This is a genomic window from Microbacterium sp. NPDC089696 (genome assembly GCF_044749125.1).
Classification (GTDB): domain Bacteria; phylum Actinomycetota; class Actinomycetes; order Actinomycetales; family Microbacteriaceae; genus Microbacterium.
The window spans coordinates 111,741-1,004,614 of sequence record NZ_JBIVHF010000001.1 but is presented as its reverse complement, the minus strand read 5'-3'; the positions used below and the strand labels follow the sequence as shown (position 1 = coordinate 1,004,614).

Genomic DNA, 892,874 nt, shown 5'->3' with positions numbered 1-892,874 from the left:
TTCACTCGGCCGAGGTTCGACACCGCGTAGCGATCGAGGCCGGGGATGAGTCGCCACTCCTCCCTCTCGTCAGGCATGGTTGTTCTCTCCTTCGGGGATGCGCCGGAACGGCACGATCGGTTTCAGGGTGAAGTCCCCGATGCCGCGCCCCGGGATCACCTCGACTTCGGGGCTGTGCTCGCGCCTGTCGTGTCACGACACTCGGCTGCGCCGCTCGTGTCGCTGTGCGGCGCGCGAGTATCTCCTCCAGCGTCGGGATCGCCGGCGGCTCGGGTGGCGGCATGAGCACATCCCGCGTCCGAGCGCCCTCGGCGGGTCCGACGACGCCGCGCACCTCGAGCGCCGCCATGACCCGTCCGGCCTCGGAGAGCCCGATCTTCATCTTGCGTTGCAGCATCGACGTGGAGCCGAACTGCGCGGAGCGGACGAGCTCTTCCGCTTCGTCCACGCGGTCGTCGAATGTCGTCATCGTTTCTCTCGTCCTTCGCTGTCGAGTGGGATCGCTGATCCTCCCCATCCGATGGGGCGATCGTCGATCAGGGCGTTGCATGCCGGGCACCGCCATGTCGAGCAGTCGGCGTACCGCTGCACGACGGTGACCTTGCCGCCGTCGTGGACATGTCCGCACCGAGTGCACTTCACGGGCCAGAACATGCCGGTCACGTCGTGGCGCGGGTTCCACAGGTCGTCGGAGGTGACCGCTCGGACGCCCCAACAGTGGTGGTACATCTGCCGGGGTTCCTGCTCCTCCCACGAGTGGCTCCCGTGGATGCGCCCGTCAGCGCACTGCTTCTCGTCAGCCATCGGCGGTGTCTCCCTTCTCCACGGCGATGCGTGTCTGGTAGCAGAGCGAGCACTGCTCGAGGTCATCCCGGCCGCGGCGCCATTCGTGTTCGTGCTCAGCGGCGACGACATCTCGGCCTTGCAGGAACCGGCCGACGAGGAGACCCCAGCACGGGTCGCACAGTGGCCTCGTCTCGTCGACGGTGATCACCCGCTCGTCCTTCTCGGTGCGGGTGTACTGGGTGCAGGCGACGCGAAGCTGCTTCCGCACTCGCGTCGCGGTGGTGCGCTGGATCAGTCCCCAGAACGTCGTGCCACGGATGTTGTCGATGGTCTCGGCTCGTTCGCCGCAACGCGCGCACTTCTTCTCGTTCACGTCTCGTCTCCCTGCTTTACCGGACCCCATGCCGATTCGGGGTGCCCGAGCTTCACCCGCCGCTGGTGCGTGGCGTAGTTCTTCCCGCGGGGCTCGACCATGAAGACCCCGATGTCGAGCAGGTGCCCGTACTGTATGTAGTCCTCGGCCCATTCCGGCTCCTCGGTTACGACGGATGCCCGCACCTCGGCATCATGAGCAGCCAGCCACTCGTAGAACTGCTTTCGCCGCTTCGCACGCACTCGATAGACATCGCTGCTGAACGTCTCGTCGTCGTCCCCGCACTCGAAGACGTTCGCGATTTCCTCGGTGGTCGGTGTGTACTCAGCCATCAGTAGCTCCTGAGAATCTCGGTGTTGTGGACGGTGAGGATCTTCCCGTCGCGAAGGACGCGGACGGTGACGTGCGCCTGCTCGCGGTGTGGCTTTGTGAGCGGCTCGACCTGGCGGAGCGCCCCGTCGACTCGGATGAAGTACGTGACGGCCGTGGGGACGGGTGCAGTGTCCGTCTGCCGGTAGCAGTTCGGACTGCAGGCGACGTCGGCGGGGTGGTCGTGGAACCACACCTCGTTCTCCGGGTGGATGAGAGTGCCGGCGCTCATCGCTCGTCCCTCCCGGAGATCTGTTCGCCCATGGGGCGTTCGAAAACGACCCCGTTGTCTTCGACTCGCCATGTCGCGCCCTCGACGCCCTGGTAGGCGTAGGCGGCGGTGATGAGTTCGGCGATCGCGCCGCCGTGCACGCGGGTGCCCTCGGAGAAGACTTCCCGGCTGAAGTGGCTGACGCTCATCCCGCTACCGCCTCTCCCGGGTTGGGGTTCTGCACTTCCAGCCACCACTCGTCGTCCCACTCGATGCGCACGGGATAGGTGCCGAGCGCGAGGCCATCGAATGTCTCGATGTCGGTGCGGTACTCGAAGACGTAGCTGAGTGCGCAGTCGTCGGTGTTGTGGACGATCCACTCGCGGTTGTCCCAGTTCCACCAGTGCTCAAGGCCGTGGCGGGTGCGCTCGGTCTCGTACTCGTGGTTCATGGTCTGGCACGCCCACCTCTCACACCGCTTCCCGACCATGCAGTCGGCCCCGTGCGTGCCTCCGAACTCGTACTCGTAGTCGTCGCTCTCCGCGTCGGGGAGGCGGGTGATCGTGACGGTGTGGCTCATCGGTTCTCTCCTGCAGTGGCGGGGCGACGCTTCACGGTGAGCACCTGCGTGCCGTTCCCGTACGCCTGCACGCCGTCGATGTAGCGGTCGCCCGCACAGATGACCATGAAGTCGTTGTCGACGATCCGTGATTCGAGTTCCTCACCCGTCTCCGGGTCGCTCACTGTGACGTTCACCGGCTCAGCCATTGGTTCTCTCCCTGCTCGTTGGTGGCGGCACTCAGGACAGCGCGGGCGATACCGGCGTACAACTGCTCCCACCATCCATCTGAGAAGTTCGCGTATGTGCGGAGCAGCGTGAGTCCATTGACTCGGCTGACCGCTTCCATCCCTGCCAGCACCTGCGCATCACTCGGCTGGGGGCGGGGCTTGTACTCGACGCTGCAGTTTCCGTCCCGGAGGGCACCAGCATGAGGTGCCCGATCACCGTGAGAGCACACCCACGGCGTCGGATCTGTATTCGTGTTCGGTGTGCTCTCACTCATGGCGGTTCTGTTCCTCTCGGTTCTCTCCCGGGGTGGCGGCGGGATAGAGTCCCACCTCGCGGTTGAACGTCTGACGGGCGTTGATGCGCTTCCACACGTCCGCGGTCCGGTTCAGGCATCCGGCACCGATCACGATGGAGATCGCCGGGTCGTCGAAGATGTGGAAGCGCTCCGGGTCTGTGAAGTTCGCGTCGTTGGTGCGCCAGCGTTCGAGCCACTCGACCTCGGCGGGCGTCGCCGCTCCGCCGACGCGCTCCATGAACTGAGCGACGTTCAGGTTCCCCATGCGTAGGTTCATCGGTTCTCTCCCGAGCTGGCGGGGGGCTGATTCGTCCAGGGCAGCACGAGCCCATCTCCCGGTCTGCGCGGCACGTAGTGGACGTGCAGGTGCGGGACGGTCTGAGAGGCGTCGGAGCCAGCGTTCACGATGAGGTTGAAGTCTTCGCCTCGCTCGGCCGCCCAGTACGCCGCCCACTCGAACACCGCCCCTGTCGCAGACGGAGCCTCCGCGGCGTGCTCGTAGTGGAACGCCGGAATGAACAGGCGATGTCCGGGCGTGACCGGGTTCAAGGGTTCGAAATGGTAGACCCCGGAAGCGCCGATCTGTTCGATTCCTTCGCCGCCGAGGACGACGTGCATGACCATCTTGCAGAACGGGCATCCCGCTTCGGCTGCATCGAGTGTGGAGTTCATCGGTTCTTCTCCTAGTTCTCTCCCTGTACGGCGCGGCGGAGGCGTGCGATGATGCGACGCCACAGACTCGGATGGTCTCGGACGGGTTCGCCACAGATGCGGCATCGCCAGTCCCAGTAGTCAGGGCCGCGCCACGGTGCATGCCACAGATCAGCCATGGTTCTCTCCCTGTACGGCGGATGCAGCACGCAGAGCGGCGTCCAGGGCGACACCCGCGAGGACGTTCGCGATCTCCTGGCCGTAGATCATCCGGTGCACGTCGAGCCCGTTTCGGGCCATCTCGGCGCGCACTGCGTTTCCCGCGGCGAACTGCTGCGCAGGCTTCGGGTAGATCGCATCTCGGAGGCGACGGAGGAGCCCCGCCGTGTACATGCGGTCGCTTGTGTCCGTCAGCGCGTGGGGTCCGTGAGATGCAACCGACGACAGGAGCATGTTCACCTCGTGCACGAGCCGCTTCGGCGCGTCGGACGGTTCGCCCTGCGGCTCCGGGTGTTCGTCGTGCAGCGTCGCCGTCGCGCTCTCGCAATCCGGGATGTCATCGAGAGCAGATGAGATCTCGCTGTAGGCGTGCTCATCCATCCGGTCGGAGACCTGATCGAGAACCTCACGTACGGCTTGGATCGCAGGTGCCTGCATCAGCCGCTCGGCGCTCGGCTCCGGTACCTCGGAAAGGGCGGTCGACTGCGCAGCTGCGACACCCATCGTGAACCCGGCGCTGAACAGCGTCGGGGTCGCTACCTCCGGATGGCTCGTGATCGCGCGGTACCTCATCCACGCTTCCTGCGTCTCATCGCGCCGTCGGGAGAAGCCCCACTGCTGCACTGCCCCGTCGTCGGTTGGGGTGATCCTCCCGATAATGACTGCGTTCCACGCCTTGTCTCGCCAGTCGGTTTGCCTGTTGTCGGTTGGATTGGTCGGGGTGTGCGCCTTCTCGAACACGGCCAGAGCAGCACGAGCGATGTGCCGCCACACGGGCTGACCTGGACCCGCGTGGTACATCGGCGGCTCCTCGGGGTATCGCGCAACGTAGTCGGCGTAGATCGCCTTCGCGGCTTCCTCGATCAGTCGTTCATCGGTCATCGTCTTGTCCGTTCTGTGGTTGTGTTCTTTCATGGGGATTCCTTCGGTGGCGCTCAGCGCTCAGGTGGACGGTGAGCCGCAGGGCTGGTGGACGAGCTGGTGGGACTGGTCGTCATTTGGTCCCGACGCGCTAATCGGTATCGGGACCGGTCTGATCGTCGCGATGATCGTGCTCGGGACAGAGAGGCGCTTCGCGAAGCGCGCTCGTGGCCTCGAGGTGTCGAACGCCGAAGCCGCGGTAGTCGCGAAGGCTCGGGTCGCTCTTCGACACCCGATCGCATGGGGCAGCGCGATTCACGACCTCAACCCAGATCGGACTCAACTGGATCGTCTTGTCCCTGTCGTGGGCGCGGTGCCAACTGGCGAGCCATCGCAGCGATTCCCCGGCGTGATTCACGCCCATCGCGCGGTGCAGTTGCTCGACGAGGTTGAGTCATCGGCAGATGCCGTGTTCGCGCAACAGGCCAAACACGAGACGCCGCACGATCTGCTCGCAGTCTCCGACGCTGTTCTCCACAACATCGATCGGCTTCTGCGAGAGCCGGGCGACCTGATGTGGTTGTGGGAGTGGCCCGAACCCGGCGGCTGGGCACGCCTGTCGCCGAAGATGAAGCGCGACGTCGAAGACGACCTCGACCTGCGTCAGTACATGGACGAATACGTCCGCAACCGTCGTCTGCTTGAGGCGCACCGAGAGGCCTTCATCCTGGTCGACGGAGCGTGGCGCGCCGACGAGTGGACCGCGACGGTTCTCAAGACTCGCGACGCACCCCGATCCTTCTGGAAGAGATGGCGCCGCTCGTTCGCCTACCGCCGTTCGGTGCGCGAGGCGATGGATGGAGCCGAGATGCTCGGGTACGAGATCGTGTCAGCCGTCGACAACATGGCCTACTGATCTGTGCTGTTGGCGATCGCTAACAGCACGTCGGCATGGCAGGGTTCGCCGTCGAGAGGGCACCAACAAGCGAGGTCTTTCCCGCGCAGGGGGTCGAGTAGGTGGGGGTCGTCGCCGAGCTTCCACCGGATCATCTGCTCGTAACGGCGGACGGCTTCGTGGCGTCCGAACTCTTCGACGGTGAACGGGTTTCCCCACCGGGACGGTCGTGCGACGACGACCGCCCCCTCGGGCTTCCGGTATCCGCGCCGGCGCGAGAGCTGCAGACGCTCAGGCATCAGTGACCGCCTTCCGTTTCGGAGTCATGAGCCAGTTCCCGAGCTGGTGGTAGAGCTTCAGCGCGGCGGCGTCGGTGAGTACCACGTCGGAGTCTTCGACCCTGAGCCGGAGGTACTCGGCGACGTCGGTGGAGTCCTCCGCTTCGGCGTGGCCGGGGACGCACCACGCGGGGATGCTCGCGAGCTCGATGTCCGTACTGAGGTCGGCGGGGTCCGGGAACTTCGTCGAGCTGCCGTAGACGAGAACCGTGCCGTCGGCTTCCTCGTTCTCGTCGGCGCCGATTAGCGGCCGCGACGAGTAGATGCTCATGACCCCAGCTCCGCAATGAGCGCCTCGGCCTTCACGACAGCGACAGCGTCCTCATCGCCGGCGGCGACAAGAGCGTCCCACCCGCGAGACCCTCCCCACTCCCCCTCGATCTGCACGATGTCAGACCTCGCTTGCTCGAGCACGGGGACGCACGCGGCGATGGCCGCACGGGCCGTCCGGAGCTCGCTGACGAGCGCGAGGATGACGGCCGGGTGTGCCGCGGCGATGTACTCGGCATTCGGACCGTGCCCATCCTCCGATGTCGCAACGACCTCGTGGCTGCCCGACTCATTCGGCTCCGCGGTCCCAATGAAGCGATGCGCCCAGTAGTTGATCTCCGGCTCGTCTTCGCCCATGCCGTCGAGCATCCACGGACCAGGCGTTGCGGCTTTGGCCTTGGCCTCGAGCGGGTCGAGGTCGATGCGTTCAGGCATCCGTCTTCTCCTTCCGTGCTGCCGCCTTCTCGCGGCGTTTCATGTCTGTCTCGATCGCCGCGAACGCGGGCGCGTACTGCTTCACCCAGGCCGTCCACGCGATGACGTATCCGCACCCTTCGGAGCCGCAAACGACGCGCAGCTCGTCACCGAAGTGGTCGGGCGCGGACCGCCATAGGTGCGTGTACCCGCAGTTCGGGCACTGCAGATACGGGATGGGTCGGAACTGCGCCTCGGAGTCCGGCCACCGTTTCAGGGCGACGCCCATGCGTTTCAGCATCACGACGGCCTGCGTGGCACCCGCCTCGGTTGACACCCACTCGTCGACGTCGAGCGCGACGGCGTCGTGCGCAAGCTGTATCGCTTCGTCGATCGTCGCCGTCGACCGGATCTGCCGGGCACCGAGCGACACCATGAGCTCGTCGGCCGCGATCCACGGGTCGGGCATGAGGATCGACTTCTCCATGGACGTGTCGACCCGCTCCCCAACCGCCTGAGCCGCCTTCTCGATCGACCGGAGGTGGGAGATCAGCCACGCGAGGCGGCCGAGCGCGTCGACCACGCGCCGGTAGCAGACGCCGCAGAGGTAGCCGTGCTGCGCCGACCGCGGCACACACCCTCGGCATTCGGCGTTCTCGCACGTAGCGTAGTGGGCCACGGGAACGCGCGTGCCGTCCGGGGTGATGCCCCGCCGCCGGCATGGGAAGGGGCGATCCGCTCTGTGGATCGCCCCCATGACATCGGTGTGCGTGGTGATGCACATGGTCTGGTCGTCAGCCATCGGTGGCCCTTCGTCGGAACGTCATCGACACCGCACTCAGGTACTCGTGCCCGGCGAAGTTCGACGCCTCCTGCCGGTCCGCGCCCATGAAGCGCGCGTCCTCGGGAAGCTCCGAGAGTGCGGCGATCATCGCCGCCGGGCTGTCCGGCGAGGTGACGGTGAGGATCTCGTGCTTGGTGACGGTCACCAGACCCCCTCCCTTTCGTCTTCGTCGTGGATGCCGAACCGTTCGACCTCGGCGCGCTCGTGCTCGGACAGCTCGGGGGCGGCCGGGTGCATGGGATTCAGTTCGTCCCGGATGGTGTACTCCCCGATGGGACGAAACCGGAGGCCCGCGGTCAGCGGACGGGACCAGAATGGGTCGTTGACTGCGGCCAACAGGTTCGATGGCTGGACCGTGAACGGTGCCTCGCGCGTGAACATCTCGACGTCGACGGCCTTCGGGATGTTGATGATGGTGCGATTCGGACCCTCATCGACGATGATCGTGATCCCCGCGTACTCGGCGCTCACTCGTCGACCTCCGCGCTGATCGTGACCTCGGCAGGGGTGAGCTCGTCGCCGGGCTGGAAGGTGATCTCGACGTACGGGAGCGCTTCGTCGAAGAAGTCCCCGGGGACGGTGATCTTCGCCTTGACGATGACGACGCAGGGTTCGACCTGCGCGTCGCGGCTCTTCGCGACCTTCGCGACGGTGAGGTCGGTGCTGTACTGGCCGGGCTTGAGGTGGAGGTAGACCACCTGCGAGCGTGCGGGCTTGGGGAAGCTCATGACTTTCCTTTCAGAATCCGGGTCAGGCCGGTCGTATGGTTCTTCGGGAGCTCGACGATCGGGTGACCCTCGAGGATGGATGCGCCGATCGCCGCCCAGACGGCGTCGGCTTCGTTGTCGTTCGACACGGCCGCCTCTGGGATGCGGCGTTCGGTCGCGAGGAGCACGTCGGACTTGTTCGCGTTGCCGCGTCCCGTGGCGAGCTTCTTCAGCGACGACGGGGCGAACACCCACGGTGCTTCGTGATGCTCGGTGAGGTCGTTCGCGGTGAGCCACCAGCCGCCGAACATGCGGTCCAGAGCCGAGCTCTTCGCTCCGAGCGACGGCCCCTCGATGGCCCAGATGTCGCCCTCCGCGGGGTCCGCCCAGGAGACGATCTGCGCGGCGATCCCGTGGACCCGGTCGAGGTAACCGTCGATGGTGCCGTCGTCGGGCTTCGTGGAGATCGTGCACCGATCCCACTCGCCATCCACGTACGCGGCGACGCCGCAGCCTGTGAGCGACCAGTCGATGCCGATAAATGCGGTCATGCTGATGTCCTTTCGAGCGGCCTCATGCCGCGAGTCCGTATCTGATCGGCGGGACGCCGGGGCGCGCGAGCATCTCGCGGAGTGCCCATGCGGCCTGCAGTGTGACGACGCCGTTCCCGCAGGCTTTGAGCTGCTCGGCCGCCATGCCGAGACCGTGCACGCCAGCGAACAGTTCACCTGATCGCAAACCGGTCATGCAGCACCGCCTTCCCAGCCGCCGAGTAGCGACGTCTGCAGCGGCTTCCGCACCCGAGCCAGGATCAGCGGCAGGTGTGCGGCTTCGAGCTCGATCAGGTCGACTTCCATGCCCTCAAGCAGCGCCGCCTCGCCGGTCGTGCCGGACCCGGCGAACAGGTCCAGGACGCGGCCGCCGGGACGGGTGACGAGGCGAACCAGCCACCGCATCAGGTCGAGTGGTTTCACCGTGGCGTGTGCGACGCCGTCGACCGTGGGGCGCTCAGAACCGGGCGCCTTCGCCTCGTACTTGAACGTGGGGAAGAACCGCGACGCACCACCTCGATCGCCGTAGAACGCCGGATCGCCGACGAGCCCGCGACGCGCACCGAATGCGACTCCCGCTCCGGTCGGTTCGCGCAGCGACGGCCCGGATGCCTTGCCCGCACCTCCGGTGTCCGGCGCCTGACGATCCAGCTCGGCCGCCTGCGACTGGTCGAGCAGCACGTTCGACGGGAACCTACCCTTAGAGCCGTCGTACTCGGTACGGTCCATGTCGCCGGCCATAGCGGAGCGCTTGCCGCCGTCCTTCGCACGTGGCGTCGAGCCTGGGCCATCGCTGAACGTCTGCACACGTGTCGCGTCGATGTTGATGGCCCCGGTGCCGTGCGCGAGCACGTTCGCTGCGACCGTGCCGGCGAACGGCTTCCGGGCGACGATGATCGGTTCGAACGCCGGCTTGAGTGCCGTGCCCCACCCCTGCCATGTCCGCGCGTCGTCGGTGACTGGGTCACCGGTTTCGGCGGCGAGCTTCGTGCCCTTCTCTGCAGAGAATCCGGCACGCCCACTCGCGTATCTCTCGTTGCGCATGTGCGACACCCGATCCCGGGCAGGGGCGCCCGGTTCACGAGTCGCGCCGGCGAGCTTGTCGATCTGCTTCGAGACGTCGAGCGACTTCGGGAATCCGGAGCCGTAGAGCCATGCGATCGAGTCGCGGATCTCGAACCCGGCATCCTCGATCGCGGTCGCGATGCGATGCCAGGTGCGGGTGCCGCCGAACGACAGCAGGTAACCTCCGGGCTTGAGCACCCGGAAGCACTCCCGCCACACCTCGACGTCGTAGGCGATGCCGGTCGAGTCCCAACCCTTCCCCATGAAGCCGAGCTCGTAGGGCGGGTCGGTGACGATCGAGTCGTACGACGCGTCGGGCAGGGTCGGGAGGATGTCGCGGTTCGAGCCGTGGAACAGTCGGAGGCCGGCGTCCTCGTAGTGCAGGGTCATCGTTCTCCTAGGACGAAGAAACCCCCGCGGTGGCGGGGGTTCGTCGGGTTCTGTTGGCTGGGAGCTTGAGGTAGTTCCGTGTCGAGGAGACCTGCCCTCGTGTCTTCCCGAGGCGGTCTGCGATCTGCGCGTCCGTGAGCCCCTGGTCGACGAGATCCTTGATCGCCTGCTGGTTCGGGTTGTTCGCGACGCCGGGCACGCGGCGTGCGTAGACACGGTTCGCGTTCCGCTTCACGATGGGTCGTGCCGCGGCTTCCGCGGCCCGCTCGGCCTCGACGATCTGCTCGGGCGTCATGCCGGCGTCGATCTGACGGCGGAACGTGAAGTCGCCGGCGTATCTGGTGTGCACGGTCCGGCAGGACACCTCGGCGGGGCAGTGGCCCCCACGGCATCCGTTCTTGAACCCTTCGGGTGTGCCGTGCGGGTAGTTCGCATCGGTGATGATGTCGGCGTTCATGCGACCTTCTTTCCGCCGCCACCGCGGCCCTGATTGTTCGCCGCGAGCCCCGCATCGCGGCGGTACTGTGCGACCTTCCAGTTCGGCACGTCGAGTCGTTGCGCGATTCGCGCGTCCGACAGTCCGGCCCGCACGAGGTGCTCGACGCGGTCTGCGGTTGTCTCACGCCAGGGCATGAGCTCGAGCGTCGCGGCGAAGATCAGTTCGGGCACCTTGACGCCCATGCCTTCGGCGACGTTCACGAGCCGCCCGTAGTCCCTGTCGGGAATGTCGATGACAACCCTCATGGCTGCCCCTCTCAATGGAAAAGCCCACTCACCCGTTCTGCTGGGTCAGTGGCCTGTGGATAGTGGTTGGTCTACGCGGTGGCTTTCCTCGCCGTGCAGTGCATGCACGTTCCGCCGGGGAGCCACCGGTGTTCACCGGTGCACTCGATCTGGTGCGATCCGTACTTCGCGGGGATCTGCGTCGGCTTGCTCTTCGCATCGGCCTCGGCTTTCTCGTACCGCTTCCGCGCTGTGCCGCACGCCCGGCACGGGTCGTCAGTGCCCTGGGGATGCTTTGAGCAGAAGGGGGAGAGTGGCGCGTCAGCGCCCTCCTCTCCGTTCCCTTCCTTTCCCCTCCCCTCCCCTCCTGGCGTGAGATCACCCAAACTCGCGTGAGTTTCGGTGAGTCCCACAGAGTCGAGGTGAGCGCAGACGGGGCACCGAGAGTTCCACCGGGTGTCGACGCGCTGATGATCGTTGAACCTCGGGATCACGAGATACCGCCTCCCACCGGGGAGTTCGATGCGCTCGACTCGTCCCGATGCGATGAGCATGTCGACGAGCGCGGCGCCGTCGACCGGGTCGGCCGGGAGCACCTTGAGCTTCAACCCCATCGGGTCATCCGACATGTGCCCTCGGTCGCACGAGTGGTTCCACATTCCGATGTAGAACAGGCGTGCTTCGAACGGCAGCGCGATCATGGCTCCGTCAGTCCAGAACTCCGGCTTGATCGTCCGGATTCTTGCCACGGCTGTGCCACCTCCTGTTCTGCATCTTGTTGTGGAGCGGATCGAGGTTGCGAATGCACCACGTCTCCCAAGCGCGTGAGTCGCGCGAGTCCCGCCCTTGGTGAAGGTCGAAGTACCGCACCTGCGGCCACCACGGCTGCGTCCGACGGTGTCGCGTCCATCTCGCGTAGGGATTCCACGTGACGCCCACGTAGAGCAATCGCATCTCGGCGTCGTAGAACCTGTAGATGAACTCACCGCCGGGGGACGAGGTTCCGAGCTTCGCCCACTCGGCGGTATCCGAAGGCAGGATGCCGCGAGTGATGAACACGGGCACTGTGCGAGCCATCACGACTCCCTTCTCAGTCGTCGTCGCATCGGCACGGCTTCACCAGCCAGCAGTCGGGGCAGACGACCTCTCGTGGTCCGAGGGTGGTCGGGTCCGGCTTCGGGACGCAGTCGACGTGGCGGAACTTCCCGTCCGTGTCGCGCTCGATCTCGTCGCCCTCGTGGATGCGGTATCCGCATGCCGCGGCACACGTGCCGTTGTACTGCGCAGGGAACGACATCAGCCGTGCTTCGCGATGATCGTGTTGTTGATGATCGTGGACGCGTTTTCTGCCGCTGGTGTCGACCATCCGCGCTCTTCGAGGCCGACCTTCAGACGGTCGAGCATGTCCGCTACGTCGTTCGAGGCTTCGATCTGCTTCACGAACTGCTCGGCGGTCACGATGTGGCTCCGATCTGTCGGTTGATATCGAGGACGACCTCGGGGCTGCGCACCGCGAGGTTCCGGAGGCCGAGGGCACCCGTGTACGGGATCGGCTCGTCGAGCGCCCGAGGGTTCTCGAACACGAGATGCTGATACCAGCCCTCGGGGGCTGGACCCATCGCCCACGGCGAGCAGTGGTGGCGGCATCCGTTCGGGTGCTCGTCGCAGTCGTGCTGTATCCGCCCGCACCCGCCGATCACAGATGCGCTGTGCACATCGACGAGATCGACGACGCCGATGATGTGGCCCATGAGGCTCCACTGTTCGCGGGGGTCGGGCGCGTCCAGATCCCAGAGATACCCGTGGGAGAACACCTCAGCGCCGAGAGCGACCGCCGCGCGATCTTGCGCGTCCCTCAGCGTCTGCGAACGCTCGTGTGAGTCCTTGTCGTACGTGAGGCCCGCGTGGATGGCGACGGGGCCGCGGTAGCTGCCCGCGATGTTCCGAGGTCGGTTCTCGACGTCCTTGCCGCCATGGATGATCGCCCATGCCCATGGCTGGCGAACGGTGAGTATCCGCATCACGTGTCCTTCCGGTTGCGGTGGTCCGCGAGGCTGATGACGCCCGCGAGGTTCTCTGCTGGTGGTTCGGGGACAGTGGCGCCCCGGGAGTAGGCCTTGTCAGCCCATGCGTAGAGCTCGACCATGTTCCCCTGGAAGTAGCGGAGCAGCCGGCCGCCGCTGTTGGGCTTCGGCTTCGGCGATCCGTTCGCTTCCCATGCCCGTTGAGCGGCGCGCAGGATCTCGTCGGCCTGCTGTTCGTGTCGGAGGTTGGCGCACGATCCGGCCTGCGTCCCCTCCCCGGTGATCGGGTTCACGAGAGTCGACCGGAGGCTCAGTGCTCGGTGCTTGCAAGGGGCTCCCGCTGGCCGGAGCATCGTGCCCAGACACGGTGGGGTGCGCGTGAAGTCCATCCGGTACTTCGGGACGTCGTCATAGATCAGGCTTCGGAGGCCCGGGGTGAGCTCCTCGACGGTGCCGGTGCGGCCCATGAGTCGCAGCGCGCGGTACGCCCAGCTCTCACGCCGGAATTCCTTCACAACCTGCCGATCGGGTGCCGTCTCCCACAGGTGAATACCGGCGAGTGTGAACAGCCGCAGTGTCTCCGGGAGGTCCGGGTCGCTGAACACCGCCTCGCGGAGCTCTTTCGCCTGCAGGGTGCGCTTGATGTCGACCATGGATGCCCTTCTCCGGGGCATCCCCGGTCAGTCTTCGAGGAAGATGAGTCCCCAGTGGTGGAGGAACATCTCCTTGGTGGGGTCGCTCAGTCCTGATGAGAGCGACCATCCCTGCGGTGGGTTCGGTCCGTGGGCGAGACCGTGGCACCCGGTGTGGTTCCCCCACCCGCACAGCGCGACGATGTTCGCCGCTGTGTGCTTTCCGCCACGGGACCGGTACTTCCGGTGATGTAGCTCGAGGGGTGCGGCCTTGCCGCACCCCTCGCACCTGCCGGCGGCGCGCTCGTGCACGGCGGCGCGCACCTTCGGTGGGATCGCGCTCATGCCGGATCGGACGCGATGACCAGACCGGCGGCGTCGTAGGCTTCACGCCACGTCGCATACCCGCTCTCGCTCGTGCCCGGCAGGACGACGCCGCTCAGTCGGCGAGTCTCGACCCACCAGCGGCCGGTGACGGAGCCTCGGAAGACGGACGGCTTCACGAGTCGCCCCTGTATCCGACGAGCTCGGTGAGCGCGGTGATCTCTTCGTTCCGCAGCTCTCGGTGCCCGTTCTCGACCTTCGAGACGACACCTTGCGACCACTCGTGGCCGCGTTCGCCCATGGCCTTCCCGAGATCGCGCTGGCTCATGTTCGCGGCCTTTCGGGCGATCGCGAGCGGATGCTGCGACCGGGTGTCGTACGACCTCTCCGGGGCCGGCGGTTCGGGCTGATTCCCGTTCGGGAGGATGCCGAGGTTGCGAAGCGCACGCGAGATCGCGGACGTCTCTGCAGTTTCCTGCGGGAACTGGCGGGTGATCTCGTCTTCGTCGTTCTCGCCGCGGGTCGCGTGAGCGACGGAGTCGGGCTGTTCCGACTGCGCGTCTTTCCGGATGAACGCACGCACCGTGTAGACGTTGTACGGGATCGCCTCACCGTTGTCGACGATGACTCTGTCGATCTCGGGAAGGATGCTCCCGTTCGGGTACTTCTCCCAGAACGCCGCGATCCTGTCCCCAGCGGTGGCGACATCGTCAGGCGCCTCCGAGCGCGGCGGCCGGTTGATTCGCGACTTCCGCTCGTCGGCCGGGAACTCGATCTCGGGCAGATTGGTGTCGGTGGTCATGCATGTGCTCCTTCGAACTCGTCGATGTACTGGTTGACGTTCCAGACCGGGGCGCGGAGGATTCCGATCGGCCCGCCGGAGCGTGTCTTGTATCCGGGCCACTCCCCGGACTCGATGCCGCGCGCGTACCGCTCCCGGGCTTCCTTCGCCCGGCGACGAGCCATGAGCAGCTCGTCCTCCCCGAGCCGATGAACGCCGGTCAGGTAGGGGGCGTTGGACTCGACGACGACCCACAGGTACGGGATCGTCTCGCCGGTGATGAGGTGGTAGATGTGCTCGTAGTGCGCGAGCTGCACGTCATACCCGAGGCGGAAGACGGTCTTGGCGAACGCTTCCTCGGACGCGTCGTCGGATGTCGTCTTGAGGTCGAGGGCCATCCGCCCGAGCCAGTCCAGCCGGCCGCGCTCGTAGACCCCTGTGGCGGGGTCGGTCGCGAACATCGACACCTCGGGGGCGCCGGACTCGAGCAGTCGACGTGCGGTCGGGTCGGCGAGCACCGACTCGGCCATGAGGTTCACGACCCGGCCCTTCTCCCTCTTCACGGGGATCAACCCCTCGGCGCGCTTCTCGACCTCGAACGCCTTCGCCGCTTTCGTGCTGACCGCGCCATTCGACGCGAGCACGTTGTCGAGCTCCTTCCCCTCGAACTCGAACACCTCGTCGCCCGTCCCGTCGGGATAGATTGCGATGTCAGCGCCGACGCCGAGTACCTTCGTGTGCACCGCCGACCCCTGGTCGAATTCGGGCTTGGGTTCCTGCGGCTGGGAGATGTAGTGGTGGAAGTGCGCGGGCGACCGGAGGATCTTCTTCGCCCCGGTCGAGCTCAGTCCGGGGAGCGAGTGGTACAGCGGTTCGTCGAGGTCATAGACGATTCCGTCGTAAGCGACGTCAGTCACGTGAGTCCCAGCGCTTCCTTGATCTCGTCCCTGGTCGAGAGCTTCTTCTCTCCCCACTCCGGTGCTTCGATCTCGTAGATCGAGTCGAGAGCGTCCGTCGGCGTGATCCGGTTCTCCGATTCGATGCGGAGTAGGGCGAGCACATTCGCGATGCGCTGCTGCTCGACGAGCGCGAGCTGCGCCTCAAGCCTCGCTTCGTCGAGCAGGATCACCGCGGCCATGTACGGGGCGAACGCGGTCGGGTTGTCGGTGACGATCCCGCGTGCCGTCTCCTGCAGTCTGCGAGCTTCGGCGACGTGGTCGATTCGTTCGGGCATCAGCCCCTCACTTTCGCGATGATGCCGCCGACCAGGAGACCGACGGCGATGATGACGAGCACGGTGATGACGACCGGATCTCCGCCGGTGTCGCCGAGCGTGCAGGCGGCCTTGTCGGCGAACCCGCAATAGCCGTTCACGACGCGTCCTGCGGGAAGACCTTGCGACCGCCGGTGATGACGGATGCGTTCAGGCCGAGCTTCGGAGCTCTGAGATCGTTGACCGGTAGAAGGAAGACGACTTCCCCCTCGCCCGAGGCACCCATGATCGCGGCGTATCGCCGTTCCTTGCCCTCGGAGACCACGTCCCAGAGTTCCCCAGGCTGCGCGTCGCGCCAGGGCTTCCGCTCCGGATGAACTTCGAAGTAGGCGCGCGCGACGATCTCGGAGTCCGCCACCTGCGGATGCTCGAGGCATGCTTCCACGTCCTCGCGGCGGTGCGTGGTCGATGATCCGTTCCGCTCGCTCATGACGTTGATGACGTCGCGCCCGTAGGCGTAGACGACGTACTGGGGGTCCATCGGATACCGCCACCGCCCGAGCGCTGCATCGTTCTGCGCGACGAGGTTGTCGACGTACTCGCCGAGCGCCTGGCCGACCATCCCTCCGCCGGTGATCTTGGTCCCGCCCTTGCCGCGGATGATGACCTCACCGTTGTCGGCTCGAGAGATGCTGTATCCCTCGGAGGTTCGGAATGGCCCCGTGACGGTCATGATGCTTCCTTCCAGTAGATGTGGGGGCAGACCATCGACACCGTCGGGTTCGAGGTCAGGTTGACGATGTCTGCGCCGTGGCAGAGGGTGCATGGGGCGTCTGGAACGCGGACCATCTGTCGGCCTCCTCTCGGGTGAGTGCGGCGTGCTCGTCACGTTCCACGCGGTCGGCGACGGCCTGCATCTGCGCGCGTTGGCGCTCGACGGTCTCGTCGACCGCTTCGGTCGTGATGAGGGTCATGTGTGCGAACAGCGCCGTGCGCAGCGCGAGCGGATCGAGATGCGACTCGAGCACCCTGTACAGGTCGTCGGTGATCTTGAGCCGGTCGTCGCGAACCGCGCGCACCTCAGAATCGGTTAGCGCGGTGAGCAATTCCTGCCGCTCAGTCTTCGTACTGATCCGTCGGCCGGTCACGGCGCGCCCGCCAGGAGGTAGGTCGCGAGCATTGCGAGGGCCGCGAAGGGCACGAAGACGGCGAAGTTCGCGATCAGGTGCGATCGGGGTTCCGGTGCGACTGTCAGATCCGTCGAGTCTGCCGGCACGGAACGAGCGGAGACGGGAGGAGCAGGCGGCTCGGTGACGTCGTCGATCACGACGCACCCCCGGAACGATTGCCCTTCCCGACCGTCCTCCGGATGACGGTGACGATGAGGTAAATGCCGATCGAGACGGCGAGGACGGCGGCCACGGCGATGACCGCGGCGATGGCCCAGAGGATGAAGTCGAGAGGTGTCATTGTTCTTCCCAGGTGATGTGCGCGCCGGTGGGCACGGTGATGATGAGCTCGCTGGCGAGCAGGTAGGTGGTGACGTCGTTGCCGTGCCCGATGCGTGTGATGCGCTCCGGATGCTGGAGCGTCACTGACATGTCGCGCGAGACGACGGCGCGGAGGCGGTCCCCCACAACGGGTTGGGAGGCTGACCGCTCCCCCACCGATCCGATGCGAACCGGACGCTCACGGAACCGGTGCGCGGCGGGCTTCCGCGGCGGACTCACTCCCCGCCGCCCTGCATGTGCGCCGTGATCTGCGCGTGGGCCTGCAACTCCTCGGTCGCGAGGTCGACGCGCTCGGCGCCGCCCCACCGGATGCCCGTGCCTTTCAGCACGCCGATGTGCTTCTTCATCTGCGACACCCGCTTGTGGATGCTGTAGAACGCGACCAACGGCCAGCCCTGCACCGCGGCGCGCGACCGGTAGACGTGCTCGAGCTCGGCGGGCGTCTGCGGCCCGAGCTCGATAAGCAGGTCGACGACGACGTGCATGATCTTCTCGGTGTTCGTGCCCGACAGGCTGATCGCCGCGGTGTGCGACACGTCGGGATCGCCTGCGTGGGCGAGTGCTTCGAACTTCATGGCTTCTCTCCTTCGGCTTGCTGTTCGCCGGTGCCGCGGCAGTCGAGGCACGTGGCTTCGCGGTCGGGGTCTTTCGAGATGGAGTAGAACCCCCACCCGCGGCATGCCGGGCAGGGGCTCGTGGCGTGGGGGTTGACCCGTCGACTCACGATCGGAACGACCTGAGCGGGGGACGGCGGCCGAGCTTGACGATGTCCGCTTCGACGGTCGCGATCTCGTCGAGAGCACCTCGCGCGGGGTATCCGGACGACTTCGCGTCTCGGATCTCGTCGCACAGCGTGCGGTGACGAGCCTCGAGGCGGGCGTACTTCGCGGAGACCGAGTCGACTCGCACTTCGGCGGGGACGTGCCGGCCGCCCGTGGGCTGGTGACGGTATCGACCGGCGGCAGGACGCTCGAGCTTGACGCCGAGCATCCTCGCGAGGTCGTGCTTCGCCTTCCGGGTGTTCGTGTCTGCGGGCGACGCCGACGTCGTGTACACCTCCCCGTTCGGGAGCTCGATCTTCGCGTGACCGGATGCTGCGATGCCGCGGTAGATGCATCCGTGCCGAGACGCCCACTTCATGAGGTCTGCGATGGCCTTCGACGGGTAGTTCATGTGTTTCCTCTCGATGGATGGGAAAGGCCCGGGCGGTTTCACCTCGCCCGGGCCTGACTCCCCTTCGGTTGAGTGCGCGCACTCGGTGGCTCCGCAGAGCCGGTTCGACACCCCAGATGTCGATGTGGCGGCATCCCCATGCCGCCACGGTTCCCACATCCCCAGATGCGGGAGGTATCAGGATCGGGACGTGACCGCGAGCCGGTACCGACGCGCGTAGACGGCGCTGGCGGTGCGACCAGTCAGTCGCGCCGCTTCGGCCGGTGAGCTTGTTCGCAGGATCGCGTCCTCTTCGGACGTCCAACGCGGCTCGATGATCGGTCCACGATTCGCCTCGTAGTAGACGAGGTTCTTTGACGCGCCAGCGGCGCAACACGCGTCGCAGCGGCACGCCCACTGGCTGTAAGCGCTATACGTCCCGTGACGCGTGTCATCAGGCGCGAGCCCGGTCTCGCGCATCCGCTGGACGGCAGTGGCGTGACTCTCTCGATTCGCTCGGGTGCAGTCGACGCACCGGCAGCCACGCAGGTACGCGGAATGCGTTCCGCACGGCGCGAGAGCTGGCTTGTAGTGAGACTCGATGTTGAGCTCGTCCCGCCATCGAGAGATAGTGCGAGAAGAGACGTCGTAGAGCTCTGCGAGTTGTCGATCGCTCATCCCGCTCTCCGCTTCGACCCGGAACCGGTCGTGGTCGAGATCTCTGAACCGCATACGATCGCCTCTCTCTAAGTGCCCGTGCGCCGATCTGCGAGCGCACGCACGGGCCGTGTCCTACTGAAGTTGGACTGCCGCGATGACGATGGCAGTCACGATGATCGCGGTCACGATGAGCGTGAAGATCGCGACGCCGGGTGTGGGCGGCGTGCGCGGTTTGCCGATCTGACTCACGAGAGCGAGAGCGCCGAACGTCAGCCATGCGGCCGAGACCCAGAGCACGATCTGCAGGAGGAGCATGTCAGCCTCCCGTCGCGATCTGAACGATGCTGATGATCTGAAGGACCACCTGCACCGCACCGAACACGAACCACGCGGCCGCGGCGAGGAAGCCGACGACTGCGCCGAGGGGAGCGATCCAGAGCTTCTCGGTTGCGATGGCGAGAGCGCCGAGGCCGAGCGCGAACAGCGCGTAGATGAGCCAGGTGAGGCCGAACGTGACGATGAGCCAGATGACGCCCCAGACGATCGCTTCGGTCATCGTGCGATCCCTCCCGACTTGATGAACTTCTCGACGCGCTTCGGGGAGCGAGGCGCGAGGAGCGACTTGAACCCGGCGGGGATCGCGTCGCCGGCCGCGCGGCGCACCGGAGCGGTGACGAAAGAGCGCTCGGCGACGGGCGTACCGACCTTCGGCGGCTTCGGCTCGAACTTGATGCCCGCGCGCTTGCGGGCCTTGCGTGCTGCAGTGGACATGGGATCTCCTCGTGTTGTTTTGGTGGTGGAGTGCCCGCCGTGGACTGGCCCACGGTGTACTGCCTGGTTCGGGCGCCGGCGATATCTCGTCGCCGTTCGGAAATCTGTGGGCTTCCCTTCGATGAGTCACCCGCGACTGTCCAGTACCAGATGTGCGTCACGCCGCCGCGGTGAGCAGCTCGCCAGCGTGCACGGCGCGCGCCTCGATCCACAGGTCTCGCAGGATCTCTTTCGACACGCGTCGCAGGGCTCGTGCGTGCTGGTGCCCGGCAGACAAAGGCGTTCCAGCGAGCGCGGGCTTACCCGCGGGGCCGCAACGAACGCAGTCGACTGGGTGAACCGCGTCGACATACTGTTCCCGGGCGGCGTCGTAAACCTCGCGGTAGTGACCGCCGACAGCCTTCACGCAGGACTGGGCCATGAGGAACGCTCGCGACTTCGCCTTGTCGTTCCAGTTCGACTTCACGCCCTTGTGGCGGCGCTGCGCTGTCCCACCGATCACCGAGTAGCCGGCGTACGCCCACAGTTCCGAGACGGTGCGGGGTCGATCGTGCAGGTCGTTCCAGTACGGATTTCCGATGACCGCGAGAAGGCGTGCCGCCTGCTTCTCACCAATGCCACGCGAGCGCTTCACCCATCCGTAGAGCGGAGACTTGCGAACCTCCCGCTGCAAAGCCTTCGTGGCCTCGTGCTCGAGCGACTTCATCGTGTCGAGCATCGCCATAGCCGTCGCGACCTCCGGGGACCGGGCGTCAAGTCCGAGCCCACGGATCTCACCGTCACGGTCCGCTTCGTTGCGGGTGAGCGCGCGTACCCGGTTCTCCGTCGCAATCCTCAGCGACTCGATGTCGTCGAGAGAGTCGCTGAGGAGGCAGAGGTACCCGGAGTAGAGAAGGTGCCCCGTCGCGCTTTCCAACTGGTTATGCGGCTCTGGCATGGCGGCGGGGTGGTCGATGATCGTCATGAAACGAGTCCTTCCAAGAGGATCGGTGCGTGCGAGATTTGGGGTCAGGCAGGGATATGGCACCGAGGGTGTAAGTGCCCGCCGCGCGAGCCGAATGGGGGTCGATCACGTGCTGGCGGCGGGCAAGAGGTTCCCCGCCGCGACCCATGAATGGGTTTCGCTGGGACAATGGCGGCGGGGTGGCTCGTCAGGCGGCGATGGCTTTCTCGCCAATGTGCGGGTCGAGGCGTCCGAGCGTTCGCGCTCCGGATTTCCTCATGAGTTCCGCGAGTGCTTCGAACTGCTGAGCCTTGCCCAGCAGGTCGTTGGCCTGCGAGCGGCGTATCCTCGCGATGAAGATCAGATCGTCTGTCGTCGCATCCGCGAGCGCCTTGTAACCGGTCGGGAGCGCGATTTTCTGGGCCAGGAATCTCGGCCAGTACTCATCCCGGATGAGGCGCTGCTTCGTCGACAGGTTCTTCGCGGACGGTGTCACCTTCGATCGGAGGTACCCAGCCTCGGAAGCGACCCTGGACGAGATCAGCTCGTGCAGGTAGGTGGCGTACATGTCCGCCGGGATGCGTTCGATTACCTTCGCCGCGATATCGTCCGACTGGAACTCAGCCGGCGTCTCTTCGATGACGGCCCGGATGATCGAGCCAATGCTGTCCTGCTCCATGGTGGCGCTCCTTTCCAAGAGGTTCCCCGCCGCGTGTGTTGGTTGGGTGGTCGCCGACACTGTGGCGGCGGAGAGCCGTGAGGTCACGCGGTGGAGTTGTGGTTCTCGAACGAGAGATGGCGTGACCCTGGCGCGCAGCCGGGATTCGAACCCGGGCAACCCCTGACGGCTCTGCGCTTCTCGGTCCGTTCCTAACGAGTCGTCGGCGCACCTCTATGCGCCTCGTCGTCGTGTAGCGACAGGCACCACTTCCGTGATGAGGAATGCCTGCCCCCGTAGCTCCCGAGGATGTTGTGCACACCCACATGGGTGTGTCTTCCCTTCGATCCGCTTCTCGGCTCCTCGCCTTCGCGGTCTCCCCCAGCCACTGCGATCGGTACACGTGAACCACCACGTCACCGCGAACAGAACCCTGCTGGGATTCGTCTCTATTGAGTTCGCCCCGCTCATTTCTGCCGGTGGTCGACCGGGATATGCGGGGATGAAGTTGTGTACCGCGCACCCGTTTCCGGGTACGCCGAGTAGCGCTACCCCCAGCGACGGGAGTAGAGCCGGATCGGTTATCGGGGATCAGCCGTGCGTGTAGGAACCCGTCATCTCGAGTTCGTCCAGCGGTGTCCGATCGTCGGGGTCGGGGTTGTCTGCTCCGAAAGCCCAGAGGAAGAACCGGAAGACGGGGATGAGGATCGCGACCCAGCCGACGATCGCCGGCGGGAGCCAGAACCAGAGAGGCAGAGTGTCGGTCATGATGCGACAACCCTGTTCACTGGAGTGAGACGTTCCTTGTTCCACTCGTCCAGATCTGCTTCGAAGAACGCGTTGCGGCGTCCCTGCTTGAAGTACTTCGGTCCGTTGCCCTGGCTGATGAGGTTGTAGAGCGACTGAGCGCTCGCAAGCCCGCAGTAAGCGGCGGCGGCCTTGGTGTTGAGGACTGGGGAGCTCATGCCGCGTCCTCGCTCACCGTGACGATGTCGTCCAGGGACCAGCCGCTGCAGAGCTTGAGCTTGCTGAGCAGCGTCACGCCGACGGCACCTGTGTCGTAGGCGCGCGTGACGGTGGACACTGAGACCTTGAGCTGCTGGGCCATGGCGGTGGCGTTGAGCGTTCCTGCGAGGCGCCCCGACGTGTGCATCCATCCCCGCTCAGCCGCGATCTGGCTGAGCACCTGTGGCTCGATTCGCAACATTGCGCCTCCTTCATGGGGTTTGGTTTGAGGTGTTGCGTTCACGATACACACGATGTCTGGTGCGCGCAACAGAGACTTTGTTGACTTTTCGTTGCGCGCACGCAACAATGAAGGAATGACCGAGACGGATCAGGCTGCCCAGTGGGGCGAGTGGCTTCACCAGATGCTCGATGAGCGAGGTTGGCGTCAGGCAGATCTCGTGCGTGAGTCCAATGGGCTCATCAAGCGTGACCGTGCGAGCAAATGGGTAAACGGCAACGAGCGCCCTAGCCACCGTCTCGCGATTGTGGCTGCGAACACTCTTGGTGTCACTCAGGAGTCGGCGTTGACTGCGGCCGGCTACTCCCCGACCGTGGAGTCTCTGGTCGCAGATCGCGAGGCGCTGGTCGCAGAGTATGAAGTCCGGATGCGCCGTCTGCGCGAACTCGATCAGAAGGTGGACCTGAGTTCGGTCTCTTCGGCTGACCTGCTCGGCGAGCTCGCGCGACGTCTAAACGTTGCAGAGGAGCCAGATGTCCCCGCTCTCGACGAGAATGCGTCTCAGTGGGCGCTGGTGGCGCGTCCGCGCTCGAAGGACAGGGGAGAGGATCTGACGTGATTGAGAAGCTGTTCGATATGGCGGATGCGCTGGGCGTACGCATCGAGTACGCCGATCTCGCGCACCTTGACCGCGACGGCGACTACAACCCGATCACGAAGGTGATGCGCCTACAGCGCGGAATGTCTCGTCGACTCCTGCAGTGCACTCTGGCGCACGAGCTTTGTCATGCGATCTTCGGAGACCGCCCGTCGAAGTTCGGACCGGTCAATGCGAAGCAAGAGCGTCGCGCTGACGAATGGGCAGCTCTTCGCCTGATCGATCGCGACGCCTATCGCGATGCTGAGCGGATGCACGACGGGAACGTGACCCTGATGTGCCAGACGCTCGACGTCATTGAGGACATCCTGATCGCGTATCAGCGAGTGCTTCTACGAGTCGGTGACACCGTCTACGTTGCCCCGAAGATGGGCGCCGGACAGTGGCACCAGAAAGTCGACGTGCCAAATGCCTAGGCCTCCTCTGCCGCTCGAGACGTACGGGAAGATCAACCGGACGACTCACAACGGGAAGCCCGCCGCGCGCGCGTACTACCGCGACAGCGACGGCATCACACGCAAGATGCTGCGCACAGGGAAGACGCCGGCGGCCGCGGAGAACGCCTTGAAGGAAGCTCTCCGTGATCGCCTCGCGCCCGCGGGCGACGTCATCACCAGGGACTCGACGCTCGCCGAACTCGCTGCGGCCTGGAAGTCGGAGATGCTCGTCGACGAGAAGCTCTCAGACGGCACGAAGCGCACCTACCAGGACGCGCTGACGACCATCCTCCGCGGGCTCTCGGGGGTACGCATCGTCGAGGCGACGCCGGCGAAGCTGCACCGCTACATTCAGGCGGTCGCTCAGAAGACGCCAGGTGCGGCGCGCACGGCGCGCATTGTGTTGAAGCACATGATGGCGCACGCGGTGTACGCGGGGGCGCTGACATCGAACCCTGTCGAGGAGACAAAGGCGGTCACGCCGAGGGCGCCGAACGTGAAGGCGCTCCGTGCGGACGACATTGCGACGATCAGGGATCTGCTTGAGGCTTGGGACTCCGGCGTCGACAAGTACAAGCGTCCGCGGAACGGGAGCGTGCGCGACACGATGGACATGTACGCCGCCACCGGCGCCCGCACCTCCGAGGTGCTCGCACTCCGCTGGCCAGATTTCAGCTTCGCTACCGAGCCGCCGACGGTGACCCTGAACGGGACTGTCGTGCGCGGGTTGGACGGGAAGCTCGTTATCCAGACCCGGATGAAGACCGACAAGTCTCACCGCGAGCTCGAACTCCCGCCGTTCGTGATCCCGATGCTCACGGAGCGTGCGAAGACGGCCTACAGCGATCTCGTCTTTCCCTCCGCCGTGGGGACGCCGCGGTGGCCTGACAACCTTCGACGCGACTGGCGCGCGGCGCTCGACGGCAGCGCGTACGCGCGTGTGACGCCGGGTGCGTTTCGAAAGGCGGTCGCGACGCTGCTGTCCGAAGAAATGGGCGCCGAGGCGGCGCGGGATCAGCTCGGTCACACCGGGTTCGGGAACCTCAAGAACTACGTCGAGCGGGCATCGCGCGGACCGGCGTCGGCGAGTGCCGTGCAGAAGCTGGTGAGTAAGTAGCCACTAAACGGCCACGGACGCAAAAAAGCGCCCCGCCTGTCCGAGGACGGGTGGGGCGCTGTTCGTTGACCTGATGCGGCTGATCCGGTGGTGGCGAGTGAGGGATTCGAACCCCCGAATGCAGTGCAGTCTGATTTACAGTCAGATCCCTTTGGCCGCTTGGGTAACTCGCCAATGCGCGCCCGTCCGACTTCTTCAGCCAACCGGGGGCACGAGTCATAATCATACCCGCATGCGGCGGGCCGGAGAAATCGAGGCCTCAGCTGCCGTGCACGCCCTTCTCGGACTCCCGCAGCGACTCCGGCGTCCGCAGCAGTCCCCCCTCGGCACGCACGGTCGCGGCGGCCACGTCCATCGCCCGATCCAGCAGCTCCTGCCAGCCGTGTGCGGCGTCGGGCGTCCCGTCGACGAGTGCGGCCGACACGGCGGCGAGAGTCGCATCGCCGGCGCCGACGGTGTCGACGATCCGACCGGGCAGCGTCGAGATGGGTGCGCGCACGGTGCCGTCGTCCGTCTCGAGGATCGCGCCGTCCGGCCCGGCAGTGGCCAGCACGGCGCGTACCCCCAGACCGCGCAGGCGTGTGCGCAGGGCGTCGAGGTCTCCGTCGTAGAGCAGGGCCGCGTCGTCGGCGCCGACCTTCACGATGGCGGTGTCGGCGGCGAGACGTTCGAAGCCTCGGACGAACTCCGTCCGGTCGCCGAGCATTCCGGAGCGGGGGTTGGGGTCGATCGCCAGGCGCGCTCCCCTCACGGCGACGGCGAGGGCGTCGACCTCCGCCGGCACGTCGAACGGGAAGCAGCTGATGGCGACGAGCGACGCCTGTGCGATCGCCGTACGCGCCTCGTCGGAGTACCGGATGCTGCGCCGTTGCGCCGCCTCGTTGAAGAGGTACACGGGTTCGCCGTCGGCTCCGCGCTGCACGATGGCGCGTGACGACCCGCGTGGAGCCGGGGTCTCGATCAGACGCACCCCATGGTCGACGAGGTACTCCCGGATGTGATCGCCCGCCTCGTCGTCGCCGACCATCGCGATGAGCGCGGTGTCGACGCCCAGGCGGCGCAGACCGACCGCGACGTTGAGGGCCGCGCCGCCGACGAGTTCCCGGACGCCGGCAGCATCACGGATCTCGTCGATCAGGGCATCGCCGATGACGACCGCTGCGGGGGAATCAGTGCTCATTCAGCCGAGAGTACCGGTCCTCGGCATCTCCCCGCGGCGAATGACGCCTCGCAGCGGACTCGGCCTGTACGGTGGGGCCATGAACGGTCGTCTCGCCGCCGGAGCTGCGGCCCTCCTGCTGGTCGCCGTGCTCGCCGGCTGCGGGCAGGGCTCATCCGAGACCGGCGAGCCCCGCACGTCCCCCGATCCGTCGGCGACCTCCCCCTCGGAGGCGACGCCCTCCCCCACGCCGAGCCCGACGTCCGCGCAGACCGCGCTGCCGACGGACTGTCGCGCGATCCTCTCCGACGACGTCCTCGCCCAGCTCGACGGCATCCCGCTCAACGACGCGGCCTTCGGGCCGTCCGGCGTGGGCGACGACGGCACGCTCACCTGCATCTGGGGCGATCCGCGCGCCGACACGACCAACCTCGTCACCACGATCTCGCACGAGGACCGCGGACCGGCCCTCGACATGCTCAACGCTCTAGTCACGAACGAGGGCTTCACCTGCTTCACCCCCGACGGCGGCACGCGGTGCGAGAAGACGTTCCCGAATCCGCAGTACCCCGTCACCGACGGCCGCACCCTCTTCTGGCGCGACGACGTGCTCATCGACACGCGCTACTCGAACCTCGCGCCCACGGGCTACACCGCGAGCATCGTCGCGCACCTGTTCGACTGACCCCGTCCGGCCCGGACACCGCCCACCCGGGCACAACTGCGGATGCCGCGCGCGACGCGCCGCCCCGGGCATCCGATCCGCCGGCGTGTCGCCGTTCGCCTCCGAAGCTGTGCTCACGCAAGCCTCGCACGCCGTACACGCGCCTCGCACACGAAGAAGGCCCCGGGCTGATGCCCGGGGCCTTCTTACTCACTCAGCACGTGATCAGTTGTACGTGCCAGGCGTGATGTCGTCCGTCGAGAACGCGTCGAAGTCGACGTAGCCGAAGTCGCCGTCGGCGTACGCCCCGTCGGATGCGAAGATCCGGTTCGGGTAGCGCTCGCTCTTGGCCTCCTCGGTGGCCTCGACCGTGACGTCGCGGTACTTCGAGAGCCCGGTCCCCGCGGGGATGAGCTTTCCGATGATGACGTTCTCCTTGAGACCGACCAGCGGGTCGCGCTTGCCCTCCATGGCGGCCTGCGTGAGCACGCGGGTCGTCTCCTGGAAGGAAGCGGCCGACAGCCACGACTCCGTCGCGAGCGACGCCTTCGTGATACCCATCAGCTCCGGACGACCCGACGCGGGGCGCTTGCCCTCGGCCACGGCCTCGCGGTTGATCGACTGGTAGCGCTTGAGGTCGACCATCTCACCCGGCAGCAGGGTCGTGTCGGCGTGGTCGACGACGGTGACCTTGCGAAGCATCTGGCGGACGATGACCTCGATGTGCTTGTCGTGGATCGGCACACCCTGCGAGCGGTAGACGCCCTGGACGCCGCCGACGAGGTAACGCTGCACCTCGCGGGCACCCATGACGCGCATGACCTCCTTGGGGTCGAGCGTGCCGACCTGCAGGGGCTGACCGACGGTGACGTGCTGGCCGTCCTCGACGAGAAGCGTCGCACGCTTCAGCACCGGGTAGACGACGGGCTCGTCGCCGTTGTCGGGCGTGAGGATGACCTTCTTGGCCTTGTCCGTCTCATCGATCGTGATGCGACCGTCGGCCTCCGCGATGGGCGACGCACCCTTGGGGGTACGAGCCTCGAAGAGCTCCTGGACACGGGGCAGACCCTGGGTGATGTCATCCGCCGATGCCGAACCACCGGTGTGGAACGTACGCATCGTCAGCTGGGTACCGGGCTCACCGATCGACTGCGCGGCGATGATGCCGACGGCCTCGCCGATGTCCACCGTCTTGCCGGTGGCCAGCGAACGGCCGTAGCACTGCGCGCAGACACCGACGGCGGAGTCGCAGGTCAGCACCGAGCGCACCTTGATGGTCTCGACACCCGCCTCGACCAGCTTGTCGATGAGCACGTCGCCCACGTCGTCACCGGCAGCGGCGAGGACCTCGCCCTTGCTGTCGACGACGTCGGACGCCAGCGTACGAGCGAACACCGAGTTCTCGACGTTCGCGTCGCGCACGAGCTCACCCTGCGAGTTCGGAGCGGCGATCGGGAGCTCGAGGCCCTTCGACGTGCCGCAGTCCTCTTCGCGGATGATGACGTCCTGCGAGACGTCCACCAGACGACGGGTCAGGTAACCCGAGTCGGCGGTACGCAGAGCGGTGTCGGCGAGACCCTTACGGGTACCGTGCGTGGCGATGAAGTACTCCGCCACCGACAGACCCTCGCGGTACGAGGAGATGATCGGACGCGGGATGATCTCACCCTTGGGGTTGTTCACCAGGCCTCGCATACCCGCGATGTTGCGGATCTGCAGCCAGTTACCACGGGCGCCCGAGGACACCATGCGGTTGATGGTGTTGTCCTGCGGGAAGTGCGCCTTCATCGCGGCCTGCACCTCGTCGGTCGCCTCGGTCCAGATCTTGATGAGCTCCTGACGACGCTCGGCGTCGGTCGTGAGGCCCTTCTCGTACTGCGACTGGACCTTCGCGGCCTGCTTCTCGTAGCCGGCGACGATCTCCGCCTTGTTCGGCGGGGTGAGGATGTCGCTCAGGGCGACGGTCACACCTGAGCGCGTGGCCCAGTAGAAACCGGCGTCCTTGATGCGGTCCAGCGACGCAGCCGTCTCGACCTTGGGGTACTCCTCGGCCAGCTTGTTGACGATCTGCGACAGCTTGCCCTTGTCGGCGACCTCACGGACGAACGGGTAGCCCTTGGGCAGCGTGTCGTTGAAGATCGCCTGACCCAGCGAGGCGTCGACGAGGCCGTGGCGCTCGTAGCCCTCGGGGGCCTCGCCCTCGAGGAACGTGAGACCCGGGATGCGGATGCGGACCTTGGCCTGCAGGTCGAGGGTGCCCTCGTCCTTCGCCAGGATCGCCTCGCCGACCGAGCCGAACGCGCGACCCTCACCGGCTGCACCCTCCTTGACCGTGGTCAGGTGGTGCAGACCGATGATCATGTCCTGCGAAGGCAGGGTGACCGGACGGCCGTCGGACGGCTTGAGGATGTTGTTCGAGGCGAGCATCAGCACGCGGGCCTCGGCCTGCGCCTCGACCGACAGCGGCAGGTGCACGGCCATCTGGTCGCCGTCGAAGTCGGCGTTGAACGCCGCGCAGACGAGCGGGTGCAGCTGGATGGCCTTGCCCTCGACGAGCTGGGGCTCGAACGCCTGGATGCCGAGACGGTGCAGCGTGGGCGCACGGTTCAGCAGCACGGGACGCTCGCGGATGATCTCCTCGAGCACGTCCCAGACCTCGGGACGCGTGCGCTCGACGGCCCGCTTCGCGGCCTTGATGTTCTGCGAGTGACCGAGGTCGATCAGGCGCTTGATCACGAACGGCTTGAAGAGCTCGAGCGCCATCTGCTTGGGCAGACCGCACTGGTGCAGCTGGAGCTGCGGTCCGACGATGATGACCGAACGGCCCGAGTAGTCGACGCGCTTGCCGAGCAGGTTCTGGCGGAAACGACCCTGCTTTCCCTTCAGCATGTCGCTGAGGGACTTCAGGGCGCGGTTGCCGGTACCCGTGACGGGACGACCGCGGCGGCCGTTGTCGAACAGGGCGTCGACGGCCTCCTGCAGCATCCGCTTCTCATTGTTGACGATGATCTCGGGGGCGCCGAGGTCGATCAGACGACGAAGACGGTTGTTGCGGTTGATCACACGACGGTAGAGGTCGTTGAGGTCGGAGGTCGCGAAGCGGCCACCGTCGAGCTGCACCATCGGGCGGAGCTCCGGCGGGATCACCGGGACGACGTCGAGGACCATGGCGGCCGGGCTCATGCCGGTCTCCAGGAACGAGTTGACGACCTTGAGGCGCTTGATCGCACGGATCTTGCGCTGGCCCTTGCCCTCCGAGATCTGCAGGTGCAGGCTCTCGGCCTCGGCGGCCAGGTCGAACGACGCCAGACGACGCTGGATCGACTCGGCGCCCATGTAGGCCTCGAAGTACTGACCGAAGCGGTCCTGCAGCTCGTGGAAGACGTCGTCCTCCGGACGCAGTGCGCCGACCTCGAGCGTGCGGAAGTCCTCCCACACGCGCTCGAGCTTGGCGATCGCCTCGTCGGCACCCTTGCGGATGAGCGACATCTCCTTCTCGGCGGCGTCCTTGACCTTCTTCTTGGCGTCGGCCTTGGCACCCTCGGCCTCGAGAGCGGCGAGCTCCTCCTCCAGCTTCGCCAGGCGCTCCGCGATCTTCGAGTCGCGGCGGTCGCCGAGCGTCTTCAGCTCGAGACGGATGTTGTTCTCCTGCGTGCCGAGGTCGCGGTGACGAGCATCCTCGTCGACCGAGATGACCATGTAGGCCGCGAAGTAGATGACCTTCTCGAGGTCCTTCGGCGCCATGTCGAGCAGGTAGCCGAGACGCGAGGGCACACCCTTGAAGTACCAGATGTGGGTGACGGGAGCGGCGAGCTCGATGTGACCCATGCGCTCACGACGGACCGAGGACTTGGTGACCTCGACGCCGCAGCGCTCGCAGACGATGCCCTTGAAGCGGACGCGCTTGTACTTGCCGCAGGCACACTCCCAGTCGCGGGACGGGCCAAAGATCTGCTCTCCGAAGAGACCGTCCTTCTCCGGCTTGAGGGTGCGGTAGTTGATGGTTTCGGGCTTCTTGACCTCGCCGTAGGACCACGCGCGGATGTGGTCTGCGGTCGCCAGGCCGATGCGAAGCTCATCGAAAGTTGTGGACTCGAGCACTAGTTCTCCTGTGTCGGAATTCTGTTGAGAAATCGGGCTTCGGCGGGCTCAGCGGCGATGTGCGGCGCTGAGCCCGTCGAGGCGTTTAGATCTCGTCGATCGAGGCGGCCTCGAAGCGGCTGGAGATGTTGATTCCGAGCTCTTCCGCTGCGCGGAAGGCCTCGTCGTCGGTGTCACGCAGGTTGACAGCCGTGCCGTCGGCCGAGAGGACCTCGACGTTCAGGCAGAGGGACTGCATCTCCTTCATGAGCACCTTGAAGGACTCGGGGATGCCGGGCTCCTGGATGTTCTCGCCCTTGACGATGGCCTCGTACACCTTGACGCGGCCGAGGATGTCGTCGGACTTGATCGTGAGGAGCTCCTGGAGCGCGTATGCCGCACCGTAGGCCTCGAGGGCCCACACCTCCATCTCACCGAAGCGCTGTCCACCGAACTGCGCCTTACCACCGAGCGGCTGCTGGGTGATCATCGAGTACGGACCCGTCGAACGCGCGTGGATCTTGTCATCGACCAAGTGGTGGAGCTTCAGGATGTACATGTAGCCCACGGAGATCGGCGCCGGGAACGGCTCGCCGGAACGACCGTCGAACAGCTGCGTCTTGCCGCTGGAGTCGATCAGGCGCACGCCGTCGCGGGTCGGGGTCGTGGCGTCGAGGAGACCGGAGATCTCCTCCTCGCTCGCGCCGTCGAACACCGGGGTGGCGACCTTCGTGCCGGGGGCGGCCTCGAACGCGTCCTTCGGGAGCTTCGCAGCCCACTCCGGAGTGCCCTCGACCTTCCAGCCCTGCTTCGCGATCCACCCGAGGTGGGTCTCGAGCACCTGGCCGAAGTTCATTCGACCGGGGATGCCCAGCGGGTTCAGGACGATGTCGACCGGGGTGCCGTCCGCGAGGAACGGCATGTCCTCGATCGGGAGGATCTTCGCGATGACGCCCTTGTTGCCGTGACGACCGGCGAGCTTGTCACCCTCGGTGATCTTGCGCTTCTGGGCGATGTAGACCACGACGCGGCGGTTGACGCCCGAGCCGAGCTCGTCGTCGCCGTCCTCGGCGTTGAACTCCTTGACCGCGATGATCGTGCCCTGCTCGCCGTGGGGCACCTTCAGGGACGTGTCGCGGACCTCGCGGCTCTTCTCGTTGAAGATCGCGCGGAGCAGACGCTCCTCGGCCGACAGCTCGGTCTCGCCCTTCGGCGTGACCTTGCCGACGAGGATGTCGCCGGGGCGGACCTCGGCGCCGATGCGGATGATGCCGCGCTCGTCGAGGTCCTTCAGGAGCTCGGGGCTGACGTTGGGGAGGTCGCGCGTGATCTCCTCCTTGCCGAGCTTCGTGTCGCGGGCGTCGACCTCGTACTCCTCGATGTGGATCGAGGAGAGGGTGTCGTCCTTCACCAGGTCCTGGCTGAGGATGATGGCGTCCTCGAAGTTGTAGCCCTCCCACGTCATGAACGCGACGAGGAGGTTCTTCCCGAGTGCCAGCTCGCCGTTCTCGGTGGCGGGGCCATCGGCGATGACCTCTCCGACCTCGACGCGCTCACCGGCGCTGACGACGACCTTCTGGTTGTACGACGTGCCCTGGTTCGAGCGGTCGAACTTGCGCAGGTGGTACTCCTGCGTCCCGCCCTCGTCGAGCATGACGATGACGCGGTCGGCGGAGACCTCGGACACGACACCGGCCTTCTCGGCGGTGAGCACGTCACCTGCGTCGATGGCGGTGTAGCCCTCCATACCGGTTCCGACGAGCGGCGAGTCGCTGCGGAGCAGCGGCACGGCCTGACGCTGCATGTTGGCGCCCATGAGCGCGCGCTGCGCGTCGTCGTGCTCGAGGAACGGCACGAGCGAGGTCGCGACGGACACCATCTGGCGCGGCGAGACGTCGATGTAGCCGATCTCCTCCGGCAGGAAGAGGTCCACCTCACCGCTTCCGCCCTTCGGGCGAGCGAGGACGTGGCTCTCCTTGAAGCGACCCTTCGCATCGAGCGGCGCGTTGGCCTGCGCGATGTTGAAGTCGACCTCCTCGGATGCCGTCAGGTAGTCGATGTGCTCGGTGACGACGCCACCCTCGACCTTGCGGTACGGGGTCTCGATGAAACCGAACGAGTTGATGCGCGCGAACGTCGCGAGAGCACCGATCAGACCGATGTTCGGGCCTTCAGGCGTCTCGATCGGGCACATGCGGCCGTAGTGCGAGGGGTGGACGTCACGGACCTCGACGCCGGCGCGGTCACGGCTCAGACCACCCGGGCCGAGGGCCGAGAGGCGGCGCTTGTTGGTCAGACCCGCGAGCGGGTTGTTCTGGTCCATGAACTGCGACAGCTGCGACGTTCCGAAGAACTCCTTGATCGCGGCGACGACGGGGCGCACGTTGATCAGGGTCTGCGGCGTGATCGCCTCGATGTCCTGCGTGGTCATGCGCTCGCGGACGACGCGCTCCATGCGGGACAGACCGGTGCGGACCTGGTTCTGGATCAGCTCGCCGACCGCGCGGATGCGACGGTTGCCGAAGTTGTCGATGTCGTCGGTCGCGATGCGGATCTCGGACTGCTTGCCGCCGCGGATGCCGTCGAACGACTCGACACCGGCGTGGATGCGGACCAGGTACTTGATCGTGGCGACGATGTCGGCCACGGTGAGCACCGAGTCGGACAGCGGCGAGTCGAGACCGAGCTTGTGGTTGATCTTGTACCGGCCGACCTTCGCGAGGTCGTAGCGCTTCGGGTTGAAGTAGAAGTTGTCGAGGAGGGCGCGCGCGGCCTCGGCGGCCACCTGCTCGCCCGGGCGGAGCTTGCGGTAGATGTCGCGGAGCGCGTCTTCCTTGGTGACGATGGTGTCCTTCGCCAGCGTCTCCTCGATCGAGGGGAAGCCGGCGAACTCGGCGAGGATCTCCTCGCTGGTCATGCCGAGGGCCTTGAGGAACACGGTCACCGACTGCTTGCGCTTGCGGTCGATGCGGACGCCGACCTGGTCGCGCTTGTCGATCTCGAACTCGAGCCAGGCACCGCGGCTCGGGATGACGCGCGCCGACACGATGTCCTTGTCGGACGTCTTGTCGGGGGTCTTGTCGAAGTAGACACCCGGGGAGCGGACGAGCTGCGACACGACGACGCGCTCGGAGCCGTTGATGATGAACGTGCCCTTGTCGGTCTGGAGCGGGAAGTCGCCCATGAAGACCGTCTGGGTCTTGATCTCACCCGTGAGGTGGTTCATGAACTCGGCCTCGACGTACAGCGGGGCGGCGTACGTCTTGCCGCGCTCCTTGCACTCCTCGATCGAGTACTTCTCGGGCTCGAGGTAGGGGTTCGTGAACGAGAGCTGCATCGTCTCGCCGAGGTCCTCGATCGGGGAGATCTCCTCGAAGATCTCGCCGAGGCCGGAGACCTCGTTGACGTCGGTGCGACCGGCCTGCTTGGCCTCCTCGACACGCGCCTTCCAGGCGTCGTTGCCGACGAGCCAACCGAAGGACTCGGTCTGCAGGGCGAGAAGGTCGGGGACCGTCAGCGTGTCGGAGATCTTGGCGAACGAGAGGCGGGATGCTCCGCGTCCGTTCTTGGTGGTGGTGGATGTGGATGCGTTGCGAGCAGCAGCCAAGGGAATAACCTCCGTGAGCCCCGCAGGGCTTCTCGATTCCTTTGTCGTCAGGTGGAGTGCGCGCCCGAATGCTCAACGAGATGCCGACCACCATATGAGGGCACGGAGAAGCGAGCGCAACTACCAACTATAGACGCGATTGTGCGACATGGCAAGCTCAATCCTTGACCAATTCCGGAAGCTGCGGTAAAAGCGTCCGGGAGCAGTGCCGCGGGGCCGTCAGGCCCAGGTCCAGGTCACCAGGACGGACTCCGCGAGGCGCACGCGCTCGTCGGCGGGCACGGTGTCGCTGAAGGAGAACGTGACGACGAACGTCTGCTCGGCATCGCTCACGTAGTACTGCTCGACCGCGTAGGTCGTGCCGCTGTTCGACAGCTGGGCCGACAGGTGCGCCGACTCGGAGCCGGCGACCGTGACGCGGTCGTTCACCGTGACGTCCGTGGCGCCGACCGACTCGAGCTCGTCGACGCCGGCGCTCTCCACGACCTCGGGGGTCACGACGCCCGCGGGCGACTTCAGGGTGTTGAGGTTGTCGGCGAAGCCGTCGGTGTCCTGCAGGTTCGCGACCAGGGTGTCCGGGCTGAAGCCGGGAACCGACTCGGTCGGGACTCCCCATCCCTCGGGGGCGACGTACGTGTAGCCGCTGCCCGTGATGGTCTCTCCGGCCGCGGGCTCGACGTCGAGACCCGTCGACGGCGCGTCCGAGGGCTCGGAGCCCTGGGACTCCGAGGAGGTCGACGGCTCCGGGATCGCGGACGAGCATCCGGCGAGGAGCAGCGAGGCGACGACGGCGACGCCGGCGAGGGCGGGGAGAGGGGTGCGCATGGCCACAGCATATCGACATGCCGCGGCCATGCGACCGGCGGCCTCAGGACGCGATGTTCAACTCGTTGCCCGGGATCGAGGCGAGCAGACGCCGCGTGTACGGGTCGCGCGGATTCGTGAAGATCTCCTCCGACGACGCCGCCTCGACGAGGGAGCCGTCCTTCATCACGCACACGTAGTCGCTGATCAGTCGTACGACCGCGAGGTCGTGCGAGATGAACAGGTAACTGAGCCCGTACTCGCGCTGCAGGTCGCCGAGCAGCGTGAGGATCTGATCCTGCACGAGCACGTCCAGCGCCGACACCGGCTCGTCGCACACGATCAGGTCCGGCGAGAGCGCCAGTGCCCGGGCGATCGCCACGCGCTGACGCTGGCCTCCGGACAGCTCGGACGGATAGCGGCGCAGCATCGACTGCGGCAGCGCCACGTCCTCCAGGAGCTGGCGCACCCGCTTGCGTCGATCCGCTCCGCTCCCCCGGCGATAGAACTCCAGCGGCTCGGAGATCAGCCTCTCGATCGTGAACATCGGATTCAGGCTCGAGTACGGGTCCTGGAAGATCGGCTGCACCCGCTGGCGGAAATCCTTGGTCTCCGCGCGGCTCAGCGACGAGACGTCCTTGCCCTCGAAGCGGATCAGTCCGCTCGTCGGCTCGATCACCTTCAGCAGCATCCGTGCCGTCGTCGTCTTGCCCGAGCCGGACTCGCCCACGATCGCGACCGTCTCGCCGCGCGGGATCGCGAGCGACACGTCGTCCACCGCGACGAAGTCCTCCTTCTGTCCGCGCACCGGGTACACCTTCGTGAGGTTCTCGATCTCCACGATGTTGTCGGCGGCCGGCGCGGCCGTCGCGCCCTCGGCGACCGCATCCGTCGTGGGACGCTCCGCGACGAACGCCTCCGGGCGCAGCCGCGCGGCCGCGACCGACGGCGCCGCCTTCACGAGCGACTGCGTGTACGGATGCTGCGGAGCCTCGAGGATCTGCCGCGCGGGCCCCTGCTCCACGACCTTGCCACGGTGCATCACGACCACGCGCTCCGCACGCTCCGCCGCGAGGCCGAGGTCGTGCGTGATGAGCAGCACCGCGGTGCCGAGCTCCCGGGTCATGGCGCCGATCTGGTCGAGGATCGTCTGCTGCACCGTGACGTCGAGCGCACTCGTGGGTTCGTCCGCGATCAGCAGCCGCGGCTTGCACGCCAGGCCGATCGCGATCAGCGCACGCTGGCGCATGCCGCCGGAGAACTCGTGAGGGTACTGCTTGGCACGACGCCCGGGATCGGGGAGACCGGCCGCGGTGAGCGCCTCGACCACCTTCTCCCCCACGTTCTGCCGCGTGGCCAGTCCGTGCGCGAGCAGCGTCTCGGCGACCTGGGTGCCGATCTTCGCGACCGGGTTGAGGTTCGACATCGGGTCCTGCGGGACGAGCCCGATGTCACGTCCGCGAATCGTGCGCAGCTCGTTCTCCGGCGCGTGGGCGATCTCACGACCGTCGAGGCGGATGCTCCCCGAGGCGACGCGGCCGCCGCCCGCGAGGAGCCCGATGATCGCCATCGCCGTGGTCGACTTGCCCGAGCCGGACTCGCCGACGATCGCGACCGTCTCACCCTCCGCGATCTCGAGATCGACTCCCTCCACCGCGTGGACGACGCCGTCCATGGTGGCGAAGTCGACGGCGAGGCCCTCGACCGACAGCAGCGGTGCGCTCGGCATCCGGTTCTCCTTGTTCTCGTCCCTGACGCTGTCGACGTTCATCGCGCCCTCGTCCGGGGATCCATGGCTTCGCGCAGGGCCTCGCCGAACAGCGTGAAGCCGAGCGCGGTGACCGCGATGCAGATGCCGGGGAAGAACGCCAGCCAGGGCGCGATCGCCAGCTCGTTCTGCGCGTAGGTCAGCATGCGGCCCCACTCCGCGGTCTCGGGGCGTCCGCCGCCGAGTCCGAGGAACGACAGCGCCGCCGCATCGATCACGGCCGTCGCGAGCGTCAGCGTGCCCTGCACGATGACGGGGCCGATCGCGTTCGGCAGCACGTGCGACATCGTGATGCGTCCGCGCCCGAGGCCGAGCGTCTGCGCCGAGAGCACGTAGTCGCTCGAACGCTGCTGGAGCATCGACGCCCGCAGGAGCCGTGCGAAGATCGGCACCTGCGAGGCGCCGATCGCGATCATGACCGCGAACGGCGTCTGGCCGAGGATCGCCGCGATCGAGACCGCGAGCAGCAGGTTCGGCACCGACAGGATGATGTCGACCACGCGCATGATGATCGTGTCGACCCAGCCGCCGAACGTGCCGGCGACGAGGCCGAGCAGCATGCCGCCCACGAGGCCGAGCGCGGTGGAGATGATGCCGACGAGCAGCGAAGCCTGCGCGCCCCAGATCAGCTTCGACAGCACATCGCCGCCGAAGCGGTCGAGGCCGAGCGGGAACTCGGGCAGCTCCCCCGGTCCGGGGATGTGCGTCGGGGTGATCGACTTCGCTCCGGGGAGCGCGGTCTCGGGATACGGCGCGAGGATCGGAGCGAGGACGGCCACCAGCAGGAACGCGAGCACGATGCCGGCGCCGATCCACGCGGTCGGGTTGCGACGGAGCCGGCGGAACACGTCGCGCCAGAAACCGCCCGGTCCTGCCGTGAGGCCGGCCTGGGCGATCGAGACCGTGTCGACGAGCTCGCCGCCTGCGGCGGACGGGCCCTGTGCCGGGGGGAGCGAGACGCTCATGACGTCGCCTCCTTCTCAATGACGAGCGGGGACATCACTGCACCCTCACTCTCGGATCGATCACGCTGTACGACACGTCGACCGCCAGGTTGATGAGCGCGTACGCGATCGCGATGAAGATGATGAACCCCTGGAGCACGGGGAAGTCCCTCGTGAAGATCGCCCTCGCGAGGAAGGACCCGATGCCGGGGAATGCGAACACGGTCTCGGTGAGCACGGCGCCGGAGATCAGCAGACCGGTCTGCAGTCCGATGGTCGTGATCACGGGCAGCATCGCGTTGCGGAGGATGAACCTGTTGCGCAGGGTCGTCGCGCCGACGCCCTTCGCCCGACCCGTGCGCACGTAGTCGGCGTTCTGCACCTCGAGCACGCTGGCCCTGGTGATGCGCACGATGATCGCGAGCGGGATCGTCCCGAGTGCGAGCGCCGGCAGCACCAGGTGGAGGATCGCGTCCCAGGAGGCGTCGAACTCGCCCGTTATCAACCCGTCCCACACGTAGAACCCGGTGGGATGGGTCGCGTCTATGCGCGGGTTCTGCCGTCCGTCCGAGGGCAGCCAGCCGAGCTGCACCGCGAACACGTACTTGAGGATGAACGCCAGGAAGAACACCGGGATCGTGATGCCGATGAGACTCAGGACGACCGAGGCGTGGTCGCTGAACTTCCCGTGGCGCCGCGCGGCCCAGTAGCCGAGCGGGATGCCGACCCCCACCGCGAAGATGAGCGCCATGACGCTCAGCTCGATCGTCGCGGGGAAGCGTCGGAAGAACTCCTCCACCACGGGACGGTTCGTCTGGATCGACGTCCCGAAGTCGCCCTGGAGGAGGCGACCGACCCAGATGAAGTACTGCTCCAGGATCGGTCTGTCGAATCCGTAGAGCTCGTTGACCCTGGCGATGGCCTCCGGCGTCGCCTTCTCACCGAGAAGGGCGACGGCGGGACCGCCGGGCAGGGCCCTGACCCAGGCGAACAGCAGGATGCTGAGGCCGATCAGGGTGGGGATGAGGAACAGCAGTCGCCTGCCGATGGTGCGCAGCAAAGAGGTCTCCTAACCGACGGTCGTTGAGCGAGCGGAGCGAGACGAAACGCAGGTTCCGCAAGAATCCCTGCGTTTCGTCTCGTCGCTTCGCTCCTCGCTCAACGACCGATTGGCGGCGTCAGCCTGTTACTTGGTGAGGACGATGTCCGTGAAGACCTCGTCGTTCACCGGGCTGGCCGGGTAGCTCTTCACCCGCGGGTCGAACGCGAGGGTCGGCGCCGGGTGCGCGAGCGGCACGCCCGGGATGAACTGCGCGACCATCTCGTTGATGTCCTCGTACAGCGCGGTCTGGTCGTCCAGGTTCGAGACGCCGCGCGCCTCGGTCAGCTTCTGGAACAGCTCCGGGTTGTCGAAGCCCCACTCGGAGCTCTGCTGGCCGAAGAACACGCCGACGAAGTTGTCGGTGTCGTTGTAGTCGCCGGTCCAGCCGAGCAGGTGGATGCCGTGGTCCGAGGTGCCCGTGGTGCGGTCGAGGTACTCGACCCACTCCTCCGACACCGGCGTGGTCTGCACGCCGACCTCGGACAGCTGCGACGACAGCACCGTGAAGATCTGCTCGGGGTCCGGCATGTACGGACGCGAGACGTTGACCGGGTAGTTGAAGTCGAGCGCCAGCGGGTTGGCTTCGGTGTAGCCGGCCTCCGCGAGCAGCGCCTTCGCCTTCTCGGGGTCGTAGTCGTACGTCGTGACGTCGGGGTTGTAGCCGTTGACGACCTCGGGCACGAACTCGATGGCCTTCTGCGTGCCCTCCGGCAGCACCTGGCTGATCAGCGCGTCCTTGTCGATCGCGTACGAGAGCGCCTCACGGACCTTGGGGTCCTGCAGCGCGGGCACCGCCTGGTTGAAGGCGAGGTACAGGATCGTGAACGGCGGACGCGACACCATCGTGAAGCCGTCGTCCTCGAGCGCCTTGGTGTCGGCGGGACCGACGAGGTCGTAGCCGTCGATGGAGCCGGACTCGAGCGCCTGGCGACGGGCCGTCGGGTCGTCGATCGTGCGGAAGATGATCTCGTCGACCTGACCCGCATCGCCCCAGTAGTCGCCGTAGGCCTTGAGCGTGACCTGCTCGCCCGGCGCCCACTCCTCGAACTGGTAGGGGCCGGTGCCGACCGGGTGCCCCATGGCGTACTCGGAGAGCACGGGCGCCTCGGCGGAGCCGCTGACGTCGTCGGCCCCGAACTCGGCCATGGCCGAGGGGCTCTGCATGCCGAAGGCCGGGAGCGACAGCGAGGCGACGAAGCCGGCGAACGGCTTGTTGAGCTCGATCGTCACCGAGGTGTCGCCGTCGGGAGTGCAGGACTTGTACACGGCGTTGGCGGGGTCGGAGGCGTAGCCCTTGAAGAGCTTGTTGTAGTAGTAGCCGAACGCCTCGGACGCGGCGAGGCCGGTCCAGTTGTACCAGCGGTCGAAGTTCGCGCAGACGGCCTCGGCGTTGAACGGGGTGCCGTCGTGGAAGGTCACGCCCTCCTTGAGGGTGAAGGTGTGGCTCATGCCGTCCTCGGACGACTCCCACTTCTCGGCGAGGAGCGGCGCGGGGTCGGCCGTGCCGGGCTCGGTGCCGACCAGGCCCTCGAAGATCTGGCGGGAGACGCGGAACGTCTCGCCGTCCTGGGCGAAGGCGGGGTCGAGGCTCGCGGGGTCGGACGAGGCGGCGAACACGAAGGTGCCGTCGACGTCGCCGGACGCTCCGCCGTCGCCGTCGCCGCGCTCGCTGGCGACGCATCCGGACAGGACCAGCGCGGCCAGCGCTGTTCCGGTGACGGCGATGAGACCTCGCCGACGCGTGATCGAGTGGTGCATGTGTATGACCTTCCCTGTGGGGCGCTTCCTTGCGCGATCCGGGGCCTCTTCGCCGCCGGACACGGTGATCCCTCGACGCTACCCAGGTGATCCACAGATGCCAAATAGCGGCAGGTTGCAATCCGGTATCGACCGTCCTCGGCCCGCTGATGCCGTGCGCTCGCCGCATCCTACGTTCCGGTATTTCAGCCCCGTCGGCGATCCGGTAATGTCCACAACGTGCCCGACACGTCTCCCCTCGCCGTCTGCGTCGGCGAAGGCCTGGTCTCCCTCGTCCCCGCGACCGCCGCTCCACTGGAGGACAATCGCACGTTCCACCGCTCCCTCGCCGGCGCCGAGTGGAACACCGCGATCGCCCTGGCGTCGGCGGGTATCCGCAGCGCCGTGGTGTCGCGGGTCGGCGACGACGGCTTCGGGCGTTTCCTCACTGCCGAGCTGCGCCGCCTCGAGGTCGACGCGAGCGCGGTCGAGGTCGACGCCCTCGCCCCGACCGGACTGTACGTGAAGGAGCTGTCGACCGGGCCAGACGGCTCGATCGACGGCACGATGCACTACTACCGCACGGACTCCGCCGGCGCGGGCCTCTCGCCCGCCACGCTCACGGCGCCCGCGGCCTCCGCCCTCCTCGCCGAGGCCGCGCTCGTGCACACCTCCGGCATCACGCCCGCGCTCTCCGCCTCGGCGCGCGCCGCGCAGGACGCCCTGTTCGCGGACAGGACGGAGGGCCGGATGCGCAGCTTCGACGTCAACTGGCGCTCGGTGCTCTGGCGCGGCCAGGAGGACGAGGGCCGCCGTGTGCTCACGGGATACGCGCGCGGCGCCGACGTCGTGTTCTGCACGCGCCCCGATGCCGCGGCCGTGTTCGGGACCGATGACCCCGACCGTCTGCGGGCTCTGCTCCCCGAACCGCGCTTCCTGCTCGTCACCCATCCGCTGGGAGCCGTCGCCTTCGACGGCGAGGAGCGCCAGCAGAGCGACGCCCTGGACGTCCCCGTGGTGGAATCCATCGGCGCGGGCGACGCGTTCGCCGCCGGATTCCTCGCGGGCGTCCTCACCGGCCTGTCCCTGAGCGGCAGCCTCGCCCGAGCTCACCGGATCGCCACGAGGGCGCTGTCGAGCACCCGCGACCACATCGACTGAGCGTCAGCGGCGCGGGGCGCGGCGGCGAGCGGCCGCCGCGTCGTGCGTGAGCTGGAGCGGGATCGCCACGGGCTCGCCCCGCAGTTGCACGACGCGCACGAACAGGATGTCGACCAGCGCGAGCTGCGCGATCCTGCTCGACATCGCGGCCATGCGGAACGGCGACTCCTGCGCGTACGTCAGCAGCACGACGTCGGCCGCGAGGGCGAGCGACGAGTCCGGCACGCTGGTGACGGCCACGGCCAGAGCGCCGGCGTCTCGCGCGACCTCGGCCGCACGCACGACCTCCTGCGTCTCCCCGCCGTGCGAGAACGCGATCGCGACGTCCTCGCGGGTCCGCAGCGACGCCGCGGTGAGCGCGAGATGCGGGTCGGGGGAATGGGACACCGAGCAGCCGATCCGCGACAGCTTCTGCTGCAGGTCCTGCGCCGTGAGCGACGACGACGCCTGCCCGAACACGTCGACGTGTCTGGCCGCGACCACCGCGTGGGCGACTCTGTCGAGCGCGGCCGCGTCGAGCCCGAGCGCGGTCTTCTCGATCGCATCGATCTCCTGCGCCGCGAGCTTCGCCGCGATGGCCGGCGGCTCGTCCCCGGGGTCGATCGCCGTCGTGTCGAGGCTGAATCGGGCCTGCTGCGCCTGGGCGAGCGTGACCGTGCGGGCCACGGCCACGCGCAGCTCCCGGTAGCCGCTGAAGCCGAGGGACTGCGCGAAGCGCGCAACCGTCGACAGCGAGGTGTTGCACAGCCGGGCGAGGTCGTTGATGGCGAGGTCGACGACGAGCGTGGGGTCGCCGAGGATCGTCTCCGCGACCCGTGCCTCAGCGGCAGTCAGGCGGGGGATCGATCGGCGTACCAGCGCGAGAACGTCAGCGTCCACGGTGCCATCCTGCCTCAGTCGGCCCGACCTGCGCCCGTCGGTGGCGAAACGGATGCTCCGCGCAGACGTTCGCCCGCGATCTCGGCGCCGATGCGACTGGCCGCTCCGACCTGGACGACCGGCAGCGGAAGCTCGTGCTCCGGGGCCAGCCCGACGTTCACGACGACCGCCTCCGGATCCCGCAGAGCCGCCCTGCGCACGAGGTCGCGCTGCGCGGCGTCCGCATCGGGACGGTCGACGAGGATCACGGTCAGGCCCTCCGCCGACACGGCGGCGTCGAGCACGGCGTCCTGCTCCGCGACGGTGGCGCGCGCGACGTCGAGGCGCTCCCGGTGGTCGCCTCGTGCGAGCGCCTCCGCGACGTAGGCCGCGGCGCTGTCGACCGCGAGAGTGGAGCGCCGGCGGGCGTCGACGACCGCGAGGGCCGAGGCCTCCGCGACCGCGCCCGTGACGGCTCCGCCCACGATGGCGCGGGCGTCGAACTCCGCGGCCGCCGGCGAACCGGCGCCCCGCGCTCGCAGCGTCGCCGCCAGGGCCGCAACACGGGCGGCCGCCTCCTCGACGCGCTCCCGCGCGAGAGAGCCGTCCCGGAGCGCCGCGACGATGCCGTCGCGTGCCGCCCGGAAGTCCCGCTCGTCCTGGTCGGCGAGTGCGGCCTCGCCGGGGTTGGTGGGGTTCCCGATGCAGAGCAGGTCCGCGCCGGCCGCGAGGGCCAGAGCGGCTCCCCCGCCGATTCCGACGGTCTCGCGGATCGCGGCCATGTCGAGCGCGTCCGTGATGATCACGCCGTCGAAGCCCCACTCGCGCAGCATCCCGAGCACGGCCGGGTTCAGCGTCGCGGGCGCCTCGCCCCACGCGGGGACGACGATGTGCGCGGTCATGATCGAGTCGACCCCGGCGGCGATCGCGGCGCGGAACGGTGCGAGGTGCACGCGTTCGAACTCCTCGATGTCGAGGGAGATCTCCGGCAGCGAGTGGTGCGAGTCGAGGTGCGTGTCGCCGTGGCCGGGGAAGTGCTTGACGCACGCGGCGACACCGCGGCCCTGGATGCCGGCGACCTCGGCGACCGTGTGGCGTGAGACCAGAGCCTCGTCGCTGCCGAAGGAGCGCACGCCGATCACCGGGTTGCGCGGATCCGTGTTCACGTCGGCGACGGGGCCGAGCACGACGTTCCCGCCGATCGCCGCCACACGTCGCGCGAGCTCCGCGCCGGTCGCCCGCGTGGCGTCCGCGTCGTCGAGGCGACCGAGCTGCGCCGCTCCGGGGAGCGTGGAGCCGGTCGCGGACTCGAGCCGCGTGACGCTGCCGCCCTCCTCGTCGATGCCGATCAGGGCATCGGGGTTCGCGGCGAGGATCGCGTCGCTCAGCGCGGCGAGTCCGTCGCCGATGTTCTGACCGAAGTACACGACTCCGGCCAGCCCGTCGCGGAGCTCGGCGAGCAGCCAGTCGGGCGCCTCGGTGCCGAAGAACCCGGGCCAGAGGACGCGATTCGCGAGCAGCTCGAGGTCGTCGCTCATCCCTTCACCGCTCCCGCCACCATGCCGGCCGAGAGACGGCGCTGCACGATCACGAAGAAGATCATGACCGGGACCGTGATGATCGTCGACGCGGCCATGATGCTGCCCCAGTCGTTCGCGTACAGGCCGAAGAACGACTTCAGTCCGATCGAGACCGTGTACTGGTCGGTCTGCGCGCCGAGGATCGTCATCGCGAAGATGAACTCGTTCCACGCCGTGATGAAGCTGAAGATGCTCGTCGCGACCAGACCGGGCATCACGAGCGGCAGCAGGATCGAGCGGAACATGCGCCACCAGCTCGCGCCGTCGATGTACGCGGCCTCCTCGAGCTCGACGGGCACCGCCGCGACGAACCCGCGCAGCATCCAGATGCCGAAGGCGAGCGACAGCGCCACGTACACGACCATGAGTCCGAGGATGCTGTTGAGCAGCCCGAGGCTCTTGACCTGCAGGAAGAGCGGGATCACGAGCGCCTCGAGGGGCACCATCTGCACGACGAGGATCATCATGAGGATCGTCGTGCGGAACTTGAACCGGAAGCGCGCGACGGCCACGGCCGCGAGAAGGCAGACGAGGGCGCTGACGAGCACGGTCACGAGCGCCACGATCGCGGAGTTCCGCAGATACGTGCCGAACCCTCCCTCGGTGAGCACGAACGCGAAGTTGTCGAAGCTGAACTCCTGCGGGAGCAGCGACTGCCCGCCCGACGACGCCTTCTTGTCGAGGGCGCTGGAGACCATCCAGTAGACGGGGAACAGGGTGAAGATCAGGACGGCGGCGACGCCGATCCCGACCCCGATGCGCGAGCGGAGCCTGGGGCGCGGGTTCACAGCTCGTCCTCCTTCATGAGGGATCGGATGTAGACGATCGTGATGCCGATCAGGAGCAGCGTGAGCAGCACGGCGAGCGCCGCGCCGAAGCCGTAGCGGTTCTGCCCGAAGGACTCCACGTACGACCACACGCCGAGGTTGAGCACCTGCCTGTTGCCGCCGCTGCCGCCGGGCATCAGGTAGACCTGCGCGAAGACCTTGAAGTCCCAGATCGTCGACAGGATGATCACGACCGAGAAGACGGGCTTGAGAGTCGGGAAGATGATCTTCCAGAATCGGCGCCACGCGCCGGCGCCGTCGAGCGCCGCGGCCTCGAGCATCTCCTTGGAGACGCCCAGCAGGCCCGCGAGCACCGTGATCGCCACGAACGGGAAGCCGTGGTGGACGACGTTGAGGAGCACGATGCCGTAGAACGACCACTGGTTCGTGAACCAGTTCACGGCGCCGTCGATCAGGCCGAGGTTCTGCAGCATCGTGTTGAAGATGCCGCGGTCGGCATCGAAGATGAACGTCCAGACGTAGGTGCCGGTCACGGCGGGCATCGCCCAGGCGACCATGATGCAGCTGGAGACGATGGTGCGCCACACCGGGCCGAGCCGCGCGAGCAGCAGGGCCACGAGCGTGCCGAGGGCGACGGTCGCGAACACCGCGACGGCGGCGAAGCCCACCGTGTTCGGCAGGACGACCGTCCAGAGCGTCGGGTTGGTGAGCGCCTCGACGTAGTTCTCGAGGCCGATCCAGTTGCTCTCCCCCGTGTTGATCTCACGCAGACCGTAGTCCTGCAGGGAGTAGATGACCACCTGGACGAGCGGCCACAGCATGAGCACCGCGAGGATGATCAGCCCGGGGGCGAGGAGGAGCCAGGGGCGGGCCGTGATCAGCGAGAGGCCTCGCTTGCGCGGCCGGCCGCCGGCCACGGAGGCGGAGGTGGACTCCGCCTTCGTGGCCGGCAGTGGCGCTTGCACCATCGACATGAGGTGATATTGCCTATCTGTCTTACTGGTTGAGCAGCTCGGTCATCTCGGCGGCGGCGTCCTTCGTCGCGGTCGCGACGTCCTTCTGCCCGCTGAGGATGGCCTGGATCATCGCGTTGGTCGTCTTCTTGGCCTGGACGGCTCCGAAGTTCGGGGTCACCGGCACGGATGCGCCGCCCTCGACCATCTGCTCCGCGAACGGCGCGACGAGCGGGTCGGTCGAGGCGAGCGCCTCTTCCATCGCCGACTGGACGCCGGGGAAGTAGCCGGTCTCGTCGGCCCACTTCTCGGCGAACTCGCCCGTGGTCATGAGCTGCACGAACTTCCACGCGAGGTCGGCGTTCTTCGTGGTGTTGAACACCGACAGGTGCGATCCGCCGAGCACGGACGGAGCGATGCCGCCGTCCTCGCCGGGGATGACCGCGGCGCCGATCTTGCCCTCGAGGTCGGGGTTCGCCTCGATGAGCGCCTTCGGGGTCCACGAGCCCGAAAGCATCATGGCGACGTTGCCCTGGGTGAACGCGTCACGCAGGTCGGTCTCCTTCCAGGTGGTCGCCCCCGCGGAGGAGAAGCCGTGCTCGGTCGCGAGTCCGGTGTAGAACTCGATGCCGGCCTGCGACTCGGTGCTGTCGAGCTCGCTGGTCCACTCGCCGCCCTTCTGCGTGGCGACCTCGCCACCGGCGCCCCAGACCCAGGGGTAGACCTGGAACTCGGCGTCGCCCGGGACCGGGAACGGCAGCATGTCGGGCTTGGCGGCCTTGATGGCGTCGCCCGCGGCGACGATGTCGTCCCACGTCTTCGGGGCGTCGAGGCCGAGCTCGTCGAACACGTCGGTGCGGTAGACGATCGAGCGGACGCCGGCGTACCACGGCATGCCGTAGAGCTCGTCGTCGTACGTGCCGGCGACCGCGAGGCCCTCGACGAGGTCGTCGCGGAGGCCCTTCTCGGCGTCGACGTAGGAGTCGAGCGGCTCGAGCGCGCCGGCGTCGGCGAACTCGGCGGTCCAGGTGGTGCCCGTCTCGGCCACGTCGGGCGTCGTCCCGCCCGCGATGGAGGTGACGAACCGGTCGTGGGCGTCGGCCCACTGGATCTCCTCGATCTTGACCGTGGCGCCGGTCTCCTTCTCGAACGCGTCCGAGACCTCGTCGTAGAAGGCGCTGGAGTCGGGGTTGGTGCCCTTCATGATCCAGACGGTGAGCTCCTGGCCCTCGCCGTCGACGGCACCGCCGTTGTCGCCGGCGCCACCGCCGGCACAGGCCGCCAGGCCCAGGGTGGCCGCGGCGCCGAGCGCCACGACCGGAAGAATGCGCTTGTGCATCAGGGATCTCCTCTTTGAACGTCCTGGCGGCATCGGGGTGCCTACCACGTAGGAAAAAGTATTCACGACTAACAAATTTCCTGCAAGTTATTCTCAGAAACGTCACGCAGCCGTAACATCAGGCGTCGTCAGGGTTCCCGGGTAGGCTCTGCCGCATGTCAGGCGCCCTCGACGATCAGAGACGATCCACCGTCGCGCGTCACGCGACTCTCCCGACACCCACAGCCTTCTCATCATTCCTCAAGATCCTGGGCATCTCTCTCAGCGTGCTTCTGGTCTCGGCGGTCGCTGTCGCCGGCTTCGTCGTGAGCGACCTCCTGACCCGCGTCGGCGACGGCGCCGTCACGCTCGAGGACTCCGTGGACGTCGCCCCTCCCTCCCTCGGCGCGTACCCGGCGGACAAGGCGTTCAGCATCCTCATCGTCGGCACCGACGAATGCGGCGACATCTCCACGCAACTCCTCGGCGAACGCTGCGAGGATCAGGACGGGGGCGTCCGCAACGACGTCAACCTGCTCGTGCACGTGTCGGCGGCGCCCCGCAACGTCACGGTGGTGTCCTTCCCCCGCGACCTGATGGTCGCCGTGCCCGAGTGCACGCGGGAGGACGGATCGACGGCCTCCTCGATGTCGAAGGCACCGCTCAACTCGGTCTTCGAGCACGCGGGCATCTCCTGCGTCGCGAAGACCGTGACCGACCTGAGCGACATCCCGATCGAGTTCGCCGCCAAGATCAGCTTCGACGGCGTGATCGCGATCACCGACGCGATCGGCGGCGTCGAGGTGTGCGTCGCGGGCGACGGCATCCGCGACTCGCAGGCCGGGATCGATCTCCCGGTGGGGACGCACACCGTGTCGGGCGCCTCCGCGCTCGCGTTCATCCGCACGCGACACGGCGTGGGAGACGAAAGCGATCTCGCGCGCATCTCGAACCAGCAGCAGTACATGTCGCGCCTGGCGAAGAAGATCCTCAGCGCCGAGACCCTCAGCGATCCGGCCGCGGTGCTGCGGCTCGCCGACACGGTGGCCGACAACATCGTCCCCAGCGACAAGCTGAGCAACCCGTTGACGCTCGGACAGCTCGCGCTCGCGCTCAAGGACGTCCGCTTCTCGGACTTCGTGTTCGTGCAGTACCCCAACCTCGACGACCCGGACAACCCGGGCGTCAAGGTCGTGCCGGACGAGCAGACGGCGGAGGCGCTGTGGTCGGCGCTCGCGGCGGGAGAGGCGATCTCGCTCTCCGGCGACGTCGCGACGCACGACGGCGTGGAGCTCACGACGCCCGCGCCCGACGACGTCGCCGCGACTCCGGACGCCACGGCGGCTCCGCGTGCCACGCTGCCCCCGGAGATCTCCGGTCAGAGCGTCGACCAGGAGACCTGCTCGGTGGGCAACCAGAGGCGCTGAGACGACCGGACGAGCGCGTAGTCTCGGAGCATGGGCAGGACGCGCGCGCGGGACACGGAGCAGCCGCAGGCTCGACTCGATCACGGCGGGATCGCCCGCATCGTCCCGTCCGAGTTCACGAGCGGCTTCGAGCTCATCGTCGACGACACCCCGCAGTCGCACGTCGACCTCGACGACCCGACGCACCTGCACTTCGAGTACATCGTGCGGATGGGCGCCGTGATCGACCAGCTCCCCGACGGTCCGCTCACGGCCGTGCATCTGGGAGCGGGCGCGCTGACGATCCCGCGCTACGTCGAGGCGACCCGTCCCGGCTCGCGCCAGCAGGTCATCGAGCTCGAGGCGCCTCTCGCCGCGCTCGTCCGCGAGCATCTGCCGCTCCCCCGCGGCGCCGCGATCCGGGTGCGCATCGGAGACGCGCGCGACGGGGTGGGTCGCCTGCCGGCTGCGCTGCACGGCAGCTGCGACCTGGTCGTGTCCGACGTCTACTCCGGAGCGCAGACGCCCGCACACCTGACGAGCGTCGAGTTCTACCGAGAGCTGCGCGAACTGCTCCGCCCCGACGGCGTGCTTCTCGTGAACGTCGCCGACGGTCCGGGACTGGCGTTCGCCCGCCGTCAGGTCGCGACGATCGCCGAGGTGCTGCCCGAGATCGGCGTGCTCGCCGACACCCAGGTGCTGAAGGGCCGACGCTTCGGGAACCTCGTGATCGCCGCGTCCGCCGCACCGCTGCCGACCGAGTGGCTCCCGCGGATGCTTGCGGCCGGCCCGCATCCCGCGAAGATCGCGCAGGGCACCGAGGTCGCCGCGTTCCTCCAGGGGGCGCGGGTCGTGACCGATGCGGATGCCGTCGCCTCGCCCCGTCCCGACGCGTCGCTGTTCCTGCGCTGACCCGGCCGACGGATCCGGATGTGCGGGTCCGGGGCGTGCCGCCCCGACGGCTCGACCCATCGAGGGCACACTTGTCGGGGGATGCTGCGGAAGGAGAGCAATGAATTTCATCCGAGGGTACGACCAGGAGAGCCTTCGCGAACTGGTCGATCTCGATGAATGCGCGGCACGCCTCGACGAGATCTCGCCTCAGCGCAGCCTGCCCGCGCTCCTGGAGCGGGTCTGGCTGTTGAAGGTCCTCGACCGCCTGGACGAGGCACTCGCCCTGGCCGACGACACCGTGCGCCAGGCGCGCATGGCGGGGACCCGCAAGGACGTGCTCCGCGCACGCGTGCTGCACGCCACCGTGCTGCAGCATCGTCGCGCTCACGCCGCCGCCGAGCAGGAGCTCGCGACCTGCGCCTCCGAGGCCGAGGGCCAGCGCTGGGTGTCGATCGCGGCGTTCGCGCATCATCACCACGGCCGGAACGCGTACGAGTCGGGCGACTACGACACGGCCCGCGAGAGCTTCAAGCAGTCGCTGTTCCTGCGCCGCGAGGCGGGAGCCGACGACCGCGAGCTGGAGACCGTGCTCCTCGCGATCGAGGCCGCAGAGCGCCGTCGCTCCTCGGAGCTGCTCGCGGGCTGAGTCGCGCGGATGTCGCCTGCGCCCCGATGTCGGCGGCATGGCTTAGCCTGAGCGCATGGCGGAACTGGAGCGAGTGCGCGTCTGGGGCGAGGCACTCATCACGATGCACCTCGACGACAGCTGGTCGTTCGGGTTCGACCATGCGAAGCGACGCGCGGGTCAGTGCGACTACTCGAAGAAGCGCATCACGGTGTCGCGGTACCTCGCCGCGCGCTTCGAGGACGACGAGATCCATCAGGTGCTGCTGCACGAGGTCGCGCACGCGCTGGCCGGCCATGCCGCCGCGCACGGCTCGACCTGGAAGCGCGTGGCCCGCGACCTGGGCTACGTCGGCGGCACCACGCACCGCGGAGAGACCGCGGTCGAGCTCGCACCGTGGGTCGGCACCTGCCCGGCGGGTCACGTCACGTACCGGCACCGCCGTCCGTCGAGGGCGACGTCGTGCGCGCGCTGCTCGCGCAGCTTCGACGCTCGATACGTGTTCGCCTGGGCGCGGCGGGAGATCAGCGCGGACGTGCGGCTCGCGGCGCAGATGTCGCGCTGACGGTCGAGCTCAGGAGCGGCGCTCGTCCGCGTCCGCGTCGTCGACGCGCTCGGACTCGACCGGTGCGGACTCGACCGGTGCGGACTCGACCGGTGCGGGATCGACCGGTGCGGGATCGCTCTCCGCGGGTCGTGCAGCGCGTCGGCGCAGAAGCGCGGCGACCGCCCGCCAGCCCACGAGCAGTAGACCCAGGGTGAGCGTCGCGACGATCACGAAGGCGACCTGTGCCGTGTCGCCCGACACGAGACGCAGCAGGATGCCGCCCACGACCGTCACCACCCAGACCACGACGCCCCACAGCAGCGACCAGGGTCGACGCGGACGCGCGGGCAGGAGTGCGGCCACCGCGTGTCCGAGCAGCAGCGCGACGAGGAACGGCCAGGCGGTGATGAGGAAGCCGCCGGCGTCTTCCTGGTGCGAGGCGCGGCCGATCACGGCGAACACGAGCACGAAGACGGCGTCGAGGATGAGAGCGGGGACGTATCTCATGCCCCGACCCTACGACGCGGCCGGGACTTCGCCCGCAGGACTCACCCGAAGGCGGTCGACACCTCAGTCGAAGGCGACGAACTCCCCGTCGCGCAGCACCGGGACCACGTCGATCGCGTCGAGCACCGCCGCGTCCGCAGCCGTGGTGGGCACGAGCCCTGCGGCGGACATGCGATCCGTCGCGGGCACTCCCTCCGCGATCTCGCGCGCCGACCCGCTGGCGCTGACCATGTGACGCAGAGCGCGACGCAGCGCGCGGAACCCTTCGGCCGCGACCGCGGCATCCGGGGCGGTGTGGTCGATGCCGCGGGTCGTGAGCGCGTCGATCACGGCGCCGGCTCCCAGCTGGTCCTCGACCGCGAACCGCAGCACCCCGGCGGAGTCGGCCTCCCCCGCGGCGATGACGGCGACCGAGGTGCGGGCCTGACGGCGCTCCTGCAGCGTCGTGACGGCAGCGGCGACGGCCGTCGCGTTGCGGAGTCCACCCACGAGCACGACCGCGTCCCGCGCGGCGGCGGCCACGGCCGCGCCGTTCCGCGACCATCCCTGCGCGTCGTCGAGGGCCACCGAGGAGCCGGATGCCACGGCGTCCGCGACCGTCGAGGAGAACCGCAGCACGTCGACGACCACGACGATGTCGGCGGGTGCCAGGCGGGCGAGTCCGTCGACTCCCCACTCGAGGCGCACCTGATACGTGGACTGATCGAAGGGAGTCGGCATCCGTCCAGCCTAGGACGCGACGGCACCCCCGCCCTCCGGAGAGGACGAGGGTGTCGAAAGATGACGGTCAGTCCGCGGCGAGCGCCTCCACCGGGGCGACGCGCGTGGCGAGCCGGGTCGGCGCGGCGGCGGCCACGAGCGTGAGCACGGCGGTCGCGGCGACGATGATCACCACGGGCAACCACGGCACGTGCGGGGCGACGAGTCCCGCGGGCTCGAAGTCGGGCAGCGTGGGGGTCGATCCGAGCAGCGACTGCGCCGCGATCCACCCGTACACGACCCCGAGGACGAGCCCGGTGAGCGTGGCCGCGACCGTGATGTGCGTCGCCTCGAGCAGCACCATGCGGCGGATCTGGGCGTTCGACAGCCCGATCGAGCGCAGCAGCCCCAGTTCACGACGCCGCTGCACGACGCCGATCGTGAGGAGGTTCACGAGACCGACGGCGGCGATCACGGCCGAGACCGCGACGAGGACCATCATGACTCCCGCGAAGGCGTCGAACGGCGTGAAGAACTCGTCGGGGATCGATCCTTCGGACTGCCCGATGAGCATCTGCTTGACCGACTCCAGGGCCACGGCGAACATCGTCACGAGCGTCACACCCATGACCACGCCGATCGCCATGCGCGACGAGCGCTCGGGGTAGCGCAAGGCGTTCTCGGCCGCGAGCCTCGCGGTGGCGCTCGAGCCGAACATCCGTCCCACGAGACGCAGCACCGGCGGCATGAACAGCACGGACCCGAGGGCGAGCCCCGTGAACGAGAGCAGACCGCCCACGAACGCGACGGCCACGCCGATCGGATGCATCAGCCCCACGGCGACACCGGCCGCGAGGAGCAGTGTGCCCGTCACGAGGAGGATCCACGAGCCGATATGCCGGCTCGTGCGCGACACCTCGTCGTGGGTGCGCTCGACCGACCCTCCGATGGCCTGCAGAGGCGTGACGGTGAGGACGCGGCGGGATCCGGCCCACGCCGCCGCCCACGTCGTCAGCGCGACGCCGACCGCCGGGAGCAGCACGAACGGCTGCGCGAGCGTGAAGTCGCCGGGCACGTTCGCGATCAGCGACGTCCCGATCTGCACGCCGATGGCCGCGATGCCGATGCCCGCGAGCAGCCCGAGCGCGGCGCCGATCACGCCGACGACGAGGCCCTGGCGTCCGACCTCCGCCCGCTGCGAGCGCGCCGTGGCCCCGATCAGGCGCATGAGCGCGATCTGCCTCGTGCGACCGGCGATGATCGTCGAGAAGGTGTTGGCCGTGACGATCGCCGCGACGTACATCGCCACGGCGGTCAGCAGAACCGACAGCAGGCCGACGACGACCGCGAGGGTGCCGCTGTCTCCGATGTAGGGATCGGCCTGCAGCACCGCGCCGAGGAACGCGGTGGTCTCGACCAGCACCACGCCGAACGCCGCCGACAGCGCGGCGACGAGCAGACTGGCACCCATGCCGCGGTCGCGCAGCCACGCGAGACGCGGGGCCGTGGCCACGCTCTCCGGCACGATCGTGCGCGTGAGCGGCTCGACGACGGCGCTCACGCCGCCACCTCCGCCGCGAGCATGTACGCCGAGATCTCCTCGGCGCTCTGCCGCGGGTGGTCGGCGACGATACGGCCGTCGCCGAGGAACAGGACGCGGTCGGCGTGACTCGCGGCGATCGCGTCGTGCGTGACCATCGCGATCGACTGGCCGTGCTCCCGACTCGCGGTCGCGAGGAGCTGCAGGACCTCGCGGCCGGTCTTCGAGTCGAGGTTCCCCGTGGGCTCGTCGGCGAACACGAGATCCGGCGCCGTGGCGAGCGCGCGGGCGATCGCGACACGCTGCTGCTGGCCGCCGGACAGCTGGTGCGGGCGGTGCTGCAGGCGCGCGCCGAGACCGAGGGTGTCGATCAGGCCGTCGATCCGCGCCTTCTCCAGGGCGCTGGGACGCCGACCGTCGAGCTCGAACGGCAGCATGATGTTGCCGAGCGCGGTGAGGGTGGGCACGAGATTGAACGCCTGGAAGATGAAGCCGACGCGGCGGCGGCGCAGGATCGTGAGGTCGAGGTCGCCGAGGCCGGTGATCTCGGTGTCGCCGATCCAGGCGCGGCCCCCGGTGGGGGTGTCGAGCCCGGCCATGATGTGCATGAGCGTGGACTTGCCGGACCCGGACGGGCCCATGATGGCGGTGAACTGCCCACGACGGATGCCGACGCTGATGTCGTCGAGCGCGTGGACCGTGCCCTCGCCGGAGCCGTAGGTCTTAGTGAGGTGCTGGACGCGGGCGGCGAGCCCGAGGTCGGTGGTCGTGATCTCCATGTCATCGACGCTATTTCCGCGGCGTGGTGCGGCGCGTCGGCCGCTCGACGCATCCGCGTACATCTCCAGGATGATCCGGAGGCGTCGGAGGAACGGTCAGGCGAGCCCGTGCTCGAACGCGAACACCACGAGCTGCACGCGGTCACGCAGGGACAGCTTGGTGAGGATACGACTGATGTGGGTCTTCACGGTGGCCTCGCTCAGGTACTCCCGTGCCGCGATCTCGGAGTTCGAGAGCCCGCGGGCGGCCAGGGCGAAGATCTCCTGCTCCCGGTCCGTGAGCGACGAGAACTGCGGGGGAACGGGCTTCGGAGTCTCGGCGAAGTGCTCGAACAGCTCGCGGGTCGCTGAAGCGGCGATCACGCTCGATCCGGAGTGCACCGTGCGGATGGCGGCGAGGAGGAACTCGGGATCGGCGTCCTTGAGCAGGAAACCGCTCGCCCCCTGCCGGATCGCCCGCGCGGCCGCCTCGTCGAGATCGAACGTCGTGAGCATCACGATGCGCGGTGGCTCGGGCTGCAGGAGGATCTCCGCGGTCGCGGTGAGGCCGTCCATCACCGGCATCCGGATGTCCATGAGCACGACGTCGGGCCGAACGGCACGGACGAGGTCGATCGCCTCGCGTCCGTCCCCCGCCTCGCCCACGACGTCGAGGTCGGGCTGCGAGGCGATGAGCATGCGGATGCCGGCGCGGAACAGCGCCTGGTCATCCACGAGTACGACCCTGATCATGCACTCTCTCCGATCGGGAGCGTCGCGCGCACGACGAACTGCGCACCCTGACGCTCCGCCTGAAGGCTACCGCCCACGAGCTGCGCCCGCTCTCGCATGCCGATCAGTCCGTGCCCGCCGACCGCGGCCGTCTGCTCCCGCGCCACCGTGTTGCGCACCTGGATGTCGACACGGTCGGGAAGCCACGCGAGGTGCACGTCGACCGCGCCGTCGCCGTGCCTGATCGCGTTCGTGAGCGCCTCCTGCAGGATGCGGTACACGGCGAGCTGGATCGCTCCCGGCGGTTCTCCGGGCGGGGTCGGGTCGATCGTGATGCGTGGCTCGATACCGGCCTGCCGCACCTGGGCGAACAGCGCCTCCAAGTCGGCGAGCGTCGGCTGCGGGCCGTCTCCCTGGCGATGGCGCAGCTGGGTGAGCAGCAGCCGCACATCGCTCAGTGCACCGCGGGCGGTCTGGGCGATCGTGCCGAGCGCCTCCGTCGCCACCTCCGGTTTCGCGGCGGCGGCGTACCGTGCGCCGTCGGCCTGGGCGATCACGACCGCGAGGGAGTGCGCGACGATGTCATGCATGTCGCGCGCGATGCGCACCCGCTCCTGCTCCTCGGCCGCCAGCGACTCCGCCTGCAGCTGGGCGGCTCTCGTGCGGCGCGAGCGCAGGATGACGCGCCACAGCAGGCCGCACACCCACGCGAACCCGAGCGCGAGCAGGGAGAGGACGAGCAGCAATGTGCCCGCGGTGATCTTGTCCCATCCGCTGCCGGTGCCGAAGGCCACGCCGTTCACGATGACCATGTAGGTCGCCGCGACGAATCCGCCGCCGATGGCGGAACCGAAACCCCACCACAGCACACGTCGGCTGCCCCAGGCTGCCGTCGCATACAGCACCATGAGGATCGCGACGTCGATCGGCAGTGGGCCGAATCCGGCGAGCATCTGCAGCACCGCGCCGACCCAAGCGGCGATCAGCGCGAGTCTGGGGGCCAGGCGGCCGATCGCCACGCCGCCGAACATGAGCAGGCTCGCGATCACGACGGCCGCAGCGGAGGGCCCGGAGATGTCGGTGTTGCCCGTCCCCGGCCCGTAGAACACGATCGACATCGGCGTGAAGACGATGAAGAGCAGCGACGCCCCGACGATGTCGAGGACGAGCGCGGTGCGGGAGAGCGGGCGGATCACTCCCCCACGCTACGCGGGGCCGAGGTCGGCTCGCATCCGCCGGAGGATGTATCCGAGCGGGCGGCGATCACGCACGAGCGATGATCTCGCCATGCGGCACGAGGAACCAGCCGTCGCCGTCGTCGGCCCAGAGCCTCCACGCCTCGCTGATCGCCCGCAGATCGGACGACGAGGCCATCCCGCCGTCGAGCAGCTGACGCGCGAGCGCGGATTCGAGGATGCGGTCGGCCCACATCCCGCCCCACCACGCGCGGTCCTCGGGGGTCGCGTAGCACCAGGTGGACGCCGTCGCCGTGACGTCCGCGAAGCCCGCGGCGCGCGCCCACGACAGAAGTCGGCGCCCCGCATCGGGCTCGCCGCCGTTCGCGCGGGCCGCCCGGCGGTAGAGGTCCAGCCACGCGTCGAGCTCGGGCAGCATCGGGAACCAGTGGAATGCGGCGTAGTCGGCGTCGCGCGCCGCGACCACGCCGCCCGGCACCGCGACGCGCCGCATCTCGCGCAGCGCCTGCACCGGGTCGCCGACGTGCTGCAGCACCTGGTGGGCGTGCACGACGTCGAAGGAGTCGTCGGCGAAGCTCAGCGCGTGGACGTCCTCGACGGAGAATGCGAGGTTCGTGAGGCCGAGCCCTGCGGCGAGATCACGCGAGAGCGAGAGCGCGGTGTCGTCGATCTCGGTCGCCGTCACCTGCGCGACGACGCCGGCGAAGTCGACCGTGATGCTGCCGGGACCGGCGCCCACATCGAGGAGTCGCGTGTCGGCCCGGAGGTGCGGGCGCAGGTACGCGGCGGAGTTCGCGATATCGCGGACACTGTGCGAACGGAGGACGGATTCGTGATGCCCGTGCGTGTAGGTGGCCATGCTCCACAGTGTGTCAGGAACGTGTCGTGCTCCGACTCCACGGGCCGTCGGCGGCGAGCGCCGCCCGCACGGCATCCGCCGAGGCGTCCGCCTCGAGTCCCGAGGTGTCGACCACCAGGGCCTCCGGCGCCGCCCCCACCCCGGCTCCGCTCGCCGCGAGCAGTTCCTCGAGTTCGACATCCGACGATCCCGCCACGTCATCACCCGCGAGGAGCGGACCTCCGCCCGCTCGGCGCTGCTCCGAGCGCGCACGCCTCGACGCCTCGTCGGCGTCCAGGCGCACCACGGCGACGTCGGCGTGCGGAAAGGCCGCCGTGACCTCGGCGGGCGCGATCGTGGCCGGCGCGACGACCACCAGCGCCTCGGCGCCGACCTCCGCGAACGACTCGTGCAGGGCGACGACACCGGCGAGCGCGAGACCCGGTGCGTCGGGCGCGAACGCGAGCTGTGCGGCATCCGCGAATCCGGTGCGCAGGCCTGCCGCCCAGCGCTCCGACGCGATGCGCCATCCGACGGTCGAGGCGCCCACGAGCCGCGGGCCGGTGATCCAGAGGACGCTGCCGCTCGCGCGGGAGACGCCGGTCAGCTCATGCTCCGCCGCTTGATCGGGGTCGTCAGAGCCCTCCACCTCGGCGATCACCCGGTCCGCGACCTCGTCGGCTGTGAGGTCGTCGGTCGGCACGCGTCGCCAATCCGTGTGCGCGTCCGCGGACTCCGCGGTGCCGGCGGCGAGCGCTCCGGTCACCTGCTCCTCGGCCCAGTCCCGCACAGCCAGACGCGACCGGCGCACGGACTCCGCCGCATCCAGCCACACCGAGGTCGCCGGGTAGCCGTGCGCGGGCGGCTCGAAGCGGGTCTCCGCGACGCCCGAGACCACCAGGGTCGCTGCTCCCGTCGCCGCGAAGCCCCGCGCCACGCGCGCCAGCACGCGCTCCTTCAGAGCCCAGCGATCGGGGTCCCCCTCAGGAGCCGGATAGCACATGCCGAGCTGGTCGATGTCGACGTACCCGGCGCGGATGCCGTCGGAGCGCAGACGCTGCGCGATGATCCAGGCGACGGCGCTCTTGCCGACGCCGGGGCCGCCCGCGAGCCTCAGGATCTCCACGTGCACACCGTACGGGGTCGGCGCGCTCAGCGCAGGTCGGCGACCGCGCGCCGGATGGACTCGCGGTCCGGCTTGCCCGAGGCGAGCACGTCGAGCTCGTCGACGAGGACCATCCGCGCGGGACGCGCGTGCTTGCCGAGCTCCTCGGCGACCGCGTCGCGCGCCTGCACGAGCTGGTCGGACTCGCTGCGGCGCAGAGCCTCCCCCCGCACGGCGACGATGACCGAGGCCTCGCCCCACCGCTCGTCGTCGACTCCGACCACCACCGCGCCGCTGAGACCGGGGATGCGCCGCACGATCCTCTCGACGCGATCCAGGGACACGTTGATCCCGCCCGAGACGATCACGTTGTCGGCGCGGCCGTGCACGCGCACGACCCCGTCCTCGACGAGACCGAGGTCGCCCGTGCGATACCAGCGGATGCCGTGCTCGTCGTGCGTGAAGTTCCGGGCGGTGAGCTCGCCGTCACCGAGATACCCGTCGGCCAGCATGGGCCCGGCGATCCGCAGCTCGCCGTCGACCGTCCGCACGGCCACGGATTCCAGCGGAACGCCGTCGTACACGCATCCGCCGCTCGTCTCGGTGGAGCCGTACGTGCGCACGAGCCGCACCCCGAGATCGGCCGCGCGCTCGCGCAGCGGCTCCGGCAGCGCCTGACCTCCGACGAGGATCGCCCGGTACGCCTGCAGCGCCGCGAGCACCGGAGCATCGCCGGCGGCGTCGAGCAGCGTCGACAGCTGTGCGGGCACGAGCGAGGTGTACAGCTCGGGGAGGCCGTCGCCCGGCATCGGCCGCAGCATCGACAGCGTCGCCTCGGCGAAGGACTCGGGAGAGAAGCGGCCGTCGAGGGCGACGGGGTCCGTGCCGGCGAGGATCGAGCGGACGACGACCTGAAGACCCGCGACGTACCCGCCGGGGAGCGCGAGCAGCCAGCGTCCCGAGCCGATGCGCTGCGCCGTCGCCTCGGCGCTCGCGCGCAGCGCCTCCCCGCTCAGCGCGACCCTCTTGGGGATGCCGCTGGAGCCCGAGGTCGCGATCACGACCGCGGTGCCGCGCGGAACCCAGTCCGGGGCGTCGCCGAGCATCCCGAAGCCCAGCGCAGGACCGCCCTCCAGCGCGCGGGCGAGGGCGTCGCGCAGCAGCGCGGGGTCGTCGGCGTCCATCGCGATCAGTCCGACCATGACCGCTCCGTCCTCTGCTCGTCCGTCCGAGGTTCCGGTGATTCCGGACTCAGTAGTGCCAGGGGAACGACGACCAGTCGGGGTCGCGCTTCTCGAGGAAGGAGTCGCGGCCCTCGACGGCCTCGTCCGTGCCGTAAGCCAGGCGCGTGGCCTCGCCCGCGAAGACCTGCTGTCCGACCAGACCGTCGTCCACGGCGTTGAACGCGAACTTCAGCATGCGGATCGCGGTCGGCGACTTGGTGAGCACCGTGCGCGCCATCGACAGGGCCTCGCGCTCGAGCTCGGCGTGCGGGACGACGCGGTTCACGGCACCGGCCTCGTAGGCGCGCTGCGCCGAGTACTCCTCGGCGAGGAAGAACACCTCCCGCGCGAACTTCTGCCCGGTCTGGCGCGCCATGTACGCGGAGCCGTATCCCGCGTCGAAGCTTCCGACGTCGGCATCCGTCTGCTTGAAGCGGGCCTCTTCCGCCGAGGCGATCGTGAGGTCGCACACGACGTGCAGGGAGTGCCCGCCCCCCGCGGCCCACCCGGGGACGACCGCGATCACGACCTTCGGCATGAACCGGATCAGGCGCTGCACCTCGAGGATGTGCAGTCGGCCGGCGCGCGCGTGCGTTTCGTCTCGCTCCGCTCGCTCAACGACCGAATCTTCGTCGTCGGAGTACTTGTAGCCATCGCGTCCGCGGATGCGCTGGTCGCCGCCCGAGCAGAAGGCCCAGCCGCCGTCCTTGGGGCTCGGCCCGTTGCCGGTGAGCAGCACGGCGCCGATGCGCGGGTCCTGACGCGCGATGTCGAGCGCGCGGTAGAGCTCGTCGACCGTGTGCGGGCGGAACGCGTTGCGCACCTCGGGGCGGTCGAACGCGATGCGGGCGACGCCGCCGTCGTGCGTGACGTGCGCCGTGATGTCGGTGTACTCCTCGGCGCCGGGCGCGAGCGTCCACTCGTCGGGGTCGAACAGGTCGGAGACGAATGCGCTGGTCACGGCATCCAGCCTATTCCCGCAGGCCCGACGGTCACGAGCGGGACGCTCGCGCCGTCTTGATCCACCCGTCGACGATGTCCCAGAGAGGGAACGCGACGAGGCAGAAACCCGTGATGATGGCGAGGATATTGAGCACGTCGGGTTCGACGACGTCGCCGCGGGCAGTGAACTCGAGGAACGCCGGGTTCACGAGTTCACCGCGGACCAGCAGCACCAGCGCCCACGCCGAGAAGGCCAAGGCGAGCACTGTATTGACGACCGCGAGCCCGACCGTCCAGCGCCCGCGGGCGTAGACGGCGATCGTCAGCAGCGTCTCGGCCGCGATGAGCGCGAACAGCACGGTGATGCCCCACGGCCACAGACCGGGGTGCAGCAACGGTATCGGCGCTCCTCCGGTCGGGAAGAACCCGAGCAGCGCGTCCCAGAACACCGCACCGACGCCGAGCACGAGGAACACGATCGAGGCGATCGCATCCGCGCGGCCGGCGCCGTTCTCGCTCGGCTCGGGCAACTGGTCAACGTCCCAGTCCGCAATCGTGGTCTCGCTGTTCGAGCGCTCCAGGATGACGAACACCAGGGTGGTCCAGAAGGCGATGTGCACGACGGCCCCGAGCGTCGCGACCACGGCGGAGCCGATCACCTCCCCGGTGTCAGCACCCGAGAGTACATGCCCGAGCGCGACGGCCACGAGCACGCAGGCAGGCACGATCCAGAGCAGCAGCTTCAGCAGCCGCCACCAGGTCAGGTAGTACCTCGGCCCGATGAGGTGCAGCGGACGATCGGCGTATCCGGCCGCCAGCAGCCCCGGGTCGCCGAGCTCGGTGAGGACCGCGCGCTCGGCGGACTCCGGGGTCTCGCCATGCTCGAGGCGGGCCTCGATCGCATCGGCGATGGAGGCCTCGAGCTCGGCGCGCACGTCGCCCTGCGCCTCGGGGCGCAGGCTGCGGATCGTCGCGCCGATGTAGCGCTCGGTGAGGGTGGCTGTGGTGGGCATGTCAGTTCTCCTCGGAGGTGAGGGAGGTGATGGCCGTCGTGAGGGCGCGCCATTCGTCGGTGAGGGTGTCGGCGAGCCGGATGCCGGCCTCCGATGTGCGATAGAACTTGCGGGGCCTGGCCTCGTCGGTGTTCCACTCGCTCGTGAGGTACTCCTGCTTCTCGAGTCGACGAAGCAACGGGTACAGCGTGTTGGCGTCGGTCGAGAACCCGCGCGCCTCGAGCTGCTCGAGCAGTCCGTAGCCGTATCCGGCGGTGCGCAGCAGCTGCAGGCAGGCCAGCACCACGGTGCCGCGGCGCAGTTCCTGCAGGTGCGTGTCGAGCGTCTCGTTCATGTCCGTCACATTACTGTGCGTCACACACTATCGTCAATGGCACAGATATGGATGACGCACTCTCGGGCGGTTGGACCGGGATCGATAGCGTGGACGCATGCCTCTCGACCTCCACCGCCTCGATCCGTTCGACGACGACGCCGTCGACGCCTGGTGGGAGGCGTACGCCGCCGCCGAGCGGGCAGACCGCGGCGCCGGAGCCACCGTCTGGACCCGCGACGAGACGCGCAGCGAGCTGCAGCAGGAGTCCGCTGTCGTCGACAGACGGGCCTACCTGATCCGAGACGCGGGCGCGGTCCTCGGATCCGCCAGCCTCGCCCTCCCCCTCAAGGACAACACCGGCATCGCCCACCTGGGCCTGAGCGTGCCTCCGGCGCACCGACGGCGCGGCGTCGGCACTCGCGCGCTCGCACTGCTGGAGCACGAGGCGCGGAGCGCCGGACGGACCACGACGCAGGCGTCGACGTCGTGGCCCCACGACCTCGGACCCGACGGGACGGGGTCACCCGGCCGCGAGTTCGCCCGCCGCCACGGCTACGCCCTCGCCCTGGGCGACGTGATGAGCCGCCTCGACCTCCCCGTCGACGAGAGTGCGCTTCGGGGGCACGAGGCGGCGGCTGCGGCATCCGGCCGCGCATACGAGATGAGATCCTGGGTCGGAGGCGTTCCCGACGAGGTGATCGAGCAGTGGGCGATCCTCGACGCGTCGCTCGAGACCGAGGCGCCGACCGGCGAGAAGGAGATCGAGGCGCAGACGCCCGACGTCGACAGCATCCGCGAGAGCGACGCCCTGATCGCACGGCAGCGGCGGCTCTCGTTCGGCACGATCGCCCTCGCTCCCGACGGCACGGCGGCCGCGTACTCTCAGCTCGTCGTGTCGACCGACGGCAACGCCTACCAGTGGGGCACGCTCGTGCGGACCGCGGATCGCGGTCACCGCCTCGGGCTGGCCGTCAAGATCGCCAATCTGCGGATGCTGCAGAGCACCGCACCCGAGGTTCGATCGGCGTACACGCACAATGCGGAGTCGAACTCCCACATGCTCGCCGTGAACGCCCTGCTCGGGTTCCGTCCGGTCGAACGACTGGGCGAGCTGCAGAAGCACCTGGACTGATCCTGCGGCACACGAGCACGCGTCCCGTGCCCGCCGCCCGCACAGAGCACAATGGGCACATGCTCCCGCCGCTCGCAGATCTGCTCGACTCGGCCAGGGTCGTCTCGCTCCCGATGCACATGCGCTTCCGGGGGGTGGACACCCGCGAGGCCCTGCTCTTGGAAGGACCCGAGGGATGGGCCGAGTTCTCTCCCTTCCTCGAGTACGAGGATGCCGAGGCGTCGACCTGGCTCGCCGCCGCGATCGACTTCGCCTGGCGCCCCCAGCCCGCACCCGTGCGAGATGTCGTCCGCGTCAACGCGACGGTCCCCGCCGTGGACGCGGCGCGCGTGCCGGAGGTGCTGTCGCGGTTCGCGGGATGCCGGACGGCGAAGGTCAAGGTCGCCGAGCCCGGTCAGTCCCTCGTCGACGACGTCGCCCGCGTCCGCGCCGTGCGCGAGGTCCTGGGACCGGAGGGGCGCATCCGGGTCGACGCGAACGGCCTGTGGAACGTCGACGAGGCCGAGCACGCCGTGCACGCGCTCGCGGAGTTCGACCTCGAGTACATCGAGCAACCGTGCGCCACCGTGCCGGAGCTCGCCGAACTGCGCACCCGCGTGAAGTACATGGGCATCCCGGTCGCGGCCGACGAGAGCGTGCGCAAGTCGTCCGATCCGCTCGCGGTCGCCCGTGCGAAGGCCGCCGACCTGCTCGTGATCAAGGCGCAGCCGCTGGGCGGCGTGACCCACGCCCTGCAGATCGTGACGGCCGCGGGCCTCCCCGTGGTGGTGTCCAGCGCGCTCGACACCGCGATCGGCCTCTCGCAGGGCGCCGCCCTCGCCGCGGCGCTGCCGACCCTGGAGTTCGACTGCGGCCTCGGCACGGCATCCCTGTTCCTCGACGACGTCGCCGATCGCCGTCCGGCCGACGGGGCGATCCCAGCCGAGCGCGCGGTACCGGACGCCGCGGCGCTCGACCGCCTCGCGGCGTCCCCCGACCGTCGCGACTGGTGGCTCGCCCGTCTCGAGCGCTGCCACGCGGTGCTCGCCGCGGGCTAGTCGCCGTCGGGAGCCCCGCTCACCTGCAGGCCGGAATCACGGATGCAGGCCGTGTGGCGTCAAGCCGGCATGCATCCGATGTCTCGGCATGCATCTGAGCGCGGCTCAGCGACCGTCGTTCAGACAAGCAGGAGCTGCACGAGGCGCCCGAGCTCCTCGCTGCCGGAGTGGCGGAGCCGGTCCGAGTCGTGGCCGGCCATCGCTCCGCGCACGGTCATGCCCTCCCAGATGATCATGAGCATGCGTGCGGCCGCGTCCGCGGGGATGCGGAGTTCGAGCGGGCTCACCTCGACGATGTCGGAGATGATCGTCGCGATGCTCGTGACCATCTCGCGCTCCTGGGCGAGGTAGGCGGCGCCGAACTGCGCGTCGCGCAGCGCGCGGATGCGGATCTCGCTCATCAGCATCACGCCGAGGCGGTCGTCGCTGCCGGCATCCATGATCTGCTGCACGAGCTCGATCGGGTCGCAGTCCTGGGCGAGCCCCCCGTCGGCGGCGATCTCGTCGACGCGGTCGCGCACGGCGTTGACCCGTTGCTCGGCCACGCTCCCGGCCAGCATGAGGAACAACTCGTCCTTGGACTCGAAGTTCGAGTAGAAGGCTCCTCGGGTGAAGCCTGCTCGGTCGCAGACCGCTTCGACCGAGGCGCCGTCGAGGCCGACCTCGGCGAAGACCTGGGCGGCGGCGTCGAGCAGGCGCGCTCGGGTGTTCTCTCGGCTGCGGGTTGCGGGCGTCGTCATCGAATCCTCCTGACCCTTCATTCTCACACCCCGTACACAGACTTCCGCGGGTGGATGACCCTACGATACAGATATGTATTGGATACACCTGTGTATCCAACCCGGATCTCCCAGAGGAGCCTCGTGTCCACTCTCCTGTCCTCCCTCGGCCGCTGGTCGTACCGGCACCCGTGGCGCGTGCTCGTCTCCTGGCTGCTCGCACTCGGACTCGCCGGCGCCGGCGCGCTCGTGCTCGGCGCGGGCACGGACAACTCCTTCTCCATTCCCGGCACCGAGTCGCAGGCAGGTCTCGAGCAGCTGAACCGCTCGTTCCCGCAGGTCAGCGGCACCAGCGCGCAGATCATCGTGGTCGCCGCGGACGGCGACTCGATCGCGGACGAGCCGTACCGCCAGGACATCGAGAAGACCGTGGACGGGCTCGCCGACCTCGACGACTCCGTCCTCTCGGCGACCTCCCCCTACGACGAGAACGTCAGCGGCATGATCAACGACGACGAGACCGCGGGCATCATCCGCCTGCAGTTCGACGGACAGTCGACCGACGTGTCCGCCGAGACGCAGGACGATCTGCGTGCGGTGGTCGCCGACCTGTCCGACGAACTGCCCGCGGGATCGCAGACCGCGCTCGGGGGCGACCTGTTCGCGACCTCGATCCCCGGCGTCACGCTCACCGAGGCGGTCGGCCTCCTCATCGCACTGCTCGTGCTCATCGTGACGTTCCGCTCGTTCGTCGTGGCCGGGCTCCCCCTTCTCACGGCCGTGCTCGGCGTCGGCATCTCGATGGCCGGCATCTTCGCCGCGACGGCGTTCGCAACCGTCTCGTCGACCACCCCGCTGCTCGCCCTCATGCTGGGCCTCGCGGTGGGCATCGACTATGCGCTGTTCATCATGGCGAGGCATCAGGACCAGGTCCGCGACGGCGTCCCGCCCGAGGAGTCCACGGCCCGTGCGGTCGGCACCGCCGGCTCGGCCGTCGTCTTCGCCGGCGTCACGGTGCTCATCGCCCTGATCGGCCTCGGCTTCGCCGGCATCCCGTTCCTCACGACCATGGGCGTGGCCGCGTCGGCCGCCGTGGCGGTCGCCGTCGCGATCGCCGTGACCCTCACCCCCGCCCTGCTCGGCTTCATGAAGGGACGTGTGGTCGGCCGCCCACGCCGCGAACGGAAGGCGAAGAAGGATGCTCCGGCTCCCGCGCCCCGTCGTCGGTTCAGCGACCGCTGGGTCAGCGGGGTCACGAAGCGCCCGATCCTCGTGTCGCTGGCCGTCGTGATCGGCCTCGGCATCGTCGCGGTCCCCGCGCTGAGCCTCAACCTCGCCCTGCCGAACGCCGGCGTGCTCCCCAAGGACAACGAAGCGCGGCAGAGCTACGACCTCGTCGCGGAGAAGTTCGGCGCCGGCTTCAACGGCCCCCTCATCCTCACCGGCACGATCGTCACGTCGACCGATCCGCTCACCCTCATGCAGGATCTCGGCGACGAGGTCGCGACCATCGACGGCGTCAAGGAGGTCGCGCTCTCGACCCCGAACGAGACGGCCGACACCGGCATCGTGCAGATCATCCCCGAGACGGCACCGGACGACCCCGCCACGGCCGATCTCGTGCGGGAGCTGCGCTCGCATCACGCCGAGTGGCTCGACGAGTACGGCATCGACCTCAAGGTCACGGGTTTCACCGCCGTCGGCATCGACATCTCCGACCAGCTCGGCCACGCGCTGCTCCCGTTCGGTATCTTCGTGATCGGCCTGTCGCTCATCCTCCTCACGATCGTGTTCCGCTCGCTCTGGGTGCCGGTCACGGCCGCGGCCGGATACCTGTTGTCGATCGTCGCCGGGTTCGGCATCGTCGGCGCGGTCTTCGAGTGGGGCTGGTTCGCCGACCTCCTGCACGTCGCGAAGGTCGGGCCGATCATCAGCTTCATGCCGATCATCCTCATGGGCGTGCTGTTCGGGCTCGCGATGGACTACCAGGTGTTCCTCGTCTCGCGCATGCGCGAGGACTTCGTGCACGACCCCGATGCCAAGAGCCCCGACCGGATGACCCGCCGCGGTGCCGCGCTCCGGGCCGTGCGCAGCGGCTTCACGGGATCGGCCAAGGTCGTGACCGCGGCCGGACTGATCATGTTCGCGGTGTTCGTCGCGTTCGTCCCCGAGGGCGACTCCTCGCTCAAGCCGATCGCCCTCGGGCTCGCGGCCGGCATCGCCATCGACGCGTTCCTCGTGCGCATGACGCTGATCCCGGCGCTCATGGCGATCCTCGGCGAACGCGCCTGGCAGATCCCCGCGTGGCTCGAGAGGATCCTCCCGAGCGTCGACATCGAGGGCGAGGCCGTGGAGCGCGAACGCCACCTCGCGGACTGGCCCGGCGACGATTCCGTCGTGGCGGCCGATGACCTCGCGATCGCGGATGCCGGAGTCGAGGGCGTCCACCTGCGGGTCGCACCCTCGGGTACGGCGGTGGTCACGGGGTCGTCCTCCGGGGCGCTGCGCGTGCTCGCCCTCGCGATCGCCGGACGCGTCACGCCGGACGACGGACGCCTGCGCGTCGCCGGCCATCTGCTCCCCGGACGCGCCGCCTGGGTGCGCGCCCACGTGGGTGCGGTCCTCGCGACGGATGCGGCGCCCCTCGCATCACAGCTGTCCGAGGCGCTGCGCGGCCGCCCGGCCGTCGTCGTGCTCGATGCGGTCGACCGGCTGAGCCGCGCCGAACGCGATCAGCTCGCCGCACGTCTGCGCGACGCCGATCCGTCGATCGCGCTCGTCGCGACCGCCGTCTCGCCGCAGCCCGCGCTCGACCTGTTCGAGTCCGCCGGACGCCCCGCTCCTGCCCTCATCGACATCGACACGCTCGCGGTCGCCCAGACCGCATCCACGACCACCGAGGTGAACGCATGACCCTCCCCATCGAGCGCGCCCGGTCGCGCAAGCCCATCACCTGGCTGACGATCCTCGGCATCCTGCTGCTGCCTGCGGCGGTCGGCGGCATCCTCGTCGCCGCGTTGCAGAACCCCACGGAGCGCCTCGACTCCATGACCGCGGCGATCGTCAACCTCGACGAGCCCGTCACGATCGACGGTCAGCTCACGCCTCTCGGCCGCCAGCTCGCCGCAGGTCTGGTCGACGGCTCCGACGACCTCGACTCGAACCTCACCTGGGTGATCTCCAACGAGGAGGATGCCGCCGACGGCCTCGCCGACGGCTCGTACCAGGCCGTCGTCACGATCCCCGAGGACTTCTCGGCCGCGGCGACCTCCGCGGGGCAGGCGATCTCCGACGGCGGCGGCGAGGCCGAGCAGGCCACGGTCCGCGTCACCACCCCCGACGACGGACTCGTCGCCGACGACCTCATCACGAGCCAGATCGCCGACGTCGCGGCCTCCAGCACCGGCACCATGCTGTCGGAGGCGACCATGAAGAACGTGCTCGTCGGATTCACGACCATCGGCGACCAGATCGGCGACGCCGCGGACGGTGCGACCCAGCTCGCCTCGGGAGCGCGGGATGCCGCGACCGGTGCCGCCGCGATCCCCGACGGCGCCACGCAACTGGCCTCCGGTGCGACGCAGCTCAGCTCGGGAGCGTCGTCGCTCGCCTCGGGCCTCGACACGCTCACCGCGAAGACACGCGAGGCCGCGGGCGGTGCGGCGACGATCGGGCAGGGACTGACGGCGGGAGCGCAGCAGCTGCAGGCGCAGGGGGTCATCCCCGCACAGGTGAGCGGCGGCGCGGCGGCTGTGGCGACGAGTGCCCGCGACCTCGCGAACCAGTGCCAGCCGCTGCTCTCCGGCGCGGAGTTCTGCAAGAAGCTCGAGACCCTCGCGCAGCAGGCGGAGGGCGCTTCCGCCGGGCTCACGCAGGTCAACACCCAGGTCACGTCGACCATCGCCGGCCAGCTCTCCCAGGCCGGCGCCGGGACCTCGCAACTGGCCGGCGGCCTCACGCAGCTCGCAGACGAGGGCCTCGTGCAGTCCGCGGCCGGCGCCCGTTCGCTCGCCTCCGGCGCCGACCAGCTCTCCTCCGGGGCGACCGAACTCGCGACCGGCGCGACCGACCTCACGACGGGACTCGACACCCTGGCCACCGGGACGAGCGATCTCGCCGGCGGCCTGCACACGGCATCCGAGTCCCTCCCCTCGTTCAGCGACGGGGAATCGACGTCGCTCGCTTCGGTGATCGCCGACCCGGTCGCGGCGAAGGGTTCCGGGAACACGATCTTCGGCCCCACCGCGATCCCGCTGCTCGCCGCCGTGGTGCTGTGGTTCGGTGCGATGGCGTCGTTCCTCGTGCTGCGCGCGCACACGACCCGCACGCTCACCTCGCGGCGCTCGTCGGCAGGGCTCGCACTGCGCTCGTTCGCCCCCGCCGCGGCGATCGGCGCAGCGCAGGGAGTGCTCGTGTCACTGATCGTCCAGATCGTCGCCGGCTACGACGCCGGAACCTGGTGGGCGTTCGCCGGCATGGCGGTGCTCGCGGGGGTCGCCTTCGCGGCCGTCAACCAGGCGCTGGTGGCCGTGTTCGGCGGGACCGGCCGATGGATCAGCGCGCTCGTGGGCGTGCTCGCGATCGCGACGGGACTCGTGTCCACCGTGCCAGGCTGGCTCGCCGATCTCGGGGCGGCCCTGCCGACGGCATCCGCGTTCTCCGGCCTCATCTCCGCGAGCGGCGGCGCGGCCGCGGCGCTCGTCGTGTGGGGCGTGCTGTCGCTCGTGGCGACGACCGTGGCCGTGACGCTGCGCCGCACGACATCTCCGAAGGCGGCCATCGCGACCGCCTGACCCGGCTGCCCCGAGCACGGTTTCGGAGCCGCAGCCCGACACGCCGCGTATCCCCGGGATGCGCGGCGTGTCTCGTGTGGGCTCCGAATCCGTGCCCGGATGTGACGCCCGCGGCGGGCTTCATGACGGGAGGATGCGGTGGCGGGTCCGTACGATCGGGGCATGCGCCGACCGTTCATGGACACGCCCGAGCAGCTCGCCTCCCTCGACGGGCAGCAGTACCTCGTGCTGCGCCCCACGACGGCCGTGGCCGAGGTGTACGAGCAGGCGCAGGATGCCGCGCTCCGACTCGCCCGCATCCCGCATCCGCACGCGGGGCACGTGACGCTTCGCGGCTTCTACGAACCGGAGCGGCGGAGAGAGCTGCGTGACCTGATCCGCGACTGGGCCGACCAGCAGCCACCGGTCGAGGTCGAGGTCGAGGCGGTCGACGCCTTCCCGACGCCCTGGCAGATCGTGATCCTGCGCCTCGCGCGCAGCGCCTCGCTCGTCGCCGCCTACTCGAGCCTCACCACGGCGCTGGACCGCACGGACTTCCGGCGCCTCGGCGAGCTGAGCCTGGAGGACTGGACGTTCCACCTGTCGGTCGTCTACGGCAAGACGCTGTCCACCGACGAGTGGGAGTCCTTCGCCCGAGCATCCGTCCGCGATCTGGACGACCGCCCGCTGGAGACCCTCACGGAGGCCGAGCTGGTCTGGTACGAGGACGGCGTCGAGCACGCCGAGGTCATTCCCCTCGGCGGCTGACCCGACAGGATCAGCTCAGGCCGGAGTAGGCGTGCAGCCCCTTGAAGAAGACGTTCACGATCGTGAAGTTGAAGATCACGGCCGAGAAGCCGACGATCGACAGCCACGCCGAGGGGTTGCCCCGCCAGCCGCGGGTGGCACGGGCGTGGATGTACCCGGCGTACAGGACCCAGATCACGAAGGTCCAGGTCTCCTTGACGTCGAAGCCCCAGAAACGGCTCCACGCGTAGTAGGCCCAGATCGATCCGGCGATGAGCGTGAAGGTCCAGAGGATGAAGCCGATGATCGTGAAGCGGTACGCCATGCTCTCGAGGCGGTCCGCGCCGGGGAACGTGCGCAGGAAGCCCGGGCCCGTCTTCTCAGCCCCTTCGGCGATCAGACGCTCGCGCCGCGCCTGCATGAGCTGAATGACCGACAGTGAGAACGCGAGCGCGAAGAACGCCGTGCCCAGCGAGGCGACGAAGACGTGGATCACGAGCCACACGCTCTTGAGCGGGTCCATGAGCGGCGAGACCTCGACGTAGAAGTTCGTCGCGGCGAGGCCCAGCAGGATCACGACCAGACCCGTGATGAACGTGCCGAGGAAGCGCAGGTCGAGCTTGACGAGCACGGCCAGGAACACGGCGACGATCAGCAGCGTGCCCATCATCGCGAACTCGTACAGGTTGGCCCACGGCACGCGGCCCGCGGCGAAACCTCGCGTCAGGGTGGCGGCGAGGTGGAACAGGAAAGCGAGAACCGTGAGCGACGTTCCGATACGCGCCATCACGAAGCGCTTCGGGGCGGCGCCGGATGCCGTCGCAGCAGCGCCCTTCGCCTCGGCACCGCCGACCGTGCCGCCGGACGCGCCCGCGCCGACGAGCTCGAACTCCCGCACGCTCGCCGCGTCGGCCGTGAGCTGCGAGCGCCGCGCGAGGTCGAAGGCGTAGGCCACGAAGGCCGCCGCATAGATCGCGATCGCCGTCCACAGCAGGACCGGCGAGATCACTTCGAGTTCGAACATGGTGTCAGTCTACTTTCGGGGTGTCGGATGCGGGGGCGTCGGGTCCGCCCTCGGATGCGGGCTCGACCGCGGCCGTGACGCCGGCCGCGTCGAGCAGACGGGCGTGACCGGCGACGAGGTCGTCGACCGCGAGCGCGAGGGTCGGGTCCTCGCCGCGTGCGAGTCCCGCGTACTCCAGCGCGACGGATGCCTCGCCGGGCGTGGCCTTGACCCACACGCGGCGGCGGGGCACGAACAGCGCGAGCATGAGGCCGCCCAGGGCGAGCAGTGCGAAGCCGAGCACCCACGGCCCGGAGGCGTCGCGGTGGATCTGCAGCGACGCGAAGCGCTTGACCGACTGCGAGGCGTCGGTCGCTCCCTCCGGCGACTCGTCCTCGAAGGTGACGGTGCCGAGTCCGTTCGGCAGGTCGGCGGTCTCTCCGGGGGCGAGCTCGATCGACTCGAGGTCGGTGCCGCGACCGGTGACCTTCGTCATCCCGTCGGTGTCGAGCACGTACACGGAGCGCGGCACCCCGTCGTCGATGCCGAGGTCGCCCGAGTACACGTCGAGCGTCAGCGTCGGGTTCGTCAGATCCGGGTAGGCGGAGAAGAACGCCCCGCTGGCGAGCACGCCCGTGGTCGGGTAGAAGAACCCGACCAGTCCGATCTGCTCGGCCAGCCCGTCGGGGATCTTGATCACGCCGAGGGAGGTCATGTTGTTGTCCTGGGGCAGGAACGGCGTGCTGTTCGTGAACACGACGTCGCCGTCGGCATCGCGCACCGTGATGGTCGGGGCGTAGCCGTTGCCGAGCAGGAAGACGTTGTCGTCGGCGACGCCGAGCGGCTCGTTCACCTTGACGGCGCCGGTGCGCTCCTCGCCGTGCTCGTTCACCGTGACGTTGGCGGAGAAGTTCCCGGCCTGCCCGGATCCCGCCTCGCCGAACGGCTGGTAGGTGACGTCGAACGTGTCGAGGCGCATCGAGTACGGAGCGAGGGCGTCGTCACCGACGAAGCGTCCGCGGTTCATGGAGTCGTAGTCGAGCAGGGTGTTCGCGAACGTCTCCCCCTCGACCAGCACGCGCTGACCCGTGTAGGCGAAGCCGCCGCCCACGCCGATCGTGACGAGCACGCCCACGAGAGCCAGGTGGAACAGCAGGTTGCCGGTCTCGCGCCAGTACCCGCGCTCGGCCGACACCGACGAGGACCGCTTGTCGTCGTAGCGCTCGACGCGGTATCCCAGCGCCTTGAGCTGCTTCTGCGCGATGTCGATCGTCGAGGCGGCGTCGGCGGCGGCATCCGTCGAGGTGCGCTCGACCGCTCGATGGTCCGCGAGCCTCTTGAGGCGCGCGGGAGTGCGCGGCGGCAGGGCGCGCAGCGCCTTGGCATGGTGCTTGATGCGCGGGATCACGCAGCCGACGAGCGAGGTGAACAGCAGCAGGTAGATCGCCGAGAACCACGGCGACAGGTACACGTCGAACATCTTCAGGCCGTCGAGCACGGGGAAGAGATCGGGGTTGTCGCGCTGCCACTGCGTCACGCCGTTCGGGTCGGCCATGCGCTGCGGGAAGATCGAGCCCGGGATCGCCGCGATCGCGAGCACGAGCAGCAGGATCAGCGCGGTGCGCATCGAGGTCAGTTGACGCCAGCCCCAACGCAGCCAGCCCACGAACCCGAGACGCGGCTGCGTGATCGAGTCGTCGCTGCCGTCGACGTGGTCGGACGGGCGGAGCGGGTCGCTGCTGGTGTCGCGGGTCGTGGTCTTCACGGAACGAGGGGTCCTCCGGTCGGGCGTCTCATCGTCAGAGCGGGGTCGTGACATTGCTCATCACCGCCGTCAGGCGCGACATGATGTCGGTCCACAGACCGGACACCATGAGGACGCCGAGGACGATCAGCAGTACGCCGCCGATGATGTTGACGATGCGGATGTGGCGGCGCAGGAACCCGACCGTCCGGCTGGCCCACCCGAAGCCGAGCGCCACCAGCAGGAACGGGATGCCGAGGCCCAGCGAGTACGCGAGACCGAGGAACCCTGCGCGCACCGGGTCGCCCGCGTTGAACGACAGGGCGATGATCGCGGCGAGCGTCGGACCCATGCACGGCGCCCAGCCGAGGCCGAGGGCGATGCCGAGCAGCGGAGCGCCGATCATGCCGTACTTCGAGTCGACGTGGAAGCGGAGCTCGCGCTGCGCGAAGCCGAAGATCCCGAGGAACACGAGGCCCATGAGGATGATGACGACGCCGAGTATCCGCGTGATGAGGTCGCCCCACACGAGGAAGAACACCCCGGCGGTGCCTCCGAGCACCGTGAAGGCGATGAACACGATGCTGAAGCCGAGGATGAAGAGCAGGACGCCGAGCAGCAGCCGACCGCGGGCCGGCGACGCGGCATCCGTCGTCGTGGTCGCGGCGCCCCGGGGAGCGACCGCTCCCCCGAGGAACCCGAGGTAGCCGGGCACGAGCGGCAGCACGCACGGCGAGAGGAACGAGACGAGACCCGCGAGCATGGCGACGGGGACTGCGAGCCACAGAGCGCCCGAGCCGATGATGGCTTCGGGGTTCACGGCGCCCCCGCCGGGCTCACGAGTCCTCCGCCAGCGCGTCCTTGACGAGCGTCGAGAGGATGGAGGTGCCGTCGATCGGGCCGATGATGCGCGCCGCGACGCGACCCTGCTTGTCGAGCACGAGCGTGGTGGGCGTCGCCTGGATCGGCACGGCCGACGCGAACGCGAGCTTCGCCTCGGCGGTGTCGACGTCGATGAGGCTCGGGTACGTGACGCCGAACTCGGCGGAGAACGCCTTCGCCGTGTCGGGCTGGTCGCGGGTGTTGATGCCGACGAACGCGACGTCGTCTCCGCCCTGCTCCTGCCAGACGGTCTCGAGGTCCTTGGCCTCGAGACGGCACGGCGCGCAGCCGGCGTACCAGAAGTTCACGACCGCGACCTTGCCGGCGATGTCCGCGCTGTCGAAGTCCTCCCCGTCCTCGGTGACGCCGCCGAAGACCACGGGCTCGCCGCGGTCGGCCACGGGGATCTCGACGATCGCGCCGTCGGCCGCCACGTAGCCGGTGTTGTCGCCGCTCAAGAACGAGTCGCTGACGGCGTCGGGGGCGCAGGCGCTCAAGCCGATGGCGAGCACCGCGGCGAGCGCGACACCGACCGCACGGCGAGAGCGCCGGATGCGGCAGGGGCGGCCGCTGCGGATCGGACTGTCCGTCGAGGCGAGTGGCACGATTCCCAGTTTACGCGCGGGTTCCTATGCATGGGCCGGACGGGAGCGGGCCGCGACTCCTCTAGAACCGGGCGAGCACGTCGTCGACCCCGGCGCGGAACCGCGGGCACGTCGCGATGTCGTGCGACCGGCAGTTCATCGCGTGCTCGGTCATCTCGCGTGAGCGCCGCATCTCCTCCATGCGCCGGTCGATGTCGTCGAGGTGCTGCTGCAACACCACATGACGGCCCCGAGCGCTGTCGTCCAGCAGCACCGCGATCTGCTCGAGCGTCATCCCGGCGGCCTTGCTGCGCTGGATCACGGCGATCCGCACGACCTCGTCCTCGCCGTAGCGACGCCGACCGCCGGTGTCGCGCGGCGGCGTCAGCAGACCGACGGACTCCCAATGACGAAGCACGTTGGTGGGCAGATCGAAGCGTTCGGCGACGTCGCCGACGGACCACGGATGCTCGGCGTTTGACTTCATGTCAACATGAAGTCACACACTGGTCGGGAACGCAACTCCCCGAGAGGAAACCCATGTACGACGCGATCGTGATCGGCGGCGGCCCCGCCGGACTCCAGGCGGCCCTGACGCTGGGCCGGATGCACCGGACGACCCTGCTGCTCGACTCCGGCCAGTACCGCAACGGCACCGTGCAGCACATGCACAACGTCATCACGAACGACGGCACCCCGCCCGCGGATTTCCGCGCCCGGGCTCGCGCCGAGCTCGCCGCCTATGCCGATGTCGAGATCCGCGACGTCGCCGCGCAGGCCGTCGCCGGTATCGAAGGCGACTTCGTGGTGTCGCTGCCGGGAGGCGCCTCGGCCTCCGCGCGCACCGTGATCCTCGCGACCGGGGTCGCCGACGACCTGCCCCCGGTCGACGGACTCTCGGAGCTGTGGGGCGTCGGCGCGTTCTCCTGCCCCTTCTGCGACGGGCACGAGCACGCCGGCAAGCCGATCGCCGTGCTCGGCGCCGCCGCCAGGGCCGAGCACCTCATCGCGATGCTCGGGCGCTTCGTCGGCGAGATCAGCGCCGTTCCCGTGGGCGAGCCGTACACCGAGGAGGAGATCGCCTCGCTCGAGGCCCGAGGAGCGCGAGCGAGCCGCGCGGTCGTCGACGCCGTGGCACGCGCGGGCGACGGCGTCGTGGTGCGCACCGCGGATGCCGAGCACGCGGTCGCCGGGATCTTCGTCGCATCGGGCACCATGCGTCAGCGCGCGTCATTCATCCCACAGCTCGGTCTGGGGATGCTCGACTCCGGCGCGATCGAGATCGACGACTTCGGACGGACGTCCGTGCCCGGGATCTACGCTGCGGGCGACCTCGCCCACCGGGCGTCTCTGCCCGGCCCGATGGCCGCCGTGATGATGGCGGCGACCGCCGGGCAGCTCGCGGCCGTCGGCGTCATCCAGGCCCTCATGGCCGCGGAGCACTGACGCGTTTCGTCTCGTCGCTGCGCTCCTCGCTCAACGACCGGTGACCCCGCGAGCGTCAGACCGCGCCGACGTCGACCGCGCCGCCGGTCGACGCCGGCTCGGCGTAGTCGACCTCACGCCACACGTCGCCCACGCGCTCGAACGAGGTGACGCTCGACAGCGCGCAGCGTCGTGTCCGGGGGTCGTGCCGCAGCGGCAGTCCGGCGACCCGCAGGTGCGTGATCCAGATCGGCGCCTGGTGCGACACCATCACCATGTCGCCCCCGTCTGCGGCATCCCAGGCCTCGCCCATGATTCCGAGCATGCGCTCCGCGATCGATGTGTACGGCTCACCCCAGCTCGGCACCGACGGCTGACGCAGATGCCACCAGTTCAGCGGGTTGAGCAGGGAGCGCCGCATCTGCGTGCCCTCGAAGACGTTGGCCGGTTCGATCAGCCGCACGTCGAGCTCGGGCGCCATGCCGAAGCGCTCCGTGAACGGCTCGGCCGACTCCTGCGTGCGCTCGAGAGGCGAGGCGTACAGCGCCGTGACCGGGCGGTCGAGCCCCGCGATGTGCTCCGCCGCGGCGGAGGCCATCTTCCGGCCCGCACGACTCAGGTGGTAGTCGGGAAGCCGCCCGTACAGCACCCGCGCGGGATTGTGCACCTCGCCGTGGCGCACGAGGTGCAGTCGAGATGCAGGCACGTCAGACCTTGCTGTAGCGCGACTCGCCGAAGCCGAGGATCAGGTAGCCGATGTACGGGAAGACGAACAGCAGGAAGAACGAGAACAGCCCGCCCTTGCCGAAGCGCTCGCCCAGCTTGATCGCGACGACGATCCCGAGGATCCACCCCACCACCGGAATGAGGTACAGCAGCGCCCACCAGCCGGACATCCCTGCGATCTTCACGAGGAACACGACGTTCACGATCGGGATGATCGCGAGGATTCCGGGGTACCCGGCCTTCGTGAACACCTTCCAGAGGCCGATCACGACGATCACGTAGAAGACGAGGGCGATGAGCCCGGTGGTGCCCGAGAAGATCGAGGCGTAGAGGTCGGAGATGCCGTTGGAGTCCATGGGAGCGCCCTTTCCGTCGAGCCGATCATACTGAGCGCGCGATCCCGCGCCGGGGAGGCGGCGCCCACCCCCGTAGAATGGGCGGGTTCACCATCTCCCAGATCAGGAGGAATCCTCCGTGCTTCGCACTCACTCCGCCGGCTCCCTGCGAGCCGAGCACATCGGTCAGACCGTCACCCTCACGGGGTGGGTGGATCGCCGTCGTGATCACGGAGGAGTCGCGTTCATCGATCTGCGGGATGCGTCGGGCATCGCCCAGGTCGTGATCCGCGACGAAGAGGTGGCCCACCCGCTGCGCAACGAGTTCGTGCTCCAGGTCACGGGCGAGGTCTCGCGCCGCCCGGAGGGCAACGCGAACCCGAACCTGCCCACGGGCGAGATCGAACTCATCGCGTCGGATGTCGTCGTGCTCAACGAGTCCGCTCCCCTGCCGTTCCAGGTGTCGACCGCGCTGGCCGAGACCGAGACCATCGGCGAGGAGGCGCGCCTCAAGTACCGCTACCTCGACCTTCGCCGTCCGCAGGCGGCCTCCGCCCTGCGTCTGCGGTCCGACGTGTACAAGTCGATCCGCGACGTGCTGCACACCGAGGACTTCACCGAGGTCGAGACGCCGACCCTCACCCGGTCGACCCCCGAGGGCGCCCGCGACTTCGTCGTGCCCGCACGCCTGCACCCGGGCAGCTGGTACGCCCTGCCGCAGTCGCCCCAGCTGTTCAAGCAGCTGCTCATGGTCGGCGGTGTGGAGAAGTACTTCCAGATCGCGCGCTGCTACCGCGACGAGGACTTCCGCGCCGACCGTCAGCCGGAGTTCACCCAGCTCGACATCGAGATGAGCTTCGTCGACCAGGAGGACGTCATCGCGCTCATGGAGCGCCTCGTCGTCGCGATGTGGAAGACGATCGGCGTCGAGGTGCAGACCCCGCTGCCGCGCATGACCTACGCCGAGGCGATGGCCAAGTACGGCTCCGACAAGCCCGACCTGCGCTTCGGCCTCGAGCTCGTCGAGGCCACCGAGTACTTCGCCGAGACCCCGTTCCGAGTCTTCCAGGCCGAATACGTCGGCGCGGTGCGGATGCCGGGCGGCGCGAGCCAGCCGCGCAAGCAGCTCGACGCGTGGCAGGACTGGGCCAAGCAGCGCGGCGCTCGCGGTCTCGCGTACGTCCTGTTCAACGAGGACGGCACACTGGGCGGCCCTGCCGCCAAGAACCTGTCCGAAGCCGAGCAGGCGGGCCTCGCCGAGCTCGTGGGCGCCGAGGCCGGCGACTGCGTGTTCTTCGCCGCGGGCTCCACGAAGGAGAGCCGAGCTCTGCTGGGCGCCGCGCGCGTCGAGATCGGCCGCCGCCTGGGCTACCTGAACCCCGATGAGTTCGCGTTCACGTGGGTCGTCGACGCCCCGATGTTCGAGCCGGCGGCGGACGCCGTGGCCTCGGGCGACGTCGCGGTCGGCGCCGGCGCGTGGACGGCCGTGCATCACGCGTTCACCGGCCCGAAGCCCGAGTTCGAGGCGACGTTCGACACCGACCCCGGCTCCGCCCTCGCCTACGCGTACGACATCGTATGCAACGGCTCGGAGCTCGGCGGCGGCTCGATCCGCATCCACCGCGAGGACATCCAGAAGCGCGTCTTCGAGGTCATGGGCATCAGCGACGAGGTCGCCGACGAGCAGTTCGGCTTCCTCCTCGAGGCGTTCAAGTTCGGCGCCCCGCCGCACGGCGGCATCGCACTCGGCATGGACCGCGTGCTGCAGCACCTGTCGAAGACGGAGTCGATCCGCGAGGTCATCGCATTCCCGAAGTCCGGCAACGGCTTCGACCCGCTGACCGCCGCGCCCGCGCCCATCACGGCCGCGCAGCGCGCCGAGGCCGGCGTCGACTTCGAGCCCGAGGACGACGAGGCCTGACGCGCGTCGCGGATTCGCACTCGGGTCGCAGAGGATTCTCGGATTCCTGCGACCCGAGTGCTTTTCTCCGACGTCAGCGCAGCGCGGCCATCGCAGGCACGATGTTCTCGTTCCACACGTCGACGCCGAGCTTCGCGATGAGCGCGACGACGACGAGCAGGAACACCACGCGGATGAACGTCGCCCCGCGCGAGATCGCCATGCGCGACCCGAGGTAGCTGCCCGCGACGTTCGCGACCGCGAGGATGCCGCCGAGCAGCCACAGCACGGCCCCGTGCGGGATGAACAGCAGCAGCGCACCCGTGTTCGTCGCGAGATTGACGATCTTGGCCTTGGCGCTCGCCTGCAGGAAGTCGTAGCCCAGTAGCGCGACGAGGGAGATCACGAGGAACGTCCCCGTCCCCGGGCCGATCAGGCCGTCGTAGAAGCCGATCACGAGTCCGGCGACCCCAGCGGTGATGTAGTGCTTGTGGCCTGAGAACCGCAGACGTGTCGCGGCGCCCATCTGCGGCCGGAAGGCCGTGAACAGCGCGACCGCGAGCAGCGCGACGACGATGATCGGCTTGAACGCGGCGGCGGGGAGCACGGTGGCGACCGCGGCCCCGCCGAAGGATCCGGCGAGGGCGACCCCCGCCATGGGGAGCGCGGTGCGGATGTCGGGTTTCGCCCGACGGTAGTACGTCACGCTGCTCGTGGCCGTGCCGAAGACCGACGCGAGCTTGTTCGTGGCGAGCGCCTGGATCGGCGAGATGCCGGGGATCAGCAGGAGCGCGGGGAGCTGCAGCAGTCCCCCGCCGCCCACGACCGCGTCGATCCAGCCGGCGGCGAACGCCGCGACGACGACGAGGATCAGCGTGCCCCAGGTGAGCTGCTCGAGCCCGAGCACACTGCCGATGTCCATCCCTCCAGGATGTCAGACCCCGTGACTCGGATCGGCCGGCCACCGGTGCGAGACTGGCCGCATGCTCGATGCCCTCCCCCTCCCGCACTCGTTCGACTCCCGCGTCGGCCCCGCACAGCTGCGCCGAGCCACGGAGGCGGATGCCGACGCCGTGATCGCGCTGCTCGCCGACGACCCGATCAGCGCCGCGCGCGGCGACCGGGCCTCCGAGACCGATGCTCCCGCCTACCGGGCCGCCCTCGGCGAGATCCTCGCCGAGCCGTCCAACGATCTGCTCGTCGTGGAGCTCGACGGCGCAGTCGTGGGCACGCTGCAGCTCACCTCGATCCCGGGCATGGCCCGGCGCGGCGCACGTCGTCTGCTCGTCGAAGCGGTTCGGGTCAGCAGCGCGCTGCGATCCTCGGGTATCGGTTCCGCGGTCATGACGTGGGTCGCCGACGACGCCGCCCCTGCGCTCGGCGCCGCGATGGTGCAGCTCACCTCGGACGCCGCCCGCGTCGACGCGCACCGCTTCTACGAGCGTCTCGGCTACGCCGGATCGCACGTCGGGTTCAAGCTCAGGGTCCCGCGCGAGGGTCGCTGACCGTTCACGACCGCGCGCCCGGTCAGACGGATGCCGCGAATCCTGCATCCCTGTGCGCAGTTGTCCTGGTGCCGCGCCCTGTCGCACCGGATCGGCCACGATCCGGACACCGTCCGTTCACCCACCCCCGCACGATCGGCAACTTCGGAGTCGTAGTTTCCTCTCGCAACCCGAATACCGGCACACAGCGCCGGACACCGAGAGGACACCCATGTCTCGCATCACCCGCCGCGCGCGCATCGGCGCCGTCATCGCCCTGGTCACCACGGCCGCCTTCGCCCTGACCGCGTGCTCCGGCGCGGCCGACGCCTCGGGCTCCGGCTCGAGCGACGGTTCCGTCGACGCCGCCACCGCCACTTCCGTCGAGGACTTCGGCACGTTCGCCGACCTCGAGGCCGCCGCCAAGGCCGAGGGCCAGCTCAACGTCATCGCCCTCCCGCGCGACTGGGCCAACTACGGCGAGATCATCGATCTCTTCATGGAGAAGTACCCGGAGATCACGGTCAACGAGGCGTCGCCTGACGTCTCCAGCGCCGAGGAGATCCAGGCCGCCGAGACCAACAAGGGTCTCGACACCGCCCCCGACGTGTTCGACCTCGGCCTGACCGTGGCGCTGCAGAACACCGACCACTTCGCCCCGTACCAGGTGCAGACGTGGGACGACATCCCCGACGCCCTCAAGGAGCCCACCGGCCTCTTCGTCGGCGACTACGGCGGGTACATGTCGATCGGCTACGACTCCTCGAAGTTCCCGGCCCCCGAATCGCTGCAGGACCTCCTCGGCGCCGACTACAAGGGCGCGGTCGCGATCAACGGCGACCCGACGCAGGCCGGTGCGGCCTTCGCCGCCGTGGGTCTCGCGACCGTCCAGTCCGACGGCACGCTCGACGACTACCAGCCCGGCATCGACTTCTTCTCGGAGCTCCAGAAGGCGGGCAACCTCCTCAAGGTCGACGTCACCACCGCGACGATCGCGAGCGGCGAGACGCCCGTCGTCTTCGACTGGGACTACCTCAACGCCACGCACGTCGCCGACAACAAGGACTGGAAGGTCGTCGTGTTCGACGGCACCGGTTACGCCGGCTACTACAACCAGGCCGTGAACGTCGACGCACCGCACCCGGCCGCCGCCCGCCTGTGGCAGGAGTTCCTCTACAGCGACGAGGTCCAGAACCTCTGGCTGGCCGGCGGCGCCCGTCCGGCCCGCATGGACGCCATGACCGAGGCCGGCACGATCGACGCCGACCTCGCCGCGGCTCTGCCCGAGGTCCCGGCCGAGACGGTCGTCCCGACCGAGGAGCAGTCGACGAACGCCGGCACCCTGCTCGGCGAGAAGTGGGCAGCGGCGGTCCAGTGACCACTGCCACCGCAGCGGGGGCGGATGCTTCGGCATCCGCCCCCGTCCCCTCCGCTCCGCACAGCGCGGGGCCCGTGACACCGTCTCGGGCCTCGCGCTCGGCGCCGTCCGCCGCCTGGCTGGGACTCGTCCCCTTCGCCGCGTACGTGCTGCTGTTCCTCGCCGTCCCGACCGTCCTCGCGATCGGATCCGGGTTCTTCACCAAGGACGGCGACTTCACCTGGACGAACGTGTCGGCGCTCGCCGACCCCGTCGTCCTCACGACCTTCGCCAACTCCGCGTGGCTCTCCCTCCTCACCGCCGTGGTGGGTGCCGTCGTCGGCGCCCTCGTCTGCTACGCGCTGCTCGGCATGAACCCCGAGGGCGCCGTGCGCTCGACCGTGGACGCCGCGGCCGGCGTGCTCGCGCAGTTCGGCGGCGTCATGCTCGCCTTCGCGTTCATCGCCACGATCGGCATCCAGGGCGTTCTGAAGCTCTTCCTGCAGGACACCTTCGGGATCAACATCTACGAGAACGGCACGTGGCTCTATGAGCTGCCCGGTCTGATCCTGCCGTACATCTACTTCCAGATCCCGCTCATGGTGATCACCTTCATGCCCGCGCTCGCCGCGCTCAAGCCGCAGTGGGCCGAGGCCAACCTCACCCTCGGCGGCACGCGCTCGAGCTTCTGGCTGCGCATCGGCATCCCCGTGCTCGCGCCGTCGTTCCTCGCGAGTCTGCTGCTGCTGTTCGCGAACGCGTTCTCGTCGTATGCGACCGCTGCCGCGCTCGCGAGCCAGGGATCGCAGATCGTCCCGCTGCAGATTCGCACCTCGCTCACGAGTGAGACCGTGCTCGGCCGCGAGAACCTCGCCGGTGCGCTCGCACTCGGCATGATCGTCATCGTCGGAGTCGTCATGGCCCTCTACTCCCTCATCCAGCGCCGGGCAGCGAGGTGGCAGTCGTGAACCGTCTCGCCCCCTCCGCGGTCACCCGCTGGGTCATCGGCGTCGTCGTCGGGGCGTTCGTCGCGATCCCGCTGATCTCGACGTTCCTCTACACGCTGCGTCAGACCGACGGCACGCTCGGCTTCGAGCGCTGGGCGTCCCTGTTCGACCCGGAGAAGTCCGCGGCGATCCGACCGATCTGGATGGGTCTCGGCAACTCGCTCGTGCTCGCGGTCGTGACCGTGGCGATCGTGCTGCTGCTCCTCGCGCCGACCATGATCCTGGTGAACCTCCGCTTCGGCAAGCTCAAGCCGGCGTTCGAGTTCGCGGTGCTGCTGCCGATCTCGATCCCCGCGATCGTGCTCGTGGTCGGGCTCGCGCCGATCTACCTGCAGATCGGGCGCTCGCTCGGCACCGGCACGTGGACCCTCGCCTTCGCCTACGGCATCACGGTGCTGCCGTTCGCCTACCGGTCGATCCAGGCGTCGATCGACGCCGCCGACCTGCGCACCCTCGCGGAGGCCGCGCGCTCGCTGGGTTCGAGCTGGCCGACCGTGGTGCTCAAGGTGCTGGCCCCGAACCTGCGTCAGGGCCTGCTGGCGGCGTCGCTCATCTCGATCGCCGTCGTGCTCGGCGAGTTCACGATCGCCTCGCTCCTGAACCGCCAGGTGTTCCAGACGGCCATGGTCGTCGTGCAGAAGCAGGACCCGTACGCGCCGGCGATCTTCACGCTGCTGGCCCTCGTGTTCGTCTTCGTCCTGCTCCTCCTCATCGGCCGCGTCGCGCGCGGCACCGGAAAGGCCCGCTCATGACCCTCCCCCAGACCGCCGACAACATCCTGCTCGCCGAGGCCGGCGAGGGGACCCGCGTCCAGCTGCAGAGCATCGTCAAGAGCTATGGCAGCAACACGGTGCTCCACGGTGTCGACCTCGACATCGCCCCGGGCGAGTTCGTCTCGCTGCTCGGCCCCTCGGGCTGCGGGAAGACGACTCTGCTCCGGGTGCTCGCGGGGCTCGAAGGCCTCGACAGCGGAGCCGTGCTCCTCGACGGCGGCGACGTGTCCCGCGTCCCCACCAACAAGCGCGACATCGGCATGGTGTTCCAGTCGTACTCCCTGTTCCCGCATCTGCGCGTGGTCGACAACACGGCGTTCGGTCTGCGGCGCCGAGGCGTCGGCAAGGCGGAGTCCACCAAGCGCGCCCTCGACGCCCTGGCGCTCGTCGGACTCGGCGACTTCGCCGACCGCTTCCCGCACCAGCTCTCGGGCGGTCAGCAGCAGCGTGTGGCTCTCGCCCGCGCTCTCGTGACCGAGCCCAAGGTGCTGCTGCTCGACGAGCCGCTCTCCGCCCTCGACGCCAAGGTCCGCGTGCAGCTGCGCGACGAGATCCGCCGCATCCAGCTGCGCCTCGGCATCACCACGGTGTTCGTGACGCACGACCAGGAGGAGGCCCTCGCGGTGTCCGACCGGATCGCGGTCATGAACTCCGGCCGCATCGAGCAGATCGGCACTCCGGAGGAGCTCTACACCACGCCGTCGACGGCCGGTGTCGCGGCTTTCGTCGGTCTGTCGAGCGTCGTCTCCGGCGTCGCCGACGGGGACCACGTGGTGGTGTGGGGCCAGCGTCTGCCGCTGCAGTCCCCGGCCGACGGTCCCGTCGACGTGTACCTGCGTCCGGAGAACGTGCACTTCGCGTCCGAGGCGGATGCCGCGACCGACGCGCTCGTGCAGGAGAGCACGTTCCTCGGCAGCATGCGACGCACGCTCGTGCGCACCGAGTCGGGCGAGCTCGTGCGTCTGCAGCACTCCCCCGGCATCCACCCTGCGTTCGGCGACCGTGTGCGCATCGCGGTCGCGCCGGAGCCCGTCGCGGTGCATCCGCGCGGCTGAGGTCCGCTCTATCCCTGAGCCAGTACTCCGGGATACCGTGATCCCCGAGGGGCGCCGCTCCCTCGAACCGAGAGAGAAAGGACGCCTCATGGCAGGCAAGTTCGAGCTGTACACCGACCGCTCCGGCGGGTACCGGTTCCGCCTCAAGGCCGGCAACGGCGAGGTCATCGCGACGAGCGAGAGCTACACCTCCAAGTCCGGCGCCCTGAACGGCATCGACTCGGTGCGCCGCAACGCCGCCGACGCGGAGGTCGTCGAGGTCGACTGACCCGACGCCGGTCCGGCATCGCCCCGAATCGACACCGAGGCCCACCGGCAACGCCGAAACCCACCAGTGCTGACGTCAGCACTGGTGGGTTTCGAGGTTCGTGGTGGGCCTCGACGACGAGATCGAGGGTCCCCGAGTTCAGAGCACGCGCGAGAGGAAGTCCTTCGTGCGCTGGTGCTGCGGGTTCGCGAGCACCTCCCGCGGGTCGCCCTCCTCGACGATGTGGCCGCCGTCCATGAAGATCAGGCGCGAGCCGACCTCGCGTGCGAAACCCATCTCGTGCGTCACGACGAGCATCGTCATGCCCTCGTCCGCGAGCGAGCGCATGACCTGCAGCACCTCGCCCACGAGTTCGGGGTCGAGCGCCGAGGTCGGCTCGTCGAACAGCATCATGTCGGGGTTCATGCAGAGCGCCCGCGCGATGGCCACGCGCTGCTGCTGGCCGCCCGAGAGGTGCCCCGGGAACGCGTCCGCCTTCTCGGCGAGTCCGACGCGGCCGAGCATCTCGTGCGCGATGCGCTCGGACTCCGCCTTGTTGCGCTTCTTCACGCGTCGCTGCGCGATCGTGAGGTTGTCGAGCACGCTGAGGTGCGGGAAGAGGTTGAAGCTCTGGAACACCATCCCGATGCGGGTGCGCACGCGGTCGATGTCGACGTCGGGGTCGGTGATATCGATCCCCTCGATCAGCACCTTGCCGTCGGTGGGCTCCTCGAGCAGGTTCACCGAGCGCAGCAGCGTCGACTTGCCGGATCCGGAGGGGCCGATCACGCAGACGACCTCGCCGGCGGTGACCGTGAGGTCGATGCCCTTGAGCACCTCGTTGTCGCCGAAGGACTTGACGAGCCGCTGCACGTCGATCACGGGCGCGTGGACGTCGATCAGGTCGGTGGTCATCGTGCACGTCCCATCCGACGCTCCAGCCACGCGCTGAAACGCGTGAGCGGGATCGTCACGATCAGGTAGAGGATCGCCGCCATGATGAGCGGCGTGCCGTTCGCGTTCTGCGTCGCCGCGTCACGCGCGAAGTTCGTGAGCTCCTTCGACCAGATGAACGTGCCGGCGACGAAGAGCAGCGAGGTGTCCTTCAGCAGCAGCACGAACTCGTTGGTGAGCGGCGGGATGATGATGCGGAAGCCCTGCGGCACCACGATCCAGAACGTCGTCTTCATGGGCGACATGCCGAGCGAGCGCGCGGCCTCGGTCTGCCCCTTCGGAACCGCCTGGATGCCGGCGCGGATGGTCTCCGCCATGTACGCCGAGGCGACGAGGATCAGACCGATGAGTCCCAGGACGACCGGCCCGCCGAGGCGGGTGCCCGGAACCCCGAGCGCGATCGGCAGGATGAACGCGATCGCGAAGATCGTGAGGATCGCGGGCAGCCCGCGGAACAGCTCGATCCACGCGGTCGCGATCCATCGGAACGGACCGATCTCCGACAGCTTCATCAGCGCGAGGAGCACGCCGAGGAGCAGTCCCCCGAGGAACGCCACGGCCGTGAACCACAGCGTGTTGACGAGTGCCGTGGTGAGGATGCCCGGAAGCATCTTCACCGCGACCTCGGGGTTGAAGAAGAGTTGGCCGATCCTCGTCCAGTCCGTGCTGATCGCGGCCCAGACAGCGATCGCGATCAGCACGACGTAGACGGTGTACCGATAGATCCTGCTCTTGGTGGTGCGCCTCAACGCCATTGTCAAGGTCCTCCCGATCCCTTGCCTGCTCCCGGATCAGTTCGCGGTGAAGTAGGTGTCGTAGATCTTCTGGTAGTCGCCGCTGTCGCGCAGCTCGGTGAGCGCACCGTTGACCGCCTTGAGCAGCTCGGTCTTCTCACCCTTCGCGAAGGCGAAGCCGTAGGACTCGTCGGTGTTGTACTCCTCGACGATCTTGTACGCGCTGTCGGCCTTCTCGTGCTCGAGGTTCACCGGCTGGTCCTGAAGGATCGCGTCGATCTGACCGGCCTGCATCGCGGGCCACAGCTCGCCGTCCGAGGGGTACTGCACGATCTCGGCGCCGGTCGCGTTGGCATTCGCGTAGGCCTCGCCCGTGGTTCCCTGCTGCACGCCGACGTTCTTGCCGCTGAGGTCGTCGATCGACTCGATGCCGGAGTCGGTGCGGACGAGCAGCGACTGCAGCGAGTCGTAGTAGGGGTCCGAGAAGTCGATGTTCGCCTTGCGCTCGTCGGTGATCGTCATGGCCGAGGCGCCGATGTCGCACGTGCCGGCGGCGAGCGTCGTGCCGGACTGCAGCGCGTCGAAGCCGACGTCCTGCACCGAGAGCTTGAGGTCGAGCTTCTTGGCGATCGCGTCGAGCATGTCGATGTCGAAGCCCGTGTACCCGGTGCCGTTGTCACCGCCCTCGAACTCGAACGGCGGGTAGGGGATGTCGGAGCAGACCGTCAGCGTCCCCGGCTCGACCAGGCCGTAGGGGTCTTCCGCCGCGCCGTCGCCGCCGCCGGATCCACCGGTGCTGCCCGCACAGCCTGCGAGGGCGAGGGTGGCGGTCGCCGCGAGGGCGATCCCGGCGATGATGTTGCGACGCTGCATGTCAGCTCCTGAGGGGACGAGGGCCTGGCGCCCACGGACGGGTAGGAGAACATCTAAACACGCGCCACCCGGCTGATCGGAACGATGAGGGGTCTCCGGCGGTTACGTTTGTGTTGCGAACCGTGACAGGTCGCCGCGCTCAGATCTCGACGTCGACCGCGACGCGGCCCGACACCACGGAGCGGACGTACGCGACGACCTCCTCGTGCGCGGGGTGCACCTGATACTGCTCGAGCTCCTCGATCGAGGCGAAGTCGGCGACGAGCGTCACATCCCAGTTGCTGTCGGGATAGGCGTCGTTCGCGCCCGCCCAGATCGACCGGATCTGCGGCACCACGCCGTCGAGGGCGTTCAGCCGGCGCGCGACCTCGGCAGCCTGCTCGGCCCGGACCACGGGGTCTTCCGCGGCGATCTTCCACGACACGACATGACGGATGCTCACTCGGACACAGCCTCCTCGAGGGCCTGACGCAGCCGATCGGGCGAGACGCGCCAGTGCGCGTGCAGCTCGCCGTCGATCAGCACCACGGGGATCTTCTCCCACCACCGTTCGTACAGCGCGGGGTCGTCCTGGATGGACGCCTCGACGATCTCGATGCGCTCGGCCGCGGCGTCCGGCAGTTCGGCGACGACGGCGTCGACGATCTCCGACGCGACGTCGCAGAGGTGGCAGTCGGGCTTGCCGATCAGCGTGAGGGTGGTCACGCCGACGGCACCTCGACCTCGCGCCCCTGCGCGATCCACTCGCCCGTGCCGCCCTCGACGTTCGTGGCGTCGTAGCCGCGGGCCTCGAGCGCCTCGACGACGCGCGCCGAGCGGCCTCCGGCCTGGCAGATCACGTCGAACGACTCGGCCGGGAGCTCCTCCAGGCGGTTGCCGATCTCGGACATCGGGATGTTCACGGCGCCGGGGACGTGCCCGGCCGCGAACTCGTGCGCCTCGCGCACATCGATGAGCGGCGTGTTCGCGCGCTCGGCGAGCTCGGTGACGGTGATCGACTTCATGGAATGCTCCTCGACGACGGGGAAGACCGGGGGCAGAGACACGAAGCGCCCGTCCGGAGACAGGCGCTCAGTGTCGGGCCGCTTACTTCTTGTTGCGGCGCTGGTGGCGAGTCTTACGAAGCAGCTTGCGGTGCTTCTTCTTCGCCATGCGCTTGCGGCGCTTCTTGATGACAGAACCCACGGAAACCTCACTAAGTCAGGGGCTGGGCGTCGCACGGTGACGGACACCCGGGTACGGGCACGGAAAAATGCCTCGGATCAGTCTAGCAAACCGAACGGCCCGTCCTGTCACCTCGACGCGGACCGCCCGGAGACGGCGTCACCCCACGTCGGAGACCGGACGCTGCAGCGCGTCGGCCACAGCGGACTCCGGCACGCGGAAACTCCGTCCGAAGCGGATGGCTGGCAGCTCCCCAGCGTGCACCATCCGATACACGGTCATCTTGGACACGCGCATCAACTCGGCGACCTCGGCCACCGTCAGGAACCGGACATCAGGAACCTCGGGCATCCCACGTACCCCTTTCTACGATGTGCACACTCTATGTGCTTGCTGGGACGCGTGTAAACCCGTGTGACTCGTGTGATCTCAGCGACGCGTCCGGGCGAGGCGCTCCCCCGCATCGCGCAGTGCCTGCCGTTCGACCTTGCGCGCGTCGCGCAGCGCCTTCTCCGCTTCGCGGACGGCCTTCTGCGCGTCCCTGAGCCGCCGGTCGCCCGCGACCTCGGCCGGATCGAGCTCGATCCACTCGGTGGTCTGCTCGTGCACGGCACCGCGGTCGAGCCCGGCCATGTACGAGGTGACCCCGTCGAGCACGCGCTCGATCGCGAAACGGAACGGATCGGCGGGCGAGGTGAAGACCCCGTGGTCGATCGCGCTGCGGAGCGCGGGGAACTCCTCCGGGGTGATCACGCGGTCGTACAGCTCGGCCTCCCGGACGGCGACCTGGTCGGGCGAGAGACCGCTGCCGCGCGACTGCTCGGTGTAGCCGGCCTGGACAATGCCGCACCAGCGCGCCGACCCCGTGACGGCGAGGGCGACGGCGACGCGCTCCTCCGCCGTGAGCGGGGTGCCGTCGAGGGCCTCGAGTGCGGCGTCGAGCCAGGCCGAGCTGTTCGGGGTGATCGGGGAGCCGGTGATCGGCAGCGACAGCATCCACGGATGCCGTTGATACAGCAGCACCTGTTCGGTGTACAGCGCGAGGAGCTTCGCCCGCCACCCCTCGAGCACGCGCGTCGACTCGGGCGGGACACCCGTGGCGTGCTCCTGCATGAGGAGCAGCAGATCGTCCTTCGCACTCACGTAGCGGTACAGCGACATGGGGGTGAATCCCAGAGCGGAGGCGACCGCCGCCATGGAGACCGCGCCGATCCCCTCGGCGTCGGCGAGATCGACCGCCGCCTCGACGATCCGCTCGACGCTCATCTCGCGCTTGGGTCCGCGCTGCGGGTTCGCCGCCACCCCCCAGGCGAGCGCGATGCCGCGGGGCAGCTCCGGAGGCTCGTTCTCGATCATCTCCTCATTCTACTTCTGCGTATTAGATAAACAGTGTGTTATGGTCATACACAATTGCGTTGGACATACACAGTTTACGTCGCACACACATCGGCACCAGGAGAGGAACGAGCCCATGACCACAGCCGTCGAAGTGCGCGGCCTGCACAAGACGTTCGGCACGAGGGCCGTCGTCGCCGGACTCGACTTCGAGGTCGAGCGCGGCGAGGTCTTCGCCCTGCTCGGCCCGAACGGCGCGGGCAAGACGACCACGATCAACGTCCTGACCACTCTGCTCGACGCCGACTCCGGCACCGCGCGGGTGGCAGGGTTCGACACCCGCACCCAGCGCGTCGAGGTGCAGCGGCGCATCAGCCTCACAGGCCAGGCGGCCGCGGTCGACGACGCGCTCACGGCGATCGAGAACGTGGTGATGTTCGCGCGACTCGCGGGCCTCGGCCGCGCCGCCGCCGCGCATCGGGCGACCGAGCTCCTCACCCGGTTCGACCTGACGGATGCCGCGAACCGCCCCGTCCGCACGTACTCGGGCGGCATGCGGCGCCGACTCGACCTCGCATTGAGCTTCGTCGTCGCGCCCGAGGTGCTCTTCCTCGACGAGCCGACGACCGGCCTCGACACCCGCAGCCGTCGTGACCTCTGGGACATCATCCGCTCGCTCGCCGCCGCGGGCACGACGGTGTTCCTCACGACGCAGTACCTCGAGGAAGCGGACCAGCTCGCCGATCGCATCGCCGTGCTGCACGACGGGCGCATCGCCGCGATCGGGTCCCCCGCGGAGCTGAAGGCGCGGATCGGCGGCGACACCGTCGAACTGCACGATGCCCGCGGGGACCTCGTGCGGGAGATCGCCACGGACGGCAGCATCGCGGGGCTCCGGCGAGCACTCGAACGACTCGCCGAGCACGAGCATCCCGACGCGGTCGTCACGCTGCGCCGACCCACCCTCGACGACGTCTTCCTCGCGGTCACCGACACGACACCCCTCAAGGAGCACGCATGAACGCCGCGCTCACGGCATCCGTCCCGTCCCCCGTCGCCGCCCGCCCGCGTCTGCGGGGGTTCAGCGCCGAGGCGGTCTTCGTCGGCCGCAGCCTTCGCCGTTCGCTGCGCGACGGCGAATCGCTGCTCATGGCGATCCTGCTGCCGGTCATGCTCATGCTCATGTTCACGTGGGTGTTCGGCGGAGCGATCGATCCGTCGGGCGGCTACGTCGACTACGTCGTCCCGGGGATCATCCTCACGTGCGCCGGCTTCGGGGCGTCGTCGACGGCGCTGTACGTCGCGAGCGACATGCAGAACGGCATCATCGACCGCTTCCGCACCATGCCCATCCGGGCGAGTGCGGTGCTCACGGGCCACGTCGTGGCGAGCCTCGTGCGCAACCTCGTCGCGACGACGATCGTCATCGGGGTCGGAGTGCTCGTCGGCTTCCGCCCCGAGGCATCGATCGGCGGGTGGATCGCGCTGGCCGGTCTCATCGCGCTGTACATCCTCGCGATCACCTACCTCTTCGCGGCGATCGGCCTTGCGGCCGGCAGCCCCGAGGGAGCGAACGGATACGGGTTCATCCTGCTGTTCCTCCCCTACCTGTCGAGCGCCTTCGTTCCGGTCGCGAGCATGCCCGGGTGGTTGCAGCCGGTCGCCGCGCACCAGCCGATCACGCCGATCGTCGACACCATCCGCGGCCTGCTCGCCGGCACCGCGCTCGACGCGCAGCCCTGGTGGGCCATCGGGTGGTGCCTGGTGATCCTCGTCATCGCCGTGGCGTGGGGCTCCTGGCTGTTCCGTCGCAAGGCCGCCCGGCGCTGACGCCGCGCGTCAGGCCGCTCGGCCGCATTCCGATTCAGCGGAGCCATAGGAGTCGCGCCGGATCCGCTCAGGCTCCTCTGCCAGGGTCGGAGGACGACTCGGCACGGCACCGTTCGAGTCCACGCGGATCTGGGGATCCGCGCGATCGCCCCCGACGACATGCCCCCCGTTCGTCGGGGGCGATGTCGTGCGGCGTCAGCCGCCGAGACGCTTGAGCGCCGAGGTCACCACATGACGGGCGGATGCCGCGGCCCGGCCGACGACCTCAGCCGCGTGCGCCGCGCCGTCGGGCAGCGGCTGACCCGAGAAGTCGACGTGGGGCGCGGAGTCCCCGTAGGCGTCGACGAGGAACGGCACCAGCCAGTCGTCCACGACCTCGAGCGGCTCGACCGCGAGGCTGTAGAAGCGACGCTGACCGTCTTCCCGCACACTGACCAGTTCGGCCTCGCGCAGCACCTTGAGGTGCTTCGACACGGTCGGCTGACTGATGCCCAGGTCGGCCACGATCTGGCTCACGCTCGTGCCGGCTTCGCCGTCCGCGGTGCGACGCAGGAGGAGCTGGAGGATGTCGCGCCTCGTGCCGTCCGCGATCACGTCGAAGATGTCGGTCATGAGTTCAGGGTAGTCGCCCCCCGCACGGAGTACCATGACGAAGGCTCGGCGAACGGCGTCGTGCGGCCGCGGGGCGCGGTCGAGGAACGAAGGGGGACGTGATGTCGGGCATCGTTTCGGCGTCGTCTCCCCGCCAGCGCCTCGAGGGCGCGGCATCCTGGGGCAAGCACATCATCACCTCGTCGCCGTCGCGCTTCGCGATCGTGATCTTCGCTCTGCTCATCCTCGTCTTCACGGTGCTGCTCTCCCTGCCGATCTCGTCGGCGTCGCACACCGTCACCCCTCTCGCCGACGCCCTCTTCACGGCGGTGTCGACGATCTGCGTGACCGGGCTCTCGACGGTCGACATGGCCACCTACTGGTCGCCGTTCGGCCACGTGCTGATCTTCGTCGGCGTCAACATCGGCGCGCTCGGCGTGCTCACCCTCGCCTCGCTCATGGGGATGCTGATCTCGAAGCGCCTCGGCCTGCGGGCGAAGCTCATGGCCGCGGGCGACACGAACCCGTTGCGCGCACACGGCGGCGTGGTGAACGAGAGCCAGACCGTGCGCCTCGGCGAGGTCGGTCAGCTGCTGACGACCGTCGCGGTCTCGGCGCTCATCATCGAGGGCGCGCTCGCCGTGCTCCTCTACCCGGCGCTCGTGATGGCCGGGGTCAACCCGATCGCCGCCCTCTGGGAGGCGCCGTACTTCGCGGCCATGGCCTTCACGAACACGGGTTTCGCCCCCAATGCGGGCGGCGTGGCGGTGTTCGCCGACGACTACCTCGTGCTGAGTCTGCTCATGGTCGGCGTGTTCCTCGGAAGCATCGGCTTCCCCGTGATCTACACGCTCGCGAAGCACGTGTGGCACGTCAAGAAGTGGTCGCTGCACACCAAGCTCACGCTCGTCACGACCGTGCTCCTCTTCGTGATCGGCGCCGCGGTCTTCCTGATCCTCGAGTACGACAACCCGAAGACCTTCGGGTCGATGGATGCCGCCGACACGACGTTCCAGGCGTTCTTCCTCTCCGCCATGACCCGCTCGGGCGGGTTCAGCGTGATCGAGATCGACGACATGAACGGGTCGTCGCTGCTCGCGGCGAGCATGCTCATGTTCGTGGGCGGCGGATCGGCGTCGACGGCCGGCGGCATCAAGGTGACGACCCTCGCGGTGCTCGCGATCGCGGTGTGGTCGGAGGCGAAGGGGCGCCAGTCGGTCGAGGCGTTCGGCCGCCGCATCCCCAGCGACGTGCAGCGCGTCGCGCTCAGCGTCGTCGCGTGGGGCGCGACCATCGTGGCGCTGTCGACGATCATCATCGCCCAGATCACGAAGGACGACATCAGCCATGTGCTGTTCGACGTGATCTCCGCGTTCGCCACCGTGGGCCTCTCGTCCGGCCTCACGGCGGAGCTCCCCGACGCGGGGGCGTACGTGCTCGCGGCCACCATCTTCATGGGGCGCGTTGGTACAGTGACTCTCGCCGCGGCCGTCGCGGCGACATCGCGAACGCAGTACTACTCACTGCCCGTGGAAAGGCCGATCGTTGGTTGAAGTCCTCCGGGGCGACGCTCCCGTCCTCGTCATCGGTCTCGGCCGGTTCGGCGCCGCCTGCGCCGGCGAGCTCGACCGCCTCGATCGCGAGGTCCTCGCGATCGACGACAACCTCGAGCTCGTGCAGAAGTGGTCCGACCGAGTGACGCACACGGTCCAGGCCGATGCGAAGAACATCGACGCGCTGCGCCAGATCGGCGCTCAGGACTTCCAGGTCGCGGTCGTGGCCGTCGGGTCCTCGATCGAGGCGTCCGTGTTGATCACCGCCAACCTCGTCGACCTCAAGGTGCCGCAGATCTGGGCCAAGGCCGTGTCGCAGTCGCACGGCAAGATCCTCGCCCGGGTCGGCGCGAACCACGTCATCTACCCCGAGCGCGAGGCCGGAGAGCGCGTCGCGCACCTGGTGTCGGGGCGGATGCTCGACTTCATCCGCTTCGACGACGACTTCGTGCTGGCCAAGATGTATCCGCCGAAGTTCATCCGCGGCGTCGGCCTCAACGAGTCGGGCGTGCGCAGCAAGTACAAGGTCACGGTCGTCGGCGTGAAGAGCCCGGGCAAGCCGTTCCGCTACGCCGAGGCGAACACGATCGTCACGAACCACGACCTCATCATCGTCTCGGGCACCAACAGCGACATCGAGCGCTTCGCCTCGCTCGACCGCTGATCCTCGACGCGCCCGCGGGCGGTCAGGCGTCGATGTCGAGGACGATCTCGACGGTGTCGTCGACCCCGACGCCCTCGCGATCCTGCAGGGCCTTCTTGATCGGCACGATGTACCCGCCGTCCTTGGGCCACAGCGCCGTGGTCACGGTCGTGGAGCCGATCGTGACGGATGCCGGGATCATCCCCCAGCCGTAGGTGACGAGAGACGAGACCTCGTGGATCATGCGGGCCTCCGCCTCGGGCACGGTCACGAAATGGAACGGCGCGGGACCGCGCCAGTACCAGATCTCACCCGAGACGCTCAGCCGCATGCGTCACTTCCCCGCCGCGAGTTCCCTGTTGCGGGCGAGCGCGGCGGCCGACGCCTCGGCGAACGTGTCGGCCAGGTGCGCGTCCTGCAGCACGGCGATCGCCCGCTCCGTCGTGCCCTTCGGGCTGGTCACGCGTCGCCGCATCTCGGCCGGCGTCTCGCCCGAGGCCTCGAGCAGCGCCGTCGATCCGATGAAGGTCTGCTCCGCCATGACGCGGGCGTCCGTCTCGCTGAACCCCAGCGAGACGCCGACCTTCGTCCACTCCTCGATCAGCAGGAAGACGTAGGCGGGCCCGGATCCCGAGATGGTCGACAGCGCGTCGATCTGCGACTCAGGCACCTCGATCACGACGCCGACGGTCTCGAACAGGCGACGGACGAGCGCGAGGTCCTCCGGGCTCGACGCAGCTCCCGCCGCGAGCCCGGTGACGCCCTTGCGGATCGTCGACGGGGTGTTCGGCATCGACCGGATCACGCGGGCCTCGGCACCGAGCCCGTCGGCGAAGGTCGCGAGCGTGACGCCGGCGGCGAGGCTCACCACGATCGCGTCCTCGGCGAGCACCGGGGCGATCTCGCGCAGCAGATCGGGGACCATGGCGGGCTTCACGCCGACGAGCACGATGCGCGCGCCGCGGGCGGCCTCGAGGTTGCCCTCCGGGCGCTCGGACAGGGCGATGCTCGTGACACCGTCGAGGTCGGCGAACGTCTCGGCCTTCTCCGGTGTGCGGTTCGTCGCGGTGATCCCGCCGTCGACGCGGATGCCGGACGCGACGACCCCGCGGAGGATCGCTCCTCCCATCGAACCGGCACCGAGGAACGCGAGGGCGGGAAGAGAGTCAGCCATGTCGTCATCCTACGGCGGGCGCACCCCGGTTCCCCGGAGAGGCCGTCCTAGACTCGACCCATGAGTGCATCAGGCGGCAGCAAGGCGATCATCGCGGCGTTCCTGGCGAACCTGGGGATCGCCCTGGCGAAGTTCCTGGCGTGGGCGCTCTCGGGGTCCGCGTCGATGCTCGCGGAGGCCATCCACTCGGTCGCCGACTCCGGCAACCAGCTGCTCCTCATGCTCGGGGGACGCAAGGCGCGGCGCGAGGCCGACCGCGCGCACCCCTTCGGCTACGGTCGCGAGCGCTACGTGTACGCCTTCGTCGTGTCGATCATCCTCTTCTCGCTCGGCGGCCTGTTCGCGATCTACGAGGGCATCGAGAAGCTCACGCACCCTCACGAGCTCGACAAGACCTGGTGGTGGCTGCCCGTGGTCGTGCTCGTCTTCGCGATCGGTCTCGAGTCGTTCTCGCTGCGCACGGCCGTGAAGGAGAGCAACCGCGTCCGGGACAAGGGGCAGTCCTGGGTCTCGTTCGTGCGCCGTGCGAAGGCCCCGGAGCTCCCCGTGGTGCTGCTCGAGGACGTGGGGGCCCTGACCGGTCTGACGTTCGCCCTGCTCGGCGTCGGGCTCACGATCATCACCGGCAACCCGGTGTTCGATGCCCTCGGCACGCTGATGATCGGCATCCTGCTCGTGATCATCGCGATCGTGCTCGGCGTCGAGACCAAGAGTCTGCTCGTGGGCGAGGGCGCGACCGCCGCCGACCACGACCGCATCGTCGACGCGATCAACGCGGGCGACGAGATCGAGAAGATCATCCACATGAAGACCCTGTACCTCGGGCCGGATGAGCTCATGGTCGCGGCGAAGATCGCACTCAGCGCCGACAAGCCGCTGCGCGAGGCGGCCGACGACATCGACGCGATCGAGGCCCGCATCCGCGAGGCCCTGCCGATCGCCCGCGTGATCTACATCGAGCCCGACGTCTACCGTCCCTCGATCGATCCGGAGCCGTCGACCGACGTCTTCGTCCTGAAGTCCTCCGACTGACCCCGACACTTTCTGCGGCCATGGAGAACTTCTGCGGCCCCTGACCGGACGCGCGGCCGCAGAAGTTCGACGGCACCGCCGAAGTCGGCTCGGATGCGTGTCAGCGGCGCTGCTCGAAGAAGCTGCGGAGCAGAGCCGTCGACGCGTCCGCCTCGACTCCCCCGACGACCTCGGCCCGATAGGGCAGACGCCGGTCGCGGAGCACGTCGTACATCGACCCCGCGGCACCGGCCTTGTCGTCCCAGGCGCCGAAGACGACCCGGGCGATCCGCGCCTGCAGGATGGCCCCCGCGCACATGATGCACGGTTCGAGGGTCACCACGAGAGTGTGCCCCTCGAGGTTCCACGACCCGAGGGATGCGGCGGCACGGCGCAGCGCCTCGATCTCGGCGTGACCCGTCGGGTCGTGCGTCTCCTCACGGGTGTTGCGCCCCTCGGCGACGACACGACCGTCGGCGTCGAGCACGACCGCTCCGACGGGGATCTCGTCGACCCGTGCCGCCTCTGCCGCGAGCTCGAGCGCGCGGCGCATGGCGGAGCGGTCGGAGGTGGGCATGCGATGAGCCTACGACAGCACCGCCTCCGCGCTTCCGATGTCGTGCGCAGGCGCGCGGCGCATTAGCCTGTATCCATGCGTGTCCACGTCGCCGACCACCCTCTCGTCACCCACAAGCTCTCCGTGCTGCGCGACCATCGCACGCCGTCGCCGGTGTTCCGACAGCTGACCGAGGAGCTCGTGACGCTGCTCGCGTACGAGGCGACGCGCACCGTGAAGGTCAGCCCGATCGAGATCACGACCCCGGTCACGACGACCATGGGCGTGAAGATCTCCGAGCCGCGGCCCATCGTCGTGCCCATCCTGCGCGCCGGTCTGGGCATGCTCGAAGGTCTCGTGAAGCTGCTTCCGACCGCCGAGGTCGGGTTCCTCGGCATGGTCCGCGACGAGGAGACCTTCGAGCCGACGACCTACGCCGAGCGTCTCCCCGAGGATCTCAGCGACCGCCAGTGCTTCGCGATCGACCCGATGCTCGCCACCGGCGGCTCCCTCGCCGCCGCGATTCAGTTCCTGTTCGACCGCGGAGCCAAGGACGTCACGGCGATCTGCCTGCTCGGCACTCCCGAGGGCGTCGCCGCGATCGAAGCCATGGTCGGCGACCGCGACGTCACCCTCGTGCTCGGCGCGCTGGACGAGCGTCTGAACGAGAAGGGGTACATCGTGCCCGGTCTCGGCGACGCCGGCGACCGGTTGTACGGCACGGTCTGACGCGGCACGCTTCACACGGTGAGGCGGTACGCTCGCTCGTCGCCGTAGTGCACGAACCCCGCACGGCGGAGGATCGGAGCCGACGTCGTCACGCGGCCTTTCACGAGCGCCGTGGTCGCGCCCCTCTCGGCGCTCGCGCGAAGGCGCTCGGCCAGCACGGCGCGATACGCCCCTCGACCGCGTGCGTGCGCCAGCGTCGCCGCGCCCCAGAGTCGGGCGAAACCGTCGACGATCGTGCAGCCGCCGGTGCCGACGGGCTCGCAGTCGATCCTGGCGAGCACACGGAGCCCTCCTCCGGCGTCGAGGGCGGCCGTGACCTCGTCGAGTTCGGTGCGCAGTCCCTCGTCGTCGAGGGCGGTCTGCTCCCACACCGGTACGTTCACGCTGTCGACCTCACGCACCTGTTCGAGGGTGCGCACGATCTCGGCGGTGACCCCGGGCGGCACCTCGATGGCCGGGTGGTCGACCGCTCGCGCGAACACCGCGACCGTGTCGATGTGGTCGGCGCCGCGGCGTCGGAGTTCGTCCTCGAGGTCCGGGGAATCGGAGGCGTTGGTCCAGAACGTGAACCGGCTCTCGCCCCACGCCCGCGTCCGCTCCAGCGCGTGGTCGATGATCGCGCCCGGGTCGGAGCTCGAGTCCACCTGCGACCCGCGGACGCCGCCGCCGAAGCGTGCGGGATAGCGGACGAGCTGCAGATGCTTCTTCTGATGCTCGCTGCCCCGTGGGAACCACGCCCACGCGGCCGAGGCCCGCAGGATCTCCGCGCGGGTGTGTGCGATCTCGTCCATTCCGGCGGTCACTCCTCGGCCGCGCCCACGAGTCGCGCGAACGCACTCAACCGCGAGACGCCCTCGGGGGTGCGCGGCAGGTCGTCGAGCAGCGCAGGAGAGTGGATGAGGTAGGCGGCGACCTGGGCGCGCGAGATGGCCACGTTGAGACGGTTCTGCATGAGCAGGAACTCGGGCCCCCGCGGGGCGTCACGCCCGCTCGACGCGGCGAGCGAGGTGATCGACACCACCGCCTCCTTGCCCTGGAAGTTGTCGACCGTGCCGACCGGGACCTCCGGGTACCCGGCCTGCGCGAGAGCATCGAGCACGAGCTGCCTCTGGGCGTTGTACGGCGTGACGACGATGATGTCGGTCTGCTCCAGCGGCCTCGTCGTCGCGGCATCGTCGTTGTCGACGAAGGTCCGTCCGAGGAGGTCGCGCACGAGGTCCACGACCTGCTGCGCCTCCTCCGGCGATTGCGTGGCGTTGCCGCGGTGACGGAGGGGCACGACGTGGAGGCCGGGGTCGACGCCCTCCAGTGCGCGCTTCTCGGTGCCTGGGGCCGAGGCGAGACGCCCCGCGTAGGAGAGCGCGGACACCGACGCGGCGACCGCGGGATGCATCCGCCAGGACTTCTCGAGGAAGTACCCGTACTCGGGACGCACGACGGCGTCGCCGTCCATGACCCACCCGAGCGCCGACGTGTCGACGGGTTCCGGATGCGCGCCCTGACTCACCTGGGGCAACTGCTGCGGGTCTCCCAGCAGGAGGAGGCGCTGCGCTCCGGCCGCCACCGCGATGGTCGACGCGAGCGAGAACTGTCCTGCCTCGTCCACCACGAGGAGGTCGAGTCCCGCCCGATCCACGCGCGCCGTGTTGCTGAAGTCCCACGCCGTGCCTCCGACGACGACGCCGCGCCCCTCGTTCTCGGACAGGAAAGCCGCCATGCCGCTCTTCGGGATGACCGTGTACGACGGCTCGGAGGATGAATCCTTGGGCGCCTTGCCGACCTGTCCCGCCGGGACTCCGTCGGCCACCACACGGTCGAGGAGGTGCTCGATGATCGCGTGCGACTGCGCGACGACGCCGACCCGGAATCCGTGCTCGTTCACGAGCCGCGCGATGACCTGCGAGCCTGTGTAGGTCTTGCCCGTGCCGGGAGGCCCCTGCACGGCGACGTAGCTGCGGTCGAGATCGAGGATCCCGCGAACGATCGCGTCGATCGTGTCGACGCCCTGCTCCGGCAGCGGTGCTCCCGAGACCGTGCGCGGTGGCAGCCGGCGGAGGATGTCCGTGGCGGCGTCGCGCGGGTGGGACGGGGCCGCGGCGTGGACGGCGTCGGCCCACTCGTCGATCGCTCCCTGCAGCGACACGACCCGCGGTGGCGCGGCCGGTGTGAGCGCGAGCGGCAGCTCGTCCCAGGTCTGGCCCTGGATCGCCGTCTCCGTGAGGAGGTACCCGTCGTCGAGCACCCCGGTGATCGTCACGGTGTGCGGCACGTGCACGGCTCGCGACGGGATCTCGGTGTCGAACGGAGCCGGCACCTCGTACAGGGCGAACGGCTGCGCCCCCTCTCCGAGGGTCGTGCCGGGCGACACCTCGCCGCGGATCTCGATGTCCCTGGACTGCACGCGACGCCCCTCGGCCACGCTCCAGTCGCGCACGACCGTCGACGAGGAGCGATCGACCTTGACGACATCGCGTGTGCTGTCCCACATCGTCACGGGTTCACGCAGACGCTGGAAATGCGCCACCCAGAAGCTCTTCGCCTCGCGCGGGAAGTAATCGATCGCCGCGGCGGCGATACGGAAGAGCTGCCCGTCGCCGCCGTCGGCCACGTCGCGCTCGGCGTCCGCCAGCAGAGCGACCGAGCGCGGGGACGGCTCGTAGATGACCTCGTCCGGCTCGTCCGGCGGCGCGGGATACACCCCTTCACGACGGGCGATCTCGATGAGCCAGTCCCTCAGCCGACGCGTCGAGACGCAGTCGTAGCGGTTGTAGTCCGCGAGGTCGGCGAGCACCGCATCCGCCTCGACCTGCTCCCCCGCCGCGGCCAGTTCGCGCGCGGCGACGTACTGCACGATCGAGTCGTCGCCCTTCTGCACGTCGCTCGTGCGCACCTCGTCGCCCATGTACAGCGGCTCGAGCTTCTTGATGGAGTACGAGCGCGACCCCACGCGCACCGTCCGGAGGACGAGCGGATACAGGTCGACGAACACGCCTTCGCGCAGCAGCCGGTCGACCTCCCCCTCACGCACACCGTACCTCGCGGCCATCGCCACGAGATGCGACGTCTCGTAGGGCGCGTAGTGGTAGATGTGCATTCCGGGGTGCGCGGATCGGCGTACCCCGACGAAGTCGAGGAAGCGCTCGAACGCCTCTTTCTCGGCGGAGAAGTCGTGCGCCCAGAGCGCGGAGTACTGATCGCCGTTGTCGACCCACCCGAACAGGTAGTCGAGTCCCCACTGCGCCTGCCCGTCGGGCGCGGCCTCGGTGTACAGCGGGTCGCCTTCGAAGTCGAAGAAGATGTCGCCCAGACTCGGCACCGGAAGCGTGTGGATCGCGGCGGCGTAGTGCACATCGAACGTCGGCACGCCCTCGGCGTCGGCGCGCAGCTGCAGCCGCGCCTGGTCTCGGAGGGTCTCGAAGGTGTCGACGTTCATGCCCTCGGGCGGCGTGGTCGCCTGGGCGAGGGCGTCGATCGTCTCGATGCCGGCACTGCGCAGCCGGGCACGCTGCACCGGTCGCATCCGCGCGACCATGAGGAGATCGCGATGCGCGATGACCTGTTCCTCGCACGTCGCGCATCGCCCGCACGCGACGACCTCGAGATCGCCGCGGTCGTCGCCCCACGCGAGCGCCGCGCCGGGATCGGGGTCGTCGATACGGCGGTCGGCGATCAGTGCCCGCAGCCTCGCCCGACGCACCCGGAACAGCGGCAGCAGATCGTCGACGCGATGCGTGCTGAGTGTGCCGTCGCCCAGGATCAGGTCGACCTCGTCGGATCGCGCGATGCCGAGCCGATCGAGCTGGTCGACGTAGGCCGCGAGCTGCATGAGCGCGGTCACGCGGGCGGTGCGCGCGAGCTTCGAGTCCTGGACCCGCCAGCGGTCGTCGTCGTCGCGGGCGAGGAAGTCCGCGAATCCGACGAACTCCTCGGTGGAGAACGCCGCCTGGAACAGGATCCGCGCGTCGGATCCGAGCGCGCGGACCGTCTCGTCGACCGCGGCGGCGAGCGCTTCGGCATCCACCGACGACACCTTCTCGACCCGGTGCACCGCGCCGTCGCCGAACTCCTCGATGTAGCGCTCGAGCACGTTCTGCTCGTGCACGTCGCCGAGTCGCGCCGCACGAGCGAGCGTCGCATCCTCCGGCTCCTCGACCGCGGGCACCCGACCCAGCTTCGCGTCGATCGCCCGACACCACGCGAACTCGCATTCGGCGGCCGCCTTGAGGTCGCTGGCGCTCCAGATGACGCGCTGCGCCTGGGTGTCGATCCGCACGATTCTCCCGTTCCTTCGGATGCTTCGACCCTAGCCGCGGCATCCGACACGGGCGTCGGATCAGGGGTGGCGTGTCAGCGCCACCAGGTGTCGTCGGGGGTCACCGGGAGGTTGCGCTTGTGCTGGGTCGCGAGGTACCTCGACTCGATGCGACCGGCGACGTCGGGATCGACGGGGCGCCCCTCGAGGAAGTCGTCGATCTCCTCGTACGTGAGGCCGAGCTCGTCCTCGTCCGCTCGCCCAGGCTGACCGTCGAGCAGATCCGCCGTGGGCACCTTGAAGGCGAGCCGATCCGGTGCATCGAGGTGCAGCAGCAACGAACGCCCCTGACGCTTGCTGAGTCCCGAGAGAGGGAGGATGTCGGCGGCGCCGTCGCCGAACTTCGTGTAGAAGCCGGTCACTGCTTCGGCCGCGTGGTCCGTGCCGATCACGAGCAGGCCGTCGTGGCCCGCGAGCGCGTACTGCGTCACCATGCGCACGCGCGCCTTGATGTTGCCGCGATTGAAGTCGCTGATGTCGCTCGTGACGGCGAACTCGATGTCCTCCTCCACGCCGTCGACGCCGTTCTGGATGTTCACCTCGACGGACGAGTCCGGGGCGATGAACGTCAGCGCCTGCTCGGCGTCCGCGGCGTCGTGCTGCACGCGGTAGGGCAGGCGGACCGCGAGGAACGACGCCTCACCGCCCTCGGCGCGCACGCGCTCGACGGCGAGCTGGGCGAGACGCCCCGCGAGCGTGGAGTCCTGTCCGCCCGAGATGCCCAGCACGAAGCCCTTCGCCCCCGTGGTGCGCAGATAGTCGACGAGGAACTGCACGCGGCGCTCCACCTCGGCCGCCGGGTCGATCTCGGGCTTCACGCCGAGAGCGTCAGAGATCTGGTTCTGCAGGGACACGTGATCCTCCGGTCTACTCGCTCCTCAGTATCCTCCCCCAGTGTTACATCGGGATGACGCGGACCGCGTGCTGCCCGACCGGTCGCGGATGCGAGGATGGACGGGTGAGACTTCTCGTCGCCGCCATGGCATCCGAACTCGAGGCATTCCCCGACCACCTGGACGGGTTCGATCAGCTCGTCACCGGCGAGGGGAAGATGCAGGCGACCTACGCGCTGACCCGTGCGCTGTCCGCGACGGCGTACGACGAGGTGGTGGTGGTCGGCACGGCCGGCGGCATCGACCCGACGCTCGACGCGGTCGTGCACGAGATCGGGAGTGCGCTGCAGCACGATGTGTTCGACCTCGACGGCGTCCCCGGGCAGCATGTGTCCCTTCCGGCGCGTGTGTCGACGGGGCGCGAGGGCGTGCTGATCGCCACGGGTGACAGCTTCGTCGGGGATGCCGGGATCACGGCGGTCATCCGCCCCTCCGGCGCGGGTCTGGTCGACATGGAGACGTACGCGTACATCTGGGTCGCGCAGCAGTTCGGCGTGCCGATCCGCGCCTTCCGTGCGATCTCCGACCGTGCCGAGGACGGCGCCCTGGTCGACTTCCGCGCGGCGATCGCGCGGTGCAGCGTGCTCCTGCGTGAGACCGTCCGCCGGGAGTACGGCGTCTGACGCTCCGGCTGTCGCCGATCCGCGTCAGCGCGTCTCGATGACGCTCGGCCCGTTCGGCGTGGCCCGGACGGAGAGCTGGGCGGGGATCTGCTCCTGCATCGCCTCGACGTGACTGATCACGCCGACCGTGCGTCCGCCCTGGCGCAGCTCGTCGAGCGTGCGCATCGCGATGTCGAGCGTGTCGCCGTCGAGGGATCCGAACCCCTCGTCGATGAACAGCGTGTCGAGACGGATGCCGCCGGCCCGCGCCGTCACGACCTCGGCGAGTCCGAGAGCCAGGGCGAGAGAGCTGAGGAACGTCTCCCCGCCCGAGAGCGACTGCGCGGGGCGCGTCTGCCCCGTGTAGGCGTCGAACACCACGATCCCGAGACCCGAGGCCGCGCCGCGGGCGGCGAGCGCATCGGAGTGCCGCAACTGGTAGCGCCCGGAGGACATGTCGCCGAGCCGACGATTCGCCGCCTCCACGATCTCCTCGAGCTCGGCGGCGAGCACGAAGGTCTCGAGCGTCATCTTGCGCGTGTTCGCTCCTCGTCCCGCGATGGCGTCGGCGAGGCCGCGCAGCACCTCGAAGTCCGCCGCGCCCGCGGCCGAGCGCGCATGAGCGGCGCGGGCGTCGGCGAGGAGCCCGCTCAGTCGCTCGGCCGTTCCGGCGGCCCGCTCCGCCGCGGTCACGGCCTCGGCCCACCGGGTGCGCGCCTCGACGGATCGCGCCTCGACCGGTGCGAGGTCGATCGCCTCCTCGGGCAGCGTTCGCAGTTCGAGAGGCAGCAGGATCGCGCGCTCCGTCTCCCGCTGCACCGCATGCTGCGCGATGCGCTCGTCGAGTGCGTCCTGCACCGCCGTCGAGCGCAGCGCACGGTCGGCGGCGCCGGCATCGGGGAACGACGATGCGGCGAGCGCAGCCTCCTGCTCGGCCCCGGCCACGGTCGCCGTCTCGCTCCGCCGCAGGAGATCGGCGCTCGCGTCCAGGAGGCGCCTCGCGGCGGCGACCTCGGCGTCCGCGCGCGCGAGGCGCTCGGCGACGGAGACGTGGTCGCCTCGCGCCTCCGCGACGGCTCTCCGCGCCTCGCCCACGCGCTGGGCGAGCAGCGCCTCGGCCTCGCGGACGTCCGCGAGCGCGGCCGAGGCGGAGTCGCGGTCGGTCTGCAGCTGCTCGCTCCGGGTACGGAGCTCCGTCAGGTCGCCCTCGAGCGCACGGACGCGCTCGAGGGCGGTCACGGCGAGTGCGTGCGCCTGGGCGCTCTGCTCCTGTTCGACGGTCGCGGCGTCGACGTCGCGACCGTCGGCCCGCGTGCGCGCGGCGACGAGTTCGGCGTGCACGGCGGCGACGACCTCGGCGGCCTCGCGCTCGGCCGCCGTCTGCACGTCTCGACGCTCCTCCGCCTCGGCGACGTCGTCTGCTGACACGGGGTCGGCGTGCAGGGCCGGAGCAGGATGCTCCCGCGCCCCGCAGACCGGGCAGGCCTCGCCGTCCTGCAGTCCCGAGGCGAGCTCGCCCGCGAATCCGTCCAGGCGACGCCTCCGCAACGCCGCGAGCGCCGACTGCCGTTCGGCCAGGGTCGCGCTCGCCTCCGCGAGACGTCGCGCGGCCGTCTGCTCCTCGGCCTCGAGGCGCACGACCTCGGTCGCGGCGACGAGCCGGGCCGTCGCCGCAGCGGCCTCGGACGCCCGGACCTCGACGAGATCCGCCGTGCGTCGTTCCCTGTCGCGTTCACGGGTGAGCTCGTCCTGTCGCGCGGGCAGGCCGTCTCGTTCGACCTCGATCGCCGCGAGGCGGGCGGTCACGTCCGCGACGGCCTCCCCCGCCCGGACGAGCTCGCTCTCGACGGCCGGAAGTGCGCGTTCCAGCTCCTCAGCGCGCCGCCAGACGCCGGTCTCGCGGGTGCGTTCGCCGACCCAGTCGCCGACGTCCTCGGTCTCGATGCCCAGCGATTCCCAGGCTCGTCGCGCCTCGGCCTCTGCGTCGCGTGCGCTGTCGAGCGCTGCGGATGCGCGCGACGCCGCGGCGATGACCGTGCGGAGGCTCTCGGCCTGCCGCGCCTGCGCCAGCTCCTCCCTCGCCAGGGAGATGTCCGCCTCGACGGCGTCGAGGGCTGCGAGCGCGCTGCGAGCGCGATCCCTCTCCTGCTGGTCCCGTCGTTCCTGCTTGGCCTCGGCGAGTGCGGCGTCGGCCGCCGCGGACCGCTCCTCCGCCTCGGACTTCTCCGCGGATCGGCGCTCCGCCTGATACTCGGCGCGCGCACGGGACCGGTCGAGCACCTCCAGTCGCTCCTCGCTCGTGCGCGACGCATCGCCGATCGGCGCGGCCACCACCTCCGCGCCGTCCTGGGCGTCGTCTGTCGCGCCCTCGGGAGTGGTCGCGGCGACCAGCCGCTCGGCCTCGTCTAGCCGCGCCGAGACGGCGGCGAGTCCGGCGCTGAGGTCCTGTTCCGCGGCGCGACGTCGCTCGTCGAATCGCGCCTGCACGTCTTCGAACCGCTCGGTTCCGAACAGACGTCGCAGCAGAGCCTGGCGGTCACGGCTGCCGGCGAGCAGGAACTCGGAGAAGCGGTTCTGCGCCAGGAGGATCACCTGCAGGAACTGCTCGCGACTCAGCTGCAGGATCTCGTCGAGCTCGTACGCCGCTTCGCGCTCCTTCGCAGCCAGTCCGATCCACTCGCCGCCGATCATCGTGTCGAGCTGCACGGCGGACGCCTGGGTCGTCATGCCGCCGCCGCGACGCTTGGGCCGTTCGTATTCGGGAGAGCGTCGCACGCGGTAGCGTCCGGCCGGCGTGCTGAACTCCACCACGACCTCGGTCACGTCGTCGGGCTCGCAGTGGTCGCTGCGCAGACGCTTGTCCCCGCCCTCGTACCGCGGCACGCCGCCGTAGAGCCCGAAGCACACGGCGTCGAGGATGCTGGACTTGCCCGCGCCCGTGCGTCCCTCGATCAGGAAGATGCCGTCGTCCGCGAAGGCGTCGAAGTCGACGGTCTGGCGGGCGCGGAAGGGGCCGAAGCCCTCGACCTCGAGCCGGTGCAGCTGCATCAGATCAGCGCATCCGCGCGCACGCGGTCGTCGAGCACCTCGCGGATGAGCTCGCTCTCGCGCTCGCTCGGCCCGTGGCCGGAGCGCACGTGCTCGAGGAACGCCTCGATCCGCTCGGTGTCGGTGACCGCGCCCCGGAGACGATCGACGTAGGAGCGCTCGACCGCTCGTTCGGAGATCTCGGGCTGGTGCTGCACCATCGCGCAGAAGGGGTAGCTCTCCCGCAGGCGACGCATCGGCTCCGTCTGAGCGAGCGCGTCGGTGTACACCGCGCAGACCCAGTCGTCCGCGTGCGCGGCCACGTTCTCGACGGAGAGGATCTCGTCGAGAGTGCCCGTCAGCGTGACGAGACGGCGCGGCACAGGCAGCTCGAGCCACCGCACGTCCGCGAGGCCGTCGGCGTCGAGGTCGACGAGCCAGGAGCCGCGGGGCTTGCTCTGCTCGCCGAAGCTGTAGTGCAGGGGTGCACCCGAGTACCTCACTCGCTCACTCACCTGCTGGCGCCCGTGGATGTGACCGAGCGCGACGTAGTCCGGGCCGTCGAACACCGCGAGGGGCACGACGTCGAGTCCGCCCTGGCGCACCTCGCGCTCGAGACCGAGCGTGGCGTCGACTCCTGCGGCGAAGCAGTGCGCGATCGCGACCGAACGGCCGGGGTGCTCCGCCATGCCCGCGCGCACCAGGTCCATCGCGTGCGACAGGGTCTGCGCCTGCGTGCGCAGCTCGACGCCGCTCCAGTGCTGGCGGACGATCGCCGGCTCGAGGTACGGGATGCCGAAGAACCGCACCGGGCCGTGCTCGTCCTCGATCGTCACGGGGGCGCCGACCGCGAGCGGGTCGGTGAGCACATGGATGCCGTCGCGCAGCAGCCGCGCCTGGAAACCCAGCCGGGCGGCCGAGTCGTGGTTGCCGCTCGTGACGACGACCCGCGCTCCGGCGTCGCTCACGGAGACGAGCGCGTCGCTCAGCAGCGTGTACGCGGGTCCGGCCGGCGTCGCCGAGTCGAACACGTCTCCGGCGAGGATGACGACGTCGACCCCGTGCTCGCGCACCTGCGCCGTGAGCGCGTCGAGCACCTCGGCCAGCGCATCCATGGTCGAGTGACCGTGGAATGTGCGACCGATGTGCCAGTCGGAGGTGTGCAGGATCCGCATACTCACACGGTACGAACGACCACCGACATTCGTTCAGAGGCGTGCCGCCGAGCCGCGAGAGAGTCCGGGCGGCGACCGGGTCGGCCCGGGAGAGCGGGAGGTCCCCTGACCCACCCTCGTCACGACGGTCGGCACGCGGTGATGCGTGGTGCGCGGTGCGCGATCACCGGTGCGGCGTGCGGGGCTGCGCGATGCGTGTCCGGGCTGCCCTCCGCCCCACAGGTGCCGGACTTGCCCCTCCGGCTGGGGGTGTGCCCGCCCCGTCGTGACTACCGACTCCCGCTCTCCCCCTCCAGATCGTTCGTCCAGTTCGCCTGCTGGATCCGGTTGTCGAGCTCGCGGAGCTCGCGCGCGGTCTCGTCCGCCCGGGCCCTCAGCGACCCGACGGGCAGCGCGGTGAGCTGTCGCAGCTCGGAGCGCATCTGCCGGAAGCCCGGCACTCCGCCCCCGGACGCTGCTGCGGCGGCATCGGCCAGGAGCGAGTGCTGCAGCCGCAGCACGTCCCGCGCCGCGAGTGCATCGGTCATGGTGCCGTCGGCGCCGAGATCGAGGCGCGCGTTCGTGGCGTTGATGCGGCGGATCAGATCGCGCAGCTCCGCGAGAGCCTCCTCGGCCTCGACGAGCAGCGCCGAGGCGTCCTCGGCGGGCTCCTCACCCTCCTGGTACCGCGCGTTGGCGGTGATGCGGGCGCGCAGCTGCTCGATGCGGCGCTGCAGGTCGGCACGGGCGGTGAGGGCCTCGGCGAGTCTCATGCGCTCATCCTCGCAGGGAGTCCGCGTGTAACACAGCGTCACACGGTCGACGCGTCAGCGCGAGCGCAGCAGGGACGCGTGCTCGGGGTGCGCCGTGAACCAGTCGGCGACGTACCAGCACACCGCGTCGACCTTGCGATCCCCCCGGGACTCGATGTCGGCCACCGCCCCCTCCACGACGACGCCCGCGTAGCCGTGACCCCGGAAAGTCGGGATCGTGAAGGCGCGGGTGAGAGCGATGGTGGCGCCGTCGTCGCGGTAGTCGAGCACGCTCACGAGCTGTCCGTCGCGCATCAGCGTGTACCGCGACGCGTCCTTCTCGTCGGTCAGGAGGAATCCGGAGGCGAGGGTAGAAGAGGTCACCACTCCACGGTACGCCCGCTCTCGCGGAGGGTCGTCGTTTTGACACGCCCGGACTTCTTCGGTAATAATCCCCCCATGACTACCAACGCAAGCCCTCTGTCCGCCCAGGAGGCGAACGGGACTGCCGGGATGATGATGCCCGGTCGCGTTGGCATGTGTTGCCGAATGTGTCGCTGAACGAACAGCCACTCCGCCTGACCTGACCTGTCGCGATCTGCGAGGTCCGGGTCACCGAGCATCCACCCTTGCTCGCTTCTCCGGCTCGCCCGGTCATTCATGCAACGCATCCGAGCCCCTTCGGCTCACGTCCTGAGGACTTCATCATCATGTCGAACACCGCACTTCTCGAGCGTCCCTCCACCGCCGTCGCCGCGCCGACCGCCGCCGCTCCGCTCGCCGCCGATCTTCCCGCCGTCCGCTCGCCGCGCGGCTTCGCCCTCTACGTGGGCCTCGACGAGATCAAGGCCGCCGAAGCCGGCGTGAGCCTGCCGCTCCTCGTCGACGCGCTCCGCCGCACCCTCGCCGAGCTCGCGCCCGGGGCCGAGACGCACGCGACCGTCGCTCTCGCCCCGCACGGCTCGGGCGGACGCGACCTCGACGTCGTCCGCCTCGCCCTGCACGAGCCCGGAGCGATCGCCCGCACCAAGGCCGCGGCCGAGGAGGAGACCAACGACGAGGAGGGCGGCGTCGTCGTCGACATCTCCCGCAAGCGCGTCCTCATCGACGGCGAGTCCGCCGCGTTCACGTACAAGGAGTTCGAGCTGCTGCAGTACCTCGTGCTCCGCGAGGGCCGCACGATCGAGCGCAGTGAGCTCGTGTCCGCGCTGTGGCAGGCTCAGGACGACGAGACCCCCGGCGAGCGCACGATCGACGTGCACGTCCGTCGACTCCGCGCCAAGCTCGGCCGCTACGAGGACATCGTCCGCACCGTGCGCGGCATCGGCTACCGCTTCGACCGGCACGCCGACGTCGTGATCCGCTATGGTCACGGCACCCCCTCCCCCGACCGCTTCTGATCGTCGGACGCTCCGACCCGAGTGTCGGAAGCGCCACGTAGGGTGGGCGCATGACCCTCGCGCAGGATGCCGCCGCTGCTGAGGCGCGCGCGCACCCGCGTCTCGAGTCCGTGTACCGGCCGAGGCACGCCCTCGATCTCCGCCGCACTGTCGGGATGCTGCGGCGCGGCCCCGGCGATCCGACCATGGTGTTCGACGGGCCGGTGATCTGGCGCGCCGTGCGCACCGAACGGGGCCCCGCCACGCTCGCGCTCCGCGTCGTCGGAGACGAGGTCCGCATCAGCGCCTGGGGAGACGGCGCCGCCGAGGCCGTCGACCTCGTGCCCGCGCTGTGCGGTGCCGACGATGACGCCTCCGGATTCGACCCCTCGCTGCATCCGCTCATCGCCGAGGCCGCCCGGCGCGCACCGGGTGTGCGTCTCGCGCGCACCGGCGAGGTGTTCGACGCGCTCGCCTGCGCGATCCTCGAGCAGAAGGTCACGGGCCTCGAGGCCTTCCGCGCGTGGCGACTGCTGGTCACGAAGCACGGCCGCCGGGCTCCCGGACCGACACCTCGACCCATGTCCGTCGCCCCGACGGTCGACGAGTGGCGACGCATCCCCTCGTGGGAGTGGCATCGCGCCGGAGTGCAGCCCCCGCAGTCGAAGACGATCGTCAGGGTGGCCGCACGCGGTGAAGGCCTCACACGCGCCCTCCTCGCGGCGCCGACCGGGGACGACCGCGACCGCGTTCTCACGAGCCTGCCCGGTGTCGGGCTGTGGACCTCGGCCGAGACGCGCCTCCGCGCCCTGGGCGACCCCGACGCCGTGAGCGTGGGCGACTACCATCTGGCGCACGAGGTGGGCTACGCGCTCACCGGTCATCGCACCGACGACGCCGGGATGCTGCGGCTCCTGGCCCCGTGGGCGGGGCACCGCCAACGCGTGATCCGCCTGATCTTCGCGAGCGGCGTCAGCGAGCCGCGTCGTGGTCCGCGCCTCACACCGGCCGATCACCGCCGCCACTGACCATCGGCGACCGACGGAACGGCCCTAGGCTGGGGCCATGTCCCGCACCGCGCTCCGTCTCTCCGTCACGCTCGGCCTGCTCGTGATCGGCGTCGTGATCGGCCTGATCTTCCAGAACGTGTGGCTCGGTCTCCTGCTCGCGGCGATCGTGTGGCTCGGCTGGTTCCTCGGTTACGAGTCGCGGCGCGGCCGCAACGCCGGCGTGAACGACGAAGACCACGGCATCGAGCTGTAGTCCGACCTGCCGCCTCAGTAGTACACGGCAAGAGGCCCCGACGGCCCGTCCACCACCGTCACCGGGGTGTCGAAGACGCGGGTGAGCACGTCCTCGGTCATGATCTCCGCTGGGGTCCCGAACTCCACCACCTTCCCGTCCTTCATCGCGCAGATGCGGTCGGCGTAGTGCCCCGCGAAGTTGATGTCGTGCAGCACGATGACGATCGTCCGTCCGAGCTCCTCCGCCGCCCGGCGCAGGTGCTTCATCATCTGCACGGCGTGCTTCATGTCGAGGTTGTTGAGCGGCTCGTCGAGCAGCACGAACTCGGTGTCCTGCGCGAGCACCATCGCGACGTAGGCCCGCTGCCGCTGCCCACCGGAGAGCTCGTCGAGGAAGCGCTGCTCGAGCGCGGTCAGCCCGAGGAAGTCGATGGCCTCGGAGATCCTGTCCTCGTCGACCTGTGTGAGGCGACCTCCCGAATGGGGGTAGCGCCCGAAGCCGACGAGCTGGCGCACCGTGAGCCGCGTCACGAAGTGGTTCTCCTGTCGCAGGATCGAGACGATCCTCGCGACCTGCTTCGACGGCGCCCGGTGCACGTCGACCCCGGCCACCTCGACGGACCCCTCGTCCGGGGCGAGGAGACGGCCGATCATCGTCAGCAGGGTCGACTTGCCGGCACCGTTCGGTCCGATCAGCGCCACGACGCCCCCCGCCGGGAGATCGAGCGAGACGGGACCGATCGCGGTGTCGCTGCTGTACCGGTGGACGAGATCGCGGATGCGGATCACAGTCGCCCCTTTCGGAGGATGACGATGAGGAACACGACTCCACCGATGAGCTCGACGATGATCGTGACGGCGCTGACCAGGGTGAACACGTGCTTGAGGAGGAAGTAGGCCAGACCGAGCGCCACGTACCCCAGCAGGCAGGCGATCGGGAGCAGGAGCCGGTGGTCGTAGGTGTCGGCGATCGCGTATGCGAGGGTCGCGACGAGGAATCCGAGGAACGTCATCGGACCGAACAGGGAGGTGCTCATGGCCGAGAGCACCGCGACGAGCGTGAGCGTGAGCATCACCTGGCGCTTGTGGTTCAGACCGAGATTCGTGCTGATGTCGCGTCCGAGCGCGAGGAGGTCGAGACGCGTCGAGAGCATCCAGATCGCTCCTCCGGCGGCGGCGCACACCGGGATGACGAACCACAGGAAATCGGTGTTCGCGTTCGTGATGCTGCCGAACAGCCGCGCGGCGAGCACGTCGAACTCGTTGGGGTCGAGCATCTGCTGCAGGAAGGTCGACAGGGCTCCCATCCCGGTTCCGAGGATGATGCCGATCAACAGCATCACGTGGAGGTTGCCGAACCTCCCGGACAGCAGCCAGGAGTAGAGGAGCACGGCGAACAGCACCATGAGCGCCGACTGCAGCAGGAAGCGTGTGAACGGGTCGAGGCCCGAGAGGCCCGCGACGCCGAAGAAGAACACGATCGCGGTCTGGATCAGCACGTACAGCGACTCGAACCCCATGATCGACGGCGTGATGATGCGGTTGTTCGTGGTCGTCTGGAACGCGATTGTCGCGAACGCCTGGCAGAAGGTGACGACGGCGATCACCAGGACGCCGGAGACGCGCATGCGCGAGATCCGCAGCCACCGCTCGCTGAACGGCACATAGGGGTTGTCCCAGCAGAGCAGGAGCGCCGTGACGACGAGAGCGCCCAGGACCAGTCCCGCCAGCACGAGACGGTACCGCCGGCGGTGCGCCGGATCGGCGAAGGGCCCGGCGCGCCTGACCGTGGCGTGGATGGCGGGATCAGCGGACACGGGGCCTCCTCGTGCGCAGGAGCATGACGATGAACACAGCGGATCCCACGACGCCGAGCACCAAGGAGATGGGCACTTCGAACGGCATGATGATCGTGCGGCCGATGAGGTCGCAGACCGTCACGATCCAGATGCCGGTGAGGAACACCCACGGCAGGTTCGCGCGCAGATCGTCGCCCCGCACCATGGCGACGAGATTGGGGACGATGAGTCCGAGGAACGGCAGGGCCCCGATGATCACCGTGACGACGCCGGTCGTCATCGCCACGAGTCCCACCCCGAGCAGCACGACGCGCTCGTAGTGGAGGCCGACGTTCGTCGCGATGTCGCGACCCAGGCCCGCGACGGTGAAGCGGTCGGCGGCGATCCACACGACGATCGAGACGCCCAGCACGATCCAGAGCGGTTCGTAGCGGCCGACCTCGATGCCCGTGAAGCGCCCCAGGAACCAGCCGCCTATCACCTGCAGGAGGTTGAAGCGCAGCGCGAGGAACGTCGAGACGGCGCCGACCACCGCGCCGAACATGATGCCGACGATGGGCACGATCAGCGAGGATTTCAGTGTCACACGCCGCAGGAATGCGAAGAACACGAGAGTGCCGGCGAAGGCGAAGACGATCGCGATCACCATCTTCGCGACGATGCCGGACTCCGGCAGCAGGATGTAGGTGACGAGGAGCCCCAGGCCCGCCCATTCCGTCGTGCCCACCGTGGTCGGCTCGACGAACCTGTTCTGCGTCATGAGCTGCATCACGAGCCCGGCCATGGCCATGCTCGCCCCCGCCAGCACGAGCGAGGCGGTGCGCGGCACGCGCGTGATCCAGAGGAACTCGCCCCCGTCGCCGATCCCCGCCGTGATGTCGGCCACCCCCGTGAACAGAGACACGGCGATGAGGCCGACGGTGAGGACCCCGGCGAGGATCAGAGGCCAGGTGCGCGCCCATCGGGAACGCGGATGCGGCCGTGTCGCGACGCTCGCGAGAGCGTCGATGTTCGTGATGCGTCGGGACGGCGGCTCGGCGGGAGTCGTCGAAGTCACAGGTCTCTCCGGACAGGACGGTCGCCGCTGCCGCGTCCGGTCGGACGGGCAGCGGCGCGCGGGTGGCGTCAGCGGGTCAGGCGGACTCGAACAGCTCGGTGAGCCCGTTCAGGACCGCGATGTACGCGAACACGTCCTCCGTCAGGTAGTAGTCGGCCGGCATCACGGTGATGGCCTCGTTCTGCACGGCAGGGACGTTCGCGAGGGCCGCGGAGCCGGTGATGAGCTCGAGAGCGGGAATCACCGTCTGTCCCTCCTCCGACACCGCCGCGTCGCGGTCGAGCACGAGGAGGTAGTCGGCGTTCGCCTGGGCGAGCGCCTCGAGCGAGACGTTGTCGCCCGTGTGGTCGGACGAGCCCTCGGCGTCGAGCGCCGGGGTCATCCCGACCAGGTCGAAGAAGATGCTCGACCCACGGCCATCGGTCGGGTTGGAGTAGTTGATCTCTCCGCCCGAGGTGACGAGGCCCATGACGGTCTTCTCGGAGTCGTAGGCGCTCTTCGCCTCGTCGCGGGCAGCGTGGAACTCCTCCACGAGCGCCTCGGCCTCGTCCTTGCGGTTGAACACCTCGCCCATGAGCGTGACGCTCTCGACGACGAACTCGTCGGCGGACTGGTCCTCGGGACCCGTCATGTCGAGGAACGCGGCGTCAGGAGCAGCGTCCCGCACGCCCTTCGCGTTCTCCTCGCTGCTGAAGCGGTAGCCGTTGACGACGAGGTCGGGGTCGGCGGCGACGATCTGCTCGAAATCGGGCTCGGTGTGCAGGCCGATGTTGAGGATGTCCGACGAGTCCTTGAGGGGGTTCTCGGGGCTGAACAGATCCAGCGGAGCGACCGTGACGGGAAGGTCCCAGTCGGCCGCGAGCTGGAAGAAGCGGTTGTCGGTGATGGCCACGCTGTCGGCGCTCTCGATCGTCACCTCGTTGCCCGCCATGTCGGTCACCGTGACCGGGTAGTAGTCCTCGGATGCGGCGGGCCGCTCGGTCTCGGCCGGGTCGGACGTTGCGGCACAGCCGCCGAGGGCGAGGATGCCGACGAGGCCGATCCCGGTGGCGGCGACGGTTCTGGGCATGGACATGGAGAGACTCCTGTTCTGCGAAGCGGGTGCGCCTGCTCGGCGCGGAGAGACGGACTTAGGCATGCCTAAGACACGCGTTAAGTAGGTTAGCCTTACCTTATGAGGGAAATGAAATCGGGATTCTCGATCGAACGCCGTGGACTTGACCTGCGCTTCCGCACCGTGACGCTCGTCGAGCGGGAATGGCTCGCGCCGGACTTCGTGCGGGTGCGCCTGCGGGGCGACGACCTCCGGGGCTTCGACTCCCCCGGCGCCGACGACCACATGCGCCTGTTCTTCCCGACCGGACCGGTGTCGTCGATCGAGCAGATGCGGGAGGCGCCCAGCCGCGAGTACACGCCCCTCGCCTGGGGCGATGACTGGCTCGACGTCGAGTTCGCCGTGCATGGTGGCTCCGGGGTCGCCGCGCCGTGGGCGGCGACGGCGCCGTTCGGCTCGTCTATCGGCGTGGGCGGACCGCGCGGCTCGGCCGTCATCAGTGGAACACCCGGATCATGGCTCCTGGTCGGAGACGAGACCGCCATCCCCGCGATCCGGCGCTTCGCCGCGCTCGTCCCGGTCGGAGCCCCGGCCCGCATCGTGATCGAGACCGTCTCCGCCGGTCGGGAAGTCGACATCGACGCACCCGTGGACGTCGAGTGGCTGCACCGCGGCGACGCGCGGTCCGGCTCCGCGCTCATCGCCTTCCTGGAGGGTCTGCGCGAGGCGGATGCCGTGGGCGACGACCCCTTCGTCTTCATCGGCGCCGAGCAATCTGTCGTCAAGCCGGGCCGTGCTCTCCTCGACCGATGGAACGTCGACGCGGCGAAGGCCGTCGTCAAGGGCTACTGGAAGCGCGGTGAGGCGGAGTATCACGCACCGCACTGACGTGCCGGCAGCTCGCCTGGCAGACTGGCCGCATGGCGCTTCTCGATCACCTGGGCATCACCGTCGACGACCTCGAGCGCGGACGGAGCCAGTTCCACCCGATCCTCACGGCCCTCGGCTACGTCCCCGGAGGTGAGGACGACCACTCGATCTCGTGGAACAACGGCGACGAGACCGAGATCATCCTCTACACGTGGGACGAGGACTCCGCGCCGCATCGACACGGCCGCATCGGCTGGCAGCACATGGCCTTCGCCGTACCCTCGCGCGAGGAGGTCGAGCGCCTGCACGGCGTCGCGACGGATGCCGGGTGGACCGTGGTCCGCGAGCCGAAGGAGTACCCGCGCTACTCCGAGCGCTACTACGCCTCGTTCGTGGAGGACGCCGACGGGATTCGCATCGAGTTCATGTACAACCCGCCGCGAGAGAACTGAGGGAGCGGCTGGTCCTCCACATCCGGCCGCACGGAGGGGTTATCCCGGTTCGTGGAATCCCGGAATTCGCTACGGGAGGAGCGTGTCAGACTCCTCGGATCGGTGCGACGATCGGGGGATGGGGTTCATGAACGATGCGCAGACCTGGACGGTGATCGGTGTCATCAGCACCGCCCTGTTCAGCATGATCGGCATCGTGTCGATCCTCTTCGTACGGATCCTCCGCGCCGAGATCGGCAGCGTCCGCTTCGAGCTCAGCGGAGACATCAACAGCCTCCGAAGTGAAGTCCGCGGCGAGATCGGCGGCCTTCGCGGCGAGATGAACGGCCTGCGCGGCGAGATGAACGCCCGCTTCGACGCCGTCAACAGCCGCATCGACGCGATGGGCACCCGCATCGACGGACTCGATCGCGACGTGCAGGCGCTCGTCAAGCGCACCTTCGGGCTCGACCGCGAGTGAGCCGACTCGAACGGAGGCTTTCTTGACGCCCGGGCGTGTCGTGCCCTACTGTGACAAAGCTGTGCCGATCGGCGCAGCACACCAGCCGAGGAGACGACGGATGACCGCCCTGCGGAATCTTCCCAACGCAACGGTGTCGATGCTTCAGCAGAAGCACGATGACCGCAACGAGTCGTACCCTCCGGCGCGCGCCGTGTGACAGCATCCGCTCTCGCAACGCCCCGCACCGTCAGGTCCGGGGCGTTTTCCGTATGGGAGGACCCCTGACCTGTGGCTGGACATCACCACAAGGAAAGGAATCATGGAGAGGCTCTCCGCACGGCTGCTGTCGTGGGCATCGCTGATCGACGAGAGGACGCTCGATCAGGCGCACACCACGGCCCGCATGCCGTTCATCCACCCGCACCTGGCGCTCATGCCGGATGCGCACCTCGGCAATGGGGCGACGGTCGGCTCGGTCATCCCGACGCTCGGCGCGATCATTCCCGCGGCCGTCGGCGTCGACATCGGCTGCGGCATGATCGCCGTCCGCACGCAGTTCACGAGGGGTGACCTCGACGGTCGCGCACTCGGCGAGCTGCGGGAGCAGATCGAGCGCGCCATCCCGCTGTCGGCCGGTCGGTACAACCGCAAGGTCGTCGCGACGGCGGAGCCACGGATCGCCGCGCTCGAGCAGCTCGCCGAGAAGAACGGCTTCGACCCCGCGTCCTACGCCGGGAACTGGCGTCTGCAGCTGGGCACGCTCGGCTCGGGCAACCACTTCATCGAGGTGTCGGTCGACGAGCTCGACCGCGTGTGGCTGTTCCTGCACTCGGGGTCTCGAGGCGTGGGCAACAAGATCGCCGGCCACCACATCGGTGTCGCCCAGCGGCTTGCGAAGCAGTGGTGGATCGAGCTGCCGGACCCCGACCTGGCGTACCTCGTCGAGGGCACTCCGGAGTTCACCCGGTACATCCGGGAGCTGCGGTGGGCCCAGCACTTCGCCCTGCTGAACAGGGAGGAGATGATGGACCGCGTCATCCGGCAGGTGTCCGAGTTCCTCGGCACTCCGGTCGACGAGCGGGAGCGGATCAACTGCCACCACAACTTCACCGAATCGGAGAAGTACTACGGGAAGCAGGTGTGGGTGTCCCGTAAGGGAGCCATCCAGGCGGACGCCGGCCGGCCGGGTCTGATCCCCGGATCGATGGGCACCGCGTCGTACGTGGTGGAGGGCCTCGGCGACCCGCAGTCGCTGAACTCCTCACCGCACGGAGCGGGCCGGGAGTACTCGCGGTCGGCGGCTCGACGGACCTTCTCGCACGAGCAGCTGCGGGAAGCGATGACAGGCATCGAGTTCCGTGACACCGATGCGTTCATCGACGAGATCCCGCAGGCGTACAAGCCGATCGATCAGGTGATGGCGGATGCCGCGAGCCTCGTCTCGATCCGGCACACGCTGCGGCAGCTCGTCAACGTGAAGGGCGACTGAACGGAGGGGTGGGTGACGACTCGTCACCCACCCCTCCTCCCCACCCGTGGCCCGCTCGGAAGTTCTCCCCAGTTCGTGGAATCCCGGAATTCGCTACGGGAGGAGCGTGTCAGACTCCTCGGATCGGTGCGACGATCGGGGGATGGGGTTCATGAACGATGCGCAGACCTGGACGGTGATCGGTGTCATCAGCACCGCCCTGTTCAGCATGATCGGCATCGTGTCGATCCTGTTCGTACGGATCCTCCGTGCCGAGATCGGCGGCCTCCGCGGTGAGATGAACGCTCGGTTCGAGGCCGTGGACAGCAAGTTCGACGCCGTGAACAGCAGGTTCGACGCGGTCAACAGCAAGTTCGACGCCGTGAACAGCCGTATCGACGCGATCAGCACTCGCATCGACGGCCTCGACCGCGACGTGCAGGCGCTCGTCAAGCGCACTTTCGGACTCGACCGCGAGTGACCTCGCGCCGAGCACTCAGAGCACGGGCTCGACGGCGGCCTCGGCATCCGTCCGATCGGTGAACGCCGTCTTCGGCACGAACAGGAGCACCGCGGCGGCGACCAGCGCGGTGACGCCGCACACGACCCACACCGTCACGTAGCCCGCGAACGACCCCGCGGTGCCCTCGACCGCGCCGGTCGCACCGCCGAGCAGAGCGATGCCGAACACGCAGGAGGCGATCGCTCCACCGACGGTCTTGACCGAGTTCGTGAGGCCCGTCGCGACGCCGGTCTGCGTGGCCGGAGCCGCGGAGGCCGCCGCCGCCGGCAGGGCCGCGACCAGCGCTCCCGACCCGAGCCCGACCACCACCATGTTCACGATGACCTGCAGATACGTCGCGTGGAACGGCAGGAACATCAGGAAGCCGACGCCGACGAGCAGCGAGGCCCCCAGGAGCGTCAGGCGGGGCGTGAGGGCCCGCGCGATCACCGGGAACAGCAGCGCGCCCGCGATCATCGCGACGAGGTAGACCCCGATGATGAGCGACGTCGCGAACCCGGTGGTGCCCAGCCCGTAGCCGTACACACCGGGGTCGGTGCGGGCGAACGTCGATAGCGGCGCCTGCGCTCCCAGCACGCTCACGCCGAAGAGACCGGCCGTGAGGAACACCGGGCCGAGTGCGGGCGAGCGGAACATCCGCACGTCGATCAGCGGGTCGTCGCAGCGCAGCTCCCACAGCACGAACGGGATCACGAGCAGGATGCCGAGCGCCACGACCGCCCACGACCACGGGTTGACGAGTCCGCCCTCGAGGCGCAACAGGCTGAGACCGCCCGTGAAGCAGATGAGCGCGAGCGAGATGAGGATCACGCCGACCGTGTCGAACACGCCGCCGACCGGGTCGGGCGACTCCTTCACCCCGAACAGGATGACGAAGAAGCACACCACGATGAGCACGGCGGGGACGAGCAGAACGACCGTGAGCGGCAGCACGTCGATGAGCGCCCCGCCCGCGAGAGCCCCGATGATCGCCCCGGCCTCGAGCGCTGCGACGAGCAGTCCCGCGGCTTTCGCGGTGATCGTGGCACGCCCCTCCATGCGGCGGGATCGCGACCAGATGAGGGCGATCTCCAACGGCAGCCAGACGACGTAGAACCCCATGAGCGTCCACGCCACGAGGAAGACCCCGAACGAGTCGGTGAAGGGGAGCACGAGGGCGGCCGCGGCGGTGAGAGCCGTCGAGATCAGCAGCATCCGCTTGTGCCCGACCATGTCGCCCAGCTTCGCGAACGCGGGGACGACCAGCGCCGAGAGCATGAGCTGGGTGCCCTCGAGCCAGTTGACGTCGGCGTCGTGGATGCCGAGGTGGCGCGCGATGTCGCTGAGCATCGGCGTGTAGTACCCCTGCAGCACACCGCTCGTGAACTCGACGAAGGCGAGGAAGCCGACGACGGCGGCCAGGGTTCCCAGGGTTCGGGTGCGCGTCATCGCGGCTCCTCGGTGACAAGGCGGGCCCGGACGCGAACGCGTCCGGACAGGGGTGAGATCACCCTAGCCGTTCGAGGAGCGCCCGATGGAACCGCTCTCCCCTTTCGAGCGCAGCGATCTCGACGTTCTCGTCGACGCCGTGGATCGACGCCCGCTGCTCGTTCGACATGTCGAGCGGCGCGAAGCGGTACACGGCGGGCGAGAACCGGTGGAAGTGGCGCGAGTCGGTCGCGGCCATCATCACATAGGGCACGGCCGGGACCCCGGGGTGCGACACCGCCAGCGCATCGGCCAGGAGGGCGAACTGCTCGTTGTCGACCGGGGACTCCGGGGACGGCGCGCTCGCCTCGATCACCGTGACGGTCACGCGCGGATCTCGGATGCGGCGCCGCACCCGCAGCACGGTCTGCTGCGTCGTCTCGCCCAGCGCGATGCGGAGGTTCACGGTGGCCGACGCCTGGGAGGGGAGCACGTTGGCCGCGGTGCCGCCCGACTGCATGGTCGGAGCGACCGTGGTGCGAACGAGCGCCGCGGGCTCCCCGCCCAGCAGCGCGAACACCTGTCCGGTGAGCCACGGCGCCGCGCCGAGCGCACGCAGCAGGTGCCTGGCCGGGCCGGGGGTCCGTTCGGCGAGACGGGTCAGCATCCGGGCGATCGCGGTCGACGGGCGGGGACGGAACGTCGCGGGGCCGAGCCGGTCGACGGCCCGCGCGACCCGACGCACCGCCGTCAGCGCGGGTGGCGCCGAGGCGTGCCCGCCCTCGCCGCGCGCCGTGAGCGTGAGGGTCATGACGCCCTTCTCCCCCACGCCGATCATGGCGGCCCGCCCGGGGACGAACGGCAGCGGGGCGTCGACGACTGCGCCGCCCTCGTCCACCACCAGCCACGGCACGATGCCGCGCTCACGCAGCACCCGGGCGATCTCCTCCGCGGCACGGCCGTAGGTCTCCTCGTTGCCGCCGAACGACAGGTAGACATCACGCGCGGGCACGAAGCCGTCGGCGAGGAGGTTCTCCACCGCTTCGAGCACCACGATGAGCGGCCCCTTGTCGTCGAGCGCACCGCGCCCGTAGACGATGCCGTCGGCGATCACCCCGGCGAAGGGCGGGTGGGTCCAGGCGTCGGTCTCGTCGACCGGCACCACGTCGTAGTGCGCCATGAGGACCACCGGCGCGTCGGAGGCGGAACGCCCGCGCCAGTGGAACAGCAGCCCGAGATCCGTGTGGCGCTCGAGCTGCAGGTCGGCGTGCACGCGCGGGTAGAGCTCGGCGATCAGGGAGACGAAGTCCTCGAACGGTCCGGGGCCCCGCTGCTCCCGCTCGGCCGACACCGTGGGCAGCTGGATCATCCGGGAGAGCCGGTCGGCGATGCCGGGGCGGGGATCTGTCACGCGGCCATCGTATCGTCGGGAGTGCGCGCCGCGACGCGAGAGAATCGAGGGGTGAGCCGGTTCGCCCTGTCCCCGTCGCGCGGACCGCGATGGCCCGTCGCGACGCAGGCCGCAGTCGGCATAGCGGTGCCGATCGCTCTGATGACGATGCTGGGCCAGGCGCCGCTCGGCTACGTCGCGGCCTCCGGCGCGTTCACCGTGCTGTTCGCGGGCTCGGCCCCCGCCGTCGACCGCGTGCGTCTGCTTCCGTTCATCGCCGCGGGCCTGATCGCGGCCGGCGCGCTCGGGGTCGCCGTCGCGGGGTACCCCTGGCTGGTGAGCATCGGCGTCGTCGTCGTCTCGACCGTCAGCGCCGCGCTGTGCTTCGGCTTCCGCCTGGGGCCGCCGGGTCCGCTGTTCTTCGTGCTCGTCTTCGGCCTGTCGGCACACGTGGTCGCCGACTCGCCGATCGAGCCGCTCGCGTACCTCGCCGCGCTCGCGGGCGGATGCGTGTTCTCCCTGGCCGTGGCGGCCGCCCCGCTCGCGCTTCCGCGGGTCCGGGCCCGCGGACGTCGCCCGTTCGCCGACCTCTTCCCCGGTCCGGCGCTGAACGCCGATACGCGGATGCTGCTCCTCCGCGTCGCACTCGTCGCCGTCCTCGGCGTACTGCTGGGACTCGTGATCGACCCCACGCGCACGTACTGGATCGTGGGATCGGCGGTCGCGGTGATCGGCGTCGCCGCCGCGCGTCGGGCGGCCGTCGAGCGAGGCCTGCACCGCATGCTCGGCACCGTCGTGGGCGCCGGTGCCTACGCGCTGCTCGCCCTCCTGCATCCTGTCGGGCTGTGGCTCGCGGTCCTGCTGGGGGCGCTGCAGTTCACGATCGAGCTCGTGGTCGTGCGGCACTACGCCCTCGCGCTCGTGTTCATCACCCCGCTCGTGCTGCTCCTCACGGGCGCGGCGACGGGTGACATCGGCTCGCTGGACGTCGCACTCGAGCGGATCGTCGACACCGTGGTCGGCGCGGCGCTGGGCGCGGCATCCGGTCTGCTCCACCCGCGCGCGATGGCGAAGCGCTGACCCACGGGAACAGCGTGCGGGTCCCGACGGTTCTCCTCTGCGGAGGAAGGAGCGCCATGGAGCTGACCCTGGTCTCGTCGTCGTTCTGCGGCGCGTGCGCGCGCACGCGTGCCGTGCTCCGCGATGCGACGCGCTATCTGCCCGACGCCAGCCTGACCGAGATCGACGTCGCCGCCGACCCGGAGGCCGCCGAAGCGCTCGACATCCGCTTCACGCCGACCGTGATCATCCGCGACGGCTCCGGCGCCGAGGTGTTCCGCGCGGAGGGTGTGCCCACGGTGCCGCAGGTGCTCACCGCGGCGGTGAAGGCGCTGCCGGCCTGACCCTCTTGTGAGATGTCGGACCCCGGCGCACAATGAGCGTGCGACGGAGCGGACGGCGCTCCACATCACACACTCCGGGGGCATGACATGGCGAATCTGAATCCGTATCTCTCGTTCCGCACGGACGCGCGGCAGGCGATGGAGTTCTATCAGGGCGTCCTCGGCGGCGACCTCGAGATCAACGTCTTCGGGGAGTTCCCCGAGATGGTGCAGAGCCCTGACCAGAGCGACCTGGTCATGCACGCGCAGCTGACCACCCCCGACGGCCTCGTGCTCATGGCTTCGGACACGCCGGACGGGATGCCGTACGAGCGGCCCGCCGGCATCTCGGTCTCCTTGAGCGGCAACACCCAGGCGCGCACGCAGGAGGTCTGGGACCGGCTCGCCGACGGCGCGAGCATCACGATGCCGCTCGACACCCCGCCGTGGGGCGGGACCTTCGGCATGCTCGTCGATCGCTTCGGCATCGCCTGGATGCTGCACGGCGACCCCGAATGAGCCGAACCCGTCCGAGGGAGAACCCGACGACGACGTAGGGAAACCCCTCGACGGCCGTCGGGCTTCCTCGGTTCCGGGCGATGGTCGCGCGTTCGTACAGTGCGGGAGGCGGTGCTTCTCCGCGCCACCTCCCCACGAACCGAGGTCACCATGAAGGCTCTCCCCGCGCGCACGGGTTCCGCGCGCTCCACCACCGTCGACGTCGTCTGCTTCTTCACGATCGCGGTGGCACTGTGCTTCGCGTTCTCGGCGCCGATGGTGTTCCGGCTCGTGCCGTCGGAGTTCGACAACCTCATCACCCCGATCATGCAGACCACCCCGCTGATCGCCGCGATCATCCTGTGGCTCGTGCGTCGGCCGGGTACGTTCCGGCAGACCTTCGCGACGACCTGGCGGGGTCAGGTCCCCTGGATCCTCGCGGGCATGGGGATCATCACGGCGGTCGCCGCGGCGCAGACCGCGGTCGCGCTGGCGACGGGCATCGCGACGCTCAACCCGGTCGACCAGATCTTCGCGGCGAGCATCTGGATCCTCCCGGTGCTCGCGATGCAGTCGGTCCTCGCGATCGGCGAGGAGTTCGGCTGGCGCGGCTGGCTCGCCACGCGGGCCCGGTCGTGGGGCTTCTGGCCGCTCGCGGCCGTGAGCGGTCTCGTCTGGATCGTCTGGCACCTGCCGGTGCTCGCGGTGATCGGCGATCGCCCCCTGTTCGACATCATCGTCTACTTCGCGGGCATGCTCCCCTGGGCACCGCTCCTGCTCGCGCTGCGGTGGCGTTCGGGGAGCGTGTGGCCGGCCGTGCTCGCCCACGGCGCGATCAACAGCATCCGGGTGTACCTGCTCCAGTCCGTGCCGAGCGGCACCGACCACCTTCTCATCGAGGTGATCGGCTGGATCCTGACGCTCACAGCCGCGATCTGGCTCATGCGTCCGTCGCGCGCGAGTGCGCCGGCGCTCAGCGCAGAGCGTGCTCTTCGATGAAAGCGCGCAGCGTCTGCTCGTCCTCCGCCATCTCGGTGACGTGCTGCGGGGCGTCGAGCATCTCGCGCAGATCCGCGGCGTAGTCCAGCTCGACGCCGATCGCCTCGTGGATCGTCTCGGCGAACTTCTCGGGCTTGGCGGTCTCGAGCACCAGCATCGGGACGCCGGGCTCGAGATACTCGCGCGCGACCTTGACGCCGTCGGCGGTGTGCGGGTCGATCACCTCGCCCGAGGTCTCGTACACGGAGCGGATCGTCGCGAGCCGGTCGGCGTGCGTCGAGGTGCCGCTCACGATGCCGAACTCGTCGACGAAGCGGGCGAGGTCGTCCGTGAAGTCGAAGGACCCCTCGGTGTCGAGGTCGTTCCACGCCTGCACGACACGCGCCGCGTCGCGGCCGACGAGCTCGAAGATGAAGCGCTCCAGGTTCGAGGCCTTCGAGATGTCCATCGAGGGGCTCGACGTCGCCAGCGTCTGGGCAGCGCTCCGGGGACGGTAGACGCCCGTGCGGAAGAACTCGTCGAGGACGTTGTTCTCGTTCGCGGCGAGCACGAGCCGACGGATCGGCAGGCCCATCTCCTTGGCGAAGAACCCGGAGAGGATGTTGCCGAAGTTGCCCGACGGGACCGTGAAAGAGACCTCTGTCCAGCCTCCGGCGTCCGTGGCACGAAGCCACGCCCAGAAGTAGTAGACGACCTGGGCCGTGATGCGGGCGAGGTTGATGGAGTTGACCGCGCCCAGATGCTGCGCGCGCTTGAAGTCGAGGTCTCCCGCGAGCGCCTTCACGAGATTCTGGCAGTCGTCGAAGACGCCGTCGATCGCGATGTTGTGGATGTTGTCGTCGTCGAGGGAGAACATCTGCGCCCGCTGGAACGCGCTCATGCGGCCCTGCGGCGACAGCATGAAGACCGAGATGCGCTCCTTGCCGCGCAGCGCGTGCTCGGCGGCGGATCCGGTGTCGCCCGACGTGGCACCGACGATGTTGAGCACGGAGCCCTTGCGCTCGAGGGCGTACTCGACGACCTGGCCGAGGAACTGCATCGCCATGTCCTTGAACGCGAGCGTCGGGCCCTCGGAGAGGCCGACGAGCGTGAGCCCGCCGTCGATGTCGCGGAGCGGGACGACCGCGCCGGGGAACGGCTCGTAGGCGGCCGCGGTCATGCGGGCGAGGTCCTCGCGCGGGATGTCGGTCGCGAACAGGCCGAGCACCTCGGTCGCGAGCTGCGGGTAGGTCAGGGCGCGCCACCGTTCGAGCGTCTCGCCGTCGACGGTCGGCATGACCTCGGGCACAGCGAGGCCGCCGTCGGGGGCGAGGCCTTCCAGCAGCGTGTCGCAGTACGGCAGCGGCTGCATGCCGCCTCGGGTGGAGATGTACTGCACGGTCGCTCCTCGGATCGGAATCGGCGGGACCTCCATTCTCGCAGGTGTGCGGAGCGTGGTTTCACGGGCGCGATCTGCGCCCGAGACGATGCCAGAGGATCGCCCACTCCTCAGGGCGGAGATCGCGCGGAAGCCGTCGCGCCGGGGCCCCCGCGTCGCCGAGAGCGGCTCGTGCCCGGGGCGCCGTCGTCCGTGCGGCGACGGCGAGCATCGTCGCGAGGCTCGTGCCGCGCGCGCTGAACACCGCCCGCACGAACTCCTCGTAGGCCTTCCGGTCCCGCAGCGGTACGAGCGGCGCGGCACGCCGTGTGATCGAGAGCAGACCGCCGTCCACGCTCGGCTGCGGCACGAACGCCCACGCCGGAACGCGTCCGCACAGCTCCACCGTGAACCACGGCGCCGACTGGGCCGTCATCATGGTGCTGCCGCCGACGCCCGCGCGTTTCCGCGCCACCTCCCACTGCGTCAGGAGCACGGCGTGCCTCCAGTCCGACGTCGACAGCAGGCGACGCAGGATCGGCGTGGTGACGTGGAACGGGATGTTGCCGACGATCACGTCGGCATCGAGCGGATGACGCAGGGCGTCGGCAGCGATCACGCGGACGTGCGGGAGCGCCGCGTCGAGACGACGGGCCCGATGCTCGTCGATCTCGAGAGCGGTGAGCCGACGGCCGAGCCCGGCGAGAGCTCGCGTGAGAGCGCCGTCGCCCGCGCCGAGCTCGAGGATCGAACCGGGGGCGCGGTGGACGAGGGAGACGATCCGGTCGATCGTCGGGCGATGGGTGAGGAAGTTCTGGCCGAGTTCGTGGCGGCCGCCATGATGCGAGCGAGGCATGAGTGCGCTCCGGAGGAAGGATTCGGAGCACCTCGACGGAGGCGGGACGCGCGGAGGCGTCGAAAGGCCCGTCCGAGGTGCGATGAGATCTCGGAGGACGGCGCGCGGTGGCGTGCGGAGAGGCGAGCGCGCCGTCAGGCGCGGCGGTCGCGGAACACGAGGGTGCGCCCCATCACGGCGGGCGCGCTGATTATCATGCGGCCAGCCTACCGGGAGGGGCCGCCGCAGGAAATGCCGGTATAGCGCGTGAACGGCTCCCCGGCAATGGGATATCGCGCCTCGCACGGACGTTCTAACGTCGAGGCCACACAACAGAATCGGGAGGAATCATGGCTGCGAACACCCCCACCGCACATGACGAACAGAGCACCGGCGCTCACGAGGTCTCACCTCGGAACGCCGCCGCATCGGCGCCCGCTCCCGAGCCGCTCTACGAGCGCGTGGACCTCGACCGCTACGTCGTCCTGCACGACGGAGCCGTGGGATTCATCGAACACGTCCCACCGGTCTTCGTCTGCTACGTGGGCGAGTACTACCCGAACGCCGAGGAAGTGGCGCAGGTGCACGATTTCCATGATGCGATGAAGACGGTGCTGCACCGCGCTGCGGCGACTCGGCGCGCTCTGTGACCCGCGAGATCTGGCCGGGTTCGGCGTATCCCCTCGGCGCGACCTTCGACGGCCAGGGGACCAACTTCGCGCTGTTCAGCGAAGGGGCCGAGAAGGTCGAGCTCTGCCTCTTCGACGACGACGGCCAGGAGGAGCGGATCCCGCTCGACGAGGTGGACGCGTTCGTCTGGCACGCCTTCCTGCCCACGGTGCACCCCGGTCAGCTGTACGGCTACCGCGTGCACGGCCCGCACGACCCGGCCCAGGGACAGCGCTTCAACGCGAACAAGCTCGTCCTCGACCCCTACGCGAAGGCGGTGTCCGGCCGGCTCGACTGGGGCCAGTCGCTGTTCGGCTACGACTTCGGCGAGCCCGATTCGCGCAACGACGACGACTCCGCCGAGGCCATGGTCAAGGGCGTCGTCATCAACCCCTTCTTCGAATGGGCCGGCGACCGCCTCCCGAAGACGCCCTACGCGCAGAGCATCATCTATGAGGCGCACGTGAAGGGACTCACCGAGCAGCATCCCGAGATCCCCGAGGACCTGCGCGGCACCTACGCCGGCATCGCGCACCCCGCCGTCATCGACCACCTGACGCGGCTCGGCGTCACCGCGATCGAGCTCATGCCCGTGCACCAGTTCGTGCACGACTCGACCCTCGAGGAGAAGGGGCTGTCGAACTACTGGGGCTACAACACCCTGGCGTTCCTCGCTCCGCACAACGAGTACTCCTCGAGCGGCCAGCACGGGGAGCAGGTGCAGGAGTTCAAGGCCATGGTGCGGGCGCTGCACGCGGCCGGCATCGAGGTGATCCTCGATGTGGTCTACAACCACACGGCGGAGGGCAATCACCTCGGCCCGACGCTGTCCATGCGCGGCATCGACAACGAGGCGTACTACCGACTGGAGGAGGACCGGCGGTACTACACCGACTACACGGGCACCGGGAACAGTCTGAACGCCGGCAACCCGCACTCGCTGCAGCTCATCATGGACTCGCTGCGCTACTGGGTCACGGAGATGCACGTCGACGGATTCCGTTTCGACCTCGCCTCGACGCTCGCGCGGGAGTTCTACGACGTCGACCGACTCGCGGCGTTCTTCGAACTCGTGCAGCAGGATCCGGTGGTCTCGCAGGTGAAGCTCATCGCCGAGCCCTGGGACGTCGGCCCCGGCGGCTACCAGGTGGGCAACTTCCCGCCCCAGTGGACGGAATGGAACGGCAAGTACCGCGACACCGTGCGCGATTTCTGGCGCGGCGAGCCGCAGGCCCTCGGCGAGTTCGCCTCGCGTCTCACGGGTTCGGCCGACCTGTACGAGCATTCGGGCCGACGCCCCGTCGCGTCGATCAACTTCGTCACGGCGCACGACGGCTTCACCCTGCGCGATCTCGTCTCCTACGACGAGAAGCACAACGAGGACAACGGCGAGGACAACAACGACGGCGAATCGCACAACCGGTCCGCGAACAACGGCGTGGAAGGGCCGACGGACGACGAGGACGTGAACCGCGTGCGCGCTCGTCAGCAGCGGAACTTCCTCGCGACGCTGCTGCTCTCGCAGGGCGTGCCGATGATCTCGCACGGCGACGAGCTGGGTCGCACGCAGGGCGGCAACAACAACGGCTACGCGCAGGACAACGAGATCACCTGGGTGGACTGGGAGTCCGCGGACCAGCCGCTGATCGAGTTCACGGCGGCGGTCGCACGACTGCGGCGATCGCATCCGACGTTCCGGCGCAGCCGCTTCTTCGACGGCCGACCCGTGCGGTCGGAGGACGGCGAGCGGGTGCCCGACGTGGTGTGGCTGCGGCCCGACGGCGCGCGGATGGAGCCGGAGGACTGGGACAACGGCTTCGGCCTGGCCGTCGGGATGTTCCTGAACGGCCAGGGCATCCGCGAGAAGGACCGTCGAGGCCAGCCGGTGAGCGACGAGAACTTCCTCGTGTACTTCCACAGCGGCGCGGATGCCGTCGACGCGGTCATTCCGGACGCGAGGCACGGCGCCGCGTGGGACGTGGTGGTCGACACCTTCGGGGAACGCGCCGGCGAGCACGCCCTCCAGGCCGGGTCTCCCGTCAGGCTGGAGCCGACGTCCCTGCTCGTGCTGCGCGCCGCCGCCGAGGCCGAGGCGCCGGCGGACGTCTCGGTCGAGGCCTCGCTGCGCATGCAGACGCAACACACCGATCCCGCGCCGGCCCCGTCACCGGAGGTCCGCCGGTGACGCGTCGACCGCTCTCGACCTACCGACTGCAGATCCGAGCGGGCTTCACACTCGACGACGCCGCCGGGGTCAGCGGCTACCTCGCGGAACTCGGCGCATCCTGGGCCTACCTCTCGCCGTTGCTGGCCGCGACACCCGGATCGGACCACGGCTACGACGTCGTCGACCACTCGCACGTCGACGAGTCGCGCGGCGGCCGCGCGGGACTCGAGCGGTTCGCCGCCGCCGCGCGCGAGGCCGGACTCGGCATCCTCGTGGACATCGTGCCGAACCACGTCGGCGTCGGCAGCCCGCGGGACAATCCGTGGTGGTGGGATGTGCTGCGCCTCGGCCGCGCGTCGCGGCACGCGGTGGCCTTCGATGTCGACCGGCGTCTCGGCGACGGGCGCCTCCGGCTGCCGATCCTCGGCGCGGCGCTCTCGGAGGTACTGGCCGCGGGCGACATCGTCGTCGAGACCGCGGCCGCCGATGACGCACCCGACGGCACCCTGAGCTACTTCGAGCACGTGCTGCCGCTCGCTCCGGGCACGGGCGATCTCGCCCACGACCTGCCCGCGCTGCTCGAGGCCCAGCACTACGAGCTGCGGTTCTGGGAGGACCAGAACGCCGAGCTGAACTACCGCCGCTTCTTCGCCGTGCCCGAGCTCGCCGGCATCCGGGTGGAGCTCCCCGACGTGTTCGAGGAGTCGCACCGCGAGATCGTGCGATGGATCACCGAGGGTCTCGCCGACGGCCTGCGCGTGGATCACCCGGACGGTCTCGTCGATCCCGCGGGGTACCTCGAGGACCTCGCGGATGCCACGGGCGCCGCGTACACGCTGGTCGAGAAGATCCTGGAACCGGGCGAGGAACTGCCCTCGTGGTGGCGCACCGACGGCACGACCGGGTACGACGCCCTCGCCGAGATCGACCGCGTCCTCGTCGACGGCGCCGGTGTCGCGCAGCTCGATGACCTCGACGCACGCCTGCGGGAGGAGTCCGACCTGCCCGCCCTCGAGGCGTGGCACGACCTCACCGTCTCCACGAAGCGGATGGTCGCCGAGACGATCCTCCAGTCCGAGGTGCACCGCCTCGTGCGGTCGCTGCCGCACGGCGTGGTGGCGGCCAAGTACGCGCTGGTCGAGATCATCGCCGGATTCCCGGTGTACCGCTCCTATCTCCCCGCCGGGAGCGAGCACCTGCAGCAGGCCATCGAGGCGGCGGCCGCCCGCAGACCCGACCTCGCCGCAGCGATCGGAGAACTGACCCCCCTGCTGCTCGACACCGAGCTCGAGGTGTCGGAGCGCTTCCCGCAGGTGAGCGGCGCGGTCATGGCGAAGGGAGTCGAGGACACCGCGTTCTACCGCTTCACCCGGCTGGGGACGCTGACCGAGGTCGGCGCCGATCCGTCGATCGCCTCGCTGACGGTCGACGAGTTCCACGACGCGCAGCGCACCCGGCTCGCGTCATGGCCGCACTCGATGACCACTCTGTCGACGCACGACACCAAGCGCTCGGAGGACGTCAGGGCGCGCCTGTCGGTGCTCGCCGAGATGCCGGAGCGCTGGGCGGAGGTGCTGACCGAGCTGCGCGCTGTCGCGTCGACCGGCCACGGCCCGCTCGACGCCCTGCTCTGGCAGGCCGCGGTCGGCGCGTGGCCGATCTCGACCGAGCGACTGCGCGACTACGGTCTGAAGGCGGCGCGGGAAGCGGCGGAGCGCACCACCTGGCAGCATCCCGACGCGGAGTTCGAGAAGGGCGTCACCGCTGTCGCCGAGGCGGCGAACGGCGCTGGTCGCGGCATCGTGGAAGGCTTCGTGGGCGAGATCGTCGCCCACGGACGGAGCAACTCCCTCTCCGCGAAGCTGCTGCAGCTCGCGGCGCCCGGTGTGCCGGACGTCTATCAGGGCACCGAGCTGTGGGACCACTCGCTCGTCGATCCCGACAACCGTCGACCCGTCGACTTCGAGCAACGGATGCGGATGCTGCGTGCGCTCGACGCGGATGCAGCGCGCGGCGCGCTCCCTCCCATCGACGATTCGGGGCGGGCGAAGCTGCTCGTGGTCTCGCGCACGCTGCGCCTGCGTCGGGATCACCCCGAACTCTTCGAGCGGTATCGCGCGGGAGTGGCAGCGGGTGCGGCATCCGAGCATGCGATCGCGATGGACCGGGGCGGGGTGACGGCCGTGGCGACACGGCTCCCCGTGGGACTGGAGCGATCGGGAGGCTGGGGAGACACCGTGCTGCTGAGGTCCGAGCTGCCCGCGACCGACGTGTTCACGGGGCGGCGGATCCCGTCAGGTGCCGTCCGCCTGGCCGAGCTGCTGGACACGTACCCGGTCGCCCTGCTGGTGGACGAGCGATGATCGATGTCTGGGCTCCGCTCGCCGAGCGCGTGCGACTGCGGCGCCTCGCACCCGGCGGCGCGATGATCGGCGAGGAGGATCTCGCCCGCGACGGCGATCGCGGCGGATGGTGGGCGCTCGACGAGACGCTCGTGGAGGGCGAGCGGTACGGCTTCCTCCTCGATGACAGCGACGACCTGCGTCCCGACCCCCGCTCGCGGCGCCAGCCGGGCGGCGTGCACGGGCCGTCCGCCGTCTTCGACACCGACATGTTCGAGTGGGCCGACGAGTCCTGGACAGGACGTCAGCTCGCCGGCGCCGTGATCTACGAACTGCACGTCGGGACCTTCACGCCGGAGGGCACGCTCGACGCACTGATCGGCCGCCTCGACCACCTGGTCGATCTCGGCGTCACGCACGTCGAACTGCTCCCCGTGAACTCCTTCAACGGCCGGTACAACTGGGGATACGACGGCGTGCTGTGGTACGCCGTGCACGAGGCCTACGGCGGACCCGCGGCCTATCAGCGGTTCGTGGAGGCCGCCCACGGGCACGGCCTCGCCGTGGTGCAGGACGTCGTCTACAACCACCTCGGACCGAGCGGCAACTACCTGCCGGAGTTCGGGCCGTACCTGCGCGACGGCCGGGGCAACACGTGGGGCGCCTCGGTGAACCTCGACGAGCGCGCGGTGCGCGACCACATCGTCGACAACGCTCTGATGTGGCTGCGCGACTTCCACGTCGACGGCCTGCGCCTCGACGCCGTGCACGCCCTCCATGACGATGGACCGGTGCACATCCTGCAGGAGCTGTCCGAGCGGGTCGACGCGCTCTCGGCGCACCTCGGCCGCCCGCTGACCCTGATCGCGGAATCGGACCTGAACGACCCGACGCTGATCCTCCCCCGTGAGGCGGGCGGATACGGCCTCGCGGCCCAGTGGTCGGACGACTGGCATCACGCGGTGCACGTCGCGCTGACCGGCGAGACCGCCGGATACTACGAGGACTTCGCCGCCGCGGATGCCGTCGCGAAGGTCTCGCAGAGCGGCTTCTTCCACGACGGCACGTACTCGTCGTTCCGGGAGCGCACGCACGGGGCGCCGATCCCGCCGGCCGTTCCCGCGTGGCGCCTCGTGACCTTCGCGCAGGACCACGACCAGATCGGCAACCGCGCCGCCGGCGACCGGCTGTCGCAGACTCTCTCCCCCGGACGCCTGGCCGTGGCGGCCGTGCTGACCCTCACCGCACCCGGCACGCCGATGCTGTTCATGGGCGAGGAGTGGGGCGCGTCGACGCCCTGGCAGTTCTTCACCTCGCATCCCGAACCCGAGCTCGGCCGCGCGACCGCCGAGGGGCGCATCGGGGAGTTCGCCAAGATGGGCTGGGATCCGGCGCGGGTTCCCGATCCGCAGGATCCCGGGACGTTCGAGCGCTCGCACCTGCGCTGGAGCGAGCTCGAGGAACCGGCCCACGCTCGCCTCCTGTCGCTGTATCGGCGTCTGACCGCCCTCCGGCGGGATCGACCGGAACTCACGGACCCCGACATGACGCACACGGTCGCCGCCGTCGAGCACGCGGATGCCGCGCCGGAGGCTCGCGCGTTCCGCATCGATCGCGGTTCGGTGGCGGTGCTGGTGAATCTCACTGCCGAGGAGATCGAGTTCGACGTACGAGCGGAAGACCGCGTGCTGCTCGAGACCACGTCCGCGCGCGTGCACGACACCCGGATCGCCGTCGCACCCGAGTCGGCGGTGGTCGTCGGTCCACCGCGGTGAGCACGAGAATCAAGGATTTCGTTAATTCAGGGATTTCTGTACTGTTAAGCGCGTGACCCTCACCGCCTCCCTCACGCACACCGCCGCCGTCGCCCGACTCGGACACGCGCTGTCCGACCCGACGAGGGCCGCGATCCTCCTCGCCCTGCGCGACGACAGCGCTTATCCGTCGGACCTCGCCGACGACCTCGGCGTCTCGCGGCAGGTCATGTCGAACCACCTCGCATGCCTGCGCGGATGCGGCTTCGTCGAGAGCGTGCCCGACGGTCGCCGCAGCCGCTACCGACTCGCCGATCCGCACCTCGCGCCCGCTCTCGAGGAGCTTCTCCGCGTGACGCTGATCGTCGAACCGGACTGCTGCGCGGGCGAGGGGTGCTCCTGCCGATGACCGTGGTCACCGAAGCACGGCGCGCGACCCTGCACCGCCGCATCCGTCTGATCGTCGCCGTCACGATCGGCTACAACGTGGTCGAGGCCGTCATCGCGATCGCCGCCGGCTCGGTGGCCTCCTCCACCGCGCTGATCGGGTTCGGCCTCGATTCGACCATCGAGGTGCTCTCGGCCGCGGCGGTCGCCTGGCAGTTCACGCGCCGCGACCCCGAGCGCTGGGAGAAGCCCGCACTGCGCGTGATCGCTGTCGCGTTCTTCGCGTTGGCCGCATACGTCACCGCATCCTCGTCGCTCTCGCTGATGGGCGGCGAGCGCCCGGAGCACAGCAGCGTCGGGATCGTGCTCACCGCGATCAGTGTGGTCGTCATGCCGTTCCTGTCGCTCGCCGAGCGACGAGCAGGGCGCGAGATCGGATCCGCGACCGCCGTCGCCGACTCGAAGCAGACGCTGATCTGCACCTACCTGTCGGCCGCGGTCCTCGCCGGACTCGTCCTCAACAGCCTGCTCGGCTGGTGGTGGGCCGATGCGGTCGCCGGACTCGTGATCGCCGTCTTCGCGGTGCGCGAGGGCATCGAGGCCTGGAAGGGCGACGCGTGCGCGACGTCGGTCGGCATGATCTTCGAGGACGACCACGACCACGACCACGACCGCGACCACGACCACGACCACGACCACGACCGACGCTAGATCCAGCCGCGTTCCTCCGCGAGCAGCACCGCCTGCTGCCGGGTGGCGACCGACAGCTTCGTCAGCACGGCCGAGACGTGGTTGCGCACCGTGCCCGGTGCCAGCGACAGCGTGCGCGCGATCTGTCCGGTCGTCTCGCCGCGGCGTCCCGCCCGCAGCACGTCGAGCTCACGGTCGGTGAGCGGGGAGCGCTCGTCGCTCAGGGCGTCGGCCGCGATCTCCGGATCGACGTAGCGACCACCGGCGGCCACGCGGCGGATCACGTCGGCGACCTCGTCGGCGCCCCGCGACTTGGGCAGGAACCCCGAGACCCCCGACGCGAGCGCCCGACGCAGCACGCCGGGCCGAGCATGCCGCGTGACCACCACGCAGCGCGTCGCGATCACCCGATGCAGCCGCTGCGCGACCTCGACGCCGTCGAGTCCGGGCATCTCCAGGTCGAGCAGGCACACGTCCGGCTCCAGGCGCAGCGCCTCCGCGACCGCCTGCTCGCCGTCCTCGCACTCGGCGACGACCTCGATGTCGCCCTCGAGCCGCAGCAGCGCGGCCAGCGCCGAGCGGATCATGCCTTCGTCGTCGGCGAGCAGTACGCGGATCATCGGGGGTCCTCCGCCGGCACCGTCACGATCACCGCGAAGTCCTCTCCCTCGTCCTGCACCTCGATCGTGCCTCCGGCCTCGGCGATACGTCGCCGCACTCCGTCGAGCCCCGATCCGACGGCCTCGCGCTCCGCATCCGGATCGACGTCGTTCCACACCTCGTAGCGCCAGGCGCCGGCTTCCCTCTTCAGTGCGAGACGGGCCCGGACTCCGGCGCCGTGCCGCAGCACGTTCGTCGTGGTCTCGCGGATCACCGGCCCCAGGGCGGATGCCGGTGCCTCATCGGCATCCGGGGCGATGTCGGCCTCGACCTGGAGACCCGCCGCGCTCAGCAGGTCGCGCGCGTTGGCGACCTCGTCTCCGAGCGGCACGGATCGGAACCGGGTCGCGAGGTCGCGGGTGCCCTGACGCGCCTCATCGACGCTGCCGCGCGCGGCGCGCAGCTGCTCGAGTCCGGCGTCCGGATCCCGCGTCATCAGTCGCTCGGCGAGCTCGAGCTGGAGCGCGATGACCTGAAGGTGATGCCCCTGCAGATCGTGCACGTCGGTCGCCACCCGCAGCCGTTCCTGGGTCGCCGCGAGCCGCGCCTCCGAGGCACGCGCCCGATCGAGGGTCACCAGCACGTCCCACCACCACAGCGACGACACCGACATCGCGGGGATGAGGATCGCGTACAGCGAGGGCAGCCAGTCGGGGAAGCCGCCGGCCATCGCGCCGCGCGCGCCGTCGATGAACGCGAAGCCGACCATCACCAGAGTGACGAGCCCGACGACGCGCACCCGAACGCCCCGCTGCCAGTTGAGCAGCACCACCGATTGGGCTAGGGGCATCACCCCGAAGAGCCAGCTGTTCGCCGCGAGTCCGGCAGCGACGCCGTAGGCGACGGCGACGAGCAGCGGCACGGCGATGCGCGCCCACGGGAAGCCGGGTCCGTTCTCGACGCGGTGCCGGTAGGCCGACAGCAGCACCGTGGTCGACAGCAGCCAGATGATGCCGCCGATGCCGACCACGAGCATCGCGACCGGATCGACGGGGGTCGCGAGCGCACGGAGAGCCCACGCGAAGACCAGGAACACCTCGATGAAGACGACCGCCGACACCGTGTACCACCAGGTGGCTGTGATGCCGCGGGCGAGCGCACGCGCTCCGGGCGGCGGATCGCCGAGGGGACCGCCGACGGCGGAGGGGCTGCTCATTCCTCCCACGATAGGGGCGTGACACATGTCACGGGTGCGGCGGGTGAAGCGCCCGACAACCGGTGACGTCCCGACACTGCCGCGTGCCGGGCATCCGCAATGGACTGAGGTCATCGGGGCGGAGAGTCCGCTCCCCCACCCGTCAGGAGACAGTCCCATGAACCTCGTCGAGACGTTCCAGAACCTCGTCGCGCAGGTCCCCGAGCTCGTGCAGCCGCTCATCGTCGCCCTCGCCGGCGCGATCCCCTTCATCGAGGGCGAGGGCGCGGCGGCCATCGGCATCATCGGCGGCATCCACCCGGTCGTCGCGGCCATCGCCGCGATGGCGGGCAACTTCCTCTGCGTGGCGATCCTCGTGATCGCCGGTGCCGGCGCCCGCAAGGCGATCGTCGACCGCACGCGCAGCCGCGAGGCGGTCGCGGCCGGAGGCGGCTCGCTCGCAGACACGGATGTCGAGACCGACCGCGGCTCCGCACGCCGGGCGAAGTTCCAGCGCGCGTTCGAGCGATACGGCGTACCGGGAGTGAGCCTGCTCGGCCCGCTGCTCCTCCCGACGCACTTCACCGCGACCATGCTCGCCGCCTCGGGCGTCGGCAAGGGCCGCGTGCTCATCTGGCAGGCCGCCGCGATCGTCCTCTGGACGACGGCGATCACTCTGATCATCAGCGGCGCGGTGTCGGTCATCCACTGACCCCGCACCGCAGCCGTTCCCGTCGCAGTTGGTGCCGTCGGACTCCTTTTCCGACGGCACCGACTGCGACCAGAACTCATGGGGCGCAACCGTCCCCGGCACGAACTGCGATCCGAGCGTCCGGAGCGGACCTCAGCGTGCGGTGCGGGGCGCGAGCGTCGACAGGAGCTGCAGCTTCTCGTGGCTCTCGGTGCCCGGCACGGCCGTGTAGACGAGCAGCAGGTGGGACTGCACCGGGTCGACGAGCGTCTGGCAGGCGAGCTCGATCTCGCCGAGGTCCGGATGCAGGAAGCGCTTCGCCTCTCGGGGGCGGACGCCGACCTCCTGCCGCTCCCACACGGCCCGGAACTGCGTGCTCCGCTCGAGCAAGATCCGGCAGTAGTCGGCTGCCCGCGACCGCGGGCCGCGCAGCGAGACGAGTTCGCGTAGTCCCGAGGCCCAAAGCCGCTCGAGGAAGTCGTGATCGTCGGGGTGATACAGCGCCCGTGTGCCGGCATCCGTGAACCAACGGAACCCGAGACTGCGCTCCGGTCCCGTGATCGAGACGGTGTCTCCCGTGAGCGCGGCACCGAGCGGCGTCTGCCGCAGCGTCTCCCCCAACTCGGTCACGATCTCGGCGGGAGTGTCCTCGAGCCTGTCGAGGATCCGCAGCATGCCCGGGCTGATGTGCTCGGTGCCCGCTCCGCCCTGCGGCACTCGGTGCCCGGCGAGACGGAACAGGTGATCGCGCTCCTGGAGAGAGAGGTGCAGCCCCTGCGCGATCGACGACAGCATCTGCTCGGACGGCTGCGGCCCACTGCCCCTCTCGAGCCGGGCGAGATAGTCCGGCGACATGTGGCTGAGCGCCGCCACCTCCTCGCGACGGAGCCCGACCGTGCGGCGACGGCTGCCTCGAGGCAGCCCCACATCCTCCGGCTGCAGCACCTCGCGGCGGTGGCGCAGGAACTCGGCGAGTCCGTCGCGGTCGATCGGCATGTGTCCCCCTGGAGCGTCTGCTCGATCCTGACACGGCGCGGCGACGGCATCCACTGATCGTCATGTCCTGGATACCGCGGCGCCGCGGCGCGAGAGTGGACGACGACACCGAGGAGCACACCATGGCACGCCGCACCATCGACATCGACATCCCCTCCCTCGCCGGTCGCCGCGCGATCGTGACCGGTGGGAGCGACGGCATCGGGCTGCGCATCGCCGCGCGACTCGCTCGCGCCGGGGCGGAGGTGATCCTGCCGGTCCGGAATCCTGCCAAGGGGGATGCCGCGGCGCAGTCGATCCGCGCCGAGGCTCCGGCTGCGGCCGTCCGCACGCTGCCCATGGACCTCTCGTCGCTCGACTCGATCGCCGCCTTCGGCGACGCGTTGAGCTCGGAGGGGGCGCCGGTGCATCTCCTGATCAACAACGCCGGGGTCATGACGCCGCCGGAGCGTCAGACCACCGCCGACGGGTTCGAGCTGCAGTTCGGCACCAACCACCTGGGGCACTTCGCCCTCGTCGGGCATCTGCTTCCGGTGCTGCGCGACGGACGCGCACGTGTCGTCTCCCAGGTCAGCGTCGCCGCGAACGAGCGGTCGATCCGCTGGGACGACCTGAACGCCGAGCGGTCCTACCGCGCGATGGACTCGTACAGCCAGTCGAAGATCGCGTTCGGCCTGTTCGGGCTCGAGCTGGACCGCCGCAGCGCCGCCCTCGGCTGGGGGATCACGAGCATGCTCTCGCATCCGGGCGTGGCACCCACGAGCCTGCTGGCCGCGCGACCCGAGCTCGGGCGTGCGCAGGACACGCTCGGTGTCCGGTTCATCCGCTGGGGGTCGGCCCGGGGACTGCTGTTCGGCACCCCGGACACCGCTGCGCTGCCGGCACTGTACGCCGCGACCTCTCCGGCATCGCGACGCGGCGGTTTCTACGGACCGGGGGGCCCGGGCCACCTCGGCGGCGCGCCGGCCGAGCAGCGCCTGTACTCGCGGCTGCGGAGCGAGCAGGAGGCGCATCGTGTGTGGGAGATCTCGGAGCAGCTCACCGGGGTCGTGTACCCGCGCGGCTGAGGCGCGGGGATCAGGCGTCGACGAGAGGTGCGGTCGAGACCGGCCGGCGCCTGCGGGTCACGCCCATCCGCTCGAGCCTGGTGACGAGACGGGCCGACAGGAACGCCCCCGCCCACGATGCGACGACGCGGGCGAGCAGTGTCGCGCCGACGATCGCGGGTCCGAGGTGGTCGAGCGACATCACGGGCAGCGATACCGCGAACAGCGCGGCTCCGACGACGGCACCCGCCACCAGGCTGTCGGTACGGGGCGACCAGACTCGACGCTCCGCGACGGCCATCGCCAGGTCGAACAACGTCCCGGCCGCCAGCAGGGGCACCGCGAGGAGCCAGCCGATCGCCGTGAACGGACCGCACACGAGGGCCGTGAGCCCTGCCGTGAGCGTCGCGCCCCACCGGATGCCGGTGAAGCGGCGCGCCGTGAAGATCAGGAGCGTCTGAAGGGAGGCGACGAGAGCGTATGCGGGCGGGAACCACGCGGCGACGTGCGGGGTGAAGGGCGCGAGGCCGATCACGATCACGCCCTGCACGGCGGCGAAGGCCGCGACCTGCAGGTACGCCGTGGTGGTGGATGCTCCGTGACGGGGAGAGGCCGCGTCCGCGGAGTGGGTCATGTACCGATATTACGGTTCGTCGCGGCCCGCCTCCGCACGCAGGAGGCCCCCGAGGTCATCGGGGGCCTCCTGTCGTCAGGACCGGTTCCGGGTCAGCCCTGATGCTGCCGACGGCGGCGCATCACCAGCAGCAGTCCGCCGGCGCCCAGCAGACCGACTGCGAGGACTGCCAGACCCCACGCGATCGTGCCGCCCGTGACCGCCAGGTCCGGGCCTTCGGTGTCGGCGACGTCGGCGATCCGCGCGGTCGACGGTGCGGACGCCACCACGGAGCCGTCCGGCGCGGTGCTGCGCGCGCTCGCGGTGTTCACCAGTGCGTCACCGGTCAGATCGGCCGCCACGACCGTGTAGGTGGCCGCGCACACCGTGACCTGCCCTGGGAGCAGCGACTCGATCGACGGGCAGTCGACCACGAGGTCGGACCCGTGACCCGAGAACGCGTCCTCGCTCACCGTCACGTCGCGTGCCGTCGTGTTGCCGGTGTTGGTGATCGTGAAGGTGTAGCCGACGAGCTGCCCGACCGCGCCGACCTTCGTCACATCGGTCGTCTTCGTCAGCGTGAGCGCCGGATTCGCGGGTGCCGGGAGAGCCGCCGTCGACGCCGGCGACACGGGTGCGTCCGTTCCGAGCGGGCCCAGACCGGTCGCGGTCGCGGTGTTCGAGAGCTCGCCGGCGTCCACGTCCTCCTGTGTCACCGAGTACTCGAGCACGCAGATCAGCTGCGCCTGCGGAGCGAGCGGGTCGTCGTTCTCGCAGGAGACCTCCCCCAGGGTGCCGGTCCCGGTGAAGTCGCCTTCGACGACCGCCGGGTCGGTGACCGTGACGTTGCCCGTGTTCGTGATCACGAACGAGTAGGTGATCACGTCCCCGGCGACGATGTCCTCGGGATCGGCGGCGTCCGCCGACTTCACGAGAGCCAGCGCGGGCTGCCGGTCCACGGTCACGAGTGCGACCGAGTCCGCGGACGACACCGGGGTGCTTCCGACGGATGCCGTCGCGACGGCCGTGTTCGAGATCTCACCGGCATCCACATCGGCCTGCGTCAGCACGTACGAGACCTCGCAATCGACCTCGTCGCCCGGCGCGAGCGTCAGGCCGCAGTCCGGGGCGATGAGCGCCCCGGTGCCGGTGAACGCCGTCTCGGCGATCTCGAGCCCGGTGAGCGTGACGTTGCCCGCGTTGACGACGTGGAACGAGTAGACGATCTCGGCGCCCGCCTCGTCGGCCTCGTCCGGGGTCGCGGTCTTCTCGAGCTCGAGCACCGGGGCCTGCACGGCCGCGATGGTCACGGTCGACGGCGTCGCGAGCACGGTCGCATCCGCCGGGGACTCGCCCGTGGCGGCACCCGTGTTGGCGATGCTGCCGCGATCGAGGTCGGCCTGTGTGACCACGTACGTGGCGGTGCACGTGATCTGCGCCGCGGGAGCCAGCTCGTCGGCGGGGCAGTCGATCGCGCTGATCGGTCCGCTTCCGGTGAACAGGCGCTCGGTGGCCGTCACTCCGGTGAGGGTCACGTTGCCCGTGTTGGCCACGAGGAAGGAGTACTCCACCTCGTCGCCGACCGCGGCGTACGACTCGGCGTCGGCGGTCTTCACCACCGAGAGACCCGGCGCGGCAGTGGCCGTGACGGTCGCGGTCGACTCGGACGACTCGACGTCCGCGTCCGCGGTGTCGAGCGCCGTGGCCTGCGCGGTGTTGTCGAAGCCGCCGTTGTCCATGTCGGCCTGCGTCACGGTGTAGTCCGCCGTGCAGAGCACCTGCTGACCGGGCGCGAGAGTCGTGGTCGAGCAGTCGGCGACCGGCGCGGCGCCGGTGCCCTCGAACCCGGTCTCGACGATCGCGACGTCGTGCACGGTGACGTTGCCGAGATTCCGCACCGCGAACGTGTAGGTCACGGTCTCTCCCGCGGCGTTCACGAACGACGTGCTCGCCGTCTTCGTGAGCGTGAGGTTCGAGGCCGCGATCTGCGGCGTGCGCACCGACGACTCCTCCGAGGCGACGGGTCCGGCCGGGCCGGTGCCGTTCGCGACGGCGGTGTTCGTCAGGGAGGCGGCGTCGACGTCGGCCTGGGTGAGCGTGTACGTCGCCGTGCAGGTGAACTGTGCAGCGGGTGCCAGCTCGTCGGTCGGGCAGTCGATCGCCGACAGCGGGTCGGAACCCGTGAAGGAGACCTCGTCGACACTGATGCCCGTCACCGGGACGTTGCCGGTGTTCGTCACGACGAACGAATACGTGATCAGCTGACCGGCGTTGTAGGCCGTTGCTCCCGAGGGCGTCGCGGACTTGACGAGGTCGAGCGCGGCGATCTGGTCGACGTCCACCGTGGCGGTGGAGGCCGCCGAGGTCACCGGTGCGTTCGCGGGCGTGACCGCGGACGCGGTCGCGGTGTTCGACACCGAGCCGGCGGTGAGGTCGGCCTGCGTCACCGGGTAGGTCGCGGTGCACTCCGCGGATGCCCCGGGGGCGAGTGCGCCCGTCGGGCAGGTGATCGCCGAGAGCGACCCTGACCCCGAGAACGCGGTCTCCGCGATCGACAGGGTGCGCAGGGTCACGTTGCCCGTGTTCGTCACCGTGAACGTGTAGTCGATCACGTCGCCCACGGAGTCCACGGTCGTCGGAGCGGCCTCCTTCGCCAGCGCGAGAGCGCCGTTCTGCGTGGCCGTGACCGTCACGATGCCGGTGCTGTTGCTGAGCGCGGGACCGGTCGGCGGCGTCGCGGTGGCGGTCGCCTGGTCGGACACCGAGCCGTGGTCGAGATCGGCCTGGGTCGTGGTGTACGACGCGGTGAAGGTCGCCGACTGGCCGGCCGCGAGCGTGGTGGACCCTCCCGAGCAGGCGGCCGCCGGAGTCGATCGCGCGACGCACACCGGTGTCGGTGCGACGCTGGACGCCGCCGAGTTCACGAGGGCGTCGGCGACGCGGACGTTCGTCAGCGCGACCGCCGTGTTGTTGGTCACGGTGAACGTGTAGTTCACGATCTGCCCCACGGCATCCACCGTGGTGCGGTCGGCGGTCTTCGTGATCGCCGGCTGCGCACTCTGCGCCTGCAGACCCGTCAGCGAGGACTCGGCTGCGGACATGAGGGTGTCACCTGCGGTGACGCTCGTGCCGATGCTGTTCCATGCCGTGCCGCCCGCTGCGGTCGCGGGGGTCGAGACCGCGTACGTGGCGGCGAAGGATGCCGCGGGCGCGATGCTCCCGGTGTAGACGAACTTCAGCGCGGTGACCGTCGCGAGCGAGGCGGGAGCGGTCGTGGACCAGTCGTTCACGCAGCCGGCGTTGGACGCGAGGACCTCCGGGCGGCAGGGGTTGAGCGCTCGGGAGTACGCGAGGGTCACGTTCGCCGGAAGAGCCGCGACGCTCGTGAGCGCGACGGCGTAGGCGGAGTTGCGCGGTGCGGTCGACGAGGCACGCGTGTCGCCGACACGGGGCAGCAGGTCGTACATCACCGGGTTCTTCAGCACGCTCTGGCCGTTGTTCTTGAAGGTGACCACGTACGTCGCCGCACCGCCGTCCGCGCTCACGTGACCGGTGCCGCCGCCGCCGATCGCGGTGGGATCGAGATTCCCCTGCACGGTCTTGTCGACCACGAAGGCCGCGGTGTCGTTCACGACGGTCCGGCTGCTCGACCACCCGCAGTAGTTGTTCGCGACGGGGCTGCCGTTGTCACGCAGTCCGGCGGTCCCGAAGGGCTGGAGGGGCGGGTTCGACACGATGGTCGTGCTCGTCACACCGGTGGCGGAGTAGCACTTGGAGATCGGGGTGCCGAGACCGATCGTGATGTCGGCGGTGTACGTGCCGACGCAACCGGCTTCATAGGTCAGCACGGCCAGGGCGGACGCGGTCCGCACCGTGTACAGTCCTTCGGACTGCACGACGCCCGCGGGGATGACCCAGCGCACGAGCGTGCGTCCGGTGCCGTTGTAGTCCTGGATCGTGGTCGGGGTCACGACCGGTGAGGTGTAGGACGGGAGTGCGGCACCGGTCGTGTTCGTCGGGGTGAAGAGGAACGCCGAGGTCGCCGGGGCGACGGAGGCCGTGCCCGCGGGTGCGAGGTAGTCGATGTACACCGCGCCCGCAGGGGCCGTGGCGAACTCGATGCGCGTCTGGGTGTTGCCGCTGACGAGCCACGTGTTCGCCACGCACATGCTCGGACCCGAGGTGGTCGCAAGGGCGGGGAGGACGATGTTCCCGCCGTTCGCCGGGGGCAGCTCGACCTGGAGGCGGGCTGCGGGCTGCGTCGGAGCGGAGATGGGCGTCGTGAGATCGCTGGAGAGGTAGGGCGTGACGCTCGCGCGGTTGGTGAGCACGGCGGGGGCCGGGACTCCTTCTGCGGCGTACCCGGCGACCTTGAGCCGTACCGTCACGCTCGGGCTGTTCGATCCCTGGGCGGCGACCGGCTGCGTGCGGATCTCGGCCACGGCGCGCGTCGTCGGGACGACCCAGCCCCTGTTGGCCGTGTACGGCACGGTCGCGGTGGTCCCGTCGGTGTAGACCAGCGTCAGCAGCTCGGCGGACGTGGGCGTCCACCCCGTCGTCGTGACGAGGGTGGGGATGAAACCGGGGTTCTGGCAGTACGTGCCGACGGCGTTCGATGTGAAGTTGTTGTTCGAGCCGTTGTCCAGGCACGGCATCGGGTCGGTGAAAGCGTATGAGAGTCCGGCGTTCGCGGTCTGCGTGGGCGACGTGTACGCCAGGATCTCGTAGGAGGCCGTGCTGCCGGATCCGTCCCAGTCGCCCGCGTACACGTAGGCCGGCGCGCGCGCTCCGCCGTCGGCTGCCGCGTACTGGCCGACGTTGCTGAGCGTGGAGGAGCTGACCGCGGCCTTCGAGCTGGCGGTGGTGACGTCGATCACGCGAGCGCAGGCCGGCGTCGTCGTGCCCGATCCTGCGACTCCGTCGAGGTAGGTCCAGGATGCCGAGTAGGAGTTGCAGACCTGCGTGCCGGCGGGACTGGGGACGCCGTTCGTCGCCGCCGTGCCGGTGACCACGATGCTGAACGTGTTCGCCGGGTTGCCGGACACGAGGCCGGCGCAGGAGCCGCCGGTCGGGTCGGAGTAGGTGAGCCGGCGCGTCGCCTCGTCGTACGCGACGGTTCCGGTGACGGCCCGGTTGATCGAGTGCGACTGGTACTCGAAGCCGGCCGGAAGGGTCGACGTCATGCTGATCGCCGACGTTCCGACGCTGCCCGTGCTGCCGCCGCACAGGAACTGCATCGTGTACGTGAAGGGCTGACCGACGATGACCGTCGCCTGCGCCTGGTTCGTGACGCTCGCGCTGCGGCTGGCCGTGACGGTGTAGGTGACCGGCGCGGCTGAGCTCGTGTCGGAGTTCGAGCTCGTGAGAGTCGCGGTGAGCGTCGCCACGGTGTTGTCCGCCAGTTTGTAGTTCGGCGGGGTGACCGGGAACGTGCACTGACGCGACCCGGTGGGGAGGGTGCTCGTGAAGCTGTAGACGACCTGACCGGCGCTCACGCTGCGCGTGAGGTCGGGGCACGTGCTCGTGCCGAACCACGAGCCCACGTCCGTGACGCCGGGGGTCCCGGTGACCGCGGTCGTGGGGATCGTCACCTTCGCATCGGTGCAGCCGCCGTCGGTGCTGCAGCTGATGCCGACCGTGAACGTCGTGGCCGCGCCCGATGCCGCGGTCACGGTGCCCGGGGTCAGGGTGATGCTCGTCTCCGCCGCCATCGCGGGGGTCGCCGTGAGCGTCGAGGCCGCGACGAGCAGAACGGCGAGCATCCCCACCCAGCCGGTGCGGCGACGGATGCCGTCGACGGACAGATCGCGTGCCGTGCGTCGCTGCCGCCGGACGCGGCTGATACCTGATGCGGCCACGGCCGTATCCCCTCTCGATGCTGCCTGGAGACGCGGATGCGCGGCCTCCCCCGGCGAAACACTATCGACGGCAGAACATCGGGATATCGGTTTTCACCCCGGGTTCACCCTGAGAGGTTTCGGCTCGATAACGAGGAGATTCTTCAGTTCAACGAGATGGCGCGTCCGCCGGCTCTCACTCTGCGATCACCCCGCGGCGTCCTCGACGGCCGCCGCCAGCAGGTGCAGCTCGATCGTGACGGCGATCGCGTCCTCGCGGCTCGACACCCCGAGCTTGCGGTAGATGCTGCGGATCTGCGACTTCACCGTGTTCGACGACACGACGAGCACGGCGGCGATCTCCGCGATCGACCCCGTGCGCTGCAGCTGTTCGAGCACCGCGAGCTCTCGGCGGCTGAGCAGACCGCCCGGCTCGACATCGCGCAGGAGCGAGCGTATCGGCACGTCCTCGACGACGTGCACGAAGCCGCCCTCTTCCAGTGCGGCCACGACGCGGTCGAGGTCGGACGGCGGCAGCAGAGCCAGAGCGAGACGCTGCCCCGAGCGGTCGAGCAGCGAGCCCAGTCGCTGTACCACTCCGTCGCGCCGCGGCGTCGGCGACAGACGGAGCAGCACGGCCGCGTCGATCGCCGCCGCCTCGGCCGTCTGCCTGGTCGACGGATGCAGGGCGTCGACCGCCCGCAATTCGCTCAGCGCCGTGCCGGTCTGGCCGAGGGAGAGGGCGATGCGCGCCCGCTCGATGTGGGCGGTGACGGCCTCGGGAGCATCCCGCGCCAGCACCGCGCTCGCGCCGTCGGGGTTGCCGAGGGCCAGCTGCAGCAGGCTGCGGATGCGCGCGAGTCGCGCGCGGGCGCGCTGCGACCCCTCTCCCCCACGCAGCGCGACCATGTCGTCGATCACGGCGAGACCCCGGCCGGGATGCCCCGCCATGATCTCGATGAGAGCCTGCGTCTCGACGATCGTCGTCCAGTGCTCGTTCGAATGCCGGCCGACCGTCATCGCCCAGAGCTGCTCGATCTGCTCTCGCGCCGCATCCGGATCGAAGCGCTCGAGCGCGACGATCGCCTCCGCCACCCGATAGAAGACGCCCGAGTACCCGTTTCGCTGCCGATCCGTCCACGGCCCGGAGCGGGCGTACTCGAGGTGCTCACGGGCGGTCGGAAGGTCTCCGCGCAGGGTGTGCACGCCGCACAGCAGGGCGAGAGGACTCATGCCGCTCGAGGGCGGGGTCGGCGACGCCTCGGCGAGTCCCAGTTCGGCCGCGTGCACCGCCTCATCGGGATGCCCTCCGTAGTGGAACGACATTCCGAGCACGGCGAAGATGCGCGGCAGTTCCGTGATCTCGGCACGGTCGTCGTCGTCGAGGGCATGCGCCAGCTCCATCGCGCCCCGAGCCGCGCTCACCGAGAGTCCCGTGCGCCCGAGCAGCCGCAACGCGGCGGACTCGGACGCGCGGATGAGGAAGCGGTCGGCGAGCCGCAGATCGGTGCTCCGCGACGAGCGCGCGGCTCGCACGGCCATCACGAAGTAGCGCAGCGCCCGCAGGCGCTGGAACCGCGTCTGGTTGAGCAGGATGCCGAACTCCATCGCGAGCAGGGGCTCACGGCGCATCGCGGCAGCGGGGACGCGGTCCAGAAGCGCATGCGTACGATCGCGCACTTCGGGCGTCACGAGCTCGAACCACCCCGCGCGCACCGCATCCGTGGCCGCCGCCCAGTCCTGGGCCGCGACGGCGCGGTCGAGAGCGTCGAGCGACGGAGCGCTCACGGGAACGGCGGGCGCATCGCTCATGAGGCCTCCACGGCAGCGATCGAGAGGGACGTCAGGACTCGCGCGATGCTCCCCGGCCCGCCTCCGACCTGCATCCGCAGTGCGGTGACGGCGGACAATCCACATCCTAGAGCCGTGCGGTGGTGTCTCCGCGCGCCCGTCGATTCCTTCCGGGTCGGCACGGAGCGCTCAGCGCACGGCGCCGGCCGTCAGCCCTCCGACGAGCCACCGCTGGAAGAACACCGCCGCGGCGAACACGGGGATGACGCCGAGGAACGACGCGGCGGCGATCTTTCCGAAGTGCGGCGTGCGGTCCCCGTAGAAGAGCGAGAGCGCGACCGGGAACGTCTGCGAGTCGACGCTCTGCGTGAGGAACGTCGCCAGGAGGAACTCGTTGTAGTTGAGGATCGCCACGATGATCCCGATCGCCACGAGACTCGGCAGCAGCAGCGGCACGACGACCGACCACAGCATCCGGACCGATCCCGCGCCGTCGATCCTCGCGGCCTCCTCGATCTCGACCGGCAGTCGGCGGATGAACCCCTCGAGCAGCCAGACCGCCACCGGCACGTTCACGAGCGCGTACACGAGCGTGAGCCCGACGAGCGTGTTGTTGAGGCCGACGACTCGGAGCAGGGTGAGCAGCGGGACGACCGCGACGATCGGCGGAAGCAGCCAGGGACTCATGAGGGTCGCCGACAGCGTGCGACCTCCCGTCCGGTGGCGCACGATCGCCCAGGCCCCAGGCACGGCGAGCGCCAGGGAGAGCACCGCCCCGCCGACGGCAGCCAGCATCGAGTTGAGGATCGAGCGCGGGATGTCGGTCGCGATGACGTCGCCCCAGTTCGACCAGTGCGGGTCGGCGCTCCAGAGCACGCCGGCGACCGTCTCGTCGCGCCCCATGAGCGACACGGAGAACAGGTACGCGAGCGGCACGAGCGTGACGGCGAGCGCGACGAGCAGCGCCGTGCTCGCGACGGGCCGGGCGCGGACGCGACGCTCACTCATGACGGGCCTTCCGGGCGAGGGCGGCCACCACGAGGGTCACCGCCGTGACGATGAGGGCGAAGACGATGGTGATGGCCGAGGCGCGGCCGATGTCGAACTCCTTCAACGCCACCTGCTGGATGAGGTAGGTCGTGGTGGTGGAGGACTGCCCCGGGCCGCCAGAGGTCATCACGAACACGAGGTCGAACACCTTGAGCGCGATCACGAGACGGATGAAGAACGCCGCGACCACGGTGCCGGCGATCGCGGGCCACGTGATGTGCCGGAACAGCCCGATCCCGTGCGCGCCGTCGAGGGCCGCGGCTTCGCGGACGGCCGGGTCCTGCGTGAGCAGCGCGGCGTAGACGAGGATCACGATGAGCGGCGTCCACTGCCACACGTCCGCCAGGCCGATCGCCGGGAGTGCCCACGCCGTCGTCGACAGCGGGGCGAGGGAGACTCCGGGCAGCAGCGTCGCCAGCAGCCCGCCGCCGGGGTTGAACACGAGCTTCCACAGCGTGCCGACCACGACGGGCGGCGTGATGAGCGGCAGGAGGAGCAGGGTCCGGACGACCGCGCCCGAGCGCGTCGCCCTCTCCAGAGCCGCCGCGATCGCCACACCGAGGATCGTGCTCGCGACCGCGACGCCGAGCGCGTAGAACACGGTGCGGGCGAACGACGCCACGACGTCGCCGTCGGCGAGCACGCTCTCGAGGTTCGCGGTGCCGACCCACTCCTGGAACGGGCGTCCGAGCGTCGAGTCCGTGAAGGCCGCCGTGAGGATGAACAGCAGCGGGTAGACCCCGAGCACGATGATCGACAGGATCGTCGGCACCGTGAAGACCCGCGCCGCCGGCGACGCGCGCCGACCCGCCCGTCGCGGCACGGAGCCGGACGGGCGGGCGAGGCGGATGCGCGCGGCTGAGGCGTCAGCCAAGGATGTCTTCCCATTCGGCTTGCACGCGGTCGAGAGTCTCCTGTGCCGTGCCGCCGTCTCCTGCGATGAGCTTGGCCAACTCGTCGGTGAGGATCTGCGCGGCCTGGGAGGCGTTCTCGCCGGTCGGCCAGGCGAGGGAGCCGCTCAGCGTCGTGCGGTTGACGCGCTGCAGATCCGGGTAGGTCTCGCCGTAGGCGGTGCTCTCGAGCGACGACTCGCGGTTCGGGTCGATGCCGGTCTGCGGGTCGGCGACGATGAGCTCGGAGTTCACGTCGCTCGACGCGGCGTACTCGATGAAGGCCTTGGCGAGGTCGGTCTTCTGGGTGTTCGCGGCGATGACCCAGGTGAAGCCCGCGACGAGCGATGCCCGCGCTTCGGTGTTGTCGCCGCCGACCGGCAGCGTCGTCACGCCCCACTTGCCCGCGACCTTCGAGTCGGGGTTGGTCTCGGACCCGACGCCGAGGTCGGTCCAGTTCTCGATGAAGCCGACCTTGCCGTCGTACCAGGCGCCGTTGCCGACGCCGAAGTCGGTCTCGGCCGGGGTCGGGAAGGCGTAGGGCACGGCATCCACCAGCGCCTGTGCGGCGGCGACCGCTTCGGGCGAGTTGATGGTGGGCTTCCCGTCCTCGTCCACGAACTCGCCGCCGAAGCCGGCGAGGCGGTTCGCGAAGGCCGCGCCGAGGATGAGCGGCGACTTCTGTCCGAAGATCGCCGAGCCGTAGACGCCCTGGTCGCCCTCGTTCTCGGTGATCGTCTTCACGTCGGCGAGGTACTCGTCCCACGTGGCGGGCGGCTCGGTGATGCCGTTCCGCTCGAGGATCTCGGTGTTGTAGAACAGCACGTGCGTGTCGCCGTCGAACGGCAGCCCGTAGCGGCGGTCGCCCACGAGCGTGTACGGGTCGTTGATCGAGGGGATGAAGTCGTCGGTCTCGAGAGAGGGGGTCTCGTCGATCCAGTCCGTGAGGTCCTGGATCGAGCCTCCCTCGGCGAGATCGCCGATCGACACGTACCAGGGCGCCGCGACGTCGAACGTGTTCGCGCCGGACTGCTGGTCGAGCGCGAGCGTCGAGCCGATCTCGTCGTACGGCACGATCGTGAGGTTCACCTCGGCGCCGGTCTCCTCCTCGAAGTGCTCCTTGAGCCAGTTCCCTGCCCCCTCGTGCGAGGTGATGAGGAGCGCGTTGAGCGTCTGACCCGAGAAGTCGCCGTCCTCGCCGGACGCTCCGGACTGCGGGGCCTGGGCCGCGCAGCCGGCGATGGCGATCGACGCCGCCGTCACACCGGCGGCGCCGAGCAGGATGCGGCGAACGCGGCGGCTCGGAAGAAGGGACATGGATGCTCCTCAGGAGTCGGGTGGGGAAGCGGATCGGCGCTCACGCTAGGAGCCGGATGCGCTCCGTCGCGCGCCACGCGTAACAGTTCGACGCACCGCGACCGAATGCGTCATCGACCCGGTGGCGCGGTGGCTCCGATGGCTAGGGTCGCCGCGAGTCCACCCGTCAGAGGAGCACCGTGCCCGACCGCATCATCCTGAACGCCTTCGACATGACGTGCGTCACGCACCAGGCCCCCGGGCTCTGGCGGCATCCCGACAACCAGGCGGATCGCTACCACGACCTCGACTACTGGGTCGATCTCGCGAAGACCCTCGAGCGCGGACGGTTCGACGCCGTCTTCATCGCCGATGTGCTGGGCACCTACGACGTGTACCGCGACTCGGCCGCAGCCGCGCTCGGCGACGCCGCGCAGGTGCCGCTGGGCGACCCGGTCGTGCAGATCTCGGCCATGGCCCACGCGACCGAGCACCTCGGCTTCGGCGTCACCGTCGCGACCACGTACGAGCAGCCCTACGCGCTCGCGCGCCGCTTCTCGACCCTCGATCATTTCACGCGCGGCCGCGTCGGCTGGAACGTCGTCACGAGCTACCTCGACTCCGCGGCCCGCAACCTCGGGCTCGACGCCCAGATCGGCCACGACGACCGCTACGAGATCGCCGAGGAGTTCCTCGACGTGACGTACAAGCTGTGGGAGGGGTCGTGGGAGGACGACGCCGTGCGGCGCGATCGTGAGTCCGGGGTCTTCACCGATCCGGCGCGCGTGCACCCGATCGGCCACGAGGGGCGGCACTACCGCGTCCCCGGCATCCATCTGGCAGAGCCGAGCCCGCAGCGCACCCCCGTGATGTTCCAGGCCGGAGCGTCGCCGCGCGGCCGCCAGTTCGCCGCGACGCACGGCGAGGCGATCTTCATCAACGGGCTGCGTCCGGAGATCACGCGTCCGCTCACGGACGACATCCGAGACCGTGCTGAAGCGCTCGGCCGCCCCCGCGACTCGGTGCGGATCCTCACGCTCGTCACGGTCGTCGTCGCGCCGACCGACGAGGAGGCGCAGGCCAAGCTCGACGACTACCGGCGCCACGTCTCGCTCGAGGGCGCGCTCGCGCTGTACGGCGGCTGGTCGGGACTCGATCTCTCCCAGTTCGATCCCGACGTGCCCCTCGAGTACGTCGACACGGATGCCGCGCGGTCCGCGCTCTCGATCTTCACGAAGGCGGATCCCGAGCGGAAGTGGACGCCGCGCGACATCGCCCACTACGTCGGGATCGGCGGCATCGGCCCCGTGATCGTGGGCAGCCCCGAGACCGTCGCCGACGAGCTGGAGCGCTGGGTCGAGGTCGGCGGTGTCGACGGCTTCAACATCGCCTATGTCGTGACCCCTGGATCCTTCGAGGACATCGTGGAGCATCTCATCCCGGAGCTCCAGCGCCGCGGGCGGGTCTGGGACGAATACCCCGAGGGGACGCTGCGGGGTCGCCTCACGGGCGACGGCTCCCCCGTGATCGCCGACTGGCATCCCGCCCACCGGTACCGCGGCGCCTACGTCGGCGGACCCAGCGCCCTCGACGGCACGCTCGGGGGCCCGCTGGCGGATTCCGACCCCGACGCCGAGCTCGACGCACTCACCGACATCACGACCGACATCACCGAGAAGGAGGGCGCCCGATGAGCGTCACCGCAGACACCACGACGCGCAGCCGCTGGAGCGGAACGGCCGACGCGGCGGAGCGCGCGCACTGGCGCGCCGTCGCCGAGCGCGTGGCCGAGGAGCTCGGCCGCGACGCGCTGCAGCGCGACCGGGCGAACCAGGATCCGACGACCGAGCTCGACCTGCTGCGGGACACCGGGCTCGTGAACCTCCTGCAGCCGGCCGAGCTCGGGGGCGGAGGCGCGCACTGGGAGACCGCCTTCCTCGTCATCCGCATCCTGTCGCGCACCGACGCGTCGATCGCGCAGGTGCTGGCGTACCACTACATCAACTCCGGCAACATCGGCTTCGCCGCGGATCCGTCCGTGCAGGACGACTGGCACCGCCGCACGATCCAGGGTCGCTGGGTCTGGGGTGACTCCGTGAATCCGACCGACCCCGACCTCGAGCTCACGGCGGACGGCGACGGGTACCGGCTCACCGGCCTCAAGCGCTTCTCGACCGGGGCGTCGGCGGGCGACGTCGTTCTGGCGGCCGCGGCGGTGCGCGGCGGAGACCTCGACGGCACGGCGCAGCTCGTCGTGCTCGACCACGACCGCGAGGGCATCCGCTACCTCGGCGACTGGGATGCACTCGGGCAGCGCCTCTCGGCGAGCGGATCCGTCCGGTTCGAGAACGTGCGGGTCGAGGCGTCCGACGTGCTCGGCGAACTCGGCGACGAGCCGTACTCGACGCTCATCACCCCGGGCATCCAGCTCGCGTTCGGCAACCTCTACCTCGGCATCGCGGAGGGCGCTCTCGCCCGAGGTCTCGACATCACCCGGGCGCGACCGCGCGCCTGGTTCCTCAGCCAGGCCGACTCCTACCGCAACGACCCGTTCGTGCAGCGCGTCGTCGGCGAGTTCGCGTCGCGCATCGCCGCCGTCGAAGCCCTGGCGGACCGCGCCGGCCGGTTCTTCGACGAGGTCGTCGACGAGGGCGGCACCCTGACCGCCGAGCACCGCGGCGAGCTGGCGATCGAGATCGCGAAGCTCAAGGTCGTGTCGACAGAGGTGGGCATCGAGGTCGCCGATCGCATCTTCGAGGTGACCGGCTCCAGCTCGGCGAAGTCGGACGTCGGCCTCGACCTGTTCTGGCGCAACGTGCGCACGCACACGCTGCACGATCCGGTCGACTACAAAAAGCTCGAGGTCGGCGCGTGGACGCTGAACGGCGAGCTGCAGCCGATCTCGCTATACACCTGAGAGGCGTCGACATGTCAGACACGCAGAAGGAACGCCTGGCCCTCGCGCGCGAGCGCCTGCGTCCGCTGTTCGCGGAGATCGGCGAGGGGACGGTCGCGCGCGAGCAGAGCCGCTCGCTGCCGTTCGCCGAGGTCGAGGCTCTGCGCGCCGCGGGCTTCGGTCGGCTCCGCCTCCCCGTGGAGCACGGCGGCGACGGCCTCGAGTGGCCGTCGTTCGCCGAGCTGCTGATCGAGCTCGCCGCCGCGGACTCCAACCTGCCGCAGATCTTCCGCGGGCACATCGCCTACGTCGAGCACGTGCTCGCCTCTCCCCCGGGTGACCGTCGTTCTCTCTGGCTGCGTCGTCTCGCGGACGGCGAGCTCGTCGGCAACGCCTGGTCGGAGAACGGCGCGGCCGCCGTAGGAACCAATGCCACCCGGGTGTCGCGCCGAGCCGACGGCACCTGGCGCGTCGACGGCCGCAAGTTCTACACGACGGGGAGCATCTTCGCGGAGTGGATCGACGCGACCGTCGACCTCGACGGCACGACCGTCACGGCACTGATCCGCCGGAGCCAGGACGGCGTCTCCGTGTCGGACGACTGGGACGGCTTCGGGCAGCCCCTCACCGGAACGGGTACGGCCGTGTTCGACGACGCCTCGGTCGAGGAGCACGACGTCGAGCCCTTCACGGCGCGCTTCCCGTTCCAGACCGCGGTGTACCAGCTCACGCTGTTGTCGGTGCTCGCCGGCATCGCCGCGGCCATCGAGCGCGACACCGCCGCGCAGGTGCGCGCGCGGACCCGCGCGTACAGCCACGGCAGCGCCGACCGCGTCGCCGACGACCCGCAGGTCCTGCAGATCGTCGGAGAGCTCACGGCGACCAGCGCGACCGCCCGGGCTCTCGTGCTCGACGTGGCACGCGAGGTGCAGCACGCGGCCGACTCCCTCGGCACGCCGGAGGCGCAGAATGCCGTCGTCGCGGCGGAACTGCGCTCGGCCCACGCCCAGATCGTGCTGACCGATCTCGTCCCCCGCGCCGCCTCGCGCCTGTTCGACACGCTCGGCGCCTCGGCGGTGCGCTCCGGCACCGCGCTCGACCGGCACTGGCGCAACGCCCGCACGGTGTCGTCGCACAACCCGTGGATCTTCAAGGCCCGCCAGCTCGGCGACCACGCCGTCAACGGCCGCACCCCCGACTTCGTGTGGGCGGTCGGGGCGGCGAAGCCGGAGCCGGTCCCCTCGACGTGACGCCCCGCCTCAGTTCGCGAGAGACAGGGATGCCGAGAAGGCCAGCAGCGCGGAGGCCGTGAAGTCGATCGCCGGTTCGACGGTCTGCCAGGCGCCGACCTCGTCGAGGTACCGCGAGCCCTGACCGTCGAAGTCGGTCCACTCCGCCCCTCCGGGTGGCGCGGCAGCGCACGGGACCATGTCGTCGAAGCCGTTGAGCTCCTCCAGCTGCTCGGCGGCGTTCGGGCCGTTCACGACGGCCCCGCGCAGGGCCCCGGCGTCCGCGAGGTTGGCGACCTGGTGCTCCGGGCACTGCGGGTACGTCGACCCGACGCCGATCATGAAGCTCGTGCCCCAGGGGTTCGCCCCGAACAGCCAGCCCCTCTGCCGGTCGGCGAACGCCCGATAGTCGTCGTCACCCGTCGCCCGCTCGTAATACGCTGCCGTGGCGACGAGGCCGAAGGCGAACGGAACCGCGTCGAACTCGGTCTGGCTCACTCCCGCGCCGAACGGGTCATCCGCGGCGAGCACTGCGGCATCGTCGAGCGGACGGCGCAGGTCCGCGATGAGGGAGTCCGGGTCCGGAGCGCCCGCCGCGAGGAGGTCGCTGTGCGCCACGGCGCTGACGTCGCCGACGCCGAGCGTTCCCTTCACGTCCGACGCGATGTAGGCCGCCGCCCAGTCGCCGGCATCCGTCGCCCAGGCTTCCGCTCGATCGTCCCCGAGGGCGCGGCCCGCGAGAGCGAGCTCCACCGCGGCGAGCTCGAGGTCGTCCTGCCAGGAGTCCTCGGGATAGAACTCAGCCGGCAGCGCCGTCGCATTCTGCGCGGGATCCCGATCGGCGAGGTCGTACACGCGCGCGGCCTTCGTCAACCATGCCCGCGCCGTCTCGGCGTCGCCGTCCACCGCGGCTCGCTGCGCGGCGAGCGCGAAGGCCGCGGAGACCCGGCCCGCGACGGACGGCGCGATCGGCTCCCCCGGTCCACCCGCGAGGAAAACGGGCCGGTGGGAGATGAACCAGTCGGGATCGTCGGACGACTCGGGGGCTGAGACGTCGTCCTCCTCCGGCAGCCGCCACACGTCATGGTCGGAGCGCACGGACTCGTTGCCGCTGCCGATCCCGACCTGCAGGGCGAGGGTCTCGGTCGCCGGATCCCACATGCGGTCGAGCCAGTCGAGACCGAATCCGATCTCCGCCGACAGGTCCTCCGACGAGACCGCACCCTCCCGGTCGGCGACCATCATCGTGATCGCGGCGTACGCGGTCGTACCGGTGAACTTCAGAAAGTCACCCGCATCGAACCACCCGCCGCTGACATCGCGGGGCGGATCCCCGGACGGGACCAGGTCGCCCACCAGCAGGGCGCCCCCGTCTTCGAACGTCGGGGTCTCGTACACGCTCGCCTCCGTGTCGAGCAGATGCGACGGGTTGCGGTCCATGACCGCGGGGTCCACGTCGGCGCCGTCGCGCTGCGCGCGGAAGAACTCGAGGGTCATGGACGCCGGAGGACCGAGCACGTTCTCCACAGCGTCGGCGGCGAACTCGGGGGATTCGCCGCGAACTCCCCCGGTGAGCTCGATCCGGTAGGTCCCCGGCTCGTCGATCTCGCCCAGGTCGATCGGACGCACTCCGTCGAAGCGGTCGTTCCAGGCACCTCGATCGTCGCCGAGATCGCCTTCCGCGACTGTGGCGCCGTCCTGGTCGACCACCCGGAATCCGGCGTCGCCGAGCGAGCCGGCATCGCCCATCGCGAACGCGACGTTCTCCGCGCCGAGCACGTACCCGTTCTGATCGACCCGCACGAGGGCGGAGGGAGTGTCCTGCGGTGCGGTGGTCGCCGAGCATCCGGCGAGCGCTGCGAGGAGCGCTGCCGTCGTCAACGCAGGGATCGCGCGGGAGTGACGTAAACGTGGTCGCATCGCCATACGACGATTCTCCCCCGGCGACCGCGCTCGGAAGGTCATCGGGGCGGCTGCGCCCGGCCGCGCATCACACGGCGGCGCGCCCCGAGAGGATCGCCTCCTCGTCGAGACCCTCGCCACCGCGGAAGCGCGCGGCGGGATGCGTGTCGGCGACGCGCGGGCCGACGCCGTGCACGCGCTCACGCAGCGTCTCCCCCGTTACGTAGGCGTCGCGCAGGCGACCTCGGCGACGCAGCTCGGGCACCGCGTACTCGATGAAGTCCCGGGCCGTGTCGTAGGAGTGGTACTGCACGAGGTTGATGCCGTCGATGTCGTGCTCGTCGAGCCACGACTCGATCTCGTCGGCGACCTCGGCGGGCGAGCCGACCGCCATGAACGGCTTGCGGTGGAACCCGGAGAAGGTGGCCAGGAACTCGGCGATCGTCTGCTCCTGCGGCAGGAACGCTGCCGTGAGGTCGTCGCCGCGCCCCTCCCGGCGCAGGGCTTCACCGACCGTGATGTCACCCGGGTGCGCGGTCGGGTCGAACGGCAGGCTCGCGTGGGCGAGCACCCCGTCGATGCTCGCGTACCGGTCGTACTCGGCGAGCTTGGCCTCGGCCTCCTCGCGGGTGGGGGCGACGATCACCGTCGCACCCACGACGAACTTGATGTCGTCGCGCGCCCGTCCCTGCCGCTCGAGCTCATCGCGGATCTTCGCGATCGTGCCGCTCACCTGCTCGAACGAGCGCCCGCCGGTGAAGATCAGCTCGGCGTGACGGCCGGCGAACTCGATGCCGCGCGACGACTGCGTGGCCTGGATGAGGAAAGGCGTGCGCTGTCGCGACGGCGACGACAGGTGGGGACCCGCCACGGAGTACCGCGGCCCGCGGTGGTTGATGTACCGGATCTTCTCGGGGTCGGCGTACACGCCGCCCTCGCGATCCTCGACGATCGCGTCGTCGTCCCACGAGCCCTCCCACAGTTTGTAGAGCACCTCGAGGTATTCGTCGGCGATCTCGTAGCGGGTGTCGTGGTCGACCTCGCCCTCGAGACCGAAATTGCGGGCGGCGTTCGGCAGGTACGAGGTGACGATGTTCCAGCCCACCCGCCCCTTCGTGAGGTGGTCGAGGGTCGACATCCGCCGCGCGAACGAGAACGGCGGCTCGTAGGTGGTGGAGAACGTGATGCCGAAGCCCAGGTGCTGCGTGACCGCTGCCATCGCCGGCACCACGAGCATGGGGTCGTTGCTGGGGATCTGCAGGCCCTCGCGGATCGCGGTCTCCGGTCCGCCGCGGAAGACGTCGTAGGCGCCGATCACGTCGGCGAGGAACACCGCGTCGAACCCGCCGGCCTCGAGCAGCTGCGCGAGCTCGGTCCAGTACTCGATGTCGGTGAACGCGGTGCGCCGGTTGCCGGGGAGCCGCCACAGGCCGTGCGTGATGTGGCTCACGCAGTTCATCTCGAAGAGGTTGAGGATCAGTCTCTTGGGATCCGTCATGGCTGGGGCTCCTTCCGCGGCACGGGCGCGCCATCGCCGATCCTCCCGTGCACCGCCGCCCTCGCGGCATCCGATGACGCTGCATGAGGCGGGATGACGCCGTGTGACGTCGCACTGCTCCCCGTGACGCGCGGCGTGTGAACCGTGCTCCTGCTCGGAAGGATCTCATCCCATGCGGCCACCGTGCGCCGCGAGACCTCCCGACGAAAGGCACCCGAGCCCCATGAACGCATCCAGGACCCGTCGAGCGCTGACGGCGACCGCCGCCGCGGCCGTCGTCGCCCTCGCGCTGTCCGCCTGCAGCGGCGGCGCCGTCGCGCAGCCGGCCGCCGACGCCGAGCGCGTCGACGGCGGCACGATCGTCTACGCGCACCAGCAGGAGCCTCAGTGCCTGTTCGGCGGCTGGATCGAGCAGGCGTACATCTCCTACCAGTTCCTCGACAACCTGTTCTCCCTCACCGAGGACGGCGAGGTCGTGCCGTGGCTCGCCGAGGACTGGGCCGTGAGCGATGACGGCCGCACCTACACGCTGACTCTCAAGGACGGCGTCGAGTTCACCGACGGCACCCCGGTGGATGCCGAGGCCGTGGCCTACAACTTCGATTACTGGGTCGCCGGCGGCAACAGCACCGCGGCCGTGTGGCTCGGCGGCTACTACGAGTCGGCCGAGGCGGTCGACGACCTCACCGTCGCGGTGCACCTGGCGCGTCCCTATGCGCGCTTCGTCGAGAATCTCACGCAGGGGTACTTCGGCATCCAGTCGCAGGAGGCGCTCGAGACCCGCACCGACGAGGAGAACTGCGAGCAGCCCATCGGCTCGGGGGCGTTCGTCGTCGAGAAGTGGAACCGCGGCGAGAACGTCATCCTCACGCGCAACGACGACTACACGTCGTGGCCCGAGAACGCGAAGCACACCGGTCCCGCATACGTCGAGAAGGTCGACTGGCGCTTCGTCGCCGACGGCGTCACGCGCGTGTCGGCACTGCGCTCGGGCGAGGCCGACGCGATCTACGACATCCCGGCGATCGAATGGGACGGACTCGAGGGCGAGCAGTACGACCTGCAGAAGTACGTGACGCCCGGGCGTCCGCAGCAGGTGTCGTTCAACACGACGCGCGAGCCGTTCTCGGACGAGAACCTCCGCAAGGCCTTCGTCTACAGCCTCGACCGCGAGAGCATCGTCGAGACAATCGGGCACGGCGTGATCCCCTACGAGGGCAACGGCGGCGTGAGCCGAGCGACGCCGGGGTACAGCGAGAAGGCGGCCGACTGGTACGCCTACGACGCCGACGAGGCGAACCGTCTGCTCGACGAGGCCGGCTGGACCGAGCGCGACGACGACGGATACCGCACCAAGGACGGCAAGACCCTCGAGGTCGTGTTCCCGTACAACGCGGGCACGATCATCAACGCCGACGGCGCGTCGATCTTCCAGGCCGTGCAGGAGCAGGCGAAGGCCACCGGATTCAAGGTCGACCTGATCCCGGTGCCGCCGTCCGAGACCTGGGCGGGGACCTACGCCGGGCGCGACGCCTACGACATCTCGGCGGGCTACTGGACGTCGGTGAACGCCGGCATCCTCTACATCAACTGGCGCCCGAGCACCGAGGACGATCCGAACTTCTCGAACAGCGCCTTCTACGACGATCCCGCACTCGAGGCGATCATCCTCGCCGCGAACTCCGAGTCGGACGTCGACGCGCAGAACGCGCTGTACGGGCAGGCCCAGGAGTACATCGCCGACCACGCGCTCGCCTTCGGTCTGTACGACCGGCTGAGCACGCTCGGTGTGAACCCGCGACTGCGCGACGTCTGGCAGGAGCACGCACAGGGAGGACCGACGTTCTATGACGCCTACTTCGTCGAGTGAGGCGCTCGCGGTAGACCGGATCGGCTCCGGTCGACCGGAGGCCTCGCGACGCACGCTCCGACGTCTGCGCCGGGTGGCGTCGAGCGTCGGCGGCGCGCTGGTGGTGCTGTGGGGTGCCGCCACGGCCGCATTCCTGGCGCAGACCGCGCTCCCGGGCGATCGGGCGACCGCGATCCTCAACATCCGCACGGGTCAGGCCCAGGAGCGCACCCCGGCCGAGCTCGCCCCGATCGTCGACGCCTACGGACTCGACCACCCGCTGCTCGTGCAGTACCTGAACTACATCGGCGGGCTGCTGCGCGGCGATCTCGGCACCTCGTATCAGCAGTTCCGTCCGGTGTGGGATCTGATCGGCGAGCAGCTCGGATCGACGCTCGTGCTCACGGTCACCGGCATCCTGCTCGCCTGGGTGCTCATGGTCCTGTGGGTGACGCTCACGGCCGGACGCGGGCCTCGCGTGCGGGCTCTCGGCTCGGCCGTCGACACCGTGACGTCCGCACTGCCGCCGTACTGGCTCGGCATCCTCCTGCTCCTGGTCTTCGCCCTCACGCTGCGCTGGTTCCCGGTCATGGGCGGCAGCGGCGTGAACGGCATCGTGCTCCCCGCTCTCACCCTCGCGATCCCGCTCGCCGGGTTCATGGGCCAGTCGGTGCGGGCCGAATACGAGCGCGCACTCGATCAGCCGTTCGTGCTCAGCGCACGGATGCGGGGCATGGGCGATCTCGGCATCCGCCTGCGTCACGTGCTGCGGCACGGGTCGATTCCCGCCGTCACCCTCACCGGCTGGGCGCTCGGTGCGACCGTCTCCGGGGCCGTGATCGTCGAGCAGATCTACTCGCGGCCGGGCATCGGCAAGACCCTCGTGGCGGCGGTCGGAGCGCAGGACCTCCCCGTCGTGACCGGCATCGTCGTGTTCGTCGCGGTCCTCTACGTCGTCGCCAACCTGCTGGTCGACGTCGTCTACACACTGATCGACCCGAGGTTGAGGACGTCATGACCATCGCATCCGCCCCGTCCCTCGCCCCTGCTCCCGCGCAGCCGCGCGCTCGTCGCCGCGTACGGGTGAGCTGGTCGCTGGCCGTCTCGATCGTGCTCGCGGTGCTCTTCGCGATCGCCGCCGTCGCGCCGACCGTGCTGGCGACGCACAGTCCCACGGCGCAGGGCTTCGCCGACGCTCTGCAGGGGCCGTCGCTCGCCCACTGGTTCGGCACCGACGAGGCCGGGCGCGACCTGTACAGCCGCGTCGTGCACGGCACCAGGGAGTCCCTGCTCATCGGCATCGGCGCGGCCGGGATCGCCCTCGTCGCGGCGCTCGTGCTCGGCTCCCTCGCGGCGCTCGGCGACCGCGTGACGGCGACGATCGTGAACCGCGCGATCGAGGTCGTCTTCGCATTCCCGAACCTGCTGCTGGCCCTGCTGCTCGTCTCGATCCTCGGTCCGTCGCCGTGGACGCAGGTCGTCGCCGTCGGGGTGAGCACCGCGCCGGGGTACGCCCGGATGGTGCGCGGCCAGATCCTCTCGGCCAAGGACGCGGGGTACGTCGAGGCCGCCCGCGCGCTGGGCCACGGATGGTGGCGCATCCTCGGACGCCACATCCTGCCGAATGCGATCCGCCCCCTCGTCGCCGTGTTCACGATGGCGATCGGGCAGTCCATCGTCTGGGCCTCCGGGCTCTCGTTCCTCGGACTCGGCGTCGCGCCGCCCTCGTCGGAGTGGGGTGCGCTGCTGGATGCCGGACGCGTGAACATCCTGCAGGCGCCGTGGCTCACCTTCATCCCCGGCCTCGTCATCCTCGTGCTCGCGCTGACGGCCACGACGATCGGCAAGAGCATCCAGAACAGTCTCGAGAAGGGACGCTGACATGAGCGTCGCAGAACTGACCGCACCGTCTTCACCTCCGACCGGCTCCGATGAGCCGCGACTGACCGTGCGCGACCTGAACGTCGGCTTCGCGCGTGACGGCGAGACCCGCCGCGTCGTCCGCGACGTGTCGTTCACGCTCGCCGCCGGCCGCTGCGTCGCGATCGTCGGCGAGTCCGGATCGGGCAAGAGCGTCACGGCACGCACGCTCGCAGGGCTCACCGGTCAGGGCGCGGTCGTGGATGCCGAAGAGATCTCGCTCCACGGCGTCGACCTCACCGCGCAGACCGACCGCTCGTGGCGCCGCATCCGCGGACGGCGCATCGGCTTCATCCAGCAGGACGCCCTCGTGTCGCTCGACCCGCTGCGCCCCGTCGGGAAGGAGATCGAGGAGGCACTGCGGCTGCACGGCTGGCGCGACCGCACGGCACGGCGCCGGAAGGCGGTCGAGCTGCTCGCGAGCGTCGACGTGCCGCAGCCCGGGCTCCGCGCCCGGCAGCGACCGGGCGAGCTGTCTGGTGGCCTGCGCCAGCGTGCGCTCATCGCCTCGGCGATCGCCCTCGACCCCGAGGTGATCATCGCCGACGAGCCCACCACCGCGCTCGACGTCACGGTGCAGGCGCAGGTGCTGTCGTTGCTGGAGGACGCGAAGGTCCGCGGGGCGTCGATCATCCTCATCAGCCACGACCTGTCGGTGGTGGCGCAGCTCGCCGACGACATCCTCGTGATGCGCGGGGGCGAGGTCGTCGAGCAGGGATCCGCGGCGCAGGTGCTCCGCGATCCGCAGCATCCGTACACGCAGAGTCTCGTCGACGCCGTGCCGAGCGGGCACACCCGCGGCGAGCGCCTCGCTCCGCAGGAGAGCACGGTGCCGAACCTGCACCTCGCCCGGGAGAGCTCCGGAGAGCGCGGCGAACCCGTGCTCGAGGCTCGCGACCTCGTGAAGCGCTTCGTCTCTCCCGACGGGCGCCACAGCACCGCGGTGGACCACGTGTCGTTCACGCTGCACCGCGGCGAGACGCTCGGCATCGTCGGGGAGTCCGGGTCGGGCAAGAGCACGACCGCCCGCATCGCCCTCGCGCTGGAGCACGCCGACGAGGGCGAGGTGCGACTGCTGGGCCAGCCCTGGTCCGACGTCTCCGAGGCCAAGCGCCGCCCGCTGCGTCGCCGCATCGGCGTCGTCTACCAGGACCCGCTGAGCTCGTTCGACCCGCGCTGGAACACCGAGCGGATCCTGCTCGATGCGATCCCCGCCGATGCCGGGCTCACGAAGAGGGAGCGCGAGCAGCGCGTCGTCGACCTCCTCGCGCAGGTCGCGCTGCCCGCCTCCGTGCGCGAGCGCTTCCCGCTGCGGCTCTCGGGAGGACAGCGGCAGCGCATCGCGATCGCCCGGGCCCTCGCCACCTCTCCCGAGATCCTCGTGCTCGACGAGGCCGTGTCGGCGCTCGACGTGTCGGTGCAGGCGCAGGTGCTCGACCTGCTCGTCGACCTGCAGGACGAATACGGCCTCAGTTACCTCTTCATCTCGCACGACCTCGGCGTGATCCACCACCTCAGCGACCGCGTGCTCGTCATGAAGGACGGCGTCGTCGTCGAAGAGGGCGACGCCGAGCGGATCTTCCGCGACCCCGAGCACCCGTACACGCAGGAGCTGCTGCAGTCGCTGCCGAGGCTCGACGTCGGCGCGGGAGGCGAGGCCGGGGCGCAGCGCTGAGTACGGGTCGGAACATCCGTGCGCACCACCGCGTTCCGGGTCACATGAGCATGAGCGAACGAGCACCCCAGGCACTGACCGAGAAGATCGCGATCATCACGGGCGGTGGAAAGGGGATCGGACGCGGGATCGTCGATCGGTTCCTGGCCGCGGGGGCGCGTGTCGCCATCGCACAGCGCTCGCCGCTGGACGACCACCTGGCCGCGCACGACGACGTGCTCGCGATCGCCGCCGACCTCGCCGACCCGGACGTGCTGCCCGAGGTGGTGGCCCGCACGGTCGAGCGATTCGGCGGACTCGACGTCGTCGTCAACAACGCCGGCATCATGTTCGAGCGCGACCTCGACGACCTGACCCTCGATGACTGGCAGCGCATGATGGCGTTGAACGTCACGACCCCGGTTTTCCTCGCGAAGGCCGCACTTCCTCATCTCCGCGCGCGCGGAGGGGGCGCGATCGTCAACATCGGCTCGACCGAGGGCCTCTTCTCCAATCCGGGCCACATCGCGTACTCCGCCTCCAAGGGCGCGATCCACGGACTCACGCGCGCGATGGCCGTGGACCTCGGGGCGGACGGCATTCGCATCAACGCGATCGCCCCCGGATGGATCTCCTCCGACCTCAGCGACACCTATCTCGAGTCGTTCGGCGACGTCGAAACTGCGAACGCCCGTCTTCTGAACCTGCATCCTGCGGGACGCATCGGCCGACCGACCGACGTCGGAGACCTCGCGGTGTTCCTGGCCGGGGACGGCGCGGGGTTCCTGACGGGCGAGACCATCGTGCTCGACGGCGGCCGCACAGTGAAGCTCTCCTCTCCGGCGTAGGCGGGACCGTTCTCGATCCCGCGCCATCCGAACCGTGAGAGCGCTCGCGTCATCCGTGACCAATCAACGATGAAGTAGTCCGTGATCAAACCGTTGCATTCGTTACCTCGCCGTTATAGAGTGATCGCACGGTGAATGTTTGCTGTGGCATCCACCTCATGTGATTGCAGGACAACTCTTGGTGCAAGGGACAAGGGCCGGTCGGGAGCCTCTCCGACCGGCCCTTACTTGTTGCCGTACTCTTTTCCCATGACCGATCGCAAGCTCGCCCTCGAGGCCTGGGAGAGCCTGTTCCGCGCGCAGCACGAGCTGTTCACCGAGATGAACACCGACTTCGATCACTCCGACCTCGGACAGGCCGAGTACGACGTGCTCCTCACGGTCACCCGCTCCCCCGACATGTCGGCCCGTCTGCGCGACGTCACGGCCAACATGCTCATCAGTCAGCCGAGCGTCTCGCGCCTCGTCGACCGCATGGTCACCCGCGGCCTCGTGTCGAAGTGCCCCGACCCCGACGACGGACGCGGTGCGCTGATCCGGGCGACGGATGCCGGGGCGCGGGCGTTCCGCAGCGTCGCGACCGTGCACGGCCGTTCGATCGCCGCACGGATGTCGCGCCTCGACGACGAGGAGCTGCGCACGCTGCGCGATCTCGCGCAGAAGCTCCGCGACCGCTGACGCGACCGCATCCCGGTCTCCCGCATCCCCGCCTCGCCGCCCCGCTGCCCCGTCTGGCGGAGTTCTCCCCGTCGGGCGGAGTCACGCGCGGGAGCTCTCCGCCTGATAGGGAGTTCTCCGCCCGACCCCTCACCGACCACGAACCCTCCCCAGGGGAATCCTCCCCGCGACGGCATCCTCGGGTTTCTGGCAGGGTGGAACCGAGTCCCGGCATATCGCGCCGTGACCGCAGACCACCCCCTCGGGGGGAACCAGGGAGGTCATCCATGGAGATCGCCGGAATCGTCGGCATCTTGATCATCGTCGGCATCGCCGCTGTAGCCGTCATCGTCCTGCTGCTGATCCTGCTGCTCTTCGCGCGCAGCTGGATCAAGGTCGCCCGAGCCGACGAGGCCCTCGTCATCTCGGGTCGCAAGCAGAAGGTCGCTCGCGCCGTCATCGGCGCCGACGGCACGACCCGCGACGAGATGTCGGAGTCGCCCGTCACCGTGATCGTGAACGGCAAGTCGCTCGTCAACCCGATCACGCAGCGTCACGAGATCATCTCGCTGCGTTCGCGTCAGGTGTCGCTCAACGCGGAGGCCCAGTCGCTCGACAGCGTGACGCTGAACGTCGACGGCGTCGCGATCGTCAAGATCGGCTCCGACCCGATCCTCGTGCGCCGCGCCGCCGAGCGCTTCGCCTCGCAGGACAAGGCCATCGAGCAGTTCACCACCGAGCAGCTCGAGGGTGCGCTCCGCGGCATCGTGGCCACCCTCTCGGTCGTCGAGCTCATGCGCGAGCGCAAGAAGTTCTCCGACCAGATCGCCGCCGACGTCTCGCAGGAGCTCGCCGAGCAGGGCCTGATCCTCGACTCCTTCCAGATCAAGGGCATCACCGACAAGGTCGGCTACATCCAGTCGCTCGGTGCTCCGGAGATCCAGGCGAAGCGTCAGTCCGCGGAGATCTCGCAGACCAACGCCGACCGTGCGATCAACCAGAAGAACATCGCCAACCAGGAAGCCAACCTGGTCGAGCAGACCGCTCTCGACACGAACACCGCCAACGCCAACGCCGGCATCGGTCGTGCGCGCGCCGAGGCCGAGCAGGCCGAACAGCTCGCGCGTGCCCAGGCCGAGCAGGCCGTTCTGCAGCAGCAGGCCGAGAACCGGCAGGCTCAGCTCGACGCCGACGTCAAGCGCGTCGCCGACGCACAGCGGTACGAGGCCGAGACCCGCGCCCAGGCCGAGCTGTACACGCGTGAGCGCGCCGCAGAGGCCGCCGCGATCGAGCAGGTCAAGCAGGCCGAGGCCCGCACCCGCATCGCCGAGCAGCAGGCCCAGGCCGACAAGGCGAAGGCCGACGGTGAAGCCGCCGCGGCGATCGCCCGTGCCACCGGTGAGGCCGATGCGCTGCGCGCCCAGGCCGAGGCCGAGTCCGAGGCCCGCCGCCTGCGCGCCAACGCCGAGGCCGACGCTATCCGCGCCGAGGGAGAGGCCCGCGCCGCGGCCGTCGAGGCCGAGGCGAAGGCCATCGCGTCGAACCAGGACGCGTTCCTGTCGCAGCGCGTGCTGGAGACGCTGCCGTCGATCATGGCCGAGTTCGCGAAGGGCTACTCGACGATCGGCAGCGTGTCGATCATCGGCGGTTCCGGCGACGGAGCCTCCGACCTCGTCGGCGCCGACAGCGCCAAGGCTCTGAAGTCGGTGTTCGACAGCGTGAGCTCCGCCACGGGACTCGACCTGGCGTCGATCATCCAGGGCCAGGCCGTCGGCCGCGGCATCGGCGAGGGTGTCGCCGCGGCATCCGCTCCCGCCGCGAAGCGCCAGCCGAAGCCGACCACGCCTCCGCCGCCCGCCCCGCCGGCGGCTGCCGCGGAGTAGGCACGACAGCACAGCGGATGCCGCGGCCCGACCGGGTCGCGGCATCCGCTGTTCCGTGCTCGGGCCCGTGGCGCTCTTGGGGCCGACGCCGTCGGCGGACGAGACCCGGCAGACTGGAGGGATGACGTCCGTCGCCTTCGACCTCACCCGGATCGGCGCCGGCCTGTCGTTCGCGGCGGCGCTTCCGGAGGTGTCCACGGCGCTCGACTCCCGCACGTCCCTCGTCGTGAGCGCTCCGCCCGGGACGGGAAAGACGACGCTCGTTCCGCCGTTGCTCGCCGCACGGTCGACCGGCCGGGTGATCGTGACCCAGCCGCGGCGCGTCGCCGCCCGTGCCGCCGCGCGGCGCCTCGCCCAGCTCGATGGCTCGTCGCTCGGCGATCGAGTGGGGTTCACGGTCCGCGGCGAGCGCGCGGTCGGTCCGACGACCCGGGTCGAGTTCGTCACGGCGGGGGTGCTGCTCCGGCGGATGCTCGACGACCCCGGCCTCGACGGCGTGGATGCCGTGATCATCGACGAGGTTCACGAGCGCGCGCTGGAGACCGACCTTCTGATCGGCCTCCTCTCGGAGGTGCGGGAGCTGCGCGATGACCTCGTGCTCGTGGCGATGTCCGCGACGCTCGACGCCGCGCGGATCGCAGCCGTCCTCGGCGACGATGACGCCCCCGCGCCGATCGTCGACCACGAGGTCCCGGCGTTCCCGCTGACGGAGCGCTGGGCTCCGGGCGATGCGCCGCGCCTCGACGAACGCGGCGTGACGCGGGACTTCCTCGACCACGTCGCCCGTACCGCCGCCTCCGCCGCTCGTGATCTGACGCGGGATGACGCCGCAGCGGACGCGCTGGTCTTCGCCCCCGGTGCCCGCGAGGTCGCGGAGATCGCCCGACGCCTTCGGACCCTCGACACGTCGTTCGACGTCCGCGAGCTGCACGGCCAGCTTTCCGCGGCCGAGCAGGATGCCGTCATCCGCGGTCGTCGCCCGACCGACCCGCCGCGCATCATCGTGACGACGTCGCTCGCGGAGTCCTCGCTCACGGTCCCGGGGGTGCGACTCGTCGTGGACTCCTGTCTCTCCCGGCATCCGCAACGCGATGCGGCCCGCGGGATGTCCGGTCTCGTCACGACCGCAGCGCCCCGCTCCTCGTGCGTGCAACGCGCCGGACGCGCGACGCGTCAGGGTCCGGGCACGGTGATCCGCTGCGTCGACGAGCGCACGTTTGCGGCCGCTCCCGCGCGTCCGGCCCCCGAAATCGCGGTGGCGGACCTCACGGATGCCGCGCTGCTGCTCGCCTGCTGGGGCGCGCCGGGCGGTGCGGGGCTGCGGCTGATCGACCGCCCTCCCGCCGACAGTCTGGCCGAGGCGCTCACGGTGCTCCGCGGTCTCGGCGCGATCGACGACGAGAACCGCGCCACCGCCGAGGGGCGGGCGCTCTCCCGCATCCCGGCCGATCCGCGTCTCGCCCGCGCGCTCCGCGACGGCGCCCCGCTCGTGGGTGCGCGCCTCGCCGCCGAGGTCGTCGCGCTGCTGGGCGGAGACGTCCGGATCGCCGAGGCGGATGCGGCGCGAGCCCTCGTCGCCCTGCGCGACGGACGGACGCCGGAAGCACGGCGCTGGCGGTCGGATGCCGAACGCCTCGAGCGTCTGGTGGACGCGACGCCCGGCATCCGCTCCGACCTCGACGGCGTCGGCCTCGTCATCGCGCTGGCCTTCCCCGAACGGATCGCCCAGCGCGTCGAGCGCACGGCCGAGGGCGCGACGTTCCTGCTCGCCTCCGGCACGCGCGCGGGGATGCGCGGACCACTGGCGGCGACGGAGTGGATCGCGGTCGCCGACGTCACGCGGGCCTCGGGGCGCGCGGCCGCAGGTTCCGGAGCCGTGATCCGCGCCGCCGCCGCGCTCACCGAGACGCAGATGGAGCGCGCCGCGAACCACCTGCGGACCGACCGCGTCGAGGCGGAGTTCACCGCCGGGCGCGTGCAGGCGCGACGGGAGCGGCGGATCGGAGCGATCCTGTCGTCGTCCGCGCCGGTGCGCGCCTCGGTGGACGAGGGCCGGGATGCCGTGCTCCGGGCGCTCCGGCGCGACGGCCTCGGCGTGTTCACCTGGTCGGACTCCGCGGACGCCCTGCGGCGTCGACTCGCGCTGCTGCGGCGCGAGCTCGGGTCGCCGTGGCCGGACGTGTCGGAGGCCGGACTTCTCGATGCCCTCGACGCGTGGCTCGCGCCCGAGCTCGACGCCCTGGCGTCGGGCACCCCTGCGGCCCGGATCGACCTGACCTCCGCACTGCGGCGCCTGCTGCCGTGGCCGGAGGCCGCCCGCCTCGACGAGCTCGTACCCGAGCGGCTCGAGGTGCCGAGCGGGTCGCGCGTCCGCATCGACTACCCTGCAGTCGACGACGCCGCCCGCCCCGTGGTGGCCGTCAAGCTGCAGGAGTGCTTCGGCTGGGCAGAGACGCCGCGCCTGGTCGACGGGCGCGTGCCGGTGCTGTTCCATCTGCTGTCCCCCGCCGGTCGGCCGCTCGCCGTGACCGACGACCTCGCCTCCTTCTGGTCGGGCCCGTATGCGCAGGTGAGGGCGGAGATGCGCGGGCGCTACCCCAAGCATCCGTGGCCGGAGGATCCGTGGACCGCAGCACCGACCCGGCATACGAAGAACCGGGCGGGACGCTGATCCCACCCGGCGCACCCCCGCTCAGGCCGTGCGGCGGCGGAGGGTGAGCGACGCCAGCACGAGCGCGCCGACGCCGAACGCCGCGACGACGAGCAGCGGGCGGTAGACGTCCCATCCGTCGTCGCCGGCGGTCACCGCGTTGATCGTGTCGATCGCGTAACTGAGCGGCAGCCAGTCGGAGATCGCGTGCAGGACGTCGGGCATCTGGTCGCGCGGCATGAACAGTCCGCCGAGGATGATCTGCGGGAACACGAGCAGCGGCATGAACTGAACCGCCTGGAACTCGGTCTGCGCGAAGGCGCTCGCGAGCAGGCCGAGCGCCGTGCCGAGCAGCGCGTCGACGACGGCGACGAGGCCGAGCTGCCACAGCTCCCCGTCCACGGTCAGACCGCACACCCCGACCGCGAACGACACGGTGATCACGGCCTGCAGCAGCGCCATGAGTCCGAACGCGAGCGCGTATCCCAGGATGAAGTCGGCCTTGCCGAGCGGCGTCGTCATGAGTCGCTCCAGCGTGCCGGAGCGCCGTTCGCGCAGGGTCGTGATCGAGGTGATGAGGAACATGACGATGAACGGGAACAGGGCGAGGATGGCGCCGCCGTAGCGATCGAACACTCCGTCCTGATCGCTGAACAGCCACGCGAACAGGCCGACCAGCAGGCTCGGCGCGACGAGCATGAGCGCGATCGACCGTGGGTCGTGTCGCAGCTGACCGAGCACGCGTGCGGCCGTCGCGAACATCCGCCGGCCGTTCATCGTCCGGTCTCCCGGCGTGATCGCCGTGTCGTCGGGGGAGCCGTCGCCGCCTGCTCCGAGGCGTCGCGGTCGATCAGGGCGAGGAAGGCGGCATCCGGCTCGGTCGTCCCGGTGTCGTGCAGGAGATCGGTCGGCGTCGTGTCGGCGATGATCCGACCGGCGCGCATGAGCAGCAGGCGGTCGCAGCGCAGGGCCTCATCCATGACGTGACTCGAGACGATCATGGTCACGCCGCGTTCGGCGAGCCCGCGGAACAGATCCCACAGCTCCACGCGCAGCACCGGGTCGAGGCCCACGGTCGGCTCGTCGAGCACGATCAGCTCCGGCGACCCGACGAGCGCCGCGCCGAGCGAGATGCGCGTCTTCTGCCCGCCGCTCAGCGAGTCCACGAGCTGTCCCGCCTGACCACGCAACCCGACCTCGTCGATCACCCGGTCGACGTCGCCCTTCGGCGCCTTCAGCACCGAGGCGAAGTACGCGAGGTTCTGCCGCACCGTGAGATCGCCGTACACCGCCGCGCCCTGCGTTCCGTACGCGACGCGGTGTCTCAGTCCCGGTGATCCGCCCGGTTCGCCGAGCACCGTCACCGTGCCGCCGGTGATGCGTTGAACGCCCACGATCGACCTCATGAGCGTCGTCTTGCCGCACCCTGAGGGACCGAGCAGCCCGGTGATCTGGCCGCGCGGGATCGTGAGGTCGAGCCCGTCGAACACGGCGGTCCTGCCCCGCCGTACCCGCAGCCCGGCGACCTCCACCGCCGACGCACTCGTCATGCGACGACTATCCTCCCGACGCCGTCATTCGGTCAACAGGACGCGCGGTCAGTCCAGGAGGTGTCGGAGGTAGCGGGGCGGATCCTGCAGGAACGACCGCCAGTGGTTCACGAGCTCGAGATCCTGCCAGTCGGCCGGGCGGATGCCCCACTCGCCGACCTCGAGGATCTTCGCTCCCGGCAGCGCGGCGAGCACGGGCGAGTGCGTCGCGCACAGCACCTGACCGCCCTCGTCGACGATGCGCTGCAGCACGGCGATGAGCGCGAGCGTCGACTGGAACGACAGTGCCGCCTCGGGCTCGTCGAGGCAGTAGAACCCCGGCTCGTCGAAGCGGCTCTCGAGCAGGGCGAGGAAGGACTCCCCGTGGCTCATCTCGTGGAACGGCACGTCGGGCCCGCTCGTCGAGGGGTTGTCCTCGAGATACGTGTAGAACGAGTGCATGGTCTCGGCGCGCAGGAAGAACCCCCACCGGTTCGCGCCGATGCCGCGTTGCAGCCGCAGCCACTCCGAGAGCGGCGACTCCGTGGGCCGCGTACTGTGCCGCGCATTGCGCGACCCTCCCTCGGGCGACAGGCCGTAGGCACCCGCGATGCCCTCGACGATCGTGGACTTGCCGCTCCCGTTCTCCCCCACCAGGAACGTCACGCCCGGGGCGAGGTCGATCCCCTCCCGGAGAACCTGCGCGACCGCCGGGATGCTGGTCGGCCAGCGCCGCCCCGGTTCCGGCGCGTCCACGCTCGCCCGCACCGACACGATGGGCTGCTCGCGCTTGCGTCTGCTGCCCGGCGTCCAGATCGACTCCATGCCCTCGACGCTAGACGCCCGCTCCGACATCCGCCCGACACCGCTCACCTGCATGCCCGAGTCGCGCCTGCAGCGGACTCAGCACTCGATGACGTTGACCGCGAGACCGCCCTCGCTGGTCTCCTTGTACTTGGTCGACATGTCCATGCCCGTCTGGCGCATGGTCTCGACAACCGCGTCCAGGGACACGTAGTGACTGCCGTCGCCGCGGAGCGCGAGCCGTGCGGCCGTGACGGCGGTGGATGCGGCGATCGCGTTGCGCTCGATGCACGGGATCTGCACGAGACCGCCGATCGGGTCGCACGTGAGACCCAGGTGGTGCTCCATCGCGATCTCGGCCGCGTTCTCGATCTGTCGATTCGTGCCGCCCATCACCGCGGTCAGCCCGCCGGCGGCCATGGCGCATGCCGACCCGACCTCGGCCTGGCATCCGCCCTCGGCGCCCGAGATCGACGCGTTCGCCTTGAACAGCGACCCCAGCGCGGTGGCGGTGAGCAGGAAGCGCCGGATGCCGCGGCGACGGTTCGCCTCGGCGACCGCGTCGGGGTCCTCGATCGCGCCGACCGCGACGAGCGAGGCCTCGGCGCCGAAGCCGAGCAGGGCGCTCCCGACGAGTTCGCCGTAGGGCGTGACCGCGTTGCCCGCGCCGAGGCCCGAGTCGGCGAGGAAGCGCCACCAGTACATCGCGACCGCCGGGAGGATGCCGGCCGCACCGTTCGTCGGAGCGGTGACGACGCGTCCGCCGGCCGCGTTCTCCTCGTTCACGGCGAGCGCGAAAGCGCCCAGCCACTCCCCCGGGAGCTCCCGGTGGCCGTCGGCCTCCGTCTCCTCGAGTTGACCGCGGATCACGCTCGCACGGCGCTTCACCTTCAGGATCCCGGGGAGCACGCCGTCGGAGTGCAGCCCCGCGTCGACGCAGCCGGACATCGCGTCCCAGATGGCATCGAGTCCGGCCGCGACCTCGCCCTCCGGGCGCATCGCCGTCTCGTTGAGGCGCGCCAGCTCGGCGATCGACAGACCGTGCTCGTCGCACAGCGCGAGCAGCGAGGCCGCGTCCGCGTAGGAGTACGGGAGCGCCGCGGTCGCGAGCCTCGCGTCCTCGCCGTCGCGCCGGATGAACCCCCCACCCACCGAGTAGTAGGTCTCCTCCGCGACGACCGCTCCCTCGGCATCCGTCGCCGTGACGGTCATGGCGTTCGGATGGCCGGGCAGTCGCGTGCGCGGCGCGAAGACGATGTCGTCCTTCGTGAAGGGCACGTCGTGCGTACCGTCGATGCGCAGCGGGGCGCCCACCGGGTAGTCGGTCCACGCCGCGCGCACGTCGGCGGGATCGCAGGTCTCGGGTTCGAGTCCACGGAGTCCCGCGACCACGGCATCCGGTGTCCCGTGGCCGATGCCGGTCGCGCCGAGCGAGCCGTAGAGCGTGCACGAGACGCGGGCGACGCGATCGAGGACGCCTGTCGCGGTGAGGCGCCGAGCGAACTCGAGAGCCGCGCGCATCGGCCCGACCGTATGGGAGCTCGAGGGTCCCACTCCGATGGAGAAGAGGTCGAAAGCCGAGACGTACGCTGTCACCCGTCAAGCGTACGTCGTCGGCGGGCCCCCGTCGTCAAGCCCCTTCCCGACGGCGTGCCCGGGCGGGATCCTGAAGGCTCCACGACGCGAGAGGGATCATCATGTCGACCAACGCATCCGACCAGCAGCCCGCCCCCGACGCCGAGGCGCAGGCGCCCACGCCGACACCCTCGTCCGGAGACGCCGGCGAGGTCACCGCGAGTTCACCGGACACCGATGACGCCACGGCGGACACCGCCGACACCCCGGAGCAGGCGGAGTCTCCCGAGGGCGCCGACCCGTCGGAGGTGCCGAGCACCGAGCAGCTCGAGGAGCCCAGCACCGAGAAGGCTCCCGGGGAGGAACCCAAGGCCCCGACGCGCGATGACCCCGAGCCCGACCATCAGGCGGTCGGGATCGGGGTCATCGACGGTCCGCAGACGGACCAGGACGACTGAGGCGGCTCCTACCCCACCCCGTCGTCCACGCTCCGGTCGCAGGTCGTGCCGCTCCGAGGGCGCGGCGACGGCACGGACTGCGACCGGAACGGGTTCGGGCGGCTACTCGACGAGCTTGCCGGCGGTGTCGACCTCGCGCATGAGCTCGGCGATCTCCTCGGGCACGGGCGGGATCTCCTCGCGGGTCACACCCGTGAGCGGGCTCCATACGAGGTTCACGCGCAAGGTCGGGTCGGTGTCGGGGAAGTCGCTGCGGTTGTGGCACCCGCGGGTCTCGCGACGCTCCAGCGCGGCCTCCATCGTCGCGCGCGCCGCGATCACGGACGCCTTGAGGTCGAAGGCGTGCGCGAGATCCTGGAACCCCGCGATGTCGGGATGGATGCCGATGTCCTCCAGGCGTCCCTCGATCATGTCGAGGTCCGCGAGACCCGCGCGCAGGCCCTCCTCCGAGCGCACGACACCCGCGTGCTCGGTCATGGTGTTGCGGATCGCGCGCTGCAGGGCGCGGACGTTCTCGTGGCCGTCGGCCGCGAGCAGATCGTCGATCTCGGCGCGCGCCTGCGCGACGGCATCCGCCGAGCGGCGCTGGGCGTCGAGGCCGGCCGCGTGCGCCATGGCCGCCTGTCCGACGATGCGTCCGTAGACGAGCAGCTCGATGAGGGAGTTGCCGCCGAGACGGTTGGCGCCGTGTAGTCCGCTCGACGCCTCGCCGATCGCGTACAGGCCGTCGACGTCGGTCTGGTGGTCCTCCGGGCGCACCCATACGCCGCCCATCGAGTAGTGCGCCGTGGGGGCGATCTCGATGGGATCGGTCGTGATGTCGAGCATCTGCAGCTCCATCATCGTCTGGTAGACGCGCGGCAGGCGGGTCATGATCGTCTCGCGCGGCAGGTGCGAGACGTCGAGCCAGACGCCGCCGTTCGCAGTGCCTCGCCCCTCGGCGATCTCCGTGTATGCGGCGAGCGCGACGCGGTCCCGGGTCGACAGCTCCATGCGCTCGGGGTCGTACTTGTCCATGAACCGCTCGCCGAGCGCGTTGCGCAGGATGCCGCCCTCGCCGCGCGCCGCCTCGGAGATCAGCGTGCCCGCGGCGTTCTCGGGCTCGATGATGCCCGACGGGTGGAACTGGACGAGCTCGGGGTCGCGCAGCCGCGCCCCGGCCTCGACCGCGAGACGGAACGAGTCGCCCGTGTTCTCGTCACGCCGCGAGGAGGTGCGTCGCCAGATGCGGTTGTGGCCGCCGGCGGCGAGGATCACCGCGTCGGCGTGGATCAGGTAGCGGGTGCCGTCGGCCTGGTCGAAGCCGTACGCGCCGAACACGACGTTGTCGCGCACGAGGAGACGCGTGATGTAGACGTTGTCGAGGATCGGGACCTCGAGCTGCTCGGCTTTGGCGACGAGCGTGCGCTGGATCTCGAGGCCGGTGTAGTCGCCGGCGAAGGCCGTGCGGCGGAACGTGTGCGCGCCGAAGAACCGCTGCGAGATGCGGCCGTCGTCCTCGCGGGCGAACTCCATGCCCCAGCGCTCGAGATCACGGATGCCGCGCTCCGCGCCCTGCGTCACGATCTCGACCGTGTGCGGGTTGGCGAGGAGGTAGCTCTCCTTGATGGTGTCGGCGGCGTGCTGCTGCCAGCTGTCCTCGGCGTCCATGGTGCCGAGGGCGGCGTTGATGCCGCCGGCGGCGAGCGAGGTGTGGGCATCCTGTCGGGGGCGCTTGCCGACGGCGAGGACGTCGATGCCGTGCTCGGCCACCTCGATCGCGGCCCGGAGGCCCGATCCGCCGGTCCCGATGACGAGGACCGTGGTGGAGATCTGACGTTCGCGTGTACTCATGCCCTCCACGCTAGTTAGGTGATCCTTATAGCGTCCAATGCATAGTTTCACTGGTTTCGATAGACTGCGAGCATGAACCTGGAGCAGCTGCGCAGCTTCGTCGAGGTGGCCCGACTGGGCCACTTCACACGAGCCTCGGAGCACCTCCATCTCGCCCAGCCCTCGTTGAGCCGGCAGATCTCCACGCTCGAGCGCGAGGTCGGCGTCGAGCTCTTCCATCGCGCCCGCGGACACATCGCCCTCACGGCCGCCGGCGAGGCGATGCTCCCCCGTGCACAGCGGATGCTCGCCGAGGCCGAGGCGATCCGCGAGGAGATGGGCGAACTCGCCGGACTCCGCCGGGGCCGCGTACGCCTCGGTGCCCCGCCGACGCTGTGCACCAGCCTCGTCGCGGAGGCTCTCAGCACGTTCCACTCCGCGCACCCGGGAGTCGACCTGCACCTCATCGAGAGCGGATCGCGACTCCTCGTCGACCAGCTCGGCGTCGGCGCGGTCGACATCGCGCTCATCACCGAGTCCGACGGCCCTCCCCCGTCAGGCTTCAGCCTGACCCGGATGCCGCTGCTCACGGAGGAGCTCGTGGTCGTCTCCGCCGCGTCCCGGCCGCCGATCGCGGTCACGCCGTCGATCGGTCTCGCGCACCTCGCCACGCTGCCGCTCATCGCGCTCGACGAGACCTACGAGCTGCGCGCCGCCACGGACGCCGCGTTCCGCGCCGCGGGCCTCACGCCGAACCACGTGCTGGAGGGGGCGGAGATGGACGCCCTCCTCCGCTTCGTCGAACGCGGCGTCGGCGTTGCCGTCGTCCCCGCGATGGTGCTGCTCGACCAGCCCGCGTTGCGGTCGGTGCGGCTGACCCACCCGACGCTGACCCGCGTGGTGAGCCTCGCGCACCGGGCCGACGTCAGCCCAGCCACCGCGGTGGCCGCCATGCGTGACGTGATCGTCGCGACGGCGGCCGAGGTCGCCCGACGCGACCCCGCCATCACGAGCCTCCTGGACTGAGGTCCGGTCTCAGTTCGCGAGCTCCTCCCGGAGCAGCGCTGCGCCCGCGCTCAGCGCACTGAGCTTCGCCAGGGCGGCGTCGCGGGGCAGCGGAGCCATGCCGCAGTTGGTGCTCGGCACGAGCTTGTCGGCATCCACGAACTCCAGCGCCTCACGCAGGACGTCGGCGACCTGCTCCGGAGTCTCGACCGTGTCGCTCGCGACGTCGATCGCCCCGAGCATGACCTTCTTGCCGCGGATCACCTCGATGAGGTCGAGCGGGACGTGGGAGTGCGCACGCTCGAGCGACACCGTGTCGATGATGGACTTCTGCAGCAGCGGGAACGACTCCTCGTACTGACGCCACTCCGGCCCGAGCGTCGCCTTCCAGTCGGTGTTCGCCTTGATGCCGTAGCCGTAGCAGATGTGCACGACGGTCTCGGCGCGCAGCCCCTCGGCCGCCCGCTCGAGCGTCGCGACCCCCCAGTCCTTGAGCTCGTCGAAGAAGACGTTGAACGCCGGCTCATCGAACTGGATGACGTCGACGCCCGCGGCCTCGAGCTCCCGCGCCTCCTGATTGAGGATCGTCGCGAACTCCCACGCCAGCTTCTCGCGGCTGCGGTAATGCCGGTCGGACAGAGTGTCGATCATGGTCATCGGCCCGGGCAGCGCCCACTTGATCGGCCGGTCGGTCTGCCGGCGGAGGAACTTCGCATCATCGACGAACACGGACTTCTCGCGGCTCACGGCCCCGACCACGGTCGGCACGCTCGCGTCGTACCGGTCGCGGATCCGCACCGTCTCGCGCTGATCGAAGTCCACGCCGCTGAGGTGCTCGATGAACGTCGTGACGAAGTGCTGACGGGTCTGCTCGCCGTCGCTGATGACGTCGATGCCGCGGCGGGTCTGCTCCTGGACGGCGCTGCGCAGAGCATCCTGCTTGCCCTCAGCCAGAGCGTCGCCCTCGAGCTTCCAAGGGGACCAGAGCGTCTCGGGCTGCGCGAGCCAGGAGGGCTTCGGGAGGCTGCCGACGATCGACGTGGGAAGGATCGTGTTCACGGTCGACGCGCTCACGCGGCCGCGACCGGGTAGGAGGCGGCCCACTGCGCCAGCACGTCGCGGTGCGGCTCGATGAAGTGCTCCGCCGTGTGCTTGCCCTGCGCGAGCGCGAGCTGGCTGCGCTCGACGCGGTCGTACCCGATCTCGGTCGTCGAGTAGTCGCTCTGATCGAGCGTCGGACGATAGACGCTCGCGGCGGCGGAGTTGGCGTTGTAGATCTCCGGGCGGTAGATCTTCTGGAACGTCTCCATCGTGCTGATGGTGCCGATGAGCTGCAGGTTCGAGTAGTCGCCCAGCAGATCGCCCTCGAAGTAGAACGCGAGCGGCGCGACGCTCCCCGGGGGCATGAAGTAGCGCACCTTCAGGCCCATCTTCCCGAAGTACGCGTCGGTGAGGGAGCCGTCGTCGTCCTGCACGTACTCGACGCCGAGGATCGGGTGATGGTTCTCGGTGCGGCGGTACTCCTTGCTCGTCGACACGCTGATGCAGATCACGGGCGACATCGTGAAGCGCTCGCGGTACGCCTCGGAGGCGAGGAAGTGGCGGAACAGCTTGCCGTGCAGTGAACCGAAGTCCTCGGGGAGCGTGAACCTCCCGGCGGCCTCGGTGGCGGCGGGCAGCAGCACGCTGAAATCGAAGTCGCGGACGTAGGACGAGAAGTTGTTACCCACGATGCCGTGGTGTCGCGCGCCCGTCGCGCGGTCGACGATCTGGATGTCGAGGACCTCGAGCAGCGGGAACCGCTTGTCCTCGCCGTCGGCGGTGAACTCGACGCCGGCCGAGATGATGTCGAGCTCGAGCGTGTAGCGGTCGCGGGTCGGGTTGTCCCAGTGCGCGAGGTCGTTGAAACGACGGTCGATCATCGTGAGGGCGTTGCGGAGGTTCTGCTGACGGTGCTCTCCGCGGGCGAGATTGGCGAAGTTCGTGGTGATGCGCGAGTCGTCGGACGGCGAGTAGTCCTCGTCGAAACGCGTGGTGGTGATGTGGAACGTGAAGTCGTTCGCCATGAGGGGCCCATCTGCTGGAAGTCGGTGATTCCATGGTGCGCGTCCCGCGCGCATATCGGGTAACTACCCCGAGCTATGCATGGATATAGCCTGTAGCTATGGCTCGGACATCCAGCGGCATCACGCTGCAGCAGCTGCACTACTTCGTCGAGGTCGCCGCGGAAGGGTCGATCAGCGCGGCCGCCGACCTGTTGTACGTGTCACAGCCCACGATGTCCGCCGCCATGAAGGACCTCGAGTCCCGCGCGGGGCGCACCCTCCTCCTCCGTTCGGCCCGTGGCGTCACTCTCACCGCCGACGGCGCGGAGTTCCTCGGATACGCGCGTCAGGTGACCGAGCAGGTCGAGCTCCTCGAACAGCGCTACCTCGGCCGACCGCCCTCGCGTCGTCTGCTCGGGGTCTCGGCGCAGCACTACTCGTTCGTGATCGACGCGTTCGTGCGGATGGTGAAGGCGAGCGGCGCCGCGGAGTACGAGTTCTCCCTGCGGGAGACCCGCACCTGGGACATCATCGAGGACGTCCGGACGCTGCGCAGCGAACTCGGCATCCTGTACCGCAACGACTTCAACCGCAGCGTCATCGACAAACTGCTCCGCGACTCGGGTCTCTCGTTCCGCCCGCTGTTCCTCGCCGATCCGCACATCTTCGTGTCGCGCACGAACCCCCTCGCCGTCCGCGATCGCGTGACCCTCGACGATCTCGCGGGCTTTCCCCGGCTCACGTTCGACCAGGGCGCGAACAACTCGTTCTACTTCGCCGAGGAGATCCTCTCCACCCTGTCGAGCGCGCAGGAGATCCGCGTCAGCGACCGCGCGACCATCTTCAACCTCATGATCGGCCTCCACGGCTACACGATCTCCACCGGCATCATCAGCGACGACCTCGACCCCGAGATCGTCGCGATCCCCCTCGACGTCGACGAGCGCATCGAGATCGGATGGATCGGGCACTCCGCCATCCCGCTCACCGAGCAGGCGCAGCGCTACCTCGAGGAGCTCCGAGCCGTCGTCGCCGGCTTCGGAGTGACGCTCCTCGGCTAGCCGCGCGCGAGGCGTCCGCCGCGCCACCGCAGCCGCACCGCCGCAGAGAGATTCCCTCAACGCGGCGTCACGCGTCGACAGCTTCCTTCTCCGACACCTTCGCCTGGGTCCGAGCCACGATGCGGCCGCGGATGGCGAGCGCCAGCACCACGGCCAGCAGCGCGTACAGCGTGATGGCGATCGGCCCCTGCACGAGCACGGCGAAGTCGCCGTTCGCACTCATGGCGGCATCGCGCAGGCTGGCTCGGCGAGCGCCCCGAGCACCATGCCGATGATGAGCTGGAAGAGTACGCCGCGCGACGGAGCGCGCGAGACGGCCAGCAGCACGATCGCCCGCTCGCGCAGGGCGAAGTCGACCGCCTGCTCGCCACCGGAACCATCCGACTGGGGGAACGCGGGACCGAACGGGCGACGACGTCGATGGACCGACCGGACGGCCTGCCGAAGGGGCTCGCCGACGTCACGCTGGCGCGCGTGATCGCCGCGCTCGATCCGGTCACCTCGCTGTCGGCATCCGAAGTGGCGGGGGCCTGCTCGCTCTCGCGCGCCACCACTCGCCGCTACCTCGACCACCTCGTCGCGACCGGCGTGATCGATCTGGCTCATCGCTACGGCAAGCGCGGACGACCGCAGGTCCTGTACCGTCTCGCACCCTCGCCCGACGCCTGACCGCCCACACCCTCACCCCCGCAGTTGAGAGATGGAGAACGTCTCGGAATGTGCCGCGTCCGCGGCGATCTCGATCTCTCGACGACACGTACCCGGGATGCAGAAATCCCCGCCGCAGATGCGACGGGGACTTCCGGTGATGTGCGCCCGAAGGGACTCGAACCCCTAACCTTCTGATCCGTAGTCAGATGCTCTATCCATTGAGCTACGGGCGCTCCTGGACCGCTCAGCGGGCCGTGGAACAGCTTATAACAGTCCTCAGGCGATTGCGAATCGAGGGCTCAGGAGGCGCGCTCGGCGGCCTTCTCCTGCTTCTTGCGGCGCTTGGCCTTGGCCCGCTGCAGCGACGACAGCGCCTGCAGGTCGACGAGGCGGAGAGCCTGCATGCGGGCGTCACGCATCCGCTCGTAGTCGGGGTCCTGGTCGGGGCGCATGCCCTCGACGCGCAGGCGGCGATCGAGGTTGTGACGCACGTCGGACCATGCGGCGCCGCGGGCCTCCTCCACGATCGACTTCAGCGCCTCGTCGTCCTGCATCATCTCGCGCAGCTTCGTCGCGACGCCGTGCGACTGCTTGGCGCGGCGGCGGAGGTTGCGCACGTCGCGGTCGCGGTAGTCGTGCGTGCCCGAGGGATCGGAGTGCCGACCCCGGGCGCGCTTGCGCAGCGCCGTGAGGTTCTCCTCGGCCTCCTCGGACTCCTCGGCCATGGCGCGCAGGGCCTCGCGCGCGTCGTCCATGTACTTCTGCATGTCGAACACGCCGCCCTCGGCGATCGTGCCGATGAGGATGTGATTCTTCACCGCGAGGCGCGCCGCAGCGGTCGCGATCGCGACGCCTTCCGCGATGGCCTCCGCCGTTCGTCCCACCGCTACCTCCTCCCTTCGAGCGTACCGGTTTCGCCCCCGGAAGCGGTCGGTCAGAATGGAGCGGATGCGGGTCGCGAGGACTCGTCCGGGGATCGGTGCCGCTCCCGATCAGCGGCCGGAGGAGCAACCATGACGCGTCTCGCGCTGACCGGGAGCACGACCGTGATCACGGGGGCCGCGAGCGGCATGGGCGCCGAGATCGCACGGCTCCTCGCCCCGCGCGGCGTGCATCTGGCGCTGCTGGATCACAACGCGGAGGCGCTTGCCGCCCTGGCGGCCGAGCTCGACGGGACCGTGACGACCCACGTCGTGGATCTCCGCGACGACGAGGCGGTGCTCGCGACCGCCCGCCTCGTGCAGGAGTCGCACCCGCGCATCAACGCTCTCCTCACGTGCGCGGGCTCCTCGATGCTCGGCACGCTCGATCAGCTGACCATGGAGGAGATGCGCTGGCTCGTCGACGTGAACCTCTGGGGCACGGTGTCCATCACCAAGGCACTGCTGCCCGCGCTCCGTGCCGCTCCCGCCGCGCACATCACCCACTTCGCGAGCGTGTACGCGATGGCCGCGCCGGCGGGCCGCATCCCGTACTCGATGAGCAAGTTCGCGGTGCGCGGGTTCTCGGAGGCGCTGCGGCACGAGCTCGAGGACTCCTCCGTCACGGTGGGTGCCGTGTACCCCGCCGGTGTGCGCACGGGGATCATCCTGCACGGACGGTACGCCGCCGCTCTCGACCCGGCGGTGGCCGCGCGGGCGGCGAAGGCGCAGGCAGCGATGTACCACACGGAACCGGCGGACGCCGCGGCGCAGATCATCCGGGCGACCGAGAGGCGTCGCGCGCGGACCATGGTCGGCCGCGAGGCGCGCCTGATCGACGTGCTCGTGCGGCTCAGCCCGTCGGGGTACTGGCGGGCGATGCGCCGGCCGCTGCGCGAGGCCGTCGACACGACCACGCCGCTCCGCTGACGCGCTCGGCCGGCGTGGGTCTCAGCGCACCGCGCCGACCCAGATGCCCGAGGCCCAGGCCTGCTGATCGGCGTTGCAGCCCACCGAGCCGGGGTAGCCGCGCACGACCGCCATGCAGTTCGCCAGGAACTCCGGGTCGCCGCCGAACAGCGAGTGGTAGGCGCCCGCCGAGGTCAGCGATCCCCACACCTGGAACTGGTAGATGTGCGCGAGCTCGTGCGCCATGGCCCACTCCAGCCGCTCGGAGCTCCAGCCGGCGATGTCGGCGCGGTACTTGATGTAGCCGTTGCTGTTGGCGCACGCCGGGGCGGTGCCGCCCGCGCACGACGACGACTCGTAGAGACCCACCCCCGCACCTCCGACCGTGTCGAGCGCGGCGCGTACCCGTGCGTAGCCCTCCGGTCCGCCGGACGACCAGCGCGGCCCGCCCGGCCCCGCGGACTGCTCGGCCTGCCACGCCGCCACGTCCTCCCCGATCTTCTGGGTCAGGGCCTGCACGGTGGCGGTCGCGGCGACCACGACAGCGGGATCGGCGTGCTCGGCGAGCACGGTCTGCTGCGCGGAGAGCGCGGAGGCGAGGGGCGCCGAGGTGTCGACCGCGTCGCCCGCGCCGCTGACCACCGCGCCGAAGGCGGTGATCTGGTCGAGGAACGCCGGGCGCACCTCGAGGACGGCGGCGCGGTCGGCGGTGTCGTGCTCGGCGACCTCGATCATCCCCTCGAGGTGATCGACGCGCATCTGCGTGCGGTTGACGGACTGCGTGAGCGTCTGCAGCTCGGCGATCACATCGGCGCGCTGGTGCTCGAGGGCGGCGGCCCGGGCGACGACGCCGACGCCCATCATGAGAGCGCCCACGACGACGACCGAGACGACGCGACGGATCACCATCGGCGACTCACGGCAGGAAACCCGTCGCGTCGGCGATCTGCGCGTCCTGTTCGGCGATGGTCGAGCGCAGCGCGGTGAGCTGGCCGGCGAGGAGATCGGCGCGGTCCTGAGCCTCGTCGAGACGCTCCTGCGCGCGGACGACCGCGGTCTCGGCCTCGGCCAGCGCATCGACCCGCTGCTGGTCCGCGACCACGACGAGAACGCCTCCGCCGACCACGAGCAGCCCTCCGGCGATCACCGCGATGACCCGCATATCGCTCCCCAGAACATGAACGTGCGTCCGGAACGATTCCGTAGGGCCAAATATAGCCAGGTGCCGGGGGCGCTACCAGCTCATGCGCGGGGCGCGGCGCTGCGGAACCTGCGCAGCCGCAGGCTGTTCACCACGACGAACACGCTGGAGAAGGCCATGGCCGCGCCGGCGAGCATCGGGTTGAGCAGTCCCAGTGCCGCGAGCGGGATCGCCGCGACGTTGTACGCGAGCGCCCAGAACAGGTTGCCCCGGATGGTGGCGAGGGTGCGTCGGGCGAGGCGGATCGCATCGACCGCTCCCCACAGATCGCCGCGTACGAGCGTCAGGTCGGAGGCCTCGATCGCGGCGTCCGTTCCCGTGCCCATGGCGATACCGAGATCGGACTGCGCCAGCGCGGCGGCGTCGTTGACCCCGTCGCCCACCATCGCGACGACGCGACGATCCTGCTGCAGCGCGACGACCTCCGTGGCCTTCTGCTCGGGGAGGACCCCGGCGCGCACGTGCTCCACGCCGATCTCGGCCGCGACGGTCAGGGCCGCGCGTTCGTTGTCGCCCGTCAGCAGCACCGGGGTCAGCCCGAGGCCGCGAAGAGCGGCGATCGCCGCGGGGCTGCTCGGCTTGATGCGATCGGCCACCACGAGGATGCCTCGCACGCGACCGTCCCAGGCCACCGCGACCGCCGTCCGCGCCTGCTCCTCGGCCGTCGCGAAGTCCGCGGCGAGCCGATCGTCGAGCGAGAGACCCCAGTCGCCGAGGAACGACGGCCGACCGACGACCACCCCTCGCCCCTCGACGACGCCCGACACGCCCCGGCCCTGCACGCTCTGGAAGTCCACGACGGGCAGGACGTCGCCGAACCGCTCGGTGGCGGCGCGCACCACGGCCTGCGCGATCGGATGCTCGGACGCGTCTTCGAGCGCCGCGGCGACGCGCAGCACCGCATCCTCGTCCTCGCCCTCGGCGGCGATCACGTCCACGAGCGTCATGCGCCCCGTGGTGACCGTGCCGGTCTTGTCGAGCACGATCGTGTCGACGCGGCGCGTGGACTCCAGCACCTCCGGCCCCTTGATGAGGACGCCGAGCTGCGCGCCGCGCCCCGTCCCGACGAGAAGGGCCATGGGCGTCGCAAGACCCAGCGCGCACGGGCACGCGATGATGAGCACCGCCACCGCCGCTGTGAAGGCCGCCGCCGCTCCGCCGCCGCTCAGCAGCCAGATCGTGAGCGTGAGCGCCGAGATCGCGAACACGATCGGCACGAACACCGCCGACAGCCGGTCGGCGAGACGCTGGGCCTCGGCCTTGCCCGACTGCGCCTCCTCCACGAGCTGCGCCATCCGCGCGAGCTGCGTGTCCGCACCGACGCGCGTGGCCCGCACGAGCAGCCGACCGCCGACGTTGACGGTCGCGCCCGTGACGGCGTCGCCCGGGCGCACCTCGACCGGAATCGACTCTCCCGTGAGCATGGAGGCGTCCACGGCGGACGCCCCCTCGACCACGACGCCGTCGGTCGCGACCTTCTCACCCGGGCGCACCGAGAACACGTCGCCGACGTCGAGCCGGGTGAGCGGCATCCGCTCCTCCACGCCGTCGCGCACGACGGACACGTCCTTGGCGCCGAGCTCGCCGAGAGCGCGCAGCGCGGCTCCGGCCCGGCGCTTGGAGCGCTGCTCGAGGAACCGTCCGAGCAGCAGGAACAGGGTGACGCCGGCCGCGACCTCGAGGTAGATGCTGCCGAGACCGTCGCCTCGTTCGATCGTGAAGCGGAACGGATGGGTCATGCCCCACATGCCCGCCGTCCCGAAGACCAGCGCGTACAGCGACCACAGGTACGCAGCCGTGACGCCGACGGAGATCAGCGTGTCCATCGTGACGGTGCGATGCCGCGCGTTGAGCACGGCTGCGCGGTGGAAGGGCCAGGCAGCCCAGACGACGACCGGCGTGGCGAGGGCCAGCGACGCCCACTGCCATCCCGGGAACTGGAGCGGCTCGATCATGGCGAGGAGGATGACCGGCACCGCGAGCACGCCGGCGACGACCAGGCGTCGCCGCAGCATCCGATAGGCGGGGTCCGGTGCATCGGATTCGACGTCTCGCGGCAGGGCGGCCGTGTATCCGCTGCGCACGACCTCGGAGATGAGGTCATCGGCGTCGACACCGGGGGCGACCTCGACGTGCGCCTTCTCGGTCGCGTAGTTCACCGAGGCCGACACGCCGTCCATCCCGTTGAGACGCTTCTCGATGCGCGCGGCGCACGACGCGCACGTCATCCCGCCGATCTCGAGGTCGTAGACCGCTCCGCTGGTCATGACCGGGGTCAGTCGCGCGTGGCGCGGTAGCCGGCCTCGTCGACCGCCGCCAGCACGGCGGCGTCGTCGGGGGCTCCGTCCGAGGTGACGACGAGGGCGCCGGAGGCGGCGCTCACGTCGATCGCGGTCACGCCGTCGATCTTCGAGACCTCGCTGCGCACGGATCCCTCGCAATGCCCGCAGGTCATCCCGGCCACGGTGTACGTCGTGATGGTCATGGCTGTTCCTTCCGTCGGCGACAGGTCCACTATACCCCCCTAGGGTATCCGGTGGGGCGCGAGTGAAGGATTCGGACCGGGCGGCCCGATCGGCGCCGAGTGGATCAGCCCGTCACGGCGCCGCCGCCGGAGGGGCGTCGACACCCAGCCGCCGAGCAGCGGATGCGACCGCGTTCATGGTGTGCTGCGGGATCAGAGCGCGCAGCGCCACGGCATCCTGCGCCTCGACGGCCTCGAGGATGATCCGATGCTCCTCGGCGGTCTCGATCAGGTCGTCGTGCTGGCCGAAGAGCCACCGCAGCCGCGTCGCGAACACGCTCACGAACTCGAAGATCGTGTCGTTCGCCGCCAGATGCGCAGCGACCTCGTGGAACAGGCTGGCCGCGATCCGCGCCTCCTCGACCTGACCCGCGTGCGCCGCCGCGAACTCCTGCTCGTAGACATCCCGGAGCCGGTCGAGGCCCTCGGGCGTGCGCCGCTGCGCCGCGAAGACGAAGATCGTCGTCTCGATCGCCTCGCGCACCTCGCCGAAGTCCTGGAGCTCCTTCAGGGTGAACTCGCGCACCACGGCCCACGTGCGCGGGCGCGCGATGACGACTCCCTCGGCGACCAGTGCGCGGATCGCCTCACGGACGGGAAGACGTGAGACGTCGAGCTCCGCCGCGATGTCCCGTTCGACGAGTCGGGAGCCGGGGGCACGCCGCCCCAGGACGATGTCGTCGCGCAGGATGCGCGTCACTCTCGCCGACTCGAGTTCGCCGGCCGCCCCCGCCTCCGCCATAACGGGATTGTCTCATCCCGGAACTCCGCGGGACAACTTTGGTATCCCAACGCCCGCAGCGATCCGGATCAGGGCAGTCGGTTCGCGATCGCGAGGTTGGCCCGCAGTTCGTCGGCGTTCTGACGCACGACGTACGCCGGACGGTCGCGCTCGACACGCCACGACTCGCTCAGCGGCCCGACGTTCACGGTGTCGAACCCCGCCGCGTCGTAGAGGCGCATGACGAAGTCCACGGCCTCCGCGTCGTCGCCCGCCGTCGCCAGGGCACGGCGGTCCGGCGTCCCGGCGGGAGAACCCGTGGTGGTGATGTCCGGAGCACCGATGTGGTTGAAGGCCTTCACGACGCGCGAGGTGGGCAGCGTGCGCTGCAGCAGCTCGGAGGTCGTCGTCTCGCCGCGATCGAGCTCGTCGATGTGCCCGTCGCGCTCGAAGTAGTAGTTGTTCGTGTCCAGGACGATCTTCCCCGCGAGCTCGTCCACCGGCAGATCGTCGATGCGTCCGAGCGGGATGGTCACGACGGCGACGTCCGCCGCGGCCGCCGCGTCGGAGGCTGTCGCCGCGCGGGCCCTCGGACCGAGGTCCTCGATGAGACCGGCGAGCGTCTCCGGACCGCGCGAGTTCGCGATCACGACGTCGTACCCGTCGGCGATCGCGACGCGCGCGATCTGACTGCCGATGTGTCCTGCTCCGATGATTCCGAGAGTGCTCATGAGGGTGCCAACACGGATGCCGCGCGGCTATTCCCCCGGCGGCGTCACGGCGTCACACGGAGCGCAGGAACCGCTGTTCGACCCGGCGATAGCCGAGACTCTCGTACAGCGCGATCGCCCCGGCATTGAACCCGAACACGTGCAGGCCGATCGACTCCGCGCCGACCTGTCGCGCCGCCTGCTCGGCGGCGAGCATGATCTCCCGCCCGTGTCCGCGCCGACGGTGCCCCTCGGCCACCTCGATGTCGAGCACGAAGACGTGGGGCCGTACGTCGCGCGTGCGCTCACCGAGCCACAGGATGCCGACCTCATCGCCGTCCGCATGCGCCGTGAACAGCATCTGACCGGACGAGTCCACGCCGTCCGGGAGCTCGAGCGTCATCTGCCGATGCGACTCCGTCGCCGCAGCCTCGGCGGAGTAGCGCCCGGATGCGACGAGATCGTCGGCGAACGCCGCCTCGGAGTAGGCCGCGAAGGTGCGGAAGCGCTCCGGCGTCATGCGTCGCAGTTGCACCCGCGGCGCCACGTCGCGGCCGGGCAGCGGCTCCAGCAGCATCTGCATCGACGCGAGCTCGAAGCCGCGCCCCTGCAGGAAGGCGTGACCGTCGGCATCCGTCGCGTAGAGCGCCATGCTCAGGCGGTGCACGCCCTGCCGGGTGACGAGTGCGGTCAGGGCGTCGAAGAGCTCGTCGCGCTGCCCCTCGTCGGGAGCGGTCGAGAACGCGAGGTCGACCACGAAGAGGATGCCGTCGTTCGCCGCGAGCCAGACCGTGCCGATCTCCCCGGGCGCCTCGGTGCCGTCGTCGACGATCGTGAGGATCAGAGAGGTCTCGGTCGCCGACCCGTCCGGAAGCAGTTCGGCGAGGAACGCGTCGGCGTGCGCGACGGCGTCGTCGCCGAGCAGCATCCGCGACCCCTGGCGCAGCCGGATGAGACGCTCCCTCGTGGCGATCAACCAGGCGTCGAAACGGCTCTCGTCGAGGGGTATCAGCTGCACAGGCATGACTCCATCCTGCACCCCGGCCTCGACACGACGCTCAGGACTTGTGCAGGGCGTCCTCCACCGCGACCCACGCGAGCATCGCGCACTTCACGCGTGCCACGTACCGGGAGACGCCGCCGAGCGCCGCGGCGTCTCCGAGCAGCTCCTCGTCCGGTTCGATCTTCCCGCGGGACCGCATCGCCTCACGGAATGCCGCGATCCGCACCTCGAGGTCCTCCACCGTCAGCCCTTCCGCGAGCTCGGCGAGCAGCGAGGCCGAGGCCTGCGAGATCGCGCAGCCGTGGCCCTCCCATGCGATCGCCTCGACGCTGCCGTCGGCGGCGCGGTGCACCTGCAGCGTGACCTCGTCGCCGCACGTCGGATTGACCTGGTGCGACTGCGCCGCGATCTCCTCGCGCAGGCCGAAGCCGTGCGGGGTGCGCGAGTGGTCGAGGATGAGCTCCTGGTACAGGTTCTGCAGGTCGCTCATGCGCCCCTCCCGAAGAATCGGATGGCTCCGGCGACGCCGTCGATCACGGCCTCCACCTCGGCCTCGGTCGTGTACACGTATGTGCTGGCCCTGGTCGACGAGGTGATGCCGAGTCGTCGGTGCAGCGGCTGCGCGCAGTGATGGCCGACCCGCACGGCGATGCCGAGATCGTCGAGGTACTGACCCACGTCGTGCGAGTGGATGCCGGCGACGTCGAAGCTGGCGAGTCCGACGCGCGGCAGGTCGATGTCCGCACCGAGCACCTGCACCCCGTCGATGGCGCCGAGCCCCTCGACGAGGCGACGGCCGAAGGCGGCCTCGTGCGCGGCGATGCGGTCCACGCCCACCGCGCCCAGGTAGTCGATCGCCGCGGCGAGCGCGACCGCCTGCGAGACGCGCTGCGTGCCCGCTTCGAAGCGCTGAGGCGGCGGCAGGTACTCGGCCTCGGTCGTCGTCACGGTCGTGATCATCGAGCCGCCGGTGAGGAACGGCGGCATGGCCTCGAGCAGGGCCCGGCGACCGTAGAGCGCCCCGATGCCCGTCGGTCCGAGCATCTTGTGTCCGGAGATCACCGCGAAGTCGACGTCGAGCGCATGGACGTCGAGCGGCAGGTGGGGCGCCGACTGGCAGGCGTCGAGAAGCACGAGCGACCCCGCGGCTCGGGCCATCCCGACGAGCTGGTCCACCGGGTTCACGACGCCGAGCACGTTGGACACGTGGGTGAATGCCACGAGCCGGGTGCGCTCGCCGATCAGCTCGGCGGCGACGTCGAGGCGCAGCGCGCCGTGGTCGTCGAGCGGGATCACCCGCAGGGTGGCGCCGGTGCGCGCCGCGAGCTCCTGCCACGGGATGAGGTTCGCGTGATGCTCCATCTCGGTCGTGACGATCTCGTCGCCCGGTCCGATCCGCAGCCCCGCGGCGGCATCCCCGCCGCGCCCGAGCGACGCGTTGGAGATCGAGTAGGCCACGAGGTTGATCGCCTCGGTCGCGTTGGAGGTCCAGACGATCTCGCTCTCGTCGGCCCCGATGAAGCGCGCGACCGTCGCCCGCGCCTCCTCGAAGACCTCTGTGGCCTCGGCGGCGAGGGTGTGCGCGCCGCGGTGCACGGCGGCGTTCAGCGTGGTCGCGAACTCACGCTCGGCATCGAGCACCGACAGCGGACGCTGGGAGGTGGCGCCCGAATCGAGGTACGACAGCGGATGACCGTTGACCTCGGCCTGGAGGATCGGGAAGTCCTCGCGGAGCCGCCGCACGTCGGCATCCGTCAGCGGCTCGAACACGTCGGCAGGGCGGAGAGGGCTCATCCTTCTAGCTTCTCATCCGGCGCACGTGTCGGGGTCGCGGGTCCAGCGGGTCTAGGCTCGCACCATGATCAGCGGCGACACCCTCGCGACGTTCGTCGTCGCGGCGTTCATCATGGTCGTGATCCCCGGCCCGACGGTGCTGTTCACGATCGGACGCGCGATGGCCCTCGGAAGGCTCGGCGGCTTCCTCAGCATCCTCGGCACGGCCCTCGGCTCCCTCGTGCTCGTGGCCGGCGTGGCGCTCGGGGTCGGCACGGTGATCGCGCAGTCGGCCGTGCTGTTCACGATCGTCAAGGTGCTCGGCGCCGGGTACCTCGTGTTCCTGGGCATCCAGGCGATCCGTCACCGGAAGGATGCCGCGGCGGTCGTCACCGGCTCCCCGCAGCGCCGTTCGGGAGCGCGCCTGCTCGGCGAGGGCTTCGTGGTCGGCATGACGAACCCCAAGTCGATCGCGTTCTTCCTCGCGATCCTCCCGCAGTTCGTCGACCTGCGGGCCGGGGCGGTGCCGATGCAGCTTCTGCTGCTGGGCGTGATCGTCGTGGCGATCGGCGTCTCGTGCGATGCGATCTGGGTGCTGCTCGCGAGCGCCGCCCGGCAGTGGTTCGGTCGCTCGCCGCGGCGGATCGAGGCGATGGGCGCGACCGGAGGCGGGCTCATGATCGCTCTCGGCGCGTTCCTGCTGTTCTGGAGCGAGAAGCCCGCGACCGCCTGAGCGTCACATCTGACGAAGGTGCTCGCGCAGACCAGGCAGGGCGAAGTCGAGTCGCCCGCGACCCGCGGGCTGCACGAGCCCCGCATCTATGAGTCGGGCCCGGTAGTTGCTGATGGTGTTTTTCCTGTCGCCGAGCCGACGACCGATGTCCGCCGACATCGAAGGCCCGTCGTCCTCGGACATGGCGCGGAGGAAGTCACGGTCCTTCGGCGAGGTGTGTACTCCTGTGTACTCAGTGTACTTGAGTGGTCTCATGCCGAGTTCGGCCTGTGGACGACGGCGTCATCACATGCGGGCGTAGCGGGCGCGGGCGATCGAGAAGATCCCGTACACCGCGAGTCCGGCTCCGACGAGCCAGAGGATCACGCGTCCGTACGGCAGGTCGGCGAGGCTGCGCAGTGCGGCATCCAACCCGCCGGACTTGTCGGGATCATGGGTCCACGCGGCGATCACGAACAGCACACCCGTGACGGAGACGGCGACGCCCTTCGCGAGATAGCCGGTGACTCCCAGCGCGACGATCGGCATCCGCCCTTTCCCCGAGGGCAGATCGAGCAGCTTCTCGAAACCGCGCGTGAATCCGCTGACGATGAACCCGATGCCCACCCCGACCACGGTCAGGCCGATCGCGATGAGCAGGATCACCCCTCCCGGCGCGGACAGGAGCACGGCGCTGAGCGTCTGCGAGGACTCCTCCGACTCGGCGTTCCCGCCGAAGGCGTAGACGGTCGCGAGTCCGGCGATCACGAGATAGGCGACCGCGATGCCGAGGAGCTTGATGCGCTGCCCCCACTTCTTGACCTCACCGCCCGTCGCGACGAAGGCGCTGACGATGTTCCACACGGCCAGGGCGATGAGCGCCGCGGCGATCACGGCCAGCACGAGACCGCCGACGGGAGTGGAGCGGATCTGCTCCATGGCGCCGTCCTGATCGGCGTCCCCGCCGGCACCCGAGGCGATCGAGACGGCGAGGGCTCCGATGATGATGTGCACCAGGCCCACCACCACGAAACCGGCACGGGCGATGCGGCGGAAGGCGTCGGATCCCCGGGCTTCGCGCGCGGCGGACTTCGCTGTCGTCATCCGTGCAGGATATCTCCGTGCGGCGATCCGCTGGAGGGCCTTGATTCCCGCGCCGTCATCGGTCCGCCTCCGTCGCGGGAACCGGGACGGCGACCGGGGCGATCCGGTCGTCGAGCTCGGCGTCGTAGAGGTCCTGCGCGGCGAGCACCTCCTCGACGTGCGACTCCGCCCACACCTGCAGCGCCCGCAGCGGTTCGTGCAGCGTTCGTCCGAGGGGCGTGAGGTCGTAACGCGCGTGACCGTCGGCGTGCGCCGCACGCACGACCATCCCGTCGCGCTCGAGCGCTCGGAGGGTGTCGGCGAGCACCTTCTTCGTCACGCCGTCGACCTCGCGGTGCAGCTCCCCGAACCGTCGGGGCTGCTCGTGCAGGAGCACCACGACCATCGCCGTCCACTTGTTCGCGATGCGCGCGAGGGAGGCCCGCGAGGGGCAGCTCGCGGAGAACACCGTCCACTCGCCGCTCATGCGGGTGCTCCTCCGGTGACGTTGAAGTAACCAGGCCCCGATCGGGACGCTGGACCATCAGGGTACCGATCGATCGACCGGTACCGGGCCAACGAAAGGGAGAGACATGTCGGCGATCGACGTCGTGGGACGATACGGAGCGGCCATGGCCGCGGGAGACATGGAGGCGCTCGCGGCGACCTTCGACGAGGATGCCGTGTGGCATCAGCCGGGCGCCAACGTGGTGTCGGGGGATCATCGCGGGCCGGCCGCGATCGTCGCCCACCTCGGACGGTTCATGCAGCTCAGCGGGGGCACCTTCGTGCTCGAGCCCGACACGGTCACGGCCAGCGGCGACCTCGTCGTCATGACCGTGCGGTTCCGTGCGCAGCGCTCGGGTCGCACCGACCTCGCTCAGCACGGCGTCGACGTCTTCCGCGTGGTGGGCGAGCGCATCGCCGAGGTGTGGCTCCTCAGCGAGGATCAGGCCGCCGAGGACGCCTTCTGGGGCACCGCCTGACCGTTCACACCCGCTCGACCGGCTGACGCAGGATCGTGCGCAGCCGGTCGGGCTCGACGCGACGCGGATCGCCGAGGTAGATCTCGTGGTGACGCCCCGTCATGCGCAGGCCGTTGTCGGGGACGAACCGTTCGTGCAGTTCGGCGAGCACCGGGGCCTCGTCGTCGTACGACCCGACATGCAGCGTCTGCACACTGAGTCCCTCGTCGAGCGTCGCGAGTCGCACCGACCGCAGTGCGGCGGGAGCCGGCTCGCGCTTCTTCGCGGCCTTCGCCTCGACGGCGTCGACGGCGTCCGCGAACATCTGCGTCGTGATGTGCTCGGGAACCATGATCATCATGGTCCAGAGCCACGCGGACTTGTCGCGCCGCGACGTGAACGACGCCATGTCCGGCGCGTGCCACAGGCCCTCGAGGGGCATCACCACCGTGTCGATGCCGAGCTGAGCCCGTGCGGCGAACTTCAGCGTGTAGGCGAGCGGGAACAGCGAGGACACGGCATCCGCGTACTCGGGTGCGATGTTCGGATCGCCCGCTCCGTCGACCATGAGGTACTGCAACGGCGGCACCTCGAGCACCCGGAACTGCCCGCGCTTCGCGCGGTACGAGTCGAACGTCTTCTTCGGGTCGATCGGCATGGCGGCTCCTCGGCGTCAGCGGGCCCGGTGCGCCCAGTGTCGCACGAGCCGGCGACACGGACCGGGGACCCGGGCGGGCGGAGAGATTCCGCCCGCCCGGACGATCAGGCCGGCTCGACCGCCATCCACAGCTCACACGTCGCGCGTGTGCCGGTGAACTCGAGATAGCGCAGGATCGACGGCCCGGGGCGCAGTCGCCACGGGTTCGACGGGAACCACTCGGTCGCGGTCGCGGCCCAGAGGTTCTGCAGCGTCTCGGGGAACGGCCCGCTCGACGCGAACACGGCCCAGGATCCCGCCTCGACCCGTATCGCGTCGAGGTCGGCCGGCGGCTCGGCATCCGGTCGGATCGAGACCCCGTGCAAGTAGGTGAGCATCGTGCCCTCAGGCGCATCCGGTGCGATGTCGCCGGTGACGGCGAGGATTCCTCGCGGCTCGGCGTCGTTGAGCGACTTCAGGCGGACGTTCTCCTCCGGGACGATCGAGGCGACGTGCGCCTGGATGTGCGGGTTGACGCCCTCGTGGAGGAGCGGCACCTCGACGGCATGGCCGATGAGGACGAGCTCGGGTGCGGTGATGATGGTGACGTCCATCGGGTTTCTTCCTTCGACGCTCAGGTGGAACCGGAGCGTCGCCTGTGTGCGGAGAGGGCCCCCATCTCGGCGCGCGTCGGCGACGCTGATGCCGTGCACGGCACGGAAGGCGCGGCCGAACGCCTCGACCGATCCGTATCCGTGGCGCACCGCGACGTCCAGGACGCTCGGCACCCCCGACACGAGCTCCGCGCCCGCGAGGGTCATGCGACGCCGACGGATGTATTCCGACAGCGGCATGCCCGCGAGCGCGGAGAACATCCGGCGCAGGTGATACTCGGTCGTGCCCTGACGTCGTGCGAAGTCGGCGACGTCGAACTCCTCGCCCGAGGCGGCCTCGATGCGGTCGATCAGGGCGTTCAGCGTTCCGATCATGAGGTCCTCCTTTCCCCACTATCGTGCGCCCCGCGCGGTGTCTCGCACCCGATCATCCGGGCCGGATGCGATCGGGGTGTCAGCCGTGCTCCGCAGGGTCGGCGAGCAGCGCGGCGAACGCGAACTCGGCGGCACCGATCAGCAGACGGTCCGCGCCGAGAGCCGCCGGGCGCAGCTCGAGTCCCCCGGCGCTCTCGGCCATCGCGAGCCCGGCCACGTCATCGACCAGTGCTTCTCCACGCAGCCCGGCGAGCGTCGCCAGGAAGCCGCCGAGCACCACGGCCCCGGGGTTGAGGACGTTCACCGCGTTCGCGAGCGCACTCACGAGCACGCGGGTCTGACGCGCGACCTCCTCGATCACCGCCGGCGACTCCGAGGCGGTGAGCTCGGCGTCGAGGGTGTCGTCATCGGCGTCCGTCAGACCCACGGCGTCGAGGAGCAGCCGTCGGCTCACCTCCGACTCCAGAACGCCGTCGTCGGTGCGGCGGTCGGCGTCGTCGGATATTCGCGGCCGGTTCTGACCGAACTCCCCCGCGTAGCCGCCGGCGCCCGTGACGGGGATGCCGTGGATGATGAGTCCGCCGCCGATGCCGGAGGCACCGCCGTTGAGGTACACGACGTCGTCGATGCCGCTCCCGGCGCCGTAGCGGTGCTCGGCGATGGCGCCGAGGGTGGCGTCGTTGTCGACGAACACCGGCAGTCCGGTCGCGCTGCGCACGCGCTCCGCCAGCGGCACGTCCGTCCAGTGCAGGTGCGGGGCGTTGCGCACGACGCCGTCGCTCGCCCGCACGAGGCCGGGAACCGCGATCCCCACCGATTCGACGCGCGCGTCGGTGAGGGCGCCCTCGCGCCACGCGGAGAGCCGTTCGACGATCACGGCGACGACGTCGTCGGGAGTCGGCACGGCGTCGTGCGCGATCCGCTCGCGCAGCAGGATGCTGCGATCGAGGCCGACCGCGGCGATCTCGGTCGCATCGATCTCGGGGTTGACCGCGATCGCGACGACGCGGGATGACGCCGTGACGACGGGCGAGGGACGACCGACACGTCCGGGGATGTCCGGCACGCTCTCCTCGACGAGACCACGGCGCACCAGCTCGGCGACGAGGTCGGCGATGGTCGAGCGGTTCAGCCCGGTGGTCTCGGTGAGCTCGGCGCGGGACTGCGCTCCGAGCTCATGGACGAGCCGCAGGAGGCGCGCGAGGTTGTGCGGGCGGGTGCCCGTGGCGGGACTCGTCGATGACGGCATCCCCTCACTGTAAAGGGTGGACGCCGCCGCTGTCATGAGATATGTTGTCTCACGCAACTTATTCGATGACCTGCGCAGGAGCGACGATGCCCACCCCCACCCGTGACGACAAGTTCTCCTTCGGTCTCTGGACCATCGGCTACAACGGAGCCGATCCGTTCGGCGGCCCGACCCGTCCGGCGCTCGACGTCGTGCACGCGGTCGAGAAGCTCGCCGAGCTCGGCGCCTACGGTCTGACGTTCCACGACGACGACCTGTTCGCGTTCGGATCCACCGACGCCGAACGTCAGCGGCAGATCGACCGTCTCACGGGCGCCCTCGCCGACACCGGCATCGTCGTGCCGATGGTCACGACCAACCTCTTCAGCGCCCCCGTGTTCAAGGACGGCGGCTTCACGTCGAACGACCGCGCCGTTCGTCGCTACGCCCTGCGCAAGGTGTTCCGCCAGCTCGACCTCGGTGCCGAGCTCGGAGCGAAGACCTTCGTCATGTGGGGCGGCCGCGAGGGCGCCGAGTACGACTCCGCCAAGGACGTCCGCGCCGCGCTCGAGCGTTACCGCGAGGGCGTGAACCTGCTCGGCGACTACGTGACCGACAAGGGCTACGACATCCGCTTCGCGATCGAGCCGAAGCCCAACGAGCCCCGTGGCGACATCCTTCTCCCCACGCTCGGCCACGCGATCGCGTTCATCGACTCGCTCGAGCGCCCCGAGCTCGTGGGCGTCAACCCCGAGGTCGGGCACGAGCAGATGGCCGGACTCAACTTCACCGCCGGCATCGCGCAGGCGCTGTTCCACGGCAAGCTCTTCCACATCGACCTGAACGGTCAGCGCGGGATCAAGTACGACCAGGACCTCGTGTTCGGGCACGGCGACCTGCACAACGCGTTCTCGCTCGTCGACCTGCTCGAGAACGGCGGCCCGGGCGGCGTCCCCGCCTACGACGGCCCCCGCCACTTCGACTACAAGCCGAGCCGCACCGAGGACGAGACCGGCGTCTGGGAGTCGGCCGCCGCGAACATGCGCACCTACCTGCTGCTCAAGGAGCGCGCGGCCGCCTTCCGCGCCGACCCCGAGGTGCAGGAGGCCCTGGCCGCCGCTCGTGTCGACGAGCTGTCGACGCCGACCTTCGCCCCGGGCGAGACCTACGACGACTTCCTCGCCGACCGGTCGGCCTACGAGGACTTCGACCCGAACGCCTACTTCGGCGGCAAGGGATCCGGGTTCGTCCGCCTGCAGCAGCTCGCGACCGAGCACCTGCTCGGCGCCCGCTGATCGTCATGCCCCTGGTGCTCGGGGTCGACTCGTCGACCCAGTCCTGCAAGGCGGTCGTCGTCGACACCGCGACCGGTGCGGTCGTCCGCTCCGGCCGCGGGGCTCACCCGGACGGGACGTCGGTCGACCCCGAGGCCTGGTGGCATGCGCTCGAGACCGCGATCGCGGAGGCCGGCTCCCTCGACGACGTCGCCGCGTGGTCGATCGGGGGCCAGCAGCACGGGCTCGTCGCGCTCGACGCGCAGGGCCGCGTGATCCGCGACGCGCTGCTCTGGAACGACACGCGCTCGGCGGGTGCGGCCGCCGACCTGATCGCGGAGTTCGGAGCCGAGGAGCTGTCGGCGCGCACGGGCCTCGTACCGGTCGCCTCGTTCACGATCACGAAGCTCCGGTGGCTGCGCGACCACGAACCCGAGAACGCCGCCCGGGTCGCCGCCGTCGCTCTGCCGCACGACTGGCTGACCTGGCGGCTGCGCGGCTTCGGCCCCGACAACCCCGTGCTCGACGAGCTCGTGACCGACCGGTCCGATGCCTCGGGCACCGGGTACTGGGATCCCGCGACGGGTGACTACGATCGCGAGCTGCTCGTCGCCGCCCTCGGTCACGACGCGGTGCTGCCGCGCGTGCTCGGACCGGAGGCCTGGGTGACGGATGCCGCGGGCCGGCGCGTCGGCGGCGGTGCCGGCGACAATGCGGGCGCGGCGCTCGGTCTCGGCGCCGAGCCGGGCGACGTCGTGGTGTCGATCGGCACCTCCGGCACGGTGTGCGCCATCAGCCGCGAGGCCGTGCACGACCCGTCCGGCACGGTCGCCGGCTTCGCCGACGCGTCCGGACACTTCCTCCCGCTGGTCGCGACGCTCAACGCAGCACGCGTGGTCGACGTCACGGCCGCGCTGCTCGGCGTCACGCACGAGGAGTTCAGCGCTCTCGCACTCGCGGCGGTTCCGGGTGCGGCAGGCCTCACGCTCCTGCCGTACTTCGAGGGCGAGCGCACCCCGAACCTCCCCGACGCGACGGCGACGCTGTCGGGCATGACGCTGGCCTCCACGACCCGAGAGAACCTCGCACGGGCCGCGGTCGAGGGGATGCTGCGCGGGCTCGGCGCCGGACTCGACGCTCTGCGGCGTCTCGGCATCCCGCTCGACCGCGCGCTGCTCATCGGCGGCGGCGCGCAGTCCGAGGCGGTCCGCCGCATCGCCCCCGAGGTGCTCGGTCTGCCCGTCGAGGTGCCGGAGCCGGGCGAGTACGTCGCGCTCGGCGCCGCGCGTCAGGCGTCCGCGATCCTGGACTGACGTTCCTCGCTCAACGACCGGTGCGTCGCCGGTCGTTGAGCGAGCGGAGCGAGACGAAACCCGTCGCAACGCCGAGCGTCAGCCGGCGAGCACCCGGGCGTCGCGCTGCGCGATGATGCTGAGCTCCGCCGCCATGAAGGCGTGGTCCTGGGTCATGGCGTGCTCCGTGCGGTCGAGGCAGTCGCGGATCAGCCGTCCGAAGAACGGGAAGCCCGTCCTCCCGGTGGCGTCGAACCGGTGCTGTCCCTCGTGGTTCACGAGCAGCACCTGTCCCCCGCCGTTGTCGGTCGTGATGTCGATGTACTTGCGCAGCTCGATGTACCCGTCGGTTCCGAGCAGTACGGTCCGGCCGTCGCCGAACACGTCGATGCCGTCGGGCGTGAACCAGTCGACACGCACGTAGCCGGTCGTCCCGTTGTCGAGCACGACGTGGGCGTCGCCGAAGTCCTGCAGGCCCGGGGTCTCCCGGTGCGCGTAGTTCGCCACGGTCGCGCTGACGATCTGACCGGAGCGGGCGCCGGTGTAGAACAGCATCTGCTCGAAGTTGTGGCTGCCGATGTCGCACAGGATGCCGCCGTACTGCTCGGGGTCGTAGAACCAGTCCGGACGGCTCTCGCCGATGCGGTGCGGGCCGAACGACACGACCTGCAGCACCTCGCCGATCGCCCCCTGCGCGATGAGCTGTCCCGCGAGGATCGCGGCCTCGGAGTGCACGCGCTCCCCGTAGTAGACGGCGAACTTCCCGCCCGTGCGGGCCACCGCGTGGCGGGCCGCAGCGAGGTCGTCGAGCGTCGTGAGGGCGGGCTTGTCGGCGAAGAAGTCCTTGCCCGCTTCGAGCACCCGCACTCCGAGCGGTCCGCGCAGGCCGGCGATCGACGCACTCGCCACGAGCCGCACCGCAGGATCGTCGAGCACCTCGTTCTCGCTCGCGGCCGCCCGGGACCCCGGATGCTTCGCGACGAAGTCCGCGAGTCGCTGCGGGTCCTCGTCCCAGACGAGCGACAGCGTCGCCCCCGCCGCGACGAGCTGCTCGACCATGCCGTGGATGTGCCCGTGGTCGAGCCCCACGGCGGCGAACACGAACTCGCCGGGTCCGACGACGGGCTCCGGCAGAGGGTCGAAGACGAACTCGCCGCTCATCGGGCGCTCCCCTCGATGGGACGGTCGATCGTGTCGCGGTCGGCGACGTCGTAGGCGCGCAGGCGTCCGCACATGCCGAACGCTCGCTCCCCGGTCGACGGCACGGCCTCGTGCACCCGCGCCTCCGAGAGGTGAGCGATCTGTCCGCGCGCGACGGCCGCCGTCAGCGCGAGCGACCGCTCCGCCTGGGCCAAGGGGCGTTCGCGCACGAGGTCGCCCCATGCCTGCGCGCGATCGCGCACGAGTGCTCCGGCCGCCGCGTGGAACGCCTCGAGCGGGGCACGGTCGCCGCGCTCCGCCGCATCCCGCAGCAGCTCGAAGCCCGCGACGGCGAGGTCGCGACGACGGGTGGCCCGTGCCGCCCGCCCGTCCTCCTCCCCGAGCGCAGCGGCATCGGCATAGGCCTCCGGATCCGCGACGATGTCGGCGGGGAAGGTCATCACCGCATCCCCGGCCTCGGGCAGCCCGGCGTTGCTCATGAGCACGACGACCTTCAGGTCGCCGCGATTCACGGCGCGGTGGATCGTGCCGGGCGTGAACCAGACCACCGACCCGGCCGACAGCGGCGTCTCACGGAAGCCGTCGGCGTCGATCGTCTGCAACGCGCCCTCCCCGGAGACCACGACGTACGCCTCGGTCGAGACGAGGTGCATGTGGGGGCTGCCGCCGCAGATGCCGTCGGGGGCGGCGTCGGTGTATATGTCGAGGTGCGACAGCGACGTGCCTCCGGGGAACGACGACGCGCTCACGATGCCGCCTCGATCAGCGAGGCCTTCTTCTCGAAGAAGTGCGGGGCATCGGCGACGAGCTGTCCCGCACGGTAGTACGGGTCGGAGGCCGCGATCGGCAGCGGCACGAACTCCCTCTCGAACCCCGCCTTGTAGATCGCGGTGACGACCTCGACCGCGTTGCGTCCGTCCTGGCCCGTGGAGCTGGGGGCGCGGCCGTCTCGGATGGCGGCGAGCACGTCGCCGATCTGTCCCTCGTGACCGAGATGCGCGAGCGGGGTGCGCTCCGCGACGAGCCTCGTGATGCGCTCGACCAGCTCGGCGTCGCCGCCCTCCGCGGGGAACCCGCTGGGCGCCGACAGCTCGGCCGAGACGCTGAACGGCTGCGACACCCGGGCGTGCGCTCCCTGGATCACGATCGCCTGCTCCTCGCCGTGGTGGACGACCGAGCTCGTCAGCTGCGCGAGTCCGCGCTCGTACCGGAAGATCGCGACCGAGAGGTCCTCGACCTCGGCGTTGTCGTGCTGGGCGTTCGCGAGCATCGCGGTGATCTCGCTCGGGCTCCCGAGCAGCCACAGCAGGAGGTCGATGTGGTGGATGGCGTGGTTGAGCGTGCAGCCGCCGCCCTCCTTCTCCCAGGTTCCGCGCCACCACAGGTCGTAGTACGGCAGGCCCCGCCACCACGCGGAGTCGACGCGCACGTGCGAGATCGAGCCGAGCAGTCCCGAGTCGACGATCCCCTTGAGGGTCGCGAGGTCGTCGCGGAAGCGGTTCTGCGCCACGACCGACAGCATCCGCCCGGACCGCTCCTGCGCGGCGAGCATCGCGTCGCACTCCTCCAGCGAGGGCGCCATGGGCTTCTCGACCAGCACGTGGACGCCGGCGTCGAGCGCGGCGATCGCGAGAGCGGCGTGCGTCGAGGGCGGCGTGGCGATGCTGACGATGTCGAGGCCGGCCGCGGCGATCATGGCGAGCGGGTCGTCGAACGCCTGCACCGTGTCGAGCGCGAAGGCCTCCGCCTTCTGCGCGGCCTTGCCGGGGATCACGTCCGCGAGGGCCACGATCTCGCACTCGTCGGGGAACGCGAGGTAGCCCCTGATGTGCGCGTCGGCGATGCCGCCCGTGCCGATGATTCCGATCCTGAGCATTCCGCTGCCTCCTCGATGAGGGAATTACTACGTATTACTAAGACGTAGTAGCTACTATCGGGGAGAACGGTCCACGCGTCAACCCCGACCATCGGTCCGCCGAGAGGATGCCATGGAGAAGCGCACCACGAGCCACGACGTCGCGCACCTCGCCGGGGTGTCGCAGTCGACCGTGTCGTTCGTGCTCACCGGGCGTCCCGGCATCTCGGAGGCCACGCGCGACAGGGTGCTGCGCGCGGCCGCCGAGCTGAACTACCGCCCCAACCTCGCGGCACGATCCATGCGCACCCGGCGCAGCGGCCGCCTCGCCGTGGTCGTGCCCATCGCCACCCTGCATCCGCTCACACTGCTGTCGGGGGCGATCGCGGCCGCGCGGGACGAGGGGTACGCCGTCGAGGTCGTGAGCCTCCCGGACGATCCGTCCGAGCGCGACGAGCGACTGGCCGAGCTCGTCGACGCCGGGGCGTACGAGGGCATCCTGTCGTTCAGTCCGCTGCCGCTGGTGACCGAGGACGCCGGGGCGGTCGTGCTCGCGGCGGGCGAGATGGACGACGAGATGCACATGAGCGGCGTTCTCGCCGACGCCCAGCCGATCGTCGAGATGATCGAGCACCTCGCCGCTCACGGACACCGGCGCTTCCTGCATGTCGCCGGCCCGCAGGACTTCCCCTCGGCGCGCGCCCGGCAGACGGCGTACCTGCAGACCGTCGACCGCCTCGGGGTCGAATCGCTCGGCGTCACCGGCGGCGCGTGGAGCGGGGAGGCCGGGGAGGATGCCGTCGCCGCGCTGCCCGACGACGCCACGCCGCTCGCCGTGATCGCCGCGAACGACGTCATCGCGGCCGGGGTGATCCGCGCCGCCACGCTCCGCGGATGGCGGATGCCCGAGGATCTCTCCGTGACCGGCTGGGACGACCTGCACCAGAGCGCCTTCCTCGTCCCCGCGCTCACGACCGTCGCGCAGGATCGGGAGCGTCTCGGCGGCTACGCGATGCTCCGGCTGATCGCCGCCGTGCGGGGCACGGATGCGCCCGCGCGACCGACCGATCTCCTCTCCGTCGTCTGGCGCGAATCGACCGCGTGATCGGCGGGCACTCGATACGGTGGAGTCCGGAGGCGACATGAAGATCCTGATCCCCGACACCATCGACCTGACGCTCACGGGCGACGTGGAGGCCGTGGTGTACGACGTGCGCTCCGAGATCCCCGTCGAGCACCGTGACGCCGAGGTGCTCGTCGTCTGGCACAACTCGGGCGCGCAGCTCGAGCAGGCGGCGCGCGACCTGCCCCGCCTCCGGCTCGTGCAGGCGCTCGCCTCGGGCGCCGACGTCGTGCTGCGCTCCGGCTTCGCCGAGACGGTGCGGATCTGCTCCGGGCGCTCGCTGCACGACGGCCCCGTCGCGGAGCACGCGCTCACCCTGATCCTCGCCGCGGTCCGTCGCCTCGACGTGCTGCGCGACGCCCAGGGCGACCACCGCTGGGATGACGGGTTCAACGTGGCCCAGACCGCCTCCGCCACGCGCGCGGACTACACGCTGGCGGGCGCCCGGGTCACGATCTGGGGCTTCGGTTCGATCGCGACGACGCTCGCCCCCGTGCTGCGGACGCTGGGCGCCGACGTCCAGGGCATCGCGCGCAGCGCCGGCGACCGTGCAGGGTTCCCCGTGCACGCGGATGCCGACGTCGCGGCCGTCCTCGCCGACACCGACGTGCTCGTGTCCCTGATCCCCGCGACGCCCGATACCGCCGACCTCTTCGACGCCCGGGTGTTCGACGCGCTGCGTCCCGGCGCCGCGTTCGTGAACGTGGGACGCGGAGCCACCGTCGACGAGGCTGCGCTGATCGCGGCCCTCGAGTCCGGGCGCCTGCGGGCGGCGGCGATCGACGTCGCGAAGGCGGAACCGCTGCCCTCCGACGACCCCCTGTGGGAGGCCCCGAATCTCCTCATCACGCCGCACGTCGCCGGGAACCGCCCGGTCGGAGCGAGTGCGCTGATCGACGACAACGTCGCGCGTCTCGCGGCGGGTGACGACCTGGTCAACCAGGTGCGTCCCTGACCCTCGGGTCTCGACCTCGCAACAGAACCTCCGAACGGAGGTTTTAGACGTCGATGCTCGCTATCATCGGAGCATGACCACTCCCTCGGCCGACGAACCCCGGAGCCCGGGGCGGTACGCGAAAGGGATAGCGCGTCGCCAGGAGATCCTCGACAAGGCGATCGAGGTCTTCGCGACGCGCGGATCGAAGCGCACCAGCCTGCGGGCGATCGCGCAGGAGGTCGGCGTGACCCATGCCGCACTCACGCACTACTTCGGCTCGCTCGAGGAGCTGCTCGTCGCGGTGTACCGCGAGTCCGAGCGCCGGTCCGACGTCGAGAAGCCGGAGCCGCCGGGCCTCAGCCCCGCGCGCATGATGCGGGTGTCGGCTGAGGAGAACCGGAACATCCCCGGCCTCGTGCAGCTCTACTCCACGCTCGTCGCCTCCGCGCTGGAGGAGGGCCACTCGGCGGCGAACGAGTTCGCGACGCAGCGCTTCTCCCGCCTCCGCATCGAGCTCGCCGGTCGCGTGCGCGAACTCCAGTCGACCGGCGACCTCCGCGCCGACCTGGACCCCGAGCTCGTGTCGGCGCTCGTGATCGCCGCCTCCGACGGCCTGCAGACGCAGTGGCTCCTCGACCCCTCGGTGGATCACGGCGCAGCGCTCGAGCTCCTCGACGACCTGCTCGCCGGCGCGGGCGCTTCCGCCTGAGCATCCGACGCAGAACGCGGGCCCGTCGACGTGATGTCGAAGGGCCCGCGGTTCTGAGGGGGTCGCGCGTCAGAGCGTCGCGACGAAGGGGTCGAAGCCCTCGGGCAGCAGCGGCACCGGTGCGACGGTGCTCTCCACCGTGACCGTCGCGCCGGACGCGGCAGACTCCTGCGCCGAGAGCAGGATGTCGAGCACGTGGAAGCCGAGCTCGCCGGAGGCGACGTGCGGACGCCCCTCGGCGATCGCCCGCACCATGTCGAGGGCGCCGAGGCCGCGGCCGACCTCGAGGTCGGCGTGCGCGATCTCGATCCACTCCTGCTCGAACGACATGCCATCGCGGATGACTCCGAGCGGCTTGACGTAGGCGATCCGACCGGTGAACGCGTTCGGATCGGGAAGCACGATCGTGCCCTCGGTGCCGTGGATCTCGACGATGCCGTGACGCTCCAGCGCCGAGTCGAAGCTCAGCAGGCTCTGCGCCTGAGCGCCCGCCTCGAACGCCGTGACGATCTGGATCGTCGACGGGACCTCGACGGGGAACGTCGTCCCCGCGTTCGGCCCCGTGTGGATCTCGCGCTCCTCGCGCGCCTTCGAGCCGACGGCCGCGACGTGGTCGACAGGGCCGAGGAGGCTCACGAGGGCCGAGAAGTAGTACGGCCCCATGTCGAGCAGCGGGCCGGCGCCCTCCGCGAAGAGGAACGCGGGGCTCGGGTGCCACAGGTCGGGGCCCTGCGTCTGGAAGACCGTCTGCGCGAACAGCGGGCGTCCGATGACACCGCTCTCGATCGCGCGGCGCGCGGCCTGGAACCCCGGGCCGAGCAGCGTGTCCGGAGCCGAGCCGACACGCAGGCCGGCGGCGTCCGCCTCGCGGAGCAGCTCCGCCGCGCCCGCGCGGTCGAGTCCGAGCGGCTTCTCGGTCCACACGTGCTTGCCTGCGGCGATCGCTGCGCGCGAGACCTCGATGTGCGCGGCCGGGATCGTGAGGTTCACGACCAGGTCCACGCCGGGGTGCGCGAGCACGTCCTCCGCGGAGCCGAACGCCGGCACGCCGTACTTCTCGGCCTGCGCCTGGGCGCGGTCGAGCAGCAGGTCGCCCACGATGAGCACCTCGGTGTCGGGGAACGACGTGAGGTTCTGCAGGTAGGTGTCGCTGATGACGCCGACGCCGATGATGCCGATGCCGACCGCGCTCATCGGGCGAAACCGCCCTCGACGAGGAACGCGTAGCTCGCGGCGATGTCGGCGAAGACGTCACCGGGGGCGTTGTCGTACTCGATGATCGCGTACTTCAGGGCGGATGCCGCGCGCAGCGAGTCGGCGAGGGGCACGTCGCCCGTGCCGGCGTGCCGCTGGTCGAGGCTGTCCGAACCGAACTCCGGCGCGCCGGGAGCGAAGGGGTTGCTCGCGGGAGCGACGCCGTCCTTGACGTGCGCGGCGACGAGGCGGTCTCCGAGACGCGACACGAGAGCCGTGACGTCCTGTCCGCCGACGAGGGCCCAGTAGAGGTCGAGCTCGACGACGACGCGCTCGTCGGTCAGCGCGACGAAGCGCTCGAACGCCGTCTGGTCGTCGAAGCTCTCCACGAACTCCTGCGCGTGGTTGTGATAGCCGACCTCGAGGCCGAAGCCGGCGGCGGTCTCGACCAGCGCGTTGAGGCGATCGGCGATGTCGGTGACGCCCTCGAGCGTGAACCACCGCTCGGGCGCGACGAACGGGTCGATGACGGTCTTCATCCCGACCTTCGCCGCCGCCTCGAAGACGACCTCGGGCGCGGGGGTGGGGATCGACCCGTCCGGGGTCCACAGCTCGTCCGAGAGCAGGGGGGCGTGTCCCGTCGGCGAGGCGAGCCCCGAGGCGTCGAGTGCGGCGCGGATCTCGTCGGGACGGCGGACGAAGTCGAACGCCTCCACATTGCGCAGGCCGATGGCGGCGAGCTTGTCGAGCGAGCCTCCCATGTCGGCGGAGAACTCCGCCGCGAGCGTGTACAGCTGGACCGATGCTTCTGGCAGGGCCACGGTGACCTTCCTTCGTATTCCTTCGGGGGGTGGGCAGCGCATTCTGCCCGCGGTCAGACTAGCAGAAACCTCCACGCGGAAGTTATGGTTTCCCCGGTCTTTCTCAGGTCGCTCATCGGTGCGCGGAACCGGTGGACAGCAGGGCACGCGAAGAGCATGCTGAACCCATGACGGCATTCCAGAGCACCCACGCGTTCAGCGGCTTCAGCGTCGACGACATCGACGCCGCCCGCACCTTCTACGGCGACGTGCTCGGCATGGACGTGAGGACCAACGCCATGGGCTTCCTCGACATCCGGCTGAGCGATGGAGCATCCATCCTCGTCTACGCCAAGCCGAATCACACGCCTGCGAGCTTCACGATCCTGAACTTCCCCGTCGAGGACGTCGACGCCGCGGTCGACGAGCTCAACGCGCGCGGCGTCGTCACGAAGATCTACGACGATCCGCAGCTCGGCACCGACGCCAAGGGCATCTCGCACGGGACGCCGGGACAGGGACCCGACATCGCGTGGTTCAAGGACCCCGCGGGCAACGTCCTCGCCGTGCTCGCCGAGGTCTAGCGCGCGGGTCTACGCGAGAAGCCGGTCGAATAGCGCATTCATCGCGGGGTCGACGCGCTGCAGCTCGGGGTGCGCGTCATGCCAGTCGATGATCTCGCGCGCGGAGGTGTGCAGCCCGATCGTCGGCGCGAAGTCGGGCACGAGCCGACGGATCTTCGTGTTGTCGAACACCACCGAGTGGGCCATGTCGCCCGTGAGCTGCCCGGCGCGCTCCGGCGCCTCCGCCTCGATCGCGGCGCTCGTGGCGTACCGGATCCGGGGTTCGGCACCCGCGGCGCGCCCCAGCATCCCGTAGATCTCGTTCCACGTGTAGACGAAGTCGCTCGTGATCTGGAAGGTGTCGCCGTACGCCAGCGGGTTGCCGAGCAGTCCGACGAAGCCGACCGCGAAGTCGCGGGAGTGCGTGAGCGTCCAGAGCGACGTGCCGTCGCCGTGCACGACGATCTCCTCGCCGCGGCGGATGCGATCGATCGCCGTCCACCCGCCGAAGGCCGGGATCGTCCACTCGTCGTAGGTGTGCGAGGGTCGTAGCACCGTCGCCGGGAAGCCGCGGTCGCGATACGCCGCCGCCAGCAGATCCTCACAGGCGATCTTGTCGCGCGAGTACTGCCAGAACGGGTTGCGCAGCGGCGTCGACTCCGTGATCGGCAGGTGCGCGACCGGCTTCTGGTAGGCGGACGCCGAGCTGATGAAGACGTACTGTCCCGTGCGCCCCTCGAACCGGTCGATGTCGCGCTGCACCTGTTCGGGCGTGAAGGCGATCATGTCGACCACGACGTCGAACTCGCGTCCGGCGAGCGCGGCGTCGACCGCGGCGGCATCCGCGGCGTCAGCGGTGAGGACCTCGATCCCCTCCGCGGGTTCCCGGTGCGAGCGCCCGCGGTTGAGCATCGTCACCTCCATGCCCCGTCGGGCCGCGAGCGCACTCGCCGCCGAGGAGATGATCCCCGTCCCTCCGATGAACAGCACACTGATCGCAGACATGTCGCGACTCTATCCCCGGTCGCCGACACCCCCGTACCATCGCGACTCGAGCAGCGCGGCGCCGATGGCCCCGCCGAAGTCCCCCGCCCGCGAGAACCTGATCTCCGGGTCAGCGGCGTACGTCTCGATCGACGCGAAGGCACGCCGGGTCGACCCACGCAGCAGATCGTCGAACTGCGCGACGCTGCCGCCCACCACGATGACGCTCGCGCGGAAGACCGTCTGGAGATCGGCGAGACCCTCACCGAGGCGTGCGCCGAACGAGTCGAAGACCGACAGCGCTCTCGGGTCTCCCCCCGCGCGCGCGGGTCACGAGGTCACCGAGCGCATCGGACGCGCCGGGCTCCCGCGCCTCCTCCGCGGCCGCCTGCAGAGCCGTACGAGACCCGCCTGTTCCCAGCACGCCGACCGACCGCAGTAACAACACTTGTGTTTGCCCAGTATCGAAAGCGAGCGCGAAGGTGAGAGTCCAGTCCATGTTTTGCGCGATCCGGACGTGGCTGTGACTCGCGCTCAGCACTTGAATTGACGGCATCGAATCCCCCGAGACCCGAGGAGTAGGGATGAACGTCGTCGTACAGACCAGCGCCTGCGTCGGAGCAGGACAATGCGCACTCGTGGCGCCCGAGGTGTTCGATCAGGACGACGACGGGATCGTCCTCCTCCTCGAGGCCGAGCCGCACGGTGCCGACGCCGAGGCGGCGACCCGCGCCGCACGGCTCTGCCCCGCCCGTGCGATCTCGCTGACCTGACGATCGTGTCCGGTACGAGCGAGCGGATCGTCATCGTCGGGACCTCGATCGGAGGCCTCACGACGGCGGAGACGCTGCGCCAGGAAGGATACGAGGGCGAGATCGTCGTGCTCGGCGAGGAGCAGCACCTCCCCTACACGCGCCCCCCGCTGTCGAAGCAGATCCTGTCCGGCGAATGGGACCCGGACGACGCCCGCATCCGCACCGCGCAGGAGCTCGCCGAACACCGCATCGACGTCCGCACGGGAACCTCCGCCATCGGTCTCGACGTCGCGGCACGCGTGCTGCACACCGATTCCGGGCCGCTCGCGTTCGACGAGCTGGTCATCGCGACCGGGACCGGCCCTCGCCCGCATCCGACCCTTCCGCACGCGCTGACGCTGCGCACCATGGACGACGCGCTCGAGCTGCGTGCACGTCTGGGCCGCGCGCGTCGCGTCGCGATCCTGGGATCAGGCATCCTCGGATCCGAGATCGCGAGCGCCGCACGCAAGAACGACGCGGACACGCTGCTGATCGGACGCTCCGGCACCCTGGGTTTCGGCGGTGTCGGCACACTCCTCACCGAAGGACTCGCGGCACTGCACCGGTCCAACGGCGTGGGCCTCGCCCTGCGCGCCGGCGTCATCGGCGCAGAGATCCGGGAGGAGACCACCCGGATCCACTTCGACGACGGCAGCCGCCACGACGCCGACCTCGTGGTCGCGATGATCGGCGGCACACCCCGCACGCAGTGGCTGCGCTCCTCAGTCCTCGATGTCGACGACGGCGTCGCGTGCGACAGCGAGGGGATCGCGGCGCCTGGCGTCTCGGCGGTCGGCGACGTCGCCGCGTGGGCGGACCCGGTGACCGGACGCCGGTCCCGCGTCGAGCACCAGAGCCATGCGATCGAGCAGGCCATCGCGGTCGGAACGCGACTCGCGCACGGCGGCGCCAGTCCGCATCCGGTCCCCCTGTTCTGGTCCGAGATCCACGGCACCCGCATCCACGCGTACGGCTGGTTCGATCCGCGGCGAGCACTGGAGGACGCGACTCCGCCCGAGGAGAGTCGCGGGCGTGTGCTCGCCCACCGCGACGCGCACGGCGACGTCCGCGGGATCGTCGGCTGGGACGCGACCCCGCGCTCGTTCCGCGCCGCCCGGTCCACCGTCGTCACCACCCCCGCCACCCACGTCCCGAGCCACTGAAGGAGGCCGATCGATGTCGATCCCCGCCGAATGCCCGTTCCACTCCCGTTCCCTGCCCGGCGACGGAACACCGCTGACCCCGTCGCCGCGTGTGGCCGAGTGGCGCGAGGAGGGCGCGTTCACTCCCCTCGACTTCCAGGACGGCCATCGCGGTCTGGTCGCCACCCGCTACGAGGAGGTCGTCGCGGTCCTGCAGGACCCGCGGTTCAGCATGCGCCCCAGCCGGATGCCGGTCGGCCCCGACTCCGAGGGCCACGCCGCCGCGCACGGCGAGGTCGCGGACGCCGAAGCCGTGCCGCTCGAGCTGCCCGGCGATCTCGACGAGGCCGGTCGGGCCTCCGACGCGCTGAACCTGCTCAACCTCGACGGCGACGAGCACTCGAAGTTGCGCCGCGCCGTGATGCCCCGGTTCTCGGTGCGGCAGGCGCGCGGACGCGAGCCCTGGATCCACGAGATGGTCGCGGAGCAGATCGCGCACCTGCGGGAGATCGGACCGGAGGTCGACCTCTGGCGCGACTACGGCATGCACATCTCGGCGCGTACCCACTGCCATGTGATCGGAATCCCCGACCACCACTACCCGACATTCGTCGCGCTGTTCGTCGAGGCCTCGACCGCGCAGCAGAAGTACGACTTCATCCGGATGCTTCTCGCGGAGCGGGCCGACTCCCCCGGCGACGACGTCATCACCGACCTGCTGGGAAACCCCGATCTCGACCGCATCGAGGTCGAGGCGCTGCTTCGGCTGCTGATGGGAGCCGGGCGCGACTCGGTCGCGTACCTCATCGCGACCGCATCCGTCGCCCTCCTGACCCACCCCGAGCAGCTCGCGATCCTGCGCTCCGACCCCGAGCTCGTGCGCCCGGCCGTCGAGGAGTTCATGCGCGCGGGCGCCATGTTCCTCACCCTCTTCGCGCGCACCGCGACCGAAGACGTCGAGATCGGCGGCACCGCGATCCCCGCCGGCACCTCCGTGTCTGTCTCGCCGGTCGGCGCGAACCGCGACCCCCGCCACTGGGGCGATGATGGTCCGGACGCCTTCGACGTCACGCGCGACGCGTTCGGTCATATCGGCTTCGGCTACGGCATCCACGGATGCATCGGGCAGCAGGTCGCGCGGGTCGAGATCCGTGAGGCGATCACCGCCCTGATCAGGGAGTTCCCGGCCATCGCGCTCGTGCACGCCGACCAGTCGACGCCACAGCCGTTCGCGCACCCGGTGGCCGTGTACGAGGCCGGCGGTGTGCTCGTGCGCCTCGACGGCGCCGTCTCCGGCACCCGCCGGACCGCGGACCACTAGTCTCGTCGCATGACCACCGACGGCGCCGGCGACGATCCCGTCGTCGTCGGCGCGAACTGGTATCGGTTCTCGTCGGGCGAGCACATCGTGAACACCCCGGTGATGAGCGTGTCCTTCGTGTGGATCGTGAGCGGCAGCGGCGAGATCCGCGTGAACGGCATGCCTTTCGTCGTCGAGGCGCAGCACGTCCTCCGCCTCCCCTGGCGCCACCACGTCGAGTACCGGGCGAGCGCGCGCACGCCGTTCCACATCGGCACCCTGCACGTCGTTCCGCGTCACGACCGTGACGCTCCCGTGGTCCCCCGCGTCGCCTTCCAGGTCGGCGACCCCCTGCTCGATGACCCGGCGCGTCACGGCGATCCCGGAGGGTTCCGCCCCTCGGCCTCCACGATCCGCAACGCGGTGGCCCGGAGGATCACGGAGTTCGGCACGATCGCGATCGAGCGCCTCGGCGAGGGCGGGTTCGCCGAGGACTACTTCCGAGCGCTGGCCCGTCTCGTGCTCGCCGAGAACGCCGCCTGGTCGGATGCGCACCCGCACGAGACGGTCCTGCCCGGATCGCTCGAGCTCATGATGACCTTCATCCGCCACCACATCGCCGAGCCGCTGACGGTCGCACGCGTCGCCGAGGCCGCACGCTGCAGCGAGACCACGGCACAGCGCCTCTTCGCGCGGCACCTCGGAGAGCCCATGCAGGCCTGGATCCGACGGCTGCGGCTGCACGAGGCGGCGACGCTGCTCCGCACGACCGGCCTGCGAGTGAGCGAGGTGTCGCAGCTCGTCGGCTATGAGGATCCGCTGTACTTCTCGCGCGCGTTCCGTCGCACGTTCGGCGTCGCCCCCAGCCGCTTCGCGAGCTCGACGCTGCGGCCCTGAGCGGCCGCCCCGCGATCGGGGGCACGGCTGATCGTCGCGTCCATGTTTCCGCGCTTTCTTGCCGGGCGCCGACGACCTCCCCCTCCGTAGATTCAGCCGAGACCGCGCGGCTGCGGAGCCGCGCCCGAGCGTGAGGGAGCGCAGCAGCATATGACCGTTCATCGACGCCCGTTCGGACGAACCGGATGGGACATCAGCGAGGTCGCCTTCGGCGCCTGGCAGCTCGGCGGCCAGTGGGGGCCCGTCGACGACGACGCCTCGATCCGCACCCTGCACGACGCGTTCGAGAGCGGCGTGAACTTCGTCGACACCGCCGAGATGTACGGCTCGGGTCACAGCGAGCAGGTCGTCGGCGAGGCGCTGCGGCGGTGGCGCGGCGAGCGCATCCGCGTCGCGACCAAAGCGCAGCCGCCCGAGTGGCCGCGCCCCTCAGTCGACGACCCCGACATCGCGGCGGCGTACCGCCCCGAGTACCTGCGCGCCCAAGCGGAGCAGTCGCTGCGGCGGCTCGGCGTCGAGCGCATCGACCTGTACCAGCTGCACTGCTGGATGCCGTCGGGGATGCACAACCGCGAATGGCTCGAGACCCTGCACGTGCTCCGCGACGAGGGGAAGATCGACCGGATCGGCGTCTCGTTGCGCGACTACCGCCCGGACGAGGGAGTGGAGCTCGCCGAGTCCGGCCTGGTCGACTCGATCCAGGTGATCCACAACGTCTTCGAACAACAGCCCGAGGACGCGCTCTATCCGGCGGCGGAGGCATCCGGCACGGCGATCATCGCCCGGGTCGTCCTGGACTCAGGGTCGCTCAGCGGCACGTGGACGCCGGATACCTACCAGGGCTGGGCTGAGGGCTCGGTGCTCAAGACGATGTTCCGCGACGATCGCTTCGCCGAGACGCTCGAGCGGGTTGCGGCGGTGCGCGAGATCACCGACCCGTTCTACGACGGTCTCGACGAGGCGGCTGTGCGGTTCGTCCTCGACAGTCCGGCGGTGAGTACCGCGATCGTCGGGATGAGCACCGCGCGACGGCTGGAGCGGAACCTGTCGTTCGCCGACGGCCGCGGGCTCGCCCCCGGGCTCCATGACGCCCTGGCCGGATCAGAGTGGCGGAGGAACTTCTACGTATGAGCACTGTCGGTACCGCCGCCGTCGAGCGGCTGAGCCCCGCCCAGATCGAGGAGCGCCTCGCCGCGGCATCCGTCGCTTACCTGCCTCTGGGATCGCTGGAGTTCCACGGCCCGCACCTGCCGATCGGACTCGACGCGCTCACCGCACAGGGCGTCTGCCTCGAAGCCGCGCGCCTGCAGGGCGGCATCGTGCTGCCCCCGTACTACCAGGCGGTCGGCGGCGAGCACTCCCGCTACCCGTGGACGCTCATGAGCGAGGCCCCCGACGCGATCGAAGTCCTGCTGGGCGAGACCCTGACCCGGTTGCAGGAGCTCGGCGTGCGGCGAGCGGTGATCCTCAGCGGACACTTCGCCGACGAGCAGCGCGACCTCGTGACGCGCGTCACCCACCGCTGGAACGCGGCAGAGCCGGAGATGACGGTCGTCGGGCGCACGCTCGGCCAGGCTCCGGAACCGCCGATCGCCCCGGATCACGCCGGCCGGTTCGAGTCGCTGCTGCTGTACGCGATCTCGCCCGAGCTGGTGCACGTCGAGACGCTCCCCGATCCCGAGCGTTTTCCCGCACCGACCGGCGAGGACCCGTACGGCCAGGACCGGCACCGCGACACGCATCCCCTGCACGGCGTGTTCGGCGCCGACCCTCGACGGCTCGACACCGAGAGCGCCGCAGGGCTCCTGGAGCACCTCGCGCGCTGGACGGCCTCGCTCGCCGGGTGACGGTATCCCGATCCACAGAGAGGAGCGCCCCGGTCGATCCGACCGGGGCGCTCCTCTCGTGTCAGCGGATCAGAAGTCGAAGTCGCCGATGTTGTCCTTGTCGAACACGTACGGGTCGCCGAGCAGCACCGTGGCGTCCGCGCCGACCGTGAACTCGCCGAGCTTGCCGGCCTCGAAGGTGTCGCCCTCCGCGCCCGTGATGTCACCCGAGATGAGTGCCGCCGACGCGTACGCGGCCAGGTAGCCGAGGTCCTCCGGGTTCCACAGCGCGAACGCCGTGACCGTGCCGTCCTCGACGTACTCGCGCATCTGGTTCGGCGTGCCGAGACCGGTCAGCGCGACCTTGCCCTTGTAGTCCGACGTCGACAGGTAGCGCGCCGCCGCCGAGATGCCGATCGTCGTGGGCGAGATGATGCCCTTGAGGTTCGGGTGGCTCTGCAGCAGGGCCGCGGTCTTGTCGAACGAGATCTGCTCGTCGTCATCGCCGTAGACGACATCGACCAGCTGGATGTTCGGGTGGTCGGACGCCAGCAGCTCCTTCATGATGTCGATCCAGGCGTTCTGGTTCGTGGCGTTGGCCGTCGCCGACACGATCGCGATCTCGCCGGCATCGCCGATCTGCTCGGCGATCAGGTCGATCTGCGCCTTGGCGATGCCCTCGGCGGTCGCCTGGTTCACGAACAGGTCGCGGCACTCGGGGTTCGTGTCGGAGTCGAACGTGACGACCTTGACCCCGGCGTCCCGCGCCTCGTCGAGGGCGTCGCAGATCGCCTTGGGGTCGTTGGCCGAGACGACGAGCGCGCCTACGCCCTGCTGGGTCGCGGTGTTGATGTAGCTCACCTGGGCGTCGGGCGTCGACTCCGCGGGACCGACCTCGGCGAACGTGCCGCCGAGCTCGTCGACCGCGGCCTTGCCACCCGCGCTCGACGTGTCGAAGTACGGGTTGCCGAGGCTCTTGGGCAGGAACGTGATGGCGAGGTTGTCGCTGCCACCGCCGTCACCGCCGCCGGACTCGCCACCCGAGCCACCCGTGTCCGCGCACCCCGCGAGGGCGAGCGTCGTGACGAGGACGGCCGCTGCCACGGCGGCCACACGCTTGCGTGCAAACTTCATTGTTCTTCCTTTCGTGCGGACGACCGAGACGGATGCCGTCGGCCGGGGACTCAGCTTCGTCATGAGGCTGTGGATGCTGAGACGCGAGGGGGACGGCCGGGACGCCGTCGGGCTCTTTGGAGCCAGGTGAGGATGCTGGCGCCGACCACCGACACGACGAGCAGGACGCCGGTGATGACGTTGATGACGTCGGACGTGGCGTTCGCGAGGCGCAGGGCGCTCGAGAGCACGCCGATCAGGAGCACCGCGGCGACAACTCCGTAGATCTGGCCGCGACCGCCGAACACCGAGACCCCGCCGAGGACGACGGCCGCGATGACCTGCAGTTCGAGCCCGGTGGCGTTGTCGCCGCGGGCGCTGCCGAATCGCAGGGTGAAGTAGATGCCGGCGAACGCCGAGACGAGTCCCGACAGTACGAACAGCAGGAACTTCGTGCGCTCGACGTGGATGCCGGAGAACCGCGCCGCGTCCTTCGACAGTCCGACCGCGTACACGCCGCGGCCGAACGGGGTGAAGTGCAGCAGGATCACGAACACGACGAGCAGGATCAGGAACGGCACCATGATGTAGGGAATCGTCGTGCCCGCGATCTTCGCCTTGGCGAGCGCCGTCCAGGTCTCCGGGAAGTCGGTCACAGCGGTGGTGCCGAGCACGCCGACCGCGAGCCCGCGGAACAGCGCGAGGGTGCCGATCGTCACCGCGAGCGACGGCAGCCCCACGGTGGTCACGAGGAAGCCGTTGAACGCGCCCCCGATCACGCCGACGAGGAGGGCGAGCAGCGCGGCGATCTCGAACGGGATGCCGGCCTGCACGCTCGCGCCGGTCACGACGCTCGCGAGACCCACCATGCTGCCGACCGACAGGTCGATCTCGCCCGTGATCATCACGAGCGTCATCGGCAGCGCGATCAGCAGGATCGGGGCGACGTCGAGGAGCAGGTAGTTGAGCGTGATGGGCTGCCCGAACCCGCGGACCGTCGTCATCGCGTAGAGGGTGACGATCACGAGGAGGGCGACGATCGCCATCTCCCGGCTGACGAGCACGCGCCGCCACAGCGGCTTGTCGAAGTCGCGCGAGACGCGGTTCGTGGAGGTCGTGGTCGCGGTGGTCATGACTGGTCCCTCGCTTCGATGAGTCGCTGCTTCTGTCTGACCGCGAGCCAGCGATCCAGCACGATCGCGCCGATGATGAGCACACCGACGACGGCGCGCTGCCAGAAGTCGGGGATGCCGAGGATCGGCAGCGCCCGGTTGATGGTCATCAGGAGCATGGCGCCGATCGCCGCGCCCCAGAGGGTGCCGACGCCGCCCGTGATGGCGACGCCGCCGATCACGGCCGCACCGACGGCATCCAGCTCCCACCCCGCACCCGCCTGCGAGCTGACGGTGCCGTAGCGCGCGACGTAGAAGACGCCGGCGAGACCCGCGAGCGCACCCGACAGGGTGAACGCGGTGAGGATGCGGCGGGTGACGCGCAGGCCGTAGAGCTCGGCGGCTGCGGGGTCGGAGCCGATCGCGTAGTACTCGCGGCCGCCGCGGGTGTTGCGCATGTACCAGGCGATCGCGACGAGCAGCACGATCGCGACGATCGCGAGCAGCGGGATGGTCAGGAGCTGCCCTGTGCCGATCCCGAGGAATTCCTTCGGGATGTCCGAGGCGTTCACCCGTGTCGACCCCGCCCACATGACGTTGATGCCGCGGTAGGCGTACAGGGTGCCGAGCGTGATCACCATCGCGGGCACCCGGGCGTAGGCCACCAGCACGCCGTTCACGAGCCCGAGCAGTGCGCCGAAGCCGACGGCGAGCAGCACGACCACCGGGATGGGCAGCGCGGGGACGTCGATGAACAGCCGTCCGGTCAGGTAGGCCGTGAGCCCCATCACCGACCCGACCGACAGGTCGACGTTGCGAGTGATGATGACGATGGCCTGGCCGATCGCCACGAGCGCGAGGATCGACGGGGTCAGCAGCAGGTCGCGCCACCCGTCGGCGGAGAAGAGGAAGCTCGGGTTCTTCGCGGTCGCGGCCGTGACGACGAGCGCGAGGGCGATGAGGATGCCGAACTCGCGGGCCTTGCCGAGGGCGCCGATGCGCTTGGTGACCCCGGAGACGGGGATGCGCGTAGTGGATGTGACGCTCACGAGTGCTGCTCCGATGCGTGGGTGGCGGCGAACATGACGTTCTCGCTGGTGGCTTCGGCCCGGTCGATCTCGGCCGTGATGCGGCCCTCGCGCATGACGAGCACGCGATCGGCCATCCCGAGGACCTCGGGGAGCTCGGAGGAGATCATGAGGATCCCCATGCCCTGCCCGGCGAGCTCGGAGAGGAGGCGATGGACCTCGGACTTCGTGCCGACGTCGATGCCCCGCGTGGGTTCGTCGATGATGAGGATGTCGGGACGCGTGGCGAGCCACTTCGCCAGCACGACCTTCTGCTGGTTGCCTCCGGAGAGGGTCGCCGCCACGGTGTCGAGCGCGTGCGACTTGACCTCGAGCCGGCTCGCCCACTCGCGGGCGGCCCGGTTCTCGGCGGCGCTCGTGATGAGCCCGAAGCGCGAGAGCTGTCGGCGGATCGCCATGGTGACGTTGCGCCCGACGCCCGACTCGATCACGAGCCCCTGCTTGCGCCGGTCCTCGGGGACTAGCGCGATCCCGGCCCGCATCGCCTCGGTCGGGCGACCTCGGCGGATCGGCGCGCCCTTCATGGTGACGCTGCCCTCCTGGTAGTCGTCGACGCCGAAGACGGCGCGGGCGACCTCGCTGCGACCGGCGCCGACGAGGCCGGCGAGCCCGACGATCTCACCGGACCGCACCGTGAAGCTGATGTCGTGGAAGACGCCAGGGCTCGTGAGTCCCTGCACCTCGAGCACCGGCTCCCCGATCGCGACCTCCTGCTTCGGGAAGAGCTCCGTGACGTCGCGGCCGACCATCTGCCGCACGAGTTCCGCGGGCGTGGTGTCGGCGATCGGCGTGGTGGAGATGTAGGAGCCGTCGCGCATGACGGTGACGGTGTCGCACAGCGCGAAGACCTCGTCGAAGCGGTGCGAGATGAAGATCAGACCTCGACCCTCGTCGCGCAGGCTGCGCGCGATCGTGAAGAGCCGCTCCACCTCGACGCCGGAGAGGGCAGCCGTCGGCTCGTCCATGATGAGGACCTTGGCGTCGAGCGACACCGCCTTAGCGATCTCGATGACCTGCTGGTCGGCGATCGACAGCCCCTCGGCGGGGCGGTCGGGGTCGATGGTCACTCCGAGACGGGTGAAGAGGCGCTCGACCTCGTGGCGCATGGCCTTGCGGTCGATGCGTCCGAAGCGTCCGGTGACCTGGCGCCCCATGAAGATGTTCTCGGTGACCGAGAGATCGGGGAAGAGCGTCGGCTCCTGGTAGATGACCGCGATCCCCGCGGCCTTCGACTGCGCGGTCGAGGTGAAGTCGACCTCCTCGCCGTCGAGGCGGAGGTCGCCTCCGTCGCGCCGGTAGAGACCGGCGACGATCTTCACGAGAGTCGACTTTCCCGCGCCGTTCTCGCCGATCAGGGCGTGGATGGAGCCTGACCGCAGACGCAGGCTGCCCGAGCGCAAGGCCACGACGGCGCCGAAGGCCTTGACGACTTTCGACAGCTCGAGCACGACGGGGGCGTCGTCCGGTGCAGTGGGAGCACTGTTCGCCACTCGTTCCTCCTCGTTGAGGTCGGGTATATGATCTGAATCGATTCAGGTTCGATTCATGGCTACTGTAGGCATCGAACACAATCGGGTCAAGTCACGGATCGAACACGACGAGACGTGAGCACGGGAGGATGCTGCGACGAGGCAGCAGGGAGGAATGACGAGCACATGCCGGTGAGCATCAAGGACGTCGCGGATGCCGCGGGCGTGTCCGTCGGCACGGTGTCCAACGTCCTCAACCGGCCCGAGACGGTCTCGATGGAATCGGCGCAGCGCGTGCAGCGGGCGATCGACGAACTCGGGTACGTGCGCAACGAGGCTGCACGGAAACTGCGCGGCGGCGTCTCGCACACGGTCGGCTTCGTGGTGCTCAACGGCCAGAACCCGTTCTTCAACGACGTCGTGCGGGGCGCGGAGGACGAGGCCTCCAAGCACGGCATCGCGATCCTCTACGGCAACACCGACGAGGACACCGCGCGCGAACGGCAGTACCTCGATCTGTTCGAGGAGCAGCAGGTGCGCGGCGTGCTCATCTCGCCGTACGGCGACATCCATCCGCGCCTCGAGCACCTCCGCGCCCGTGGCATCCGCGCCGTTCTCGTCGATCGCTTCGGCGGCGCGAGCCGGTTCAGTTCGGTGTCCGTCGACTCGGTCGCGGGAGGGCGCCTCGCCGTCGAGCATCTGATCGAGACCGGACGCCGCCGCATCGCGTTCGTGGGCGGCCCCATGGACATGCGGCAGGTCACCGACCGGATCGCCGGGGCGCGAGTCGCGATCGACAACGCCGGGCAGACGATCGACTTCGAGGTGGTGTCGACCTCGGCCATGACCGTCGACGAAGGGGCTGCCGTGGGCGCTCGACTGCTCCAGCGCCCACGGCGGGAATGGCCGGATGCGCTCTTCGCGGCCAACGACCTCGTCGCGCTGGGACTGCTGCAGTCGCTGATCGTCGACGGCCGCATGCTCGTCCCCGACGAGATCGCGCTGATCGGGTTCGACGACATCTCCTTCGCGTCGGCCGCCGCGGTGCCCATCTCCTCGATCCGCCAGCCCAGCGCCATGATCGGACGCACCGCGTTGCGCATCCTGCTCGAGGAGAGCGACGACGCCGAGCTCATCCCCCGCCAGACCGTCTTCCAGCCCGAACTCGTCGTGCGCCGTTCGACCGCGACGCACTGAGACCCACGACCGCCCGAGGAGAGAAATGACGCGCATCGCCTTCACCCTGCAGGTCCGTCCCGAGATGCTCGACGCGTACATCGAGCGGCACACCCCGGTCTGGCCGGAGATGCTCGCGGAGATCGCCGCCGCCGGGCGCAGGAACTACTCGATCTTCGTCGACCGCGAGAACGCGCGGCTGTTCGGCTATTACGAGACCGACGACGATGAGGCCGCTCGTGAGTACCTCGCCGCCTCTCCCGTGGCGGCGAGATGGGAGGCGTCGATGGCCGAGTTCTTCGTCGGCCTCGAGGGACGCGCCGACCAGGCCGCGACGACCCTCGTCGAAGTCTTCAACCTGGCGGGGCAACTCGCGGATGCGTCGCCGGAGAGCTCGACCGCCGACTGAACGAAGGTGCAATCAGCCTATAGACCTTCGTCTAGTAGGAAATGGACACACGTCTTAAGGCCCGAACGGTCGACGCTTGGTGATCGCGCACAAAGTCTGCGCAACCCCATGCGAGCGCATGCGAAGGTGAGATGTCTCCAACGACGGAGCGAATGCTTCCGGCCGCTCTGGGGATCGGCGATGCGGGATGGGGATCCGGCATCAGGACAGCGTCCGCTCGCCCCCCCATACGCAGCGAGATAACGCATCCCCCTCACGGCCCGAACCGTGAGGGGGATCGCTGTGTTCGGGGGCTATCACGGCGCAGCCCCCGAGAACAAGGAAATCCCCCGCCGGAGCGGGGGATCTTTCTGCGGAGACGAGGGGATTTGAACCCCTGGTCCCCGTGAGGGGACTCCACCTTAGCAGGGTGGTGCACTCGGCCGGACTATGCGACGTCTCCAGGCATCTGGCCCGTGAAGACCGGATGCACCTAGCCATCGTAACGGATCGCGGACCATGTCACGAACCGACCGAACGATCCGCGCTCAGGCGTCGAGAAGTCAGGCGTCGAGCAGCCGCGCGGTGGCCGTCGACATGTGCACGGCCATGGCGGAGGCCGCGGCATCCGCATCCCCGGCGCGCACTGCCGCGAGGACGGCCTCGTGCTCGGCGAGAGCCTGTTCGGCCTGTCCGCTGTCGTGCACCGCTCGGTCGGCGTAGACCTGCAGCAGCGAGCGCACGACGTGCACGTGATCGGTGAGGGTCTCGTTGCCGGCGGCTTCGGCGAGCACGTGGTGGAAGTCGAGGTCGGCCTTCGCGAAGGACGCGAGGTCGTCGGTGCTCTCGCGCATGCGGACGGCGCTCTGCTCGAGACGTGCGACGGTGGCGTCGTCGGCCCGGGCTGCGGCGAGTCGCGCGACGAAGATCTCCAGTCCCTCACGGAGTTCGAGGAGCTGCGCGGTGTTGCGCTCGCCGATCAGCAGACCCCAGCGCAGCGTCTGTGGAAGCAGCTCGCTCGCCGCTCCGCGCAGGTAGGTCCCGGACCCGGGGCGCACGTCCACGATCCCGAGGATCTCGAGCGCCGCAAGGGCTTCGCGCACGGCCGAGCGCCCGACACCGAGGGTCGCGGAGAGCTGACGCTCCGGAGGAAGTCGTGTCCCCGGAGGGAGAGAGCCACTCGTGAACAGGTCGAGCAGACGGCGCGCCACCTCCGACACGGGCGATCCGGCGGGCACCGCGGTGAGCGCGGCCGCGATGTCGTCGACCGGTTCACCGGGAAAAGCGGGCATGACTCACAACATACCGTCACGACGTCGGACGCCGACTTGAAATTGGTCAACCGGTTAGGCAATATAGAGGGCGCACTCACCCGAGCGCAGGAATCACCGTCGATTGAGGAGTCATCGTGGACACCCTGCACAACGAATCACCCGTCGCGAAGTCGGCGATCCGCAAGGTCGCCGTCAGACTCGTGCCGTTCGTGGCCCTGATGTTCTTCATCAACTACCTGGACCGCACCGCCATCGGCTTCGCCTCGCCCAACGGCATGAACGACGACCTCGCCCTGAGCGCGGCCCAGTTCGGCTTCGCCTCCGGCGTCTTCTTCATCGGCTACATCATTCTCGAAGTGCCGTCGAACCTCGCCCTGCACAAGTTCGGCGCCCGCCGCTGGCTCGCGCGCATCATGGTCACCTGGGGCATCGTCGCGCTGCTCTTCACGTGGGTGCAGAACTTCGAGCAGCTCGTCGCCCTGCGCTTCTTCCTCGGCGTCGCCGAGGCCGGCTTCTTCCCCGGCGCCATCCTCTTCCTCAGCCTGTGGGTGCCCTCGCAGTACCGCGGCCGCATCCTCATGCTCTTCTACCTGGCCCAGCCGCTCACCACGGTGATCGGGGCTCCGCTCGCCGGCGCGCTGATCCAGCAGCACGGCACGTTCTTCGGACTCGAGGGCTGGCGCTTCATGTTCATGGGCGTCGCGATCCCCGCGATCGTCGTCGGCATCATCGCCTGGTTCTACCTCAAGGACAAGCCGTCCGACGCCAAGTGGCTGACGCTCGAGGAGCAGACCTGGCTCACGAACGCGCTCGAGGCCGAGCGCAAGACCACCGCAGGCGGTCAGAAGCACGTCTCAGCGAAGTTCGCGTTCCGCAGCGGCCGGGTGTGGATGCTGTCGTTCATCTACTTCGGCTTCATCTACGGGCTGTACGCGCTGGGCTTTTTCCTCCCCACCATCATCGAGGGATTCCAGGAGCAGACCGGCGTCACCTACGACGTGCTGCAGAAGGGCCTCATCACGGCCATCCCGTACCTGCCTGCCGCAGTCGTCATGTACTTCTGGTCGCGGGATGCCGGCAAGCGCGGCCTCAAGACGTGGCACATCGCCGTCCCCGCCCTGGCGGGCGCCGTCTCGATCCCGCTCGCGCTGTACGCGGGGTCGCCGGCCGCGACGATCGCCGTCATCACGATCACGGCCTGCGCGATCTTCGCCGCCCTCCCGAACTTCTGGACGCTGCCGACGCAGTTCCTCACGGGCGTGGCCGCGGCGGCCGGCGTCGCGCTGATCAACACGATCGGCAACCTGGCCGGCTTCAGCGCCCCCTACATCACGGGCGCCGTGCACGACTGGACCGGCGGCTACCAGATCCCGATGATCATCGTCGGCGCGTTCATGCTTCTGTCGGCCGTCCTGATGATCGTCCTGGCTCGGCGAGGAGCGACGACCCCCGCCGCAGCGACCGCGAACCCCACCGAGGCCGTGAACTCATGACCCGTCTCTGGAACGAGCCGGCGGACTTCGCCGACGAGATGATCGACGGCTTCGTCGCCGCGAACGCCCGCTCTGTCCGTCGGGTGACCGGGGGCGTCGTGCGCAGCACCGTCGTCCCCGAGGGGCAGGTCGCTGTCGTCGTCGGCGGCGGCTCCGGCCACTATCCCGCGTTCGGCGGCCTGGTCGGTCAGGGACTCGCGCACGGCGCGGCGATGGGCAACCTGTTCGCGTCGCCCTCGACCCAGCAGGTGTACGCGATCGCGAAGACGGTCGACCGGGGCGCGGGGGTGTTCCTCTCCTACGGCAACTACGCCGGCGACGTGCTGAACTTCGACGCCGCGCAGGACCGCCTGAACGCCGAGGGCATCCGCACGCAGACCGTCACCGTGACGGACGACGTCGCCTCGGCGTCTCTCGCGGAGAAGCACAAGCGACGCGGGATCGCGGGTGACCTCACGGTGTTCCGCACCGCGGCCGCCGCAGCCGAGGCCGGCTACGACCTCGACGAGGTCACCCGGGTCGCGGCCCTCGCGAACGAGCGCACCCGCTCGTTCGGCGTCGCGTTCACCGGCTGCACCCTCCCCGGTGCCCCGGCGCCGCTGTTCACGGTCCCGGCCGGACGCATGGCGATCGGTCTCGGCATCCACGGGGAGCCGGGCATCGACGAGACCGACATCCCCACGGCAGACGGTCTGGCCGAACTTCTCGTCGACCGCCTGCTCGCCGAGATACCGGACGGCGTCGACGTCGCCGGCGCCCGGGTGGTGCCGATCCTCAACGGACTCGGAGCGCTGAAGTACGAGGAGATGTTCGTCGTCTACCGGCGCATCGCCCAGCTCCTCGAGGCCGCGGGGCTCGTGCTCGTCGACCCGCACGTGGGCGAGTACTGCACGAGCTTCGACATGGCCGGCACCTCGCTGACGCTGTTCTGGCTCGACGACGAACTCGAGCGACTGTGGGAGACCCCGGTCGACGCCCCCGCCTATCGCCGCGGATCCGTCGTCCCGGCCGCCCAGGCCGACGTCGTCGAGGTCGCGGCCGAGACCGACACCGAGATCACCCCCGGCGACGCGGCGTCGCAGGGGGTCGCGCAGACGGTGCGACAGGCGCTGCAGGTGCTCGTCGACACGGTCGACACCCACGTCGACGAGCTCGGACGCATCGACGCCATCGCCGGCGACGGCGACCACGGCATCGGCATGCAGCGCGGCTCCCATGCGGCACTGGATGCCGGCATCCGCGCGGTCGACGCCGGTGCCGGTGCGCAGACGGCGCTCGCCCGGGCGGCCGACGCCTGGTCCGACAGGGCCGGCGGCACCTCAGGGGCCCTCTGGGGCGTCATCCTCCGCGCGGTCGCCGCACGCCTCGGCGATGCCGGACGACCGGATGCTGCGGCGGTCGCCGCCGGCGTCGATGCCGCGGTGCGCGGTGTGCAGTCCTACGGCAAGGCCGAGGTCGGCGACAAGACCATGGTCGACGCCCTCGTACCGTTCACGACGACGCTGACCGACGCCGTCGACGGAGGAGCGACGCTCGTCGCCGCCTGGACGACCGCGGCCGACGCCGCGACCCGCGCGGCCGCCGCGACCGCCGACCTGCTGCCGAAGATGGGCCGTGCCCGCACCCACGGCGAGCACGCGGTGGGCACCCCCGACCCCGGCGCGACCTCCTTCGCGCTGATCGTCACCGCGCTCGGCGAACTCCTCGCCGACACCTCGAACGACAAGGACAACTCATGACCGACCAGCTCCGTCTCGTGATCGGCTGCGATGACGCCGGATACGACTACAAGGAGATCCTGAAGAAGGACCTCGAGAACAACCCCGGCGTCGCCTCCGTCGTGGACGTGGGCGTGGATGCCGACGGGCACACCGCCTACCCGCGCGTCGCGATCGCCGCGGCCGAGCTCGTCGCGAAAGGCGAGGCCGACCGGGCGCTGCTGATCTGCGGCACGGGTCTGGGTGTCGCGATCGCCGCGAACAAGGTCGCCGGCATCCGCGCCGTGACCGCGCACGACTCGTTCTCGGTCGAGCGGGCAGTGCTCTCGAACAACGCGCAGGTCCTCACCATGGGCCAGCGCGTGGTGGGCATCGAGCTCGCCCGACGCCTCGTGCGCGAGTGGCTCGGCTACCGCTTCGACACCACGAGCGCGTCCGCGGAGAAGGTCGCCGTGATCGACGAGTACGAGACCACCGGTCAGTGCTGAACGCAGGGCAGCGCTGATGAACACGGGGAGAAGCTGATGTCGCAGGTCACGGTCGGGGTGAGCCTGAAGACGTACTTCGGGCATGAGCGGGCGTCCGCCTGGTTCGACGAGGTCGCGACGCGCGTGCGCGCCCACGACGCCGTCTCCCGCGGCGCGGTCACCCTGTTCGTCACCCCGACCTACCTGCAGATCCTCCCCGCGCTCACCGCGTTCTCCGGGACCCCGGTGCGCGTCGGCGGACAGGACGTGTCGGGCGAGCCTGCCGGCGCGTTCACCGGCGAGGTGACCGCGGCCGAGCTCGCCGAGGTCGGCGCGACGATCGCCGAGATCGGGCACGCCGAACGCCGCCGCCTGTTCGGAGAGGACGAGGCGGAGACCGCGGCGAAGACCCGCGCCGCCCTCGCCGCCGGCCTCACTCCGCTGCTGTGCATCGGCGAGACCGAGCGTCAGGACCCGCGTGATGCCGCCGGCGTCGCGGTCGCCCAGCTGCGCTCCGCCCTCGACGACGCGCCCGCCGACGCCGTGATCGTCGCCTACGAGCCCGTGTGGGCGATCGGCGCTCCCGAGCCCGCCGGCCACGACCACATCCGCACCGTGGCCGCCGCCCTCCGAGACGCGATCGACGCCGACACCGCCCGCGCCGGGTCGACGATCATCTACGGCGGCGCCGCCGGCCCCGGCCTGCTCACCGCCCTCGGCGATGCGGTCGACGGTGTCTTCCTCGGCCGGTTCGCCCACGACGCCGACGCCCTCGTCACCGTGCTCGACGAAGCCGCCGCCCTGGCCGCGCACCGTGCAGGAGCGAGCGCATGATCGGGCTCGGCACCTACGCCTACTTCTGGCAGCACTCCGAGCGCGCCCCGGACCCCCTCAGCCTGATCGGCGCGTTCGAGGACACCGCCGCGCAGGGCGTCGGGCTCTTCCAGATCTGCGACTACGTGCCCCTCGACACCATGAGCGACGCCGAGCTGCGCGATGCCGCCTCCGCCGCCCGCGACCTCGGCCTCACGATCGAGCTCGGCACCAAGGGCATCCAGCCCGAGCACCTCTCCCGCTTCCTCGCCCTCGCCGAGATCTTCGACGCGCGGCTCGTGCGCAGCATGGTCTACAGCCCCGACTCCCGCCCCACGCTCGCCGAGGCCGAGACGTGGCTGCGCAGCAGCATCCGCTCCTTCGAGGACGCCGGGGTCACTCTCGCGCTCGAGACGTACGAGCAGCTCGCCACGGCCGAACTCACCGGGCTCGTCGAACGCGTCGGCAGCCGCCATCTCGGCATCTGCCTCGACCCCGCCAACGTCGTCGCCCGGCTCGAGCAGCCCGCCGCATGCGTGCTGCTGAGCGCCCCGCTCGTCGCGAACGTGCACGTCAAGGACTTCGCGTTCTCACGCCAGGACGGCTGGGTCGGATTCACCTACTCCGGCACCGCCATGGGCACGGGCCTGCACGACTACCCCCAGCTGCTCGCCGCCGTGCGCCCCCGCGAGCGCGGCATCAACGAGATCGTCGAGCACTGGCTGCCCTGGCAGGGCGACCCCGAGACCACCATCCGCACCGAGCGGGACTGGACCCGCACCACACTCGAATATCTGAGGAGCACATCATGAGCGACACTTCGACAAGCTCTGCGACCTACAAGATCGCCGTCATCGGCGCAGGCGGCAAGATGGGCATGCGCGTGTCCAACAACCTGGTGAAGACCGACCACACCGTCTGGTACGTCGAGAACTCCCCCGCCGGCCAGCAGCGCACGATCGAGGCCGGCCGCGAGCTGACCGACGCCGCGACCGCGGTCGCCGACGCCGACATCGTCGTGCTCGCCGTCCCCGACCTCGCCCTCGGCCCGGTCACCGCCGACCTCGTCCCGCAGCTGCGCGCCGGCGCGATCGTGCTGACGCTCGACCCGGCCGCCGCGTACGCGGGCCTGCTCACGACGCGCGACGACGTGATCCAGGCCGTCGCGCACCCGTGCCACCCGTCGATCTTCCTGCAGCGCGAGACGCCCGAGCAGTGGGCCGACACGTTCGGCGGCATCGCCGCCCCGCAGGACGCGATCGCCGCGATCGAGAGCGACGACGACGCCAAGAAGGCCATCGTCGAGGCCACCGTCCGCGCGATCTACGCACCGGTCATCGACGTGCACTGGGTCACGATCAAGCAGCTCGCGCAGCTCGAGCCGACCCTCGTCGAGACCGTCGCCTGCATGATCGGCGACCTCCTCAACGAGGCGCTGCAGGAGACCGTGAACACCATGGGCGTGCCCGAGGCCGCGGCCCGCAGCATCCTGTACGGGCACACCCAGGTCGCGCTCGCGAACGGCCTGCGCGGGGACAACCCGTTCTCGGACGCCTGCCTCATCGCCATGGACTACGGCCGTGAGAGCATCATCAAGGACGACTGGAAGAAGATCTTCCGCGACGACGAGCTCGACAAGAACCTCGCGCGCATGCTGCACCTCGACCACATCGAGCGCTGAGAGCACGGACCTCCGGAAGGACGAGGATGACCTGGAGCCGGATCGAGCGCGACGACCGCGCGCTCGGCGGGTGGACGTTCGAGCGCCGCGACGACGAGATCGCCGACCTGCGCCGCCACGGCCGCCGGGTGCTGAGGAGCATCCGCGCGGTCGTGCGCGACGCGGACTGGAACACGATCCCGCTCGTCGTGGAGGACGTGACCGCCGCCGACCGTTCGCTCACGCTCGCTCTGCGCACATCCTCGCCCTCGCTCTTCCGGGGGTCGCTTCGTCTCGACCTCGATGGCGACAACCTCGTCGCGACCGTCGATCTCGAGGCGCTCGCGGACATCGACACGAACCGCACCGGTCTCATCGTCCTGCAACCCCCGCAGGTCGCCGGGGCGGAGCTCCGCGTCGGCCATCCCGACGGCTCGATCGAGGAGTCCCGGTTCCCCGCGCGGATCAGCGCGCACCAGCCGGTGATCGACATCGTCGCGCTCGACTGGTCCGACGAGGATGCCGCGATCGGCCTCATCTTCGAGGGCGATGTCTTCGAGATGGAGGACCAGCGCAACTGGACCGACGCCTCCTACAAGACGTACAGCCGGCCCCTGTCGCTGCCCTTCCCCTACCGGATCGCCGCGGGCGAGCACGTGATCCAGCGACTCCGCGTCCGCGCCACGACGGGCGACGCGGATGCCGCGATCCTGGCGGATCCGGTCGAGATCGTCCTCGCCCCCGCCGGCGCCCTCCCGTCGTTCGGCGTCGCCGCCTCGACGGCCCCCGACCCCGCACCGACCGTCGAGCATGTCGGTGACGCCCTGATCGTGGAGGCCGACCTCGCGGGCGTCGACTGGCGCGCCGGGCTCGAACGCGCCGCAGCCTCCGGTCGGCCGCTGGACGTGCGCTTCGTCCTCGACCCGGACGCGCCGTCGAAGCTCGATGCGGCCGTCGCCGCCCTCGACCGCGTCGAGATCGTGCGGGTGACGGCCTTCCACCAGGTGAGCGACGCCCGACACGTGTCCGACCACGAGTCGATCGGTCTCCTCCGCAGCGCCCTCGACGCGCATGGACGCACCCCTCAGGTCATCGGCGGCAGCCGCTCGCACTTCACGGAGCTCAACCGCGAACTGCACCGGCTGCCCGACGATCTCGACGGTCTGACCGTCACCGTCACTCCCCTGTTCCACTCGGTCGACACCGAGCAGATCGTCGAATCCGTCGCGATCCAGCGCCTCGTCGCGCACGAGACCGTCGAGCGGGCGGCCGGCCGGCCCGTGCACATCGGTCCGATCGCCCTGCGCCCCCGCTTCAACGACGTCGCCACGACCCCGCAGCCGCTCTCGCCGCACGCTGACCTGCGCGACGGCTACGGCGCACAGTTCACGAGCATCGACGACCCGCGACAGGCCGCGCCCGAGCTCGCCGCGTGGACGATCGCGAGCGCCGCCGCGCTCGCCGTGCCCGGCGTGAGCTCGATCGCCTGGTTCGAGGAGTGGGGGCCTCGCGGCATCCGCTCCTCCGAGGGCGTCGCCCTCCCCGTCGCCGATGCCCTGCGATCCCTCACCGCCCTCGGCTCGCCCGATGCCGATCTCCTCAGCGGCGACAGCCCCGACGGGCTCATATGGGCGATCGGCGCCCGCACCGTCGACGGCATCCGCGTCCTCGTCGCGAGCATCGACGGCGAGCCCCGCACGGTCGACGTCGTGACGCCGCACGGCCGCGCGACCGTCGATCTCGCCCCCTTCACGTTCCTCGCCCTCCCGTTCACCGCCGAACCCAAGGAATCACCCGCATGATCGACCTCTGGAAAGACGCCCTCCGCACCTACGTCACCGAGCACGCGACGCAGATGACCCGAGAGCCCGAGGGCGTGCTCGAGCACCCCTACACGGTGCCGAGCTCTCCGGACTCCCCGTACTACTCGAATGCGCTGTGGGACTGGGACTCGTGGTTCATCAGCGTCGTGATGGGCCAGGTCGAGTTGGAGACGGAGGATGCCGGACGCTTCGGAGCGTACGAGGAGGGCACGATCCGCAACTTCCTCGACCACACCGACGAGGACGGCGTGATGCCTCTGCTGCTCAAGCCCGGCGGGCCGCTGCTGCACGGCGATCCCGGACGCGCCGCCGGGTTCTCGCAGAACATGCACAAGCCGATCATCGCCCAGCAAGCCGCCCTGCTCAGCCGCCGTCGCGGCAGCGCCGCGTGGATCGAGGACGGCATCCCGGTGATCCAGTCGTTCATCGAGCGCTACCTCGAGAGCCACATCCACGCCGAGACGGGCCTCGCCTACTGGCAGACCGACTTCGCGATCGGCGTCGACAACGACCCCTCGGTCTATTACCGACCCGACCGCAGCACCGCGTCGATCTACCTGAACTCGCTGCTGTACCGCGAGCTCCTCGCGTTCGGCTCGCTGCTCGAAGACCTCGACCGCCTGCCCGAGGCGAATCGCTGGCGCGGACGGGCGCAGGACCTTGCTGACGCCGTCAACACGCACCTGTGGGACGAGCGCGATGGCACCTACTACAGCGCCGACCTCCTCTTCCGGGAAGTCGACGCCGACGACTGGCTGCACGCGGGCGCTCCACGCTCCTGGTCGTCGCTGCTGCTGCGCGTCGACAACTGGTCGAGCTTCCTCCCCATGTGGGCGGGCATCGCCTCGCAAGAGCAGGCCGAGCGCATGCGCGAGCGTCTGCAGGACCGCCGCACGTTCCGCGCCACGTACGGCGTGCGCACGCTGTCGCGCCTCGAGAAGCCGTACAACCTGCGTGCGTCGAACAACCCCTCGAACTGGCTCGGACCGATCTGGGGCATCAGCAACTACCTGGTGTTCCGCGGCCTCGAGAAGTACGGCTTCGCCGAGGACGCCCGCGAGCTCGCGGAGCAGACCGTGGAGCTGTTCGGCCGCGACCTCGCCGCGACCGGATGCCTGCACGAGTTCTACAACCCCGACACCGGCGAGGCCATCATGACGAGGAACTTCCAGAACTGGAACTTCCTCGTGCTCAACATGATCGCCTACCTCGACGGGCGCCCCGTGGTCTCGGAGTTCTGACGGCCTGTCAGGCGGTGGAGTCTCGGGCGACGAGCTCCGGCTGGAACACGATGTGCTCGGCCGTGCGCCGAGGGTCGTCGCTGTGCTCCAGCAGCAGGCGCATGGCCGTCTCGCCCATGACGCCGCTCGGCTGACGGATCGATGAGAGCGGCACGGCGGCCGCCGCCGCGAAGTCGATGTCGTCGAAGCCGATCAGGGCGACGTCCTGAGGAACGCGGATGCCGTGGGTCAGGAGTCCCTGGAGCACGCCGAGCGCGACGAGGTCGTTGGCGCAGAACACCGCATCGGGCCGGGCCTCGGCCGCCATGACCGCGATCCGGTCGCCCGCGCCGCGGCCCGCATCCACGGTGGACGCCGGCGACGGCAGCACGTCGAGCACGGCATCCGCCACCTCGGCGACGGCACGTCGCGCGCCGCTGAGACGCTCGTCGACCTGCGTCATGTCGAGCGGACCGCCCACGAAGAGGATCCGGCGTCGACCCGTCTCGAGCAGATGACGAGCCGCGAGGTACCCGCCCATCTCGTCATCGACCGAGACGCTGCTGAAGGAGTCGTCGGCGCCCCGACGGTCGACGAGCACCGCAGGGATGCCGTGCTGCCGCATGACCCGCAGCCGCGGACCGGCCTCCTGGTACGGCGAGAGCAGGATGCCGCGGACGCGCTGCTGCTCGAACAGGTCGAGGTGCCGCGCCTCCTGCTCGCTGTCCTCGTCGCTGTTGGCGAGCACGACCGACAGCCCGTGCCGGGCGGCCTCGCGCTCCGCGCCGCGCGCGATCTCGGTGAAGAAGGGGTTGCGCACGTCGAGCACGACGAGGCCCACCATGAGGCTCCGCCCTGCTCTCAGTTGCCGGGCCGCGTCGTTGCGCACGTAGCCGAGCTCCGCGATCGCCTCGTGCACGCGTCGGACCGACTCGGCTTTGACGCGGTCGACGTGATTGAGCACGTTCGACACCGTGCCGACCGACACTCCCGCCCTGTCGGCGACGTCCCGGATGCTCGCAGCCACGACTACGCCCTCTGCGTGCTGGAGCGGATGACGAGCTGCGGTTCGAACATGCGGTGCGGCTCGGTGATCGACTGTCCGCCGATCGCGTCGAAGAGCAGATCCACGACCGAGACGCCGAAGTCCTCGTGGCGTCCCATGACGCTCGTGAGCGGGATCAGTGAGGCCTCGGCGAACTCGATGTCGTCGTAGCCGACGATCGCCGTCCGCCCCGGCACGTCGACGCCGCCGGCGACGAGCGCGTTCATGATGCCGAGCGCGAGGAGGTCGTTCGCGGCGAAGATGCCGTCCGGCATCATCTCCGCGGGGCGCGCGAGCAGTGCGGCGCCGATGCGTTTGCCACCGCGCACCGTGCGGTCGGGTTCGTCCATGACCTCGAGCGTTGCGGCGCCGAACTCGCGCACGACCTCGCCGGCCCCGGCGAGACGCCCCGATACCTGGGGGATGTCGAGCGGACCGCCCACGAACAGCAGCCGCCGTGACCCGACCTCGAGGAGGTGCGTCATGGCCTGTCGTCCGCCGGAGACCTCGTCGAGGGAGACGGAGGGCTGCTCGTCGGACTGGCCGCGCTGGCCGACGAGCACCGACGGGGTGCCGCGCCGCCGCACCTGGGCGAGGCGGTCCTCGACGGGCAGGTGCGACGACATGAGCAGACCCTGCACGCGGTACTGCTCGAAGGTCTCGATGTACGCGTTCTCGCGGTCGCGGTCGCGGTGCGAGTTCGCGAGGAACACGGTGAAGCCGAGTTCGCTCGCCCGCCGCTCCACGCTCTCGGCGATCTCAGCGAAGTACGGGTTGCTGACGTCGGGGGCGATGTACCCGATCGCGCTGCTCACCCCGAGGCGCAGCTGTCGTCCGGCGTTGCTGGGCACGAAGCCCAGCGAGTCGATCGCCGAGCGGATGCGCGCGGCCTTGTCGTCGGAGACGCGGTCGGGATGGTTCAGGTAGTTCGAGACCGTGCCGACCGCGACGTCCGCCAGCACGGCGACCTCGCGGATGCCGACTCGGGCCATGCGCGGCCTCCTCCGGCTCGGTGCTCGTCCCGTCACTTTACCGGCCGCGGGGTCGTCTCCCCGGAGCGGCGCACGGTCAGCCACGACGCTCCCACACCGGCTCGTCGGCGATCCGGTCGATCCGACGCACCTCGCCGGTCACGTCGATCGGGACCGTGAGTCCCTCGTCCGCCGCATCGGCCGCGACGCGCAGCAGCACTCGCCCCGGCTCGACGATGCGGTGCCCGGCGACACCCGTGAACGCGAGCGCCCCGACCGGGATGCGCACGGTCCACGTCTGCGCCTCTCCCGCGGCGAGCGCGACACGACGGAACGCGACGAGCTGCCGCAGCGGGCGCACGACCTGCGCATGCTCGTCGGTCGCGTACACCTGCAGCACTTCGGCGCCGTCGCGGTCGCCGGTGTTGCGCACCGTGACCTCGCACTCGAGGACCCCGTCGACCGGCACCTCCGTATGCGCAGCGCGGAACGCCTCGCGCGCGAACGTCGTATACCCGAGCCCGTGTCCGAACGGATGCCGGGGCGTGGGGTCTGCGCTGCTGACGCCCGTGAGCGCCCCGAGCCGCGGCGCGAGGTAACTGCCGGGCTGCGGCGTCTCCGGACGCGGCATCTGCACGGGGAGGCGACCCGCGGGCGAGGTGACGCCCGTCAACGCGTCGGCGAGTGCGGGCCCGCCCTCCTGCCCGGGGAAGAACGCCTGCACGACGGCGGCGCAGCGATCGGCCGTGTCGCCTAGCGCGTAGGGGCGGCCTGTGAGGAGCACGAGCACGACGGGGCGTCCGGTGTCGACGAGCGCCTGCAGCAGCTGCTCCTGCGCCCCGGGGAGGCCGAGGTCGTCGCGGTCGCAGCCCTCGCCCGAGGTACCGCGTCCGAACATGCCCGAGTCGTCGCCCAGCACCGCGACGACCACGTCCGACGCGAGCGCCGCGGCCACGGCCTCTGCGATCCCCGTCGTGTCGTCGTCGGCGACCCTGCAGCCCTCGGCGACGGCTATGTCGCCGCGCCACCGCTCGAGGAGGGCCTCGGCCACGGTCGGCGCGGAGAGGATCGGGTCGACCTCCGGATGCCGTGGCAGCACGTGCTTGACGAAGGAGTAGCAGCCGAACATCGCACCGAAGCGGTCGGCGTTGGGCCCGACGAGAGCGAGGCGCGGGGTCGTGTCGGCCGTGAGCGGGAGGGTGCCGTCGTTGCTCAGCAGCACGATCGAGGCATCGGCGATCTCCCGCGCGAGGGCCCTGTTCTCGGCGGAGTCGAGGTCGACCGCGGGGTCGCCTTCCTGTTCTGCGGGTCCGAGGAGTCCGAGCGCGTGCTTCTGCCGCAGCACCCGGCGCAGGGCGCGGTCGACGAGAGCCTCGTCGACCCGCCCGTCCTCGACCGCCGACACGAGCGGGTCGAGATAGTCGGTGCCCGTCGGCAGCTCGACGTCGATGCCGGCGCGCAGCGCGAGGGCCGCCGCCTCGCCCGCGTCGGCGGCGACGCCGTGCATGGTCTCGAGGAACCGGATCGCGAAGTAGTCGGCGACCACCGTTCCGTCGAAGCCCCAGCGGTCGCGCAGGATGCCGGTGAGGAGCTCGACCGACGCTCCTGCGGGCACACCGTCGAGGTCGGTGTAGGCGTTCATGACCGAGCGCGCACCGGCGCGGATCGCCTGCTCGAACGGCGGCAGGTACACGTCGGCGAGTTCGCGTGGGCCGACCGGGACGGGCGCGTGGTTGCGGCCGGCGCGCGATCCGGAGTAACCGGCGAAGTGCTTGAGGGTCGCCACGACGCCCGCCGACTCGAGCCCGCGCACGTAGGCGCTGCCGATGGCCCCGACCGTCACCGGATCCTCGGCGATGCACTCCTCGACACGGCCCCACCGCGCGTCGCGCACCACGTCGAGCACGGGACCGAGCCCCTGGTGCACGCCGAGCGCGCGCAGGTCCTCACCGATGCGACGTCCGAGCCGCTCCACGAGCTGAGGGTCGAACGCGGCGCCCCACGCGAGCGGGGTCGGGTAGACGGTCGCGCCCCACGCGAGCACGCCCGTCAGGCATTCCTCGTGGACGAGGGCACGGATGCCGACACGCTCCCCCAGCCGGTCCTGTCGGCGACGCAACTCGGCGACGCCCGAGGGCACGTCGATCGGGGTCGTCCCCCAATGGCGCGTGAACTGGCCGAGGCCGTCTGCCGCGTAGGCGTCGACGTGGAGGCCGTCGGCGATGAGCTGGTCCTGCATCGGGGCGGCGTTGTCGTCGCGGCGCGCCCCTGCCCAGAGGCCGACGAGCTGCACGACCTTCTGCCTGAGCGGCAGGTCGCGGATCAGGCCCTCGACGACGTCGTCGGGATCGATCACGGATTGTGACGTTTCAAAGAGCATGCGACCATCCTGACGCATCCTCCACGGATATGCTGCTTCAGGGCCGCATAACCCCCTACGAATTTCGTTTGACAGGCAACAAATCTCGCCCTAGCATTGCTTTTGAAACGTCTCAATAACGAGAGTTCACTTTCAAGGAGGAAATGTGTTCACAGCAGAACGGCGGCGCCTTCGCAAGCCGCTCCTCAGCGTTGCCGCTCTGGCCAGCGCCGGGGTACTCGTCCTTTCCGGTTGCGCGGGCGACGGCGGATCGGCATCCGGCGGCACCTTCGAGTTCCTGAAGAACGCCGAGAACACCACCACGCAGCCCGTGCTCGACGCCCTCGCAGCCGGCGCGTGCGAGGCCGAGAATGAGGCCATGCCGCTCGAGTTCAACTCGGCACCGCAGGCGGACCTCGACGCGCAGGTACAGCTCCTCGCGACGCAGGAGGATCTGCCCCCGATCTTCTCCGCCGGCGGCAACCCGTCCGAAGGCGCGAAGCTCGCCAAGGGCGGCTACCTCGTCGACTTCGACGAGAAGCTCACCGAGCTCGGCGTGCGCGACAAGATCGCCGAGGGAGCGGTCTCCACGATCAAGAAGCTGTACGGCGGCGAGTTCTCGTTCCTGCCGTTCCAGTACAACATCGAGGGCATCTGGTACAACAAGCAGATCTTCGCCGAGCAGGGCTGGGACGTCCCCGAGACCTGGGACGACCTCACCACGATCGCCGCCGAGGCGAAGACCGCCGGCTACACGCCCTTCACGGCATCCGGCGAGCAGGGCTGGCCCATCACCCGACTCATCAGCACCTACCTGTTCCGTTCGGTCGGCGACGACGCTCTCGAGAAGGTCGCCTCGGGTGACGCCAAGCTCACCGACCCCGAGTACGTGGCCGCCGCACAGGCGATCGCCGACCTCGGCGCCGCCGGCTACTTCGACAACAACGTCACCTCGCTCGACATCGACAGCTCCTACAACGAGTTCCTCACCGGCAAGGCCGCGATGATCTACATGGGCAGCTGGATCCTCGGCAACATCAACGGCGACGGCAACCAGATCGGCGCCGACAACGTCGGGTTCTTCAACTTCCCGGCCGTCGAGGGCGGCAAGGGCTCGCCCGACGCCTACCCGTCCAACGTCGGCCTCCCGGCGACCATGAGCGCAGCCGCCTACAACGACGGCACCGCGGACTGGCTCGGCTGCATCGCCGAGAACTACGGCAACGAAGCCCTGTCGCAGGGACAGATCACCGGCTTCATCGCCGACGAGGAGGCGGAGCTCCCCGCGATCTCGCAGACCGTCGCCGACGAGATCTCCACGAGCACCGACAGCGTGCTGTGGTTCGAGGCGCTGTTCAACGCGAAGGCCAGCCAGGCCTCGTCGACCAACGCCGCGCTGCTCGTCACGGGCGAGCTCTCGGCCGAGGAGTTCATGACCCTCGTCCAGGACGCGCTCGACAACGGCTGATCCCCGCACCGGCCCCGCGCTCTCACGCCGAGAGCGCGGGGCCGGCACTCTCTCGTCTCGCCCCCTCCACCCGAAAGGCCGCCACGCATGAAGTCCGTCCTCGGCGACCGGAAGACGATCCTGCTGCTGCTCCTGCCGGCGCTGATCATCTACACGCTCATCACCATCGTCCCCGTGCTCTGGTCGTTCGGCCTGACCTTCTTCACCGGCAGCATCCTGGAGGGATTCGAGTTCACCGGCATCGACAACTTCAGCCGGCTCTTCACCGACAAGTACGTCGCCGACGCGTTCTGGTTCACGATCCGCTACGCGCTCCTGACCACGCTGTTCCAGGTCGTGCTGGGCTTCGGCCTCGCACTGCTCTACCACTTCATCCTGCGCCGATCCTCGGTCATCGTCCGCACGCTCGTGTTCTTCCCGGTCGTGCTGCCCACGGTCGCGATCGGCATCCTGTACCAGAAGCTCTTCCAGTCGGCCCCGAACGACGGGCTCGTGAACGAGCTCCTCGTGAACGTCGGCCTCGCGAACGTCGATTGGCTGGGCGACGGCACGACCGCGTTCATCGTCATCGTGATCATGGACGTGTGGCGCTCGGCCGGCTTCTACGGCATCCTCGTGTTCTCCGGCCTTCTCGACATCCCCGACGAGATCATCGAGTCCGCGCGCCTCGACGGCGCGAAGCGGTTCAGCCTCTTCCGGTACATCATCCTGCCGATGTCGCTGCCGATCCTGTTCGCGTCGATGATCTTCAGCATCAACGGCACGATCAAGGTCTTCGACTCGGTGTTCGCCCTCACGAGCGGCGGCCCGGGCAACGCGACCACTCCGCTCACCATGTACATGTACCGCACGGCGTTCCAGTACAGCGACTTCGGCTACGGCTCGACGATCGCCCTCGTGCTCACGATCATGTGCCTCCTGATCACGCTCGTCATCTTCCGCTCGTCGCGCCGCGACAACACCGTCTGAGGAGCGCCCCATGACCACCACACTCGACACGACGGCCGTCCCCAGCGCCAAGGCGTTCGTCCCGCACCGGCGCAGCCCCGGCGCCGTCGCCCTAGGCATCCTGCGCAAGGTCCCGACCTGGCTGACGATCGCCGTCCTCATCATCGTGACCGCCTATCCGCTCATCTGGATGTTCGTGAACTCGTTGAAGTCGAACAGCGACTTCCTCAACAACCCCTCGTACTCACTGCCGGAGACCTGGCGCTGGGACAACTACGTCACGGCGTGGGAGACCGGCAACCTCGCCACCACGATCACGAACTCCCTGATCGTCACCGTCCCGTCGCTCGTGTTCATCGTGCTGCTCGGCACGGCCGCGGGGTACGCGCTCGAGATCATGGTGTTCAAGGGACGGGCCTCGGTGCTCCTGCTGTTCCTCGCGGGCATCATGATCCCGGGGCAGATGATCATCCTCCCGCTGTTCAACGCGTTCTCGAAGCTCGGGGTGAGCGGCTCCTACCTGCCGATGATCCTCATCTACATCGCCGGCGGACTCCCGCTGACGGTCTTCATGATGGCGACGTACTTCCGCGCCATCCCGCGGGAGATCTTCGAGGCCGCGACGATCGACGGCGCCTCCATGCTGCGCTCGTTCTTCGCGGTCGGCCTGCCCATGATGAAGAACGCGATCTTCACGGTGGCGATCGTGCAGTTCTTCCTCATCTGGAACGACCTGCTCATCGCGCTCGTGTTCGGCGGCAAGAAGAGCCTTAACACGATCCAGGTCGGGCTCCTGAACTTCTCGGGAGAGTACGGCGCTATCAACTACGGCCCCCTGTTCGCGGCGATCTGCGTGACCGTGATCGGCATCCTGATCCTGTACCTGTTCCTGAACCAGCGCATCATGAAGGGCCTCGCGGCCGGCGCGGTCAAGGGCTGAACCGGGGGCTGGGGAAAGAGAAGGGCGGTGGATGCCGAGCATCCACCGCCCTTCTTCCGTGCGGGACGGTTCCGCGCTCAGCGCCAGTCGTGCTCGGCGCGGAAGCCGAGCTCGTCGCGGATGCGGGTCGTCGAGAGCAGAGAGTCGAAGCCGTCGAGATCGTCGGCGATCGGCGCTCCCGGGAACCACCGCGCGGCGACCTCACGGGTGGGCGCGGCATTGCCGGATTCCGGGGCGGCGACGTTGTAGACCCGGAATCCCGGGGTCGCGGCGGCGAGCGCGCGTTCGACGGCCTGCGCTCCGTCGCGCGCGTCGACCCAGGAGCCGAGGAGGTCGCGTCGGTAGTCGGGCTCCCCCGCCGACTCGAACGTCGCGTAGGCATCGGGCGCCACGACGTTGGTGAAGCGGAGCGCCGTGATCGAGGCCTCGGGGTGCCAGCCGACGAGCTGCGCGGCCATCGCCTCCTCCACGACTTTGCCGAGTCCGTAGGTGTTGAACGCCCGGGTGTAGGTCTCGTCGACGGGGAGCGACGGCGGTGGCACCTCGAACGGGAAGCCCATCGCTGTGATGCTCGATGCCAGCACGACGGTGCGGATGCCGGCGCGCTGCGCCGCGAGGAGCACGTGAGAGGACACGAGCATGTTGTTCTCGAAGGTCGCAGCGTCGGGGATGAGCCCGTTGACGGGGATCGCCGCGAGGTGCACGAGCGCGTCGATGCCCGCGTGCCGCGCGGTCACGCCGAGGAGCGCGTCCAGAGTCTGCCCGTAATCGGTGAGGTCGACGCGCGTGAAGCCGGGACCGGCGTGGCCGGCGAGGTCGAAGCCGATCACCTCGGCGCCGTTCTCGCGGAGCCGCTCGACGGTCGCCCGACCGAGCGTTCCACTGCTTCCTGTCACTGCGATCACCATGGGAACCTCCGCGTCCGAGTCTGGCACGAGCATCGACCTCGTCGACGTTCATGCCCTAGTATTGAAACGTCACAATCTTACCGTTGATCGCTATGACAGCGAGTGCGATGCGACTCTGAAACGTTTCGAACACTTGGGAGTGTCCAATGCCGGTCACCGTATCCGCACCGCGCTTCGAGCATCATCGCGAACCGCTCGGCATCGGCGAGTCCGCTCCCCGGCTGTCGTGGTTCGTCGAGGCAGCCCCGACGGAATGGGTCCAGGTCGCGTACCGCATCGAGGTCGACTCCGACGGCGACGTGCGGTCCTTCGACGTCGAGTCGGCCGACCAGGTGCTCGTCCCCTGGCCCGCCGCCCCGCTGAGCTCGCGCGCCCGTGCGTCGGTGCGCGTGCGGGTGCGCGGCGTCGACGGCGAGTGGAGCGCCCCCGGCCCCGCGGCCGACGTTGAGGCCGGCCTGCTGCACCCCGAGGACTGGTCCGCCGGCCCGGTGGGTGCGCTCTGGAACGAGAACCCGATGCGGGACGACCGCCGCGCATCCCTCGTTCGTCGAGACTTCGCCGTGCGCCCCGGACTCGTGCGCGCCCGGCTGTACGCGACCGCGCACGGCCTGTATCAGGCGGAGATCAACGGCGAGCGCGTGGGCGACGACGTGCTCTCCCCCGGGTGGACGGTCTACCGCGACCGTCTGCGCTACTACACCTACGACGTCACGGACCTGCTCGTCGAGGGCGAGAACGCGATCGGCGCCTGGCTCGGCGACGGCTGGTACCGCGGGCGCCTCGGGTGGCGCGGCGGCTTCCGCAACGTGTTCGGCGACGACCTGTCGTTCCTCGGCCAGCTCGAGCTGGTCTACACCGACGGATCGACGCAGACCGTCGCGACCGACACCCGCTGGAAGGCCGCGCCGAGTCCCATCCTGCGCTCCGGCATCTACGACGGAGAGACCTACGACGCCCGCGAGGAGCTACCGGGGTGGAGCAGCGCCGGCTACGACGACACCGCCTGGGGACGCGTGCAGCTGCGCCGCCGCGACCTCGGCACGCTCGTCGCCCCCACCGGCCCTCCGGTCCGCGTGACGGAGGAGGTAGCCCCCGTCGCCGTGCTGCGCACGCCCTCCGGCCGCCGCGTGCTCGACTTCGGACAGAACCTCGTGGGAGTCGTGCGCCTTCGCGCGACCGCCCCGGCCGGCGCCACCGTCACGTTGCGCACCGCCGAGGTCATGCAGGACGGCGAGATCTACACGCGCCCCCTGCGCGACGCCGCCTCGACCGACGTCTACACGTTCGCCGGTCGCGACGGCGGCGAGGAGTGGGAGCCGCGCTTCACGTTCCACGGCTTCCGCTACGTCGAGGTCGACGGGTGGCCGACGGATATCGACGCGGATGCCGCAGCCGGGGCTCTCATCGCCCGCGTGCAGCACACCGACATGGAGCGCACGGGGTGGTTCTCGTCGTCGAACCCGCAGCTCGACCGCCTGCACGAGAACGTCGTGTGGGGCATGCGCGGCAACTTCGTCGACCTTCCCACGGACTGCCCCCAGCGCGACGAGCGCCTCGGCTGGACCGGCGACATCCAGGTCTTCGCCCCCGCCGCCTCCTTCCTGTACGACTCCTCCGGCATGCTCGCGGGCTGGCTGCGCGACCTCGCGGCCGAACAGCTCCCCGACGGCACCGTGCCCTGGTACGTCCCCGTGATCCCCGCCGACACCATGTGGACCCCGCAACGGCCCGGTGCCGCCTGGGGCGACGCCGCGACGATCGTGCCGTGGACCCTGCATCGCCGCTTCGGCGACGCGGGCGTGCTGCGCGCGCAGTTCGACAGCGCTCGCGCCTGGGTCGACCTGCAGGCCGACATCGCCGGCCCCACGCGCCTCTGGGACACGGGCTACCAGCTCGGCGACTGGCTCGACCCGGCCGCGCCTCCGCAGGACCCGGCCGACGCGCTGACCGACCGCTACCTCGTCGCCTCGGCGTACTTCGCCCGCTCGGCTCGATTGGTCGCCGACATGGCGGAGACGCTCGGCGAGACGGCCGACGCCGCGCACTACACGACCGTCGCCGACGAGGCGAGGGCCGCGTTCATCGGCGCCTACGTGGGTGCGGACGGCGTCATGACGTCCGACGCGCAGACCGCCTACGCCCTCGCGCTCGAGTTCGATCTGCTGCCCGAGGAGCTGCGCCCGGCGGCCGCTGCACGGCTCGCGGAGCTCGTGCGCGCGGGCGGCAACCGCATCGCGACCGGCTTCGTCGGCACGCCTCTCGTGACCGACGCCCTGAGCGCGAACGGGCAGCTGGATGCCGCATACGCGCTGCTCCTCGAGGAGGAGTGCCCGTCATGGCTCTACCAGGTCGGCATGGGCGCCACCACGGTCTGGGAGCGCTGGGACTCGATGCGCCCCGACGGCTCCGTCAACCCCGGCAGCATGACCTCGTTCAACCACTACGCGCTCGGTGCAGTGGTCGACTGGATGCACCGCGTCGTCGCCGGCCTCGCACCCGCCGCGCCGGGATACCGGCGACTGAGCGTCGCCCCGCGACCCGGCGGCGGCCTGACCTCGGCCTCCGCTCGGCACCGCACACCGTTCGGCATCGCGGCCGTGTCGTGGGAGATCGTCGACGGCGTGCTGGAGGTCACCGCCGAGGTGCCCGTCGGAGTCACGGCGGTCCTCGACCTGCCCGGCCTCGCTCCTGAGGAGGTCGGCCACGGCACGCATCGTCGAACGGTCGTCCTCGCGGCGGAGGTCGCGGCATGACCCGCATCGCCTTCGTGCACACGGGCGCCGTCGTGATCGCACCGGTGGTCGAGCAGGCGCGACGCGCCCTGCCCGGCGCCACGTTCGTGAACTACCTCGACGACCGGATCGTCGCCGACCTCGGCGACGCCGCGCGCTCGGCATCCGTCCCCGACCGCCTCGGACACCTCGTGGAGGCCGCGCGCGACGGAGGGGCCGACATCGTGATGCTCACCTGTTCGTCGATCTCGGCGCACGCCGCGCCGCTCGCCGCACGCGCCGGGATCCCGGTGCTGCGGATCGATGAGGCGATGGCGGACCGTGCGGTCGCAACCGGCCGACGCATCGCGGTGATCGCGACGCTGCCCACGACCCTCGCCCCGACCGTCGCGCTCCTCCGGGAACGGGCCGGTCTCGCGGGCTCCGAGCCGGAGATCGTCGACGAGGTCGTGGACGGGGCGTTCGCCGCCGTCTCGACGGGCGACCGAGCCGCGCACGACCGTCTCGTGTCCGCCGCGATCGAACGCCTGGCCGCCGATGCAGACATCGTGGTGCTCGCGCAGGCGTCCATGGCCTCCGCCGCCGAGCGCGCCGACGTCGACGTGCCGGTGCTGACGAGCATCGCCTCGGGGATCGAGCGACTCGGCGAGGTCGTCGCCGCGCATGAAGGAGCTGACCGATGACCACCACCCGCCCCCGCATCCTCACCCCGCTGACCGCCGACTCCGCGCGATGGGCCGACGGGTTCTGGGGCGGCGTGCAGCAGCGCACGGCCTCGACGACCGTGCCGACCATGTGGCAGTCGCTGAGCGACCCGGCCGTGAGCGCCGGGCTCCGCAACTTCCGGATCGCCGCCGGACTCGAGGAGGGCACGCACGAAGGGCCGCCGTTCATGGACGGCGACGTCTACAAGTGGATGGAGGCGGGGATCGCCCAGCTCGAGATCGCGCCGGAGCCGTGGCTCGCCGACACGATCGAGGAGCTCGCGCAGCTCATCGCGCGTGTGCAGCGCGATGACGGCTACCTGCACACCCCGACCCTGATCGCGGCACGCGGCCCGGTCGCCGCGAGCGACCTCGCCGACCGGTTCCATTTCGAGACGTACAACCTCGGCCACCTCATCACGATGTGCGTGCGACACCACGCGGTCACCGAATCGACGCTGCTGCTCGACGTCGCCATCCGCACGGCCGGCTACCTCGAAGGGCTCGCGGCGAATCAGCCGCTCGAGCTGGCGCGCAGCGCGATCTGCCCCTCGCATTACATGGCGGTCGTGGAGCTCTACCGCGCGACCGACGACCGCCGATGGCTCGCCCTGGCGCAGGCGTTCCTCCGGGTGCGTGACGAGTTCGAGGGAGGGGACGACAACCAGGACCGTCTGCCCGTGCACGAGCAGGCGGTGGTGGCGGGTCACGCCGTGCGCGCGAACTACCTGTACGCGGGACTCGCCGACCTCGCGCTGGAGACCGGCGACGCGGACCTCGTCGCCGTGCTGACGCGGCTGTGGGACGACGTGGTCGACACCAAGCTCTACGTCACGGGCGGATGCGGCGCGCTTTACGACGGCGCCTCACCCGACGGGCACCCCTGGCAGGAGCAGATCAGCCGCGTGCACCAGGCCTACGGCCGCGCCTACCAGTTGCCGCACACGACGGCGCACGCCGAGTCCTGCGCGAACATCGGCATGATCCTGTGGGCCGAGCGGATGCTCGCGCTCACGGGCGAGGCGCGCTTCGCCGACGTGATCGAACAGGTCGCCGTGAACGCCCTTCTGGCGGGCATCAGCCTCGACGGGACGTCGTACTTCTACACGAATCCGCTGCGTCAGGTGCGCGATCTGCCGTTCGAGCTCCGTCGCGCGGGGGACACGGGCCTCCACCCCGTGCCCGTGCCGCCGAAGTCCGACGAGCGTCTGCGTGAGCGGTACCTGAGCTGCTTCTGCTGCCCGCCGAACACGGCCCGCACGCTGTCGCGACTGCACGAGCGTGCGGCGTCCGTCTCCGACGACGGTCTGTTCGTGCACCTGTACGGCGGCAGCGAGCTGCGGGGCGCCCTCGACGACGGACGGATGCTCGCGCTCCGCGAGCAGAGCGACTACCCGTGGAGCGGTCGCATCGTGCTCACCGTGACGGATGCCGCAGACGGCGGGCTACCTCTGCATCTGCGCGTCCCCGGCTGGTCGGCGGGCGCGACCCTGACGGTGAACGGCGAGGCGCATGAGGTCGGGGCGCCCGGAACGCACACGACCATCGCCCGTCCGTTGTCGGCCGGCGACGTGATCGCACTCGACCTGCCGATGCCCGTGCGCGTTCTGCGGGCGCATCGTCTGGCCGAAGAGGCGGCGAACCAGGTGGCGGTGCAGCGCGGCCCCGTCGTGTACTGCGTCGAGGAGGCGGACCTTCCCGACGACGTGCTGCTCGAGCAGGCGGCGCTGCGACGCGGCACGACGTTCGGCACCGAGGAGATCGAGATCGACGGGCAGCGCCTGCTCGCGCTGACGACGACCCTCGCGGTCATCCCCGGCACGAGCGACGACGCGCTGTACGCCGATATCGACGCCACCCCGCTCACCGACGTTCCGGCTCGCCTGGTGCCGTACTTCGCCTGGGGCAACCGCGGTCCCGGCGAGATGTCGGTCTGGCTCCCGATCGTGTGGTGACCCGATGAGCGATCACGTCACCGCCACCTACGTCATCGAGACGTCGCTGCCTCTCATGCAGGCGGCCGAGACCCTGGCCGGCGAGCAGTCGACCGGCACGTTCGTGCGGGTGGAGCGCGAGTCCGACGACCTCCGGGCGCGCTTCGCGGCACAGGTCGTCGAGCTCGAAGAGCTGCCGCTCACGGGCGACAGCGCCCTGCCCGGCACGGTCGGCGATCCCGCGCACCGGCGACGCGCACGCCTGCGGCTGCGGTTCCCGCTCGACAACTTCGGCCCGTCGATCCCGAACCTGCAGGCGGCGGTCGCGGGCAACCTCTTCGAGATCAAGGAGCTCGCGGCGGTGAAGCTCGTCGACCTCGACCTGCCCGCGGCGTTCGGCGAGCGCTACGGCGGACCCCGCTTCGGTCTCGTCGGCACTCGCGACCTCATGACACGTCCGGACGGCGCGCTGATCGGCACGATCGTCAAGCCCAGCATCGGCCTGTCCCCGTCGGACCTCGCCGAGGTGGTGGGCGAACTCGCCGCCGCCGGCGTCGACTTCATCAAGGACGACGAGCTGCAGGGCAACGGCCCCTCCGCCCCGCTCGCGGAGCGGGTCGCCGCCGTCATGCCGGTGCTGCGCCGTCACGCCGACCGCACGGGGCGCCTGCCCATGTACGCGTTCAACATCACCGACGACATCCACCTGCTCGAGAAGAACCACGACCTGGTCGTCGCGGCCGGAGGCTCGTGCGTGATGGTCTGCATCAACATGGTCGGGCTCGCCGGGCTCGCGCACGTGCGACGCTTCACCCAGGTCCCGATCCACGGTCATCGGGCCATGTTCGGCGCGATCAGCCGTTCGCCGCAGGTGGGCTTCTCGTTCGGCGCCTGGCAGAAGCTCGCGCGCCTGAGCGGCGCCGACCATCTGCACACGAACGGCATCTCGAACAAGTTCTACGAATCGGATGACGAGGTGCTGGCGTCGATCGCCGCGGTCCGCGCCCCGCTCGACGGCATCGGCGACACCGTCCCGGTGCTCTCGTCCGGGCAGTGGGGCGGCCTCGCGCACGCGACCTACCGCGCCGTCGGGTCGTCCGATCTGCTGGTGCTCGCCGGCGGCGGCATCCACGGGCATCCCGACGGCGCGCGAGCCGGCGTCGAGAGCATGCGCGCGGCGTGGGCCTCCGCCGAACGCGGCGAGAGCGTCGCACAGGCCCTGGTCGCCTCGCCCGAGCTGAGGCGCGCGACCGAGAGGTTCGGCGATGTCCGGCCCTGACCTCCTGGTCGGATACTACGGCGACGACGTCACCGGCAGCGTCGACGTGCTGCTGCAGTTCGCGCGCCGGGGGATGCGGGGATGCCTGTTCATCGGTCTGCCGTGCGTCGAGGAACTGCGCGATGCCGCGCGCACCCACGACGTCGTGGGGATCGCGGGTATCGCCCGCTCGCTCGCGCCGGAGCCGCTCGATGCCGAGGTGCGCCCGGCCCTGGAGGCGCTCCGCGCGCTCGCGCCACGGGTCGTGCAGTACAAGGCCTGCTCGACCGCCGACTCGTCCCCCGAGATCGGCAGCCTCGGTCGGGTGATCGAGATCGCGCGCGACGTCTTCGGGGTGGCACCCGTCCCGGTGCTGTTCGCGCAGCCGGACTTCGGCCGTTACACGGTGTTCGGCCACCATTTCGCGGCGGAAGGCGGGGTCGTGCACCGCCTCGACCGCCAACCGACGATGTCACGGCATCCGTCCACCCCGATGGGCGACTCCGACCTCGTCGCGCACCTCTCGCGGCAGACGCCGCTGCCGATCGCGAGCCTCCCGTGGACGCGGTACGCGTCGGCCGCCGCGGTGTCGCACGCGCTGGGCGATGAAGAGGCGGCGGCCGTCGTGCTGGATGCGCTCGACGACGCGCACCTGACTCTGCTCGGCGAGGCGCTGCTCGTGCGCGCCGACGGCCGGCATCCGCTCTTCGTGCTCGGATCCGGAGGGCTCAGCCGCGCGCTCGCCCTCGCAGGCCCGGCATCCGCACTCGCCGACGCCCCGGGCTCCCCCGGCCCGGTGATCGCGGTCTCGGGCAGCCGCTCCCCGCAGACGCGACGGCAGGTGGACGCCGCCCGTCGAGCCGGCTGGGCCGTGATGTCCCTGTCGGCGGACGATGCGACCAGGTCGGAGGCATTCGGGCTGCTGCGGGGCGGACGCAGCGTCGTGCTCACCTCCGACCGCGCGCCCGTCGTCGACGACGCGGCCGATCCGCTGGTGGCGATCGCGGAAACAGCGACCGCCGTGCTCGCCGATGCGCTGACCTCCGGTGCCACCGCGCGCGTGCTGATCTGCGGCGGCGACACCTCGAGCCGCGTCGTGCGTGGGCTCGGCGTGCGGCGCCTGTCGATCGTCGCGAACCCGCAGGACAACGTCGTGGTGCTGCGGGCCGGAGGCGAGGCGCCGTCTCTCGACGGCGTCGAGATGCTGCTGAAGGGCGGGCAGGTCGGCGACGACCACCTGTTCGAGACCTTCCGGCGGGGGCGGATCGCCTCCGATGGTTGACGCGCACCGCACTCGTGTCGTAAATTATGAAACGATTCATCCGTACAGAAAGCGAGTGACAATGTCCGTCCTCACCCCTGACCACCTCGCCGCGCTCGAGAAGCAGGGCATCGAGCTTCCCAGCTGGGCTTTCGGTAACTCCGGCACGCGCTTCAAGGTGTTCGGCACTCCCGGGACTCCCCGTGATCCGTGGGAGAAGATCGCGGATGCCGCGCAGGTCCACAAGCACACCGCGCTCGCCCCCTCCGTGGCGCTGCACATCCCGTGGGATCTCGTCGACTCGTTCTCCGACCTCCGTAAGCACGCCGAAGACCACGGTGTCGAGCTCGGCACGGTGAACTCCAACACGTTCCAGGACGACGACTACAAGTTCGGCGCGCTCACGCACGAGGACGCGGCGATCCGCCGCAAGGCGATCGACCACCACCTCGCCTGCATCGACGTCATGGACGCGACCGGCAGCCGCGACCTGAAGATCTGGCTCGCCGAGGGCTCGAACTACCCGGGCCAGGCCGACATGCGCGGCCGCCAGGACCGACTGCAGGCGTCCCTGCAGGAGATCTACGCGCGTCTCGGCGACGACCAGCGCCTCGTGCTCGAGTACAAGTTCTTCGAGCCGGCGTTTTACCACACCGACGTGCCGGACTGGGGAACGTCGTACGCACAGGTGGTGTCGCTCGGCGACAAGGCGTCGGTCTGCCTCGACACCGGCCACCACGCCCCCGGCACCAACATCGAGTTCATCGTCATGCAGCTGCTGCGCCTCGGCAAGCTCGGCTCCTTCGACTTCAACTCGCGCTTCTACGCCGACGACGACCTCATCGTGGGGGCAGCCGACCCGTTCCAGCTGTTCCGCATCCTGTTCGAGGTCGTGCGCGGCGGTGGCCTCAACAACCCCGACGTGGCGTTCATGCTCGATCAGTGCCACAACGTCGAGGACAAGATCCCCGGCCAGATCCGCTCGGTGCTCAACGTGCAGGAGATGACGGCGCGCGCGCTGCTCGTCGACCGCGACGCCCTCACCGCGGCGCAGAAGTCGGGCGACGTGCTCGCCGCCAACGCGGTCTTCATGGATGCGTTCTACACCGATGTGCGCCCCGCCCTCGCCGACTGGCGGGAGTCGCGCGGCCTCGCCGCCGACCCGATGAAGGCCTACGCCGAGTCGGGGTACCAGCAGAAGATCGCCGCCGAGCGCGTCGGCGGCGTCCAGGCCGGCTGGGGCGCCTGACCCCTCGATCCTCGAGACCCGTCGGGATGCGGGAGCCGATCCCCGCATCCCGACGACCCACCCCTCACCTCGCCGCTCGGAAAGGACGGATACCGTGGACGACCACGTGATCGACGGACCGCACGGTGCGCTCCGCGTGCGCACCTACGTCCCCGAGGCGCCCGCAGGCCCCGGCCTCGTCTGGGCGCACGGCGGCGGTTTCGCCGCCGGCGATCTGGACATGCCGGAAGCGGACTGGGTGGCCCGCGAACTGGCCGACCGCGGCATCGTCGTGGTCTCGGTCGACTACGCGCTCGCGCCCGTCCCTGGCTCATGGGCGCTGACTCCGGATGCGCGCGAACGCGCTGGCGCGCACTACCCGATCGCGTCGGACGAGGTGGAGGCCGCCTTCCGGTGGGCTGTGACCTCCGGTCTCGCGACCGGACCGTGGTCGATCGGCGGAGCGAGCGCCGGGGCGAACCTCGCCACGGGCGCGGCACTCCGTCTGAGCCACGGCACCGGCCCGGTGCCGGCACTCGCCGTGCTCGCCTATCCGACGCTGCACGCGGTACAGGGCGCTCCGAATGCCGCACTCCGCGCGGCGCTCGATGCGGACCCCGAGGCCGACAGGTCCGGTCCCGACCCGGTGCGCGCGATGTACGAGAACTACCTCGGCGGCTCTGTCGAGACCGCCGATTTGTACGCGGTTCCGGGGCTCGCAGCCTCCGACGTGCTCTCACGGTTCCCCGCGACGATCATGATCAACGGCGATGTCGACGAGCTGCGTGTCTCGGGCGAGACCTTCTCCGCCGCGCTGCGCGACGCGGGCGTCGCCACAGACATCTCCACCGAGCCCGGCGTACGCCACGGCCACCTCAATCAGCCCGACCTCCCCGGCGCGATCGCCTCCATCGAGCGTTTCGCCGCCCGCATCCTCTCCCTCTGAGGTCGCCGCCGCTTCGCTCGGGTCGCAGTTCGTGTCGCTGCACGCGGCACGAAGCGGCACCGACTGCGACCGGAACCGACGCGGTCAGCTCACGGCGACGAGCTCCTCGAAACGGACGCGGGCGGCGGCGTAGGCCTCGTGCGTGCGGGGGTCGGGCTGGAACTCCGCCTCGATCGACGCCGACGTTCCGCGCAGGGACTCGAACGACGAGATGCGCCCGGTCGCGATGCCCGCCAGCATCGCCGCGCCCTGCGCCGCGCCGTGTCCGCTCGTCGGCCGGAACACGGGGATGCCGAGGACGTCGGCCTTGATCTGCAGCCACGCGTCCGACGAGGCGCCGCCGCCCGTGCTGATGAGGCGATCGATCGTGAAGCCCGCCGAGCGCATGGCGTCGACGTCCCGCGCGAGCGCGAGCGCATTGCCCTCCATCGCCGCCAGCATGAGGTCGGTGCCGTCGGTCGTCAGGTCGATGCCCGCAAGGACGCCGCGGGCCGAGGCGTTCCAGGTCGGCGTGCGCTCCCCCGCGAGACTCGGCACCATGGTCACGCGACCGGGGCGAGGACGGGCGAGGATGCGGTCGGCCGAGCGGAGGTCGTGCGCGGAGTCGAGGCCGTTGACCCAGTCGATCGTCGCGCCGGCGGTGACCTGGGCCGTGATCAGCAGATCGACCTCGGGCACGCAGTGCCGGGAGTGGATGAAACCGGCGACCGCCGCGCCGCGCGGCACCGCGAGCATCGTCACGCTGGAGAACCCGGTCATGTCGACGAGCGGGTCGCCGGGGGCCAGCACTCCTGCTTCGAGCGCCGAGCCGATCGCGTCGATGCCTCCTGCGATCACCGGCGTCCCGACCGGGAGTCCTGTCTCCGCAGAGACCGCGGACGTCACCTCGCCGACCACGTCGCCAGGACGCACGAGCGCCGGCAGCAGCGAGAGTGCGGGGACTGCGGCGCGCAGCGCGGCGGGGAAGTCGCCCGCCTCCTCGTCGAAGCCCTGCATGAGAGAGGCGGTGGTCTCGTCGAGCACGGATGCTCCAGACAGCCGCCGCACGAGGAAGCCGTTGGTGGACAGCACCGCCTCGGCTCTGTCGAGCGAGTCCGCGCGATGCTCGGCCAGCCACAGCAGCTTCGCGGTGCCGAAGAACGGGTCGGCGCCGTTGCGCGAATCGGGCACGATCGCCGCGATCTCGGACGCCTCGTGCGCAGCACGGCGGTCGAGCCAGGTGAGCGCGGGCCCCGTCGGACGCCCGGCGGCATCCACCGCGACGAACGTCGGCGCCTGCGAGGTCACGGCCACCGCGAGCACGTCGAGATCGGACACGACTGCGGCGAGCGCGGTGCGCAACGCCTCCCACCACAGATTCGCGTCCTGTTCCGCACCCGCGCCATCTGTCTTCGTCGGATACGCCACCGAGCAGTCGGCGATGCGGTGCCCCTCGAGGTCGATCGCGACGACCTTGACCGAGCTCGTGCCCGCGTCGATGCCCAGGAGCGCTGGTCTCACAGCAGCGCCGCTCTGACGCCGTCGGTGAGCGGGTGCATCACCGGCTCACCGTGCAGGAATCGGCGCAGCTCGTCGGCGACACCACGCGCCGCGCGTACAGCCGTCTCCTGGCTGGCGCCCGCGATGTGCGGGGTGACGACGACGTCACGGCCGTCCTTCGCCAGGCGGAACAGGGCGTGGTCGAAGTCGACCGGTTCCTCCGGATAGACGTCGAAGGCTGCTCCGCCGAGCCCACCCGTCTCGATCGAGTCGGCGACGGCGTCGTAGTCGACCAGCCCGCCGCGGGCGGCATTGACGAGGAGGGCGCCCGGTTTCATGAGTGCGAGCGTATCGGCATTCACCATGCGGGCGGTCTCGGGGGTCAACCGGGCATGCACGGACACGAGGTCGCTGCGGCGGAAGACCTCGTCGGCGGTCGTCACCTGCTCGATGCCCGCGTCGAGTCGCCCGGCGGGAAGATAGGGATCGAAGACCAGCACGTGCGCGCCCATCGCCGCGAAGGTCCTCGCGACGTGTGAGCCGACGGCGCCCGCTCCGAGCAGCCCGATCACGGAGCCCGCGACCTCGCGGCCGACAGCATCCGACCTGTAGAGGTCGCCACGCCAGGTCGACGCCATCATGCTCGCCTGCGCCAGCGGGATGCGACGCATCAGGGCGAGCGCGAGCCCGATCGTCATCTCGGCGGTGGCGACGCCGTTGCGTCCGGGCACGTTCGCGACCTGGATGCCGCGCTGCCGCGCCGCCTCCACGTTGACGTTCGTGGGACCTCCGCGCGAGACCCCGATGAAACGCAGATCCGGCGCGGCATCCATCACCCGTTCGGTGAGCGGCGCGAGCTGGGTGACGATCGCGGTCGCCCCCTGCAGGGCGTCGATGAGCTCCTCCTCCGTGCCCGAGGCCTCGTCGACCTCACCCACGCGACCGAACGGGACGTCGGGCCAGCCGAATTCGGTCTCGACCACGGCGATGCCATCGGGCAGCGCCCTCTCGAGCTCCGCGCGGAACAGGGAGGAGCGGATGAAGCGGTCACCTGCGGCGAGCACTCGGATCATGATGAAGCAGGTCCTTTTCCGTCGCGGTCGTCGCCGCGGCATTGGTGAGGGCTACGGGGTGGCCACCCGCTGATGCGGATGGCCACCGGCGGGCGTCAGCCGCCGTAGATCTCGTCGTAGTAGTCCTGGGCGTTGGAGCTGTCGATGACCTCGATCGGCATGTACTGGTCCTTCTCGACGTCTTCACCCGCGAGCAGGTCGAGCGTGATGTCGATCAGGGCACGGCCATGGGCCTTGCCGCCGCCGAGGCTGATCGACGTCTTCTGCGGATCGCCGTTGATGATGTTCTGGATCTCGTTCTCGGTCGCGTCGATGCCGAACAGACCGAACGAGTCGAAGTCGGTGATGCCGGCGGACTTGACGCCCTCATTGCCGCCGACTGCGCCGCCGCCGCCGATCGTGGCGATGACCTTGAGTTCGGGGTTGGCCTGCAGGAAGTTCTCGGCGTTCGCGACGCCGTCCTCCGCTGTCAGCGCCGGAGCCGTGGCGACGAGCTCGGCGTTGGGGGCGAGCTCGGCGATGGCTTCCTTGATGCCGTTCGCACGATCGATGATCTCGGGGAAGCGCGGCAGATCCATCAGCGCCCACTGCACGGTCTCATCCGAGTCGAAGTTGTCGTTGATCCACGCGGCGGCCGCCTCGCCGTTGGCGTACCCGGTGTTGTACGCGTCGACGAGGTACTGGGCGTCGTAGTTCTCGAGCACCTGCGTGTAGCCGACGACCTTGATTCCGGCATCCTGAGCCTTCTTGGTGACGTCGACGAGCGCGTTCGCGTCGACCGCGCAGATGATGATCGTCGAGACACCCTGCTGGATGAAGTTCTCGATCTGGGTCACCTGGGCCGCGGCATCGTTGCGGGCGTCCACATAGGTGACGCTGAGACCTTCTTCTGCCCCGTACGACTCCGCCTCCTGCACGAGCTCGGCCCACACGGGGTTGCTCAGGTCGGAGAACGTGATGCCGACGCTCTGGTCGCCGCCATCGACCGCGGCGTCGCCGCCACCGCCTGGTTCGCTCGGGGAGACGGTCGTGCAGCCGGAGAGCAGCAGTGCCGCGACGACGCCGGCAGCTGCGGCGATGGTGCCGAACTTCTTCATGATGATTCCTTACTGTGTCGGGTGCGGTCGCCCGTCTTTGGAACGACCGCCGGAGGGAAGTGCTAGGACTTGACCGAGGCCACGGCCGGAGCCGTCAGGGAGACGCCGCCGATCTGCTTGCGCCGCCCGGAGGAGTTCTTCGACATCGCGTCGTAGATGACGGCCACGAGGAGGATGGCGCCCTTGATGAGCAGCTGCACGTATTCGCTCACGTTGATGAGGACGAGTCCGTTGTCCAGGACGCCGACGATCAGGACGCCGACGAACGCGCCGAACAGTCGGCCTCGCCCGCCCATCACGCTGATGCCGCCGAGCACGCAGGCGGTGAGCACGCTGAACTCGAACCCGGCACCGGTGGCCGACTGCGCCGAGTTGAGGCGCGAGAGCAGCAGGATCGCACCGATCGCGGTGAAGAAGCCGCACAGCGCGTAGACGAGGATCAGCGTGCGGCGGGTGTTGACGCCCGAGAGCCGCGCCGCCTCGACGTTGTTGCCGATCGCGTAGAAGTAGCGGCCGATGTACGTCTTGTTGAGGATGAAGAGGCCCACGCCCCAGACCGCGATGAGGAAGAACAGCGAGACGGGGATGATGCCGAACACCGCGCCCTGGCCGAGCAGCGAGAATTCCGCGGGGAAGCCGAAGATCGGCAGACCCTTGGAGATGAGGTAGCTGAGGCCGTTGAGCATCATCATCATCGACAGCGTCACGATGAGCGGTGCGACGCCGGTGAGGGTGATGATGAGGCCGTTGACGACACCGATCAGGGTGCCGAGGGCGAGCGCCGCGAGGCAGGCGAGGTACCACGGGAGCCCGACCTGGGCCATGAGCATGCCGGTGACGACCACGTTGAGGGAGATCTGGTAGCCGACCGACAGGTCGATGCCGCCGGTGATCAGCACGAATGAGAAGCCCACCGCGACGATGCCGAGAGTCGCGACCTGCCGCGCGATGTTGAAGATGTTGCTCGGGTCCAGGAAGTTCGGGGTCATCAGGCTGAACGCGATGATGAGGACGACGAGCACCAGGACGATGCCGATGTCCTTGATGCGTGGCAGTGCGATTTTCATTCGGGTTCTCCTTGCGCGGCCAGGGCCATGACGGTCTCCTGGGTGATCTCGTTCTTGTGGAGGATCCCCTCCTGGGTGCCTTCGCGGAGCACGACGACGCGGTCCGACATCCCGATCAGCTCCTCCATGTCGGACGAGATCATCAGGATCGTCTTGCCCGCCGCGGCGAGCCGGTTCATGATCAGGTAGATCTCGGCCCTGGCTCCGACGTCGATCCCGCGGGTCGGCTCGTCGAAGATCAGCACCTCCGGGTCGGTCGCGAGCCATTTCGCGAGCACGACCTTCTGCTGATTGCCGCCACTGAGGTTGCCGACGATCTCGGCTCCACTCGGGGCTTTGATGCGCAGGTCGGTCATGTACTCGGCCGTGAGGTCACGTTCGGCCTTCGGGGAGATGACCGTGCCCCGCGACAGCTTCTTCGTCAGCAGCGGCAGCGTGATGTTCTCCGCGATGCTGAACGGCAGCACCAGGCCGTGGCGCTTGCGGTCCTCCGGCACCAGTGCGATGCGGTTGCCGATCGCCTGGATCGGCGAGCGAGAGACGACGGAGCGCCCGTGCAGCGTCACCTCGCCCTCTTCGATGCGCTTCGCCCCGAACAGCAGTTCCATGAGCTCGGTGCGACCGGCGCCGATGAGTCCTGCGAATCCGAGGATCTCCCCCGCTCTCGCCTCGAATCGGATGCCGCGCACACCGTTGCCCGAGACGCCGTCGACGCGCAGCGTGACCTCGCCCGGCTCGAAGCCCCTGGCGGGGTATCCCTCGGTGAGCTCGCGGCCGACCATGAGGCTGATGAGTTCGCGCCGGGTGGTCTCGGAGGTCTGCTTTGTGGCGATGTGACGGCCGTCGCGCAGCACGGACACCCGGTCGGAGAGCCGGAAGATCTCCTCCATACGGTGCGAGATGTAGACGATTGTCATGCCCTCGGCGCGCAGCGCGTCGACGACCCTGTACATCGCTTCGACCTCGGCGGCCGTGAGCGGCGCGGAGGGCTCGTCCATGATGAGCAGTCGCGCGTTGCGCGACAGTGCCTTCGCGATCTCGACGATCTGCTGGTAGCCGGTGGTGAGATCGCCGACCAGTTCACGCGGATCGATGTGCACCCCGAGTCGGGCGAACAGCTGCTCGGCCTTGGCATACATGCGCTTGCGGTCGAGCACGGGGCCGCGCAGCAGGTAGTGCCCGAGGAACACGTTCTCGGCCGCGTTGAGCGTGGGCACGAGCGTGAACTCCTGGTAGATCACGGCGATGCCGAGGTCCTGCGCTAGTGCGGGGGTCAGCTTGTCGTACGACTCGCCGTCGACCACGATCGAGCCGGCGCTGGGCTCGACGGCACCCGCGAGCACCTTGATGAGCGTGGACTTGCCCGCACCGTTCTCGCCGACGATCGCGTGCACCTCTCCGGCATGGAGGTCGAGCGATACGCCACCGAGCGCGGTGACTCCGGGGTAGAGCTTCGTGATGTCCGACAGCGTGACGTCGATCGACGAGGTCTCGGGGAGGGCGTCCTCGATGACGCTCATCGGGCGACCACGGTGTGGGTCGGATTCGGGCTCCGCGTGGCCATGTGAACACTCCTTCGTGCCGATCGGTTCGGATCAAGAATGTTCGATCAAGTTAGATCATGTCAAGTCGCGTGCGAAAAAAGTCACACGAAAGAACATCGACGTCACGGCGGTCGGAGACGACGCCGCTCAGAGGACGGTCGGGACCGCGTGCTCGTACGGTGCGAGCTCTGGAGAGTCGGCATCCAGCTCGGTCGCGAGGACCGCGACCCTGGCGAGGGGGACGGATGCTGCCGTCGCCGTGCCGTCCAGCTTCTCGGCGTGCACCCCGATCACGATGTGCGCCGACGAGCGGGCGAACGCGCGCTTGAGCTCGGCCTCCTCCAGGGTGTCCTCATAGCAGGCGCGGTCGTCCACCGCCGCCGCCGAGGCGAAGAAGCTGGAGAACCGCATGCTCTCGAGGAACGCCGTGGCGACAGGGCCGATGAGTGAATCGGAGCGCCGGTCCGCCGCTCCTCCGGTCAGGATCGCCGTCACTCCAGGCTTGTCCTGCAGCACCTGGAAAGTCGAGAGCCCATTGGTCACGATCGTGAGGTCGTCGGTGCCGACGATCTCCTGGGCCAGTCGGTTCATGGTGGTCGAGGAGTCCATCGCGATGACGCCGCTCGACGGCACGAGCGGGAGCAGCTTCGCCGCGATCAGCGACTTCTCCTCCGCGTGCGAGCGCTCACGGCCGTGGAAGCTCACCGGCCCGCTGTAGACGGCGCCGCCCCTGACTCGGCGCGCGATCCCGCGCTCCTCCATCGCAGTGAAGTCGCGGCGCACGGTCATCTCGCTGACGCCGAGCGACTGCGCGGCATCCGTGAGGGAGATCGCCTTCGATTCCCTGAGGCGCGCCAGAAGCCAGTTCCACCGCTCCTCGGCCGCCAGTGACTTCACACGATCAGTATAGGGAGAACGCCATATCTCACACGTTCTCACATCGGCGGGTTCTGCGCTCCGGATAGATTTCCTCTCATGGGTCTCACGGGCAACCTCGACGCGCAGCGTCGTCGCGAAGAACTGGTCGAACTCGCGGGCGCGCCCGAAGGCGTGATGATCGAGGCGGCCGCCGAGCAGTTCGGCGTCTCGAGCATGACCATCCGCCGCGACCTGCTCGAGCTCGAAGCCGAAGGCCTCATCCGTCGCGTGCGGGGCGGCGCCACGGCGTCCCCCCGCGCCCGACCGTTCGACGCCCGGCGCGCGATCCGCGCTTCGGCCAAACGCACGATCGCCGAGAAGGCCCTGCGTCTCGTGCCCCCGTCCGGCACGATCGCGCTGGACGCCTCCACCACGATCAGCATGCTCGCCTCGATGATCGGTCCCCGAGACGGTCTCGCCATCTACACGAACTCCTTCGAGACGTTCCAGATCCTGCACCCGGTCGACGGGGTGACCGCCGTACTCTCCGGTGGATCCGCCGAGCCGACCACCGGCAGCTTCGTCGGCCCGATCGCACGGCGCAGTCTCGGGTCGATCTACTTCGACCTGTTTTTCGCTTCGGCGGACGGACTGGATGCCGCGGACGGCACGTCCGAGGTGTCGCCGGAGGAGGCAGACCCGAAGCTCGCGATGGCCACGAACGCCACCACCGTCGTGGTGTGCGCGGACTCGAGCAAGCTGGGGCGCCGATCCGTGGCGCGGGCGCTCGAGTCCGCCGACTACTCGATCCTGATCACCGAGCTCGATCCGGACGACGAGGCGCTCGACCCGTTCCGCCGCGCGGGCCGACAGATCCACTGATGCCTCTTCCGCTCTTCGTCATCTGATGTTATATTTCACATGAAATCACATCACGGCATCCGGCCGTCTGTGCTGCGTCACGTCAGGGAGACTCCATGACCAACCCCACCGCCGCCGCCCTCATCGAGCGGTCGAACCGCCTCGGCGCCGACCCGAAGAACACGAACTACGCCGGCGGCAACACGTCGGCGAAGGGCACCGAGACCGACCCCGTGACGGGTCAGCCGGTCGAGCTGCTGTGGGTCAAGGGCTCCGGTGGAGACCTCGGCACACTGAAGGAGCAGGGCCTCGCAGTGCTGCGCCTGGACCGCATGCGCGCGCTCGTCGACGTGTACCCGGGTGTCGAGCGGGAGGACGAGATGGTCGCGGCGTTCGACTACTGCCTACACGGCAAGGGCGGTGCGGCCCCGTCGATCGACACCGCGATGCACGGACTCGTGGATGCCGCGCACGTCGACCACCTGCACCCCGACTCCGGCATCGCGATCGCGACGGCTGCCGACGGCGAGGCGCTCACCGCGACGATCTTCGGCGACAGGGTCGTGTGGGTGCCGTGGCGCCGCCCCGGCTTCCAGCTCGGCCTCGACATCGCGGCGATCAAGGAGCAGAACCCGGCCGCGATCGGCTGCATCCTCGGCGGTCACGGCATCACAGCGTGGGGCGACACCTCCGAGGAGGCCGAGGCGAACTCGTTGTGGATCATCGACACCGCGGCGGAGTACATCGCGTCGCACGGCAAGGCCGATCCGTTCGGCGGTGTGCGCTCGGGCTTCGAAGCGCTGCCCGCGGCGGAGCGCCGCGACCGTGCAGCCGTCCTCGCCGGAACGATCCGCGGGATCGCCTCGACCGACAAGCCGATGGTCGGCCACTTCACCGACGCCGACGTGGTCCTCGACTTCCTCGCCTCGGAGCGGGCACCCGAGCTCGCCGCGCTCGGCACGAGCTGCCCCGACCACTTCCTGCGCACCAAGGTCAAGCCGCTCATCCTCGACCTTCCGGCCACGGCATCCGTCGACGAGCAGATCGCGCGCCTGCACGACCTGCACGCCGAGTACCGTGCCGACTACCAGGCCTACTACGACGCGCACGCGACCGCCGAGTCGCCTGCGATCCGCGGCGCCGACCCGCTGATCGTGCTCGTGCCCGGCGTGGGCATGTTCTCCTACGGTGCGAACAAGCAGACCGCCCGCGTCGCCGGCGAGTTCTACGTCAACGCCATCAACGTCATGCGCGGCGCCGAAGCGCTGTCGACGTACTCCCCCATCTCCGACGCCGAGAAGTTCCGCATCGAGTACTGGGCGCTGGAGGAGGCCAAGCTGCAGCGGATGCCGAAGCCCAAGACCCACCAGGGGCGCATCGCGTTCGTCACGGGCGCCGCCTCCGGCATCGGCAAGGCCATCGCCACCCGCCTCGCCGCCGAAGGAGCATGCGTCGTGATCGCCGACCTCGACCTCGAGAAGGCGCGGGCCGCTGCCGCCGAGCTCGGCAGCACCGACGTCGCCATCGGCGTCGCCGCGAACGTTTCCGACGCCGACGAGATCCAGGCCGCGCTGAACGAGGCGGTGCTCGCGTTCGGCGGCGTCGACCTCGTCGTCAACAACGCCGGCCTCTCGCTGTCGAAGCCGCTGCTGGAGACGACCGAGAAGGACTGGGACCTGCAGCACGACGTCATGGCCAAGGGCTCGTTCCTCGTGTCGAAGGCGGCGGCTCGGGTGCTGATCGACCAGAAGCTCGGCGGCGACATCATCTACATCTCGTCGAAGAACTCGGTGTTCGCGGGCCCGAACAACATCGCCTACTCCGCGACCAAGGCCGACCAGGCGCACCAGGTGCGGCTGCTCGCGGTCGAGCTCGGCGAGTTCGGCATCCGCGTGAACGGCATCAACCCCGACGGCGTCGTGCGCGGCTCCGGGATCTTCGCCTCGGGCTGGGGCGCGAACCGCGCCGCGACCTACGGCGTCGCCGAGGAGGACCTGGGCCAGTTCTACGCGAACCGCACGATCCTCAAGCGGGAGGTCGTGCCCGAGAACGTCGCGGACGCCGTGTTCGTGCTCACCGGCCCCGAGCTCAGCCGCACGACCGGTCTGCACATCCCGGTCGATTCCGGCGTCGCGGCGGCGTTCCTCCGATGACCGTGCGCGCGGTCGCGGCGGTCGACCTCGGCGCGACGAGCGGCCGCGTCATGATCGGCCGCATCGGCGAGGGGCGCCTCGACCTCGAGCTCGTCTCGCGCTTCCCCAACGGGCCGGTCGAGCGCGAGGACGGCCTGCACTGGGACTTCGGGGCCCTGTACGAGCACGTGGTCGCGGGTCTCGCCGAGGCCGTCCGCCGAGAGCCGGGGATCGAGAGCATCGGCATCGACTCCTGGGCCGTCGACTACGGCCTCGTGCGCGATCGCGTGCTGCTCGCCGAGCCGTTCCACTACCGCGACTCCCGCACGGAGCGGGGAGTCGACGAGGTGCACGCGATCGCGCCCTTCGCCGAGCTGTATCGTCGCAACGGTCTGCAGTTCCTGCCATTCAACACCCTCTACCAGTACCGGGTCGACGGCCGTCTCGCCGATGCGGACACCGCCCTCCTGATCCCCGACCTGATCGCCTTCCTCCTCACCGGAACCGCGGTCGCCGAGCGCACGAACGCCTCGACCACGGGGCTGCTCGGCGTCGAAGCCGGCGAATGGGACGACGACCTCGCCGAGCGCCTCGGCATCCCCTCCCGCGTGCTGCCGCCCCTCGTGGACCCCGGTACCGTGATCGGCGCTCTGCGACCCGAGGTCGCCGAGCGCGTCGGCGCCCCGCTGCCCGTCGTCGCCGTGGGATCGCACGACACCGCCTCGGCCGTGGCCGCCGTGCCGCTCACCAGCCCGACGGCGGCGTACATCTCGTGCGGCACCTGGGGTCTCGTCGGCGTCGAACTGACGGAGCCGGTGCTGACGGATGCCGCGCGCGCGGCGAACTTCACGCACGAGCTCGGCGTCGACGGACGCTTCCGCTTCCTGCACAACGTCACCGGACTGTGGCTGCTGAGCGAGTCGGTGCGCGCGTGGGAGGCCGAGGATGGGGCTGCGATCGACCTGCCAGAGCTTCTCACGGCCGCGTCCGCCGTCGCCGACGATGTGCCGCTGTTCGATGCGAACGACCCGTCGCTCAGCGCGCCCGGCGACATGCCGGCGCGGATCGAGGCGCTGCTCGGCGAGGCCGCGCCGACCTCTCGGGCGGCCTTCGCCCGTTCGATCGTCGAGTCGATCGCCGCCGCGTTCGCCGAGGCCGTGCGCACGGCCGCCGAGCTGACGGGGCGCGAGATCGACGCGGTCCATCTCGTCGGCGGAGGATCCCTCAACCGGGTGCTGTGTCAGGCGACTTCCGACCGCTCCGGCCTGCCGGTGCTGGCGGGTCCGGTCGAGGCGACGGCGCTGGGCAACGTACTCGTGCAGGCGCGGGCTCTCGGCGCGGTGCCTGCCCCGCTCGAGGAGTTGCGCACGCTCGTCGCGACGACGCATCCCCCCGTGCGCTTCGACCCGCGCTGACCGCCAGGCTCCCCGGTCGCCTCAGAGGTCGGTAAACGCTTACCCGATACACTGGCCCCATGATCCACGACGTGCTGCTCGTCGGCGCCCGCGGCTACGGCGCGGTGCATCTGCAGAACCTCGAACGCCTCCGCGACCGCATCCGTCTCCTCGCGATCGTCGACCCCTCGGGTGGACCGATCGAGGGTTACGGCTCCGACATCCCCTCGCACGCCGATCTGCCCGCGGCGCTCGCGTCCGGCATCCGTCCCGACGTCGTCGTGATCGCCACCCCCACCGGCACGCACAGCAGGCTGGCGACCCAGGCGCTGGATGCCGGAGCAGACGTCTATCTCGAGAAGCCGCCGGTCGCGAGCATGGCGCAGTTCACGCAGCTGCTCGACGCGCAGGCGCGCACCGGACGGGCGGTGCAGGTCGGTTTCCAGAGTTTCGGCTCGCACGCGCTCGCCGAGATCGCTGCGCTCGGCGAGGTGCAGTCGGTCGCGGCCTGGGGTGCGTGGCGGAGGGATGCCGCCTACTGGCGCCGTTCGCCGTGGGCCGGCCGCCGCACGCTCGACGGCGCTCCGGTCGTCGACGGCGTGCTCACGAACGCGCTGTCGCATGCCGTCGCGACGGCGCTGCGGATCGCCGGCGCTCGACGCAGGGAGGACGTCGAGCGCGTCGACCTGGACCTGTACCGGGCGAACGACATCGAGGCCGACGATACCTCCGCCGTGCGCATCGCGCTCAGCGACGGACGGACCCTGACCGCGGCACTCACGCTCGCCGCCGCCGAGGACCAGGACCCGCTCATCGAAGTGCGGACGGCCACGGGGACCGCGACACTCTCCTACACGCGCGACGAGCTCACGATCCCGGACGGCACGACCGTCACGACCGGGCGCATCGACCTCTTCGAGGAGCTGCTCGATCATCGCGAGGACGGCACCGCGCTCTCGTCGCCCCTGATCGAGTCCGGCGCGTTCATGGCCGTGCTCGAGGCCGTGCGCACCGCCCCCGCACCCACGCCGATCGCCGCGTCCCGCCTTCAGGTCGACGCCGCGGGCGCCGTGTCCGTCGCCGGCATCGCCGAGGCGGTCGAGCGCACCGCGCGCGCCGGAGCGCTGTTCGGCGAGCTGGACACCCCGTTCCTCACCGACGCACCGCACCCCTGAACGCCGGCAGGCGGGGAGTCAGCCCTGCGGGACGGCCCCCGCGTTCGCTCCGGCGAGCAGCTGCTCGATCTGCTCGTGCGTGACGTCGACCCCGGGGAAGCCGATCAGGCGCCCGATGGGGAACGACGCCATCATCTTCTGCATCGCCTCGTCGTTCGGCATCATCGACGCCGCCGAGGAGTCCGCCTCGGTGAGCCCGCTCATCAGACCCCCGAGCGCCTGCATGACGATCGGGCCGGCGACGGGGTGCGCGACGACGTCGCCGATGGACGAGCTCAACGTCAGCGGGAGCGAGACGACGTCGCCGTCGATCGCCACGACGGCGGACGACCGGATGTCGCGACTGGAGGCCGCCGCCTCGACCGTGTACTCGCCGCCCTCGACGACCCAGCGGTCGACGCGCACATCCCAGTAGGCGAGGTCCTCGCGGCGGATCACGAGCTCGACCGTGCGGGTCTCCCCCGCGGCGAGCTCGACAGACGAGAAGGCCTTGAGCTCGCGCGGCGCGCGCTGCACGGCGGAACGCGCGGGGGCGGCGTACACCTGCACGAGCTCGCGTCCGTCGCGGTCGCCCGTGTTCGTCACGTCGACGTGCACGATCACATCGCCGCCTTCGCCGACGGTCGCGGTGACCTCGCCGTAGGAGAAGGTCGTGTACGACAGGCCGTGACCGAACGGGAAGGTCACGTCGAGACCCTTGGCGTCGTACCAGCGGTATCCGACGAGGATCCCCTCGCCGTAGCGCACGTGTCCGAACTCCCCGGGGAAGTTGCCGAACGAGGGGTTGTCCTCCAGGCGCACCGGCACCGTCTCGGTGAGCTTGCCCGAGGGGTTCACGGCGCCGTACAGCACGTCGGCGACCGCACCGCCGCCGGCCTGGCCGAGCAGCCACGTCTCCACGATCGCGGGCACCCTGTCGGCGAACGGCAGTGCCACGACGCCGCCGTTCGAGAGCACGACCACGGTCTTCGGGTTCACGGCGACGACGGCGTCGAGGAGCTCGAGCTGCGCCGCGGGGAGGTCGATGTGGTCGCGGTCGAAGCCCTCGGACTCCTCCGCGGCCGGCAGGCCCAGGAACACGACGGCGACCTCGGCGGCTGTCGCCGCGGCGACGGCCTCGGCGCGCAGGTCGTCGGCGGAACGACCGGATGCCGCGACGGCGCCGCCCTCCACCGCGAATCCGGCGGCGTACGACACGTTGTCACCGCCGACGGCGGAGATCTCGTCGAAGGCGGCGTCGACCCTGGTCGGGTTGATGAGCGAGGAGCCGGCGCCCTGGAAGCGCGGCTCGGTCGCGAAGGCCCCGATGACGGCCACGCGCTGGGCTGGCGACAGGGGCAGCACTCCGTCGTTCTTCAGGAGCACGATCGACCGGCCGGCGGCCTCACGGGCGAGGGCGTGGTGCGCGTCGACGTCGAGCGGTCCCGCGACGGCCGATCGCTCGCCGGCCTTGCGGACGAGATCGATCACCCGGTCAGCCGCGACGTCGAGCACGCTCTCGGCGAGGTTTCCCGCGTGCACGGCGGCGACCAGCTGCGCATCCGTCCGACCGCCCGAGCTGGGCATCTCGAGGTCGAGACCCGCGGCCACACCGGAGACCCGGTCGTTGACGGCACCCCAGTCCGAGACGACGAGGCCGTCGAAGCCCCAGTCGTCGCGGAGCACCTGGGTGAGCAGCCACGGATCCTCGGAGGCGTAGACGCCGTTGATGCGGTTGTACGAGCACATGACCGTCCACGGCTGGGCGTCCTTCACGACGCGCTCGAACCCGCGGAGATAGATCTCGTGCAGGGGGCGCGGGTCGACGTCGGAGCTCGCGCGCATGCGGTCGAATTCCTGGTTGTTCGCCGCGAAGTGCTTGAGCGAGGTGCCGACGCCCTGCGACTGCACGCCGCGCACCGCGGCCGCGCCGAGCACGCCCGAGACCAGCGGGTCCTCGGAGAAGTACTCGAAGTTGCGCCCGCACAGCGGCGAGCGCTTGATGTTGATGCCGGGTCCGAGCACGACGGCGACGTCCTCGATCGCGGCCTCGACGCCGATCGCAGCGCCCACACGCTCGAGGAGCTCGGGGTCGAACGACGAGCCGATGCCGACGGCGGGAGGGAAGCAGGTCGCCGGCACGCTGCTCGCGAGCCCCAGGTGATCGGTGCCGCCGGCCTGCTTGCGGAGGCCGTGGGGACCGTCGGTCATCATGATCGACGGCAGCCCCACGCGGTCGAGGGCCTTGGTGGTCCAGAAGTCGGCGCCGCTGGTGAGCGAGGCCTTCTCCTCGAGGGTGAGATCGGATGCCGTGATGTCGGTCATGAGGGTCCTTTCGCGGGCGACGACGATGTCCTTGCGAAAACCATACGTGAGTCAGTATTGGAATTCAAACAGTGTTCAGGTTTATGGTCGAGGGCATGGCACGACGAGGTTCATACGCGAAAGGCGTCGCCCGGCGCGAGGAGATCCTCCAGAGCGCGCTCGAGGTCATCGGCCGCTCCGGCTACCGGAACGCCTCGCTCAAGCAGATCGCCGAGGGGGTCGGTGTGACTCCCGCCGCGCTCCTGCACTACTTCGGCTCCAAGGAGGAGCTGTTCACCGCCGTGCTGCGCGCCCGCGACGAACGCGACGAGCTCAGCCCACGCCTGCGTGATCCGCTCCACGCGAAGACGGCGTTCCTCGACGTGGTCCGACACAACACCGAGGTGCCGGGGGTGGTCGAGCTCTTCTCCCGCCTCTCGGTCGACGCCGGCGACCCCGAGCACCCCGCGCACGCCTACTTCCTGGAGCGCAGCGAACGCCTCCGCGGCAGCGTCGCGGAGGCGTTCGACGGCGACGCCGAACGGCGGGCCGTCCTCGATCCCGACACCATGGGTCGGGTGATCCAGGCCGTCGCCGACGGGTTGCAGCTGCAGTGGATGATCGACCCCGAGGTCGATATGCCGGGCATCATCGAAGCGCTGCTGGACGTCCTCTACCCGCCCGCCTCCGACTCCGGCGCCTGACCCTCAGCCCTTCACGGCGCCGCCGAGTCCCGCCGACCGCAGGAACACCGACTGGAACAGCAGGAACATCGCGATCGGGATGAGCGTCGCGATCGCGAGCGCTGCGAGGAACACGTCGAGCTCGGTCTGCGACTGCACCGCGGGGAGGCGCACTGAGAGCGGCTGCACCGCGGGATCGGGCAGCACCAGCATGGGCCAGAGGTAGTCCTTCCACGCCGCGATGATCGCGAACACCGACACGACCCCGAGGATGGGCTTCGACATCGGCAGCACGATCGACCAGAACAGCCGGAAGGGCCCGGCGCCGTCCGTGCGCGCGGCCTCGAAGACCTCGCGGGGCAGTCCGTCGAAGAACCTCTTGACCAGCAGGATGTTGAACGCGTTCGCCCCCATCGGCAACCACACCGCGAGATAGGTGTTCAGCAGGCTCACGTCGCCTGGCAGCGGCGGGTTCACGATCGTGAGGTACAGCGGCACGAGCAGCACGATCCCCGGGATGAACAGCGTCGCGAGCACGAGCGCGTTCAGCAGCGGGGCGTACGCCGGGCGCAGCACCGACAGCGCGTAGCCCGCCGTGGTCGCGACGAGCAGCTGCACGAACCACGCCCCGACAGCGATCACGACGGTGTTGAGGAAGTACTGATCGATGTGGATGTCGTTCCACGCCGTCGACAGGTTCTCCCAGTCGATGCCGTTCGGCCACAGCGCGAACGGCTGCTGCAGCGTGTCCTGCGTCGGGGTGACCGCCGACTTCGCGAGCCAGAGGATCGGCCCGAGCCCCGCGACCACCAGTCCCACGGTGAGGAACACGTGGGTGAACGACATCCCGAGGCGGATGCCGGGACGGCGCCGCTCCGCGTCGGAGACCACGGTGCGGTCGCCGGCGCTGTCCGCGGCGCGCTCCGCCCTCCGCTCGGCGGCGGCCGTCGAGAGACGTGTCGAGAGGCTCATGTCGTGCTCCAGCGCTTGGTCAGGGTGAAGTACAGCCACGACAGCACGGCCAAAACGATCGCGAGCAGCACGGAGACGGCCGTCGCCTCTCCGTAGTCGCCGCCCAGGCTGTTGCGGAACGCCTTGTCGTAGATGTAGAGCAGCACGGTCTTCGTCGCGCCCGCGGGACCGCCGCCCGTGAACAGGAACGGTTCGAGGAACACCTGCGCCGTCGCGATGATCTGGAGGATCAGCATGATGAAGAGGATCCCCCGCAGCTGCGGCAGCGTGACGTGCCAGATCTTCTTCGCGATGCCCGCCCCGTCGACCTCGGCCGCGTCGTACAGCTCGGGCGGGACGCCGAGCAGGGCCGCGAGGTAGATGATGATCGACCCGCCGGCACCGGCCCAGGTCGCCTCGAGCACGAGCGACGGCATGGCCTGCACCGCGTCCTGGATCCAGGGCTGCGGCGGGATGCCGACCCATCCGAGCACCGTGTTGAACACGCCGGAGGGATCGGCGCTGTAGAAGAACTTCCACAGGAGCACCGCGACGACCGGGGGGATGACGACCGGAAGGTACGCGAGTGCGGAGTAGACGCCCTTGCCCCGACGGACCTCGCTCATGAGCACCGCCATGAGCAGCGGCAGCGGGAACCCGAAGAGCAGCGCGAGGACCGCGAACCACAGCGTGTTCAGCACGGCCCGTCCGAGCTCGGGATCGCCGATCACGGCGGCGTAGTTGTCGAAGCCCACCCACTCCGACACGATCAGGTTCGTCTTCTGGAGACTCATGAGCACGGACTGCACGATCGGCGACCAGGAGAAGAACACGAACACGAACAGCATCGGCAGCAGGAACAGCAGGTTGGCGAGCCCGCCGCCGCGGTACCACGTGAGCGGCGTTCGGCGGCGGGCACGGCGCACAGCGGGCGGCGGAGAGGTCTCCACCGCCGCCCGCTGCTCAGGAAGCGTCACCGTCATGGATCACTCGTCGAGCTTCGCCTGCGCGTCGGTCTGCGCCTGGGCGAGCAGTGCGTCGATGTCGGCGTTCTGATCGGTCAGCACCGTCTGGACGACGGAGTCGAGCAGCGCGTACACCTCCTGTGTCTTCACCTTCGGCTCGCCGACCGGCGTCTGGTCCCAGATGCGGTCGCTGAACGGCTTCATCTGCTCGACGGGCACGTTGATGTAGTCGGCGATCCAGGCCTGGGACTCGTCGTACAGCTCGCGGCTCAGCACCGGCAGCAGCGGCGTGCCGACGGCCTGCCCGGACTCGTCGAGGGTCTTCGCGTCGAGCACGGCGGCGTCCTCGTCCATGAGCTTCTGCATGTAGTACCAGTCGATCCACTCGACGCCGGCCGCCTTGGTCTTCTCGTCGATCGTCGGGCTCATCACCGCGATGTCGCCGCCGCCGAGCGTGCCCGGATCGTCGCCCTCCATCGGCACGACCGTCATGCCGTAGATCGAGGAGTCCATGCCGAAGTCGCGCACGAGCGCCGTGTAGATGTCCGATCCGGACGTGTACATGCCGATGTTCCCGGCGGCGAACTCCTGGTTGATCGAGCCCCAGTCGAGGTCGACCTTGGAGCCGAACGAGCCGTCCTCCCACTTCACGTCGTGGAGGAACTGCAGCGCCGTCTTCGTGGCGTCGTTGTCGATGGTGGACTCGGCCGTGCCGTCGCCGTTGTCGGTCTGCGTGCGGCCGCCGCGCGCGACGGTCTGCGAGGTGAGCTGCCAGCCGCCCGTGTTGTTGATCGCCATCTGCGCGTAGCCGGCCTTGCCCGTGGCATCCGTGATCGCCTTCGCCGCCTCGCGGATCTCGTCCCACGTCTCGGGCGGGCTGTCGGGGTCGAGGCCGGCCTGCGTGAAGAGGTCGCGGTTGTAGTGCAGCGCCGCCGCATAGGCCTGACGCGGGAAGCCGTAGATCCTCCCGTCGTCGCCGGTCACGCCGTCGAGGATGATCGGGTTGAACTTGTCGGTGTAGCCGAGCTCGTCGATCGCGTCGGTCACGTCCATGAGCTGACCGTTCTCGAGCAGCGTCTTCGAGTCGGTGAACGGCACGGTGAAGACGTCGGGAAGGCCGCCGCCGGCGAGCTGCACGGCGAACGTCGGCCCCTCCCACTCGTACTCGACGCCGACGACGTCGATGTCGGGATGCTCCTTCTCGAACTGCTTCTCCTGGGCGGCGAACGCCTCGTAGGCCGCGGCGTCCGCTCCGGGCGGGAAGGTCGCGACGCGCAGCTCGGTGCGGCCGTCGGCGCTCCCCTCCCCGCCGCTCGCGGTGCATCCGGCGAGTGCGGCGACCGTGGTGATCGCGGCGACGCCGGCGATCAGGACTCTCTGGGGTGACTTCATCGTCTGTCCTTCGTATCGGTGGTGCGTGTGTGGTGCGGGTTCGTGCGGGACGGATTCGTGTGGTGCGGGATGCCGGAGCTCGGCGTCACAGCGTGAGCCAGGCCGTGCTGTCGGGCGGGAGCACCCCGCGCAGCGGCGCGCTCGCGAGGAGCACGTCCCGGTGCGCGGGCAGAGGCACCTCGGCGGACCCGAGGTTCGTGACGCTGACGACGCCGTCGCCGCGGCGGAAGGCGAGGACGTCGGCGCCGAGCTCGAGCCACTCCAGTGCTCCGTCGACGAGGTCGGGGACGGTCCGGCGCAGCGCGATCGACGCCCGGTAGAGGTTCAGCGTCGAATCGGGGTCGCGCTCCTGCGCCTCGACCGTGAGCGTCGACCAGTCCGTCGGCTGCGGGAGCCAGGGGCGTCCGCCGAAGCCGTAGGGGCTGGCCTCACCGCGCCAGGGCAGCGGCACGCGGCATCCGTCCCGTCCCGGGTCGACGCCGTCGGAGCGGAAGTGCATGGGGTCCTCGATGACCTCGCGCGGCAGCTCGACCTCGGGAAGCCCGAGCTCGTCGCCCTGGTACACGTACAGACTCCCCGGGAGGGCGGCGACGAGCAGCGCGGCGGCGCGGGCACGGCGGAGTCCGCGCTCCGGGTCGGTCGGAGTGCCGAAGCGCTTGCGGTCGAACGCGAACGCGGAGTCCGCCCGGCCGTAGCGGGTGACCGGACGCGTCACGTCGTGGTTCGACAGCACCCAGGTCGCGGGTGCGCCGACGGGAGCGTGCTCGGCGAGGGTACGGGTGATCGAGGCGCGCATGGCGGCAGCGCTCCACGGCTGCGTCATGAAGCCGAAGTTGAAGGCGGTGTGCATCTCGCCCGGTCGCAGGTAGCGGGCGAAGCGCTCCGCGTCGTCGAGCCACACCTCGCCGACCAGCACCCGCTCGCCCTCGTACTCGTCGGCGACCGCACGCCAGTCGCGGTAGATGTCGTGCAGCTCGTCGCGGTCGATGTGCGGGTGGTCGGCGGCAGCAGGTGCCGGTCCAACGGGGAGGTCGGGGAGCGCGGGGTCCTTGACGGGCAGCGCGGCCGAATCGATGCGCACGCCGGCGACGCCGCGGTCGAACCAGAAGCGGAGGACGTCCTCGTGCTCGCGTCGCACGTCGGGATGCGTCCAGTTGAGATCGGGTTGCTGCGGCGTGAAGAGGTGCAGGTACCACTCGCCGGGGTCGCCGGCAGCGTCCTCCGTGCGCGTCCACGTCTGCCCCTGGAAGCTCGACACCCAGTCCGTGGGGACGCCCTCGCCGTGCACGCCGCGACCGGGATGGAACCAGAAGCGCTCGCGAGCGGCACTCCCCGGCCCGGCCGCCAGTGCCTCCTGGAACCACGGATGCCGATCGGACACGTGGTTCGGCACGATGTCGACGATCGTGCGGATGCCGTGCGCGAGCGCTTCCTCGATGAGCAGCTCCGCCTCGGCGAGCGTCCCGAAGCGCGGGTCGATCTCGCGGTAGTCCTCGACGTCGTATCCCCCGTCGGCCAGCGGGCTGCGATACCAGGGCGTGAACCAGATGGCGTCGACGCCGAGTGCGCGCAGGTAGGGCAGCCTCGATCGCACACCGGCGAGGTCGCCGATCCCGTCGCCGTTGCCGTCGGCGAAGCTGCGCACGTAGACCTGGTAGATCACGGCGGTGCGCCACCACCCCTCGTCGGCCGGCAGGCGGACGGAGCGTGCGGGGGCTGTACGGCGCAGGACCTCGGTGTCCACGGTTCTCCTCATCGTCGAAGGGATGAGTTGAATGTAGCTTTATTGAACTATTAACGCAAGAACTAAACGAGATGTTGGAATTTTCCGATTTCTCGAGACCGACGAAATCCACTCCTCACGGATGCGACGGATCAGACCGCGGGACCGGTGGACGAGCGGAGCACGAGCTCCGGCTCGAACAGGAGCTCGTCTCCGACGGGGGTCGTCCCGGCGATCTGCGAGAGCAGGAGCTCGATCACGGCACGTCCCATGGACTCGATCGGCTGACGAACGGTCGTGAGGGGCGGCTCCACGCAGCTCATGAGGGCCGAGTCGTCGAAGCCCACGACGCTGATGTCGGCGGGGACGGCGAGGCCCGCCCGTCGTGCCGCGCGCACCGCGCCCAGAGCCATCGGATCGCTCGCGCACACGATCGCCGTCGCGCCGGCGGCGATCAGTCGGGTCGCACCCGCCTGGCCCGATTCCAGGGAGTACATGCCGCGGACGACGAGATCCGGGCGCAACGGGTCCCCGAGGCGTTCCAGCAGGCGCTGCGCGGCGTCGAGCTTGCGCTGCGACGGGACGTGATCATTCGGACCGAGCAGCAGTCCGATCCGCCGATGCCCCAGCTGGTGCACGTGCAGCACCGCCTGCTCGGCTGCCGCCGCGTCGTCGGTGGACACCGTCGCGAAGCGGAGCTGCGGCACCCGGGCGTTCACCAGCACCGTCGGCAGGTTCACCTGGCGGAGCCGCTCGTAGTGCGCATGCGCGGCATCGCCCTGCGTGTAGTTGCCTCCGAGGAAGATCACGCCGGACACCTGCTGCGCGAGGAGGAGCTCGACGTAGTCCGACTCGGTGACGCCACCCGCGTTCTGCGTGCAGAGCAGCGGGGTGTATCCGTTCTGGGTGAGAGCTCCGCCGACGATCTCGGCGAAGGCCGGGAAGATCGGGTTCTGCAGTTCGGGGAGCACCAGCCCGACGAGGCGAGCGCGCTCGCCCCGGAGCTTGGTGGGCCGTTCGTAGCCGAGCACGTCGAGCGCGGTGAGGACGGCCTGGCGCGTCGCGTCCGAGACCCCCGGCTTCCCGTTGAGCACACGGCTGACGGTCGCCTCACTGACCCCGACCTTGCGGGCCACCTCCGCCAGACGCTTCGACATGGAGGAAAGTGTACGCAAGTTCTTGCGTGATCGTGTCGCAATCGAACGCAAGAGCCGCCCTCCTGAGGGGAGAGCGGCTCTTCGCGATGGCGGATCAGCGCACGTTGCCGTTGGAGCAGGTCTGCTGCGCGGCGGAGTTGCCCTTGATCGAGTCGGGCAGCGCCACGACGTTGGTCGGCTCGGTGGCGGTCGGGTCGGGCACCGTGCCGTCCGTGGCGGGCACGGGGTCGGTGACCACGACGCCGTCGTTCGAGCCGTTCTGGTGCGTGACCTGCAACTGCGCGTTCTGGTTGATGGCGTCCCACATCGCCTGAGCGGCGGACTTGTTCGCGACGACCTTGTTCGCGTTGTCCGAGTCGGTCACCGTCGGGTACTGCAGGAAGACGATGTCCTCGAAGGGCACCGACTTCACCGCCAGCGCGATCTGGACGATCTTCATCGGATCGGCGAGCGAGGTGCTGGCCTCGACGTTGCTGAGACCCGTGTTGGCGAGCTTCAGCATGACGGGGACGTTGCCGAGCGTCTCGCCGCTGATGAGCTTGCGCACGAGGCTCGACATGTACTGCTGCTGGTTGCCGATGCGTCCCAGGTCGCTGCCGTCGCCGACACCATGGCGCGTGCGCAGGAACTGCAGCGCCTCGAGGCCCTGGACCGTGTGCGTGCCCGCCTGCATGTCGAGTCCGGTGTACCGGTCCTTGATCGGGGTCGCGAGGCAGACGTCGACGCCGCCGATCGCGTTCGTGATCTCGATCACGCCGCCGAAGGTCACCGAGGCGGCGAACTGGATCTCCTGATCGGTCAGCTTCGAGATCGTCTTGGCGACGCAGTTGAGGCCGCCGTCCGTGTAGGAGGTGTTGAGCGGCTGCTTGCTCATGGCCGAGTGCACGTTGCCCTCGGCGTCCTCGCACTCGGGGATCGGGAGCATGAGGTCGCGCGGGAAGCTGACGACCGTGATGCGGCGCGGCTCCTCCGAGACGTGAACGAGGAGGTTGACGTCGTTGAGCGTGCCCTCGGAGTCGGCTCCCGTGCACCGGGCGCCGAAGTACCCCGCATAGGCCTCCTCGCACGTGTCCACGCCGGTGAGGAGGAGGTTGAAGCCGCCCTTGTACTCGCCGATGTCCGGCGGCAGCTCCTCCGTGCCCTCGAGCTCCACCGCGTTCGCCGTCACCGTGCTCGACAGGTCGTACACCACGTACGCCGCGACGCCGAAACCGCTCACGAGGACGACCGCGAGGCCGATAGCGATGAACTTGAGCAGTTGGCTGACGGCGCCGGGGGTGCGCTGCTGACCGTGGCGCGCGATGGTGCGACGGCGGCGGGTGTTCTGACTCACTCGGGGCCTTTCGGTTCAGCGATGCGGTGCGGGGACACCGTGCTCAGAAGCGGAGGGTGTGGGATTCGAACCCACGAGACATCTCTGCCCACTGGTTTTCAAGACCAGCTCCATCGGCCACTCGGACAACCCTCCCGACGGACGCATCCGTCGACAAGCCGTGAGTCTAGCCGAGTTCTATTCTCCCGCGCTGACCTGGGCGGCCGCTGGAAGCGTGTTCAGCGCGTCGGCGAGTCCGCCGTCCACCACGTCGCCCGTGATCTCCCCCGCCGCGCTCTTCACCTCGGCCGGGGCCTGCCCCATCGCCACGGCGCGTCCGCCGAGACCGCGCGCCCACTCGAACATGCCGACGTCGTTGCGCCCGTCACCGGCGACGAGCACCTCCGGGCCCGCGAACCCGAGCTCCGAGCGCACCCTCTCGAGCGCCGTGCCCTTGTCGACGCCCTGCGGCGCGATGTCGAGCCAGGCCGTCCAGCCGATCGCGTACGAGACCTCGTTGAGCCCGGCGTCGGCCACGAGGCGGTGGAAGTCCTCCTCGTCGTGACCCGGCGACACCACGACCACGCGCGACACGGGCTCCGCGACGAGCTCCTCGAAGCCGACCTGCCGGCCGCCGTCGAGGGTCCAGTCGTCGAGGTGCTCGGTGTAGAGGCGCTGACCGGAGGCGAGCTCCACCATGTACCGGGCCTCGGGGAGGCGGGCACGCAACAGCGCCAGCACCGGGGCCGCGTCGAAGGTCTCGATGTGCCAGCGCTCCCAGCCGTCGTCCGTCCGGCGCATCGTGACGGCCCCGTTCGAGCACACGACGTAGCGGGCGGTGAGCTCCAGCAGCTCCACGTAGCGCTGCGTCGCCGACCAGCTGCGTCCCGTCGCGATGGTCACCTCGTGACCGGCATCCCGAAGCCGCGCGACGGCCTCGGGCACACCCGGGCTCATCGACTCGTCCTGCAGGATGATCGTGCCGTCGACGTCGAGGCCGACGAGCCAGGAGGTCATGCCGTCGGCTCCAGCACCTCGAGGCCGCCGAGGTACGGACGCAGCACCTCGGGCACGCGGACGGAGCCGTCGGCCTGCTGGTGCGTCTCGAGCAGGGCCACGATCCATCGCGTCGTGGCGAGCGTGCCGTTGAGGGTCGCCACCGGCTGCGTCTTCGCCGTCTGTCCGTCGCCCGCCTCGGGGCGGTGTCGCACGTCGAGCCTGCGCGCCTGGTACGTCGTGCAGTTCGAGGTCGAGGTGAGCTCGCGGAACGCGCCCTGCGTCGGCACCCAGGCCTCGATGTCGTACTTGCGTGCGGCGCTCGATCCGAGGTCTCCCGCAGCGACATCGATCACCCGGTAGGACAGACCGAGCGCCGTGAGCATCTCCTCCTGCAGCGCGACGAGGCGCAGGTGCTCGGCCTCCGCGTCCTCGGGAGTCGTGTACACGAACATCTCGAGCTTGTTGAACTGGTGGACGCGGATGATGCCGCGGGTGTCCTTGCCGTGCGAACCGGCCTCGCGGCGGTAGCACGTCGACCAGCCCGCGTAGCGCAGCGCACCGGTGCCCAGGTCGAGGATCTCGTCCTTGTGGTACCCCGCGAGCGCGACCTCGCTGGTGCCGACGAGGTAGAGGTCGTCGTCCTTGTCGAGGTGGTAGACCTCGTCGGCGTGCTCGCCGAGGAAGCCGGTGCCCTGCATGATCTCCGGGCGCACGAGCGTCGGGGTGATGAGCGGCACGAAGCCGTTCTGGAGAGCCTTGTCCAGCGCGAGGTTCATGAGGGCGATCTCGAGACGAGCGCCGATCCCGCGGAGGAAGTAGAACCGGGCACCGGAGACCTTCGCTCCGCGCTCCATGTCGATCGCGCCGAGGATCTCGCCGATCTCGAGGTGGTCGCGCGGTTCGAAGTCGAAGGCCGGCACCTCCCCCACGCGACGGAGCTCGACGAAGTCCGCCTCCCCGCCGGCCGGGACACCGTCGATCACGACGTTCTCGATACGGGCGAGGGCGACGGCGGCCTGCTCGGACGCCTCGTTCGACACCTGCTGGGCCTGCTTGACGCGATCGGCGAGGTCCTTCGCCTGGGCGACGAGCGCGGCCTTCTCCTCCTTGGGCGCCTTCGCGACCTGCTTGCCGAACGCGTTCTGCTCGGCCCGCAGCTCCTCGAACGCGGCGAGCGCTGCGCGTCGCGATCGGTCCGCCTCGATCGCGACGTCGACGGTGCCCTGGTCGTTGCCACGGGCAGCCTGTGAACGGCGGACGATCTCCGGGTTGTCGCGGAGGAGTGCGAGGTCGATCATCCACCAAGTCTATGCGTCGCGCTCTCCCGCACAGCGCGGGGGACGGCGCGGTGAGCGGGGTTAGAGTAGCGCCATGACGAAGAGCCCCTCCGCCCGACGCCAGGCGGCTCTCGTCTACAACCCCATCAAGGTCGACGAGAAGGACCTCCGTGCGCGCGTGCGCGCGCTGTCGAAGGAGGCCGGCTGGGAGCACCCGGCGTTCTACACGACGACGATCGAGGATGCAGGGCAGCGGGCGACCGCTCAGGCTCTCGAGCGCGGTGTCGACGTCGTGCTCGTGGCCGGCGGCGACGGCACCGTCCGCGCGGTCTCGGAGGCGATCGCGAACACGGGCGTCCCCCTCGCGATCCTGCCCAGCGGCACCGGGAACCTCCTCGCGCGCAACCTGGGTCTTCCGCTCGCGGGCCCCGACGCGATGATCCGTGCGGCGCTCGGCGACTTCCGCCACGCGATCGACATCGGCTGGGCACGACTCACCCGCGAGGACGGCGACGATGTCGAGGAGCACGCGTTCGTCGTGCTCGCGGGCATCGGGCTCGACGCGGACATGATCGCGAACACGCGCCCCGACCTCAAGCGCTCGGTGGGATGGATCGCCTACGTCGACGGAGCGGCGCGCTCGCTGGTGACGGCAGAGCCCTTCCGCGCCGTGTTCCAGGTCGACGACGGACGTCTGCACACGACCAAGGTGCACAGCATCCTGTTCGCGAACTGCGGGACGCTGCCGGCGGGCATCGCCCTGATCCCGGATGCGTCGATCACCGACGCGACGCTCGACGTCGCGGTGATCCAGCCGACCGGGGTGCTCGGGTGGCTCGGAGTGTGGCGCAAGATCTGGTGGGACAACTCGGTGCTGCGGCGCTTCCGCGCGGGCCGTCGCGTGCTCGACCGGCGCGGCAAGGACGCCTCCGTGCACTACTTCCGCGGGCTCGCCGCCGAGGCCGCGGCCACCAAGCCCATACCGATCGAGCTCGACGGCGACGAGTTCGGGACGGCCGTGCGGATCACGTGCCGCGTCGACCCGTCGGCGCTCCTGCTGGCGCTGCCGTCGGGGCACCCCGTCTCGTCGCTCTGACGCCCGGCGACCCGACGATCAGCCGCGGACGGCGACCGTGCCGTCGAGTCCGCCCCCGACCAGCGTGAGCGTGGCGTCGTCGTCGCCCGCGTCGTCGCCGAACGCGAGGAGCGTGGCGCGCGGAGCCATGTCCATCGTGCACGCCTTCGCGTCGTCGGTCGTGAAGGTGACCGTGAGCGTCGCGGCGTCGATGCTCTCCACGATCGGCGGGCAGCCGGACGACCCCCAGGTGAGGAGCACGAGCGTGCCGTCGTCAACCCATCCGGCCGACGGCAGGTACTCGGTGGGTGATCCCGGCGTCCCCGTGGCCGCGGCGTCGCCGTCGAGCTCGACGTCGTCCGAGGCGTCGCCGTAGGTGACCTGGAGCGTGATGTCCTGGGTCGGATCGACGCCGTCGGGGAGGGCGCCGATGCTGGCGCGCTGCTGCATGTCGGCGGTGCACACGGCATCCGCATCGACGTCGACGAGTGTGACCGTGACGGTCTGCCCGTCGGCCGTCGCCTCGTCCACCTGCGGGATGCAGGTCGACGACCCCCACGTGACGACGGCGAACATGCGTCCGTCGTCGAGCAGTGCTCCGTCCATGCCGTCGAAGTCGTCGGAGCCGTCCGAGGCGCCGGCCGACGAGTCCGGTGAGTTCGTGGGCGTCGTGCTTCCCGGACCCGCGGCGCACCCGGCGAACAGGAGGGCCGCGGCGAGGACCGCGAGGGCGCCGACGGCGCGGGACGAGGAGGTCATGTCCCCAGGGTAGCGGCCGCGATATTCCGGTGCGAGGGTGTTCGCTGGGAGTCCGCCTACTGCAGGGCGGACGTCAGCCGGGCGAGGTTGTCGAGCACGGTCGAGCGCAACGGCTGCCGCATCCACTCCTCGAGGGTGAGCTCACGACTCAGCGACCGGTACTCGTCCTCGACGACACGCATCTCGGCGACGAACTCCTCGCCGCGCACGAGCATCGACACCTCGAGGTTGAGGCCGAACGAGCGCATGTCCATGTTGCTCGAGCCGATCACCGCGACCTGATCGTCGATCGTGAGGCTCTTGGTGTGCAGGATGAACGGCTTGCGGTACATCCAGATGCGCACGCCCGCCTTGAGCAGCACCTCGTAGTAGCTGCGCTGAGCGTGGTAGACCATGGCCTGATCGCCCTCCTCCGAGACGAACAGCTCCACCTGCACACCCCGGTCGACCGCAGCCGTGACCGCGAGCAGCAGGGCCTCGTCCGGCACGAAGTAGGGGCTGACGATCATGATCCTGTGCTTGGCCGCGTAGAGCAGCCCGAGGAAGAGGCGCAGGTTGTTCTCGACCTCGAACCCCGGACCGGACGGCACCACCTGGCAGTCGAGGTCTCCGGATCCGGCCTCGGCGTGCGAGATGTCGATCTCCTGCAGCACCTCGTCGGTCTCGCTGTACCAGTCGCTGAGGAAGATGGCGTTGACGCTGAGCACGACCGGACCGTCGATGCGCACCATGAGGTCGACCCAGTGCAGACCGCGCTTGATGTTCTTCGGCAGGTTGTACGTCGAGTCGGTGATGTTCTGCGAGCCGAGGAACGCGACGCTCCCGTCGACCACGAGCAGCTTGCGGTGGTTCCGGAGGTCGGGGCGCTGCATCCGCCCCTTGAGCGGCTGCACCGGGAGCATGAGGTGCCAGTCGGCGCCCATGCGGTCGAGCCGGGCGATCGTCGCCCGATAGCGCGGCTTCCACCGGTTGGCCCAGTGGTCGAGGAGCACCCGCACGTGCACGCCGCGCGCGGCGACCTCTTCGAGAGCCCGGAAGAAGTTGTCGGTGGACACGTCGGACTGCAGGATGTAGAACTCGACGTGCACGTAGTCCTGCGCGGTGCGGATGGCCTCGGCCATCTCGTCGAGCGACTCCTGATAGCCGCTGATCAGGTGCGCGCCGTTGTCGCCCGAGATCGGCAGCGCGCCGAGGCGATGGTTCATCTCGACCAGGGGCGGGAACCAGCTGGGCGCGTTCGGGCGGAGCGTGCCGAAGTGCAGGTGCTCGCTCGTCTCGGCGATGTACTCGTTGATCTGGTCCTGCTTGCGACGCCGTGCGCGCGGCAGACGCGGATTCCCGATCAGCAGGAACAGGAACACGCCGACGAACGGGATGAAGAACACCGCGAGAAGCCAGGCCATGGCCGCGGTGGGCTTGCGGTTCCGCGGGATCACGATGATGGCCGTGATGCGGATCGAGAGGTCGAGCAGCAGGAGGAACCCGGTGATCCACCAGCCCCAGGTCTCCGTCGTCATCGCGTCCCTCTCCGCCCGCAGCGGTGATCACCGGGCATCGGCGTCCGCCCCGGCAGCTTGGCTACACAGTAGCCGATGGCACCGACGTCGCTCAGGAGCGCGGCGGCAGGCCGCGCGCGGCGCGCTCTTCGGCCTCGATGCGAGCGTGGACCTTGCGCTCCGTGCGGTCGAATCGCAGGATGCTGCGGATCACGAAGAAGAACACGACGCTCACGCCGATGGTCGGAAGGATCGACCAGGCGGCGGCGAGCCAGAAGTTCTCCATGTCTCCATGGTACGCGAGCGACTCCCCCTCCACATTCGCGTGCGCTCAGGGATCCACGGAGCGGGGTGTGGAAACGGCGAGACGGCCGGCCCCGGGCGACCACACTCGCGGGATGACCACTGTTCTCCGCGCCTCCGGCTCCGCCGAGTTCCTCGGCATCGTCCCCTCCCTCGTCGGCTTCACGCCGGTCGAGAGCCTCGTGCTGATCCCCTTCCACGCATCGCGGGCCTCCGGCGCGATGCGCCTCGACCTCCCGCGCGACGAGATCGACCTCGCCGAGTACGCCGACACGGCGACCGCCCTCGTCGCCCGCGTGGAGCGGACGGATGCCGTCGCCGTCGTCGTCTACACCGACGACGACGTCGTGCGCACCCCCGACGGCCTCGTGCTCCCCTTCGCCGTCGAAGTGGAGGCGATCATCGGATGCGCCCTCGACGCGGGTCTGCGCCTCGTCGACGCGCTGTGCGTCACGCCGTCCGGATGGGCCGGATACCTCGACGACGCTCCCCTCCTGGGCGATCTCGGAGATCTCGACCCGGGCGACCGTGAGATCCCCGGCGTCGGCGACGTCTCGGGCGATCAGACCTCGGGCGCCGACCTCCCGCATGCCGATCTCGCCCGGACCGAGAGGGTCGGTCGGGCGCTGGATCACATCGCGACTCTGATCGACCGAGGCGGCGAGCCGCCGACCCCGCACGACGACCCGCAGGCGCTCGCGGCGCTCGTGCTCCTGGAGGACATCCCCGCGTTCTTCGAATCCGTCCTCGCGGCCCCCGACGATCTTCCCGCCTACGCCGTCGCCGCACTTCTGTGGTGCCTCGACAGACCGCTCTTCCGCGATGTCGCGCTGGCCCAATGGGGGTCGGACCTGCGCGGCGGCATCCGCACGCTCAACGCGCAGCTCGCCTTCGCGGACACCGGTGCACCGATCTCCGCCGACATCGGCGACGTCTTCCTCGGGCGAGGCCCCACACCGGATCCCGATCGTCTGCGCCGTGCCCTGGCGGTCTCCCGAACGGCCGCGGCCGCCGCACCGCGCGCCTCTCGCGCCGCACCGCTCACCGCCGCAGCGTGGCTGTCCTGGGCACTGGGTCGCTCGAGTCATGCCGCTCGGTACCTCGAGCTCGTCCGCGACATCGACCCGCACTACGGTCTCGCCGGCCTCCTCGACACCATGATCGGCGTCGCGGTGCTCCCGGAGTGGGCGTTCCGCCGCTCGACTACTTGACCAGCGGGAAGAGGATCGTCTCGCGGATGCCGAGCCCCGTGATCGCCATGAGCAGGCGGTCGATGCCCATGCCCATGCCTCCGGACGGCGGCATGCCGTGCTCGAGCGCGCGCAGGAACTCCTCGTCGACGGGCATCGCCTCGACGTCGCCACGCGCCGCGAGCTTGGCCTGCTCGACGAACCGCTCGCGCTGGATCACGGGGTCGACGAGCTCGGAGTATCCGGTCGCGAGCTCGAAGCCGCGGATGTACAGGTCCCACTTCTCGACCACGCCCGCGATCGAGCGGTGCTCGCGCACGAGGGGCGAGGTGTCGAGCGGGAAGTCCATCACGAAGGTCGGACGCACCAGGTCGGGCTTCACGAAGTGCTCCCACAGCTCTTCGACGAGCTTTCCATGGGTGGCCTGCGCCGGGAGGTCGACGCCGTTCGCCTCCGCGAAGGCGATGAGGTCCTCGACCGAGTCCTCCGGCGTGACCGTCCGACCGGACGCCGCCGACAGCGACTCGTACATCGAGACGCGATCCCACTCGCCGCCGAGGTCGTACTCCGTGCCGTCGGCCCACGTGACCGTGGTCGATCCGGCGACCGCGATCGCGGCCTGCTGCACGAGCTCCTGCGTCAGCTCCGCCATCTGGTTGTAGTCGCCGTAGGCCTGGTACGCCTCGAGCATCGCGAACTCGGGACTGTGCGTCGAGTCCGCGCCCTCGTTGCGGAAGTTGCGGTTGATCTCGAACACGCGCTCGATGCCGCCGACGACCGCGCGCTTGAGGTACAGCTCCGGGGCGATGCGCAGGTACAGCTCGGTGTCGAAGGCGTTGGAGTGCGTCACGAACGGTCGGGCCGAGGCTCCACCGTGCTGCACCTGCAGCATCGGCGTCTCGACCTCGAGGTAGTCGTGACCGCCGAACGTGGCCCGCAGGCTCGCGTTGACCGCGGCGCGGGCGCGCACCGTGGTGCGGGCCTGCTCGCGCACGATGAGGTCGAGGTAGCGGCTGCGGACGCGTCCCTCCTCGCTGAGCTCCGAGTAGGCGTTGGGGAGCGGCAGGATCGCCTTCGCCGCGATGGCCCAGTCGTCGGCCATGATCGACAGCTCGCCACGACGGCTCGAGATGACCTCGCCGTGCACGAAGACATGGTCGCCGAGGTCGACGTACTCCTTCCAGGCGGCGAGGGACTCCTCGCCGACGTTCGCGAGCGAGATCATCGCCTGGATGCGCGAGCCGTCGCCCGCCTGCAACGTCGCGAAGCACAGCTTGCCCGTGTTGCGGCTGAAGACCACGCGCCCGGCCACGCCGACCACGACCCCGGTCTCGGCCCCGGCCTCGAGGTCGCCGTGCTCGGCGCGCACGGCGGGGATGCTGTGCGTCACCGGCACCGCGACCGGGAACGCCCCGCCACCGGCATCCGCACGCTGGGCGATCAGACGCTCGCGCTTCGCGAGGCGCACGGCCTTCTGCTCGTGGACGTCCTCATCGGCGACGTCGGTGGGCTGCTCGGGCGCGGCGGACGCGTCAGTCATTCGGGGCTCCTTGGAAAAGTCGCCTCCAGTCTACCGAGCGCAGGGGATGCACCCCGCGGCGGACCGGTCTCCCGGAGCCCGGGACGGTCACTCGATAGCCTCGAGGCATGGCAGCCTCACGTCTCGCCCGTGCACTCGCGTCGACCGGCCTCGTCCTCGCCGTCGCCACCGCTCTCGCGATCGCGGGATCCCCCGCGGCCGCGAGCGCGGTCGCCGCCGACTCCGACTCCGAGGTGAACGACTTCTCCTACGCGTCGTGGGACGCGCGCTACGAGGTGGGCCTCGACGACGAGGGGCGGTCGCACATGCTCGTGACCGAGACCCTGACCGCGCGCTTCCCGGAGACCGACCAGAATCGCGGGATCGTCCGCGGTGTGCCGACGAGCTACGAGAACGCCTGGATCGACCCCCGTGTCCTCTCGGTCACCGACCAGGACGGCGCCCCCGTCCCCTATGAGACCGACGAGGACGATGGCCTCCTCTACGTGCTCACGGGCGACGACGAGTACGTGCACGGGCTCACGACCTACGTGATCGAGTACGAGATGCGGGATGTGATGCTCGCCGCCGACACCGGCGTGGACGAGTTCTACTGGGACCTGCTGCCCCTCGACAGCACGCAGTCGATCGAGTCGTTCCGAGCCGACATCGCGTTCGACGAGCGCCTGACCGGTCACCTGACCGGAGACGCCCGGTGCTACGCGGGGGTGTCCGGGGCGACCGACGACTGCACGCTGTCGACCTCGGCCGATGGGACGAGCTTCACGGTCGAGAAGGGCGACCTGTCCCCGGGCGAGGGCGTCACCGTCGCGATCGGCTTCGACGGCGGTACGGTGACGCAGCCCACCGCACGCCGGCCCGACCCCGTGACGGACACGGTGCCGGCGATCGCGGCGATCGGGGCCGCGGCGCTCTCCGTGGGCAGCTGGTTCGGGGTCTGGTCGTTCCGCCGAGCGCGTCGACGGGCGAGCGGGATCGTCGTCGCGCAGTACGACGTCCCCGACTCGATGCCCCCGCTGCTCGCCGCGGCGATCGTCCCGGGCGCCCGCACGCCGGTGCCCGCGGAGATCGTCCACCTCGCCGTGCGGGGGACTCTGCGCATCGAGGAGGGCACCGATGACGAGCAGCCCCGGCTCCGACGCCTACCCGGCGCGAGGATCCCCGATCAGCTCGACGCCGACGCGCTCGACGCGCTGTTCGCCGGAGCCGATGCCGACGGCGTCGCCGAGATCCCCGCGACCAGCGAGACGTTCGCCGCCCGCATGTCCGCCCTGTCCACCGGCGGCGTCACCGCCGCTGCCGCGCGCGGCCTCACGACCACCGCTCGGAGCGGCCTGGCGATCGCGCTGCAGTGGTGCGCCATCGCGGTCGCGGTCGCCGGATTCGGCATCGGGCTGTTCGGCGTCATCGCCGGACGGGTCACCGCGATCCCCGCATTCGTCGCCATCGCCTTCGCCCTCTTCCTGGTGCTGCTGTCGAGCTTCTACGGCTTCTCGAAGCACACGGTCCTCAGCGCGGAGGGGGCGCGCGAGCTCGAGTACCTCCTCGGCGTGAAGGAGTTCATCCGCGTGGCCGACGCCGACCGGCTGCGGATGCTGCAGTCGTACACAGGCGCCGAACGACGCCAGGACGGCAGCGCGAACGTGATCGTCGTGTACGAGCGGCTCCTCCCCTACGCGATGCTCTTCGGCATGGAGGACGAGTGGGGCGCCGTGCTGGAGCGCGCCTACGCGAGCGAGCGGCGCGGCGCGACCTGGATCGGCGATCCCACGGCGCCGTTCGTCTACGGCCACCTCGCCGCGTTCGCCGCCACGTCGAACTCCTCGGCCACGTACGCGGCGCCGAGCGCGAGCACGTCGTCGAGCGCCGGCGGATCGTTCGGCGGCGGCTTCTCCGGCGGTGGAGGCGGGGGCGGGTTCTCCGGCGGCCGCTGAGCCGCGACGGCGCTCACCCCTCCGACACACCTGCAGGACCCGGACGCGGATGCAGGACCATCCGCGCCATCCCGTCCTGCAGACGGGCATCGGGCCTGCAGACGGGCGGGCTACGCGGCGGTCACAGCAACGGGGGCGGAACCGAGGCCTCGCGCAGAGCCCGCTCGACCGTGGACTGCACGAGCGCGGAGAGGAAGCCGCCCGCGTTCTCGACCCCGATCTCCGACAGACGCGCCGTCGACTGCGCGATGATCGAGCGCGAGAACTCGGTGGCCGTCTGGATCGCGTCCGCGTACGCGGCACGGTCGGCCTCGGCGACGACGACCGGCTCGCAGCCCATCTCGACGGCGAGGGCCTGCGCGATCGGCAGCACGGCTGCGGGGGCGGTGACCGCCGCGTACCCCGCCTGCAGCTGGCGGAGGTCGATCGAGGTGCCCGTGAACGTGATCGCCGGATGCACCGCGAGCGGGATCGCGCCCCGCTCGGCTGCGGGGCGCAGCACCTCGATGCCGTGCCCCGGGTCGGTGTGCAGCACGAGCTGACCGATCTGCCAGCCACCGACCTCGGCGATGCCGGCCACGAGGCCGGGCAGCTGCTCGTGCGGCACGGCGAGCACGACCAGCTCGCTGCGACGCACGATCTCCCGCGATTCCAGGATCGGGACATCCGGCAGCACCGCCGACGCACGGTCGTCGTCGGAGCCGCTCGTGATCCCCGTGACGGCGTGCCCGGCGCCCGCGAGGGCGGCGCCGATCACGGGACCCACGCGTCCGGCGCCGATGATGCCGACGCCGAGACGTCCGTCCCGCGCCGACGGATCAGTCACGCGGCGTGTCCGACCACGCGGGCGGGGCCGTCGGAGGCGTGGGCGACGCCGGAGGCGCAGCGGACCAGGCGGGAGGCGAAGGCGGCGCGGCGCTCTCGCCGCCGGCATCCGTCGCCGCGCTCGCCGAGTACTGCCCCCAGCGGTGCGAGTGATCGGCCTCGGCCGCCGCCGCGGCCGCCGCGGTGACGCCGTCGATGAGGAAACGCGCGTCCGGCAGCTCGAGGCCGGCCAGGTACCCGGTGATGATGCCCTGGACCGAGTGGATCTGGGCGCCCGCGACACGCTGCGCCCGGTCGATCGGTCCCTGGGAGAGCGACACGCCCTGCAGTCGCGCGAGGGGGAAGATGGCGAGTTTGCGCCACACGACGCCACGGCGCAGCACCAGGCCGAAGTCGGTCAGGTAGTAGCCCTGGCGCTTCCACGACAGCGGTCGACGCCACCACGCACGACGCGGCATCCGCACATAGGGATCACCGTCGACCGGTCCGAGGATCCCGTGGTCCCACACGACGGGGAGGTCGGTCGCCGGCGCGTCGGGGAGGATCAGACCGAGCACGCGCTCGACGTCCGCGCGCTTGCCCACGGGGAGCACGACGTTGAACTGCTGCGCGGAGCCGGACTGCTGCTGAGCGGCGCTCTTGCCGCTCATCCGGTTGATGCGGACCGTCCACCATCCGAAGGGACGCCAGAGCAGCGACTGCGACACCTCGACCGCGAAGATGCGGCCGGGAGGCAGCGTCTCGGTCACGGTGGTGAGCAGGCCGTAGGTGATGCGCACGCCGTCCGGCGTCGGGGCGATCGAGTAGCGCAGCGACTTCGATATCTGAGCCCAGGTGATACCGATCACGGCGATCACCAGGGGGATGCCCATGCCGAGCCCGAGTCCGAGCCCGATGACGCCGTCGAGAGGTTCGCCGTCGAGCAGCGATCCGATCAGGATGCCGCCGATCGTGACGAGGAAGATCAGGCCGAAGAACACGATCCACAGCACGCTCGAGATGAGCTGCGAACCGACCAGGCGGCCGGCCGGGATCTTGACGACGCTCTCGGGCTCGACGTCGGCGAGGTCGACGCCCCCGATCAGATCGTTGACCCCGTCGTTCATGGTGCCGACGAGCTGGGCTCGTGCGGAACCCGGTGCCGTGGGCGCCGGGGCCCCGGCGACGGTCGACGCCACGGGGGCGCCGCCGGTCGCGGACCTGCGGGCGGCACGTGCACCCGACGCGAGGCGCAGGATGTCGGCGCGCACGGACTCCGCCCGCGACGTCGCGAGATACTCCAGCTCGACGTTCGAGTCGTTCCCCGCGCCGACGACCTCGAGCTTCGCGAGGCCGATCAGGCGTGCGGGGAACGGCCGCGTGAGGTTGACGCCCTGCACGCGGTCGAGCGGCGCGCGGCGGTGCGATCGGAAGACGATCCCCTTGCGCACCTCGACGTGGTCGCCCGTGATGCGGAACTGCTGGAAGCGCCACACGAACCAGAAGATCCCGACGAGCACGACGGCCAGCGCGAGCACGCCCAGCAGCACCACGAGGATCAGGTTGTTCGCGAGCACCCACTCGACGGGGTCGCCGCCGTACTGGTCGTAGTGCGCCTCCTCGGGCGTGAACAGGTCGACGAACCAGGCGATGAGACGGTCGCGCAGGTTCGCGATCGCGATGCCGGCGACGATGATGAGCGCCAGCCCGCCCTTGAAGAGCGGAGTGAGCGGATGCATCCGGTGCCAGTCGCCGTCCGCGAGGCTCGACGAGTCGCTCGACGGGCGCGGCGCGGGGGCCGTGGCCTCGGGAGGCGGCAGCTGCGGCTCGCTCACAGGCCGGTCCGGCGCGTCTCGGCGACCTCGATCAGGGTGTCGCGCAGCGTCTCCGCCGCGCCCTGCGTGAGACCGGGGATCTGCACGCCGGTGGTCGCCGCGGCCGTGACCATCTTGAGCTGGGTGACGCCGAACGCGCGATCGAGCGGGCCCTGGGTGATGTCGACCAGCTGCATGCGGCCGTAGGGCACGGCGATCATGCGCTGCCAGAGGATGCCCTTGCGGAACACGATGTCGTCCGCGCGCAGCATGTAGCCGATCGCGCGCGCCTGGCGCGGCAGGATCACGAGGGTGATGAGCACGACCACGGCGATCGCCCCGGCCGGGATCCACGCCCAGGTCTGGTGCAGCACGATCGCGAGCACGACGGCGACGGCGGCCACGAACGCGAGGAAGAGCAGGTTCTGCACGATCTGCGACACCACGTAGCGGGGCGAGATCTGGTGCCAGGTGCCGTCGAGCTCGAGGCGTGCCTCGCTGCGCGCGGTGCGGAGCTGCGTGTACGTGCCCTGGTCGAGGGCGCCGAGGTCAGTGACCTCCGCCGAGCTCAGCGGGGCCGGTGTCGTCGGCTCGGTCTCTGGGTTCTGAGTCATCAGGATCCTTCGGCAGTGTGCAGAACTGTTCGGCGATGAGCGCGGCGACCGCGAGCACGACCGAACTCCCGATCAGAGCCAGCATCGCCACAGTCGACCCTACCGGGGGATCGATGGGCCGGGACAGGAGGAACACCAGCAGGCCGGCGCCGAAGCCCGCCATGATCGCGCCCACGAGACTCGCGGCGCGGGCGAGCGTGACGGCGCGGGTCGCCCGGAACGGGTCGATGCGGATGCCGGAGCGCAGGCTCGCGCGCACCGGCCACGCGACCGAGAACGAGGCGGCGGCGATCAGCAGCAGGAGCAGCGGCAGCAGCAGCGACGGCGTGAACGTGGCGCGGCCCGTCGCGGTCAGCACGTGGTCGAGCAGGTAGCCCGCTCCCCCGGCGAGCAGCGCCAGGACGAGGAGGAGCCCGACCGAGGTGCGGCGCATCACACGCTCCGGTCGTCGGGGTCTCGTCCGTCCCGCAACCGCGCCGCGAGGTCCGCGACGCGACCGTGCCCGGGCAGCACTGCGTCGGGGTCGAGATCGAGCCAGGGGTCGAGCACGAACAGCCGCTCGGCCGCGCGAGGATGCGGGAGCAGCATCCGCTCGTCGTCGGAGGTCTCGTCGCCGTACGCGATGAGGTCGAGGTCGAGGGTGCGGTCGCCCCAGCGCACATGACGCTCGCGACCGTGCTCGTCCTCGATCGCGTGCAGCATCCCGAGCAGCACCGACGGAGCGAGTCGCGTCGTCACGAGGGCCACGGCGTTGACGTATCCGGGGGCGTCCGGGTCGGGACCGTCGAGCGTGAGGGCCACGGTCTCGTGCAGCGGAGACAGCCGCACCTCCGACACGAGCGGCAGACGGGCGATGCGCGCCGCGGCGTCGCGGATGGTCTCCTCCCGCGCGCCGAGGTTGGCTCCGAGCGCGACGACGGCCCGGGCGTCCGCACGTCCCGGTCGGGGTCCGGGGAGCGACGGCGGCTGGGCGAGGTTGCGACTCATGAGGAGGACTCCACGGCGGTGTACGGCTGCGCGCGGTGCACCGTGACCGCGACGTCCGAGAAGGTGAGCGCGATCGGGGCGTGCGGCTTGTGCACCGTCACCGTGACGGCGTGCACGCGCTGATCGTCGAGGGCGACGTCCGCGATGCGCTCGGCGAGGGTCTCGATGAGGTTCACCGGCTCCCCCGCGACCACCGCGGCCACCTTCTCGGCGAGCTCTCCGTAGTGCACGGTGTCGACCACGTCGTCGGATGCCGCGGCGTCGTGCACCGGCATCCGCAGCGTCAGATCGATCGTGAACTCCTGCCCGTTCTCGCGTTCGTGGTCGTACACGCCGTGCCGGCCGAACACCGTGAGCCCGGTCAGCACGATCTCGTCGAGGACATCCATGGTCATCCCTCCCAGGCGTGGGCGACGGCGAGAGCATCGCGCGTCGCGGCGACGTGGTGCACGCGCACGGCCCAGACCCCGGCTCGCGCCGCCAGGGCGCTGGTGACGGCGGTCGCGAGGTCGCGGCGATCCTCGGTGACCCGGGCGGGGTCGGCGTCGAGGGTCTCCGCGATGAACCTCTTGCGGGAGGTGCCGATCAGCACGCGCGGGCCGAGCGCCAGGATCTCGTCGAGCCCGCGGAGGACGTCCCAGTTCTGGACGCCGGCCTTCGCGAACCCGATGCCCGGGTCGACGATCAGCCGTGACGGCGCGATACCGGCGGCCGCGGCCTCGCCCATGCGCTCCTTCAGCTCGCCGGCCACCTCGCGTGCGGGGCGGCGGTACTCGGCGCGCGCGTACATGTCGTCGGAGAAGCCCCGCCAGTGGCCGATCGCGTAATCGGCGCCCGAGGCGGCGACGACCGCGCGCATCTCCGGATCGGCGAGGCCGCCCGACACGTCGTTGACGATGCGTGCGCCCGCCTGCACGGCGGCGGCGGCGGTGGACGCGTCGAGCGTGTCGATGCTCACGGGCACGCCGGCCGCGACGAGCTGCTCGATCACGGGGAGGACGCGCTGCTGCTCGACGTCGGCCCCGACGCGCTCCGCCCCCGGCCGGGTGGACTCGCCGCCCACGTCGAGCACCGTGGCACCCTGCTCGCGCAGGCGCAGGCCGTGGGCCACGGCCCGATCGACGTCGAGGTAGCGGCCTCCGTCGCTGAAAGAGTCAGGCGTGACGTTGACGATCCCCCAGATCCCCGTCATGCGTGGACGCTCCCCGTCGAGGAGCCGATCAGGGCGATGAGCTCGGCGCGCGCGGCGGTGTCGGTGTACTCGCCCCGCGCCGCGATCGTCAGCGTCGACGCCTCGGGCTGGCGTCCGCCGCGCATCGTGACGCAGCCGTGACTCGCGTCGAGCACGACGAGCACCCCTCGGGTGTCGAGGCTCTCGGCGATCGTGTCGGCGATCTGCTCACCCAGGCGCTCCTGCACCTGGGGACGCGTGGCGAGGGTCTCGACGACCCGCACGAGGGCGCCGAGTCCCACGACCTGCTCTCCCGGGAGGTAGGCGATGTGCGCCCGCCCGGCGAAGGGCAGCAGGTGGTGCTCGCACACCGAGCGGAAGCGGATGTCGCGCAGCAGCACCGCCCCGGAGGGCAGCGTGTCGGGCGCGGGGCCCCGCGAGACGCTGATCGTGTGCGCGAGGGGCGCCGCGGCATCCTCCCCCACACCCGCGAAGAACTCCGAGTACAGGTCGGCCATCCGGGTCGGGGTCTGTCGCAGCCCCGGGCGGTCCGGATCCTCGCCGATCGCCTCGAGCAGCTCGCGCGTGAGTCGTTCGACGCGCGTGCGGTCGACCGTCACGATCAGGCCGTCGCGGGTCGTGCCTGACCGGCTCCCGCCGCGCCGGGCTGCGGGCGCGGAGCGGCCTGCGGCTCCTCGACGGAGGCCGCCACCGGGATGACCTTCTTCGGGACCTCGATCGGCGGCACCTCCGACACCGGGCGCTCGTCGCTCGACAGCCAGAGCGGACGCTCGGGCAGCTTCCTGACCTCGGAGAAGATCTCGGCGATCTGGTTGTGATCGAGGGTCTCCTCCTCGAGCAGGGCGAGCGCGAGCCTGTCGAGGATCTCGCGGTTGTCGCTGATGACCTCGTAGGCCTCGTTGTGGGCCTGCTCGATCAGGGCGCGCACCTCCGTGTCGACGCGCTCGGCGATCGTCTCGGAGTACTCGCGTCCGCGGCCCATGTCGCGGCCGGCGAACGGCTCACCGCCCTCGGTGCCGAGCTTGACCGGGCCGAGTTCTGTCGTCATGCCGTACTCGAGCACCATCTTGCGGGCGATCGAGGTCGCCTTCTCGATGTCGTTCGACGCACCGGTCGTGGGGTCGTGGAACACGATCTCCTCGGCCACGCGGCCGCCCATCGCGTAGGTGAGCTGGTCCTGGAGCTCGTTGCGCGTGACGGAGTACTTGTCGTCGAGCGGCAGCACCATCGTGTAGCCGAGCGCCTTGCCTCGCGGCAGGATCGTGATCTTCGTGACGGGGTCGGTGTAGTTCATCGCCGCCGCCGCGAGTGCGTGACCGCCCTCGTGGTACGCGGTGATGAGCTTCTCGCGGTCCTTCATGACGCGCGTGCGGCGCTGCGGGCCCGCGATCACGCGGTCGATCGCCTCGTCCAGCGCGCGGTTGTCGACGAGCTGGGCGTTGGAGCGTGCCGTGAGCAGCGCGGCCTCGTTCAGCACGTTCGCGAGATCGGCGCCCGTGAAGCCCGGCGTCTTGCGGGCGACGACCTCGAGATCGACGCTCTTCGACAGGGGCTTGCCCTTGCTGTGCACCTCGAGGATCTTCTGACGGCCCTTGAGGTCGGGGGCGTCCACGCCGATCTGGCGGTCGAAGCGACCGGGGCGCAGCAGCGCGGGGTCGAGGATGTCCGGACGGTTGGTCGCCGCGATCACGATGACGTTCGCGTTCGGGTCGAAGCCGTCCATCTCGACGAGCATCTGGTTGAGAGTCTGCTCGCGCTCGTCGTTGCCGCCGCCCATGCCGGCGCCGCGGTGACGACCGACCGCGTCGATCTCGTCGATGAAGATGATCGCAGGGGCGTTCTCCTTGGCCTGCGTGAACAGGTCGCGCACGCGCGAGGCGCCGACGCCGACGAACATCTCGACGAAGTCCGATCCGGAGATCGAGTAGAAGGGCGCCCCGGCCTCGCCGGCGACCGCGCGGGCGAGGAGCGTCTTGCCGGTCCCGGGAGGGCCGTACAGCAGCACACCCTTCGGGATCCGGGCGCCGATGGCCTGGAACTTGGCCGGATCCTGCAGGAACTCCTTGATCTCGTGGAGCTCCTCGATGGCCTCGTCGGCCCCCGCGACGTCGGCGAACGTGACGGTCGGCGTCTCCTTGTTGACGAGCTTGGCCTTCGACTTGCCGAACTGCATGACCTTGCCGCCGCCGCCCTGCATCGACGACAGGAGCCACCAGAACAGGAGGCCGAGCAGCACGAGCGGGAGGAGCAGAGAGAGGATGCCGTCGAACCACGACGCCCGCGGGACGCTGTCGTTGAAGCCGTCCTTGGGGTCGGCGGCGTTGATCGCCGTGACGACCTCGTCGGCGCGGGCGTCGACGTAGTAGAACTGGACGTTCTCCGAGCCCTCGAAGGGCTTCGACAACGTCATGTCGACGCGCTGGTCGCCGTCGGTCGTCACGACCTCGGTCACCGTCTCGCCCGCGAGGAGTTTGAGGCCCTCCTGGGTCGTGATCTGCTTCGGCGCACCGAGATTCGAGATCAGCAGGAATCCGCCGAACAGCAGCAGACCGATCAGGGCGACGTAGATCAGCGGGTTCCGCGTGAGCTTCTTGACATCCATGGTCGGATCAGCGTATCGCGCACGGGCTAGGGGACCGCTGTGCGTTCACCCACGGCGTACGCATCCCCCGGCCGCCGAGCGGGCGCGGCGAGACGAAACGCCGGGAGCTTCCTCAGGAGTAGACGTGCGGTGCGAGCACCGCGACGTCGCGCAGGTTGCGGTAGCGCTCGGCGTAGTCGAGTCCGTAGCCGACGACGAACTCCACGGGGATGTCGAAGCCGACGTACTTGCAGTCGATCTCGACCTTCGCTGCCTCGGGCTTGCGCAGCAGCGCCAGGACCTCGATCGACTCGGCGCCGCGCGACTCGAAGTTCTCGAGCAGCCAGCTGAGGGTGAGACCGGAGTCGATGATGTCCTCGACGATCAGCACGTGCTTGCCGTGCAGGTCGGTGTCGAGGTCCTTGCGGATCTGCACGACACCGCTCGACTTCGTGCTGGCGCCGTAGCTCGACACCGCCATCCAGTCCATCGGCGCGTGGAACGGCAGCGCGCGGGCGAAGTCGGCCATGACCATGACCGCGCCCTTGAGGACGCCGACCAAGACCAGGTCCTTCCCTGCGTAGTCCTCCGCCACCTGAGCGGCGAGTTCGTCGAGCTTCGCGACGATCTCCTCCTCTGTGACGAGGATCTGTGCAAGGTCGTCCTGGATCTCCGCGGCGCGCATGGATCGATTTTAGGCGACGCGATCGGGTGCGGCCTCCATGCCTCCGACGACAGGCTCCCCACGGCATCCCCTCCCGCACTACTGTGAGCGGTGAGACGGGCGCTCACGCCCCTGACGGAAGGAATCCCATGGCTCTCGACGACATCCTGAAGCAGGTCCCGATCGACGACATCGCCGCCAAGCTGGGCGTCTCGACGGACGAGGCCCGAGCGGCGGTGGAGCAGGGCGGTGCGGTGCTGCTCGGCGGACTCGCGAAGAACGCCTCGACCTCCGAGGGTTCGTCCGCGATCGAGAATGCGCTGAAGCGTCACGAGGGCAAGGGCGGCGCCGCGACGGTCGACGACATCGACCAGGCCGACGGCGGCAAGATCGTCTCCCACATCCTCGGCGCCGACGAGAAGAAGGTCACCCAGAAGCTCACGGAGTCGAAGGAGACCGCCGGCATCGACTTCGGCAAGCTCCTCCCGATCCTCGCTCCGATCGTCATGGGCCTCATCGCGAACGCCAACAAGGGCAAGCAGTCGGACGCCGGTCAGGCGCAGTCCGGCGGCGGCATCGGCGACGTGATCGGCGGGCTCCTCGGCGGCGGCAGCTCCTCGGGCGGCTCGGGCGGAGGCATCGGCGATCTGCTGGGCGGGATCCTCGGGGGCGGCTCGAACTCCGGCGGAGGCGGCGGCATCGGCGACCTGCTCGGAGGCCTCTTCGGCGGCAAGAAGTAGCGCGCCGCCGCAGAACCTCAGCGCGCGGTGAGGACGATGCGTCCGCCGACGCGTGCGGCGGAGCATCCGGGGAGGTCGATCGGCCCCTGCCCCGCCCAGTCGGTCGCGAGGCGGGCGACCTCGAGCGTCTGCACCCTCGTGAGGCTCGCGCCGAACTCGCTGTCGACCACGAGGCGGATGATGCGGTTGCGGAGTGCAGCGGGGTTCGCGGCCAGCGCCGCGGCGCTCACCGAGATCCCCGCCTCGGCGTGCTCCACGATGTCCTCGATCGTCTCGTGGATCATCTCGTCGAACGCGGCGGCATCCTCGCGCAACTGTTCGGCCGTGCGCGCGAGCGCCTCGGCGATCCCGGGGCCGAGCTCGGTCTCGAGCACGGGCAGCACGCGCTCACGGACGCGGACGCGCGAGAAGCGGTCGTCGAGGTTGTGCGGGTCGTCCCACACCTCGAGAGCGGATGCCGCGCAGAACGCCCGCGTGGTCGCGCGGCGCACCGTCAGCAGCGGCCGGAGCCAGCGGAGCCCGTCGTCGTCGACGCGCACGGGAGCCATGCCCTGCAGGCTCGTCGCCCCCGAGCCCCGCGCGAGTCCGAGCAGGACCGTCTCCGCCTGATCGTCGAGCGTGTGTCCGAGAAGAACGGCGGAAGAGCCCTCGGCCGCCTGGCGCAGAGCGCGATAGCGCGCCGTGCGAGCAGCGGCCTCGGGGCCGTCGACGCCGCCGACCTCGACCGGCACGACGTGCGCCGTCAGACCGAGGTCGGCCGCGATCGTTGCGGCGCGCCGAGCGGCGGCATCCGACCCGGGCTGCAGCCCGTGATCGATCGTCACCGTCTCGACGCGCAGGCCGAGTTTCGATCCTTCGAAGGCCGCGGCCGCCGCCAGTGCGAGGGAGTCCGCGCCCCCGGACAGCGCGACCACGACGGTCGACGCGGCTGGCAGGTCGACGAGCGCGGTGCGCACGGCGAGGCGGATCTCGGCGATGGCGGGGGCGAGGGAGGGCACGACCCCACGGTAGATCACGCGGCATGCCTCTCGCGCGACGACGCTCTGTCGCTCTACTCTGGCGCCGTGGCAGAAGACTCCCGGTTTCGACCCGAACGCTTCAAGGCGTTCGTCGACGCGGTCGTCGCGATCGCGATGACGCTCCTGATCCTGCCCCTCATGGAGGCGGTGTCGGAGGCGGCGAAGGGCGAGATCACGACGGCCGAGTTCCTGTCGGAGCACTCGGGGCAGTTGCTGAGCTTCGCACTGAGCTTCGTGCTGATCGCGACCTTCTGGATCGGCCATCACAACCAGTACCGCGACGTCGAGTGGATGACCGGCCCGCTGCTGTGGATCAACATCGCCTGGATGGTGACGATCGTGTGGCTGCCCGTGCCGACGGCGATGATCGGGCAGATGACGACCGACGCCCTGCAGACCGTCGTCTACATCGGGACGCTGATCCTCACGCAGGTCACCACCCTCGCCGCCTGGGTCTACCTCCAGCGGAACCCGGCTCTCACGACCGCGTCGCCGTCGACGCTGCGGGCGGGCGTGATCGGCGATCTCTCGGCGATCATCCTCTTCGCGATCGCGCTCGGGATCGCGCTGCTCCTGCCCGATCACAGCTACGCGGGCATGTTCCTGCTGCTCGCCACCGGGACCGTCACGCGCGTGCTCAACCGGGTCGCCCGACGGCGGGACGTCGCTCGCGGGTAGGCTGGTGCGCGGCATCCAACCGTCTTTTCCAAGGAGCACACGCATGGGCGCACACGACGCCGTCATCGAGATCCCGCGCGGCAGCCGCGTGAAGTACGAGGTCGACCACGAGACCGGACGAGTCCACCTCGACCGCGTGCTCTACACGACCTTCGGGTACCCGGCCGACTACGGCTACTTCGACAACACGCTCGGCGAGGACGGCGACCCGCTCGACGTGCTCGTGCTCCTCGACCACGCCATCTACCCGGGCGTCGTCGTCAAGGTGCGCCCCGTGGCCGTGCTCAAGATGAGCGACGAGGCCGGCGGCGACGACAAGCTCGTGGCCGTGCTGTCGAAGGATCCGCGCTGGGCGCACATCCAGGACATCGACGACATCGCCGAGTACACGAAGAAGGAGATCGCGCACTTCTTCGAGCACTACAAGGATCTCGAGCCCAACAAGTGGGTCAAGGTCGACGAGTGGGGGAACGCCGCCGAGGCGCAGCGAATCCTCGACGAGGCGATCGTCCGCTTCGGCGAGCAGGGTCACTGACCGCACGCCGTCGCCGCAGACGCAGAAGACCCCCGGATCCGCTCGGCGGCCGGGGGTCTTCTGCGTGCGCGACGCGCGATCAGACGGAGATGCCGCGATCGGCGAGGAAGTTGATCGGGTTCGTGTAGGCGCCGTTGATGTACACCTCGAAGTGCAGGTGGCATCCGACCGAGGCGCCGGTGTTGCCGGCGTAGGCGATGACCTGACCCGAGTTGACCCACTGGCCGCTGCGGACCGCGAAGCCGCCGTTGCGGATGTGCGCGTATCCGCTGGCGACGCCGCCGCCGTGCTGGATGCGGATGTAATTGCCGTAGTTGCCCTTGGGGCCGGCGTAGTCGACCGTGCCGGACTGCGCGGCGTAGATCGCCGCCCCGCACCCGTTCGCGAGGTCGACGCCGTAGTGCCACCCCGAGCAGGCGGCGCAGGGCTTGGGGCGCGGTCCGTAGCCGGCGCTGCGGTGCCCGCCGTGCGGACGCACCCAGCCGCCGGTGCCGGGCGTCCCGCCTCCGCCGCTGTTCCCTCCGGCGTTCGCGGCCGCCTCCTCGGCTTCGCGCCGACGGCGCTCCTCCTCGGCGACGCGCACGCCCTCCTGGTAGGCGGCGACCGTCGTGGCCGTCTGGTCCTTGAGCGCGGCGAGCTGCGCCTGCATGGTCGCGAGGTTCGCCGACTGCTCGTCGAGAGCGGCCTGCGCGGCGACGGCGGCCTCCTGTGCGGCGATCATCTTCTGCTCGGCGATCTGCTGCAGACGGTCGCGCTCGTCACGGGCGACGACGGCCTGGTCACTCAGGGACTGCGCGGAGTTGCGTGCCGCCACGGCGTTGTCGTGCACCGTCTGGTTGTACTGGTAGACCTTGTCCATCGTGCCGAGGCGCGAGAGCAGCTCGTCGGCGTTGTCGGAGGACCCGGAGAAGAAGAGCTCGAGGGCGGTGTCGTCGCCGCCGTTGCGGTAGAGCTGCGCGGCGAGCTGGGCGGCCTTGCGCGTGGCGTCGTCGGCCACGACGGCCTGCGCGTCCGCCTGAGCCTGCAGCGCCTCGGCCGTGGCGATCGCGTCGAAGTACGCCTGCTGCGCCGCGTCGAACTCGGCGCCGGCGGCCTCGGCGGCCGCCTGGGTGTCGGCGACCTTCTGCGTGAGGGCGGCGATGAGCCCCTCGATGCGGGTGACCTCTGCGGCCTTCGCGGCCTGGTTGTTCATGGCACGCTGCACGTCGTCCCAGCTGGGGTACGTGGCGGCGTAGGCGGCGGTGGTCGTCGCCCCGATGCCGAAGGCGCTGAGCGCGACGACTCCGAGCGCGCCGAGCCCGAGGCCGAGAGCGCCGCGGCGGCTCAGCGGACCGGGTGACCACAGAGTGCGACGCTCGGCCGGCGTGGGCGCGCAACCGCAATCGTCGGACGCCGCGAGGGCAGCATCCTTCGTGGAGAGCTTGTCGTTCACTCGGCCCCTTCCGCCGGTTTCACACATGTCACAGTAACAACAACCTTCACATCCGCAACAGTGCAGGAGGGCGCCGATCTCGCGCGCGACCCTCCTCATCCTGCCCCCGAACACGCCCGGGAGTCGGGCAGGCGCGCCCTCGATTCGCAATTTGCCTGACGCATCCCTTATGCTTGAGCGTCGGCAAGGAAGTCCCCCGGGACGGACCTTCGGCCCCATCGTTTAGCGGCCTAGGACGCCGCCCTTTCACGGCGGTAGCACGGGTTCGAATCCCGTTGGGGTCACTCCATCCGATACAATTGAAGACAAGTATGGCCCTGTAGCGCAGTTGGTTAGCGTGCCGCCCTGTCACGGCGGAGGTCGCGGGTTCAAGTCCCGTCAGGGTCGCTCTGTGCGATTGGTCCTTTTCTCGAAGAGGGCCTTTCGTCTAGATGCGACAGGTTCGCCGGTCGCACGGCTCTGTAGCTCAGTTGGTAGAGCGCACGACTGAAAATCGTGAGGTCACGGGATCGACGCCCGTCGGAGCCACACGGACCATCATTACAATGGCCCCAGAAACCCTCGCCTAGCTTCTACATGGCGGGGGTTTTGCTTTGCCCTGGTGAGGGTGGGTTTTCGAGGCCAGCCATCCGAATCCCCGAGGCCGTCGAAGGGCCCGGTTCCTGAACGAGAGCAGCGAGACGAAGGACGTCAGGCATGGGTTCCCGGAGACGTTGTGCCGGTTTTGTGCCGGTGTCGAGGTCGCGAACGCTGTCGGAGACGCACTGTAGCCTCGAGTTGACGGCGGGCAGTAGCCCTCGGGGCCGGCAGTCTTCCGGACGGTACGACGAGCCAGCCCACGTCGCCTCAAAGCCGTGCGAGACGAAGGCGAAGCTCGATCACCATGAGAATCAGCAGATTCGCGATTACCAACTACCGCGGCATCCGGAGCGCGCGTCTCGACAGCCTCGAGCACTCGCCCCTCATTCTGCTCACCGGACGAAACGGCACCGGGAAGAGCCTGGTGCTCGAAGCTCTGACAGCGGCATGGAGCGGCAACATCAATATGCCGGACCTCGTCGGCCCGTATGGAGACTCCCTCTCAGTCGAGATCGATGTACAGCTCACGTCCAGTGAGTACGAGACAGTCAACCGCTGGCGGCTCGAACGCGGGATGTGGGAGATCCAAGCCGAAGATCACCACACCCTCGAAGCAACGTCAACAAAACGTGAGATGACAGGGCGTTACTCGCAGCGAGACGAGCTGCTTGATACTCTCCAGAACCCGCTCTTCGCCGAGACTTACCCATTCGCGAGCATCGACCTTCTCTCTGCCCGCCGACAATCATCTATGGACACATCGACTGCCGTCGACCTGAGCATTCTGGACCGGACCAGTGCCGCGAACCAGCGTCGCGCCCTATACGAGCAAGAGATCCGTTGGAAGCAAGGCATGCAGATGCCTGACATCGGCAGTTACCTCTCATCCCTCGACTACCGCAACTACGTTGCGCAGCGGGACGGTCTTCAGCCAACGGACGAGTACGAGCGCATTCAATCGATATTCTTCGAGGCAACTGGCAAGTCGATAAAGCTACCAAGCTACGACCCGGAGACCACGAAATCCTCAATTGATGTCGAACTACCAAGCGGCGCTCGCCATCGCCTTGCGGACCTGTCGAACGGCGAGCGAGAGCTACTCGGGATGCTGTACTACGTTAGCCAACTCAATGCGCAAGGTGGTGTGCTCCTCTTGGACGAGCCCGAGAAGCACCTGCACCCAACCCTACAACTCGCGGCGCTTCGTGCGATGACAGCCATAGCAGATCGCGGTCAGCTATTCGTGGTTACGCATTCCCCAGGCATCATCTCATCATCACCCGCTGAGCAGGTGGTTGTCGTGGAACCCGCCTGGCTCGCAGATGCTAACCAGCTACAGCCAGTATCAGATGTCGACGGCCAAGCGGATTTGCTCTCGGCACTTGGTCTCGCAAGTAGAGACCTGCTCCAGACCAACTATCTATTGATAGTTGAGGGGCCCGACGACGAGAAACGCCTCCGAATGCTGCTCCCCACAGAGCTCGCCGGCGCCAAGATCGTCACAGCCGGCGGCGTAGAGAGAGCACTGTCGATGGCGGCCTCACTGCGTGGGCTCGACATTGGCGTTCCCTGGCTTTGCGTGATCGACCGAGACTTCATGACACCAGACGAGATCACGCGCATCAACGCGGACGGCCAGGTCTTTGTATGGCAAGCGCGAATGCTCGAGAATATTCTGCTCGAGAGCGAAATGTTGCCTGGTCTTCTTTCAATAGCCGGAGGTAGCACCGACACCGCACAGGCGCAGATCATGTCAGCGATCGAAGCCGGGCGCGACCAAAGCATGAGGCAGTTCATAGATACGCGCATCAATCGCGCGATGCCCGCAGACCCGTCACGCCCGAATACGGATGATCGGACGTTGCGCGATCTATTGGAGCAACGCGACCTATGGAACTACCGAGTTGAGCAGTACGACCGACTCCGTGGGGATGTCACGGCTGAGTTCGACTCGGGCTGGTCCGCGAACTGGGCACTGTTTGTCGACGGGAAGCGCGTATTCTCCGAGCTCCAGCGGAGCAGTCAGATCTTTAAGAACACTGCTACTCTCGTGGACTCACTGATGGTGCGGATGCGTGAAGAACCCGAACGGCTGCCCCAAGGTGTCCTCGATCTCAAGTCAAGGCTCGCGGAGTTTTCGCGGCCGCAACACACCATCACGCCTTTTGCGCCCTCCGCCAGCGTGGGGCAGACGCCCGATCTCATCGAACCGGATCCGACGCTTAACGCATCAACTGAGCAATTTTACGGCGGGTGCTAGAGATCCTGTCGAAGAGTCCGACTCCTGAGCGAACGTAGCGGGACGATGATACCCTGAAGCGGCCATCAGAGACTTTGTACGCGTAACCTGCCCCGTGCACCGCTAACGCCGTCAGCGACGCACGGTAGTTTCGAGTCGACGGCGGGCAGTAGCCCTCGGATCCGTATCCGATCACTCGAGGCCGCAGACACCGTGTTTGTCGACGGTATGCCGACCATGAGCGTCGAGCGAACGATCGCAGATCTTGTCGCATCGCGGGAAGACGTCTCCCTAGACCTCCTATGCCGTCGCGCAGGCGATTCAACGAGGGATTCTGCTGCGTCCGAATCGACTGCAGGAGATGCTCGACCCGCAGGCCCGCCGGTACCGAGGCATGGGAACGCGCTCCCCCGGACGTACGCATCGTGGTCCACCGGAATCCCTGACTGAAGTGCCATGACTAGTTCCCCTCAGTTAGTGAGCTTTCCGCTCACTGCCTAAGCTCGACGCTACGACTTCAACACGTCAACCTTTTTTTCATCCACGGTGGCTATCGCTCAGTCGCGCAGCTTTAGGCGGGGACAGTAAGCTTTAGGAATGGATGTGGAGGCATGAGTTCGCCAACCTGGGGCATCGTCGCGGAGCCGGTACGCCGCGTCCTCCAACGCCTCCACGACCTCAACGTCGAAGCTGCCGACGCAACGGATACCGCATCAGTCGCGGGTGACATGCCCCAGAATCACGATGCAGCGTTCAATCTCATGTCGGCCGCATCCGAGACGGCCGACCGCGCAACTCGTGATTACCGAAGCATCTTCAACGCATACACCCACAAGTTCCACCAGCCGAAGCCGCCGATCAGTGAACTCGCCGCGCGTCAGGGCGTGATCATCCAATCGTTCGCTAAGCGCTACACACCGAAAACCATCGCCGCAATCGACGCGCTACTCTCCAACAACCCCGACCTCGCCGCTATCCGCGCGGGCATTCGCAGTCTCGGGTTCGAGGACCTCTGGGGCATCTCCGACGCACTCGATCGTGTGCTGACCGAGGCTCAGGCGAAGCCAGGTTTCGTCCCGTGGGGACGTATAGACGACACGATCGACGCGGTCCAGCGAGAACTGGTCAAAAAGGGAGCGAGTCGATCCCCATCAATACCCGTCAAGACGGGATTCGAGGACATGCGTCTTCCAGGCGCTGCCGATGAAAACGCCTCAGCTCAACGGTTGCACCTGTGAGAACTTTCTTTACTCATTCAAGGCCGGCCTTTGGCTGGCGGGAGTTGCGGCCCGCGTGCGGTGCGGGCGGTCCTCGCTCCGCTGCGGTCCGTCCGCTTCTCCGCGACCCGCAACTCCGCTAGCCCGCGCCCCCGCCAGTCCACTCCCTCCAGCCCTACCCCAAGGAATCTTGTGCAGAATCACCTACTTACCCTCCTTTCCGAAGCAATCGAGCAGGGCGCTACTGGGCACGGCACGCGATTCTTCACAGAAGAGCGTCTTCAGCAACTCAAGCTTCGCGAGAACGCCGGAGTGCTTCAGATTCTCTGCCTCAAGCGTCAGCGATGGCTTCGCGCCAAGCCAGAGGAAGTCGTTCGGCAGCTGTACCTGCTGAGCGTGGTGAACGATCTCGGTTACGGACTCAACCGGATCGCCGTCGAGTGGCCCATCCAGATGGGTTCGGACGCAGAGAAGCAGCGTGCTGACATCGTCGTATTCAGCGACGATGCCCAGACAGACCCCTACATCATCGTTGAGGTGAAGCGCCCAAAGGTCGGCGACGGCGTGGAACAGCTCCGAAGCTACTTGCGGTGGACGGGTTGCTTTTTTGGGGCTTGGTCAAACGGCAATGATTCGGTCGCCGTACTCCGAGAAGAGGATGCCGCGAGCAAGAAGGGCCCTTACACCTTCCGAGACATCCCCCGGCTTCCACGCAACGGGGAGTCGCTGGATGAAGTTCTCAAGCCGCTCACGCCAAACGACCTCCGCCCGATCCAGGATCTGCGGTCACTCATTGAACGCCTCGAGGACGACGCCCTCTCCAATGCGGGAGTCGCAGCCTTCGACGAACTCCTGAAACTCTTCTTCGCTAAGCTTCACGACGAGATTCGACCCGCCAGCAAGCTGGACAAGCCATGCCAGTTCAGAGTCGCCGCGTCCACTGATGAGCAGCTGTACGAGAAGATCGACGGCTTGTTCCAGGCTGCAAAGGCGAAACCAAACGCCGGCGACTTGTTCGATGCCGGAGAGCACCTCAAGCTAACTGGCGATGCTCTTCGCCTATGCGCGTCTGCTATTGAGCCGTTGTCGCTTTCGCACTCGGATCTCGAGGTCATGGATGCGGCTTTCGAGTATCTCGTGAACCCCGAGCAGAAGGGGCAAAAGGGCCAGTACTTCACACCTCGCCCTGTGGTGCGAATGGCCGTACGCATGCTCGACCCGGAAGACGGCGAACGTGTAATCGACCCGGCATGCGGGTCTGGGGGCTTCCTCATTCATTCGCTCCTTCACGTCCGCTCCGCCAATAAGTGGAGCAGCACCGAGACTTACAGATACGCAAATGAAAACCTGTTCGGGGTCGATTTCGACGACAAGCTCGTTCGCGTTGCGAAGATGAGCATGATCGTTGCCGGCGACGGCAAAACGAACATCATACGAACGAACTCGCTCGACGTGCGAGCATGGCAGAACTCGAGCGCTGCGACCAAGATCGGCACCTTCTCGCGCGAGACACGTGATGGAACGTTCGACCTAGTGCTGACCAACCCGCCGTTCTCGGGGAAGGTGAGCGGCAAGACTCAGCTAAACGCATATGACCTTTACGACATGGCGACCCGCGGGCTCCTCGCGACTGGCGACGAGACCGACGAAGGCGACGATCAAGATCAGGAAACACCAGACACACCCAACAAGACACGACGGGTGACGTCAATGAAGCGCGACATCCTCTTCCTTGAGCGATCCCTCGACCTGCTCAAGCCAGGAGGTCGCATGGCGATCGTCCTCCCTCAGGGGAATCTCAACAACGTCGGTCTTGGTGGGCTACGTGACTACATGCTGTCTCGGGCTCGGCTTCTTGGTGTCGTTGGCCTGCACTTCTTCACCTTCCGTCCATTTGCAAGCATCAAGACGAGCGTCGTCTTCTTGCAGAAGTGGGGTGGTGTCGCTGGCGACCCACAGGCCGACTATCCCGTGTTTATGGCCGTGAGCCGTAAGCCAGGCAAGGACAACCGCGGCAAGTACATTTACGCAACGGACGAAGAAGGTCGCGTGCTCGATGTGGACGGTGTGCCTGTCGTGCAGTCCCAGAAGCCCGGTGCCGTTGATAGCGATCTCGAGCAAATCGCGTCCGAGTTCAATGCCTGGAGACTTCAGAACGGGGTTCGGTTCCAGTGAGCACCTCTTGGTCTGCCAGCAGCACCTCCATCGCCGGCGCCCGACGCCTGGACCCCGAGTTCTTCGACCCCCGCGGAACCGAGGTCGCAGATGCGGTTGCCATGCTGAATTCACACCCTCTCAGCGACTATGCGAGATGGGCATCGCGTGGGGCCTCACCTAAGTACACAACCGACGGAGAGCTGCGAGTCATCAAGACCGCGCACGTCCGCCGTGCCGAGCTCCTGAACACACCCGAGGAGTTCGTTGATCGTGTTGGTCCTTCGAATGAGCTCACGCCCACAGTTCCTCGACGATCGCTACTTGTCACTTCGACCGGAGTCGGGTCTGCCGGACGCGTTTTCCTTCACCTCGATGACACTGAGATCACCGCCGATGGTCACGTAACAGTGATTCCGCTGACGGAGCCTCCCCTTAAAGCCGCCTACATCTGCGCCTACCTCCAATCGCCAGCAGGCCGTCAGCAAATCCTCCGTCTACACCGCGGGTCATCCCGCCAGATCGAGATCTATCCGGACGACCTCCTGACTCTTGAAATCCCGTCGCTGGACACTGCTCAAGAACGGGAGATCGGTGCAAGATGGCTCTCCGCAGTCCGTTCCGTGCGCGACGCACGAAGTGCGGTGCGTGATGCCGAGCTAATGATCCAGGAAGTGCTGGGTGTCTCCGAGGCCGACTTGGAAGGTGAGCCCACCGTCTGGTCCCAAGGGGTCCGCCTTGTGGGCACGAGCAATCGCTTGGACCCGCAGTTCACTGCCCCGAGGACGCGACGCTTGCGCGATGCAATCTCTACCCAGCGCTTCTGGCGCTTGTCCGACCTCGTTGCCAAAGTCCGGACGGGCTACCAACCGCCCTACTATGACGAAGGCGGGGATGTAAGGATCGTCAAGACGAAGGATGTCATGTTTCCGAGAGTTTCCCTCGCTGGGTGCGCCAGGACTGACGACCAGGGTTGGACTGACGCACTAGCTCCTGGGGACCTCCTCCTGAACATGACCGGTGAAGGCACGCTCGGACGGGCAGGTGTCGCACCCGCCGACGTAGCTGATGAAGCAACCTTCGCTGCCATCGACGTTGCGGCAGCGACGTTGCATCCTGGCATGCTCCCCACGACCTACGTTGCTCTATTCATGAACTCTTGGATGGGGCGGGAGCAGACCCTGGCCGCGCAGACTGGTTCGTCCGGGCAGCAGCACATCTACGAAACTCATTTCCGCTCGATCCTCGTTCCCGTTGCCAGCACTCCGGCGGGATCAGTAGACCGAGACTGGTTGGACGCCATCGTGCGGCTGGCAGAACGCCGCGCGTCCGCTGCTACGACAGCAGCCGCAACCTTCGAGGCACTCGATCAGGTATTCATACAAGGTCTGGGCGTTGTACCCGACCTGTCTACAATCCCTGCATAGTTAGTTCGTGCCGGTTGCGTGCCGGCATCTCAGCTGAAACCGATCTCAACCAGCACGACCAACCCCGACGACGCCCGCGGAACCACGGGTGAACGGCGACCAGGGCTGCGAAAGGCAATCCTATGGCCCGAAAGCTATACAAGTATCTAGGCAGCGAGCTTGCAGACGTCGCACTCTCACATGATGGAGCAACCCTGAAGTTCTCCCTGCCGAGAGAGTTCAATGACCCTTTCGAGCTGTTTCTCACCGTGGATCACAACTCTCCCGCGGCAACCCTCGCTTTCTACGAGGAAGCGATGGGGGAGATACTACATATGCCCACAACATGCTTCTCGAGTAACCCCGATGTGGTGCCGATGTGGGCCCACTACGGCCAGAATGGTCGGGGGTTTGTCATCGAGGTGGATGAAGACATTCTGCGTACTGAGCTCGGCGAGGACGGGGTCATTCAGGACGTAATGTACCGCGACACTATCCGCGATGAACTCGGAGAATCACTCGCGCGGGCCCAGTATCGCCAGAAGCCCAGAGACATCTACTTTCTCCGCAGTAGCGTGTATAACGCCGCCTACTTCACAAAGGCTACGTGCTGGTCTTACGAGAAGGAGAGGCGTCTCGTCCTCAACGATGCGACCAAGCTCCTCCAAAAGGGTGGGGCTTCGATCCTTCCGATCTCGCGCCAGTGCGTGACCGCGGTTATCCTTGGCTCGAATTTGAATGCTGACACCGAGTCGAAACTGCGCTCTTTCGCAGCGGAGATTGGTTGCGAAGTGTACAAATGCAGGATCGGACGGACAAGCATCACCCCCTACTTCACGGATTCGGGTGGTTCGGCTTGTGTCTATGTGGGCGGCGCAATCTCGAAAGCTGTGAACTCCTGCCGGTCCTGCGGTGAACCTCTCGGAGAGGGGGATCGCTGCTCATGGTGCAGAATCCAGGACGAGGACCGGCGCGTTGCGGCAGCGAGTAACCCTTGGCGACTGCTTGATGCAACAGGACTCCTACAGGATTACATCAGTTCGATGGACTCCATCGGCAAGAGCTAGTCGCTCTCGAGTATGGGACCTGTGCGCGTCAGGTCGTCGGGAATTGCCAACCTCGACAAAGTTGACGCTGCTCTCAACGGGCTCGATGCGTAACGACGCACCGTTTCCTCACGACTCGCCCTCGAGCTCTTCCACCAGATCTTTGGTTGAGCAAGCTCGCGCATCGATCTATGAACTGAATGTCCTGCTTCAGTAGCCTCTGTGCCGGTTCCGTGCCGGTAGCTCCGTTGAAATCACCCTCCACCAACCGCGACCAACCACGACGACTCCCGCGGAATCACGCGGCAGACGGCGACCAATGAGCACTCGCTACCCCGGCGCATCCAACTGAAAATCGTGAGGTCACGGGATCGACGCCCGTCGGAGCCACACGGACCATCATTACAATGGCCCCAGAAACCCTCGCCTAGCTTCTACATGGCGGGGGTTTTGCTTTGCCCTCGTGAGCCTCACCCCGCGTCGAGGACCTCGCGCAGCCGGGCCGCGAACGCCTCCGGCTGCCCCGCGTATCCGAACTCCCCGCCCATGAAGCCCCCGTGGTGGCTGGGGAAGACCGTCGCCTCCTGCCCCAGTCTCTCCGCGAGCGCGAGAGCGGTGCGCCCGGTGTAGACCTTCACCGACTCCTCTCCCACCGCCATCACGATCCGCGTCGGAGACGCCCGCAGCGCGTCGAGGTCGGGCACGTACAGCGGCACCGCCCACGACCTCTCCGACAGCAGCGGATCGTCGCGGGTGCCGTCGTCGTCGGCCGGCATCCCGAAAGCGGCCGGATCGGGCAGCGGACGGGCGAGGAACTCCTGGGTCACCTCTCCCTCCCACGACGTCATCGCCACGAAGGCCGCCATCCCCGCACCCCGGCCGCGCTCCTGATAGGCACGCGTGTACGCGATGCGGGCACGATGCACGGCCTCGGCGTCCGGCAGCACTCCGTCGATCGGCGGCTCATGGGCCACCAGCGTCGACACGTCGTACGGATGGGCGGTCACGAGAGCGAGAGCGGTGACTGCGCCGCCGCTGCTCGCGAGCATGTCGACCGGCCCCGCGCCGAGCGCGTCGATGACGGCGTGCACGTCCTCGGCCTGAGTCGCCGGATCGTTCACGACCTCGCCGTCGGTGCGCACGCTGCGCCCGAGACCGCGCGGGTCGTAGGTCACGACGGTGCGGTCGGGGAACAGCGCCACCTGCGCCTGGAACCCGCTGGCGTCCATCGGCTGGCCGATCATGACCAGCGGAGGCCTTCCGTCCGCGGTCGGCAGAGGTCCGTGGACGTCGTACCCGAGATCCACGTCCGGCAGATCGAGGGTGTACTGGGTCATGATCGCCTCCTCCGTCGCGAGCGCTCCCGTGGATCGTACGACGTCGGGCGCGGCGGCACCCGAGGAGGCGACGGTCAGTGGATGAGCCGGTGCACGAACCAGCCGTTGCCGACCTTGAGCCGGTTCCCGAAGGACGATCCGAGCCACGGATACAGCCAGAGGTCGCCGACCGCGTCGCGCGCGATCACGTCGGCGTTCCCGTCGGAGGAGTAGTCCGATCCGCCGGTGATCGCCGACATCGCATTCCAGCCGTTGCCGACCTGCGCCGTCGTCGGATCGATGCCCGCGCCGTTGCCGGGGAACAGGAACAGCCGTCCCGCGGTATCCCGCGCGAGCAGGTCGCCGCGTCCGTCGATCGCGAAGTCCCCGGCGAGGATGAAGTCGATACCGCCCCAGCCCTGACTGATCTGCAGAGCGCTGTCGAACCCGCCCGCGCCGTTGCCCGCATACAGGTACAGCTTGTTGTCGGTGCCGACGGCGATGATGTCCGCTCGACGATCGCCGTTGTAGTCGGCGCCGCCCGACACCAGTCGGAGAGCACCCCATCCCCACCCGACCTGCTTCGCGTCGAACACGTAACCACCGCGGTTGCGGTAGAACCACAGCGAGCCGTCGGTGCGGATCGCCAGGATGTCCCCGCGCCCGTCGCCGTCGAAGTCGCCGCGGATCAGCGAGCGCGTCGTCTGCCAGCCCGTCCCGAACGGCACCGTCCCCCAGCCGCCGCGCCCGTTCCCCGTGTACAGGAACATCTGGCCCGCGGTCGAGACGGCGAGCAGGTCGGAGAGGTTGTCGCCGTTGATGTCGGCGTTGACCGGGTACGAGCGCGGGTTCAGGGGGGTCAACGCGGTCGCGTTCCCCTGGCCGCAGGCGAAGTACGAGTTCGTGACGTTCACGCTGCCGCGGTAGATCTCGAAGTGCAGGTGCGGACCCGTGCTCTGACCGGTGCTGCCGACGAGACCGAGCGCCGTCCCCTGCGGCACCACCGTGCCGACCGGGATGGTCACCGTGCCGAAGACCATATGCGCGTAGCGCGTGGTGTAGCCCTCCGCGTGCGCGATGACGATCTGGCTCCCGTAGCCGGTCGTGGCGTTCGAGTTCACGGCCGTCGTGACGGTGCCGCCCGCGGCGGCGTAGATCACCGCGTTCGCGTTCTGGTTGACGTCGACGCCCTGGTGCGTGGGCCGGGAGCCCGCAGGACACCCGCCCACCACGTCCGCCACGCGCCCGTTCACCGGGTTGACGAACGAGACCGCCGCCTCCGCGGACGAGGTGGGCACGAGCGCACCGCCGACGACCGCGAGAGCCGCCACTATCGCGGCGAACGCCCGCGCGGAGGCACGGGCAGAGGGCCGCGAGCGGCGGTTCGACTGATTCATGAGTCTAAAAGTACGGAAAGACTGGTGTTCTGGCGGTGCGCCGCGCCTCGATACGCTCGATGCATGCTCGAGACCCTCACCGGATTCGCCGTCGTGGGGGTCGCGATCGCCGTGGGATACCTCATCGGACGCATCGATCTGCTCGGACCGCACGCCCGCCATGTGCTCGGTCGGCTGATCTTCTTCGTCCTCTCGCCCTTCCTCCTGTTCACGGTTCTCGCCCACGCGGACGCGAAGATGCTGTTCTCCTCGCTGCTCCCCGTCTCGGCGATCGCCGCGCTGGCGGTGATCGCCGTCTACGCGCTGATCGCGAAGCTGTGGTGGAGGCGCCCGGCGGGCGAGACCGTGATCGGCGCACTCGCCGCCGGCCAGGTGAACTCCAACAACATCGGCATCCCGCTCTCGCTCTACCTGCTCGGCAGCGCCGCGTACCCGGCTCCGGTCGTTCTGATGCAGCTGCTCGTGTTCACACCCGTGTCGCTCTCGATCCTCGACGCCGTGACCAGCGACTCCGTGTCACTGGCGCGGACGCTTCGACGCACGGCGACGAACCCGGTCATCATCGGATCCCTGCTCGGCACCCTCGTCCCGGTGTTCGGCATCGCCCTCCCGCCGATCGTGATGGACCCCGCCCAGCTGATCGCGGATGCCGCGGTTCCCGTGCTCCTCATCAGCTTCGGCATCTCGCTGCAAGGTCAGCGCGTGCTCGGCGCACGGGGACACCGTCGCGACGTCATCCTCGCGACTGCGCTCAAGCTCGTCGCGATGCCGGTGATCGCGTGGCTCGTCGCCGAGTTCGTGTTCGGGCTCGCGCCGACCGAGGTGCTGATCGTGGTGATCCTCGCGGCGCTCCCCACCGCGCAGAACGTCTTCAACTACTCGCAGCGCTACGACGTGGGCGAGTCGATCTCGCGCGACACGGTGTTCCTCACGACGCTGGGCTGCCTGCCGGTCCTGGTCCTCGTCATGGTGCTGCTCGGCTGACTCGGCGCTCGCGACGGACGACGTAGGTTGGGGAGGTGGACAACCCGCTCGTCATCGGCGCCCTGATCGTGGTCATCATCGTGGCGGCCATGCTCGCGCCCCGCTGGATCCGCCGATCGTCGGGCTCGACCGGACGTCGGGCGGGCCGCCGCTTCGAAGAGGACCGCCTGCTCGAGATCCTCGACGATCTCGGGGCGACGCTCGTGCTGCACACCTCCCCCGACGCCGCACGCTCGATCGTCGACGGCGTCGTGCGCCGCGACCCTCGACGGTTCACCGCCCTCGGCGACGGCGTCTACGGCATCCGCTTCCTCGAGCCCGACGACGCGGTCGCGCGGCTCGTCCCCGTGCCCGACGGCATGCGCCTGCAGATGGAGCGGTTCGGGGAGCATCTGGGCCGTCCGAACACGAGCGGCTTCTGGAACGACTTGCGCGCCCGGGTCCTCGAGGAGGCCGCAGGGCAGGGCGTCGCCGCCACCGTCCCGGAGGCTCCGCAGCGGTTCGACCGTCTCGACGGAGACCCGCCCACCTGGGTGCTCGTCACCCCGCCTGACTGACGCCCCCTGCCCCACGGCAGCCCTCCGCACATCGGGTGGGCGGATCAGGCCCGACGCAACTAGGCTGTGCAGTGTCGTCGGTGCGCCGTTCGCGCCCGTCGACGTCACGGCACCACGCCTCATCACAGTTCTCCCTCCCTGTGACACGCGCCGGAAAGGCTGACCATGAGTGAAACTCCCCCCAACGACCGCACCCCGGACTTCTTCGACAAGCTGATCGAGGACGCCCCGCGCGAGCAGCCGCAGCAGCAGCAGAGCGGGTTCACCGCCTCGTTCCGCGGCTACGACAAGGCCGAGGTCGACGCCGCCCTCAGCACTCTGCGCAACCAGCTGCAGCAGGCCAAGGCCGATCTCGCCGATGCCGAAGCGCGGCACGAGGACGCCGTCGAGTCGGTGCGCGACGAGGAGCGCAGCGCGCGAGAGGCGCTGGAGGCCGAGCTGACCGCCGCCAAGGCCCAGGCCGACGCCGCCGAGCAGCAGGTGACGACCCTCACGAACGAGCTCGTCGACGCCCCGCGCGCCGAGGGCAAGGACGCCCCGTCGCGCGAGCAGTTCGAGACGATCCTCCGCGTCGCCGAGGAGCAGGCCAACGTCCTGATCCAGAACGCCGCGGTGCAGGCCGACCGCCTCATGGCGGCCGCCCGTGAGGAGGTCACCGCGCAGCGCGCCGAGGCCGACGCCGACGTCACGCGCATCCTCGCGCAGGCGCAGCACGACGCCGACCAGGTGCGCCTCAAGATCGACACCGAGTACACGGCGCACGAGGCGACCATCGAGCGCGAGGCCGCGCACGCCGCCGAGAAGGTGCACCAGGCCTCGCAGGAGGCCACCGCGATCCGCACCGAGGCCGAGAAGGGCGCCGCCGCGCTCCGTTCGCTCGTGACCCGCGAGACCACGCAGCTGCGCGCGGACGCGGAGCGCGAGGTGCGCGAGATGAACGCCCGCGTCCTGGAGTTCGAGGAGACGCTCACGCGCCGCCAGGACGACGCGCAGCAGGAGTTCCTCGTGCTGCACAACCAGGCCGTCGCCCACGCCGAGCGCATCACGACGGACGCGAACGAGCAGGTCGCCGCCTCGCTCGACCATGCCCAGCGCATCTCGGCCAAGGCCGACGACTACGAGCGTCTGATGCGCTCGCAGGCGCAGACGATCGAGGCCGACGCGCAGGTGCGCGCCCGTGACGCCCTGGACCGCGCCCGCGTGAAGTCGCAGAAGATCGTCGACTCCGTCACCCAGCACACCTCCACGGTGCTGCGCGACGCCGAGGACCACGCGCGTCAGCTCCGCTGGCAGCAGCAGCAGCTCGCCAGCTTCATGGCCGAGGTGCGCGAGCTCATCCGCCCGGACGGCGTCTTCAGCGACGACCCGTCCGCGATCGCCGTGCCGCGCACGGACGACGAGATCGCCGAGGACGAGGCCGTCGACGCCGGGCTCCTCGACGAGGCGTCCGAGTCCGGCGACGAGGAGTTCCTCGGCGATGAGGCGCTCGACGACGAGGACACCGAGACGATCGACGGCAAGATCACGATCGAGGTCGTCGACGCCGACGAGAAGGCCTCGCGCTGAGCATCCGGCTCCGGTGATCCCGGGGGCGCGGACGGTTCCTCCGTCCGCGCCCCCGATCCGTTCCGGCGCACCTCCCCCGATCGGTGGATGCCGGGATCCGTCGCTCCACGGCTACCGCGACGGCGCCCGCAGGGGCACGCTGGAGTCATGACAGACAGCAGCGTGATCGAGGTCCGCGACCTCCGCAAGTCGTACGGCGGTTTCACCGCGGTCGACGGCATCACCTTCGACATCCGGCGCGGCGAGACCTTCGCCCTGCTGGGGCCGAACGGCGCCGGCAAGTCCACGACGATCGAGATCCTCGAGGGCTACCGCCACCGCACGTCCGGCGAGGTCACGGTGCTCGGCGTCGACCCGCAGCACGGCAGGCTCGACTGGAAGGCGCGACTCGGCATCGTGCTGCAGTCCACCGGAGAGGCCGGCAGCTTCACGGTGCGCGAGCTCCTGACCGAGTTCGCCGGCTACTACCCGCGTCCGCGCGACGTCGACGAGGTCATCGCGGCCGTCGGCCTGGAGCAGAAGCAGCGCGTCCGAGCCGGGCGCCTCTCCGGAGGTCAGCAGCGGCGCCTCGACGTCGCGCTCGGGATCATCGGGCACCCCGAGCTGCTGTTCCTCGACGAGCCGACCACGGGGTTCGACCCCGAGGCGCGGCGCCAGTTCTGGGACCTCATCCGCTCGCTCAAGGCGGAGGGCACGAGCATCCTCCTCACGACCCACTATCTCGACGAGGCCGCGCAGCTCGGCGACCGGGCCGCGGTGATCGTCGGCGGACGACTCGCCGCGATCGGGGAGATCGACGAGATCGGCGGTGCGGCCGCCCGGACGCCGATGGTGCGGTGGCGGGATGCCGCAGGAGTCCTGCGGCAGGAGCGCACGACCGCACCGGGCGCCCTGGTCGCGGACCTGCACCGCGACGGCGGCGAGCCGCGCGACCTCGAAGTCATCCGCCCCACGCTCGAGGACGTGTACCTCGAGCTCATCCGCGAGCACGGCGCCGCCGACGAACGGCCGCTCGCCGAGGCGAAGGAGACGTCATGAGCACCGCGACCCCGACCGCCGCGACGTTCGGCCCCGCGCGCACCGTCCGCCTCGGCATCCGACGCATCGGGTTCGAGCTGCGCCAGTACTTCCGCGCCGGCGACCAGGTGTTCTTCACCTTCCTGTTCCCCACCGTGATGTATCTGATCTTCGCCACGATCTTCACGGGCGACATCGGCCAGGGACCGGACGCCGTCAGCATGGCGACCTACTACCTGCCCGGACTCGTCGCCGGCGGCATCCTGCTGTCCGGCGTGCAGGGGCTGTCGATCGAGATCGCCGTGGAGAAGAGCGACGGCACGCTGAAGCGCCTCGGCAGTACGCCGATCTCGCCCGTCACGTACTTCCTCGGCAAGATCGGCCAGGTGTTCGTGACCGCGATCCTGCAGATCGGGCTCCTCATGGCGGTCGCGGTGATCGTGTACCGGGTCGACCTGCCGAGCGACGCGGAGGCGTGGGCGCGGTTCGCATGGGTGTTCGTCCTCGGTCTGCTGTGCTGCTGCCTCCTGGGCATCGCGCTCTCGGCCGTCCCTCGATCGGGCAAGACCGCCTCGGCCGTCGTGATCCCCGTGGTGCTGCTGCTGCAGTTCGTGTCCGGCGTGTACATCGCGTTCTCGACGCTGCCGGAGTGGCTGCAGAACGTGTCGGCCGTGTTCCCGTTGAAGTGGATCGCGCAGGGGATGCGCGCGGCGCTGCTGCCCGACTCCTTCCGGGCGGCCGAGCAGGGCGGGGAGTGGCAGCTCGGCCTCGTCGCGATCGCGCTCGCGGTGTGGCTCCTGATCGGTGCCGTGCTCAGCCGGGCGACGTTCCGCTGGATCCGCCGCGACGGATGAGCGTCGCGGCGGCGGTCGACGGCGTCCGTGGAGGAGACGACGTCCGTGGAAGAGTGGGACGCATGAGTCGCGGCATCCGCAGAGAGCGCCTCGGGTGGGACATCGCCGCGAGCGCGCTGCTCGTCGCCGTGTCGGCTCTGACGTTCGCGTTGCCGGAGCGGTTCCCCGGTGCGCGCGGAGTCCTGATAGGGATCGCGATCGCGGTTTTCCTCGTCTACGCGCTCGGCGCCCGTCCGTACGTCGGCATCCACGACGGGGTTCAGGATCCGTCTGCGACGACCTCCGCCGTGCTGCAGGTGTCGCTCGTCGCGCTGCTGGCGCTCGGTGTGGCGTTCGAGCCGAACATGCTGATCCTGCAGACCCTCGTCCTGCCGCTCCTGTGGATGACGTCCGTCACCACGCGGCAGGCGGTCCTCGTGACGATCGGCAACGGACTGATCCTGACGGTCGCCTACTCCGCCTGGGGCGGATTCCGCCTCGACGCCGTCGCCGCCGGAGCGCTGACCTGCGGACTGTCGACCGCCTTCAGCCTCGCGCTCGGCCTGTGGATCACACGGATCGCGGAGTGGGGCGTCCAGCGGCAGCGTCTCCTGGCCGAGCTCACCGCCACCCAGGCGGGGCTCGAGACCGCGAGCCGTGAAGCCGGAGCGATGGCGGAGCGGGCGCGGCTGGCCCGCGACGTGCACGACACGATCGCGCAGAGCCTCACCAGCATCGTGATGCTCGCGGAGCGGGCGAAGGTCGACGGCTCCCCCGCGGCGATCGGACTCATCGAGGACGCTGCGCGGGATGCGCTGCTGGAGGCCAGGGCGCTCGTCGCGGAGACCTCGCCCGCTCCGGCGGCGGACTCGCTGTCGGAGGCGCTGCGCCGCCTCGCCGATCGCTTCACCCGGGAGACCGGCATCCGCATCGACGTGACGGCGTCAGACGTCGCTCTGCCACGCGACGTGCAGGTCGTGCTCCTGCGCTGCGCCCAGGAGGGGCTCGCGAACGTGCGGAAGCATTCCGGCGCAGCCGGGGTGTCCCTCGTGCTCGCCGTCGACGATCAGGCCTCCCTGCGCATCCGCGACGACGGGCGCGGGCTGGGCGGAGTGTCGATCGACGACGACCTCGGGTTCGGGCTCGCCGGCATGCGCGAGCGCGTCTCCCTCGTCGGCGGCAGCCTCACGGTGGTCGACGGCGCCGAGCACGGGACCGATCTGACCGTGAGCATCCCGCTCTCCCCCGCCACCATCCCGGAGGTGCCGTGATCCGCGTGATCGTCGCCGACGACCATCCGATCGTCCGCTCGGGCATCGTCGGACTGCTCGATCTCGACCCCGGTGTCGAGGTCGTGGGCCAGGCCGGCGACGGCGCCGAAGCCGTCGCGCTGGCCGCGGATCTGCGACCGGACGTCGTGCTCATGGACCTGCGCATGCCCGGTGTCTCGGGCATCGAAGCGACCTCGAGGCTCACCGTCGAGCTCCCGGGCGTGCGGGTGCTCATGCTGACGACCTACGAGACCGACGACGACATCCTCGGCGCCATCGAGGCGGGGGCGAGCGGGTACCTGCTCAAGGCAGCCCCGCACGAGGAGATCGTGGCCGGTATCCGCGCCGTCGCCGAGGGCCACACGGTCCTCGCTCCGTCCATCGCCGCGACGCTCGTGACCCGGATGCGCACGGAACGGGCCGAGCGCCCGCAGCTCACTCCGCGTGAGCTCGAGGTCCTGCGGCTCGTCGCGGCGGGACGCAGCAACCCCGAGATCGCGCGCGAGCTGTTCATCGGCGAGGCCACGGTCAAGACCCACCTGATCCACGTGTTCGAGAAGCTCGGGGTCTCCGACCGCACGCGCGCGGTCACGCTCGCGCTGGAGCTCGGGCTGCTCTGAGGACCGGCGGCTCGACCGGACCCGACGCTAGGCGCGGCCGAACTGCGCCGATGCGGGGCAGTCGAACGGATCGCGCGCGGCGAGGCCGACGCGGTTCAGATACGCGATCACGATGGCGTACGACTGGCCGAGGCTCGTCTCCGTGTACGGCACGTCGTTCGCGGCGCAGTAGTCGCGCACGATCTCGCGGGCCTTGGACAGGTGCGGGCGCGGCATGTTCGGGAACAGGTGATGCTCGACCTGGTAGTTGAGGCCGCCCATCAGCCACGTCGCCCACCAGCCGCCGCGGATGTTGCGCGAGGTGCGCACCTGCTTCGAGAAGAAGTCGAGGCGGGCACTCGGGTCGATGATCGGCATGCCCTTGTGGTTCGGGGCGAACGACGCCCCCATGTACACCCCGAACACCGCGAGCTGCACGCCCATGAAGGCGAACGCCATGCCGAGCGGCAGGAGCAGGAACACCGGGACGAGCACGATCGCGAAGCGCGCGGCGATGAGTCCGAGCTCCGTCCAGCGGCCCTTCGCCTTCCTGCTCGTCGCGAGGTGCTTGATGCCGAGGTAGTGGAGGTTGAGCCCCTCGAGGGTGAGGAGCGGGAAGAACAGCCAGCCCTGGCGGCGGGTGATCATGCGGATGAAGCCCCGCGACTTCGCGGCATCCGTCTCGAGGAACGAGATCGTGTCGACCTGGATGTCCGGATCCTTGCCGACCTGGTTCGGGTTGCCGTGGTGCTTGGTGTGTTTGGAGTCCCACCAGGCGTAGCTGATGCCCACGACGCCCGCGGCGAGGATGCGCGCGAGGCGGAAGTTCGCCGGACCGGAGTCGAGGATCTGCCGGTGCGCGGCCTCGTGCGCGAGGAAAGCCACCTGGGTGAGGATGACGCCGAGCGCCGCAGCCATGAGCAACTGGAACCAGCTGTCGCCGAGCAGGATGAATCCCGTCACGACTCCGCCGAGCGCCACGACCAGGCCCGCGGCGACGAGCACGTAGAACCACCGAGCGCGCTGCAGCAGACCGGTCTCGCGCACGACCTGCGACACCTGCTTGTAGGCGTGCGTCATGGGCGGGAACTCGGCGGTTCCGGAGTAGGTCTGTCGGATCGGTCCGAGGGTGGCCGAGGTGTCGGCCTGTGCGAGGGAGATGATGCTCTCCTGACGATCGGGAGCCCGTGAGCTGTGGAAAGCCCAAGGCAGATCGCCCAACGCTTACCTGAGGCTAACCCGCGCCCTATACGCCTCAGGGAATACTTCGGTGTTGCACCGGAGTCTCCCAGGTCGCCGGTGCTGTGCGCCGATCAGGCGCGAGCGCGGCGAGGGCGCCGACGCAGGACGCGCGGCAGGGCGAACGGGAACGTCAGCGGACGCCGTGCGGGTTCGCGCGCATCCTCGAGGGCGTCACGGGCGGCGTCGAGCGTCTCGAAGACGCCGAGCTCGACGCCACGGTGGTCGTGCACGAGGTGCGCCGTGCCGTCGAACTCGACGAAGCCGGCGAACTCGCCGGCGCGCGTCGCGACGTGCACGTCGATGTCGGCCTGCTTCCAGGTCAACGGGTCGGAGGGCGGGAAGGTGGTCATGGTCATGCGGTACTCATTGCTGTGCGGCGGGCGCGCATCCGCGGCCCGCAAGTCATGAGATCGAGGGCGGAAGCCGCGCGCGTCGATGTGCGTGGTCCGGAATGGCCCTGATCAGTGGCTCCGTGGTGGTCCAGAGGGGGACACAGCCGCACGGTGCATCGAGCAGTCTAGCAGGTCGAGGCAGATCGTGCCGGGTCAGTCCTCTGCGGCGACCCAGACGCGACGCGGATGCCCGGACGAGCCCTCCACGGCCCAGGTACCCGCGGCGGGCGTCGCGTCGGTCGTCGCGGGGTCGGCGACCCCGGCGTCCGCGGGCATCCGCTCCCCCGCCGCGCCCTCGGCGTCCCAGGCCTCCCGGATGATGCGACGCGGGTCGTAGCGACGCGGATCCAGCGCGCGCCAGTCGTCGCGGATGGTCGACGCTCCGGTCTCCTCCTCGACGCGTCGGGCGGCCTCGCGCGCGATCCGCGTGGCCTGTCCGATCAGGGCGGCCAGCCGAGCCGCGGCTCCGGGGAGTCGTCGCGGACCGATGATCACGGCCGCGAGCAGCGCGACGAGGAACAGCTTCTCGATCGTGAGTCCGAACACGGTCAGTCCTCCGTCACGGGGTCGGATGCGGATGCCGTCCGACGGGCGACCGCACGGTCGTGCCACCACGCGATCAGGAGCGCAGCGAGGAAGAGCAGCGCCATCGGCGCGGCGACGAGGAACATCGACAGGGCATCGGCCGCCGGGGTCACGATCGCGCTGAACAGCACGATCGCCACGACGACGATGCGCCAGCTCGCGGCTATCGACCGGGCGGGCAGCGCGCCCAGGAGGTTCAGCACCACCACGAACACCGGGAGCACGAAGGCGATGCCGGTGGCGAGCACGATCTTGAGGATGAAGTCGACGTACGCCGAGGCCTGCAGGAGGGTGCTGTCCTCGGTCGAGGCGAAGCCGGCGAGGAGCTCGACCATGTGCGGGAACAGCAGGAACCCGGTCGTGCAGCCGATCGCGAAGAGCGGGACCGATGCCGCGACGAAGCCGAACGTGTACCGCTTCTCACGCCGATCGAGGCCGGGCGCGAGGAAGGCGAGCATCTCGAACATCCAGACGGGGCTCGACAGGGCGACACCGGCGAACAGCGCGATCGTGAGCTTGAGGTCGAAGGCGCCCGTGACGCTGTCGTAGTTGAGGCTCGCGTCCCGGGAGGCGGCGAGCGCCTCGATCGGACCCCGCACGAGGTCCATGATCCGGTCGGACAGCAGGTAGCCCGCCGCGACCCCCACGAGGAGGGCGATCGCGGCGCGGGAGGCGCGGGTGCGCGCCTCCCGCAGGTGCGCGGAGAGCGGCATCCGGAGTCCGGTCCCGGCCTCCGCCGTCATCGCGGCGAGCGTGCTCACGGCTACTCCCCGGCGTGGAGTGCCGGGCGCACCGGGTCGGGGGTCGAGGTCGTCGACGCCCCCACCGTCTGTGCGGCTCCGGCGCCGGGCTCGGCGACCTCGGACTTGAGGATGCGCAGGGACTGGCCGACGCTGCGCGCGAGCGCCGGGAGCTTGGCGGCGCCGAACACGAGGACGACGATCGCGAGGATGATGAGGGCGTGCCAGCCCGTGAGGTTCTGCAGCATGGTTCTCTCCGTTCGGGAAGGGGTGGGGTTGCGGGATCGGCGGGGTCAGCGTGCGGGCGGCTCCCCGCCCCCTCCGGGTGCGCCGCCGGGGCCGCCTGAGCCGCCGGAGGGGGCCGAGCCGGCGCTGGGGGTCGTGGTCGTGTCGACCGCGACGACGAGACTCGCGATGTATCCGCCGGCGGTGTCGCCGGAGATCGTCGCGAGCTGCAGGGCTGCCGCGTCGTCGCCGAACACGTTGTCGCTGTCGAGGCTCGTCTGGGAGAGGTTCTGCGCGGAGCCGTCGTACCGGGAGTCGGCGTACACCGCCGAGCAGGTGTCCTCGGGCAGGGCCATCTGCGACGTGGCGATCGCGTTGGCCGAGTCCGTGATCGAGTCGACGTCGGGATACACCTCGAAGTGGATGTGCGGCCAACGGCCCGAGTAGCAGCCCGGGAACACCGAGGTGAAGGAGACGCGCCCGTCGGCGTCGGCCACCTGCACCCCGCGCAGGTACGTGACGTCGTAGAGGCCCGACGAGTACATCGAGTACTCGCCGCCCGCGGTGCAGTGCCACGCGTAGACCGCGACGCCCTCGAACGGGACGTTCCCGTTCGCCCTGTCGAGCACCTGGAACTCGAACGTCAGCGGGATGCCGTCGGCGGTCGCTCCGCCGTCGATCGAGGTCGTGATGTCCTGCCGGACGATGCCGGTCTCCTCGAGCACGTCGGGGCCGTTGGAGCCGTCGCCCGGGTAGGGGCCGGCCGTCTCGTCGGGGATCTCCCCCGCGGGCGTGGTCGTCGAACCGGACGTGCTGTCGGGCGTGGGCGTGGCCGTGGCCGTCGAGCTGGAGGCCGCGGGGGCGCACGCCGCGAGGACGACGGCTCCGACGCCGAGGCCGGCGAGGCCGAGCACGCCTCGTCGCGACACGAGCGTGCGGATGTCGAATGCGACTCCCTGGTCGACGACCTCCTCGTCGACCCGGTCGAGGAGACGACCTTCGTACGTGGGGCCCTCGGGGGTCTGGACGGGCTCGGGGATGCGGCTCATGATCGTGCTCCTCTCGGGGACTGGGTTGTCGATGACCCCATCGTCACGGAGCGGACGATCAGCGAGCTATGTCGCGTCTATGTGAAATCTATGAAGCTCGGGTCTCGGCGCGCCGCTCGACCGGTGGACGCAGCACGAGCACCACCACGACCCCGACCATGACCACTGCCGTGATGGCGACCGGGATCGGGAGGACCGGGTCGAGCAGCACGAGCGCCGCCCCCAGCGGGACGACCGTGTTCACGACGGCGTCCGCGTTCTCCCTGATCGCGATCCACCAGACGCCGAGGAGGAAGACCGCGATCGGGACGGTCACGGTGAAGGAGGCGACGGCGCTCGACAGATGGCTCTCCCCCGTCAGCACGTCGAGCTCGACCTCGATGCCGGCCGAGAACGCGGCCGCCGCGGCGAACACGAAGTAGTGCGTGTAGCCGTAGCGCAGCGAGCGGGAGAACGTCGTGATGGCACGGTGGTGCGGCGGCCAGAAGTAGATCCACCACAGCGAGGCCGTCACCACGAGCGTGAGCACGGAGATGGAGATCAGCGGCGCGAAGGACTCCAGCTCGTGGCTCGCGTCGATGATGGCGTTGGCCGAGGCGAGCAGGCTCTCCCCCAGCACGATCAGGGTGAACAGCCCGTAGCGCTCGGTGATGTGGTGCGGATGCCAGGGCGTCTGCCTGCGGTACTCCGCGAAGATCGGGATGCCGACCTCGATGAGCGCGAAGGCGACGAAGGCGACGAGCTGCGCCGGTCCCGCGGGGATCAGCAGGAACAGCACCCACAGCACCTGCACGCCGGCGATGCCGAACGCGTAGCGCCGCGCGGCCCCGCGCAGCTCCCCGGCTCCCCGCGAGGCGCGGAGCCACTGCGCGATCATCGCCACCCGCATCACGACGTAGCCGAGGACCGGGACGGTGAAGTCGCCGTGCTCGAATGCCGCGGGCACCCCGGCCGCGAGGACGAGCACGCCGCCCATCTGCACGATCGTCGTGATGCGGTAGAGCCAGTCGTCCGTGTCGAACGACGTCGCGAACCAGGTGAAGTTCATCCACGCCCACCAGATCGCGAAGAACACCATGGCGTAGGACGTGATCCCGTGCACGAAGTCGGCGTGCCCGAGCGCGTGGTGCAGCTGCGCCGAGGCGATGCTCACCGCCACGACGAAGACCAGGTCGAAGAACAACTCGAGAGAACTGGCCGCCCTGTGCGGCTGCGACGGGTCTCGAGGCCGCATGCGGCTGAGATGGAAACGGGGCGCCGTGGCGGTCATCACGCGGTCAGACTACCGATCCGTGATCCCGCTGTACGGGAGTATTGGAATATCGGTTCATCCACTCGCCGGAATTACCTTCCGCTGAACGGTCGGATCCGCTAGAGTGAACGAAGTCTGCAGTACCTGCTGCATGCACGCACCGTGTGGGACGGTGCGAGCGCCCGTGATGTGGGATCACGGATTCGGCAGGTCCCGAGGGGTCGGGTTGCGGACGATTCCGGGGACGTGGGGTTCCCGGTTCTGGGGAACACTGGGGAAACACATGTCGCATCGGGGATTTCTGCGTACATACACGGCTCACGAGGCCTCGGCATGACTTCCGTCGAGGATGCTCTGAGCATCACTCGCACGGGTTCGGTCTTCGCGCCGGTCGCCGCACCGCGAGCCACCAAGTCGGTCACGCGCACGGTGGTCACGCCGCGCGCGTCCGCAACGTTGGAGCGACGCCGCCAGTGGGAGCGGCGTTATCGGATGCGACTTCGGATCTCGGATGCTGGGGTCATCCTGTCCGCCGTCGCGATCACAGCAGCGATCCAGCTGATGTCCGGTGTCACAGGGGAAGAGGCCCTGAGGAACGGCATCCCGCTGGCTGCGCTCTGGTATCTGATGCTCAGCGCCCTGCATACCCGTGATGCAGCGCTGTTCCGCGCCAGCGCCACCGAGTACCGCGGTGTGGTGCACGCCACCGGACTGGCGTTTGGGATCATCGCCATGCTCGCTGTCGTGCTCGGCTGGCAGACGATGCAGCTGGTGCTGCTCGTCTGCCTGCCGCTCGGTGGTCTCTCCCTGCTCATCACCCGCTGGGTGTGGCGGAACTGGCTGGCGGCGCAGCGTGCGCGCGGACTCTTCGTCTCGCGCACGCTCGTCGTCGGCGACAAGGACGACGTCGAGTACGTCGTCCGCACCCTCCACCCGATCGGCGCCTCCGGCTATCAGGTCGTGGGAGCCACCCTGCTCGACGGGAACGCGCGCGACGTGGAGGTCGACGGCGCGCGGTTCCCGGTGGTCGGCAACGTCAACACGGTCTCGTCCGTCGCGGCCGAGTTCGGCGCCGACACGATCATCGTCGCGAGCCGCCCCGAGGGCGAGCCCGACTTCGTGAAGAAGCTCAGCTGGCAGCTCGAGGGCACGGCCGCGGAGCTCGTGCTCTCCAGCCGCCTCACCGACGTCGCGGGTCCCCGCATCTCGTTCGCCCCCGTCGAGGGCCTGCCCCTCATCCAGGTGCAGATCCCCTCGTACGAGGGCGGCCAGCACATCCTCAAGCGCGCGCTCGACATCGCCGTCGCCACGGTCGCGCTCATCCCGATCGCGCTGATCACCCCCGTGCTCGCGCTGCTCGTGAAGCTCGACTCCCCGGGACCGCTGTTCTTCCTCCAGGAGCGCGTCGGCCGCGACGGGCGGACGTTCCGCATCGTCAAGTTCCGCTCCATGAAGACCGATGCCGAGCAGCAGCTCGCCGCCCTCAAGGAGCAGAACCAGGGCGCGGGGCTGCTCTTCAAGATGAAGGACGACCCCCGTGTGACGCGGGTCGGGCGCATCCTCCGCAAGCTCTCGCTCGACGAGCTGCCGCAGTTCTGGAACGTTCTCGTCGGCGACATGAGCGTGGTCGGGCCGCGGCCCCCGCTCCCCAGCGAGGTCACGGCCTACGACGGCACCGTGTACCGCCGCCTGTACATCAAGCCCGGGATCACCGGCCTGTGGCAGGTCTCCGGCCGCAGCGACCTCTCCTGGGACGAGAGCGTGCGGCTCGACCTCCGCTACGTCGAGAACTGGTCGGTCATGAACGACCTGCAGATCATGTGGCGCACCGCCCGGGTCATGGTGCAGCCGAGCGGGGCATACTGATTCCATGAGCAAGGGGAACGCCCTCACCATCGCGATGGTGGGGACGCGGGGGGTGCCCGCGGCCTATGGAGGCTTCGAGACCGCGATCGAGGAGGTCGGACGACGCCTCGCCGACCGTGGACACGACGTCGTCGTGTACACGCGTGGATCGGAGAGCCGCGAGAAGGAGTACCTCGGCATGCGCGTCGTGCATCTGCCGGCGATCCCCGTCAAGCAGATCGAGACGCTCAGCCACACCGGGCTCTCGACCCTGCACCTGATGTTCCGGCGTCGGCCCGATGCCACGTTCGTGTTCAACGCGGCCAACTCGCCGTTCCTGCCCTTGCTGCGCCTGCGCCGAGCCCCGACGGCCCTGCACATGGACGGCCTGGAGTGGCGCCGGTCGAAGTGGGGCCCGCGCGGCAAGGCGTACTACCGCTGGGCGGAGCAGTTCGGCGTGCGCACCGGAGACGCGCTCATCGCCGACGCCCCCGGCATCGCCGACTACTACGCGCACCAGTTCCAGGTGCCCACCGAGATGATCCGCTACGGCGCACCCGTGCTCGAGTCCGTCGCCGAGGGCCGCATCGACGAGCTCGGCCTCACGGCGCAGGGCTATCACCTCGTCGTCGCACGCTTCGAGCCCGAGAACCACGTGCTGGAGATCGTCGAGGGGTATCGGCGCAGCTCTGCCACGCTCCCCCTCGTCGTGGTCGGCTCGGCCCCGTACAGCAGCGACTACACGCAGCGGATCCAGCGCGCGGCCGCCGGCGACGAGCGCATCCGTCTCCTCGGCGGCGTCTACGACCAGGAACTCCTCGACGCCCTCTACTTCCACGCCCTCACGTACGCACACGGCCACTCCGTCGGCGGCACGAATCCCTCCCTGCTGCGCGCGATGGGCGCCGGCACGGCCGTGATCGCCTTCGACGTCTCGTTCAACCGCGAGGTCCTCGACGGCGAGGGGTGGTTCTTCACCGCGCCGGAGGCCGCGGCGAGCGCGTTCGAGGATGCCGAAGACGACGTCGTCCGCACGCGCGAGCTCGGCGAGAGCGCTCGACGTCGCGCACGGGAGGCCTTCCGCTGGGACGACGTCGCCGACGCCTACGAGGATCTCGCTCGTCGCCTCGCCTCCGGGCACAGCGTGCACCGCGTCGCACGGAGGGCGCGCCGCCGCGCGCAGGAGTGGTGAGCCGCGCGGACCGGACTCAGGTCGCCGGGGCGAGGTCGCGCCGCAGTCGCGCGGCGAGGAGCCGCGTGTCGGCGGCCGCCTTCTCGAGACCCTTCCGGTGCGCACGCGTGCCGAGCTGGTGCACGTCGACCACGTCGAGCGGGTCGTCGGCACGGCGCCACGGCAGCGACGACGGCGTGGGCAGGTCGAGGGTCCCCCGACGCGAGTCCAGCGCCGCCGCGTACTCGGCGAGCGAGGACGCCGTGATCCGCTGCTCACCGAGGAGCAGCGCCTCGCGCAGCGTGAAGGCCCGTGACCGCGCCTGGGGACGGAGCCGTGCGATCAGCGAGCGCTCTTCGAGCGACGCGGCGATCACGAGGTCGGCGACGTCGAGGTCCTCGGCCTCGAGGCGCACCGAGTGGTGGTCGGCGGCGGCCGGGACGATCTCGACGGACACCCGGCAGGCGCGGCGCCCCTCCGAGGCCACGGTGCCGACGGACTCCACCGCCCACTCGGAGGCGCCCAGCCCGAGCTCGCCCTCCGCGCGCAGAGCCTCCTGGAAGGCCGCGGCCATCAGCGGTGAGCGGCAGATGTTCTGCGCACACACGAACAACACGCTCTCAGTCATCCCGGTTCCCATCCCCAGCGTTCATCCTCGGGACCCCAGATCCCGGCGGCCCACCCATGAGCCCATGGACACGGTAAGAATGATCTCACACACCGCCGAGCCCGTCTCTGGCGGTCCGGCACAGGAAGGGGGTGAGGCTGCTCGTGCTCGTCCTCATCGCCCACCCCGGGGCTGAGCTCTACGGCGCGGACCGGGTCACCCTGGAATCCGCCGCCGGACTCGCCGCGGCCGGACACGACGTCGTCGCGGCGCTCCCCGAGCACGGTCCGCTCGGAGACGCGCTCGAGGAGCGCGGCGTGCGGGTCGTGGTCACCCGGATGTTCGTGCTGCGCAAGCAGCTCCTGCGCCCCCGGCACTGGCCGACGCTGATCTCGTCCGCGATCGGCGGTCTCGTCGACTCGTGGCGTCTCGTCTCGCGCCACCGTCCGGACGCCGCGTACGTCAGTACCGTGATCCTCCCCCACTGGCCGCTTCTGCTGCGTCTGCGCCGGGTGCCGACGGTCACGCACGTGCACGAGGCCGAGTCCGGCACGCCGTGGGCCCTGCGCGCGTTCCTCTATCTTCCGCAGCTCTGGTCGCACGCCGTGGTCGCGAACAGCCGCTTCACGGCCGATCTCCTGCGCCGCTCGCTGCCGTCGCTGCGTCGTCGCATCCGCGTGGTGCTCAATCCGATCCCCGGTCCCGCGCAGACGACACCGCTCCGCGAGGCCCTCGACGGCATCCGCATCGGCTACGTCGGCCGACTCTCGCCGCGCAAAGCGCCGGACGTCGTGATCGGCGCGGTCGCCGTGCTGCGCGAGCGCGGACACGACGCCCGCCTCGACATCGTCGGCGACGTCTTCCGCGGATACGAGTGGTACTCGGCGGAGCTCGAGCGGCAGATCGCGGCCGAGGCGCTGACCGATGTCGTCACGCTGCACGGCTACGACGCGGACGTGTGGCCGCACGTCGCGCACTGCGACATCATGGTGGTGCCGTCGCGCACCGACGAATCGTTCGGCAACACGGCCGTCGAATCCGTGCTCGCGGGGCGTCCGGTCATCGTGAGCGATCTCGCCGGGCTGCGCGAGGCCGTCGACGGATATGCGACCGCCCGTGTCGTCCCCCCGGGGGACATCGCCGCGACCGCCGCCGCGGTCGAGGACCTCGTCGGCCACTGGCAGGCCGCCCGACAGGAGGCGCCGGACGCGGCCGCCACCGCGGCGACCAGGCACTCCATCGTCGGATATCACCAGCAGATCACGGAGACGATCGAGAGCGTCGCCGGAATGCGGCACACAGGGGAGAATAGCCACGGACGAGCCTCTTCGTGAGAAGACAGCACGCTCGGGCAGGGGGAGAGGGAACACCATGACACTGCAGGACTACATCGACGCCCTGCGTCGGCAGTGGATCGTCATCGTCGCGCTGACGATCATCGGCGCCGGCGCTGCGTTCGGCTACTCGCGCACCCTCCCGCCGGAGTACAGCTCCACCGCGGCCGTCATGGTCATCCCCCAGCGCGGTGACAGCACGAACGAGCTCGTCCAGGGATCCAGCTACGTGCAGAGCCTCGTGCAGACGTACGCCGTGCTCGCCTCCTCGCCGCTCGTGCTCACCCCCGTGATCGACGACCTCGAGCTCGACGAGACCGCGACCCAGCTCGCCAAGCGCGTGTCGGTCGTGAACACGCTCAACACGGTCGTGATCGAGATCTCCGTCACCGACACCGACAAGGAGCGGGCGCAGGAGACGGCCGCGGCCATCACGGACTCGCTCATCTCCGCCGTGGCCGACGTCTCCCCCAGCGATGCCGAGGGCGCCCCGGCCGTCCGGCTCGAGACCATCGCGCCCGCGCGTGAGCCGCAGGCGCCCATCGGCCCCAACACCCGCCTCTTCGCGATCATCGGCGCCGCGATCGGATTCGGTCTCAGCGTCGCCTACGCGCTGTTCCGCCGCGTCCTCGGCACGCGCATCAGCGAGCGCTCCGACATCGCGGCGGTCACCGACGCACCCGTCCTCGGCGAGATCGTCGCGTGGCGACGCACCTACACGATCCTGTCGACCATGCTGCGCAGCCGCGACAGCCGCTCGGCCGAGTCGTTCCGCGCCCTGGCCGCGAACCTCAAGTACGTGGCCGTCGACCGGGACCTGCAGGTCGTGATGATGACCTCGTCCGCCCCGCATGAGGGCAAGTCCTCGGTGAGCATCGGCCTCGCCGCCGCGCTGGCGGAGTCGAACCACGACGTGCTCCTGATCGACGCCGACCTGCGCCGCTCCTCCGTCGCCACGGCCCTGCAGCTCGAAGGCGCCGTGGGCGTCACGTCGATCCTCGTCGGCGACGTCACCTTCGACGAGGCCGTGCAGCACTCCGAGGCCATGAACATCGACATCATCGCCGGCGGCGCGACGGCCCCCAACCCGGGGCAGCTCATCACCTCGCACCGACTGCGCGAGCTCGTCGCCGAGGCGCGGGAGCGCTACGAGTACGTCATCGTCGACAGCGCACCCGCGCTCGTCGTCTCGGATGCGCTGTGGCTCGCGGACCTGTCGGACGGAGTGCTCGTCGTGGCCCGTTCCGGACGGACGCGCCGCAAGCAGGTCAGCGCCGTGCTCAGCACCCTGAAGTCGACCAAGAAGGACGTCGTCGGCATCGTGCTCAACGCCGTCAAGCGCAACGAGAGCAGCCCGTACTACGTGCCGGACGCGCCCACCCGCACGTGGTCGCGATCGGCCAGGCGCACGAAGGCCGCGCGGGCCGCGGGAGAGATCGGCCGCGACGCCGGCGGCGCATGAGCGTACTGCTCGCACTCGGAGCGAGGGCCCTGTCGATGGCCATCTCGCTCGTGTGCGGCGTGCTCACGGTGCGCCTCATCCTGGGCGGCTCCGGCGTCGAGTACTACGCGCTGTACACCCTCGTGGCCTCGCTCCCCGGACTCATCTCGTTCTCGGACCTCGGCTCGGGCGCGGTGCTCGTCAACAGCATCGCGGTGAGCGACGATCCGCGGGGCGACCGCGTGATCCGCGCTCAGCTCACCACGGTCGGCCGCATCATGGTCGGCTTCGCGGGGACCGGCATGGTCCTCAACGCGATCCTCTACCTCACCGGCGCGTGGACCGCGATCCTCGGCGATGCCGGACGCATCCCCGGTGCCGATCTCGCGGCGTTCACGTCCCTCATGATCTTCTGCCTCGGCATCCCGCTCGGCATCTGGCAGCGCGTGCTCCTGGGCCTGCACAAGAACCACTGGATCATCCTCATCCAGGCCGCGCAGGGACCGCTGAACCTCCTCCTCGTCTGGCTTCTGGTGTCTTTCGCGCCGCCCTCGGCAGGGACCTTCCTGGCGCTGTCGTCGATGGTGTCCGGATTCCTGGTCGCCGCGACGGGGTTCGCCTTCGCCGTCACCGCGCTGTCCCCGCTGCTCGGACGCGCGCTCCGCGATGTCCCCCGCGTGCGCCGAGTGCCCGGGGTGCGGGTCATGCACGTCGGCTGGCCCATGCTCGTGCAGCTCGTCTCCGCGCCGCTCTCCGTCGCCCTGCTGCGCTATGTGCTCGCGCAGTCGGGCAGCACGCACGACGTCGCGGAGTACGGTGCCGTCGGTCAGGTGTTCTTCGCGATCAACGGCGTCGTCGCCGCCGGCGGGCTCGCACTCTGGCCGCTGTTCACGCGCTCCCGCTCCCGCGGCACCCTGACCCGAGGGCCCTACCTGATCGCCGCTCTGTTCGCGGGCGGCGCCGCCGTCATCTGCGCGATCGTCTGGGCCGTGTCTCCCTGGCTGTTCGCATTCATCACGGACGGCACCCTCGACGTCGCCGGATCGACGGTGCTCGCGTTCGGGCTCATGGTCGTGTGCCAGGCCGCCCTGTACCCTCTGGGCATGTTCCTCATGGACGAGGCGGGCATCCGGTTCCAGATGATCCCCGTCGCGCTCATGACGATCTCGACGATCACCCTCGCTCTGCTGATCACCCCCGCCCTCGGTTCCGCCGGCCCCGTCCTGGCGAACGCGTTCTCGGTGCTGGTCTTCCAGATCGTCCCCTTCGCGGTCTACATCTCCCGTCATCGTGAGCGTCTCATGGGCACGCCGCCGACGCCGGAGGAGGAGCCGACGTGAAGATCGTCGCCGCCCTCGCCTGCATCATCATCGCCGCCCGCGTCACCCTGCTGCAGGGCGTGACCGCGGGCATCGTGCTGAGCCTCCTGCTGCTGCCCGTGTGGATCGTCGCGATGTGGCGGATGCGCGGCGGGTCGGCGATCGTCAGCCTGGGCGGGCTGGCCATGATCAGCGGACTCGTGCTCACGGACTTCTTCGCCGGCGACCATCCCACCAGCGACTCGATGATGCAGCAGAACACGTTCACGCTGCTCGGGCTGCTGTGCGGCATCGGCGTCGTGGTGTGGGCGCGCACGATCCTCGGCACCGCCCCGACCGCGCTCTGGTACGGCTTCGGCCTCTCCGCCGGCGTGGTGCTGCACGGCGTCGACACCGACAACATCTGGAAGTTCGACCTGTCCGTGCCGGCGACGGTCGTGGTGCTCGCACTCTGCATGCTGAGCCGGAAGCTGTGGCTCGAGGTACTCGCGCTGCTGCTGCTGGGCGTCGTCTCGGCGCTCAACGACTCCCGCTCAGCCGGCTCCATGCTGCTCGTGGCGGCCGCCCTCGTCGTCTGGCAGGCCGTCAGCGCCCGACTGTCGAAGAGCTCCTCGACCGTGCGGACTCTCGCGGTCTTCGGCTTCACCGCCGTGATCGGCTACTCGGCGCTGCAGTCGTTCATCCTCGAGGGCTGGTTCGGCCGCGCGGCCGCCGTGCGCTCCGAGGAGCAGATCGCGCAGTCGGGATCCCTCATCCTCGGCGGGCGCCCCGAGCTCGGGGCCTCGAGCGAGCTGATCGCCGCCAACCCGTTCGGACTCGGCTCGGGAACGCTCGCGAACGGCATCGACCTGATGATCGCGAAGACCGGCATGGCGCGGCTCAACTACGACCCGAACAACGGCTACGTCGAGAAGTACATGTTCGGCAACGGCTTCGAGGTGCACTCGATGCTGGGCGACCTGTGGATCCGGTTCGGCCTGTTCGGCGCCGCACTGCTGATCGTCCTGCTCGTCGTCGTCGGACTCGGCACCGCACGCCAGGTCGCGGAGCGCCAGGCCAGCGGCCTCACGATCTTCCTCACGATCCAGATCTTCTGGGACTCGCTGTTCGCCCCGTTCTTCTCGACGTCGATCGCCACGCTGATCCTCGGGGTCGCGCTCGTGATGGTGCCCCGACCGCAGCGGTCCCACTCCTCTGCCGTCGATCCGGACTTCGTCAGCTTCGAGCGCTGACGGGCACGGCACGCCGTACACGGCATCGGGGCCCCGCATGGTGCGGGGCCCCGATGTCGTGGGTGCTGCGTGCTGTGTGCGGACGGGCCTCAGGGCTTGGTGATGCTGAGGTCGTCCCAGGTGAAGACCGTCGACGGGAGGGTCGACGCTCCGGACACCGTGTTCATGAGGCCGACCGTGCCGGCGACCTGCATCGCGGCGGTCGTGTCGGTCGCGGTGACCTGCCACGCGGCAGGCTCGGCGTCCGAGGCCTTCCACACCTTCGCCGACAGGGTCGTCGGGTTGGTGCCCGTGACCGACAGGGCCACGTTCAGCACCGTCCCCGGCGTGTACGTCACACCCGGCATCAGGTAGGAGCCCAGAGCCGTCTCATCCCGCAGGAGGTAGAGGCGCACGCCGCCGCCGACCTCGAAGCGGACCCGAGCCGAGTAGTTCGACCCCGCGACCTGACGGCCGATTACGGTCGCGGTCGCCGCACCGCCGGTCGCGACCTGATCGGCCGCCACCGAGACGCGGATCACGGCATCCGTCGCCGACAGGCCCAGGCGCGCCGTGCGCGTCTGCGAGGGAGCCATCGACACGAGACCCGCGGTGCCGGAGACCGAGTAGGCCGCCGATCCACCCTGCAGCGTCCACGCGCCGCCGAGATCGGCCGAGCCCCAGCCGCCGGCCGGGACCGTGCGGGTGAACGTGTCTGTGACGAGCGGGGCGTTCGCCGGAGGCGCCGTGACCGTGACCTGCGCGGTGCTCGTGCCCGTCGCGCCCTTGTCGTCCGTCACCGTGAGCGTCACCGTGTAGGTGCCGGCCGTGGTGTACGTGTGCGAGGCCGTCGCGCCGGTGGCCGTGCCGCCGTCGCCGAAGTTCCACGCGTACGCCGCGATCGTGCCGTCCGGGTCGGCTGAGGCCGAACCGTCGACCGCCACCGCGAGGCCCGTGGCCGTCGGCGTGAACGCGGCGACCGGTGCCTGGTTGGGCGCGGGAGCCACCGTCACGGCGGTCGTCTTCGTGGCGACGCCTCCACGGTCGTCCGTCACGGTCAGCGTGACCGAGTAGGTGCCGGCCGTGGTGTACGTGTGCGAGGCCGTCGCGCCGGTGGCCGTGCCGCCGTCGCCGAAGTTCCACGCGTAGGACTGGATCGTGCCGTCCGGGTCGCTCGAGGCGGAGCCGTCGACCGTGACCTTGAGACCCGCCGCGGTCGGCGTGAACGCCGCCGTGGGGAGCTGGTTCGGTGCGGTCGGCGCGGTCGGGTCGACCACGGAGAACGACTTCAGGCTCATGGTCGCGGTCGGCGTGGCCGACGTGCCGCCGAGGTACGTCAGGAGCCCGACGGACCCGTTCGCCTGCATCGCGGCGGTGGTGTCGGTGCCCGACAGCTGCCAGGCGGTGGGCTCGGCATCCGCCGAACGCCAGACCTTGACGCGCACGGTCGTCGGCGACGTGCCGGTGACCTGCAGACGGACCGAGAGGTCGGTGCCTGCCGTGTACGTGCCGGGCAGGACGTAGGAGCTGCCGATGGCGGTCTCACCGCGCAGGATGTAGATCCGCATGGTGTCACCGGCCTCGAAGCGCACGCGTGCCGAGTAGTTGTCCGAGCCGACCTGACGGCCGATCAGCGTCCAGGAGTAGCCGGCGCCCGTGCGGTCGACCGAGAACTTCGCCGTGAGGTCGGAGTTCTTGGAGGAGACGCCCGTGAGCAGCGTGCTGCGCGTGTCGTAGATGTTCGACGCGATGCGGCCCGTCGTGCCGTTGACCGAGAAGGCCGCGGCACCGCCCGAGGTCGTCCAGGCGCCGCCCTTGTCGGCGGTCCCCCAGCCCGAGGCCACGGTGCGCTGGAACTGATCCTTCGCGAGCTCCGTGAACTTCGGGGGCTCGACGGCGGTCAGGCCCTTCGACGCGGTCGCCGTGCCGCCGCGGTTGTCCGTGACGGTGACGGTGACCGTGTAGGCGCCGCCCGCCGCGTACTCGTGCGTCGTGGTCGGGGTCGTCGTGGTCGCGGTCGTCGAGTCGCCGAAGTTCCACGCGTAGGAGACGATCTGCCCGTCCGAGTCCGCCGATGCCGAGGCGTCGAGCGCGGCCGACAGGTTCGTGATGGTCGCCGTCAGCGCCGCGGTCGGCAGGACGTTCGGCGCGAGCGCCGCGGTGACCTGCGTGCTGGTCGTCGCGCTGCCGCCACGGTCGTCGGTCACGGTCAGCGTGACCGTGTACGTGCCGGGCGTGGTGTAGGCGTGCGATGCCGTCTTGCCCGTGGCCACCGCCCCGTCGCCGAACGACCAGGAGTAGGTCGCGATCGTCCCATCGGTGTCCGCCGAGGCCGAGGCGTCGACGGCCACGTTCATGTGGGTCGTGGTCGCGTCGAACGCGGCGGTCGGGAGCACGTTGGCCGCCCGCACCGTCACGGCCTGCGTGAGGCTGTCGGTCGCACCGCGGTCGTCCTTCACGGTGAGCTTCACCTGGTAGGTGCCGCCCGTCGTGTAGGTGTGCGCGGCCGTCGGACCGTCGGTCGACGTGGTGCCGTCGCCGAAGTCCCAGGCGTAGGAGGCGATCGAGCCGTCCGAGTCCGCCGAGGTCGACGCGTCGAACGCGACGGCCAGGTCGGTCGGGATCGAGCTGAACGCGGCCGTCGGCGCCTGGTTCACGGACCCGAAGGCGCCGAGCTGGTAGTGCTCGCTCACCTGTGCGGCCGTGAGGGCCTTGCCGTACACGGCGACCTCGTCGATCGTGCCCGTGAAGGTCGTCGCTCCGGCCCACCCGCTGTCGTTGCCGACCCGCCAGTAGCCGCTGTAGTTCTGCGCCACGGTGTTGGCGTTGGTGCCGACGAGGGTGCCGTCGACGTAGAACGCCATGCCGTCAGCGGAGAGAGAGCCCACGACGTGGTGCCACTGGCCGTCGTTGTACGAGCCGGACGTGCTGATCGTGAACTGCGCGTTGTTCCACACACCGAAGTTCAGCGCGCCGTTCGGCGTCATGTAGATGTGACGGTCGTTGCTGCTGCTGAGGCCGCTGTTGCTGTCACCGAATCCGACGATCTTGCCGCCCGCGGTGGTCGTGGTCTTGAACCACGCCTCGGTCGAGAAGATCTGCGGGGCCGTGTACTGCTTCGTCCCGGCCAGCCGCACGGTCGTCGAGGCGGTGGTCGGCGCCCAGCGCACGGCCTTGTTGCTCACGCCCGAGATCGCGCCGGTCTGGTTCTTCACGAGCACGCTCGTGTTGCCGGTGTAGGTGCCGGTCGAGGCGTTCATGCCCGAGTCCGCGGCGGTGGTGCCGGTGCCGGTCTCGTTCAGACGCCAGTAGAGCGTCGGGTCGAGGTCGAAGACGGACTTGCCGTACGAGTCGGCGGGAGCGGCGGGGATCGTGCTGGTGCGGCCGCTGGCCACCCAGTGCGCGTCGACCTCTGCGCGGGTCAGCGCCCGGTCGTAGACCGCGACGTTCGAGATCGAGCCGGCGAGGTACGCGCTCGTGCCGGTGTTCGGCCACGACCCGAAGTTGTCGCCGCCGATCCGCCAGTAGCCCGTGTAATCCTGCGCCGAGGTCGTGTCGGTGCGCTCGCCGATCTTGACTCCGTCGACGTACAGCACCTGTCCGGCCGGGCTCAGCGTCGCCACCACGTGGTGCCACTGGTTGTTGTTGAAGCCCGTGCCGCTCGTGATGGTGCTGGTCGAGCCCGGGTAGACGCCGAAGGTGACGCGCCCCGAGTTGTCGAGGTAGACGTGACGGTCGTAGCTGCCCGAGTTGCCGGTCGCGGCGTTGCCGAAGCCGACGATCTTGCCGCCGCGGGTGCTGTTGGTCTTGAACCATGCCTCGACCGTGAAGGTCTGCGGTCCGGCCGTCGCGTTGGTCGTGCGTGCGCCGGAGCCCGATGCGCCGGTGAACGTCGTGGCCGTGGAGGTGGCCGACGGGCCGGTCGCACCGCGCGTGCCGTTCGTCACGATGAGGTCGTTGCCACCGGACCAGTCGAAGCCGGCGGCGCCGCTGCCCTCGTTGAGGGGCCAGTAGTCCACGGGCGTGCTGGTGAGGACGGCGTCGTCGTACGACGTGGAGACGCCGGCGGCCGCGGTCGTGACCGGGGTCCAGTCGCCCTGCGTGCTGTTGCCGAAGGCATCGATCGCCCTGACGCGGTAGCTGTACGTCGTGCCGGGCACCGCCGTGGTGTCGCGGTAGGACATCGCCGGACGCGTCCAGAAGTTCGAGAGCTGGTCGGTCTCGTAGATGGGCGTGGTCATGCCCTTGTCCTGGCGGAAGACCTGGTACTTCAGGCTCTGGTTGTCGCGGTCGTAGTTCGCGGCCCAGGAGAGACGGTTCACGCCGGTCTGGAACGAGGTCGCGCTGAGCGTCCATGCGCCGCCCTGCACCTGCGGGCCCTGCTTGTTGGGCGCGACGGTCTTCTTCGCGAAGCGGACGATGCCCTGCTGGCTCGCACCGTTCACCTTGAGGAACTCGCCGCCGACGAGCAAGTAGTCACCGGAGGCCGAGACCTGCCACGGACCCTGGTACTGGCCGGTGTAGTTGCCGGGGACGTACTCGGGGTACCACTGCAGCAGCGATCCGGCCGGGTTGCCCGCGAAGTTGCGGTAGCCCTGCGTGTCGTTGGTGATGAGAGCGCCGCTCGGTGCCTTCGCGAAGGCGAGCGAGTGCTTGTACGACCGCGGGTTGGTCTCCGGGAATCCGGCGACGTTGCCGCAGTAGTGCGGGTGCCCCACGACGTAGATGACGTCGCCGACCGGGGAGATGTCGTAGCTGTCGCCGTGGCAGTCCTCCATCCAGATCAGGCTGCCGTCGGACCAGCTCGCGCGGAATCCGCCTTCGAAGCCGTCCTGCGAGGTCCCGCCGTAGTCGAAGCCCGTGCCGTAGACGCTGTCGCCGTCGGAGGACAGCGAGTACATCGCGGCCGCGGTGCCGCCGTTGCGGAGCACGCTGTTCATGGCCCAGGGCATCAGGGTGCCGGTGCTCGCGTCGAGGGCGGTGATGCCGCGACCCGGGTTGGTCGATCCGTTCACGGAGGTGAAGGAGCCGGCGATGACGACCTTGGAACGGTCGGGGGAGACGACGATGCCCTTCGCACCGTAGCCGCCCTGCACGTCGGCGGTGAACCCGGTGACGGCGCCGTCCGCGGGGGAGACCGCTGCGACCTTCGTGCGCTGGGTGCCGTTGATGGTCGTGAACTCGCCGGCGAGGTAGATCGCGGAGTCGGTCACGGAGACCGCGTCGATGCGGCCGTTGGCCTCGGGGGCCCAGTTCGTGATGAGGGCTCCGGTCGCGGTGCTGAACGCCGCGATGCGGTACCGCCAGGCGCCGGCCGCCTGCGAGAACATGCCGGCGACGTAGATGCGGGACCCGTCGGCCGACTTCTTGATGTCGAGGACGGTGCCGTTCGTGCCCGGGTTCCAGGACGAGATCAGGTTTCCCGTGGTCAGGTCGTAGGCGAGCAGGTTCGCACGCGGCGTCTCGTTCGTGCCGGCGGCGGCGCCGGCCGGACGGGCCTGCGCGAAGCTGCCTCCCACGTAGACGGTGTTGCCCACGACCTCCTGCGCGTAGACGACACCGTCGATCTGCACGGTCGGCAGCGCATCGGCGGCGAACGTCTCCGGCGTACCGGCGGCGGGCGTGGTGTCGGCCGCGGCGACCGCGGGCACGGTGAGCGCCCCGACGGTCAGAGCAAGAGCTGTGGCGACAGCTCCCCACAGCTGCGCGGCGCGCGTGCGACGAGCGCCGCGCTTCTCGGCCGCGATGATACGGCCGCCCCAATTGATGTGCACTTTGTTCTCCCCAGAATCTGCACGGCGCACGCAGAAGCGGCGCTCTATGAAGACCGCCTCCCACAGGCGACCTTTTCCCCTGCGCTGATGCTAGCGGTATACCGGTCAGATTGGCAAGACGCAAGTCGAACGGAATCTTCGGAGTGTCCGACCTTCGGCCAGACGGACGGCTGAGTGCGGTCAGCCGACCGCGCCGCGGAAGACGAATGCGGGCTGACCGGCGCGGTAGTCGACCGTGAGGGTCACGTCGCCGCGCTGGTTCTCGGGGATCGTGTAGACGTACACGCCCTTCGCCGTCTTGCCGGAGTCCAGCGTGCCCTCGAAGGGTGCGCCTCCCGGGCGGACCAGACCGCCCGCGGGCGTGCGCCCCTCGCCGATGTAGGCGTTGACCGAGATGAGACCGAGGTCGACGGCCTCGCCCGTGTCGTTCGTGAGCTCGAGCGTGAACTGCACGGCGGGCCCGGCGATCTCACCGGCCTGCACGGCCTCGCCCTGCACGGCCGTCATCGTGACGATGCGGGCCACGAGACCGTCGCCGTTGTCGGCCGGTTCGTCCGGCGCGACCGGGGTGAGCTCGGGCATGGTGCCGGATGGCTCGGAGGGGTCCGGCGTGGGCTCCGCGGTCGGATCGGCACCGGCCGAGGCATCCTCCGTCGCGCTCGCCGACGGCGACGGGGTCGGCGAGGCGTCGGCGTCCTTCGGGGCGCCGGAGGACGTCACGGCGAAGTACACGACGACCGCGATGACGACGACCGCGATCGCGGCCACCCACCACCACATCCGACGACGTGGACCGCCGGCCGTTGCGCTCGACTCTTCGCTCATGTCCGTCCCATCCCCCTGCTGCCGTCCGTGCGGTTCCGCCGGATGGGGGCGATTCTATCCGGTCAGCCCTGCGGCGAGCGCCGAGCGATCCGTCGCCCGTCGCGCCAGCCCCGCCATACCGCCGACAGGGGGCGCCACGGACGCAGCAGCTGACGCCGACCGCCGCGCAGCAGCACCTCGCGCGCGGCCTCCGCGGACGACGAGTCCCACCGTCGCACGGTCTCGGCATCGAGGAGCTTCTGCGCGAGCAGCATCCGGTTGCGGATGTTGTAGTAGTAGTACAGCGGCGACTTGGCATGCACGTCGGGGTCGCCGATGCCCTGCGTCCCGCCTTCGTCGTGCACGGCCTTCGCCTGTTCGACGAGCACGAGAGCACCGCCGGAGTCCTCGACCCGCAGCGAGAAGTCGACGTCCTCCCAGTACAGGAAGTAGTCCTCGTCGAACCCGCCGGTCGCGACCCAGGCCGCTTCGTTGATCATGAGCGCCGCGCCGGTGAGCCACCGCCGCACGCGGGCCTCGGGATGCCGCTGCGCCCAGGCGCGCCCGTGCGTCGCGCCGTCGTCGAGGTCGAGCACGTGTCCGGCCGACCAGACGCGGCCGGCGCCGTCCTGGACGAGGGGCGCGGCGACCACGATCGCGTCGCCGTCGACCGCGTCGAGGAGGAGGTGCGTCGACGCGGCGTCGATCGTCGCGTCGGGGTTGATGAGGAGGAACCGGGTGCGTCCGTCGCGGCGCGCCGCCTCGACGCCGCGGTTGACCCCGATGCCGAAGCCGAGGTTGCCCTCCTGGAGCAGCGCGACCCATCCCTCGCGTTCGGCGAGGACCCGCACGCGTGCGGACTCCTCCGCCGTCGACCGGTTGTCGACGACGTACACGGCGGCGTCCGGAAGGGAGCGGGCGGCGTCGACGAGGTTGCGCTCGAGGAGTCCGGAGGACCCGTAGTTGACGACGACGATCGCGAGCGTGGACTCGGCGCTCATCGGCCGGTCCCGCTCCCGACGCGATCCATCGCGCGGAACCAGCGCACCGCGGCGAGCAGGCAGAAGGCGGCGGCCGCGGCGAAGAAGAAGGCGTAGGCGACGGCGAAGGCCGTGGTCCATCCCCACAGCACGTACACGAGGCACACGATGCCGTAGTCGACCGGCAGCAGGAGGATCGACCGGAGCGAGCCCCCGCCCCCGGTGTCGGCCGCGGACGCGACGCCGCGGGCGGCCTTGAGGAGGTCGTTGAGGATCATGCCGAAGAACGTCGCCGTCGCGACGATCGCGAAGCCGAGCGGGACGAGCAGGTAGACGTCGGGGAGATCAGTGAAGCGGAAGACGGCGACCGCCGTGGCGAGAGGTAGGGTGACGATCTTGATGGAGTCGATGAAGTGGTCGAGCCACTCCCCCGCGGGTGATCCCCCGCCCCGGAGCCGCGCGACCTGGCCGTCGGCCGAGTCCAGCGCGTAGCCGATCGCGAGCAGCAGCCACACGAGCAGACCGGTCCACCAGGCCGGCTCGACGAGGGCCAGCACGAGGATGCCGGAGAACGTGAACAGCGCGCTCACGCCCGAGACGCCGTTCGGGGTCATGCCGAGCCGGTACGCGATCGCCGCGAACACCCGGCCGACCGGGCGGTTGACGTAGACGCTGTACGCGGGTGCACCCGCGGCCCGGCCCTTCTGCGCCGAGGCGAGACGCCTCAGCGAGTCGGCGAAGCTCTCCGTGGTCATTCGGCGTGTCCCCTCCGTCGAACCCCGCAGAGAGGGCGTCGATCACCAGATAGAGTATGCCTTGCCGAGGGGGCACGCATCTGGGGAGCGCTGCCGACGCCTCGTCGAAGGGGAGGACCATGTCATGACCGTCGTCGACCCTCCGCACGGAGATCGCAGGCCTCGGGTCCTGATCAGCGCGTACGCGTGCGGACCCGATCAGGGACCGGAGGCGACGGCGGGCTGGGCGCTCGCGCGCGCCGCCGCCGAGACCGGCGACGTGTGGATCCTCACCCGTGAGCGGTTCCGGGAGTCCCTCGCCGCGGCGCTCGCCGACGACCCGGACCTCGCGGCCCGAGTGACCGTCGTGCACATCGACCTCCCGGCGCGGATCATGCGCTGGAAGCGTCGCGGCTGGGACCTCTACTGGTACTACGCGCTGTGGCAGCGCCTGGCCGGACGCACCGCTGCGCGCCTCCATGCCGAGGTGCGCTTCGACCTCGCACACCACGTGACCTTCGCGAACGACTGGATGCCGTGCGGCATCTCCGACCTCGACGTGCCCGTGATCTGGGGCCCGGTGGGGGGCGCGAGTCGCGTCCCGATCACGGCGCTCCGGCGCTGGCTCGGGGCGCGGGGCACCGCGACCGAGGTCGCCCGCACCGTGCTCACCGCGATCCCACGCGCGCTCTGGGGTGACACGACCGCCCGCCGCGCCGCCCTCGTCGTGGCGCAGAATCCCGATGTGGCGCACCGGTTCCGCCGCGCACGCCGGGTCGTCGTCGAGCCGAACGCGGCGTTCGCGGAGGAGATCCCGGCGCACCGCGGCAGCGCCACCGGTCGGACCGCGGTGTTCGCCGGTCGCCTGCTCGCCTGGAAGGGTGCCGCGCTCGCGATCGAGACCATCGCGCAGCCCGAGGCCGAGGGCTGGCGGCTGCTCATCCTGGGCGAGGGCTACGAACGGCGGAGGCTGCAGCGGCTCGCATCGACGCTCGGCGTCGCCGACCGCATCGAGTTCCGGGGGCACCTCCCCCGGGACGAGACGCTCGACACCCTCGCGAGCGCCGACGCCCTGCTGTTCCCGTCCATGCACGACCAGGCCGGATGGATCGTGGGAGAGGCGAGCTCGATGGGTCTCCCCGTCGTGTGCCTCGACCTCGGCGGGCCTCCGACCCTCGCCGACGTCAACGCCCGTGTCGTGTCTGCCACCGACCGCGACCTGCCGGGCAGCCTCGCCCGCACCCTGCGCGACACGACCTCGACGCCGGGCCGACCGCACCGGCGCTGGGCCGAGGACCGCCTCCCCGCGGTCGTCGCCGACTGGTACGCGGCGGCGCTGCGCGACCGACGCCGGCCGCTCGTCGTGATGGAGTCGCTCACGCAGCTACGTCCGACCACGAACCCGTACCTCGTGCAGCTGTGCGCGTCGCTCGATCGCACGGCCGACGTCGAGCTGTCGTTCTTCCGCTGGAAGCGCGCGCTGCTCGGACGCCTCGACGTGTTCCACGTGCACTGGCCGGAGCTCCTCGTCGGAGGCCACCGCCTCTCCGGCCGCATGGCGCGACGTCTGCTGACCGCGCTGTTCCTGCTGCGCATCCGGCTCACGAGGGTCGCCGTGGTGCGCACACTGCACAACCTGGAGCGCCCGTCCGACATGGCGCGGATCGACCTGATGCTGCTCAGCGCACTCGACCACCTCACGACGCTGACCATCACGCTGAACGACGACACCCCGCTCCCCGCCGGGCACGCCCGCCGGACGATCCTCCACGGCCACTACCGCGACTGGTTCGCCCCGCATCCCGCACCGGATGCCGTCGAGGGACGCCTCGGCTACGTCGGGCTGGTCCGTCGCTACAAGGGCGTCGAGCAGCTGATCGAGGCCTACCGCGAGCTCGACGCCGCGGGCTCGACGCTCACCGTGGCGGGCCGCCCGTCGACCGACGACCTCGCAGACGAGCTGCGCGGTCTCGCCGGCGACGACGAGCGGATCGACTTCCACTTCCGCTTCCTCGACGACGCCGAGCTCGTCGGCCGCATCTCCGAGGCGGAGGTGATCGTGCTGCCGTACCGGCACATGCACAACTCCGGCACCGCGCTCGCGGCGCTGTCGCTCGCCCGGCCGATCCTCGTGCCCGACAACGAGGTCAACCGGGCGCTGGCCGAGGAGGTCGGCCCGCAGTGGGTGCATCTGTTCGACGGCGACCTGACGGCATCCGACCTCGCACGGGTGCGCGAGGCCGTCGCGGGCGGGGTCGACGGCGCACCCGACCTCGCCAGACGCGACTGGGCGGCGGTCGGCGGCGAGCACTCCGCGGCCTTCCACGCGGCGCACGCGCTGCGACGGGCCGGTCGATGACCGAGGCGCTCCGCATTGCGGTCGCGATTCCGACGTACCGGCGTCCGGAGCGGCTGCGGAGCCTGCTCGCGGCGCTGCCCGAACGGTTCGCGGAGCTCGACGGCGCCGCCGACGCCGAGGTCTTCGTCATCGACAACGATCCCGAGCGCAGCGCGGAGTCCGTCGGGACGGACCCGCCCCCCGGCGTGCGCGTGACCTACGCCCCGGAGCCGACTCCGGGGATCGCCGCCGCACGCCAGCACGCGCTCGACGTGACGGGAGGCTTCGATCTGCTCGCGTTCATCGACGACGACGAGGTGCCTCATCCGCAGTGGCTGCGCGCACTCGTCGACACCTGGCGCCGCACGGGAGCCGCGGCCGTCGCGGGCCACGTGCACACGGCCTTCCCCGACGGCACCGACCCCTGGGTCCTCGCGTCCGGTCTGTTCGCGCGGCCGCTCCGCGCCGACGGCGAGCGTCTCCCCGCGGCCGGCGCCGGCAACCTGCTGCTCGACCTCGCGCAGATCCGCGCCGCCGGCCTGTCGTTCGACACCTCGCTCGGCCTCTCGGGCGGCGAGGACACGCTCTTCACCCGCGGCATCGTGGCCTCCGGCGGCCTGGTCGTCGCCTGCCCGGCATCCGTCGCCGAGGACACGCTCGAGGAGGGGCGCGCCACACGCCGCTTCGCCCTGGCCCGCGCACGCCACCACGGGCAGACGCAGTCGGTCATCGAGCTGCGTCTCGCGACCGGTCGCCGGGCACGGCTCGTCTCCCGCGCGCGCAACCTCGTGAAGGGCGGTGGCTGGGCCGCACGCGGCGCGCTCCGGAGCGTGAACGGCGCCGTGACGGGGTCGCTCCCGCGTCGCGCGCGCGGAGCACGCGAGGTGCAGCGGGGCATCGGCCTCGTGCAGGGAGCGCTCGGCGCCGCCTCGGCGGAGTACGCCCGGGGTGCCCGTCGCGGCGGTCGGCTGCGCGCGGCGGTCGCGGGCGCGGTGCGTCGGATCTCGCCCCTGTACCGCTCGGTCGTCTCCGTGCGGACCTCCGCTCCGCAGGTCGTGCTCACGCTCGACGACGGCCCCGATCCCGAGTGGACTCCCCGCGTGCTCGACCTGCTCGCGGAGCGGAAGGCCACCGCCACGTTCTTCGTCCTGCTCACCCGCACGCGTCGGCATCCGGAGCTGCTGCAGCGCATCGTCGACGAGGGGCACGAGATCGCCCTGCACGGCGAGGACCATCGGCGGCTGACCTCGCTCGACCTCGGCGACGCGGAGCGGATGCTCGCGAACGGTCGCGCCGAGCTCGAGGCGCAGACCGGGTCGCGCATCCGCTGGTATCGACCGCCGTACGGCGGCCTGTCCGTCGCGACCTGGCGCGCCGTCCGCGATGCGGGGATGGTTCCGGTGCTGTGGACGACGAGCGTGCTGGACGGCCGCGACGCCGACCATGCGGAACGTCTCGACCGCGCGCTCGCCGGCATCCGCCCGGGAGCGATCGTGCTGGCCCATGATTCGCGTGCGGGTGTGGACGACGGCGTGGACGACGGAGCGATCACGCCGTTCGATCGCGCGGCGCTGATCGCCGACGTGCTCGACGCGTACGCCCGTCGCGGTCTGTCGTCCGTGTCGCTCGGACGCGCGCTGCGATCGGGCCGACTCCTCCGCCGCATGCTCCTCGTCGGCTGAGGCGCCGCCCGGCCTACCGCGCTGTCACGGGGGGCTTCGGCGCGCCGACGGAGGTCGTCCCCGGGGCGATGCCCAGCAGGGTCGCGAGCACCCCGGTGAGGGAGTACGCCCCCGTGACAGGCGACTTCGCGGTGAGCTGCCAGGTCACCGGGTCGACGACCGCGGCCCCCTGGACGAGGACGGATCGCGCGTCTCCGCCGGTGTGCGCACGGAACTCCTCGATCGTCGTGAAGGCTCGCGTCCCCCTCGAGCCGTCGGCCCAGCACGCGAAGTTCGTCGGAGAGGACGCCGAGGTCCGGTGGTAGAGGTTCGCGTCCTGCGAGATCCCGAAGTCGTTGCCGGACCAGCGGTTCGTGAGGTCCTGGGTCAGCAGGGGGCACGCCTGCCCCCCGTAGGACAGCACGTTGTTGCGCACCACGACGTCGCTCGTGACCCAGGGGATCAGGCTCCGGAGGCTCGCGACCTCCTGACGCCTCTCGTCCTGCATGTAGGTGATCGTGCGCCCGTTTCCGACGATCGTGTTGTTCCAGACGTCGACGTCGCCGGAGTCGAACACGAACAGCCCGCTGTTGCCGTTGCCGATGATGTAGTTGCCGGCGACGAGCGCGGTCTGACTCAGCTCGATCTCGACGCCCTCGCGTCCGTTGCCCTCGAACACGTTGTCGGTGATCGTGAGGTCGGAGCTCGAGACGTCGAACCACAGTCCGGTCGACGCGACGTTGTCGGAGATGATGCTGCGGGTGACCGTGACGTCGGTCGCGCGGGACATCTTCACGCCTCCGGCGACCGGGGTGTAGTTGAACCGCGCGGCGTTGTTGCCGGTGATGAGCGAGTCCTCGATCGTCAGATCGGTGACGTCGTTCACCGCGATGCCGAGCAGACCGTTGCCGGTCGCTGTCACGTTGCGGATCGTCTTGTGGTCGTTCCAGGCGAACAGGCCGACGGTCGCGTTGTCGCGGATCACCATGTTCTCGAGGGTGATGCCGTCGACCTCGGCGCTGACGGCGCCGAGCAGCGCGACGGTCGTGGCATAGCGCTGCACGCCGATGCCGCGCACCGTGGTGCCCGCGCCCTGGATCTTGATGGCCTTCGCGAGAGCGCTCGCCGAGACCGTGCGGCCACCGGGATCGGATCCGATCACGAGCTGACGCGCGTTCTGATCGACGTAGAAGGTGCCGGCCGTCACGGACGAGCGGCTGCCGACCTGCGTGAGCGGCGTCCCCTCGACCCAGACCTGGTCGGGGAACCCGGCGAGCGGGTTCGACGGGTTGACCCACCAGCTCGTCTCGTCCTGCCCCTGGCTGAAGGAGACGCGGGAGTCGAAGAACGTGCTCCACGGTGCGACCCAGGTGCCGCCGGAGGCCGTCCATCCGGTGACGGGTCGCGAGCCGTCGAACCACACGGCCTCGCCGGGCGCCGACTGGATCGTGAGCTTCTTGAAGAACGGCACCGTCACGCTCTCGCGGTACGTGCCGCCGTGCAGCACGATCGTGGCACCGCTCGGAGCCGCGTCGATCGCCGCCTGCGCGCCGGCGATCGGGCTCGCCGCGCTGCCGGAGCCGGACGACCGGGAGCCCGCGGGCACCGCGTGGATCGCCCCTGCCGGCACCGGGTACGCCGCCTGGCCGACGGGCAGCGAGCCCGCGAGCGTCGTCCCCGCGGGCGGGGTCGTCGGAGGAGTGGTCGGCGGGGTCGTGGGCGTCGGAGTCGGGGTGGGCGTCGGAGTCGGAGTGGGCGTCGGAGTCGGAGTCGCCGTAGGAGTCGGAGTCGGGGTGGGCGTCGGCGTCGCCGTGGGCGTCGGAGTCGGCGTGGGCGTCGGAGTCGATGTCGGGGTGGGCGTCGGCGTCGTTGTGGGCGTCGGCGTGACAGTCGGCGTCACGGTGGGCTCCGGCGACGGCTGCACGGTCGGCTCCGGCGACGGCTCCTCGGTGGGGGCCGAGGTCGGCTCCGGCGACGGCTCCAGCGTCGGCTCCGGGGAGGGCTCGACGCTCGGCTCGGGCGACGGCTCGACGGTCGGCTCCGGCGAGGGCGGAGTCGTCGGCTCGGGTTCGGGCTCAGGCTCGGGCACCGGCACGGGGAGCGCATCCGCCGAGGCGACGCTGAGATCGTCGACGCGGACGGCGAGCGAGCGGTTGCCGGGCGAGAGGTACGTCGAGATGCCCGACGTCCCGGCAGCGGTCACGGCGTCGTCGGACCGATCGGTCACCGACATCTGCCAGTCCGGGGTCTCGGTGCCCACGATCCACGCCCGTGCACGGATCGTGACCTCGTCCGCCCCGACGGTCTCGATCTCCACGCGCACCGTCGCGTCGGCCGGCACCTCGCCGAGCAGCAGGAGATCCTGCCGCAGCACGGTCTGCACGTCGTCGATGTCGTAGCGCGCGATCGACAGCACCCCGCGGGACTGGGTGTCGAGGCGGAAACGGGCTCCGTAGCTGCCGGTCTCGCCGTTGCGCGCCGTGACGATGGTCGTCGCTCCGTAGCCGGCGCTCGGCACCGCCGAGAACTGCAGGGACGCCCCGACGACGCCGTCGGCCGCGAGGCCCGTGGTCGCCGCCAGGATGCTGCGGTGGCCGCTGCGGAGACGGATCACGCCCGTGCCGTCCTCGACGGAGGCGACGTATGCGGGAACGGACACGTAGCCGTCGCCCCACCCGTGACCGTCGTCTCGCGTGAAGGCGTCGTCCCAGACGGGCGCGGGCTCCGCAGACGCATCCGCCTGCGACGAGACGACGGGGTCCGCGGGGTCGGACGGGTCGCTCGGAGAGGTCGAAGCGCTGGCCGTGACGGGGACGAGCACGAGCGCGGCGACGACGAGGGAGGTCAGGAGGGCATGGCGAGGCAGGGTATGACGCATATCGGGTACCTATCGGGAGGAGGTAGCCACCACCGAAGATGAAGATTCGGTAACGGTCCCGTTCATCAAACACACTGCCCAGACGATCCTCAAACCCTTTTCAGGGTTCTTTCGGGACATTGCCAGGTTCGGCCTGCATGATTCGCCCTGCGTTATACCGGTATTCCGGATCCGTGGTCGGCGCTCTCGACGCGCTAGAGTCGACGTACGACTGTGGGGGTCGTCGGCGGCAGGGGAAGGCCGTCCGTTCTGCGACGCCCCGGACTTCGACGTTTCATGAGGGGGACGGACCATGAAGGGCATCATTCTCGCGGGCGGATCGGGCACGCGCCTGCATCCGATCACGCTGGGGGTCTCGAAGCAGCTGATCCCCGTCTACGACAAGCCGATGGTCTACTACCCGCTGTCGACCCTGATGCTCGCAGGGATCGACGAGATCCTCGTCATCACCACCCCGCACGACGCCGCGCACTTCGAACGCCTGCTCGGCGACGGCTCGCAGTTCGGCATCTCCCTGACCTTCGCGCAGCAGGAGTCGCCCGACGGCCTGGCGCAGGCCTTCACGATCGGCGCGGACTTCATCGGCGACGACCGGGTCGCGCTCGTGCTCGGCGACAACCTGCTCTACGGGCCCGGCCTCGGCTCGCAGCTCAAGCGCTTCGCCGAGATCGACGGCGGCGCCGTGTTCGCCTACTGGGTCGCCGAGCCCGAGGCGTACGGCGTCGTCTCGTTCGACGCCGACGGCCGGGCCGAGTCCCTCGAGGAGAAGCCCGCACGACCGCAGAGCAACTACGCCGTCCCCGGTCTCTACTTCTACGACAACGACGTCGTCGAGATCGCCCGAGCGCTCGAGCCCAGCGCGCGGGGCGAGTACGAGATCACCGACGTCAACCGCGAGTACCTCCGGCGCGACAAGCTGCAGGTCGAGGTGCTCCCCCGCGGCACGGCCTGGCTCGACACCGGGACGTTCGATCAGATGACGGATGCCGCCGACTACGTCCGCACGATGGAGCGACGGACGGGGATGAAGATCGGCGTCCCCGAGGAGGTCGCCTGGCGGCAGGGGTTCCTCGACGACGAGCAGCTGCGCACACGCGCCGAGGCCCTCGTCAAGTCCGGCTACGGCTCCTATCTCCTCGCCCTCCTCGAAAGGGGCCGCGCATGACCCGCCTGCTCGTGACCGGCGGCGCCGGTTTCATCGGCTCGAACTTCGTGCACCATGTGATCGCGCACACCGATGCGCACGTCACGGTGCTCGACAAGCTCACCTACGCGGGCAACCGCGCCTCGCTCGCCGGCCTCCCGGAGGATCGCGTGTCGCTCGTCGAGGGCGACATCGCCGACGCGGCGCTCGTCGACACGCTGTTCGCCGATGCGGATGCCGTCGTGCACTACGCCGCGGAGTCGCACAACGACAACTCGCTGCACGACCCGCGCCCGTTCCTCGACACGAACATCATCGGCACGTACACGTTGCTCGAGGCCGCCCGTCGGCACGGTCGCCGATTCCACCACATCTCGACGGACGAGGTGTACGGCGACCTCGAGCTCGACGACCCGGCGCGCTTTACCGAGAGCACGCCGTACAACCCGTCGTCGCCCTACTCCTCGACCAAGGCGGGGAGCGATCTGCTCGTGCGCGCCTGGGTGCGGTCGTTCGGCGTGCAGGCCACGATCTCGAACTGCTCGAACAACTACGGCCCCTACCAGCACGTCGAGAAGTTCATCCCGCGCCAGATCACGAACGTGATCCGCGGCATCCGTCCCAAGCTCTACGGCGCGGGGCAGAACGTGCGCGACTGGATCCATGCCGACGACCACTCGTCCGCCGTGCTCACGATCCTCGAGAAGGGCGTGATCGGCGAGACCTATCTGATCGGCGCCGACGGCGAGAAGGACAACAGGTCGGTCGTCGAGCTGATCCTCACGCAGATGGGGCAGCCCGCCGACGCGTACGACCATGTGACCGATCGCGCCGGTCACGACCTCCGCTACGCGATCGACTCGACCAAGCTGCGCACCGAGCTCGGTTGGCGCCCGCAGTTCTCGGACTTCGAGTCGGGGCTCGCCTCGACCATCGACTGGTACCGCGCGAACGAGGAGTGGTGGGCGCCGTCGAAGGACGCCACCGAGTCCTTCTACGCGGCGAAGGGCCAGTGATGACGGAGTTCGGAAAGGCGCTCGCCGTCACCGAGACCCCGATCCCCGGTCTGCTGCTCGTCGAGCTGCCCGTGCACGGGGACTCGCGCGGCTGGTTCAAGGAGAACTGGCAGCGCGAGAAGATGGTCGCCGCGGGCCTGCCCGACTTCGGCCCGGTGCAGAACAACGTGTCGTTCAACGACGCGGTCGGCACCACGCGCGGCATCCACGCCGAGCCCTGGGACAAGTGGGTCTCGGTCGCGACCGGTCGCATCTTCGGAGCCTGGGTCGACCTGCGCGAGGGCGACACCTTCGGGACCGTGTTCACCGCGGAGATCGATCCCTCCCGGGCGATCCTCGTGCCGCGCGGCGTCGGCAACTCGTACCAGACGCTCGAGGCCGACACCGCGTACACGTACCTCGTGAACGACCACTGGTCGCCGGACGCGGCCTACTCGTTCCTCAACCTCGCCGACGAGACGGCCGCGATCGACTGGCCGATCCCGCTCGCCGAGGTCGAGATCTCCGCGAAGGACCTCGCGCATCCGCGCCTCGCCGACGTCGCCCCGATCCCGCCTCGTCGCACTCTGGTGCTGGGCGCCGGCGGGCAGCTCGGCCGCGCGCTCCGCGCCGCTCTCGGCGACGCCCCGCACGTCGAGTACGCGACCCGTGACGACCTCGACCTGGACCGCGCCGATCTCGCGACCGCCCGACGCTGGCGCGACTACGGCACGATCGTGAACGCCGCGGCCTACACGGCCGTCGACCTCGCCGAGACCGCGGCCGGACGGGAGGCCGCGTGGCGCGCCAATGCGGCGGGCGTGGCGGCGCTCGCGCGCATCGCCGCCGAGAACGGCATCACGCTCGTGCACGTCTCGAGCGACTACGTGTTCGACGGCACGAAGGACGACGCCTACACCGAGGACGACGCCCTCCGCCCGCTCGGCGTGTACGGGCAGACCAAGGCCGCCGGCGACCTGGTCGCGACGACCGTGCCGCGGCACTACGTCGTCCGCACCTCCTGGGTGATCGGCGACGGCCGGAACTTCGTGCGCACCATGGCCTCGCTCGCGGAGCGCGGCGTCGCGCCGCGCGTCGTGGGCGACCAGATCGGGCGCCTGACGTTCACCGACGACCTCGCCTCCGCGATCGTGCACCTGCTGACGACCGGGGCGCCGCACGGCGTGTACAACGTCACCGGGGCGGGCGAGCCGCGGTCCTGGGCCGACGTCGCACGCGCCGTGTACCGCCTCACCGGGCACGAGCCGGACGCGGTGACGGACGTGACGACCGAGGAGTACTTCGCGGGGCAGGACGGCCCCGTCGCGCCCCGCCCGCGCAACAGCGTGCTGAGCCTCGATCGGATCGTCGCCTCCGGCTGGACGCCCCGCGACGCGGATGCGGCCCTCGAGGCCTATCTCGCCGCCGACCGCGCCACGGACTCCTAGAGCTCGCCGGGCTTCATCGCCTCGGCGTCGATCGCGCGGATCACCCGCAGCGTCGCCGTGTCGGGCTTCGGCTCGGACACGGCATCCGTCCCGCGTCGCCGCGACGGCGCGTACACCACGAGCGAGTGGAACAGGAAGCGGGCGAAGAACGCGACGATCAGGGAGAGCGCGGTCGCGAGCACGCTGGAGATGTGCCAGGTCTCGACCATCAGCGCCATCACGGGGATCCGCAGCGCGGCCTCGACGTTGTTGAACGCGAACGAGGTCACGAAGCGGATGCCGAGGGCTCGGGCGTCCGTGCGCATGTCGGCGAAGACGTAGCGCTCCTGCAGGATGAAGTTGCCGACGATCGTGACCTCGGCCCCGATGATCGCGGCCCAGACGTAGGGCACGCCCGCCGCGGTGAGGGCCCACATGACGCCGAGGTTCGCCACCGCGCCGATCGCGCCGATCAACGCGAAGAGGGACATCTTGCCGAAGCGCAGCCGGGCGAGGTGCGCGATGAACGTCCCGCCCTGACGCAGACTCGCCTTCGACGTGCCGTGCCGGCGCTCGCCGAACTCCATCGGAACCTCGGCGATGCGGAGGTCGGTGCGGGCGAGGATCTCGAGCAGGATCTTGAAGCCCTGCGGCTTGAGCGAGGCGAGGTCGAGCCGTCCGCGGTCGACGAGGAAGAACCCGGTCATCGGATCGGTGCTGCGGGCGAGGCGGATCGGGAACATCGCCCGCGTCAGCCAGGTGGCCGCCCGCGAGACGCCGAAGCGCACGGCCGTGCCGAGTCCGCTCGTGTCGCCGCCGCCGATGTAGCGCGAGGCCGCGACGACGTCGACGTCCTCCTCGGCGTGCCGGGCGAGCAGCACCGGAAGGAGCTCGGGCGGATGCTGCAGGTCGCCGTCCATCACGATGCAGAGGTCGTGCGCGGCAGCCCGCAGGCCGACCACCACGGCTCCGCCGAGCCCGCCGCTGTTGTCGGCCCGATGGATCACGCGAACGGGCAGTGCGGCCGTCGCGGCGACGCGCTCCACCTCCGCGGCCGTGTCGTCGGTGCTGTCGTCGACGAACAGGATCTCGGCCTCGCATCCGGCGAGCGCGGCTGCGGTGCGTGCGACGAGCTCCGCGACGTTGTCGCGTTCGTTGAACGTCGGCACGATCACCGTGACCGCTGACTCCACGAGCTCCCCCTTCGACCGCGGCGGCACCCGCTGCGGCATCCATAGTTCCACGGGTTGCTATGGGCAGCGAAACCGGTTCCTGCTAGACTGCCCGAATGCGGCTGTGGGAGTCGCTGGGCGGATGGGGATCCGCTCTCTGGGGAACTACTTGATCTGGGGAGATCATGCAGACGCGCATCGGCTATGCCGTGGGTGCCTTCGACCTGTTTCACGTCGGGCATCTCAACCTTCTTCGTCACGCCAAGCAGCAGTGCGACATCCTGATCGCGGGTGTCGTCAGCGACGAGATGCTCCGTCAGGTGAAGGGCATCGAGCCCGTCATCCCGACGGCGGAGCGCGCCGAGATCGTGCGCCACATCTCGTTCGTCGACGACGTCTACGTCGAGACGACGCCGTCGAAGATGGACTCGTGGCACGACGTGCACTTCACGCACTTCTTCAAGGGCGACGACTGGCGAGGCACCGACAAGGGCCTGCGCCTCGAGCGCGAGTTCGCCGAGGTGGGCGTCGAGGTCGTGTACTTCCCGTACACGGCGCACACGTCGAGCTCGTCTCTGCGGCGCGCGCTGGACGCCATCACCGCCGGCGCGTCCGCCGGCGCACCGGCACTCGCGTCGCTCTGACCCGCCGAGCCGCGCACGGTCCGACCCGAACGGGCCGTGCGCCGGCGGTCGTCGGTCCGCGTCAGTGCGTGACGCCGAGCAGGCTCCGGGCCATGCGGGCGACATGCGGCGGAGTGTGCGCGCCGAGCCAGACGGTCCACTGCGCGGGCGGCTCCGAGCACGTCCACTCGACGCACCAGGAGTGCACGGCGTTCGCGAGGCGCTCCCCCTTGGCATGCTGACGGACGCCGTCTCCGCGCAGGAGCCACCGCACGGACACCCCCTCGGGCACGTCGATGTGGCGGAACTGGATGCGTGCCGCCGCCTCCACGAGGATCACGCCCTCGGCATCCCAGGGGAGGCGTGCGGCGATCCCGGCGATCGCCGCGACGTCGGCCGCGTCTCCCGCGATCAGCACAGCTCCCTCGATGCTCTCCCAGGCCGGGTCCTCGAGGTGCTCGCACGCGTTGCTCATGCGGACCAGTATAGGTAAGGCTTGCCTAACTCATCAACCCGACGATGCTCGGTGACGGCGCCGACCCCCTTCGGCGGCCGTACCCTGGAAGCATGACCTCTCCCGCAGAATCCGCGATCACGATGTTCGGCGCCGACTGGTGCCGCGACTGCATCCGCACCAAGAAGCAGCTCGACGAGCTGGGCGTCGAGTACACGTACGTCGACCTCGTCGCCGACCCGTCCGCGGCCGACGTCGCCAAGGAGATCTCGGGGCGCACGAACATCCCCGTGGTGCTGTACCCGGACTCCTCGCACCACGTGGAGCCGTCCAACGCCGACGTCGAGGCCAAGCTCCGCGAGCTCTCGCTGATCTGACGCCTGCTCTCGCGCCACCGCTACACTGGCGCGATGAGCACCGAGGCTCACCCCGAACGGGCATCCGTCCGCCTTCCCGCGCGCACCATCGCGCTCTACGCGGTCGGCTCCCTCGGCACGGGCGGCTATGCCACGCTCCCGGGTCTGGTGCTCACGTACTTCCTCACCGACAATCTCGGTGTCGCGGCGCTCGCCGCCGGTCTCATCGTCACGCTCGCGAAGATCTGGGACGTGGTGATCGACCCGCTGATCGGTGCGGCATCGGACCGACAGCTCGCACGCACGGGGTCGCGCCGCGGCTTCATGGTCGTCGGCGCCCTCACGCTGCCGCTGTTCTTCGCCCTCACGTTCGCCGTGCCTCCGAGTTGGGGCCCCCTCGCCGGGGCGACCTGCGTGCTGCTCGCCTTCCTCGCCACCGCGACCGCGTTCAGCCTGTTCCAGGTGCCGTACGTGGCGCTTCCCGCCGAGCTCACCGACAGCTACGACGAACGCACACGGCTGCTCGGATGGCGCGTCATCGTCCTCACCGCGGCCATCCTGCTCTTCGGCGCCGGCGGACCCGAGCTGCGCGGCGCCGGCCCGGACCAGGTCACCGGCTACCTCGTGATGGGCGTCGTCGCCGGCGTCGCGATCGGCATCGGCATGCTCGTCGCCGCGCGGACGGCGGCCGCCGCAGCGCGGCACGGTTCCGCATCGGGCCGGGCGTCCGCTCCGGAGCCGTCGACCACGCCGCAGGGCATCCGCGCGCAGTACGCCGACGCCGTGCACACCCTGCGTCGCAGCCAGCCGTTCCGCGCGCTCCTCGCGACGTTCCTGCTGCAGGCGCTCGCGACCGGCACGATGCTCGCGGCTGCCCAGTACGTCGCGACCTGGGTGCTGCGCTCCGAAGGAGCGGTGACGTTCCTGTTCGTGGCGCTCGTGGGTCCGGCGCTCGTCGCGACGCCGCTGTGGACGCTCACGGCCCGCCGGATCGGCAAGGAACGGGCGTTCGGGATCGCGGGCGTGCTGTTCCTCCTCGCCGCCGTGTCGATCGTCGCCGCGGCCTGGACGCCGGGGGCGTGGATCTACGCCTCGGTCGCGGTCGCGGGCGTCGCCTACGCTGGCCTGCAGTGCCTGCCGATGGCGATGCTCCCGGACGTCATCTCGCACGATCGGCGGACGAGCGGCCCCGGGCGGGCCGGGAGCTTCACCGGAGTCTGGACCGCAGGCGAGACCGTCGGCTTCGCGCTGGGCGCCTCCGTCGTGTCCCTCACGCTCGCCGCGACCGGCTACGTGTCGACCGTCGCCGGAGCGACCACGCAGCAGCCGTCCGAAGCCGTGACGGGCATCGTCCTGAGCTTCAGCATCCTCCCGGCCGTCCTCATGGCGGCGAGCCTGGTGACCCTGCGCGGCTACCGGCTGCGCCGCGACGACATCGAGAAGGCACCCGCCGCCTAAGCTGGAAGCCCGTCCGAAGGAGACGCCGATGACTTCTGCGACCACCCGCCCGACGACCGCGCCCGCGACGACAGCGGCCACGGGCGCGAAGGCCCCGACGGTCGACGAGGGCGAACGCGAACGCCTCGACTCCGCGATCGCCGAGCTGCAGACGGGCACGGCGACGTGGGCCGCGCTGACGCTCGCGCAGCGCGTCACCCTGCTGCGGGCGGTGCGCACGAGCGTCGCGGCCGCCGCCGAGGACTGGGCCGTCACGGCGGCCGCCTCCAAGGGACTCGACGCACGGCATCCGCTGCGCGGCGAGGAATGGCTGAGCGGACCCTACGCCGTGCTCGGATACCTCGATGCCGCGACAGAGACCCTCTCGCGACTCGCGGCGGGGCGGAACCCGCTCGACGGCGTGCGCATCGACCGCGCCCCGGGAGGACGCACCCGCGTGCACGCGTTCCCGCTCACCGGCATCGACCGCTTCCTGCTGTCGGGCTTCACCGGCGAGGTGTGGCTCGAACCCGGCATCACGCCGAACGGTGCCAGGGCCGCGGCCGGGCTGGCGCAGCGCACGCCCGCCGACTCCGGCGGCGTCGGCCTCGTGCTCGGCGCGGGCAACGTCACCGCGATCCCGGTGCTCGACGTGCTGTACGAGCTGCTCGCGCACAACCGCACCGCGCTGCTCAAGGTCAATCCCACGCAGGACGCCCTGGTGCCGGTGTTCAAGCGCGCCCTGGCGCCCCTCATCGGTCCCGGGCTCCTGCGCATCGTGCGCGGCGGTCCGGCGGTCGGCGCGTACCTCACGGGGCATCGCTCCTTCGCGCACGTGCACATCACGGGTTCCGCCGCCACCTTCGACGCGATCGTCTGGGGCACGGGGGCGGCGGCCGCTCGGCGTCGCCGCGAGGACCGGCCGCAGCTGAAGAAGCCGATCACGGCGGAGCTCGGCGGGGTGTCGCCCATCATCGTGGTCCCCGGACGCTGGACCGACGCCGACCTCGCCTATCAGGCCGAGCACGTCGCGACCATGAGGCTGCAGAACGGGGGGCACAACTGCATCGCCGGCCAGGTCGTGATCCTCTCGGAGGACTGGGACCAGGCCGACGCCTTCCGCGCCGCCCTGCGCCGCGCCTACGCGAACGCCCCCGAACGGCCGATCTGGTATCCCGGCTCGACGGCGCGCATGGACCTCGCGACCGACGCGTACCCCGACGCCCTGGTGCTCGGCGACCGCCTGCTCGTCGAGGTCGAGGCCGACGCTGATGCGACCGCGCTGCAGCGCACCGAGTACTTCTCGCCCGTGCTGGGCGTCGTGAGCGTGCCCGGCACCGGCCAGGACTTCCTCGACGCCGCGGTCGCCTATGCGAACGACGAGCTGCAGGGGACGCTCGGGGCCAACCTGCTGATCGATCCCGCCACCGAGAAGGCGCTGGGCGCCGGATTCGACAGGGCGATCACCGCACTGCGCTACGGCTCGATCGCCATCAACGGGTGGACGGCGTTCGGATTCCTGACGCCGACGCTCTCGTGGGGCGCGTTCCCGGGGAACACGGTGCAGGACGTGGGCAGCGGCATCGGCGTCGTGCACAACGCGCTGCTGCTCGACGGCGTGGAGCGCTCGATCGTGCGCGGACCCTTCCGACCGTTGCCCCGCGCACTCCCCGGCCTGAACGGCGGAGGCCGCTTCACGATCCTGCCGACCCCGCCGTGGTTCGTGTCGGCGCGCACCGGCGCCGAGGTGAGCGAGGGCCTCACACGGTTCCGCGCGGACGGCGACGTGCTCGGTCTGGTGAAGACGCTCGCCCGGGCGCTGCGGGCCTGACGCGCGACGCCGCGCGGCGACGGGGCACGCGCTAGCGTGGACGGATGAGCTTCACGCCCCTGCGCTCGAAGTCGCGCAACCTGTACGCCTGGTTCGCGACCCGGCCCGACCTGTTCGAGTCGGAGCGCTCGCCGCGCAAGACGATCACGTGGGGCGTGATCGCGGGCGTCATGGCCGTGGTCGCGCTCCTGGTGTATCTCGACCCGACCGCGACGGTGGAGCTGCTCGGAGGACGCGTCCGCGCCGGACTCGCGATCGCCGGCGCGTTCGCGCTTCCGCCGGTCATCATCATCGTGAGCGTGATCATGATCTTCGTCGGCGCCCGCCGCTGGCGTGTGAAGGGCGGCGGCGTGCTGAGCAACGCCGCGATCAACAGCATGAGCGCCCGCTTCCCGGTCGACCGCGCGCTGGACGCGCTGCGCGAGGGCAGCGCCGACAGCGCCGGCGTGATCGCCGCGCTCTCGGCCATGAAGAAGGATGCCGGCGACGAGCGTCTCGTCACGATCTGGTCGTCGCCCGCGGACAGGGCCATGTACATCGCGGTGCTCCGGGTGGACGGCAACGCGGTGTGGTTCGACACCGAGCCGATCACGGTCGCTCCCGACCGCTACTTCGACGCGAAGAAGCACGACCTCGCCGCAGCCCTCGGCAAGACGAGCGTCGACGACGTCTGATCAGAGGCGGTCGCCGGCGAGCGTGAGCGGCTGCTCGCAGACGTCGAGGCCGTTCTGGTAGCCGTTCGCGAACCAGTACTTGCGCTGCTCGCTCGTGCCGTGCGTGAAGCTCTCGGGGTTCACGAAACCGGACTGCTCCTGGATGTGGTCGTCGCCGACCGTGTACGCGGCGTTCACGGCGTCGTCGAGCTGCGCGTTCGTGGGCTTCTCGAGATAGGGGACGCCGTTCTTGTCCTCCTGCTCGGTCATCTGCCCGATCCAGGCCCCGGCGTAGCAGTCCGCCTGCAGCTCGATGCGCACGCCGTTGCTGTCGGGGCCGGTGCCGTTGTTCGGATACTCCGTCATGACACCCGTGATGTTCTGGATGTGGTGGCCCCACTCGTGCCCGACGATGTACAGCTGAGCGAGGTCGCCCGCCGTGGCGCCGAACTGCTGCTGCATGAGCTCGAAGAACGTGGGATCGATGTACACGGTCTCATCGGGCGGGCAGTAGAACGGACCCACCTGGTTCGACGCGGTGCCGCACGAGGTCGCCGTCGCACCGTCGACGATGATGAAGCCGGGCGCACGGTAGTTCTCGACGTGCTCGCCCCAGTACTGGTCGAGCGCCAACTGCGAGCTGGCGACGCGGCAGTCGACGTTCTCGTTCGCATCCTCGCCGGTGAGGCAGTTCTCGATCACGCTGCCCTCGGCGGGCTCGCTGCCGCCTCCCCCGCCTCCGCCCGCCCCGAGCAGACCCGTGAGGTCGACACCGAGCAGGGGCCCCGCGATGAGCGCGATGATCCCCAGGATGCCGACACCGCCGGCGCCGGCGATGACGGCGCCGCGCCCCTTGCGGCGGGCGGTGCTGCCGGAGACGTCGGCGTCGGGATTGAAGGTCATGCCACGAGGGTACTCCGGGGCGACGTCCTGATCGTGCACCGGGAACGGACGTAGGCTCGGGGTATGACGACCACGATCACCATCACGGGCGCGGGCGGACAGATCGGATACGCGCTGCTGTTCCGCATCGCCGCGGGAGACCTCCTCGGCACCGACGAGAAGGTGCGGCTGCGGCTGCTGGAGATCCCGCAGGGGCTCGGCGCCGCCGAGGGCGCGGCACTGGAGCTCCAGGACGGCGCGTTCGGCCTGCTGGAGCACGTCGAGGTGACGGATGACCCGGCGGTCGGCTTCGACGGCTGCGACCTCGCGCTGCTCGTGGGTGCGCGTCCGCGCGGACCGGGCATGGAGCGCGGAGACCTCCTGGCGGCCAACGGCGGCATCTTCGGCCCGCAGGGTGCCGCGATCGCCGCGAACGCCGCACCGGGCGTGCGCGTCACGGTCGTCGGCAACCCCGCGAACACCAACGCCCTGATCGCCGCGGCCTCGGCCGGCGGAGTGCCGGCCGAGCGGTTCACGGCGCTCACCCGACTCGACGAGAACCGGGCCAGGGCGCAGCTGGCGCAGACGCTCGCCGTGCCCGTCGACACGGTGCGCCGCGTGCCGATCTGGGGCAACCACTCGGCCACCCAGTTCCCCGACGTGTCGCACGCCACAGTCGCCGGTCGACCCGCCGCCGAGGCGCTCGAGGCCATCGTCGGCGACGTGCCGTCGTGGCTGGAGGGCACCTTCATCCCGCGGGTCGCGAAGCGCGGCGCGGAGATCATCGACGTGCGCGGCTCGTCGTCGGTCGCATCCGCCGCGAACGCGACGCTCGACCACGTTCGCGACTGGGTGCACGGCACGGAGGACTGGACCTCGGCGGGCGTCGTCTCGCGGGGAGAGTACGGGGTGCCCGAGGGGCTCGTGTGCTCGTTCCCGGTGCGCGCCGTCGACGGCGCGTGGCACGTCGTGGAGGACCTCGAGGTGAGCGACTGGGCACGGGCGCGCATCGACGCCTCGGTCGCCGAACTCGTCGAGGAGCGCGACGCGGTGAGAGCGCTCGGACTCGTCTGAACGGTCGCCGATCCGGCCCGTTTCAGGGCAGAATGGATGCCGGAGGTGCGCGATGAGCGAGACGACAGAACCCACGACCGCCCCGGCGTCCGTCGATGAGGCCCTGACCAGCCCGCTGCACCTGCCGCACGCTGCGGCCGAGTGTCCGAAGTGCTTCACGGAGCTGCAGCAGAACCGTGACTTCTGGCTGGCCCGCCCCGACGGTTCGCGTCTGGTCGGACTCGTCGTCTCGCGCGACGACATGCCCTCGGTGGTCGAGCAGCGCGACGATCTCACCCGCTTCGGCGTGCCGATCGAGGGCTTCCGCCACCCGGCGCCCGACATCCTGGAGAGCTGGAACGACCGCCTCACCCGGCTCATCGCCACCCTTCACAAGGGCGACGTGCTGGTCGTGGCGAACATCCGCGCCCTCGGCCGCGACGCCGACGAGGGTGCCCGCACGGTGGCCGAACTGCGCCGTCACGGCATCATCGTGAAAGTGCTCAGCCACAACGCACGGCATCTCGCCGACGCCGCAGCCGTCCGCTGACAGCCCGCGCGCCGACGCCGGGTCAGTCGGAGGAGATGCCGAGCAGCGGCAGCTCGACGGCATCCGCTCCGGTATCGAGACGCGCGATCTGCTCGGGCGTCCAGGTCTCCCCCGCCGGCATCCGCTCGCCGTCGCGCCACGCGCGGTAGGCGAGCTCATCGGGCGAGGAGATCGCGTAGGCGTCGCGGAGCGCGGCGACGCATCGCGCCGCGAGCGCGGCGTACTCGTCGCTCAGGGCCGGCAGGGGGAGCGAGACGGCCCAGTTCGGCTGCTCCCGCTCGGGCGCGGACCATCCCGACGAGACGAGGGCCGACTCGTCGGCATCCGCCACGACGTCCGCTCCCGGCGCCTCGGCGTCGAGCTGCGATGGCCGACCGGCGAACTGCACGTAGCGCGTCGGGTCCGCCTCCGCCGCGATGATCACGAAGACGCGATCCGTGACCTCGCGGAACGTGCGGGCCAGCGCACCCTCGAACTCCTCCCAGCCCGCCACGTCAGTGACCCAGCCGCTTGTCGAGCGCGACACCCTGCGGCGTCTCGAACCGGGCGGCGAGGCTCTTCGGCGCATTGCTGAAGGAGATCCGTCCCCCGGAGGCGGTGTCCCAGCTCGCGATCCGCGAGTCCTTGACGTCGCGCAGCGAGGCCGGTCCCCACCGGCGCTCCCCCTCGCGCACGGCGAGCGTGAACGCGTCGCCGAGGAAGGCCGTCGACTCGGGTGTCACGTCGCGGATCACGTCGGAGATCCGGAGCGTGAGATAGCTCAGCGGATCCTCGCCGATCGTCGAGACGTCGGGGATCGTGAAGCCCGAGACCGTGTTCATGAGGTAGGAGACGCCGCGGTCCACCTCGACCGACCACCCGAAGCGTTCGGCTCCGAGCGCGATGACCTCATCACGGGTGAGCGGCCAGGACGCGCCGGCCCAGAAGTCCATGAGGTCGCACGCCTCGGTCGGAGTCATCGCTTTCCACGTCATATCTGAAACCCTATCCGTCACCTGGTCACGACTGCACGGGCGGCGCGAGCTCGGTCGCGACGCCGCGGATCTCGGAGAGCTCGGCCCGCGGGACGACCTTCCAGTACACGCCCGGCTCGAGCTCGACGGCCTCCAGCGCCGCCGCACGCTCGGCGTTCACGGAGAGCAGCACCGACGCCTCGTCCTCGGCGAATTGCATGACGCGGCAGCGCACGTCGCCGTTCCACACCGCACTGAAGGAGTCCTCGAAGAACCGGGAGCACTCGGCGGCCGCCACGACGCGGCGGAACACGTGCGGGCGCGACTGCTCGAAGCCCTCGGGCGCCGTCTCCCCGACGGTGACGAGCTCGACCGTCGTCTCGTCGATCCAGGAGACGCGGTACTCGGCACCCTGCCACTCGGCCCGGGGTCCGACGACCATGCTCGGCGGGGCGAACACCGCGGTCGCACGCCAGCCGAACGCGGGGCCCCCGTACGCCGACACGAGCTCCTGACGGCCGTCGGCGAAGATGCGCCAGATCTCCGCGCCCTGCGGCACCTCGGTCGGCGCGATGTCCCACACCGGCACGACGCCGGCACCGCGGAGGAACCCGTTCCCGTGTCCGGCGACCGCCGCGGGCGATCCCGGCGACGGCACGCGGAGCTGCGCGAGGGGCGAGGGACGGAAGCGGAGCACGTCGACGGAGGGGGCGTCCGGCGCGTCGAGGCCGTACGCGGTCAGCACCTGGGGCGCGGTCGTCCAGCCGATCGCGTCGGCGATGCGCACGACGGGACCGGCGAGCAGCGCCGAGCCGTCGCGGAGATACGCCTGCTCGGTCGTCGGCCAGATGAGCTTCTGCAGTGGCGTCGCCATGAGAGTCCTGTCGTTCGTCAGTCGGGGGCGAGCGGAAGCCGCGCACGACCGCTCCCCATAGAAGGTACCGTCCCGGCGCGATCAGCTCGGCAGGGCAGGATGCCGGTGCGCCGTGACCTCGAGGTCGTCGACATCCACCCAACGCGCCCAGCCGTCGCGGACGTTCCCTTCCCAGCCGTCACCCCACACGAGTCGGCTGTCGCGCGTCACGATCGCCGCGCGACCGTCACGCACCGCCTGCACCCCGTACTCGGCGCCGTCGAGCACCGCCGTCCACGTCCACCGCACGAGATCGTCGACCTCGGAAACCGCGACGCGCACGACGTCGTCGGACGCGGGTCGCTCATCGCTCACCTCGGGGGTGCCCGGAGGGACCGCGTCTCGTCGAGCCGTGACGTAGTCGACGGGCACTCCGAACGTGCCCGCGCTCGCGGCGGCGAGGAACTCGACCTCCGTGCCGCGGACGAATCCGAAGAGACCGACGGGATGCGGCGCCGCCGACCCGCGTTCGGCGACCTCGGGCGTGCTCACGCACGCACCTGCAGCCACGTCTGGGTGTCGTCGAGGACGGCGAGCAGCCGGTACGTCCCGGTCGTCGTGACCTCCCACATCTCCGCTCGCGGCAGCGCGACCGTGCCGGTCGGCGCGTAGAGCTCGGGCACGACGTTGCCGTCGGGCGTCGGGATGCCCGACGAGGTGAAGCCGTTGCCGGTGAAGGGCGCCGGATCGTTGTAGGACGACGGTGCACCCAGCAGACGGTCGTTGAAGGGGATCTCCGGCGCCGTGGCGGTCTGGTAGCGGATCATCTGGATCGGACCGTCGAGCAGCGAGTGGAACTGCGAGTTCTGGTAGTCCAGTCGGAGTCCGGTGAACACGTCCTGCGCGTTCCCGAAGTGCGTGACGTCCTGCAGCCTCGTGACGAATCCTCGGAAGGAGTCGAGACCGTACGGGTACGAGCCGGAGATCCGGGAGAGGTCCTCACCCGGCGCGATGACCCGCTGGAAGACCGTCGAGCCGTCGACCTGGACCAGTCGGCGCAGGTCGTGCAGGAACTGCACGTCGGCGGGGCTCAGCGACGAGGTCGGGGTATGGATGAGGTCGACCAGGTCGTCCATCGTGCGGCCGGATGCCGTCACGTGGCCCTCGAGCTCGGCGTACGCCGAGCGCATGCTGTCGACCTGCTCCGGCGCCCACTGGGTCGTGTACGTGCTGCCGTCGGAGAGCGTGTACTCGCGTCCGGGCACTCCGCCGGTGCTCGTCGACGGATCGGCTGCGGTCGGGTCTGCAGCGCTCCCGCTGCCGTCGTCGCCCGCGGCGCTCGCGGGGTCGGCCCCGTCGACGGGATCCGCGGCTGCGGGGTCGGCGGTCGCAGGGTCGGCGGTCGGGGTCGCGTCCGCCGTGGTGGCGTCGGTCGCCGCGTCCGCAGCCGTGTCCGCCGCGTGCGGGGCGGCCTCGCCCGCATCGGGGGTCGTGGTGGTCCCGGCATCCGGCGTGTGCGCTGCCGCACCGGCATCCGCTCCGCCCGCAGGCGTGTGCACCGCAGCGTCGGGCGTGCGCACGGAGGCGTCGGGCGTGACGGCCGCGCCGCCACCGGCGACCACCGGACGGTTCGTCGAGGCGTCGGGCGTCACCGTGGCGTCGCCGTCGACACGTCCGGGAACACGCACCCGATCGGGATCGATCTGGAACTCGGTGACGCGGATGTCGCCGTTCGGACGCGCCTCGACGAGCTCGTAGCGCACGTCGAGCGTGCCGTTGCGGATCGCCTCCACCACGTTCGGGTCGGCGTCCGGACTCTGCATGTAGGCGTCGAGGCTCTCCTGCAGGCGACGGTCGCGCTGGGCGATGTCGTCGAGGTAGGCCGTGGTGCCCTGCTCGGCGCGCACGCCGTCGACCGTGCGGTACCCGAGCGACGAGTTGCCGCCCTTCGCCTCGTAGACGTGCAGCGTGGGCTCGGGGTTCCCGGTGATCGTCACGTGGTCGAACTGCCCGGAGCCCGCACCGCCCGGTGCGATCAGCGTGGTCTCTCCGCGCGCCGCGGACACGGCGCCGGCAGCCTGGTCGCCCAGCCTCTCCGACCCGCCGCGCAGCGCGTCGGCCGCCTTGCGCTCGTCGTCGAGAGCCGCACGGATGCGGTCGGCGTCACGCTCGGACAGGTGCCCGTCGTCGACGAGGTCGCGGATCGTCTCATCGACGTCCTCGGATCGGCCGTTCAGGTCGGCGGGATCGATGTCGGCCTCGCGAGCGAGGTCGTCGACGCGCTCGGAGGCGTCGCGCGACTCGTTCTGCAGGTCGGTGCGCTCGTCGACACGCGCCTGGTGGTCGGCCTGAGCGTCCGGGTCCAGACGGAAGTCCTCCGCGTCGCCGCGCACCGCACGATCGACCGGGAGGTCGGTCTCGGGCTTGTTGGTGTCGGTCGCGAAGTGGTGCGTGTCGGCGTCGTGCAGACGGCCGGTGCGGTCGCGGTACGTGTTGTCGGGGTCGCCCTCGAGCGTGCGGCGGCCGTCGTCGGTCTGCAGGTACTGGCGGCCGTGCTGGTCGTGGGTGGGCGCGGGGCCGTCCCACTCGCGACGCGGCTGGTCGGCCGGTGTCGAGTCCTGGTCGGCCGGCGTGTGCGCGGCCGCGTCATCGGCATCCGCTCCGTTGCCGTCCGTCGTCGGGTCGGCGCCGTCGGCGTCCGCACCCGTGCCGTCGGCGTCCGCACCCGTGCCGTCGGCGTCCGCACCGGTCCCGTCGGCCGTCGGGTCGACGTCGAGGTCGGTGTCGACGGGCGGCGTGGTGTCGAGGTCGATGTCGGTCGGTGCGGTCGAGTCGCCGTTCGACGACGAGCTGCCGCCCTCGCTGGACGTGCCGCCGTCGACGGGGGTCGACGTGCCGGTCGGAGCAGAGTCTCCCGCACCGCCCGTGCCCGTGCCGGTCGGAGCAGAGTCGCCCGCACCGCCGCCGAGTCCGGACGAGTCGCCGCCCGTGCCCTGCGAGGTCGGGGCCGGGTCGGGGGTCGAGGAGCCTCCGTCGGTACCCGACGAGGCCGGGCCGTCGCCGGTCGACGAGGCGTCGGCGCTGTTATCAGGGGTCGAGGTGCTGTCCGGGGTCGACGTGGTCTCCGGAGCGGACGAGCTGTCGCCACCCGAGGAGGAGCCGTCGCCTCCCGAGGAGCTGCCGCCGTCGCCTGCCGACGAGCCGCCGTCTCCGCCGCTGCCGCTGCCCTCGGGGGTCACGTGCACATCGGTGGCAGCCGGGGCGTCGCCGTGGTTCGAGGGTGCGGCGCCGCCGTCGGAGCCGCCTCCGCCGATGTCGCCGCCCTGTCCGGTCGGACCGTCGAAGTCGGTGCGAGGGGCGCCGCCGCCGTCTCCGCCCGACGCGTTCGCCGCGTCGCCGGTGCCCGAGGGGCCATCGTAGTCGTTGACGTGCACGCCGCCGCCGCTGTTGCTGCCGCCGCCGGCCGCTCCGCCGCGACGTCCGGGAAGGCGCGCTGAGCCCGCGACGCCGAGGCCGGTGCCCATCGCGATGGCCGCTCCCGTGATCTCCTCGCCGCGCACGGCCAGGTCGACGACCGTGCCGCCGGCGCCGCCCGCGCCGTTCGCGAGAGCCTGCACGACGAACCGCTCGCCGGCCTTGCCGAACGGGGCCACGATCGCGGCGGTCAGCGAGCTGCCCGCGAGACCCGAGAGCGCAGCCGCACCGTAGTTGGCGTTGCTGCCCTGCACGGTCTCGGCGATCACGGAGGCTCCGGTGCCGGAGACGATCTCGATCCCGGCGCGCGTGAGCCGGGGGAAGTTCTGTCCCGCACGGACGAGCCCCGGCACGATGGCGCGCAGACGCGCAGCGAGACGCGTGGCCACTCCCACGCACTTCGTGACGAGCGCGCCGATGCGTCCGCCGATCGCGATGACGCGGGCCGTGATGGCCGCCGCACCCGCGACGCCCGCGGCGCCGAAGGTCACGAACGAGAGCGCGAAGCTCAGACCGGCGCCGGCCACCACCTCGATCACGAGCTGGATGAGCATGTTCCGGGTCTCCTCGAGGGTGTCCCGGATGGTCTGCGCGTACTCCTTGCAGATGTCGTCGATCTGGCCGATGCCCTCGTCGGCGCTGAGGAACGTCGTCAGGCCGTCGGCGAAGTCGTCGACCTTCTGCGTGATCGCCGCGATCTCGCCGCTGTCGATGCCGGCGAGGGAGTTGTCGGCCAAGCGGATGCTGGTGCGCAGACTGCCGATGTCGCTGAGGATGCCGCGCCACGCGCGACCCGCCTCTTCGAGCTTGTCGGGGTCGCCGTCGGGGAACAGCGTGCCGATGAAGTTGAGGATCTGGTCCCACACCCACACGGCCGCACTGTCGAGGCCCTGCACCATGGTGTCGGGGCGTCCGCCGAACGCCGAGGGCGGCGGGGCGACGCTGGTCTCGGCGATCGCCGGGCGCAGCACGAAGGCCGAGCCGGCGTCGTACACGATGCCCTCGGCGTTCGCGTTGGCCTGGGCGTGCGTGCCGCCGGATGCCATGAGGCTGCGGTCGAGGCCGCGCGAGGCGACCGCGATGTCGTACAGCGTCTGCATGGCCGCGGCGGCCATGGCGTCGTAGGACTCGGAGAAGGACTCGCCGCCGGGGTCGGTGCCGGCGATGCCGCCCGTGCCGGAGAGGGCGCTGCGCGCCTCGATGGCGTAGTCGAGCGCCTGCTGCGCGATGGTGTCGTAGGCGTCTGCCGCGGTGGAGTACTTCGCGGGATCGATTCTCACCATGACGTCACACCGCCACGGGTCCGCGGCCGCCGCCGCCACCGCCGGAGCCGCCGCCGCTGCCCCACATGCCACCGACGGACGACTGCGCGGTCTCGTACTGCGTCGCGGCATCCCCCGCCCAGGTCGCGAGGAACTCGGCGAACTGGGTGAGGATCGTCGCGCCGACCTGCCAGGTCTGCACGCAGTTGACGAACTCCTGGTTCGCGATGCCGCTCCACTGGGCGCTCACGGCGCCGGTCGCCCCGGACGCGTGCGCCTGGAGCTCGCCGCAGTAGCCGTGCAGCTGCTTGAGCGCCGACTCGAGGCCGCGGATGTCCGCCGTCTCGTATGTGTGCAGACCGCTCATGCGGTGTCCCCCTTGCTGACCCGTGCCTCGATCGTGACCTCGGCGGGCATGGCCTGCACGCCCTCGGCCTGGAAGGCCGCGGGCGCGGCCTGGGCGCCGCCGTTGCTGCTGCCGGTGGTGCCGGGCATGCGGATGTTGACGTTCGACGAGCGGGAGGCCGCCGTGAGCTGTGCCTCGTTGCCCTCGTAGTTGCTCTGCCCGCTCTGCAGGCGCGCCGCGATGCTCATGAGAGCCTCACGGGTGACGCCCGCGCTGGAGAGGAACGACGTCCACTCCTCGAGGAAGGCGTCGGCCGCGCTCCCCGTCCAGGTCGAGCCCACGACCGCGTTCACCGCGGCCGTGACCTGAGCGAGCTGCGCGTCGAACTGCGCGACCGCTCCGGTCATCGACGCCGCGGAGAACCCCAGCGCCGGCGTGGATACGTGGAACTGCACCACGAGGCATCCCCCCTCACATCAGCAGGCCCGGAGCACCGGGCGGAAAACGACTTAGGAACGGAAGCTGTTGCCGATGTTGTTCTCGGACTCCTCGTAGGCCAGCGCGGCCTTCGAGAGCTGGTCGCTGATGCCGTTCAGGGACTCCTTGAGCTGGATGCCGGCGGCGTCCCACTGCTCGTAGAGCTCGTTGAACGTCTGCGAGGCGGAGCCGCCCCAGTCGCCGGCGATGAGTCCCTGCACGAGCGACTTCAGGTTTCCGAGCTGCGACTCGATGGACGTCGCGCCCGAGGAGAGCTGGTTCGCCACGCCCGCGAGCGACTCCGAAGTTACCTTGATCTCAGCCATGTCATACCCCCTGCTTCATGCGGCGACGCCGCGGAATTGGTCCGTTATATTCCTAACACGCGCGGGGCGGCGAGCCGATGGGGAGAACTCCCCATGCGCCGTCAGGAGACGACGAGGACCGCGTCGCCGAGGAGCAGCCGGTCGCCCGGCACGAGGGCCGAGGGCGTGCCCGCGACGAGGGCGTACTGCGTGCCGTCGCGCTCGAGGAGGGTGCCGTTCGCCGACCCGGGGTCCGTCGCGATCACGGCACCGACCACCGGGGACAGCACGAGGTGCACGCGCGACATCGCACGGGCGGGGTCGTCGAGGCGCACGGGCGCGCCCTGGTACGCCGACGCACCGCGCTCGGGCGAGCGTCCGAAGACGAGCACGGCGTCGAGTCCGAGGCTGCGGCCGTCCGGCAGGGCGACGGCGGTCGGGAGTGCGGGAGCGGATGCCGCGGGCTGCGGGGTCTCGGGCTGCTGCGGGGCCGCGGCCTCGGGGACCGGCGCGGAGGCGGTGGGCTGCGGAGTGGGCTCGGCGAGGGGCGGTGCGGCCGGCTGCTCGGCGGCGAGCGGTGCGGGGAGCGGGACGGGCGGCAGCGGCTCGGAGACACGCTGCTGCTCGGCGGGAGACGCCGGAGCGGCGGCCGTGGCACCTCCGGGGAACGGCGGGACGACGTTTCCCGGCATGCCGATGAGCTGCCCGCACGACGGACAGAACATGCTGTCCGGTCGCACGGCCTCGCCGCAGAAGCGGCACTGAGTGCTCATCGACTGATTCCCCCGTCTTGGTCCTGCCGTGCCGTGAACTCGGTCACGACACCCGCGTCAGTCTATCCCGCCGCCGGGCGCGTGAGACCGCTGTCGCAGATCCGCAGCGAGGTCGCAGGACTCAGGCCGGAACCTGCGACGTCGGCGCGGATCTGCGACGTCAGGCGGTCAGGTCGGGGACCTGCACGGGCATGTACGAGCCGTCGCTGAAGAACACGCCCGTCCCGGGGGCCGCACGGCCCACGTGCGTGCGCGCGAGCTGGACCCCGAACACCTGGGTGCCGACGATGGTCGACGGCGGTGACAGCAGGATGCCGGCGCGACCCTTCTTCGCCTCGGTGAGCGCCACGGTGAGCGACGACCCCGCCGACTCCGCGCCCACCCCGACGATGAAGCGCGCATGCCCGCGGGCACCGCCGAGCGCACGGTCGAGCGGGGTGTCCCTGATCGACTCGCTGTCGTCCACGATGACCGTCAACGGCTGGTCGGTCGGCGTGAGCGCGGCGGCGATCTCCTCGTCCGGCGTGCGCGGCGTCAGGACGGTGACGCCGTGGCTCTTCGCGACCTCGGCGAGGATCGAGCCCTCCCGCGCGACGATGACCATGGGCGTCTTGTGCCACCCGAGCTGGTGCGCGAGCGCCGCGAGCGTGTGGGTCTTGCCGCTGCGGCGGTCGCCGGCCACGACGAAGCCGCCGACGTTCGGCCAGTCGATCGTGACGCGCGAGAGCTGGTCGCCGCCCACCGCGACCACCGGGGTCTCGGCGGTGGATCCGCCCAGCAGCGGCAGCGAGTGCACGACGCTGAGGCCGATGCGCGAGGGCAGCGGGTCGACCCGCAGGGGCTGCGGCAGCTCGGCGAGCTGCGGGAACTGGCCGAAGTGTCCGCGCACGTACTCGACGATGCCGCGGGCCGCCGCGGTCTGCGCCTCGCCGCCCGGTTCGGCGGAGAGCACCGCGAACTGCGCCTCCGTGCCCTCGGAGCCGAACAGCGCGCGCCCCGGGGGCATGTTCGGTGCGAGGTCGCGGATCATGATGCCCGCGCCCCGGTAGTCGTTGATGTCGCGCATGCGCAGGGCGTACTGCGTGTCGATGAACGTCGAGACCTTGTCGGACGAGATCGACCGGTCGGCCGTGAGGATGAGGCGCAGGCCGACGGCCGGCCCCTCGCGCAGCAGGCGCATGACCTGGTCGCGCACCAGCACCAGGTCGTCGGCGCTCATGGAGGCGCCGAGGCGCTCCCATCCGTCGATCACGACGATGTTGTAGGGCAGGGCGTCGCGGGCGTCGACCTGGCGGCGCTGCTCGGCGATGCTGCCGACGCCGGCGCGGGCGAGGATCGCCTGCCGGCGGGACAGGTCCATGCCCAGTCGGTCGAGCAGACGGGGCAGACGCGCGGCGTCCTGAGGGGTCACGACGGCGCCGGTGTGCGGGGCGTCGGCGAACGGCAGCAGTGCGCCCGTGCCGTAGTCGACCGCGTAGATGTGCAGGTCGGCCGGCGTGAAGCGCTGCACGGCCTGAGCGAGCAGCGTGCGCACCGCTGTCGTGCGCCCGGAACGGCTGCCGCCGAAGAACAGCAGATGAGAGCCCGTGAGCACGTTCCACACGAGCGGACGCTGGTTCTGCTTCGACGGCACGTCCACGAGACCGAGCACGAGCCCTCCCTCGGGTGCCGAGGACTCGTCGAAGCGGTCGAGGGGCAGCAGGTCGGGCAGGGGCAGCAGCCACGGCGAGGGGCTGCGCTCGATGCCGAGGGCCGTGGCCGCCTGGTTCGCGAGCTGCACGAGGCCGCGCAGATCGGTGTCGTCCTGGTCGGGGCGGTGTGCGGCAGCCTCGACCGCGGGGAAGCGCGGAGGGAGGCCGACGGTCTGCCAGTCGAAGCGTGCGGCCGGGGGCAGCACACGCGTGGTGCGCTGGTGACCGATGCGGAGTCCGGCCACGCGCGCGGTCTGGAACGGCATCGGCGCCGCGTCGAGACCCGCGCGCACGTAGCCGCGACCGGGCGTGGACGCCGAGATGAGCGCGGCATCCGGCACGCCGATGATGTCGGTCGAGTCGGCGCGATCGGTCACGCGCAGGGCGATCCGGAGGTTGATGTTCGACTGCATCTCGGGCGTGATCACGCCGGAGGGGCGCTGCGTCGCGAGCACGAGGTTCACGCCGAGCGATCGGCCCACGCGCGCGATGCGCACGAGACCCGTGATGAAGTCCGGCAGCTCGGTCTTGAGCTCGGCGAACTCGTCGACCACGATCACGAGGCGCGCGAGACCCAGACGGGCCGCGGCCTCGGCATCCTTCTCCCAGGCGGCGTCGACGTCCTTGGCGCCGATGTCGTCGCGGAGCACCCGCTCGCGGCGCTTGAGCTCCGCGTCGAGCGAGGCGAGCGCGCGCTCGGTCTCGCGGGCGTCGAGGTTCGTGACCATGCCGACTGTGTGCGGCAGGCGCGCGCAGTCCGCGAACGCGGATCCGCCCTTGTAGTCGATCAGCACGAAGTTCAGCGCGTCGGGACGGTTGGCGAGCGCGAGCGAGATCACGAGCGCCTGGAGGAACTCCGACTTTCCGGAACCGGTCGTCCCGGCGACGAGGGCGTGCGGACCGTCGGTCGCGATGTCGATCGCGTACTCCCCCTCGGCACCGGCGCCGATCACGACGTACGACTGCCGCGGCACGACCTGCCACTGGTCGATGATCGGCTGCGGGTCGGCGAGGTCGATGCCGAGCAGCTCGGTGTAGCGGACGCTGCTGGGCACCGTCGCATCGTCGCCGACGCCGCGCACGTGCTCGATCGAGCACAGCGCGCGGGCGATCTCCTCGGCGTAGCCGACGCTCACCTGGTCGAACAGCACCGGCGAGTGGTACGCGTCGCCGGACTCGACGCGGCCGAGCAACGGGTCGCCGGGATCGGCCACGACCACGGTCGTCGCCTCCTCGGGAAGGCGCGAGCGGTCGGAGTCGATCGCGATCACGTGGATGCCGTAGGCGGCGCCGTGCTCGAGGATCGTGACCATCCCGGGGAGCATGCGGTAGCGCCGCGCCCCGTCGACCACGAGCACGATCTGCGACTCGGAGTCGAGACGACGGTCCTTGCCGATCCGCATCCGGATGTCGAGCAGCGTGCCGATCTCACGGATGCGCTCGCGGCGCGTGAGGTCGGTGTTGCCGATCAGCGCCACGGGCCCCACCCCGGGCTGGGCGTGCGGCAGCCACTGCGTCCACGACCACGCGTGCTCCTGGTCTCGGTCGCACAGCACGACGACCTGCAGGTCGCGCGGTGAGCGCAGCGCGACGAGGCCGGTGAGCATGGCGCGGGTGACGCCGCTCGCGACGTCGGCCGGCCCCGCCACGCCGACGGGACCTGCGGCGAGGTCGACCGCCACCGGCGACGGCGAGACGCCCACGCGTCTCTCGCTGCGTCTCTCCTTCTGCGGACCGCCCTCGAAGCGCACGTCGAGGGGCACGTCGGCCACGCCCACCCGCGCGCGCAGCGCGTCCTCCTCGCCGCGACGGCGCTCCCACAGGCGCGAGAGCGGGCGCGTGACGACGTCGCGGATGTACACCGGGTCGAGGTGGTGGTACCAGCTCGTGAGCCGCTGCTGGCGCACGTACACGGCGATGCGGCGGCGCGCGTCGTCGATCTCGTCGATCCAGTCGGCCTCGCTGCGCTCGCCCTTGCGCCGGGCGAGCTTCTTGTTCGCGAAGAACGACCCGATGACCATGACCGGCGACGCGGCGGCCATCAGCAGCATGATGGGGCGCTGGAACACGACGGCCAGCGTGATGCCGAGCACCACGGGCACGATCGCGGAGAGCCACGGCAGCGGCGAGGCGTCCTGCTCCTCGGGCTTGTCGCCGGGCAGCGGGATGACCGGGGGCACCTGCGAGGGGCGGATGCGCGACGGACGGTTGAACGCCCGCGTGCCGACCTCGTCGATCGTGATGTCGGCGTCGGAGGCGGGCGCCGCGCCGATGCGGACGACACTGCTGCCGAGCTGCACGAGGTCGGCGGGGACGATCTCGGCGGTGCGCTCGTCGCCGGAGCCGTTCACGACCAGCTGCCCGTCGGGCGCCAGGAGCTCGACGTGCGCCGTGAGGGGCAGCAGCGAGCCGTCGGCGGCGACGCCACCGGACACCGTGATCGTCGCGTGCTCGTCGCCGAGGTGCGGGTCGGCCACGCGCACGGCGGCGGAGGAGCCGCGGCCGATGGTCGTCGCGACACCCGGGGTCATCGCCACGGACTCGCCGGCGAAGGGGCCGGCCACGAACTCCAGGCGCAGCGCTCCCGGCTCGAGGACCACGGGATGCCGGGACGGCACGACCACACCGCTGCGGATGCCGGTCGCGGTGAACGCCGAGGCAGGGTCGGTGCCCGGCGCCAGCTCGTCGACCGGGACGTCGAGCGACTCGCCGATCTCGGAGATGGTGGTGGCCTCGTCGATCTTGACGATCCACGACTCGGGCTGCGGTGCCCCTGGGCGGTCGGCGACGGTCAGCCGAAGGCTCATGATGCGGGTATCCCTTCCAGAAGCCGGGCGAGCCCGGCCAGCGGTGCGGCCTCCTCGGCCTGCTCCTCCTCGACCGGAGCCGACACGAGCGACAGCGGCGCTTCACTCTCCCACGACGGAGCCGCGAGCGCGACGCCGTCGACGTCGTCGTCCGCGGTGACGCTCCCCCACGAGAACCGCCCGTCGTCGGCGACCACGCGGAAAAGCAATTGCGCCGGGCCCTCGCCGGTGCGCTCGACGCCGCCGTCGGCCGTGCAGCGCAGGCCGACCGACTGCGGGGTGCTGCAGACGATCGTGGCGTCGCCGCCCCACACCTGCTCGACCATGTCGAGGCCGTCGACGTCGCCGATCACGTGGAGGCCGCCGACGGTGCGCGCGGGAGAGTCGACGAACGTCACCGTCACCTCGCCCGACACGGACTGTCCGGCGTCGTCGGTGATCGTGACCGGGATCGCCACATCGCCGGGGATCGTGCCGCGCACCGCGATGTGCGTGGCACTCACACCGACCGCGACGCCCGAGGGCACGGCCGACTTCCCCACGGGCGGCGGCGTCTCGACGTGGATCGTGGCTCCGCCCTCGGCCGTGCACGCGGCACAGGTGATCGCGAGCGCCGAGATCGGCAGGAGGGCCTGCTCGCCGACCGCGATCGGGAGGTCGATACGGTCGACGCCGACCTCCGGGACGGGAGGCGGTTCGAGCCGCACACGGTAGTCGACAGAGATGCGGAGGGAGCCGAACACCTGGGGCACGGTGAGGGTCTGGGTGCCGAGCGCGGGATCGAAGCCGGCCGACACGAGCGTGACGCTGTCGTCGGCGCACGTGACCGCGATGCCGTCGAGCGTGCCGACCCCCGAGCAGTCGATCAGCCAGCCCTCGCCCGGACGGATCTCGCTCACGTCGGAGTACGACACCTCGATCGCATCACCCGGCGCAGGGGCTGCGGCGGGCGCCGGAGCCGCGGCGAGCGCTGCGGATGCCGTGAGAGGAGATCCGACCAGGAGGGCACCCGCGAGAGCGGCGAGAGCGAGAGCTCCGCGCCGGCGTCGGTGCGTCGAGGTCATGGGACTCCAGGGTCGGCGACAGGCCATGACTAGGATAGACGCGCCCGACCACGACGGAGAATCCGCAGCCCATCCATGAGCGACATCCCGCGCACACGCCGCCAGCAGAACGCTGCACCGGCGGTCGAGCGACCCGCGGACGCCATGATCACGGCGGCCCCCGTCCCGTGGACCTCGACGCGCGGCTCTGCCCCCGCGGCCCTCGACGGGCAGCTCGGTTGGGACTCCCCACGCCCGAGCCTGCAGGTGTCCCCCGGCGCCATCCGCACGCTGGAGACCTCCGGCGACGTCCTGCCCGAGCTCGAGGAGGCGCCCGAGAAGCAGCGTCCGCTGTGGCGGCATCCGGCCTTCCTCATCTCCGTCGGCACCACGCTGCTCGCGCTCATCGCCTTCGTCGTGTTCCTGATCCTCGGCGGACTGTCCGGCGGGTCGACCGCGACCGACCTCAAGCTCGAGGTCACCGACAACGCCGTGCGCGTCGACTGGTCGGGTCCCGACGTGCCGTACCAGGTGATCGTGGTCGACGGGCCCTCCGGTCCGACCCTCGACGTGTCGCAGCTCGTGACCGGCACCGAGGCGTGGCTGCCCCGGGCCGCGGCGATCGTCGACGACGGATCGTGCATCGTCGTCCGCCCCGTCGAGGGCAACGAGACCGCCGACGTCAAGCTCGACCGGGCCACGCTCGACGCGCAGGGCGGGGTCTCGGGATGTGTCGCGGATGCCGCGGCGGGCTGACGCGCGGCTGATCGCCGTCGTGCTCGGTGCGGCCCTGGTGCTGACCGGCTGCACGTCGAAGGCGACGCCGGCCGAGCCGGTGCCGACGCCCACGCACCTCGACCTCGGATCGTGGGACGCGGAGACCTCGGGCAACGGGCTCGTGCTGCTCGACGCCGACTCCGCGCGCGCGACGATGCTCGCCGCCGTGCGGGAAGCGGGCACCACCACCATGACGGGGACGTACACGAACGGGGCGGGGCGCACGCTCGCGGTCGAGGTGCACGGCTCGAGCGCGCAGACCGTCGCGGAGTTCACCGTCGACGACGCGACCACCACCGTCGTCGTGACCGACGGGCAGACCTACGTCCGGCCATCCGAGACGACGGCGGTCGACGGACTCGACGCCGGCGTCTACAGCTGCGTCGCAGACGACGAGGAGGCGCTCACGCGCTGGTCGTCACTCCTGCATCCGCTCCAGACCCTGGCGGAGTACACGGGCGACGCCTCGACGCTCGGAGCACCCGGCGACGACGCGGTCGATCTGGTGATGGGTGCGGACGGCACGCTCGGCTCCCTCCGCGTGCAGACCCGGGGACCCGCACTGCCGATCTCGCTCACGCGCGCCGATGCGGCGGGGACGCTGCAGCTCGAGTTCTCGGGCTGGGGCGAGGAGATCGACGTCCCCGACCTCGGATCGCCCGCGGGCTGCTGACGGACCGCTCGCGGCCGACCGGATCAGGCGAACTCGGAGCCCTCGGGCACCGCCCATCCCGGCAGCCCGTTGCACGCCGACGCCAGACGGTGGAGCCCGAACTGCGGGTGCGAGAACGCCTCCCAGATGCGGGTGGTGTCCTTCGCCTGCGCCGCCTCGATCATGTCGGTCAGGGTCTCGGGCGCGCCCGAGGCCCAGGCCGTGTAGTCCTCGTCGTCGACGCCGAGCGACCCGAGGTCGGCGATCGCCAGCACATCCTCGGCGGCGCTGATCACGTCGGCGAAGGTGTGCGGGAGACGCTCGTTGCACCCGACGACCGCGACCGTCAGCGCGGTCACCGGTTCGATGAGCTGCTCGCAGCGGCTGGCTCGGAGATCTGCCATCTTCGTTCCCCTCATCCCCGCTCCGCGCGCGGCGGGGCGGTCGTCTCGGGCCCCAGCAGGGCCACTGTCCTCCGGAAGATCGTGGAGCGGTCGGCCGTGACCTCGATGTCCACCCCCGCACCGCGCCCGGCGATGCAGATCGCCGCGAGTGCGGCGCGGACGTTCTCGGGGGCGACCATCGTGTCGAGCGGCAGGCGGATGCCTCCGTGGTCGGCGATGACCTCGAAGATCCCGTGCATCTCGCGCGGCGCGGCGTCGCGGAGCGCGCGGACCCCGCGCACGCCGATCGTGTACTCGGACTGCATGCGCCCGGCGGCGCGCTCCACGGCGGCGGCCGGTGCGCGCAGGAACGGCACGGCCCCGCCCCGGTCGTCGTAGCCGACGCCCCCGATGATCGAGGTCCACGGCAGGTCGACGTGCTCGGCCACCCGCAGCCCCTCGGCGCTCACGACGAGGTAGTCGTCGCCCGAGGCGCGGCCGATGCCCAGACGGCGGCGCAGCAGCGCGAAACGCACCAGCAGCACCCCGGCGGCGAGCGCCAGCAGGGCCAGCAGCAGCACGGTCACGGGCCCGCCGAGCTGCCCGACGAGCACCGCGACGAACGTCGTGGACGCGGCGAGGAGGACCAGCGCGGCGACGACGAGCACGACGGTGTTCGCCCGCAGCCGGCGCCGAGCGGCAGCCCGGTCGAGCCGCACCGCGAACACCCGTCCGCCGGCGAAGTAGTCCCGCCACTCGCGCTCGTGCGTCTCGGTGAGGCCGAGGGCGCTCAGCTCGTGCACGGGCATCCGCTCCGGGAACGCGTCCGTTCAGGCATCCTCGTCCTCCGCGGACTCCTGCGGTCGGTCGAGCTCGGCGAGGTCGTCGCGGGTGACGAGGCGCGTCGCGATCGTGTACTCGACGAGCCGCGCACGGCGGTTCGTCGCGAACGAGCGCTGGCCGCCGCGCATGCCCGGCACTCCGATGCGGTCGAGCTTGTCGCACACGTTGTCGAGCTTGCGGTTGAAGCGCGTGACCGTCCAGCCGAGGCGCGCAGCGGCCCGCGCCGACGTGGGGATCTCGCTCATACCGGTGCCGTCGCGCAGCAGCTGCGGTTCGGCGAGCGCGAGGATCAGGAGGCGCTGGCTCGCGGTGAGCGGCACGTCGCCGATCGTGGAGTCGCCGCTCGTGGTCTCCCGCTGCGTGTCGCGGAACGCGGGCTGCGTCGAGTGCACCACGAACTCGTAGGTCGTGGGCCCCGCGCTGAACACGACCGTGGTCGCCTCGAACACGAGGGGCAGGCGCGCGCCGGGCGAGAGCCAGGCCTGCACGCCTCCGGAGCTGTCGGTGACCGAGGCCGTCAGGCGCGAGCCGATGTTCGACAGCCACCACAGGCCGTCGACGTCGGCGATCTCGAGGAAGTTGCGATGCAGGAAGAGGTTGTCGTCGATCGCGAGGTCGCCCTCGCGGCCGACCGAGAACCGGCTGCCCTGCTCGATCGTGAAGTACTCGCCGGCGAACTCGACGGTCACCGTCCCGACGTCCGTCGTGTCCGTCACTGCACGCACCCCCGTACCGGTTCGGATGCTCGTCCGTCGTCTCGTCGCAACGCCACGTCGATGCAGACCTGTCCCGCGGCCGCGCCCTCGATCGTGGCGGTGGTCTCGGTCGTGGTCGACGCCGCGCCGGAGCCGTCGAGCTCGACCGGCATCCAGATGAAGCTGTCGCCCTCGAGCGGATCGGTGTTCGTCCACGTGAACGTCACCTGGTCGCCCGTGCGCGTGCCGGCGAGGTCGGAGACCTGCGGCACCACGTCGGACACGACGTCCTTCGGATCGACCTCGTCCTCGGTCGCCACCGGGTCGGGGGTCGGCGCGTTCGCGACGAGCAGGTTGAGCCCGACGATGCCTCCGACCACGACCACGACACCGGCCGCGATGAGGCCGATCCAGAGTCCCCGGCGACTGCGCGGCCTCGGGTCCTCCGCGACCGCGGCTCCGGGTGCGACAGGCGGCGTCGGCGCCGGTGCGAGGCGGGGCGCGGATGCCGTGGCACCGGGCGTCGTTCCGGCCGGTGCGCTCGCCTGGGGGGACACGACCACGGGTCCGCGTGCGATCGTGCGGTCGTCGTCGTCGTCGGGTGCGGGCGCCGGAGCGGGGGCGCGCAGCTGCGTGGCCTCGTCGACCGGTTCGGGGCTGTCGAAACGCGGGACGTCGGGTGAGGCGAACGCGGGTCCCTTGGGCTGTGTCGCGGCAGAGGGGCGGGTGAACGCGGCGACGTCCGGATCGATGCTGACGATCTCGCGGACGCGGGTGAGGCCGTCGCCGTCGTCGTCGAGGTCCTCGGCCGGCGGGTGGTCGTCGACGATGTCGATCGGCGTGACCGAGTGCGAGAGCTCGATCTGCACCTTCTGCAGCGCGCGGGCGAACGCGACCGCGCTCGGGAAGCGGTCGTCGGGGTTCTTGGCCATCGCGCGCTCGAGCAGCCGCTGCAGGCTCTCCGGCGAGTCGGGGCGCGCGAGCGACGGGAGCGCCGCGCGCTCGATGCGCTCGATGAGGTCGGCGCTCGAGTTGCGCTCCCCTGCCCGCTCGAACGGCGACCGGCCCGCGAGGAGCGTGAACAGGGTCGCCCCGAGCGCCCACACGTCGGTGCGGGGGCCGCTCTGAGGCGGGTCGGCGAACGACTCGGGCGGCGACCACGGGATGGACATCCCGGATGCCTCGCCGGTGGCGCCGGTGGTCGACGCGATCCCGAAGTCGGTGAGCGCCGGACGGTTGTACTCGGTGACGAGGATGTTCGCGGGCTTGATGTCGCGGTGCAGCACGCCGGCGCGGTGCGCGGTCTCGACGGCGCCGGCGACCTGCACTCCGACGCGCAGGGCCTCGGCGACCGAGAACGACTCCTTGCGGGCGCGCACCTGGAGGTTCGGCCGCGGGCAGTACTCCATCACGAGGTAGGGACGGCCGTCGCCGGCGACGCCGGCCTGGTAGATCGTGACGATCGCGGGGTGCGTCGACAGCATCGCCATGACGTTCGCCTCGTCGGCGAACTCCTGTGCCGCGCTGCTCGCCAGACGGTCGGCGAGCAGCACCTTGACCGCCACGCGGCGGCGCGGCATCTGCTGCTCGTACAGGAAGACGTCGGCGAAGCCGCCCGTGCCCAGAGGCTCGAGGTAGGTGAACCCGGGCAGCTCGGGCGGCGGAGAGGGGCGACGACTCACGGCAAGTCCTCGAAGGCGACGGTCACGCCGTCGCCGAGGTCGACCACGTCACCCGAGAGCACGATCGTCTGCTCTCCGGGGTGCAGGCGCACCGGGTCGGCCCCGGAGCGCAGCAGGGTCGAGCCGTTGGTGGTGTGCAGATCGATCACGACCACCGTGTCGCCCTCCGGGCGCACCTCCAGGTGGCTGCGCGAGATGTCCTGCTGCGGGCTCTCGACCGCGATGAGGTGCGGGAGGTTGGCCCCGCTCGCACGCGTGGAGCGCGGTCGGCGGCCGATGATCACCGTGCGGTCGAGGGTCACGACCTGGCCCGTCGAGACCCGGATGCGGCCCGTGCCGCCCACGACGGGGAGCGCGATGGTCGGCGCCTCGGGAGACACGGGGGCGTCACGGCGCAGCGCACGGGCCTCGGCGGAGGAGATCGTCGCGCCGTCGTGGTCGCCCGCGAGCGCCGGGTCGGCCACGGCCTCCGGGGCGTCGGCGGCCGGGCGGTGGATCGTCTGCCCGAACAGCAGGTCGAACTCGTCGATCTCGTCGGTCGAGGCGACGTCCTCGGGCATGAGCGTGTCGGTGAGGTCGGGCTCGGGCTCGGGCTCGGGCTCGGGCTCGGGCTCGGGCTCGGGCAGGATCGTGTCGTCGAGGTTCGGCTCGTCCGCCTCCGGTGCGTCGGCCGCGGACACGTCGCTCACCGGGACGGGCGCGTCCTGCATCGTCACGGGGACGGGTGCGGGCACCGGGGCCGGCACGACGACGGGGATGCCCGGCGCCGCGTCGACGGAGACCGCGGCGACCGTCCGGTCGGCCTGCGGAGAGGACGTCGGGGCGAAGCCGGCGGCCGCGTTCTCCACGCGCGCCGCGGCGGGTGCTCCGGCCGGGTCGAGGACGATCCGCGCGGCGCGGACCACACCGCCGACGATCGGCAGCTCCGCGGCATCCTGTGCCTCGCCGTCGCCCGTGACGAGCTCGACGCGGGTCGCGCCGCGCAGCAGCCGTTCGCTCCACGTCGACACCTCGGCGCCGCTGATGCGCACCGGGCCGTCGGCCGTGTCGACGACGACCTCGATCGCACCGCGCACCGCGACGCGGGCATCGCCGTCGCCGAGGATCACGGCCGCGAAGTCCGGCAGCGACGCCAGCGATCCTCCCGAGCGCGCCGTGAGCAGGTCGACGATCGCTCCGAGCTCGCGGATGCCGTCGAACCCGCTCCACGCGTCGGCGATCAGCCCCGCGTCGCTCGAGGCGGGCAGCACGAGCAGAGCCTGCTCGCGGATCAGGGCGTTCCACGTTCCCGGGCGGTAGTTCACACGCATCAGCGCACTCCTCCTGCTGCTTCCCGCGGACGCGTGTCCGCGATGTCCGGCTCATCCGTCTCGACGAGAGTCCCGGGTCGGGAGGCGACCGCGATCGCGTCGACCACGACGACCGTGACGTTGTCGCGTCCGCCCGCGTGCACGGCGCTCGACACGAGGAAGTCGGCCGCGCGCTGCGGGTCGTCCTCGACCATGAGGATCTCCCGGATGGCCCCGTCGCTGAGCTCGGAGGACAGACCGTCCGAGCACACGAGCAGGCGGTCGCCGCGTTCGGCGGGGAACAGCCAGTAGTCGACCTCGCCGTCGCTGCCCGCGCCGATCGCGCGTGTGATGACGTTGCGGCGGCGGTCGGTCTGCGCGTCCTCGGGTCGCAGCTCACCGGCCTCGATGAGCTCCTGCACGACCGAGTGGTCGACGCTCACCTGCTCGAGGTCGCCGTCCTCGAGCCGGTAGACGCGGGAGTCGCCGATGTTGAGGACGAGCCAGTAGCCCATCCCGTCGACGTTCGCGATCACGACGCCGCTCAGCGTCGTCCCCGCGCGTCCGTTGCTGCTGGTCGACAGCGCTTCGACCTCGGCCCGCGCGATCGCCACCGCGTCGCGCACGTCGTCGAGCGCGAGGGCCTCGCGGCCCACGTGGCGCGCGAACTCGGCGATGACGGTCGCGCTCGCGCGCTCCCCCGCCTCGTGCCCGCCCATGCCGTCGGCGACGAGGAAGACCGGCGCCGTCGCGAGGAAGGCGTCCTCGTTGAGCGTGCGCCGCAGACCCGTGTGCGTCGCCGCGCCCGTGGAGACCGCCAGGGGGACCGTCATGCGTAGCCGCCGATCGTCACGATGCGGTCGCCGATCTCGAGGGCGTCTCCGAGCCGCACGGGGACACGCTGACCGGCGGGGCATGCGATCCGCTGACCGTCGCGCACCAGGGTGACGCCGTTGGTCGAGAAGCGGTCGAGCACCCAGCCGCCGGACGTCGACGCCGCGGCCTCGAAATGCGTCTTCGAGAGCGACAGGGTCTCGTCGCGGACGGGCACGACGATCACGCCGTCCTCCGCCTCGGGGTTGCGTCCGAACACCGTGCGGCGCGACACCGTCACGCGCGTCCCGTCGTCCCACGTGAAGACGAGACGGTGGCCGGGGATGCTGATCCGCGTCTCCTCCAGGTCGTCGTCGAGCCCCTCGGCCGAGGACGCCGCGGTCGCAGGCTCCGGAGTCTCGGGCATCGGGGCCGGGGCGGGCACGTCGGCTGCGGGAGCGACGGGGAAGGCCGGAGCCGGCGGGACGCCGGGGAAGGCGGGAGCGGCCGGACGATCGGGGGCCTGCGCCGGGGCGTCGACCGGTGCCTCCGCGGCCGGACGCGGCGGCGGGGAGTCGAGGGTGATCCCGGGGACGTAGGCGATCACCCCGTCATCGGCCACCGGTGCGGGCGGCGTCGTCGTGATGGAGACGGCCGGGTCGATCGATGCCGGCGCGTGCTCGGGCACCGTCGGGAGGTCCGGACGAGCGGGCACGGCCGGCTCCGTCGGCAGGGCCGGCGCGGGAGGCGCGGCGAAAGCCGGAGCCGCCGGCACCACCGGAGCGACGGGGGCCTGCGGCGCAACCGGGGCCTCGGGTCGCGCGAACGGCGAGGCGGGCGCATCGACCGGCGTCCCGGGGGCCGCATACTCCTGCGGGACCGCATACCCCGAGGGCGCTTGCGGGGCGGGCGCCCCGGGTGCGGCGAGACCCGGCACAGGCGGCGCGAACGGCGCGGTGGGAACGGCCGGGGCCGCGAACCCCGGCGCCGCGGGGACCGCGGGAGCGGCCGCTGCCGCCGGTGCGGCCGGGGCGACGGCATCCGTCCGTGCGTCGTACATGAGCGACTTCGCCACCTTGTCGTGCCAGCCCTGGAAGCGCCCCGACCCGTCGAACAGCGGCGTGAAGTAACCGACGACGATCCCCGCGGACAGGCCGAAGATCACGTTGCGCAGCAGCGTCCGCCCGAAGCCGAGCGGAGCGCCGTCCTCGCCGACGAGTCGCAGGCCCTGCGCCCGCATGCCGATCGATCCGCGGCCGGACTGCATGACGGTGTAGAACACGAACCAGCCGAGGGCCAGCAGGCCGACGATCGGGAGGCCGACCGCGAGGACGGCGAGGCTCCCCAGTGCGCCCTCGGCGGTCGTCGCCGACGATGCGGATGCCGTGAATACGGCGAACACGATGACACTCGGCACGATCGCGATGCCGGCGGCGATCAGCGCGTCGATCAGGTAGGCGATCGCACGCCGGGAGATCGGCGCGATCCGGCCGGACGGTGGCTGCGTCATGGTGTCTCGCTCTCGGGTGAGGTGGACGTCGTCGGACGAGGGCTGCTCTCGATCGTGCCAGGTTCGCGGCGCACGCGCGCGGCCGCCGCCTCCTTGAGGTTCTGCAGGCCGACCGAGAACGCGGAGCCGCCGAGCAGCGAACGGAGGTTCAGACGCGCCTTCACGCGCTTCCAGAATCCGGCGTCCTTGCCGAGGCCGCCGACGATCGCGTCGACCTCGGTCCAGAAGGCGTCGACGTCCTCGTCGGTTGGCTCGGCGGGGCCGAACACCTCGGCATCCGCGCGCTGCGCCAGCGTCGTGACCTGCGGCACGGTGAGCGTCGCGGCGACGGATGCGGCCTCCTCGGCCCTCGTGCCGCCCGGCGGGATGCGCGCGCCGTAGTCGATGGCACGGTCGGCGAGCTCGTCCCAGCCGCCGCTGATCCGGTCGGCGGTGCGGGCGGCGTTGCGTCGGGTGCGACGCCGAGCCGCCTTCCACGCGCCGATCAGGATGAACGGCGAGGCGAGGAGCGCCAGCACACCGAGCGAGATGCCGCCGATCGCGAGGATCGCGCCGATGATGCCGAGGATGTTGAGGGTCTCGTCGTCGCCCTTGCGGTCATCGGGGAGCGTGGGCGGCAGGTCGACCGGCTCCTGCGGCGGGGGCGGCGGCTGCAGCACCTGCGGCTTCGGGTCGACCTTGGGCTTCGTGTTCTGGTCGTTCGGGACCTTGTCCTCGGGAGGGGTCGGGTTGAACGTCAGCCATCCGAGGCCCTCGAAGTTCACCTCGACCCAGGCGTGGATGTCGTCACCCGTCGCGGTGAACACGGCGTCGCCCGCCTGTTCCTCGTCGGGGTAGAAGCCCATCACGACGCGAGCGGGGATGCCGACCTCGCGCGCGAGCAGGGCCATCGCGACCGAGTACTGCTCGTCGTCGCCGATCATCTGGTCGCCGCCGATGAGCGTGGAGATGCGCTCGGCCGTGTGTCCGGCGCGTGACAACACCTCGCCCTCGAGCCCGTGGCTGAAGAAGCCGCCTTCCGCGAGGAAGCTCTCGAGCGCACGCACCTGCTCGATCGGCGACTCCGCTCCGGCGACGGTCTCGGCGGCGAGCGAGGTGAGCTCCTCGGGCACGTTGCTCTGCTTCGGGAGCGGCACGGTGCCGAACGGGGCATCGTCGATCTGCGTGTCGTCGTACTCATTCGGCAGGATCGTGTCGACCGAGTACGTGTCGCCCTGCCCGAGCTTCGCGGTGACGACCGCCGTGCCCGTGGCCGTGTTGTAGTAGGCCGAGCGTCGCAGCTCCTCGGCGCGGTCGCCCGTGAAGTCGATGTCCGAAACGGCCCCGGCATCCGGCAGCCAGACGCCCCGGTACTCGTCGATCTCGACCTGGAGGGTGACCGGGATGCCCTCGGCATCCGGCGACATGTTCGAGCGGAGCGGTCCGAACGCGCTCGACGATCCGGCGCCACCGTCGGTGACGTTGTAGACCATGCCGTCGTACTGGTCCATGACCGCGACGCGCACGCGCGCGCCCTTCGGCAGACCGTTGACCGTGAAGAGGGTGTCCCCGGCTTCGTCGCGCACGTTCTTGCGGAACGCCTGCAGCGGGCTCGGATAGTCGCGGATGTTGAACGGCGGGATGATGACGTCGCGGAACACGTGGCGCGACTGCGGGGGCGCAGCCACCGCGCTCGTCGCGACTCCGGCGCCGCCCGCGATCGCGAGCACCGCGGCACCGGCGATCAGCCGCCGCATCCGCATCTGGGAGGCGCGCGCCGGGTCGACCTCGCCGACCGACACCGCCGCGTTCTGCGGCGCCCACAGCTGACGCAGGGCGAGCCAGGCGATCGCGACGACCGCGAACACGAGTCCCTGCACGATCGGGAACGCGGGCTCCGGCGTTCCGAGCGCGATGACCAGCACGAGCAGCACGCCCAGGGGCAGCAGAGCCCAGGCGACCTGCGGCAGGCGCAGCGCGAGGCACGCCGCGAGGGTCGTGACGACGAGCGACAGGAGGAACGGCACGACGAGGTGGCCGTCCACGGCCGAGACGGGGACGACCGTGGTGAGCAGCTGCTTCCACGCGGTCACGGTGCCCACCGCGAGCTTCTCGAGCGTCTCGAGCGAGGGCACGACGCCGAGGATCGCGGTGTGCGGCAGGGCCAGGGCACCGCCGAAGACGAAGTAGACCGCGACGGTCAGGCCGGTCACGATCAGCACGCCCCAGCGCTGCCACGTCGACACCGCGGCGATCGCGAGACCGAGCAGGATGCCGCCGAGCGCGGCCGGGAGGTACGAGGGACCGGCGAACGTCGGCCAGAACCCGATGACGGAGGCGCCGACGAGCAGCGCGACCGCACTCAGGTCGAGGATCCAGCGGCGCAGCGGCAGACCGGCGAAGACTCCGGTGCTGTGGACGGTCGCGGCGGTCATGCGAGCACCTTCTGCAGGGCGAGGGGAACCTGCTCGAGCGCACCGACCGTGACGACGTCGGCGTCGCCGATGCGCCGCAGCGCCGGCGCCGACACCGTGCGGTCGGCGACGACCGCGAGGACCTTGGCGCCGAACGGCAGACGTGAGCAGGCGAGGCGGAGGTCGTCGGTGGCGACCTTCGAGCCGCACACGAGCACCACGACGCTCGCGAGGGGCATGGTGCGGGCGAGGACGCCGGCGAGATGGTCGATGCCGCCGTCGCGCGGCTTGGACTGCTCGACGCCCGACAACGAGTCGAGCAGTCGCTTGCCGGTGCCCGCGGGGAGGTCGCGACCCTGCACGCGCACGTCGACGCGCTGCGAGTCGCGCAGGGCGCGGAGGCCGATCGACCCGGCGGCCGAGATCGCGAGCTCGAAGTCCTCCTCGGTGGCGTAGTCGCCCGAGGAGCGCGACAGGCCGATCACGAAGTGCGACCGGCGGGTCTCCTCGTACTGCCGCATCATCATCGTCCCGGTGCGGGCCGTCGACCGCCAGTGCACGTGGCGCAGATCGTCGCCGGGCTGGTACTCCAGCAGTGCGTGGAACGAGACGTCGTCGCGCGAGAGATCGGCGGCAGGGAGACCCTCCAGGTCGCGCAGATAGCCGAGGGACTGGCCGTCGAACAGCACCGTGCGCGGGTGCACGTACAGGTCGACGGGGTCGTCGCGGCGGTGCGCGCGCTCGAACAGACCGAGCGGGTCACCGCGGACGACGCTCACGGGGCCGACCTTGACCACGCCGCGCTTCTGGGTGGGGATCGCGAACAGCTCCTCCGCCTCCTCGCCCGGTGCGAGACGCTGGATGCCGAACTCCCCGCGCCCCGCGCCCACCGGGAGCACGACGCGGGAGGGGAGGATGGCGCGGGCGCCGCGGTTCGCGAGCGTGAGAGCGCCCACCGCGCGCTCGCCGACCACGACGCGGGTGCGCGCGAGGTCGAGCGAGACGTCGTACGCCGTGCGGCCGATGAGGAACAGGGCGCACAGGGCGACTGTGATCGCGACCACGACGGCGGCGATCGTGAACTCCGCCCAGCCGCCGACCTGTCCGATGATCCAGAAGGCCACAGCGAGGGCGATGAGCACCCACGCGAGCGGACGGATCGCGGCGGTGATCAGACGGAGGCGCACCACGACGCGCGCGCCGATGACCGCCGCGACGTCACGCCATCCGGCATCGCGGTCGATCGGCGCGTTCGCGATCTCGTGGACCTCCGTCGTCATCAGGCCGCCGCTCGGGCCTGCGGTGCCGCGACGCCGTCGAGCACGCGCGCGATGACGGTCTCGGCCGACGTGCCGGCGAACTCCGCCTCGGCGTCGAGCAGCAGACGGTGCTGCCAGACGGGGCGTGCGAGGGTCTTGATGTCGTCGGGGAGCACGAAGTGGCGCCCCTGCGCGGCCGCCCAGACCTTCGCCATGCGGATCATCGCGATCGCCCCGCGCACCGAGACGCCCAGGCGGATCGCCGAGTCGTCGCGCGTCGCGGCGGCCAGTTCGGCGACGTAGCGCAGCACGGCGGGCTCGACGTGCACGGACGCGCCGAGGTCGGCCATGTCGGCCACGGCGCTCGTCGTGATGATCGCCGCGAGACCCGCCGAGGGGTTGCGGTCGGAGGCGCCGGAGAGGATGCTCTCGGTCACGTCGAGGTCGGGGTAGCCGATCGACGTCTTGATGAGGAAGCGGTCGAGCTGCGCCTCGGGGAGCTTGTACGTGCCCGCCTGCTCGATGGGGTTCTGCGTCGCGATCACGAGGAAGGGTCGGCCGGTCTCGTGCGCCACGCCGTCGACCGTGACCCGCGACTCCTCCATGACCTCGAGCAGGGCGGACTGCGTCTTCGGCGAGGCGCGGTTGATCTCGTCGGCGAGCACGATCGACGCGAAGATCGGGCCCTTGTGGAACTCGAACCGGTGCGACTGCTGGTCATAGATCGTGACACCGGTCACGTCGGACGGCAGCAGGTCGGGCGTGAACTGGATGCGCGTGCTGGTGCCCTGCACGGTCGCGGCGAGCGCCTTCGCGAGGCTGGTCTTGCCCGTGCCGGGGGCGTCCTCGAGGAGCACGTGCCCCTCGGCGAGCATCGACGACAGCACGAGGCTGACGATCTCGCGCTTGCCCTGCACGGCCTTGTCGACGTTGTCGACGAGGCGCTGGAAGGTGCCCTGGAACCAGGCGGCCTGTTCGGGGGTCATGCTCATGGGTGTGCGGTTCCTGTTTCTCTGAGATCGTGCGGCGGTGCTAGTACCAGGTGAGGGCGTCGGCGTAGCGGTTGAGCTCGACGATGTAGACGCGGATGTTGTTGCCGGGGTGCCCGTAGAAGCATCCGAGCTCGACCGTCCCGTTCTCGGGCACGTAGCGCGCCGAGTTGCCGAACTGCCCGCCGTCGTCACAGCGCAGCGTGTAGTTGCCGGGACTGCGGAAGTTCTGCACGGTCAGCGTCACCTTGGCGCACGACGAGTGGGTGCACTCGCCGGGCCACGTGCCAGACGATCCCTTACCGGTCTTCAACACCTCGGCCGGGCGGTTGTTCGTCCGCGCGGAGTCCGAGGCCTCCGGCGACCAGCCGCCCTCGCTGGCATGTGCCCGCACCTTGATGCTGTGGGTCTCCTCGTAGCCGTTGCCCACGGTCTCCGAGCCGTTCACCGCGACGTCCCGCCATCCTCCACCGTCGATGCTGATCTGCACCTTGTCGATCGATCGACCGTTCGACGAGTTGCGGGCGTCCCACGACAGCTTCACGGAGGTGCCGAGGTTCTGCGCGCTCACGGCCGGAGCCTTGGGCTGCCCGAACGGCACGGCCGTCGCCGTGTTCGAGGCGGCGCCGCCGTACGTCGACCCGCTGACGTTCGAGACCGCGCGCACCTGGATGTTGTAGGTCGTGCCGTTCGCGAGGCCCGAGATGCGGTTGCCCGAGAGACCCTGCCAGTTGCCGTTGTTGAGGCGGTACTGGTAGCTGATCTCGCTGGTCGTGGCACCGTTGCGGGAGCCCGGCTGGTATGAGATGTCGATGAAACGATCGCCGGGCGACGCGGCGAGGCTCGTGGGTGCGCCCGGGGGCGTCACGCCGCGTCGAGGCGCGGAGAGATCGGACCACTCGCCCCATCCGGCCTTGTTCTGCGCACGGATCCGGTAGGTGTACGGCGTCTCCGAGGTCGGAACCGTGACCGCCTGCGACCGTGCACCCGCTCCGGGGGTGAGGGTGTTGACGACGGACGAACCATTGCGCACCTCGAGCTGGTAGCTCGCGATCGCGTCGCCGTTGGAGTTCGGCGGCTCCCAGCTGACCTGCATCTGCGCCTCATTGCCGACCGGAGCCAGCTCGGCGGTCGATGGCGCCGCCGGCTTGAGCGGCGGACCCGCGGGGACCTCCGAGGCCGACCAGTTGCTCCAGCTCGACGGGTCCGGCGCCTTGTTGTGGGCCTGGACGCGTACCTGGTAGTTGCCGCCGTTCTCAAGGCCCTCCCAGGTGAGCGAGTTGCCTGTGACCTGCTTCTGCGAGACGCCGGACGGCGGGGCGGGCGAGATCTCGAGCGTGTAGCTCTCGACCGGCGAGCCCGGGGTCGACGGCGTCGTCCAGCTCACAGCCAGAGACTTGTCGCCGAACTTCAGCGACGGCGGGTTCGGAGTGTCCGGACGCGCGTCGGGGCGCGCGACGGCCGAGGTGCCCGAGGGCTTGCCCTCGCCGACGCGGTTGGTCGCGGTCACCTGGAACGTGTACTCGACGTTGTTCGTGAGCCCGTCGAGGGTGCACGTCGTCGACCGGCACTCCTTGGTGTACGCGCCGCCGCTCACCGCCTTGACGGTGTACTTGGTGATCTCGGCGCCGTTGTTCGACGGAGCGCCGTACGACACGACCACCGTGCGGTCCTGCACGCTCGTGACGGTGGGCGCGCCCGGCGCCTCGGGGACGCCCTGCACCGTGACGACGACCTGGCCGTTGACCTCACGGTCGGGGTCCTTGGTCGCATCCTGGATGCGGTAGCGCACGACCAGCGTGCCGACGAACGTCGCGGCGGGGGTGACCGTGAGCTGGTCGCCCTTCTGCGAGACCGAGCCCATGCCCGCCTCGACCACGGCGGAGACGACCTTGAGCGGGGTCTCCGGGAACGGGTTGAAGTCGTTGTCCAGCACGTCGACCGTCACCGGCTTGCCCTGATCGGCCTCCGAGACCGTGTCGGTGTTGGCGGCGGGCATCGCGCGCGTGGATGCCGCGACCAGAACCGTCACGGTTCCCTCCACGGGCTCCGTCTCGCCGTCGGTGACCTCGACCTTGAGGGTGAGGGCCGTGCCCTTCTTGGCCTCGGACGACGCCTCGACCATCAGGTTCGACCCGTCGACCCTGGCCTTGACGCCCTTGCCGTCGCCGCCGGTGAACTTGTAGGTGTGCTTGCCCTCGTCCTCGGGGTCGGGGTCGGTCGTGAGAGCCGCGAGGTCGAGCGCGGTCGCATCCTCTCCCGGCGCGACCTCCATCTGCCCGTTCACGAAGACCGGCTGCTGGTTCTCCGGCGGCAGCACGTCGATCGGGATCGTCAGGGTCGCGATGCGCCCCTCGGGGTCGTCGGGTCCTGAGCCGTCGGTCACCTCGAAGGTGATCGCATCCTTGCCGAAGTATCCGGCGGCGGACGTGTAGACGAGCGTCCCCTCGTCCTGCACGAGGTCCGATCCGTCGGCGTGCACGGCTGTGACCTTGGCGTGCTCGGTGATCCGCGCGGTGCCTCCGCCGGCGACCGTGACGTACTCCGAGAGCGGGAGCTTCTTCGTCTCCCCGCTCACGACCTCGACCGGCTTGGTGAGGTCGATCATGGGGCGCAGCCCGGACTCCGCCGGAACGAAGATGAACGCCGAGGCCTCGAGGCCATCGCGGTCGGTGAGCGTGTAGCGGATGAGCTGCTGCTCCTCCTGCACCGTCACCCGCACCAGACCGTTGTCGAGCTGGGTCGCGCCATCGCCGAGCGTCACGGTGAGCGCATCCGTGGTGCCGTCCGGGTCCTCGTCGTTCTTGAGGATCGGGATCTCGGCCGTGAGCGTGCCGTCCTTCAGATCCTCGGGGCGGACGCGGTCGTCGCGGGCGACCGGAGCCTGCAGCGGCACGTCCTCGTCGACCGTGATCTGCAGCACGGCCGAGGCGGTCGCGCCGCGGGAGTCGCGGATCGTGTACTGCAGCGAGGTCTCGAGCGAGCGGTTCGGGGCCTGCACGAGCACCCGGTCGCCCGAGACGCGCGCGGACAGCCCGTCGATGTCGGGGACCTCGAGTCCGTCGTTCTTCTCGCTCACGAGAGTGATCTCGTCACCCTCGGGATCCGAGTCGTTCGCGAGCACGGGTACCGCGATCTCGCGCCCGGGGCGCACCACCACGGCGTCCTTCACCGCGTACGGAGCCTGGTTCACGTCTTCGGCAGGAGCGATCCCCACGCGGATCGTGGCGACGCCCTCCTTGCCGAGGCGGTCGCGGACGCGGTACTTGAACGTGTCGACGCCGGTCGAGCCGTCGAACGCCTCGTACGTGAAGTAGTTCGAGCCGTTCTCGTTGATCCGGCCCTTGGTCGGGTTCGAGGCGATGCCGATCAGTTCGACCGAGTCGCCGTCGGCGTCGATGCCGTCGAGCGGCACGGCGATGTTGACCTCGGTGCCGGCGAGGGCGCGGGCCACGATGTCCTGCGGGCGCGGGGCCGCGTTGGTCTCGGCGTCGATCGGCATGATCTGGATCGTGACGTAGCCGGCGGCCTTCTGCTCGCGGGAGTCGACGGCCTCGTACGTCAGGTAGACGGTCTTCGCCTCATCGCCGGCCTTGAAGCGCACGGCGTCCTGCGAGACGAAGGCCTCGCCGTCTTCGGGCTCGGGTGCCTCGACCAGTTCCGGCGCGACGTGCATCACGTCGTCGTTCGGGTGCGTGTCGTTGTCGAGCACGGGGATGGTCACGACATCACCCGCGCGCACGTACGCGGTGTCGGGGTTGGCGACCGGCTGCAGGATCTGATCCGGCGCGGGGATCGGGATGACGACCACCTCGCCCTCCGCGGACTTCGAGCCGTTCGAGATACGGTACTTGACGCGCACCTGGTCCTTGAGGGAGCCCTGGTCGGTGATGCGGAGCGTCTCATGGTTGATCACCGAGACCGAGATGCCGGAGCTCGGCTCGAGCGACACGGACTGCACGACGAGGATGCCGCCGGCGGGGTCCATGTCGTTCGCGAGGACTCCGACGAGCACGTCTCCGCCCGAGGGCAGCAGGGCGACGTCGCGCACGGCGACGGGCGGGAGATCGGTCTCGTTCGCATCGAGCACGTCCACGCGCACGAGGCCCTGCGCGTTCTTCGGCCCCGCGGTCGCCAGGTACTGCACGTAATAGGTGCCGGGCGTCTCCGCCGAGAACGTGAACGTCTTGTTGGAGTAGTCCGGCAGCACGGTCGCACCGGGCGTCTCGTCGACGCGTCCGAGACGCAGCGGCTCGCGGCCCGAACTCGTGTCGTTGACCAGGGGCGCGACGGAGACCTGCTCACCCACACGCGTCACGACGTGGTCGGCGTTCGTCTTGGGGTCGGTCGACCCTTCGGGCCGGACGTCGAGGGAGATCGTGCCGACGTAGGTCTCGCCGAAGCCGTCGGCGATCGTGACGCTCACCTCTTTGCGACCTTGCAGGCTCGCGGTCGCCTTGTAGGTGATCTGGCCGTCGGTGCTGAAGTCGACCTCGTCGCCGGGCGCCGGCTCGACGCCCTTGAGGTAGATGTCGTCGCCGTCGGGGTCGATGAAGTCGGGGAGGATGTTGTACGAGATCGTTCCGCCGGATTCGACGGTCAGGCTCGTCTTGCGCTTGGGCGTCGGGGCGGCGTTCTGGTCCCAGGGGTGCACCGTGAGCGTGACGTTGGCGGTGTCCTTGCCGCCGCGACCGTCGTCGGCCTCGTACAGGAACGTCGTCGAGCCGCTGGCCTTCTCGTCGACCGCGATCTGCAGCGATCCGCCGTTCTGCACCGGCTGCACCGTGCCGATCGAGGGCTGGGCCTCGGCGAGGGTCGCGACGAGGACGTCGCCGTCAGGATCGTTGTCGTTGTCGAGCACCGGGAGGAGGGTCGTCGCACCGGGGCGGACGCCGAAATCGTCGTCCTCGGCGACCGGAGGCGTGTTCTCCTCCTTGCGGTCGGGAAGGGTGGTCTCGACGGTCTCCTCGGTCGTGTCCTCTTCGTCCTGGGTCTCACCCTCGGGCGGAGTGAGGTCGTTCCAGTTGTCGACGCGCTGCAGCGACTCGTTCGCCATCCAGGCCGCGCCGCCGACCGCGTCGTTGAGGATGATGACGTCGCGGTTGGTCCGGAACGTCAGGCTCTTCGACTGTTCCGCGCCCTCGATCTTCTCGTCGACGTCGTTCGCATCGCCGGGGCATTCGCGCAGGAAGCGCGCGGATCCCGCCCACGCGGCGTAGGTGCAGCCGCGCAGCGAGACCGGGGCGGCAGGTGTGCCGGTGCCGCCGACGTCGGTGACGGTCGGCTCGGCACCGTCGAGCGGGACGGTCACGAGCGCGGACTTCGTGGCGAGCGCGACGGCGGACGCCTGGGCGGATGCCGGCTGCAGCACGGCATCTGCGGTGTCCGCGACCTCCGTGCGGAAACCGCCGGGGGTCGTGACGACGCCGGCGGCGGGGTCGAGGACGACCGGGGTGCGTCCGACGGCGGTGATGACGGGAGCGGACTCGTCGTCGATCTCCCCGACGGATGCCGCAGAGGGATCGAGAGGCTCGCCCTCGTTGTCGACGGGGATCGTGACGACCTCGCCGCGTTCGGGGGACACTCCGAAGACGGTGCCGTCGTCGGCGACGGTCATGTCGGCGTTGGCTCCGAGCTCGGCGGAGGGCTCTGCCCCTTCGACCTTGAACGAGGAGATGCCGGAGACGGGGACGACCCAGAGCTTGCCGCTCTTGCGGTCGAGGATCGCGGTGGTGCGGTTGCCGAGTGCGACCTTGGCCGACGTGGGGATACGGGCGGAGTCGCCCAGGGCCACGCGGGCCGGGTCGACAGCGGTGACGGTCGAGGCGCTCTCGTCGACGACGAGGATGTTCGTCTCGTCCTGCAGGATGTCGTAGTTCTCACCCGCGGTGCGGAGGCCGCCGTCGAGCACGGTCGACTCGTAGTTGAAGTGGCCGACGAGCAGGCTCGAGGTCTTCGTGATCCACACGCCGCCGTCGTTGAGGTCGACCTTGGTGGTCGGGAAGCCCTGATAGTTGATCGCCATCGTGGTGAGGGCGATCACACCCACCGTCACACCGGCGGCGGACGCCAGTGTCTTCGGCCGCGCTCGCATCCACGACAACGCCTTCATGCCCGGTTCCCCCCAGGGTCTCGCTGTTCAAGACTCTCCGATCGCGCACCCGGCGGCGCACGATACACCCGATCATCCTAACCTTCCGGAATACCGCGCACGATGGGGAGAACTGCCCACGGAGTTCTCAGGCGTCTGTCACCCGAGCTCGGCGGCGCGCCAGCATCCCTCGATGTGGTCGTCGACCATGCCGGCGGACTGCATCAGCGCGTACATCGTGGTCGCTCCGACGAAGCGGAATCCGCGGCGCCGCAGCTCCTTGCTCATCGCGGTCGATTCCGGGGTGACGGCCGGCACGTCGGCGAACTCACCGGGACGGCGGGCGGTGGGCGCGGGCGCGAACGACCACATGAGCGCGTCGAGCTCCCCTTCGGCCATGTCACGGACGAGGCCGGCGTTGCCGATCGTGGCCTCGATCTTGGCGCGGTTGCGGATGATGCCGGCATCCCCCATGAGCCTCTCGACGTCGGACTCGTCGAAGGCGGCGACCGCTTCCGGCTCGAACCCGGCGAACACCTCGCGGAAGCGGGGGCGCTTGCGGAGGATCGTGATCCACGACAGACCGGCCTGGAAGCCTTCGAGCGCCATCTTCTCGAACAGCGCCCGGTCGCCGTGCAGCGGAGTTCCCCACTCCTCATCGTGATAGCGGCGGTACTCGGCGTCGTCGCCGACCCACGCGCAACGCGCGCGACCGTCAGGACCTGTGAGAAGGGAGGGCATGGCTCGACGCTATCGCCCCGCACCGACATCGCACGCGTTGCCACCTCACGCCGCCGATCGAGGCCGTGATCGAGGCCGTGCAGGATCGATCGAACCCCGTGCGCTGATCCGCGGCGTCCGCCACCGCCGCGCGGGATCCCACCATGCCGGTCCGCGGACCTGCGGCAGACCGTCGTTCATGCGGATCTCCCACCGCGAGGAACCCAGCGACCGATGATGCCACCAGCACAACGGAACTCCGTTGTCGGTGCTCGTCGGACCTCCGCGCGCATGTTCGACGACGTGGTGGATCTCGCACCACGACGCCGGCACATGGCATCCCGGGATGAGACATTCTCTGTCGCGCGCGACGATCGCCCTCCGTTGGTGGACCGTGAAGATGCGGTCGGTCGTCGTGATCCCGACGATCCTCCCCTCGTCGAGGAGCACCCGCTGCACCGCTCCGGCGCACGCGATGTGCTCGGCCACGGCGACCGGAAGAGTCGCGTCGGAACCGGGCAGGCGAGCACGCCCAGCGCCGCGCGCAAGGTCGTTCGCATCGACCGTCACCACGAGCGTCGGCGCTGCCCCGCCGAGCGACGGCATGTCCTGATGCCGCGCAGCGATGCCCAGGGCCGCGGCGAGGGCGTCGTGACGCTTCTGCGCATGCGTCCGCGGATCGATCACCGCCCGCGGGTCGGCGTCGAAGGGATCGTCGTCACGGCCGTCGTTCCCGCCACCGTCGGACGCGTCGGAGTCATTCGTGGACTCTTCGAAGCGCACTCCGCGTCCCGGTTCGGGCATCGGCGGCCCATCGACCTTCGGATTCAGCACCGCGTCGAGGATGCCCTGCAGTTGCGCCGCCGCATCGGGGAGAAGGTGTCCGCTGACACGGTGTAGCCCGTTCCTCACCCGCCCGATCGTGAGTCCACGCTTCTGCAGCGCCTCCTGATCGTCCGGTTCGTCGCCGTCGGGATCGAGCACCATCGCGATGTGCTGCGCCAGGCGACCGAGATCCTCCGGCACTACGCCGGGGCCACCCTCGTCGGAGTCTTCGTTCTCGTCGTCCACGACGTCGTGGAATCCGCGAGCGGCGTCCGCGAGGAAGGCATCCGCGGTCAGCCGCTCCTCCGCGCCGATGCGGTCGCCGATGCGCGATACCGGTCCGGCCGCGGCGAGCGTGCTGGCGATCCCGATGACCCCGTCGAGCAGGGCCTCACGGAGCGCAGGCCAGCGCGCAGGCAGCCTTTCGCCCGATACGAGACTCGTGTCCCGCGCCAGGTACCCCGCGGCTTTCACGACCCGCGCTGCGGCGGGCGCGTCGACGAGCAGGGTGCGCTGCAGGAGCTCGTTCACCGTTCGGCATCCGGAGCCGTGGGCGAGATCCACCGGATCCGCGGTCGCCACGGTCTCGACGACGACTGCCTCGACTCTCCGAAGCACCGCCCCGGCGCGCTGGAGGACATCCACGCGCGCAGCATCGGACAGACCCGCGAGCGAGCTTCCGCACAGCACCGCATCGAGGTCGGATGCGACCTGGGCGAGACGGGCGAGCGGTTCTTCCATACGTCGATCCCATCAGGGACCACCGACATTCAGGCCCATGAAAAGACCTGTTCACAGTCGATATTCCAAGACTCTGGAATGCGTCTGAGAGGGCAGCCCCCGCGGATGGCAGACGACGCAGGAGACGACGCGGAGGGAGGACGATCCTGGGCGGATCGTCCTCCCTCCGGCGCATCGCCTACCTCCGCGACGCCCTACCTCCGCGACGCCCGCCGCGACACTCAGCCCACCGAGAGCGGCCCGAGGCTCAGTCCGCGAAGGTCGACCCGTCGATCACGAACCGGTAGCGCACGTCCGAGGCGAGCACGCGCTCGTAGGCCTCGTTGATCTGCGACGCGGGGATGACCTCGATCTCGGCGGCGATGCCCTTCGCGGCGCAGAAGTCGAGCATCTCCTGAGTCTCCTGGATGCCGCCGATGTTCGATCCGGCGAGCGAGCGGCGTCCGCCGATCAGCGACATGACCTGCACCGGCAGCGGCTCGGCCGGAGCGCCCACGCACACCATGGATCCGCCCACGTCGAGCAGGCTGAGGTACGCGCGCAGGTCGACCACCGCGCTCACGGTGTTGAGGATGACGTCGAACGAGCTGCGCAGGTCCCGGAACGTCTCGGGGTCGCTGGTCGCGTAGTAGTGGTCGGCGCCGAGGCGCAGTCCGTCGTCCTTCTTGCTCAGCGTCTGCGAGAGCACGGTGACCTCGGCACCGAGAGCATGGGCGATCTGGACGCCCATGTGTCCGAGGCCGCCGAGTCCGACGACCGCGACACGGCTGCCCGGGCCGACGCCCCAGTGGCGCAGGGGCGAGTACGTGGTGATGCCGGCGCACAGCAGCGGGGCCGCGGCGTCGAGCGCGAGTCCGTCGGGGATGCGGACGACGAACGACTCCGTGACCACGACCTGCTCGGAGTACCCACCCTGCGTGATCGTGCCGTCGCGGTCGGTCGCGCCGTAGGTCATCACCGCGCCGTTCGAGCAGAACTGCTCGTCGCCGCGCAGGCAGTTGCGGCACTCGCCGCACGAGTTCACCATGCAGCCGACGCCGACACGGTCGCCGACCGCGTGACGCGTGACCTCGGAGCCGATCGCCGAGACGACGCCGGCGATCTCGTGCCCGGGCGAGAGCGGATACGTCTGCGGCCCCCAATCACCGCGTACCGTGTGGATGTCGGAGTGGCAGATGCCCGCGAAGGCGATGTCGATGAGGACGTCGTGCGGGCCGAGCTCGCGCCTCTCGATCTCGGTCTTCTCGAGCGGGGCGGCTTCGCTCGGGGCGGCGTAGGCATGGACGCGGGTCATCCGGGACTCCTCAGAACTGTTCACGGGGCAGACACTGACATTACCCGCGCCCGATCGATACGGTAGGGCTACGACTCTGGAGGGACGTCCATGCGCCGCTCGACCCTGCCCGCTCGCATCATCACGACCGTTCTCGCGCTCGTGCTCACGCCGATCGCCCTCGTGCTCCTGTCGGTGGGCGGGCAGTCGGTGAGCCAGGTGTTCTTCGAGTACGGCTACCGCCAGGACCTCTCGGCCGTGATCGGTCCGATGCTCGTACAGACTCTCGGCGTCGTGCTGCTCGCGGTCGTGGTGCTCAGCGGCGTGTGGAGCTCGGCAGGGCTCGTCGCGGTCGGGGCGTTCAGCGTGGTCGCCCTCGCGCTGTCGGCCTTCCCTCTCGCGCTCTCGTGGCTGTACCGGTTCGTCCCCAGCCCGTGGATCGACGGCGCGGTCTACGGCGTCCCGCTCGCCGTGCTGCCCGTGCTCGGCGCGATGGGCCTGGTGCTGACCCGCGTGCGCCGCGACCCGCGTCCGCGCGGAGCGGGTCTCGGCGCCCTCGGGATCGTCCTCGCGCCGCTGCTCCTCGCCGGCGGGGCCCTCCTGCTGTCGTGGGGCGCCGCGAACGGCACGCTCCTCGCCCTGCAGCGGTTCCAGTTCGACCTGCAGCCGCTCGCCGTCCTGGCCACGCTCGGCGGCCTGCTCCTCATCCTCGCCGGTGTGGGCGTGACCCACTGGTCGCCGTTCGCCCTGGTGCTGCCGGCGCTCGTGCTCCTGGTCGGCAGCATCGCGCTCGCCCTCGCGCCGACCGCAGTGTTCCCGATCCTGACGTCGCTGCCCCGCGGCGTGAACGTCGTCGCGCCGACGCTCATGCTCTACGGCGCGAGCGCCGCCGCCGGCGTCCTGTTCCTCGTGTTCACGGCCGTCCTGCTGCGTGTGCGCGCCCAGGCGCGGCTGACGCCGCCGGAGGGGACGGATGCCGTCGCCGCAGCGTATCCGCCGGCGCCGTATCCGGCCGCGTACCCGGCGCCGGGGCAGCATCCCTTCCCGCCGGCGCCGCCCGCCGCCTGACACGGCGCTTCTCGGCTCAGCGCTTCTTCTGCTTGAGCGCCTTCTCCTGGATCGGCGCCCGGCCCGAGGCGGCGAGGTCCGCGTAGTAGGCGCGGGCCTCGTCCTGACGCTGCTTCTCCGCACCGGAGGCGATGGGGGCGCGCACGTGCTCGGGCTCGTAGCCGAACGCGTCGACGAGGTCGAGGGCGTGCGGGCGCAGACGCGCGCACAGGCGGTCGATGTAGCTCGACACGGCGGCGGCGCGCTGCATCGACAGGCGGCCGTTGATGAGGTGCCAGGCGAGGTGCTTCTCGATCAGCTGCAGACCGAAGAGGTCGCGCAGCCAGGTCAGCACCTTCTTGCTGTCGGCGTCCTCGGTGCGGTGCACGGCGTCGGTGAACGCCTCCCACTGCAGGAGCTCACCATGCGCCCGGGCGGCTTCGATGAGCTCGGCCTGGTTCTCGTTGAACAGCTGCGCGCCGCGCACCTTGTCCTTGCCGGCGACGCGCAGGCGTCCGGCGATGTCGGCGACCATCTGCTGCACGCGCTCGGCGAGCAGCAGATGCTGCTGCTCCTCGCGCAGGCCGTTCTCGACCGACCGCGCGACCTGGCCGAAGTCGGCGACCGACTGGCCGAACTGCCGCAGACCCGCGCCGTGGAACACCTTGCCCGCGGTCTGGCCCACCGCGAACTTCGCGAGCGCCGCGGCATCCTTCCCGGTGAACTGCTTCGCGTAGTCGGTGAGCAGACGCTTGCCGACGAGCTGCAGCAGCACGTTGTTGTCACCCTCGAACGTCACGTAGATGTCGAGGTCCGCGCGCAGCCCCACGAGGCGGTTCTCGAACATGAAGCCGGCGCCGCCGCAGGCCTCGCGAGCCTCCTGCAGGGTGTCGAGCGCGTGCCAGGTCGACAGCGGCTTGAGGGCGGCGGCGAGCGTCTCGAGGTCCTCGCGGTCGTCGGGGGTGTCGGTGCGCCCGGAGAACACGCCGTCGAACTTCTGCAGGAACTCGTCGTGCGCGAAGATCTGCGCGTAGGTGGTCGCGAGGCGCGGGAGCAGGCGGCGCTGGTGCTTGCCGTAGTCGAGCAGCACGACCTCCTGGCCGTCCGCTCCGTCGAACTGGCGGCGCTGGGTCGCGTAGGTGATCGCGATCTTCAGGCCGAGGGCGGAGGCCCAGGAGGCGGCGCCGTCGAGCGAGACGCGACCCTGCACGAGAGTGCCGAGCATCGTGAAGAAGCGGCGTCCAGGGCTGTCGATCGCGCTCGAGTAGGTGCCGTCGGCCGCGACGTCGCCGTAGCGGTTGAGGAGGTTGGTGCGCGGGATGCGCACGTTGTCGAAGGAGAGGCGTCCGTTGTCGATGCCGTTGAGCCCGCCCTTGAGGCCGTCGTCCTCACGCCCGATGCCGGGCAGGTCGACGCCGTCCTCGCCGCGCAGCGGCACGTAGAAGCAGTGCACGCCGTGGTTGACGCCGTTCGTGATCAGCTGCGCGAACACGGTGGCGGCGATGCCGTGCAGGGCCGCGTTGCCGAGGTACTCCTTCGTCGCCGCGCGGAACGGCGTGTGGATGACGAACTCCTCGGTCTCGGGGTCGTACGTCGCGGTGGTGCCGACCGCCGCGACGTCGGATCCGTGGCCGATCTCCGTCATCGCGAACGCGCCGGGGATCTCGAGGCTCATGATGCCGGGCAGCCACTTGTCGTGATGCTCGGCGGTGCCGAGCTGCAGCACGGCGGAGCCGAAGAGACCCCACTGCACGCCCGACTTGATCTGGAGGCTCGGATCGGCGACGACGAGCTCCTCGAACCCGGCGATGTTGCCGCCGTTGTTCTCCTCGCCACCGAGGCGCTTCGGGAACGCGCGGTGCACGGCCTTGTTCTCGACCAGCAGGTGCAGCTGGCTGAGCACGCGCTCGCGGTGCTCGTCCTTGCCGAGCTCGTCCTTGCGCCAGAACGCGGAGTCCTTGATCATCTCGCGCGCCTCGCGACGCGTGTCGGCCCACGTGCCCATCAGCAGCCGGTTCACGGCGTCGATGTCGAGGCGGATTCCGGCGTCGCTCGTGGCGGCGGAGGTGGTGTTCGGACGGACGGCGGCGTCGACCATGCGCATTCCTCTCAGAGGGAGACGGGGATGCTTTCATGGTAGGTCTGCCACAACCTGCGAAGAACTCCCCTGTGCGGTTCCTCCAATATGCTGCGCGGACGTCCCCCGGGAGCATTGTCGTCAGGCGACAGGAGCCGCCCGCCCGCCGGGCGGCGGCGCGGACTTCGCGTCGTTCCACCGTCGGGCGACGCCGGCGCTGAGCCGCGCCCAGGTGCGGTCGCGGATGAAGATCGAATCGATCGCGATCATCGTCAGCGAGAACCAGGGCAGGCCCATGAGCACGGCGATTCCGATGTGGAAGGAGAGGATGCCGAGGAGGCCGATCAGCCTGGTGGGGCGCGTCAACAGCATGAGGGGGAACGCCACCTGCAGGATGATCGACCCCCAGCTCGCGATCGTCACCATGGGCCCCCAGGCCGTGACGAGGTCACTCAGCACCGGCCAGGTGCCGAAGCGGGCGGTCTGCAGCGGGTTGTAGACCGCGTAGCCGTCCTTCCACGGGTCGCCTCCCGCCTTGAACAGCGCCCCGGAGGCGTACACGAAGCAGACCTGCGCCGTGAGCGCGACGAGCGCGAGATTGTGGAAGACGGTGCCGAGCAGGGCCGGCTGGCTGTTCGGCGGGAACCAGTCCCCGACCTTGGCGCGGCGGCGGGCGTCGAGCGACCAGCGCGCGGCGGGGTCGGCGAAGAAGAGGAGGAGCAGCGCGATGCGGAACATGTTGTCGCCCTGGTCGCCGACCATGTCGTTGGCCTCGATGAACCCGACCCACAGGCAGAAGAACACCGGCAGCACGAAGCGGAAGCGCCATCCCAGCACGAACAGCACCGCGAGCGCGGCGAGGACCAGATAGAGGACTGTATAGAGGACGTCGTCGCCCATGGCCGCGTGGAAGGCGCTGAACACCCAGATCGTCGGGAAGTCGCTCACGGGCTGGGCCATCTCGCCGTTCCACGCCGAGCCGGAGCCGAACGTATACAGGCGTGTGCTGAAGTTCGCGGCCAGCAGCCCCAACGCGGTGACGCCGAACAGGATGCGGGTCACGGCCAATCCGTAGAGCGCCTTCTTGCCGTGGAACAGCCAGTCCCCGATGAACGCCGAGATGCGGTCGACGGCCGACACCACCATGGCCCAGAGCCCCGCGACCATCGACGAGGCGAACGTGAGGAGACGGGCGGCGAAGGACGCCGTGGGGGCGGGCTGCGGGACCGGAGGCGTCGGAGCCGCAGGGGACTTCTTCGCCGGAGCGTCCGGCTGCAGCGCCTTCGGCGGAGCATCCTTCCTCGTCTTCGTCGACACGGCCTTGTCCCGCGTCCTCGTCGGGGCGCTCACGGCTGGATCCTCTCGAACTGGGCGCGGAACGTGCCGGCGAAGTTCTCCCGGCTCTGCCCCTCCTCCTCGATCGGCAGTCGCCATCCCGTGGTGGAGAAGGTCGGGTCCGGCCGCTGCGCACCGGGGTCGTTGCGCTCGGCGTAGGGCACGACGTTCTGGCGGCTCACGCGGTACTGCACCTGCACGACGGCGTCCGCGCCCCAGATCGCGTAGGCGACCTGCGTCGCATACGCGGTCGAGAGATGCTCCTCCGCCATGTACGCGGCGGTCGACGGATGGTCGCCCTCGAGCTCGTCGAAGGACCGGGTCATCCAGTCCTCCCACCCGTCCTCCGTGTAGTCGAGAGCGATCACGGCCTGCTGCTGCTCGTCGAGCTTGTTGAAGGCGTTCATCTGCCCGCTCGCCACCTCGCTCGACTGGATGCCTGCCCGCGGCGGGAAGAGGTGGTAGCGGATCATGGAGAGCTCGACGTCGGTCGCGCTCACCCACCCGGTCTCGACCTCCTCGCCGTCCTTCTCGATGACCGCGCGGACGTTGAAGTGGTAATCGCCGTTGATCGGCTCCGGCGCGAAGACGCTCCAGGACTGCCCGAACATCGGCAGCATGTAGCCCGACAGGACCTCCTGCGTCGGGATCTCCCGCAGCGCCGAGTACGGCGCGATCCAGAGGAACGAGGCGCCGACGTGCCAGAGCGTGAGCAGGCACGCGGCGAACGCGATGAGCTTGACCCACCAGGCGGGTCGCGGCCTCGTGGACTCCGCGGGCTCGACCGAGAGGTCCGATTCGGATGACATCTGCGTCGTGGTCATTGTGCGCACCTTCCTGACCGCCGAGAGGGGTCGGGGCCGCCGTGCGCGGCGGCCCCGACGAGGGTGTCGCTACTCGACCATGCGGTCGAGGGCGACGGTCTGCGTCCGGCGTCGTCCGGCCCGGATGACGCCGAGCCCGAGCACGAGGAGCACGGCGGCGAGGGCGATCCACCCGGTCTGGACGTCACCGCCGGTGGTGGCGAGTCCGGATCGCACGACCTGGAACGTCGTGGAGACCGCACCGGAGGTCGCTCCCGTCAGCGTGACGGTGTGCGTGCCGAGGTCGGTGTCCGCGGGGATCGTCCAGGTGAACGTGACCTCGCCCTGCGCGTTCGCGACCCGGCTGCCCAGCGCCAGCGGGGCGGAGGTCATGACTCCCGTCACGGTCTCGCCGGGCTGGAAGCCGGTACCGATCGCGGTCTGCCGATCGCCGCGCTCCAGCACCGGGGTCACGACCCGGATGCCGATCTGCGAGCCCGGATCCGCTGCGGCATCCGCATCGGCCGAGGCCGTCGCGGTGGCCGTCGACGTCGCCGTGGCCGAAGCCTCCGCCGTCGCGTCGGCGGAGACGTCAGCGGCTGCCGACGCGGATGCCGTCGCGGAGGACGAGGCGTTCGCCGCGGCCGCCGAGGAGGCGTTCGCGTTCGCGGTCGCCGCTGCGGAGGCGTCGGCGGCGCTGGTCGACGTGGCGTCGGTCTGCGCGGCCGCCTGAGCCGCGGCGGCCGCCGAGGCGTTCGCATCCGTCGTCGCCGTCGAGGAGGCGTCGGTCGAGGCGTCGGTCGTCGTCGCGGCCGAGGCCGCCGCATCCGCCGTCACGTCCGCCGCCGCCGAAGCGCTGCTCGTCGCATCCGCCAGGGCCGCCGCCACCGCAGCCGCTTCGGCGACCGCGTTCGCGTCGCTGTCCGCCTGGGCCGAGGCCGCCGCCGACGCCGAGGCGTTGGTGTTGACCTCCGCGGAGGGGTCGGCCGCCGCGTCCGCGGAGGCCACGGCGTCGGAGGAGGCATCGGTCGACGCGGAGGCGATGGCCGCCGCGCTGGCGTTCGACGCCGCGCTCGTGCTCGCGTCGGACGTCGCCGAGGCCTGCGCCGCCGTGGTGCTCGTCGCGTCGGCGAGCGCTGCCGCCTGTGCCGCGACGGCCGCACCGGCGTTCGCCGACGAGGTCGCATCGGCCGTGGCGTCCGTCGACGACGTGGCGGTCGCCGCGGTCTGCGCCGCCGCCTCCGCCGCGGGGTTCGCCGCAGCCGAGCCCTCGGCCGTCGCATCGGCCCAGGCCGCCGCCTGCGCGGCCGCTTCGGCGACCGCATCCGTCGACGCGTCGGCGTTCGCAGACGCGGATGCCGAGGCCGCCGCGTTCGCGTTCGTCGAGGCCTCAGCCGAGGCGTTCGTGGAGGAGTCCGCGGTTGCGGCGCTCTCCGACGATGCGGCCGAGTTGGCGTCTGCCGCGGTGGAGGCCGCGGCGTTCGCGTCGTCGGACGCATCCGCCTGCGCCGCTGCCTGAGCGGCGACGGCCGCGGAGGCGTTCGCGGCCGCCGTCGCGTCGGTGGTGGCCGTGGTCGAGGCGTCCGTCGTGGCTGCCGCGACCGCTGCCGCGGAGGCGTCGGCGGTCGCCGCTGCCGAGGCCGCGGAGGTCGCGTCGGCGAGAGCAGCCGCTTCGGCTGCGGCCTGCGCCGAGGGGTCGCCGTCGGCCGTGGCGTCTGCCGAGGCGGAGGCCGAGGCCGCCGCGTTCGTGTTGACGTCGCCCGGGTCGCCCGCCGTCACCTCGACGGTGTCGGTCTGCGTGACCGCCCCCGAGGTGCCCGTGAGCGTGTAGCCGGTGGCCGGAGCGGTGCCCGCGGGGACGGGGTAGTTCACCGTGAACGCGCCGAACGCATCGGTGGTCGCGCTCACGGGTCCGCCGACGTTCGCTCCGCCGCCGGGGGCGGTCAGCTGGAGCGACACCGTGGAGCTCACGGGCCACCCCGACCCCGTCACCGCGAGGTTCGTGCCCGCGGGAACGGATGCCGCGGCATCCAGCACGACCGGCGCGGCCGTGACCTCCGTGGTGTCGGTCGCCGTCGCCGCACCTGCGGTCGCCGTGACGGTGTACCCGGTGCCGGCGGGAGTCCCGGCGGGCACGGGGTACGCGAGCGTGAAGCCGCCGAGCGCGGTGGTCGTCGTCGTCTGCGGTGCACCGATCGGCGCGCCGCCCGGTGCGGTCAGCTGCACCGAGACCTCGGTGCTCGCCGGCCAGTCGGCCCCGGTCACGGAGAGCGAGGATCCCGCCTCGACCGTGTCTGCCGCGTCGACCGTCGGCGCCGCCGTGACAGCGGTCGTGTCGGTCGCCGTCTGCGCACCGGCCGTCGCGGTGACGGTGTACCCGGTGCCGGCGGGGGTGCCGGCCGGAACGGGGTACGCGAGCGTGAAGCCGCCCGTGCCGTCGGTCGTCACCGTCTCGGGGCCGCCGACGTTCGCGCCGCCTCCGGGTGCGGTGAGCTGCACCGACACCTCGGTGTTCGCGGGCCAGCCGGTGCCGCTCACGGCGAGGTCGGACCCGGCCTGCACGGTGTCATCGGCATCGACCGTGGCCGCCGCCGTGACGTCGGTCGTGTCGGTCGCGGTCTGCGCGCCCGCGGTGGCCGTCACGGTGTAGCCCGTACCCGCCGCCGCGGTCGCCGGGACGGGGTAGGCGAGCGTGAAGCCGCCGGTGCCGTCGGTCGTGACCGTCTCGGGACCGCCGACGTTCGCGCCGCCGCCCGGTGCGGTGAGCTGCACCGACACCTCGGTGTTCGCGGGCCAGTTCGTGCCCGAGACGGCGAGGTCGGTGCCGGCCTGCACGGTCGGAGCCGCGTCGACGGTCGGGACGGGGGCGTCGGTCACCTCGGTCGTGTCCGTGGCCGTCACGGTTCCGGCAGTCGCGGTGATCGTGTACCCGGTCGCCGCCGGGGTACCTGCCGGGACGGGGTACGCGAGCGTGAATCCGCCGGTGCCGTCGGTCGTGACCGTCTCCGGACCGCCGACGTTCGCACCGCCACCGGGTGCGGTCATCTGCACCGACACCTCCGTGTTCGCGGGCCATCCCGCACCCGTGACGGCGAGGTCTGTGCCTGCCTGCACGGCGGGCGCGGCGTCGACGGTGGCGGGGGCTGCCGTGACCTCGGTCGTGTCGAAGGCCGTGGAGGTTCCGTCGGTCGCGGTGACCGTGTAGCCCGCGGCCGCTGGGGTACCGGCCGGAACCGGGTACGCGAGCGTGAATCCGCCGGTGCCGTCGGTCGTGACGGTCTCCGGACCGCCCACGTTCGCGCCGCCGCCCGGTGCCGCCAGCTGCACCGAGACCTCGGTGTTCGCGGGCCATCCCGCACCGGTGATCGCGAGGTCGTCGCCGGCCTGCACGCTGGCCGCGGCGTCCACGGTCGGGGCGTCGGCGAGAGCGTTGGGTCCGGCCTGCGAGCGGGCGAGGGCGATCGTGCCCACACCGCCCGTGCCGAGGATGTCGCCGACCGTGAGGACGAACGCCTCCTCGCTGAAGATCGGGCCATTGTCGGCCTGCACGTTGCCGCGCAGCGAGACGACGCCGTTCAGGAGCCCGACCGCGGGCGCCAGCGCGCTGACGATCCCGGTCACCGCGGTGGTGACCGTCGGCACGACCGTGGCGATCACGCCCGTCGGGCCGAGGAGCACGGAGTTGATCGGGCCCGTCAGAGCGCCGAGCAGAGTACCGACGGGCACGACGACCGGGAGGCCGGCGACCTTGAGCGAGATCGTGGCGGTCGCCGTACCGGCGACCACGCTGCCGAGGGTCTGGTTCGGGACCGAGACCTGCAGACCGGTGCCGATGTCGACCACCGGGACGGTGCAGGTGGGGCCGGTGCCGACGACGCAGACTGCGACGTTGACGTTGAGCACAGCGGCGTTGAGCGTGGTCGTGAGCGTGCTCCGGACCAGTTCGGGCACCGTGTTCAGGACGTTGCCGACGCGCGTGATGAGGTTGTTCAGCACCGCGGGCGACAGGACCTCCTCGCCGACGTTCAGGTTGTTGAGACCGCGGCCGGTGGTGTCGGAGAGCAGGGCGTTCAGATCGACGCCGACGACTCCCGTGCGGAGGTTCACCGTGACGACGCCGTCACCCACCGGGGTGTCGAGGATCGTGTTGAGCGCCGCCGCGATGTCCGTGGTGATCGTGATGTTCACGCCGCTGTTGCCGAGGATCGGCGCGAGCGCGGCGTTGAGCCCGGCGAGCGCCTGCGCCAGGAGCCCGTTGGGTCCGGCGAGGCTGTTCACAGCGGCGTCGACGGTCGACGCGACGCCCCCGGGACCCGTGAGCGTGTTCTGCAGCGTCGCGATCGCCGGCAGGGTCAGCGACAGGTCACCGCCGGCGACGTTGTAGTCGCGGGTGACGGCGCCGGCCGCGTCGATCGCGACCTCGGAGCTGATCGCCTCGAGCGAGATGTCGAGGTCGGCGACGGTGCCGGTGACGGCGGAGCCGAGGAGCCCTTGCAGGTTGAGCGACGCATTGGACGGATAGGCCCCCGTGCCGGTCGTGTCGATCACTCCGGTGTCGCTCACGGCGCCGGTCGCGGCGCGCGAGACTCCGGCGTCGGAGGACTGCGAGTACTGGTTCACGGCGCCGAGCTGCAAGAAGTTGTTCAGCGGCACGCTGAGGCCCCCGGGCACCCCGAGCTGCAGGAGGTTCAGCGCCGTGAGATCGAGCGAACTCGTCTCGGTGTCCGGCGTGGGTGACCCCGCATTGCTCGTGGACGATCCGCCGAGATCGACGACGTCATCGAGCGGGATGCCGCCGAGCAGCAGACTGCCGCTCAGGAACTTCGAACTCGAAGCCGATTGATCGCCCGGCGCGGCTGACGCCGCCGTCGGAACCAGTGCTCCTGCGAGGACCACAGCCGCCGCGATCGCGCCTGCGAGTCCTGCTCCTGCGGCCCTGCGCCTGCGCAGTCCCGCCCCTCCGAAATGAACCATTCGCCTCTCCCGTGATGCAGATGTTCCGCGTCACAAGGCCCTCCCCAGGTGCCGGCGTGTGCCGGTCAGAGCGATGTTGGTAAGTGACTATGCCTGCCCTCCGAAGGGTTTGTCCAGAGGTCTTGGCAAAATTCATGGGAGCGGTCACACTGATTCGTGGGAGCGATCACACAAAATCGTGGGAGCGATCACATCGCTCACCCCCAGACGACTACCGCCTCGCATGGCGAACATGCGAGGCGGCGGGTCAGTCGTGCGTCGAGAGGCTACAGCCGAAGGCCGTGGCCGAAGCGGAACAGCGGATCGGAGGTGTCGAACGGGACATCGGGACGGGAGGCCTCCACGGCCGCCATCGACCTGGGGAGGTCGAACGGCAGAGCGCCCGTCGCGGCGTGCGTCCCGCTGAGCACATCGAGCAGAGCAGCACCCGACGCCCCCCAGTTCACGGTGACCGCAGCCGCGGCATCCGTGATCGGCTGGAGGATCGGCGGGCGGTCGGCGAGCACGTCGACCACGGTCGGCACCTCCGCGGCGACGGCGCGCACATGCGCGACGATCTCGTCGGAGAAGTCGAGCGAACCCGCATGGAAGAAGTTCTCGAACATCGTCGCGCGTTCCTCGAAGGGCGCCTGCAGCCGGATGACCGCGAGGTCGGCCTCGGCCGGCGTCTCGACGACCTGCCCGTAGGCGGCGGCGACCTCCGCGTCGATCCCCTCGACGTACAGGCGCAGACCCGCGGCGAACGGCAGGGCGCCGTCGTTCGTGAGCACCGTGATCGACGCGCGCTGCGCCTCCTCACCGGCCGCCCGGAAGTCGGCGCGGCCCACGATCCCGTCGGCGGCGTCCTCGTCGACGAAGGGGTTCTCGAACAGGCCGAGCTCGAACTTCTCGCGCAGGATGCGGCGAGCGGACACGTCCAGGCGCTCCTCCGCGACCGATCCGTCCGCGACGAGCTCGAGCAGCAGCTCGGGGCACGCCTCTCCGCCGAACTGGTCCGCGCCGGCATCCAGGACCTTGACGATCCGCTCCCTCGGGGTGAGGTGCTCGACGCCCCAGGCCCGCGCCGGGAACGGCTGCCCGAAGATCTCGGCGTCGTTGATCAGACCCCAGTCCGTGCAGACGAGTCCGTTGAATCCGAAGCGCTCGCGCAACAGGCCCGTGATGACCGAGCGGTTGAACCCGAACCCGACCTCCTCGTACTCCGTGCCGACCGGCATGCCGTAGTACGGCATCATCTGCCGCGTGCCCGCGTCGAGAGCATCCTGGAACGGCTTGAGGTGCAGCTCGAACTCTCCGCCCGGGTACACCTGCTCGCGCCCGTAGGGGAAGTGCGGGTCCTCGCCGTCCTTCTGCGGGCCGCCGCCCGGGAAGTGCTTCGTCATGGTCGAGACCGAGCCCGCACCGAACGACGCACCCTGGAACCCGCGGATGTATGCCGCTCCGAGAATGCCCGCGAGCTCGGCATCCTCTCCGAAGGTCGCGGTCTGCCGCGCCCACCGGGGCTCGGTGGCGAGATCGACCTGCGGGTGCAGGGCGACGCGCAGACCGACAGCGGTGTATTCCTGCCGGGCGATATCGGCGAACCGCTCGACCAGCTCGGGGTCACGGGTCGCCGCGAGACCCAGGGTCTCGGGCCACTGCGAGAACGGGCCGGCGAGGATCGACGCGCCCGGGTTCTCGCTGAACGAGTGCCGCGGGTCGGTCGACAGCGTCACGGGGATGCCGAGACGGGTCGTCGCCGCGAGGCGCTGGAGCTCGTTCTGCCAGGCCGCGATCTCCCGTCCGGTCGGCGCGGCGCCGAGCAGGTTGAAGTGCGTCATCTGCTTGATCTCGAGGAACTCGCGCGCGCTCGGGGTGCCGAACACGGGGTTCGCCTCGTCGAGGTCGCCGATCGCGATCATGGTGTGGAAGAGGAGGCCGGCCTTCTCCTCCACGGTCATCTCATCGAGCAGCAGCTGCACGCGCTCGTCGACGGGAAGCTCCGCGTCGAGCCAGGAGCGGGCCGTGGTGGTCGTCGTCGTGGTGTCGGTCATGCTCACTTGACTCCCTTGATGCGGTAGACGAGGACGGCGCCGGCGAGCGCCACGAGAGCGCCGAACAGGTACCAGGTGGGGTAGCCGCCCAGCGGAGTGGCCGCTCCGATCGCGATGATGCCGGGGGCGATCGCGGGGGCGATCGACTGCGGCAGGGCGTTCGCGATGTTCAGCACGCCGAGGTCCTTGGCGACGTCGTCGGGGTTGGGCAGCACCTCGGTCGCGAGAGCGAGGTCGACGGAGAGGAACGATCCCGCACCGAGGCCGATGATCGCCTGCGCGACGATCACGATCTCCACGCTCGGGGCGACGGCGAGGATCACGAGTCCGACGACCATCACGAGCCCGGCGATCGCGACGAAGGGGCGACGCTTGCCGATGCGGTCGGAGAGGTACCCGCCCAGCGGGGACGAGATCGCCATGGCGGCCATCGACGCGAGGTTCGCGAGGAGGATCGTGCTCACGGCACCCTGCTCGTCGAGGCCGAAGCGCGTGACGAGGTAGAGCGGGAGGAAGGTCGCGATGCCGGCGTAGCCGAACATGACGAAGAACTTGGTGAGCCAGGTCCAGCCGAAGTCGGGGTGCTTGCGGGGGTTGAAGACGAAGGAGCCGAAGAACGTCCCGATCGTGAAGCGCTCGGCCGGCTTCTGCGCGAGGCGGCGGTCCCTGAGGATCAGCACGAACACGATCACGAGCACGAGGGCGATCACGCCGGGCACCACGAAGCGCTCGAAGTCGCCGGGGAGGAAGTTGACGATGAAGCTTCCCGCGAGGATGCCGATCGGGGTCGTGATGCCGACGAGGCCCGAGACCTTGCCGCGGCTCGTCGCCGGCACCTGATCGGGAAGGGTCGCGTTGGCCGCGGCGAGCACCGCGTTCATGGCCGCCTGCACGAGGCACCAGGCGAGCAGGACGACCCAGATCGAGGTCGCGACGCCGATCAGCACGAATCCGCCGAGGCCGACGATCGCGCCGCCGAGGATCCAGGGGCGACGCATGCCCCACGACGAGGTGGTGCGGTCGGAGAGCCGGCCCACGAGCGGGTTGGCGACGAGGGCGAACGCGGCGCCGACGCCCATCACCAGTCCGAGGCTGGCCTCGGTCGTGACGGGATCGATGCGGCTGATCTTGAACGCCATCGACACCATCACCGGCGTGAGCAGGGCGAGGAAGACGCCGAAGTTGACGGCGGCGAGGCCAGGAGCGTAGCCGCGAGGCGTGCGGGTCGGGGTGGTGCCGGGAGCCTTGAACCCGGTCGTGCCGACGGCGGCCGCGTTGGCGGCGGGTGACAACTCTGTCATGGGATTCCTTTCGGGCGGAAGCGTCGATCGTCTGCGACTCGGCGTCGACATGACGATACACGAATCTCGACCGTTTGGTAAGTGAATATCGACCGCTTGGTAATGAGCGAGGATAGGATGCAGGAGGAGGGCGCGATGACCACCATGACGTCGACCGGCTCACGGCAGAACCGTGCCGCGGCCACGCGACAGCGGATCGTCGACGCCGCGCGCGAGCTCTTCGTGCGCGACGGCTACCGTTCCGTCTCCCTCCGCGACATCGCCGCCGCGGCATCCATCAGTCATCCCGGCCTGCTCGGACACTTCGCGTCGAAGGACGATCTGCTCGCCGAGGTCGTCGCCGGTTTCGAAGACGACAACGAGAAGGCGTTCGACATGATCGCCGCCGCGGCGGAGCCCGGTGAGCTCGTGTTCGTCGACGTGGCGCGGCGCAACGCCCGCACCGAGGGGTACCTGCAGCTCTTCGCGGCCCTCACGGGCGAGGCGTCGGCCCCGGGACATCCCGCACACCGACGGATGCGCGATCGGTACTGCCGACTGCGCGCCCTGAGCGCCGACGCCCTCGAAGACGCGCGGGTGCAGGGCGCGATCGACCAGAGTCGTGACGCCGACGCCGAATCCGTGCGGCACATGGCCGGATGGGACGGCCTGCAGCTGATGTCGCAGTACCTTCCCGACCGGGTCGACGTGGTCGACATGCTCGAGGAGCGCGAGGCGCTGTGGGCGCTGCCCGTGGGATGGCGCGACGATGACGACGAGCGTGATCCGTCAGAACACGCCGGCCATGCGTCCGAACCCCTGCCGCCGCCCTTCGGCCTCGACCCGTCGGCGGACGACGAGCCGGGGTACGCGGTCGGCCGTCGCCGTCGGGCGCAGATCCTCGCCGACGCGTCACGCCTGTTCTCGCAGGACGGCTACGGAGATACGAGCCTGCGCGACATCGCCGAGGCCGTGGGTGTCTCGAAGTCGACGCTGTTGCACCACTACCCCTCGAAGGAGCTGCTGCTGAGCGCGGTGCTCGCCGAGCGCGACGGCTCGATCACGGCCCGGAACGGCGCGACGACGACCACGCGGGCGATCGATGCGCTGCGCAGCCTCCCCGACGGTGCCCGGTTCAGCGCCGTCGACGAACCCGGGCTGATCGAGGTCTACGCCGTGCTGTCGTGCGAGGCCGTCCCCGTCGGCCACCCCGCGCACGACTACTTCACACGACGCTTCGGCGATGCGATCGACTACTTCACGGAGCTCTTCCGCCGCGCGCAGGACGACGGAGACCTGCCCGCGCATCGCGACCCCGAGCACGAGGCCGTCTGGCTCATCGCGATGTGGGACGGTCTGCAGTATCAGTGGCTGTACAACCGCGACGTCGTCGACGTCGCCGCACACCTCACGGCTCACCTCGACGACGTGCTGCCGCGGCGAACCTGAGTCAGGCGGCGGCGATGACCGCGAGGACGTCTTCGCCGTACGCTTCGCGCTTCTTCTCGCCGATGCCGGTGATGCCTTCCAGATCGGCGAGCGACGAGGGGCGATGCTCGGCGAGGGCGCGCAGCGTCGCGTCGCCGAAGACGACGTACGCGGGCTTGCCCTGTTCGCGGGCGACTCCCGCACGCCAGGCCCGCAGGGCTTCGAAGAGTCCGCGGTCGCCGGCGTCGAGGGCATCCGCCGCGCTGGCCTTGCGGGCGCGCGACGACGAGGCGGGTCGGCCGATCGTGTCCTTGCGCAGCGGCACCGGCGTCTCGCCCTTCAGCACGCCGGGCGCCTCGGCGCCGGGCGCGAGGGTGCCGTACTCCCCCTGCGCGGCGAGAATTCCGCGGGCGAGGAGCTGGCGCACGACGCTGCGCCAGTCCTGGTCCGACAGGTCGGCGCCGATGCCGTACGTCGCGATCTCGTCGTGCCGCTGCTGGCGGATGCGCTCGGTCGACGCCCCGCGCAGGATGTCGATCAGGTGTCCGGCGCCGAACGCCTGGTTGCGCTCGCGCTTGAGGCGCACGATCGTCGACAGCAGCTTCTGCGCGGGGATGAGCCCGTCGAACGTGTCGGCCTTCTCGAGGCACGTGTCGCAGTTGCCGCACGGCTCGGAGTCCTGACCGAAGTAGCCGAGCAGGTTCTGACGGCGGCACTGCACGGTCTCGCACAGCGCGAGCATGGCGTCGAGGTGCTGGCCCATGCGCATCTTGAACGTGCGGTCGCCGGGGCTCTGGTCGATGAGGCGGCGCTGCTGCACGACGTCGCCGAGTCCGTAGGCCATCCACGCGATCGACGGCTCTCCGTCGCGCCCGGCGCGGCCGGTCTCCTGGTAGTACCCCTCGACCGACTTCGGCAGGTCGACGTGGGCGACGAAGCGGACGTCCGGCTTGTCGATGCCCATGCCGAAGGCGATCGTCGCGACCATCACGACGCCGTCCTCGCGGAGGAACCTCGACTGGTTGGCCGCGCGCACCTCCGGGGGAAGACCCGCGTGATACGGCAGGGCGTCGAAGCCCTGCGCGGCGAGGTAGGTGGCCGTCTGCTCGACCGACTTGCGGCTGAGCGCGTAGACGATGCCGACGGATCCCTCCGGCTGCTCGCGGATGAACCCGACGAGCTGCTTGCGCGGGTCGACCTTCGGCACGATGCGGTACTGGATGTTCGGGCGGTCGAAGCTCGCCACGAAGTGCTTCGCCGCCGGTCCGCCGCCGCTGCCGTCGAGGTGCAGCCGCTCGGTGAGCTCCTGGTGGGTCGCGCGGGTCGCCGTGGCGGTGAGTGCCATGCGCGGCACACCGGGGAACCGCTCGCCGAGGTCGCCCAGTGCGAGGTAGTCGGGGCGGAAGTCGTGGCCCCACTGCGACACGCAGTGCGCCTCGTCGATCGCGATCACGCTGAGGGCGCCGCGCTGCAGCAGTGCCGTCGTCGCCGGGTTCGACAACCGCTCCGGGGCGACGTAGACGAGGTCGAGCTCGCCCGCGACGTAGGCGCGCTCGACCTCGCGACGCTCGTCGATCGACTGCGTGGAATTGAGGTATGCGGCCTTCACGCCGTTGGCGCGGAGCGCATCGACCTGGTCGTGCATGAGCGCGATGAGGGGGCTGATCACGAGCCCCGTCCCCTCGCGCACGAGCGCGGGCACCTGGTACGTGATGCTCTTGCCACCACTGGTCGGCATCAGCACGACGGCATCCCCGCCGCCGATCACGTGCTCGACGATGGCGGCCTGGTCGCCGCGGAACTCCTCGTACCCGAACACGGTGTGCAGAGCCTCGCGCGCGCTCGCGAAGCGGCTCGGCGTCGCACGACGGGCCGCGGGGGCGGATGCCGGCGCGACCCGCGTCGTAGGACCCGGGCCCCAGTCGAGCGGAGGCTCGTACCCGGAACCCTGCGGCTCCCAGTCCATCGGCTCGGGCGGCTCGGCGGGCTCCCACCCGTCGCCCTCCCACGCGTCGGACGGCGGCTCGTCGGCGAACGGCAGGTCCTCGTACGGGTCACGGGGAGTCTGCGGCATCCCCCCAGCGTAACGACCCCCGCCGACACCCGGGCGCCCCTCCCCGACATCGTTCACCACCCTCCCACCGCCACCCGGGGTTAGGTTGGACGCAGACGCCCGAAGGAGCATCCGATGACCGACTTCACCGTGACCCGCAACGACGACGCCTCCCGCTACGAGATCCGCTCGGGCGACACGCTCGCCGGCTTCGCCGAGTTCCAGCTGCGCCCCGGCGCGATCCGCTTCATCCATACCGAGGTCGACCCGGCGTTCCAGGGTCAGGGGCTCGCGAGCATCCTCGCGAAGGATGCGCTGACCGACGCAGCGGCGACGGGCGACGCGATCGTGCCGCTGTGCCCGTACATCGCGAAGTACCTCACGACGCACGAGATCCCGGGCGCGGAGATCCACTGGCCGCAGCGTCCCGCACCGATCGCGGGCACCGAACCCACGGGTTCCTGATGATCGGCGAACGTCGCATCGTCCTCGAGCCGCGCGAGGTGCCGCTCGGAGGCGTGCGCGGCATGAACGTGCTGCGCCTGCTGCCGCACCGAAACCTGCCGACCATCGGCGCCTGGTGCTTCCTCGACCGGTTCGGTCCCGCCGATACGCGCATGCGCGTCGAGCCGCACCCGCACATCGGTCTGCAGACCGTGACGTGGCCGCTCGTCGGCGAGATCCGCCACCGCGACTCGCTCGGCAGCGACGCCGACCTGCGCCGCGGGCAGCTCAACCTCATGACCGCCGGCAACGGCATCTCGCACTCGGAGTACTCGATCGGCGACGGACCCGTGCCGCTCGACGCCCTGCAGTTCTGGGTCGTGCTCCCCGAGAGCGCCCGCCACGGCGCCGCGGGTTTCGAGCGCCACACCGACCTGCCCGGCGTCACGCTCCGCGCGATCGAGGGAGCGGATGCCGCCGCCACGGTCGTGCTGGGCGAGTTCGCCGGCATCGCGTCGCCCGCCACCGTGCACACGCCGATCGTCGGCGCCGAGATCGCGATCGCCGCGGGCAGCACGGTGCCGCTGCCGCTGCGGACCGACTGGGAGCACGGCCTCCTGCTCGTCGAGGGGGATGCCGTCGTGTCACAGCATCCGATGGAGCTCAACGACATGCTCTACCTGGGCGACGCGCGCGATGAGGTCGAGGTGTCGAGCGCGAACGGAGCGCTGCTGTTCCTCGTGGGCGGCGAGCCCTTCGAGGACGAGATCGTCATGTGGTGGAACTTCGCCGGACGCACCCACGAGGAGATCGTGTCGGCGCGCGAGGACTGGGAGGCGGCATCAGACCGCTTCGGCGTGGTCGAGGGACACGACGTGCGCATCCCGGCGCCGCCCCTGCCCGATGTGCGCCTCATGCCGCGCGGCCGCAGGATCTGACACCGGGTATTCGCGAGACGAAACGCGGTGAGCCGTTCTCCGGATCTCACCGCGTCTCGTCTCGCTCAACGACCGGGGGCGACTACCCGGGCTGGTCGGTCGGCGGGGCCTCGGTCGGCGGAGCATCCGTCGGCGGAGCCTCCGTCGGCGGGGCCTCCGTCTCCGGCACGTCGGCATCCGGCACGTCCGCCGCGGCCGGCACGTCGACCGTGACGATCGTCCGCACGGCCGACTCCCCGTACTGCACGAGCCCGAGGTAGCGGGTGCCGGGGGTCAGGCCGGTCCAGCTCAGGTCGTAGCTCGTCTTCTCGCCCCGCACGGCGGCGATCGGGTTCGGGGTGGCGGTGAGCGTGCCCTCGCCCGCAGGCTGCACGACGGCGTAGGTCATGTCCCACGTCATCGGCGCCGATGTCGCGTACACGTTCGCGACGACCAGGTAGGTGCCCGCGGTCGGGGCGGCGACGGTGACCTGCTCGTCGGCCGAGCCGGTGGCCGACTGCCATTGCTGGTAGTAGCGGAGGTCGTCGGGACTCACCACCCGGTACACGGTCAGGTCGAGGTCGCTGCCGGTGTCGTCCGAGGAGTCGAGGTCGAACCGGGCGAGTGTGGTGCCCTCCGGTACGTCGACGATCCACGACACGTCCTTGTTCTCATCACCGGATGCTTCATCGCCCGAGTGTCCGACGACGCGGCCGTCGGGGTCTTCGAGCAGAGTGAACGGCGTGAGGCCCGAGAGCCCCAGGGCGAGGTCCCCGTCGAGACCCGGGGTGATCTCCACCGTGGTCGAGCCCTCGACGCCGGTGCCCGTGACCTCGGCGGGAGCATCCGCAGTGACGGGGAAGACCGCGATCGGCGACCGCACCGTGTTCTTCTTGCTCGTCCAGGTGAGCGATCCGGTCGCCCACTGCTCGACGGGCGCGCTCTGGTTGTCGAACGTGACCGTGTAGGTCGCCTTCTGACCGGCCCTGTCGAACTTCAGGGTCGACGGCGACACCGTGACGTTCACGCCGGGAACGTCGACGGAGGCCGTGAACGTGCCCTTCTCGGTCGCGGTGACCGTGCGGGTGACCGTCTGGGCGCTCGCGAGCGAGCCGATCGAGATCGACGCGGAGTTGAGGTCGCTGCCGTCGATGGGGTCGCCGGGGAAGTCGGCGAGTCCCTTGCCCTCGAGGAACGCCATCCAGTCGACCACGTCGTTCATGTACAGCAGGCCGGGGTTGAACATGCGCTTCGGGTCGACCTGCCCGGCGCCCTGCTGGAACGGGTCGGTGTTCGGCGATCCGTCGGCGTTGACCGTGTCGTACGCGGTGGTCATCATCGCGGACTTGATCTCGGCGGGCTTGGCGTTCGGCCGCTCCCCGAGGTACAGGGCCGCGAGGCCGGCGATGTGCGGCGACGCCATCGACGTGCCCGACAGGATGCCGAAGGTCGGCGCTTCGTCGGGGGCGTTGTTGGTGGCGGCGAGGATCGCGACCCCGGGGGCGGCGATGTCGGGCTTCATGACGTCGCTGCCGTCGGCGAGCATCGGGCCGCGGCTCGAGAAGCCGGCGATCTGCGGCACCGGGGTCGTGACCCCGGTGGTGTTCTTGCCGACGAGCGAGATCGGACGGTCGACACCGCCCTGCACGTAGGCGAGCACAGCGGCGCGGTAGGCCGAGGCGAGGTGCACGGTCGGCACCACGTGGAAGTCGTTGTCGAGCGAGTCCGCTCCGCCGGGCACGTTCACGAGGACCATGCCGATGCCTCCGGCATCCTTCACGACCTGCGACTTCTCGGCGCGCGCGTTGTTGCCGCGGTCGCAGACCACGATGTGTCCGGCGGCCCTGGTGGCGTCGAGCGTGCCGGGGAGGCAGAGCGCGGCATCCGCGCCGGAGGAACCGGATGCCGGGATGTCGCCGGCGTACACGGAGGGGCCGGTCACGGTCTTGCCGAACGGCACGCTCACCGAGGCGCCGGCCTGCGCGAACCCGTCGAACTGCACGGTGCCCTCCCACGTGGGGATGGTCGATGCGGCGACCGTCGTGTACCAGGGCGAGGCGTGGTCGGCGGTGACGGAGTCGGGTCCGTCGTTGCCCGCACTCGTCGCGACGAAGACGCCCGCAGCAGCCGCGTTGAAGAACGCGATGTCCTCGGGGGCGAGGACGGTGGATGCCGCGCCGCCGCCGATCGAGTAGTTGATGACGTCGACGCCGTCGGCGACGGCCTGGTCGATCGCGGCGATGAGGTCGCTACCGGCGCAGATGTCGTCGGTGGTGACCGCGGGGTCGGGTCCGACGTAGCAGGCCTTGTAGGCGGAGATCTTGGCACCGGGTGCGACGCCAGAGATCGTGCCGAGGTCGACGCCCTCGACGGTCGCCTTCACCTTGAAGTTGCCGGCCGCCGTGCTCGCCGTGTGCGAGCCGTGGCCATCGCCGTCGCGCGGCGAGAGGTAGTCGTACTGGAAGTCGAAGCCGGCGGCTGCGGCACCCGACGAGAAGTACTGGGCGCCGATGAGCTTGCTGTTGTAGTCGCTCTTGTCCCAGCCCTGGCCCTCGACCATGGTCGCCTGGAAACGTCCGCCGTCGGACTTGTCGAAGTAGACGGTCGTGCCGTCGGTGTACGGCTGGCCGCCCTTGTGGCGCTTGTGGTCCTTCTTCTGCTGCTTGAGCTTCTTGCCCTCGAACGACGGATGCTCGGGCGCGATGCCCGTGTCGATCACGCCGACCACGACGCCCTCGCCGGCCTTGTCGACGCCGCCGGTCTGCTGCCAGACGCCGCCCTTGCCCTTCTTGTCGTCGCCGAGTCCGAGGAAGCTCGTGGAGCTCTGCGCGTCGGGGTGGCGGATGAAGTCCGGGTACACGCCGAAGACGTCCTTCGAGGCGCGGAGCGTGTCGACCTGCTCGCCGGACAGCTGCGCGCTGAAGCCGTTGAGCACGACCTGGTAGGTGGTGTCGGGCGTCACGCCGACCTGCTGCGCGAGGGTCTGCTGCTCGGTCTCGAGGTGTTCGACGTAGCGGAGGGAGTCCTGGGATTCGGGCTCGAGCTGCTCGCCCTCGGCCGGCTTCGTGGCCTGGATGCCGTCGACTCCGCCCTCGTAGCTCGCGAGCGGGTCGGCCTTCATCACGACGATGTACTGGCCGGGCGTCCCCTCGATCGGGGTGGGTGCGTTCACCTCCTCGACGCCTGCGTATCCTGCGGTTGCCGTCGACGCGACGAACAGCGCGGCCAGGCTTGTGGCCGCCGCCATCCGGAGGGGTGTTCGACCCATGAGTCTTTCTCCGATGATCCCGGCGTGGCCTCGTTGCCGCGCCGCGGATCAAAGTAGCCCGGGCTCACACCGGGTTGCCAGGTTCAGGGGCAAACCCTAGACGAAAGACCAGGGTGGGGCTGTGCGTTGGTCGCGGGGCGTGGGAACGGTTTCGGAGATCGTGCGAAGACCGCCGCTGTGGTCACGCACGCGCCGCGAACTGCACGAGAGCGACGACTGCGCCGAACATGAACCACAATCCGAACATCACGAACAACGCCCCGACGACGCGAAGCGCACGCGGCGACGACCCTCCCGCGGAGAGGTCCGCGATCCTCTTCCCCAGAAGCATCCGCTGCTGGTCGTAGATCGCATTCTTGGCCCGCCGCGAATGAGTGGCAAGCCACACACCCAGACCGATGATTAGCGGGCCGAAGATGATCCCGGGGACGATGATTCCTGGGTCAATCACGCTGATGAACGAGTGACAGCCAAGCACTCCACGGCCTCCGCGATCTCCCTGGTCGTCATCCCCCTTCTCCACGGCAGTCCTCGTGGCTTGAGTGGCCGCACCACCAGCACCGCGTCAGGGTCCACGTCGATGGAGATCGTGGGGTACGCGAAGAATCGGAAGTCATGGACGGTACGTGCCTCGCCCCGGTCCTGGTGCGGGACTGCCACGAACGGGGTGACGCCTGAGCCCGACCCGACCGGCCAGATGCCGAGAGTTCCGTCGGCATCGATCGACAGGGCACCGTCCTCGAATCCTCGCAGGGGCTGCCCGTGCCGGTCCTGCAGCTGCGCTTCGTCAAACGCCAACGCCCAACCGATGTCACCTCGAGCCCTGATATGCGCGGCGAGACTGCGAGCCCCGCGACCGCGCAGAAGCACAATCGTCACACCGACAACCGAGAAAGACAGAAGGACCACAGCCGCGGTCAGGCGATTCCCATCGATGGTGTCGACGGGCAAGAGCGCGGAGACCGCTATGAGGGGAAGCATGGTCTGGACGAGCCACATGCAGTAGTCCTCGAGATAGAGGTGCGGCAAGAACCGCTTAGGTCTCATATGCGTGATCTCCCTTGAGGTGGAACTAGCCGCCTGCCCACTTCGGTACCACGCGGTTGCAGTACGCCGAATCTAGCTGATTCCGAAGAGAGGAATCGCGATGAGGTGGGCGCCGGGCGGTGACGAAATCCACACCTGCGACTCGGATCCCTGCCGCTCCGCGATAACTCAAGCGCACCGCTCAGCCCGATCCTGAAGGAAGCGCACCCTCGATGGTGGCAATAGCCTTCCGGACCTCATCCTCGGTCGCGCCACGGAGTCCCGACCCGTTGGTCGGGGCGATGACGAACGTGCTCGTCACCTCGCCGCGCATCCCGAGAATCAGACGATTGAACACCATGATGTCGGATTTGCGGTAGGCCACGCCAGTGACGTCGGTGAGTGCGATCGAGCGGGTTCCGCCCGGTCCGGTGAGCGTCGACTGCCATGTGATGTCGAGGTGGTCTCCTCGCGATACGACCCACCCTTGTCCGACGAACGAGGGCCGGGCCGCGCCAGGGGTGATGATCTCCGCTTGCAGGAACGCGAAAATGGGAACCGCTCCGTCCCGGTTCGCGTCCTCCTGCAATCTCCTGACCAGCCGCCGATATCGGAACAACCCGATGAACGACATCGCAAGGAACGCGAGAGCGCCCAGACCGATGAGGATCCGGTTCGTGAGCGGAGCGCCGGTAAGGCTCGGCACGATCAACAGGACGATTCCCGCCAACGCAAGGGACGCAAGGGCGAAGGCACGAGCGAGGTTCGTCGCCGGCCCGATGGACGCGCTGTTCAGGATTTCCAACGGGTCGGGTCTTCGATCACCAGTCAATTCGTGGTCTCCTCGCTGCTCTCGGCGACGCTCCCAGGATCGCCCCGTCACTGTCAAGAAAGACACGGACGTCTGCTGCACACACGGCCGTGCCGCTAATGCGCACTTGGCTCGGCCAGGCGCAGCACGGCCAGGCGAACGGTATGGCATAGAGCCTCCGACCAATCACCCGACACCCAGATCAAATCGCGATTGAGTATCGCGCTCAGCATGCGGCGCGCGTCGCGCAGGTGCGACGCGCGGGCAGCTGTCTCCCCCTCAGCCATACTGACCGCCAAGGAGGCAAACCACCAGCGAACGGCGCCATCTGGCGACAGCGTCCTGTATTGGTCGTGCACGGTTCTTCGGAAGTGCGAGAGCAAAGACTCGATCGCTTCATCGCTGGAGCCCGAGACCTCCGCGTCACGGAGAGACTGCACAAGAGCGTCATCGAGTAATTCCATCCGCGCCATCGCTTGCAGCAGCGGGACTTGCATTGCCAGAGCGACCGCGTCGTCGTCGGCGGTGGGACTGTCGGAGGTGCGTTCCGAGAGACTTAGAAGCCGGCCTTCGCGTGGACCATGCACTAATTCGGCATAGTCGCCGTCATAAAACTCCCCAACATTGGCGGCAGTATTCCAACCACTCGACGGCTCAACTAACGATTCACGAACAGTAATGCAAAGATCGCGAGAACTGTCATTCTCCTCGATGCTCAGGGTGTACCGATGTGGGGCCCAGCAGCGAAACCAACCCCAGTCGCCCGAGTCACCGTCCGGAACGGCGACCATCACGATACCTCCCGCGAACTCCCCCAGCGGCGAGTAGCCGACTGTGACATCGTCGCATCCGTGACTAGTGTGCAATATGAATGCCCCCGCGCCTACTCTTGGAGCCCAGCGTGCCTCCGCATGGCCCGAACGAGGGTGAGCACGGTTTATATCGCCCAATGGTTCCCGGAAGGGAACTAAAGCGTGCTTTGTCACCGTTGACCACCTCAAGACTAACCATCCGAACTCGCCCCACAAACGGCATAAAGCCAGTTCGAAATCCGACAAGAAGACTCATGCACTCGTCGAGCTCGACCCCGACGATATCGTCGCATGATATCCGCAATTTGCGATACCAACCCTTGACCACGATTGCGCCCTGCAGCAAATAGACGCCCATGAACCATGGCCTAATCGCGAGGAATCCTGCAGTCACGCCGGCGAGGAGGAGCCCTTCCCAGCACGCATACGCGTACACCATGAATCACCCTGTTCCCAGGACAGCCAGAGCCCACGTTGTACCGGCGACCCTAACCAATACCTATACTGATTCGCCAGACTGAGAGCGGACGATGTTGTCTGACACGAGCTGCCCGCCCACCGACCACTCCTGGAACACCACCCGCTGCGCCGCATCCCAACCCATCTGATTGAGCGCCGACTCGGTTCCTCTCCGACGCCTTCGCCAGGGCTGGCCCGGCTCACATCCCGTCGCGAAGGTGGGCGCTCTTCGCCTCGGCGCTCGAGCCGAGCGCTTCCCGCGCGCGCTCGAACACCAGTGCGGCCTGGGTCCGATCGGGGAAGTACACAGCCGTGAGCCCGCCCTCCGAATCAGGCTCCGGATCCAACACCGCCCCACCACGCCGTAACTCCGCGACGATCCCGAGCAGGAACCTCTCCCCGTGAAGACCACTCGCGACGGTGTCGTCGACCACGCTCACCGCCTCCGCGAGGTCATCGAACCGCGTCAGGAGCACCCCCCACGAATCCCCGTCCCCCACCTCATCGAGAACAAGGGCCTCGACCTGCTTCGAGGGAGCGTCGAGGGGCGCGATCCAATTCTGGCGCCGCCAGTTCGCCAGAACTGACTTCGGCGGGTGAGGTGTCAGCTCCTGCATGAGCCCGAACGGCACATTCGGGATGCTCTCCCACAGCTCACGGGTTCCGACCCCTTTGAACTCCAGCGACGACAGCCGCGGCAGTCGAGACAGGGCGGACAGGCCGCTGACTTCTCGACACAGGGACAAGGTCAGTTCGGTCAAGTTACTCATGCCGTCGAGTTGGTCGAGGTCGAAGAAGTTCACGTCTATGCGCACCAACCTCTTCAGGGCGCTCGCATCGGAGAGTTCCGGCAACATGGTCTGAGCGCGCGCCCCTTGTTGCACAAAGAGCTGTAGCGGGCCAGCGACGCTCGCGAACGTCTTCGGTATCGCCCCGTCCACCTGCAAGTACTTCAAGTTTGCGTTCCGCAGTACCGACCCGACCGTGCGCGTGATCTTGCCGCGAAACGCCTCGAGCTGTGGCAGCAATTCAAGGTCGGCCGTTTCGCTCGACGACCCCACCTCGAACTCCAGGGAGCGCAAGCGGGCCGCTCCCGACAGGCAACTGACACCTGTTACCGGATTCCAAGTCGAGATCCGCAGGTCCTTAACCTCGCCGATCACCGGGTGGAGGAACGCGAGCGAAAAGTCCGGCCCAGACTTCGCGCCACCTTCGACGGTGATGCGCATGCCTTCGTGGATCGCCTCGCGCAGGTCAGCAGCGTCCGTCGGCGGGTCCTCAACCTCGATCACATACTCGGCGGCCTCCCCTCCGGAAAGTGGATACCACGGAAAGACCCGTCCACGGTCGAGAGCCATCGTCCGTTCCCTTCACCAAGACCTATTGAACCAGGTTGGCCCATGCCGAGGTTCCGATGCCGGGGTTGGTCACCGCTCGCTCAAGTAACTGACGATGAACTCTCTCATTGACGTGTGAACTTCACGCCCGAACCCACAGGTGAGCGGCGAGCACGGCCTCTCGCGACTGCCTACTCGGGAAGACCGGAATGAGCGCGCATCTTCCGAGCTGTGAGTAGCACGGAGTTGAATCGCCCGAGCGTTCCCGGCAGCGAGACAGTTCGAGTCCTGTCGCCCGATTCGATGCTCACGTCGAGCATTCGCACTCGTCCAATTAGGGGAATGAACCCCGTACCGAATCCCACTAAGAGGCTAATGCAATCGACGACATCGACTCCGACGATACGTCGGCTCTCGAAGTGATGCACCCGAAACCAACTCTTGACAACGATCTCGCCCGGCCGAAGCTCAACGCCCATGCCCCACGGACGAGCCGCTAGGAAAACAGCACCCAGAGCGAACGTGCTCCCTGGAAGCCATGCGGAGTGGGCGGCGAAAGCGAACACGCTCAGTAGCGCGAGCGCAGCACCCCATAGCGACCCCGCGACTCGCACGCCTCTTGCGGACCCAGGCACCACGCGGATGCTTTCAGCGCCAATAGTCATCTTTTCCTGATGCCGATCCTCTTCACCAGCTTCGCGGGGGGCTGCTCGATACGTACGGGCGTGCAGCCGTCGTTGCTGCGCCGCTCGCCGGCCCAGTGAGGGCCGAGACCTGCCACTTCAGCGTATTCACAACTCCGGCTCTGACACTCCTAATGTTTCGTCGGTGACCGGTCGTGTTCGCTGTAAACGCGGCTCGAGTGGTACCGAGACCGCCGCCGCTGAAGCGACTCGAGAAGCCGTCGCGAGCGAGGTATGCAGCCGCACCCGCTCCAACGCCGACGATGCGAACCATGCCACCGCCACCTCTGGCCAACCTCGCAGCGTTAGTGACGGCCCTAAGCGTCTGGGTCGGCTAGGCCTACGACGCCGATGAGATAGTTCTGGAACGTCCCTACGACCAACGTCACCACCACCGGAGGCGCAACAGCGCGAAGAACCCCATATGCCCACTCTTCGCGATGCGCTCGGATTACAGGAGCCCGACACCAATGATGATGATGATGATGGCTGGTGCGTAGGTGAGTGCGTACGCGATGATCACACGCCGCTGCTCGATGGGCATGTTGCGGGTGCGGACGCGCGGACCGGCTTCGACGACGCCAGCGGACAGAGTGTTCGTTGCACCGCTGTCCTCGGCAGCCTCGTCGAGGTCCTCGCTCGTCTCGTTGAGCTTCCTGCTCTGACTGGTCCCGTTTCCGACCCGGACGCGACCGACGATCATCCGCGCCACCGCGATCAGGGCCGTAGCGACCCCGATCCCGATGAACACCACGCCCACCGCGCTCCACTCCCGGTCCGGGAGGCAGAGCGTCGACCAGCCCCCGAACACCGTTGCGACTCCCCACAGCAAGATGACGCCGGTCGTTACTGGCCCCCAGAGCGGCGCAGTATTCCAGATCCAACGTTGGAAAGCAGGGCCATCTCGATACACCGCCCGCCCCCGCAGCACCAGCCATGGGCTGAGTGCGACGAGAGCGACCGCAAACCCGACCATGATCACTTGCGCTACTCCGGTCGGAACACAACTCGGATCCATCGCACCTATCACCAGTAGAAGTTGAACATGACAGCGCATCCCGCGCCGAATCCAGTGGCTGCACCAAACCCCGAAGAGAACGCGGTGTTTACCCCGCTGGGGTCTGCCCCATAGGCCGAGCCCTCCACATAGCCCCCCACACCAAGTGTCGCACTACAGTTACCTGATATCTGAGATGTCGGGGTCGTCGGTCCGTTGAACGTCACGCCGGTCGAAACAGACCCTTCGAGAGTGGCCTTCGGGCCGAGCCCTACCCCCCAGTGGTCGTTCCCGAGCTCAAAACAGGCCGCTGCGCAGATGGTGCCGGTGAAACCCGCCTTCGAGTTCTTCGCGATATCGCTCACGAGCGTGTCCCACTGACGGCCTTGTGGGTTGTCCCAGAACGCCTTGCGAGTGGCCTCAGCATTGACTGCGACCCGCGTTGGATAGTTCATCCTGCGTTGAATCGTATGCGTTGTCGAGATCGCCCGTTTTCCCTGATAGTCCGTTGGTGGCGCGATCGACCACTTTTTGCCGCTAAGGTCATGCTTGTTGATTGGGTCGGTGGGCCAGGAGTAGTCGTTCGCCCCACCTCCCTCGATCGGATCCACCTGCAGGAACCGGCCGAGGGCGGGGACATACAACCGCTCCCCCATCTCGACCACCAACGTCGACCCTGCCGACTCCGCGGGTTTCAGTGCGCCTTGGTGCCAAAGGGTGTTGCCGGCGACCTGGTTCGTGTCATCCGTCGCGGCGGTGCCGATCGCGAACGTGACCGGGTCGACGGGTTGCCCGAACGGGTCCCACAACAACAACGCACCGTTCGTACCACCCGACCTGGTGATCAACCCGTGGCCGCCGAGCCCGGGGAACGACCACGTGACCGTTCCGGCCTGATCCGTCCACGACACCCCACCCGGGAGACCAACACTGCGGGTGAGGTCGGTGCCGGTCTTCTGCCCCCACGCCGCATCCCCACCCGCGGCGAACAGGTACTTCACCGTGGATGCCGGAGCGGAACCTGCGGGGTCGGTGGTGCGGGACACGATCCTCCCCGTCGCGTCCCGGACAATCGTGACTGTGGTGCCGTCGTCGTACGTGGTCCCCACATGCCGGTTCGCCGCGTCATACGCGAACTGCATATCCGCCAGGCGGGTCGTGTTCCCCCGGCCGTCGTAGACGATCTCGGATGCCGCGACACCGTCGGTCACGCTCGATGCGCCCGGGATCGCCCCCGTCACCGTGGAAGACAACAACCGATCGGCCCAGTCGAAGCAATACGCCGTCGACGTCGTCACCGACGCCTGTCCAGGCGCGGTCCACACATCCGTCAACCCGGTCCGGTTCCCCGACGCCCCCGCGGAGGCGTTCGGACCACACCCACCCGACGACCCGAACGCGTACGTCAGCTCATGCCCGGGGATCTTCGCCGACACCAACCGGCCCGCCCCGTCATACCCGTACGTCGATGAATAGTTCGTCGTCCCGGTGCCCGTGTGCTGCTGCACGATCCGCCCCGACTGGGAACGGACGATGTTGTCCGACACGAGCTGCCCGCCCACCGACCACTCCTGGAACACCACCCGCTGCGCCGCATCCCGACCCACCTGGTTGAGTGCCGAGCCATCCGGATAGGCGATCTGCGCCAACCGCTGCAACGCGTCATACGTCACCGACGCAAGCTGGTCCCCGTCCACGGTGACCGTGAGCACCTTCCCGTCCGCGTCATACGTGTACGCCGTCACCGACGCCGCGCCGCCCGCGGGTGTCGTCGACACCTGCGTCACCCGCCCCGATGCGGGGTCATACGTCGGTGTCGTGACCGTGCCCCACACGTCGGTGTAACTCACCGTCCGCCCCAACAGATCCGTCTGCGTGGTGATCGTCGACCCATTCGGAGAACCGGCCACCGCCACCCCCGTCGTCGCATACGTGTACCCACCACCGACGACCCGCACGCTCTCCGACGTCGCCGACGAGATCGATGCGACACCGGTCGGACCCACCACGGTCGACGAGACCACCTTCCCGCGCGCGTCGTACGTCACACACGACCAGTCCGCATCCGCCGACGACTTCGTGCCGAGTGTGCGACCCCACGCGTCATACGCGAACTGCGTCGTGATCGCCGACCCGCTCGCCGGCGTGGGACCCGTGGTCGACTTCACCATCCCGGCCTGCTTCGTCCCCGCCGGAATCCCACACACCGCCGGCGCATTCTCCAGATCCCCGTAATACGTCGAGGTCGTCTGCGCCGACGCCGGAGCACCCGCCACCGTCGCCCCCGGCAACGCCCGCGTGAGACGCCGCAACCACCCCGACCCACCCGGCTGCTCAAAGGTCGTCGCCGTCGTCAACGCCAGCCCATCCGGATCGACCGTGGATGCCGTCGCCTGCCCCAACCACGGATGCTGATACGTCATCGTCGCCGTCGTCGACGGCGCCACCGCGCCGGGCGCGTTCGTCGAATCATCCGCCGTCGTCCGCGTCACCAGGCCGTAGTCCGGACGCAACGCCGACCCCGGAACCACCGACGCCGTCGTCCCCGACGACGGGGTGCGCCACTTCAGCTGCACGGTCGCCGCAGCGGTGTCGTCGCGGTACTCGACGCGGATTCGCCGCGTCTCACCCGCCGTCACCGTGACCGGCGCGCCGACGCGCTCCGCCGACCCGGTCTCCCATTTGTCCACGACGAGGGAGTCGCCCACCCACACGCGTGCGCCGTCGTCGCTGTTCGTGACGAACGTGTACTGCCCCGCGTCCGGGAAGGTCACGAGTCCCGTCAACCGCAGCGACCAGTTATCGGCCGGGATGCCGGTGCCCGGGGACGCCGTGCCCCAGGACCGGTCGACCGCGCCCGCTGTGCCGCCGACACCGAGGTCGATCAGCGACGGCTTGCCCGCGAGATGCGGGTTCGCATAGTACGTCGCCTGCAGTCCCTGCAGCCCGCTGTCGTAGGTGGTCGCCGTGTGCGCCGGCTGGATGCCGCAGCCGCTCACCCCGACGGGGTCGGCCACCGGCCGTCCATTCGACTGGAAGCACGCCGCCGGTGCGGCGCCGTACGTGTCCGTCGCGCGGTCAGTCGCCGGGTCGTACACGGTCGTCGACTTCATGCCCAGCGAGTTCGTGGCCGACAGCACCAGGTCTTTTGTCGGATGCCATTCCTGCGTCGCGGTGACACCGAGAGGGCTCGTCGCCGACGTCTGCCGCCACACCGCGTCGTACGCGACCGTGCTCGTCGAGTTCGGCACGCCCTTCACAGACACGGCGCTGGTGCGAGCCGTCGTGTCGTACGTGTAGGTCTTGGTCATGCCCGGTGTCGGTCCCCCGTCGGGGGAAGGGAGATCGATGGAGGAGACGCGGCCGTCCGTTCGCCAGATGTTGACGTACGGCGGGTCGTAGTCGCTGACCACCGGCTGCGCGAGTAGGTAGTCGTTCGCGGTCGAATCCAGGATCGAATGCATGACCCCGTCGCGGTAGCCGAAGACAGTGCGCTCTCCACCCGGGTCCTCGATGATCCAGAGCTGTCCACCGGCGTAGTAGAGGTTCGTGACCGGCGTGTAATCCGGGGCTAGCTTCGGATACACGATCTTGCAGAGAGAGCCGGCGCGCGCCGGGTAGTAGTTGGGCGGAAGCGTCGGACACACGGTCTGTGCCGCGTCCTGATAGACGAACGACACTTTGCGGTGATAGGTCGACCCGTCCTTCGACAGCGGGTCGACGATCTCCTTGACGGTGCCGTCACTGTTGTAGATCGTGATCGGCGCCGCCGGCTTCTGGCCGTCGGCGACCGATGTGGCGGTCTCGACGCTGCCGTTGGCGGCGAACTGGTACACCGTGCCGCCCTCGTCGGTGAAGACGACGCGACCGGTGTTGTCGAGCGACACGACGCCGTACTCCCCTACCGGGGGCGTGTACCCCCCGGTCGAAGTGCGGGTATAGGTGTGGGCGCCGCCTGTGATGTCGGTCAGCACGATCGCCTGCGGCTCGATCGTCGCCTTCGACCAGGCGGAGGCGTCACCCGCGATCGGCGTGGATGCCGTCCACCCCTCGCGCATCGTGGTGCGCTGAGTCGTGAACCACGACGCGGGCACGATCACCGGCCCGTCGGCGTCGGCGAGGTCGTCGGCCCAGAGCTCCACGTAGGATCCTGCCGCCGCCTGGTAGTAGTCGAGCTGGATCGGCACCTCCTGCGTGGCGAGGTTCTGATTCCCCGACCACTCGATGCCGGTGCCGCCGTTGACCCACTTGTCGAGGATCGTCGTGCTGTTCACGCGCAGCTTCACGCCGTCGTCGTGCCGCACTCCGAACCGCCACTGCGACGACGCGTGCGGCACACGGATGAACCCCGTCCACTGCGCCATGAAGTTCTCGCGCGTGAGCGCCGGTCCCGGCGATTCCGTCGACCAGTCGAACGACAACGCCGAATCCGTGCGGACCATGAGCGGCGTCTTACCCGTGAACGTGTATCCGGCGGGCGTCGTCGGCACGTTCCCGAGAGAGTCCTTGCCGCTGTAGTACGAGCCCGTGAGTCCGAGGTTGGAGACACCGGCGCCGAGCGAGTTGTAGCTGAACGACATGCCCATCGGGCCGCCGAGAGTGCTGATCAGCGGGGAGGAGAACGACAGGTTGGCGTTGCCGTTCGCGAGGTTGACGGTCACCGGCCCGGTCGTGTCGAACGGTGACGGGCCGGATGACCCCAGCCGCATGTCGACCTTGACGCGTTTCACCCATGCGGGCGTCGTGTTCTTGCCGATCCCGTCGGTGGGCTGCACGATCCACGAGTAAATGTTGCCGTCACGCAGAGTCCCTGGCGGCACGGTCCACCGCACCTTCCCATCGGGATCAGCGGTGATCAGCCCCGAGGTGAACACCGCGCCGGATTTCGCGTCCGCGCCGGTCGCGATCTTGAACTCGTACTTCACCGTGCCGTTTGCGGGGATGTTGTCGGGATCGGCGACGGCATCCACCTGCAGGGTGGGGGTGAGCGTCACGATCGTCTCCGGCAGGCCTGAGGCGTTGCCCGGGAACGCGCTCGCCTCCGGGGGCGTGGGCGGCACGAGCTGCGTGGTGAACGATCGCACCGCCGTGACCCGCTCGGTCGATTGCCCGAGCCAGGTGCTGTGTCCGTCGATGGTCTTGGCCCGCCAGTAGTACGTCGTGCCCGGCAGAAGCTTGTTCTCGGGAACCTCGACCTGCTTCGCGTTCACCCACCCCGACGACCACACCGGGTTCGTCATGTTCGCGTTCGCCGACACCTCGAACGACTGCGCCTGCGAAGGGGAGTACGGGGAGGAGTTCGTCGTCGTGACCGAGAGCGTCGGAGTGATCGACTGCGCCGTCGCAGCGTTCGCTGGAGAGGCCTGGGTGACCGTCGGATAGTCCCAGTACTCGATGTACATCGCTGTCGCGATCTTCTTGTACGTGTACGCCGACGTCTCCCACCCCTGGATGTGCACAGGGATCGCGGCCATGTTCGATCCGAAGTAGTTGACGATGTGCCGGCCGATCCCTTCACCGGACGTGTACGCGCCACCGCCTTCGAGGTACACGTCGGCCAGCCACGCCCCTCGACACTCGTAGCAGTCGCCGGTGCCCTTGTTCACCGCTGCGCTGTAGCCCGTCGTCGTGCCGGATCCTGCATACACCGCGTACATCTGCGCGTTGCCGACGAACTTCTTGTACGCGGGCGTGGCATCGAACCATGTGTAGGTGCGCCAGAACACGTTCTGATTGTTCTGGCGGGTGTTCCCGATGTGCGACTGATCGATGAACACCGCCCCGTCGGACTTGAACGAGCGCTGATGCGGCGGCCCCCACTGGATCGTCGGGTCGACGTACACCGGATACGTGCGCTCATCCGATCGCAGCCAGTCCGCGTCGACGTCGATGCGGTAGATCCATGTCCCGTCCGCCTCCTGCTCGATCGCGACGTCGGCGTTGATGAGGGTGTCCTCGCTCTGGCCCTCCTCCCCGGAGGAGTCCCAGACCACCGGGGTGGGAACGTGCATCACGACCGCCCCGGCGGCATCCTGCAGTTCGAGCACGTCGTGTTCGCCGAGCACCGGCACGAGTTCGCCGACGTCCAGACGCCACGACCAGGTCGCCGCGCCCTTCGGCGCCGCCGCGAGGATCAACGTCTCCTTCACCCCGCCGGGCTCGACCTCGTACTCCAGATCGACGCCCGCACGGATGTCCGAGAAGCGCAGGAGGTCGGTGCTCTCGCCGTCGGACGAATCCGAGGTCGCCGAACTGTCCCCGCTGCCATCGAGAGAGAACGACACCTCGTGCCCATCGGCCTCGACGGACACCGCGTCATCGGCATTCGCCTCGTCGGCGAACGACGGCGAGAGCGGATGCTTCTCCGCGACCCACCGGTCGCCGTCCTTCACGACCTCGGTCGAGATCTCATCCCAGTCGCCCGTGGCCGTCACATAGTTCAGCGGCTCCTGCGACTCCTTGCGGATGAATGTCCCCTCTTCGGTCTCGAACGTGGTCGAGTACTCATCCCGCTCGACGACCTCGCCCTCATCCGCTCGCTCGGCGAGAGCCTCGCCATCCGTCTCGACCTTCTCGGCGCGACGCGAGTATCGCGCCGGATCGCCCTCCGCTACAGAGACAGGCTCCGCCTCGGCGACGAGCTCGGAGAAGTCTCCCCCGGGCATCTCCGACACCCCGTCCGCAGGCGCATCGGGCTCGCCCCCGAGTCGCTCGACGTCCTCCGCCTGCAGCTCGCCGTTGTCGGGAATGTCCCGCGACGCAGGCACCGCGGTGACCGGATTCGCCGTGCGCACCAGAACGTCGGCGACCGCTGCCGACTCGGGCGTGAGGACGGCGAGAACACCGACCAGTACGCAGGCCAGCACAGCAGCAGAGAGACGGCGCACCGCAGTTCCTTCCACAGGGGGACCGCGGACATCATCGCCGCATAGCTAAGAGATAGCGGATGGACAGGTGTCGCGACAAATTATTTCGTCACGACTGCGTAACGACCTCACCTATGTGCAGGTCACACCCGCTCGGGCGAGTGCACCCGGGCGAGGAACCGCGACGTGCGCGGCGACGGTCCGCGGGGATCGAGCAGCGACACGACGACCGTGACCGCAGCAGCGAGGGGGATCGTCCACGCGGCGGGCTGCGCCAGGTACGGCGCGGCGACGCCCACGCCGTCGATCGCGGCGTGCACGAGCAGCGCGAGCCCTGCGGCGAGACCGCCCGACAGCATCCCCGCCACCGCGCCGCGAGCCGTCAGGCCGCGCCACCACACGCCGAGCAGCACGACCGGCGACAGGGTCGACGCGGCGACCACGAACACCACGCCGACGCTCGAACCGAGGCCCGCCGGCGCCGTGAGCAGTGCGACGGCCAGCGGCACGAGCGCGCACAGCACGGCCGACAGCCGGAAGGAGCGCACGGATCCGGAGAACACATCCTGGCTGATCACCCCGGCGAGCGAGACCACGAGCCCGGCGGAGGTCGCGAGGAAGGCCGCGAACGCTCCCGCGACGATGAGCGCCGTGAGCAGCTCGCCCGCGACGCCGGGGAACACTCGCGACGGCAGAAGAAGCACGACCGTGTCGGCGACGCCCGGCACTGCCAGGTCGGGGGCGGCGATGCGGGCGAGCAGACCCATGGTGCTCGACACGGCGTAGAACGCGCTGACCATGCCGATCACGATCACGGTCGTCCGTCGCGCCGAGACCCCGGTCGGGCTCGTGTAGAAGCGCACCAGCACATGCGGGAGCCCCATGGTCCCCAGCAGCAGGGCGAGGAGCAGGGATGCCGTCTCGTACGCGTCGAACCCCGACGGGCCGGCTTCGGCCGGGAACACCAGTGCCGGGTCGAAGTCGTGCGGACCACCGCTGAGCGCGAACGCGATGCACACCACCGGCACGAGCAGCGCAGTCAGCTTGAGCCAGTACTGGAACGCCTGCACGTACGTGATCGCCCGCATCCCTCCCGCGGCCACCGCGGCCGCGACCAGCACCGCCACGAGCACCGCGCCGACCCACTCCGGGACGCCTGCGACGACGAGAAGGGTGATGCCCGCCCCGTGCAGCTGCGGCACGATGTACAGCCACCCGATCACGAGCACCGCGATGCTCGTGACGCGACGAGCCGCTGTCGACTCGAGACGTGCCTCCACGAAGTCCGGGATCGTGTACGCACCGCTGCGCCGGAGCGGAGCCGCCACGAACACGAGCACGAGCAGGTATCCGGCCGCGTACCCGATCGGGAACCAGAACCCCCGGGCGCCGTCGAGCAGCACGAGCCCGGAGAGTCCGAGGAAGGTTCCGGCCGAGAGGTACTCGCCGCTGATCGCCGAGGCGTTCCACACCGGACGCACCGTGCGCGACGCGACGAAGAAGTCGCCCGTCGTGCGCGAGATGCGCAGCCCGTACACGCCGATCAGCAGCGTCGCGACCACCACGAGGGCGATGCCGACGAGGTCGAGCGCGGCGTTCACTCGCGGTCCCGGAGCGCGCGGAAACGCCGCTCGTTGCGTGCGGCCGTGCGCACGTACAGCACCGCGAACACGAGGATGATCGGGTAGAACGCGTACGCCTGCAGCAGCCACGACAGCGGCAGCCCCCACACCACGAGCTGATCGATCTCGGGGATCAGCGCGATCGTCAACGTCAGCGCGATGACGACGAGCACGAACCCCGCGACCGTGCCGAGCGCGAGCCGCAGCTGGCTGCGCATGAGCGCTCGCGTGAAGACGGCATCCGCATCGTCGACCGGGGAGCCGGGGAGCGCGATCCCGCGCGTGACGGGCGCCGCGCGACGCACCGAGGCGTCGGCCGTCACGCGCACGCGCTTCGGGATCTCGGTCATCCCACGCCCTCCGGTCGGGCGCTCGCCCGCACGAGCGCCTCCCGCACCACCGGGATGAGGCGCCGACTCACAGGCAGCACCGCGCCGTCGACCACGACCACGGGCTCGGCGCCCGACAGGCGCGCCTCCGTGACGGCCGCCGAACGCACGAGGGTGGAGCGGTGGATACGCAGGAACCCGGCATCCGCCCACCGCGTCTCGAGCTCTGAGATCGGCGTGCGCACGAGATGCCCGCCGTCGACGGTGTGCAGCCGCGAGTAGTCTCCCTGCGCCTGCACCCAGCGCACCTCGCTGCGCCGCACGAACCGCACCGTCGAGCCGACCGTCACCGGGAGCATCTCGTCATCGGTCGGCGTCGCCGCCTCGCCGAGGTCGACGACCCGGTCGATCGCCTGACGCAGCCTCTCGAGCCGCACGGGCTTGAGCAAGTAGTCGGCGGCGCGCAGTTCGAACGCCTCGACCGCGCGGGCCTCGTCGGCCGTCACGAACACCACGGCGGGAGGGGCGGCGAGCGCGAGCAGCGAGCGCGCCAGCTCGGTGCCGAGGAGCCCCGGCATGTGAATGTCGAGGAACGCGATGCGCACGGCCCGCTGCGACAGCATCCGCAGAGCCTCGGCGCCCGAGGTCGCCGTCAGCACCTCCCCGATCCGCGCGTCGTGGCGCAGCAGGTGCACGAGCTCGTCGAGCGCCGGCTTCTCGTCGTCGGCGACGAGGACGTCGATCATGCGCACCTCTTCATCGGGATCGGGTGTCGGAGGTCAGTCGGTGTCGGGGTCGTGCTGCGGCTGCGACTTCGGCACCCGCATGCGCACCAGGGTACCCGCGCCCGTGTTCGTCTCGACCACGAGACCGCCGTCCGCACCGTAGAGCTGTCGCAGGCGGGTGTCGACGTTCCGCAGCCCCACGTGCAGGCCGTCGTCGGCGGCTGTGAGTGTGGCGCGCAACCCGTCCGGATCCATGCCGACGCCGTCGTCCTCGACCGTGATCTCGGTGTGCGTGCCGTCGTCGCGTGAGGCGATGCGGATCTCGCCTCCGCCCTCCCCCGGCTCGATCCCGTGCCGCACGGCGTTCTCGACGAGCGGCTGCACCGACAGGAACGGGATGACCGTCGCGAGCGTCTCGGGCGCGATCTGCAATGTGACCCGCAGGCGCTCCCCGAACCGCGCCCGTTCGAGTTCGAGGAACGAGTGGATGCTGCCGAGCTCCTCCGCGAGCGTCGTGAACTCGCCCTGCCGGCGGAACGAGTACCGCGTGAAGTCCGCGAACTCCAGCACGAGGTCGCGGGCCCGCATCGGGTCGGTGTGGATGAACGACGCGATCGCGGTGAGGGCGTTGTAGATGAAGTGCGGGGAGATCTGGGCGCGGAGCGACCGCAGTTCCGCCTCGGCCAATTGCGTGCGGGAGGCGTCGAGGCTGCCGAGCTCGACCTGCGCGGCGCACCAGTCCGCGACCTCCTCCGCCGCGCGCACGAGGGCTGCGCCGATCGGAGCGGCGAACGCCACGACCGCGCCGATCACCTGCCCGTCGACGACGATCGGCGCCCCCACCGCCTCGAGGTCGTCGGAGCTCCCCTCCGGCGAAGGGAAGACCTGCCGGCGTCCCGACTCCCGCACCTGCCGCGCGATGCGCAGCGCCGCCGACTCCAGCCCCTCGGACGAGCCGTCGAACGACAGGGCGTCATCGGCGCCGACGATCGCGACCGCGGCGCTGCCGAGCAGCACCCGCAGGTGCCGGACGGCCTTCACGACGTCGGGCGACTCCAACCCCCCGCGCAGGTGAGGGGCCGCGAGGCTCGCCTGGTGCAGGGCCTGCAACGCCGCGCGCTCGGCATCGCTGCCGAGGTCGGCCGATCCTCGGGCCAGACGCCGCGCCAGCACGAGGAGCACGGTGAGCACGATGCCTCCGACCGCGCCGAGCGCCACAGCCAGGACGACGTCGTTCATGCCCTCAGCCTAGGCATCGCGCATCCCCCTCAGCAGCAGCGGGCACCGGGGTTGCGGTCCTGGTCGTCCATGCGCTGACGCCAGAACTGCCGCTCGGTCAGCGGCTCCTCGTCCGGGTGGTGACGACGGTGATGGGCGACGTAGGTCGCGTAGGCCGTGTCGCCCATCAGTGTCGTCATGTACCAGCGGATGCCGCGGCCCACCCGCGCCGCGGTGCACCAGAGTGCCCGCAGAGCGGTGGTCGCGGCATCCGTCCGACTCATGGTGTCGGTCATCTCAGAGCGTCATCTCAGTGCGTCGATGCCTTGCGCTCGTCGGCCAGCAGCGGCTCCCACTGCTTCTCGAGCTCGCGCTCCTCGGACGTGGGAAGGAAGCCCGCCGGCGCGTACCGCCGCGAGGCGACCGGCTCGTCCTCGGTGTTCTCGCCGCCGCCGGCGCGGATCGCTTTGATCGTCGCGACCACTGCGGCGATCATCACGACGATCGCCAGCGTCACGAAGATGATCGACAGCGTGCCCTGCACGGCCGTGTTGCGGATGACGGCTTCGAGCACCTTCGGCTCCCCGAGCGTCGTGTCACCGGAGTTCAGCGCGTCGAGGTAGCGGAAGTGGTTCGCCCAGTAGCCGATCGCCGGCACGGGCGACAGGATCTTGTACAGCGACGCCGTGATCGTGACGACGGCCGTGAACGCGAGCGGCAGGCCGATGATCCACAGCCACTTGAAGTACGACCGCCCGCGCTTCGCGACGATCGCGAGCACCACGGCGAGCGCGATCGCGGCGAGCAGCTGGTTCGCGATGCCGAACAGCGGGAAGAACGTGTTGATGCCGCCGAGCGGGTCGGTGACGCCGAGGATGAGGATAGCTCCCCATCCGGCGACCATGATCGCGGTGCAGATCCACACACCCGGACGCCACGACACGTCGCGGAACTTGGGGAACCAGGCGCCGATCGAGTCCTGCAGCATGAAGCGCGCGACGCGGGTTCCGGCATCCACCGCGGTGAGGATGAACAGCGCCTCGAACATGATCGCGAAGTGGTACCAGAACGCCATGAGCGCCTGACCACCGAGGGCTTGCTGCATGATGTGCGCGAGGCCGAGCGCGAGCGTCGGGGCGCCGCCGGTCCGCGACACGATCGACTCCTCGCCGACCGCCGCGGCCGTGCCCGTGAGCATCTCGGGTGTGAGGTTCACCCCCGTCAAGCCCAGGGAGTTCACGAAGGCGACGGCTCCCTCGACGGTGCCCCCGGTCGCCGCGGTGGGCGCGTTCATCGCGAAGTAGATGCCCTGGTCGATCGAGATCGCGGCGACGAGCGCCATGATCGCGACGAACGACTCCATCAGCATCCCGCCGTAGCCGATGAAGCGCGTCTGACGCTCCTTCTCGACGAGCTTCGGCGTCGTGCCCGACGCGATCAACGCGTGGAAGCCCGACAAGGCACCGCACGCGATCGTCACGAACAGGAAGGGGAAGAGCGGACCCGCGAACACCGGACCCATGCCGTTCTCGCCGAACACGCTGACCGCGGGGACCGAGATCTCGGGACGCACGAGCACGATCGCGCCGGCGAGCATGACGATCACGCCGATCTTCATGAACGTCGACAGGTAGTCGCGCGGGGCGAGCAGCAGCCAGACCGGGAGGACCGCGGCGATGAAGCCGTAGACGATGATGCCCCACGCGATCGTGGTGCGGTCGAGGTGGAAGATCGCCTGACCCCAGTCGGTGCCGGCGACCCAGCCGCCCGCGATGATCGCGGCCATGAGCAGCACGAAGCCGATGATCGACACCTCGGTGACCTTGCCCGGACGCAGGTAGCGCAGGTACACGCCCATGAACAGGGCGATCGGGATGGTCATCGCGACGGAGAAGACGCCCCACGGGCTCTCGCCGAGCGCGTTCACGACCACGAGGGCGAGGATCGCGACGATGATGAGCATGATGAGCAGCGACGCGATGATCGCCGCCGTGCCGCCGATCCTGCCGAGCTCCTGGCGGGCCATCTGACCGATCGTGCGGCCGCCGCGGCGCATCGAGAAGAACAGCACCGTGTAGTCCTGCACGGCTCCGGCGAGCACGACGCCGACGATGATCCAGATCGTGCCGGGAAGGTAGCCCATCTGCGCGGCGAGCACGGGTCCGACGAGGGGTCCGGCGCCCGCGATGGCCGCGAAGTGGTGGCCGTACAGCACGCGGCGGTCGGTGGGGACGTAGTCCTTGCCGTCCTGCTTGACCTCGGCCGGGGTGGCGCGGCGGTCGTCGGGGCGCGTGATGTAGCGCTCGATCACCTTGGAGTAGAAGCGGTAGCCGATCAGGTACGTGCACACCGCGGCGAACACGAACCAGATGGCGTTCACGGTCTCGCCGCGGACGATCGCCAGCATGACCCAGGCCACGCCGCCGAGCAGCGCGATCGCGGTCCACAGCAGGATCTTCGGCAGGGTCCAGCGACTCGACTTCTCGTGATGCGCCTCGGTCAGGGCGACCGGGGGGAGCTTCGGGTCGGTGACGATGACGGGGTCGTCATCGACGCTCGCGGCGCCGCGGCTGTGCGGCGAGGATGCGGTCATGGGGTTCTCCTCAGGGTGCGCGTCATTGCGTTCCCCCACGGTAGGGAGCGACGCGGACCGATCGGATGCCGCGGAGGGCGTCGTGCGACGAGCGGTGCGGACGATGCGACGAACGGACGTCGGAGCGGTTTTGCACGGCCGCTGAGGGCATCCGCGCGACTCCCGCGCAAGTAGGCTGGAGGGGTGGCCCGACCCCCTCTCCTGACGACGCGCGTGCTGCTCGTCTGCGCCGCGATCGGAGTCGCCACCGGCATCCTGGGCGGGATCGCGGGACTCGTCACACCCGGCGTCCTGCTGCTCACGCCGTACCTGTACGGGCTGGTGCTCGGCTCGCACGTCCTGCCCGGCATCATCGCGCAGGAGGTGCTGCGCCGCCCGCTCGTCGCCCTCGTCACGCACGTGATCGCCGCCCTCATCGCGAGCGCGTTCAACCCGGCGTGGGCGCTCCGCTTCATCGGCACCGCTCTGCTCTTCGGCGCGATCCAGGAGGGGATCGCCGCCCTCACCCGGTACCGCGCCTGGGGCGCGTGGCGCTTCTTCCTCTCGGCGGCCGTGATCGGCATCCTCGTCGCCGTCGTGGTCTTCTTCGCCGCACATCTCGGCACTCTGCCGCTGTGGGCGCAGATCGCCTACCTGGTCGTGTCGGTGCTCGGCCCGATCGCCTGGACCGCGGTGGGCATGGCGATCGGCACCGCGCTCAGCCGCGCAGGCGTCGCCCGCCGCTGACCCGCCGCGCGCTCCCACGCTCCCGACGCTCCCACGCACCCGCGCTCCCATCCGGCCCCGAGACCCACCGCGCGCGTCGAGACCCACCACCGCCGACGTCGCGCGGGGTGGGTCTCGACGCTTGTGGTGGGTCTCGACCGAGGCGGTGCGCGCGGCCCGCGTGGCGGAGGTAGGTAAGGCTCGGCTAAGTTGGAACGGTACCGATCCGCCGACCCGGGGTGATGCCGTGCGCTCCACCGAGCCTCTGCTGAGCGTGCGCGACCTCTCGATCACGCACGCGGATGCCGTGCACCCCTCCCCCGGAGACGTCACCTTCGACATCCGACCAGGCGAGGTCGTGCTGCTGCTGGGCCCGTCGGGCTCGGGCAAGTCGACGCTGACGCTCGCGCTCAACGGGCTCATCCCGCATGCGGTTCCCGCCACGATGACGGGCACGGTCGCCGCGGGTGGGATCGACACGACGGATGCGCTCACGGCGACGCTCAGCACGCAGGTCGCGATGGTGTTCCAGGATCCCGATGCGCAGATCGTCACGGGCACCGTGTACGACGAGGTCGCCTTCGGCCCCGAGAACCTGCTGCTGCCGCTCGACGAGGTGCATGCCCGGTGCGAGGACGCCCTCCGGCGCGTCGGACTCTGGGACCGGCGCGACGAGAACCCGGACCGCCTCTCGGGCGGCGGACGCCAGCGCCTCGCGATCGGCTGCGCCCTCGCGATGGGGTCGCCACTCATCGTGCTCGACGAGCCGACCGCGAACCTCGACCCGCAGGGCATCGACGACGTGTACGCCGCGCTCTCCGATGTGATCGCCGCGGGCGACCGGGCCATCCTCCTCGTCGAGCACAACCTCGACGCCGCCATGTCGTTCGTCACCCGGACGATCGTGCTCGACCGGTCCGGTCGCGTGGCCTTTGACGGGACCCCGGCCGACGTCATCCGCGACAACGTCGACGAGCTCGTCGCGATGGGCGTGTGGCTGCCCGCCGCGACGATCGCCGCGCTGCGGATGCAGGATGCCGGGGCGCGGTTCGATCCGCTGCCGCTCACGCCCGAGGAGCTCGCCGCAGCGCTGGCTGCAGGAGCGGCTCACGGCGTTTCGTCTCGCTCCGCTCGCTCAACGACCACGGGGGACTCCGCTCGCCGGTCGTCGACCGAGACGGAGCCCATCATCCGTGCCCGCGGGCTCACGGTCCGCCGTCAGCGCACCGAGATCCTGCACGGCATCGATCTCGAGATCGCCCCCGGCACCCTCACCGCGATCGTCGGGACGAACGGCGCAGGCAAGACCACGCTGCTCCAGGCGCTCGCGGGAGTGGTGCCGCCACCGAAGCGCCAGGTCACGGTCTGCGGGATCGATCCGGGAACAGCCTCGCCGCGCGACCTGGCGAGCCGGATCGGCTTCGTGTTCCAGAATCCCGAGCACCAGTTCATCGCTCACACCGTGTTCGACGAGCTCGCGCACGGCCTACGACTGCGGCACACGCCGGATGCCGAGATCGCGGAGCGCGTGGGAACGATGCTCACGCGGTTCGGTCTCGAGGCCAAGGCCGAGGTGCATCCGTTCCTGCTGTCCGGCGGGGAGAAGCGGCGCCTCTCGGTGGGCACCGCCCTCATCACGCGACCTCGTATCCTCGCGCTCGACGAGCCGACATTCGGCCAGGACCGCGCCCGGGCGTCGGAGCTCCTCGACCTCCTGCACGGCCTGCGCGACGAGGGGACGACGATCCTCATCGTGACGCACGACCTGCAGCTCGTGGCCGAGCACTCCACGCACACTCTGATCCTGCGAGACGGACGTGTGCACGCGGCCGGAGAGACGTCCGCGCTGTTCGGCGACGAGAGCACGTTCGACGAGGCCGGGCTGCGCCTCCCTCCGCTGCAGCGTGTCCTCGCGGCCGCCGGGGAGTCGGTCGCATGAGCGCCTCGACCTTCGATCCGTACGCCGCGGTCGTCGCGACCTCTCCGCGGCAGTTCCTGTACGCGCTCAACCCGCTCGCGAAAGTCGCCGGCGTCGCCCCCGCGATGGTGCTCCTCATCTTCGTGCGCGATCTGGCGACTCCGGCCGCGTTCCTCGTGCTCGCCCTCGCCGCGATCGTCGTCGGCGCACGGCTCACCGGGCGCCTCGCGGCGCTGCTGTTCGGCATCCTGCCCCTCGGCATCCTCGCGATCGGCGTCGGCTTCGCGCTCTGGGTCGACGCCGCTCTCGTCGCCGACACCCCGGCGGTGCTGCAGATCGGCGCGTGGACGCTGCGCCAGGGCGCGTTGGCGATCGGGTTCGCCACTGCCCTGCGCCTGGGCGCGATCATCGCGCTCGCCCTGATCGGCGGGCTCACCACGACCGGACCCGACCTCGTGCGCGCGAGCGTGCAGCAGCTCCGCGTGCCGTACCGCATCGGCTACACGGCCCTCGCCGCGTTCCGCTTCGTGCCCCGCTTCGGCCACGAGCTCTCCGTCATCCGCGCCGCCCATCGCGTGCGCGGCCACCACGGAGGCAGCGGCCCGTTCGCGCGCATCGCCCGCGGCTGGGGCTACATCGTCCCGCTGCTCGCCGGGGCGATCCGGCACGCCGAGCGTGTGGCCCTCGCGATGGACTCCCGCGCCTTCGGCGCCCATCCGACACGCACCGAGCGTCATCTCGTGCCCTTCCGCGTGCGCGACACGGTGTTCATCGTGCTCTGTCTCGTCGTCTCCGCCGCGATCTTCACGGCGTTCTTCCCCTGGCAGCTGCCCTGAAAGGCGCCCTCATGGCATTCAGCAAACTCGTGAAGCCCGAGTCCTCCGAGCTCCTGCACCTCACCGTGCTCCGCACCGCACGACTCTCCCCGCACTGGATCAGGGTCACTCTCGGCGGCGGCGAGGTCGAGAGGTTCCGTCCGATGGGCTTCGACCAGTGGTTCCGTCTGTTCCTGCCGATCGGCGGGGATGCGGGACTCGACCGTGTGCCGGCCAAGGCGAACAGGATGTTCGGCTACCTCAAGTTCCTCCGCATCCCCGACGGCGAGCGGCCCGTGATGCGCAACTACAGCGTGCGTGCGTACCGTCCGGCGACGGACCACGCCGGCGCCGAAATCGACGTCGACTTCGTGCTGCACGGCTCGGCCGCCGACGGCACCGCGGGACCCGCGTCGCGCTGGGCCGAGACGTGCCAGCCGGGCGAGAACGTGCTCATCATCGACGAGGGGCTCACGTTCAACCCGCAGCGCGGCGTCGACCGGGTCGTGCTGATCGGCGACGAGACCGCCCTGCCCGCGATCTCGTCGATCTGCGCCTCGCTCCCCGCGACGGCGACGGGCACCGCGATCATCGAGGTGCCGACGAACGAGGATGCTCTCGCCTTCCCGCACCCGGAGGGCGTCGACGTCGTGTGGCTCGAGCGGCCGCACGAGTTCCCGCCGGGATCCCGTGCGATGTCCCTGCTGCACGACCTCGAGCTCCCCGCGGCCCCCTTCCACGCGTACGCCGCGGGCGAGCAGTCCCTCGCATCGGGCGTGCGCAAGCATCTCGTGGGCGAGCGCGGCGTCGACAAGAACGCCGTGAGCTTCTGCGGATACTGGAAGATCGGCGCCGCGTCCCCGGCATCCAAGGCCGCACGCGACGCCGCCGCGGAGCCCCTCGCATGACCGGCGCGGAGGTGCGGAATCGACCCCGCACCGGGCGGCGACGCTTCCGGGTCCCGACCGCGATCCTGCTGACCTGTGCGGCGCTGGGCGTCGCGGGCGGCATCCTGCTCGCGCCGGCCAACTGGGTGTCGACGCTGCTGTACGCGGGTCTTCCGTTCGTGAGCGTCGGCATCGCGGGGCTCTGGCTCCTCCCCTCGGTGATCGCCCTGCGGCTGCTGCGCCGTCCGCTCGTCGGACTCCTCGTGGGGCTCCTCGCCGGGCTCGTGATCGTGCCGTTCTCAGGCCACGGCTTCAGCAGCGTCGCGACGAACCTGTGGTGGGCGGCGTTCACCGAGCTGCCGTTCCTGTTCGTGCTGTGGCGCTACTGGGGTACGTGGCTGCACTACCTCGGCGCCGCGATCGTCGGCATCCTCTACCCGATCCTCGCGTGGCAGTCGTTCGACCTCGGCACCTTCGGCCTCGGCGTGCAGATCGCGTTCTTCGCGATCACGCTGGCCAGCTGCCTCGGTGGCACGGCCCTCGGCATCCTCATCGCCGATCGCCTGCGCACGGCCGGAGTCGGAGCCCGACTCCCCCGCTGACCTCGGTCGCTATAGCGACAGATGAAGCCTCAGCACCTCGTCGAGCTCGCCCATCAACTCCGCCGGCACCCATCCGACCGGGCGGACGATCCTCGCGACGGCGACCGTGCGGATCTGCTCCGCCTGCGCCTTCGAATCACGGTCCAGCCCTGTCGTTCCGGCCGGCAGGAGCACCTGGAAGGGGAGGACGCGCTCGGTCTTCGACGTCAGCGGCACGACCGTGACCGTCGCTCGCGGCGACCGCGCTGCCTGCGCGTTCGCCGTGTTATTGCTGACGAGCACTGCGGGCCGAGTCTTGCGTGCTTCCGATCCGACAGCCGGATCGAGGGACACGAGCACGATCTGACCGCGACGCAGGATCGAGACGGATGCCGTGGTCACGCGCTCGCGAGCCCGTCGGCGTCGGCGGCATCCCACTCGTCGTCATAGCCCTCGGCGAACGCCTCGGCATACGCATCCGCGAGCCGGCTCTCGCGCAGCAGGCGGACGGCATCGTGCACGGCGGCCGACCGCGAGGGGTACCGCCCGCTCAGGGACTCGGCGTCCAGGAAGGCGAGGTCGCTCTCACTGAGGCTGAGGCTCACTTTGGCGCTCGACATACGGTGATGCTACTGCGGTAGCACCGTTCTTGCCACCCGCCTTCAGGCAACAACACGTCGAAAGACGGAAAACGCTCCGGAAGACGGTGCTTCCGGAGCGTTTCCCATCTCCTGGCGACGGAGCCGCCGGTCGTCAGCGCTTGCCGGCGATCTGACGTCCGACGAGGTCGCGCATGATCTCGTTCGTGCCGCCGTAGATGCGATGCACGCGGGCGTCCGTGAAGGCGCGGGCGATCGGGTACTCCATGATGTAGCCGTAGCCGCCGTGCAGCTGCACACCGGTGTCGAGCACCTCCCACTCGCGCTCGGTGGCCCAGAACTTCACCTTCGCCGCGTCCTCGGCCGAGAGCTTCCCCTGCGAATACGCACGGAGCGCGCGGTCGATGTACGCCCACATCGCGTCGGTCGTCGCGGCCATGTCGGCCAGGCGGAAGCGGGTGTTCTGGAAGTCGGCGATGCGCTCGCCGAACGCCTCGCGGTCCTTCGTGTAGGCGACGGTCCAGTCGAGAGCGGCCTGAGCGGCGGCGGCCGCGGCGACGCCGATCGACAGGCGCTCGAGCGGCAGGTTCAGCATGAGCTGGATGAAGCCCTGGCCTTCCTTGCCGCTGATGAGGTTCTCGTCGGGGATGAACACGTCGGTGAAGCTGAGCTCGGCCGTGTCCCAGCCGTGGAAGCCCATCTTGCTGAGCTTCTTGCCCTGGTCGAAGCCCTCCATGCCCTTCTCGACGAGCAGCAGGCTGAACGCGTCGGGGCGGTTGCCCTCCCCCGTCTTCACGAACGTCACGACGACGTCGGCCGTGGTGCCCGAGGAGATGAACGTCTTCGCGCCGTTGAGGATGTATCCGCCGTCGACCTTCTTGGCGTTGGTCTTGATGCCTCGCAGATCGGACCCGGCGCCGGGGTCGGTCATGGCGAGAGCGCCGAGCACCTCGCCGGTGGCCATGCGGGGCAGCCACTTCTCCTTCTGCTCCTGCGTGCCCATGTGCACGAGGTACGGCACGGCGAGGTCGTCCTGGATGCCGAACGCCCCGGCCAGCGAGCCTGCACCGGCGGCGATGACCTCCTCCATCACGATCGTGCGGAAGCGGTAGTCCTGCAGCATCCCCGCGCCGCCGAACTCCTCGGGCACGGACAGGCCGATGAGTCCGGCCTCCCCCGCGGCGAGCATGGTGTCGCGGTCGATCTCGCCGGCGGCATCCCAGCGCTCGATCGCCTCGTTGTTCACATGCCGCTTGACGAAATCCTTGACGAGGTCGCGGAATGCCTCGTGATCCTCTTCGTAGATGTCGCGTTCCATGGCGTCCTCCCGAACGTGTCGTGCGTCGTTGCTCCGGTGATCATATGCCGGTGCGCCGACGAGAAGACAGTGCGTTGTGAGAATGCATCCCACATTCTCTGGGACTGGGTACCGCGATTGTCGGATGCCGCCAGACGGCGTTCCGCCGCGGGTCAGTGCGCGTAGTCGGGGGCAGCCGGCAGTCCGAAGAACTCCTCGAGGGTGTGGAAGCCGCCGTGGTGATACGCCGCGGCGAGTTCCGGCCCGAGGTACCGCAGATGCCAGGGCTCCGGCTTGTAGCCGGTGATTCCGGACCCGACGTCCTCGTAGCGCACGATGAAGCCGTACTCCCAGGCGTTCTCCGCGACCCAGGCCCCCTGCGGCGTCCCGCCGAACGCGTCGATCTCCCCGCACGACGGGTCGCAGGCGACGACGTCCATCGCCAGACCGGTCTGGTGCTCGCTGTAGCCGGCGCGCGCCGACGCGGCGTCCGCCCCGGCCTGTCCGCTGTTGCGCACATGCGAGGCGTGCGTCGAGACCTGGAGATCGTACGAGCGATAGCCGTTGTTCGCGCCGATCTCGCCCACTCCCTCGGCGACGGCCGCCGCAGCCATCTCGCCGACCGCGGCCGCGGCATCGGCGCGTGCCTGACCCGATCGCGTGGTCATCTGCAGCGGGATGTCGGCGAGGGACGCCGGGGCGAAGTCGACGGGATTCAGCGGGCGCGCCTTGTTCACGACCACCCAGACGTGGGCGGGATCGTCGAGAGCCACGCAGGGAGCGTTGCCGGCGACGACGGCCGCCTGGAAGCTCTGGCCTCCGCCGAAGCCGGCGATGATCGCCGCGTCATCGGCGACCGCGATGGCCTCCAGCACGCTCGGCTCGGAGCACGGATCCGCAGCGGTCGTCGCGCCGACCTGCACGGCCGGCACCTCGGCGATCACGAGCGGCTCGGGCATGACGAGGTCCTGCGACGTCGAGATCGCGGCCGGCGCGGCGGCGATCGACAGCAGGATGCCGACAGCGGTCACCGCGAGCCCGACGGGCAGGGCGGGACCGCTGATCGGGGAGCGAGGCGCCGCATGCCGAGGCTGCGGCGTACGGGTCATCCCTCCATTGTGCCGCGAGCGCCGCACCGCCGCACTCAGCGACCGGAATACTGGCCCCTCCGGCACCTCCGATCCGTAGGCTGGAGGCATGACGGAGCGCGCTGTCGATCCTCGGATCTGCCCCACGTGCGGCGGCGCGCTGACCTTCGAGATCCTCGACGACGAGCGATTCCTCGTGGTGTGGTCCTGCGTCGAGTGCGGGCTGATCCGCGCGACCGAGCCGACCGGGTGATCATTCGTTCCTTTCTTCGAATATCACTTGCGTGATCTTCGTCTGCATGTTCGAATGGAGCATGCGCTGGCAGGGACAGAAACTCGGAGAGACGGATGCCGCGGCACTGCCGGGTCTCGAAGACCGGTCGAGCATGCTGCGCTCGGTGACGACCCCCGAGTTCGCGGGCATGACGTTCCACGAGGTGCTGTCGAAGTCGGCGCTCAACCACGTCCCCGGCGCGTCGCGCATGCCGTTCGCCTGGACGATCAACCCCTACCGCGGATGCAGTCATGCCTGTGTCTACTGTGTCTCGCCGGACACCCTCATCCTGTGCGCCGATGGTCGTCAGCGCGCGCTGCGAGACCTCGAGGTCGGCGCCGAGATTATCGGTACCGAGCGGAGTGGCGACTACCGGCGCTATGTCCGCACGACCATCCAAGCGAAGTGGACGACGCGCAAGAAGGCCTACCGCGTGACCCTCGCCGACGGCACCGAGATCATCGCGAGCGGCGATCACCGCTTTCTCACCGAGCGCGGCTGGAAGCACGTGACGGATGTCGAGAACGGTCGACGCCCGCACCTGACCCTCAACAACCGCCTGATGGGCTTCGGGATCGGCGCGCCCCGACCCGCCGTAGAGACGTCGTCGGTCGAGTATCGCCGCGGGTATCTGTCCGGGATGATCCGCGGCGACGGCATGATCTTCCACGGTACCTATCCGAGCGAGAGGCGCACGCGCGAGATCCATATGTTCCGGCTCGCGCTGATCGACGACGAAGCGCTGTCGCGGACCCGCTCGTTCCTCGCGCAGGAGGGCGTCGACACCCGCACGCGGCCCTTCGCCGTCGCCTCGGCGACCCGCAGCGCTGCCGATGCGATCCACACGGCGGCGCGCGGCAGCGTCGCGGCCATCGAGTCGCTCATCGCCGTGCCCGAAGAACAGACGCGCGATTGGCACGCCGGATTCCTGGGAGGAGTCTTCGACGCCGAGGGAAGTTGCTCGCGCGGTGTGCTCCGCATCGCCAACAAGGATGCCGAGTTGATCGCTTCGATCGAGCGCGCCCTCTCGATCTTCGACATCCCACACGTCACGGAACCGCCTCGCGAGAACGGTGTCCGTAACGTGCGGATCACCGGCGGTCTTCCGAGTCGTCAGCGATTCTTCGGCATCGCCGCGCCCGCGATCAGCCGCAAGCTCGCGGTCGAGGGCACAGCGGTGAAGAGCGTCGCCGATCTACGAGTCGTGAGCATCGAGCCCCTCCCCGGTGAGCACGACCTCCTCGACATCACCACCGGGACGAGCGATTTCATCGCGAACGGGGTGATCAGCCACAACTGCTTCGCCCGCGGGACGCACGAGTACCTCGATCTCGACGGCGGAGCGGACTTCGACTCGCAGATCGTCGTGAAGACGAACGTGGTCGAGGTGCTGCAGAGGGAGCTGCGCAAGGGCAGCTGGCGCCACGAGACCGTGGCGCTCGGCACGAACACCGACCCGTATCAGCGCGCCGAGGGCCGCTACACGCTGATGCCGGGCATCATCGAGGCGCTCGCGGCGTCGGGCACGCCGATCTCGATCCTCACGAAAGGCACGCTGATCCGTCGCGACATCCCGCTGCTCGTGAAGGCTGCGCAGCGCGTGCCCGTCGACGTGCAGATGTCGATCGCGATGTACGACGACGAGCTGCAGAAGGCGATCGAACCCGGAGCCCCGACCACGCAGGCGCGCCTCGACACCGTGAAGGCGCTCGCGGATGCCGGGTTCCCCGTGACCGTCTTCCTGATGCCGATCATGCCGCACATGACCGACTCGGTCGAGGCGATCGACACGGCCCTGAAGCGCATCAAGGATGCGGGCGCCGGGCGCGTGATCTACGGCGCCCTGCACCTGCGTCCCGGCGTGAAGCCCTGGTTCATGAAGTGGCTCGGCGAGGCGCGCCCCGACCTCGTGTCCTCCTACCTGGGGCTGTATCCCGGAGTGTCCGCCGAGGCGCCGAAGGGGTACCGGCAGTGGCTCGCCAAGCGAGCACGACCGCTCATCCGGATGCACGGACTCGACGGGCGCGACGAGGACGACTATCCCCGCCGCGGCCTCCGGCCGGGCCAGGGCCACGTCGACTCGATCTGGAATCAGAACCAGACGCAGGGCGGCGCGCGAGAGAGGACAACGGTCGGATTCCGCACCACCGGGCCGTCGACGGTGACCCCGGCACAGCCCATGCTCTTCTGAGCCGTAGGCTCGATGACTATGGCGATCGGCTCGACAATCCACACCTTCGACGTGCAGCTGGCGGACACCGACAGGGGCGTGTACGAGGATTACTCGCTGCGCGCGGCGCGGCATCCGTCCGAGACCGACGCCTACATGCTCACGCGTGTTCTCGCGTACGGCCTCGAGCACACCGAGGGGATCGCCTTCGGCGGCAGCGTGTCGTCGACCGAGGAGCCGGCCGTGATCGCCCGCGACCTCACCGGGGCGATCACCGCATGGATCGAGGTCGGCGCCCCCGACGCCGAGCGTCTCCACCACGCCACCCGGCTCGCCGAGCGCGTGGTCGTGTACACGCATCGCGATCCCGCGAAGGTCATGGCGCCCTGGGCCGACAAGCGCATCCACCGCGCCGAGGACGTGCGCGTCTTCAGCTTCGACCCCGAGTTCATCGCCACGGCCGCGCCGTTGCTCGAACGCCGCAACACCGTGAGTCTCACCGTCACGGAGCAGACGCTCTACCTGACCCTGAACGGCACGACGCTGACGACGGCCGTGCACGAGCACACGCTCGGCTGAGTCACGCGGGAGGCGGCGCGTTTCGTCTCGTCGCTGCGCTCCTCGCTCAACGAGACGAAACGCGTCGCCGCACGCAGAAGGCCCCACCTCGCGAGCGCGGAGCAGGGCCTTCGTGACGGAACGGCTCAGGCCGTGAGGTCGGCGGCAGACGGCATCCGCCCGGCGATCTCCTCGATCAGGTCGTCGTCGACGCGCGCGTTCTCGAACGGCGCCTCGATCTCGGCGCGCTCGAGCAGCTCGTTCATGCGACGCTGACGCTGACGCGTGATGAGCGTCACGACACGACCCGAACGACCCGCGCGACCGGTGCGGCCGGAGCGGTGCAGGTACGTCTTGTACTCGTCGGGAGCGTCCGCCTGCACCACGAGGTCGATGTCGTCGACGTGGATGCCGCGGGCGGCGACGTCGGTCGCGACGAGCACGTTCACGCGGCCCGACGTCAGACGCTCAAGGTTGCGCGTGCGCTTGCCCTGGTTGAGGTCGCCGTGCAGCGATACGGCGGGGATGCCGGCGTCGTCGAACTGCTCCGCGAGCATCTCGGCGTAGGCGCGGGTGCGCGCGAACACGAGCGTCTTGCCCTCGCGGTCGACGAGCGACGTGAGGATCTCGGCCTTGTCGCGGTGCTCGATCACGAGCACGCGGTGCTCGATCGTGCCCGAGTCCTGGTCCTCGCCGGCGACCTCGTAGACGGCGGGGTCGACGAGGAACTCGTCGACGAGTGCGGCGACCTCACGGTCGAGCGTCGCCGAGAACAGCAGCTTCTGGCTGCCGTCGGCGGTGGCGCGGAGGATGCGCTGCACGGGCTCGACGAACCCGAGCTCGCACATGTGGTCGGCCTCGTCGAGCACTGCGATGCGGCAGTCCGACAGGTCGAGCTTGCCCTGGTTGATGAGGTCCTCGATGCGACCGGGCGTGCCGATCACGATGTCGACGCCCTTCTTGAGAGCACCCACCTGACGACCCTGCGGCACGCCGCCGTAGATCTGGGTGGTGAACAGACCGACGCTGCGGGCGATCGGCTGGATGGTGCGGTCGATCTGCAGGGCGAGCTCGCGGGTCGGAGCGAGGACGATCGCGCGCGGCGACCGACCGAACTCGCGACGCTTGCCGGCCTGCGACTGCAGCACCTTCTCGACGAGCGGAGCGCCGAAGGCGATGGTCTTGCCCGAGCCGGTGCGCCCGCGAGCGAGCACGTCGCGCCCCTCGAGCACGGCAGGGATGCTCGCGGCCTGGATCGGGAACGGCGAGGCCGCGCCCATGTTCGCGAGCGTCTCGACGATGTTCGAGCCGAGACCGAGGTCGGCGAACGTGACGTCGTTCACCTCGACGGCCTGGACGGCCTTCGCCTCGAGACGCTCGTGCACGACATCCTCGGTGGGCTCGAACGCCGCCTTGGGCGTGGCGTTCCAGTCGCTGCGGCTCGGACGCGCGTCGCGGCCGCCACGGTCGTCCCGACGGGGACGCTCGGTGCGGTACGCGCCGCCGGTCGAGGGACGCGACCGCTCGTCGCGGCCGCCCTCGATCGAGCGCTGGGCACGGTCGCGGTCGAACGCGCGGCGCGCACGGGCGGCGTCGTACGAGCGCTCCGGACGGTCGGAGCCACGGTCGTCGCGCTGCGGACGCGCGTCGCGGTCGAAACGGGGACGCTCGGCGCCCCGGTCGGAGTAGCGGGGACGCTCGCCACGGTCGTCACGCCGCGGGGCGCGGTCGCCGTAGCCGCGGTCGTCACGCTGCGGGCGCGCGTCACGGTCGAAGCGCTGGCCACCGCGATCGGCGCGGTCGAAGCGCGGACGCTCGGACCGGTCGTCGCGACGCGGGGCGCGGTCGTCGAAGCGACGGCCGCCGGTCGGGCGGTCGTTGCCGTACCGGGGACGCTCGGAGCGCTCGCCGAAACGCGGGTTCTCGTCGCGGCGGTGCGGCGCCTCACGACGTCCGGACTCGGCGCGGTTGCGGATGCTTCGGGCCTCGTCGCGGCCGGCGCGCTCCTGAGCGCCCCACCGCTGCTTGGGCGCGCCGCCCTCCTCGGCGGCACGGTATCCGCGGTGTCCGGGGCTGCGGCTGCCCGGACGGCGGTCGTAGCCGGTCGACGCGGGGCGGCGCTCACCGGCATCCGGGCGTCCGCCGCGGGTGTCACGCGCATCGCGGGCGTCACGGGTGTCGCGACCTCCGTCGCGGCCGCCGGCGTGACGGTCGTGGAACGAGGTCTTCTTCGCGCCGTAGCGCGGCTCGAAGTTGGCGGCGGGGCGTCCGCCGCGGGGCTTCTTGTTCTTGGGCATGGTTCTGTCCTTCTGAGTTCTCGCACGAGAACAGCGCCGCGCACACGCGCGAGCACCCGGCATCCGATCTGTCGATCGTGCAGCGGGTCCGGACTGTCAGCGGCCGGGGCCATTCATGTGATGGTTGATTAGCGCCGAGCGGCGCTCACCATCGGCCCCTGGGCTCACACTTCTTGCACAAAAACGTCCGCGTCCATACGCGGGTACCCGAAGCCGACCTCCCCAGTGTAGCGGTCGCACCTGGGAGAGCGCCCGGCACCGCAGCGCCCTACGATGACGGAGTGACCTCCGCATCCCCCACCGGCATCCAGGTTCATCTCCGACTCGGCGACGTCTCCGCCCAGATCGCACAGGTCGGCGCCTCGCTCCGCTCGCTGCAGATCGGCGGAATCGACCTCGTCGCGCCCTATCCTCTCGACGCTCCGACGCCGTCGTGCTCCGGCGTCGTGCTCGTCCCCTGGCCGAATCGCATCCGCGACGGCCGCTGGGACGACGACGGCACCGAGCGACAGCTGGCGATCACCGAGCCGAAGTTCTCGAACGCGAGCCACGGGCTGCTCCGCTTCACGGCGTACGAGGTCACCGACGGAGCCTCGGCCGCCACCCTGCGCGCGTCCGTCGTGCCCCAGACCGGGTATCCCTACCTGCTCGAGACGAGCGTGACGTACACGCTGCGCACCGACGGCATCGACGTCGAGCACGTCATCACGAACCAGTCCGAGGCGCCGGCGCCGGTCGCGGTGGGGTCGCATCCGTTCCTCACGATCGGCGACGTCGCCGAGGAGGATCTCGTGCTGCGTGTCGCGGCTCGCACTGCGATCGAGACGGACGAGCGGATGCTGCCGGTCGGCACCCGACCCGCGGATGCCGCGCTGCGGGAGGGTGTGCGCCTCGGCGATGTCTCGCTCGACACCGGGTTCATCGACCTCGAGCGCGATCCCGACGGCCTGGCGCGTCATTCGCTCACCGCCCCCGACGGTCGTCGCCTCACGCTCTGGCAGGGCGAGGGCTACGACGTCGTGCAGGTGTTCACGACCGACAAGTACCCCGGCCGTCCGCTCGCCGTCGCGATGGAGCCGATGACCGCGCCGGCCGATGCGTTCAACAGCGGCACCGGCCTCCGCCGTCTCGCACCGGGCGAGACCTGGACCCTGCACTGGGGTCTCACGCTGTCCTGAGCCGCGCCCGGCCTCCGGATCGCCGTCGCGAGGGTAGGCCACGGCGCCGGGGTAGGACGATCCCTGAGAGATCGTCCTACCCCGGCACCATCGCCTACCTCGGGGCCCGACTCAGCGCCCGACCCGGCGCCGACTCAGTGCCCGTGGGACTGCTCGCGCAACTCGCGGCGGGTCAGCTGCGTCGCGTGCGGGAGGTCGGATGCCGTCGCGGAGGCACCGGCGAAGACCGGCCCTTCCGGCGTCGGGCCCTCGCCCGGAGCATCCCCGCCATCCGCCGTGCCGTCCGAGCCGCCGCCCCTGCGGGCCCGACGCCGCTCCTTCGCCCCCTCGACGAGGTTGTAGAGCGTCGGCAGCACGACGAGCGTGAGCACGGTCGACGACAGCAGGCCTCCGATCACCACGATCGCGAGCGGCTGCGAGATGAACCCTCCGTGGCCCGTGATGCCGAGCGCCATCGGGGTCAGGGCGAGGATGGTCGCGAGCGCGGTCATGAGGATCGGACGCAGACGCTTCTCCCCTCCCGCCATCACCGCCTCCGCGGTCGACAGACCCTTCTCTCGATACTGGTTCACGAGGTCGATCAGGACGATCGCGTTCGTCACCACGATGCCGATGAGCATCAGCACGCCGATCAACGAGGCGACCCCGAGCGGCACGCCCGTGATGATCTGCAGGAGGATCGCGCCGGTCGCGGCGAACGGCACCGAGATGAGCAGCAGCAGCGGCTGGCGCAGCGACTTGAACGTCGCGACCATCACGACGTAGACGATCAGGATCGCCGCGAGCATCGCGAGTCCGAGCTGCGAGAACGAGTCGGCCTGTTGCGAGGCGACGCCGCCGACCTCGGCCGAGGCGCCGTCGGGCAGATCGACCGCGGCGAGCGCCTCGGTCACGGACTGGGTCGCGGTCGCGAGGTTGTCGGATGCCGGGGGCACCGTCACGGTCGCGGTGCGGCGTCCCTGCTCGGTCGTGATCGACGTGGGGCCGTTGCGCTCCTCGACGGCCGCGATGTCCTGCAGCTGCACGATGCCGAGCGGAGTCGGGATCGCCAGGGTGCGCAGCGCCTCGGCGGTCGCGGGCGGCTCGGCCGTCGCGAGGTACACCGTGAGCGAGGTGTCGTCGATCTCGACGGACCCCAGCTGCTGGGGGCGCATGGTGCCCGAGACGATGGATCCGACGGCGGCCTCGGAGAGCCCCCGCGCGGCGGCCGCGTCGCGGTCGACGACCACGGCGAGGTACGGCAGCGCGGCGGCGAGGTTGTCGGTCACCTGGCCGATGCCGTCGCGGCCGTCGAGCTCGGCGACCACGGCCTTCGTCGCGGCGTCGAGGTCGTCGGCGGTGGAGGCCGAGACGGTGATCTCGATGTCGCTCGACCCGAGGCCGGCGGAGGCCGCGACCGACACCTCTCCGACGTCGGTGAGCTTCTCGATCGCATCCTGCACCTCGGTGCGGAGCTTCTCCTGGTCGGCGTCGCCGTCGGTGAGCACCGAGTAGGTGACGCCCGCTCCACCGGAGAAGGCATCGCGCAGCGCGGACCCGCTGGATCCGATCGAGGCCTGCACGTGGGTGATGCCGTCGATGCCGCTCAGCGCGTCCTCCACGGCGACGGCCGCCTCGGACTTGGTCTCCAGGCTCGCGGTCGGGCCGAGATCCTGCGTGACGGTCATGGTGTTCTGACCGGAGTCGTTGAGGAAGTTCACCTTCATGAGCGGCGCGGCCGCGATCGTGCCACCGAGCACGACGACCGCGAGGATGACGGTGATCCAGGAGTGCTTGAGCGTCCAGGCCAGGATCGGCCGGTAGCCGCGCTGCAGGCGCGTGGGCGGAGCATCCTGGTGCTCGGGGTCGATCTGCACGCCGTTCTCGTCGAGCAGCGGCTTGCCGGGGCGGAGGAACCAGTACGCGAGCACGGGCACGATCGTGAGCGAGACGAGCAGCGACGCCACCATCGCGATCGTCACGGTCATCGCGAACGGTCGGAACAGCTCGCCGACCATGTCGCCGACGAAGACGATCGGCAGGAACACCGCGACCGTCGTGATGGTCGACGCGGTCACGGCCATCGCGACCTCGCGCACACCGAGGCGGATGGCATCGCCCTTGTCGGCATCCCCGACGTAGTGCCTCTTGATGTTCTCGATGACGACGATGGAGTCGTCGACCACGCGGCCGATCGCGATCGTCAGCGCGCCGAGCGTGAGGATGTTGAGCGAGTAGCCGAACGCCTGCAGGCCGATGAACGTGATGAGCACGCTCGTCGGGATCGAGATCGCCGTGACGAGGGTCGACCGCACCGACATGAGGAACACGAGGATGACGAGCACGGCCATCACCAGGCCGAGCAGTCCCTCGGTGGCGAGCGTCTCGATCGACTGCACGATGAACGGCGCCTGGTCGAAGATGATCGTGAACTGCGCGTCCGGCAGGGCCTCGCCGATCGTGTCGAGCGCCGCGATGATGCCCTGCGACACCTCCACGGTGTTCGCGGCAGGCAGCTTCGTGATCGAGATCGACAGGGCGTCCTCACCGTCGACGCGCGAGATCGACGAGATCGGGTCGTCCTCCTGCACGACGGTGGCGACGTCGCCGATCGTGACGTCCGTGCCGATGATCGGCAGCGCGGCGATCTCGTCCACCGAGGTGATCTTCGCGCCGGTCTGCACCGTGAGCGTCTGGCCGTTCTCGGTGATGTCGCCGCCGGGGAAGAGCGTGCCGTTCTGCTGCAGCGCGGTGCCGATGGCCTGTGTGCTCTCGCCCGCGGTCGCGAGGGCTGCGACGTCCGGCGTGATGGTGATGCGCTGACCCACGCCGCCGATGATCTGCGCGGCGTTGACGCCGTCGACGTCTTCGAGTTCGGGGATCGCGACGTTCTCGAGCTGCGCCTGCGCGTTGTCGGCGTCGTCGAAGCCGGTCACCGCGACCTGGATCACGGGGAAGTCGTCGATCGAGACGGCGAGCACCTGCGGACTGAGGTCCTCCGGCAGCTGGCCCGAGATGCGGTTGATGGCCTGCTGGATCTTCTGCTCGGCGGTCGCGAGGTTCGTGCCGTAGGCGAAGGTCGCCTGCACGATCGAGGCGTTCGTCGTGCTCGTCGCGGTGGTGCTGTCGAGCCCGGGCACACCCTGGATCGCCGCCTCGATGGGCGTCGAGACGTCGTTCTCGACGACCTCGGGCGAGGCACCGGGGTAGGTCGTCATGACCATGAGGTTGGGCAGCTCGAGCGAGGGGATGAGCTCCTGCTTGAGGTTCGTCAGGGCGAGTCCGCCGAAGATCGCGGCGACGATCGTGATGAGGGCGATCAGTGCGCGGTTCTTGAGGCTCAGGACGGCGAGGTTCGACATGGGATTCTCTCTGTCGGTCAAGCGATTGCTGCGGCGGGCGATGCGGGTGCGGATGCCTGTGCCGGGGTGAGGATGCCGGCGAGGGCGTCGCGGATCAGCTCTTCGTCGAGCGGCTCGTCGTGGATCTGCGCGTGCCAGAGTACGCCGTCGATGAAGACGGCGGCCGCCCTGGCGCGGTCGAGACCGTGAACGGGGGACATGAAGCCGACGACCTCGTCGGACCACTGGCGGGCGAACGCGCGCACCCGGGGGTCGTGCACCGCGGCGGTGACCACCGCGCGGTCCGCGTGCACGGCGCGGGCGTCGTCGAGTCCCTGACGGACGAGTCGGGCGATGCCCTCTGGCGTCACGCCCTCCGCGACGACCGCGCGGCGGGTCTCGTCGATGCGGGTCTGGATCTCGGACGCGAGCGCTCCGAGTGCGGCGTCCCGCAGATCGTCGAGCGTCGCGAAGTACTGGGTGGTCGCGCCGAGAGGGACGTTCGCACGGGCGGCGACCTTGCGATGCGTGAGCGCCTCGACGCCGACCTCGATGATGAGCTCGGCGGCGGCCGTCACGATCTCGCGGCGGCGCGCCTCGGGGTCGCGGCGCCGTCGGGTGCCCTCGCTCATCCGGCCTCCTGTACGGGCGTACATGTACGTTTGTACATCTTGCCCGCCGAAGCTGTGCGTTCGCCCGGCGCGGGTGGCCCCGTCAGGCGGCGGAGACCTCGACCTGGCCTCGTTCGAAGTACGCCACGAGGTCGGCATCCAGCTCCGGGACCTCTATCGCCGAGCCGTCGCCGCGCAGCGACTGCGTCGCGAGGATGCCGGCGGCCACCGCCTCGCGCGCCGCGACCGGCGAGGTCTCGGTGAGGCCTCCGTGACGCACGAACCGCAGGAACTCCGCGACGAGCAGCGCGTCCGCGCCCTCGTGCCCCGCATCGACGACCTCCGGGACGATGAACGTCTCATCCGCGGCGGCCGCGCCCCGGTGCCGCTTGTTCCACAGGCGCACCTCGCTGCCGGCGGTGTCGCCGAAGTTCTCGATGCGCCCCTCGGTGCCGATCACGGTGTAGTTGCGCCAGTAGTCGGGGGTGAAGTGGCACTGCTGGTAGGAGGCGAGGATGCCGCCCGACAGCCGCATGTTGACCATCGAGATGTCCTCGACGTCGATCACGGGGTGGAGCCCGGTGAGCGAGGTCGGCGGCCAGTTGTCGACGCTGAACCAGTCCGGCATCCGCTCTCCCCGGCGCTCGCGCCGGTCGGTGATCGCCCCGTACACGCTGAGCTCCCCCATCGCCGCGACCCGCTCGGTGTAGGCGTCGGCGAGCCAGTGGATGATGTCGATGTCGTGCGCGCCCTTCTGCAGCAGGAGTCCGGTGGTGCGACGACGGTCGGCGTGCCAGTCCTTGAAGTAGTAGTCGCCGCCGTGCCCCACGAAGTGCCGCACCCACACCGCCTTCACATCGCCGATGCGGCCGTCCTGGATGAGTCCGCGCATGAGCGTGATCACGGGCATGTGCCGCATGTTGTGGCCGATGTAGAGGCGGCTGCCGGTGCGCCGCGCGGCCTGCAGCATGGCGTCCGCGTCGGCGAGGTCGATCGCGAGAGGCTTCTCGCAGAACACCGCGACGCCCGCCTCGAGAGCGCGGATGCTGAGCGCGGCGTGCGTGTCGTCCGGCGTGAGCACCATGACGGCGTCCACTCCCGAGGCGAGCAGCTCGTCGAGCGAGTCCGTGACGAGCGCGTCGGGGAAGACGCGCCGCGCGTCCTCGCGCGCACGCTCCGACGGGTCGCAGACGGCGGTGACGCGCGACCCCTCGCCGGGGCGGTGCACCTCGTCGCGGAGGGTGGCGCGCGCGCCGAAGCCGATGATGCCGATGGTGAGATCCACGGTGTGTCCTTGGGTCGAGAGAGGGATGCGGCGCGCGAGCGTCACCGCGAACGAGGAGCCGGGGCGTCGAGATCGGTCGACGCCCCGGGGAAGAGCGACCACGGGAACTCGTGCACGCGCGGAGCGGAGTCGTCGGGTGCGAGAGCGCGGTCGGTGATGATGCGCGCCTGACGCGCGAAGAAGTCGGTCGGGCCGACCGTCGTCAGAGTCGGGGCGACGAGCTGCGCATCCGGGGTGTTGCCGATGCCGATCACCGCGACGTCGTGCGGCACCCGCAGCCCGAGCATGTGCGCCGCGTTGATCGCCGCGATGGCCGCGAAGTCTGTCGTGGCATAGATCGCGTCGGGCCGATCGTCCCGCGACAGCAGGCCGACGGCCGCCTCGAAAGCGCTCGACTGCGAGTCGCCGTAGGTCGCCGTCCATGCGGGGTCGACCTCGAGTCCGGCTGCGGCCATGCGCTCGAGGTAGGGCGTGTACCGGGTGACCTGCGTGGGGGCGAGACGCACCGCGCCCTCCGCCGTGAGCGCGCCGATCCGCGTGTGCCGTTCGAGGAGGTGGTCCATCGCGATCTCGCAGCCGGGGATCGCGTCGGAGCGCACCACGTCGAATCCGTCGGCGGCGAGCGGCTGCTCGGTGAACACCACGAGGCGCTGTCCACGCTGCACGAGGTCGCCGAGCTTGCCCACGGCATCCGCGTCGAGGCCGATGCCGTCCAGGTAGGCGACATCGGATTCGACCCGGTCGAGCGCGGCATGCCAGTCGCCGTCGGCGAGGATCAGCGTCGTCAGGCCGTGCCGGTTCGCCTCGATGTTGACGGCGTCGGCGACCGCGAGCGACCACGGGTCGCTGAGCATGTGGAGCGAGAGCTGGACCATGCCGGTGCGGCCGGTCCTGATCGCCCGCGCCGCACTGTTCGGTCGGTAGTTCAGCTCCTCCGCCGCCGCGATCACCTTGGCCGCGGTGGCCTCCGCGACGCCGGCGCCGGAGGTCGAACCCGACCGTCCGGAGAACACGTACGACACCGTCGCGGTCGAGACCCCTGCGCGCTCCGCGACCATCCGCAGCGTGGGGCGTCGGGGGACGTGCTGTCTGCGCTCGGTCATGTCAGCCCTTCGATCCGCTGAAGGCGATGCCCTGGATGAACTGCCGCTGCAGGATCATGAACGTCACGAGCATGGGGAGCGTGGCGAGCAGGGCGCCGGCCATGAGCACCGGGTAGTCGGTGCCGTGGATGCCGACGAGCTGCGAGAGTCCGACCGACAGCGGCATCCTGGCCGGGTCGGTCGTCACGATCAACGGCCACAGCAGATCGTTCCAGGACCACAGCACAGTGAACACCACAAGTGCGATGATGCCAGGCTTCGCGAGCGGAACCATGATCCGCCAGAACGTCTGCCACGGATTCGCGCCGTCGATGCGCGCGGCCTCCTCGAGCTCGGCGGGCATCGACAGGAAGAACTGCCGCATCAGGAACGCGCCGAAGGCGCTGAAGATGCCGGGCACGATGAGCGCCTGCAGCGTGTTGAGCCAGCCGAGCGCCTGGATGATCTCGTACTGCGGCAGCAGGTACAGCTGCGAGGGGACCATGAGCACCGACAGGAACACGACGAACAGGGCGTTGCGTCCGGGGAACGGGATGCGCGCGAACGCGTACCCGGCCATGGTGCACAGCACGACCTGCCCGACCGTGCGGCCGATCGTGAGCAGCACCGAGTTGGCGAACATCTGCGCGAACGGCATCGAGTCGAACACCTCGGCGAAGTTCGTGAACACCCATTCGCGGGGCAGCAGCGAGGGCGGCACCTGCACCGAGTCGGACAGCGTCTTGAACGAGGTCAGCAGCTGCCACACGAACGGGAACACCATCAGCACCGCGCCGAGGATGAGCACGAGGTGCACGATCCACAGCCCGCGGTTGCGCGGCTTCCCGGCTCGGGTGCCGGAACGGCCGGGGGCGGCGCCGACGACGGCGCGCGTGTCGAGCGAGACGTCACTCATAGTGCACCCACTTCTTCTGCAGACGGAACTGCACGATCGTCAGCACCAGGATGATGAGCAGCAGCAGGAACGCGACGGTGGCCGCGTAGCCGCGGTCGTTGTCGAGGAACCCCGCTTCGTAGAACAGGTACACCACCGTGCGGGTGTTCGGCATGGCCGGGTTGCTGCGTCCGAGCATCATGTACACGAGGTCGAACACCTGCAGCGCGCCGATCACGCTGATCACGCTCACGAAGAAGATCGACGGCGACAGCAGCGGGATCGTGATCGAGAAGAACTTCCGCACCGGTCCCGCGCCGTCGAGATCCGCGGCCTCCATGATCGTGTCGGGGATGCCCTGCAGCCCCGCGAGGAAGATCACGATGTTCGTGCCCAGCCCCGCCCAGATCCCCACGACGGCGATCGCGATCAGAGCCGTGCTCGGATCGGTGAGCCAGCTGCGCCCGTCGATCCCGACCGCGCCGAGAGCGGCGTTCAGCACGCCGTAGTCGCCGTTGTAGATCATGCGCCAGACCAGCGCGATCGCCGCCGGCATCGTCACCACCGGGATGAAGTACAGCGTGCGATACGCGCTGCGGCCCTTCAGCCCCGTGGTGTTCAACAGTGCCGCGATCGCGACGGCCAGCGGGATGCCGATCAGCGCGATCACGGTGTACAGCGCGGTGTTGCGCAGCGCACCGATCAGCTCCGGGTCCTGGAACAGTCGCGCGTAGTTGTCGATCCCGACCCACTCCGACCCGCCGAACGGCCCGGACTTCGTGAACGAGATGAGGAGGGTGCGCACGGTCGGCCACAGGTAGAACGCGGCGATGCCGACGGCCGTGGGGCCGAGGAACACCAGCGCCCACCACGGCGAGGCACCGGGGCTGCGCCGTCGGCGACGACGGATGCCGGGGCGCGGGGGCTCCGGCACCCTCTCCGCCGACACGGCTTCGCGGGAGGCGACGACGGTCATGCGGGACTCACTCCTGCTCGGCGTCCAGCGCGGCCTGCATCTTCTCGGCCAGGTCCTTCAGACCCGCCTCCGGCGTGACCGCCCCCGACCACACCTGCGACAGCACCTCGCTCTCGATGCTCGTCCATGCCGACGTGTTGGTCGACACCGGGTACGGCACCGCCGTGTCGAGCGCGTCGATGTACACCTGCAGGTCGTACTGGGGGAGCGCGTCGACCCACGCGTCCTGCGTGCCGGTGAACGCGGGGATCACGGTGCCGGTCTCGGCCTGGATCTTCGCGGCCTCCTCGCCGCTCGCGAACGCGGCGAACGCCTTGGCCTCAGCCAGGTGCGCGCTCTTCGCGTTGGCGACATTGCCCACACCGTGGATCACGCTCTGATTGCCCTCGGGCCCGGCGGGGAGCGGCGCGACGTCGACCTTGTCGGCCATGTCGGCGTTGCCGCCGTAGGCGATGGCCGCCCAGGAGCCGTTCTGGAACATCGCGACCTTGCCCGAGAGGAACATGTCCTCGGGGTTGGTGTCGGTCATCTGCTGCGCCGTGGGTGAGGAACCGTCGGCGATCAGGTCGGTCCACAGCTCGATGCCCTCGAGAGCCTCGGGGCTGTCGTATCCGGTGGTCGTGCCGTCCTCCGAGATGACCTCGCCGCCGGCCTGGGCGATCGAGTCGTAGAAGTTCTCCTGCCCGTACTGGCTCGCGGCGACGCCGTACTGCCCGGTGGCCGGATCGGTGAGCGCTGCGGCTGCGGCGGTGAAGTCGTCCCAGGTCCAGCCGGCCGCGGGGTAGGCGACGCCGGCCGCGTCGAAGAGCTCCTTGTTGTACCAGAGCGCGACGGTGTCGAAGTCCTTCGGGGCGCCGTAGAGCTTCCCGTCGTACGTGTAGAGGTCGACGAGGCCCTCGGGGTAGTCCGCGGCATCCACCCCCGCATCGTCGAGCGGGGCGAGCTGTCCGTTCGAGGCGTAGAGCGGGAAGTTCGGGCCGTTCATCCAGAACACATCGGCCGCCGAGCCTCCGGTCGCCGCGGTCTGCAGCTTCGTGAAGTACTCCTTGTACGGCGTGACCTGGATGTCGATCGAGACGTTCGGGTTCTCCTTCTCGAACGCGGCGGCGATCTCCTCCATGGCGGGCTTCTGGTTCTCGTCCCAGATGGCGTAGCTGAGGGTGACGTCGCCACCGGACGAGGAGTCCCCGCCCGCCGACGACGAGCAGGCGCTGAGCGCGAGGACGGCTACCGCCGAGGCGGCGAGGGCGCCGAGGGCGCGACGGGAGGTGCGGGGCATCGGTGTCTCCTTTGACGGGGTGCGGTCGATCACGTTTGTTAAACGATTAACAGTTAAACGATTAGCAAGGAGACTAACCCGGGATGCCCGAGCCGCGCAAGCGCCGGATCCCGGCTCGCGTCAGAACTGCGCGCCGAGCAGCATCCCGAGGCCGGCGGCGACGAGGCCGAGCACCAGCATCCCCACCGCGTTGAACACCGACGCTGCACGCTCGCCGTCGCGCCACAGCGCCACCGTGTCGAGCATCGCCGTACTGAAGGTCGTGTACCCGCCGAGCAGCCCCGCCCCCAGCAGGAAGGCCTGGTCAGGCAGAGCGGTCGCCACGAGGCCCAGTGCGAACGAGCCGGTGAGGTTCACCACGAGGATGCCCCACGGGAACCGGCGCCCCACCAGCGAGCCCACGGCGACGTCGAGCGCGTACCGCAACACGGCGCCCACTCCCCCGGCGAGCGTCGCCCCGAGGAACAGCCACGGGCTCACGGCGTCTCCGTCGACGTCGCGGTCGCGCGAGGACGCCCGAGGCGGAGGCCGAGCGCCGCGGCGGCGAGCCCCAGCACGAGGCTGGCGACCGCGTAGAGAACGGCGATTCCGGGGGCCGCGGCCCACAGTCCGACCGTGCCGGTCATGAACGCACTGTAGGTCGTGAAGCCGCCGAGCACGCCCGTGCCGAGCAGCACGCGCAGGTCGGTGGTCGATGGGAGACGTGCGGCGAGGACGCCGATGAGGAACGACCCCACGACGTTGACGGCGAAGGTCGCGACGGGGAAGCCCCCGGCATCCGGGATCCACAGCCCGAGGGCGAGCCGTGCCGCCGTGCCGACCGCGCCCCCGAGGAACACGAGGAGCAGGCGGCGGGGAGTCACCCGGCCACTCTAGTCCCGCGCGTCCGACTCCCTGCTCCGGCGCCGGGCTCCTGTCAACCGGGTGTCCTCGAGCGTCGAGAGGACCAGTATGGACGCCATGCACCCGCTCTGGAAGCTCGACCGCACCCCGCCCGCCGGCACGCCGTTCGAGCCCGGAGGACGCCATGACGCCGTCGTCGTCGGCGCGGGGATCACCGGCCTCAGCACCGCCGTGATGCTCACCCGCGCAGGCCTCGACGTCGCCGTCGTCGAGTCCGGACGGATCGGCGAGCTCGCGACGGGCGGCAACACCGGCAAGCTCTCCCTCCTCCAGGGAGCGCATCTCGCCGAGATCCGTCGGCATCACCCCGCCTCCCTCGTGCAGGCGTACGTCGACGCCAACCGCGAGGGCATGGACTGGCTCCTCGCGTTCGCCGACCACGCCGGCGTGACGTACCGCCGGCGCACCGACCACACCTACGCGCAGACGGCCGACGGGCTGGAGTCCGTGCGGGAGCAGCATGCGGCCGCGCGCGCCGCGGGACTCCCGACGCGCATGCTCACGCGCAGCGAGCTGTCCGAGGCGTTCCCCGTGTCCGGCGCCGTCGCCCTCGACGATCAGGTGACGATCGACCCGATGGCGATCGCGGTCGCCCTCGCGGACGAGTTCCTGGCAGCCGGAGGCACGCTGCACACCGGCATCCGCGTGACGGGGACGCACGCTGTGCCCGATGCGCACGTGCAGACGGCTTCCGGTCCGCTGTTCGCAGAGCACATCGTCCTCGCGACCGGCACGCCGATCACGGACCGCGGTCTGTACTTCGCGAAGACGCGAGGCCTCCGGTCGTACTGCGTCTCCTTCCGAGTGCCGGGCGACGTGCCCACGACGACGTTCCTCTCGGCGGACGGCCCCACGCGTTCGATCCGTCCCGTCTCCTCCGACGACGCCCCGGACGACGGCTCGACGCTGGTGGTCGGCGGCAACGGGCATCCGGTCGGGCGCTCCGACGGCGAACGGGCGGCGGTCGACGATCTGGTCGCGTGGACGCAGCAGCACTTCCCCGGCGCCGAGGAGACGCACCGGTGGGCTGCGCAGGACTACGAGTCGCACAACCTCCTCCCCTTCGTGGGCGCGATGCCCCGCGGCCTGGGGGCGATCCGCTTCGCGACCGGCTACTCCAAGTGGGGTCTGTCGAACGGCCCGGCGGCAGCCCTGCGGCTCACGGCCGAGATCCTCGGCACGCACTGGCGGGATCGGCCCGGGTGGATGGTGACGATCGGCACCCGGCTCACGGTTCCCGCGGATCTCGCGCGGGGCGCCATCGAAGGCGCCAAGGTCGCCGCGGCGGCCACGACCGGATGGGTGGATGCCGAGACCCGCGGCGTTCCGGTTCCCCGCCCCGCCGAAGGCGAGGGGGTCGTCGCGAACCGCGGCGGGCTCCCGGTCGGCATCTCGACGGTCGACGGAGTCACCCGCGCCGTCGACGCCGTGTGCCCGCACCTCGGCGGAGCGCTCGCGTGGAACGACGCGGACTGCTCGTGGGACTGCCCCCTGCACGCGTCGCGTTTCGCCGCCGACGGCACGCGCCTCGAAGGACCGGCCCTGCGCGACCTGAAGACGCTGCCCCGCACGAGCGCGGGCTGATACGCCGGCGTTCCGGAACTCAGCGGTCGGCGTCGGCGGGCGGGGCGTCCCAGCCCTGCTGCGGCGTCTCGCACGTCTCTCGGAACACGTACTGCGACGCGAGCTTGCGCTGGTGGCTCGACCAGTCGATCGCCGGGCGGCGCTGCTCCGGCGGCAGGTAGCCGAGGCGGTAGACGGCCATCAGCTCGAGGTCGTCGGGCACGCGCAGCAGTTCGGTGATCTCCTCCCACTTGCCCGGAACCTCCATCGGGAACGAGATGAACTGGATCCCCATGCCGAGCTCGACCGTCGTCAGCCACACGTTCTCCATCGCGGCACCCATGCTGAAGACCGAGTAGAACGACGACAGCTGCCCTGGCCGGTACTCGCTGCGATCGAGCATGACGCCGAGCAGCAGCGGCGACCCCGCCACGAGCTTGTGGTTCTCCTCACCGAGCGTCCGGGGAACGCCGAAGGTGTTCATGAGCTTCTGCCCGCGCTTCGTGAACACCTGGCTCGTGAACGGGCGCAGTGCCGCGGGGAGCTTGTCGAACAGCATCCCGCTGCGCTTCTCCTCCATCTCGGCCTGACTGAAGCGGAAGTACGGCTTGTACCGCTCGAAGAACGTGCCGTTCGACATCGCCTCGGTCATGCTCTCGCCTGAGATGCGGGCGATGCGGTCGATGGTCCCGCGGTCCTCGATCACCACGAACCGCCACGGCTGGCTGTTCAACTGCGAGGGCGCGCGACCGGCGGCCTCCAGCAGGATGCGCTGGTGCTCCTCCGACACCGCATCGGGCAGGAACGGGCCGTTCGTGGTCTTGCGGCGGCGGATGACATCGAGCAGTTCCATGCGTTCACTTCCGGTCGGAGGGGATGCGCGAGCACACGACGCCCGCGACGACGAAGGGCGCCGCGGCGAGCGCGACGAGCGGATGCCGGCGCGTATGCGTGCCGAGGTACGGGATGGCCGCGAGGGGCGCGAGCGCCGGGGCGAGGGATGCCGCAGCCCGGCGGCTCGCGACCCTCGGGCGAGCCCAGAGCGCGGCGCTCACGGCGGCCACGGTCGTGGCGCACGTCGCGATGTAGAGCGCGTGATGCACCCAGCGGAAGTTCTTCGTGTCGATGACTCGTGCGGCGACCGCGGTGCCCAAGGCGGCGTTCACGGCGTAGGCGATCGTGGCGGCGACGAACAGCGGAGCCGCGTTCGTGCGCTTGCGACGGTGGGCCATGGCACGACACTACGCCCGGGTGCGGCATCCGGCTCGGCTCTTGCGGCGCGTGCGGGTCTTCGATAGTGATCCCGTGAAGTTCGGCACGTTCGTCTCGTCGCTGCGCTCCTCGCTCAACGACCGGAGAGGTTCCTCCCCGGTCGTTGAGCGAGCGGAGCGAGACGAAACGCGCCCCGTCCTACAGGTGCGCGTCCGCGTAGACGCGGAGCGCATCGCGGACGAACTCCGCGCCGTGGGTCCCGCCGCGCGATGTCGCGTAGTTCGCGCCGAAACGCGGATCCGCGACATACATCTCACCGAGGCCGATGACGTACGCCTTGACGTCGCCGCCGGGCACGGATGCCGGGGTGCCCGGGACGCCGGTCAGCCACTCGACGTGGCGACGGGCGACCTCCTGGGCCGCGGCCGATGCCGGGTCGACACCGCTCTCGGCGGCGGCGATCCAGTCGCGTCCGAGGTCGGACACGCGCTGCTGCCAGTCGGCGCGCTCGGCATCCGTCATGCTCCGCCACCAGCGGTCGCCGTCGGCGTAGGCCTTCCGGCCCCAGCGCTGCTCGACCTCGTCCTTGTACTGCGTGTGGTCGAAGCCGTCGAACATGTTCTCTGCCATGAGTTGTTCACCTCCTCTCAGTGCGGTGATGGTGGTCTCGACCGACGCGATCTGCCGCGCCAGCCGGTTCTGCTCCTCGCGCAGGAGAGCGAGGTGGGTCTCGAGTGCGGAGGCCTCGGTGGTCTCCTGCGACGCGGATCGCAGCACCTCGGCGATCTGCGGCAGCCCGAGACCGAGCTCGCGCAGCAGCAGGATGCGCTGCAGCCGCACGAGAGCGGACTCGTCATAGTGCCGGTAGCCGTTGTGCGCGATGCGCGTGGGCGCGAGCAGGCCGATGTCGTCGTAGTGACGCAGCGTCCTGCTCGTCGTTCCTGCGAGGCGGGCGATCTCCTGGATCGACCAGTCCCGACCGGTCATGGCGTCCTCCTCTCGGGCGTCCGTCGTTCGTGACTCCACGGTAGAGGTTGACGTAACGTCAAGGTCAAACTCTCTCTTGACAGATTCGAGATATATCGTGTTACGCTACACGCACACGATATATCGTGATCCGTCTCAACACGGCCCCACCACACAGGAGAAACAGACATGACCGAGAAGTGGCTCATCGCCCCCGGCGAGGAACGCGTCGTCGACATCGAGAACGTCAGCCGGCTGAAGATCGGCCTGGTCGGCGGCCAGGTCGACGTCATCGCGCACGACGAACCCGGCATCCGCATCGAGGTGCACGGAGTGACCATCAAGGACCTCCGCATCGAGTCCCACGACGGCGAGGTCGAGATCGACCACCCGCAGCTCGGCTGGGACAACTTCCTCGAGGTCTTCCGCAACTTCGGCTCCGGCGGCCCCAAAGCCGAGGTGAGCGTCGCGGTCCCCCGCTCGATCGCCCTCAACCTCGGCGTCGTGAGCGCCGGGGCGCTGGTCTCGGGCATCCGCAACGACGCCCGCCTCAACACCGTCTCCGGCGATCTCATCGTCGACACCCTGATCGGCGACCTCACCGTGAACTCGGTGTCGGGCGACGTGCAGGTGCGCGGTCTCACCGGCTCGATCAGCGCGAACAGCGTCTCGGGCGACGTGGCCGTGACCGGCACGGTGCGCAAGGCGACCGTCGACATCGTGTCGGGCTCGACGCTCGTCGACGCGGCGGGCGACGTAAACACGATCAACGTCAACTCGGTCTCCGGCGGCACCACGGTGCGCCTCGACGAGTCCCTCGCCGCGAACTACGTCGTGCGCTCGCTGAGCGGACGACTGCTGATCGACGGCATCGAGCGGTCGTCGTCCGGCCCGAGCAACTACACCGGTTCGACCGGAGAGCTCGCGGGCCGCTTCGTCGATCTGCGCGCGAACTCCGTCTCGGGCGGCGTGACCGTCCTGCGCCGCACGCCCGCCTCGATCGAGAACGACGCCGAATGGGAGGACGCATGAGTCCCGCAGTCTTCTCCCACGGCGACCTGCGCCTGTACCTGCTGTCGCTGCTCGCCGAGGTGCCGCAGCACGGCTACGGCATCATCCAGGCGCTGACCGACCGCACCGGGGGAACGTACACGCCCAGCGCCGGCACGATCTACCCGCGTCTCGCGAAGCTCGAGGAGGAGGGCCTGGTCTCCAAGACCGTCGACGGTCGCACCACGATCTACGCGATCACCGAGGCCGGACGCGCCGAGCTCGCCTCGCGCGAGGGCGACCTCGCCGGCATCGAGGCGGGGCTCACCGACTCCGTGCGCCTGATCGCCAACGAGGTGCGCCAGAGCGTCAAGGAGGCCATGAAGAGCCTCCGCGCCGACCTCGCCACCGCCGAGAAGGACGACCGTGCGGCGTCCAAGTCCCGCCCGCGCACGTCCGGCGACGACGAGCGCATCGTGAGCCGCGAGGAGATGCACCGCGCGGATGCCGTCATCAACGCGTTCCGCGCCCGCGTGCGCACCGATCTGCGCACGCACGTCGCGCAGGGCGGCCGCCTCCCGGCATCCGTCGTGAGCGAACTCGAAGACGGGTTGGATGCCGCGGCCAGGGGCATCACCTCGGCCCTGGCCTCGCTCGGGCGCTGACCCACTCCCCGCGACGCGTCGATCCCCGTGGAGATGCTCCGCGGGGATCGGCGCGTGACCTACTCGGTCCAGATCTCGGGCTGCGTGTCGGGCACCGGCTCCTCCAGGGGCACGACGAGCACGGACCGGTGCTGCCGGTGCGCGAGGCGCGCCGCGACGGAGCCGGTGAAGAACTCGCGGATCGACTCGCCGATCCCGCGCTTGCGCGTGCCGACGACGATGAGCTGCGCGTCGAGCTTGTTCGCGAGCTGCTTGATCGCCAGAGCCGGATCACCCACGAGCTGCCGCGCCGTCCAGGTGAGGCCCGTGCCGTCGAGAGCCGCCGCGGCTTCCGACTGCACGACCTCGAACTCCGCGGTCCCCGCGTCGAAGTTGATGTCGATGGGCGCGGAGTGCACGTATCCGTCCGGATCCTCGTAGGTCACGAACCGCGTGACGTCGACGTGCACGACGACGAGCGGCACCCGCAGGAGACGCGCGAACCGCGCCGCCTCGTGGATGACGTGCGCGCTCTGCCCCGGCTGGAGGCCGACGATCACGGCTTTCTGCAGCGTGGCGTTCTGCGCGGCCTCGTCTGCGGGAGTGGAGGCGTTGTCGGTCATGATGATCGCTCCCTTCACAGTGCTGCTGTCAGGCAGGACGGCGTAGCCGCGTGCTATTCTGAATGCTACTCTTACCGGCTTCGCGCCGGTGTCGTGAATGCATCGGGCCCCAGCTAGCCCGCAGCTCAACTCGTGAGGGGGTCTCTGGCATGGGCCGTGGCCGTCAGAAGGCGAAGCACACCAAAATCGCCCGCGAACTGAAGTCATTCAGTCCGTCCGTCAACTACTCGGCGCTCGAGCGCGAACTCGGTCACCCGAGCGACTCGGAGAACGAGTACGTCGACAAGTGGGCGGACGAGTACGCCGACGAAGACGAGGACGAACTAGAGAAGGCCTGACCGCCCCTCGTTCGTCGTCTCCCCCGTGCACCGCACGGGGGTTTCGTCATGCCCGGACGGGGTCCCGTGGCGGGACTCGCGTGCGCAGGAGAGCGGCGACACCTGAGAGGATCGACGCATGCCCCACGTCCTCGCGCTCTACCGCCACCCCGTCAAGGGCTTCACGCCCGAGCGCGTCGACTCGCTGACCGTCCAGCCCGACGGCCGCGTCGCGGGTGATCGCGTCCTCGCGTTCCGATTCGCCGACGCGGTCGCGCCGGAGGACCGCGACGGCCTCGACCACTGGCCGAAGGCGAAGGGCCTCGCACTGCAGGACTTCCCCGCCCTCGCCACCCTGCGACTGCGGTTCGACGACGTCGCCCGGCGCGTCCGGATCGAGCACGACGGCGCCCTTCTCGTCGAGGCCTCTCTCGACGAGAAGGGCCGTCGCGACCTCGTCGAGGTCGTCACCGGTTACGTGCTGGCGAGCGCCGAGGGCCGACGTCTCGGACGCCCCGGCAGACTGCCCCTCGTGCTGGTGGGCGACGGCGTCACCTCACGGTTCCAGGATCGTCCCCGCGGCTACGTCTCGGTGCACAGCCGCGGCAGCGTGGACGCGCTGGGCGCAGCGCTCGCCGTCGACATCGACGATCGGCGCTTCCGCTCGAACATCGTCGTCGACGGCGTGGGGCCCTGGACGGAGCTCGGCTGGACGGGGGAGGTCCGCATCGGCGACCTCGTGTTCGACGCTGCCGGCCCCATCGTCCGATGCCTCGCGACGCACGCGAACCCCGACACGGGCGTGCGCGATGCGAAGGTGCTCACGACGCTCACCGGGTCGTTCGGTCAGGACGAACCGACCCTCGGACGCCTCCTGCTTCCCGGCACCCCACCCGCGGGCGAGGAGATGTGGCAGGGCGGCGTGGTCCGCGTCGGCGACGAGGTGCGCGCGGGCTGAGCTCGCGGTCACCAGCGGCCGTACCGGCGCTCCCAGTCCTCTTCGATCGTGCGACGGCGCCCGGCGACCCACCCGGCGGGGATCGCGGCGACGAGGATGCCGACGAGCAGCCACAACGGCACCTGCCATCCGCCGGTCGTCTCGTGCAACAGGCCGATCAGCAGAGGGAAGGCCGCCGCCACCGCGTAGCCGATGCTCTGCGCGAAGCCGCTGAGGGCCACCGCGCTCTCGGGCGTCCGGGCGCGGATGCTGAGCAGCACGAGGCTGAGCGGGAACAGGATCGGCCCGATCCCGAACAGCACCACCCACAGCGGCAGCGCCACGGTCGGCGCGAACAGGAGCCCCGCGAGCCCTGCGAGCCCGGAGACGATCCCGACGAAGAAGACCGGTCGTGTCGCGTGGAACCGCACGATGAGCAACGGCACGATCAGCGAGCACGGCAGGCCCATGAGGCCGAACAGCGACAGCAGCAGTCCGGCGTCGGCCGGACTGACGCCACCCACCTCGATGAGGATCGCGGGCAGCCAGGCGAATGACACGTATGCGAGCGTCGACGAGGTGCCGAACACCAGAGCGACCGACCACGCCATGGGCAGCCGCCACAGCCGTCCGAAGACCCGCGGGTTCGCCGGCCGGGTCACGATCGGTCCCGTCGACACGGTGGCGGGGTCCGGATTCTCGAGCGCCTCGATCGACGGCTTCACGATCGGCGGAGCGAGCACCGGCCCCGTGGTGCGGTCGGTCACGAGCATGACGATCCACGGCACGAGCGCGATCGCCGCGAACACCCCCCACAGTCCCAGCGAGACGCGCCATCCGGCGGAGTCGGCCACGGGCACGGCGACGAGCGGCGGGACGAACGTCGAAACGGCCATGGTGGTCGAGTAGACGGTCATCATGACGCCGAGCCGGTCGGGGAAGTACTTCTTGACGAGCGGCGGGAGGAGGACGTTGCCCGAGCCGACACCCGCGAACACGACGACCGTCGCGGCGAGCAGCGACGTCGAATCCACCGCGAACCCCCGCAGCAGCAGACCGGCCGCGATGAGGGCGATCGCGGCGACGGCGACGCGCTCGAGCCCGAACCGACGCTCGACGAGCGGTGTCAGCAGTCCGAACACGGCGAAGCACACCGGAGGCGCGGCGCCGATGAGGCCGGCGACGACCGACGACACGGGGAAGTCCTCGGCGACGTGGTCGATCACCGGCGAGAGCGACGCCACCGCGGACCGCAGCGAGAAGGCGACCAGCACGATGCCGATCAGCGCGAGGGCACGCCCCCGCCAGAGCGGCTGCGCACCCCCGGTCACGAGGTCTGCGACCCCTCCACCCACGCGAGGTACTCGTCGGAGACCGTGCCGGTCACGTACCGGCCGTCGAAGCAGCTCATGTCGAGCTCGGAGAGCGCGGAGCCCTCCGTGATCGCCGCCTTCAGGTCGTCGATCTCCTGGTAGACCAGGTGGTCGCAGCCCAGCTCCGCCGCGATCTCGGGGATCGTGCGCCCGTGGGCGACGAGCTCGTGACGCGAGGGCATGTTGATGCCGTAGACGTGCGGATGCCGGACCGGCGGCGCGGCGGACGCGAACGTCACCGAGGTGGCACCGGCGTCACGCGCCATCTGGATGATCTGCTTCGAGGTGGTGCCGCGCACGATCGAGTCGTCGATCAGCAGCACGTTCTTGCCCTGGAACTCGGTCGACATGGCGTTGAGCTTCTGGCGCACGCTCTTCTTGCGCACGGCCTGCCCCGGCATGATGAAGGTGCGGCCGACGTAGCGGTTCTTGTAGAACCCCTCGCGGTACTCGATGCCGAGCTTGCGGGCGACCTCCATCGCGGCGGGGCGCGCGGAGTCGGGGATCGGCATCACGACGTCGATCTTGTCCATCGGCACATGCTTCGCGATCGTGTCGGCGAGGCGCTCGCCCATGCGCAGCCGCGACTCGTACACCGAGATGCCGTTCATGACCGAGTCGGGACGCGCGAGGTAGACGTACTCGAACGCGCAGGGCGCGAGCGTCGGGTCGGTCGCGCACTGCTTCGTGTGCAGCTCGCCGTCGTTCGTGATGAACACGGCCTCGCCGGGCTCGACCTCGCGGACGACCTCGTAGTCGGCGTTCTCGAGCACGAGCGACTCGCTCGCGACGACCCACTCGTCCCTTCCCTCGGCCCCGGGCACGGTCGACGGACGACGTCCGAGGATGAGGGGACGGATGCCGAAGGGGTCGCGGAACGCGAGCAGACCGTAGCCCGCGATCACGGCGATCACGGCGTACGCGCCCTCGATGCGCTCGTGCGTGCGCGCGACGGCCTCGAAGATGCGCTCGGGTTCGAGGTCGACCGTCGAGGTGGTGTTCTGCAGCTCGCCCGCGAGGACGTTCAGGAGCAGCTCGGTGTCGCTCGAGGAGTTCAGGTGGCGGCGGTCGCGCTGGGCCATCTCGGCCGTGAGCTCCCGCGTGTTCGTGAGGTTGCCGTTGTGGATGAGGATGATGCCGTAGGGCGCGTTCACGTAGAACGGCTGCATCTCCTCCTCGCTCGACGCGGTGCCCTTGGTCGCGTAGCGCACGTGGCCGAGGCCGACGTTGCCGAGCAGCCCGCGCATGTCGCGGGTGCGGAACGCCTCGCGCACCATGCCCTGCGCCTTCGCGTTGTGCATGACGCCGTTGACCTCAGCCGTGGCGATGCCCGTCGCGTCCTGACCGCGGTGCTGCAGCAGGAGGAGAGCGTCGTAGATGTCCTGATTGACCGGACCGGTGCCGACCATTCCGACGATGCCGCACATGGGTTGTTACTTCGTCCGCTCTCTGTCGTGGCCGCCGGCGCTGTCCGCGTACGCGCCGACCAGGCGCACCGCTCCGCCATCGACGCCCTTGGCGCCCTGCTCGAACTCGCCCGCCGGGCGCGGGCCGAAGCCCACGGTGCCGACCTGCCACGCGGGCATGCCCTCGGCCTCGAGGGCCGTGATCGCCGCATCCTTCTTGTCGGCCGAGACGATCGCGAGGAACCCGATCCCGAGGTTCCAGGTGCCTTCGGCCGACTCGAGCGTCGATCCGGCGATGTCGCTGAGCACACGGAAGACCGGGCTGGGCGACCAGGTGCTGCGGTCGACCTCGGCCCAGCTGCCCTGCGGCAGCACACGGGCGAGGTTCGCGGCGATGCCGCCGCCCGTGACATGGCTGAGCGAGTGGACGCCGCCGTCGAGCGCCGAGATCAGGCGCAGCAGGGGCAGCGTGTACAGACGGGTGGGTTCGAGCAGCGCCTCACCCCACGTGGTGCCGAAGTCGGCCGCATTGTCGCCGTAGCCGATGCCGGCGTTCGTGACGATGTGGCGCACGAGGGAGTAGCCGTTGGAGTGGAGGCCGCTGGAGGCGACGGCGAGCACGGCGTCACCGTCCTGCACCCGCTCCGCTCCGAGGATCGCATCGGCCTCGACCACGCCGGTCGCCGCACCCGCGACGTCGTAGTCGCGGGGCCCGAGCAGGCCGGGATGCTCGGCGGTCTCGCCGCCGACCAGCGCGGTGCCGGTCGCGGAGCACGCCTCGGCGATGCCGCGCACGATGTCGGCGATGCGCTGCGGCACGACCTTGCCGCACGCGATGTAGTCGGTCATGAAGAGCGGCTTCGCACCCACCACGACGATGTCGTCGACGACCATGCCGACGAGGTCCTGGCCGATCGTGTCGTGCTTGTCGATCGCCTGCGCGATCGCGACCTTGGTGCCGACGCCGTCGGTGCTGGTCGCGAGGAGCGGACGCCGGAAGTCGCGCAGCGCGCTGGCGTCGAACAGGCCGGCGAATCCGCCGACGCCGCCGAGCACCTCGGGGCCGTGGGTCGCGCGCACGGACGACTTCATGAGCTCGACAGCGAGATCACCTGCTGCGGTGTCGACGCCGGCTTCGGAATAGGGGTTGGTGGGGGAGGCAGCCACCCGACCAGCCTACCGCCCGCGACGCCCTCCGATCCCCGCGCGGCATCTCCTACGATGGGGCCATGGCCGACAAGCCGCAGTGGCTGATCCGCGAGGACGCGAGCGTCCCCGTGCTCGTGGCGCTCGCGCTGCGGCAGTCCCTCGGCATCCGCGCACCGCAGGACCTGCCCTCACTGCGCGATCTGCCGGTCAGGGCTCCCGACGCGGCCGAGGCGACGCCGGCCCTCGAGAAGCAGTGGCGCGACTACTGGGACATGACCGTCGAGCCGCGCGCCCACCACTCCGGGGTGCCGCTCGAACTCGTCGACGGCTTCGACACGCTCGTCGCCCTCCCCGCCTCCGGCGCCGAGCAGCTGGCCGACGCGATCACGCCGCACGCCCCGTCGGCGTTGCATTTCGCCCGGGTCGCGCACGACCGCTACGTCTCGTCGATCCGCAGCTCGATGGGCAACCGCGCGGGAACGACCGACGGCGAGGCGTACCGCGCGTACGCGAGCGCGATCGCGGAGTTCGAGCGCGACATCGGACGCCGTGCGCACTCGTTCGAGCTCAACGTGCAGGTGCTGCCGTTCTCGCAACGGGGGATCTGGTGGATCGGGGCGCTCACGGTCGCGGTCACCGACGGGCTGCGGCGCGATGTGGTGTCTTTCGACGCGGCGATCCGGCCGATCATCGCCGAACTGGCCTGAGCCCGGCAGGGCGTGGGCGGTCGGAGCTCAGTCGCTCTCGATGATCGTCTCGTGCTCGACGCGCACGACGCGGTCGTGTCGACGTGCGAGGCGCTCGATGATCAGAGCGACGACACCGCCCAGTGCGAGGCCGATCGGCACGGTCCACAGCAGCAGGAATCCGAACACCTGGCCGGGAGGGTAGACGACGTTGACCGCGTCGGACGGCTCGTAGCTGCCCACCAGCGTGAGGATGCCGGCGACGATGATGCCGAGCACGACGCCGATGCCCATGAACACGCCGTAGCGCGGCACGCGGCGGACGGTCGCCTCGACCGTCTGGGAGGAATCGTGGGAGGACATGACTCCATTGTCCCACCGTTGTCCGTGCGCCGCTGCCGGGTCTGCGGACGACGGAACGACCGCGGACGCAGAGCACCGCCCTCCCCGCGTCCGCTGCGGGGAGGGCGGTGCCGTCCTGCGGGGTCAGACCTCGGTCGTGACCTCGGCCCCCTCGGCCTTCGCCCGGTTGCGGCGCACCAGGAGCACGCCTCCACCGGCGGCGAGTGCGACGACGACGAGGCCGCCCACGATCCAGGGCCACACCGGAGCGCCGTCGACGTCGGCGACAGCGGTTACGGCGGTCGTCGCGGCGTTCGCCTCGGCGGGCGTCTCCTCCTCGTCGGCGGCGACACCGCACTCGGTCGCGACCGGGATACGCGCCGTCACCGGGTCGAGCTGCTCACCCGCGGCATAGGTCCCGAACGCGGCGGCGCCGGCCTCCGTGAGCGTCGAGGGCAGTGCGTCGAGCGACAGCATCCCGTCGACGACGGAGGCGTCCGCGAGCGAGAACTCCGCGAACCGCACGCCCTGCTGGTCGATGCTCTCACCGTCCTGCGTGATGCCGAGCACGTCGAACACGAGGTATCCCGTGTCGCCGGCGAGCTCGAGACGCGCGTTCGCGACCGTCGTGTTCAGTGCTCCGCCGTGGCCGGTGAAGGCGATGCTGCCCCCGAAGGTCACGAGACCGGTCAGCGTCTCGTCGTCGAACGAGCCCGCACCGTTCTCCCAGACGTAGTCCGGGTAGCGGTACTCGACGCCGTCGAGCGTCCATCCGCCCGCGGCGATGCCCTCGATGTACGTGCGGAACGACTCCTTGAAGCCCCACTGCAGGGTGGCGCCCTCGACCGTGCACTGGCCGAGCGCCGCGGTGGTGGCGCGGTCGAGCGTGAACTCCAGACCGCGCGACACCGAACCCTGCAGAGTGACCGTGTGGGCACCGTCCTCGAGCGTCGCGGGAAGCGCGCCGCTCCAGGTCGCGACGCCGTCCGCATCCGCGGTCACGGTGCCGAGCAGCACGGGGGTCGAGTACACGACGACCTTGATGTCCGCCTCGTTCGCCTGGAAGCCGGATGCCGAGAAGCTGGCCGACTGCCCGGACTGCAGCGCGGCGAGGTTCGTCTCGTCGATCTGGATCCCGGTCGTCGCCGGCGGGGCCGCCGGGAGGGTCGTCTTGGCCTTCACGGCGGCGGCCGCGACGGTTCCCGTCGTGCCCGCCGGCGCGGCCGAGACCGAGCCGATCGTGAACGTGACGGGGTCGAGCGTCGTCGAGAAGCCGGCGAGCACGCGGTCGCGACCGGCGGCCGTGAGCGATGCCGGAGCACCGGAGTACGTGACAGCTCCGTTGGCGGTCGTGACGACGGCGCGCGACAGGTCGAGCGTCGCGAACGCCACCGAGGCGCCGCCGTGCGTGACGAACAGCGTCGCCGCACCCGCCGAGGTCACCGTGACCTGAGGGTTCGAGACCGTGACGTCGAGCACGCCGCCGTGGCCGGTGAAGCGCACCGAGCCGCGGTAGATCACGCTGCCGAGACCCGAGGCCGTGCTGTAGTCGCCTCCGGCCATCTGACCGAACTGGAACCGTCCGTCGGCGCGCGTCGCTCCGCCCGAGACGTCGATCGCGCCCTTGGCGATCGGACCCGTGACGTAGTTCGTGAACGACGTGGAGATCCCCCAGCGCAGCGAGCCACCGGGCACCACGACTCCCGGAGTCGTGGGCGGCGTGGTCGGCGGCACCGTCGTCGGTCCGAAGATCCGGTTCCACTGCTCGGCCGTGACGGCCACCGTGCTGCGGGCGTAGATCGTGCCGGCGCTCGGCATCGTGTGCTGCTTCCACACGATGACCTCGTAGGTCTTCGTGCGGTCGAGGGCGGATGCCGCAGCCGTGAAGTCGACGCGGAAGGCGCCGTCGGACACCGTGCGCACGAACTCCATGTCGAGGAAGCCGCCGTCGCCGGTGACCTCGGACTCGGTGCCCTTCTCGATCAGCGCCGCGTACGCGCCCGTGATGTCGCCGAGGTTCGACGCCGAGGCGGTCAGCCCCAGGCCGTCCTTCGCGGTGGCCGTCGTGACCGTCGCGGTGACCGAGGGGGCGGGCGCGGGGAACAGCGCATCCCAGTGCGCGGACGAGATCGCGACCGTGCTGCGTCCGTAGATCGTGGCCGCGGTCGGGAGCGTGTGCTGCTGCCACACGATGACCTCGTACGACTTCGTGCGGTCGAGCAGCGTCGCCGCAGCCGTGAGGTCCACGCTGAGTGCGCCCCCGGTGATCGGACGGACGTACTGCATGGCCGCGAAACCGCCGCCCGACGTGACGTCCGCCTCGGTGCCGGCCTCGATGAGGGCGACGTAGGCTCCCGCGATGTCGCCGAGCTTCGACGCGGATGCCGTGACGGTGAGGCCGTCCTGCGCGGTCGCCGACGCGACGCTCGCGGTCACGACCGGGGCGTTGCCGTAGTTCAGCGGGACGCTGCGCTCCTGCGCCGCATTGACCACGCCGCCCGCGCCGTACGTGTACACGCCGTAGGTACCGGGCGTTGCCGTGGCGTCCTTCAGGGTCAGGCGCGCCGTGAACGTGCCGTCGGCGGCGATGTCGACCCACTGCGAGCGGATGATCGACTGGTACTGCGTCGGCACCTGGTTCAGGACGGACTCGGCGAGAGCCCACTGCTGCGCGCCGACGGAGCGCGTCGAGCCGGCCGCGCCCGTCGAGGGCTGCCAGGTCGCCGCGAAGTTGCCGAACACCACGTACGTGCCCTGGGGCAGCGTGTTCGGGATCGGCACACCGCGACCGCCGACGTTCGCGGTCGGGTCGTAGCCCGAGCCCTTCACGACGACCGTGTCGCCCGCCTTGAGAGCGGTCGTTCCGGCGGGCGTCGTCCCGTCGGACAGGAACACCTCGATCGCAGGTTCGGCCGGTGCGGGCTGGATCGCGTCCCACAGGGTGTCGCTGATCGCGATCGGGGTGCGCGCGAGGATCGTCTGCGCGGTCGGGAGCGTGTGCTGCGTCCAGACGAGCACCTCGTAGCCCTTGGTGCGGTCGAGCGACGCCGCCGGCGCCGTGAGGTCGACCGTGAACGCGCCGCCCGTGATCGAGCGGACGTACTGCATGGCCGCGTAGCCGCCGCTCGCGGTGACGTTCGCCTCGGTACCCGTCTCGATGACCGCGGCGTACACGCCGGGTGCACTGCCGAAGGCGGAACCCGTGACCTTCGTGGTGATTCCGGGTGCGCCCGCGGCGAGGGCCGCCGTGGCCGTGATCTTCGGCGTCGCCGCGTAGTTCAGGGCGACGCTCTGCTCCTGTGCGGCGTTGGCGACACCGCCCGCGCCGTACGTGTACACGCCGTAGGAACCGGGCGTGGCGGCCGTGTCCTTGAGGGCCAGGGTCGCCGTGAACGTGCCGTCGGCCGCGATGTCGACCCACTGCGAGCGGATGATCGACTGGTACTGCGTCGGCACCTGGTTCAGGACGGACTCGGCGAGAGCCCACTGCTGCGCGCCGACGGAGCGCGTCGAGCCGGCCGCGCCCGTCGAGGGCTGCCAGGTCGCCGCGAAGTTGCCGAACACCACGTACGTGCCCTGCGGCAGCGTGTTCGGGATCGGCACACCGCGACCGCCGACGTTCGCGGTCGGGTCGTAGCCCGAGCCCTTCACGACGACCGTGTCGCCCGCCTTGAGAGCGGTCGTTCCGGCGGGCGTCGTGCCGTCGGACAGGAACACCTGGATCGACGGCGTCGTCGGCTCCGGCGTCGTGCCGGGATCGGTGCCGGGGTCGGTGCCCGGGTCTGTTCCGGGGTCGGTGCCCGGGTCCGTTCCGGGGTCGGCGCCCGGGTCCGTGCCGGGGTCGGTGCCCGGGTCGGTGCCGGGGTCGGGCGGGAACACGGCATCCCACTGCTGCGCGGAGACGACGACATCGCCGCGACCGTAGAAGTTGTCGACCGTGGGCGCCGAGTGCTGCTGCCACATGTAGACCTCGTAGGTCGTCGTTCGATCGAGGGACGCCGCGGGGGCCGTCATCGTGAACGACGCAGCCCCACCCGAGACCGGCGTGAAGGCGTTGAAGGCGAGGTAGCCGCTGCCCTGGCCGGAGAGGCCGCCCTCGGTGCCCTTGACGATGAGGGCGGCGTAGGCGAATGCGACGTCGGGCAGGCCCGCGGCATCGACCTGGATCGTGAGGCCCGAGGCATCGGCGGCGGTGGCAGTCGCGGTGACCGTCCCGCCGGCCGCGTGCGCCGGCGGCACGATCACGGCACCGGCCGCGATCAGGAGGAAGGAGAGGAGGGCGGCGATCGCGACGCGCAGGCGTCTGCTCCCCCAGGATGCTATGGCTGTGTGATTCACGGTTCTCCAGGCTCCGGGCGCGCGAATCGGGCACGCGCCAGCGGTGCCGCAATGCAGTCGGGCGAAGGGTGATTGTTGGTTAGGCTTAGCTAAGCTGGCTCCATTCCCGAGAATAGAGGCGCGGCGAAGAGCGCGTCAAGTTTTAGGCTAGCCTTGCCTAATGCGTCGCGTTTCCGCCCTTCTGCTCGCCGCTGCCCTCGTCGTCGGCCTCTCGGCATGCGCCGACCCGGGAGCCGGCGCCGCTCCCCAGGACTCGACGACTCCGGACACCTGCCCCCAGGCATCCGCTCCTCTCGCATCCCTCGATCTCGTCGACGACGTGCGGACCGCGACCGGCGGATCCACGGCCTGCCTGTCGAGCCACACGATCGAGCCCGTGAGCGACGACACCGCCCCCGAGCTCCCCGTCACGGTGACCGACAGCGAGGGCCGTGAGATCGAGGTCGCCGACGTCGACCGCATCCTCCCCATCGACATCTCCGGCACGATCGCCTCGACCGTCTTCGCGCTGGGACTCGGCGACCAGGTCGTCGGACGGGACTCCTCCACGCAGTTCGCCGGCACCGAGGACCTCCCGGTCGTCACCAAGACCGGCCACACGCTCAACGCCGAGGCGATCCTCGAGCTCGCACCCACCGTGATCCTCACCGACACCACGATCGGCCCCAAGGAGGTGCGACAGCAGCTGCGCGATGCCGGCATCACCGTCGTCGTGATCTCGAGCGATCGTCGTCTCGACACGACCGACGAGCTCGTGACCGAGATCGCGACCGCTCTCGGCGTGCCCACCCGCGGAGCCGCGCTCATCGAACGCCTGGACGCCGACCTCGAGGCCTCCCTCGCCGAGATCGCCGAGGTCGTGCCCGCCGACGCCGACGACCGGGCCCGGATGCTGTTCCTCTACGTCCGCGGCAACGCGAACATCTACTACATCTTCGGCGAGGACTCCGGAGCGGACTCCCTGATCCACGCGGTCGGCGGCGTCGACGTCGCGGGCGAGATCGGCTGGGTGGGGATGAAGCCGATGACCGCCGAGGCGCTCGTCGCCGCGCAGCCCGACGTGCTCGTCATGATGACCGACGGCCTCGAATCGGTCGGGGGCATCGACGGGCTGATCGAGCGGATCCCTGCGCTCGCGGAGACGCCCGCCGGTGCGAACCATCGGGTGATCGACATGGCGGACAGCGAGATCCTCAGCTTCGGTCCGCGCTCGGCCGAGGTCATCGATGCGATCGCCCGGGCACTGTACGCCCCCACTCCTGCAGCAGCCGAGCCCGCGAAGTGAGCGGCGAGGTCGTCACCCGCACGCCCGCGACGCACCGCGCGCTGCGCTTCACCCTCGTCGTCGTCGGCCTCGTGATCGCCCTCGTCGCCACGACGGTCCTGTCGATCTCGAGCGGCCAGTACTCCCTGTCGCCCACAGACCTGATCGGCGTGCTGCTCAAGGGCGTCGGCATCGACACGGCCTGGGCGCCCAGCGGCACGAGCGAGTACGGCGTGATCTACAACCTGCGCCTCCCGCGCCTCGTCCTCGGACTGCTCGTGGGCGCCTCCCTCGCGGTATCCGGGGTGCTGATGCAGGCGATCTTCGGCAACCCCCTGGCGGATGCCGGCGTGGTGGGCGTCTCGTCCGGCGCGGCGCTCGGGGCGGCCGCGAGCATCACCCTGGGCCTCGCGTCGTTCGGCATGTGGACGACTCCTGCGTTCGCGTTCCTCGGCGGTCTCGCGGCCGTGCTCGCCGTGTACTTCATCAGCCGGTCGGGCGGACGCACCGAGGTCGTGACGCTGCTGCTCACCGGCATCGCCATCAACGCCATCGCCGGCGCGGGCATGGCGTTCCTGACATTCCTCGGCACGACGTCGACGCGCGAGCAGATCGTGTTCTGGCAGCTCGGGTCGCTCAACGGCGCCCTGTGGTCGAACGCCGCGCTCGTGGCGCCGCTGGTCGCGATCGGCATCGTCGTGGCGCTGATCGTCTCGCCGCAGCTCGACCTCTTCGCCCTCGGCGAGCGCACAGCGCGTCACCTGGGCGTCCGCGTCGAGGCGCTGCGCATGGTCGTGATCGTCACGGTCGCGATCCTCGTCTGCGCGGCGGTCGCCTTCGCGGGCATCATCGGCTTCGCCGGTCTGGTCGTGCCGCATCTGATGCGCATGCTGATCGGACCGGCGCACCTTCCCCTCGTCATCTCCTCCGCCCTCGGCGGCGCGCTGCTCATCGCCGTCGCCGACCTCGTCGCCCGCACCGCCGTGCCGCTCGCCGACCTGCCGATCGGCATGATCACCTCGCTCGTCGGCGGGCCGTTCTTCCTGTGGCTGCTCGTGCGCACGCGCAGACGCTCGGGAGGCTGGGCATGACCGCGGCACACCCCTCGGTGCGCCTCGCCGCGACCGGCGTCACCGTGCGGCTGGGCGGCGACCGCGCGATCCTCGACGACGCGTCGATCGAGATCAGGGCAGGCGAGATCCACGCGCTGGTCGGTCCGAACGGTGCCGGCAAGTCGACGCTGTTCGGAGTGCTCGCGGGCGACATCGCCGCTGCCGCGGGGGAGGTCGCGCTCGACGGGGCACCGCTCGACGGCATCCGTGCGGCCGACCTCGCCCGCGCCCGCGCCGTGCTGCTCCAGGAGAACGCCGTGTCGTTCCCGTTCAGCGCCGAGCAGGTCGTGCGCATGGGGCGCGCGCCCTGGTCCCGCACGGAGGCGTCGGCCGACGACGACGAGATCGTGGCCTCGGCGATGGCGGCGACAGAGGTCCTCCCCCTCCGTGCACGCCCGGTGACGTCGCTCTCCGGCGGCGAGCGCGCCCGTGTCGCGCTCGCCCGTGTGATCGCGCAGAGCACCGGCATCCTGCTGCTCGACGAACCCACCGCGGCGCTCGACCTCAAGCACCACGAGGACGTCATGCGTCTGATCCGCGCGCAGGCGGATGCCGGGATCGCCGTCGCGATCGTGCTGCACGACCTCAACGCGGCCCTCGCACACGCCGACCGGGTGACCCTGCTCGCGGAGGGGCGCGTCGCCGCGACCGGGACGCCGGCTGACGTTCTGACCGCCGCGCGGATCGAAGACGTCTACGGACAGGCCGTCGGCGTCTTCCCGCACCCCGTCACGGGCGTGCCGCTGGTCGTCGCGCGGCGCTGAGCTGCCCTCCGAGAACTCAGGGGCGCAGCGGCAGCACGCCGATGAGGTCGGCACGGGTGCCGGAGGCGTGGATGCGGCCGGCGCTCGCGGCATCCGTCCACTGCTGCTCGCCGGTCGCGACGGCGATCCACGTCGCGGCATCCATCTCGACGACGTTCGGCGGCGTGCCGCGCGTGTGCCGCGGACCCTGGATCACCTGCACCGCGCCGAACGGCGGGACCCGCACCTCGACGCTGTTGCCCGGTGCCTTCTCGTCGAGGAGCTGCAGCAGATACCGCACGGCGGTCGCCAGATCGGTGCGCGCCGGCTTCTCCCCCGCGGCCTCGGCGGCGCGCACGGCGTCGAGCGCGGCGCGTCCGTCGATGATGTCGATCCTGCGGGAGGGCATGCGATCCAGGGTACGCCGCGGCGCCGCATCCTTCTCGTCGCAGAATCGCGCTCGCGTCGCACGAACTGCGTGTATTCGTGCGACGCGGATGCGTTCCTCCGACCGAACCGCCGGCCCCGACCGCCCACAGCGGGCATAGGCTCGACTCGATGAGCCAGGATCCCGAGACTCTGCACGGCGCACGAGCCGAACTGCTCGCGGCTGCGCGCAGTTCGGATGCCTGGGCGCCGGCGCTCCCGCCGAACGACGGCCTCGCGCATCCGGCATCCGTGCTCGTGCTGTTCGGACGGCTCGACAGCGTCCCGGCGCAGACCGACGACCTGACCGTCGCGGCCGACCTCGACGTGCTGCTGCAGCGCCGGGCCGCGACGCTCTCGTCCCATCCGGGGCAGGTGTCGTTCCCCGGCGGTCGGCGCGAGGAGCAGGATGCCGACGCCGTGGCGACCGCACTCCGCGAGGCGGAGGAGGAGACCGGCCTGGACCCGGCAGGCGTCGAGGTTCTCGCGACGCTCGGCGAGTTGCCCCTCGCCGCGAGCAACCACGTCGTGACACCCGTGCTGGCATGGTGGCGCTCCCCGTCACGCGTCGCCGCCGTCGACCACGCCGAGACGGTCGAGGTGTTCCGCGTGCCCGTCGCACAGCTGCTGGATCCGAGCATCCGATTCACCTCGACGATCCACCGGATGGGCCGCACCTGGCGCGGACCGGCGTTCGACGTCGACGGCACGATCGTGTGGGGTTTCACCGCCATGGTGCTCGACGCCCTGTTCGACGCGACGGGTTGGACCCAGGAGTGGGACCGCGGCGTCGAGCGCCCCGTCGAGGTCTGACCCGCCGCTGTCCGTGCCTTCCGGTCGCAGTTCGCGCCGCCCGAGCGCCATCGCACCGGCACGAAGTGCGACCGGAGCCCCCGCGAGCGCCGCCGCACCGCGCCGAAACGCGAACGCGCGCCTCGATAGGCTGGAGGCGTGAAGATCCTCGTCCTCGGTTCCGGTGCCCGTGAGCACGCGATCATCCTCGCCCTGCGGGCCGAGCAGACGGAGCACGAGGTCTTCGTGGCCCCGGGTAACGCCGGCATCGCGCAGGATGCGACCCCCGTCTCGGTCGATCCCCTCGACGGCGCCGCCGTCACCGCGTTCGCGAACGAGCACGCGATCGACCTCGTCGTCATCGGCCCCGAGGCCCCGCTCGTCGCGGGCGTCGCCGACGTGCTGCGCGAGCGCGGCATCCCGGTGTTCGGTCCGGGGAAGGCCGCGGCGCAGCTCGAGGGATCGAAGTCGTTCGCGAAGCGGATCATGGATGCCGCCGGCGTGCCGACCGGGCGCGCGGTGCGCGCGACGACGACCGCCGAGGTCGAGGCCGCGTTCGACGAGCTCGGCGCCCCGCACGTCGTGAAGGCCGACGGGCTCGCCGCCGGCAAGGGCGTCATCGTGACGTCGGACCGTGCCGACGCCCTCGCGCACGCCGAGCAGTACCTCCCGTCGGGACCCGTCCTGATCGAGGAGTTCCTCTCCGGCCCCGAGGTCTCGTTGTTCTTCCTCAGCGACGGCGATACCGTGCGCGCGTTGAGCCCGGCGCAGGACTTCAAGCGCGCGCTCGACGGCGACGAGGGCCCCAACACCGGCGGTATGGGCGCGTACTCGCCCCTCCCCTGGCTCGCCGAGCAGTTCGGCAGCGCGCAGGCGTTCGTCGAGGAGGTCACCCGCGACGTGGCCCTGCCGGTGATCCGTCAGCTCGACGGCGAGGGCACCCCGTTCATCGGCCTGCTCTACGCGGGCCTCATCCTGACGCCCGCCGGCGTGCGCGTGATCGAGTTCAACGCCCGCTTCGGCGACCCCGAGACGCAGGTCGTGCTCCCGCGTCTCGTGACGCCGCTGTCGGAGCTGCTGCTCGCCGCGGCCTCGGGCACGCTCGAGGACCAGCCGGAGCCGCAGTTCTCCGACGACGTCGCGATCACGGTCGTCGTCGCGAGCGAGGGCTACCCTGAGGCGCCGCAGACCGGTCGCCCGATCGAGGGCCTGGACGAAGCCGCGAGCGTCGAGGGCGTGCGTCTCGTGCACGCCGCGACCGCGAGCCCCGATGCCCCGGGCGGGTCGCTGGTCGCGACCGGAGGCCGCGTGCTGAACGTCGTGGCGACGGCATCCGACTTCCGCACCGCGCGCGAGCGTGCGTACGACGCGATCGGCCGCATCCGCCTCGAGGGGTCTCACCACCGCAGCGACATCGCGGCGCGCGTCGCGCAGTAGCCCGCCCGGCCAGCCTCCTTTCTCGGAGACCGGCGCGAATCTCGGATGATTCCTGCCGAATCATCCGAGATTCCTGCCATCCTCCGCGCTCGCGCTTGACTTCCGGCACTTTCTTCAAGAAAGTCAGAGGATGCCGCTCCGCTCCGACTGGTCGACCGCCACGTGTCCGATCGCCCGCTCCGCCGATGTGCTCGCCGACCCGTGGGTCCTGCTGATCCTGCGCGAATTGTTCTCCGGGCGCACGCGCTTCGACGAGCTGCGCGACGCCACGGGCGCGGCCGACTCCGTGCTCTCCCGACGCCTCACCGCGATGTCCGACGCCGGACTCGTCACGCGCGGCGACGAGCGCGGCTACACCCTCACGGATGCCGGGCGTGAGACCCTCCCGATCCTGCACGCGTTCGCACGCTTCTCCCGGGTGACCGACCCCGACGGACCCTGGGGACTCACCGTCTCGTGTGCGCGGTGCGGCGAGGACGCGGCATCCGCCGACTGGTGCACGACCTGCGACGCCCCGCTCGACGCCGACTCCACCCGGTGGGCGCGCCGCAGCCTGGGCGGCGAGCCCTTCGCCCTGCTCACGGGAGCACGCGCGTGACCGCCGAGTCCGTCGAGGAGCCCACCGGTGCCCCTGCGACGCCGCGGCGGCGACTCCACCCCGCGTGGATCGTCGCGCTCGTCGCCCTGATCGCGCTGATCGGCGCCGCCGGCTTCCGTGCGGCGCCCGGTGTGCTGATGCTGCCGCTGCAGGACGAGTTCGGCTGGACCACCGCCGAGCTCTCCCTCGCGGTCACCGTCAACCTGCTGCTGTTCGGGCTCACCGCGCCGTTCGCCGCCGCGCTCATGCAGCGCTTCGGCATCCGCGCGGTGACCGTCACGGCCCTGTTCGTGATCGGCGCGGGCTCCGCGCTGAGCGTCTTCGTGGCGACGCCCGCGCAGCTCATCCTCACCTGGGGCGTGCTCATCGGCCTCGGCACGGGCTCGATGGCTCTCGTGTTCGCGGCGACCATCACCGACACGTGGTTCGCGACCCGACGCGGCCTCGTCTCCGGCGTCCTCACCGCCGGCAGCGCGACCGGTCAGCTGATCTTCCTCCCGGTGATCGCGACCTCGGCCGAGCAGATCGGCTGGCGCGGAGCATCCCTCATCATCGCCGGCGGCGCGCTCGCCGTCGTGCCGCTCGTGTGGATCTTCCTTCGGAACCGCCCGAGCGACCTCGGCGTCGGACGATTCGGCGAGGCGGCACCCACCTCGCCGCCGCCACCGCGTCCGCGCGGCAACGCCTGGGGCGCCGCCCGCCTCGCCCTCACGACGCTGCGCGACGCCGCCCGCACCAAGACGTTCTGGGCGCTCGCGATCGGGTTCGCGATCTGCGGCGCCACGACCAACGGCCTGATCGGCACGCACTTCATCCCCAGCGCGCACGACCACGGGATGCCGACGACCACCGCCGCAGGACTCCTCGCCGTCGTCGGGATCTTCGACATCGCGGGCACGGTGTTCTCGGGCTGGCTCACCGACCGGGTGAACCCGCGCATCCTGCTCGCCGCGTACTACGCCCTCCGCGGCTTGAGCCTGCTGTTCCTGCCGAGCCTGCTGTCGGCCGAGGTGCAGCCGAGCATCGTCGTGTTCATCGTGATCTACGGCCTCGATTGGGTGGCCACCGTGCCCCCGACGATCGCCCTGTGCCGCGAGGTGTTCGGCGACCGCGGCCCGCTCGTGTTCGGATGGGTGTTCGCCGCGCATCAGGTCGGTGCGGGCATCGCCTCGGTGCTCGCCGGGCTCGTGCGCGACCACACCGGCCAGTACACGATCGCGTGGTTCGCCGCGGCCGGTCTGTGCGCGGTCGCCGCCGTCGTGAGCGCGACGATCCGCCGCCACTCCTCGCCGGTCCCGACCCCCTGACCCCTGCCCCCTCTCGCCCCGGGCACCCTGACCCCGGGCACAGATTCGGAGGTCACAGGCGACACGCCGGCATCCGCCCCCTCCCCCCGGCGTGTCGGCCGCCATCTCCGAAGCTGTGCCCATCGCCCGAAAGGGATGCACGAAGCCCCCGCGCACGAGAGCGTGCACGGGGGCGTCGGACGACCGGATGCCGGGGCTCAGAGCACCTTGGACAGGAAGTCCTTCAGGCGCTCGTTCTTGGGGGCGCCGAACAGCTCGGCGGGCGGCGCGGACTCGACGACGATGCCGCCGTCCATGAACACCGTGCGCCCGGAGACCTCGCGCGCGAAGCCCATCTCGTGCGTCACGAGCACCATCGTCATGCCGCCGGAGGCGAGGTCGCGGATGACCTGCAGCACCTCGCCGACCATCTCCGGGTCGAGCGCGCTCGTGGCCTCGTCGAACAGCATGATCTCGGGGTCCATCGCGAGCGCACGGGCGATCGCGACGCGCTGCTTCTGACCGCCGGAGAGGGATGCCGGCTTCGCGTCGGCCTTCTCGGCGAGGCCCACCCGGTCGAGAAGCGACAGCGCGCGCTCGCGCGCCTCCGCCTTCGACAGCTTGCCGGTCTCGATCGGGGCGAGCGTGATGTTCTCGAGCACCGTCATGTGCGGGAACAGGTTGAAGTGCTGGAACACCATCCCGATGCGCTGACGGACGTCGTCGAGCTTGACGCTCTTGTCGGTGAGGTCGACGCCGTCGATCACGACGTGGCCGGAGGTGGGCTCCTCGAGCTTGTTGAGGCAGCGCAACAGGGTCGACTTCCCCGAGCCCGACGGCCCGATGACCGCGACGACCTCGCCGTCCTCGACCGCGAGATCGATGCCCTTGAGCACCTGGTTGTCGCCGAACGACTTGTGCAGGTCTTTGACCTCGATCTTGCTCATGCGTTGAACTTCCTCTCCAGGCGGTTGGCCAGCAGCGTGAGCAGCGTGATCACGACGAAGTAGATGATCGCGACGATCGTCAGCACCTGGGCCGACAGGTAGGTCGAGGCGATGATCTGCCGCGACTGGAACGTGAGCTCCGCGAGGCCGATGACGCTGATCAGCGACGTGTCCTTGAGGGTGATGATGCCCTGGTTGACGAACGACGGGATCATGATGCGGAAGGCCTGCGGCAGCACGACCTTGCGCATGGTCTTCCAATGGCCGAGACCCAGCGAGCGCGAGGCCTCGTTCTGACCGGGGTCGACGGCCTGGATGCCGCCGCGGATGATCTCGGTCATGTACGCACCCGTGTTGAGCGAGAGCGTGATGGCACCGGCCACGAACGGGTCGAACGTGAGGCCGGGGAACAGCTGCGGCACGGCGAAGAACACGAAGAACGCCTGCACGAGGATCGGGGTGCCGCGGAAGACGAAGACGTACGCGGTGGCGATCCAGCGGAACGGCGCGATGCGCGAGATCCGTCCGAAGCCGAACACGAGGCCGAGGATGAAGGCCGCCACGATCGCGACCAGCGTCGCGAGGATCGTGAGCCACAGCCCCTGCATGAGCGCGGGCCAGTACTTGACCGCGACCGAGAAGATGTCGGTGGCCTGCGTGGAGCCGCCCTCGCCGTCGTCGCCGGAGGCGAGGTAGGTGTCGACGATCTCGTCGTACTCGCCCGAGTCCTGCAGGTTCTTCAGCCCCGCGTTGAACATCTCGATGAGCTCGGGGTTCATCCCCTTGTTGACCGCGAAGCCGTACTCGCCGCCGAGTTCCGGCTCACCCACGAGACGGAAGCCCGATCCCTGCTGGATGCCGTACGCGAGCACCGGGAAATCCTCGAAGTAGCCGACGGCCTGGCCGGCCTTCACGGCGTCCACCATGTCGGTGGTGTCCTGGTACGGCGTGATGCGGAAGCCGTACTCGTCCTGGTTCTCCTCGGCGAAGGTCTGACCCTGCGTGCCGGTCTTGACCGCCACAGCCTTGCCGTCGAGGTCGTCGAGCGACTGGATGTCACTGGAGTCGAGCACACCGAGCTGGATGCCGCTGGTGAAGTACGGGTCGCTGAAGTCGAAGGTCTGCTTGCGCTCGTCGGTGATCGACATGCCGGCCATCACCGCGTCGACCTGGTTGGCCTGCAGCGCCTGCACGGCGGCGTCGAAACCGAGCTGGCGGATCTCGACCTCGAAGCCCTGGTCCTTCGCGATCGCGCGGAGCAGGTCCATGTCGATGCCGACGAGGTCGCCCTCGGGCGAGGTGAACTCGAACGGCGCGAACGTGGTGTCGGTGCCGATGACGTAGGTCTCGCCGGTGGTGTCGGCCGTGGCGGCGGTCGCGCCGCCCAGCAGCGCGCCGACCGCGACGAACGCCGTCAGCGCCATCGCGCCGGCCGTGCGGCCGAGCCGGCGCAGGCGCGCGGTCGCGGAGGTGGATTTCGGGATCACGACGGATGCTCCTCGGATCGGAAGGGGCGAACGGACTGCCGCCGAGGTTCCACCCTACTTGGAGTGCGTTCCGGGGTCCGCGACGTCGATCCAGTAGCGACGGAGCATCGCGTGCCCGCGCTCCGACTGATCACGGACATCCTGCAGCACGCCGCCGGCCCCCTCGATCGTGCGATACGACCCCGCGTTGTCGTCGTCGCAGGTGACGAGCACCCGGTCGAGGCCGAGTTCGCGGGCGCGGTCCAGGGCGAGCGCGAGGCCCGCCGACGCATACCCCTGACGACGCCGCGAGGCGCGCACCGAGTACCCGATGTGGCCGCCGACCTCGCGCAGCCAGTCGTTGAGCTCGTGCCGGAACGAGACGAAGCCGACGACCTCGCCCTCGTCGACGATCCAGTACAGGTCGTTGTGCACGGAGTCGGCGGGGAGTTCGGCCGAGGTGTCCGCCAGCAGTTCGGACTTCGCGATCAGCTCGTCGAGGGTGGCACGATCGGGCGTGACAGGCGCCTGCAGACCGGAGCCGTCTATGTGTGCCTCGCCGAACTCGGCGACGGCCGCAGCCCAGGAGTCGAACAGGGCGGGCGTGGGGCGGACGAGCTCGACGGTCATCGCCCGATGCAACCACACCCGGTTCCGCTGCGCCAAGCCGGCCGGGACGGACTCATCGCGTTTCGTTGCGTCTCGTCGCTCCGCTCCTCGCTCGACGACCTGGCGGCACTCTTCCCGGTCGTCGAGCGAGCGAAGCGAGACGAACGCGTCAGGCGGCCGGCGCCGGATCGGTCACCGGGGCGGACGCCTCGGGCGCACCGGCATCCTCCGTCTTCGGCGCACCGCGCAGGAAGAACGCGGCGATCAGACCGATCACGATCACACTGGCCGGCAGGAGGATCGCCTGCGCCATGGCGTTCGAGAAGCCCTCGGCGACCTGGGGCGGCAGCGTGCCGCCCGCGCTGATCGAGCCCGCCGAGTCGCTCACGCCGGGCAGGTTGGCCTCGAGCCGCGCCTGCATGAACGTCGCGATCGCGGCCGACCCGATCACCGATCCGATCGTCCGGGTGGTGTTGTAGATGCCCGCGCCCGCACCGGCCTGACGCATCGGCAGGCGACGCGTCGCGGTCGTCGCGAGGGGTCCCCACATACCCGCGCTGCCGATGCCGAGCAGCGCCGACGGGAAGAGGAACATCCAGATCTCGGTGTCCACGCGCACGAGCGACGAGTACCAGACGAGCGCCGCCCCGAAGATGACGAGCCCGGGGATGAGGATGAACCGCGGGTCGGTGCGGTCGAGGATCCGACCGGCCACGGGTGCGAGCACGCCCGAGAACACCGCCATGGGGATCATCAGCAGCGCCGCCTGCGTGGGTGTGAGGCCCCGGGCGATCTGCAGGAAGAACATGAGCGGCAGCGACATGCTCGTCACGGCGAAGCCGACCGTCGCGATCGCGATGTTGGCTCCGGAGAAGTTGCGGTCGCGGAAGAGGTCAAGCGGCACGAGCGCCTCGCTCCTCGTCTTCCACTGCTGCAGGATGAAGAGGCCCATCACGACGATGCCGGCGATGATGAGGCCCCACACGGAGATCGGGCCCCAGATCACGCCCCAGTCGTACTTCTCGCCCTCCTGCAGGCCGAACACCACGAGGAAGATGGCTGCGGCGCTGAGCACGACGCCGAGGATGTCGAAGCGGTGCGGATGCGTCTGGAGCTTGGGCACGAGGATCCATGCGGCGACGAAGGCGATCACGCCGACCGGGAGGTTGACGAAGAAGATCCACTCCCAGCCGAGGCCGTCGACGAGCACGCCGCCGAGCAGCGGACCGACGAGAGTGGCGACACCGGCTGTGGCGCCCCAGAGACCCATGGCGGCTCCGCGGCGGTTGGGCGGGAAGGTCCGGGTGATGACGGCCATGGTCTGCGGCGTCATGAACGCGGCGCCGAGGCCCTGCACGGCGCGCGCAGCGATGAGCCCCTCGAGCGTTCCCGACAGACCGCACCAGAGCGACGCGAGCGTGAAGATCGCGAGGCCGATCAGGTAGATGTTCTTCGGGCCGAAGCGGTCACCGAGGCGGCCCGTGATGAGCAGCGGCACGGCATAGGTGAGCAGGTAGGCGCTCGTGACCCACACGACGTTGTCGAGGTTGTTGGTGTTCGGGTCGAGGGCGGCCTTGATCGCGGGGTTCGCGACCGAGACGATCGTCGTGTCGACGAGGATCATGAAGAAGCCGATGACGAGCGCCCAGAGGGCAGGCCAGGGGCTCGCGGGGCGGTGTCCGGCGGCGAAGGTGCCCGTGTCGGGCCCTGTCGTCTGGCGGGAGTCGGTCATTGCTGTGCAGCCTTTCGCTGAGCGAGGTAGCGGTCTGAATCGGTGAAGGCGGACGGACCCCAGGGGAGGTCGTCGCCGTCGAGTCGAGCGAGGAGCGTGTCGAGCCACCGCAGTTCGGCCTCGAGCAGCACCTCCTCGCGTTCGATCTCGACGAGCACCTGGGCGGGGACGCCCTTGGCACGAGCCTTGGCGAGGCCGTGCCGATGCATGTCGTGGGTCTCGACGAGGGCGATGCGGCGCTCCTGGAGCAGCGCCAGCACGTCGTCTCGTTCGAGGTTGTGGGACTCGGCGAGGGCGATGCGGAAGTCGGTCTCGCTGTCGACGCGGGGGAGCTCGCGACGAACCCAGGCGATGACGGTGTCGCGTCCGGCATCCGTCAGCGTGTACGTCGTGCGCTCGGGTCGGTTGCCGTCGCGGTCGATGCCGATCTCGTCGATCAGGCCGCTCCGCTGCAGGCGCGCGACCGTGTGGTAGAGCGTGCCGTTCGTGATCGCGAGCAGGCGGTCGTCGTGCCGGGCGCGCAGGAGACGCACCATCTCATAGGGGTGCATGTCGGCCTCGCGCAGCAGCGCGAGCACCATCACCCCCATGGGCGTCAGCGTGTCGATCGGCTTCTTCACAGCCCTACTCCATCCCGATTAGTCCATGTGGACTATACGCCTGTCGGGCGGTCGGGACAAGCCGGGATCAGCTCTCCAGGCGACGCAGCGCTGACCCCTTGTGCGCCGCCTCGTCGCCGCTCTTCTCCGACTTCACGATGTACGCCGGTTCGTCGGCGGATGCCGTGAAGTGCTGACCCGCGAACTCGAAGTCCGAGGTCTTCTTCTGCTGCACGGTCCCGCGGGTCCGGCCCTGTGAGGTGTTCCAGCTCACCCGGTCGCCCGTCGACAGATCCTTCGTCATGAGTCCTCCGCTCGTCTTCACCGAGCGTCGCCGACGACGGATGCCGACGCCAGGCCTTGACACGGAGGGGGCAGGCTCTCGGAGACCCGCGATAATGGGCGCGATCAGAGGACGGTCAGAGCTCTGAGGGTCCGAGTCCGGCACGTTCGACGATCACGCCCACCTGCACCCGATTGCGCACGAAGAGTTTCGCGTAGATCTGCTCCAGGTGCGTCTTCACGGTTCCGGAGGCGATGTGAAGACGCGTGCCGATCTCCTGGTTGGTCGCGCCCGACGCGACGAGCACCGCGACCTCCCGCTCTCGGTCCGTGAGGACCGACATGCGATCCACCGCATTGCGCCGACCGACACCTCCTTCGCCCTCCACCGCGCGACGAACGAGCTGGGCTGTCGAGCGCGCGGAAAAGACGGCGTCGCCGGCGGCTGCTCGATGCACGGCCTCGAGGATCCGGCTCGGCGCCTCATCCTTGAGCAGATACCCGGATGCCCCTGCGAAAAGCATCCGCATCAACTGCCCCTCAGCATCCATGCTCGTCATGGCGACGACCTTCGATGAGGTCTCAGCGACGATGACCGCGGTGGCGTCGGGGCCGCTCATCACCGGCATTCGCACGTCCATCAGCACGACGTCAGGACGGTGCCGACGCACCAGCTCGATCGCCGCAGCACCATCCGACGCCTCCGCGACGATCTCGATCTGCGGGTCGACGCCGAGCACGAAGCGGAAACCGCTGCGGATGAGGGATTCGTCATCGACGATCAGCACCCGCACAGGTGCGACATCGATGGGCAGGCTCACGCACCGAGCATAGCCAGAGGCTCTACCCGCCCTCCTGCCACGGCATCGACACATCCACGACGAACTGTCCGTCATGAGCCCCGACCCAGGCCTCGCCACCGAGCATCGCGACCCGCTCCCGGATGCCGAGAACACCGTTGCCCCCGCCGGGCACCGCCGTGCGCACGCCTTCGACGATTATGTTCACGATGCGGATGCGCGCACCCTCCGCGGGGTTGACGCGTACAAAGACGTCGACCGGAGCGCTCGCGGCGTGCTTGACCGCGTTCGTCAGAGCCTCTTGCACGATGCGGTAGACGGCGCTGTCAAGCAGGGCGCCGGCTCGCTCCACCGACTCGACCATGACAATGGACGTGATCGGTTGCCCCGCGGTTTGTGCGCTCGCCACGAGCGAACCGAGAGCACGCATCGTCGCCGGCGGACCGTACGACGCGTCCGGCGCGCTGCGGAGGTCGCCGATCAGGCCCCGCATGTCCTGGAGCGCCGCATGAGTCTGCTCACGCACAGTTCGCGCGATCTCGGCAGTGGTATCTCCGGCGGCGACGGATTCGAGCGCCCCGGCGTGCAGCGAGACCACCGACAGTCGGTGGGCGAGCGCATCGTGCATGTCGCGCGCGATGCGCTCGCGCTCGGCCTGTCGCACAGTCTCCTCTCGCAGAGACTCGGCGCGCTGCGAAGCGACCGCTGCCTGCCTCTCACTGCGACCCGCTTGGTCCCGTGCGCGCCCGACGAGCACGACGGCACCCGCGGCAGTCAGCGAGAGAACAGCACAGACGAGTGACGCGATGATCCAACCGACACCGTCGTGCGTTGCGGGATCGGCGGAGAGGAAGAACGGCAGTGCGGAACCCCATGAGGTGAGGATCTCCCGCAGGACGAAGAGCGCCACGAGCGAGCCGATGCTCGTAGTCAGCGACCGCAGCCAGTCGGGATTGCGGCGAGCGAGGCTGACCGCACCCACGAGCAGCAGGACGTATGAGATCCCGATCATCGCGAGCACCGCACCGGCGATGGCAGAGAGCAGGGGGACTCGATCGACCCAGAGCACCGTCAGCCAGCAGAGGAGGGCGAGGAGCGCGAGACCCGTTCCGAGGGCGGTGACCGACACCCGCCCCTCGGATGCGGACGCCGTACCGGAGAACATCGCGGCGCCGGGGACGTTGGCCACGGCGCACACATCGAAGAGTCCGCCGACCACGACCATCGCGATGCGACCGGCGATGTCCCACGAGCGCGACCCGGCATGCAGCGATGAGGCTCGGGTCGTCATGGTCTCGAGCGTATTGCCACCGGAGTCGGTGCGCGCGCGCCGTTCGGCGGAAGCCTCCTCTGCCGAACGGCGGAGGCAAGAGGGGCCGAGCAGCCGATCCATGCCTCCGGGCCGCCCGCCAGACTCGAAGACGCAGAGACCTGCAGATCTCCGCTATACATACATCTGGTCCCTTGATTTATTCACCGCACTACAGCACCGACGATTCACAGATGGAGCACTCGTATGAGCCTCGACAACAACAGCCAGACCCCTCCGCCCCCGCCCTCCCCCTTCGGAGCACCACCGCAGCAGGCGCCGTATCCGGCCGCGCCCGCTCCCGGCGTTCCGAACTACGCCGCGCCCGCACCAGGCGCAGCGGTGGCGGATGCCGCACCTATCGGGACCAAGTCGTTCCTCGCGACCTGGCTGCTCTCGCTGTTCCTCGGCATTCTCGGCGTGGACCGCTTCTACCTCGGCAAGGTGGGCACCGGCATCCTCAAGCTGATCACCTTCGGTGGCCTCGGCATCTGGGCGCTCATCGACCTCATCCTGGTACTCACGGGCTCGACCCGTGATTCCCGTCGCCTCGCTCTGGCCGGGTACCAGGAGCACAAGAAAGTCGCGTGGATCGTCACGGGAGTCGTGGTGATTCTCGGCATCATCTCGGGTGGCATCAACGGAGCCCAGCGTCCCGCCCTTCCCGCCTCGGATGCCCCGGCGATCAGCGCGCCTGCGGCTGACGACGAGGACCAGGCCGTCGCTGAGGAGCCTGCCGAGGTCGAAGAAGCCCCGGTGGAAGAGCCTGCAGTACCGGCCGAGTACGCATCCGCACTCGTGAAGGCTCAGACGTACTCCGACATGATGGCCATGAGCAAGCTCGGGATCTACGACCAGCTCACCTCGGAGTACGGCGAGAAGTTCGCCCCCGAAGCGGCGCAGTATGCGGTCGACAACGTCTCGGCCGACTGGAACGCCAACGCGCTCGAGAAGGCGAAGACGTACCAGGACACCATGTCGATGTCGCCTGCGGCGATCCGCGACCAGCTCGTCAGCGAGTACGGCGAGAAGTTCACGCCCGAAGAAGCCGACTACGCGATCGCGCATCTCAACGACTGATCACCTTGGGGCTTCCGGCTCGCGATGCGGTCCGGAAGCCCCTCACAGAGGAGAGAACCATGGAAACCGCCCCCATCCTCAGCTGGACTCTGCAGCAGGAGATTCCGATTCCTCCCGACGTGCAGGCGCTGCTCGTTCAGGGGGAGCAGGCCGTCGCGGCGTTCAAGACGTTCCGCGACTCGGCGACCTTCACCACCAAGCGACTCATCGTTCGTGATGCTCAAGGTCTGACCGGACGCAAGGTCGAGATCTACTCGCTGCCGTACAGCGCGATCACGATGTGGTCGTCGGAGAACGCGGGAACGCTCGACTGGAACTCCGAGCTGGAGCTCTGGACCAAGGCCGGCCACATCAAGGTCAAGCTCAGCAAGGGCGCCGACGTTCGACGCATCGACAGTCTGATCGCATGGGCCGTGCTCAACAGTCACTGATCCGACCCGCGATAATGGGCGGGTGAGCACTCCTACCGACAGCACCGCGCAGACGATCCCCGGCTGGCGTCACATCTACTCGGGCAAGGTCCGCGACCTCTACGCCTCCGACGACGCCGCCGACACCCGCATCCTCGTCGTCGCGTCCGACCGGGTCAGTGCCTTCGATTTCGTGCTGTCCCCCGGCATCCCCGAGAAGGGCGCGCTGCTCACCCGCTTGAGCCGCTGGTGGTTCGACCGCCTCGAGGTGCCGAACCATCTCGCAGAGGGCGAGACTCCCGCGATGGTCGCGGACCGGGCCATGCTCGCCCGGTCGCTCGAGATGCTGCCGATCGAGTGCGTCGTGCGCGGCTACATCACCGGCTCCGGCTGGGCCGAGTACACCGAGAGCGGGACCGTGTGCGGCATCCCTCTCCCGGCAGGACTGCAGAACGGCGACCGCCTGCCCGAGCCGCTGTTCACACCCGCGTACAAGGCGCCGATGGGCGAACACGACGAGAACATCACGTTCGAGAGGGTCGAGGAGCTCGTCGGGCCCGAGCGCGCGGCCGAGCTGCGCGACGCCTCGCTGTCGATCTACGCGCGGGCCGCGGCTATCGCGGAGGAGAATGACCTGATCCTCGCCGACACCAAGTTCGAGTTCGGGACGGATGCCGACGGCACCCTGCGCCTCGCCGACGAGGTGCTCACGAGCGACTCGTCGCGGTACTGGGATGCCGAGGCGTGGCGCACCGGCGCGACGCCGGGCGAGCGCATGGCGAGCTTCGACAAGCAGATCGTGCGCGACTGGCTGGCTGCGAACTGGGACAAGGAGGGCGAACCGCCCGTTCTGCCCGAGGACGTGGTCGAGCGGACCGCCGCCCGCTACCGCGAACTGATCGAGCGTCTCGGGGCTTGACGCGTTTCGTCTCGCGGCGTTCGCTCAACGACCGGGAGACGCCTGCCGCACGTCGGTGTGGACGAAGTCGTCGCCTGTGAACAGCAGGGGCTCGTCGCGCTCGATCGCCAGTGCGTACGAGAAGCAGTCGCCGTAGTTCAGCTTGGCCGGATGCCCGGACCCGCGGCCGAAATCTGCGTGCCCTCGACTGGCGGTCCGAACCTGGATCTCATCGACCGCCACGACACGGATGGCTGCCTCGCGCACGAGTCGGTCGACCTTTGAGACGCCTGCCTCGCCGAAGCGCCGTCGCATGACGATGTGTGATTCGAGCAGTGTTGCTGCAGACATGACGGGTGCCGGAGCCATGAGCAACGCACGTTCGAGATCTGGACCATCCGTCTCGTCGATCAGGATGGCGACAACCGCTGACGAGTCGACGATCACCGAGGAAGTCCAGCCTCGTCGTACATCTCGTCCATGATCTCCTCGTAACTCGGCCCGATGACGGGAAGCGCTCGAGCCTCTTCGACGATCGCGCGGATCGCTGCTCGCTTGCGCGCGATCTCCGCCTCCCGGGACCCCTCGAGCTCCGCGAGACGCCGCCGCACCGCATCCTCGACCGCGCCCGTCTGGCTCTGCCCCGTCAGCGCGGCGAGACGACGCACCAGCTCGTGCGTGGTCTCGTTCTTGATGTTGAGGCTCATGTCTACCATTCTACCGTCGGTGTCTACCCTGGTAGAAGCACTCAGGGAAAACTCAGGAATCGATAGTGTTGCTCCAGCACTCCCCCTCCCCCGATCCTGAGGAGCCCGCATGCCCCTGTGGAAGATCCACGGAAACGGCCGCACGGTCGAGCCCGGCGCCGTCGTCACTCCCGCCGAGCGCCTGAACTGGCCGGCCACGATCGCGATCGGCGCCCAGCACGTCGTCGCGATGTTCGGCGCCACGTTCCTCGTCCCGACGCTGACCGGCTTCCCGGTCTCGACGACGCTGCTCTTCAGCGGTCTCGGCACGCTCCTCTTCCTGCTGATCACGAAGAACCAGCTGCCCAGCTACCTCGGCTCCTCGTTCGCGTTCATCGCTCCGATCACGGCCGCCGTCGCCGCGGGCGGCACGGGCTCGGCCCTCGCGGGCGTCGTCGCGGTCGGCATCCTGCTCGCCGTCGTCGGTCTCGTGGTGCAGTTCGCCGGCCTCCGCTGGGTCGATGCGCTCATGCCGCCCGTCGTGGCCGGCGCGATCGTCGCCCTGATCGGCTTCAATCTCGCCCCGACGGCATGGAACAACTTCCAGCTCGACCCCGTCACGGCGACCATCACGCTCGTCGCGATCATCCTGTTCGCGGTGCTGTTCCGCGGCTTCCTCGGCCGCATCTCGATCTTCCTCGGCGTCGCTGTGGGCTTCGTCTGGGCCGCGTTCAACGGCTCGTTCGACGTGCCGAACGCGCTGCGCGGAGGCAAGACCCCCGCGGAGCTCATCGCCGACGCGCCATGGATCGGCCTCCCGCACTTCCAGCTCCCCGACTTCATCGCCCCCGGGACCTGGTCGACCATCGCGATGTTCCTGCCCGTAGTACTGGTGCTGATCGCCGAGAACGTGGGGCACGTGCGCGGTGTCGCGACCATGACCGAAGACGCCTCGATCAACAAGCACACGGGCCGCGCGCTGATCGCCGACGGTGTCGCGACGACCATCGCCGGCGGCTTCGGCGGTTCCGGCACGACGACGTACGGCGAGAACATCGGCGTCATGGCCGCCACCCGCGTCTACTCGACGGCCGTCTACTGGGTGGCCGGTCTCTTCGCGATCCTGCTGGCGTTCTCGCCCAAGGTCGGCGAGGTCTTCAACTCGATCCCCGCCGGCGTGCTCGGCGGCGCGACCACCGCGCTCTACGGCTTGATCGGCATCATCGGCATCAAGATCTGGGTCGACAGCAAGGTCGACTTCTCCCGCCCGGTCAACCAGTACACCGCCGCGGTGTCGCTCGTGATCGGCATCGCCGGCTTCTCGATGAACCTCGGCGACTTCGCCTTCGGCGGCATCGTGCTCGGCACGGTCGCCGCGCTGCTCATCTATCACCTGGGCAACCTCATCGCCCGGGCGCGCAGGACCGGCGCCGACGACCCGAAGCCGCTCGAGGCGGTCGGTCCGCTCGGCGGCGACCCGGAGTAGCCCGACGCCATCGGGATCCCGGATGCCGCGCTCGGCGGTGTCCGGGATCTTCGCTTCTCAGCGCGGGTCGACGCCCGTCGGCAGTTCGTCGGGCAGCGCCCCCGACGCCCGCACCCGCAGCGGCGCTGCTCGTGGCGCGACGCCCAGCGTCAGCGGAGCCTCCGGTTCGGGGAGGTCGTACAGTCGGTGCATCCAGCGGCGCGCGTCCTCGAGCGGGAACGTGTCGCCGTAGACCGCGTACTTCAGCAGGATCCCTTCGAGGGTGCTGCGGAGCATGATCTCCTCGAGCTCCGGGTCGTCCGCACCGCGCTCGCGGAAGATGTCGCGCACCTTCTCCTCCGCCTCGATCGCCTGGTCGTGGAAGCGATCCTCGACCTCGGCGTAGAGGCGGTGCGTCGCGGGCTGCTGCTGCAGAGCGAGCACGACCTTCTGCAGGGGCAGCGCGTAGCCCGTGGCCAGGATCGCGCCGTCGATGATGCCGGCGAGTCGTGCATCGGCGGGGCCTGGGACCTCGGGGATGCCGAACAATGCGGCGAACCACTGCTCGATGACGGCGGCGACCAGGTGGTCCTTCCCGCCGAAGTGGTAGTTCACGAGGCCCTGGGCGACGCCCGCGCGCTGCGTGATCTCGGCGATGCTGGCACCGGTGACCCCGCGCTCGGCGAACGTCTCGATCGCAGCCTGCAGGATCACCTCCCGCGCTCGCTCGCGTGCGAGACGGTTCTGCTCGTCGGAGCGCGCCATCCGAGCTCCACCTCCTGAGTTCGTTCCGGATGTCTTCCGGAATTCACCCCCCGCCCTATAGATTACTCACTGAATACTCGTTCAATCTATGGCCTGGTCCAGGATCCTCTGCAGGAGCACCCATGCATGCCGTCGCGCGCGTCGACTTCAACAACGTCTTCTCCCTCCTGGAGTGGCTGATCAGCCAGTGGTGGGTCTGGGTCATCGTCGGCGTGGTCGTGCTGTTCTTCCTGGTCGTCTGGATCATGCCCGCCGCGAAGGTCAAGCCCTCCGAGGCGTTCTCGACCGATGACACCGAGGCGAACGAGATCGCCCTCGGCTTCCTCCAGATCCGCAACCTGCCCTCCGGCCCCTGGAACGACCCCACCGCCTCCGACCTCACGGATCGCGAGAAGTCGGTGCTCGTGGACCAATGGGGCGTGCACTCCCGTCAGGACTGGCTCGACAACATCGAGCGCCTGACCACGGTGCGTCGCCGCCGCGAGGTGTGGACGCTCTACCTCGCCGTGCGCTCCGAGCTCGCGACGACGCTCGGCCACGTCCCGAAGACCAAGGAGTGGCTCGCCGCCATCACGGCCGAGGGAGGCGACAAGCGCGACGCGCGCACGTTCGTCGCCGGCATCGAGTACATCGAACGCGAGGTGCGCAAGCACGTCGGCAAGGAGATCGTCACGCCCGAGGTCTTCGTGCGCACGCTCGACGGGTACGCGATCGGCCAGGCGGTGGCGATGACGACCTGGGGCGTCGCGCTCGGCCACGGCGACGTCGCCGAGGCCCGTCAGATCATCCACCGCATCAACGTCGACGCGCGTCCCGCGTTCACGTCCTGGGCGGACTTCGGCCTGAGCTACATCGCGGGTCGGGTGATGCACTGGAGCGACGGCGCGGTCGACGAGAAGTCCTTCGAGAAGTTCGGTGACGGATGGAGCGACTTCACGGCGGCGGCGACGGCGAAGCGCAACGGCCCCTGGGCGACGCTGCCGTGGAGCCTGTAGCCGTCGATCTCGCCCCGCTGCGACGGAGCGCCGGAGTCCGCGAGATCATCTCCTACGAGCGCATCTGCGGCGTGCCGCTGCACCGCCGGTTCGTGACGGTGCTCGTCGCGGTGCTGCTGTTCGCGGCGGCGATGCTCGCGGGGCTGTGGTTCCTCGGGCGCAGCGACATCCTCCAGGTCGCCCCCATCCTGGGCGTCTTCGTGATCGGGTACACGCTCATCGCCGCGTGCGGCTTCGCGTGGTACGCCGTCGGTCTGAGCCGACGCGTCAAGATCGCGGCCTTCGCCTGGCGGAACGGATGGGCGTACGCCGACCTCCTCACGCGCACACGTCGCCCCGGCAGCGCGTTCACCCGCGTCGCGCAGGGGCAGGAACGTGCCGTCGTGGCCTGTGACGACGAACGGATGCCGTTCGAGCTGGGACATCACCACTCGGTGTCACGCGGCCAGGAGGCGGCGACGGTGCAGAGGCCGTTCGCCTTCATCGAGCTGCCGCTGCCCAGCGCCGTGCCGCACATCGTGCTCGCGAACCGCACCCGCAGCATCATCCCCACGCTGGGCCTCGGCCGGGGCGCCGCGAAGATGGAGCTCGAGGGCGAGTTCGCCTCCGTGTTCCGCCTGATCGTGCCGGACGGCTACCAGCAGGACGCGCTGTACATCTTCACACCCGACCTCATGGCCCGCGTGATCGACCTGGGCTCTCGGGCCGAGATCGAGCTGGTCTCGGACCGTCTGTACGTCTACCTGCCGGGGTCGACGCGCTTCGACCGCGCGGAGGTCATGCAGGCCGCGGTCACGCTCGCGGAGGAGTTCCACCGCCGGTTCGCCGCGCGCACCGCGATGTACCGCGACGATGCGGCCGGCGCGCTGGCCCAGCGCGCCGGTGTGGCGGTCGGCCTCCGGGGGCAGCGGCTCGCCGGGCGCGGCGTGTCCGTGCTCGCGATCGCCGGCACGACCGCCGCTCTGCTCCTCTCCGCCGGCGTGACCGCCGTCACGCTGTTCGGCGGGGACCTCGTCAGGAGCTTCGGTGGCTGACTCTCCGAACCCACGGATGCGGACCCACCTGGAGGGGCGTCGGGTCCGCGTCCGTGTTCCCTCGCGCGCGCGCCTCCCGCACCTCCGCGATGACGCCGACGCCGCGCTAGGCCGAGCCGCGGACGATGAGCTCGGTCGGCAGGATCGTCGTCTGCTCGGTCTCGCGTCCGGCGAGGTGCGACAGCAGCACCGCGGCCATGGCCTCGCCGTGCGCGTACATCGGCTGACGGATCGTGGTGAGCTGCGGGTCGGTGCTCAGCGCGACGGAGGAGTCGTCGAATCCGACGAGCGCCACATCCTCGGGCACGCCGATCCCGGCGGCGCGCAGAGCCGTGAGAGCGCCGCGCGCCATGAGATCGCTTGCCACGAAGATCGCGTCGGGCCGGCCGTGCGCGAGGATGCGACGGGCGGCGTCCGCTCCCCCCGCCTCGGTGTAGTCGCCGGATTCCTCTGCGAGGGACTCGAGGCCGGCATCCGCCAGGGCGGCGCGGTAGCCCTCCAGACGATCGACGGCCGAGACCATCGAGGGCGATCCGGAGATCGTGGCGATCCGCGTGCGCCCCGAGTCGATCAGGTGCTGCGTGGCGACGCGGGATGCCGCGACGTTGTCGACGTCGACCACGTACTCCCCGTCCCGGCGGCCGACGGGACGACCGCCCCAGACGACGGGGACGACCTCGGCGATGCGCTGGATGAAGGTGTCGCTGGTGTGGTGCGAGACGATCAGCGCGCCGTCGACGCCGCCGTTGCGCACGAAGCCCGCGACCTTGTCGCCGGGGTCCTCGCTCGCGATGAGCACGTTGAGCAGGTAGTCCGAGCCGCGCAGCGCGCCGGTGATCCCGGCGACGAGGGCTGCGAAGAACGGGTCGCCGAAGAAGGTCGTGGTGTCTTCAGGCACCACGAGCGCGATCGCGTGGGTCTGCCGCGAGGCGAGCGAGCGCGCCGCCCGGTTGGGGACGTAGTGGAGCGCGGCGATCGCATCCTGTACGGCGGCAAGCGCTTCGGGGCTCACCGCCGAAGACCCGTTGACGACGCGTGACACTGTCGAGCGCGATACTCCTGCGGCCGAGGCCACTTCTTCGATGGTCGCACGTGAAGGCACGACGGACTCCCCTCCACCCGGCTGCGACTCGGGTCGGTCTTCCCAGTTCACCGCGGGTGTCGGAGTGCACCGACGGTGGTGATCTGAGCGTACTGCGCACTTGGTATCCCAGAGTGCGCCCGATGGATGTTCGGCGTGCGATTCTCGCGCAATATATCGGCATTACACGCGAGAGCGCTCCCGAATTTCAGATTCTGAACAAGTTCTTAGACGGAGACCGACAACGCCGCGCACCTCGCCCCTCCGTTCGAGCGACGCCTCGGATTCCCGCCGTCGCCGTGCGCGGCGTACCCTTGTCCGGTGCCCGACACCGAACTCTCTCCCGCACTCGTCCGCGCCGAATCGCTGATCCGCAGCATCCCGGACTACCCCGAACCGGGCATCATCTTCCGGGACATCACCCCGCTCCTCGCCGACGCCGAAGCCCTCGCGGCCACCACGGCTGCGATCGTCGAGCCCTTCGCCGGCCGGTTCGACGTGGTCGCCGGCATCGAGGCGCGCGGCTTCATCCTCGCCGGCGCCGCCGCGATCGCCGCCGGGGTCGGCCTCATCCCGATCCGCAAGGCCGGCAAGCTGCCCCGCCCCGCCGCGTCCGTCGACTACGCCCTCGAGTACGGGACCGCGACGATCGAGATGCACGACGATCTGCCCGAGGGGTCCCGCGTGCTGCTCATCGACGACGTGCTGGCGACCGGAGGCACGCTCGCCGCCGGCCGTGAACTGGTGGAGCGCCTCGGAAGCCACGTGATCGGCATCTCGGTGCTGTTCGAGATTGACGGCCTCGGCGGCCGCGACGCGATCGGCGACCTGCACACCGTCTTCCACGCCTGACCCCGAGCCGGCGCATCGACCGCCCACGCCCCATCCGGCTGTCGACTCCCCACCTCATCGACGCCGAGGAGAGGGGGCGTCGGCTTGCAGGTGGGGCGCCGGTACGGGTGAGGGATGCCGAGACGCGCAACGAATCGCGGCGAGCGCGCTCCGGTAGACTGGACGCGCCCGTCCGCCCACGACTCCTGGAGCCGTCATGCCCACCATCGTCGTCGACGTCATGCCGAAGCCCGAACTGCTCGACCCGCAGGGGAAGGCCGTGTCCGGCGCCTTCGCCCGTCTCGGCGTCGAGGGCTTCACCGACGTCCGCATCGGCAAGCGCTTCGAGCTCACGGTCGAGGGCGAGGTCACCGAGGAGATCCTCGCCGAGGCCCGCCGCCTCGCCGACGAGGTCCTGTCCAACTCCGTGATCGAGGACGTCGTGGGCATCGAGGTCGCCGAATGACCACGCGCATCGGGGTCGTCACGTTCCCCGGTTCGCTCGACGACCGCGACGCGCAGCGCGCCGTCCGTCTCGCCGGCGCCGAGCCCGTCGCCCTCTGGCACGGCTCACACGACCTCGAGGGCGTCGACGCGCTCGTGCTCCCCGGCGGCTTCAGCTACGGCGACTACCTGCGCGCCGGCGCGATCGCCGCGCTCTCGCCGATCATGGCCGAGGTGAAGGACGCCGCGGCGAAGGGCATGCCCGTGCTCGGCATCTGCAACGGATTCCAGATGCTCGTCGAGGCGCACCTGCTGCCCGGCGGCCTGATCCGCAACGACCACCAGCACTTCGTGCGTCGCGACCAGAAGCTCGTCGTCGAGAACTCCGACACCGCGTGGACCAACCGGTTCCGCACCGGCCAGGAGATCGTCATCCCGCTGAAGAACGCCGACGGCGGCTACATCGCCGACGACGAGACGCTCGACCGCATCGAGGGCGAGGGCCTGGTCGCCTTCCGCTACGCGGGCGTCAACCCCAACGGGTCGCTCCGCGACATCGCGGGCCTCACCAACGAGGCGGGCAACGTCGTCGGGCTCATGCCGCACCCCGAGCACGCCACCGAGCCCGGTTTCGGCCCCGACACCGCGGCCGCCATGCGCTCGGGTGTCGACGGCCTCGACTTCTTCACGAGCGCGATCGCCGCCGTCGCCCGCGTCGCCGCCTGACGCTCGCTGCGGCATCCGCTTCGGGAGGAGATCGCCCTTAGGAAGGACGGATTCCGCGAATCTCTCCTTCCGAGCGGGACATCTCCTTCGGAAGCGCCCCCACCGAGCACCGGACTGGCAACCCGGCGTCAGGGCGCGGGAAGGGTGAAGGGGTTGTCGCCGATCGCGGCGAGCAGGTACCAGGCCGTCGTTCCGGTGTGCAGGCTCGCGTAATAGAGGTCGCCGAATCCGGAGTCCAGGCCGTCGGTCGACGTCGCGACGATGCCCTTGCCGTCGCCGTTCACGGCCTCGCGCTGCGCGAGTCGGATGCTCTCGAGCAGCGCCTCCGCCTCCGCCGCATCCCCCGCGCCGTCGCGCAGCTTCAGCGCCAGCGCCAGATGTCCCGAGCCCTCGAACCAGACCTTCGACACGTCGACGTGGCTGATGGAGGGTCCGTGGTGCGGCCCGTCGATCGCGACGAGGTTCGCGAGCGTCCAGTCGAGCGCGGCGCCGTAGCGGGGGTCACCGGTCGCGAGCGAGCTCCAGGTCTGCGCGTCGAGCGGCACGGGGTAGACGTTGGTCGTGCTGCCGTCGAGGAGGGTGCCAGTGTCGACGTGTCCGTCGGGCGCCTGCATCGCGGCGACGAAGGCCGCGGCGGTCGCGGCGCGATCGGCCCAGACGGTGTCGCCGGTGAGCTGGGCGAGCTGGCCGAAGAACCCGGCGATGTCGCTGTTGTGCTCGGTGGACTTCCAGACCAGCGAGGTGCCGTCCTCGAGCTGACCGCCTGTATAGCCGTAGGGGGCGCGGGTCATGTCGGCGGTGTTCGTCTGGATCCACTGCGCGATGTCGAGGGCGCCGTCGAGGTACTTCTGCTCGCCGGTCGCGTGGAACAGTCGGGCGAGGGCCATGCCGACCCACGCTTGGTTGCCGGTGAACGTGCCGGGGCCGGTGATCTCGACGCGTCCCTGGCGGATGCCGTGCGGCTCGTACGAGGTGCGCACGCGGCCGTCGCCGATCGGGTCGTTGTCCTGCACGAACAGCAGCGTGTCGGCGACCGCGCGGGCGCGACGGAGGTCGTCGGGCAGCCCGCGCGCCGTGTAGGCGATCACGACGAGCGCATCGTCGTACACGAAGGACGGCGTGAAGTCCCAGGTCGGAAGGTCGGTGAAGAATCCCCCCTGGTAGCTGCGCGGGAGGCAGTGGCCTGCGCCGTCGCAGAACTCGTCGACGCGCGCGTCGAGGAACTCGTAGGCGAGTGCGACGGACGTCGCGGGGTCGGACGGATCGGCGGCGGGTGCGGGTTCGTCCGCGGGGGTGACCGCTCCGGAGGCGGTGGCCGCGCCGGCCACGACGGCCGCGGCGACGAGCGCGGCGACGACGAGCCCTGACACCGAACGGCGCGGAGAACCGGACATGAGGACCCTCTCGGTCGAGACCGCGCGGGCCGGACACGCACGGGCGACCGCGTGGTCACCCCACGATCCTGTCAATCGGCAGGGCCTTCCGACTAGCGCCGAAGGTCCACCGTCACGCGTCCATCCGTCCAGCATCCCGGTATATCGGTCGATGGGGATGCGACGAGATGCGACGAGGATGCCGGGAAGAGCCGAGACCGAGGGGGAAGGAGTCGGGCGGCGGAGTAGCATCCGGAGCATGCCCATCACGCTGGAGAACGTCGGCATCGCCGTCCGCGATCTGGAGGAGGCTATCGCCTTCTTCACCGACCTGGGCCTCACGGTCGTCGGCCGCGACGAGGTGAGCGGCGAGTGGGCGTCCACCGCGGTGGGCCTCGACGGCAACCACGCGCGGATCGCGGTGCTGCAGACGCCGGACGGGCGCGGGCAGCTCGAGTTCTTCGAGTACATCCACCCCGAGGCGATCGAGACCTCGCCGACGCTGCCGAACGAGATCGGGATGCACCGCGTGGCGTTCTCGGTCGACGACATCGACGAGTCGCTCGCGATCGCCGCACGGCACGGATGCCACCCGCTGCGCGGAGTCGCGAACTATCAGGACGTCTACAAGCTCACGTACCTGCGCGGACCCAGCGGCATCCTCGTGATGCTCGCGCAGGACCTCACGAAGAACCGCCCCGCCGTCGACTAGCCCAGAGCCGGCGGCCAGACACCGATCAGCACCGCCATCACGACGACCGTGACGAGTTCGTGCGCGATGTTCATGGTCGTCAGCGCGGTCGGCCGCCCCTCGAACGCGTCGTGCGTGATGAAGCGCGCGGCCGTGAAACCGGCCCACAGCAGCACGGCCGTGACGATCGTGCCCCAGAAGAACGAGCCGCCGTAGAAGTGCCAGGCGATCGCCGCCGCCCCGGCGAGCACCCAGGACGTCACGAAGCTCACGAGGACGGTCGTGACGATCGGCATGACGGCCGTGGCCGGCGGTCGGTCCATGTCGACGTTCGCGAGCTTCGACCAGCGCGCGCCGAACACGGGCGGTGCGTACCAGACGGAGCCGACGATCATGCTCGACAGCGTCGCCAGCAGGACCGCCCAGTAGTTGATCTCGGGAACCATGACCGCCTCCACATCGTCGAATGCCCGAAGCATACTCCCGGGTGGAAACACGCGAGGGAGGATCGCTCGCCGAGGCAGGTCCGAATCGATTCGATCCCCGCGCTGGCGATCATGTAAGCGTTTGCACTAGCCTGGACCAATGACACAGCTCGAGCAGATCGCTGCCCCCGGTTCCGAGTGGTGGCGCAGCGCCGTCATCTACCAGATCTACCCTCGCTCGTTCGCCGACGCCTCGGGCGACGGCATCGGAGATCTCCCCGGCATCACGAGCCGCCTCGACTCCCTCAAGGAGCTCGGCGTCGACGCGATCTGGCTCAGCCCGTTCATGACGAGCCCGCAGCGGGACGCCGGATACGACGTCGCTGACTATCGCGACGTCGACCCTCTGTTCGGCACGCTCGCCGACTTCGACACCATGCTGAACGAGGCGCACACACGCGGCATCCGCGTGATCATCGACCTCGTCCCCAACCACTCCTCCGACCAGCACGTCTGGTTCCAGCAGGCTCTGAAGGCAGCGCCCGGAAGCCCCGAGCGCGCTCGCTACATCTTCCGCGACGGCAAGGGCGAGAACGGAGAGCTCCCTCCGAACAACTGGGAGTCCGTGTTCGGCGGCGGCATGTGGGAGCGCGTGACCGAGACCGACGGCACGCTCGGCCAGTGGTACCTGCACATCTTCGACCCCACCCAGCCCGACTTCGACTGGACGAACGAAGAGGTGCGCGACGAGTTCCGCTCGATCTTGCGCTTCTGGCTCGACCGCGGCGTCGACGGCTTCCGCGTCGACGTGGCCCACGGCATGATCAAGAAGGACGGACTGCCCGACTACACCCCGCCGAGCGACGCCGACTCCATGGGCGGCGGCGAGGACGACGTGCCGTACTGGGGCCAGGACGGCGTGCACGACATCTACCGCGACTGGCACAAGGTGCTCGCGGAGTACGACGGCGACCGCGCCCTGTGCGGGGAGGCCTGGCTTCCCACGGTCGAGAAGACCGCCCTCTGGGTGCGCCCGGACGAGATGCACCAGACCTTCAACTTCGGCTATCTCATGACCCCGTGGGACGCCGAGAAGCTCCGTGACCTGATCCGCGAGTCGCTGGATGCGTTCGGCGGAGTCGGCGCGCCGAGCACCTGGGTCCTGTCCAACCACGACGTCGTGCGTCACGCCTCACGGCTGGCGCTCACCGCCGACAACCCGCAGGGCGAGGGCATCGGCCCGAACACCCCGCACAAGCCGGACACCGCGATCGGCCTGGCCCGCGCCCGCGCCGCGACCACGCTCATGCTCGCCCTCCCCGGCTCGTCGTACCTGTACCAGGGCGAGGAGCTGGGCCTGCCCGAGGCGATGGAGATCCCCGACGAGTTCCGTCAGGATCCGACCTGGTTCCGCACGAACGGCGAGCGCTACGGACGCGACGGATGCCGGGTGCCGCTGCCCTGGGAGGCGGAGGCCCCCGCGTTCGGCTTCAACGACACCGGCGCCTCGTGGCTTCCGCAGCCCGCCGAATGGGCCGCGTATGCGCGCGATGTCGAAGAGGTCGACCCCTCGTCGACGCTCGCGCTGTACAAGCGACTGCTCGCCGGTCGCCGCGAGTACGGCTTCGGCAGCGGATCACTGGTCTGGGAGGATGCCGGAGCGGATGCGGTGGCCTTCCGCCGCGGCGACGTGCACGTGCTCGCCAACCTGGGCGCCGAGCCGCTCCCCCTGCCCGCCGACGCGCTCGTCGTGGAGCGGAGCCAGCCCTTCGAGGGCGGCGCCCTGCCCGTCGACACGGCGGTCTGGTACACCACGGTCTGACAGCGGTCTGCGTTCCGGTCGCAGTTCGCGCCGTCCCGGCATCCGCCAGACGGCACGAACTGCGACCGGAGCGATTCGAACTCCGAGAGGAACACCATGGCTAGCATCGATGAGGTCGCCCGGCTCGCCGGGGTGTCGACGGCGACGGTGTCGCGCGCGCTGAGCGGACGAGGCCACGTCTCGGAGTCGGCGCGCCTGCGCGTGCAGGAGGCGGCGTCGGCGCTCGGCTACGTCGTGTCGTCGCGCGCGTCGAGCCTCGCATCCGGACGCACGCGCAACGTCGGTGTGGTCGTGCCCTTCCTCGACCGCTGGTTCTTCAGCACGGTGCTCTCGGGAGTGTCGGCGGCGCTCATGCGCGCGGGCTACGACATCACCCTGTACAACATCACCGCCGACAAGGACGTGCGGGCGCACGTGTTCGACACGTTCCTGCGGCGTCAGCGCGTGGACGCCGTGATCGCCGTGTCGATCGAGCTCGACGAGGACGAGACTCAGCAACTGCTCGCTCTCGGACTCCCCGTGATCGCGATCGGCGGCCCGAACCCGAGGCTCGACACGCTCACGGTCGACGACGTCGCTGTGGCGCAGCTCGCGACCGAGCACCTGATCGGTCTCGGACACCGGGACATCGCGCACATCGGCGCGAACCCCGAGTTCGACATCGACTTCCACATCCCGACCAATCGACGGCTGGGCTTCGAACGCGCGCTGGCGAATGCCCGCATCCCCCTGAACCCGGCGTTCCTCGAGCCGGCGGACTTCACGGTCGAGGGCGGCTACCGCGCGGCGAAGCAGCTGCTCGGACGTCCGGGCCCGCGCCCGACCGCGGTGTTCGCGGCGTCGGACGAGATGGCGATCGGCGCACTCCTCGCCGCCCGCGACCTCGGCTTCACCGTGCCGGGCGACCTGTCGATCGTCGGCATCGACGGACACGAGCTCGGCGAGTTCTTCCGCCTCACGACGGTCGACCAGTTCCCTCTCGGGCAGGGCGAGAGGGCCGCGGACGCCGTGCTCGCCAAGCTCGCGGACGACGACGTCGACGGCATCCCCGCGGTGCTCCCCTACGAGCTGAACGTCCGCGGGACCACCGCGCGCCTCGCCTGAGCGTGGGATGCTGGGACCATGACCCCCGGCATCCCCTCCGTCCTGTTCGTGTGCGTGCACAACGCGGGACGGTCCCAGATGGCCGCGGGCTTCCTGCGGCACGTCGCGGGCGACCGCATCGAGGTGCGCTCGGCCGGATCGATGCCCGCCGAGGCCATCAACCCCGTCGCGGTCGAGGCCATGCGGGAGCTCGGCATCGACATCACAGCCGAGACGCCGAAGGTCCTCACGACGGAGGCCGTGCAGGATTCGGACGTCGTGATCACGATGGGATGCGGTGACGCGTGCCCGTTCTTCCCCGGGAAGCGCTACGAGGACTGGGTGCTCGACGATCCCGCGGGGCAGGGCCTCGAGGCCGTCCGGCCGATCCGCGACGACATCCGCCGCCGGATCGAGTCCCTCACGGCGGAGCTGCTCGCCTGAGCTCCTCGCCTGACACGGGCGGAGAACTCCGTGACGGGCGGAGTCCCGCCGCGGATTCCTCCTCCCGACACGCAGAAGTCCGCCCGACGAGGTGACCCGTCGGGTGGACGTCTACGCGTTCCGCAGTGTCAGCGGGCGACGATGAGCCCCGCGGTCTTCTCCTGCGCGGCCTGGAAGCGGCGCTGCACGTCGGGCCAGTTCACCAGCTCCCAGAACGCCTTGACGTAGTCGGCGCGGACGTTGAGGTAGTCGAGGTAGTAGGCGTGCTCCCAGACGTCGAGCTGCAGCAGCGGCGTGACGCCGAGGGGCGCGTTGCCCTGCTGGTCGAACAGCTGGAAGATGACCGGTCGCGCGCCGACCGAGTCCCACGCCAGGACGGCCCAGCCGGAGCCCTGCACGCCGAGCGCCGTGGCCGTGAAGTGCGCGCGGAACGCGTCGATCGAGCCGAACTCGTCGGCCAGCGCGGCCTCGAGCTCACCCTCGGGGTTGCCGCCGCCGTCCGGCGACAGGTTCTCCCAGAACACCGAGTGGTTGATGTGCCCGCCCAGGTTGAAGGCGAGGTCCTTCTCGAGCTTGTTCACGACCGCGAGGTCGCCGGCACCGCGGGCGGCGGCCAGCTGCTCGAGAGCGGTGTTCGCACCCGTGACGTACGCCTGGTGGTGCTTGGAGTGGTGCAGCTCCATGATCTTGCCGGAGATGTGCGGGGCGAGGGCCGAGTAGTCGTACGGCAGCTCGGGGAGGGTGTACGGAGCGGACATGTGCTTCCTTTCCTTCGGTGGATTCTGCGGTCGGGATCAGGCGTCGCCGCGCGGCAGCGAGTGGAATCGACGGTCGAGGTACACGAGCGGACGGCCCTGCTGGCCGAGCAGCACCTCGTCGACCTCGGCGATCACCACGGTCGACGAGCCCACGGCGACGGTCGTCATGGGGTGGCAGCGCATCGCGACGCGCGCCTCGCGCAGGTACGGCTCACCGGTCGGGAGCGCACTCCAGCCCTGCGCGTCGGTGAAGCGCTCGGCTCCGCTCACCGCGAAGCTCTGCGCGAGGGCGGAGTGCTCGTCGTCGATCAGGTGCACCACGAAGCTGTCTGCCAAGAGGATCGCGCCGGCGCTGCCGGTCGCCCGGGTGACCGAGAACACGATCGCCGCGGGGTCGACGGCGACGGACGCGACGCTGGATGCCGTGAGCCCGACGGGTCCGGACGGGGTGGTGGCGGTGATGATCGCGACACCGGCCGGATGCTGGCGGAAGGCGGCCTTGAGTCCCTCGCCGACGGGTGACGGCACCGGCACGGGTGACGGAGTGGTGGGTGACGGTGTGGTGGTCATTCGTGTGCTTCCTGCGGAGGGAGGACGGCGACGAGGGGATGGTCGTGTTCGATCATGCCGACCTTCGCAGCGCCTCCGGGCGATCCGATCTCGTCGAAGAACTCGACGTTGGCCTTGTAGTAGTCCTGCCATTCGTCGGGCAGGTCGTCTTCGTAGAAGATCGCCTCGACCGGGCAGACGGGCTCGCAGGCGCCGCAGTCCACGCACTCGTCGGGGTGGATGTACAGCGAGCGCTCGCCCTCATAGATGCAGTCCACCGGACATTCGTCGATGCACGCACGGTCCTTGACATCGACGCAGGGCAGCGCGATCACATAGGTCATCGAGTGGTCTTCGTTCCTGTCACGGTTCCACCGTAAGACCTCAAGTACACTTGAGGTCAAATCGAGGAGGCGTCATGACGACACGATCCGACGCGGACCGCACCCCGCACGCGCCCGACGAGTCCCTGACGATCGGGGAGATGAGCCGCCGCACGGGCGTCGCCGCCTCGGCTCTGCACTTCTACGAGGGTCTCGGCCTCATCGCCTCGACGCGCACCGCCGGGAACCAGCGCCGCTACGCGCGGCACATGCTGCGGAGGGTGTCGCTCATCACGGTGGCCAAGCGCCTCGGCATCCCGCTCTCCGATGTGCAGGAGGCGTTCGCCGACGTCCCGTTGACCCAGACCCCGAGCCACGACGACTGGCAGCGCGCGTCGCGGCGGTGGAAGCGCGAACTCGAGAAGCGTCGGGAGGGCATCGAACGCCTCGAGCGCGAGCTCACCGGATGCATCGGCTGCGGCTGCCTGTCGATGAAGGCGTGCGGGCTGCTCAACCCCGACGACGAGCTCGGCACGCACGGCGCCGGACCCCAGCGCCTGCAGGACTGACGCTCGCCCGCATCTCCCCGCCTGGCGTCGAGACCCACCACGCGCGCCGAAACCCACCACGCGGGAGGTCGTGCGCGGTGGGCCTCGACGGAGATGGTGGGTCTCGACGCGGAGTCAGGCGACGGTGAACGGCGCCGACAGGAGCGACTGCTCCCGCGAGCTCGGGCCGACGAGGAGCGCGAACGCCCCGGGCTCGACACGACGGATGCCGGCCGCATCGACGATCGAGCACTCACTCACGGCGACCTCGACCCGCACGCGCGCACTCTCCCGCGGCGCGAGGTCGATCTGGCGGTAGGCCTTGAGCTCGCGGTCGGTCCAGCTCACGCTCGTGACCTCGTCGCGCACGTACACCTGCACGGTCTCGCGCACCGGACGCGACCCCGTGTTCGTCACGGTGACCTCGCCGACGACGGTGTCGCCGAGACCGACGGCCTCCGACGTGAGCACGAGATCCGCATACGACACGGTCGAATAGGACAGCCCCTCGCCGAACGCCCAAGCGGGCGACTGCGTGAGGTCGGCGTATCGGTCGCCGTGCTGTCCGCGGATCTGGTTGTAGTAGGTCGGCTGCTGACCGACGTGCCGCGCGAACGAGATCGGCAGTCGACCCGAGGGCTCGACGGCTCCCGAGATGACCTCGGCGAGCGCGCGCCCACCCTGCATACCGGGATTCGCGGCCCAGATGACGGCGGCGGCGCGGGACACGGATGCCGGCAGCACGAGCGGCTTCGATGCGAGCAGCACCACGACGACGGGCTTCCCGGTGGCGATGAGCGCGTCGAGCAGGGCGATCTGCCCGCCGATCAGTTCGAGGGTCGCGGTCGAGCGCCCCTCGCCGACGAGCTCGATCCGGTCTCCGACCACGGCGATCACGACGTCGGATGCCGAGGCCGCGGCGACCGCCTCGGCGATCAGCGTCTCGTCGGGCTCGGCCGGCACGACGACCGGCGGGCGGGGCTGCCCGTCGGGGAACGTCGCCCCGCGGGGGTCCTCCTCGAGCGTGAGGATGTCGGCGCCGCGCGCGTGCGTCACGGTCCAGCCCTCGACGCCCGCGAGGCCGTCGAGCACGGTCGTGATCATCTCGCGGGGCTGCCCGTCGAGCCAGCCGGCCTGGCCCGAGCCGCCGGCCCAGTCGCCGAGCTGCGTCTGCGCGTCGTCGGCGAGCGGTCCCACCACGGCCACCGACAGCGGCGAAGACGGCGACAGGGGCAGCGTGCCGTCGTTCTCGAGCAGCACGAGCGAGCGCCGCGCGACCTCGAGGTTGAGCTCCGCGTGCGCGGCGCTGCCGACCACGGCATCCCGTCCGTCCTGCGGGAGCCGCGGGTTCTCGAACAGCCCGAGCTCGAACTTGAGCGTGAGGATGCGGGTGACGGCCGCGTCGAAGTCCGAGGACGACAGCATCCCGCGGGCGACGGCCTCGAGCGCGCCCTCGTAGAACCCGGGGGTCGTCATGACCATGTCGTTGCCGGCCTTCACGGCGGCCGCGGCGGCGTGCGCGTAGTCGGGCTGCACCTGCTGCTCCCACACCATGCGGCCGACGTTGTCCCAGTCGGTGATGAGGGTGCCGGTGTAGCCCCATTCGCCGCGCAGCACGTCGCTGAGCAGCCAGTCGTTGACCGTGATCGGCACGCCGTCGGTGGTCTGGTAGCCGAGCATGAAGGTGCGGCATCCCTCGCGGGCGACGCGCTCGAACGGCGGCAGGAACCACGAGCGCAGCTTGCGGCGCGAGATGTCGGCCTCGCTCGCGTCACGTCCGCCCTGCGTCTCGGAGTATCCGGCGAAGTGCTTGGCGGTCGCGAGGATCGCCGTCGGATCGTCCAGACCGTCGCCCTGGTACCCGCGCACCATCGCCGAGGCGAGCTCGCCGATGAGGAACGGATCCTCGCCGAAGGTCTCGTCGACGCGGCCCCACCGCAGGTCGCGGGCGATGCACAGCACGGGAGAGAAGGTCCAGTGGATGCCGGTCGCAGCGACCTCGACCGCTGTGGCGCGGGCCACCTTCTCGACGAGCTCCGCATCCCACGACGCCGCCATGCCGAGCTGCGTCGGGTAGATCGTCGCCCCGGGCCAGAACGAGTGGCCGTGGATGCAGTCCTCGCCGACGAGCAGCGGGATGCGCAGGCGCGTCTGGGCCGTGAGCTCGTTCGCGCGGATCAGCCGCTCGGGCGAGGTGTGCAGGATCGAGCCGACCGTACGCCGCAGCACGTGGTCGTCGAGGTCGTCGCGCGCATCGAGCTGCAGCATCTGCCCGACCTTCTCCTCCACCGTCATGCGGTCGAGGAGGTCGGCGACGCGTGCGGCGATCGGCAGGTCGGGGTCGAGGTAGGGAAGGGAGTCGGTCAGGGTCTGAGAGGTCATCGCTTGCTGTTCGTCGCGTTCTTGTTCGTAATGTCGGGAGCCGTCGAGGGGGATGCCGGGGCGCGCACGGCCGTCACCGGGTCGTTCACGTTCAGGCCCTTCTTCTTCATCGCGCGAGCCCGCTCGCCCGCGGAACGCAGCCGCGGGTTGACGTACTCGTCGATGCCGAAGTTGATGAGCGAGAGCGCGACGCCGATGATCGCGATGCAGAGCCCGGCGGGCACGTACCACCACCACAGTCGCGGGAAGGCGCCGTTCTGCTGCGCCCAGAAGAGGATCGTGCCCCAGTTGAGGTTGCTGACAGGGATCACGCCGATGAACGCGAGCGTCGTGAGCCCGAGGATCGCGGCCGTGACCGTGCCGACGAAGCTCGACGCGATGAGCGCCATGAGGTTCGGCAGCATCTCGATCGTGATGATGCGGCGCAGCGGCTCGCCGTTGGCCCGCGCGGCCTGGATGAAGTCGCGGTTGCGCAGCGACATCGTCTGCGCGCGCAGCACGCGCGCGCCCCAGGCCCACCCGGTCAGCCCGAGCACCGCGGCGATCACGATGAGCGGCGGGTTCTCGAACTGCGAGGCCACGATGATGATGAGCGGGATGCCGGGGATCACGAGGAACACGTTGGTGAGCGCCGACAGCGACTCGCTCTTCCAGCCACGCACGTACCCGGCGATCACGCCGATCGTGATCGCGATGAGGGTCGCGATGATAGCCGACAGGAAGCCGACCACCACGACGCCGCGGGTGCCGAAGATGATCTGGCTGAGCACGTCCTCGCCCATGTGGGTCGTGCCGAGCCAGTGCTCCAACGAGGGCGGCTGGCGCAGCGCGGTGCGGTCCTTCTGGGTCGCGCCGTACGGGGCGATGAGCGGCGCGAGGATCGCCACCAGCACGAACACCCCGAGGATGATCAGGCCGGCGATCGACTTGCGGTTGCGGAACATCGCGAACGCCTGCGCCATCTGCGACCAGAAGGTCTTGCGCGGAGGCGTGCCGCCGCCGGTGCGGAACGTCACGGTCTCCGGCATCCCGGTCGCGACCGTCGAGCCGTCGGGGGCGGTGGTGTCCGCCTGGGTGGGAACGCTCATGTCAGGCCTCCGTCTGGCGCGTGCGCGGGTCGAGGTATGCGTAGACGATGTCCGCGAGGATGTTCGCGACGAGCACCGACAGGGTGATCACGAGGAACACGCCCTGCATGAGGGCGAAGTCCTTCGCGTTGGTCGCGTCGAGCAGCAGCTTGCCGACCCCGGGGTAGCTGAACACCATCTCCATGACGATCGTGCCGCCGACGATGAAGCCGATCGACAGCGCGAAGCTCTGGATCTGCGGGAGCACCGCGTTGCGGGCGGCGTACGCCCACAGCACGCGGCGGTTCGGCATGCCCTTGGCCTGCGCGACCGTGATGTAGTCCTCGTCGAGCACCGTCAGCATCATGTTGCGCATGCCCAGCATCCATCCGCCGAGCGAGGCGATGATGATCGTCACCGCGGGCAGCGTGCCGTGCGCGATCACCTGCCCGATGAAGTCGAGGCTCCACTCGGGCGACTGCCCCTTGTCATAGGCGTGCGACGAGGGGAACCACTTGAGCGTCGACGAGAAGATCGCGATCGCGATGAGGCCGAGCCAGAAGTACGGGATCGTGTTGAAGAAGGTCGTGATCGGGATGAGGGCGTCGAGCCGGCTGCCGCGCTTCCATCCGACGATCGCGCCGCCGACCGTGCCGAGCGCGAACGAGATGATCGTCGCGAGGCCGACGAGGCCGAGCGTCCACGGCAGCGCGGCGCTGAGCACCTCGGCCACGGGTCGCAGGCCGTGCAGAGTCGAGATCCCGAGGTCGCCGCGGAACAGGGTTGCCCAGTACTCGAGGTACTGCTGCCACAGCGACTTGTCGGAGTCGATGCCGAGCAGGATGCGGAGCGATTCCGCCGCCTCGGGACTGACGTTGCGGTTGCGCGCCAGGTACGAGCTGACCGCGTCGCCCTTCATGAACCGCGGCAGGAAGAAGTTGATCGTGATCGCCGCCCACAGCGTGAACAGGTAGAACGCGGCGCGTCCGGCGAAGAACCGCCAGGGAACGATCTTGCGGCCCTTCTGCGCGGTGGTCGCGGTCGTGCCGACCTCGAGGGCGTCGGGGCGGCCGTCCTCGGGATTCAGCCCGGTCTGGCCGAGCTCGGGGGATGCGGTGGTCACTGTGCGCCTCCTGTGCTCTCCAGGCCGGGAGCACCGGCCGAGGCGAAGTGCTTCTCGGGATCGGGCGAGGCCGCCCGCAGCTCGCGTGTGTACGGATCCTGGGGATCGAGGATGACGTCGTCGGCGTCGCCGTACTCGACCACGCGACCCTGGTTCAGCACCATGATCTCGTCGCTGAAGTGCCGGGCGGTCGCGAGGTCGTGCGTGATGTACAGCACGCCGAGTCCCTCCTCACGCTGCAGATCGGCGAGCAGGTTCAGCACGCCCAGGCGGATCGAGACGTCGAGCATCGACACGGGCTCGTCGGCCACGAGCAGGCTCGGACGCGAGGCCAGTGCCCGGGCGATCGCGACACGCTGCCGCTGACCACCGGAGAGCTCGTGCGGGCGACGGTCGATCACGGCGTCGACGTCGAGGCGCACGCGCTCGAGCAGGCGACGCACCTCGGCCTCCGTGTCCTTCTTCGGCACGACGTCGTCGAGGCGGATCGGGCGCTCGATGTGGTATCGGATGGTGTGGTACGGGTTGAGCGAGGCGAACGGGTCCTGGAACACCATGCGCAGCTGCTGGCGGTAGGTGCGCAGCCCTCGGCCGCGGCGGGGGATGGGCTTGCCGTCGAGGCGCACCTCCCCGCTCGTCGGAGTCTCGAGCTGCGTGAGGATCTTGGCGATCGTCGACTTGCCGCTTCCGGACTGCCCGACGAGACCGATCGTCTGGCCCGAGGTCAGGGTGAAGCTCACATCGTCGAGGGCCTTGAGCTGACCGGCCCCGCGGACGTTGTAGACCTTGCTGACGTGGGAGAACTCGAGGGTGGTCATCGGGCCAGCACTCCTCTCGCGCCGGTCAGTCGAGGGAACGACGACAGCAGCGTCTTCGTGTAGTCGTGCTGCGGGTCGGTCCAGATCTGCTCGGCGGACGCGAGCTCCACGATCTCGCCGGCGCGCATGATCGCGATCCGGTCGCTGATCTCGAGCAGCAGGGGCAGGTCGTGCGTGATGAAGATCACCGAGAAGCCGAACTCGTGCCGCAGCTGCGAGATCTGCTTGAGGATCTCGCGCTGCACGAGCACGTCGAGCGCGGTGGTCGGCTCGTCCATGACCATGAGCTGCGGGCGCAGCGCGAGGGCCATCGCGATCATGACGCGCTGGCGCATGCCGCCGGACAGCTCGTGCGGGAACGAGCGGATGCGCTGGCGGCCGACCTTGACGATCTCCAGCAGCTCCTCCGCCTCGGCGCGACGCTGACGACGATTCATGTCGGGACGGTGGATCTCGAACACGTCCTCGAGCTGCGAGCCGATCGTCGCCACGGGGTTGAGCGCGTTCATCGCGCCCTGGAACACCATCGACACCTTGTCCCAGCGGAAGCGCTGCATCGCGTCGACGTCGAGGGCGTTGATGTCGACGTCGATCCCGGAGGCGTCGTGGAACGTGACGCTGCCCCCCGCGATCACGGCCGGCGCGCGCAGCAACCGCTGCACGCCGTAGGCGAGCGTCGTCTTGCCGCATCCGCTCTCACCCGCGAGACCGAGGATCTCGCCGCGCTGCAGTTCGAGCGTCACGTTCTTCACGGCCTCGATGGGCGGATCGACGTCGTACACGACCGAGAAGTCGCGCACGCTGAGGAGGGGGTCTGACATGGGTGGTGTCCTTCGTCGTGGGACGTTTCGTCTCGTCGCTGCGCTCCTCGCTCAACGACCGGGGGTGGGTCACCCGCCGGTCGTTGAGCGAGCGAAGCGAGACGAAACGGGTCTTACTCGGCGGGCTTCAGCTTCGTGAGGATCATCACGATGTTCTGCTGCGTCGGGTCACCCGAGGCGTAGGGGTCGTCCTCCGACGGCCATCCGACGTAGTTGCGGGTGTTGTACTCGCCGAGCAGCGGGTGGGCGCCGAGCGGGATCGCCGGCACCTGGTCGACGAAGATCTGCTCGAGCGTGGTGATCGCGGCGGTGCGCTCCTCGTCCGACGAGGCGTTGGCGTACGAGTTCAGCGCCGCCGTGGCCGTCGGGTCGTCGAACCGACCGAAGTTGAAGCCCGCGATCCCCTCCGGGGAGATCCAGCGCGGGTCCATGGTCGACGTGTAGAGGCCGTAGGCCGTGCCGCTGTCCTCGAGCCAGTGGATGATCGCCGAGAAGGTGCCCTCGTCGCGGGGTCCGGCCCAGCCGCCCCAGTCGGGCATGTCGATCTTCACCTCGGCGCCGATCGACTCCTTGACGTCCTCGGCGATGAGCTCCTGCGCGGTGTTCCAGTCGCTCCAGCCCGAGGGGACCGACAGCGTGAACGAGACGGGGGTGCCGTCGGGGTCGATCAGCGCGTCGTCCTTCCACGTGTAGCCGGCCGACTCGAGCAGATCGCGGGCCTTCTCGGCGTCCACGGAGTACTCCTGGCCCTGGAACTCGGGCTGGATCTCGTCCTCGAGGATCGAGGAGAGGCCGGTGACCGACCAGACCGGCTCGCTCGCACCCTCGCGGGCGATGTCGACGTAGGCGTCGCGGTCGATGACCCACGCGAGCGCCTGGCGGAACACGACGTCGTCGAAGGGCTTCTCCTGCAGGTTCATGAACAGCGTCGCCGAACCTGTGGTGGGTGCCACGAAGAACTTGTTGTGCTCGGGGTCGGCGTCGAGGAACTGCTCCTGGATCTGCGGGATGAACGCCTGCGCCCAGTCCGCCTCGCCCTGCGCGAGGGCCGTGGTCAGCGCGGTGTTGTCGCCGTAGGAGACGTAGTGCAGCTCGGGCACGGCGAGGTCGCCGCCCCAGTAGTCGTCGCGAGCCTCGAGCGTGACCGACTCGGTCGACCAGTTCGACAGCGCGTAGGGGCCGGTGCCGACGAGGTCGTCGCCCTTGACGGGGTTCGTGGCCGGGTCGTCGAGGTTCTCCCAGATGTGCTTGGGGACGATCGGCACGTGCAGCACGCGGGACTGGTTGACGTACTTGGACTCGCCGAAGTTCAAGGTGACGGCGTCGCCCTCGACGGTCGCGCCCTCGAACTTGAGGCCGGCGGTGTCGAGCGCGGGCGTCGAGACGAGCTCGTAGGTGTAGACGATGTCGTCGGCGGTGAAGGGCTCGCCGTCGCTCCAGGTGACGTCCTTGCGCGGCACGACGGTGACGGAGGTGTAGTCGTCGTTCCACTCGATGCTCTCGGCGAGCCAGGGGGTGGTCTCGCGGTCGCCGGTCTGGTTGACGAGGGCCAGGGACTCGAAGATGACCTTGCCGTAGCCGTACTTCGAGGCCGAGGAGTCGCCGACGTACGGGTTGTTCGACTCGGTGGTGATCGCGCCGTCGGGCTTGGCGATCGTGAGCGCGGCCCCGCCTTCGGCGCCGTCTCCGGATCCGCCGTCCGACGAGCATCCTGCGAGGACCGTGGCGCCGAGGGCGCCGACCGCGAGCGCGGCGATGAGGGACTTTCTGAGCTTCATTGCTTCTCCTTGGGCACGGGTCGTTGTGCTGTGAGCGGCGAGTGCTCGGGCATCCGCCGATGTTTTTGCTTACTGTCGAGAAAGTAAGTTGATGCGAGGTTACTCGTTAGTAAGTAAGGTTGGCAAGTACGGTCCGCGAGCGAGAGGAGCGACCATGGCGAAGACAGCCGTCGCGCAGGCGCACGTGCGCCCGGCGACCCGTGAGAAGCGGGAGCAGATCCTCAAGGCCGCGGTCGAGATCTTCGGCAACAAGGGGTCCACCAACGGCACTCTCGCCGATGTCGCCGAACAGGTCGGGATCACCCACGCGGGCGTGCTGCACCACTTCGGATCGAAGCAGAAACTGCTGCTCGAGGTGCTCGCGTTCCGAGACCAGGCCGACGTGCAGGACCTCGCCGAGAAGCACATCCCCGGCGGACCGGAGCTGTTCCTGCACCTGGTGCGCACCGCCGTCGCGAACGTCTCGCGTCCCGGCATCGTGCAGGCGTACACCGTGCTGTCCTCGGAGTCCGTGACCGACAACCACCCGGGTCGTGAGTACTTCGAGGAGCGGTACACGACGCTCCGTCGCGAGGTCACCGACGCCTTCCACGAGCTTTGCGCGCAGGAGGGCGTCGACGAGCCCGACACGATCGCCATGGCCGCGGCCAGCATCCTCGCGGTCATGGACGGCCTGCAGCTGCAGTGGCTGCTGCACCGCGACGTGTTCGACCTGGGTGAAGCCAGCGAGTTCGCGATCCGCGCGATCGTCAACGGCGTGCTGCACCCCGGCCCCGCCCTGGACACCTACCGCCACTGACCTCTCCCCTGACCGTCTATTTCTGCCATTCGGCGCAAACGGCCCGTCTGTTTGCGCCGAACGGCAGAAATAGACGGGCGGGATTCCGCGCGGCGGCGCGCGAGTAGGCTCGGGGCCATGACGATCGACCTCGAAGCGCTGTACATCGACCTGCACCAGCATCCTGAGCTCTCGTTCCAGGAGACGCGCACCGCGGGCATCGCCGCCGGCCACCTGCGCGATCTGGGTCTCGACGTGCGCGAGGGCGTCGGCGTCACGGGCGTGGTGGGCGTGCTCGAGAACGGCGAGGGCCCCGTCGTCTGGGTGCGCGCCGACATGGACGCGCTGCCCGTCGGCGAGGAGACCGGTCTCGCCTACGCCAGCACCGCGACGGGCATCGACCCCGGCGGGAACACCGTCCCCGTCATGCACGCCTGCGGGCACGACATGCACGTGACCGCGATGATCGGCGCCGTCGAGAAGCTCGTCGCCGACCGGAGCGACTGGTCGGGCACGCTCGTCGTGCTGATCCAGCCCGCCGAGGAGTACGGCGCCGGCGCCAGGGCGATGCTCGACGACGGTCTGCTCGACATCGTGCCCCGCCCCGACGTCGTGCTCGGCCAGCACGTGACCCCGCTCCCCGCCGGCACCATCGGCGTGCGACCCGGCACGCAGATGGCGGCGTCGGATGGCCTCACCGTCACGCTGCACGGACGCGGCGGGCACGGTTCGCGGCCGCACGCCACGATCGACCCGGTCGTCATGGCCGCGGCCACCGTCATGCGCCTGCAGACCATCGCCTCGCGCGAGGTCGACCCCCGCGACGTGGCCGTCGTCACGGTCGGCTCGATCCACGCCGGACTCAAGAACAACATCATCCCGGCCGAGGCGAAGCTCGAGCTGAGCCTCCGCTACCCCACCGACGAGATGCGCGACAAGGTGCTCGCGAGCGTCGAGCGGATCGTGCGCGCCGAGGCCACGGCATCCGGGGCCGAGCGGGAGCCCGAGATCCGCACGGACCACACTCTCCCGCCGACCATCAACGACGAGGATGCCACGGCCCGCGTCACCACGGCGCTGCAGCGCGCCCTCGGAGAGGGGTCGGTCATCGACCCCGGCATGTTCACGGGGTCCGAGGACGTGTCCTGGTTCGCGCGCGACACCGGCGCTCCGCTCGTGTTCTGGTTCTGGGGCGGCATCGACCCGGCGCGGTTCCAGGCCGCGATGGCCGCGGGCACGCTCGACAAGGACATCCCCACCAACCACTCGCCGTTCTTCGCACCCGAGATCCACCCGACCATCGAGGTCGGCGTCACGGCTCTGTCGTCGGCGGCGCGGGAGTTCCTCGACTGACGCGGGGTCCGGAATCGAACTTCTGCGGCCACACGCACCTTTCGCGGCCAGAGCCGTTCCTCACGGCCGCAGAAGGTGCAGACGGCCGCAGAAGTTGTGCGGGGATCAGCCGCCGATCGCGTTCATCCCCCGCGCGGGCTGGAGGAACGACGGGTCGTCGATCGCGTGACCGGGCAGCTTGCCGTGCACGCACGAGCGCAGCAGGCCGGCGATGGCGTCGGCGCGGGCACCGGCAGCGGATGCCGACTCCTGCCGCAGCACGGCGCCGAGGTCGTACTCCGTGTTCGAGAAGAGACAGTTGCGGAACTGTCCGTCGGCGGTGAGCCGGAGCCGATCGCACGCCCCGCAGAACGGCGCCGTCACCGAGGCGATCACGCCGACCTCGTGCGGCCCGTCGTCGATGCGCCACTTCTCGGCGGGCGCGCCTCCCCGTCCGGGGACCGGCGAGAGACGCCACCGGGCACCGAGCGCGTCGAGGATCTCCTCGCGCGTGACCATGGACGCCCGGTCCCAGGTGTGACCGGCATCCAGAGGCATCTGCTCGATGAAGCGCAGCTGCGCGCCCACCTCCATCGCGAACGCCACGAGGTCGGTGAGCTCGTCGTCGTTCACCCCGCGCATCGCGACGGCGTTGAGCTTGAGCGGGCGGAGCTCGGATGCCGCGGCCGCGGCGATCCCCTCGAGCACGTCGTCGAGCCGGTCACGACGGGTGAGGTCTGCGAACTTCTGCCGGTCGATCGTGTCGATGCTGATGTTGAGACGCGTGAGGCCCGCGTCGATCAGGGCGGGCAGCTTTGCGGCGAGCGAGATGCCGTTCGTCGTCATCGCGACCTCGACGGGGCCGTCCGGCCCCTCGATCCGCGCGATGCGCCGCACCACCTCGACGATGTCGGCGCGCAGCAGCGGCTCTCCCCCGGTGAGGCGGAACGTGCGGATGCCGAGACTCGCGGCGACCTCGGCCACCTCGACGATCTCGTCGGTCGACAGGATGCTGGTGCGCGCGAGCCACTCGTTGCCCTGCTCGGGCATGCAGTAGGTGCAGCGCAGCGAGCAGCGATCCGTGAGGGAGATGCGCAGGTCACGGTGGACACGTCCGTGAGTGTCGACGAGGCTGTCGCCCCCGGCGGCGAGAACGGCACCGGGAGCGGCTGTCCGCCTCCCGATCGCGACCGGCACGGCCGTCATCGCCTCTCCCCGTTCCCCGCCATTCTTCGAGACTAACCCCGCCCGAACGACCCGGGACGCGTGGAGATCGAAACAGCCGAGCGCATTTACCAAGACTTGGTACTATTTCCGTATGGCTCAGAACACCTCGATCAGTCTCGATGAGCACTTCACCGGCTTCCTCTCGCGCCAGGTCGCGTCCGGCCGATATCGATCGGCGAGCGAAGTCGTGCGCGCGGGACTGCGCCTCCTGGAGGACCAGGAGACACACGTCGCCGCCCTCCGCGCAGCGCTCGTCTCGGGCGAGAACAGCGGCGAAGCGGAGCCCTTCGACTTCGACGCCTTCATCGCATCGAAGAAGCAGTGAAGCAGTACCGGCTGACGCCGGCGGCGCAGCGAGACCTCTCAGAGATCTGGGACTACACCGCTCAGCGGTGGGACATCGAACAAGCGGAGATCTATGTCGCTGAACTTCGAGCGGCGATCGAGCGGATAGCCGCGGCGCCCGACCGCGGACACCCGTGCGATGAGATCCGCGAGGGGTACCGCCGGTATCGGATCGGCGGTCATCTCGTCTTCTACGTCGAGACTGCGCACACGGTGGATGTCATTCGCCTCCTTCATCGACGAATGGATCCGGCGCGTCATCTCTGACTCGGAGATACGAAGCGCACCCCGGCGGGATCGATCCGCAGCCGCACGACTTCCCCCGCCACGAGACCCGCCGTGTCCGCGAGAGCGACATCGATCTGGCACAGATCCGTGTGCACCCTGATCCCAGCGAGCGTCGGTTCGAGCCGTATGATCCGGGCACGCCAGCCATCGCCGGGGCCCGACTCTCCACTCCGGATGATCTGCACATCCTGCGGCCGGAAGATCGCGGTGAGCGGCACGCCGTCATGAGCGGCGAGCGCGCGTGACGCGGACTCCGTGCTGCTCAGGACGAGTTCTCCCTTCCGCCACCCGCCGCCCGCGCTGACGCCCTCGATCCGGTTCACGCCGGCGATCGACGCGACGAACCCGGATGCCGGCGCGGCGAGCACCTCCCGCACGGCGCCCTCCTGCGTGACCCGGCCCGCCTCGAGCACGATGAGCCGGTCGGCGAGGGCGACGGCGTCGGCGGCATCGTGCGTGACCGCGACCGTCGTGACCCCGTCGAGCTGGTCGCGCAGCATCCGCCGGATGTCGCCCGCGGTCTCGGGGTCGAGGGCGACGAGGGGCTCGTCGAGCAGCACGACGCGGGGAGCAGCGGCGAGTGCCCGCGCGACCGCGACGCGCTGGGCTTCACCCCCGGACAGCTCGTGCGGTCGGCGGTCTCCTGCGCCCGGAAGGCCGACACGGGCGATCCAGTCGTCGGCGCCCCGCCGAGCGTCCGTCACCGGGACTCCCGCGGCGCGAGGTCCGAACGCCACGTTCTCGCGCACGCTCAGGTGCGGGAACAGTCGGGGGTTCTGACCGAGCAGCACGATGCCGCGCCGCATCGGCTCGGTGCGCACCCGGGGCGCGGCCACTCGGTCGACCACACGCCCCTCGACGGCGATCTCGCCCTCGTCGAGGGGCACGAACCCGGCGAGCGCCTGCAGCAGCGTCGACTTGCCCGCTCCGCTCGGCCCCATGACAGCGACGGTCTCACCGGAAGCGACCCGCACCCCGACATCGACCGCGAAATGTTCGCGGGCCACGACGATGCGGGCGCTCAGCCCGACGGCGCCGGCGCTCATCGCGCCGCCCCCGGACGCCAGCCGCGCACGAGCAGCAGCACCGCGATCGCCGCCGCGAGCAGCAGCAGCGCGAGGGCGACGGCCGCGCCCTGGGTGACACCGGCCCCGTTGAACGCGGTGTAGATCGCGAGGGGCATGGTCTGCGTCACGCCCGGACGGTTGCCGGCGAACAGCGCCGTGGCACCGAACTCGCCGATGGCGCGGGCGAAGCACAGCACCACTCCCGCGACGATCCCCGGTGCGGCGAGAGGGAGCGTGATGCGCCGCAGGATCGTCCAGCGGCTCGCGCCGAGCGCGGCGGCGGTGCGCTCGAACTCCACTCCCGAGGTGCGCACGGCGCCCTCGACCGCGAGCACGAGGAACGGCAGCGCCACGAACGTCTGCGCCAGCACCACGGCGGGGGTGCTGAACGAGAGCCCGAGCCCGCCGAACCATCCGGCGCGGCCGAACAGGTAGAGCAGAGCGACACCGCCGACCATGGGCGGCAGCACGAGCGGCACGGTGACGGCTGCGCGGAGCACCGCCGCGATCCGCGGGCCCGACCGAGCGATGGTGAGTGCGAGGGGGACGCCGACGATCACGCAGATCACGGTCGCGAGCAGACCGGTGACGAGCGAGAGGACCAGCGCCGACCGCGCGGCCTCCGAGGTGACGTCGGTGAGGAACGTCGACCACTGCACGCGGGCGACGAGCGCGGCGAGCGGCAGGATCAGGAACGCGAGCCCGACGACCGCGGGCACGACGATCGCGCGCGGCGCGTAGCCGCGCGCGTCGGAGCTCACGGCGCTCCGAACCCGAAGTCCGCGAGGATCTTCTGCCCGGCGTCCGAGAGCACGAACGCGACGAACGCCTCAGCGGCGTCGCTGTTCGGGGCGCCGTCGAGTGCGGCGATCGGGTAGTGGTTCACGACATCGTCGGCGCCGTCCGGCACGATGACCTCCACGTCGTCGCGGCCGATCACATCGGTGGCGTAGACGAGTCCGGCATCCGCTTCTCCGGCGGCGACCTTCGTGAGCACGGCCGTGACGTTCTGCTCGAGGCTCGCCGGCTCGACGGTCACCCCGGCGTTCGACAGCAGAGTGGTGGATGCCGCACCGCACGGCACCTCGGGAGCGCACAGCACCGTCGTGACGTCGGCGAGGTCGGCGAGGCTCTCGACGCCCCCGGGGTTGCCGGCCGGCACGGCGATCACGAGCGTGTTCGACGCGAACAGGGTCGGGTCGATTGCGAGATCGGCGAGCTTGTCCATGTTCGCCTCGTCGGCCGACGCGAACACGTCTCCGGGCGCGCCCTCCTGCAGTTGCGTGACGAGCGTCGACGATCCGTCGTAGACGGCGCTGAAGGTGACGTCGGGGTTCTCGTCGGAGAAGGCGGCGCCGATCTCGTCGAACGCACCCTTCAGCGATGCCGCGGCGTAGACGGTGAGGTCGCCGCTGAGCGGGCTGCCCTCGGACGCGGAGGTCTCCTCGGGAGTCGGCGCGGCCGACGGTGATGAGCATCCGGTGAGGGCGAGCGCGGCGAGCGCGAGCACGGCGGCGGATCGGAGGAGCGAGCGGTTCATGTCAGCCCTTCGGCACTTCGACGACGACCTGCGTCGCCTTGACGGACGCAGTCGCCAGAGAGCCGACCTCGAGATGGAGCTCGCGGGCCGCCTCAGCGGACATCAGCGAGACGACGCGGTGCGGGCCCGACTGCAGATCGACCTGCGCCATGAGGCCGTCGATCTGCACGCGGGTCACGATTCCCGTGAAGCGGTTGCGGGCGCTCGACAGGATGCCGCCGGGTTCCGTCGCCTCGTCGGCGAGAGCGATCGCCCGGGCGGCCAGCGCATCGCCGGGGATCTCGGCGGGTACCGCATCCGTCGTCGAAAGCAGCCCCTGATCGATCCAGCGGCGCACGGTGTCATCACTGACGCCGAGGAGTTGCGCCGCGCGGGCGATGCGGAAGCTCTGCATGGCTCGAACATACCGCAACTGCGGTTCAGGAGGGCGATATGCTCCGCATGCGCGGCGACGAACGATGCGTGGAGACCCACCTCGCTCGTCGAGACCCACCACGCCGCGCGTCGTGCGTGATGGGTCTCGACGAAGGTGGTGGGTTTCGGGGCGAGACACCTCTCCCCGGCATACCCTGGTCCCATGCAGCCGCTCGTCGCCCCAGCGCCCGCCCTCGACCCGGCGGAGCTCGTCCGCACCGCCCGCCACGCGGTGCTCGCGGGCATCGGCGAGGAGGGTCAGCGGCGACTCGCAGCCTCCCGCGTCGCGGTGGTGGGAGCAGGCGGTGTCGGCTCGCCCGTGCTGCTCGCGCTGGCGGCGGCCGGCATCGGCACGCTCGTGGTGATCGACGACGACGTGGTCGAGCTCACCAACCTGCAGCGGCAGCTCGCGCACCGCGCGGAAGACGTCGGCACGGCGAAGACCGTCTCGGCGGAACGGGCGATCACGGCACTGTCCCCCGGAGCCGTCGTGATCCCGCAGAACGTGCGACTCGACGCCGCGAACGCGACCGAGCTCTTCGCAGGTGCCGACGTCGTGGTCGACACGAGCGACTCGTTCGCGACGCGACGCGACGTGGCCGCCGCGACCGAAGAGCTCGGCATCCCCCTGGTCTGGGGGGCCGTGCAGGAGTGGCACGCGCACGCGACCGTGTTCTGGTCGGCGCCGCCCGCTGGGCACACTCCCGTGGTCCTCGCCGACCTCTTCCCGCCGGGAACCGAGGGCGAACCGCCCAGCTGCGCGCAGGTCGGCGTGCTCGGGGCGCTGTGCGTGCAGGTCGGCGGCATCCTCGCCGGCGAGGTCGTCAAGCTCGTGACCGGTGCCGGAGAGCCGCTGCTCGGCCGCCTCGCGCTGATCGACGCGCTCACGGTGCGACAGCACGAGATCGCGATCCGTCCGGCGGGCACCGCATGAGCGCCCGCCGCACGGTCGAGGAGCAGCTCGCCCGCGTGCTCGACGCGGTGCGGACACTCGACGTCGAGCAGGTGCCGATCCAGGATGCCGCCGGTCGCACCCTCGCCGCCGACGCGACCGCCGCCCACGACATCCCGCTGTTCGACAACTCCGCCATGGACGGATTCGCCGTGCGCGCGGCCGATGTCGCCGCCGCCTCCGCAGAGTACCCGGTGACGCTGCGCGTCATCGCGGACCTGCCGGCGGGGGTGTCGGACGACCCGGCGCTCGGCGCGGGCGAGGCCGCGCGGATCATGACCGGTTCGCCGGCGCCGACCGCGGCAGACGCGATCGTCCCGTTCGAAGACACCGCAGGCGGTCTCGCCGACTCGCTGGGCGAGGTGCGGGTGCTGCGCGCTCCGGCATCCGGAGCCTTCGTCCGCCGCCGGGGCGCCGATCTCCGCACCGGCGACCCCGTGGTGCACGCGGGCGAGCGGCTCGGCGCCTTCCAGCTCGCCGCGGCCGTCGCGGCGGGCATCGCCCGGGTCTCCGTGACCCGCGCTCCGCGCGTCGCCGTCGTGTCGACGGGCAGCGAGCTGCTCGCCCCCGGCGAGACGCCGACGCGCGGACGCATCCCGGATTCCAACGGTCCGCTGCTGCAGCAGCTCGTGGCGGATGCCGACGCCGACGTCGTGCTCGTCTCCCGCGTCACGGACGAGGCGGAGGCCGTCGACGCCGTCACGGCAGAGGCGGTCGCCCTGGGCGCCGACGTCATCGTCTTCACGGGCGGCGTGAGCGCGGGCGCGTACGAGCCGGTGCGTGGCGCCTTCGACGGCCGCGGGGAGGTCGAGTTCTCGAGCGTCGCCATGCAACCGGGCAAACCGCAGGCCTTCGGCGCCCTGGGCTCGGGCACCCTCGTGTTCGGTCTGCCCGGCAACCCGGTGAGCGTGGCCGTGTCGTTCGAGGTGTTCGTGCGCCCGGCACTGCTCGCCCTGCAGGGTCGCGCCGAGATCCACCGGCCCCGGGCCTCGTTCACCGCAGACGTCGACTGGACCACGCCCCCGGGACGACGTCAGTACCTGCCCGCCGTCGTCGACCTGGCCGAGCGCACGGTGCGACCCGCGACAGCCGGAGGCTCGGGCTCGCACCTCGCCGGCGGCCTCGCCCGCGCGCACGCGTTCGCGATCGTGCCGGCGGACGTCGAGCGGGTCGCCGCGGGCGACGTGATCGATGTCATGCTGGTCGGATGAGCTTCCCGCATCTCGACGCCTCCGGCCGCGCGCACATGGTCGATGTGACCGGCAAGCAGCCCACGGTCCGCACCGCCACGGCCCGCGGCTTCGTGCGCTGCAGCCCCGAGGTCGTGTCGGCCCTGCGCGACGGCACGGCCCCGAAGGGCGACGTGCTCGCGGTCGCCCGGATCGCCGGCATCCAGGCCGCGAAGTCGACCCCGGCGCTGCTGCCGCTCGCCCACGTGATCGGCGTGCACCGCGCGAGCGTCGAACTCGACATCGTCGATGCGGGCGTGCACGTCGAGGCCACCGTCGGCACCGCCGACCGCACGGGCGTCGAGATGGAGGCGCTCACGGCGGTGTCGGTCGCCGCGCTCGCGATCGTCGACATGATCAAGGGCCTCGATCGCTCGGTCGTGATCGAGGACGTCCGGATCGTCGCGAAGTCGGGCGGACGCTCCGGCGACTGGGTGCGCGAGGGCGAGACGCTGTGACTCGCGTGCGCTACTTCGCCGCGGCGGCGGAGGCCGCGGGAACGGATGCCGAGGAGCGTGCCGAGGGCTCTCTGGCCGAGCTCCGCGCGGCGCTGGTGGCGCAGCATCCGGCTCTCGCCGACATCCTGCCGCGCTGTGCCGTGATGGTCGACGGCGTGCGCAGCGACGACGACCGCCCGCTCACCGGGGTCGAGCTCGTCGACGTGCTGCCGCCCTTCGCCGGGGGCTGAGGCGCCGCTGACGCGTTTCGTCTCGGTCGCTGCGCTCCCTCGCTCAACGACCGACGCCCTCGGTCGTTGAGCGAGCGCAGCGAGACGAAACGCGGTGAGGATCCCGGCCGTCAGCCGCCGATGCCCTTCCACAGCGTCGAGCCGTCGGACTCCAGCTGACGCTTCCACACCGGCAGGTCGCGCTTGATGTCCTCGATCACGGCACGGCACACCTCGAACGCCTCGGCGCGGTGCTCGGCGGCGACGGCGATGATCACGGCCGCGTCGCCCACCTTCAGCGTGCCGATCCGGTGGCTGACGGCGACGTCGACACGGGCCGAGCCCACGGCATCCGCCCCCGCCTGCTCGGCGATCGACCGCAGCACGGCCTCGGCGTCGGGATGCGCACTGTACTCGAGCCCGACGACCGGCGTCTCGGCATCGGGGTCGTTGTCACGCACCCGGCCGATGAAGGTCGTGACGCCGCCGAGCGCGGGGTGCTCCACGGCACGCAGATGCGCGTCGAGGTCGAGCGGCTGCTCCGAGATGGCCGCCAGCTGGACTGTATTCATCGGTGATCTCCTCCATCGGTCTGATCCACCACGTGCCGGGCGACGCCCAGCACGACCGGCACCCCGGATGCGACGGCTCGCGTCGATCCGGGAAGATTCACGACCAGGGCGCCCGCCGGGTCCACGATGCCCGCGAGCCCGCGCGACAGCACCGAGAGAGGCGTGTCGGCGAGCCCGCTGCGCCGCAGCTCCTCGGCGATGCCCGGCACCTCGCGTGTGATGACCCGGCGAGTGCCCTCGGGGGTCAGGTCGCGGGGGCTCACGCCGGTGCCCCCGGTGGTCACGATCAGCCGAGCACCGCGATCGACCGCACGACGCAGCGCCGCGGCGACGGACTCCTCGCCGTCGGGCACGATCTCGGCGTCGGCGCACTGCCACCCGGCATCCCTCAGAAGTCCGACGGCCAGAGGGCCGCCGCGGTCTTCCCGCTCCCCCGCGAACGAGCGGTCCGAGACCGTGATCACGCACGCGGGAAGTGACGTCATGGCTCCACCCTAGGCGGAGGTCCGCCACCGCGCACGGATCACGCGACTCGGATGAGAGACCGCTGCCAGCCCGACGACCCGTCGGGCGCGATCGGTGCACGCTCCTCGATCTGGAGGTCGCCGTTCTTGTTGACGGCGCGCACCGCGACGTAGTGGGTGCCCGGAGTCGCGTCCCATTCCACGAACCACTGCACCCAGGTGTCCTCGTTGACGGGAGCCGAGAGCGTCGCCGCCTGCCAGTCACCGTCGTCGATGCTGATCTCGACGCGTTCGATGCCCACCGTCTGCGCCCAGGCGACGCCGGCGATGGCGACCTTGCCCGCGTCGACGGCGGATCCCAGCTTCGGGGTGTCGATCCGCGACGAGAACTTGATCGGCGCTTCGGCGCTGTACCCGCGCGGTGTCCAGTACGCCTCGTCCTTCTCGAACGTCGTGACGGTGAGCTGGGTGACCCACTTCGTGGCGGACACGTAGCCGTAGAGCCCGGGGACGACCATCCGCACCGGGAACCCGTGCTCGGGAGGCAGCGGTTCTCCGTTCATCGCGACGGCGAAGATCGCGTCGAGGCCGTCGTCCGTCAGCGCGGACAGCGGCGTGCTGGCCGTGTAGCCGTCGACGCTGCGCGAGAGCACCATGTCGGCGTCGCCCTTCACCCCGGCCTTCTTCAGGACGTCGCGCACGGGGACGCCGAGCCACTTCGCGGTGCCGACGAGCTCGCCGCCCACCTCGTTCGACACGCAGGTAAGGGTGATGGCGTACTCGTCGAGTCCCATGTCGAGCAGGTCCTGGAAGCCGATCTCGACCCGCTCGTCGACCATGCCGTCGATCACGAGACGCCAGGTCTCGGGGTCGACTGTGGGCACGGTGAGCGCGGTGTCGACGCGGTAGAAGTCCTTGTTGGGGGTGAACAGCGGGCTGAGGCCGGGGATGTCGAGCTCGGCGCCCTCCGGGATCGTGACCGTCGAGTTCGGTTTCGGCAGTCTGAGGTTGTCGCGGATCGCCTCGACCGACGTCACGGCCATGCTCACGGCGCGCGACGCGACGCCGACGACGAGGGCGGATGCTCCGGCGATGCCGGCCAGCAGGAAGAACTGCCGACGCCCCAGGGCTTTCGGGGTCGTGTCTCCGTCTGCACTCTCGCCCGCGGTCTTCCATGCGCGCAGGCGGCGCGACAGCATCACGAGAACGACGGCTCCGGCGGCCGCTCCGAGGATCGGCGGCAGGAAGCCGAGGGGGCTGACGCCGGCGCGGGTGACCACCGCCGCGGTCGAGAGAGCGCCCGCGATGGCGATCACGATCACGCCGAGCGGCGGTCGGACGTACTCGAGGATGCCGCCCACGGCCGAGGCGATCACCACAGCAAGGCCGAGACCCGCGAGCAAGGCGATCTTGTCGTACTCGCCGAACGTCGCGATCGCGAACTCCTTGAACGGCTGCGGCACGATGTCGATGACGAATCCGCCGACCGCCAGCACCGGGCTCGCCGACCGGGCCAGGATCAGCGCGAAGAGCTCGGCCACAGCGAGGAACACCGCCCCGCTGACGAGTCCGGCCAGAGCCGCCCAGACGAAGAACCGCTTACGGCCCGCTGCGTTCCGTGTCATGCCCGCTCTCCTCGTTCGCCGACGACGTCGTGGTCGTCTTCTGTTCGGAGCCGACAGCGTTTCGGATCTCGCGCACCCCGATCAGAGCGGGCGGGCGGTGATGGTGTCGCGACTCCGGCTGCGGCGGAGCGTGCTCAGACACCGGGAGCAGAGAATCTCGACCGTGCGGGGATGGTTCTCGCCGCAGTCGCAGTCGATCGACACGCGCCACTTCGCCTTGCGCCCGCACGCTTCGTAGGCGTCGTCGTCACCGTGGTCGCACTCGCAGAGCTGGCGCCCGCGATCGAGACCGGCCAACTCGTCGAGGTCGAGCAGGGCACCGAGGTCGGCGTCCGCTCGGGCATCGCGCTGCGTCGTGGTCACCTGCCGATGGTCCCAGGGCGCTGCCACCGGGCGCAACTCCGCGGATCAGACCTGCACGACGTGCGGGGGCGGAGGCGGGGGCAGCTGGCGCTGCGGAACGCCATGCGCTTCGCGGTGCAGACGCTCCATGCGGGCGTCGAGCTCGGCCGCGGCCTCGGCGGCATCCGTGAGGCTGTCGACGAGGTGCGAGGGCACCTGGTTCGAGAACTTGTAGTAGATCTTGTGCTCGAGGCTGGCCCAGAAATCCATGGCGATCGTGCGGAACTGCACCTCGACCGGCACCGACAGCGCGCCGGTCGAGAGGAACACGGGCACCTCGATGATGGCGTGCAGGCTCTTGTAGCCGTTCTCCTTGGGCTGCGCGATGTAGTCCTTGACCGTGCGGACGGTCACGTCGTCCTGGGCCGTGAACAGATCGAACAGGCGGTACACGTCGGCGACGAAGCTGCACGTCACCCGCACGCCGGCGATGTCGGTGATCTCCGTGCGGATGCGGTCGAAGTCGGGTTCCTCGATGCCCTTGCGCGCGATCTTCTCGACGATGCTGTCGGGCGTCTTGAGCCGGCTCTTCACGTGCTCGATCGGGTTGTACGCGTGGTGGTGCGTGAACTCGTCGCGGAGGATCGAGATCTTGGTCTCGACCTCGCGCATCCCGAACTCGTACTCGCGCAGGAAGCGCTGGAACTCGTCGCGGAGCTCCCGAGTCTGCTGGATGGCGTCGTCGGTGACCTGGAGGGACGTCATGATCTCGACGTTACGCGTTCGTGATCGGAAACGGCTGTGGATCGTCGATGAGCCCTGCACGTGTTCCGTGAGCACTCGTCGGGGCTCGTGAGGATTCCGTTAGGGACGCACGACGCGCCGTAGGGATTCCGTCAGGATGTCGTGAGGAACCCGTGCACGGGCGTAAAGTCGCCGGACGTGTCAGATGAATCACGCGAGACCACGGACGCGCCTCCGCTCGCCAAACGCATCCTCATCGGCGAACCGCTGACGAGCCAGCAGGTCGACGACCAGCTGCTGCCCAAGAAGATGGCGCTGCCGATCTTCGCGTCCGACGCGCTGAGCTCCGTGGCCTACGCGCCGCAGGAGCTCGTGATGATCCTCCTCATCGGCGGACTCACCTTCCTCTCCTTCACGCCGCTCGTCGCGACCGCAGTCGTGGTGCTGCTGATCGTCGTGGTGCTCAGCTACCGCCAGCTCATCAAGGCGTATCCCTCGGGCGGCGGCGACTACGAGGTCGCGTCGAAGAACCTGGGCGAGATCCCCGGCGTGATCGTCGCCGCGGCGCTGCTCGTCGACTACATCCTCACCGTCGCGGTGTCGGTCGCCTCCGGCGTCGACAACATCATCTCCGCGGTGCCGGGTCTCGATCCGTTCCGCGTCGAGCTGGCCGTCGGCTTCGTGATCCTCATCATCGTCGTGAATCTGCGCGGCGTGCGCGAGGCCTCGCTCGTGTTCGCGATCCCCACCTACGTCTTCATCGGCTCGGTCGGCTTCATGATCGTGACCGGCCTGATCCGCACCTTCCTGGGCGACGCCCCCGTGGCGTCGAGCGCCGAGTTCGCGGTGCACTCGGAGGACCTCGGCCAGGCAGCCGTGATCCTCCTCATCCTCCGCGCCTTCTCGAGCGGATGCTCCGCCCTCACGGGCGTCGAGGCCGTGTCGAACGGGGTGCCCGCCTTCCGCACGCCGAAGATCCGCAACGCCCAGACAACGCTCGTGCTGATGGGGTCGATCGCCGCGTGCCTGTTCGCGGGACTGACGGCGCTCGCGCTGATCGCGGGCGTGCACTACGCCGAGAACCCGTGCGACCTCGTGGGCTTCGACTGCTCGAACCCGCAACCGAGCCTGATGGCGCAGATCGCCTCGGCGACGTTCGGCGGCGGCAGCATCCTGTTCTTCATCATCCAGGCGGCGACCGCGTGCGTGCTGCTGCTCGCCGCCAACACCGCGTTCAACGGCTTTCCGCTGCTCGGATCCGTGCTCGCGCGCGACGGCTACGCCCCCAAGTCGCTCAACACCCGCGGCGACCGCCTGGTGTTCTCGAACGGCATGATCGTTCTCGGCATCGCGGCGATCGCCGTGCTCGTGGTGTTCCAGGCGCGGCTGACGACGCTCATCCAGCTGTACATCATCGGTGTGTTCGTGTCGTTCTCGCTGGGACAGATCGGCATGGTGCGCCACTGGCGGCGAGTGCTGCGCGGCCCGGCCGAGAAGACTCCGGATGCGGGGATCGACGGTGCCTCGGCATCCGATCGCCGGTCCGCCAAGGTGGGGCTCATCATCAACTCCGCCGGCGCGACGCTCACGGTGCTGGTGCTCCTGATCGTCACGATCACGAAGTTCACGCACGGCGCCTACCTCGTGTTCTTCGCGATCCCGATCCTCGCGTTCCTCATGCTCGGCGTGAAGCGCTACTACCGCGACGTCGAGCACGAGATCGCGATCGACGACACCACGAAGTTCGGCGCGACGGGCGACCTCGCGATCGTGCTCGTGAACCGTCTGCAGAAGCCCGTGGCGAAGGCCGTCGACTACGCGGTCGCCGCCAAGCACGACAAGACCATCGGCCTGCATGTGGCCGTGGCCTCGGACGACGTCGCTCCTCTGCAGAAGGAGTGGCGCGACCATCACGTGCCGATCCCGCTCGTGATCGCCGAGTCCCCGTACCGGTCGTTCGCGCAGCCCGTGGCGCAGTTCATCAAGCAGTACCGCGAGAAGCACGGGGCCTCGGTCGTGACCGTGTACCTGCCGCAGTACATCGTCGGGCACTGGTGGGAGACGTTCCTGCACAACCGCCGCGCCCGCCGCATGGCGAACCAGCTCATGCTCGTGCACGGCGTGACGATCACGCTCGTGCCGTGGCTGCTCGACTCGTCGGAGCTCATCTACGGGCGTCGCTCGCGGCCGCTGCCCGGCCAGGAGCGCGCCGGTCGTCCCGTCGTGGTCACGGGGCGTCGTGCGCACCGGCCGGAGGGTCCGCCCGAGGAGTGACGCTCGCGACGGGCGCTTCTCTAGGCTGAGGACATGAGCACGTCCGATGTCTGGCCCCTGCGCACCGAACGACTGCGGGTGCGCCCGATGACCGCGACCGACATCGAGGTCATGTGGGAATGGCGTCGCCTGCCCGACGTCAACCGCTGGCTGGGGCTCGCGCCCGACACTCTCGACGCGTTCCGCGAGCGCTACCTCGACCCCGACCGCCTCGCGTCGATGCACCTGATCGAGCTGATGCACGACGACGGAGCCGCCACCCCGATCGGCGATCTCATGATCAAGGTCGGCGACGGGTGGGCGCAGCTCGAGGTCGCCGATCAGGCGCGGGGCGTCGAGGCCGAACTCGGCTGGGTGCTCGATCCCGCGCACACCGGACGGGGCTACGCGACCGAGGCGATCCGCGCGGTGATCGGCGCGTGCTTCGGACCTCTCGGCCTGCGGCGTGTGCACGCCGGATGCTTCGCCGACAACGAGCCGTCCTGGCGACTCATGGAGAGGATCGGCATGCGCCGTGAGGAGTACAGCCGCAAGACGGCGCTGCACCGCTCGGGCGAATGGCTCGACGGCATGAACTACGGCATCCTCGCGGAGGAATGGGCGGCGCTCAGGTCTCGGTGACGCCGTCGACGACGAACGTGTAGAGGTCGCGCACGATGTCGATCGCCTCGACGCGGTCCCGCTCCCGCGCCGCCACGACGAAGGCGTCGACGACGGACCGCAGCATGGCCGGGTTGCGGGCGCGGCTCAGCGAGCGGATGCCGAAGACGAGCGCGCGGCGCTTCGCCGCGTGCAGCGACCGCAGGTGGGTGTTGCGAGAGAACGCGGCGAGCAGGTCGAGCAGGTCCCACAGTCCCTCGGCGCCGGCGATCTGGTCCGGATCGTCGTCGGTCCACAGTGCGGCGACCTCGCCGGCCCTGGCCACGAACACCGCGATGTCGGCATCCGTCGCCCTCGCGATGCCGAGGTCCGCTGCCGCGACCGAGAGGCCCGCGCACTCGGCGGCGACCGCGACGAACCACGCCGGGGTGGGGGTCGTGACGACCGAGGCCCGGTTGAGCCGCTGCTCGACCAGGTGCATGGCCTCGAGCGCGCTGAGGGCGGAGCGGACGGTGGCCGGCGCCACCGACAGTCGCTGCGTGAGGGCCGACACCGACAGCGGGGCGCCGGGGGCGAGATCGCCGGTCACGATGGAGCGCGCGAGCGCGTCGACGACGGCATCCGCGCGGGAGGCGAGCTGCGGGGTCGCGGGCTCGGCCCCGCCGATGAGACGGCTGTAGAGGAAGCCGTCGCCCCGCGCGTCGTCCATGTCAGCGCCGTGTCTTCGCGGCGGCGACCGCAGCGGCGCGCAGCGGCTCGATCGTGACGTGAGCGAAGAGGGGTTCGATGATCTCGCGGACCTCTCGTCCGTCGCGACGGGTGAGGGCCTCTCGCAACTGCGCGAGGGCCGCGCGCATGTGTTCGACGAACGCGTCGGGTACCCGCTGATCGGGCACGGTACGGGTGAGGTGCAGCGCGAGCTGTCCGTCGAGGATCTCGATCATCGTCTGATTCCCCGCGTTGGTGACCACTTCGGCCCACAGTGCGTACCACTGCTGCAGACCCTCCCTGGTGGCGGCCCAGGCGAGATCGGTCGCGAGCATCCCGTCGATCCGCCGGCGCAGGGAGGCGATCTGCTCGTCGGTGTAGTCGGGCACCGAGGTCACGGCGCAGTACCCGATCATCGCCGCCGCGGCCTCCGCGCGGTCGGCCTGCGCGTTCAGATCGACGGGCGCGACGCGGGTATACCGATTGGTGCGCACCTCGATGAGTCCGAGGTCGGCGAGGCGATTGAGCGCCTCACGGATCGGCGTGCGCGAGACGCCGTACTCGGCCTGCAGGTCCTGGTCGCGGATCTCCTCGAAGGGCTCCATGCGCCCCGACACGATCTCCTCCGCGAGCGTGGCGAACACCTGGTCGCGGATGAGCTGGCGCGGCCGGATCGGCGGGTGTTGGCTGATGTCGTCCACGGCCACACTCTAAGTCTCCGGTATATCGCGGCACCACACATCAGACACTGAAGTTTCACCGGCCGTTCCCCGACCTCAGTACCGTCGAAGCGTAGGGCAGCGGCCCACTCTTCCGGCACAACTCCCCATTCGTGCCTCGGATTCCCCAGATCCCCCCGATCCCGGGCCGCTGCCCTTCTCCATGCCAGCTGCCAGTGTGTTCATCCCGCGACCAGCGCGAGCGCCAGCGTCGCGAGCACCACGGTCGGCACCGCCACGATCACGCCCCACAGCATGAGTCGGCCCCAGCGGATCTCGACCCCGAGCGACACGACCCGGTGGTGCCACAGCAACGTCGCCAACGACGCCCACGGGGTGATGAGCGGGCCGAGGTTCACGCCGATGAGCAGCGCCATGAGCGCGACCGGATCGGAGGCCGAGGGCTCGAGGATCAGGTACGCGGGCAGGTTGTTGACGCCGTTCGCGGCGAGCGCGCCGACCGATGCGAGGCCCAGCAGCTGCCCGAACCCGTGCCCGTCGGTCGCGAGAGCCGACAGGAAGCCGAGGACGCCGTTCGCATGCGCCGTCTCGACGAGCACGAACAGCGCGGTCGCAAGACCGATCGCCTGCCACGGCACGAGCGACAGCCGCAGCACATGAGGTCGGCGTACCGCGAACAGGACCACGAGGAGCACCGCGGCGGCGGTGGCGGGAATCCACACGTCGTGCGTGAGCGCCAGCAGCGGAAGCAGCGCGAGCAGGATGCCGGTCGCGCCCCAGTACAGCACGCGGTCTGACGGATCGCCGGCCGACGGCATCCGATACGCGCCGAAGAGCGTGCGGCGGTGCGCGATCGTTATCAGTGCGACGGGCACGAGGATGCCGACGAGCGTCGGCGCCCAGCTCAGCGCGAGGAAGGATGCCGGGTTCTCGCCGATCGCCGGCGCGGCCAGCAGGTTAGTGAGGTTCGACACCGGCAGGGCGAGCGAGGCCGTGTTCGCGAGCCACACCGTCGCGAGCGCGAACGGAAGCGGTGAGACGCCGATGCTCTGCGCCAGCACGACCACCACCGGCGTGACGATCACGGCGGTCGTGTCGAGCGACAGGAACACCGTGCTCAGGACCGCGAGCAGCACCACCGACGCCCACAGCGCGATCACACGGCCGCGTCCCCACCGGGCGAGGCGCTGCGCGAGCACGTCGAACACCGCCGCGTCGCGGGCCAGCTCGGCGACGATCGTGATGGCCACGACGAACCCCAGCACCGGGGTGATGCGGGCACCCAACGCCCCGGCATCCGCTGCGGGCAGGATGCCGGTGACGAGGCAGATCAGGGCGACCGCGACGAGCACCAGGACGATGATGGTGCCCGGCCCCAGCCGGCGTCGCGTCGCGCTCACTTCGTGAGTGTACGACCGCGACGGCAGGATCGGCCCATCGGGCTGTACGACTCGCTCAGCGGTAGACCTCGCGGCGGTGAGCGGTCGACAGCACGAGCACGAGGAGCTCCCCGTCGTGGATGTCGTACACGATCCGATAGTCACCCACGCGGACCCGCCACTCGCCCTCGAAGTTCACGAGACGCGTGGCGGCGGGCGGGCGCGGATTCTCGGCGAGCAGATCGATCGCCGCCTGGATGCGGCGACGCGCGACGGCATCCATCTTCCGCAGTTGACGGATGGCCGCCGGTGCGACGACGACGGAGTACGTCACGCCAGGCCCAGCTCGGTCTTCACCTCGTCCCACGGCACCGGAGTGGCCTTGGTCTCCTCCATCTCCCGACGAGACGCCGCCGCGGCAGCTGCATCCTCGGCGTCTTCTGCCAGCTCGCGCAGACGCTCGTACTCGGAGACATCGATGACGACGGCGACCGGACGGTTGTGGCGGGTGAGGTACACCGGCTCGCGACGGGCGTCATCCACGACGGTCCCGAGGCTGTCGCGTGCTTCCGTGATGGCGATCGTGGTCATCTCCCCATTATCTCCGAAATCGGGGACTTCGGGGAGAACGCCCGCGGAATGGTGAGTCACGCGCTCGATGGGTACCGGTCGACCAGCGCGCGGTAGCGTCGGCTGTCGAGAAGCTCAGGATGAGCAGCCTCGATCTCCTGCCGAACCTCGCGCAGCATGTCATGTGCTGCGCCGCGGACCTCATCGACCATGACCTCGACCGAGGCGTCGACGTACGTCGGTTCGATCTTCACCCGATCCCCGCGCCGGGTGAACGCGATCCCCCCGTCCGTCTCGGTGAACTCGAACACCGCACGCCGCGACGTCTGGAGAGTGTCGGCAATATCGTTCATGGCCAGCGCGAAGTCGAGGACCGGGACCCATCCCCAGGCGACGCCGAAGTCCACACCGTCGGCGCTGAGGAGCAGATCGCCGGGAAAGCAGTCGTAGCACAGTTGCATCGCGTCGGCCACGGCGAGACGCATACCCGGAGGGTTCGAGGGAGCGAGGATGCGGTAGCCGAAGCGCAGCGTCATACCGTCATCATGCCGTCAGCAGTAACAGTTCACTCGCCTTCCCACTCGGAGAGCGCCCGCCGAGCTCTTTCGACATGCACGTCGTAGTCGCGGCTCAAGAGCATCGGCAGCTGCGGTTCGAGCATGCTCTCCACGTCCCACAGCACCCGCCGCTCTGCCGCATCGACTGTCAGCGACTCCTGCTCGTTCGCCGTCGCGAGCCACTCGAACAGCACGAGCGCCTCGTGTAGTCCTGGAACTCCCAGTGCCCGCGTAGACGAGCAAGAGGATGCCGATTCCGCTCCGCATCCCTCATGCCAGCATGATGAAGAGCCGGTAGGGCTCGATCGCGCCTATCGCGGGGATCTTCGGGAATCTCTGAGCCTGGAGTTGCGGATCTCGATACAGGAGCGGTCGGAGCAGCACGAAGATCAGGAAGAGCGTCAGTAGTGAGTCGTACCAGCACGCGGCCTGTCCCAGCGATGCTCTCTGCCACCACCAATGGATGAGCAGCCAGGACACCAAGGCGAACGGCAGCAGGATCCAGAGCAGGAAGCCTCGGATCAACAGGAACAACAGCCATCCGACGTGCACCAAGAAGGGCTTGCGGGGCGGCGTGGCACCGCCTCCCTCCTCAGCCGGAACGATCTTCATCGTGCTGAATATAGAGCACGCGCACCACGTCTCGGGATTCCGGCCCCGACCGCTTCGGGGTCCGACACAGTCCGGAATCCGGTCGACCGCGCCGGATCCGGTCGCCGAGCCTGCTCGCGTCCGCGTTTCGCGCGGTTTACCGGATGTGGGTTCGGAGGCGCGGCGGCCGGGGGATCGAGCGTGAGCATCCCGCATGCATCCGCGGCGCACCCGTAGGCAAAGCGTGAGGATCGCCATGACGCGTCCCGCACGGGAGTTGTATCGACTCTCGTGCTCGACATCATCTACATCGCGCTGACTCTCGCGCTGTTCGCCCTGGTCGCCCTCGTCGCGAAGGGGGTGGAGCGCCTGTGATCGTCTTCGAGATCATCGGCGCGGCCCTCGCCGTCGCCGCCGTCGTCTACCTCGTGGTGGCCCTCGTCGCTCCGGAGAAGTTCTGATGGGCGCGGACATCTGGTTCGGCGTCCTGCAGGCGGCGGTGCTGATCGCCGCGATCGTCCTGCTCTACCGCCCACTCGGCGACTACATGGCGCACGTGTTCACCACGCCTCGCGACGCGCGCATCGAGCGTGGCGTCTACCGGATGATCGGCGTGAACCCGGCATCCGAGCAGACCTGGCGCGCATACGCCCGCAGCGTCCTCGCGTTCTCGGTGGTCGGCCTGCTGCTCGTCTACGGCCTGCAGCGGCTGCAGGCGTTCCTGCCCGCATCCCTCGGCCTCCCCGCCGTGCCCGAGGGTCTCGCGTTCAACACGGCGGCGTCGTTCGTCGCGAACACGAACTGGCAGTCGTACTCCCCCGAGCAGACCATGGGCTATACGGTGCAGCTCGCGGGTCTCACGGTGCAGAACTTCGTGTCGGCGGCGGTCGGCCTTGCAGTCGCCGTCGCGCTGATCCGCGGGCTGTCGCGCCGCGGCTCGACGACGATCGGCAACTTCTGGGTCGACCTGATCCGTGGGCTGGGCCGCATCCTGCTGCCGATCGCACTTCTCGCGGCGATCGCCCTGATCGCGGGCGGCGTGATCCAGAACTTCGCCGGATTCGCCGACGTCACCACGGTCTCGGGCGGCACGCAGACGATCCCCGGCGGGCCCGTCGCCTCGCAGGAGGCCATCAAGCTGCTCGGCACGAACGGCGGCGGGTTCTTCAACGCCAACTCCGCGCATCCGTTCGAGAACCCGACCGGCTTCACGAACCTGCTGCAGATCCTGCTCATCCTCATGATCCCGTTCGCGCTCCCCCGCACGTTCGGACGGATGCTGGGCGACCACCGCCAGGGCTACGCGATCGCCGCCGCCATGGGCACGATCTTCCTCGTCTCGACGGTCGCGCTCTCGGCGCTCGAACTCGCCGGACGCGGCACCGCCCCCGAACTCGCCGGCGCCGCGATGGAAGGCAAGGAGGTGCGCTTCGGCATCCTGGGCTCCACGCTGTTCGGCAGCGCGAGCACCCTGACGTCGACAGGCGCGGTGAACTCCATGCACGACTCGTACACGGCGCTCGGCGGCATGATGCCGATGCTCAACATGATGCTCGGAGAGGTCGCCCCCGGCGGCGTCGGATCGGGCCTGTACGGGATGCTGGTGCTCGCCGTGATCGCGGTGTTCGTCGGCGGGCTTCTCGTCGGTCGCACCCCGGAGTACCTCGGCAAGCGGATCGGCCCGCGGGAGATCAAGCTCGCCAGCCTGTACATCCTCGTGACGCCGACCCTCGTGCTGCTCGGCACCGCGCTGAGCTTCGCGATCCCCGGCATCCGCGCCGACGTCGAGTCGACCAGCATCCTCAATCCGGGCGTGCACGGCATGAGCGAGGTGCTCTACGCCTTCACCTCGGCCGCGAACAACAACGGCTCCGCGTTCGCCGGGCTCACCGCGAACACGCCCTGGTTCAACACGGCGCTCGGCGTCGCGATGCTGCTCGGACGGTTCCTGCCGATCGTGCTCGTACTGGCGCTCGCCGGGTCGTTCGCCGCCCAGCAGCGCGTACCCGAGACCACGGGCACGCTCCCCACCCACCGACCGCAGTTCGTGGGTCTCCTCACCGCCGTGACCGTCATCATCACGGCACTCACCTACTTCCCGGTGCTCGCGCTGGGGCCCCTCGCCGAAGGACTCGTCTGACCATGACCACACGCGTTTCGTCTCGCTCCGCTCGCTCAACGACCGAGGAAGTCGAACAACAGGATGCCGCGGCATCCTCCGCAACTCCCGCACTCCGCGCATTCGGCTGGGCGCAGCTGACCCAGGCCCTCCCCGGGGCGCTGCGCAAGCTCAACCCGGCATCCCTCGTCCGCAACCCCGTGATGCTGCTGGTCTGGGTCGGCGCAGCATTCACGACCGTGCTCGCGATCGCCGAGCCGTTCCTCGGCGGACCGGCCGCCTCGGGCGGCACCCCCGTACCCGCGCCGTTCACGTGGGGCATCGCGGTCTGGCTGTGGCTCACGGTGCTGTTCGCGAACGCGGCCGAGTCCGTCGCCGAGGGTCGCGGCAAGGCGCAGGCGGCGACGCTGCGCAAGACCCGTACGAGCACGATGGCCCGGCGCGTGGTGCGCTACGACGCGACGACGGATGCCGCGGCCGAGCGCGCCGAGACCGTCGAGGTGTCGTCGGCGGAGCTGCAGCGCGACGACCTCGTGATCGTCACGGCCGGCGACCTGATCCCGGGCGACGGCGACATCGTCGCGGGCATCGCGACCGTCGACGAATCGGCCATCACGGGCGAGAGCGCCCCCGTGATCCGCGAGTCCGGTGGCGACCGCAGCGCCGTCACCGGGGGCACCCGAGTGCTGTCGGACCGCATCGTCGTGCGCATCACGTCGAAGCCCGGCGAGACGTTCGTCGACCGCATGATCGCGCTCGTCGAGGGCGCCAGTCGCCAGCGGACCCCCAACGAGATCGCGCTGAACATCCTGCTCGCGAGCCTGTCGATCGTGTTCGTCGTGGTCGTGCTCGCGCTCAACCCGATCGCGTCGTACGCGGCGTCGCCCGTCAGCATCCCCGTGCTCATCGCCCTGCTGGTCTGCCTCATCCCGACGACGATCGGCGCGCTGCTCTCGGCCATCGGCATCGCCGGCATGGATCGCCTCGTGCAGCGCAACGTGCTCGCGATGTCGGGTCGCGCGGTCGAGGCCGCCGGCGATGTGACGACGCTGCTGCTCGACAAGACCGGCACGATCACCTACGGCAACCGTCGCGCGCACGAGGTGCTTCCGCTCACGGGCGTCGACGCCGACGAGCTGCTGCGCATCGCGGCACTGTCGTCGCTCGCCGACCCGACCCCCGAGGGTGCGTCGATCGTCGAGCTGGCGGCGAGCCGAGGCATCCTCGTCGCGCAGCCGACGGACGCGGTCGTCGTGCCCTTCACGGCGCAGACCCGCATGTCCGGGCTGGACCTGGCCGACGGCACGCAGATCCGCAAGGGCGCCGGTTCCGCCGTCGCCGCATGGCTCGAGCTGAAATCGGACGCCGATCTCACCGCGCTGACCGACGGCGTCGCCTCGAGCGGCGGCACTCCCCTGGTCGTCGCCGTCCGCGCCGGTCAGGGCGACCGGATCCTCGGTGTCGTGCACCTCAAGGACATCGTCAAGGACGGCCTGCGCGAGCGGTTCGACGAACTGCGCAGCATGGGCATCCGCACGGTCATGATCACGGGCGACAACCCGCTCACCGCGGCCGCGATCGCGAAGGAGGCCGGCGTCGACGACTTCCTCGCCGAGGCCACGCCCGAGCAGAAGCTCGAGCTCATCAAGCGCGAGCAGGAGGGCGGCCGCCTGGTCGCGATGACCGGCGACGGCACGAACGACGCCCCCGCGCTCGCACAGGCCGACGTCGGCGTGGCGATGAACACCGGCACCTCGGCCGCGAAGGAGGCCGGCAACATGGTCGACCTCGACTCCGATCCGACCAAGCTCATCGACATCGTGCGCATCGGCAAGCAGCTGCTCATCACGCGCGGTGCGCTCACGACGTTCTCGCTCGCGAACGACATCGCCAAGTACTTCGCGATCATCCCGGCGATGTTCATGGGGGTCTTCCCCGGCCTCGCGGCGCTGAACATCATGCAACTCCACTCTCCGGCGTCCGCGGTCACGAGCGCGATCGTGTTCAACGCGATCGTGATCGTGTTCCTCATCCCGCTCGCACTCCGCGGCGTGAGGTACCGACCGGCGAGCGCCTCGCAGATCCTGCAACGCAACCTGCTCGTCTACGGCCTCGGCGGCGTGATCGCCCCGTTCGTCGGCATCAAGCTCATCGACCTCGTCGTGAGCCTCATCCCCGGATTCTGACGGCGTTTCGTCTCGCTCCGCCCGCTCGACGACCAGCACCTCGAAAGGTCTCCCATGTCCACCCGTTCCACCCTCCGCACCACGGGCGTCGCCGTCCGCGCGATGCTCCTCCTCACGCTCGTGCTCGGCGTCGCGTACACGCTGGTCGTGACCGGCATCGGCCAGCTCGCACTGCCGTTCCCGGCGAACGGGTCGCCCCTGCCCGACGACAAGGGCAGCGCGCTGATCGGGCAGTCGTTCACGGATGCCGACGGCGAGGCGCTCCCGGAGTACTTCCAATCCCGTCCGTCGGCGGCCGGCGACGGCTACGACGGCACGAGCTCGAGCGGCAGCAATCTCGGCCCCGAGAACGCCGACCTCGTCGCCGCGATCGAGGAGCGCCGTGCGGCGATCGCGGAGCGCGAGGGCGTGAGCGAGGACGCCGTGCCCGCCGACGCCGTCACCGCCTCCGGCTCGGGCCTCGACCCGCACATCAGCGTCGCGTACGCCCTGCTCCAGGTGCCCCGCGTGGCCGAGGCGCGAGGTCTCCCCGAACAGCAGGTGCGCGACCTCGTGGAGTCTAGGATTCAAGGGCGGGATCTGGGATTCCTCGGCGAAGAGCGCATCAACGCCGCGGAGCTCAATCTCGCGCTCGATGAGCGGGAGGGCGAATGACGGCATCCGGAAAGCGCGGTCGGCTTCGCGTGCTGCTGGGTGCCGCACCCGGCGTCGGCAAGACGTTCGAGATGCTCGCCGAGGGGCGCCGCCTGCTCGGTGAGGGCCGCGACGTCGTGATCGCGATCGTCGAGACGCACGATCGTGCCGCGACCGCGGCGCTGACCGTCGGATTCCCCGAGGTCCCCCGCCGTACCGACCTCCACCGCGGCGTCCCCCTCACCGAGATGGATCTGGACGCCGTGCTCGCACGCTCCCCCGAGATCGCGCTCGTCGATGAACTCGCGCACACGAACGTCCCCGGCTCCACGAACGTCAAGCGCTGGCAGGACGTCGAGGTGCTGCGGGATGCCGGCATCGACGTCGTGACGACCGTGAACGTGCAGCACATCGAGTCGCTCAACGCCGTCGTCGAGAAGATCACGGGCGTCGCGCAGCAGGAGACGATCCCGGATGCCGTGGTGCGGGCCGCCGACGAGATCGAGGTCGTCGACCTGGCACCGCAGTCGCTCCGCGACCGCCTCTCTGCCGGACTCGTGTACCCCGCCGAGCGCATCGACGCCGCCCTGTCGAACTACTTCCGTCTCGGCAACCTCACGGCACTGCGCGAGCTGGCGCTGCTGTGGCTGGCCGACGAGGTCGACAGCGCCCTGCGCAGCTATCGCGCCGACCACGGGATCGAGGGCACGTGGCAGGCGCGCGAGCGCGTGGTCGTCGCCCTCACCGGTGGCCCCGAGGGCGAGACGCTGCTCCGACGCGGAGCCCGCATCGCCGCACGCTCGGCCGGAGGGGAACTGCTCGCGGTGCACGTCGCCGCCCAGGACGGGCTCCGCGACGAGACCCCGGGCGCGCTCGCGGCGCAGCGCTCGCTCGTCGAGTCCCTGGGCGGCACGTTCCACCAGATCATCGGCGACGACATCCCCGAGACCCTCGTCGAGTTCGCGCAGGGCGCCGACGCCACGCAGCTCGTGATCGGGGTGAGCCGTCGGGGGCGCCTCGCGGCGGCGTTGACCGGCCCCGGCATCGGCTCCGAGGTCATCCGCCGCTCCGGCGACATCGACGTGCACATCGTGACGCACGCCGCGGCCGGGAACCGGGTGCGCCTCCCCCGCATCACGGGAGGCGCACTGGGCTGGCGCCGTCAGGTGCTCGGCTTCGCGGTCGCGCTCGTGTTCGGCCCGTTGCTGTCGTGGATCATGTTCACGTTCCGCAGCCCCGAGTCCATCACGGCCGAGGTGCTCGCGTATCAGCTGCTCGTGGTCGTGGTGGCGCTGGTCGGCGGTGTGCGCCCCGCGGTGTTCGCCGCGGTGCTGTCGGGCATCACGCTCGACTTCCTGTTCGTGGCGCCGCTCTTCACGATCACGATCGCACATCCGCTGCACGTGCTCGCCCTCGCGCTGTACGTGCTGATCGCCGTGCTCGTCAGCATCATCGTCGACCAGGCCGCCCGACGCGCCCGCACCGCGCAGCGCGCCGCCGCGGAGGCCGAGCTGCTCGCCGCCGTGGCCGGCAACGTGCTGCGCGGCGACAATGCCGTGTTGGCCCTCGTCAGCCGCACGCGCGAGGCGTTCGGTCTCGCGGGCGTCCGCCTGCTCACGCCGGACGGCGAGGTGCTGGCGAGCGACGGAGAGCCCGTGCCCGACGGCCGCGCCACGCGGGTCGACGTCGGGGGCGCGTCGCCCGCGGTGCTCGAGCTGCACGGGGAGCCGCTCGACACCCCGGCACGGCGCCTGCTCGACGCGATCGTGGCACAGCTCGCCGCGGCGATCGAGCACACCGACCTGCGCGCCACCGCGCGGGAAGCCGTGGCCCTCGCCGAGACCGACCAGGTACGCAGCGCCCTCCTCTCCGCGGTCAGCCACGATCTGCGGCGCCCGCTCGCATCGGCCGTCGCCGCGATCGGCGGGCTCCGCGGGGCGCACAGCCTGTCGGCATCCGATCGGGAGGAGTTGCTCGCGACCGCGGACGAGAGCCTCGCGACGCTGTCGACGCTCGTGACCGATCTGCTCGACGTGAGCCGCGTGCAGGCGGGCGTGCTCGCGGTGTCGACCATGCGGCTCGACATCGCCGGGCCCGTGCTCGCGGCCGTCGACGAGCTCGACCTCGGTCCGGGCGACGTCGAGCTCGCGCTCGACCCCGCCCTTCCGGCGGTCGCGGCCGACCCCGTGCTGCTGCAGCGCGTGCTCGTGAACGTGATCGCCAACGCGCACCGCCACGCCCCCGCCGACAGCCGCGTGATCGTGTCGACCAGCACGCTCGGCGACCGCGCCGAGATCCGCGTGATCGACCGTGGCGCCGGAGTGCCGGCGGCGAAGCGCGACGCGATCTTCCAGCCGTTCCAGCGCCTCGGCGACACCGACAACACGACCGGTCTCGGGCTGGGCCTCGCCCTGTCGCGCGGGTTCGCCGAGGGCATGGGCGGTAGCCTGACTCCCGAGGACACCCCGGGCGGTGGCCTCACCATGGTCATCTCGCTGCCGCTGGCCGGCGCCGACAGGGAGGGGGCGGAGTGAAGCTCCTCATCGCCGACGACGACCCGCAGATGGTGCGGGCACTGCGCATCACGCTCGCCGCGCACGGTTACGAGGTGGTCGTCGCCCCGGACGGCGCGGCCGCGGTCGCCGCCGCCGCCCAGTCCCACCCCGACCTCATCATGCTCGACCTGGGGATGCCGCGGCTCGACGGCATCGAGGTCATCCAGGCACTCCGCGGGTGGACGAGCGTGCCGATCATCGTCGTTTCCGGCCGCACGGGTTCGGCCGACAAGGTCGAGGCGCTGGATGCCGGAGCCGACGACTTCGTCACCAAGCCCTTCCAGGTCGACGAGCTGCTCGCACGGCTGCGCGCCCTCTCGCGGCGCGCGGCTCCGGCCGGCGGCGAGTCGACGGTGGGCTTCGCCGACGTGGTGGTCGACCTCGCGACCAAGACCGTCACCCGCGCGGGGTCCCGCGTGCACCTGACGCCGACGGAGTGGCGGATGCTCGAGCACCTCGCACGCCATCCCGGTGCGCTCGTCACGCGGCAAGACCTCCTCAAGGAGATATGGGGCAGCGAGCAGGTCTCCGACTCGGGATACCTGCGCCTGTACATGTCGCAGCTGCGCAAGAAGCTCGAGGCCGCGCCGGGGTCCCCGGCACACCTGCTCACCGAGTCCGGGATGGGCTACCGGCTGGTGCTCTGACGCGGGCGCCGGGGTCGCTTCTCCGGACGAATGCGCTCTATGCGGGCACGGACGCCGCGCGGCGACGCACCACGCCGAGGACGCCGGCGAGGACCAGCAGCACGGCGACGATGATCGCGACGATCGCCGTGATCGTGCTGTCGGGTTCGCCGGTGAGGCGCCCGACCGCGAGCCAGGAGAGTCCCCAGGCGGTGGCGAGTGCCGGAGCGATCCGCCGCGTCACCAGGGCGCTGGCCGCGCCGATCGCCAGGACCGCGACGAGCACGACGACGGCCCAGATCTCCGCGGAGTCCGCCCAGGATGCCGGCGCGATCTGCGTGAGCCAGGCCGTGATGTTCGCGACGGTCGCGATCGTGACCCAGCCGAAGTGCAGTCCGTTCGTGCCGTCGACGACGATCCGGTCGGCCCAGCCGCGGGCGGGGCGGCGGTTGAGCAGCACGATGACCCGGGCGAGGGTCGCGAGCAGCACCGCGATCATGAGCACCGTGAGCGGCAGCGTGAGGTACTGCGCGGTGACGAGCCAGAGGCCGTTGAGCACCATCGTCGCGGCGATCCACCAGCCGGCGAGACGCTGGCGCTCATCCGACCGCTGCGCAGGCAGCGCCTGCCACACCGTGTACGCGATGAGCCCGAAGTAGATGAGCGACCAGATCGAGAACGCCGGACCGGCGGGCGCGATATACGACCCGGATGCCGAGAGGGCGCCGTCCTGCAGCTCGCTGACCGAGGTGCCCCCGAACGCTCCGGAGCCGACGGCGGCGGCGATGAGCATGAAGGTTGCCGCCGCGATGGTCGTGGCCTGGCGGGCGATGTCCTGCGTCCGGGATTCCATGTGTGGGACGGTACGCGCTCGCAGGGTCGCTCTACAGGGCCTTGACTCTCGCCAGGCAACTGTCTAGCCTGGCTAGCGAAATGTGATCCGCTCACCACACGCGTATCGCGGAGCACTCACTGATGGGCGGACTCCTGCGCACAAGTCCTCCGCCCACCGGGCAGAAGTCCGCCTATCCCGGAACGAGACAGAGGCGCAGCAACGGTCCGTTCAGGACGCGACGGCCGCCGAGATCAGCACCTCGGCCGCATCACGCGCCTGCACCGCGACGGCGGAGTCGCCGGAGATCGCGGCGGTGCTCTGCGCCCCCTCGGCGAGGATCGAGAGCTGCGCGGCGAGGGATGCCGGGGCACCGGCGTCGATCACGAGTCCGGCCATGTACGCCTGGAACGACGCCTTGTGCGCGCGCACGATCGCGGCCACCTCGGGGTTCGTGCCGCCGAGTTCGCCGAACGCGTTGATGAACGCACACCCGCGGAAGCCGTCGGTGCAGAACCAGTCCTCGAGGTAGCCGTAGACGGCGAGCAGCCGTGCGCGGGCATCGACCCCCGCATCCTCGACGGCGCCGTTCAACCCCGCCTCCCACTCGCCGTGCTTGCGGTCGAGCACGGCCTTCACGATGTCGGTCTTCGCGGGGAACAGCGAGTAGAGCCGCCGCAGCGACACCCCGGATGCCGCCCGGAGCTCGTCCATGCCGACAGCGGCGTAGCCCTTGCGGTAATACAGCTCCTCGGCCGCCGCAAGGATCTGTTCACGCACCGTTTCCTCGGTCATGATCTCAGTGTACTTGACATGAGAACGATCGTTCTCTAGATTGATGACATCGAGCGAGAACGACCGTTCTCACCGGACCGAAAGGATCAGGATCATGGGCTACATCACCGTCGGGAACGAGAACAGCACCCCCATCGAGCTCTACTACGAGGACCAGGGCTCCGGACAGCCGGTCGTGCTGATCCACGGGTATCCGCTCAACGGCCACAGCTGGGAGCGCCAGACGCGCGAACTGCTCGCCCAGGGCTACCGCGTCATCACCTACGACCGCCGCGGCTTCGGCCAGTCCTCGAAGGTCGGGACCGGATACGACTACGACACCTTCGCCGCCGACCTGAACACGGTGCTCGAGACCCTCGACCTGCGCGACGTCGTCCTCGTGGGCTTCTCGATGGGCACCGGCGAGCTCGCCCGCTACGTCGCCAACCACGGTCACGAGCGGGTCGCGAAGCTCGCCTTCCTCGCCTCGCTCGAGCCCTTCCTCGTGCAGCGCGACGACAACCCCGACGGCGTGCCGCAGGACGTGTTCGACGGCATCGAGGCGGCAGCCAAGGGCGACCGCTACGCGTGGTTCACCGACTTCTACAAGAACTTCTACAACCTCGACGAGAACCTCGGCACGCGCATCAGCCAGCAGGTCGTCGACGCCAACTGGAACCTCTCGGTCACCAGCGCCCCCGTCGCCGCCTACGCGGTCGTCCCGACCTGGATCGAGGACTTCCGCGGCGACGTCGAGGCCGTGCGCGCCGCGGGCAAGCCGACCCTGATCCTGCACGGCACGAAGGACAACATCCTGCCGATCGACGCGACCGCGCGCCGGTTCCACCAGGCCGTGCCCGAGGCCGAGTACGTCGAGGTCGAGGGCGCGCCGCACGGCCTCCTCTGGACCCACGCCGACGAGGTCAACGCCGCGCTGAAGAGCTTCCTCGCGAAGTAAGACGCACGCCGGTCGTTGAGCGAGGAGCGCAGCGACGAGACGAAACGCGGTGACCGGCTCGGAAGGGCGGGTCACCGCGTTTCGTCTCGTCGCGCTCGCTCAACGACCGGGGAGGTCCGCAAGCCAGGCGAGGGCCCGGGCGAGCAGTTCCCGATGTCCGGCGGAGTCGTACGATCGTGCATCGTGACCCAGCGCGTCGTACACGAGCCGCGATGCCCCGAGCTCGCGTGTCCACACGAGCGGATGCCGAACGCCGGCCTCCTCGTGCTCCGCGAGACGCTGCACCTCGGCATCCATCCGCAGCGCGGTGTATCTCTCGTCCTCGACGGTGAAGTCGACGAGTCCGTCCGCCAGCGGATGACCCGCGACGACGTGCACGTGCGCCTCGCCGAAGTCCGGGTGCCAGGACTCGCCCCGCACCCACCGGCCGCCGAGCGCGGTGCCGAAGCTCGGGTAGTCGCGCAGACTGGCTGCCCCCGAATGCATCACGAGGACGCCGATGCCGCGCGCGAGCGCCGTCGCCAGCACGGCTTCCCCCTCGGCGAGCAGAGCAGTCTCGGGCATCGCGTGCTCGTCGCGAGGCCCGTCGCCGTCGGACCGACCTCCACTGTCCGGCCCGTCCGGGTCGCCGGCGTTCACGACCAGCAGACGCACCGCCGGGTCGAGCGTCCGCACGGCGGCGTCGATCCCGGTCTCGATACGCGGGTCGAATCCCGCCTCCTCCACGAGCTCGGCGAGCAGCGGACCGGTCTCGTCATAGGGGTGCCACGGGTCGGAGTACCGGCCGCGGCCGGACAGGATGACGGCGTCGACCATGGTCCTATCCTTGCGCGATCAGCTTCTTGACGAGGTACTCCTGCACGGCCTCGGGGCCGCCCTCGGAGCCGAATCCGCTCTCCTTGCGCCCACCGAAGAAGGTGTCCCTCGCGCCGACGCCGAAGCGGTTGACGCTCACCATGCCGACGTCGAGGCGACGCGGCAGCCGCAGCGCGCGGTCGGCGTCCTTCGTGAACACGTAGGCGGCGAGGCCGTAGGGCAGGGAGTTCGCGCGTGCGACGACGTCGTCCTCGTCGGTGAACACGCTGGTGACGGCGATCGGGCCGAAGGGCTCGTCGCGCATCACGAGGGCGTCGTCGGGCACGTCGGCGAGCAGCGTCGGCGGCCAGTAGTAGCCGGCGCTGTCGTCGCCCGATCCGCCGGTCACGAGCGTCGCTCCGCGTGAGACGGCGTCATCGACGAACGGCGCCATCGCCGCGAAGCGTCGCCCGTTGGCGAGCGGTCCCATCCCGTTGTCGGCGTCGAACCCGTCGCCGGTGCGCGTCGCGGCGAGCAGTTCGCCGAAGCGGGCCACGAAACGATCGTGGATGGACGCGTGCACGTAGAAGCGCACGGGCGATCCGCACGACTGACCGGTGTTGTGCAGTTTGGCTCCGAGAGCCTGCTGCACGACGCCCTCGACGTCGACGTCGTCGAACACGAGCACCGGAGCGTGCCCGCCGAGCTCGAGCATGACGGGCTTCGCCGCGTCGCCCGCGAGTCGGGCGAGGTGCTTGCCCACGCCGATCGAGCCCGTGAAGGACACCTTGCGGATGACGGGCGAGGCGATCAGCGTCTCGGAGATCTGCGCGGGATCGCCGAAGAGCACGTTGAGCACACCGTCGGGGAGCCCGGCGTCGACGAGGGCGTCGGCGAGCGCGACTGCACTGGCCGGGGTCTCCTCGGCGGGCTTGATGACGACCGTGCAGCCGGCGGCGAGCGCGGCGGCGACCTTGCGGCCGGGGACCGTGAGCGGGTAGTTCCACGGTGTGAATGCGGCGACGGGGCCGACCGGCTCGGAGACGACCATCGTGCGACCTTCATCGGCCGCGCCCGGCAGCACCACACCGTAGGCGCGCGGCGCCTCCGTCGCGAGGGAGTCGATGATGTCGGCCGTGTAGTCGACCTCTCCGAGGGAGTCTCCGTAGGGCTTGCCGTTCTCGAGCGTCATGGCGACGGCGATCGGCTCACGGCGCTCGCGCAGCAGCTCGGCCGCGCGCATGAGGATCGAGGCCCGGCGGTGCGGTGAGGTCTCCCGCCACGATTCGGCCGCGCGTCCCGCCGCAGCGAGGGCGTCGTCGATGTCCTGCGCTTCGGCCCGTGGCACCCGGCCCACGATCGCCCGGGTGGACGGGTTCTCGACGTCGATCGTCTCTCGACCGTCGGTGCCGCGTCGTCTGCCGTCGATCAGCATCGTGATGTCCGGATAGCGGTGTGTCGTCTCAGTCATGGCGGACCTCAGATCCTCTCGGGTTGGAATACGCTATCCCAACAGAGTCGTTTCTCAATATTCCAGTAACTCCGGCGAGGGCAAGCGCATTCCACGCCATCCCGCGATAGTGTCTTACGCGATGAGCATCGATTCGCGCACCGGACGACCCCCGACCCTCTCGGACGTCGCGCGCCTGGCGGGCGTCTCGCAGTCGACGGCATCGCGCGTCGTCAACGGATCCGAGCGCCGCGTCGACGACACGTACCGGCAGCGCGTGCTCGACGCCGCCCGCCAGCTCGGTTACGCGCCCAATGTCGCCGCACAGGCCGTGGCGCGCGGCGCGTCGCGCCGGATCGCGCTGATCACCGGCGGGATCGCCGATGCCTACTTCTCCGCGATGACCGCGGCGATCATGTCCGCCGCCGAGGAGATCGATCTGCGCGTCTCGCTCGCCGTCAGCTCCCGCCGTCCGGAGCGCGAGCTCGAGCTGGTGCGCGAGCTCCGCGGCGAGCAGCCCCGAGCGATCATCCTCGCAGGAACCGGATACACCGACTCGCGCTCCGATCCCGCCGTCGAGGCCGAGCTGCATCGCTACCAGCAGACCGGCGGCCGCGTCGTGCTCATCAGTCGCACCGATATGCCCTTCGAGACCGTGTACTTCGACGACTTCGACGGCGCCAGGAGGCTGGCGGTCGAGATGGTCGCCCGCGGTTACCGGTCGCCGCTCCTGCTGGGCAGCCGACTGCCGCTCCGATCCATGCAGGACCGGATCGAGGGGTTCACCGCCGGATTCGCCGAAGCCGGTATCGCGATCCCGCCCTCGCGCGTGCTGCGACCCGATTTCCTCTGGAGCAGCGCCAAGGACACCATGCGAGGACTCGACGAGCAGGTGCTCGCGGCGACCGACCTCGTCTTCGCGATCACCGACGACCTCGCGCTCGGCGCACTGAGCGGTCTGCGCGAACGGGGCATCGCGAGTCCCGGCCGCATCGGCATCGCCGGCTTCGACGACATCGCGACGCTGCGCGATGTCGTCCCCTCGCTCACGAGCGTGCACGTACCGCTCGACGAGGTCGCCCGAGAGGCGATCCATCGCGCCACCGCGGCGCCCGACGGTCTCACGCGCCGCGTGATCCCGACGCACCCCGTGGTGCGCGAGAGCACTCCGCAGCGCTGAGCAGGGCCGCCCGGCACGACGGCTGGTCACGCCTTGACCCCGCCCGACATGAGGTCGAGCCGCCAGAACCGCTGCAACGACAGGAACAGCACCACGACGGGGATGATCGCGATCGCCGCGCCCGTGATGACCAGAGAGTACAGCGCGGCCTGCGAGGCGCCTGCGCGCAGCATCGCGTACAGCCCGAGCGTGAGCGGGAACTTCGAGTCGTCGGTGAGCATGATGAACGGCAGCAGGAAGTTGTTCCAGATCGCGATGAACTGCAGCAGGAACACCGTCACGAGCGCCGGCGACATGAGCCGGAGCCCCGTCGACAGGAAGATGCGCCACTCGGAGGCGCCGTCGATGCGCGCGGCCTCCATGATCTCGTTCGGCACGGAGGCCTCGGCGTAGATCTTGCACAGGTAGATCGCGTACGGACTCACCAGCAACGGCAGGATCACGGAGAGGTAGTTGTTGGTCAGCCCGAGCGGCGCCAGGAGGAGATACTGCGGGATCGCGAGCATGATCTGCGGCAGCAGCACGGCGGCGACGATGATCCGGAAGATCCAAGCGCTCCCGCGGAAGCTGTACTTCGCGAGGGCGTACCCGGCCGCGGCGGCGATGAGCGTGGACGCGAGTCCCCCGCCGCCGGCGTAGAGCGCCGAGTTCAGCATCCAGCGCCCGAAGATGCTGTCGCGGTATGCGAGCAGCTCGGCGACGTTCTCGAACAGCCCGCCCGTGAACGAGGGGATCGCCGTGGGCGTCGAGAACAGCTCGGAGCTGCTCTTGGTGGCCGCGATCACGATCCACAGCACGGGCAGCACGCAGTACAGCGCGCCGATGACGAGGATGACGGTCGAGAAGACGTTGGCGCGGCTCATCGACCGCGCGGGGGCGAGCGCGGTCATCGCTTCCTCCCGATCAGGGTGCCGACGCGGTTCACGAGCACGGATGCCGCCACGGTCAGCACGACGAGCAGCAGCGAGGTCGCGGCGGCGCGGTGGATGTCGTCGTTCACGAAGGCATCGGTGTACACCTTCATCAGCGGCACCCACGTCGAGGAGATCGCGTTCGCGAGCGGGCGCAGCGTGGTCGGCTCGTTGAACAGCTGGAGGGCGCCGAGCACCGAGAACAGCGAGCACATGACGATCGCCGGACGGATCATCGGAAGCTTGATGCGCAGCGCGATCTGCAGTTCCCCGGCCCCGTCGATCTTGGCCGCCTCGTACATCTCGCGCGGCAGGCCGCGCAGCGCGGTGTACATCACGACCATGTTGAAGCCGACGACGCCCCACACGGCGATGTTGGCGACCGAGAAGAACACCTCGGTGCCGCCGAAGAAGTCGATCACGTCGCCGCCGATGGGGCTCGTGGCCGGGAGGTACAGGAACCCCCAGAGCAGCGACGCGATCACCCCGGGCACCGCGTAGGGCAGGAAGATGAGGATGCGCCACACGCCGACCAGTCGAGTGCGATCGGCGTCGAGGCAGAGCGCGAAGAGGGCAGCGAGAAGGATCGTCGCGGGCACGCCGATCGCGGCGACGAGCAGCATGCGGGCGACTCCGGCCCACAGCTCGCTGTCGAGCACCGCCGCGACATAGTTGTCGATGCCGACGAACACGACGGTCGATCGACCCCCGAGCAGACCGCCCTCGACGCGGCGCTGCAGCAGGCTGAGGACCAGCGCGTACACGGCGGGAGCCAGTGTGAACAGCGCGAGCAGGGTCAGCGCGGGTCCGAGCAGCGCGAGAGCGAAGCCCGCGTTGGTGCGAGGGCGGCGGCGCGGTGCGGCCGCGCGCGACGTCTGCCGGGTCGTCCGCGGCGGCGCAGTGGTCGTGTGCACGAGAGTCCTTCGATCAGAGCGACGGGCGGGGCGCGAGGGGCACGCCCCGCCCGTCGGGCTTGGTGCTACTGCTCGACCGTGAAGCCGAGCTTCTCCATGTCGGAGACGGTGGTCTTCTGCATGGAGGCCAGGACGTCGGCGAACGGCGTCCCGCCTTCGATCGCGGCGGCGAAGCCGTCGTTGTAGGCGCCGAAGGTCACCGTGGCGTTCGGACCCCACAGGTCGAACGTCCGGGCTCCCTCGGAGATCTTCGCGACGGTCTGGTAGTAGTCGGGCTGGTTGGGCATGTAGGCCGGAGGCGTCTTCAGGGCGTCGAGCTTCTGACCGTCGATCGCGGCGGGGAAGATGTTGATCTTCTCGACCTGCAGGGCGAGGGCCTCGTCGCTCGTGTTGAACCACTTGACGAACTCCGCGGCCTCCGCCGGGTGCTTCGAGTCGGTGGTCACGGCTGTCGCCGATCCGCCCCAGATCCCGGTCGTGTCGTCGCCCGCGGTCCACGCCGGCAGCGCCGTCATGGTCCACTTCCCCTCGGTGTTGGGGGCGATGCCGCCGAACTGCGCCGGAGCCCACGCGCCGGAGATCCAGCCGGCGTAGGTGCCGTCGTCCATCTCCTTGTTCCACTGCGGCGACCAGAACGGCTCGCCCTTGATGACGCCTTCGGAGATGAGTCCCTGCCAGTAGTCGGCGACCTTGACCGAATCGGAGTCGTCGATCGCGACCTTCCACGTGTCGCCGCTGGCCGACCACCAGTTCGCGCCGGCCTGCTGCGTGAGGCCCGTGAACCAGCCGGGGTCGGCCGAGCTGAAGGTGCCGAGGTACTTCGTCGGGTCGGCCGTGTGCAGCGCGCGCGCCACCTCGGCGTACTCGTCCCAGGTGGTGGGCACCTCGAGGCCGTACTGCTCGAAGATGTCGTTGCGGTAGAAGAAGACGAGCGGCGCGAAGTCCTGCGGGAGGCCGTAGACCTTGCCGTCGAAAGACACCTGGTCGAAGGCCGCGGGGGTGAAGGCGTCGACCGAGTCCTTCGTGTAGTCGGTGATGTCCGCGGCGACGCCGTTCGAGACGAGGGCGGGGAGCGCCTGATACTCGACCTTGACGATGTCGGCCGCGTCGCCGGATTTGTGAGCCGTGAGGATGCGGCTCACGAGCTCGTTGCCGCCTGCGGGGTCGGTGACCTCGACCTGGATGTCGGGGTGCGATTCGTTCCAGACCTTCGCGATCTCGGGCATCGACGGGTCCCAGGACCACATCTGCAGGGTGACGGGGCCGTCGCCGCCTTCGGGCGCGCCGCCGGCGCTGCATCCGGCGAGCAGTGCAGCGGAGGTGAGGACCGCTCCGGCGGCCATCAGGGTCCTTCTCATGGTGCATCTCCTTTGATGAGTGATTGCTGTTCTCGGGTGAAGTCGGGGACGCATCGGGAATGCGCTTTCCTGAGAGTAGGCACCGCGGGGGCGTCGTGTCAAGCCATCGCGGCGAGCGCTTCGAGAGGCACCGCCTGCAGCGGGGCCTCGCCCGCGGCACGACGACGCACCTCGGCGACGACGGCGGCGCCGAGACGGTGCAGCTCGTTGCCCAGCGCTCCGGCGATGTGCGGCGTGAGCACGACGGTCGGCAGCGAGAGCAGTGGATGGCCGACCGGGAGAGGCTCGGGATCGGTCACGTCGAGGATCGCGTGGAGTCGCCCCGACCGCGCCTCGTCGAGCAGCGCGTCGTGGTCGACGATCGCACCGCGCGCCGTGTTGACGAGGGTGGCCCCGTCGCGCAGCAGGGCGAGCTGTCGACGCCCGACCAGCCCGATCGTCTCGGGCAGGAGAGGCGCGTGGATGCTGACCACGTCACTCCACGCGAAGAGCTCGTCGAGCTCCATCACCTGCGCGCTCCCCCGCACCGGGTCGTCCACGCCCAGGTGGGGATCACTGACGGCGAGATCGAGGTCGAACCCCCGCAGCAGCTCGAGTACACGGCGCCCCACCTTGGACGCACCGAGGATGCCGATACGACGGCGATGATTGCCGACCACGGCGAGCGCGGGGCCGAAGTCGGCGGCCGGGTCGTCCCGATAGGCGGCGGCGAGCGACGGAGCGGCCTTCCCGGCGAGCAGGATCATCGCCAGCGTGTACTCGGCGACGGGGATCGCGTTCGCGGCCGCCGCGCTCGTCACGACGATCCCTCGCCGCCACACCTCGGGGTCGAGATGCTCCTTCACCGTTCCCGCCGCGTGATGGATGACGCGGAGGGAGGGCATCCGGTCGAGCTCCCCGGCACCGATGCGCGGACACCCCCAGCCGGTGATGAGAACCTCCACCTCGTCGAGTCGCGGATGGTCGAGCACTGCGGTGGAGGTCGGCGAGACGAGGTCGAGCAGATCGTCGAGCGCCCGCCGATGTTCGGCGTCGAAGAGGTCGGCGGCGAGGCCGTCGCGCATGACGAGCATTCCCCGCGGTCGCGAGCCGGCGGTCGTGGGCGGCGTGCTGCTCATGGATGCTCCTTGTCGGACGGGTCGTCGCACGGCTATCCTCGATCCGATGGGAAACCGCATTCCGAGAATGTACCAGCGATCAGAGCCCGCCACACCACGCCGAGAGGAGATCCGCATGAGCCGTCCTCCCGCCCGCATCGCCGCCGGCTCCGGCAGCTGGGTGCACTGGAACCCCGCCTCCGTCGGAGACGACGTCTCACGCAGCGACTCGATCGACCTCGTCCTGCGTCTGTTCGCCGACCCCGAGGTCCGCGTGCTCGACACCGCGAACAACTACGGGTTCGGCGCGAGCGAGGAGCGCATCGGCGCCGCGATCCGCGAGCACGGCGGCGTCCCGGAGGGCTTCGTGATCCAGACCAAAGCCGATCGCGACATGCGGACGGGAGACTTCTCAGGAGCGCGGATCCGGCGGTCCCTCGACGAGAGCCGCTCCCGACTCGGTCTGGACACCCTCCCGGTCGTCTACCTCCACGACCCCGAGAACATCAGCTGGGACGAGGCCTTCGCCGCCGACGGCCCCGTCGCCGCGCTCGTGGAGGCGAAGGACGCCGGGATCATCGGCGCGCTCGGCGTCGCGGGCGGACCATCGGCGCTCATGCGCCGCTACCTCGACACCGGGCACTTCACGGCACTGATCACGCACAACAGGTACACGATCGCGGACCGCAGTGCCGACCGGCTGCTCGACCATGCCCACGCCGGCGGAGTGCACGTGACCAACGCCTCGCCCTACGGGGGCGGGTTCCTGACCGCCTGGCCTCCCCCCACCGACCGCTACGCGTACGGGGTGGCCGCCCCGAGCATCCGGCGCACCGCCGAACGCGCCGCCGCCTTGTGCTCCGCGGCCGGGGTGCCTCTGATCGCGGCCGCGCTCGCGTTCTCGACCCAGGATCCGCGGATCGACCGCACGATCATCGGGATGCGCACCGCGGCCGACCTCGACGCCACCCACGAGCTGCTCGCCGTGCCCGTGGACGCCGCACTGCTCGACGCGCTGCGCACGCTCGAGTCGGATCCACGCGGGTGGCAGGATCCCGTCGACGACTGGCTCTGAGCGAGCTCCGGTGGTCAGCCGCGCATCGCGACTCCGCGCCGCCAGTAGCCCATGAACGCCACCTGCCCGCGGTCGATGCCGAGATCCTTCACGAGGTGGCGGCGCAGCGTCGTCACGACCCCGCTCTCCCCCGCGATCCAGAAGTAGCGGTCGGCCGGGGCATCGGTCGCGACGATGTCCTCGCCGAGCCCGGAGTAGTCGGGGGTCTCCCACAGGAGGTCCTCGGTGTCGATGTCCTTCACGTCGACCTCGTCACCGGCATCCGCGTCGCCCAGATGTGCGAGCACGGCGGGGATCAGCAGGACGCCGTGCGACTGCTCGTCGGACCGCGGCAGCCAGCGCACGTCCACCCCCGCAGGCGCGTCGATCGCGAGCACGTCGTCGGCCGTCGGCACCTCGATGAACGCGACGCCGCGGAGATCGCGCGGGGCGTCCTCGAGCACGCGCGCGATCGCGGGCGCAGCGGTCTCATCGCCGGCGAGGACGACGGATGCCGCGGCGCCGGGCTCGTACTCGGCACCGCCGTGGTCCGCGGCGGCGACACCACGGCGCGGTCCCACGAGGAAGAGCTCCTGACCGACCGCGGCCTGGTCGGCCCACCGCGACGCCGGGCCCGTGAGCCCGGGCGCGAGATGCAGCACGAAGTCGACGTCGAGCTCGGTGCCCTCATCCGTCACGCGGAGGTCGCGCACCGAGTACGTGCGCATCGAGCCGCGCTCCTCCTCCGGGACGGCGAGGAACGACCCCCACCAGTCTCCCGAATCCCGATCGAGGTCGGGGAGGACGCCCGAGGCCGGCGGGAAGATCAGCTTGATGCGCGCGTCGAACACGTCGCCGGGCGTGGCGAACTCGAACAGCTCGTGTCCGCCGAACGTCACGCGGACGAAGTTCGGCGACACGCGTTCCACGCCGCGCACCTCGGCACGCGCGAGCACGTAGGTGGGGCGGTCGGTGGTCGTCGTCTCAGCGGACATGGTGTCTCCCGATCGGTGTGACCATCGGCTTCCCGGAGACCGGGTCGACGGTGATCTGGTTGGCGAGGCCGAAGACCTCTTCGACGTGCTCGGCGGTCACGACCTCCTGCGGTGTGCCCGTCACGTGCACCCGGCCGTCCTTCATCGCCACGAGCTCGTCGGAGTAGCGGGCGGCGAGGTTGAGGTCGTGCAGCACCATGACGATCGTCGTGCCGCGCGAGACGCTGAGGTCGGTCAGCAGGTCGAGCACCTCGACCTGGTGGGCGACGTCGAGGAAGGTCGTCGGCTCGTCGAGCAGCAGGATGTCGGTCTCCTGGGCGAGCGCCATCGCGATCCACACGCGCTGGCGCTGTCCACCCGACAGCTCGTCGACGCTGCGGTCGGCGAGCTCGGTGGTGCCGGTCGCGGCGAGGGCATCCGCCACGACCTCGTAGTCGTGCGTGCTCCAGCGCGACAGCATCTTCTGATGCGGATGCCGGCCGCGGCCGACGAGATCGGCCACCGCGATGCCCTCGGGCGCGACGGGCGACTGCGGCAGCAGGCCGAGGATGCGCGCGACCTCCTTGGTCGGACGCGAGTGCACCGAGGTCCCGTCGAGCACGACCTGTCCGGCGGTGGGCGACAGCAGTCGCGCGAGGGAGCGGAGCAGCGTCGACTTGCCGCATCCGTTGGCGCCGACGATCGTGGTGATCTTCCCCGGCGCGATCTCGAGGTCGAGGCCGTCGATGATCGTGCGATCGCCGTAGGCGAGGGTGACAGCATCCGCCCTCAGGGTGTGCGCTTCGGTCACAGGGAGCCTCCCGAGCGGTTGGTGCGGACGAGGAGATAGATCAGGTACGGGGCGCCGAGCACGCCCGTGATGACACCGACCGGGTAGCGCTCGCCGAAGGCGAACTGCCCGATGAGGTCGCTGCCGAGCACGAGCACCGCGCCGACGAACGCGCTGGGCACGAGGAGATTCGCGCCGGGGCCGGTGATGCGCGCGGCGATCGGTCCGGCCATGAACGCGACGAACGCGATCGGTCCGGTCGCCGCGGTAGCGAAGGCCAGCAGCGCCACGGCCCCGAGGATGAACAGCAGACGCGTCGTGTTGACGCGCACGCCGAGCCCCGACGCCGAGTCGTCGCCCAGCTGCAGGGCGCCGAGCGCGCGGCCCTGCGACAGCATCAGCGGCACGATCACGACGGCCGCGATCAGCAACGGCGCGACGCGCTCCCACGAGGCGTTGTTGAGGCTTCCGGTGAGCCACTGCATGGCCGTCTGGATGTCCCACGCCGCCGCGCGCGAGAGCAGGTACGAGATCACGCTCTGCAGCATGGCCGCGATGCCGATGCCGATGAGGATCAGCCGCGTGCCCGCGAAGCCGCCCTTGATCGACAGCAGGTAGATGACCCCGGCCGTGAGGAGTGCACCGCCGAGCGCGAGGATCGACACGAGCGGGCCGTTCAGCGACAGGACGACGATGCCGATCACGGCCGCCGCGCCCGCACCGTTCGAGATGCCGATGATGTCGGGCGAGGCGAGCGGGTTGCGCAGCAGCGTCTGGAAGCACACCCCGGCGATGCCGAACGAGAGGCCAGACAGCACGGCGAGCACGGCGCGCGGCAGCCGCAGCTCGCCGACCGTGAAGGAGGCACCCGGCACGGTGTCGCCCAGGATCACGCGGACCACCTGGTCGAGGGAGTAGAACGTGTTGCCGATCATGAGCGCGACCGTGAACAGCACGAGCAGCAGCGCGCCGAGCACGATCGTCGCGAGGGCATGGCGACGGTGACGTGCGCGACGGCCCGCGATGATCGCGGCGACGTCGACCGTCTGCGAGGCCGGTGCGGGGGCGGTGCGGTCCATCGTGCTCACAGCTCCCGCACCTTCTGCCGGCGGACGATCCAGATGAAGAAGGGGGCACCGATGATCGCGGTGATGATGCCGACCTGGATCTCCTCCGACGTGGGCGAGACGACGCGGCCGATGACGTCGCTCGCGAGCAGCAGCCCGGCACCGGCCATCGCCGAGAACGGCAGCAGCCACCGGTGATCGGTGCCGATCAGCATCCGGCACACGTGCGGGATGACGAGCCCGACGAACCCGATCGGACCGGCGATCGCGGTCGCGGCGCCGGCGAGGATCACGGCGCCCAGCGCCGACACGAGACGGGTGCGGAACACGTGCTCGCCCAGGCCCTTGGCCATGTCGTCGCCGAGCGCGAGGGAGTTCATGCCGCGCGCGCTCACGAGGCAGATGAGCGCGCCGAGCGCGAGCACGGGAGCGGTGATCGCGATACGCGGCCACTCGGCGCCGCCGACACCGCCGATCTGCCACGACTGGAACGCCTGCAGAAGGTCGACCCGCGGCAGCATGACCGCGCTGATGAGGGACGCGAAGGCCGCGGAGGTCGCCGCTCCCGCGAGGGCGAGCTTGAGCGGCGTGGCGCCACCGCGCCCGAGCGACCCGACCGTGTAGACGAAGGTCGCCGCGACCGCGGCGCCGATCACCGCGAGGGCCATCTGCCCGTACGGGTCGGTGAGGCCGAGGAACGCGAGACCGAGCACGACCGCGAGCGAGGCGCCGTTGGAGACGCCCAGGATGCCGGGGTCGGCGACCGGATTGAGAGTGACCGCCTGCATCGTGGCCCCGGACAGCGCGAGCGCCGCTCCCACGAGGATCGCGAGCACCGTGCGCGGGAGGCGCTTGACGATCGCGGCCTGCGCGAGGGTGTCGTCGTGCCCCGAGAGCGCGGCGACGATGTCATCGAGGCTCACCTCGCGGACGCCGAAGCTCACCGAGAGGACGCACAGCACCAGGAGCACGCCCAGGCCGACGAACAGCCAGAGGGTACGCGCCCACGCCGGGCGCCGCAGGTCTGCGGTGCCCGGCGTGGGGACGGTGACGGCGGTCACGGTATCGGTGCGGGAGAGGCGACGCCGAGCGTCACTTCTCGAGCGGTGCCGCCAGGATCGCGAGGTAGTCGCTGAGGCCCCACGGGATCGACAGCGGCGACGGGTTCGCGGAGGCCGCGATCGGGGTCGCGTCGGGGAGGATCGCGATGCGGCCCTCGGCGATCGCCGGGATCTTCGACAGCAACGGGTCGGCCTGCAGGGTGGCGATGAGCGAGTCGTCGCCATAGGTCACGAACACATCGACGTCGGAGAACTTGTCGGCCTCCTCGGAGCTCACCGTGAGGTAGAACTCCGTGCTGTCCTTGTTCTCCTCGACGATCGACGGGAAGGGCAGGCCGAGGTTGTCGTGCAGGTATCCCGGACGGGTGTCGGCGGCGGTGTAGTAGCCGACCTGGCTGAGATCGCTCGGGTCGACGTACGCGAACAGCACCTTCTTGTCCTTCAGGACGCTGTGCTCCTCGAGGGCGGCCTCGGCGTCGGACTGCAGCTGCTCGACGAGGGCGTCGCCCTCCTTCTCGAGGCCGAGGGCCTTGGAGTTCATCTCGATCATCTCGTCGACCGGGGTGCCCCAGGCCACGTCGGGGTAAGCGACGACGGGCGCGATCTTGGAGAGGGTGTCGTACTCCTCCTGCGTCAGACCGGAGTAGGAGGCGAGGATGACGTCGGGCTGCGTGTCGGCGACGGCCTCGTAGTCGATGCCGTCGGACTCGTCGAACAGAACGGGCTCGTCACCGCCGAGCTCGTCGAGCTTCTCCTCGACCCAGGGCAGGATGCCGTTGTCGTCGTCGTCGCCCCAGGTCGCCTTGCTCATGCCGACGGGCACGATGCCGAGGGCCAGCGGCACCTCGTGGTTGGCCCACGCGATCGTCGCGACGCGCTCGGGCTTCGACTCGATCGTGGTCTCGCCGTACACGTGCTCGATCGTGACGGGGAACGCGGCGTCGTCGGCGGGGTTGCCGCCCGCATCGGAGGAGCTGCCGGTCGAGGCGGTAGCGCAGGCGGTGAGGCCGAGGGCGAGCGCCGCGGCGACGCCGGCGGCCAGAAGACGGGAGGTGCGCATGGGCGAGCCCTTCCAGGTCGAGGTGAGGTGGCGGCGCAGATCGGGGCGCCGGAGGCTTTGGTAAGCCTGGCCTAATCTAACAGAAAGTTAGGTATGCCTCATATCGATGACGCAGGATGCCGGGACGCAAGAAACCGGCCGGGTCCACGAGGGACCCGGCCGGTTCAGGAAGTCAGCGCGCGCTCAGAGAGCGCGGATGTTCGCCGCCTGCATGCCCTTGGGGCCACGCTCAGCGTCGAATTCGACCTTCTGGTTCTCGCGGAGCTCCTTGAAACCGGAGCCGGCGATCGCCGAGTAGTGAGCGAAGAGGTCCTCAGAACCGTCATCAGGAGCGATGAAGCCGAAGCCCTTCTCCGCGTTGAACCATTTCACAGTGCCAGTGGCCATGTGTTTTCTACTTTCTGTTGATACGGCCGCTCGCGCGACCCGCGCCGCGACGGAAGATCCGACGCGCACACAGGGTCAACGTATCACGGCGGGTTGCCGGGCCGCCGAGAGTTCACCCTCTCGATGCCTCACGGCGGCTTCGGTGCGACTGCTCACCCCGAGCTTCCGCAGCACCGCGGACACGTGCACGCTCACGGTCTTGACGCTGATGAAGAGCCGCTCACCGATCTGGCGATTGCTCAGCCCCTCGGCGAGGAGGTCGAGCACCTGACGTTCGCGCGCGGTGAGCCCTTCCGTCTCGGAGCCTCCCGCGGCGACCGGAGCCCGCAACCCGGCAGCCGCGGCATAGGCGCCGACGTCGCGGATGAGCCTGTCGTGACCGAGGTCGTCGGCGATCCGCGCGGCCTCGGCGAGCACGCGCGCTGCGTCGGTGCGCTCCCCGGCGGCGACGAGCGCACGGGCGAACTCGAGTCGCGTCATGGCGCGGAATGTGACGGGCACGTCATCGCCGTCGGCGAGATCGACCGCCGCCCGGAGCGCGTCGGCGGACGGCGACAGGAACGCCTCGAGGATCGTCTCCCACGCGTCGCCGCGCAGCTGCTCGGGCTGGGCGAGCCAGGTGGCGCGCACCTCGCCCGCCGCATCTCCGACCTCGACGCCGGTCGCCCGCAGCGAGGCGATGAGCCATCCCGCCTCCAGCAGCAGTCGCCGCTCGTGCAGCAGCGCGGGGCCATCGTCGCGCAGCATCTGCAGGATCTCGTCGAGCGCCGTGTCGTCGTCGCCCCGGCTCTCGGCGACAGCCACGCGCATCATGACCTCGTCGTACCAGATCTGGCGTTCGTCGCGACCGGCCTCCTCGAACATCGGATGCCATTCCCGCACGATCTCGGCCGCCTCCTCGTGCCGGCCCCGCCACGACAGAACGCGCACACGGGTCATGGTCGCGTAGGTCTGGAAGATGCGCAGGGTCGTCTGCGAGAGCTCACGCGCGAGCATCCCCTCGACCCGCTCGATCTCGCCGACCTCGAGCAGCGGTACCGCCATGTTCTGCGTCATGATCGCGCCGGTCGTGCGCTCGACGCCGTAGTCGCGCGCCCGCTCCAGGCCCTCCTCCGCGATGCGCACCGCGTCTCGATAGCGGCCGAGAAGCCCGAGCAGGTCGGAGTAGTTCACGCGGTACCGCAGCTCGGCGTTCGTGGTGTCGGCCCGCGACATCGCCAGGGCGTACTCCTCGTGCGCCTCCGCGATCCGGCCGAGGTGCGCCAGCGACCCTCCCCGGACGTTCGCGGAGATCGACGCCTCTTCCGTCGAGCCCGCGGCGAGGGCGCGCTCCCCCGCCTCTGTCGCCAGGGCCACCGCCTCGTCGAGACGCGCGGCGACCATGTACCGGCTCGCGAGCTGGTTGAGGATCGACGAGCGGAGCCGGTCGTCGTCGACGCGATCGTCGAGCGCCACGAGGGCCCTCTGCAGGAGAGGTATCGCGCCCGTGCGCCCGACGTTCATCGTGTAATAGGCCTTGTCGCGCAGCAGTCGCGCGTGCATGCGCGGGTCGACGGTCTCGGAATCGACCTCGTCGAGCGCGAGGTTCACGACCGCGAGCGCGCGCTCCCCGTCGCCGCCGTTGCGCAGCACCGAGCCGAGCGATCGCAGGAACTCGAGCCGTGGCACGGCGACGGTGCTCTCGGCGTCGGGCACCTGCGTCCAGAGGTCGAGGGCGAGTTCGCCGAACCGGCCGGCGCTCGCGAACGCGAACCGCGCCTTCGCATCGGCCATCGCCGTCACCGCGGCAGCGAGCGCCCGCGGGGCGTCTTGCGCCAGCTGCCAGTGGTACGCGAGCGCGGCCGCATCCGCCTCGGCTGCGGCCTCCAGTTGCTCGGCGTATGTGCGGTGCAGCCTCGCCCGCTCGCCGGGCAGCAGGTCGTCGTGCACGGCCTCGCGCAGGAGCGCGTGTCGGAAGCGGTAGGCGTCGTCGACCACGACGAGGATGCCGCTCGACGTCGCCTCACGGATCGCCTCGTCGAGCAGCCGCGGCTCGGGCATGCCGACGAGTGCGGCGACGAGCGGATGAGCGAGCGGCCTCTCCGCCCCCGAGACCACCTGCACGACACGGCGCGCATCGTCGCCGAGCCGGTCGAAGCGGGCCAGGAGCAGATCGCGCAGCGTTCCGGGGAGAGGGCCGGTCGAGCATCCGGCGATCTCCTCGACGAAGAACGGCACGCCTTCGGCCCGCGTCTGGATGCGGTCGGCCACCGCATCGCTGAGCGCGCGGCCCGTGATCGCCTCGGCCAGGAGGCGCGCCGACGCCGGATCGAGACGGCCGACCTGCACGCGTTCGAGGAGCCGAGCCCTCGTCGCCTCGCCGATGAACGAGCTCACGCCGTCGCCGCGGCGTACGTCGTCGGATCGGCACGACAGCAGGATGAGGATGCGTCCCTGCGCGATCGTGCGCAGCAGGAAGGAGAGGATCGCGAGCGTGGAGTCGTCGGCCCAGTGCAGGTCTTCGACGACCAGCACCTGCGGCGCGGCCACGGCCGCGACCTCGATGAGCGCCGCGATCGCGTCGCGCACCCGATCGGGACTCGTCTGCGCCCGCTCGGTGGGGTTGACTTCGGGCAGCAGCACGCCGAGCGCCTCGACCCCCACCCCGAGCTCGGCGCGCACGCGGTCGACACCGAGCCGCGCGACGATCGAGCGCAGGATGCCGGTGATCGGCCCGAAGGGCGTGCGCGATGCGCCGAGGTCGAGGCACCAGCCCACGTGCACGTCGGCGCGATTCACCACCTCGGCGCCGAACTCGCGCAGCAGCCGGGACTTGCCGATGCCGGCCTCGCCCTCGACGAGCAGCGCCGTCGGCATACCGTCGACCGCGCGGTCGAACGCCGCGCGGAGAGCAGCCGATTCGGCCTCGCGACCCACCATCGCGATGCCCGACGGGGAGAGGAGCATGCACTCATCGTGCCACCCCCCTCCGACATCCGCGCGGGTCTCCGCCCGGGGCGGAGCGGCGGGTGCCGTAGGGGGAACGCGGGCGGGCGTCACCGCGCGGAGGCGGGTTCGCACGCTGCCGCGCGACCGGTGCGCGCAGCCTCGGAGCGCCGGGCCTCGGAGCGCCGGGCCTCTGAGCCGCGCAGCATCCGCTCCCACATGCTCCGCAGCGGGCCGGCGCCACGCGGGACGATCTGGTCGGAGTGCTCCTGCAGGAAGCGGCGCCGGTCGACCGCGCGCTGCAGCTGCTCCTGGTCGAACTCGGTGACCTTGTAGGCGAGGTACGGGTGCTCGTACATGACATCTCCTCGGTTGGGATGTCCCTACACTCCGCTCTGAGGCACCCCCACGACATCGGGAGGATGCCCTATCTTCCGCATCCTGACGCCTCAGACGCGACGAGGCCCGGACGTGGCCGCAGCCGCCGTCCGGGCCTCGTCACCGGGGGACGTGTCAGGCCTTCACTTCACCGCGCCACGCGCCGGTCTCCTCGCCGCGCTTCTCGATGAACGTCTTGAAGTTGTGCAGGTCCTTCTTCACGGCGTGCGAGCCGGCGCCGACCAGCGAGCCGACCTTCTCGAGGAGCCCCTCGGGCTCCCAGTCGATCTGCGCCGTCACGCGGGTCTCCAGCTCGTCGAGCTTGTGGAACGTCACGACACCCGCGTGCTCGGTGTCGCCGCCCACGCTCTTCCAGGCGACGCGCTCGTCGGGGTGCTGCTCGGTGATCTCGGCGTCGAACGTGCGCTCCGCGCCGCCGACCTTGACGGTCCACCGCGTGTGAGTGTCGTCGAGCTGCACGATCGACTCCACCTCATCGAGGAACTGGGGGAAGCTCTCGAACTGGGTCCACTGGTTGTAGACGATGTCGACGGGAACGTGCACGTCGACGGTCTCGATGATCTGCACCATGGGATGCTCCTCGCTGCTCGTCGGATTCTGCGTGTCGTCCCATTCAGCGCCCGGGCCCGCGGTTCCGCGACGGGGTTGACAGTCCGGAGCGGGCACCGCATCATCGTGCGGGCACCGAGACCGACGCGAGTAGCGTGGGAGGCATGCGCATCCCCGCCGCGATCCGCGCCTCCCAGCGCTCCCCGCTGCTGCAGGTCGTGAAGTCCGCGGCGGCGACCATCGCGGCCTGGCTCCTCGCCGGTTGGGTCGTGCCCGGACAGCTACCGGTGTTCGCGGCCATCGCCGCCCTGCTCGTGGTGCAGCCGAGCATCAACCAGTCGCTGTCGAAGGCGCTCGAACGCAGCATCGGCGTGATCGTCGGCGTCGTGATCGCGGTCGCGCTGGGACTCCTGCTCGGCTCGCCCAGCTGGATCGTGCTGCTCGCGATCGTCGTGGCGATGCTCGTCGCCTGGGTGTTCCGGGCGACGCCCGGCACCGGCAATCAGGTCGCGATCTCGGCCATGCTCGTGCTCGCGCTCGGCTCCAAGCCCGACTACGCCCTCGCGCGGATCTTCGAGACCATCATCGGCGTCGTGATCGGCATCGTCGTGAACGCCGTGATCGTCCCGCCGGTGCTCGTCGCCCCGGCGCGACGCGACCTCGGGCTGCTCGGCGGAGAGCTCGCCGCGAGCCTCGACCGCCTCGCCGACGCGCTGCCCGAGCCGCAGTCACCCGCACAGCTGCAGGAGCTGATGCTCGAAGTGCGCCTGCTGCGTCCGATGAAGGATGCCGCGGCGGCATCCATCTCCGCGGGCGAGGAGTCCCTGACGCTCAACCCCCGTCGCTCGACGCACCGACAGGATCTCGCCGAGATGCGCGCGCTGCTCGACCGTCTGACGCCGATCGTCACGCAGACGATCGGCATGACCCGGGCGTACTTCGACCACTACGACGACACGATCGGACAGGAGCCCGCGGTCGCGGCGATCGCCGATCAGCTGCGCCGGGCGGGGCACGACGTGCGCCTCGCGGTGCAGATCGCCGACGTCGCGCGGGAGCCCGAGGCACTGACCTCGGCGATCCCCGCGCTCACGGCTCCTCTCGTGATCCGCCCGCCGTCGTCGGACCACTGGATCCTGATCGGCTCGCTCATGGAGGATCTGCGGCGCATCCGCGAGGAGCTCGTCGACGCGGAGTGACGCGATCAGTCGTCGCCGGCGTCCTCCGCCTCGACGTCGTCGCCGTCGGACGGGACGACCGTGGGCGGCTCGCCCTTGTTGTCCTCCGTGCCGAGGTTGTCGTTCTCCTCCGGGCCCGGCGAGGGCTCCGTGCTGATGTCGGTGCGGTCGGTGTCGATGTCGTCGTGTCCCATGATCGGTCCTCTCGTCGATGTCCCGGCGAGGCTACGGGGGTGCGCGCGGGCACGCAGGGGTCTTGACAACCTCCCGGCCCCCGGCCTCCCGCTCCTCGAGCACGCCGCCTACCCTGGTGACATGCCCGGAACGACCGTCGACACCGCCCTCGCCGAACTCGCCGCCCTCGAGGATCCGAAGATGCGCGCCGCGAACGAGAAGCGCGGCGACGACCACGGCATCAACCTCAGCCGCATGCGCGCGCTCGCGAAGAGCATCCGGACGGATCAACCGCTCGCGCAGGAGCTCTGGGCGTCGGGCGGCACCGCGGCGCGACTGCTCGCGCTGCTGATCTGCACCCCGAAGGCGTTCACGGCCGACGAGCTCGACGCGATGCTGCGCGAGACCCGGGCCCCCAAGGTCAACGACTGGTTCGTGAACTACGTCGCGAAGAAGACACCGCGCGCCGAGGAGATGCGGCTGCGCTGGTTCGACGACGCCGACCCGACGGTCGCGGCCGCGGCGTGGGCGCTCACGAGCGTGCGGGTCGCGAAGGACCCCGACGGTCTCGATCTGCCGCATCTGCTCGACCTGATCGAGCGCGACCTGCAGACGGCGCCGGCGCGACTGCAGTGGTCGATGAACGAGACGCTCGCGACCATCGGCATCTTCCACCCCGCGCTGCGGACGCGGGCGAGGGACATCGGCGAACGGCTGCAGGTGCTCGCCGACTACCCGACGGCACCCGGATGCACCTCGCCGTTCGCGCCGATCTGGATCGACGAGATCGTGCGGCGGCGCGAGGGCTGAGCATCCTCATCGGTCACCGCCGTACGCTGAGGCCATGAGCACGCACATCGCCGCCGAGCCCGGTCAGATCGCCCCCATCGTCCTCTTCCCCGGCGACCCGCTGCGGGCCAAGTGGATCGCCGAGACCTTCCTCGACGACGCCGAGCTGTACTCCGAGACCCGCGGGATGCTGGGATACACCGGCACCTGGGAGGGGCACCGCGTCTCGGTGCAGGGCTCCGGCATGGGTCAGCCGTCGATGGCGATCTACGCGAACGAGCTGTTCTCCGAGTACGACATCCAGACGATCGTGCGCGTCGGATCCTGCGGCGCCCTGACCGAGAAGCTCGCGGTGCGCGACATCATCATCGCGAACGGCGCCTGCACCGACTCGGGCATCAACCGCGTCCGGTTCCACGGCCTCGACTACGCGCCGGTCGCCGACTTCGGCCTGCTGCGCGCCGCGGTCGAGGCGAGCGAGTCCGAGCCGATCGACTCGGCGGTGCACGTGGGGCTGCTGTTCTCGAGCGACCAGTTCTACAGCACGCGTCCCGAGCTCACCGAGCCCTTCGTGAAGCACGGGGTGCTCGGCGTCGAGATGGAGGCCGCGGGCCTCTACACGCTCGCGGCGTACTACGAGCGCCGCGCCCTCGCGATCTGCACGGTCTCGGATCACATCGTCACGGGCGAGGAGACCACGGCGCAGGAGCGCGAGCAGACGTTCGGCGACATGATCCGCATCGCGCTGCGCGCCGCGACCTCGGTCTGACCTCGGTCTGACCTCGGGAGTCTTCTCGCGGGACGGGCGGAGTTCTCCGCGTTCAGAGGAGAGTTCCGCAGCATCCATCCTCCCGAGGCGGAGAACTCCGCCCCTGGCGATCTCGGCGCGCGCGTCCGCAGAGGAATGAAAGGATCGGAGGATGCTCCTCGACCCGACCACTCTTGCTGACGGCTCCGACGCGGATGCCGTCTACACGGCGTTCGTGGAATGGGTCGAGTCCACCGGCATCTCGCTGTACCCGGCGCAGGACGAGGCCCTGATCGAGATCGTCTCGGGGAACAACCTCATCCTCTCGACCCCCACCGGGACCGGGAAGTCGCTCGTGGCGGTCGGTGCGCACTACGCCGCGCTGGTGACCGGACGCCGCTCGTTCTACACCGCCCCGATCAAAGCCCTCGTGAGCGAGAAGTTCTTCGCGCTGGTCGACGTGTTCGGCGCCGCGAACGTCGGCATGATCACGGGCGACTCCTCGGTCAACCCCGACGCTCCCATCATCTGCTGCACGGCCGAGATCCTCGCGAACCTGTCGCTGCGCCAGGGGACGGATGCCGCGGTGCAGCAGGTCGTGATGGACGAGTTCCACTTCTACGCCGACCCCGACCGCGGGTGGGCGTGGCAGGTGCCGCTGCTCGAGCTCCCGCAGGCGCAATTCATCCTCATGTCGGCGACCCTCGGCGATGTCACGCAGCTCGCATCGGACCTCACCCGACGGACCGGCCGCGACACGGCATCCGTCACGGGCGTCGAGCGTCCGGTGCCGCTGCACTACTTCTACGAGACGACGCCGATCCACGAGACGATCGACGACCTGCTGAGCACCGGGCAGGCGCCGATCTACGTCGTGCACTTCTCGCAGGCGGCGGCGATGGAACGGGCGCAGGCCCTGTCGAGCACCAAGGTCGCGACGCGCGAGCAGCGCGACGAGATCGCGGCGCTGATCGGTGGATTCCGCTTCACGACCGCGTTCGGCAAGACCCTCTCGCGATTCCTGCGGGCGGGCATCGGCGTACATCACGCCGGGATGCTTCCGAAGTACCGGCGTCTCGTGGAGCAGCTCGCACAGCGCGGCCTGCTCCGTGTGATCTGCGGCACGGACACCCTCGGCGTCGGCATCAACGTGCCGATCCGCACCGTGCTGCTCACGGCGCTGACGAAGTTCGACGGCACCCGGATGCGTCAGCTCAACGCGCGCGAGTTCCACCAGATCGCCGGGCGAGCGGGCCGTGCCGGATACGACACTGCGGGAACCGTCGTCGCGCAGGCACCGGAGCACGAGTCCGAGAACATCGCCGCGATCAAGAAGGCCGGCGACGATCCGAAGAAGAAGCGCAAGATCATCCGCAAGAAGGCGCCGGACGGATTCGTGTCGTGGGGCGAGCCGTCTTTCCGCAAGCTCATCGACGCCGAGCCCGAGACGCTGACGTCGCACATGCAGATCACGAGCGCCATGATGCTCAACGTGATCGCTCGCGGCGGTGACGTCTTCGCGAATATGCGTGCGCTGGTATACGACAACCACGAGCCGCGTGCGAGGCAGCGTCAGCTGGCGCTGCGGGCGCTCGGCATCTACCGCACGCTCCTCGAATCCGGCGTGGTGGAACAGACGGATGCCGGCGACATCCGCCTGACGGTCGACCTGCAGCCGAACTTCGCGCTCAACCAGCCGCTGTCGCCGTTCGCCCTCGCGGCGTTCGAGCTCCTCGACCGCGATCCCGCCGCCGGCACGGGTACCGGATCCTACGCGCTCGACATGATCTCGATCGTGGAGTCGACGCTCGACGACCCGCGCGCCGTGCTGGGCCAGCAGGAGTTCCTCGCCCGGGGCGAGGCCGTGGCCGCCATGAAGCGCGAGGGCATCGAGTACGACGAGCGTATGGAACTGCTCGAGGAGGTCACGTACCCGAAGCCTCTGGACGAGCTGCTGACGGCGGCATTCGAGACGTACAGCGCGGCACAGCCGTGGATCCGCGACTTCGAACTGCATCCGAAGTCGGTGGTCCGCGACATGTACGAGCGAGCCATGTCGTTCGGGGAGTACGTCGCGTACTACAAGATCGCCCGGTCCGAGGGCGTGGTGCTCCGCTACCTCTCCGACGCCTACCGCGCGGCGGCGCAGACGATCCCGGAGGAGCTCAAGGACGAGGACCTGCACGACCTCATCGAGTGGCTCGGCGAGCTCGTGCGTCAGGTCGACTCCAGCCTTCTCGACGAGTGGGAGGAGCTCATCGCCGGCGTGCCGCAGGACCACGACGACGAGCCGATCGTTCCTCCCGCGCCGAAGCGCCTCACGACGAACGTGCGGGCGTTCCGGACGCTCGTGCGCAACGAGCTGTTCCGCCGCGTGCAGCTCGCCGCGCGGGAGGACGTCGCCGCTCTCGCCGAACTCGACCCCTCGTTCGGCGCCGACGCCTGGTCCGACGCGCTCGACGGATACTTCGCCGACCACGACGAGATGCTCACCGGACCGAACGCCCGCAGTTCGCAGCTCCTGCTCCTCACCGAGGGCGCGACCGAGTGGACCGTGAGGCAGATCCTCGACGACCCCGCCGGCGACCACGACTGGGGCATCTCCGCGACCGTCGACCTCGCCGCCTCCGACGAGGAGGGCGCGGCGGTCGTCACGGTGACGGGCGTCGACCGACTGTAGCGGCGGTCCGCCGCAGCCGGTCGAACAGGGGCAGCGGATCGAACAGCACCCCGAGCCCGACCCGCACGAGCACCGCGTGTAGCGCGAGGCACACGCCGATCACGACCGCGGTGAGCACGACCGGCGTGAACGCCTCGACCATCGGAGTCGCCCGCCATCCGAATGCGCGCAGCGCCGCGTCGATCAGCGCGAGCGGGATCATGTGCAGCACGTAGATCGGCAGCGTGCGCTGTCCGATCCAGCGCAGCGGTCGCGCGACCGCCGCTGCATGCCGGTCGACGAGCGCGCACAGCGCCACTCCGCACGCGACCGCCACGATCGCGAGCAGAGGCCAGACGCCGGGCCACTGCCGCATACCGAGCACGCCCACCACGGCCGTCGCCCCTGCGAACCCGACGGAGAGCACGAGCGCGCGCAGGACGCCGGTCGACGCGGCGAACCGCATGACGGCTTCACGCAGCCGCAGCCCGGCGAGGAAGAAGAAGAGGTTCTGCACCACCTGCCAGAGGTTGCCGAGGTCCGGGAACGCACCCGACGCCGCGAACGCCGCCACCGCGAAGGCGACCGGCAGGACGAACGCGGTGGGCAGGTCGCGGGTGAGGCGAGCCACGCACAGGTACGCGGCGAGCGCGAGCAGGTACCAGAGGTTCGTGGGGCTGATCGTGAGCTGAGCGAGCAGCTCCCAGCCGTCGCTCGCCCTGGCCGTGTCGAAGTCAGGGGTGAGCGCGAGCACAGCGGTCTGGATCAGCACCCACATCACGTAGACGGCGAGCAGCCGCCCGGCACGGCGCCGCCAGGGCATCCCCTCCGACGCCAGGATCGCGCGACCCGCGAACATGCCCGAGATGAGGAAGAACAACGGCATCCGCAGCGGCAGCAGCTGCGCGTTCACCGTCGCCCAGGCGTCCGTCACCGGCCCCGCGCCCGGCACGTCGATCGCGTGCTTCGTGACGACGTGCCACAGCACCACGAGGATGATGCACAGACCCTTCGCGACATCCGGCCATCCGACGCGCGCCCTCACCGCCCCGGCACCTCGGCCGCGCGCACGAGGCGGTCGACGAGGTCGACGTAGGCGACGTCGGCGGCGGCGAACATGCGTGGCACCTGCGACGCGGCGGTCAGCCCCGGCATCGTGTTGACCTCGTTGAGGATCGGGCCGTCGTCCGTGAGGAAGAAGTCCATGCGGGCGACACCGGCGCAGCCGAGCGCGTCGAACATCGTCAGCGCGGCACGGCTCAGGGCCGACTGCTCGCCCGGGGTCAGCCGCGCGGGCACCGTGAACCGCGCGGTGCCGTCGTACTTCGTCGCGGTGTCGAACAGTCCGGACGTCTCGATCTCCAGCGGCGGCGCCGCCCACCGCACCCCCCGAGCCTCGCGGAGCACCGCGACGTCGATCTCGCGCCCGCGGACGACCTCTTCGATCAGGATCCGGCGGTCGAACCGCGCCGCCTCCCGCAGCGCCGCCGCGAGGTCGCCTTCCTCGCGTACGAGGCCCACCCCGTGGCTCGACCCGCTCGACACGGGCTTCACGACGACCGGACCATCGAACTCGACATCGCCGATCCCCGCCGCATCCACGAGCCGTCCCTTCGCGACGCGGAGCCCCGCGGCCCGCGCCACGAGCTTGGTGGCCCACTTGTCCATGCCGATCGCGCCCGCGCGTGGACCGGAGCCGACGACTCGCACCCCGGCCAGCGCGCACAGCGCCGCGAGGGCGCCGTCCTCACCGAGCGGGCCGTGCACCGCCGGGAACACGACGTCGACCTCCCCGAGCAGCGGCAGCGCCGACGCGAGCGAGGCGACCGCCGTCGTGGCGTCCCGCTGACCGGGTACCCGCCACACACCCTCCGGGGAGATGGTCGCCTCGCTCACGTCGTGCCCTCCGGTGCGCAGCGCCCCCGCCACCGCGGCGGCCGAGGCGAGCGACACCTCGTGCTCGGCGTTCTGGCCCCCTCCGATCACGAGCACCCTCATGCGATCCCCCTCTGCACGCGTGCGCCGATCCCCGTGACGATCGTGTGCGGGATGCTGTCCGCCCACCGCGCCCACTCCCGAATGCTCGGCACCGCGCCGCCCTCCGGCCCGAACACGACCGCCGTCGCGCCGCGCGGCACCGTCGCGTCGCCCGTGTCGACGACGATCTGATCCATCGAGACGCGTCCCACGATCGCGCACCACACGCCGTCGATCGCGACGGCCGCTCCCGGCAGGAGCTCCCGCGGGATGCCGTCGGCGTAGCCGACCCCGATCACCGCGAGACGCGTCTCGCGCTCGGTCACGAACGCGCCGCCGTAGCCGACCGGGGTGCCCGCGGCCACGACGCTGCTGTGCACGACGGATGCCGTGAGCCGCGAGGCTCCCTGCAGCTCCACGGTCTCGGACGGATCGATGCCGACGAGCCCGGCGCCGACCCGCACGAGATCGAAGTGCGTCGACGGGTCGGTCAGCGCCCCCGAGGTCGCGGCCAGGTGCACGATCAGCGGACCGAAGCCCGCCCGCAGCACGGCATCGCGCGCCTGCCGCATGCGCAGCACGGCCGGGGCGTTCGCGGCGGGGTCGGCCTCGTCGGCGCGCGGCAGATGCCCCATGACGCCGACGACCTCGATGCGACCCCGCGCCGCGCGGGCGGTGCGCAGCAGCTCGGCCCAGTCGTCGAGCGGGACGCCGCCTCGGGTCATCCCGGTGTCCATGTGCAGGTGCACGCGCACCGGAGCGGTGACGCCCGCGGCATCTGCGACGAGCTGACGCAGCTCGTCGAGCGACCCGACTGCGATGTCGATCCGATCGGCCACGGCCTGCGCCGCGTCGACTCCGGCCGGATTGAGCCACGCGAGGATCGGCACGTCGAGCCCGGCGGCGCGCAGGGCGGCGCCGTCCACGGCATCCGTCACTCCGAGCCACTCCGCCCCGGCGGCGACGGCCGCGCGGGCGACCGTGACGGCGCCGTGGCCGTAGCCGTCGGCCTTCACGACGGCCATGATCCGCGCGCTCGTCGCCGAGCGCACCCTGGCCGTGTTCGCGGCGACCGCGGCGGGGAGCGTGTGCAGGGTCGGTGCGTGCATGCGCGAGAGGGTGAGGCGCTGAGCGGCCTCTGACCCGAAGGTCGTGGCGGGCAGGGTGGTCATCGCTGCGTCCTCGGGTCGGTCGTGGGGTCGTCGTACATGAGCGGGCAGCCGTTCGCCACGGCGGCGGGGCGCAGCTCGAAGTGCCAGCGCTCGTTGGCGTAGATCTGGCACAGGCCGAAGCGTGCGCCGTTGCGCGACAGCCAGTCCTGCGCCGGGAGGCCGCCGAGGTCGATCGCGTCCCCCGACACGTGCTCGGAGTTCTCCGGCGTCGCGACCCAGCGCGCCGCCTCCTCTTCGGAGCCGTACTGCGCCACGGCATCCCGCCGCAGCTGCTCCTGGTACGCGGCCGACCGCCATCCGCTGTTGACGTGCATGCGCACGCCGTCCTCCTCGGCGGCGGTCGCCGCGGCCCGCACGGCTGCGAGCAGGTCGGAGTCGAGGTTCGTGACGGCGGGGACGTCGTCGAACACGGTGACGTCGCCTTCGTGGCGGATGAGTCCGTCGGCCTCGGTGACCGGCCCGGAGGTCACGACGGTGGAGGCGGACGCGAGGGACTGCTGCCCGATCACGGCGATGGAGCCGGCAACGGCCGCAGCGAACAGCACGGCGCCGACCGTCGCGACGAGGCGGCGGCGCCGGAGGGCGAGGGAATCGTTCATGGTGTCCAGTCAAGAAGGGGGCGTGTTGCGAGGTCGTATGCGGTTTTGCATACGTTCCCGATATGTCGGGGTGCGTAAGCTCTGAGCACATGGGAGCCCTGTCGTGCGCGTGCTGATCGTCGAGGACGAGCCGTACCTCGCCGAGGCCGTGCGCGACGGACTGCGCCTCGAGGCGATCGCCGCCGACATCGCCGGAGACGGCGACACCGCGCTCGAACTGCTGGGCGTCAACGCCTACGACCTCGCGGTGCTCGACCGCGATATCCCTGGGCCCTCGGGCGACGACATCGCCCGCTGGATCGTCGCCTCCGGCAGCGGCATTCCGATCCTCATGCTCACGGCCGCCGACCGCCTCGACGACAAGGCCTCGGGGTTCGAGATCGGCGCCGACGACTACCTCACCAAACCGTTCGAGCTGCGCGAGCTCGTGCTGCGCCTGCGCGCGCTCGACCGCCGCCGCCAGCGTGCCCGGCCACCGGTGCTCGAGATCGCCGGACTGCGGCTCGACCCGTTCCGCCGTGAGGTGTTCCGCGACGGACGCTACGTCGCCCTCACGCGCAAGCAGTTCGCGGTGCTGGAGGTGCTCGTCGACGCGGCCGGCGGGGTCGTGAGCGCGGAGGAGCTGCTGGAACGAGCCTGGGACGAGAACGCCGATCCGTTCACGAACGCCGTGCGCATCACGGTGTCGTCGCTGCGCAAGCGCCTCGGCGAACCGGGACTCATCGTCACCGTGCCGGGCGTCGGCTACCGGATCGGCACGGAGGGACAGACGGATGCCGTCGCCGAGGCGTAGACGCCGGGGCATGAGCGCCCGCTGGAAGCTCACGCTCAGCTACGCGGGCGTCGTCGTGGTCTCGGGCGTGCTGCTGCTCGCGGCAGTGGCGCTGTGGCTGCTGCGCTACATACCGGACACGAACATCTTCACCGAGCTCGATCGGTGGGTCCCGAACCGGTCCGACCTCATCCGCGCGTTCATCCCCGCCGCGGTCATCGTGATGCTCATCCTGCTCGCGATCGGCATCGGCGGCGGGTGGTTGCTCGCCGGACGGATGCTGACACCGCTCGGTCGCATCGGACACGCGGCGCAGCTCGCCGCCCAGGGATCGCTCTCCCACCGGGTCGACCTGGAGGGGCCGCGCGACGAGTTCCGCGACCTCGCCGACGTGTTCGATGCCATGCTCGAACAGCTCGAGGCGCACGTGGCCGAGCAGCAGCGGTTCGCGGCGAACGCCTCGCACGAACTGCGCACCCCGCTCGCGATCTCCCAGACCATGCTCGAGGTCGCGCGCAACGACCCCGACCGCGACGTCGACGGGCTGATCGGCAGACTGCAGGACGTCAACACCCGGGCGATCGAGTTGACCGAGGCACTGCTGCTGCTGAGCCGCGCCGAGCGCCGGGTGTTCACGCGCGAGCCGCTCGAGCTGTCGCTGCTCGCCGAGGAGTCGGTCGAGACGCTGCTGCCGCTCGCCGACCGCCGAGGCGTGACGATCGACGTCGGCGGCGACACCGCGCACGTCTACGGCAACGGCGCGCTCGTGCAGCAGCTCATCACGAACCTCGTGCACAACGCCGTCGTGCACAACCTGCCGGCCGAGGGAACGGTCGTCGTGCGCACGCACGTGCTGCCGGAAGCGGTCGCCCTCGTCGTCGAGAACACCGGCGAGCTCATGGCCCCGCATCGCGTCGCGACCCTCGCGGAGCCGTTCCAGCGCGGCGCAGAGCGCACCCGCGACGAGGACCACGCGGGGGTCGGCCTCGGTCTCGCGATCGTCCAGCGCATCGCGCAGGCCCACGAAGGGAGCCTGGTGCTCACCCCGCGGCAGGGCGGCGGCCTGAACGTGACGGTGTGGCTGCCGCATCCGTACCCCGCCGCTCCCTCAAACCCGTCTACTTCTGCCGTATGACGCAAATCGCCCGTCTGTTTCTGCCCTTCAGCAGAAATAGACGGGCGGGGCGGGGATGCCGCGGTCAGGCCACCTGGTCGCGGAGCGCTGCGAGCTCGCGGCCGTAGGTGCGCGCGTCGGTCTCGGCGTTCTCCTTGAGCTCGCGGGCCGTCTCGGCGAAGGCATCGAGAGCGGGGTTCACGCCGACCAGGGTGAAGGGCCGCTCGACGACGCGGAGGTCGAGGCCCCAGACGTCCTCGAGCACGCGGCGGAGCCATGCGGTGGAGTGGTCCCAGCCCTCCTTGGGCGTGCCGGGGGCGTAGTTGCCGCCGAGCACGGTCACGAGCGTCGCGGGCTTGCCGCGCAGCGCGGTGCCCTGCGGGTCGATGCGCGAGTCCGTGTAGGCGAGGTCGAACCAGGTCTTGAAGTGCTGCGAGACGCCGTAGTTGTACAGCGGCACCGCGAAGAGCAGGGCGTCGGCTCCGATCAGCTCGTCGGCGAACGTGGTCGCGAGGGCGCGGGCCTCGATCTGTGCGGGGGTGCGCTGCGCCTCGTCGACGAAGCCGCCGGTCACGGCATCCGCCCAGGCCGTCGCGGGTACGGGGTCGGCGGCGAGGTCCCGGCGCGTCACGGTCGAGTCGGGGTGGGATGCCGTCCACTCGGCCTCGACGAGGTCGGCGAGCGATCGGCTGGCGGACGACGCGGGGAGGATGCTGGCATCCAGGCGGAACAGGGACATGGGGCTGCCTTTCGTTTTTCGGAGTCGCTCTGTTTTTCTTAGCGACTCGGATTACCGTAGCACAGGTAGAATGAACCCATGCCCGAGGCCGGCCACGATCTGAACAGGTGCGACGCCGCCGTCACCCTGGCCTTCAGCGTGCTCGGAAAGCGCTGGAACGGCATGATCCTCTCCGCGCTCGGAGGCGGCCCGTCGACGTTCGTCGCCCTGCGCCGCGGGGTCTCCGGCATCAGCGACACCGTCCTCTCCGACCGGCTCGGCGAACTGACGGATGCGGGGCTCGTCGCGCGGTCGGTCGACGCCGGCCCGCCCGTCACCGTGTCCTACGCGCTCACCGACGGCGGCCGCGGTCTGCTGCCGATCCTCGACCAGCTCGGCGAGTGGGCGTCCGCCACCCTCGCACCGGTTCGCTGACCCGGAATGACCGAGCCGTCAGGTCACCAGGGGCTGGGCTCGTAGTCCTTGAGGAAGACGCCGAAGACGTCCTCCCCGGCCTCGCCGCGCACGATCGGGTCGTACACGCGGGCGGCGCCGTCGACGAGGTCGAGCGGGGCGTGGAAGCCCTCCTCCGCGAGGCGCACCTTCGTGAAGTGCGGGCGCTCGTCGGTGATCCATCCGGTGTCGACGGCGGTCATGAGGATGCCGTCGGTCTCGAGCATCTCCCCCGCGCTGGTGCGCGTGAGCATGTTCAGCGCGGCCTTCGCCATGTTCGTGTGCGGGTGCCCCGGGCCCTTGTAACGGCGGGAGAACTGCCCCTCCATGGCCGACACGTTGACGACGTACTTGCGGTGCGACGACGACGCCGCCATCGAGGCGCGCAGGCGGCTGATGAGCAGGAACGGCGCCGTGGTGTTCGCGAGCTGCACCTCGAGCATCTCGAGCGGATCGACCTGGTCGATCGACTGCACCCAGCTGTTGACGCGATTGACGTCGGGCACGAGTCCGCCGGCGTCGATCGCGGTGCCGTCGGCGTGCTTCTCGAGCGACGACGATCCCGGGGCCATCGCGAGGCGCGCGAGGTCCTCGGCCGTGAGCGCCTGACCGCCCTGCTCCGCGACGGTTCCTCCGAGGGCCGCGACCGACAGCAGCGGATGCGCGTCGACCGAGGCCTGCAGCGCCTGCGGGTGCGGGTCGGCGGTGTGCCCGAACGTCTCCATCTCGGGCAGCGGTCCGTCGGGGAGCGGCTGCAGCTCGGCATCCGCCAGCAGCGAGTAGGCACCGGGCGAGCGCCGCACGGTCTGGGCCGCGTTGTTGATGAGGATGTCGAGGGGACCCTGCGCCGCGACGGAGTCGGCGAGGCCGATCACCTGGGCGGGGTCGCGCAGGTCGATGCCGACGACGCGGAGGCGGTGCAACCAGTCGGCCGAGTCCTCCAGGGCCGAGAAGCGCCGGACGGCGTCGCGGGGGAAGCGCGTCGTGATGGTCGTGTGCGCGCCGTCGCGGAGCAGCCGCAACGCGATGTGCATGCCGATCTTCGCGCGACCACCGGTGAGCAGCGCGCGCTTGCCGGTGAGGTCGGTGCGGGCGTTACGCTTGCCGTGGCTGAAGCGTGCGCAGTCGGGGCAGAGCTGATGGTAGAAGGCGTCGACGATCGTGTACGGCTTCTTGCAGATGTAGCAGTTGCGGGGCTTGAGCAGCTCGCCCGCGATGGGGGCGTCGACGACGCTCGTCGCGAGGTCGTTGCCGCGCGTCTCGTCGTCGATCCGGTCGGGGGCGCCGGTCGCCGTCCGCGCGACGACGGCCTTGTCTGCCTCGGCGATCGCGTCGCGGATCTGCTTGCGGCGCACGCGCTTGACGTCCTTGAACATCGCCGCGGTCGCCTGGCGCACGGCGATGAAGTCGGGATGCTCGTTGTCGATCGTGTGCAGCTCGCGCAGCACGCGCAGCGTCGTGGCGAGGTCGTCCGGGTCGAGGCCGGCGCCGAGTTCGGGGTTCGCGTCGGTCACCGTCCCGATTTTACGCGAGAGTCCTGGGCGCCGGCCGCCGCGGAAGATCGTCGTACCGCGACGCACCGCTGAGGCGCAGAATGTGTGCATGACCGCATCCGATCCGCGTCTCCTCGGCCCCGGGCTCCTGCCGACCCCGTTCACGGCCGACGAGATCCGCGCGGCGACCGGGGTCGGCACGACCGTCCGCATCCGCGTCGATCGACCCGACGGTTCCCACGCCCTGCGCGTGAACCGCTTCCGCGACACGGACGCAGAGGGCGCGGTGCTCGAACGCTGGGACGAGTCCGCGCCTCACGACATCGCGAAGAACAGGGTGACGTGGGCCGAGCTGCAGGGCCACGCGGCCTTCGACGCGACGACGACGCGGGTCTCCTCCGAGAGCCTCGCGATCGAACTCGGCACAGTCACCTGCCTGCGCTATGACACGACGGACGGCGTCTTCTGGTTCTCCCTCGCGCATCCCGGGATGCCGGTGCGCTACGAGGCCGGCGGCGTGCGCACCACGGTGATCGAGATCACGCGCGACTGACTCGACGGGACCGTGCCTCCCCTTCGGTTGACACCTCCTGCCGGAATCCGCGGAGGACTCCGGCAGGAGGTGCCGGATGAAGGGCGAGCGACGCGCGGGTCAGTGCCCGGCGGCCCCCACCACCACGAACTCGTTCGGCGTGACGTCGAGCGTGACGTCGGCCGTGATCTCGCCGGTGTGCAGGTCGACGGCGAGGATGCGGTCTGACGCCGGCTCCGTCACGTAGGCGACGTCCCCCACGACCCGGAGTCCGGGATGGGCGTCCTGCCACTCGACCGGGCTCTCCCAGGGCTCGATGACGTCCCACGAGTCGACGACCTCGCCGGACTCGTCGAGCATGTTCAGCGTGCCGTCGGCGGACAGCACCACGATGTCGTCGTGCGCGCTGCGACCGACGCCGCGCCACGTGTACTCGACGCCCTCCGGCAGGTCCACGATCGACATCGTCTTCGCGTCGGTGTCGACGAGCGCGAGCTTCGACAGCAGGTAGCCCTCCTGGTCGGGGTCGGTCTTGTAGTCCATCGCGGCGATCGCGCTGGTGTCGGTGACGTAGGCGTTGCCCGACCGTCCGAACGCGTCCGGTGCGGCGATCTTCGTGAACGCGCCGTCGTCGAACACGAGCGCGCCGTTCTCGCATCCGAACACCACGACCTCGCCCTTGAGCGCACCCTCGCCGTGCACGCTCGGGCACTCCTCGTCACGGGCGAGCTCGGTGCCGTCGGCGGTCAGGTGGCGCACGCCGCTGCGGGATTCGGGGGTGCCGATGGTCGACAGCACGGTGCCGTCGGTCAACTCGATCGCGACGCCGTGGTGCGCCTGCTCCGACGTGACGGTATCGAACTCGGGCAGCGTGCCCGTGCCGATCGCATCGGTGTCGAAGATGCGCACCTCTCCGGTGCCGTCGTCGAACAGCGCGGTGCGGCCGCCGTGCGGGGTCGCGTGCCCGGCTGCGGTCGCCTCGAACACCTCGCCCGTGAACCCCACGGAGCCGGACGCGAGCCCCGTGTCGAGCACGTGGAATCCGTCGGCCGCGGTGACGAAGACGTGTCCGTCGTGGTCGCCGGCGCCGTTCACGCGCAGGAACCCGTCGAGCTCGGCGGAGTCGACGGTGTCGAGGGTCTTGCCGTCGAGCACGGTGACGCCGCCGTCGTAGGTGACGGCGATGCGGGTGTCGCTCTCGTGGGCGTGATCGTCGGGGGCGGCTGATCCACCGGATGCCGCGGGCGTGGCGCTCGCGCACCCGGCCAGCGCCACGGCGGCGACGGCGGCGAGCGCGCCGGCCGCGAGGCGGCTGCGTGCAGGTCGGGACATGGGTGTTCTCCTTCTTCTCTGTGTATCTCTCGGTGGGTGGGTGTCTGTGGGTTCGGTCGCGCGGTCAGCCGACGAGCTGGACGTGCCAGGGGTCGAGGTCGGCGAAGGTGCGGGTGACGAGTGCGCCGTCGCGGTGGTCGATCTCGTGGATCTCCCCCGCGGCGGGGTCGGAGACGTAGGCGTGCGCGGCGCCGACCAGCAGGGTGATCCGCGCCCGTGCGGCGGAGTCGCCGAGTGAGGCCGTCACGAGGGGATCGGTGCGGGCGATCTCGGCGCCGTCCGCAGCGAGCACGCGGACCGTGCCGTCGTCCGCGACGACGACTGTGCGGCCGTCGTCGTCACCGATCGCCGAGGCCGCGACGAGCGGGACGTCGGTGGGCAGGAGCGTCCAGGAGCGGGCACGGGAGTCGAGCAGCCAGGCGCCCCGGTCTCCCGCGACGCCGGCGAGATCGGGGCGATCTGCGCGTCCGAGCAGCGTGAGCGCCGCGGGAGCGCCTCCGGGATACGGGATGCTCTCGGCGGACAGCGTCCCGCCGACCTCGCGGGTCACGAGCGCGACGCCGTCGGTGCACGCGATCACCGCGCCGACGCGCGTGATGTCCGCGTCGGTCGGGTGGGCGCACGGCACGGACGCGCCGGTGGCCGCGCCGGCGTCGTCGAGCACGTCGACCGTGGAGGCGGTGGCGGAGAGCAGGTGGCCGGCGAAGGGGACGACGAACTCCGGGGCCTCCGACGGGACGGGGATCCGCACGGGATCGGCCTGGCCGGCGTCTTCGTGATCGATCAGCGCGAGCTCGTCGTCGAAGAGCGCCGCGGTGGCGTGGTCGCCGACCGTGACGCGCACGTCTCCTGCACCCGCGACCGATCCGGCGATGCGCGTCTCGCCCCGGAAGGAGTGCGAGTGGTCGCCGTGCGGCACGGTCCATCGGCCGGAATCGACGATCTGCACGCTCGTGGCGGTGTCGTCGCTCTCGACGCGGTATCCGAAGCGCCCCGTGCCGAACACGGCGCCGTCGCCGTCGAGCTGCTCGCGCTCCTCGGTGGCGAGGTCGAGGATCGTGATCGTGCCCGCCTCGTCGGCGACCAGGAGAGCGGATGCCGGGGCGGCGACCTCGGCCGCACCGCCGCCGTCCACGCCGTCGAACGCGGGGATGCTCGGGCTCGGCGACTCGCTCGGCGCTCCGGGCACGGCGCACGAGGTGAGCAGGAGGGCGGTAGTGAGCAGGGCGGTGGTCGCGGCGAGACGTCGGGGCACGCACTCACAGTATTGAGAACGATTCTCAATATCAAATCCGGTCGATATGTTGCAAGTGATCTGCAGAGGATCGAGACCTGCCTCGACGTCCGACCCCCGGCGTAGGGTCGGACCATGAGCAGCCACGTCGCATCCCCCGGAGTCGTCCCGTCCTACCTGCTCGCGCGCCTGGCCGAATCCGGCCGATACCCGCGTGCGGCCGCCGCCGCTCGGCAGACGCTCACGGCTGGTCGGCCGCCCTTCCGCGCCCGCATCGACCTGTCCATCGACGAGAACGGCGATCTCGTCGCCCAGCTCTCGGATGCGCCGAACCGCACGATCAGCGACGCCGCCAACACCCAGACGCTGCCCGGCGCGGTCGTGCGCACCGAAGACGACGCCCCGGTCGACGACGCCTCCGTGAACGAGGCTTTCGACGGCCTCGGCGCCACGTTCGAACTGCTGCTCTCGGCGTTCGCCCGCAACTCCCTCGACGACGCCGGGGCTCCCCTCGATGCGACCGTGCACTACGGCGTCGACTACGACAACGCCTTCTGGGACGGCGAGCGCATGGTGTTCGGCGACGGCGACGGCGAGGTCTTCACGGGGTTCACGCGATCGACCACCGTGATCGGCCACGAGCTCGCCCACGGGGTCGTGCAGCACACCGCCGATCTCGAGTACCAGGGACAGCCGGGCGCGCTCAACGAATCGATCGCCGACGTGTTCGGCGCCCTGACCGAGCAGTACCTCAAGGGTCAGACCGCAGCCGAAGCGACCTGGCTGATCGGCGCCGAGATCTTCACGGATGCGGTCGAGGGCGTCGCCCTGCGGTCGATGATCGCGCCGGGCACGGCCTACGACGACGACGAGCTCGGCAAGGACCCGCAGCCCGATCACATGAGCGGTTTCGTGCGCACGACCGAGGACAACGGCGGCGTGCACATCAACTCCGGGATCCCCAACCGAGCCTTCGCGCTCTTCGCGATCGACCTCGGCGGCAAGGCCTGGGAGACCGCCGGCACCGTCTGGTACCGGGCACTGACCGACGGCCTGTCGAGTACCGCGACGTTCACGGAGTTCGCCGACGCAACGGTCGCTGCGGCGACAGCGATCGACGCCGCGACCGGGGGATCCGCTCGACGCGCCTGGACGACCGTGGGAGTCTATGGAGATGAGCGAGCCCACTCCACCGAGTGACGCACCGGTGACGACCGACGCGCGGGTCGTCATCGTGGTCGTGCGCACGGGCGGGATCGCCGGCATCCGACGCGAGTGGCAGGTCGAACCCGAGCCCGCCGAGGCTCCGGAGTGGATCAGCATGGTCGACGACTGCCCCTGGGACGCCGATGCGGATTCCGCACGCGGCGCCGACCGGTTCGTCTGGCTCATCCGCGTGCGCACCCCCGAGGAGAAGCGCGAGCGGGAACTCCCCGACTCCGCGCTCGACGGCCCCTGGCGTGCCCTCGTCGACGCCGTGCGCGCGGCGTCGGCCTGACCACGGGTCGCGGTGCGCCGCCCGGCGTCCGCCTACGCTGAGTCCCAGATCGTCGGTGCGACGCCGACGCGGAGGGGACACGATGCTGACATCAGACGAGGCCGCACGCCTGCTCGACATCGCGCGCGACGCGCACACTCGCGGCGACACGCTGCTGCACCTTCACGTCGAGGTGAGCCGACTGACCGGTGAGCCGTCGTCGTGGGGGTCCGCGGCGAACGACTACGTCCAGAACGAGAGCGTCGGCTACTTCCTGAGCGAGGTCGAGGGCCTCGGCTGGCGGCTCGAGCACACGGGGTACACCTTCGTCGAGTCCGGCGCCACGACGTCGCAGCGGATGCTCGGCACGGGCAGCGGGGTCGTGAACCACGGCGCCGTCTCGGGGTACTTCACGTTCCGCCACGCCGCATCCGCCTGAACGCCGGCATCCGATCAATCCGGTGTGAATCCGGGCGCGGTCGTGACGCGCGGGGCGAGAATGGGACGCATGGGACTGTTCCAGCAACGACCCGAAGAAGAAGAGAAGCAGTGGGCGCTGCCCTCGGAGCCGCTCGAGCGCGGGGAGTCCGATGTGCTCGGCACCGCGCCGGCGCTCGATCCGCTGTCGATCGGACTCGGCGCCGAGACCAGCGGTGACGTGAGCTCGATCGTGTTCCCGGTCGCGCCGCCCGCTCCCTCGGCCGTGTCGACCGAGAACCGCGAGCCCGACCCCGAGGACTGAGCCCCTCGTCGCGGATTCGCATCCACGTCGCACGTTTCCGTCGGAGGAGTGCGACGCGAGCGCAGATCTGCGACAACCCGCGGCCCGTCGTTGTCGCCCGCCGCGGCTACGGTGGAGGGATGACGATCACCGCCGCCGCTGACGGCTCCGCGCTGGGCAACCCCGGGCCCAACGGCTGGGCCTGGTACATCGACGAGTCGAACTGGGCGGCCGGCGGCTCTCCCCACGGCACGAACAACCAGGGCGAGCTCCGGGCCGTGCTGGAGCTGCTGCGGGCGACGGCCGGCATCGACGAGAAGCTGCTGATCGAGTGCGACAGCCGCTACGTGATCGACTCCGTGACCAAGTGGATGCCGGGATGGAAGCGCAAGGGCTGGCGCAAGTCCGACGGTGGACCGGTGTTGAACCGCGACCTGCTCGAGGGCATCGACGAGGCGATCCGCGGTCGTGACGTGGAGTTCTCGTGGGTCAAGGGTCACGCCGGGCACCCCCTCAACGAGGCCGCCGACGAGCGGGCGAACGCCGCCGCGAAGGCATACCAGCAGAAGCAGGAGCCGCGGCGAGGCCCGGGCTTCACACTCGCGACGGATGCCGGAGCTGCGGCCGCCGGGTCGGCTCCTCTCGCCGCGGCCGCGGCATCCGCCCCCTCGCCGTTCACCGCCGCGACGCTCGCCCAGCCGCTGTGGGCCGAGGCGTCCGACCTGTTCGACGGTTTCGACGACGACCCGGCCTCCGACCCCGTCGAGGTGCGCATCACCCTGACGGGTGAGGAGCACGCGCGGCTCGCCGATCTCGCGAGCGCGCAGGGCATCTCGCTCGACGAGGCGCTGCGCCGCCTGATCTGACCGCGCGTACACTCGCAGGATGTCGAGGATGAACGTCGCACGCACGGTCGGTCGGATCGTCCTCGGCTCGTTCCTGGTCTTCACCGGCGTCGCTCATCTGACGTTCGCGCGCGAGGAGTTCCTGGCGCAGGTGCCGCCGTGGGTGCCGCTCGATCCCGACGTGGTCGTGCTCGCCTCCGGCATCGTCGAGATCGGACTCGGTGTCGCACTGCTCATCGCGCGTCGACATCGTCGCCTGGTCGGGGTGCTCACGGCGCTGTTCTTCGTGGCCGTCTTCCCCGGCAACATCGCGCAGTGGCTGGAGCATCGCGACGCCTTCGGCCTCGACACCGACACCGCCCGCTTCATGCGGCTGTTCTTCCAGCCCGTGCTCATCGCGCTGGCGCTGTGGTCGACGTGGACGCCGAAGTCCGGTCGGCCCCCGGGGGAGCCGACCGGACTTTCCTCGCGCTGACTCAGACGGCGAGCAGCTCCCGCTCGAGACGCTCGTACGACGCCTCCATGCCGTCGGCCATGCCTGTGGCGAGGATCATGTCGCGCGTCTCCTTGTCGGGGTACTCGATGTAGAGCGTGATGAGCGTCGCGCCGTCCTCCTCGTAGAGGTTGAGGTCGTTCAGCGTCTCGACCGGCATCCCGATCATCCGCTCGGTCTGCACGGACCGACGAGGTGCGTCGATCACGAGCGCCTCGCCCTCGAACCCGAACGGCTGCCCCTCGGTGTCGCCGACCGGAGCCCAGGAGGTGCGGTAGGTCTGACCGACCTCCGACGCGACGACGCACTCGGTCATCTCCCAGCCGTCGGGGCCGAGCAGCCACTGCTTCATGAGCTCGGGCTCGTTGTGGGCACGCCACACCAGCTCGCGCGGACCCTCGACGAGCCGGGTGATGCGCACGTGGGTGTCGTCGAGGAGGTCGACGTTCGTGCCCTTGCCCTGCGCGTAGTCGCGGAGGTCCTGCAGCACGGCGTCGAGCTGACCCATCGCCATGCGGATGCCCTCGCTCTGCCCCATCTCGACGACCTGCTCAAGCGCCTCGACCGAGTCGAAGTGGCTCGTCGTCACCATGCGCGTGCCGTCGGCGGTGGATTCGAACGCGAACGACATCCGCTGTGCGGGGAAGCCCTCGAGCGGGGTGCCGTCGGCGTCGGCGAACGAGTCGAGCACCGTGAACGCGGTCGGCTCCTCGATCGAGAGGAACTCCCACGTGCCCGAGGAGGACTCGCCGCGCGGACCGTTCATCGTGTAGTTCGCGCGGCCACCGACGGAGTGGTCCCAGGCGGTGAACGTCGCCGGCCATCCGGGAGGTCCCCAGAAGCGCTCGAGCTGCCGCGGGTCGCTGTAGGCGCTCCAGACCCGTTCGATCGGTGCCGCGAAGTCCGCGACGACCGTCATGGTCAGGTTGTCGGCATCCGTGGTGATGTCGGTGACAGGCATGTCAGTCTCTTCTCTCGTTCGTTTCGGAGGTGTTCGTTTCGGAGGTGTTCGGTCGTGCCGGCTCGGCCAGCAGGTCGTCGAGGCGGGCGATGCGCGACCGCCACATCTCTTCGTATCGGGCGAGGAGCGCCCTGGCGCGGGCGATCATCTCGGGGTTCGCGCGGACGAGCCGCTCGCGTCCCTCGGCGCGCTTGACGATGAGGTTTGCCGCCTCGAGCACGGAGACGTGCTTCTGCACCGCGGCGAACGACATCTCGTACTCGGAGGCGAGGGTCGAGACGGACTGCTCCCGCTCGATCGTCCGACGCAGGATGTCGCGCCGGGTCGACGTCGCCAATGCGTGGAACACACGGTCGACCTCCGCTTCGCTCAGTTCATTTTGTGCAACCATTTGGTTGTACGTTAGACCTGGGTGCGTCGGGTGTCAACCCCTCGATTGGTGGAATCGCAGTTGGCCCTGAGCGCCCGCCGGCCAGCCGCCAGCATCACCGCGGCGACAACGATGGCCAGCGCGAAGAAGCCCGCAGCGACGTGGAACACGGTTTGATAGCCGGCAACCTGTCCCGCGGCGCTCGCCCCGGTTCCGCCAGCTGCGATGAACAGACCGGTGAGGACTGCGAGGCCGACCGATCCACCGAGCTGGTGGGCAGTGTTGACGAGGCCGGAACCTGCGCCCGCCTGTTCGGCCGGGACATCGGCCATGCCGAGCTGCGTGAGCAGGATGATCGCCACGCCCTGCCCTACACCGAGTACGAGCAACGGCAGAACGATGCCCGGCAAGAATGCGGTGTTTGCGCTCAGGGTGGACAGCCAGGCCATGCCGATGAGAGCCACGACGAGCGAGGCGATCAAAAGCTGTTCACGGCCGAACCTCTTCACGAGCGGGCCGACGATGTACACGGTTCCGAAGAACATTCCGGTCAGGGGGATGAAGCTGAGGCCCGCAAGGAGTGCGGAGAAGTGCAGGACCTCCTGGAGGTACTGGCTCAGGAAGAAGAACGTGGAAAAGGTCGCACCGACCGTGAGAATGCGGGCGATGTATGCACCGGATCTGGTCACGCTCGCGAACAGACTCAGCGGCACGATCGGTTCCCGCGTCTTCCTCTCGACGAGGACGAACGATACGACCAGCACCGCCGCGAGCACAAAGGAGATGAGCGCGACCGGTGACGCCCAGCCGAAGCTGCTGGCCTCGATGAGGCCGTACACGAGGGCGGTCATGCCCACGGTGATCATGAGCGCGCCAACGAGGTCGAAGCCGCCGCGCTTGCGCGCGGTCTCCTTGAGGAAGATCGGAGCGAGGATGATGACGATGAGGCCGATCGGCACGTTGATGAGCAGCCCCCAACGCCACGACAACAGATCGGTGAAGAATCCCCCGACGATGATGCCGACGCTTGCGCCGGCGCCGATGACGGCACTGTAGATGGCGATTGCGCGGCCGCGCTGTTCCGGCTCGGGATTGGCATCCACCAGCAGCGCCAGCGTGGAGGGAATCGCAAACGCTGACGCAGCTCCCTGAAGCACCCGCGCGATGAGCAGGATCGGCACGCTTGTGGCAAGACCCGCCACCAGCGAGGCGACCGCGAAGACCGCCACCCCGAGGACGAAGACTCTCCGCCGTCCGACAAGGTCGCCGATGCGTGCACCTAGCAAGAGAAGGCCGCCGAAGGCGAGTACGTAGGCGTTCTGAACCCAGGACAGCGAAGCGGGAGTGAAGCCCAGATCGGTGATGAGACGAGGAAGTGCGGTCGTCACGATCGAGGTGTCCAGCACCAGCATCAGCTGTGCGCCCATGATGAGGGCCAGCACCACGGTTCGCCTCCAATGCGGCGTGGGTGTGGCGGTTGACATTTGATCTCCTTAGGATAAGTGGGGTGGCGTCTCCGATTATAGACATAAACGGAGAGCATCTACCGCTTATTTCTGAAGGAGCACGCACCATGACGACCAGCCGCCCCCTACGCGCCGACGCTCTTCGTAACCACGAGGCGATCGTTGCGGCTGCGACGGAGCTGTTCGCAACCGCCGGAGCGAATGTGCCTTTCGAGGAGATTGCGCGTCGGGCGGGGGTCGGCAGTGCCACGATGCACCGCCGCTTTTCCTCCCGCGCCGCCCTGTTCGAAGCGGTGTACGCGAAGCAGGTGGACGACCTGCTTGAGCCTCGCGCCGTGCTGGACGACCCTCGACAAGCCCTCGAGGAATGGTTGCGGCGCTTCGTGAACTTCATCATCGGCAAACGCGCTTTCGCGGAAGAGATGGCGCACGACACGGAACTCGTGCTCGCTGCGCGGCGCCGGATCTACGCGACCGCCGAGCCCTTACTTGCCGCGGCCCAAGCCTCCGGCCAGGTTCGCGCGGACGTCAGCGCGGACGATGTGATGCGCATGCTGAACGGAATCGGCTTGGCCGATTATCCCGCGGACGGCCAGCGCGATCGTGTCGTCGAGATCTGCTTCCGCGGACTGCGCCCCTCGGGATCCTGATCCGCGAGGAGAGTATCAACTCCTGATCCATAACCGCCTCCCCTGCGCACGCGGAGGCGAAGGCACCCGACGTTTCAAGCGTCGTTCAGACGGAATCCGGGCAACTCCGAGGAGCCGCGACGCCCGCCGGCTTCGAGTTCCGAGGCGTGCCCTTCGCGGCACCGCCCGTGTCACCCGGCGCCAAGGGCCTGTTCCACCGCGCGGTCGTCCAGAGCGGTGCCTTCGCGCCGGCGCAGAAGTCTTTGGCGCAGGCGGAAGCCGAGGGCACGAAGACCGCGACCGCCGTGGGTTGCGAGGACCAGTCCGCGGAATGCCTCCGCAACGCACCCGTCGATGTGTTGGTGGCGAACCAGCCCGCGTCGGTCACGCCCGGCGTGATCGACGGTTCCGTCGTCCCGCACTCGATCGCCAGGGCGCTGGCAACGGGCAAGTTCAACCGTGTGCCGATCATCAACGGCGTGAACGCCGAAGAGAATCGCATCTTCACCACGCTCGGTCTGTTCCCGACAGTCTCGGCAAACCGCTGGCGGCAACCCACCAGTCCGAGTTGGCGTACCTGTTCGATCAGCCCAACGCCCCCGTCCCTGGCGAGCTGTCTCCAAGCCAGCAGCAGCTCGCATCGACGGTCCAAGAAGCATGGGTGCAGTTCGCCCGCACCGGTTCACCAGCTACGCCGGCGGCCTCATGGCCTCGGATCAACCTGCTCAAGCCCAGCAACCTGTCGCTCGACGACCCGACACCGACTGTGGAAAAGGGGTACGCCGCTGACCACATGTGCGGCCTCTGGACAGCGGTAGCGCTTTTCGGCTCGCACTGACATCGCAACAGACGGGGATGCTGGAGCCCGCGCGACCCAGCATCCCCGCCCAGCGCAGCATCCCTTCCTGCACGGGGTCAGGAAGAGGGAACTCCGAACTTCTCGCCCACTCGACGCTCGACAAGATCTCCCGCATGCCGGATGGCCGCAACGACCGCCTCTTCACTCGCAGCGGCGATCACTCCCGTAAAACGAAAGACCCCGGTCTCTCCGGGAAGCAAGGTGACGAGCATCCGATCGACGGTGACATGCTCGCCGAGTCGGTCCGGATGAATCGTCAGGTCACGGACGAAGTTCTCGGCCCGGACAACGACCTCCGTCAGCACCCCTTCGTTCTCAGGGAGCCTTTCGATGAGCTGTACCGACAGCCCGGGGTCCGGGTAGGCGAAGTCCCGGTCGGACACGTAGTACCACCATGCGCGTTCCGCTCCATCGATGTCGGCGACGAGTAGTTCCGCATCAGGCTGCGCCGCGCGCGAAACCGCTTCCCCTAGCGAAATCTCCGTCGCATCGCCTGCAGCCGTCACGAAATCAACTGACTCGATCGCGCGTTGCTCTCCGTCCAGCCCAACTCTGCGGATGTGCGCCTGCCCGCTCCACTGGACAGCCGTGTCGTTCACGAGAATGAGCGCGAGTCCATCGCCTCGAGGCTGGATCGTCGCCAGGCGGGGCGCGTAGACGTCGCGGGTCGCGAACCATCCCGGGCGACGCCGCCCCGCACCGTCGACCACGGCCCACGAGGCGACCGGCCAGCAGTCGTTGAGCTGCCAGAGGATGACCCCCATGTTCAACGGTCGCAGAGAGCGGAAGTGCTCGACTGAGAAGCGGATGGCCCTGGCCTGATTGAGCTGCATGGCCCAGTGCCAGTCCGCCATGTCCGTCGGTTCGTCGAAGTAGGGGGCGAGTCCACGAGACAATTTTCCGTTTCCGTCGATCGCCTTCTGGTGGTGCAGCACGCCCGGCGAGGTGGGTGTCATCGGGTCGTCGTGGACGGCGTCGGTGAGAGTGCGCCAGGCGGGCGGGGCCTGCCATCCGAACTCCGACGCGAACCGCGGTCGATCCTGCCGGAAGACGGCGTATCCCTCCGAGTTCCACGCGTCCCACAGGTGCACGACGCCGTGTGATCGGTCGTTCGAGTAGACGTCAGGCGAGCCCGAGTACGGGCTCCCGGGCCAGTAGGTCGCGTTCGGATGGAGCTCTGCAACCACACGCGGCAGAAGATCGAGGTAGTACCCCTCGCCCCACGGTCGTCCCGCAAGCCGCGGCTTCCAGTCCCAATCGTCCCATCCGAGCCAGTTCTCGTTGTTCCCGTTCCACAGCACGAGCGATGGATGCCGCATGAGGCGTGTCACGTTCTCTCGCGCTTCCGCTTCGATCTCGTCACGCAGCTCCTGGGTCTCCGGGTACGGCGCGCACGCGAAGGCGAAGTCCTGCCACACCAGAAGACCGAGCTCATCGCAGGCGTCGTAGAAGTCGTCGCTCTCGTACAGCCCGCCGCCCCAGACGCGGATCATGTTCGCATTCGCCTCCACGGCGGCGGCGAGTCGTTCGTCGATGCGCGTCCGGTCCACTCGATGGGGGAAGCAGTCGTCGGGGATCCAGTTGAAGCCGCGGATCGGGATGGGCGTGCCGTTGACGACGAAGACGAACGGCGTGCCATCGGCATCCGGCGTCATGTCGACGGTGCTGTTGCGGAACCCGATCCTCCGTACCGCTTCGTCGAGCACGTCACCTGAACCCTCGTCTCGGACGCGCACGACGAGGTCATGGAGGGGCTGCTCGCCGTACCCGCGCGGCCACCAGAGATCGGACGGCGCCAACGGCACCGTGGTGTCGAAGACGACCGCAGGGGACGACGCTGCGATTCTCGCGGTCTCTGTCCGTCCTGCCACCTCGATCTCCACCGCGATCGGCCGCTCTGCACGATCACGTTCGAGCTTTACCGTGAGATTCACGCGGCCGACGATGTCGTCTTCTTCGATGTCGACGGTCACGCTCGGGCGGATGTCCGCAAGTCGTGCCGCGCTCCAGGTCTCGACCCACACGGGGCGCCAGATCCCCGCGGTCACGAGCGCGGGGCCCCAATCCCACCCGAAGTTGCACGCCATCTTGCGGATGAAGGAGGGGGCGGCGCCATATGCAGCGCGGTCATCGTCGGATGCCTGATCGAATGGTCTCCACGCCGAGTCGAAGGTCACTGCGATCTCGATCGTGCGTCCCGCGTAGGCATCGAGGGACAACCGATAAGTGCGGAACATGTTGGCCGTCATCGACGCGACGTCCCCGTCGATCGCGATCGTGGCGAGAGTGTCGAGGCCCTCGAAGACCAGATCGGTGTGAGTGTGCAATCCCTCGGAGAGCGAGAGGGTTCGTCGATAGACCCATGACGTTCGACCGATCCACGCGAGGTCGAGTTCGTTGAGATCGAGATACGGATCCGGGATCACTCCGGCAGCGAGGAGGTCAGTGTGCACACTGCCAGGGACTGTCACGGTGAGCGGAAGCCGGTCCGGAGTCAGGCCGCTTTCCTCCCCCGGTGGCGAGAGGACGTCAAGGGACCAAGAGTCTGCGAGAAGAGTGCGGTGAAGCATCGTCGCCTTCCGGTGTAGGAGCCTTCTCGCATTCTTTCACGACGTGAAGAAACCCTCGACCCCTAGGCATCGGCGAAGCCGCCGATGAGCCGTTAGCAACCGGTGGACACTTACTGAGACGCGTTCGCGGGCGCACTGCGGTGGCGAGCGCGGAACTGGGCGGCCTTGACGCGATTGCCGCACGTGCGCATGGAGCACCACTCCCGGCGGGCTCCCCGCGAGCGGTCCACATACACCTGCGTGCATCCTGGCCGACCGCATTCGCGGAGCAGCGCGGCATCGTCGCCGCCGAAAAGTTCGACGGCGTTCCGGGCCACAGTCGCCAGCCCCTCTGAGGCGTCTCCCTCCCGTCGCACCGCGCCGTGGTCAAGAGCCAGCCGCACGGGAGCCGCTACAGCCCACCGGTTGAGCAGCGCCGCGGGTTTGCTGGGCAGCGGAGCCCCCTGCAACCGGGCGAAAGCGATGTCGTAGATGGCCTCGCGAAGTTGAACTGCATCGGTCAAGTCCGAATCGCGCGCTCCGGACGCTTCATCGACGACGCCGGCTTCAACGAACCAGAGGTCGAGCGCCTGGGTGTTCTCGAGCATCTCTCGGGGCTTCGAATCACGGCGCGCGCGAAGCGTGCCTACGAAGTCGAGAGCCAGGGTGCCACAAGGGAATGCGTGCATCACGTAACCATTCTAACAGGTATCGGTCCGGGGTGGCGTAACTTGCTTGACAGGTTACGTAGAGTCTGCCAGAGTGATAACCACTTCAACCGGTTATCTCCTGAAAGGCTTCCCATGTCCGTAACCCGATTCCAGGTTTCGTCCCCACTCTCGCCCTCAGCGGCTATGGCTGTCCTCACCGACTTCAGCCCTGCTCGCACCGAAGTATGGTCGGGCATCGACCCGGAGCACTTTGAGGTTCATGACCGCGGAGCGGACTGGGCGGAGGTCACCGAAGGCAACGAGGCAGCCTGGGAACGTGGCCGCTACGAGTGGGACACCGCGGCAGGCATGGCCACCATGGTCACCCATGACTCGAAGCTGTTCGGCGCCGGCGGCGGATGGGACTTCCGGTTCGCTCCCGATGGGAATGGCACACGGATCGACGTTGCATTGACCCGTACACCCCAGACGTTCGGCGCCAAGGTCCTGGCCACACTTCTTCCGATCGTCGGAGCGCCCAGCCTCAAGAAATCGTTCACCTCCGCTTTCAGCGCCCGCTGACCGACCCCCTCGAAAGAACAGGAACAAATCACCATGGAACTCGCACTCGAAGTCGTCGTCATCCCGGTCTCCGATGTCGACCGCGCAAAGGACTTCTACACTCGGATCGGATTCCGCGAGGACGCCGACTTCGCCACCGATCGCGGCCTCCGCGTCGTGCAGTTCACTCCTCCCGGATCGAGTGCCTCCATCATCTTCGGAGAGCAGCTCACCAGCGCCCGGCCCGGTGCCGCCCGCGGCCTGCATCTTGTGACGCCCGATCTCGCCGGCGCCCGTCAAGAGCTCGTCGACAGGGGAATCGACATCACCCCGATCTGGCACGATGCCGACGGCATCTTCCACTGGGCCGACGGCAAGAACCGCGTCGACGGCCCCAACGAGGAGCACCACAGCTACGCCTCTTACGCCTCCTTCGATGACCCCGACGGCAACGAGTGGGTCATCCAGCAGGTCATCGATCGGCTCCCGGGACGCTGAACCATGGCGACACCGATCGATACTGTACGCGCAGCTGAGGTTCTCGAAGACATGCTCCGCAAGACTGCGGTCGCCCACGGGTCATACGAGCGAGAGCACCTCGGCGGCGTCTACGACGCGGACTGGCCGTCTTGGTATGCAGCATTCCTCGCTCGCGTGCTCGAGGAGCACGGCTACTGCCTGGGGCAATGAAAGCATCGCGGGCCGGCACCCTGACCAGGTGCCAGCCCCCGAGCATCCCTCTTGTCGTGCCGATCCGATCTGGAACACTGCTTGCGCCTCCCCACCGAGCAGAAGCATCCGGACCCGTCGCTGAATTGGCACTCCATATCTGCGCGGCTTTCTGGGAGGATGACGCTGCCTAGGTGGTCGAGACCTTGGTCGCGACTGGTGTGACTGTGGAAGGAATTGACTGGCGGTTCAGGGGCCGTCCTCTCTTAGATGACACACCATGTCATCGCTCTCCGATTCCGACCCCTCGATCGGAACGACCGGGAGAGTCGGACACATCCCCTGCCGTCGTGACCGCGGGTGGGAGCCGGTCGGCGAGGAGACGCACCGCCAGCCAGCCACGGATCCGCTCCGATCGTCGGAGCCGTCCGTCTTCGTCGGGTCGTGCTTCGACAGCCTGCGTCGGCTTGTGGGCGGTGAGCCGCCATCGCTCGTACGCGTCGAGCGCCTGGTGCACCTCGATGTATTCGCCTCCGGGCATTCGGACGATGCGGCCGGTCTCGTATCCGTGCAGCACGAGGTCACGGTCCTTCCGCTGCAGCGCGATGCAGACTCGTCGAGCGATCACGTAGCCGAGCAGAGGACCGACGACGAGCGCTGCCTGCAGTGTGAGGATCACCATCTCGAACGACACGTGAAAGAGCAGCGCGATGATGTCGGCGCTCCCTGCGGTCCAGAGGACACCGTAGAAGATCACGCCTGCGGTTCCGATCGACGTGCGGACGGTGGCGTTGCGAGGGCGGTCGAGGATGTGATGCTCGACCTTGTCGTGCATGATCCAGCCCTCCAAGAACGGGTAGAGCGCAACCACGAGGAGGAACGCACCGACGACCACCAAGGGCACCAGCACCGCCAGTGTCCATGTGCGGTCGAGGAGCTGGAGTTCCCACCCCGGGGGCACCAGACGCAGCGCACCGTCGAGGAACCCGGTGTACCAGTCGGGTTGGCTTCCTGCAGATGCGTTGCCGGGATCGGCGGGGCCGTAGCTCCAGATCGGGTTCACCGTGACGAGCGTCGCCATGAGCACCAGGAGCCCGACGACGACGGCGAAGAAACCCCCGGACCGCACGGCGGCGTGGGGAAGCAGCGGAACGCCCACCACGTTGCTCTCGTCCCGACCGCCGGCGGCGAACTGAGGCGGCTTGTTCCTGTACGCGGATCGAGCGCGAAGAGCGATCAGCAGAAGCAGTCCGACGGGGACCACGAGGACGTGGACGAGGTGAAGGTTCTCGATGATCCTTCCCGGGAACTCACCTCCGAAGAGGATGGTCGACAGCCACGTGCCAATCAGAGGTATCCCGAGAGTGATGCCCTCGACGATTCGCAACCCGGAGCCGGAGAGCATGTCATCGGGAAGGGCATACCCGCTCCACCCTCCGGCGAGAACGACGATGAGCAGGAGGAACAGCATCAGCCAGCTGCCCCGACGAGGTCGCCGGAAGGCGCCGGTGAAGAACGTCACCAGCAGTTGGAGCATGACCGACGCCGGAACCAGGAGGGCGGCCCAGTGATGGAGCTGCCGGAGAAGCAGTCCGCCCGGCATCTCGAACGACATCCGCATCACGGAATCGAACGCCCGGGAGACGGTGGCACCCGCCAGCGGCTCGTACGGCCCTCGATAGGTGACAGCCTCGCTGGACGGCGCGTAGGCCACCATCAGCCCGACGCCGGTGATGAAGAGCACCGCGACGCCGGCGATCGTGATGACGCCGAACAGGTTCGTCCAGTGCAGCGGGATGGCTCGCCCTCGCAGTTCTCGCCGCAAGGACGCGACCGCCGCCCCCGCGCGGGTACTGCGGAGGCGGTCCGACGCGCGATCGGTCAGCGATCGCGCGCGGCGTCGGTCAACTGGCATGCCGCACCTCGCCCGGTGCAGGATCCGGCAGGCGCACGATCGGCGGAACGGCCTCGAGGAACGCTGCGCGAGGACGCTGGACCGATTCGAGCGAGACGATGTCACGGCCGAACAGGAACGAGACCGCCCACAACGCCAGCACCCGGGTCTTGCGCTCCCAGGTGGGGACGGCGAGAACGTGGTACCCCCGGTGCATCAGCCAGGCCAGAACACCCTTGATGACGAGACCCTTGTACTGGAAGATGCCGTGCCCGAGACCGAGGGTCGCGACCACACCCAAGCTGTGGTGCACGTAGTCGCGAGGAAGCTCGCCCTGGAGGACCGCGCTGATGTTCTTCGCGAGGAGTCGACCCTGCCGGACGGCGTGCTGTGCGTTGGGAACCGTGCGTGCTCCGGGGATCGACGACGTCAGGTCGGGAATGGCCGCGTTGTCACCGGCCGCCCACGCATCTCGGACGATATCGCCGGCGGTACCGATCCGAAGGTCCGGGCGCGTGATCAATAGGCCTCGGGCGTCGACCGGCAGGTCCGTGTGCGAGGCGACGACCGGGTTCGTCGCGTTTCCGGCAGCCCACACCAGGATGTTCGAGGGATACCGCTCACCGGTCGACAACCTCACCTCGCCCCCGGCGGCGGACACGAGTTGAGTGCCGAGGTGCACGATCCCACCGCGGTGCCTCAGGTGCTCCACCACCCATCGGCCGGGGTTGTCCGTGACCTCCGGAAGGATGCGCGCGTTCGCCTCGACCAGGTGGAAGCTGAGCTCGGAGAAGCGCAGTTCCGGATAGGACTTCAGCAACGCCGAGGCGAGCGCGAGCATCTCGCCGAAGAGTTCCACACCGGAGAAACCTCCTCCCACGACTGTCGCCGTGAGCAGTCGCAGCCGCTCAGGCCCCGGTGGCAGGGCGGCTGCCGCTTCGAAGGCGGTGAGCAACTGGTCACGTACAGCGACGGCTTCCTCGACCGTCTTGAGTCCGATCGCACGCTCCGAGATGCCGTCGATCGGGAAGACGCGGGATACTGCTCCCGCCGTCACCACGATGATGTCGTAGCCCAGTCGTCGCGACGACCCGTCGGGCATCTCGACGATCACGTGCCTGTCGGCGTGCGTGATCGATGTGACCCGACCCGGGATGATGGTCGTCCGCCGAAGGTGGCTGCGCAGCGAAACGGCGACATGTCTCGCCTCCACGGATCCCGCCACCACTTCGGGAAGGAAGGGCTGATAGGTCATGTACGGCCGCGGCTCGACGATCGTGATGCGAGCCGTTCTGCTGCGCAGCCGCTTCTCCAGATTCCACGCTGCATAGAACCCCGCATAACCGCCACCGACGATGAGGATCTCCTTCATCAGTTCTCTCCATTCCCTCACCAATAAAGACCAGGTAAGAGGCTGGTTTGTGACGTCTTCTGCAAGATCATCGACCCTCTTCCCGAGGGTGTTTGGCGTCAGTAGTCGGCGTGCGATTCCCTGGCGATATCGGCCTCGGTCTGTGTCACGGCCCACGCGTCGAGGGCGCTGTCGAGTTGCCGCCGAAGCCACTCTGCAGACAGAGACTCCGCGGGCAGGGCCGCGAGGCGCTTCTGCCTGTCGTCGACAGTTCCGAAGAGATCTTCCAGACCGGAAGTTACGTCGTACATCGGGTCCACCTTCCTTGAGGGAACGTAAGAAAGGTGTGAGGAACGGATGTCGCTCCTCACACCCTGACTCTTACTTCGCGGCCTGAGAGGCGAGCCACTCGTCGAGCGTCGTCGACGCGAGCTGCGCGCCTTCGACCGGCAGAAGCGCCGACTGCTCGATCTTCGCGCCGAAGTACTGCGCGTCGGGGCTGGTGGTCACCGAACGCTGGTCACCAGACGCAGCGAACGTCCGCTTGATGAACTCCTCGATCGGGAACGTCTCCGGCCCTGCGACCTCGATGGGGCCGTTGACGGGCTCCCCGGCGGCGGCACGCCCCACAGCGGTCGCGACGTCTTCTGCGGCGACAGGCTGGATGAGCGCGTCGGCGACGCGGACTTCCTCACCCTGGGTGGAGGTGAAGACGATCGCCGGAGCGAACTCGAAGAACTGCGTGGCGTGGACCAGCGTGTAGGGCACGCCGGAGTCCGCGATCAGCTTCTCCTGAGCAGCCTTTCCGTGGAAGTAGCTGATGTCCTGGGGCCGGTTGGTGCCGACCACCGTGAGCGCCACGTGGTGCTTGACTCCCGCTTCCTTCTCCGCCTCGAGCTGGTGCTTCGTGGAAGTCGTGAAGAAGTCCATCACCACGTCGGGTGCATACGAAGGAGCCTGGGTGGTGTCGACGACCACGTCTGCTCCCTCGAGCGCCTTCGCGAGCCCCTCACCGGTCATCGTGTCGACACCGGTCTTGCGGGACGCTGCCACCGCTTCGTGGCCGTGGGCGATGAGCTTCTCCACGACGCGAGAGCCGACGTGCCCGGTGCCACCGATAACTACGATCTTTGCCATTGTTCGGATACCTTCCGTCCTTCGGGACACCGACGTGATGTCCCAGAAGAGTGACCGGTGACCGATGTCGTCTGTGACGACGTCATCGATTCCAGTGGCGAAGTTTCTCCGGGTTGCAGACCACCCAGACGCTGGACAGCCGGCCTGAGCGGAAATCGGCGGTGATGACGCCCACGACGCGGTCCTCACGAAGCAGGGTGATGCCTTGGACGCTGTTGATCGAGGCCGTCGCCGTGGTGGTCCCGGCGCTCATCAGGGACACGAGCTCGGATGCCGCAGCGGCGCGTCCGTTGAGGGGGATCGGGGCCGTGTTCAGGTGCCCACCGCTGTCTATGACCACGATGACTGCTCGGTGGAGGAGGCGGCGAATCGCTTCGTCATCCTTCGCCGCCATCGCTCTCGACAACTCGTCGATGATCGCCTCGTCGGCACCACGAGCACCCCGGCGCAACCACGCCGGGTAGTTCCGCGAAGTCATGCGCTGACCGCGGTGGCGTGCCGCAGTTTCTGCGGGCTCATCACCCAGAGAAGCTGCAGGATGCCGTCGCTCGACGGCGTCACGGTCACCACGGTGGTGACCTGCCCGTCCTCCGTGAGGGTCGCGGCGGGTTGCCCGTTGACCTCGACCCAGTCGATGCTCTTGTTCGTCCAGAAGTGGCTCGCGAACGCCGATACGAACTTCGCCACGCGTTCCCGCCCGCTCACGGGGGTCCGTGCCGCCTGCTTGACCCCGTTGCCGTCCGTGTAGCTCACGACATCGGCGGCGAACAGCGACTCGAGCTCGCGGACGTCGCCCTTCTGGGCGGCGGTCAGGAAAGCATCCAGCAGACGCCTCTGCGCTCCGGGGTCCACCGTTGCGTGCTTTGCGGACGCGAGGTGTGCGCGCGCTCGACTGACCAGCTGTCTTGCGCTCGCCGGACTGCAGGAGATCACCTCGGCTATGCGCGGGTAGGGGTAGTCGAATGCCTCACGAAGGATGTATGCCGCGCGCTCCGTCGGGGTGAGCTTCTCCAGCGTCAGCAGGATCGCGAACTGCAGAGCTTCGGCACGTTCCGCGCCCAGTGACGGATCGTCCTCCGTGTTGACGGGTTCCGGGAGCCACGGGCCGATGTACGTCTCCCGTCGCACCCGCGAGGACTGAAGCACATTGATCGACAATCGCGTCACGATCGTGGTCAGGAACGCGATCGGTTCCTGCACCTTCGAGCGATCCGTGTTCTGCCAGCGGATCCACGTCTCTTGGACGATGTCCTCAGCATCGGCAACGGTACTGAGCATCCGATAGGCCACGCCGAACAAGCGGCGGCGATGCGCGTCGAATGTCGTCAGCGCGTCCTCCAGCTCGGTGCACACACCAAGATCCTCGTCGGGCGTCGTTCGTTCGTCCAGAGTCACCTCTTCAGCGCCCACGCGAGACCTTGCTTCTGCTCTCTTCGCGCACCCAGGAGTCCAACGTCATCAAGGCCTGCACGGAAGGCGGGTGCGGGAGCAACAGGTCGGCAGAGATGTTGAAACCCACCGGCGTGATGTCATCGTCCGCGACGACATAGCGCGGGTCGTTGTCGACGCGGAGAACGCGATGAACGAACTCCGGCAACGACATCTGTTCCGGGCCGCCCATGTCGACGGCGCCGGCCAGCGGCGCCGACATCGCCAACTCCACGAGCTTCTCAGCGACATCGGAGGCTGCGACCGGCTGCACGGGCTTCGTCGGCAGGTGCACGGTGTCCTCGATCGTGTTCCACTCCGCGATCCTGCGCGCGAAGTCGAAGAACTGTGTGGATCGGAGGATCGAGAACGGGGTCGAACCGGACCGTACCGCGCGTTCCTGGATGCCCTTGGCCGCGAAGTATCCCTCCTCGCCGGTGTGATCTGCGCCGACTATGGAGAGCAGGACATGGTGCTTCACGCCCGCGTTCAGCTCAGCCGCGAGAAGATGCGCGGTCGTCTCTTCGAAGAACTCTCGAGCTGCGCCACCGGACACATCCGGGGCGTTCGTCACATCGATGACCGCATCTGCGAACTCGAGTGCAGCCTCCAGGCCTTGACCCGTGCGCGCGTCCACACCACTCGTGCGCGATGCCACCACCACCGCCTGGGCCCGGCGCTCCAGGTTCTCGACGACCTTCCGGCCCACCTGCCCCGTCCCACCCAACACAACGATCCGCATTATTGCTCGCTCCGTTCTGGACGACTTCGGTCCACGCAGAAGCCGTCCTCTATGTCTGACAGCGCAGGAGCACGATCTGTGACACCTCCACGAAAGAAATCTGACGCGACAGCGAACTCATGAGTCCGGATACGCCGAGCGGATGCGGCGTCGCTCGTACGTCAGCGTGGCGGCGAGGAGTATCGACCCCGCAGCCACTCCGGAGACCTGGGCGAGGAAGGGCGGGACAGCTGCTCCGAAGATCAGCACGAGCGCGACGAGTGCTCCCCCGAGCACGGAGTTCACGGTTCCGATCATGCTCGCCATCGTGAAGAGGAACGACGACCGCGAATAGCGGACACCGAGTTCTCCCGTACGCGGGTGGTCGAGGGAGATCAGAGCAGGACCCGAGGGATGCAGACCGACGAAGTGTTCGCGAATCCGCACCATGCGCCGGCGGACCGTGATGTTCTCGACGCTGGTATCGACGAGCCGGACGACGGTGAACCAGCCGAGCATGAAGATCGTCGGGAAGACGGTGAAGATGAGGATCGCGAGCAGACCCGGCGATCCTCCCGCAAAGCCGATCGCGACCAACCCGCTGGACAATGTGGACAGATAGATGGTGCTGCGCGTTCCCGCCTCGGCGATCGTCGAGCTCGCGGCCGATTGCAGGACGAACAACTCGGTCCCGACGGCACTGTTCAGCGCGGCGGCGTCGGGTTGCGTATCGGCCATCAGGAGACACTCCGGTGCTCTGGCGCCACTGTGTAGTGGCTCGTGATGGCGACGCGGTTGAAGGCGTTGATAATGATGGCCAGCCATCTGACGGCGGCGTGTTGTTCGACCGAGAGCGCGCTCGTTACGTCGTGGTGCGATGACCGTCCGGCCTGCTCGTCCGCGATGAGCGTCACGGCCTCTGTGATCGCGAGTGCGGCCTCTTCTACAGGGGTGAAATAGTTCGTGTCGCGCCATGCGCTAAGAACGGCGAGGCGATCGGTGGTCTCTCCTGCGAGGAGAGCGTCGCGGGTGTGCATTCGCAGGCAGAACGCGCAGCCGTTCAGCTGAGAGGCGCGGACACGAACCAGCTCGATGATCCGCTGATCGAGGCCTGCATCCACCGCCGCGGTGTTGGCTTCCTTGCCGGCCGACAGGAGCGCCTTGTATACAGCGGGTGCGGCGTGATCGAGGTGTGCGGGTGGGAGCCCGGGCGCGACCTGGGGATGCGCGATCGTTTCTTGCTGCGCGATGGTGGACATGGTCACCTTTCGAATCTGGGAGTTGGCGTGAACTTCTCACCGCCGTTCACTTCATTGACCGGGCGCAAGGCTGAGTTGTGACAAGGAGCCGGCAGGGGCCTAACCGACGCAGCATGATCGCCCTGTCACACCGCACTCCTTCTCGCTGTCACATTGATGGTGCCCAAAGAGTTCGATGGAGCCCCCTTCGGTCGCGGCGCCAGGAACAGGAGAAGCACATGAATGAGAAGCTGGAAAGCAAAGTGGTCCTCGTCACCGGTGCATCATCCGGCATTGGACGCGCCACTGCTCTGGCCCTCTCCAAGGCAGGTGCACTCGTTGCCGCTGCCGGACGTCGAACAGAGAATCTGCAGCAACTGGTCAAGGAAGCACGCGGAGAGATTCTGGCGGTGGAACTTGACGTCACCGACCGGGAATCGGCGCAACGAGCCGTGTCGACAACAGTCGAGCACTTCGGGCGGCTCGATGCTCTCGTCAACAACGCAGGGTTGATGCTGGCGGGCATGGTCGTCGGTGCGAACACAGACGAGTGGGTGCGCATGGTGGAGACCAACCTGCTCGGATCGATGTTTATGGCCGACGCTGCTCTGCCACATCTCATCGAAGCGCAGGGCACGCTCATTCAGGTGTCATCAACATCGGGACGATTCGCATCCGCGGGCGCGGCGGTGTATTCAGCGACCAAGTTTGGTATCACGGCGTTCGCCGAAGCGGTTCGCCAGGAAGTGACCGGCCGCGGTGTCCGAGTAGTCGTGGTGGAGCCAGGCTTCGTCGAGACGGAGCTCACCACCCACACAACCGACCCCGTGATGAGGGACGCGGCCGATCAGATCGGCCAGTCGATGCGCACCCTGCAGCCGGAGAACATCGCGGACGCGATCGTCTTCGCCCTCACCCAGCCAGAGCACGTGTCTATCAATGAGCTCTTGGTCCGTCCGACAGACCAGGTGCACTGAGCGATGGAAGAGGTGGTGCACCGTCGAGCGTTCGACGGTGCACCACCGCCGTCACGGCGTGCCGGCTCCGTCGCCCGGCGGTTCCGCGACATCGGCCACTGCCTGAGCGAAGGCATGCGGCGCTTCAGCGGGAAGGTGGTGACCGGCATGGTGGATCTGACGATGCTCGCGGGGCCCGGTGAACAGGTGCGCGTGCTGCGATCCGTCTGTCGCGGGGAAGTTGCCATCCGCCGTGCCGTCGAGCGTGATCGTCGGAACGCTGATCGAGGGCGCGAGAGCGAGATGCTGCTCGAGATCCTCGTAGGCCTCAGCCCCCGGGGCCAGACCCAACCTGTGACGGTAGGAGTGGATGACGACCTCGACGTAATCGGGGTTGTCGAATGCGCGGGCGACTCGATTCAGCTGTGCGTCACTGAACGCCCATTCCGGCGAGTTCCGACGCCAGATGACCTCGGCGATGTCTCGTCTGTTCGCGTCGAGGCCGCGGCGACCTCGGTCAGTGGCGAAGTACCAGAAGTACCAGAATCCGGCTTCGAGATCGGGGCGTATCGGCGACTGGGATTCGGCGATGTTCTGGATGAGGTACCCGTTGACGGCGACGAGGCCTGAGATTCTCTCCGGCCACAGGGCGGCCACGACGCAGGCTGCGCGTCCGCCCCAGTCGTATCCGGCGAGGACGGGTTCGTCCAGATCGAGGGCGTCGATGAAGGTCAGCAGGTCTGATCCCAAGGCTGCCTGCTGGCCGGTGCGCGGGGTTCGGTCGTCTCGGAACCGGGTCGGGCCGTGTCCACGGAGATAGGGCACGACGACCCGGTAGCCGGCTTCGACGAGCATGGGTGCGACGTCTACGTAGCTGTGAACGTCGTAGGGATAGCCGTGCAGGAGGACGACCGGGTCCGAGGTCGGGTCTCCGAGGTCGAAGTAGGCGACCGACAGATCTCCCGCGTCGATGCGTTGGGGGGTGAGGAAAGGCGAGGAGGCGACAGAGGTCATGAGGGATCCTTCTCTTCGATGGTGTGGCGCCCCGCACCATGGGCAGTGCGGGACGCCACGGTCTGGTTACGCCCCGTTGGACGTGACGCTGGCGAAGTACGCCTTGCCTGCGGCGGCGATCACTTCGGCGACGATCTCAGGGTGCGAGATGAGGGCTGCGTGGGACGCTCCCTCGATCTCGCGCGTTCCGCGGGATGCTGCGCGCTCGGCGCCGGCACGGAACACTGCCACCGGGATGTTCAGGTCCTGGTCGCCGAACACGTGCCACGAGGGGATGTCCTTCCACGCCGGCCGGGTGGTGGGCAGTCCGTCCGAGAGTGCGGCCTCCGTGACCGGTCGCTGCGTCGCGGCCATGAGCGCGACGGCTGCCTCCGCCACGTCGGCGGCGAACTGGTGGCGGAACGCGTCCGGGCGGATGGCGAACTCGTTGCCGCCGGTCGCGACGGGGTACACGGTGAGAGTCTCGCCGAGCGTGCTTCCGGGGGCGCTGTTCGACAGCTCGAACGCGCTCTCGCCGGTCTCCGGGGCGAAGGCGGACACGTAGACGAGTCCGACGACCGAAGGGTTGGCGGCGGCCGCCTCCGTGATCACGAGGCCGCCGTACGAGTGTCCGACGAGGACGACCGGGCCGTCGATGGAGGAGATGACGTCGCGCACGTACGCGGCGTCACCTGCGAGGCTGCGCAGCGGGTTGGCGACGGCGACGACCTTCACATCGTGGCTCTGCAGCTGCGTGATGACGGCGTTCCAGGATGCGGACTCGGCAAACGCGCCGTGGACGAGGACAATGGTGGGTTTTTCGGGGGTCATGATTTTCTTTCTCTGAGGGTTTCTTGATCGGGATCCGTGAGGTGTGGGAACGGCTACGCGGCTGCGAAGGCCTTGCGAAGAACGTGGATCGCTTGTGCGATTGCTGCCGTGCTGGCGGCGGAGCTGCGCAGCGGGTTGAGCATCATGAAGTCGTGAATAGTGCCGTCGTAGCGGACGAGCGTTGTGCGCACGCCGGCCTCGATGAGCTTCCGTCCGTACGCCTCGCCTTCGTCGCGGAGAACATCGTTCTCATCGACGACGAGGAACGTCTCGGGCAGACCCGTCAGGTCGTCAATCGACGCCTGGAGCGGGGATGCGGTGACGTCGGTGCGGGCGTCGACATCGGGCAGGTAGCTGTCCCAGAACCAGGCCATCGCGTCGGCGCGGAGGTGGAAGCCTTCGGCGAACTCCCGGTAGCTGTCGGTGTTCTGACCGGCGTCGGTCACTGGGTAGTACAGCGACTGGTGGACGAACGTGACGTCGCCGCGCCGCTTCGCGAGAATCGCGACGGCGGCCGCCATGTTCCCTCCGACGGAGTCGCCGGCGATGGCGAGCCGGGAAGCATCCAGTCCCTTCTCGACGCCGTGGTCCCTGATCCAGCGTGCCGTCGCGTAGACCTGTTCGATGGCGACGGGGTGGTGAGCTTCCGGTGAGCGGTCGTATTCGACGAACACGACGGCTGCTTCGGCGCCGGTGGCGAGATCGCGGACGAGACGGTCGTGCGTGCCGGCATCGCCGAGGACCCATCCCCCTCCGTGCACGTAGAGCACGACGGGCAACGTACCCGTAGATTCTGCGGGCTTCACGATTCGCACTTGCACGTTCCCGACCTCGACGGGGACGGTGATCCACTCGTCGTTGACGTCGGGCTTGGCGATCGAGGCCGCCTGCACGTCGTCGAGCAGCTTCCGCGCACCCTCGACGCCGAGGTCTTTGAGGAACGGAGGCTTGGATGTTGCTTCGGCGAATGCGTGCGCTTCGGGTTCGAGAACATGGTCGGTCATGACAGGCCCTTTCTGGTGTGGAATGAGCCGTTCTCGACCCTCCCCGGTCTGCAGCCCATGCAAGAAAGGACCAGGTGGAGTCGGCGATTGTGACAACTTCGAGGGCAAACATCTTTTCTCACTGTTTGTGTCACATCCTCGGCACCTGCCCGGTCAGTTGATTACAGGCGGCCATCCGCGACGGCCTCAGCTGACGAAGGAGCATCATGAAAATCACGGTCATCGGTGGAACCGGTCTGATCGGCAGCAGGCTCACCCGCGTTCTTCAAGACGCCGGGCACGATGTTCTCGTGGGGGCACGCGCCACCGGCGTGAACTCCTATACCGGAGAAGGGCTGGAAGAGGCGTTGACCGGTGCCGACGTCCTGATCGACGTGTCGAACTCCTCGTACACCGACGAAGCGGCCGCCCGCGACTTCTTCTACACCTCGACGATGAATCTGCTCAGTTACGGCCGAGCGGTGGGAGTTCCCCATCACGTCGCGCTGTCGGTCGTGGGGACCGACAGGCTCGCTCGCGCCGAAGGAGGGTACTTCGCCGCGAAGGAGCAGCAGGAGCGGCTGATCGTCGAGTCTCAGCAGCCATACTCCCTGGTGCACGCAACGCAGTTCTTCGAGTTCATCCGAAGCATCACCGATGACGCGACCCACGCGGGAACGGTCCGGGTCGCGGACGTGCTCGTGCAGCCGATGGCAGCGACGGACGTCGCCCACGCGGTCGCCGGGGTCGCACTGGGGAGGCCGCTGTTCGGCATGGTCGAGTTCGCGGGCCCGGAGATCTTCAGCCTCGAGCAGCTCGCGAACCAGGATCTCCGGTTCCGTCACGACGAGCGGGAGGTGGTCGCCGACCCACTCGGACGATACTTCGGAGCTCGCCTTCAGACCCGCGACTTGCTTCCTGAGGCGACGGCGACGCTCGCGTCCACGAGGTATCACGACTGGCGGATTCTGTCAGATTCCGCCTCGGCGGTGTCGCTCGCTGATTAACGCAGCGCAGGGATTCGCAGCAGAGCTGTCACATCCGGCGCCTCCGTCCGGTCACCAGTATGGGCACACCTCTCCGTGCCCTCGAGAGGAAGGCATGACATGGCAAAGATCGTCGTAATCGGAGGCACGGGCCTCATCGGGTCGAAGGTCGTCTCGAAGCTCACCGCGCACGGACACGAAGCGATCGCGGCATCGCCGAACACCGGGGTCAACACGCTCACCGGCGAAGGCGTCGCAGACGTTCTCGAAGGCGCGGACACCGTGGTCGACGTGTCGAACTCGCCCTCGTTCGCACCGGACGACGTGATGGACTTCTTCACCACGTCCACGACCAACGTGCTCAGGGCCGAGTCTGCCGCCGGCGTGAAGCATCACGTCGCCCTCACGATCGTCGGGACGAACAGGCCGCAGAGCATCCCCTATTTCGCGGCCAAGGTCGCCCAGGAGAAGCTCATCCGCGACTCCGGAATCGGCTACTCACTGGTGCACGCGACCCAGTTCTTCGAGTTCATCGGCAGCATCGCCGACGTCTCGACCGAGGGCGACACCGTCACCCTCCCCGGCGGTCTGGTCCAGCCCATCGCCGCAGAGGACGTCGCAACGGCCGTCGCTCGCACAGCGGCCGGCGCACCGCAGGGCGACATCGAGATCGCCGGCCCCGAGGCGTTCGGCATGGACGAGTTCATCCGGCGCGGACTCACGTTCCGCAAGGACCCGCGAGTGGTGGTACGCGATGACAGCGCACCGTACTACGGGGCGCAGATCCACGAGAGCACTCTGCTCCCGCTCGAGGGCGCTCAGATCTTCGAGACCCGCCTCGAGGAATGGCTGCCGGCCAACCCGCCGCGCAAGTAGCATCCCGAGGACAGCGCGAGGTGTCCTCGTCTGGCTCTGCGAAGCCGCGGCGCCGGTAGTCGAGAGGCGGGAGGGGCCGACAGCTGCCGGCCCCTCGCGCCTCTCACGCGACATCCATTCACGTGAATCCACCTCGTCGTTTCGGGCGTAGGCTGGGGAGGAAGGACGGACCGTCCGAGAAGATCTCCCGGCACCGCGCCCGCCCGGGAAAGAAGCCCACTCATGGCTCAGTACGACGTCTCGAACCGCTCCGCGATCGTGACGGGGGCGGGCAGCGGCATCGGCCGTTCGACCGCCCTGCTCCTCGCCGCGAACGGCGCCGCCGTGGTCGTGAACGACCTGAACCCGGAGCACGCGAACGCGGTCGTCGAGGAGATCCGCACCGCCGGCGGCACCGCGGAGGCCTCGGTCGGCGACGCCACCGACACCGACTGGATCTCCTCGTCGGTCGAGCTCGCGAACTCGCTCGCCCCGCTGCGCATCGGCGTGAACAACGCGGGCATCGGCGGAGCATCCGCCCCCACCGCCGAGTTCGACGACGCCGCGTGGGACAAGGTCATCTCGATCAACCTCAACGCCGTGTTCCGCAACATGAAGGCGCAGATCCCCGCGATCCTCGCGAACGGCGGCGGCTCGGTCGTGAACATCGCGTCGATCCTCGGCAGCGTCGGTTTCGCGAACTCCCCCGCCTACGTGGCCGCGAAGCACGCGGTCGTCGGCATGACGAAGTCCGCGGCGCTGGAGTACTCGGCGCAGGGTGTGCGCGTGAACTCGGTGGGTCCCGGCTTCATCGACACCCCGCTGCTCGCCACCATGGGCGACGAGGCCAAGGCGTTCCTCGTGAGCAAGCACCCGATCGGGCGCCTGGGCCGGCCGGACGAGGTCGCGAACCTCATCGCGTTCCTCGCGAGCGACGCCGCGAGCTTCGTCACGGGCAGCTACCACCTCGTCGACGGCGGCTACACCGCTCTCTGAGTCGCTGCGACACGCGACGCTTCGGGGGCCGGAGAGCCCGGCCGCGACACCCCATGAGGCCGCGGTCGGACCCTCTCAGGCGGTCGACACGCAGGGTGCCGGGTCCTCCCCCTGCATCCCCGGCATCCGTCGCGTCGTCCGACGCAGCCTGTCGGCGCACGCTCGCAGGTCACTGCGCCCGCGATCCACCCGCGGAACCGCGATCAGCGCACGGTTCGACCTGCCATCCGCAGGACGAACGCACGGATGCCGGACGAAACGCCGAGGTTCCGTCCGGCATCCGTGCCGTAGTCCTGCAGGTGCGCAGCCCTCCCCGCCCCCGAAGCGGGCGAGCGGATGCCGGGGGTCAGCCGAGCCGGTCGAGGCGCAGTGTCGCGGTGGCGCTGTGCGCGGCCATCCCCTCCGAGTCGGAGATCACCTGCACGGCGTTCGCGAGCTCGGGCGTCGCCTCGCGGGCGATGCGCTGGTAGGTGAGCGGCTTGAGGAAGCGCGACACCGAGAGGCCCGCGCTGTGCTTGGCCCCACCCGCCGTGGGCAGCACGTGGTTGGTGCCGGCCATGCCCTTGTCGGAGTAGGCGACCGTGCTCCAGGTTCCGAGGAAGATCGAGCCGTAGTTGCGCAGCGTCTCGTGGTACCAGTCGTCGTCCGCCGTGAGGAGCTCGAGGTGCTCGGGCGCGAGATCGTCCATGAGGGCGACCGCGGTCTCCCGGTCCTTCGCGACCGTGACGACGCCGTAGTCGCGCCAGGCCGCGCCGGCGATCTCCGCCGTGGCGAGGGTCGACAGCTGACGGTCGATCTCGGCGATCACGGCCCGGCCGTGCTCTTCGGAGGTCGTCACGAGCGCGGCGGGCGAGTTGGGTCCGTGCTCGGCCTGACCGAGCAGATCGGCCGCCACGAGCACCGGGTCGGCGGTCTCGTCGGAGATCACGGCGACCTCGCTGGGTCCCGCGAGAAGGTCGATCGCGACCGTGCCGAACAGCTGACGCTTGGCCTCGGCCACGAACGCGTTGCCCGCGCCGACGAGCATGTCCACCGGAAGATCGCCCAGCAGGCCGTACGCCATCGCAGCCAGCGCCTGCACGCCGCCGATCACGAACACGCGGTCGACCCCCGAGAGGTGCGCGGCGTACACGACGGCGTCGTTCGCGCCGCCGTCGGGCTGCGGGGGCGTGCACGCGATCACGGTGGGCACACCGGCGGCCTTGGCGACGCCGACCGTCATGAACGCGCTCGCGGTGAGCGGGAAGCGTCCGGCCGGGAGGTAGGCGCCGACGCGGGAGACGGGCACGTACTTCGCCCCGGTCACGATGCCGGGCACGAACTCGGTCTCGAAATCGGTGAGGTGCTCGCGGGATGCGCGGGCGAACGCCTGGGTGCGCTCGGCGCCGAGCTCGATCGCGGCACGCAGGTCGGGGTCGAGGCGGTCGCCGCTCGACGCGATCTGCTCGGGGGTGAGCTCGATGGCCGCGCCCTGGTAGTTGTCGAGCTTCTTCGCGTAGTCGAGCACGGCGTCCATGCCGCGCTCGCGGATGTCGGCGAGCATGTTCGTGACGGTCTCGATCACGGCCGGGTCGCGCTGCGCGGCCGGCGCATCGATCAGCGGGGTCTTGAGGTGGTGGAAGGCTCCGTCGAGGCGGGCGAGGACGGCAGGGGAGTAACGCATGCAGGAAGGCTACGTCGACCGCATCCATCTGAAAAGCCTGATGGTCCGTTCGAAGACATCGGGTTTACCATTGCACTGTGACGATCACCCAGCTCACCGCCTTCCTCGCCGCGTTGGAACACGGCTCCTTCACCGCGGCCGCCCGCGCTCTCGACATGACCCAGGCGTCGGTGTCCGAGCTGGTCGCCCGCCTGGAACGCGAGCTCGACGTCACCCTCTTCGCCCGAGGAAGCCGTCGCCTCGTCCCCTCCGCGGCCGCGCTCGAGCTGCGCCCCCACGCCGCGCAGGCGGTCAGCGCCGTGCAGAACGGAATCGACACGATCCAGGCGCTCGCCTCCCTCGACCGCGGCACCTGCACGTTCGGCGTGCTCCGCAACGCCGCGTACTACGCGCTCGCCGACCTCGCCGAGACGTTCCACCACCGGCATCCGAACGTCCGCCTGCGACTCGTCGGCATCAACTCGGCCCTCGTCGCGCGGTCCATCGCGGCCGGCGAGCTCGAGGCCGGTCTGCTCGTCCTGCCGATCGACGAGGACGGACTGGACGTGCGGCCGCTCTTCCGCGACGAGGTCCTGTACGCCTCGACCACGCGCGCCCCGAAGAAGGGCCCCGTGACGATCGACGAGGTCGCCGACGCCAAGCTCGTGCTGTACGACGCCTTCGCGGGCTGGGACGACCCCACGCGACGCCAGCTGCAGGAACGGGCACGACTGCAGGGTCGCACGATCGAACCGGCCGTCGAGGTCGAGCACGTCGAGACCGCCCTCAGCCTCGTGGCCGCGGGCACGGCCGACACGATCGTGTCGCGGTCGGTCGCCGAGTCGGAGGGCTTCCCCGCCGGCATCCGTACCTTCTCGTTCGCCGACCCCATGCACGACACGATCGCGCTCGTGCAGCGCGCGGGCGTTCTGCTGTCGCCCGCGACGCGACGGCTCGCCGAACTCGCGGAACGGATGCTGCGCGAGCGCCTCCCGGAGCACGAGGGCCGGGTGCCCCTGGACTGACCCCCGCAGGCACGGAGAAGCGCGAGGAGCCCGGAGGCCCCTCGCGCTTCGCGACCGTCGACGACCGGAGTGTGTGTCAGTCGTCTTCCGTCGCGGTGACCATCACGCCGAGCGGCGCGAGGTACCCGTTGGGGTCGATCGTCCAGTCGGCTGCGGCGGCCGCCTCGACGACCTCCGGTGCCCACTCGAGGTAGACCCGGTCGTCGCCGCCGTTGATGACGAGCACCGTGCCGGAGCCGGTCTCGTCGCCCTCGACGCACACGTACGAGCGCCAGGCGCCCTCCGGCACCGAGAACGTGTCGCCGGCGCCGAGCGTGACGGTCGTAGAGGGGTCGCCGTTGAGCGTGACCTCCCAGCGGCCGGTCTTGAAGAGCAGCGCCTGCGTCTTGTCATGGCGGTGGCGCAGCACGCCCTGACCCGCCTCGGCCTTGACCCACGCGAGGTTGAACGAGTGCGGCTCGGTGACGTTCGGCACCTGGCGGCGGTTCTCGCTCATGCCGTAGCCGATCGCGGTGGCGAGCTCGACGCGTCCGCCGTCGACCGCCGCGCACAGCAGCGCCGCCGCGGAGTACTTGCGATCGCCGGGCTGGATGACGCGTGAGCGCATGTCCTCGACCGTGTAGGTCGTGAGCTCGTCGATGTAGTGCTGCTTCATGGGCGTGATGAGCGCGACGTCGTCGGGGAGCACGTCGCCCGCGACGGTGTCGATCAGCTTGTTGTCGGCCGTGAGGTGCAGGCCGTAGGACTCCGCCTCCCGCAGCACGGACGGGCCCCAGATGATGCCGCCGTTGTCGTCGCGGCCGAGGACGGTGTAGAGGATGCCGTCATCCGGCCCCTCGTTCGTGAAACCGCGGAAGATCCAGGTGGGGATCGTCACGATGTCGCCGTCGTTGCTGATGTACTCGCCCTGCTTGCCGTCGACGCCCCACCGCAGCCGGAACTCGCCGCCGAGGTTGATGAACACCTCGGCGGTGAAGTGCAGGTGCAGGTTGTTCGAGATGCCGTTCGGCATGCCGGCCGCGCCGGTGTTGAACCCGTGCTCGACCTCGAGGTTCACGTACTGGTTCGCGTTCTGCGAGACACCCGCGCCGATGAAGGAGAAGTTCTCCTTGCGGTCGGAACCAGGGGTGCGGCAGTCGATGAACGCCGAGTTGCACGGAACCCAGTCGGTGCGTCGGATCGTCCGACGCTCGATCTCGGACGCGTCGACGATGACGTCGCTCGGGCCCTCGATGACAGTGCTCATTGTCTTCTTCTCCTTCTCGATCAGACGCTGATCAGTAGATGTTGGCGAAGGCCACGGGCTCGTCGCCGCGCGTGCCGGCGATCTGGGCGCGCAGGGCGATGTCATCCCAGAGGCGCACCTCCTTGACGATCGCGCCGTTGTGGAACGTGAACTGCGAGATGCCGATCAGGTCGACCGGCTTGCCCGTCAGGGGGCCGTATGTGGGGACGCCGGTGTAGTCGCCGGTGAACTTCCACAGCACCGCGACGCGGAGCCCCGCGTAACGCACGTCGTAGTTGGTCTGGATGTCGCGGATCTCGAACTGACCGCCAGGGAACGACTCCAGCAGATGCAGCAGAGCGCGACGGTAGCCCTCGGGACGGATGATCGTCCGGTCGCCGACCGTGAGCAGCGTGAGGTCGCGGTCGAAGTACTTCTCGACCTTCTGCAGGTCGCGGCCGTTCCAGACGGTCTGGATCATGTCGATGACCGTCTCGACCTCGGAGCGGTACTCGTCGGGGCGGACTCCCGAGTCGCCCTTCGCGATCGGGTCGGCGGGGGCGGCGTCGTTCCACGAGCCGGTGAAGCCACGGAAGGCCTGGTTGCGCGCCAGCTCGTCGACGTCGAGGCCGCGGTGCTGCGCACCGGCGAGCGTGTCGCGCACGACCCACTCCTCGACCATGCGGCCGCGACGGTACAGGCAGTTCGCGATCGTGCGGCTGACACCCGTGGAGTGCAGATCGCCCGAGAGCACGAGGTGCGAGCTGAGGAAGGCGTCGTCGCCGCGCGCCTCCCAGATGACGTCCTCGGCCTGGCCGACGCGGTCGGGGGTCGCGGAGATGCGCATGAGCGATCCCTCGATCACCTCCTGGCGCGTCGTGGAGGTGCCGAGACCACCGTGCACGATCGAGTCGGGCTCGTAGTTGTCGACGATGAAGCTGATGGACCGATCCACCCAGATGAGGTCGGTCACTTCGCGGATGAAGTCGTCGGGGTCCTTGTACGGCAGGTAGGCGACCGGGTCGAGAGACACGCTTTTCCACTCCTTCGAGATACGCGACTGCGGTTCATCGGTGATCGCACGTCGCGTTGTGGTCAGTGTATGCGTATGCACACGGCAACGCAAGAGATTGTCCAGCGCACACGGTGGACATCCGCCGGCGACCGGGGAATCGGACGCGGGATGGGATGCGCGGGCCGACGTCGGCGGACGCGGGAGCGGTCGACGCTCGGGAGCGGAGCCGCCCGCGGAGTCAGCGCGTCGGCGCGGGGGCCAGCGTGCGGCGCGCGATGAAGGTCGACACGAACCCGGACATGCGGATCTCGGCGTCCGGATCCTCGATGCGGCGCACGATGAGGTCGGCCGCCGCGCGCGCCATGCCGACGATGTCGTAGCCGACCGTCGCGAGGTCGATGATGGGCCAGGCCGCTTCGGGAAGATCGTCGAAGCCGATCACCGAGAGGTCCTCCGGCACGCGCAGACCGGCGCGATGAGCGGCGTTGAGCGCGCCGTAGGCCACGACGTCGTTGCCGCAGAAGAGCACCGTGGGGCGATCCGGGCCCGCGAGGAGCTCGGCCGCGGCGACCTCGCCCTCCTCGGCGCCGTACGGGGCGCGGCGGACGTCGCGCTCATCGAGCTGCAGCCCCTCGGCGAGCAGGGCGTCGCGCAACGACGCCTCCCGCCCCTGCGCCGTGCTGGTGTTGCTCGGCCCCAGCACGGCGCCCATGCGCCGATGCCCGAGGGCGACGGCCGCCCGCACCGCCTCGCGATAGCCCGGCACGGAGTTCACGACCGCCGAATCCGCGTCGACGAAGGACCCCGTGCGGTTGAAGTACACGAACGGGAGGCCTCGATCTCGCAGGCGGAGGGGGGCCACGGAGTCGACCGTCGTCGTCGCCAGGATGACGCCGTCGAGCCCGTTCGCGAGCAGTCGCTCCACGATCGTGTCGTTGTCGGCCGTCTCCGTGTGGAGCATCAGCTGGTACCCGAGGGCCTCGAGCTCACGGTGCACCGGCGCGATGATGTGCGAGTAGAACTGGTTGTCGAGATCGGTGAGCAGCAGCCCGATGCGTCGCGTCCGACCGGACGACAGGGCACGGCCCGCCTCGCTCGGCACGTACCCGAGGAGCTGCGCGGCCTCGCGCACCCGCAGCTTGGTCGCCTCGGACACGCGCGCATCGTCGCGCAGCGCGCGCGACACCGTCGGCTGCGACACCCCCGCCAGGCGTGCGACGTCTCGGCTCGTGACGACCATGTCAGGCCTCCCCCTCGATCTCAGGGATTCTACTGCTCTTGACGCCGGAATGCATACGCGGTCATAATCGGCACATACGTATGCAAAGGAAGGAAGGGCCATGCCCCTGCATCTGAAGACCGCGCCGACGAAGACGTTCGCGGACACCGCTCAGCAGGACGTCGCCGAGCGCGTGCGCGCGATCATCGGGGACATCCGCGAGAACGGCGACGCCGCCGTCCGCCGGTACGCCGAGCAGTTCGACGGCTGGAGCCCGGAGTCGTACCGACTGAGCGACGACGAGATCGAGCAGATCATGGGCACCCTCGACCCCCAGGTCATCACCGACATCGAGTTCGTGCAGGCGCAGGTGCGCCGCTTCGCGCAGGCGCAGCGCGACTCCCTCGTCGACATCGAGGTCGAGACGCTCCCCGGGGTCTTCCTCGGTCAGAAGCACGTTCCGGTGCAGGCCGCCGGCGCCTACATCCCCGGCGGCAAGTACCCGCTCACGGCGTCCGCGCACATGACGATCATCACGGCGAAGGTCGCGGGCGTGCCGCGCGTCGTCGCCTGCACGCCGCCGATCCGCGGCGAGATCCCCGCCGCCACGGTCGCTGCCATGAAGCTCGCCGGCGCCGACGAGATCTACATCCTCGGCGGAGTCCAGGCGGTCGCCGCCATGGCCGTCGGCACCGACACGATCGAGCCCGTCAACATGATCGCCGGACCCGGCAACGCCTACGTGGCCGAGGCCAAGCGTCAGCTGTTCGGCGAGGTCGGCATCGACCTCTTCGCGGGTCCCACCGAGATCCTCATCGTGGCCGACGGGCACGCCGACCCCTTCTTCACGGCGGTCGACCTGCTCTCGCAGGCCGAGCACGGCCCCGACTCCCCCGCCGTGCTCGTCACGACCTCCCAGAGCCTCGCCGAAGAGGTCATCGACTGGATCGACAGGATCCTCCCCGGGATGCCGACGCGCGATTACGCCGGGCCCGCCTGGCGCGACTGGGGCCAGGTCATCGTGGCCGACGATCTCGACGAGGCGTACCGGATCGCCGACGACTTCGCGTTCGAGCACGTGCAGATCTTCACGCAGGAACCCCGCGAGGCGCTCACGAGGATGCACGACTACGGTGCGCTGTTCCTCGGCGAGAACACCTGCGTCTCGTACGGCGACAAGGTCATCGGCACCAACCACGTGCTGCCCACGCTCGGCGCGGCGCGCTACACGGGCGGTCTGTGGGTCGGGAAGTACCTGCGCACCGTGACCTACCAGGAGATCCAGAACACCGAGTCGTCGGCCGAGCTCGGAGCCGTGTGCGGCCGCGCCGCCCGGGTCGAGCTGTTCGAAGGTCACGCGCGATCGGGCGATGCCCGCGCCTGGCGGCACGCCGGGAGGCGGTTCGACTGGATCGACGAGAGTCACGCGGCGGTCGGCGCGGACGCGCGATGAGCGACCTCACGGGGCGTGTGGCCGTCGTGACCGGCGGCGGCAGCGGACTCGGGGCGGCGATCGCCCGGTCGCTGCACGCCGCCGGAGCAGAGGTCGTCGTGGTGGGCCGCGACGCCGCCAAGCTCGACGCCGTGGTCGCCGACCTCGGGTCGCGGGCGCGCGGACTCGTGTGCGACGTGGCCGACCCGGCATCCGTCGACGCCCTGCGCGACACTCTCGCGGGCACCGAGGTGTCGATCCTCGTGAACAACGCCGGCATCCCCGGACCGGTCGCCGCCCTCACCGACATCGAGCCCGGCGACTGGGACGAGGTGTTCGCCGTCAACGTGCGCGGCACCTTCCTGCTGTGCAGGGCGCTGCTGCCGGGCATGGTCGCGCGCGGCGAGGGCGACGTCATCAACGTCGCCTCGGTCTCGGGCAAGCGCCCGCTCGCGCACCGCACGCCCTATTGCGCGTCGAAGATGGCCGTGATCGGACTCACCTCGACCCTCGCGTTCGAGGTCGGTCCGGCGGGCGTCCGCGTCAACTCGCTGTCGCCCGGCCCGGTCGACGGACCCCGCATGGCGCGGAACTTCCGTCTCGAGGCCGAACGCTCCGGGGGGAGCATCGACGAAGCGGAGCAGGCCTTCGTCTCGCGCGCCGCACTGGGCCGCATGGTCACGGAGGAGGAGGTCGGTGCGGCGGTGATCGCGATGCTCGGGATGCCGGGCATGTGCGGGGCCGACGTCGACCTGTCGGCGGGAATGGTCGCATGACGACTTCGCTGCGGCAGCGGGCGCATGCGGGCGAGAAGCTCCTCGGCGCGCTGCTGCGCATGCCCTCGGAGGAGCTCGTCGAGATGCTCGCCGTCGCGGGCTTCGACTTCGTGCTCATCGACTGCGAGCACGGCCCGGCCGACATCGTCGCGCTGCGCCACCACATCGCGCTCGCGCAGGTGCACGGCGTCCCGGTGATCGTGCGGGTGGGCGAGGGCGACCGCGGACAGATCCTGCGTGCGCTCGACCAGGGCGCGGAGGGCATCCTCGCCCCGCATCTCGACACCGCGGAGGACGCTGCGGCACTGGTCGACGCCGCGCTCTACCCGCCGATCGGATCGCGCGGCTTCGCGACCTACAGTCGCGCGGGGCGGTTCGGACTCGTCGCGCCGGGCGCGCACAAGGACTCGTGGCTCGAGAACACCCTCGTGCTCGGCATGATCGAGTCGCCGCGCGGAGTCGCCCAGGTCGACGCGATCGCCGCGACCCCGCGCCTGGACGGGATCATGGTGGGCCCGGCGGACCTCGCCGCGGCATCCGGTCCGGACGACATCCCCGCGGCGGAGGCGATCAGCGCGGTGCACGTCGCTCTCGCGCAGGCCGGATCGCTGCGCATGGACATCGTCGGGACGAGGGATGCCGCCGCCGCGGCCTTCGCCGACGGCGCCGACCTCGTGGTCTACAACCTCGCATCCTCGCTCATGGCGCATCTGCAGGTCCTGGCCGCCGCGCGCTGAGCCTCAGGCGCGGGAGGCGCCGTCCAGCACGGCGAGGAACGCGGCCTCGAGGGACCCGGCGAGGACTTCGCCGTCACCCAGGTAGCCGTTCACCATCGCCCCGTCGCGGAGCATCATGAGCTGTGCGGCGGCGGCCTCGGCATCCGTCGATCCGGCCTCGGCAGCGATGCGGGCGAAGTTCTCGCGCAGCCAGTCCCGGTGCGCGTCGACCGCGATGCGCACCGGGTCGTCGGCGTCGGGGAACTCGGCCGCCGCGTTGATGAACGCGCAGCCACGGAACTCCGGACGGCAGCTCGCGGCGCCGATCCCGGCCGCGATCTCGCGCAGTGCGGCGCGCGGGTCGCCGGGGCGCGCGACGCTGCGCAGCCACCCCTGCTCGGCCTGCGACTGCTGCTCCAGGTAGGCGACCACGAGATCGCCCTTGGCGCGGAAATGCCGGTAGAACGTGACCTTCGTGATCCCGACCTGCTCGATGATGCGGTCGGCGCTGGTGGCCCGGATGCCGTGGGCGTAGAACTGCGCGTTCGCGGCGGCGAGGATGCGGTCGCGGGTCGCGGATCCGCGCGATGTGCGCGCGGCGGAATCCGCGGTCTGGGTGGCCATGCGAACCTCCGGTCGGTCGGGGTCGGTCGACTATCATGTAGACGTACCAGTACACCACATCTCGAGTGCCTCGGCACGGAGAGAGCCCGGAACAACCGGCGCTACGCTCCGACGACGGCCGGGCGCAGCTGCTGTGAGCGCCACGTCCGCACGAGATCGCCGAACTCCCGCGGACGCTCGAGTGGCAGCAGGTGCCCGGCGTCGAGCGACACGAGCCGCGCGCCGTCGACCTCGCCCACGATCTCGGTGTGGAAGCGCGGTGGGCAGATCACGTCGTCGAGGCCCGACACCACGAGCGTCGGGATCCGCAGCGTCGACAGCCGCGACAGCAGGTCGACGCGGGTGAGCTGGAGTTCCAGCTGCGCCCGCAGCGTCGCGGCACCGGTGTCGTCCCCCATCCGCAGGGTGCGCTCCACGACGTCGGGTCGCGTCGCCGCGACCTCGGCGCCGAGGAGCGGCTCCATGATCCCCTCCTGCAGCATGCGGGGCGATTCCCCGGCGTCCAGTCGGGTGATCCACTCCTGCCACCCGTCGCGCTGAGCCGCCGTCGGCTCCTTCGCGTTCGTCGACACGACGCAGAGCCCGGCGACCCGCTCGGGGGCGGCGAGTGCGAGCGCCATCGCGACGATCCCACCGAGCGAGTGCCCCACCAGCACCACCCGCGGCGGCAGATCGCGCAGCAGGACCGCGACCTGCTCGGCGATCGAGGGGCGATCGAGCACCGGCCGGAACGCGCCGCCCTCGGCGTCGAGTCCCGTGTCTGTCCACAGATCGCTCGTGCAGTTCATCCCCGAGAGCAGGGCGAGGGGCGCCGTCACGTCACCCCTTTACGGCGCCGTCGCTGAGCCCCGCGACGAGGTACTTCTGGGCGATGAACGCGATCACGAACACCGGGATCGTCAGCAGCATCGACGCCGCACCGGCCTGTTGGAGCATGGGCAGCGTCTGCCCGAGCTGGGTCGCGATGAACACCGGCACGGTCTTCGACGAGGTGTCGGTGAGCACGAGCGCCGTGAGGTACTCCTGGAACGCGAACAGGAAGACGAAGATGCCGGCGGTGAGGATGCCGGGCCCCATCAGCGGGACCATCACCCTGCGCAGCATCCCGATGCGCGTGCAGCCGTCGATCATCGCCGCCTCGTCGAGCTCCTTCGGGATCTCGGCGAAGAAGTTGCGCAGCAGCCAGATCGTGAACGGCTGGTTGATCGCGACGAGGGCGATCGCGAGCGCGAACGTCGTGTCATAGATCCCGAGCGCCCGACTGATGTCGTACATCGGCAGCACGACCGAGAAGCGGGGCAGCGCACGGAAGACGAGCGCGAGCACCAGCAGCAGCGCCGACACGTAGCTGGGGAACCGCGACAACGCGTACGCGGCCGGGATCCCGATGACCAGGGCGATGACGGTGGAGATCACCGCGACCGCCAGCGTGTTCACGAGGTAGTCCGCGAAGTACGTGGTCTCCCACAGGTTCACGAACGCGTCGAGCGTGGGCTGGTAGTCCCAGAACACCGGCGGGTTCGCGAAGGCGACATCGGTCGGCTTCGTGACCGAGAGGGTCATCCAGATGAACGGGCTCAGCATCACGAGACACAGGATGCCGAGCAGCAGCCCGGTGACGACCGGCGTGCGCTGCGGGCCGCGGCGACGACGCTTGGATGCGCCGGTGGTGACGATGGCCCTCGTCGAGAGCTCGGAGGAGGTGAGACTCATCGTTCTGCCTTCGCTTCCTTGAAGATGCCCCGGATGAAGGGGATCAGCATGATGAGGATCAGGATGATGGTGAGCACGTTGATCGCGCTGCCGAGCCCGAGCTCCTGGGCGCCGTCGGCGAACGCGACCGAGTAGACGTACATCATGATCGACTCGTTGCCGATCGACTGCGCCTGGGGCGACAGCGGGATGAGGTTGTCGAACATCCTCAGCACGTCCATGATCGTGATCAGCGTCACGAACCCGAGCACCCCGCGGATCGTCGGGATGATCACGTTGAGGTGCGTCTGGAAGGCGTTGGCGCCGTCGATCTTCGCCGCCTCCTTCAGCTCGTTCGGGACCCCCTGGAGCCCCGCGAGGATGATGAGCATCGCGAACGGGAGCATCGACCAGACCGTGTTCGCGATCACGAGGATCGCGTTGGGGACCTGGTCGGTGAACCAGAGCACCTGGGTTCCGCCCATCAACCCGATGAACCTGTTGACGAGGCCTCCGAAGCTGTCGTCGAACAGCCACGAGAACGCGACGGCCCCGACGAGGTTCGGCAGCACGTACGAGACGAGCATGATGCCGAGCACGAGCGGACGGGAGGTCGTGATGCGGTTGACTCCGGTGGCGATGATGTACCCGAACACCAACAGGATCGCGGTCGTGATCACCGTGACGATGACGGTGAAGGCGACGGCCCGGTGGAACCGCGGGTCGGTGAGCGCGTCGACGAAGTTCCCGAGCCCGACGAACGTGCCGGGGGTTCCGTAATGGACCTGTTCGAAGCTCCACTGCACCGTGCGCACCAGGGGGAGCACGAGGAGTGCGCCCATCACCAGCAGGCTCGGGAAGAAGAGCAGCCAGAATTCGCGTGCCTTCATCGGCATCCTTCCTGGACGGGTTGCGGCCCGGACATCAAGTCCAGGCCGCAACCTCGGCGGTGGTCGGTCAGCCGGCGATCTTCTCGCCCGCGGCCTGCATCTGGGCGAGTCCGTCCTCGACGGACAGGTTGCCGTTGAGCACCTCGACCAGGATCGGGCGGATCTCGTTGGTGATGTCGGCGATGATCGGCGACACGATGGGCGGCATCGCGGAGCCGATCGACTCGTTCGCCGCGGCGCCGTAGGGCGAGTTCTCGTCGGTGACCATGCCCTCGCGCGCCGGGTAGGCGGCGGGGACAGAGGCCTTCGAGGCGTCCTCGCTGACGGCGGACGCCATCATGACGAACAGCATGTCGTGGTCGAGCTTGGTGTTGAACGGGATCGACCATCCGTCGATCGAGAGGCGGTTGTAGGAGTACTGCGCGTCGGCCGAGATCTTCGGCGCCCCGGCGAAACCGAACGAGTCGAACAGCTTGGAGTTGGACTCCATCGTGAGGTCGCTCATGCGTCCGGAGAACATGATCGACATGGCGGCCGTGCCGTTGAACATCTGCTGCTGCACCTTCGGCTGGTCGAAGGTCGTGACCTGCGGGTCCATGTAGGGCTTGAGCGACAGCATCGCCTCGAGCGCCTGCGCGCCCTCGGGGGTGTCGAGCGTCACGTTCCCGTCGGCGTCGACGAAGTCGGCGTTCACCGAGTTCATCGCGCCCTGGAAGCCGGTGGTGACGTCGGCCGTCGCGAGCCACGGCAGCGCGATCGGGTAGTCCATGAGACCCGCGGCCTTGATCTTCTCGGCCGCGTCGATCATCTCGTCGAACGTGGTCGGGGCCTCCAGGCCGAGGTCGTCGAAGATGTCGGTGCGGTACGCCATGACGAACATCTGCGCCTGCATCGGCACGGCGTAGATCTGCCCGTCGTACGACATGCCCTCGACCATCGACTGGCTGATGTCGCCCAGACCGTAGTCGTCGGCGTACTTGTCCCACAGGTCGTTGAGCGGCACCAGCTTCTCGTCCTCGGCGAAGCCCGGGATGACGAATCCGTAGGTCTCGAGGATGTCGTAGGTGCCCGAGTCCCCGGCGAGGGTCGCCGTGGTCTTCGTGACCTGTCCGCCGAAGTCGATCGGGTCGTGCTTCAGCGTCACGTCGTCGTTCGAGCAGCTCGAGACCATCGTGTCGGTGAAGGGGTCGATCGCGGAGGAGTTGTAGGCGAGGACGTTGACCGTGGTCTTGCCCTCTGGAGCGGTGTAGTCGCACGACACCGTTGTCGCGTTCTCGTTGTCGGTGCGGGATCCCGCACCGCAGCTGGTGAGGGCGACCATGCCCACGGCTGCGAGAGCGAGAACCGGCAGTGCCCGAGTCTTCATGTGTCCCATGACGCCGATGGTATACGTATGCAGTGTACTTAGGGAAGCCTATGTTTGAGCATTTGATCTGGATTGAATACGTATACGACGAAACATCGCGTCGGAGACGTGTTCGCCTCTGAACCTACAGCCCCTCGGCGATGCCCTTGATCGCGGCGAGACGGCGGTCCCACGTGCGGCCGATCTCGTCGAGACGACGCGCGGTCGCCGTGAGCTCGGCGCCGACCGCCCGGAATCGCACCTCGCGACCGACGCGCACCGGCTCGACGAGGCCCACCTCCTGCAGCACGGACAGGTGCTTCGCGATGGCCTGGCGACTGACGGGCATCCGCGCGGCGAGAGCGGATGCCGAGGCGTCGTCGCGGCCGAGTTCGGCGAGGATGCTCCACCGGGTCTCGTCCGCGAGCGCCGCGAACATCGGCAGGAGCGTGTCGGCGCTCACGCCTCGGCCTCGACGAGGGCGACGAGCTTGTCGAGCTCCTCGTTCCAGCCGGTGCGGTGGTACTCCATGTTCGCGGCGGCATCGCTCGTGCGGTCGAAGCCGCTCTCGACGACGGTGAGCTGCGTGCCCTCGTCGATCGGCTCGAGCGTGAACTCCACGAGCGTCGAGGTCTGCTCGTCGAGTTCGGCGGGGCGATGACCGAGAGCGTCGTCGTTGCTCCATCGGTAGACGATGCGGAGAGGCTCGTCGACGCTCTCGACGCGCAGCGGGATGACGTCGTCGGGCCCGAAGGTCATGGTGCCGCGCGCGCCGGCTCCCGCGCCGTCGAGCTCCAGCGTCCCGAACCAGCGCGAGACGTGCTCCGGTTCGCTGATCGCGCGCCAGACCTTCTCGACCGGCGCGGCGATGCGGATCGAGCGGCGGACCGCGAACCCCTCGGCGTCGATGACGGCGGCGGCGTCTCGGATGTCGACCATGATCATGCTCCCTTCCGTGGCTGATGTGCAACCCCAGCATTGCACACACTCACTCGTACTGCAACCCACAAGTTGCAGTTTTCTCGTGCGATCTCCCGGATGCCTGTCGACAGCGAGCCCGAGTCGCGGCGTGGGTCAGCTGCGGGGCTTGCGCCCCTCGAGCACTCCCGCGAGCAGGACGGCCACGAGGGCGGCCGCCGGCGCGACGATCAGGCCGGCGCGCAGGCTCTCGTTCTCGGCGATGAATCCGACGAACGGCGGCGACAGGAGAAACCCGAGACGCAGCAGCCACGACACGATCGTGAGCCCGACGCCCGCGCGCAGCCCCGGGAGCTCGTCGGCCGCGTGCATGGCGGCCGGGATGAGCGTGGCGATGCCGAAGCCCACTGCCGCGAATCCGGCGATCGTGCCGGGCACACTGGGGAACAGCAGCGCGAGCGTCATCCCGACCACCGCGATCAGCCCTCCCACGCGGGCGACCGTGCGCTGCCCGAACCGGTCGGTCATGCCGTCGCCCAGCATCCGTCCGATGAACTGCGCTCCGACGAGGGCGATGAAGCCGAGCGGGGCGACCGCCGCCGCCGCACCGAGCGACTCCCCCAGGTACAGCGTCGCCCAGGAGTTGCCGGCGTCTTCGGCGATCGCGCCGGCCATCGCGATGAGCGTCAGCGCGATCACGGCGAAGATGACGCGGGGGCCCACGCCTCGCCGCACGGCCTTCTCGATCTCCCCCGGGTCGGCCGTGGCCTCGGCGTCGGCCTCCTCGTCGCGCCCGGGCAGGCAGAACGCGAGGGCCGTGAGCGCCACGGCGGCGAAGACCGCGGTGGAGATGCCGAGGTGCACGCCGATCGGCAGCTGGAGGGCGATCGCCGCGGCCGCCATTCCGCCGCCGAGCACGGCGCCGATCGACCAGATCGCGTGGAAGGAGTTGATGATCGAACGACCGTACTTGCGCTGCACGCGCAGTCCGTGCGCGTTCTGCGCGACGTCGGTGATCGCATCCGAGGCGCCGCCGAGCAGCAGCGCCACGGCGAAGACGATGCCCGAGGGGGCGAGTGCGGCCGCGAGCAGGCCCAGTCCGGTGGCGACCGTGCCGAAGACGGCGATGCGCGCCGAGCCGAAGCGACGGATGAGAACGGCGGCGAGGAGCCCGGCCGCGATCGCGCCGGCGGGGAACGCCGCGATCGAGAGGCCGTAGCCGACGTTGTCGAGGCCGAGCTGCGACTTGATCTCTGGATAGCGCGGCAGGATGTTGGCGAACAGGGCGCCGTTCGTCAGGAACAGCGCCGAGACGGCGATGCGGGCGCGTCGAGCGGCCTGTTCGGGGACAGCGCGTCGAATCGATTCGGCGGAGGACATGCGTACGATCGTACACGTCGCTCGAGGCGCCCGTGGACGAGGGCCGATATGCAGCCGCGGCGACCGACGCGGCGGGGCCTCAGGCGCTCATCGCGTGCAGCACGGGCGCGCCGTTCACCACGGAGGCGAACTCCTCGCGCGTGAGGTCGAGCCCCCCGGAGGAGCTCGCGGCGTTCATCATCTTCACGAGCAGTGCGCGATCGACCGCGGACTCCGCATCCAGCACGAACCGCAGCGGGATCGCAGCCTGGATCCAGAGCGTCTCGACGGCGCCACCCGAGGTGGGGATGGTGAGAGCGAAGGATTCGTTGCGCCGGAGCTTGGTGAGCGTCACCGCTCGCACGTGCGCCAGGATCTCGTCCGCGACGTCGATCGGTGCTCCGCCGTTGCCGTAGGTCAGATGTCCCATGATCTCTCTCCCTCTCGAAGAATCGCTCGGAATTTAGATTACTAGGTTACCTAGTTAAATTCCACTCGATGAGGATCGATCAGGAGAGATCGTCGATCTCCTCGGCCAGGCGCCGCAGGAAGCGCACCACGACGTCCGTCTGCTCCGGAGTGAACTCGCTCGCGAGATCCTCGATGCGCTGGGTCAGGTCGTCCACGGGAAGGTTCAGATCACGAAGCGTCGGACGCAGGACCTTGGATCGGGCGTCGGCGGGATGCGGAGCGACGAGGATCTGACCCCGCTCCTGCAGGCGACGGAGGACGCTCGTGACCGCCGCCGTGCTGATGTTCAGGTGACCCGCCAGGTCGCCGGGCGTCGCCGGGGCGTCGGCGGGCGCGTCGGTGATGAAGCGCATGGCTTCGCGATCGGTGTCGTTGGGAGCACGTCGCGACGACCTGCGACGAGCGAACTGCGACTCGGATCGGCGCAACTGCTCGACGTGCTCGAGGATCTCGCGGGTCGCGGTCTGCGTCTTCTCTGCCATATGTCGTCACCCCCTGACCCGTCCATGCTACTCGACAACCAGGTAAGCAGTCAGACTAGCGAATCTCAATGTGACCGGCCACTCTCCGCGGATGCGAAGATGGGTACCTGCGGAAAGGACGCCATGGTCGAGCGATTCACTCTCGAGGAGGCCGGATACATCCTGTATTCCGACATGCTCGAGCGACTGCGCCAACAGTTCCCGGCCGTGCCCGCCTGGCGACTCGACCAGATCATCGCCGCAGAGCACGAGGCGATCACCGGTGGACTCCTGCGGATCGTCCCCGCGGAGGTCGAATCCGGGGCGGCCGAGATGCTCGCGCGCGAGCAGGAGAACCGCATGAGCGACGACGACGAGGTGGCCTGATGGAGCGCTCCGAGGACTACACCCGCTCCGGCTACTGGTACCCGGACACCGACAGCGCGAGCACGGTCGACGTGCTCAACCTCCTCCGTCGCTACCGGGCCGCGGAGACGGCGATGCGCGCCCGCACCCGCGCCTCGATGAAGATGAACGAGACCGACCTCGTCGCGCTGCGCTTCCTCCTCCGCGAGCAGAAGGCCGGACGCATCGTGCGCCCGATCGACATCGCCCGCACCCTCGACATCTCGACCGCATCGACCACCACCCTGATCGACCGCCTCGAGAAGGGCGGTCACGCGCGTCGGGAGCCGCATCCCACCGATCGTCGCGCCGGAGTCGTGGTGCCGACCGTGAACAGCGACGACGAGGTGCGCGCGACCCTCGGGGCGATGCACCGCCGGATGCTGTCCCTCGTGGACGAGCTCGACGACAAGGAGCGCGCCGTGATCACGCGTTTCCTCGCGGGGATGACTTCCGCGATCGAGGAGGCCTCCGATCTCGACCAGGAGCTCCGCGACGTGATCCGGTCGCACGAGGAATCGGCCGGCGAGTAGTCGCCTGCCCGCCCGAGATCCGGTCACCCGCGCCGGGGGCGGCCGCCCACGCGGAATCCCGTCCGGATCCGGCACCATCGGCCGGGCCCGGGATGCCGGACCTCAGACCTTCTCGGGCTGCTCGCCCGTCGCGGCCCCGTCGGCATCGGCGATGTCGAGCCGCTCCGGGAACAGCTCGTCGAGGTCGAGGTCGGGGTTCTCGTCCTGCGTCTCGACGAGCTCGATCGCCTCCTCCGGAGTCTGCACGCTCGGCATGGCCCCGGGCAGAGGCCGCCGCGCGGACTCCTTGAGCACCACGACCGCGATGAATCCGGCGATCGACGTGCCGATCACGTAGAACGCGGGGGCGAGCGACGAACCCGTCATCTGCACGAGCGCCTCCATCACGACCGGCGCGGTGCCGGCGAACAGCGCGACCGCGAGGTTGTACGAGATGCCCATGCCGCCGTAGCGCGACGACGTCGGGAAGAGCGCGGGCAGCGACGAGGCGAGGTTCGCGACGTAGAACGTCACGGGGAAGGCGAGCAGCACCAGGCCCAGGACCGTCGACCAGATCGCGCCGTGCATCATGAACAGGAACGCCGGCACCGCGAACACGATCGCCGAGATCGAGCCGATGAACAGCACCTTGCGCCGGCCGATGCGGTCGGACAGCTTGCCAGTGAGCGGGATGCACAGCGCCATCGCGACGAGCACCGGCAGCGTGAGAAGGGTGCCGTGCACCTCGTCGTACCCCAGCGTGCCGGTGAGGTACGTCGGCATGTACGACGTCAGGGCATAGCCGACCGTGTTGGCGGCGGCCACGAGCACGAACGCCGTGAGCAGCTCGCGCCAGTACGCGCGGATCAGCGCGATCACGCCCTTGGGAGCATCCGCGGCGGCCTGAGCCTCGTCGGCGGCCGCCTGCGCGGCGTCCTGCGCCTCCTGGAAGGCCGGGGTGTCCTCGATCTTGAGACGGAAGTAGATCGCGATCAGGCCGAGCGGCAGCGCCACGAGGAACGGGATGCGCCACGCGAAGCCCTGCATGACGTCGGCCGAGAGCGTCAGCTGCAGGATCGACACGAACGCCGCGCCGATCGCGAAGCCCATGTACGAGCCGAGGTCGAGCAGCGACGCGTAGAAGCCTCGGCGCTTGTCCGGAGCGTACTCGGTGATGAAGGTCGTGGCCCCGGCGTACTCGCCGCCGGTCGAGAAGCCCTGCGCGAGCTTGAGAACGATGAGCAGGACGGGCGCCCATACGCCCCACACCGAGAAGTCGGGCAGCACGCCGATGAGGAACGTGGCGGCGGCCATCATGATGAGCGTGAACGCGAGGATGCGCTGGCGCCCCATGCGGTCGCCGAGCTGGCCGAGCACGATGCCGCCGAGCGGACGGGCGACGAAGGTGACGGCGAAGACGCCGAGCGAGAACAGCGACTGCGCGCCCGCCGAGGCGTCGGGGAGGAACGCCCGTCCGATGATGACGGCGAGGTAGCCGTAGACGCCGATGTCGTACCACTCCATGAGGTTGCCGACGACGGTGCCGGCGACCGCGCGGCGGAGCATCGGCTTGTCGACGACGGTCACATCGTCGACCGTGAGTCGGCGCGGCTCCTCGGGCTTGAGGAGACCCAGGCGACGGCCGAGCCGACGCCACAGGGATTCGCTGTTCTTCACGGGTTCGGACATGGTGCTCTGTTCTCTACTCTCGCGATCCGCGCGGCGCGGGTCATCGTCGAGGAAATGCAGAGGCCAGGGACGCGCGATCCGAATCGACCGCGCGTCCCACGGCCTCGCTGGCGGGGAGCGGCGCGAGGCTGGCCGCATCCGAGAGCAGCGACGGTGCGTCACGCAGTACGTGATCGACGCGCGCGGGGGAACTCGCTGCTCCGGACATTTTCCGTGCCTTCCTTCGACGGCAGGTTACTAGATGAACTAGTGATCTGCCAACCTAGTGAAAACATCCGCGGACCGGCCTACGCTCGGTGGCATGACGGAGCTCACCCAGCCGACCGGACTCGAAGACGACCTGCGCGCCCTCCCCCGCGACGACGGCACAGCCCCCCGCGTGCTCGTGCTCGGCGCGACCGGATACATCGGCGGGCGCCTCACACCGCGCCTGCTCAACGCCGGATACCGGGTGCGCGTCCTCGCCCGCGACGCGGCGCGCGCGTCATCCTTCCCCTGGGGGCCCGACTGCGAGATCGTCGAGGGATCCGCCGATGACGCGGATGCCGTGGCCGAAGCCATGCGCGACGTCGACGTCGTCTACTACCTCATCCACTCGATGTCCGCCGGCAAGGGCTTCGAGGAGAGCGACGAGCGCGCCGCGCAGACGGTCGCTGATGCCGCGGCGAGCGCGCACGCGCACCGCATCGTCTACCTCGGCGGCCTGCACCCCGAGAACGTGGAGCTCTCGCCGCACCTGCGCTCCCGAGTGCACGTCGGCGAGATCTTCCTGCGGTCGGGCGTGCCGACGCTCGTGCTGCAGGCCGGGGTCGTGATCGGCTCGGGATCGGCGTCGTTCGAGATGATCCGCCACCTCACCGAGGTGCTGCCGTACATGCCGGCGCCGAAGTGGGTGCGCAACCGCATCCAGCCGATCGCGGTGCGCGACGTGCTGCACTACCTGCTCGGCGCCGCGCGCGTCGACGAGTCCGTCAACCGCGCCGTCGACATCGGCGGACCCGACGTGCTGCGCTACGGCCAGATGATGAACGGGTACGCGGTCGAGGCGGGTCTGCGGCAGCGGGCGATCGCCTCCCTGCCGGTCTTCACGCCAGGGCTCGCCTCGCACTGGGTGAACCTCGTGACGCCGGTTCCGCGGTCGATCGCCCGCCCTCTCGTCGCCTCGCTGCAGAACGAGTGCATCGTGAAGGACCACGCCGTCGACGACCTCATCCCGCGGCCCGAGGGGGGACTCACCCCATATCGTCAGGCCGTGCACCTCGCCCTCGGCCGGGTGAACGCCGACGCGATCGAGACGAGCTGGCAGGACTCCGAGGTCAGCGGTGCGCCGAGCGACCCCCTGCCGAGCGACCCCGACTGGGCGGGGCGCACCGTCTTCACGGATGCGCGCTCCCTGACGACGACGGCATCGGTCGACGGGCTCTGGCGGGTGATCATCGGCATCGGCGGCACGAACGGCTGGTACTCCTCGCCGTTCCTGTGGGCTGTGCGCGGGTGGATGGACCGCGTCGTCGGCGGTGTGGGACTGCGCCGCGGTCGCCGCAGCAAGGCCGACGCCCGGGTCGGTGACGCCATCGACTTCTGGCGCGTCGAAGCCGTGGAAGAGCCGGGCACCGAGACCGAGGCCTCGGAAGCGAGTGGCGGGCTGCTGCGTCTACGGGCCGAGATGAAGGTGCCGGGCGAGGCGTGGCTCGAGCTGCGCGCGCTGCCGGATGCCGCGGGCGCGCGCTACGAGCAGCGCGCCGTGTTCTTCCCGAAGGGGCTCGCCGGACGGCTGTACTGGTTCGCCGTGCTGCCCTTCCACGGGTTCATCTTCGCGGGGATGGCCGCGCGCATCACCGCCGCGGCCGAGCTCCCCGTCGACACGGTCGCCCCGGCCGCCTGACCGCTCCACCCCGCGCGCGAGAGATGGAGAACGCCGCTGAACGGCATCCGTCAGCGGCGTTCTCCATCTCTCGACGGGATGCGGCGGCGGTCAGCGTTCGGTCGGGGCGACGCCGCCGGCCTCGTCGACGGACTCGGCCGTGTCCTCGGCCAGCGCGGCCGAGGGATCGGCGTGGGCCGCGGCATCCGCTCCGGCATCCGTCCCCGCCTCGGGGATGATGTCGATCGCCTCGGTCGCGGTCGCGTAGACCTCGGCGAGGCTGTCGTCGACGGAGGCCTCGTCGATCCAGGCCAGGTCGTCTTCGGAGTGGTCGTACTCGACGGGCACGAGCGCGAAGTCGTCGCCGTACTCCTCGAGTCCGGCCATGACGCTGTGCCGCACGGCCGCCCGCGCGTAGCGTTCCCGCAGGATCATGGGGTCGCGCCGGAGGTCCTTCATGAACGCGACCATCATGAACGCCATGATCACCGCGAACGGCAGCGCCGCGATGATCGTGACGTTCTGCAGCGACTGGAGGCCGCTCCCCTCCTCACCGGTGACGAGGACCACGGCGGCGATCGCACCGACGAGCGCACCCCACACGACCGCGACCCAGCGCGACGGGTCGGGGCGCCCCTGCTGCGACAGCGTGCCCATCACGAGCGAGGCGGAGTCCGCTCCCGTGATGAAGAAGATCGAGATCAGCAGGATCAGCAGGATGCTGGTGATCAGCGGGAACGGGAGGTTTTCGAGAACACCGAACAGGACCTCCTCCGGCGGATCGACGATGAGGCCGGCTCCGTCCATCTGCTGCTGGATCGCCGTCGTGCCGAAGATCGCGAACCACACGAGCGAGATCGCGGAGGGCACGAGGATCACGACGGACACGAACTGGCGCAGGGTGCGGCCGCGCGAGATCTTCGCGATGAACATGCCGACGAAGGGCGACCACGAGATCCACCACGCCCAGTAGAAGATCGTCCAGCCGGAGAGGAACGCCTGCGCCTCGTCGCCCTGGGACGCGGATCGCGCGATCATGGTCGGCAGGTCGCCGAGGAACTGCACGGCCACCGACGGGATGACGTTGAGGATCAGCAGCGACGGTCCGACGAAGAACACGAAGAACGCGAGCAGCAGCGCCATGACGGCGTTGATGTTCGACAGTGCCCGGATGCCCTTCGAGACGCCCGATACGGCCGAGGCGATGAAGCAGGCCGTGAGCACGGCGATCGCCCCGATGAGCACGCCGTTGCCGAGCTCGCCGATGCCGCTGACGATCTCGACGCCGTGGCCGATCTGCAGCGCGCCGAGGCCCAGCGACGCGGCGGTGCCGAACAGGGTGACGATGATCGAGAAGATGTCGATCGTGCGGCCGAGGGGCCCGGTCGTGCGGCCCTCGCCGAGCAGGGGAGCGAAGATCGACGAGATCAGCGGCGTGCGTCCGCGGCGGAACGCTCCGTAGGCGATCGCGCCGCCGACCAGCGCGTAGAACGCCCACGCCTGCGGACCCCAGTGGTACAGCACCTGGGCCTGCGCGGTGTGCATGGCCTCCAGGGTGTTCGCCTCCACCGTGCCGGGCGGCGGGCTCTCGAAGAACGTGAGGGGCTCGGCGGCTCCCCAGAACACGAGGCCGATGCCCATGCCCGCGGCGAACAGCATCGAGATCCACGAGAACATCGAGTACTCGGGCTCCTCGTCGTCGCGGCCGAGGGGGATGCGTCCGTACCGGGTGAAGCCGACGAAGAGCATGAACACGAGGATGACCGTGGCGATCGTCGTGAAGAAGAAGCCGAAGTACTCCACGACCCAGTCGAGCACGGTCTGGGTCGTGCCGGCGAGGTTGTCGCCCGCGAACACGCCCCACGCGATGAACGCGATCGTGAAGGAGGCGGCGACGCCGAACACGAGCGGATCGGTGCGGTAGGTGCGACCGGTCTCCTCGACCGCGACGCCGGGCACGAGGGCCGGATGCACGCTGCGCGGGGGAACGGTCGCGATGTCGCGGACGATCCTTCCGGCCTGCTTGCCCGCCTGGCGCAGGGTGTCGGTGGTGGTCTTCGCGGAGTCTGTGGTGCGTCTGGGCTGCTCGTCAGGAGTGTCCATGACTACCGATTCTCCCATGCCGGCATCTCGGGGCCGGTGCGCACCCGGTCGTCGAGCGAGCGTCAGCGAGACGAAACGTCGTGCGCCAACCTCGGGAACCCGGTCAGCGGCGGCGGCCGACTCCCGCGAACACGGCGTGCAGGAGCGGCAGCGCCGACACGCAGATCAGCGTGATGCCGAGCGGTTCGAGCGTCGGCACGAGCAGAGCGCCGCCCACCAGCATCGCGGCGAACAGCACGCCCGAGCCGATCCGACGCGCGAGGCCCTCGAGCCGGTCGATGCGGCGCTCGAGCCGGGAGGTGTCGAACGTCACGGTGCCGGCGTCGACCCGCGAGATGATCGCGTCGATCTTCTTCGGCAGGCGCCACGTGACGGCGGCGTTCTCCATGGCCTGCGTCCCCATGTCGCGCATGAAGCCGCCGGTCTGGTCGCGCAGCAGCCGCCCGGCGTACGGTTCGGCGGCGTCCCACACGTTGAACGTGGGGTCGAGGCTCGAGCACATCCCCGAGGTGAGCGACACCGCGCGGATCAGCAGCAGCATGTTCTCGGGCAGCTGCAGCGGGAGCGAGCGCACCATGTCGCCGAACTCGTCGGCGAAGGCCATGAACTCGCGCGGGTCCACCTGGGCGAGCTCGGCGAATCCCATGCCGCCGAAGCGCGCGAACAGGGCGGTGAGCGCGCGTTCGAGCTCGGCGGTGTCGGCCGAGGGCAGGAGCACCCCGATCTCCTGCGCGGCCGCGACGAGACCGTGGCTGTCACGCCCGGCGACGGCGATGAGCAGGGTGCGCAGGCCGTCGCGGAGGTTGTCGGGAACCTCGGCCATCATCCCGAAGTCGATGAACGTGAGCCGGAACCCGCCCGGCATCGTCGGCGCGGGTGTCACGAAGATGTTGCCGGGGTGCGGGTCGGCGTGCACGAAGCTGTGCGTGAACACCTGGTCGAACATCACCTCGGCGAACGCGTCGGCGACGGCCGAGGGGTCGATCCCGGCTGCACGCAGGGCATCCGTGTCGTTGATCTTGATCGCCGTCACGTCCGACAGCGTGAGCACCCGGCGCGTCGACCGCTCCCACACGATCTCGGGCGCCGCGACGCGCGGGTCGTCGGCGAAGTTCTCGCGGAACCGCTCGGCGCTCGCGGCCTCGTGCAGATAGTCAATCTCCTCGAGGCTCGTCTGCGCGAACTCCTCGACGAGCGCAGGGGCGTCGACGCGGTCGGAGACGAGACGCACGCGCATCGCCCAGCGAGCCACCCGCCGCAGTGCCGCGAGGTCGACCTCCACGATCGCGTCGATGCCGGGTCGCTGCACCTTGACCACGACCTCGTCGAGTCCGGTGTCGGCCGCGTCGAGTTCGGAGAGGCGGGCGCGGTGCGCCTGGCCGAGGGATGCCGCCGCCACCGGTGTCTCGTCGAACCAGGCGTAGGCGCGGTCGAGCGGGATGCCGAGTTCGGCCTCGGCGACCCGGCGGATGTCGGCGAACGGCACGGCGGGCACCTCGTCCTGCAGGCCCTCGAGCTCCTTCGTGATCTCGGGCGGCAACACGTCGAGGCGCGACGACATGAACTGGCCGACCTTGATCATCAGGCCGCCGAGGTCGATCGCGAGCGCGTGGAAGCGCCGCGCGAACCGCTGCAGCCGCGGGGTGCGGGTGCGCTCCGAGATGCGCGAGAGGCCGAGCCGCGGCAGGACGAGCTCGAACCACCAGACGATGGTGAACTCCCGCGCGGCGAACGACAGGATGCGGCGGTACCGGGCGCGATGGGCGCCCTGCGCCGCAGCATCCGTCATCGAAGGCCTCTGTTCGTCCGGGGTCAGTCCTGAGCGAGGATCGTGTACAGCCTACGGCGCGCCTCATCGAGCACGTCGATGGCCTGCTGCACCTGCTCGGGGCTGCCCGTACGTCCCACCTGCGCGGCCGCGGCGGCGAGGTCGACGCCGGACTTGGGCAGGGCGGTGAAGCGCGGGTCGTTGCGGTGACCCTCCTTGGTCGACGTCGACTCCCACGGCGCGGGCGTCTCGGTCGACTCGGACGCGACGGCGCGACCGGCCTCGGTGAGCGAGTACGTCTTGCGTCCGTTCTGCTCCTCGGCCTCGATCAGGCCCTCGTCGGCGAGCAGCTGCAGCGTCGGGTAGACGGAGCCGGCGCTCGGCTTCCACGATCCGCCGCTGCGCTCGGCGATCTCGTTGATGATCTGGTAGCCGTGCATGGGCTGCTCGGCGAGCAGGGAGAGCACGGCGGTGCGGACGTCGCCGCGGGCCATGCGCGTGCCGCCGCTGGGACGCTGCTGGTCGAAGGACTTGCGCAGCTGGTCGAGGGCGTCGAAGATCGCGCCGGCGGGGCCGTTCGGGCCGCCGAGGCCGCCGGATCCGAAGAGTCCGCCGAGCGGGTTGTCGCCGTTCTGTCCGCTGGTGCCGAAGGGGAATGCGTTGTTCATGATGACCTCCCAGTGCTGGTGATGGAGCGGTGAGCGATAGTCAACGATATATCGTTAACCCTGTGCGCGGGGTGGGAATCCGACACTCTCGCAGAAAGTTCCCGGATGCCGTCGATCGGCCTGCCGCTCGCTCGTCATTGCTCTGTACGCTGACCGCTGACAGAGGAGATGAGAGCGATGCGCTACACACTGCTGTTGCACTACCCCGAGATGAGCGAGGCCGAGCTGGGCGAGGAGGCTCTGGCCGAAGGCCAGGCCGCGTTCGCGAGCTACGCCGCAACGCTGCAGGCCGCCGGAGTGCTGATCGGCGGCGAGGTCCTGCAGCCGTCGGCCGTGACGACGACCGTGCGGATGCGCGACGGCGCCCTCCAGGTGCAGGGCGGCCCGTTCGCCGACACGAAGGAGCAGCTCGGCGGCACGTTCGTGATCGACGTGCCCGACCTGGATGCCGCGATCGAGTACGCCCGCCAGGCGCCGTCGGTGCAGTGGGGCGCGGTCGAGGTACGGCCCGGCGCCGTGCACACGGTCGACGGCACCTGGACGCCGAACCGATGAGCGCCGAGGAGGCCCGTGTCGCCGCCGAGCGCGCGGCGCGGACCTCCTACGGGCGGCTCGTCGCTCTGCTCGCCGCGCAGAGCGGCGACATCGGCCTCGCCGAGGACTCGCTGTCGGGCGCCTTCGAGGAGGCGCTGCGGCGCTGGCCCGACGCAGGCGTTCCCGACAACCCGGAAGGATGGCTGCTGACCGTGGCCAGGAACCGACTGCGCGACGTGTGGAAGTCCGCTGCAGCGCGCGCCTCCGCCCCGCTGCACGACGACAGTGCGAGGCATGATCCGCTCGCCGAGCACGACCCGCTCGCGATCGGCGACAAGCGCCTCGAACTGCTGTTCGTGTGCGCGCATCCCGCGATCGACCCGGCGGCGCGCACACCGCTCATGCTGCAGACCGTGCTGGGGTTCGACGCCTCGGAGATCGCCCGCGCGTTCGCGGTGCCGGCGGCCACCATGGCGCAGCGACTCGTGCGGGCGAAGCGCCGCATCAAGAACGCCCGCATCCCGTTCGTCGTGCCGGGTCGTGCCGCGATGCCCGAGCGGCTGCCCGCCGTGCTCGAAGCCGTGTACGGATGCACGGCGCTGTCCTGGCGCGGAGATGCCGCGTCGCTGGCCGGGGAGGCGCAGTACCTGGCCGTGACCCTGGCGGCGCTGCTGGACACCGAGGCGGAGGCCTGGGGCCTCGCGGCCCTCACGACGCTGAGCCTGGCGCGGCGGCGGTCGGGCGTCTTCGTGCCGCTCGACGAGCAGGACCCGTCCGATTGGGATGCCGATCTGATCGCCGAGGGAGAGGCGTACCTGCGGCGAGCACGACCCGACGGCGCACCGGGCCGGCTCCAGCTCGAGGCCGCGATCCAGGCCGTGCACACCGACCGGCGGCGCACCGGCGCGACGGACTGGGCGGTGCTGCGGACACTGTACGCGGCCCTGCTCGAGGTCGCGCCGACCCGGGGAGCCCAGGTCGCGGCCGCCGTCGTGACCGCGCGGATCGACGGACCCGAGGCCGGCCTCGCCGCACTACCCGCCGACGCCGAGGCGTTCCAGCCGTACTGGGCCGCCCGCGCCGAGCTGCTCGCCGCCGCGGGGCGCGACGCGCGTGACGCGTACATGCGGGCGGCCGAGATGGCGGAGGATGCCGAGGTCGCGGCGTTCCTCCACGGGCGGGCCGCCGGGCGGTAGCGCCGCAGGTCGATAGCGCCGCACGACGGCATCCGCGCGCCCGACTGCATGTCAGCGCGCTCATCACAACCCCCGTGTGTTCGCACAGGGTGCGGTGTTTGACTTCCAGCGATGTCGACTTCCGCCGTTCCCTCGCGCTCCCCGTCCGCCCACGTCCGCGTGAGCGTGGTCGTCCCCGTGTTCAATCCCGGAGAGTCCTTCGACGACCTCATCGCCTCGCTCGACCGGCAGACCCTCGACCCTTCCCGGTTCGAGCTGCTCCTCTGCGACGACGGCTCCGATGAGGCGACGCAGGCGCGGCTCGCCGAAGTGGAGCGCACGCGATCGTATGCGCGAGTCCTGTACCTCCCGCATTCGGGGTGGCCAGGGACTCCGCGCAACGAGGGCGTGGCGGCGGCACGCGGCGACTACGTGCAGTTCGTCGACCAGGACGACTGGCTGTTCGACGAGGCGCTGGAGCGCATGTGCGACTACGCCGATCTGCACGGCGCCGACGTCCTCGTCGGCAAGGAGGTCGGCGTGGGCCGGCCGCTCCCGACGCGGATCTACCGACGCGACGTGCCCGACGCCCGGCTCGGACGAGATCCTCTGCTCGAGATGCTCACACCGCACAAGATGTTCCGCACGGAGTTCCTGCGCGATAAGCGGGTGCGCTTCCCCGACGGCAGGGTGCGTCTCGAGGACCACCTCTTCGTCATGCGCGCCTACTTCGAGGCCGAGCGGATCTCGATCCTCGCGAGCACCCCGTGCTATGCGTGGGTCAAGCAGCCGGGGAGCGCGAGCTCGGCGCGCATCGATCCGGAGTCGTACTACCCGCATCTGGAGGCCGTGCTCGACCTCGTGGAGCAGTACACCCAGCCCGGACCGCTGCGCGATCGACTCCTGCGGCACTGGTTCCGCGGCAAGGTGCTCAAGCGCCTCGCGGGCACGCGCCTCGTGAAGTACCCCACCGACTACCGCGAACGGCTGCTCGACGTCGTGGTGCCCCTCGCACGGCGGCGATTCGGCCCCGGCGTCGACGGAGGACTCGCGTTCCCCCAGCGCATCCGCGCCGCGCTGCTCCGCGCCGATCGCCGTGCCGACCTCCTCGCGTTCGCACGCTTCGAGAAGGACCTGGACTGCCGGGTCGCCGTCACCTCGGCATCCTGGTCCCGCGGAGGCGGTCTGCACCTCGGGCTGCGGGTCGACATCACACGCGACGGCGCGGACGCGCTGGTGATCGAGCCCGACTCCGGGCGCCTGACGTCTCTTCCCGTGCCGATGGACGGTCTGCCCACCGGACTTCTCGAGGCCGGACGCGAACTGCGCAACGACCGCGTCGACCTCGTGATGGGGGATGCCGGTGACCAGCGCGTCCTCGCGAGCGCACGCCTGAAGGACGGCCGCACCGCCACGCTCGCGCTCGATCCGCTCAAGGTCTTCGGCCGCGGCGACGAGTCCCGCGGCGTGCGCATCGTCGCGAAGGTCCGTCGCGCGGGCTGGACGTTCGACGTGCCCCTCACGGCGGATGCCGCGACCCTGGCCGGCGCGGGACACTCGCCGCTCCTTGCTGGGCGCACCTGCACGCCGGTCGCCATGCGCGGCGGCGCCGTCGAGCTGCGCCGCGTGTTCCCCGGAGGACGCCTCAAGGACCTCGCGGGACGCGCGGCCCGGCGGGTGCGCAGTCGCGCACGACGGCGCTGACGCGGGCGCGCGCGTCACGCGAGGCCGGTCGCCGGCGGAGGAGACGTCCCGCACGGAGGATGATCCCCCGCGTTCGCACCTACCCCGGCGTCATCGCCTACCTCCGCGACGCCCATATCCGCCATACCGACCTCCGCGATACCGATCCTCAGCGCGCGAGCGTGAGCACCTCCGCGCCGGACTCGGTGATCGCGATCGTGTGCTCGGTGTGCGCGGTGCGACATCCGGTCGCGCTGCGGAGCGTCCAGCCGTCGGCGTCCGTCACGAGCTCGGCCGTGTCGTGCATGACCCAGGGCTCGAGCGCGAGGAGCAGGCCGGGGCGCAGCGCATACCCGCGACCGGGGCGACCGTCGTTCGCGACGTGCGGATCCTGGTGCATGGTCGAGCCGATGCCGTGGCCGCCGAACTCGCCGTTGATCGCGTAGCCGGAGCCGTGCAGCACGGAGCCGATCGCATGCGAGAGATCGCCGATCCGCGCCCCGGGGCGTGCCGCGGCGATGCCGGCCGCGAGGGCGCGCTCGGTCGCGTCGATCATGGCGAGGTCATCGGATGCCGCGGAGTCGCCCACCGTGAAGCTGATCGCCGCGTCGGCCGCGACACCGCGCAGCGTCACGGCGAGGTCGAGCGTGAGGAGGTCGCCGTCGGCGAGGCGGTGGTCGTGGGGCATCCCGTGCAGCACGGCATCGTTCGCCGCTGTGCAGACGTAGTGGCCGAAGGGCCCGCGGCCGAACGACGGGGCGTAGTCGACGTAGCAGGACTCGGCCCCGGCATCCTCGATGAGCTCCCTCGTCCAGCGGTCGAGGTCGAGCAGGTTCACGCCGACCTCCGCGCGGGCCTTCAGCGTCTGCAGGATGCCGCCGACCAGCGCGCCGGTGTCTCGGGCGCGGTCGAGCTGGGCAGGGGTGAGGATCTCGATCATGGGATAACTATACCGGTCAAACTATCCCGGTATTAGAATCGGCACATGATGGTGCGACTGCCGCTGAGCCCTGCCGAGGTCGAGCGTGGAGAGCGCCTCGGCGCCCTGCTGCGGCGAGCGCGCGGCGAACGGTCGATGCTGAGCGTCGCGCTCGACGCGGGTGTCTCGCCCGAGACCCTGCGCAAGATCGAGTCGGGTCGCGTCGCGACGCCGGCGTTCTCGACGATCGCCGCGATCGCCGGCGTTCTGCATCTGTCGCTCGATGCCGTGTGGACGGAGATCGAGCCGGCACGCGGCAGGGTCGCGTCCTGATGGCGACCGCCCTCGTCACGGGCGCCTCCCGTGGCATCGGTCGCGCCGTCGCCCAGACGTTCGCCCGTCGCGGCGATCGCGTCGCGGTGCACTACGGCCGCGACCGGGACGCCGCGGCGCAGACCCTCGCATCGCTCGACGGCTCCGGACACGTGCTCGTCGGCGGCGACCTGGGCGACCCCGAGGGCGCGCGGGCAGTGGTGGATGCCGCGGTGGAGACACTCGGGTCGATCGGCATCCTGGTGAACAACGCTGCCGTCGCGCCGAGCGCGGCCAACGCGCACCGTGTCGACGAGGTGTCGTTCGATGACTGGCAGCGCGCGTGGGCCGACATGGTCGCCGTGAACCTGCTCGGGGCGTCGAACGTGACGATGCTCGTCGCGCAGCACATGATCGCGCAGGGCGACGGCGGCGCGATCGTGAACGTCGGGTCGCGCGGGGCGTTCCGCGGCGAGCCCGATCACCCCGCCTACGCGGCGACGAAGGCCGGGTTGCAGGCGTTCGGCCAGTCGATGGCGCTCGTCCTCGCGCCGCACGGCATCTCCGTGACCTCGGTCGCGCCCGGGATGATCGCGACCGAGCGGCAGGCGTCGAAGCTCGAGGGAACCGGAGGCGACGGCATCCGCGGGCAGAGCCCGTTCGATCGCGTCGGCACCCCCGAGGAGGTCGCCGACGCGGTCGCGTATCTGACCTCACCCGGAGCGGTCTGGGCTTCGGGCACGGTGCTCGACCTGAACGGCGCGTCCTACTTCCGCTGAGCGCCGCGATGCCATCGAAGACTCGCAACGGTGTGGCCCACCGTGTGCCCGATTCCGCCGGCCGCTGCACGTCACTGGCTCTGTGGCTCCGCCGACCCCCGCCGACCCCCCGCCGCCGCCGCCGAGGGACGCTCGTTCGCTTCCACGCCACCGAGCAGACTCACACCCACCCGCGCGACCGTCAGACCCCGTCCCCCTCACGCGACCGTCGCGAAGTTCCGCCCGACGTCGAAGCGCGCCCGCCCGCCGAGTCGAGGCGTCTGATCGGGGTCGACCCACCGGGGCGGAACGAACCACACCCGCCCGTCGACGCCTCGCCCCTCGACGCGGATCTCCCAGCCGCTGTCGTGGATCCGGTGGTGACAGGTCTCGCAAAGCAGGACACCATTCTCGAGGTCGGTCGGCCCGCGATCTCGACCCCACCAGCGGATGTGATGCGCCTTGGTCATCTGCGGCGGCAGCGCGCACATCGCGCATCCACCGTCTCGTTCGATGAGCGCCAGACGCTGGGCCCTGGTGAACAGACGCTTCTCGCGACCCCAGTCCAGGATCTCGCTGTCTCCACCGAGCACGCACGGGATGATTCCCCCACCCGCGGCCATCCGGCGCGCGGCTCCCGCTCCGACAGGCTGATCCAGTCCGTCGATCTCCGCGGTTCCGGCATCCGACTCGAGGTCGGTGAGCGCCACCCGCACGACGACCGTCGCTCCCCCGAGCGGCAGACGCTCTTCGCACCCGAGGACATGAGTGCAGAACAGCGAGAGCGCGTCAGCCTGCAGCACGGGAACAGTGCGACGGTCGGCATCGGGAGCATCCGCACCGGCGGAGTCCGCTCGCGCCGCGAACGCCGCCGTGACGTACCCGCGAATCGCCGTGACGACCGGCGCCGCGGACTCCGCGTCGAGTCGGGCATCGAGATGAACCATCCCGTCGCGTTCGAAGATCGTCACCGAGCGTCGGGCGCGCTGTTCGTCGACCCGGCGCTGGACACCGCCGGAGTCCAGTCGCCCTTCCGCCTTCGTCACGAGTCGCCGCACATCGTCGAGTCCGAGCCCCCGCGCCGATTCGGTGAGTGAACGTTCGGCCTCGGCCGTACGTTCACGACCTGCGACTATGCGGCACCGGTCGAGCATCGCCACGATGAGAGCCGCGGCCTGCACACTCAACGCGCCGACACCGAGGGCGTCACGCACCAGCGGATACTTCGCGGGCAGCGGGGCGCCGAGCAGGTCGGCTCGCGGAGCCGTCGCCTCTCCGACCATGATCAGGCGCGAGGCATCACCCGTGGACATACCCGTGCTCGCCGCGATGAGTTTCGCCGACGATCGGTATCCCTGTTGCTTCGCGAGGCTGTCGGCGCCGAGCTCGCTCCGCGATTCCTCGGCGATCCGCGCCGCCACGTCGGCGTGCACGGCATCGAGGCGTCTCTTGAGCGCATCGACGGCACCGTTGACGGCGATGAGCTGCGCCCGAGAGAGCGATCGGCTGTCATCGCATTCTGCCCACACATCATCGAGGCGGGTCATCGCCTCGTGCAGTGCGGTCAGAGTTGCCATGCCTCCATTTTAGGCGGCATCACAACGAAGATTCGAAGATAAGTACGAAGAGTTCCAGCACTCCGAGATGCAGCAGGAGGTGCGGGATGCAGGTCCCGGCGTCAGCCCCGCAGCACCGAGTCCAAGAGCCCCGGGAACAGCTGGTCGAGCTCCTCGCGCCGGAGTGTGAGCATCCGGCGCCGGCCGTTGGGCTCGTTGCGGATGACGCCAGCCTCGCGCAGCACCTTCATGAAGTGCGACTTGGTCGACTTGGGGAGGTTCGGGTCGGTGGCGTGGCACGCGGCCATGTCGAGGGGGCCGTCGGCGAGCTGGCGCGCGATCGCGAGGCGTTCGGGGTCGCTGAGCGCGAAGAGCACGTCGGTCAGCTGGATCTCGGAGCGATCCGGGTGCGGGAGGTCGCCAGGCATAGTTCGAGAATAGTTGAACAATCGAGGGAAGGCGAGTACTGTCGCAAAGGTTCGATGTTTCTCGAACTAATCGGATGCCGGAGCGCACCCACCCCGAGGAGCCGCCATGACCACCACTCAGCCGATCGTCACGACCGAGGCCGCCGCACCCGTCGCCCCGATCCGCCGCGCGGGCTTCGGCTTCGCGCTCGCGGTCGGCACGCAGATCGTGATGATGATGGGTGCGAGCGCGCCGTCGCCGTTCTACCCGGTGCTCGCCGCCGAGATCGGCTTCGACGCCATCGTGATCAGCGCGGTGTTCGCCGTCTACGCGATCGCCCTGCTGCTGGCTCTCCTCACGGCGGGGTCGCTCTCGGACCACATCGGACGCCGCCCGGTCGTGATCGGCGGACTCTTGATCCTCGCCGGCAGCATGGTGCTGTTCTGGCATGCCGACTCTGTCGCGACGCTCGTCCTCGCGCGGATCCTCCAGGGCGCGGCGAGCGGTGTGCTGATCGCCGCGCTCTCCGCGGCCGCCCTCGACCTGGCGCCCGGCGGCCGATCCCGCACCGCCGCGCTCTGGAACGCGCTGAGCCCCGGCATCGGCCTCGCCCTCGGAGCTCTCGTCTCGGGCATCGCGCTCGACGCGACCGGCGAACCCCTGCTCGACGTGTTCGCCCCGCTCACGGTCGCGTACCTCGTCCTCGCGGGCCTGTTCCTGCTCGCGCCCGAGACCGCACCGTTGAAGCCCGGCGTGTGGGCGTCGCTGAGCTTCCGCCTGTCGATCCCCGGCAGCATCCGCGCGGACTTCTGGCGCGGCGCCCCCGCGGTCATCGCGGGCTGGGCGACCGGCGGGCTCTTCCTCTCCCTCGGCGCGAACATCGTGCGCACGGAGCTCGGCGGCGAGGCGCACACCTGGCAGGGTCTGTCGGTCGCGATGCTGGCCGGCGTCGGTGCCGTCGCGGCGTTCACCCTCCGTCGACGCGCCCCGCGCACCTCGGTGATCTTCGGCACTGCGGCCCTCGCGGTCGGCACGTCCCTGTCGCTCATCGCGCTGAGCGTCGCGTCACTCCCCTTCTACCTCGCCGCCACCGCGATCACCGGCATGGGCTTCGGCACCGCGTTCTCCGGCGTCGTCGGATCGCTCGCGCCCCGCATCCCCGCGACCGCCCGCGCCGACACGTTCGCCGTCATCTACGTGCTCGCCTACCTCGCGTTCGCCGTACCCGCGGTCGTGGCCGGAACCCTCGTCGGAGTGTTCGGCCTCGGCACGGTGTGCGTCGGCTACGGGGTCGTCGTCATCGCGCTCGCGGTCATCGCGTTCGTGCTGCGGGTCCGTCGGGCGGAGTAGTCCGGGTCGCGGTTCGGCCCCACCGGTTCGGGAGGAGAACCCCCCTCGGGAGGACGGATGCCGCGCCCGCCTCCTCCCGTCACGGAGAACTCCTCCCGGCGCGGTCCGGCCCGTACCTACCGCCCCGCAAGCAGCTCCTGCAGACGGGCGACCTCGGCGTCCGGCATCCCATAGCCGTGCTCGGGGCCGGGGTACTCGCCCGAGCGCACCTCTCGCGCGTAGGCGACGACGCCGTCGATCGAGGCGGTCCGCACGTCGGCGTAGCGCTTGACGAAGGCGGCCGCGGGTCCGTCGTAGATGCCGAGCAGGTCGTGGAACACGAGCACCTGGCCATCGGCGTCGCCTCCCGCGCCGATGCCGATCACCGGGACGCGCAGCAGCGGCACGAGCGCCGCCGTCACGGCGGAGGGCACGGCTTCGACGACGATCAGCGAGACACCGGCATCCTGCAGGGCGAGCGCGTCGTCGATGACGGCGAGCGCGGCCTCGGCCGTGCGGCCCTGGGCGCGGAAGCCGCCGAGGGCGGTGGCGGTCTGCGGCGTGAGACCGACGTGCCCCACCACCGGGATGCCGGCATTCACGAGCGCGCGGGCCCGGTCGACCGTCGTGCCGCCGCGTTCGATCTTCACGAGGTCGACGCCCGCCTCCTTTACGAAGCGCTGCGCGGTCTCGAGCGCGAGCGCGTCCGACGCCTCGTACGACCCGAACGGCAGATCGCCCACGAGCAGGGGCGTCGAGAGTCCGCGCCGCACGGCCTTCGTGAGCATGAGCATCTCGTCGATCGTGACGGGAACGGTGCTGTCGTAGCCGAGCACGGTCATCGCGGCGGAGTCGCCGACGAGCACCATGTCGACGCCCGCGGACTCGACGATCTGCGCGCTCGGGTAATCGTAGGCCGTGACCATGACGATCGGCTCGCCGGCATCCTTCTTGCGCGCGAGGTCGCCGATGGTCAGGCGACGGGTCGGGGCGGCGTGGGCGCTCATGCGGTGGACCCCTTCAGCAGGTGGTTGTCGATCAGGCGGGCAGCGCCGACCCGGGCAGCGACGAGCAGCAGGGCGTCGCGGTCGACGGTCTCGACGGGCGCCAATGTCTCGGCATCCCGGAGTTCCAGATACTCCGGATCGATGCCCGCCTCGGCGAGCACGGCGCGGGCGGCCGCGAGCGGATCGGCACCCGCGAGGTGCGCCGCGTCCCCCGCATCGAGCGCTCGGTTCAGCGCGGTCGCCTGCACCCGAGAATCCGCGTCGAGGTAGACGTTGCGCGAGCTCATAGCGAGGCCGTCGCTCTCGCGCACGATCGGGCAGGCGACGATCCGCACGTCGAGGTCGAGGTCGCGCACGACGCGGCGCACGACGAGCACCTGCTGCGCGTCCTTCTGCCCGAAGTACGCGGAGTCGGGGCGGACGATGCCGAACAGCTTCGTGACGACCGTGGCGACGCCGTCGAAGTGGTGGGCGCCGCGGCTCGCGCCGTCGAGCACCTCGGTGAGGCCGGAGACGTGGATGCTCGTGGCGAAGCCGTCGGGGTAGATCTCGGCGGGCGCGGGGGCGAAGAGGATGTCGACGCCCTCGGCCTTGGCGAGCGCGGCGTCGCGGGCCTCGTCCCGCGGGTAGGTGCTGAGGTCCTCGTTCGGCGCGAACTGCGTCGGATTCACGAACAGTGACACGACGACGAGGTCGTGCTCGGCGCGCGCAGCCCGCATGAGGGAGAGATGCCCCTCGTGGAACGCGCCCATCGTGGGGACGAGCCCGACGGTCTGCCCCGTCGCGCGCGCTGCGCGCAGGGCGGCGCGCACCTCGGCGATCGTGCGGAGGATCCTCATGCGTCGTCCTTCCTGGCGGCGACCTCGCGGGTCGCGGCGGCGAGCGCGTCGAACAGGGGAACGAGATCGCCGGATGCCGCGCGCTGCCGCGCCACTGTCACCTCGTCGCCCCGGGCGATCGGTCCCGTGAGGGCGGCGGCCGCCCCGGAGGCGACCCAATTCTCCACGGTCTGCCGCACGAGCGGGGCGAGGTGCGCCCGCTCGACACCGGCCGGCGCGGCCAGCTGCTCCGCCGCGTCGAGCACGGTGAGCAGGAAGTTCGAGGCGAACGATGCCGCGGCGTGATAACTCGCGCGGTGATCGTCGTCGACCCCGAACGGCACCGCGCCGAGCGCGGTCGCGAGGTGCGCGGCGAGTGCCCGATCGCCGCCGGTGCGGCCGTCGATCGCGACGCCGATGCCACGGAAGACCGCCGGCGACTCCGCACCCGTGAACGTCTGCAGCGGGTGCAGGCTCAGGTCGACGTCGGTCAGCCCCGTCGCGCCGGAGACATGCGCGATCCGGGCGGCATGGGGACGAGCGGACGCCGCCGCCTCAGCGATCGCGGCATCGGGAACGCACAGAACCGCGAGGTCGACGGCGGGACCTTCCTCACTCCGGCGGAGCGGCCCGACGACGTCGAAGCCGGCCGCGCGGAGAGCCCGGGAGAGGACGCTTCCGACACGGCCGGCGCCGACGATGGCGATGGTCGGCGCGGAGGTCCGGGAGGGTGTGGATGTCATGGTTTCTGTCGCTCGAGATCGTCGATGCGGATGGGTCGAGTATCCGCCCGACGCGGCACGCACGCCAAACTCGGGAGCGATCTGACATACGTAACAGTCACTCCAGTTACTACTTTGATGTCCCCAAGCGCACGATAGACAGCATTCTGCTTTCAGAGCCGCGGCTACCACCGATCCTGTTAGACATCGCCGTAGAGAGTGATTGACCAATCACTCTCACGCGAGTACAGTCGCTGACATGACCCCGCGCAGCCCGATCCTCTCGACCGCCGACGTCCGCCGACCGCTCGTCGCGGCCGCCGCGCTGGTGGAGTTCGCGCGCGGCGGGTACTTCCGCACGACCGTGGCAGACGTCGCCCGCGAGGCGAAGATCTCCCCCGCGTACGTCTTCAAGCTGTATCCACGCAAGGAGCAGCTGTTCGTCGCCGCGCTCGAGGCGTGCTTCGAGCGGATCGTCGAGGCGCTGGACACCGGGGCCGACGCCGCCGAGTCCCCCGCGCCCGACGAGGTGCTCGATGCGATGGGCGAGGCGTATGCCGACCTCATCCGCGATCGGTCGCTGCTCATGCTGCAGGTGCACGCGCAGTCCGCGGCGGAGATCCCCGAGATCGGGGACGCGCTGCGCTCCGGACTCGCGAAGGTCACGGAGTTCGTGCGCCAGCGGTCGGCGGGGAGCGATGACGCCGTGCAGCGCTTCATCGCCTACGGACAGCTGTGCCACCTGATCGTCACCGCCCGCGTCGACGAGAGCAGCGCACCGTGGGCGAAGATCGTCGCGCACGGCATCCGCCACCCCGAATGAACCACCCGGCGAAGGTCGGGCCTTTGCATGTCCTCATGAGTGAGTGACCACTCACTAACAACCGGAATCAGGAGATCATATGACCCTCATCACCCCCGCCCCCACCGTGACCGCGCGCAGCAGTCGACGCTGGCTCGCTCTGAGCATCCTCGCTCTCGCGCAGTTCCTCGTCGTGCTCGACGCGTCGATCGTGAACATCGCGCTCCCCGTTCTCGGCGAGCAACTCGACATGGAGACAGCTGCGCTCGCGTGGGTGATCACCGCGTACGTGCTCGCGTTCGGCGGACTGCTGCTCCTCAGCGGACGGCTCGCCGATCGCTACGGCCACCGCCGGATCTTCCTCCTCGGCACGGCCGGCTTCGTCGCGGCATCCGCTCTCGCCGGGCTGTCGTTCTCGAGCGAGATGCTGCTCGCGGCGCGCGCGCTGCAGGGCGTCTCGGCTGCGTTGCTCGCCCCGTCGGCGCTCGCCCTGCTCACGCAGCTCTTCCCCGAGTCGCGCGATCGCTCGAAGGCGCTCGGCGTATGGGGCGGCGTGGCGGGTATCGGATCCGCCGCCGGTGTGCTGCTCGGCGGCGTGCTCACCGGGGCGTTCGGATGGCAGTCGGTGTTCTTCGTGAACGTGCCCGTCGGCATCATCGTGCTCGTCGCCGTTCCGCTGCTGATCTCCCGCGACACCGTGTCGGCGAGCGAGAAGCTCGACGTGTGGGGAGCCGTCACCATCACGGGGGCGCTCGTCGCCGTGGTCGGCGCGCTCAGCGCGGTCGAGCAGGTCGGCATCCTGCATCCGCTCCCGCTCGGACTGCTCGTGCTCGCGGTCGCCCTCGGTGCGGCGTTCGTCGCGATCGAGCGCCGCACGGCGTCGCCCCTGGTACCGCTCGGGGTCTTCCGCAACCGCACCCTGTCGATCGGCAACGTCGTGGTGCTGCTCGTCGGCGCCGGGATGGTCGCCCTGTTCTTCGCCCTCTCCGTCTACATGCAGGCGGTGCTCGGCTACGACGCCCTCACGACCGGCCTCTCGCAGCTGCCGCTCGCCGGAGCCCTCGTCGTCGTCGCCGGGATCGTGCCCGCGGTCGTGCAGCGCCTCGGCCTGACGGCGACCCTCATCGGATCGCTGCTCGCGCTCGCGGTCGGCCTCGTGTGGCTGTCGTTCGCCCCCGCGGATGCCGGATACGCGGCGCACCTGCTCGGCCCGACCCTGCTCATCGGCGTCGGACTCGGCGGAGCGTTCGTCACCGCCACGCAGTTGTCGGTCGACGGCGTCGAGGGCGGGGAGGCGGGACTCGCCGGAGGACTCGTGAACACCAGCCAGCAGATCGGCGGCGCCCTCGGACTCGCCGCGCTCGGCACCGTCGCCTCCCTCCGCACCGAGGCTCTGACCGCGGCGGGGGTGGCGGCACCCGAGGCGATGACCGGCGGATTCTCGTGGCTGTTCCTCGGGGCCGCGGCGGTGACGGTGGCCGGCGCGGTCGTGGCGGGGTTCGCGCGGCGGCGGTGAGGGCTCGGCGTCGGGTGACGCGTCGTCTTCTCGACAGGTAGATCGCGTTTCGGAAGGACGGATGCCGCACATCCGTCCTTCCGAAGCGCGAATCCCCTGCAGAGTCGCCCCCCGCATCCGCTCTACTCTGGACTGTCGGCCCCTTTCGCGCGGCCCTTCTCTGGAGCATCCCCATGTCTGCACTCACGGTCGATGATCGTGCCCGCTATCGGGCGAAACCCTCCGTTCTCGACGCGCTGAAGAGCCCGCGGATGCTGACGCGGGAGGTCCTGGCAGGGCTCGTCGTCGGCCTCGCACTGATCCCGGAGGCGATCGCGTTCTCGGTGATCGCGGGTGTCGATCCGAAGGTCGGCCTGTTCTCGTCGTTCATCATGGCGGTGTCGATCGCGTTCCTCGGCGGGCGGCCGGCGATGGTCACCGCGGCGACCGGAGCAGTGGCGCTCGTGATCGCCCCCGTCGCCCCGACCTACGGGATGGACTACTTCATCGCAACCGTCATCCTGGCGGGCATCTTCCAGGTGATCCTCGGGGTGCTGGGGGTCGCGAAGCTCATGCGGTTCATCCCCCGCAGCGTCATGGTCGGGTTCGTGAACGCGCTGGCGATCTTCGTGTTCAGCTCGCAGTTCCCGCAGCTCATCGACGTGCCGTGGCTCGTTTATCCGCTGGTCGCCCTCGGCATCCTCGTGATGATCGTCATGCCGCGGATCACGAAGATCGTGCCCGCGCCGCTCGTGTCGGTGATCATCGTGACCGCGGTCGTGCTGACGATGGGCATCGCGGTGCCGACGGTCGGCGATCAGGGCGAGCTGCCGCGCAGCCTGCCGTCGCTGTTCCTGCCCGACATCCCGTGGACGTGGGAGACGTTCGGCATCATCGCGCCGTTCGCGCTCGGGGTCGCGCTCGTCGGACTCATGGAGTCGCTGCTGACCGCCAAGCTCGTCGACGAGATCACCGACACGCACTCGAACAAGACGCGCGAGTCGTGGGCGCAGGGCGTCGCGAACATGCTGTCTGGGTTCTTCGGCGGCATGGGCGGATGCGCGGTCATCGGCCAGACCATGATCGGCGTCAAGGCGTCGGGAGCGCGCACCCGCATCTCGACGTTCTGCGCCGGGATCTTCCTGTTCGTGCTGGTCGTCGTGTTCGGCGACTTCGTCGGCACCATCCCCATGGCCGCCCTCGTCGCCGTGATGATCATGGTCGCGATCGGCGCGTTCGACTGGCACTCCGTGAAGCCGTCGACGCTCAAGCGGATGCCGAAGAGCGAGACCTTCGTCATGATCGCGACCGTCGTCCTGGTGCTGCTGACGCACAACCTCGCGATCGGGGTGGTCGGTGGGGTGCTCGTCGCGTCGGTGCTGTTCGTGCGACGCGTGGCGCACTTCGTGTCGGTATCGCGGACCGTGTCCGGTGACTCGGTGACGTACACCGTGACCGGGGAACTGTTCTTCGCGTCGAGCAATGACCTCACGACGCTGTTCTCGTACTCGGAGGATCCGTCGCGGGTGGTCGTGGACCTGTCGGGCTCGCACATCTGGGACGCGTCGACCGTCGCCGCGCTCGACGCGATCGAGACGAAGTACGCGGGGATGGGGAAGACCGTGGAGATCGTCGGTATGAACGAGAGCAGCCAACGGATGCGGGGGCGCTTGACCGGCGGGTTCGAGTGACGCGACCCGGTCGTTGAGCGAGCACGGCGAAGCCGAGCGAGACGAAACGCCCCAGCCGGGCCGTAGTCTCGACACATGTCCTCCGCGCAGACTCCGCCCCCGAAGCCGACTCGGATGGGCATCGTTCTCGGCACTCTTGCCGGCGCGGTCGTCGCGGCTCCGCTCACGGCACTGATCCTCGAGAATCAGTTGCTGGGCCTCGGCCTCGGCGCGGTGGTCGGCGGAAGTCTCGGGGGCGCGGTCCTCGCGCCCTTCGTGAGTCGCAGACGTCACGACTGACGTGCGTGCGGCGAGCCGGGCCCTGCACCGTTGCGGGGCCCGGCTTCCGGTCCGATCAGATCAGTAGCCGACTGCGGCGAGGCCGTACTCGATCTCCGAGGGCAGGAAGCCCTCGTACTCCAACTGGCCGTAGAGACCGTCTCGCGAGAACGACGAGAAATCGAGGTACTGCTGCGCGCTTTCCGCGGCCTCGAGGTTCCAGTCGGCTCCCGCGTTGTCGACCGCGAACGTCGCGTCTTCGGTGCTGAATCCCTCGTACTCGAGCTGACCGATGAGGCCGGTGCGAGAGAAGCCGCTGAAGTCGAGGTAGCTCTGCGCCGACCGGATCGCATTCTCCTGAGCCAGCGTCAGCTTGGGCTTCTCCTCGAGCGTCAGTGTGATCTCGGTGCCCTTCTCCACCTCCGTGCCCGCGGCCGGAGTCGTGGCAAGCACCTTGGCGAGCGGGTCGGCGAGAGTGGTCAGCGCGGGCGGGTTCAGGCCGGCGGCGCTCAGCGCGACCAGCGCCTCCGTCGCTGTGAGCCCTGTCACATCCGGCACCGCGACCATGACCGCGGGCTCGGGCTCTTCGACGGCCTGCTCAGCCGTCACCGTAGAACTCGAGGGCTTGTCGTCCGCGACATCATTGCCCCCAGCACCCCCGACGGCGTTGGCGACGCCGCCGATGAGGATGACTGCTGCGGCGATCGAACCGCCAATGATCCAGCCCTTCTTCGACTTCTTTCCGGCGGTGCCCTCCGCCGGCGCTGGCGCGCCGCCCATCGTGGCCGGATCGGGGTTGGCGGGATACCCAGGAACCGTGGAATCGACCAGGTCGGCTGCGGCGGGCGGTCCCGACGGGTACGCCATCGTGGGCGCGTCGCTCAGGAGCGGAGCCGTCGGGAAGACGACGGTCGCCGCGTCCGTCACGGGCTGCTGCGGCTCGAGCCACTGCATGCCATCCCAGTACCGCAGCTCGTTGTTCGCGTGCGGCGCCGGGTACCACCCGGGCGCAGGATTCGGGTTCGTCATGGTCGGGTTCCTTTCGGTGCGTATGCACTTCTGTGTCATGTAAATGGTTCGGGCGCAACTGGATGCTGTCGGCTCGGAGCCGATGCCCGTGTCCTTCTGAGCGGTGCGTCAACGTTCGGAGCGACGCCTTCGTCGCTCGTCACGCCATCCCGCTATCCGGCGGAGTCAGCCACCCCGCGCGATGCTTCCACCTGAGCGCGTACACCCTCGATCGCCGCGAGGATCGTCGGACCGTCCTGGGTCGAGACCGCGTCGGACAGGACATCGAGTGCAGCATCGAGGGAAGTAAGCGCCCCCGGCCAGGTCGCGGCGACGCTCTCCGGGACATCGAGAGCCTCCAACTGTCCAAGGTTGAAGGACAGCTCGACGCTGTTGCTCAGGAGACGCCAGAACCCTTCCTCCTGAACGGTGATGGCCATGTCGCCGAGGTCTTTGTTCATGTCGTCGAGGTGCGATCCGGCCTGCGCACGGAACGCGATGCTGTCGACGGCCTCAGCCGCCGGCGCGGGTGCGGTCGTCAGCGTCGACGTCGGAGCCGGCGTTGGCTCTGCCTCGTCAGGTTCCTGCGTCGCGATGGCGACAGGAGAGGCACTGGCCTGCTGATCCGGTTCCCGGTTGCCGCCAGCACCGATAGCCGCACCGACCGACCCGACGACAATGACACCCGTCGCGATCGCCCCTCCGATCAGCCAGCCCTTCTTGCTCCCTGACGTCGACGTCGGGGACGGTGCCACCGCGGGAGGCGGCGGGATCAGCGGAGGTCCCGGCTCGGGCGCAGCCGGTGCCATCGGCGCGCGATGCTCCGTCCATTGCGTGCCGTCCCAGTATCGGCTCTGCGTCGGAACTTCAGGATCCGGATACCATCCAGCGCGAATATCGCTCACGTCTTCCCCCAGGTGATGAAGAGCCGCCCCATCCGGCTCCGATCTGACATTAGCGACTCCATGCGTTCGCATTGGTCTCGGCTTGATCACGATTGAACGGCGGTGCAATCCACGGCGCCGAAGGAGCATCCGGCCCGCACGTACGACGCACTCGGGCGCGACGCTCCATTCATGCCAATATGAACGCGTGAGCAACGAAGCACCCGCGGGCTGGTACCCGGACGGCAGCGGCAATGAGCGGTACTGGGACGGATCCGCATGGACGGATCACCTTCGCACGCCCGCGCCGCCCATGACCCCGCCGCCTGCGCCTGAGCCCGGCGCGGTGGCCGTCGTGGTTGCGACGTCGGACGCTGGTGACGGCAACGGCATGTTCTCCAAGCTCGGGTCGGCGGTGAAGAAAGCGGCTGCCGATCGCAAAGCCACGAAGGAAGAGGAAGCCCGGGAACACGCGGAGCGCGCCGCAGCCGCCGGAGCCCTGGTGACCAGTGGGGTCTTCGGCATCTCGACGATCGAGATCTACGAAGGCGGTTACGTCCGTGTCGCTGCCGGTCGCGAGGGATACTCGCGACCGTCCGAGATCACGAAGTCGACACCGTACGAGAAGCTGCGGTCGATCTCATTCGCGTCGCCGGACTCCGAGCGCAACGCGGCCGAGGTCGCTGCGTCGCCGATCGAGGGCGCAGTGATGCAGGCGATGTCCGGCATCATGAAGGGCGGCAAGATGATCGCCAAGGGAACGGCGGTCGGCCTCGCAACGTCGGGCGTGGCGCAGATCGCCGCGAACGCGGCACGGAAGTCGAATCTGGTCATCGCGACGGACAAGGCCATACACACGCTCGCGAACCAGAAGCACAACGGCTGGATGAACGTGAGCCAGAAGGAGCACAACGCCGTCGCGCTGGCGCTCGTCGAGGCAGGAAATGCGGTGCTCGGGATCTCGGCGCACGCTGAGCCCGAGGTCGCCGTCGAGGCTGTCGCTGTGGCGGCGACCTTGCCCGCGGCGCCCAGCCTGTCCGATCGCTTGCGAGAGCTGTCAGTGCTGCACGGTGAAGGCATCCTGTCGGACGAGGAGTTCACCGCTGCGAAGGCGAAGTTGCTCGCTGGCCTCTGACTAGCCGAGCGCGGCCTGGATCTGCCCCGCGAGCTTCTCGATCGCCTTCTTGTTCTTCACACCGTCCATGAGCGCCGGCGGACGGTTGTGGTGCACGTTCAGCGACAGGTGCACGTCGGATCCGGATGCCGCGGGCACGACGTTCGCGCGGCCGAGGAGCTCCCAGTTGAACATCGTCTTCTTCGTCTGGAAGTCGATCTGGGTGCCGTCTGGGCTCTGCCCGAGGACCGTGCTCTTGTTGTCGGCGAGTACGCGCTGCACGGCGGCTGCGGTGGACGCAGCGTCGGCGTTCGAATGGAAAGTGGTGGTCGCTTCTGCGGACATCGTGATCCCCCTCTGGTCTCGGTGTGCCTTCACGCTATCGGTGACTTCGTCGGATGCCGATGGGTCGATCTACCCGGGTAGATCGACCCGTCCGGGCGTTCTGGTCGTCGAGCGAGCGGGGCGAGACGAATCGCCCCGCAGCTCACGGGACCACGATGACCTTGCCCACGACCCGCCCCTCCGCGGCCTCGGCGTGCAGCGCGGACAGCTCCTCGAGCGGGATGCGTCGGCTGACCTCGAGCGTCAGCACCCCGGCATCCACGAGCTCGACCATCTCGCGCAGCTTCGCGGCGTCGCTCCGCACGAACACGACGACCGAGCGCACTCCCCGATCGGCGTCGTCCGGGGCGGGCATCCAGGCGGTCGTGCTGACGACGACTCCCCCGTCGCGCACGAGCCCGACCAGAGCCGTGAACTCCTCGGGCTCGATGGGCGCGAGGTTGAGCAGCATGTCGACCTGGCCCGAGACCGCGTCGAGCACGGACGTCTGCGTATGGTCGATGACCTCTTCCGCGCCGGCCGCGCGCACGGCATCCGCACTCCTCGGGCTCGCAGTGGCGACGACGGTCGCACCGGAGCGCTTCGCGAGAGCGATGGCGTACTTGCCGACGACGCCGCCCGCACCGACGATGAGCACGCGCTGACCGGCCTCGAGTCCGCCGTCGTCGAACAGCGCCTGACGCGCGGTGAGGGACACCGATGGCAGGGCTGCGGCATCCGCCAGCGGAACGCTCGTCGGCGCCGGGACGATTGCGTCGACCGGAGCGATGACGTACTCCGCGGCTCCCCCGTCCTCACCCATCGGCAGGAATCCGATGACAGCGTCGCCGACCGCGAACTCCGTGACGCCCTCGCCGATCGCGTCGACCGTGCCCGAGACGTCGTATCCCGGAACGTGCGGAAGCGTCACAGGAATCGGCAGTGCGCCCGCCCGCATCCCGTTGTCGGCCGCATTGAACGCGGATGCCGCGACGCGCAGCCGCACCTGCCCCGCGCCCGGTGTCGGATGATCGATCTCCTCGATGCGGAGAACCTCCGGACCGCCGACCTCGTGGAACCGGACTGCCTTCATGATGACTTCCTCTCGTAAGTACTTCGAATTCGAAGCATGTGCTCGACGATAGCACTGCTTCGAATTCGAAGCAACACGTATACTGATCTCATGAGCACTCGCCCTCCCCAGCTCTCCCCGACCGAGCTCTCGGCGTACTTCGCGTTCACCGAGGTCAGCAGCCTGCTGCGACATGAGGTCGAGAAGCAGCTGCGCGACGTCGGCAAGCTCAGCTACGTGCAGTTCCACGTGCTCGCGCGGCTCGGCGACGCTCCCGGCGGATCGCAGCGGATGACCGACCTCGCCGACGGGGTCGTCTACAGCCGGAGCGGGTTGACCTATCAGGCGCAGACGCTCGACGAGCGCGGCCTCGTGACGCGGGCGCCGTCACCCGAGGACGAGCGCAGCACGATCGTCACGATCACGGATGCCGGGCGCGCGGTCCTCGCGGACGTGTTCCCCGGGCACATCGGCGTCGTCCGCAGCATGCTGTTCGACTCACTCGACGCGACGGATGTCGAGGTGTTGGAGCGTGTCATGACGCGGGTCAGCGGACACCTGCGGGCGAACCCGCCGCGGAGTGCGGCCCCACGCCGACGCAAGAGCGACTAGGCGAGGACGTCGGCCTCGCCTAGCGCCACACGAAGACCGTCCGCATCGCAGAAGTGGTGCACCGGCATCCCGAGGTCCTCGGCTCCCACGAGCTTGCTCGGGGAATCGTCCGTGAAGAACACCTCCGCCGGCGCGAGCCCGAGCGCGTCCAGCACATGCTGGAAGGCGCGGACGTCGGGCTTCATCCACCCGATCTCCGCCGAGTTGAAGATCGCCTCGAAGTGCTCGCCGATCCCGAGTGCCTCGATCTCGGCGGGGATGGTATCGGTGCCGTTCGTGAGGACGGCGGTGCGGATGCCGGTGGCGCGAAGTTCCCGCACCAGCGCGAGCGTGCCGTCGTCGAGGCGGGTGGGCTGACGGGACCACTCCTCCGCAGCATCCGAGTTCTCCAGTTCGAAGCCGACGTGGTCGACCCACGCGCGGCGGGAGATCCGCCCCGTCGTCACGAGGTCGAGCACCGCCGGAGCGAACGCGACCCGGAAGATCGTGCCCGCGTCGAGCCCGTGCCGACGCTCGACCTCGGCGGTGTGCGCGGGGTCGAAATGGCGGATGACCCCGTCGAGGTCGAACAGCACGGCACGGATCGGGGGCATGCGTTCACGATACTTCGCGGTCGGCCGGGCGTGCGTCGGGTGTCGCGAGGCCTGCCGTGCGCTGCCGCGGAGATGTGCGCTCCGCCAGGACGGATGCCGCGGAAACGCCCTCGGCAGGCGCATTTCTCCGAGCGAAACGCACCCGGGTCGCAGGGATTCGGGAGATCCCTGCGACCCGGGCGCGAAACTGCGACAGCACGGCGCCGCCGCGACGCGACCGCCTCAGCGCACGGTCAGGTACAGCCGCTGCGCCACGTCGGCGATGTCGATCGGGTTGGCCTCGAGCACCTGGGCGTACTTGTCCTGCGGCACGGCCGTGAAGCCGGCGAAGGCTCCGGCGATGGATCCGGCCATGCACGCGACGGTGTCGGTGTCGTCACCGGCGTTCGCGGCGGCCTGCACGGTCTTCCACGGGTCGCCGGCCGCGGCCACGAAGAAGCCGAGCGCGGCGGGCACGGCTTCGGCGGCGGGCAGGCCGGTGCCGATCTCGGCCGCGATGCGCGTGACGAGAGCATCCTGGTCGCGCTCGACGATGGCGATCTCGGCCGCACGCTTGGCGCGCTCGTACACGCTGGGCGCAGGCACCTCGCGGCCGAGCTCCCGCCCGAGGCGCTCACCCTCCAGAGCCGACCAGAGGAACGCATCCACGACCGAGGTCACGGTGGCGTCGTCGACGAGCGCGGCCGCGACCGCTCCCGCCACCGCTGCGGCACCCGCGACGCCGACCGAGGTGAAGTGGCTGGGGCGTGCCGTGATGAGCGCCGCCTGCACCGCCCCGTTCACGTCACCGGGGTGCGCGAGTCCTGCGGCACCGGCGCGCATCGCGGCGCCGTTGCTCGCACCGGTCGTGGCCTCGTCGCCCGCGGCGCCGATCGTCTCGGGGTCTGCACCCTCCTTGAGCGCGGCGATCGCACGGCGCGTGGTGGGCCCGGCGAAGTGCGGGAAGTAGTCGGTGTTCGTCGACCACTCGAGGATCATGTCGGCGACGTCGCGTGCCGTGATGGCGGTGCGGGTGCGGATGAACACCTCGGCGAGCATGAGCAGCTGGCTGCTGTCGTCGGTGATCTGCGCCGCGTGACGGCCCTTCGAGTAGGGCGAGTCGGGCAGCGGCTTCTGGAACTCCGACACCGGCCCGTCGAACAGCGTGCGGATCTGCGCGATGCTGCGCGTCTCGGTGGGGGCGCCGAGCGCGTCGCCGATCACGGCGGTCGCGAGGGATCCGAGGATCTTGTCCTCGAGTCGGGTGAACCGCTGCGGCTCGGCCTGCGGGGTCGTGGCGTGCGGGTCAGTCATGGGTGTCTCCTCTTTCTGGTGAGTCGTGAGTGTGCGGCCAGCCGGGCACTCCGCCGGGCCGGGAGCCGAGGTGGCTGATGGTGCGCGCGGCGTGCTCGGCCGCGGCGGTGAGTGACTGCTCGACCGGGCGTCCGGCGAGCAGGGAGGCGATCACGGTGCCGGCGAAGGCGTCGCCCGCGCCGGTCGTGTCGACGACCTCGGGCACGGCGACGCTGGTCTGCGACCACACCGACACGGAGCCGTCGGCATCGGATGCTCCGAGCACCGACCCCTTCGAGCCGCGGGTCAGCACGACCACGCGGTGCCGGGTGTCGGCCAGCAGCCGGGCGAGCGCCTCGTCGTCGGCATCCGCTCCCGTGAGGGTCTGCGCGGCGCCGCTGTTGACGATCGCGACGTCGGCGAGTTCGAGCAGTGCGCGCGCCCGGTCGATGTCGGAGCCCACGAAGCTGCCCTCGATGTCGACGCTCGTTCCGGCTCCGGCCGTGCGGGCGCGGCGCACGAGGTCTTCCGAGCCGGGGACGTCGGCGAGCACGTGCAGCCAGCGCGTGCCCTCGAGCACGTCCGATCCGACCCGAGAGGCGTCGGGGAGGGATGCCGGGGTGCGTCCGCCGAGCAGGCTCTTCTCGCCGTCCGAGGCCACCGCGACCGCACACCACCAGGTGAGCTCGCCCGCCATGACCTCGACGTGCTCGGTGGCGACGCCGGCCGCGGCGAGCGCGCGGATGCACCCGATGCCGAACGGATCGTCGCCGACCCGCGAGAACAGCGAGACCCGCAGCGCGGACTCGGCCTGCCCGGCGGCGACCGCGAAGTTCGCGCCCATGCCGCCGGGGTGGATGCCGAGGCTGCGGCCGATCGCCTTGGCGTCGCGTCCGGGGAGGGCGTCGACGTCGACCATCATGTCGATGCCGGTGTCGCCGACCACGAGCAGGTCGGTCGCCCTGGTGCCCCGCGCCGGAGCATCCGGGATCAGTGTCGTGAGATCGCTCATGTGCGCTGCCTCCTCACCCGCAGGGTGTCGATCAGCACGCTGACGATCAGCACGGCGCCGAGCAGACCGATCTGCCAGGTGTTGCTGACGCCGGCGAGCTGCAGGCCGGAGTTGAGGATGACGACGAGCACGAGTCCGAGGAACGTCCCCGACACGCGTCCGATGCCTCCGGTGATGACGATGCCGCCGAGCACCGCGATGGTGATCGACTGCAGCTCCATGCCGGTCCCTGCCGCGGCCTTGGCGTTCAGCAGCCACGAGGCGTTGACGACCGCCGCGAGTCCGGCCAGGGCGCCCGAGGTGATGTAGAGGCCGGCGCGGGTGGCGCGCACGTTCACGCCGGTGAGCAGCGCGGCCTGCGCGTTGTTGCCCGTCTCGTAGATGCAACGGCCCGTGGGGGTGCGGGCGAGCACGATCGCGGCGATCACGTAGGCGGGCAGCAGCACGAGGATGACCTGCGTCGGGAACCCGGCGATCCGGCTCTGTCCGAGGAACGCGAAGCCCGAGCGGTCGAAGCCGTTGATGTCGATGCCGTTCGTGAGCACGAGCGCCGCCGAGGCGAACAGGTAGAGCGTGGCGATCGTCGCGATGAGCGGCGGGATGCGCAGCAGCGTGATGAGCGCGGCGTTGACTCCGCCGAGGGCCGCGCCCGCCGCGATCGCACCGAGGGCAGCGACCCACGGGTCGAGTCCGGCGTTCACGGAGAGCAGTCCGAATACGACACCCGACAGGCTCATGGTCGAGCCGACCGAGAGGTCGATGCCGCCACCGCCGCCGAGGATCACGATGCTCTGGCCGAGCGCGAGCAGGCCGAGCACGGCGCCGTACTGCGTCATCGAGAGCAGGTTGTCGGGTCGCAGGAAGTACGGCGACAGCAGGCTCATGACGACGCCCGCCGCGATGATGAGCAGGCCGAGCGAGACGCGACGGTCGCTCCAGGGGATGGACTTCAGCATCACGCGAGTCCTCTCAGAAGGGGGCGGTTGGCCTTGCGGGCCGCGAGCACGTCGATCGCGACGGCGAGGATGATCGTGGTGCCGACGAGCAGGCCGTTCCACAGCGGCGGGACGCCCGCGAGCACGATGCCGTTCTGCAGCACGACGATGAACACGAGTCCGCCGAGCGTGCGGAGCACCGAGCCTTCTCCGCCCAGGATCGATGTGCCTCCGACGACGACCGCGGCGATCGCGAGCAGGGTGAGTTCGTTGCCGCTCGATGCCTGCACCACGCCGACGCGGCCGACGTAGATGAGGCCGGCGAGACCGACGAGCACGCCGATCGCGAGGTAGCTGAGGAACTGCAGGCGGTTGACGCGGATGCCGGCGAGGCGCGCGGCCTCGGGGTTCGACCCGGTCGCGTACAGTTCGCGACCGGCGGGGCGCTTGTGCATGAACCAGGCGAGGAACGCGTAGACGACGATCACGAGACCGACGACCATCGGCACCCCGAGCACCCGCTGGCCCGAGAAGATCGGGGCGATGGGCGCCGAGAACAGGTCGTTGCTGTTCCAGAGGGCGAACAGGGCGGTCTGGAAGATCGCCGCCGTGCCGAGTGTGGCGATGATGGGCGGCACCTTGCCGAACGTGATGAGGCTGCCGTTGATCGCGCCGAGCACCGCGCCGACGAGCAGCGCGCCGAGTACGACGACGAATGCCGGCATCCCGCTTCCGCTGAGCTTGGCGACCGTCCAGGCGACGATGCCGACCGCGAACCCGGTCGAGACGTCGATGCCGCCGAGGATCACGACGAGCGTCACACCCGCCGCGACGAGCGCGAGGTCGGCCGCGTTGTAGGCGATGTTCGCGAGGTTCTCGGGCGTGAAGAAGCGCGGCGAGAGCAGCGAGAAGACGAGGAACTCGACGACGAGCAGCACCGGAAGGAGCGCCAGTTGCACGCGGCGGAGGGAGCGGGGCTCAGCCATCGGCGCTCACCACCGCTCCGACGGCGGCGCGGAGCACGGCATCCTCGGTCGCCTGCTCGCGGGTGAAGGAGGCGGTCATGCGGCCCTCTCTCAGTACGTGGACATGGTCGGACAGGGCGATCAGCTCCGGGAGTTCGCTACTGATCACGAGCACCGCGACGCCGGTGGCGGCGAGCTCGCGGATGTCGCGGTGGATCTCGGCCTTCGTGGCGACGTCGATGCCGCGGGTCGGCTCGTCGAGGATGAGCAGGCGCGGCTCGGTCGCCACCGCGCGGGCCAGCAGCGTCTTCTGCTGGTTGCCGCCGGACAGGGTGAGGATGCCGGAGCGGCTCGTCGCGGTCTTGATCGAGAACTTCGAGATCCAGGACTTCACGAAGCCCTGCTCCTTCGCGACGCGGATGACGCCGGTCGTGGTGATCTTCTCGTGCGTCGAGGCCGTGAGGTTCTCGGTCACGTTCATGAAGGGGAACACACCCTGCGTCTTGCGGTCCTCGGGCACGTAGGCGACGCCCTTGGTGAGCGCGTCGCGGGTACTGCGCGGCGAGTAGGGGCGGCCTTCGAGCGTCATCGAGCCGGACGTCGCCGCCGCCGCACCGAAGATCGTGAGGGCGACCTCGCTGCGGCCGGCGCCGACGAGTCCGTAGAGGCCCGTGATGCGACCGGGGTAGACGTCGAACGTGATGTCCTCGAACTGGTCGGAGACCGTGAGGCGGTCGACCGTGAGCGTGGGCTTCTCGTCGGCGGCGATCGGCGGGCGCTCCTCTGCGGCGAGCGGGGCGAGGGCTGCTCCCGAGCGTCCGCCCATCATCTTCAGCAGCGGTTCCTGCGCGGGGTCGTCGGTCTCGCCGACGTACCGGCCGTCGCGCAGCACGATGAACCGCTCCCCCAGCCGCTCGAGCTCGTCGAAGCGGTGGGTGATCGACACGACCGACGTGCCCGCGGCGATGAGCGTGTCGACGATGTCGAACAGGCGCTCCGACTCGGCCCGCGTGAGGATCGAGGTCGGCTCGTCGAGGATGAGGATGCGCGCGTCGACGCGCACCGCGCGGGCGATGAGCACCTGCTGCTGCTCGCCGAGAGACAGCTCGCCCATCGTGCGGTCGAGGAGCTTCTCGGGCAGGTGCAGCCGCTGGAGCAGCGCCTGAGCCTCCGAGCGCATGGTGCGGGCGTCGACCGATCCGAGGCGGATGCGAGGGAGGTTGCCCATGAACAGGTTCTCGAGCACCGAGAGGTGCGCGAAGAAGGCCGGCTCCTGGTAGACCGTCGAGACGCCGAGGGCGAGGGCCGCGTGCGGGTCGGAGGGGGCGTAGGGCTCGCCGTCGAGGGTCATGGACCCCTCGTCGGGGCTGTACACCCCGGCGAGGAGCTTCATGAGGGTCGACTTGCCGGCGCCGTTCTCGCCCATGATCGCGACGCGCTCGGCGCGGCGGATCTCGAGCGAGACGTCCTCCAGGGCGACCACCGCGCCGAAGCGCTTGGAGACGCCGTCGACCCGGAGGAGCGGGGAGCCTGCGGTTGGGTTGGGGTCAGAAGTCGAAGTCATTGACGTTGTCCTTCGTGAAGACGGTGGGGACGCCGAGCAGCAGCGTCTTGGTCGCCTCGTCGTAGCGCACCGGGTCTTTGAGTCCGGGGACGTCGTTCTCGGCGGCGAACTCCTTGCCCTCGATGACCTGAGTCAGGGCCCAGACCGTGAGGTAGCCGAGGTCTTCGACGTTCCAGAGCACGCTCGACTTCATGACGCCCGACTCGATGAACGGCGCGACCGTCTTGGGGCTGCCGAAGCCGGTCACCGCGACCTCGCCCGCCTTACCGGCGTTCTGCACGGCCTGCGCGACGCCGGGGACCGCGGTCGACGGCACGGCGATGATGCCGACCAGGTCGGGGTAGGCGGTGATGAGGTCCTGCGCTTCGCGGAGAGCATCCGCGCTGTCGGCGGTGTGGCGGATGCCGCCCACGAGCTCCATGTCGGGGTACTCGGCGGTCTGCTGGTCGATCGCGGCCTGCGACCAGGAGTTGAAGGTCGCGACGTCGGCGGCGCCGGAGACGATCGCGTACTGGCCCTTCTCGCCCGCCTGCTCGGCGATCTGGTCCATGGCGGTCTGGCCGAGTTCGGCGTCGCTCGCCTGCGAGACGAACACGGTGCGGTCGCTCTCCGGAGCATCCGCGTCGGACGTGATCACCGAGAGACCGGCGGATGCTGCGGACGCGATCGATCCGTCCATCGACGTCGGGTCGAGCGGCGAGATCGCGATGCCGTCGTAGCCCTGGGCGACGAGGCCGTCGACGATGCGCTTCTGCTCGGCGGAGTCGGCCTTGGCGGGGCCGGCCTGCGTGTACGAGACGCCGAACTCGTCGGCGGCCTTCTCGGCACCGGCCTTGAAGCCGGAGAAGTAGGGGATGCCCTCGACCTGCGAGACGAACGCGATGCGGATGTCGCCGTCGCCGCCGGAGCTGCCGCCGGTGCTGGTAGGACTGGAGGAGGAGTCGGGCGCAGTGCACCCGGCGAGGAGTGCGACGGCGGTGAGCAGGGCGGCGGCCGTCGCGGCGGTGCGGCGGAAGTGGGTGCGTCGTTGCATGATCTCTTCTCTTCGTTTCATCGTTGATGCGTGGATCGAGCGGTGCTCGCGGGGCCTTCGGGTCGGCGGAAGCGGGCGTTTCGATCACCGTAGCAAGTTGTGGGTACAACTTCAATAGGTGTAGGTACATTTGATTTCTTATGTAGGTACATCTTTCGTGTGGCACAGTGACAGGGTGGGCAAGCCGGCGTACCAACAGATCGCCGACCAGCTGCGACAGGAGATCGCGGACGGTCGGTGGAAATCCGGCGACCGCCTCCCCGGTGAGATCGAGCTCGGAGAGCTGTTCGGCGTGAGCCGCAACACCGTTCGGCAGGCGCTCAACGTGCTCACGCAGGTCAACCTGCTGCAGCGGCGCCGCGGCTCGGGGACCTACGTCAGCGAGCAGGGTATGACCCACACGCTCGGCGACCTCCGCAGCTTCACCGACGTCATGCGCGACCTCGGGCTGCGCCCCGGCATCCGCGACATCGTCATCGACCCCGACCCGTCACCGCCGTTCAACGCCACCGACTTCCTCCCGGGCGCACACCTATGGCGCGTGTCACGCGTGCGCCTGCACGAGGACCGGCCGTTCTGCCTCATGGTGTCGTGGGTGCCGGATGAGATCGGTGCGCGGATCCACGCTGAGGATCTGGCGCGGACGCAGTCGCTGTATGCGCTGTTCGGGGAGCTCGGGATCTCGCTGCGCGAGGCGAGCGAGAAGATCCGGGCCGAGGCGGCCACTGCTTCCCAGGCTCGCGATCTCGGGGTGGCGGAGGGATCGCCGCTATTGACGATCAACCGGTGGACGAGTGATACGTCCGGGCGGCCCGTGGAGTATGTGTCGAGTTCCTCGCCGGGGGACCGGTATGAGTACTTTGTGAAGCTGACTCAGTAGGGGGCGGACGGCGCGCTGGGGCCGGCAGTGTGCGGCAGCATACCGATATGCTGCGTCGCGTGAGCACCACTCCCGCCCAGCTGTCCCTTGAATTGAATCTCAGCCAAAACCGCATTCGCGATGTGCTGCGGGAATTGTACGGAACGCTCCCTGACGGCGTTACCCGGTGGGAGTTAGACGAGACTCGGGCCAACGCGGTGAGGTCCCATCTCAGGGGCGCGAGCCACGCGCTTGATGCCAGGCATTGGACGCTCGAGATCGGCGACACGGTTCTTCGCCGGGAAATTCACGCAGCGTACGGCGGTCAGCAGCAGGGTGGAATCATCACGCCCAAGTCCATCCCCGACATCCTCGTCATCACGAGCCCCGAGAGCGGCGCGAGGCACGGGTACGACAAGTTCGAAGGCCTTCAGGAGGATGGCTCGTTTCTTTACACCGGCGAGGGCCAGATCGGCCCACAGTCTTTCGTGCGGGGGAACCTCGCCCTCCGTGACTCCGCCAACGAGGGGCGACCAATCCGTCTGTTCACGAAGCAGGGCACATACGTCACGTACGTGGGCGAGTTCACGACGGGTGAGCCCCCGTTCGTCATCGAGCAGATCCCCGACTCGAGGCAAGAGATGCGCGATGGGATCATCTTTACTCTGGTGCCGGTTGAGGCCGAGATTGAGGCGCTAAGCCCGCAACGAGCGTCGCCCCGCGACAGCGCGCGGGGTTCTACCTGGGTGCCTCCGGCGACGTCGACATACCTCGCTGGCGTACCGGCGATCACGGCCGAGCGCGATATCTCACGCATCGAGTTTCAACTGCAGGCCGACTTCGGGCAATGGATCAAAGACCGCGGCGAGACTCCGCAACGCCTCCGTCTCGACTCGGCAGGAACCACGGTCGAGCCAGACGTCTATGTTCAGGAAACCGGCTGGATCGTGGAGGCAAAGAAGTCTCCTGCGCGCGGCTATGTGCGGACGGCGATCGGCCAGGTGCTCGACTACGCCTTCCTCGCCCGTGATTCCGGATGGAAGGCCGTCCCCGTTATCCTGCTCCCCAGTCGACCCGTGCCCCACGTCGAGGCATTGCTCCGCGAGCTGGAGATCGTCCTCGTGGTTCGTAGCGACGACGGATTCGTGGTCGTCAGTTCCTAGGCGCACGGACAAGCTCGGCGACCGCCGGCAAGTCCGGCGCGGCCCAATCGAGAGACGAGAGTTCGGACACCCTCATCCATCGCAACTCGTCGTGGTCAGAGCTGTGAGTTGGAGGGACACCAGTCAGAGAAGCACGGAAGCAGGCGAGCCTGATTATGGTGCCTGACACGTCAGTGTCGTCCTGTCGCAGCTGGCCCAGCACCTCGATCTGGACGTTCAGCTCCTCAGCAATCTCGCGGATGATTGCTTGAGTGGGAGTCTCGTCGGGTTCGATCTTGCCTCCCGGGAATTCCCACTTGCCCCCCGCAGCTTTCTCGGGACGGCGGCGGCATGCAAGGATCCGCCCGTCATTCTCTATGACAGCCGCCACAACCTCGACGATGCGTCGCGCGCTCATTCGTTCCTCCGCAAGCACGCTAACAGCCCCGCCTCGGGGTCAAGCCTGATCGCTACGGCAGTATAGGGACAAACCATGTAGCTAAGGTCGCGGCCTATCAAAGGGAGCACAACGATGAACGTATGGGGCGTCCACAACAACGCGCTCACGACCGAGCTCACGGACGAAGGGTTCATCAGCATCGGTTGGGATGAGCTCGGCGCCCTCACCGATATCCCCGGTGGTCGAGAAGGCCTCAAGGCGCGGTTGACCGAGCTCAATCCAGACGCCAAGCCTCGTTCCATCGCGGGCCAGGCAGGAGTGTTGATCCGTTTCCGTGACGAGATGAGCGTGGGGGACGTGATTGTCGCCCCTTTCAAGCCGACGTCCACCATCAACATCGGCGTCGTGACGAGCGACTACTACTTCGAAGCGTCGGCTCCATTCCACCGCCACCGGCGACACGTCGAATGGAAGCAGATCGGGCTCCCTCGCACTGTCTTCACTCAGTCCGCGCTGTACGAGATCGGCTCGGTGCTCGCCGTCTTCCGCATTCGGAACCACACTGATGAATTCCTCGCAGCGCTTCAGAGCGCTGGCGGCTCTGTCGAGCAGGTGTCACAGGCGGTTGAGAAGAAAGTCATTGAGACACAGAGCTCCGAGGACTCCGACGATGAGCCTCGCGCTTCGCGGATTGAGCGCCATACTCGTGACTTCGTACTCGAAGCGCTCCACAAGCGCCTGAGTCACCAAGAATTCGAAGACTTCACCGCAGCTCTGCTTCGCGCGCTCGGCTACCAGGCTCGGTCACCCAGTACTCGCAGGACGGTGGGGTGGATGTCATCGCCCACCGCGATCCTCTCGGCGTGGAACCCCCTCTTATCAAGGTGCAGTGCAAGCATCACACCGGCACGATCGGGTCGCCCGAGGTACAGCAGCTGATCGGAACGCAGGGGCTCGGCGAGCTGTCGCTGTTCGTGACGCTCGGCTCGTACACGCGTGACGCGCTAGCGATTGAACGGCAGCGTCCAGGGCTTCGCCTTCTCACCGGCGAGGACCTCGTGACGATGGTGCTCGAGAACTACGACAAGTTGCCTCAGCGCTGGCGTGCGGAGATCCCGCTGACGAGCGTGCTCGTCGTGTCTGATGGCGCCGAAGACTGAGGCATTTGATATCGCCGAGGTTCGGCAGGGCCGTTCAAGAAAGTTGCCTGCGACTCCGAACACGTCAAGCTTGGACTCGCCTTCCTTAGCAACATCTCCGAACGCTTGGTCGGAGCAGTGAAGCGTCGCGCATCGGCCCCTAGGAGGGCCGAGCGCCGGTCGGTGCCCCATAAGATTTCCCTGACGGCACCCGAAGGAACGAGAAGTCTTGAGCAACAACCACGCCACGTTCATCTGGTCGATCGCTGATCTGCTGCGGGGGAGCTTCAAGGCTCATCAGTACGGCGACATTATCCTGCCGTTCACGGTGCTCCGACGCCTCGATGCAGTGCTCGCACCGACGAAGCAGGCGGTGTTCGCCGCGGTCGAGCAGGCGGCTGCCGACGGCATCCCGGTGCGAGCTTCGTTGCTGCGTAACAAGGCCGGCCACGCGTACTCTTTCTGGAACGAGTCGCGGTTCGATCTGAAGACCGCGCTCGGCGACTCGGAGAACCTGGCAGCGAATCTCTCCGACTACGTCACCGGGTTCTCGGAGAACGTCAAGGACATCTTCGACAAGTACAAGATCTCGGAGCGTATCGCGGAGCTCGATGAGCACGACCTCCTCTTCCACGTGACGCAGCGCTTCGCAGCGGTCGATCTTTCGCCGGCGACCGTGCCGAACGAAGAAATGGGGCACATCTTCGAGGAGCTCATCCGCAAGTTCGCGGAGGCCTCGAACGAGACCGCAGGTGAACACTTCACACCGCGCGACGTGATCGAGCTGATGGTCGACATCCTGCTCGCGCCCGAGTCCGCCACCCTCGCGAAGGCGAACGTCGTTCGCTCGGTCTACGACCCGACTGCCGGTACGGGCGGCATGCTGTCGGTCGCCGAAGACCACATCCGCAGCGCGAACCCGACCGCCACGTTGACTCTCGCGGGTCAAGAGATCAACCCGCAGTCGTACGCGATCTGCAAGGCCGACATGACGGTGAAGGGTCAGTCGGTGGATGCCATTTTCTTTGGCGACACCCTCATCAACGACGGTCACGCCGGCACCACTTTCAGCTACGGCCTATCGAACCCGCCGTTCGGTGTGGACTGGAAGAAGCAGCAGAAGGCCGTGCTTAACGAGCACACCCAGCGAGGCTACGCGGGGCGGTTCGGGCCGGGCCTGCCGCGAGTGTCCGACGGGTCGATGCTCTTCCTGTTGCACCTCATCTCGAAGATGCGCAGCGCGGAAGACGGCGGCGGCCGCGCCGCTATCGTCCTCAACGGCAGCCCGCTCTTCACCGGTGGCGCCGGTTCGGGCGAGTCGAACATCCGCAAGTGGGTGCTCGAACGCGACCTACTCGAAGCGATCATCGCGCTCCCCACCGATATGTTCTACAACACGGGCATCGCCACTTACATCTGGGTGCTCGCGACGAAGAAGAGCCCCAAGCGAGAAGGCCGCGTTCAGCTCATCGACGGCACGAAACTCTTCCGCAAGATGCGCAAGGGCCTCGGGTCGAAGCGCAATGAACTGGGACCAGATGACATCGCTACGCTCGTTAAGCTCTACGAGGGCGAAGAGGATGCCTCCCGCTCGAAGACCTTCGCGAACGAGGAGTTCTTCTTCCGCACCATCACGGTCGAACGTCCGCTGCGCCTGAACTGGGCGCTCACGCCCGAACGCCTCGCCGTCGCGAGCAACGCGAAGCCACTCGCGAAAATCGATCTCACGCCGTTGATCGCCGCCTTGGAACAGGCCAGCTCGGTCGACGCGTCTGTCGAGGAGCCCACCACCGATCTCCCTGCGTTCCGCAAGGTGCTCGCCGCGCGTCTTAGGGATGCCGATCTGGCACTCACAGCGCCACAATCGAAGGCGCTTCTCACCGCGCTGTCGGAGCGCAACGAGAATGCGCCCATCGTGCTCGACGCGAAGCAGCGCCCTGAACCCGACGCTACCCTGCGCGACACCGAGAACGTGCCGTGGAATGAAGACATCCATGAGTACTTCGCGCGCGAAGTGACACCTTTCGCCGCGGATGCCTGGATCGACGAGTCGAAGACGAAGGACGGATGCGAGATCCCCTTCACTCGCCACTTCTATGAGTACGTGCCGCCGCGCTCGCTCACCGAGATCGACGCCGACCTGGATGCCGTACTCGGGCGGATTCGCGCGCGGCTCGAGGCGGTTAGGGCGTGACGACGGCCAGGCCTTACCCCGAGTACGTAGATAGCCGCGTTGCATGGCTTGGAGAGATCCCCCGCGAATGGCGGACCGACAAGGTAGGCCGTGTAACCTCAATGACAGTTGGGTGGACACCGCCGACTGGTTCAGACGCGGCCTTCTTCGGCGACAACCTGTGGGCGAACATCTCGGACCTTGGCCCTCGGGAACTCACCGACACGGCGAAACGCATCAGCGACGAGGCTGTAAGAGATTCGCGCATACGTCAATCACCGAAAGGGAGTCTGCTCTACAGCTTCAAACTCAGCGTTGGGCAGGTCTCATTCGCAGGCACTGACTTGTACACAAATGAGGCCATAGCCACTTTCCTCGGGTCAAATCAGCTCAGCTTGCGCTACGCCTACTACGCGCTTCCCGAATTCCTGATTCAGAATGCCGCGGAAAATATCTATGGCGCGAAGATTTTGAACCAGGAACGAATCCTCGCCACACGCATCGCCCTCCCGCCATTCTCAATGCAGTTACAGTTCGCTGACTATCTCGACCGCGAGACGGCGGAGATCGACACGTTCATCGCGGAACAGGAGGAGTTCATCGGGTTGCTCACCGAGCGCCGCGCGGCGAGCATCACCCACGCCGTCACAAGGGGCCTCGACCCCTCCGCCCCGATGAAGGACAGCGGTGTCGGGTGGCTAGGTGAAGTCCCCGAAGGGTGGCGAGTAAATCGGTTCTCGCGATGCGTCCGAATCAATGAGGGCCAAGTCGACCCAGAGCGACAGCCCTTTTCGGACATGATCCTCATTGCGCCAAACCATGTGGAAGCGAGAACTGGACGGAGCGGCGGCTTCGAGACGGCTGCGGCACAAGGCGCCGAAAGCGGCAAGTACCTCGTGCGTTCGGGCCAGGTGATCTACTCCAAGATCCGCCCCGGCCTGGCGAAGGTCATCATCGCTCCGTTCGACTGCTTGTGCAGCGCCGACATGTACGGGCTTGACGCGCGTCACGACGAAGAGCTCACCAATGAGTACCTGCGCTGGCTAATGCTCAGCCAGCCCTTCATTGACTACGCGATCGACCAGTCGGCGCGTGTGGCTATGCCCAAGCTCAACCAGGAAACCCTCGGAGCCGCACCGATCTGGTACCCCAGAATTGACGAGCAGCGTGACATCGTGGATTATCTCAACCACGAGACCGCGGAGCTCGACGCCACCATCGCCGAAGCGCGCGAATCCATCGCACTGTCGAAGGAGCGACGCGCGGCGCTGATCTCCGCCGTGGTCACCGGCAAGATCGACGTGCGCGGACTCGCATAACGCGCGTCACGGCGCCGTCTTCGACAATCCTCGCCGCGGACTGCCAGAGTGAGCCTGTGGCGATACAGCACGAGGAAGCATTCGAGACCGAGCTCTGCGAGCACCTGGCGGCGCACGGGTGGGAGTATTCACCGACCGCCGAAGGCTACGACCGCGAGCGGGCACTGTTCCCGAAGGACGTGTTTGCGTGGCTCGAATCAACTCAGCCCGAGCAACTTGAGAAGTTGGTGAAGCCGGCAGCATCCGAAGCATCCCGGGACCTGGGTCGCAAGCAGATCCTCGACCGCATCGTGGCGGCGCAGGCGAATGACACGATGAACGGCGGCGGCACGTTGGGCCTGTTGAAGTCGTCGATCGGTGTGCTGAACGCGAAGTTCTCGCTGTTTCAGGCACGTCCGGCCACGTCCCTGAACGCGACGACAGTCGAGCGGTTTGCGGCGAACAAGCTCCGCGTGATGCGGCAGGTGACCTACTCGACGAAGCACACGAATCGCATCGACCTGGTGCTCTTCGTTAACGGTCTGCCCGTCGCCACTATTGAACTGAAGACCGACCTCACTCAGAGTCTCGCCGCGGGCCTGAAGCAGTATGCGAACGACCGCAGGCCCGAAGGCGAGCCGCTGCTGTCGTTCGGGCGGGGCGCTCTGGTGCATTTCGTTGTCACGAACGAAGAAGTGCACATGACGACCAAGCTCGACGGACCGAACACGCGCTTTCTTCCTTTCAACCGGGGCAAGAACAACGGTGCCGGCAATGCCGCGATACCGGGCACCAGCCCGACGGGGTACTTCTGGCAAGAGATTCTCGAACGTGACACGTGGCTTGACCTCGTCGGACGGTTCTTGCACTACCGCTTCACCGAGAAGACCGACCCCATCGACGGCAAGAGGACCTACGACAAAGCGTTGCGGTTTCCGCGGTACCACCAGTGGCGGGCGGTCTCGAAGCTCGAACGCGCGGTGCTCTCCGAGGGGCCCGGTTACAACTATCTAATTCAGCATTCCGCCGGGTCGGGCAAGACCGACTCGATCGCGTGGGCCGCGCACCGCATGGCGCAACTCCACGAGGCCACCGGCCAGAAGGTGTTCGACGGAGTGATTGTCGTCTCCGATCGACAGGTGCTCGACGGGCAGTTGCAGCGGGCGGTCGAACAGCTGGAGACGACATCCGGTGTGTTCCAGCCCATCACCCGCGGCAGCGATACGTCGAAGTCGGCGCAGCTTGCCGAGGCACTGCTGGCCGGCAAGCAGATCATCGGCGTGACATTGCAGACGTTCCCGCATGCGCTCAAAGAGATCGAGAAGAACACAGGCCTCGCCGGGCGCCGCTACGCGGTCATCGCCGACGAGGCGCATTCGTCGCAGAGCGGCGAGGCCGCGGCATCCCTCAAGCAGGTGCTCACTGCCACCGGCGCGGATACGGAGGGCGACACCATCGACGCAGAAGACGTGCTCGCCGACGTCATGGCGCGGAAGGTCGGGATCGGTACGATCTCGTTCCTCGCGTTCACGGCGACGCCCAAGGGCAAGACCGTCGAGCTGTTCGGTCGTGAAGACTCCACGGGCGCGAAGCAGGCATTCGACCTGTACTCGATGAAGCAGGCAATCGAAGAGGGCTTCATCCTCGACGTGCTGAAGAATTACCTGCCCTACGACCTCGCCTTCGGTCTCGCCCACACTGACACAGCGACCGGACTCGACGTCGAGATCGACACAGCGAAGGCCGGCAGCGAGGTGATGCGCTGGGTGCGGCTGCATCCGACGAACATCGCGCAGAAGGTCGCCGTCATCGTCGAACATTTCCGCTCGAACGTGCGGAGCGAACTCGGCGGCAGGGCGAAGGCGATGGTCGTCACCGGATCCCGAAAAGAGGCGGTGCGCTATAAGCTCGCCATCGATGCGTATCTGAAGGACCACAAGCTCGACGGTGACCTGGGCACGCTGGTCGCGTTCTCGGGCGCTGTCACCGATGCGGAATCCGGGCCTGAAGAGTTCACCGAGACCTCGCTGAATCCTGGGCTGAAAGGACGGTCGCTCGAGGCGGCGTTCGCCGGCGACGAGTTCCAGGTGATGATCGTCGCCAACAAGTTCCAGACCGGATTCGACCAGCCACTGCTTGTCGGCATGTACGTCGACAAGAAACTCTCCGGCATCACCGCCGTGCAGACGTTGTCGCGCCTGAACCGCGTAATTCCGGGCAAGGAGAACACCTACGTCATCGACTTCGTCAATGATCCGGCAGAGATCCTCTCCGCATTCCAGGTCTACTACGAAGACGCCGAGCTGACCGAACCGTCAGATCCGAACATCATCCACGACATGCTCATGAAGCTCCGCAGCATGTCGATCATCGACCCGCACGACGTCGATGCCGTCGTGAACGCTTGGCTTACGAAGTCGAGCCACAACGCGCTGTACTCGCACATCAAGTCGTCGCGCGACGTGTTCTGGGACCGGTGGAAAGACGCGGTGGATTCGTCCGACGACCTCGAGAAGGGACGGTTGGAGGAGTTCCGCGGCACCGTGTTCTCGTTCGTGCGTGCCTACGATTTTCTGTCGCAGATCATGGACTACGGCGATACCGACATCGAGAAGTGGGCAATCTTCCTGCGCGTGTACCGCCGCGCCATCGAACGGGACGAAGCCGATCCGTCGGCCATCAACACCGACGACATTGTGCTCACGCACTACCGGCTGCGCAAGCTCGACGCGCAGAGTCTCGGGCTCACATCGGGGACACCGGGCGAGCTGTCAGGCATCACAGCGGCGGGTTCCGCGCAGCCTCGGGAAGCGAAGTACGGACTGCTGCAAGACGTGATCGACAAGATCAACACCCTGTTCTCCGGCACTGACGTCGACGAAATCAACGGGGTCAGCGCGGCCGAGACCATCCTCCGTCACGTCGTCGACAACCCGAAGATCCAAGCCGAGGCGATGGCGAACACCCCCATCGACTTCGAGACGTCGCCGACCATCGTCGCCGAGCTCGAAGACGTTATGTATGCCTCCGCCGTCGGACACAGCAACGCGATGAAGGCTCTGCTACAGAAGAGCGACTTTGCTGGCATCGTGGACGTGCTCGTCGCGATGGGTCTCTATGAGAAGACGCGAGGCGAAGCCGAACGGGCGGCCAATGCGGGCTGAGTCCTGCACCCGGAAAACTGCAGAACGTCGATGTCTCCGACCTCGTGAGCACGCCCTTTGATTGCATCGATCGCCTTCAACTCAACTAGACGAGAACTGGCGGCGGCATGTCGTTCTTGATCGCACAGTTACGCTCGACCCATGATCTTTTCAGCGACCGTCACAGGCTGGGAGTGGCTGTCCATACTCGCGGAAATAGCTACCGTCGTCACGGGAGTGGCAGTGGTCTTCGCGGTCGTGCCCTTCTTCCAGGAGCGAAAACGAGAGCGCCGAGCTGCCGACCAGTGGTATGTCGAACGGTATTGGATGCTACAAGACAAGAAGCGGCCGCGCAGACGCTGGAATGGCGCGATCTCGGTCGCTATCCCGTTTGCTGTTCGGTGGGCTGAGCTGCGGCTCTGCGAGGACGAGCTTGACGCCCGGGCAGATGGATGGGTCACGAACGACAGCTGGTCCCTCTGGTGCGTGTCGATCCTCGAGCATAGAGATGATCCAGTAATGGCAGAGATTGTCTCCAAGACACCTCCTAACGAGCTCAATCTACTCCGCGAGTATTGGCGGACCGGGAACGATCCGATGACGATCGGGGTGTGGCGTCAGTTCTGGCGCGGGCTTCGCTAGTGCGAGGAGCTCGGTGTTCGACGTCAGAGGCCCGCCGCGCGCACCCGGCGAGGCACCACAGTGGGGCTGTTCGCACTTCTTCGCGGTCATTGAACCGTCGTGTGTCGCCGCCGCAGCCGATTCACGCGCGTCAGGATTTACCTCCCGAACCCCTTGAGTGTGCTATCTTCTCGCGAGGGTCCGGCTGTCGTTCCCTCATTAAGGTGAGGGCAATGTATCCGAGCGCACTTCGTGCGGCCACCCTTGGGTGGCGAAGCTTTATTCAAAGCAGTGATGATCTGTGAGCGGCCATGAAAGTGGTATCTCTCACGACGGCCGAGGCCGGGGCAGCCGGACCCACCGGAAAGCTAGGGAGATCGAGGCAGACGCTCTGAGCCTTCTTGAGCATCGCGCTTACGTCACCTATCGGGCGCGCCTTCGCACTGCAAACCGGATGCGCGTGCGGGGTCAACTGTGGAACCTGCCCCTCGTTACCTCTCCCGTGATCACTCTCATCGTCGCCATCGTCGCCTCTGCTGCCCCCGGGGTATACAGTGATCGAACCGATGTTCTTCTTGTCGCGCTCTCAGTGCTGACTTTGGTTGCCTCGATTATTGTTCCAACGGCAAATTATGCAGTAAACGCCGAGAGGCTATTTAATGCATATAGGGACCTTCAACGCATCTCCGTCGAAATAGAAGGAGATAACCTGCGGTTGAAGAACGGATGGTCACGTAATCGCGCAGCCTCCAGGGCCTCGACGCAATATCAAGAGATTCTTGACAAGACTCAGAATCATTCTTCCGCGGATTATTGGGGTGTGGTTCGCGATCAGAATCATAATGATCGCCGAAAGGGCAACACCCCTCAGCAGATTCCTTTCAGTGCGCGCGTGCAATTGTTCGCCAGCTGGAGCCTAACTGCATTGCCTGTTGCGATAGCCGTTTTGCTCCTGCCGCTCTTGCTCCCCGCCATAAGGTGGATGATCAATGCCTAAATCACTCGAAGAGCTCGTTTTCGATGTGGCGACCGACGAATCTGAAATTGCGCGAAGAATTACTCGACTAGGACGGCGGTCAGCTGCGAGAGGCAGAGACGGACAACTCCCCGAAGCATATGCGAAGTCGGTTTCCGAAAAAGATCTCGCCAATATTAGCGCGGCGCTTAGAGCGGGAGATTGGTCGTTCATTTCGTACCGGGAGCGACTGTTGCCGAAATCCTATGATGTCCCGCCTCGGCGACTTTCGGTAGCAGCTGCGAAAGATCGGGCTCCCCTGCAGATAATGAACTCTTCCCTGCTCTTCGAAGCACCGCAGTCTCGCCGCGAATCGCCGAACCGAGTCATGAAACGGCTTGTCGAGTCCGCCCAATCATCGGGTTTCGACCACGTAGTCCGTCTAGACCTCCGAAATTTCTATCCCAGCGTCCAGCATGATGCAGTCGAGCAGGAGTTGGAGCGGCACATCACGGTCGACGCACTCCGTCGGCTCCTGAGCAGAGCGCTTCGGACACCAACTATCGCGGACCATGCTCCCTCTCGGGTCGAAACCGGTTCACGGGGTATCCCGCAAGGACTAGCAATTTCGAACTCTCTTGCCGAACTTGTGATGGAGGAGTTCGATGGGTCATGGCGTGATGACGACAGTGTTCGCTACTTTCGGTACGCAGACGACATGTTGTTCTTAACTCGACGAGACCGGCATCAACAACTACATCGAAAAGTGCGTGCGAGTCTCAAGCTCACCGGCGTAGAGCCTCACCCCTTCACTTCCGGCGGGAAAAGCCAATGGGGGCGTTTGCGTGACGGCGTTGAGTTCCTCGGCTATCGAGTTTCACCCGGCGCCGTGAGCGTTCGAGCATCGGGGGTCCACCGCCTGAAACGATCGATAGCGTTGTCATTTGCTCGATATAGCAAAGAGATTGCGTCCCCAGAGCTTCGCGTCCAGCATCTTGCTCATGCGCGACTCGCGTGGTTCCTCAATCTCAGAATCACGGGTTGCGTCATCGACAAAGAAAGTCGAGGATGGGTACAATATTACGCCTTGCTAACCGACATCGGAATTCTCAGAGACTTGGATCACTTCGTGAGTGTGCTCGCTTCAAAACACGGTTTGCGCGAGTCGTTGGGCCAAAAGTCCTTCGTACGCACATATCGCAAGTGGGCAAAGCGAGCGATCGATGCGACGGGCTACATCCCAAACTTCGACAGTTACAAATTTGACGACAAACGTGAGGTCCTCAGCTCGATCTTTGGCATGTCCGAGCAGAGAATGAATGAGAACGGCTCTGTCTGGGTCGATAGAGAGTTCGCACGACGCACTCGCCTCCACGTTCACACACTGGAGCGGGATCTGACGCCAAACTACGGGAGATAGGCATGTCGTCGCCTCCTCACCGGTCCACCCCGCCCCGCATCGATCCCCTCGCACGACCCACATCCTCCGCCACCGGCACAGCATTCGCCAACCGCATCCGCTCGTCATCGCTGAGCGACATCTCCGCCGCCCCCGCGTTCTCGCCCAACCGGTCCCTTCTCCCCGTCCCCAGAGTCGGCACGACACCGCGCGACGGAACCCACACCAGCGCCACCTAAGCTACCGTCGCCCCCTCGCGAGCCACGGATTCCACCCGCTCGACCGGCCGACGGTTTGCCACCAAGTTCTCGGGCGGGAAGCGCGGACGTCCGCGCGGAGCATTCTCGGGCGCCAGTTCGTCCTGCGAACGATCGCTCTCGCTTCTCCTATCGTTCGTAGTGCGGCGTCACAGAACATCGGCGGAGTGACGCCCAGGCGAGGAACCGCGCAGTAGATCGAGGCCTCATCCCTGAACTTCCCGATGCGACCTGATCCCCGATGCCGGTGGCATCAGGCGGCCGCTAGACCGCCGCAATCCCCCGCAACAACACCCTCACCGTTCCCTCAAACTCGCTCATCCCAACGGCCGCCCCACCAACGCCACGTAACTCGCCATCGACCCCCAACACCGATAGATCGTCTGCTTCGGCACCCCCGGGGCATCCGCGAGCTCTCGATCGTCATGGCCTCGTATCCGCCGGCCGACAGGGCGGCGCGCATGGCGTCGAGCACGGACTGGCGGGCTTTCTCACTACGAGGACGAGGCACCATTAGAGCGTACTCAGGCGTACACTCATCCATAAGTAGACGAACTGTTGCGAAACTCGAACGCAGCGAACAAGCCCAAGGAGCACCTCATGGCCCTCACCGCCCACTCCACGATCGGCGACTGGCTCAACGACCCGACCGGTGGGCCGCTCATCCGCGGACTGTTCGAGCAGACAGGCGCCGACCCCGAGCTTCTCACGCCCGTTCTCGGCCTCCCGCTGCAGCAGCTCGTCGCGATGAGCCAGGGACAGCTCCCGCAGTCGGTCGTCGACGACCTCGTCCGCGCAGCCAACAACGGCGAGATCCCCGAAGACGCAGAAACCGAAGGCTGGACCGAGACCCCCACCACGGGACGCTTCGCCGGCAAGACCGTGATCGTCACGGGTGCCGCATCCGGGATTGGCAAGGCCACGGCATCCCGCATCGCCCGTGAAGGCGGACGCGTCATCGCCGCCGACATCTCCGCCGAGAAGCTCGACGCGCTGAAGGCCGAGCTGCCCGACATCGTCACGGTCGCCGGCGACCTCACCCAGCAGGACGCGATCGACGCCGTCATCGCCGCCGCGGGCGACAACATCGACGGACTCGCGAACGTCGCCGGCATCAACGACGACTTCTCCCCCGCGGGCGAGACGACGGATGCCGTGTGGGATCGCGTCATCGCCATCAACCTCACCGCCCCGTTCAAGCTCATGCGCGCGGTGCTGCCGATCATGGAGAAGATCGGCCGCGGCGCGATCCTCAACGTCTCGAGCGAGGCGGGCATCCGCGGCAATGCCTCGGGCAACGCTTACACGGCGAGCAAGCACGGCATCATCGGCGTCACGAAGTCCGCGGCGTTCATGTACGGGCCGAAGGGCATCCGCGTGAACAGCGTCGCACCCGGAGGGGTGGCGACCGGCATCCCGATGCCGCCGAACATGTCGGAGTACGGATCCGGACGCCTCGCCCCGTTCCAGCAGGCCATCCCCACCGTTGCGACCGCCGAGCATCTCGCCGCGTCGATCACGTTCCTGCTGTCGGACGACGCCGTGAACATCAACGGCGCCGTGCTCGCTTCGGATGGAGGATGGTCGGTGCAGTAGGACACTCCCGCGAGCACAGCAAGAATATTGCTTGCGTCCTCATTCGTGCGCTTTCATGGCGTAGTGGGTCGCGGTTGCGGCTACCGCCAGACCGTCATCGGAAGGGGGCGACTCGGATGTCGCGCGCTCTCGACGCCAGTGCCCCGAAAAGCTCCAGCGACATCTTGGGGCGACTGCTCATCATCACCTGGTGCCTCGGCATCACTGCCGGGCTCGTGGCGACGGCGGGGATGCTGCTCGCAGCCGCCGCGTTCGCGACCGCCAGCACCTTCGTCATTCCGTTCATCGTCACGTTCGAGGGGTCTCACGATGCTGGCGGGACGAACGCCGTCACCATCACCGGGTCTTGGGTCACCGCAGGAGCGCTGACGCTCGTCCTTGCCGGTCTCCTGTCCTTGCTCCTACTCCGACGCTTCGAAGCGTCGAACCTCGGCGACGTTCGCGCCTGATCACCCCCGGGCACGTCAATCTCCTCACGAAGGAGCGATTCCCGATGACCCCTCCGTGGTCCAACCAGGACGTCGACTCACCGCGTCTCGCTTCGCTCTCTCTACGAACGGGGCGCGACCACGAAGATGTCCGCGTTCACTCAGTCCCGTCTCGCCCCTCGCTGCCGAAACCGCCGCCACGCTGCTCTGATGCTGTCGATGCTCGAACCGAGCGTGAACGCCAGAAGGCCGACCATCATGGCCATGGCGTGGTCAGCTGCTTCTCGCGAGTCAAGATCACCGTCAATCTGCATCGCGAACAGTAACCCGGCCCACACCAGGACAGGGAGGAGCGCCAAGGTGGTCCCGACCACTCTGCTGGAGCGCTCCACCAACACGCCCCACGCGAAAAGGACGACCCCGATAGCGACAAACATCATTCGTGCAGCCCCTTATCCTCCAGCGACGATTCTGTACCGCGAACGATCAATGGCTCCGAGCAACAGCGATGCGCCGACCACGCCGAAGACGATGAGGAACGCCACGAAGTCCATATCGCCAGCGAAGCACACCTATGAGGACACTCCGAGTTGTCCACAGTTCGCTTCGGCGCAGCCGGAGAAAGCCCGACGGTCCTCACATCTCCGCCAGTTACCCTGACCTCATGAAGCGCCTTCCCGCCCTCGCGACTCTGGCCGTCGGCATCCTGCTCTTGTCCGGATGCTCTCAGGCCGCCACTCTCGCGGCGTGCGGGCAGGTCGCGTCTGAGGCCGTGCAGGTCACGGGCGCGATCAACGAGCTCAGTTCGCCGACTCCCGAGGCCGCGCAGGCGGCACTCGACGAGGTGCGTGCGGTGTCGGAGAAGATCCGCGGGATCGACGGCCCCGACGAGTTCGTCACCCTTCGCGATTCGTGGACGACGAGCATCGACGCCTTCGTCACCGAGGGCGAGAAGGCTCTGGCCGGAGACGTCAGCGGAGTGGATGCGGCGTCCACGCAGTTGCGTACGGCGACCGACGACATCGTCGCCTACTGCACGCCGTAAGCGACGCCGCGCGGCTCGACGTCAGGTCGCGACGATTCGTCTCAGGCGACTTCGTCGGCTTCGCTTGACGACCGGCTACCGCGCGATGCCACGCAGCAGCCGCGCGACCGTCTCCTCGATGCGCTCTTCGCTCAACGGTTGCCCGATCAGTGCAGCGTACGACGCCATCGCGATGAGCTGATCGGCGATGGCGGCGGCATCCACGTCCGCGCGGATCTCCTCGTCGACCTGCCCGCGCGCGATCCGCTCGGCGACCCACGTCCGGATCGGCGCCGCCAGTCGTTCGTTCAGCGCGAGTCCGAGTTGGTGGTCGGTGGCGGTCACGGCGATCAGCGCGCGAGCGAGCGCGACGCCCTCGGGCCGCGCGAGCCCCTCGGATGTCGCGGAGAACCACGCGTGCAGATCAGCCCGGACGTCGTCGGTCATCGGCACCTCGACATCCGCACCGGACAGGTCGCCCTCGAGCAGCGCCTCGCCGAGGATCGCCGCCTTCGACGGCCACCAGCGGTAGATCGTCTGCTTGGCGACGCCCGCCGACTCCGCGAGTCCCTCGATCGTCACGGCCTCGTACGTCCCGGCGATGACGGCGGCGCGCATCGCCTCGAGCACGGACTGGCGCGCGGCTTCACTACGGGGACGGGGCATTCCTCCAGGCTAGTGAGGATGCGTGCGCACCGTTGCTATGGTCGCGATATGGACTTCGAGACCCAGTTCAATCTGCTGCTCATCTTCAACATCACGCTCATCATCCTCGGCACCGTCGTCGGGCTGCTGCTCACCTACCTGGTCATCCGCCAGGGCGTCTTCCACGGCCTCCGTGCGCACACCCGCTGGATCGACGAGGGGAAGGACTTCAAGAAGGTCCGCTAGGTGCGGGTCGCCGGGCGGGGAGCCCGACTCAGCCCTGCGTCCCGGCATCCTCCCCGTACCGTTCCTCGAACTCCCGGATATCCCGCCTCGCGTCACGCAACCGGAACGCGGAGACGACGGCTGATGCGATGAACACCAGGCCCGCGATGGCATAGAGCCAGGGCAGGTTACCGACGAAGACCAGGGCGACAGCGAACCCGAGACCGACGAGCGGACCGACGATCCCGTACACGGCCCACCCTCTGCTCCGATCCAGCGCGATCCGCTGCTGGATCAACGACGGCTCCGGCTCGCTCATCCGCACAGACTACGCCCCACCCCCTCCCGCCGATGGAAGGATGGAAGGGCTCCCGCCTCGCCCCTGCGACGGCATCCCGAGCATCATCACCACGCGGAGGAGGCGGGATGAATCCCGGTGCGTTCGACCTGATCACGCAAGACGATCTGCGGGGTGCGGGCAGCGTCAAATGGACGACGTTCTCCGACACGATCGGCGCGTTCGTCGCGGAGATGGACTTCGGACTCGCGCCCGCCGTCAGCACCGCGGTGAAGGATGCTCTCGACGCCGGCCTCACCGGATACCTGCCCACCGCCGCGGCGACCGCGCTCTCCGAGGCGACGGCGCAGTGGTACTCGTCGCAGTACGGGTGGGACGTCGTCGCCGAGCGGGTGCACCACGTGCCCGATGTGATCCACGCGTTCGAGCTCGCGATCGAGCACTTCACGACTCCCGGGTCGGCCGTGATCGTGCCGACGCCGGCGTACATGCCGTTCCTCCTGGTGCCGCCGCTGCGCGGTCGGCGCGTGATCGAGGTGCCGAGCATCGAGGTCGACGGCCGCTGGGTGATGGACCTGGATGCCGTGGCGCAGGCGTTCCGCGACGGCGGCGAGATGCTGGTGCTCTGCAACCCGCACAACCCGCTCGGCACGGTCGCGACGCGCGATGAGCTGCTCGCGATCGCCGACACCGTCACGGCGGCGGGCGGTCGGGTGTTCTCCGACGAGATCCACGCGCCGATCGTCTACGCCCCGGCGCAGCACATCCCCTACGCCTCGGTCTCGGCGGAGGCCGCCGCACACACGCTGACTGCGACGTCGGCCTCCAAGGCCTGGAATCTCGCCGGCCTCAAATGCGCCCAGGTGATCATCTCGAACGACGCGGATGCCGCGCTGTGGGAGAGCCTCGGGTTCTGGGCCGGCCACGGCACCTCCACCCTCGGTGTGCTCGCCAACACCGCCGCGTACGCCGAGGGCGGGGAATGGCTCGACGGCGTGGTCGACTACCTCGACGGGAATCGGCGGATGCTGTCGCAGCTCGTGTCCGAGAAGCTCCCCGGCGTGCGGATGATCGTGCCCGAAGGGAGCTACATCGCCCTGCTCGACTTCCGGTCGACCGGGCTGACCGGCGACCTCGGCGAATGGTTCCGCGAGCACGCGGGCGTCGCGATGACCGACGGCGCCGCGTGCGGAGAGGCCGCGATCGGATTCACGCGCTTCGTGTTCGCGATGCCCCGACCCGTGCTGATCGAGGCCGTCGAGCGGATCGCCCGCGCACTGCAGGAGCGGTCGGCCGCGGCCTGACGCGCACTCAGCTCCGCGCTGCGGGCGTGTAACGCATGAGGGTCGCGCCGGCACCGAACTCCCGCCGCTCCACGAGCTCCAGCCTGACCCGCTCGCGCAGACCCTCGAGCAGGTACGGGCCGTGACCGGCGACGATCGGATGCACGACGAAGAGGTACTCGTCGATCAGCCCGAGATCCGTGAGCGCGCTCGACAGCGCGAGCCCGCCGACCGACAGGCCCGTGCCCGGTTGCTCCTTCAGCCGCCGCACGGCCTCCTCGAGGTCGCCCCGGACGAGCTCGGCGTTCCAGTCGACCTCGTCGAGCGTGCTCGAGACGACGTACTTCTTCGCCCGGTCGAGCGTGTCAGCGAAATCGTGCTCCCACGTCTCCATCCAGTCGGGCCAGACCCCGTCGTCCGGGCGACGCCACGCCTCCCGCATCATCTCGTACGTGACACGGCCGTAGAGCTCGGCATCCGACTGCTCCATCTGCTCTGTCCAGAAGCGCATCAGCTCCTCGTCGGGCGCGACGCCGGCCTCGTGATGCACGCAGCCGTCGAGCGTGACGTTGATCGCATACCGCAGTGGTCTCATGGCGCTGCTCCTTCGATGCGGGGCCCGGATGCCGTCAGCGTACGCCGATCCGCGGATTCTCGGGCGACTCCTCCGCTGATCCGTCGATAGATCGAAAACGCATCTGGCGACTCGCTCTTGGAGGCGTCTTCCATCTCTCAACGTGTGGCGGCGAGCGCCGGCACCAGCTCTTCCCGCACCCAGCCGCGCAGCCCGGTCGGCGTGGTCGTGACCGCCGTGCGCTCCTGCTCCGGCACGAACCCCTCGCGCATCCCGGTCGACATCCCGAGCACGGCGTCGGCCATCGCCTCGGGCATCCCGGCCTCCAGCAGACCCTGACGCATCTGCTCGTCCGAGATGCGCTCGACCACCACCTCACGCCCGAGCTCCTCGGTCAACAGCGCGGCCACCCGAGCCCAGGTCAGATCCTCGGGACCGTGCACGGCCTGCACGCGCCGCCCGCTCCACTCCCGGTTGAGCAGGGTCAGCGCGGCGACCTCAGCGATATCGCGCGGAGCGACCCACGCCATCGGCGCGTCCACCGGCAGCACGGTCGTCAGCCGTCCGGCGCGCAGCGACTCAGGGTCGAGCAGCACGTTCGAGAAGAAGTACCCGCAGCGCAGATGCGTGACGTCGATGTCGAGAGCGTCCAGCGCGAGCTCGGTCGCGGCCAGTCCGTCGATCTCGCCCACTCCGTGACGCTTCTCGGCGCCGATGCTGCTCTGGAAGACGACGCGTCCGATCCGGTTCTCGGTCACCGCGGCGACGAGCGCATCGGTCGCCCGTGCGTAATCGGTCAGCGGGTCGTCCGACATGACCGAGGGATCCACCCAGTGGATCGCGTCGACACCGCGCGTCGCGGCGACGACCTGCGCCGCATCCTGCGAATCCGCCTCCGCGACATCGACGTACGGCGCGAGTTCGGCCGCGATGCTCTCAGGATGCCGGGTCAGCAACAGCGGTCGGATGCCGGCGCGAACCAGCATCCTGGTCAGGTGGTGTCCGACGTTGCCGTTCGGGGTCGTGACTGCGATGCGCATGATCGTCCTCTCGTCGTGGACACCCCACGGTAGACGCAGATGCGGCCTGATACTGGCCGCATCATGAGCGATCATGAGAAGCGTGGACTCCCCCTCGAACCGCGCGCTGCACCTGCTGTCGCTGCTTCAGACCGGCGGCGAGTGGAGCTCCGACGAACTCGCCGAGCGCCTGGATGCGAGCCCTCGCACCGTGCGCCGTGATGCCCAGCGTCTCCGTGATCTCGGCTATGACGTGCGGTCTCGGCCCGGCCCCGGCGCGGCCTATCGACTGCATCCGGGCACGAAGATCCCGCCGCTGCTGCTCGACGCCGACGAGGTCACCACGATCATCACCGCTCTGCTCGTGCTCGAGACTTGGACGCCCGACGACCCCGCCGCATCCGTCGCCCGCGCCAAGCTCGAGCAGACCCTGCCGCCGGCGCTGCGTCGGCGCGCTGCCTCGACCGCGCTCGCGACGCAGATCCTGCAGGCCGGACCGGCCCCGGTCGACTTCGCCCTCGTCGGCACACTGTCGGATGCCGTCGCGCAGGGCGCCCGCGTCGCCTTCGACTACACCGACCAGCACGGCCGAGAGACGCAACGGGTGGTCGAGCCATACCGGCACTTCCTGCGTCAGCGGCAGTGGTACGTCGTCGGATACGACATCGACCGCGACGACTGGCGGCTGTTCCGGCTCGATCGGATGCGGTCGGCGACTGTGCTCCCGGGGGTGCATGCGTCGCGGGAGTTCCTGTTCCCGTCGATCGAGGCCTGGCTGACGAGCGACTTCGGACGGGTGTCGGGCTGAGTCCGGGGCACAACCCCTTCCCCGAGGCCCGCGTCCCGGCCTACCGTGGCCGCATGCTGAAGATCGTGTCGATCGTGATCCGCGTGAACGACCTCGCCGCGCAGACGGCGTTCTGGAAGGCAGCCCTCGACTACGTGGAGCGTGACCCGGCCGACGACGACTGGGTCGTGCTGAAGCCGCGCGACGCCGAAGCGCCGTGCATCGCGCTCGACGCCCACCACTCCGAGCGGGTCCTTCCGCCGCGCATCCACCTCGACATCTACGCCGACGATCAGGCCGCCGAGGTCGAGCGGCTCACCGACCTCGGCGCACACGAAGTGCACTGGGACGGCCGCCCCGACGACGCGGACTACATCATCCTGGAAGACCCCGAGGGCAACCGCTTCTGCATCGTCGACCGGCCCGACTGGGCGGGCTGGAGGCGCTGAGAGATGGAAAACGCTCCGGAAGAGTCTGCTTCCGGAGCGTTTTCCATCTTTGGCCGGTCGAGCGCGCGGGTACCGCGAGCCCGGACTCAGAGGGTCCGCGAGAAGTAGAACGCCCGCTCGCCGGTGTCCGGGTCCGCGCCGCGGAAGCCGTGCCGTTCGTAGAACCGCATGGCGTCGGCATCCGACTCGTCCACGTTGATCTCGATCTCCGCGACGCCGAGTCGCTGACACGCCTCGACGACCGCCTGCAGGATCGCCCCGCCGATGCCCCCGCCGCGATCGGCCGGGTCGACGTACATCTCGTCGAGCAGCGCGACCGGCCCGTCCGACCACACGTTCGGACGCAGGGTCACGAGCGCGACTCCGACCGCCGGCTCGTCACCGAGCACCGCGAACGTCGACTGCCCGGCGAGCAGGGTTCGCAGACGTCGTGCGAGCACGTCGACGCCCGGCGTCTCGGTGTCGAACTCCGTGTTGAACGCGTGCAGCAGCTCGGCGATGCGCGGGGCGTCGTCAGGATGTGCGGTGCGGATGCGGGAGGCGTGAGGGGCGCTCATGAAGTGTCTACTCCGACTCGGCCTTGCGCGATCCCGCTTCGAGCACGTCACCGGCCGGCAGCTCCTTGTGGCCGCCGAACTGCAGGCGCATCGCCGACAGCACCTGGTTCGCGAAGTGGTCCTCATCGCGCGACGCGAACCGTTCGAACAGGGATGCCGCGAGCACGGGCACCGGCACCCCGACGTCGACGGCGGCCTTGACGGTCCAGCGTCCTTCACCGGAGTCCGAGACGCGTCCGGCGAGACCATCGAGCGTGGGGTTCTCGTTCAGCGCGGCGGCGGTGAGGTCGAGCAGCCACGACGACACGACGGATCCGCGACGCCACAGCTCGGTGACCTTCGCCGTGTCGATGGGGAACTGGTAGTACTCGGGCTCCTCCAGAGGGGCGATCTCGGCCGAATGCTCCGCCTCGCGCACCCCGGCATCCGCGTTGTGGAGGATGTTCAGGCCTTCGGCGATCGACGCCATGATCCCGTACTCGATGCCGTTGTGGACCATCTTGACGAAGTGGCCCGCACCCGAGGGCCCGCAGTGCAGGAAGCCCTGCTCCTCGGGGCTGAGGTCGCCCGTGCGTCCCGGTGTCCGCTCGATCTCCCCGGCTCCGGGGGCGATCGTGCGCAGCACGGGCTCGAGGTGCTGCACGGCCTCGTCGGGGCCGCCGACCATGAGGCAGTAGCCGCGCTCGAGTCCGAACACGCCGCCGCTCGTGCCCACGTCGACGTAGTGGATGCCCCGCTCGCGGAACGCCGCCGCCCGGCGCACGTCGTCGCGGTAGTTCGAGTTGCCTCCGTCGATGAGGATGTCGCCCTCGTCGAGCACGGCGGCCACCTCGTCGGCGACCTGACCGGTGAGCGACGCCGGCACCATCATCCACACCGCCCGCGGAGCCTCGAGCTTCGACGCGAGGTCGGCCATGCTGTCGGCGCCGACCGCGCCCTCGGCGACGAGCGCCTGCACGGCCTCCGCACTGACGTCGTAGACCACGCAGTCGTGTCCCGCCCGCATGAGGCGGCGCACGATGTTGGCGCCCATCCGTCCGAGTCCGATCATCGCGAGCTGCATGAGGTTCCTTCCATCGCCGAGCAGGGGGATGTCGTCATCCTCACACGCGCGCCCGGATGGGTCCAAGGGGGTGACTCGGCGATGCACGTTTTTCGGAGAGTCGCACGTTCTGCGGATCGCCCGGGCGGGATTGGCCGCAGAAGGTGCGCATCTCCGAGATTCGCGGCAGCGTCGGGGATGCCGGGCCTCAGCGATCGACGCCGTCGGGGGCGTCGATCCCGTCCCGCGAGCCGGCGATCTCCGTCTCGGGCAGCGCCTCGGCGAGCCGCATCCGGTCCTCCGCGGAGAGCACGAGGTCCGCCGCGGCCGCGTTCTCGTCGAGACGCGCCCGACGCCGGGTGCCGGGGATGGGCACCACGCCCTCCGACATCACCCAGGCGAGGGCGATCTGGGCGACGGTCGCACTCTTCTCGCGCGCGATGGCCTCGATCCGTTCGAGCAGGCGCCGGTTCGCCGCGAACGCTTCGGGCTGGAACCGCGGAAGCCGCCGACGCGCATCCGTCGGCGCGAGCTCGTCCAGTGAGCGGATGCTGTCGGTCAGCGTCCCGCGGCCGAGTGGCGAGAACGCGACGACGCCGATGCCGAGCTCGTCGGCCGTGGCCTTCTCGTCGTTGCGGAGCATGTCGCGCGAGAACAGCGAGAACTCCGACTGCACGGCCGCGATCGGGTGCACGGCGTGCGCCCGGCGCAGCGTCGGCGCCGATGCCTCGGACAGTCCGATGTGACGGACCTTGCCCTCGCGCACGAGGTCGGCCAGAGCCCCGACGCTGTCCTCGATCGGCACCTGCGGGTCGACGCGATGCAGATAGTAGAGGTCGATCTCGTCCATGCCGAGGTGCCGCAGCGACCGTTCGCACGCGCGACGGATGTACGCCGGACTGCCGTTGCGGCCGTGCACGGTGCCGTCGTCGTCGGTCTCGGACGACGCCTTGGTCGCGATGGTGATCTCGTCGCGTCGCGAGCCGAGCGCCCGCCCGATGAGCTTCTCGTTCTCGAACGGTCCGTACGCCTCCGCGGTGTCGATGAACGTCACCCCGATGTCGACCGCGTGCCGGAGCGTCGCGACCGCCTCGGTCTCATCGGTCGGCCCGTAGAACGCGCTCATCCCCATCGCGCCGAGCCCGATCGCCGACACCGTCAGACCGTCGCCGAGAGTCGTGTTCCTCATGAGTCCTCCTTCTCGCGAGCCGTGAGCTCGCGAGAAGGCCACCACCTGCCGGTAGGCCTCGATCTTCGTGTCCAGTGCGGCGAGATGCCGCTGCGTGCGGGCGAGCTCGGCGAGCACCTGCTCCCGATGCGCCTCCAGGATGTCGAGCCGGTCGCCCTCCGTGCCCGCGCGACGCGACAGCTCGGCGAGAGCGCGCATCTCCGCCACCGGCATCCCGGTCGCGCGGAGCATGAGCAGACCGCCGATCCACGCGAGGTCGCTCGCGTCGTATCGACGCCTCCCCCCGCCGTCCCGGGGCGTGGGATCGAGCATCAGGCCGCGACGCTCGTAGAAGCGCAGCGTCGACACCGCGAGCCCCGTCGCGCGGGCGACCTCGCCGATCGTCAGCCCCTCGGGAGGAACCTCGACGTCGAGCGGCGGAAGCACGATCTCATCCATGCCCCCATCCTCCGACCTGAACCGCAGTTCAGGTCAAGCGGACCCCGCGGGAACGACTCCACCGTCGACGACGTCGAGGACCGTGCGGGTGAACAGGTCGGGGTCCTGGATGCTCCAGACGTGGCGCATCCGCGGAGCGATCCAGGTCCGCGTCTGCGGCGCGGCCTCGCGGAGAGCGGGGAACGCGCGTCGCACGTCGCCGGCCTCGTGCTCACCGGCGATCGCCAGCAGGGGTCCCGTATACGCGAACCGCCCCTCCGGCATCGACCCGTCGAAGATCTCCCGGTACATGGTCCGGGCGGTCTCCGCGGTCACGCCCATGCCCGCGGCGATGAACTGCTCACGCGCGTCGCCGGGGATCCGGAACATCGCCGACTGCATCCGCCAGAACCACCGGCGGTCCCACGCCCGCAGCTGCAGTTCCGCGAGGCGCCGTTGCATCCCCTCGACGCCGACCATCATCGCGCCGGTGACGGTGCACGAACGCACCAGGTCGGGGTGCCGAGCCACGAGGTGCACCGCGATGACCGCGCCCATCGAGAGGCCGACGACATGAGCGCGCCCGTCGACGGCCCGCTCGCGGATGAGGGCTGCGACGTCGTCGGCTGCTCCCGCGAGGCCCGGCCACGGCTCCGCGGCGCGGGTGTTGAAGCCGATCACGTCGGGGGTGAGCACGTGCCTGCCCGCGAGTCGCTCGACCTGCGGCTCCCACATCCAGTTGCCGACGTTCCCGCCGTGCAGCAGCACGATCGTCTCGCCCGTCGGTTCGCCGTGCTCGACGGGATAGTCGGCGTCCATCAGGACTCCACCGCCGCGGCGACCGCGCGACGTGTCGCCCGGAGCCATTCCCGTTCGGCCTCTCCCTGCCGGAGTCCGGCGTCGAGCGTGGCCATCCGCAGCACCGCTCCCAGGTCGCCGCTCGCCGCGGGCAGTGCCTGGAGACCGGTCATCGCCGCGTCCACTTCGGCCTCGCGCTCGTCCAGCAGCGCGAGCACGCCGTCCACGCCGAGCGGTGCGGCGAAGAACAGTCGTGCGAGGAAAGGCTCCTTCGGCTTCAGCCCCTCGAGCGGGGAGGCGAGCCAGCGCGCGAGCTCGGCGCGACCGAGCGCGGTGAGCGTGTGCACGCGGCGATCGGGCTTGCCGGTCTGGGCGATCGTCTCGGTCTCGATCGCGCCGTCGGCCTCGAGCCGGTCGAGCGTGCGGTACACCTGCGACTGGTCGGCGTGCCAGAAGTGGGCGACCGAACTCTCGAACGCGCGACCGAGGTCGTAGCCGCTCTGCGGCGCGAGGTCGAGGAGGCCGAGGATCGCATGTCGGAGGTGCATGCGTATAGGGGACCACACATATAGTGGACTATGCAAGTATGAGCGGAGTCAGCCGCGGCGGACAGCATCCCCCATCGCGGCGAGCGCTTCCGCGAGGATCGGTCGCGGCGTCGCGAACACGAGCCGCACGAAGTCGTCGTATCCGCGACCGAGCAGCGCTCCTTCGGTCAGCACCACCCCCGCATGCTCGCGGAAGAACGCCCCCGGCGGGCCGTCGATCGCCAGGGCGCTGACGTCGATCCATCCGATGTAGGTCGCGTCCGGCTCGCGGTAGACGGCGCCGGGAAGGTGCTCCGCAACGAGGGCGCCGAGCAGGTGCCGCGACTCCGACAGATACGACAGCACGCCGTCGAGCCACGGCCGCCCCTCGCGATACGCGGCCGTCGATGCGATGACACCGAGGGTGGACGCCCCGTGCTGCACCGAGAACCCGAACCGGCGGTACTGCTCCTGATCGACATCGTTCGACAGCACGAGCTGCGCGGTCTTGAGCCCGGGGATGTTCCACGCCTTGGAGGCGCTCGTGCCGGTCACGGTGTGCGCGGCGGTCGCCGGCGAGACCGAGGCATACGGCACGAACGGTCGCCGGTCGAAGCGCAGCGGGGCGTGGATCTCGTCGGCGAACACCCGGCCGCCGTGCCGGTCGACGATCTCCGCGAGGGCCTCGAGCTCCTGCCGGTCGACCACGGTGCCGGTGGGGTTGTGCGGGTTGCACAGCACGAGGGTGCGCGCACCCGCCGCGAAGGCCTCGTCGATGCGCTCGAGGTCGTGATGCCAGCGTCCGTCGATCTCGACCCCCGGGACCTCGACGACCGGATACCCGATCGTGGGGAGGAAGGTGAGGAACGGCATGTAGGCGGGCGTCGGCACGATGACGGGCGACCCCGCCGGCGCGTACTCCTCGACCGCGACCCGCAGAGCCGCCATCACGTCGGACACCGGATGCACGTGCTCGGGGTCCACCGACCAGGAGTACTCCTCGCGCATCCAGTCGGCGGTCGCGCGCCCGAGGTTCCCGGCGAGGGCCGGCGACAGGTATCCGAGGTTCTCCTCGTCGATCGCCCGGTGCATGGCCGAGGCGATCTCGGGGGCGACGCCGAAGTCCATCTCCGCGACCCAGGCACCGATGCGTCCGGGGTGCAGACTCCACTTCCGGCTCTCCGGACGGTCGAGGTCGAACCGCGTCCGGGCGTCGAACGGATGCAGGGCGGGGTGCGGCGAGTCGGTCATGCGCGTGCGACTCTCAGAGGGCCTGACGACATCGCGGCGCAGTTCGCGCGGTGCGGATCTCGGACACGATGGGCTCCTTCGGCGGGGGAGCTTCCACCCTACGAATCGCGCGTCGTCTCCGCATCCCGAGTGTCGATCCGTGACACGCGCGCCGTCGACTCGGTCACGAGCGGCTCGCGAGAACGGCCGCGGCGCGCACGAGCGAGGCGTTGTCGAACGCCGGGCGCCCATCCGGCATCACGAGGGTGTCCTCCAGACCGACACGCGACTCGAGTCCGAGTTCGGCGGCGACGGCGAGCGCCGGCCAGGCCGAGCGCTCCTCGCCGTGCAACAGGATCGCGATGTCGGACTCCTCTGCCCGGACGTGGGCGATCAACGCCTCGGCGTGCTCGCGGACGACCTCGGCGGCCTCGTCGGGAAGTTCGATCAGCACCCGCAGGCACTCGCCGCGCAACGGCGAGTCACGCCACGCGGCGAGCCCGGTGGCATCCCAGATCCCCGCTTCGATGCGCACGCCTCGGCGGTGCAGCAGGTCGGCCACTCGCGACGCGCCCGCCTCGTGCCAGTTCACCGAGGCGTAGTCGGGCAGCTCGGTCCACGTCGCGATCGCATGGATCCGCCGTTCGACCTCGGGTTCGATCCACGCGCCGGTGGTGACGCCCAGCGGGGTCCCCGGGCACGCGGACCGGAACTCGCGGAGCCAGTCGGCGACGTCGCCGGCCGCGAGCGAATCCCGGCCGCGGGAGTCCTTCGGATGGAAGTGGATCGCGTCCGCTCCGGCGGCGACGGCACGGGCCGCGTCGGCCGCGGCGAGCGCGGGATCGGCGTGCAGCGCGGGATCGGCGTGCAGCGCGGGATGCTGTTCGAGGTCGCGAGCGCCATTGACGCAGACCTGGAGCATCCGACGCTCCGGCCGTCGCGAGCGTTCGGAGGTGGACATCAGTTCATGAGTTCGCGCGGATGCCAGTCGTACAGTCCGCCGGTGTCGGACGGCCCCTCTTCGGTGCGGACGGAGTGCTCCACCTGGCGCGCGACGGCTGCGCCGCGGCCGACCTTCACGGCTTCGTCCTTCGACGAGAAGCTCATGCCGAGGGTGCGCGATTCTCCCTCGATGCGGTTGAACCAGATTCCGTCGCGCTGGAAGGTCTCGATGTCTCCTGCAGTCATGCGGTGCGTCCTCTCCGTCGCTTCCTTCCTACGTCAGGCCGGAGACATCACCGACCCCCTTGACAGCATCTCGGCCGCACGACGCGTGGAGAGGCCGCGGCGGGATCCCCGCCGCGGCCTCTCCTGACCCGCACCTCAGGCGGAGGGCGTCGCCGTTCCGCTCGACAGACGGAAAGCCGAGTTCAGGTACGCGCCAGCGATCGCGAGGAACACCAGCGCGCTGATCGTGCCGATCGGCGCGAGAGGTGTGCCGGACGACCGGAGGAGCATGAGCGCGGCCTGCAGCACGAACACCCCGGCGAGCACCGCGCTCGACCGCGCGCCGGCCGTCATCTGCCACCAGGGCCGCACCCGCGAGCTCTCCTTCGGACCGCGGAACGTCCGCGCCGCGAACGCCACGATCCCGACGAGCACGGCGACGCTCACCAGGTACCCGAGCACGACGTCACCGCCCGCGCCGAAGACCACGGTGATCATCGATCCGAGCACGAGGGCCACGACGATGACGCCGATCTTCACGCCGACCGACCTGATCCGCATACCCTCACCTCAGCTCACGACGCTGAACGTGTTGTAGCTGCAGTAGTTGAACCCGCAGCTCACGTACGACACCTTGATGCGCTTGTTCTGCCAGTATGCCTGCTCGACGGCCTGCCGCCCCGGGAAGCCGGAGCACGCGATGCCGACCCAGTACGGCACGGGCAGAACGGTGCAGACATTGCCGATCCCGTTCATCCCCTGGTACATCTGCTTGACCGTCGCCTTGGAGATGTAGACCGTCGACGTCGTGTACACCGGGTCGGCGACGATCGGGTACGCGTACCCGGCGTCGTGCTCGACGACCTGCGTCAGTGTGTTCCCGTCGACCTCGTAGCGGGTCGGGACGTCTCGCCCCGCGGCGTCCTTCGCCCACGGCGCCGCGAACGTGCCGAGCACCTCTCCCGCGGCGTCCACCACGACGGCTCCCGCATCCGAAGCCTGGAGGCTCGCGCCCGACGGCACCTCGATCGGGTAGTCGTAGCGCGTCGGAGCGGAGGCGTCGTCGATGACCGTCGCGACCTGGAGCGAGCCCGACTCGTGCACCACGACCACGCTGCTCGTCTCGTTGCCGTTGTCGTACGTGGCCGTGCCCGGCGCCGTGGCGTCGCCTTCCGCGGCCGCCGCGGCGAACGGCAGACCGATGGTCACCGCTCCCGCACCGGCGGAGATCGACAGGCCGTCGCGCGCGTCTTCCGGCACCTCGATCGAGAGGCCGTCGATCAGCAACGACACCGGCCCGCCGTCGAGCAGTGCGACATCGGCGGCGTTCGCGATGTCGCCGGGCGACGCCTCGGCGACGACGTCGACGGCGTCCTGCTCGTCGGCGACCGCGACGGGCGCGGTGCCGCAGAGGACGGCGAGCAGTACCGCCGTCCCCACGGCGGTGCTGGATACGGACTTCTTCATGGAACCCCCTGACCGGCGCCGCGCGAGCGACGCCTCGATCACGACCCGCGGAGTGCGGATCGTCGCTGACCCGCCGAGTGCGGATCAGGTCTGAAAGTAGTCATATGAGTCGTTGACGGATACGTGTGACTGCGATGGGATATCTGCATATCGGAATGCTCGTGGAACACACTCAGCTTCCGGGCCAGAGGTCAAGGCCGGTGACTCCCGGGATTCCGCCACGTAGCTTCGAGACCATGCCCGACACGACCGCCTCCGCGAGGGGTGCCCGATGAGTCTCGAGGTGCTCTCCGAGACCGAGGCGCTGCTCGACGGACGCTATGTGCTGAGCGACCGTCTCGGACGCGGCGGCATGGCCACGGTCTACCGTGCGGAGGACACCCGCCTCGAGCGCACCGTCGCGATCAAGATGCTGCACGACGGCGAGGGCTCCACCGCCTTCGCGAACCGTGCCCACAACGAGAAGGCGCTGCTCGCCGCAGTGAACCACCCGTCGATCGTCACGCTCTTCGATGCGCAGCTGCTCCCCGAACGCCCGCGGTACCTCGTGATGGAGTACGTCAACGGGCCCACCCTCGCGCGGCGCCTGCGCACCGGGCCGATGCGGCCGCGCCAGGTCGCCCGCCTCGCCCGCGACCTCGGCGCCGGCTTGGCAGACGTGCACGCGCTGGGCATCGTGCACCGCGACGTGAAGCCGTCGAACGTGCTGCTCGGCCGCGATCCCGGTGGCGGGCCGCGCACCGCCAAGCTCGCCGACTTCGGGATCGCCTGCCAGATCGGCAGTCCGCGCATGACCTCACCGGGCATCGTGCTCGGCACCTTCACGTACATGGCTCCCGAGACGCTCCGAGATGCCGAGCCCGACACCCCCCTCGACGTGTTCGCCCTGGGCCTCGTGCTGCTCGAGGCGCTCACGGGAGAGCCGACCTACCCGGCGACCGCGACCGGACGTGGGGCCGCCGCCGCACGCATCATGACCCCTCCGAGCATTCCCGCCGACCTGAGCGAGGCCTGGCGCGATCTGCTCGAAGCCATGACCCGCCTCGACCCGGCCGAGCGCCCCACGGCCGCGGAGGTCTCTCGAGCTGCCGGCCGCCTCCTGAGAGCGGAGGCCGCGCCGCGTCCGATGGCCGACTCCCCTCACGACGAGGCCTCCCCGGACACGGCGACCGCCGACGAGGTCGACGCCGTCGAGACGGCTCCGTCATCGTCGGAGCGTCGCTCCATCGGGCGCGGACGTCGTCGTGTCGTCGCGGCGATCGCCACCGCCTCGGCGCTCGTGGCGACCGGCGGACTCGTGCTCGGCTTCTCGGTGGCATCGCCGCCCCTGCCCTGACCGCCATAGCCTGCCGAAGGCGGCCGCCTCTCAGGAGGTCCGGCGCTTCCAGCAGACGACCGACGCTCCCGCGAGGAGCAACGTCAGTGCGATCCCGGCGAGACCCCAGGGCAGCGCCCCGCCGGTCGTCGCGAGGCCGTTCACTGCGGGCGTCCCCGGACGGGCCGGATCGACCGCACCCGACTCGCCGCCCCCCGCGGCGTCGCCGCCCGCCCCCGGAGCCTCGGAGTCGACGACCTCGGGGCCGCGGACGCTCACACCGGCGTCCCAGCTCGGGTCAATGCCCTGGGTCGCGCGCACCTGCGCCCACGGATAGTCCGTCGTCAGCCGGTCGTTGTCCGCGCCCAGCACGATGGTCTGCGTGTAACCGGTGGGCGGATCGGCATCCGAATTCCTGCCGAGGTCGTCTCCGCGATCGACGAACGTGAACCGATAGGTCTCGTGAAGCACGCCGGTCAGGGTGAACTTCACCTGGTACGCGCCCGCGGCGAGCTCGTCGAAGAGGTAGCGTCCGTTGCCGTCGGTCGTCGTCGAGGCGACCACCGTGCCGTCGACGAGGAGGTCGACCCGGACGCCGGGCAGCACCTGCTCGTCCTCGCCCTGGATGCCGTCCTCGTCGGCGTCGATCCAGACGACGTCGCCGATCGCGTACGTCCGGGTCTCGTCGATCGACGGCCCGGGAGTGTTGAAGAGCACCACCTCGCGGGAGGATCCATCGGCCGCGACGACGATCGGCGTCAGGTCCGCGGATCGCACGTAACCGCGCGGCGCTGTGTCCTCCCGCAGCCAGAAGTCACCCGTCGTGGCGACGACCGGCGTCTCCCCGTCGCCCGTCACGATACGACCGTCGACCACGCGCAGCCCGCTCAGGACCACCGTCGTGCGGTCGGCCGCGAGAACGGAGAACCGCGCGGATGCGTCGGTGATCAGCTTCGACGAGTCCGTGATGTCGCGCTTCAGCAGCGCGAGCGGATAGTCGTTCGTGGGCGTGATCGTCGCTCCGGTGGAGCCGATCATGTTCGTGATGCCCACGTTGTCCGTGTGGTCCACGACGCGCACCGCGAAGTACAGCGTGACAGTGCTTCCCGCCGTCAGCCGGCCGCGCTCGATCGTCACCGTGTTCGCGGTGTCGTCGTAGGCGGCGACGATGCTGGACCCGGGGATCGCGTAGCGGTCGCCCGCGACGGTCCTCCCTCCGGCGACGTCGCCTGCCGGGACGAACCCGACGAACTCGACCCCGGCGGGCAGCACGTCGACGACGTCCTCCACCATGGACGTGAAGCTGCCGTGCGGCAGGAGCTCCACGCGGTAGACGAACTGATCCTGCGCGAGCGCGCCCCGACCGTCGGTCTCCACTCGGAGATTGGTCGTGAACGAGGCGTCGGCCGCGTCGTACACGCGCTTGCGCACCTCCATCTCGTTGCCGTAGCTCGTCGCCGTGGCCCTGGACGTCGACGTGAACACGATCTGCTGATCGGAGCCGGTGTAGCGGGCGGCGTTGACCACATCGAGCGTCTGCTTGCCCTGCAGGACCTTCGTGGGGATCCCGACGGTGATGGTCCACGCTCCGGTCGACGGGGCGGCGCCGGCGACCCCGCGTGCGGGCGCGGTCGGGAACCCGGCGTTCGGCGCGATCACGAGGTTCCGCTCCGCGTCGAGCGACACGTCGAACGCCCCGGCGTCGAGGGACTGGCGACGGTCGTACGTGCCCGTGAGGGACGCCGCGATCGCCGGCAGGGTCTCCTCGGTCACGTCGAACACCGAGTGGTCGACGACATCGGTGATCCGCGACTTCGTCGCGTCGCCCACGTTCGCCCCGACGGTGAACGTGTAGGGGATCGTGGTGGACGTGCCGCCGGTCACGGTCGTCGTGCTGTTCGGGGTCGACTTCGAGAACTTCGCGGGGTCGTCGACGCCGCCGCTGAGGTCCTTCGGCACGATCAGCGTCGTCGTCGCCCCCTTGGGCTCGTAGCGTCCGTCGGCGTAGACGAAGTAGGCGCTGTTGTCGGCGCGGTACGTCGTCCGGTACGGGGTGTCCTCGCTCGAGCGCTTCGGCAGCGAGTCGATCGTCGCGGTCGCCGTCAGCGTGTATGAGTGGGCGACGTCCCGCCCGATGTTGACGTAGATCGTGCGGTCGAAGATCGCGTAGGTGCCGACGAGCTCGTCCGCGGCGATCGCCGATTCGGCCCACCCGGACAGCTTCGGCGCGGGCGTCAGCGGGATGCGTCGTCCGGTCTCGTCGGTGAGGACGAGGAAGCGGTCGTCCGTCGGATCCCACGAGATCTGGTCGGACAGGGTGTCGCGGATCACGACGTTGCGCGTGAGCGCGAACGGCCCGCCCGCATGCGGCGCGAACACGGTCAGGTCGGCACCGAGGGTGTACGTCACGGGAATGCGCTCATTCAGGGTCGAGCTCGCAGGCGTCCCCGTCGGCACCTCGGCGGACGTGCGGTCCACGGTCTTCGTGAAGGCGGTCACGACGGCCGGACGCTGCTGTCCGCGCACGGAGCCGGAGATCGAGGTGCTGGTCGAGCGGCTCTCGCCGTTCACCTCGACGCGGTTGGTCAGCGCGGTACTGTACGAGCCTCCGTCGATCGTGTCGACCTTGTCGTAGGAGGCCTGAAGCCGGTCGCGCACTGCGGCGAGCGCGGCCGCATCCGTGATCCGCGCCCGATACGTGAAGGTGTAGATCGAGTGGGCCTCGGCGGCGAACGAGTACGTCAGCGTTTCGCCGGCCGGCGCGGGGAGCCCCGGGACGGGCGAGGTCACCGGGTTCAGATCGGCGGCGTCGCGCACGGTCTTGGTAGCCGCGAGGGAGCCCGGGACGAAGGAGAGACCGTCGCCGAGCGTGTCCGTCATCGTGACCTTCCGCGCCTCCGTGCTCGAGACCGTGACGGTGAACGGGATCTCGGTGGTCAGCGCCTTCGGCCCGAAGGTCACGACGCCGTCGACGACCGTGTGCGGGATCGTGACCGATCCGGCGCTCTTGCTCAGTGAGGTGGCGGTCGCGCGCGGAGCGTCGCCCGCCGTCGTCACGATGACGCGCTGCGTCGTGCTCGCTCCGTCGATGGCCCAGACGAGCTCGCGGACCTCGGACCTCTCGACATGGTCGATCGTGAAACGGAGGTCGAGCACGCCCTGGTTCACGTCGGAGGGGAACGGATCGGCGAAGGTCACGACGAGCTGCCGCGACGCGTCCACGGCGAGGGACTTCACCGCGGTGTTCCCGACGGGGACCGCGAGCGCGGCGTCGGGGATGGTGATCCCCTGTGGGAGCCCGATGGCGACGACGGCTCCGTTCGGCATCGTCCCGTACCCGAGCTGGAACGCGTACGTGCCGCCTTCGGTAAGGACGGGCAGGCCGTCGTGGGTGCTCCCCGACTCCGTCGGCAGCACGGTGACCGTTCCGCTCGCGGCCGACGCGGGGGTGCTCAGACCCCCGACGGCCAGCATCGCGACCAGGATCCCGGCCAGCCACAGCATGAAAAAGTGCGCGCGCGAGCGCGTCACGATGTACTCGGACATCGAGTCGTCCCCTCCCCAGGGCGTCGAGGGGCTCGAACAGCTCCCCAGAAAGGTGCGCCCCCTCGGCGCACACACGGCGACGCCTCGTCTCCCACGGAGACGCCGCCTCCTCACTATATCTAAATGGATAGGAAAGGCTAGACCTTCGTCGTAGACGCCACGACGAAGGTCCAGATCGATCGCCTGTCGGCTCAGTCGGCGCGCACGTCCATGACCCAGGTCACGCCGAAGCGATCCGTGAGCATGCCGAAGCCCGCGGACCACGCCGATGCCGCGAGCGGCTCCACGATCGCGGCGCCGTCGGCCAGCGCGTCCCAGTACCGCGTGAGCTCGTCGAGCGATCCCGCCTGGAGCGACTGGAAGAAGGTGCGGTCGGTCACGGTCGCACCGTTCTCCCGCCGTGTCGTGCCGGCGGTCGCGGCCGCATCCTTCTCCACCCCGGGGATGTCGTACGCCATGAGCCGGAAGCCGTCGGCGTTCGCGATCTGCCCGAAGACGATGCGGTCGGCGCCCGGGACGTCGGCGGGCATGCCGAAGTCCGCGTAGGTCGCGACCGTGACCTGCGCGTCGAACACGGAGGCGTAGAACTCGAGAGCCTGGCGGGCGGTGCCGCGGAAGTTCAGGTGGGTGGTGGTGGTGATGGACATGAGGTCTCCTCGGTGTTCGATGTGCCGGCGGGTGCCGGTACGACCACGATCACAGCAGTAGAGGTCAGTTTCGGTCCTCTACTCGGCGGACAATGAAGTCATGACAGGCAGCTCCTCTCGCATGCTCGCTCTGCTGTCGCTGCTGCAGATGCGCCGCGACTGGCCGGGAGCCGTGCTCGCCGACCGGCTCGAGGTCACGCCCCGCACGGTACGGCGCGACGTCGACCGGCTGCGCGAGCTCGGCTACCGCATCACCGCGATCAAGGGCCCGGACGGCGGCTATCGACTGGACGCCGGATCGGAGCTGCCCCCGCTCCTCTTCGACGACGCGCAGGCCGTGGCCATCGCGGTCGCGTTGCAGAACGTTCCCGCGACGGGCATCGACATCGACGAGGGGGCGGCCCGCGCGCTCGCGACCGTGAGGCAGGTCATGCCCTCCCGGCTGCGACATCGCATCGACGGCATCCGCTTCACCGGGGAGGCGAACGAGACGCGGGTGGATCCCGCCGTGCTCGAGGCGGTGAGTTCCGCGGTGCACGGCCGCGTCGTGCTGCGCTTCGACTACGGCGACGCCGATCGACCGGCACGGCGCACCGAGCCGCATGCGGTCGTCACCCGCGAGGGACGCTGGTACCTGCTGGCCTGGGATCTCGAGAGCGCCGACTGGCGCACGTTCCGCCTCGACCGCCTGACCCCGCGCATCCCCACCGGTCCTGCGTTCACACCGCGGCCGCTGCCCGCCGCCGACGCGCAGACCTACCTCTCCGCCCGCGCGAAGGGGTCGGATGCCGAGGATCGATGGCCCTGCATCGGCGAGGTCGTGCTCGCGTTGCCCGCCCGCGAGGTCGCGCCGTGGGTCGGCGGCGACGGCACCGTCGAACCCGTCGACGACGGCTCCTGCCGGGTGACGATCGGGTCGTGGTCCTGGGTCGGCGTGCTCGCCGCGCTCACCCGGTTCGACGCGGAGTTCACGATCGTCGGCCCTGAGCCCCTGGCAGATGCCGCCCGCGCCCTCGCCGGGCGCTTCGCCGCAGCATCCGACTCTCCGTCCTGAGCAGCGCGGATGGGATTCTTGTCCACAGCCGTCGCGCGACGAGTTGCCCAGATCCTGCGCGCCGTCGATTCCATCTAGTAGTTCTAGTACATTCACGTCAGAATGGAGAGATGGCGACTGTGACGAAGACCGAACTCAACCAGCAGACCGCCCGCGTGCTGGCGCGGGTATCCGCGGGAGAGCACCTCACGGTCACCGACCGCGGCGTGCCGATCGCCGAGCTGACGCCCCCGGCAGAGACGGCGTGGACGCGGATGATCGCCAGCGGCCGCGTGACACTGCCCACCCGGACCGGGCCGCTCTCCTACCCTCCGGTATCCGACACGATGTCGACCGCCGAGATCCTCGACGACATCCGGGCGGACCGCGCGTGATCTATCTCGACACCTCCGCTGCGGCGAAAGCGCTCATCGAGGAGGAGGGGAGCGCAGACGTGCGGCGGGCCTTCACGGACGGGACGGAGTTCATCGCCTCACGCCTGCTGGCCGTCGAGCTCCACGCTGTCGCCGATCGGCGGAAGCTCAGCCACGAGGCCGTCGACGACCTGCTCGATCGCGTCGCCCTCGTCTCGCTCGATGACGAGACCATGGATCGCGCCGTTCGCGCGCACTCGGGTCTTCGCGCGCTCGGCTCGCTCCATCTGGCCACCGCGATCGAACTGACCGACCTGCTGGCCGGGGTCCTCACATACGACGACGAACTCGCGAATGCGGCCGTCGCTCGCGGCCTCGCCCTGGTCGACGCCTCAGGGGGAGGGGCGCGCTGAGCCCGGGATCGACGCACGACCGAGGCGGCGCGACCGCCCCGGTAGACTGGACGACGCCCCGCCGGCCCCTTCCCTAGGAGTGCGCGTGACCACCGCCCCTGCACCTGCCCACAAGCACGTCCCCGACTCCGTCGAGAACGCGATCGCGACTCCGGAGAAGGAGCAGCCCTACGCGGCGCTGGGCCTCAAGGACGACGAGTACGCCCGCATCAAGGAGATCCTCGGTCGCCGCCCCACCTCGGGCGAGCTGGCCATGTACTCCGTCATGTGGTCGGAGCACTGCTCCTACAAGTCGTCGAAGAACTACCTGCGCCGCTTCGGCCAGAAGGTCTCCGACGAGATGAAGGAGCGCCTCATGGTGGGCATGGGCCAGAACGCGGGCGTCATCGACGTCGGCGAGGGCTGGGCCGTCACCTTCAAGGCCGAGTCGCACAACCATCCCTCGTTCATCGAGCCCTTCCAGGGCGCGGCGACCGGCGTCGGCGGCATCGTCCGCGACATCATCTCGATGGGCGCCCGCCCGGTCGCGGTCATGGACGCCCTTCGCTTCGGCGCGATCGACCACCCCGACACCGCCCGCGTCGTGCACGGCGTCACGAGCGGCATCAGCTTCTACGGCAACTGCCTGGGCCTTCCGAACATCGGCGGCGAGACGGTCTTCGACTCCGTCTACCAGGCCAACCCGCTCGTGAACGCGCTCGCGGTGGGCGTGCTCCGTCACGAGGACCTCAAGCTCGCGAACGCCACGGGTGTGGGCAACAAGGTCGTTCTGTTCGGCGCCCGCACGGGCGGCGACGGCATCGGCGGCGCCAGCATCCTGGCCTCCGACACCTTCGCCGACGGCGGACCGACCAAGCGCCCCGCGGTGCAGGTCGGCGACCCGTTCGCCGAGAAGGTTCTCATCGAGTGCTGCCTCGAGCTCTACCGCGGCGAGCTCGTCGAGGCCATCCAGGACCTCGGCGCGGCCGGCATCTCCTGCGCGACCTCCGAGCTCGCGGCCAACGGCAACAGCGGCATGAAGGTCTCGCTCGACAACGTGCTGCTGCGCGACCCCTCGCTCACGGCCGAGGAGATCCTCATGTCGGAGTCGCAGGAGCGCATGATGGCGATCGTCGCGCCCGAGAAACTCGACGCGTTCCTCGAGGTCGTCGGCAAGTGGGAGGTCGAGACCTCCGTGCTCGGCGAGGTCACCGGCGACGGACGCCTCATCATCGACTGGCAGGGCGAGCGCATCGTCGACGTCGACCCCTCGACGGTCGCGGTCGACGGCCCGGTGTACGACCGGCCCGTGACCTACCCGACGTGGATCGACGCGCTGCAGGCGGATGCCGCCGAGAACCTCCCCCGGTCGTCGGAGCCCGAGGTCCTGCGCGAGCAGTTCCTGAACCTCGTCGCCTCGCCGAACCTCGCCGACACTCGCTGGATCACCAACCAGTACGACTACTACGTGCTCGGCAACACGGCGCTCGCGTTCCCCGACGACGCCGGCATGATCCGCGTCGACGAGGAGTCCGGACTGGGCTTCGCGATCTCGACCGACGCCAACGGCCGCTACTGTCAGCTCGACCCGTACGCGGGCGCGCAGCTCGCGCTCGCCGAGGCGTATCGCAACGTCGCCGTCACCGGCGCCGTGCCGACCGCTATCACCGACTGCCTGAACTTCGGCTCCCCCGAGAACCCCGAGGTCATGTGGCAGTTCGGCCAGACCGTCGACGGCCTCGCGGACGGATGCTACGCGCTCGGCACCCCGGTGACCGGCGGCAACGTCTCGTTCTACAACCAGACCGGCGACGTGCCGATCCACCCGACCCCGCTGGTCGGCGTGCTCGGCATCATCGACGACGTCTCGCGCCGCATCCCCTCGGGGTGGCAGGACGAGGGCCAGAACATCTACCTGCTCGGCACGACCTCGACCGAGCTGTCGGGCTCGGCGTGGGCCGAGACCGTGCACCAGCACCTGGGCGGTCTGCCCCCGAAGGTCGACCTCGCGGGCGAGAAGCGCCTCGCAGGCCTGCTGTCGGCGGCACGCGACGAGTGGCTCGTGTCCTCGGCGCATGACGTGTCGGAGGGCGGCCTCGCGCAGGCTCTCGCCGAGGGCGTCTCGCGTTTCGGCGTCGGCGCCCGCGTCTGGCTCAATGAGATCCTCGAGCGCGACGGCGTGGATGCCGCGACCGCTCTGTTCTCGGAGTCGACGGGTCGCGTCATCGTGACCGTGCCCCGCGAGGACGACGTGAAGTTCCGCGGACTGTGCGAGGGCCGGAACTACCCGGTCGCGCGCATCGGCGTGACCGACAGCGAGCCGCAGCTCGAGGTGCAGGACGTGTTCACGGTGCCGGTCGCCGAGATCCGTGAGCGCTCGCAGGCCACCCTGCCCGCCGCGTTCGGTCCGACCGTCGCGGAGCCGGTGAGCGCGTGAGCGAGCTCAGCCGCCCCGACGACGACTACGGCGACCTCGGCGAGCGCCGCAATCGGCGCATCCGCATGATCGCCTGGGTCGTGATCGTCGCCCTGATCCTCGGCGGCGGCGGTGCGACCGTCCTGACCCTGATCTGGGGCTGACCCACCCGTGAGGTGATGAGGGCCGCAGTCGTCGCCGCGTGCCCTCTCCCGTCGCGACGGCGGGTCAGCCGGTCGCGCGCTCGGAGCGCAGCAGGTCGCGGATCTCGACGAGGAGTTCGGCCTCGGTCGGAGCGACGACCTCGACGGGCGCGGGCGTGCGTGCGGCCCGGCGCTCCTTGTACGTGTTCATCGGGAGGACGAACACGAAGTACACGACGAGCGCGACGGCGAAGAAGCTGATGACTGCCGAGACGAGGTCGCCGAGCGGGAACAGGACCTCGTCTCCGTGGATGTTGGTGACCGCGAGACCGAAGCCCCCGGTCGCGTCGGCCGCGAGGAACAGGTTCACGAGCGGGGTGATGACGCTCGCGACGACGGCGTTGACGATGGCGGTGAACGCCGCGCCGATGACCACGGCGACCGCGAGGTCGATGACGTTGCCCTGAGCGATGAACTCCTTGAAACCCTTGAACATTCTTCCCTCGTTCATTCGACGATGCCCTGCCGGCATGCGGAGCGCGCGGCCGAGCAGACGGCCGAGCGGGTGTGTGTCCCCGATGCTGACGGATCGCGTGCGGAATGCCAATGAGATCGGTTGTTGACTTGTCGAAGTGGGCTGAAGTGAACGCCTCGCTGTTACGTTCGCCGTGCTGACGTCCTGCAACGATTCGGGGGAATCGTCGTCAGTGCTCTCCCGCGGATGACAGGCGCTCGCGGTGGAGAGCCGGGGGAGGGCGGATCTCGGGTGGTCCGCTCTCCCCCGTTTCCCGTTCGCACGTCGTTGTTGGACTCTGTTCACATGCTCGATCCGTCGTCGTGAACAGGACCTCACTACCGTGCTCCTCACCCGACGAAGAGAGGACCGCTCGGATGGAGTTCGCACGCACGTTCCGCACCGCCGTGCAGCGTCGCGGCCTCTCGCTCCACAGCCTGCGGGCGCGCCTCCGCGACCGCGGCTACGACGTGAGCGTCGCGACCCTGTCGATGTGGCAGTCGGGCGCGCGGCATCCCGGCAGATCCGTGTCGTTCGACGTCATCCGCGAGCTCGAAGCCCTGACCGGTCTCGCCGAGGGCGAGCTGGCGGCCACCCTCGGTCCGCCGCGGCGCGTTCGACGAACGGAGGCGAAGTCCTATGCGGCCCTCACCCACCTGCCCCGCACCCCGTTCACCGAGGAGCTCGCGTCCGAGCTGTGCGAGCGCTCCGGATCGATAGGCGCGGTCCTCGACGCCGACGGGCGGATCACGCACACCGTCACCCGATCGCTGTGGCAGGCCCGGAAGGACGGTGCGCGCGACGCCACGGTGTTCTTCGACGCCGATCCCGAGTCGCCCCCGCCGGAGATCAGGGGCACGCTCGGATGCTCGGTGGTCGATGTCGCCTTCGACCCGGGCCTCGGCCTCGTGCGCGGCACGCTGCGTCTGGACGCCGCACTCGCTCAGGGCAGCGTCGCGCTCACGGAGCGACGCGCGGTGCGCCCTGCGGGGTATCCCCAAGAGCACGCCCTGACCCTCGTAGCCCCGTGCCGACAAGCCGAGCTCACGATCTACGCGGTGTTCGACCCGACGCGGGTGCCGACGTCCTGCCGGGTCACGATCGAGGACAAGGACAGAGAGCGCTCACACCGGCTGCCTCTGAACGGCACCTGCGTCACGCACACCGAGTTCGGCTTCGGCCCGGGTACGGTCACGCTCGACTGGGAGTTCTGAGATCGCGGCGGATCGCACGTCGCTCCGAGGGCGCGACCGGGTTCGCTCACGGGCGCAGCAGGAAGCGGACCAGGGCGATGACCGCCGTCGCGTCGTGCTCCTCGCGTCCGAGCGCCTCGACGATGATCGCCCCGAGGATCGCGCGGCCCAGCTGCTCCACGGGGGCGTCGTCCGCGAGCTGTCGGTCGCGGATGCCGCCGCGCAGCCTCTCCGTGAGGTGCTTCTCGACGCCGAGGCTCTCGCCGAGGTGCGCGCCGACCCCGGCATCCTCGGTGGCGGCGGCGACGAGCGACCGCAGCAGCGCACCGCCCTCGGGGGCGTCGAGCAGCCCGAGCACGCCGCGCAGCCAGGTCTCGACGTCGACTGCGAGGTCGCCCGTGTCGGGCACCGCGAAGTCGACGGGGATCAGACGCCCCTCGGCCAGGCACTCCCCGATGAGCGCGCCACGCGAGGGCCACCACCGGTAGATCGTCTGTTTGCCGACCCCGGCCTCCTTCGCGATGCCCTCGATCGTGAGCCGGTCGTAGCCGCGGTTGTGGAAGAGCCGGGCGGTCGCGTCGAGGATCGCCTCGCGGGCAGCAGTGCTGCGCACGGGGCCGCTCCGATGCTCGTTCACCACGTGTTCAGGATACCCACAGAACGCTAGACGATACGCACCGTATGATCTATTCGACTGAAGGAGATCGCGTTGGCCTCACTGCTGTTCCGTCTGGGTTCGTTCGCCGCACGTCGCGCCTGGGCGGTGGTCGTTTCCTGGGTCGTGATCCTCGGCATCGGCGTCGGCGCGTTCCTCGGGCTCGGCGGCACGCTGAGCAACAGCTTCGACATCCCCGGCACCGCCTCCGGCGAGGTGATCGACCAGCTCGCCGACAAGCTCCCCGACACCGCGGGCGGCACCGGCACGGTCGTGTACCGGACGACGGACGGCTCCGCCTTCACCGACGAGCAGAAGCAGGAGATCTCCGACCTCGCGGCGAGCGCAGAGGACCTCGACGGGGTCGCCGCGATCATCGACCCGTTCGCCACGCAGGCGCAGCAGGCCGACCAGGCCGCACAGCTCGCCGACGGCCGGAAGCAGATCGCCGACGGGCGCACGCAGCTGGATGCCGGTCAGGCTCAGCTCGACGCCGGACGCACGCAGCTGCAGGCCGGACTCGACCAGCTCACGGCTGCCCGCGCGCAGGCCGAGTCCGCGGGCGCTCCGTCCGCCCAGATGGCCGCACTCGACGCGCAGCTGGCCGGGCTGAACGCGCAGCTCGCCCAGCTCGACGCGCAGCAGAAGACCATCGACGAGTCGCGCACCGAGCTCGAGACCAACGAGGAGCAGGTCGAGCTCGGATCGACGCTGTTGGACCTCGCGAACGGCATCGGCGTGGTGTCCGACGACGGCTCGACCGCCATCGTGAACGTGTCGTTCGACGACCCGCGCCTCGAGCTGTCGGAGGAGGTCAAGCAGGGCACGATCGACCACTTCGCGGACTCGCCGATCGACGGCGTCGAGGTCGACTTCGGCACCGACATCGCCCAGGGCGTTCCCGAGATCTTCGGCATCGGCGAGGCGGTCGGCCTGGCGTTCGCGGCGGTCGTGCTCATCGTCATGCTGGGGTCGCTGCTCGCGGCATCCTTCCCGATCATCACGGCGATCGTGGGCGTGGGCGTCGGCGTCACGGCATCCCTCGCGTTCTCCGGCGTCGTCGACATGGCGTCGGTCACCCCGGTGCTCGGCGTCATGCTCGGGCTCGCCGTCGGCATCGACTACTCGCTCTTCATCGTGAACCGGCACCGCAAGCAGCTGCTCGCCGGCTCCCCCGTGCACGAGTCCATCGGCCTCGCGACCGGCACCTCCGGCACGGCCGTGGTGTTCGCGGGATCGACCGTGATCGTCGCGCTCCTCGCGCTCAACGTCACGGGCGTGCCGTTCCTCGGGCTCATGGGCACGGTCGGGGCCGTGTGCGTCGCCGTGGCGGTGCTCGTCGCGATCACCCTCACCCCCGCGGTGCTCGGTCTCGCCGGCACCCGTCTTCTGAGCCGTCGCGCGCGGGCGACGGTCGGTCAGCCGCACGCCGCCGGGAAGCCCGTGAAGCCGATGTCCACTCTCCGCGCGATCGTCACGGTGCTGGTCAGCGTGATCGCGCTCCTCGTGGTCGCGATCCCGTCGATGTCGATGCGCCTGGGCCTGCCCGACGGGTCGAGCGAGCCCGCCGACTCCACGAGCTACCGCGCGTTCCAGGCCGTCGACGAGCAGTTCGGCGAAGGCGCCAACGGACCGCTGCTCGTCACCGCGACCCTGGACGACGCCGTGAGCGATGACGACCTGCTCGCGGCACAGGTCGACATCGCGCAGCGCCTCGCCGACCAGGACGACGTCGAGGCCGTCGCGCCGATCGCGGCCTCCGACGACGGCACGCTGCTCGCGTTCCAGGTGCTCCCCGCCGAGGGGCCGAACAGCGCCTCGACCGAGCGCCTCGTGCAGGACATCCGCGCTCTGCCCTCGGCGGACGGGATCACTCTCGGCGTCGCCGGTCAGGCCGCGATCAACATCGACATCTCCGAGGCCCTCGCCGGCGTGCTGCCGCTGTACCTCGTGGTCGTGGTCGGACTGTCGCTGCTCATCATGATCCTGGTGTTCCGGTCGCTGCTCGTGCCGCTCATCGCCACAGGCGGGTTCGTGCTCTCGCTGTTCGCGACGTACGGGCTCATCGTGGCGGTGTTCCAGTTCGGCTGGGGAGCCGAGCTCATCGGTCTGCACAGCACCGGGCCGATCCTCAGCTTCCTGCCGGTGATCCTCGTCGGCATCCTGTTCGGGCTCGCGATGGACTACCAGCTGTTCCTCGCCTCGGGGATGCGCGAGGCGTACGTGCACGGCGCGAGCGCGCGGGATGCCGTCGCTCGAGGATTCCGCGCTGGGCGCTCGGTCGTCATCGCGGCCGCGCTCATCATGGTGTCGGTGTTCGGCGGCTTCATCTTCTCGGAGTCGACCATCATCCGATCGATCGGCTTCGGACTCGCGTTCGGCGTGCTGCTCGACGCCTTCGTCGTGCGGATGCTGCTGATGCCGGCGCTCATGCATCTGCTCGGCCGGTCGGCGTGGTGGCTGCCCCGCTGGCTCGGCCGCATCCTGCCGAACGTCGACATGGAGGGTGCGGCGCTCGAGCGGGCGCACCCGTCCGTGCACGCGGACTGAGGGCGCGGTAGCCTCGGCGTGCAAGGAGGCATCATGACCATCCAGCCCACGCCCATCGGACCCGACGAGAACATCGAGGGATACCTGATCGGCTCGCCCGTGAGCCTGATCCGCGAGTTCACGGCCGTGCCGGGGTCGGGGCCGCGCCTGCACCGGCACCCCTACGTCGAGACGTTCCTCATCCACTCCGGGCGCGCGCTGTTCACGGTCGGCGACGAGCAGGTCGTCGCCTCGGGCGGGCACGTGCTCGTGGCGCCGGCCCTCGTCGCGCACCGCTTCGAGGTGCTCGACGGCGGCACGTACAACGCGACCCACATCCACGCGAACGACCGGTTCGTCACGGACTGGCTGGAGTAGGTCGCGGCCGCGCCGATGTCGGCGGCGCGGCGTAGAGTGCGCGGATGACATCGGATGCCGGGAAGCAGCTCGCGCGGCTGCGCGGTGACGCCCTCGCGCGCGTGGCCTCGACGCAGGCGGCGCTCGATGAGCTCGTGCACGACCGCGAGGGGTCGAACGACGACGACGAGCACGACCCCGAAGGCGTCACGCTGTCGTCGGAGTGGTCACGGCTCAGCGCGCTGGCCGAGGCCGCGGCATCCGAGCTCCGTCAGGTCGACGACGCGATCAGTCGGCGGGACGCCGGAACCTACGGCGTGTGCGCACGGTGCGGCCGACCGATCCCGGAGGCACGTCTCGAGGTGCGTCCGTTCGCCACGCACTGCGTCGCCTGCGCCGAGAAGCTCGGGCGCTGAGCACCCCAGCTCTCAGCCGGCGACGGCCTCGGCGATCGCCGCCCCGAGCTCGACGGTCGTGGCGGTGCCGCCGAGATCCGGCGTGAAGGGCGCCGCATCCGCTCCGCGGGCGAGAACGTCTTCGATCGCGGAGAGCACCGCCGCTCCGGCATCCGCGTATCCGAGATGCTCGAGCATCATGGCGCCGCACCAGATCTGCCCGATCGGGTTGGCGATCCCGCGTCCCGCGATGTCGGGGGCAGAGCCGTGCACGGGTTCGAACAGGCTGGGGAACACGCCCTCCGGGTTGATGTTCGCGCTGGGGGCGATGCCGATCGTCCCGGTGCAGGCGGGTCCGAGGTCCGACAGGATGTCGCCGAACAGGTTGCTCGCCACCACGACGTCGAACCAGTCGGGGTGCAGCACGAAGTTCGCGGTGAGGATGTCGATGTGGAACTGGTCGCGCGTCACGTCGGGGTAGTCGGCGCCGACCGCGGCGACCCGCTCGTCCCAGTACGGCATGGAGATCGAGATCCCGTTGCTCTTCGTCGCCGACGTGAGGTGCCCCGACCGCCGGGCCGCGAGGTCGTAGGCGTAGCGCAGCACGCGGTCGACGCCGGTGCGCGTCATGACGGTCTCCTGCAGCACGAACTCGCGGTCGGTGCCCTCGAACATGCGCCCGCCGATCGACGAGTACTCGCCCTCGGTGTTCTCCCGCACGACGTAGAAGTCGATGTCGCCGGGCTCACGACCCGCGAGGGGCGACACCACACCGGGCATGAGCCGGCACGGCCGCAGGTTCACGTACTGATCGAACGCGCGGCGGAACTGGATGAGGCTCCCCCACAGGCTCACGTGGTCGGGCACGACGTCGGGCCATCCGACCGCTCCGAAGTAGATCGCGTCGAAGCCGCGGAGGGTCTCGAACCAGTCCTCGGGCAGCATCCGTCCGTGCGTCTGCCAGTACGCGGCACTCGCGAAGTCGAACTCCTCGAACTCGAGCGCGATGTCGAACCGGGATGCCGCGGCGCGCAGCACGCGCAGGCCCTCGGGCATCACCTCGGTGCCGATGCCGTCGCCGGCGATCACGGCGATGCGGTGGGTGGTGGTCATGGGGGTCCTTCCGGGAGAGTGTCAAGGGCGGGGTCACGCCGGTTCAAGTCGCAGTCGGTGCCGCGCGGAAGCGCGAGGGTTCGGTTCCCGTCGCAGTTGGTGCCGCGCGGAGCCGCGAGAAGCGGCACGAAGCGCGACCGGAAGGTCGAGAGGTCGCGCCCCCGCGGCACGAAGTGCGACCGGAAGGTGGAGAGCCCAGGGCACAACGGTCACAGGACGTCGCGCTCGGCGGGATGGTGGCAGGCGACGCGATGCGTCCCGCCGTGGTCGGCGAGCTCCGGCACGACCTCGGCGCAGATCTCCGTCGCCTTCCAGCAGCGGGTGCGGAACCGGCATCCGCTCGGCGGCGACACCGGGCTCGGCACGTCTCCCGTGAGCACGATGCGCTCGCGGGCGCGCTCGGCCCGAGGGTCGGGAACCGGGATGGCCGACAGCAGCGCCTGCGTGTACGGATGCAGCGGACGCTCGTAGAGCTCGTCGACCGGCGCCTCCTCGACGAGCTTTCCGAGGTACATGACGCCGACCCGGTCGCTGAGGTGCCGCACCACCGAGAGGTCGTGCGCGATGAACAGGTAGGTCAGACCGAGGTCGCGCTGCAGGTCGTCGAGCAGGTTGAGCACTCCCGCCTGCACGCTGACGTCGAGGGCGCTGACCGGCTCGTCGAGCACGATCACCTCGGGTTCGACCGCGAGCGCGCGGGCGATGCCGATGCGCTGCCGCTGTCCGCCGGAGAACTCGTGCGGGAACCGGTCGGCGTGGGCGGGGTTCAGCCCGACCTGCGCGAGCAGCTCCTCAACCCGACGGTCCCGCGAGCCGCGGTGCAGGCCGTGGATCACGAGCGGCTCCATGAGCGTCGCCCGCACGGACTTGCGCGGGTTGAGCGAGGCGTACGGATCCTGGAACACGAACTGCACACGCCGACGCAGCCGCCGCAGACGCTCCCCCGACACCGCCGTGACGTCGTCGTCGCCGAGGCGGATCGACCCGCCGTCGCTGGGCTGCAGGCGCGCGACGCTGCGCCCGAGCGACGACTTGCCGCATCCGGACTCTCCGACGAGCCCGAACGTCTGGCCGCCGGCGATCGACAGGCTCACGTCCGACACCGCCTGCACGACGTCGCGACCACGGCCGAACAGCCCGCCGCCGACGCGGTACTCCTTGACGAGCCCGTCGACCGTGAGGCCCGTGCTTCCTGTGCGCTCCACGACGGGTGTCCCGCTCATGACGCCGCCTCCTTCTGCCACTCGTCGACCCGCACGCAGGCGGCCGTGTGCCCGGTGCCGACCGCGACCGGTGCGGGCACGCCCGTGTCGCAGAGCCCCGCGACGGCGTGCGCGCAGCGCGGTGCGAACCGGCATCCCTCGGGCCATTCCGTCGCCACAGGCGGCTGCCCCACGATCTGATACAGCCGCTCGTCGCGGGAGGACCGGCGGTCGAGCCTCGGCAGAGACGCGAGCAGACCGGCCGTGTACGGGTGCGCGGTCTCGTAGAACAGCGGATCGACGTCGGCCGTCTCGACCAGCCCGCCCGCGTACATGACCATGACCCGGTCGGCGGTGCCGGCGACCACGCCGAGGTCGTGCGTGATGAGCAGCACGGTCGTGCCGGTGCGCCGCTGCACCTCGCGCAGCACCTCGAGAACCTGTGCCTGCACCGTGACGTCGAGCGCGGTGGTCGGCTCGTCGGCGATCAGCAGGTCCGGCTCGTTCGCGATGCTCATGGCGATCATGACGCGCTGCCGCATGCCGCCGGAGAACTCGTGCGGGTAGCGGTCGACGCGCAGCTCGGGCGAGGGGATGCCGACGACGTCGAGCAGTTCCACCGCCCGGGCCCTGCGCTCGGCCGGGGTGGACCTGGGATCGTGCACGCGCACGGCCTCGATGAGCTGATCGCCCACGGTCATGACCGGGTTGAGCGCGGTGAGGGCGTCCTGGAACACGATCGCGACGTCCTTGCCGCGGATCTCGCGCAGTTCGTCGTCGGAGAGCCCCACGAGTTCGCGTCCCCGGAGCCTGATCGATCCCGTCACGACCGCCTTCTTCGGCAGCAGTCCCATGATCGCCATGGCCGTCATGGACTTGCCCGAGCCGGACTCCCCGACGATGCCCACGGTCTCACCGGTGCGCAGCACGAACGACACGCCCTCGACGGCGCGGGCCAGCCCCGCATCGGTGCGGAAGGCGATCGACACGTCCTCGACCTCGAGGAGGATCTCGGTGCCTGTATCGGCGGAGGTGCTCATAGGTTCTTCCCCTGCGGGTCGAGGGCGTCGCGCAGTCCGTCGCCGATGAAGTTGACGCAGAGCACGGTCACGAGGATGAACAGGCCGGGGAAGTACAGCAGGTACACCTGGGGCGTGCCCACGTAGCCCGCGGCCTGGCTGAGCATCGACCCCCAGCTCGTCTGCGGCGGCTGCACGCCGAACCCGAGGAAGCTCAGGGTCGACTCGGCGATGATCGATGAGGCGACGGCCAGGCTCATCGCCACGGCGATCACCCCGGCGAGATTCGGCAGCAGGTGCGACACGACGATGCGGAATCCGGAGGCGCCGATGCCGCGCGCCGCGTCGATGAAGTCCTTCTCGCGCAGCGACAGCACCTGGGCCCGCACGACCCGGGCGATGTACGTCCATCCCAGCGCCGTGAGGGCGAACACGATCGTCGTGGGCGAGGCGCCGAGCCCCTGGAGGATGACCGCGAGCAGCGCGATGGCGGGGACGATGAGGAACAGGTCGGTGACGCGCATGATGAGCTCGCCGATCCAGCCGCCGACGTATCCGGCGATCGCGCCCAGGGCCGTGCCGACGACCGTGGCGAGAAGGGCGACGGCGAGGCCGATCGCGAGGGAGATCTGCCCCGCGAAGAGGATCTCGCTGAGGTAGTCCCGCCCCAGCTCGTCGGTGCCGAGCCAGTGGGCGCCCGACGGCGGGGTGGGGCCGGTGAGCAGGTCCTGCTGGCCCTGCGGGTAGGGCGCGATCCAGCCCGCGCCGAAGCACGCGACCAGCAGGATCACGAGCACGACGAGGCTCACGACCCCGAGCCGATGTCTCAGGAAACCCTTCAGCAGCTGACGGGTGGGGGCCTTCTGCGGGTCCTGCTCCGCGAGCAGCTCCTCCCGACCGGCGATGCCTGCACCGCTCATGACAGCCTCACTCTCGGGTCGAGCACCGCGTACGCGATGTCGGCGATCAGGTTGCAGACGACGACCGCGACGGCGACCACGATCATCCAGGGCAGCAGCACGTACACGTCCCCCGCCACGAGCGACTGCAGGAACAGCCGGCCCATGCCGGGGATCGCGAAGATCTGCTCGGTCACGACGAGCCCGCCGATGAGGATCGCCGCGTCGAGCGCCACCACCGTGACGAAGGGAGCGAGCGAGTTGCGCACCGCGTGCCGCCAGATCACCTGACGCCGCGGCACGCCCTTCGCGCGGGCCGTGCGCACGTAGTCGCTCGACAGCGCGTCGAGCATGGCCGCGCGACCGAAGCGGCTCCACGACGCGACGAGCGCGATCATGAGCGCGGCGACCGGCAGCACGAGGTGTCGGAGGTAGTCGAGCGGATCGCTCTGCCCCGGGGAGTTCAGGCCGATGAAGAACAGCGGCGGCTCGCTGAGTCCGAACTGCTCCTTGGGCCACACCGCGAAGGCCTGGATGAGGATGAGACCGAACCAGAACGCGGGCATCGCGATGCCGAGGTACGACGCCCCGGTGAGGATGTTGTCGCCCAGCGAGTACTGCCGCACCGCGGAGTAGACGCTCACACCGCCCGCGATGAGCACCGCCACGAGCAGTCCCCAGAACGCGAGCTGCAGCGTCGGCCACAGCGCCTCGCCGATGAGCGGCAGCACTGCGGTTCCGGTGCGGGTGCTCAGGCCCCAGTCGCCCGTGACGAGCGACTGCAGCCACAGGAAGTACTGCTCGGGGATCGACCGATCGAGGCCCAGGCGCTCGACCTCCCGGGCGATCACCGCGGGGTCGTGCGCCTGTCGGAGCTTCGCGAGCGGGTCGAACGTCGACCGCACCGCCCAGAACAGGATGAACGAGGCGACGACGATCACCGGGATCGAGTACAGCACCCGTCGTGTGATGAACGTCAGCATCGTCGCCTCGTCTCCTGTCCAGCCGTACCGCAGCGCGGGCTCAGCCGGCCAGGCCCCACTCGGCGAGGTTCCAGAACGGACCCTCGATCGGGTTGATCTGCAGCGGTCCGCCGACCTTCTCGCTCCACAGGAGCACGTTCGGCACGGCATCCAGCGGGAGCGAGGGCACGTTCTCGGCGATGAGCTTGTCGGCTTCGTGCGAGGCTGCGATGCGGGCATCCGGGTCGACCTCGGTGTCGACCTGCGCGAGCAGGTCGTCGAGACCGGCGATGTCCGCCCGGTAGAAGTTGATGCCCGAGAAGCCGTTCGCGTCGCTGGGGATGTTCACCGAGGAGAACGTCGACGAGAGCGTGGGGTCCGGGAACGTGTCGACGAGCGCCCAGATGCCGGCCTGGAAGTCGCCCTGCGGGGCGATCGTGCCGAAGAGGTCGGCGGGCGTCACCTGGTCGATGGTCATGTCGAACCCGGCGTCCGCGAGCTGTGACTGCAGGACCTGCACCGTGAGGTCGCGGCGCTTGTTGCCGGCGAGCGTCTTGATCGAGAAGGTCGCGGTCTCGCCGCCCTTGGCCCAGACGCCGTCGCCGTCCTTCTTCCAGCCGTCGCCCGTCATCAGCTCGTCGACCTTGTCGAGGTCGAGTGTGTACTGCGAGAAGTCGTCGGAGGCGAATGGCGCGACCATCGGCGAGTTGAAGCTCTGCTGCGCCTTGTCGATGCCGAGGCTGCCGAACAGGCGCTTGACGATCGCATCGCGGTCGATCGAGTACGCCAGGGCCTGGCGCACGGCGACCGAGTCGAACGGAGTCACCGAGTTGTTCAGCCAGATCGCCTCGAGGTTGCCGCTGCGGGCGTCGACCTGGGAGCGGATGCCGGGGAGGCCTGCGTCGATCTGGGTGAGCGCGTCGAGCTGCGGCGTCGGGGCGAGCACGCTCACCTGGCCGCTCTTGAGCGCCTGGAACGCCGCGGTCGTGTCGGGCAGGAAGAGGAAGGTGACCTTGTCGAGATGCGGCTTCTCGCCCCAGTAGTTCTCGTTCGGGACGAGCGTGACCGAGGTGCCGCGGGTCCACTTCTCGATCTTCCACGGGCCGCCGCTGAAGTCGTAGCCGTCGGCCATGATCGCCGCGCGGTCCTGGCCCTCGAGGAGGTGCGCGGGCATGATGCCGTACACGCTGAAGAGGGTGCGCCAGCCGGCGTAGGCCGAGTTCAGCGTGACGACCGCGGTCGCCGGGTCGCTCGAGTCGACCGCCGTGATGCGGTCGTAGCCCGTCTTGTCGAAGATGTCGTCGCCGTCGCGGATCTGGAGCGCGGTGTAGGCGAAGTCGGCCGAGGTGATGGGCTCGCCGTCCGACCACACGGCGTCGGGGTTGATCGAGTACGTGATGGTCTGGGTGCCGTCGTCGGCGACCTCGGTCTCGGGCTCGCCGGTGACGAGATCGGACGGCACCGGCTTCCAGTCGTCGCCGTCGAGACGGGTCTGGAACACGCTCGGCATGGTCGGGATCTGCATGACGTAGGTGCCCCAGATCGATCCGCCGCATGTGGCGATCCAGTCGGCGCAGTCGGGCTCCTGCTCGGCGCCGATCACGAGCTCGCCGCCGTCGACGACCGCGACCTCGCTCGGCTCGGGCGTCGTGCCGGAGGAGCTGCACGCGGCGAGCGAGCCGACGAGGGCGGCGGCGGTGAGGGCCGCGATGACGACGCGGCGCGAAGCGGGTAGAGCGGTGCGATGACGTGATGTCGACATGGCCGGATCTCCAGTGATCGGTACGACTCGGGTGGGTGCGGAGGGTGCTGTGATGCGGGCGGTGGTCTGACTCTAGGACGGTCGAGACGAGATAGCAATACCTTTAGTCAATGTTCGTGACTATCGAACAGATCAGGCGTCCCACCGCTCGCCGCGGAGGGTGCGGCGGGCGAGATCGTGCATGCGACGCTGGTCGACGGCGGCGGCCTCCAGTCCGGTCGGCTCGTGCCCTCCCTCGAACACGTCGAGCACGACATCGCCGCCGCGGGCGCTCAGCTCGTCGACGTAGCGCTGCACCCCGACGATCGGCGTACGCGTGTCGACGTCGCCCTGATTGATCCAGACGGATGCCGTGACGTCCTCGAGGTAGGTGATGGCCGAGAACGGCTTCACGAGCTCCGGCGGCACCCACGAGCTCCACACGCTGCGGACGGCGGGGTTCATGGCCTCGATCGCCGCCGACCATTCGGCCACCGCGACGTGCGCGAGACCGCCGGCGAACAGCTCGGGCAGCCGACCGACGCTCAGCAGCGTCATGTGCCCGCCGTAGGATGCGCCCGTGATGAACGTCGTCGAGGGGTCGGCGAGGCCCTGCTCACGCAGGAAGCCGATCGCGGCCGCGACGTCGTCGATCTCCCGGTCGCCGCCGACGCCCCAGAAGCCCTCGCGGAAGTCGCGGCCGAAGGTCACGGAGCCGCGGTAGTTGAGCGAGGCGACGGCGAAGCCGGCATCCAGCCACGCCTGCGCCGACGGGTCGTAGCCGTCGACCGTCACGAGGTTCGGTCCGCCGTGGATCGTCAGCACGGTGCCGAGCGGATCGCCGTGCGAGGGCCGCGCCCACCAGAGCTGCACGCGCGTGCCGTCGGCGCTCGGCACCATGGCCGAGGCGAGCGGATGCCCGGCGGGCACGGATGCGGGTTCGATCAGCGTGACCGCACTGCCGTCGGCGGCGATCTCCTCGACGTGCAGCGGCACATCCCACGTCGATCGGACGGCGCGGATCGCCCCGCTCGGCGCGTAGTACGAGGCCCACTGGAACGGATGCAGGTCGGCGACGTCGGGGTCGGCGACGCTGCCACCCTCGGCGACGAGACGCACGGAGCCCGAGGTCTCGTCGATCTCGACCAGCCGGTGGAGGCCGTCATCGACGTGCACCGCGAGGATGCGGCCGCTCGACGAGTGCCAGTCGACGGGGATCACCTCGCCCGCGAGCTCCGGCAGGTCGTAGTCGCGGCGCTCGCCCGTGCGGACGCTCCAGATCGCGGGGCGCGAGAAGCCGGTGCGCTCGGTGTTCACGAGCAGTCGGTCGTCACCGGCATCCGCCGCGAAGCGCACCGACCGGATCGGTCCCGCAGGGAGGTCGTCGAGCGTCGCGACGGTGTCGCCCGTGGCGCCGTCGACGACCGTGACCAACGGCCGGCGGATGCCGGGGTTGTGCGCTGTGGTGTCGACCGCGACGAGGGAACCGTCGGGCGAGATCTGGCCGTACCAGGCCTCCACCGGGTTCGAGTAGACGACCCGCGGTTCCCCCCAGGGCGCGGCGGGGATCACCAGCACGTGGAAGCCGTCCTCGTCGACCACGGTCGCCACGATCGAGCGCCCGTCGTACGAGGACTCGAGGCCGCGGAGTACGTAGGGCGCGCGGCCCGGAGTGAGGGCGACGCGCTCGGACCCGTCGACCGCGATCGCGACGAGACCGCCGACCTCGGAGCCGCCGCCGTCGTCGAGATCGACCACCCAGCGGGCGTCCGACGTCAGGATCGCGCCGACGCCGACCGGGAAGGGCAGCAGGTCACCGGGGGCGTCGGGGGCACCCCAGATGCGGGCCCGGGAACCGTCCGGGTGGTTCTCGACGAGCAGGGCGAGGTCTGCGGGGCCGGGCACGGGTCGCACCGTGAGGAGGTACGGCACGGCGAAGCGCGCCTCGAGCGCCTCATCGGACGGGACTGCGGGGACCTCGAGCATCCTTGCTCCTTCTCGTCGTTCTCGCGGCACGCACTCGCGCACCGTTGCCAACGTCGTTGACTATAACAGTGGCTATCGACGTTCGGCTAGAGTCCGACCGTTGTCGACGACGCTGACAGACACGCTGACAGGCGTGGGGTACCGTGATGTCTGCGGCCGGGACCCGGTCGACCAGCGAACGGAGTTCCGATGGCGACACGCAAGGACGCGAGCCCCGCGGCGACGAAGAAGACCGCATCCGCGAAGAGCGCTCGACCGCGCCGCGCCCGCGACTCGCTCAGCCGGGACATCATCGTCGCCGCCGCCGACCGCGTCGTCGAGCGCGACGGTCTCGACCGCCTCACGTTCCAGGCGATCGGGGAGGAGCTCGGGGCGCACCCGACCTCGATCTACCGGCACTTCCGCGACAAGGACGAGCTGCTCCTCGCGCTGATCGACATGCTGCGCACCCGGTCGTACGCCGGGGCCATGGTCGCGACCGACGACTGGCTGGCCGATCTGCGCTCGCAGGCGCACCTCATCCACGACCACTACATGCGCTATCCCGAGCTCGCGCTGCAGCGGGCGCTGCGCCGCCCCACCGACTTCTCCTCCATGGAGTACTCGATCGGAGCGCTGCGTCGCGGCGGGTTCGACCGCGAGCAGGCGGCGCTGTACGCGCGCGCGCTCGGGCAGCTGATCCGCTCGGCGTCCAGCATCGAGGCCGCCCTCAGCGTGCTGCCGGCCGACGTGCAGGATGCCGATGAGCTGAGCTGGCAGATGGACCACCGTCGACTCGACCCGGCGGAGTACCCGGAGATCGCCTGGGCCGGAGACGCGCTGCCCGGCATCCGCGACCCCCGCGCTTGGGAGACCGCGCTCGACCTGCTGCTCGAGAGCATCGAGCGTCACGCCCCGGGGGCCTGACCGTCGCGCGCTAGCGAAGGAGATCTCACGCTGCGAAGGAGCATCTGCTCGGATTCCTCCTGCGGAACGTGAGATCTCCTTCGTTGCACGCGGTGGGAGTCGGACGACGGCGCGGATCAGGAAGCGGCGTCGAGGTCGTCCAGCATCCCGGCGAGGAGCTCGACCCGTTCGTGCATCGAGGCGAGCGACACCCATTCGTGGTCGGCGTGCGCACCGGCGCCGCGCGGGCCGAGTCCGTCGAGCGTCCTGGCACCGACCGCGGCCGTGAAGTTGCCGTCGGACGCACCGCCCGCCGACACCGCCTCGACCTCGGCATGACCGAGCCGCTCCGAGACCCGTCGCGCGCACGCGAGCAGCTCGGTCGACACGCTCTCCTCCATGGGCGGCCGGTTGATGCCGCCGTCCACGTCGACCCGCACGTCGGGCGTGTGGGCGCCGAGCTCCTGCATCCGCTCGTCGACGCGTTCGAGCTCGTCGAGGGTCCACGCTCGCACGTCGATGCGCAGCTCGGCGTGCTCCGGGATCACGTTCGTCACGGTGCCGGCCTGCGCGACGGTGGGACTCACGGTCGTACCCCGTTCGTCGTCGGCGAGCTCGGGCAGCGCGAGCACCTGGTGCGCGAGCTCGGCGAGCGCGCTGCGACCCTTCCACGGCTCGAGGCCGGCGTGCGCCGCGCGCCCCGTGAACGCGACCCGGTAGATGCTGCCTCCGCGGCGCGCGATCTTGAGAGCTCCGTCGAGGCTGGGCTCGAGCACGAGCACTGTGCCGACGCGGGCGGCCTCCCGCTCGATGAGACCGCGCGAGGTGATCGATCCGACCTCCTCGTCGCTCGTGAGCAGCACGGCCACCCGCTCGGGCCGCGCGACGCGTTCGAGCGCGGCGGCGAGGATCACGACGCCGGCCTTCATGTCGAACACGCCGGGCCCGGTCGCGCGGTCGCCGTCGATGCGGAACGGCCGCTCGGCGAGGGTGCCGGCGGGGAAGACCGTGTCGAGGTGCCCGATCAGGAGCACGCTCGGGTCGTCGCCTCCCGACCAGCGCAGGTGCGTGACGCCGTCGACGGTCTCGAGCACGCCGTCTCCCACGAGTGGTTCGAGCCAGGAGCGCACGAGGTCCTGCGCGGCGGCCAGGCCGGCGACATCGCCGGTCGGGGTCTCGATCGACACGAGCCGATCGAGGCGGTCGACGTCACGTGCGCTCATGCGCCCACCTCCGCGAGGAATCCGCGCAGCGCCCAGGCCGTGGCATCCGGCGCCTCCTCGGCGAGGTAGTGGTCGGCGTCGATCGCCTGCCCCACGACTCCGGGAGCGTACGACTCCCAGGTCGCGAGCACGTCGAAGCTGCGCCCCACGTAGCTGTGCGCTCCCCAGAGCGCCAGCGTGCGGCATCCGACCGTCCGGCCCGCCGCACGATCGGCGCGGTCGTGGTCGAGGTCGACGGTCGCCGCGGCACGGTAGTCGGCACCGGAGGCGTGCACGGTGTCGAGGTCGAAGCAGCGCAGGTACTCGTCGAACGCGTCGGGCAGCGCGTCCCCGTCGTGGCGTCGACCGGTGAAGCGGCTGCGCAGCCACGTCTCGCGGTCGGCGCCGATGAGCGCCTCGGGCAGGCCGTCGGCCCGGGCGAGGAAGAACCAGTGGAAGTACGCGGTCGCCATCTCACGGTCGACGTTCTCGAACATGTGCAGCGTGGGGACGATGTCGAGCACGGCGAGCGCGGTGACGGCCTCGGGATGGTCGAGGGCCAGGCGGTGACCGACGCGGCCGCCGCGGTCGTGGCCGATCACGGCGAAGGTCTCGTGTCCGAGGTGCCGCATGAGGGCGACCTGGTCCGCGGCCATGTCGCGCTTCGCGTAGGAGGCGTCACGGGGCTTGTCGGAGTCGCCGTAGCCGCGGAGGTCGGCCGCGACGACGGTGTGATCCGCGGCGAGCGCCTCGGCCACGGCATCCCACATCGCCTTCGTCTCGGGATAGCCGTGCAGCAGGAGCACGGCGGGACCGGATCCGCGGGTCTCCGCAGCGATCCGGATGCCGTCCGCCGTCGCGGAGGTCACGGTGCGTGGTGTGGTCATCATCGTCCAACCGTCGTTCTGCAAGTCAATAGCGTTGACTATAGCAATGACCAGCGGAATCTCCACCCCTCGCGTACATCTGCCGGGCACGACTTCGGAGACGGATGCCGACACGCCGGCCCCGGCATCCGGCGAGGCGGCGTGTCGTCGGGGACGTCCGAAGCTGTGCTCGCGCTCGGACGTCAGACGGCTCGGAAGGCGATCAGGGTGCAGCTCGCGCCCACCGCGAACAGGATGGGCGCCGCCACGATCCCGCACCAGAAGCTCCGCGCCGCGGCCTTGTCGGGCACGAGCGCCGCGACCACCGCCCCGATCGTCACGAGCACACCCGCGATCGCGAAGACCGGCTGCACGAAGACCCACGCGAGCGGGATGAAGTGGATGCCGACCACGGCGAGCACGAGAGGGGCAATGAGGTCCTGGCGCTTGCGACGCGTCGCCCAGATCGCCAGCCCCGCGATGGCGACGACCTCGAGCCAGAACACCACGATGTACCAGGTCGACGCCGCACCGCCCCAGACGATCGCGGTCGGGCCGTCCCAGTTGCGGATCGCCGCCGGGAGGCTGATCCCCGCGAGGGCGGCGCCGCCGAGGCTGAGCGCCCCCAGAACGACCCGCCAGATCCAGTGCTTCGGAGGCCGCTCCTGCGCCCACCCCGCCCACACAAAGGTCGCGATCCCGAAGATCGCACCGGTCATCAGGAGGTCCCGCGGGAAATCGTCGATGATCATGCGGCCAGGGTAGCCGGGCACGGCTTCGGACCCCAGAGGTCGGCGCGCCACGAGCGGTCGCTGCACGACGGCGTGTCGGATGCCGGCTCCGCAGCCGTGCCCGCCGCGCGACGCCGTCGGAACTCGCCCCGCGCAGCGCGCGGCCCGCGAAGTAGGCTGAGGTCATCATGCAAGAGTTCTGGCAGTGGGCGGGCAGCTTCTGGTGGCTCATCTTCCCGATCATGGGGATGGCCGGCGGAGCCGCGAAGGCGTGGGAGCGCGGCGCGAAGCGCCGCCACGAGCGACGCCTCGAGACCCTCCGCGTCAAGGCCGAGATCAAGACCGCGCAGCTCGAGGCGCGTAACGGCGGTCGACGCGTCGGCCCCTCGGTCGTCGACACCACGGCCGCGCCGGTCGCCTCGAACACGCTGCTCGAACGCCTGTTCACGGAACACGACGAGATCACCGCGCGCTGGCTGGACTACGAGCTCGACGTCGCGAAGCTCATCGCCTTCCCCGCCATGAGCGACGGACGTCAGCCGCTCGTCGCCGCGTTCCTGCGCGCCAAGAAGACGGCCGACGCTCTGCGTCCCGCATCCGCCGATGCCGAGGTGAGCGAACAGCGCGTGTCGGAGTACCTCGACGCGGTCGGCGCGTACGCGGTCGCCTTCGAGATCGCCGAGAAGGATGCCCGTCGACTGCGCACCACGACGTTCACCGAGCCCGAGCGCAAGCGCCTCGACCGCGCGCAGCAGCTGCTCAAGGTCGCGGTGGACGAGTCGGCGACGCAGGCCGAGCGCAACGTCGCGTACAAGCGCGTGCGCGACGAGCTCGACGGACTGATCCTCCTGAGCGACGAGGCCGTGCAGGTGCTCGAGAAGCAGGTCGCGCGCGAGCTCCCCGCCCAGCCGGCGGCCGCGGCATCCGACCCCACACCCGCAGCGGCAGAGCCCGAGCGGATCCCGGTGGCCGAGCCGAAGCAGACCCCGCCGCAGCGGACGTTCCCCGGCACCGAGGCATGACCCGCCGGACCGTCGTCCTCACCGGAGCCTCCGACGGCATCGGGGCCGCCGCCGCACGACAGCTCGCCGCCGAGGGCGGGCATCGCCTGATCCTCGTGGGCCGCTCACCCGAGAAGACGCGCGCGGTCGCCGACGAGACGGGCGCCGAGTGGTTCACCGCCGACTTCACCGTGCTCGACGACGTCCGCGCTCTTGCCGCGTCGATCGCCGAGACCGTGAGCGATGACGGCATCCACGTGCTCGCGAACAACGCGGGCGGCATCTTCGGTGACCGCGCCCCGACCGTCGACGGCTACGAGAAGACGATCCAGGTCAACCATCTCGCGCCGTTCCTGCTGACGAACCTGCTGCTGCCGCAGCTGCGCCGGGGCCGCGCCGCGATCGTCAACACCTCGAGCGTCGCCCAACGCCTCTTCGGCCGCATCGACGTCGACGACCTCGACAACGAGCGGCGCTTCAGCGCCCGGAAGGCCTACGGCGACGCGAAGCTCGCGAACGTGCTGTTCACGAAGAGCCTGCACGCGAAGTTCCACGACGAGGGGATCAGCGCCGTCGCGTTCCACCCCGGCGTCGTGAGGTCGAACTTCTCCGCCGGTTCGTCGAGCGTCATGCGCGTGCTCTACCGGACGCCGCTCAAGCACCTGCTCACCATCAGCTCCGAGAAGGGCGGCGAGACGCTGCGCTGGTTCGTCGACGGCACCCCGGGCGAGACCTGGCTCTCGGGCGAGTACTACGACGAGCGCGTGCACACCCGTCGCGTGAACCCGATGATCGAGGATGCCGCGCTCGCCGAGGCTCTGTGGCGGCGGAGCGCCGAGCTCGTCGGCATCCCGGCATCCTGAACCGCTGTCGCCGCACGCGTCACACACCCAGGATGCGGGGGTACACTGGCTCGTCGGGTCGTGTGACCCGGTCCCCCAGATGCGAGAGGCGGTGATGGCGATGTCCGGTGATAGTAGCGACGCCGCCTTCGTTGTGTCGCATCTGACGGCATCCGTGCGTTAAGCTCCGGCTCCGCACCCGCCCGTTCCGCTCGCAGCGTCGACGGCGTCTTCCGCCCCTGACGATTCCTGCGCATGCCGCCGACCCTTCGCGGCGTGCGCCTGCGAGAACGGAGGCCTCATCATGGCCCTCATCGACAACGGCGTGTACGTCCACGGACGTCGCGTGGAGACCCTGCAGCACCTCGACCAGACCGCACGCACGCTCGGCGCGGTCGGCGGCATCGCGTGGATCGGCCTGTACCGCCCGAGCCCGCAGGAGGTGGAGTCCGTCGCACGCGAGTTCGACCTGCATCCGCTCGCCGTCGAGGACGCCCTGTCGGGGCACCAGCGGTCGAAGGTCGAGCGCTACGGCGACACCCTGTTCGCGGTGCTGCGTCCGGCTCGCTACCGCGACAAGGAGGAGTCGATCGAGTTCGGCGAGCTGCACCTGTTCATCGGACCCGACTTCGTCGTGACGATCCGGCACGCCGAGTCCCCGAACCTCGCCGCCGTCCGCCGGCGCATGGAGGCGCACCCGGAGCTGCTCGCGATGGGTCCGGAGGCCGTGCTGTACGCGATCCTCGACGAGGTCGTCGACGAGTACGAGCCGATCGTGGCCGGACTCGAGAACGACATCGACGAGATCGAGGACCAGCTCTTCGGCGACAGCGACGACGACGCTCTCTCCCGTCGCATCTACCAGCTCTCGCGCGAGGTCATCGGCTTTCAGCGCGCCGTGCACCCGCTCGCCGGGATGCTGCAGTGGCTGCGCCGCGGATCCGACAAGTACCGCATCGACGAGGAGCTGCAGCGGTCGCTCCGCGACGTGCTCGACCACGTGATCCGCGTGCAGGAGAAGGTCGACTCGTTCCGGGCGATCCTCGAGAACGCGCTCACCGTGCAGTCGGCGCTCGTCGCGCGGCGGCAGTCCGAGGCGGGTCTCGCGCAGAACGACGAGATCAAGAAGATCTCCTCGTGGGCGGCGATCATCTTCGCGCCGACGCTCGTCGGCACGGTGTACGGCATGAACTTCGACGCGATGCCCGAGCTGCACTGGCAGTTCGGGTACCCGCTCGCGATCGGCGCGATGGCGGCGTTCGCGGTCGGCCTCTACGGGGTGTTCAAGTACAAGCGCTGGCTCTGACCGGCATCCCTGCCCCCGCCCTTTCTTCTCTTCGCCGAGACCCACCACCCCCGCCGAGACCCACCAGCAGCGACGTCGACAGTGGTGGGCCTCGGCGCGCATGGTGGGTCTCGGCGCGAAGGAGTTGGGGGACGGGCGGGTAGGGTCGGAGCGTGTCCGCTGAAGCAACGCCCTCCGCCGCATCCGACCTCGCCCGTCTCGCCGATCTGCTCGCGGACGCCGAGCCGCGGAACTGGGTCATCACGGGCGACTCGATCACCCACGGCCTGGTGCACACCCAGGGCGGACGCAGCTACGCGGAGCACCTGCACGAGCTGATCCGCGGCGAGCTCGGCCGCACGCGCGACATCGTCGTGAACTCGGCGATCAGCGGACACCGCATCACCGACATCCTCGACGACTTCGACCGCCGCGTCGCGACGTGGACCCCTGCCGTCGTGACGCTCATGATCGGCACGAACGACCTGTCGACGAACCCCGGAGATCCGTTCGTCGAGCCCGCAGCTTTCACCGCGTCGCTGCGCGAGTTCGTCGCCCGGGTCCGCGCGCTCGGGGCGATCCCCGTGCTGCAGACGCCGCCCTCGATCGACGTGCCGAACGCGCCGGGCCGCGATCGGATCGCCGAGTTCGCGGATGCCGTGCGCACGGCCGCCTCCACAGACGACGTCATTCTCGTCGACCAGAACGTCCGCTTCGCGGAGCTCGGTGGCGGCGGAGTGCCGTGGGGACTGATGAACGACCCGTTCCACCCGAACGCCGCCGGTCATGCGGCGCTGGCGCTCGAGCTCGCGACGGTGCTCGGCATCCGTCCCCCGGTGTCTCGCGCGTTCCCGCTGCTCGAGGCTCAGGTCCTCGCCGCCCGCCTCGCCTGACGCCCCTCCACCCCGACGCCCCATCTGAGCGTCCGCGCCCCACCTGATCGACGTCGATCAGGTGGGCGTCGGCGCGCAGGTGGGGCGTCGGTGGAGAAGGAAAGAAAAGTCGGTATTCGGTGTTGCTAAGTAGCGGTACTCAGTGTTACTTTGTACCGGTACCCAGCAACACTGAGTACTCAACCGACAGAAGGGAGCAGCTCATGGGCAAGCAGATGACCGAGATGCTCAAGGGGACCCTCGAGGGCATCGTCCTGGCGCTCCTCGCCGAGCAGCCGGCCTACGGCTACGAGATCACGGCCCGACTGCGCGACCACGGCTTCACCGACATCGCCGAGGGCACGATCTACGCGCTCCTCGTGCGGGTCGAGCAGAAGAAGCTCGTCGACGTCGAGAAGGTCCCGAGCGAGAAAGGGCCGCCCCGCAAGGTGTACTCCCTCAACCCCGCGGGCACAAAGGAGCTCGAGGAGTTCTGGACCACCTGGACCTTCCTCGCGCAGCACATCGAACAGCTGAACACCAGCACCACCACCACGAACACCACGAACAAGGAGAACTGACATGGCCGCCAAGTGGATCGAACTCATCACCGGACCGCTCGAGCAGAAGAAGCAGTACCGCGATGCCAAGAAGCGCATCGACGCCCTGCCCGAGCCCTACCGGACGGTCGCGAACGCCCAGCACCGCTACACGATGTACTACGGCGGGATCACCGACGGCGACACGCTCGTGCAGATCTTCCTCGACCTCGCCGACCTCTGGGAGCGCGCGGCCGTGGACGGCACCCCGATCGCCGACATCGTCGGAGACGACCCCGTCGAGTACGCCGAGAGCTACGCCGAGGCGTACGGCGGCACGCAGTGGGTCGACAAGGAGCGCGCACGCCTCATCGAGGCCGTGGACGACGCGAAGAAGAAGGAGAACCGATCATGACCACCACCACCTCCGCGGCGATCAGCGTCCGCGGCATCGAGAAGTCCTACAAGGACGTCGCCGTGCTGCGCGGCGTCGACTTCGAGGTCGAGAAGGGGTCGATCTTCGCCCTGCTCGGCTCGAACGGCGCCGGCAAGACCACGATGGTCCGCATCCTCTCCACCCTCCTGCGAGCGGATGCCGGAGCGGCGGCCGTGCAGGGATTCGACGTCGCCGCCGAACCCCTGCGGGTCCGCGAATCGATCAGCCTCACGGGGCAGTTCGCCGCGGTCGACGAGATCCTCACCGGACGCGAGAACCTCGTGCTCGTCGCGAAGCTCCGGCATCTTCCGCACCCGCAGAAGGTCGCCGACGAGCTGCTCGCGACGTTCCGGCTGACGGATGCCGGCAGCCGCAGGGCCGGCACGTACTCCGGCGGCATGCGGCGGCGCCTCGACATCGCCATGAGCCTCGTCGGGCACCCCGAGGTCATCTACCTCGACGAGCCCACCACCGGTCTCGACCCGGAAGCCCGCATCGAGGTGTGGGACGTCGTGAAGCGACTCGCCGACTCCGGCACGACGGTCCTGCTCACGACGCAGTACCTCGACGAGGCCGAGCAGCTCGCCGACCGCATCGCGATCCTGCACCAGGGCCGCACCATCGCGAACGGCACGCTCGCCGAGCTCAAGGCCCTGCTGCCGCCGGCACAGGTCGAGTACGTCGAGAAGCAGCCCACCCTCGAGGAGATCTTCCTCACCCTCATCGGCCCGTCCGCGCACGACGCAGACGCCGCGCACGACACAGACAAGGAGACCGCAGCATGAGCACGCACTTCGTCGCCGACACCGCGACGCTCACCGGCCGCTCGATGCGGCACATCTTCCGCAGCCCCGACACGATCATCACGACCGCGGTCACCCCGATCGCGCTGATGCTCCTGTTCGTGTACGTCTTCGGAGGGGCGCTGCGCACCAGCACCGGCTCCGAGAACTACGTGAACTACCTGCTCCCCGGCATCCTGCTGATCGCGATCGCGTCGGGCATCGCCTACACGGCGTTCCGACTGTTCACCGACATGCAGAGCGGCATCTTCGAGCGCTTCCACTCCATGCCGATCGCGCGGTCGAGCGTCCTCTGGGCGCACGTGCTGACGTCGCTCACGGCGAACGCCATCACTCTCGCGATCATCTTCGGGGTCGGATTCGCCATGGGGTTCCGCACCGGGGCCGGGGTGCTCGCGTGGCTCGGCGCCATCGGCATCCTGCTGCTGTTCACGCTGGCGCTCACCTGGCTCGCGATCATCGCGGGACTCAGCGCCAAGACCGTCGACGGGGCGAGCGCGTTCTCGTATCCGCTGATCTTCCTGCCGTTCATCAGCTCGGCGTTCGTGCCCACCGACACGATGCCCGGCCCGGTGCGCTGGTTCGCCGAGAACCAGCCGGTCACGTCGATCGTCAACACGATCCAGGCGCTGTTCGCCGAGCAGCCCGTCGGGAACGACATCTGGGTCGCCCTCGCCTGGTGCATCGGCATCCTGGTCGTCGCGTACGTGTTCGCGACCATCGTGTACAGGAAGAAGATCTCTTGACCTCGCCCAGCGAGACGGAACGCTCCGCCCGGACCCCGCGTCCGGTCGGGGCGTTTCGCCGCGCTCGGCGGGCGACGGAATCGGATGCTGGTGCGTCCACCTCGCACGAGGCGACGGACGGGCGGGATACCGGGGCTACCGCAGCGCGAGCGGCCCGAGCACGACGCGCTGCCGCGTGCGCACCCACACGGCCCCGTCGGCGCGACGCTCGGCCCTGGTCGCGAAGCGGTACCGGTACGACACGGCCCGCACCCACCGCGGCGCCGTGCCGTCGAACGGATCGGTGCGCAGCAGCGCGAGCGTCGCGGGGTCGGCTTCGAGCAGCCGCAGCAGGAACACGGTGAACCAGTCGTCGAGCGACCGCCCGAGCGGCAGGAACCACATCAGCCAGTCGAGGCGCAGGTGGTACGGAGCGAACTGCCCCGGTACCCGGTGCACGTCGCCCGGCTTGCCGCGGAACCCGTACTCGCGCCAGTCCTCGCCCTCGGCATCCGCTGCGCCCTCGACGACGATCTCGATGCGCTCCTTCGTCACCGTGCCGAACGCCCCGTAGGCGTTGCCGATCTGCCACCGGTTGAAGCTCGCGTTCATGAGCTGGCGGCGCGCGACGAGGTTGCGCAGCGCCGGCCAGCTGAGAGCGACCACGAGCAGGCCGACGGCGGCCGTGATCACGAACCAGTACAGCGGGATGCCGGGCCACGACGCACCCGTGACCTCCGGCGCCCCGATGCCGGGAACACCGACCGCCGAGAACGCGATCAAGATCGTCACCCAGTTCAACCACGCGAAGTTGCCCGTGACGACGAGCCACACCTGCGTCGCGATCATGATCCCCGCGGCGGCCGTCCCCACGATCTGCGGCCACGGGGACTCGATCCACACCGAGAGCAGCGAGGCGAACACGAAGAACGGCACGATCAGCTGCGCGATGTGATTGCCCACGACCTCGACGCGATGGAACCATCGGGGCAGCAGGTGCGCCTGGCGACTCAGCGGGCCCGGCATCGGCTGCGTCTCGTGGTGGTACATGAGCGCCGTGAGGTCGCGCCACTCGCGTCCGCCGCGGATCTTGATCATCCCCGCGCCGAACTCCATCCGGAACAGCAGCCACCAGAACAGCACGATCACGACCGTGGGCGGCGGCTGGTCCTGCGAGCCGAGGAACGCCGCGAGGAACCCCGCCTCCAGCAGCAGCATCTCCCAGCCGAACGAGTAGAACGTCTGCCCGATGCTGACGATCGACATGTAGCCGAGCCACAGCGCGAGGAACGCGATCATCGGCACCCACGGCGGGCCGAGCTGCGGGATGCCGGCGACGACGAGCGCCGCGACCGCCATGCCGCACCAGCACAGGGCGACGAGACGGCGGTCGGTGTAGCGGATTCGAAGGAAGAGCGTCGGATGCAGCATCCGCCGCCTCGACGGCGTGTCGCCGACCCAGTCGAGCAGCACGGGAGCCGGGAGCAGACCGCGCTCGCCCAGCAGGGGCCGGAACTGGTTCAGGCTCGACAGGAACGCCACGAGATACAGCGCCGCGATGCCCCGCTGCAGGACCTCGCGGGCGAACCCGAAGTCGACCGCCGCGAACCCGTCCACGCGCACAGGCTACGCCCCGCGGCATCCGAGCCGGAGGGGGTTGCGGCCGCTCCGCTCGGTCGTTGAGCGAGGAGCGCAGCGACGAGACGAAACGTCGTCCGTGATTCCGACGCGTTTCGTCTCGCTCCGCTCGCTCAACGACCGAGAGGCTCCGCTCGCTCAACGACCGGGCGTCCTGGTCACACCGACCGCAGAGCCGTGGTCGGCGACAGTCGCGCCGCGCTGATCGCCGGGTACATCCCCGCGACCACGCCGACCACGAGCGCGATCACCGGACCGCCGATCAGCACCTCGACCGGGATGCTGACCGCTTGGCCCTGCACGGCCGCGTACCCCACCACGGCGAGCGCTCCGCACGCGACGCCCGCGAGACCGCCCAGCCCGCCGAGCACGATCGCCTCGCCCACGAACTGCCCGGCGATCTGGCCGGATCGGGCGCCGAGCGCGCGCCGCAGCCCGATCTCGCCCCGTCGCTCCAGCACCGCGACGACCATGGTGTTCGCGATGCCGATGCCTCCGACGAGCAGAGCGATCGCGGCGAGGCCGACCGCGAGACCCGACAGCGAGTCGACCGCGGTCTCCCGCGCCCCGGCGAGGTCTCCGAGGCCCATGACCTGTACGTAGTCGGAGTTCGGGTTCGCCGCCCTGGCCACCGCCGAGCGGACATCCTTCCCGGTGTCGGCGTCGGCCATCCGCACGTACAGCGCCGCGATGACCTCGTCCTTGCCGTCCGACACATGCTCGGCGGCCCAGCGGTCGCCGAGGAACGCGCTCGAGTCGATGCTCTCGGCGAGTCCGGCCGAGTCGAGGATGCCGATGACGGTGTACCACTGCTCGCCGATCCACACCCGCACGCCCGGCTCGGTGATGCCCATGCGGGCCGCGGCCGCCGATCCGAGCACCGTGACCGGCAGGGAGCGCGTCGTGTCGTCGAACCAGTCGCCCCACGCGACCGCGCCCTCGACCGAGGACAGGAAGTCCGGGTCGGCGGCGTAGGCCGTGAGCCCGTTGCCCTGGCTCGTCGGGATCAGGTCGTTGCGGTAGACGCCGATGCCCTCGGGCACCTGGGTCAGCACGCCGACCTGTTCGACCCCGTCGATGCGCCCGATCATCCCCTCGGCCGTGTCGGGGATCGGAACGGGCTTGTCGTCCGGCCCGTACCCCGGCTGCACCACGAGCATGTCGGCCCCGAGGGCGTCGAGGTCGGCGAGCAGCTGCGCCTGGTTCGACGCCGCGATCCCCGTGATCGCCGTGAGCGCCGCGATGCCCACCGCCACGCCGAGTGCCGACAGCGCGGTGCGCATGCGGCGGCTGCGCGGACCGATCAGCGCGGTGCTGATGCTGTCGGCGAGGCTCAGCCGCGGCATCCGTCCTCGTCCGTCCCGCTGCGGACCGCTCATCGGACGACCTCCCTCAGGGTCGCGAGTCCGGTGTCGTCGAGGATCCGTCCGTCCTGGATGCGCACCTGGCGGTCGGTCCGCTCGGCGATGTGCTGGTCATGCGTGATGATCACCACTGCCGTACCCGCATCCGCGATCGACGTGAGGAGTTCGAGGATGCGCTCGCCCGTGTGCGAGTCCAGCGCGCCCGTGGGCTCGTCGGCGAACAGCACGGTGGGCCGTCCGACGATCGCCCGCGCGATTGCGACGCGCTGCTGCTCGCCCCCGGAGAGCTGACCCGGGCGATGCGTCATCCGCGCGCCGAGTCCCACCCGCTCGAGCGCGTCGGCAGCGCGACGTGCCCGCTCGGCGGCCGGCACTCCGGCGTACAGCAGACCCAGCGCGACGTTGTCGAGCGCACTGAGCGCCGGCAGCAGGAAGAACTGCTGGAACACGAACCCGATCCGCCGCGCCCGCAGCGCCGCCCGCTCCCGTTCCGAGAGCGCCGCGACGTCGGTGCCGTCGATCAGCACTGTGCCACGGGTCGGAGCATCCAGGGTGCCCATGATCGCGAGCATCGTGCTCTTGCCCGACCCCGACGCCCCGACGACCGACACGAGCTCGCCGTCGTGGATCGCGAGGTCGATGCCGTGCAGCACCCGCATGGGCGGATCGCCCGGGTACTCCTTCACGACCTCGCGCAGTTCGACGACGACCTCGGGGGCATCGACCACGATCTCCGGCTGCACCGGATCGGTCATCACGGCGCCACCACCACGTCGTCACCCGCGGCGAGATCCCCGCCGACCACCTGCACGCGCGAATCGGCGATCAGGCCGATCTCGACGGCCACCCGCTCGATCTCGCCCTTCGCACGCCGCACGTCGACCGCGTACCCGCCGTCGACCGTCGCGACCAGTGCGGTCACCGGTACGACCAGCGCGTCGGCGATCTCCGAGGTCGCGATCAGCACCTTGACCGCCCGCTGCCCGAGTCCCTGAGCGACCGCGGGGTCGTCGAGGTCCACGGTCGCGGAGGCCTTGGTCGTCTCGCCTTCCTTCTCCGTCGGCTGCCCGCCCGGGTCGATCGCCGTCACCGAGGCCGGCGTCTCGGTGCCGTCGGGCAGGACCACCGTCACGACGGTGCCGGGTACGATCTCCCGCGCCTGCGCATCGGTGAGCTTCGCGACGACTCTCAGCGCCGTACTGGTGTAACTGAGCGGGCTCGTCGACGCAGGATCTCCCAGCTTCGCCGTCACGCCGTCGATCCGCACCGAGGTCGCCGAGACCGCGACGACGTCGCCGAGCGCGACGACCCCGGTCTGCGGGAGGCCGAGCTTCTTCTGCCAGGCCTTGACCCGGGCCTCGGTGACGGCCGTGAACTCGTCGTCGATAGTGAGGTTCGCGCCGAAGCCGAGATCGGCGAGCGCCTGCTCGAGCTGCCGCACGTCGGGGCCGTCGTCGATCCCCGGGCCGAGATCCCGCCAGAACGGACGATCACCGCGGACGGCGATCACCGGCCGACCGTCGACCTCGTACAGCTGCCCGCCGACGGAGATCACGTCGCCCGTCTTCGGCAGACCCGTGACGGTCCCACCGCGCCCCGGCACGTCGATCGCGTCGCCGTAGCTGAGATTGCCGTTGAGCCGGAGGTCCGAGGTGAGGGTCGTGAGCTCGGCCTTCACCGTCACGGGATCCTCCGTCTTCGGCGTCTCCGCCGAGGAGCTCCACGGCTGCAGCACCGCGACCCCGACTCCGGCGGCGACGAGCAGGACGGCGACCGGTGCGAGCACCCAGGCCAGTCGCCGGCTCACTCCGATCCCTCCGCGGGCAGCGTCGTCGCCGACATCACGGAGTTCTCGAAGAACTCGCCGATCAGCGCCCACCAGTCGAAGTCGAGCGCCTCGACGCTCTCCATGCTCACCATGGGTGGCATGGCCGTCTCGTCGTCCGGGTCGGTGCACGCCTCGAGCAGCGACCGTGCCTCGTCCTCGGTGAAACCGGCCGGCAGCTCCAGCATCCCCTCGGAATCGGGGTCCGCGAAGTCGGTGAACCCGTTCTCCCGCGCGCAGGACGCGAACTCGAGGCCTGCGGCGATCATCTCCTCGGGGTCGATGCGCATGGCCTCGACCCCCGCCATGTCGGGCGCGGGCTGCTCGAACTCCGGCACCTCCTCCTCGCACGTCGACCACGCCTCCCGCTGGCCGCCCTCCTCGGAGTACGCGTCGGCCTCGGTCGCGGCCATCCAGGTGCCGTCCTCGTCGGCGAACACCATGCTCATACCCACCGACGCGCCGTCGCCCGCGTCGAGCGAGATGCTCGCACTGTCATCGGCCGCCCCGGTCGTGCCGTCATCGGGCAGGAGGAGGCCGACCATGCCGCCCCCCAGGATCTTCGCCGTCTGCCCCTCTCCTTCGAGACAGGTGACGAACCGCTTCGCCGCCGCCTCGTCGACTCCGTCGTCGGCCTTGTCCGATGACGGCGCGCCTGCGCACGACGCCAGAGCCGCGACGGTCAGCAGCACCGTCGTGACCGCCAGGGACCGCTGGGTTCTCGTGTTCCGCATGATTCTCCCTTCCGCGTCGCGGCGGTTCCGCGACCCGCAGTCAGTTCTATGGAGCCGATGGTTTGCTGTCGGTATGACCCCGCCTAACCCGCGCCTAACCGCCGACGCCGCATCCTGGGTGCCGGAGGATGCGATGCGGCTGCTGCTGGTGGAAGACGAGGTCGACCTGGCCGACGCGCTGGCCGAGGGCCTGCGCCGGGAGGGCTATCTCGTCGACGTCGCGCGCGACGGCGCGAGCGCGCTGGCGGCAGCCGCAGCATCCGACGTCGACGTGATCCTGCTCGATCGCGACCTGCCGATCCTGAGCGGTGACGCCGTGTGCCGCACGCTCGTGTCGCAGGGATACCCCGCGCGGATCCTCATGCTCACGGCCGCCGGCACGCTCGACGATCGTGTCGCCGGTCTCGACCTCGGCGCCGACGACTACCTCGCGAAGCCCTTCGCCTACGTGGAGCTGCTCGCCCGGATCCGCGCGCTCGGCCGACGAACGGGGGCGGATCGATCGCGGGCCGTGCTCGAGCACTCCGGTGTGCGCGTCGACGTCGTGCGCCGGGTCGCGGAGCGCGACGGCGCACCGCTGCGGCTCACCCTGAAGGAGTTCGGGGTGCTCGAGACCCTGCTCGCCGCGCAGGGCGGCTACGTGAGCGCCGACGACCTGCTCGATGAGGTCTGGGACGAGCCGCAGGAGCGCACTCGCGGGGTCGTGAAGATCGTCGTGCACACGCTACGGCGGAAGCTGGGGTCACCCGCGGTGATCCACTCCGCCGCCGGGCACGGATATCGAGTGGGAGAGCTATGAGACGCATGAGCTTCCGCACCAGACTGGTGCTGATCATCACGGGGGTGTTCATCGCGGCCGGCGCCGGTCTGCTCGCGGTGCAGTACCTGATCGTGCAGCAGCTGTTCACGTCGGCGATCTCGATGACCGCCGCGAGCTGCGTGCCCGCCTACCCGCTGTCGGATGCCGGGCAGTCGGCTCCCGCCCCCGTGGAGGACTGGTCGAGCGTCGACCCGGATGCCGCGACGGGTTTCATCGGGTCGGGCACAGCGACGCTCACCGGATGCGCCTACTTCGCGGAGGAGACCACCCCCACGCAGCCGATCCAGGCGCTGGACGTCGTGTCGGTCGAGGCGGTCGGCGGCGCCGTCCTGCAGCAGTCGTCGTTCCTCTCGGACGAGATCCGCGGTGGACTCCTCACCTGGTCGATCGTGGTGCTCGTGGCCTTCGCGGGCGTCGCGGCCGCGATCGCGTTCTGGCTCGCGCAGCGCTCGCTGTCCCGCATCCGCGAAGTCACCGCGGCCGCCCGCGACATCTCGGAACGCGACCTCGCGCGTCGGCTCGACCTGCCGGGTCCGGACGACGAGGTCAAGGAACTGGGAGACACGATCGACGGGATGCTCGATCGGCTGCAGTCGGCCTTCGCCGCGCAGGATCGCTTCGTCGCGAACGCCTCGCACGAGCTGAGGACCCCGCTCACGACCACGCGCACCGCCCTCGAGATCCCGCTCGCGCAGGGTGCGGTGCCGCCCGAGCTCGAGCCCGGCATCCGTCGCGCGCTGCGTGCCGCCGAGCAGAGCGAGAAGCTCATCACGGCGCTGCTCGCCCTCGCCCGGTCGGGCGCTGCGCTCGAGCACCCGGAAGCTCTCGACGTCGCCGAGCTGATCGAGGGGGAGCTCGCCGAACTCGACCACGGAGACCTCGCGCTGCACACCGAGCTCACGTCGGTCGTCGTCGACGGCGATCCGCTGCTGCTGCCGCGCGCCCTCCGGAACCTGCTCGAGAACGCCGTGCTGCACAACACCGCGGGCGGCGAGGTGCGCGTGCGGTCGTCGCGAGACGGCGACACCGCGGTCGTGGAGGTCGAGAACACCGGCAGCGCGCTGGATGCCGCCACCGTGGCGCTGCTCACCGAGCCGTTCTACCGCGGAGACGCGACGCGCACGGCATCCGGCCCCGCGGGCACCGGTCTCGGCCTCGCGATCGTCGACAGCATCGCCGAGATGCACGGCGGCGCCCTGCGGCTCACCTCGCGCGAGGGCGGCGGGCTGATCGCCTCCTTCTCTCTCCCGGTGCGCCGCGCGGGATAGGCGGCGGACACGGCGATGGGCGGAGGATCCGGTGAGGATCCTCCGCCCATCGGGGAGAACTCCGCCCGATGCGTCAGGCGACGCGGGCGGCGGCGGATGCGGTCAGCTGACCACCCAGTCGAAGTCCGAGCCGTGCTCCTCGAGCCAGGCGTCGACGGCCTCGGCTTCCTTGCCCTCGCCGAACTCGTTGACGACCAGGTCCTCGAGCGCACCGTACTGCTCGTCGTCGAGCTTGATCTTCTCGATCAGCTCTGCGGCCTCGGGGAACTCCTCCGCGAAGCCCTTGGTGCCGAGGAAGTGCAGGGCCTCGGCCTCGCCCATGGCGCCCTTGGGGTCTTCGAGGTCCTTCAGCGGGAAGGCGTCGTTGGCCCAGAACGGACGCCACAGCGTCACGACGATGTCCTTCGCGGCGTCGGTCGCCGACTTGAGCTCGGTGAGCATCGCGGCGGTCGACGAGGTGACGAGCTCGTACTCGCCGTCGAGGCCGTACTCGGGCATCATCTTCTGCGTCTGCGCGGTGAGGCCTGCACCCGGCTCGATGCCGATGATCTTGCCGCCGAACTCCGCACCCTTGCCCGCGAGGTCCTCGATCGAGGTCAGCTCGGAGTACTCCGGGACGGCGATCGTGAGCTTGGCGTTGTCGTAGTACGCGCCGAGGTCCTCGATGTCGTCGCCGTACTCGTCCATGTACGACTTGTGCGTGAGCTCGGGCCATGCCGAGGGGTAGATGTCGACGTCGCCCTGCGCGAGGCCGGTGTACAGCGGGCCCGCCTCGGTCAGCGTCTTCATCTCGACCGTGTAGCCGATCTTCTCGAGCTGGTCCTGCAGCAGGTAGGCGGTGCTCAGGCCGTCGGTCCACGAGGGGAGGAAGCCGAGCGTGATGGTGCCCTTGTCCCCGCCTCCCTCGCTGCCGCTGCCGGAGCCGCCGCCGGTGCCGCCCATGCCGTCGCCGCTGCAGCCGGCCAGGGCCAGGGTCGCGGCGGCGCCGAGGGCGGTGATGGTCAGGAACTTCTTCTTCATGTGTGTCTCACTCTCGTTACGTATGTGCTGTGTGCGGGAAGGGATGGGTCAGGGTCAGCCGACGCCGCCGGGCGAGCGGCGCGGCGAGGCCTTGATGCGCTCGGCCTCGTCCGTGGCGTTCGTCGTGTCGGAGGCCGCGTTCTCGCGGGCCATCGCGGCGGCCGTCTCGTCGAGCCGACGACGATCGCGACGGCGCGACAGGATGCCGAGCAGCGACCCGCGGTTCTCGCCCGGCGAGCCGAGAGCGGCCGTCACACGGTCGAGGAAGACCGCGATGAGCACGACGCCGAGTCCGGCCTCGACGCCCTTGGCGATGTTGATCGTCGAGATCGCCTCGACGACCATCTTCCCGAGGCCGTCGGCGCCGGCCATGCCGGCGATGACCGCCATCGAGAGGGCGAGCATGATGACCTGGTTGACGCCGGCGAGGATGGTCGGCATCGCGAGAGGCAGCTGGATGCCGCGCAGGATCTGCCCGGGCTTCGCGCCGAAGGCCTGACCGGCCTCGACGGTCTCGGAGTCGACGCCGCGGATGCCGAGCTCGGTGAGTCGCACGCCCGGGGGCAGCGCGAAGATCACGGTCGCGACGAGTCCGGGGACCACGCCGATGCTGAAGAACACGATCGCCGGGATGAGGTAGACGAACGCGGGCATCGTCTGCATGAAGTCGAGCACCGGCTTCAGGACCGCGCGCACCGTGGCGTTGCGAGCCGACCAGATGCCGAGCGGCACCGCGACGACCACCGCGATGACGGCCGCGACGAGCACGAGCGCGAGGGTCTGCATCGCCGGCACCCAGAGGTTCATCGCCACGATCAGCGTGAACGACACGATCGTGCCGATCGCGAGCTGCCAGGAGCGGACCAGCCAGGCGAGAAGCGCCGCGATCGCGATGATGACGACGAAGTGCGGGCTGAGCAGCGCACGCGTCAGCCCGTCGACGAGGAAGCTCACGACGAAGGAGATCACGTCGAGCAGTCCGTCGAGGTTGGTCTTGATCCAGTCGACGCCGGCCGCGACCCAGGATCCGAGGGGGATGCGGAAGTCCATCAGCGCACCTCCTCCGTGGTCGGGGCGGCCGCCGGGTCGGCGGTCCACCCGTCGTCCAGCACCGCGTCGATCTCGGCCTGCGGCATCGGGATCAGCGGCAGCGTGAGCTCACCCGTGGCACCGGGTCCCGGGCCGAGGGCGGCGAGCAGTGTGATGCGCGGGATGACGCCGACGAGACGTCCCTGACCGTCGACCACGGCGAGGGGCAGCGGCGACTCGACCGAGGGGATGAACAGGTTCATGAGAACCTCGTCCTCGCTGACGCTCTGCGGCACGGGCTTGAGGATCGACTCGAGCGTCGACACGCCCTTGCGCACGAGCTTGACCGCGTCGCGGTCGGTCACGATTCCGAGCAGCTTGCGATCGCGGCCGGTCACGTACGTGGCCGACATGAATGCGTCGCGCATCTGGCGCAGTGCGGTGCGGGGTCCGGCGGTGTCGGCCACGACCGGACGCGGCCGCTCCATGACGTTCGCCGCCGTGAGCACGCGAGCGCGGTCGACGTCCTGCACGAACTGCTCGACGTAGTCGTTGGCGGGGTCGGTGAGGATGTCCTCCGGCGTGCCGATCTGCACGATGCGGCCGTCGCGCATCACGGCGATGCGGTCGCCGAGGAACATGGCCTCGTTGAGATCGTGCGTGATGAAGACGATCGTCTTCTGCAGCTTCTCCTGCAGTTCGAGCAGCTGCTCCTGCATCTCGCGGCGGATGAGCGGGTCGAGCGCGCTGAACGCCTCGTCCATGAGCAGGATGTCGGAGTCGGCGGCGAGCGCACGGGCGATGCCGACGCGCTGCTGCATGCCACCCGACAGCTCGGAGGGCAGCTTGTCGGCCTGACCCTCGAGCCCGACGAGGGCGAGGATCTCCTCGGCCTTCGCGAGGCGCTCGGCCTTCCCGACGCCCTTGAGCTCGAGCGGGTAGGCGACGTTCGCGGCGACCGAGCGATGCGGCAGCAGCGCGAAGTGCTGGAACACCATGGAGATGCGGTCGCGACGGATCTCGCGCAGACGCGAGCCCGGGATGCCGGTGATCGGGTCTCCGCCCACGAGGACGGAGCCGTCGGTCGCCTCGTGCAGGCCGTTGAGCATGCGGATGATGGTGGACTTGCCGGAGCCCGAGAGCCCCATGATGACGAAGATCTCGCCGCGGTTCACGGTGAAGCTGGCGTCGATGACGGCGGCCGTTCCGTTCTCCGCGACGTCGGTGCGGCTCTCCCCGGCCTTGAGGCGGCGGACCGCCTGGTTCGGGTTCTTCCCGAACACCTTGTAGAGATTGCGCGCTTCGAGTGCTGTGTCGGACACGTTTCCCCTGCGGCTCGCCTCGGCGGCTGAGCCTGCTTCGGTTACGCCCGGGTGATGCTCACGGGGCCGTTTCGAGTGCTTCGCTGTGGCGGCGCTGACGGGGGATTTCGGATCCACCGTAGAGAGCATCGACCGTACGCCCACGCCTCTTCGCAGCACAGCAGATCGAAAGAAGGACGTGGCCGCGGACTGGTCTTCGGACCGTCAGGCCCGACTTCCAACGTAACGAAATGGCCGGTCAGGGGCAAATCCGCATTTGTGAAGGGTTATGACTTTCCGTGCCTGACCGGGGGATTGCGCGGGTTTCGGACATCGCTGTCGACGAGGCCGGTCGGGCGTTTCGTCAGCGACGGACGCTTCGGGTGACGGTGAACTTCGGCGTGCGTCGAAGCTGCTCCGTGGTGCCGACGAGTCGGGTGAGCTCGGCTCGGTAGGCGAGGGACGAGTTGAACACCGTGAACAGCTCGCCGCCGGGACGGAGGAGTCGGGCGGCAGCCTCGAACAGACGTGTCGCCGCCCCCGCGTGCACGCTCGTGCCGAGGTGGAAGGGCGGGTTGAGGAGCACGAGATCGGCGCTCGTGTCGGGCAGCTCGGAGCCCGCGTCGTCGTGCGTCACACTCACCCGGGCGGCGACGCCGTTCGCGGCGACGGTCGCGCGGGCCGAGGCGACGGCCGCGGCGGAGCGATCGGTCGCGATCACGCGCGCCTCGGGATGCGCCGCCGCATAGGAGACGGCGAGCGCACCGGTGCCGCAACCGAGGTCCACCACGGTTCCCGCGGCGGGGGCGCTGTCGTCGAGCACGTCGAGCAGCACACGCGTGCCGATGTCGAGCCTCGCGCCGGCGAAGGCACCGCCGTGCGCGACGAGGGTGAGATCGCCGTGGCGCTGGGAGACGGGGAACGGCGGGTCGGCCGGGACCTCCCGCGGTGCGGACGCGACGACGAGCCGGGACTTCCTCTCCGCGCGCTCGGCCTGAACGCTGCCGAAGCTCCGCGCCAGCACCTCGTTCTGCGCGAGCGTCATGTGCTTCACCCGGCCGCCCGCCACGAGCACGACGTCAGGCGCGGCCCATCGCGCGACGGCGTCGGCGACCTCCTCGAGCTCGGCGAGCGACTTGGGCAGCTGGAGCAGCACCAGGCGCACGCCCGCGAGGAGGTCGGCATCGAGCTCGTGGGGCACGAACCCGTCCAGATCGAGGTCCGCGGCGTTGAGGGCGAGTGCGCGGCGACCGGTCGCGAGGTCCTGGTGCACGCGGACGCCCTTCCGCCCGGAAGCCGTGAGAGGCAGCGTGATCGCGCCGTACTCGTCGCCGATCACCGCGATGTCTTCTCCTCGGACGTCGAGCGTGAGAGCTCGGGCGACGAGAAGCGCGTCGGTCGCGTCATGCGCCTGCAGGTTGTCGGCCTCGACGTCGGGGCGGCGGCGCAGTCGGGCGTAGGGGAAGTCCACGTCTCCAGCGTAGGAGCGCATTCCCTTGACACGGACTGAACGCGTGTTTAGCATGCTGTACATGCGTTCAGCTTCGGATGATCTCACCGCTCGCGCACGGATCCGCGACGCGGCGATCGTGGCGTTCTCCCGGGACGGCTTCGACGCCGCCAGTCTGCGAGGGATCGCCCGCGAGGCCGGGGTGAGCGCCGCGCTCATCGTGCACCACTTCGGCGACAAGAACGCTCTGCGCGACGAGTGCGACACCTACGTCGTGAGCGTCTTCATCGACGAGGACCACGGCGTGATCGACGCCCCGACGCAGGACCGCATCCGCGCCGCCATGCACGACATCGACCGCTACGGCCCGTACATCGACTACCTCGCACGCATGCTGGTCGACGGCTCCCCCGCTGCGGACCGCCTGTTCGACAGCATCCTCGAGGGAACCCGCGCCGTGCTCGACGGACAGCGCGACGCCGGGATGCTCGAGCCGATGAGCGATCCCGAGATGACGACGCTGCTCGTCACCCTGATCGGGCTCGGGCCGCTCGTGATGCGGGCGCAGCTGGCCCGGGTGCTCGGCTCCGACCAGCTGAGCGCGGCGGGTCTGCGTCGGCTGACGCTCCCGACCATGGAGCTGCTGACCCACGGGGTCTACGCGACGACCGCGCTGCTCGACGGCACGCGGCAGGCCCTCGTCGACGACGAGGCCGCGACGGAAGGAGACGCATCATGACCGACGCGATCGAGATCCAGCGGCTGCACAAGCGCTACGGCCGCCGCATCGCGCTGCACGAGCTCGACCTGCACGTGCGCCCCGGCACGGTGTTCGGCCTGATCGGCCCGAACGGCGCCGGCAAGACCACCACGCTGCGCACCCTGGTCGACGTCATCCGCCCGTCGTCGGGCAGCGTCCGCGTTCTCGGCGAAGACCCTCGCCACGGCGGGGCGGCCCTGCGACGGCGGCTCGGCTACGTGCCCGGCGAACTCCGCCTCGACGGACGGTCGAGCGGGCACCGGATGCTGGCGTTCTACGCGCAGGTGTCCGGGGCACGCGACGCGGCGGCGACCCTGAGCACCGCACGGGAGCTCGCCGATCGGCTGGGCGTCGACCTCGCCCGGCCCGTCCGCACCCTGTCGAAGGGAAACAAGCAGAAGGTCGGGCTGATCCAGGCGTTCATGCACCGGCCGGAGCTCCTGATCCTCGACGAGCCGACCAGCGGCCTCGACCCGCTCGTGCAGCGCGAGTTCCTGCAGATGGTCCGCGAGGCGCGGGACGCCGGTCAGACCGTGCTGCTCAGCTCGCACGTGCTCAGCGAGATCCAGCAGACCGCCGACGAGGTCGCGGTGCTCGCCGACGGGCGGGTCGTGGCCGACGGCGACGTGGCCTCGCTGAGGCTCGGCTCCGTCCGCCGGATCCGCGCCGCGATCAGGGACACGGATGCCGCGGCGGTGCGCGCCGGATTCGAGGCCGTGCCGGGGGTCACCGGTCTCGAGGTACGCGAGGCCGACGGCATCCTGCACGTGTCCGGCACGGTCGAGGGCGCGATCGATCCGTTCGTGAAGGCGCTCGCGGCGCGGGAGGTGCAGGACCTCACGGTCGAGGAGCCCGACCTCGAGGAGTCCGTGCTCCGCCTCTACGGCGCATCCGGCTCACACCCTTCTTCCGCGACGCCCCACACCCCCGTCGAAACCCACCCGGAGCGACGTCGGGGAGGGTGGGCCTCGACGCGCGACGTGGGTCTCGACGAGGACGACGCAACGGATGCGGCGGCGCCACCGTCTCGGCGCAGCCGTCGAGAGCGCGGCGAGCGACGGGAGGAGGGGCGATGACCGGCATCCTGCCCGTGTTCCGACGCAGTCTGCGCGACTCCTGGCGCAGCCTCCTCGGCTGGACGCTCGGCCTCGCCGCCGTGCTGTTCCTGTACCTGCCCCTGTACCCGAGCCTCGGCGGCAGCGCCCAGCTGCAGGACCTGATCTCCGCGCTCCCGAAGCAACTCGTCGAGACGATCGGCTACGACCAGATCTCCAGCGGCGCCGGGTACACGCAGAGCACGTTCTACGGGCTCATGGGCTTCCTCCTGCTGACGATCGCCGCGGTCGTGTGGGGCTCCGCGGCACTCGCCGGCGCGGAGGAGAGCGGCCGGGCCGAGCTCGACCTCGCACACGGCATCGGCCGCGGACAGTATGCGCTCGAGTCCGCGCTGGGCGTGCTCGTGCGGCTGGCGTGGCTGGGGGCGTTCTCCGGCGTGGTCGTGGCCGCGCTGAACGGACCCGCCGACCTCGGACTCGACGGCTGGCGCATCGTCGGCGCGAGCGCCGCGCTCACCGGTCTCGCATTCCTCACGGCATCCGCAGCTCTCCTCGCAGGGGCTGCGACGGGTCGGCGCCTGTGGGCCACGGGCGTCGGCGCCGGCATCGCCGTGCTCGGGTACATCCTGCAGGCGCTCGCGAAGCAGTCGAGCGACCTCGAGTGGATGAACGCGCTGTCGCCGTACGCGTGGGTGTACCGGCAGTCGCCGCTCGGCGAGGGAGTGGATGCCGGGGGACTGGCGCTCACGTGGGGCCTCGCCGTCGTGTTCGTCGTGGCGTCCGCGCTCGCGCTGCGCGCCCGCGACCTGCGCGGCTGACGCATTCCGCCTCTTGCGGACGTCACACGATCGGAACACAATGGACATTTAATAGATCACAATGATCTGTTTGATGGGTGCATCGTCGCACCACGAGGAGTTCCCGATGACCCTGACCATCGCCGGCCTGCAGCACGACGGCGTCCCCGGGGACGTCGACGCCAACCTGGCGATCGTCGCCGCGGCCGCCAGGGATGCCGCGAGCCAGGGCGCGCACCTGCTGGTGACGCCCGAGATGTTCGTCACCGGGTACAACATCGGCGCGCGGCTCGCTTCCCTCGCCACGCCCGACCTCGCCGAACGGGTCGCCGCGATCGCCGTCGAGACCGGCATCGCGATCGTCGCGGGGCTGCCTGAGCCGGTGCCCGGTGGAGGGATCGCGAACGCCCTCGTCCTCGTCGACCGCGAAGGCCAGGAGCTGCTCCGGTACCGCAAGACGCACCTGTTCGGCGCCCTCGACCGCAGCCTCTTCGTGCCGGGAGACACCCTTCCCGGCATCGTCGACCTGCACGGCGTCCGCCTCTCGGTGCTCATCTGCTACGACGTCGAGTTCCCCGAGACCGTGCGCGCCGCGGCCCTCGCCGGAGCGGATGCCGTGATCGTGCCGACCGCGCAGATGGAGCCCTACGCCCATATCGCCGAGCGGCTCATCCCCGTCCGCGCCTGGGAGAGCCAGGTCCATGTGGTGTACGTCAACCGCGTCGGCGCCGAAGGCGATCTCTCCTACGTCGGTCGCAGCAGCATCGCCTCGCCCGAGGGCACCACGCTCGCCTCCCTCGGCGCGCACGACATCGGCCTCGTGATCGCCACGATCGATCCGGAGACCACCCGCCGTGCTCGTCGGGAGAACCCGTACCTCCACGACCGTCGCACCGACCTCTACTGACCGGTTCCACCCGCACCACTCTCGCTGTCCCGACCCCTCCTCCCGCATCCTCTCCGCGGATGCTCAGTCGAAAGTGACCCTCATGACCGTCTCCCCTCTCACCGAGCCGCGCCAGCGCCTCGACGGCCGGCTCGGCACCGGCGCGATCGTCTTCATGGTGATCGCCGCCGCCGCTCCCCTCACCGTGATCGGCGGCAACGTGCCCATCGCGATCGGCTCGGGCAACGGCCCCGGTGCGCCGATCGGCTTCGCGCTCGCGGCCGTGATCCTTCTCGTGTTCTCGGTGGGCTTCGTGACCATGACCCCGTTCGTGAAGGAGGCCGGAGCGTTCTTCTCGTACGTCACCGCCGGCCTCGGCTCCCGGCTCGGGCTCGGCACCGCGTTCACGGCGCTCGTCGCGTACACGGCGATCCAGGTCGGCGTGTACGGGTACATGGGATGGGCGGTCGACGACCTCGTGACCTTCTTCGGCGGGCCGAGCCTGCCGTGGTGGCTGTACTCGTTCGCGACGATGGCGATCGTCGCGGTGCTCGGATACCGCCACATCGACCTGAGCGCCAAGGTCCTGGGCATCGCGCTGGCCCTCGAGATCCTCGTCGTGGTCGTGCTCGACGTCGTGATCTTCGCGACAGGCGGGGCAGACGGCATCGCGCTCGAGACCTTCGACCCCGCGAACGTGTTCACGAGCGGGATCGGCGTCGCCGTGCTGTTCGCCCTGACCGGGTTCATCGGCTTCGAGGCCACCGCGGTGTTCCGCGACGAGGCCCGCACCCCCGAGCGCACCATCCCGCGGGCGACGTACCTCGCCGTCATCATCATCGGCGTCTTCTACGCGATCTCGTGCTGGGCGCTCGTCACGGGCGTCGGGGCGGCGAACGCCGTGACCGTGGCGCAGCAGACCCTCGCAGGCGAGGGCAACCTGCTGCTCGACACCACGACGCAGTACCTCGGGCCGATCGTGCGCGACGTCGTGCAGGTGCTCCTGATCACGAGCCTGTTCGCGTGCGTGCTGTCGTTCCACAATGTCATCGCGCGGTACCAGTTCACGCTCGCGCACAAGTCGGTGCTGCCCGCGCGCCTCGGTCACCGGCATCCCTCCCACCACTCCCCGGCCTTCTCGTCGGTCGTGCAGACGATCACGGCGGCCATCGTGCTGGCGGTGCTCGCGCTGCTGGGACTCGACCCGCTCGTCGGCGTCTTCGGCTCGATGGCCGGCGTCGCCACGGTCGGCATGGTGCTGCTCATGCTCACGACCTCGATCGCGGTGCTCGTGTTCTTCGCGCGACGCCCCGAGCTCGCCGACGGACGCTCGATGAAGGCGCGCGTGTTCCCGGTGCTCGCAGTGATCGGCCTGGTGTTCGCGCTCTGGCTCGTGCTGTCGAACTTCACGCTCGTCACGGGAGGCAGCGTCGCGGTGAGCACCGTCCTCGCGCTGATCCCCGTCGCCGCGATGGTGGTCGGTATCGTGTGGGGCAGGCGGTTCCGCCTCGACGCCGACCCCGTCGAGGAGTCCGCCGCACCGGGTCGCGCGGAGGAGCGCACGACGAACTAGACGGGCTCTCGCCGGTCGCCGGTGCCGATCCCGAGACGAGAACGCACGATGGACCTGGCCTCCCCGGCGCTCGGCGCGATCCGCCGCACGACGGCCGTCGACACCGTGCGGGCCCGGATCTCCCTGGCCGTCGAGCTCGGGATGCTCGCGCCCGGCCAGCGTCTGCCCGGCACCGACGACACGGCCAGGGCGTTCGAGGTGAGCGAGATGACCGTGCGTCGCGCCTACCGCGCATTGAGCGAGGAGGGCGTGGTCGTGCGGCGCAAGGGCCACGCGGGCGGCACCTTCATCGCGGACGCCCCGACACTCGGCACCGTCGGGGAGATCGACGCGTACCGGGCGGATGCCGCGCACGTGCACGCCCTGATCGATCAGCGCGCCGCGCTCGAGGCGGGCCTCGCGGCGATCGCGAGCGCCGCTCCTGACCCCGCGGGGCTCGCGCGGCTCGACGCCCTGGTCGCCGAGATGCGCACGGTGCCGGACTGGACGGGGTTCCGGACCGCCGACGCCGCGTTCCACGAGGAGCTCGCGACGATCGCCGGTGTCGACGGGGCCGCAGAGCTTCACCACCGCGTCTCGCACGAGCTGTACGCGTACTTCATCCCGTACCGCATCGACTATCTGCGGGCGTCGAACGAGGAGCACGCCCGCCTGGTGGCGGCGCTGCGCGCCGGGGATGCCGGTGCAGCGAGCCGCCTCGCCTTCGATCACGTCGCGGAGCTGCACGGCTCGATGTACGTCGGTCGCCCGCGCGGCTGACGCGCGTTTCGTCTCGCTCCGGGGCACGGCTTCGGAGCCGGGAGCCGACACGCCGCACTCCTCCTCACCGGCGCGGCGCGTCGCGGCATCCGCTCCGAAGCTGTGCCCGCGACGGCTGCCGCCCCGCGGGTCTTGACACGGTCAAGGTTCGGTGGTTACCTAGTCGAGTAACTAACCCACCAACCACACGGAGGACTCGTGATCGAAGAAGGCAAGCCGCTCTTCCTCCAGATCGCCGAGCAGATCGAGGACTCGATCATCGACGGATCGCTCGCGGAAGAGACCCAGGCCCCTTCGACGAACGAGCTCGCCGGTTTCTACCGGATCAATCCCGCGACCGCCGCGAAGGGAGTCGCCATGCTCACCGACAAGGGAGTGCTGTACAAGCGCCGCGGCATCGGCATGTTCGTCGCCGCCGGCGCACGGGACATCGTGCTCGGGGAGCGCCGTTCGGCGTTCGCCGACCGCTACATCGACCCGCTCCTCGCCGAGGCCCGCACGCTCGGACTCAGCGCCACCGACCTCGCGGATCTGCTCACCGAGCGGGCCGCCCAGACCGACGCAGGACAGACCGATGCAGCACCGACCGAAGGGAAGAACCCCGCATGACCGCCGTCATCGAGGTGCAGAACCTCACGAAGCGCTACAAGGACAAGCGCGCACTCGACAACGTGTCGCTCAGCCTCGAAGGAGGCGCGATCTACGGCCTCCTCGGACGCAACGGCGCCGGTAAGACGACCCTCATGTCGATCCTCACCGCGCAGAACTTCGAGTCGTCCGGCACCGTGAAGGTGTTCGGCGAGCACCCCTACGAGAACGCGCACGTGCTCAACCGCATCTGCTTCGTCCGCGAGAGCCAGAAGTACCCGGACGACGCGTACCCCACGCACGCCTTCAAGGCCGCGAGCCTGTTCTTCGCGAACTGGGATCAGAAGCTCGCGGACGAGCTGATCGAGCAGTTCCAGCTCCCCATGAAGCAGACCATCAAGAAGCTCTCGCGTGGTCAGCTCTCGGCCGTCGGGGTCATCATCGGCCTCGCCTCGCGCGCCGACCTCACGTTCTTCGACGAGCCCTATCTGGGACTGGATGCCGTCGCGCGCCAGATCTTCTACGACCGACTGCTCGAGGACTACGCCGAGCACCCGCGCACGATCATCCTCTCGTCGCACCTCATCGACGAGGTCTCGAACCTCATCGAGAAGGTCATCGTGATCGACAACGGGCAGATCCTCCTCGACGAGGACACGGATGCCGTGCGCGACCGCGCCGTCACGGTCGTGGGCGACGCCGCGAAGGTGGATGCCTGGGCCTCCGGCCGCGAGGTCCTGCACCGCGAATCGCTCGGGCGTGTGGCCTCCGTCACGGTGCTCGGCCGGTTGAGCGCCGACGAGCGCGCCGAGATCACGGCATCCGGTCTCGACCTCGCGCCGGTCTCGCTGCAGCAACTCGTCGTCCGGCTCACGCAGAAGGCGGAGTCCGCCACGAAGGACGACGCCGCGAAGGAAGGAGTCCGCTGATGCGACGCACGCTCAACGTCATCCGCCTGCAGCTGATCAACCGGCAGACCTTCATCTGGGTGCCGCTGATCATCCTGGGCGCCGCGACCGCGATCTCGGTCATCATCTACGCCATGATCCCGGTGGACACCCCGAAGTACGGCGGCGGCGGTCAGGCCCCGCTCTGGTACTTCTTCGCGATCGGGATGTCGGCGATGACGCTCACGTTCCCGTTCTCGCAGGCGATGAGCATCACGCGCCGGGACTTCTTCCTCGGCACGATGCTCACCGCGGTGCTCGGCAGCACTTTCATGGGCCTGCTGTTCCTCCTCGGAGGCGCGATCGAGACCCTGACGAACGGCTACGGCGTGAACGGATGGGTGTTCTACCTGCCGTGGCTGTGGGAGGCCGGTCCGCTCGGGGCGTTCGTCGTGTACTTCACGCTCGCGCTGTTCTTCTTCGTGGTCGGCTTCACCGGCGCGACGATCTACAAGAGCTGGGGACCGCTGGTGCTCACGATCGTGGGAGTCGGGCTGGCCCTCGTGCTCGTGGGACTCGTGTTCCTCGTCACCCGTCTCGAGCTCTGGGGCCAGGTGGGTCGCGGCATCGGCGACCTCGGCGCTCTGGGCATCGCGCTCTGGGGCCTCGTGGTCGTGGCCGTGCTCACGGCGGTCTCGTTCCTCGCTTTCCGCCGGGCCATCCCCTGATCCCGCTCTGACATCCACGCCGTCGGCCGTCCCTCCGGGGGCGGCCGACGATCCGTGTCCGGATGGTTCACATCTGCTGCATCCAGGTGTGAACGCCCCCTCCCTACGATCAGGGAAGAACGCGGAGCCCGTCCCTCGGGGCGGGCTCCGCTCCATCGACTGCACGCGGGGGCGTGCGGTGTGCGCATTTCTGGGGAGAAGACCATGCACATCATCGGGGGTGGCCGTCGTGCGACGGCCGGACACGGCGACGCTCGCCGCACACGTGCGACGACGCTGTCGGCGGCCGTCGCCACCGTGCTGGCGCTGGCGCTGACCATCGGGCCGCTCGCGGTTCCGACGGTCGCCGTCGCCGACACGGCTCCGGCATCGGGGGTGCCGGAGACCGTGACGGCGGACGCGCTGCCGACCGTCCAGATCGACGGCGTGGTCTACGCGCAGGAGGTCGTCGGCAACACGGTGTACGTGGGCGGCAGCTTCGCGAAGGCCCGCCCGGCAGGATCGCCCGCGGGGACGAACGAGACGCCACGCGCGAACCTGCTCGCGTACGACCTCACCACCGGCGCCCTGATCTCGTCGTGGAATCCGGGCGCCAACGGCACGGTCCTCGACATCAAGAAGTCGGCCGACGGCTCGCGGATCTACGTCGCCGGCGCCTTCTCGCAGACGGCCGGCGCCTGGCGCTACCGCGTCGCGGCGTTCGACACCGCGACCGGGGCGCTCGCGACCACGTGGGCGCCCGCGACCAACGGACGCGTCGACGCGCTCGCGATCACCGAGTCGTCCGTGTACCTCGCGGGAGAGTTCACCACGGTCAACGGCGTGCAGCGCACCAAGGTCGCGTCCGTCTCCGCCGTGGACGGAACGGTCAGCGCGTTCTCCGCGACCGTGGACGGCGGGTACGGCGCGAAGGGCGTCGTGGTCTCGCCCGACCGTTCCAAGGTCGTCATCGCCGGGTCCTTCACCTCGGTCAACGGCTCCACCAACCCCGGCCGGGGCATCACCGCCCTCGACGCGAACACCGGCACCCTGATGCCCTGGGCCATGAACAGCGTGCTCCGCAACGGCGGCACCGCCGCCGCCATGTCCTCGCTGGCGGCCGACGCCGACGGCGTCTACGGGACCGGAACCACCACCGGCGGCACCTCCGAGGACGGCTTCGAAGGCGCCTTCCGTGCGAGCTGGGCGGACGGCAGCCTGATCTGGATGGAGGACTGCCACGGCGACAGCTACGACGTCGCCCCCGTCGGCGACACCATCTACGTCGTAGGACACCCGCACTACTGCGGCAACGTCGCCGGCTTCCCCGAGACGAAGCCGACCAGCTACAAGCACTCGCTCGCGTTCTCCAAAGCTCCGAGCGGTCAGCCCATCACGAAGGACACGCAGGGCTACCGCAACTTCGCGGGCAACCCGGCCGGATCGCTGCTGCAGTGGTACCCCGAGTACGTCCCCGGCAACTACACCGGCCAGTACCAGGGTCCGTGGCAGGTCTCGGCCTCCGGTGACTACCTGCTCGTCGGCGGCGAGTTCCTCAAGGTGAACGGTGCGAGCCAGCAGGGCATCGTCCGCTTCGCGAAGAAGACCGTCGCGCCCAACAAGCAGGGCCCGCAGGTACAGGGTGGGGCATGGCCCGTCGACGCCGTGTCCTTCCGCACCGGCGTGAACCGCGTGTCGTGGAGCGCGAACCACGACCGCGACAACCAGACCCTTACGTACCGGGTGTTCCGTCAGGATCTGGGCACGACCGCCCCGATCCACGAGACCACCCAGCTCTCGAACTTCTGGACGCGTCCGGCGATGTCCTACCGCGACACCACGGCGGTGCCCGGCACGACGTACAACTACCGCGTCACGGCGACCGATGCACACGGCAACAGCACGCAGACCGACTGGAAGAGCGTGACGACCGCCGTGAAGGACGGATCCACCGCCTACGACGCAGCCGTTCTCGCGAGCGGCGCGGTGAACTACTGGCCGCTGCAGGAGAAGAGCGGGACCGCGGGATACAACTGGGCGACAGGCAGCGACCTCGTCGTGACCGGGGCCACGCGTGGCGGCGGCACCTCGTTCTCCGGCACCGCGTCGTCGTCCGCCGGAACCACGAGCTCCACGATGGGTCCGCAGGCGTTCACCGTCGAAGCCTGGTTCACGACGGCCAGTACCGCCGGGGGCAAGATCATCGGCTTCGGCTCGTCGTCGTCCGGCAACTCCGTCTCGTCCGACCGTCATGTCTACATCGACGGAGCGGGACGTGTGTCGTTCGGCGTGTGGCCGAACGCGGTGCGCACCGTCACGAGCGGCACCGGGTACAACGACGATCAGTGGCATCACGTGGTGGCGTCATTGAGCTCGGCGGGTCAGGTCCTCTGGATCGACGGCGTGAAGGTCGGTGAACGCACCGACACGACGACGACACTGCCGTACACCGGATTCTGGCGAGTCGGCGGCGACACCGTCGGCGGTTGGCCGCACGCCGGGACGAGTGCGTTCCTGAGCGGATCCATCTCGAACGTCGCGACCTACGACCGCGCGCTCACCCGCACGGAGATCGACGCGCACCGGGTCGCCAGCGGCCGGGCATCGACCCTCCCCGCGGCGCCGCCCGCCGATGCGTACGGCAGCGCCGTGTTCCACCTGGACCCGACCCTGTACTGGCGCCTGACCGACACCGGAACCGGCCCCAAGGCCGCGGACCGCGGCATGAACGACTCCGACGGCAAATACCTCGACGAGACCGGTGCCCTGGTGAAGGGCGAGCCGGGAGCGATCACCGGGTCTCCCAACAAGGCCGTGCGCTGGGCTCCTGCGACCGCTTCGACGGGCGCGGGGGTCGTCAGCAAGAAGCAGTACACGGCTCCACAGATCTTCACCGTGGAGGCGTGGTTCCAGACCACCACGACCGCCGGCGGCAAGATCGTGGGCTTCGGCGACAGCGCCGCCGCTTCGAGCGGCGTCTTCGACCGCCATGTCTACATGACACCCGACGGTCGTCTCCACTTCGGAGTCTGGGACAAACGCGCAGTCGCGATCGACACTCCGGTCTCCTACAACGACGGTCGATGGCACCATGTGGTCGCGCAGCTCTCGGGCGGAGGCATGGCGCTCTACGTGGACGGCGCCCTGGTGGGGTCGAACACCACGACGTCCGCGCACGACTACACCGGTCACTGGCACGTCGGGAACGACAGCACGTGGGGCGGCGCGACGACGTTCACAGGAACGATCGACGAGGTCGCCGTATACGGCTCGCCGCTCACCGCGGCGCAGATCGACGAGCACCACCGGCTCGGCGTCTCGGGCACGGTGAACATCGCTCCGGTCGCGGCGTTCACGCCGACGGCGACGGCGCTCGCGGTCACGGTCGACGGCTCGGCCTCGGCCGACCCCGACGGCGCGATCGCCGCGTACGCGTGGACGTTCGGCGACGGCGGCACCGCCACCGGCCCGACCGCGACACACACCTACGCCGCCGCCGGCACCTACCCGGTCACGCTCACCGTCACGGACGCCGTCGGCGCGACGGCTTCCGTCACCACGCAGGTCACGGTGGCAGCGCCGGTGCCCGCGAACGAGCTCGCCACCGACGCGTTCACCCGAGCCGTCCCGGCCGGCGGGTGGGGTTCGGCCGACCTCGGCGGGGCGTGGACGCTCCAGGGCGGCTCGGCGGCCTACTCCGTCGCCGACGGCAAGGGCGTGGTGTCGCTGTCCAAGTCCAATACGAGGACGGCGCGTCTGGGGCTGTCGGGCACCGACGCGGTGATCCGGGTGTCGGTCGCGGCCGACCAGGTCTCCACCGGCGGCGCGGCCACCGCGACCGTCATCGGCCGCCAGGTCAACGCATCGAACTACGCCGCCCGCGTCCGCTTCGAGACCGGAGGCGCGGTGCGCCTCTACCTCCTGCGCGACGAGGTCGCCCTCGGCTCGTACCTCATGCCCGGAGTGACATACACCCCTGGCACCGTCCTGAACGTGGCCCTCTCGGTCACCGGCACCAGCCCGACCACGCTCGCCGCGAAGGTCTGGAGGGCCACCGACCCCGAACCCACCACCTGGCAGGTCACCGCCACAGACACCACCCCCGCCCTGCAGGCGGCCGGCACCGTCGGACTCATGAACACCGTGTCCTCGGCATCGACCCTCCCGTCGACCGTCTTCACCTGGGACGACCTCACCATCACCCGTCCCTGAGAGATCGGGCGGAACAGCGGATGCCGGTGCGGCGCGTCCACTCGGGCGCGCCGCACCGGCTTTCGTCTAGCCCGCGAAGGAGCACGAGGCAACCCCGGTGCGGAGCGCGCTGACGCGGCACTAGCGTCGTCCGCGGGGAGGTGGACAGGAGAGGATGCCGTGACCGAGATCCGCACTCGCGTGCGCTCCCGGACGCCCGCCGTAGTGCGCGCCCTGCACGACGCGGTGCGTCCCGCGCGCCTGCTGCTCGTCGCGAAGACCGCACTCGCGGTCGGCCTGGCGTGGCTGATCGCGCCGCACATGCCGGGCGTCACCGACGAGTACCCCTACTACGCCCCGCTCGGCGCGCTCGTGAGCATGTACCCCACGCTCATGGGCTCGGTGCGGTCCGGGTTGCAGACGCTCCTCGGGCTGAGCGTCGGCATCGGACTCGCGACCATCGTCGTGCTGACGGTCGGGCCGACCTGGTGGACGATCGTCGTCATCGTCGGCATCGGCGTGCTCGTGTCGGGAACGGGCTGGTTCGGCGCGGGACGCGAGTACGTGCCGATGGCGGCCCTGTTCGTGCTGATCATCGGCGGGCAGAACGCCGACGAGTACTCGCTCGGCTACCTGACCCAGACCGCGGTCGGTGTGATCATCGGACTCGCGGTCAACCTCGTGATCGCCCCGGCCCCGCTGACCCTCGCCGCCGCCGCACGCGTCGATGCCTTCCGGGAGCAGTTGGCGGGGCATCTGCACGACATCGGGTCGGCTGTCTCGCAGTCATGGCCCCCCGAGAACGAGCAGTGGGCGACCGACACCGCCTCACTCGCCGATACGACCGGCAGCCTGCGACTCGCCCTCTCGGAGGCGGACGACAGCCGCCGGGCCAACCCGCGGGCCCGTGGTCGCCGCGGCGAGACCCAGCACATCCACGAGGAGCTCGAAGCGCTCGATCGCATCTCGCACCTCATCCGCGACATCGCCGACGCGATCGCCGACACGATCTGGCAGCGTCCTGGCGCTCTGCAACTCGACCACGCTCTGCCCGAGCCGTTGTCCGCGGCATGCCACGCCGTCGCGGAGGTCATCGCGCAGCGCGACGGCTCATCGGCCGAGGCGCACCGTCAGCGCGCGGAGGCCGCGCGCGCCATCCGGCTGCTGCTCGAGACGGTCGACGACCGCACCATCGACGTGCGCCGGGCGATGGGGCCGGGAGTGCTCACGGCGATGCACCTGCGCCGCATCCTCATCCTGTGCGGCGCGGGCTCCTCGTACCATGGTGACGAGGAGGCCGACTGAGATCGACCCCGCTCAGAGCGCGCCGGTGAGGGCGGCGATGCCGACGAGCACCGACACGAGTGCGAGCACCAGCGCGATCGCGATCAGCACGACGTGCACCTTCAGGAACACGGTGGCCCTGCCCGCGGCATCCCTCGCCCTCGGGTCCTTCGCGACGCGCGCGTAGAACCGCGGCCACACGAGCACGTTGAAGGCGGCGTTGAGGAAGAGCACGACGGCGAGGACGATCACCCCTCCACGCTAACGGTCGGAGACGTCCCTCGAGATCGACCGCGTCCATGTATCAGAAAGCTCTTGCCGCGCTCCTGAGAGGTGTGCTCACAATAAGACTCATGATCGACGGCGCACCCGACGGCGCTGCCCTCGACCCTGCTCCGGACGACGGCGCGGCCCGCTGGCGACGAGCGGCCGATCTGTTCGAGGCCTGGCGGGACGGCGACAGCCGCGCGATGGACGACCTCGTGCGGCTGATGACGCCTGTGCTCTGGCACGTGGTCCGCGCGTACGGGCTCGAGCGCACGCTCACCGAGGACGTGATCCAGACGACGTGGATGCAGTTGGTGCGCGGGCACCGGTCGATCGCAGAGCCCCGAGCCGTGTCGGCATGGCTCACCACCACCGCACGGCGGGAGGCCTGGCGTATCGGCAAGGCCGGAGGGCGGGTCGAGGCGACCGAGACGGATGCCCTGGATGTGCTCCTCCCCGAGCAGGAGTCGGCGGAGGACCGCGCCGCGACCGGCGACGAGAACCGCCGCCTGTGGTCGGCCGTCCGGCATCTCGCGGAACGCTGCCAGCGGCTGCTGCGGGTGATCGCCTTCGAGGACCGCCCCGACTACGCACGCCTCGCCGCCGATCTCGCGATGCCCGTGGGCAGCATCGGTCCGACCCGTCAGCGCTGCCTCGCCAAGCTGCGCGCGCTGCTCGAGGGCCCTGCGACGCGCGCCGAGGGGGCGTCATGAGCGCCCACGACCGACAGGATGCCGAGCTCTTCGCGCAGTTGCGCTCGCTGTGGCGCGACGTCGACCCCATGCCCGCGACGCTGATCGACCGGATGATCGCCGCCGTCGCCGCCGAGGGGCTGTCGGAGGAGTACGCCCTGCTGACGCTGGTCGATCATCCGCTCGGTGCGGTGCGCGGCGACGCCGATGCGCTCACCCTGCAGTTCAGCGACGGCTCCACGAGCATCCTGCTGCACGTCACCCGCACGGCGCAGGCCCGCCATCGCATCGACGGCTGGGTCGACACGGCCGCCGCCGTGATCGAGCTCGTCCAGGGGGAGCGCACCCGCGAGACCGTCCCGAGCGACACCGGCCGATTCGTGTTCGACGACGTGCCGGACGGCTTCACCCGCGTGCGCCTGACCACGACGATCGGCGATGAGAAGCGCACCCTGTCGACACCGCAGTTCGAGCTGTGACCCACCGCGGGGAGACCCGCACCCACACCGCGGGGACCGCCCGCACACACCGCGGGGCGACCCGCACAGGACGCGGGTCCGCCCGCGAGGAGGGGACCGACCATGGAGCAGCCGAGGGGTTGGAGCTGGCAGGACAGAGCGGAGGGATCGATCCGACGGGGCACCGCCCTCGACCCCCGCACCGAGCCGATCGACGGCGTGCGGGCCTTCCCGACGGCGTATCTGCCCGAGCGACTGCTCATCACGTTCGATCGGGACGACGACCAGGAGGGGCACGACGGCGAGGTCGCGGCGCTGCGCGCGGCCGCGGCCTCGTTCGGCTGGGAGCTCGACGTCGAGTCACCGGAGACGCGCCTCGCCGCGGGTCCGCTGCTGCCCGGGGTGCCCGGCTTCCTCCGCGCGCATCTGCGGACGCCCGATCAGCCGATGCGCGGTGAATCACCCGTGCCGCCCGATGCCTGGCGGGTCCTGCAGCGCGCACGACGGTCGACGAAATCGCCGATGCCGCGCACGAGCCTCGAGCACGTGGTCTCGATCGACCCCGTCGGACTCAACCCGTTCAGCCGCACGAATCCCTTCAGCCGCACGAACCCGTTCAGCCGCACGAACCCGGTGCGCGGCGCCGGCGCCGGCGGGAGCGACGACTACCTCGAACCGGGCCGTGGGGCCCGGCAGCCCGTGACCTGGGTGGGTCCGGCGCCGCAGCGCGGAGCGACCCCGAAGCGCGGACGTCGCCCCGTCGTGGCGGTGCTCGACACCGGGTGCGGCGTGCACGACTGGCTGCCCGACGACGTCGTCACGAGGCATGTCGAGCTCGACGGCGTGACGATCGGGCTGACCGACGACGCCGACCCCGAGCGGTACCCGGATCTCTACGGCCAGCTCGACGGCGAGATCGACGCCGTCGCCGGGCACGGCACCTTCATCGCGGGGATCATCCGGCAGGCCGCCCCGGATGCCGACATCCTGTCGGTCCGGATGGCGGGGGCGCTCGGCGTGATCGACGAGAGCACCTTCCTCATCACCGTCGCGCAGGTCGTGGAGCTGCTGCGCCGTCATCGGGCGGATCCGAAGACGGGCCACCCGATCGACGTGCTCAACCTGTCGCTCGGCTACTACCACGAGACCCCCACCGACGGGCTGTTCAGCCGCACGCTCGAGGCGCTGCTGCGCACGGCGCGGGAGCTCGGCTGCGTCGTGGTCTGCTCGGCGGGCAACGACGCGATCGACAGGCCGTCGTTCCCGGCATCGCTGTGGGCGTGGCCCGGCGCCGACAACGGCATCCCGCGCGACGACGACGCCCCGCTCGTGTCGGTCGGCGCGCTCAACCCGTCGGCGCGGTCGGTCGCGTTGTTCTCGAACGTGGGGCCGTGGGTGCAGGTCTACGCGCCGGGAGCGGCCGTGGTCAGCACGTCGCCCGGGTTCGTGGGCGGCGAGCAGGCGTCGTCGCGCGCCGACGTCGACGGCCTGCGGCGGGAGACCATCGACCCCGACGACTACCGCGGCGGGTTCGCGACGTGGAGCGGCACGTCGTTCGCGGCCCCCTACGTCGCGGGGCGCATCGCGGCACACCTCGGCGCCGTGCCTCCGGTGGGCGTCTCGACGACGACAGCGGCGAAGGCGGTCGCCGCGGTGCTGAAGGCGCTGCCCGCGCCGCGGGTGTAGCGCCGATCCGCGCCCGCGCTCCGGGCGACGACGATCGACCGAGGCGGAGCGGAGAGCGTTGGGCGCGCACTTCCGCGCGCGCCCACATACCGGCATTCTGGGAGGATGCCCCTGTCTGCGCGTGAGCTGCATCAGCGCGGCGTCGCCGCAGCCAACTCCCGACGCTTCGGACAGGCGCGCCGCGCACTCATCGCGGCCGCGTCGCGCCCCGGAGACGACGACCTCCGCGCGCGCATCGACGGCACCATGGCCTACGTCCTCGCCCAGACCGGCGACCCTGCCGAAGCGGAGCGGCTCACCCGCGACGCCCTCTCCCGCCCTGGACTCGGCCCCGAGACGCTCGCCCTGCTCGACGGCCAGCTCGGCACGCTGCTCATGCACGGCGGACGCCTCGACGACGCGGACGCCGCGCTCACGCGTGCGATCGACGCCCTCGACGACCGGTCCATCGAGCGCGCCAACCTGCTGATGAGCCGGTCGATCGTCGGGATGCAGCGGCATCGCCTCGACGACTGCACCGCCGACCTGCGGCGCGCGATCGCCGTGTACGAGGCGCACGGGCACGAGGAACCCCTCGCCGAGGCACGGCACAACCTCGGGTACGCCGCCCTGCTCGCCGGAGACCTCGTCACCGCCCTCGCGCTCATGACCGGCTCGAGGCCCATCCTCGCGGCGACGAGCGACCTCGCCGCCGCGATCAGCGACCTCGATCGCGCCGAGGTCCTGCGCGACGCCGGGCTCACGACCGAGGCCGAGACGCTGCTGAGCGGGGTCGCCGCGCAGTTCGGCGCGCAGCGCATGCGGCAGTCCCGAGGCGAGGCCGAGTTCCACCTGGCCCGCTCGCTGCTGCGCCACGACCCCGCCGCCGCCGAACGCGCCGCGAAGACCGCATCCCGCCGGTTCTCGTCGCTCGGCAGCGAGGGATGGGCGGCGCGGGCGGAGGCAGTGCGTCTCGAAGCGCGGATGCGCGCCCGTCCAGGGGCGCGCACCGACGGCGACGAGTTCGCCCGCGCCGCCGCCGCGCTCGCGACGGGTGGCTTCGCGACGGAGGCCGCCGCCCTGAACCTCACCGCCCGTCTGGCCGACGGCGGCCGGATGCCGCGCCTCGCCGCGGATGCCCCGACACCGTTGCGGCTGCGGGCTCAGGAGGTGCGCGCCGTACGGGCATCCGCAGCCGGCCGCGACGGACTCGCACGCCGCGCCGCCGCCGACGGCCTCGACCTGCTCACCGCGTGGCAGCAGTCGTTCGGCGCGCTCGACCTGCAGGCGTCCGTCGCGATGCACGGCACCGATCTCATGTTCGCCGGGCTGGCCGCGGCGGCGCGCTCGCACGATCCCGCCGTGCTGTTCGAATGGTCCGAGCGCGCCAGGCACCTCAGCCAGCAGGTCGCCCCGGTGCGTCCTCCTCGAGACGAGACCCTCGCCGCCGACCTCGCCGAGCTGCGGATGCTGCGCGCCGATCTCGCCGGATCGGACTGGACGACCGACCCGCGCGTCCGCGCCCTCCGCGACCGGGTGCGCGACCGGCAGTGGTCGGCGACCGGAGCGGGAGCCAGCCGCGACCGGCTCGACCTCGCCGCGACGCAGGAGCGCCTCGCACCGGGCACGGCCGTGCTCGCCTACGTGTACACCGGCACGGACCTGCTGTGCGTGGTGGCGACCACGAGCGGAGCGACGATCGTGGAGCTGTCGTGGCCGCGCATCCGGGCGACTCTCGACGGCCTGCGCGCCGACCTGGACGTCGCGGCGCTCACGCACGGAGGGCCGATGGCCCGCCTCGTCACCCGGTCCCTCGACGAGCGGCTTCTCGTGCTCGACACAGAGCTCCTGCGTCCCGTCCTCGCCGCGGCCGGCGGCGCCGAGAGGCTCGCGCTCACGGTTCCCGGCATCCTGGGCGGCATCCCGTGGGCGATGCTCCCCGGCACGATCGGCGTCCCGTTCACGATCGCGACCTCGGTGTCGCGCTGGCTCGGCGACGGGGCGCGGCGCCCCACGGAAGAGGCACGACGCGAGGGTGAGGCGCCGGGGAGACGGGATCGCCGCACGGCGGGGTTCGCCGCGGGCCCCCGGGTCGCCCGCGCCGTCGAGGAGGTGCGCACCGCGGCGAGCGCCTGGACGGACGCGGTGGTGCTCACGGGCGACGACACGCGCGTCGTCGACGTGATCGACCTGGCCGCCCGCTCCGACGTGCTGCACATCGCGGCGCACGGTCGCCACGCCGTGGACAACCCCCTGTTCTCGGGCTTCGAACTCGTCGACGGGACCCTGTTCGGCTATGACGTCGACCTGATCCCGAGCGCCCCCGAGACGGTCGTGCTGTCGGCGTGCGAGCTCGGCCGCTCCTCGGTGCGCTGGGGAGAGGAAGCACTGGGCATGACCCGTGTCTGGTTGCACGCCGGCACGCGCTGCGTGATCGCGGCCCCCGTGGTGGTCGCCGATGACGCCGCGTGCGAGCTGCTCGGAGCCGTGCACACCCAGCTCGCGAACGGCGTCTCCCCCGCGATCGCGCTCGCTGCGGCATCCGATTCCACAGGCCTGCGCGCCCCGTTCCAGTGCCACGGAGACGGACTCTGAGACTTTTCTCCACTCGATGTATCAGAACAGGGGGACCCCGCTCCTGATCTGCAGAAGGTGCCACGCGAAGGGCTTCGGACACGGAGCACGAGGGAGGCGCGGTCGGATCTGGGGATACCTCGTGCACTGGGGAGCGCGAGGAACGACACGGCCACCATCTACTCCGGGGATGTCGCGAGGGGTCGCGACATCCCCACCAGGAGTCGCCTCGGGCGGATCACGCGGGTCGGGCCGCGGATCAGCCCGCGGCGACGACCTCGAAGCCCGCAGCGCGCAGGGCCGCGAGATCGGCGGGTGTCGCCCCGTCGTCGGTGAGGAGAACGGGGAACAGCTCCGCACCGCCGACGGCGGCGAACGCCACGCGTCCGAGCTTGCTGCTGTCGGTGACGACCACGGCCCTGGTCGCCCGCTCGGCCATCATCCTGTTCACCGCGGCCTCGCGTTCGTCCTGCGTGGTGGCTCCGGCGTCCGCATCCATCCCGTTCACGCCGATGAAGGCGATGTCGAGGCGGATGCCGCGCAGCAGCTGCTCCACGAACGGGCCGACGAGCTCGTAGCTGCGGGAGTGGATCACCCCTCCTGTGACGACGACCTTGATGTCGGGGCGGGTCGCGAGCTGTGCGGCGATGTTCACGGCGTTCGTCACGACGGTGATGCCGGTCCCCGAGGAGAGGTCCTCGCGCGCCGCGAGAGCCGCGGCGATGGCGGTCGTCGTCGTGCCCCCGGACAGCCCCACGACCATGCCGGGGGTGACCAGAGCCGCCGCGGTCTGCGCGATGCTGTCCTTCTGCTTAGTGCGCAGATGGCTCTTGTAGCGGATGGGGAGCTCGTACGCGATGGTCTGCGCGACCGCGCCGCCGTGCGTCCGGGTGAGCAGACGCTGCTCGGCGAGGGAGTCGAGGTCGCGGCGCGTGGTCGCGGGAGAGGCGCCGAACCGCGCGACGAGGTCGTCGACGCCGACCTCGCCGTCTGCGGCGAGGAGGTCGAGGATCGCGTTCAGACGGGCGGCGCGCTTCATGGCTCTATCCTGCCGTGACGGGCGCGAGCGCGAAGAGCCGCAGCAGCCGTGCGGCCTCGTCGGCGAGCGCATCCCGGGCCGGGGCGAGGTACTTCCGCGAGTCGACGAGCCCGGCGTCCGCGTCGAGCACCCCGCGGATCGCGCGCGTGAAGAACCCGTTGAGATGCGTCGACACGTTGATCTTGGCCATGCCCGCACGCACGGCCTGCGCGAGGACGTCGTCGGCCACGCCGGAGGAGCCGTGCAGCACCAGGGGCACCGGGAGCGCGTCGTGGAGCCGGGCGATCAGGTCGAGGTCGAGGGACGCCGTCCGGTCCGTCATCGCGTGCGAGGAGCCGACAGCCACGGCGAGGGCGTCGACGCCGGTCGCCGCGACGAACGCGCGTGCCTCGTCGGGGTCGGTCCGCACGCCGGGAGCATGGGCTCCGTCCTTGCCCCCGACCTCGCCCAGCTCGCCCTCGACGAACACGCCGGCTGCGTGAGCGCGGCGCACCACCGCCTCCGTCAGGGCGACGTTGTCGTCGTAGGGCAGTGCACCGCCGTCGAACATGACCGATCCGAACCCGAGGGCGATCGCCTCGTCGACGAGCTCGGGGCGCTCGGCGTGATCGAGATGGACGGCGACCGGAGCGTCGGCCCGGCGAGCGACGGCGAGCGACGCGAGGGCGATCGGCTCGAGACCGCCGTGGTAGTCGGCGCAGTTCTGCGAGATCTGCAGGATGACCGGTAGCCGCGCCTGAGCGGCCGCCCGCACGAGAGCCTCGGCGGTCTCGAGGTGGATCACGTTGAACGCGCCGACGCCGACGCCGCGCGCGGCGGCATCGGTCACGAGGTCACGAGCGGAGACGAGGGTCACGGTTCTTCCTCCCGGAGGACGGATGCGACGACGAGACGCGATTCGAGGTCCGCCCAGTCGTCGGAGATGTCGCCGGCCAGCGGCATGGGCACGGCGGCGGCCGACCAGGCCGTCGCGCGTCGGAGCACGGTGCCGACATCGCGGACACCCTGCGCGTAGAGCACGGCGCAGGCCGCCACGGCGGCGTCGCCCGCCCCGGTGGGGTTGCCCGCGAGCGGGGCGTCGAGACGCGCCTGCCTCACCTCGTCGGCTGTCACGGCGAGCATGCCGTCGGCGCCCCGCGACAGCAGCACGAGCTCGGCGCCGAGGGCGATCAGCGCACGGGCTCCTCCGACGGGATCGCCGATACCCGTGGCGTCGGCGACCTCGGCTGCGTTGGGCTTGAGCACGGATGCCCCGGCCTCCGCCGCGCGCAGCAGGGCCGGACCCGAGGTGTCGACGATCGTCGGGACTCCGGCGTCACGTGCGGTGCCGATCAGCAGCGGAACGAACGACTCGGGCGCGCCCGGGGGCAGGCTGCCGGAGATCACGAGCACACGCGCGCTCGGCAGCGCGTCGACGACCTCGCCGAACAGCGCAGCCCACTCCGCATCCGTGGGGTTCGCCCCCCGCTCGTTGACGATCGTCGTGTCGCCGAGCTCCTCGTCGACGATCGCGACCGTCTGCCGGGTGGGTGCCGCGACCTGCACGAGACGATGCGCGACGCCGCTCGCCGCGAGATCCGCGGCGAACGCGATGCCGCTGCGCCCGCCCGCCGTGGACAGCGCGAGCACCGGGGCGCCCTGGGCGTGCGCCACCCGCGCGACGTTGAGGCCCTTGCCACCCGCCCGCAGCGCGCCGGCGTCCGCGCGATGCGTCGCTCCGGGGGTCAGCCGATCGACACGCCAGGTGAGGTCGAGTGCGGGGTTCGGCGTGACGGTCAGGATCATGCGAGCTCCCTCGCGCGCAGCGCCGCGCCGAGGATCCCGGCGTTGCCCGACAGCTCGGCCGGCACGAGGTCGGGGATGCGGTGGAAGCTCAGCCGTTCCGCGAGCCGGAGGCGCAGCTCGTCGAACAGCGCCCCTCCGGCGCGCGAGAGCCCACCGCCGATGACGATCGCCTCCGGCGCGACGACCGCGGTGAGCTGCGCGAGCGACAGGGCGAGCGCGTCGAGGGCGGAGGCCCAGATCTCCGCCGCGACGCGATCACCGGATGACGCGCGCGCGATCACGTCCTTCGCGCCGTCGGGCATGATGCCCGTGGCGTCGATGTAGCGACGGACGATGGCCCCGGCCGATGCCACGGCCTCGAGGCATCCGCGCGCGCCGCAGGGGCAGATCGGGCCGTCGGCGATCGGCGAGTGCCCGATCTCGCCCGCGTACCCGCCGGCCGTGTACGGCTCCCCGCCGAGGATCAGGGCTCCGGCGATGCCCGTGCCGATGACCAGCACGACCGAGTCGGAGTACGCCCGAGCGCCGCCGAGACGATGCTCGGCCCAGCTCGCCGCACGCACGTCGTGATCGAAGGCCACCGGCAGTGCGAGTCGCCTCTCCGCGAGATCACGGATCGGCGCGTTCCGCCAGCCCAGGTTGCTCGCGAACACGCCGAGCCCGGCATCCGCGTCGACGATGCCCGGCACCACGAGTCCGACCGCGCGGGGGGAGACCTCGGGATTCGCGGCGGTCAGCTCCCGGGCGAGGTCGCCCAGGCGCTCGATCACCGCCGCGGTGCGGTCGCCCTCGGCGACGGGGGTGGGGGTGCGGCGCAGGTCGAGCGCGGTCCCGTCCGGGGCGAACAGGGCCGACTTGATGTCGGTCCCGCCCACGTCGAAGGCGAGGACGGCGGGCCCTTCGCCGAGCGACGGCGCTCCGGAGAGGCGCGCTGCCTCGCCGTCAGGTGCGTTCATCGACTTCTCCGCTGAAGACCGGCGTCATGCATCCAGGATGACGGATCGCGTCAGATTGCGCGGCTGGTCGGGGTCGAGTCCCCGCGCGACCGCACGGTCGAGAGCGACGCGGTGCAGGCGCACGAGGTCGGCCATCGGATCGATCGGATGCTGCACGAAGCGCGCTCCGGTCGCCTCGACCTGCGCCGCGAGACCCTCGGGCGCACGTCCGAACTGCCAGGTGACCCGCCCCGGGGCGGCGATCGCGAGCGGGCCGTGTCGGTACTCCATCGACGGGTACGACTCCGTCCACGACTGCGAGGATTCGCGCATCTTGAGCGCCGCTTCGTGCGCGAGTCCCACGGTCCAGCCGCGACCGAGGAACGTGTACTGCTCGGCGTCCCGCAGCGCGAGATCGTCGTCGTCCGCCGAGAGCACGGCGGCGGCGTCGGCGATCGCCGCGGTCAGGTCCTCGCCGAGCGAGGCGCGGAACAGGGCGAGAGCCGTGGTGGCGAAGCGCGTCTGCACCACGGACCGCTCGTCCGCGAAGGGCAGTAGCACGGCGTCGTCGACCATCCCGACCAACGGGGAGGTCTCGTCTCCGATGACGCCGATCACGCGGGTGCGGCCGGCGACGCGGTCGACGAGCTCGAGGACCTCGGTCGTCGTGCCGGAGCGGGTCAGCGCGACGATCGCGTCGTATCCCCGGTCGACGAAGGACTCCGATGCGGCGAAGGCGTCCGTCTGGCCCTGACCGGCCGTCTCACGAAGGGTGGCGTACGACTGCGCCATGAACCAGGACGTGCCGCACCCCACGACCGCGACGCGCGCGCCCGCGGCGGGCAGCACCGACTGCTGATCGCGCATATCGGCCGCCCGGCCCCAGGTCTGGGGCTGCGAGGTGAGCTCTTCACGCATGTGCGAGCCGGGCTGAGTGAGCGTCATTGCGATCCTCCAGGACGATAATCTGACATTTTGTGATTGTTTTGCACGCAGTTCGATCATAGTATGTCGCTTCAAGAGATCCTCGCAAGGTTCCTCTTGATTTGTTTATTCTCCTGACAAATAATCGAACACGATCAGCCGCCGACCCACCGGAGAGCGGCCCTACGCACCGTCGCGTGATCCATTCGCGACTGTGCGCATCCTCCGCTCCTCGAGCGGTTCTCGTCACAGTGAGGAATGCAACACATGAAGAAGTCACTGCGGTTCGGCGCGGTCGCCCTCGCGGCCACCGCCACACTCACACTCGCCTCGTGCGGATTCAGCGGCGGCTCGGGAGGCGACGGCGGCGATGCCGACGGCAAGACCACTCTCGACATGCTCGTCCCCAGCTACTCCGACGCGACCAAGGGTCTCTGGGAGGACGTGATCGCGGGGTTCGAGAAGGAGAACCCCGACATCGACGTCAAGCTCGAGGTGCAGTCGTGGGACAACCTCGAGAAGGTCGTCTCGACGAAGATCCAGGCCGGCGAGGCGCCCGACATCTACAACGGCGGACCGTTCGCCGGCTTCGTGGGCGACGAGCTGCTCTACCCGGCGAAGGACGTCGTGTCCGAGGACACCTACTCCGACTTCCAGGACTCGTTCATTGCGAACGCCGAGGTCGACGGCACCGCCTACGCGCTGCCGCTCATCGCTTCGGCGCGCGCACTCTTCGTCAACAACACGCTGCTCGATCAGGCCGGCGTGACCGAGGCGCCGAAGACGTGGGACGAGCTGCTGGACGCCGCGACCAAGGTGTCGGCACTCGGCGGCGGCGTCGCCGGCTACGGCATGCCCCTCGGCTCGGAGGAGGCCCAGGCCGAGGCCGCCGTCTGGCTGTGGGGCGGTGGCGGGTCGTTCGGCGATGCGTCGGAGATCACGATCGACACTCCGGAGAACCTCGCGGGCGCCGAGCAGATCAAGAAGATGATCGACGCGGGCGCGACGCAGGCCGACCCCGGCTCGACGCAGCGCTCGCCGCTGATGGACATCTTCATCCAGGGCAAGATCGGCATGCAGGTCGGCCTGCCGCCGACGGTCGGCCAGATCGAGGAGGGCAACCCCGACCTCGACTACTCGATCGTGCCGATCCCCACGAAGGACGGCTCGGCCTTCACGCTCGGCGTCATGGACCAGCTCATGGCCTTCCAGAACGACGACGACAAGAAGGACGCCATCACGAAGTTCTTCGACTACTACTACTCGGCCGACGTGTACGTGCCGTGGGTGCAGGCCGAGGGGTTCCTGCCCGTCACCAAGTCGGGGGCCGAGAAGCTCGGCGGCGACGAGAAGCTCAAGCCGTTCCTCGACGTGCTCCCCGACGCGCAGTTCTACCCGTCGACGAACCCGAAGTGGTCGGCTGCCGACGGCGCGTTCAAGTCGCTGTTCGGACAGCTCCAGTCGAAGTCGGCCCAGGACGTGCTGACCGAGATCCAGACGCAGGTCGACGCGGGCTGAGCCCCGCCCACCCTGCGGCATCCCGCGATCCAGCGACCGAGAGGTTCGAGCATCCCATGAGCCAGACCACAGAATCCTCGAACCACGCGGGGGCGGCCACCGGCCGCCCCCGCCCTCGGGGCCGCACCGGTTCCGACCCGGCGCCGCGCCGGCCCGGCGGCAAGGACCTCCTGCAGGCCCTGCCGTGGATCGCGCCGGCTCTGGTGCTGATCATCGGGGTGGTGCTGTTCCCGGCGGGGGTGATGTTCTTCAACTCCACCCGCGACATCTCCCTGTCGGGCCTGGACAAGGGCTCGGTCGGGTTCGACAACTTCGCCACCGTGTTCGGGTTCGCGGAGTTCTGGCCCATCCTGTTCCGCACGATCGTCTGGGTCGTCGCCGTCGTGTTCTTCACGGTCGCGATCTCGCTCGGCCTCGCGCAGATCCTGAACAAGGCGTTCCCCGGCAGGCAGATCGTGCGCATGGCCGTGATCGTCCCATGGGCGGCATCCGTCGTCATGACGACGATGGTGTTCTACTACAGCCTCGAGCCGTACTTCGGGGTGTTCAACAAGTTCCTCTACGACATCGGCCTGTCCGACGACGCCGTCGGCTACGGGTGGACCAAGAACCCGGCCACCGCGTTCACCTGGTCGATCGTGATCGCGATCTTCGTGTCCCTCCCGTTCACCACCTACACGATCCTCGCGGGGCTCCAGACCGTGCCCGCCGACGCGATCGAGGCAGCGAAGATGGACGGCGCCGGACCCGCCCGCACCTACTGGACGATCATCCTCCCCCAGCTGCGCAGCGCCCTCGCCGTCGCGATCCTCATCAACATCATCAACGTGTTCAACTCCCTGCCGATCCTCAAGGTCATGACCGGGTCGATCCCGGGCTACGGCGCCGACACGATCATGACGATGATCTTCAAGTACATCGAACTGCAGAAGAAGGTCGACGTCGCCAGCGCCCTGTCGGTCGTCGCCTTCCTCATCGTGATCGTGATCGTCGCGATCTACGTCAAGGCCGTCAAGCCCATGAAGGAGGTCTGATCATGACCATGACCGAGACCGCCCTCGTCACCACATCCGGATCGACGCCCGCTCCGCGTATCCCCGGCCGCAAGCGCCGCTACACCGCCGACCAGGTCACCCTCCCCCGGGTCATCCTGCGCACCGCCGCCGGATTCCTCGTCCTCGCGATCTTCGTGCTGCCGTACCTGATCATGTTCTTCGGCTCCGTGAAGACCAAGTCGCAGATCCGCTCCGTCGACCCCACCTACCTCCCCGTCGAATGGCACTGGGAGAACTACCTCTCGATGTGGTCGACGCCCGAGACCCCCCTGCCGTACAACCTCATCTCCACCGTCGTGATCTCCGTGTTCGCGACGATCCTCGTGCTGCTCGTGTCGCTCCCCGCCGCGTACTACACCGCGCGCTTCCGCTTCCCCGGACGCATGGTGTTCCTGTTCCTCGTCATCGTCACCCAGATGCTGCAGCCCGCCGTGCTCACCTCCGGACTCTTCCGACAGTTCACGACCCTCGGCCTCGGCGACACCTGGGCCGCGATGATCTTCATCAACGCCGCCTTCAACCTCTCCTTCGCCGTGTGGATCATGCACTCCTTCTTCGCCGGCATCCCCAAAGAGGTCGACGAAGCCGCGCAGATCGACGGCGCCGGACGCCTCACCGTCCTGTTCCGCATCAACCTCCCCCTCGTCTGGCCCGGCATCGTCACCGCCATCGTGTTCACGTTCGTCGCCTGCTGGAACGAGTTCGCCGCCTCGCTCGTGATCCTGTCCACCGACAAGAACCAGCCGCTGTCCGTGGCGCTGACCAAGTTCGTCGGGCAGTACGAAACGAGCTGGCAGTACGTGTTCGGCGTCTCCATCGTCGCCATCCTCCCCGTCGTCATCCTCTTCATGCTCATCGAGAAACGCCTCGTCGGCGGCCTCACCGCCGGCAGCGTGAAGTAGTCGGCGCACACCTCTGTGATAGACAGTGCGGAGACGACCGAGGGGGGTCCGGGTGCGTGGTGCGGTGAAGACGACGATGGCCGGGGTGATCGCGCTGGCCGCGATCGTGCTGAGTGGATGCGCGGTCGCGAGCACGACGCCACCGACGACCACGCCCGAGCCGACGCAGGAGCAGGCGCTCGATCTGTCGGCCGAGCCGCTGTCGGGCACGGGGCCGACCGAGCCGTACCCCGGCGTCGAGTTCCCGATCCCGGACGGCGCGCGGTCGGTGACGATCGACGTCGCCTGCGAGGGCGGCTCGCCCTACACCGTCCAGGTCGGTGACGCGATGGCGATGAACCAGGCCGTTCTCGACGGCACCTGCGACGGTACGACATCGATGGCCTGGCCGCTGTCGGAGGACACCCGCCCCACCCTCTCCATCTGGCTCCCGGACGGGGTCGCCTGGACCGCGACCCCGCACTTCTCCGCCGACGCGTTCGTGACCGACGAGACGATCGCGGCGGAGTGCGCGGCCTTCGGCGAGGTCTACAGCGCGCTCATGAACGCCGACCAGGGCGCTGTGAACTACAAGGCGTTCGGCACGGACGAGTGGACGGAACGCGTCGACGCCGCCGCCGCCGACCTCGAGGAGCTCGTGGACTCGTCGCAGACCGCGATGGCGCCCGGCTTCGCGCGGCTTCTCGCGATCGCGCAGAGTCCCGACCGTGCTCCCGGCTCCGTCACCGCCGGCCTGAACATCGCCGACCTGATCGGCCCGGACTGCGGGCTGAACCACACGCCGCTCGTCCTCAACGCCGAGTTCGGCGGCTGAGCCGGGAGGGATCGCGAGGTCAGCGCCCCTCGGCGGCCTCCGTGTGGTGGCGGATCACCTCGGCGACCACGAAGTTGAACCACTTCTCGGCGAACTCCGGGTCGAGGTGCGCCTCCTCGGCGAGCGCGCGCAGACGAGCCACCTGCTGCTCCTCGCGGCCGGGATCGGATGCCGGCATCTCGTGCTCCGCCTTGAGATGTCCCACCTGCTGCGTGGCCCGGAAGCGCTCCGCGAGCATGAAGATGAGCGCAGCGTCGATGTTGTCGATGCTGGAGCGGAGACGCAGGAGTTCAGCCCGGGGATCTTCGGCGGTCATGCCCCTACTCTACGGACACACCGGCGGCCGGGACCGGTCGTGACGACGGGGATGCGCCCGGTCGTCAAGACCCCGCCCGCTATCGTGAGCACATGAGCGAAGAAGAGCAGTCCGCACCGGAGACTCCGGCGCCCCCGGCATCCGCTCCCGCGGCCCCGCCGCAGACCGTCCAGGAGCAGGAGGCCGCGGACACGCCCGCCCCGCGCGCCTCCGTGGTCGAGCCGATGACGCCGAGCCGCTCGTTCTGGACGCGCATCGACCGCCCCTTCGTGTTCGGTTTCCTCGTGACCCTCGGCGGGCTCGCCGCGATCGTCCTGGGCCTCGCGCTCACGAGCCTGTCGACCGTGCTCATCTACATCGCGCTCGCCCTGTTCGCCGCCCTCGGTCTCGACCCGGCGGTGCGCTTCCTCGAACGCCGAGGTCTCTCCCGCGCGATCTCCGTCGTGGTGGTGATCCTCGCGCTCATCGTCGTCGTCGGCCTCATCCTCTGGATGATCGTGCCGATCGTGATCGAGCAGATCGCGAGCTTCGTCCGTTCGGTGCCCGGGATGATCCAGGAGTTCACCCGCAGCGACATCTACGCGACGCTCGAGGCCCAGTTCGGCGATCAGTTCGAGGACCTCGTCGCCGACGTGCAGAAGTTCCTCACCGACCCCGGCAACATCGCCGCGATCGGCGGCGGCGCGCTGCAGATCGGCGCCTCGATCGCGACCGCCATCTCGGGCGCGATCGTCGTGCTCGTGCTGACGCTGTACTTCGTCGCGACGCTGCCGATGATCAAGACCGGCCTGCTGCGCCTCGCCCCGGCGCGCGACCGTGCCCGCGTCGGCGACATCACCGACCAGATCACCGACTCCGTCGGCGGGTACGTCATGGGGATGGTCGTGCTCGCGTTCTTCAACGCGATCCTCGCCTTCCTCCTCTACCTCTTCCTCGGCCTGCCGTTCCCTCCGCTCATGGCGACCGTCGCGTTCTGCATCACACTGATCCCTCTCGTGGGATCGGTGATGTTCTGGATCATCGGCACGGGCCTCGCGCTGTTCACGAACCCGGTCGGAGCGCTGATCTTCGCGATCGTCTACCTGATCTACATGCAGGTCGAGGCGTACGTCATCACGCCGCGGGTCATGAACCGGGCGATCTCCATCCCCGGATCGCTCGTCGTGATCGGCGCCCTCGCCGGCGGCACCCTGCTCGGACTCCTCGGCGCCCTCGTGGCGGTGCCCGTCGCGGCATCCATCCTCATCATCATCAAGCAGGTGTGGGTGCCCCGGCAGGACGCACGGGTCTAGGCCGCACCGCGCCCCGCCCGATGCGCCGAAACCCACCACGATCGTCGAGACCCACCGGGATCGACGTCCGGCGTGGTGGGTCTCGGCGGGGATGGTGGGCCTGGGCGGCACGCACCGCACGAAGAAGCGCCCGGGACCGAAATCCCGGGCGCTTCCTGTGACTGCGACTCAGATCAGGTCGTTGTCCGTCAACCACTGCTTGGCGATGTCGGCCGAGGACTTCTGGTCGACCGTGCTCTGCACGTTGAGCGCGACGAGCTCCTCACCCGTGAGCTTGGCGCTGATCGCGTTCAGCACGTCGGAGACCTCGTCGGCGATGTCGCTGGACACGATCGGCACGACGTTCGACGAGATGATGAGGTTCTCGGGGTCCTCCAGGGCCACGATGTCCTCGGTCTCGAACGCCGGGTCGGCCGTGTAGATGTCCGCGACCTGGATCGCTCCGGCGAGGAGCGACTCCAGCGTGGTCTGACCGGTGGCCGAGAACGCCAGGTCGACGCCGTAGACCTCCTTGGCGCGAGCCGGGCTGTACGGACGCTGCTCGAACTCCGGAGCGGCGCCGATCGTGACCGGCGTCGACACGTTCTTGAGGTCGCCGATCGTCTTGAGGTCGTTCTCCTCCGCGAAGCTCTTCAGCACCGTGTAGGAGTCCTGGTCGGTGGCCTCGGCGAAGTCGAGGGCGGTCAGGCCCTCCGGCAATGCGTCGCCCAGGGCGGCGTACACGTCGTCGGGGCTCGTCACGTCGACGGCATCCTCCGAGAGGTACTCGAGCAGGCTGCCCGTGTACTCGGGGAAGACGTTGATCGCGCCGGACTCGACGTCGGGCATGTAGGCGTCGCGCTGGCCGATGTTGAGCTTCTTCTCGACGTCGAAGCCCTTGGCCTCGAGTGCCTGTGCGTAGATCTCGGCGATGATCTCGTTGGAGTAGTACGCCTGCGAGCCGACGACGATCGTGTCGCCCGAGCCCGAGCTCTCACCGGAGTCGGTCGGCTCGTCGAGCGGGTTGCTCGATGCGCAGGCAGACAGGGCGAGGGCCGCCGCGGCCACCAGGCCGACGGCGAAGACGGAGCGCTTGCCTCGTGATGTGAACATGGGATTCCTCTTCTCTGGGACTGCTGCTGTGTGACGAAGGGTCGGTGGGGTTTCGGAGCCGCTCAGGCGGCGGCGGGAGCGGATGCCGTCGCCGCCGCGTCCGCGCGGGCACGCCGGCGAGTGGGGCGACCGGCGCGGAGCCCGGCCGGGACGGCGGCATGCTGGGCGGCGGCGAGGAGCAGGTCGACGATGAGGGCGAGCACTGCGACGAGGAGCGCGCCGGCGAGCACCTGGTCGAAGCGGCGCAGCGGGATCCCCTGGATGATCGGGTATCCGAGCCCGCCGAGGTTCACGTACGCCGCGATGGTCACGGTGGCGATCACCTGGAGCAGCGCCGAGCGGATGCCGCCGACGAGCAGAGGCAGCCCGAGCGGGACCTCGACCTTCCAGAACACCTGCCATCCCGTCATGCCCATCGACTTCGCGGCGTCGATCACCCGGCGGTCGATGGCCTCGAGACCCGTGTAGGCGCCCGCGAGCAACGACGGGATCGCGAGCAGGACGAACGTGATGACGGCCGCCTCGGGGATGCGGAGCACCCCGAGGAGGAGCACCAGCAGGATCAGCAGGCCGAACGCGGGGATCGCGCGGGCCGCGCCGGACACCGCGACGGCGATCTCGCGCCCCTTGCCGGTGTGTCCGATGAGCCACCCGATCGGCAACGCGATGGCGGCGGCGATGAGGACGGAGATCGCGGTGAGCACGAGGTGCTGGCCGAGGAGCTTCGGCAGGGCGTAGTTGCCCGTCCACTGCTCGGGGGCGAACATCCAGGCGAAGGCTTCGGCGAAGAGGTTCATGCGGGAGCTCCCACGGCGATGGCCCGAGCGGCGGTCGACTTGGTGGCGGCGCGAGTCCACGGCATCAGCGCACGCCCGAGCAGCAGGAGGATCAGATCGATCACGAGGGCGATGATCACGACCGCGATGACGCCCGCGACGACCTCGGCGATGATGCGGCGCTCGAGCCCGTTCGTGAAGAGGTAGCCGAGGTTCGTCACGCCGATCAGGGTGCCGACGGTCGCGAGCGAGATCGTGCTGACGGCGGTGACGCGGAGACCGGCGAGGATCACGGGTCCGGCGAGGGGGAACTCCACCGCCCAGAACCGCCGGAACGAGGCGAAGCCCGTCGCCGTCGCCGCCTGTCGTACGTCGTCGTCGACCGAGTCGAGGCCGTCGGACACCGCGCGGACGAGGATCGCGATCGCGTAGATCGTGAGGGCGATCACCAGGTTCGACTCGCTGATCGCGGAGTAGCCGAGCGTCGCGGGCAGCAGGATGAGCAGCGCGAGCGACGGGATCGTGTAGAGCAACCCGGTGAGCACGATGATCGGCCCGCGCACGAGACGGAACCGCCAGGCGACCCAGCCCAGGGGGAGCGACAGGATGAACCCGATCACGATCGGGATGATGCTCTGGCGCAGGTGCACCAGGGTCAGGTCGAGGATCAGCCCGAGGTTGTCGCCGACCCAGTTCACGGGTGACCGCCCTGCACGGCGTCGAGCGCCGCGGCATCCGGCCCGGCGAGCGGCCCGTCCGCCTTCTCGACGTCGGCGACGATCGCGCCCTGCGTGCGCCCCTCGGAGTCGACGACCACGGTGCCGTGCGGTGTCTTCTTGAGGTGCAGCGCGCGTCGGCCGCGGTCGGCGCCGATGAACGTGGCGACGAAGTCGTCGGCCGGGTTCTCGATGATCTCGCTGGGGCTGCCCACCTGCACGATGCGCGCGCCCTTGTCCAGGATGACGACCTGGTCGCCGAGCAGGAACGCCTCGTCGATGTCGTGCGTCACGAACACGACCGTCTTGTCGAGCTCGTGCTGCAGGCGCAGCGTCTCCTGCTGCAGGTCGGCCCGCACGATCGGGTCGACCGCACCGAAGGGCTCGTCCATGAGGAGGATGTTCGGGTCGGCCGCGAGGCCGCGGGCGACGCCCACGCGCTGCTGCTGCCCGCCCGAGAGCTGGCTCGGGTACCGGTCGGCGAGCGCCTGGTCGAGGCCCACGGTGTCGAGCAGCTCGCGCGAGCGCCGGTGCGCGTCGGCCTTCTTCACGCCGTTGAGGCGGAGCACCGTGGCGACGTTCTCGATCACCGTGAAATGCGGCATCAGGCCGGAGTTCTGCATCACGTAGCCGATGCGGCGGCGGAGCGCGACGGGGTCGCCTGCCAGGACGCTCTCTCCGTCGATCTCGACCTCACCCGAGGTCGGCTCCACCATGCGGTTGATCATGCGGAGCAGGGTGGTCTTGCCGCATCCGGACGACCCGACGAAGACGGTCGTCTTGCGCGATGGCAGGACCAGGGAGAAGTCGTTCACGGCGACGGCGCCGCCGGGGAACTTCTTCGTGACGTTGCGGAATTCGATCATGGCTGTGCTCCAGTCGGTCGATCGACGAGTCGGACATCGGCGCCATGGCGCCGCCAGACGGTGGTCATGCCTCGATCTGCACGCGGGGGTCGAAGGCGACGAAGCCCGAGAAGTCCTTGCCGACCCGGTCGAAAGCCGACGGGTACGGGGTCGGGTACGACCAGGCGTAGTCGGTGTGGAGCTCGCCGCCGGCCTGCACGGAGAAGTACTGCGCCGCACCCTTCCAGGGGCACGTGTACGGCGTGGGGCTCTCGACGAGCACGCCCTCGGCGATCGACGCCGGCGGGAAGTACCAGTTCCCCTCGATGCGGGCGAGATCGCCCTCATCGGCCTCGGCGATGACGGTTCCTGCGAGTACAGCCTTCATGGTCCTGCCTCCTCGGATGTGGGTTCGAGCGTATAAGAGGTGTGCGACATCCGTCCCGGTCTTGCGCGACGGGTCGTCAATGTGCGAAACAATTCGCGTCCTGTTCGTCACGATGCCCCGGACGGATTGCTCCGGGGCGCAGGATGCTCACGCCGACTGCCGCCCGTAGCCTTCCAGGAGCCGAAGCCAGATCTCGCTGACGGTCGGATACGCGGGCACGGCGTGCCACAGTCGCGCGATCGGGACCTCGCCCGCGACGGCGATCGAGGCGGCCTGCACGAGCTCGGCGACCTCGGGCCCGACGAACGTCGCGCCGAGCACGACGTCGCGCGCGCTGTCGATCACGAGGCGTGCCTGGCCCTCGAAGCCGTCCTCGTAGACGCTCGCCCCCGCGACCCAGCCCAGGTCGTAGTCGACGACGGCGACCTCGTGTCCGGCCTCGCGCGCCTGCGCCTCGGTGAGCCCGACCGACGCGACCTCGGGGTACGAGAACGTCACCTGGGGAGCCGCGGTGTGGTCGGCTGTCGCGACATGGCGACCCCAGGGGGCGTCGTCGACGGCATCCCCCTTGGCCCGAGCGGCGATCACGTCGCCCGCCGCGCGCGCCTGGTACTTGCCCTGGTGCGTGAGCAGCACACGGCCGTTGACGTCGCCGACGGCGTAGAGCCAGTCCGACCCCGGCACGCGCAGCGTGTCGTCGACCTCGATCCAGCGGCCGGGCTCGAGACCCGCGACCTCGAGTCCCACGTCGCCGCTGCGCGGCTGTCGGCCCGTCGCGACGAGGACTTCGGATGCCGTGACCGTCGACCCGTCCGACAGCTCGATGGTCACGCCGTCGTCGTCGCGAGTCACGCTCGTCGTCTCGGTTCCGGTGCGCACGTCGACGCCCAGCTCGGCGAGGCCCTTCGCGACCCGCTCGCCCGCGAAGGGCTCGAGCGCACCGAGCAGACCGCTGCGGGCGATCACCGTGACGGTCGAGCCCAGCGAGGCGTACACGGTCGCCATCTCGACCGCGACCACGCCCCCGCCGATCACGGCGAGGGACTCCGGCAGCTCCTCGGCGCTCGTCGCCTCACGGCTGGTCCACGGCTCGGCGTCGGCGAGTCCAGGGACGGGCGGGATGACGGCATCCGATCCGGTGCTGATCGCGACCGCGTGACGCGCCCGGATCACGCGCGTGCCGCCGTCGGCATCCGTCACGGTGACCTCGCGCTCGCCCGTGAGGCGTCCGTGGCCGCGCACCAGGTCGATCCCGGCGGACTCGAGCCACTTCACCTGCCCGTCGTCCGACCAGTTGCTCGTGAACGAGTCGCGCCGGTCGAACACCGCCCGCACATCGAGGGTCCCGGTCACGGCCTGTGCCGCCCCTCCGACCTTCTGCGCCGCGCGCAGCGCCTGCGCCGGGCGCAGCAGCGCCTTCGACGGCATGCACGCCCAGTAGGAGCATTCGCCCCCGACGAGCTCGCTCTCGACGATGATCGTCCGCAGTCCGCCCTGCACGGCTCGGTCGGCGACGTTCTCGCCCACCGCCCCGCCGCCCAGGACGATCAGGTCGTACTCTTCGGTCTCCGCAGCCATGGGGTCACCTCTCCGTCGACGGGTCGTGTCCGTCGCCCAGTCTTGCTCAGAAGCAACGTCGAGTCACGGGTGAGTTGTTCCGGGCGGGTCGGATTCGGCGTGTCGGATCCGGAGGCGAAGGTCCCCGCGGCTCAGTCGCGCGGAGCGACGCGTCCGGCGAGGAGGGCCGCGGCGAGCGCGATCACGGCGGCGAGGGCGAACACCGCGGCGAAGGGGTCGGCGACGGATGCCGAGGTGAAGAGCACACCCGTGAGGGCGAGGGCGAGCGCGCTGCCGAACGAGTCCGAGACGGTCATCGCGGCGCTGTTGAAGCCCTGCGACGCGGGTGCCGACATCTCGAGGGTGAGCGCGCTGGTGCGCGGGCTCATCAGTCCCATGCCCGCCCCGGCGAGGATCCAGGCCGCGACGATCACCGCGAGCGGGGCTGCGACGAGCACGGCGGCGAGCGCGGCGATCACCCCCGCAGCGACGAGCGCCGTGCCGAGGCGCACCGAGACGACGCTCGACAGGCGCGCGCCCATCCGTCCCTGCACGGTCGCCGCGGCCGACCACGCCAGTGCGCCTCCGGTGAGCGACAGCCCGGCCACGGTCGGCGACAGCTCGTACCGGTCGGTGAGGAGGTACGGGATGTAGACCTGCGCTCCGAAGAACCCTGCGGCGCCGAGGCCGCGCACGAGGATGACGGAGGGGAGCCCGCGGCGGGCGCGCAGCGCCCCGGTCGGCAGCAGCGGGCGCACCGCGACGAGCGCCACGACCACGGCGACCGCCGCGAGGACGGGCCCCGCGCCCGGGATGTCGCCCACGAGGTTCAGGCCGAGCACCGCGACGGCCGCGAGCACCGACCAGCCGAGCCGTCCGAGCGCCCACGGCGTGGTCGGGTCGCCGCCCGCGAGGCCGCGGAGTGCGGGGACGACCATGAGCAGCGCGGGGATGACCAGAAGCACGACCCCGAGGAACACCCAGTGCCAGCTCCACAGCTCGGTCACGGCTCCGGCGATGGTCGGTCCGACGAGCGAGGGCACGACCCAGGCGGCCGCGAATCCCGCGAAGATCGCCGGATGCAGCGTGGTCGGGTACACCCGCGCCACGACCACGTACAGCGCGACCATGAGACCGCCGTTGCCGAGTCCCTGCGCGAAGCGTCCGGCGACGAGCACCTCCATGGTCGGGGCGAACCCGGCGACGAGGAGTCCGACCACGAACAGGGCGACCGCGGCGAGCAGCGGGGCGACGGGTCCGCGACGGTCGGCCGCGTTGCCCGCAGCCACCATGCCGATCACACCGGTCGCCAGAGGGCCGGCGAAGGCGAGTGCGTAGAGGCGCTCCCCGTCGAGGTCGGCGCTCACGGCCGGCATGACGGTCGTGACCGCGAGCGATTCGAACGCCCCGAGGAAGACGAGCGCGCACGCGCCGATCGTGATCCAGAGGTAGCCGCGGCTCAGGATGCCCGGGGCACGCGTGGTCGGGGTCAGCCCGGTGTCGAGAGTCATGATCTCGACCGTAGAACCTCAAGGTAACTTGAGGTCAAGCGGAGCATCGCAGATCCGCACCGGAAACGTGCGACACGGGCGCGAAAGTGCGACGAAGACGTCAGCGCACGGGAAGGAAGTGCGTGGGCGTCGGCACCTGTGCCTCGTGACGGATGCCGAGCACGGCGCCCGAGCGCTCGTCGAGGTCGAGCAGCGCGATCGTGTCGGACCGCTGTCCCGCGACGAGGAGCTTGCCCTCGTGCACGAGGTGATGCCGCGGCCAGTCGACTCCCGAGTCGGCGAGCGCCACCGGCTCCAGAGCCTCGCCTGCTCCACGTACCCGCAGCGTCGCGATCGTGTTGCTGCCGCGCAGCGCCGTGTACAGGAACTGCCCGTCACGGGTGCGGGCGAGCTCGGCGGGGAAGTCCACGCCGACCTCGGCGACCGGGCTCGACAGCACCGACGACACGATGCGCCAGATGCCGTCGGGGCCCGCGGCGAGCGTGAACACCTCGCACGAGTACTCGGTCACGACGTGCAGGTGGCCGCTCGGGTGCACGACCATGTGCCGCGGACCGGTGCCCTGCGGCAGCGTCACCTCGTGGTCGAGCACCAGCCCGGCCGGTGTCGGACGCCAGAACCGCACGAGGTCGAATCCCAGATCGGTCGTCGCGATGCGCCCGTCGGGAAGGAACGCGGACGCGTGCGCGTGCGAGACGCGCTCGTCGCCGGTCGCCGTGAGGGCGCCGGAGTACGGGTCGGATGCCGCCGCGGCGACACCCGCGGGCGCAGACGTCTCGGCGGGTTCGCCGAGCAGCGCCGCACGAAGCTCGGCGGCCGTGTTCGCGGCATCCGGAACCGGGCTCCCGTCGGGGGCGATGCCGATCCTGACGACGCGTCCGTCGCCGTAGCAACTCGCCACGAGGTACGTCCCACTGGGCGCGACCGCGACATGGCACACCGAGTCGCCGGCCTCGACCGGGTCGCCGAGCGGCTGCAGCGTCGACTCGCCCGTGCGACGGAACGCCTGCACCGCGGCATCCCCCTCCAGCGCCGCGTACACGACGTCGAGCGAGGGATGCTGCGCGAGCCAGGACGGCGAGGGCGTCTGCGTGACCGCGCCGCGGTACGAGAGCTTCGTGGGGGTCTGCTCGTCGCCCGCGAGCAGACCGATGCCGTCGGCCGACCCGTCCATGGCGGCGCCGTAGCCGCCCAGCCAGAACCGTGTCATCCGACGCTCAGTCGAGGAGGTCCGTGCGCACGACCACCTGGTCGCGCTCGGGGCCGACGCCGATGACCGAGATGCGCGTGTTGCTCATGCCCTCGAGCGCCAGCACGTAGTCCTGGGCGTTCTTCGGCAGATCGTCGAACGTGCGCGCGGTCGAGATGTCCTCGGACCAGCCGGGGAAGTACTCGAGGATCGGCGTCGCGTGGTGGAAGTCGGTCTGGTTGACCGGCACCTCGTCGAAGCGCTCGCCGTCGACGTCGTACGCGACGCAGACGGGGATCTGCTCGAGTCCCGTGAGGATGTCGAGCTTCGTGAGCACGAGGTCGGTGATCCCGTTGACGCGCGTCGCGTAGCGCGTGATCGGGGCGTCGTACCAGCCGACACGGCGCGGACGTCCGGTCGTGGTGCCGAACTCGAAGCCGCGCGAGCGGAGCCAGTCGCCCTGCTCGTCGAACAGCTCGGTCGGGAAGGGACCCGATCCGACACGGGTCGTGTACGCCTTGACGATGCCGACGATGCGGTCGAGCGCGCCGGGGCCGACGCCCGATCCGGATGCCGCGCCCGCGGCCGTCGCGGTCGACGAGGTCACGAACGGGTACGTGCCGTGGTCGATGTCGAGCATCGTGGCCTGGCCGCCCTCGAACACGACGACCTCGCCGCGGTCAAGCGCCTCGGCGATCAGGTAGCCGGTGTCGGCGACCATCGGGCGCAGCCGCTCGGCGTACGACAGGAGCTCCTCGACGATCTCGTCGACCGTGACCGCACGGCGGTTGAAGACCTTCACGAGCAGGTGGTTCTTCTGGTCGAGGGCCCCCTCGACCTTCTGCCGCAGGATGTTCTCATCGAAGAGGTCCTGCACACGGATGCCGACGCGGTTGATCTTGTCGGCGTAGGCCGGACCGATGCCGCGGCCGGTCGTGCCGATGTTGCGCTTGCCGAGGAAGCGCTCGGTGACCTTGTCGAGCGTGCGGTGGTACTGCGTGATGATGTGCGCGTTGGCCGACACCTTCAGGCGCGAGACGTCGATGCCGCGGGCGCCGAGCGCCTCGAGCTCGTGGAACAGCACCTCGAGGTCGATCACGACGCCGTTGCCGATGACCGGCGTGACACCGGGCGACAGGATGCCGGACGGCAGCAGGTGCAGCGCGTACTTCTCGTTGCCGACGACGACCGTGTGCCCGGCGTTGTTGCCGCCGTTGAACTTCACGACCCAGTCGGTGCGCTCGCCGAGCAGGTCGGTGGCCTTCCCCTTGCCCTCATCGCCCCACTGGACGCCGACGATCACGATTCCTGGCATGGGTGTCCCCCTTGCTGACGCCGGGTTCGCACCGGCTGATGAGCTGGCCCTCTTCGGGCGCTCCCATCCTACCGGGGCGTGGTTTCGGAGCCGTTTCGGGGCGTACAGCCGTTGCATCTGCAGGACCGGGGCACGGATGCAGGACCGCCGACGCCGATCGATCCTGCAGGTGTTCCCCCGTCCCGCAGGCGTGCCCGCAGCTGGCGGGAAAGCGACGGATGCTGTCGCTCGTCCGATCGCGGATGTCGGTGGCCGGTGCCACGATCGGAGGATGGCAGAGACCGATCGGGACACCGGCGACGTGACGGTGTCGTCGTCCGCAGCCACCCGTCGTCAGGGTCCGCTCGTGCTCCTCGCCGCGCTGGTCACAGTCGTGCTGTGGGCGTCGGCGTTCATCGGCATCCGCGGGGCGGGGCCGCATTTCGACCCCGGGGCGCTCGCGCTGCTGCGCATGGCCGTGGGCAGCCTCGTCCTCGCCGTGATCGCGCTGCGGCACGGCATCCGCCTTCCCGAGCGGAGGCACTGGTGGCTCATCGCGGTCTGGGGCGTGGGCTGGTTCTGCGTCTACAACCTCGCACTCAACGCCGCCGAGCGCACGCTCGACGCCGGCACCGCGGCGATGGTCGTGAATCTCGCGCCGCTCATGGTCGTGGTGTTCAGCGGACTGTTCCTGCGCGAGGGGTTCCCGAAGCCCCTGATCGTCGGCGCGCCGATCGCCTTCCTCGGGGTGGTGCTGATCGGCCTGAACTCCTCGACGGACGCCGGACCCGACATCACGGGCCTGCTGCTCGCACTGCTCGCGGCGGTCATGTACGCGGGGTGCACGCTGCTGCAGAAGCGCCTCCTCAACGCGGGGTCCGACGCCACGACGCTCACGTTCTTCGGGGCCGTCGCCGGCACGGTCGCGCTGCTGCCCTGGACCGGGAGCCTCGTCGGCGCCGTGCAGGCCGCGCCGCTCGACTCGACCCTCTGGGTGATCTACCTCGGCGTCTTCCCCACGGCCATCGCGTTCACGACCTGGGCCTACGTGCTGCAGCGCAGCACCGCGGGGCAGACCTCCGCGACGACCTACGTCGTGCCCGCGATCGCGATCCTGCTGTCGTGGGCGATCCTCGGCGAGGTGCCGACTCCGCTCATGTTCCTCGGCGGGGCGCTGTGCCTGCTCGGCGTGCTCGTCACGCGCCTTCGCTGGGGGCGGCGACCGCGCTGACGCTCAGCGACGCGGGATCGAGCCGCGGATCGCGCCGCGCTGCGCCTCGACGCTCCGCAGCATCTCGCCCGCCAGCTTGCGCTTGAGCTCGAGCGACTCGCCGATCTCCGTTGCCAGACGCGGACGCGTGCGGATCAGTTCGTCGACCGTCGCGAGCGGCAGCACCACCACCGTGAGGATCTCCCCCGCCACGGTCACGGCCTGCGTGCGCTCGCGCGTGAGAGCCGTCTGGCCGATGATGTCGCCCTTCTCCGCGGTGGCGAACTCCACGCGACCGCCGTCGACCTCGAGCGCCAGCACGGCGCGGCCCGACACCACCACACGCACCTCGTCGGGCACGACCCCGCTCGCGAGCACCACCTCGCCGACGCCGTAGCGCTCCAGGTGCGAGCCCTGCAGCATCGCCTCGAGGTCGTCGTCGTGCAGGTGCAGCGTGCCCGAGATGGCGGTGAGCGCCTCGACGAGCCGTGCGGGTTCGGCGATCGGATCGGTGTCGTCGCCGTCGAGCGCGAACCCGTGGCGGCGCGCGGCGTACCAGAGCCACGACAGGTAGGTCGAGAGCGCGCGCCCGGCATCCGCGGGTCCGGCGACGGGGATCGAGACGCTGTAGGCCCCGGAACCCGAATAGCTCGCGGTGGTCCGCTCCCCCGGCGCGAGCATCGGGAGTCCGTCCCCCACCCGGACGAGCAGTGCGATGACCTCGTGCGGCGGGTCGTCCGTCGCGAAGGTGACCGAGGCTTCGGCCGAGTACGGGCCGTCCGGCTCCGAGAGGTTCGTGAACGAGGCGCCGGACAGGCTGGAGTTCGGCACGATCTGGATGCCGGAGCCGGTGTCGATGTGCACGGCGCGCCAGTTGACCTCGACCACTCGTCCGCGTACTCCGGCCGCGTCGAGGAAGTCGCCGATCTTGAACGGCTGCTCGAACAGCAGCAGCAGACCCGAGATCACACCGCCCACAGCGTTCTGCAGTGCGAGGCCGATCACGATCGATCCGACGCCGAGAGCCGTGAAGAGACCGCCCACGTCGGCATCCCAGACCCAGGAGAAGAGCAGTGCGAGCCCGAGCGCCACGAGGACGAGGCGGGCGATCTCGACGAAGATCGACGGGATGCGCTTGCGCCACGAGTCCTCGGCCGCGTTCGCGAACAGCGCCACGTTGAACGACGACAGCAGCAGGAGGATCACGAGGAAGCCGAAGACCGTCGCGACGATCCGCGTCCAGACCTGCTCGGCGGGCGACTGGATCGCGAAGGCCAGCAGGGCGAAGAGCGCCCCGACCGGGATCACCCCGTTGCGCAGCAGGCGCAGCGGGCCCGCGAGCGGGTTGTTGCGGCGACGCAGTCCGTTGATCAGCTCGGTGAGGACGACGAGCAGCACGGGTACGCCGACCGCGAGGGCGATGACCCACCAGCCCCAGCCGTCGCGGAACGCGTCCTCGAGCATGTCAGGCCACCCTCCACACGGTCTCGGTGCCGCCGTGGGCCTCGATCGTGCCGGCCTCGCTGTACGTGAAGATCTCGCGCGTGCGGTCGTAGACCGTCTGGCTCACGTACACGCCGGGGTCGCCCGTGACCGAGCGGACCCGATACGCCAGGTTCACGGCATCGCCCCACAGGTCGTACGCCAGGCTCGTCCGCGCGACGAGACCACTCGTCACGGTGCCGGTGTCCACACCGGCGCGGACACCGATCGCGGTGCCGTTCTGTGCGTTGAACCGCTCGACCGCGGCGAGCACGTTCCTGGCGAAGTCGACGCTGCGCCTCACGTTGTCGACGCGCGGCACGACGAGCCCCGAGGACGCCAGGTACCCACCGCGCAGGGTTCGCACCTTCTCGACGCCGGCCTTCTCGGCCGCCTCGTCGAAGCCGCGCATGAGCGTGTTGAGGTGACCGATCTCCTGCTCGGGCGACAGGCCCCGGGCGTAGTCGTCGAAGCCGATGAGCTCCGCGAACACGACCGACACGTTCTCGTGCGCCTCGGAGATCGCCTCGTCGCCCTTCTTGTACTTCGCGGCGACGCTCTCGGGCATGAGCGTGAGCAGGAGCTTCTCGTTCTCGGCCTGCTGCTCGTCGATGAGCTCCTGCTTGATGCGCAGACTCGACGCCATGTCGTTGAAGGCGTGCCCGAGGTCGCCGAACTCGTCGCGGGCGCCCTGGGGCACCTGGACGTCGAGGTCTCCCTCCGCGACCCGGTGCACGGCCCCGACGAGACGGTGCACCGGCCTCGTGAACACCTGCGCGAGCAGGAGCGACAGGAGCGAGACGCCGAGCAGGATGCCGAGCAGCGACAGCAGCACCGTGCGGGTGAAGTCGCTCACCGGAGCGAACGCCTCCTCCGAGTCGATGCGCGCGATGATGACCCAGTCGAGCCCTTCGATCTCGAGCGGCGCGTACGCCGTGACGCTCTCACGCCCCAGGTAGTCGCGGCCGATCGTCGTGCCGGAGCGCCCGGCCTGGGCATCCGTGACGGCCTGCGTGTTGACCTGCTGCAGGAGCACCGTGCCGTTCACCTCGACGGCCCGCTGCACGACGCTCGGCGGGACGCCGCCGTTCACGGCGATCTTCGCGTAGTTCTCGGGATCCTCGATCAGGCGACGGGAGTTGCTGCGCATGAGGTCGTCGCGACCGACGAGGTAGACCTCGCCGGTGTCGCCGAGCCCCTGCTCCTTCCACTGCTCCTTGCCCGTGGTGAGGTCGTTGATCGTGTCGATCGACACCTGGAAGGCCATGGCGCCCGTGATGCGGCTGTCGTTGCCGACGGGGGAGATCACCCACATGGTCGGGATGCCGAGCGAGGGCACCCACCGCTCGAAGTCGGTGAGGATGACGGTGCTGACCGAGTTCGTGGCGATCGCCTCGGCGTAGGCCTTCGCGAGCACCGTGTCGCGGTACGGGCCGGTCATGAGGTTGGTGCCGAGCTCCGCACCCTTGTAGGCCGAGAACACGACGTCGCCGTCGAGGTTCATCAGCAGCGCGTCCTCGTAGCCGGCTTCGCGGACGAGTCGGGTGAAGTAGTCGCCGTAGCGGGCCGAGGCCTCGGCGTAGGTCGAGCCGTCGCCGGGGTCGTTGTCGTCGAGGAGCGTGTCGTAATCGGCGTCGAAGTCCTGGTTCAGGGTCGTGAAACGCGCCTGCAGGTGCTGGCCGGCGACGGACTCGGGGATGAATGCCTCGTCGCCGTACGAGTCGCCCGTGCGGTTCTCGAGCTCGGGGATGAAGGTGTCGGTGTAGTAGGTCTCCAGCGCCGCACGGTCCTCGGGCTCCGACGTCTCCTGCTCCAGCGCCTCGTACCCCTCGTTGATCGAGGTCGACAACGTCTGCGCGCTGAGGTTGCGGGAGTGGAGCGAGGCGTCGCGCTTGACGGCGTCGATCGCCGTGGTGATCTCGGCCGCGCGCATGGAACGGATCGTGATGAGCTGGTCGACGGCCGAGTCGTGCAGCGACTGGCGACCGTTGAGGAACCCGATCGTTCCGACGATCACCGACGAGACGAGACTCACCGCCAGCAGCATGATGAGCAGTTTGGATTGGATGCTGAGCCCCGCGCGGCCGCGCCAGGAGCGTCGACCCTCTCGGGATGCAGGTGTCGTCGTGCCTTCGCTCATGTGCCCCTCCGCCACGCGCGTTGCCGTCCTGCGTCAGACGCTATCGATATATCGGTACGTCGGTCTAGGGTCGACTTCGCGCGATGTCGATAGTGTGTGCGCGGAGGCGAACATGAAGACCTGGTGGCCCTACGCACGACTGGCAGCCGCGGCGCTCGGCCTGGCCGCGGTGATCGCGCAGCTCTCCCGCACGCTGCAGATCGCCACGCAGGCGACGACGCCGTGGGGCGCCGACCTGCCGACCGTCGGCGGGAACTTCCTCAGCTTCTTCACGATCGACTCGAACCTGATCGCCGCGGTCGCTTTCGTGCTCGGCGCCGTCTGGGCTCTCCGCCACCGCGGCGACGACGAGCCGGAGCCCCGCTGGCTCGCGGTCCTGCTGGTCTGCGCCGGCACCTACATGATCGTGACCGGCATCGTGTACAACACCCTGCTCCGCGGGATCGAGCTGCCCCAGGGCGTGACGGTTCCCTGGTCGAACGAGGTCCTGCACGTGATCGTGCCCGTGCTCCTCCTGCTCGATGTGCTGTTCGCCCCGCGTCGACGGTCCCTGCCGTGGAGCACCGTGGCGATCACGGCGATCTTCCCGCTCGCCTGGGTCGCGTACACGATGATCCGCGCGAACCTGGTCATCTCGCCCGCCACGGGCGAGCCCTGGTGGTACCCGTACCCGTTCCTGAACCCGAACGTCGTCCCCGGCGGCTACCTCGGGGTCGCCGGCTACATCGTCGGCATCGCGATCGCGATCGTCGGCGTCGCGTTCTTCGTGGTCTGGGTGGGGCGCCGCCGCGCGGCATCCGTCCCCGACACGGCCTGACGTTCCTCCGAAGCCGTGAGCGGATGGGGAGAAGTCCCCACCTCGACGCCGGAGCCGCGTCGACGGATGCGGTTACGCTGGTGCGCGGGGGATCGCCGTGGTGTCCCCGTGGAACGAGGAGACTGATGAACGAGCCCTACGCGCCGGGACCCTCCGCGGGATCGACCCCGCCTCCGCCCCCCGCTCCATCGACGGCGCCCGCGCCTCCCGCTCCCCCGGCCACGCGCGCCGAGGCCGCGGCGAGCGCCGTGCCGACCTCCTCCTCCGCATCGACGAAGGCCGAGGCGCCCACCGACGCCGAGCTCCGCCGCGCGAGCGCCGTGCTGAAGACGGTGTCCGACGCGTATTCGGCCAAGATGGTCGGCCAGGAGCGGCTGCGCATGAGCCTGCTCATCGCCCTCATCGCCGGCGGGCACATCCTGCTCGAGAGCGTGCCGGGGCTGGCCAAGACCACCGCCGCGAGCACGCTCGCCGACACCGTGAAGGCGCAGTTCAAGCGCATCCAGTGCACGCCCGACCTGCTGCCCAGCGACATCACGGGCAACCAGATCTACGACGCGGCGACCGGCTCTTTCCGCACGGTGCTCGGCCCCGTGCACGCGAACTTCGTGCTGCTCGACGAGATCAACCGGTCGAGCGCCAAGACGCAGAGCGCCATGCTCGAGGCGATGCAGGAGCACCAGACCACGATCGGCGGCGAGGTGCACCACCTGCCCCAGCCGTTCCTCGTGATCGCGACGCAGAACCCCATCGAGCAGGAGGGCACGTACGAGCTGCCCGAGGCGCAGATGGACCGCTTCCTCCTCAAGGAGATCGTCGAGTATCCGAGCCCGGCCGACGAGTTCGAGATCCTCGGACGCATCGACTCCGGCGTGCTCGACCCCGACCGTCACGTCGAGAGCGCGATCACGCTCGACGACGTGCGGATGCTGCAGGACGTCGCCGGCCGCATCTACGTCGACCCGGCGATCCGCAACTACATCGTGTCGATCGCGTACGTCACCCGGAACCCGGCGCCGTACATCGGCGAGGAGCGCGCCCGCTACATCAAGTACGGCGCGAGCCCCCGCGCGAGCATCGCCTTCCTGCAGGCGTCGCGGGCTCTCGCGCTGCTCAACGGCCGCGCGCACGTGCTCCCCGAGGACATCCGCGCGCTCCGCCACCTCGTGCTGCGCCACCGCGTGCTGCTCACGTTCGAAGCCGACGCCGAGGGCATCCGCAGCGAGGAGATCATCGACCAGATCTTCGGCGCGGTCCCCACGCCCTGACGACCCCATGCCCAGCCTGATCACCCAGGTGAAGAGCAAGCTCTTCATCCACTCGTCGCGCAAGTCGCTGCACGCCCTCGACGGCCCGTACGCATCGCTGCTGCACGGGCGCAGTCTCGACTTCGAGGATCTGCGCAAGTACGAGTACGGCGATCAGGTGCGCGACATCGACTGGCGCGCGACGGCGCGTCTCGGCACACCGCTCGTGAAGAGGCACCGAGCCCTGCGCATGCACACCGTGCTGTTCGTGGTCGACACCGGGCGGTCGATGGGGGCGCTGGCGCGCGACGAGAAGCCGAAGAAGGACCTCGCGATCCTGGCCGCGGGTGTGCTCGGCGTGCTGGCGCTCCGCCACGGCGACGACTTCTCCCTCGTCTACGGCGACGCCGACCGCGTGCGCCGGCGAGCCCCCGGACGCAGCGAGGGAGCGCTCGAGCACGCCCTCCGGACCGTCGACCGCGCGATCGACGAGAGCCGGGCGCCCAGCGACCGCGACGCCCTGCTGTCGTACGTCGCTCGCACGATCTCGCGACGCATGATCGTCGTGATCGTGACCGACGAGGCCCCGGTCACCGACGAGACGGAGCGGATGCTGCGCCGCCTGCGCGTGCAGCACGATGTGCTCTGGCTCACGGTGCGCGACGCCGAGCCCGTGCTCGACCACCGCACGGCGACCGCCCGCCGCGACGTCGACAGCCTGTGGGAGGTGCCCGACTTCGTGCAGGGCGACGCCGACATCGTGCGCGAGCTCACGACGCGGACCGAGGCCGATGCCGCACGCCTCGCCGAGCTCCTCACCCGCATGGAGATCAGTCACGGAGTGCTGGCCGACCAGGACGACGCCGTCGCGCAGCTGCTCCAGCTGCTGAACCGGAGGTCGAATGCCCGGCTCTGACGAGCTCTACCCGCCGGCGCAGTACGGCTGGGGCTGGATCCTGCTCGCGATCGGCATCCTGCTGCTGCTCATCGCGGCCGCCTGGCTGGTCGTCGCGCTCACGCGCCCGCGGCGCGACGTCACGCTGAGCCGCGACGGGCACGACGCGACACTGCTGACCGGCGACGTGCTGTCGCAGCTGCGCGTCGAGTACCTGGAGCGCATCCAGCACATCGAGGACGACTACCGCGCCCGGGCTCTCACGGCCCGCAACGCCAACCTCGAGCTGAGCCGCGTCGTGCGCACGTTCGTGAACGAGTACAGCGGCCTCGAGGCGCCGGTGCTCGCGCTCGACGACCTCGTGTCGCGTGGTGTGCACCCGGCGCTGATCGACGCCGTGAGCCGCCACTACTACCCGAGCATCTTCCGGCAGGGTCCGTCGATCGACCCGGTCGCGGGCGCCGAGGCCGCCAGGACGGTGGTGCGCTCGTGGCACTAGCGAACGGATGGCTGATCCTCGTCGTCGCCGGCCTCCTGGTGGTGGCGGTCGTGGTCGGCGTGCTGCTGGGACTGCGCGGCAGCGGACGCGGAGGTGTGCACGAGCATGCGCGCATCGCCCGCGCCGAGCGGCTCCGCGCGCTGCCGACCTTCCGGCGCGCCCTCACGCGTCGCGTGGTCGCGCTCACCGGCATCCTCGCGATCGGAGCGGTGGCGATGCTCGCGGCCGGCGTGGTCGCGGCCCGGCCGATGTCGTCGCAGACGATCCAGCCCGTCAACACCAGCCGGGACATCATGCTCTGCCTCGACGTGTCCGGATCCATGAGCGAGGTCGATGTCGAGGTGCTCACCGTGTTCGAGGAGCTGCTCGACGACTTCGAGGGCGAGCGCATCGGCCTGACGATCTTCAACAGCTCGCCCGTGCAGATCTTCCCCCTCACGGACGACTACTCGTTCATCCGCGGGCATCTGCAGAGCATCCGCGAGAGCTTCGACTACCTCGACGAGATCCCCGAGCACTGGGTCGGCACGCTCAACGGCAACGGCGCCTCTCTCATCGGCGACGGTCTCGCCGCCTGCACCATGGCCTTCGACCACCCCGACGACGACCGTTCGCGGTCGATCATCTTCGCGACAGACAACGAGGTCAACGGCGCCTCGATCGTCACGCTCGACGAGGCCTCCGCGTACGCCGCGTCGGTGGGAGTGCGCGTGTTCGCACTCAACCCCGTGCAGGGCAAGGACGCCGAGGTGAGCGCCGAGCTCTCCCGCGCGGCCGAAGCGACCGGCGGCGCGGCCTACGGCCTCCGCGACACCACGACCGTGAGCGACATCGTCACGCAGGTCCAGGAGCAGGAGGCCACCGAGCTCCAGGGCCAGGCGCAGATCGTGTGGACCGACACCCCTGATCTCTGGATCGTCGTGCTGATGATCGCGGCGCTCTCGTTCGTCGTCGTGCTGTGGAGGGTGAAGCTGTGATCCTCCAGCCCGTGCTCAACGTCTTCCTGCTCGTGCTGCTGTGCGCGCCGATCGCCGCGATCGGTGTGCTCGCCCTCGTGAAGGCGCCCGGTCGCGCCAAGGCCCTGTGGGCGATGCGTCTCGTGATGCTGCTGGCGGTGTTCGTGATGCTGCTCCGGCCGGGCCTCCCCGGTGGCTCCACGCAGACCCTCGCGACCGACACCGACATCGTCCTCGTGGTCGACACCACCGCGAGCATCGTCGCGGAGGACTGGGGTGACGGCGAACCCCGCCTCGACGGCGTGCGGGCGGACGTGCAGAGCATCGTCGACGAGTACCCCGGGGCGCGCTTCGCCCTCATCACCTCGGCGGCCTCCGCCGACCTGCGCCTCCCGCTCACGACCGACACGACGGCGCTCATCTCATCGCTCGACGTGCTGCGGCCCGAGGTCACGAGCCAGTCCCGCGGCAGCTCGGTGGGCATCGCGAACCAGCTGCTCGCCGACACGCTGTCGAACGCGGCGGAGTCTCAGCCCGACCGCTCGCGCATGGTGTTCTACTTCGGCGACGGGGAGCAGACGACCGACTCGACTCCCGAGCCCTTCGACGGCGCCGGGACGTACACGGACGCCGGTGCCGTGCTCGGCTACGGCACGGCGGAGGGCGGTCCGATGCGGCTCACGACCGGCGCGGTCGACGGCGCACCCGGCGACTACATCCAGTACGAGGGCGCCGATGCACTGTCCGTCATCGACGAGACCAACCTCGAGCGGATCGCCTCGCAGCTGGGGGTCGAGTACCAGCATCGCAGCGCGGATGCCGAGATCGCACTGCCCGAGGCGCCGTCGACCACCACGGCCTACGCCGAGTCGGGCACGGTCGGGAACGTGATCGAGCTGTACTGGATCGCGGCTCTCGTCCTCGCCACCCTGCTCGCGGTGGAGCTCGCCCGCGCCAGCATGCTCGTCGCGCGCCTGCGGCACCTCCGCGCTCCCCGCACGCCGACCGGCGGAGGTGACGCATGAGCACCGTGACCGCTCCGGACGACCTGCGCGCGCAGGCGGCATCCGCTCTCCTGGCCTCGAACCGTCGCCGCCGCCGCATCCGCCGGTGGATCGCGATCGGCACGCTGCCGCTGACCCTCGCGGCGCTGCTGTTCGTCGGCAAGCTGTTGAGCATGTACGCGTTCGCCCACCAGTCGATCAGCGCCTACGTCGTCGACGACTTCTCGGCGTCGGAGTCCGCCGCCCGCGGGCAGGAGTTCCTCAACTGGTTCGAGCCGTACAAGGCGCCCTTCAACGTCGGCACGGCCCTCGCCGGAGCGGAGCGCCTGCCCGAGGCGCGCGCGAAGCTGGAGGAGTCGCTCGACCTCGCGACCGGTCTCGAGGTCTGCAGCGTGCGGATCAATCTCGCCCTCGTGATCGAGCGCATGGGCGATGCTGCCCGCGCCGACGGGGACGGCGCGACGGCCGCGCAGCTCTACGGCGATGCGCTCACGGTCACCACCGAGATGCCTGAGGAGTGCGACAGCGAGGAGGCGCAGCAGCAGTCCTCCGACCCGAGCCGCGACATGCAGGACAGCAAGGACGGCCTCGAGGACCGGCTGAAGCAGAAGCAGCAGGAGCAGGAGCAGGAGCAGCCGTCCGACCAGGAGGAGCAGCCCCAGGATCAGCCCGAGCCGCAGCCCTCGGAGGACAAGCTGGAGGAGCTCAAGGACAAGCTCGAGCAGGGTACGCAGGAACGCGACCAGCAGCAGGGCGGAGACGAGCCCGGCTCCGGGACGGACAGGCCATGGTGATGGACCACGAGAAGCAGCGCGCGCGATACGTCGCCGGCACCGAGGGGGCACCGCCCGTCCCTCCTCCGGGCGGCTACCGCGGCGCCCGACGACCGTCCGGAGGCGTCACGCCGCTCCCCGCCGTCCCCGGCGCGATCGGCAGCGCGACGGCCGAACCCGAGGTGCGGACGCCCGCGAACGCCCTGGGGTGGATCGCGCTGATCGCGGGCATCCTCTTCGCGCTCGTCCTGCTCGTCACGCTCGCCGTCGGGGCGACCGACGCGCTCTACGGCATCACCATGATCGCGCTGCAGCTCGTGGTCGTCGCGATCGGCGTCGGCGCACTCGTCACGAGCCGGGGGCGCACCCTCGGTGCTGTCGCCCTCGCGATCGCCCTCGTCGTCAACGTCGCGACCATCGGCGGCGTGAGCGCACTGCGCACCTCGGCGGCCGGCGGCTACGAGGGCATCAAGTCCGAGGAGCAGAAGCACGAGGAGGCGTACCCGGGGATCAAGGGCACGGACCCGGAGCAGACCCTGCGGCAGCAGTCCCTCGAGCAGGTGCAGGCAGACGCCGAGTCGCTCTTCACCGACATCCGCGCGCGCGTCACGGCGGAGTTCGGGTACGAGTGGGTCGCGGTCGGCGACGAGGACTTCCGTCCCGAGCGCAACGGGTACGGCGGGGAGTCGATGCTCGTGGAGTACACCTCTGCGAGCTGGGCGACGACGGAGCCGATCCAGGACTACGACCGCAAGCTGGCCGTGATGGACCTCATCGACGACGTGGTCGCCGAGCACGGCATGTCGTACCTGTACTCGTTCAACGACGAGTTCTCCGGGATCGACCCGTCGATGATCGCGAAGCTCTACGGCAGCGAGGACCCCCGTCAGCAGCACACGTGGGAGTACTACACCGAGAACTACCCCGATCCGCTGCGGTTCTACGCGAACATCTACGACCTCTCGAAGGACCCCACCGGCGACTTCCGCACCGCACGCGAAGCGCAGAGCGCCCGAACCGGAGAACCGCTGGAGGGCCTGCAGATCACCGTGATCGCGAGCGCCGTGCTCAGCGACGCCGACCGCGCCGAGTTCGAGGAGAAGCTGAAGGAGTACCCGGGCTTCTAATGAGACGCGCCCTCACGGATCAGGTGGCGAGGGTCAGCAGCATCCGCGCGAGCGCGTAGCGCGTGTGACCGCGTGGTGTGCGCGGGTCGTAGCCGAGCACGTCGATCAGCGAGGTCAGCCGCTCCTGGACGCTGGAGTGATGGCGCCCCAGCCGCACGGCGGCTCCCCGCACGCTGCGCTCCTCCGCGACCGCGTCGAGCAGCTCGAGGCCACGGGCATCGAGTCGGTCGAGCGCCACGGCATCCGGATGCGCGGGAGCGGACTCGGCGTGCTGCGCGACGATCAGAGCGGCCCCCAGCTCCTCGGCACGGATGGTCGGCTCCGCATCGCTCGTGAGGCGCACCGCGATGAGAGCCGCGCTCCACGAATCCGTGAGCGCCGCACCCGCGCCCGCGGGGCCGATCCCGAGCCGCGCCCCTGCCCCGAGCGGCCAGGCGGCACACGGATCGTCGTCCGCCGCGAGGAGCGTGGCGCGCGTGAGGCCGTGCCTCGTGGCGACGACGGCAGACGGATGCCGGGGCAGCGGCGCCGGGTCCGGAGGGGAGGCGACGACGCGCAGATCGCCCGACGAGAGGCGCAGGCGGGTCAGCGCGGCGGCCCTCTCGTCGGGACTCGAGTAGGCGCTGAGCACGAGCTCGACCGCGCTCTCGGGTGCGACCGAGCGCCGGGCGCGGAGGATGCCGAGCGCCAGCGTGAGCCGTTCGAGGATCATGGCGTCGTTCGTGTGCGGCTCGCCCTCGCGCTCGATCCAGGCGACCGCGTCGGCGCCGCTCTCGCGCCGCAGGTGCTCCTCGCCCGGGTCCTGCGGCTCGATGCGCACCCCGTCGGCCCGTACTCGCATGATGTGGGCGCCGTCGCGCTGTCCGACCGTGGCACCGCTCAGCACCGCCGCTCCGCGCAGCATGCTCTCCACGCCGACCGACCGCGCGACGAGGGCGTCGAAGTAGGACACGACCTTGAGGGTCTCGCTCGCATCGGGGTCGAGGGCGGTCAGCCGCCCCAGCAGATCTTGCATGTCGGGCTCCATCGCGCGGGGCTTCCACACTAGGGGGTCGACGTCGTGACCCCCTAGCGTGCGGCGGCGGCTATCCGAGCAGGCGGTTCACCCAGTCGTCCCGCGCGGCGAGCATGGCCTGCGCGACAGCGGCGTGGGGCGCGAACATATCGAAGCCGTGGAACCCGCCCGCCCAGACGTGCAGCTCGGCCTGGACGCCGGCCTCCCACAGTCTCGAGGCGTAGGCGACGTCCTCGTCGCGGAACACCTCGGCGCTGCCGCAGTCGATGAACGCCGGCGGGAGCCCCGCGAGGTCGGTCGCCCGTGCGGGCGCCGCGTAGATCGACACGTCGTCCGTGCCCTTGCGGTCGCCGAGGAGCGCGGTCCATCCGGTGATGTTGGAGCCGCGGTCCCACACCCCGACGCCGTCGATCTGCCTCGTGGAGACGCTCTCGTCACGGTCGTCGAGCATCGGGTAGATGAGCAGCTGTCCCACGAGGCCCGGACCGCGGCGATCCCGCGCGAGCAGAGCCGTGCCTGCGGCCAGTCCGCCGCCGGCGCTGCCTCCGCCGATCAGCAGACGGGTCGCGTCGATGCCCAGCTCCTCGGCGTTCTCGGCCGTCCACCGCAGGGCCGCGTAGCAGTCCTCGACGGGGTACGGGTCGGGGAACTCCGGCGCGAGCCGGTACTCGACCGTGACGATGACGCCGTTGAAGCGCTCGGCCCAGTCGAGGAACCCGACGACGCCGAGCCAGCGGGTGCCGATGATCATGCCGCCGCCATGCGTGTGGAAGAACCCAGGGCCGGTCCCGGTGCGCCCCTCCTTCTCGATCACGGTCACGACGATGTCGTCGCCGTCGTGACCGGGGATCGTCTCGTCGCGCCAGACGAAGCCGCGGTCGGCGAGCACCTGGCGGATCTCGTCGTCGCCCGCGACCGGCGACTGCCGCAGCAGCGGGATCATCTCGGCGGTGAGGGTCGTCGGCAGCTGATCCGCGACGAGGGCGAGAGCGGCCTCGAGCTCGGGATCGAACGGCGGGCGGGTGAGCGTGTCGGTCATGGGAACTCCTTCGTTCACAGTGTCCATCGTCGCGCGGAGGCGACCTTCCGCTCAGCATCCCGCCGTGCGCCGCGGCCGGGAACCCGCCGGATGCGGCCGATCCGGGGCGCCCCGACCGCCGGACGGCGGGGCTGTCCGCGGCGCGGCGACGAGGTCAGGTCGCGAGAGCGAGGCCGGCGGCGAGCGCGAAGCCCAGCACGGTCGCGAGGCCGGTCGACTCCTTCGCCTTCGACTGTGCCTCCGGCACCATCGAGTCGACGAGCATGACGAGCAGGGCTCCGGCCGCGAATCCGCTCGCCGCGGCACGGAAGCTGTCGTCGGTCACCGTCGCGAGCCCGAAGCCGGCCACGGTCGCCGCTGCGCAGATCACCGTCACGCCCGCCCACAGCAGCAGCACGCGCGAGCGCGTCATCCCGCCCTGCAACAGGTCGGCGGCTGAGCCGATGGACTCGGGCAGGTTCGACACGAGGATCGCCATCACGAGTGCGACGCTCACGGGCTCGCCCGACGCCAGGCCGATGCCGAGCACGAGCTGCTCGGGGATGCCGTCGAGCAGCGCCCCCACCGCGAGCTGCCCGCCGCCCGCGGGACCTTTCGTCTTCGCGGCGCGCGCATCGAGGATGCGGTCGGCGACGTAGTAGCTCAGGGCGCCGAGCGCGACGCCGACCACGAGCGGGATCGGTCCCGCGAGCGCGAGGCCCTCCTCCCAGAGCTCGAACGCGATCGAGGCCATGAGCGCACCGGCCCCGAAGCCCAGCACGATGCCGAGCCACCGGGGCGGCCAGGTGCGCAGCAGCGCCAGTACCGCGCCGACGAACAGAGGCGCGGCAGCGACCGCTCCCCACAGCACCGCCTGACCCATGTGCACCTCCGTCCCGCACACTCTGCCACCGTGCGCGCGAGAAACCCGGAGACACGAATGCCATCGGAATGGTATCGTCATGGCATGCATGCGACCATGGACAAGGCAGGGCGGATCGTCATCCCAGCGAGCATCAGGGAGCGACTCGGGATGCTGCCGGGCCCGGTCGATCTCATCGTCGACGGCACCGGAGTGCGGATCGAGGTCGAGGCACCCGACAACATCGTCGAGCGAGACGGGCGTCTGGTGATCTCGGGCGGCCCTGCGCTGGGCCCCGACGAGATCCGCGAGCTGCGCCTTGCCGATCAGCGCTGACCTGCTGCTCGACACCAGCGCCGCGATCGCGCTGCTGCACGACGCGAATCCTCTGCACGAGCGGGTCACCGCTGCGTGCCGCGGGCGCACACTCGGTCTGTCGGGTCACGCGATGGTCGAGACGTACTCGGTGCTGACCCGACTCCCCGGCGCCGCCCGCGTCACTCCTCGGCGCGCCGCGGAGCTGATCGATCACTCGTTCGCCGCATCGGTGGCGCTGCCCTCGCGCGATGCGCTCCGCGCCGTGCAGACGCTCACCGCCGCCGGTATCGCAGGCGGCGCGGTCTACGACGGTCTGGTCGCCCTCGCCGCGAAAGCGGCCGGCGTCCCCCTGCTCACCTGCGACCAGCGAGCCGTGCACACGTACGCCGCGCTGCAGATCGAGGTCCGCACACCCTGATCCGCCGCGCGTCAGGCGAGGCGGTGGATGCCGAGATCGGTGCGCCCGGGCAGCAGATCCGCCCGCAGCGCCCGCGTGCCCCGGTAGTCGCCGTCGCGCAGGCGGCGGTACGGGTTGCTCGGCGCCTCGTCGTCGATCCCGGCGAGCCGCTCCCGCAGCCGCGCGCTCTCCCGGTCGATCCCCTCGACGGTGAGGCCGTCGGCATCGTGCACGACGTGCAGGTCGAGCGACTCGATGCCCGTGTACCAGAGCGTCCCGTGCGTGAGGGGGAACAGCAGCGAGTCGATGTCTCCGCTGATGCCGCGGTTCCCGATCGAGCGGTCGTCCTCCCCCGCGGTGACGATCACGAGCGCACGGCGCCCGACGAGCGGACCGTCGCCGTAGCGCAGCGGGATGCCGGTGTCGGGGTCGGCCGTGCCGTAGGCGAACCCGTTCGTGAGCACGCGGTCGAACCAGCCCTTGAGGATCGCCGGCGGCCCGTACCACCACAGGGGGAACTGCAGGACGACGAGGTCGGCGGCCGCGAGCTTGCGCTGCTCCTCGACGACATCCGCCGGCACCTGCCCGGCCGCGTAGGCCTCGCCCATGAGGTCGACGACGTTGCCCTCGCGGCCGTGGGGCTGCCCGAGGTCCGCCGCCCCGAGTACGGGATCGAACCCCTGGGCGTAGAGGTCGGTGATCTCGACGTCGTGGTCCCGCGACAGCGCCTCGACGCCGTCGCGGAACAGCCGGGCGTTGAAAGAGGCGTCCTGCGGATGGGCGTGGATCCAGTGGACGGTGGGGCGCGAATGCGACATGGTGTCCTTCCTTCGAGCGTCAGGGGCGAGCGTCAGGAGGCGTCGGCGACGGCCTCGGTCGGAGACCGCCGCCACAGGGGCAGGAGCGCGGCGGCCACGACCGCGACCGCCGCGACGAGCAGCGCCACCGCGAAGCCGCCGGTTCCGACGATCGAGGCGATCGTGCCGAGCACCGCGACCCCCACACCCGCGCCGAGCGCGAACGCCACCTCCTGGATCGCGCCGACCTGTCCGGCGTCGTCCTCGGCGGTGACGTCGAACAAGGTCGTCGCGGCGAGCGTCGCGGCCACGCCGAAGCCGGCGCCGACGAGCACGAGCGGGATCGCCACGAGATCGGCGCCCACCGCCAGCCACGCCAGACCGACCCCCTGGACCACGAGCGCGAGAACGGTCAGCGCGGGCGAGCTCAGCCAGCGGAGGAACACCGGGGCGATGACGCCGCCGAGGGCGATCGCCACCGCCTGCGGCAGGATCGCAATGCCCGCCTCGGCCGCCGTGAAGCCGCGCAGATCCTGCAGATGCAGGCTCACGAGCAGGACGGATGCCGCCGAGACGCCGCTCGCCGCCACGATGCGCACGACCGCGGGGCTGAACCCCGGGACGCCGAACAGCCTCATGTCGATGAGCGGGTCGCGCAGTCGTCGCTGCCGGCGGATGAAGTACACGAGCGTCGCGACGGCGACAACCCCCGCGAGGACGGCGGGGACGGGCGCTGCCAGCACCTCGTGCAGCGCGAAGACGAGGGCGCCGAGCGCGACGATCGACGAGACGATGCTGAGCACGTCCCATGAGGCGGGGCGCGAGCTGCGGGAGTCCGACACGAGCCAGATGGCGAGCACACCGGCGACCACCGCGAGCGGGACGCTGCCGAGCAGCAGCCACCGCCACCCCGGTCCCTCGGTCACGAGACCGCCCAGCACGGGGCCGAGCGCACTGCCGGTGCCGAACGTCGCGGTCCACAGCCCGTAGGCGAGCACGCGCTGACGCGCCTGGTAATGCGCGCCGATCGTCGCGACCACGCCGGCCACGACGAACGCCTCGGCGACGCCGAGCAGCGCACGCACGACGATCAGCACCAGCCCGTCCTGAGCGAGTCCGCCGACCAGATTGAGCGCCGCGAATCCCGCGAGGCCGAGCAGCACGATGCGCTTGCGCCCGAAGGCGTCGCCGATCCGCGCGGCGAGGATGAGCGTGGCGGCGAGCGAGAGCGCGTACACGTCGACGAGCCAGAGGGCCCCGGTGTCGGAGAGCGTCAGGTCTCCGCGGATGGCCGGCAGCGCCGTGGAGACGCTGCTGATCGCGAGAGCGCCGATGAGGATGCCGAGGAGGAGGGGGATCATGGCGAGCCACGGATGCCGCGCGGGGCGCGGACGAGCCGGGACGACGGGCACGGGGGAGGTCACGCACCCAGTCTCGTGGAGTAGGTACGGTCTGGACAAGTACGGTCATTCTGGTCACATACTGACGTTCCGGATACTATGGGTCGACGAGGAGGGGAACCATGCGGGAGAAGACGGAGCGCATCGTCCGCGAGTGGGGCGATGCGTGCGACGCCGAGATCTCGATCGCCGTGCTCGGCGGGGCCTGGAAGCCGAGCATCCTCAGCCTGCTCGACGAGCACGAGGTGCTGCGGTTCGGCGAGCTCAGCCGCCTGCTCGACGAGCCCACCGCCCGTGTTCTCACCCGTCAACTGCGTGAGCTCGAGGACGACGGCCTGCTGATCCGCACGGTCTACCGGCAGGTCCCGCCCAAGGTGGAGTACCGGCTGAGCGATCTCGGCCGCGGCGCGATGCCGCTCATCGAGGTGCTCACGACCTGGGGCGGCGGGTACGCCGCGCATCAGCGCCGTCTCCTGTCCGAGTCCACGGCGCCCGAGTCCACGGCGCCCGAGGCGGCACCGGCGCAGGAGATGACTCCGGCGTAGGAGGATGCCGCGCGAGACGTCCTCCCTCGGCGCCGCCGCCTGCGTCCGAAGCGGAGTGAGCACGACCGGGGCCGTCCGAAACAGGCGACACGCCGCCGATAGACTGGAGGGCATGTCCAAGGTCCTCCAGTCCCTGCCCGTCGGCGAGCGCGTCGGCATCGCCTTCTCCGGAGGACTCGACACCTCCGTCGCCGTCGCGTGGATGCGCGACAAGGGTGCGGTGCCCTACACGTACACGGGCGACCTCGGGCAGTACGACGAGGACGACATCGAGTCCATCCCGGGCCGCGCCCTGGAGTACGGCGCCGAGGCGTCGCGCCTGATCGACTGCAAGACCGCCCTCGTCGAGGAGGGCTTCGTCGCCCTCGCGTGCGGCGCGTTCCACATCCGCTCCGGCGGCAAGACGTACTTCAACACCACGCCTCTCGGCCGCGCCGTCACGGGCACGCTGCTCGTGCGCGCCATGAAGGAGGACGGCGTCGACATCTGGGGCGACGGCTCCACGTACAAGGGCAACGACATCGAGCGGTTCTACCGCTACGGCCTGCTCGCCAACCCCCGCCTGCGCGTCTACAAGCCGTGGCTGGACGCCGACTTCGTCACGGAGCTCGGCGGCCGCAAGGAGATGAGCGAGTGGCTCGTCGCCCACGACTTCCCGTACCGCGACTCCGTCGAGAAGGCGTACTCCACCGACGCGAACATCTGGGGTGCGACGCACGAGGCGAAGACCCTCGAGCACCTCGACGTGTCGCTCGAGACCGTCGACCCGATCATGGGCGTGAAGTTCTGGGATCCCTCGGTCGCGATCGAGTCCGAGGACGTCACGGTGACGTTCGAGGGCGGCCGCCCCGTCGCCATCAACGGCACCGAGTACACCGACCCGGTGGCCCTCGTGATGGAGGCGAACACGATCGGCGGGCGCCACGGCCTCGGCATGAGCGACCAGATCGAGAACCGCATCATCGAGGCCAAGTCGCGCGGCATCTACGAGGCCCCGGCCATGGCGCTGCTCTTCATCGCGTACGAGCGCCTCGTCAACGGCATCCTCAACGAGGACACCCTGGCCACCTACCACGAGCAGGGCCGCCGCCTCGGTCGCCTCATGTACGAGGGCCGCTGGCTCGAGCCGCAGTCGCTCATGCTGCGCGAGTCCATCCAGCGCTGGGTCGGCTCGACGATCTCCGGATCCGTCACGATCCGCCTGCGCCGCGGCGACGACTGGACGATCCTCGACACGACCTCCGCGAACCTGTCGTACGGCCCCGAGAAGCTCTCGATGGAGCGCGTCGGCGATGCGGCCTTCGGCCCGGTCGACCGCATCGGCCAGCTCACGATGCGCAACCTCGACATCGCCGACTCGCGCGCACGCCTCGAGTACTACGCGGGCCTCGGCCTCGTGGGCGGCGCGACCGGCGAGCTCGTCGGACGGGTGACCGCCGGCGAGTCCGCCGAGATCACCGGCGCCGTCGAGGGCTCGGTCTCCGCGGCCGACGAGACCCTCGCGGATGCCGTCGACACGGCCTCCGAGGGCGCCGCGTTCGACTTCGGCACCGACTGACCCGAGCACCACGAGAGGGGGCGGAAGCTGCGGCATCCGCCCCCTCTCGTCGTTGCGTCCGTTGCTATATTCTGCACATCGGTATGTTGCATTCGGTTTTGATGCGACGACTTTCGCGCCCCGGTTAGCTGGATGGTTCGGGGGCACATCGCCCCGTGACGAACGATCCCGGGGAGCATCGAATGCCACTCAATCCGCGCGCCGAAAGGAAGACCGGTCGCACGCGAGCCGCCATCGTGGCGGCGGCGCTGGTCGCGGCCGCCCTCGTCGGAGCACCGGCGGAGAACGCGGTCGCCGCGCCCGCCCTCGACTGCATCGACACGCTCTACCTGACGACCTCGACCGATGGTTCGGTGCGTGAGGTCGACCTCACGAGCGGTACGACGTCGACGACCCCGGCATTCCCCCTTCCGGTGGGGATCGCGACGAGTTCGAATCAGCTCGGCATCGGAGCCGAGGGCGCCACCGCCCTCTTCGGCACCCGGTTGCAGATCGTCACCTACGACGCCCCCGCGGGCGCCGCCACGCTGCAACCCAAACCCGCCGGCGTCGCGCAGGGAACCGTCGGAGCCGTGAACCCGAAGACGGGACTCTACTATTTCGGGGCATACGCAGGAGGCACGCTCCGTCTCTTCGTCTACGATCCGGCGACGAAGGCCTCCTCGCCGACGCCGGCGACATCGGTCACCGTCGCAGCCGCCCCGGGGACGAACGGCGACATCGCGTTCGACAAGGCGGGACGCCTCTACTTCGTCGCCGCCAGCTCGACCGCCTACACGCTCTATGTGGCCGACGGCGTCGTGCCGGTCGTCGGCGACGGCAGCGCCACGGGAGTCGTGATGACCTCGACCCCGCTCACATCCGGCACCACGGCCACCACGACCAACGGCATCGCGTTCGCATCGGACGGGCACCTGTACGTCGGGCAGGTGACGGGCGTGCAGAAGGCGAATCCCATCACGGGAGCACCGGTCGGCGCGCTCACCGCTCTGACGGGCGTCACCTCGACCGACCTCGGCTCCTGCGCCAACCCGTCGACGCTCGAGGTCGCGTCGACGTTCCCCGACGGCAAGCGCCGGCCGACGGACACCACGACGATCATCGTGGAAGGCGGCTCCTACGGCGCTCCGGAGACCGGGCCCGACTTCACCCCCAGCACTGTGAACCCGGACGGCTCGTCGAGCACCGCTCCCGGCGTCGTCCTCCCCGGGGAGACCTACACCGTGCGCCAGGTCGGCGACGGCGCCACGAACCTCGCCGACTACACGACCACCTGGGCGTGCCGCGACCTCGAGGGCGCCGTCGTCGCCTCCGGAACCGGCAACACGGCCGCGTACCCCGTGCCGACCGGGACCGACGGCACCTCGGTCGCCTGCGCGTTCACGAACGAGCTGCGTCCGCCCACCGCGCTGCCCGACACCGCGGCCATCACCTTCAACACCCCCTCGGTGACGCTCCCGGGCGCGACCGACGACACCCCGGGCAACGGAGCGATCCTCCCCGCGCTCACCGTCTTCACCGACCCCGCCGCCACCGACGGCGGACGGCGCCTCGAGACCGCGGAGGGGCTCTGGACCATCGGGGCCGACGGCCGCATCACCTTCGCCCCCGCTCCCGGGTACTCCGGCACGACCCCCGCGGTCGGGTACCGGATCACCGACGACAACGGCCTCAGCTCGACGTCGACCGCGACCGTCACCGTCGCCCCCGGCCCGACGGCGACACCCGACACCGCGTCCACAACCCAGGCGACGCGGGTGGACGTGATGCCGCTCGGCAACGACACCGCCGGTCGCGCCGCGGACGGCTCGGCCGGGACGATCTCCCCGGCCTCCCTGCGGTTCCCCACGGCGGGTCAGCCCGCCGGATCCTCGGTGAGCGCCGACGCCCGTACGCTCACCGTGCCGGGAGAAGGCGTGTACGTCATCGACCCGACGACCGGCGCCGTCGGCTTCACCCCGGAGCCGACGTTCTTCGGCATCGCGCAGCCCGTCGCCTACTCGTTCACGGACAGCATCGGCACCCCGGCGGGATCGACGATCACGATCACGGTCACGGAGCTCGGCCCGACGGCGTCTCCCGACGCCGCGAACACCCCGTTCGGCACCCCGGTCACGATCGACGTGCTCGACGACGACGCGGCCGGTCCCGGCGGGCGGATCGACCCCGGGAGGACCGTCTTCACCTCCCCGTCGGCCACCGACGGCGGCACGCGCCTCACGACGCCCGAAGGCAGCTGGACCATCGACCCCACCGGAGCGGTCGTCTTCACGCCCGCGGACGGCTACACGGGGACCACTCCGCCGATCGAGTACCGGATCACGGACGACAACGGCCAGAGCGCGACCTCCACGGTGACCGTGACGGTGCGGCCGGGGCCGGCCGCGACGGCCGACGCGGCCACGACACCGCAGAACGTCGACGTGGCCTTCCCTCTCCTGCGGAACGACACACCGGGCAGGAGGACCGACGGCTCAGCCGGTGAGTTCGATCCCGCATCGGTGCAGCTGATCGTCACGCCCGGGCTGCCTGCGGGGAGCGTCGCCTCGTCCGACGGTCGCAGACTGACCGTGCCGGGCGAGGGGGTCTACACCGTCGACCCCGCGACCGGCAGGGTCACGTTCGATCCCGAGCCCCCGTTCACGGGCGCGGCCACGCCGATCGCCTACGAGGTCGACGACGACTCGGGCAACACCACGTCGTCGACGATCAGCGTGACGGTCACCCCCATCACGCCGATCCTCATCGACGACGCCGTGAAGACCCCCGGTGGCGTCCCGATCGTGTTCGACCCGCTCGCGAACGACCGGCCGGGAGCGGCATCCGCACCGCTCGACCCCCGCTCCGCGATCTTCACCTCGCCCGACGCGACAGACGGCGGGAAAGCCCTCACGACCCCCGAGGGGACGTGGACGATGTCCGACGACGGACGCGTCCGCTTCGCCCCCGCCCCCGGTTTCCACGGGGTCACGGTGCCCGTCGAGTATCAGGTGCAGGACGAGAACGGCACCCCCGCGCGGGCGGAAGCGTCCGTCACGGTGGGTCGCCCCGCCCTCGCGGCGCCGGACTCGGCGACGACCAGGCAGGGCCGGCCGGTCGCCGTGCCGCTGCTGACGAACGACCGTGCCAGCGACCTCGGCGCTCCGTGCGATCCTGGCTCGACCACCGTGCCGGCCGGATGCGACAGTGGTGAGCTCCTTCCCGAGAGCGTGCTGTTCCCGCCGACGGGGCAGCCGTCCGGCAGCGTCGTGAGCGGTGACGGACGGACCCTCACCGTTCCCGGTGAAGGCGTCTACACGATCGATCCCGCGACCGGCATCGTGACGTTCGTCCCCGAGCCCCGGTTCACGGGATCGGCGACCGCGGTCGGCTACGCCGTCGCCGACACGAACGGCGCAGCGGTCTCCTCGACCGTGACGATCATCGTCACGCCCGTGAGCCCGATCGCCGCCGACGATGCGGGGGAGACGCCGTTCGACACCCCTGTCGTGATCGACCTGCTCTCGAACGATGACGCCGGTGACGCTCTCACCCCGCTGGTCCCCGCCCGCACGGCCTTCCCGGCCGACGGACAACCGGCCGGCGTCATCGTCTCGGCCGACGGCCGATCGCTCACGTTCCCGGGCGAGGGCACCTACGTGCTCACGGACGGCGGCTCGATGACCTTCACACCCGCCCCGGGATTCACGGGGACCACGACGGCCGTGACCTACCGAATCGAGGATGCCAACGGGACCCCGGCGACCGCCACGGTCGCCGTGACCGTGCGCCCCGGTCCCGTGGCCGAGCGCGACCGAGGCACCACCAGGCAAGGGATCGCGGTCACCGTCTCGCCGCTCGACAACGACACCCCTTCACGCGACGCGGACGACTCCGCCGGCGCGTGGGATGACGCGAGTCTCGCCTTCCCGGTGGACCGTCAGCCGGCGGGCGCGACCGTGTCGGACGGCGGCAAGACGCTCACGGTCCCCGGTCAGGGCGCGTACACGATCGACGCGAACGGCGACGTGACGTTCCAGCCGGAGCCGGCGTTCTCGGGCACCGCCGCGCCGATCGCCTACGCGGTGACCGACGAGAACGGCAACACGGCGTCGTCGACGATCGCGATCGTCGTCACCGCTGTCACGCCGACCGCGACGAACGACGCGGCGACGACGCCCTACGGCACGCCCGTGACGTTCGACATCGTCGGCAACGACGACGCCGGCGACACCGCGGTGCCTCTCGTGGTGGCCTCCACGGTCTTCGAGGCCTCGGGCATCCCCGCCGGGCTGGAAGCCGAGATCCGCGACGCGGGCACGACGCTCGAGATCGCGGGGCAGGGCACGTTCACGCTGAACGACGACGGCACGGTGACGTTCACCCCCGCCGACGGATTCAGCGGGGCGACCACCCCGGTGCGCTACACGATCAACGACGCCAACGGCACGACCGCGACCGCCGCCCTCGTGGTGACGGTGCAGCCGGGCCCGACGCTCGTGAACGACGTGGATCGCACGCCGCAGAACACGCCGGTCACGGTGGACGTGCTCGTGAACGACCGCGCCGGCCTCGACGCCGACGGGGAGCGGGGCACGCTCGACCCGACGTCGGTCGTCTTCCCGGCCGACGCGCAGACCGTCGGCACGGTCGGCGAGGGCGGCAGGACCCTCACGGTGCCCGGCCAGGGCGTGTACCGGATCGACCCGGCGACGGGCGCGGTCACGTTCGCTCCGGACGCGCAGTTCCGCGGTGAGGCGACCCCGGTCGTGTACGCCGTGACCGACTCCCTGGGCACCACCGCCACAGCGACCGTTACCATCACGGTGCAGGGCCTCGACCCCGTGGCGCGCGACGACTCGGCGACGACGACGCCGGGCACAGCCGTGACGATCGACGTGCTCGCGGACGACTCGGGGGCGACCGGTGCTCCCCTCGATCCGACGACGCTCAAGCTGGTGAGCGGCGACGGTACCCTGGTCGATTCCCTGACCGTGCCCGGCGAGGGCACGTGGAGGGTCGTCGACGGGAAGCTCGTCTTCACGCCGCTGCCGGACTTCCGCGGGCGCACGACGCCGGTGACGTACTCGGTCGCCGACATCAACGGGTCGCGGGCGACAGCACAGGTCGTCGTGACGGTGGGGGCGCTGCCCGCTACCGGCGCCGAGATCCCCTGGGTCCCGATCGGGGGCGGCACCCTGCTGCTGCTGGCGGGGCTGGCACTGCTGATCGCCCGCCGCCGACGGACGGCTTAGTGGCCTGACGCGCGACAGAGGGGCGGATGCTGCGGCATCCGCCCCTCTGTCGCGCCCGGCCCCACTGCACGGATGCTGTGAGTCGCCCGGGTTATCTTGCACACTGTTGTGCAGGATAAGTATCATGGAGGCATGACCACCCGTGCACCCCGCCGCGACTCGGTCGAGAATCGCGCCGGCATCCTCGACGCCGCTCGCGCGACCCTGGCGATCGACCCCCGAGCGTCCATCGACGTCATCGCCCGCAGTGCCGGCCTCTCCCGCCGGACCCTCTACGGGCACTTCGACGACCGTGAGGCACTGATCCGCGAGCTCATCTCCACGGGAGCCCAGCGCTTCAACGCGATCGCCGCCTCCGTCACCGACGCCGACCCGCGTCTGGCGCTCGCCCGCCTCGCCGCCCGACTCTGGCGCGAAGCCGCGCATGTGCAGTTCGCGGCGGCGCTCGCGCTCGACGAGACGCACGTCGCGCACACCGCCGACGCCCTCGCCCCCCTGCGTCGCAGCGTCGCCGACCTCACCCGTCGCGGACAGGACGACGGCTCGTTCCGCACGGACCTCGCCGCACCCTCACTCGCGCGACTGATCGAGGAGGTCGCCCGCACGGTCGTCTCCCGCACCGACGCCGGCAACAGCGGCGCCGCCAACCTCGCGGTGCGCACCCTGCTCAGCATCGCCGGCCTGTCCTGGCGCGAAGCCGACGACCTGCTCACCGCCCACCCCGAGATCCTCGCCTCCGAGGAGGTCCCCGCATGAAGATCGCCCTGCACGACGTGAGCAAGGGCCGAGGCGGTCAGGCGCTCCCGTCCACGAGCCTCGAGTTCCACACGGGCGCCGTGCGCTTCGCCCTCGCCGAGACAGAGCAGCGCCCCACCGTGCTCGGCCTCATCGCAAGTGGCCGCATGCGCCCCGAGACCGGGCGCGTCACGATCGACGGCGCGGCCGACAACCGGATGCTGCGTCGCACCGTCGCGCTCGTCGACGCCCCCGATGTGAGCGACCCCCACCCGGATATCGCCCTCGCAGGCGTGGTCGGCGAGGAGCTCATGTTCGCCGGGCTCGGCGCCACACCGATCCACGCCCGGCGCTGGCTCAACCAGCTCGGCTTCGGCGAACTCGCCGGAGCGCCGATCGGGACCGTCGACCCCGCTGCGCGGGTGCGCATCCTGTGCGAGCTCGCCGTGCTCCGCGAGGGCACCCGCGGCATCGTGCTCGTCGCGCCCGACCGGCACGGCGGCAGCCCGGACGGGTGGTGGCGCATCGCGATGGAGTTCGCCGACCGCGGTTACGCGATGCTCGTGATCGTCGGCGGTTCCGCCGCGGTCGCCCTGGAGCGGATGCAGGAGTTCGACGCCGTGAACGCGTCCGGCCCCGTGGTGCCGCTGGTGCTCGACGACGACCACGCCCCGACGCCCCCGGCATCCGATCCCGACGAGGAGGACGCACGATGAAGGTCCCCGCCATGATCGCCGCCGAGCTGCGGCGACTGACCGCCAGCCGGATGGGCGTCATCGCCCTGATCGCCCTCGTCTGCGTGCCGATCCTCTACGGCGGTCTCTACCTGTGGGCCAACCAGGACCCCTACGCGAAGTTCCCCGACGTGCCCGTGGCGCTCGTGGTCGACGATGAGGGTGCACCCGAACCCACGACGGGGACGGATGCCGCGACCGGCGACACCGTGAACTACGGCGAGGACGTCGCGGAGAACCTCATCGACGGCAACGCGTTCGACTGGCAGCGCATGACCGCCGACGAGGCGGCCGAGGCACTGCGCACCGGCACGGTCGACTTCACCGTGACCATCCCGGCGGACTTCTCCGCGGCGCTGACATCCGCCGCGGGCGAGGATCCGCATCAGGCGCGCATCGACCTCGAGACGAACGACGCCAACAACTACCTCGCCTCATCCATGGGCACCCAGGCGGTGGAGAAGATCCGCAGCTCCGTGGCCGAGATGGTCGGCAGCCAGGCGGCGGAGCGCCTGCTCACGGGACTCAGTGACGTGCGCGACAACCTGGTCACGGCCGTCGACGGAGCCTCGCAGCTCGCGGACGGTGCGACCACCGCGGCCTCCGGCAGCACGACGCTCGCCGACGGCACGGCACAGCTCGCCGCGGGGACCGCGCAGCTCGCGCAGGGCGCGAGCACACTCGCGTCGGGCGCACAGCAGGTGAGCGACGGCAACCGCCAGCTCGCCGACGTCGCCGACCGCGCCGGAGCCGCCGTGCAGCAGGCGACGAACGCCCTGCCGCAGGTGCGCACCGACATCGCGACGCTCCTCGCGGACCGCGGCCTCACGCAGGAGGAGATCGACCAGGTGCTGGCCTCCCTCGACCCGCTCGCGACCCGGCTGCAGGAGGGCAACACGACCGTCCAGTCCGCCGTGGGCAAGGTCGATCAGCTCGCCGACGGCGCCGCGGCCGTGGCCTCCGGCGCCGCACAGCTGTCGAGCGGCGCGGGCACCGTGGCGACGGGTGCTGCCGCCGCGAACGACGGGGCCGCGCAACTGCGCGATGGACTCGGCACGCTCGCGAACGGCACCGCCGAACTGCGGGACGGTCTCGCCGACGGCGTCGCGCAGATCCCGGCATCCACTCCCGAACTGCGGGAGCAGCAGGCCGACACGATCGCCGATCCCGTGAAGGTGTCGAGCGACAAGGTCGCCTCCGCCGAGGACTACGGTGCCGGCCTCGCCCCGTTCTTCGCCGCGCTCTCGGCGTGGATCGGCATCTACGCGCTGTTCCTCATCGTCAAGCCCATCTCCCGGCGCGCGGTCACGGCGCTGCATTCGCCGATCCGCGTGACCCTGGCCGGCTGGCTGACCCCGGCCGCGCTCGGCGCCGTCCAGATGCTCGGCCTCATGGGCATCCTCGCGATCACCCTGGGCTTCACGTTCGACAATCCCCTCGGCACCCTCGGAGTGCTGATCGCGGCCTCGGCGACGTTCGCGGCGATCATCCTCGCCCTGAACGTGTGGCTCGGCTCGGTCGGGCAGTTCCTCGGACTCGTGCTCATGGTGCTGCAGCTCGTCACCGCGGGCGGCACCTTCCCGTGGCAGACGCTGCCCGCTCCGCTCGCGGCCCTGCACCACGTGCTCCCGCTCGGATACGTGGTCGACGCCATGCGGCAGCTCATGTACGGCGGAGACCTCGCCCGCGCCGGATGGGACCTCGCGGTGCTCGCACTGTGGCTCGTCGGCGCCCTGGTGTTCGCCGCGATCGGCGTCACACGGATGACGCATCGGCGCACGCTGCGCGACCTCCAGCCCAGCCTCATCGGCTGAGCGACGCCGAGCACGGCCGAACCGCGCAACTTCTGCGGCCCTCGACTCGTTCTGCGGCCTCCGCGGGATGCGGGGGCCGCAGAAGTCGGCCGTGGCCGCAGAAGTTGCGAGCGGGCAGGCTCTCAGGCCGCGGGACGGACGGATGCCGCGGCGCGGCGCGCGATCAGCCAGATGCCGACCGCCGCCACCAGGAAGATCGCGGCGAGCATCCCCCACCCGGCGAGGCCGTAGGTGATCGCCGTGGCGTTGACGACTATCGGCGAGGCGAGCGCCCCGAGCGAGAAGCCCATCCCGAAGACGCCCTGGTAGGCGCCGGCGCGCACGGGGTCGGCGAGCTCGAAGCTCAGCCCCCACGCGCCGGCCTGCGAGAGGATCTCGGCGAAGGTGTGCGCCACCATCGCGAGCACCAGCACGACGACGGCGACCCACGCGGGCAGACCGGCGGCGAGCGCGTACACGAGACAGGCGGCCACCATGAGCCACCCCGCGATCATGGTCACCCGCCCGGCGACCCGCAGGTCGTGGGTGCCGCGCGAGGCGCGCACCTGGAACAGCACCACGAGGGTCGTGTTGACGATCAGCAGCACCGAGACGACGACCTCCGGCGCCTCCGTGTAGCCCGTGATCCAGAGCGGGACTCCGAACTCCGCGACCCCGAACTGCATGCCGAACACCGCGGAGAGGGCGCTCAGCACCAGGTAGCGGGGATCGCGCCAGGGCGAGCGGCGGTTCCAGTCGCGACGGGAGGCGGACGCGGCATCCGTGTCGATCGACCCCGTCTCGGTGCGCACGTCGTGGATCGCCGAACGGCTCGGCGCGTCGACCGCCGACGTGAGGCGGAGAAGAGGCAGCGACCCCAGCGCGCACAGGAGTCCGCCGCTCGCGATCACGATGCGGTACGCCTCCGGTGTTCCCAGGGCGAGCGCGATCGCCCCGAACCCCGACCCCGCCGCGATCGACACGTTCGTCGCGGTGCGCAGCACGGCACGGGCGTGCACCCGGCGTTCCGACACGAAGCCCCGGGCGATGATCGCCGACCGCGCCGAGTGGCCCATCGAGTCGAGGAACCCGCTGAGGCTCGCCAGCACCAGCGCCGAGAGGAAGTCCCCCGCGAACGCGTAGGCCGCGAGCATCAGGCCGCCCAGCGCCTCGAACGCGAACGACAGGCGCCGTGCGCTCCACCGGTCGGCGAGCCATCCGCCGAGAAGCGACCCCAGCACGCCGCAGCCGCTCGACACCGCGAGCACGACCGCGGCCTGGGCGGCGGAGAGCCCGAGGATCTGCGTGAAGAAGAGCACCGTCACCGCGAAGAACACGCCGCGACCGACCCGGGAGACCGCCGTGGCCGTGACCAGCGCCCGCAGCACCGGGTCGTCGAGGCTCGAGCGGAGACGCGCCCGAAGGCCCGCCGGGGTCGGGACGGAGGCGGTGTCCGGATCGGGGGAGGTCACCCTCCATCCTCACATGCGACGACGCGTCGCCCCGCCGTCGCCGATTCGTCGCGCACCGCGCGCTGGATTAGCGTGGGGAGGTGGCATCCAGTTACCTCGCCCCGAAGGGCACCCCGGTCACCCTGCTCGAGTTCGAGCACGCGGGGGCGACGCTCATCTCCGAGACGTTCGGCGAGGGCGAGCGCACGTTCCTGCTGCTGCACGGCATCGGCATGGGGCGCAGCGTCTACCTCGACGTCGTGCAGCGCTTGCGTGGACGCGTGATCGCGGTCGACCTGCCCGGTTTCGGGGAGGCGCCGGAACCGGAGCGCACCCTCACGATGGAACGTCACGCCGACCTCGTCGCCGCCTACCTGCGCCACACCGGCGAAGGACCGGTCGTCGTGATCGGTCACTCCATGGGCAGCCAGATCGCCGCCGAGCTCGCGGCCCGGCATCCGTCCCTGGTCGAGGGCGTCGTGCTCGCCGGACCCACCGTGAACAAGGCCGCCCGCAACGTCGCCGCCCAGGCCTCTTACCTGCTGCGCGACCTGGTCGGCGAACGACCGCTCGTGATCTGGCGCGGAGCGCGCGAGTACCTGCGCGGGGGCCCGAACCTCGTCCGCAAGATGCGCGCGACGATCGCCCACGCGCCCGAGAAGGCGTTCCGCCGCATCCAGTCGCCCGTCCTGGTGCTCCGCGGCGAGAGCGACCCGCTCGCGCCGATGAGCTGGTGCCAGGAGATCATCGACGAGATCCCGGGCGCCGACCTGAGGGTCATCCCCGACCACGGTCACGGCACGCTGATCAGCGACTCCGAGCCGGCCGCCGAACTCATCCAGGGCTTCGCCGACCGCCTCTGACCGCCTGCTCGGCCACAACTTCTGCGGCCCGCGGCAGTTTCTGCGGCCACCAGACGGCCTCATGGCCGCAGAAGGTGCACGTGGCCGCGGAAAGCGCCGAAGGCGGGAGGCGGTCAGCCCGCGGCAGGCGGCGTCTGCTTCGACTCGGCCAGCTCGTCGACGACGAGGTTCCGCTCGTCGGTCGTGCCGTTGCGATACGCCTGGCGGCCGACGATATGGGCGGAGAGAGGGGCGGTCGCGAACTGCATGAGGACGATCGGGGCGACCAGCAGCAGCCCGACGAGGATGCCGCCGACCGTGCCCATCGACACCGCGATCGCGAGGCAGATGAGCACGAGGCCCAGGACCTGCGGCTTCGTCGCCGCGTGCAGGCGCGAGGGCACGTCGCGGAAGCGCAGGAGCCCGACCGCGGCCGACAGGCACAGGATCGCGCCGAGCAGGATGAGCACGAGCACGGTCGTGTCGACGACGGCGTCCGGCAGAGCGAGTTCGAACACGTTCATGGCGTCGTGTTGTCCCTTCTCGCGACGAAGCGGGCCACGGCGATCGAGCCGAAGACGCCGATCGCGGCGATGATGAGCATCACGGGGATCGTGCGGGTGTGCCCGTTGATCGCCATCTCGGCGCCGAGGACGCACAGCACCTCGGTGAGCAGCACGTCGGAGGCGACGGCACGGTCGAGGATCGAGGGACCCCGCACGATGCGGATGATCGTCAGGATCGCGGCGATCCCGAAGACCACCATGATCACCATCAGCAGCACGTTCATCGGACACCGCCCTTCGCCGCACGCTCATCGGCCTTGAGGGCACGGTACTGCGACGGGGCGCCGAGAGCACGCACGATCCGCCGCTCCCAGCGCAGCACTCCCTCGCGCTGCCTCTCGACGTCGGCCGCCGAGTGCACGCCGATCACGTGCAGGTACAGCACCTGCCGGTCGCGATCGGCCTCCACGATGAGCGATCCGGGGATCAGAGACGAGACGACCGACACGTGCGTCATCATGAGGTCGTCGGCATAGCGCAGCGGGACCGCGATGATGGCCGTTCCGGGCAGTCGACGGAAGTCGAACACCTGGATCGTGACCGAGATCGCACCGCGCAGCATGGCCCACAGGAACTGCACCACGAAGACCGCGGCGTACCAGAGGTTCACCCGACCCGACAGCTCGACCGTCGGCAGCCGGAACACGCGCGTCACGAACACCGCGACCACGAGTCCCGTGAGGAACGCCAGCACGGTGAACTGGCTCCACAGGAGCATCCAGAGCACGACGAGCCAGGCGAGGAACGGCAGCTGCACGCCGAGGTCGCGCCAGAAGTGTCGCGCGTTGTCGCGGCTCATCCGTCCACCTCGCCTTCCAGCTGCACGAGGTTCACGGGATCGAGGAGCGTCTCGCCGATGCGGTCGCACAGGGCGTACAGCGGACCGGCGAACACGGTCAGCGCGACCGTGACCCCGACCATGCCGGCCGTCGCGACCGTCATGATCTTCGGGATGCGGCGACGCTCCTGCTGCTCGTCCGCGGCCGGCGCGTTGCCGAGGTAGGAGATGCGCCCCTCGGTCTCGGTCGAGTCCTCCTCCTCGCGCCAGAACGCGAGGTTCCACGCGCGCATGAGCGCATACAGCGTGAGCAGCGAGGTGACGATGCCGCCGACGATCAGCACGATCATGAGCGGGGTGCCGACCGAGGCGGCGGCCTCGAAGAGCGCGAACTTTCCGATGAACCCCGAGAACGGCGGGAGCCCTCCGAGGTTGATCGCCGGGATGAAGTAGAGCACGGCGATCACCGGCGCCACCTTCAGCAGTCCCTTGACCCGCAGGATCGACGTGCTCCCGGCTCGGCGCTCCACGAGCCCCACCGCGAGGAACAGGGTCGTCTGCACGATGATGTGGTGCACGATGTAGTACACGGTCGCGCCGATGGCCGCGGGGGTCGCGATCGCCAGACCGAAGATCATGTACCCGACGTGGCTCACCAGCGTGAACGACAGGATCCTCTTGAGCTCCGCCTGGGCCACCGCGCCCAGAACTCCCACGATCATGGTCGCGAGCGCGATGATGAGCAGCAGCGTGTCGATGCTGTTGTCGGCGAAGAGCTGCGTCTCCGTGCGGATCAGTGCGTACACGCCGACCTTCGTCAGCAAGCCGGCGAAGACCGCGGTGACCGGTGCCGGCGCGGTCGGATAGGAGTCCGGCAGCCAGAACGACACCGGGAAGATCGCGGCCTTGATGCCGAACGCGACGACGAGCATGAGGTGCAGCACCAGCTGCGTCTCCTGCGGGAGCTCGGTCATGCGCTCCGCGATCTGCGCCATGTTGACGGTGCCGAGCGCCCCGTAGATCATCGCGATCGAGGCGAGGAAGAGGATCGACGACACGAGCGACACGACGATGTAGACGGCGCCCGTGCGGATGCGCGACTCCGTGCTGCCGAGCGTGATGAGCACGTACGACGCCACGAGCAGGATCTCGAAGCCGACGTAGAGGTTGAAGAGGTCACCCGCGATGAAGGCGTTGAAGATGCCGGCGGCGAGGATCAGGTACGAGGGGTTGAAGATCGAGATCGGGGTCTCGTCGGCCCCGTCGGCGACTCCCTGACCGATCGAGAAGAGAAGGACGGCCAGAAGCACGATGCTCGACACCAGCACGAGGAGCGCGGCGAGCCGGTCGACGTACAGCACGATGCCGAACGGCACGGGCCAGCCGCCCACCGACACCGCCATCGGCGCCCCGGCGTCGACCGCGACGAGCAGGACCGCCGCGATCACCGACACCGCGGCGAGTGTCACGACCGTGACGAGCACCTGCAGGCGGGCGTTGCGGCCGAACACGAGCGTGACGGCGGCGCCGAGCAGCGGGAGACCGACGAGCAGGGGGACGAGTGCGCTCATGGGCGGTCCTCCCCGTCGTTCTCGGTCGTGCTGTCGGATTCCTCGGGCTCGTCGGGCGGGGCGGACTCGTGCGCGAGCGTGGAGGCCGCGGCATCCGCCTCGCTCGATCCGTCCTCGTCGTCGGCATACGAGCCGTAGACCCGGTCGACCGGGGCGTCGTCGTGGATCGCCGGGTGGTCGCGCATGTGGAGCACCGTGATCGGCGCGGTCTGCACGCCGACGAAGTCCGTGGTCGCCTCGTCGTCGTCGATGTCGGCCTCGTCGTCCATGAGGTCCTCGTCGGCGTCCGTGCGCTCGCGCAGGGCGATGTCGGCCTCGTCGTCCTCGACGGTGTCGGCCTGGCCCAGCTGCCAGGAGCGGTAGATGAGCGCGAGCAGGAACGCCGACACCGCGAACGTGATCACGATGGCGGTGAGGGTGAGGGCCTGCGGCAGCGGGTCGCTCACGTCGCCCTCCGCGCCGTAGAAGGGAGCCCGCCCCGGCACGCCCATCACGATCAGCAGCAGGATGTTCGTGGCGTTGCCGAGCAGGAGGAACCCGATCAGCACGCGGGTCAGGCTGCGCTCGAGCATCGCGTACACGCCGCAGCCGAACAGCACTGCCATGATCACGATCAGCGTGAGGGAGACATCCATCAGATGCTCACCCCCCGCTCGCGCAGCTCCTGCGCCTGGCGGTCGACCTCGGCTCCGAGGCTGCGGAGCACATCGAGCACGAGCCCGATCACGACGAGATAGACGCCGATGTCGAAGATCGTGGACGTGACGAACTCCATGTGCCCGATACCCGGGATCTCCCACTCCCAGAACGTGCTGGTGAGCGGCGCCATCCCGAAGAACAGCGGCACGATCGCCGTGCCGACCGCGAGGATGAGACCGGCGCCGAGCAGACGTCCGGCATCCGTGGGCGCGGCGGCGCCGAGCTCCCAGCGTCCACCGGCGATGTAGCGCATCACGAGCGCCATCCCGGCGACGAGGCCGCCGGCGAAGCCGCCGCCGGGCAGGTTGTGGCCCGCGAAGAGCAGGAAGATCGACACCACGATGATCGTGTGGAACAGCACGCGCACGATGACCTCGAGCAGGATCGACCTGTTCTCGGGCTTCATCTTCTGACCGCCGACGAGCCAGGCGCGCGGGCTGCTCTGGTTCTCGACGGTCTGGAAGCGGACGCCGTCGGTGGTCTCCACGAGGGGGCGGCTGAGCGTGCGGCGACGGCGGGCCTTGGGCAGCGTCTTGGTCGCGGCGAGCATGTCGGCCCGATGCGTCACGAACACCAGGGACGCGACGCCGGTCGCGGCCAGGACGAGCACCGAGAGCTCGCCCATCGTGTCCCAGCCACGGAGGTCGACCAGCGCCACGTTCACGACGTTCTTGCCGTGGCCGATCTCGTACGCGAGCTTCGGGAACATCTCGGAGATCGGGTCCGCCACGCGCGACTGCGTCGCGACGATCGCGATGAGCGCCATCGTCAGACCGACGCCGATGCCGAGCAGGGCCCGCGGGATGCGGCCGACCGAGGCGTTGTGCTCGCCCATCCGCGCCGGCAGACGCCGCAGCACGAGAGCGAACGTCACCATCGTGACGGTCTCGACGAGGATCTGCGTCAGAGCCAGGTCGGGGGCGCCGCTCGTCGCGAACAGCACGACCATGCCGAGGCCCGTGATCGAGACGAGCACGACGCCCGTGTAGCGCTTCTGCGCCCGGACAGCCATGACGCCGGCCGCGGCCATGAGCGGCGCGACCACGATCTGCACGGGCGTGTGCCACGGGGAGAGCTCGGAGCGAGCGACGTCGGTCGCGAGGAGCGCGGTGATCTCGGCGGCGACGAACACCACGAAGATCGTGCCGACGTACACGGGCAGCGATCCGCGCTGCGTGAGCGAGGTGGAGAGCACCGAGAGCCGGTCGACGCCGCGCATCACGAGGTAGTACACGTCGGCGGCGGTGAACGGGATCAGACGCGACTTGCGGTCCCAGCCCGTGCGCAGCGTCAGGAGGAAGACGGCGGCGCCGAGCAGGATCGACAGGATCGAGATGCCGAGCGCGGGCTCCAGGCCGTGCCACAGGGCGAGGTGGCCCGGTCCCTCGACGGCGGCTCCCTCGTGGTCGAGGCCGGGCGTCGCGGTGAGGGCGTATCCCTGCAGCGCCGTGTCGAGGGCCGGGGCCCCGATCCCGGCGGCGAGCGTGACACCCGCGAGGATGATCGGCGCGGAGAGGAAGCCCACCGGCGGATCCGGCCATACCGTGTCGGGAATACGATCGCCCATCGCGTCGCGCTTCGACCAGAACGCTCCCCACAGGAAGCGGAGCCCGTATGCCGCGGTGAGTATGGATCCGAGACCGACGCCGATGATCGCGACGAGACCCCACGGCGAACCGCCGATCGCGTCGTCGAGCAGGGCGGTGAGCGTGGACTCCTTCGCGACGAAGCCGATGGTCGGCGCGATGCCCGCCATCGACGCGACGGAGATGAACGCCGCCGTGGCCATGACGGGAGCCTGCCGACCGACGCCGCTGAGCTCGGTGATGTCTCGCGTGGAGAGCTGACGGTCGATCACGCCGACGATGAGGAACAGCGCGGACTTGAACAGCGCGTGGCCGATGACCAGGGCGAGGCCCGCGAGCGCGCTCGCCTGGGTGCCGTAGCCGACCACGATCGAGAAGAAGCCGAGCTGGCTCACGGTGCCGAACGCCAGGATGCGCTTGAGGTCCGTCTCGCGGAGCGCCTGGATGCCGCCGAGCAGCATCGTGATGACGCCGAGCGTGATGATGATCGGCCGCCACGGGCCGGTGAACGCGAAGACCGGCGCGAAGCGCGCGATCAGGTAGATCCCCGCCTTCACCATCGCCGCCGCGTGCAGATAGGCGCTGACGGGGGTCGGCGCCGCCATGGCGCCCGGCAGCCAGAAGTGGAACGGGAAGATCGCGGACTTGCTGAGGGCTCCGACGAGGAGCATCACGACCGCCGCGTCCACGATCGGACCGGTCGGCTCGAGCACGAGGATCTCGCGGATGCTCGTGGTGCCGGCGTCGACCACGAGGAGCACGACGCCGACGAACATCACGAGACCGCCGAGGGTCGTGACGAGAAGCGCCTGGAGCGCGGAGCGTCGGCTGGCGGCACGGCGCCGGTAGTGACCGATCAGGAGGTACGAGAGGATGCTCGTCACCTCCCAGAACATGACGAGCATGACGATGTCGTCGGTGAGGACGAGCCCGTACATCGCGCCGGCGAAAGCCAGCAGCACGGCGGAGAACTGTCCGATGCCGGCCGAGTCGTCGTGGAAGTACCATCGGCAGTAGAGGAGCACGAGCGCACCCACGCCCGTGACGATGAGCGTCAGCACCCAGCCGAGCACGTCCATGTGCATCGACAGGTTGAGGCCGAGCTGGGGGATCCAGGAGATCGATGCGAACGGAGCATCGCCGTCGATCACCTGCGGCGTCATCACGAGGGCGTGGACGAATGCCGCGGCGGGAATGAGAGCGGCGACGGCGAAGGCCTGAGCCCCCAGCCAGCGCACCAGCACGGGCATCAGGATCGACCCGAGGAGGAACACGGCGAGGAGCGTCAGCATGGGCGGCTCCTCGGGGCTCGTCGGCCGAGGGATCTCGGCACAGGCGGGCGGGTGTCGAGAACCAGTTTACCTGCCGTAAGGATCCCGTTAGGCCGTGTGGTCGGAATCCGCCCGTCTGGCGAGCGCCGGACCGAGTCGCGCGTAGGAGTTCGCGATGTGCGCGCGCATCGCCGACGCGGCCGAATCGGGGTCTCGCCGACGCAGCGCGTCGAGGATCTGCTCGTGCTCCCGGACCGTGTCGTCCTCGAAGTCGTGCCGGAAGTTCAGGCGGTAGAGGTGCATGTGCGAGCGGAGCCGCACGATCGCCTCGGCGAGGAGCGGGCTGTCGGCGTTCTCGGCGATCAGATGGTGGAAGTGGAGGTCCTCGTCGATGAAACGACGGTAGTTGCGGAAGCGCTCGTCCTCGTCGGGGCCGGATGCCGCGCGCATCTGCTCCACGGAGTCCGCGAGCTCGGACTCCGTGTCGTCGCCGAGGCGGCCGGAGGCGCGCCGCGCGGCCTCGGGCTCGAGCAGCTCGCGCATGTCGTAGAGGTCACGCAGCCCCGTGGCGTCCAGCAGCGGAGCGGCGACGTAGCCCTTCAACGCGCGCTTCGCGACCAGGCCCTCCGCCTCGAGCCGGGTCAGGGCCTCGCGCACGGGGGTCGGGGACACGTCCAGGTCGCGCGCCACGGCGTCGATGTTGACGCGGGCACCGGGCTCGATCACCCGGTCCATGAGGAGTCCGAGCACGGCGTCGTACACGTCGTCGACGAGAGCGCGCCGCGCAGGGAGCGCACGGGGTCCGCGTGCGGGACCCTCGTCGTCGCTGAACATGAGTCTCATCGTACGGGCTGCTCTCCCCGCGTCCATCGAGGGCGCGCTGACGCGTTCCCGGGGCCGATCAGCCCTTCGTCTCGCAACTCCTGCCACACGGGGGAGGGCACCGGGTCGGACACCAGGCCGCTGTTGCGTGCGACCTGCTCCGCGCTCGCGCCTCCCATCACGACGCCCGCGACGGCCGGGTGGGTGAGAGGGAACTGCGCGGAGAGCTCGGGGAGCGTCCGGTCGTGCCGTCGCGCGACGGCGGCGATCGCCCTGGCGCGCTCCCGCACCTCCCGATCGGCGGGTCCGTAGTCGAACAGCGCGTCGGCCGCCGGGTCATCGGTCGCGAGGATGCCGGAGTTGAAGACCGCGGCGGCGAGGATCCGGACTCCGTGCTCCTCGGCGGCGGGGAGCAGGTCGTCGGCCGCCGTCTGGTCGAGCAGCGTCCACCGACCCGCGACCATCATCACGTCGGCATCCGTCTCCCTGACGAACCGCGACAGCATCGCGCTCTGGTTCATGCCGGCGCCGAACGAGCAGACGACCCCCTGGTCGCGGAGCTCGCTGAGCGCGGGGAACGCCCCGTCGAGGGCCTCGCGCTCGTGCTCGTCGGGGTCGTGCACGAGGGCGATGTCGATCCGGTCGAGGCCCAGCCGGGTGAGCGACTCCTCGATCGAGCGCAGCACCCCGTCGCGGGAGTAGTCGCGCACGCGCCTGTGGTCGGCCGGCACGTCGAAGAGCGCGTCGATGTCGGTGCGTCCGGCCGCTTCCTGCGGCACGAGCAGCCGACCGACCTTGGTGGAGACCACGATCTCGTCGCGTGGAAGGGCGCGCAGCCCCTCCCCGAGACGGCGCTCGGCGAGTCCCAGACCGTAGTGCGGTGCGACGTCGAAGTACCGCACCCCGCTCGCCCACGCCGCGGGCACGATGCCGGGCCACACGTCGTCGGCGAGCGCCCGGTAGAGGTTGCCGAGCGCGGCGGCACCGTAGCCGACGACCCCGCCGGGGAGGACGGATGCCGTCATGCGACGACCAGTCTGCCCAGGGCATCCTCGTCCCAGGCGATGCCGAGACCCGGCGTGGGAGGAGCCCATCCGCGTCCGTCGTCGATGCGCATCTCGGCGGTGGTGACGGCGCGCAACTGGGGGATGTGCTCGAGGTACAGCGCGTTGGGGATCGCGCACACGAGCGACACGTGCAGCTCCATGAGGAAGTGCGGGGCCACACGGGCGTTGAACGACTCCGCCAGGTGCGCGATCTTGAGCCAGGGGGTGATGCCGCCCACGCGGGCGACGTCGGCCTGCACGATCGACGCTCCCCCGCGCTGCAGGTGCTCGCGGAAGTGGCCGAGCGAGTACATGCTCTCCCCCACCGCGATCGGCACCGATGTCGAGCGCGCGAGCAGCCGGTGCCCCTCGACGTCCTCCGCCGGGAGCGGCTCCTCGAACCAGAACACGTCGACCTGCTCGAACAGTCGCGCACGGCGCACGGCCTCGGCGACCGAGAACGACTGGTTCGCGTCGACCATGATGTCCATGCCGGGCCCCACGGCCTCGCGCACGGCGCGCAGACGCTCCAGGTCCTCGTGCCCTCGGGGCATCCCGACCTTGATCTTGACCCCGCCCATGCCGCGCTCCTGCGCCGCGACCGCGTGGGCGACGAGCTCGTCCGCGCTGTAGTGCAGCCACCCGCCCTCGGTGTCGTACAGCGGCACGGAGGGCGACGCCCCGCCCGCGGCGACCCACAGCGGCAGACCCGCGCGGCGGGTCCTCGCGTCCCACACGGCGGTGTCCACCGCGGCGAGCGCGAGCGCGGTGATGGGGCCGACGGTCGTCGCGCGAGTGATGCCGAACAGGGCCAGCCACACCGCCTCCGGGCGCTCGGCCTCGAGGCCGATGAGCGCGGGGAGCAGCGACTCGCGCAGCAGACTCAGCACGGCGCCTCCGCCGGTGCCGATCGTGTAGCTGTAGCCGACTCCCTCGGTGCCGTCGGCCGTGCGCAGTCGCACGACGATCGTCTCCTGCTTCACGAAAGTCTGCAGCGCATCCGTCCGCACGGTCTCGACGGGGATGTCGTGCAACCGGGCCTCGGCGTGCACGATGCGGCTGCCGGCCGTCGCGTCGGCACGCGCGTCGAGCAGCGTGTCAGTGGTCGTGGTCATCAGCGTCCTCCGAGTCCGCCCAGGGTGACCCCCTTGATCAGCTGGCGCTGCAGCAGCAGAACCAGGATCAGCGAGGGGATGACGGCCAGCGTCGACGCCGCCATGAGCAGAGCCCACTGGGTGCCGAACTGACCGGTGAACATGCCGAGGCCCAGGGGGACCGTCGCCATGTCCTGCGTGTTGATGATGATGAGCGGCCACAGGTACGAGTTCCAGTAGCCGATGAACGAGAAGACCGCGAGAACGCTGAGCGGGGCGACCAGCTGCGGCAGGAGCACCGACCACAGCGTGCGGAGTCGGGAGGCGCCGTCGATCAGCGCGGCCTCCTCGTACTCCACGGGGATCGTGAGGAAGAACTGGCGCATGAGGAACGTGCCGAACGCCGTGAACGCGAACGGGATGATGAGCGCCGCGTAGGTGTCGTTGAGTCCCCAGCCGTTGATCATGATGAACAGCGGCACGACGAGCACCTCCTGCGGCAGCACGAGCGTGAGCACGAACAGCAGGAACAGCTTGTCGCGGAACCGGAACCGCAGCCGCGAGAACGCGTAGGCCGAGAGCACCGCGACGACGACCGAGAGCGCGGCGCCGGCGATCGCGACGACGAGGCCGTTGAGGATGAAGCGCCCGAACGGCACGACCGTCCACGCCTCGACGAAGTTCGCCCAGCGGATCTCCGAGCCGAACACCTGGGGCGGCGCCGTGAACACCTCGTTCTCCGGCTTGAGCGCGGTGAGGAACATCCAGATGAACGGGAAGGCGAACAGCAGCGCCACGACGGCAATCGCGGCGGTGTTCAGCCACTCCTTGACGGATGCCCTCCGCTGGCGAGCCCGCCGCGGGAGGATCAGCAACGCGGTCGCCGACAGGTCTCGATCACTCATAGTTCACCCACTTGCGCTGGCCGACGAACTGCAGCGCCGTGATGAGCATCACCACGACGAACAGGATCCACGCGAGCGCGGACGCGTAGCCCAGCCGGTCGAAGACGAAGCCGTTCCGGTACAGGTACAGCACGAACGTGTTGGTGCTCTCGCCCGGACCGCCCTGCGTGAGGAACAGCGGCTGCACGAACACCTGGAAGGCGCCGATCATCGTCATGGTGGAGCAGAAGAAGAGCGACGGCGACAGCAGGGGCAGCACGATGTAGCGCAGGCGCTGCCACGCGCTCGTGCCGTCGATGCGCGAGGCCTCGAGGAGCTCCTTCGGGATGGCGCTGAGCCCCGCCGACAGCACGATGACGTTGTATCCGAACGACTGCCACACCGACATCGCGATCACGGAGGGCAGCGCCCACGCCGAGTCGGAGAGCCAGTTCGGGCCGTCGATGCCGACCGTGGCGAGCATCGAGTTCACGAGACCGTCCTGCGACAGCAGCAGTCGCCACACGAGGGCGTTCGCCACCATCGGCGTGATCACGGGGAGGAAGAAGATGACGCGCCAGGCGCCCGCCGCCTTCATCCGCGTGTTGAGCCAGAGCGAGATCGTGAGCGCGACGAACAGGTTCAGCGCGGTGTAGACGATCGCGAAGATCACGGTGTTCCACAGCACGGTGTAGAACGTCGGATCGCGGAACAGCTTGAGGTAGTTCTCGATGCCGATGAAGTCCGGGCTGCCGAAGAGCCTCCAGTCGAAGAGGCTGATGAAGGCCGACCCGAACAGGGGGGTGAGGATGAACAGGACGAACCCGATCATCCCCGGGGCGAGGAACGCCACCGCCACCCAACCGTGTCCGCGTCGCCGCGGCGTGCGGGGGACCCGCGGGGCGGGAGCGCCGAACGGCGCGCCCGCCCCGGTGGGCATCGCAGAGGAGGCCGTGGCCTCTCTCCGGTCGCTCATGATCGCCATCCGCTCAGCCCGCGACCGAGTTCTGGATCGTCTCCATGATCTCGGCGGCCGTCAGCTCACCCCGGTAGCCCTGCACTCCGTACTGCGTCATCAGGGTCTCCACCTGGTTCCAGGTCGGGGTGGTGCGCTGCGGGGTCGCGTCGGCGAGGAGCGCCTCGACGACGTCGGCCGCCCCCTCGGTCTTGCCCTCGGCCCAGGCCGGGAGCGCCTCGATGCGCGCGGGGACGATTCCTCGCGCCTCGGCCTGCTTCTCCTGCACGGACACCGAGGTGAGCGCCTCGATCGCCGCGAACGCCTCGTCGGGACGCTCGCAGTTCGCCGCGATGCCGAACCCGGATCCGGCGGTCATGGCCGCTGCCGTCCCGCTCGTCGACGGCACGATCGTGACCCCGAGCGTGAAGTCCGCGGCCTCGGCGAAGCTGCCGTACATCCACGGGCCCTCGATGAGCATCGGCACCTCGCCCGAGGTGAACGCCTGCTGCGAGACCTCGGACCCGTCGGCGGCCTCGGGAGCCTTCGCGACCTGGTCGACCGCGACGAGGTCGAAGAAGCTCTGGATCTGGTCGACGAAGTCGTCGTTCGTGAGGTCGAGGTCGCCGTCCTCCGTCACGGCCGGCACGCCGTCGGCCAGCGACCACGCGTTGGGGATGAAGATGCCGGGCGCGATCGCCAGGCCCTTCTTCTCGCCGTTAGTGAGCGCCTTGGCGTCGGACACGAACTGGTCGCGCGTGTACTCGGTGCCCGGGAGTTCGAGGCCCGCGGCCTGGAAGGCCTCCACGTTGTAGAACAGCACGATGGGCTCGGCGTCGTACGGGATCGCGCGGATCGTGCCGTCGACCGTCATGCCCGACAGCATCGAGGCGTCGATCTCGCTCGTGTCGAAGCCAGCCTTCTCGATGAGGTCGTCGAGCGGCATGAGCAGATCTCCGAGCTCCTGCGCCCTGGCGGCCTGCGTCGTGAGCAGACACGGCGGGTTCGCGCCGCTCAGGCGCGTCTTGACCTTGGTCCAGTAGTCCGCGAAGCTCGGTCCCTCGACGGAGATGTCGAGGTCCGGGTCCTCGGCCTGCGCCCCGGAGATGAAGTCGGCCCACTGGGCCTGGTCGCCCTCGCTCGCGGCCCAGGTGTAGAGCACGAGCGGACCGCCGGCCTCACCGCCGCCGCCGGAGCCGCTCGCGCAGCCGGCCAGCGTCACCGCGGCGAGTCCGGCGACGCCGGTGAGGATGAGGCGCTTCGCGCGCCGAGAGGGAACTGCATTCATTCTGTCTGCCTCCTTCATTGGATGCCGATGCTCGATGCATGGGTGGGGGGGTACTGCTCGGACGCACCCGGGATCTGCGATCCGTCCGGGTGTCGGGTGCGCACGTTCTCGGGTGTCAGGCGGCGGGGGTCCCGTCGCCGGACAGGTCGATCGCGATGACGTCGATCAGCGCGCCGGACGGCTGCGGCGCGACGATGCGCAGCTCACCGAGCTCGTCGCCCGCGGTCGACGCCTCGTGCACCTCGAAGCTGGCGTCGTGCCGCAGGTCGACACCGTCGGCGAGACGGTGCACGCGGGTGATCCGCCGCACGGGAAGGCCTCGCACGATGATCTCGTCGACGGGCAGCGCGGTCAGGTGCAGGTACACGCGGCCCGCGCGCGCGGTGACCGGTCCGGGGAAGTCGACGCCCACCGCGGGGTCGACGCCGATCACGGATTCGGCGTGCGCCCGCATCCACTCCGCGAACTCGCCGAGCCGCTCCTGCTCGACGACCGGCAGCGCGCCGTCCGGCCCCGGTCCGACGTTGAGCAGGAGGTTGCCTCCGCGGGCGACGACGTCGATCAGCGTCACGAGCAGCGACCGCGCGGGCTTCTCGTTGTCGGGACCGCGGCGCCAGGCCCAGTGGTCTCCGATCGTCAGGCACAGCTCCCACGGACCGGTCGGCGGTGTGAGGGGGAAGCCCTGCTCCGGCGTGCGGTAGTCGCCCTGTCCGGGCAGTCGGTCGTTGATGACGACGTCCGGCTGCAGCTCCTTGATGAGCCGGCGCAGTCCCGGTGCGGTCCACTCGGCGGCCGAGCGCTCCCAGTCGCCGTCGAACCACAGCAGGTCGATCGTGCCGTAGTGCGTCAGCAGCTCCGTGAGCTGTGCCCGCACGTACTCGAGGTAGCGCGCCCACTCCTCGGGGCTCGACCGGCGGTGGCGATCCGTCGCATCCGGGGTGTCCGCGAACTCCGGCATCCCCGCCGCGGGCCAGTGCTCGAGCTTGTACGGCAGGTCCTCATCGCGGAAGGCGGGGTAGTCGGGGTGGTTCCAGTCCGGGAGGCTGTAGTAGATCCCGACCCGGAGACCCGCGGCGCGCACGGCGTCGACGAACTCGCGGGTGATGTCGCGCCCGAAGGGGCCGTGCTGCACCCCGAAGTCGGACTCCGCGGTGAAGAACATGTTGTAGCCGGCGTGGTGGCGCGCCGTGAACACCACGTACGTGGCGCCCGCCTCCTTCGCACGGCGGGCGAGGTCGGCGGCGTCCCACCGGGTCGGGTCGAACGTCGGCGCCGTCGCCTGATACTGCGCGACCGTGACGGCGTCCTCCACGGCGTCCACCCCGGGGATGATCGAGCGGCCGACGAGCGGCCAGGAGATCTCGATCCCCTGCTGCGAGGCCTGGTCCCAGTGGACGAAGAGCCCGAGCCCCGCGCCGGTGAACCATTCGCCGCCCGGGATGCGGTCGGCGGGACGCCTGAGGGTCGCGTCTGTCATCGTCACTCTCCTTCGAGTTCAAGATTTCCTATAGGATACGGGATAGACGAAGCAGTTCACAAGGGTGTGATGAAAGGTGCCGACCATGGCGATGTTCTCGACCGATCCCGTCCGACCCGAGGCCTACCGACGATTCGAGCGCCCGCTCCCCGAGTGGTTCCGCGGAGCCGCGCTGGGGATCTTCGTGCACTGGGGTCCGTACTCCGTGCCCGCCTGGGCCGAACCCACGGGCGAGCTCGGCGCGGTGCCGCGGGAGCAGTGGTACGCGCACAACCCCTACGCGGAGTGGTACGCCAACACCATCCGCATCGAAGGATCGCCGGCCCGCGCGCACCACGACGCCGTGCACGGCGGCGCCCCCTACGACGCCTTCCTCGACGACTGGCGTGCCGAGGACTTCGACGCCGACGAGGTCCTGTCCGTCGTCGCCGCCACGGGCGCCGGGTACTTCATCCCGACGACCAAGCACCACGACGGGGTGACCCTGTGGGACGCCCCGGGCACCGACGGACGCAACACCGTCGCGCGAGGCCCACGCCGCGACCTGGTCGGCGCGTTCGCGGACGCCACGCGCGCAGCGGGCCTGCGCTTCGGGGTCTACTACTCGGGCGGCCTCGACTGGCACTTCTCCGAGCTGCCGCCCATCGAGCACGACGGCGATCCCGCGCCCGACGACATCGCCTACGCGGAGTACGCCCACGACCACGTGATCGATCTGATCGACCGCTATCGCCCCGACATCCTGTGGGGGGACATCCGCTGGCCGCAGGCCGGCATCGACCCGGGGCCCTCGAGCCTCGCCCACGTGTTCGAGCGGTTCTACGCCGAACTTCCGGACGGCGTCGTGAACGATCGGTGGGGACTGTCACACTGGGACTTCCGCACCTCCGAGTACGTGCACGGCACCGCGGTCGAGGTCGGCGACGCCTGGGAGAACACCCGCGGGATCGGCCTGTCCTTCGGGCACAACCGCAATGAGACCGACGCGCACCTGCTCTCGGCCGACGACGCCGTGCGGCTGCTGGTCGACGTCGTGTCCCGTGGTGGCAACCTGCTCCTCAACATCGGACTCGAGGCGTCGGGGCGCATCCCGGACGGGCAGCGACGGACGCTCGAGGGCCTCGGCGAGTGGAACCGCCGTCACGGCCACGCCGTCTTCGGCGCCCGACCCGAGCCACGCCTGCAGGCGTCCGACGAGCCGTGGCTGCGCTGGACGAGGGCCGGCGACCTCGTGCACGCCGTGGTCGATCGCGTGGACGGCATCCTCCTCCCCGACCCCGACGCGCTCCTCGACGAGACGTCGGCGACGGTCGCCGGAGCGCCGATTGCGGCAGAGCGCCGCGACGGTGCCATCCTGGTCGGGACGACGGGGTCCGAGACACCCGTCGCGATCACCTTCCGCACGAGAGACTGACGAGAGGCTCACCATGCGCATCGCCCTGCACTCCGAGATCCGCGAGGGCGCGATCGACGACTACCGCACGAACCACGAGCGCATCCCGGATGCCCTCGCCGACACGTTCGCGCGCATCGGCATCCGGGAATGGACCATCTGGCGGTCGGGCCACCGCCTGTTCCACCTCGTGGAGTGCGACGACTGGGACGCCGCGGTCGCGGCCCTCGCCGACGACCCGGCCGACCATGCGTGGCAGGCCGACATCGGCCGCTTCGTCGAGCTGTTCCGCGACGCCGACGGCGCGGAGGGCACAGCGCCCCTCGAGCAGGTGTGGGACCTCTCGGCGCAGCGCAACGCCTGACGGCTCCCCCCGCGGCCTCATGGCAGAGTAAGCCCGTGACGCGGACCTGGATGCGGGAGCTGGCCGGCTGGACGCTGGCGCTCGCCGTCGCCCTGGTCACCGCCGGCGCGGTCGCGGCGTCGGCTCGCGCGGAGCTGCTGTTCCGCGACGGGGACTCCGTGATCGTGGCGCTCCTGTCGCGATCGATCCTCGCCGGGGATCGGCTCGACTGGGCGATGTCGAGCGTGCTCTTCCTTCCCGAGACCGCCGTGTTCACCACGCTCGACGCCCTGCTCCCCGTCGGCGTCGACGCGCTGCTCGCCGTGAGCGCAGTGGTGAACCTCCTCGGGCTGTACGGGGCGATCCGCGTCGCGGCCGGCCGCGCCCGCGAGGGCCGCGCGCCGGTCGCATGGTCGGTCGTCGCTCTCGGGGTGTTCGGTGCGATCGCGATGACCGAGACCTCGGCATCGCGCGATGCCCTGGATCTCGCGTCGTTGCAGCTCACGACGACCTACTATTCGGCCACGGTCATCGCCGTGGTGCTCTCGATCGGACTCGCGCGACGCATGCGCGACGGCAGCTCGCACCGCATCGCGCTTCCGCTCCTGCTTCTCGGTGTCACGGCGGCATCGACCCTGTCGAACCCGCTGTTCGCCGCCTGGCTCGCGGCTCCCCTGCTCGTGATCCTGGCGGTCGATCTGCTGCGCCGGGCCGACCTCCGCGGCACGCTCTCGCTCATCGGAGCCCTCCTGGCGGGAACCGCCGCGGGGTTCGCGCTTCGTATTCCGTTCGCGGCATGGATCGCCAACACCGGGGCGGGCTACGCGCAGCCGACGATGTGGCGCGAATCGCTCGAGTACTACGGACGCCTCGTCGGCGACCGGCTGCAGGAGCCCCTCGGGGTGCTCGCGCTCCTCGTCGTGGTCGCTCTCCTCGCCCTCGGCGTCGTCCGGACGTTCCGCCCCGTCGACGAGGCCTCGCGCCTCGTATCCCTCGTCTCCTGGGCGCTGCCCCTCGTCGTGATGCTCGGCGCGATCGCGCTCGGCACGCATGCGGCGCGGTACCTGCAGCCGCTCGTGTTCGTCCCGATGCTCGCGCTCGTGGCCCATCCGCGCGCGCTCCGCCTCCCCGCACGGCCGCGTCGGCAGACGGCAGCCGTCGTCGCGATCGCCGTGCTCGTCGCCGGAGGACTGAGCCTGCCCAGGATCGCGAGCGCGGTGGACCGACCGGACGCCGACCTCACGTGCGTGACGGACTGGGTCGACGCGTCCGGTCGCACCGGGGCCGGGCAGTTCTGGACCGTGCGCCTGCCCAAGCTCCATGCGGAGGATCCCGCGCGGCTCGTGCAGGTGGACCACCGCCTCGACGGCTACGCGTGGCTCGTGAACCGCACCGACCTGGAGACCCGCGAGGTCACGTTCCTCGTGCAGGACTCCCAGACGGTGGCGTGGGAGCTGCCGCTGGCCGCGGTGCCCGACCGGATCGTCGAGTGCGGACGCTGGACCATCCTCGACTTCGCCTCGACCCCGCTGCCGATCGGCCCCGCGCACTCATAGGACCGGGATCGCCGCGCTCCCGCGACGGATCGGCTCAGCGCCCGGGCGCCGCGGTCGTCGTCCCCGGCCGGAACCGGCAGGTGAGATGCAGCGTCGCACCCGGTTCGCCGCGCAGCATGCGGGCGACCTGCTCACCGGCGGCGCGACCCTTCTCGACCGCGGGCTGCACGCTCGTGGTGAGCACGAGGTCACCGAGACCGTCGGCGTCGATGCCGTCGAAGCCCGCGACCGAGAGATCCTCCGGAACACGGAGCCCCAGCTCCTCGGCTGCGCGGATCACGCCGACCGCGAGCAGGTCGCTCTGGGCGAGGATCGCCGTGGGACGGGTCGCCGGGTCCTCGAGCAGCGTCCGCCCGACGATCAGGCCCTCGTCGATCAGACTCCCTCCCGCCGATACGGCCGGGGCCTCGGGGAAGATCTCGCGCATGCCCGCGAGGCGGTCCACCGTGACGTCCACCGTCGCGGCCGCGATGCGCTCGGGCGTCACCGGTCCCCGCTCGCGCTCCTGGTCGAGGGGCAGCGTCACGAGAGCCACGTCGTGGTGCCCGAGCTCGCGGAGGTGGCGGGCGACATCGGCTGCCGCGGCCGCGTTGTCGAGCGTGATCCGGGGGATGCCCTCACCCGCGTCGCCCTCGATCACCACGACGGGGAGTCCACGACCGCGGACGATGTCGAGCGATGCGCGGGTGCGGCCCGAGCATCCGATCAGCACGAACGCGTCGACGGGCGCGCTCGCGAGCGGCGACCCGTCGTCCCCTGGTTCGTCGCGCATGAGCAGGATGCCGGAGCTCAGGTCGGCGAGACCGTCGGTGAGGCCGTCCATCATCGCGGTGGTCACCGGGTCGAGGAAGGCGGCGCGCAGATGCCCTTCCAGGACGACGGCGACGATCCCGCTGCGCCCCCGACGCAGGGAGGCGGCCCGCGGGTCCGGGCCGGCGTATCCGAGGTCGGCCGCCGCGGCGAGCACGCGTTCGCGAGTGGCCGGTGCGACGTTGGCCTTGCCGCTGAAGACCACGGAGGCGGTCGACGTCGCGACTCCTGCCTCGCGGGCGACGTCGGCGATGGTCGCCCGGCGCGCGGGCTCCTGACTGGTCATACTCCGAGGATAACCCGGCCGGGTTCCCTCGGATCGAATCGATTCGATAGGCTGAGCGCATGGACACAGCCCTCACCCGGTCGCAGTATGTGCGCTGGCGCACCGCGATCTTCGCGATCTTCCTCGCCAGCGGCCTCTCGATCGCGACGTGGGCGTCGCGTGTCCCCGACATCAAGACCGCGCTCGAAGTCGACAAGGCCCAGGTCGGAATGCTGCTCCTCGGGGCCGGCATCGCCTCGATCATCGGGATCTCGACGAGTCCGGCGATCATGGCGCGCACGGGAGCGCGCCTCGGCATGATGCTCTCGATCGTGACCTTCGCCTCCGGCGTCGCCCTGATCGGCATCGGCGCGAACGTCCTCGGCTCGTACGCCGTCGTGCTCATCGGACTCGCGCTGTTCGGACTCGGCAACGGCTGCGTCGACGTCATGATGAACGTCGAGGCCACGGCGATCGAGCAGCACGCGGGCAAGACGATCCTGCCGCTGTTCCACGCCTTCTTCAGCTTCGGCACGGTGATCGGCGCCGGCGTCGGGGCTCTCGCCGCACAGCTGCGCATCGACGTGTTCGCCCACACGCTCGCGATCGCCGTGCTCATCCTCGCGATCGGCGTCGTCAGCATCGCGAACGTCCCCCGCCGCGAGGAGACCCTCGACCGCAGCGGCGCCGACGCCGACAAGCCGCACTGGCGAGAGCGCATGCACGTCGCCCTGTCGGCCTGGCGCGAGCCGCGCACCTACGCGATCGGCGTCGTCATGCTCGGCATGTCCTTCGCCGAGGGCGGCGCCAACGACTGGCTCGCGCTCGGCGTCGCCGAGGACCACGGCGGCGGCACGGCCCTCGGCGCCGCGGCGCTCGCCACGTTCTCGGTCGCGATGACGGCGGTGCGCGTGTTCGGCGGGCCCCTCGTCGATCGCCTCGGTCGCGTGATCGTGCTGCGTGCCCTCGCCCTGACGGCGGCCGCGGGCATCCTGCTGTTCATCCTCGCGCCGAACCTCCCGCTCGTGTTCCTCGGTGCAGCGCTCTGGGGCATCGGCGCGTCCCTCGGCTTCCCGCTCGGCATGTCGGCCGCGGCCGACGATCCCGCCAAGGCCGCGGCCCGGGTGAGCGCGGCGGCCACGATCGGCTACATCTCGTTCCTCGGCGGCCCCCCGGTGCTGGGCTTCATCAGCGAGCACATCGGCCTCTTGAACACGCTGTTCATCCTCGTCGTGCTCGCGGCGCTGTCCGGCCTCTTCTCGGGCGCCGCCCGTCCGCTGCGGGAGGACGAGAAGACCCCGGTGACCGCGGCCTGACATCGCGGGCGGCGGATGCCGTTAGGCTCGTCGGGTGCGTCTCGTCATCGCCCGCTGCTCCGTCGATTACACGGGGCGGCTCAATGCCCACCTGCCCCTCGCCACGCGTCTGCTCGTGCACAAGGGGGACGGCAGCCTGCTCGTGCACTCCGACGGCGGCAGCTACAAGCCACTGAACTGGATGAGCCCTCCGTGCACTCTCGCTCCCGAGGAGCCGGGCGAGGAGGAGGCGAGCGCCGGGGTCGTCGAGGTGTGGCGCGTCACGCACAAGAAGACCGGCGACGCGCTGCGCGTGCAGATCTACGAGATCATCCACGACTCGAACCACGACCTCGGCGTCGACCCCGGCCTGCAGAAGGACGGCGTGGAGGCCGACCTGCAGCGGCTCCTCGCCGAGCAGGTCGAGCTGGTCGGGGAAGGGACGACACTGGTGCGTCGCGAGTACCCGACCGCGATCGGCCCCGTCGACCTGATGGTCCGCGACGCGAACGGCGCCGCGATCGCGATCGAGGTGAAGCGCCGCGGCGACATCGACGGCGTCGAACAGCTCACACGGTACCTCGAACTCCTGGGCCGCGATCCGCACCTCGCTCCGATCACCGGGATCTTCGCGGCGCAGGAGATCAAGCCGCAGGCGCGAGTGCTCGCCGAGGACCGCGGCATCCGCTGTCTCGTGCTCGACTACGACGACATGAAGGGCATCGAGTCGGGCATCCCGCGTCTCTTCTGAGTCGGATCACGGCGAGACGGGGGTCAGCAGCCGTCGGGACGGTCCCTCGAGCCGCGCGATCGCGACCTTGACCTCTGACAGCTCGCGCTGCACCCCGCTCTGGAGGGTCTCGAGTCCCGTCATCCGGGTCTCGAGTCCGGTCATCCGGGTCTCGAGTCCCGCCATCCGGGTCTCGAGTCGATCGAACCGTCCGTCCGCCTCCACGAACCGCGCATCCCACCTCGTAGTCGCCTCCACGAACCGCGCGTCCCAGCGCGCGTCCTGCGCGGCGAACCGCGCATCCCATCGCGCGTCCTGCGCAGCGAACCGGGCATCCAGCCGGTTGAGGAGCCAACCGCAGGCACTGACGAACGCGACGATCACCGACACCCCGCACGCGATGATCGCGATGACCTCGATCGACACGAACACGCCTCCATCCTTCTCCGCCCCCGCGGAGTTGTCACCGACGGTACGCGAACGCGATCCGGCATCCCGGAATCCGTGGACGACCCCGTTCACGCGGAATCGGGGGAGGAGGAGTGCCCATAGGCTGGAGGGTATGGCTTCCTCCCCCTACTCGTGCGTGCTCTGGGACGTCGACGGCACCATCGTCGACGCGTCCGTCGGGATCCTCCGCCGGTTGAACGTGGCCCTCACGCACTTCGGTCGACCCGCACCCACGCGCGAGGAGCTGACGCACTGGATCGGGCCGCCCATGTTCGACTCGTTCCAGGCCCAGGCCGCCATGACGCCGGAGCAGGCGACCGAGGCCGTGGCGTTCTACCGGGAGCTGGGCAAGGCCGACGGGTACACGACCGACATCGCGACCTACCCCGGCGTGCCGGAGATCATCCGCGACGTCCATGCCGCCGGCATCCCTCAGGCCACCGCGAGCTCCAAGCCCGAGAACCAGGTCGACGCCATCGTCGACTTCTTCGAGCTGCGTCCCTTCTTCCTCACGACGGTCGGCGCGACGCCCGATGAAGCGACCCTCGCGTCCAAGACCGACATCGTCGCCGAGGCGCTGCGGCGTCTGGCCGAGCGCGGAGTCGACGTCTCGCGTCCCGTGCTGATCGGCGACCGCCACCACGACGTCGAGGGCGGCAACGCGAACGGCGTTCCGGTCGTGTTCGTGGATTGGGGCTTCAGCGACGCGCACGAAGGCGACGAGGCGGCGTTCCGCGTCACCTCCGCCGCCGAGCTCCGCTCACTCCTGCTCCGCTGAGCGCCGGGCGCACGGCGGCCGGAAGCACAGAACTCCCCGCCGGATGCCGCGATCGCTGCGGCCCCGGTCGGGGAGTTCTCGAGTCGTCCGGTATCAGACCGGGCGGATGTTCTCGGCCTGCAGGCCCTTGGGGCCCTGCGCCACGTCGAACTCGACTCGCTGGTTTTCCTCCAGCGAGCGGTAGCCGGAAGACTGGATGGCGGAGTAGTGCGCGAAAACGTCGGCGCCGCCGTCGTCGGGGGAGATGAAGCCGAAGCCCTTCTCCGAGTTGAACCACTTGACCGTGCCCTGAGTAGCCATTTACTGCCTGTTCTGCTGGAAAAGAAGCCGACGCAGGATGCACCGGTGTGGTCCACGCTAGTGGAGCACACGCCGAGGGGAAGTCCTGGTTTCAGCCCGTAACCCAAATGTTGCACGAGCGTCACCCGCGGGCGGCAGCGGAGGGCGCCCGGAAAATGGTGTGGCCCTCACCGCGGGGGGAGCGATGAGGGCCGAAGACGACCGGAGGGTGCGTCAGATACCACCCTAACCCCTCCGAGACCGTTCTGTCCCCCATTTGGGGGACAGAGTCGAAAAAAGTTGAGAATCTCGTGGAAGATAGCGGCCCCCTCGAGTGGCGCATTGGGGACTGAGCGACTCGAGGGGGCCCAATCGCATGCACGGATCGCCTTTGCCTCTGGGGAAGGCAGCCCGTCGTCTGGGGTGGACGGAGACGATCAATCCCCTGTGCACGCACCTTCACCCTAGGGGAGGACGCGTGATCTGGCTACGGGGGTTGACGCCCGCGCGCGTCGCGTGAGAGCGCTTCCACGCGCATGCCCGAGGGATGACGTCCTCCCGCGCGAGTAGCCTGTTCCGGTGACCATGCTGAACAAGGACATGACCCTGTGCATCTCGCTGTCGGCACGGCCGAGCAACAACGGGACGAGCTTCCACAACTTCCTCTACGAGGAGCTCGGGCTGAACTGGATCTATAAGGCCTTCGCGCCCACCGACCTCGCCCAGGCGATCGCCGGCGTGCGCGGCCTCGGGATCCGCGGCTGCGCCGTGTCGATGCCCTATAAGGAGGACGTCATCGCGCTGGTCGACCGGATGGACGCCTCGGCGACGGCGATCGACTCGGTGAACACGATCGTCAACGACGACGGGGTGCTCACCGCCTACAACACCGACTACAGCGCGATCGCCCAGCTCATCGAGAGGAACGCCCTCGATCCCGCGTCCTCGGTGCTGCTGCGCGGCTCCGGGGGGATGGCGAAGGCGACCGCCGCGGCGTTCCGCGACGCGGGGTTCACGCGCGTCACGATCGCCGCCCGCAACGAGGACCGCGGCCGCGGTCTCGCCGACCTCTACGGCTTCTCCTGGACGGCGGATGCCGCAGCCACGACCGCCGACGTCATCGTGAACATCACCCCGATCGGCATGGCCGGCGGATCCGATGAGCAGACGCTCTCGTTCACCGAGGAGCAGATCGCGGCGGCATCCGTGGTGTTCGACGTCGTGGCCCTCCCCGCCGAGACGCCGCTGGTCCGGGCGGGGAGCGCGGCGGGAAAGACGGTGATCACGGGCGCCGAGGTCGCGACGCTGCAGGCTCTCGAGCAGTTCGTCCTCTACACCGGCATCCGCCCCTCGGCCGCGCAGGTGCAGGCGGCCGAGGAGTTCATGCGCGCGCAGTAGCCCTCAGGCGGCGACGGTGCGCAGGGTGCCGGAGGCGGTGGTGACCGGGCGGCGTGCGGTGACGGCCGCGATCACCATGACCACGAGCGCGGACGCCGTGATCGCGGCGCCGATCCAGATCGGCGAGGTGTAGCCGAGACCGGCGGAGATCCCGAGTCCGCCTGCCCACGCGCCGAGGGCGTTGCCGACGTTGAAGGCGCCGATGTTGGCACCCGAGGCGAGCGTGGGCGCGCGCCCGGCGTAGCGCATGATCCGGCTCTGGAGGCCGGGGACCGTGCCGAACCCGAACGCCCCCATGACCACCAGGATCGCGATGGTCGCGGGCTGCGACCAGGCGAGCAGGCCGAAGAGGACGAGCACCACGAGCAGCGCCCCGATGAAGAGCAGCAGAGTGCGGTCGATCGCGCCGTCGGCGAGGCGTCCGCCGACCCAGTTGCCGATCACGAGCCCCGCGCCGAACAGCACGAGGAGCCACGGGACGGCCCCGGCGTCGAAGCCGGAGACCCCGGTGAGCGTGTACGCGATGTAGGTGAAGGCGCCGAACATGCCGCCGAACGCGAGCGCCGTCACGATCAGCGAGAGCCAGACCTGGCCCGACCGGAACGCACGGAGCTCGTGGCGGAGGCTGACCTGCGCGCCGGTGTCGCGCGGCGCGGTCACGAGCACCGCGATGCCGGCGAACGCGAGCACGCCGATGCCCGAGATCACCCAGAACGTCGCGCGCCAGCCGAACTGCTGGCCGAGGAAGGTGCCGAAGGGGACACCGAGCACGTTGGCGGCGGTGAGTCCCGTGAACATGATGGCGATCGCGCGGGCCTTCTTCTCGGGGGCGACGAGGTCGGCGGCCACGACCGAGCCGATGCCGAAGAACGCCCCGTGGCAGAGCGCGGCCACGATGCGGCCGGCCATCGCGACCGAGTAGTCCGGGGCGACGGCGGTGAGGGCGTTGCCGAGGATGAAGAGGACGACGAGTCCCAGCAGCACGGGCTTGCGCGGGAGGCGCGTGGTGGCGGCGGTGAGTCCCAGGGCGCCGACCACGACGCTCAGCGCGTAGCCCGAGATGAGCCATCCGGCGGTTGCCTCGGTGACGCCGAAGTCGGCGGCGACCTCGGGCAGGAGGCCCATGATGACGAACTCGGTGAGTCCGATGCCGAAGGCGCCGATGGCGAGTGCGATGAGTCCGAGTGGCATGGGGTGCGCTCCGTGGTCCTCTGCTAAAGTAGTTGCAGACGCGGGATATTGCGTCCGACGGATAATCATTGCACACGCAACTATCCAGCGCAAGCAACTACCTGCGCTCGCACACACTCGGAGGACACCATGGGCATCTCGGACGACGCCGTCGAGATCCGCGCGCGCGGCTGGCGCACGCTCGCCGCACTCCACGGGATCATCGACGCCGAGCTGGAACGCGCACTCGGCGCCTCCGTCGGCCTGTCGGTCGTGGAGTACACCGTGCTCGACGCGCTCAGCCGGCAGGACGGCTGGCACATGCGGATGCAGCAGCTCGCCCGCGCCGCCGCGCTCAGCCCGAGCGCGACCACACGTCTCGTCACCCGGCTCGAGGACCGGGGTCTCCTCACCCGCATCCTGTGCGCCGACGACCGGCGAGGCATCTACACCGAGCTCACCGCCGCCGGTCAGGCGCTGTACGAGCAGGCGCATCCGATCCATGACGAGACCCTCGAGCGCGCACTCGGCGAGGCGGTCGCCCAGCCCGAGCTCGCGCCCGTCGTGCGCGCCCTGCAGGGGGCGTCGGTCACCGCCTGACCACCGGGTACTCTGGGCGCATGAGCGCGCCTCGCACCGCACGACGCATCCCCGCACGACGCACGCCCGCGGCTCTCGCCCTCGCGGCCGCCGTGGCACTCGTCCTCACCGCCTGCACGGCCGGGGGCGACGACGGCGGCTCGGACGGCGGAGGCGGACAGGCGTTCCCCGACGACGGCTGCACGCACATCACCGTCGCGACCTCCTCCGAGAAGGTCAACATGCTCGACGAGCTCGCGAAGGCCTTCAAGGACTCCCCCGAGCACGAGGGCCTGGACACGTGCGCGACGGTGCGCCCCACGAACGTGTCGTCGGGCAACGCGACGCGCTTCCTCACCTCCGGCGAGGACTGGCCGAGCGACGACCGGGCGCTGTGGCCCACGCTGTGGTCGCCGGCATCCACCGTCTGGACCGACCGCGTCGCCGCCGCGGCCTCCGCGAACCTCGTCGGAGAGCCCGTCTCGTTCACGCGCACCCCCGTGGTGTTCGGGATGCCGGAGCCCATGGCGACCGCGCTGGGCTGGCCGGACGCGCCGATCAGCATCACCGATCTCGAGAACCTCTGCCAGGATCCGGAGGGCTGGGGCAGCGTGGGCAAGGACATCTGGGGCGCGTTCAAGATCTCGAAGACGAACCCGAACACCTCGACCACCGGACTGTCGACGATCCTCATGCAGTCCTATGAGGCCACGGGCAAGAGCGAGGGGCTCACGGCCGCCGACGTCGAGGCCTCGGCCGACTTCTCCCGCGTGTTCGAGGAGTGCGTGATCCACTACGGCGACACGACGGGGAACGTGCTGTCGACGCTGTACGACGAGACGCAGAACGGCTCGAACGGCTCGGCGTACGTCTCGGCCGTCGCGCTCGAGGAGACCTCGCTGCTCAACTACAACCAGGGCAACCCCGACTCGCACACCGTGCAGCCCGGCGAGACGCTCACTCCCCCGAAGACCAAGCTCGTCGCGGTCTATCCCGCCGGTGGCTCGATGTGGTCGGACAACCCCGTGACGGTGCTCGGCGCCGACTGGGTGACGCCCGAGCAGCGCACGGCCGGCGAGGCGTTCGCCGCCTTCCTGCAGACGACGGCCGCGCAGAAGATCCTCCCCGGCTACGGATTCCGTCCGCTCGACGAGTCGGTGCCCCTCGGCGACCTGTTCACCGCGAAGTTCGGCGTCGACCCCGCCCTGCCCGCCGTCACGCTCCCGAAGCCGGACGTCGACGTGATCTCCACGGCCATCGATCAGTGGACGCAGGTGCGCAAGCCCTCGTCCGTGCTGGAGCTCATCGACATCTCGGGCTCGATGGACGACCCGATCGGCGACGGCCGCTCCCGCCTCGACGGCGCGATCGAGGGCGCGCAGACGACGCTGAACCACTTCCGCTCGACGGACGAGATCGGAGTGTGGGCTTTCACGACCGGCATCTCCTCGGATGCCGGCGATGGTATAGAGGTGCTGCGCGACGTCTCGGCCCTGGGCTCGGACGGTGAGAAGCTCGACTCCTCGCTCGATGATCTGCGCTTCGCCCAGCGCAACGGGACACCGCTCTACGACTCGATCCTCCTCGCCTACGAGGCCATGCGGGACCGGGCGGAGCCGGGGCGCATCAACGCGATCGTCGTGCTCTCCGACGGTGAGGACACCGACTCCCGGACGTCGCTCGACTCGCTCATCGCGAAGATCGGCAAGAGCACCGAGGAGGGCGGAGACGACGCCCCCGTGCGTATATTCCCGATCGCGTATGGAGAGGGAGCCGACACCTCCGCGCTGCAGCGCATCGCCGATGCGACGGGCGGTCAGCTCTTCGACGCCTCCGACGCCGAGCGGATCGATCTCGTGTTCGCCTCCGTGATCAACAACTTCTGAGGCCTCGATGCCCTTCGTCTCCGCTTCGAGCAACCCCTGGCTCGACGACGCGCTCGAGCAGATCGCGACGCAGAGCGTGTACGTCGACTCCGATGTGCCCGGTCATGCGGGCCTCCAGGAGGAGATCGCGAGCGTCGTCCCGGGGGACGGCTCGATCGCCGTCGTCGTGCTGCCCGAGGCCGCCGGCAAGGACCTGCCGTACCAGACCTACCTCCTGGAGAGGCTGACCGCCGCCGGCGACCACGACACCGTGATCCTCGCGGTCGGATCAGACCTGCAGGCCGACTCGACCGCGATCGACGGCGACGTGGCGCTGCGCATCGCGAACGAGAACGAGTCCGGCGACCTGCAGGCGTCGCTCGTCGAGACCGTGCAGGAGATCTCCGCCGAGACGCCCGCCTCACCGGGCGGCGGCGATGCGGATGGTGCAGGCCTGCTGGTGCCGGGACTGATCGGCGGAGTCGTGCTCCTCGCGGCCGCCGGTGCCGCCATCGGGCTGATCGCGCGCCGTCGGAGCGGCCGCGCGGCCACCGCCCCCTCCACGGACCCGATCCCGGCCGGCATCCGTCAGCGCATCGACCGTCTGCGCGAGCTGCGTCCCGCCTACGCGTCGGTTCCGGGGAACGCGGTCGCCGCCGAGACGGCCGCCGGCATCGACGCGCTCGCGTCGCATGTCGAGCAGCTGTTCCTCCGGCTCGATGCCAAGGCGGGCGAGGATCAGAGCGTGCTGGCCGAGGCCGAGTACTCCGACAAGCTCGCCCGCCTGGTCGCGGCGCTCGAGCCCGACTACCTGCTCGACCTGCTGACGCGTCCCGACCTGTGGGACGCCCCGGACGAACGCGTCGCCGAGGTGCGCGAGGCCCTCGCGGCCGTGACGACGCAGATCGTCGACAACATCAAGCAGGTGAACGGCCGCAGGGGCCTGCTGTTCCAGGTCTCGCTGGACTCGCTCATCGGACGCAGCGAGCTGCGCGACTGGGAGCGCCAGTTCGGCGAGACCTCGGGACACGACGGAAGCACGGGAGGCAGGGAATGAAGACGATCGGCGTGCTCGGCGGGATGAGCTGGGAATCGTCGCTCGAGTGGTACCGCCTCGCGAACCAGCGCGTCCAGGAGCAGCTCGGCGGGTACCACTCCGCGCGGATCGTGCTGGACTCCGTCGACTTCGCCGAGATCGAGGCCCTGCAGGTCCGCGGGGACTGGACGGCTGCGGGCGAACTGCTCGCGCAGCGCGCCCGGGCACTGGAGGCCGCCGGAGCCGAGATCCTCGTGCTGTGCACCAACACCATGCATCTCGTGGCCGAGCAGATCCAGGATGCGGTCGACATCCCGTTCCTGCACATTGCCGACGTCGCCGCCGAGGCCGTCGCGGCGACCGGTCTCACCACGGTCGGTCTGCTGGGCACCGCGTTCACGATGGAGCAGCCCTTCTACCGCGAGCGCCTCGCCGCTCACGGGCTCACCGCCCTCGTGCCGGATGCCGAGGACCGGGCCCTGGTCCACGCGGTCATCTACGACGAGCTCGTGCACGGCGAGATCCGCGACGAGTCCCGCCGGCGCTACGCGGAGGTGATCGAGCGTCTCGTGGCGAGGGGCGCCGAGGGCATCATCCTCGGCTGCACCGAGATCGAGCTCCTCGTCTCGGCCGACGACTCCCCCGTGCCGGTGTTCCCCACGACCGCGCTGCATGTCGAGGTCGCGGTCGATCGCGCGCTCTCCTGACCCGGAGCCTCGCTGGAGCCGTCAGGCGGCGGGTGCGGCGGTCGACGCGCGCACGATGAGCTGCGAACTGAGCGGAGGCACGTCCTCGGGGTCCTCGCCGGCTATGCGCTGCAGCAGGAGATCGACCGCGACGGTGCCGCTGCGATCGATCGGCATCCGCACGGTCGTGAGCGCCGGGGTGACGGCGCCCGCGAGGTCGATGTCGTCGATCCCCACGATGCTGACGTCGGCGGGGCATCGGCGTCCGAGCTCCAGCATCCCCGCCTCGAGGCCGAGCGCGACGAGGTCGTTGTACGCGACCACCGCGGTCGCACCGCTGGCGGCGGCGGGGGCGGCGGCCGCGCGTCCGCCCTGGATGGACGCGGCCTGGTGGCTCAGGAGGCTGAGGCGGATGCCGTGACGCTCGCACGCGCGGGCGACGGTGTCCGCGCGGCGGACGTCGGCCCAGGAGCCCCGGGGTCCTGAGGCGTACGCGATGTGGGTGTGGCCGAGCGCGGCGAGGTGCTCGATCGCCTGGGCGGGGCCGTGCTCGGTGTCCATCACGACGCACGGGGCTCCGTCGATCTGGCGGTTGACCACGACGTAGGGGGTGTCGCCGACGAGGTCGAGCACGTCGGCGTCGGGGAGTCGCGGCGAGCACAGCAGCATGCCGTCGAGCTTGCGCGCCTGCTCGATCTGCTCGCGCTCGCGGCGCAGGTCCTCATCGGCGTCGAACACGACGATGCGGTGGCGCCCGTGCCAGGCCTGCCCCTGGATCGCCTTGAGGAGCGTGCCGTACACGGGGTTCGCGACGTCGGGCAGGATGACGCCGAAGGTGCGCGTCGCGGTGGCGGCGGACTGCGGGGTCGCGTAGCCGAGCTCCGTCGCCGCCTCGAGCACGCGGTCGAGAGTGGCGGGCGCGAGCCGGTCGGGCTCCCCGAAGGCGCGCGACGCGGTCGCGATGGACACGCCTGCGTGTCGTGCCACGTCCGTCAGTGTCGCTGCCACGTCCACCCCTCCGTCTTTCGTGCAATCCTATGGTCCCGCAGCCCGATGCAAGAGCGCTTGACAAGTTTGTACAACTGATACACACTGCTTTACATGACGATCACCGCCGATCACCGCCGACCCGAGCGCGCGGGGATCCTGCACCTCGGCCTCGGCAGCTTCCACCGCGCGCACCAGGCGGTGTACACGGCGGCGGCCATGCAGGCCGACGGCGGCGACTGGGGAATCGTCGGCGTCGCCTCGCGTTCGCGCTCGATCGTCGATGCGCTGCACGCGCAGGACCACCTCTACTCGGTCGCCACGATCTCCCCCGACACCACGTCGCTGTCGATCCCCGGCGCCCACACCGACTCGTTCGTCGCGGCGGACGGCCCCGAGCGGGTCGTGACGCAGATCGCCGACCCCGGCATCCGCATCGTCACGCTCACCGTCACCGAGAACGGCTACAGCTACTCCGCCGCGACGCAGCGGCTCGACCTCGACGACGAGACCGTGCGCACCGACCTCCGCGGCGGCGCCCCCCGATCGACCATCGGACAGCTCGCGCGCGGCCTCCAGGCCCGCGCGGCGACCGGCGCCCCGATCTCGATCCTCAGCTGCGACAATCTCGCCGCCAACGGCAAGCACACCGAGAAGCTCGTGCGCGAGTTCCTGCAGGAGCTTCCGGGCTCGGAGGGCGCCGAGACACTCGCGTACCTCGATCGCGCCGTCACGTTCCCGTCGAGCATGGTCGACCGCATCGTGCCGGCGACCACTCCCGAGCTGCGTGCCCGCGTGAGCACTCTTCTCGGAGCCCGCGACGACATCCCGGTCCCCGCCGAGCCGTTCACGATGTGGGCGATCGAAGACGCCTTCGCCGCGGGACGCCCCGCGTGGGAGGCCGGCGGGGCCGTGTTCACCGACGAGGTCGGCCGCTACGAGCAGATGAAGGTGCGGATGCTCAACGGCACGCACTCGTTGCTCGCCTACCTCGGCGCACTGAGCGGCGCGGCCACGATCCCCGCGGCCGTCGGCATCGTCCGCATCGAACGCGCCGCCCGCGGAGTCATGCGCGACGAGTACGAGCCGTCGATCGACCTGCCCTCGGGAGTGGACGTCCGCGCCTACGAGAGCGAGCTCTTCGAGCGCTTCGCGAACTCCGCCCTCGGCCACCGCACGAGCCAAGTCGGCACGGACGGATCGGTCAAGCTCCGCCAGCGCATCCCCGAGCCCGTGCTCCTGTCGCTGTCACGCGGCGAGATGCCGCACCTCATCGCGCTCACGGTCGCCGGCTACCTGTCGTGCATCGCGCCACTGCCGGGTTTCGATCCGGGACTGCACGCCGCCGCGATGACGGATGCCGCGCGCGAGCGCCTCGCCGCTCTCGCCGCCACCGCGCAGAACGGCCGCGAACTGGCCCGACGCGTGATCGCCGAGCAGCGCCTGTTCGGCACCGAGCTCGCGGAGCAGGATGCTTTCATCGACCGTGTCGGCGCACTGGTCGACGTCATCCGACGGCAGGGCGTCGACGCTGCGATCGACGACGCCCTGGACGCGATCGGCTCCCACCCCACGACCGGCCACACCATGAAGGAGATGCAGCGATGAAGGCTCTCGCCATCCACGGCAAAGAGGACATCCGCTGGGAGGACCGCGAGGTCCCGACCCCCGGCGACGGCGAGGTCCGCCTGCGCGTGAACTACGTCGGCATCTGCGGATCCGACCTGCACTACTACTTCCACGGCGCCAACGGCGAGTACACGATCCAGGAGCCGCTGACCCCCGGTCACGAGCTCTCCGGCGTCGTCGACCTCGACCCCTCCGGCCGCCTGGCACCCGGCACGCCCGTCACGGTGCACCCCGCGCGCTACGGTCCCTCGGTCCCCGGGCTCGAGGACCGCCCGCACCTGCGCCCCGGCGGCGATTACTTCGGCAGTGCCGCAGCGCACCCGCACCGTCAGGGCGGAGCATCCGAGTACCTGCTCGTCGAGGACCACATGATCCGCGTGCTCCCGACGTCACTGCCCCTCGAGCGGGCGGCGCTGGCCGAGCCGCTCGCCGTCGCGATCCACGCCGTGGGCCTCGCGGGCGACCTCGCCGGCAAGCGCGCGCTGGTGATCGGCGCCGGCCCCATCGGACTGCTGGTCGTCGCGGCGGCCGCGCACGCCGGAGCCTCCGTCGTGGGGGCGAGCGACGTGCGCGAGGAGCCGCTGAGCCGTGCGCAGTCACTGGGTGCGACCGAGGTGCATCTCGTCGGACGCGACGCGATCGCCGACGAGTCCTACGACGTCGTGTTCGAGTGCTCCGGTGTCGGGGTCGCCCTCACGCAGGCCGTCCGCGCCGCCCGTCGCGCCGGCACGATCGTGCAGGTCGGGATGCTCGCGAACGCCGAGATCGGCGTGAACCTCGCGCCGATGCTCGCGAAGGAGCTCACGATCCGCGGAGCGTTCCGCTTCTCCACCGAGATCGACGACGCGGTCCGCATGCTGGCCGAGTCCGACGCGCTCGACTCCGTCATCTCGCACGTCCTGCCGGCATCCGACGCCGTCCGAGCCTTCGAGCTCGCCCGAGACTCCTCGGCCTCGGCCAAGGTCCTGCTCTCCCTGTAATCACCCCTCCGCGCCTCGGCGCACACCACCCGTTCCTGGTCCGAAGGAGTACCTCCCATGTCCGAACAGCAGACGACGGCGACAGCCGCCGACCCCACCGCGAAGAGGTCCGTCAAAGACCTCGTGCGCGCCGCCATCTCGGGGTGGCTCGGCACCGCACTCGAGTTCATGGACTACCAGCTGTACTCGCTGGCCGCCGCACTCGTCTTCGCCGACCTCTTCTTCTCGTCCGAGAACCCCGCCGTGGCGGTCGTCGCCGCGATGGCCACCTACGGCGTCGGCTACGTCGCCCGCCCGGTCGGCGCATTCTTCTTCGCCCGCATGGGCGACAAGACCGGCCGCACGAAGGTGCTCTTCTACACGATCCTCCTCATGGGTCTCGCGACCACGCTGATCGGCGTGCTGCCGACCTACTCGCAGGTGGGCGTGCTCGCGCCGATCCTCCTCGTCGTGCTGCGCATCGCGCAGGGCTTCGGCGCCGGTGCCGAGATCTCCGGCGCGGGCGTCATGCTCGCGGAGTACGCCCCGGCCAAGCGCCGCGGCATCATCGCCTCGCTCGTCGCGCTCGGCACCAACTGCGGCACGCTGCTGGCCTCGGGCATCTGGGCCATCCTCCTCGTCGCGTACAGCGAGGACCAGGTCATCGAGTGGGCGTGGCGCATCCCGTTCCTCGCCAGCGCGGTCATCATGCTGTTCGCGATCTGGGTGCGCTTCAACCTCAAGGAGACCCCGGTCTTCGAGGAGCGCGACGACGTCGTCGACGGCAAGGCCCTGTCGCGCGAGGAGACGATCCAGCTCGCCACCGAGACCAACGACATCCGCACCCTCGAGGCGATGCAGCGCAAGCCCATCAAGGCCTTCATCATCGCGCTGCTGCTGCGCTTCGGTCAGGCCGGCAACTCGGGCATGATCCAGACGTACCTGATCAGCTACATCACCGTCGTGCTGCTGCTCGACAAGAGCATCGGCGTCAACGCGGTCATCGTGTCGTCGCTCGTCGCCTTCATCACGGTGCCCCTGTCGGGCTGGCTCGGCGACCGCTTCGGCCGCAAGCGCATGTACATGGTGTGGGCCGTCATCGCCCTGATCGTGATCGTGCCGACCATGCTCATGATCAACAGCAAGGACACGCTGCAGGTGTTCGTCGGCTACGTCGTGCTGCACAACCTCGCGGTGATGAGCTTCGCCTCGCTCGAGAACCTCACGCTCCCGGAGATCTTCGGCGCCCGCAACCGCTACACGTACACGGCCATGGCCCGCGAGATCGCCGCGATCGTCGCGACCGGCGCCGGTCCCGTCATCGCCGCCGCCTGGGTGTCGGCCGCCACGGGCTCGTTCATCCCGATCATCATCATGCTCGGCTTCTTCACGCTCTGCGCGCTCGTGGCGTCGATCATCATGCCCGAGGTCGCCGGTCGCGACCTGACCGACCCGCGCGACGCGGTCTGACCGCACCCGACCCTCTCGACCGGGGCGCGGCCGACCCGAACGGCCGCGCCCCCACCACCTCCGCCTCCACCACTTCCAGGAGAAGACCATGACCATCGAGCTCGTCGACGTCATCATCACCAGCCCCGGACGCAACTTCGTCACGCTCAAGATCACGACCTCCGACGGGATCGTCGGCTGGGGCGACGCGACCCTCAACGGCCGCGAGCTCTCGGTCGCCTCCTACCTCGAGGACCACGTCGCCTCGATGCTCGTCGGCCGCGACGAGGACCGCATCGAGGACACCTGGCAGTACCTCTACCGCGGCCCCTACTGGCGCCGCGGCCCCGTCACGATGGCCGCGATCGCCGCGGTCGACATGGCCCTGTGGGACATCAAGGCCAAGAAGGCCGGGATGCCGCTGTACCAGCTGCTCGGCGGCGCGAGCCGCGAGGGCGTCCGCGTCTACGCGCACGCCTCCGGCACCGACTACCAGGCCCTCAAGAACGCTATCGCCGGCTACGAGGAGCTCGGCTACACGGCTGTGCGCGTGCAGACCGGCGTGCCCGGCCTCGGTCAGATCTACGGCGTCTCCTCGACCGGTCCCGGCGTGCGGTACGACTACGAGCCCGCCAAGCGCTCGGGAGCCCGTCCCAGCGAGGAGACCTGGGACACCCGCAACTACCTGAACCACATGCCCGGGATCTTCGCGCAGATCCGCGAGGACTTCGGCACCGACCTCCGCATCCTGCACGACGGCCACCACCGGATGTCGCCGATCGAGGCCGCGCGCTTCGCGAAGGAGATCGAGCCCTACGACCTGTTCTGGCTCGAGGACTGCACCCCCGGCGAGGACCAGACCGCGCTGCGCCTGGTGCGACAGCACTCCACCACGCCGCTCGCGATCGGCGAGGTCTTCAACTCGGTGTTCGACTACCAGACGCTCATCACCGAGCGCCTGATCGACTACGTGCGCTCAGCGGTCACGCACACCGGCGGCATCACGGCCATGAAGAAGCTGCTCGACTTCGCCGCGGTCTACGGCATCAAGTCCGGCATCCACGGTCCGACCGACATCTCGCCGGTCGGCATGGCGGCGGCCCTGCACCTCGACCTCGCGATCCACAACTTCGGCATCCAGGAGTACATGCCCCACAACGAGCAGACGCTCGAGGTGTTCCAGACGTCGTTCACGTTCGACAAGGGCTTCCTGCACCCGGGCGAGACACCGGGGCTGGGCGTCGAGCTCGACGAGGAGGCCGCGGCCGGTCACGAGTACACCAAGGCGTACCTGCCGGTGAACCGTCTGCTCGACGGGACCGTGCATGACTGGTGAGGTCTGAGTCCGGTGACCGGCTGCGGCGCATGCGCGGCTGACGTGCGCTCGCTCCCCGAAGGCGCGTAGCCTCGGAGCATGTCGAAAGCCGTCGTCACCCCACCCGCGGCATCCGACATCCCCGGACCCCGCACAGCTGCCCCACGGTTCGCCCTCGCCGCCGTCAACAACCGGCCGGTGGCGCTGGTCTACCGGATCGTGGCCCTCGTCGTGATCCTGACCGGGGTCGTGCGCAATGCCGACCTCCTCACCGGATCGCCGTCGTGGACGAGCTTCCTCTACTTCACGATGGTCAGCGATCTGATCTGTCTCGCGTGGATGCTGCTGCTCGTGCTCCGCACGGTCCGGGACCTCCGCAGGACGGGGCCGATCGGCACCTCGACGCCGAGCGCTCGATGGGGCGGCGCGGTGATGATGGCCATCACCGTCACGATGCTCATCTACGTGGTCGTTCTCGTGCCGACGCGGATCGACGCGGGCGACACGGACATCTACTCGCTCACCGACACCCTCATCCACATCGTCACGCCGGCGCTGATCATCGCCGACTGGCTGCTGTTCGTGCCGAAGGGCGCGTTCCGCTGGGTCGACCCCCTGCTGTGGACGCTGATCCCCTTCGCCTACCTCGGGTGGTCGCTGGTCTACGGTGCGCTCGGCGGCGAGTTCGAGCCGGGCGAGCGGTATCCGTATCCGTTCCTGAACGTGGACGCCCTCGGGATCGGCGGCGTGATCACGTGGATCGCCGCACTCACGGTCGCTCTCGTCGCGGTCGGGTTCGTGTACGTCGTGATCGACCGCGTGCTGGGCGTCCTCGCCCGACGCCGCTGACCGCGTCACCTGCAGGAAGCCCGCGTCGGCCCGCGTCAGTTGATGATCTCGGCCCGCGGGTCGGAGTGGAGGGCCGCGAGCTTCTCACGCCAGTCGGCGAGCGCCTCGGGGGACAGCCGGGTCCAGTCGAGCACCTCCCGCACGACCCGCAGGGGCTCGGTGCTGCGATACGACCGGGTCGGGTTGCCGGGGAACTTCTTGTCGGTCACGTTCGGATCGTTCTCGAAGTCGCCCAGGGGTTCGACCTCGTAGACCCGCGGCTCCCGGTCTCCCGGGGCGAGTTCGGCGGCGAGACCCGCGCCGTTCGAGAGCGCGGTGAAGTAGATGTGGTTCATCACGATCTCCGGCCGGTAGTTCGACCGGAATCCCGCGGTCAGCAGCTCGCCCGGCTGCAGGTCGGCTTTGGTTCCGTGGAAGAAGGGTCCGTCGTCCAGTGCATCCGTCACCGGGTCAGCGTACTGCTCCTCAGTCGCCGCTGCGACGGGTGCCGATGCCCGGTTCGTCGTTGTGCACCGACTCGTCCTTGACCTCCGATTCGGATCCCGGGTCGACGCGCACCGCGCTCCCGCCGCCCGAGTCGGCCCCGGCGCCGCCAGCCGGGACGTCGCCGAGCGCGTCGGCGTCGTCCCCGCCTCGTTCCGCGAGGTGCGCGGCGATGCTCTCCTCGGCGTCCGCGTCGCGCGGGGACGGGTCGTCGCGCTCGGCCCCGCTCATTCCGAGCCGTCCCGGAGATCGGCCGGAGCGTCGCCGCTGTGCTGCGGACCTTCGTCCTCCGGGGCGAGGTCTCCCTGACCGTCGTCGCCGAGCTCCGCGTCCAACGGCTCCTCGCCCTGCGTCTCGGGCTGCTCGGTGTCCGTCCGCGCCGTGTCGGTCGGGAACGACCCGTCCGTCGGCTCCTCCACCGGCGGGATGCCCGGCATCTCCGGTTCGAAGCTGTTCGCGAATGCGTCGACGTTCGACATGGTGTCCTCCTCGATCGGTTCGAGGCTCCAGCATCGCCCGGCACCGCGGCGAGCGCAGGACGGTTGACAGCCGCCCGGCGCCCCGGTAGCCGTGACAGGCGACCTCACCGATATATTGCATAGGGGTGCGCATCGACCGATGCAGCGGTCGACGACCGGCATTCATCCATCTTCTCGACCGGACAACGGGAGTTCGCTCATCCACGCCATGCCCGCGCCCACGACGCGCATCCACCGCCGCCGCTCGACCGCGCTCCGCCTGATCGTCGCGAGCATCCTCGCGCTCGGCGTCGCCCTCTCGGCGCCGACCACGGAGGCGAGCGCCGATACCCCGATCGACCTCATCGGGGGCGTGGCCGTCGGCTCCACCCCCTACGGTTCGGTGCTGTCGCCCGACGGCACACGGCTCTACGTCGTGCAGACCGCCGGAACGGTGACGGCGATCGACACCTCATCCCGCACGGTCGTCGCGACCACGACCTTCCCCGGCAGCGTCTTCACCGGCGCCGCCGTCTCGCCCGACGGGTCGAAGGTGTACGCGATCGATCTGGCGAGCGCGGCGCCCCAGGCCCGGGTGCTCGACGCGCAGACGCTGGCACAGGTCGCCGGCGTGCCGGTCGGCAACAGCCCGTACGCGGCGACGCTGCGCCCCGGGACCTCGGAGATCTGGGTCGCGAACTACGCCGAGACCGCGAACGCGATCACCGTCATCGACACCACGACCGACACGGTGGCCGCTCAGATCGCCGGGCGTGACGGCGGACGCGACATCGCGTTCTCCCCCGACGGGGCGATCGCCTACGTCAGCCACACCGCGGTGACCGACTACGACATCGAGGTGATCGAAGCGACCACCCGCTCCGCGCTCACGCCGCTCCCTCGGGAGTTCACCGCGGAACGCGTCGAGGGGATGGCCGTGTCGCCCGACGGCTCGACGCTCTACGGCGCCAACCCCGGCGGGTACTCCCTGACCGCCATCGACGCCGCGACCGGTGCCGTCGACTTCGTGGCGTCGGTGGGCTCGACCCCCGTCGACGTCGCTCTCACGAGCGACGGCCGCCGAGCCTACGTCGCGGACCGGCTCTCCCGCACGATCTCGGTCGTCGACACCTCCACGGGCACTCGCGTCGCGACGATCCCGACGGTCGCCCAGCCGTGGTCGCTGCAGATCTCCCCCGACGACCGCACCCTGTACGCGATGCTCGGGTCGAACGAGGTCGCCGTCGTCGCGCTGGATGCGTTCCCCGAGGTGACGACCCTCTCCCTGCCCTCCGGCACCGGCGGTATCCCCTACTCGACGACGATCGCGGCGACGGGCACGCCGGCCCCGAGCTTCGCGGTCACGACGGGCGCGCTCCCCGCGGGGCTCACCCTCGACCCTGCGACCGGAGTGCTGGCCGGCACGCCGACCGTCTCGGGCGCCTTCCCGTTCACCGTGACGGCGTCGAGCACGGTCAGCGGCATCCCGTCATCGTCTTCTCGGGCCTACACCCTGACTCTCGCCGCGGTCGTCTCCGTGCCTTCGGCCCCGCGCACGCTCTCCGCGTCGCCGGGTGACGGCGGCATCGACCTCACGTGGGCGGCCCCGACCTCGGACGGCGGCACGCCCCTCACCGGGTACCGCGTCGAGCGTGCCGTCGGCGGCGTGTTCACGGTGCTGGTCGCCGACACGGCCACGACGGGAACGAGCTATCGCGACGGGACCGCGGTGCCCGGCCAGGCGTACGACTACCGTGTGACCGCGCTGAACGCGGCGGGGGCAGGGGCCGTCTCGGCCAGCTCCGCAGCGCTCCTCCCCGTGCCCGCTCCCGGAGGCTCGAGCGGCGGCTCGACCGCAGGCGGGACCGCGGTCGACGCGACGCCGCCCGCCGAGGGACTCGCCACCACGGGAGGCACGCTCCCGCTCGGCGCCCTGGGCGCGGGCATCCTCCTCGTCCTCGGGGGCGCCGCTCTCCTGGTCGCGCGCCGTCGTCTCGCCTGAGTGCGAGCGCCGGCGCCGATCGCCGCGGCGCGGTCTCGCGTGAGAGCATCGACACGGACACCGACACCGACACAGGAGGACGACGGATGCTCGAGGCAGCGGACAGTGTGAGGCTCGGTCACTCGGGCCTGAAGATCTCGAGGATCGTGCTCGGATGCATGAGCTTCGGCGCCCCGGACCGCGGCACGCACCCGTGGTCCCTCGATGAGGAGACGAGCCGTCCGCTCATCCGTCAGGCCCTCGAGGCCGGGATCACGACGTTCGACACGGCCGACGTGTACTCGGACGGCACGAGCGAGGAGATCGTCGGTCGGGCGCTGAACGACTTCGCGCGTCGCGACGAGATCGTCATCGCGACCAAGGTCCACGGGCGCATGGGCCCGGGGGCGAACCAGGCCGGGCTGAGCCGTGCGCACATCCTGTCGGGCATCGACGCGAGCCTGAAGCGCCTCGGCACCGACCACGTCGATCTCTACCAGATCCACCGCTGGGACCCCGAGACGCCCATCGAGGAGACCATGGAGGCTCTGCACGACGTCGTGCGCTCGGGCAAGGCGCGCTACATCGGCGCCTCGTCGATGTGGACCTGGCAGTTCGCGACCGCACAGCACGTCGCGGCGCAGAACGGCTGGACCCCGTTCGTCTCGATGCAGGACCAGTACAACCTGCTGCAGCGCGAAGAGGAGCGGGAGATGCACCCGTACTGCCTCGACTCCGGGGTGAGCGTGCTGCCGTGGTCGCCGCTCGCCCGCGGCAGGCTCACGCGCGACTGGGACGTCGCCACCGAGCGCACGAAGTCGGATGCGTTCGGCTCGACGCTCTACCGGCGCGAGGAGGAGTCGAACCGTGCGATCGTCGAGGCGGTCGCCCGCGTCGCCCACGGGCGCGGCGTCTCCCGCGCGCAGATCGCCCTGGCGTGGGTCGCCCAGCAGGCCGCCGTCACTGCGCCGATCGTGGGCGCCACGCGCGCAGAGCACATCGAGGACGCCGTCGCCGCAGCCGGCATCCGCCTCGAGGAGCGCGAGCTCGCCGAGTTGGAGGACGCGTACACGCCCCGCGAGCCCGAGGGGTTCTGACCGCAGCTCTTCCGTCCGGACCCGGCGTCCGTCAGGCGCGCTGCGCGTCCGCGAGGGCGCGGAGCGCGTCGGCCACGAGGGTGTGGTCGTCCGACGAGGGCAGACCGGACACCGTCGCCACCGCCACGACTCCGACGCCCCGCACGCGCACCGGTACCGCGCCGCCGGCGACGGCGTAGGTCGCGGCATCCAGCCATCCGGGCTCCATCGGGTCTCGTCCCCCCGCGGCGACACGGGCTTCGAGCAGCGCCGTGCTCGTCTCGAAGCGCAGCGCGGCCGCCGACTTCTTGGCGACCCAGGAATCGTTGTCGGCCGTCGCGCCGGGAAGCGACGCATGGAAGAGGATGCCGGACGCGGTGCGGATGTCCACCGCGATCGGCGCCGACTCCGCCAGCCCCCTCTCGGCGATCGCGCGGCCGAGGGTCCAGGCGTCGGCCCTGTCGAATCGCGCGAGCTCGAGCCCCGAGTGCTCCTCCTCGAGTCGGGCGAGCCATGCGTCGTCGGTCATCGTCGTCGATCCTTCCGGTCCGTGAGTGCTCCCCACAGTCTGCCGCCCCGGAGTCGGCGTAGAGTCCGAGTGTGTCCGATCCGCGTCCCACCCTGGTCATGCCGCCGCTCATCGACGAGCGGACGCGGCTGCTGTTCGTCGGAATCAACCCCGGGCTGAGGTCGGCGGAGGTGGCGGCCCCCTTCGCTCATCGGAGCAATCGGTTCTGGAAGGCGCTGCACGCCGCCGGCATCCTCGATCGTGTCGTCGACGCCTACGACGGAGTGACGCCCGCCGACCGGGAGCACATCCTCGCGCGCGGGGTGGGAGTGAGCACGCTCGTGCAGCGGGCGACCCGCGCCGCCGACGAGCTCGCGCCCGAGGAACTGGTCGCCGGCGTCGAGGATCTGCGAGTGCTCGTCGCGGAGCACGACCTCGCGGTGGTCGCGGTGCTCGGCATCGGCGCGTACCGCACCGGCTTCCGCCGTCGGACGGCGCAGCAGGGCGTGCAGGAGGAGTTGCTGGGCGGAGCTGAACTGCGGGTGCTCCCGAACCCCAGCGGGCTGAATGCGGGGTCGACGCTCGCCGACCTGGCGGCAGCGTTCCGGGACGCGGCCGTCGCCGCGGGGGTCGTCGACCGCGGTGAGGAGGTCCGATGAGCGACGCGGACGCCGAGCTGCGGGCGCTGCAGTCGCGCGCCTACGGCCGGGACGCCGACATCGGCGACGATCCTGCCGCGCTGCGACGCCTCGAGGACCTGGAGTCCCGACGACAGCCGACACCGGAGCCCGCGACCGCCGCTCCCGTCGCCCCGCTCATCGACCGGGTTCCCCTCGCGGTCGCTGACGACTCCGCCCCACCACCCGCGCCGACCGATCCCCTCGCGCAGGTCCCGGACGAGCCCGCCGTCGTCCCGACGGTCGCGCTGCGCGACCGCTTCTCGCCGCGGCCGCGTCTCGCCTGGTTCGTTGCCGCGGCCGCCGCGCTCCTGCTGGCGATCGGCGTGACCGCCTCGGCGACGGCGCTCGCCCGTCCGATCGAGCCGGGAGTGGTGGCGACCGTCCCCGTCGACCCCGACGCGAAATGGCACGACGTCCTCGGGGAGCGCGCGGAGGGCTCCGTGATCTTCGAGGACTACTACGGACTCACGTTCGTCCGCAGCACGGCCTTCATCGGCCCCGCCGGGCCCGCCGACGGGTGCCTCCTCGCCGTGTCGACCAAGGGTCTCGACTCCGCGACCGCCGACACCGGCTTCGGAGGCTTCGCGATGGGCTGCCCCGCCGGGGGCTTCCCCGCCACCGTGCAGTTCGTCATCGACGAGGGCTACCCCGACGCGCTGCGCGCACGGTTCCCGACCGGCACGGCCATGAAGCTCACGATGCGCGGCAACACCGTCGAAGTGCGCGTCGACCGGTGACGCCGGGGTGTCAGGCCGCGACCACCGCCCCGCGTCGCTGATCCAGATCCTGCAGGAGCTCGAGCAGCAGCACCGCGGGCACACTCGCCGCATCCTGCGTGGCCGTGACCGCGCTGACCGTCCACTCCGCGACCGCGCTGCCCGTCAGGGCGAGCTTGGAGAGGCCCACCGCCTGCGGCTTCGCCGCCACGTGCTGCGGCACGATCGCGATGCCCATGCCCCGGCCGACGAGGCCGAGCAGGGTGTGCACGTCGCTCACACTGCAGCGCACGCGTCGGGTCAGCCCCTTCTCGGCGAAGGTCTCGTCGTTCACGGCGCGTACCCCCCACGAGGCGGCGAAGTCGACGAAGGTCTCCCCGTCGAGCTCCTCCCAGCTCGCGGCCGTCGACCCGGCGAGCGAGTGATCGGGATGCACGAGCAGCACGAGAGGCTCCTGCCCCAGCACCTGACGCCGCAGCGAGCCGAGGTGGCGGTGCGTGGCGACGAACGCGACGTCGAGGCGACCGCCCCGCATCCCGTCGAGCAGCTGGTGCGATCCGGCCTGGACGAACTCGGTCTCGACGAGGGGGTAGCGACGGTGGAAGCGTTCCAGCAGGGCGGCGGCATCGACGATCCCCAGGCACTGCTCGGCGCCCACGCGCAGCGAGCCCGAGATCGAGTGGCTCGCCTGCACCACGGCATCCCTCGCCCGCGCCGCCTCTTCGAGCATGGCCCGCGCGTGCGGGATCATCGCGCGTCCGGCCGCGGTCGGCTCGACGCGACGGGTCGTGCGGTCGAAGAGCACCGCTCCGAGCTCGGTCTCCAGGCTGCGGATCGCCGCCGACAGGCCCGACTGCGAGACGCCCGAGATCTCCGCGGCCCGCGTGAAGTGCCTTTCGTCCGCGACCGCGACGACGTACTCCATCTGGCGCAGTTCCATTGATCACTCCTGTTTCTGATTGCCATGACTATCAACTGTTGGACTTCTCAGCCGTCGGGTTCCTAGGCTAGGACACATGACTGTTCCCACCATCACCCTGAACTCCGGACTCACGATCCCGCAGCTGGGGTTCGGCGTCTTCCTCGTGCCCGCGGACGAGGCCGAGAAGGCCGTCTCCGAGGCGCTCGAGGTCGGCTACCGCCACATCGACACCGCCGCGATCTACAAGAACGAGGAGGGCGTCGGCGCCGCGATCGCGAAGAGCGGCATCCCGCGCGACGAGCTCTTCATCACGACGAAGCTCTGGAACGACCGTCAGTCGGGCGAGCAGCCCCACGCCGCGATCCGCGAGAGCCTCGACAAGCTCGGCCTCGACCACGTCGACCTGTACCTCACGCACTGGCCCACCCCCGAGAAGAACACCTACGTCAACGCGTGGACCAAGCTCATCGAGATCCGCGACGCGGGCCTCTCGCGCTCGATCGGCGTCTCCAACCATCTGCCCGAGCACCTCGACCGCCTGGTCGCCGAGACCGGCGTGGTGCCGGCCGTCGATCAGATCGAGCTGCACCCGGCCTACCAGCAGCGCGACGTGCTCGCCTGGGGCGCCGACAAGGGCATGAGGATCGAGTCGTGGGGTCCGCTCGGCCAGGGCAAGTACCCGCTGTTCGAGAACCCCGCCGTGGTCGCAGCCGCCGAGGCGCACGGAGTCACGCCCGCGCAGGCCGTCATCCGCTGGCACCTGCAGAAGGGGATCATCGTGTTCCCGAAGTCCACGCGCAGGGAGCGCATGGAGCAGAACTTCGACGTGTTCGGCTTCGAGCTGAGCGACGCCGAGATCGCGGCGATCGACGGCATCGACCCGCTCGACGGCTCCGGCCGGGTCGGCACACACCCGCTCGAGTTCAACTGAGCGCTCCCGAGGATCGCTGACGAGGGGCGGATGCCGGGGCGACCGGCATCCGCCCCTCTCGCGTGCGAGGTGCGTGCCGTCAGCGGGAGGTGCCGAGCACCGCGACCGTTCCCGGACCACGGCGAGCGAGCCGGAAGGTCAGCGCGGCGAGCGCGGCGACGGCCACGATGGGGACCAGACCGGTCACGCTCAGGATGCCCCCGATCACGCTCTGGTCGGTGAGGGCGCCGGAGAGCACGAAGAGCTGCACCAGAGAGGCGACGACGACCGCGGCGAGCGCCACGGCCGGGACGGCACGCCACGGCGGGGTCAGCGTGCTGCGGAGTACGGCGACGACGACCGCGCCGCTCAGCGCCAACCGCACGAACGCATCGAGGAAGAACGCGGCATCCGGCGCGATGCCGCCGAGCAGGCTGCGCGCCGGGTCGAGGAGCACCCAGGCGCCGAGCACGGCCAGCATCACGACCCCCGTCGTGGACAGACGGAGGGGTCCGAGGCGTCGGGAGGCCGCGACCGCCGAGGCGAGGAACGCGAACCCGAGGCCCAGCGCCACCGCGACGCCGACCCCCTGGAGGAACACGCCGTCGGAGGACCCCGGCGCGCTGCGGAGCATGGCCGCGAGCGCGGCGACGACGAACAGCGCCGAGGCGACGAGCCACCAGGGCGACCATCGACGCGGCGCGGCCTCCACGGCCACGGCGGGCGTCTCCTGGTCGTGCATCGCCTCATCCTCGTCATCGCTCGCGGTCGTCACGGGGCGTCTCCACGGTAGCGACGCATCGGAGACGACCCGGCGTCCCCGACGCTCGCGGAACAAGTCTGTAAGGAATCGGGCCGAGCGGCAAAAGGGGTGGCCGGATCGAGGGGTGCGCCCGACCGATACTGGGGGTCCGGGGGTGGCTCGTGCGCTTCGGGGGGAGCGCACGAGCATCACCGCCCGCGACCTCCTGACTCCTGGGTAGCCTGGACAGGCGGTGAGGGGAGATGTGGTTCGATGCGAGGCTGGCGCGACGTCTTCGCCACCGTGCGCATCGCCTTCGCCGCGGACGGACGCTCCGCCCTCCCCGTCTCCGTCCCCGGACCGCCCGTCGTCGGCCGCTCCCCTGACGAGCACAAGGCCGTCGTCTACCGGCGCCTGTTCGACGAGAACTGGCCTCGCGTGCGGCGCCACCTCGCCTGCTTCCTCGACGACGCCGACGAGGTCGATGAGCTGACCGCCGAGGTCTTCATGATCGCGTGGAAGAAGCTCAACCCCGCCCAGCCCATGGGGCTGACCTGGTTCCTCCGCACGGCCGACAACAAGGTCAAGGACACGCATCGCCGCGCACGCTCGAAGGACCGGGCACTGGATGCGCTGACCCGGGGCCTGCAGGAGCCCTCCGAGGAGCTGCACCCGCTCGAGTCGCTCGCACTCCGCGAGGCGCTCCGGTCGCTGAACGCGCGAGAACGGCACGTGGTGGTGCTCACCTACTGGGACGACCTGACCGCGGGCGAGGTCGCCGAGGTCCTCCGCTGCAGTCAGGCGGCGGTCTGGACCACCCTGACCCGGGCGCGCGGAAAACTGCGCCGGAACCTGGACGAGACGGGAGAGGACGCATGATCGACGACGACGAGCTGGACCGCCTCTTCCGCGCCGCGAACCCCGCCCCGCGCGAGCACTACCTCGACGTGCGCGCGCGTGACCTCGCAGTACGGGAGGGCATCATCCGCGGAACCCGCGCCGCCGCACGCCCGATCGCACGACCGCGGCGTCGGACGTGGTCCGGGTTCGCCGCCGCGGTCGCCGCGGTCGCCGCCGCGGTGGTCGTGTCCGTCCTCGTGCTCACCCCTGCACAGCAGGCCGTCGCCCTCGCGCCGCCGCCGTTGGTCTACGGCAACCCGCAGCCGCTCGCCGACGTCGTCGCCGAGGCCCGCGACGCCCTCGCCGACGGGGACGGCCCCGCCCAGGAGCGCCGCGTCCACTCGCTCAACTGGGGGTGGAGCATCGACATGGGCTCGGAGCGCATCGAGATCGTGCCGCAGGAGACCACCCTCGAATGGGGACCCGACGGCGCGGGTACGGTCACCATCGTCGCGGGCGAGTCGTTCTGGGACCGCGACGACCGTCCGGACGGCGTCGCCGACAGCCCCTACTCCCCCGGCGAGGTCATCGCCTCGTTCGCGCAGACGCCGGAGCAGTTCAACGCCCCCGCGGCGCTCCTGACGCTCTCCGGATCGACGTCGGACGACCTGTGGCCGGTCCTGAACGCGTACGGGGCCGACGAGTCGTCGTCCTCGGGCGAGCTCGCCACGGCGATCGTGAGCCTGCTCGGGCAGTGGACGCTCACGGATGCGCAGCACGCGACGCTGATCGACCTGCTCGCCGAGACCGGCGACGTCCAGGTGCTCGGTCAGACGCGGGACCGCCTCGGACGCGAGGTCGTGGGTCTCCGTGTCTCGGATCCGGCTCGCCGGGACCACGCCCAGACCCTGCTGGTCTCGACGGACACCGGTCGCATCGTCGGCGAGGAGACCGAGCTCCTGCATCCGATGGACTTCATCCCCGCCGGCGTCATCGGCTACACGCTCTGGGACATCGACGAGCCCGCGCGCGGATAGACGCGCGCGGGCGTCGCGTCACTCGATCTGGCCGATCGGCTCGCGCTTCTCCGCCTGGAACTGGTCCTCGGCGCGGCCGCGCGCCCAGTACGCCGAGATCGACAGCGACTCCCGAGGCACGTCGCGCCGCTTGAGGAGCGCGCGCACCTCCTTGATCGTGCCCCGCTCGCCGTGCGCGAAGACGGCAGGGTGGCCGTCGGCCCAGTGCAGGTTCTCGAGCACCGAGAGCAGCTCGTCGTCGGAGTCGGTCCAGCGCAGGCGCACGCCCTCCGGGAGCTCCGGGAGGACGCGGTCGGCCGGGTCGGCGACCGTGAGCAGCACGTGGCCCACGGCATCCGGGGCCATGGCCTCGATCGCCGAGGAGATCGCCGGCACCGCGGTGTGGTCGCCGACCAGAAGGTGCCACGGCGCCGCCGGGTCGGGCGCGTATCCCCCGCCGGCGCCGCTCAGCACCAGCACGTCCCCCGGCTGCGCGCGGCGCGCCCACGGACCGGCCACGCCCTCGTCGCCGTGCACGACGAAGTCGATCACGAGGCGCTGCCGCGCGGCATCCGAGGAGCGGACCGTGTAGGTGCGGCGCGTCGGGAGCTTCTCGGGGCTCTCCTCGCGCAGTCGGGCGAGGTCGTAGGGCGGAGTGAGGTCATGCGCCGGGTCGGCGAACAGGATCTTGACGTAGCGGTCGGTGAAGAGGTTGTCGCGGAAGTCGGCGTACCCGTCGCCGCCCGCCGTGATGCGGATCAGCTCGGGACTCACCTGGTCGACCTGTTCCACCGTGAGGACGGCCTGGGCGGGTGCGGGGCGTGGCTGGTCGGTCATTCCGTCTCCTGAGGTCGCGGGCGCGTGCTCTTCCAGTCTGCCCGGGATATCGCACGACCGGGCCGATGCCCCCCTAACTATGCTGTCGTCACCATGGACTACGAACACGAGCCCACCCGGGGCCCCGGCGCCTGGATCGGCGCGGGTCTCCTCGTCGCCGTCGGCGGCGCCGCCCTGATCGTGGTCTCGCGGGTCGAGCCGGACAGCCTGCTCTCGGCCGTGATCGGGTGGGTGCTCGTCGGCGTGGGCGTCATGACGGCGGCCGTCGCGGTCTGGTGGTCGGCGCGCCGTCGTCGGTGAGGGCCCTCAGAGGGGAGCCGCCGCGACGCCGGAAGTTCTCTGTCAGGAAAACGCGTCAGCCGCAATAAGGCGCGCGCGCACGAGGCGCGGCCGACCGCGGACGGTCGCACAGTGGGACGTACCATCACCCGAGATCGGACGCCCCATGAAGCACCGTGTCGTCGCCATCGCCGCGATCATCCTCCTGACCCTCTCGGGCGCGACGTCCGCGCAGGCCTCCGAGGTCGGCCTCCATCCCGATGTCGAGTACGCGCTGGAGGCGGTGCCCGGCGGACAGGTCGTCGACCCGTACACCGTGGTCTGGCCCGAGCTCGGCATGGAGCTGACCGTGCCGAACCCCCGCGCACGATCGGTGGGCAGCTGCGCCACCGGCACGTACTGCGCGTACTCGGAGGCGGACGGGAACGGCACCCGTCTCAGCTTCGGCGTCTGCACCACGGTGAGCACGTCCGCACTCACGATCGTGCGGTCGGTCGCCAACGCCCGCGCCTCCGGAAACGTGCAGGCGCGTACCGGCACCGGCGCCGTCGTCGCGACCGTGGTCGCCGGGACGCGGCTCAACGTGCCGAGCACGGTGCGATCGCTGCGGTGCTCGCTGTGAGTCCACGAGTAGCCTGAGAGGAGGTCGTCGGACGTGAGCGAGGTCGTCATGGGCAGGTTCGGGCTCCCCCGCGCCCTGGTGTTCGCGAGCGAGGCGACGGGTCCGATCCCGCTCGGACGACGCCGTCTTCGCGCGACGACCGAGGCCTCGCCGTTCCATGGCACCGACGTCCGCAGCACCGTCTACAGACGCCTCTTCGAGGAGCACTGGGCGCGGGTGCGCCACCACGTCGACTGCTTCGTGGACGACAGCAGCGAGGTCGACGAGATCACCGCCGAGGTGTTCGCTGTCGCATGGCGCAAGCTGGATCCCGCGCGTCCCTTCGCAGCATCCTGGTTCCTGCGCACGGCCAACAACAAGCTGCGTGATCGCTCCCGGAGCGCCCGCTCGCGGGACCGGGCCATGGCTGCACTCGAGCGGCGCCTCGAGAACCCGACCGACCCGCTCGACCCGCTCGAGAAGATCGCGTTGCGCACCGCGCTCACGTCGCTGAGCGCGCGCGAACGCCAGATCGTCGTCCTGACGTACTGGGACAGCCTGAGCGCGGGCGAGGTCGCCGAGGTGCTCAACACCAGCACCACCGCCGTCTGGACCACCCTCACCCGAGCTCGTCTCAAACTGCGGCGAGCGCTCGACGGAGGTGCGTGATGACGTACACCGACGACGACCTCGATCGGCTGTTCCGCGCCCTGAGGCCCCCCGCCCGTGACGCCCACCTCGACGCGAGGGCGATCGCGCTGCGGGAGAGCATCATCCGCGGCACGCGGGAGAGCTCGCGCGTACGGCCGAAGCGCCGGGTCGTGTGGGCAGGGCTCACCACCGCGGCCGCGGGCGTCGCGACCGCGGTCCTCGTGGCCGTGGCCGTCCTGATGCCGACGCAGACCGCCGTCGCGCTCACACCTCCTCCGTTGGAGTACACGTTCGCCGGGAATCTCGACGAGGTGCTCGCCGACGCCCAGACCGACCTGCGCGCCGGTCCCGACGTCGCCCAGGTCTCGGCCGTGCACTCGGTCACCTGGGGATGGAACGTCGAGATGGCCTCCGCGCACGTCGAGATCGTCCCCCAGGACATCACGTACGTCTGGAGCGCCGACGGAGGCTCCACCTCGCGGGCCGTCGCCGGCGAGTCCTACTGGTCGGAGAACGAACGACCGGAGGGGGTCGATCCGAGTCCGTACCAGCCCGGTGAGGTCCTCAACGAGGTTGTCACGCCTCCCGAGGAGTTCACGCTGCCGGCGGACGCGGTCACGCTCACCGGGTCGTCGACGGCCGAGATCGAGAAGGCCCTCGCGGTCTTCGGGGCCACGCCCGAATCCTCGTCGGGAGATCTGCTCGCGGCGGTCACGGGTCTGCTGCAGTACTGGACCCTGGACGACGCCCAGCACGCGACCCTCCTCCGACTCCTGGAGGAGTCCGGCGACCTGACCGTCCTCGGCGAGACGACCGACAGGCTGGGCAGGGACGTCATCGGCGTGCAGGTCTCCCAGGTCATCCCCGAGCGACGGGACACCTTCTTCATCTCGACCGAGACCGGCCGGATCGTCGGCATCGAGAGCGACCTCGTGAAGCACCTCGGCGACCTGCCGCTCGGCGTCATCCTCTACACGATGTGGGACGCGGAGTAGAACGGTCGTCCATCAAACGAGGCTGAGCGGCGTCGGGTTCGAGTATTGGAGCGGGCCTGAGACAAGAAAGAGCCGGTCAGAAACATTTCTGACCGGCTCTTTCACCCGCTGTGCGCGAGGGGGGACTTGAACCCCCACGTCCATAAGGACACTGGCACCTGAAGCCAGCGCGTCTACCATTCCGCCACTCGCGCGAGTCGTCTCGCTCCGAAGAACTCAACTTCGCAAGGCTATCACGCGTTCACGGCACGCAGAAACCGCGGCGAGAGCACTCCGTCGGGCGGAGTTCTCGGTGTGGGGAGGGCCGTGGGGCGGTATCCCTCCTCCCTTCGGGGAGTTCTCCTCCCGACCGGATCCGCGCGGGAATCGGGCGACGGAGACCTCCGAACGGGCGATCACCCAGGTCACCTGGCTACGATGTACCCACCAGTTGGCATGCCAGAGGAGCCCAGTGGGACTACTTGACAGCTTTGAGAAGGGTCTCGAGCGCGCTGTGAACAGCGCCTTCGCGAAGACCTTCCGCAGCGGCATCCAACCCGTGGAGATCGCTTCGGCGCTGCGGCGTGAAGCCGACACGAAGGCGGCGGTCGTGAGCCGCGACCGCATCATCGCGCCCAACAGCTACGTCGTGCGCCTCAGCGCCGACGACTACGAGCGGATGCAGGGACTCGGCGGTGCGCTGACCGACGAGCTGCACGCGCTGCTGACGAAGCACGCGAAGTCGCAGGGCTACAGCTTCGCGGGTCCGCTGGCGATCGCGCTGGAGGCCGACGACATCGCGACCGGAACCGTGCGCGTGAGCTCCGGCACGGTCGAGGGACGCGTGAACTGGCAGGCCGTGATCGACGTCGACGGGCGTCGCCATCCGCTCACGCGTGCGCGCACCGTGATCGGCCGAGGTACGGATGCGGACATCACCATCGCGGATGCCGGGTCGAGCCGCAAGCACGTCGAGATCCTCTGGGACGGCGAGCGCGCCATGATGCGCGACCTCGGATCGACCAACGGCACCAAGGTCGACGGCGCGAAGGTCCGCGAGGCCGGGCTCCCCACCGACACCACCCTCACGATCGGGCGCACCGATCTCGTCTTCCGCATCGTCCCCGTCGCCACGCCGTCGCGACCCGCGCACCCGCGCGACGACGATGCCACCCGCGCGTTCGGAGCGATCTGATGACGACCCCCAGCGAGCTCGTCCTCCTCCTCATGCGCATCGGCTTCCTGGTGCTGCTGTGGTTCTTCGTCTTCGGCGTCGTCTACTCGCTGCGTGCCGACCTCTTCGGCATGAAGGTGCGCAAGCTCCCCGCCGACGGAGACGCGGCAGCAGCGGCATCCCCCGCCACTCCCCCGGCCCCGGCGAAGCGCCCCGCGTCGTCGAAGTCGAGCACGGGCCCGGCGACGATCGCCACCGCCAAGCGCCTCGTCATCACCTCCGGTCCGAAGGCCGGCCTCGAACTGCCGCTCGGCACTGACATCCTCACGATCGGGCGCTCCAGCGAGTCCGCCCTCGTGATCCGCGACGACTACACGTCCAGCCATCACGCGCGCCTGCTGCTGCGCGGCGACGCCTGGGCGATCCAGGACCTCGACTCGACCAACGGCACGTTCGTGGCCGGCAACCGCGTCACGGGCGGCCCCGTCGCCCTCGGACTCGGCGTTCCCATCAAGGTGGGCGCCACGACCTTCGAGCTGCGAGCCTGACCCGGGCATGGTCTTCGAGGGCTCGAGCGTCGCGATCTCCCACACCGGGAAGGTCCGCTCCAACAACCAGGACTCCGGGTACTCCGGGGCCAACCTGTTCGTCGTCGCCGACGGCATGGGCGGGCACGCGGGCGGCGACGTCGCGTCGAGCATCGCGATCTCCCGGATGCAGCCTCTCGACCAGCCGTTCACCTCGACCGAGGACGCGCAGGCGTCGCTGCAGGCCGCGGCGACCACGGCCGCGGGCGACCTGATCCGCGCCGCCAAGGACCGCCCCGAGCTCGCCGGCCTCGGCACCACGCTGAGCGCGATCATCATGGTCGAGGACTTCGCGGTGATCGGCCACATCGGCGACTCGCGCATCTACCTCTACCGCGATGACGCGCTCACGCAGATCACCGCCGACCACACGTTCGTGCAGCGTCTGGTCGACTCGGGGCGCATCACGCCCGAGGAGGCGCGCTACCACCCGCGGCGCTCCGTGCTCATGCGCGTGCTGAGCGACATGGACTCCGACCCCGAGCTCGACATGTTCGTGATGCACACGCAGCCCGGCGACCGCTGGCTCCTGTGCTCCGACGGCCTCTCCGGGGTGGTCGACGAGGACCACATCCTCAAGGCGATGCGCCTCGGCATGGCCCCCGGTCGCACGGCCGACAACCTCCTGAAGCAGGCCCTCGACGGCGGCGCCCCCGACAACGTCACGATCGTCCTCGTCGACGTGGGCGGACAGCACGCCATGCACTCCGGCACGGCGACGATCGTCGGCTCGGCGTCGAACCCCGCGAACATCACGGTCCCGCCCGTGCGCGCCCCGCGCAGCAGCTGGCTGCACCCGGTGCGCCAGGCCGCGAACGACCCCAGCCACTTCGAGCCGTCGTCGGAGTACCTCGAGGAGCTCATCGAGGAGGACCGCCGCCGCGCCAAGCGCCGTCGACTCGGATGGATCGCCGGGATGCTGGTCGTGCTGGCCATGCTCGCCTTCGCCGCCTTCGCCGCCTACAGCTGGACGCAGACGCGCTACTTCGTCGGCGCCGACGAGGACAGCGTCGTCATCTACCAGGGCGTGCAGCAGAACATCGGGCCGATCACGCTGTCGACGCCCATCGAGGACACCGACATCCTCCTCGCGAACCTCCCGCCGTACCAGCGCGACTCCGTGGAGCGCACGATCACCGCGCGGTCGCTGTCCGACGCGCAGGCCATCGTCGCCCGCCTGCAGGCCGGTGCCGACCGGGTGACCGGCGAGACACCGCTGCCCACGCCCGTGCCGACCCCGACCGGGACGGAGGACGCAGGATGAGCAGCGACGTCCAGGCCGACACCACGGTCATCAAGGCGCTCCGCACGCTGCGGCTGCCGCAGACGCAGCGCAACCGCGAGTTCTGGCTGCTCCTGTTCGCGGTCGTCATCAGCGGCTGCGCCCTCGCGCTCACGCAGCTCGGGGCCCTCGGGCTGATCGACCCGATGATCCTCGCGATCGGCGGCGGTCTGGCCGTGCTCGCGTTCGCCCTGCACTTCGTGCTGCGCGTGGTCGCCGCGAACGCCGACCCGTTCGTGCTGCCGATCGCGACGCTGCTCACGGGTCTCGGCGTCTCGATGATCTACCGCATCGACATCGCGAAGTCGCTCACCGGCTGGAACGCGTACTCCACGAAGCAGCTGGCCTGGACGGCGATCTCGCTCGCCGGCGCGATCACCTGCGTCATCCTGCTGCGCAACTACCGCGTGCTCTTCCGCTACACGTACATCTTCGGCCTCTCCGGCATCCTGCTCCTGCTGCTGCCGTTCGTCCCCGGCCTGCGGATCCCCGACGCGAACGCCCAGGTGTGGGTCTCGCTCGGCGGGATGTTCGCCTTCCAGCCCGGCGAGCTCGCGAAGATCTGCCTCGCGATCTTCTTCGCCGGATACCTGGTCCGCACGCGCGAGAGCCTCACCTCGGTCGGCACCCGGTTCCTCGGGATCACCTGGCCGCGCATGCGCGAGCTCGGCCCCGTGCTGGTGGTGTGGGCGATCTCGCTCGGGATCATCGTGATCCAGCGCGACCTCGGCACCGGAACCCTGATCTTCGGCATGTTCGTCGCCATGCTCTACGTCGCGACGGGCAAGACGAGCTGGGTGCTCATCGGCCTCGCCCTCGTCGCCGCGGGCGTCGCGGTCGCGACGCAGATCCTCAGCTACGTGCAGGGCCGCTTCACGAACTGGCTGTTCCTGTTCGACCCCGACAAGGTCGATCCCGACGGCGCCGGCTACCAGCCGATGCAGGGCCTGTTCGGTCTCGCGCACGGGGGCCTGCTCGGCACGGGCTGGGGTCAGGGACGCCCCGAGGTGACCCCGCTCGCGCACAGCGACTACATCATCACGAGCCTCGGCGAGGAGATCGGCCTGATCGGCCTCTTCGCGGTGCTCAGCCTGTACATGGTGTTCATCAGCCGCGGCATCCGGATCGGCCTCGCGGGCCAGGACGACTTCGGCAAGCTGCTCGCCACCGGACTCGCCTTCACGATCGCCCTGCAGGTGTTCATCATGGTCGGCGGTGTGACGCGGATCATCCCCCTCACCGGACTCACGACCCCGTTCCTCGCCGCCGGAGGCTCCTCGCTCGTGGCCAACTGGCTCATCGTGGCGATCCTGCTGCGCATCTCCGACGGCGTCCGCAGCCAACCCCGGGCGGTGATCGGCTGACATGACCAAAGAGCTCCGCCGTCTCAGCATCGTGATGCTGTTCATGTTCATCTCGCTGTTCGCCGCGACCAGCTGGATTCAGGTCGTCGACGCCGACGCCCTCGCGCAGAACAGCAACAACAAGCGCACGCTGCTCGACAGCTACGAGATCCAGCGCGGGTCGATCATCGTCGACGGCGTCGCGATCGCCTCGTCGACACCGTCGTCCGATCGCTACCAGTTCCAGCGTGTCTACACCGACGGCGCGATGTGGGAGCCCGTGACCGGGTACTTCAACCCGGCGCTGCAGTCCGCCACGGGTATCGAGCGCGCCCTCAACGCCGACCTCTCCGGCACCGGATCGACGGCGTTCTTCGCCGAGATCGAGCGCCTCCTCTCCGGCCAGCCGCAGACCGGCTTCGGTGTCGAGCTGTCCCTCGACACGGCCGCCCAGCAGGCTGCGTACGACGCGCTGCAGGGACTGCAGGGCGCGGTGGTGGCGATCGAGCCCAGCACTGGCCGCATCCTCGCGATGGTCTCCACTCCCGGCTTCGACACGAACGCGCTCGCGACGCACGACGCGGATGCCGCGAACGCGGCCTACGACCAACTCGTCGCGGATCCGACCAAGCCGCTGTCGAACCGCGCGATCGCGGGCGACCTCAACCCGCCGGGATCCACCTTCAAGCTCATCGTGGCGGCCGCGGCCTACGAGTCCGGCGACTACACGCCCGACTCGACGCTCCCGAACCCGGCGCGCTACCAGCTCCCGCAATCCAACAACACGGTCGCGAACGCCTGGGGCGGCACCTGCGGCCCGGGCGACACGGTCACGATCGCCGAGGCGATCCGTCTGAGCTGCAACATCCCGATGGCGGAGCTCGCGGTGCAGCTCGGCGACGACCGGATCCGCGAGACGGCGGAGAAGTTCGGCTTCAACCAGAGCTTCTCCACGCCGCTCGAGTCGACGCCGTCGAGCTACCCCCGGGCGCTCGACGACGCGCAGACCGCGCTCAGCGGATTCGGCCAGGGGCAGGTGACGGCGACCCCGCTGCAGATCGCGATGCTCTCGGCCGGGATCGCGAACGACGGCGTCGTGATGAACCCGCGCCTCGTCGACACGGTCATCGGCAACGACCTGTCGGTGATCCGGTCCTACGACGACACCGAGTTCGGCCGTGCGCTCGACGCGACGGTCGCGGATCAGGTCACGGCATCCATGGTCGCGAGCGTCTCAACGGGCGCCGCGCAGGGTGCAAGAATAGACGGGGTCGACGTGGCGGGTAAGACCGGCACCACGGAGAACGGCAGCAAGCCGTACACGCTGTGGTTCACCGGTTTCGCTCCGGCGAACGACCCGCAGGTCGCAGTAGCGGTCCTCGTCGAAGACGGCGGAGGAAAAGGGCAGTCCGGATCCGGCGACACCATCGCCGCTCCGATTGCGAAGAAGGTCATAGAGGCGGTGCTGGGCAGATGAGACCGACGCAGGGTGTGTCGTTCGGTGGTCGCTACGAGCTGCAGTCGCGAATCGCGATCGGCGGCATGGGCGAGGTGTGGGAGGCGACGGATCACGTCATCGGACGCACCGTCGCGATCAAGATCCTCAAGGACGAGTACATGGGGGACCCCGGGTTCCTCGAGCGCTTCCGCGCGGAGGCGCGCCACGCGGCACTCGTCAACCACGAGGGCATCGCCAGCGTGTTCGACTACGGCGAGGAGAACGGCAGCGCCTACCTCGTCATGGAGCTCGTGCCCGGTGAGGCGCTCTCGACGATCCTCGAACGAGACGGGGCGCTGAGCGCCGACAAGACGCTCGACATCGTCGCGCAGACGGCATCCGCACTGCAGGCGGCGCACGCCGCCGGTCTCGTGCACCGCGACATCAAGCCGGGAAACCTGCTGATCACGCCCGACGGCCGCGTCAAGATCACTGACTTCGGCATCGCACGCATCGCCGACCAGGTGCCGCTCACCGCGACCGGCCAGGTCATGGGGACCGTGCAGTACCTGTCGCCCGAGCAGGCGTCCGGTCACCCGGCCTCCCCCGCGACCGACACCTACTCGCTCGGCATCGTCGCGTACGAGTGCCTCGCCGGCAAGCGTCCCTTCACGGGCGAGTCGCAGGTGGCGATCGCGATGGCGCAGATCAACGAGCAGCCTCCGCCGCTGCCGCCGACCGTGCCGATCCCGGTGCAGAACCTCGTGATGGCGATGATCGCCAAGAAGCCGGCCGATCGACCCTCGTCCGCCGCGACGGTCGCCCGTGCCGCGCAGGCCCTGCGCCGCGGCGACCTGAACTCCGCCGCGATCGCCGTTCCCGCGATCGCGAACGGCGGGATGGCCGGTGACGACGCGACGCGTCTGCTCACGGCATCCGGCGACGACGGCGCCACGCGCGTGCTGCCCACCACGGCGCAGCTCGCCACCGAGGACGCCGCCGAGGAGGAGACCGAGAAGAAGAAGCGCAGCCGGTGGACCTGGCCGCTCATCGCCCTCATCGCGCTGCTCGTGATCGTGCTCGTCGGAACGGTGTTCGCCCTCACGAACCAGGGCGGCGATGCGGGGCCCACCCCGAAGCCGACCACCAGCGACACCCCGACGCCGACCCCCACGCCGACTCCGACGGAGACGCCGGAGATGATCGACGTCGACGCCCTCGGACTCGTCGGCATGCAGTGCGAGGCCGCCAAGAGCACCGCGGTCAACGCCGGTCTCCTGGCCGACTGCGTCGTCGGCAACACGGTGGCACCCAACCCCGACCAGGCCGGCACCGTCGAGTCGGTCCAGCCCGGGGGCAACGTCCCCGAGGGCACCTCCATCGTGCTCACGACGTACAAGGAGCGCGCGCAGGTCGGCAAGCCGACCGGAACGCCGACCATCGCCGGCGTCGCGACCGAGGGCCAGCCGGTCACGCTGAACTGGCCGAGCTTCGAGTGCCCCTCGGGCACCGGTGCGCGATCGTCGTTCGAGGTCACCCTCACGAACGCGACGTTCTCGGGCGGCAACGCCGGGGAGTCGATCCGCAGCTTCGGACCCAGCGTCCTCACCACGCAGATCGTTCCCGGCCCGGCCGGCCAGTCGATCACCGCCACCTACCGCGTGTTCTGCGGCAGCGACATGCCGTCGCCGCAGTCCGACGCCATGGCGCCCGTGCTGATCCTGCCCGCGGCAGGCGGCGAGGACGGCGGCGAGGGCACAGCCGATTAGGGGTTGCGCATCGTAGGCTGAGGTTCACATCAGGTCAGGTCGTTTCAGGGGGTCAGTACGTGTCGACAGAGCCACGCGTTCTCGCGGGTCGCTACCGCGTCGGCGAGCTCATCGGTCACGGCGGCATGGCCAAGGTGTATCGCGGCTACGACCTGACGCTGGGTCGTGACGTCGCGATCAAGATCCTCGACCCCGAGCTCGCCCGAGACACGGCGTTCCGCACGCGGTTCCGCCTCGAGGCGCAGTCGGCGTCGCGCATGTCGCACCCCTCCATCGTGCGGGTCTACGACGCCGGCGATCCCTCGGCACCCGGCGACGACGCGAACGACCCGCCGTACATCGTCATGGAGCTCATCGGCGGCACGCTGCTGAAGGACATCATCGCCCGCGGCCCCGTTCCCGTCGAGGACGCGATCCGCTACGTCGACGGGATCCTCGAGGCCCTGGATTACTCGCACCGTGCCGGCGTCGTGCACCGCGACATCAAGCCCGGCAACGTCATGGTGACCGACAAGGGCCAGGTCAAGGTCATGGACTTCGGCATCGCACGCGCGGTGTCGGACTCGTCGTCGACCGTCGCCGAGACGACGCAGATCATCGGCACGGCCGCGTACTTCTCGCCCGAGCAGGCGAAGGGGGAGCCGGTCGACGCCCGCGCCGACCTGTACTCCACGGGAGTGGTGCTGTACGAACTGCTGACCGGGCGCCAGCCGTTCCGCGGCGAGTCCCCCGTGGCGGTCGCGTACCAGCACGTGAGCGAGACGCCGGTCCCGCCCACCGAGGTGAACGAGGACGCCCCTCCGGCCCTCGACCCGATCGTGCTGCGCGCACTCGCGAAGGACCCGTACCAGCGGTACCCGGATGCCGCGCACTTCCGCGCCGCGCTCGACTCCGCCGTGACCGGCGCCACGCCGACCCGCAAGGAGATCGGCGCGCTCACCAGCGAGCTGTACGGCCCGAGCCCGCGTCAGGCGCAGGAGACGGCGCGCTCGCTCCGCCAGCTCAGCACCGACACGACGATGGCCCGCACGCAGTCGGGCCCGCCCGTCGCATGGATCTGGGCCGGCGTCGCCCTGCTGGCCGTGCTGCTCGCCTCCGTGCTCTTCTGGGTGTGGACCATCAGCATGCGTCCGGATGAGGTGCCCGCAAGTTCGCGCACGGTGCCCGACCTCGTGAACGTGTCCGCCGAGAGGGCGCAAGACGATCTCGGCGAGCTCGACCTCGCATCCAAGCTCGTGCTCGAGTCCAGCAGCGAGATCGCCGAGGGCAACGTGATCCGCACCGACCCCGAGGCCGGTTCCGCGGTCACCGAGGGCGACACCATCACCGTGTACGTGTCGTCCGGCAAGGAGACGGTCGTCGTCCCGACGCTGGAGGGCTTGTCCTTGACCGCCGCGAAGGACGCCTTGGCGCAGGCGGGACTGCAGCTCGGCACCGTGATCCAACGCAACGACAAGGGACTCGCGGCCGACACCGTCATGGAGGCGAGCGAGGCCGCGGAGAGCGAGGTCGCGCCCAAGACCGTGGTGAACCTCGTCGTGGCGAGCGGACGCGTGACCCTCACGGACGTCTCGGGGTGGACCGTCGCCGCCGCGACGGCTGAGCTCGAGCGCATCGGGCTCGTGGCGACCCCTGTCGAGCTCACGGACTGCGCGGCCACCAACCCGCCGACCGTCACCGCGATGTCGATCGCGCCGGGCGACGTGCCGATCGGGTCGACCGTGGAGCTGCGGTACTGCGTCGCAGCCGACTGAGGACGATCGTCCTGTGCGCGCTCAGGTGCGCGAGAGCGGATGCAGCCGCTCGGCCCGTGCCACGGCATCGTCGTCTCCGCACGACGCGAGCCAGTTCGCGAGCAGACGGTAGCCGCCCTCGGTGAGCACGCTCTCGGGGTGGAACTGCACGCCGACGATCGGCAGCGCGCGGTGCGCCAGCGCCATGACCGTGCCCGTCTCGGTCCGCGCCGTGACGACCAGGTCCTCGGGCAGACGATCCTCGGCGAGCGCGAGCGAGTGATAGCGTCCGACCGCGAACGGCGAGGGGATGCCGTCGAACAGCGCCGAGCCGTCGTGGGCCGCTGCGGACACCATGCCGTGCATGAGCTCGGGAGCCTCCGTCACGGGGGCGCCGAACGCCGCCCCGATCGCCTGATGCCCGAGGCAGACGCCGAGGAGGGGGATCGCCCGCTGCGCCGCGAGACGCACCACGTCGAGCGAGGCCCCGGCGTCGGCGGGAGCACCCGGTCCGGGGGACACCATGACCGCGTCGAACCGCGGAAGGAGAGCGTCGAGGGTCGCCGCGTCGACGGCATCCGCCTCGATCATCTCGACGACCGCGCCGAGTTCGCGCAGGTAGCCGACGAGGGTGTGCACGAAGCTGTCGTGGTTGTCCACGACGAGCACGCGGGTCATTCGAGGTCGACTTCGCCCGGCGCGATGAGGGGGCTCACCCACGGGAACACGAACCAGAACAGTCCGTAGAGCACCGCCGCGACGAGCACGAGCAGGATGAAGAGCTTGAGCCACCAGGGGCCGGGCAGGATGCGCCAGAGTGCGGCGTACATGGTTCCCTCTCGTTCCCTTCGGTCAGATCGACGGTGCGGCCGGCGGCGGGGGCGGATCCGTCAGTGCCGGGGGCGGGCCCTCGGCGCGCGGCTGGAAGCTCTCGAACACGCCGTACGCGACGATGCGCTCCGCGAGCGAGTACAGCGGCGAGCATGCGGTGAGCGTGATGTAGCGCTCACCCGTCTCGACCCCCGGCATCTGCGGCACGTCGAGAAGCACGTCGGTCTGCGTCGGCTTGACGTACTCGAGGGTCCGGAAGCGGTACGTGAACCAGCCGTCGGCGGTCTCGACGACGATCGCGTCGCCGATCTGCAGCTTGTCGAGCTGATTGAACGGCTTGCCCCACGTGGTGCGGTGGCCGGCCATCGCGAAGTTGCCGACCTCTCCGGGCATCTTCGAGTCGGTGTACACGCCGATGCCGAGCTTGTCGAGCGTGCGTGCGCGACTGGTGCCGCCCCAGATGCCCACGTTGTAATCGGAGCCGAAGCGCGGGATGTGCATCTGGGCGAGCCACGCCGCGTCGGCGGGCGGGGCCGGGATCACGGGCTCGTAGACCGTGGAGCCGTCATCGGTCGCGACGAGCGGCGGCAGTTCGGGCGTCGGTCCGTCGGCGAGAGCCTGTGACATCTGCGCACCCTCGTCGTTCTTCTGCGCGCTGATGATGATGTCGCCGATCCACATCTGCCAGGCCACGAACAGCAGGACCAGCACGCCGGCGGTGAGGAGGAGTTCACCGAGGACGCTGGTGACGGTGGCGCGCGATCGAGGGCGCCGGCGGCGTCCACGTCGCTCCCCCGAGACGACGGATGCGGTCATGGCGCGATCCTATCCCTCCGACCTGTGGGGGCGCCCGGGATCCCGCGGTTCCGTAGGGGATACGTGTCATGGGTACAATGTCGGAATGGCACGCGAGCGCAAGACCGAAGAGCCCGACACCCCGCGCGCGGAGGGCGAATCCGCACCCAACGCGGTGTGGTTCAAGCCCGTCATGATCGGGTTCATGCTGCTGGGTCTCGCCTGGATCCTCGTGTTCTACATCTCCGGGATGCAGTTCCCGATCCCCGGCCTCGACAACTGGAACCTCGCGATCGGTCTGGGCATCGCGCTCATCGGCTTCCTGATGACCACTCGCTGGCGCTAGACACCAGCCCCTCTGCCACGAAGGCCCCTCGCAGTGCGAGGGGCCTTCTTCTGTGTCCGGGGGTGTTCCCCACAGTTCTGCACAGCGTCACCACAGAGTTATCCACAGAGTTGTGCACACCTGGGGAGAATTACACCGGTGTCATTCACATCCGGTCGCGGCGCCGTCGCGCCGCCTCCGATCAGGAGTACACCGTCGAGATCAGCAGCGGAGGGACGAAGGCGATCGTCAGGACGAGCGCGACGACCACGGCGGAGAGCAGCAGGATCTGACGGGTCCGCTGCTCGCGTCGACGCGTGCGGGTCAGGATGAAGGCGACCAGCGCGCCGATCACGGCTCCACCCAGATGCGCCTGCCACGCGATGCCCCCGACGACGAAGCCGAACACGAAGTTGATGCCGAGGATCACGAGGATCCCCGTGACGTTCGCACCGATATGCCGACCGATGATGAGCAGGGCGGCCATGAGCCCGAAGATCGCGCCGCTCGCACCGACCGTGAACATCCCGGGCGCGAGCAGGGCGACGGCGACGGAGCCGCCGAAACCGCTGATCAGGTAGAGGGCGAGGAAGCGCGCGCGGCCGAGCATCGGCTCGAGACTCTGCCCCAGCATCCACAGGGCGAGCATGTTCAACGCCAGATGGATGAAGCCCGCGTGCGCGAAGACCGCCGTGAGCGACCGCCACGGCTCGAACGGGAGCAGGGCGAACTGCGGATACAGGTACAACGCGTTGAAGCGGAGCGCTCCGGTGATGACGCCGCCCATTCCCGGCACCATCTGCAGCAGACCGATGATCGACGTGACGAGCAGCAGCGTGTACGTGACCACGGGCTTGCCACTGCGCACGGCCGCCATCGCGGGGCGCGTTCCCCAGCGACGGGCCGCCCGCTTCTGGGCGGGTGTGCGATTCTTGCGCTCCGCGGCCATGCACTCGGGGCAGATGACCCCGACCGCGGCCTGGGTCTGGCACTCGGGGCAGATGGTGCGCAGGCACCGCTGGCAGAGAACGAAGCTCTGCCGATCCGGATGCCGGTAGCAGAAGTTGTCGCGGTTCTCCGCGAACTCAGGCGTGGTCATCCGGATCGGCCAGCCTCGGACTCAGGCGGAGACGATGTCGATCGACTGCAGAACGACCGGCTCGATGGGACGGTCGCCCGCAGCGGTCGGCACCGCGGCGATCGCGTCGACGACGGCCTTGGAGGCGTCATCGGCGACCTCGCCGAAGATCGTGTGCTTGCCCTGGAGCCACGGCGTCGGGTCGGTGGTGATGAAGAACTGCGAGCCGTTGGTGCCCTCGACCTGACCGGTGATCGCGTTGCGACGCAGACCCGCGTTCGCCATCGCGAGGATGTACGGCTCGTTGAAGTCCAGGTCGCCGTGGATCTCGTCGTTGAAGTTGTAGCCGGGGCCGCCCACTCCCTGACCGAGCGGGTCGCCGCCCTGGATCATGAAGTTGGGGATGATGCGGTGGAAGATGACGTCCTTGTAGAGCGGTCCCTCGCCCGGCTTGCCGGTGGCGGGGTCGGTCCAGGACTGCGAGCCGTCGGCCAGGCCGACGAAGTTCTTGACCGTCTTCGGGGCGTGATCGCCGAAGAGGTTGATGACGATGTCACCGTGGTTGGTGTGCAGGGTTGCGACGTGAGAAGCATGAGCCATGCGCTCATTCTCTCAGAGCTTCGTGTGGATCGGCCGGGATCTAGCGCCGATCCGCCCGCGGCGCAAGGCCTCGGCGATTCCCTCGCCCCTTCCAGGGTGGCGTGGCAAGATGGTGAACCCGTACTCCAATCGACAGGAGAGCATCGTGAGCATCAGCCGCAAGCGGAAGAAGGAACTGCGTCGGCTCCAGTCCGACGCCAACCAGCTCTGGGAGAACCAGCAGATCCTCGTCGGGCATGCCGCCGACGTCGCTCGCGAGGCGGGTCGTCAGCTCGGCAACTTCGGTCGCGAGCAGGTCGGTCCCGTGGTGCAGGACACGTACAACCGTCGTGTGGCGCCCGTACTCGACCAGGGTGCCCGCTTCGGTCGCCATGTGGTCGACGACAAGGTCGTCCCCATCGTCGGCGGCGTCGTCGGCAGCGCGCTCACGGCATGGGACGTCGCCAACGCCAAGCGCCACGGCCTCGAGAAGGACGTGCGCAAGGCCACGAAGAAGGTGCGCAAGGCCGTGCAGCCCGAGAAGAAGGGCCCGGGCCTGGGTGCCGTCGTCGCCGTGATCCTCGGCGTCGCCGCGGCGGTCGGCGTTCTCTACACCGCATGGCAGGCACTCCGGGCCGACGACGAGCTGTGGGTCGCCGACGACCCGCTGTCCGCCCCCGACGCGTGACCACGCCCCGTGATCCGTCGACCTCCGGGTCGGCGGATCCGCACGCGCGCGTGAGAGACGCCGCGGCCGCTCGGGATCTCTCGATCGAGATCCGCGAGCGTCCGGCGGCGAACAGCCTCGTCGAGGCGGCCGAGATCCTCGGCATCCCTCCGTCCGGCATCGTCAAGACCCTCGTCGTCAAGCGCTCCGACGACACCTACCTCTTCGCGCTGGTCCCCGGCGGACGATCCATCTCCTGGGCCAAGCTGCGCGCGGTCGTCGGCGTGAACAAGCTGCGGCTTCCCGAGGCGGAGCTCGCCCTCGCTGCGACGGGATACGAGCGCGGGACGATCGTGCCGATCGGCAGCTCGACCGACTGGCCCGTGTTCGCGGACGAGTCGATCGTCGGACAGCGCATCGCGATGGGGGCGGGCGCACACGGCTACAGCCTGTTCGTCGACGCGGACGACCTGATCGTCGCGTACGGCGCGACCGTGGCGGACATCTCCGTGCCCGAGGAGCCGCGGGCCTGAGGTCGGTCGTCGGTCGTCAGAGCAGTCCGGCCATGCGGAGCGAGATGTCGACGAGCTTCACGCGCTGCAGCTCGGCGACCGACGCGAGCGGGAACCACGCGGCCATGTCGGTCGATCCGTCGGTCTCGTACTGCAGCCGGCCTCCCGTCACCGTCGCGCGATAGACGATGCGGAGCGTGTGCAGCGGCTGATCGGCCTCGTGCACGCGCTGCGACGCGGGGATGACCCGGGAGTGGATGCCGAGCAGCTCGCCGACCTTGACCGAATACCCGGTCTCCTCGCGCAGCTCGCGGCGCACGGCGGCCTGAGGGTCCTCGCCGGGTTCCAGACCCCCGCCCGGCATGGTCCAGGCCACACGACGGCCTTCGATCCAGCGCGCCAGCAGCAGCCGCCCGTCGTCATCGGTGACGACTGCGTATGCCGCGACACGCATGTCCATGCCCCCACCCTAACCGCACCGGAATGCATGGGCGTCGCGTGTGTCGCGCGCCCCGCATCCGCGCTTCCGGCACATCGATCACGAATCGAGAAGTCCCGGTCGCGAGCGCATCCCTAAGGTGAAGACATCACCAATCACTCACGAGAGGAGCCAGCGATGGCCGAGAAGGAGACCGGCTTCAGCGCCGAGGAGCGCGAGGCCATGAAGGCCGCGGCGGACGACAAGAAGAAGGCACGCTCGCGCGCCAAGAAGTCACCGGAGGAGGTGCGCGCCGAAGGCGAGGCCGACCTCAAGGCTTCGCTCGCGAAGCTCTCCGACGCCGACCGCGCGATCGCCGAGGGGCTGCACGACCTCGTGTCCGAGGTGGCGCCCGAGCTCGTTCCCCGCACGTACTACGGAATGCCCGCGTGGGCCAAGGACGGCAAGGTGCTGTGCTTCTTCCAGCCGGCGAGCAAGTTCAAGACCCGGTACGGCACGTTCGGCTTCGAGCAGCCGGCGAACCTCGACGACGGGACCCTCTGGCCCACCGCCTACGCCGTGCTCGAGCTCGACGCCGCCAACCGGGAGTTCCTCGCCGAGCGCGTGCGCGCAGCCGTGAGCTGAGTCCGATCGGACGGGGAGTGGAACGTATGCCGAGATACCGCATGGTCCGGCGGCGCGAGCCGATATCACTGGAGGCATGACACCTCGCACACGACTCGGATCCGTCACGCTCGCCGTGGCTGCGATCACCGCCGCCGGACTCCTCATCGCCCCCACCTCCGCCGTCGGCCACGGCTACGTCGGCGGATCGGCGTCCACCCTGATCTCCCGTGCCGCCTGGTCGGCGAACGTCGATCGCGGAGGCGTGCAGTACGAGCCGCAGAGCCTCGAGGCGCCGAAGGGCTTCCCGCAGGCGGGCCCCGCCGACGGACACCTCGCCTCGGCCGGCGGTCTCTTCGGCGGCACCCTCGACGAGCAGACCGCGACGCGCTGGCAGAAGAACATCGTTCAGGCGGGGCCCGTGCAGGTCGCCTGGTCGCTGACCGCCGCGCACCGCACCGCGCAGTGGCGCTACTTCATCACGAAGCCCGGATGGGACCCGAACGACGAGCTGGAGCGCTCCGACCTCGAACTGCTCGCCACGTTCGACGGACGCGGGGAGATCCCCGCGGTCCCCACCGTGCACACCCTGACGATCCCCGCCGACCGCACCGGCTACCACGTGATCTACGCGGTGTGGGATGTCGCCGACACGACCAACGCGTTCTACAACACCATCGACATCGACGTGCGCGGCGGGGGCGCGGTGACGACGCCTCCGGTCACGAACCCGCCCGCATCGTCCGCACCGACCGGTGTGCATTCCATGGGGCGGACCGCATCGAGCGTCGACCTCATGTGGAAGGGCACCGCGGGAGCGACGTCGTACCGCGTCGAGCGTTCGACCGACGGTGTGACCTACTCCTTCGCGGGTACGTCGGCCACGACGCGCTTCCTCGACACCGGTCTCGCCGCGGCGACGACATACCGGTACCGGGTCGTCGCGACCGGACCCTCGGGGGAGGCGGCGAGCGCGGTGTTCACCGTCACGACCGCCGAGGCTGCGCCCGTGCCGAGCACACCCACCACGCCGACCACGCCGACCATGCCGACGGCACCGGCCGCGGACATCCCGGCCTGGACGGCGGTCGGCGTCTACGTGCGCGGTGATCTCCGCCGGCACGACGGGGTCGTGTACCGCGCCGTGCAGTCGCACCGGTCGTGGGGGGACCCGTCGTGGATCACCGCCCGCGCGCTGTGGGAGCCGGTGGGCACGACTCGCTGATCCCGCACCGGACCCCGTGCCGCGTCGGGAGGGACACGGTCCGTTCCGCGTGCAGGTGCGCGGCAGTAGCGTGGAGCCTGTGAGCACCCTCCCCTTCCCCTCCTCTGTCTACGCCGCCCGGCTCGACCGCGCGAGCGACCTCGCCGCCGACGCGGACCTCGATGCGATCGTCGTCGGACCCGGCCCCGACCTGCAGTACCTCCTCGGCGTCGAGGGCGACACCATCGAGCGTCTGACCGCACTTGTCCTCGGGCCCGGCATCCGTCCGACCGTGGTCGTGCCCCGCATGGAGCTCGCCAAGGTGCGGAGCACGGCGGTCGGCGAGCTCGGGCTCGCGGTGGCGGACTGGGTCGACGGCGAGGACCCCTACGCGCTCGTCGCCGAGGCGACCGGGCAGGTCGCGCGCGTCGGGGTGTCCGACGCCCTGCCGGCTCTGCACGTCGTGCCCGTCGGCGACCGTCTCGGCGTGTCGATCGAGCTGGCGACGCCCGTGCTGCGCGAGGGGCGGATGGTCAAGGATGCCGAGGAGATCGTCGAGCTGCGGCGCGCGGGTGCCGCGATCGACGCCGTGCATCTCCGCGTTCCCGGCTGGCTGCGCGCCGGACGCACCGAACGGGAGGTGGCCGCCGACATCGCCGCGGCCATCGTCGAGGAGGGCCACCGCTCGGTCGAGTTCGTGATCGTCGGCTCCGGACCGAACGGCGCCGACCCGCACCACGAGGTGTCGGACCGGATCATCGAGGACGGCGACGTCGTGGTCGTCGACATCGGCGGAGCCGTGCCGAGCGGGTACAACTCCGACAGCACGCGCACCTATGTCGTCGGCGCCCCCGACGACGAGGCCGCCCGCCGCATCGACGTGCTCGTCCGAGCGCAGCAGGCCGCGGTCGACGCCGTGCGCCCGGGCGTCAGCGCCGAGCAGGTCGACGCCGCGGCACGACAGGTGCTCGCGGAGGCGGGACTCGGCGAGGCGTTCCTGCACCGGACCGGCCACGGCATCGGCGTCTCGGTACACGAGGAGCCCTACATCGCGCCGGGCAACGACCTCGTGCTGCGCGAGGGGATGGCGTTCAGCATCGAGCCGGGGATCTACTTCGCGGGGGAGTGGGGCGCCCGCATCGAGGACATCGTCGTGGTCACGTCCGACGGCTGCGAGCGCCTGAACACGGCACCGCACGGCCTGACCGCCGTCTGACGCCGCGTCCGTTCGGGAGGAGATCTCCGCGTCGGGAGGAGGGATCCGTGCGGATCCTCCTCCCGGGCGTGGGATCTCCTCCCGTCGGTCGCGGGTGCCGGGGTCAGGCCTCCGAACGCCGACGCCGGACGAGCAGCACTCCGCCGGCGGCCAACAGACCCAGCATGAGCACGATCAGCACGATCGGCACCGCGCCGCCCGTGCCGGCCAACCCGTCGCCGGTGGATGCCGCGGCCGTGACCGTGAGCGCGCCCTGGGCGCTGAGTCCGGAGGACGTGCCCTCGACGATCAGCGTGTGCTGACCGACCGGCGCGCTCGCGGGGATCGTGACGACCGTCCGGAATGCTCCGCTGCCGTCGGCCGTGACCTCGCCGAGACGGATCGGGTCGGAGTGCAGCGTGATCGTGATGAGCTCACCCGCCGCGAACCCGCGACCCGAGATCTCGAGCGATCCGCCCTGCACGATCGTCGACAGTCCGAGGACGACCTCGGCCTCCAGCACCGGTGTGCTGCGCACGTCGATCGTCAGCGGGGCCGACGTCGACGGGCGGAACGCATCCGGATCGGAGGGGACGAACCGCGCCGTGTAGGTGTGCGCGCCCGAGGTCGCGATCGTGATGTCGGCGGTCGCCGCACCGGCGGAGACGTTCGCGGAGCCGACGACGACCTCGCCCTCGAGGAACTCCACCTGACCGACGGCGCCCGCGGGCTTGACCGTCGCGATCAGCGGGATGGCCTCGCCGGCCACCGGGTCGTCCGATCCGGAGGTCAGCGTCACCGAGGTGTTCTTCGGGGCTGCCGGGTCGCCGACGACCAGGAGCGAGGCGCGGGCCTCGACCTTCGACACGTCGCCGAGGGCCACGACCGGGTGGTCGCCGTCGACTGCGCCCGCCGGGACCGTGACGTCTCCGCTGATCGTGCCGTCGTCCTCGGCGGTCACGACCACCGGCTCCTCGGAGTCGATGCGGATCGCGACGGCCTCTCCGGGGGCGAAGCCGGTTCCGGTGATCGTGACGGTCTCACCGGGTGCCGCCTGCTGCGGAGCCTCGATCTCCGGTGTGTAGACCGGCACCGGGTCGGCGACCGTGATGGTCAGCTGCGTCGCAGCCGACTTCACGCCGTCGTCGGCCGTGACCGTCACCGTGTAGGCGCCGGCCTTCGCGTAGGTGTGGGTCCCCGCGATCGTGCCGTCCGTCACGTCGACCGTGGAGACGGGTGATCCTTCGCCCCAATTGACCGTCGCGGTCGTCTCGCCCGCGCCGCCGACGACCGTCGCCAGCGTCGCATCGAACTCCTCGCCGGTGACCTGCTCGTCGACGGTGCCGGCCGTGACGGCCAGCTCCGCGGCGGCGGCGCGGTCGCCGTCCGAGGCGAGCGCGAAGAGGTGCACGCGTCCGTCGTTGAGCGAACCCGGCTCCTTCGGCATCGTCAGCGACTCCACGACCTTCGGCTTGCCGTCGCCGTCGACCGCGAGGGCGATCGGGGCGGTGGCGTAGATCGCCGTGTTCTTCACGCTGGACTCCGCTCCGGTGCCGGAGAGGCGTCCCTCCGAGATCGTGAGCACCGTGTTGCCCTTGTAGGGGCTGCCGGATGCTCCGACCCAGTCGCCGAGGCTGATCGTCACCGTCTGCGTGGTGCCGTCCGTGAAGTGCAGCACGGCATCCGAGTCGCGGTTGCTCTCGGTGGCCGTCCCGATGAAGGACAGCTGCGTCGCACCCGCGCCGAGGGAGACCTTGACGGTCTGGCCCTCGCCGGTGATGTTGTCGGGCGCGCCCGCCGGCACGGCCGGGAGGTCGTACGTCAGCGACGTGCCGGGGATCGTGAGGGTCTGACCCTGGACGAAGCCGTCGGCGTTGATCTTGTCGCGGAAGTAACCGTGACCCTGCGAGTCGCAGTTCGCCGCGGTCTTGTCGAGATCACCGATGCAGACGTTGTTGAATCCGCCGACCAGCGACTCGTCGCGGAAGACCTCGACCGTGGCGGTGGCCTGGGCCGCCGCACCGCTCGAGTCCCGGACCGTGACGACCGCGGAGTAGGTGCCGGGAGCCGTGAAGGTGTGCGGGGCGCTCACCTTCCAGCCGCCGAGCTCGTCCCGGGTGAGGGCCACGTCGCCCGTGTCCTCGCCGTCGCCGTAGTCGACCGTCACGTCATAGCCGGAGGCCTCGGTCTCGGTGCCGACGATCGTGGCGAGCGACCCCGTGAACTCGGTGCCGACGGCCACGCGCTGCGGCGCACCGGCGGCGATCGAGAGTCCATCGGCGGCCGACGCCGAGGCGAACAGCTCGACCTCGGACAGCGCCAGCGGGGCGCCCGAGCTCTTCAGGCTGAGCTTCACGCTCGTGTAGCCGCCGGCTCCCTGCGCCGTGAACGGCCGGGTCTGCGAGTCCCACGTGAAGCTCTCTCCCTCGCGGCTGTCGAGCTCGGTCCAGGTCGTGCCGTCCATCGAGCCCGACAGGGTCCAGCTCGCCGGGGCGGCCGCCTTCGACGCGCTCGTCAGCGTGTACTGCCCGATCGACACCGGGCCGGACTGCGAGGTCCAGACCAGGTCGGTCGAGTCGCCGGCGAACGTGACGGTCGAGTTCATGTTGTCGTCCACGAGCGATCCGACGGGGGTGCCGTCGGTCGCCGAGAGCGATCCGCGTCCTGGCTTGGTCGCGTCGACGAGCGTGGTCGGCACCTCGAGCTTCTCGCCCAGATCCTTCGCGCCCCACGTCGAGGGCGTCTCGCTCATCGTGAAGTCGATCGTGCCGCCCGCGCGCACCAGGTCGCCGTCGAACGTCGTCTCGTCGATCGGTGCGCCGTTGATGCTGACGCCCGCGACGTAGTCCCGACCCTCCGATGCTCCCGGCGCGTTGATCACCAGGTCGGTGTCGCCGATCGAGAGCGTCGCGCTGTCGAACAGCGGCGTGCCGATGGTGTAGTCGCCCGATCCCACCTCGAGCGGGTAGAAGCCGAGCGCCGAGAAGACGTACCAGGCCGAGAACTCGCCGTTGTCCTCGTCGCCCGGGTAGCCCTGGCCGATGTCGGAGCCGACGAACAGGCGGTCCTGGATGTCGCGGATCAGGGCCTGCGCTCCCGAGGGGTCGCCGGCCTCGGCCAGCACGTACGGGATGTGGTGGGCGATCTGGTTCGACATGCCCAGCATCCCGAGCCGCACGTCGCGTGCCTCACGGGCCTCGTGGATGCCGGAGTAGTCGGCCTTCTCGCGGATCGTGAGGAAGTCGTGCATGACGTCGAGGAGCTGCTGGCGTCCGCCGTACAGCGCGGCGAGTCCGTCGACGTCGTGCGGGGCGTGGAACCCGAAGGTCCAGGCGCTCGCCTCCGTGAACGCACCGCCCCAGGCCTTCTTGTCGAACTCGGCGCCCGAGGTCCAGGAGCCGTCGGCGTTGCGCGACGTGAAGGTGCCGGCGGCCGGGTTGAACATCTCGACGTAGTGCTCGGCACGCGCCTCGAAGTAGGTCGCCTCCTCCTTCAGCTGCTCGACGCGGGCGGCCGGGGTGTTCGGGTCCTCCGAGAGCTTCTTCGCCATCTCGGCGATGCCGAAGTCGTTGATGTAGCCCTCGAGGCCCCAGGAGGCGCTCTCGTGCGTCGTCGCCTCGGTGTACCCGAGGAAGATCGACTGCGCGAGGCCCTTACGTCCCACGGCGTTGGATGCCGGGAGCACGGTGGCGTTCTTGACGGCGGCGTCGTAGGCCTCGAGCGCGGTGTCGGTGTCGAGCGCTCCGGCGAGGTAGGCGTCGGCGAAGGCCACGTCGGAGCTCGTGCCGGTCATGAGGTCCGCATAGCCGGGGGAGGACCACCGCGCGACCCATCCGCCGTCGCGGTACTGCTGCACGAAGCCGTCGACGAGCTCTTCGGTCACGTCGGGGTAGAGCAGCGAGTACAGCGGCCAGGCCGTGCGGTACGTGTCCCAGAAGCCGTTGTTGACGTAGACCTTGCCGTCGACGATCTTCGCGTTCGTGCGGGTGTCGGATGCCGAGCCGCTCGTCGCCGAGACCGGGCTCGCGTACTGGTAGACCGGATTCGCCTCCGAGCCCGTGTTCTCGAACTGCGAGTTCGGGTAGAGGTTCAGGCGGTACAGGCTCGAGTACAGCGTCACGAGCTGCGTGTCGGTCGCACCCTTGACGTCGTGGACCACGCCGAGGCGGTCGTTCCAGGCGTCGCGGACCGCGGCGTGCGCGTCTTCGAACGAGACGTCCTGCAGCTCGAACTCGTGGTTCTTCTGCGCCTGATCCTGAGAGATGAACGACGACGACAGACGCAGCTCGACCGTCTTGTCGCCGCTCGTGTCGAACGCGGCGTAGCGGGCGGAGCCGTTGCGGTCGCCCTGCGTGGTCGCGCCGGCGGTGAGCGGCGCGCGGTCGAACGTGCCGTACACGAACATGCGCGTGCGCCCCGGCCAGCCGGAGCCGCCGTCGACCCAGCCGGACACCGTGTCGCCCGAGATCTGGAGCTTGGAGGAGTTCACGAGCTGGTCGATGAGGATCGAGCTCGTGTCGCCCGTGAACTCGAAGCGGTAGATCGCGCCATGATCGGTCGCGGTCACGGACGTCTGGATGCCGTTGTCGAACTCCACGCTGTAGATGTCGGGCCGGGCGGTCTCGTTCTCGTGGTGGAACGGGAGCTTGCGACCCTCGAGCGACGAGGTCGGGTTGCCGTTCGCGGCGGGGAGCACGGCGAGCTGGTTGCGGTCGCCCATCCAGATGCTCGGCTGGTGCGAGAACCCGATGCCGTTCAGCGCGGGGAGGTTCTGCGCGTTGTTGGCGCGCTGGTACTGGTAGATCGTGCCCACGTTGTCGGCGTTCGTCATCGGGGTGATGAAGTTGAAGCCGTTGGGCCAGGCGGTGGCGGGCAGGTTGTTGCCGCGCGAGAAGCCGCCGGTGGAGTTCGTGCCGCGGCGCGTGTCGACGTACGACACGAGACCGTCGGACGTGTCGAGCTGCGCGGCGGCGCCGATCTCGACGTCGTCGATCCAGCCGCTGAAGGCCGTGGCGGCGGTGGGCGTCTCGACGCCCTTCACGTCGGCTCCGGGGTGGTCGTAGGTGAAGAGGATGTCGCTCACGGTGCGCCCGGCGAACTGCCCGAGGTCGACCGTGACCTTGTTCCACTGGTTCGGCCAGAGCACGTTCGCCTGGCCCTGCTGGCGGGCGTTCGCCCCGTAGCCGTACGAGTCGACGGCGCCGCTCGTGGAGAGTCGCGTGCCGTCGTCGAAGGTGAGGTCGACCGCGACGAACGTGGCGGCGTAGGTCTGCTCGCCGTCGAGCAGGGGGAAGACGAGGTACGAGAGCTCGCTGTCGTCGGCGACGTCCACCGCGACGTCCTCGTAGAGCGTGGTGGTCGATGAGGCGGGACCCGCGTCGAGGTGGCGGCCGACGTACTGCAGCGCCTTGGTGCCCGTGAAGCCGACGCCGGTCTTGGCCGTGTCCGAGCTGGTCGGGCCGCTGCCGATCTGCAGCAGGAGGTCGTCGGGCTCGGGGGTCGCGCCCGCGACCGCGATGGGCTCCCATCCGGCGAGCTGCACGATGTTCTTGCTGGGCGTGCGGGTGGAGAGCACGTCGAGCCGGTAGTAGAGGTACTCGGCGCTCGGGGTCGCGAGCGTGAACGACCGCGTCTGGCCGCGCCCGGTGAAGAGCTCGCCGCTGCGCTCGTCGACGGTCACCCAGTCGGCGCCGTCGTTCGAGCCCTGCACGCGGAAGTCCTTCGGATCGCGGTCGGGCTCGTCGTTGCCCGAGGTGAGCGTGTAGCTGACCATGGTCTGCGCTGCGGCGAGCTGGTACTGCAGCCAGCCCTTGTTCGCGAACGCGAGCCACTTGGTCGAGGCGTTCCCGTCGGCGGCGAACGCGGCGGCCTCGCCCGGGGCGTTCTGCGCGGATGCCGTGACGGCGGTCACCCCGCCGAGCACGCTCCCCGGCACGAACCGGCTGCCCGTCACGTTGACCGCGTCACCGGTGCCGGCGAGCACGGGGGCGGCGTCGGCGGCCTCGAAGGACGAGGCGAACGCGGTGGTTCCGGCGGCCGTCGCCGACAGGGGCGTCAGCATCGCCAGGCCCACGGTCGCGGCGATGCCCGCGGCCGTCCAGGATCGTCGGGCGGATCGTGCGTTCCTCGGGATGGAGACCCTCATGGTCTTTTCCTCTCACTCCACTGCGTCGTGTCGTCGGGCGGTCACGGCGGCTGCGAATCCGGGATGACCGTTTTATGACATCGCTGTCATATGCTGAGGACGCTACCACAGGGGTGTCGTCGTGGGGAAGCACGATCCTCGAAGACGCACCGGTCATAATGGGCTATCCGCCCGAGAGGGCCACGAAGGGATCCCATGTCTCGACCAGAGAGCGGCGCCGCGGCGCGCCCCACGCTCGCACAGGTCGCCGCTCGCGCGGGCGTCAGCCTCAAGACGGCGTCGCGCGCGCTCGGCGGCGAGTCGTACGTGAGCGAGAAGACCCTGGCGAGCGTGCTCGAGGCAGCGGCCGAGCTCGACTACCAGCGCAACGCCGCGGCCAGCCTGCTCGCGAGCGGACGCCTCGCCGACTCGATCGGCCTCATCACCGGCGACGTCACGAACCCGTTCTACTCCGCGCTCGCGCAGGCGATCGAAGACGAGATCCGCCCCCGAGGCATGCACCTCTCGGTCGCCAACTCCCGGGAATCGGCCGAGCAGGAGCAGCGCGTCGCCCGTGACCTCGCCGATCGTCAGACCACCGCGGTCATCACGGTCTCGGCGATGACCGATCACAGCGGCTACGCGCAGCTGCAGGCCCGCGGCATCCCCGTCGTGTTCGTCGACCGTCCGGCCGAGAACCTCGCCGCCGACTCCGCGGTCTTCGACAACCTCGAGGGCGGTCGCCTCGCCGCCCGGCACCTGATCGACGCGGGGCACCGGCGAATCGCGTTCATCGGCGACTACGCGTGGCTGCCCACCTACCGTCAGCGCCTCGCCGGCATGGGAGAGGTGCTCGACGAGGTCGACTCCGACTGGCGCGACCTGCTGCGCACCGACGCGCACGACGTCGCGTCCTCGCGGGCGTGCATGCGGGATCTGCTCGCGCTCGACTCTCCGCCCACGGCCGTCGTCGCCGGGAACAACCGCATCCTCCTCGGCGTGATGGAAGAGGTCGCGGAGCGGTCGGACGCCCCGGCGGTGATCGGCTTCGACGACCCGGAATGGGCGCGCGTGCTCGGGGTCAGCGTCGTCACCGGTGACGTCGAGGCCCTCGGTCGCGCCGCCGCGCGGCTCGCCGTGTCACGCCTGAGCGATCGCACCCGCGCGGTCGAGACCGTCACGGTGCCGATGCGTCTGATCGCGCGGCGCTCGACCGTCGGCTGAGCGCGCGGGGTCAGCCGACGATCACGGCGAGAGCGTCATCCGGTTCGACGAGGTCCGCCATCGTGACCGCGCCCGCGGCGCCCCGTGACACGATCCGCTCCGCGGCGAGCGCCGTGAGTCGCCCTGTCGCCTCGGACTGGCCTCGCCCCGCTGCCGTGCGCTGCTGCCCGGTGCGCCGATCGCGCACGACGATGTGCCAGGCATCGCCACCCACGTGTGGCGCCGCCGCAAGTGCACCGCGGAGCGCCGGCATCCGACCGACGAGTGCGAGCGACGCGGTCAGCGCCGACGACCCCAGAGTCAGGTAGCTGCGGATCGCGCCGTGCGCGTCTCCGCGCAGGACGTGGTCGGGGAAGTCCGCGCGGAGGTACCGGCGCGAGCGACCATCGGGGCCGAGGGCACGCACGCTGTCGCGGAAGTTGCGCACGCGTCCGCCCTCCGGCGGCCGATGCACGTCGACGCCCACGAGTCCCGCGGTCCATGCGACGGCCGCGGGGCCGTGGCGTTCGCCCGCGCCGAGCATCACGAGCACGTCGATATCGCCGACCGCGGTCTCGGACGTGAGCGCTCGCACGAGGATCGTGCTGAGCCCGGGGACGAGCCCCGCTCCCAGGACGACAGGTCCCCCGGCCGCGTTCCGCAGCTTCTCGAGGTACGCGCCGGTCGCGGAGATGTCGATGAGGGGCGTCGCCGCCGTCGCGCCCGCGAGCCCGATCCGCTCCACGCCGGACGCGTTCACGACCACGTCATGCTCGGCGGCGAGATCAGCGACGGGGGAGAGGTCGCCCTGCAGATCCACTCGCCCGCGGCCGGAGGCACCGCGGCTCGCGGGCGTCACCTCGTGCCCCGCGCGTTCGAGCTCCCGTCGCACGACGACGCCGACAGCGCCCCGCGCTCCGAGCAGCAGGGCCCTCATCCGCGGCATCCGTCTCGTCGCGCTGTGATCATGGCGGCCTTTCCGTCGTCCGAGTGAGTCGATGCGGGACCTCCTGTCGGAACTCGCGTCGCGTGACGACAGGAGGTGCCGTCCGGATTCCATCGTCCGATGCGGGCACCCGCTGAGCCTCACCCGTTTGCGGAATCTGCAAGGATGACGGGATGGATGCCGACACCGCCGCGACCCTCGCCGCGATCGGTCCGCGTCTGCGGCGCCTGCGCACGGGCCGCGGGCTGACGCTCGAGGCCGCCTCCGGTCTGGCCGGGCTGTCCACCAGCACCCTGTCGCGCATCGAGACCGGACGCCGCCAGCCGACCCTCGACGTGCTGCTGCCGCTCGCCCGCGCCTACGCCGTGTCGCTCGACGACCTCATCGCGGCGCCGCAGACCGGCGACCCGCGCGTGCACCTCGAAGCGCGTCGGCTGCTCGCGGGCGGCGTCGCGGTGCCGCTCACCCGGCATCCCGGTGGGGTGCAGGTGTTCAAGCACGTGCTCGGACCGCGCGACCCCGGACTCACGACGCACGAGGGCCACGCGTGGATCTACGTGCTCGCCGGACGGCTGCGCCTGCTCCTCGGCGACGCCGAGCACCTTCTCGACCCCGGCGAGAACGTCGAGTTCGATGCCAGGACACCGCACTGGTTCGGGCCCGCGGACCAGCTCTCGGTCGAGATCCTGCACCTGTTCGGACCCGAGGGCCAGCGTCCGATCACGCGCGACGTGAGCTGACCCGCGCGAGCTGGGTCTCCCGCGCCGCCCCTCGCCGATGCACGGCGCGGAGCAGTCCCGTCAGCTGCGCTCTCGCCGACGCCGGATGCTCGGGGTGCCACTGCACGCCGAGGAACGGCAGCGATTCGTGCGTGATCGCCTCGATCACCCCGTCGTCGGAGTGCAGGACGGCGTGCAGGCCGCGACCGAGCTCGTCGACCGCCTGGTGGTGGGTGCACAGCGCCGGCGGCTGAAGTCCCGGGGCGAGTGTCGCGATGCCCGGCACGGCCGTGTCCACGAAGGGATTCGCGCCGGCGCCGCGGTGCCCCGGCACGTGCTGGCGCAGAGTCCCCCCGAGCGCCACGTTCAACAGCTGATGACCCCGGCAGACGCCCAGCAGCGGACGGCGCTGGCTCACGGCATCCATGATCACGGCGATCTGCATGCGGTCCGCGCGGCGCTCGTACGGAGTGCGGATCGGCCGACGGTCGCTCTGGCCGTACAGCGACGGGTCGATGTCGTCGCCACCCAGCAGCACCACGACATCAGCCTCGCGGGACGCTCGGCGCAAGGAGTGCTCGGGATCGGATCCGGCCGCGTGCAGCGAGGCGGTCCAGCCCATGTCCTCGACCGCGGCGACCGCCGAGGCGTTGAGCGCGTCGAGGAGGCGCTGGTACTCGGCGCCCGCCCGCGGGCGTCGGGTACGGACGTGGAACAGCGCCGCGTGGATGCTCACGGGAGACGCCCCCACCGCACGACCAGCACGGCGCCGTGCTCCGCCGAGACGACGGTCGGCACGGCACCCGGGAGGAGCGCGGCGCCCGCGGGGAGCAGGCGGTCGGCCGGCGTCGAGACCCGGCCGTCGAGCACGACCAGCGCGTCCGCACCCCGGGTGTCGACCTGCGAGCCGCACACGATCCGCGCGTCGAGCGACGCCGCGCCCCGCCGCGTCATGACGTTCACGACCGAGACCCGCCGCATGCCGGCCTCGCCGACGACCGCGTCCTCGCCGCGGAACTCGACCGACTCCCCGGCGCGCACGCGCATCCTGCGGCCGTCGATCACGAGACCGAGACCCGGGGCGGTCAGCGGCACCAGCATCCGGTCGAGTCCGGGGAGCGGGGAGAACGGGGTCGTCCCCTCGATCTCGGCGACGCTGAGGCGCCCGTGCCCGCGGTCGACGAGCACGCGCGTGACGCCCAGGCCGTTGGCCCACGGCTGCGCCTCGACGTCCGCCGGACGGACGACCTCGAGGTCCACGCGCGTGCTCGCCATGATCAGCGGATCGCGGTCGGCCCGGTCTCACCCGTGCGCACGCGGATCACCTGCAGCGCATCGGTGACCCAGATCTTGCCGTCGCCGATCTCGCCGGTGCGCGCCGCATCCTGGATCGCGGCGAGAGCCGCGTCCAGCTCCTCGTCCGCGACGACGATCTCGAGCGAGATCTTGGGCAGGAAGTCGACCTTCACGCGCTGCGAGCGATACACCTCGACCTTGCCGGTCTGGGCGCCGTGGCCCTTCGCGTCGTAGATCGTCATGCCGGTGATGCCGACCTCGGCGAGCGCGGTCTTCACGGGTTCCAGCGCACTGGGCTGGAGTACGGCGGTGATGAGCTTCATGTTCTCTGTCCTCTCTGCGGGCGCTCAGGAGCGCACGTCGTCCAGGTCGTAGGCGGTCTCGGCGTGCAGGGTGGTGTCCAGGCCCGTGATCTCGGTGCCGTCGGGCACTCGGAGACCCACCGTGGCCTTGATCACCCAGGAGATCAGGGCGGTCACGACGAACGTGTAGGCGAACACCGCGACGATCGCGAGGGCCTGGGTGCCGAGCAGGTCCCAGCCGCCGCCGAAGAAGATCCCCGCCGCGCCGGCGGGCGACGACGGGTCGGCGAGGAAGCCGATCGCGAGCGTGCCGAAGATGCCGGGGAACATGTGGATCGCGACCGCGTCGAGCGCATCGTCGTACCCGAGCTTCTCCTTGAGCCCCAGCGTCGCGAAGGCGACGATACCGGCGAGGAGGCCGATGATCACGGCCCCGACCGGCGACACGGAGTTCGCGGCCGGGGTGATGCCGACGAGACCGCCGAGGATTCCGGAGATCGCGCCGAGCGAGGTCGCGGCCTTGCGCACGATGCGCTCCACCACGAGCCAGCCGAGCAGACCCGCGCAGGCCGCGATGAGCGTGTTCGCCACCGCGACTCCCGCGCTGTCGTTGATGCCGCCCGACGAGCCGCCGTTGAAGCCGTACCAGCCGACCATGAGCAGACCGGCGCCCACGATCGCGATGGGCAGGTTGCCGGGTCGTCCGACGTGCGGGAAGTCGCGGCGCTTGCCGAGGAAGAACGCCAGCACGAGCGCCGCGACGCCCGCGTTCATGTGCACGGCCGTGCCACCGGCGAAGTCGATCGCGTGCAGGCCGTTCGCGATCCAGCCGCCCGTCGTGGAGCCGTCGGCGGAGTCGAACGCGAACACCCAGTGCGCGACGGGGAAGTACACGAGGGTGGCCCAGAGTCCCGAGAAGATCAGCCAGCTCGAGAACTTCATGCGCCCCTCGACCGCCCCGCCGATGATGCCGACCGTGAGGCCCGCGAAGATCAGCTGGAACACCGCGATGAGGATGCCGGGCACCGCGCCCTCGGGCGTCTCGGCGCCGAGCAGCGACTGGATGCCGAACAGGGTCGTGGGGTCGCCGATCAGCCCGGCCCCGCCGACCGAGTCGCCGAGGGTGAGGCCGTAGCCGAACAGCACCCAGAGGACCGCGGTCACGGCGAAGCCGCCGAGCACGATCATCACGGTGTTGAGGATGTTCTTGGTACGGGAGAGGCCGCCGTAGTAGAGCGCGAGCCCCGGCAGCATGAGGGTCACGGCGACGGTCGCGGTCAGCATCCATCCCGTGTTCACCTGCGAGGTGATGTCCATAGGGGTCCTTTCGGGGGTCGGGAGAGCTCGGTGGTGCGGGTCAGCGGGTGAGGAGGTGCTCGAGGACGTCGGCGAGCGCGGTCACGCCCGCCGCGACGTCGTCGGGTTCCGCCGTCTCCGCGGGGGTGTGCGAGGAGCCGGTGGGGTTGCGGACGAACAGCATCCCGGTGGGGATGATCTCGGCGAGGACGCCCGCGTCGTGTCCGGCGCCGGTGTCGAGCACGGGGGAGGCGGGCAGCACGCCCTGCATCCGCTCGCGCAGCGACGGGTCGAAGAGCACGGTGGGCGAGAACGACTGCTCGGTCACGGTCGCGACGCAGCCCTCGGCCTCGGCGGCGCGGCCGGTCGCCGCCGCGACCTCGCTCACGATGCGACGCACGGCCTCCTCCGAGCGGTGTCGCACGTCGAGCCACAGGTCGACCGCCGACGCGATCACGTTGGTGCCGCCGGGGGTGACCTTGATGCGGCCGACCGTTCCCCGCGCGTCGTCGACCACGAGGGTGTGGACGCGCAGGCTGCGGATCGTCTCGGCGGCCACCACGACCGGGTCCTGCCGATCGGCCATGCGGGTCGCCCCCGCGTGGTCGCCGCGCCCCTCGATGCGCACGTGCCAGCGTCCGTGCGCGATGATCGCGCCGGCGAGCGCGACCGGCTCGTCGAGGTCGGCGAGGCCGCGGCCCTGTTCCACGTGCAGCTCGACGAAGGCGGAGATCGCGGAGAGGCGCTCGAGGTCGGGCCCGATGGTCGCGGGGTCGGCGCCGACGCCGGCCGAGACCTCGGCGTAGCTGCGTCCTCCCTCGTCGCGCAGCGCGCGCACCTTCTCGGGCGCGACGACACCGGCGAGCAGGCGGGACCCGAGGCAGGCGATGCCGAACCGCGACCCCTCCTCCTCGGGGAACACCGCGACGGCCAGCGGGCGCACGGGTGCGATCCCGCGATCACGCAGCAGATCGACCGCGGCGAGCGCGCTCGCGACTCCGAGCGGGCCGTCGAAGTTGCCGCCGCCGGGAACCGAGTCCAGGTGCGAGCCCGTGACGATGACGTCCCGGCGCGAGGCGCCGTCCGCGTCCCACCACGCCCAGAGGATGCCGTTGCCGTCGGTCTCGACCGTGAGCCCGCGCGCCGCAGCATGGCGAGAGAACCACTCCCGAAGCTCGAGCTCGGGCTCCGAGAAGACCGGCCGGGTGTACCCGCCGCGCTCGGGATCGACGCCGATCGACTCGATCTCCGCGAGCAGCGCGTTCGCGTCGCCGTGAGTGCTCATGTCACACCCCCGCGAATCGCTGGCCGACCGCCCGGAACCGCTCGGAGGCGGAGGCAGAACCGGTCACGAGGTCGTGCACGATCTCGCCCAGCAGCGGTGCGAACTTCGCCCCCTGTCCGGAGCAGGGCGACACGATCGTCACCCCGGCGGCGCGGTCGATGATCATGTCGTCCCGCGGGACGTTCGTGAACAGACAGGTCGTCTCTTCGTAGGACTCGGGGACGAGACCGGGGGTGAAGCGCTCGACGAAGCGCGTCACGCGCTCCCGGTTCACGGGATCGACGACACCGTCCTGCGCCACGGCCGACGGGATGCGGCGGCCGCCGTTGTATTCGGCGAGCTTCTGGCCGCGCCAGTGCGCATCGCGACCACCGGGGAGGCTGTAGATCTGGATGTCCTCGCCCTTGTAGATGAACGTCGGCCAGGAGGTGCTGTCGCCCGAAGCCGGCGAGCCGTGGTCCGCAGGGTCGCGATAGGGGAAGTGGAACGCGTTCTCCTGACGCACCTCGAACTGGGGCATCGCATCGGCGAAGCCGCCCGGCAGGTCGAGATCGCGCAGGAGTGCGGGCAGCCACCCTCCCGCCGCCACCACGACCTGCTCGGCGTGGACCGTGCGGCCCGTCGTCGACGTAAGCACGTACCCGGTGAAGCCGTGCCGCACCGAGGCGACCTCCCATCCCGTGCGCACCTGCGCGCCGGCGGCCGCCGCGAGGTCGAGCATCGCGTGCACCGACGACTCCGCGTCGATCACGCCCGCATCGGGATGCCACAGCACCTCGGTGTCGAACGTCAGCTGCGGCCATCGCGCCGCGGCATCCTCCCGGGCGAGCAGCTCGTGGTCGACGCCCACCCGGTCGAGCACCCCGGCGAGACCGCGCGGATCACGCACCGCGCCGAAGTCGAGGGAGCCGCTGGGCGTGATGAGCTGTCGACCGCTCGCGGCCTCGAGCTCGTCCCAGGAGCTGCGTGCCTGCACGACGAGGTCGGCGTAGAACGGGTCGAGGTAGCCGTAGCGGAAGATGCGGGCCGATCCGTGCGAGCTCCCGAGAGGGGATGCCGGGACGT

Annotated in this window: 859 protein-coding genes, 8 tRNA genes and 3 pseudogenes (2 of these 870 cut by a window edge); 366 read left to right on the top strand and 504 right to left on the bottom strand. The window is 69.8% G+C overall.

What is annotated here, in order from left to right:
- From ACIPY8_RS04890 to ACIPY8_RS04840, 11 genes are all read right to left on the bottom strand, one after another.
- Positions 1-77, bottom strand: partial view of an NUMOD4 domain-containing protein gene (locus tag ACIPY8_RS04890; protein ID WP_400815579.1) — the beginning only. The gene continues 427 nt to the left of window position 1, outside the view; the window shows 77 of its 504 coding nt (coding positions 1-77); its start codon is at positions 75-77; the stop codon falls past the left edge of the window.
- The gene (locus ACIPY8_RS04885) at positions 2-469 is read right to left on the bottom strand and encodes a DNA translocase FtsK (RefSeq protein ID WP_400815577.1); all 468 of its coding nucleotides are present in this window, start codon (positions 467-469) and stop codon (positions 2-4) included. Before ACIPY8_RS04885 ends, ACIPY8_RS04890 begins: the two co-directional genes overlap by 76 nt.
- Positions 470-796: 327 nt before the next feature.
- Positions 797-1,159 carry a hypothetical protein gene (locus ACIPY8_RS04880; RefSeq protein ID WP_400815575.1) on the bottom strand — a complete coding sequence of 121 codons (363 nt, stop codon included), beginning with the start codon at positions 1,157-1,159 and terminating at the stop codon, positions 797-799.
- Positions 1,156-1,491 carry a hypothetical protein gene (locus ACIPY8_RS04875; RefSeq protein WP_400815573.1) on the bottom strand — a complete coding sequence of 112 codons (336 nt, stop codon included), beginning with the start codon at positions 1,489-1,491 and terminating at the stop codon, positions 1,156-1,158. Before ACIPY8_RS04875 ends, ACIPY8_RS04880 begins: the two co-directional genes overlap by 4 nt.
- Positions 1,491-1,760 carry a hypothetical protein gene (locus ACIPY8_RS04870; protein ID WP_400815571.1) on the bottom strand — a complete coding sequence of 90 codons (270 nt, stop codon included), beginning with the start codon at positions 1,758-1,760 and terminating at the stop codon, positions 1,491-1,493. Before ACIPY8_RS04870 ends, ACIPY8_RS04875 begins: the two co-directional genes overlap by 1 nt.
- Positions 1,757-1,948 (bottom strand): hypothetical protein, encoded by a 192-nt coding sequence (locus tag ACIPY8_RS04865; protein WP_400815568.1) that lies wholly within the window; start codon positions 1,946-1,948, stop codon positions 1,757-1,759. Before ACIPY8_RS04865 ends, ACIPY8_RS04870 begins: the two co-directional genes overlap by 4 nt.
- Positions 1,945-2,319 carry a hypothetical protein gene (locus tag ACIPY8_RS04860; RefSeq protein ID WP_400815565.1) on the bottom strand — a complete coding sequence of 125 codons (375 nt, stop codon included), beginning with the start codon at positions 2,317-2,319 and terminating at the stop codon, positions 1,945-1,947. The genes ACIPY8_RS04865 and ACIPY8_RS04860 overlap by 4 nt, the downstream gene beginning before the upstream one ends.
- Entirely contained in the window at positions 2,316-2,507 is a 192-nt protein-coding gene (locus ACIPY8_RS04855) for a hypothetical protein (RefSeq protein ID WP_400815562.1), read from the bottom strand. Before ACIPY8_RS04855 ends, ACIPY8_RS04860 begins: the two co-directional genes overlap by 4 nt.
- Before the next feature lie 288 nt (positions 2,508-2,795).
- Complete coding sequence (locus tag ACIPY8_RS04850) at positions 2,796-3,089, bottom strand: hypothetical protein (protein WP_400815560.1); 294 nt, start codon at positions 3,087-3,089, stop codon at positions 2,796-2,798.
- 8 nt (positions 3,090-3,097) lie between these two features.
- Positions 3,098-3,496 carry an HIT family protein gene (locus ACIPY8_RS04845; protein ID WP_400815558.1) on the bottom strand — a complete coding sequence of 133 codons (399 nt, stop codon included), beginning with the start codon at positions 3,494-3,496 and terminating at the stop codon, positions 3,098-3,100.
- Between the two features lie 150 nt (positions 3,497-3,646).
- Entirely contained in the window at positions 3,647-4,609 is a 963-nt protein-coding gene (locus tag ACIPY8_RS04840; protein WP_400815556.1) for a hypothetical protein, read from the bottom strand.
- Between ACIPY8_RS04840 and ACIPY8_RS04835 the strand changes: the two genes are divergently transcribed.
- Complete coding sequence (locus ACIPY8_RS04835) at positions 4,608-5,471, top strand: hypothetical protein (protein ID WP_400815554.1); 864 nt, start codon at positions 4,608-4,610, stop codon at positions 5,469-5,471. The two genes, ACIPY8_RS04840 and ACIPY8_RS04835, sit on opposite strands and share 2 nt — an antisense overlap.
- Here the strand turns inward: ACIPY8_RS04835 and ACIPY8_RS04830 are convergent.
- The 38 genes from ACIPY8_RS04830 to ACIPY8_RS04645 all read right to left on the bottom strand — a co-directional run bounded on the left by ACIPY8_RS04830 (position 5,465) and on the right by ACIPY8_RS04645 (position 22,628).
- Entirely contained in the window at positions 5,465-5,749 is a 285-nt protein-coding gene (locus ACIPY8_RS04830; protein WP_400815552.1) for a DUF4326 domain-containing protein, read from the bottom strand. The two genes, ACIPY8_RS04835 and ACIPY8_RS04830, sit on opposite strands and share 7 nt — an antisense overlap.
- The gene (locus tag ACIPY8_RS04825) at positions 5,742-6,059 is read right to left on the bottom strand and encodes a hypothetical protein (protein ID WP_400815550.1); all 318 of its coding nucleotides are present in this window, start codon (positions 6,057-6,059) and stop codon (positions 5,742-5,744) included. Before ACIPY8_RS04825 ends, ACIPY8_RS04830 begins: the two co-directional genes overlap by 8 nt.
- Positions 6,056-6,493, bottom strand: coding sequence for an ead/Ea22-like family protein (locus tag ACIPY8_RS04820; protein WP_400815548.1), 438 nt, complete (start codon positions 6,491-6,493; stop codon positions 6,056-6,058). The genes ACIPY8_RS04825 and ACIPY8_RS04820 overlap by 4 nt, the downstream gene beginning before the upstream one ends.
- Entirely contained in the window at positions 6,486-7,274 is a 789-nt protein-coding gene (locus ACIPY8_RS04815) for a hypothetical protein (RefSeq protein ID WP_400815545.1), read from the bottom strand. The genes ACIPY8_RS04820 and ACIPY8_RS04815 overlap by 8 nt, the downstream gene beginning before the upstream one ends.
- Entirely contained in the window at positions 7,267-7,461 is a 195-nt protein-coding gene (locus ACIPY8_RS04810; RefSeq protein WP_400815543.1) for a hypothetical protein, read from the bottom strand. The genes ACIPY8_RS04815 and ACIPY8_RS04810 overlap by 8 nt, the downstream gene beginning before the upstream one ends.
- Positions 7,458-7,787, bottom strand: coding sequence for a hypothetical protein (locus ACIPY8_RS04805; RefSeq protein ID WP_400815541.1), 330 nt, complete (start codon positions 7,785-7,787; stop codon positions 7,458-7,460). Before ACIPY8_RS04805 ends, ACIPY8_RS04810 begins: the two co-directional genes overlap by 4 nt.
- Positions 7,784-8,044 carry a hypothetical protein gene (locus ACIPY8_RS04800; RefSeq protein WP_400815538.1) on the bottom strand — a complete coding sequence of 87 codons (261 nt, stop codon included), beginning with the start codon at positions 8,042-8,044 and terminating at the stop codon, positions 7,784-7,786. The genes ACIPY8_RS04805 and ACIPY8_RS04800 overlap by 4 nt, the downstream gene beginning before the upstream one ends.
- Positions 8,041-8,574 carry a hypothetical protein gene (locus ACIPY8_RS04795; protein WP_400815537.1) on the bottom strand — a complete coding sequence of 178 codons (534 nt, stop codon included), beginning with the start codon at positions 8,572-8,574 and terminating at the stop codon, positions 8,041-8,043. The genes ACIPY8_RS04800 and ACIPY8_RS04795 overlap by 4 nt, the downstream gene beginning before the upstream one ends.
- A 22-nt stretch (positions 8,575-8,596) precedes the next feature.
- Positions 8,597-8,770: a hypothetical protein gene (locus ACIPY8_RS04790; protein ID WP_400815535.1), complete on the bottom strand. Its 174-nt coding sequence runs from the start codon at positions 8,768-8,770 to the stop codon at positions 8,597-8,599.
- On the bottom strand, positions 8,767-10,029 hold the full coding sequence (locus ACIPY8_RS04785; RefSeq protein ID WP_400815533.1) for a DNA-methyltransferase: 1,263 nt from the start codon (positions 10,027-10,029) through the stop codon (positions 8,767-8,769). Before ACIPY8_RS04785 ends, ACIPY8_RS04790 begins: the two co-directional genes overlap by 4 nt.
- Positions 10,030-10,036: 7 nt before the next feature.
- Complete coding sequence (locus tag ACIPY8_RS04780) at positions 10,037-10,486, bottom strand: hypothetical protein (RefSeq protein WP_400815531.1); 450 nt, start codon at positions 10,484-10,486, stop codon at positions 10,037-10,039.
- Positions 10,483-10,773, bottom strand: a complete 291-nt coding sequence (locus tag ACIPY8_RS04775; protein WP_400815529.1) for a hypothetical protein — start codon at positions 10,771-10,773, stop codon at positions 10,483-10,485. The genes ACIPY8_RS04780 and ACIPY8_RS04775 overlap by 4 nt, the downstream gene beginning before the upstream one ends.
- 71 nt (positions 10,774-10,844) lie before the next feature.
- Complete coding sequence (locus tag ACIPY8_RS04770; RefSeq protein ID WP_400815527.1) at positions 10,845-11,501, bottom strand: hypothetical protein; 657 nt, start codon at positions 11,499-11,501, stop codon at positions 10,845-10,847.
- Positions 11,502-11,842: 341 nt separating this feature from the next.
- The gene (locus ACIPY8_RS04765; RefSeq protein ID WP_400815525.1) at positions 11,843-12,049 is read right to left on the bottom strand and encodes a hypothetical protein; all 207 of its coding nucleotides are present in this window, start codon (positions 12,047-12,049) and stop codon (positions 11,843-11,845) included.
- Positions 12,049-12,210, bottom strand: coding sequence for a hypothetical protein (locus ACIPY8_RS04760; RefSeq protein WP_400815523.1), 162 nt, complete (start codon positions 12,208-12,210; stop codon positions 12,049-12,051). The genes ACIPY8_RS04765 and ACIPY8_RS04760 overlap by 1 nt, the downstream gene beginning before the upstream one ends.
- Positions 12,207-12,773, bottom strand: a complete 567-nt coding sequence (locus ACIPY8_RS04755; protein WP_400815521.1) for a hypothetical protein — start codon at positions 12,771-12,773, stop codon at positions 12,207-12,209. Before ACIPY8_RS04755 ends, ACIPY8_RS04760 begins: the two co-directional genes overlap by 4 nt.
- Positions 12,773-13,429, bottom strand: coding sequence for a hypothetical protein (locus ACIPY8_RS04750; protein WP_400815518.1), 657 nt, complete (start codon positions 13,427-13,429; stop codon positions 12,773-12,775). Before ACIPY8_RS04750 ends, ACIPY8_RS04755 begins: the two co-directional genes overlap by 1 nt.
- A gap of 27 nt (positions 13,430-13,456) precedes the next feature.
- Positions 13,457-13,753 carry an HNH endonuclease gene (locus ACIPY8_RS04745; RefSeq protein WP_400815516.1) on the bottom strand — a complete coding sequence of 99 codons (297 nt, stop codon included), beginning with the start codon at positions 13,751-13,753 and terminating at the stop codon, positions 13,457-13,459.
- A complete protein-coding gene (locus tag ACIPY8_RS04740; protein WP_400815513.1) occupies positions 13,750-13,911 on the bottom strand; it encodes a hypothetical protein in 162 nt (53 codons plus the stop codon). Before ACIPY8_RS04740 ends, ACIPY8_RS04745 begins: the two co-directional genes overlap by 4 nt.
- Positions 13,908-14,534 carry a helix-turn-helix domain-containing protein gene (locus tag ACIPY8_RS04735; protein ID WP_400815512.1) on the bottom strand — a complete coding sequence of 209 codons (627 nt, stop codon included), beginning with the start codon at positions 14,532-14,534 and terminating at the stop codon, positions 13,908-13,910. Before ACIPY8_RS04735 ends, ACIPY8_RS04740 begins: the two co-directional genes overlap by 4 nt.
- Complete coding sequence (locus ACIPY8_RS04730; protein ID WP_400815509.1) at positions 14,531-15,430, bottom strand: PD-(D/E)XK nuclease-like domain-containing protein; 900 nt, start codon at positions 15,428-15,430, stop codon at positions 14,531-14,533. The genes ACIPY8_RS04735 and ACIPY8_RS04730 overlap by 4 nt, the downstream gene beginning before the upstream one ends.
- Positions 15,427-15,747: a hypothetical protein gene (locus ACIPY8_RS04725; RefSeq protein WP_400815507.1), complete on the bottom strand. Its 321-nt coding sequence runs from the start codon at positions 15,745-15,747 to the stop codon at positions 15,427-15,429. The genes ACIPY8_RS04730 and ACIPY8_RS04725 overlap by 4 nt, the downstream gene beginning before the upstream one ends.
- Complete coding sequence (locus tag ACIPY8_RS04720) at positions 15,747-15,887, bottom strand: hypothetical protein (RefSeq protein ID WP_400815504.1); 141 nt, start codon at positions 15,885-15,887, stop codon at positions 15,747-15,749. The genes ACIPY8_RS04725 and ACIPY8_RS04720 overlap by 1 nt, the downstream gene beginning before the upstream one ends.
- Positions 15,884-16,459 (bottom strand): hypothetical protein, encoded by a 576-nt coding sequence (locus ACIPY8_RS04715; protein WP_400815502.1) that lies wholly within the window; start codon positions 16,457-16,459, stop codon positions 15,884-15,886. The genes ACIPY8_RS04720 and ACIPY8_RS04715 overlap by 4 nt, the downstream gene beginning before the upstream one ends.
- Before the next feature lie 55 nt (positions 16,460-16,514).
- On the bottom strand, positions 16,515-16,874 hold the full coding sequence (locus tag ACIPY8_RS04710) for a hypothetical protein (RefSeq protein ID WP_400815500.1): 360 nt from the start codon (positions 16,872-16,874) through the stop codon (positions 16,515-16,517).
- A complete protein-coding gene (locus ACIPY8_RS04705) occupies positions 16,871-17,002 on the bottom strand; it encodes a hypothetical protein (protein ID WP_400815498.1) in 132 nt (43 codons plus the stop codon). Before ACIPY8_RS04705 ends, ACIPY8_RS04710 begins: the two co-directional genes overlap by 4 nt.
- A gap of 47 nt (positions 17,003-17,049) precedes the next feature.
- Positions 17,050-17,196, bottom strand: a complete 147-nt coding sequence (locus ACIPY8_RS04700; RefSeq protein WP_400815495.1) for a hypothetical protein — start codon at positions 17,194-17,196, stop codon at positions 17,050-17,052.
- Positions 17,193-17,327, bottom strand: a complete 135-nt coding sequence (locus ACIPY8_RS04695) for a hypothetical protein (protein WP_400815493.1) — start codon at positions 17,325-17,327, stop codon at positions 17,193-17,195. Before ACIPY8_RS04695 ends, ACIPY8_RS04700 begins: the two co-directional genes overlap by 4 nt.
- 125 nt (positions 17,328-17,452) lie before the next feature.
- On the bottom strand, positions 17,453-17,812 hold the full coding sequence (locus ACIPY8_RS04690) for a hypothetical protein (protein ID WP_400815491.1): 360 nt from the start codon (positions 17,810-17,812) through the stop codon (positions 17,453-17,455).
- A 145-nt stretch (positions 17,813-17,957) separates the two neighbouring features.
- A complete protein-coding gene (locus tag ACIPY8_RS04685; RefSeq protein WP_400815489.1) occupies positions 17,958-18,410 on the bottom strand; it encodes a hypothetical protein in 453 nt (150 codons plus the stop codon).
- A gap of 771 nt (positions 18,411-19,181) precedes the next feature.
- Positions 19,182-19,364: a hypothetical protein gene (locus ACIPY8_RS04680; RefSeq protein WP_400815487.1), complete on the bottom strand. Its 183-nt coding sequence runs from the start codon at positions 19,362-19,364 to the stop codon at positions 19,182-19,184.
- 1 nt (position 19,365) lies between these two features.
- Positions 19,366-19,605: a hypothetical protein gene (locus ACIPY8_RS04675; protein ID WP_400815485.1), complete on the bottom strand. Its 240-nt coding sequence runs from the start codon at positions 19,603-19,605 to the stop codon at positions 19,366-19,368.
- On the bottom strand, positions 19,602-19,820 hold the full coding sequence (locus ACIPY8_RS04670) for a hypothetical protein (protein ID WP_400815483.1): 219 nt from the start codon (positions 19,818-19,820) through the stop codon (positions 19,602-19,604). The genes ACIPY8_RS04675 and ACIPY8_RS04670 overlap by 4 nt, the downstream gene beginning before the upstream one ends.
- A 157-nt stretch (positions 19,821-19,977) precedes the next feature.
- Positions 19,978-20,784, bottom strand: a complete 807-nt coding sequence (locus ACIPY8_RS04665) for a hypothetical protein (RefSeq protein WP_400815481.1) — start codon at positions 20,782-20,784, stop codon at positions 19,978-19,980.
- A gap of 187 nt (positions 20,785-20,971) precedes the next feature.
- Positions 20,972-21,442 (bottom strand): hypothetical protein, encoded by a 471-nt coding sequence (locus ACIPY8_RS04660; RefSeq protein ID WP_400815479.1) that lies wholly within the window; start codon positions 21,440-21,442, stop codon positions 20,972-20,974.
- Between the two features lie 570 nt (positions 21,443-22,012).
- Entirely contained in the window at positions 22,013-22,189 is a 177-nt protein-coding gene (locus ACIPY8_RS04655; protein ID WP_400815476.1) for a hypothetical protein, read from the bottom strand.
- Positions 22,186-22,386, bottom strand: coding sequence for a helix-turn-helix transcriptional regulator (locus ACIPY8_RS04650; RefSeq protein WP_400815474.1), 201 nt, complete (start codon positions 22,384-22,386; stop codon positions 22,186-22,188). Before ACIPY8_RS04650 ends, ACIPY8_RS04655 begins: the two co-directional genes overlap by 4 nt.
- A complete protein-coding gene (locus ACIPY8_RS04645; protein ID WP_400815471.1) occupies positions 22,383-22,628 on the bottom strand; it encodes a hypothetical protein in 246 nt (81 codons plus the stop codon). The genes ACIPY8_RS04650 and ACIPY8_RS04645 overlap by 4 nt, the downstream gene beginning before the upstream one ends.
- Before the next feature lie 115 nt (positions 22,629-22,743).
- Here ACIPY8_RS04645 and ACIPY8_RS04640 point away from each other — a divergent pair, with 115 nt between their 5' ends.
- The 3 genes from ACIPY8_RS04640 to ACIPY8_RS04630 all read left to right on the top strand — a co-directional run bounded on the left by ACIPY8_RS04640 (position 22,744) and on the right by ACIPY8_RS04630 (position 24,819).
- Complete coding sequence (locus ACIPY8_RS04640; protein WP_400815470.1) at positions 22,744-23,226, top strand: helix-turn-helix domain-containing protein; 483 nt, start codon at positions 22,744-22,746, stop codon at positions 23,224-23,226.
- A complete protein-coding gene (locus ACIPY8_RS04635) occupies positions 23,223-23,681 on the top strand; it encodes an ImmA/IrrE family metallo-endopeptidase (RefSeq protein ID WP_400815467.1) in 459 nt (152 codons plus the stop codon). The genes ACIPY8_RS04640 and ACIPY8_RS04635 overlap by 4 nt, the downstream gene beginning before the upstream one ends.
- Before the next feature lie 106 nt (positions 23,682-23,787).
- A complete protein-coding gene (locus tag ACIPY8_RS04630) occupies positions 23,788-24,819 on the top strand; it encodes a tyrosine-type recombinase/integrase (RefSeq protein ID WP_400815465.1) in 1,032 nt (343 codons plus the stop codon).
- Between the two features lie 88 nt (positions 24,820-24,907).
- On the opposite strand, the gene ACIPY8_RS04625 is transcribed toward ACIPY8_RS04630, so the two are convergent.
- Positions 24,908-24,992, bottom strand: a tRNA-Tyr gene (locus ACIPY8_RS04625).
- Positions 24,993-25,078: 86 nt separating this feature from the next.
- Complete coding sequence (locus tag ACIPY8_RS04620) at positions 25,079-25,999, bottom strand: carbohydrate kinase family protein (RefSeq protein ID WP_400815463.1); 921 nt, start codon at positions 25,997-25,999, stop codon at positions 25,079-25,081.
- 79 nt (positions 26,000-26,078) lie between these two features.
- Between ACIPY8_RS04620 and ACIPY8_RS04615 the strand changes: the two genes are divergently transcribed.
- Entirely contained in the window at positions 26,079-26,663 is a 585-nt protein-coding gene (locus ACIPY8_RS04615) for a hypothetical protein (RefSeq protein ID WP_400815461.1), read from the top strand.
- A 204-nt stretch (positions 26,664-26,867) separates the two neighbouring features.
- On the opposite strand, the gene rpoC is transcribed toward ACIPY8_RS04615, so the two are convergent.
- The 7 genes from rpoC to ACIPY8_RS04580 form a co-directional block, all read right to left on the bottom strand.
- On the bottom strand, positions 26,868-30,743 hold the full coding sequence (rpoC, locus tag ACIPY8_RS04610; protein ID WP_400815458.1) for a DNA-directed RNA polymerase subunit beta': 3,876 nt from the start codon (positions 30,741-30,743) through the stop codon (positions 26,868-26,870).
- Positions 30,744-30,828: 85 nt separating this feature from the next.
- The gene (locus ACIPY8_RS04605) at positions 30,829-34,329 is read right to left on the bottom strand and encodes a DNA-directed RNA polymerase subunit beta (RefSeq protein WP_400815456.1); all 3,501 of its coding nucleotides are present in this window, start codon (positions 34,327-34,329) and stop codon (positions 30,829-30,831) included.
- A 219-nt stretch (positions 34,330-34,548) separates the two neighbouring features.
- The gene (locus ACIPY8_RS04600; protein ID WP_400815454.1) at positions 34,549-35,154 is read right to left on the bottom strand and encodes a hypothetical protein; all 606 of its coding nucleotides are present in this window, start codon (positions 35,152-35,154) and stop codon (positions 34,549-34,551) included.
- Between the two features lie 43 nt (positions 35,155-35,197).
- Complete coding sequence (locus ACIPY8_RS04595; RefSeq protein ID WP_400815452.1) at positions 35,198-36,904, bottom strand: ABC transporter ATP-binding protein; 1,707 nt, start codon at positions 36,902-36,904, stop codon at positions 35,198-35,200.
- The gene (locus tag ACIPY8_RS04590; RefSeq protein WP_400815449.1) at positions 36,901-37,866 is read right to left on the bottom strand and encodes an ABC transporter permease; all 966 of its coding nucleotides are present in this window, start codon (positions 37,864-37,866) and stop codon (positions 36,901-36,903) included. Before ACIPY8_RS04590 ends, ACIPY8_RS04595 begins: the two co-directional genes overlap by 4 nt.
- A 34-nt stretch (positions 37,867-37,900) precedes the next feature.
- Positions 37,901-38,905, bottom strand: coding sequence for an ABC transporter permease (locus ACIPY8_RS04585; protein ID WP_400815446.1), 1,005 nt, complete (start codon positions 38,903-38,905; stop codon positions 37,901-37,903).
- Between the two features lie 126 nt (positions 38,906-39,031).
- Positions 39,032-40,705, bottom strand: coding sequence for an ABC transporter substrate-binding protein (locus ACIPY8_RS04580; protein ID WP_400815444.1), 1,674 nt, complete (start codon positions 40,703-40,705; stop codon positions 39,032-39,034).
- Positions 40,706-40,924: 219 nt separating this feature from the next.
- Here ACIPY8_RS04580 and ACIPY8_RS04575 point away from each other — a divergent pair, with 219 nt between their 5' ends.
- Positions 40,925-41,845, top strand: a complete 921-nt coding sequence (locus ACIPY8_RS04575) for a sugar kinase (RefSeq protein WP_400815441.1) — start codon at positions 40,925-40,927, stop codon at positions 41,843-41,845.
- A gap of 3 nt (positions 41,846-41,848) precedes the next feature.
- Here ACIPY8_RS04575 and ACIPY8_RS04570 read toward each other — a convergent pair whose 3' ends face one another.
- Genes ACIPY8_RS04570 through ACIPY8_RS04550 form a run of 5 tightly spaced genes read right to left on the bottom strand, consistent with a single transcriptional unit; the run spans position 41,849 to position 47,363 of the window.
- A complete protein-coding gene (locus ACIPY8_RS04570; protein WP_400815439.1) occupies positions 41,849-42,724 on the bottom strand; it encodes a MurR/RpiR family transcriptional regulator in 876 nt (291 codons plus the stop codon).
- Between the two features lie 14 nt (positions 42,725-42,738).
- Positions 42,739-44,241 carry a glycoside hydrolase family 3 N-terminal domain-containing protein gene (locus ACIPY8_RS04565; protein WP_400815437.1) on the bottom strand — a complete coding sequence of 501 codons (1,503 nt, stop codon included), beginning with the start codon at positions 44,239-44,241 and terminating at the stop codon, positions 42,739-42,741.
- Entirely contained in the window at positions 44,238-45,071 is an 834-nt protein-coding gene (locus ACIPY8_RS04560) for a carbohydrate ABC transporter permease (RefSeq protein WP_400815436.1), read from the bottom strand. Before ACIPY8_RS04560 ends, ACIPY8_RS04565 begins: the two co-directional genes overlap by 4 nt.
- Complete coding sequence (locus ACIPY8_RS04555) at positions 45,068-46,045, bottom strand: carbohydrate ABC transporter permease (RefSeq protein ID WP_400815433.1); 978 nt, start codon at positions 46,043-46,045, stop codon at positions 45,068-45,070. The genes ACIPY8_RS04560 and ACIPY8_RS04555 overlap by 4 nt, the downstream gene beginning before the upstream one ends.
- A 22-nt stretch (positions 46,046-46,067) precedes the next feature.
- On the bottom strand, positions 46,068-47,363 hold the full coding sequence (locus ACIPY8_RS04550; protein ID WP_400815431.1) for a sugar ABC transporter substrate-binding protein: 1,296 nt from the start codon (positions 47,361-47,363) through the stop codon (positions 46,068-46,070).
- Between the two features lie 155 nt (positions 47,364-47,518).
- On the opposite strand from ACIPY8_RS04550, the gene ACIPY8_RS04545 reads away from it, so the two are divergent.
- The 4 genes from ACIPY8_RS04545 (at position 47,519) to ACIPY8_RS04530 (ending at position 50,832) form a co-directional block, all read left to right on the top strand.
- On the top strand, positions 47,519-48,769 hold the full coding sequence (locus tag ACIPY8_RS04545) for an LCP family protein (protein WP_400815429.1): 1,251 nt from the start codon (positions 47,519-47,521) through the stop codon (positions 48,767-48,769).
- Between the two features lie 30 nt (positions 48,770-48,799).
- A complete protein-coding gene (locus tag ACIPY8_RS04540) occupies positions 48,800-49,660 on the top strand; it encodes a spermidine synthase (protein WP_400815427.1) in 861 nt (286 codons plus the stop codon).
- Between the two features lie 100 nt (positions 49,661-49,760).
- The gene (locus ACIPY8_RS04535; RefSeq protein ID WP_400815424.1) at positions 49,761-50,288 is read left to right on the top strand and encodes a hypothetical protein; all 528 of its coding nucleotides are present in this window, start codon (positions 49,761-49,763) and stop codon (positions 50,286-50,288) included.
- Positions 50,289-50,343: 55 nt separating this feature from the next.
- Positions 50,344-50,832, top strand: coding sequence for a SprT-like domain-containing protein (locus ACIPY8_RS04530; protein WP_400815422.1), 489 nt, complete (start codon positions 50,344-50,346; stop codon positions 50,830-50,832).
- Between the two features lie 9 nt (positions 50,833-50,841).
- Here ACIPY8_RS04530 and ACIPY8_RS04525 read toward each other — a convergent pair whose 3' ends face one another.
- The 12 genes from ACIPY8_RS04525 to ACIPY8_RS04470 all read right to left on the bottom strand — a co-directional run bounded on the left by ACIPY8_RS04525 (position 50,842) and on the right by ACIPY8_RS04470 (position 61,701).
- On the bottom strand, positions 50,842-51,321 hold the full coding sequence (locus tag ACIPY8_RS04525) for a DUF3054 domain-containing protein (RefSeq protein ID WP_400815420.1): 480 nt from the start codon (positions 51,319-51,321) through the stop codon (positions 50,842-50,844).
- A gap of 63 nt (positions 51,322-51,384) precedes the next feature.
- Entirely contained in the window at positions 51,385-52,041 is a 657-nt protein-coding gene (locus tag ACIPY8_RS04520; protein WP_400815419.1) for a 2-phosphosulfolactate phosphatase, read from the bottom strand.
- 67 nt (positions 52,042-52,108) lie between these two features.
- Entirely contained in the window at positions 52,109-53,581 is a 1,473-nt protein-coding gene (locus ACIPY8_RS04515; RefSeq protein ID WP_400815418.1) for an FtsX-like permease family protein, read from the bottom strand.
- The gene (locus tag ACIPY8_RS04510; RefSeq protein WP_400815416.1) at positions 53,578-54,339 is read right to left on the bottom strand and encodes an ABC transporter ATP-binding protein; all 762 of its coding nucleotides are present in this window, start codon (positions 54,337-54,339) and stop codon (positions 53,578-53,580) included. Before ACIPY8_RS04510 ends, ACIPY8_RS04515 begins: the two co-directional genes overlap by 4 nt.
- Positions 54,340-54,435: 96 nt before the next feature.
- Positions 54,436-55,071 (bottom strand): response regulator, encoded by a 636-nt coding sequence (locus ACIPY8_RS04505; RefSeq protein WP_400815414.1) that lies wholly within the window; start codon positions 55,069-55,071, stop codon positions 54,436-54,438.
- A complete protein-coding gene (locus ACIPY8_RS04500; protein ID WP_400815411.1) occupies positions 55,068-56,246 on the bottom strand; it encodes a sensor histidine kinase in 1,179 nt (392 codons plus the stop codon). The genes ACIPY8_RS04505 and ACIPY8_RS04500 overlap by 4 nt, the downstream gene beginning before the upstream one ends.
- Positions 56,247-56,313: 67 nt before the next feature.
- A complete protein-coding gene (locus tag ACIPY8_RS04495; protein WP_400815409.1) occupies positions 56,314-57,105 on the bottom strand; it encodes a class I SAM-dependent methyltransferase in 792 nt (263 codons plus the stop codon).
- 13 nt (positions 57,106-57,118) lie between these two features.
- Positions 57,119-58,210, bottom strand: coding sequence for a hypothetical protein (locus tag ACIPY8_RS04490; RefSeq protein ID WP_400815407.1), 1,092 nt, complete (start codon positions 58,208-58,210; stop codon positions 57,119-57,121).
- Positions 58,211-58,236: 26 nt separating this feature from the next.
- Positions 58,237-59,391, bottom strand: a complete 1,155-nt coding sequence (locus tag ACIPY8_RS04485; RefSeq protein ID WP_400815405.1) for an AMP-binding protein — start codon at positions 59,389-59,391, stop codon at positions 58,237-58,239.
- 49 nt (positions 59,392-59,440) lie between these two features.
- Positions 59,441-60,373, bottom strand: coding sequence for a 1,4-dihydroxy-2-naphthoyl-CoA synthase (locus ACIPY8_RS04480; protein WP_400815402.1), 933 nt, complete (start codon positions 60,371-60,373; stop codon positions 59,441-59,443).
- A gap of 31 nt (positions 60,374-60,404) precedes the next feature.
- Positions 60,405-61,367, bottom strand: a complete 963-nt coding sequence (locus ACIPY8_RS04475; protein ID WP_400815400.1) for a permease prefix domain 1-containing protein — start codon at positions 61,365-61,367, stop codon at positions 60,405-60,407.
- A gap of 1 nt (position 61,368) precedes the next feature.
- Positions 61,369-61,701, bottom strand: coding sequence for a PadR family transcriptional regulator (locus ACIPY8_RS04470; protein WP_400815398.1), 333 nt, complete (start codon positions 61,699-61,701; stop codon positions 61,369-61,371).
- Positions 61,702-61,798: 97 nt separating this feature from the next.
- Between ACIPY8_RS04470 and ACIPY8_RS04465 the strand changes: the two genes are divergently transcribed.
- Together ACIPY8_RS04465 and ACIPY8_RS04460 are read left to right on the top strand one after the other, a co-directional pair.
- A complete protein-coding gene (locus ACIPY8_RS04465; protein ID WP_400815396.1) occupies positions 61,799-62,815 on the top strand; it encodes a GNAT family N-acetyltransferase in 1,017 nt (338 codons plus the stop codon).
- 59 nt (positions 62,816-62,874) lie between these two features.
- A complete protein-coding gene (locus ACIPY8_RS04460; protein WP_400815394.1) occupies positions 62,875-63,852 on the top strand; it encodes an o-succinylbenzoate synthase in 978 nt (325 codons plus the stop codon).
- Positions 63,853-63,971: 119 nt separating this feature from the next.
- Here ACIPY8_RS04460 and ACIPY8_RS04455 read toward each other — a convergent pair whose 3' ends face one another.
- Complete coding sequence (locus tag ACIPY8_RS04455; protein WP_400815392.1) at positions 63,972-64,592, bottom strand: TetR/AcrR family transcriptional regulator; 621 nt, start codon at positions 64,590-64,592, stop codon at positions 63,972-63,974.
- A 123-nt stretch (positions 64,593-64,715) separates the two neighbouring features.
- Between ACIPY8_RS04455 and ACIPY8_RS04450 the strand changes: the two genes are divergently transcribed.
- The 3 genes from ACIPY8_RS04450 (at position 64,716) to ACIPY8_RS04440 (ending at position 70,111) form a co-directional block, all read left to right on the top strand.
- Entirely contained in the window at positions 64,716-67,484 is a 2,769-nt protein-coding gene (locus ACIPY8_RS04450; RefSeq protein ID WP_400815390.1) for an MMPL family transporter, read from the top strand.
- On the top strand, positions 67,481-69,364 hold the full coding sequence (locus tag ACIPY8_RS04445) for a YhgE/Pip domain-containing protein (RefSeq protein ID WP_400815388.1): 1,884 nt from the start codon (positions 67,481-67,483) through the stop codon (positions 69,362-69,364). The genes ACIPY8_RS04450 and ACIPY8_RS04445 overlap by 4 nt, the downstream gene beginning before the upstream one ends.
- Before the next feature lie 162 nt (positions 69,365-69,526).
- On the top strand, positions 69,527-70,111 hold the full coding sequence (locus ACIPY8_RS04440) for a 2'-5' RNA ligase family protein (protein WP_400815386.1): 585 nt from the start codon (positions 69,527-69,529) through the stop codon (positions 70,109-70,111).
- Positions 70,112-70,121: 10 nt separating this feature from the next.
- Here the strand turns inward: ACIPY8_RS04440 and ccsB are convergent, their stop codons facing one another.
- From ccsB to ACIPY8_RS04415, 5 genes are all read right to left on the bottom strand, one after another.
- Positions 70,122-71,114 carry a c-type cytochrome biogenesis protein CcsB gene (ccsB, locus tag ACIPY8_RS04435; protein ID WP_400815384.1) on the bottom strand — a complete coding sequence of 331 codons (993 nt, stop codon included), beginning with the start codon at positions 71,112-71,114 and terminating at the stop codon, positions 70,122-70,124.
- A 4-nt stretch (positions 71,115-71,118) separates the two neighbouring features.
- Entirely contained in the window at positions 71,119-72,912 is a 1,794-nt protein-coding gene (locus tag ACIPY8_RS04430; RefSeq protein ID WP_400815382.1) for a cytochrome c biogenesis protein ResB, read from the bottom strand.
- Complete coding sequence (locus tag ACIPY8_RS04425) at positions 72,893-73,657, bottom strand: cytochrome c biogenesis CcdA family protein (RefSeq protein WP_400815379.1); 765 nt, start codon at positions 73,655-73,657, stop codon at positions 72,893-72,895. The genes ACIPY8_RS04430 and ACIPY8_RS04425 overlap by 20 nt, the downstream gene beginning before the upstream one ends.
- A 16-nt stretch (positions 73,658-73,673) precedes the next feature.
- Positions 73,674-74,324, bottom strand: coding sequence for a TlpA family protein disulfide reductase (locus ACIPY8_RS04420; protein ID WP_400815376.1), 651 nt, complete (start codon positions 74,322-74,324; stop codon positions 73,674-73,676).
- A 61-nt stretch (positions 74,325-74,385) separates the two neighbouring features.
- Positions 74,386-74,790 carry a MerR family transcriptional regulator gene (locus ACIPY8_RS04415; protein WP_400815373.1) on the bottom strand — a complete coding sequence of 135 codons (405 nt, stop codon included), beginning with the start codon at positions 74,788-74,790 and terminating at the stop codon, positions 74,386-74,388.
- A 53-nt stretch (positions 74,791-74,843) separates the two neighbouring features.
- Between ACIPY8_RS04415 and ACIPY8_RS04410 the strand changes: the two genes are divergently transcribed.
- Positions 74,844-75,749 (top strand): NAD(P)/FAD-dependent oxidoreductase, encoded by a 906-nt coding sequence (locus tag ACIPY8_RS04410; RefSeq protein ID WP_400815371.1) that lies wholly within the window; start codon positions 74,844-74,846, stop codon positions 75,747-75,749.
- Positions 75,750-75,804: 55 nt separating this feature from the next.
- Here the strand turns inward: ACIPY8_RS04410 and ACIPY8_RS04405 are convergent, their stop codons facing one another.
- Both ACIPY8_RS04405 and ACIPY8_RS04400 read right to left on the bottom strand, forming a co-directional pair.
- Positions 75,805-76,434, bottom strand: a complete 630-nt coding sequence (locus ACIPY8_RS04405; RefSeq protein ID WP_400815369.1) for a histidine phosphatase family protein — start codon at positions 76,432-76,434, stop codon at positions 75,805-75,807.
- Between the two features lies 1 nt (position 76,435).
- A complete protein-coding gene (locus ACIPY8_RS04400) occupies positions 76,436-76,810 on the bottom strand; it encodes a DUF5684 domain-containing protein (protein WP_400815367.1) in 375 nt (124 codons plus the stop codon).
- 118 nt (positions 76,811-76,928) lie between these two features.
- On the opposite strand from ACIPY8_RS04400, the gene aspS reads away from it, so the two are divergent.
- Positions 76,929-78,710 carry an aspartate--tRNA ligase gene (gene aspS, locus ACIPY8_RS04395; RefSeq protein WP_400815365.1) on the top strand — a complete coding sequence of 594 codons (1,782 nt, stop codon included), beginning with the start codon at positions 76,929-76,931 and terminating at the stop codon, positions 78,708-78,710.
- 73 nt (positions 78,711-78,783) lie between these two features.
- On the opposite strand, the gene ACIPY8_RS04390 is transcribed toward aspS, so the two are convergent.
- The gene (locus tag ACIPY8_RS04390) at positions 78,784-79,611 is read right to left on the bottom strand and encodes a sulfite exporter TauE/SafE family protein (RefSeq protein ID WP_400815362.1); all 828 of its coding nucleotides are present in this window, start codon (positions 79,609-79,611) and stop codon (positions 78,784-78,786) included.
- A gap of 61 nt (positions 79,612-79,672) precedes the next feature.
- Between ACIPY8_RS04390 and ACIPY8_RS04385 the strand changes: the two genes are divergently transcribed.
- The 6 genes from ACIPY8_RS04385 (at position 79,673) to ACIPY8_RS04360 (ending at position 84,633) form a co-directional block, all read left to right on the top strand.
- Positions 79,673-80,194, top strand: a complete 522-nt coding sequence (locus tag ACIPY8_RS04385) for a GNAT family N-acetyltransferase (RefSeq protein WP_400815360.1) — start codon at positions 79,673-79,675, stop codon at positions 80,192-80,194.
- A 211-nt stretch (positions 80,195-80,405) separates the two neighbouring features.
- Positions 80,406-81,551 carry an ABC transporter substrate-binding protein gene (locus tag ACIPY8_RS04380; protein ID WP_400815358.1) on the top strand — a complete coding sequence of 382 codons (1,146 nt, stop codon included), beginning with the start codon at positions 80,406-80,408 and terminating at the stop codon, positions 81,549-81,551.
- On the top strand, positions 81,548-82,498 hold the full coding sequence (locus ACIPY8_RS04375; RefSeq protein WP_400815355.1) for an ABC transporter permease: 951 nt from the start codon (positions 81,548-81,550) through the stop codon (positions 82,496-82,498). The genes ACIPY8_RS04380 and ACIPY8_RS04375 overlap by 4 nt, the downstream gene beginning before the upstream one ends.
- Positions 82,495-83,289, top strand: coding sequence for an ABC transporter permease (locus tag ACIPY8_RS04370; protein WP_400815353.1), 795 nt, complete (start codon positions 82,495-82,497; stop codon positions 83,287-83,289). The genes ACIPY8_RS04375 and ACIPY8_RS04370 overlap by 4 nt, the downstream gene beginning before the upstream one ends.
- Positions 83,286-84,365 carry an ABC transporter ATP-binding protein gene (locus tag ACIPY8_RS04365; protein ID WP_400815350.1) on the top strand — a complete coding sequence of 360 codons (1,080 nt, stop codon included), beginning with the start codon at positions 83,286-83,288 and terminating at the stop codon, positions 84,363-84,365. Before ACIPY8_RS04370 ends, ACIPY8_RS04365 begins: the two co-directional genes overlap by 4 nt.
- An 88-nt stretch (positions 84,366-84,453) precedes the next feature.
- A complete protein-coding gene (locus tag ACIPY8_RS04360; protein ID WP_050721747.1) occupies positions 84,454-84,633 on the top strand; it encodes a YegP family protein in 180 nt (59 codons plus the stop codon).
- A 138-nt stretch (positions 84,634-84,771) separates the two neighbouring features.
- On the opposite strand, the gene ACIPY8_RS04355 is transcribed toward ACIPY8_RS04360, so the two are convergent.
- The 9 genes from ACIPY8_RS04355 to ACIPY8_RS04315 all read right to left on the bottom strand — a co-directional run bounded on the left by ACIPY8_RS04355 (position 84,772) and on the right by ACIPY8_RS04315 (position 89,693).
- The gene (locus ACIPY8_RS04355) at positions 84,772-85,527 is read right to left on the bottom strand and encodes an amino acid ABC transporter ATP-binding protein (protein WP_400815347.1); all 756 of its coding nucleotides are present in this window, start codon (positions 85,525-85,527) and stop codon (positions 84,772-84,774) included.
- Positions 85,524-86,321: an amino acid ABC transporter permease gene (locus ACIPY8_RS04350; RefSeq protein ID WP_400815345.1), complete on the bottom strand. Its 798-nt coding sequence runs from the start codon at positions 86,319-86,321 to the stop codon at positions 85,524-85,526. The genes ACIPY8_RS04355 and ACIPY8_RS04350 overlap by 4 nt, the downstream gene beginning before the upstream one ends.
- Positions 86,322-86,357: 36 nt before the next feature.
- Positions 86,358-87,173 (bottom strand): basic amino acid ABC transporter substrate-binding protein, encoded by an 816-nt coding sequence (locus tag ACIPY8_RS04345; protein WP_400815343.1) that lies wholly within the window; start codon positions 87,171-87,173, stop codon positions 86,358-86,360.
- Positions 87,174-87,312: 139 nt separating this feature from the next.
- Positions 87,313-87,615 (bottom strand): Dabb family protein, encoded by a 303-nt coding sequence (locus ACIPY8_RS04340; protein WP_400815341.1) that lies wholly within the window; start codon positions 87,613-87,615, stop codon positions 87,313-87,315.
- Positions 87,612-87,878 carry a glutaredoxin family protein gene (locus ACIPY8_RS04335; RefSeq protein WP_400815339.1) on the bottom strand — a complete coding sequence of 89 codons (267 nt, stop codon included), beginning with the start codon at positions 87,876-87,878 and terminating at the stop codon, positions 87,612-87,614. The genes ACIPY8_RS04340 and ACIPY8_RS04335 overlap by 4 nt, the downstream gene beginning before the upstream one ends.
- The gene (locus ACIPY8_RS04330) at positions 87,875-88,177 is read right to left on the bottom strand and encodes a rhodanese-like domain-containing protein (protein WP_400815337.1); all 303 of its coding nucleotides are present in this window, start codon (positions 88,175-88,177) and stop codon (positions 87,875-87,877) included. The genes ACIPY8_RS04335 and ACIPY8_RS04330 overlap by 4 nt, the downstream gene beginning before the upstream one ends.
- A gap of 82 nt (positions 88,178-88,259) precedes the next feature.
- The gene (locus tag ACIPY8_RS04325) at positions 88,260-88,358 is read right to left on the bottom strand and encodes a 30S ribosomal protein bS22 (RefSeq protein WP_003792170.1); all 99 of its coding nucleotides are present in this window, start codon (positions 88,356-88,358) and stop codon (positions 88,260-88,262) included.
- A 138-nt stretch (positions 88,359-88,496) separates the two neighbouring features.
- Positions 88,497-88,688, bottom strand: coding sequence for a helix-turn-helix domain-containing protein (locus ACIPY8_RS04320; RefSeq protein WP_144876863.1), 192 nt, complete (start codon positions 88,686-88,688; stop codon positions 88,497-88,499).
- 78 nt (positions 88,689-88,766) lie between these two features.
- Positions 88,767-89,693, bottom strand: a complete 927-nt coding sequence (locus tag ACIPY8_RS04315; RefSeq protein WP_400815335.1) for a TetR/AcrR family transcriptional regulator — start codon at positions 89,691-89,693, stop codon at positions 88,767-88,769.
- 115 nt (positions 89,694-89,808) lie between these two features.
- Between ACIPY8_RS04315 and ACIPY8_RS04310 the strand changes: the two genes are divergently transcribed.
- Positions 89,809-90,693: an ATP-binding cassette domain-containing protein gene (locus ACIPY8_RS04310; RefSeq protein ID WP_400815333.1), complete on the top strand. Its 885-nt coding sequence runs from the start codon at positions 89,809-89,811 to the stop codon at positions 90,691-90,693.
- Positions 90,690-91,502, top strand: a complete 813-nt coding sequence (locus tag ACIPY8_RS04305; protein WP_400815331.1) for an ABC transporter permease — start codon at positions 90,690-90,692, stop codon at positions 91,500-91,502. Before ACIPY8_RS04310 ends, ACIPY8_RS04305 begins: the two co-directional genes overlap by 4 nt.
- A gap of 195 nt (positions 91,503-91,697) precedes the next feature.
- Here the strand turns inward: ACIPY8_RS04305 and ACIPY8_RS04300 are convergent, their stop codons facing one another.
- The gene (locus ACIPY8_RS04300) at positions 91,698-92,114 is read right to left on the bottom strand and encodes an ArsR/SmtB family transcription factor (RefSeq protein ID WP_400815329.1); all 417 of its coding nucleotides are present in this window, start codon (positions 92,112-92,114) and stop codon (positions 91,698-91,700) included.
- Positions 92,115-92,215: 101 nt separating this feature from the next.
- On the opposite strand from ACIPY8_RS04300, the gene ACIPY8_RS04295 reads away from it, so the two are divergent.
- Together ACIPY8_RS04295 and ACIPY8_RS04290 are read left to right on the top strand one after the other, a co-directional pair.
- Positions 92,216-93,646, top strand: a complete 1,431-nt coding sequence (locus tag ACIPY8_RS04295) for a TrkH family potassium uptake protein (RefSeq protein ID WP_400815327.1) — start codon at positions 92,216-92,218, stop codon at positions 93,644-93,646.
- On the top strand, positions 93,639-94,310 hold the full coding sequence (locus ACIPY8_RS04290; protein WP_050721759.1) for a TrkA family potassium uptake protein: 672 nt from the start codon (positions 93,639-93,641) through the stop codon (positions 94,308-94,310). Before ACIPY8_RS04295 ends, ACIPY8_RS04290 begins: the two co-directional genes overlap by 8 nt.
- A gap of 22 nt (positions 94,311-94,332) precedes the next feature.
- On the opposite strand, the gene ACIPY8_RS04285 is transcribed toward ACIPY8_RS04290, so the two are convergent.
- Entirely contained in the window at positions 94,333-94,620 is a 288-nt protein-coding gene (locus ACIPY8_RS04285) for a DUF1905 domain-containing protein (protein ID WP_400815325.1), read from the bottom strand.
- A gap of 3 nt (positions 94,621-94,623) precedes the next feature.
- A complete protein-coding gene (gene proC, locus ACIPY8_RS04280; protein WP_400815323.1) occupies positions 94,624-95,463 on the bottom strand; it encodes a pyrroline-5-carboxylate reductase in 840 nt (279 codons plus the stop codon).
- 60 nt (positions 95,464-95,523) lie between these two features.
- Here proC and ACIPY8_RS04275 point away from each other — a divergent pair, with 60 nt between their 5' ends.
- On the top strand, positions 95,524-96,495 hold the full coding sequence (locus tag ACIPY8_RS04275; RefSeq protein ID WP_400815321.1) for a cation diffusion facilitator family transporter: 972 nt from the start codon (positions 95,524-95,526) through the stop codon (positions 96,493-96,495).
- Between the two features lie 100 nt (positions 96,496-96,595).
- On the opposite strand, the gene tadA is transcribed toward ACIPY8_RS04275, so the two are convergent.
- The gene (tadA, locus tag ACIPY8_RS04270) at positions 96,596-97,051 is read right to left on the bottom strand and encodes a tRNA adenosine(34) deaminase TadA (protein WP_400815319.1); all 456 of its coding nucleotides are present in this window, start codon (positions 97,049-97,051) and stop codon (positions 96,596-96,598) included.
- Positions 97,052-97,126: 75 nt separating this feature from the next.
- Between tadA and upp the strand changes: the two genes are divergently transcribed.
- Complete coding sequence (upp, locus tag ACIPY8_RS04265; RefSeq protein WP_400815317.1) at positions 97,127-97,759, top strand: uracil phosphoribosyltransferase; 633 nt, start codon at positions 97,127-97,129, stop codon at positions 97,757-97,759.
- Positions 97,760-97,770: 11 nt separating this feature from the next.
- Here the strand turns inward: upp and ACIPY8_RS04260 are convergent, their stop codons facing one another.
- The 3 genes from ACIPY8_RS04260 to nadE all read right to left on the bottom strand — a co-directional run bounded on the left by ACIPY8_RS04260 (position 97,771) and on the right by nadE (position 102,925).
- Positions 97,771-98,550: a GNAT family N-acetyltransferase gene (locus ACIPY8_RS04260; RefSeq protein WP_400815315.1), complete on the bottom strand. Its 780-nt coding sequence runs from the start codon at positions 98,548-98,550 to the stop codon at positions 97,771-97,773.
- An 8-nt stretch (positions 98,551-98,558) separates the two neighbouring features.
- Positions 98,559-102,032, bottom strand: a complete 3,474-nt coding sequence (locus ACIPY8_RS04255; RefSeq protein ID WP_400815313.1) for a TM0106 family RecB-like putative nuclease — start codon at positions 102,030-102,032, stop codon at positions 98,559-98,561.
- Between the two features lie 74 nt (positions 102,033-102,106).
- Positions 102,107-102,925, bottom strand: a complete 819-nt coding sequence (gene nadE, locus ACIPY8_RS04250) for an ammonia-dependent NAD(+) synthetase (protein WP_400815311.1) — start codon at positions 102,923-102,925, stop codon at positions 102,107-102,109.
- Positions 102,926-103,029: 104 nt separating this feature from the next.
- On the opposite strand from nadE, the gene ACIPY8_RS04245 reads away from it, so the two are divergent.
- A complete protein-coding gene (locus ACIPY8_RS04245; protein WP_400815309.1) occupies positions 103,030-103,587 on the top strand; it encodes a nucleoside phosphorylase in 558 nt (185 codons plus the stop codon).
- Positions 103,588-103,611: 24 nt separating this feature from the next.
- Here the strand turns inward: ACIPY8_RS04245 and ACIPY8_RS04240 are convergent, their stop codons facing one another.
- The 4 genes from ACIPY8_RS04240 to ACIPY8_RS04225 all read right to left on the bottom strand — a co-directional run bounded on the left by ACIPY8_RS04240 (position 103,612) and on the right by ACIPY8_RS04225 (position 108,814).
- Positions 103,612-106,614, bottom strand: coding sequence for an AAA family ATPase (locus ACIPY8_RS04240; protein ID WP_400815306.1), 3,003 nt, complete (start codon positions 106,612-106,614; stop codon positions 103,612-103,614).
- A complete protein-coding gene (locus ACIPY8_RS04235) occupies positions 106,614-107,768 on the bottom strand; it encodes an exonuclease SbcCD subunit D (RefSeq protein ID WP_400815304.1) in 1,155 nt (384 codons plus the stop codon). The genes ACIPY8_RS04240 and ACIPY8_RS04235 overlap by 1 nt, the downstream gene beginning before the upstream one ends.
- Before the next feature lie 269 nt (positions 107,769-108,037).
- Complete coding sequence (locus tag ACIPY8_RS04230) at positions 108,038-108,520, bottom strand: DIP1984 family protein (protein WP_400815302.1); 483 nt, start codon at positions 108,518-108,520, stop codon at positions 108,038-108,040.
- Positions 108,521-108,574: 54 nt separating this feature from the next.
- The gene (locus ACIPY8_RS04225) at positions 108,575-108,814 is read right to left on the bottom strand and encodes a GNAT family N-acetyltransferase (protein WP_400817644.1); all 240 of its coding nucleotides are present in this window, start codon (positions 108,812-108,814) and stop codon (positions 108,575-108,577) included.
- A gap of 395 nt (positions 108,815-109,209) precedes the next feature.
- On the opposite strand from ACIPY8_RS04225, the gene ACIPY8_RS04220 reads away from it, so the two are divergent.
- Genes ACIPY8_RS04220 through ACIPY8_RS04210 form a run of 3 tightly spaced genes read left to right on the top strand, consistent with a single transcriptional unit; the run spans position 109,210 to position 111,141 of the window.
- Positions 109,210-109,899 carry a winged helix-turn-helix domain-containing protein gene (locus ACIPY8_RS04220; RefSeq protein ID WP_400815300.1) on the top strand — a complete coding sequence of 230 codons (690 nt, stop codon included), beginning with the start codon at positions 109,210-109,212 and terminating at the stop codon, positions 109,897-109,899.
- A gap of 50 nt (positions 109,900-109,949) precedes the next feature.
- Positions 109,950-110,906 (top strand): DNA-3-methyladenine glycosylase family protein, encoded by a 957-nt coding sequence (locus ACIPY8_RS04215; protein WP_400815298.1) that lies wholly within the window; start codon positions 109,950-109,952, stop codon positions 110,904-110,906.
- A gap of 37 nt (positions 110,907-110,943) precedes the next feature.
- Positions 110,944-111,141: a hypothetical protein gene (locus tag ACIPY8_RS04210; protein WP_400815296.1), complete on the top strand. Its 198-nt coding sequence runs from the start codon at positions 110,944-110,946 to the stop codon at positions 111,139-111,141.
- Positions 111,142-111,155: 14 nt separating this feature from the next.
- Here ACIPY8_RS04210 and ACIPY8_RS04205 read toward each other — a convergent pair whose 3' ends face one another.
- The 4 genes from ACIPY8_RS04205 to ACIPY8_RS04190 all read right to left on the bottom strand — a co-directional run bounded on the left by ACIPY8_RS04205 (position 111,156) and on the right by ACIPY8_RS04190 (position 115,053).
- Positions 111,156-111,911 (bottom strand): ABC transporter ATP-binding protein, encoded by a 756-nt coding sequence (locus tag ACIPY8_RS04205; RefSeq protein ID WP_400815294.1) that lies wholly within the window; start codon positions 111,909-111,911, stop codon positions 111,156-111,158.
- The gene (locus ACIPY8_RS04200) at positions 111,908-112,939 is read right to left on the bottom strand and encodes an iron chelate uptake ABC transporter family permease subunit (protein WP_400815292.1); all 1,032 of its coding nucleotides are present in this window, start codon (positions 112,937-112,939) and stop codon (positions 111,908-111,910) included. The genes ACIPY8_RS04205 and ACIPY8_RS04200 overlap by 4 nt, the downstream gene beginning before the upstream one ends.
- The gene (locus tag ACIPY8_RS04195; RefSeq protein ID WP_400817642.1) at positions 112,929-113,930 is read right to left on the bottom strand and encodes an ABC transporter permease; all 1,002 of its coding nucleotides are present in this window, start codon (positions 113,928-113,930) and stop codon (positions 112,929-112,931) included. Before ACIPY8_RS04195 ends, ACIPY8_RS04200 begins: the two co-directional genes overlap by 11 nt.
- 124 nt (positions 113,931-114,054) lie before the next feature.
- Positions 114,055-115,053: an ABC transporter substrate-binding protein gene (locus ACIPY8_RS04190; RefSeq protein ID WP_400815290.1), complete on the bottom strand. Its 999-nt coding sequence runs from the start codon at positions 115,051-115,053 to the stop codon at positions 114,055-114,057.
- 99 nt (positions 115,054-115,152) lie between these two features.
- Here ACIPY8_RS04190 and ACIPY8_RS04185 point away from each other — a divergent pair, with 99 nt between their 5' ends.
- From ACIPY8_RS04185 to ACIPY8_RS04165, 5 genes are all read left to right on the top strand, one after another.
- The gene (locus tag ACIPY8_RS04185; protein WP_400815288.1) at positions 115,153-115,920 is read left to right on the top strand and encodes a siderophore-interacting protein; all 768 of its coding nucleotides are present in this window, start codon (positions 115,153-115,155) and stop codon (positions 115,918-115,920) included.
- A gap of 32 nt (positions 115,921-115,952) precedes the next feature.
- Positions 115,953-116,354: a VOC family protein gene (locus ACIPY8_RS04180; protein ID WP_400815285.1), complete on the top strand. Its 402-nt coding sequence runs from the start codon at positions 115,953-115,955 to the stop codon at positions 116,352-116,354.
- Between the two features lie 127 nt (positions 116,355-116,481).
- On the top strand, positions 116,482-116,814 hold the full coding sequence (locus ACIPY8_RS04175; protein WP_400815283.1) for a hypothetical protein: 333 nt from the start codon (positions 116,482-116,484) through the stop codon (positions 116,812-116,814).
- Between the two features lie 301 nt (positions 116,815-117,115).
- Positions 117,116-118,285 (top strand): RtcB family protein, encoded by a 1,170-nt coding sequence (locus tag ACIPY8_RS04170; RefSeq protein WP_400815281.1) that lies wholly within the window; start codon positions 117,116-117,118, stop codon positions 118,283-118,285.
- 151 nt (positions 118,286-118,436) lie between these two features.
- On the top strand, positions 118,437-118,745 hold the full coding sequence (locus ACIPY8_RS04165; RefSeq protein WP_400815279.1) for a hypothetical protein: 309 nt from the start codon (positions 118,437-118,439) through the stop codon (positions 118,743-118,745).
- Between the two features lie 15 nt (positions 118,746-118,760).
- Here the strand turns inward: ACIPY8_RS04165 and ACIPY8_RS04160 are convergent, their stop codons facing one another.
- Entirely contained in the window at positions 118,761-120,215 is a 1,455-nt protein-coding gene (locus ACIPY8_RS04160) for an MFS transporter (RefSeq protein ID WP_400815277.1), read from the bottom strand.
- 58 nt (positions 120,216-120,273) lie between these two features.
- Complete coding sequence (locus tag ACIPY8_RS04155; RefSeq protein ID WP_400815275.1) at positions 120,274-121,605, bottom strand: M20/M25/M40 family metallo-hydrolase; 1,332 nt, start codon at positions 121,603-121,605, stop codon at positions 120,274-120,276.
- 51 nt (positions 121,606-121,656) lie between these two features.
- Here ACIPY8_RS04155 and ACIPY8_RS04150 point away from each other — a divergent pair, with 51 nt between their 5' ends.
- From ACIPY8_RS04150 to ACIPY8_RS04135, 4 genes are all read left to right on the top strand, one after another.
- The gene (locus ACIPY8_RS04150; protein ID WP_400815273.1) at positions 121,657-122,664 is read left to right on the top strand and encodes an FUSC family protein; all 1,008 of its coding nucleotides are present in this window, start codon (positions 121,657-121,659) and stop codon (positions 122,662-122,664) included.
- A gap of 56 nt (positions 122,665-122,720) precedes the next feature.
- The gene (locus tag ACIPY8_RS04145) at positions 122,721-122,987 is read left to right on the top strand and encodes a glutaredoxin family protein (protein ID WP_400815270.1); all 267 of its coding nucleotides are present in this window, start codon (positions 122,721-122,723) and stop codon (positions 122,985-122,987) included.
- Positions 122,988-123,074: 87 nt separating this feature from the next.
- Complete coding sequence (locus ACIPY8_RS04140; RefSeq protein WP_400815268.1) at positions 123,075-123,485, top strand: VOC family protein; 411 nt, start codon at positions 123,075-123,077, stop codon at positions 123,483-123,485.
- A gap of 150 nt (positions 123,486-123,635) precedes the next feature.
- The gene (locus tag ACIPY8_RS04135; protein ID WP_400815266.1) at positions 123,636-124,463 is read left to right on the top strand and encodes a lysostaphin resistance A-like protein; all 828 of its coding nucleotides are present in this window, start codon (positions 123,636-123,638) and stop codon (positions 124,461-124,463) included.
- Here ACIPY8_RS04135 and thrC read toward each other — a convergent pair.
- Both thrC and erm read right to left on the bottom strand, forming a co-directional pair.
- Complete coding sequence (thrC, locus tag ACIPY8_RS04130) at positions 124,438-125,841, bottom strand: threonine synthase (RefSeq protein WP_400815263.1); 1,404 nt, start codon at positions 125,839-125,841, stop codon at positions 124,438-124,440. The genes ACIPY8_RS04135 and thrC overlap by 26 nt on opposite strands.
- 61 nt (positions 125,842-125,902) lie before the next feature.
- Positions 125,903-126,676 (bottom strand): 23S ribosomal RNA methyltransferase Erm, encoded by a 774-nt coding sequence (erm, locus tag ACIPY8_RS04125; RefSeq protein WP_400815261.1) that lies wholly within the window; start codon positions 126,674-126,676, stop codon positions 125,903-125,905.
- A gap of 329 nt (positions 126,677-127,005) precedes the next feature.
- Here erm and ACIPY8_RS04120 point away from each other — a divergent pair, with 329 nt between their 5' ends.
- From ACIPY8_RS04120 to ACIPY8_RS04095, 6 genes are read left to right on the top strand one after another with little or no spacing between them, the layout of a single operon-like run.
- Entirely contained in the window at positions 127,006-127,305 is a 300-nt protein-coding gene (locus tag ACIPY8_RS04120; protein WP_400815259.1) for a hypothetical protein, read from the top strand.
- Complete coding sequence (glgX, locus tag ACIPY8_RS04115) at positions 127,302-129,509, top strand: glycogen debranching protein GlgX (RefSeq protein ID WP_400815257.1); 2,208 nt, start codon at positions 127,302-127,304, stop codon at positions 129,507-129,509. The genes ACIPY8_RS04120 and glgX overlap by 4 nt, the downstream gene beginning before the upstream one ends.
- On the top strand, positions 129,506-131,854 hold the full coding sequence (gene treY / locus ACIPY8_RS04110) for a malto-oligosyltrehalose synthase (RefSeq protein ID WP_400815254.1): 2,349 nt from the start codon (positions 129,506-129,508) through the stop codon (positions 131,852-131,854). The genes glgX and treY overlap by 4 nt, the downstream gene beginning before the upstream one ends.
- Complete coding sequence (gene treZ / locus ACIPY8_RS04105; protein ID WP_400815252.1) at positions 131,851-133,608, top strand: malto-oligosyltrehalose trehalohydrolase; 1,758 nt, start codon at positions 131,851-131,853, stop codon at positions 133,606-133,608. The genes treY and treZ overlap by 4 nt, the downstream gene beginning before the upstream one ends.
- A 52-nt stretch (positions 133,609-133,660) precedes the next feature.
- Positions 133,661-133,996, top strand: coding sequence for an ArsR/SmtB family transcription factor (locus ACIPY8_RS04100; protein WP_400815250.1), 336 nt, complete (start codon positions 133,661-133,663; stop codon positions 133,994-133,996).
- Complete coding sequence (locus ACIPY8_RS04095; RefSeq protein WP_400815248.1) at positions 133,993-134,685, top strand: cation diffusion facilitator family transporter; 693 nt, start codon at positions 133,993-133,995, stop codon at positions 134,683-134,685. Before ACIPY8_RS04100 ends, ACIPY8_RS04095 begins: the two co-directional genes overlap by 4 nt.
- Here ACIPY8_RS04095 and ACIPY8_RS04090 read toward each other — a convergent pair.
- Complete coding sequence (locus ACIPY8_RS04090; RefSeq protein ID WP_400815246.1) at positions 134,682-135,284, bottom strand: response regulator; 603 nt, start codon at positions 135,282-135,284, stop codon at positions 134,682-134,684. The two genes, ACIPY8_RS04095 and ACIPY8_RS04090, sit on opposite strands and share 4 nt — an antisense overlap.
- Positions 135,281-136,480, bottom strand: coding sequence for a sensor histidine kinase (locus tag ACIPY8_RS04085; protein ID WP_400815243.1), 1,200 nt, complete (start codon positions 136,478-136,480; stop codon positions 135,281-135,283). The genes ACIPY8_RS04090 and ACIPY8_RS04085 overlap by 4 nt, the downstream gene beginning before the upstream one ends.
- 157 nt (positions 136,481-136,637) lie before the next feature.
- Between ACIPY8_RS04085 and ACIPY8_RS04080 the strand changes: the two genes are divergently transcribed.
- Entirely contained in the window at positions 136,638-137,171 is a 534-nt protein-coding gene (locus tag ACIPY8_RS04080; RefSeq protein ID WP_400815240.1) for a small multidrug efflux protein, read from the top strand.
- A gap of 132 nt (positions 137,172-137,303) precedes the next feature.
- On the opposite strand, the gene ACIPY8_RS04075 is transcribed toward ACIPY8_RS04080, so the two are convergent.
- On the bottom strand, positions 137,304-138,146 hold the full coding sequence (locus ACIPY8_RS04075; RefSeq protein ID WP_400815238.1) for a helix-turn-helix transcriptional regulator: 843 nt from the start codon (positions 138,144-138,146) through the stop codon (positions 137,304-137,306).
- A 122-nt stretch (positions 138,147-138,268) separates the two neighbouring features.
- Between ACIPY8_RS04075 and ACIPY8_RS04070 the strand changes: the two genes are divergently transcribed.
- A complete protein-coding gene (locus ACIPY8_RS04070) occupies positions 138,269-139,213 on the top strand; it encodes an SDR family oxidoreductase (protein ID WP_400815236.1) in 945 nt (314 codons plus the stop codon).
- A 10-nt stretch (positions 139,214-139,223) separates the two neighbouring features.
- Here ACIPY8_RS04070 and ACIPY8_RS04065 read toward each other — a convergent pair whose 3' ends face one another.
- From ACIPY8_RS04065 to ACIPY8_RS04040, 6 genes are all read right to left on the bottom strand, one after another.
- Positions 139,224-139,826, bottom strand: coding sequence for a hypothetical protein (locus tag ACIPY8_RS04065; protein WP_400815233.1), 603 nt, complete (start codon positions 139,824-139,826; stop codon positions 139,224-139,226).
- Between the two features lie 92 nt (positions 139,827-139,918).
- On the bottom strand, positions 139,919-145,663 hold the full coding sequence (locus ACIPY8_RS04060) for a beta strand repeat-containing protein (RefSeq protein ID WP_400815231.1): 5,745 nt from the start codon (positions 145,661-145,663) through the stop codon (positions 139,919-139,921).
- A gap of 186 nt (positions 145,664-145,849) precedes the next feature.
- Complete coding sequence (locus tag ACIPY8_RS04055) at positions 145,850-147,454, bottom strand: LuxR C-terminal-related transcriptional regulator (protein WP_400815229.1); 1,605 nt, start codon at positions 147,452-147,454, stop codon at positions 145,850-145,852.
- A gap of 168 nt (positions 147,455-147,622) precedes the next feature.
- A complete protein-coding gene (locus tag ACIPY8_RS04050; RefSeq protein ID WP_400815227.1) occupies positions 147,623-148,441 on the bottom strand; it encodes a carbohydrate ABC transporter permease in 819 nt (272 codons plus the stop codon).
- Positions 148,434-149,357: a carbohydrate ABC transporter permease gene (locus ACIPY8_RS04045; protein WP_400815225.1), complete on the bottom strand. Its 924-nt coding sequence runs from the start codon at positions 149,355-149,357 to the stop codon at positions 148,434-148,436. The genes ACIPY8_RS04050 and ACIPY8_RS04045 overlap by 8 nt, the downstream gene beginning before the upstream one ends.
- Entirely contained in the window at positions 149,350-150,690 is a 1,341-nt protein-coding gene (locus tag ACIPY8_RS04040) for an ABC transporter substrate-binding protein (RefSeq protein ID WP_400815223.1), read from the bottom strand. Before ACIPY8_RS04040 ends, ACIPY8_RS04045 begins: the two co-directional genes overlap by 8 nt.
- Positions 150,691-150,869: 179 nt before the next feature.
- Between ACIPY8_RS04040 and ACIPY8_RS04035 the strand changes: the two genes are divergently transcribed.
- The 3 genes from ACIPY8_RS04035 to ACIPY8_RS04025 are packed head-to-tail and all read left to right on the top strand — an operon-like array spanning position 150,870 to position 154,815.
- On the top strand, positions 150,870-152,363 hold the full coding sequence (locus ACIPY8_RS04035) for an LLM class flavin-dependent oxidoreductase (RefSeq protein ID WP_400815221.1): 1,494 nt from the start codon (positions 150,870-150,872) through the stop codon (positions 152,361-152,363).
- Positions 152,360-153,586, top strand: coding sequence for an acyl-CoA dehydrogenase family protein (locus ACIPY8_RS04030; protein WP_400815219.1), 1,227 nt, complete (start codon positions 152,360-152,362; stop codon positions 153,584-153,586). The genes ACIPY8_RS04035 and ACIPY8_RS04030 overlap by 4 nt, the downstream gene beginning before the upstream one ends.
- A gap of 11 nt (positions 153,587-153,597) precedes the next feature.
- Complete coding sequence (locus ACIPY8_RS04025; protein ID WP_400815218.1) at positions 153,598-154,815, top strand: acyl-CoA dehydrogenase family protein; 1,218 nt, start codon at positions 153,598-153,600, stop codon at positions 154,813-154,815.
- A 9-nt stretch (positions 154,816-154,824) separates the two neighbouring features.
- Here the strand turns inward: ACIPY8_RS04025 and ACIPY8_RS04020 are convergent, their stop codons facing one another.
- Complete coding sequence (locus ACIPY8_RS04020; RefSeq protein WP_400815217.1) at positions 154,825-156,720, bottom strand: glycoside hydrolase family 9 protein; 1,896 nt, start codon at positions 156,718-156,720, stop codon at positions 154,825-154,827.
- 64 nt (positions 156,721-156,784) lie between these two features.
- A complete protein-coding gene (locus ACIPY8_RS04015) occupies positions 156,785-158,194 on the bottom strand; it encodes an LLM class flavin-dependent oxidoreductase (RefSeq protein ID WP_400815216.1) in 1,410 nt (469 codons plus the stop codon).
- A 223-nt stretch (positions 158,195-158,417) separates the two neighbouring features.
- On the opposite strand from ACIPY8_RS04015, the gene ACIPY8_RS04010 reads away from it, so the two are divergent.
- From ACIPY8_RS04010 to hrpB, 8 genes are all read left to right on the top strand, one after another.
- On the top strand, positions 158,418-160,064 hold the full coding sequence (locus tag ACIPY8_RS04010) for an ABC transporter substrate-binding protein (protein WP_400815213.1): 1,647 nt from the start codon (positions 158,418-158,420) through the stop codon (positions 160,062-160,064).
- A complete protein-coding gene (locus ACIPY8_RS04005) occupies positions 160,042-161,061 on the top strand; it encodes an ABC transporter permease (protein WP_400815211.1) in 1,020 nt (339 codons plus the stop codon). Before ACIPY8_RS04010 ends, ACIPY8_RS04005 begins: the two co-directional genes overlap by 23 nt.
- Positions 161,058-161,924, top strand: a complete 867-nt coding sequence (locus ACIPY8_RS04000; protein ID WP_400815209.1) for an ABC transporter permease — start codon at positions 161,058-161,060, stop codon at positions 161,922-161,924. The genes ACIPY8_RS04005 and ACIPY8_RS04000 overlap by 4 nt, the downstream gene beginning before the upstream one ends.
- 1 nt (position 161,925) lies before the next feature.
- A complete protein-coding gene (locus tag ACIPY8_RS03995; RefSeq protein WP_400815207.1) occupies positions 161,926-163,638 on the top strand; it encodes a dipeptide ABC transporter ATP-binding protein in 1,713 nt (570 codons plus the stop codon).
- Positions 163,639-163,688: 50 nt separating this feature from the next.
- Positions 163,689-164,465, top strand: coding sequence for an SDR family NAD(P)-dependent oxidoreductase (locus tag ACIPY8_RS03990; RefSeq protein ID WP_400815204.1), 777 nt, complete (start codon positions 163,689-163,691; stop codon positions 164,463-164,465).
- A 249-nt stretch (positions 164,466-164,714) separates the two neighbouring features.
- A complete protein-coding gene (locus ACIPY8_RS03985; RefSeq protein ID WP_400815202.1) occupies positions 164,715-165,143 on the top strand; it encodes a MarR family winged helix-turn-helix transcriptional regulator in 429 nt (142 codons plus the stop codon).
- Positions 165,144-165,409: 266 nt separating this feature from the next.
- Positions 165,410-167,005 carry an SPFH domain-containing protein gene (locus ACIPY8_RS03980; RefSeq protein WP_400815200.1) on the top strand — a complete coding sequence of 532 codons (1,596 nt, stop codon included), beginning with the start codon at positions 165,410-165,412 and terminating at the stop codon, positions 167,003-167,005.
- Between the two features lie 121 nt (positions 167,006-167,126).
- Positions 167,127-169,676: an ATP-dependent helicase HrpB gene (hrpB, locus tag ACIPY8_RS03975; protein ID WP_400815197.1), complete on the top strand. Its 2,550-nt coding sequence runs from the start codon at positions 167,127-167,129 to the stop codon at positions 169,674-169,676.
- Positions 169,677-169,697: 21 nt separating this feature from the next.
- On the opposite strand, the gene ACIPY8_RS03970 is transcribed toward hrpB, so the two are convergent.
- From ACIPY8_RS03970 to ACIPY8_RS03955, 4 genes are all read right to left on the bottom strand, one after another.
- The gene (locus ACIPY8_RS03970) at positions 169,698-170,432 is read right to left on the bottom strand and encodes an ABC transporter permease (RefSeq protein ID WP_400815195.1); all 735 of its coding nucleotides are present in this window, start codon (positions 170,430-170,432) and stop codon (positions 169,698-169,700) included.
- Positions 170,429-171,205 (bottom strand): ABC transporter ATP-binding protein, encoded by a 777-nt coding sequence (locus tag ACIPY8_RS03965; protein ID WP_400815192.1) that lies wholly within the window; start codon positions 171,203-171,205, stop codon positions 170,429-170,431. The genes ACIPY8_RS03970 and ACIPY8_RS03965 overlap by 4 nt, the downstream gene beginning before the upstream one ends.
- Before the next feature lie 48 nt (positions 171,206-171,253).
- Entirely contained in the window at positions 171,254-172,009 is a 756-nt protein-coding gene (locus ACIPY8_RS03960; protein WP_400815190.1) for an AAA family ATPase, read from the bottom strand.
- A gap of 78 nt (positions 172,010-172,087) precedes the next feature.
- On the bottom strand, positions 172,088-173,584 hold the full coding sequence (locus tag ACIPY8_RS03955) for an L-serine ammonia-lyase, iron-sulfur-dependent, subunit alpha (protein WP_400815188.1): 1,497 nt from the start codon (positions 173,582-173,584) through the stop codon (positions 172,088-172,090).
- Positions 173,585-173,685: 101 nt separating this feature from the next.
- Between ACIPY8_RS03955 and ACIPY8_RS03950 the strand changes: the two genes are divergently transcribed.
- Positions 173,686-174,021, top strand: coding sequence for a hypothetical protein (locus ACIPY8_RS03950; RefSeq protein ID WP_400815186.1), 336 nt, complete (start codon positions 173,686-173,688; stop codon positions 174,019-174,021).
- Positions 174,022-174,123: 102 nt separating this feature from the next.
- On the opposite strand, the gene ACIPY8_RS03945 is transcribed toward ACIPY8_RS03950, so the two are convergent.
- A complete protein-coding gene (locus ACIPY8_RS03945; RefSeq protein ID WP_400815184.1) occupies positions 174,124-175,854 on the bottom strand; it encodes an L-aspartate oxidase in 1,731 nt (576 codons plus the stop codon).
- 72 nt (positions 175,855-175,926) lie between these two features.
- Between ACIPY8_RS03945 and ACIPY8_RS03940 the strand changes: the two genes are divergently transcribed.
- Positions 175,927-176,859: a LysR family transcriptional regulator gene (locus ACIPY8_RS03940; protein ID WP_400815182.1), complete on the top strand. Its 933-nt coding sequence runs from the start codon at positions 175,927-175,929 to the stop codon at positions 176,857-176,859.
- A 9-nt stretch (positions 176,860-176,868) separates the two neighbouring features.
- On the opposite strand, the gene ACIPY8_RS03935 is transcribed toward ACIPY8_RS03940, so the two are convergent.
- Both ACIPY8_RS03935 and ACIPY8_RS03930 read right to left on the bottom strand, forming a co-directional pair.
- Positions 176,869-177,897 (bottom strand): methionine synthase, encoded by a 1,029-nt coding sequence (locus ACIPY8_RS03935; protein WP_400817640.1) that lies wholly within the window; start codon positions 177,895-177,897, stop codon positions 176,869-176,871.
- Between the two features lie 11 nt (positions 177,898-177,908).
- The gene (locus tag ACIPY8_RS03930) at positions 177,909-178,904 is read right to left on the bottom strand and encodes a putative oxygenase MesX (protein WP_400815180.1); all 996 of its coding nucleotides are present in this window, start codon (positions 178,902-178,904) and stop codon (positions 177,909-177,911) included.
- 98 nt (positions 178,905-179,002) lie between these two features.
- On the opposite strand from ACIPY8_RS03930, the gene ACIPY8_RS03925 reads away from it, so the two are divergent.
- The gene (locus ACIPY8_RS03925) at positions 179,003-179,944 is read left to right on the top strand and encodes a LysR family transcriptional regulator (protein WP_400815177.1); all 942 of its coding nucleotides are present in this window, start codon (positions 179,003-179,005) and stop codon (positions 179,942-179,944) included.
- Between the two features lie 67 nt (positions 179,945-180,011).
- Here the strand turns inward: ACIPY8_RS03925 and ACIPY8_RS03920 are convergent, their stop codons facing one another.
- Positions 180,012-180,167, bottom strand: a complete 156-nt coding sequence (locus tag ACIPY8_RS03920; RefSeq protein ID WP_400815175.1) for a hypothetical protein — start codon at positions 180,165-180,167, stop codon at positions 180,012-180,014.
- A gap of 197 nt (positions 180,168-180,364) precedes the next feature.
- Between ACIPY8_RS03920 and ACIPY8_RS03915 the strand changes: the two genes are divergently transcribed.
- Complete coding sequence (locus ACIPY8_RS03915; RefSeq protein ID WP_400815174.1) at positions 180,365-180,613, top strand: helix-turn-helix domain-containing protein; 249 nt, start codon at positions 180,365-180,367, stop codon at positions 180,611-180,613.
- Positions 180,614-180,755: 142 nt separating this feature from the next.
- Here the strand turns inward: ACIPY8_RS03915 and ACIPY8_RS03910 are convergent.
- A tRNA-Arg gene (locus ACIPY8_RS03910) sits at positions 180,756-180,828 on the bottom strand.
- 66 nt (positions 180,829-180,894) lie between these two features.
- Complete coding sequence (locus tag ACIPY8_RS03905; protein ID WP_400815172.1) at positions 180,895-181,479, bottom strand: asparagine synthase; 585 nt, start codon at positions 181,477-181,479, stop codon at positions 180,895-180,897.
- Between the two features lie 129 nt (positions 181,480-181,608).
- Between ACIPY8_RS03905 and ACIPY8_RS03900 the strand changes: the two genes are divergently transcribed.
- Entirely contained in the window at positions 181,609-182,445 is an 837-nt protein-coding gene (locus tag ACIPY8_RS03900) for an SDR family NAD(P)-dependent oxidoreductase (RefSeq protein ID WP_400815170.1), read from the top strand.
- Positions 182,446-182,466: 21 nt separating this feature from the next.
- Here ACIPY8_RS03900 and ACIPY8_RS03895 read toward each other — a convergent pair whose 3' ends face one another.
- From ACIPY8_RS03895 to ACIPY8_RS03855, 9 genes are all read right to left on the bottom strand, one after another.
- Positions 182,467-183,333, bottom strand: coding sequence for a hypothetical protein (locus tag ACIPY8_RS03895; RefSeq protein ID WP_400815168.1), 867 nt, complete (start codon positions 183,331-183,333; stop codon positions 182,467-182,469).
- A 7-nt stretch (positions 183,334-183,340) separates the two neighbouring features.
- The gene (locus ACIPY8_RS03890; protein ID WP_400815167.1) at positions 183,341-183,586 is read right to left on the bottom strand and encodes a hypothetical protein; all 246 of its coding nucleotides are present in this window, start codon (positions 183,584-183,586) and stop codon (positions 183,341-183,343) included.
- Between the two features lie 80 nt (positions 183,587-183,666).
- Positions 183,667-185,892: a heavy metal translocating P-type ATPase gene (locus tag ACIPY8_RS03885; RefSeq protein ID WP_400815165.1), complete on the bottom strand. Its 2,226-nt coding sequence runs from the start codon at positions 185,890-185,892 to the stop codon at positions 183,667-183,669.
- 8 nt (positions 185,893-185,900) lie between these two features.
- Entirely contained in the window at positions 185,901-186,110 is a 210-nt protein-coding gene (locus tag ACIPY8_RS03880) for a heavy-metal-associated domain-containing protein (RefSeq protein ID WP_400815163.1), read from the bottom strand.
- Between the two features lie 112 nt (positions 186,111-186,222).
- Entirely contained in the window at positions 186,223-186,891 is a 669-nt protein-coding gene (locus tag ACIPY8_RS03875) for a GntR family transcriptional regulator (protein ID WP_400815161.1), read from the bottom strand.
- Positions 186,892-186,959: 68 nt separating this feature from the next.
- Positions 186,960-187,601, bottom strand: a complete 642-nt coding sequence (locus tag ACIPY8_RS03870) for an NADPH-dependent F420 reductase (RefSeq protein ID WP_400815159.1) — start codon at positions 187,599-187,601, stop codon at positions 186,960-186,962.
- Positions 187,602-187,653: 52 nt separating this feature from the next.
- The gene (locus tag ACIPY8_RS03865; RefSeq protein ID WP_400815156.1) at positions 187,654-188,604 is read right to left on the bottom strand and encodes a GNAT family N-acetyltransferase; all 951 of its coding nucleotides are present in this window, start codon (positions 188,602-188,604) and stop codon (positions 187,654-187,656) included.
- A gap of 34 nt (positions 188,605-188,638) precedes the next feature.
- Positions 188,639-189,073 carry a Fe-S cluster assembly sulfur transfer protein SufU gene (gene sufU, locus ACIPY8_RS03860; RefSeq protein WP_400815154.1) on the bottom strand — a complete coding sequence of 145 codons (435 nt, stop codon included), beginning with the start codon at positions 189,071-189,073 and terminating at the stop codon, positions 188,639-188,641.
- Positions 189,070-190,377 (bottom strand): aminotransferase class V-fold PLP-dependent enzyme, encoded by a 1,308-nt coding sequence (locus ACIPY8_RS03855; RefSeq protein ID WP_400815152.1) that lies wholly within the window; start codon positions 190,375-190,377, stop codon positions 189,070-189,072. The genes sufU and ACIPY8_RS03855 overlap by 4 nt, the downstream gene beginning before the upstream one ends.
- 64 nt (positions 190,378-190,441) lie before the next feature.
- Here ACIPY8_RS03855 and ACIPY8_RS03850 point away from each other — a divergent pair, with 64 nt between their 5' ends.
- On the top strand, positions 190,442-191,089 hold the full coding sequence (locus tag ACIPY8_RS03850; RefSeq protein WP_400815149.1) for a LysE family translocator: 648 nt from the start codon (positions 190,442-190,444) through the stop codon (positions 191,087-191,089).
- 285 nt (positions 191,090-191,374) lie between these two features.
- Here the strand turns inward: ACIPY8_RS03850 and ACIPY8_RS03845 are convergent, their stop codons facing one another.
- Positions 191,375-192,172 (bottom strand): DUF1206 domain-containing protein, encoded by a 798-nt coding sequence (locus ACIPY8_RS03845; RefSeq protein WP_400815146.1) that lies wholly within the window; start codon positions 192,170-192,172, stop codon positions 191,375-191,377.
- 55 nt (positions 192,173-192,227) lie between these two features.
- Positions 192,228-192,638 carry a winged helix-turn-helix transcriptional regulator gene (locus ACIPY8_RS03840; protein ID WP_400815143.1) on the bottom strand — a complete coding sequence of 137 codons (411 nt, stop codon included), beginning with the start codon at positions 192,636-192,638 and terminating at the stop codon, positions 192,228-192,230.
- Positions 192,639-192,744: 106 nt separating this feature from the next.
- Here ACIPY8_RS03840 and ACIPY8_RS03835 point away from each other — a divergent pair, with 106 nt between their 5' ends.
- Positions 192,745-193,137: a nuclear transport factor 2 family protein gene (locus ACIPY8_RS03835; RefSeq protein WP_400815140.1), complete on the top strand. Its 393-nt coding sequence runs from the start codon at positions 192,745-192,747 to the stop codon at positions 193,135-193,137.
- A 4-nt stretch (positions 193,138-193,141) separates the two neighbouring features.
- On the opposite strand, the gene ACIPY8_RS03830 is transcribed toward ACIPY8_RS03835, so the two are convergent.
- The 3 genes from ACIPY8_RS03830 to ACIPY8_RS03820 form a co-directional block, all read right to left on the bottom strand.
- Entirely contained in the window at positions 193,142-193,774 is a 633-nt protein-coding gene (locus tag ACIPY8_RS03830; RefSeq protein ID WP_400815137.1) for a GyrI-like domain-containing protein, read from the bottom strand.
- A gap of 104 nt (positions 193,775-193,878) precedes the next feature.
- Positions 193,879-194,742, bottom strand: coding sequence for a GyrI-like domain-containing protein (locus ACIPY8_RS03825; RefSeq protein WP_400815135.1), 864 nt, complete (start codon positions 194,740-194,742; stop codon positions 193,879-193,881).
- Positions 194,743-194,821: 79 nt separating this feature from the next.
- Positions 194,822-195,991 (bottom strand): ROK family protein, encoded by a 1,170-nt coding sequence (locus ACIPY8_RS03820; RefSeq protein WP_400815133.1) that lies wholly within the window; start codon positions 195,989-195,991, stop codon positions 194,822-194,824.
- A gap of 86 nt (positions 195,992-196,077) precedes the next feature.
- Between ACIPY8_RS03820 and xylA the strand changes: the two genes are divergently transcribed.
- Positions 196,078-197,265, top strand: a complete 1,188-nt coding sequence (gene xylA, locus ACIPY8_RS03815) for a xylose isomerase (RefSeq protein WP_400815131.1) — start codon at positions 196,078-196,080, stop codon at positions 197,263-197,265.
- 5 nt (positions 197,266-197,270) lie between these two features.
- Positions 197,271-198,557: a xylulokinase gene (gene xylB / locus ACIPY8_RS03810; protein ID WP_400815129.1), complete on the top strand. Its 1,287-nt coding sequence runs from the start codon at positions 197,271-197,273 to the stop codon at positions 198,555-198,557.
- Positions 198,558-198,635: 78 nt separating this feature from the next.
- Here xylB and ACIPY8_RS03805 read toward each other — a convergent pair whose 3' ends face one another.
- Genes ACIPY8_RS03805 through ACIPY8_RS03795 form a run of 3 tightly spaced genes read right to left on the bottom strand, consistent with a single transcriptional unit; the run spans position 198,636 to position 201,573 of the window.
- Entirely contained in the window at positions 198,636-199,697 is a 1,062-nt protein-coding gene (locus tag ACIPY8_RS03805; protein WP_400815127.1) for a Gfo/Idh/MocA family protein, read from the bottom strand.
- Positions 199,694-200,446 (bottom strand): cupin domain-containing protein, encoded by a 753-nt coding sequence (locus ACIPY8_RS03800; protein ID WP_400815125.1) that lies wholly within the window; start codon positions 200,444-200,446, stop codon positions 199,694-199,696. Before ACIPY8_RS03800 ends, ACIPY8_RS03805 begins: the two co-directional genes overlap by 4 nt.
- Positions 200,443-201,573, bottom strand: a complete 1,131-nt coding sequence (locus ACIPY8_RS03795; protein ID WP_400815123.1) for a Gfo/Idh/MocA family protein — start codon at positions 201,571-201,573, stop codon at positions 200,443-200,445. The genes ACIPY8_RS03800 and ACIPY8_RS03795 overlap by 4 nt, the downstream gene beginning before the upstream one ends.
- A 112-nt stretch (positions 201,574-201,685) precedes the next feature.
- Between ACIPY8_RS03795 and ACIPY8_RS03790 the strand changes: the two genes are divergently transcribed.
- From ACIPY8_RS03790 to ACIPY8_RS03780, 3 genes are all read left to right on the top strand, one after another.
- Positions 201,686-202,657: a LacI family DNA-binding transcriptional regulator gene (locus ACIPY8_RS03790; protein WP_400815121.1), complete on the top strand. Its 972-nt coding sequence runs from the start codon at positions 201,686-201,688 to the stop codon at positions 202,655-202,657.
- A gap of 37 nt (positions 202,658-202,694) precedes the next feature.
- The gene (locus ACIPY8_RS03785) at positions 202,695-203,630 is read left to right on the top strand and encodes an NAD(P)-dependent oxidoreductase (protein ID WP_400815119.1); all 936 of its coding nucleotides are present in this window, start codon (positions 202,695-202,697) and stop codon (positions 203,628-203,630) included.
- A gap of 73 nt (positions 203,631-203,703) precedes the next feature.
- Positions 203,704-204,321, top strand: coding sequence for a TetR/AcrR family transcriptional regulator (locus ACIPY8_RS03780; protein WP_400815117.1), 618 nt, complete (start codon positions 203,704-203,706; stop codon positions 204,319-204,321).
- Between the two features lie 69 nt (positions 204,322-204,390).
- On the opposite strand, the gene ACIPY8_RS03775 is transcribed toward ACIPY8_RS03780, so the two are convergent.
- Together ACIPY8_RS03775 and ACIPY8_RS03770 are read right to left on the bottom strand one after the other, a co-directional pair.
- Positions 204,391-205,515, bottom strand: coding sequence for a Gfo/Idh/MocA family protein (locus ACIPY8_RS03775; RefSeq protein ID WP_400815115.1), 1,125 nt, complete (start codon positions 205,513-205,515; stop codon positions 204,391-204,393).
- Complete coding sequence (locus tag ACIPY8_RS03770) at positions 205,512-206,336, bottom strand: sugar phosphate isomerase/epimerase family protein (protein WP_400815113.1); 825 nt, start codon at positions 206,334-206,336, stop codon at positions 205,512-205,514. Before ACIPY8_RS03770 ends, ACIPY8_RS03775 begins: the two co-directional genes overlap by 4 nt.
- A gap of 167 nt (positions 206,337-206,503) precedes the next feature.
- On the opposite strand from ACIPY8_RS03770, the gene ACIPY8_RS03765 reads away from it, so the two are divergent.
- Positions 206,504-206,899 (top strand): VOC family protein, encoded by a 396-nt coding sequence (locus ACIPY8_RS03765; protein WP_400815111.1) that lies wholly within the window; start codon positions 206,504-206,506, stop codon positions 206,897-206,899.
- A gap of 9 nt (positions 206,900-206,908) precedes the next feature.
- Here the strand turns inward: ACIPY8_RS03765 and ACIPY8_RS03760 are convergent, their stop codons facing one another.
- On the bottom strand, positions 206,909-207,883 hold the full coding sequence (locus ACIPY8_RS03760) for an NAD-dependent epimerase/dehydratase family protein (protein ID WP_400815108.1): 975 nt from the start codon (positions 207,881-207,883) through the stop codon (positions 206,909-206,911).
- 9 nt (positions 207,884-207,892) lie between these two features.
- Positions 207,893-208,165, bottom strand: a pseudogene (locus ACIPY8_RS03755) (ROK family protein); the annotation flags it as partial.
- Between the two features lie 281 nt (positions 208,166-208,446).
- Here ACIPY8_RS03755 and ACIPY8_RS03750 point away from each other — a divergent pair.
- From ACIPY8_RS03750 to ACIPY8_RS03725, 6 genes are all read left to right on the top strand, one after another.
- Positions 208,447-208,635, top strand: a complete 189-nt coding sequence (locus ACIPY8_RS03750; protein ID WP_400815106.1) for a ferredoxin — start codon at positions 208,447-208,449, stop codon at positions 208,633-208,635.
- 5 nt (positions 208,636-208,640) lie between these two features.
- Complete coding sequence (locus ACIPY8_RS03745; RefSeq protein ID WP_400815104.1) at positions 208,641-209,822, top strand: NAD(P)/FAD-dependent oxidoreductase; 1,182 nt, start codon at positions 208,641-208,643, stop codon at positions 209,820-209,822.
- Between the two features lie 13 nt (positions 209,823-209,835).
- Positions 209,836-211,122, top strand: coding sequence for a cytochrome P450 (locus ACIPY8_RS03740; RefSeq protein ID WP_400815102.1), 1,287 nt, complete (start codon positions 209,836-209,838; stop codon positions 211,120-211,122).
- 9 nt (positions 211,123-211,131) lie between these two features.
- Positions 211,132-211,998, top strand: coding sequence for a helix-turn-helix transcriptional regulator (locus ACIPY8_RS03735; protein ID WP_400815100.1), 867 nt, complete (start codon positions 211,132-211,134; stop codon positions 211,996-211,998).
- Positions 211,999-212,148: 150 nt separating this feature from the next.
- On the top strand, positions 212,149-213,129 hold the full coding sequence (locus tag ACIPY8_RS03730) for an aldo/keto reductase (protein WP_400815097.1): 981 nt from the start codon (positions 212,149-212,151) through the stop codon (positions 213,127-213,129).
- Entirely contained in the window at positions 213,126-213,845 is a 720-nt protein-coding gene (locus tag ACIPY8_RS03725; protein ID WP_400815094.1) for a creatininase family protein, read from the top strand. Before ACIPY8_RS03730 ends, ACIPY8_RS03725 begins: the two co-directional genes overlap by 4 nt.
- Before the next feature lie 69 nt (positions 213,846-213,914).
- Here the strand turns inward: ACIPY8_RS03725 and rhaS are convergent, their stop codons facing one another.
- From rhaS to ACIPY8_RS03705, 4 genes are read right to left on the bottom strand one after another with little or no spacing between them, the layout of a single operon-like run.
- The gene (gene rhaS / locus ACIPY8_RS03720) at positions 213,915-214,958 is read right to left on the bottom strand and encodes a rhamnose ABC transporter substrate-binding protein (protein ID WP_400815092.1); all 1,044 of its coding nucleotides are present in this window, start codon (positions 214,956-214,958) and stop codon (positions 213,915-213,917) included.
- Positions 214,959-215,017: 59 nt separating this feature from the next.
- The gene (locus ACIPY8_RS03715) at positions 215,018-216,070 is read right to left on the bottom strand and encodes an ABC transporter permease (RefSeq protein ID WP_400815090.1); all 1,053 of its coding nucleotides are present in this window, start codon (positions 216,068-216,070) and stop codon (positions 215,018-215,020) included.
- Positions 216,067-217,098 carry an ABC transporter permease gene (locus tag ACIPY8_RS03710; RefSeq protein ID WP_400815088.1) on the bottom strand — a complete coding sequence of 344 codons (1,032 nt, stop codon included), beginning with the start codon at positions 217,096-217,098 and terminating at the stop codon, positions 216,067-216,069. The genes ACIPY8_RS03715 and ACIPY8_RS03710 overlap by 4 nt, the downstream gene beginning before the upstream one ends.
- Positions 217,095-218,627: a sugar ABC transporter ATP-binding protein gene (locus ACIPY8_RS03705; RefSeq protein WP_400815086.1), complete on the bottom strand. Its 1,533-nt coding sequence runs from the start codon at positions 218,625-218,627 to the stop codon at positions 217,095-217,097. Before ACIPY8_RS03705 ends, ACIPY8_RS03710 begins: the two co-directional genes overlap by 4 nt.
- Positions 218,628-218,792: 165 nt before the next feature.
- Here ACIPY8_RS03705 and ACIPY8_RS03700 point away from each other — a divergent pair, with 165 nt between their 5' ends.
- Positions 218,793-219,803: a LacI family DNA-binding transcriptional regulator gene (locus ACIPY8_RS03700; RefSeq protein WP_400815083.1), complete on the top strand. Its 1,011-nt coding sequence runs from the start codon at positions 218,793-218,795 to the stop codon at positions 219,801-219,803.
- Between the two features lie 25 nt (positions 219,804-219,828).
- Positions 219,829-220,191 carry an L-rhamnose mutarotase gene (locus ACIPY8_RS03695; RefSeq protein ID WP_400815081.1) on the top strand — a complete coding sequence of 121 codons (363 nt, stop codon included), beginning with the start codon at positions 219,829-219,831 and terminating at the stop codon, positions 220,189-220,191.
- Positions 220,192-220,544: 353 nt separating this feature from the next.
- On the opposite strand, the gene ACIPY8_RS03690 is transcribed toward ACIPY8_RS03695, so the two are convergent.
- A tRNA-Ser gene (locus tag ACIPY8_RS03690) sits at positions 220,545-220,633 on the bottom strand.
- Positions 220,634-220,733: 100 nt separating this feature from the next.
- Entirely contained in the window at positions 220,734-221,462 is a 729-nt protein-coding gene (locus ACIPY8_RS03685) for a FadR/GntR family transcriptional regulator (RefSeq protein ID WP_400815079.1), read from the bottom strand.
- Positions 221,463-221,578: 116 nt separating this feature from the next.
- Here ACIPY8_RS03685 and ACIPY8_RS03680 point away from each other — a divergent pair, with 116 nt between their 5' ends.
- Genes ACIPY8_RS03680 through ACIPY8_RS03645 form a run of 8 tightly spaced genes read left to right on the top strand, consistent with a single transcriptional unit; the run spans position 221,579 to position 230,659 of the window.
- Positions 221,579-222,937: an MFS transporter gene (locus ACIPY8_RS03680; RefSeq protein ID WP_400815076.1), complete on the top strand. Its 1,359-nt coding sequence runs from the start codon at positions 221,579-221,581 to the stop codon at positions 222,935-222,937.
- Positions 222,934-224,676, top strand: a complete 1,743-nt coding sequence (locus tag ACIPY8_RS03675) for a dihydroxyacetone kinase family protein (protein ID WP_400815073.1) — start codon at positions 222,934-222,936, stop codon at positions 224,674-224,676. Before ACIPY8_RS03680 ends, ACIPY8_RS03675 begins: the two co-directional genes overlap by 4 nt.
- On the top strand, positions 224,673-225,143 hold the full coding sequence (locus tag ACIPY8_RS03670; RefSeq protein WP_400815071.1) for a ribose-5-phosphate isomerase: 471 nt from the start codon (positions 224,673-224,675) through the stop codon (positions 225,141-225,143). Before ACIPY8_RS03675 ends, ACIPY8_RS03670 begins: the two co-directional genes overlap by 4 nt.
- Positions 225,144-225,179: 36 nt before the next feature.
- A complete protein-coding gene (locus ACIPY8_RS03665) occupies positions 225,180-225,956 on the top strand; it encodes a triose-phosphate isomerase family protein (protein ID WP_400815069.1) in 777 nt (258 codons plus the stop codon).
- Positions 225,953-226,747: a sugar phosphate isomerase/epimerase family protein gene (locus tag ACIPY8_RS03660; protein ID WP_400815067.1), complete on the top strand. Its 795-nt coding sequence runs from the start codon at positions 225,953-225,955 to the stop codon at positions 226,745-226,747. The genes ACIPY8_RS03665 and ACIPY8_RS03660 overlap by 4 nt, the downstream gene beginning before the upstream one ends.
- Positions 226,744-227,616, top strand: coding sequence for a phosphogluconate dehydrogenase C-terminal domain-containing protein (locus ACIPY8_RS03655; protein WP_400815065.1), 873 nt, complete (start codon positions 226,744-226,746; stop codon positions 227,614-227,616). Before ACIPY8_RS03660 ends, ACIPY8_RS03655 begins: the two co-directional genes overlap by 4 nt.
- 26 nt (positions 227,617-227,642) lie before the next feature.
- The gene (locus ACIPY8_RS03650; RefSeq protein WP_400815062.1) at positions 227,643-229,397 is read left to right on the top strand and encodes a hypothetical protein; all 1,755 of its coding nucleotides are present in this window, start codon (positions 227,643-227,645) and stop codon (positions 229,395-229,397) included.
- A complete protein-coding gene (locus ACIPY8_RS03645) occupies positions 229,394-230,659 on the top strand; it encodes an MGH1-like glycoside hydrolase domain-containing protein (protein ID WP_400815060.1) in 1,266 nt (421 codons plus the stop codon). The genes ACIPY8_RS03650 and ACIPY8_RS03645 overlap by 4 nt, the downstream gene beginning before the upstream one ends.
- A gap of 7 nt (positions 230,660-230,666) precedes the next feature.
- On the opposite strand, the gene ACIPY8_RS03640 is transcribed toward ACIPY8_RS03645, so the two are convergent.
- From ACIPY8_RS03640 to ACIPY8_RS03630, 3 genes are all read right to left on the bottom strand, one after another.
- Positions 230,667-231,665, bottom strand: a complete 999-nt coding sequence (locus ACIPY8_RS03640) for a LacI family DNA-binding transcriptional regulator (RefSeq protein ID WP_400815058.1) — start codon at positions 231,663-231,665, stop codon at positions 230,667-230,669.
- Between the two features lie 2 nt (positions 231,666-231,667).
- Positions 231,668-232,675 carry a LacI family DNA-binding transcriptional regulator gene (locus ACIPY8_RS03635; RefSeq protein WP_400815056.1) on the bottom strand — a complete coding sequence of 336 codons (1,008 nt, stop codon included), beginning with the start codon at positions 232,673-232,675 and terminating at the stop codon, positions 231,668-231,670.
- 76 nt (positions 232,676-232,751) lie between these two features.
- Positions 232,752-235,034, bottom strand: a complete 2,283-nt coding sequence (locus ACIPY8_RS03630; protein WP_400815054.1) for a beta-glucosidase — start codon at positions 235,032-235,034, stop codon at positions 232,752-232,754.
- Between the two features lie 145 nt (positions 235,035-235,179).
- Between ACIPY8_RS03630 and ACIPY8_RS03625 the strand changes: the two genes are divergently transcribed.
- The 3 genes from ACIPY8_RS03625 (at position 235,180) to ACIPY8_RS03615 (ending at position 238,369) form a co-directional block, all read left to right on the top strand.
- On the top strand, positions 235,180-236,481 hold the full coding sequence (locus ACIPY8_RS03625) for an ABC transporter substrate-binding protein (RefSeq protein ID WP_400815052.1): 1,302 nt from the start codon (positions 235,180-235,182) through the stop codon (positions 236,479-236,481).
- Between the two features lie 87 nt (positions 236,482-236,568).
- Positions 236,569-237,450, top strand: a complete 882-nt coding sequence (locus tag ACIPY8_RS03620; protein ID WP_400815050.1) for a carbohydrate ABC transporter permease — start codon at positions 236,569-236,571, stop codon at positions 237,448-237,450.
- 10 nt (positions 237,451-237,460) lie between these two features.
- Positions 237,461-238,369, top strand: a complete 909-nt coding sequence (locus ACIPY8_RS03615; RefSeq protein WP_400815048.1) for a carbohydrate ABC transporter permease — start codon at positions 237,461-237,463, stop codon at positions 238,367-238,369.
- 77 nt (positions 238,370-238,446) lie between these two features.
- Here the strand turns inward: ACIPY8_RS03615 and ACIPY8_RS03610 are convergent, their stop codons facing one another.
- A complete protein-coding gene (locus ACIPY8_RS03610; protein ID WP_400815046.1) occupies positions 238,447-239,277 on the bottom strand; it encodes an NAD-dependent epimerase/dehydratase family protein in 831 nt (276 codons plus the stop codon).
- 146 nt (positions 239,278-239,423) lie between these two features.
- Here ACIPY8_RS03610 and ACIPY8_RS03605 point away from each other — a divergent pair, with 146 nt between their 5' ends.
- The 7 genes from ACIPY8_RS03605 (at position 239,424) to ACIPY8_RS03575 (ending at position 249,340) form a co-directional block, all read left to right on the top strand.
- Positions 239,424-242,030: a family 78 glycoside hydrolase catalytic domain gene (locus ACIPY8_RS03605; RefSeq protein WP_400815043.1), complete on the top strand. Its 2,607-nt coding sequence runs from the start codon at positions 239,424-239,426 to the stop codon at positions 242,028-242,030.
- The gene (locus ACIPY8_RS03600) at positions 242,027-242,692 is read left to right on the top strand and encodes an aspartate/glutamate racemase family protein (protein ID WP_400815041.1); all 666 of its coding nucleotides are present in this window, start codon (positions 242,027-242,029) and stop codon (positions 242,690-242,692) included. The genes ACIPY8_RS03605 and ACIPY8_RS03600 overlap by 4 nt, the downstream gene beginning before the upstream one ends.
- A complete protein-coding gene (locus ACIPY8_RS03595; protein WP_400815039.1) occupies positions 242,689-244,668 on the top strand; it encodes a glycoside hydrolase family 127 protein in 1,980 nt (659 codons plus the stop codon). Before ACIPY8_RS03600 ends, ACIPY8_RS03595 begins: the two co-directional genes overlap by 4 nt.
- A gap of 4 nt (positions 244,669-244,672) precedes the next feature.
- A complete protein-coding gene (locus ACIPY8_RS03590; RefSeq protein ID WP_400815037.1) occupies positions 244,673-245,926 on the top strand; it encodes a RuBisCO large subunit C-terminal-like domain-containing protein in 1,254 nt (417 codons plus the stop codon).
- Positions 245,913-247,187, top strand: coding sequence for a four-carbon acid sugar kinase family protein (locus tag ACIPY8_RS03585; RefSeq protein WP_400815035.1), 1,275 nt, complete (start codon positions 245,913-245,915; stop codon positions 247,185-247,187). The genes ACIPY8_RS03590 and ACIPY8_RS03585 overlap by 14 nt, the downstream gene beginning before the upstream one ends.
- 61 nt (positions 247,188-247,248) lie before the next feature.
- The gene (rhaI, locus tag ACIPY8_RS03580) at positions 247,249-248,415 is read left to right on the top strand and encodes an L-rhamnose isomerase (RefSeq protein WP_400817638.1); all 1,167 of its coding nucleotides are present in this window, start codon (positions 247,249-247,251) and stop codon (positions 248,413-248,415) included.
- A 94-nt stretch (positions 248,416-248,509) separates the two neighbouring features.
- Complete coding sequence (locus tag ACIPY8_RS03575) at positions 248,510-249,340, top strand: alpha/beta hydrolase (RefSeq protein ID WP_400815032.1); 831 nt, start codon at positions 248,510-248,512, stop codon at positions 249,338-249,340.
- Between the two features lie 84 nt (positions 249,341-249,424).
- Here ACIPY8_RS03575 and ACIPY8_RS03570 read toward each other — a convergent pair whose 3' ends face one another.
- The 6 genes from ACIPY8_RS03570 to ACIPY8_RS03545 all read right to left on the bottom strand — a co-directional run bounded on the left by ACIPY8_RS03570 (position 249,425) and on the right by ACIPY8_RS03545 (position 256,497).
- Positions 249,425-250,840: an FGGY-family carbohydrate kinase gene (locus tag ACIPY8_RS03570; RefSeq protein WP_400815030.1), complete on the bottom strand. Its 1,416-nt coding sequence runs from the start codon at positions 250,838-250,840 to the stop codon at positions 249,425-249,427.
- The gene (locus ACIPY8_RS03565) at positions 250,837-251,892 is read right to left on the bottom strand and encodes a 2-hydroxyacid dehydrogenase (RefSeq protein WP_400815028.1); all 1,056 of its coding nucleotides are present in this window, start codon (positions 251,890-251,892) and stop codon (positions 250,837-250,839) included. The genes ACIPY8_RS03570 and ACIPY8_RS03565 overlap by 4 nt, the downstream gene beginning before the upstream one ends.
- 95 nt (positions 251,893-251,987) lie before the next feature.
- Positions 251,988-252,989: a sugar ABC transporter substrate-binding protein gene (locus ACIPY8_RS03560; protein ID WP_400815026.1), complete on the bottom strand. Its 1,002-nt coding sequence runs from the start codon at positions 252,987-252,989 to the stop codon at positions 251,988-251,990.
- A gap of 62 nt (positions 252,990-253,051) precedes the next feature.
- On the bottom strand, positions 253,052-254,056 hold the full coding sequence (locus ACIPY8_RS03555) for an ABC transporter permease (protein WP_400815024.1): 1,005 nt from the start codon (positions 254,054-254,056) through the stop codon (positions 253,052-253,054).
- Complete coding sequence (locus tag ACIPY8_RS03550; protein WP_400815022.1) at positions 254,053-255,576, bottom strand: sugar ABC transporter ATP-binding protein; 1,524 nt, start codon at positions 255,574-255,576, stop codon at positions 254,053-254,055. Before ACIPY8_RS03550 ends, ACIPY8_RS03555 begins: the two co-directional genes overlap by 4 nt.
- A 171-nt stretch (positions 255,577-255,747) precedes the next feature.
- Positions 255,748-256,497, bottom strand: a complete 750-nt coding sequence (locus ACIPY8_RS03545; protein WP_400815020.1) for a DeoR/GlpR family DNA-binding transcription regulator — start codon at positions 256,495-256,497, stop codon at positions 255,748-255,750.
- A gap of 78 nt (positions 256,498-256,575) precedes the next feature.
- On the opposite strand from ACIPY8_RS03545, the gene ACIPY8_RS03540 reads away from it, so the two are divergent.
- The 4 genes from ACIPY8_RS03540 (at position 256,576) to ACIPY8_RS03525 (ending at position 262,020) form a co-directional block, all read left to right on the top strand.
- Positions 256,576-257,340 carry a DeoR/GlpR family DNA-binding transcription regulator gene (locus ACIPY8_RS03540; RefSeq protein ID WP_400815017.1) on the top strand — a complete coding sequence of 255 codons (765 nt, stop codon included), beginning with the start codon at positions 256,576-256,578 and terminating at the stop codon, positions 257,338-257,340.
- 95 nt (positions 257,341-257,435) lie between these two features.
- A complete protein-coding gene (locus tag ACIPY8_RS03535; RefSeq protein ID WP_400815014.1) occupies positions 257,436-259,472 on the top strand; it encodes a bifunctional aldolase/short-chain dehydrogenase in 2,037 nt (678 codons plus the stop codon).
- Positions 259,469-260,866: a rhamnulokinase family protein gene (locus ACIPY8_RS03530; RefSeq protein WP_400815012.1), complete on the top strand. Its 1,398-nt coding sequence runs from the start codon at positions 259,469-259,471 to the stop codon at positions 260,864-260,866. The genes ACIPY8_RS03535 and ACIPY8_RS03530 overlap by 4 nt, the downstream gene beginning before the upstream one ends.
- Before the next feature lie 59 nt (positions 260,867-260,925).
- Positions 260,926-262,020: a Gfo/Idh/MocA family protein gene (locus tag ACIPY8_RS03525; protein ID WP_400815010.1), complete on the top strand. Its 1,095-nt coding sequence runs from the start codon at positions 260,926-260,928 to the stop codon at positions 262,018-262,020.
- Between the two features lie 18 nt (positions 262,021-262,038).
- Here the strand turns inward: ACIPY8_RS03525 and ACIPY8_RS03520 are convergent, their stop codons facing one another.
- Entirely contained in the window at positions 262,039-264,324 is a 2,286-nt protein-coding gene (locus tag ACIPY8_RS03520) for a glycoside hydrolase family 3 C-terminal domain-containing protein (RefSeq protein WP_400815008.1), read from the bottom strand.
- Positions 264,325-264,419: 95 nt separating this feature from the next.
- Between ACIPY8_RS03520 and ACIPY8_RS03515 the strand changes: the two genes are divergently transcribed.
- Positions 264,420-265,007 (top strand): TetR/AcrR family transcriptional regulator, encoded by a 588-nt coding sequence (locus ACIPY8_RS03515; protein ID WP_400815006.1) that lies wholly within the window; start codon positions 264,420-264,422, stop codon positions 265,005-265,007.
- Positions 265,008-265,010: 3 nt separating this feature from the next.
- Here the strand turns inward: ACIPY8_RS03515 and ACIPY8_RS03510 are convergent, their stop codons facing one another.
- From ACIPY8_RS03510 to serS, 9 genes are all read right to left on the bottom strand, one after another.
- Positions 265,011-265,958, bottom strand: a complete 948-nt coding sequence (locus ACIPY8_RS03510; RefSeq protein ID WP_400815004.1) for a carbohydrate ABC transporter permease — start codon at positions 265,956-265,958, stop codon at positions 265,011-265,013.
- The gene (locus ACIPY8_RS03505; protein ID WP_400815002.1) at positions 265,955-266,920 is read right to left on the bottom strand and encodes a carbohydrate ABC transporter permease; all 966 of its coding nucleotides are present in this window, start codon (positions 266,918-266,920) and stop codon (positions 265,955-265,957) included. The genes ACIPY8_RS03510 and ACIPY8_RS03505 overlap by 4 nt, the downstream gene beginning before the upstream one ends.
- Before the next feature lie 3 nt (positions 266,921-266,923).
- Positions 266,924-268,294 carry an ABC transporter substrate-binding protein gene (locus tag ACIPY8_RS03500; RefSeq protein ID WP_400815000.1) on the bottom strand — a complete coding sequence of 457 codons (1,371 nt, stop codon included), beginning with the start codon at positions 268,292-268,294 and terminating at the stop codon, positions 266,924-266,926.
- Positions 268,295-268,379: 85 nt separating this feature from the next.
- Positions 268,380-270,050 carry a glycoside hydrolase family 13 protein gene (locus ACIPY8_RS03495; RefSeq protein ID WP_400814997.1) on the bottom strand — a complete coding sequence of 557 codons (1,671 nt, stop codon included), beginning with the start codon at positions 270,048-270,050 and terminating at the stop codon, positions 268,380-268,382.
- Between the two features lie 119 nt (positions 270,051-270,169).
- On the bottom strand, positions 270,170-271,174 hold the full coding sequence (locus tag ACIPY8_RS03490; RefSeq protein ID WP_400814995.1) for a LacI family DNA-binding transcriptional regulator: 1,005 nt from the start codon (positions 271,172-271,174) through the stop codon (positions 270,170-270,172).
- 94 nt (positions 271,175-271,268) lie between these two features.
- On the bottom strand, positions 271,269-272,507 hold the full coding sequence (locus ACIPY8_RS03485) for an LCP family protein (protein ID WP_400814993.1): 1,239 nt from the start codon (positions 272,505-272,507) through the stop codon (positions 271,269-271,271).
- Positions 272,508-272,557: 50 nt separating this feature from the next.
- Positions 272,558-272,642, bottom strand: a tRNA-Ser gene (locus ACIPY8_RS03480).
- Positions 272,643-272,684: 42 nt separating this feature from the next.
- Positions 272,685-273,503: an HAD family hydrolase gene (locus tag ACIPY8_RS03475; protein ID WP_400814991.1), complete on the bottom strand. Its 819-nt coding sequence runs from the start codon at positions 273,501-273,503 to the stop codon at positions 272,685-272,687.
- Positions 273,500-274,783: a serine--tRNA ligase gene (serS, locus tag ACIPY8_RS03470; protein ID WP_400814989.1), complete on the bottom strand. Its 1,284-nt coding sequence runs from the start codon at positions 274,781-274,783 to the stop codon at positions 273,500-273,502. Before serS ends, ACIPY8_RS03475 begins: the two co-directional genes overlap by 4 nt.
- Positions 274,784-274,856: 73 nt before the next feature.
- On the opposite strand from serS, the gene ACIPY8_RS03465 reads away from it, so the two are divergent.
- On the top strand, positions 274,857-275,858 hold the full coding sequence (locus ACIPY8_RS03465; RefSeq protein ID WP_400814986.1) for a diacylglycerol/lipid kinase family protein: 1,002 nt from the start codon (positions 274,857-274,859) through the stop codon (positions 275,856-275,858).
- Between the two features lie 18 nt (positions 275,859-275,876).
- On the opposite strand, the gene ACIPY8_RS03460 is transcribed toward ACIPY8_RS03465, so the two are convergent.
- The 3 genes from ACIPY8_RS03460 to ACIPY8_RS03450 form a co-directional block, all read right to left on the bottom strand.
- Positions 275,877-276,596, bottom strand: a complete 720-nt coding sequence (locus ACIPY8_RS03460; RefSeq protein WP_400814983.1) for a hypothetical protein — start codon at positions 276,594-276,596, stop codon at positions 275,877-275,879.
- Positions 276,597-276,652: 56 nt separating this feature from the next.
- Positions 276,653-278,113 (bottom strand): cardiolipin synthase, encoded by a 1,461-nt coding sequence (gene cls, locus ACIPY8_RS03455; RefSeq protein WP_400814981.1) that lies wholly within the window; start codon positions 278,111-278,113, stop codon positions 276,653-276,655.
- Positions 278,114-278,204: 91 nt separating this feature from the next.
- Positions 278,205-278,378: a hypothetical protein gene (locus tag ACIPY8_RS03450; RefSeq protein WP_400814978.1), complete on the bottom strand. Its 174-nt coding sequence runs from the start codon at positions 278,376-278,378 to the stop codon at positions 278,205-278,207.
- 112 nt (positions 278,379-278,490) lie between these two features.
- On the opposite strand from ACIPY8_RS03450, the gene ACIPY8_RS03445 reads away from it, so the two are divergent.
- Positions 278,491-279,606 carry a DUF4192 family protein gene (locus tag ACIPY8_RS03445; protein ID WP_400814976.1) on the top strand — a complete coding sequence of 372 codons (1,116 nt, stop codon included), beginning with the start codon at positions 278,491-278,493 and terminating at the stop codon, positions 279,604-279,606.
- Here the strand turns inward: ACIPY8_RS03445 and lysS are convergent.
- Positions 279,599-281,125, bottom strand: coding sequence for a lysine--tRNA ligase (gene lysS / locus ACIPY8_RS03440; protein ID WP_400814974.1), 1,527 nt, complete (start codon positions 281,123-281,125; stop codon positions 279,599-279,601). The two genes, ACIPY8_RS03445 and lysS, sit on opposite strands and share 8 nt — an antisense overlap.
- 107 nt (positions 281,126-281,232) lie before the next feature.
- On the opposite strand from lysS, the gene ACIPY8_RS03435 reads away from it, so the two are divergent.
- On the top strand, positions 281,233-283,059 hold the full coding sequence (locus tag ACIPY8_RS03435) for a DUF2207 domain-containing protein (RefSeq protein ID WP_400814972.1): 1,827 nt from the start codon (positions 281,233-281,235) through the stop codon (positions 283,057-283,059).
- Positions 283,060-283,180: 121 nt separating this feature from the next.
- On the opposite strand, the gene ACIPY8_RS03430 is transcribed toward ACIPY8_RS03435, so the two are convergent.
- The 10 genes from ACIPY8_RS03430 to hpt all read right to left on the bottom strand — a co-directional run bounded on the left by ACIPY8_RS03430 (position 283,181) and on the right by hpt (position 291,736).
- A complete protein-coding gene (locus tag ACIPY8_RS03430; protein ID WP_400814970.1) occupies positions 283,181-283,885 on the bottom strand; it encodes a DUF2520 domain-containing protein in 705 nt (234 codons plus the stop codon).
- Positions 283,878-285,698: a PH domain-containing protein gene (locus tag ACIPY8_RS03425; protein WP_400814968.1), complete on the bottom strand. Its 1,821-nt coding sequence runs from the start codon at positions 285,696-285,698 to the stop codon at positions 283,878-283,880. The genes ACIPY8_RS03430 and ACIPY8_RS03425 overlap by 8 nt, the downstream gene beginning before the upstream one ends.
- Positions 285,695-286,291, bottom strand: coding sequence for a PH domain-containing protein (locus ACIPY8_RS03420; protein ID WP_400814966.1), 597 nt, complete (start codon positions 286,289-286,291; stop codon positions 285,695-285,697). The genes ACIPY8_RS03425 and ACIPY8_RS03420 overlap by 4 nt, the downstream gene beginning before the upstream one ends.
- Positions 286,227-286,724, bottom strand: coding sequence for a DUF3180 domain-containing protein (locus tag ACIPY8_RS03415; protein ID WP_400814964.1), 498 nt, complete (start codon positions 286,722-286,724; stop codon positions 286,227-286,229). Before ACIPY8_RS03415 ends, ACIPY8_RS03420 begins: the two co-directional genes overlap by 65 nt.
- The gene (folK, locus tag ACIPY8_RS03410) at positions 286,724-287,278 is read right to left on the bottom strand and encodes a 2-amino-4-hydroxy-6-hydroxymethyldihydropteridine diphosphokinase (RefSeq protein ID WP_400814962.1); all 555 of its coding nucleotides are present in this window, start codon (positions 287,276-287,278) and stop codon (positions 286,724-286,726) included. The genes ACIPY8_RS03415 and folK overlap by 1 nt, the downstream gene beginning before the upstream one ends.
- Entirely contained in the window at positions 287,275-287,667 is a 393-nt protein-coding gene (folB, locus tag ACIPY8_RS03405; protein WP_400814960.1) for a dihydroneopterin aldolase, read from the bottom strand. The genes folK and folB overlap by 4 nt, the downstream gene beginning before the upstream one ends.
- Positions 287,668-287,669: 2 nt before the next feature.
- Entirely contained in the window at positions 287,670-288,470 is an 801-nt protein-coding gene (folP, locus tag ACIPY8_RS03400) for a dihydropteroate synthase (RefSeq protein ID WP_400814958.1), read from the bottom strand.
- Positions 288,467-289,069: a GTP cyclohydrolase I gene (folE, locus tag ACIPY8_RS03395; RefSeq protein ID WP_400814956.1), complete on the bottom strand. Its 603-nt coding sequence runs from the start codon at positions 289,067-289,069 to the stop codon at positions 288,467-288,469. Before folE ends, folP begins: the two co-directional genes overlap by 4 nt.
- 2 nt (positions 289,070-289,071) lie before the next feature.
- Positions 289,072-291,072, bottom strand: coding sequence for an ATP-dependent zinc metalloprotease FtsH (ftsH, locus tag ACIPY8_RS03390; protein WP_400814953.1), 2,001 nt, complete (start codon positions 291,070-291,072; stop codon positions 289,072-289,074).
- Between the two features lie 112 nt (positions 291,073-291,184).
- A complete protein-coding gene (gene hpt / locus ACIPY8_RS03385; protein ID WP_400814950.1) occupies positions 291,185-291,736 on the bottom strand; it encodes a hypoxanthine phosphoribosyltransferase in 552 nt (183 codons plus the stop codon).
- Between the two features lie 128 nt (positions 291,737-291,864).
- On the opposite strand from hpt, the gene ACIPY8_RS03380 reads away from it, so the two are divergent.
- Positions 291,865-292,455 (top strand): DUF937 domain-containing protein, encoded by a 591-nt coding sequence (locus ACIPY8_RS03380; RefSeq protein ID WP_400814947.1) that lies wholly within the window; start codon positions 291,865-291,867, stop codon positions 292,453-292,455.
- Between the two features lie 17 nt (positions 292,456-292,472).
- Here ACIPY8_RS03380 and tilS read toward each other — a convergent pair whose 3' ends face one another.
- Positions 292,473-293,453 (bottom strand): tRNA lysidine(34) synthetase TilS, encoded by a 981-nt coding sequence (gene tilS, locus ACIPY8_RS03375; protein WP_400814945.1) that lies wholly within the window; start codon positions 293,451-293,453, stop codon positions 292,473-292,475.
- Between the two features lie 66 nt (positions 293,454-293,519).
- Between tilS and ACIPY8_RS03370 the strand changes: the two genes are divergently transcribed.
- Both ACIPY8_RS03370 and ppa read left to right on the top strand, forming a co-directional pair.
- Complete coding sequence (locus tag ACIPY8_RS03370) at positions 293,520-294,152, top strand: TMEM175 family protein (protein ID WP_400814943.1); 633 nt, start codon at positions 293,520-293,522, stop codon at positions 294,150-294,152.
- Between the two features lie 43 nt (positions 294,153-294,195).
- Positions 294,196-294,687, top strand: a complete 492-nt coding sequence (gene ppa / locus ACIPY8_RS03365; protein WP_400814941.1) for an inorganic diphosphatase — start codon at positions 294,196-294,198, stop codon at positions 294,685-294,687.
- A 79-nt stretch (positions 294,688-294,766) separates the two neighbouring features.
- Here ppa and ACIPY8_RS03360 read toward each other — a convergent pair whose 3' ends face one another.
- Entirely contained in the window at positions 294,767-296,119 is a 1,353-nt protein-coding gene (locus ACIPY8_RS03360; protein ID WP_400814939.1) for a M23 family metallopeptidase, read from the bottom strand.
- Between the two features lie 211 nt (positions 296,120-296,330).
- Between ACIPY8_RS03360 and ACIPY8_RS03355 the strand changes: the two genes are divergently transcribed.
- The 8 genes from ACIPY8_RS03355 to ACIPY8_RS03320 all read left to right on the top strand — a co-directional run bounded on the left by ACIPY8_RS03355 (position 296,331) and on the right by ACIPY8_RS03320 (position 304,781).
- Positions 296,331-296,403, top strand: a tRNA-Glu gene (locus ACIPY8_RS03355).
- Between the two features lie 29 nt (positions 296,404-296,432).
- Positions 296,433-296,506 (top strand) — tRNA-Asp (locus ACIPY8_RS03350).
- 68 nt (positions 296,507-296,574) lie between these two features.
- Positions 296,575-296,647 (top strand) — tRNA-Phe (locus tag ACIPY8_RS03345).
- A 355-nt stretch (positions 296,648-297,002) separates the two neighbouring features.
- Positions 297,003-298,958: an ATP-dependent nuclease gene (locus ACIPY8_RS03340; RefSeq protein WP_400814937.1), complete on the top strand. Its 1,956-nt coding sequence runs from the start codon at positions 297,003-297,005 to the stop codon at positions 298,956-298,958.
- Between the two features lie 590 nt (positions 298,959-299,548).
- On the top strand, positions 299,549-300,175 hold the full coding sequence (locus ACIPY8_RS03335; RefSeq protein WP_400814935.1) for a hypothetical protein: 627 nt from the start codon (positions 299,549-299,551) through the stop codon (positions 300,173-300,175).
- A gap of 171 nt (positions 300,176-300,346) precedes the next feature.
- A complete protein-coding gene (locus tag ACIPY8_RS03330; RefSeq protein ID WP_400814933.1) occupies positions 300,347-302,329 on the top strand; it encodes an N-6 DNA methylase in 1,983 nt (660 codons plus the stop codon).
- Between the two features lie 389 nt (positions 302,330-302,718).
- A complete protein-coding gene (locus tag ACIPY8_RS03325; RefSeq protein ID WP_400814931.1) occupies positions 302,719-303,735 on the top strand; it encodes a hypothetical protein in 1,017 nt (338 codons plus the stop codon).
- A gap of 122 nt (positions 303,736-303,857) precedes the next feature.
- Positions 303,858-304,781, top strand: coding sequence for a DUF2971 domain-containing protein (locus ACIPY8_RS03320; RefSeq protein ID WP_400814930.1), 924 nt, complete (start codon positions 303,858-303,860; stop codon positions 304,779-304,781).
- Between the two features lie 449 nt (positions 304,782-305,230).
- Here ACIPY8_RS03320 and ACIPY8_RS03315 read toward each other — a convergent pair whose 3' ends face one another.
- A complete protein-coding gene (locus ACIPY8_RS03315) occupies positions 305,231-306,097 on the bottom strand; it encodes an alpha/beta fold hydrolase (RefSeq protein ID WP_400814927.1) in 867 nt (288 codons plus the stop codon).
- A gap of 74 nt (positions 306,098-306,171) precedes the next feature.
- A complete protein-coding gene (locus tag ACIPY8_RS03310) occupies positions 306,172-307,473 on the bottom strand; it encodes a peptidoglycan DD-metalloendopeptidase family protein (protein ID WP_400814925.1) in 1,302 nt (433 codons plus the stop codon).
- A gap of 63 nt (positions 307,474-307,536) precedes the next feature.
- On the opposite strand from ACIPY8_RS03310, the gene ACIPY8_RS03305 reads away from it, so the two are divergent.
- The 7 genes from ACIPY8_RS03305 to ACIPY8_RS03275 all read left to right on the top strand — a co-directional run bounded on the left by ACIPY8_RS03305 (position 307,537) and on the right by ACIPY8_RS03275 (position 314,321).
- Positions 307,537-308,457, top strand: coding sequence for an AEC family transporter (locus tag ACIPY8_RS03305; RefSeq protein WP_400814923.1), 921 nt, complete (start codon positions 307,537-307,539; stop codon positions 308,455-308,457).
- A 35-nt stretch (positions 308,458-308,492) separates the two neighbouring features.
- Positions 308,493-309,014 carry a hypothetical protein gene (locus ACIPY8_RS03300; RefSeq protein ID WP_400814921.1) on the top strand — a complete coding sequence of 174 codons (522 nt, stop codon included), beginning with the start codon at positions 308,493-308,495 and terminating at the stop codon, positions 309,012-309,014.
- A gap of 165 nt (positions 309,015-309,179) precedes the next feature.
- A complete protein-coding gene (locus ACIPY8_RS03295) occupies positions 309,180-310,580 on the top strand; it encodes a cell division initiation protein (protein WP_400814918.1) in 1,401 nt (466 codons plus the stop codon).
- A gap of 147 nt (positions 310,581-310,727) precedes the next feature.
- On the top strand, positions 310,728-311,618 hold the full coding sequence (locus ACIPY8_RS03290) for an ABC transporter ATP-binding protein (RefSeq protein WP_400814916.1): 891 nt from the start codon (positions 310,728-310,730) through the stop codon (positions 311,616-311,618).
- Positions 311,615-312,451, top strand: coding sequence for an ABC transporter permease (locus ACIPY8_RS03285; protein ID WP_400814914.1), 837 nt, complete (start codon positions 311,615-311,617; stop codon positions 312,449-312,451). Before ACIPY8_RS03290 ends, ACIPY8_RS03285 begins: the two co-directional genes overlap by 4 nt.
- 62 nt (positions 312,452-312,513) lie before the next feature.
- Positions 312,514-313,701, top strand: a complete 1,188-nt coding sequence (locus ACIPY8_RS03280; RefSeq protein ID WP_400814912.1) for a sensor histidine kinase — start codon at positions 312,514-312,516, stop codon at positions 313,699-313,701.
- A complete protein-coding gene (locus ACIPY8_RS03275) occupies positions 313,698-314,321 on the top strand; it encodes a response regulator (protein ID WP_400814910.1) in 624 nt (207 codons plus the stop codon). The genes ACIPY8_RS03280 and ACIPY8_RS03275 overlap by 4 nt, the downstream gene beginning before the upstream one ends.
- Positions 314,322-314,348: 27 nt before the next feature.
- Here the strand turns inward: ACIPY8_RS03275 and ACIPY8_RS03270 are convergent, their stop codons facing one another.
- The 7 genes from ACIPY8_RS03270 to ACIPY8_RS03240 form a co-directional block, all read right to left on the bottom strand.
- Positions 314,349-315,464 carry a fatty acid desaturase family protein gene (locus ACIPY8_RS03270; RefSeq protein ID WP_400817636.1) on the bottom strand — a complete coding sequence of 372 codons (1,116 nt, stop codon included), beginning with the start codon at positions 315,462-315,464 and terminating at the stop codon, positions 314,349-314,351.
- A gap of 149 nt (positions 315,465-315,613) precedes the next feature.
- Complete coding sequence (locus tag ACIPY8_RS03265; RefSeq protein ID WP_400814908.1) at positions 315,614-315,898, bottom strand: hypothetical protein; 285 nt, start codon at positions 315,896-315,898, stop codon at positions 315,614-315,616.
- 189 nt (positions 315,899-316,087) lie between these two features.
- Entirely contained in the window at positions 316,088-316,480 is a 393-nt protein-coding gene (locus ACIPY8_RS03260; RefSeq protein ID WP_400814906.1) for a twin-arginine translocase TatA/TatE family subunit, read from the bottom strand.
- A gap of 2 nt (positions 316,481-316,482) precedes the next feature.
- Positions 316,483-317,280, bottom strand: coding sequence for a twin-arginine translocase subunit TatC (gene tatC, locus ACIPY8_RS03255; protein WP_400814904.1), 798 nt, complete (start codon positions 317,278-317,280; stop codon positions 316,483-316,485).
- A gap of 2 nt (positions 317,281-317,282) precedes the next feature.
- Positions 317,283-317,507 (bottom strand): twin-arginine translocase TatA/TatE family subunit, encoded by a 225-nt coding sequence (gene tatA, locus ACIPY8_RS03250; protein ID WP_400814902.1) that lies wholly within the window; start codon positions 317,505-317,507, stop codon positions 317,283-317,285.
- Between the two features lie 45 nt (positions 317,508-317,552).
- The gene (locus ACIPY8_RS03245) at positions 317,553-318,533 is read right to left on the bottom strand and encodes an intradiol ring-cleavage dioxygenase (protein ID WP_400814900.1); all 981 of its coding nucleotides are present in this window, start codon (positions 318,531-318,533) and stop codon (positions 317,553-317,555) included.
- Between the two features lie 88 nt (positions 318,534-318,621).
- A complete protein-coding gene (locus tag ACIPY8_RS03240) occupies positions 318,622-319,803 on the bottom strand; it encodes a low temperature requirement protein A (RefSeq protein ID WP_400817634.1) in 1,182 nt (393 codons plus the stop codon).
- A 315-nt stretch (positions 319,804-320,118) separates the two neighbouring features.
- On the opposite strand from ACIPY8_RS03240, the gene ACIPY8_RS03235 reads away from it, so the two are divergent.
- The gene (locus ACIPY8_RS03235; RefSeq protein ID WP_400814898.1) at positions 320,119-321,651 is read left to right on the top strand and encodes a sugar transferase; all 1,533 of its coding nucleotides are present in this window, start codon (positions 320,119-320,121) and stop codon (positions 321,649-321,651) included.
- A gap of 4 nt (positions 321,652-321,655) precedes the next feature.
- Positions 321,656-322,822, top strand: a complete 1,167-nt coding sequence (locus ACIPY8_RS03230) for a DUF1972 domain-containing protein (protein ID WP_400814896.1) — start codon at positions 321,656-321,658, stop codon at positions 322,820-322,822.
- A gap of 16 nt (positions 322,823-322,838) precedes the next feature.
- On the opposite strand, the gene ACIPY8_RS03225 is transcribed toward ACIPY8_RS03230, so the two are convergent.
- Positions 322,839-323,429, bottom strand: coding sequence for a hypothetical protein (locus ACIPY8_RS03225; RefSeq protein WP_400814894.1), 591 nt, complete (start codon positions 323,427-323,429; stop codon positions 322,839-322,841).
- A 131-nt stretch (positions 323,430-323,560) separates the two neighbouring features.
- On the opposite strand from ACIPY8_RS03225, the gene ACIPY8_RS03220 reads away from it, so the two are divergent.
- Genes ACIPY8_RS03220 through ACIPY8_RS03205 form a run of 4 tightly spaced genes read left to right on the top strand, consistent with a single transcriptional unit; the run spans position 323,561 to position 328,734 of the window.
- Positions 323,561-324,742, top strand: a complete 1,182-nt coding sequence (locus ACIPY8_RS03220) for a glycosyltransferase (RefSeq protein WP_400814892.1) — start codon at positions 323,561-323,563, stop codon at positions 324,740-324,742.
- A 37-nt stretch (positions 324,743-324,779) separates the two neighbouring features.
- Positions 324,780-326,204: a polysaccharide biosynthesis tyrosine autokinase gene (locus tag ACIPY8_RS03215; protein WP_400814889.1), complete on the top strand. Its 1,425-nt coding sequence runs from the start codon at positions 324,780-324,782 to the stop codon at positions 326,202-326,204.
- A complete protein-coding gene (locus ACIPY8_RS03210) occupies positions 326,201-327,523 on the top strand; it encodes a polysaccharide biosynthesis protein (protein WP_400814887.1) in 1,323 nt (440 codons plus the stop codon). Before ACIPY8_RS03215 ends, ACIPY8_RS03210 begins: the two co-directional genes overlap by 4 nt.
- Entirely contained in the window at positions 327,520-328,734 is a 1,215-nt protein-coding gene (locus ACIPY8_RS03205; protein WP_400814884.1) for a hypothetical protein, read from the top strand. Before ACIPY8_RS03210 ends, ACIPY8_RS03205 begins: the two co-directional genes overlap by 4 nt.
- Before the next feature lie 89 nt (positions 328,735-328,823).
- On the opposite strand, the gene ACIPY8_RS03200 is transcribed toward ACIPY8_RS03205, so the two are convergent.
- From ACIPY8_RS03200 to ACIPY8_RS03185, 4 genes are all read right to left on the bottom strand, one after another.
- On the bottom strand, positions 328,824-334,487 hold the full coding sequence (locus ACIPY8_RS03200; RefSeq protein WP_400814882.1) for a PKD domain-containing protein: 5,664 nt from the start codon (positions 334,485-334,487) through the stop codon (positions 328,824-328,826).
- Positions 334,488-334,667: 180 nt separating this feature from the next.
- A complete protein-coding gene (locus ACIPY8_RS03195; protein WP_400814880.1) occupies positions 334,668-335,312 on the bottom strand; it encodes a hypothetical protein in 645 nt (214 codons plus the stop codon).
- Positions 335,313-335,374: 62 nt separating this feature from the next.
- Positions 335,375-336,292, bottom strand: coding sequence for a glycosyltransferase (locus ACIPY8_RS03190; RefSeq protein ID WP_400814878.1), 918 nt, complete (start codon positions 336,290-336,292; stop codon positions 335,375-335,377).
- Positions 336,289-337,026 (bottom strand): CDP-alcohol phosphatidyltransferase family protein, encoded by a 738-nt coding sequence (locus tag ACIPY8_RS03185; RefSeq protein ID WP_400814876.1) that lies wholly within the window; start codon positions 337,024-337,026, stop codon positions 336,289-336,291. The genes ACIPY8_RS03190 and ACIPY8_RS03185 overlap by 4 nt, the downstream gene beginning before the upstream one ends.
- 124 nt (positions 337,027-337,150) lie before the next feature.
- Here ACIPY8_RS03185 and ACIPY8_RS03180 point away from each other — a divergent pair, with 124 nt between their 5' ends.
- Positions 337,151-339,364 carry a glycosyltransferase family 4 protein gene (locus tag ACIPY8_RS03180; protein WP_400814874.1) on the top strand — a complete coding sequence of 738 codons (2,214 nt, stop codon included), beginning with the start codon at positions 337,151-337,153 and terminating at the stop codon, positions 339,362-339,364.
- Positions 339,361-341,025, top strand: coding sequence for a polysaccharide deacetylase family protein (locus ACIPY8_RS03175; protein WP_400814872.1), 1,665 nt, complete (start codon positions 339,361-339,363; stop codon positions 341,023-341,025). Before ACIPY8_RS03180 ends, ACIPY8_RS03175 begins: the two co-directional genes overlap by 4 nt.
- Before the next feature lie 13 nt (positions 341,026-341,038).
- Here the strand turns inward: ACIPY8_RS03175 and ACIPY8_RS03170 are convergent, their stop codons facing one another.
- Entirely contained in the window at positions 341,039-343,882 is a 2,844-nt protein-coding gene (locus ACIPY8_RS03170; protein ID WP_400814870.1) for a right-handed parallel beta-helix repeat-containing protein, read from the bottom strand.
- A gap of 292 nt (positions 343,883-344,174) precedes the next feature.
- Between ACIPY8_RS03170 and rfbA the strand changes: the two genes are divergently transcribed.
- From rfbA to ACIPY8_RS03155, 3 genes are read left to right on the top strand one after another with little or no spacing between them, the layout of a single operon-like run.
- The gene (gene rfbA / locus ACIPY8_RS03165) at positions 344,175-345,047 is read left to right on the top strand and encodes a glucose-1-phosphate thymidylyltransferase RfbA (RefSeq protein WP_400814868.1); all 873 of its coding nucleotides are present in this window, start codon (positions 344,175-344,177) and stop codon (positions 345,045-345,047) included.
- Positions 345,044-346,042: a dTDP-glucose 4,6-dehydratase gene (gene rfbB, locus ACIPY8_RS03160; protein WP_400814866.1), complete on the top strand. Its 999-nt coding sequence runs from the start codon at positions 345,044-345,046 to the stop codon at positions 346,040-346,042. The genes rfbA and rfbB overlap by 4 nt, the downstream gene beginning before the upstream one ends.
- Complete coding sequence (locus ACIPY8_RS03155) at positions 346,042-347,469, top strand: sugar nucleotide-binding protein (RefSeq protein ID WP_400814864.1); 1,428 nt, start codon at positions 346,042-346,044, stop codon at positions 347,467-347,469. Before rfbB ends, ACIPY8_RS03155 begins: the two co-directional genes overlap by 1 nt.
- On the opposite strand, the gene ACIPY8_RS03150 is transcribed toward ACIPY8_RS03155, so the two are convergent.
- Complete coding sequence (locus ACIPY8_RS03150) at positions 347,466-348,680, bottom strand: glycosyltransferase (RefSeq protein ID WP_400814862.1); 1,215 nt, start codon at positions 348,678-348,680, stop codon at positions 347,466-347,468. The two genes, ACIPY8_RS03155 and ACIPY8_RS03150, sit on opposite strands and share 4 nt — an antisense overlap.
- 125 nt (positions 348,681-348,805) lie before the next feature.
- Between ACIPY8_RS03150 and ACIPY8_RS03145 the strand changes: the two genes are divergently transcribed.
- Entirely contained in the window at positions 348,806-349,264 is a 459-nt protein-coding gene (locus ACIPY8_RS03145; RefSeq protein WP_400814860.1) for an adenylyltransferase/cytidyltransferase family protein, read from the top strand.
- Between the two features lie 61 nt (positions 349,265-349,325).
- Here ACIPY8_RS03145 and ACIPY8_RS03140 read toward each other — a convergent pair whose 3' ends face one another.
- On the bottom strand, positions 349,326-349,718 hold the full coding sequence (locus ACIPY8_RS03140) for an SIP domain-containing protein (protein WP_400814857.1): 393 nt from the start codon (positions 349,716-349,718) through the stop codon (positions 349,326-349,328).
- 92 nt (positions 349,719-349,810) lie between these two features.
- On the opposite strand from ACIPY8_RS03140, the gene ACIPY8_RS03135 reads away from it, so the two are divergent.
- From ACIPY8_RS03135 to ACIPY8_RS03120, 4 genes are read left to right on the top strand one after another with little or no spacing between them, the layout of a single operon-like run.
- Positions 349,811-350,074, top strand: a complete 264-nt coding sequence (locus tag ACIPY8_RS03135; RefSeq protein WP_400814855.1) for a glutaredoxin family protein — start codon at positions 349,811-349,813, stop codon at positions 350,072-350,074.
- Positions 350,075-350,107: 33 nt separating this feature from the next.
- Entirely contained in the window at positions 350,108-351,511 is a 1,404-nt protein-coding gene (locus tag ACIPY8_RS03130; protein ID WP_400814853.1) for an MFS transporter, read from the top strand.
- Positions 351,512-351,539: 28 nt separating this feature from the next.
- Positions 351,540-353,321, top strand: a complete 1,782-nt coding sequence (locus ACIPY8_RS03125) for an aldehyde dehydrogenase family protein (protein WP_400814851.1) — start codon at positions 351,540-351,542, stop codon at positions 353,319-353,321.
- Between the two features lie 44 nt (positions 353,322-353,365).
- Positions 353,366-353,995, top strand: a complete 630-nt coding sequence (locus tag ACIPY8_RS03120) for a hypothetical protein (RefSeq protein WP_400814849.1) — start codon at positions 353,366-353,368, stop codon at positions 353,993-353,995.
- Here ACIPY8_RS03120 and ACIPY8_RS03115 read toward each other — a convergent pair whose 3' ends face one another.
- Positions 353,996-354,877, bottom strand: a complete 882-nt coding sequence (locus tag ACIPY8_RS03115; RefSeq protein ID WP_400814847.1) for a neutral zinc metallopeptidase — start codon at positions 354,875-354,877, stop codon at positions 353,996-353,998.
- 63 nt (positions 354,878-354,940) lie between these two features.
- Here ACIPY8_RS03115 and ACIPY8_RS03110 point away from each other — a divergent pair, with 63 nt between their 5' ends.
- Both ACIPY8_RS03110 and ACIPY8_RS03105 read left to right on the top strand, forming a co-directional pair.
- Positions 354,941-355,930, top strand: a complete 990-nt coding sequence (locus tag ACIPY8_RS03110) for a malate dehydrogenase (RefSeq protein WP_400814845.1) — start codon at positions 354,941-354,943, stop codon at positions 355,928-355,930.
- 52 nt (positions 355,931-355,982) lie between these two features.
- The gene (locus tag ACIPY8_RS03105) at positions 355,983-356,459 is read left to right on the top strand and encodes a recombinase family protein (RefSeq protein ID WP_400814843.1); all 477 of its coding nucleotides are present in this window, start codon (positions 355,983-355,985) and stop codon (positions 356,457-356,459) included.
- 22 nt (positions 356,460-356,481) lie between these two features.
- On the opposite strand, the gene ACIPY8_RS03100 is transcribed toward ACIPY8_RS03105, so the two are convergent.
- The 11 genes from ACIPY8_RS03100 to ACIPY8_RS03050 form a co-directional block, all read right to left on the bottom strand.
- Positions 356,482-356,985, bottom strand: a complete 504-nt coding sequence (locus tag ACIPY8_RS03100) for a TY-Chap domain-containing protein (protein ID WP_400814841.1) — start codon at positions 356,983-356,985, stop codon at positions 356,482-356,484.
- Positions 356,954-357,433: a DUF6301 family protein gene (locus tag ACIPY8_RS03095; protein ID WP_400814839.1), complete on the bottom strand. Its 480-nt coding sequence runs from the start codon at positions 357,431-357,433 to the stop codon at positions 356,954-356,956. Before ACIPY8_RS03095 ends, ACIPY8_RS03100 begins: the two co-directional genes overlap by 32 nt.
- A 25-nt stretch (positions 357,434-357,458) precedes the next feature.
- Positions 357,459-358,286, bottom strand: coding sequence for a hypothetical protein (locus ACIPY8_RS03090; protein ID WP_400814837.1), 828 nt, complete (start codon positions 358,284-358,286; stop codon positions 357,459-357,461).
- Positions 358,287-358,367: 81 nt separating this feature from the next.
- Positions 358,368-358,817 carry a hypothetical protein gene (locus ACIPY8_RS03085; RefSeq protein ID WP_400814835.1) on the bottom strand — a complete coding sequence of 150 codons (450 nt, stop codon included), beginning with the start codon at positions 358,815-358,817 and terminating at the stop codon, positions 358,368-358,370.
- Positions 358,814-363,022: a hypothetical protein gene (locus ACIPY8_RS03080; RefSeq protein WP_400814833.1), complete on the bottom strand. Its 4,209-nt coding sequence runs from the start codon at positions 363,020-363,022 to the stop codon at positions 358,814-358,816. The genes ACIPY8_RS03085 and ACIPY8_RS03080 overlap by 4 nt, the downstream gene beginning before the upstream one ends.
- Before the next feature lie 4 nt (positions 363,023-363,026).
- Positions 363,027-363,368, bottom strand: a complete 342-nt coding sequence (locus ACIPY8_RS03075; protein WP_400814831.1) for a hypothetical protein — start codon at positions 363,366-363,368, stop codon at positions 363,027-363,029.
- The gene (locus tag ACIPY8_RS03070) at positions 363,365-363,805 is read right to left on the bottom strand and encodes a WXG100 family type VII secretion target (RefSeq protein WP_400814829.1); all 441 of its coding nucleotides are present in this window, start codon (positions 363,803-363,805) and stop codon (positions 363,365-363,367) included. Before ACIPY8_RS03070 ends, ACIPY8_RS03075 begins: the two co-directional genes overlap by 4 nt.
- A gap of 51 nt (positions 363,806-363,856) precedes the next feature.
- Entirely contained in the window at positions 363,857-364,150 is a 294-nt protein-coding gene (locus ACIPY8_RS03065) for a WXG100 family type VII secretion target (RefSeq protein ID WP_050723320.1), read from the bottom strand.
- A gap of 101 nt (positions 364,151-364,251) precedes the next feature.
- Positions 364,252-364,902 carry a hypothetical protein gene (locus ACIPY8_RS03060; RefSeq protein ID WP_400814827.1) on the bottom strand — a complete coding sequence of 217 codons (651 nt, stop codon included), beginning with the start codon at positions 364,900-364,902 and terminating at the stop codon, positions 364,252-364,254.
- 160 nt (positions 364,903-365,062) lie between these two features.
- The gene (locus ACIPY8_RS03055) at positions 365,063-369,400 is read right to left on the bottom strand and encodes an FtsK/SpoIIIE domain-containing protein (protein ID WP_400814824.1); all 4,338 of its coding nucleotides are present in this window, start codon (positions 369,398-369,400) and stop codon (positions 365,063-365,065) included.
- Positions 369,397-370,464 carry a hypothetical protein gene (locus ACIPY8_RS03050; protein ID WP_400814822.1) on the bottom strand — a complete coding sequence of 356 codons (1,068 nt, stop codon included), beginning with the start codon at positions 370,462-370,464 and terminating at the stop codon, positions 369,397-369,399. The genes ACIPY8_RS03055 and ACIPY8_RS03050 overlap by 4 nt, the downstream gene beginning before the upstream one ends.
- Positions 370,465-370,539: 75 nt before the next feature.
- Here ACIPY8_RS03050 and ACIPY8_RS03045 point away from each other — a divergent pair, with 75 nt between their 5' ends.
- On the top strand, positions 370,540-371,199 hold the full coding sequence (locus tag ACIPY8_RS03045; protein ID WP_400814820.1) for a hypothetical protein: 660 nt from the start codon (positions 370,540-370,542) through the stop codon (positions 371,197-371,199).
- Complete coding sequence (locus ACIPY8_RS03040) at positions 371,183-371,893, top strand: hypothetical protein (protein ID WP_400814818.1); 711 nt, start codon at positions 371,183-371,185, stop codon at positions 371,891-371,893. The genes ACIPY8_RS03045 and ACIPY8_RS03040 overlap by 17 nt, the downstream gene beginning before the upstream one ends.
- Before the next feature lie 23 nt (positions 371,894-371,916).
- Here the strand turns inward: ACIPY8_RS03040 and ACIPY8_RS03035 are convergent, their stop codons facing one another.
- From ACIPY8_RS03035 to ACIPY8_RS02970, 14 genes are all read right to left on the bottom strand, one after another.
- Complete coding sequence (locus ACIPY8_RS03035) at positions 371,917-372,276, bottom strand: hypothetical protein (RefSeq protein ID WP_400814815.1); 360 nt, start codon at positions 372,274-372,276, stop codon at positions 371,917-371,919.
- Positions 372,277-372,287: 11 nt separating this feature from the next.
- Positions 372,288-373,058: a hypothetical protein gene (locus tag ACIPY8_RS03030; RefSeq protein WP_400814813.1), complete on the bottom strand. Its 771-nt coding sequence runs from the start codon at positions 373,056-373,058 to the stop codon at positions 372,288-372,290.
- Positions 373,059-373,085: 27 nt separating this feature from the next.
- Positions 373,086-373,823, bottom strand: coding sequence for a hypothetical protein (locus ACIPY8_RS03025; protein ID WP_400814811.1), 738 nt, complete (start codon positions 373,821-373,823; stop codon positions 373,086-373,088).
- The gene (locus ACIPY8_RS03020; protein ID WP_400814809.1) at positions 373,811-375,475 is read right to left on the bottom strand and encodes a serine/threonine-protein kinase; all 1,665 of its coding nucleotides are present in this window, start codon (positions 375,473-375,475) and stop codon (positions 373,811-373,813) included. Before ACIPY8_RS03020 ends, ACIPY8_RS03025 begins: the two co-directional genes overlap by 13 nt.
- Positions 375,472-376,785 carry an FHA domain-containing protein gene (locus ACIPY8_RS03015; RefSeq protein ID WP_400814807.1) on the bottom strand — a complete coding sequence of 438 codons (1,314 nt, stop codon included), beginning with the start codon at positions 376,783-376,785 and terminating at the stop codon, positions 375,472-375,474. The genes ACIPY8_RS03020 and ACIPY8_RS03015 overlap by 4 nt, the downstream gene beginning before the upstream one ends.
- Entirely contained in the window at positions 376,785-377,597 is an 813-nt protein-coding gene (locus tag ACIPY8_RS03010; protein WP_400814805.1) for a PP2C family protein-serine/threonine phosphatase, read from the bottom strand. Before ACIPY8_RS03010 ends, ACIPY8_RS03015 begins: the two co-directional genes overlap by 1 nt.
- On the bottom strand, positions 377,594-379,087 hold the full coding sequence (locus tag ACIPY8_RS03005) for an RDD family protein (RefSeq protein ID WP_400814803.1): 1,494 nt from the start codon (positions 379,085-379,087) through the stop codon (positions 377,594-377,596). Before ACIPY8_RS03005 ends, ACIPY8_RS03010 begins: the two co-directional genes overlap by 4 nt.
- Positions 379,084-381,501, bottom strand: a complete 2,418-nt coding sequence (locus tag ACIPY8_RS03000; RefSeq protein ID WP_400814801.1) for a transglutaminaseTgpA domain-containing protein — start codon at positions 381,499-381,501, stop codon at positions 379,084-379,086. Before ACIPY8_RS03000 ends, ACIPY8_RS03005 begins: the two co-directional genes overlap by 4 nt.
- Positions 381,498-382,760 (bottom strand): DUF58 domain-containing protein, encoded by a 1,263-nt coding sequence (locus tag ACIPY8_RS02995; RefSeq protein WP_400814799.1) that lies wholly within the window; start codon positions 382,758-382,760, stop codon positions 381,498-381,500. The genes ACIPY8_RS03000 and ACIPY8_RS02995 overlap by 4 nt, the downstream gene beginning before the upstream one ends.
- The gene (locus ACIPY8_RS02990) at positions 382,760-383,731 is read right to left on the bottom strand and encodes an AAA family ATPase (protein WP_400814797.1); all 972 of its coding nucleotides are present in this window, start codon (positions 383,729-383,731) and stop codon (positions 382,760-382,762) included. Before ACIPY8_RS02990 ends, ACIPY8_RS02995 begins: the two co-directional genes overlap by 1 nt.
- Before the next feature lie 40 nt (positions 383,732-383,771).
- Positions 383,772-389,840, bottom strand: a complete 6,069-nt coding sequence (locus ACIPY8_RS02985) for an Ig-like domain-containing protein (RefSeq protein ID WP_400814795.1) — start codon at positions 389,838-389,840, stop codon at positions 383,772-383,774.
- A 138-nt stretch (positions 389,841-389,978) separates the two neighbouring features.
- Entirely contained in the window at positions 389,979-390,560 is a 582-nt protein-coding gene (locus ACIPY8_RS02980) for a DNA-3-methyladenine glycosylase I (protein ID WP_400814793.1), read from the bottom strand.
- A gap of 45 nt (positions 390,561-390,605) precedes the next feature.
- Positions 390,606-392,105 carry a DUF222 domain-containing protein gene (locus ACIPY8_RS02975; protein ID WP_400814791.1) on the bottom strand — a complete coding sequence of 500 codons (1,500 nt, stop codon included), beginning with the start codon at positions 392,103-392,105 and terminating at the stop codon, positions 390,606-390,608.
- Between the two features lie 247 nt (positions 392,106-392,352).
- Positions 392,353-393,399, bottom strand: a complete 1,047-nt coding sequence (locus ACIPY8_RS02970) for an NAD(P)-dependent alcohol dehydrogenase (RefSeq protein ID WP_400814789.1) — start codon at positions 393,397-393,399, stop codon at positions 392,353-392,355.
- Between the two features lie 90 nt (positions 393,400-393,489).
- Here ACIPY8_RS02970 and ACIPY8_RS02965 point away from each other — a divergent pair, with 90 nt between their 5' ends.
- A complete protein-coding gene (locus ACIPY8_RS02965) occupies positions 393,490-394,446 on the top strand; it encodes a hypothetical protein (RefSeq protein WP_400814786.1) in 957 nt (318 codons plus the stop codon).
- Between the two features lie 16 nt (positions 394,447-394,462).
- Here ACIPY8_RS02965 and ACIPY8_RS02960 read toward each other — a convergent pair whose 3' ends face one another.
- From ACIPY8_RS02960 to ACIPY8_RS02935, 6 genes are all read right to left on the bottom strand, one after another.
- Positions 394,463-396,523 carry an acyl-CoA dehydrogenase gene (locus ACIPY8_RS02960; RefSeq protein WP_400814784.1) on the bottom strand — a complete coding sequence of 687 codons (2,061 nt, stop codon included), beginning with the start codon at positions 396,521-396,523 and terminating at the stop codon, positions 394,463-394,465.
- Positions 396,524-396,643: 120 nt separating this feature from the next.
- Positions 396,644-397,852: an HTTM domain-containing protein gene (locus ACIPY8_RS02955; RefSeq protein ID WP_400814782.1), complete on the bottom strand. Its 1,209-nt coding sequence runs from the start codon at positions 397,850-397,852 to the stop codon at positions 396,644-396,646.
- Positions 397,849-398,661, bottom strand: coding sequence for a DUF5819 family protein (locus ACIPY8_RS02950; protein WP_400814780.1), 813 nt, complete (start codon positions 398,659-398,661; stop codon positions 397,849-397,851). The genes ACIPY8_RS02955 and ACIPY8_RS02950 overlap by 4 nt, the downstream gene beginning before the upstream one ends.
- A gap of 69 nt (positions 398,662-398,730) precedes the next feature.
- Entirely contained in the window at positions 398,731-403,614 is a 4,884-nt protein-coding gene (locus ACIPY8_RS02945; protein WP_400814778.1) for a choice-of-anchor G family protein, read from the bottom strand.
- Positions 403,615-403,880: 266 nt separating this feature from the next.
- Complete coding sequence (locus ACIPY8_RS02940; RefSeq protein WP_400814775.1) at positions 403,881-405,647, bottom strand: glycoside hydrolase family 3 protein; 1,767 nt, start codon at positions 405,645-405,647, stop codon at positions 403,881-403,883.
- Between the two features lie 2 nt (positions 405,648-405,649).
- Entirely contained in the window at positions 405,650-406,948 is a 1,299-nt protein-coding gene (locus ACIPY8_RS02935) for an MFS transporter (RefSeq protein WP_400814772.1), read from the bottom strand.
- A gap of 144 nt (positions 406,949-407,092) precedes the next feature.
- On the opposite strand from ACIPY8_RS02935, the gene ACIPY8_RS02930 reads away from it, so the two are divergent.
- The gene (locus ACIPY8_RS02930) at positions 407,093-408,376 is read left to right on the top strand and encodes a TetR/AcrR family transcriptional regulator (RefSeq protein WP_400817632.1); all 1,284 of its coding nucleotides are present in this window, start codon (positions 407,093-407,095) and stop codon (positions 408,374-408,376) included.
- Between the two features lies 1 nt (position 408,377).
- On the opposite strand, the gene recQ is transcribed toward ACIPY8_RS02930, so the two are convergent.
- Positions 408,378-410,429: a DNA helicase RecQ gene (recQ, locus tag ACIPY8_RS02925; RefSeq protein ID WP_400814770.1), complete on the bottom strand. Its 2,052-nt coding sequence runs from the start codon at positions 410,427-410,429 to the stop codon at positions 408,378-408,380.
- A gap of 114 nt (positions 410,430-410,543) precedes the next feature.
- Here recQ and ACIPY8_RS02920 point away from each other — a divergent pair, with 114 nt between their 5' ends.
- Both ACIPY8_RS02920 and ACIPY8_RS02915 read left to right on the top strand, forming a co-directional pair.
- On the top strand, positions 410,544-410,873 hold the full coding sequence (locus tag ACIPY8_RS02920) for a GNAT family N-acetyltransferase (protein ID WP_400814767.1): 330 nt from the start codon (positions 410,544-410,546) through the stop codon (positions 410,871-410,873).
- Positions 410,873-411,790: a pirin family protein gene (locus tag ACIPY8_RS02915; RefSeq protein ID WP_400814765.1), complete on the top strand. Its 918-nt coding sequence runs from the start codon at positions 410,873-410,875 to the stop codon at positions 411,788-411,790. The genes ACIPY8_RS02920 and ACIPY8_RS02915 overlap by 1 nt, the downstream gene beginning before the upstream one ends.
- A gap of 82 nt (positions 411,791-411,872) precedes the next feature.
- On the opposite strand, the gene ACIPY8_RS02910 is transcribed toward ACIPY8_RS02915, so the two are convergent.
- The 13 genes from ACIPY8_RS02910 to ACIPY8_RS02850 all read right to left on the bottom strand — a co-directional run bounded on the left by ACIPY8_RS02910 (position 411,873) and on the right by ACIPY8_RS02850 (position 434,515).
- On the bottom strand, positions 411,873-415,037 hold the full coding sequence (locus tag ACIPY8_RS02910; protein ID WP_400814762.1) for a S8 family serine peptidase: 3,165 nt from the start codon (positions 415,035-415,037) through the stop codon (positions 411,873-411,875).
- 181 nt (positions 415,038-415,218) lie between these two features.
- Positions 415,219-415,560: a hypothetical protein gene (locus ACIPY8_RS02905; RefSeq protein ID WP_400814760.1), complete on the bottom strand. Its 342-nt coding sequence runs from the start codon at positions 415,558-415,560 to the stop codon at positions 415,219-415,221.
- 705 nt (positions 415,561-416,265) lie between these two features.
- Positions 416,266-416,868: a hypothetical protein gene (locus tag ACIPY8_RS02900; protein ID WP_400814758.1), complete on the bottom strand. Its 603-nt coding sequence runs from the start codon at positions 416,866-416,868 to the stop codon at positions 416,266-416,268.
- A gap of 122 nt (positions 416,869-416,990) precedes the next feature.
- Entirely contained in the window at positions 416,991-417,668 is a 678-nt protein-coding gene (locus ACIPY8_RS02895; protein ID WP_400814755.1) for a hypothetical protein, read from the bottom strand.
- Between the two features lie 677 nt (positions 417,669-418,345).
- On the bottom strand, positions 418,346-419,503 hold the full coding sequence (locus ACIPY8_RS02890; RefSeq protein WP_400814753.1) for a hypothetical protein: 1,158 nt from the start codon (positions 419,501-419,503) through the stop codon (positions 418,346-418,348).
- Between the two features lie 1,113 nt (positions 419,504-420,616).
- Positions 420,617-421,147, bottom strand: a complete 531-nt coding sequence (locus ACIPY8_RS02885; protein WP_400814751.1) for a hypothetical protein — start codon at positions 421,145-421,147, stop codon at positions 420,617-420,619.
- Between the two features lie 44 nt (positions 421,148-421,191).
- Positions 421,192-428,049, bottom strand: a complete 6,858-nt coding sequence (locus ACIPY8_RS02880; protein WP_400814749.1) for a PA14 domain-containing protein — start codon at positions 428,047-428,049, stop codon at positions 421,192-421,194.
- Between the two features lie 122 nt (positions 428,050-428,171).
- On the bottom strand, positions 428,172-429,629 hold the full coding sequence (locus ACIPY8_RS02875) for a cation acetate symporter (protein WP_400814747.1): 1,458 nt from the start codon (positions 429,627-429,629) through the stop codon (positions 428,172-428,174).
- Positions 429,626-430,000: a heavy metal transporter gene (locus ACIPY8_RS02870; RefSeq protein ID WP_400814744.1), complete on the bottom strand. Its 375-nt coding sequence runs from the start codon at positions 429,998-430,000 to the stop codon at positions 429,626-429,628. The genes ACIPY8_RS02875 and ACIPY8_RS02870 overlap by 4 nt, the downstream gene beginning before the upstream one ends.
- Positions 429,997-430,725, bottom strand: a complete 729-nt coding sequence (locus tag ACIPY8_RS02865; RefSeq protein ID WP_400814742.1) for a LytR/AlgR family response regulator transcription factor — start codon at positions 430,723-430,725, stop codon at positions 429,997-429,999. Before ACIPY8_RS02865 ends, ACIPY8_RS02870 begins: the two co-directional genes overlap by 4 nt.
- 33 nt (positions 430,726-430,758) lie before the next feature.
- Positions 430,759-431,943 (bottom strand): sensor histidine kinase, encoded by a 1,185-nt coding sequence (locus ACIPY8_RS02860; RefSeq protein ID WP_400814740.1) that lies wholly within the window; start codon positions 431,941-431,943, stop codon positions 430,759-430,761.
- Between the two features lie 29 nt (positions 431,944-431,972).
- Entirely contained in the window at positions 431,973-432,218 is a 246-nt protein-coding gene (locus ACIPY8_RS02855; RefSeq protein ID WP_400814738.1) for a YbdD/YjiX family protein, read from the bottom strand.
- 14 nt (positions 432,219-432,232) lie between these two features.
- The gene (locus ACIPY8_RS02850) at positions 432,233-434,515 is read right to left on the bottom strand and encodes a carbon starvation CstA family protein (protein WP_400814736.1); all 2,283 of its coding nucleotides are present in this window, start codon (positions 434,513-434,515) and stop codon (positions 432,233-432,235) included.
- A 183-nt stretch (positions 434,516-434,698) separates the two neighbouring features.
- On the opposite strand from ACIPY8_RS02850, the gene ACIPY8_RS02845 reads away from it, so the two are divergent.
- The 5 genes from ACIPY8_RS02845 (at position 434,699) to ACIPY8_RS02825 (ending at position 439,442) form a co-directional block, all read left to right on the top strand.
- Positions 434,699-435,241, top strand: a complete 543-nt coding sequence (locus tag ACIPY8_RS02845; RefSeq protein ID WP_400814734.1) for an ECF transporter S component — start codon at positions 434,699-434,701, stop codon at positions 435,239-435,241.
- A 226-nt stretch (positions 435,242-435,467) separates the two neighbouring features.
- A complete protein-coding gene (locus tag ACIPY8_RS02840) occupies positions 435,468-437,159 on the top strand; it encodes an ABC transporter ATP-binding protein (RefSeq protein ID WP_400814732.1) in 1,692 nt (563 codons plus the stop codon).
- Positions 437,156-437,974: an energy-coupling factor transporter transmembrane component T gene (locus ACIPY8_RS02835; protein ID WP_400814730.1), complete on the top strand. Its 819-nt coding sequence runs from the start codon at positions 437,156-437,158 to the stop codon at positions 437,972-437,974. Before ACIPY8_RS02840 ends, ACIPY8_RS02835 begins: the two co-directional genes overlap by 4 nt.
- Positions 437,975-437,985: 11 nt before the next feature.
- Complete coding sequence (locus ACIPY8_RS02830) at positions 437,986-438,861, top strand: siderophore-interacting protein (protein ID WP_400814727.1); 876 nt, start codon at positions 437,986-437,988, stop codon at positions 438,859-438,861.
- On the top strand, positions 438,858-439,442 hold the full coding sequence (locus tag ACIPY8_RS02825; RefSeq protein WP_400814724.1) for an ECF transporter S component: 585 nt from the start codon (positions 438,858-438,860) through the stop codon (positions 439,440-439,442). The genes ACIPY8_RS02830 and ACIPY8_RS02825 overlap by 4 nt, the downstream gene beginning before the upstream one ends.
- Positions 439,443-439,451: 9 nt before the next feature.
- Here the strand turns inward: ACIPY8_RS02825 and ACIPY8_RS02820 are convergent, their stop codons facing one another.
- The 4 genes from ACIPY8_RS02820 to ACIPY8_RS02805 form a co-directional block, all read right to left on the bottom strand.
- Positions 439,452-439,823 (bottom strand): type II toxin-antitoxin system PemK/MazF family toxin, encoded by a 372-nt coding sequence (locus ACIPY8_RS02820; protein WP_400814722.1) that lies wholly within the window; start codon positions 439,821-439,823, stop codon positions 439,452-439,454.
- The gene (locus tag ACIPY8_RS02815; protein WP_400814720.1) at positions 439,820-440,041 is read right to left on the bottom strand and encodes a ribbon-helix-helix domain-containing protein; all 222 of its coding nucleotides are present in this window, start codon (positions 440,039-440,041) and stop codon (positions 439,820-439,822) included. The genes ACIPY8_RS02820 and ACIPY8_RS02815 overlap by 4 nt, the downstream gene beginning before the upstream one ends.
- Positions 440,042-440,174: 133 nt before the next feature.
- Positions 440,175-441,338, bottom strand: a complete 1,164-nt coding sequence (locus ACIPY8_RS02810; protein ID WP_400814718.1) for an acyl-CoA dehydrogenase family protein — start codon at positions 441,336-441,338, stop codon at positions 440,175-440,177.
- Positions 441,339-441,490: 152 nt separating this feature from the next.
- Positions 441,491-442,426: a M15 family metallopeptidase gene (locus ACIPY8_RS02805; protein ID WP_400814716.1), complete on the bottom strand. Its 936-nt coding sequence runs from the start codon at positions 442,424-442,426 to the stop codon at positions 441,491-441,493.
- Positions 442,427-442,514: 88 nt separating this feature from the next.
- Between ACIPY8_RS02805 and ACIPY8_RS02800 the strand changes: the two genes are divergently transcribed.
- The 3 genes from ACIPY8_RS02800 to ACIPY8_RS02790 all read left to right on the top strand — a co-directional run bounded on the left by ACIPY8_RS02800 (position 442,515) and on the right by ACIPY8_RS02790 (position 445,428).
- Positions 442,515-442,658: a hypothetical protein gene (locus tag ACIPY8_RS02800; RefSeq protein WP_400814714.1), complete on the top strand. Its 144-nt coding sequence runs from the start codon at positions 442,515-442,517 to the stop codon at positions 442,656-442,658.
- 61 nt (positions 442,659-442,719) lie between these two features.
- Positions 442,720-444,870, top strand: a complete 2,151-nt coding sequence (locus ACIPY8_RS02795) for an intein-containing Rv2578c family radical SAM protein (RefSeq protein ID WP_400817630.1) — start codon at positions 442,720-442,722, stop codon at positions 444,868-444,870.
- Positions 444,871-444,888: 18 nt separating this feature from the next.
- On the top strand, positions 444,889-445,428 hold the full coding sequence (locus ACIPY8_RS02790) for a YaeQ family protein (protein ID WP_400814712.1): 540 nt from the start codon (positions 444,889-444,891) through the stop codon (positions 445,426-445,428).
- Positions 445,429-445,553: 125 nt separating this feature from the next.
- Here the strand turns inward: ACIPY8_RS02790 and ACIPY8_RS02785 are convergent, their stop codons facing one another.
- Positions 445,554-447,704 (bottom strand): DEAD/DEAH box helicase, encoded by a 2,151-nt coding sequence (locus ACIPY8_RS02785; RefSeq protein WP_400814709.1) that lies wholly within the window; start codon positions 447,702-447,704, stop codon positions 445,554-445,556.
- Between the two features lie 281 nt (positions 447,705-447,985).
- Between ACIPY8_RS02785 and ACIPY8_RS02780 the strand changes: the two genes are divergently transcribed.
- The gene (locus tag ACIPY8_RS02780) at positions 447,986-448,882 is read left to right on the top strand and encodes an aldose 1-epimerase family protein (protein WP_400814707.1); all 897 of its coding nucleotides are present in this window, start codon (positions 447,986-447,988) and stop codon (positions 448,880-448,882) included.
- A 134-nt stretch (positions 448,883-449,016) separates the two neighbouring features.
- Here ACIPY8_RS02780 and ACIPY8_RS02775 read toward each other — a convergent pair whose 3' ends face one another.
- The 9 genes from ACIPY8_RS02775 to ACIPY8_RS02735 all read right to left on the bottom strand — a co-directional run bounded on the left by ACIPY8_RS02775 (position 449,017) and on the right by ACIPY8_RS02735 (position 459,193).
- Positions 449,017-452,223: an efflux RND transporter permease subunit gene (locus ACIPY8_RS02775; RefSeq protein ID WP_400814705.1), complete on the bottom strand. Its 3,207-nt coding sequence runs from the start codon at positions 452,221-452,223 to the stop codon at positions 449,017-449,019.
- A 17-nt stretch (positions 452,224-452,240) separates the two neighbouring features.
- Positions 452,241-452,834, bottom strand: coding sequence for a TetR/AcrR family transcriptional regulator (locus ACIPY8_RS02770; RefSeq protein WP_400814703.1), 594 nt, complete (start codon positions 452,832-452,834; stop codon positions 452,241-452,243).
- Between the two features lie 82 nt (positions 452,835-452,916).
- Complete coding sequence (locus ACIPY8_RS02765; protein ID WP_400814701.1) at positions 452,917-454,098, bottom strand: Gfo/Idh/MocA family protein; 1,182 nt, start codon at positions 454,096-454,098, stop codon at positions 452,917-452,919.
- Between the two features lie 41 nt (positions 454,099-454,139).
- On the bottom strand, positions 454,140-455,201 hold the full coding sequence (locus tag ACIPY8_RS02760; protein ID WP_400814699.1) for a LacI family DNA-binding transcriptional regulator: 1,062 nt from the start codon (positions 455,199-455,201) through the stop codon (positions 454,140-454,142).
- A gap of 1 nt (position 455,202) precedes the next feature.
- The gene (locus ACIPY8_RS02755) at positions 455,203-456,096 is read right to left on the bottom strand and encodes a carbohydrate ABC transporter permease (protein ID WP_400814696.1); all 894 of its coding nucleotides are present in this window, start codon (positions 456,094-456,096) and stop codon (positions 455,203-455,205) included.
- Entirely contained in the window at positions 456,089-457,051 is a 963-nt protein-coding gene (locus ACIPY8_RS02750) for a carbohydrate ABC transporter permease (RefSeq protein WP_400814694.1), read from the bottom strand. Before ACIPY8_RS02750 ends, ACIPY8_RS02755 begins: the two co-directional genes overlap by 8 nt.
- A gap of 7 nt (positions 457,052-457,058) precedes the next feature.
- A complete protein-coding gene (locus ACIPY8_RS02745) occupies positions 457,059-458,330 on the bottom strand; it encodes an ABC transporter substrate-binding protein (RefSeq protein WP_400814692.1) in 1,272 nt (423 codons plus the stop codon).
- A 120-nt stretch (positions 458,331-458,450) separates the two neighbouring features.
- Positions 458,451-458,810 (bottom strand): fluoride efflux transporter FluC, encoded by a 360-nt coding sequence (locus ACIPY8_RS02740; RefSeq protein WP_400814690.1) that lies wholly within the window; start codon positions 458,808-458,810, stop codon positions 458,451-458,453.
- Entirely contained in the window at positions 458,807-459,193 is a 387-nt protein-coding gene (locus ACIPY8_RS02735) for a fluoride efflux transporter FluC (RefSeq protein ID WP_400814687.1), read from the bottom strand. Before ACIPY8_RS02735 ends, ACIPY8_RS02740 begins: the two co-directional genes overlap by 4 nt.
- A 97-nt stretch (positions 459,194-459,290) precedes the next feature.
- Between ACIPY8_RS02735 and ACIPY8_RS02730 the strand changes: the two genes are divergently transcribed.
- The gene (locus tag ACIPY8_RS02730; RefSeq protein WP_400817628.1) at positions 459,291-460,817 is read left to right on the top strand and encodes an FAD-dependent oxidoreductase; all 1,527 of its coding nucleotides are present in this window, start codon (positions 459,291-459,293) and stop codon (positions 460,815-460,817) included.
- 19 nt (positions 460,818-460,836) lie between these two features.
- Here the strand turns inward: ACIPY8_RS02730 and ACIPY8_RS02725 are convergent, their stop codons facing one another.
- From ACIPY8_RS02725 to ACIPY8_RS02715, 3 genes are all read right to left on the bottom strand, one after another.
- Positions 460,837-461,649 carry a nitroreductase family protein gene (locus ACIPY8_RS02725; protein WP_400814685.1) on the bottom strand — a complete coding sequence of 271 codons (813 nt, stop codon included), beginning with the start codon at positions 461,647-461,649 and terminating at the stop codon, positions 460,837-460,839.
- Positions 461,650-461,653: 4 nt separating this feature from the next.
- Complete coding sequence (locus tag ACIPY8_RS02720; RefSeq protein WP_400814683.1) at positions 461,654-462,028, bottom strand: hypothetical protein; 375 nt, start codon at positions 462,026-462,028, stop codon at positions 461,654-461,656.
- Positions 462,029-462,206: 178 nt separating this feature from the next.
- Positions 462,207-462,995: a MerR family transcriptional regulator gene (locus ACIPY8_RS02715; protein ID WP_400814681.1), complete on the bottom strand. Its 789-nt coding sequence runs from the start codon at positions 462,993-462,995 to the stop codon at positions 462,207-462,209.
- A gap of 168 nt (positions 462,996-463,163) precedes the next feature.
- On the opposite strand from ACIPY8_RS02715, the gene ACIPY8_RS02710 reads away from it, so the two are divergent.
- Together ACIPY8_RS02710 and ACIPY8_RS02705 are read left to right on the top strand one after the other, a co-directional pair.
- On the top strand, positions 463,164-464,006 hold the full coding sequence (locus ACIPY8_RS02710; protein ID WP_400814679.1) for a DUF4097 family beta strand repeat-containing protein: 843 nt from the start codon (positions 463,164-463,166) through the stop codon (positions 464,004-464,006).
- Positions 464,003-464,629 carry a PadR family transcriptional regulator gene (locus ACIPY8_RS02705; protein ID WP_400814678.1) on the top strand — a complete coding sequence of 209 codons (627 nt, stop codon included), beginning with the start codon at positions 464,003-464,005 and terminating at the stop codon, positions 464,627-464,629. Before ACIPY8_RS02710 ends, ACIPY8_RS02705 begins: the two co-directional genes overlap by 4 nt.
- Positions 464,630-464,688: 59 nt before the next feature.
- On the opposite strand, the gene ACIPY8_RS02700 is transcribed toward ACIPY8_RS02705, so the two are convergent.
- Complete coding sequence (locus ACIPY8_RS02700; protein WP_400814676.1) at positions 464,689-465,231, bottom strand: universal stress protein; 543 nt, start codon at positions 465,229-465,231, stop codon at positions 464,689-464,691.
- Positions 465,232-465,380: 149 nt separating this feature from the next.
- On the opposite strand from ACIPY8_RS02700, the gene ACIPY8_RS02695 reads away from it, so the two are divergent.
- A complete protein-coding gene (locus ACIPY8_RS02695; protein ID WP_050723254.1) occupies positions 465,381-465,569 on the top strand; it encodes a DUF3073 domain-containing protein in 189 nt (62 codons plus the stop codon).
- A 118-nt stretch (positions 465,570-465,687) separates the two neighbouring features.
- Positions 465,688-466,506 carry an MOSC domain-containing protein gene (locus tag ACIPY8_RS02690; protein WP_400814673.1) on the top strand — a complete coding sequence of 273 codons (819 nt, stop codon included), beginning with the start codon at positions 465,688-465,690 and terminating at the stop codon, positions 466,504-466,506.
- A gap of 8 nt (positions 466,507-466,514) precedes the next feature.
- Here ACIPY8_RS02690 and ACIPY8_RS02685 read toward each other — a convergent pair whose 3' ends face one another.
- Genes ACIPY8_RS02685 through purM form a run of 3 tightly spaced genes read right to left on the bottom strand, consistent with a single transcriptional unit; the run spans position 466,515 to position 470,431 of the window.
- Positions 466,515-467,816: an MFS transporter gene (locus ACIPY8_RS02685; RefSeq protein WP_400814671.1), complete on the bottom strand. Its 1,302-nt coding sequence runs from the start codon at positions 467,814-467,816 to the stop codon at positions 466,515-466,517.
- Positions 467,813-469,285, bottom strand: coding sequence for an amidophosphoribosyltransferase (gene purF, locus ACIPY8_RS02680; protein ID WP_400814669.1), 1,473 nt, complete (start codon positions 469,283-469,285; stop codon positions 467,813-467,815). The genes ACIPY8_RS02685 and purF overlap by 4 nt, the downstream gene beginning before the upstream one ends.
- 6 nt (positions 469,286-469,291) lie before the next feature.
- On the bottom strand, positions 469,292-470,431 hold the full coding sequence (gene purM / locus ACIPY8_RS02675) for a phosphoribosylformylglycinamidine cyclo-ligase (protein ID WP_400814666.1): 1,140 nt from the start codon (positions 470,429-470,431) through the stop codon (positions 469,292-469,294).
- A gap of 62 nt (positions 470,432-470,493) precedes the next feature.
- Here purM and ACIPY8_RS02670 point away from each other — a divergent pair, with 62 nt between their 5' ends.
- Complete coding sequence (locus ACIPY8_RS02670) at positions 470,494-471,120, top strand: zinc-binding alcohol dehydrogenase (protein ID WP_400814664.1); 627 nt, start codon at positions 470,494-470,496, stop codon at positions 471,118-471,120.
- 27 nt (positions 471,121-471,147) lie between these two features.
- On the opposite strand, the gene ACIPY8_RS02665 is transcribed toward ACIPY8_RS02670, so the two are convergent.
- The gene (locus ACIPY8_RS02665; RefSeq protein ID WP_400814662.1) at positions 471,148-471,462 is read right to left on the bottom strand and encodes a potassium transporter Trk; all 315 of its coding nucleotides are present in this window, start codon (positions 471,460-471,462) and stop codon (positions 471,148-471,150) included.
- 123 nt (positions 471,463-471,585) lie between these two features.
- Positions 471,586-475,779, bottom strand: a complete 4,194-nt coding sequence (locus tag ACIPY8_RS02660; RefSeq protein ID WP_400814660.1) for an HtaA domain-containing protein — start codon at positions 475,777-475,779, stop codon at positions 471,586-471,588.
- 160 nt (positions 475,780-475,939) lie between these two features.
- Between ACIPY8_RS02660 and ACIPY8_RS02655 the strand changes: the two genes are divergently transcribed.
- Genes ACIPY8_RS02655 through ACIPY8_RS02645 form a run of 3 tightly spaced genes read left to right on the top strand, consistent with a single transcriptional unit; the run spans position 475,940 to position 478,919 of the window.
- Positions 475,940-477,064, top strand: a complete 1,125-nt coding sequence (locus ACIPY8_RS02655; RefSeq protein WP_400814658.1) for a hemin ABC transporter substrate-binding protein — start codon at positions 475,940-475,942, stop codon at positions 477,062-477,064.
- On the top strand, positions 477,061-478,134 hold the full coding sequence (locus ACIPY8_RS02650) for a FecCD family ABC transporter permease (RefSeq protein WP_400814656.1): 1,074 nt from the start codon (positions 477,061-477,063) through the stop codon (positions 478,132-478,134). The genes ACIPY8_RS02655 and ACIPY8_RS02650 overlap by 4 nt, the downstream gene beginning before the upstream one ends.
- Positions 478,131-478,919 (top strand): heme ABC transporter ATP-binding protein, encoded by a 789-nt coding sequence (locus ACIPY8_RS02645; RefSeq protein ID WP_400814654.1) that lies wholly within the window; start codon positions 478,131-478,133, stop codon positions 478,917-478,919. Before ACIPY8_RS02650 ends, ACIPY8_RS02645 begins: the two co-directional genes overlap by 4 nt.
- 16 nt (positions 478,920-478,935) lie before the next feature.
- Here the strand turns inward: ACIPY8_RS02645 and ACIPY8_RS02640 are convergent, their stop codons facing one another.
- Entirely contained in the window at positions 478,936-479,307 is a 372-nt protein-coding gene (locus ACIPY8_RS02640) for a sterol carrier family protein (RefSeq protein WP_400814651.1), read from the bottom strand.
- 149 nt (positions 479,308-479,456) lie between these two features.
- On the opposite strand from ACIPY8_RS02640, the gene ACIPY8_RS02635 reads away from it, so the two are divergent.
- From ACIPY8_RS02635 to ACIPY8_RS02620, 4 genes are all read left to right on the top strand, one after another.
- Entirely contained in the window at positions 479,457-480,137 is a 681-nt protein-coding gene (locus tag ACIPY8_RS02635; protein WP_400814649.1) for an NUDIX hydrolase, read from the top strand.
- Positions 480,138-480,275: 138 nt separating this feature from the next.
- The gene (gene purD, locus ACIPY8_RS02630) at positions 480,276-481,553 is read left to right on the top strand and encodes a phosphoribosylamine--glycine ligase (protein ID WP_400814646.1); all 1,278 of its coding nucleotides are present in this window, start codon (positions 480,276-480,278) and stop codon (positions 481,551-481,553) included.
- Between the two features lie 130 nt (positions 481,554-481,683).
- Positions 481,684-482,151, top strand: a complete 468-nt coding sequence (locus ACIPY8_RS02625; RefSeq protein ID WP_400814644.1) for a winged helix-turn-helix transcriptional regulator — start codon at positions 481,684-481,686, stop codon at positions 482,149-482,151.
- Positions 482,148-483,458, top strand: a complete 1,311-nt coding sequence (locus ACIPY8_RS02620) for an MFS transporter (RefSeq protein WP_400814642.1) — start codon at positions 482,148-482,150, stop codon at positions 483,456-483,458. The genes ACIPY8_RS02625 and ACIPY8_RS02620 overlap by 4 nt, the downstream gene beginning before the upstream one ends.
- Positions 483,459-483,655: 197 nt before the next feature.
- Here ACIPY8_RS02620 and ACIPY8_RS02615 read toward each other — a convergent pair whose 3' ends face one another.
- The 8 genes from ACIPY8_RS02615 to ACIPY8_RS02580 form a co-directional block, all read right to left on the bottom strand.
- The gene (locus tag ACIPY8_RS02615; RefSeq protein WP_400814639.1) at positions 483,656-484,384 is read right to left on the bottom strand and encodes an amino acid ABC transporter ATP-binding protein; all 729 of its coding nucleotides are present in this window, start codon (positions 484,382-484,384) and stop codon (positions 483,656-483,658) included.
- A complete protein-coding gene (locus tag ACIPY8_RS02610) occupies positions 484,381-485,808 on the bottom strand; it encodes an amino acid ABC transporter substrate-binding protein/permease (RefSeq protein WP_400817626.1) in 1,428 nt (475 codons plus the stop codon). The genes ACIPY8_RS02615 and ACIPY8_RS02610 overlap by 4 nt, the downstream gene beginning before the upstream one ends.
- A 117-nt stretch (positions 485,809-485,925) precedes the next feature.
- Complete coding sequence (locus ACIPY8_RS02605; protein ID WP_400814637.1) at positions 485,926-486,480, bottom strand: GNAT family N-acetyltransferase; 555 nt, start codon at positions 486,478-486,480, stop codon at positions 485,926-485,928.
- A gap of 148 nt (positions 486,481-486,628) precedes the next feature.
- Positions 486,629-488,191, bottom strand: a complete 1,563-nt coding sequence (locus tag ACIPY8_RS02600; protein ID WP_400814635.1) for an MFS transporter — start codon at positions 488,189-488,191, stop codon at positions 486,629-486,631.
- On the bottom strand, positions 488,188-488,811 hold the full coding sequence (locus ACIPY8_RS02595; protein ID WP_400814633.1) for a PadR family transcriptional regulator: 624 nt from the start codon (positions 488,809-488,811) through the stop codon (positions 488,188-488,190). Before ACIPY8_RS02595 ends, ACIPY8_RS02600 begins: the two co-directional genes overlap by 4 nt.
- Before the next feature lie 67 nt (positions 488,812-488,878).
- Positions 488,879-489,094 (bottom strand): DUF2945 domain-containing protein, encoded by a 216-nt coding sequence (locus ACIPY8_RS02590; protein ID WP_400814631.1) that lies wholly within the window; start codon positions 489,092-489,094, stop codon positions 488,879-488,881.
- Between the two features lie 115 nt (positions 489,095-489,209).
- Positions 489,210-489,893 (bottom strand): response regulator, encoded by a 684-nt coding sequence (locus tag ACIPY8_RS02585; protein WP_400814629.1) that lies wholly within the window; start codon positions 489,891-489,893, stop codon positions 489,210-489,212.
- Between the two features lie 22 nt (positions 489,894-489,915).
- Positions 489,916-491,163 carry a sensor histidine kinase gene (locus tag ACIPY8_RS02580; protein WP_400814627.1) on the bottom strand — a complete coding sequence of 416 codons (1,248 nt, stop codon included), beginning with the start codon at positions 491,161-491,163 and terminating at the stop codon, positions 489,916-489,918.
- 225 nt (positions 491,164-491,388) lie between these two features.
- Here ACIPY8_RS02580 and ACIPY8_RS02575 point away from each other — a divergent pair, with 225 nt between their 5' ends.
- From ACIPY8_RS02575 to ACIPY8_RS02565, 3 genes are read left to right on the top strand one after another with little or no spacing between them, the layout of a single operon-like run.
- The gene (locus ACIPY8_RS02575; RefSeq protein WP_400814625.1) at positions 491,389-492,261 is read left to right on the top strand and encodes an Ltp family lipoprotein; all 873 of its coding nucleotides are present in this window, start codon (positions 491,389-491,391) and stop codon (positions 492,259-492,261) included.
- 59 nt (positions 492,262-492,320) lie between these two features.
- Complete coding sequence (locus tag ACIPY8_RS02570; RefSeq protein WP_363367312.1) at positions 492,321-492,692, top strand: PH domain-containing protein; 372 nt, start codon at positions 492,321-492,323, stop codon at positions 492,690-492,692.
- Between the two features lie 22 nt (positions 492,693-492,714).
- Positions 492,715-493,590 carry a phosphoribosylaminoimidazolesuccinocarboxamide synthase gene (locus ACIPY8_RS02565; RefSeq protein WP_400814623.1) on the top strand — a complete coding sequence of 292 codons (876 nt, stop codon included), beginning with the start codon at positions 492,715-492,717 and terminating at the stop codon, positions 493,588-493,590.
- 24 nt (positions 493,591-493,614) lie between these two features.
- Here the strand turns inward: ACIPY8_RS02565 and ACIPY8_RS02560 are convergent, their stop codons facing one another.
- Together ACIPY8_RS02560 and ACIPY8_RS02555 are read right to left on the bottom strand one after the other, a co-directional pair.
- Positions 493,615-494,016: a type II toxin-antitoxin system VapC family toxin gene (locus ACIPY8_RS02560; protein WP_400814621.1), complete on the bottom strand. Its 402-nt coding sequence runs from the start codon at positions 494,014-494,016 to the stop codon at positions 493,615-493,617.
- A complete protein-coding gene (locus ACIPY8_RS02555; RefSeq protein ID WP_400814619.1) occupies positions 494,013-494,276 on the bottom strand; it encodes a type II toxin-antitoxin system VapB family antitoxin in 264 nt (87 codons plus the stop codon). The genes ACIPY8_RS02560 and ACIPY8_RS02555 overlap by 4 nt, the downstream gene beginning before the upstream one ends.
- Before the next feature lie 109 nt (positions 494,277-494,385).
- On the opposite strand from ACIPY8_RS02555, the gene ACIPY8_RS02550 reads away from it, so the two are divergent.
- Positions 494,386-495,741: a uracil-xanthine permease family protein gene (locus ACIPY8_RS02550; RefSeq protein ID WP_400814616.1), complete on the top strand. Its 1,356-nt coding sequence runs from the start codon at positions 494,386-494,388 to the stop codon at positions 495,739-495,741.
- A 57-nt stretch (positions 495,742-495,798) separates the two neighbouring features.
- Here ACIPY8_RS02550 and ACIPY8_RS02545 read toward each other — a convergent pair whose 3' ends face one another.
- Positions 495,799-496,485, bottom strand: coding sequence for a TetR/AcrR family transcriptional regulator (locus ACIPY8_RS02545; RefSeq protein ID WP_400814614.1), 687 nt, complete (start codon positions 496,483-496,485; stop codon positions 495,799-495,801).
- A gap of 122 nt (positions 496,486-496,607) precedes the next feature.
- Between ACIPY8_RS02545 and ACIPY8_RS02540 the strand changes: the two genes are divergently transcribed.
- Both ACIPY8_RS02540 and ACIPY8_RS02535 read left to right on the top strand, forming a co-directional pair.
- Positions 496,608-497,480, top strand: a complete 873-nt coding sequence (locus tag ACIPY8_RS02540) for a DUF1266 domain-containing protein (protein ID WP_400814612.1) — start codon at positions 496,608-496,610, stop codon at positions 497,478-497,480.
- The gene (locus ACIPY8_RS02535) at positions 497,408-498,514 is read left to right on the top strand and encodes a hypothetical protein (RefSeq protein ID WP_400814610.1); all 1,107 of its coding nucleotides are present in this window, start codon (positions 497,408-497,410) and stop codon (positions 498,512-498,514) included. The genes ACIPY8_RS02540 and ACIPY8_RS02535 overlap by 73 nt, the downstream gene beginning before the upstream one ends.
- 106 nt (positions 498,515-498,620) lie before the next feature.
- Here ACIPY8_RS02535 and ACIPY8_RS02530 read toward each other — a convergent pair whose 3' ends face one another.
- Entirely contained in the window at positions 498,621-499,616 is a 996-nt protein-coding gene (locus tag ACIPY8_RS02530; RefSeq protein WP_400814608.1) for a LacI family DNA-binding transcriptional regulator, read from the bottom strand.
- Positions 499,617-499,916: 300 nt separating this feature from the next.
- Between ACIPY8_RS02530 and ACIPY8_RS02525 the strand changes: the two genes are divergently transcribed.
- The 3 genes from ACIPY8_RS02525 (at position 499,917) to purQ (ending at position 501,596) form a co-directional block, all read left to right on the top strand.
- Positions 499,917-500,447, top strand: coding sequence for an adenine phosphoribosyltransferase (locus ACIPY8_RS02525; protein WP_400814606.1), 531 nt, complete (start codon positions 499,917-499,919; stop codon positions 500,445-500,447).
- 196 nt (positions 500,448-500,643) lie between these two features.
- Positions 500,644-500,892 carry a phosphoribosylformylglycinamidine synthase subunit PurS gene (gene purS / locus ACIPY8_RS02520; protein WP_400814604.1) on the top strand — a complete coding sequence of 83 codons (249 nt, stop codon included), beginning with the start codon at positions 500,644-500,646 and terminating at the stop codon, positions 500,890-500,892.
- Entirely contained in the window at positions 500,889-501,596 is a 708-nt protein-coding gene (gene purQ, locus ACIPY8_RS02515; RefSeq protein WP_400814601.1) for a phosphoribosylformylglycinamidine synthase subunit PurQ, read from the top strand. Before purS ends, purQ begins: the two co-directional genes overlap by 4 nt.
- Positions 501,597-501,724: 128 nt before the next feature.
- Here the strand turns inward: purQ and ACIPY8_RS02510 are convergent, their stop codons facing one another.
- A complete protein-coding gene (locus ACIPY8_RS02510; RefSeq protein ID WP_400814599.1) occupies positions 501,725-502,990 on the bottom strand; it encodes a hypothetical protein in 1,266 nt (421 codons plus the stop codon).
- A gap of 238 nt (positions 502,991-503,228) precedes the next feature.
- Between ACIPY8_RS02510 and ACIPY8_RS02505 the strand changes: the two genes are divergently transcribed.
- Entirely contained in the window at positions 503,229-503,681 is a 453-nt protein-coding gene (locus tag ACIPY8_RS02505) for a VOC family protein (protein ID WP_400814597.1), read from the top strand.
- On the opposite strand, the gene ACIPY8_RS02500 is transcribed toward ACIPY8_RS02505, so the two are convergent.
- On the bottom strand, positions 503,678-504,106 hold the full coding sequence (locus ACIPY8_RS02500; RefSeq protein WP_400814595.1) for a DUF1761 domain-containing protein: 429 nt from the start codon (positions 504,104-504,106) through the stop codon (positions 503,678-503,680). The two genes, ACIPY8_RS02505 and ACIPY8_RS02500, sit on opposite strands and share 4 nt — an antisense overlap.
- A 139-nt stretch (positions 504,107-504,245) precedes the next feature.
- Here ACIPY8_RS02500 and ACIPY8_RS02495 point away from each other — a divergent pair, with 139 nt between their 5' ends.
- The 3 genes from ACIPY8_RS02495 (at position 504,246) to ACIPY8_RS02485 (ending at position 507,434) form a co-directional block, all read left to right on the top strand.
- Entirely contained in the window at positions 504,246-505,907 is a 1,662-nt protein-coding gene (locus ACIPY8_RS02495; protein WP_400814593.1) for a glycoside hydrolase family 13 protein, read from the top strand.
- A 96-nt stretch (positions 505,908-506,003) separates the two neighbouring features.
- The gene (locus tag ACIPY8_RS02490) at positions 506,004-507,011 is read left to right on the top strand and encodes a LacI family DNA-binding transcriptional regulator (RefSeq protein ID WP_400814590.1); all 1,008 of its coding nucleotides are present in this window, start codon (positions 506,004-506,006) and stop codon (positions 507,009-507,011) included.
- Positions 507,012-507,029: 18 nt separating this feature from the next.
- The gene (locus ACIPY8_RS02485) at positions 507,030-507,434 is read left to right on the top strand and encodes an arsenate reductase ArsC (RefSeq protein ID WP_400814588.1); all 405 of its coding nucleotides are present in this window, start codon (positions 507,030-507,032) and stop codon (positions 507,432-507,434) included.
- Positions 507,435-507,562: 128 nt separating this feature from the next.
- Here ACIPY8_RS02485 and ACIPY8_RS02480 read toward each other — a convergent pair whose 3' ends face one another.
- Genes ACIPY8_RS02480 through fdxA form a run of 3 tightly spaced genes read right to left on the bottom strand, consistent with a single transcriptional unit; the run spans position 507,563 to position 509,085 of the window.
- Positions 507,563-508,192 carry a superoxide dismutase gene (locus tag ACIPY8_RS02480; RefSeq protein WP_400814586.1) on the bottom strand — a complete coding sequence of 210 codons (630 nt, stop codon included), beginning with the start codon at positions 508,190-508,192 and terminating at the stop codon, positions 507,563-507,565.
- A 36-nt stretch (positions 508,193-508,228) separates the two neighbouring features.
- The gene (locus tag ACIPY8_RS02475) at positions 508,229-508,762 is read right to left on the bottom strand and encodes a flavin reductase family protein (RefSeq protein WP_400814583.1); all 534 of its coding nucleotides are present in this window, start codon (positions 508,760-508,762) and stop codon (positions 508,229-508,231) included.
- Positions 508,759-509,085 (bottom strand): ferredoxin, encoded by a 327-nt coding sequence (gene fdxA, locus ACIPY8_RS02470; RefSeq protein ID WP_400814581.1) that lies wholly within the window; start codon positions 509,083-509,085, stop codon positions 508,759-508,761. The genes ACIPY8_RS02475 and fdxA overlap by 4 nt, the downstream gene beginning before the upstream one ends.
- Positions 509,086-509,159: 74 nt before the next feature.
- On the opposite strand from fdxA, the gene soxR reads away from it, so the two are divergent.
- Positions 509,160-509,633, top strand: a complete 474-nt coding sequence (soxR, locus tag ACIPY8_RS02465; protein WP_400814579.1) for a redox-sensitive transcriptional activator SoxR — start codon at positions 509,160-509,162, stop codon at positions 509,631-509,633.
- Positions 509,634-509,747: 114 nt separating this feature from the next.
- Here soxR and ACIPY8_RS02460 read toward each other — a convergent pair whose 3' ends face one another.
- From ACIPY8_RS02460 to ACIPY8_RS02435, 6 genes are all read right to left on the bottom strand, one after another.
- Positions 509,748-511,994 carry a glycoside hydrolase family 3 N-terminal domain-containing protein gene (locus ACIPY8_RS02460; RefSeq protein ID WP_400814576.1) on the bottom strand — a complete coding sequence of 749 codons (2,247 nt, stop codon included), beginning with the start codon at positions 511,992-511,994 and terminating at the stop codon, positions 509,748-509,750.
- Complete coding sequence (locus ACIPY8_RS02455) at positions 511,991-513,082, bottom strand: ABC transporter permease (RefSeq protein ID WP_400814574.1); 1,092 nt, start codon at positions 513,080-513,082, stop codon at positions 511,991-511,993. The genes ACIPY8_RS02460 and ACIPY8_RS02455 overlap by 4 nt, the downstream gene beginning before the upstream one ends.
- Before the next feature lies 1 nt (position 513,083).
- On the bottom strand, positions 513,084-514,184 hold the full coding sequence (locus ACIPY8_RS02450; RefSeq protein ID WP_400814572.1) for an ABC transporter permease: 1,101 nt from the start codon (positions 514,182-514,184) through the stop codon (positions 513,084-513,086).
- A complete protein-coding gene (locus ACIPY8_RS02445) occupies positions 514,181-515,002 on the bottom strand; it encodes an ABC transporter ATP-binding protein (protein ID WP_400814570.1) in 822 nt (273 codons plus the stop codon). Before ACIPY8_RS02445 ends, ACIPY8_RS02450 begins: the two co-directional genes overlap by 4 nt.
- Complete coding sequence (locus ACIPY8_RS02440) at positions 514,999-515,823, bottom strand: ABC transporter ATP-binding protein (protein WP_400814568.1); 825 nt, start codon at positions 515,821-515,823, stop codon at positions 514,999-515,001. The genes ACIPY8_RS02445 and ACIPY8_RS02440 overlap by 4 nt, the downstream gene beginning before the upstream one ends.
- Before the next feature lie 113 nt (positions 515,824-515,936).
- Positions 515,937-517,601: an ABC transporter substrate-binding protein gene (locus ACIPY8_RS02435; protein ID WP_400814565.1), complete on the bottom strand. Its 1,665-nt coding sequence runs from the start codon at positions 517,599-517,601 to the stop codon at positions 515,937-515,939.
- Positions 517,602-517,755: 154 nt separating this feature from the next.
- Here ACIPY8_RS02435 and ACIPY8_RS02430 point away from each other — a divergent pair, with 154 nt between their 5' ends.
- Together ACIPY8_RS02430 and ACIPY8_RS02425 are read left to right on the top strand one after the other, a co-directional pair.
- Positions 517,756-518,400: a TetR/AcrR family transcriptional regulator gene (locus ACIPY8_RS02430; protein WP_400814563.1), complete on the top strand. Its 645-nt coding sequence runs from the start codon at positions 517,756-517,758 to the stop codon at positions 518,398-518,400.
- A gap of 117 nt (positions 518,401-518,517) precedes the next feature.
- Positions 518,518-519,732: an amidohydrolase gene (locus ACIPY8_RS02425; RefSeq protein ID WP_400814561.1), complete on the top strand. Its 1,215-nt coding sequence runs from the start codon at positions 518,518-518,520 to the stop codon at positions 519,730-519,732.
- A 105-nt stretch (positions 519,733-519,837) separates the two neighbouring features.
- Here the strand turns inward: ACIPY8_RS02425 and moaA are convergent, their stop codons facing one another.
- Positions 519,838-520,917, bottom strand: coding sequence for a GTP 3',8-cyclase MoaA (gene moaA, locus ACIPY8_RS02420; protein WP_400814559.1), 1,080 nt, complete (start codon positions 520,915-520,917; stop codon positions 519,838-519,840).
- Between the two features lie 112 nt (positions 520,918-521,029).
- Here moaA and ACIPY8_RS02415 point away from each other — a divergent pair, with 112 nt between their 5' ends.
- Together ACIPY8_RS02415 and ACIPY8_RS02410 are read left to right on the top strand one after the other, a co-directional pair.
- A complete protein-coding gene (locus ACIPY8_RS02415) occupies positions 521,030-521,263 on the top strand; it encodes a type II toxin-antitoxin system ParD family antitoxin (RefSeq protein ID WP_400814557.1) in 234 nt (77 codons plus the stop codon).
- Positions 521,260-521,550: a type II toxin-antitoxin system RelE/ParE family toxin gene (locus ACIPY8_RS02410; protein WP_400814555.1), complete on the top strand. Its 291-nt coding sequence runs from the start codon at positions 521,260-521,262 to the stop codon at positions 521,548-521,550. The genes ACIPY8_RS02415 and ACIPY8_RS02410 overlap by 4 nt, the downstream gene beginning before the upstream one ends.
- Here ACIPY8_RS02410 and ACIPY8_RS02405 read toward each other — a convergent pair.
- The 4 genes from ACIPY8_RS02405 to ACIPY8_RS02390 are packed head-to-tail and all read right to left on the bottom strand — an operon-like array spanning position 521,541 to position 524,572.
- A complete protein-coding gene (locus tag ACIPY8_RS02405; protein ID WP_400814553.1) occupies positions 521,541-522,617 on the bottom strand; it encodes a sulfate/molybdate ABC transporter ATP-binding protein in 1,077 nt (358 codons plus the stop codon). The two genes, ACIPY8_RS02410 and ACIPY8_RS02405, sit on opposite strands and share 10 nt — an antisense overlap.
- Positions 522,614-523,399, bottom strand: a complete 786-nt coding sequence (modB, locus tag ACIPY8_RS02400; protein WP_400814550.1) for a molybdate ABC transporter permease subunit — start codon at positions 523,397-523,399, stop codon at positions 522,614-522,616. Before modB ends, ACIPY8_RS02405 begins: the two co-directional genes overlap by 4 nt.
- Complete coding sequence (modA, locus tag ACIPY8_RS02395) at positions 523,396-524,178, bottom strand: molybdate ABC transporter substrate-binding protein (RefSeq protein WP_400814548.1); 783 nt, start codon at positions 524,176-524,178, stop codon at positions 523,396-523,398. The genes modB and modA overlap by 4 nt, the downstream gene beginning before the upstream one ends.
- A 1-nt stretch (position 524,179) precedes the next feature.
- Positions 524,180-524,572, bottom strand: a complete 393-nt coding sequence (locus ACIPY8_RS02390) for a molybdopterin-binding protein (protein WP_400814546.1) — start codon at positions 524,570-524,572, stop codon at positions 524,180-524,182.
- Between the two features lie 183 nt (positions 524,573-524,755).
- Here ACIPY8_RS02390 and ACIPY8_RS02385 point away from each other — a divergent pair, with 183 nt between their 5' ends.
- From ACIPY8_RS02385 to ACIPY8_RS02370, 4 genes are read left to right on the top strand one after another with little or no spacing between them, the layout of a single operon-like run.
- Positions 524,756-525,526, top strand: coding sequence for a HesA/MoeB/ThiF family protein (locus ACIPY8_RS02385; RefSeq protein ID WP_400814544.1), 771 nt, complete (start codon positions 524,756-524,758; stop codon positions 525,524-525,526).
- Complete coding sequence (gene glp, locus ACIPY8_RS02380) at positions 525,523-526,755, top strand: gephyrin-like molybdotransferase Glp (protein WP_400814542.1); 1,233 nt, start codon at positions 525,523-525,525, stop codon at positions 526,753-526,755. The genes ACIPY8_RS02385 and glp overlap by 4 nt, the downstream gene beginning before the upstream one ends.
- Positions 526,752-527,231, top strand: coding sequence for a cyclic pyranopterin monophosphate synthase MoaC (gene moaC, locus ACIPY8_RS02375; RefSeq protein ID WP_400814540.1), 480 nt, complete (start codon positions 526,752-526,754; stop codon positions 527,229-527,231). The genes glp and moaC overlap by 4 nt, the downstream gene beginning before the upstream one ends.
- Positions 527,228-527,461 (top strand): MoaD/ThiS family protein, encoded by a 234-nt coding sequence (locus ACIPY8_RS02370; RefSeq protein ID WP_400814538.1) that lies wholly within the window; start codon positions 527,228-527,230, stop codon positions 527,459-527,461. The genes moaC and ACIPY8_RS02370 overlap by 4 nt, the downstream gene beginning before the upstream one ends.
- Positions 527,462-527,571: 110 nt before the next feature.
- On the opposite strand, the gene ACIPY8_RS02365 is transcribed toward ACIPY8_RS02370, so the two are convergent.
- The 5 genes from ACIPY8_RS02365 to ACIPY8_RS02345 form a co-directional block, all read right to left on the bottom strand.
- Positions 527,572-528,012 (bottom strand): molybdenum cofactor biosynthesis protein MoaE, encoded by a 441-nt coding sequence (locus ACIPY8_RS02365; protein ID WP_400814536.1) that lies wholly within the window; start codon positions 528,010-528,012, stop codon positions 527,572-527,574.
- Positions 528,009-528,497, bottom strand: coding sequence for a molybdenum cofactor biosynthesis protein B (locus ACIPY8_RS02360; RefSeq protein WP_400814534.1), 489 nt, complete (start codon positions 528,495-528,497; stop codon positions 528,009-528,011). The genes ACIPY8_RS02365 and ACIPY8_RS02360 overlap by 4 nt, the downstream gene beginning before the upstream one ends.
- A gap of 38 nt (positions 528,498-528,535) precedes the next feature.
- Positions 528,536-530,101, bottom strand: coding sequence for a molybdopterin-dependent oxidoreductase (locus tag ACIPY8_RS02355; protein ID WP_400814531.1), 1,566 nt, complete (start codon positions 530,099-530,101; stop codon positions 528,536-528,538).
- A gap of 81 nt (positions 530,102-530,182) precedes the next feature.
- On the bottom strand, positions 530,183-530,464 hold the full coding sequence (locus ACIPY8_RS02350; RefSeq protein ID WP_400814529.1) for a hypothetical protein: 282 nt from the start codon (positions 530,462-530,464) through the stop codon (positions 530,183-530,185).
- A gap of 45 nt (positions 530,465-530,509) precedes the next feature.
- Positions 530,510-531,208, bottom strand: a complete 699-nt coding sequence (locus tag ACIPY8_RS02345) for a GTP pyrophosphokinase family protein (RefSeq protein ID WP_400814526.1) — start codon at positions 531,206-531,208, stop codon at positions 530,510-530,512.
- Between the two features lie 288 nt (positions 531,209-531,496).
- On the opposite strand from ACIPY8_RS02345, the gene ACIPY8_RS02340 reads away from it, so the two are divergent.
- Together ACIPY8_RS02340 and ACIPY8_RS02335 are read left to right on the top strand one after the other, a co-directional pair.
- Positions 531,497-533,461, top strand: a complete 1,965-nt coding sequence (locus tag ACIPY8_RS02340) for an APC family permease (RefSeq protein WP_400817624.1) — start codon at positions 531,497-531,499, stop codon at positions 533,459-533,461.
- Positions 533,462-533,494: 33 nt separating this feature from the next.
- Positions 533,495-534,082: a GNAT family N-acetyltransferase gene (locus ACIPY8_RS02335; protein ID WP_400814523.1), complete on the top strand. Its 588-nt coding sequence runs from the start codon at positions 533,495-533,497 to the stop codon at positions 534,080-534,082.
- Here the strand turns inward: ACIPY8_RS02335 and ACIPY8_RS02330 are convergent.
- The 8 genes from ACIPY8_RS02330 to ACIPY8_RS02295 form a co-directional block, all read right to left on the bottom strand.
- Positions 534,069-534,770 (bottom strand): GntR family transcriptional regulator, encoded by a 702-nt coding sequence (locus ACIPY8_RS02330; protein WP_400814520.1) that lies wholly within the window; start codon positions 534,768-534,770, stop codon positions 534,069-534,071. The two genes, ACIPY8_RS02335 and ACIPY8_RS02330, sit on opposite strands and share 14 nt — an antisense overlap.
- A 1-nt stretch (position 534,771) precedes the next feature.
- The gene (locus ACIPY8_RS02325; RefSeq protein WP_400814518.1) at positions 534,772-535,470 is read right to left on the bottom strand and encodes a GntR family transcriptional regulator; all 699 of its coding nucleotides are present in this window, start codon (positions 535,468-535,470) and stop codon (positions 534,772-534,774) included.
- Between the two features lie 200 nt (positions 535,471-535,670).
- A complete protein-coding gene (locus ACIPY8_RS02320) occupies positions 535,671-536,849 on the bottom strand; it encodes an SLC13 family permease (RefSeq protein WP_400814516.1) in 1,179 nt (392 codons plus the stop codon).
- Between the two features lie 55 nt (positions 536,850-536,904).
- Positions 536,905-537,162, bottom strand: coding sequence for a type II toxin-antitoxin system RelE/ParE family toxin (locus tag ACIPY8_RS02315; protein ID WP_400814514.1), 258 nt, complete (start codon positions 537,160-537,162; stop codon positions 536,905-536,907).
- Positions 537,159-537,419 (bottom strand): type II toxin-antitoxin system Phd/YefM family antitoxin, encoded by a 261-nt coding sequence (locus ACIPY8_RS02310; RefSeq protein ID WP_400814512.1) that lies wholly within the window; start codon positions 537,417-537,419, stop codon positions 537,159-537,161. Before ACIPY8_RS02310 ends, ACIPY8_RS02315 begins: the two co-directional genes overlap by 4 nt.
- Positions 537,420-537,475: 56 nt before the next feature.
- Positions 537,476-537,871: a hypothetical protein gene (locus ACIPY8_RS02305; RefSeq protein WP_400814510.1), complete on the bottom strand. Its 396-nt coding sequence runs from the start codon at positions 537,869-537,871 to the stop codon at positions 537,476-537,478.
- A gap of 92 nt (positions 537,872-537,963) precedes the next feature.
- A complete protein-coding gene (locus ACIPY8_RS02300; protein ID WP_400814508.1) occupies positions 537,964-538,149 on the bottom strand; it encodes a hypothetical protein in 186 nt (61 codons plus the stop codon).
- A 76-nt stretch (positions 538,150-538,225) separates the two neighbouring features.
- Positions 538,226-538,567, bottom strand: a complete 342-nt coding sequence (locus tag ACIPY8_RS02295) for a hypothetical protein (protein ID WP_400814506.1) — start codon at positions 538,565-538,567, stop codon at positions 538,226-538,228.
- Between the two features lie 350 nt (positions 538,568-538,917).
- Here ACIPY8_RS02295 and kdpF point away from each other — a divergent pair, with 350 nt between their 5' ends.
- Genes kdpF through ACIPY8_RS02265 form a run of 6 tightly spaced genes read left to right on the top strand, consistent with a single transcriptional unit; the run spans position 538,918 to position 546,686 of the window.
- On the top strand, positions 538,918-539,007 hold the full coding sequence (kdpF, locus tag ACIPY8_RS02290; protein WP_375087795.1) for a K(+)-transporting ATPase subunit F: 90 nt from the start codon (positions 538,918-538,920) through the stop codon (positions 539,005-539,007).
- Positions 539,007-540,686, top strand: a complete 1,680-nt coding sequence (gene kdpA, locus ACIPY8_RS02285; RefSeq protein WP_400814504.1) for a potassium-transporting ATPase subunit KdpA — start codon at positions 539,007-539,009, stop codon at positions 540,684-540,686. Before kdpF ends, kdpA begins: the two co-directional genes overlap by 1 nt.
- 2 nt (positions 540,687-540,688) lie before the next feature.
- A complete protein-coding gene (gene kdpB, locus ACIPY8_RS02280) occupies positions 540,689-542,851 on the top strand; it encodes a potassium-transporting ATPase subunit KdpB (RefSeq protein WP_400814502.1) in 2,163 nt (720 codons plus the stop codon).
- 54 nt (positions 542,852-542,905) lie between these two features.
- Positions 542,906-543,505: a potassium-transporting ATPase subunit KdpC gene (kdpC, locus tag ACIPY8_RS02275; RefSeq protein WP_400814500.1), complete on the top strand. Its 600-nt coding sequence runs from the start codon at positions 542,906-542,908 to the stop codon at positions 543,503-543,505.
- Positions 543,502-546,018 (top strand): ATP-binding protein, encoded by a 2,517-nt coding sequence (locus tag ACIPY8_RS02270; RefSeq protein ID WP_400814498.1) that lies wholly within the window; start codon positions 543,502-543,504, stop codon positions 546,016-546,018. The genes kdpC and ACIPY8_RS02270 overlap by 4 nt, the downstream gene beginning before the upstream one ends.
- Positions 546,015-546,686: a response regulator gene (locus ACIPY8_RS02265; protein ID WP_400814496.1), complete on the top strand. Its 672-nt coding sequence runs from the start codon at positions 546,015-546,017 to the stop codon at positions 546,684-546,686. The genes ACIPY8_RS02270 and ACIPY8_RS02265 overlap by 4 nt, the downstream gene beginning before the upstream one ends.
- A gap of 37 nt (positions 546,687-546,723) precedes the next feature.
- Here ACIPY8_RS02265 and ACIPY8_RS02260 read toward each other — a convergent pair whose 3' ends face one another.
- Together ACIPY8_RS02260 and ACIPY8_RS02255 are read right to left on the bottom strand one after the other, a co-directional pair.
- A complete protein-coding gene (locus tag ACIPY8_RS02260; RefSeq protein ID WP_400814494.1) occupies positions 546,724-547,518 on the bottom strand; it encodes a tryptophan-rich sensory protein in 795 nt (264 codons plus the stop codon).
- 210 nt (positions 547,519-547,728) lie between these two features.
- Positions 547,729-548,292 carry a TetR/AcrR family transcriptional regulator gene (locus tag ACIPY8_RS02255; protein ID WP_400814492.1) on the bottom strand — a complete coding sequence of 188 codons (564 nt, stop codon included), beginning with the start codon at positions 548,290-548,292 and terminating at the stop codon, positions 547,729-547,731.
- Positions 548,293-548,386: 94 nt separating this feature from the next.
- On the opposite strand from ACIPY8_RS02255, the gene ACIPY8_RS02250 reads away from it, so the two are divergent.
- Positions 548,387-549,229, top strand: a complete 843-nt coding sequence (locus ACIPY8_RS02250) for an alpha/beta fold hydrolase (protein ID WP_400814489.1) — start codon at positions 548,387-548,389, stop codon at positions 549,227-549,229.
- Between the two features lie 99 nt (positions 549,230-549,328).
- On the opposite strand, the gene ACIPY8_RS02245 is transcribed toward ACIPY8_RS02250, so the two are convergent.
- The gene (locus ACIPY8_RS02245; protein ID WP_400814487.1) at positions 549,329-550,045 is read right to left on the bottom strand and encodes a ThuA domain-containing protein; all 717 of its coding nucleotides are present in this window, start codon (positions 550,043-550,045) and stop codon (positions 549,329-549,331) included.
- Between the two features lie 4 nt (positions 550,046-550,049).
- Positions 550,050-551,495: an NAD-dependent succinate-semialdehyde dehydrogenase gene (locus ACIPY8_RS02240; protein WP_400814485.1), complete on the bottom strand. Its 1,446-nt coding sequence runs from the start codon at positions 551,493-551,495 to the stop codon at positions 550,050-550,052.
- 121 nt (positions 551,496-551,616) lie between these two features.
- Here ACIPY8_RS02240 and ACIPY8_RS02235 point away from each other — a divergent pair, with 121 nt between their 5' ends.
- The gene (locus ACIPY8_RS02235; protein WP_400814483.1) at positions 551,617-552,654 is read left to right on the top strand and encodes a LacI family DNA-binding transcriptional regulator; all 1,038 of its coding nucleotides are present in this window, start codon (positions 551,617-551,619) and stop codon (positions 552,652-552,654) included.
- Between the two features lie 26 nt (positions 552,655-552,680).
- Here the strand turns inward: ACIPY8_RS02235 and ACIPY8_RS02230 are convergent, their stop codons facing one another.
- The 4 genes from ACIPY8_RS02230 to ACIPY8_RS02215 all read right to left on the bottom strand — a co-directional run bounded on the left by ACIPY8_RS02230 (position 552,681) and on the right by ACIPY8_RS02215 (position 556,955).
- A complete protein-coding gene (locus tag ACIPY8_RS02230; RefSeq protein WP_400814481.1) occupies positions 552,681-553,544 on the bottom strand; it encodes a carbohydrate ABC transporter permease in 864 nt (287 codons plus the stop codon).
- A complete protein-coding gene (locus ACIPY8_RS02225) occupies positions 553,541-554,479 on the bottom strand; it encodes a carbohydrate ABC transporter permease (RefSeq protein ID WP_400814478.1) in 939 nt (312 codons plus the stop codon). The genes ACIPY8_RS02230 and ACIPY8_RS02225 overlap by 4 nt, the downstream gene beginning before the upstream one ends.
- 65 nt (positions 554,480-554,544) lie before the next feature.
- Positions 554,545-555,837 (bottom strand): ABC transporter substrate-binding protein, encoded by a 1,293-nt coding sequence (locus tag ACIPY8_RS02220; protein ID WP_400814475.1) that lies wholly within the window; start codon positions 555,835-555,837, stop codon positions 554,545-554,547.
- Positions 555,838-555,935: 98 nt separating this feature from the next.
- Positions 555,936-556,955, bottom strand: a complete 1,020-nt coding sequence (locus tag ACIPY8_RS02215; RefSeq protein ID WP_400814473.1) for a hydroxyacid dehydrogenase — start codon at positions 556,953-556,955, stop codon at positions 555,936-555,938.
- A 115-nt stretch (positions 556,956-557,070) separates the two neighbouring features.
- Between ACIPY8_RS02215 and ACIPY8_RS02210 the strand changes: the two genes are divergently transcribed.
- A complete protein-coding gene (locus ACIPY8_RS02210; protein ID WP_400814471.1) occupies positions 557,071-558,009 on the top strand; it encodes an aldo/keto reductase in 939 nt (312 codons plus the stop codon).
- Positions 558,010-558,023: 14 nt separating this feature from the next.
- Here the strand turns inward: ACIPY8_RS02210 and ACIPY8_RS02205 are convergent, their stop codons facing one another.
- The 9 genes from ACIPY8_RS02205 to ACIPY8_RS02165 all read right to left on the bottom strand — a co-directional run bounded on the left by ACIPY8_RS02205 (position 558,024) and on the right by ACIPY8_RS02165 (position 567,221).
- Positions 558,024-558,983: a siderophore-interacting protein gene (locus ACIPY8_RS02205; RefSeq protein ID WP_400814469.1), complete on the bottom strand. Its 960-nt coding sequence runs from the start codon at positions 558,981-558,983 to the stop codon at positions 558,024-558,026.
- A complete protein-coding gene (locus ACIPY8_RS02200) occupies positions 558,973-559,773 on the bottom strand; it encodes an ABC transporter ATP-binding protein (RefSeq protein ID WP_400814467.1) in 801 nt (266 codons plus the stop codon). The genes ACIPY8_RS02205 and ACIPY8_RS02200 overlap by 11 nt, the downstream gene beginning before the upstream one ends.
- Positions 559,770-560,831 (bottom strand): FecCD family ABC transporter permease, encoded by a 1,062-nt coding sequence (locus ACIPY8_RS02195; RefSeq protein WP_400817622.1) that lies wholly within the window; start codon positions 560,829-560,831, stop codon positions 559,770-559,772. The genes ACIPY8_RS02200 and ACIPY8_RS02195 overlap by 4 nt, the downstream gene beginning before the upstream one ends.
- Before the next feature lie 5 nt (positions 560,832-560,836).
- Positions 560,837-561,880, bottom strand: a complete 1,044-nt coding sequence (locus ACIPY8_RS02190) for a FecCD family ABC transporter permease (protein ID WP_400814465.1) — start codon at positions 561,878-561,880, stop codon at positions 560,837-560,839.
- Positions 561,881-561,911: 31 nt separating this feature from the next.
- Positions 561,912-562,940: an iron-siderophore ABC transporter substrate-binding protein gene (locus ACIPY8_RS02185; protein WP_400814463.1), complete on the bottom strand. Its 1,029-nt coding sequence runs from the start codon at positions 562,938-562,940 to the stop codon at positions 561,912-561,914.
- A gap of 183 nt (positions 562,941-563,123) precedes the next feature.
- Positions 563,124-563,327, bottom strand: a complete 204-nt coding sequence (locus tag ACIPY8_RS02180; protein WP_050723174.1) for a cold-shock protein — start codon at positions 563,325-563,327, stop codon at positions 563,124-563,126.
- A gap of 75 nt (positions 563,328-563,402) precedes the next feature.
- Positions 563,403-566,273, bottom strand: coding sequence for an AAA family ATPase (locus ACIPY8_RS02175; protein ID WP_400814461.1), 2,871 nt, complete (start codon positions 566,271-566,273; stop codon positions 563,403-563,405).
- Positions 566,274-566,362: 89 nt separating this feature from the next.
- Positions 566,363-566,611 (bottom strand): hypothetical protein, encoded by a 249-nt coding sequence (locus ACIPY8_RS02170; protein ID WP_400814459.1) that lies wholly within the window; start codon positions 566,609-566,611, stop codon positions 566,363-566,365.
- Positions 566,612-566,765: 154 nt separating this feature from the next.
- Positions 566,766-567,221, bottom strand: coding sequence for an SRPBCC family protein (locus ACIPY8_RS02165; protein WP_400814456.1), 456 nt, complete (start codon positions 567,219-567,221; stop codon positions 566,766-566,768).
- 143 nt (positions 567,222-567,364) lie between these two features.
- Between ACIPY8_RS02165 and ACIPY8_RS02160 the strand changes: the two genes are divergently transcribed.
- Positions 567,365-568,399: an aromatic acid exporter family protein gene (locus ACIPY8_RS02160; RefSeq protein WP_400814454.1), complete on the top strand. Its 1,035-nt coding sequence runs from the start codon at positions 567,365-567,367 to the stop codon at positions 568,397-568,399.
- A 5-nt stretch (positions 568,400-568,404) separates the two neighbouring features.
- Here the strand turns inward: ACIPY8_RS02160 and ACIPY8_RS02155 are convergent, their stop codons facing one another.
- Entirely contained in the window at positions 568,405-568,572 is a 168-nt protein-coding gene (locus ACIPY8_RS02155) for a hypothetical protein (RefSeq protein WP_400814452.1), read from the bottom strand.
- Between the two features lie 121 nt (positions 568,573-568,693).
- Between ACIPY8_RS02155 and ACIPY8_RS02150 the strand changes: the two genes are divergently transcribed.
- From ACIPY8_RS02150 to ACIPY8_RS02140, 3 genes are all read left to right on the top strand, one after another.
- A complete protein-coding gene (locus tag ACIPY8_RS02150) occupies positions 568,694-569,362 on the top strand; it encodes a DNA alkylation repair protein (protein WP_400814450.1) in 669 nt (222 codons plus the stop codon).
- A 34-nt stretch (positions 569,363-569,396) separates the two neighbouring features.
- Entirely contained in the window at positions 569,397-570,110 is a 714-nt protein-coding gene (deoD, locus tag ACIPY8_RS02145) for a purine-nucleoside phosphorylase (RefSeq protein ID WP_400814448.1), read from the top strand.
- A gap of 151 nt (positions 570,111-570,261) precedes the next feature.
- On the top strand, positions 570,262-572,769 hold the full coding sequence (locus ACIPY8_RS02140; RefSeq protein WP_400814446.1) for a DEAD/DEAH box helicase: 2,508 nt from the start codon (positions 570,262-570,264) through the stop codon (positions 572,767-572,769).
- Here the strand turns inward: ACIPY8_RS02140 and ACIPY8_RS02135 are convergent.
- From ACIPY8_RS02135 to ACIPY8_RS02120, 4 genes are read right to left on the bottom strand one after another with little or no spacing between them, the layout of a single operon-like run.
- A complete protein-coding gene (locus ACIPY8_RS02135; RefSeq protein ID WP_400814443.1) occupies positions 572,741-573,793 on the bottom strand; it encodes an acyltransferase family protein in 1,053 nt (350 codons plus the stop codon). The two genes, ACIPY8_RS02140 and ACIPY8_RS02135, sit on opposite strands and share 29 nt — an antisense overlap.
- Positions 573,790-574,746 (bottom strand): D-alanine--D-alanine ligase, encoded by a 957-nt coding sequence (locus ACIPY8_RS02130; protein ID WP_400814439.1) that lies wholly within the window; start codon positions 574,744-574,746, stop codon positions 573,790-573,792. The genes ACIPY8_RS02135 and ACIPY8_RS02130 overlap by 4 nt, the downstream gene beginning before the upstream one ends.
- Positions 574,743-575,897, bottom strand: a complete 1,155-nt coding sequence (gene alr, locus ACIPY8_RS02125) for an alanine racemase (protein ID WP_400814436.1) — start codon at positions 575,895-575,897, stop codon at positions 574,743-574,745. Before alr ends, ACIPY8_RS02130 begins: the two co-directional genes overlap by 4 nt.
- On the bottom strand, positions 575,894-576,496 hold the full coding sequence (locus ACIPY8_RS02120) for a M15 family metallopeptidase (RefSeq protein WP_400814433.1): 603 nt from the start codon (positions 576,494-576,496) through the stop codon (positions 575,894-575,896). Before ACIPY8_RS02120 ends, alr begins: the two co-directional genes overlap by 4 nt.
- A 103-nt stretch (positions 576,497-576,599) precedes the next feature.
- On the opposite strand from ACIPY8_RS02120, the gene ACIPY8_RS02115 reads away from it, so the two are divergent.
- Both ACIPY8_RS02115 and ACIPY8_RS02110 read left to right on the top strand, forming a co-directional pair.
- Entirely contained in the window at positions 576,600-577,289 is a 690-nt protein-coding gene (locus ACIPY8_RS02115; RefSeq protein WP_400814430.1) for a response regulator transcription factor, read from the top strand.
- A 10-nt stretch (positions 577,290-577,299) separates the two neighbouring features.
- A complete protein-coding gene (locus ACIPY8_RS02110) occupies positions 577,300-578,403 on the top strand; it encodes a sensor histidine kinase (protein WP_400814428.1) in 1,104 nt (367 codons plus the stop codon).
- 64 nt (positions 578,404-578,467) lie between these two features.
- On the opposite strand, the gene ACIPY8_RS02105 is transcribed toward ACIPY8_RS02110, so the two are convergent.
- Complete coding sequence (locus ACIPY8_RS02105) at positions 578,468-579,121, bottom strand: FMN-dependent NADH-azoreductase (protein ID WP_400814425.1); 654 nt, start codon at positions 579,119-579,121, stop codon at positions 578,468-578,470.
- Positions 579,122-579,199: 78 nt separating this feature from the next.
- Between ACIPY8_RS02105 and ACIPY8_RS02100 the strand changes: the two genes are divergently transcribed.
- Positions 579,200-579,535 carry a winged helix-turn-helix transcriptional regulator gene (locus tag ACIPY8_RS02100; RefSeq protein WP_400814422.1) on the top strand — a complete coding sequence of 112 codons (336 nt, stop codon included), beginning with the start codon at positions 579,200-579,202 and terminating at the stop codon, positions 579,533-579,535.
- Between the two features lie 23 nt (positions 579,536-579,558).
- Here ACIPY8_RS02100 and ACIPY8_RS02095 read toward each other — a convergent pair whose 3' ends face one another.
- Positions 579,559-581,157, bottom strand: a complete 1,599-nt coding sequence (locus ACIPY8_RS02095) for an SDR family NAD(P)-dependent oxidoreductase (RefSeq protein ID WP_400814418.1) — start codon at positions 581,155-581,157, stop codon at positions 579,559-579,561.
- Here ACIPY8_RS02095 and ACIPY8_RS02090 point away from each other — a divergent pair.
- Positions 581,156-581,599: a hypothetical protein gene (locus ACIPY8_RS02090; protein WP_400814416.1), complete on the top strand. Its 444-nt coding sequence runs from the start codon at positions 581,156-581,158 to the stop codon at positions 581,597-581,599. The two genes, ACIPY8_RS02095 and ACIPY8_RS02090, sit on opposite strands and share 2 nt — an antisense overlap.
- Before the next feature lie 99 nt (positions 581,600-581,698).
- Here the strand turns inward: ACIPY8_RS02090 and ACIPY8_RS02085 are convergent, their stop codons facing one another.
- Together ACIPY8_RS02085 and ACIPY8_RS02080 are read right to left on the bottom strand one after the other, a co-directional pair.
- Positions 581,699-582,910 carry a hypothetical protein gene (locus ACIPY8_RS02085; protein ID WP_400814413.1) on the bottom strand — a complete coding sequence of 404 codons (1,212 nt, stop codon included), beginning with the start codon at positions 582,908-582,910 and terminating at the stop codon, positions 581,699-581,701.
- 64 nt (positions 582,911-582,974) lie between these two features.
- On the bottom strand, positions 582,975-584,165 hold the full coding sequence (locus ACIPY8_RS02080) for a hypothetical protein (RefSeq protein WP_400814411.1): 1,191 nt from the start codon (positions 584,163-584,165) through the stop codon (positions 582,975-582,977).
- A gap of 114 nt (positions 584,166-584,279) precedes the next feature.
- On the opposite strand from ACIPY8_RS02080, the gene ACIPY8_RS02075 reads away from it, so the two are divergent.
- The 6 genes from ACIPY8_RS02075 to ACIPY8_RS02050 all read left to right on the top strand — a co-directional run bounded on the left by ACIPY8_RS02075 (position 584,280) and on the right by ACIPY8_RS02050 (position 587,662).
- Positions 584,280-585,344: a M4 family metallopeptidase gene (locus tag ACIPY8_RS02075; protein WP_400814409.1), complete on the top strand. Its 1,065-nt coding sequence runs from the start codon at positions 584,280-584,282 to the stop codon at positions 585,342-585,344.
- On the top strand, positions 585,319-585,642 hold the full coding sequence (locus ACIPY8_RS02070) for a protealysin inhibitor emfourin (RefSeq protein WP_400814407.1): 324 nt from the start codon (positions 585,319-585,321) through the stop codon (positions 585,640-585,642). The genes ACIPY8_RS02075 and ACIPY8_RS02070 overlap by 26 nt, the downstream gene beginning before the upstream one ends.
- Before the next feature lie 82 nt (positions 585,643-585,724).
- On the top strand, positions 585,725-586,060 hold the full coding sequence (locus tag ACIPY8_RS02065) for a hypothetical protein (protein ID WP_400814405.1): 336 nt from the start codon (positions 585,725-585,727) through the stop codon (positions 586,058-586,060).
- Between the two features lie 69 nt (positions 586,061-586,129).
- Positions 586,130-586,363, top strand: coding sequence for a hypothetical protein (locus tag ACIPY8_RS02060; protein WP_400814403.1), 234 nt, complete (start codon positions 586,130-586,132; stop codon positions 586,361-586,363).
- Positions 586,364-586,482: 119 nt separating this feature from the next.
- The gene (locus ACIPY8_RS02055; RefSeq protein ID WP_400814401.1) at positions 586,483-587,208 is read left to right on the top strand and encodes a ribonuclease H; all 726 of its coding nucleotides are present in this window, start codon (positions 586,483-586,485) and stop codon (positions 587,206-587,208) included.
- Positions 587,209-587,227: 19 nt separating this feature from the next.
- Entirely contained in the window at positions 587,228-587,662 is a 435-nt protein-coding gene (locus tag ACIPY8_RS02050) for a DoxX family membrane protein (protein WP_400814399.1), read from the top strand.
- A gap of 1 nt (position 587,663) precedes the next feature.
- Here ACIPY8_RS02050 and ACIPY8_RS02045 read toward each other — a convergent pair whose 3' ends face one another.
- Genes ACIPY8_RS02045 through ACIPY8_RS02035 form a run of 3 tightly spaced genes read right to left on the bottom strand, consistent with a single transcriptional unit; the run spans position 587,664 to position 590,495 of the window.
- Entirely contained in the window at positions 587,664-588,641 is a 978-nt protein-coding gene (locus ACIPY8_RS02045; RefSeq protein ID WP_400814397.1) for an SRPBCC domain-containing protein, read from the bottom strand.
- 1 nt (position 588,642) lies between these two features.
- A complete protein-coding gene (locus ACIPY8_RS02040) occupies positions 588,643-589,032 on the bottom strand; it encodes an ArsR/SmtB family transcription factor (protein ID WP_400814395.1) in 390 nt (129 codons plus the stop codon).
- Between the two features lie 11 nt (positions 589,033-589,043).
- Positions 589,044-590,495 carry a DHA2 family efflux MFS transporter permease subunit gene (locus ACIPY8_RS02035; protein ID WP_400814394.1) on the bottom strand — a complete coding sequence of 484 codons (1,452 nt, stop codon included), beginning with the start codon at positions 590,493-590,495 and terminating at the stop codon, positions 589,044-589,046.
- An 89-nt stretch (positions 590,496-590,584) separates the two neighbouring features.
- Between ACIPY8_RS02035 and ACIPY8_RS02030 the strand changes: the two genes are divergently transcribed.
- The 3 genes and pseudogenes from ACIPY8_RS02030 to ACIPY8_RS02020 form a co-directional block, all read left to right on the top strand.
- Complete coding sequence (locus tag ACIPY8_RS02030) at positions 590,585-591,127, top strand: TetR/AcrR family transcriptional regulator (protein WP_400814392.1); 543 nt, start codon at positions 590,585-590,587, stop codon at positions 591,125-591,127.
- 146 nt (positions 591,128-591,273) lie between these two features.
- A pseudogene (locus tag ACIPY8_RS02025) lies at positions 591,274-591,561 on the top strand (carboxylesterase family protein); the annotation flags it as partial.
- 77 nt (positions 591,562-591,638) lie between these two features.
- Positions 591,639-591,944 (top strand): annotated as a pseudogene (locus ACIPY8_RS02020) (carboxylesterase family protein); the annotation flags it as partial.
- Positions 591,945-592,021: 77 nt separating this feature from the next.
- Here ACIPY8_RS02020 and ACIPY8_RS02015 read toward each other — a convergent pair.
- On the bottom strand, positions 592,022-594,535 hold the full coding sequence (locus ACIPY8_RS02015; RefSeq protein WP_400814391.1) for a glycoside hydrolase family 2 protein: 2,514 nt from the start codon (positions 594,533-594,535) through the stop codon (positions 592,022-592,024).
- Between the two features lie 110 nt (positions 594,536-594,645).
- Positions 594,646-595,203 carry a CGNR zinc finger domain-containing protein gene (locus ACIPY8_RS02010; protein ID WP_400817620.1) on the bottom strand — a complete coding sequence of 186 codons (558 nt, stop codon included), beginning with the start codon at positions 595,201-595,203 and terminating at the stop codon, positions 594,646-594,648.
- A gap of 165 nt (positions 595,204-595,368) precedes the next feature.
- Between ACIPY8_RS02010 and ACIPY8_RS02005 the strand changes: the two genes are divergently transcribed.
- Genes ACIPY8_RS02005 through ACIPY8_RS01995 form a run of 3 tightly spaced genes read left to right on the top strand, consistent with a single transcriptional unit; the run spans position 595,369 to position 596,415 of the window.
- A complete protein-coding gene (locus ACIPY8_RS02005; protein WP_400814389.1) occupies positions 595,369-595,746 on the top strand; it encodes a hypothetical protein in 378 nt (125 codons plus the stop codon).
- 33 nt (positions 595,747-595,779) lie between these two features.
- The gene (locus tag ACIPY8_RS02000; protein ID WP_400814387.1) at positions 595,780-596,223 is read left to right on the top strand and encodes a VOC family protein; all 444 of its coding nucleotides are present in this window, start codon (positions 595,780-595,782) and stop codon (positions 596,221-596,223) included.
- Between the two features lie 51 nt (positions 596,224-596,274).
- Entirely contained in the window at positions 596,275-596,415 is a 141-nt protein-coding gene (locus ACIPY8_RS01995) for a hypothetical protein (RefSeq protein WP_400814385.1), read from the top strand.
- 262 nt (positions 596,416-596,677) lie between these two features.
- Here ACIPY8_RS01995 and ACIPY8_RS01990 read toward each other — a convergent pair whose 3' ends face one another.
- The 9 genes from ACIPY8_RS01990 to ACIPY8_RS01950 all read right to left on the bottom strand — a co-directional run bounded on the left by ACIPY8_RS01990 (position 596,678) and on the right by ACIPY8_RS01950 (position 604,184).
- Positions 596,678-598,309: a cytochrome bc complex cytochrome b subunit gene (locus ACIPY8_RS01990; protein WP_400814383.1), complete on the bottom strand. Its 1,632-nt coding sequence runs from the start codon at positions 598,307-598,309 to the stop codon at positions 596,678-596,680.
- A complete protein-coding gene (locus tag ACIPY8_RS01985) occupies positions 598,299-599,816 on the bottom strand; it encodes an NAD(P)/FAD-dependent oxidoreductase (RefSeq protein ID WP_400814381.1) in 1,518 nt (505 codons plus the stop codon). The genes ACIPY8_RS01990 and ACIPY8_RS01985 overlap by 11 nt, the downstream gene beginning before the upstream one ends.
- Positions 599,759-600,010, bottom strand: coding sequence for a hypothetical protein (locus ACIPY8_RS01980; RefSeq protein ID WP_400814379.1), 252 nt, complete (start codon positions 600,008-600,010; stop codon positions 599,759-599,761). Before ACIPY8_RS01980 ends, ACIPY8_RS01985 begins: the two co-directional genes overlap by 58 nt.
- 10 nt (positions 600,011-600,020) lie before the next feature.
- The gene (locus tag ACIPY8_RS01975) at positions 600,021-600,776 is read right to left on the bottom strand and encodes an SDR family oxidoreductase (protein ID WP_400814376.1); all 756 of its coding nucleotides are present in this window, start codon (positions 600,774-600,776) and stop codon (positions 600,021-600,023) included.
- Between the two features lie 82 nt (positions 600,777-600,858).
- Positions 600,859-601,254, bottom strand: coding sequence for a hypothetical protein (locus tag ACIPY8_RS01970; RefSeq protein WP_400814374.1), 396 nt, complete (start codon positions 601,252-601,254; stop codon positions 600,859-600,861).
- Positions 601,251-602,129: an RNA polymerase sigma-70 factor gene (locus ACIPY8_RS01965; protein ID WP_400814372.1), complete on the bottom strand. Its 879-nt coding sequence runs from the start codon at positions 602,127-602,129 to the stop codon at positions 601,251-601,253. The genes ACIPY8_RS01970 and ACIPY8_RS01965 overlap by 4 nt, the downstream gene beginning before the upstream one ends.
- 46 nt (positions 602,130-602,175) lie before the next feature.
- The gene (locus tag ACIPY8_RS01960) at positions 602,176-602,946 is read right to left on the bottom strand and encodes an SDR family oxidoreductase (RefSeq protein WP_400814370.1); all 771 of its coding nucleotides are present in this window, start codon (positions 602,944-602,946) and stop codon (positions 602,176-602,178) included.
- Between the two features lie 117 nt (positions 602,947-603,063).
- Positions 603,064-603,663, bottom strand: a complete 600-nt coding sequence (locus ACIPY8_RS01955; RefSeq protein ID WP_400814368.1) for a hypothetical protein — start codon at positions 603,661-603,663, stop codon at positions 603,064-603,066.
- Positions 603,663-604,184, bottom strand: coding sequence for a carboxymuconolactone decarboxylase family protein (locus tag ACIPY8_RS01950; RefSeq protein WP_400817618.1), 522 nt, complete (start codon positions 604,182-604,184; stop codon positions 603,663-603,665). Before ACIPY8_RS01950 ends, ACIPY8_RS01955 begins: the two co-directional genes overlap by 1 nt.
- 218 nt (positions 604,185-604,402) lie before the next feature.
- Between ACIPY8_RS01950 and ACIPY8_RS01945 the strand changes: the two genes are divergently transcribed.
- A complete protein-coding gene (locus tag ACIPY8_RS01945; protein ID WP_400814365.1) occupies positions 604,403-605,140 on the top strand; it encodes an SDR family oxidoreductase in 738 nt (245 codons plus the stop codon).
- A 51-nt stretch (positions 605,141-605,191) separates the two neighbouring features.
- On the opposite strand, the gene ACIPY8_RS01940 is transcribed toward ACIPY8_RS01945, so the two are convergent.
- The 3 genes from ACIPY8_RS01940 to ACIPY8_RS01930 form a co-directional block, all read right to left on the bottom strand.
- Positions 605,192-606,133, bottom strand: coding sequence for an alpha/beta fold hydrolase (locus ACIPY8_RS01940; RefSeq protein WP_400814363.1), 942 nt, complete (start codon positions 606,131-606,133; stop codon positions 605,192-605,194).
- A 66-nt stretch (positions 606,134-606,199) separates the two neighbouring features.
- Positions 606,200-606,943, bottom strand: a complete 744-nt coding sequence (locus tag ACIPY8_RS01935) for an alpha/beta fold hydrolase (RefSeq protein WP_400814361.1) — start codon at positions 606,941-606,943, stop codon at positions 606,200-606,202.
- A gap of 53 nt (positions 606,944-606,996) precedes the next feature.
- A complete protein-coding gene (locus ACIPY8_RS01930; RefSeq protein WP_400814359.1) occupies positions 606,997-607,947 on the bottom strand; it encodes an alpha/beta hydrolase in 951 nt (316 codons plus the stop codon).
- Positions 607,948-608,153: 206 nt separating this feature from the next.
- Here ACIPY8_RS01930 and ACIPY8_RS01925 point away from each other — a divergent pair, with 206 nt between their 5' ends.
- The 3 genes from ACIPY8_RS01925 (at position 608,154) to ACIPY8_RS01915 (ending at position 610,763) form a co-directional block, all read left to right on the top strand.
- Positions 608,154-608,933 (top strand): SDR family oxidoreductase, encoded by a 780-nt coding sequence (locus tag ACIPY8_RS01925; protein ID WP_400814356.1) that lies wholly within the window; start codon positions 608,154-608,156, stop codon positions 608,931-608,933.
- A 99-nt stretch (positions 608,934-609,032) separates the two neighbouring features.
- Positions 609,033-609,788, top strand: a complete 756-nt coding sequence (locus tag ACIPY8_RS01920) for an SDR family oxidoreductase (protein ID WP_400814354.1) — start codon at positions 609,033-609,035, stop codon at positions 609,786-609,788.
- A 222-nt stretch (positions 609,789-610,010) separates the two neighbouring features.
- Entirely contained in the window at positions 610,011-610,763 is a 753-nt protein-coding gene (locus tag ACIPY8_RS01915; RefSeq protein WP_400814352.1) for an SDR family NAD(P)-dependent oxidoreductase, read from the top strand.
- A 346-nt stretch (positions 610,764-611,109) separates the two neighbouring features.
- Here ACIPY8_RS01915 and hisD (ACIPY8_RS01910) read toward each other — a convergent pair whose 3' ends face one another.
- A complete protein-coding gene (gene hisD / locus ACIPY8_RS01910) occupies positions 611,110-612,426 on the bottom strand; it encodes a histidinol dehydrogenase (protein ID WP_400814350.1) in 1,317 nt (438 codons plus the stop codon).
- Between the two features lie 77 nt (positions 612,427-612,503).
- On the opposite strand from hisD (ACIPY8_RS01910), the gene ACIPY8_RS01905 reads away from it, so the two are divergent.
- Complete coding sequence (locus ACIPY8_RS01905; protein ID WP_400814348.1) at positions 612,504-613,430, top strand: LysR family transcriptional regulator; 927 nt, start codon at positions 612,504-612,506, stop codon at positions 613,428-613,430.
- Between the two features lie 76 nt (positions 613,431-613,506).
- Here the strand turns inward: ACIPY8_RS01905 and ACIPY8_RS01900 are convergent, their stop codons facing one another.
- From ACIPY8_RS01900 to ACIPY8_RS01890, 3 genes are all read right to left on the bottom strand, one after another.
- On the bottom strand, positions 613,507-614,676 hold the full coding sequence (locus tag ACIPY8_RS01900; protein ID WP_400814346.1) for a cupin domain-containing protein: 1,170 nt from the start codon (positions 614,674-614,676) through the stop codon (positions 613,507-613,509).
- A gap of 31 nt (positions 614,677-614,707) precedes the next feature.
- Entirely contained in the window at positions 614,708-615,688 is a 981-nt protein-coding gene (locus ACIPY8_RS01895; RefSeq protein WP_400814344.1) for an ester cyclase, read from the bottom strand.
- A gap of 220 nt (positions 615,689-615,908) precedes the next feature.
- Entirely contained in the window at positions 615,909-616,910 is a 1,002-nt protein-coding gene (locus tag ACIPY8_RS01890) for a LacI family DNA-binding transcriptional regulator (RefSeq protein ID WP_400814342.1), read from the bottom strand.
- 100 nt (positions 616,911-617,010) lie between these two features.
- Here ACIPY8_RS01890 and hisD (ACIPY8_RS01885) point away from each other — a divergent pair, with 100 nt between their 5' ends.
- Genes hisD (ACIPY8_RS01885) through ACIPY8_RS01875 form a run of 3 tightly spaced genes read left to right on the top strand, consistent with a single transcriptional unit; the run spans position 617,011 to position 619,834 of the window.
- Positions 617,011-618,342: a histidinol dehydrogenase gene (gene hisD, locus ACIPY8_RS01885; RefSeq protein WP_400814340.1), complete on the top strand. Its 1,332-nt coding sequence runs from the start codon at positions 617,011-617,013 to the stop codon at positions 618,340-618,342.
- Entirely contained in the window at positions 618,339-619,097 is a 759-nt protein-coding gene (locus tag ACIPY8_RS01880; protein WP_400814338.1) for an SDR family NAD(P)-dependent oxidoreductase, read from the top strand. Before hisD (ACIPY8_RS01885) ends, ACIPY8_RS01880 begins: the two co-directional genes overlap by 4 nt.
- On the top strand, positions 619,094-619,834 hold the full coding sequence (locus ACIPY8_RS01875) for an HpcH/HpaI aldolase/citrate lyase family protein (protein WP_400814337.1): 741 nt from the start codon (positions 619,094-619,096) through the stop codon (positions 619,832-619,834). Before ACIPY8_RS01880 ends, ACIPY8_RS01875 begins: the two co-directional genes overlap by 4 nt.
- Before the next feature lie 3 nt (positions 619,835-619,837).
- On the opposite strand, the gene ACIPY8_RS01870 is transcribed toward ACIPY8_RS01875, so the two are convergent.
- The 10 genes from ACIPY8_RS01870 to ACIPY8_RS01825 all read right to left on the bottom strand — a co-directional run bounded on the left by ACIPY8_RS01870 (position 619,838) and on the right by ACIPY8_RS01825 (position 627,594).
- Complete coding sequence (locus tag ACIPY8_RS01870) at positions 619,838-620,437, bottom strand: TetR/AcrR family transcriptional regulator (RefSeq protein WP_400814335.1); 600 nt, start codon at positions 620,435-620,437, stop codon at positions 619,838-619,840.
- Between the two features lie 101 nt (positions 620,438-620,538).
- Positions 620,539-621,255, bottom strand: a complete 717-nt coding sequence (locus tag ACIPY8_RS01865) for an alpha/beta fold hydrolase (protein WP_400814333.1) — start codon at positions 621,253-621,255, stop codon at positions 620,539-620,541.
- A 1-nt stretch (position 621,256) separates the two neighbouring features.
- Positions 621,257-622,150, bottom strand: a complete 894-nt coding sequence (locus ACIPY8_RS01860; protein ID WP_400814330.1) for a carbohydrate ABC transporter permease — start codon at positions 622,148-622,150, stop codon at positions 621,257-621,259.
- Positions 622,147-623,019 (bottom strand): carbohydrate ABC transporter permease, encoded by an 873-nt coding sequence (locus ACIPY8_RS01855; protein WP_400814328.1) that lies wholly within the window; start codon positions 623,017-623,019, stop codon positions 622,147-622,149. Before ACIPY8_RS01855 ends, ACIPY8_RS01860 begins: the two co-directional genes overlap by 4 nt.
- Before the next feature lie 67 nt (positions 623,020-623,086).
- Positions 623,087-624,394, bottom strand: coding sequence for an ABC transporter substrate-binding protein (locus ACIPY8_RS01850; protein ID WP_400814326.1), 1,308 nt, complete (start codon positions 624,392-624,394; stop codon positions 623,087-623,089).
- A gap of 115 nt (positions 624,395-624,509) precedes the next feature.
- Positions 624,510-624,827, bottom strand: a complete 318-nt coding sequence (locus ACIPY8_RS01845) for an ArsR/SmtB family transcription factor (protein ID WP_400814325.1) — start codon at positions 624,825-624,827, stop codon at positions 624,510-624,512.
- Positions 624,824-625,303 (bottom strand): SRPBCC domain-containing protein, encoded by a 480-nt coding sequence (locus tag ACIPY8_RS01840; protein WP_400814323.1) that lies wholly within the window; start codon positions 625,301-625,303, stop codon positions 624,824-624,826. The genes ACIPY8_RS01845 and ACIPY8_RS01840 overlap by 4 nt, the downstream gene beginning before the upstream one ends.
- A 135-nt stretch (positions 625,304-625,438) precedes the next feature.
- Positions 625,439-626,662 (bottom strand): MFS transporter, encoded by a 1,224-nt coding sequence (locus tag ACIPY8_RS01835; RefSeq protein WP_400814321.1) that lies wholly within the window; start codon positions 626,660-626,662, stop codon positions 625,439-625,441.
- A gap of 79 nt (positions 626,663-626,741) precedes the next feature.
- Positions 626,742-627,071 (bottom strand): hypothetical protein, encoded by a 330-nt coding sequence (locus ACIPY8_RS01830; RefSeq protein ID WP_400814319.1) that lies wholly within the window; start codon positions 627,069-627,071, stop codon positions 626,742-626,744.
- 79 nt (positions 627,072-627,150) lie between these two features.
- Complete coding sequence (locus ACIPY8_RS01825) at positions 627,151-627,594, bottom strand: MarR family winged helix-turn-helix transcriptional regulator (RefSeq protein ID WP_400814317.1); 444 nt, start codon at positions 627,592-627,594, stop codon at positions 627,151-627,153.
- Between the two features lie 99 nt (positions 627,595-627,693).
- On the opposite strand from ACIPY8_RS01825, the gene ACIPY8_RS01820 reads away from it, so the two are divergent.
- Together ACIPY8_RS01820 and ACIPY8_RS01815 are read left to right on the top strand one after the other, a co-directional pair.
- The gene (locus tag ACIPY8_RS01820; protein WP_400814315.1) at positions 627,694-627,960 is read left to right on the top strand and encodes a hypothetical protein; all 267 of its coding nucleotides are present in this window, start codon (positions 627,694-627,696) and stop codon (positions 627,958-627,960) included.
- Entirely contained in the window at positions 627,960-628,511 is a 552-nt protein-coding gene (locus ACIPY8_RS01815; RefSeq protein WP_400814313.1) for a MarR family winged helix-turn-helix transcriptional regulator, read from the top strand. Before ACIPY8_RS01820 ends, ACIPY8_RS01815 begins: the two co-directional genes overlap by 1 nt.
- Positions 628,512-628,613: 102 nt before the next feature.
- Here ACIPY8_RS01815 and ACIPY8_RS01810 read toward each other — a convergent pair whose 3' ends face one another.
- Positions 628,614-630,179, bottom strand: coding sequence for an MFS transporter (locus ACIPY8_RS01810; RefSeq protein ID WP_400814310.1), 1,566 nt, complete (start codon positions 630,177-630,179; stop codon positions 628,614-628,616).
- A gap of 301 nt (positions 630,180-630,480) precedes the next feature.
- On the opposite strand from ACIPY8_RS01810, the gene ACIPY8_RS01805 reads away from it, so the two are divergent.
- Complete coding sequence (locus ACIPY8_RS01805; protein WP_400814309.1) at positions 630,481-632,064, top strand: SDR family oxidoreductase; 1,584 nt, start codon at positions 630,481-630,483, stop codon at positions 632,062-632,064.
- A gap of 90 nt (positions 632,065-632,154) precedes the next feature.
- Here ACIPY8_RS01805 and ACIPY8_RS01800 read toward each other — a convergent pair whose 3' ends face one another.
- From ACIPY8_RS01800 to ACIPY8_RS01790, 3 genes are all read right to left on the bottom strand, one after another.
- Positions 632,155-634,146, bottom strand: coding sequence for a BCCT family transporter (locus tag ACIPY8_RS01800; protein ID WP_400814307.1), 1,992 nt, complete (start codon positions 634,144-634,146; stop codon positions 632,155-632,157).
- A gap of 103 nt (positions 634,147-634,249) precedes the next feature.
- Positions 634,250-635,935, bottom strand: coding sequence for an ABC1 kinase family protein (locus tag ACIPY8_RS01795; RefSeq protein ID WP_400814305.1), 1,686 nt, complete (start codon positions 635,933-635,935; stop codon positions 634,250-634,252).
- 23 nt (positions 635,936-635,958) lie between these two features.
- On the bottom strand, positions 635,959-636,582 hold the full coding sequence (locus tag ACIPY8_RS01790; protein ID WP_400814304.1) for a PadR family transcriptional regulator: 624 nt from the start codon (positions 636,580-636,582) through the stop codon (positions 635,959-635,961).
- Positions 636,583-636,759: 177 nt separating this feature from the next.
- On the opposite strand from ACIPY8_RS01790, the gene ACIPY8_RS01785 reads away from it, so the two are divergent.
- The 3 genes from ACIPY8_RS01785 to ACIPY8_RS01775 all read left to right on the top strand — a co-directional run bounded on the left by ACIPY8_RS01785 (position 636,760) and on the right by ACIPY8_RS01775 (position 639,995).
- Positions 636,760-637,137, top strand: coding sequence for a YciI family protein (locus ACIPY8_RS01785; protein ID WP_400814302.1), 378 nt, complete (start codon positions 636,760-636,762; stop codon positions 637,135-637,137).
- Positions 637,134-638,312, top strand: coding sequence for an RNA polymerase sigma factor (locus ACIPY8_RS01780; RefSeq protein WP_400814300.1), 1,179 nt, complete (start codon positions 637,134-637,136; stop codon positions 638,310-638,312). The genes ACIPY8_RS01785 and ACIPY8_RS01780 overlap by 4 nt, the downstream gene beginning before the upstream one ends.
- 111 nt (positions 638,313-638,423) lie before the next feature.
- A complete protein-coding gene (locus ACIPY8_RS01775; RefSeq protein ID WP_400814297.1) occupies positions 638,424-639,995 on the top strand; it encodes a glycosyltransferase family 2 protein in 1,572 nt (523 codons plus the stop codon).
- 148 nt (positions 639,996-640,143) lie between these two features.
- Here ACIPY8_RS01775 and map read toward each other — a convergent pair whose 3' ends face one another.
- Positions 640,144-640,914 carry a type I methionyl aminopeptidase gene (gene map, locus ACIPY8_RS01770; protein WP_400814295.1) on the bottom strand — a complete coding sequence of 257 codons (771 nt, stop codon included), beginning with the start codon at positions 640,912-640,914 and terminating at the stop codon, positions 640,144-640,146.
- A gap of 48 nt (positions 640,915-640,962) precedes the next feature.
- Between map and ACIPY8_RS01765 the strand changes: the two genes are divergently transcribed.
- Both ACIPY8_RS01765 and ACIPY8_RS01760 read left to right on the top strand, forming a co-directional pair.
- On the top strand, positions 640,963-641,226 hold the full coding sequence (locus ACIPY8_RS01765) for a helix-turn-helix domain-containing protein (RefSeq protein WP_400817616.1): 264 nt from the start codon (positions 640,963-640,965) through the stop codon (positions 641,224-641,226).
- Positions 641,226-641,984, top strand: a complete 759-nt coding sequence (locus ACIPY8_RS01760; protein ID WP_400814293.1) for an SDR family NAD(P)-dependent oxidoreductase — start codon at positions 641,226-641,228, stop codon at positions 641,982-641,984. Before ACIPY8_RS01765 ends, ACIPY8_RS01760 begins: the two co-directional genes overlap by 1 nt.
- Before the next feature lie 197 nt (positions 641,985-642,181).
- On the opposite strand, the gene ACIPY8_RS01755 is transcribed toward ACIPY8_RS01760, so the two are convergent.
- Both ACIPY8_RS01755 and ACIPY8_RS01750 read right to left on the bottom strand, forming a co-directional pair.
- On the bottom strand, positions 642,182-643,540 hold the full coding sequence (locus ACIPY8_RS01755; RefSeq protein WP_400814291.1) for a DUF222 domain-containing protein: 1,359 nt from the start codon (positions 643,538-643,540) through the stop codon (positions 642,182-642,184).
- Between the two features lie 101 nt (positions 643,541-643,641).
- The gene (locus ACIPY8_RS01750; RefSeq protein WP_400814289.1) at positions 643,642-643,947 is read right to left on the bottom strand and encodes an ArsR/SmtB family transcription factor; all 306 of its coding nucleotides are present in this window, start codon (positions 643,945-643,947) and stop codon (positions 643,642-643,644) included.
- A gap of 106 nt (positions 643,948-644,053) precedes the next feature.
- Here ACIPY8_RS01750 and ACIPY8_RS01745 point away from each other — a divergent pair, with 106 nt between their 5' ends.
- Positions 644,054-645,277, top strand: a complete 1,224-nt coding sequence (locus ACIPY8_RS01745; protein ID WP_400814287.1) for an MFS transporter — start codon at positions 644,054-644,056, stop codon at positions 645,275-645,277.
- Positions 645,278-645,393: 116 nt separating this feature from the next.
- Here the strand turns inward: ACIPY8_RS01745 and panB are convergent, their stop codons facing one another.
- Genes panB through ACIPY8_RS01730 form a run of 3 tightly spaced genes read right to left on the bottom strand, consistent with a single transcriptional unit; the run spans position 645,394 to position 647,824 of the window.
- The gene (gene panB / locus ACIPY8_RS01740) at positions 645,394-646,263 is read right to left on the bottom strand and encodes a 3-methyl-2-oxobutanoate hydroxymethyltransferase (RefSeq protein ID WP_400814285.1); all 870 of its coding nucleotides are present in this window, start codon (positions 646,261-646,263) and stop codon (positions 645,394-645,396) included.
- Positions 646,260-647,102, bottom strand: coding sequence for a pantoate--beta-alanine ligase (gene panC, locus ACIPY8_RS01735; RefSeq protein ID WP_400814283.1), 843 nt, complete (start codon positions 647,100-647,102; stop codon positions 646,260-646,262). The genes panB and panC overlap by 4 nt, the downstream gene beginning before the upstream one ends.
- The gene (locus ACIPY8_RS01730) at positions 647,099-647,824 is read right to left on the bottom strand and encodes a DUF2520 domain-containing protein (protein WP_400814280.1); all 726 of its coding nucleotides are present in this window, start codon (positions 647,822-647,824) and stop codon (positions 647,099-647,101) included. The genes panC and ACIPY8_RS01730 overlap by 4 nt, the downstream gene beginning before the upstream one ends.
- Positions 647,825-648,062: 238 nt before the next feature.
- Between ACIPY8_RS01730 and ACIPY8_RS01725 the strand changes: the two genes are divergently transcribed.
- The 4 genes from ACIPY8_RS01725 to ACIPY8_RS01710 all read left to right on the top strand — a co-directional run bounded on the left by ACIPY8_RS01725 (position 648,063) and on the right by ACIPY8_RS01710 (position 652,070).
- Complete coding sequence (locus tag ACIPY8_RS01725; protein WP_400814278.1) at positions 648,063-648,626, top strand: TetR/AcrR family transcriptional regulator; 564 nt, start codon at positions 648,063-648,065, stop codon at positions 648,624-648,626.
- Between the two features lie 79 nt (positions 648,627-648,705).
- On the top strand, positions 648,706-650,121 hold the full coding sequence (locus tag ACIPY8_RS01720; RefSeq protein WP_400814276.1) for an MFS transporter: 1,416 nt from the start codon (positions 648,706-648,708) through the stop codon (positions 650,119-650,121).
- Positions 650,122-650,294: 173 nt separating this feature from the next.
- A complete protein-coding gene (locus ACIPY8_RS01715) occupies positions 650,295-651,791 on the top strand; it encodes a SulP family inorganic anion transporter (protein WP_400814274.1) in 1,497 nt (498 codons plus the stop codon).
- A 75-nt stretch (positions 651,792-651,866) separates the two neighbouring features.
- On the top strand, positions 651,867-652,070 hold the full coding sequence (locus ACIPY8_RS01710) for a hypothetical protein (RefSeq protein WP_400814271.1): 204 nt from the start codon (positions 651,867-651,869) through the stop codon (positions 652,068-652,070).
- A gap of 60 nt (positions 652,071-652,130) precedes the next feature.
- Here ACIPY8_RS01710 and ACIPY8_RS01705 read toward each other — a convergent pair whose 3' ends face one another.
- Both ACIPY8_RS01705 and ACIPY8_RS01700 read right to left on the bottom strand, forming a co-directional pair.
- The gene (locus ACIPY8_RS01705; RefSeq protein ID WP_400814269.1) at positions 652,131-653,078 is read right to left on the bottom strand and encodes an Ltp family lipoprotein; all 948 of its coding nucleotides are present in this window, start codon (positions 653,076-653,078) and stop codon (positions 652,131-652,133) included.
- A 152-nt stretch (positions 653,079-653,230) separates the two neighbouring features.
- Positions 653,231-653,962, bottom strand: coding sequence for a DUF2510 domain-containing protein (locus ACIPY8_RS01700; protein WP_400814267.1), 732 nt, complete (start codon positions 653,960-653,962; stop codon positions 653,231-653,233).
- Positions 653,963-654,149: 187 nt separating this feature from the next.
- Here ACIPY8_RS01700 and ACIPY8_RS01695 point away from each other — a divergent pair, with 187 nt between their 5' ends.
- Complete coding sequence (locus tag ACIPY8_RS01695) at positions 654,150-655,076, top strand: DUF2510 domain-containing protein (protein WP_400814265.1); 927 nt, start codon at positions 654,150-654,152, stop codon at positions 655,074-655,076.
- Here ACIPY8_RS01695 and ACIPY8_RS01690 read toward each other — a convergent pair whose 3' ends face one another.
- Both ACIPY8_RS01690 and ACIPY8_RS01685 read right to left on the bottom strand, forming a co-directional pair.
- Positions 655,077-655,400 (bottom strand): hypothetical protein, encoded by a 324-nt coding sequence (locus ACIPY8_RS01690; protein WP_400814263.1) that lies wholly within the window; start codon positions 655,398-655,400, stop codon positions 655,077-655,079.
- A 142-nt stretch (positions 655,401-655,542) separates the two neighbouring features.
- A complete protein-coding gene (locus ACIPY8_RS01685; protein WP_400814261.1) occupies positions 655,543-656,472 on the bottom strand; it encodes an NADP-dependent oxidoreductase in 930 nt (309 codons plus the stop codon).
- Between the two features lie 90 nt (positions 656,473-656,562).
- Here ACIPY8_RS01685 and ACIPY8_RS01680 point away from each other — a divergent pair, with 90 nt between their 5' ends.
- Positions 656,563-657,063, top strand: a complete 501-nt coding sequence (locus tag ACIPY8_RS01680) for a MarR family winged helix-turn-helix transcriptional regulator (protein WP_400814259.1) — start codon at positions 656,563-656,565, stop codon at positions 657,061-657,063.
- Here the strand turns inward: ACIPY8_RS01680 and ACIPY8_RS01675 are convergent.
- The 7 genes from ACIPY8_RS01675 to ACIPY8_RS01645 all read right to left on the bottom strand — a co-directional run bounded on the left by ACIPY8_RS01675 (position 657,060) and on the right by ACIPY8_RS01645 (position 664,437).
- Positions 657,060-657,656: an HAD family hydrolase gene (locus ACIPY8_RS01675; RefSeq protein WP_400814257.1), complete on the bottom strand. Its 597-nt coding sequence runs from the start codon at positions 657,654-657,656 to the stop codon at positions 657,060-657,062. The genes ACIPY8_RS01680 and ACIPY8_RS01675 overlap by 4 nt on opposite strands.
- Before the next feature lie 222 nt (positions 657,657-657,878).
- Positions 657,879-658,949 (bottom strand): ADP-ribosylglycohydrolase family protein, encoded by a 1,071-nt coding sequence (locus tag ACIPY8_RS01670; RefSeq protein WP_400814255.1) that lies wholly within the window; start codon positions 658,947-658,949, stop codon positions 657,879-657,881.
- On the bottom strand, positions 658,942-659,940 hold the full coding sequence (locus tag ACIPY8_RS01665) for a carbohydrate kinase family protein (protein ID WP_400814253.1): 999 nt from the start codon (positions 659,938-659,940) through the stop codon (positions 658,942-658,944). Before ACIPY8_RS01665 ends, ACIPY8_RS01670 begins: the two co-directional genes overlap by 8 nt.
- Positions 659,937-660,896 (bottom strand): ABC transporter permease, encoded by a 960-nt coding sequence (locus ACIPY8_RS01660; RefSeq protein WP_400814251.1) that lies wholly within the window; start codon positions 660,894-660,896, stop codon positions 659,937-659,939. The genes ACIPY8_RS01665 and ACIPY8_RS01660 overlap by 4 nt, the downstream gene beginning before the upstream one ends.
- Positions 660,896-661,861 carry an ABC transporter permease gene (locus ACIPY8_RS01655; protein WP_400814248.1) on the bottom strand — a complete coding sequence of 322 codons (966 nt, stop codon included), beginning with the start codon at positions 661,859-661,861 and terminating at the stop codon, positions 660,896-660,898. The genes ACIPY8_RS01660 and ACIPY8_RS01655 overlap by 1 nt, the downstream gene beginning before the upstream one ends.
- Positions 661,854-663,404, bottom strand: coding sequence for a sugar ABC transporter ATP-binding protein (locus ACIPY8_RS01650; RefSeq protein ID WP_400814245.1), 1,551 nt, complete (start codon positions 663,402-663,404; stop codon positions 661,854-661,856). Before ACIPY8_RS01650 ends, ACIPY8_RS01655 begins: the two co-directional genes overlap by 8 nt.
- Positions 663,388-664,437 carry an autoinducer 2 ABC transporter substrate-binding protein gene (locus tag ACIPY8_RS01645; protein ID WP_400814242.1) on the bottom strand — a complete coding sequence of 350 codons (1,050 nt, stop codon included), beginning with the start codon at positions 664,435-664,437 and terminating at the stop codon, positions 663,388-663,390. The genes ACIPY8_RS01650 and ACIPY8_RS01645 overlap by 17 nt, the downstream gene beginning before the upstream one ends.
- A 175-nt stretch (positions 664,438-664,612) precedes the next feature.
- Between ACIPY8_RS01645 and ACIPY8_RS01640 the strand changes: the two genes are divergently transcribed.
- A complete protein-coding gene (locus ACIPY8_RS01640; protein WP_400814239.1) occupies positions 664,613-665,317 on the top strand; it encodes a GntR family transcriptional regulator in 705 nt (234 codons plus the stop codon).
- A gap of 59 nt (positions 665,318-665,376) precedes the next feature.
- A complete protein-coding gene (locus tag ACIPY8_RS01635) occupies positions 665,377-666,459 on the top strand; it encodes a hypothetical protein (RefSeq protein WP_400814238.1) in 1,083 nt (360 codons plus the stop codon).
- Here the strand turns inward: ACIPY8_RS01635 and ACIPY8_RS01630 are convergent.
- Positions 666,449-666,856, bottom strand: a complete 408-nt coding sequence (locus ACIPY8_RS01630) for a (deoxy)nucleoside triphosphate pyrophosphohydrolase (RefSeq protein ID WP_400814235.1) — start codon at positions 666,854-666,856, stop codon at positions 666,449-666,451. The genes ACIPY8_RS01635 and ACIPY8_RS01630 overlap by 11 nt on opposite strands.
- A 114-nt stretch (positions 666,857-666,970) precedes the next feature.
- On the opposite strand from ACIPY8_RS01630, the gene ACIPY8_RS01625 reads away from it, so the two are divergent.
- The 11 genes from ACIPY8_RS01625 (at position 666,971) to ACIPY8_RS01575 (ending at position 680,892) form a co-directional block, all read left to right on the top strand.
- Entirely contained in the window at positions 666,971-667,777 is an 807-nt protein-coding gene (locus ACIPY8_RS01625) for a hypothetical protein (protein WP_400817696.1), read from the top strand.
- Positions 667,669-667,998: a restriction endonuclease gene (locus ACIPY8_RS01620; protein WP_400814232.1), complete on the top strand. Its 330-nt coding sequence runs from the start codon at positions 667,669-667,671 to the stop codon at positions 667,996-667,998. Before ACIPY8_RS01625 ends, ACIPY8_RS01620 begins: the two co-directional genes overlap by 109 nt.
- A gap of 208 nt (positions 667,999-668,206) precedes the next feature.
- On the top strand, positions 668,207-670,171 hold the full coding sequence (locus ACIPY8_RS01615; protein WP_400814229.1) for an N-6 DNA methylase: 1,965 nt from the start codon (positions 668,207-668,209) through the stop codon (positions 670,169-670,171).
- Positions 670,168-671,469 (top strand): restriction endonuclease subunit S, encoded by a 1,302-nt coding sequence (locus ACIPY8_RS01610; protein ID WP_400814226.1) that lies wholly within the window; start codon positions 670,168-670,170, stop codon positions 671,467-671,469. Before ACIPY8_RS01615 ends, ACIPY8_RS01610 begins: the two co-directional genes overlap by 4 nt.
- Positions 671,470-671,525: 56 nt before the next feature.
- A complete protein-coding gene (locus tag ACIPY8_RS01605) occupies positions 671,526-674,612 on the top strand; it encodes a type I restriction endonuclease subunit R (protein ID WP_400814223.1) in 3,087 nt (1,028 codons plus the stop codon).
- Positions 674,613-674,753: 141 nt separating this feature from the next.
- Complete coding sequence (locus ACIPY8_RS01600; RefSeq protein WP_400814220.1) at positions 674,754-675,233, top strand: hypothetical protein; 480 nt, start codon at positions 674,754-674,756, stop codon at positions 675,231-675,233.
- 280 nt (positions 675,234-675,513) lie between these two features.
- Positions 675,514-676,209: an SLATT domain-containing protein gene (locus tag ACIPY8_RS01595; protein ID WP_400814217.1), complete on the top strand. Its 696-nt coding sequence runs from the start codon at positions 675,514-675,516 to the stop codon at positions 676,207-676,209.
- Positions 676,202-677,587 (top strand): reverse transcriptase domain-containing protein, encoded by a 1,386-nt coding sequence (locus ACIPY8_RS01590; RefSeq protein ID WP_400814215.1) that lies wholly within the window; start codon positions 676,202-676,204, stop codon positions 677,585-677,587. The genes ACIPY8_RS01595 and ACIPY8_RS01590 overlap by 8 nt, the downstream gene beginning before the upstream one ends.
- A gap of 836 nt (positions 677,588-678,423) precedes the next feature.
- The gene (locus ACIPY8_RS01585) at positions 678,424-679,419 is read left to right on the top strand and encodes an SDR family NAD(P)-dependent oxidoreductase (protein ID WP_400814213.1); all 996 of its coding nucleotides are present in this window, start codon (positions 678,424-678,426) and stop codon (positions 679,417-679,419) included.
- A gap of 116 nt (positions 679,420-679,535) precedes the next feature.
- The gene (locus ACIPY8_RS01580; RefSeq protein WP_400814212.1) at positions 679,536-679,868 is read left to right on the top strand and encodes a hypothetical protein; all 333 of its coding nucleotides are present in this window, start codon (positions 679,536-679,538) and stop codon (positions 679,866-679,868) included.
- Between the two features lie 643 nt (positions 679,869-680,511).
- Positions 680,512-680,892 (top strand): hypothetical protein, encoded by a 381-nt coding sequence (locus ACIPY8_RS01575; protein ID WP_400814210.1) that lies wholly within the window; start codon positions 680,512-680,514, stop codon positions 680,890-680,892.
- A 75-nt stretch (positions 680,893-680,967) separates the two neighbouring features.
- Here ACIPY8_RS01575 and ACIPY8_RS01570 read toward each other — a convergent pair whose 3' ends face one another.
- Entirely contained in the window at positions 680,968-681,537 is a 570-nt protein-coding gene (locus tag ACIPY8_RS01570) for a TetR/AcrR family transcriptional regulator (protein WP_400814208.1), read from the bottom strand.
- Between the two features lie 48 nt (positions 681,538-681,585).
- Between ACIPY8_RS01570 and ACIPY8_RS01565 the strand changes: the two genes are divergently transcribed.
- Positions 681,586-681,762, top strand: a complete 177-nt coding sequence (locus ACIPY8_RS01565; protein WP_400814206.1) for a hypothetical protein — start codon at positions 681,586-681,588, stop codon at positions 681,760-681,762.
- A 28-nt stretch (positions 681,763-681,790) separates the two neighbouring features.
- On the opposite strand, the gene ACIPY8_RS01560 is transcribed toward ACIPY8_RS01565, so the two are convergent.
- Entirely contained in the window at positions 681,791-682,060 is a 270-nt protein-coding gene (locus ACIPY8_RS01560; RefSeq protein WP_400814205.1) for a hypothetical protein, read from the bottom strand.
- 107 nt (positions 682,061-682,167) lie between these two features.
- Here ACIPY8_RS01560 and ACIPY8_RS01555 point away from each other — a divergent pair, with 107 nt between their 5' ends.
- The gene (locus tag ACIPY8_RS01555) at positions 682,168-683,343 is read left to right on the top strand and encodes a MalY/PatB family protein (protein WP_400814203.1); all 1,176 of its coding nucleotides are present in this window, start codon (positions 682,168-682,170) and stop codon (positions 683,341-683,343) included.
- 7 nt (positions 683,344-683,350) lie between these two features.
- On the opposite strand, the gene ACIPY8_RS01550 is transcribed toward ACIPY8_RS01555, so the two are convergent.
- Positions 683,351-683,917, bottom strand: a complete 567-nt coding sequence (locus tag ACIPY8_RS01550) for a dihydrofolate reductase family protein (protein ID WP_400814202.1) — start codon at positions 683,915-683,917, stop codon at positions 683,351-683,353.
- 137 nt (positions 683,918-684,054) lie between these two features.
- On the bottom strand, positions 684,055-684,936 hold the full coding sequence (locus ACIPY8_RS01545) for an NAD(P)H-binding protein (RefSeq protein ID WP_400814200.1): 882 nt from the start codon (positions 684,934-684,936) through the stop codon (positions 684,055-684,057).
- 73 nt (positions 684,937-685,009) lie between these two features.
- On the opposite strand from ACIPY8_RS01545, the gene ACIPY8_RS01540 reads away from it, so the two are divergent.
- Positions 685,010-685,723: a helix-turn-helix transcriptional regulator gene (locus ACIPY8_RS01540; RefSeq protein ID WP_400814198.1), complete on the top strand. Its 714-nt coding sequence runs from the start codon at positions 685,010-685,012 to the stop codon at positions 685,721-685,723.
- A gap of 53 nt (positions 685,724-685,776) precedes the next feature.
- Complete coding sequence (locus ACIPY8_RS01535; protein WP_400814197.1) at positions 685,777-686,151, top strand: VOC family protein; 375 nt, start codon at positions 685,777-685,779, stop codon at positions 686,149-686,151.
- Between the two features lie 86 nt (positions 686,152-686,237).
- Here ACIPY8_RS01535 and ACIPY8_RS01530 read toward each other — a convergent pair whose 3' ends face one another.
- From ACIPY8_RS01530 to ACIPY8_RS01485, 10 genes are all read right to left on the bottom strand, one after another.
- A complete protein-coding gene (locus ACIPY8_RS01530; RefSeq protein ID WP_400814194.1) occupies positions 686,238-686,708 on the bottom strand; it encodes a GNAT family N-acetyltransferase in 471 nt (156 codons plus the stop codon).
- A 7-nt stretch (positions 686,709-686,715) separates the two neighbouring features.
- Positions 686,716-687,771, bottom strand: coding sequence for a phosphogluconate dehydrogenase (NAD(+)-dependent, decarboxylating) (gene gnd / locus ACIPY8_RS01525; RefSeq protein WP_400814192.1), 1,056 nt, complete (start codon positions 687,769-687,771; stop codon positions 686,716-686,718).
- A 187-nt stretch (positions 687,772-687,958) separates the two neighbouring features.
- On the bottom strand, positions 687,959-689,377 hold the full coding sequence (locus ACIPY8_RS01520) for an aldo/keto reductase (RefSeq protein WP_400814190.1): 1,419 nt from the start codon (positions 689,375-689,377) through the stop codon (positions 687,959-687,961).
- A 33-nt stretch (positions 689,378-689,410) separates the two neighbouring features.
- Positions 689,411-690,175: an alpha/beta fold hydrolase gene (locus tag ACIPY8_RS01515; protein ID WP_400814188.1), complete on the bottom strand. Its 765-nt coding sequence runs from the start codon at positions 690,173-690,175 to the stop codon at positions 689,411-689,413.
- Positions 690,175-690,702 (bottom strand): PadR family transcriptional regulator, encoded by a 528-nt coding sequence (locus ACIPY8_RS01510; protein ID WP_400814186.1) that lies wholly within the window; start codon positions 690,700-690,702, stop codon positions 690,175-690,177. Before ACIPY8_RS01510 ends, ACIPY8_RS01515 begins: the two co-directional genes overlap by 1 nt.
- Before the next feature lie 48 nt (positions 690,703-690,750).
- Positions 690,751-691,932 (bottom strand): MalY/PatB family protein, encoded by a 1,182-nt coding sequence (locus ACIPY8_RS01505; RefSeq protein ID WP_400814184.1) that lies wholly within the window; start codon positions 691,930-691,932, stop codon positions 690,751-690,753.
- Between the two features lie 163 nt (positions 691,933-692,095).
- Positions 692,096-692,872: a 3-keto-5-aminohexanoate cleavage protein gene (locus ACIPY8_RS01500; protein WP_400814182.1), complete on the bottom strand. Its 777-nt coding sequence runs from the start codon at positions 692,870-692,872 to the stop codon at positions 692,096-692,098.
- Positions 692,872-693,099 (bottom strand): DUF2188 domain-containing protein, encoded by a 228-nt coding sequence (locus ACIPY8_RS01495; RefSeq protein ID WP_400814180.1) that lies wholly within the window; start codon positions 693,097-693,099, stop codon positions 692,872-692,874. Before ACIPY8_RS01495 ends, ACIPY8_RS01500 begins: the two co-directional genes overlap by 1 nt.
- Before the next feature lie 135 nt (positions 693,100-693,234).
- Positions 693,235-693,639, bottom strand: coding sequence for a hypothetical protein (locus tag ACIPY8_RS01490; protein WP_400814178.1), 405 nt, complete (start codon positions 693,637-693,639; stop codon positions 693,235-693,237).
- 9 nt (positions 693,640-693,648) lie between these two features.
- On the bottom strand, positions 693,649-694,545 hold the full coding sequence (locus ACIPY8_RS01485) for a hypothetical protein (protein ID WP_400814177.1): 897 nt from the start codon (positions 694,543-694,545) through the stop codon (positions 693,649-693,651).
- 271 nt (positions 694,546-694,816) lie between these two features.
- Between ACIPY8_RS01485 and ACIPY8_RS01480 the strand changes: the two genes are divergently transcribed.
- On the top strand, positions 694,817-695,881 hold the full coding sequence (locus ACIPY8_RS01480; RefSeq protein WP_400814175.1) for a serine/threonine-protein kinase: 1,065 nt from the start codon (positions 694,817-694,819) through the stop codon (positions 695,879-695,881).
- Positions 695,882-695,911: 30 nt separating this feature from the next.
- On the opposite strand, the gene ACIPY8_RS01475 is transcribed toward ACIPY8_RS01480, so the two are convergent.
- Positions 695,912-699,406 carry an SdrD B-like domain-containing protein gene (locus ACIPY8_RS01475; protein ID WP_400814173.1) on the bottom strand — a complete coding sequence of 1,165 codons (3,495 nt, stop codon included), beginning with the start codon at positions 699,404-699,406 and terminating at the stop codon, positions 695,912-695,914.
- Positions 699,407-699,597: 191 nt separating this feature from the next.
- Positions 699,598-700,053, bottom strand: a complete 456-nt coding sequence (locus ACIPY8_RS01470) for a VOC family protein (RefSeq protein WP_400814170.1) — start codon at positions 700,051-700,053, stop codon at positions 699,598-699,600.
- 100 nt (positions 700,054-700,153) lie between these two features.
- On the opposite strand from ACIPY8_RS01470, the gene ACIPY8_RS01465 reads away from it, so the two are divergent.
- The 5 genes from ACIPY8_RS01465 to ACIPY8_RS01445 all read left to right on the top strand — a co-directional run bounded on the left by ACIPY8_RS01465 (position 700,154) and on the right by ACIPY8_RS01445 (position 704,432).
- Positions 700,154-701,107, top strand: coding sequence for a helix-turn-helix transcriptional regulator (locus tag ACIPY8_RS01465; RefSeq protein ID WP_400814167.1), 954 nt, complete (start codon positions 700,154-700,156; stop codon positions 701,105-701,107).
- Positions 701,108-701,217: 110 nt separating this feature from the next.
- On the top strand, positions 701,218-701,481 hold the full coding sequence (locus ACIPY8_RS01460) for a type II toxin-antitoxin system Phd/YefM family antitoxin (protein ID WP_400814165.1): 264 nt from the start codon (positions 701,218-701,220) through the stop codon (positions 701,479-701,481).
- Complete coding sequence (locus ACIPY8_RS01455; protein ID WP_400814162.1) at positions 701,478-701,873, top strand: type II toxin-antitoxin system VapC family toxin; 396 nt, start codon at positions 701,478-701,480, stop codon at positions 701,871-701,873. The genes ACIPY8_RS01460 and ACIPY8_RS01455 overlap by 4 nt, the downstream gene beginning before the upstream one ends.
- 85 nt (positions 701,874-701,958) lie before the next feature.
- Positions 701,959-704,289, top strand: a complete 2,331-nt coding sequence (gene purL, locus ACIPY8_RS01450; protein WP_400814160.1) for a phosphoribosylformylglycinamidine synthase subunit PurL — start codon at positions 701,959-701,961, stop codon at positions 704,287-704,289.
- A complete protein-coding gene (locus ACIPY8_RS01445) occupies positions 704,286-704,432 on the top strand; it encodes a hypothetical protein (RefSeq protein WP_400814157.1) in 147 nt (48 codons plus the stop codon). The genes purL and ACIPY8_RS01445 overlap by 4 nt, the downstream gene beginning before the upstream one ends.
- A gap of 64 nt (positions 704,433-704,496) precedes the next feature.
- Here ACIPY8_RS01445 and mscL read toward each other — a convergent pair whose 3' ends face one another.
- Positions 704,497-704,907 (bottom strand): large conductance mechanosensitive channel protein MscL, encoded by a 411-nt coding sequence (gene mscL, locus ACIPY8_RS01440; protein WP_400817614.1) that lies wholly within the window; start codon positions 704,905-704,907, stop codon positions 704,497-704,499.
- Between the two features lie 395 nt (positions 704,908-705,302).
- Here mscL and ACIPY8_RS01435 point away from each other — a divergent pair, with 395 nt between their 5' ends.
- Positions 705,303-706,139, top strand: a complete 837-nt coding sequence (locus ACIPY8_RS01435; RefSeq protein ID WP_400814155.1) for a hypothetical protein — start codon at positions 705,303-705,305, stop codon at positions 706,137-706,139.
- A 46-nt stretch (positions 706,140-706,185) separates the two neighbouring features.
- On the opposite strand, the gene ACIPY8_RS01430 is transcribed toward ACIPY8_RS01435, so the two are convergent.
- Entirely contained in the window at positions 706,186-706,758 is a 573-nt protein-coding gene (locus tag ACIPY8_RS01430) for a TetR/AcrR family transcriptional regulator (RefSeq protein WP_400814153.1), read from the bottom strand.
- A 69-nt stretch (positions 706,759-706,827) separates the two neighbouring features.
- Here ACIPY8_RS01430 and ACIPY8_RS01425 point away from each other — a divergent pair, with 69 nt between their 5' ends.
- From ACIPY8_RS01425 to ACIPY8_RS01415, 3 genes are read left to right on the top strand one after another with little or no spacing between them, the layout of a single operon-like run.
- Positions 706,828-709,323 carry an MMPL family transporter gene (locus tag ACIPY8_RS01425; RefSeq protein ID WP_400814150.1) on the top strand — a complete coding sequence of 832 codons (2,496 nt, stop codon included), beginning with the start codon at positions 706,828-706,830 and terminating at the stop codon, positions 709,321-709,323.
- 33 nt (positions 709,324-709,356) lie between these two features.
- Entirely contained in the window at positions 709,357-709,680 is a 324-nt protein-coding gene (locus tag ACIPY8_RS01420) for a cupin domain-containing protein (protein ID WP_400814148.1), read from the top strand.
- Positions 709,681-709,724: 44 nt separating this feature from the next.
- Positions 709,725-710,075 (top strand): TraR/DksA family transcriptional regulator, encoded by a 351-nt coding sequence (locus tag ACIPY8_RS01415; protein ID WP_400814146.1) that lies wholly within the window; start codon positions 709,725-709,727, stop codon positions 710,073-710,075.
- Between the two features lie 12 nt (positions 710,076-710,087).
- On the opposite strand, the gene ACIPY8_RS01410 is transcribed toward ACIPY8_RS01415, so the two are convergent.
- The 7 genes from ACIPY8_RS01410 to ACIPY8_RS01380 all read right to left on the bottom strand — a co-directional run bounded on the left by ACIPY8_RS01410 (position 710,088) and on the right by ACIPY8_RS01380 (position 718,976).
- The gene (locus tag ACIPY8_RS01410; RefSeq protein WP_400814144.1) at positions 710,088-711,167 is read right to left on the bottom strand and encodes a tartrate dehydrogenase; all 1,080 of its coding nucleotides are present in this window, start codon (positions 711,165-711,167) and stop codon (positions 710,088-710,090) included.
- A 209-nt stretch (positions 711,168-711,376) separates the two neighbouring features.
- On the bottom strand, positions 711,377-712,390 hold the full coding sequence (locus ACIPY8_RS01405; protein ID WP_400814141.1) for an ABC transporter ATP-binding protein: 1,014 nt from the start codon (positions 712,388-712,390) through the stop codon (positions 711,377-711,379).
- Positions 712,387-713,409 carry an ABC transporter ATP-binding protein gene (locus ACIPY8_RS01400; RefSeq protein ID WP_400814138.1) on the bottom strand — a complete coding sequence of 341 codons (1,023 nt, stop codon included), beginning with the start codon at positions 713,407-713,409 and terminating at the stop codon, positions 712,387-712,389. The genes ACIPY8_RS01405 and ACIPY8_RS01400 overlap by 4 nt, the downstream gene beginning before the upstream one ends.
- Entirely contained in the window at positions 713,406-714,308 is a 903-nt protein-coding gene (locus ACIPY8_RS01395; protein ID WP_400814136.1) for an ABC transporter permease, read from the bottom strand. Before ACIPY8_RS01395 ends, ACIPY8_RS01400 begins: the two co-directional genes overlap by 4 nt.
- On the bottom strand, positions 714,305-715,270 hold the full coding sequence (locus ACIPY8_RS01390) for an ABC transporter permease (RefSeq protein WP_400814134.1): 966 nt from the start codon (positions 715,268-715,270) through the stop codon (positions 714,305-714,307). Before ACIPY8_RS01390 ends, ACIPY8_RS01395 begins: the two co-directional genes overlap by 4 nt.
- Before the next feature lie 40 nt (positions 715,271-715,310).
- On the bottom strand, positions 715,311-717,011 hold the full coding sequence (locus ACIPY8_RS01385; RefSeq protein WP_400814131.1) for an ABC transporter substrate-binding protein: 1,701 nt from the start codon (positions 717,009-717,011) through the stop codon (positions 715,311-715,313).
- Positions 717,012-717,143: 132 nt separating this feature from the next.
- Entirely contained in the window at positions 717,144-718,976 is a 1,833-nt protein-coding gene (locus ACIPY8_RS01380) for a prolyl oligopeptidase family serine peptidase (RefSeq protein ID WP_400814129.1), read from the bottom strand.
- Positions 718,977-719,165: 189 nt separating this feature from the next.
- Here ACIPY8_RS01380 and ACIPY8_RS01375 point away from each other — a divergent pair, with 189 nt between their 5' ends.
- On the top strand, positions 719,166-719,882 hold the full coding sequence (locus tag ACIPY8_RS01375; RefSeq protein WP_400814127.1) for a TetR/AcrR family transcriptional regulator: 717 nt from the start codon (positions 719,166-719,168) through the stop codon (positions 719,880-719,882).
- A 116-nt stretch (positions 719,883-719,998) separates the two neighbouring features.
- Here the strand turns inward: ACIPY8_RS01375 and ACIPY8_RS01370 are convergent, their stop codons facing one another.
- The 3 genes from ACIPY8_RS01370 to ACIPY8_RS01360 all read right to left on the bottom strand — a co-directional run bounded on the left by ACIPY8_RS01370 (position 719,999) and on the right by ACIPY8_RS01360 (position 722,681).
- Complete coding sequence (locus tag ACIPY8_RS01370) at positions 719,999-721,084, bottom strand: M20 family metallopeptidase (protein WP_400814125.1); 1,086 nt, start codon at positions 721,082-721,084, stop codon at positions 719,999-720,001.
- Complete coding sequence (locus ACIPY8_RS01365; protein ID WP_400814123.1) at positions 721,081-721,950, bottom strand: alpha/beta fold hydrolase; 870 nt, start codon at positions 721,948-721,950, stop codon at positions 721,081-721,083. The genes ACIPY8_RS01370 and ACIPY8_RS01365 overlap by 4 nt, the downstream gene beginning before the upstream one ends.
- A gap of 182 nt (positions 721,951-722,132) precedes the next feature.
- The gene (locus ACIPY8_RS01360) at positions 722,133-722,681 is read right to left on the bottom strand and encodes a hypothetical protein (protein WP_400814122.1); all 549 of its coding nucleotides are present in this window, start codon (positions 722,679-722,681) and stop codon (positions 722,133-722,135) included.
- Between the two features lie 167 nt (positions 722,682-722,848).
- On the opposite strand from ACIPY8_RS01360, the gene ACIPY8_RS01355 reads away from it, so the two are divergent.
- The 8 genes from ACIPY8_RS01355 (at position 722,849) to ACIPY8_RS01320 (ending at position 729,184) form a co-directional block, all read left to right on the top strand.
- Positions 722,849-723,682 carry a hypothetical protein gene (locus tag ACIPY8_RS01355; protein WP_400814120.1) on the top strand — a complete coding sequence of 278 codons (834 nt, stop codon included), beginning with the start codon at positions 722,849-722,851 and terminating at the stop codon, positions 723,680-723,682.
- Positions 723,679-724,524: an SDR family NAD(P)-dependent oxidoreductase gene (locus tag ACIPY8_RS01350; protein WP_400814118.1), complete on the top strand. Its 846-nt coding sequence runs from the start codon at positions 723,679-723,681 to the stop codon at positions 724,522-724,524. Before ACIPY8_RS01355 ends, ACIPY8_RS01350 begins: the two co-directional genes overlap by 4 nt.
- 283 nt (positions 724,525-724,807) lie before the next feature.
- Positions 724,808-725,809, top strand: a complete 1,002-nt coding sequence (corA, locus tag ACIPY8_RS01345) for a magnesium/cobalt transporter CorA (protein WP_400814116.1) — start codon at positions 724,808-724,810, stop codon at positions 725,807-725,809.
- A 152-nt stretch (positions 725,810-725,961) separates the two neighbouring features.
- Entirely contained in the window at positions 725,962-726,681 is a 720-nt protein-coding gene (locus tag ACIPY8_RS01340) for an SGNH/GDSL hydrolase family protein (RefSeq protein ID WP_400814114.1), read from the top strand.
- A gap of 203 nt (positions 726,682-726,884) precedes the next feature.
- Complete coding sequence (locus ACIPY8_RS01335) at positions 726,885-727,241, top strand: PadR family transcriptional regulator (RefSeq protein ID WP_400814112.1); 357 nt, start codon at positions 726,885-726,887, stop codon at positions 727,239-727,241.
- Position 727,242: 1 nt separating this feature from the next.
- Entirely contained in the window at positions 727,243-727,614 is a 372-nt protein-coding gene (locus tag ACIPY8_RS01330; protein ID WP_050722983.1) for a DUF1048 domain-containing protein, read from the top strand.
- The gene (locus tag ACIPY8_RS01325; protein WP_400814110.1) at positions 727,611-728,420 is read left to right on the top strand and encodes an ABC transporter ATP-binding protein; all 810 of its coding nucleotides are present in this window, start codon (positions 727,611-727,613) and stop codon (positions 728,418-728,420) included. The genes ACIPY8_RS01330 and ACIPY8_RS01325 overlap by 4 nt, the downstream gene beginning before the upstream one ends.
- Positions 728,417-729,184 (top strand): ABC transporter permease, encoded by a 768-nt coding sequence (locus ACIPY8_RS01320; protein WP_400814108.1) that lies wholly within the window; start codon positions 728,417-728,419, stop codon positions 729,182-729,184. The genes ACIPY8_RS01325 and ACIPY8_RS01320 overlap by 4 nt, the downstream gene beginning before the upstream one ends.
- Before the next feature lie 135 nt (positions 729,185-729,319).
- On the opposite strand, the gene ACIPY8_RS01315 is transcribed toward ACIPY8_RS01320, so the two are convergent.
- The 5 genes from ACIPY8_RS01315 to ACIPY8_RS01295 all read right to left on the bottom strand — a co-directional run bounded on the left by ACIPY8_RS01315 (position 729,320) and on the right by ACIPY8_RS01295 (position 734,724).
- Positions 729,320-730,780 carry a lipase maturation factor family protein gene (locus ACIPY8_RS01315; protein ID WP_400814107.1) on the bottom strand — a complete coding sequence of 487 codons (1,461 nt, stop codon included), beginning with the start codon at positions 730,778-730,780 and terminating at the stop codon, positions 729,320-729,322.
- A 179-nt stretch (positions 730,781-730,959) separates the two neighbouring features.
- A complete protein-coding gene (locus tag ACIPY8_RS01310; RefSeq protein WP_400814104.1) occupies positions 730,960-732,180 on the bottom strand; it encodes an ABC transporter permease in 1,221 nt (406 codons plus the stop codon).
- Positions 732,177-732,920, bottom strand: a complete 744-nt coding sequence (locus ACIPY8_RS01305) for an ABC transporter ATP-binding protein (RefSeq protein WP_400814102.1) — start codon at positions 732,918-732,920, stop codon at positions 732,177-732,179. Before ACIPY8_RS01305 ends, ACIPY8_RS01310 begins: the two co-directional genes overlap by 4 nt.
- Positions 732,920-733,972, bottom strand: a complete 1,053-nt coding sequence (locus ACIPY8_RS01300) for a peptidoglycan-binding protein (protein WP_400814100.1) — start codon at positions 733,970-733,972, stop codon at positions 732,920-732,922. The genes ACIPY8_RS01305 and ACIPY8_RS01300 overlap by 1 nt, the downstream gene beginning before the upstream one ends.
- The gene (locus ACIPY8_RS01295; RefSeq protein WP_400814099.1) at positions 733,969-734,724 is read right to left on the bottom strand and encodes a hypothetical protein; all 756 of its coding nucleotides are present in this window, start codon (positions 734,722-734,724) and stop codon (positions 733,969-733,971) included. The genes ACIPY8_RS01300 and ACIPY8_RS01295 overlap by 4 nt, the downstream gene beginning before the upstream one ends.
- A 133-nt stretch (positions 734,725-734,857) precedes the next feature.
- Here ACIPY8_RS01295 and ACIPY8_RS01290 point away from each other — a divergent pair, with 133 nt between their 5' ends.
- On the top strand, positions 734,858-735,523 hold the full coding sequence (locus tag ACIPY8_RS01290; protein WP_400817612.1) for a response regulator transcription factor: 666 nt from the start codon (positions 734,858-734,860) through the stop codon (positions 735,521-735,523).
- 5 nt (positions 735,524-735,528) lie between these two features.
- A complete protein-coding gene (locus tag ACIPY8_RS01285) occupies positions 735,529-736,812 on the top strand; it encodes a sensor histidine kinase (protein WP_400814098.1) in 1,284 nt (427 codons plus the stop codon).
- A 102-nt stretch (positions 736,813-736,914) separates the two neighbouring features.
- On the opposite strand, the gene ACIPY8_RS01280 is transcribed toward ACIPY8_RS01285, so the two are convergent.
- The 4 genes from ACIPY8_RS01280 to ACIPY8_RS01265 form a co-directional block, all read right to left on the bottom strand.
- Entirely contained in the window at positions 736,915-737,832 is a 918-nt protein-coding gene (locus tag ACIPY8_RS01280; protein ID WP_400814096.1) for a glycine betaine ABC transporter substrate-binding protein, read from the bottom strand.
- A 54-nt stretch (positions 737,833-737,886) separates the two neighbouring features.
- Positions 737,887-738,885: an ABC transporter permease gene (locus ACIPY8_RS01275; protein ID WP_400817610.1), complete on the bottom strand. Its 999-nt coding sequence runs from the start codon at positions 738,883-738,885 to the stop codon at positions 737,887-737,889.
- Positions 738,882-740,183, bottom strand: coding sequence for a glycine betaine/L-proline ABC transporter ATP-binding protein (locus tag ACIPY8_RS01270; RefSeq protein ID WP_400814094.1), 1,302 nt, complete (start codon positions 740,181-740,183; stop codon positions 738,882-738,884). The genes ACIPY8_RS01275 and ACIPY8_RS01270 overlap by 4 nt, the downstream gene beginning before the upstream one ends.
- 343 nt (positions 740,184-740,526) lie before the next feature.
- Positions 740,527-741,654 carry a class I SAM-dependent methyltransferase gene (locus ACIPY8_RS01265; RefSeq protein ID WP_400814092.1) on the bottom strand — a complete coding sequence of 376 codons (1,128 nt, stop codon included), beginning with the start codon at positions 741,652-741,654 and terminating at the stop codon, positions 740,527-740,529.
- A 40-nt stretch (positions 741,655-741,694) separates the two neighbouring features.
- Here ACIPY8_RS01265 and ACIPY8_RS01260 point away from each other — a divergent pair, with 40 nt between their 5' ends.
- The 11 genes from ACIPY8_RS01260 to ACIPY8_RS01210 all read left to right on the top strand — a co-directional run bounded on the left by ACIPY8_RS01260 (position 741,695) and on the right by ACIPY8_RS01210 (position 755,120).
- Positions 741,695-742,351: a TetR family transcriptional regulator gene (locus ACIPY8_RS01260; RefSeq protein ID WP_400814090.1), complete on the top strand. Its 657-nt coding sequence runs from the start codon at positions 741,695-741,697 to the stop codon at positions 742,349-742,351.
- A complete protein-coding gene (locus tag ACIPY8_RS01255; RefSeq protein ID WP_400814088.1) occupies positions 742,348-743,448 on the top strand; it encodes an ABC transporter ATP-binding protein in 1,101 nt (366 codons plus the stop codon). The genes ACIPY8_RS01260 and ACIPY8_RS01255 overlap by 4 nt, the downstream gene beginning before the upstream one ends.
- Positions 743,445-744,245 carry an ABC transporter permease subunit gene (locus tag ACIPY8_RS01250; RefSeq protein WP_400814085.1) on the top strand — a complete coding sequence of 267 codons (801 nt, stop codon included), beginning with the start codon at positions 743,445-743,447 and terminating at the stop codon, positions 744,243-744,245. Before ACIPY8_RS01255 ends, ACIPY8_RS01250 begins: the two co-directional genes overlap by 4 nt.
- A 106-nt stretch (positions 744,246-744,351) precedes the next feature.
- Positions 744,352-745,131 (top strand): carbon-nitrogen hydrolase family protein, encoded by a 780-nt coding sequence (locus tag ACIPY8_RS01245; protein WP_400814083.1) that lies wholly within the window; start codon positions 744,352-744,354, stop codon positions 745,129-745,131.
- 82 nt (positions 745,132-745,213) lie between these two features.
- On the top strand, positions 745,214-746,683 hold the full coding sequence (locus ACIPY8_RS01240) for an APC family permease (RefSeq protein ID WP_400814081.1): 1,470 nt from the start codon (positions 745,214-745,216) through the stop codon (positions 746,681-746,683).
- A 48-nt stretch (positions 746,684-746,731) separates the two neighbouring features.
- Positions 746,732-747,442 (top strand): FadR/GntR family transcriptional regulator, encoded by a 711-nt coding sequence (locus ACIPY8_RS01235; RefSeq protein WP_400814078.1) that lies wholly within the window; start codon positions 746,732-746,734, stop codon positions 747,440-747,442.
- 198 nt (positions 747,443-747,640) lie between these two features.
- Entirely contained in the window at positions 747,641-748,051 is a 411-nt protein-coding gene (locus tag ACIPY8_RS01230; protein WP_400814076.1) for a GntR family transcriptional regulator, read from the top strand.
- Positions 748,048-748,959, top strand: coding sequence for an ABC transporter ATP-binding protein (locus ACIPY8_RS01225; protein ID WP_400814074.1), 912 nt, complete (start codon positions 748,048-748,050; stop codon positions 748,957-748,959). The genes ACIPY8_RS01230 and ACIPY8_RS01225 overlap by 4 nt, the downstream gene beginning before the upstream one ends.
- Positions 748,959-749,645: a hypothetical protein gene (locus ACIPY8_RS01220; RefSeq protein ID WP_400814072.1), complete on the top strand. Its 687-nt coding sequence runs from the start codon at positions 748,959-748,961 to the stop codon at positions 749,643-749,645. The genes ACIPY8_RS01225 and ACIPY8_RS01220 overlap by 1 nt, the downstream gene beginning before the upstream one ends.
- Before the next feature lie 204 nt (positions 749,646-749,849).
- Complete coding sequence (locus tag ACIPY8_RS01215) at positions 749,850-753,836, top strand: LamG-like jellyroll fold domain-containing protein (RefSeq protein WP_400814070.1); 3,987 nt, start codon at positions 749,850-749,852, stop codon at positions 753,834-753,836.
- A gap of 159 nt (positions 753,837-753,995) precedes the next feature.
- Positions 753,996-755,120 (top strand): aromatic acid exporter family protein, encoded by a 1,125-nt coding sequence (locus ACIPY8_RS01210; RefSeq protein ID WP_400814067.1) that lies wholly within the window; start codon positions 753,996-753,998, stop codon positions 755,118-755,120.
- A gap of 12 nt (positions 755,121-755,132) precedes the next feature.
- Here ACIPY8_RS01210 and ACIPY8_RS01205 read toward each other — a convergent pair whose 3' ends face one another.
- A complete protein-coding gene (locus ACIPY8_RS01205; RefSeq protein ID WP_400814065.1) occupies positions 755,133-755,351 on the bottom strand; it encodes an SCO4848 family membrane protein in 219 nt (72 codons plus the stop codon).
- 101 nt (positions 755,352-755,452) lie between these two features.
- On the opposite strand from ACIPY8_RS01205, the gene ACIPY8_RS01200 reads away from it, so the two are divergent.
- The 4 genes from ACIPY8_RS01200 (at position 755,453) to ACIPY8_RS01185 (ending at position 760,776) form a co-directional block, all read left to right on the top strand.
- Positions 755,453-756,079 carry an RNA polymerase sigma factor gene (locus ACIPY8_RS01200; protein ID WP_400814063.1) on the top strand — a complete coding sequence of 209 codons (627 nt, stop codon included), beginning with the start codon at positions 755,453-755,455 and terminating at the stop codon, positions 756,077-756,079.
- Complete coding sequence (locus tag ACIPY8_RS01195; protein WP_400814061.1) at positions 756,076-756,537, top strand: hypothetical protein; 462 nt, start codon at positions 756,076-756,078, stop codon at positions 756,535-756,537. Before ACIPY8_RS01200 ends, ACIPY8_RS01195 begins: the two co-directional genes overlap by 4 nt.
- A 102-nt stretch (positions 756,538-756,639) precedes the next feature.
- The gene (locus ACIPY8_RS01190; protein ID WP_400814059.1) at positions 756,640-758,202 is read left to right on the top strand and encodes a S8 family peptidase; all 1,563 of its coding nucleotides are present in this window, start codon (positions 756,640-756,642) and stop codon (positions 758,200-758,202) included.
- Between the two features lie 105 nt (positions 758,203-758,307).
- Positions 758,308-760,776 (top strand): CHAT domain-containing protein, encoded by a 2,469-nt coding sequence (locus ACIPY8_RS01185; RefSeq protein WP_400814058.1) that lies wholly within the window; start codon positions 758,308-758,310, stop codon positions 760,774-760,776.
- Between the two features lie 238 nt (positions 760,777-761,014).
- On the opposite strand, the gene ACIPY8_RS01180 is transcribed toward ACIPY8_RS01185, so the two are convergent.
- The 5 genes from ACIPY8_RS01180 to ACIPY8_RS01160 are packed head-to-tail and all read right to left on the bottom strand — an operon-like array spanning position 761,015 to position 765,459.
- On the bottom strand, positions 761,015-761,794 hold the full coding sequence (locus ACIPY8_RS01180; RefSeq protein ID WP_400814056.1) for a DeoR/GlpR family DNA-binding transcription regulator: 780 nt from the start codon (positions 761,792-761,794) through the stop codon (positions 761,015-761,017).
- A gap of 4 nt (positions 761,795-761,798) precedes the next feature.
- Positions 761,799-762,650, bottom strand: coding sequence for a ketose-bisphosphate aldolase (locus ACIPY8_RS01175; protein WP_400814053.1), 852 nt, complete (start codon positions 762,648-762,650; stop codon positions 761,799-761,801).
- Complete coding sequence (locus tag ACIPY8_RS01170; RefSeq protein WP_400814051.1) at positions 762,647-763,579, bottom strand: 1-phosphofructokinase family hexose kinase; 933 nt, start codon at positions 763,577-763,579, stop codon at positions 762,647-762,649. Before ACIPY8_RS01170 ends, ACIPY8_RS01175 begins: the two co-directional genes overlap by 4 nt.
- The gene (locus ACIPY8_RS01165; RefSeq protein WP_400814048.1) at positions 763,576-764,535 is read right to left on the bottom strand and encodes an ROK family protein; all 960 of its coding nucleotides are present in this window, start codon (positions 764,533-764,535) and stop codon (positions 763,576-763,578) included. Before ACIPY8_RS01165 ends, ACIPY8_RS01170 begins: the two co-directional genes overlap by 4 nt.
- A 24-nt stretch (positions 764,536-764,559) precedes the next feature.
- A complete protein-coding gene (locus ACIPY8_RS01160) occupies positions 764,560-765,459 on the bottom strand; it encodes an SIS domain-containing protein (RefSeq protein WP_400814046.1) in 900 nt (299 codons plus the stop codon).
- Positions 765,460-765,705: 246 nt separating this feature from the next.
- Between ACIPY8_RS01160 and ACIPY8_RS01155 the strand changes: the two genes are divergently transcribed.
- The 4 genes from ACIPY8_RS01155 (at position 765,706) to ACIPY8_RS01140 (ending at position 769,727) form a co-directional block, all read left to right on the top strand.
- Positions 765,706-766,956: an extracellular solute-binding protein gene (locus tag ACIPY8_RS01155; protein WP_400814044.1), complete on the top strand. Its 1,251-nt coding sequence runs from the start codon at positions 765,706-765,708 to the stop codon at positions 766,954-766,956.
- Between the two features lie 56 nt (positions 766,957-767,012).
- The gene (locus ACIPY8_RS01150; protein WP_400814043.1) at positions 767,013-767,990 is read left to right on the top strand and encodes a carbohydrate ABC transporter permease; all 978 of its coding nucleotides are present in this window, start codon (positions 767,013-767,015) and stop codon (positions 767,988-767,990) included.
- A gap of 2 nt (positions 767,991-767,992) precedes the next feature.
- Complete coding sequence (locus tag ACIPY8_RS01145; RefSeq protein ID WP_400814041.1) at positions 767,993-768,913, top strand: carbohydrate ABC transporter permease; 921 nt, start codon at positions 767,993-767,995, stop codon at positions 768,911-768,913.
- A 64-nt stretch (positions 768,914-768,977) separates the two neighbouring features.
- The gene (locus ACIPY8_RS01140; protein ID WP_400814040.1) at positions 768,978-769,727 is read left to right on the top strand and encodes a hypothetical protein; all 750 of its coding nucleotides are present in this window, start codon (positions 768,978-768,980) and stop codon (positions 769,725-769,727) included.
- Positions 769,728-769,746: 19 nt separating this feature from the next.
- Here ACIPY8_RS01140 and ACIPY8_RS01135 read toward each other — a convergent pair whose 3' ends face one another.
- Positions 769,747-770,043 carry a chorismate mutase gene (locus ACIPY8_RS01135; RefSeq protein ID WP_400814039.1) on the bottom strand — a complete coding sequence of 99 codons (297 nt, stop codon included), beginning with the start codon at positions 770,041-770,043 and terminating at the stop codon, positions 769,747-769,749.
- Between the two features lie 92 nt (positions 770,044-770,135).
- Here ACIPY8_RS01135 and ACIPY8_RS01130 point away from each other — a divergent pair, with 92 nt between their 5' ends.
- Entirely contained in the window at positions 770,136-771,335 is a 1,200-nt protein-coding gene (locus ACIPY8_RS01130) for an AI-2E family transporter (protein WP_400814037.1), read from the top strand.
- A gap of 168 nt (positions 771,336-771,503) precedes the next feature.
- Here ACIPY8_RS01130 and ACIPY8_RS01125 read toward each other — a convergent pair whose 3' ends face one another.
- The 9 genes from ACIPY8_RS01125 to ACIPY8_RS01085 all read right to left on the bottom strand — a co-directional run bounded on the left by ACIPY8_RS01125 (position 771,504) and on the right by ACIPY8_RS01085 (position 780,724).
- A complete protein-coding gene (locus ACIPY8_RS01125) occupies positions 771,504-772,427 on the bottom strand; it encodes an ABC transporter substrate-binding protein (protein WP_400814035.1) in 924 nt (307 codons plus the stop codon).
- 62 nt (positions 772,428-772,489) lie between these two features.
- Positions 772,490-773,224: an ABC transporter permease gene (locus ACIPY8_RS01120; protein ID WP_400814033.1), complete on the bottom strand. Its 735-nt coding sequence runs from the start codon at positions 773,222-773,224 to the stop codon at positions 772,490-772,492.
- Entirely contained in the window at positions 773,221-773,901 is a 681-nt protein-coding gene (locus ACIPY8_RS01115; protein ID WP_400814031.1) for an ABC transporter permease, read from the bottom strand. The genes ACIPY8_RS01120 and ACIPY8_RS01115 overlap by 4 nt, the downstream gene beginning before the upstream one ends.
- Positions 773,898-774,785 (bottom strand): ABC transporter ATP-binding protein, encoded by an 888-nt coding sequence (locus ACIPY8_RS01110; RefSeq protein ID WP_400814029.1) that lies wholly within the window; start codon positions 774,783-774,785, stop codon positions 773,898-773,900. The genes ACIPY8_RS01115 and ACIPY8_RS01110 overlap by 4 nt, the downstream gene beginning before the upstream one ends.
- Positions 774,786-774,849: 64 nt before the next feature.
- Positions 774,850-775,152, bottom strand: a complete 303-nt coding sequence (locus tag ACIPY8_RS01105) for a DUF427 domain-containing protein (RefSeq protein ID WP_400814028.1) — start codon at positions 775,150-775,152, stop codon at positions 774,850-774,852.
- 147 nt (positions 775,153-775,299) lie between these two features.
- Positions 775,300-776,730 carry a dihydrolipoyl dehydrogenase family protein gene (locus ACIPY8_RS01100; protein WP_400814027.1) on the bottom strand — a complete coding sequence of 477 codons (1,431 nt, stop codon included), beginning with the start codon at positions 776,728-776,730 and terminating at the stop codon, positions 775,300-775,302.
- 131 nt (positions 776,731-776,861) lie between these two features.
- Positions 776,862-778,220, bottom strand: a complete 1,359-nt coding sequence (locus tag ACIPY8_RS01095) for an MFS transporter (protein WP_400814025.1) — start codon at positions 778,218-778,220, stop codon at positions 776,862-776,864.
- Between the two features lie 100 nt (positions 778,221-778,320).
- Positions 778,321-779,430 carry a lactonase family protein gene (locus ACIPY8_RS01090; RefSeq protein WP_400814024.1) on the bottom strand — a complete coding sequence of 370 codons (1,110 nt, stop codon included), beginning with the start codon at positions 779,428-779,430 and terminating at the stop codon, positions 778,321-778,323.
- 7 nt (positions 779,431-779,437) lie between these two features.
- On the bottom strand, positions 779,438-780,724 hold the full coding sequence (locus ACIPY8_RS01085; protein ID WP_400814022.1) for an adenylosuccinate synthase: 1,287 nt from the start codon (positions 780,722-780,724) through the stop codon (positions 779,438-779,440).
- Positions 780,725-780,995: 271 nt separating this feature from the next.
- Between ACIPY8_RS01085 and ACIPY8_RS01080 the strand changes: the two genes are divergently transcribed.
- On the top strand, positions 780,996-781,934 hold the full coding sequence (locus ACIPY8_RS01080) for a DMT family transporter (RefSeq protein ID WP_400814020.1): 939 nt from the start codon (positions 780,996-780,998) through the stop codon (positions 781,932-781,934).
- A 3-nt stretch (positions 781,935-781,937) separates the two neighbouring features.
- Here the strand turns inward: ACIPY8_RS01080 and ACIPY8_RS01075 are convergent, their stop codons facing one another.
- Positions 781,938-783,377 (bottom strand): mechanosensitive ion channel domain-containing protein, encoded by a 1,440-nt coding sequence (locus tag ACIPY8_RS01075; RefSeq protein ID WP_400814019.1) that lies wholly within the window; start codon positions 783,375-783,377, stop codon positions 781,938-781,940.
- A gap of 1 nt (position 783,378) precedes the next feature.
- On the bottom strand, positions 783,379-785,535 hold the full coding sequence (locus ACIPY8_RS01070; RefSeq protein WP_400814016.1) for an adenylate/guanylate cyclase domain-containing protein: 2,157 nt from the start codon (positions 785,533-785,535) through the stop codon (positions 783,379-783,381).
- A gap of 112 nt (positions 785,536-785,647) precedes the next feature.
- On the opposite strand from ACIPY8_RS01070, the gene ACIPY8_RS01065 reads away from it, so the two are divergent.
- The 8 genes from ACIPY8_RS01065 to ACIPY8_RS01030 all read left to right on the top strand — a co-directional run bounded on the left by ACIPY8_RS01065 (position 785,648) and on the right by ACIPY8_RS01030 (position 792,853).
- Positions 785,648-786,352 carry a Pr6Pr family membrane protein gene (locus ACIPY8_RS01065; protein WP_400814014.1) on the top strand — a complete coding sequence of 235 codons (705 nt, stop codon included), beginning with the start codon at positions 785,648-785,650 and terminating at the stop codon, positions 786,350-786,352.
- A 125-nt stretch (positions 786,353-786,477) separates the two neighbouring features.
- Positions 786,478-787,620, top strand: coding sequence for an AAA family ATPase (locus ACIPY8_RS01060; RefSeq protein WP_400814011.1), 1,143 nt, complete (start codon positions 786,478-786,480; stop codon positions 787,618-787,620).
- A gap of 7 nt (positions 787,621-787,627) precedes the next feature.
- Positions 787,628-788,515, top strand: a complete 888-nt coding sequence (locus ACIPY8_RS01055; protein ID WP_400814010.1) for a DUF58 domain-containing protein — start codon at positions 787,628-787,630, stop codon at positions 788,513-788,515.
- Positions 788,502-788,993: a hypothetical protein gene (locus ACIPY8_RS01050; RefSeq protein WP_400814008.1), complete on the top strand. Its 492-nt coding sequence runs from the start codon at positions 788,502-788,504 to the stop codon at positions 788,991-788,993. The genes ACIPY8_RS01055 and ACIPY8_RS01050 overlap by 14 nt, the downstream gene beginning before the upstream one ends.
- Positions 788,984-789,970, top strand: coding sequence for a VWA domain-containing protein (locus tag ACIPY8_RS01045; protein WP_400814006.1), 987 nt, complete (start codon positions 788,984-788,986; stop codon positions 789,968-789,970). Before ACIPY8_RS01050 ends, ACIPY8_RS01045 begins: the two co-directional genes overlap by 10 nt.
- The gene (locus ACIPY8_RS01040; RefSeq protein ID WP_400814005.1) at positions 789,967-790,974 is read left to right on the top strand and encodes a VWA domain-containing protein; all 1,008 of its coding nucleotides are present in this window, start codon (positions 789,967-789,969) and stop codon (positions 790,972-790,974) included. The genes ACIPY8_RS01045 and ACIPY8_RS01040 overlap by 4 nt, the downstream gene beginning before the upstream one ends.
- Positions 790,971-791,747: a hypothetical protein gene (locus ACIPY8_RS01035; protein ID WP_400814003.1), complete on the top strand. Its 777-nt coding sequence runs from the start codon at positions 790,971-790,973 to the stop codon at positions 791,745-791,747. Before ACIPY8_RS01040 ends, ACIPY8_RS01035 begins: the two co-directional genes overlap by 4 nt.
- Entirely contained in the window at positions 791,741-792,853 is a 1,113-nt protein-coding gene (locus ACIPY8_RS01030) for a DUF4064 domain-containing protein (protein WP_400814001.1), read from the top strand. Before ACIPY8_RS01035 ends, ACIPY8_RS01030 begins: the two co-directional genes overlap by 7 nt.
- Positions 792,854-792,872: 19 nt before the next feature.
- On the opposite strand, the gene ACIPY8_RS01025 is transcribed toward ACIPY8_RS01030, so the two are convergent.
- The 3 genes from ACIPY8_RS01025 to ACIPY8_RS01015 all read right to left on the bottom strand — a co-directional run bounded on the left by ACIPY8_RS01025 (position 792,873) and on the right by ACIPY8_RS01015 (position 795,769).
- A complete protein-coding gene (locus tag ACIPY8_RS01025; protein ID WP_400813999.1) occupies positions 792,873-793,868 on the bottom strand; it encodes a hypothetical protein in 996 nt (331 codons plus the stop codon).
- 70 nt (positions 793,869-793,938) lie between these two features.
- Positions 793,939-794,907: an alpha/beta hydrolase gene (locus tag ACIPY8_RS01020; protein WP_400813998.1), complete on the bottom strand. Its 969-nt coding sequence runs from the start codon at positions 794,905-794,907 to the stop codon at positions 793,939-793,941.
- Positions 794,908-795,061: 154 nt separating this feature from the next.
- Positions 795,062-795,769, bottom strand: coding sequence for a ZIP family metal transporter (locus ACIPY8_RS01015; RefSeq protein ID WP_400813996.1), 708 nt, complete (start codon positions 795,767-795,769; stop codon positions 795,062-795,064).
- An 84-nt stretch (positions 795,770-795,853) separates the two neighbouring features.
- Here ACIPY8_RS01015 and ACIPY8_RS01010 point away from each other — a divergent pair, with 84 nt between their 5' ends.
- Together ACIPY8_RS01010 and ACIPY8_RS01005 are read left to right on the top strand one after the other, a co-directional pair.
- A complete protein-coding gene (locus ACIPY8_RS01010) occupies positions 795,854-796,084 on the top strand; it encodes an AbrB/MazE/SpoVT family DNA-binding domain-containing protein (RefSeq protein WP_400813994.1) in 231 nt (76 codons plus the stop codon).
- Entirely contained in the window at positions 796,068-796,484 is a 417-nt protein-coding gene (locus tag ACIPY8_RS01005; protein ID WP_400813993.1) for a PIN domain-containing protein, read from the top strand. Before ACIPY8_RS01010 ends, ACIPY8_RS01005 begins: the two co-directional genes overlap by 17 nt.
- A gap of 11 nt (positions 796,485-796,495) precedes the next feature.
- Here ACIPY8_RS01005 and ACIPY8_RS01000 read toward each other — a convergent pair whose 3' ends face one another.
- Together ACIPY8_RS01000 and ACIPY8_RS00995 are read right to left on the bottom strand one after the other, a co-directional pair.
- Positions 796,496-797,281 carry an NAD(P)H-dependent oxidoreductase gene (locus ACIPY8_RS01000; protein ID WP_400813991.1) on the bottom strand — a complete coding sequence of 262 codons (786 nt, stop codon included), beginning with the start codon at positions 797,279-797,281 and terminating at the stop codon, positions 796,496-796,498.
- Positions 797,282-797,313: 32 nt separating this feature from the next.
- Entirely contained in the window at positions 797,314-798,684 is a 1,371-nt protein-coding gene (locus ACIPY8_RS00995) for an MFS transporter (RefSeq protein WP_400813990.1), read from the bottom strand.
- A gap of 98 nt (positions 798,685-798,782) precedes the next feature.
- On the opposite strand from ACIPY8_RS00995, the gene ACIPY8_RS00990 reads away from it, so the two are divergent.
- The 6 genes from ACIPY8_RS00990 (at position 798,783) to ACIPY8_RS00965 (ending at position 809,280) form a co-directional block, all read left to right on the top strand.
- The gene (locus ACIPY8_RS00990; RefSeq protein WP_400813987.1) at positions 798,783-799,205 is read left to right on the top strand and encodes a winged helix-turn-helix transcriptional regulator; all 423 of its coding nucleotides are present in this window, start codon (positions 798,783-798,785) and stop codon (positions 799,203-799,205) included.
- 112 nt (positions 799,206-799,317) lie between these two features.
- Positions 799,318-800,763, top strand: a complete 1,446-nt coding sequence (argG, locus tag ACIPY8_RS00985; protein WP_400813985.1) for an argininosuccinate synthase — start codon at positions 799,318-799,320, stop codon at positions 800,761-800,763.
- A gap of 182 nt (positions 800,764-800,945) precedes the next feature.
- Complete coding sequence (locus ACIPY8_RS00980) at positions 800,946-805,997, top strand: Ig-like domain-containing protein (protein ID WP_400813983.1); 5,052 nt, start codon at positions 800,946-800,948, stop codon at positions 805,995-805,997.
- A 132-nt stretch (positions 805,998-806,129) separates the two neighbouring features.
- Positions 806,130-806,753, top strand: a complete 624-nt coding sequence (locus ACIPY8_RS00975; RefSeq protein WP_400813981.1) for a TetR/AcrR family transcriptional regulator — start codon at positions 806,130-806,132, stop codon at positions 806,751-806,753.
- The gene (locus ACIPY8_RS00970; protein ID WP_400813979.1) at positions 806,750-807,448 is read left to right on the top strand and encodes a hypothetical protein; all 699 of its coding nucleotides are present in this window, start codon (positions 806,750-806,752) and stop codon (positions 807,446-807,448) included. The genes ACIPY8_RS00975 and ACIPY8_RS00970 overlap by 4 nt, the downstream gene beginning before the upstream one ends.
- A complete protein-coding gene (locus ACIPY8_RS00965; protein ID WP_400813978.1) occupies positions 807,445-809,280 on the top strand; it encodes a YhgE/Pip family protein in 1,836 nt (611 codons plus the stop codon). Before ACIPY8_RS00970 ends, ACIPY8_RS00965 begins: the two co-directional genes overlap by 4 nt.
- A 122-nt stretch (positions 809,281-809,402) precedes the next feature.
- On the opposite strand, the gene ACIPY8_RS00960 is transcribed toward ACIPY8_RS00965, so the two are convergent.
- Positions 809,403-810,731, bottom strand: coding sequence for an MFS transporter (locus ACIPY8_RS00960; protein WP_400813976.1), 1,329 nt, complete (start codon positions 810,729-810,731; stop codon positions 809,403-809,405).
- An 80-nt stretch (positions 810,732-810,811) separates the two neighbouring features.
- Here ACIPY8_RS00960 and ACIPY8_RS00955 point away from each other — a divergent pair, with 80 nt between their 5' ends.
- A complete protein-coding gene (locus ACIPY8_RS00955; protein WP_400813973.1) occupies positions 810,812-811,573 on the top strand; it encodes an alpha/beta fold hydrolase in 762 nt (253 codons plus the stop codon).
- A gap of 113 nt (positions 811,574-811,686) precedes the next feature.
- On the opposite strand, the gene mnhG is transcribed toward ACIPY8_RS00955, so the two are convergent.
- The 13 genes from mnhG to ACIPY8_RS00890 all read right to left on the bottom strand — a co-directional run bounded on the left by mnhG (position 811,687) and on the right by ACIPY8_RS00890 (position 825,589).
- Positions 811,687-812,076, bottom strand: a complete 390-nt coding sequence (gene mnhG / locus ACIPY8_RS00950; RefSeq protein WP_400813972.1) for a monovalent cation/H(+) antiporter subunit G — start codon at positions 812,074-812,076, stop codon at positions 811,687-811,689.
- Complete coding sequence (locus ACIPY8_RS00945; protein WP_400813970.1) at positions 812,073-812,342, bottom strand: monovalent cation/H+ antiporter complex subunit F; 270 nt, start codon at positions 812,340-812,342, stop codon at positions 812,073-812,075. Before ACIPY8_RS00945 ends, mnhG begins: the two co-directional genes overlap by 4 nt.
- Positions 812,339-812,917, bottom strand: a complete 579-nt coding sequence (locus ACIPY8_RS00940; RefSeq protein WP_400813968.1) for a Na+/H+ antiporter subunit E — start codon at positions 812,915-812,917, stop codon at positions 812,339-812,341. Before ACIPY8_RS00940 ends, ACIPY8_RS00945 begins: the two co-directional genes overlap by 4 nt.
- Entirely contained in the window at positions 812,914-814,467 is a 1,554-nt protein-coding gene (locus tag ACIPY8_RS00935; protein ID WP_400813966.1) for a Na+/H+ antiporter subunit D, read from the bottom strand. The genes ACIPY8_RS00940 and ACIPY8_RS00935 overlap by 4 nt, the downstream gene beginning before the upstream one ends.
- Positions 814,464-815,102, bottom strand: coding sequence for a Na(+)/H(+) antiporter subunit C (locus tag ACIPY8_RS00930; protein ID WP_400813964.1), 639 nt, complete (start codon positions 815,100-815,102; stop codon positions 814,464-814,466). The genes ACIPY8_RS00935 and ACIPY8_RS00930 overlap by 4 nt, the downstream gene beginning before the upstream one ends.
- Positions 815,102-818,044: a Na+/H+ antiporter subunit A gene (locus tag ACIPY8_RS00925; RefSeq protein ID WP_400813962.1), complete on the bottom strand. Its 2,943-nt coding sequence runs from the start codon at positions 818,042-818,044 to the stop codon at positions 815,102-815,104. The genes ACIPY8_RS00930 and ACIPY8_RS00925 overlap by 1 nt, the downstream gene beginning before the upstream one ends.
- A gap of 87 nt (positions 818,045-818,131) precedes the next feature.
- Positions 818,132-818,857, bottom strand: a complete 726-nt coding sequence (locus ACIPY8_RS00920; protein WP_400813961.1) for a GntR family transcriptional regulator — start codon at positions 818,855-818,857, stop codon at positions 818,132-818,134.
- A 5-nt stretch (positions 818,858-818,862) separates the two neighbouring features.
- Positions 818,863-819,870, bottom strand: coding sequence for an aldo/keto reductase (locus tag ACIPY8_RS00915; protein WP_400813959.1), 1,008 nt, complete (start codon positions 819,868-819,870; stop codon positions 818,863-818,865).
- Positions 819,867-821,006 (bottom strand): mandelate racemase/muconate lactonizing enzyme family protein, encoded by a 1,140-nt coding sequence (locus ACIPY8_RS00910; RefSeq protein ID WP_400813957.1) that lies wholly within the window; start codon positions 821,004-821,006, stop codon positions 819,867-819,869. Before ACIPY8_RS00910 ends, ACIPY8_RS00915 begins: the two co-directional genes overlap by 4 nt.
- Positions 821,006-821,890, bottom strand: a complete 885-nt coding sequence (locus tag ACIPY8_RS00905; RefSeq protein ID WP_400813956.1) for a carbohydrate ABC transporter permease — start codon at positions 821,888-821,890, stop codon at positions 821,006-821,008. Before ACIPY8_RS00905 ends, ACIPY8_RS00910 begins: the two co-directional genes overlap by 1 nt.
- Complete coding sequence (locus ACIPY8_RS00900) at positions 821,883-822,845, bottom strand: carbohydrate ABC transporter permease (protein WP_400813954.1); 963 nt, start codon at positions 822,843-822,845, stop codon at positions 821,883-821,885. The genes ACIPY8_RS00905 and ACIPY8_RS00900 overlap by 8 nt, the downstream gene beginning before the upstream one ends.
- Before the next feature lie 13 nt (positions 822,846-822,858).
- Positions 822,859-824,112 carry an ABC transporter substrate-binding protein gene (locus ACIPY8_RS00895; protein WP_400813952.1) on the bottom strand — a complete coding sequence of 418 codons (1,254 nt, stop codon included), beginning with the start codon at positions 824,110-824,112 and terminating at the stop codon, positions 822,859-822,861.
- A gap of 115 nt (positions 824,113-824,227) precedes the next feature.
- Positions 824,228-825,589, bottom strand: coding sequence for an alpha-L-fucosidase (locus ACIPY8_RS00890; RefSeq protein WP_400813951.1), 1,362 nt, complete (start codon positions 825,587-825,589; stop codon positions 824,228-824,230).
- 85 nt (positions 825,590-825,674) lie between these two features.
- Here ACIPY8_RS00890 and ACIPY8_RS00885 point away from each other — a divergent pair, with 85 nt between their 5' ends.
- The 3 genes from ACIPY8_RS00885 to ACIPY8_RS00875 are packed head-to-tail and all read left to right on the top strand — an operon-like array spanning position 825,675 to position 828,881.
- Entirely contained in the window at positions 825,675-827,003 is a 1,329-nt protein-coding gene (locus ACIPY8_RS00885) for an alpha-L-fucosidase (RefSeq protein ID WP_400813949.1), read from the top strand.
- 13 nt (positions 827,004-827,016) lie between these two features.
- Entirely contained in the window at positions 827,017-827,346 is a 330-nt protein-coding gene (locus ACIPY8_RS00880) for an L-rhamnose mutarotase (protein ID WP_400813947.1), read from the top strand.
- Positions 827,347-827,381: 35 nt separating this feature from the next.
- Positions 827,382-828,881 (top strand): hypothetical protein, encoded by a 1,500-nt coding sequence (locus tag ACIPY8_RS00875; protein WP_400813945.1) that lies wholly within the window; start codon positions 827,382-827,384, stop codon positions 828,879-828,881.
- A gap of 34 nt (positions 828,882-828,915) precedes the next feature.
- Here ACIPY8_RS00875 and ACIPY8_RS00870 read toward each other — a convergent pair whose 3' ends face one another.
- Positions 828,916-829,977 carry a LacI family DNA-binding transcriptional regulator gene (locus tag ACIPY8_RS00870; RefSeq protein ID WP_400813943.1) on the bottom strand — a complete coding sequence of 354 codons (1,062 nt, stop codon included), beginning with the start codon at positions 829,975-829,977 and terminating at the stop codon, positions 828,916-828,918.
- A gap of 59 nt (positions 829,978-830,036) precedes the next feature.
- Between ACIPY8_RS00870 and ACIPY8_RS00865 the strand changes: the two genes are divergently transcribed.
- On the top strand, positions 830,037-831,272 hold the full coding sequence (locus ACIPY8_RS00865) for an MFS transporter (protein ID WP_400813942.1): 1,236 nt from the start codon (positions 830,037-830,039) through the stop codon (positions 831,270-831,272).
- 34 nt (positions 831,273-831,306) lie between these two features.
- Positions 831,307-832,002 carry an endonuclease NucS gene (gene nucS / locus ACIPY8_RS00860; RefSeq protein ID WP_400813940.1) on the top strand — a complete coding sequence of 232 codons (696 nt, stop codon included), beginning with the start codon at positions 831,307-831,309 and terminating at the stop codon, positions 832,000-832,002.
- A gap of 6 nt (positions 832,003-832,008) precedes the next feature.
- Here nucS and ACIPY8_RS00855 read toward each other — a convergent pair whose 3' ends face one another.
- Positions 832,009-832,413, bottom strand: coding sequence for a response regulator (locus tag ACIPY8_RS00855; protein ID WP_400813939.1), 405 nt, complete (start codon positions 832,411-832,413; stop codon positions 832,009-832,011).
- A 130-nt stretch (positions 832,414-832,543) separates the two neighbouring features.
- On the opposite strand from ACIPY8_RS00855, the gene ACIPY8_RS00850 reads away from it, so the two are divergent.
- Positions 832,544-833,209, top strand: a complete 666-nt coding sequence (locus ACIPY8_RS00850; RefSeq protein ID WP_400813938.1) for an HAD hydrolase-like protein — start codon at positions 832,544-832,546, stop codon at positions 833,207-833,209.
- Positions 833,210-833,302: 93 nt separating this feature from the next.
- On the opposite strand, the gene ACIPY8_RS00845 is transcribed toward ACIPY8_RS00850, so the two are convergent.
- Positions 833,303-833,509: a cold-shock protein gene (locus tag ACIPY8_RS00845; RefSeq protein ID WP_050723454.1), complete on the bottom strand. Its 207-nt coding sequence runs from the start codon at positions 833,507-833,509 to the stop codon at positions 833,303-833,305.
- 558 nt (positions 833,510-834,067) lie between these two features.
- Between ACIPY8_RS00845 and ACIPY8_RS00840 the strand changes: the two genes are divergently transcribed.
- Positions 834,068-834,886, top strand: a complete 819-nt coding sequence (locus tag ACIPY8_RS00840; RefSeq protein ID WP_400813935.1) for a shikimate 5-dehydrogenase — start codon at positions 834,068-834,070, stop codon at positions 834,884-834,886.
- A gap of 3 nt (positions 834,887-834,889) precedes the next feature.
- On the opposite strand, the gene ACIPY8_RS00835 is transcribed toward ACIPY8_RS00840, so the two are convergent.
- Positions 834,890-836,077, bottom strand: coding sequence for an MFS transporter (locus ACIPY8_RS00835; RefSeq protein WP_400813932.1), 1,188 nt, complete (start codon positions 836,075-836,077; stop codon positions 834,890-834,892).
- Between the two features lie 129 nt (positions 836,078-836,206).
- Between ACIPY8_RS00835 and ACIPY8_RS00830 the strand changes: the two genes are divergently transcribed.
- From ACIPY8_RS00830 to ACIPY8_RS00815, 4 genes are read left to right on the top strand one after another with little or no spacing between them, the layout of a single operon-like run.
- A complete protein-coding gene (locus ACIPY8_RS00830; protein WP_400813929.1) occupies positions 836,207-836,656 on the top strand; it encodes a MarR family winged helix-turn-helix transcriptional regulator in 450 nt (149 codons plus the stop codon).
- Positions 836,657-836,676: 20 nt separating this feature from the next.
- On the top strand, positions 836,677-838,521 hold the full coding sequence (locus ACIPY8_RS00825; RefSeq protein ID WP_400813927.1) for a substrate-binding domain-containing protein: 1,845 nt from the start codon (positions 836,677-836,679) through the stop codon (positions 838,519-838,521).
- Between the two features lie 7 nt (positions 838,522-838,528).
- Positions 838,529-839,557, top strand: coding sequence for a hypothetical protein (locus ACIPY8_RS00820; RefSeq protein WP_400813926.1), 1,029 nt, complete (start codon positions 838,529-838,531; stop codon positions 839,555-839,557).
- Entirely contained in the window at positions 839,554-840,243 is a 690-nt protein-coding gene (locus ACIPY8_RS00815) for an aspartate/glutamate racemase family protein (protein WP_400813923.1), read from the top strand. The genes ACIPY8_RS00820 and ACIPY8_RS00815 overlap by 4 nt, the downstream gene beginning before the upstream one ends.
- Positions 840,244-840,264: 21 nt before the next feature.
- On the opposite strand, the gene ACIPY8_RS00810 is transcribed toward ACIPY8_RS00815, so the two are convergent.
- On the bottom strand, positions 840,265-841,209 hold the full coding sequence (locus tag ACIPY8_RS00810; protein WP_400813921.1) for a LacI family DNA-binding transcriptional regulator: 945 nt from the start codon (positions 841,207-841,209) through the stop codon (positions 840,265-840,267).
- Between the two features lie 114 nt (positions 841,210-841,323).
- Here ACIPY8_RS00810 and ACIPY8_RS00805 point away from each other — a divergent pair, with 114 nt between their 5' ends.
- The 5 genes from ACIPY8_RS00805 (at position 841,324) to ACIPY8_RS00785 (ending at position 847,410) form a co-directional block, all read left to right on the top strand.
- The gene (locus ACIPY8_RS00805; protein ID WP_400813920.1) at positions 841,324-842,817 is read left to right on the top strand and encodes a mannitol dehydrogenase family protein; all 1,494 of its coding nucleotides are present in this window, start codon (positions 841,324-841,326) and stop codon (positions 842,815-842,817) included.
- Complete coding sequence (locus tag ACIPY8_RS00800) at positions 842,814-843,818, top strand: L-idonate 5-dehydrogenase (protein WP_400813918.1); 1,005 nt, start codon at positions 842,814-842,816, stop codon at positions 843,816-843,818. The genes ACIPY8_RS00805 and ACIPY8_RS00800 overlap by 4 nt, the downstream gene beginning before the upstream one ends.
- A gap of 57 nt (positions 843,819-843,875) precedes the next feature.
- Positions 843,876-845,267 carry an MFS transporter gene (locus ACIPY8_RS00795; protein WP_400813916.1) on the top strand — a complete coding sequence of 464 codons (1,392 nt, stop codon included), beginning with the start codon at positions 843,876-843,878 and terminating at the stop codon, positions 845,265-845,267.
- Positions 845,268-845,355: 88 nt separating this feature from the next.
- Positions 845,356-846,582, top strand: a complete 1,227-nt coding sequence (manD, locus tag ACIPY8_RS00790) for a D-mannonate dehydratase ManD (protein WP_400813914.1) — start codon at positions 845,356-845,358, stop codon at positions 846,580-846,582.
- Positions 846,583-846,660: 78 nt separating this feature from the next.
- Positions 846,661-847,410, top strand: coding sequence for a Pr6Pr family membrane protein (locus ACIPY8_RS00785; protein ID WP_400813913.1), 750 nt, complete (start codon positions 846,661-846,663; stop codon positions 847,408-847,410).
- A 35-nt stretch (positions 847,411-847,445) separates the two neighbouring features.
- Here the strand turns inward: ACIPY8_RS00785 and arr are convergent, their stop codons facing one another.
- Genes arr through ACIPY8_RS00770 form a run of 3 tightly spaced genes read right to left on the bottom strand, consistent with a single transcriptional unit; the run spans position 847,446 to position 848,372 of the window.
- Complete coding sequence (arr, locus tag ACIPY8_RS00780) at positions 847,446-847,856, bottom strand: NAD(+)--rifampin ADP-ribosyltransferase (protein ID WP_400813912.1); 411 nt, start codon at positions 847,854-847,856, stop codon at positions 847,446-847,448.
- A gap of 19 nt (positions 847,857-847,875) precedes the next feature.
- On the bottom strand, positions 847,876-848,124 hold the full coding sequence (locus tag ACIPY8_RS00775) for a hypothetical protein (RefSeq protein WP_400813910.1): 249 nt from the start codon (positions 848,122-848,124) through the stop codon (positions 847,876-847,878).
- The gene (locus ACIPY8_RS00770; RefSeq protein ID WP_400813908.1) at positions 848,121-848,372 is read right to left on the bottom strand and encodes a hypothetical protein; all 252 of its coding nucleotides are present in this window, start codon (positions 848,370-848,372) and stop codon (positions 848,121-848,123) included. Before ACIPY8_RS00770 ends, ACIPY8_RS00775 begins: the two co-directional genes overlap by 4 nt.
- A gap of 208 nt (positions 848,373-848,580) precedes the next feature.
- Between ACIPY8_RS00770 and ACIPY8_RS00765 the strand changes: the two genes are divergently transcribed.
- Positions 848,581-850,353, top strand: coding sequence for a beta-propeller fold lactonase family protein (locus ACIPY8_RS00765; RefSeq protein ID WP_400813907.1), 1,773 nt, complete (start codon positions 848,581-848,583; stop codon positions 850,351-850,353).
- Positions 850,354-850,439: 86 nt separating this feature from the next.
- Positions 850,440-851,429 (top strand): aldo/keto reductase, encoded by a 990-nt coding sequence (locus ACIPY8_RS00760; RefSeq protein ID WP_400813904.1) that lies wholly within the window; start codon positions 850,440-850,442, stop codon positions 851,427-851,429.
- A 31-nt stretch (positions 851,430-851,460) separates the two neighbouring features.
- Here the strand turns inward: ACIPY8_RS00760 and ACIPY8_RS00755 are convergent, their stop codons facing one another.
- Entirely contained in the window at positions 851,461-851,937 is a 477-nt protein-coding gene (locus ACIPY8_RS00755) for a heme-binding protein (RefSeq protein WP_400813903.1), read from the bottom strand.
- A 71-nt stretch (positions 851,938-852,008) separates the two neighbouring features.
- On the opposite strand from ACIPY8_RS00755, the gene ACIPY8_RS00750 reads away from it, so the two are divergent.
- Positions 852,009-852,575 (top strand): mismatch-specific DNA-glycosylase, encoded by a 567-nt coding sequence (locus ACIPY8_RS00750; RefSeq protein WP_400813901.1) that lies wholly within the window; start codon positions 852,009-852,011, stop codon positions 852,573-852,575.
- Positions 852,572-853,333, top strand: a complete 762-nt coding sequence (locus tag ACIPY8_RS00745) for a hypothetical protein (protein WP_400813899.1) — start codon at positions 852,572-852,574, stop codon at positions 853,331-853,333. Before ACIPY8_RS00750 ends, ACIPY8_RS00745 begins: the two co-directional genes overlap by 4 nt.
- A gap of 10 nt (positions 853,334-853,343) precedes the next feature.
- On the opposite strand, the gene ACIPY8_RS00740 is transcribed toward ACIPY8_RS00745, so the two are convergent.
- Positions 853,344-854,252: a LysR family transcriptional regulator gene (locus tag ACIPY8_RS00740; protein WP_400813897.1), complete on the bottom strand. Its 909-nt coding sequence runs from the start codon at positions 854,250-854,252 to the stop codon at positions 853,344-853,346.
- Between the two features lie 76 nt (positions 854,253-854,328).
- On the opposite strand from ACIPY8_RS00740, the gene ACIPY8_RS00735 reads away from it, so the two are divergent.
- Complete coding sequence (locus ACIPY8_RS00735) at positions 854,329-855,165, top strand: aldo/keto reductase (RefSeq protein WP_400813895.1); 837 nt, start codon at positions 854,329-854,331, stop codon at positions 855,163-855,165.
- A 79-nt stretch (positions 855,166-855,244) separates the two neighbouring features.
- On the opposite strand, the gene ACIPY8_RS00730 is transcribed toward ACIPY8_RS00735, so the two are convergent.
- Entirely contained in the window at positions 855,245-855,886 is a 642-nt protein-coding gene (locus ACIPY8_RS00730) for a hypothetical protein (protein WP_400813893.1), read from the bottom strand.
- A 273-nt stretch (positions 855,887-856,159) separates the two neighbouring features.
- Here ACIPY8_RS00730 and ACIPY8_RS00725 point away from each other — a divergent pair, with 273 nt between their 5' ends.
- Together ACIPY8_RS00725 and ACIPY8_RS00720 are read left to right on the top strand one after the other, a co-directional pair.
- Positions 856,160-856,765 carry an RNA polymerase sigma factor gene (locus tag ACIPY8_RS00725; protein WP_400813892.1) on the top strand — a complete coding sequence of 202 codons (606 nt, stop codon included), beginning with the start codon at positions 856,160-856,162 and terminating at the stop codon, positions 856,763-856,765.
- Positions 856,762-857,763, top strand: a complete 1,002-nt coding sequence (locus ACIPY8_RS00720; protein ID WP_400813889.1) for a hypothetical protein — start codon at positions 856,762-856,764, stop codon at positions 857,761-857,763. The genes ACIPY8_RS00725 and ACIPY8_RS00720 overlap by 4 nt, the downstream gene beginning before the upstream one ends.
- A gap of 18 nt (positions 857,764-857,781) precedes the next feature.
- On the opposite strand, the gene ACIPY8_RS00715 is transcribed toward ACIPY8_RS00720, so the two are convergent.
- A complete protein-coding gene (locus tag ACIPY8_RS00715) occupies positions 857,782-858,579 on the bottom strand; it encodes a siderophore-interacting protein (protein WP_400813888.1) in 798 nt (265 codons plus the stop codon).
- 93 nt (positions 858,580-858,672) lie between these two features.
- On the opposite strand from ACIPY8_RS00715, the gene ACIPY8_RS00710 reads away from it, so the two are divergent.
- The 4 genes from ACIPY8_RS00710 (at position 858,673) to ACIPY8_RS00695 (ending at position 861,105) form a co-directional block, all read left to right on the top strand.
- Entirely contained in the window at positions 858,673-858,879 is a 207-nt protein-coding gene (locus tag ACIPY8_RS00710) for a hypothetical protein (RefSeq protein ID WP_400813886.1), read from the top strand.
- 145 nt (positions 858,880-859,024) lie between these two features.
- On the top strand, positions 859,025-859,480 hold the full coding sequence (locus ACIPY8_RS00705; protein WP_400813884.1) for a hypothetical protein: 456 nt from the start codon (positions 859,025-859,027) through the stop codon (positions 859,478-859,480).
- Positions 859,481-859,513: 33 nt separating this feature from the next.
- Complete coding sequence (locus tag ACIPY8_RS00700; RefSeq protein ID WP_400813882.1) at positions 859,514-860,128, top strand: RNA polymerase sigma factor; 615 nt, start codon at positions 859,514-859,516, stop codon at positions 860,126-860,128.
- Entirely contained in the window at positions 860,128-861,105 is a 978-nt protein-coding gene (locus tag ACIPY8_RS00695; protein ID WP_400813879.1) for a hypothetical protein, read from the top strand. Before ACIPY8_RS00700 ends, ACIPY8_RS00695 begins: the two co-directional genes overlap by 1 nt.
- Before the next feature lie 111 nt (positions 861,106-861,216).
- Here ACIPY8_RS00695 and ACIPY8_RS00690 read toward each other — a convergent pair.
- A tRNA-Leu gene (locus ACIPY8_RS00690) sits at positions 861,217-861,299 on the bottom strand.
- A gap of 257 nt (positions 861,300-861,556) precedes the next feature.
- Here ACIPY8_RS00690 and ACIPY8_RS00685 point away from each other — a divergent pair.
- Genes ACIPY8_RS00685 through pknB form a run of 7 tightly spaced genes read left to right on the top strand, consistent with a single transcriptional unit; the run spans position 861,557 to position 870,431 of the window.
- Positions 861,557-862,279: an FhaA domain-containing protein gene (locus tag ACIPY8_RS00685; RefSeq protein WP_400813877.1), complete on the top strand. Its 723-nt coding sequence runs from the start codon at positions 861,557-861,559 to the stop codon at positions 862,277-862,279.
- Positions 862,279-862,806: an FHA domain-containing protein gene (locus tag ACIPY8_RS00680; RefSeq protein WP_400813875.1), complete on the top strand. Its 528-nt coding sequence runs from the start codon at positions 862,279-862,281 to the stop codon at positions 862,804-862,806. Before ACIPY8_RS00685 ends, ACIPY8_RS00680 begins: the two co-directional genes overlap by 1 nt.
- 7 nt (positions 862,807-862,813) lie before the next feature.
- Positions 862,814-864,109 (top strand): PP2C family protein-serine/threonine phosphatase, encoded by a 1,296-nt coding sequence (locus tag ACIPY8_RS00675; RefSeq protein WP_400813873.1) that lies wholly within the window; start codon positions 862,814-862,816, stop codon positions 864,107-864,109.
- Complete coding sequence (locus ACIPY8_RS00670; protein ID WP_400813871.1) at positions 864,106-865,491, top strand: FtsW/RodA/SpoVE family cell cycle protein; 1,386 nt, start codon at positions 864,106-864,108, stop codon at positions 865,489-865,491. Before ACIPY8_RS00675 ends, ACIPY8_RS00670 begins: the two co-directional genes overlap by 4 nt.
- Position 865,492: 1 nt before the next feature.
- On the top strand, positions 865,493-866,947 hold the full coding sequence (locus ACIPY8_RS00665) for a peptidoglycan D,D-transpeptidase FtsI family protein (protein ID WP_400813870.1): 1,455 nt from the start codon (positions 865,493-865,495) through the stop codon (positions 866,945-866,947).
- Complete coding sequence (locus tag ACIPY8_RS00660) at positions 866,944-868,677, top strand: protein kinase (protein ID WP_400813867.1); 1,734 nt, start codon at positions 866,944-866,946, stop codon at positions 868,675-868,677. Before ACIPY8_RS00665 ends, ACIPY8_RS00660 begins: the two co-directional genes overlap by 4 nt.
- Before the next feature lie 59 nt (positions 868,678-868,736).
- On the top strand, positions 868,737-870,431 hold the full coding sequence (gene pknB / locus ACIPY8_RS00655; protein WP_400813865.1) for a Stk1 family PASTA domain-containing Ser/Thr kinase: 1,695 nt from the start codon (positions 868,737-868,739) through the stop codon (positions 870,429-870,431).
- A 21-nt stretch (positions 870,432-870,452) separates the two neighbouring features.
- On the opposite strand, the gene ACIPY8_RS00650 is transcribed toward pknB, so the two are convergent.
- Genes ACIPY8_RS00650 through ACIPY8_RS00640 form a run of 3 tightly spaced genes read right to left on the bottom strand, consistent with a single transcriptional unit; the run spans position 870,453 to position 872,057 of the window.
- Positions 870,453-871,088, bottom strand: a complete 636-nt coding sequence (locus tag ACIPY8_RS00650) for an anthranilate synthase component II (protein ID WP_400813864.1) — start codon at positions 871,086-871,088, stop codon at positions 870,453-870,455.
- On the bottom strand, positions 871,085-871,240 hold the full coding sequence (locus ACIPY8_RS00645; protein WP_400813861.1) for a hypothetical protein: 156 nt from the start codon (positions 871,238-871,240) through the stop codon (positions 871,085-871,087). The genes ACIPY8_RS00650 and ACIPY8_RS00645 overlap by 4 nt, the downstream gene beginning before the upstream one ends.
- 22 nt (positions 871,241-871,262) lie before the next feature.
- On the bottom strand, positions 871,263-872,057 hold the full coding sequence (locus ACIPY8_RS00640) for a class E sortase (protein ID WP_400813859.1): 795 nt from the start codon (positions 872,055-872,057) through the stop codon (positions 871,263-871,265).
- Positions 872,058-872,142: 85 nt separating this feature from the next.
- Between ACIPY8_RS00640 and ACIPY8_RS00635 the strand changes: the two genes are divergently transcribed.
- A complete protein-coding gene (locus ACIPY8_RS00635; RefSeq protein ID WP_400813858.1) occupies positions 872,143-872,382 on the top strand; it encodes a cell division protein CrgA in 240 nt (79 codons plus the stop codon).
- Positions 872,383-872,563: 181 nt separating this feature from the next.
- Here the strand turns inward: ACIPY8_RS00635 and ACIPY8_RS00630 are convergent, their stop codons facing one another.
- Complete coding sequence (locus tag ACIPY8_RS00630; RefSeq protein ID WP_400813856.1) at positions 872,564-873,460, bottom strand: rhomboid family intramembrane serine protease; 897 nt, start codon at positions 873,458-873,460, stop codon at positions 872,564-872,566.
- 21 nt (positions 873,461-873,481) lie between these two features.
- On the bottom strand, positions 873,482-874,039 hold the full coding sequence (locus ACIPY8_RS00625) for a peptidylprolyl isomerase (protein WP_400813854.1): 558 nt from the start codon (positions 874,037-874,039) through the stop codon (positions 873,482-873,484).
- Between the two features lie 145 nt (positions 874,040-874,184).
- Here ACIPY8_RS00625 and ACIPY8_RS00620 point away from each other — a divergent pair, with 145 nt between their 5' ends.
- Positions 874,185-874,706 carry a DNA helicase gene (locus ACIPY8_RS00620; protein ID WP_400813853.1) on the top strand — a complete coding sequence of 174 codons (522 nt, stop codon included), beginning with the start codon at positions 874,185-874,187 and terminating at the stop codon, positions 874,704-874,706.
- A 50-nt stretch (positions 874,707-874,756) separates the two neighbouring features.
- Positions 874,757-875,218: an aminoacyl-tRNA deacylase gene (locus ACIPY8_RS00615; protein ID WP_400817608.1), complete on the top strand. Its 462-nt coding sequence runs from the start codon at positions 874,757-874,759 to the stop codon at positions 875,216-875,218.
- Between the two features lie 16 nt (positions 875,219-875,234).
- On the opposite strand, the gene ACIPY8_RS00610 is transcribed toward ACIPY8_RS00615, so the two are convergent.
- Positions 875,235-875,657 carry an NUDIX hydrolase gene (locus ACIPY8_RS00610; RefSeq protein ID WP_400813850.1) on the bottom strand — a complete coding sequence of 141 codons (423 nt, stop codon included), beginning with the start codon at positions 875,655-875,657 and terminating at the stop codon, positions 875,235-875,237.
- A 156-nt stretch (positions 875,658-875,813) separates the two neighbouring features.
- On the opposite strand from ACIPY8_RS00610, the gene ACIPY8_RS00605 reads away from it, so the two are divergent.
- From ACIPY8_RS00605 to ACIPY8_RS00595, 3 genes are all read left to right on the top strand, one after another.
- On the top strand, positions 875,814-876,260 hold the full coding sequence (locus ACIPY8_RS00605) for an iron chaperone (protein WP_400813848.1): 447 nt from the start codon (positions 875,814-875,816) through the stop codon (positions 876,258-876,260).
- A gap of 76 nt (positions 876,261-876,336) precedes the next feature.
- Positions 876,337-877,464: a lytic polysaccharide monooxygenase gene (locus ACIPY8_RS00600; protein ID WP_400813846.1), complete on the top strand. Its 1,128-nt coding sequence runs from the start codon at positions 876,337-876,339 to the stop codon at positions 877,462-877,464.
- A gap of 79 nt (positions 877,465-877,543) precedes the next feature.
- A complete protein-coding gene (locus tag ACIPY8_RS00595; RefSeq protein WP_400813845.1) occupies positions 877,544-878,659 on the top strand; it encodes a M24 family metallopeptidase in 1,116 nt (371 codons plus the stop codon).
- A 103-nt stretch (positions 878,660-878,762) separates the two neighbouring features.
- On the opposite strand, the gene ACIPY8_RS00590 is transcribed toward ACIPY8_RS00595, so the two are convergent.
- A complete protein-coding gene (locus ACIPY8_RS00590; RefSeq protein WP_400813843.1) occupies positions 878,763-884,783 on the bottom strand; it encodes a GH92 family glycosyl hydrolase in 6,021 nt (2,006 codons plus the stop codon).
- A gap of 195 nt (positions 884,784-884,978) precedes the next feature.
- Between ACIPY8_RS00590 and ACIPY8_RS00585 the strand changes: the two genes are divergently transcribed.
- Positions 884,979-885,986 carry a LacI family DNA-binding transcriptional regulator gene (locus tag ACIPY8_RS00585; RefSeq protein WP_400813841.1) on the top strand — a complete coding sequence of 336 codons (1,008 nt, stop codon included), beginning with the start codon at positions 884,979-884,981 and terminating at the stop codon, positions 885,984-885,986.
- 10 nt (positions 885,987-885,996) lie between these two features.
- Here ACIPY8_RS00585 and ACIPY8_RS00580 read toward each other — a convergent pair whose 3' ends face one another.
- Complete coding sequence (locus ACIPY8_RS00580) at positions 885,997-886,902, bottom strand: hypothetical protein (protein ID WP_400813840.1); 906 nt, start codon at positions 886,900-886,902, stop codon at positions 885,997-885,999.
- A 182-nt stretch (positions 886,903-887,084) separates the two neighbouring features.
- On the opposite strand from ACIPY8_RS00580, the gene ACIPY8_RS00575 reads away from it, so the two are divergent.
- A complete protein-coding gene (locus ACIPY8_RS00575) occupies positions 887,085-887,651 on the top strand; it encodes a helix-turn-helix domain-containing protein (RefSeq protein WP_400813838.1) in 567 nt (188 codons plus the stop codon).
- Here the strand turns inward: ACIPY8_RS00575 and ACIPY8_RS00570 are convergent.
- The 6 genes in view from ACIPY8_RS00570 to ACIPY8_RS00545 are tightly spaced (at most 40 nt apart) and all read right to left on the bottom strand, a layout consistent with a single transcriptional unit that may run on beyond the window.
- Positions 887,632-888,366: a gamma-glutamyl-gamma-aminobutyrate hydrolase family protein gene (locus tag ACIPY8_RS00570; RefSeq protein WP_400813836.1), complete on the bottom strand. Its 735-nt coding sequence runs from the start codon at positions 888,364-888,366 to the stop codon at positions 887,632-887,634. The two genes, ACIPY8_RS00575 and ACIPY8_RS00570, sit on opposite strands and share 20 nt — an antisense overlap.
- Positions 888,363-888,905 carry a HutD family protein gene (locus ACIPY8_RS00565; protein ID WP_400813834.1) on the bottom strand — a complete coding sequence of 181 codons (543 nt, stop codon included), beginning with the start codon at positions 888,903-888,905 and terminating at the stop codon, positions 888,363-888,365. Before ACIPY8_RS00565 ends, ACIPY8_RS00570 begins: the two co-directional genes overlap by 4 nt.
- 2 nt (positions 888,906-888,907) lie before the next feature.
- Positions 888,908-889,249 carry a P-II family nitrogen regulator gene (locus tag ACIPY8_RS00560; RefSeq protein WP_400813832.1) on the bottom strand — a complete coding sequence of 114 codons (342 nt, stop codon included), beginning with the start codon at positions 889,247-889,249 and terminating at the stop codon, positions 888,908-888,910.
- A gap of 24 nt (positions 889,250-889,273) precedes the next feature.
- Entirely contained in the window at positions 889,274-890,545 is a 1,272-nt protein-coding gene (locus tag ACIPY8_RS00555) for an ammonium transporter (protein WP_400813831.1), read from the bottom strand.
- A gap of 40 nt (positions 890,546-890,585) precedes the next feature.
- A complete protein-coding gene (locus tag ACIPY8_RS00550) occupies positions 890,586-891,809 on the bottom strand; it encodes an allantoate amidohydrolase (protein ID WP_400813829.1) in 1,224 nt (407 codons plus the stop codon).
- Between the two features lies 1 nt (position 891,810).
- Positions 891,811-892,874, bottom strand: partial view of an FAD-dependent oxidoreductase gene (locus ACIPY8_RS00545; RefSeq protein WP_400813828.1) — the 3' portion only. It continues 127 nt past the right edge of the window; only the last 1,064 of its 1,191 coding nucleotides appear in the window; the start codon falls outside the window, past its right edge; the stop codon is at positions 891,811-891,813.

What these genes read in the sequence shown, in the direction of transcription:
- ACIPY8_RS03635 (WP_400815056.1), bottom strand. Translation starts at nt 232,675, where the DNA reads ATGGCCCGAGTCGGCATCCGCGAGGTCGCCGTGCTGGCGGACGTCGCG.
- ACIPY8_RS02405 (WP_400814553.1), bottom strand. Translation starts at nt 522,617, where the DNA reads ATGAGCGCCGGCGCCGTCGGGCTGAGCGCCCGCATCGTCGTGGCCCGC.
- ACIPY8_RS00745 (WP_400813899.1), top strand. Translation starts at nt 852,572, where the DNA reads ATGAGCGACGCGGACGCCGAGCTGCGGGCGCTGCAGTCGCGCGCCTAC.
- ACIPY8_RS01670 (WP_400814255.1), bottom strand. Translation starts at nt 658,949, where the DNA reads ATGACTGACCCGCACGCCACGACCCCGCAGGCCGAGCCGCAGCGGTTC.
- ACIPY8_RS03550 (WP_400815022.1), bottom strand. Translation starts at nt 255,576, where the DNA reads ATGAGCGTCATCGAGGACGCCCTCCCCGAGACCTCGTCGATCGACGTC.
- ACIPY8_RS04390 (WP_400815362.1), bottom strand. Translation starts at nt 79,611, where the DNA reads ATGGACATCGGCAGTGTGCTCGGGCTCGAGCAGCTCACCTGGGGCACG.
- ACIPY8_RS00965 (WP_400813978.1), top strand. Translation starts at nt 807,445, where the DNA reads ATGAAGGTCCCCGCCATGATCGCCGCCGAGCTGCGGCGACTGACCGCC.
- ACIPY8_RS00900 (WP_400813954.1), bottom strand. Translation starts at nt 822,845, where the DNA reads ATGAGCGACCGGAGAGAGGCCACGGCCTCCTCTGCGATGCCCACCGGG.
- ACIPY8_RS01415 (WP_400814146.1), top strand. Translation starts at nt 709,725, where the DNA reads ATGACATCGGATGCCGGGAAGCAGCTCGCGCGGCTGCGCGGTGACGCC.
- ACIPY8_RS03280 (WP_400814912.1), top strand. Translation starts at nt 312,514, where the DNA reads ATGAGTCGCGGCATCCGCAGAGAGCGCCTCGGGTGGGACATCGCCGCG.
- ACIPY8_RS00675 (WP_400813873.1), top strand. Translation starts at nt 862,814, where the DNA reads ATGGTCTTCGAGGGCTCGAGCGTCGCGATCTCCCACACCGGGAAGGTC.
- ACIPY8_RS00795 (WP_400813916.1), top strand. Translation starts at nt 843,876, where the DNA reads ATGTCCGAACAGCAGACGACGGCGACAGCCGCCGACCCCACCGCGAAG.
- map (WP_400814295.1), bottom strand. Translation starts at nt 640,914, where the DNA reads ATGATCGAGATCCTCACCCCTGCCCAGCTCGACCGCGCCCGAGACACC.
- ACIPY8_RS01950 (WP_400817618.1), bottom strand. Translation starts at nt 604,184, where the DNA reads ATGTCCACCATCGCGCAGCAAGAAACGATCGCGCATCCCCAGGTCGCG.
- ACIPY8_RS03540 (WP_400815017.1), top strand. Translation starts at nt 256,576, where the DNA reads ATGGGTCTCACGGGCAACCTCGACGCGCAGCGTCGTCGCGAAGAACTG.
- ACIPY8_RS01100 (WP_400814027.1), bottom strand. Translation starts at nt 776,730, where the DNA reads ATGGCTGCGGAGACCGAAGAGTACGACCTGATCGTCCTGGGCGGCGGG.
- ACIPY8_RS02440 (WP_400814568.1), bottom strand. Translation starts at nt 515,823, where the DNA reads ATGTCAGACCCCCTCCTCAGCGTGCGCGACTTCTCGGTCGTGTACGAC.
- ACIPY8_RS02720 (WP_400814683.1), bottom strand. Translation starts at nt 462,028, where the DNA reads ATGGCCCACCGTCGCAAGCGCACGAACGCGGCTCCGCTGTTCGTCGCC.
- ACIPY8_RS04440 (WP_400815386.1), top strand. Translation starts at nt 69,527, where the DNA reads ATGCGCCGACCGTTCATGGACACGCCCGAGCAGCTCGCCTCCCTCGAC.
- ACIPY8_RS01775 (WP_400814297.1), top strand. Translation starts at nt 638,424, where the DNA reads ATGTCGACTTCCGCCGTTCCCTCGCGCTCCCCGTCCGCCCACGTCCGC.
- ACIPY8_RS00890 (WP_400813951.1), bottom strand. Translation starts at nt 825,589, where the DNA reads ATGACAGACGCGACCCTCAGGCGTCCCGCCGACCGCATCCCGGGCGGC.
- ACIPY8_RS02970 (WP_400814789.1), bottom strand. Translation starts at nt 393,399, where the DNA reads ATGACCCGCGTCCATGCCTACGCCGCCCCGAGCGAAGCCGCCCCGCTC.
- ACIPY8_RS01380 (WP_400814129.1), bottom strand. Translation starts at nt 718,976, where the DNA reads ATGCTCGAGGTCCCCGCAGTCCCGTCCGATGAGGCGCTCGAGGCGCGC.
- ACIPY8_RS03840 (WP_400815143.1), bottom strand. Translation starts at nt 192,638, where the DNA reads ATGAGCGGCGAGTGGACGGTGTTCTCCGCGAGCTGCCCCTCGCGGGCC.
- ACIPY8_RS01225 (WP_400814074.1), top strand. Translation starts at nt 748,048, where the DNA reads ATGACCGCCGTCATCGAGGTGCAGAACCTCACGAAGCGCTACAAGGAC.
- ACIPY8_RS03130 (WP_400814853.1), top strand. Translation starts at nt 350,108, where the DNA reads ATGAGCACCGAGGCTCACCCCGAACGGGCATCCGTCCGCCTTCCCGCG.
- ACIPY8_RS03420 (WP_400814966.1), bottom strand. Translation starts at nt 286,291, where the DNA reads ATGACTCAGAACCCAGAGACCGAGCCGACGACACCGGCCCCGCTGAGC.
- ACIPY8_RS02730 (WP_400817628.1), top strand. Translation starts at nt 459,291, where the DNA reads ATGCACCCGCTCTGGAAGCTCGACCGCACCCCGCCCGCCGGCACGCCG.
- ACIPY8_RS04235 (WP_400815304.1), bottom strand. Translation starts at nt 107,768, where the DNA reads ATGCGGATCCTGCACACCTCCGACTGGCACATCGGTCGCACATTCCAC.
- ACIPY8_RS03475 (WP_400814991.1), bottom strand. Translation starts at nt 273,503, where the DNA reads ATGACCTCCTGGCTCGTCGGCCTCGACGTCGACGGCACGATCATCCTG.
- ACIPY8_RS04650 (WP_400815474.1), bottom strand. Translation starts at nt 22,386, where the DNA reads ATGAGCTCCCCAGTCCTCAACACCAAGGCCGCCGCCGCTTACTGCGGG.
- ACIPY8_RS03170 (WP_400814870.1), bottom strand. Translation starts at nt 343,882, where the DNA reads ATGCGTCATACCCTGCCTCGCCATGCCCTCCTGACCTCCCTCGTCGTC.
- ACIPY8_RS01990 (WP_400814383.1), bottom strand. Translation starts at nt 598,309, where the DNA reads ATGCCAGTTGACCGACGCCGCGCGCGATCGCTGACCGATCGCGCGTCG.
- ACIPY8_RS04120 (WP_400815259.1), top strand. Translation starts at nt 127,006, where the DNA reads ATGGCTGCGAACACCCCCACCGCACATGACGAACAGAGCACCGGCGCT.
- ACIPY8_RS04350 (WP_400815345.1), bottom strand. Translation starts at nt 86,321, where the DNA reads ATGGCGTTGAGGCGCACCACCAAGAGCAGGATCTATCGGTACACCGTC.
- ACIPY8_RS03465 (WP_400814986.1), top strand. Translation starts at nt 274,857, where the DNA reads ATGACGAAGAGCCCCTCCGCCCGACGCCAGGCGGCTCTCGTCTACAAC.
- ACIPY8_RS01940 (WP_400814363.1), bottom strand. Translation starts at nt 606,133, where the DNA reads ATGACCTCTGTCGCCTCCTCGCCTTTCCTCACCCCCCAACGCATCGAC.
- ACIPY8_RS02140 (WP_400814446.1), top strand. Translation starts at nt 570,262, where the DNA reads ATGCTCCTCGACCCGACCACTCTTGCTGACGGCTCCGACGCGGATGCC.
- ACIPY8_RS04180 (WP_400815285.1), top strand. Translation starts at nt 115,953, where the DNA reads ATGGCGCTTCTCGATCACCTGGGCATCACCGTCGACGACCTCGAGCGC.
- ACIPY8_RS04080 (WP_400815240.1), top strand. Translation starts at nt 136,638, where the DNA reads ATGAACCTCGTCGAGACGTTCCAGAACCTCGTCGCGCAGGTCCCCGAG.
- alr (WP_400814436.1), bottom strand. Translation starts at nt 575,897, where the DNA reads ATGACCACCCTGCCCGCCACGACCTTCGGGTCAGAGGCCGCTCAGCGC.
- purF (WP_400814669.1), bottom strand. Translation starts at nt 469,285, where the DNA reads ATGTGCGGCATCGTCGGAATGGTCGGCACCGGTCCGGTCAATCAGGAC.
- ACIPY8_RS03645 (WP_400815060.1), top strand. Translation starts at nt 229,394, where the DNA reads ATGATCGACCTCTGGAAAGACGCCCTCCGCACCTACGTCACCGAGCAC.
- ACIPY8_RS02870 (WP_400814744.1), bottom strand. Translation starts at nt 430,000, where the DNA reads ATGACCGAGATCCCGAAGCGCGTGCGCGTGACGGCCGACGCCTCGGTG.
- ACIPY8_RS01135 (WP_400814039.1), bottom strand. Translation starts at nt 770,043, where the DNA reads ATGACCGCCGAAGATCCCCGGGCTGAACTCCTGCGTCTCCGCTCCAGC.
- hpt (WP_400814950.1), bottom strand. Translation starts at nt 291,736, where the DNA reads ATGCGCGCCGCGGAGATCCAGGACGACCTTGCACAGATCCTCGTCACA.
- ACIPY8_RS04310 (WP_400815333.1), top strand. Translation starts at nt 89,809, where the DNA reads ATGACCACAGCCGTCGAAGTGCGCGGCCTGCACAAGACGTTCGGCACG.
- ACIPY8_RS04665 (WP_400815481.1), bottom strand. Translation starts at nt 20,784, where the DNA reads ATGACGATCATCGACCACCCCGCCGCCATGCCAGAGCCGCATAACCAG.
- ACIPY8_RS01925 (WP_400814356.1), top strand. Translation starts at nt 608,154, where the DNA reads ATGAAAATCACGGTCATCGGTGGAACCGGTCTGATCGGCAGCAGGCTC.
- ACIPY8_RS00815 (WP_400813923.1), top strand. Translation starts at nt 839,554, where the DNA reads ATGAAGACGATCGGCGTGCTCGGCGGGATGAGCTGGGAATCGTCGCTC.
- ACIPY8_RS02335 (WP_400814523.1), top strand. Translation starts at nt 533,495, where the DNA reads ATGAGCACGTCCGATGTCTGGCCCCTGCGCACCGAACGACTGCGGGTG.
- ACIPY8_RS04640 (WP_400815470.1), top strand. Translation starts at nt 22,744, where the DNA reads ATGACCGAGACGGATCAGGCTGCCCAGTGGGGCGAGTGGCTTCACCAG.
- xylB (WP_400815129.1), top strand. Translation starts at nt 197,271, where the DNA reads ATGCCCCTGGTGCTCGGGGTCGACTCGTCGACCCAGTCCTGCAAGGCG.
- ACIPY8_RS04525 (WP_400815420.1), bottom strand. Translation starts at nt 51,321, where the DNA reads ATGAGATACGTCCCCGCTCTCATCCTCGACGCCGTCTTCGTGCTCGTG.
- ACIPY8_RS03830 (WP_400815137.1), bottom strand. Translation starts at nt 193,774, where the DNA reads ATGCCGATCGACCCGAAGAAGACGTTCGACTCGTACCGCGCGAAGCGC.
- ACIPY8_RS02655 (WP_400814658.1), top strand. Translation starts at nt 475,940, where the DNA reads ATGCGTCGCGTTTCCGCCCTTCTGCTCGCCGCTGCCCTCGTCGTCGGC.
- ACIPY8_RS03610 (WP_400815046.1), bottom strand. Translation starts at nt 239,277, where the DNA reads ATGGTGATCGCAGTGACAGGAAGCAGTGGAACGCTCGGTCGGGCGACC.
- ACIPY8_RS03740 (WP_400815102.1), top strand. Translation starts at nt 209,836, where the DNA reads ATGTCGATCCCCGCCGAATGCCCGTTCCACTCCCGTTCCCTGCCCGGC.
- hisD (WP_400814340.1), top strand. Translation starts at nt 617,011, where the DNA reads ATGCCCCTGCATCTGAAGACCGCGCCGACGAAGACGTTCGCGGACACC.
- ACIPY8_RS04210 (WP_400815296.1), top strand. Translation starts at nt 110,944, where the DNA reads ATGTCCCGCACCGCGCTCCGTCTCTCCGTCACGCTCGGCCTGCTCGTG.
- ACIPY8_RS03195 (WP_400814880.1), bottom strand. Translation starts at nt 335,312, where the DNA reads ATGAGCGAAGAGTCGAGCGCAACGGCCGGCGGTCCACGTCGTCGGATG.
- ACIPY8_RS04090 (WP_400815246.1), bottom strand. Translation starts at nt 135,284, where the DNA reads ATGATCCGCGTACTGCTCGCCGACGACGAAGGCATGATCCGCTCGGCG.
- ACIPY8_RS02340 (WP_400817624.1), top strand. Translation starts at nt 531,497, where the DNA reads ATGGCGCTGCCGATCTTCGCGTCCGACGCGCTGAGCTCCGTGGCCTAC.
- ACIPY8_RS02075 (WP_400814409.1), top strand. Translation starts at nt 584,280, where the DNA reads ATGAGCAGCCACGTCGCATCCCCCGGAGTCGTCCCGTCCTACCTGCTC.
- ACIPY8_RS04670 (WP_400815483.1), bottom strand. Translation starts at nt 19,820, where the DNA reads ATGTCCACTGCAGCACGCAAGGCCCGCAAGCGCGCGGGCATCAAGTTC.
- ACIPY8_RS03995 (WP_400815207.1), top strand. Translation starts at nt 161,926, where the DNA reads ATGAGCGTCGCAGAACTGACCGCACCGTCTTCACCTCCGACCGGCTCC.
- ACIPY8_RS04750 (WP_400815518.1), bottom strand. Translation starts at nt 13,429, where the DNA reads ATGGTCGACATCAAGCGCACCCTGCAGGCGAAAGAGCTCCGCGAGGCG.
- ACIPY8_RS03155 (WP_400814864.1), top strand. Translation starts at nt 346,042, where the DNA reads ATGACGGAGTTCGGAAAGGCGCTCGCCGTCACCGAGACCCCGATCCCC.
- ACIPY8_RS03320 (WP_400814930.1), top strand. Translation starts at nt 303,858, where the DNA reads ATGGCCCGAAAGCTATACAAGTATCTAGGCAGCGAGCTTGCAGACGTC.
- ACIPY8_RS01420 (WP_400814148.1), top strand. Translation starts at nt 709,357, where the DNA reads ATGACCATCCAGCCCACGCCCATCGGACCCGACGAGAACATCGAGGGA.
- ACIPY8_RS00975 (WP_400813981.1), top strand. Translation starts at nt 806,130, where the DNA reads ATGACCACCCGTGCACCCCGCCGCGACTCGGTCGAGAATCGCGCCGGC.
- ACIPY8_RS01625 (WP_400817696.1), top strand. Translation starts at nt 666,971, where the DNA reads ATGAACGTATGGGGCGTCCACAACAACGCGCTCACGACCGAGCTCACG.
- ACIPY8_RS04485 (WP_400815405.1), bottom strand. Translation starts at nt 59,391, where the DNA reads ATGGTCGGACTGATCGCGATGGACGCCGACGACCCCGCGCTGCTGCGC.
- argG (WP_400813985.1), top strand. Translation starts at nt 799,318, where the DNA reads ATGTCCAAGGTCCTCCAGTCCCTGCCCGTCGGCGAGCGCGTCGGCATC.
- ACIPY8_RS03985 (WP_400815202.1), top strand. Translation starts at nt 164,715, where the DNA reads ATGACCGATCGCAAGCTCGCCCTCGAGGCCTGGGAGAGCCTGTTCCGC.
- rfbB (WP_400814866.1), top strand. Translation starts at nt 345,044, where the DNA reads ATGACCCGCCTGCTCGTGACCGGCGGCGCCGGTTTCATCGGCTCGAAC.
- ACIPY8_RS01470 (WP_400814170.1), bottom strand. Translation starts at nt 700,053, where the DNA reads ATGTCCATCACCACCACCACCCACCTGAACTTCCGCGGCACCGCCCGC.
- ACIPY8_RS04170 (WP_400815281.1), top strand. Translation starts at nt 117,116, where the DNA reads ATGGAGAGGCTCTCCGCACGGCTGCTGTCGTGGGCATCGCTGATCGAC.
- ACIPY8_RS03095 (WP_400814839.1), bottom strand. Translation starts at nt 357,433, where the DNA reads ATGACGTGGAAAGCGATGACTCCGACCGAGGCGTGCGACCTCATGGAC.
- ACIPY8_RS04085 (WP_400815243.1), bottom strand. Translation starts at nt 136,480, where the DNA reads ATGAGCAGCCCCTCCGCCGTCGGCGGTCCCCTCGGCGATCCGCCGCCC.
- ACIPY8_RS01955 (WP_400814368.1), bottom strand. Translation starts at nt 603,663, where the DNA reads ATGGCCGATACGCAACCCGACGCCGCCGCGCTGAACAGTGCCGTCGGG.
- cls (WP_400814981.1), bottom strand. Translation starts at nt 278,113, where the DNA reads ATGACGACGGAGACCTGGGGCTGGTGGATCACCGGGTTCCTCCTGCTG.
- ACIPY8_RS03620 (WP_400815050.1), top strand. Translation starts at nt 236,569, where the DNA reads ATGAAGTCCGTCCTCGGCGACCGGAAGACGATCCTGCTGCTGCTCCTG.
- ACIPY8_RS01970 (WP_400814374.1), bottom strand. Translation starts at nt 601,254, where the DNA reads ATGACTTCGCGGAACTACCCGGCGTGGTTGCGCCGGGGTGCTCGTGGT.
- ACIPY8_RS01585 (WP_400814213.1), top strand. Translation starts at nt 678,424, where the DNA reads ATGGCCCTCACCGCCCACTCCACGATCGGCGACTGGCTCAACGACCCG.
- ACIPY8_RS04410 (WP_400815371.1), top strand. Translation starts at nt 74,844, where the DNA reads ATGTACGACGCGATCGTGATCGGCGGCGGCCCCGCCGGACTCCAGGCG.
- ACIPY8_RS03685 (WP_400815079.1), bottom strand. Translation starts at nt 221,462, where the DNA reads ATGCCCGCTTTTCCCGGTGAACCGGTCGACGACATCGCGGCCGCGCTC.
- ACIPY8_RS01025 (WP_400813999.1), bottom strand. Translation starts at nt 793,868, where the DNA reads ATGCAAGATCTGCTGGGGCGGCTGACCGCCCTCGACCCCGATGCGAGC.
- ACIPY8_RS00935 (WP_400813966.1), bottom strand. Translation starts at nt 814,467, where the DNA reads ATGAGCGCACTCGTCCCCCTGCTCGTCGGTCTCCCGCTGCTCGGCGCC.
- ACIPY8_RS04530 (WP_400815422.1), top strand. Translation starts at nt 50,344, where the DNA reads ATGGCGGAACTGGAGCGAGTGCGCGTCTGGGGCGAGGCACTCATCACG.
- ACIPY8_RS04830 (WP_400815552.1), bottom strand. Translation starts at nt 5,749, where the DNA reads ATGCCTGAGCGTCTGCAGCTCTCGCGCCGGCGCGGATACCGGAAGCCC.
- ACIPY8_RS00825 (WP_400813927.1), top strand. Translation starts at nt 836,677, where the DNA reads ATGAGCGCGCCTCGCACCGCACGACGCATCCCCGCACGACGCACGCCC.
- ACIPY8_RS03920 (WP_400815175.1), bottom strand. Translation starts at nt 180,167, where the DNA reads ATGAGTGCGAACGGCGACTTCGCCGTGCTCGTGCAGGGGCCGATCGCC.
- ACIPY8_RS02345 (WP_400814526.1), bottom strand. Translation starts at nt 531,208, where the DNA reads ATGACGTCCCTCCAGGTCACCGACGACGCCATCCAGCAGACTCGGGAG.
- ACIPY8_RS01485 (WP_400814177.1), bottom strand. Translation starts at nt 694,545, where the DNA reads ATGAAGAAGTCCGTATCCAGCACCGCCGTGGGGACGGCGGTACTGCTC.
- ACIPY8_RS01510 (WP_400814186.1), bottom strand. Translation starts at nt 690,702, where the DNA reads ATGCACCTCCGACATGCGATCCTCGGCCTCCTCGACCTCGCGCCGCAG.
- ACIPY8_RS03775 (WP_400815115.1), bottom strand. Translation starts at nt 205,515, where the DNA reads ATGAGCGCGGTCGGCATCGGCATCATCGGCGTCGGCGTCATCAGCGAC.
- glp (WP_400814542.1), top strand. Translation starts at nt 525,523, where the DNA reads ATGAGCGCCCGCCGCACGGTCGAGGAGCAGCTCGCCCGCGTGCTCGAC.
- ACIPY8_RS03765 (WP_400815111.1), top strand. Translation starts at nt 206,504, where the DNA reads ATGACGGCATTCCAGAGCACCCACGCGTTCAGCGGCTTCAGCGTCGAC.
- ACIPY8_RS01795 (WP_400814305.1), bottom strand. Translation starts at nt 635,935, where the DNA reads ATGACGGATGCTGCGGCGCAGGGCGCCCATCGCGCCCGGTACCGCCGC.
- ACIPY8_RS03870 (WP_400815159.1), bottom strand. Translation starts at nt 187,601, where the DNA reads ATGAGCACTCTCGGAATCATCGGAGCAGGACACATCGGCAGTCAGATC.
- ACIPY8_RS01565 (WP_400814206.1), top strand. Translation starts at nt 681,586, where the DNA reads ATGGACTTCGAGACCCAGTTCAATCTGCTGCTCATCTTCAACATCACG.
- ACIPY8_RS04295 (WP_400815327.1), top strand. Translation starts at nt 92,216, where the DNA reads ATGTCGGGCATCGTTTCGGCGTCGTCTCCCCGCCAGCGCCTCGAGGGC.
- ACIPY8_RS03750 (WP_400815106.1), top strand. Translation starts at nt 208,447, where the DNA reads ATGAACGTCGTCGTACAGACCAGCGCCTGCGTCGGAGCAGGACAATGC.
- ACIPY8_RS01705 (WP_400814269.1), bottom strand. Translation starts at nt 653,078, where the DNA reads ATGACGAACCCGAATCCTGCGCCCGGGTGGTACCCGGCGCCGCACGCG.
- moaC (WP_400814540.1), top strand. Translation starts at nt 526,752, where the DNA reads ATGAGCTTCCCGCATCTCGACGCCTCCGGCCGCGCGCACATGGTCGAT.
- ACIPY8_RS03115 (WP_400814847.1), bottom strand. Translation starts at nt 354,877, where the DNA reads ATGACCTTCAATCCCGACGCCGACGTCTCCGGCAGCACCGCCCGCCGC.
- ACIPY8_RS02715 (WP_400814681.1), bottom strand. Translation starts at nt 462,995, where the DNA reads ATGACCGGTCGGGACTGGTCGATCCAGGAGATCGCCCGCCTCGCAGGA.
- ACIPY8_RS04230 (WP_400815302.1), bottom strand. Translation starts at nt 108,520, where the DNA reads ATGAGACTCGCCGAGGCCCTCACCGCCCGTGCCGACCTGCAGCGCCGC.
- ACIPY8_RS03875 (WP_400815161.1), bottom strand. Translation starts at nt 186,891, where the DNA reads ATGGCGGAGGCGGGGGCGGCCGGCGAACTCGAGTCGGCGAGAGTGACG.
- ACIPY8_RS03180 (WP_400814874.1), top strand. Translation starts at nt 337,151, where the DNA reads ATGACCGTCGTCGACCCTCCGCACGGAGATCGCAGGCCTCGGGTCCTG.
- modA (WP_400814548.1), bottom strand. Translation starts at nt 524,178, where the DNA reads ATGAACCGCTCGCTCCTCCGATCCGCCGCCGTGCTCGCGCTCGCCGCG.
- ACIPY8_RS04850 (WP_400815560.1), bottom strand. Translation starts at nt 3,089, where the DNA reads ATGGGGAACCTGAACGTCGCTCAGTTCATGGAGCGCGTCGGCGGAGCG.
- ACIPY8_RS01060 (WP_400814011.1), top strand. Translation starts at nt 786,478, where the DNA reads ATGAACGAGCCCTACGCGCCGGGACCCTCCGCGGGATCGACCCCGCCT.
- ACIPY8_RS03885 (WP_400815165.1), bottom strand. Translation starts at nt 185,892, where the DNA reads ATGACCAGCGGAGCGGTCTACGACCTCGAGATCGGCGGGATGACGTGC.
- ACIPY8_RS04510 (WP_400815416.1), bottom strand. Translation starts at nt 54,339, where the DNA reads ATGGAGATCACGACCACCGACCTCGGGCTCGCCGCCCGCGTCCAGCAC.
- ccsB (WP_400815384.1), bottom strand. Translation starts at nt 71,114, where the DNA reads ATGTTCGAACTCGAAGTGATCTCGCCGGTCCTGCTGTGGACGGCGATC.
- ACIPY8_RS00715 (WP_400813888.1), bottom strand. Translation starts at nt 858,579, where the DNA reads ATGACCGACCAGCCACGCCCCGCACCCGCCCAGGCCGTCCTCACGGTG.
- ACIPY8_RS04685 (WP_400815489.1), bottom strand. Translation starts at nt 18,410, where the DNA reads ATGAACTACCCGTCGAAGGCCATCGCAGACCTCATGAAGTGGGCGTCT.
- ACIPY8_RS01975 (WP_400814376.1), bottom strand. Translation starts at nt 600,776, where the DNA reads ATGGCAAAGATCGTAGTTATCGGTGGCACCGGGCACGTCGGCTCTCGC.
- ACIPY8_RS04675 (WP_400815485.1), bottom strand. Translation starts at nt 19,605, where the DNA reads ATGACCGAAGCGATCGTCTGGGGCGTCATCTGGCTCATCGTCACGTTC.
- ACIPY8_RS01385 (WP_400814131.1), bottom strand. Translation starts at nt 717,011, where the DNA reads ATGTCGACATCACGTCATCGCACCGCTCTACCCGCTTCGCGCCGCGTC.
- ACIPY8_RS04160 (WP_400815277.1), bottom strand. Translation starts at nt 120,215, where the DNA reads ATGACGCGCACCCGAACCCTGGGAACCCTGGCCGCCGTCGTCGGCTTC.
- ACIPY8_RS01880 (WP_400814338.1), top strand. Translation starts at nt 618,339, where the DNA reads ATGAGCGACCTCACGGGGCGTGTGGCCGTCGTGACCGGCGGCGGCAGC.
- ACIPY8_RS03930 (WP_400815180.1), bottom strand. Translation starts at nt 178,904, where the DNA reads ATGGCGAACGACTTCACGTTCCACATCACCACCACGCGTTTCGACGAG.
- ACIPY8_RS01520 (WP_400814190.1), bottom strand. Translation starts at nt 689,377, where the DNA reads ATGGATGAGATCGTGCTTCCGCCGCTCGACGTCGAGGTTCCTCCCGAG.
- ACIPY8_RS02430 (WP_400814563.1), top strand. Translation starts at nt 517,756, where the DNA reads ATGGCGAAGACAGCCGTCGCGCAGGCGCACGTGCGCCCGGCGACCCGT.
- ACIPY8_RS01665 (WP_400814253.1), bottom strand. Translation starts at nt 659,940, where the DNA reads ATGAGCGATCTCACGACACTGATCCCGGATGCTCCGGCGCGGGGCACC.
- ACIPY8_RS04225 (WP_400817644.1), bottom strand. Translation starts at nt 108,814, where the DNA reads ATGCGCGACGGACAGCTCGTGAGCGTGCTCGACTACCGCGACGACGGC.
- ACIPY8_RS02645 (WP_400814654.1), top strand. Translation starts at nt 478,131, where the DNA reads ATGACCGCGGCACACCCCTCGGTGCGCCTCGCCGCGACCGGCGTCACC.
- folK (WP_400814962.1), bottom strand. Translation starts at nt 287,278, where the DNA reads ATGAGTCGCAACCTCGCCCAGCCGCCGTCGCTCCCCGGACCCCGACCG.
- ACIPY8_RS04545 (WP_400815429.1), top strand. Translation starts at nt 47,519, where the DNA reads ATGTCAGGCGCCCTCGACGATCAGAGACGATCCACCGTCGCGCGTCAC.
- ACIPY8_RS03865 (WP_400815156.1), bottom strand. Translation starts at nt 188,604, where the DNA reads ATGCCTGTGCAGCTGATACCCCTCGACGAGAGCCGTTTCGACGCCTGG.
- ACIPY8_RS03950 (WP_400815186.1), top strand. Translation starts at nt 173,686, where the DNA reads ATGTCGACCAACGCATCCGACCAGCAGCCCGCCCCCGACGCCGAGGCG.
- ACIPY8_RS00930 (WP_400813964.1), bottom strand. Translation starts at nt 815,102, where the DNA reads ATGGATGTCTCCCTCACGCTGATCGTGATCATGGCAGTGCTGTTCGGC.
- ACIPY8_RS03725 (WP_400815094.1), top strand. Translation starts at nt 213,126, where the DNA reads ATGAGCACTGTCGGTACCGCCGCCGTCGAGCGGCTGAGCCCCGCCCAG.
- mscL (WP_400817614.1), bottom strand. Translation starts at nt 704,907, where the DNA reads ATGTTCAAGGGTTTCAAGGAGTTCATCGCTCAGGGCAACGTCATCGAC.
- ACIPY8_RS04075 (WP_400815238.1), bottom strand. Translation starts at nt 138,146, where the DNA reads ATGCCGATCGACCGCGACGGACTCGCCGAGTTCCTGCGCCACCGCCGC.
- ACIPY8_RS02035 (WP_400814394.1), bottom strand. Translation starts at nt 590,495, where the DNA reads ATGTCAACCGCCACACCCACGCCGCATTGGAGGCGAACCGTGGTGCTG.
- ACIPY8_RS01240 (WP_400814081.1), top strand. Translation starts at nt 745,214, where the DNA reads ATGACCGTCTCCCCTCTCACCGAGCCGCGCCAGCGCCTCGACGGCCGG.
- ACIPY8_RS03210 (WP_400814887.1), top strand. Translation starts at nt 326,201, where the DNA reads ATGAGCGTACTGCTCGCACTCGGAGCGAGGGCCCTGTCGATGGCCATC.
- ACIPY8_RS03730 (WP_400815097.1), top strand. Translation starts at nt 212,149, where the DNA reads ATGACCGTTCATCGACGCCCGTTCGGACGAACCGGATGGGACATCAGC.
- ACIPY8_RS01220 (WP_400814072.1), top strand. Translation starts at nt 748,959, where the DNA reads ATGCGACGCACGCTCAACGTCATCCGCCTGCAGCTGATCAACCGGCAG.
- ACIPY8_RS02815 (WP_400814720.1), bottom strand. Translation starts at nt 440,041, where the DNA reads ATGTCGAGCGCCAAAGTGAGCCTCAGCCTCAGTGAGAGCGACCTCGCC.
- ACIPY8_RS02480 (WP_400814586.1), bottom strand. Translation starts at nt 508,192, where the DNA reads ATGTCCGCTCCGTACACCCTCCCCGAGCTGCCGTACGACTACTCGGCC.
- ACIPY8_RS00820 (WP_400813926.1), top strand. Translation starts at nt 838,529, where the DNA reads ATGCCCTTCGTCTCCGCTTCGAGCAACCCCTGGCTCGACGACGCGCTC.
- ACIPY8_RS02330 (WP_400814520.1), bottom strand. Translation starts at nt 534,770, where the DNA reads ATGGACGACGCGCGGGGCGACGGCTTCCTCTACAGCCGTCTCATCGGC.
- ACIPY8_RS04330 (WP_400815337.1), bottom strand. Translation starts at nt 88,177, where the DNA reads ATGAAGTCGATCACCGTCACCGAGCTCGCCGAGCGCGCGAACACGCCG.
- ACIPY8_RS04355 (WP_400815347.1), bottom strand. Translation starts at nt 85,527, where the DNA reads ATGACCACCGACCTGATCGACGTCCACGCGCCCGTGATCGACGTGCAG.
- ACIPY8_RS00880 (WP_400813947.1), top strand. Translation starts at nt 827,017, where the DNA reads ATGCGCATCGCCCTGCACTCCGAGATCCGCGAGGGCGCGATCGACGAC.
- ACIPY8_RS02110 (WP_400814428.1), top strand. Translation starts at nt 577,300, where the DNA reads ATGAGCGCCCGCTGGAAGCTCACGCTCAGCTACGCGGGCGTCGTCGTG.
- ACIPY8_RS02165 (WP_400814456.1), bottom strand. Translation starts at nt 567,221, where the DNA reads ATGGTGCAGATCATCGAGACCGTCGACGTGCACGTTCCCGTCGACATC.
- ACIPY8_RS02755 (WP_400814696.1), bottom strand. Translation starts at nt 456,096, where the DNA reads ATGAGTGACGTCTCGCTCGACACGCGCGCCGTCGTCGGCGCCGCCCCC.
- ACIPY8_RS00905 (WP_400813956.1), bottom strand. Translation starts at nt 821,890, where the DNA reads ATGAGTGATCGAGACCTGTCGGCGACCGCGTTGCTGATCCTCCCGCGG.
- ACIPY8_RS02665 (WP_400814662.1), bottom strand. Translation starts at nt 471,462, where the DNA reads ATGTCCTCCCACGATTCCTCCCAGACGGTCGAGGCGACCGTCCGCCGC.
- ACIPY8_RS02445 (WP_400814570.1), bottom strand. Translation starts at nt 515,002, where the DNA reads ATGACCACCCTCGAGTTCTCCCACGTCAGCAAGGTCTACAACGTCCGC.
- ACIPY8_RS03650 (WP_400815062.1), top strand. Translation starts at nt 227,643, where the DNA reads ATGACCTGGAGCCGGATCGAGCGCGACGACCGCGCGCTCGGCGGGTGG.
- ACIPY8_RS03595 (WP_400815039.1), top strand. Translation starts at nt 242,689, where the DNA reads ATGACCACCACCCGCCCCCGCATCCTCACCCCGCTGACCGCCGACTCC.
- ACIPY8_RS02385 (WP_400814544.1), top strand. Translation starts at nt 524,756, where the DNA reads ATGCAGCCGCTCGTCGCCCCAGCGCCCGCCCTCGACCCGGCGGAGCTC.
- ACIPY8_RS03565 (WP_400815028.1), bottom strand. Translation starts at nt 251,892, where the DNA reads ATGATCCGAGTGCTCGCCGCAGGTGACCGCTTCATCCGCTCCTCCCTG.
- ACIPY8_RS02255 (WP_400814492.1), bottom strand. Translation starts at nt 548,292, where the DNA reads ATGACCGAGGAAACGGTGCGTGAACAGATCCTTGCGGCGGCCGAGGAG.
- ACIPY8_RS04800 (WP_400815538.1), bottom strand. Translation starts at nt 8,044, where the DNA reads ATGAGCTTCCCCAAGCCCGCACGCTCGCAGGTGGTCTACCTCCACCTC.
- ACIPY8_RS03125 (WP_400814851.1), top strand. Translation starts at nt 351,540, where the DNA reads ATGACTTCTGCGACCACCCGCCCGACGACCGCGCCCGCGACGACAGCG.
- ACIPY8_RS04385 (WP_400815360.1), top strand. Translation starts at nt 79,673, where the DNA reads ATGCTCGATGCCCTCCCCCTCCCGCACTCGTTCGACTCCCGCGTCGGC.
- ACIPY8_RS03825 (WP_400815135.1), bottom strand. Translation starts at nt 194,742, where the DNA reads ATGATCGGAACGCTGAACGCCCTGATCGACCGCATCGAGGCCGCCTCG.
- ACIPY8_RS04715 (WP_400815502.1), bottom strand. Translation starts at nt 16,459, where the DNA reads ATGACCGTCACGGGGCCATTCCGAACCTCCGAGGGATACAGCATCTCT.
- ACIPY8_RS03960 (WP_400815190.1), bottom strand. Translation starts at nt 172,009, where the DNA reads ATGGAGTCGATCTGGACGCCGGGCAGCAGACGCAAGCGCGAGCAGCCC.
- ACIPY8_RS03915 (WP_400815174.1), top strand. Translation starts at nt 180,365, where the DNA reads ATGGACCGACCGGACGGCCTGCCGAAGGGGCTCGCCGACGTCACGCTG.
- ACIPY8_RS02310 (WP_400814512.1), bottom strand. Translation starts at nt 537,419, where the DNA reads ATGACCACGATCGCCATCACGGAAGCACGCGACAGCCTCGGGACCGTC.
- ACIPY8_RS02695 (WP_050723254.1), top strand. Translation starts at nt 465,381, where the DNA reads ATGGGCCGTGGCCGTCAGAAGGCGAAGCACACCAAAATCGCCCGCGAA.
- ACIPY8_RS03940 (WP_400815182.1), top strand. Translation starts at nt 175,927, where the DNA reads ATGAACCTGGAGCAGCTGCGCAGCTTCGTCGAGGTGGCCCGACTGGGC.
- sufU (WP_400815154.1), bottom strand. Translation starts at nt 189,073, where the DNA reads ATGAGCGACCTGCAGAACCTGTACCAGGAGCTCATCCTCGACCACTCG.
- ACIPY8_RS02045 (WP_400814397.1), bottom strand. Translation starts at nt 588,641, where the DNA reads ATGCCTGTCACCGACATCACCACGGATGCCGACAACCTGACCATGACG.
- xylA (WP_400815131.1), top strand. Translation starts at nt 196,078, where the DNA reads ATGCCCACCCCCACCCGTGACGACAAGTTCTCCTTCGGTCTCTGGACC.
- ACIPY8_RS01085 (WP_400814022.1), bottom strand. Translation starts at nt 780,724, where the DNA reads ATGCCAGGAATCGTGATCGTCGGCGTCCAGTGGGGCGATGAGGGCAAG.
- ACIPY8_RS00870 (WP_400813943.1), bottom strand. Translation starts at nt 829,977, where the DNA reads ATGACCAGTCAGGAGCCCGCGCGCCGGGCGACCATCGCCGACGTCGCC.
- ACIPY8_RS00740 (WP_400813897.1), bottom strand. Translation starts at nt 854,252, where the DNA reads ATGGAACTGCGCCAGATGGAGTACGTCGTCGCGGTCGCGGACGAAAGG.
- ACIPY8_RS04875 (WP_400815573.1), bottom strand. Translation starts at nt 1,491, where the DNA reads ATGGCTGAGTACACACCGACCACCGAGGAAATCGCGAACGTCTTCGAG.
- ACIPY8_RS04660 (WP_400815479.1), bottom strand. Translation starts at nt 21,442, where the DNA reads ATGGAGCAGGACAGCATTGGCTCGATCATCCGGGCCGTCATCGAAGAG.
- ACIPY8_RS03615 (WP_400815048.1), top strand. Translation starts at nt 237,461, where the DNA reads ATGACCACCACACTCGACACGACGGCCGTCCCCAGCGCCAAGGCGTTC.
- ACIPY8_RS01020 (WP_400813998.1), bottom strand. Translation starts at nt 794,907, where the DNA reads ATGACCGACACGCTCACCCGCCCGCCGTTCGATCCCGAGCTCGAGGCC.
- ACIPY8_RS02030 (WP_400814392.1), top strand. Translation starts at nt 590,585, where the DNA reads ATGACGACCAGCCGCCCCCTACGCGCCGACGCTCTTCGTAACCACGAG.
- ACIPY8_RS02120 (WP_400814433.1), bottom strand. Translation starts at nt 576,496, where the DNA reads ATGAACGATTCCCTCGCCCTCCGGCGCCGCCGCCTCGTCGCGACGGTC.
- ACIPY8_RS04300 (WP_400815329.1), bottom strand. Translation starts at nt 92,114, where the DNA reads ATGACCGACATCTTCGACGTGATCGCGGACGGCACGAGGCGCGACATC.
- ACIPY8_RS04065 (WP_400815233.1), bottom strand. Translation starts at nt 139,826, where the DNA reads ATGACCCACTCCGCGGACGCGGCCTCTCCCCGTCACGGAGCATCCACC.
- ACIPY8_RS03515 (WP_400815006.1), top strand. Translation starts at nt 264,420, where the DNA reads ATGGCACGACGAGGTTCATACGCGAAAGGCGTCGCCCGGCGCGAGGAG.
- ACIPY8_RS00990 (WP_400813987.1), top strand. Translation starts at nt 798,783, where the DNA reads ATGCGGGAGAAGACGGAGCGCATCGTCCGCGAGTGGGGCGATGCGTGC.
- ACIPY8_RS00910 (WP_400813957.1), bottom strand. Translation starts at nt 821,006, where the DNA reads ATGACCACGACCACTGACACGCTGCTCGACGCGCGTGCCGACGCGACG.
- ACIPY8_RS01400 (WP_400814138.1), bottom strand. Translation starts at nt 713,409, where the DNA reads ATGAGCACCTCCGCCGATACAGGCACCGAGATCCTCCTCGAGGTCGAG.
- ACIPY8_RS03230 (WP_400814896.1), top strand. Translation starts at nt 321,656, where the DNA reads ATGAGCAAGGGGAACGCCCTCACCATCGCGATGGTGGGGACGCGGGGG.
- ACIPY8_RS02670 (WP_400814664.1), top strand. Translation starts at nt 470,494, where the DNA reads ATGGCCGACAAGCCGCAGTGGCTGATCCGCGAGGACGCGAGCGTCCCC.
- ACIPY8_RS01785 (WP_400814302.1), top strand. Translation starts at nt 636,760, where the DNA reads ATGCGCTACACACTGCTGTTGCACTACCCCGAGATGAGCGAGGCCGAG.
- ACIPY8_RS01835 (WP_400814321.1), bottom strand. Translation starts at nt 626,662, where the DNA reads ATGTCCTCCGCCGAATCGATTCGACGCGCTGTCCCCGAACAGGCCGCT.
- ACIPY8_RS00845 (WP_050723454.1), bottom strand. Translation starts at nt 833,509, where the DNA reads ATGGCTACTCAGGGCACGGTCAAGTGGTTCAACTCGGAGAAGGGCTTC.
- ACIPY8_RS03190 (WP_400814878.1), bottom strand. Translation starts at nt 336,292, where the DNA reads ATGAGCGCCGAGTCCACGCTCGCGATCGTCGTCGTCAACTACGGGTCC.
- ACIPY8_RS01870 (WP_400814335.1), bottom strand. Translation starts at nt 620,437, where the DNA reads ATGGCCACCCAGACCGCGGATTCCGCCGCGCGCACATCGCGCGGATCC.
- ACIPY8_RS04535 (WP_400815424.1), top strand. Translation starts at nt 49,761, where the DNA reads ATGAATTTCATCCGAGGGTACGACCAGGAGAGCCTTCGCGAACTGGTC.
- folP (WP_400814958.1), bottom strand. Translation starts at nt 288,470, where the DNA reads ATGACGGGGATCTGGGGGATCGTCAACGTCACGCCTGACTCTTTCAGC.
- ACIPY8_RS01375 (WP_400814127.1), top strand. Translation starts at nt 719,166, where the DNA reads ATGGCGACACGCAAGGACGCGAGCCCCGCGGCGACGAAGAAGACCGCA.
- ACIPY8_RS02160 (WP_400814454.1), top strand. Translation starts at nt 567,365, where the DNA reads ATGCGCATCCCCGCCGCGATCCGCGCCTCCCAGCGCTCCCCGCTGCTG.
- ACIPY8_RS00625 (WP_400813854.1), bottom strand. Translation starts at nt 874,039, where the DNA reads ATGGCTCATGCTTCTCACGTCGCAACCCTGCACACCAACCACGGTGAC.
- ACIPY8_RS03990 (WP_400815204.1), top strand. Translation starts at nt 163,689, where the DNA reads ATGAGCGAACGAGCACCCCAGGCACTGACCGAGAAGATCGCGATCATC.
- ACIPY8_RS02195 (WP_400817622.1), bottom strand. Translation starts at nt 560,831, where the DNA reads ATGGACCGCACCGCCCCCGCACCGGCCTCGCAGACGGTCGACGTCGCC.
- ACIPY8_RS01575 (WP_400814210.1), top strand. Translation starts at nt 680,512, where the DNA reads ATGAAGCGCCTTCCCGCCCTCGCGACTCTGGCCGTCGGCATCCTGCTC.
- ACIPY8_RS03795 (WP_400815123.1), bottom strand. Translation starts at nt 201,573, where the DNA reads ATGCTCAGGATCGGAATCATCGGCACGGGCGGCATCGCCGACGCGCAC.
- ACIPY8_RS04415 (WP_400815373.1), bottom strand. Translation starts at nt 74,790, where the DNA reads ATGAAGTCAAACGCCGAGCATCCGTGGTCCGTCGGCGACGTCGCCGAA.
- ACIPY8_RS01245 (WP_400814083.1), top strand. Translation starts at nt 744,352, where the DNA reads ATGACCCTGACCATCGCCGGCCTGCAGCACGACGGCGTCCCCGGGGAC.
- ACIPY8_RS01095 (WP_400814025.1), bottom strand. Translation starts at nt 778,220, where the DNA reads ATGACTCTCGACACCGGGCTGACCCCGACCACGCGTGCCCCGGGCATC.
- ACIPY8_RS01255 (WP_400814088.1), top strand. Translation starts at nt 742,348, where the DNA reads ATGACCGACGCGATCGAGATCCAGCGGCTGCACAAGCGCTACGGCCGC.
- ACIPY8_RS00585 (WP_400813841.1), top strand. Translation starts at nt 884,979, where the DNA reads ATGTCTCGACCAGAGAGCGGCGCCGCGGCGCGCCCCACGCTCGCACAG.
- ACIPY8_RS00640 (WP_400813859.1), bottom strand. Translation starts at nt 872,057, where the DNA reads ATGACCGCATCCGTCGTCTCGGGGGAGCGACGTGGACGCCGCCGGCGC.
- ACIPY8_RS04815 (WP_400815545.1), bottom strand. Translation starts at nt 7,274, where the DNA reads ATGGCTGACGACCAGACCATGTGCATCACCACGCACACCGATGTCATG.
- ACIPY8_RS01050 (WP_400814008.1), top strand. Translation starts at nt 788,502, where the DNA reads ATGCCCGGCTCTGACGAGCTCTACCCGCCGGCGCAGTACGGCTGGGGC.
- ACIPY8_RS00830 (WP_400813929.1), top strand. Translation starts at nt 836,207, where the DNA reads ATGGGCATCTCGGACGACGCCGTCGAGATCCGCGCGCGCGGCTGGCGC.
- ACIPY8_RS00710 (WP_400813886.1), top strand. Translation starts at nt 858,673, where the DNA reads ATGGACTACGAACACGAGCCCACCCGGGGCCCCGGCGCCTGGATCGGC.
- ACIPY8_RS01120 (WP_400814033.1), bottom strand. Translation starts at nt 773,224, where the DNA reads ATGAACCTCTTCGCCGAAGCCTTCGCCTGGATGTTCGCCCCCGAGCAG.
- ACIPY8_RS02985 (WP_400814795.1), bottom strand. Translation starts at nt 389,840, where the DNA reads ATGAAGGCGTTGTCGTGGATGCGAGCGCGGCCGAAGACACTGGCGTCC.
- ACIPY8_RS03450 (WP_400814978.1), bottom strand. Translation starts at nt 278,378, where the DNA reads ATGGAGAACTTCTGGCTCGCCGCCGCCTGGTCGATCCTTCCGACCATC.
- ACIPY8_RS02150 (WP_400814450.1), top strand. Translation starts at nt 568,694, where the DNA reads ATGCCCGGAACGACCGTCGACACCGCCCTCGCCGAACTCGCCGCCCTC.
- ACIPY8_RS02050 (WP_400814399.1), top strand. Translation starts at nt 587,228, where the DNA reads ATGTCGAGGATGAACGTCGCACGCACGGTCGGTCGGATCGTCCTCGGC.
- ACIPY8_RS02575 (WP_400814625.1), top strand. Translation starts at nt 491,389, where the DNA reads ATGAGCCTCGACAACAACAGCCAGACCCCTCCGCCCCCGCCCTCCCCC.
- ACIPY8_RS02540 (WP_400814612.1), top strand. Translation starts at nt 496,608, where the DNA reads ATGCATGCCGTCGCGCGCGTCGACTTCAACAACGTCTTCTCCCTCCTG.
- ACIPY8_RS02850 (WP_400814736.1), bottom strand. Translation starts at nt 434,515, where the DNA reads ATGACCGCATCCTCGCCGCACAGCCGCGGCGCCGCGAGCGTCGATGAC.
- ACIPY8_RS03080 (WP_400814833.1), bottom strand. Translation starts at nt 363,022, where the DNA reads ATGGTGAGAATCGATCCCGCGAAGTACTCCACCGCGGCAGACGCCTAC.
- ACIPY8_RS02240 (WP_400814485.1), bottom strand. Translation starts at nt 551,495, where the DNA reads ATGACTGAGACGACACACCGCTATCCGGACATCACGATGCTGATCGAC.
- ACIPY8_RS01285 (WP_400814098.1), top strand. Translation starts at nt 735,529, where the DNA reads ATGAGCTTCCGCACCAGACTGGTGCTGATCATCACGGGGGTGTTCATC.
- ACIPY8_RS02580 (WP_400814627.1), bottom strand. Translation starts at nt 491,163, where the DNA reads ATGACGACCCGAGCCTCATCGCTGCATGCCGGGTCGCGCTCGTGGGAC.
- ACIPY8_RS01160 (WP_400814046.1), bottom strand. Translation starts at nt 765,459, where the DNA reads ATGACGCTCACTCAGCCCGGCTCGCACATGCGTGAAGAGCTCACCTCG.
- ACIPY8_RS00680 (WP_400813875.1), top strand. Translation starts at nt 862,279, where the DNA reads ATGACGACCCCCAGCGAGCTCGTCCTCCTCCTCATGCGCATCGGCTTC.
- ACIPY8_RS04470 (WP_400815398.1), bottom strand. Translation starts at nt 61,701, where the DNA reads ATGAACGAGACGCTCGACACGCACCTGCAGGAACTGCGCCGCGGCACC.
- ACIPY8_RS04865 (WP_400815568.1), bottom strand. Translation starts at nt 1,948, where the DNA reads ATGAGCGTCAGCCACTTCAGCCGGGAAGTCTTCTCCGAGGGCACCCGC.
- ACIPY8_RS04790 (WP_400815535.1), bottom strand. Translation starts at nt 8,770, where the DNA reads ATGACCGGTTTGCGATCAGGTGAACTGTTCGCTGGCGTGCACGGTCTC.
- ACIPY8_RS04845 (WP_400815558.1), bottom strand. Translation starts at nt 3,496, where the DNA reads ATGAACTCCACACTCGATGCAGCCGAAGCGGGATGCCCGTTCTGCAAG.
- ACIPY8_RS01560 (WP_400814205.1), bottom strand. Translation starts at nt 682,060, where the DNA reads ATGAGCGAGCCGGAGCCGTCGTTGATCCAGCAGCGGATCGCGCTGGAT.
- ACIPY8_RS01760 (WP_400814293.1), top strand. Translation starts at nt 641,226, where the DNA reads ATGGCGACCGCCCTCGTCACGGGCGCCTCCCGTGGCATCGGTCGCGCC.
- ACIPY8_RS01295 (WP_400814099.1), bottom strand. Translation starts at nt 734,724, where the DNA reads ATGCGGAACACGAGAACCCAGCGGTCCCTGGCGGTCACGACGGTGCTG.
- ACIPY8_RS02355 (WP_400814531.1), bottom strand. Translation starts at nt 530,101, where the DNA reads ATGACACGGAACGCAGCGGGCCGTAAGCGGTTCTTCGTCTGGGCGGCT.
- ACIPY8_RS04655 (WP_400815476.1), bottom strand. Translation starts at nt 22,189, where the DNA reads ATGACCGACACTCTGCCTCTCTGGTTCTGGCTCCCGCCGGCGATCGTC.
- ACIPY8_RS03335 (WP_400814935.1), top strand. Translation starts at nt 299,549, where the DNA reads ATGAGTTCGCCAACCTGGGGCATCGTCGCGGAGCCGGTACGCCGCGTC.
- ACIPY8_RS04070 (WP_400815236.1), top strand. Translation starts at nt 138,269, where the DNA reads ATGGCACGCCGCACCATCGACATCGACATCCCCTCCCTCGCCGGTCGC.
- ACIPY8_RS03760 (WP_400815108.1), bottom strand. Translation starts at nt 207,883, where the DNA reads ATGTCTGCGATCAGTGTGCTGTTCATCGGAGGGACGGGGATCATCTCC.
- ACIPY8_RS01110 (WP_400814029.1), bottom strand. Translation starts at nt 774,785, where the DNA reads ATGATCGAATTCCGCAACGTCACGAAGAAGTTCCCCGGCGGCGCCGTC.
- ACIPY8_RS02095 (WP_400814418.1), bottom strand. Translation starts at nt 581,157, where the DNA reads ATGCACACATTCTGCGCCTCAGCGGTGCGTCGCGGTACGACGATCTTC.
- ACIPY8_RS01710 (WP_400814271.1), top strand. Translation starts at nt 651,867, where the DNA reads ATGTCCTCCGCGCAGACTCCGCCCCCGAAGCCGACTCGGATGGGCATC.
- ACIPY8_RS02210 (WP_400814471.1), top strand. Translation starts at nt 557,071, where the DNA reads ATGAGCCGTCCTCCCGCCCGCATCGCCGCCGGCTCCGGCAGCTGGGTG.
- ACIPY8_RS03555 (WP_400815024.1), bottom strand. Translation starts at nt 254,056, where the DNA reads ATGAAAATCGCACTGCCACGCATCAAGGACATCGGCATCGTCCTGGTG.
- ACIPY8_RS03525 (WP_400815010.1), top strand. Translation starts at nt 260,926, where the DNA reads ATGATCCACGACGTGCTGCTCGTCGGCGCCCGCGGCTACGGCGCGGTG.
- ACIPY8_RS02930 (WP_400817632.1), top strand. Translation starts at nt 407,093, where the DNA reads ATGACGTCGACCGGCTCACGGCAGAACCGTGCCGCGGCCACGCGACAG.
- ACIPY8_RS02545 (WP_400814614.1), bottom strand. Translation starts at nt 496,485, where the DNA reads ATGGCGCGCTCCGACGAGCAGAACCGTCTCGCACGCGAGCGAGCGCGG.
- ACIPY8_RS02710 (WP_400814679.1), top strand. Translation starts at nt 463,164, where the DNA reads ATGACCGAGAAGTGGCTCATCGCCCCCGGCGAGGAACGCGTCGTCGAC.
- ACIPY8_RS04555 (WP_400815433.1), bottom strand. Translation starts at nt 46,045, where the DNA reads ATGTCGATGGTGCAAGCGCCACTGCCGGCCACGAAGGCGGAGTCCACC.
- ACIPY8_RS02510 (WP_400814599.1), bottom strand. Translation starts at nt 502,990, where the DNA reads ATGTCCGGTTCTCCGCGCCGTTCGGTGTCAGGGCTCGTCGTCGCCGCG.
- ACIPY8_RS02185 (WP_400814463.1), bottom strand. Translation starts at nt 562,940, where the DNA reads ATGCGCACCTCCCGTCTTCTGGCCGCCGGCGTCGCCGCGGCGCTCGCC.
- ACIPY8_RS01660 (WP_400814251.1), bottom strand. Translation starts at nt 660,896, where the DNA reads ATGCTGAAGTCCATCCCCTGGAGCGACCGTCGCGTCTCGCTCGGCCTG.
- ACIPY8_RS00980 (WP_400813983.1), top strand. Translation starts at nt 800,946, where the DNA reads ATGCCACTCAATCCGCGCGCCGAAAGGAAGACCGGTCGCACGCGAGCC.
- ACIPY8_RS01435 (WP_400814155.1), top strand. Translation starts at nt 705,303, where the DNA reads ATGGAGTTCGCACGCACGTTCCGCACCGCCGTGCAGCGTCGCGGCCTC.
- ACIPY8_RS02230 (WP_400814481.1), bottom strand. Translation starts at nt 553,544, where the DNA reads ATGACCGCGCTCGCCCCCGCGCGGTCGATGAGCCGCGCCAACGTCTTC.
- ACIPY8_RS04600 (WP_400815454.1), bottom strand. Translation starts at nt 35,154, where the DNA reads ATGCGCACCCCTCTCCCCGCCCTCGCCGGCGTCGCCGTCGTCGCCTCG.
- tadA (WP_400815319.1), bottom strand. Translation starts at nt 97,051, where the DNA reads ATGCCCACCTCCGACCGCTCCGCCATGCGCCGCGCGCTCGAGCTCGCG.
- ACIPY8_RS01265 (WP_400814092.1), bottom strand. Translation starts at nt 741,654, where the DNA reads ATGCGCTCCTACGCTGGAGACGTGGACTTCCCCTACGCCCGACTGCGC.
- ACIPY8_RS03945 (WP_400815184.1), bottom strand. Translation starts at nt 175,854, where the DNA reads ATGAGTACACGCGAACGTCAGATCTCCACCACGGTCCTCGTCATCGGG.
- manD (WP_400813914.1), top strand. Translation starts at nt 845,356, where the DNA reads ATGACCATCGAGCTCGTCGACGTCATCATCACCAGCCCCGGACGCAAC.
- ACIPY8_RS04040 (WP_400815223.1), bottom strand. Translation starts at nt 150,690, where the DNA reads ATGTCCCTTCTTCCGAGCCGCCGCGTTCGCCGCATCCTGCTCGGCGCC.
- ACIPY8_RS04620 (WP_400815463.1), bottom strand. Translation starts at nt 25,999, where the DNA reads ATGAGCACTGATTCCCCCGCAGCGGTCGTCATCGGCGATGCCCTGATC.
- ACIPY8_RS04495 (WP_400815409.1), bottom strand. Translation starts at nt 57,105, where the DNA reads ATGGCCACCTACACGCACGGGCATCACGAATCCGTCCTCCGTTCGCAC.
- ACIPY8_RS00645 (WP_400813861.1), bottom strand. Translation starts at nt 871,240, where the DNA reads ATGTACGCCGCACTCTGGCGCATCCTGCCCGGCCCCTGGTGGCTCAAG.
- ACIPY8_RS00695 (WP_400813879.1), top strand. Translation starts at nt 860,128, where the DNA reads ATGACGTACACCGACGACGACCTCGATCGGCTGTTCCGCGCCCTGAGG.
- ACIPY8_RS00850 (WP_400813938.1), top strand. Translation starts at nt 832,544, where the DNA reads ATGGCTTCCTCCCCCTACTCGTGCGTGCTCTGGGACGTCGACGGCACC.
- ACIPY8_RS01960 (WP_400814370.1), bottom strand. Translation starts at nt 602,946, where the DNA reads ATGCGGATCGTTGTGTTGGGTGGGACGGGGCAGGTGGGCCGGAAGGTC.
- ACIPY8_RS03805 (WP_400815127.1), bottom strand. Translation starts at nt 199,697, where the DNA reads ATGAGCGGCGAGTTCGTCTTCGACCCTCTGCCGGAGCCCGTCGTCGGA.
- ACIPY8_RS01325 (WP_400814110.1), top strand. Translation starts at nt 727,611, where the DNA reads ATGACCACCACCACCTCCGCGGCGATCAGCGTCCGCGGCATCGAGAAG.
- ACIPY8_RS02005 (WP_400814389.1), top strand. Translation starts at nt 595,369, where the DNA reads ATGGCTGTCCTCACCGACTTCAGCCCTGCTCGCACCGAAGTATGGTCG.
- ACIPY8_RS03970 (WP_400815195.1), bottom strand. Translation starts at nt 170,432, where the DNA reads ATGAACGGCCGGCGGATGTTCGCGACGGCCGCACGCGTGCTCGGTCAG.
- ACIPY8_RS04615 (WP_400815461.1), top strand. Translation starts at nt 26,079, where the DNA reads ATGAACGGTCGTCTCGCCGCCGGAGCTGCGGCCCTCCTGCTGGTCGCC.
- ACIPY8_RS01590 (WP_400814215.1), top strand. Translation starts at nt 676,202, where the DNA reads ATGCCTAAATCACTCGAAGAGCTCGTTTTCGATGTGGCGACCGACGAA.
- ACIPY8_RS02270 (WP_400814498.1), top strand. Translation starts at nt 543,502, where the DNA reads ATGACGGCATCCGGAAAGCGCGGTCGGCTTCGCGTGCTGCTGGGTGCC.
- ACIPY8_RS02245 (WP_400814487.1), bottom strand. Translation starts at nt 550,045, where the DNA reads ATGGTCGACGCCGTCATCCTGTCCGGCCGCGGCCGGTACTCCGACCCG.
- ACIPY8_RS04855 (WP_400815562.1), bottom strand. Translation starts at nt 2,507, where the DNA reads ATGGCTGAGCCGGTGAACGTCACAGTGAGCGACCCGGAGACGGGTGAG.
- ACIPY8_RS01550 (WP_400814202.1), bottom strand. Translation starts at nt 683,917, where the DNA reads ATGAGACCACTGCGGTATGCGATCAACGTCACGCTCGACGGCTGCGTG.
- ACIPY8_RS04840 (WP_400815556.1), bottom strand. Translation starts at nt 4,609, where the DNA reads ATGAAAGAACACAACCACAGAACGGACAAGACGATGACCGATGAACGA.
- ACIPY8_RS03670 (WP_400815071.1), top strand. Translation starts at nt 224,673, where the DNA reads ATGACCGACCAGCTCCGTCTCGTGATCGGCTGCGATGACGCCGGATAC.
- ACIPY8_RS01055 (WP_400814010.1), top strand. Translation starts at nt 787,628, where the DNA reads ATGCCCAGCCTGATCACCCAGGTGAAGAGCAAGCTCTTCATCCACTCG.
- ACIPY8_RS03500 (WP_400815000.1), bottom strand. Translation starts at nt 268,294, where the DNA reads ATGAAGTCACCCCAGAGAGTCCTGATCGCCGGCGTCGCCGCGATCACC.
- ACIPY8_RS04595 (WP_400815452.1), bottom strand. Translation starts at nt 36,904, where the DNA reads ATGAACGTCGACAGCGTCAGGGACGAGAACAAGGAGAACCGGATGCCG.
- ACIPY8_RS00895 (WP_400813952.1), bottom strand. Translation starts at nt 824,112, where the DNA reads ATGAATGCAGTTCCCTCTCGGCGCGCGAAGCGCCTCATCCTCACCGGC.
- ACIPY8_RS01715 (WP_400814274.1), top strand. Translation starts at nt 650,295, where the DNA reads ATGTCTGCACTCACGGTCGATGATCGTGCCCGCTATCGGGCGAAACCC.
- ACIPY8_RS02295 (WP_400814506.1), bottom strand. Translation starts at nt 538,567, where the DNA reads ATGAAGATCGTTCCGGCTGAGGAGGGAGGCGGTGCCACGCCGCCCCGC.
- ACIPY8_RS04185 (WP_400815288.1), top strand. Translation starts at nt 115,153, where the DNA reads ATGAGGGAAATGAAATCGGGATTCTCGATCGAACGCCGTGGACTTGAC.
- ACIPY8_RS04005 (WP_400815211.1), top strand. Translation starts at nt 160,042, where the DNA reads ATGACGCCTACTTCGTCGAGTGAGGCGCTCGCGGTAGACCGGATCGGC.
- ACIPY8_RS03340 (WP_400814937.1), top strand. Translation starts at nt 297,003, where the DNA reads ATGAGAATCAGCAGATTCGCGATTACCAACTACCGCGGCATCCGGAGC.
- ACIPY8_RS04680 (WP_400815487.1), bottom strand. Translation starts at nt 19,364, where the DNA reads ATGCTCCTCCTGCAGATCGTGCTCTGGGTCTCGGCCGCATGGCTGACG.
- ACIPY8_RS02700 (WP_400814676.1), bottom strand. Translation starts at nt 465,231, where the DNA reads ATGACCGACAACGCCTCCACTCCCGCAGACGAGGCCGCGCAGAACGCC.
- ACIPY8_RS00565 (WP_400813834.1), bottom strand. Translation starts at nt 888,905, where the DNA reads ATGGCGAGCACGCGCGTGGACCTCGAGGTCGTCCGTCCGGCGGACGTC.
- ACIPY8_RS02535 (WP_400814610.1), top strand. Translation starts at nt 497,408, where the DNA reads ATGGAGCGACTTCACGGCGGCGGCGACGGCGAAGCGCAACGGCCCCTG.
- tatA (WP_400814902.1), bottom strand. Translation starts at nt 317,507, where the DNA reads ATGCTGCAGAACCTCACGGGCTGGCACGCCCTCATCATCCTCGCGATC.
- ACIPY8_RS03735 (WP_400815100.1), top strand. Translation starts at nt 211,132, where the DNA reads ATGACCACCGACGGCGCCGGCGACGATCCCGTCGTCGTCGGCGCGAAC.
- ACIPY8_RS03265 (WP_400814908.1), bottom strand. Translation starts at nt 315,898, where the DNA reads ATGACCATGACCACCTTCCCGCCCTCCGACCCGTTGACCTGGAAGCAG.
- ACIPY8_RS02235 (WP_400814483.1), top strand. Translation starts at nt 551,617, where the DNA reads ATGAGCATCGATTCGCGCACCGGACGACCCCCGACCCTCTCGGACGTC.
- ACIPY8_RS01490 (WP_400814178.1), bottom strand. Translation starts at nt 693,639, where the DNA reads ATGCGGATCAGGTCGGTCGGCGTGAAGATCGGCGTCATCGTCGTGGCC.
- ACIPY8_RS02785 (WP_400814709.1), bottom strand. Translation starts at nt 447,704, where the DNA reads ATGCCCAAGAACAAGAAGCCCCGCGGCGGACGCCCCGCCGCCAACTTC.
- ACIPY8_RS03000 (WP_400814801.1), bottom strand. Translation starts at nt 381,501, where the DNA reads ATGACCGCCGCGACCGTCCACAGCACCGGAGTCTTCGCCGGTCTGCCG.
- ACIPY8_RS04215 (WP_400815298.1), top strand. Translation starts at nt 109,950, where the DNA reads ATGACCCTCGCGCAGGATGCCGCCGCTGCTGAGGCGCGCGCGCACCCG.
- ACIPY8_RS02965 (WP_400814786.1), top strand. Translation starts at nt 393,490, where the DNA reads ATGCGCCGCTCGACCCTGCCCGCTCGCATCATCACGACCGTTCTCGCG.
- ACIPY8_RS04540 (WP_400815427.1), top strand. Translation starts at nt 48,800, where the DNA reads ATGGGCAGGACGCGCGCGCGGGACACGGAGCAGCCGCAGGCTCGACTC.
- ACIPY8_RS04690 (WP_400815491.1), bottom strand. Translation starts at nt 17,812, where the DNA reads ATGAAGTTCGAAGCACTCGCCCACGCAGGCGATCCCGACGTGTCGCAC.
- ACIPY8_RS03035 (WP_400814815.1), bottom strand. Translation starts at nt 372,276, where the DNA reads ATGGCAGATCTCCGAGCCAGCCGCTGCGAGCAGCTCATCGAACCGGTG.
- ACIPY8_RS02155 (WP_400814452.1), bottom strand. Translation starts at nt 568,572, where the DNA reads ATGGGACACGACGACATCGACACCGACCGCACCGACATCAGCACGGAG.
- ACIPY8_RS01765 (WP_400817616.1), top strand. Translation starts at nt 640,963, where the DNA reads ATGGTGCGACTGCCGCTGAGCCCTGCCGAGGTCGAGCGTGGAGAGCGC.
- ACIPY8_RS01580 (WP_400814212.1), top strand. Translation starts at nt 679,536, where the DNA reads ATGTCGCGCGCTCTCGACGCCAGTGCCCCGAAAAGCTCCAGCGACATC.
- ACIPY8_RS03050 (WP_400814822.1), bottom strand. Translation starts at nt 370,464, where the DNA reads ATGACCTCGACGCACCGACGCCGGCGCGGAGCTCTCGCTCTCGCCGCT.
- ACIPY8_RS04455 (WP_400815392.1), bottom strand. Translation starts at nt 64,592, where the DNA reads ATGACGACGCCCGCAACCCGCAGCCGAGAGAACACCCGAGCGCGCCTG.
- ACIPY8_RS03505 (WP_400815002.1), bottom strand. Translation starts at nt 266,920, where the DNA reads ATGACGGTGACGCTTCCTGAGCAGCGGGCGGCGGTGGAGACCTCTCCG.
- ACIPY8_RS01000 (WP_400813991.1), bottom strand. Translation starts at nt 797,281, where the DNA reads ATGTCGCATTCGCGCCCCACCGTCCACTGGATCCACGCCCATCCGCAG.
- ACIPY8_RS04795 (WP_400815537.1), bottom strand. Translation starts at nt 8,574, where the DNA reads ATGACCGCATTTATCGGCATCGACTGGTCGCTCACAGGCTGCGGCGTC.
- ACIPY8_RS01650 (WP_400814245.1), bottom strand. Translation starts at nt 663,404, where the DNA reads ATGACTTCGACTTCTGACCCCAACCCAACCGCAGGCTCCCCGCTCCTC.
- ACIPY8_RS01010 (WP_400813994.1), top strand. Translation starts at nt 795,854, where the DNA reads ATGCATGCGACCATGGACAAGGCAGGGCGGATCGTCATCCCAGCGAGC.
- ACIPY8_RS01535 (WP_400814197.1), top strand. Translation starts at nt 685,777, where the DNA reads ATGCTGAAGATCGTGTCGATCGTGATCCGCGTGAACGACCTCGCCGCG.
- ACIPY8_RS03495 (WP_400814997.1), bottom strand. Translation starts at nt 270,050, where the DNA reads ATGAGGAGAACCGTGGACACCGAGGTCCTGCGCCGTACAGCCCCCGCA.
- ACIPY8_RS01075 (WP_400814019.1), bottom strand. Translation starts at nt 783,377, where the DNA reads ATGCTCGAGGACGCGTTCCGCGACGGCTGGGGCTGGTGGGTCATCGCC.
- ACIPY8_RS00970 (WP_400813979.1), top strand. Translation starts at nt 806,750, where the DNA reads ATGAAGATCGCCCTGCACGACGTGAGCAAGGGCCGAGGCGGTCAGGCG.
- ACIPY8_RS00775 (WP_400813910.1), bottom strand. Translation starts at nt 848,124, where the DNA reads ATGAGCGGGGCCGAGCGCGACGACCCGTCCCCGCGCGACGCGGACGCC.
- ACIPY8_RS03665 (WP_400815069.1), top strand. Translation starts at nt 225,180, where the DNA reads ATGTCGCAGGTCACGGTCGGGGTGAGCCTGAAGACGTACTTCGGGCAT.
- ACIPY8_RS04825 (WP_400815550.1), bottom strand. Translation starts at nt 6,059, where the DNA reads ATGAGCATCTACTCGTCGCGGCCGCTAATCGGCGCCGACGAGAACGAG.
- ACIPY8_RS01505 (WP_400814184.1), bottom strand. Translation starts at nt 691,932, where the DNA reads ATGACCGACTCGCCGCACCCCGCCCTGCATCCGTTCGACGCCCGGACG.
- serS (WP_400814989.1), bottom strand. Translation starts at nt 274,783, where the DNA reads ATGATCGACCTCGCACTCCTCCGCGACAACCCGGAGATCGTCCGCCGT.
- hisD (WP_400814350.1), bottom strand. Translation starts at nt 612,426, where the DNA reads ATGCGTTACTCCCCTGCCGTCCTCGCCCGCCTCGACGGAGCCTTCCAC.
- ACIPY8_RS03490 (WP_400814995.1), bottom strand. Translation starts at nt 271,174, where the DNA reads ATGTCGAAGCGTCTGGCGGAGGTGGCCCGCAAGGTCGGGGTCAGTGAG.
- ACIPY8_RS03215 (WP_400814889.1), top strand. Translation starts at nt 324,780, where the DNA reads ATGACACTGCAGGACTACATCGACGCCCTGCGTCGGCAGTGGATCGTC.
- ACIPY8_RS00915 (WP_400813959.1), bottom strand. Translation starts at nt 819,870, where the DNA reads ATGACGGCATCCGTCCTCCCCGGCGGGGTCGTCGGCTACGGTGCCGCC.
- ACIPY8_RS03240 (WP_400817634.1), bottom strand. Translation starts at nt 319,803, where the DNA reads ATGACCGCCACGGCGCCCCGTTTCCATCTCAGCCGCATGCGGCCTCGA.
- ACIPY8_RS01310 (WP_400814104.1), bottom strand. Translation starts at nt 732,180, where the DNA reads ATGAGCGGTCCGCAGCGGGACGGACGAGGACGGATGCCGCGGCTGAGC.
- ACIPY8_RS01855 (WP_400814328.1), bottom strand. Translation starts at nt 623,019, where the DNA reads ATGAAGGCACGCGAATTCTGGCTGCTCTTCTTCCCGAGCCTGCTGGTG.
- treZ (WP_400815252.1), top strand. Translation starts at nt 131,851, where the DNA reads ATGATCGATGTCTGGGCTCCGCTCGCCGAGCGCGTGCGACTGCGGCGC.
- ACIPY8_RS03880 (WP_400815163.1), bottom strand. Translation starts at nt 186,110, where the DNA reads ATGACCATCACGACGTACACCGTGGCCGGGATGACCTGCGGGCATTGC.
- ACIPY8_RS03010 (WP_400814805.1), bottom strand. Translation starts at nt 377,597, where the DNA reads ATGACGGTCCCCCTGGCGGTCTCCACGGGCGCGGCGACGCACACGGGT.
- ACIPY8_RS02810 (WP_400814718.1), bottom strand. Translation starts at nt 441,338, where the DNA reads ATGGAACGCGACATCTACGAAGAGGATCACGAGGCATTCCGCGACCTC.
- ACIPY8_RS02500 (WP_400814595.1), bottom strand. Translation starts at nt 504,106, where the DNA reads ATGGTTCCCGAGATCAACTACTGGGCGGTCCTGCTGGCGACGCTGTCG.
- recQ (WP_400814770.1), bottom strand. Translation starts at nt 410,429, where the DNA reads ATGCCGCAGACTCCCCGTGACCCGTACGAGGACCTGCCGTTCGCCGAC.
- ACIPY8_RS02555 (WP_400814619.1), bottom strand. Translation starts at nt 494,276, where the DNA reads ATGAGCCTCAACATCAAGAACGAGACCACGCACGAGCTGGTGCGTCGT.
- ACIPY8_RS03890 (WP_400815167.1), bottom strand. Translation starts at nt 183,586, where the DNA reads ATGCGGGTCATCGCGGTGATCGCCGGAGGGCTGCTCGTGGTCGGCGGA.
- ACIPY8_RS03380 (WP_400814947.1), top strand. Translation starts at nt 291,865, where the DNA reads ATGGCTCTCGACGACATCCTGAAGCAGGTCCCGATCGACGACATCGCC.
- ACIPY8_RS01280 (WP_400814096.1), bottom strand. Translation starts at nt 737,832, where the DNA reads ATGAAGAAGAAGTTCCTGACCATCACCGCCCTCGGCGCCGCCGCGACC.
- ACIPY8_RS03235 (WP_400814898.1), top strand. Translation starts at nt 320,119, where the DNA reads ATGACTTCCGTCGAGGATGCTCTGAGCATCACTCGCACGGGTTCGGTC.
- ACIPY8_RS03135 (WP_400814855.1), top strand. Translation starts at nt 349,811, where the DNA reads ATGACCTCTCCCGCAGAATCCGCGATCACGATGTTCGGCGCCGACTGG.
- ACIPY8_RS03295 (WP_400814918.1), top strand. Translation starts at nt 309,180, where the DNA reads ATGAGTGAAACTCCCCCCAACGACCGCACCCCGGACTTCTTCGACAAG.
- ACIPY8_RS01185 (WP_400814058.1), top strand. Translation starts at nt 758,308, where the DNA reads ATGCCCCTGTCTGCGCGTGAGCTGCATCAGCGCGGCGTCGCCGCAGCC.
- ACIPY8_RS02990 (WP_400814797.1), bottom strand. Translation starts at nt 383,731, where the DNA reads ATGAGCATGACCCCCGAACAGGCCGCCTGGTTCCAGGGCACCTTCCAG.
- ACIPY8_RS04860 (WP_400815565.1), bottom strand. Translation starts at nt 2,319, where the DNA reads ATGAGCCACACCGTCACGATCACCCGCCTCCCCGACGCGGAGAGCGAC.
- ACIPY8_RS02205 (WP_400814469.1), bottom strand. Translation starts at nt 558,983, where the DNA reads ATGTCCGCTGAGACGACGACCACCGACCGCCCCACCTACGTGCTCGCG.
- ACIPY8_RS03510 (WP_400815004.1), bottom strand. Translation starts at nt 265,958, where the DNA reads ATGAGCCTCTCGACACGTCTCTCGACGGCCGCCGCCGAGCGGAGGGCG.
- ACIPY8_RS04820 (WP_400815548.1), bottom strand. Translation starts at nt 6,493, where the DNA reads ATGCCTGAACGCATCGACCTCGACCCGCTCGAGGCCAAGGCCAAAGCC.
- ACIPY8_RS04165 (WP_400815279.1), top strand. Translation starts at nt 118,437, where the DNA reads ATGAACGATGCGCAGACCTGGACGGTGATCGGTGTCATCAGCACCGCC.
- ACIPY8_RS04870 (WP_400815571.1), bottom strand. Translation starts at nt 1,760, where the DNA reads ATGAGCGCCGGCACTCTCATCCACCCGGAGAACGAGGTGTGGTTCCAC.
- ACIPY8_RS01645 (WP_400814242.1), bottom strand. Translation starts at nt 664,437, where the DNA reads ATGCAACGACGCACCCACTTCCGCCGCACCGCCGCGACGGCCGCCGCC.
- ACIPY8_RS03600 (WP_400815041.1), top strand. Translation starts at nt 242,027, where the DNA reads ATGACCCGCATCGCCTTCGTGCACACGGGCGCCGTCGTGATCGCACCG.
- ACIPY8_RS03175 (WP_400814872.1), top strand. Translation starts at nt 339,361, where the DNA reads ATGACCGAGGCGCTCCGCATTGCGGTCGCGATTCCGACGTACCGGCGT.
- ACIPY8_RS01215 (WP_400814070.1), top strand. Translation starts at nt 749,850, where the DNA reads ATGCACATCATCGGGGGTGGCCGTCGTGCGACGGCCGGACACGGCGAC.
- ACIPY8_RS01475 (WP_400814173.1), bottom strand. Translation starts at nt 699,406, where the DNA reads ATGTCCGAGTACATCGTGACGCGCTCGCGCGCGCACTTTTTCATGCTG.
- ACIPY8_RS03090 (WP_400814837.1), bottom strand. Translation starts at nt 358,286, where the DNA reads ATGGCGACGCCACTGCAGAAGCTCATCTGGCCGACGACCGAGCAGGCG.
- ACIPY8_RS04520 (WP_400815419.1), bottom strand. Translation starts at nt 52,041, where the DNA reads ATGCCGACTCCCTTCGATCAGTCCACGTATCAGGTGCGCCTCGAGTGG.
- ACIPY8_RS00920 (WP_400813961.1), bottom strand. Translation starts at nt 818,857, where the DNA reads ATGTTCAGCGACGACGAGGGTCCCGCACGCGGACCCCGTGCGCTCCCT.
- ACIPY8_RS04365 (WP_400815350.1), top strand. Translation starts at nt 83,286, where the DNA reads ATGACCCTCCCCCAGACCGCCGACAACATCCTGCTCGCCGAGGCCGGC.
- ACIPY8_RS01540 (WP_400814198.1), top strand. Translation starts at nt 685,010, where the DNA reads ATGAGAAGCGTGGACTCCCCCTCGAACCGCGCGCTGCACCTGCTGTCG.
- ACIPY8_RS01355 (WP_400814120.1), top strand. Translation starts at nt 722,849, where the DNA reads ATGCAAGAGTTCTGGCAGTGGGCGGGCAGCTTCTGGTGGCTCATCTTC.
- ACIPY8_RS03850 (WP_400815149.1), top strand. Translation starts at nt 190,442, where the DNA reads ATGATCAGCGGCGACACCCTCGCGACGTTCGTCGTCGCGGCGTTCATC.
- panB (WP_400814285.1), bottom strand. Translation starts at nt 646,263, where the DNA reads ATGAGCGCCCACGCCGCCCCGACCCGTCGCCTGACCATCGGCGACCTC.
- ACIPY8_RS01145 (WP_400814041.1), top strand. Translation starts at nt 767,993, where the DNA reads ATGACCATGACCGAGACCGCCCTCGTCACCACATCCGGATCGACGCCC.
- ACIPY8_RS04030 (WP_400815219.1), top strand. Translation starts at nt 152,360, where the DNA reads ATGAGCGTCACCGCAGACACCACGACGCGCAGCCGCTGGAGCGGAACG.
- ACIPY8_RS00725 (WP_400813892.1), top strand. Translation starts at nt 856,160, where the DNA reads ATGCGAGGCTGGCGCGACGTCTTCGCCACCGTGCGCATCGCCTTCGCC.
- ACIPY8_RS01515 (WP_400814188.1), bottom strand. Translation starts at nt 690,175, where the DNA reads ATGGACGCCGACTATCCCGTCGAGCACGGCGAACCGACGGGCGAGACG.
- ACIPY8_RS02760 (WP_400814699.1), bottom strand. Translation starts at nt 455,201, where the DNA reads ATGACCGAGCGCAGACAGCACGTCCCCCGACGCCCCACGCTGCGGATG.
- panC (WP_400814283.1), bottom strand. Translation starts at nt 647,102, where the DNA reads ATGAGGATCCTCCGCACGATCGCCGAGGTGCGCGCCGCCCTGCGCGCA.
- ACIPY8_RS03065 (WP_050723320.1), bottom strand. Translation starts at nt 364,150, where the DNA reads ATGGCTGAGATCAAGGTAACTTCGGAGTCGCTCGCGGGCGTGGCGAAC.
- ACIPY8_RS02570 (WP_363367312.1), top strand. Translation starts at nt 492,321, where the DNA reads ATGGAAACCGCCCCCATCCTCAGCTGGACTCTGCAGCAGGAGATTCCG.
- ACIPY8_RS04240 (WP_400815306.1), bottom strand. Translation starts at nt 106,614, where the DNA reads ATGCAGCTGCACCGGCTCGAGGTCGAGGGCTTCGGCCCCTTCCGCGCC.
- ACIPY8_RS02745 (WP_400814692.1), bottom strand. Translation starts at nt 458,330, where the DNA reads ATGCCCCGCACCTCCCGTCGCGCCCTCGGCGCCCTCGCCGCCTCGGCG.
- ACIPY8_RS03835 (WP_400815140.1), top strand. Translation starts at nt 192,745, where the DNA reads ATGTCGGCGATCGACGTCGTGGGACGATACGGAGCGGCCATGGCCGCG.
- ACIPY8_RS02790 (WP_400814712.1), top strand. Translation starts at nt 444,889, where the DNA reads ATGGCGATCGGCTCGACAATCCACACCTTCGACGTGCAGCTGGCGGAC.
- ACIPY8_RS02105 (WP_400814425.1), bottom strand. Translation starts at nt 579,121, where the DNA reads ATGTCCCTGTTCCGCCTGGATGCCAGCATCCTCCCCGCGTCGTCCGCC.
- ACIPY8_RS02865 (WP_400814742.1), bottom strand. Translation starts at nt 430,725, where the DNA reads ATGATCGACGTCCTCGTCGCCGACGACGAGAAGCCGGCGCTCGACGAG.
- ACIPY8_RS02260 (WP_400814494.1), bottom strand. Translation starts at nt 547,518, where the DNA reads ATGGAATCCCGGACGCAGGACATCGCCCGCCAGGCCACGACCATCGCG.
- ACIPY8_RS03245 (WP_400814900.1), bottom strand. Translation starts at nt 318,533, where the DNA reads ATGAGCCGCATCCCCGAGCCCGTCCAGACCCCCGAGGGCCCCACGTAC.
- ACIPY8_RS01545 (WP_400814200.1), bottom strand. Translation starts at nt 684,936, where the DNA reads ATGCGCATCGCAGTCACGACCCCGAACGGCAACGTCGGACACCACCTG.
- ACIPY8_RS03780 (WP_400815117.1), top strand. Translation starts at nt 203,704, where the DNA reads ATGACCACTCCCTCGGCCGACGAACCCCGGAGCCCGGGGCGGTACGCG.
- ACIPY8_RS03140 (WP_400814857.1), bottom strand. Translation starts at nt 349,718, where the DNA reads ATGAGCAACGCGTGCGAGCACCTCGAGGACCCGGCCTGGGAGAGCATC.
- ppa (WP_400814941.1), top strand. Translation starts at nt 294,196, where the DNA reads ATGGGCGCACACGACGCCGTCATCGAGATCCCGCGCGGCAGCCGCGTG.
- ACIPY8_RS01250 (WP_400814085.1), top strand. Translation starts at nt 743,445, where the DNA reads ATGACCGGCATCCTGCCCGTGTTCCGACGCAGTCTGCGCGACTCCTGG.
- ACIPY8_RS02040 (WP_400814395.1), bottom strand. Translation starts at nt 589,032, where the DNA reads ATGGTTGCACAAAATGAACTGAGCGAAGCGGAGGTCGACCGTGTGTTC.
- purS (WP_400814604.1), top strand. Translation starts at nt 500,644, where the DNA reads ATGCCCACCATCGTCGTCGACGTCATGCCGAAGCCCGAACTGCTCGAC.
- ACIPY8_RS03305 (WP_400814923.1), top strand. Translation starts at nt 307,537, where the DNA reads ATGCTCGAGACCCTCACCGGATTCGCCGTCGTGGGGGTCGCGATCGCC.
- ACIPY8_RS01820 (WP_400814315.1), top strand. Translation starts at nt 627,694, where the DNA reads ATGGGTACCTGCGGAAAGGACGCCATGGTCGAGCGATTCACTCTCGAG.
- ACIPY8_RS04400 (WP_400815367.1), bottom strand. Translation starts at nt 76,810, where the DNA reads ATGGACTCCAACGGCATCTCCGACCTCTACGCCTCGATCTTCTCGGGC.
- ACIPY8_RS01015 (WP_400813996.1), bottom strand. Translation starts at nt 795,769, where the DNA reads ATGGGTCAGGCGGTGCTGTGGGGAGCGGTCGCTGCCGCGCCTCTGTTC.
- ACIPY8_RS02425 (WP_400814561.1), top strand. Translation starts at nt 518,518, where the DNA reads ATGACGATCGACCTCGAAGCGCTGTACATCGACCTGCACCAGCATCCT.
- ACIPY8_RS04780 (WP_400815531.1), bottom strand. Translation starts at nt 10,486, where the DNA reads ATGAACGCCGACATCATCACCGATGCGAACTACCCGCACGGCACACCC.
- ACIPY8_RS01460 (WP_400814165.1), top strand. Translation starts at nt 701,218, where the DNA reads ATGGCGACTGTGACGAAGACCGAACTCAACCAGCAGACCGCCCGCGTG.
- ACIPY8_RS02610 (WP_400817626.1), bottom strand. Translation starts at nt 485,808, where the DNA reads ATGGCGCTGACGGCGTTCGTCGCGGTCGGCGCGCTGCTGGGCGGCGCG.
- ACIPY8_RS00755 (WP_400813903.1), bottom strand. Translation starts at nt 851,937, where the DNA reads ATGACCGACGACGCATGGCTCGCCCGACTCGAGGAGGAGCACTCGGGG.
- ACIPY8_RS04430 (WP_400815382.1), bottom strand. Translation starts at nt 72,912, where the DNA reads ATGTCACGACCCCGCTCTGACGATGAGACGCCCGACCGGAGGACCCCT.
- ACIPY8_RS02070 (WP_400814407.1), top strand. Translation starts at nt 585,319, where the DNA reads ATGAGCGAGCCCACTCCACCGAGTGACGCACCGGTGACGACCGACGCG.
- ACIPY8_RS04175 (WP_400815283.1), top strand. Translation starts at nt 116,482, where the DNA reads ATGAACGATGCGCAGACCTGGACGGTGATCGGTGTCATCAGCACCGCC.
- ACIPY8_RS04220 (WP_400815300.1), top strand. Translation starts at nt 109,210, where the DNA reads ATGTCGAACACCGCACTTCTCGAGCGTCCCTCCACCGCCGTCGCCGCG.
- ACIPY8_RS01320 (WP_400814108.1), top strand. Translation starts at nt 728,417, where the DNA reads ATGAGCACGCACTTCGTCGCCGACACCGCGACGCTCACCGGCCGCTCG.
- ACIPY8_RS03655 (WP_400815065.1), top strand. Translation starts at nt 226,744, where the DNA reads ATGAGCGACACTTCGACAAGCTCTGCGACCTACAAGATCGCCGTCATC.
- ACIPY8_RS01105 (WP_400814028.1), bottom strand. Translation starts at nt 775,152, where the DNA reads ATGAAGGCTGTACTCGCAGGAACCGTCATCGCCGAGGCCGATGAGGGC.
- ACIPY8_RS03585 (WP_400815035.1), top strand. Translation starts at nt 245,913, where the DNA reads ATGTCCGGCCCTGACCTCCTGGTCGGATACTACGGCGACGACGTCACC.
- ACIPY8_RS02015 (WP_400814391.1), bottom strand. Translation starts at nt 594,535, where the DNA reads ATGCTTCACCGCACTCTTCTCGCAGACTCTTGGTCCCTTGACGTCCTC.
- ACIPY8_RS03535 (WP_400815014.1), top strand. Translation starts at nt 257,436, where the DNA reads ATGACCAACCCCACCGCCGCCGCCCTCATCGAGCGGTCGAACCGCCTC.
- ACIPY8_RS04785 (WP_400815533.1), bottom strand. Translation starts at nt 10,029, where the DNA reads ATGACCCTGCACTACGAGGACGCCGGCCTCCGACTGTTCCACGGCTCG.
- ACIPY8_RS02635 (WP_400814649.1), top strand. Translation starts at nt 479,457, where the DNA reads ATGAGCCAGGATCCCGAGACTCTGCACGGCGCACGAGCCGAACTGCTC.
- ACIPY8_RS03110 (WP_400814845.1), top strand. Translation starts at nt 354,941, where the DNA reads ATGACGACCACGATCACCATCACGGGCGCGGGCGGACAGATCGGATAC.
- ACIPY8_RS04835 (WP_400815554.1), top strand. Translation starts at nt 4,608, where the DNA reads ATGGGGATTCCTTCGGTGGCGCTCAGCGCTCAGGTGGACGGTGAGCCG.
- ACIPY8_RS01935 (WP_400814361.1), bottom strand. Translation starts at nt 606,943, where the DNA reads ATGACCCCCGAAAAACCCACCATTGTCCTCGTCCACGGCGCGTTTGCC.
- ACIPY8_RS02090 (WP_400814416.1), top strand. Translation starts at nt 581,156, where the DNA reads ATGACCGCATCCGATCCGCGTCTCCTCGGCCCCGGGCTCCTGCCGACC.
- ACIPY8_RS03415 (WP_400814964.1), bottom strand. Translation starts at nt 286,724, where the DNA reads ATGCGCCGCACCTCGGTCGGGCTCCTCCTCGTCCTGGCGCTGCTCGCC.
- ACIPY8_RS00630 (WP_400813856.1), bottom strand. Translation starts at nt 873,460, where the DNA reads ATGACCACGCCTGAGTTCGCGGAGAACCGCGACAACTTCTGCTACCGG.
- ACIPY8_RS02800 (WP_400814714.1), top strand. Translation starts at nt 442,515, where the DNA reads ATGACGGAGCGCGCTGTCGATCCTCGGATCTGCCCCACGTGCGGCGGC.
- ACIPY8_RS01825 (WP_400814317.1), bottom strand. Translation starts at nt 627,594, where the DNA reads ATGGCAGAGAAGACGCAGACCGCGACCCGCGAGATCCTCGAGCACGTC.
- ACIPY8_RS04465 (WP_400815396.1), top strand. Translation starts at nt 61,799, where the DNA reads ATGCCTCTCGACCTCCACCGCCTCGATCCGTTCGACGACGACGCCGTC.
- ACIPY8_RS03605 (WP_400815043.1), top strand. Translation starts at nt 239,424, where the DNA reads ATGCCGGTCACCGTATCCGCACCGCGCTTCGAGCATCATCGCGAACCG.
- ACIPY8_RS04010 (WP_400815213.1), top strand. Translation starts at nt 158,418, where the DNA reads ATGAACGCATCCAGGACCCGTCGAGCGCTGACGGCGACCGCCGCCGCG.
- ACIPY8_RS01945 (WP_400814365.1), top strand. Translation starts at nt 604,403, where the DNA reads ATGAATGAGAAGCTGGAAAGCAAAGTGGTCCTCGTCACCGGTGCATCA.
- ftsH (WP_400814953.1), bottom strand. Translation starts at nt 291,072, where the DNA reads ATGGATGTCAAGAAGCTCACGCGGAACCCGCTGATCTACGTCGCCCTG.
- ACIPY8_RS00705 (WP_400813884.1), top strand. Translation starts at nt 859,025, where the DNA reads ATGAAGCACCGTGTCGTCGCCATCGCCGCGATCATCCTCCTGACCCTC.
- ACIPY8_RS01680 (WP_400814259.1), top strand. Translation starts at nt 656,563, where the DNA reads ATGAGCACTCGCCCTCCCCAGCTCTCCCCGACCGAGCTCTCGGCGTAC.
- ACIPY8_RS02705 (WP_400814678.1), top strand. Translation starts at nt 464,003, where the DNA reads ATGAGTCCCGCAGTCTTCTCCCACGGCGACCTGCGCCTGTACCTGCTG.
- ACIPY8_RS03315 (WP_400814927.1), bottom strand. Translation starts at nt 306,097, where the DNA reads ATGACCCAGTACACCCTCGATCTGCCGGACGTGGATCTCGGGTACGAC.
- ACIPY8_RS01530 (WP_400814194.1), bottom strand. Translation starts at nt 686,708, where the DNA reads ATGAGCGCCCCTCACGCCTCCCGCATCCGCACCGCACATCCTGACGAC.
- ACIPY8_RS01750 (WP_400814289.1), bottom strand. Translation starts at nt 643,947, where the DNA reads ATGCCTGGCGACCTCCCGCACCCGGATCGCTCCGAGATCCAGCTGACC.
- ACIPY8_RS04445 (WP_400815388.1), top strand. Translation starts at nt 67,481, where the DNA reads ATGACCCTCCCCATCGAGCGCGCCCGGTCGCGCAAGCCCATCACCTGG.
- ACIPY8_RS03925 (WP_400815177.1), top strand. Translation starts at nt 179,003, where the DNA reads ATGGCTCGGACATCCAGCGGCATCACGCTGCAGCAGCTGCACTACTTC.
- ACIPY8_RS01830 (WP_400814319.1), bottom strand. Translation starts at nt 627,071, where the DNA reads ATGGGACATCTGACCTACGGCAACGGCGGAGCACCGATCGACGTCGCG.
- ACIPY8_RS01815 (WP_400814313.1), top strand. Translation starts at nt 627,960, where the DNA reads ATGGAGCGCTCCGAGGACTACACCCGCTCCGGCTACTGGTACCCGGAC.
- ACIPY8_RS04505 (WP_400815414.1), bottom strand. Translation starts at nt 55,071, where the DNA reads ATGATCAGGGTCGTACTCGTGGATGACCAGGCGCTGTTCCGCGCCGGC.
- folB (WP_400814960.1), bottom strand. Translation starts at nt 287,667, where the DNA reads ATGGATGTCCTCGACGAGATCGTGCTGACCGGGCTCACGGTGTTCGGC.
- ACIPY8_RS03285 (WP_400814914.1), top strand. Translation starts at nt 311,615, where the DNA reads ATGAGCACCGCGACCCCGACCGCCGCGACGTTCGGCCCCGCGCGCACC.
- ACIPY8_RS00720 (WP_400813889.1), top strand. Translation starts at nt 856,762, where the DNA reads ATGATCGACGACGACGAGCTGGACCGCCTCTTCCGCGCCGCGAACCCC.
- ACIPY8_RS03695 (WP_400815081.1), top strand. Translation starts at nt 219,829, where the DNA reads ATGACGCGCATCGCCTTCACCCTGCAGGTCCGTCCCGAGATGCTCGAC.
- ACIPY8_RS04285 (WP_400815325.1), bottom strand. Translation starts at nt 94,620, where the DNA reads ATGCGGCTGAGCGTCTCGGGTGAGATCTGGTACTGGCGCGGTCCCGCG.
- ACIPY8_RS00945 (WP_400813970.1), bottom strand. Translation starts at nt 812,342, where the DNA reads ATGAACGTGCTGCTGATGGTGATCATGGTGGTCTTCGGGATCGCCGCG.
- ACIPY8_RS00805 (WP_400813920.1), top strand. Translation starts at nt 841,324, where the DNA reads ATGACGATCACCGCCGATCACCGCCGACCCGAGCGCGCGGGGATCCTG.
- ACIPY8_RS01995 (WP_400814385.1), top strand. Translation starts at nt 596,275, where the DNA reads ATGCTCCGCAAGACTGCGGTCGCCCACGGGTCATACGAGCGAGAGCAC.
- rhaI (WP_400817638.1), top strand. Translation starts at nt 247,249, where the DNA reads ATGTCCGTCCTCACCCCTGACCACCTCGCCGCGCTCGAGAAGCAGGGC.
- ACIPY8_RS01780 (WP_400814300.1), top strand. Translation starts at nt 637,134, where the DNA reads ATGAGCGCCGAGGAGGCCCGTGTCGCCGCCGAGCGCGCGGCGCGGACC.
- ACIPY8_RS01690 (WP_400814263.1), bottom strand. Translation starts at nt 655,400, where the DNA reads ATGTCCGCAGAAGCGACCACCACTTTCCATTCGAACGCCGACGCTGCG.
- ACIPY8_RS03900 (WP_400815170.1), top strand. Translation starts at nt 181,609, where the DNA reads ATGACGCGTCTCGCGCTGACCGGGAGCACGACCGTGATCACGGGGGCC.
- ACIPY8_RS04190 (WP_400815290.1), bottom strand. Translation starts at nt 115,053, where the DNA reads ATGTCCATGCCCAGAACCGTCGCCGCCACCGGGATCGGCCTCGTCGGC.
- ACIPY8_RS02390 (WP_400814546.1), bottom strand. Translation starts at nt 524,572, where the DNA reads ATGCAGAGCTTCCGCATCGCCCGCGCGGCGCAACTCCTCGGCGTCAGT.
- ACIPY8_RS02065 (WP_400814405.1), top strand. Translation starts at nt 585,725, where the DNA reads ATGCTGACATCAGACGAGGCCGCACGCCTGCTCGACATCGCGCGCGAC.
- ACIPY8_RS01720 (WP_400814276.1), top strand. Translation starts at nt 648,706, where the DNA reads ATGACCCTCATCACCCCCGCCCCCACCGTGACCGCGCGCAGCAGTCGA.
- ACIPY8_RS01860 (WP_400814330.1), bottom strand. Translation starts at nt 622,150, where the DNA reads ATGAGTCTCACCTCCTCCGAGCTCTCGACGAGGGCCATCGTCACCACC.
- ACIPY8_RS04305 (WP_400815331.1), top strand. Translation starts at nt 90,690, where the DNA reads ATGAACGCCGCGCTCACGGCATCCGTCCCGTCCCCCGTCGCCGCCCGC.
- ACIPY8_RS04000 (WP_400815209.1), top strand. Translation starts at nt 161,058, where the DNA reads ATGACCATCGCATCCGCCCCGTCCCTCGCCCCTGCTCCCGCGCAGCCG.
- ACIPY8_RS01465 (WP_400814167.1), top strand. Translation starts at nt 700,154, where the DNA reads ATGACAGGCAGCTCCTCTCGCATGCTCGCTCTGCTGTCGCTGCTGCAG.
- ACIPY8_RS01410 (WP_400814144.1), bottom strand. Translation starts at nt 711,167, where the DNA reads ATGACCACCACCCACCGCATCGCCGTGATCGCCGGCGACGGCATCGGC.
- ACIPY8_RS03855 (WP_400815152.1), bottom strand. Translation starts at nt 190,377, where the DNA reads ATGAGCCCTCTCCGCCCTGCCGACGTGTTCGAGCCGCTGACGGATGCC.
- hrpB (WP_400815197.1), top strand. Translation starts at nt 167,127, where the DNA reads ATGACGTCCGTCGCCTTCGACCTCACCCGGATCGGCGCCGGCCTGTCG.
- ACIPY8_RS04315 (WP_400815335.1), bottom strand. Translation starts at nt 89,693, where the DNA reads ATGATCGAGAACGAGCCTCCGGAGCTGCCCCGCGGCATCGCGCTCGCC.
- ACIPY8_RS04360 (WP_050721747.1), top strand. Translation starts at nt 84,454, where the DNA reads ATGGCAGGCAAGTTCGAGCTGTACACCGACCGCTCCGGCGGGTACCGG.
- ACIPY8_RS03675 (WP_400815073.1), top strand. Translation starts at nt 222,934, where the DNA reads ATGACCCGTCTCTGGAACGAGCCGGCGGACTTCGCCGACGAGATGATC.
- ACIPY8_RS01930 (WP_400814359.1), bottom strand. Translation starts at nt 607,947, where the DNA reads ATGACCGACCATGTTCTCGAACCCGAAGCGCACGCATTCGCCGAAGCA.
- ACIPY8_RS00665 (WP_400813870.1), top strand. Translation starts at nt 865,493, where the DNA reads ATGACCAAAGAGCTCCGCCGTCTCAGCATCGTGATGCTGTTCATGTTC.
- ACIPY8_RS01725 (WP_400814278.1), top strand. Translation starts at nt 648,063, where the DNA reads ATGACCCCGCGCAGCCCGATCCTCTCGACCGCCGACGTCCGCCGACCG.
- ACIPY8_RS02130 (WP_400814439.1), bottom strand. Translation starts at nt 574,746, where the DNA reads ATGAGGGTGCTCGTGATCGGAGGGGGCCAGAACGCCGAGCACGAGGTG.
- ACIPY8_RS00590 (WP_400813843.1), bottom strand. Translation starts at nt 884,783, where the DNA reads ATGAGGGTCTCCATCCCGAGGAACGCACGATCCGCCCGACGATCCTGG.
- rfbA (WP_400814868.1), top strand. Translation starts at nt 344,175, where the DNA reads ATGAAGGGCATCATTCTCGCGGGCGGATCGGGCACGCGCCTGCATCCG.
- ACIPY8_RS00770 (WP_400813908.1), bottom strand. Translation starts at nt 848,372, where the DNA reads ATGTCGAACGTCGACGCATTCGCGAACAGCTTCGAACCGGAGATGCCG.
- ACIPY8_RS01630 (WP_400814235.1), bottom strand. Translation starts at nt 666,856, where the DNA reads ATGAGCGCGCGACGCATCGTCGAGGTTGTGGCGGCTGTCATAGAGAAT.
- ACIPY8_RS00760 (WP_400813904.1), top strand. Translation starts at nt 850,440, where the DNA reads ATGCTCGAGGCAGCGGACAGTGTGAGGCTCGGTCACTCGGGCCTGAAG.
- ACIPY8_RS03445 (WP_400814976.1), top strand. Translation starts at nt 278,491, where the DNA reads ATGACCACTGTTCTCCGCGCCTCCGGCTCCGCCGAGTTCCTCGGCATC.
- ACIPY8_RS04700 (WP_400815495.1), bottom strand. Translation starts at nt 17,196, where the DNA reads ATGACACCTCTCGACTTCATCCTCTGGGCCATCGCCGCGGTCATCGCC.
- ACIPY8_RS03060 (WP_400814827.1), bottom strand. Translation starts at nt 364,902, where the DNA reads ATGAGCACTCAGTGCCGCTTCTGCGGCGAGGCCGTGCGACCGGACAGC.
- ACIPY8_RS02830 (WP_400814727.1), top strand. Translation starts at nt 437,986, where the DNA reads ATGGCATTCAGCAAACTCGTGAAGCCCGAGTCCTCCGAGCTCCTGCAC.
- ACIPY8_RS02915 (WP_400814765.1), top strand. Translation starts at nt 410,873, where the DNA reads ATGATCGGCGAACGTCGCATCGTCCTCGAGCCGCGCGAGGTGCCGCTC.
- ACIPY8_RS02625 (WP_400814644.1), top strand. Translation starts at nt 481,684, where the DNA reads ATGCCGCTCCGCTCCGACTGGTCGACCGCCACGTGTCCGATCGCCCGC.
- ACIPY8_RS00735 (WP_400813895.1), top strand. Translation starts at nt 854,329, where the DNA reads ATGACTGTTCCCACCATCACCCTGAACTCCGGACTCACGATCCCGCAG.
- ACIPY8_RS04590 (WP_400815449.1), bottom strand. Translation starts at nt 37,866, where the DNA reads ATGAGCGTCTCGCTCCCCCCGGCACAGGGCCCGTCCGCCGCAGGCGGC.
- ACIPY8_RS03310 (WP_400814925.1), bottom strand. Translation starts at nt 307,473, where the DNA reads ATGAATCAGTCGAACCGCCGCTCGCGGCCCTCTGCCCGTGCCTCCGCG.
- ACIPY8_RS04775 (WP_400815529.1), bottom strand. Translation starts at nt 10,773, where the DNA reads ATGAGGGTTGTCATCGACATTCCCGACAGGGACTACGGGCGGCTCGTG.
- ACIPY8_RS01330 (WP_050722983.1), top strand. Translation starts at nt 727,243, where the DNA reads ATGGCCGCCAAGTGGATCGAACTCATCACCGGACCGCTCGAGCAGAAG.
- ACIPY8_RS02615 (WP_400814639.1), bottom strand. Translation starts at nt 484,384, where the DNA reads ATGAGCAAGATCGAGGTCAAAGACCTGCACAAGTCGTTCGGCGACAAC.
- ACIPY8_RS04725 (WP_400815507.1), bottom strand. Translation starts at nt 15,747, where the DNA reads ATGCCCGAACGAATCGACCACGTCGCCGAAGCTCGCAGACTGCAGGAG.
- ACIPY8_RS03560 (WP_400815026.1), bottom strand. Translation starts at nt 252,989, where the DNA reads ATGAAGAAGTTCGGCACCATCGCCGCAGCTGCCGGCGTCGTCGCGGCA.
- ACIPY8_RS02590 (WP_400814631.1), bottom strand. Translation starts at nt 489,094, where the DNA reads ATGACGAAGGATCTGTCGACGGGCGACCGGGTGAGCTGGAACACCTCA.
- ACIPY8_RS03435 (WP_400814972.1), top strand. Translation starts at nt 281,233, where the DNA reads ATGGCAGCCTCACGTCTCGCCCGTGCACTCGCGTCGACCGGCCTCGTC.
- soxR (WP_400814579.1), top strand. Translation starts at nt 509,160, where the DNA reads ATGACGACACGATCCGACGCGGACCGCACCCCGCACGCGCCCGACGAG.
- ACIPY8_RS03700 (WP_400815083.1), top strand. Translation starts at nt 218,793, where the DNA reads ATGCCGGTGAGCATCAAGGACGTCGCGGATGCCGCGGGCGTGTCCGTC.
- ACIPY8_RS04565 (WP_400815437.1), bottom strand. Translation starts at nt 44,241, where the DNA reads ATGAGCGACGACCTCGAGCTGCTCGCGAATCGCGTCCTCTGGCCCGGG.
- ACIPY8_RS01800 (WP_400814307.1), bottom strand. Translation starts at nt 634,146, where the DNA reads ATGGACACTCCTGACGAGCAGCCCAGACGCACCACAGACTCCGCGAAG.
- ACIPY8_RS04580 (WP_400815444.1), bottom strand. Translation starts at nt 40,705, where the DNA reads ATGCACCACTCGATCACGCGTCGGCGAGGTCTCATCGCCGTCACCGGA.
- ACIPY8_RS04260 (WP_400815315.1), bottom strand. Translation starts at nt 98,550, where the DNA reads ATGGACGAGATCGCACACACCCGCGCGGAGATCCTGCGGGCCTCGGCC.
- ACIPY8_RS01090 (WP_400814024.1), bottom strand. Translation starts at nt 779,430, where the DNA reads ATGACACGGTTCTGGCTGGGCGGCTACGGCGCCGCCATGGACGGGTCG.
- ACIPY8_RS02475 (WP_400814583.1), bottom strand. Translation starts at nt 508,762, where the DNA reads ATGACCACCACACCGTCACCCACCACTCCGTCACCCGTGCCGGTGCCG.
- ACIPY8_RS01675 (WP_400814257.1), bottom strand. Translation starts at nt 657,656, where the DNA reads ATGCCCCCGATCCGTGCCGTGCTGTTCGACCTCGACGGGGTCATCCGC.
- ACIPY8_RS00730 (WP_400813893.1), bottom strand. Translation starts at nt 855,886, where the DNA reads ATGCACGACCAGGAGACGCCCGCCGTGGCCGTGGAGGCCGCGCCGCGT.
- ACIPY8_RS01070 (WP_400814016.1), bottom strand. Translation starts at nt 785,535, where the DNA reads ATGAGCGAAGGCACGACGACACCTGCATCCCGAGAGGGTCGACGCTCC.
- ACIPY8_RS01150 (WP_400814043.1), top strand. Translation starts at nt 767,013, where the DNA reads ATGAGCCAGACCACAGAATCCTCGAACCACGCGGGGGCGGCCACCGGC.
- ACIPY8_RS02060 (WP_400814403.1), top strand. Translation starts at nt 586,130, where the DNA reads ATGGGACTGTTCCAGCAACGACCCGAAGAAGAAGAGAAGCAGTGGGCG.
- ACIPY8_RS01405 (WP_400814141.1), bottom strand. Translation starts at nt 712,390, where the DNA reads ATGAGCGGGACACCCGTCGTGGAGCGCACAGGAAGCACGGGCCTCACG.
- ACIPY8_RS02180 (WP_050723174.1), bottom strand. Translation starts at nt 563,327, where the DNA reads ATGGCCACTGGCACTGTGAAATGGTTCAACGCGGAGAAGGGCTTCGGC.
- kdpC (WP_400814500.1), top strand. Translation starts at nt 542,906, where the DNA reads ATGTCCACCCGTTCCACCCTCCGCACCACGGGCGTCGCCGTCCGCGCG.
- ACIPY8_RS00670 (WP_400813871.1), top strand. Translation starts at nt 864,106, where the DNA reads ATGAGCAGCGACGTCCAGGCCGACACCACGGTCATCAAGGCGCTCCGC.
- ACIPY8_RS02855 (WP_400814738.1), bottom strand. Translation starts at nt 432,218, where the DNA reads ATGACCGACACCATGAGTCGGACGGATGCCGCGACCACCGCTCTGCGG.
- kdpB (WP_400814502.1), top strand. Translation starts at nt 540,689, where the DNA reads ATGACCACACGCGTTTCGTCTCGCTCCGCTCGCTCAACGACCGAGGAA.
- ACIPY8_RS01600 (WP_400814220.1), top strand. Translation starts at nt 674,754, where the DNA reads ATGATCTTTTCAGCGACCGTCACAGGCTGGGAGTGGCTGTCCATACTC.
- ACIPY8_RS02920 (WP_400814767.1), top strand. Translation starts at nt 410,544, where the DNA reads ATGACCGACTTCACCGTGACCCGCAACGACGACGCCTCCCGCTACGAG.
- ACIPY8_RS04145 (WP_400815270.1), top strand. Translation starts at nt 122,721, where the DNA reads ATGGAGCTGACCCTGGTCTCGTCGTCGTTCTGCGGCGCGTGCGCGCGC.
- moaA (WP_400814559.1), bottom strand. Translation starts at nt 520,917, where the DNA reads ATGACGGCCGTGCCGGTCGCGATCGGGAGGCGGACAGCCGCTCCCGGT.
- ACIPY8_RS03290 (WP_400814916.1), top strand. Translation starts at nt 310,728, where the DNA reads ATGACAGACAGCAGCGTGATCGAGGTCCGCGACCTCCGCAAGTCGTAC.
- ACIPY8_RS00600 (WP_400813846.1), top strand. Translation starts at nt 876,337, where the DNA reads ATGACACCTCGCACACGACTCGGATCCGTCACGCTCGCCGTGGCTGCG.
- ACIPY8_RS04345 (WP_400815343.1), bottom strand. Translation starts at nt 87,173, where the DNA reads ATGCAGCGTCGCAACATCATCGCCGGGATCGCCCTCGCGGCGACCGCC.
- ACIPY8_RS02910 (WP_400814762.1), bottom strand. Translation starts at nt 415,037, where the DNA reads ATGGGTCGAACACCCCTCCGGATGGCGGCGGCCACAAGCCTGGCCGCG.
- ACIPY8_RS01655 (WP_400814248.1), bottom strand. Translation starts at nt 661,861, where the DNA reads ATGGCTGAGCCCCGCTCCCTCCGCCGCGTGCAACTGGCGCTCCTTCCG.
- ACIPY8_RS02085 (WP_400814413.1), bottom strand. Translation starts at nt 582,910, where the DNA reads ATGTCCCGACCTGCACGCAGCCGCCTCGCGGCCGGCGCGCTCGCCGCC.
- ACIPY8_RS02175 (WP_400814461.1), bottom strand. Translation starts at nt 566,273, where the DNA reads ATGCTCCTCTCCCCGTCGGGCATCGCGATGGTGGGTCGCGAGGCCGAA.
- ACIPY8_RS03075 (WP_400814831.1), bottom strand. Translation starts at nt 363,368, where the DNA reads ATGAGCGGTCTGCACACATACGAGACGGCGGACATCCGCGGCCTCGAG.
- ACIPY8_RS03785 (WP_400815119.1), top strand. Translation starts at nt 202,695, where the DNA reads ATGAAGATCCTGATCCCCGACACCATCGACCTGACGCTCACGGGCGAC.
- ACIPY8_RS03105 (WP_400814843.1), top strand. Translation starts at nt 355,983, where the DNA reads ATGAGCGAGACGACAGAACCCACGACCGCCCCGGCGTCCGTCGATGAG.
- ACIPY8_RS02605 (WP_400814637.1), bottom strand. Translation starts at nt 486,480, where the DNA reads ATGACCGTCGAGCTCGTCCGCCCCACGCCCGCCCTGTTCGACTCCTGG.
- corA (WP_400814116.1), top strand. Translation starts at nt 724,808, where the DNA reads ATGGCCCTCATCGACAACGGCGTGTACGTCCACGGACGTCGCGTGGAG.
- ACIPY8_RS02935 (WP_400814772.1), bottom strand. Translation starts at nt 406,948, where the DNA reads ATGACAGAGTTGTCACCCGCCGCCAACGCGGCCGCCGTCGGCACGACC.
- ACIPY8_RS04460 (WP_400815394.1), top strand. Translation starts at nt 62,875, where the DNA reads ATGCTCCCGCCGCTCGCAGATCTGCTCGACTCGGCCAGGGTCGTCTCG.
- ACIPY8_RS04765 (WP_400815525.1), bottom strand. Translation starts at nt 12,049, where the DNA reads ATGTCGTTCCCTGCGCAGTACAACGGCACGTGTGCCGCGGCATGCGGA.
- ACIPY8_RS02220 (WP_400814475.1), bottom strand. Translation starts at nt 555,837, where the DNA reads ATGAGAAGGACCCTGATGGCCGCCGGAGCGGTCCTCACCTCCGCTGCA.
- ACIPY8_RS02795 (WP_400817630.1), top strand. Translation starts at nt 442,720, where the DNA reads ATGCGCTGGCAGGGACAGAAACTCGGAGAGACGGATGCCGCGGCACTG.
- ACIPY8_RS03590 (WP_400815037.1), top strand. Translation starts at nt 244,673, where the DNA reads ATGAGCGATCACGTCACCGCCACCTACGTCATCGAGACGTCGCTGCCT.
- ACIPY8_RS01305 (WP_400814102.1), bottom strand. Translation starts at nt 732,920, where the DNA reads ATGACCGATCCGGTGCAGCCGGAGATCGTGGTCGATGCCCCCGAGGTC.
- ACIPY8_RS03790 (WP_400815121.1), top strand. Translation starts at nt 201,686, where the DNA reads ATGGAGAAGCGCACCACGAGCCACGACGTCGCGCACCTCGCCGGGGTG.
- ACIPY8_RS04135 (WP_400815266.1), top strand. Translation starts at nt 123,636, where the DNA reads ATGAAGGCTCTCCCCGCGCGCACGGGTTCCGCGCGCTCCACCACCGTC.
- ACIPY8_RS01790 (WP_400814304.1), bottom strand. Translation starts at nt 636,582, where the DNA reads ATGAACAACGCATTCCCCTTCGGCACCAGCGGACAGAACGGCGACAAC.
- ACIPY8_RS03005 (WP_400814803.1), bottom strand. Translation starts at nt 379,087, where the DNA reads ATGACGCAGCCACCGTCCGGCCGGATCGCGCCGATCTCCCGGCGTGCG.
- ACIPY8_RS01745 (WP_400814287.1), top strand. Translation starts at nt 644,054, where the DNA reads ATGACCACCACTCAGCCGATCGTCACGACCGAGGCCGCCGCACCCGTC.
- ACIPY8_RS03460 (WP_400814983.1), bottom strand. Translation starts at nt 276,596, where the DNA reads ATGACCTCCTCGTCCCGCGCCGTCGGCGCCCTCGCGGTCCTCGCCGCG.
- ACIPY8_RS01180 (WP_400814056.1), bottom strand. Translation starts at nt 761,794, where the DNA reads ATGAAGCGCGCCGCCCGTCTGAACGCGATCCTCGACCTCCTCGCCGCA.
- ACIPY8_RS02600 (WP_400814635.1), bottom strand. Translation starts at nt 488,191, where the DNA reads ATGACCGACTCCCGCCAGACGACAGGGCCCGACACGGGCACCTTCGCC.
- ACIPY8_RS02010 (WP_400817620.1), bottom strand. Translation starts at nt 595,203, where the DNA reads ATGCACGCATTCCCTTGTGGCACCCTGGCTCTCGACTTCGTAGGCACG.
- ACIPY8_RS02455 (WP_400814574.1), bottom strand. Translation starts at nt 513,082, where the DNA reads ATGAGCGTTCCCACCCAGGCGGACACCACCGCCCCCGACGGCTCGACG.
- ACIPY8_RS02950 (WP_400814780.1), bottom strand. Translation starts at nt 398,661, where the DNA reads ATGACCACGACGCAGATGTCATCCGAATCGGACCTCTCGGTCGAGCCC.
- ACIPY8_RS02215 (WP_400814473.1), bottom strand. Translation starts at nt 556,955, where the DNA reads ATGAGCAGCACGCCGCCCACGACCGCCGGCTCGCGACCGCGGGGAATG.
- ACIPY8_RS01900 (WP_400814346.1), bottom strand. Translation starts at nt 614,676, where the DNA reads ATGAGCACTGTCATCGAGGGCCCGAGCGACGTCATCGTCGACGCGTCC.
- ACIPY8_RS02100 (WP_400814422.1), top strand. Translation starts at nt 579,200, where the DNA reads ATGCCCGAGGCCGGCCACGATCTGAACAGGTGCGACGCCGCCGTCACC.
- ACIPY8_RS01480 (WP_400814175.1), top strand. Translation starts at nt 694,817, where the DNA reads ATGAGTCTCGAGGTGCTCTCCGAGACCGAGGCGCTGCTCGACGGACGC.
- ACIPY8_RS02415 (WP_400814557.1), top strand. Translation starts at nt 521,030, where the DNA reads ATGGCTCAGAACACCTCGATCAGTCTCGATGAGCACTTCACCGGCTTC.
- ACIPY8_RS01755 (WP_400814291.1), bottom strand. Translation starts at nt 643,540, where the DNA reads ATGGCAACTCTGACCGCACTGCACGAGGCGATGACCCGCCTCGATGAT.
- ACIPY8_RS01500 (WP_400814182.1), bottom strand. Translation starts at nt 692,872, where the DNA reads ATGTCCACCTCCGAACGCTCGCGACGGCCGGAGCGTCGGATGCTCCAG.
- ACIPY8_RS02775 (WP_400814705.1), bottom strand. Translation starts at nt 452,223, where the DNA reads ATGTCGAACCTCGCCGTCCTGAGCCTCAAGAACCGCGCACTGATCGCC.
- ACIPY8_RS01350 (WP_400814118.1), top strand. Translation starts at nt 723,679, where the DNA reads ATGACCCGCCGGACCGTCGTCCTCACCGGAGCCTCCGACGGCATCGGG.
- ACIPY8_RS02945 (WP_400814778.1), bottom strand. Translation starts at nt 403,614, where the DNA reads ATGGTTCATTTCGGAGGGGCGGGACTGCGCAGGCGCAGGGCCGCAGGA.
- ACIPY8_RS03660 (WP_400815067.1), top strand. Translation starts at nt 225,953, where the DNA reads ATGATCGGGCTCGGCACCTACGCCTACTTCTGGCAGCACTCCGAGCGC.
- ACIPY8_RS03055 (WP_400814824.1), bottom strand. Translation starts at nt 369,400, where the DNA reads ATGAGCCTTCGGCTGACCGTCGCCGACCGCCCAGGGGCACCGCAGCCC.
- ACIPY8_RS00940 (WP_400813968.1), bottom strand. Translation starts at nt 812,917, where the DNA reads ATGAGCCGCGACAACGCGCGACACTTCTGGCGCGACCTCGGCGTGCAG.
- ACIPY8_RS02770 (WP_400814703.1), bottom strand. Translation starts at nt 452,834, where the DNA reads ATGAGCGAGGGCACCCGACGGCGCCGCGACCCCGAGGCGCGCCGCCGC.
- ACIPY8_RS02365 (WP_400814536.1), bottom strand. Translation starts at nt 528,012, where the DNA reads ATGAATACAGTCCAGCTGGCGGCCATCTCGGAGCAGCCGCTCGACCTC.
- ACIPY8_RS04050 (WP_400815227.1), bottom strand. Translation starts at nt 148,441, where the DNA reads ATGAGTGAGCGTCGCGTCCGCGCCCGGCCCGTCGCGAGCACGGCGCTG.
- ACIPY8_RS04745 (WP_400815516.1), bottom strand. Translation starts at nt 13,753, where the DNA reads ATGAGCGCGATCCCACCGAAGGTGCGCGCCGCCGTGCACGAGCGCGCC.
- ACIPY8_RS01035 (WP_400814003.1), top strand. Translation starts at nt 790,971, where the DNA reads ATGAGCACCGTGACCGCTCCGGACGACCTGCGCGCGCAGGCGGCATCC.
- ACIPY8_RS01155 (WP_400814044.1), top strand. Translation starts at nt 765,706, where the DNA reads ATGAAGAAGTCACTGCGGTTCGGCGCGGTCGCCCTCGCGGCCACCGCC.
- ACIPY8_RS01170 (WP_400814051.1), bottom strand. Translation starts at nt 763,579, where the DNA reads ATGATCCTGACCGTCACGCCGAACCCCGCACTCGACCTCACCTGGCGT.
- ACIPY8_RS01810 (WP_400814310.1), bottom strand. Translation starts at nt 630,179, where the DNA reads ATGTCCGAACCCGTGAAGAACAGCGAATCCCTGTGGCGTCGGCTCGGC.
- ACIPY8_RS02550 (WP_400814616.1), top strand. Translation starts at nt 494,386, where the DNA reads ATGCCCCTGTGGAAGATCCACGGAAACGGCCGCACGGTCGAGCCCGGC.
- ACIPY8_RS03120 (WP_400814849.1), top strand. Translation starts at nt 353,366, where the DNA reads ATGAGCTTCACGCCCCTGCGCTCGAAGTCGCGCAACCTGTACGCCTGG.
- ACIPY8_RS00550 (WP_400813829.1), bottom strand. Translation starts at nt 891,809, where the DNA reads ATGAGCACTCACGGCGACGCGAACGCGCTGCTCGCGGAGATCGAGTCG.
- ACIPY8_RS02980 (WP_400814793.1), bottom strand. Translation starts at nt 390,560, where the DNA reads ATGCCCTCCCTTCTCACAGGTCCTGACGGTCGCGCGCGTTGCGCGTGG.
- ACIPY8_RS02835 (WP_400814730.1), top strand. Translation starts at nt 437,156, where the DNA reads ATGAGCGCCTCGACCTTCGATCCGTACGCCGCGGTCGTCGCGACCTCT.
- ACIPY8_RS02435 (WP_400814565.1), bottom strand. Translation starts at nt 517,601, where the DNA reads ATGAAGCTCAGAAAGTCCCTCATCGCCGCGCTCGCGGTCGGCGCCCTC.
- ACIPY8_RS02975 (WP_400814791.1), bottom strand. Translation starts at nt 392,105, where the DNA reads ATGGAAGAACCGCTCGCCCGTCTCGCCCAGGTCGCATCCGACCTCGAT.
- ACIPY8_RS01570 (WP_400814208.1), bottom strand. Translation starts at nt 681,537, where the DNA reads ATGCCCCGTCCCCGTAGTGAAGCCGCGCGCCAGTCCGTGCTCGAGGCG.
- purQ (WP_400814601.1), top strand. Translation starts at nt 500,889, where the DNA reads ATGACCACGCGCATCGGGGTCGTCACGTTCCCCGGTTCGCTCGACGAC.
- ACIPY8_RS01915 (WP_400814352.1), top strand. Translation starts at nt 610,011, where the DNA reads ATGGCTCAGTACGACGTCTCGAACCGCTCCGCGATCGTGACGGGGGCG.
- ACIPY8_RS03145 (WP_400814860.1), top strand. Translation starts at nt 348,806, where the DNA reads ATGCAGACGCGCATCGGCTATGCCGTGGGTGCCTTCGACCTGTTTCAC.
- ACIPY8_RS00885 (WP_400813949.1), top strand. Translation starts at nt 825,675, where the DNA reads ATGGCGATGTTCTCGACCGATCCCGTCCGACCCGAGGCCTACCGACGA.
- ACIPY8_RS02825 (WP_400814724.1), top strand. Translation starts at nt 438,858, where the DNA reads ATGACCGGCGCGGAGGTGCGGAATCGACCCCGCACCGGGCGGCGACGC.
- ACIPY8_RS01495 (WP_400814180.1), bottom strand. Translation starts at nt 693,099, where the DNA reads ATGACTGCAGGAGACATCGAGACCTTCCAGCGCGACGGAATCTGGTTC.
- ACIPY8_RS04055 (WP_400815229.1), bottom strand. Translation starts at nt 147,454, where the DNA reads ATGAGCGATGCGCCCGCCGTTCCCGTGAGCGCTCCGTCGCTCGACGCT.
- ACIPY8_RS02995 (WP_400814799.1), bottom strand. Translation starts at nt 382,760, where the DNA reads ATGACGACGGAGGTCCACGAGATCGCGAACGCGCCGATCGACCGCGAT.
- ACIPY8_RS04320 (WP_144876863.1), bottom strand. Translation starts at nt 88,688, where the DNA reads ATGCCCGAGGTTCCTGATGTCCGGTTCCTGACGGTGGCCGAGGTCGCC.
- ACIPY8_RS03185 (WP_400814876.1), bottom strand. Translation starts at nt 337,026, where the DNA reads ATGACCACGGAGAGCTTCGCCGACTCGCTGAGGCGTCTCGCCTCGGCG.
- ACIPY8_RS01065 (WP_400814014.1), top strand. Translation starts at nt 785,648, where the DNA reads ATGAAGACCTGGTGGCCCTACGCACGACTGGCAGCCGCGGCGCTCGGC.
- ACIPY8_RS00660 (WP_400813867.1), top strand. Translation starts at nt 866,944, where the DNA reads ATGAGACCGACGCAGGGTGTGTCGTTCGGTGGTCGCTACGAGCTGCAG.
- ACIPY8_RS01730 (WP_400814280.1), bottom strand. Translation starts at nt 647,824, where the DNA reads ATGACATCCACACCCTCCCGGACCTCCGCGCCGACCATCGCCATCGTC.
- ACIPY8_RS04630 (WP_400815465.1), top strand. Translation starts at nt 23,788, where the DNA reads ATGCTGCGCACAGGGAAGACGCCGGCGGCCGCGGAGAACGCCTTGAAG.
- ACIPY8_RS03965 (WP_400815192.1), bottom strand. Translation starts at nt 171,205, where the DNA reads ATGACGAGTGCGTCGGCGGTGGAGGTCGCCGGGCTGCGGGTACGGCGG.
- ACIPY8_RS03845 (WP_400815146.1), bottom strand. Translation starts at nt 192,172, where the DNA reads ATGACGACAGCGAAGTCCGCCGCGCGCGAAGCCCGGGGATCCGACGCC.
- ACIPY8_RS02495 (WP_400814593.1), top strand. Translation starts at nt 504,246, where the DNA reads ATGACACAGCTCGAGCAGATCGCTGCCCCCGGTTCCGAGTGGTGGCGC.
- ACIPY8_RS00925 (WP_400813962.1), bottom strand. Translation starts at nt 818,044, where the DNA reads ATGCTGACGCTCCTCGCCGTGTTCCTCCTCGGGTCGATCCTGATGCCC.
- ACIPY8_RS04695 (WP_400815493.1), bottom strand. Translation starts at nt 17,327, where the DNA reads ATGTCAGTGACGCTCCAGCATCCGGAGCGCATCACACGCATCGGGCAC.
- ACIPY8_RS03980 (WP_400815200.1), top strand. Translation starts at nt 165,410, where the DNA reads ATGGAGATCGCCGGAATCGTCGGCATCTTGATCATCGTCGGCATCGCC.
- ACIPY8_RS04755 (WP_400815521.1), bottom strand. Translation starts at nt 12,773, where the DNA reads ATGCGGATACTCACCGTTCGCCAGCCATGGGCATGGGCGATCATCCAT.
- ACIPY8_RS00580 (WP_400813840.1), bottom strand. Translation starts at nt 886,902, where the DNA reads ATGAGGGCCCTGCTGCTCGGAGCGCGGGGCGCTGTCGGCGTCGTCGTG.
- ACIPY8_RS02725 (WP_400814685.1), bottom strand. Translation starts at nt 461,649, where the DNA reads ATGGAACTGCTCGATGTCATCCGCCGCCGCAAGACCACGAACGGCCCG.
- gnd (WP_400814192.1), bottom strand. Translation starts at nt 687,771, where the DNA reads ATGCAGCTCGCGATGATCGGACTCGGACGGATGGGCGCCAACATCGTG.
- ACIPY8_RS02250 (WP_400814489.1), top strand. Translation starts at nt 548,387, where the DNA reads ATGGGCTACATCACCGTCGGGAACGAGAACAGCACCCCCATCGAGCTC.
- ACIPY8_RS04380 (WP_400815358.1), top strand. Translation starts at nt 80,406, where the DNA reads ATGTCTCGCATCACCCGCCGCGCGCGCATCGGCGCCGTCATCGCCCTG.
- mnhG (WP_400813972.1), bottom strand. Translation starts at nt 812,076, where the DNA reads ATGAACGTGTTCGAACTCGCTCTGCCGGACGCCGTCGTCGACACGACC.
- ACIPY8_RS01260 (WP_400814090.1), top strand. Translation starts at nt 741,695, where the DNA reads ATGCGTTCAGCTTCGGATGATCTCACCGCTCGCGCACGGATCCGCGAC.
- ACIPY8_RS00800 (WP_400813918.1), top strand. Translation starts at nt 842,814, where the DNA reads ATGAAGGCTCTCGCCATCCACGGCAAAGAGGACATCCGCTGGGAGGAC.
- ACIPY8_RS03895 (WP_400815168.1), bottom strand. Translation starts at nt 183,333, where the DNA reads ATGGTGATCCGTCGCGTCGTCTCGGTCGTCGTCGTGGGCGCTCTCATG.
- ACIPY8_RS03015 (WP_400814807.1), bottom strand. Translation starts at nt 376,785, where the DNA reads ATGCGTGTGAACTACCGCCCGGGAACGTGGAACGCCCTGATCCGCGAG.
- ACIPY8_RS02940 (WP_400814775.1), bottom strand. Translation starts at nt 405,647, where the DNA reads ATGACCGACACCACGACGACGACCACCACGGCCCGCTCCTGGCTCGAC.
- ACIPY8_RS02805 (WP_400814716.1), bottom strand. Translation starts at nt 442,426, where the DNA reads ATGACCCGTACGCCGCAGCCTCGGCATGCGGCGCCTCGCTCCCCGATC.
- ACIPY8_RS01290 (WP_400817612.1), top strand. Translation starts at nt 734,858, where the DNA reads ATGCGGCTGCTGCTGGTGGAAGACGAGGTCGACCTGGCCGACGCGCTG.
- ACIPY8_RS01840 (WP_400814323.1), bottom strand. Translation starts at nt 625,303, where the DNA reads ATGGTCGACATCCGAGACGCCGCCGCCGTCATCGACGCCGAGGGGTTC.
- ACIPY8_RS00555 (WP_400813831.1), bottom strand. Translation starts at nt 890,545, where the DNA reads ATGGACATCACCTCGCAGGTGAACACGGGATGGATGCTGACCGCGACC.
- ACIPY8_RS03530 (WP_400815012.1), top strand. Translation starts at nt 259,469, where the DNA reads ATGACCGTGCGCGCGGTCGCGGCGGTCGACCTCGGCGCGACGAGCGGC.
- erm (WP_400815261.1), bottom strand. Translation starts at nt 126,676, where the DNA reads ATGCCTCGCTCGCATCATGGCGGCCGCCACGAACTCGGCCAGAACTTC.
- ACIPY8_RS01920 (WP_400814354.1), top strand. Translation starts at nt 609,033, where the DNA reads ATGGCAAAGATCGTCGTAATCGGAGGCACGGGCCTCATCGGGTCGAAG.
- ACIPY8_RS03045 (WP_400814820.1), top strand. Translation starts at nt 370,540, where the DNA reads ATGAGCGACATCCCGCGCACACGCCGCCAGCAGAACGCTGCACCGGCG.
- ACIPY8_RS02505 (WP_400814597.1), top strand. Translation starts at nt 503,229, where the DNA reads ATGCCCATCACGCTGGAGAACGTCGGCATCGCCGTCCGCGATCTGGAG.
- ACIPY8_RS02000 (WP_400814387.1), top strand. Translation starts at nt 595,780, where the DNA reads ATGGAACTCGCACTCGAAGTCGTCGTCATCCCGGTCTCCGATGTCGAC.
- ACIPY8_RS04025 (WP_400815218.1), top strand. Translation starts at nt 153,598, where the DNA reads ATGTCAGACACGCAGAAGGAACGCCTGGCCCTCGCGCGCGAGCGCCTG.
- ACIPY8_RS01195 (WP_400814061.1), top strand. Translation starts at nt 756,076, where the DNA reads ATGAGCGCCCACGACCGACAGGATGCCGAGCTCTTCGCGCAGTTGCGC.
- ACIPY8_RS00865 (WP_400813942.1), top strand. Translation starts at nt 830,037, where the DNA reads ATGGACACAGCCCTCACCCGGTCGCAGTATGTGCGCTGGCGCACCGCG.
- ACIPY8_RS02890 (WP_400814753.1), bottom strand. Translation starts at nt 419,503, where the DNA reads ATGGCTCTCGACCGTGGACGGGTCTTTCCGTGGTATCCACTTTCCGGA.
- ACIPY8_RS04645 (WP_400815471.1), bottom strand. Translation starts at nt 22,628, where the DNA reads ATGTTGCGAATCGAGCCACAGGTGCTCAGCCAGATCGCGGCTGAGCGG.
- ACIPY8_RS01685 (WP_400814261.1), bottom strand. Translation starts at nt 656,472, where the DNA reads ATGAAGGCAGTCCGGTTCCACGAGGTCGGCGGTCCGGAGGTTCTCCGC.
- rhaS (WP_400815092.1), bottom strand. Translation starts at nt 214,958, where the DNA reads ATGAAGTTTGCACGCAAGCGTGTGGCCGCCGTGGCAGCGGCCGTCCTC.
- kdpA (WP_400814504.1), top strand. Translation starts at nt 539,007, where the DNA reads ATGGGCGCGGACATCTGGTTCGGCGTCCTGCAGGCGGCGGTGCTGATC.
- ACIPY8_RS02485 (WP_400814588.1), top strand. Translation starts at nt 507,030, where the DNA reads ATGACCCCCGGCATCCCCTCCGTCCTGTTCGTGTGCGTGCACAACGCG.
- ACIPY8_RS02860 (WP_400814740.1), bottom strand. Translation starts at nt 431,943, where the DNA reads ATGAACGACGTCGTCCTGGCTGTGGCGCTCGGCGCGGTCGGAGGCATC.
- ACIPY8_RS04095 (WP_400815248.1), top strand. Translation starts at nt 133,993, where the DNA reads ATGACCGTGGTCACCGAAGCACGGCGCGCGACCCTGCACCGCCGCATC.
- ACIPY8_RS01130 (WP_400814037.1), top strand. Translation starts at nt 770,136, where the DNA reads ATGAGCGAAGAAGAGCAGTCCGCACCGGAGACTCCGGCGCCCCCGGCA.
- ACIPY8_RS03715 (WP_400815090.1), bottom strand. Translation starts at nt 216,070, where the DNA reads ATGACCACCGCGACCACGACCTCCACGAACCGCGTCTCGCGCGACTTC.
- proC (WP_400815323.1), bottom strand. Translation starts at nt 95,463, where the DNA reads ATGGCTGACTCTCTTCCCGCCCTCGCGTTCCTCGGTGCCGGTTCGATG.
- ACIPY8_RS01235 (WP_400814078.1), top strand. Translation starts at nt 746,732, where the DNA reads ATGGACCTGGCCTCCCCGGCGCTCGGCGCGATCCGCCGCACGACGGCC.
- ACIPY8_RS01390 (WP_400814134.1), bottom strand. Translation starts at nt 715,270, where the DNA reads ATGCTGACGTTCATCACACGACGGGTGCTGTACTCGATCCCGGTGATC.
- ACIPY8_RS01030 (WP_400814001.1), top strand. Translation starts at nt 791,741, where the DNA reads ATGGTGATGGACCACGAGAAGCAGCGCGCGCGATACGTCGCCGGCACC.
- ACIPY8_RS04550 (WP_400815431.1), bottom strand. Translation starts at nt 47,363, where the DNA reads ATGCACAAGCGCATTCTTCCGGTCGTGGCGCTCGGCGCCGCGGCCACC.
- ACIPY8_RS01890 (WP_400814342.1), bottom strand. Translation starts at nt 616,910, where the DNA reads ATGGTCGTCACGAGCCGAGACGTCGCACGCCTGGCGGGGGTGTCGCAG.
- ACIPY8_RS00605 (WP_400813848.1), top strand. Translation starts at nt 875,814, where the DNA reads ATGGCCGAGAAGGAGACCGGCTTCAGCGCCGAGGAGCGCGAGGCCATG.
- ACIPY8_RS01875 (WP_400814337.1), top strand. Translation starts at nt 619,094, where the DNA reads ATGACGACTTCGCTGCGGCAGCGGGCGCATGCGGGCGAGAAGCTCCTC.
- ACIPY8_RS01080 (WP_400814020.1), top strand. Translation starts at nt 780,996, where the DNA reads ATGGCAGAGACCGATCGGGACACCGGCGACGTGACGGTGTCGTCGTCC.
- ACIPY8_RS00575 (WP_400813838.1), top strand. Translation starts at nt 887,085, where the DNA reads ATGGATGCCGACACCGCCGCGACCCTCGCCGCGATCGGTCCGCGTCTG.
- ACIPY8_RS01200 (WP_400814063.1), top strand. Translation starts at nt 755,453, where the DNA reads ATGATCGACGGCGCACCCGACGGCGCTGCCCTCGACCCTGCTCCGGAC.
- ACIPY8_RS00785 (WP_400813913.1), top strand. Translation starts at nt 846,661, where the DNA reads ATGTCGAAAGCCGTCGTCACCCCACCCGCGGCATCCGACATCCCCGGA.
- ACIPY8_RS02640 (WP_400814651.1), bottom strand. Translation starts at nt 479,307, where the DNA reads ATGCCCTCCCGCAGGATCGACATCATCGACGGACGCGCCGCGCTCGAC.
- ACIPY8_RS04275 (WP_400815321.1), top strand. Translation starts at nt 95,524, where the DNA reads ATGAGTGCATCAGGCGGCAGCAAGGCGATCATCGCGGCGTTCCTGGCG.
- ACIPY8_RS02360 (WP_400814534.1), bottom strand. Translation starts at nt 528,497, where the DNA reads ATGACGTCACTTCCCGCGTGCGTGATCACGGTCTCGGACCGCTCGTTC.
- deoD (WP_400814448.1), top strand. Translation starts at nt 569,397, where the DNA reads ATGAGCACGCACATCGCCGCCGAGCCCGGTCAGATCGCCCCCATCGTC.
- ACIPY8_RS04015 (WP_400815216.1), bottom strand. Translation starts at nt 158,194, where the DNA reads ATGACGGATCCCAAGAGACTGATCCTCAACCTCTTCGAGATGAACTGC.
- ACIPY8_RS03040 (WP_400814818.1), top strand. Translation starts at nt 371,183, where the DNA reads ATGCCGCGGCGGGCTGACGCGCGGCTGATCGCCGTCGTGCTCGGTGCG.
- ACIPY8_RS01555 (WP_400814203.1), top strand. Translation starts at nt 682,168, where the DNA reads ATGAATCCCGGTGCGTTCGACCTGATCACGCAAGACGATCTGCGGGGT.
- ACIPY8_RS02690 (WP_400814673.1), top strand. Translation starts at nt 465,688, where the DNA reads ATGCCCCACGTCCTCGCGCTCTACCGCCACCCCGTCAAGGGCTTCACG.
- ACIPY8_RS04735 (WP_400815512.1), bottom strand. Translation starts at nt 14,534, where the DNA reads ATGACCACCGACACCAATCTGCCCGAGATCGAGTTCCCGGCCGACGAG.
- ACIPY8_RS02490 (WP_400814590.1), top strand. Translation starts at nt 506,004, where the DNA reads ATGGCTAGCATCGATGAGGTCGCCCGGCTCGCCGGGGTGTCGACGGCG.
- ACIPY8_RS01125 (WP_400814035.1), bottom strand. Translation starts at nt 772,427, where the DNA reads ATGTTCACATCACGAGGCAAGCGCTCCGTCTTCGCCGTCGGCCTGGTG.
- ACIPY8_RS04020 (WP_400815217.1), bottom strand. Translation starts at nt 156,720, where the DNA reads ATGGCGATGCGACCACGTTTACGTCACTCCCGCGCGATCCCTGCGTTG.
- ACIPY8_RS01360 (WP_400814122.1), bottom strand. Translation starts at nt 722,681, where the DNA reads ATGATCATCGACGATTTCCCGCGGGACCTCCTGATGACCGGTGCGATC.
- ACIPY8_RS00650 (WP_400813864.1), bottom strand. Translation starts at nt 871,088, where the DNA reads ATGACCCGCGTGCTCGTCGTGGACAACCACGACAGCTTCGTGCACACC.
- ACIPY8_RS00835 (WP_400813932.1), bottom strand. Translation starts at nt 836,077, where the DNA reads ATGCCACTCGGACTCATCGCACTCGCCATCGGCGCCTTCGGCATCGGA.
- ACIPY8_RS02055 (WP_400814401.1), top strand. Translation starts at nt 586,483, where the DNA reads ATGACGATCACCGCCGCCGCTGACGGCTCCGCGCTGGGCAACCCCGGG.
- ACIPY8_RS02750 (WP_400814694.1), bottom strand. Translation starts at nt 457,051, where the DNA reads ATGACCGTCGTCGCCTCCCGCGAAGCCGTGTCGGCGGAGAGGGTGCCG.
- ACIPY8_RS01365 (WP_400814123.1), bottom strand. Translation starts at nt 721,950, where the DNA reads ATGACCACACCACGCACCGTGACCTCCGCGACGGCGGACGGCATCCGG.
- ACIPY8_RS02960 (WP_400814784.1), bottom strand. Translation starts at nt 396,523, where the DNA reads ATGGTCGACGCCGCCGTCCGTCCGAACACCACCTCCGCCGCCACGAGC.
- ACIPY8_RS02170 (WP_400814459.1), bottom strand. Translation starts at nt 566,611, where the DNA reads ATGTACGAGCACCCGTACCTCGCCTACAAGGTCACCGAGTTCGACCAG.
- ACIPY8_RS01335 (WP_400814112.1), top strand. Translation starts at nt 726,885, where the DNA reads ATGGGCAAGCAGATGACCGAGATGCTCAAGGGGACCCTCGAGGGCATC.
- ACIPY8_RS01190 (WP_400814059.1), top strand. Translation starts at nt 756,640, where the DNA reads ATGGAGCAGCCGAGGGGTTGGAGCTGGCAGGACAGAGCGGAGGGATCG.
- ACIPY8_RS01805 (WP_400814309.1), top strand. Translation starts at nt 630,481, where the DNA reads ATGACGGAGCTCACCCAGCCGACCGGACTCGAAGACGACCTGCGCGCC.
- ACIPY8_RS04140 (WP_400815268.1), top strand. Translation starts at nt 123,075, where the DNA reads ATGGCGAATCTGAATCCGTATCTCTCGTTCCGCACGGACGCGCGGCAG.
- ACIPY8_RS03225 (WP_400814894.1), bottom strand. Translation starts at nt 323,429, where the DNA reads ATGACTGAGAGCGTGTTGTTCGTGTGTGCGCAGAACATCTGCCGCTCA.
- ACIPY8_RS04475 (WP_400815400.1), bottom strand. Translation starts at nt 61,367, where the DNA reads ATGCCCACCACAGCCACCCTCACCGAGCGCTACATCGGCGCGACGATC.
- ACIPY8_RS03630 (WP_400815054.1), bottom strand. Translation starts at nt 235,034, where the DNA reads ATGCTCTTTGAAACGTCACAATCCGTGATCGATCCCGACGACGTCGTC.
- ACIPY8_RS00610 (WP_400813850.1), bottom strand. Translation starts at nt 875,657, where the DNA reads ATGGACATGCGTGTCGCGGCATACGCAGTCGTCACCGATGACGACGGG.
- ACIPY8_RS01165 (WP_400814048.1), bottom strand. Translation starts at nt 764,535, where the DNA reads ATGAACGCACCTGACGGCGAGGCAGCGCGCCTCTCCGGAGCGCCGTCG.
- ACIPY8_RS01370 (WP_400814125.1), bottom strand. Translation starts at nt 721,084, where the DNA reads ATGAGCGCACGTGACGTCGACCGCCTCGATCGGCTCGTGTCGATCGAG.
- ACIPY8_RS01395 (WP_400814136.1), bottom strand. Translation starts at nt 714,308, where the DNA reads ATGAGCGGTGCAGGCATCGCCGGTCGGGAGGAGCTGCTCGCGGAGCAG.
- ACIPY8_RS03820 (WP_400815133.1), bottom strand. Translation starts at nt 195,991, where the DNA reads ATGCCGTCATCGACGAGTCCCGCCACGGGCACCCGCCCGCACAACCTC.
- ACIPY8_RS03150 (WP_400814862.1), bottom strand. Translation starts at nt 348,680, where the DNA reads ATGCCGCAGCGGGTGCCGCCGCGGTCGAAGGGGGAGCTCGTGGAGTCA.
- ACIPY8_RS03520 (WP_400815008.1), bottom strand. Translation starts at nt 264,324, where the DNA reads ATGACCGACATCACGGCATCCGATCTCACCCTCGAGGAGAAGGCCTCG.
- ACIPY8_RS01850 (WP_400814326.1), bottom strand. Translation starts at nt 624,394, where the DNA reads ATGGGACACATGAAGACTCGGGCACTGCCGGTTCTCGCTCTCGCAGCC.
- ACIPY8_RS00635 (WP_400813858.1), top strand. Translation starts at nt 872,143, where the DNA reads ATGGCACGCGAGCGCAAGACCGAAGAGCCCGACACCCCGCGCGCGGAG.
- fdxA (WP_400814581.1), bottom strand. Translation starts at nt 509,085, where the DNA reads ATGACCTATGTGATCGCGCTGCCCTGCGTCGATGTCAAGGACCGTGCG.
- lysS (WP_400814974.1), bottom strand. Translation starts at nt 281,125, where the DNA reads ATGACTGACGCGTCCGCCGCGCCCGAGCAGCCCACCGACGTCGCCGAT.
- ACIPY8_RS00765 (WP_400813907.1), top strand. Translation starts at nt 848,581, where the DNA reads ATGCCCGCGCCCACGACGCGCATCCACCGCCGCCGCTCGACCGCGCTC.
- ACIPY8_RS04885 (WP_400815577.1), bottom strand. Translation starts at nt 469, where the DNA reads ATGACGACATTCGACGACCGCGTGGACGAAGCGGAAGAGCTCGTCCGC.
- ACIPY8_RS02460 (WP_400814576.1), bottom strand. Translation starts at nt 511,994, where the DNA reads ATGACCTCTCAGACCCTGACCGACTCCCTTCCCTACCTCGACCCCGAC.
- upp (WP_400815317.1), top strand. Translation starts at nt 97,127, where the DNA reads ATGCGTGTCCACGTCGCCGACCACCCTCTCGTCACCCACAAGCTCTCC.
- ACIPY8_RS00560 (WP_400813832.1), bottom strand. Translation starts at nt 889,249, where the DNA reads ATGAAGCTCATCACCGCCGTACTCCAGCCCAGTGCGCTGGAACCCGTG.